We start from the raw sequence: 922,746 nt of genomic DNA, 5'->3' as shown, positions 1-922,746 counted from the left end.
GTGCATTTATTCCCTTCTTACCGATGCTAGCCATTCATTTGCTCGTTCAAAACTTACTGTATGATATTTCCCAGCTTGCATTACCCTGGGATAAAATGGATAAAGAGTTTTTAAAACGTCCTCGCAAGTGGGATGCGAAAAATATTGGCCGCTTTATGATTTGGATTGGACCAACCTCATCTATCTTTGATATCACAACTTTTGCGTTAATGTGGTATGTATTCCAAGCGAATAGTGTCGCCCATGAAGCGCTGTTCCAATCAGGTTGGTTTGTTGAAGGATTACTTTCACAGACGTTGGTTGTTCATATGTTAAGAACACAAAAAATACCGTTTATACAAAGCACTGCCGCATTACCTGTTATGTTAACAACAGGGTTAATTATGGCTCTTGGTTTATATATTCCATTTTCTTCATTTGGTGAAATGATAGGGTTACAACCGTTGCCAATAGAATATTTCCCATGGCTCGCTCTCACATTAGTCAGTTATTGTGTTGTAGCTCAACTAATGAAGCAATTTTATATTAAACGTTTTGCAACGTGGTTATAAAATAATGTTAAAAGGTGTGAGGCCAAGGGGGGCTTGCACCTTTGGGTAGCTATATCGTATGGGTTATTTGATATTTATTGTAACTCATTAATATTCATAAAATAAAAAGAGCCATAATAATAATGGCTCTTTTTGATTACAGAATAAAAAGAATAGGGCTTATTGCAGGCCTAAAGCAGTTTTCATCTGTTTCATTGCATCAATACCCTGTTGGCAAGCTTTATCTTGCTGGTCTTTAGGTAGTGCAGCAACCTGTTTTTTACCCTCTTCCAGTTGACCTTTCATTGCGTCTAACTGAGCTTTTGCTTGCGGGTTTTCTGAAGCTTTAGCAATTAAGCTATCAACTTCAGCGAAGTAAGCGTTACAAGTTTCAGTTGCGCCAGCAACTTCACCTTTTTTCTCTTCTTCTGAACAAGCAGTGATTGTCAGTGCCAATAAACCCATACCACAAGCTAAAATCAACTTTTTCATAATCAACCTTATTAAAATTATTTATATAGCGAATTGAGTATATAAGAGATGTTTTTAATATCAAACGTGACAAATCCTAAAATAATACATCGGTTAATTAATTAAATTTCAATTTAATTGGGCTATCGTATTTTGTTTTAGCTCATTTCCGTTACATAAATTCACGGGGACAAATAAGTTGTTTTTTATCATTATGTTATAGGTTGTCTTTAACTATTCTATGTTTGTCTAGAGTAATTGGTAAGTGGAAGAAAAATGGAAAGCAGATAAAAGAAGTATGAGGGCTATTAGGGTAAGGGGATAATGGTTAGTTAATTTAATAAATATATTTTTTGACGAAAATTATGTTTTAGCTACCAAGATAGAATAATACGTCATACGTGTATTTACCTATAAAAATGCCTATATAAGCCTTTTTAATATCGTTATAACGTTTTTTTATATGCGATTAAATATATTAAAAAATCGTTTATTTGTAACAAAATGTTTACGGTCGAATGATAAGTTTTCACTATGAAATATTTATAGAATTAATGGCTGTTCATTTAAGATGCAATTATAGATGTGAAAGGTGAGCTAGTTCACAAATTTAAGAATAAAACCTTTGTATAGGTACCAGTTTGATTTTTAAATTAAATTTTCTTTGTACGAAGATGAAATTATCAGGTAGAGTCTTTGTTTTTAAGCGAACTAATGAAGAAATATCGCTTAACTTATGGTTAATGATAAGTGTACAGGGTTAACGACAATTAAGTTAATTTTGTTGACGCTAACTCAAATTCATACCAAAATTGACTCACCGTAGAAATTCGCCAAAGAGCGAGAGACGGGTTAGAATGTTTTTAACAAAGGGCGATAACTTTTCTTACTGTACATTTTTAGAATGATGAGTTCTCTAAAGGTAAAGTAAGGATATATGATATGGGTTCACCATATCGCAATGCAACATAGCAGATATTATATTAATGCTATGGGCATACAATGTATGTAGCCTGACTTATCTGGTTACAATTTTATATTTAGACTTACACACAGGGCTTTACCATTATGTCTGCTTCTATTGTAAAGAAACGGCCTCTGAGTCGTTACATCAAAGATTTTAAACACAGCCAAACTCATTGTGCACACTGTCACAAAACCCTTGATCGCATCTCTTTAGTTTTCAACGATGACATCTTAAATAAAGAAGCTATCGCTGACATGACTGAATTGGTTGATGAAGGCACTTGGGGGGAGCTGCAAGATAAATTTACTGCACTTTGTCGTTTTTGTAGTGAAATTTATTGCAATAGTAATACTGATTATTTTGATATTATGTCATTTAAACAGTATTTATTCTTACAGACTGAGATGAGCCATAGTACGGTTCGTGAATATGTTGTTCGCTTACGCCGTTTAGATGAATTGTTATCTTCCTCTAATTTTTCTATGAAAGAATTTACTGCGAGTAAAGTTCAAGAAGAGTTGAGTGAAAAAATGACAGATTCTGCATTTAGTAATTACAATATTGCATTACGTAAATATGAACAATATTTATTCTGGGAATCAGAAAAGTGCAATAATTAGAATGACATATTGAAAATAAGCATTGCTATTTTCTTTGTTGTTTTTAAGTAATGGTGTCCTCGTGGACACCTTTTATGTTTTTAGCTGACAGCTCTTTGGGATAGCACTTATCTGATAGGAAGCACGACAGTTATTCTTATGAGATAAGTGTATTTTTAAATAAATATGTAATCATGTATGGCCTGGCCTTCGTAGATAACGAAGCCAGGCCTTTTACTTATTACCCAATCGTCATTAAGCTAGCATTACCACCTGCTGCAGCGGTATTGACACTCAATGAACGTTCATGAAGTAGGCGTTCAGTCATCAGGTTAGTTTCACCACGTTCAAAGCCTTGAACTGAAATAATTGGCCCTTTACGTTGTGCAACCACCGCGCAAACTTCTTTTAACTGATCGCTGTCACCATGATAAATAACCCCTTCGATTGGCTCTTTCGATTCTATCCAGTTTTTGGTTATCGATATGGTTTTTCTCACTTTTTCAGGTAGTGACTTAAACAGCTTCTGATGGAGCTCACTATCTGACCATAACACCTGACAACCCGCAGAAAGTACAGCTGTTAGCTGGGTTAAGCAATCTTGTTCATTATCGCTAAGGCATAAAATCAAACCACGCGGGCGCAAGGTATAGGTATTTCTTTCTCCTGTTGGGCCCGGTAATACACGGGTGGTTCCTGTTTGACTATGGCGTGTAAATAGCTCAATCACGGAAGGCGAAATAACCGAGTTTTGTTTTTCAGACCATTGTGTAAGTGCTTCAAATGGTTCAAGTAAAACAGTTTTAGCACTGGCATCCATGGGTAAATGGCTATCTTGTCGCTCTAAGGTATTTGAAACTGCGTTATCTGGACGTTCGCTTAATAAACGGTAAAGGTATAATGGCCCACCTGCTTTAGGCCCAGTTCCAGATAAACCTTCACCACCAAAAGGTTGCACCCCAACAACGGCGCCAACCATATTGCGGTTTACGTACAGATTGCCAACTTTAGCTTTTGAAACAACTTGGTTGATAGTTTCATCGATACGAGTGTGAACACCAAGTGTCAGTCCATAACCGGCTGCATTAATTTGTTCAACAAGTGCTTCTAACTCATCTCGTTTAAAACGTACAACGTGCAGAACAGGACCAAAGATCTCTTTTTTCAGCTCACTAACATCATCAAGTTCTATTAATGTTGGCTTAATATAGGTTCCTTCCTGTTGCTCTTGCTGATCATCATGGTTCTCAAATGCTGCTTGGAAGACCGATTTCCCTTTGCTGCGCATTTTTTGAATATGTTGATCGATATTCTCTTTTGCTTCATGGTCAATCACAGGGCCTATATCGGTTGATAAATGCTCAGGGTTCCCCATACGGCACTCTTCCATTGCGCCTTTTAACATACGAATCGTTCTATCTGCGACATCCTCTTGGATACATAAAATGCGCAGTGCCGAACAACGTTGGCCCGCGCTATCAAAAGCAGATGCGACGACATCAGTGACAACCTGTTCTGTGAGTGCAGAAGAATCAACTATCATTGCATTTAATCCGCCGGTTTCTGCAATCAGCGGGGTAGGCCGTCCTTGTGCATCTAAGCGCCCTGCAATATTACGTTGAAGTAACCCTGCGACTTCTGTTGACCCTGTAAACATGACCCCGCGAACACGAGTATCACCAACGAGTTGAGCGCCAATGGTTTCACCTTTACCCGGTAAAAATTGCAGTACATCGCGAGGAATGCCCGCTTGATGCAAAATAGATACCGCGATAGCGCCGATTAATGGTGTTTGTTCAGCTGGTTTCGCGAGTACGGTGTTACCTGCTGCGAGAGCCGCAGCAATTTGGCCTGAAAATATTGCTAACGGGAAGTTCCACGGACTAATACAGACCACAGGCCCTAAAGGACGGTGTGTGTTGTTATCAAAATCATTCTTGACTTGGGTTGCATAGTAATTAAGAAAATCTACCGCTTCCCTAACTTCCGCAATCGCATTGTTGTAGGTTTTACCGGCTTCACGTACTAAAATATCTAACAGCGGTTGTAACTGTTGCTCCATGAGGTCAGCGGCTCGTAATAAGATGGCCGCTCGTTCAGAAGGAGGCGTTGCGAACCAGATAGTACCTGCATTGTTAGCGGTATTTAATGCATGTTCAGCTTCTTGTTCTGTTGTTTCACGAACGTGGCCGACAATATCTTTGTGGCAGGCAGGGTTAATAATTGGTGTCGCATCGGGCAATGTTTGCGAAGCTTGGAAGTCGCCCCCTAACAGTGGTTCTGCCATTTTTTGCTGCATAGCCGCACTCAGTAGGGCACTTGATAGCGAAGCCAGTCGATGCTCGTTTGATAGGTCAAGCCCCATCGAATTCACACGCTCTTGCCCATATAAATCACGTGGTAACGGAATTTTTGGATGCGGTAAACCAATTTGTCCTTCAGTTTTAGACAGTTCTAAAACATCTTTAACTGGGTCGGCAACTAATTCATCTAGAGGAATAGTGGTATCAGCGATACGGTTTACAAATGAAGTATTTGCGCCATTTTCTAACAATCGACGCACCAAGTAGGCAAGTAGCGTCTCGTGAGTACCGACTGGTGCATAAATACGGCAAGGGCGGTTTAGTTTGCCATCAGCAACTTTACCAACCACTTGTTCATAAAGTGGCTCACCCATTCCATGTAGGCATTGGAATTCGTATTGACCAGGGTAGTAGTTTTTACCTGCAATTTGGTAGATAGCAGAGAGAGTATGTGCATTATGTGTTGCAAACTGCGGGTAAATTAAATTGGGAACCGACAACAGTTTTCGTGCACAGGCAATATAAGAAACGTCAGTATACACCTTACGCGTATAAACTGGATAACCTTCTAGCCCATCTATTTGTGCGCGCTTGATTTCACTGTCCCAATAAGCACCTTTTACTAGGCGGATCATTAAGCGACGTTGGCTGCGTTCAGCTAAATTTATGATTGAGTCAATCACAAATGGGCAGCGTTTTTGATAGGCCTGAATTACAAAGCCAATCCCATTCCAACCCGCGAGTTGTGGCTCAAAACAGAGTTTTTCTAGCAAATCTAAAGAGATTTCTAAGCGGTCGGCTTCTTCTGCGTCAATATTAATCCCTACATCGTATTGGTGCGCTTGTAATACGAGGGATAATAGGCGTGGATAAAGTTCTTCCATCACGCGAGAGTATTGTGCGCGATTATAACGTGGATGTAATGCAGATAGCTTAATTGAAATACCAGGGCCTTCATAAATGCCGCGGCCATTTGATGCTTTACCAATCGCGTGGATAGCTTGTTGGTAAGACACCATGTAATCTTGTGCATCTTTTTCCGTTAATGCGGCTTCACCCAACATGTCGTAGGAATAGCGGAAGCCTTTATCTTCGAGCTTTCGCGCGTTAGCGAGTGCTTGGGAGATAGTTTCGCCAGTAACAAATTGCTCTCCCATAAGGCGCATCGCCATATCAACACCTTTACGTACCAGTGGTTCACCACTTTTACTAATGATGCGATTAAGTGAGGTTGAGAGTTTAGCTTCATTATGCGTAGAAACTAATTTCCCCGTAAATAGCAGACCCCAAGTTGCAGCATTAACAAACATTGAGCTACTTTGGCCGAGGTGTGATTGCCAGTTTCCATTGCTGATTTTGTCACGGATAAGTGCATCACGAGTTGCTTTATCAGGAATACGTAATAAGGCCTCTGCGAGACACATTAATGCGACACCTTCCTGAGATGAAAGTGAAAACTCTTGAAGTAAGCCTTGAACCAAACCTGACCGGCCGATACCATTTTTTTGATTACGCAGTTTTTCAGCGATTGAATAAGCTAATTTATGAGCAGCTTCAGCTTGTTCTGTAGGGAGCTGTGCTTGTTGTAACAACATTGGTACGGCTTGTGTTTCAGGAATTCGGTAAGCAGAAGTAATTGCAGAGCGTTTTACAGATTGTGGTAAAATGTGCTCTGCGAAATCTAAGAATGGTTGATAGTTAGATTCAACGGTGGTGTCTTCATCAGAAGTTTGATTTTCTTTTACATCGATACCCGGTGCGAGCTCTGGAAAGGCTTGGCCATTATCGAGTTGTTCTAGGTAATTATAAATAGCTTGTTTGATAAGCCAGTGTGATGTGCGGTCAAGACGCTGAGCGGCATTTTTAATGCGTTCACGAGTTGCTTCATCAAGTCTCACACCCATAGTTGTTGTGCTACTCATCTTAATTCCTCTAGGTCACGAGTCATTTTAATCAAAAAGTTACACCACATTATCTTAATGTTGCAACTTTGTGCAACATTGTTAAGCGTGATTTCTGAAGAAAATGTGAAACATATCGGGTTTTTTAAGTTTTAATATTTTCAAGTAAATCATTTTTGATTTATTTATTATATTTTACATGTAGTTATGTTTATTTTGTTTTAGGTGGAATAGTTAAACATTCGATTGTGAATTTAAGTTTAAATTTTAACATTTGTGATATGGATTCTATTTATGCAATAAAAAATAGTTAATTTCTTGTTAATTTAATACGACTCTGTCTAGGATGGGGCAGCTAAGATATTAAGTTAGTGCAACACAAACAATCACAACCTATTTGGTGTTCGCACAGATAAATTAAATATGTGCAATAAAGTGCAACACTATGAAGTTACAAGTTATCAACGGAAACTTATAAAGATAACTAACAATTTTAAAGCTACTCAATGGAGAAAACAGGATGACTGTAAGCACTCCGATGATCATTATGTTCGTCGTATACATTACTGGCATGTTATTAATTGGCTATATGGCCTATCGCTCAACGAAAAACTTTGACGATTATATTCTGGGTGGAAGAAGTTTAGGCAGTGTTGTAACTGCATTGTCTGCTGGTGCTTCAGATATGAGCGGTTGGTTACTCATGGGGTTGCCAGGTGCGATTTTCTTGGCCGGGATTTCTGAAAGTTGGATTGCTATCGGTTTGAGTCTCGGTGCATATCTTAACTGGTTATTTGTTGCTGGGCGTTTACGTGTCCAAACAGAAAAAAATAATAATGCGTTAACATTGCCAGACTACTTTACTAGCCGTTTTGAAGATAACAGTAAGATTTTACGTATAATTTCTGCTGTTGTGATTTTAGTTTTCTTTACGATTTATTGTGCATCAGGTGTGGTCGCTGGTGGTTTGTTATTTGAAAGCACATTTAATATGAGTTATGAGAAAGCGATGTGGTTAGGGGCATTAGCGACAATTGCTTACACTTTTTTAGGTGGCTTTTTAGCCGTAAGTTGGACCGATACTGTTCAAGCTTCATTAATGATCTTCGCATTGATTCTTACACCTATTGTTGTAATCCTTTCTTTAGGGGGAATAGATACCTCTATTGAAGTGATCAAAGCTAAGAATCCTGAATATCTTGATATGTTTAAAGACATGAATATCATCGCAATTCTGTCATTATTAGGTTGGGGATTAGGCTATTTTGGTCAACCCCATATCTTAGCGCGTTTTATGGCGGCGGACTCTGCTCGTACTATTCGTTCTGCTCGACGTATTAGTATGACATGGATGGTGTTATGTTTAGGCGGAACGATTGCGGTCGGTTTCTTTGGTATCGCTTATTTTGAAAATAACCCGGCTTTAGCGGGTTCGGTTATGCAAAATAATGAGCGTATATTCATGGAACTAACGGGAATTTTGTTTAACCCATGGATCGCCGGTATTTTATTGTCAGCTATATTAGCAGCGGTAATGAGTACGCTAAGTTGCCAATTACTAGTTTGTGCGAGTGCGCTAACGGAAGATTTATATAAGCCTTTTATCCGTAAAAGTGCCAGCCAAAAAGAGTTAGTTTGGGTAGGGCGTTTTATGGTGTTATTAGTCGCTGCGATTGCCATTTACATTGCTCGTGACCCAAATAATAAAGTTTTGGCTTTAGTGAGTAATGCATGGGCGGGCTTTGGCGCTGCATTTGGCCCTGTTGTTTTAATTTCTGTAATGTGGAAACGAATGACGCGTACAGGTGCACTTGCAGGAATGATAGTCGGTGCTGTGACAGTATTAGTTTGGATAAAATACAAATGGTTTGATTTGTATGAAATCATCCCAGGTTTCTTATTAGCAACAATCGCTATTGTTGTTGTGAGTTTAATGACTAAAGCACCAAGTGCAGCAGCTCAAGCTCGTTTTGATGAGGCTGAGGCAGAATATAAAGCAAGCTAATCGAGCAAGTTTATAAACGAAAAAGGCCGAGTAACGATACTGTTATTCGGCCTTTTTGCTATTTATTATTCATCATTATTGGTTCTTTCTGCGCTTAGCGAACTGGTAACCAATGAATAGTAAAATAAACCAAACTGGTGTGGCAATTAAGGCTTGTCTTGTATCGTGCTGGAATGCCAATAGCACGACCATAAAAGCGAAAAAAGCGAGGCTTAGCCATGACATCACAATTCCAGCAGGCATTTTGTAATGAGATGCTTTGTGCATTTCAGGGCGTTTTTTACGGAAATTTAAATAGCTATATAAAATCATGCTCCAAATAAACATAAAGAGAATAGCAGACACGGTGGTGACTAGCGTGAATGCATGCATGATATCAGGAATAAAATAGATCAGAACAATACCAAAGCTGAGGCAGATACAAGTAAAAATTAGCCCAGTAGCCGGCACGGCTTTTTTTGATAATTGGCTGAACTGCTTTGGTGCATCCCCTTCTTTTGAAAGCCCAAAAAGCATTCGGCTGGTGGAAAATACACCACTATTTGCGGAAGAGGCTGCGGAAGTTAGCACCACAAAGTTAACAATGCTTGCCGCTGCGGGTAGGCTTATCAAGACAAACATCTCTACAAATGGGCTTTTATCGGCCAATATGGTTCGCCAAGGTGTAACAGCCATAATGACAATTAAAGATAAGACATAAAATGCAATAATCCGGATAGGGATCGCGTTGATAGCTTTTGGCAAAGATTTTTCTGGATCGCGTGTTTCTGCTGCTGCCGTACCCACCAATTCAATTCCCACAAACGCAAAAATAGCAATTTGAAAGCCAGCAAAGAAACCACTGATCCCCATAGGGAACATTCCGCCATCATTCCAAATGTTACTTAAAGATGCCGTGTGACCCGTAGGGGATTGGAAATTCATGGCAATTAATGTGCCACCTACTGCAATGAGAGCCACAATGGCAACAATTTTTATCATAGCGAACCAAAATTCGAGCTCACCGAAAAGCCTGACAGAAACTAGGTTAAGCGTTAATAAGGTGACCACGCAAATAAATGAGGTTACCCATTCAGGAAAATCAGGCACCCAAAAGCTCACATAGGATGTAATGGCAATGATATCGGCAATACCGGTGATAACCCAGCAGAACCAGTACGTCCAACCGACAAAAAAACCTGCCCATGGACCGATAAGGTCAGCAGAAAAATCACTGAATGATTTGTAGTTCAGATTAGAAAGTAGCAGTTCACCCATTGCGCGCATCACAAAAAATAGCACAAAACCAATTATCATATACACAAAGATAATCGATGGGCCTGCGAGTGAAATGGTTTTGCCAGACCCCATAAATAAGCCTGTTCCAATTGCTCCACCAATCGCAATAAGTTGTATATGGCGGTTACTAAGGCTGCGTTTTAGCTGATTACGATCAGCATTGGGTTGTGTTGATAGTGAATTCGCATTTTCTTCCATACTAAAGATGTCCGTAGTGGTTTGTGATAATTAGCCACAGTCTTTTTTTTAATTTTGTGGTTATGTTTGCGTGAAATATTGTGACACAAATCTCAATTAGAGTAAGGAAAAGTTATCTTGTTAGGAGCGAAGTGATGTTTATTCAAGCATTAGTTTTCTTAAATTTTACATTCGCAACTTAAAATTAACTTAGGTAATAAAAATAGCAGAATCATATTGACTGTAGCAATTGTTAGGCGTTAAATATTTTGTATCGGGTTGTTAGCTCAGTTGGCAGAGTAGGTGACTCTTAATCACTCGGTCGTGGGTTCGATCCCCACACAACCCACCAATATTTTCAATGAGTTATGAGCATGCTGCGGAACCTATACTGACTGTATGGGACGTATTTGGGACGCACCCATTGAAAACAGTATCAATTTGTTTGGCATGTTCGGTCATTAAATTTGATACTTTACATCCGTTCTCATTGTTTATATCAATAATATATTTGATATTTAGAGGCTATGCTATCATATCCTTCATAAAGCTATTCTTTCAATTTATTAAATCTCAATACTGGTTCAATAAACCAATGAATAATTGAGTTTGATGCTAGTAAAAGTGCAATTGTAATTGTAGATAGAGTAAATGCTATTATTAATAATAAATTTAGTTCTATATCTAAAAAACTTGATATTTGTAATATTACAAAACAAATAATTGGATGGATTAAATAAACACCTAAAGCATTATTTGATATTTTTGCATATTTTTGAGTTGATAAAGCAAAGTAAATAATAATCGAACCTAGTATTAGGCTTATTACAAAATCGAAAATATAGATAATGAATGAGTTGAGAATTAAATTAGTCTTGATTGCACCGAAAATTATCTCATAAAAATCGTTTCGATAATTAAGAAAGGTAATCGCTAAAAATGCTATACAAAAAATAGTGATAATAGGCTTTTTCCTTAACGAAAATATATTTTGATTATGAATAAAATAAGCAATAACAAAAAATGGGAAATATAAAATAATTGAAAAAAAGCTAGAAATCGGCATTAGATAAGTCTTTGTTATAAAGGATATTATTAGTGATGTAATTAAGGTTGCAGATAGGTTAAATTTGTTTGATTTAAAGCTCTCTGGTAATAATAAAAAAACAGCTTGCCATATAGGTGTTGCTAAAAAGAACCAAACCCCGTACTGAGGAGAAAACAAATATTTTTTTAAAGTTAACTCACCGGTGAAGTAAAGTGGAGCCATGTCGATTGTTTGAAACGTAAAATAAATTATAAGGGCAGGAAGAAGGTGAGATTTTAACTCTTTCCATGTTGTATTTTTTGTTATAAATGCGACTATAAATACAAACATAGGAATTAATGTTAAGTCAAAAACAGTAATAAGCAACGAATATTTGCTTTTATCAACTAAATTTAAATAAAAATTAAAAACAATTAATGAACTTAATATTAATTTTAGTGTTGGCCAATATGGTTGGCCAACGCTTTTTATATTCAAGATTAAGTGATTTTTTTTCATATATATGCCCTATATAAAAATTAATTTATTGTACCTCATTGGGGTTATAATTTAAAAGAAATTATTTTAGTAATTACGAAATGAGAGATAATAAGTCTAATATTGATTAGTCTTTTTCTGTTAATATTTTATTCTTATTGTAAGAGGGAACATGATTTAGGAATTGAATATAAGTTTATTGCACAATTTTGTATCACTTAATGGCTAGATAAAAATCACAAACTTTTAGGTCTAAGAACTAAAAAATGAGAGGTAACTGAAAGCAGAGTTATTTTTGATTGGGTAAAGTATGATTTGATTGAAATTTAACCAGTTAGGGGAGGGGTGTTTGAAATAGAACGCAGTTGTTTTTTAGCACGTGAAATGTACAGGGAAAACGATTGAATAGCAGAGGATGAGAATAGGGAGCTAAATTTAACTCAAGTCTCTGCTATTACATAAGCAGCTAATGATACTTTTTAGTATCAGTAAGAAGTAAATCAAGAATTTTAGGGCTATTTCAGTGATAACTTTATTATATAGTCCTTGGATGATGATTAGCTTATATTGTTATCAAATATTTTTTGAGTCACTGTAATTGAAGGCTCGACGCCCAATATGTATAAGGCTTGTTCTAAAAGGTCAATTTTAGATGTGTAATGAATATCCAGTAAGCGTTCTATCTGTTGTGCATTGATATTCAATCTGCGAGCGAGATCGACGCGTTGCATTGCAGAGTTGAGAATGGCGTTATGCAAGGCAATTTTTAAGCAACAGATTATGGGTAAATAAACCGTAAATGCTTCACCATTTTTTTGTTGTGTTGCTAATGGAATTGGTTTTCTGAGTTCGATATGTTCTGCAAAAGAGGCTAGCAAAATTTCTTGGGCTTCTAATTCAACATCTTCTCTACAATAGCTAACTCCTTGAAGGTCAGGAAAATCACTAAAATTGATTTCATATACGTTTTCTTCCTCAATAAATTCTATTGTTGCCTGATAATTGAACATATTTTTCCTTCAAATTATATTTCAGAGTGCTCAGTGTTGCACTGGAGCATGAGGAAAACAAGTTTATCAACTAACTTATGTGGTCATTTCTTTCTTCATTTTTGTATCTATTGCTCCTACATGTTGTTATGAGGGGGTTGTTAGTACAATTAATGTGATTTTCCTAACATAAATTCAGCAATGTGAGAATCGCTTTATTCGGAAATTATTGAGAAACAAAGAAAACAAGTGTGAAGTTTGTCTCAAATTGAGAAATATTTTTTTCCATAAAAATCCTAATAAATTAGCTTCTTTTATAAGCAAATGTCTCACTGAATTATTTTAACTAAAAGTTATTTATTTTTTAATCTTTCATTATCTGATTAAGCAATTCTACTTAAGATAACTTGATGGCTAGGGGGTTTTGTTAAAATAAAAGTATATAGTAATCATTTGTTATTATAACACTGAGTTATTAAAATTATTATGGTTACGTGAAAATGGCTAAAAATGATAAGTACGAAGACAATTAATAATACCTTTAGTGCTTTTTATTTTGAGCACTAACTGAATATTTTAAAAATGATATAAAAAATATTTGGAAAATAGAATGTTCTTAATTGAAACCTACATTTTTTGCTCTTAACACAAAAGTGATAGGTTAGCGTAGGTTGATCTTTTTATTAAAAAAAATGAATTTTTTGCCATTTTACATAAAAAATAAATATTAATTAACCCAAAAAAACTACTTTAATGAATTAATAACAAAATGATCACTTGAAATAATAAATATGCAAAAATATCTTACAAAAATATTTAAGCTGAATAAACTTTCATTATTGGTAATCGACGTAAATTTTATTAGTTTTATTAATATTATAGGGTGATGATACTTATTTTATAGTTTAATGATTCTAATGAAAGTGGAAGTGAATACTTAATATGTATGACAATATAATGGTTGTTTATATGATAACTGCGATTGAATAATTTTGAACGATGGCTGTAATATATATCAAACTTATTGAAAATTAATGATTAAATTTTATTCCAATAATGCCGATAACGCCTTAATACAGTAATGTATAACTCAGTTTCTTAATACTAAAAATTGATTTGGATCAATATGTTGTTTTTGATGTTATGCTTGGTTTATTAGGCTTAATAATCACATGTAAAGAGTGATTGGTTTGATTAAAATCCTGGCATTTTGCTTAGGTTGACTCAAAATGTTGCGGATATTTAGGATAAGGTAATAGAAGATAAAGAAATAATGAAGATTATTTAATGAATTAATGGGTAATCACCCTATTGATACAAAAAGAAACATAAGTACCTTGAATGGTTAATTTAGTGGTGCATAATAATTGGCGACTAATAATGACATCAGCAATTTCTGATTTTTATGGAAACCGCTAATTTTTTAGTCATTCTTTATTGTTGTAGGTATTCAGGAAATATATTTAATTTAAGTTTGGAAGCTTGTGTATTTGTACTCCAAATTGGGTATTTTTAATGGATAACATGGGGAAATTAATGGAATTACATTTACCCAATTTAATTAATTTTTTAATTTAATAATTTGAATACACAATACTTTTAAATTCATATTTGTTCTTTTTGCACACAGATCGCACAGATGTTGATAATATTCGGAAAGGAAAAAAAATGAGCTCGACGACAGATTTTCTGAAGCATATATACGATATTAACCTCTCATATTTGCTATTAGCCCAAAAACTCATCTCTCAAGAGAAAGCCTCTGCGATGTTTCGTCTAGGTATCTCTGATGCAATGGCAACTACTTTAGCAGACCTTACACTCCCTCAATTAGTCAAATTAGCAGAGACAAACCAGCTAATCTGCCAGTTTAGATTTGATAATAGTGAAACAATTGAAAAACTAACTCGTGATTCAAGAGTTGATGAATTACAACAAATTCATACAGGTATCTTACTTTCGACCCGATTATTGCAAACGCATAATGAGGGCGACACTGAAATAGCGAGAAAAAGATGAGTACCGCAGCTGAAAAAAGTATAGTCCAAGAAGCGAATGACATTCGACTAGCCATGGAATTGATCTCTTTGGGCGCTCGCCTTCAAATGTTAGAAAGTGAAACGCAAATCAGTCGCGGTCGTTTAGTTCGTTTATACAAAGAGCTAAGAGGTAGCCCTCCACCGAAAGGAATGTTACCTTTTTCTACAGATTGGTTTATGACATGGGAACAGAATATTCATTCATCCATGTTCTATAATGCTTATCAATTTTTACTGAAAAGCGGCCAATGTCGTGGTGTTGACGCTATATTAAAAGCCTATAGGTTATACCTTGAACAGTGTATTCCAGAACCCGGCGAAGAACCTTTGTTGGCTTTAACACGTGCTTGGACGCTAGTCCGTTTTGTGGAAAGTGGCATGTTACAAAGTTCACAATGTAGTTGTTGCCATGGCTCTTTTATTACTTACGCACATATTCCTGAAAATAGCTTCACTTGTAGTTTATGCCAACCGCCATCACGCGCAATAAAAAAACGTAAACTTTCCGAACATCTAGCCGATATTACGGTATATCGACAGGATGGCATTACTAAAGCGGTAATGTAATTGGATTGATTTGGTTAGCAGGCAAAATTTTTTGCCTGTCACTCCTAATATTCCCTTTGACTGCCATCTGTTAACCAACGGAGTGAAAGGGAATATTGTGTTAATACTCATCGGGTATATCATTGTTACAGTTGCGGTTATTGGCGGATATATAATGGTCGGCGGCCATTTAGGTGCGCTTTATCAACCCGCTGAATTTGTCATTATTTTAGGGGCAGGTTTAGGTGCTTTTGTTGTTGGTAACAGTGGCAAATCCATCGTCGCCTTGTGCAAAGTATTACCAAAACTCTTTCGTCGTTCCTCTTACAATAAAACAATGTCAATGGATTTAATGGCATTGTTATTTCAATTACTTAATAAATCGCGCCAACAAGGGTTACTTGCACTTGAGAAAGATATTGACAATCCAAGTGAAAGTGAAATTTTCTCCCAATATCCCCGTATTTTAAAAGATGAGTCCACCATGATGTTCATTGTGGACTATTTACGTCTGATGGTGAGTAGTAACTTACAAAGTCATGAAATTGAAGCATTAATGGATGAAGAATTAGAAACTTTTCGTCAAGAAAATGAAGTACCTGCTTCGGGGCTAAACATGGTCGGTGACTCTATGCCTGCATTTGGGATTGTTGCGGCCGTTTTGGGTGTCGTGAATGCCTTGGGCTCAGCAGACCGTCCCGCAGGTGAACTTGGTGCTTTAATTGCTCATGCAATGGTTGGTACATTTCTAGGTATTTTAGTGGCTTATGGCTTTATTTTGCCTTTAGCTGCTCTGATTAGGTTGCGCAGTAGTGAGCAATTGAAAATGATGGAGTGTATTAAAGTGACTTTCCTCTCTGCATTGCAAGGGTATGCTCCTCAAATTGCGGTTGAATTTGGCCGCAAGGTGTTATTCAGCGCAGATAGACCTTCATTTGTTGAACTTGAAGATAAAGTTCGAGAAGTGAAAGTAGGTGCTCGCTCACAAGAAACAACTGAGGAGTAACAAACGAATGGCAGCCAATACACCTCATGTTATTCGGGTTAAAAAGCGCAGTTCACATCATCAAAACGGACACGGCGGTTCATGGAAAATTGCTTATGCCGATTTTATGACGGCGATGATGGCGTTTTTTTTAGTGATGTGGCTGATCTCAATTTCAAGTCCTCAAGAATTAACACAAATTGCTGAGTATTTTCGTACTCCCTTGAGTACAGCTATCAACCCGGGAAGTAAAAGTGGTGATGCTACAAACCCTATTCCTGGTGGGGGTAAAGACCCGATTTTCCGTGATGGGGATGTGATGCCGGAACCCAATAATATTATTGATGGAAATGCAAACTATCGTTTTGAAAAATTAAAAGAGTCCCTTGAGCAGGCCATTTTAAAAGACCCCCGTTTGAATGAATTAAAGCCACATTTATTGATTGATATGATTAATGATGGGCTACGCATTCAAATTGTTGATAGTGAAAATCGCCCAATGTTTAAAGTCGGTTCGGCAACGGTTGAACCGTATATGCGCGATATTTTGCGTGCAATAGCACCACTTCTTAATGATGTTCCTAATCGAATTAGTATCTCCGGTCATACTGATGATCTCGCTTATGCCAACGGCGCCAATTACAGCAACTGGGAGCTTTCATCAGATCGTGCAAATGCTTCGCGCCGTGAATTGATTCGCGGTGGAATGGATGAAAATAAAGTATTACGCGTGGTTGGGATGGCTTCAGCCATTCATTTAGACAAAGAAGATGGTTTTGCCCCGATCAACCGCCGGATAAGTATCATTGTGTTAAATGATGAAGAAACCAAACAAATTCTCCGCGAATACGATGGCACCAAGCCGATCAATGATGTGCTGAATAAACCGCAAAAACCCATGCAAGAAACGGCTGTGGGTGTTGTCGCTGCGGTGAAAATACCGTGATGAATTGCTGTTATTTGAATTTATTACATAACTTGTTTAGTTGTCTGCCGGGGGTTCCGGCAGTCAGCGTTAAGTGAAACTTAAGCGAAATTGGATAAAAACCATGGATATTACCGAGTTTTATCAAACATTTTTCGATGAGGCTGATGAGTTGCTCAGGGATATGGAACAACATTTACTTGAGCTTGATCCTTTTGACCCGGATAGCGAGCAGCTAAATGCCATCTTCCGCAGTGCCCACTCAATCAAAGGAGGGGCTGCAACCTTTGGTTTCACTCAGTTGCAGAATACAACTCATACATTGGAAAACCTTTTAGATAAGGCGCGTCATGATGAGTTAACCCTCACGCCTGACATAATAGATGTTTTTCTTGATGCTAAGGATGTCATGGCATCACAGTTAGATGCCTATAAAAATGATTCTTTGCCGGATGAAGATACCTTTAAGCGTATTTGTGAGGTGCTTAGCCGGGTTGAAAATAGAGCGGAAGAGGTCGCTGAGACAGGTACTGCGATATCTGAAACTAAAGTTGAAGATGCGGTTGTTGAAGACACACCCGCGAAGCAAGGTGAATATTCACACTACTTTATGATCTCGTTAAATCAGCTCAAAGAAAATGAAGTTGATTTATTGGCGGATGAGCTCAGTTTATTTGGGCATTTATATCATACTGAAAAAACAGCAAATAGTTTACAAGCATGGGTAGGAACTAATACGGATATTGATGATATTAGTGGGGTGCTATGTTTTGTGGTGGATGAATCGCAAATTAGCCATGAAGTAATTTCATTTGCCGATTGCCTCGCTTTTTCAAAGGAAGAAACGTTATTAAATGATGATAAAGTTGCAGCGAATGAAGTCACAGAGCCTCAAGTAGATACTCCGCAAAGCTCGGCAAAACCTGCTGCACCCACCACGGCTAAAAAAACGGCAATCGCTAAACCGAAAGGGGATTCGAGCAGTATTCGTGTGGCTGTAGAGAAAGTTGACCAGCTGATTAACTTAGTGGGTGAACTGGTGATTATTCAATCAATGTTGACCCAACATAGTCAACATGTCGATCAGAACGAATACAGTGATTTGTTAAGCTCAATCGTACAGTTGGAGCGTAATTCCCGCGCTTTGCAAGAATCCGTTATGTCAATTCGCATGATGCCAATGGATTACGTATTTAGTCGTTTCCCACGCATGGTACGGGATATAGCATCGAAATTAGGTAAAAAAATCGAGCTGAAAGTGGAAGGAAGTTCAACTGAACTCGATAAAAGCTTGATTGAGCGCATCGTCGATCCCCTGAATCACCTTGTTCGTAATAGCCTCGACCATGGGATTGAAAAGCCAGAAGTTCGCGTGGCAAATGGTAAGCCAGAAGCTGGCACATTGACCTTAGCGGCAGCACATCAAAGTGGCAATATTTGCATTGAAGTTCGTGATGATGGCGCAGGGCTAAACCGTGAACGTATTTTGGCAAAAGCGAAGTCACAAGGCATGAACGTGCATGATGGTATGAGCAATGATGAAGTTGCGATGCTGATTATGGCTCCAGGATTTTCAACCGCAGAGGTAGTGACAGACGTTTCGGGACGCGGTGTTGGAATGGATGTGGTGAAAAGAAATATCCAAGACATGGGCGGTCGTATTCAAATCGGTTTTACCGAAGGTAAAGGTACCATTATCCGCATTTTATTACCGCTCACTTTAGCCATTTTGGATGGTATGTCTGTGAAAGTAGCGAAAGATGTTTTTATCGTTCCATTGAGTGCCATTATCAGTACCTTGCAGCCTCGGCAAGAGGATATTTATCGCTTAGCGGGAGAAGAAAAAATGCTGCTTGTGCGAGGGGAATATTTGCCACTTGTTGAATTACACCAAGTATTTTCCATCGAAGAAGCCGAGCGAAATTTAGATAACAGTATTGTGCTGATTATTCAAAATGCAGGCCACCGTTTTGCGTTGTTAGTTGACAAGCTCGTCGGGCAACAGCAAGTGGTGGTGAAAAACATTGAAAGTAATTATCGCAAAATCCCTGGTATTTCCGCAGCAACGATTATGGGCGATGGCTCTGTTGCATTGATTTTAGATGTGGCTGAGCTGCAAAAAATGAATAACAGCATTTTGATTAAAAAGAAACAGCAGGTTTCTCAACCTGTCGTGCACTAAATAGAGGCCATACACCATGTCTATGTTAGATGATGATTTAAATAAACACGAAGAAGAAAAAAACGGCGAAGGCTACCTCATTTTTACCTTGGGTGAAGAAGAGTATGGCATTGAAATCTTAAAAGTGCAGGAAATTCGTGGCTATGAACAAGTGACTCGTATCGCGAATACCCCTGATTTTATCAAAGGTGTGACTAATTTACGTGGAGTCATCATTCCAATTATTGATTTACGGGTGAAGTTTTCCCATGAAAACGTGGTGTATAACGATAACACGGTCGTTATTGTGGTGAATTTAAAAGATCGCGTTGTCGGTATTGTCGTCGATGGGGTTTCGGATGTGCTGGTCTTGAATGAAGAGCAAATTGCGCCACCACCTGATTTTGCGGTGACATTATCGACCCAATATCTGACAGGGCTCGGAACATTAAATGACCGTATGTTGATTTTAGTCGATATCGAAAAATTATTAACTAGCGATGAAATGGCGCTGATTGACAGCATGGCTGAGTAATTCTCAGCCCCAATAATTGTTCAAATAATAATAAGTCATTAACTAAAGTTTTTGGTTGGATGACCGATATCCAAAATACAACAAAATTATGTTAGTAAAACGTCATGTACAGTCGAATTAAAATCGTATCGGGACTTTTGTCCGTCATTTTTATCTTTATTTTGCTGCAACTGGTATCCAGTGGGTTGATGTTTACCAAACTGGGCGATAACAGCGACAGCATTAGTTATTTGAATTCCTTACAACGCCAAAGACAAGTATTAACAGAAAGTTGGGTTAATTTGTTACAAGCCCGGGCGAACTTAAACCGCTCTATCAATGCCTATTTGCTCGAAGGTCGTAAAATTCAAGACGATGCAACGACAGAAGACTTGATTAAAGCCGCTAAACGTAACTTTAAATCAGCGGATGACGCTTACGCACGTTATAACAAGCTGATGCAAAGTTCAGATTATGATAAAGCCAAATTTGAAAAGCTGTTTAGTACCTATGAAACCTATCGTGATGCGTTAATCAAGCTAAGTGAATTCGCTGAAAAAGGTGACCTTGAAGGTTTTTATGCACACAGAACCTCAGGGCACCAAGTGAAATTTGAAGAGCAATTTAACGCTTATTTTGCGGATATTTCAGCAGATTTCCAGGCCGAAGTTGTCAATGCAGATAATAACTATCGCCAATCATTATACATGTTGGTGACGCTATCTATCTTACTCGCTTTGATTGGTTTCTTCAGTTATCGCTATGTTCGTAAAGGTATTATCGAGCCACTCGGTATCTTAATTGAACGTATTAAAGTCTTTGCTTCAGGGAATTTAACACCGAATGTGACAACAATTGCCAAAAATGAAATTGGTGAATTGGCCAATGGTGTTCAACACATGCAACAAGAGCTGATTAATACGGTTCGTGGTGTGCTAGATGGTAGCGAAACTATTTACCAAGGTACAACCGAAATTGCAGCAGGTAACAATGACTTGTCAGCACGAACGGAGCAACAAGTCGCTTGCTTAGAAGAAACTTCAGCCAGTATGAGTGAACTGACTGCCACTGTTAAACAAAATACCGAATACGCCCACCAAGCGAGTGAATTTGCAAACCAAGCTTCAGTGATAGCAAAAGAAGGCGGCAAAGTGGTATCCAATGTCGTTAGCACCATGCTGAATATTGCGGATAGCTCACAGAAAATCTCTGATATTACTGCAGTTATCGATAGCATCGCTTTTCAAACTAACATCTTAGCGCTTAATGCGGCAGTTGAAGCGGCAAGGGCAGGTGAGCATGGTCGTGGTTTTGCCGTTGTTGCTGATGAAGTGCGTAATTTGGCACAACGCAGTGCAGATGCCGCTAAAGAGATTAAAACGTTAATTGAAGATTCGGTGTCAAGAACTGGGACAGGCGCTCGCCAAGCTGAGGATGCAGGCGAAACAATGACCAAGATTGTTGAATCTGTTACACGTGTTACTGACATTATGACGCATATTGCGACCGCATCAGACGAGCAAAGCAAAGGAATTGCACAAGTCAGTATTGCTGTCGCTGAAATGGACAAAGTTACGCAGCAAAATGCGTCGCTGGTTGAGCAATCCGCGGTTGCAGCCAATGTATTGGAAGAGCAAGTGGCAAAACTGTCGCAACTGATTTCTATCTTCCGTTTACCACCATTAAAACAAAGTGAAATACGCAATATTCAGCCGGCAGCAAGAACGGTTTCAAATATCGTTAAAACACCGGATCTGACAAAACTATCATCGAAAGAACATAAAGATGATGACAATTGGGAAACTTTCTAAGGGTTAAGCTCAGTTTCGCGCTGCAAAGCTACGGTTTTGCAGCGTTCCTGCGCATTAGAAAACAAGGCAATGTTTCAGAGGTTCAGTTCTCTTAGCTGGCACAAGTGGGGATTTCTATGTTTGGTAAAAATATCCGGATTTCGGTGAGTTTATATCTTCTTCTCATTTTATTTTGTGGGATGCAGATTGTGTCTAGCGGGGTTTCTGTTGGGATTGTTGTAAGCGAATTAAAATCCTTAGAGCGCATTGATTTGGGGTCTGATAAGCGTTCGATGCTTGAAGAAACCAATAAACACCTAATGCAAGCACGCAATAGCCTAACGCAAATTGCATTGCTGCATAAAGTCGGTGGTAATGAACCATTGATTGAAGAAACAAGAGTGACTTTTGACAAATTACTCGCAGAAGCTGAGAAAGACTACACTATGTTTAAAAACCAGCCTCTTTTAAGTGAGAAAGAAAATCTTGCGGCTTTAGAGGCTCGGTATCAAGCATTTGTCTTAACACTCAAAGCATTAAAAACACATTTAGATAATAACGATATTGCAGCTTATATTGAACTTCCTGCTCAAGAAAACCAGGATCAGTTGGAGCAAGTTGTTGAGGAATACCTTGAATTACTGAATGCTGAAAGCGACGAATCTCTTGCGGTAGCAAGAATGTATAACACCTTCGCTTGGAGTTCATTTTGCTCAGTGATCGTCATTATCATCGCGGTTATTGCATTTGCTCATTATTGGATGAAACGTAAAGTAATTAACCCACTGAAGAGTATGGGAGAGCACTTTGCATTAGTGGCTGATGGCAAACTCAATCAGAAAATTGAAGTGACGACCCGTGATGAAATCGGTGAGGTATTTGGCAAGCTAAAGGATATGCAGGAGTCTTTAGTGACTTCAGTGACCGCCTTGCGTTCAAATACTGACCAAATGTATACCGGTATTCGTGAAATTGCTTTAGGTAATAATAACTTATCTTCACGTACTGAGCAGCAAGCGGCATCACTCGAAGAAACTGCGGCTAGTATGGAAGAGTTGACAGCAACCGTTAAGCAAAATGCGGATAACGCACGTCAAGCCAGTGAACTTGCTGTTAGTGCATCGAAAACCGCAACGAAAGGTGGAGAGATCACCGAAGACGTGATTGACACCATGACTTCCATTTCTAATAGCTCACAAAAAATCAGTGCCATTATTAGTGTGATTGATGGGATTGCTTTCCAAACCAATATCTTAGCATTGAATGCTGCCGTTGAAGCCGCTCGAGCAGGTGAACAGGGGCGCGGATTTTCTGTGGTTGCTGGTGAAGTTAGAGCGCTAGCTCAGCGCAGTGCGGAAGCGGCAAAAGAAATTAAAACCTTGATTGATGAGTCTGTCGGTAGAGTGAGCCAAGGTTCTCAGCTTGTTAATGAAGCGGGAGAAACTATGAGTGAGTTAGTTGCAGCTGTTAACCAAGTTACTGAATTAATGGGCAACATTGCTTCTGCTTCCAATGAACAAAGCCGTGGTATTGAGCAAGTCGCCACAGCGGTAAGCCAAATGGATTTAGTGACACAACAAAATGCGGCATTAGTGGAACAATCGACCAGTGCGACGGCGGCGTTAGAAGACCAAGCAAACAACTTAGTTGATACGGTTGCATTCTTTGAATTACCCGAAAGTCATTTAAATCGTAATCGGCGTTAAGTGTTGTGAAAATTCGTTTCTGAATTTTCGGTGGATAACCGTAACAGGTTATTTTTCCTTAGGTTATCCATCCTAAAAGGCAGCCAAATAACTGGCTGCCTCTGGGTTTTTATTGAATAGGACGACAAGTACGATGCTTTTTGTACCACAGGTAGAACCACTGACTGATGATGAGTTTGGTCGGGTTTGTCGATTTATTCATAAAAAATCAGGCATTGTCCTCACCATGAATAAAAAAAATATGGTCTATAACCGGCTGTTAAAGCGGTTACGTGATTGTAATATCGACAATTTTTCCGATTATTTGCGGATGTTAGAGCGTGAGCCTCACCATGCAGAATGGCAAGCTTTCGTGAATGCTTTGACGACAAATTTAACTGCATTTTTTCGTGAACCACACCATTTTGTGACGTTAGCGGACTTTGTTCGTACGCGTAAAAATAGCGCCATTAATATTTGGTGTGCCGCATCTTCAACGGGAGAAGAGCCGTATTCGATAGCAATGACATTAAGTGATGTACTTGGGCCGAATGCCATCAATGCCAAAGTGATTGCCAGTGACATTGACACGGAAGTGCTAGAAAAAGCGAAACAAGGCGTGTATCGCGTAGAAGAGCTGAAATCATTGACGGCATTACAGCGACAACGTTATTTCATGAAAGGGGTTGGTGAATTTGACGGTTATGCACGAGTCAAACCTGCATTGCGCCAAATGATTGAATTTCGTTACTTAAACTTGAGTGACCATGACTGGCAGATGCAACATCGGTTTGATGCGATTTTTTGTCGTAATGTCATGATTTATTTCGATAAAGAGATGCAGATAAAAATGCTAGAGCGCTTTGTTCCATTGCTTAAGCCTGACGGATTACTGTTTATCGGGCATTCCGAAAATTTATCGCAGTTATCACAAAGTTTCGTTATTAAAGGGCAAACCGTCTACAGCTTGCAAGCGGCGAGGAGGGGGTAATGAAAAAGATTAAAGTGCTATGTGTGGATGACTCAGCACTGATGCGCCAATTAATGCGCGAAATTATTAATAGTCACGAAGACATGATTGTGGTTGATACTGCACCAGACCCTTATGTTGCACGTGACTTAATCAAACAACATGAACCGGACGTGATCACGTTAGACGTGGAAATGCCGCGAATGGATGGTATTGATTTCTTAGAAAAACTAATGCGCTTGCATCCAATGCCTGTGGTAATGGTTTCAACATTGACGTCGAAAGGTTCGGAAGTGACGTTAAAAGCGCTGGAATTAGGTGCTGTGGATTTTGTCACGAAACCACAAATTGGTATTCGTGAAACCATGATGAGTTATCGAGATATTATTGGTGAGAAAATTCGCGCAGCAGCCATGTCTAAAATTACTCAGCGCAGCCGCTTTGCCCGCCCTGACAAAAAGGTTAATGAGCCAGTTTCTCAAGCGAAATCACTCTCTCCCTATGTTTGCAATAGCCGTGTGATTGCGGTTGGCGCATCGACCGGAGGAACGGAGGCAATACGGCAATTTCTGGAAATGTTACCTCATGAATGCCCTCCGGTAGTGATCACTCAGCATATGCCAGCGGGTTTTACGCGTTCTTTTGCTGATCGCTTAAATAAGCTCTGTGTATTGACCGTAAAAGAAGCTGAACACAACGAACTATTACAAAAAGGCCATGCATATATTGCCCCAGGCGATTCGCACATGTTGATTGCGGATAAAGGCAAGGGATTTCAAGTTATTTTGCAGCAAAGCGAACCTGTTAACCGGCATCGTCCTTCTGTTGATGTGTTGTTTGATTCAGTCGCTCAATGTGTTGGGCGAAAATGTATTGGCATTTTATTGACAGGGATGGGGATGGATGGCGCGAAAGGGCTATTAAATTTACGTAAGCAAGGGGCTATCACTTACGCACAAAACGAAAGTAGTTGCGTGGTGTTTGGTATGCCTCGCGCGGCGATTGAATTGGGGGCTGCGGATGAGGTGCAAGATATTCTCAAGATTGCCCCAAGTGTTTTAGCAAGACTTTCTTCTGTCACGGTTTAAACCGTGACAGGAATTCACAATTGTATTTTGAAGGAGTGGTTATGGCCGCTAAAGATCTCAGTTTTTTGGTTGTCGATGATTTTTCTACAATGCGACGTATCGTCCGTAACTTATTAAAAGAGCTCGGATTTAACAAAATAGAAGAAGCAGAAGACGGTGTTGATGCATTAGAAAAAATCCGTACAGGTAGCATCGATTTTGTTGTTGCTGACTGGAATATGCCAAACATGGATGGCCTTGAGCTGCTTAAAACCATTCGTGGTGATGATGCTTTGAAGCATATCCCCGTATTAATGGTGACAGCAGAAGCGAAAAAAGAAAATATTATTGCCGCTGCACAAGCGGGGGCGAGTGGTTATGTCGTTAAGCCGTTCACTGCCGCTATCTTAGAAGAAAAACTGAATAAAGTATTTGAAAAAATGGGGCTGCAATAACAGTGCGTGCCAAAGGAGGTTTTCATGACTGAGCAAGTGGGTATGGAAGGTATTCGCAATGGTAATGATGATTTAAAACAAGTCATTACGCGCATTGGTACGCTAATGAGAACGCTGCGTGAAAGTATGCGCGAATTGGGGCTAGAAAAAAGCGTTCAACAGGCAGTGGCGAGTATTCCAGACGGAAAAGATAGGCTGCGTTATATCGCCCAAATGACGGCGCAAGCGGCAGAAAAAACCTTAAATGGTATTGATGTCATCAAACCACTGCAAGTGGAAATGAATAAAAATGCGCAGGTATTGCAACAGCAGTGGCAAGAAACCGCTGGAGATGGGGTTCCTGCACAATTGCGTGAGTCAACAGAAGCTTTTTTAGGGCAAGTGATCCAAGACAGCGAAACCACCAAAGCAGAGCTGTTAGAAATCATGATGGCGCAAGATTTCCAAGATTTAACAGGGCAAGTCATCAAAAAAATGATGGAAGTGGTTGAAGAAGCTGAAAAGCAACTGCTCGCACTGTTAATGGAAAATACACCACCTGAAATGCGTGCGAAAACGCAAAACGAAAGTTTGCTCAATGGCCCACAAATCAATAAAGAAGGCGTAAATGTGATGGCATCACAGTCTCAAGTTGATGATTTGCTTGATGAACTGGGCTTCTAATCGCCGACAAGTTTTTAATTCAACTACTCTAATTACATAGGGTTAGGGTAGTTTTATTGTATTTGCGTTACAAGGAGAGGATTGCAATGATAAATAACGATTTAATTTCTACTTTTGTGATTAAAGAAAAAAAAGAACCAAAAGAAATAGTTCAAGAAAATGATGGAGATATTAATGAGTGCTCTACTGAATTACAGATGAGACAGGCGTTAATTAATCAACTCAAAAAAGCACGTTTAGCCAATAATTTAACCCAAATTCAAATTGCGGAAAAAATGCAAACTCAGAAGCAGAACGTGTCCCGTTTGGAAAAAGCGCAGTTCGACCCAAAATTAGGTACATTATTAAAATATGCAGAAGCGGTGGGGATGCGGATTACCTTGGATTTTTCCTCTAAACCTTGAATTATATAGAGCCTATGAGTATTCAGCTGAACAATTTAATTGCTAATCATGTTGATAAACAGCAATGATTTTACTACCAAGTATTTGCTCAAATTCCTCGATAAAATTATCGCGTATATCCCAATTATGAAAACTAAAACCTAAATTGCCGAATGCCCATTGAGGGTCAAATTGCCATTTATTAAGTGAGCCATGAAAATCGCAATAAAAACAAGCGAGATTTTCTGGTTTTCCTTCATACCAGTCGGATACCGCATCACCCCATGCGTGACTCTGTTCGCTTTGTTCATTTGCACATTGTGGGCAGTAAATACCGAGACCATTTCCCCCTGCATGAAAAACTGTTCGTTCTGTCACGATAGACAGGTAGTTTTTTAGCGTATCTTCAGGAAGTTGAGTTGGGACGATTTCATCATTAATTACGTACAAAATGGGTTCTTTGTGAGTGGGGGTAGGACGATAAATCACTTCACCATACTCGATACTTTGAAAGTCAGGGTCGATAATACCTTGATGTTTTAGCCAATTAAGCATACGTAAGGCTTCTTTTGGGGCATCTTCTAAAGTGATATCAGGGGCAACAAGGTGACAAATATCCATAATAACCCTTCATTGTTAAAAGCCATCAATCAGTAAGTCAATTGCGTGTTTAATGGTGTCTCGTTGGCTACTTAAGTCAACGATTTCTTTCCCTAATAATGAATGAGGGACGCAAGCCATTTGGTGAGTCATTAAAATAAAAACCTGCCCGTTGATAACTAATTGGGGGTTTAAGCGAGCGGGTAATGGCTTTTTAACTAGCCTGCTATCGAATAACGGGATGACTAAGCGAGTATTCAATAAATCAATAATATTACTTTGAATATCCAGTAAATATGGGTATTTGATAGCATCATCTCGGTTTTGATAGAGGCGATATTGCATTAAAAATCCTTGTATTTATCTGAGAGTAATCCATATTCTTCATTTATCCTGTTTAACTCATTAAAGCCTTCGGCATTGTCATTTTTCCATTTTTGCGCTTCGAGGCGTTTTAATTCAGCTTGTAAGGCACAAGCCAGTATTGCTGATAAGTTAAGTTTAGCCCGCCTTGCTTGTTCGTAGAGTTCAGGCGCGACAGTGACACTGACGGTTTTTTTTGTTCTATTCATAGATGCCCCTTATACACGTGTTATGACACGTGTACTTTAGCACAGCTCATCGATCACGATAGGGATTTTATCAACAAATATTGCCATTATCAGAGTATCTTTAATTTATTGCGATTACTTGCGAAACCCTTCGCAAAGTTGCCGCCTTATTGTTCAATAGCCAAATAACCCCCTTGAACTGCGTCTATTTTCCACCATTGATTTTTTTACACTCTGTCATGCTATAGCGATAACTCGTATTTTCATTACATTTTGGAACCGCGGTGTCCGACGAGAGTGATGTAGAAAAAACCGAAGAGCCCACGCCCCATAAAAAGCAAAAAGCCAAAGATGATGGGCAAATCGTTCGTTCAAAAGAACTTAGCTCGCTAATGATGATGTTAGCAGGCGTGAGCTTGCTATGGCTAAGTGGTGGACACCTCGCGGCACAATTGCGGCAAATTACTCGTCAGGGTTTTATTTTTGATGGCCACTATTTACAAAATACAGGCTTGATGATCAGTTACTTAGGGCGTGTGGTCAGTGAGGCGTTATTTGCCTTATTACCAGTCATTGGCGGGTTAGCTTTGGTTGGCATTTCTGCATCATCATTAGTCGGTGGGCTCGTTTTTAATAGCAAGTTGATTAAATTTGATTTGAAAAAGTTAAATCCAATCAAAGGGCTAAAACGTATTTTTTCGATGAATGCCTTATCTGAGTTATTTAAAGCGATTTTGAAATCCTTATTTGTTGGTTTGGGCGCATTTATTTTTCTTTGGCAAAGTTGGCCATCGTTACTGCATTTAGTGATGGAATCACCCGTTACGGCGCTAAGTAATGCACTGCAAAAAGTGATTTTTGCTGGTTATTTGATTGTTTTCTTGCTGATCCCAATGGTGGCTTTTGATGTTTTCTATCAGTTTCGTTCTCATTTGAAAAAATTACGCATGAGCCGTCAGGAAATTAAAGATGAATTCAAGCAGCAAGAGGGTGACCCGCAGATTAAAGCCAAAATTCGCCAACAGCAGCGTGCGATTGCGCGTAACCGAATGATGGCAGATGTTCCGAATGCAGATGTTATCGTCACTAACCCAACACATTATGCGGTCGCCCTTAAATATGACGACAAAAAAATGGGGGCACCAAAAGTATTAGCGAAAGGAGCAGGTGTATTAGCTCAGCGCATCAAAGAAATTGGTGAAGAGCACCGAATATTACAGTTAGAAGCACCGCCTCTTGCTCGTGCGCTATACCGCCATGCGGAGATAGGACAAAGCATTCCTGTTGCATTATATGCCGCGGTTGCAGAAGTTTTAGCATGGGTTTACCAATTGCGCCGCTGGCGCCGAGAAGGTGGGCTCAGACCCAAAAAACCGAAAAATTTACCAGTGCCACCGACGCTGGACTTTGCTGGAGATAACAATCGAGATGGCTAATTTGGCTTCATTATTAAAATTGCCGAAAAATTTACAAGGAACGCAGTGGCAAATACTGGCCGGCCCGGTTCTGATATTAATGATCCTGTCGATGATGGTATTGCCATTACCGGCTTTTTTATTAGATTTACTGTTTACCTTTAATATTGCACTTTCCATTATGGTGTTATTAGTGGCGATGTTCACAAAACGCACATTAGATTTTGCGGCATTTCCTACCATTTTGCTATTTGCAACTTTATTGCGCCTCTCTTTGAATATTGCCTCGACGCGAATTATCCTGTTAGATGGCCATACAGGGCCAGATGCTGCTGGGCGAGTTGTCGAAGCCTTTGGTCACTTTTTGGTGGGCGGCAACTTCGCCATCGGTATTGTGGTATTCATTATTCTTGTGCTGATTAACTTTATGGTTATCACTAAGGGGGCAGGGCGTATCGCGGAAGTGGGCGCTCGCTTTGTGTTAGATGGCATGCCAGGTAAGCAAATGGCCATCGATGCCGACTTGAACGCGGGTATCATTAATGATGATGAAGCGAAAAAACGCCGCGCGGAGGTTACGCAAGAAGCGGATTTCTATGGTTCGATGGATGGTGCGAGTAAATTCGTGCGAGGAGATGCTATCGCGGGGATCATGATTATGGTGATCAACGTGGTTGGCGGGTTAATCGTTGGTGTAGGCCAGCACAATATGTCTTTGGGAGATGCCACCAGTGCCTATACCTTGCTGACTATTGGTGATGGGCTTGTCGCGCAAATTCCAGCTTTGATTATTTCCACCGCTGCTGGGGTTATTGTCACTCGTGTGGCAACAGATGAAGATGTGGGTGAACAAATGGTCACTCAATTATTCAATAACCCAAGAGTGATGTGGTTGAGCGCTGGGGTTCTAGGTTTAATCGGTTTAATACCGGGTATGCCTAACTTTGTATTTTTACTGTTTACCGCGGCACTGGCTGCCCTTGGTTGGTATTTAGTCCGCAAATCCCAACAACCCGAAAGTAGTGCGGGGGATAATAGCCAATCTCAGCATTTTCAAGAAGCCAATAAAGTGGTTGAAGCCACGTGGGATGACGTTCAATTAGAAGACTTGTTGGCGATGGAAGTGGGGTATCGGTTGATCCCATTAGTCGATAATGACCAGCAAGGTGAATTATTAGGGCGACTACGTGGTTTACGTAAGAAATTTGCTCAAGAAGTGGGGTATTTGCCACCCGTGGTGCATATCTGCGATAACTTAGCGCTTTCCCCTTGTGAATACCGAATTCTAATTAAAGGCGCGGAAGTTGGGCGGGGAGAAGCACAGCCAGGGCGTAGTCTGGCTATTGACCCAGGTAATGCGGCTGGGTCGTTACAAGGGGATGTCACTAAAGAGCCAGCATTTGGTTTACCCGCCATTTGGATTGATGATGATTTGCGTGAGCAAGCACAAATCCAAGGGTATACCGTGGTATCCGCGAGTACCGCGGTGGCAACTCACTTTAATCAAATTTTACTGCAAAACTCCAGTACCTTATTTGGCCGTCAAGAAGCCCAAATGTTGTATGACCGCGTGAAAAAAGAGATGCCAAAATTGGCAGATGACCTGATCCCAGATACGATTTCATTAACGATTTTGCACCGCGTTTTACAAAACTTATTAATGGAAGATGTGGTGATCCGCGATATGCGTACCATCATTGAAACCTTGGCTGAAATGGCAGGAGAAAATGGGGAAAACAAAGATACTGATTACTTAACATCCCAAGTGCGCATTGCATTAGGGCGAGCAATTACACAGCAGTGGTTTGGTAATGCAGAAGAAATTCAAGTGATTGGTTTAGAGGCTAGCCTTGAGCAGATTTTGCTGCAAGCCGCGAAGAACGGCGGTGGGTTAGAGCCGAACTTGGCGCAGTTTATTCAAACTCAAGCGGAGCAAGCTGTAGCTCACCAAGAAGCGATGGGCGCGCCTACAGTGCTGTTAGTTAACCATGGATTACGCTTGATTTTATCGCGTTTCTTGCGGCGCAGTCTGCCGCAGTTGGTGGTCATGTCGAATTTAGAAATGACGGACCACCGTAAGATAAGAATGACGTCGATGATTAGTGGTAGTTAATCATCTTGCTTTTAGTTATATGGTTGTGTAGGATAAATATGTAGTCGCTTTGAAGCTAAATTGTTCTTATACCTAAGGTGTGTATTTGAATGCTCGTCAAAGCGCAAAGAAAGTATGAAGAGGCCGCTCTTTTAAGAGCGGCCTCTTTGTATTTAACTGACTAAAAAACGCCCTACAATTCTGCCTTTATCCGTTAGTAAGACAGATTGCCCATCACGCAGGACTTTTTTCAAATTGTGCTTTCGTCCAATTTTACTCAAAGCTATCTTTTTTGTGCTTGATGCGAGTTTAAATGCGGTTAATCCATCTATGTGGATAAGCTGAACTAGATCTTTATGAGTAAAGCTATTTAGGTAATAGGATTGCATATCGCTAGATAGCCAGCCAAGTAAGTCAATTAAATGGCGATATTCTAACTTTAGTCGACTTAATGTTGAAGCTATATCATTAGGGGCACTCTTAATTATTGAACTATCAAATTCATTTAGATCTGTAGTTTTGAATATGGTTCGGTAGTTAAAAAAACGTTCAATGCTAATGTCCAAAATATGTGAGTTTATATTTATAGGTGGTGGCCTAAACATATCCTATCCCTTTGATAAATTTATTTTAGTTAAGGCGATGAAATTTACCTAATCTACCATCAAGAGGAATATGAAAAAAAGAGATTGCAGCAGCAACTTTGTCTGTATTTTAGTAATTCTATTGAGCGAGCTGCCTGACGAGCCTCAGTATGAAAGGAGAGGGTTGTGAACTAGACAAAACACACCTTAAATTGAAATTTTCTTACCTAATGCAGGGCGCTTTGACTCTAAACCATCAGCACCATAAGTGGATTGGTTATTATGTTTTTTCACAAAGTTTAGGCGCTGAGCATTCAGCTCAATGTGCAGTTGCAGCATTTGGTGATTACGATAATTCAACTCTTTTAGCTCAGTTGTTAAGCTTTTAATGGCTTCCCATACACCTGCTAGTGCATCATTGCCTTCATAAGGTGCACTGATCTCAGATTGTGCTTCTAACGCTAGGCGGTTTGTTTCACCATGGCCGATCGCAGCAACTAAAAACCGTTTTTGTTCAGTGGTTTCCTGAAAAGGCGAAGGCGGCACACGGTGATAACCTAGTAATAGCTCTTCATTTTTCATCACTATTTGTAATGATTGCAAATGAGCGAGTTGTTGCTCAAGTAATATCAGTAATTCGTCAGTCATAGTGGTTATTTATTTCATTGATAACATGCATTCATGAGCATCGCGCAAAATGCCATCAGCAATTTTTTCAGCATCCATTGTTAGGGTGCCATCTTTGATTGCTTGTTTAATTTGTTCAACTTTAGCACTATTAATATCACTTGCTTGAGGTTGCAATAATTTTTTTTGTAGCTCACTAGGAGCAAAAGAACTTTCTTTAACGACTTCATTAGTGGACACTTTTTTGTCCCGCATCGGGGCAGCCGCATCTTGTGGGTCGCGGTTTGTCACCTGAGCCAGTGCAGAAATTGCAGATGTTTGCTCAATAGCCATAATGTATTTTCCTATTTCCGATTTTTTTCATATGTCAGTTATCGGCTTATGTTTATGAATCTTTAGTGTATATAGTGTTACAAAATATTGCACTACTCGTCATACTTCAAGTTGCAGCGTTGTTAACTGCGCTCAAATAGCCGAATCACATACTTGTGTATGCTCATCGGTCTATCTTCACTTGTCGCCTAGCTGCCACTTGAATTATTTAGAGTAAATACTCGTCATACTTCAAGTTGCAGCGTTGTTGACTGCGCTTCGCTAGCCGAATCATAGATTATGTATGCTCATCGGCCTATCAATGGAGGGCGCTTTATTTTAATGCCACTTGAACGCTGCCATTTTCTAGCGCTTCCCCATTTACAATTTGCCCATTTAACAATCGTACGCGGGTATTTTGGCCGGCAGTAGCATTATTTATTGCTCTTCCTTCGTATTTCACTGAAAAATTATCACCACTAGCGAATACAAATACAGTTTGCCCTGCTTTTATTGCCCAAGGCTGCCTTATCATTGATTTTGTGAATGTTTGACCTGCTGGAATATTACGTAGAGCTATTGCTCCGCGAAGTGCAATTTTGTCTGTACTTGCGCCTGCGGGGAGTTTATGCAATAAGCCTTTTTTGGTTCCGATATCAACAAATTGTATGGGTTCCCCTCTATTTATATTGCGTGTTGCCACGTAATACTGGCCTGTCACATTCACTGTTAGCTGAATAAATTGCTTTTTTTTACCACATTGCACAGGAAGGGACACATTCCCCATATTACGCCCGCCAATAGGTGGGTTGATTTGTGGCTTCTCGCAAATAGGCCAACGTTCAATTGGTGTTTTGATTTCGATTGAAACTTGGGTTTTCTTGCCATGAATTTGGCGAAAATAATGGTTAATATCTTGGGGTAATGACGCTTGAGAAAGCGCTGGAGTAAGACCTAACAAACTGATTACCATATATAAAGGCAATTCCTTAGTGTAATACATCCCGTTTTATCCCCCCAGTAAGCAAACTTTTTCACAATTGCAGTTTACGCAGCTGCGTAATAATGAATGAGCCAAATAGGTCAATTATTTTGCCTTTATCCCGCCATTAGATTTTTTAGTAAGCCGCTAAGATATGCGGGTCGAATTTTAATTTTTACTCGCGAATGTTCAAATTCAGGGATCGCGTTATCTCCATTGAGGACCACTATGATTGATAAATTAAACGCCACGTTTGCTTTCCAGCAACAGGCTTTGTCAATACGCGAAGCAAGGCAGACTGTATTAGCTTCAAACATTGCTAATGCCGACACACCCGGCTACCAAGCACGTGATATTGACTTTAATCGTCAACTTCAACAAGCCATGGATAAAGGTGTGGTAGGGGGAAAAGGTGTGACTCTTGCTGTCACTTCGAAAGGGCATATTGAAGGCCGAGGGGGCAAAGCGCCAAATATTGACCTGAAATATCGTGTTCCTTACCAAACCTCAATGGATGGTAATACGGTAGATATGGACATTGAACGCAGCCAATTCGCAGATAACACCCTGAAATATCAGGCCGACCTTACATTCATCAATAGCCGCGTCAAAAGTATGTTGGCTGTCTTACAGCAAGGGTAATTGCCATGGCTTTACTAAGTATTTTTGATATCTCTGCATCGGCATTGACTGCGCAATCTCAACGTTTAAATGTCAGTGCGAGCAATATGGCCAACGCGGAAAGTATCGCGGGACCAGATGGCCAACCATATCGCGCAAAACAAGTTGTTTTTCAAATGGCACCGCAAGGGCGTCACGAAGTGGGAGGCGTGCGTGTGAGTGAGCTGATAGAAGACCCTACGCCACCCCGTATGGAATATAAGCCCGGTCACCCGTCAGCGAATGAAAAAGGCTATGTGCAAATGCCAAATGTCGACATGGTTGGTGAAATGATCAATACCATTTCAGCCTCTCGTAGCTATCAAGCTAACTTAGAAGTGATGAATACAGCAAAAACATTGCTGCAAAAGACACTGACTATAGGCCAGTAAGGGAGCATTTTCATGGGAGTTGCAGCCACAATGTACGACTCTTTGGATAATACGACAGCTGGCCCTCAGCCAGCTGCGAGTAATGTGCCAAAGAAAAGTCAAAGTGACGATATGCGTGACACTTTTTTAAAAATGATTGTCACGCAAATGCAAAACCAAGACCCAACAAAACCAATGGAAAATACGGATTTAACCAGCCAATTGGCGCAAATAGCGACACTTGAAAGTATGAATAAACTCAGCGACAGCGTGAGTGGTATTTCCCAACAAATTGGTTCAGGTCAGTCATTGCAAGCCACTCAGTTGGTAGGTAAAGGTGTGCTTATTCCGCGCAATGAAATCATCTTAGCGCCGCTCAAAAAAGCGAGCACAGGTGAAGACAGCAATGTGATTAAGCCATCAAACCCGCTTCCAGACGAAGGCATCAGCCCAAATAGCCCTTCAATGTTTGGATTAAGTAACAAAGATGCCATTGAAGGTGAAGAGGGCACTGAAGAGCCGCAATCTGAATATATTTCCTCGCCGTTTGGCTTCTTTTTGCCGAAATTGGCGGACAACGTTGAAATTACCATTCGCGATAAAAACCGAATGGTTGTGCGAACCATTACCTATGATACGGAAGTTAAACCCGATATCTATGATATGGCATGGGATGGCCGTGATAACAACGGGAACTTAGTCACCGATACAACAGGAAAATATTACTTTGATGTGAAAGCTGTTAGTTCAGGAGCTGAAATCGAAGTGACCAAACTGGGGTATACCCGTGTTAACGGTGTGACTCCTGGAGCTGACGCACCATTACTTGATGTTGGCATTGGGCAAAGCGTCCCGCTGAGCAGCATTTTCAAAGTTTATCCATCTTCTTAATTTACCCCCAATACTCATGGAGAAAATATGTCTTTTTCACAAGCAGTCAGTGGCTTAAATGCAGCCTCAGCGGGGCTTGATTCAATTGGTAATAATATTGCCAACTCCGCAACAAATGGTTTTAAAGGGGCGACGACCTCATTTGCAGATATGTTTGCAGGTTCAGGTGTTGGCCTAGGCGTTAATGTGGCCGCGGTGACACAAAATTTTAAAGATGGTCCAATCACGCGTACGGATAGAGCGACAGACGTTGCCATCTCCGGAAATGGCTTTTTCCGTGTACAAGACCAAAACGGTGATACTTACTACAGCCGTGATGGTCAATTCTTACGCGATAAAAGCGGTAATTTAGTCAATAACCAAGGGATGGTAGTCACAGGTTACCCTGCGAGTGTTGATGAAAAAGGCAATGTTACCATCCAAAGTGGTGGTGTACCTGAAGGCTTGAATATCCCAACGGATATGATGGATGCGAAAAAATCTGAGTTAGCGAAACTGACGATAAACCTTAATTCTGAAGATAAAGTTAAAGATAAGAAATTTGACATCACAAAGCCTGATGATTCAGCAACGTATAACTTTAGCACCACAATGACCGCTTTCGATAGTCAAGGTAATACCCATGAAATTTCAGTGTACTTTGTTAAAGAGTCAGATAACAAATGGACCGCTTATGCGAAAGACGCTAACGAAACTGAAGCTAAAAAACTGGGTGAACTAGAGTTTGATGGTAATGGTAAGTTAAAAGACGCAGATAAAGCCACATTTGCTTTCGCGTATAACGGGTTAAATGGCGCTGATAATGGAATATTAAACGTTGATTTAAGTAAGACTCGTCAACAAAAGGTCAGCGAGTCTTCTGTTAGTGCAATTGATGTTGACGGTTATCCAGCCGGTGAATACACCACCTTCAAAATTGAAGATAACGGCTTAATTACCGCTAACTATTCTAACCAACAAAAACGTGTGGTTGGTCAAGTGGCATTATCTGCTTTCGCAAATCCAAATGGTCTGGTATCCCAAGGTGGCAACGTTTGGGCCTCTTCTAATGCGTCAGGTAACCCGATGGACGGCGTTCCGGGTGTCGGTCAGTTCGGTAAATTAACCAGCGGTGCGTTGGAGTCTTCTAACGTGGATATGAGCCAAGAGTTAATTAGCATGATTGTGATGCAGCGTAATTACCAATCAAACGCGCAAACCATCAAGACACAAGATCAGATGTTACAGACGCTGGTTAACTTACGATAAAACAAGAGGGTGGCCATGGATCACGTCATTTATACCGCGATGGGAGGAGCGCGTCATGCGCTGGAAAACCAAGCGATTGTTTCAAATAACATTGCCAATGTGTCAACCGCAGGCTTTAAAGCGCAATTGTCCGCAATGCGTGCCGTGCCGATACATGGTGACAGCGAGCAAACCAGAACGCTGGTGGTGGCATCTACTCCCGGCGCTGATATGAGCCAAGGGCCACTCAATTATACGGGTAAGCAAACCGATGTTGCGTTAAATGATAAGCATTTTTTGGCTGTTGAATTAGCGGATGGCACAGAAGCTTATACCCGTAACGGTAACATTCAAGTGTCTAGTGAAGGTGAGCTTGTTATTGGTGAGCGCCGCTTACAAGGTGATGGCGGGCCGATTAACGTTCCGCCAAATGCGGAGTTAACTATTGGCGCTGACGGTACCGTTACTGCGCTTTTGGCGACTGACCCCCCGACTATGTTAGGGCAAATTGGGCGCTTGAAAGTGGTTGAAGCACAGCCGCAAGACTTGATCCGTGGCGAAGACGGTTTGTTTCATTTATCACCACAAGGGCAAGCGGCAAATGGCAATGCTTTGCCACAAAGCGAACGAGGCATTGTCACTGCTGGGGTGATTGAGGGCAGTAATGTCAATGCCGCAGAAGCCATGGTTTCGATGATTGCCAATGCAAGGCACTTTGAAATGCAAATGAAAGTTGTCCGCAGTGCTGATGAAAATGCACAACGCGCCAATCAACTGCTCGCGGTTAGTTAAATACAGTAAGGAATTATTATGATCCGCTCATTATGGATTGCTAAAACAGGGCTCGATGCTCAACAAACTAACCTTGATGTTATTTCTAATAACTTAGCCAACGTTAGTACCAATGGTTTCAAACGCCAACGCGCTGTTTTTGAAGATTTAATGTACCAAAATATTCGCCAGCCGGGCTCAATGAGTTCAGAACAAACTTCATTACCATCCGGCTTACAAATGGGAACGGGTTCGCGCCCTGTTGCCACCATGCGTATTCATGCGCAAGGCGCATTAAATAAAACAGGAAATACCAACGATATCGCTATCCGAGGCCAAGGTTTTTTACATGTGCAAATGCCTGATGGTACGGATGCTTACACCCGTGATGGCGCATTGCAGCCAAACCAAGATGGCCAGTTAGTGACCTCAAGTGGTTATCAAATCGTTCCTGCGATTATGATCCCCGATAACGCGAATAGCTTGTCGATTGCGCGCGATGGCACCGTGACGATTACCGTCTATGGCGATAACCAACCACAGCAAATTGGCCAAATTACATTAACCACCTTCATTAATGATGCTGGTTTGGAAAGTATGGGTGAAAACCTGTATATGGAAACCGCAAGTTCCGGCGCACCAAATGAGAGCGCACCGGGGACCAATGGCGCCGGTTTACTTTATCAAAACATGTTAGAAACCTCTAACGTCAATGTGGCAGAGGAGTTGGTCAACATGATCCAAACTCAGCGTGCTTATGAAATCAACAGTAAGGCGGTATCCGCTTCTGACCAAATGTTACAGCGCTTAACGCAATTGTAATTGGTAAAAAATACGTAAAAATAACTCATTGCGCTAGTGATGAGTTATCAATGAGAGGGACCTCTTCGTGATGATAAAACGTACACAGCAGCAAAAGAGTAACATGATGATTGAAAGTGGCACGATTTCTCAACAGCAAAAAGCAGCGTTACTAACGCGTTTCATAGCGCCTAAACAGGCAGGGTTACTTGCCATTTTGGTCTTAGTTACCAGCGGTTGTGCACAAATCAAATCGCGTCCATTAGTGGACACACAAACCACGGCAATCCCAACAGCGCCGACAGCACCAGCACCCAATGGCTCGATATTTCAAAGCGCTCAACCTGCTTATTATGGCTATCAGCCATTATTTGAAGACCGGCGCCCTCGTAATGTTGGTGATATTTTAACCATTAACTTGCAAGAAAACGTGAGTGCGAGCAAAAACTCCTCAGCGAATGCCAACCGTAGTGGGAAAACAGGTTTCTTAGCTGCGATATTACCGGGTTTCATGCAAGGGTGGATTGGCGGTAAAAACACAGAATTAGATATTAAAGGTAACAGTGACTTTAGCGGCAAAGGCGGTGCCAATGCCAACAACACCTTTAAAGGCACCATCACTGTCACAGTCGACCAATTATTGGCGAACGGTAATTTACATGTGGTTGGTGAGAAACGCATCGCGATAAACCAAGGTACTGAGTCGATTCGTTTCTCTGGGGTGGTTAACCCGCGCACTATCGGTTCAGACAATCATGTGAGTTCGACACAAGTCGCTGATGCACGCATTGAATATGTGGGTGACGGCTATATTAACGAATCGCAAAACATGGGATGGCTACAACGCTTTTTCTTAAATGTTTCGCCTTATTAATTAAACATTAGCGAGAAAACAGCCGAGATAATTCAATGAAAAACAAAGTATTAATTTTGCTATCACTATTTTTTTGCTTCACTTATTCAGCATACAGTGAGCGTATTAAAGATTTAACCACCGTTCAAGGTGTGCGAGATAACGCCTTGATTGGCTATGGTTTAGTTGTGGGCCTAGATGGGACAGGTGACCAAACCATGCAAACTCCATTTACCACTCAAAGTTTGAATAACATGCTGTCGCAAATGGGGATTACGGTGCCGCCGGGTACCAATATGCAATTAAAAAATGTGGCGGCGGTCATGGTCACCGCGAAATTGCCGCCTTTTGCGCGTACTGGGCAGTCCGTGGATATTGTGGTTTCCTCAATGGGTAACGCGAAAAGCTTACGTGGCGGTACGTTGTTGATGACTCCCTTAAAAGGGGTTGATGGACAAATCTATGCGATGGCTCAAGGTAACATCTTAGTGGGTGGTGCGGGTGCCAGTGGTGGCGGCAGTAGTATTAAGGTTAATCAACTCAATGGCGGCCGTATTACCGGTGGAGCAACTATTGAACGCGAATTACCGAGCAGTTTCGGGCAAAACGGGGCAATTAACCTGCAATTAAACGAAGATAGCTTCACATTGGCACAAGATATTGCGGATGCAATTAACCGTATGGGCGGTATGGGGACGGCGTCTGCGTTAGATTCTCGGACAGTGCAATTACTGGTTCCTGCCAATAATCGCGACCAAGTGCGCTTTTTAGCACGGGTACAGGAGCTTAATGTACGTGCGCCAGTGGCCGAAGCGAAAGTGATCCTCAATTCACGCACCGGTTCTGTGGTGATTAACCGCAGTGTAACACTAGACAGCTGTGCTGTTGCACATGGCAGTTTAGCGGTCACAGTCGAAAGACAAACTCAAGTGAGCCAACCGGACACCCCATTTGCAGGTGGGCAAACCGTAGTCACTCGTAATACGAATGTTGGGGTACGTGATCAGGGTGGGGCACTCCAAAAAGTCAACGCAAGTGTGCAATTAAACCAAGTTATTCAAGCCCTAAATACACTCGGTGCAACGCCAAACGACTTGATGTCGATACTGCAAGCGATGGAAAGTGCGGGTTGTTTACGTGCAAAACTGGAGATCATCTAATGAGTGACATGCAGCTATTGCAAGGTGCCGCATTTGATTTACAGTCACTGGGACAGTTAAAAGGTGAACTGAATAAGAATTCGGCGCAAGGGCTGCGCCATGTCACGCAGCAACTTGAGGCAACATTTGTTCAATTGATGTTAAAAAGTATGCGTGACGCACTCCCACAAGATGGCTTATTTTCCAGCGACCAAACACGCATGCTCACCAGTATGTATGACCAGCAAATCGCCCAAGATCTGTCGCAAAAAGGCTTAGGTTTTGGGGAAATGATGTACCAGCAGCTTACGCGAGACCAGCACACTTCAAGTGAGCCAATACCCAATAGTCTGCTACCGTTAGATGAAAAAACAGCGCAATCATTACCGCCATTTAATATGGAACAAATGATGCGGCACTTTGCCCCAATGGGCGATGCGCTATCGGCACCATTCCAAAAAATCAAAGCGTTATCGCTAAATAGCAGTAATTTTATTAGCCGATTAATTGAACCTGCAAAAGCGGCAAGCCAAAACAGTGGTATTTCACATTTTCTGGTATTGGCACAGGCGGCATTAGAAAGTGGATGGGGCCAGCGCGAAATTCTGAAGTCAGATGGAAAAACCAGTCATAACCTATTTGGTATCAAAGCGGGAAAAAACTGGCAAGGGCCTGTTACGAATATTATGACAACAGAAGTGATTAACGGCAAAACCATCAAAATACGTGATGATTTCCGCGTTTATGGCTCTTATGAAGAGGCGATTGCCGATTATATCAATTTATTGACGGAAAACCCGCGTTACAAAGACGTCAAAAAAGCGCCGACACCAGAGATTGCTGCGCGCCGTTTACATCAAGCCGGGTATGCCACAGACCCAGGTTATTCGGACAAACTGATCACCTTGATTAACCAGATACGGGGGCATCAACCCGCAGCGAATACCTCTGCATCAAGGGCGGTTCAGGCATATACCATAGACTTAAACGATATTTTCTAAAAATCCGGAATTATTGCGCGTTTGGACTAAATAATTACGCTGAATTTCCGATAACCAAATATGCACTAAATAATTTGCGTTGCTATCGCTCTCATTGTGTCAGCCAATGATGGCGATAAGCATCCAGAACAGGAAAAGCTTATGCTGAACAATGTAATGAATAATGCGCTCAGTGGTGTGAACGCTGCACAAGGCGGGTTAAGTGTTATTTCTAACAACTTAGCTAACGCAGGTGTGGGTTACTATCATCGCCAAAGTGCTGTTTTCGGGGAGAATCCCGGTACGATGACACCTAATGGCTATTTTGGTAACGGCACTTATTTCAGCCATGTTCGCCGTGAGTTTGATGAATTTATCAATGCGCAGTACAGCCAATCCCGCGCACGTAGCGGTGACTATGAGGCATACGTTAAGAACTGCAATAAAGTTGATGATTTGCTTACTAATGATATTGAAGATATTTCAAGTAATATCGGTAGCTTCTTCACCGCGTTAGACGCTGCCTCCAGCGATGCAAGTGACAAAACCTTGATTGACGTTTTCTTAGGAAACTCAAATGCATTATTAGGCCAGTTTAAAGAAGCGGATCGTCGTTTGCAGGAAATGGAACGGGATATTAATCACCAGATAGAAAATAAAGTGAAAGATATCAATATTTACGCTGAAAAAATTGCAGGTTTAAACCAACAAATTTCTCGGATCCGTTCTGTGAGTGGTTCTGAGCCTAACGACTTATTAGATGTGCGTGACCGTTTGGTCAATGAAGTTAACTCATTGGTTGGTGTGAAGGTTATTGAGCAAAACGGAAACTATAACGTGACGTTTGCCAATGGCTTACCGTTAGTCACGGGTGAAAAAGCGAATCGCTTAGAAGCCGTCCCTTCTTCTAAAGATGATAGCCGTTTTAGCATTGGCTTTGTGGGCGCGAATGGCCAAGCACGGGAAATTCCTGATGAGTCATTCCGTGGTGGGGAACTCAGCGGTATCTTGCGTTCTCGTCAAGAAGTTATGGACCCGGCTTATCAAAAACTCAATAAATTAGCATTGGTTTTTGCGACCAAATTCAATGAAGTGCACAGCAAGGGGTACGATGCCAACGGCAACACCGGTAAAGACTTCTTTGAAATTGGTAAAGGCTCTGTTGTTAGCAACACTCATAATAGTGGTAAAGCAGACTTTGATCTCAGTTATAGCGATGTGTCTAAAGTCACAGGTAATAACTACGAAATGCGCTTTGACGGCAATGAATGGAATGTCACACGTTTGCCAGAAGGTATTAATGTTCCTGTGGATTCAAATACGGCAGGTACACTGAAGTTTGATGGTTTAGAGATCAAAATCAGCAACAGTACTGGTATGTCAAAAGGTGACTCATTCTTGGTAAAACCAGTAAGTGGTGTAATCAACGGTATGCAGACCTTGGTCAGCAATGCATCCGATTTTGCGGCGGCTGGAAGTAAAGACAGTGGCCCAGGTGATAATGAAAACATTAAACAACTGGTTAAACTGCAAGACGAAAAACTGATTGATGGTAGTTCTACGTTCTCTGATTTCTATGCGACGTTAGTTAATGATGTGGGCAGTAAAACTAAACAAGCGCAAATTGATTCTGAAACACAGAACAAAATGACCGAGAGCTTCTATGAGCAAGAGCAAGCTATCTCGGGCGTGAATATGAATGAAGAAAGTATTCAGATGCAGAAAATCCAACAGTTTTTCAATGCCAATGCACAAGTATTAAAAACGGTGGACGATTTATTTAACGCATTAATGCGTGCATTCTAAATATTAGCGATAGGATAAGGATTTAGCGATGCGTTTAAGTACCAACATGATTTATCACCAACGCTTGCAAGACATGAATAGTGCGCAAGCGCGTTGGATGGATGCAGGGAGCCAATTAGCTTCTGGTAAGCGTGTAAGCAAGCCTTCTGATGACCCGCAAGCATCTTCGCAAGCGGTGCGGATTAATCAGTCAGAAAACCGTAACCAACAATATGTAGCAAGCCGTGGATTTGCGAAAACGGGAATGACATTGCAAATGAGTATTTTGACTCAGATGACGGATGTGACGACGCAAATCGATACCACGATTATTCAGGCATCAAACCAAGGTGCTTTAAGCGATAAAGACCGCAATACTTTGGCTGAACAGCTAACGGGTTTAAAAGAGCAATTAGTGGCGTTAGGTAACTCGACAGATGGAAATGGTCGGTATATTTTTGCGGGTTTTAAATCAGATAAACCGCCATTTGAAATTGATGCTAACGGCGAAGTGCTTTATCACGGTGGCGACAAAGCGATTATGCAGAATGTGGCGAGTGACCGTGAGATGACGACTTATTTCACCGGCGCGCAAGTGTTTGATACGGACAGTAAAGGTGTTGTGAATATTTTCAAATCACTGAATACGGGTATTGAGTCACTGAAAAAACCACTGCAAGGCGCACCACAAGCAGATTTAGACCAAGCGCAATCTGAGTTGGGTGAAGCGAACCGTGCCATTAAATCCGCATTAGATCAAATTTCCAATATTGAAGCTAAGCAAGGTTTACAATTACAAGAAATTGATAAATTGAATTTTTTAGCTGACACGCGCTCGATTCAAAACGCAGCCCGTAAAAGTGAGTTGTTAGAAACAAATTGGACTGGCACCACCACAGATTATTATAAAGAAAAAGCGATGTTTGAAGCTTCACAAAGTATTTTCAAAGACTTAAATAGCATGTCACTTTTCGGCAGCCGTTAATTATTTAATATTCTTTTTACTCACCGCGCTTTGGAGCCATTCAAGCGCGGTTTTTTGTTTGGGGGGTTTTTAGTCACCACAAAAAGGGGATTTGAGTTTATTATTGTGTCTTTTTTATATTGCATAAATTTGCTTTTGTTTTACCCTTATTTGACCTTTCATTTTTGCTCTTTAAAAATCCGCTGATTTAACAATTAGTTATAGGATTCACTAAAAACAAAGGTATTTTTTGTATTTTAAAGCTAGTCAGTTGTTTTTATTTGTTTTAATCTATTTTTGTTATAGTTCACTGCCGTATAGGCAGCTTAGAAATGAAACAGATTCGGTAAGAATTTATTTACAAGGTTCACTGCCGTATAGGCAGCTTAGAAAGTATTTTCCCACGTTACATTGTACTCCCCCGCGTTCACTGCCGTATAGGCAGCTTAGAAAGTCCTTGGGAGGGCGTCACGTTCCATGCCCAGGTTCACTGCCGTATAGGCAGCTTAGAAAGCATGGAAAGACCAGGAGGTTGAGGTGATAATGTTCACTGCCGTATAGGCAGCTTAGAAAGTTAAACCTAAACTCGCCAGTCCCCGTATTTTGTTCACTGCCGTATAGGCAGCTTAGAAAACCACCGTATTGGCTTGGGGCTCCTATTGAGCGTTCACTGCCGTATAGGCAGCTTAGAAAGTAAGGACAGGTAAGAGGGTACGTTCTGTCATGTTCACTGCCGTATAGGCAGCTTAGAAAAATCACAAAGCTCATCATGGTGGGCTTTTTAATGTTCACTGCCGTATAGGCAGCTTAGAAATACACCTCAATATCTATCTTTGACCGTATCTCGTTCACTGCCGTATAGGCAGCTTAGAAAATATGGGGAAGAAACTACCAAGGAGACGATTCGTTCACTGCCGTATAGGCAGCTTAGAAATTGTAGATATTCGGCATATATTCATTACTTAGGTTCACTGCCGTATAGGCAGCTTAGAAAACTGAAATTATCAACTGTAATGTTATATGGATGTTCACTGCCGTATAGGCAGCTTAGAAATGTAATTTTCGTTGCTGTTGAATAATACACGTGTTCACTGCCGTATAGGCAGCTTAGAAAGTTCCAATTATCAACAAAACCACCTGCTTGATGTTCACTGCCGTATAGGCAGCTTAGAAATAAACCAGAAAGAACTAAAGGCGGTACGTTTTGTTCACTGCCGTATAGGCAGCTTAGAAAGTGGGTGTGGGTTATTGAGTTTAAGCGAGTGTGTTCACTGCCGTATAGGCAGCTTAGAAAATATAGACATTACAGATTTCAAGACAGTTGTTGTTCACTGCCGTATAGGCAGCTTAGAAATAAACCAGAAAGAACTAAAGGCGGTACGTTTTGTTCACTGCCGTATAGGCAGCTTAGAAAGTGGGTGTGGGTTATTGAGTTTAAGCGAGTGTGTTCACTGCCGTATAGGCAGCTTAGAAAATATAGACATTACAGATTTCAAGACAGTTGTTGTTCACTGCCGTATAGGCAGCTTAGAAAAACTTCAAATCATGCCAGCCGTTTGTATTCCAGTTCACTGCCGTATAGGCAGCTTAGAAATCGAAAGGGTTTAGTATCACACTGGGCAAGCCGTTCACTGCCGTATAGGCAGCTTAGAAATAGTTCTGCACGAAGTTGTTCAGTACGTTCGGGTTCACTGCCGTATAGGCAGCTTAGAAAAACCTGAACTCTAATATATGCAGAATATTGCCGTTCACTGCCGTATAGGCAGCTTAGAAAGCGCTATCGATTTTATGTATAAAGATAATCAGGTTTATGGTCACAAGGATGGTATAAAAAGAGCATCAGTGAGTATTTTTTTACTGGTCATTCTGTGAAACCCTTCGCAAATTTGGCTTTGGTTGAAAACAAGGACTTGTTTCGTGGGATAAAGCTTATTCTAATAGATTGATTCAAAAATCTTATTATTTAAGGACAGAATCCAACTATTATGGACGATTTTTCACCAAGTGAATTAAAAACTATTTTACATTCGAAACGCGCCAATATGTATTACTTGGAACATTGCCGAGTTATGCAAAAAGACGGCCGTGTTCTTTATTTCACTGAAGCTAAAAACGAAAACCTCTATTTTAATATTCCAATCGCAAATACCACGGTCTTACTTCTGGGCACTGGAACCTCTATTACTCAAGCAGCAATGAGAATGTTATCTCAAGCAGGGGTATTAGTTGGCTTTTGTGGCGGCGGCGGTACACCGCTGTATATGTCTACCGAAGTAGAATGGTTAACGCCACAAGGGGAGTATCGACCAACGGAATACCTGCAAGGGTGGTTATCCTTTTGGTTTGATGATGAAAAACGTTTAGCGGCTGCTAAAGAATTACAACAGTCACGCATCAAATACTTACAACAAGTATGGCAAAGTTCTCGTGAGTTACAAAATGAAGGGTTTATTTATAACGACAGTACTATTCAATCGGCGTTAAACACTTTTCACCAGCGCACAGATGCTGCCAAAAACACGCAAGAGCTACTGCTTACGGAAGCTCAACTGACTAAAACCTTATATAAGTATGCTGCGAATAATACAGGGCAAAAAAATTTTACTCGTCAGCACCAATCGGCTGTCAAAGCGAATGACTTTTTAAATCATGGCAATTATTTGGCCTATGGATTAGCTGCAAGTTGCTTATGGGTATTAGGGATCCCCCATGGCTTTGCGGTAATGCACGGTAAAACACGGAGAGGCGCTTTAGTATTTGATATTGCTGACTTAATTAAAGATGCTATCGTTTTACCATGGGCATTTATTTGTGGTAAAGAAGGTGCCAGCGATCAAGAATTCCGCCAGCAAATATTACAGTCCTTTGTTGACCATCAGTCCCTTGATTTTATGTTCGATATCGTAAAATCATTGGCATTACCGCCAGTGGAAAACCCGTAACAGGTAACACCGCTATGATGGTTACTTTTGTTTCCCAATGTGAAAAGCACGCGTTAAAACGAACTCGACGAGTATTAGATGCTTTTGCTAACCGAATTGGTGATAACACATGGCAAACCTTGATCACCCAAGAAGGTTTGCAAATGGTTCAGAAGTTGTTGCGTCGTAGTGCCAGTCGTAATACTGCGGTAAGTTGCCACTGGATACGCTCTCGTTCGCGCAGCCAATTACTTTGGGTTGTTGGGAACAGAAATAAATTTAATTCAGAAGGGCACGTCCCGGTTAATCGCACAGAAAAATCGTTGTTGGGTAGTGAGCGTGAAAATAATTGGAAGTATCTGCCGTTAATCAATGCATTAACGCGTTTAGCTGCATTGCTCCATGACTGGGGAAAAGCCTCACAACTGTTTCAAGATAAATTAAACCCACATGTTAAAACCCCTTTTAAAGGGGATCCGCTGCGCCACGAATGGGTTTCATCATTATTATTTAGTGCGCTGGTAAAAAGCCAAGTAGAGCCGCAACGGGATGAAAGCTGGCTTGATGCGCTAGTCACACAGCAATGGGATGAAGTGCAGTTACAACAGTGGGCTAAACAAAATCAACAAGCGGCATTACCATTATCTGGGTTACCTGATGCGGCCTCGTTATTGGTTTGGTTGATTGTTTCTCATCATAGATTACCGTTTTTAGCGAATGATAAAGAACGTTTATTCTATGCAGATAAAGCCTGTGATTCGTTAGCAAAACTGTTAGAGACAGTGGATAAACAGTGGGGCTACCAAAATTACTATAATGAAGATGAATATTCACAACGCATTAATCAATGCTTTGAATTCCCATATGGCTTATTGAGTGAGTCAAAAGTATGGCGACAAACATTAAGTCAGGCGGCAGAGCACCTTAAACACCAGCTCCCTTTGTTAAATGAAGCGATAGAGAATGGCTGTTGGCGGTTAGTCGTGGAACAGGCACGCTTATGTTTGATGTTAGGGGATCACAATTATTCCTCAAAAGAAGCTGATTCAACATGGGAGTCAGGTATTCCATTATATGCCAATACGCAGCGTTTACATGGGCAAACCGAATACAAGCAACGGCTCGATGAACACTTGGTGAATGTGGCTAGTGTTGCGGCAAATGTCACAGAATATTTACCATTTTTCGCAACAGAACCGCCTGTGGCAAGTGATATTAACAAACTTAAGCACAATAAAAATGCTGCCGGTAAATTTAGCTGGCAGGAAGATACAGTTAGCACCATTTACCAATATCGAGAAGAACAGCAAGATAAAGTTCAAGGGTATTTTGTTGTTAATATGGCGAGTACTGGCTGTGGTAAAACAGTCGCCAATGCTAAAATTATGCAAGCGCTAGCGGAAGATAAACAAAGTTTGCGATTTATTCTAGCGTTAGGGTTTCGTACATTGACGTTACAAACAGGGGATGAATATCGTGACCGGTTAGGCGTCAAAGATGACAACCTTGCCGTATTGATTGGCTCCAAAGCGGTATTAGAGTTGCATCAAGAGCCTCTTGAAGAACAAAAATTAATCAAAGAAGAGCATCAATTAGCGGGATCGGGTTCTGAGTCCCAAGAGAGCCTTTTTGATGATGAAGGACTAGAATTAAACTGGCAAGGCAGTTTACCGGAGGAAGAACTTTCAACGGTATTGACGAGGCCAAAAGATAGAGCTTTGCTCTATGCTCCGATCTTAGCTTGCACTATTGACCACATGATGGGAGCGACAGAAACCATCCGTGGTGGACGCTATATCCTTCCCTATTTACGGTTAATGTCATCTGACTTAATCATTGATGAGATTGATGACTTCACGGGGGATGATCCCAAAGCGATTGGGCGTTTAGTCTATTTAGCGGGGGCTTTGGGTCGAAAGGTCATGATCTCTTCTGCAACTATCCCGCCAACGTTGGCACTTTTCTATTTCAAAGCTTACCAATTAGGTTGGCGAATTTATGCACTGAGTCAGCAAAAGTCACTGAAAGTGGGCTGCATTTGGGTGGATGAGGGGCGATATGACGAGAAAAAAGATAAATGTGTTCATTCGTGCCAAATTGCCACCATCACAGCGAGAGATGACGCTGCAACGCTTGAACATTACCGTCAATATCATCATGCATTTATTGAAAAACGTATTAAAGTTTTACAATCATTGGTCGCACGTCGAAAAGCATTTATTTTGCCGATGCAAAAAGGGCAGGGAGGTGACCGACAAACGCAATATTTTTCATCTATTCAGCAAGGAATTCTCGGGTTGCACCAAGCCCATTCTTGCACTGAGATGCAAACTCAATTGCAAGTCTCTTTTGGGGTAGTACGTGTTGCCAATATTTCAGTTTGTGTTGCACTAACCCATTATTTATTAGCTAATGAATGGCCTGAAGAAATAGAAATTCGTGCTATGGCTTACCATAGTCAGCAAGTATTGTTGTTACGTCATGAGCAAGAAAAACACCTTGATGCGGTATTGAAACGTAAAGAAAAAGCAGGGGAACAACCTGAAGCTTTCCAAAACTCCATAATTCGAAAGCATATCGATCAGGTTCACCTGCAAGATAAAGCTAAACACCTTATTTTTATTTTAGTGGCAACGCCTGTGGAGGAAGTGGGGCGAGACCACGATTTTGATTGGGCGGTGATCGAACCGTCATCCTATCGCTCTATAATTCAAATGGCAGGGCGAGTACGTCGGCACCGAGAGGGCGAAATTATCCATCCCAATATTGCGTTATTGCAATATAACTGGAAGGGCTTTATCGAAGAAAAACCTCAGGATGTTTTTTGTAAGCCTGGTTATGAAAATGGCAATTTAAACTTACGCCTATCTACTCATAATTTATGTGACTTGGTGGATGAAGAACAACTGCTGAAATCCGTTGATGCGATCCCTAGAATTCAACCTATTCCAGACTGGAAAAAGCAGCAAACCACCAATTTAGTTTGTCTAGAACATGCATCAATCGAACGATTGATGGGCGATACTACCGATCTTAAACCAAAAACGGCCACTCGTTCACGTCTGTTCTCTCAAACAGTAGAGACTCCGTTAAATAGGCCGACCACGCTTTGGGGATATACCTGCGGTGCTTGGGGATTAACTGCGCTTTCTCAGCAGTTTTTTTCATTTAGAAAAAGCGAGCCAACAATACGTTTGTCGCTGATTTTATCAGCAAAAAATGAATCTTATTTCTGTGAATATGATAATGACAATGGTTGGGTAAATAAAAATAATGAATATGGGATAGGTTTTCAGCCACTTGCAGAACAATTAAAAGAGAGGTTATGGCTAGTACGTGATTATCAGCAATCATTAGAAGGCCGTGAAAATGAATACCAGTCAGTTGAACAACTTTCTCGGCGTTATGGCGAAATTAGTTTTTCACCACATGAAAAAAGTGGGATTCATTTTTATTATAACGACCAAATGGGACTCAGCACATTTAATGTTTCCGAGTAAAAATTTCAGTCACAAGGACCATTTACTATGTTAGATCCAGCAATAGAGGCCTTTTTTGCTGAGCGCAAAGAGGGATGGCTTAAAAAAAATGCAAAGGCATCGATGGGTGACGATGAGATGCTGCAATTGCAACAGGAATGTGATGTCGTTTTTTCATTGTCACAGTGGTTGCCGAATGCGGCAAAACGGGCAGGGCAAATATCATTATCTACTCACCCTTGCACCTTTAGCCACCCAAGTTCCCGAAAGAACAAAAATGGTTATGTCACTGCGATACTTGCTAGTTGTGAACAAGAAAATGATGGTTTTTTACGAACCGGAAACGTTGTTGTGGAAACGGATGCATTAGGTAATGCGGCAGCCCTTGATGTATATAAATTCCTCACACTTGAATTACAAGATGGCCAAACATTATTGACTCATATTAAGGATGAAACTCCATTAGCAAAAGAGTTACTTAACCAAGGGGATGAAAGCTATCACGTTATGCGGGATGGTTTTCTCGCTATGGTTGTGACAGACAATACGGTAGTGACAAGTTCTAAAATCAAACAAGTTTATTTTCCTGTTTGGTTAGAGGATTGCGAATATCACTTATTATCCCCATTAACCCCCTCTGGTTTGGTTTTTGAACTACGCGAACGCATTGATGCGATTCGATTTTCTGAACAGACTAAAGCACTGCGAGATTTAAAACGTAAAGGGGAATTTAGCGACATTGGCTATCAAGAAATTTATGGTCTTACTACCATTGGTTACGGGGGGGCTAAGCCACAAAATATTTCCGTACTCAATAATCAAAATGCAGGTAAAGCCCATTTATTACCCTCACTTCCCCCCCAAATTACTCAACGAAAACTGCGTTTACCTACTCATGATTTCTTCTCAAATACGCTAAACCCTTGGCAGGTAAAAGATACGTTAGAGGCATTTCATAGCTTAATTTCATTACCGAAAGAACAGCGTGGTAGTCGTTTTATTGAATATCGTGACAGGCGCATTCAAGAGTATCTGGATTACATTATGTTAACCATGTGGGAGATCCGGCGTGAGTTTGAACGAAATGGCGCTCAATTACCGACCCAACTCGCCAAAGTGCAACAAGTTTGGTTATTTCCAGACCAACAGGGGCGTAATAACTCAGATGAATGGTTAGAGGGGGTGATCCTCCTTATTGCCCAGCAATTTATGCGGCATTATAAAAAAGTACTGGGGAAAAAAGCGATTAGTCTAGGTGATGATGAGTTGGCGGCTATTGCGGACGTTATTGCCATCAATAAGGAGCTATTACGATGAGTTCCACTTATATACTTAAATTGCCTCATTTAAACATTCATAATGCGAATGCACTCTCTAGTCCTTATACCATTGGTTTTCCAGCTATGACGGCCTGGTTAGGTTTTATGCATGCTCTAGAGCGGAAACTCCGAGTTGTGAGTGAACTAGATATTGTTCTCGACTCTATCGCAATGGTCAGTCATGACTGTGACTTACAAACCTATCGTGGAGCTAATGATTATGTTAGTTCCATTGTGGGAACAGGCAATCCATTAAATAGTGATGGCTCGCGCTCCGCATTTATCGAAGAGGCTCGTTGCCATTTAGACGTTTCTTTATTGATTAAATATGGCATTAAAAACAATGATGTGATTGAAGGGCTACCTGAACATTCCCCCTTACTAGATATTATCCATGATTTAGTAATGACAATGAAATTGGCTGGTGGCGATATTCTGTCATTAGGTAAACCCGCTGCATATATTCTGCCATCGGAAGATGCGGATGGGAAATATAGGCAAGGCTTATTGAATAGTGTGATGCCTGGCTACGTATTGATTGAGCGTCGTGACCTGATGATTGAAGCCATGGAAGAAGGACAAGATGCTATAGATGCCCTGCTGGGGTATCTGGTCGTAGAAAATAACTGCGTTGAAGTGGGAAAGGAAAATGGGAACAAGGCGTCATTTGAATGGCAAGCGCAACGTAAAACGGCAGGCTGGATTGTTCCAGTAGCAACTGGATATCAAGGTATTTCCCCGTTAGGGCAAGCAAAAAACCAGCGAGACTCAGAAGTGCCACATCGGTTTGCCGAAAGCGTGGTCACGTTAGGGGAGTTTGTATTAGTAAATCGCGTGAATAACATTCATGAAATTTTATGGGAATTTAATTTTGTTGAGTCCCAAAACCTGTATTTATGCCAACAAGTGGCAGCTAACTTTATTTCGAGTGGAGAGTAACTAATGGCGAAGAATAATGATGTTGCATCGGTTTTAGCATTTGAAAAAAAACTGGTTCCATCGGACGGTTATTTCTATGGCACTTGCTGGGATAATAAATCGCAATTTGCGCCATTATCGTTACAAGAAAAATCGGTAAGAGGCACTATCTCAAATCGCTTAAAAGGCGCTGTAAAAAATGACCCGTTAAAATTAAACTCCGAGGTGGAAAAAGCTAATTTACAAACAGTAGATGCTTGTGCGTTAGGGACTGAACAAGACACCTTAGTGCATCAATTTACCTTGAAAATTCTTGGCGGTGTGGAAACGCCATCGGCTTGTAATAATGCATTACTCAAGCAAAGTTATACCCAAGCGGCAAAAGAATATATCGAACAACAAGGTTTTCAGGAGTTAGCTCGCCGTTACGCCCAAAATATCGCGAATGGGCGTTTTTTATGGCGCAACCGTGTGGGGGCTGAACAAATCGAGGTAGTTGTCAAAGTACTCAACAAAGGGCAGCCACTGGAATGGGTGTTTGATGCCACACAATATAGCATTCATCAATTTGATGCTAAAGATGAAAAAATCAACCAATTGGCTGAAAAAATTGCGGCGGCTTTAGCGCAGCCTCAAGGCGCATTATTACTGGAAATCACTACATATTCACAACTAGGTAAAGCTCAAGAAGTGTATCCAAGTGAAGAACTGGTGATGGATAAAGGCAAAGGAGATAAAAGCAAAATTTTGTACCATGTGAATGGGCACGCCGCGATGCATTCGCAAAAAATTGGTAATGCTTTGCGTTCTATTGATACATGGTACCCTGCGTATGGTACTGAAGGCGGTGCAGGCGCTATCGCGATTGAGCCTTATGGTGCGGTCACTAACCTCGGAACAGCCTATCGTACACCAAAAGATAAACAAGATTTTTATACCCATTTTGATAAATGGGCGCGAGGTGAAAAGCTATCGCGTATTGAAGATGAACACTATGTGATGGCGGTTTTAGTTCGCGGCGGTGTATTTGGCGAAAGTGACAAATAAGGTGGGCTATGAATTATTATCAGGAGGTCACTTTATTGCCGGACTCAACCGTCCCATTGGATTTTCTTTGGCAAAAGGTTTACCAGCAAATTCATATAGCGCTGGCGGATAATAAAACGTCTCAGGGGCACAGTGCGATTGCGGTTGCCTTTCCTGAATACGGCAGCGTAGGCTTTCGCTTAGGTAGAAAAATTCGTTTGCATGCGACAACACAAAGTGAACTTGAGCAGTTAAATTTGCAAAAGTGGTTAGCACGGTTAATGGATTATGCTCATATTAAATCGATTCAGGCAATACCAGAGCAGCATGTTCAAGTCAGTTATATTCGAAAGCATGTAAAAGGGCTGAGCCGAATTGAAGCCGATATGCAGCAAAAAGCACGGTTATGGTCTGAAAAATCAGGGCAACCATTGGAACAGTGTTTGAAAACATTGTCTGAGAGTAAGCCAAAAGCGAACAATCGTTTGCCATTTATTTGGGTTGAAAGTTTACATGCCAGAGATAAGCAAGTCGAAAGCCGGCCTTTTCCTTTGTTTATAGAAAGGATAGAAGCTACACAAAAGCAAATTGGGGTGTTTAGTTGTTATGGTCTTAGTCAAGCAACTAGTGGCTCAGTTTGTTTAGCAACGGTTCCCCATTTTTGACCTTTGCTTTTTGCTCTTTTAAAATTAGTCAGTAAATCAGTAGGTTATAACTACCAGTAAATAAAAGGGTATTTTCCAATAAATACCCTTAATTGATTGTTATCACTTATTTTTATTTTAAAGTGCATCGTTCACCGCCACACAGGCGGCTTAGAAAAATTTTTATTGATAAATTGAAATCGGTATCAAGTTCACCGCCACACAGGCGGCTTAGAAATTCCGGTACTCAATCCAATTTCTCCAAGTCGTGTTCACCGCCACACAGGCGGCTTAGAAAGATAATTGTATTGACCTAATTGCAACTGACCCGTTCACCGCCACACAGGCGGCTTAGAAATTCCGGTACTCAATCCAATTTCTCCAAGTCGTGTTCACCGCCACACAGGCGGCTTAGAAATGTTAAACTGTTAGCCCCTAGCGCATCTGTTGGTTCACTGCCGTACAGGCAGTACAGAGAAACTGATCTATTTACTGCAGTCGGTATGTAGTACAGACGATACAATGGAATGTGATTTGCACTAAAAAGCAATTTGCATTACAGTGCAAATTATGATGAGGGTATATGTATACTGTAAAATATCATTCTGAGGCTGAAAAAGAAGCAAATGCACTGCCTTTAAAAATCAAGGTGAAATATGACCGCCTCATTAAAAAATTAGATTTATCAGCTAATTATTTAAGAGAACCAGATACTAAATCATTGGGCGATGGATTGTTTGAGATAAGAACTATGGGAAGTGAAATAGCTAGGGGGTTATGGGTTTACCACAAAGATAAAACAATTTTTATGCTCAGGATCTTTATCAAAAAGTCACAAAGAACCCCAAAGTCTGAGTTTTATTTAGCGAGAAAACGTTTATTGGAGCTATTAAACGATGAAAACACATAAAGAGCTACATGATGAATGGATGAAAGATCCAGAATACCAAGCTGCTTATGAAGAAGAAATAAGAACTGAAAAATTGCAGGCTATGCTTAAGGAGTGGAGAGAGTCTGCTGGGTTAACGAAAATTCAAATAGCTGAAATTATAGGAGTTAATCCATCAACTATCACAAGGTTGGAGAGTAATGTGAATAATGCGAGCATTAAAAGCATTGTAAAGTATGCTGCTGCATGTGGAATTAAAAACCCAATAATTGCCCTTTAAGATTATTTATTTTTGTCGTAATTACTGCACTGCCAGCTTAGAAATTTGGTTAAATAACATAAATAGCAGTGAAGGGGCTCTACTACACGGGGCGTTTTTACATGATTAAATTGAAAAAATATGACCTCAAGGTCGTTTTTACGTGATTTTACCATCTTTTACCTAAGTTAAATTTAGTGTTAGATGTATTCGTAACTATCACTTGTTTTGATAGCTTAGAAATGAAATAAATAATGGGTATCGTTACCGCCATATAGGCGGCTCTCTTTCTTTAATTTATCGCCTGAAAAAAATAATGGGTGTTAGTACTTAAAATTAGGAGTAAACAATGAATTTTGAATTAGAAATAAGCTTTTATAGATTTACCTTAATAATTAGAGTTACCAAATGGTTTTACTAACTAATTAATTGATTAAGTATCGATACTCAAACAAACAAATTAAACATCAACGATAACTGCTCGAAAGCTTGGTGGACCAAACGCTCGGTATAGCGCGGGAGGATAGAAATAATCAGCCCTAACATACTAATTCCAATGGTAAGCGTTAAAGGAAAACCGACCACAAACACCGATAGCTGCGGGGTCATGCGGTTTAGAATACCCAAAGCAAGGTTTAGAATTAAAAATAAGGTGATAAACGGTAAAGCCAACATTAACCCATTAATAAATATGGTGTTAGCAAATTGGACAAATACCCAAAAACCATCGCGATTTAATGGTGCGGTTTGAATTGGGAGCAGTTCAAATGAATTGACTACAATATAAATAAGCCACAAGTGCCCATCGAAAGCGAGAAACAATAAAATAGTAATTACGTTAAATATGCGACCTAAAATTGGCATATTGGGCCCGCCAGTTGGGTCAAAAAAGGTGGCGAAAGATAACCCCATTTGCAAACCAATCACTTCCCCCGCATGACGCACGGCAGCAAATGCCATTTGCATTGTGAGTCCCATCGCAATACCAATCACCATTTGCTGCACGATGACCCATAACCCCATAGCAGAAAATAGAGGAATATTCACGACAGGAAGTTGTGGGGAAACAATCAACACAACAAAAAAAGCCAATGCAACGCGAACTTTGGTAATCGCCTGTTTTTCATTAAAAAAGGGTGCTGTACCAAGCAGCGCCAAAAGGCGTATGAAAGGGTAGAAACCTTGGCTGAGCCACAGCGTGAGTGTTTCACTGGTAATGGTTAGCATTGTTAGCCAATAATAAACGGTAAGTTGCTAAGCAATGACCGCATATAGTCGGTAAGCAGATTCAGCATCCAAGGCCCTGCAATAATAATCACAGAAATAACCGACAAAATTTTAGGAATAAAAGACAGTGTCATTTCATTCACTTGCGTGGCGGCTTGCAGTAAGCTGATAATTAAACCCGCCGCCAAAGCGGCTAATAACAAAGGGGCAGCTAGCATCAGCGCAATTTTCATCGCTTCAGTTCCCATCGCCATTACTGATTCAGGTGTCATAACTACTCCGAGTAAAATAATCCTAATTAAAAAAGCTTTGCGATAATGAGCCAAGCAATAGTTGCCAACCATCAACTAATACAAACAACATTAATTTGAATGGCAAGGAAACTGTTGCGGGGGGAACCATCATCATCCCTAATGCCATTAAGACACTGGCAACGACTAAGTCGATGATTAAAAATGGAATAAAAATAGTAAAACCAATTTGGAATGCGGTTTTGAGTTCGCTGGTAATAAAAGCCGGCACTAAAATACGTAAAGGAACATCTTTCGCTTCTTGAATTTCACCTACCTTAGCTATTCTTGCGAATAGGGCTAAGTCGGATTCGCGTGTTTGCCCTAACATAAAGGTTCTTAAGGGTGCTGTCCCTTTCTCTAAAGCGGTTTCGAGGCTAATTTTGTCTTCGCTAAAAGGCTGGTAGGCTTCACGATACACTTGGTCGGCAACGGGTGACATCACAAAAAAGGTCAAAAACAGTGCTAAACCCAATAAGACTTGGTTCGGTGGAGCGGAGGGCGTTCCGAGTGCGTTACGCAATAAACCTAAAACAATAATGATGCGGGTAAAACTGGTCATCATTAATAATAAGGCGGGAATAAAGCCTAATAAGGTCAAAAATAAAAGCGTTTGAACAGGTAAAGACCAAGTTTGTCCGCCATCAGCCATTGAATGGCTAATAATGGCTGGTAGTGCCGCAGAAGCGGAGTTTGGCAATAAAAACAAGAGGGTAGTAATCGTGAGTAAAGATTTTAGAGGTAACATGAGCCCTTCCGATTACTTATGCATAAGTGTAACTGAAGCCGCACATTTTGCAGCCTCTTGTTTTTTCTTTAATAAAGACTGAAAGGTGAGCGGTTCAGTTGGCAATGTCTCAACGACTTCAGGTGCAGCCGGGTATTGGTGTAAGAGGCTGATATTTTGTGTGGTAACACCTAATACCAAACACTCATTATTCACCTCAACAACCACAACGCGTTCTTTATTACCTAATGAGCAACGGCTTTTGACTTTTACGATTTGCTCCTTGCCCATTTTTTGGGGAGCAAATCCTAATTTTTTCACCAACCAAGCACCTGCTAGTATCAATAAAATGATCCCCCCTAAAGCCCCTGATATCTGCGTTAAGCTATCATTGTGGTCAATAGCAGGAGTATTAGGTTCACCGGAGGAAACGGTTGTTGATAAAAAAGGCACAGATATCGGTGCCTGCTCAGTTTGATTGGGTATTGCCATTATCAGCGACTCACGTGGTTAATTAACGACTTAAACGGCGCATACGTTCGGAAGGCGTAATGATGTCAGTAATACGAATACCGTAATTATCTGAAACCACGACCACTTCTCCCTGCGCAATTAAATAGCCATTGATCAGAATATCCAGTGGCTCACCCGCTAAGCCATCCAGAGAAACTACAGAACCTTGGGATAAGCTCAGTAGTTTTTTAATGGTCATTTTAGTGCGACCCAATTCAACTGAAAGACGGACAGGAATGTCCATGATCATATCGATATCAGACAGTTGATTTAGCGGGTTTTGTCCATCAAAGTTGTCGAAAGCCTGTGCACCAGCTGAGGCGGATTCCGCTTTTTTTTGCTGTTCCAGCGCTTCAGCCCACAGGTCTTCACTGTCGTGATTGGTTGATGCATCAGGAGAGTTCTTCGCCTCACTCATTGGTACTTTCCTCATCTAGAGTGTTTAATACAGGGTTAATCAAATGTTCTACACGCAATGCATACTGACCATTTTGAGTACCGTATTGACTGGTTAATACGGGAACGCCATCAACATTAACGATGAGGCGGTCAGGTTTCTCAATTGGGATCACATCCCCTTTTTGCAGTTGCAGTAAGCGAGAAATTCGCATTGGAATGTCAACAAAGTTGGCAACCAATTCAAGTTCAGAACGTTTCACTTGGGTGACAAGGTTGGTGACCCAAGTTTCATTTTCTTGGTGGCCTTGTTCCATTGGTGGGTTTATTAAACGTTCACGTAATGGCTCAATCATGGCGATCGGAATACAAATACTGAATTCACCAACGGTATTGCCTATCTCCACTAAAAACGGTGTGGTAACGACAATGTCATTAGGGGAGGTGGTGATATTAGTGAATTTGACTTGGATTTCAGAACGTACATATTCCACTTCAATATCAGCGATTGGCTTCCAAGCATCGCGATAAGCCCCTAAAGCTAACTTGAGCATGCGATTGATAATGCGTTGTTCAGTATTGGTAAACTCTTTACCTTCTTGCCGTACAGGAAAGCGGCCGTCTCCACCAAATAGATTGTCGACAGCGATGTAAACTAATGCGGGCTCAAAGGTAAACAGTGCCGTGCCTCGTAAAGGCGGCATATGGATTAAGTTTAAGTTAGTCGGTACGGGTAAATTACGCGCAAACTCATGGTAAGGTTCAATTTTAATACCGCCCACCGTAATATCTGGGCTGCGACGTAACATATTGAACAAACCCATACGGAACTGGCGAGCAAAACGTTCATTAATGATTTCGAGAGACTGCATTCGCTCCCGAATAACTCGACGTTGAGTATTCGGGTCGTAAGGGCGAACATTATCTTTCCCTTGAGTCTCTGGCACAGGCGTACTGCTTGATGGTGCATCATCATTAAGCAGCGCATCAATTTCGGCCTGAGATAAAATATTATCGCTCATGAATATTACCGCAGAATAAAAGTAGTAAATAACACATCAGAAATATCCTGATCGGTATCACCTGGGATCAGGGTAGGGGTGAGTGTTTGCTTGATATCTTTCATTAACTGCAACTTACCTTCATGCGTCTCAATATTTTTTACTTTTTGCTCTGAAAGTAGCAGTAACAAACGGCTACGCACTTCAGGGAGGTATTCATGAAGTTGTTTGCGCGATTTTTCGTTCGCAAGTCGCAAAGTCACATGGATATAAAGCACACGATCAGGTGCATCGGCTGCACCTGCCAAATTGACGGTAAATGGCTCTAACTCCATAAAAATGGGTTGTGGCATGTTCGGGCGCTTTTCTTCCTCACTCGCCGTTTGCGTGCCTTGTTGTGTCGTCCACCAGGTATAACCCCCAAACCCTGCGCCAGCAAGGGCAAGAAGGGCAAATAGAATAAGCAACCCTTTGTTGGAACTTTTTGATTTTTTGCTCGACGACATTTAGCTGAATTCCTGTTTCTTGGATGCTAAACCCAAATGGGTTTTTACGTTATGATCTCTAGCATTATGGCTTGGTTGCCAAGAGTTAAAGGAGTGAAAAACGAAACAAAAAGGCGGTAACTCGGCGCTTTAGCTAGGAAATTACCGCGATTCGTTTGTTTTTTATGCAAAAGTGTTAATGCCACCCTGTCTTGATGCCACTGTTTTAGGTGAAACTGTCGAATTTGTTTCGCTGATACCAACAGCACCAACGGATGGATGTGTCGCTTGAATTTGGCCATCGTTTTGGTGCGCATTTTGCTGAGAGCTATCGGATTGCTGGTTCAAGTTATCTTGGCCAACAGAGCCTTGAGCAAGATGAATACCACTTTCTTGTAGCGCACTGCGTAGCACTGGCATCATGGATTCCATGGCTGCACGTACATGACTATGTGGAGAGACAAAATGCATTACTGCTTGGTTATCTTCGATACGTAAATGCACATTTAGTGAACCTAACTCTTCAGGATGCAAACGAATTTGCGCTTGAGAAACCCCTTGGCGAGAGAAAAACAGCATATGTTGGCTTAATTGCTGCTGCCATGCTTCGCTGCCTAATTGGCTGGCTAAATGCAGAGTTGGTGTAGAGGTTGGTGCATTCATCGTTGCCGCTTGGGCTGTTGATGTCGTTGGCATCATGCTAACTGGCGCGGTCGTTGTATGCTGTGAGGATGTGGTGGTAAAAGCACCAGTCTCAGTTTGTAGTGTAAATGCGCCTTTTGCGGTTTGGTTCAGGGCTTCACTTGAAACATTTTGTAGGTTTAATACTGGGTCTTTATCACTCACTTTTTTATTCAATGGCATGAAATCAGCAGTTAAATTTTTACTGCGTATATCTCGTGGGTTATCAAAGGGAAAAAGAGGCTGGTCACGACGTTCTTCTTTTTCATTCTTAATAAATACCCCAAGTTCTGGGCCATCTTCTTCGCCTGCGATTTGTTGCTGTGAACCTTCCAGATGTTTGCCATCATCTTCATTAATGATGCCATCTGCATTATCCGTTAGGTGCTGCATTTTTTGGGTAAATGCGCCTAAAACCGGGTGTGCTTCTGTTTTAATAGTTGTATTTGCCGTTGCTTGTACTTGGCCAGTTAATGACTGTTTTAGGCTATTTAACCACGCTTGCTCGTTGGCATCTTTGCCTGTTAGTAGCTCAGTGTTAAGTGCAGTTTGCACGCTATCAGCACGCAAGTTACGGCTAAAGTTCAGTTGCTCAATGGCATTTTCAGCCGTTTTTTGCCCAACCTTGGTTTGTTCAATCGTTTCTTTACTCGCTATTGCCAGTTTGTTATCAACAATGTCTTTGTTAAGCGCTTCTTCATTGATCGGTTGATTAGTGACATTTTGTTTTTCAATTGGTTGCTGGTTATCAAGCATGGCTTGAAAGGGGAGTGCAGGGGCTAGATTTTCATCAGCGCGCGATTCATTTTGTTGTATATTGCCATTTTTAGTCGATGATGCGGTTGGCACATTCAGGGCGTTGATGTCCATTTATTGAGGTCTCCGTAAAGTCGCTCGTTGAGCAAATTCATCCATTTGCTTTTGTTCTAAGCGGTTTTGACGTTGGTATTCAGTATGTTCAGCACGTTGAATTAACGTATCGAACGCATTGACACGCTGTTGTTTTTCTTGCCAATGGCGGTTAGCTTCGTTAACGCGTTGCTCCCATAAATTTAGCTGCTGTTGCTGTTGCTCAATGGTCAGTTCCAATGTGACCAAAAATTGCTGATAATTCTGCCACTTATCCGATTCCATCCCCGTATGCAAGGTTTGGTTGAGTTTTTGACGATATTCGGATTGGTAGTTTTCCAACATATTTAGTTGCTGCGCCATTTGGGTGTGGGTTTGGCGTACTTGAGCTAACACTTTCGCTGCTTCTTCCGAGGCTTCAACAGCTAAGGTGAGTAATGTTGTTAAGGCATTATTTTTGGCCATTTATCCCCTCGTTATTCGTTGGGAACCACTTGTGTCAACTGTTCGCATGCGGTTTGATAATCACATCGCTCATCAATATCTTGCTGCAAGAACTTCGACATCCGTGGGTAATATTGAATTGCTGTATCCAACATGGGGTCACTGCCCATGGCGTACGCACCGACGTTAATTAAATCTCGGTTGCGTTGATAACTAGACGTTAACTGCTTGAAACGTTGAATTTTTCGGTAATGCTCTTTAGGAATGAGCTCCGTCATTGCTCGGCTGATAGATGCCTCGATATCTATTGCAGGGTAGTGCCCTGACTCTGCCAGTGAACGTGAAAGTACAATATGGCCATCCAAAATGGCGCGAGCCGAGTCAGCAATTGGGTCTTGTTGGTCATCCCCTTCCGTTAAAACGGTATAGAAAGCGGTAATTGACCCACCATTTTTCCCATTCCCTGCACGCTCAACTAATGCTGGTAATTTGGCAAATACAGAAGGTGGATAGCCTTTCGTTGCTGGTGGTTCACCCACGGCTAACGCAATTTCCCGTTGTGCCATGCTGTAGCGAGTGAGTGAGTCCATAATCAACAGCACATTTAAACCTTTATCGCGAAAATACTCAGCGATACGAGTGGCATAAGAGGCGCCTTGCATGCGCAATAGAGGAGACACATCGGCTGGCGCTGCAACGACAACGGCACGTTTTAAGCCATCAGCCCCTAAGATATTTTCAATGAAATCTTTGACTTCACGACCACGTTCACCAATCAACCCGACTACGATAATATCGGCTTGTGTAAAGCGTGCCATCATGCCAAGTAATACGCTTTTACCCACACCAGAGCCAGCAAATAGCCCCATACGTTGGCCGCGACCGACGGTTAATAATGCATTGATTGCACGAACACCGACATCCAATACATTACTAATAGGCGTTCGTTCTAATGGGTTAATTGGTGGGGTAATTAATGGCGCGCGTGTTTTTACCTCTAAGGGGCCTTTTCCATCTAATGGATTACCTTGGGCATCAAGTACTCTGCCTAATAATTCATTACCAATAGGGAGTAAGCGGCTAGTTTGTCCGTCATCACCGGTTGATTGTGCATAAATACGGGCACCCGGGGCGATCCCCTCGAGGTCGGCCAATGGCATCAATAACATTCTTGGGCCGTTAAAACCGACGACTTCACACACCACTTCATCTGAGCCGCCATTAATTGAGCGTTCAATAAAGCAGGTTGCCCCCAAAGGCATTTTAATGCCTTCGGCTTCCATCACTAAGCCAGTGATTTTTGTGAGGCGGCCATAACGACGCACCATCGGGATCCCTTTCATCCGCGATTCTAAATCGTCCAACGAAGCAATCCAGCGTCCCAATCGTGCCGTCATGAAAAGCTCTCCGGTGCATATAAACGGCACAGTTCTTGCCAACGTGTTGCCACAGTCATATCGATTTCACCGTCTTCTGCGACGACTCGGCAACCACCGATATGCAGTTTAGGGTCAGCCACTAAGCGCCAGCCATTCAAGTTGAGTAGGGAACCGAGATGCTGCTCGATTAATTCAAAATGATTTGGGTTGACGTGTAGTTCAGGCCGCCCAGCAAAAATCGGTTTTTGTTGGAGTAACTGGCTGATTTCCTCCAACAATGCGGTGCCATCACAAACGGTGGATTGACCTAAAACTTGCTTAGCCGCAGTCAACGCTATCTGCAACAGTTTAGTGGTCACCACCGTATCAAAGGTATCGAGAGAATAATTGAATTCAGACAGCAGTTTTTGCCATGTTTCAATCACAGGTTGTTGCAAAGCAAGTGCCTGCTCACGCCCTTGTTCTTCTCCAGCTCGTAAGCCTTGCTCAAAACCAGCTTGGTAACCTTCTTGCTGGCCTTTTTCATGCCCTTGTTGGTAACCCGTCCGCTGTGCATCTTCCTTGATGTTATCGAGCAAATTAATTTGCTCTAACACTTCTTTTGGTTCAAGGCATGGGACTTTGGGGGCGTCAGGTTCAGGAACATCGCTTAATGCAGGAATGCCTGAGTTGAGATCCCATTGATTAAGCTCACGAAGCTGCCAAGGTTGCCATTGGTCATTTGGAATTGTTGACTTAGACATAGACGTCGTCTCCACCACCTATCGCGATTTCGCCTTTTTCGACTAAACGACGAACGATAAGCAAAATGGCTTTTTGTTCGTTTTCCACTTGAGACATACGCACAGGAGAACGTGATTCCAAATCGTCGCGCACGATTTCTGCAGCGCGAGCGGCCATATTGTTGAGGAAGTGGTCGCGTAGTGCTTGGTTGCTACCTTTGAGGGCAATAACCAGCGAGTCTGTCGAAACATCCTGCAAAATACGTTGAATGCTGCGGTTGTCCACCTCGATAAGGTTTTCGAATAGGAACATTTCGTCAATAATACGTTGAGCAAGCTCACCATCGTAATCACGCATTGCATCGATAACGCTTTCTTCTTGCTGGCTTTTCATCAGGTTGATGATTTCTGCCGCAGTTCTCACGCCACCCATTTTGCTGCGTTTGAGGTTTTGGCCATCCAGTAAGTTGTTCAATACTTCGGTCAATTCCGCCAATGCAGCAGGTTGGACACCACCAAAGGTGGCGATACGTAGCATAATATCGTTGCGTTGGCGCTCTTCGAATAATTCGAGGACATCCGCTGCAAGATTGCGTTTTAAGTGAACCAAAATAGTCGCGATAATTTGCGGATGTTCATCACGGATAATATCGGCAACGGTTTGGGGTTCCATATAGTTGAGGCTTTCGATCCCTGACGTGGTTTCTTGTTTTTCAAAGATGTCCTCAAGTAAGCTTGCGGCGCGTTCTTCGCCAAGTGCTTTCACCAATACAGAACGCAGATAGTCATTCGTGTTGATATTGAGAGCTGCGAATTGAATTGCGGACTCTTCAAATTCAGTTAATACTTCTGCCAATTCATTATTTGAGATTTGGCGCATGTTTGACACTGCCATACTCAATTGCTGAACTTCTTTAGGATTCAGGTGCTTAAATACTTCCGCAGCCTGGTCTTCACCGAGCGTCATTAACATCACGGCACTTTTTTCTGTTCCACTTAAACTCATTGGGATTTTCCTAACCACTGACGGATAACCATTGCCACGATTTGTGGGTCTTTTTCTGCCATTTCACGGATACGTTGGCTTTGGATCTCAGCACTAACACGTTGACGAGTCAGGCGACGGCGTGTTTGCTCATCCATTTCTTCATCAATCGCTTCATCAACCACGAGCGGTGTTTTCAGTTGTGTGGCAACAAAAACCTCGGCTTCAGCTTGGGCTTGTTGTGCTTTTCGGTATTTAACCCATTGAGGTTTGATACCGAAACGCCACATAAACCAAGCAATAATGGCAATAAGCAGTATTTTTCCGTAATCCAGTAACTGAGCAATAAATTGTGGGCTTTCAAGCAACGAAGGTGCTTCTTCAACCGGAGCCTCATTGGTAAACAATGAATTAGTAATGTTGAGAGAATCCCCACGTGCAGTGGAAAAGCCCATTGCTTCGCGTGTCAATGCTTCAATTTGTTGCAGCATCTCTGGTGGCAATGGCTTCATTTCTGGGCCATTTTCACCATCTTGTGAATGGTAATTGACAATAACTGCGACCGAGAGCCTATCGACGACACCAATTTGCCGTTGAGTGTGACTAATTTTGCGATCTACTTCGTAATTTGTGGTTTCATCGCTTTGCGAGTTCGAGACACTATTACGGTTATTCGCCGTTTGAGCGCCATCTTTATTGTCTTTATTGGTTTCAATAGGTGCACTTGGTGCACTAACGGGTTGATTTGAAAGCGCACCTGGCACTCCACCGGTTCCGACATTGTTATTTTGCATACTTTGGCTGTTTTGGCGGGAACGAATGGCCGCACTATCTGGCGTTTGGTTAGGCTTATATTCCTCTGAAGTTTGTTCGACTTTCGAGAAATCCATTTGTGCGGTGACTTGGGCATGAATATTGGCACGACCCACTAACGGTGACAGAATATCTTCAATGCGCTGTTTGAGATGGGATTCCATCTCTTTAGTCATTTTGATTTGTGCGCTGTTCGCCGATTGCTGGCTATTATCGTTATTGGTGAGTAAGCGACCCGCTTGGTCAACAATAATGACATTACTAGAGGTTAGGCCTGTTACGCTACTTGATACCATATGGACAATAGCGCTGATTTGCCCTTCATCAAGCATTCTTCCCGGTAGTAAACCGACCGTCACAGAGGCCGTTGGTAGCTTTTGCTCACGCACAAATAAGGTGGGTTTAGGAATTGCTAAATGCACCCGAGCACTTTGTACTGGGCTTAGGGATTCAATAGTACGAGAGAGTTCACCCTCTAATGCACGTTGGTAATTGATTTGCTCACTAAATTGGCTGATACCGAATTGTTCTTTATCTAATAATTCAAAACCAGTATTGCCACCTTTAGGTAAACCTGATTGAGCGAGTTTTAAACGTAATTCATGCACTTTATCTGCAGGAACTAAAATAGCGCTGCCATTATCAGCAATTTGATATGGCACATTCATCTGAGTTAGCTGGCCAACAATATCGCCACCATCTTTAGCACTTAAATTGCTAAGAAGTACACGGTAGTCAGGGCTGCGTAGCCAGAGGAGAAGGGCGACAATAATTGAAACAGCCGCAGCCGCCGCAATCATTAACGGTATTTTAGGATCAGCTTTAATCCTTTCAACTATAGAGGCAAAACCCTTTTTGGCCTCCCCTGTGTCTTTAGATGCGGCACTCATAAATATTCCCTGCTTGGCAGACTACTAGACGGATGAAAATACTTTTGGTGAAACAATGTTATTTCCCTCTTCGTAACGTCACTTTTTCACTTTGCTATTATTTCTTGTTTTAAGGGGTTCTAATGACGGAATCAGCCTATAAAATTGGTGTTATTTATCGGCTTCAAGTTAAAAAGGGTGTGGTAGGCTAAGCTAGCCAATATAGGTTATTGATAAATTCACATTAATTTAATAAGAAGAGAATCGAATGACAGTTCAAGCGATTGAAGGGGTTATTTCACAATTAAATGTCGTGGCAACCCAAGCCACTAACCCAATTAAACCCGTAATAGAGCCAGTTGGATTTGCTGATCACCTAGTTGCTTCCGTAAATCAAATTAATAAAACACGTAATGATTCAGCTAAGCAAGTTGAAAACTTTACGTTAGGAAAGCAAGATATTTCCTTAAATGACGTGATGGTTGATATGCAAAAAGCAAGTTTAAGTTTACAAATGGGAATTCAAGTACGTAATAAGCTCGTGGCGGCGTATCAAGAAATTATGTCTATGCCAGTATGATTTTACTATCTATTCGAATGTAATAAATTAATTGATTTTTCAGTACTCTGTTGGGAAAGTAATGGGGTAATTTTTTATTGCCAATAATAATCGGTTTGCATATTTTAATTCGATGATCAAGCATAGGAATAACAGTATGAAACGATTTATTGATAAGTGTTTTGTTATGGTTTCGTTCGTTATTGTTGGGTTATCATTTGTATTTGCTGGTGGGCTTCCGTTTGACCCAACTGAAAAAAGTAGTCAATCATAACTGTAATGGATTACAAGCTTTAAAAGCTGCGTGATGCGGCTTTTTTGTTATCTTAAATCCTACTTTATATATTGTTATTGTGAATTATCAATGGTCATTTTACCAATGTAGTATCCAAATAATGATTTAGATAAATGATAAACATCGGTATCATGATTAAGTGTTTTTACTTAATCACTGTATTGGAAAAATAAAAGCCATTATGAAAGTAATCTCTTCGCTATTTTGTCTATTTTTAATTACGGGTTGTACATTTACGCCTTCTTTCGAGCCTGATAAACCAACATGGCCAAAGCCGCATAAAGACGCCCGTTCATCCGAACAAAAAAGAGTCGATAGAGAAGCGGTACATGAGCAACAGCGAGCGGTGATGAGGGGAGAAAGACCTGATTATGGTGTTTTTGATAGGTACTAAACCTGAAGATGTGCTTTCTTTTAGGTTCGGATAAATAGCAAACTATTTGTTTCTTGAATTGATGTGAAAATAAAATTTGCCATTTGGTTATAAGTGTGGCTTAATATGCTCACTGGTTTGGAAGTACAGGCCTATTTATGTTAGTCAGTTTTAAGATGTTCACCATTAAGCGTTATCTCAGATACCACTTCATTGCGAATTCCTTCTAATTAATTCCCATAAGTACCACAAGAACAAACCGCAACATGCCTTATGGCAATTTTAAAAAATTAAAGGAAATTCTATGTCTAATACAATGACTGGTACAGTAAAATGGTTTAACGATGATAAAGGTTTTGGTTTTATCACTCCTGCAGACGGCAGCAAAGATGTATTTGTTCACTTTTCTGCAATTCAAAGTGATAACTTCAAATCATTAGCAGAAGGCCAACAAGTTTCATTCACCATTGAAAATGGTGCTAAAGGCCCTGCAGCAGCTAACGTTATCGCTAAATAACGATAAACGAATCGCTAAGCATTCAAAAACCTCGCTAAATGCGAGGTTTTTTCGTTTTATCGTCTGTTATCTTCAATAAATATAGAGTTAATATTGTAAAAGTTGTTTGATAAAATAATTCGCACCATCACGAATTGCTTCATCTGATATTGGCATCATGCGAGAGTAATGTAAGAAAGCATGCAAAGTTCCTGGGTACATTTTATATTCACAAGGTATATTGTTAGCGTCGAGTGTTCGGAATAAAGCCAAGTTATCATCTAATAGAGGGTCAAATTCTGCACTAGCAATAAAGCAAGGTGGAATATCATAGGTTAAGTCATTATTGAATAAGCAGTAATAAGGGGCTTCTCTATCACCATTTTCCCCGAGATAGGCATTATCATAATTTTCTAAGTCTTCTTTTTGTAACCCATCCCATTCCCCACCATATAGCCGCCGACTGATTGAATCCTGTAAGCCATAAAGCCCATACCACAATAAAACGGATTTAATATTGGCACTTTCTATAGTGTTATCACGCAACCAAAGTATAGAAGCAAGAGATAACATTGCGCCAGCTGAGTCACCTGCAAAGCCAGTTTGTTGCATATTGATATTATGCTCTGCGGCATTTTGTTGATAATACTGGTAAACGGTGGATATTTCTTCAATGGCTTGGGGGTAGCGAGCTTCAGGGGATAACGAATAATCTATTCCAATAACGGTACAGCCTGAATAACAGGCTAGTAATCGCATTATGCGGTCATGAGTTTGTAAATTACCTAAAATAAACCCGCCTCCGTGAATATAAAATAAAGTTGCTGGTGGTGACTTCAGGGGGTGAAATAGACGAGTCAAAATATTGCCATATTGAGTTGGTACTTGAATATCGTAAATATTGTGCATCATTGGCGCTTCTGCATTCCAATATTTTCTATCTTCAATATACGCTTGTCGCATTCCGTAATAGCTGGTGTCAATAGGGGAAGGGGATGGGTTTTCTGCATAAAATTGCATTACAGATTGCATTTCAGGTGAAATGTGGTCTAACACATTAATTTTATTTTTCGGGTTCATTATGCTCTCCTAGCTGGATGGCTTCCATTGTAAAAGAGAGGCATAATTAAATTGTGATCCTGTTAGCCAATATTAAAATGTTCTGTATTTCAATAGAGTAAGGTTTAGGAATTTATAGGCTCTTTAATTTATATACCAAACGGCGAAACTGTCACCGTTTGGTATATATGTCAGTTCTAGTCGAGGTAGCTAATATTTAAGGATGATGGTTGTTAGCCATCATTTAGCAGCTCTTTGTATGGCTTCGCCACCTGCTTCTATATCTTCACCAACACCTTTGGTGGTGTTGCATGCGCCTAAAGAGAATACGACAGCTAATGAACAGGCTAAAAAGCAAATTTTTTTAATCATATCTTCTTCCTTTCGTTACATTCAGTTATAGGTCTTAAGATATTCTTATTCAAGTATAGCAGAGGAATGAAAGTGCGTTTTTCAAATGATTCTGATTTTACGTTCTAGCCATATAAATTTAATTAGTTTATTACGCTTTTATTTCACTTTTTATTGGTGTAATATTCTAAGTTATAAATTAATAAAAGAAAAACATATTGGTGCTTAGAAAAGGTTTTACCTTTTTATTGATAATATAAGGATGCAGAAAAATCTGAATTTCACTATATGATTATATTAAAAAGAATTAATTCGACTGATGTTTGACCAGTTGTATAAGCTTTATTAATCTAAATTGGAATTTCAAGTCCAAATTTTATCATTTTATTAACAAACTTATCATTATTATATTTGTGGGTATAAGTAAGGGTACTTAGTTTAATGTTTGATTAATTACTAGTTAAATCAAAATGTTATATATTGCTGTTAGACAATTTTAATGTAATATCGAATCTGTTTGAAATTCCCTTGGTTTCATTGATTTATTTAAACCGCCATATTGGCGGTTTTTTTTAGTTTTTATCCGATAAGTACTTTTCAAATAACCAAAGTCCACTTTTTTTCATTGCAAAACCAAATAGCACACCGATGAGTAGTGATTGCATCGTTACCAACCAAGCACCTTCAGTCGCAAAAATAGTACAGGTGCCGACAAAAGTGCCCGGTATATAAGAAAGCCACTGCTTTTTGGCTTGCATACACATCAAAAAGGCAACAATACCCGTCAGGAAGTACCCAACAAAATGAGGTAAGTGTTGCAGGTAGTCACCGCTATGCAGGATCACCAACCCCCAAACCACGCCGCTACTGACGGTTAGTGCAGTAATACCTAGTCCTTTAAGCCCATCTTTGGGGTAAGCAAAATATGCGGTACAGCCTAAAAATCCGGCCCAACCGATTAACCCTAAGCTATCTGCAACCCAAGCCCATATACCAGAGAGAATGGCGGTTGTTAAAGAAAGAGAGAATAATAATTTCACAATTTGTACTTTACGTTATGGTTATTTGTTAACAATGAGATTGGTGAATGCCTGTTAGTCCACCAGTTAGTTACAAAATCCACTCGTTACAAAAGCAATTAATTATAAAGCTAAGTTGTAACGATTCAGCTATCTTGTTATTCAAGAACCATCTAGAGAGTTTCAAGTATTGCTAGAGGGGTAACTGACTAATAATATGATAGTTATCTGTATTGCAGTGGTACTGGGATCGTGTAAAGCAGAGCATTGTATAGACCCAAAGTAAATCTGGCAATCTGTATACGATGGTTTATCTGTATTAACTTTATCTTTTTGATAATAATTAATTGTATGTAAATTTAGTGTTAAATAAATAGCTTAAAATATAAATATTAATGTTGATTGAGTTAATAGCTGATGACTTTTTTACTTCAATTTAGCCTCCTCACCCTGTAGCATGAGATAAATTGATTAGTGAGGTGAGAGTATGAAATGGATGATAGCTGGGGTTGCTGCGTTGCTATTAGTAGGGTGTGATACCACATCGACCGCACCATTTGGCTTAAACTGGGGGCAAAGTATGGATAGCATCAGTTTTATTAAGGCGGGGAAATGCCAAGCAAATGGCAGTAAAACAGTTTGTACTTTTGGGCAGCAAAAACCTTTTAATGATTGGAGCTATGAAAATCAACTCACTTTTGATGATGGCGGACTCATTCAAGTTGCCACTACACTTGTTGGGGTTGAAGATTATACCTCGCCAAAACCAGATTTTACAGACTTCCAACAAAAGTTAGAAAATGAAATGGGTTATTTGACAAAGCAAGGGCTTAGTCCGCAAGTCGCCAGTGGGTTTCTCTCGAAATGCCAATCTGAAACCAGTTGTAATAAAGTAAGTGAGTCATCGCCAACTCATGTTGGTATGTCTAATCTTTGGGTTACCATTAACCCAACACCAATTGCGATTGTGACTTATCACCAAGATTAATTACAACTCAGAGCTAGTTAATTTAGATATTGGCCGATTAGGTCGATTAAAAATAGCACCAATGTATCATTGGTACTATTGGTTAATGCTTATAAATAATTTATAAAGGTTATATGAAAAATAGGAGTTAGAGAGTTACCAACCGAAGGCGACACCCGCTCCGATAACGGCAGCATCAGAATTGTTCCAAGAAACAGAACTGCGTAAGTTAATATTTTCTTTTAATTGATATTGAGCTCCAGCAGCGATCGCAGAACCATTTTTGTAATTACCTACGCCAACCCCGGCACTAAAGCGGGTATTTATTGCATAAGGGATATTGCTCATTGCGGCAACGGAGGCAATACCCGCATTGGCTTCTTGGGCACGTTTATCTATTTTGCTATCAAGCTGGCTGACCTCATGGTCAAATTTATTTTCTAACTTTGTGAATTTAACTTCGTTTCCTTTTTGCGTTTTGGCCGCGTCACTTTTTAGGGTTTTTATTGACGAGGTGTTTCCAATAACTTTTTTATCAAGATTCTGAATATTGGTATTTAATTGTTCGGTGACTTGATCCGCCGCATTTACACCAATTAACGCACCCTGTACATATAATTCGACTTCTTTTAATTTTGAGTCAAACGCATGGTGTTCTGTTTCATTATCTTTTTGTATTGATGTGATTTGGTCATTAATTAAATCAGTATTGTCTTGTATTTTTTCGGCGTTTATGTTGTAAGAAGTGAGTATAGAGCTGTCTACGGTGTTTTGTAACTCCACTAACTCATTTCGTATATCTCCCGTTTCTAATTTAAGATTAAGATGCCTTATATTTAATTTATCAATATCACTACTGAAATTTGAGTTCATCTGGTTAATTTCGCTATCTATCTCATCGATTTTTTCATTGATATGAATGATTCTTATAGTGTTATTATTAACACCTTTAGTATTATTATTAATCCTTTGTGCATTGATATCACTTAATATTGGTGCGGGATTTGAATGTGTAGTGTTGGCTACTGCAGTGAAAGACAAACCGCTGAGTAATATAACAGCTAAATAACGAGCTAATGTTTTCTTTTCCATGTGTTAATTTCCGTATTATTTAAAATATTATCTAAAGAAGAATGAAGAGGGGATTTGTTTTTCTCAACTTATTTATAATAGGGTCATTTTTCTGGCGGGTAAAATCGATTTTTTAAATTATAATTATTCGGGATATTCGTGTTTGATTGGAATAAAGACGGTGAAATTTTTATTATAAATATATCTGAATTTTTAAATTAATTAAATTATAAGATACTCTGCTTATTATTTGTTGTATATTAATTTGAAAATAATTTGAATGTGGCCCAACTGTATTTTTATGATGAAAAAACATAAAATTAAATATCCATAGGAAAATAACTGTGACTAGCCGATAAAACAGAAACAGTTGGAAACCTACAAAGGAGCACCATTTTTCTATTTTAGATGTTTTTTTTAAAATAACGTGTTATTTTTCTGTGAAATTTTATGTACCTTGTGTGGCATAAAGGTTTAAACTAAACAGCTTAGTGATAATTTATTGATGTTTAAAGTGAAATTTTCTTTCTGATTAACAATGCCATTTTTTGCATGTTGTTGATGAAATAGAAAGACGATAATATTTTGTCTGTTTGCCATACTTCACTGGCAGGGCAGTGACGGCAGTTAACGCCGTTAAAACCGTGGTTATTGCATGTCGTCACTGTAGTTTAAAGTATTTTGAATTATTGATATTTGAATAAAAGCAATCGAATTTATAGGGTTTAAATTATGGCAGTAAGAGAAATTATTGAAATTCCAGATGAACGACTGCGTATTAAATGCAGCCCAGTGACAGATTTCGCTGCAGTACAAACCTTAATCGACGATTTGTTAGATACCATGTACAGCACCGATAACGGCATTGGCCTCGCTGCTACGCAAATTGCTGAAACTAAATCCATTATGGTGATTGATATTTCAGAAAACCGTGATGAGCCGATGGTATTTGTTAACCCTGAGATTGTCGAAAGTGAAGGGGAAACCAGCTACCAAGAAGGGTGCTTGTCAGTACCGGAGATCTACGCGGATGTAGAGCGTTTCCTGCGCGTTAAAGTGAAAGCGTTCGATAGGCACGGTAAAGCGTTTGAAGTGGATAGCGACGAGTTCTTAGCGATTGTCATGCAACATGAAATTGACCACTTACACGGTAAAGTGTTTCTTGACCACTTGTCACCGTTAAAACGCAATATGCTGTTGAAAAAACTGAAAAAGCAGCAACGTCTAAAGCAGCAACAATAGGCTGTAATCCCGAAGGGAAGAGGGTGTCAGGCTTGTTGGCCTGACACTTAAATTCATTCCATGGGGCGAACGACTAACGGGGTGTCTGGCTCATCAAATTGGCCATAGCTATTATTGAGTACCCGTTTTTGGTCTAATTGCTTAATTTCTTTGCTTAAAAAGTTTAAATGCTGTTGTAAATATTCTTTAGTAACGCGTTCATTTTCAATAATTTTATGCAATAACTGAATAAACTCTTCAGTTATTGGCTGCTGTTTTTCGAACGCTTGCGTTAACTTGGTGAGGTTTTCCACCGCAAGGACATATTCTGTCTCTCGGGAGACTAACGTCTCCCATTCCCCGGATTGCGCTAAGGCAACTAAATTTTCACTTAATACTAAGACATTACGGTATATTTCTTGTAAATCGATAGGATTTTTATTGTCCACCTGATTATCTTTCATCCACATTTGCACCGATTTGTTGCCACGCAGAGGCGATATCGGAGAGTAATTGGTAAACTTCTTGGACATAAGCCACGTTGTTTTCGAGGTTGGCACGGAGTAGCTGCATAGTCATATACTCATACAAACTTGCTAAATTTTCTGCAAGTTCGCCGCCAGCTTCATAATTTAACGACTGCTTTAACCCAGTGTCAATGATGTCGATAGCTTTTGAGATTTCTTTACCTTTTTCAGCCACCTTACCCTGTTGCATAAAAATTTCCCCGCGTTTTAGGGCACTTAGCGCCCCTTTAAACAGGATTTGGATCAGTTGGTATGGGGTCGCGTTGGTGATTTCACTCTCCAAGTCGACCTGCTGATAGGCTTGCTGTGCGTGTCGTTGATACATGTTTTTAACCTAAAAGTATTAGCCTAATAATCGGCCTAATGAATTACTGGTGCTGTTCAGTGACGTCATCATTTTGTCCAAGTTTTGGAACTGACGGCGGTGTAAATCCATGGTGTTTTCGATCTGTTTATTGGTCTGCTCAATACGTTTGTCTAAGCTTTTCTTTTTCTTTTGGATACCATCGGTGGCGTTGTGCAGGGTGCCTTCTTTACTGTCTAAGGTGTCTTTTAAAAAGTTAAAATTTTGCGTACCAAAGCCTGTTTTTTCACCGTCACCCGCAAAAAATACTTTAACGCTGGTTGGATTTTCTTTTAGCGCTTTATCCAGCACTTTATTATCAATCTCTAAGGTACCGTCCAGTTTTTGCTTGATACCCATTTTATTGAGTAAATTCATCTCTCCGCTATCTTGTGCGGTACGCACTTGGGAGCGCAGCGTGCTTTGAATACCCCGTAAGGTTGAATCACCAATCAGTGGGCCATTGCTTTTATCTGGTGCAGTCCCTTTTTCTGTTGGGGTATATTTGGTGAGTTCACTAGCAAGAGTTTGAAATTCATTATAGGCATCCACCCACGCTTTAATTTTAACTTTAGCGGGCTCGATATCTTCAGAAACGATTAAATGGTCAGCTTTATTATTTTCGCTTTCTTTTTTCAGTGTGAGGGTTAAACCAGGGAAGAGATCTTTGGCTTCATTGGTTTGTGATTCCAACTCAAAACCGTCAATTTCCAGTAAAGCCGTTTGTGGGGCAACTTTTTGCACCATACCACTGTCTTTATCAGTATTTAAGGTAACGACACCTTTATCATCCATCACCGACTCAACATTGAGTATTTTAGCAAGTTCATCATCACCGTCGACTTTAATGCTAATACGGTTTTCTGTACCTTCTTTTTTGGACGTCACGACGAGGTGATATTCGTTATTTTTATCTTTAATGACGGAGGCAGTGACACCTTTATCAGTTTTATTAATTGCATCTGCAATCTCGATTAAAGAGGTACTCTCTTTATCAAGTTTGATAACGATTTTGTCTTTAGCTTCTTTTTGTGAAGGTTGAGTGATGGTAATGGTGCGTTCACTGGCATCACTGCCTAATAATTTTTTATTATCAGTTTGCCCTTGAGTGGCAATAGTTTGCGCTTTTGCCAACCGTGTAACTAACACATCATGTACACCTGCAACGGCTTTACCATCGGTTTTCACGTCAAAGGCTTTATATTCGCCATTCACTTTGGTGGTGCTGATATCGCCATATTTTTTTAAATCTTCAGCGGCTTTTTTCAGTTTTTCTAAGGACGACTGCATTTTACCAAAGGCGCTAATTTGGGCATCATAACTGGCTTTTTGGGTGGTTAATGGCTCTAAACGACGGCGCTCCATCGCTTCTAATTGATCCATTTGTACGTTTAAATCTAAGTTTGACCCGATACCGAGTGTGGATATTCCTGCCATGTTTTCTCCTACGCTATGTCAGCGACATAAATCTTGAATATAAAAACTATTTAGACTGATATCGGCCAAAGGGAGGAAAATTTTAGACTATTCTGAGAAACAACGATGGCGGGAAGTAACGGGGTAAACCTAGGTATTTATTCTTATTAGGGTTAAATAATCAGAAAATGGATAAAAATAAAATAGTTCCAAACAAAATAATAAAGTAAAAAGCGGCTTCCCGTGCAGGTTTTGCCGTTATTGATGAAATTTTTATGCAAAAAGCCTAAAGGGGTTTTGGTTACAGCCGATAAACATATTGCTGACGAAAATCACTCAGTTAAGCACATAGGCTTAACTTATTAATTTGAATAACAAGGACATTACCATGGCACAAGTTATTAACACTAACATTCTGTCTCTGACCACTCAGAACAATTTAAACCGTTCACAAGGCGTATTAGGTACGGCGATTGAGCGTTTATCTTCTGGTTCACGTATCAACAGCGCAAAAGACGATGCGGCAGGCCAAGCGATTGCTAACCGTTTCACTGCAAACGTGAAAGGTTTAACCCAAGCAGCACGTAACGCGAACGACGGTATCTCTATCGCACAAACTGCTGAAGGCGCAGTTAACGAAATCAACGATAACTTACAACGCGTTCGTGAACTGACTGTTCAAGCACAAAACGGTACTAACTCTAAGAGCGACATCGAGTCTATCAATAAAGAAGTTAAGGCTCGTATGGACGAGATCAACCGTATTTCTGAACAAACTCAGTTTAACGGCGTGAAAGTATTAAGCCAAGATACTTCAATGAAGATTCAGGTTGGTACTAACGATTCAGAAACTATCGCTATCAACTTGAAAAAAATTGATAGCAAAGAGTTAGGTTTGACTGGTTTTGATGCAAGCTCAAGCAAATTCGGTTCAGAAGTCACTGCTGATAGTTATGTTAAGAAGTTACAAGGTGACCTTGATGATAATGTATCTGCAACAGCAGCGGCTAAGAAAGGTTTTGATGATATTAAGGTTGACGGTGCTAAACTTACTGGTGCTAAAGTATATTATGCAACCAACGCCGATGGCACAGATAATACCGCACAAATGTTTATTGTTGGTAAAAATGCAGCAGGTGAAGAAGTCACAGCTAAAATGGCTGCACCTACAGTAACTGCTGGGAAGAAAGAAACTAGTGCTGGTGCTGGTGATGAAGTTGAACCAGAATTAACATTTGCCGCAGCTACCACTTTAACTGAAGCTGAGCAAGAAGCACTGGATGCTAAAGGCCCTCTGGGTACTTTAGACAAAGCATTAGCAACTGTTGATAGCTTACGTTCAGATTTAGGTGCTATCCAAAACCGTATGCAATCTACCATCAATAACCTGAACAACTCTGTTAACAACCTGAGTGCTGCACGTAGCCGTATTCAAGATGCTGACTTCGCGACAGAAGTTTCTAACATGAGCCGTGGTCAGATCCTGCAACAAGCAGGTACTGCTGTGTTAGCGCAAGCTAACCAAGTTCCACAAGGTGTTTTAAGTCTGTTACGTTAATTTAGACTTGTATTCCCGATTAAAGGCCAGCAAGCTGGCCTTTTCTTTGCCCGTCATACTTCGCGCTGCAGTGTTGTTGACTTTAGTCGCTCACCCGAATCACGTACCTATGTACGTTCATCGGGATAATCTCCTTTGTCGCCTAGCCGCACCACGAATTATTTAGGGCTCGCTTTAGCATTTTCAGACAAGTTCTGTATGGCTTTTAGCGCTGGTTTTGGCACAGCTGTAAATTAATATATTTGATAACAGAATAAATATAATAATAACCAAAGGGGTGTTAACCAGAAAACCAGACTCATAAACATAGGGTAGGGCAATTCCGCCAAAGATATCCCCTGTCAAAAACGCGGTTTGTATTAAACCAAAAATATGTTCGGCATTCCCTTTGCGTGCAATCTCCATCTCAACCAAATTGATCAGCAGTGAGCAAACGGTTCTAAACATATACATGGCAATAATCGAGATGGCGAAAACAATCGGGGAGCTAAATTTTATTGACCAAAACATACCATAGAGCATCAGCATGCATAAACCAGAAAAAACGAGTAATGAGATAGGTTTATCTTTGTCAGAAAAAATAAACATAAAAAGGTTTTTGAGTACTAGCCCAGAAATAATGCCTAATGACATCACAAGGCCAACATTCGCATCTGAAAAATGCATGTTTTTTAAATACACTGGGATAATGGGTAAGATCAACGCCCAACTGGTGCCACTGAGAATAAATGCAATAAATAAAACTAAATCTGCTTTATTGAGAAAATGAAAAAATGAAGTGCCTTTTTGGGAGCCTTTTTTTACTAATGGTTTCTCAGTTTTTGGTATTTTTAATGAAGGAATGGCTACAATGGCGATTAATACCATGACCCCGCTAATCAATAAGGCGGAACGATATGGAGTTTGATCGATAATTGATAAAATCGTCACTAGCCCTCCTGCAATAAAAGCCCCAAGGCTTTGTGCAATTGTGCTTAAATTATCAGTGTGCAACAGGACTTTATTTTGTTCCTGTTTATCAATATTAAAAATCAGTGATTTTAGCGCAATAGCGATAATACTTGCACCCATCCCTGCCATCAAACCTGAAGTCACGGCGATAGCCATCCCTGTGGGATAGGCTCTAAGAACAAGGCCGCCTCCATATAGAAAAAAGCCCACCATTAACCCATGCTTAGTGCCAATTTGGGACAGTCCTTTGGCATAAAGTAGTGAGCAGGCCCCCGCAATTGCCATCATTACGTACGAAATTGAAAATAACGTTAATTGCGCCTGCTGTTCCCAGTAGATAGGCTGCAATGTTTTGGATATCCACATTGGGAAAAGATAGAAAAAATAAAAGAAATATATTTTGTGTATCATTTTTCTTCTTAATTATTTAAGTTTAAATTAAAAGATAATAACCTCAAAATATCTATGTGTTATTTTACTTTTTAATTAAACTAATATGCTATTACATTAGTGAATGTAAAAATACATTATATAAGTTAAATCTGTCAAATAATAAGTTGTTTACCTTGTTAGTCCGAATTAACTTAATGTTTAATTAATATTAATTGTATTTAATAATGATATTATTTATATATAATCCATTAATCTGATTATTTTCTTTGTCATTATTTTCCATATCTAGTGCTATGTTTACTTTGGTTCTCATGCTTAGTGTTAAGCTTGCTTGCTGCTTACCGATAACTTTACTTGCTTTAAGAAGGCTAATTTAGTCAATAACAAAGTCTAAAGTCCAAATCTGCAATTTAATGACAAAATCACTTCTCAATAAAACAACCACTCCCTCTTGTATTACCAGTAAAATTCCCTAAAAATTGTGTTAAAACAATCGTTAACATTGCAATCATTCAAATTTTACCTATTTAGGATAAGGCAAATAAAGCCATATTTAGTGCCTTACTCTACGGATTGAATTCAAAACCAACACAGATAATGAATAACTTTTATAGAGCTTGAAGGGTGATTCAGGTTGTGAGTGATTTGTATACTGCCGAAGGTGTGATTAATAAAAATAGCCTATGGGAGCGTTATTACCCTCTAATACGCCATGAAGCCCTAAAACTGCAAGTTAGACTACCCGCTAGTGTTGACATTGACGACTTAATTCAAGCGGGGGGCATAGGCTTACTGCATGCATTGGAACGTTTCGATGTGACTCAAGGGGCATCGTTCGCTACCTATGCGGTGCAGCGTATTCGTGGCTCAATGCTAGATGAATTGCGCAGCCGTGACTGGGTGCCGCGTAGTGTACGCCGCCAAGCGCGTGAAATGACCAAAGCCATTGGTGCGCTGGAGCAATCATTAGGGCGCAGTGCCACCGAGCCGGAAATCGCCAAAGCGCTGGATATTGACCTTGCTGAGTATCGCCAAGCGCTGCTAGACACCAATAACAGCCAACTGTTTTCCTATGATGAATGGCATGAGGTTCATGGGGAAAGCTGTGAGCCGCAAATGGATGAAGATGACGGCGGTAACCCGTTGAGTCTGTTGCTAGATTCCAGCTTGCGTGACCAAATCGCGGCGGCGATTAATCAATTACCAGAACGCGAAAAAATGGTGCTGACACTGTATTACCAAGAAGAGCTGAATCTGAAGGAGATTGGCGCGGTGCTGGAGGTGGGGGAGTCAAGGGTGAGTCAGCTGCATAGTCAGGCTATTAAGCGTCTCCGCGGCCGCCTCAGATAGATGCTCGTCATACTTCGCATTGTGGGGGTGTCGACTGCGCTCGGCTACTCGGGTCACATACTTATGTATGCTCCCCGAGATATCCTCTCTGGTCTTCTACCCACAATACGAATTATTTAGAGCATCAGCATCGAGGGATTTTTAATAAAACCTAAATCGAAACTGTTTTTTAGATATTTCCAGTGTTTTTCATACTGATGTATGCTATTAGGGCTAAACTAGCTTGCCGCCTAGCTGTAGCACGAATTATTTAGAGCATACGCATAGGGGTATTTTAAATCTCATTTAAATTTGTTTTTTCTACTATATTTCTACGCTTTTAACGATGTTACTTTCTATTATTCATCCAGCTCTGCCGATCTAACCAAAAAATTCTCTGCCGTGGTGTGCCATGCTCTTGGGGATTGGGTGAACCCCAGTTTTAAGTATTCGGTGAGGTTGCTGTCGGTGGAGAAAAATAAAATCTGGCAGTCGGCGGGGAGTTCTTCAGCGACGAGGCGCATTAATTGGCGGTCGATACCGTGTTTTTGATAATGCATATCAACGGCCAGTTCGCAGATATAACAGCAAGAACTAAAATCCGTCACCGTGCGGACAAAACCGACCACCTGTTCGTCATCCCATGCACTAACCAATAAATCCGCGTTATTCAGCATTGCATCTAATTGAGTAAGATTATCGGTTGGCACCATTTCTTTAAATGGTGACTGGCGAATTAATCGAATAAAATCCTCAATAGAGATAGCAAAATTGACTTTATAGTTCAGGCGATTGGCAAGAGCATCCATAGAGTTCCCCTATTAATCAAACGGCACTCTTATAGGTTTAGCCTGAAATAGCGTAAATTTCCTGTTTTTTGTGGAATTTTATCATGGCCTAGCTATTCCAATTACTGCGTAAATGTCCTAAGTTAAATTCAAGGTCGTTGTGATGTTTAACCCAATTGGGTAAATACCATAAGAATTCTATTCAACAGATAAGTGAACGAGATATGACTATGGAACTAAAGGATTATTACAGCATCATGGGTGTTAAGCGCACCGATGATTTAAAAACCATTAAGACCGCGTATCGCCGTTTAGCGCGAAAATATCACCCCGATGTCACAGTAAAGAGCCAAATGCAGAAGCGCGATTTAAAGAAATTGCAGAGGCGTGGGCGGTACTCAGCGACAAAGAAAAACGCGCGGAATACGATGAAATGTGGGAGCACAGAAATGACCCCTATTTTAACCAAGCCAACCAAGGTCAACAAAGCCAGACATATTCTCAGCAAGGGTTTGATGCGGGTGGTTTTGATGACATTTTTTCATCGATGTTTTCCCAACGTACACGTGGTGGCACAAGGCAAACACGCAGTCACCGCGGGCAGGACTTAGAAGTTGAACTGGCTGTTTTCCTTGAAGAAACCCAAGAACCACATAAACGTACCATTAGCTATAACTTACCCGTCTATAACGCTTTTGGTTTTATCGAAAATGAAGTTCCCAAAACACTTAATGTGACTATCCCGGCAGGGGTGATTGATGGGCAACGTATTCGCTTAAAAGGGCAAGGCACAGCGGGGGAAAATGGCGGTGAAAATGGCGATCTATGGATAACCATCCGCATTGCACCACATCCATTATTTGATATCAAAGGCCATGATTTAGAAGTGGTCGTGCCGCTTGCGCCATGGGAAGCAGCCCTCGGAACTAAAGTCACCATTCCAACATTAAAAGACCCGATTGTGATCACCGTTCCTGCTAATAGCCAAGCTGGCCAAAAATTACGCCTTAAAGGTAAAGGGCTGAAACATAAAGGCACAGCTGGGGATCTGTATGCGATTATAAAAATCGTGATGCCGAATAGCAGTAATGCAGAGTCGGATGCGCTATGGCAGAAGTTGGCTGAGAGCCATACGCACTTTGACCCGCGTAAAAATTGGGGAGGAAAATAATGGAACAGTTAACCACATTAACCGTTATTGATTTTTGCATTCATACCGGTATTGCTGAAGATGAATTACAAGAAATTGTCGGCCTTGGGATAATTCAACCTATTGAAACTACCAATGAATGGTTGTTTGACGACCAAGCGGTAGTCATTGTGAGAAGAGCCGTGCGTCTTTACCATGAATTAGAAATTGACTGGCCGGGCATCGCAATGGCGATGAGCCTAATGGATCAAAATGAAATACTCCGACGCGAAAATGAGATGTTGCGTTTACAGTTAAAACGTTTTATTGGTTAGTTAGCCAATAATTTAATTATTCACCACCACAAGCCTTAATAAGTAAATTAGGTTTGTGGTGGTTATAGTTGCTATTTGTTTTTTAAACTAATCATGTTTTTAATTTTTATAAGACATATAATAAATTTGATGCTTGCTTGATATATTTATCATCGTTATTTTTTATGCTAGGTCATATAGGGACATATACATGAAAAATACTATTATCATTTTTATGAAAATAATAAGCTTGATATTCACTTTTAATAAATATGCTTATTCTTTTTTGACGTCACTATCAATTTTCAGGGATATCCATGCTCAAGATAAAAATCCAAGATTGATATCAGAATTAAATCAAAGAAAAGAATTATAAAACCAGCCGTTAAAAAAGAAGGAGGAAATGAAAATAGTATTAAAAAAATGGAATTAAACTCATCATATGTTTTAGTTAATGAAGTTAGAACACAAAGAATTCTAGCACTCCCTTGTATTATCCATCGAAATTAAAGGTAAATAATTGGTCATTACATTGGAATATTCAAGTTAACTCATAATCTATGTAGGAGAAGTTTATGGTTGAACATAAAATACCACGTTTGAAGCGTTTTATTATCTACTATCTGATGTGTTTATTTATATTATTTCCGATTAATCCATCTTGGGGTAGTAATGTTTTAATTTCAGGGAATGACTCTTCAGTTTATCAAAAAAACAGCACCACTATTGTTAATATAGCTACTCCAAATGAAAATGGTATTTCGCATAATAAATACCAACAATTTAATGTTCTTGAAAAAGGTATTATATTAAATAATTCAAAGAATACAGTAAAAACTCAACTCGCAGGGGACATAAATGGAAACAATAGGTTAAGAGAAATTAATGCAGAACTGATTATTAATGAAGTTGTAGGAAATAGTCAGTCCCAGTTACTTGGAAAATTGGAAGTGGCGGGAAAATCTGCGAATGTGATTATAGCAAACCCAAATGGAATAACGTGCAATGGATGTAGCTTTATCAATGTTCCCGCGCTCACCCTAACAACAGGAAAACCATTTCTTGGTAGCGACGGTCAATTATCTGCTATTGAAGTAAAAAAAGGGACGATCACCATTGGCAATAAAGGAATGAATGCCGAAACCCCAAATTATACGGATATTATTAGCCAAGCAATGGTTCTTAATGGACAAATTAAAGGGAAAAATGTCTCATTGATGCATGGGAATAATCGTATTGATTTCCAAAAAGGAACTGTAACATCAATTAATGGCGAAATACAAAGCCCTATTATTGCTATTGATACAAAAGCACTTGGAGGCATGTATGCTGGCCAAATAAAATTAACGAGTACAGCATCAGGTATAGGAGTCAATTTAAATAACATTTACACCACTCAAGGGAGCTTAATACTAACTGCTGATGGGAAAATTACAACAAATGGTAATATTCAATCAAAAAATGAAATTAATGTTAGTGGTAAAGAACTCTATATTAAGAAAAATGCAAAATTAAATGCGGAAAATGATATTACCCTTGCGACAAATTCTTTAATCAATAAAGGCGAGATTATAGCAGGTAAGGACATGCGTATTTTTTCTAATACAATTAAAAATACGGGTGAAAAAGCACTTGTTCAAGCGAAAGAAAATTTGTGGATACAGAAAAATGCAATTGGAGATTTAAGTCAATCTATCGTAAACAAGTCCGCAACGATTAAAACAGAAAAGGGAGACTTGGTTGTTAGAGCGAAAGAGGTTGCAAATAACCGAAGCTTAGAGGGACTATATTTTACCGCTCAAGGTAGTGATGATAAAAAATCTGTTTTTTCCAATGATGCAGTGGGTAAGGAATTTAAAAATCCCATTATTTTAAACCCGATAAAAGAAGGAATAACAGATGATGGAGTTCTTTATTTTCTGACACATAATTATGATGTGCCCGCCTATGATTTTAGAGACTGGCAAAATAGTTATTTTGTCAATTCTGGGATTAGTGACCCAAAAAGAAACTTGGAGTTTTTAAATAGATTGCTTGGTGGTACAGTTCCCATTTCTTCCCTACCTGTTATTAATCTAGGAAATTATAAATATGCCTATAAAACCATTGGTAAAACAGGTGATATCTTGGCTGGTAAGAACTTATATATATCCGCTAATGAATTATTAAACTATGGTAGTAATATAAAATCAAAAGAAAATATGATATTGACAGGGAGGAGCTTCATAAATAGTAGTTTATTAGTTCAAAACGAACATGAGCGTTATTATAGGTTTACACCAAATGCCATGCGGAATGAATTAACATTCACAGATAGCCCTGCCATTAGCAATCAATTTATAGATTATAGTATTACTGGGTATAGACTACCTGATGAGACTTTTGCATTACGCCAAATAGACTACCCTATTTATGCTCCTGCCAGTATTTTCGCAGGTAATAATTTTATGAGTGATTTCTTAGAGGATGTGGATTTTAGATATACATCCAATGATAGAATATCACTAGGTAATGGCTTTGTTAAAGGCATTATTAATAAACCTGATTATGGCAACTCAAAAGCAAGTAAGCTATATCCATCTAATCGCTATTCTCACCTTGATTATTATGATGATAAACCTTTCATCGTTCTACCAAAAGATAAAGAAATCATTCAGGATGTACCTAATATTGTTACTGCTAAAAATGTTTTTATCAAGGGGGGAAATGTTAAAATTAATCATGGGTTAAAATCCGAACAGGATGTATACATATTTTCTAATACAAATATTGATTTAGAAAATGCAGAAATAGATACAAAGCATGATTTTATTCTTTCAGCTGATAAAAATATAGAAGTAAGGAAAAATAGTCAAGTAAATGCAAATAATGCGTTTATAAAATCTTTACAAGGCAGTGTGTTGATTTCAAATGACTCGCCTGAAAGATATTACAATAAAAATGGGAAAGCATATGAAGGAAATATTTCAGTTAAAAATGATATCTTAGTGCAAGCAAAAGGAAATGTAATTTTCCTCGATTCAGTGATAAAACCTCTAAATAATTTCTCTGTAAATGCAGGTGAAAATATATTGTTTTTGGAAAACGATATAAATACCCCTAAGATACGAGTTAAAGAGTTATGGGATAGTGAAAAATATAAAACTAATTTTAATAACTTTCTTAACAATAGAGGGAAAATACAAACAAATAAAGACTTATTGCTTCAAGCGGGTGGTAATTTATTTTCATCAGGTTATGGTTTTTATTCTAATAATAACATTAATTTTATAAATGGCTCTGAGCTTTCAATTAGACCTCGATTCTCGTCTGGTGAATATGATGCTGTTCTTACGGACACACTAGATGCATATTTTTTACCAGAAAAAGCGAATGAATTAACGCGAGTATTATCTCATTCACAAATACAGAAACTAATTGCTCCCATTTCCGCTAAAAAAGATCTCACTATGATGAGTGGTGAAGATATGGGGATTATTTCAGCTAACCTTTCGAGTGGGGGAAACATCACACTATCAGCGGGCAAACAACTTACTCTTGATTCTACATCATATTCCTTGACTGACTTCCCAACTAGGAATTTTTATGAAAGGAAAAATTTAGTCACTTCAATAGAGAGTGTTAAAGATATTGTTTTAAGTTCTGCTGGAGATTTTGTTAGTCGAGGCGCTAAGTTAGAAGCAGGTAAAAATATCACAATTACAAGTGATAACAATATCAAGTTTGAAGCATTAACAGAGGAAAGTCGAAAAAATAATACAGATAAAAGGGAACAACGTAGATCAGAAATTCATAGCGGGAAAAATATCACTTTATTGTCAAATGGTAGTACATTATTTCAAGCAACAAAACTTGCAGCGAAAGGCTTTATTGATATTGCAGCTAAGGGGGGGATCCTTTACGCACAATCTATGATTGAAACGACTAAGTGGGAGGAAGAGCGCAAATATTGCAATCGTTTTTTAGGTATAAAATCATGCTTCTGGGGTTCGACCCATGAAATAAAAAACTTTCAATCTGCTACGAATAAAGTCTCTGAATTTGTCGCAAATAAAGATATCAACTTATTTGCCAAAGACGATATCACATTAGAAGCTACAAAACTCAACACCAGACATAATGCAAAGATAACTAGCCAGACTGGTAAGGTGAATTTTAAAGCAGTTAAAAATAGTAAGTTTGAGCAAGTCATTTCTAATTCAACTGGCTTTTATATTACTCACCGGGATAAGGGATATAAAGAGGACTCATGGGTATTACCCTCATTACATATTGGTGGTGCATTGACTGTTGGTGCCGCGAATGGTGTGAGTGCAGATGTTAAAGCTAAAAATGCTCAAAATTTAGAAAGTGTCCTTAATGAATTAGGGAAAAGGGATGAAACTAAATGGCTAGCCAGTTTAAAAGATCGTAAAGATATCCAATGGGATATTGTTAAAGATGCTTATGAGCAATGGGATTATGAAAGTCAGCATTTAAACCCTGTAGTGTCAGCATTGATTATGATTTCAATTGCAGCAATGACTCACGGAACGGCAACCGAGTTTGCAGCTTGGGCATCATCCGGATCTAGTGGTGTGACAGGAGGTGCAATATCCGGAGCGGCTTATAGTGGCGTGATGGCTTTATCAGCTCAAACAGCTAATGCATTGGTTGAAAATAAAGGAGATTTAACAAAAACATTTAATGCATTAGGCCGGAGCGAAACGGTTAAATCGATTATTACCCAGATGGCTGTTTCCGGCGCACTCAGTGGTTTAGATGTTCATATGGAGTGGGGAGCAGGAACTGGGGCTGAAGCGAAGCTACCTTTATTGAGTGATGGTGATTGGAGTAATGTGGCACAACGTGTTGCGGCACAATCTGTTGTTAGTTCAAGCATTAATACATCAATTCAAGGTGGCAGTTTTACTCAAAATTTAAAAAATGCATTTTTAGGTAATGTCGCTAATCAACTGAATGCAGAGGGTGCTAGGCTAATTGGCGATAATGGGCAAATTTTAGGTCAATCAGGGAAAATGCTCAGTCACGCTGCTGTGAGCGGGCTTGCTGCTGAGCTTTCAGGTAACAATACAAAAGGTGCTGTTGTTGGTGCTCTCGCTGCGGAATTTGCAGCGATTGCTCTAGATGATAATTTAATTCAGGCGCATGAATGGAAAAAGAAAGCAGAACAAAAAGCTCAAATGGCGAAAGCTTTTGGCGGATTTGCAGGTGCGATATTTACTGGCGAACCCGGAGGGGTTTATAGCGCAGCAAATAGTGCTGAGAATACTTTTCGTTATAACTATTTATCTCACAAGCAACGTGAGTTAATGGAAAAAGAGCTAGCTGCTGAGCCTAATCTTTTTAAGCGTGCTGGGATCCATATCAAATGGGGATTAGCCAGTAGTCATCAGGATGGTATTTTTGCTGCCGGTTTCGTTGCGGGAGTTCCTGCAGAGTTATGGGATACATTAAAAGATGTTGTAAATGGAACAATAAATTATGAAGAAACATGGGATGGGATACGTGCTTTATTAACAAGTGAAACAATGTTCAGTGATATAGCTGAGGGTGAAAAACAAGATATTCTAAATCGAATTAATAAAATTGAAATCGAATATCAGAAAGCTGGAGCTGATGGTGCGTTTAATGCGGGTTTAGAAACTGGTCAACTATTTACTAAGGTAGCAGGATATATTGTTACTGTTAAAAGTGCTGCTAGCATATCAGCGAATTCAGGCCGATATGTTGATGCGCTATTGAATGGTAAAAAATCTTGGCCTATTATAGATATCAAAGAAATATATAGAATTGAGCCGGACGGTAGAAAAACCTATATGGCTTTTGGAGAAGGCGTTTACAAGCAAGGCTATCCATTTGAAGATTATATTGGTAAATCTAGAAAACTAGCGGATAGTGAAAGGTTACCTGCGGGGACGGAAACATTTGACTATTTTACAAAAAATAAAGAAGCGATAAGTGTAAAAACATTAGATACGGGAGCTAAAACATATCAAAACCCAGTTAAGATCAGTTCAAAAATAAACGGATATATAAATGATGTGGTTAATTTCAAAGGAATAAACAGCATTAAATTTAAGCTTGAAAAGTCAAGTGTAAAAAATAAAACGATAGAGTTAGCTATACCGTGTAAAACTACTCCAGCACAATGGATTGAAATTAATAAATCAATAATTTACGCTAATGATAAAAACATAAAACTTAATATAACGGTTGTTAAGTAAGGAACAATATATGCTTGATTATGATTCTGGGGATAATGTATCAATCCGAGTTAACGAACGATTTTATTTTATATTTGTTCTTTCGGGATATCATTTTTTTGTTAGAGATAATGAGACGCCCGTTTATTGTTTGGAAAAAGATACTACTGAAGAAAAGTTAGGTGAAATGTTAAAGTTAGCATTAAGTCAGTGTCGAATTATAGATCCGTATGAAAATTCTGATTTTTTTGATAGAAAGAGGATTGATGAAGACTATAAAGAGTGGGTTGGTGATGTGTTAATTAAATGTAAGTTTAAAAGTATAAAATCACTTTTTTTAAATATGATGTCATGCAGTATTAAACGAATTAATGGTAACATTATATTGCAACCTAGTTTGCATAAAAAACTAAAAGATTGGACGAGAGATGGATATAGTGATGATGATGATATTATTTTACCGGATACAGTAACAAACGCAGAATTAGGTAAAGCCATAAAGGAAGTGCTTTCTCGTTGCCGAAGTGTGGTCAAGTAAAATGTCTAGGCTGTAGTGAAGGTGTTGGCAAGCAAGGCTATCCATTTGAAGATTATATTGGTAAATCTAGAAAACTAGCGGATAGTGAAAGGTTACCTGCGGGGACGGAAACATTTGACTATTTTACAAAAAATAAAGAAGCGATAAGTGTAAAAACATTAGATACGGGAGCTAAAATATATCAAAACCCAGTTAAGAACAGTTCAAAAATAAACGGATATATAAATGATGTGGTTAATTTTAAAGGGATAGACCAATCAAGGCTCACACTGTTAAATTCAGATATCAAACTAAGGACTATAGAAATAGCAATCCCAAGTAAAACAACTTCAGAACAATGGGTGGAAATTAATAAATCCATAGCTTATTCTATAGAGAATAATATTAATATGAAAATTACAATAGTAAAATAGGGGGGGAGATGGAAAACTATGACTCTGGAAATAATATATCCATTCGAGTAAATGATTTGTTTTATTTTATTATAGTTTTGTCAGGGTATCATTTATTTGTAGTAGATGATACGGTTCCTATAGTATCAGTTAATAAAAAAGTCACAAATAGTGAGCTAGGTAAATTATCTAAAGTTGCTCTAAAAAAATGTAGAGTTATAGATCCTCATGTAGATAACTTTTTTTTTAATAGAGATCGCCTTGCAGAGTGTGAAAAAAAATGGCTCAGTGAAAACTTACCTTCTCTTGGTTTCAAAAATAAAAAAATTTTTTATCAATCAATGATGTTATGCAATATTAGAGAGAAAAATGGTTTTTTAACATTAAGGCCAACACTCCATAAAAAACTAGAAGCATGGACGGGGGATGGATTTACTGAGGATGACTATATTGTTTTGCCGGATAGTGTTTCTGATGAAGAACTCGGTGAAGCCATAAAGGAAGCTATATCTCGTTGCCGAAGTGTTATTTGAAATTTATATTATTAGATAGTTAATAAGATTTTTAATGGGGGATATAAGTAGTATTAATAAAATAAACTTTATTGGTTTTCTTCTGCGAAAATAAAATGTATGCAGTTTCATTCAACTCTTATTTATTTGTAAATTATTTAAGTAAATCTATAATCTAAATTATTAGTAAATTGTATTATATTCTTTGACTAATTTGATAAAGCTAATAATTAAACAATATTTTAATGAACACGAACAACAAAAAAGCCCTTACCATCCAGTAAGGGCACAATAACAACAACGAGATTTTTATTGTTAATTAAATAGTTGCGGCTTCGGCAATGAGTTTGCCGAGCTCTTGCCAGTTTTCACTGTCAATTAATTCATTCGGTACCATCCATGAACCGCCGCACACTAATACAGACGGTAATGCGGTGTATTCTTTTATATTTTTCATACCAATACCGCCAGTTGGCATAAATTTAACCGGGTAAACGGCGCTGAGTGCTTTGAGCATGGCAACCCCGCCAGAGGCTTCGGCTGGGAAGAATTTCAACGTGGTGAGATTAAATTCAAGGGCTTGCTCCACTAAGCTTGGGTTATTCACCCCAGGAATAATAATCACGTTCTTTTGTTGGCAATAAGCCACAATTTTTGGGTTAAAACCCGGGCTGACGATAAAATCTACACCCGCTTCAATGGCTTGGTCAACTTGCTCTGTGGTTAATACCGTACCTGCAGCAATCAATAATTCAGGGTAGGCAGCACGCATATTTTTAATTGCTTGTACTGCGGCAGGGGTGCGGAAGGTGACCTCTGCACATGGCAGGCCATTTTCTACTAAAGCTTTTGCTAATGGCGCACCATGCTCTGCATTATTAATGGTGATAACAGGAACAACATTGAGTTTCTTAATTCTTTCAAGTAATTGATTCATGGTTAAAGCCTCTTAACATGTTTCTAAAGCAGTGGTTGGCATAGCTTCGGATGGAATAATCGCTCCCCGGTGTTGGATGACGGTTCCAGCCAGTAAATGACCTGTTTTTGCCGCTTCGCATGGGTTGCCACCTAAAATACGGCAAGCAAGGTAGCCGGCACTGAAAGAATCCCCTGCTGCAGTGGTATCAACCACGTGGTTGATTTTATTCGCAGGGACTTCAATACGTTCGTTATCGATAATCACAAAGCAGGCACCAGCACCGCGCTTGATCACTATTTCGTTCACATCATATTGTTGGGTACGTGTAATTGCATCAGTTTCATCAATATCACCATAGAGCAGTTGTTCGTCATCAAAGGTCAGAAAAGCGATATCGGTTAAGCTTAAAATTTGCTGATAAGCCTGTTGTGCCGCTTGTTTGGAAGACCAAAGTGCGGGGCGATAGTTATTATCAAACACAATTTGGGCACCATGCTGTTTAGCTTGCTGTAACATTTCAAATAACAACTGGCGTGAAGCGCTAGGTAAAATGGCTAGGCTGATGCCACTTAAATAGATAAATTGTTGCGAATTTAGGATTTGCTGTGTGTGGGCTTTGCTGTTGTGGTCAAGACAAACTGCATCAAGCCAAAATTTTGCCGCGGCATTATCTCGCCAATAGAAAAAGCGGCGTTCGCCATCAGCAGAAGTTTCGATTAAATACATCCCAGGCAAATGTTTGTCCGAAATAAAGACCTCTTCAGTATTGATGCCTTCTTGTTGCCAACTGCTTAGCATTTGCTGGCTGAATGGGTCCTGACCTAAACCGGTGATGTAACGGGTTGTCACACCGTGATCTTTAGTTAAACGAGACAGGTATAGCGCGGTATTGAGTGTATCCCCACCAAATGTTTGTCTATAAAGTTCACCCGATTTTTGCAACTCAACCATGCATTCGCCAATAACGGCAACTTGCGGATGTGTATTCATTTTCACCACCTGCGCGATTACGACTTAGTAAACTATTGCTACTTAATGATGCTATTAAAACCCATTTTAAATAGAACTTCAATAAAAATGAAACGCCGTTTTAAAAATATCGAATCGCCGTTCTTGTTTTTATCATGATAGCCACTTATGCTATTAGTTAGGATGTAATGTCGATATCAATTTATAGGATGATGGAAAAATAATGGATAAAACGACTCAAACGGATGCTGTTTCAGCAGTGGTTAAGGTATTTAGCATTCTTAGCGCCCTTGGTGAGCAAAAAGAGATTGGTGTGTCTGAGCTTTCACAGCGTTTATTGATGTCAAAAGCCACGACATTTCGTTTTCTGCAAACGATGAAACAGTTAGGATATGTGGATCAAGAAGGTGAAGCAGATAAGTATTCACTGACCTTAAAACTCTTCGAATTAGGGGCAAAATCCCTCGAGTATGTTGACCTGATAGAAATTGCAGATAAAGAAATGCGCCGTATTGGCCAATTAACCTATGAAGCGGTGCATTTGGGTGCATTAGATGAAGATGCCATTATTTATATCCATAAAATCGACTCGAGTTATAATTTACGCATGTATTCACGGGTTGGGCGTCGTAACCCATTGTATTGCACCGCAATCGGTAAGATTTTACTCGCTTGGCAAGATGAAGAATCCATTCGTTTGGCATTGAAAGATGAAACTTTTAGTCAAAAAACGGCAACAACAATTTTAACGATAGAAGACCTGCTGACGGAATTAGCTACAGTTCGTGAATGCCATTATGCACAAGACAGAGAAGAGCAAGAGTTAGGCCTGCGCTGTATTGCTGTGCCAGTGTATGACCGCTTAGGTCATGTGGTTGCAGGGCTATCGATTTCGTTCCCAACGATTCGTTTTGATGAGCAGCATATTGATGACTATGTCCAATTACTGAAAACGGCGGGGCGTAATATTTCAGAGAAAATGGGCTATCACCAATATCCATCATAGGGTTGATATAACAAGGCTAAGCTAATTTCAATGATGTATCAATCAATTGATTTAATAACTTATGTAAATTATTTATTTGAATATTAAGGATTTTATAAATTTCACTTATTATTATTCAACACCATGTGTTTCTGCTGACATATAATATTTACTTATGGATACAGCAGGAAATTGATATGTTTAAAAAGGTTATTATTGTTATTTTTCTTTGTTTTACTTCTTATGGCTTTGCCAGCGACTTTACATTTAAAGAAAAGTCACCCGCTGATCGCGAGTTTAATCAAGACTACCAAGGAATTAAAAAATTACAGACACAACAAAAGTTTGTCTTTGATCCCAAAAAGAAACTTCCACAAGAAGAACAAAGTTATCAAGCTTTGTTAGAGCAGCGAAATGCAGATGAAAATGCGTTTTCAAAACATTTTAATGTGTGTGATGTTAACCCGACGGGAGCGGGGTGCCCTCATTCAATGGCCTGGATGAATGACCGCCAGAAAATGAAGAAAATGCTAGAGCAAGCGGGCCGCCCTTATTGATAAGTTGTTCATTTGTTGACTCTAAGGGAGCATCGCTCCCTTAGAGTTCAAGCTAGACAGATTCAGGGAATGTTAAGGTTGCCCCGGGGGCTTCACGGCTTAAATGAATGAAATTCATATGTTTTTCATATTGGTCTAGAATATCGCTAATCACTTGTTCTTTGGTGTAATCCATTAAATCATTCCCTTGTGAGCCTTCCCATAAGAAGGTTTCTAAGCGGTAATAATGGGATTTCCCTGAACGTGCGCGATAGGTAAAACCGGGAACTGAATAGCGCTGTGGCCACACTTGGTAAATAAAGCTTTGTTCTTCGCCTAGGTCGACCGTTAATTCTAAATGGTCTAATCGCTCATCAGCAATGGGTGGCAAGGTGTTAAATTCCACTTTTGCTCCCCTTAAACTGAGCTCTTTTGCCACTTCTTGCATGGCAGGAATGCAGACCAAATCAAGCATCCGCTGGGTATAAGTCGTTCCCGGGAAATTCATCACTCGTCCCAAACGCTGTTTCCAATTGAGTGTTCCGTTGCCATATAGTGGTGCAGGGGCATTGGTATTTAGCGAACTAACGCGTCTAAAGTCCTCAACTTTTAATGACTTATATAGCCCAGCCATAATAAAGAAGATAACAAAACTAAAGGGCAAGCCCATGATCACCGTCGTATTTTGTAACGCAGCGACGCCATCCGTCATTAACATCCCTAAGGTAAGTAAGCCAATTGCGACAGACCAGAAAATTCGCAACCAATTAGGGGCGTCATTGTTAATATCACTGAGTTTTGAGGTGAAATTGCCTAATACTAATGAACCGGAGTCAGCAGAGGTGACATAGAACAACAGCCCAGTAATGGTTGCAACAGAAGCGGTTAGGCCAAAGCCGGGGTAAAGTTCAAGCAGTGAATAGAAGCCTTTTTCGGGGGCGTCGAGGACGGTTTTTGCAAGTTCACTATTGCCGTGAATGATTTCATATAATGCACTATTACCAAAAATAGATAGCCATAATAGTGTGAAAACAAATGGAATAATTAATGTGCCAATCACAAACTGTCGAATCGTTCGGCCGCGCGAAATACGAGCAAGGAATAACCCAACAAATGGTGACCATGCTACCCACCATGCCCAGAAAAACAGCGTCCAGCTATTCATCCAATCCGTTGGGCGGTCAAAGGCAAAGCTGTTGAGGGTCATACCCATAAAGCGGTTAATATAGTCCCCCACATTCAGCACTAAGGCATTGAGTAGGAACTCAGTATCGCCGACAAATAAGATAAATAAAATCAAACCAAATGCTAAAAGCACATTGAGCTCGGATAACACCCTAATACCTTTATTTACCCCAGATGTGGCGGAAATTACAGCCATAATCACCGATAGCAGGATCAACCCACTTTGCACGGGGAGCCCTTGAGGTAAGTCGAATAAGACTTTGAGACCATAATTCAGCTGAACAACCCCAATCCCCAATGTTGTTGCGATACCGAAAATCGTCCCTAATACCGCAGCAATATCCACAGTATGGCCAATTGGGCCGTCAATCCGCTTGCCAAATATTGGATAAAGTGCGGAGCGAATGGTCAGCGGCAAGTTATAACGATAACTGAAATAACCCAGTGCAATCCCCATTAAGGCATACATAGACCAGCCCGTTAGGCCATAGTGGAACAGTGTCCACACCATCGCCTGACGAGCTGCTTCTAAGGTTTCGCCTTCGCCCGTTGGCGGCAGCATATATTGGGTGACCGGCTCAGCGACAGAGAAAAACATTAAATCGATACCAATTCCTGCCGCGAATAGCATCGCAGACCAGCTGAGCACGCTAAATTCAGGTTTAGATTGTTCAGGGCCGAGTTTGATATTACCAAAGCGTGAGGTAGCAACGAAAATGACAAAAACAATATAAAGCGTTGCTGCTAGCAGGTAATACCAACCAAAGGTTTTAGATACCCACCCAAGCGCGGCAACGATCCACTGATTTGCTGTTTCAGTCATCAAGATGGTGAAAAAAGAAAACGCCAGAATAAGACCGGCGGAAGTAAAAAAAACCACAGAATTCAATTTATCCTTCTGCTTATTTTTTGGGCTATTTTGAGTTGTCATTGGACATTCCACATTTTTATTTATTTAACAGGTTAAAATTACTTTCTAAGCTAATCTATTGATTTATCAGCTAAGATTTGGTTTTTGTTATCTTCTCTCTTATGTTAATTGTGAATGAATTGTTGTAAACAATAGTTAATATTGATTGAACATTCAATCAAAAAAACGTTTAATAAAAGGGATCAATGTATTTTTTAGGTTCAAATACCATGCCGAAGATAGGAATGCAGTCGATACGTAAACAACAGTTAATTCAAGCCACATTGGCTGTGATTAATGAAGTTGGAATGCAGGAAGCCAGTTTTGTGTTAATTGCCCGTAAAGCCGGGGTTTCTACAGGGATCATCAGCCATTATTTTCGTGATAAAAATGGCTTGCTTGAAGCCACTATGCGCCATATTCAATACCAGTTGGGTTTTGCGGTGGCAATGCGTTTACGCATGTTAACCGGAGCGGAGCCAAAACGACGAATTCAGGCGATTGTTGAAGGCAACTTCGACCCAACGCAAACCAGTGAGGCCGCGATGAAAACGTGGCTAGCCTTTTGGGCTAGCAGTATGCATCAACCGAATTTAAACCGCTTACAACAGGTTAATGACCGGCGTTTGTATTCAAACTTAAGCTATGAGTTTGGGCGGGTATTAAACAAGGCAGATGCGCGGATGGCAGCGAAGGGGCTGGCTGCTTTAATTGATGGCCTATGGCTACGTAGTGCTTTGAGTAATGAACAATTTCCTGTTAAGGATGCACTCAAAATCACTAACGAATACATCGATATGCAACTACAACGTGCTGAGGTTTTAGGAACCTAATAACCAATTCAGAGGAGATAATATGCAACATCCACCGATACATAAGCTTTATATTCATGGTGGTTATGTCGACAGTTCACAACCTGAATGCGGGCGATTTCCTGCAATCAACCCTGCCAATGGGGAAACTATCGCGGATCTGCAATCTGCGACCCTTGAAGATATCCAATGGGCGGTAGAAAGCGCTAAACAAGGCCAGAAAGTCTGGGCGGCAATGACTGCGATGGAACGCTCACGTATTTTACGCCGTGCGGTGGATATTTTACGAGAACGTAACGACGAATTGGCTTACCTCGAAACCCTTGATACGGGCAAACCGCTTTCTGAAACTCGTTATGTGGATATCGTTACAGGGGCGGATGTTCTTGAATACTATGCAGGTTTAATTCCGATGCTGGAGGGGCAGCAAATCCCTTTGCGTGATAGCTCGTTTGCTTATACTCGTCGTGAACCTCTTGGGGTTGTGGCAGGTATTGGTGCATGGAATTATCCTATCCAAATTGCGTTATGGAAATCAGCTCCTGCACTAGCAGCAGGTAATGCTATGGTGTTCAAACCCAGTGAAGTTACTTCGTTAACAGCGTTAAAGTTGGCTGAAATATACACTGAAGCGGGCGTGCCAGCAGGGGTATTTAACGTAGTGACAGGCCAAGGCGGTGAAGTGGGGCAATGGTTAACAGAGCACCCTGATATTGCCAAAGTTTCATTCACAGGGGGGATCGCAACCGGTAAAAAAGTGATGGCGAATGCATCAGCTTCTTCTTTAAAAGAGGTGACGATGGAACTAGGCGGTAAATCGCCTCTAATTATTTTTGATGATGCAGACTTAGATAAAGCCGCGGATATTGCCATGATGGCGAATTTTTATAGTTCAGGCCAAGTGTGTACCAATGGAACACGGGTTTTTGTGCCTGAATCGCTTAAATCACAGTTTGAGGACAAGATCACTGAACGTGTGGCTCGCATTAAAATAGGTTCACCCGTTGACGAAAACACCAACTTTGGGCCATTAGTCAGTTTTGCTCATATGGAAAACGTGTTGCGTTATATTGCGTTAGGCAAACAACAAGGCGCGAGGTTATTGTGCGGTGGTGAACGCTTAATGGATGGCGATTTTGCACAGGGAGCTTATGTTGCACCAACCGTATTCACCGATTGCCACGATGAAATGCAAATCACACAGGAAGAAATTTTTGGCCCTGTTATGAGTATTTTGAGTTATCAATCGGAAGACGAAGTGATTGCTCGTGCGAACAATAGTGTGTACGGGTTAGCAGCAGGATTGGTGACACAAGATTTAACACGTGCACACCGTGTTATTCATCAATTAGAGGCTGGGATTTGTTGGATTAATACATGGGGTGAATCACCAGCACAAATGCCTGTGGGCGGATATAAGCATTCCGGCGTTGGCCGCGAAAATGGCGTTATGACACTGCAAAATTATACACAAGTGAAATCCATTCAAGTGGAACTGGGGGAATTTGCATCCGTTTTTTAATCACATCATTTTAATTTGACTGAAACAGAGGAGATAACAATGGTCTATGACTATATTATTATCGGTGCTGGTTCAGCCGGTAACGTTCTTGCTACCCGCCTGACAGAAGATCCTGATGTTACTGTGCTGCTCCTTGAAGCAGGAGGACCGGATTACCGGTTCGACTTTCGCACACAAATGCCAGCGGCATTAGCGTACCCATTACAAGGGCGACGTTATAATTGGGCTTATGAAACTGACCCTGAACCGCATATGAACCACCGCCGTATGGAGTGTGGTCGTGGAAAGGGGCTTGGTGGCTCATCATTAATTAATGGGATGTGTTACATCCGAGGGAATGCTCTAGACTTTGATGGTTGGGCGAAAACGCCTGGGTTAGAAGACTGGTGTTACCTTGATTGTTTACCTTATTTTAGAAAAGCGGAAACACGTGATATTGGCCCGAATGATTATCACGGCGGAGATGGCCCCGTTAGTGTGGCAACACCGAAAAATGGCAATAATGTGCTATTTCATGCGATGGTGGAAGCTGGCGTACAAGCAGGATACCCGCAAACAGATGATTTAAATGGGGTTCAACAAGAGGGTTTTGGCCCAATGGACCGTACAGTCACACCGCAAGGGCGACGAGCAAGTACAGCAAGAGGGTATTTGGACCAAGCGAAAAAGCGTAATAACCTGACTATTCTTACCCATGCCACGACAGATACCATTGAGTTTGAAGGGAAAAAAGCGGTTGGTGTTAAATATTATCAAGGTAATAGCACTACGCCTACGGTGGTGAAGGCGAGTAAAGAGGTTCTTTTATGTGCAGGTGCGATCGCCTCACCGCAAATTTTGCAGCGTTCTGGAGTTGGGCCTGAGGATGTTTTGGCTGAGTTCAATATTCCAGCTGTGCACGTTTTACCTGGTGTTGGGCAAAACTTGCAAGATCATCTTGAAATGTATTTGCAATATGAATGCAAACAACCAGTTTCATTATATCCAGCCTTAAAATGGATAAACCAACCTAAAATAGGCGCTGAATGGCTATTTAAAGGGACTGGAATTGGCGCAAGCAACCAATTTGAAGCAGGTGGGTTTATCCGCACTAGCGAAAAATTCGCATGGCCAAATATTCAATTCCACTTTTTGCCTGTGGCGATTAACTATAATGGTAGTAATGCAGTCAATCAGCATGGTTTTCAAGCCCATGTAGGCTCAATGCGATCGCCTAGTCGAGGGCGTGTTCGCTTGAAATCCCTAGACCCAAACCAGCATCCAAGTATTTTGTTTAATTACATGTCATCGGAGCAAGATTGGGAAGAGTTTCGTGCCGCTATTCGTATTACTCGTGAAATTATGGCTCAGCCAGCACTTGACCCATATCGTGGGGATGAAATAAGCCCTGGCAAACAGATTAGCACTGATGAAGAGCTAGATGCATTTGTGCGCGAGAGAGCAGAAACTGCTTTTCATCCGTGTGGAACCTGTAAAATGGGTTACGATGATATGGCTGTCGTGGATGGTGCAGGGCGAGTTCACGGTATTGAAAATCTACGGGTTATCGATGCATCGATTATGCCGTTGATCATTACAGGGAATTTAAATGCAACGACCATCATGATTGCAGAGAAAATTGCCGATAAAATTCGAAACCGTCCTCCGTTACCCACAAGCGATGCAGATTATTATGTAGCAGGTGATAGGCAAGTGAGAAACCCGCCATTACGAGATTAGCTTATTCAGGCTGTTTTTTATACACAAAGCGGTTGGTGTTAATATCAGTCGCTTTTTTCTTTAAGGAGAATACCGATAATAATAACAGCTGTCTAACCATGTAATGCCAAAGGGGCGAATAAATCGGACTTTTAGCAGGTTGAAGGAATATACGCTAGTCAATTTTAGACAAAAAAAACCTCCAAATATTAAGGAGGGAAAATAAATATAAAGCGAGCTTATTTATATAGCACTAATTTACGGTAAACCATAGCCGACCAGTTGAATTAATTTATACAAAAATGATATTAGCTCACAATTTATAACGCTATAGTTATTAAATTCAGATTAATACCTATTATTTGACAGAGTTAATCAGCCATTGCAGATAATTGTCTTCAACTTGGCTTGGGTCTAAGCGAATGAGTTCTGGAGTTTCATATGGGTGTATTTCTTTTATTGCATTAAATAGATTAAGTTGGTTTCCTTGGGTCGTTTTGATCAAGAGTAAAACATCCTTATCTTGCGTGATATTACCATGCCATAGATAAACAGATGTTATTTCAGGCAGTAGGGAAACACATGCTGCTAAGCGATTAGCGAGTAAGTGTTGGGTAATTTTAATTGCACTTTCATGGCTATTGGTTGTACATAATACAATACATGGTTGTTGAGAGTTTGTGATGTAAATGTTATCGGTGGGCATTTCGTTTCCTTATTAGTCGTATTTTGATAAGTTTGATTACTCACATTTAGATTAGAGATAAAAATGGTATTGAGAATAGAGCATAATCACTATAAGTGTTTTTTTAAATTATCAGATTAGATAATAACTAATGTTAATTAAGCAGAGGTATTAATTTAATAGTAATATGCGTGTTTTTTAATCAATGTTGTCATTGTTATAATTTTTTATATATTCAATATAATTTTGAATATTCCTTGGTTTTATTTTATTAATTCGATTCAGCAATCATAAATTGAGGATGAACTATAAAAAAAATTGAAATTTTAGTATATTACTAACCAAATTTGATCATGTGACAAATGTGATTGTGTGTTGTTAACCTAGTAACAGAGCAAATAATAATCCCAGTTTTATTCTTACTCTTATTAATGTAAGTGTAGGCTTATCTTTTTGTGCAAGAAATATGGAACGATTGATATCTGAAATAATATATTACACATCGTTACAAACTGGCTTAAAATTTATCATAAAAGAATTCACGTACTGATAAATATCAAGGTTTTTGAGCTATATATTGTTAATCTAAAGATAAAATTAGAATATATAACTGAAATTACTCTGTATTTCCATCTTTATACGTGTATGGATAACCTTATGAATAAACTAACACCTTTAAAACCTGTACCAACTCTAATCGCAGTTGCAATAACATTAATTATTTGGTTCTTAATTCCTGTTCCCGAAGGTGTTAATCCAAATGCGTGGCATCTTTTAGCATTATTTGTAGGTACTATCGCTGCTATTATTGGTAAAGCTTTACCAATAGGAGGTGTATCTATTGTCGCTATTTCATTAGTTGCAGTAACCGGGGTCACTAACCCTGAATCAACTAAAGGGGCAATTGCGGATGCTTTAAGTGGCTTTTCTAATGATCTAATTTGGCTAATTGGTATTTCTATCATGGTTTCCATGAGCTTGAATAAAACAGGCCTGGGGGCAAGGATAGGTTATTATGTCATTTCTTTATTCGGTAAAAAAACATTGGGTATTGCTTATTCATTGGCAATAGCAGAAACAATATTGGCGCCTGTGACACCAAGTAACACGGCTCGAGGTGGGGGAATTATTCACCCAATTATGCGTTCGATCTCGGATAGTTTTGGGTCAAAGGCTGAAGATGGAACCGCAGGTAAGATAGGGCGTTATTTATCGCTCGTTAACTACAATATTAACCCAATCACTTCTGCAATGTTTATTACGGCGACAGCGCCAAACCCATTAATTGTCAGTTTGATTATTAGTGAAACAAGCCAAGAAAATGAATTAACTTGGGGTATGTGGGCGATTGCGGCGTTTGTTCCTGCCATCGTGTCATTAATATTAATGCCTTTGGTGATCTATTTGATGTATAAGCCGGAAATTACTTCAACACCGGATGCGCCAAATTTTGCCAAAGAACGTTTACAACAATTAGGCCCAGTTTCATTACCTGAAAAAATAACTCTCGGTGTTTTTGGGTTGTTACTTTTGTTGTGGGCTGGTGTTCCTGCCATGATTTTTGGGCCTGCATATAGTGTTAATGCAACCACCGCGGCGTTTATTGGGTTGAGTGTTCTATTAGCGACAGGGGTTATTAATTGGGATGATGTTCTGAAAAACAAAGGGGCATGGGATACTGTCGTTTGGTTCTCTGCCTTAGTCATGATGGCGAGTTTTTTAGGTAAGCTCGGTCTCATAAAGTGGATGTCATTAACCGTCGGTGCAACTATTGATGGATTAGGCATTAGCTGGGTATGGGGAATGCTAATTCTTGTTTTAATTTATGTGTATTCTCACTATTTCTTTGCGAGTACAACCGCGCATATTACGGCGATGTATGCAGCATTTTTCTCGGCAGGTTTAGCTCTTGGCGCTCCACCAATGTTATTAGCTTTAACATTAGCATTCTCATCGTCACTAATGATGTCATTGACACACTATGGTACGGGTACTGCACCTATCATTTTTGGTTCGGGTTATGCAACCCTTGCGGAATGGTGGAAAACAGGTTTCGTGATGAGCGTAGTTAACTTAGCCATTTGGTTCTTTATTGGTAGCGTTTGGTGGAAATTCTTAGGTTACTGGTAATTAGTTGAATTAGCTATTTTAGCTATATCAAAGAAAGTTAATAGAAATCGGGCGATAGGCTCGATTTCTTCTTTTTAAAAGCTCATCCTACAAATAAGTGGTTATTGTGATAACAAGACCACTAATGATAGAAATTAGCATCACTTTTCCCCAACTGAAGACTGACGATGATTTTAAAGCGTGCTGCCATAACAAACTTATTTCATCGGCATGTGCATATTTTCTCTTATTGATCGCAGTCTTAATTTTTTTGATTTTATCATTATCTATCAGTAATGTTTTTTGAATAACCATGATATAACCTTTCATCAAGTTGTGCATTGTTTGTCTACCCTTGATTATCTCAGGCTATGTAAGAAGATAAATTGATGAGATTCTATGCAAACTTCCCCATTTATCGCGTTTAAAATCAGACTTAGTCTAGTTAATAAGAAAAAAGCAGCCTAGAAGTAAAATTATCTTTATTAAGAGGAAATGGCTCTTAATTTAAGGTCATATTTATCGTTCTTTGGCGAGATATTTTTTATTTAGGGGAGTCGGAGAGAAAGGCCATAAATGTGATTGGTTTACATACAAAAGCCAGTATGATGTATCTGCGAGTCAGTTAATTTATCCAGAGGAACACATGTATTCACAAAGAAAGGCAGAATTTTTCTTGGTGCTTACCACGATAATCGCGGCTTGGGGGTGGGTATTTTCCCGAGAATCAGTGCAGGGAATGCCTATTTTTGCCTTTCTTGGTAGCCGTTTTTTATTTGCAGCCATCATTTTAGCCCCTTTTTGTCGAGGGAAAAAAAATAGAATAACGGTGAAGCAATTACCAAAAATATTAATGACAGGCGGTTGGATGTCATTAAATATGGCGCTCTGGATCCACGCGGTGGCAATAACAGACTCAATTGGCGAAGGGGCTTTTATTATGAGCCTCGCTATGTTATTTGTTCCGTTAGTTGCATGGGTTATTTTAAAAAATAAACCTGTTCGTTATTTCTGGGAAGCACTCCCTGTTGCGGTATTAGGGCTGGCATGCTTAACCCTATTTAAGGCTCAACTTGAATTTAAAGCAAGTCAACTGTGGTTTCTTGGCGCGGCAATTGTCCAAGCTATCTATTTTTGTTATACCAGTTTATATACCCGAACAATTCCTCTTTTACCGTTAACGGCCATTCAACTTGCTTGTACAGGAATGACAGGGCTAGTCTTGTCATTCTTTTTAGAAGAATGGCCGAGCAGCATGACAACGCCTACCATGATGTGGTTTATTGCTAGTGTGGTGATAGCAACGAGTTTGCGCTTTGTGTTACAGCTTATTGGTCAAAAAAATACCACAGCAGGAAATGCGGCAATTATTATGATCCTTGAACCCGTGATGACCGTTTTTGTCGCGGCGATTTGGTACCATGAAAGAATGCCTTTTATCCAAATTGTGGGTTGTGTGCTAATTTTATCGTCATTATTCTACTATCGATGGCGCTGTTCTAATTCATTGCCAAGGTAGAATATACATAATAAAAAATGGGTTAATACAGCTTTTTTACCAGAAAACAGCTATGATTGTTATGAATAGTCAGTGATAGGGATATTAATCTTAATAAGAGCGTCTTATTTTGCGTATTAAGATTAATGGTATTGAAAATATAAACGATATATCCAAAATAGCGTGAACTAGGAATAATAGCGGTTTATTATTATCACCTTAGTTAAAGCTGAATAGGAAATGGGCATAAAATGAAAAAATTAGCATTAATATTAGGTATGGCGGGAGCGATGGTTGTGTTGTCTGCATGTTCTGATGAAAAATCAGAAATTGCGGAGTACAAAGAGAATTTTGTGAATACCTGTGTTGTTGCATCAGGAAACCCGCAAGGTGAAACGGCAAATGCGGTCAGTGCAATTTGTGGTTGTGCCTACGATAAAACAATTGAAAAATATGGTTTAGCTGAGTTTAAACGTATGGATGCGGAATTAGAAAAATCAGGTACTGCAGAACCTGAATTCCAAAAAACCATGATTGAATTTGTTCAACAGTGTTCGACTAACGCGCGTTAATTGTTTATTACTCGCAGCTATTTATTATCAATCAACAATAGCTGCGAGTTTATTATTTTTATTTAAATAAATGTTTAAATTGATGTGGAGCACTGCGCAAGTATTGTGGCGCAACATCTATCTGTTCATTCAATTCGCTCGCTGCTCGCCAAGGCCAGCGTGGTTCAAATAATATACCTCTACCGATTGCCACAAAATCTGCTTGGTGAGTTGCCACAATGGCTTCTGCTTGCAAAGGTTCAGTGATAAGACCGACAGCAATGACAGGCATCATAGTATTCTCATGAATAGCTTGTGCTAAAGGGACTTGGTAATTTGGGCTCAATGGTATCTGTTGTTCAGTTGATAACCCGCCAGATGAGACGTGGATATAGTCACAACCTAAATCTTCTAATAATTCTGTTAGCTCAATTGATTCAGGTACGCTCCAACCCGATTCAAGCCAATCTGTTGCGGAGATCCGTACACCAATTGCAACATTAGGGTTAATGGCTTCTCTCATCTCATGGAAAATATTAATCAGTAAGCGAGTACGATTCTTAAAGCATCCACCATATTCATCTTGTCGTGAGTTTGAAACTGGCGATAGGAATTCATGCAGTATATATCCATGAGCAGCATGGATCTCAATAACGTCAAAACCTGCTTTTTCTGCCCGAATTGCTGCCTCAATAAATTGCTGTTTGAGCTGAGAAATTTCTTCAATAGTTAATGCATGTGGAATTGCATTATTACCAAAAGCCAGTGCTGATGGTGCTACAGTCTGCCAGCCATTAGGTTGTGTGGACTGAATACTATTACCTCCTAACCAAGGTAAATCTGTTGATGCTTTCCTACCAGCGTGAGCGATTTGTACTCCTAAGCGTGCATCTGAATATTGCCGGATATCGCTGAGCATTTGTTGCATTGCTGTCATTTGCTCTTCATTCCATAAGCCTAGGTCTTTGTAGGTAATACGACCTTCAGGAACAACAGCACTGGCTTCTACAATAACTAAAGAGGCACCTGATAAAGCAAGGTTCATGTAGTGGGCTTTATGCCATGCTGTTGGCATACCATTTTCTGCAGAATATTGGCACATTGGGGGAACAATAATACGATTTTTCAGCGAAACTTGGCCTATTGATGCGGGTGAAAAAAGGTGGCTCATTGGAACTTTCCTTATTAGCAAACTTAAATTATTTTAATATTATACCCAGTTAGCCAAAATTTTTTTGTGAGATGGTGTGGTATTAAGGGGGAAAATTTGTTTTACAGCGAATTATTGAAGGAAAATCAAGTAAATTTTTGCAGATTTGATCAATACCATAAAAAGTATATTTCCCTAGCAATATGATGCAAAAAGAGGAAAAAAATATAAAAAAATGAGATAAAAAATAAAATATAATAATAACTATTATTTTTTGATTGTTATAATTCTGTAACTTATAAATAAAATAATAACTCCCACGCCAGAGTGGTGTTAATGTCTGCTTATGGTTTTAATGGTTCTAATAGAGAATAAAACTATTTTTTTATTTTAAATGATAATTTAAATAATGATTAATACGTTGTTTGTGAAGCAAAAATATAAAATATTCCTTGCGGTTATATTAAATGGTTTATATAAGAAATATGCTTATTAAGCTAATGCGAGCCAAGCTGAAATTTGTGTTCACCTGAAAAATATAATTCTAAGAAGGAAGTTGATGTGCTGACAATTATTGGTATTTTAATCATTATATCGATAGTAACATTATTGATGATGGGGAAAGTTAGCCCAATTATCGCAATGTCTTGTATTCCCTTTATTGGTGCTTTATTTGCTGGTTATTCGGTTGCTGAAATTTCAGTATTCTTTGAAAGTGGAATTAATAAAGTTTCAAAAGTCGCAGCGATGTTTTTATTTGCGATTTTATTTTTTAGCTTAATGAAAGACCTGCATATCTTTGATCCATTGATCCGTTTAATGGTTAAAATGACGCGTGGGAATATTATTGTTGTTTGTATTATGACAACGTTAATTGCAGGAGTTGTCCATTTAGATGGTTCAGGCGCTGCGACATTTTTAATTATCATTCCTGCATTATTACCTTTATACCGTCAGTTGGGGATGAGCCCATATCTCATGTTGCTGCTGATGTGTGCCAGCATGGGGGTCATGAATATGGTGCCTTGGGGCGGGCCGTTAGGCCGTGCTTCGGCTGTCACTGGCATTGATGCTTCGACCTTATGGCAACATTTGATCCCAGTACAACTCATTGGTATGGGGGGAGCAGTGGTATTTGCTACGTTAATGGGATTTCGTGAGAAAAGACGCATTGCCGCAGCGAGTTTGAAAGGAACAACACCATATGAAATGGATTCTTTGTTACCTGTTAGTGATGATACTGCCGATATAACCGAAACGGTACAAAAACCTAAGAAACCACTTATCAATGGTGGGTTAATTGTCGCCTCTGTTGTCTGTTTAGCATTTGGTTTATTATCTGCACCTTATGTTTTTATGATCGCACTTTCCATTGCCTTGATGGTTAACTTCCCTAACCCTAGGGACCAAATGAAAATTTTGGCAGCCCATGCGCCACAAGCATTGGGAATGGTTGCCATTATCTTAGCGGCAGGAGCATTTTTAGGTATTTTATCTGAAGGTGGCATGCTTGAGTCAATTGCAACAGACTTAACCGCTATTTTACCAACAGAATGGGTTTCTAAAGTCCATATTTTTGTCGGTATTTTAGGCGTGCCGATGGATATTTTTACCAGTACCGATGCTTACTATTTTGCCTTACTACCAATAATTCAACAAATTGCCGCCACAGTTGGTGTTGACCCATCTTCCGTTGTTTATGCGATGGCGATAGGTAACAACGCAGGGACTTTCGTGAGCCCATTTTCTCCAGCAGCATGGTTAGCAATGGGATTAGCTGGAATTGATATGGGGCGCCACTTACGTTATTCGTTTGGTTGGATTTGGTTGTTTAGTTTCTTTTTGTTAGCAGTTGGTTCAGTTATCGGTCTTTACTAGGTTTTTCTGTTTTTAAATACTTGAGAACATTGAAAGATGTTCTCAAGTATTATCCAAAGATGATTATTATTTTTTCATCTTTATAACTATTTATGATAGATTAATATCCAACCTTAACGAAAGGTGTTCCGTAGCTCCTATCTCTATTGATTACCTTTCCTACATAAAGTTTACGCACTGAGTCTTCAGCTTTACGTCCGATAAATTCCCACCTATCACTATCACGTTTAATATTGTCTCGAGTAAAATATTGCTGTGTACCTGCTTTTACCCATCCATGTACTTCATAAACTTCTTTAATGATATTGTTATAAGTTGCATAGGCGTATTTGATATTACTGTCATTTCTTGGGATATTAGCCCAAACCCCACGGGTTACTTCAAATAAAGAAAGTTCATCCATGCCTGATTTATAGAGTTTGTTCAAAAGAAAGGCTAAACCGGAATGTTCTTTTTTAATGTCAACTTGTTGTTCAGTATGTAGATCATGTATCTCGTTTAAACTCAATCGTCCTAGTTTAGTTGTTTTGCCTCTCACTTTATTTGTTAAGCTATCGACACCCAGTAGATCGATACAAGTAGCTTCCACAACAAATGCGGTATCTTCATCCATGCCATGTCGTAAAATATCAATGCCTAGTTTATTTTGCTTGTGTAATTTCTCTATTTTTTCTTTTTTCTCATTTAATTCTTCAACTAGGTATTTATCTATTTCTTTTGAGTTTATATCAATAGCTTGGTATATGTGTTGTAAGCAACGATCATTAACTCCTTTTCCTATATAAAAAGGGCGACGCTCTTCATCTGTTAGCTCGCATAATGCGTATACGTAGTATTTTAACTTTTTCAAGGTTGTTTTATATTTATCAAAATCAGTCATTAAGTTACTCCAATATTTTTGAAAACCACGTTATACAGGTTAACAAGTGGTTTCAATTCACTGATAAACTAAATAAATAGGCTTATTTGGGCTTCTAGATTAATAGGGAGTAGGTGATTTTTGTGTGTAGAGCTAAATTAGGAATAAATTGATAGTCTTCTTCTTGACAATTAGACTAAAATTCAACTGCTTTCCTTCAATTTCGCTAATTTTGACCCTTAGCTAAGTAAAAATGAGGCCGTTACTCGGAATAGATATGTAATACCTACACTTGATTTCTCAACAATTAAAGACGCAAATCTAGCAAAAAGATTTGTAGTTATTTCTATTTCTTTAGAGAAAGCATGATGAATATGCAATCAAGAAAGTATGGTAGAACGTATCACTATCCGTTCTCCCCAGGTACGACGAGTGATGATCGCATCAATAGCGATTGGTGGTCGCACATCCAAAATATAGACAAACTGGTTCATACAGAAAAACTGGATGGTGAAAATAATTGTTTAAACCGTCACGGGGTTTTTGCTCGCTCTCATGGAGCACCAACCCAATCAGCATGGAGCCAGCAAATTCGCCAACGTTGGCAGCTGATTAAAGATGATTTAGGGGATATTGAACTATTCGGTGAGAATCTTTACGCAATACATTCCATTGAATATCAACATATTGAAGATTACTTCTATGTATTTGCGGTGAGGCAGGGGGAGTATTGGCTCAGTTGGGAAGAGGTGCAATTTTATGCAGCTCTATTTGATTTTCCAACCGTCCCTCAATTAGATTTATCACTCAGTAAACACATAAACAAGCAAGAATATGCAAGTTCATTAATTACTGCTGCATCATTAGATAGCCAATTTATTGCGTGTGATACTCATACAGGGAAAGCCTGTAGCATGGAAGGTATTGTGAGCCGCGATAGCCAAGGTTTTCATGTGGATGATTTTATGGCGCATGTTTTCAAATATGTGCGTAAAAACCATGTTAAAACGGATATCCACTGGAAGCGGCATTGGCAGAGAGCTAAGCTGGCCTTTGAATTACAAGGAGAACAGCCATGAGTTGGCAATTAACCCAATGTCGTGATTGGGCGCAGCTTGAAAAACAGTTCGATTTTGTGCGTGATATGCAATATGTGCCGCAAGACCGTTTGCACCATGCGGAAGGTAATGTGGCCATTCACACTCAAATGGTATTAGCGGCTTTGGAAGGTTTGCCTGAATATCAACAGCTTCCAGCTCTTAAACAACAAATCGTTTGGGCGGCAGCGTTGCTGCATGATGTTGAAAAACGCAGTACGACAAAAGAAGATGAAGAGGGGCGGATTCATTCGCCTGGACATGCTAAAAAAGGTGAGTTATCTGTACGGAATATATTATTTGGACAAATAGAAACACCTTTTGCTATTCGTGAACAGATTGCGGCTTTAGTTCGATTTCATGGCCTACCGCTTTGGTTAATGGAAAAGCCAGATCCTGAACGTACCTTATTTGCGGCGTCATTGCGTGTTGAAATGCCTTTATTGTGCATGTTAGCGAAAGCCGATGCGATAGGGCGTACATGTGAAGATAAAGCGGAATTATTAGTTAGAATCGAGCTATTTGAATTATTTTGTCGTGAGCAGGGCTGTTGGGACAAACCTAAATCATTCGCTTCACCAGCTGGGCGCTTCCATTATTTTCATCATCAAAAGGGCACTACGGATTACCAACCTTTTGAAGAGATAGGGAGCGAAGTGATTATGCTATGTGGTTTGCCGGGGATGGGAAAAGACCATTTTATCAAACAGTTTTACCCACAAACGGCAGTCGTGTGTTTAGATGATATTCGCCGAGAACATAAAATCAACCCAGCAGATAAAAATGCACAAGGGTGGGTGGCTCAGCAAGCTAAAGAGCAAGCAAAACGATTGTTACGCACTAAAACGCATTTTATTTGGAATGCGACATCATTAAGTGCCTCTTTACGGGGAACCATGATCAGCTTATTTGAACGTTATCAAGCCAAAATCCATTTAGTTTACTTGGAAGTGCCATTTAAACAGTGGCGGCAACAAAATCAACAACGTAAGTATGCAGTGCCGGAGCAAGTTATGGAAAAAATGGCAGGGAAGTTGGAGTTGCCAACGCCAGATGAGGCACATCAAGTTTCCTATTATATTGATGGCAATTTTGAACCATTATTTGCAGAAAAATAAAATTAATCACCTGCCTCTAGATAAGAGGCAGGCCAAGATATTAGTTTTAAGGAACGTAGACATCGCCTTCAAACAGTTTTCTTGCAGTTCGAATAATTGAAGCTTGAAGCTCTTCCGGTGAGTTGCCTTGTTGGTTTAACGACACGTCAAATTTGCCACTTAAATGCTCAATAGCAATGTTTTTCATATCAACAGAGTGAACATATTGCTGGGTAATACTATTAGGAACAATAGTACTTGTGGCAATGGCAATAGCACCCGTCACGGCAAGAGCGCCATGGCATTTATGCGGCATAAAATAGCGGACATTAATGGTTCCACCGTGAATGGCGGGTGAAATCAATATGGGTTTAGGAATAACTTTTTTGCTCACATCACCAAGCCCCATCGCTGCCCCGGCTTTTATACGAATAGTTTCCAGCTTTTGCATAAATTCGGTATCGGATTCAAGTTGCTCCGCAGTTTCATAACCAGTTTTATTGAGCTGAGGAGCATCAATTAATACCACAGGCATTGCCATATCAATACAACTGACATCAATGCCTTCAATGGTATCAATAGCATGACCAGTAGGAAGCAATTTTCCTGTTTTTGTTCCACTCGCATTTAAAAATGTCAGGGCAACAGGCGCGGCATGGCCGGGTACATTAGCAATTTCGGTATCACCATCATAATCCACATGGCCATCAGGCGTTTGCACCGTAGAGTTGACGAAAGTGTTCGTATTGACATTACGGACCCTGACAGTGGTTGTTTTACCAGTAATAGGAACTAACCCCTTTTCAATCGCAAAGGAACCCACGGCACAAAGAATATTTCCGCAATTTGGTGCGGTATCAACAATACGTTCAGTAATAGAAACCTGAGCGAATAAATAATCAATATCAGCATCAGGATGAGTTGAAGAGCTAATAATAGCGACTTTGCTGGTTTGTGGGCTCCCCCCACCAATACCATCAATTTGCAAAGCATGACCAGAACCCATAATAGCAAGGATCAGTTCATCCCGTTGTTGAGTGTCTTTAGGGAGAGAGTCCGCTAAAAGGAATACGCCTTTCGAGGTGCCGCCACGCATTAGTGTACAAGGAATTTTTTTCATCTGTTTACCCGTCATATTTCACGCTGTAGCTGTGTTGGCTGCACTCAGCCCCCCAAGTCACATACTGATGTATGCTCCTTGGGATACCTTCGTTTTGCCGCCTTGCTACAACGCGAACTATTTAGGGTAAACCCGCTAGATATATCTAGGAATACCTGTTAAGTATTACGCTGTAGCTGTGTTGGCTGCACTCAGCCCCCCAAGTCACATACTGATGTATGCTCCTTGGGATACCTTCGTTTTGCCGCCTTGCTACAACGCGAACTATTTAGGGTAAACCCGCTAGATATATCTAGGAATACCTGTTAAGTATTACGCTGTAGCTGTGTTGGCTGCACTCAGCCCCCCAAGTCACATACTGATGTATGCTCCTTGGGATACCTTCGTTTTGCCGCCTTGCTACAACGCGAACTATTTAGGGTAAACCCGCTAGATATATCTAGGAATACCTGTTAAGTATTACGCTGTAGCTGTGTTGGCTGCACTCAGCCCCCCAAGTCACATACTGATGTATGCTCCTTGGGATACCTTCGTTTTGCCGCCTTGCTACAACGCGAACTATTTAGGATAAACTGGCTTAATATTATTAAGTAACCCTATGAATTCGATTAGGTTAAACCCGTCAAGTATTATTACGGTAAACCTAACTCATATTATTAGGGTAAACTTAAGTCTGAGTTAAGGTTGCTCCAATAAAGTTCACGTTATAGCGCCAAGACTGCAAATAACTCTGGAACAGCGAGAAATTAATAATTTTGTTGTTAAATAGGGCACAATCATGATTGTGCCCGTCGTGTCGGTTTATTGACGAAGAATTAAATTAATCCAGTACTAATTAAAATTTCCCACCAACCTAAACCGATAGTCATGTGAACGAATAAACTAATGAAGGCCACTAACCCGCCGATGATCCACCAAGAACGGATATCGTTATAACCTGCACCGAATACGATAGGTGCTGCTGCACCGCCATAGTGCGTTACGCTTCCGCCATAAGCATTCGAGAACAGTAAGCCCAGAGCGAGCAACATCGGAGGTGCCCCTGCAACCATACCTACAGTGGCAAATACCGGCACCATGGCTGCAACGTAGGCACCACCAGAGGCGAATAAGTAGCGAATGGCAACACTGATGAACATGATGACAAAGAACGCCAGCATCGCTTGGTCACCGAAAGAAAGGTATTGGCTCATGGTATCTGCGAGCCACTTGAAGAAGCCTGCTTTTGTGAGTACGCCTGACATACTGATAATACCACCGTACCAAATCAGGGTATTCCAGCCGCCTTTATTCTTCAGTACGTCATCCCAAGTTACAACACCGAGGATCAGGGTTAATGCCATGACCGCAATCGCGACGCTAGACGCGCTAACACCGATAAGGTCAGAGAAAATCCAGCCGCACAGCGCGATAACAAAGACAATCCCCAGCAATTTTTCACGCATAGTCATTGGGCCTAAATCTTCAAGACCTTTAGCTGCGATCTCTTTGTTATTCACCTTTTTCAACTCAGGCGGATACAGTTTGTAGATCATTAACGGCGTCAAAATCAGCATGATTAAACCCGGTACAGAGGCGGCAAGTGCCCATCCGCCCCAACTTAAATGGATGCCCATAATGTCACTCATCATGGCAAGGGCGAGTGCATTCGGCGCCATTGCAGTTAAGAACATATAGCTGGTGGTTTTGGTCACCATATAGACGTTGACGAGGAGGTAGTGGCCTGCTTTACGTGGGCTTTTTTCTGGATCAGATCCTAAAGCAACGGCCACACTATTGATGATTGGGAAAACAATTCCCCCAGCACGCGCGGTATTCGATGGGGTTGCAGGCGCGATAATTAAATCAAGGATTGCGGTCACATAACCGAGCCCTAATGTTGTACCGCCTAACTTGCCAATCAAAATATAAGAAAGACGTTTACCTAAACCAGTAATAACAAAGGCAGCACTCAGAGTAAATGCAGCAAATACAAGCCATGTCGTACCGGATGCATATCCGCTTAAAACTTCACTTGCTTTGACATCTTTAGTCCCTGTTACCCCAATAATTACCGCACTCGCAGCAATAGTGGCTAATAGAATAACAGGCTCTGAATAGGGTTTAAGTACCAATCCAACAATAGCGGCAAGGTAAAGACCAAATAGCAACCATGCAATATGTGGTAGCCCCGCAGGTGTTGGTATTAAAGCAATAATAATTGGAATGGCTATTAAAACTAATAGCTTCCATATTTTTTCTTTTTGCATAAGCCAATTTCCTTGATTAAATCAATATTAAATTTATTTAATATTAAATTGAATGAACTTTAATATTAGGAATTTGTTAAAGTGACAATGTTTTTAATATGGCTGTATCTTGAATGAATATAATGAATCTTATTTTCATTACTCATTCACTCTAAGGTATATAATTTATTTAAATAATTAATTGGTTTTTATTTGGTTAATTCGTTTTAATTTTTTAAATTATCCCTGTGTTAATTAATATTAAAATAGTTACTTTATGTTAATTAAAGACTGGTTGGGTAATCGGGCAAAAAACCAAGTCAAAATTAATAAATCCGCACTTCCTCCTGGACTCATGTTTAGTTGAATACATTCACTGTCGAATTGTTTAACCTTAACTAAATCATCATCGGTATTAATACCTGAGATTAATAGCTGTTTTGCGCGTTGCTTTACCCATGTTAATCCTTTGACGCCACCGCGATTGACAATGTTTGTATCGTCATTCAGGCTCATGAGGAGAATTAAAGTATCAAGTAGGGCGATATCCGCGAGTTTGCCCTTGGTGAGTTGCTGCAAATAATAGGGAAGTGAATGTTTGATTACTAACGAATAACCGCCTTCCGCTTCACCTCTTGCGCCTGTTAACCCATGTTCCTGATATAAGCGGCGGCCTGCGGTAGGGTTTTCGGTTTTTTGTTTAAGTTCATTGGTAATTCCCTTACACATACTGGCAACCAACAAGCTCACACTTTCAGGTGAAACAAATTGTTGCTGTGCAATCAAACGGCCTATTACGGTTAAAACTAAACCCAAGGAAAAGATACTGCCTTTATGGGTATTAACCCCTTTAGTCGCACGGAACATCGACTTTTCGCAATCTATGCCGATAGGGCGAATGAGGGGTAATAGTTGTTCGATAGGACAATCTTTATATTGAGCACCTGCCTGTAAAAACCGAGGAAAATGTATTGCGATGGCATTGGCACTTAAATGAAAGTCAGTAAGGGCCATATCTTTATGGGCACCAGTATTGTGTCTGTCGACTAACCCAGGCTTAGGAGTCAAATTCACTTCGGCTAACATCGCATGCCATGCTAATTGGCTGTAATAGCTAGCTAATTTCTCATTTATATGGCTGAGCTGTTTAGTAGGTTGCATTCGCTAGCGCCTCAATACGATTAAGTATCTCAACCAATGAATGTGTTCGCTGACGAGCACAAATTTTCGCTTCATTTTCACAAAGTAAGCACTGCCTTGGTGGTAAATTTAACTGGGAGCGCGAATATTGCTGCCCATTCGCATCAAATACATCAAAATCCCATAATCGACCAGCAGGAGACGACTCTTCTAGGTAAATTAACGCTTTTTTAATCTCGATAGCATCGCCATCAACAGCGACCAAACATTCTGGTCCAGTTTTTAACGCCCACGATTGTTGTGATAAAAACACCCACTGCCCGCATGAAGCAATTTGCTTAAGCGCATTTAGGCCCTGATTAAACACATGTCTAACAAGAGAGTTGTCTTTGACAGCTCCAGGAAAAACGACAGTAAATGAAATCAAGGTTACCTGATGGAGACCAATCCATGCTTGTTGACGAGCCAGACGGGCATCTCGGCTATCCAACAGTTCAGGTAAAGAAATTTCAAATTGCTCTTGAGTATCAGGCAGTGGGCAAAACATAGTTTACTCCTTCACTTGATGAACAACATCAATGACTGAGCCATCACGATAACGCACAACAGCAACGACTTTATCTGTAAATTCAATTGGGTTAGGCGTTCCAGTGAGTAATTGTGCTCGTTCTCTTAACCAGCTCATTGAAACGGTTTTGATACCTTGGTTTTCAAGTTGCTGTTTTAATTCAGGACGAGCAGGGTTAACGGTGATCCCATGGTCAGTGACCAAAATATCTACACTTGACCCCGGCGTTACACAAGTGATCACCTCGTCCACTAAAGTTGGAATGCGTCCACGCACCAGAGGAGCAACAATGATAGACAGTTTAGAGGCAACGGCAGTATCGCTATGGCCACCAGAAGCACCACGAATAACCCCATCAGAACCCGTTAACACATTGACATTAAAGCGTGTATCGATTTCTAGCGCACTCAGCACAACCACATCAAGCATATCAACAGAGGCACCTTTTGAGTCAAAGCACGCATATTGATTTGCACTGATTTCAATGTGATTTGGGTTGCGAGCGAGCGACTCAGCCGCTGCTTTATCGAAGCTTTGAACGTCTAATAATTTGCGAATTAAGCCTTTTTCATGCAAGTCGACAATGGTTGATGTAATGCCACCTAAAGCAAATCCCGCAGTAATATTATGGCGTCTCATTTTATCTTCAAGGAAACGAGTCACGGCAAGAGAAGCACCACCCGTGCCGGTTTGTAGTGAAAAACCCTCTTTGAAGTAGCCCGACTTTTCGATCACATCAGCGGCAGTACGTGCGATCAGAAGTTCACGAGGGTTTGATGTCATGCGAGTCGCATCTGCCCCGATTTTATCTGCATCACCCACGCGTTTAACTTTGACGATATAATCGACTTCATCTTGTTTAATACTGGAAGGGTTATGAGGGTAATCTAATACTTCTTCAGTAAGCATCACCACTTTTTTTGCGGTTTCAGCATCAATTTTGGCGTAACCTAACGAACCACAGCAGGCTGTTCCTGTATATCCATTTGCATTACCGTATTCATCACATGATGGGACGCCAATAAAGGCCACATCAATAACGAGTTCACCATTATGAATTAGATTGGCTCTTCCTCCATGTGAATGGATTTGTACAGGTTCTTCTAATTCACCCCGTGAAATAGCTTCAGCGAGTGGACCCCGGATACCTGAAGTATAAATTTTACGAATAACGCCATGACGAATATGATCAACAAGAGGTGAGTGGCAAGCACTTAATGAACTGGATGCAAGTGTTAAGTTGCGAAAGCCCATTTCTGCAATAACTTGCATCACCATGTTGACGGTAAGATCGCCGCCACGGAAGGCGTGATGGAAAGAAATTGTCATGCCGTCTTTAAGGCCAGAACGACGAATAGCGACTTGTAAATCATCACACAATTTGCGGTTTCTCGGTTTTTGCACTTGCTGCTGCACTTTACCGATATCTTTGAATTCACGTAGTACATCATCAGTACTTGGTTGTAAGTAGGCTGATACGCGAGCCTGGCGCTGAGTATTATTTGTCATTTTTATTGCCTCACTCTTCCCTAATTCCTGATAATGCTGCTCGTGATAACACGAGACGAGCTCTGTCAATAACTGGGCCATCGACCATTTTTCCGTTCAATGAAACTACGCCTTTACCTTCAAGGGCTGCGGCATCAGCGGCTTCTACAACACGCTGCGCATGGTCGACTTCTTTTTGAGTTGGTGCATATAAATTATGAAGTAACTCAATCTGTCTTGGGTTAATTAATGATTTGCCATCAAAGCCGAGTTGTTTAATGTGAGCGGCTTCGCGTAGGAAACCTTCTTCATTATTCGCATCAGAATAAACGGTATCAAATGCTTGAATACCGGCTGAACGAGCGGCTTGTAAAATGGCGCACCGAGCATAGAGGAGTTCTACGCCGTCTGGAGACCGCTCGGTGCGCAAATTGCGGACATAGTCCTCGGCACCTAATGCGATGCCTATAAGTCTTGGTGATGAATGAGCAATATTCACTGCTTGAGTGATGCCCATTGGTGATTCGATAGCCGCTAACAACCCTGTACTACCTTCTTCACGGCCACAACTTCTTTCTATACGTAAGATTTCACTTTCAATATCAATCACATCTTGCGCAGTATCTGTTTTAGGAAGACGGACGACTTTCGCACCACCACGAACAACGGCTTCAAGGTCAGCAACACCAAAGGCGGAATCTAATGCATTGACCCGTACAATGGTTTCAATATCTTGATAAAGTGGATGTTGCAATGCATGGTAAACCAAGCGACGAGCCGTGTCTTTTTCGCGTAAAGTGACCGAGTCCTCAAGGTCAAACATTAAAGCATCGGCTTTATAAATAAAGGAATTACTCAACATCGCTGCATTGGAACCGGGAACAAACAGCATACTTCTGCGTGTACGTGATTTTTGTTCTGGAGTCATTACTTATCCTCCCAAGGCAGATAGTCGATATCACAGGCGCGAGCCAATAAGGCTTCTAAACGCGCTTTAAGTACGCATTCCAGTGCACCTTTATCATCTACAATGATTTGTGCCCCTTGAATATCATGCAGCTGAATCATTTCTTGTACGATTTTTGCGATAGCATCTCCAAACTGTTTTTCAACGCTACTGGTAATTTGTATTGAGACCTCTTGAGTGTCTTCTAGTGGCTCTATGCGAACCATGACATCACTTGATTCAAGTGTGCCAGCTACTGCTGCGTGCTTTATCTTCATATTTCACCTATGGCTAATTCAGAACTTTCGGTGTGGCTTTGAGCAGATGCGACTTGATTGGCGACCATCTCTTGTAAATATTGATAGGTTGCCTCAGGCACAATCGGCTTAATCGCCGCAAGATCTTTTTTAGCGAGCAATCGTCTAACTTGTGAGGCAGAAACTGCCGTTCCATTGATGATTGTTCGCGGAAATTCAACGAGTTCTATAGGTGGAAAATTCATAGCATCGGTTTTTAACCAAAAGCGCATGTCTTGGTTATATTGGTTGGTGACTTGGCAAAAAGGTTCCGAGCCTACGAATCGATGGGTTATCCCCAGAGCAGGGGCGATATATTGGCGAAATATCTTAATGTCTATTTCGGTGTAACAGTTATTGGCAACCGTTTTGTCTTTAATAAAGTAGCAAGGAAACGTCGCTCGAGAAATAATGTATTCGGAGCCTTTATGAATAGTGAGGTTTTCTATTCCTTTTGTCCCTGCTTCGATTAAATTTAATCTCACTTTATAAGGAAAACGCGATGTATCTTCTTTGACAACAAATAGGTGTAGCCAGTCACAGGCCTTCGCGGCTTGCTCGATTAAATAGCGATGGCCAAGGGTGAAGGGATTGGCATTCATGACGATTGCACCAATCTTTTTGCCTTCTTTACGTTGTGCTTTTAAACTTTCGATATAACGCTTTAGATAACAACAACTGTTCTCCATCAACACCATAATATCAGGAACGGTGGCAATGGTATGAAAACCACATTGTTGAAATAAGCTTTCATTTTGGAATTTGGTATAAATAAATAAATGCGTTGTATTATTTTCGTAAGCAAGATTAACCAGTTCTGTTGCTAATTTTAATGCAAGCCCTTCACCTCGAGCATCATCACTGATAGCAACGCATTTAATAACGTTTTTTGCTAAACCACCACACGCAATTAATTTTTCATTGCGAGAAATCGTAATAAAAACGTCAATGCTTGAATCAAGCTCTAAGTCGTTTTCCTTTAAAAACTGAGTTATTTCAGCAAGTTTCCTGTTCTCATGACGTTTTACTTGGTTAAACGTTATGTTTTCGAACATAATAGTATCCTGCATCTCATTTAGAGATGTTTTTAAAATGTTGCTAATGTTAAAGTTAATTAAATAAATTCTCTTTCGTTATTCTTATAATGATAAATAGATTTTCTTATTTAATTACCCTCTTTGATATTTATATTAAAGGTACTGTATTTAATATATTTGACCTATTTCATGTTTCTCAAATGAGATTGTATTTGTTTAATGGTTTTAAAGTTTTTAATTATTTGATAAGTTTTTTATTGCTTGGTTTTAATGTGTTTAATTATTAATATGTGTATTATAACTTTGGCTTGAATCCGATTTATCGGTTATCCTACCATTTCTGAGTTAACAAAATTTTTACTTTTCAGCCAGTAACGAGATATAACATGAAAAAAGAATATACGTTCTCCTCATTGAAAAAAGTAAATTCAGTTTCATTTTCAGTACGAGTATTTTTTCTGTTATTAATAGTTTCTGTTTTTTTAACTCTCGGGTTGGGTAAATATTTTACGGACACAGCTGAAAATCGATTGATTGCGAACATTCAATCGTTAGCAATGAGCCAAGCAAAGCTGATTGCTTCTATTGATGGTGTTGTTCAATCCGTAAAGTATAGAGATATTCCTGGGTTGAAGGTTATCGCTGATAAACTAAACCAAGATTCTAACTACGATTATGTTGTTATTGGTGATGAAAATTCGATTCGTTTGTATCACCCAAATAGTCAAAAAATTGGTTTTCAAATGCAGTGGAACAAACCAGGAGCCTTAGAGAAAGGGGAAAGCTATTTTATCAATGGCGAAGGTTCAATGGGGAATGCTGTTAGAGCAAAAACCCCCATTTTTGATGAGCAAGGTAAAGTGATCGGTGTTGTTTCTATTGGCTATCTATCCAACAAAATAGAAACATCACTCAGTGAGTTATTTGTACAAACAGGAGCCACTTTTTTAGGGATACTGATTATATTGCTCTTCTTATCATGGGCATTTTCACGTTTAATTCAAAAACAAATGTTGGGTATGGAACCTGAGGAAATAACCCAATTAGTCTTAGTACAAAAAGGGATATTTGAAGCTGTTTTTGAAGGTGTTATCGCAGTGAATATACAAGGGCAGATTATTAATATTAACTCTAATGCCCGGAAAATGTTATCTCTAAGCAAGCCGCTAGGGCAGTTAACAGGGACTTTTGTGTCGGAGCATATCTCGCCAGCCGACTTTTTTATTACCGATATTGAAACGACTAAGCATGATGTGATTTGCGAATTTAATGGCCTAAACGTGATTGCAAACCGGGTGGCCATTCGTGATGGGGAACATCTTGTGGGGGCGGTTATTAGCTTTCGTAGCCAAAATGATATTGAATCGCTAAACTCTCAGTTGACTCAAGTTCGCCAATATATAGAAAGTTTACGTACGTTACGGCACGAGCACCTTAATTGGATGTCAACATTAAGCGGTTTATTGCAAATGAAAGAATATGACCAAGCGTTGGCGCTAATTAAAGGGGAGTCAGAATCTCAGCAACAATTAATTGATACACTCCGTGGGCAGTTTTTTGATAAGCAAGTTGCTGGTTTATTATTTGGTAAACACCACCGAGCCAAAGAATTAGGCTTACAATTAAAATTTACTGCGGGTAGTCAGTTACATGAATTACCTGATTCATTAAATAGTACTGAATTTTGTGCTATTTTGGGTAATCTACTCGATAATGCGTTTGAAGCAAGTTTGAAAAATAATCAGGGTAATAAGCAAGTTGAGTTATACCTTTCAGATGAAGGAAAGGAGATTGTCATTGAAGTCGCTGATCAGGGATGTGGTTTTCCGTCAGAAATTCAAGACAAATGGTTTGAGCGTGGTGTCACAACGAAAACAGATATAGCAGATAGCCATGGTATCGGGTTATATCTCGTTGCATCTTATGTTAAACGCTGTAATGGTGCAGTGATTATTGAAGAAAATCAACCGCATGGTACAGTATTTTCAATTTTTATTCCGAAAGTGAAGATATAAAATGATCAAGATAAAAATCCTCATAGTGGAAGATGAGTTGCTGCTTGCCGAAATGCACAGCGAATATATAAAAGCCTATCCTGCATGTGACAAAGTTTGGCTTGCAGGTAATCTTGCGGAAGCGAGAAAAATGATTGAATACATGAAGCCAGATCTTATCTTGTTAGACAACTATTTACCTGATGGAAAAGGCATTGACCTAGTTCATGAGTTAATACAAGAAAGAAATAATGCAGATATTGTATTTACGACGGCCGCAAGTGATATGGACACAGTCTCTGAAGCTATTCGTTTAGGCGTTTTTGACTATTTAGTGAAGCCAATTGCTTATGAACGTTTAGGCCAAACATTGGATAGGTATATTCAACGTAAATCTGTTGTACAAGAAAATAGCAAAACCAATCAAAGTAAAATTGACGATATGTTTAATACCTATGCGAGAGGGGAATCAAAGGAAGAACTTCCAACAGGTATTGATATCATTACACTTGAAAAAATACTTGCGTTATTTACTGAACCTGATGTGCAATATACGGCAGAAAGTATTGCTGAAACCATCAAACTTAGTCGTACTACAGCAAGACGTTATTTGGAGTATTGTTTAGCGAAAGATAAAATTGAAGCTGAAATTGAGTATGGCAAAGTTGGCCGACCGCAACGGATTTACCGTGCCAAGTTGTGAGTGTTTGAATTAATAGTATATATAGATAGAAGTTCTGCATTGGTTATAAACAATGCAGATTTTCTTTATCTTACTTATATCAGTGGCACAGCAGTAAGTTGAAAAAATAGAGTTTATTGTTGCTGGTTTTTTAAAATTAACACTTTCTTTTCAGCCCGCTCATGGCCTTTAGCGGCTGCGAGTTGATACCAGCGTAGGGCTTTTTTATCATCGGCTTCAACACCCATACCATATTGGTAGCAAGCTCCTGCTGCATATTGCGCATCGGCACTATTTTGCTGAGCGGCTTTGATAAACCAGTGACAGGCTTTTGCTTGATCAGCTTTGATACCATCACCGCGCGCATAGATAAGCGCAACATTAAATTGAGCTGAAGCTTCACCTTGTTCAGCTGCTAGGGTTAGCCACTTTATAGCTGATTGGATATCTTTTTTGGTACCTTGTCCAGTTAAGTACAACATACCTAAACTGTTTTGGGCGGGGGAAAAACCTAATTCTGCGGCACGGGTAAAGTATTGAAACGCGAGAGGGTAGTTTACCTTATCATACATACCTACTGCTGCTTGGTAGCCTAATAAATACAGCGCTTGTGGATGGTTTTCTTCAGCAAGAGCAAGATATATTTTTTGGGCTTTTTGCGGGTCTTTTGTGATAGCTTTTCCCTCTTCATACCAATAGGCGAGGGTGAGCATCGCAGGTTGAAAATGCTGTTCAGCCGCTTTTTTTAGCCACCGTTCAGCTTCTTCTGGGTTTTTCTCTAATAAATCATTGATGCCATACAAGGTATATTCGGCCATATTCATCTGGCCAATAGGGTCACCACTTTCGGCTGCTATTTTCATCCAATGCAGCATTTGTTTTTCATCTAGCTCTACCCCAGTTCCTTGCTGGTACATCAGGCCAAGGTTAATTTGTGCTTTTGTAAAGCCTTGATTGGCAGAAAGAAGGTACCAGTGTAAAGCTTGGTCAAACTGTTGATGAGACTGATAAAACATTCCTAAGTTAAATTGCGCTTCGGCTTGGCCTTGTTCCGCAAGTGCAATTAGCGTTTTTTCATTTATTAGTGGCGTTGTTTCTTCTGCAAAAGCAGGGAGGAAAAATACGTTAATAAAGACAAAACACAATAAAAATATTTTTTTCACATGACATCCTTTGGACTAAGCTCTTAATGGCTACGTTATCTTGTTAGATAAGTTCCTGCAATGATATGAAAGATATTTTATATTAATTCTAATAAATCAAATGGTTAATTATTGCTATTAGCACATTGGGCAAAGAACAGATAAAAATTTTAAAAAAAGATGAACTTTTTTCCTTCTTAGCCAGTCTTATTAGTATCTATATACTGTTTGCTTGCGTAAACATTCATATATTTACCCTCATCATTCATTTCTTTACACGAAGTAATGTAATAATGCACCTACGTAGTGATAGTTTGAATTTAGCAAAAGATCCTTGAGTAGAATGCATTATGCCCAGTTTGTTACTGGGCTTTTTTTTATCCAAAACTCCAGTTTGAATGCTTCTTCAGCGACATCTTCTAACGTCTTTCCTACCAATAAAAGTAAAAATAGAGTTACCTTGAAATGGATATTTTTAGCTTTCCATAACATATACAGCAATAAATCATAGTGTGATAAATAGCGGCATTATAGTTTCAATGCAGTACAATATTCTTAACATTTAACGAACAAATGATTAATTAGTAATCGATGATAATTTGGTGGTTTTGTAAAAAATTGAAGTAAATCACGATTAAATTTAATTGATGTAGTAATTAATACTAGCTAATTCTTTAATTTTGGTGCATAAATAACGTATATGGCTTAATTGATTATTGGGTTCTTGGCGGGTTATCTGCCAGTTAATGTTGAATAAATAATCAAATATGCTTTAACTCATTGAATTTATGTTTGAGATCCATAAACAAGTCTACACACAGTTTTGTTTGTTTTGAGGTCAGGGAATGATACTCCTCCTACCAAAAGTGAATCTTTTCAACTTTGAATTCTTGAGATCATAACAATGCGAGAGCGCATAGAGCGTTCCGTGGTTTTTTTGCATATGTACAGGTTGTACTAGAGGTAACTTGTGTCCACAACAAATAACAAAGAGGAAGTTAGTCTTAACGCGTTTAAGCAACCTCGCTCATTCTATCTTATTTTTTCTATCGAGCTCTGGGAACGTTTTGGTTACTACGGTCTTCAAGGGATCCTTCCAATATACCTAAGCCAAGTGCTGGGTATGTCAGAAACAGAATCAATTACACTTTTCTCAGCGTTTGCAGCATTAGTTTATGGCTTTGTTGCAGTTGGCGGTTGGTTAGGGGATAAAGTCCTTGGAACAAAACGTGTCATTGTCCTTGGAACAATCACTCTGATTGCAGGGTATGCATTTGTTGCTTTCTCAGGGCATGATGTATCGATGGTCTATGTTGGTTTAGCAACCATTGCAGTTGGTAATGGTTTATTTAAAGCGAATCCATCATCACTCTTATCGACCTGCTATGAAAAAGATGACCCACGGTTAGACGGCGCATTTACCATGTATTATATGTCCGTTAATATTGGTTCATTCTTCTCAATGATTGCAACACCATGGTTAGCAAAACATTATGGTTGGGATGTCGCGTTCTCTCTTAGTGTTGTGGGCCTGATTATCACATTGATTAACTTCTATATGTGTAAAAAATGGGTTTCTCAACATGGCTCAAAACCTGACTTTGCTCCTGTTGTTCTTTCAAGATTAGTTGCTACAGTAGCAGGGGTTATTGCATTAATCGCGATTTCTACATGGCTATTGCATAACCTCGGTATTGCTCGTACAGCATTAGCGATTATTTCTTTGGGTATTTTAGTTATCTTTATCAAAGAAACATTAGCACTGAAAGGTACGGCGCGTCGCCGCATGATTGTTGCATTGATTCTAATGCTTGAAGCGATTGTATTCTTTGTTCTTTATAGCCAAATGCCTACATCGCTAAACTTCTTTGCATTACATAACGTAGAGCATGAAGTTTTTGGTTTTTCTATTGAACCTGCACAATACCAAGCTCTGAACCCATTATGGATCATGATTGGAAGCCCAATTTTAGCTGCAATTTATAATAAAATGGGCGACAACTTACCGATGCCACATAAATTTGCTATTGGTATGTTGCTATGTTCCGCGGCATTCTTAGTTTTGCCATTAGGTGCGAAATTTGCAAATGAAGCTGGGATTGTTTCTGTTCAATGGCTAGTTATCTGCTATGGCTTCCAAAGTATTGGTGAGCTGATGATCTCAGGTCTTGGCCTTGCGATGGTAGCTCAGTTAGTTCCACAGCGTTTAATGGGCTTTATTATGGGCGCATGGTTCTTAACAAACTCAGCGGCCGCATTTATTGCAGGGTACGTTGCTTCAATGGCAGCAGCACCAGAAGGTGAACTTACCAGCAAAGTCGAATCTTTGGCTGTGTACAGTGACGTATTCTTGAAGATTGGTTTAGTGACTGGTGTGATTGCAATTTTGATGGTTTTAACCGCTCCGATGTTAAATCGTATGACTCTTGAGCGTTAATTTTCATCTTAAATCGCAGTAATCAAAAGGGCTAAAAAGCCCTTTTGATATATGTGACATACGGTAATAGACGTATTAATTAAAATAGCGATTATTAATCAGTTTTAGCGAGCGGTCACTACCATTAACCAAAATGGTATTTGAAATACGGCTGTACGCATCTATTGATACACCATCCATCAAGATGGTTGGTGTGATAGCTGTGGCGGCAAATATGACATCAGAAGTACTCACCATCTGGTCTAAAGATAGCACTTCACCAATTTCTAACCCCATTTGTTGACAGCGCAATATTTCTTGTGCCGCGAGTTGTTTGTTTTCTTCGCTATCACCTTTGGCTTTATCTCGAGAAATTAGCCTTGCTTGCATATCACCGCCTAAAGCGCGTGCGATGGCTGCACTGATAATGCCTTCAGGAGCACCACCAGTCCCATACATCATATCAATGGGATGCTCCGGAAGAATGGTAAGTAATGAGGCGAGTACATCACCATCAGGGATGGTAATCACATTCGCACCAAAATTACGGATAGTTTTAATAATATGTTGATGGCGAGGTTTATCAAGCACTGCGATTGAAAGATTTGAAATGGGTTTATTCAGTGCGGAGGAAAGAAATTCTAAATTTTTTTCTAGGGGATTTGCTAGGTGAACAGCTCCTTTCGCTGCGGCACCAACAACAAGTTTTTCCATATACATATCAGGTGCTTGAAGCAGTGTTCCCGTTGGCGCGGCAGCAAGTACGGCAATGGCATTTTTTTCATTACAAGCCACCATACGTGTTCCATCAATAGGATCTACTGCGATATCTAACCCAACAGACCCGGATTGTTTGCCAACTTGCTCGCCAATATATAGCATGGGAGCATCGTCGATTTCACCTTCACCAATGACAATTTTGCCATGAAAATCAATTTCATTTAGGCGATTTCTCATTGCTTCAACAGCGGCTTTATCTGCGGCATTTTTATCTTGTTTACCTACCCAATCGAAGGCAGCTACAGCAGCGACTTCGGTAACGGAAGCGATAGCGGAAGCTAACTCATCACTAATTTTCATTTTTTGTTCGTATCCTAGGTGTATAAAAGAAAAGTACTTATCTCTATGATACGTTTTTTGTGATCTGTCTGGCAAATTATAGGTGATAAAAGCAACAGAGAATTTAGTGCCGTAATGAAATGGCAGCCTATGTTTAGGCTACCATTAATTTGAAAGCTAAAGCATTTCGACGATAGTGATACCGCCAATAATCGAAATTAAGGCAGCAAGTGTACTTAATAACACGGTTCCAGCAGAGGTTTCCGTATAGGCCTGATTACTAATTGCTAATGCAGGAACAGCGGTCGCGGTGGGTAATACACCAATGATAAACGCGGCTTTAAGTAAATCATCTTGTAATCCTAAAGCGAGCCCAGTCCCTAAAATAAGAGCGGCTTGAACAAAGTTTTTGATAAAGACGTTAAATATAATTTCCTTACTTATTGTCAGTTTGATTCCTGAAAGGAGCAATCCAAGGAAGAATAAAGCGACTCCGCCTGCTGTTTTACCTAATTCATTAACTGAGTTTTGTAATATTTCAGGTAATTTAACACCAAAAATAGCCAATAATGCCCCTAGAATAGGAAGAAAAACTAAGGGCTGGGCAATGGCTTTTCCAACAGATTTAAAGACACTATGCCCTTGTTGTGAGCCACTGATCATTAAGAGAGTAAATGGGATAATAATGACAGTATAAATAAGGTTGCCTAATACCATAGCGATTAAGCCTGATGACCCGACAGTTGCGAGCAAGACAGGTGGCCCACAGTAGGCCATATCAGGAAAAGACACCGACAATGCTTGCATTGCAGCATCTTTCTTATTGTGACGAAAAATAAACTTACCAAAAATAAAACCAATCACGTATGTTGCAATTAGTCCTACGGCTAATGCTAATAAGTAGTCAATATTGAGCAATACCGAGGGTGGAGCCTGTGCAGCAGCTAGAAATAATGCAAATGGTAATGCTATTTTAACTACAAAGTCAGCAAAGGCTTGGGAATACTCTCTTTTGATAAACCCATATTTACCCGATAGCCAACCGACGGCTAATCCAAGAACAATGGGCCCTAAAGCAGCAAGTATAATGTGAGTTAACATTAAAAATTCTCCCGATATTATGCGATAGGCTTTGTCGAATAAAAAATCTGTGGAATGACAGTTAACATTTTCCCGTGTGTTAACTTTATTTAAATTAAAACATTTATGTTTTTATCAGTGCTTAATTAAGAAACTAATTAACATAATTATAAATGACTTTAGTCATTTAAGGATAATAAGTATTAGAGTAATGTTTGCAGATAAAGCTATTATATAGATAACATAATAAAAAAAATTGTACTAATAAAATTTTAATGACTAATTTTTTGAGCATCTAAAAAGGAACATTAAGAATAGATAGTTATATCAGTTACCTATTCTTTATGAATGAAATTATCATTAAATGATGATTAAGGGGTTTCTTAGTTACTAAAATAACTAATGGGAGTATTAATAAGTCATACATAAAAGAAGGGAAGTATCGCTTCTTTTTTGTCTAAGGTATACCTAAAAGCAGCATGTAATGAATTATTTTGTAACAGTTTATTACATTTGGTTGGCAAGGGGATCAATGCTATCTACACTAGCAGTAATCACAGCCTTTATTTTCCAGATTCTAAATTGTGAATTTTTTTATGAGGAAACCTATTTGTGGACACTTGGATACTAATAGGACTTGTATTCGTTTTCCTGCTAGTGCTAGCTCCGATACTTGCTATCATTGCCATCAATCGAACAGGTCGGATGCAGTACCAAATTTCGATGTTAAATCAGAAGGTTTCTTCATTAGAAGCCCAGCTTTTAAACGCTAAATACACGCCAAGTATATCTGTCGATAGTGTGACGTCTTCCCAATCAGGTTTAGATGAAATACAAAATACGCACATAGAGCAAGAGGGGAGCGAATCTCTTTCGGGTGTTGATGCTAAACAAGACAGACAGCAAGAAATTTCCTCAATGAGCCATGTGACTTATCTGCCAGTTGAAAAAGAGCATGATTTATCGGATACAGAAAACTCGCCTCTCATTAGGGAACAAACTACCCATGAAAATTCCCTTAATCATCCTTTAAGTAATGAAAGTATCAATCCGAATAGGTTTGATAACACGCAAGCACAGCGAGTAGACGCAAATCGGTTTAATCAAAATCAACCTGAGACAAAGCAAAATACTGCCAGTGATGATAAATCAATATTCAATCATTTCTTTAGTTGGTTAATGAAAGGAAACCCGGTTGCTAAAATTGGTATCCTACTGTTATTCCTAGGTGTCGCATATTTGCTGAATTACAGTGTGCAAAATGAAATTATTTCACCTCAAATGCGTTTAATCTTCAGCGCAGTAGGGTGCTTAGCTTTATTAGGTACTGGCTGGTGGCTACGGAATAAAAAGGCATTATTTGGGTTGATTTTACAAGGGGGGGCAATTGGTTGCTTGTATATCACTATTTTTGCTGCTTTTAAACTGTATACGATGATGCCTTATGGGATGGCATTTGCCTTTATGTTACTTATTTGCGCGGCAAGTATTGCTTTGGCATTATTGCAACGTACAATTAGTTTAGCTATTCTTGCATCGATAGGTGGGTATTTAGCACCTATATTGCTTTCGACTGGCGGTGGAAGCCATGTTATTTTATTTTCTTATTATTTGATGTTATCAATTGGTATCTTAGTTATTAGTGTGTGGCAAGCTTGGCGACCTTTAAATTTAGTTGGTATGGTGATGACTTATGGTGTTGCCATTTTATGGGGGCTAGATAATTACCAGTCAGACTATTATTTATCTTGCCAACTTTTTATTATCGCTAATTTAGTGGTATTTAATGCCTTAACACAGCTATTCTCACTACGCTTTGAACACAGTAAGCAATTGGTTGTTGATAATACACTTCTATTTGTCCCTCCTTTTATCAGTATTGCACTTCAATTCTTTATTTCAGAAGGGGAAGGTTTGCTGCCAGCCTTTATTTCACTGATAGTAGGTTTGTTATATCTGATTACTGGTTTACAAGTGCATAAACGCTATAAATCCGCAGGCAAGAATATGGCGCTAGCAAATATTATTATCGGTGCTGGGTTTATCACTTTAGCTATTCCATTAGCGCTAACATTTGAGTGGACCTCGATTATTTGGTCATTAGAAGGGTTGTTAATCCTCTGGTTCGGTTTACAGCAAAACCAGAAAAAAATGGCGGCTATCGGCTCGTTATTAATTGTTATTAGCGCAATCACTTTGTTAAGTGATTATCCTTATTTATATTGGAGCCGTAGTAGTACTTATATGGTTCCAGTGCTATTAATAGCCTGCTTTATGGCTGGTGGGCTTTTCCATATTCGTCGTAAAGAAGACAGTAACTTTACTTTATTTAGTTATGGTTTCTTAATTATTGGTTTGGTGACTTGGTTGTGCTGGTTACCGTTATTTACTGATATTTTATCATGGAGTCGTGAGTCTGAAGGCTTTATTATTCTAGTTTTGGTTGTTATTTCAGTTTGGTTCTGGCGTTTATATGCTATCTATATTAATTGGGTTCCTTTGCTACTTTGCCAGTCTATTTTATGGATTGCAGGTTATTATTATCTCGGTTTAGATTTCTTAAACGACCAAAACCCAATGGGGCGTGGTGAAGGTTCTCTCATATGGCCAGTTGTTTTAGGTAGTTCTATTTTATTTGTTATTCATGCATATAAGCTTCGTGATCGTTGGATGCAAAGAATACTCCATAGCGCCAATTTATGGCTAATTCTTGCGTTTATTGCCACTCAAGTGAATTGGTTCGTCTCCATTTTACCTTGGGGCATGCACGAAATGGGATATTTTATTTATGTCATGGCCATAACGCTAACTGTTATTGTTCTCTATTGGCTACAACAAAATAGAATGCCACCGATGAAACGTAATGGGCTGATTTATTGGTATTCGATGACTCCTGTTGCTATCGGGCTAATTATATTGTCTGGCTATGCTAATTTAGAAGATGGTAAATTGACATTTTGGAATTATATACCGCTAATCAATCCATTAGATGAAGCTGGGTTATTTAGTATCGCTACGTTAGTTTTAATACGTAAAGGGCTTTCTCAAAAAATACGTAAAGTAACAGCGGTTAACTTTTGGGTTTTACGTGGTTTGTTAGTAGTCACAATTGCACTTTCTGCTTATTGGTTTAACGGTATTTTAATTCGTGCAATAGCAGATTTTGCTGAGCTAAATTGGAACTATGACACACTTTATGATTCACGCTTAGTGCAAACTGTACTTTCTATCAGTTGGGCACTGGCTGCCTTAGTCTGTATTATTATTGCCTCTATTAAGAAAAATCGAATTTGGTGGTTTATGGGGGCTGGTATTTTTGCTTGTGTTATTGCCAAGTTATTCTTAATTGATATATACGGGCAAGGTGGTATTTCTCGTGCAATTTCTTTTATTGGTGTTGCATTATTAATTTTAATTGTTGGGTATTTTTCGCCATTACCACCAAAAGATACAAAAGGGAAAGTTGATAAGGAGATACAACCATGAGTTTAATTAAAAATACAGGACTAGTAAGGCTCATTGCAGCCTTCTCATTGTCATTATTGTTTTCAAGTCATTTGAATGCAGAGGCAGTAGAAGAGGTTACTCCTTATAGTTTTTATCAAGGCTCAGAAATAAATGTGCTTGATTCATCGGCTCCTTTTTACTGGTTAGAGCTTCCCGTAAATGCGTATATGAACTCAGCGTACCCCAAAACGTTGCAAGATGTTCGAGTCTTTAATGGTACTGGTAATGAAATACCTTCAGTATTATTTTCAGATACGGAAAAATCCGTTTCAAATGAAAAGATCATTTTTACACCACAGCGTTTGGTCACTCAGGTTGATAGCGTTAACTCCCATGATGATGTGCGTAGAGAAAAGCAACATCTATTAGTAGAATCTATCCCTGGCAAAGTGAATAGAATTGAGTTGCCTAGTATGCAAGTTAAAGACAACGTGGCTTATCAGGCTTATTTATTAACGAAAAATCAAAGTCAAACTAAAGATACGCCAATTAAAAACCTAGTATTAGACTGGGCTAAAAGCGAGAAAGAATGGCAGGCAAAGGTATTTGTTTTTGCCAGTGACGACAAAGAAAATTGGCTAAATATAGCAACAAATCAGCCGATTATGAATTTGAAGTTAAATTCAGAAACTATTGCAAGCAATAATATTGAGTTATTAAATGGCAACTCAAAGGCATTGAATGCACCTTATCTTATGGCTGTAATAGTAAGTGGTCCAGATATTGTTATACCTGACTTATTAAAGGTCAATGCGACCTCTAGCGTGCTTAATTCAACTTATCGTCAAGAACTATTTCATTTTGAGATGACGAATGATGGTGTTTCAAAAGATCATATAATCTATCAATTACCAAGAGCACAGCCACTGAGTGAATTACAAATACAATTGCAACAATCAAACCGCGTGATCCCACTAAAAATAGAGTATTCATCTGATAGAGGTGAAAGCTGGAAATTACTCACTAACATTGTTGCATATAATCAAACAATAGATGGTGATTTAATTAGCAATCCGAGCACAGCGCTCTATGGTGAAATGGTGGGGAAAGTAAGAATTTCAGCCCTCAAAGGGAGTTGGGAAGATCAGCCACCAAGGCTAACGGGAAAACGAGATGCTTATAACCTTATTTTTAATTTGCAAGGTCCCGCTCCGTATTTACTTGTTTGGGGGAATAAACAAGCTAGTTTTGATGAATTGACCACAAGCCAGCTTGTAGGGAAAACAGATAGCGTTGATGAGTTAATGACAAATTATCCTCAGCTATTTCTTGATAATACAATCATTGAGTTGGGTGGTGTAGATAGGCTAACTATAACGGAAGTGGTTGACGGTAGTTTTAACTGGTTGACGATTACCTTATGGGTATTGTTATTTGTTGGAATATTAGTATTAATATATTTCTGCTGGTATTTGTTAAGAGAAGTCAATTCTACAGATAAGGCGAATCATGAAGAATTATAACTAGATATTGGTATTAACCAAATAGGGAATAGTACCCTATTTGGTTTCGATTTACGTCATTGACAGTTCTGACGTCTCTTTACTTAATCATGAGAACACTTACTTATAGCCTGTTTTTTCTGACAGGGATTTGCGCTAAAACAGTCATAACGGAATAGGAGATAATGATGAAAAAAACATTACTAGCTCGTATATTTATTATGATCGTTATTTTGACTGGCTTTTCAATAGCGGCTCAAGCTGCGAATAATACAGTATTAACAGAAATTATAGCGCACAATAAAGTAGCGTATGAGTATGTGTTACAAAATACAGATCAAAATGAAGCAGATATAGAGTTTGAACGGGAAGCGAAAGAACTTGATAGTTCTCAGTTGCGTAATATTGTTAACGATAAACGTTTTACTGGCCGACAATTCAGAATACATGAAAAGTAAGTCATATCTGAATTTTTTGCTGTAAACATGCGTATATTGAGTAATAAATCTACGACCTACATAAAGGAAATTCTATGCATCAAGGCCAATGTTTGTGTGGTTCTGTAAAAATCACAACAGCAAAAGATATTAGTCATGTCAGTGTATGCCATTGTGGAATGTGTCAAAAATGGAATGGCGGCCCTGGCTTTAGTGTTGATTGTGGTAACGATTTAATGGTAGAGGGGCAAGAGTCTGTGTCAATTTTTGCATCATCTCAATGGGGAGAACGTGCATTTTGTAAGAATTGTGGTTCACACCTTTTTTATCATTTACTCACACCTTCAACATATTATGCATCAGCAGCTTTATTTAAAGAGAGTAAAGATGCGCAAATGAGTATGCAAATTTACATAGATAGTAAGCCCAAATATTATAACTTTGTTGAAAGAACACCCATGTTGACAGAGAAAGATATTATGGAAATGATGTCCCCATCATCGGATTAAACTCTGTGGCTATAGATTTAATAGTAAGTAATAAGGAATACAGTGGCAGTCGATCAGACTATATTTTTTGATTCTATTCGTTAAATTGACCTCTTATTTGTCATGCGGTCGACTTAAATTTGTTTTACAATTAAGGTAATGACTAGGTTTAGAAGTTGTTCAGAGGAATAACAAATGAATAGTATGAAAGGAATGCGTCATGCGAGTAATATCGCGTGGGTACTACAATGGATATTAAATATTGGCTTGATCTCACTCGCTGCCGTACTTGTATTCTTTTTAGCTAAAGAAACGGTGACAATGGCCTCATTAATGTTTGGTAGCTCAAAAGGGGCGACGGCCTATGAGTTGTTAGAAGGCATTGTCATTTATTTTTTATACTTTGAGTTTATTGCCTTGATAATAAAATATTTTATGTCGGGCTATCATTTCCCGTTAAGGTATTTTATCTATATTGGTATTACTGCGATTATTCGTTTAATTATCGTTGATCATAGTGACCCTATGACAACTTTGTTGCATGCAGGGGCGATTTTGGTACTAGTCGTTGCACTTTATATTGCAAATACTGAAAAATTAAAGCGTGAATAACATACATTAGTGTAATTTACTTGCATACAAAAAAAGTGTAATTATTATTCCTTTTTTTGTATGCGCAGACTCGAAGTCAAATACTTAAGTGATATACCCTACATTTAAATCTATAAGTTAATAAAATTTAAGATATGTAATTTTTGGTAATTAAAATTAATATAAATAATTCTAATATTTTATTTTGTAACTGGTTTATCCTGTAAAAACTAATCACAAAAATATTTTACTTTTATATATAGGTTATTTACTGTTATAAAGTTTCTATTCTAATAACATAAGTAGCTTGTAAATATGACAACAAAAACACTTCCCAAGAAAAAAGGGTTCTTAAACCGTGTCGAGCGCATCGGTAATGTTATGCCTGATGTGACTATGCTGTTTGTGTACGCCCTGATTATATGTTGGTTTTTATCTTATCTGCTTTCTTTCGTAGATTTTAGTTATTACCATCCTATTTCAAAAGAAAAAATTGCTATAGTTAATATGTTTCAGTATGAGGAAATCATATTATTTATCACTGCGGCAGTTAAAAACTTCATTAATTTCCCTCCTCTTGGTATCACGATAGTGGCAACATTAGGTATTGGTATTGCTGAAAGCAGTGGTTTCATTAATACCGCATTGAAAAAAATGTTGTCGTTTATTTCACCAAGAATGTTAACGCCTACAGTGGTGTTTGTGGGGATTGTTTCTCATATTGCTTCAGATTCTGCCTATGTCATTTTAATGCCAGTTGCAGCAATGATGTTTTATGCGAGTGGTCGTCATCCATTAGCTGGGATTGCTGCTGCATTTGCAGGCTTAGCGGGGGGATTTACTGCAAGCTATACGCCATCAATTATTGACCCAATAATGCAAAGTTTTACGCAAGATGCTGCACAAATGCTAGCGCCGGGTTATAGCGTAAATGTTTTATGTAACTATTTCTTTAGTTTGGGTGGTACATTCGGGGTTATTTTTACCTGTTGGTTTATCACTGAGAAGATTGTTGAACCATGGCTAAATAAAAACTGCCCAATCAGTTCAAACGAAGTTGATACTGATTCTGAAAAAAATTTAGGTAAAATTACTGCTGCTGAGAATCGTGCTTTTCGTATTTCTGGTTTAGTACTAATTGCTTTAGGTATCGGATTATTTGCACTATTATGGCCAGAGAACTCTCCATTACGTGGACCTGATGGTAGCTTAACTAGCCCTAAAGCACCTATCATGCAAATTGTTGTGCCTTTATTATTTATTTTCTTTGCTTTGCCAGGCATTGTTTATGGTTATATGACGAAATCTTTTACATCAACAAAAGATGTTGTCAAGGCAATGGAAAATATTACTAAGTCACTTATCCCATTTATTGTTTTTGCTTTTTTTGCTGCCCAATTTTTATATTCATTCCAACATTCTAATTTAGGCACATTATTAGCGCTTTCAGGGGCAGAGTTATTACGTACACTTGATATGCCATCTGGAATGACCGTTTTTGGCGTTATTCTATTAACGGCTATCTTAAATATTATGATTACTTCTGCGACATCAAAATGGGCAATTATGGCGCCAGTATTAGTGCCTATGCTAATGGCAGTCGGAATTTCACCTGAATTAACCCAAGCGGCATTTCGTGTCAGCGACTCTGCAATGAATGTGAGCACACCGATGTTTCCGTTTTATCCGTTAATCCTGATGTATTGCCAGAAATACTATAAAAATGCAGGAATAGGAACATTGTGCTCAATGATGATCCCATTCACCGTTGGGCTATTAATTATTTTAACTTCAACATTATATTTATTCTGGGCTTTTGATATCCCAATTGGTTTCGACAGTGGTTACACATGGCATCCTGCACCATAAGTAGGGCCAATACCCTACCTATTAAATAGGTAGGGTAAATATAGTTAATGCAAGGAATATAAAATGAACGAATTAGGTAAGCAATTAGAGCAGCGTTTTTATCGCTATCTCGCTATTGAAAGCCAAAGTGACGCAGCAAGCACGGTTGTTCCAAGCACAGAAGGGCAACGTGAGCTGGCAAAATTATTAGCGCAAGAGCTTGAAAGCTATGGTCTTAAGGATGTTTATATTGATGACCATGCCATCTTATATGCAATGCGACCAGGAAATAAACCTTCTGCACCCAAAATAGGTTTTGTCACTCATCTAGATACGGTCGATGTTGGTTTATCTCCCATCATTAAGCCTCAAACCTTGAAGTACGAAGGTAATGACTTATGTTTAAATGAAAAAGAAAATATTTGGTTTAAGGCAGCAGAGCATCCAGAAGCCGCACCTTATGTGGGTGACGATATTATTTTTAGTGATGGTACTAGCGTACTGGGCGCTGATAATAAAGCCGCTGTAACGGTTGTTATGGAATTAATGAATAAGCTGCAATATGCCGATTTTGATTGTGGCGATATCTACGTTGCGTTTGTACCGGATGAAGAAATTGGCCTGCGCGGCTCTAAAATTATGGATTTATCCCGCTTTAACGTTGATTTTGCTTATACGATTGATTGCTGTGCACTTGGTGAAGTTGTGTATGAAACGTTTAATGCTGCTTCTATTGAAGTTTCAATTAAAGGTATTACCGCACATCCTATGTCAGCTAAGAATGTATTGTTGAATCCTATTCGTGTAGCTCATGATTTTATTGGGTGCTTTGATCGTTTTGATACTCCAGAACATACAGAGCATCGCGAAGGCTACTTTTATGTGACAGATTTAATCGCAAACCCAGATAACGCTAAAATTAAAATGGCGATCCGTGATTTTGACCGTCATAGTTTTTCAGCTCGAAAACACTTTATAAAACAAGCGATTGAATTAATAAAAGCGCGTCATCCGCGTGCAAAAATTGAGTGCAACATTGTAGATGTGTATAGCAATATTAGCGACTCATTAGGAGATGACCGTACAGCGATTGATTTAATTTTTGATGCATTGAAAATTCAAGAGGTTGAACCTAAGGTGATCCCAATGCGCGGTGGTACGGATGGCTCTGCTTTATCAGCAAGAGGTATCTTAACCCCAAATTATTTTACTGGTGCACTTAATTTCCACTCATGTTTTGAGTTTTTACCAATCAGCTCTTTTGAGAAAAGCTACTTAGTATCAGAAACCATTTGTCGTTTAGTTGGAAAAAAATAACCTATCATTTTATTTTTAATATAAAGACCATCCAATAAGGTGGTCTTTAATTATTAATAACCATGAATCATTCTTTTAAATTATAATTCAATGTTATTTTTAATAAAACAAAGATAAATAAAAAAGTGTATATAAATTTTTTATTTATTCATTTATTATTTTTGCAATTAATTTTAAAGTCCAATAGGTGAATTAATTGATTAATATAATAATAATTGATGATAATAAAATTGCAATTCGTGGTTTTGAGGCATTTTTTTCACGTCACATACGCTATAAAGTTGTTGCTTCTTTTCCATCAGTAGAGCATGTGGTTACATGGAATCGATGCCAAAAAGCAAATATGATTTTAATCAGTAGTGATAGTTTTCGTTATGACTCACTAAAAACCATACAAACACTTCGCCGAACTCAGCCGGATGTCGGGATCATTATTTATAATGTCAGAAATAATCCTTCGTTTTTTTTAAAAGCGTTAGATATCGGTATTTTCGGTTTACTTAGCATCAATGTGACAGAAGAGGACATCATTGAAGCTATCCAAATAGTGAGTGCTAAGCGGCGGATAATATCTCCAGATATTGCCCAAGATCTTGCTCTTCAGCGGTTAACTTGTAGTAATCAACAAGATTTATATGATTTATTATCGGGACGTGAGTTAGAAATTATGTTGATGATCACTCAGGGAATGCCTATCAAACAGGTGGCAGAGTCACTTTCCTTAAGCCCTAAAACAGTCAATACCTATCGATATCGAATGTTTAGTAAACTTAATATCTGTAGTGATGTAGAATTAACTCATATAGCCATCAGTTATGGTTTAATTACAGCAAAACAGGGTTTATTCGCGTGTCAGAACAGTTCGAACCAAAAGCTTTCTTAAAAACAGTGACTAATCAACCTGGTGTATACCGCATGTATGACGCTGGGGAAACGGTTATTTATGTAGGAAAAGCAAAGGATCTCAAAAAGCGCTTATCAAGTTATTTTCGCGAAAATGTGGGGAGCCGCAAAACAGAGCAGTTGGTTAAGCAAATCGCCTCTATTGATGTGACGGTGACTCATACTGAAACAGAAGCGCTATTACTTGAACACAACTATATTAAGTTGTACCAACCACGTTATAACGTATTGTTACGCGACGATAAATCGTATCCTTATCTATTTTTAAGCAGTGAAGCACACCCTAGAATTTCGATGCATCGAGGGGCTAAACATGCGAAAGGTGAGTACTTTGGCCCCTTCCCAAGCTCTTATGCGGTGAGGGAAACATTAGCATTAATGCAGAAGTTATTTCCGATACGTCAATGTGAAGATAGCATGTATCGAAATCGCTCAAGGCCTTGTTTACAATATCAAATTGGCCGTTGCTTAGGCCCCTGTGTTAACGGTTTAGTTTCTGATGAAGACTATAATCAACAAGTTGAATATGTTCGTTTATTTTTAACTGGAAAAGACAAACAAGTTTTAGCTGGTTTAGTTGAACGTATGGAAAAGGCGAGTTTAGAGCTACGTTTTGAAGATGCAGCCCGCTTTAGAGATCAAATTCAAGCAGTCAGGGCAGTTACCGAGGAGCAATATGTATCGGGTGATAGCGATGATCTGGACGTTATTGGTGTTTCTTTTGAATCGGGCCTTGCTTGTGTGCATGTACTTTTCATTCGCCAAGGAAAAGTACTTGGAAGTCGCAGTTATTTCCCCAAAATTCCAACAGATACACAGCTTGAGGAAGTGGTTCAAACCTTTTTAGGTCAGTTTTATTTGCAAGGAAGTGAAAATAGGACGTTACCTGGCGAAATATTATTAGATTTTGCATTAACAGAAAAAGAATTATTAGCTGAGTCTCTTTCTGAGGTCGCTGGGCGTAAAATTAATATTCAAAGTCAGCCTCGTGGTGTGAGAGCTCGCTACTTAAAATTAGCGAGAACGAATGCATCAATTGCACTTTCAACTAAATTAGCACAACACTCGACAGTACAACAGCGCATGGAAGCACTTGCTAAAGTGGTTCATTTAGAAAATATCAACCGTATGGAGTGTTTTGATATTTCACATACGATGGGGGAGCAAACCGTCGCTTCTTGTGTTGTATTTGATAAATCGGGTCCAGTTAAATCTGAATATCGTCGTTATAACATTACTGGTATCACTCCTGGTGATGATTACGCGGCTATGCACCAAGTTTTAACGCGTCGATATGGTAAACATATTGATGAAAGCAAAGTTCCTGACATTATCTTTATCGATGGAGGAAAAGGCCAATTAGGGCAGGCAACGGATGTATTTAATTCACTTGACGTTGATTGGGATAAAAAACACCCATTGTTAATTGGTGTTGCTAAAGGTAGTGACCGGAAAGCGGGGCTTGAAACGTTATTTTTAAAGCCTGAAGGAGAAGGTTTTTCATTGCCACCTGATTCGCCAGCTTTGCATGTAATACAGCACATCCGAGATGAGTCGCATAATCATGCGATTACGGGACATCGACAACGACGAGCAAAAGTCAAAAGTACGAGTGCATTAGAGTCAATTGAGGGGGTTGGCCCGAAACGTCGGCAGATGTTGCTAAAATATATGGGCGGGTTACAACCTTTACGTAATGCAAGTATAGAAGAAATCGCAAAGGTGCCCTCGATCTCATACGCCCTTGCAGAAAAGATTTATAATGCATTGAAACAGTGAGTGTCTTAGGGCAACATATTCATAATATCCAACTTGGTCAAAAAGTTAGTGAGCGTGATGAAATTAAACATACCAACGTGGTTGACATTATTTCGCGTCATCCTAATACCGTTTTTTGTATTAGCCTTTTATCTCCCTACCGCTTGGGGGCCGTTTGCATGTGCGCTTATTTTTGTTATTGCAGCGGTAACTGATTGGTTTGATGGTTTTTTAGCAAGGTTGTGGAAGCAAACTACAAAGTTTGGTGCTTTTTTAGATCCTGTTGCTGATAAAGTTATGGTCGCAACAGCGCTAGTGTTAGTCACAGAAAGTTATGATGTTTGGTATGTAACGTTACCTGCAGCAACTATGATTGCACGTGAAATCATTATTTCGTCTTTACGTGAATGGATGGCAGAGATAGGTAAACGCAGCAGTGTGGCAGTTTCTTGGATTGGTAAATTTAAAACAACGGCTCAAATGATGTCATTAGTCGGTTTATTGTGGCGTCCAACACCATTAATTGAAAACCTTTCAATTGCACTAATGTATGTTGCGGCTATCTTAACATTTTGGTCAATGTTCCAATATTTAAAGGCAGCATGGGGCGATTTGAGCGAAGCGTGATCGAAATGATTGAAAAAACAGCGAACGATCCAATTATTTCAATATTTGTATTGACTCGATAGGTGAAATCAGTAGAATGCAACGCATCGAACGGCAACATGGTTTACAAAAATAAATAAGTAAATCAGCCAGTTTGAAAGCATAAGCTGAAAAGTGAAGCTTAATGCGGGAATAGCTCAGTTGGTAGAGCACGACCTTGCCAAGGTCGGGGTCGCGAGTTCGAGTCTCGTTTCCCGCTCCAAATTTCGAAAGAAATTCGGACAAGGCGCGTTAGCAAAGCGGTTATGCACCGGATTGCAAATCCGTGTAGCTCGGTTCGACTCCGGGACGCGCCTCCAAATTTAGCCCAGGTGGTGAAATCGGTAGACACAAGGGATTTAAAATCCCTCGGCCTTTAGGCTGTGCGGGTTCAAGTCCCGCCCTGGGCACCAATTTAAAGTAATTAAACGCTATTAAGTGTTTAAGTTTGCTAATCACAGTGTATTTTATAGAATGCATGGGTTAGTTGGGTAAGTTAATAATTGCCCAAATTTTAGAGAAAGACAATTTAGCCCAGGTGGTGAAATCGGTAGACACAAGGGATTTAAAATCCCTCGGCCTTTAGGCTGTGCGGGTTCAAGTCCCGCCCTGGGCACCATATAAATTTCCAATCAGCTATGATTTGAAATTAACAATTAACCACCTTTAGGTGGTTTTTTTGTATCTAATTTCCTTAAAGTGTTTTGTATCCGCTCAATTAATATCAATTCCTAGTAGTATTTCTTATTTTTATTCAATGGCTTATTAAAAAACAAAACGTTTTTTTATTGTGTCAATTAACGCGTAATTCGTGTAAAAAACCGTAAGTCAGACCGTTCCGTTAGTGTTTTATGTCACTATTCTGGTTCTTGAAGAGGAGCGGGCTATGTCTAACATGAAAACTGAAGTTGTAGTTGTACGATTAACTAAACATGAACGAGCATTATTAGATACAGTAAAAACAAAACCTTTATTGGCTGACTGGTTGAAGGAAATTGCTATGGCAGAGGTTAAGCAACAGGAAAATAAAAAGAGTAGTTAATTATGCAGAAATCAATCGAGTCATTTAATGTGATTATAGAAAAGTTAATTTTTTGATTAATTATTCGTTTTTGATAGTATCAAATTAGATGACTTAATTGGAATTTGAGAAGTGATGATAAAAGGACTTTTGTTTACGTTAATACTCGTACTTGTGTCTGGTTGTACAACGAAAAAACTGGATGCCCCTTATGGTTTTAGGTGGGGGCAAACCCCCGAACAGATACGTAAATTGCATTTAAAAGAATTACAATGTACTGAATTCCAAGAGGGAGGTGCATTATGCTCATCAACGGACTCCCCTCAAATAGCAAATAAGCTGTTTTTATTGATGTTTTCCCGGGAGAAAAATACGTTAATGCTAGTTTCTTCCCAAGGAAAAGTGAGTCGAGACCAATCAGTCATTTTGGCTGAGTATGATGCAATTAACCAGAAAATGTTTGAAGTTTATGGTTTACCAAAGCAAACAATCGAACGCTATAAACGGGATGTTTATTTCTTAGATAAGATATCGGATGACGAAACAACGCCATTTAAGCGAGTCTATGAAAAAGATGGCATGCAGATTATGGTCGGTATTGTTAGTAATGCCCATTTTCGCAAAATTCACGATAGAAAAGACATTGTTTACTCAGTGATGGTTATCCATAATTTAATACCAACTAAACCACAATAAGCAGCTATTAAGCTGCTTTACACTCGTTAATGCTATTTGTTCTTTCATTTGGCAATGCGTTTTCATCTATTGTTTTGTCTCTAGATGCGCTCTTGGCTTTGTTAGGCAATCAGCCCAGAGGAAAAATAATTAACTTGAATCGATAATTAGATTCATGACGACGTGTTATTGAAGCTATTAATGATTTTAAATGAGCAATTAATGGGAAAATCATCAATAAACTGGTCTGTTCTCCTTATTTATTGTCACTCTGTCTTAAGTAAATGGATAATATCAGGTATATTAGAGCCTGATTGTTAGCTACCAAGAAAAAAATACTATGATTATCAAACCTAAAATTCGTGGTTTTATCTGCACTACAGCTCACCCAGCAGGCTGTGAAGCCAATGTGCGTGAGCAAATTGCCTACGTGAAATCACGTGGCGAACTGAAAAATGGCCCTAAGAAAGTTTTAGTTATTGGTGCATCCACCGGTTACGGTCTTGCCTCTCGTATCAATGCTGCATTTGGCAGTGGTGCGGCTACCATCGGTGTATTTTTTGAAAAGCCAGGCAGTGAAGGTAAAACAGGCTCTGCGGGTTGGTACAATTCTGCAGGTTTTGACAAGGCAGCAAAAGAAGAAGGCCTGTATGCAAAAAGCATTAATGGTGATGCTTTTTCTGATGAATGTCGTCAAACCGTTATTGATTTAATTAAACAAGATTTAGGCCAAATTGATTTAGTTGTTTATTCACTGGCCTCTCCAGTGCGTAAAATGCCTGAAACGGGCGAAATTGTACGCTCGGCCTTGAAACCTATTGGCGAGCCGTATAAATCTGTTGCGTTGGATACCAACAAAGATGTGCTGATTGAAGCTGTTGTTGAACCCGCAAACGAACAAGAAATCGCAGATACAGTAAAAGTCATGGGTGGCCAAGACTGGGAACTGTGGATGAATGCGTTAGATGAAGCGGGTGTTTTAGCCGATAACGCACAATCTGTGGCTTATTCTTATATTGGTACGGATTTAACATGGCCAATTTATTGGCATGGTACATTAGGTAAAGCAAAAGAAGATTTGGACCGTGCGGCTCATGCAATCAATCAAAAATTGCAAGCCAAGGGTGGGGCAGCGTATGTTGCTGTATTAAAATCTGTTGTAACACAGGCCTCCTCTGCAATTCCTGTCATGCCGTTATATATCTCTATTGTCTTTAAGATTATGAAAGAAAAAGGGATCCATGAAGGCTGTATTGAACAAATTCAACGCTTATTTGCCACTAAGTTATTCAATGACGCAGTGCCAGAGACCGATGAAAAACATCGTCTACGTTTAGATGATTGGGAATTGCGTGATGACGTACAAAACACATGCCGTGAAATTTGGCAGCAGCTTAATGATAACAACATCAATGAATTAACGGATTACCAAGGCTATAAAGCTGAATTTCTCCGTCTGTTTGGCTTTGGCCTAAATGGTGTTGATTATGATGCTGATCTCAGCGGTGAAGTGAATTTTGAAGTGAAAGAGCTAATTTAGTTATATTCGTCTTCATTTTCAATTTATTAGAAACCCGCTACTTGCGGGTTTCTATTTTTAGCTATCTTTGTAAATCATACGCATCTGTTTTATCTTGTTAGTTGAATTATTGCAATACGGTAATTTCACCATCGCGGATAAGAGCTTTAGAAATAACCGTTCCATTTTCATCAAATTCGGTCACTATTCCAACGAGTTTTTCATTTTTAAATGTGCCCGTAATATTGGGTTTATTACTAGGTGTGTCGTGATAAATTATAAATGGCCCTGATAATTTACCTTGCAGTGTGTTGACTTCGATATCGTTACGGCCACTCTCATGGTAAGTGCGGACAGTTCCATGTACCTTGCAGTCTTTGAGTTCAATATGGGATTCAGGCTTGCCATTTTCATAGTAGGTTTTGATGTATTTATCAAAGCATCCTTTAGATACCCATGTTTTAAATTTTGGCTGACCATTATCGAACTCAGTCTCAAATGCTCCTTCAGAAAGGCCTTTTGGAGCCTCTATGGTCGGAAACTCTATCTTTTTTAATTCACTTAACTCCCCAAATTTCGAATCTGAGTTTGAATTAGAATTTGGAGATCCTCCAAGTTGGCACCCAGAAACTAATAAAACTAAAGAAAATAATGCAACAGATTTAATTGGTTTTAGTTTGAACATGTAGCCTCTATTATTGCTGTGAAAAAATAATGGATTCAATTGCATATAAAACTATAGCCTTTTTATGACCACATAGGGTGAGAATTATCCTAAACCATTTATTTTTAATGAGTTCTGGATATTTTAAAAGGGGAATTCAGGTGAATAAAAATTGATGTTAGTCATCTTGATAATAAGGTAGTTTAGTAAGTTAATACGATTTGTATATTCAGGGAGCCATGAATGTTAGTTATTGAAATGTTGAGTACTGGTGATGAAGTTTTGCACGGACAAATAGTTGATACAAATGCAGCTTGGTTAGCAGACTGTTTTTTTCAGCAAGGTCTCCCTTTGAGTAGCCGAACCACTGTTGGCGATAATTTAGAAAGTTTAGTAGCTACTTTTCTTGAACGTAGTTTATCTGCAGATGTTCTGATTGTGAATGGAGGGTTAGGGCCAACGAGTGATGATTTAAGTGCTTTGGCTGCGGCTAAGGCTGCGGGAGTTCCATTAGTTGAGCATTCGCAGTGGATTGAAGTTATGGAGCGTTATTTTATTGCCAGAGGGCGGGTTATGCCTGAAACAAATCGCAAACAAGCACTACTCCCTGAAAATGCTGAATTAATTGATAACCCTGTAGGAACGGCTTGTGGCTTTTCTTTAGTCTTGAATGATTGTCTGATTTTTTTTACTCCTGGTGTTCCTTCTGAATTTAAGGTTATGGTGAATGAGCAAATTTTGCCAAGGTTACGAGCACATTTTACATTGCCAGAGCCACCAGTTTGTTTACGCCTAACCAGTTTTGGCCGTAGTGAAAGTAGTCTTGCGAAGCAATTTGATAGCTTACCTTTACCTGAAAACTGTGTTTTAGGCTATCGTTCTTCAATGCCTATTATTGAATTAAAGCTAACGGGACCTGCGTCACAAAAAGAATTGATGGAAAGAGATTGGCAATTAGTGAAGCAAGGAGTAGGGGATAATTTGATATTTGAAGGTACTGAAGGTTTAGCTCAAAAAATTGGAAAATCCCTAAGAGAAAGGAAATTACAAATAATAGTCAGTGAACAATTTAGCGCAGGGCTGTTAAGTTGGACATTAGATTCAGCGGGGATCGCTATTTCTTCCAGTCAAATTTTGCCATCTGACGTGGAACAAACATTGAAAATTTTAGCGCAAAGAGCTCAAAATATAGCAATTAATCATCCTTTATCTATTGGTTTAGTGGTTGGCGAATATAATGAGCAATATTTAAACGTTGCTCTATCAACACCAGATATGTGTTATGCGCAGAGAATTCATTATTTACCAAATAATCATTCACAGAAAGAAAAACAAGAAGTCAGTGTAATGTTAATATTAGATATGTTGTCTCGTTGGTTAAATGGTCGCGAGGTTATTGGCTACTATGAATGGTTAGTACAAACAGAAACACTTATTTTTGAGAGTTAGGTGGTTATGAAGTTAAAAGATTATAAGTATATTCCTGTTCCTGAAGAGAGGCCGTTTCAACCAGAATTTCAGTCAATAATAACAGAATCTATTTATTGGCTGAGTTGCATATTAAAAGACAAGCTCCATAGCATGTATGTGTATGGTAGTGTTGCAAAAGGCTGTGCGAAGCCACAGCAATCGGATTTAGATCTATGCATTATATTATGTGGTGCCCTTACTCAATTAGAAACAACCAGATTGAATGAAATACAAGTTCAATTAACAGTTAATCATATTGAGGTCAGCAAAATTGATTTTGATATTGGTATTCTTACGGATGTGATGAGTGAGGCTAATCTATATAGTTGGGGATATTGGATTAAGCATCACTGCCGTTGCATTTATGGGGATGATTTAGCAACATGTTTTAACCAATTTACCCCTTCACGAGCAATAGCCGAAGCCGTTAATGGTGATTTTGTTGATGTGCTTAATGCTTATATCGACCAAATCAATAATTGTAATGATGATGCTGAGTTAACGTTATTATATCGGGCGGCATCGAGAAAGCTCATTCGTTCGACTGATATTTTACGTTGGAAAAATGATAATGACTGGCCAGAAACATTATCTGAATATGCACAAAAATTCGTTCAACGTTATCCAGAACGACAAAATGAAATAAATTATTTTTTATGTCAAAGTTTACAGCCTTTTGTTGATGAGCAATTCTTGGAACATTTAGTCCAGTTTATCTGCTGGTTGGATGTTGAACATTCTAATATTATTAATAAATGAGACAATTATGGCTCATCCGGTTGTAGTGCATTAATGATGTAATTAATACTTGAAACCCCTTTCTTGCAGGCTTTGTCTTTTAAAACAGTCGGCGTTTTATCAATGGCCATTTTTACTGAAGATAATTGTTCGGTGTAGGTTTGTGCTCCAATAATCTCTGGATTATTATGTAAGTATTCAATAACTACATCGACTTTTTGATAAAACTGGTCACACGAGTTGCCACCCGTTTCTAAGATTTTTAGTTCATTAAGAGAATTTGGAATAAGTTGTTTCGTATGCTGTTGTACTTGCTCGATATACTTTCCTGACTTTGCTTGCTCAATTATAGTCATCACCTGATTTTTCATATTTAAAAACGAGTAGATAACTGTAATTAAAGCGATAGCTAAAATTATATTGATACTAATACTGATCCAGAGTAAGTGTTTTTTCATTACATTCCTTGAGTGAAAAATAAATCTGCAATAGATAGATAGCTTAGTCGAGTGAATAATCCATGTATGTAAGATTAACACGAAAAAACAAGGTAACCCAATAATAGGCTACCTAGATTACTATAATTAATAGCGGCTATCGGACAGTCAAAACAGAAATTTTTGAATTTTGAATAACCATTGATGCTGTTGAACCTAAAAAGTATGTGGACATACCTGGGCGCCTTGACCCAATAACGATTAAATCAGCAGAAATTTCCTCTGCAACACGTAAGATTTCATCTCTTGGTGTTCCCATTAAAACTTGAGCACTGTATTTATCATTTGGAATATTAAATTCTTTAATTATTTCAGCGAGCTGCTTCGTGACGTTTTCTTGTTCACTATCCGCTTTTTCAGCAAAACCAAATCCCATTGTGGTATAGAAAGGAACAGTAGGAATAATTGCCAAAAAATGAATATGTGCTTTTTCATATTCAGCAAGGTATTGAATATGAGACATAACTAAATGTGCTAAGCTTTTTTCTGTTATATCAATAGGAACTAAAATTTTATTATACATGTTTTTCTCCAGCTTTTATTTATTGAGTTCATGTTGTAATCGGATCATTAGTTTATTAATAGTACGGAAGTTAAACCAGCACATGGCCGAGTTAATCAAAATAATGCTAATTTACGTATAATCATTACATTCTTCGGAATTTATGATAGCGGATCAACGATTCAAATACTTTGACGGCGGAATCAACTTAATCAACTTAAAGTAGTATTTATGGGCTGTTTTTCATGCGCTTTGTGCTATACAAAACGTGAATGCTTTGAATCATCATCTTCCTGTTATATGATCTATACATGATTTGTATACATATCATATTGTTGAGGTTGCTTTGGGTATCGTAAAAATTTCAGATGAATTGCATGATTATCTGCGCCATGCGAGCCAGGTTATGTCCCGTTCGATTAATTCACAGGCAGAGTTTTGGATTAAAATTGGTATGCAAGCTGAACTAAACCCGAATAAGACATTTACTATGTTAGTCAATGAAATGTTAGAAAAAGAGTCAATTGAATTAAAAGGAAAAGTTCATGAATAATATTACAATTAAAACAGCAGAAGAAATTGAACTGATGCGTGAGTCTGGACGACTTTTGGCTAGCGTTTTTAAGATGTTGGATTCATTTATTGTACCGGGTATTTCCACAATGGAGATTAATGATAAAGTTGAAAGCTATATCGTTAATGAATTACAAGCAAGGCCTGCTAGTAAAGGGCAATATGGCTACCAATATGTTTTGAATACATCGTTGAATGAAGTCGTTTGTCATGGTGTTCCAAAAACAGATGAAATTTTAAAAGCAAAAGACATCATTAACGTTGATATTACGCTAGAGAAAAATGGCTTTATCGCTGATTCAAGTAAAATGTATGTAATGCCAGAAGCTTCACCACTAGCACGTAAATTAGTTAAAGATACTTATGCTGCTATGTGGGAAGGAATAAAACAAGTTAAACCGGGTGCGACATTGGGTGATATTGGTTCCGCTATTCAACATTATGCGGAATCTAAAGGTTACAGTGTCGTACGCGAATATTGTGGGCATGGTATTGGCCGTGAAATGCATGAAGATCCGCAAGTTCTTCATTACGGCGTACGAGGGAAAGGGGTTGAATTAAAAGAAGGAATGACATTTACGATAGAGCCAATGATTAACCAGGGTGGGATGAAAATTAAAACAAAGAAAGATGGTTGGACGGTCGTAACAAGAGATAAAAAATTATCTGCTCAATCTGAACATACGGTATTAGTCACTAAAGATGGGTATGAAGTTTTAACATTACGTGATGAAGAAAAATAGTGTTAAAAGTAGAATTTACAAGCTTGCTGCCATAAAGGTAGCAAGCTTTTTTTATACAAATTTTTACTATTGTCTCAGTGCTATTGCTATACGGTTAAAGGCACTCATTAAACCAATAGCGATAGTTAAATCAGAAATTTGTTCATCAGAAAAATGGTGTTTTAATTCATTAAAGAGAGCATCTGATGTACCACTGGTAGCTATATTAACGACAGCTTCGGTCCAAGCTAATGCAGCGCGCTCTAATGAATTAAAATGATGACTAACCTGCCAGCCAGCGAGTGTGTCTATTTTTTTGTTACTGACACCATTTGAACGTAATGAGCTTGCATGCATATCTAGGCAAAATGCACAGCCATTGATTTGTGAAACTCTTAAATAAACAAGCTCTATTAGTTCTTTACCTAACCCGCTTTTATCCAATGCATTTTTGCATTCAATAAGCCCTTTATACGCTTCAGGTGATAAATTGTTATAAGCTAATCTCAGTTCGCTCATGGGGGTTCCTTACATATTTTGTTGTCAGATGAAATGTAATGTTTGGTGCGGTTTGGTTGGAAGGTTGAGCTACTTTATTTTATAAAGAAATCAAGTTCAATAGCATTAAGTGGCATTTGTGGAAACCAATATTAGATTAGTACGACAAGAATCTATAAATTTTTGCTGAATATCGAGTGGAAGTTGGTTATCTGTAATAATATCTGTCAATTCGTCTATTTGAGCGACACGAAATAATGACCATTTACCGTATTTACTACTATCAGCAAGCATAACAGAGCGTGTAGCATTTGTTATTAGGTCACGTTTTAGACCTGCCTTTTCTTCTGTTGGTGTTGTAATTCCTTTTTCTAAACTCCAAGAGTTACAACTAATGAATGCGATATCAGGATAAATGCTACGTAATAAAACACGCCCATGCTCACCAATACAAGATTGGCTACTATCGTCAATTCTTCCACCAACAATTGTGACTTCAATTTGTTTGAATTCAGAAAGAAAAAGGGCAATATGGAGGTCAGAGGTGATAACACGCAGGGGCATATGAGTGAGCTCTCGCGCTAGCTCAAGCATGGTTGTTCCTGCATCAAGTAGAACCGTGCTACCTGGTTCAATTAAACGGGCTGCCGCTTTCGCAATAGCCCGTTTCTCTCTTAGATTACGCTGGTTTTTTTCGGACGTAGTGGGCTGAACAGGAATGAAACGGTTTAGGGTTACACCGCCATGCGTGCGAGAGATAACCCCAGTTTCATCAAGTTTAATGAGATCACGCCGGATAGTGGCCGCTGACACGGATAATGCTTGTACTAGTTCTTCAACAGTGACGAGGTTATGCTGTTTAAGATACTCAAGTATTAAATCTAATCTATCCATTGTGCTCATTAGTTATACTACATTCATCGCAAGTTTAAGTGAGATGGCCATACTTTCAGGATTTGCTTTACCCGTCCAAGCAATATCAAATGCGGTTCCGTGATCGGCTGAAGTGCGCAAGAACGGGAGGCCCGCAGTGATATTAACACCATCATAAAAACCTAATAATTTCAAAGGAATATGACCCTGGTCGTGATACATGGCAACAACCATATCATATTGCCCTTGATAGGCTTGTAAAAATACAGTATCTGGAGGACAAGGGCCATAAATATTAATACCTTCAGACCTTACCTGTTCTATAGCTGGTTGTAAATATACGATTTCTTCATCACCAAATAAACCATTTTCCCCAGCATGAGGATTAACGCCAGCGATCGCAATACGTGGTTTTTCATAGCCAACGCGTTTTAAAAAGTCTGATGCGATACGAGACACGGTTATGATACGCTCGCTATTTAATGTATCTAAAAATTTACGCAATGCAATATGTGTTGTGACATGGATGACTTTTAATTTTTCGGTATAAAGCACCATGGCATAATCTTTGGTATTGGTTAGCTGGGCAAGTAGTTCAGTGTGACCTGGGTAGTTGTGCCCGGCAAGGTGCAATGCTTCTTTATTTAAAGGTGCAGTGGCAATCGCTTTCACTTCACCTGCGAGAGCTAGTTCAGTCGCACGTTTAATACAACGAAATGCTAAGTCACCAGCTTGAGCTTGGACCTTCCCCGCAATAAGTGCGCTAGGGTCGGCTAGGGGTTCATCAATAATATTGATGGTATCCGCTGAAAATTGAGCTTCTTTGATATTTTGTATCACATTGATTTTTATCTGAGGAACTACCCCTGATTTAATTAATCGCTGCATTGTTGATGCACAACCGATAACAACGGCAGAGGCTCCTGCCAGTTCACCTTCTGCAAGGGATTTGACGATAATTTCTGGGCCAATACCTGCAGGATCTCCCATGGTAATAGCAACAACATTATTTTTCACAATAAATTTCCTCAATATATTTGATGGCTTCGCATAAAGTGGTTATTTGACCAAACCCTCCCGCTTTGGTGATCACGGGTAAATCATCAATTTCACTGTCAATAAAAGTGCCGCAAGGTATACATGGCAGTACCTCAGATTGAATTCGATAACCTTTTGCTCCCAAAGTATTGGCAACCGCAATCGCAATATCTCCACCTGTTAAAAAAAGTCCCCCGATGCTGGCAACAGACAGCGTATTTAAGGTCAGCAAACTAATAAAGTCGCTGATATTTTTCCCCAATTCATTACGAGTCATATCGTAGGTATTGCATAGGTCATCAATATGATGCCTATCTTGCACATCTCGGCTGGTTCGTATGATGGTGTGTTTTTGTTGGTTTAATGTTTGACTAATTTCTTTGATGAGCGCAGCCATGTAGTTATCTTGTGTAGTGGCTGCAAGTACTTGTGTGACATCAACATCAATGACACTGGCATCACAATGTGTTTGTGCATAGTTTACCTGTTCAATTGTTGCGCTGCTCATTGAGCCAGCGACAATAAATAACGGTAGCCCTTGCTTTTTATTCATGAAAATATTCTCAGGCAATGCATTTGCAAAGCCCGCAGCTCCAACGAGTAGGCAAGGTTGAACTATTGAAAATACGGCTTCAGCAATTAGTGCTAAATCTTCATCATTTTCAGCGTCCGTGACGATGATACTGCCTTGCGTTGGCTCTTGTGCTTGTAACCATGTTGCGAATCGCCCTGAACGTATTTGGTCTAGATTCACTTCAATAACGGGCAGGGTAGTCTGCTGATGGAGAATAGTTTGGATACGTGATGAAACTATTGGTGTTTTAGGGTCAGAAGCAAATTCAGTTTCAATAAGTGCTTTTCCATGAACGAGACATTCACCATTTAACGTTACACGTCCTGCCGCAGGAATAGCTGCGGCAACAATAGCAAGTTTTAAGCCTGTTTCTGACATAATTGTCTCTATTTCTGCCCCAATATTACCGCGAAATGTTGAGTCAATTTTTTTATAAATGACAGGTTTATCCTTCTGAGATAAAAAAGGTTTCAGGCTATTTCGTAGGTTTTCTGAAGCAACCCGTGCATTTAATGCGCGACTTTCTGTATTAAGCACAACGACATCAGCAAACCAAGAATGTTTTTGTGTATTATCAAGAAGTATCTCTGTGCGCGCATGCTTTTTAGCAAATTGAACACCGGTATCATTTGCCCCTGTAAAGTCATCCGCAATAACTAAGAGTTTCATAAATAACTCCTTACTCTTCAGTTTGTTGGGGATGTCTTGCTTGTTGGCGTTTAGCAACCCAAGAGGTCAGGATAGGGGTTAGAATAGCGGTGGTGATCACGGATGCAGCAATCAAAGGAGCCGCAGAAAGCGCAATAGCCTCTAAGGATGGGTCGGCTTGTGCGATAGCGAGTGGTGTTGCCACTGCATTTCCTGCGGTACTTGAGGCTGCAGCGCCTGCGATACCTGAACCTCCTACTAGACGGTCTGCTCGAATATTAAACCAGCCGCCAACAAACGTAGTCAGCACACCGAGCAAGATACCTGCGAGTCCACCTTGTAATAGCATTTCTAAGTTGATCCCTGCGCCTAGTGCAAAAGCGAAGAAAGGAATTAATATTGGCCCACCTTTTGTTAGAAAATCGCGCATATGTGGGTCTAGATTTCCTAAGATCATGCCAACAATTAACGGAACAAGAACCGCAACTAATGCCATTAAAGGGATATTTGCCATACCAGCTGCGCCTAGCGCAATCATGGTAAAGAAAGGCCCATCATTAAGAGATAAAATTGAGATAGCACCAACGTCTCGTTTATTACCAAACTCCCCAACTAAAGCGGCATATAAGCCACCATTTGAATTGCTCATTGCTGCAATAATTGCAACACCAGTTAAACCAAAAATCCCTTCCATTCCAAAGAGATAATCGACACCTAGACCAAGAGCAATCGCAACGACTAGTTTTGTTAAGGTAATTGTACCTCCTTGTAATAAAGCTTGTGGCGCCGCTTTAAAACTAATTCCTGCACCCATACAAAGCAAGAATGCACCAATAAGAGCAGGGGCACCATTTTTAAACAGTGATGTTGTAAAGCCACCGATTTCGAGGGCTTGAGGAGCAAAGGTGTTGATTAGGGCACCGAGTACTAATGGCACAACCATCATGCCACCAGGTATACGTTCAATCGATTTTTTTATTTGCATGGTTTTCTCCGCCATGATTTATTTTAGTCATAATGATTATATTTAATCAATTAAAAACAACAGTGATCAAGATCGCAATAATTCCCTTTACCATCAATTGAAGCTATACTCTAATATTCACCATTAACTTGGCTTAAAATAATGATAATTTGGCTTTTAATGGAGTGAATGTCATTTAAACTGAGCGAGAGAGTGATTATAAATAATCACACATGTGTTTTGTGATTGAAATTAAGCATTAATAATTTAAACAGATAAAACTAGGTTTATAACAAAATTATCTGTAATGGCTCAGCGATTCATTTTTACCAAGATAGAAACAGCAGATTTAGTGCTTTTAAATTTAGGATTATTAGACTTGTAGTTAGAAAATAAGTGGTGACAATAAGGCGCTTTATTATAATTATTAATTTGATAGGGATTAACTCATGCAATTTAAATCAATGATTAAATTGGTTGTCGGTGCTGCATTACTTCTAGTTATTGGTCTCGTAGGGATCAATTCATATACTATTGTACAAGATGGCTCGGTTAAGGTGGGGACATTTTTAGGAAAAGTCGACCCAGTTGCTTATGATGCAGGTTTACATTTTCCAATTAATCCGTTTACAACATTTGATACGTACTCAACAAAAGATATTCGAGTATCACTAAAAGAGCTAAGAGTACCTTCGCAAGATAAATTAAAATCTATTGTTGATATTACGGTAATGCTTCAATTTGATGGTGCGAAAGCTCCTGTATTACGTATTAATGGTGGTACAGAAAGCGAAGCTTTAGATAAATATGTACGCCAAAAGCTGATTTCAACGATTTTAGAATTTGGTAAAGATGTTGCTAATGCACAAGATCTTTATACTGCAGATACACAAAGAAAATTACAAGAATCTATTCGTGATGCTATTCAAGGGTATGCTTCCCCTTATGGCTATACAATAAAAGAAATCATGATCCAAGATATTACTTTGCCTGAGGTTGTACAAGAGCAAGTGGTTAATACCAAAATGCGCCAAGAGCAAATCAACCAAGCAAAAGCAGAGGCAGAAAAAGAGCGTGAATTAGCTCAGAAAAAGGTTGTTATTGCTGAAGCGGAAAGAGAGTCTGCTGAACAACAAGCCATCGCCAGAGAACGTAACGCACAAGCAAGTTCATTTGCGATGCGCCAAGAAGCAGATGCAAAATTGTATGCTGCTCAGAAAGAAGCTGAAGCGAATGCGATATTACAACGTACTATTACCCGTGAAATGATCAATTGGAAACAGTTAGAGATTGAGCAGATTAAAGCTCATAAATATAAAGGTGAGGTACCTAATATTGTTGTTGGTGCAGATTACGATGGTAAAATGATTATGGATATGCGTAATAGCCAGTAATATTAATTAAAAGAATTACCGCAGTTAAAACCTATTCTATTAAGTTAGCATGGGTTTTTATTTTTATGTGCACCATATTGATATATTAGACAAAAACTCATCTGGTTTGGTCATAAAAATTAACCGTTACCTTGAAATATCGTGATGAAAATATACTGTGGTGGTCAATTTAAGGTAAATATAGTGAGTCAATTCTGTATTAGGGGGGTTGTGCTTTATTGTTAGCTAATTGGATGTCGTATTATGATACCTGATTGTTGTTATTATCTGAAATTTAGTAAAAAAATAGTACTGTCTAGGTAATTGTATTGCAGTTGTGTTATATCATCAGGAAATAAATTTCATGAGTTTATACGATGTTTAATATTTCTGAGTTGATCAATGATTCTCCAATCGATTCCATTCTTTTATTTGTTATCACATTTATCTTGTTAGTTATTTCTGCCTACGTTGGTAAATATATTTTTAAGCGTAAATCAGCCCACGAAGAAGCGACGGATGATGAAGCTAAAATTATTTTAGGGGCGATTTTATCTTTATTGGGTTTATTGATAGGGTTTGTTTTATCAATTTCGATTAATGGCTATAACAACCGTCAGCAAACAGAAGAAAATGAAGCTATTGCTATTGGTACGGCATATCAGAGAGCACAGTTATTGAGCACTGATGATAGAGGAAAAGCCTCTCAGCTTATTCAACAATACTTGGAAGCTCGGATTGAGTTTTTTAAGTCAGGTATCAGTGACGAAAATAACCAATGGCGGATGACTTCTTTGGAAAAGCAGAGTCAATTATGGGAAATCGCGGTAAAAGAAGCAAGTCAAACACCAAACCCTATTGTGGCTTCTGTACTCAGTGCATTTAGCGACCTTTATCTTTCTCAACAAAAAACGATGGCAAGTTGGCGACACCAAATTCCAAATGCAACTTGGTTTTTACTGATCTTTTTTGCTATCTGTTCAAATATTCTTATTGGTTACAATATACGCGGGACAAAAGGGAAAAATTGGTTGATACTCATATTGCCGTCATTAACCACGTTGGCTCTATTTATGATTGCAGAAATTGATGTTCCTGGTGAAGGTATGATCCACGTAACACCTGATGATTTAATTTTATTACAGGAATTCTTATTTAGGGATGGTGCTTGGTTGGGAAAGTAGGGGCGTTGTAAAAAAACTCCCCACTAGCAAATTTGCCATGGGGAGTTCTGTTTTAGCGGACGATAATGCCTAATAAAATTCCGATTGCGCCAAAGTCAGCGTCACTGAATGTAGTATTAGCAATACCAATATCCCCAAGAACAGGTAATAGGAATACTGGTAGGAAGGTAATAAGCAGCCCTTGAGCAAATGCACCCAAGATAGCTCCACGACGACCGCCTGTTGCATTACCAAAAACACCGGCAGCAGCACCTACGAAGAAATGCGGTACAACGCCTGGAATAATAACCGTCATATTTAATGCATACAGAACGAACATTCCCAAAACACCGGCAGCGAAACTACTTAAAAATCCGACTAATACGGCGTTTGGTGCATATGGGAATACCACTGGGCAGTCTAAAGCAGGCTTCGCATTAGGGACTAATTTGTCTGAGATACCTTTAAACGCAGGGACGATTTCTGCAATAACCATACGTACACCTTGCAGAATAATGTATACGCCTGCAGCAAATGTAATGGATTGCATTAATGAGAACATGAACCAATTCTTACCACCACTGACTTCGCGAACGAAATCACCGCCTGCGAATAAGCATGTAATGATAAAAATAATGAACATGGTGAAAGAGATAGCGACAGGTGTATCTCTTAAAAATAGTAAGCTTTTCGGGACATTCATGTCTTCTGTTGAATGTTCTTTATTACCGAATTTGCTTCCAATGAACCCAGCTAGGACATAAGAAATCGTTGAAAAATGCCCAATCGCAACATCATCTGAGCCTGTCACTTTTTTCATGTAAGGGTGGGCAATTGCTGGGAAAAATACCATACAAAAGCCAACAATCAGTGAGCCAACAGTGACTAATAGAGTTCCTTCCATTCCAGCGGTAGCTAAGATAACTGCTATCATCATGGACATGAATAACGTATGGTGCCCAGTGAGGAATATAAATTTCCATGGTGTTAAGCGAGCAATCAAGATATTGATTAGCATCGCAAAGAACATAATCATTGCCATTTCACGACCGAAGCTTTTTTGTGCAATAGAAACAATAGCTTCGTTATTTGGTACCACACCATTAATACCAAAAGCATGTTGGAAAATAGCGGAAAAATCACCTAAAGAGCTGACAACTAAGCCAGCACCAGCGCCTAAGATCACAAAACCCATTATGGTTTTAATGGTGCCTTTAATGCATTCAGTGACGGGTTTTTTCTGCGCGATCAAACCAATAAGTGCGATTAGACCAACAAGAATGGCTGGTTCAGATAAAACATCCTGCATCAGAAAACGAAAAAATGACATAGTGCCTCCGCTTACATCGCGCCGAGTTTTTGTAAAGCAATGGTGAGACGTTCTTTCATTGCAACTTTATCAATCATATTTTCGAGAGCAACGATTTCGCCACCAACTTGTTGAGCGACTAATTGTTCAGCAATATCGCTTGTACCAACAAAGATATCACTCACAGTGCCTTTTGCTGAGCCTAGATCAACATGGTCAACATCTGCATTAACTTGCAAATCTTTTAAGATATTTTTGATGCTCATTTCCATCATCAAACTAGTACCTAAACCATTTCCACAAACAACAGTAATTTTCATAATATTTACCTTAATATTTAGCTTATTCGTATTTAGCGATGATTTTTAGAATGTCATCTACGTTTTCTGATTGCATGATGTTATCTACATCGTCTTGATTATCAAATAGTTCTGCGAGTTTCGCGATAGCACCAATATGGCTATTGCTATCAGTGGCTGCTAGTACAATTAATAATTTGATTGGGTCATTGCCATCGGAGCCAAATTCAACACCTTGTTTGATAACGGTTAACCCAAGAGATAATTGGTTTACTCCGTCTTCTGGACGTGCATGTGGCATGGCAATACCTGGGCCTAATACATAGTAAGGGCCGATTTTTTCGTGTGATTGAATTATTGCATCAATATATCTTGGTTCGATGAACTTATTATTAATTAATGGATTACAGGCGATTTTTATCGCTTCTTGCCAATTATTGGCACTGTCGACGACTTGAATGACGTTAGGGGTCAGTAATGTCGTTAGCATCGGGTTGCTCCTGGTAGAGTGAAATTATTATCTTTGTAATGGTTGAATGAATAGTAGTGTTCTATGGTAGCGCTATCTAGTTGAATCTTTCATTTTCGTGATAGCGCTATCATTTTAAAAAAATATAGCGAGCAAATATGAAATGAACACACTTCTCTGCTGATTAACAAATTCAACCTGTGGTAAGTTAACTAGGACTGGTGATATTGACTGTTTCTTTAGATTTAATAGAACCATATTGGCTATTTTTAGCGCATTTAATCTAGAACATGAGAAAAAGCAAAAAACATGCTTGATTCGAATGAAAATTGACCATCAAAGATCAATAACCTTAGGGTTAATAATCAGTTTAGGCTAAGTAAAAGTATTACATGCAAAAAATACGAAAAAGAAAAAATACAGGGCGAGTCACGTTGCAGGACGTCGCAAAATTCGCAGGCGTTGGCTCCATGACGGTATCTAGGGCTTTGCGTACACCCGAATTAGTGTCTGATAAGTTACGTGAAAAAATTAATGCTGCTGTTGAAGAACTTGGTTATATACCTAATTCCGCAGCAGGTATTTTAGCGTCAGGCCAAAGCCGTACCGTTGCTGTTTTAATTCCGTCTTTGCGTGATAATGCCAGTTCAGTTTTTCTGCAATCTTTACAAGAAGCACTGAACAAAAATAGTTATCAAGTTGTTATTGGTAGCCATGATTACCAGCAAAAAAAAGAGTCTGAGGTTTTATCGACATTATTGCAGAGTAACCCCGCAGCTTTGATTGTTTTTGGGGCGATAAACTCAGAAAGCGTTTCGAATTATTTGAAGAATTTAGATATCCCTGTAGTCAGTGTTGCGGGGGAATCTAATCATCCAGTCACGTTGAACATAAAAAGTAACGTTGGAGATGCGGTTAATTTTTTAACCAACTATATGTTACAAAAAGGGTATAAGAAGATAGGTTATATTGGTGCTCAAATGGACAGTAAAATGCAAAGTCAGCAATTAAGTGGCTGGAACCGAGCGATGCTGGCGTATAACCAAAGTGCAGATCAAAGTATTACAACTCCGTATGTCGCAACGATGGATTTTGGTCGTCAGGCAATTAGTGAGATGTTGACCCGCCAACCTGAGCTTGAAGCTGTGATTTGCAGTCATGAAATGATTGCACTTGGTGTCATTTTTGAGTGCCAAAGACGTTTAATTCAGATACCAAAAATGTTAGCAATTGCTTGTGTTGAAGGTACTTCAAATTGTGATCATATCCATCCGTCACTGACATCTGTGCGAATTGATTACAGTAAAATGGCACGAGAAACAGCGAAAAGGCTACAAAAATGGCTTGCAGATGTCGATTGTGACTTTGTTGAACGTAAAGAAGGGGTTGTTTTCCCATATAAATTTGAAGCAAGACAAAGTGCGTGAAATATAATTTATCGTATGTTGATCACGTTTTCTTGAATTTCTTGCTTATCCTTAAGTGAATAGGAGTGCGATAGCTCTCTATTTTGACGGTCAAAAAGATGTTTTTTTTTCTCTCGAAATAAGATTGTAGACTGGGTCACTATATCTTTTTTATTCTCTGTTAATGTATGAAAACTGCAAGTTAACGGGGGTTAGCTCCGCGAGAATTTTATTAAATACTTGCACTATTCTGTTGTATTAGTCATTAACAGGGGAAAACAATGAAATTACTAAAAACAGTTATTTCCACCACAATTCTAGTTTCTTGTGGTGCGATGGCAACAATGTCGGGTTCCGAAATTCTGAAAGTACAGGATGGAGGAACTCCGAATAAAGTTTACACTTCGAACAAGCCGACCATTAAAGTCGCAACGTATAACATTGGTAAAAATGAGTTGTCACCAGATGTCAGTAATCTTGATGAGCTAAATAAGGCGATTGCGAAAATAGATGCTGATGTGATTGTTTTAACTGAAATTGATAATAAAACCGCTCGTAGTAAAAAAGTTCACCAGCTAGAAGAAATAGCTAAAGCCAATAAGATGGATTTTGCTTTTGGTAAGGCATTAGATTTTGATGGTGGAGAGTACGGTGTAGGAATTTTGTCAAAATATAAAATTGATAAATCTAAAGTAATTAATTTACCTTCTGGTGATGCAGAACAACGGGTTGTATTAATATCTCAAATATCAAAGCCAGGTTTTGATGCACCAATTATTGTGATGGGAACACATCTGGATTGGCAGAAAGATCCAACCATTCGCATTGGGCAAGTGCGCCATATTTTAGATGCGAGTATTGGGGATACAGATACGGGGTTTGATAATATTGCGGCCTCAATAAAAATATTAGCGGGAGATTTCAATTCAACAGCTAATGAACAGCCTATCCAAGAAATTCGTTATATGTGGAACCCAGTTGAGTTTAAAGGTGTTGATTATCGTAGTTGGCCAGCGGTAAACCCAGCCATAGACATCGACCATATTTTTACATTTAAAGGGCAAGTTTGGGATGTGAAAAAAATGGAAATTCCAACGGATAGTAAAGAGTTTCAATGGTCAAGTGTTAGCGACCACCTACCTATAATTGCTGAATTAGAGCTACAAGAGCAATAAACACTTACAGAGAAATTTTCGATAAAAGGCCTTATTTGGTTTGTAGGCCTTTCCAACTGTAATGCTAAGTTAATTGCCTAGTATTTTTTTCCTTTCAATATAGCGTTTTTCAGCTATTTCTAAATAATACTCAACTGTTGAGTATATCTGCTGCCGCTGTTCTGCTAATTGTTGTGATGCATCTAATATTGCGCTCGTCTGCTGTTTAAATACAGTAAGAAAATTTTGAATGCTGTCGAAGTGACCTACGACGTTAGCATAGTAAAACTGGTATACATAAGATTCCTGAGTGTGGCTTAGATCTACGTTATTTCTGATGTTATTAGTTGCAAGTAATAGTAATTGAGTATTTGTCATGGTTAACCCTTTTTCTTTGGAAAGCAATGCTACATGAGATAAAAAAAATATTTTGTCAAATTTAGTCGGATAATTTTATGTATTGGTTAAATGCATCAATTATCCTAGGAATATTCTGTAATTTTGATTGGTCAGATATATCAAAAATTGTGTAAAAGAAGAGATATAGAGGCATTCAATGGTAAATTACAATATGCATATAGTTAAATATTCTTATGTTTCTTAAGGTGGGTTGATGGTTTTAACTATTTTTTATCATATGGTTAACGTCGTTTTAATCAATTTATTTGTTATTTTTGTTTTATTAATCAATTGATTAGGTTGCGTTGCATTTTAACGGGTACTATAAAATTGCTAATTTAGCCTGAAATAAAGATACTCGTTAACGATATGCTAAAAATTAAGCTAAGAGATGATGCAAATTAATATGTTATTTCGTAGTGAATTGAATTTTAGGTATTTTTTGTTTTTATAATATCTAAATAAGCTAGATGAATTTTAATTGAAAATAACGGATTTATTATTAATTAATTCTATTTTACGCTTATATTGAGTGAAAATACTCATTAAGTGGGTTAATTAACATTTAGACATGACTATTATTGAATTGAATTGTTTTATTACATATTTTTGTTTATTTTTGTTAAGTTATGATAAACAGTTAAGGCTTATTATTGTTTCTGTTTTTGGGTAATTGAAACTATTTTAGTTAAAAAAATACAAATTGAAACAGTTAATGTTTCGAGTACTATTTATATTCTTAGTTTAATACTGGTATACTTACTCATTAGGTGTGTAAAATAAAGTATAAATACGAATAGCCCATATCAATCTAATTGTACTTATTCGCTTTGTTGGTAGCAGTTATCTGGGGTAATAATTAGAAAAACAAGTTATCTAATAAGGTATTCTTATATAGATAAGGTTGGTTGTTATTAAAATAATTATTATTTATTTACAATTGGCTGAAGATAACTGCTTAAGTATATTTTGGGGCGAAATTATTAGGTCATTTTGGTCAATTGGCTTGTTATTGAATAAATGAGAGCTTAGTAATATGAATATCATAAAGTTGCTCACAATTTTATTGTTAACTGGGGGCTCTTTTATCTTAGGTGTGACATTGAACTATACCCCTACACCTGATCTTGTGAAAATGGCTAAGAGTAGCGTTGAAGACTATTTATCTTATCCAGAATCTGCTTCATTTAAAAATGTGAAATATAATTTTATTCGCCAAACTGCGGATAAAGGGGATTTAGGTTATGTATGTGGCGAAGTGTTTCGAGTTAAGAATGCAAGGCTAGAAGGCTATAAAAAATTCATTGTGAAAGCTTACAGTGATAAACAAGGGAAGGTCTCCTTGTCTATTCCAATGGTCGAGGGAGATTACGATTTGGTACCAAAGGAAATGGTCGATTCGTTATGGACAAGATATTGCTTCTAAAAGTGAGCTATAGCGCAGGTTTTTCTATTAAATTAAGCTCGATAAGCAAAACGAATTCTATTAAAGAAAGCCGGTTTACGGCTTTCTTTAGCCCAAATATTACTTGAGTGTCATATCAACGTGATTAACCTTTTAATTCTCTAGCACATTGTTGCAAATGCAAGAAAGAGGCGAATCTTGTATCATGGCGGTTTTTATATGCTTCATTGGTTTGGTAGGTTAAGTCGATAGCACTAAATTGGTCCATAGCTTGCGAGACATCTTCACAGATTTTCCCTGCAACGGCACCAAGGATAGCAGAACCTAGCAATACTGGTTCACTGGCTTGTGTTGAAATCACAGGAACGCCACAAGCATCAGCAAGTAGCTGGCGGATCAACGGGTGCTGTCCTGCACCGCCACTAACAACAATATTTTCAATAGCAGCACCAGATTTTGCTTGTGCTTCAATGATTTGTCGTAATCCATAGCCAATTCCACACAGACCAGCAACATAGAAAGAAAGTAAATTTTCCATGCTGTTATCCATGGTTAATCCAGCAATGACAGCTCTGGCATGAGGGTCAGCAAAAGGTGCTCGATTCCCTAAAAATTCAGGAACCACATGTATTTTTTCAGCTAGCTCAACAGACTGTGATGGTGAAGATGATTTTTCTAATACTAAATCCGCTAACATCACAGGCAAGGGTTTACCTTGCTCTTTTGCCGTAAGTTTTGCTTGTACTGAAGCGGGATGTAAGGAAAGTAACTGGTCAATTGCAGCACCAGCCGCACTTTGGCCTCCTTCATTTAGCCACATGCCCGGAACCATTGCACTGAAATACGGACCCCATACACCCGGTATAAATACGGGTTCTTTAGTGGTTGTCATCGTGCATGAAGATGTGCCAAATACGTATGCCATATTAGCGGTTGCATCACCATTTACGCCAACGGTACCAATACCGCCTGCATGAGCATCTATCATGCCTGCAGCGACAGGTGTCCCTGCTAGTAATCCCATTTGTTGGGCTGCGGTTTCCGTTAAGCCTTCACCACAAGGCGTTCCTGGTTCTACAATAAGTTGACCAATACGTGCGAAGTTTTCATCGGCAAGTTCAGATAGACCAATCTGTTGAAAGTAGCCTGCATCCCAACGTTTTTCATGGGCAAGATATGTCCACTTACAGGTGACAGTACAGGTTGAGCGAGCTAAGGAGCTAGTTGATTTCCAAGTTAAAAAATCGGCTAAATCAAAAAATTGCCATGCGTTATCATAGGATTGACGTAAATTTTCTTTTAGCCATAAAATCTTAGGCGTTTCCATTTCGGGCGAAATCTTACCGCCAACATAGTTTAGAACAGGGTGCTTTAATTGATTAATGCGCTCAGCTTGTTCTGTTGCACGGTGATCCATCCAAACAATAATATTGCGCTCAGGGTCATTCGATGGGCTAACCGTAATAGGATGTTTATCTGAACCAATGACAACCAGTGAGCAGGTTGCATCAAAGCCAATACCTGCAACTTGTTGTGGTTTTACTGTTGATGATGCTATCGCTTGCTTGACACAATAACAAACCGCTTCCCAAATTTCGTTACTTGATTGCTCAGCGAAATTGGCGTTATCACGGAAGAGCGTAATATCGCGTTTGGCAGATGCTAACATATTGCCGGACATATCAAAGACCCCGGCGCGTGCACTGCCTGTGCCAACATCGATACCAATAACGACTTTATCGTTATCTTTTAATCGTGCATGTGAATTATTCATTTTCCCTCCAAGGTGCTAACTGCAATGAATTGCGAGGTGACAAGTTAGAGATCAACACTGTTTGGCACAATAACAAGGTCACGAATAGTGACATTGCGTGGGCGAGTTAGCATAAATAATACGGCTTCAGCGACTTCAATCGGTTGCATTAAGCTACCATTTGCCAGAGCTTCTTCCATTTTTTCTTTCGGCCAATCATCGAGTAAGGCTGTCACTACAGGGCCAGGTAATACCGCACCAACACGGACACCATGTTCAGAAACTTGGCGGCGAGTTGAATGGACGAAGGCTTGGACAGCAAATTTTGATGCAGTGTAAATCGGCTCCCAGATTACTGGAACCACACCTGCAATTGAGCTGGTGAATAATACATCACCTGATTTTTGGGCAATAAAATGAGGTAGCACTGCGCGAACACAACGGAAGGCCGCATTAATGTTTAAGTTTAAAACTTTATCCCATACATCTGGGTCACCCTCAGCAACAGGGCCGCCAATATAAGCACCAGCATTAGCATGGAAAATATCTAAGCCGCCTGCTTTTTGTAAGATGGCATCTAACATTCCATCAACTTGTTCTGGCTTCATTAAATCGACTACTAATGGAATCGCATTTTCACCTAGTTCCTCAACAAGTTGGTTTAATCGCTCTTCAGCACGGTCAATTAGAACGACTTTTGCCCCTGCTTTGATCAGTGTGCGAGCACATTCAAGCCCGATGCCTGAGGCAGCTCCGGTAATTGCTGCGACTTTGTTTTCAATAGAAATGGCCATAATTTACTCCAATCGGATATTTTAGCGAAATATAAGAATGAAAAGCGTCTGAAATTAATGAAACAGCAATGAGTCACAACAATGGATAGGTGGCTACATGTGATGGATTGATAGTATTTATTTTGCAGTTTATCAACTCATACATCATCAATTTCAATTTTGCTCAATCGATGTAGCAGTATTGCGACTTTTCGACTTTGGTGTCAAGCTAGTAAAAAATGGAGATAAGAATCTGTGACAAAGATCAGACAAAATAAGAAAACAACGATCTATGACCTTGCCGAATTAGCTGGGGTTTCAGCAAGTGCAGTGAGTGCAATACTCAACGGTAATTGGCAAAAAAGGCGAATTAGCGCACAACTTGCGGAAAAAGTGATCCGCATCGCCGAAGAACAAAATTATGCAGTTAACAAGCAAGCCAGCTTATTGCGCAGTAATAAATCCAAAATAATTGGTATGTTGGTTCCGAAGTATGACAACCGCTATTTTGGTTCGATTGTCGAGCATTTTGAAGAAATGGCGCGTGAAAGGGGGCTGTTTCCTATTATTACTTGTACGCGGCGTGACCCAAAGTTAGAAATAGAAGCTGCACGCGCAATGATTTCTTATCAGGTTGATTGGTTGATTTCAACAGGGGCAACGAACCCGGATAAAATTACTGAAATTTGCCAAGCTTCGGGGGTTTCGACCTTAAATTTAGACTTACCGGGCTCGTTGGCGCCTTCGGTTATTTCAAATAATTATCTTGGTGCAAAAAATTTAACCCAACGTATTTTAAGCAAAAATAAGTCTCAAACATCAATAAACGAAGCTTTAATTTTTATTGGTGGTCGTGAACATGACCACAATACACGTGAACGTATTCGTGGGTTTATTGATGCGCATAATGAAAAAGGTATCACGGTTCCACAAGAAAATATTTTGGCTTGTGGTTATGCCCCCGAAAAAGCTGAAAAATCACTCTCACAGTTTTTTGAACAGAATAATGATGATCCACAGAAAATAGTGAAATGTGGTTTGTTTATTAATTCAACTATTTCATTAGAAGGGGTTATTGAATGGTTAGGTAAAAAGGGCTATATCGGTTCACAGCAACCCCACTTAGGCTGTTTTGACTGGGATCCTTTTGTTGCTCTTTTAGGTAATGACATCGAAATGGTCAAACAGGATGTGCCAACGATGTTAAATCATATTTTTAAGTTGATAGATAATGAAAATAGCAAAGCACAATTAATTGAAGTGTTACCTGTGGGGGTGGTTAAAGAGTGATATTAAGAAAGTGCCGCTTATCGTTGGTGACCAATAAGCGGCGGAAGGTTATTATTTATTCAGAGTTGTAACCAATAATTGGTGGCGTTGGTTATAGAATTTTGTATAGGTCATATACCCAGCCAGTATGGTTGAAAGGCTTGCTGTACCTAACAACATAAAAGTCACCATAATCTGATACTTAACAGCTTGTAATGGGTCAACTCCAGCGAAAATCAACCCAGACATCATGCCCGGCAAGCTGACAATTCCCACTGTTTTGGCAGAATCTACCGTTGGGATCAATGATGCTCGGATACTGTCACGAATAATAGCAGCGGAAGCAACTTTGGGCGTTGCCCCTAAACTAAGCATTTCTTGAATTTGTTGTTGCTGGCTTGAAAACCGTTGACCAAGGTTATTAAAGCATAACCCTACCGCAATCATGGCGTTACCCGCAATCATTCCAGTAATAGGAATTACCTGCATAGGCGTAAATGCAATGGCATTGGTTAATATCAGAATTAACAATGTAAGAAATGTGCCAGAGGTAATGGCAATTAATGCAGTAACATAAATTTTATCAATATATTTGCTTCTTTTCTTAGCGTTCCACGCAGCATTGACACAAATAAACATCACCAATGCAATCGTGAGCAATTCGTGATCAACATTAAAAATATATTTTAGAATGTAGCCAGCGATCAATAGTTGAATAATCGCTCGGCAAGTACTCCAGATAATATCTTTTTCAAGGGATAGTTTTTCTTTATGGCTAATAAAAATAGCTACTAGGACTAACAGGATTGAAAAGGTTAAGGATTCATTGGAAATAGTTGGTTGATGCACAGTGATATCCTATGATTCGTTGTGATGAACAGGAAGGGTGATAACTTCATTGGTATGAGCGATTTCATCTTGGTCATGAGTTACCCATAGCACGCCTATTTTTTTGTCACTCGTTAAATGATGGATAAATTCATTCACTATAATTTTGTTTTCTTCATCAAGGGCACTGGTGATTTCATCTAATAGCAAGACTTGCGGAAGAAATTGTAAGTTTCTAATAAGAGAAATACGCTGTTTTTCTCCTCCAGAGAGTTCATTGATCCCTTTATCCAAAATAGATTCATGTAGAGAAAATTGGTGTAAATCACTGATGACTTTGTCTTTATTAAATGGCAACTTTCGAATTTGATAGGGAAAAACGAGGTTGTCATACACAGTTTGCCCAAATAAAGTGGGCGTTTGAGTACAGTAAGAAACCTGCTGACGATAAGTTTCTGGGAGGATGGTATTGATATCTTTCCCTTGAAACTTAATCGTTCCTTGAGTAGGTGAAATTAACGAGGCCACTATTTTTAATAAGGTACTTTTACCGCAGCCGGAAGGACCCGTAATCAGTTTAAAGTCGCCTGCCTGTAAGTTAATCTGCACATTATCAAGAATTGTTTTTTGCTCAATGCTATAGCCAATGTTATTAAGTTGTAATAGCAAGTTGCTTTGTTCCATATTATCAATGACCTATAAATTAAGTGCGCAGCATTTAGTGTAAATGATATTCATTCAATATCTTACTCAATAATACAGCGCTGATATTGTTCAATATCAATTTAGATATAACTAATATTATGCGCCAATTAATTGAAAAATTATAGGGGAAGAAAAAATACACTTCTAATGAAGTAGGACAACGTAGATGAGTTCTAGGAAAGATTTGTACAGTTGAAAATAAAGCACAAATAATCATTCAAATTATTATTTTGAACATATGTGCATTCAGAATTTAGGATGGTATTTAATTTGAGAGATATCTCTTTTTTTTACATAAATAATATAGAGTTTAACTAGTGATGATATTATATTAATAATACCAAGTAATCTAATCTGCACTTAATATTTTGTTGTCTCTCTAAGGCAACACTATATTTATTTCATCTATATATTAAATATCACATCATGACATTAAGGAATTAAAATGAAAAAATTTAGTGGCTATAACACCAACTTTTCACTTGATGGCAAGGTCGCTTTAATTACAGGGGGAGCTGCAGGCATTGGGTTGGCGATTGCTCAACTGTATGTTGAAAAAGGGGCTAAAGTTGCCCTAATCGATAAGTCAGATAACGTAATAACGACTGCAGAGAAATTAGGCAATTCAATTGGTATTCAATGTGATATCACAAATTCTACGGCGGTTTCTCAGATGGTAGAACATGTCATTGAGCATTATGGTCGGCTAGATATTGTCGTCAATAGTGCTGGAATTGTAGCACTGGCTCCCGCTGAAAATTTAAGTGAATCCGATTGGGACTTAACCATGAACGTGAACTTAAAAGGGACTTTTTTGGTTTGCCAAGCTGCGGGTAATGTTATGATTAATAATGAAAAAGGAAAAATTATTAATATGGCATCTCAAGCGGGGGTGATTGCCTTAGACCAGCATGCGGCCTATTGTGCGAGTAAAGCGGCAATTATTGGTTTAACCCAAGTATTAGCACTGGAGTGGAGCCCGAAAGGCATACAAACCAACGCTATTTCACCAACGATTGTTATGACTGAACTCGGTAAAAAAGCGTGGGAAGGTAAAAAAGGTGATGAAATGAAAGGAAAAATTCCTGCTAGGCGTTTTGCGGAACCATCTGAAATTGCCGCCTGTGCGTTATTTTTGGCCAGTGACGCATCTGACATGATCACAGGGCATAATTTAGTGATTGATGGTGGTTATAGTATTCAATAAGGATATTAAATTAATAATAAATAAAGCGAATATGAGAGGCTATTTGCTTTATTTTTATTTTAAATAAAAATAAGCCAAATAACATAGACACTATTTGGCTTGTAATAGAAAATTACAAAGTAGGATAACAGATATTAATTATTGCTAGGTCAATTAACCATTAGGTTTTAATAATGAATGTGACATAGTAATAAGCTTTTCTACGGTGAAACCAAAATGCTCAAATAATTCATTTGCAGGGGCTGACTCCCCAAAGCTATTCATTCCCATAACTAATCCATCAATTCCTACATATTTACGCCAGTAATCACTAATACTGGCTTCGATAGCAATACGATGGCGAATGTGATTTGGTAACACGCGCTGCTGGTACTCTAAAGGTTGTTGGTCAAAGGTATCTGTTGATGGCATCGAAATGATATTCACATGAAAACCTTGTTCAGTCAGTTGCTTCCATGCTTCAACCGCTAATGTGATTTCAGAGCCAGTGGCAATTAAGAGTAATTCAGGGGTTTCACTACTACTGCGCAAAATATATCCACCACGTGCGATATTGGCGAGCTGTTCCGGTGTTCGCGAATGCTGTACTAGGTTTTGACGGGATAACACAAGTGCTGTTGGGTTTTGTTGATGAATGATAGCCTGCTTCCAAGCCACGGCGGTTTCTACTTGGCAACAAGGGCGCCATACTGACAAATTAGGTGTTGCACGTAGTGACACAAGTTGCTCAACAGGTTGATGTGTTGGGCCATCTTCACCTAAGCCAATTGAATCATGGGTATAAATAAGCACTTGCGGTAATTTCATTAATGAGGCCATTCTCACGGCATTTTGTGCATATTCCGAGAACATCAAAAAGGTTGCCGTGTAAGGGCGGAAACCGCCGTGTAATGCAATCCCATTTGCGATGGCGGTCATACCGAATTCTCTGACACCATAATGAATATAGTTGCCAGCAGGTTGTTTATTAATCGGCAGTGAACCAGACCAATAGGTAAGGTTGCTTGGGGCTAAGTCTGCGGAACCCCCGATTAACTCAGGTAAAATAGGGCCAATAATATTTAAGGTATTTTGTGATGCTTTACGTGTAGCTATCGTTGCAGGGTTATCATTTAATTTTTGAATAAAATTATCAATGATATCTGTAAATTTTTCAGGGAGTTGATTAGATAATCGTTGAGTTAGCTGCTCAGCGAGTTCTGGGTATTGTTTTGTGTATTCTCGTAATGCTTGTTCCCAACGTAATTGTTGCTCAGCACCACGTTCTAGGGCATTCCAAGGTTCATATATGTCATCAGGGATCACAAAAGGAGGGTACTCCCAACCGAGTTGTTGGCGAGTCAGCGCTATTTCGTCTTGCCCTAATGGAGCACCATGAGAATCGGCTGTCCCGGCTTTATTGGGAGACCCATAACCAATAGTGGTTCTGCAAATAATGAGGGTTGGTTTCGAGGTTTGTTGGCGAGCTTGTTCAATGGCCGCTTTGATTGCAGGCCGAGAATGTCCATCGACTTGGCGAATAACATGCCAGCCATAGGCTTCAAAACGCTTTGCGGTATTATCGGTAAACCAGCCTTCCACATTTCCATCAATAGAAATGCGGTTGTCATCATAAAACGCAATGAGTTTATTGAGTTTTAATGTTCCTGCTAATGAACACACTTCATGGGAGATCCCTTCCATTAAACAGCCATCACCTAAAAATGTATAGGTATAGTGGTCAACAACGGGGAACCCCGAGCGATTAAACGTAGCCGCTAGGGTTTTTTCTGCGATTGCCATACCAACCGCATTGGCAATGCCTTGCCCCAGCGGGCCAGTCGTGGTTTCAACACCGGGTGTATAACCTAATTCGGGGTGACCCGGTGTTTTGGAATGGAGTTGTCGGAACTGTTTTAAATCATCAATGGATAACTCATAGCCTGTTAAATGAAGCAAACTATAGAGCAGCATTGAGGCATGTCCGTTTGACAATACAAAGCGGTCACGGTTGGGCCAATGCGGGTCCGCGGGGTTGTGCTGTAAATAATCTCGCCAAAGAACTTCAGCAATATCAGCCATTCCCATTGGGGCTCCGGGGTGGCCTGAATTAGCTTGTTGTACGGCATCTATTGAAAGAAATCGAATGGCATTGGCTAATTTATTTTGTGGTTGAGTGGACATTACAAAGCTCCCAAAGTAAAAGCGCCTAAAGTAAAACTAACGTTCCCCATTTTCATACTCACTGATTCGAGCCACTTTCGGCGCTGACCGTCCCCCTTCATAATGGGAAGCCAGCCATGTGTCGACAATGGTTTTAGCCAGTTCAGGGCCAATCACTCGTGCCCCAAAGGTAATAATTTGCGCGTCATTACTTTTCTGAGCTCGCTCAGCGGAGTATGTGTCATGGCACAGTGCTGCACGGATCCCTGTAACTTTATTGGCAACAATGGACATACCAATTCCGGTACCACAAATTAGAATACCGCGCTGGTGCTTACCTTGTACGATTGCAGTTGCAACCGCATGGGCAACATCAGGATACATTTCATCTGCAACCCCTGTATTTAAGCAGTAATCAGTCACTTCAATGTTTAATGCTGCTAAGTGAGCCTTAATCAAATCTTTCATTTCAAATGCAGCGTCATCTGCGCCAATAGCAATAGATAGCATGATAGAGATCCTTATCGTTGAACAAAAGTTCATTAGTCAATCAAATGTACTACTTAGAAAATAGGATCTTATGAACAAATAATCAATAGGCGAACATATGTTTTTATTTTTGTGATGATGAATTCTGTGATCTACAGCTTCAAATTTAATTTTTTTTGCCAAAAATGTAAAAAATAGGCGTTTCAAGACGATTTCATGAGAATTTTTGCACTGAATCACACTTTGACACTCTCACTATGGGCAAGGAGGAAGAAAAGAGGGTATGGTTAATTTGTATCTTCATTGAACTTATGTTCATTTTACAAACCGCCGAGGATAGAACTATGTGTGAACACTGTGATTCAAAAGCAACGATGATCGCAGGCATTCCAGAAAAAATGAAAGCCGTGGTTGCTTATGCACCAAAAGACTACCGTTTAGAAACTGTCGATGTCCCTAAAATTAGTGAAGAAGAAATTTTGGTTCGCGTAGAAGCTTGTGGTATCTGCGCGGGTGATGTGAAGGCTTTTGAAGGTGCCCCTAGTTTTTGGGGTGATGCAGAACAGCCCGCTTATATCAAAGCGCCAATGATCCCAGGGCATGAATTTATTGGCCATGTTGTAGGCTTTGGCTCAAAAGTTGAAGGTTTTGCATTAGGTGACCGTGTTATTTCTGAGCAAATCGTACCTTGTTGGGAATGCCGCTTTTGTAAACGCGGTGAATACTGGATGTGTGAAAAACATGACTTGTATGGCTTCCAAAACAATGTGAATGGCGGTATGGCGCAATATATGAAGTTCACCAAAGAAGCCATCAACTACCATGTGCCTGTTGAGATGCCAATTGAAGACGCTATTTTAATTGAACCTTACGCCTGTTCTTTACATGCGGTGCAGCGTGCCAATGTCAAATTGGGTGATGTCGTCGTGCTTTCGGGGGCGGGAACATTAGGCCTAGGCATGATTGGAGCAATTAAAAAATCCGGTGCAGGCAAGTTAGTCGTTCTGGATTTATTTGATAAACGTCTTGAATTAGCAAAAGAATTTGGTGCTGATATCGTATTAAACCCTAAACGTGATGATGTCGACAAAATTGTCAAAGAGATGACTGAAGGTTATGGCTGTGACATTTACATTGAAGCGACTGGGGCCCCTAAATCGGTAGAGCAAGGTCTTAAGATGATCCGTAAATTAGGTACTTTTGTTGAGTTTTCTGTATTTAAAGACCCTGTGACCGTGGATTGGAGCATTATCAGTGACCGCAAAGAACTGGATTTATTAGGTTCTCACCTTGGCCCATATTGCTACCCGTTAGTGATTGAAGGCATTGGTAATGGTGATTTCCCAACTAAAGGGGTGGTGACGGATATCTTACCTTTAGATAAATTTGCGGAAGGTTTTTCGATGATGGCGAAAGGTGACCCGCACATTAAAGTGGTTCTCGACCCAAACCTGTAGTGCTGTAGTGGGTTGAAAAAAATACGAAATTAAAAATATAACGATAAAAATTGGACCTGAATAAATGTCACCCTACCAAGGCTTGTTATTCAGGTCCTAACCCAGCGAACAAGCACTGAGGTCAACAATATGATAATCAATAAACTGTCTAAAGTAACGGGGTTTTCACCAAAGTTACTACTTGGCTATTTTGGCGTCCTGATCTTTATGATGGGGGAAGGGCTTGAACAAGGCTGGTTGTCGCCTTTTATTATTAGCCGTGGAATGAGTATTGAAGAGTCTTCATTACTGTTTAGTGTGTATGGTTTTTTTGCTGCTGTCGCCGCGTGGTTATCCGGTGTGTTGGCTGAAATTTATACTGCTCGTCGTGTGATGATTTTTGGTTTTGTGATGTTTGTGATTGGCTCGGTTATTTTCTTATCTGTTGGTTTACCGAGTAACAGCCTGTCTATCATGATCCCAACCTATGCGTTGCGTGGTTTTGGTTATCCAATGTTTGCCTACGGCTTCTTAGTTTGGGTGGCCTATGAGGCGCCAATTAAAAAATTGGGCTCTGCTGTCGGGATCTTCTGGTTTGTTTATAGTGGCGGACTCGGTGTTTTAGGGGTGATGTATTCGAGTTATGCGCTGCCAATTTTAGGTGAAATGGCAACGTTATGGAGTGGACTAATTTTTGTCACTATCGGGGCATTTATTGCTATCGCGCTTAACCGCAACAAAGCGGGAGATACACCGGACTCACCGAAAGAAAAAGTTTCACTTAGCTATGTGTTTAAAGGGATCACGATTGCGTTTGAAAACCCAAAAATTGGTTTAGGTGGCATTGTTCGTACTATTAATACCTCTGCAGCGTATGGTTTTGTGATCTTCATGCCAATGTTTCTTGCCGACTTTGGTTTTTCCCGCACAGAATGGTTACATATCTACGCAGCACTTTGGACAGTAAACATCGCTTTTAACCTGATCTTTGGTGTTGTCAGTGACCGTATCGGTTGGCGCAATATTGTGATTTGGTTTGGTTGTGTCGGCTGTATGGTTTGTACCTTAATGTTTTATTACGTGCCTTATTATTTTGGGCACAATTATACCCTGATGATGATAGCCGCTGGCTTATTTGGTGCATGCCTCGCTGGATACGTACCACTTTCAGCCATCATGCCGAGTTTAGCGCCTGAAAATAAAGGTGCAGCAATGTCAGTCCTTAATTTAGGGGCAGGGTTAAGTACTTTTGTCGGTCCTGCATTAGTTGGGCTCTTTATTAGTAGTGTAGGTGCTTTTGGCGTGATTTGGATTTTCTCGGGGCTCTATTTATTTAGTGCGATATTGATGAAATTTATTACTGTGCCGGCGGAATTACTTGAAAAGTCGGCAGAGATGCAGCTAACACCAGAAAATAAGTAAATGAGGGAATTATGAACAGAATCATTAATGAACCTGATCTTGTTGTTGAAGATGCCATTCAAGGCTATTTGAAAGCGCACCCTGAATATTTTGCGCAGACTGATAATGCACGCGTATTAAAATACCCAAAAGCACCAATACAAGGGAAAGTGGGCATTGTTACTGGTGGTGGCTCCGGCCATGAACCTGCATTTTTAGGCTATGTGGGCGAAAACATGTTAGATGCGGTGGCAATTGGTGAAATTTTCTCCTCGCCAACCGCTGGGGCATTTTTAGATGCGTTCAAAGCCGCAGACAGTGGGGCGGGCGTTGCTTGTTTATATGGTAATTATGCAGGCGATAACATGAACGTCAAAATGGCGATGAAAAAAGCTGAAAAAGCGGGTATGAAAGTTAAAACCGTGGTTGCTACCGATGACGTCGCTTCAGCCCCTGCGAGCGAGAAAGAAAAGCGCCGTGGTGTCGCGGGTGAAATACTCATGTGGAAAGTGGGTTCTGCCGCAGCAAGTAAAGGCTATGATTTAGACGGCGTGATTAATGCGGCACAAAAAGCGATTAATAACTGCCATTCTATTGGTGTTGGGCTAACGTCTTGTACCATCCCAGCGGTGGGTCATCCAAATTTTCATATTGAAGACGGGATGATGGAGCTCGGTATTGGCCACCATGGTGAGCCAGGCATTGAAATCATGCCAATCCAGTCTGCAGCGCAAATGGCACAAACTATGTTAACGCCAATCTTAGATGATATGCAGGCAAAACAAGGTGATGAAGTCGTCGTATTGGTTTCAGGATTAGGTGCCACACCCGTAATGGAATTGTATATCTATTATGCAGAGGTTGAAAAACAACTCAGCGAAAAAGGCGTGCGTATTGTTCGTAACTATGTTGGTAACTACTTTACCTCATTAGAAATGATGGGAGTAACACTGACATTAATGAAAGTGGATGATGAATTGAAAACATTGATGGATGTTCCTGCGTATTCATTGGGTTTAACACAGGTCAAATAAGGAGACAACTATGCAAGTTATTTCAACGGGCAACGGTAAGGAAATTACCCTTGATTTAGTGAACATTATTGTTTCTAACCGTGAATATCTAAGCGAAATTGATGGTGCAATAGGGGATGGAGACCATGGCATCAATATGGCGAAAGGCTTCAATTTATGTGCGAAAGCAATTGCAGACCGTGAATTATCACTCAGTGAAGGCTTTGAAGAGATTTCTGATGCCTTGATGGAAGGTATTGGCGGTTCAATGGGGCCACTTTATGGCAGTTTCTTTATGGGAATGTCAGACAGCATTTCAGGGAAAAATGAGTTATCGCAACAAGATTTTCTTGCTATGTTGAAAAATGGGCTATCCGAACTGCAAGACATCAGTAGTGCAACAGTGGGTGACAAGTGCCTAATGGATACATTGATCCCTGCGGTTAATGCCTTTGAAGAGGCAACAAAAGCAGGAAAAAACTTTAAACAAGCGCTTGATGTGATGCAGGCCGCTGCAGTTGCAGGTCGTGATTCCACGGTAGATTTAGTGGCTAAAATTGGCCGTGCAAGCCGCCTTGGTGAGCGTTCAAGAGGCGTATTAGATGCAGGCGCGACTTCTTGTTGCTTATTATTATGCCAATTAGCGCAAAGTGTTGAAAAACAGAGCGCATTAACCAATGCATAATTGTTTTATATAACTCTTTTCGTGGATATATAGTCAAAAACCATTGCTATATATCCATTCTCTTTTATAACTCACTTATTAATTGCCACTAGAAACGCTATACTAAAACCTTATCATCCTTGTTGCGATTAACACCAATAAAGAGGAAACCACTATCTTATGGATAGATCACAAACATCTTCCGAAATCGAGCTACTGACTGAAATTGCGATAGCTTATTATCGCGATGAAATTACTCAGGAAGAGATCGCCAATAAGTTTGGTATATCGCGAATTAAGGTGGGGCGCTTACTTAAGCGAGCAAAAGAAGAAGGTATTGTTGAGATCAATGTTCGCTATCATCCTATTTTTAGCACTCAGCTAGAGCAACAGCTACTTTCTCGTTTTCCGATTTCCCGTGCGTTGATTGCCCTCGACCATCCCGATGAAGAAGAACAACGCTATCAAGTTGGCACACTTGTCGCTAATTATTTATCGACAACATTACGTGACAATATGATAGTCACCGTCGGTCAGGGGCGAAATGTCGCGGTGGTAGCCGATAGCGGCGGGGCCGTTCCTGAAAAAGATTGCCGTTTTATTTGCGGAATCGGCGGAACACACCGGCCTGGCGACTCTATCAATGCGGACCATATCAGCCGTCGCTTAGCGAAGAAATTTGGCGGAACCAGTGAAACCCTATACGCCCCTGCTTATGTTGAAAATAACGAATTAAAGCAATCTTTTATGAAAAATGGGACCATTAAGGAAACCTTAGATCGCGCCCGTAAAGCGGATATTGCCTTAATTGGTATTGGCGATATGAATGAAGATAGCTATATGGTCAAACTAGGCTGGTTTACACCGCGTGAAATTGTTGATGCGAGTTTGAATCAAGGGGTAATTGGTGATATCGCAGGTTATGATTTTTTCAATGCGCAAGGGCAACATGTTGATACCGTGATGAATGATCGCGTGATAGGCCTAAGTATAGACGAACTCAAGAAAATTCCTTGCGTAATAGCGATTGCCTCAGAGTCATCAAAAGCGATGGCGATTATGGGGGCCTTGCGTACGGGGGCGATTGATATTATTGCAACGAGTGCGAGTAATGTGCGGACGATTTTAAAGATGTCCCAATAGCTCGTCATACTTCAAGCCGTCGCGTTGTTGACTACGTTCATTCGCATTAGTCACATACTTGTGTATGCTCCTAATGACTCATTTACTTGTCGCCTAGCGACAACTTGAATTATTTAGAGCTATTATTTGTCATACTTCAAGCTGTAGCGTTGTTGACGATACTCACTTATTCGTTTTCTGCTTAGTTATGACCCCTAACTATTTAGGGTATCTATTATAAAATAGGTTTGCATCACCTAATTAGTTGCCTTATTATTTTTATGTAAACCTTTGGGAGATGGCATTCCTCCTTATATAAAACCGCCCGTAGAGGGCTGATGATGCCTACGTTAACCTTTTCATTTGATGGGGTACGTAGGTATTATGTGCCCTAATTTAGGGCATAAATGATCTATACTCGTCATACTTCAAGTTACATGGGTGTTGACTGCATTGCGCTAGCCGAATTACATACTTGTGTATGCTCATCGGACTATCTTCGTTTGTCGCCTTCATGTAACTCGAATTATTTAGAGTATAACTGGGAGACTTTCCTTTCATTTATCCCGCCAGACATTAAAGGAAGTTTCTATGTATGCCTCATTATTTGCAATTGCGATTGGTTCAGTGCTTGGCGGATGGCTAAGATGGTTTGTTAGCCTAAGACTCAATCACCTTTACCCAAATATTCCTCTAGGTACCGTTGCGGTCAATTTGGTTGGCGGCTTTGTCATTGGTTTTGCCATTTCGTACTTTGCCAATGCAAATATTAGCCCTGCCTATAAATTATTCATTGTGACTGGCTTCTGCGGCGCATTTACCACCTTTTCGACCTTTTCACTAGAAGTGTTGGTGCTAATCCAAGAAGGTAAATTGGGTTTCGCTATTAGCACCATTGCTATCCACGTAATTGGTGCCTTAATATTTACCTTGCTTGGTATGTTATGCCATCATTGGCTGACACAGGGATAATTTATTTATTCGCTAATAAATGATGCGCAGTGGCTTCATCGGTCACTAAACCTGTTACCCAACCGCCATTCATAATGGCTTGAATGGCTTTTGTTTTGTGCACACCACCCGCAAATGCGATCACAGGTTTATTTGGGGAAGGGAACAGTGGGACACTGGTGTGTGTGTCATCCAAAGCCGTAGAAAGTCGTTCACCGTTAGCTTGAATAAAATGCCCCAATAGTTCTGCGGCGACACCTTTTTCTAACAACATTTCCAATTGTGCATCCGTGACGAAACCTTCAGAATTGAGTGGGCATCCTTTGCCGACTTCGCCAATACCAATAAAGGTAATATCTGCATTCAGGGCTTTTTCCGTGACTTCCTTATACACGCGATGTTGGCACCACATTGCTTTATCTTCTGGGCTATCAGCATAAAGTGGTGCAGGTAGAATATAGTGTCGGCATTGTAATTTTTCTGCAAAACGTAATGGAATATCATAGCGTGTTGCTGAGCTATCACGGGCAATAGCACCTATTAATGAAACACATTGGTGCTGGGAGGTTTCTAGGTAAGGAAGGGCATCAATAATACTGCGTAATGTTCTGCCTGAACCGATACCAATAACTTGAGGTTTATCGGGTTCGATTAATTGCTCCATGAGCTCAGCACCTGCCACTGAAATCATGTCGAGTGTCGCTTCTGTATCTAGTTGCCCTGACGGGACAACAAAGCAATGTGTTAGGTGATACTTTTGCTGGATTTCATTAGCGAGTTTTAAACACTCCGTAATAGGGTGCGTGATTTGCACCTGAACCATACCTTGTTCTTTTGCTAGAGAAATAAGGCGTTGGGCGACTTGTCTCGATAGCCCAAGTTCATGTGCAATTTCCTGTTGTGTTTTGCCTGCCACAAAATATAGCCATGCCGCACGTGCAGCTTGTTCCATTTTTTTTAATTCTTTCTGCATGGACATTCTCCTGCTGGTTTCGCTTATTGTAATTCTGGGCAATTGTTTATTAAAAGGGCAAAAGTCAATACTGTGAGCATTATCGCAGTAATTGTGATCAGATTGAAACTAAAATATAACAAACGGGCATATGCCCAAGAAAATAGCAATTATTTAATTTTAGGGTAAGGAGTCACAATGTTAAAGCAGAAATCAGTGTGGATGCACATCGGTGCTGGGTCATTTCATCGTGCTCACCAAGCGTGGTATTTGCACCGCTTGTGTCAACAAGGGGATGATAGTTGGTCAATTGCCTTAGGGAATATTCGCAATGATGCGAATGCATTGCTTGATAACTTAACCAAGCAAAATGGGGAATATACCCTTGAAACAGTTTCACCTGAAGGTGAGCGTCATTATGAAAAAATTACTTCAGTGCGCAAAGTATTGCATTGGGATGAGAATTTAAGCCAGTTAGTGGAACAAGGTTGTGATAAAGCAACACGTGTTATTGCTTTTACAGTCACAGAAGCGGGCTATTATTTAACCCCACAGCATGAGTTAGATGCAGAACAGCCAGACATTAAAGCAGATTTAACGGGCAAAATGAGCACCATATATGGTGCATTAACACAAATTTTACGTGCACGTTTAGCGGCTCATGGTGAACCTGTGACCTTGTTAAATTGTGATAATTTGCGCCACAATGGCGAACGGTTTAGACACGGCTTTTTATCGTTTTTGCAATTAAAAGGCGAAACCGAGCTGTACCAATGGGTGAAAGAAAATACGCGTTCGCCGAATACCATGGTTGATAGGATCACGCCTCGTCCAACCCCAGATGTGGCTGAACGTGTAAAACAGCATACTGGTTGGGATGATAAAGCACCTGTTATGGGAGAGGCATTCATTCAGTGGGTGATTGAAGATGACTTTATTAATGGACGTCCTGCATTAGAAAATGTCGATGTAGAAATGGTTGAGTCCGTTTTACCTTGGGAAGAAGCGAAGATTCGTATTCTGAATGCAAGCCACAGTTGCATTGCTTGGGCAGGCACCTTAATCGGTTTGAGCTTTATTGATGAAAGCACCCGCCAATCTGCTATCAAACAAATGGCATGGAATTATGTGACACAAGATGTGATCCCGTCATTATCGCCGAGTCCTCTCGATTTAGAACAATACCGTGATGTGGTACTCGCGCGCTTTAGTAACCCGTATATTCAGGATACTAATCAACGTGTTGCTGCCGATGGTTTATCAAAAATTCCGGGTTTTATCACGCCAACTTTACAAGAATGCTATCAGCGCCAGCAGACTCCGGCGGCGACGGCTGTACTACCCGCTTTATTTTTCGTGTTTTTACAGCGTTGGACTCGTGGTGAATTACCTTATGAGTATCAGGATGGTGTGCTGGATGTCGAGCTATATCAAAAAATGATGAATAGCAGTGACGCATTGTCGCAATTTGTCTCAAGTGAAATGTTGTTCGGCTCACTCGCTCATTCTACTGAATTCCACGAATTGATGAGCAACACGGTTGAAAAAGTTGAAAATTGGCTCAAGTCACCTCAACAACCTCTGTAAGGAGAAAGGCGATGTACCTCGGAATTGACCTAGGCACTTCAGAACTTAAGGCCGTATTAATTAATGCTCAGGGCGAAATTGTTGCCTCAAGTCACATGGCATTAACAGTACAAAGGCCACATTCTCAGTGGGCAGAACAATCACCAGATAGTTGGTGGGAAGCCACTAACGCGGTTGCGGCTACCTTGCGCCAAAAAGCCCCAGAAGCATGGGCAGCGGTGAAAGCGATTGGTTTATCGGGCCAAATGCACGGCGCAGTATTATTAAACAGCGAACACCAAGTACTTCGTGACTGTATCTTATGGAATGACACCCGCAGTGCGAAGGAATGTGAATGGCTCATGGAAAATCACCCTGAGTTTCTAACGATTGGCGCTAATTTAGTGATGCCAGGTTTCACGGCGCCCAAGTTATTGTGGGTCGCACGCCATGAACCAGAAATATTCAAACAAGTTGCTAAGGTATTGCTTCCTAAAGATTATTTACGTTGGAAAATGACTGGTCAATTTACCAGTGATATGTCTGATGCATCGGGCACATTATGGCTAGATGTGGCTAAGCGTGATTGGTCTGATGAACTATTGGCTGCAACTAATTTAACTCGTGAACAAATGCCTTCTTTAGTTGAAGGCGCTGAAAAAAGCGGTGTGTTACGGGCGGATTTAGCTTCCCAATGGGGGCTTAGCGCCGATGTAATTATCGCTGGTGGAGGCGGTGATAATGCGGCTTCTGCTGTTGGTGTTGGTGCGGTTAATGACGGTGATGCTCTAATTTCTTTGGGCACCTCTGGCGTCATTTTTGTGGTTAATAATCAGCTACAAGCAGCACCACACCAAGGCGTCCATGCATTTGCTCATGCATTGCCAAATCGTTGGCACCAAATGAGTGTGATGTTAAGTGCTGCCAACTGTTTGCGTTGGCTTTGCCAGCTTCTTTCCACAACGGAAAACCAGCTAATGGATGAAGTGGGGCAATTGACCGATGACGAGAAGAAGCAAGCGCCAGTATTTTTGCCTTACCTATCAGGGGAAAGAACACCCCATAATGATCCTTACGCAATGGGCTCATTCTTTGCGTTAAGAAATGAAACAACGCGTGCTCAGCTTGGTTATGCGGTGATTGAAGGAGTGACCTTCGCTCTGGCGGATGGCATGCAGGTTTTAACGCAAACGGGAACACAAATTAGCCGGTGTAGCTTAACGGGGGGAGGAGCACGTAGTCCTGTTTGGGCGCAGCTTATTGCTGATGTTATCGATATACCGATTGTGACTCACCCGGCGAGTTCGTCGGGGGCTTTAGGTGCGGCTCGTTTGGCATGGCTGGCGGACGGCGGTAATACAGAAACCGTGTGCCAAAAACCAGAAGTGCTGAGTACCTATTTACCACAAAAACAGTGCCAAACTTGGTTAAATCAACGGCTTGATGTTTTCCGTTTATTATACCAACAGCAAAAACAAGCAAGGGAATTATTGCCGCAGTAGGCGAGTGTGGCGGTGTTTCCCTACATATCACCGCCACGGTTATCTCTTCGCGATTGATTAAAATAACAAAATTACAATGAGGAAACTGCAATGGAACAGAAGCAGTATTGGCTTGGTCTACCTAAGCATTTGTTCTGGGGTTTTATTGCCATCGCTATCTTTATGAGTGGTGATGGCTTTGAAATGGCTTTTTTATCAAAACATATTACTGATTTAGGGTTTACACCGGCGCAATCCGCGATGGTATTTACTGTCTATGGTTTAATGGCAGCCGTTGCGGCGTGGGCATCTGGTGTTGTGGCTGAAATTATCACCCCCCTAAAAGCCATGATGATCGGGTTTATTCTCTGGATTGTCATGCATGCCTTATTTATGGCATTTGGTCTCGGTATGAAAAGCTATACCTTGATGCTGTTATTCTATGGTATTCGTGGACTGGCTTATCCATTGTTTATTTATTCATTTATGATGATGCTGGTGCAAGTCATCCCTCGAGCACATCTTGCTGCGGCTACGGGTTGGTTCTGGGCGATGTACTCGGTAGGCATTGGTGTTATCGGCAGTTATCTGCCTAGTTTTTCAATCCCAATGATGGGTGAAACAGGAACATTATGGATGGCCATCGGTTGGGTCGCTATTGGTGGCGCAATTGCTTATTTTAGCCTACGTAACATTCCAGTTGATCGCTCTAAAGTTAATTTACCCATGAAAGATAAAATGGCTGAATTATCGCGGGCTGCCACCATTTTATTTACCAACAAAGACATCTTTATGGCAAGTTTAATCCGCATTATCAACACTATTTCGTTGTTTGGTTTTGCAATCATCATGCCATTACTCTTTGTTGACCGCTTAGGATTCACCATCTCTGAATGGTTACAGATTTGGGCTGTTTTCTTCTTTGTCACTATTTTTACGAATATTTTTTGGGGAATTGTTGGTGAACACATTGGTTGGGTTCGCCAAGTTAGATGGTTTGGTTGCCTAGGTATGGCAGTATCTAGCCTGATGTTCTATTACTTACCGGTTTATTTTGGCCATAATTTTGCGATTGCGTTAATACCTGCGATTTTATTGGGGATCTTTGTGGCGGCTTTCGTGCCGATGACAGCCGTTTTCCCAAGTATTGAACCTCACCATAAAGGTGCTGCCGTCTCAATTTATAACCTTTCAGCGGGGCTGAGTAATTTTGCTGCACCGGCAATAGCTAGTTTAGTATTACCTTTCTTTGATATTGTGGGCGTTGTTTGGGCATATACAGGTTTGTATATCTTTGCAGGAATACTGACATTCTTTATTAAAGTGCCACAACCTGGGTTTGAAAATAATCGCAAAATGAAACCAGCCAAGGTAGCGACTGAACAACAAACGAGTCATTAAATTATTTTATCTATTACTCATTACGCCCCGTAGGTAGTTAATTATCTATGGGGTTTTTCTTTATTTAAATAAACTTTATTGCCAAAACAAACTAAATTGGAGAGGAAGGTGTATCATCCTTTTCAACGGCAATATAAAGAGAAACGGTTTAAAAATAAAATAAAGTAGAATATTTTCTATAAATAGAAATATTGGTCATCTTTATAAGGCGATTTTTCGTCATATTGCGATAATTATTGAAAATACAGCCATGGACAATAGAATATAATTTCATAGATTAAAAAAATCAACTACAGTTGATTTGTTTATAAAAAATAACTTAAATGACATAAAATATTAACTTCTAAACCTGCATTTAGAGAATATTAAGGGGCTTGGCCCCTTTCAATGTTATATCTGACTATTTAGTTCACTGCATAGCTTTATTCCAAGCTGTTTAAATCCGGTTTAACTCTCTATACATCTGAATTTTCGGTGTTATGATGAATTTTGTTGCAATTTTGTATGTTTGCAGCGAAATACTCTCTATATTGGTGTTTTGTTGTACCAATTAAAATTTATAATTCAATCTTAATTAAAATTAACAGTTTATAATATTAAAAAACAATCTAATAAAAAAAGATAAATGCGGGGAAAAAGTTATGTCACAGATGTTAGCTCTGTTTCTGATAGTTGGGATATTATATATAGGGGATGCGATAGCCGTTAGGACTAAGGCTTGGATCCCCTCTGTATTTGTATGCGCAGTGCTCTTTCTTTTAGGTTATTGGACTATTTTCCCGAAAGATATTGTGAGTATTGCCGGTATTCCTCAAGTAGTTGCGGTGACCTTGATGTATTTGTTAATTACAAATATGGGAACCTTATTATCGCTAAAAGAATTGTTGCGCCAATGGAAAACCATTCTTATCTCCTTAGCTGGGATTTTAGGTATCATTTTCTTAACCTTTATTATTGGGGTTGCCTTATTTGATTTAAACACGGTATTAGTTGCAGTTCCTCCGCTAGTTGGCGGTATTGTTTCTTCGTTAATTATGTCAAAAGGTGCAGCTGAGGCAGGTTTGGTTGACCTTTCGGTTTTCGCAATCTTAATTTACGTTATGCAGGGATTTGCGGGCTATCCATTAACAGCCATAATGTTAAAAAAAGAAGGACGCCGGGTTCTAGAGAAATATCGAAGTGGCCAATGGCAGGAAACTTTATCAGTTGAAGGCGCCAAAGAGGTTGAAGTGAAAACGGTGGTATCTGAAGATGAAATGCCACGTATGTTTAAAAAAATTCCTAATCACTATAACACCAGCTATTTTAAATTCTTGCGCTTAGCGGCGGTAGGGTATTTGGCTTATTTGGCGTCGTCCTTTGCTGCTCCTTATGTGAGTATTAGCCCATTTGTATTGTGTTTATTATTTGGTGTTATTGCCTCTTCATTAGGTTTCTTAGAAAGACAGCCGCTACAAAAAGCCAATGGCTTTGGGTTCGCAATTATGGCTTTAATGTTGTTTATCTTTGATACATTAAACCATGCGACCCCGGATATGTTATTACGCCTAGTTTATCCGATGGTGGTGTTAATTTGTGCTGCGGTTATTGGGATGTACCTTGCATCATGGGTCGTTGGTAAAATATTAGGTGTTACCAAAGAAATGGCGTTTGCCGTTGCGCTAACGGCATTATATGGTTTCCCTGCTGACTACATCATTACTAACGAAGCGATCAACGCATTAACGAAAGATGAAAAAGAACGCCAAGTATTAACTAGCCATATGTTAGGGCCGATGCTAGTTGGTGGCTTTATTTCTGTGACCATGGTTTCTGTTGTATTAGCAGGTATTATGGTGGCTTATATTGTTCCAATTGCAGGGTAAAAAATAATGGAAACAAGTACTTCAAGAATTCAGCGCCATTTAGAACAGTTGGCAGAATACACCGCGACTCCGGGTCAGGGTACTACGCGGATGAGCTACAGCGAACAAGATAAACAAGCTCGTGCTTATCTCAAACAAGAAATGGCTGCGCTAGGCTTGCAAGTCCGTGAAGATGCAATTGGCAATATCTATGGGCGTTTAGAAGGCCTGCAAGCTGATTTGCCTGTGGTGATTGTGGGTTCTCATTTTGACTCTGTTCCTCATGGCGGGGCATTTGATGGCCCGGCAGGGATTGTTACAGGTTTGGATGTCGTAGCGCGTATTAGTGAACAAAACTTAACTCCGAAATATCCCTTAGAAGTCATTGCCTTGGTTGAAGAGGAAGGGACCAGTTTTGGCCGGGGCTTGATGGCTTCAAGTGTGATAACGGGTTTGATTGGTACAAAAGAATTATACCAACTCAAAGATAGGCAGGGTGTAAGTGCGGCGCAGCGTATGGCAGAGGCAGGGTTTAATGCTGATCATGCATCACAAGCTGTGCTCGACCCTAAAAAGGTCAAAGCATTTTTAGAATTACACATCGAACAAGGTCCGGTGTTAGAACAGGCAAGTGAAGATGTAGGGATCGTAGAAACTATCGTAGGTATCAGTCAGTTAGAGATTAAACTGACAGGTAAAGCAGGCCATGCAGGTACTACGCCGATGAATATGCGAGCCGATGCATTAGTGTGTGCAAGCCAAATTATTAGTCATATTCCTGAACTAGCAAAGGCGGCAGGGGATAATACGGTTGCGACTGTAGGCCGGTTATCAGTATTACCTAATGGGGCGAATGTCATCCCAAGCGAAGTCACTTTTAGCGTCGATATTCGCTCTAAAAATGACGTTGCGTTACGTAAAGTGATTGAACAAATAATCGAATTAACAGAACAGGTTAGCAATTCGTTAGCGATTTCAAGCGATATTGTTCAGCCGTTATATGTTCAGCCAACGGAGCTCAATAGTGATATTCATCAACTAATGCAACAACATGCCAGCGACCAAAACTTACGTTTTCGTTCAATGGTCAGTGGCGCGGGGCATGACACTATGATTTTTGCAGGTATAACTCAAACGGGACTGATATTTGTGCCAAGTCGTAATGGGTTAAGCCATCACCCAGATGAATGGACGGATTATGCACAAATTGCACGCGGGGCAGATGTGATGTTTGCTACTGTTAAATCATTAATAGAATGTTAATAAATTAGCTAGATAAAGTATCTGGCTGTGTAATAGGGTAAAAGGTAGAAAAATGATCAACAAAACAATTGCAGCTGCAATCAAAAAACATACACCTGAAATGATTGCTTTTCGTCGTGATCTACACGCTCACCCTGAACTACCGTTTGAAGAAATACGCACGACAAAACGTATTGCTGAAGAATTAGACAAAATTGGAATAGAGTATCGATTAACTGAGCCTACAGGTGTCATTGCTGAAATTAAAGGCGGTAAGCCAGGTAAAACGGTTGCTCTACGTGCAGATATCGATGCTTTACCCGTTTTAGAGTTAAATGATTCATTAGAATATAAATCAACAATTGAAGGAAAAATGCATGCTTGTGGCCATGATGCTCACACCGCAATGCTATTAACCGCAGCCAAAGCGCTATATGAGGTGCGTGAAGAATTAGCGGGTAATGTACGTTTAATTTTCCAACCTGCTGAAGAGATTGCTCAAGGCGCATTAGCTATGATCAAGCAAGGTGCAATCGAAAATGTCGATAACGTTTTTGGCATGCATATTTGGACAACCACACCATCTGGAAAAGTGTCTTGCAATGTGGGCGGGTCTTTCGCATCTGCGGACTTACTGAAAGTCACTTTTAAAGGACGGGGTGGCCATGGTTCAATGCCAGAGGCCACCATTGACGCTGCGGTTGTTGCGTCTGCATTTGTTATGAATTTACAAGCGATAGTTTCCCGAGAAACGTCTTCTTTAGACTCAGCGGTGGTCACGATAGGTAAAATGGATGTCGGGACTCGCTTTAATGTCATCGCTGAAAATGCGGTGTTAGATGGCACGGTACGTTGTTTTGATATTGAAACTCGTAACCGCATCGAAGCGGCTATCCGTCGTTATGCGGACCATACGGCGGCTATTTATGGGGCGACGGCACACGTTGATTATATCTATGGGACATTACCAGTTATCAATGAAGAGCGGAGCGCGTTACTGGCTCAATCAGTCATTTCACAAGCTTTTGGTGAGCAAGCGCTGATTAATGAAAGACCGACACCGGGCGGTGAAGATTTCAGCTTCTACATTGAAAATATCCCAGGATGCTTTGCTTTACTAGGCACAGGAAATGCCGAAAAGGACACTCAATGGGCACATCATCATGGCTGCTTTAATATTGATGAAGACACGATGGCGACAGGTGCTGAGCTTCATGCTCAGTATGCATGGAGCTATTTACAGCAACAGGAGTTTTAATTGAGCCTGTTAATGCTATTAGGGTTAGTTGTTTTACCAATACCAGGATTACCACTAACCCTACTGCCGATTTATTTTGGTTATTAAGATAAGTTAAGAGCGCGAATAGCGGCGAGTTGTGTGGCCGCTATTAATTATGATGAATAAAAATAGCGTCTCTTAAACGTTGTTGTTGTTCAAATCGTTGTTCTTGGTTGATTTGCGGATCATGGGATAGCTGCATTAGCATTTCATTCATATTATGAACTGAGTTTTCATCAATCAATCGATTTACTTTTTCAACAATTTCATCATAGTAGGACATCACACAGGCTCTAATTAATATTCACTACAGCTATCATAACGCAAAATCTATTGGGGTAGATAGGTGGTTAATTCTGTTTATCGATCACCATAACCGCCATCGTATTCGGTTCTAAGGCTCGCATTATATGGGGCTCATCTCCGGGGTAGTGAATATAGTCACCGACTTGTAATTCAACAGGGTTATCCAATGGGCCGACTAACGCTCTGCCAGACATAATAATGATGTGCTCGCTAACGCCACGCATATGAGGCTCTGAAATACGGTCTCGCCCGGGCTGGGCCACCACAGTGTAAATATCGCGTCGCGAATCAGCAGGGGCAGACGAGAGCAAAAAGGCCAAATAATTTGCGTGCTCAGCACTAACAGGTATTGCCTCCCCATGGCGGATCACTGTGATAGTTTCTTGTTTATCTTCAATTAATCGTGCGAAAGGAATATCTAACGCCACACAAAGTGCCCATAAGGTTTCAATACTTGGATTACCACTACCCGATTCCAATTGAGAAAGTGTCGATTTAGCGATACCTGCTTTGCGAGATAGTTCTGATAGGGATAGCCCGCTTTTTTGTCTTTCACGAACAAGGGCTTTCGAAATCAACTCAATGGGAGGAGAAGGTAGATTCAATTTTCATTTCCTATTTAGATTGCACTGTACACTACATATCGACATAATGAACGAATGTATTATATATCGAACGGTCTAGGAATGCTAACGTCAATAAGCTCAACATTAAATCATAGCACAGTGAAAAACATAGCTCTTGTCTGTTTTGCTGACTTAATTGTCGGCATTTCTTATGGCGCATTGGCGCTTTCACAAGGATTTGACTGGTGGGTACCACTCACTTTATCTATTTTAGTGCTCGCAGGGGCGTCTGAGTTTTTGTTTATCGGTGTTATTTTTGCAGGAGGTAGCCCGCTTTCTGCTGCACTTGCAGGGTTATTAGTGAATTCACGACATATTCCTTTTAGCTTTGCGACCAGTGATTTAACGGGTAAGGGAGCAAAGTCATTACTGGGCTTTCACATCATGAATGATGAGAGCGTTGTATTTGGTTTAGCTCAAGAAACTGAATCAGAAAAACGTGCGGCTTTTTGGTTGTGTGGAATAGGTATTTTACTGTGTTGGCCAATAGGTGTCGTAATAGGTGAGGTATTGGGTAGCTTTATCAGTGATACACATATATATGGGATGGATGCGATGTTTCCTGCGATTATTTTAGCGCTTTCCTTGCCTGCACTCTCAGATAAACGCGTGCGGTTAACTGCAATAATTGGTGCGGTCATCGCGGTTGCAACTACACCGATATTGCCTGCAGGGATCCCTGTATTACTCGCACTATTGAGCTTGGTTATTTATATAAGGAAATAAATGATGACAAATAACCCATGGTTAATTATTAGCGGTATCTTACTGCTGGCGGTTGGTACTTATTTAATGCGAGCATCAGGGGCTTTGCTGCGCGGTCGAGTAGTCCTTTCGGAGAATAGCAAAGTATTATTTTCAGCAGCAGCTATTGTTATTTTATTCTCGGTTGCGGCCACATCTACGTTATTTTCCGGTGATGAAGTTTCTGATTGGCCTAAAATTGTAGGGGTGCTAGTGGCAGGGATACTGACGTGGTTTAAAAAGCCATTTATTATCATTGTCTTGTCAGCTGCGATTGTGACTGCGTTACTTAGGTTAATTTGAGACTAACTTGAGGTTAATCTGAGCTATTTAACCTGAAGAGAGGTTACTATGAACAATGGACTGAACCGCCGCTAATTTGAATCGTGCTGATTTATGTAAGCTTTATAACCAACAGATAAAATAGCCAACAGATAAAAAAAGTAGCCCCGACTTGAAAGGAGTGGGGCCACTGAAATTTACTCAGTTAGATCTTTTATTGTTTCAGAAGAGCCATTTTTTTGGACAGAGGCAATCCCTTTAAGCGCAGATTGCTTCGATGCATACATTTCACTTTTAGCAATCACTTCGTGATTTGCTGCTTTTAAAACGAAATAGTAAGGCTGAGCAACGTCTTTAGTGGATTTTTTTAATTCAAAATACCCCATGATAAGCTCCTGATTTTCTATTGAAAGGATGTCAAACAAAGTGTTAATAAGTCGCAGTTATTAACAATCTGCTTGAATTAAGATTAGTCGCTATTAGGTGTTATTACTAGGGGAAAGGGTTCAATTCAGATAAACTTTTTTCTAAAAAAAAGCCCCTGTGATACAGAGGCAATCGTAGGATATATAGAACTCTTTATTATTTAACTAAAATATCGGTTTTTACTCTCTACAGCTATCTGGTTGTACTTATCGATATAAAAGGTTTTGCCGATAACTTAATTAATATTCATTAATATTAACTATTGATTTGCTGCTGGCGCGCTAATTGGTTTCGGTGTTGGCATAGCATTCATTGGTTTATATTCAGGGACTTCCATCACTGTAACTTTGACAACATAGCGTTTGCCATCTTCAATTTTGGGCGCATTATTGGCCAGCTTTTTTGCAGTTTCATTTGGTGTCATCGTTTGTTCCGCAACGCTATATACCATATTGTGATGATTACCCATGTGCTGACGAGGCATTTTGTGGTTAACGCCATTTGCTGCTGCGGTAAAGCCGACGGTTAATAATGCTAAAGCTAATAAACCGGTATTTAATTTTTTCATTTCAGTATCCTCTGTATTGGTGATGGGCAAATCATTCACCAATTCATATTGTCTCGCAATCGCTTTTACCTCCCCTGACGGAAGCTCCATAATTACTGCACTTTTTATTCAAGTTTGTTCCATAGTTTTATAAAACAGTAGGTTAGTAGACGGTAGTTTACATTTTTAGACCGCTTGTGCTAATTCAAATTTCAGTTCTGGAGACATCAAGAAGGATCGTCTAGGATGATAAGTTAGGTTCCGTAAAACTCTTACAAAGTGAGTGTGTATGTCAGATAAAAAAATCCCCCTTTCTTTACTCGATCTTGCGCCAATCATTCAGGGTTCGACGGCGAAAGAGGCCTTTGCTCATTCCCTTGATATTGCTCAGTTAGCAGAAAAACTCGGTTACCACCGCTATTGGCTTGCGGAACACCATAATATGACTGGGATTGCCAGCGCGGCGACCTCGGTGTTAATAGGCTATCTTGCAGCAAATACTCACAATTTACGTTTAGGTTCTGGTGGCGTCATGTTGCCGAATCATTCCCCTTTGGTGATAGCAGAGCAATTTGGCACACTAAACACACTTTACCCTGAACGCATTGATTTAGGCATAGGGCGTGCTCCTGGAAGTGATCAGCGAACGATGCAAGCTTTACGCCGCCATATGAATACGGATATCGATAATTTCCCGCAAGATGTTGCGCAAATTATTAATTGGTTTGATGCTATAAACCCAGACCCAGCAGTGCGCCCAGTGCCAGGCTTTGGCGAAAAAATTCCGGTTTGGTTGTTAGGATCGAGTTTATACAGTGCAAGGTTAGCCGCGCAAATGGGGCTTCCTTTTGCTTTTGCTTCTCATTTTGCCCCTGATTTATTATTACAGGCATTGGAAGTTTATCGTGCTAATTTCCAGCCATCTCAGAGACTCTCTAAGCCGTATGCGATGGTTTGTATCAATATCATTGCCGCGGATACTCAAAGTGAAGCAGAGTTTTTATTTACGTCGATGCAGCAAGCCTTTGTTATGTTACGTCGTGGTCAACCTTCTCAATTGCCTGCACCTGTTGAGAGTATGGAAAATATTTGGTCACCCGCTGAAAAATTTGGTGTTCAACAAGCATTAGGCATGTCATTGGTAGGGGATAAAACCAAGGTACGTCATGGGTTGGATACGATATTACGGCAAACTCAAGCGGATGAAATTATGGTAAATGGCCAAATTTTTGATCATCAAGCTCGTTTATACTCTTTTGAGTTGGCGATGCAGGTAATGAACGAAATCATGTAATTTAAATAGCTGGATGATTGACACGTGTGCAAGGACGCATTTTTCAGATTTGGCTCAAAAAAGAGATAACCCAGAAAAATCTGGGTCATTGACGGCTAGCACGCTATTTGTGGTTGATGAGGCTCTAAAGGGGGTAAACCATGAGCAGCACGTGCTCTATCGCACGCCTCATTGTAAATACCATCTTGCCAAGATTGTTCAAACTCGCGGCAAGGTGTAGGCCTTTGTGTGTATATCGAACAAGACACGCATTCTCCAATGGTGCCCTCTAAAGCGCTACAACGCGTATTATGTTTTTGGTTTGTTCCCTGCATACAACTCATAAATGGGGTTATTTGCTCAGTTAAATGTTGTGGTACAACACCACCCCCACTTTCAGCCTCAGCCCAATAAAAAGAGACACGAAAATAGGCACAACATGCACCGCAGCTTACACAAGGGTTATCTGAAGGATCAGTTTTTAGGATATGGACATTATTAGTCATATTAAAAAACCATAAATGATGTTGATAAAATACCCATAGAAAATGGGTTGACGCAACACAAGCAGGAAGCTCAAGAAAACGTTGCTCAGGCTTTATTATCTTACGTTATTCCAGTTTATTGCAATATTATTCAGCACAAAAAACTGATTTTTTTGATATTCCCCAAGGTAAATAAATTTCACATACTTATCATAATCATAAAAAAACCTGCCAGAAGGCAGGTTTCGTTTGAATCATAATGATAAGTTAAACGTGTTTTAAATCTGCGTCATCATTTTGATTGAATATCGCTTTATCTGTTTCACCCATCAACTGGCTAGTCACTGTGCCTGCTGTCATTGAACCACTGACATTCAATGCAGTACGACCCATATCAATTAATGGCTCCACTGAAATTAACAGAGCAACTAATGTAACTGGTAAGCCCATCGCTGGTAGTACAATTAACGCGGCGAAAGTTGCACCGCCACCAACACCCGCGACACCTGCGGAACTAATTGTCACGATACCGACTAATGTCGCAATCCACAGCGGGTCGAATGGATTAATACCCATTGTCGGTGCGACCATCACGGCTAACATTGCAGGGTAAATACCCGCACAACCATTTTGCCCAATTGTTGCTCCGAACGATGCAGAGAAGCTAGCAATCGATTCAGGAATACCGAAACGACGTGTTTGTGTTTCAATATTTAGTGGAATACTTGCAGCACTTGAACGGCTAGTGAATGCAAAGGTTAAAACAGGGCCCGCTTTCTTAAAGAATTTAATGGGGTTTAAGCCAGTCGTCGCCACTAAAATACCATGTACAACAAACATAATGCCTAACGCAACATAGGACGCAATAACAAAAGTGCCTAGGTTGATGATGTCATGCAAGTTTGAACTTGCTACGACTTTAATCATCAGCGCCATCACACCATATGGCGTTAAACGCATGACCAAGCGAACTAATTTCATTGCCCAAGCTTGCATAACATCAATCGCTGCTAAGGCTTTTTCACCACGCTCTTTATCATCTTTAAACAGTTGCAGTGCGGCAACACCTAAGAAAGCAGCAAAAATAACGACACTAATAATTGACGTTGGGTTTGCACCAGTTAAATCTGCAAATGGATTTTTTGGAATAAACGATAAGATTAGCTGAGGCACGGTTAAGTCAGAAACTTTCCCAATATAGTTGCTTTCTATTGCTGATAAACGTGCTGTTTCGGATTGACCTTGCACTAAACCTTCGGCAGTCAGGCCGAATAAATTGGCAATTAAAATACCAACTAACGCCGCAATAGCTGTGGTAAATAACAAGGTGCCAATTGTTAAAAAGCTAATTTTACCTAGCGAAGAAGCTTTATGTAGCCTTGCCACTGCACTTAGTATTGAAGCAAATACCAATGGCATAATCACCATTTGTAATAGCTGCACATAACCATTTCCGACAATATTAAACCACAGAATGGAGTCTTTTACCGTTTGGTGGCCACTACCATACACGAGGTGCAGTACTACCCCGTAAGCAACACCGAAAACCAGACCGACTAACACTTTTTTAGATAGGCTCCAGCCTTTAGCCCCTAGTTTTGCCAACAGTATTAGTAGTGCTACAAAGCCGAGCACATTAATAATTAGAGGAATATTCATTCCGAACTCCAAATCATATTTTTATAAGGTATGTTACTTGCCCTTTAGTCCTTATTGGTTATAAGGATTTAGTTGCTTCAAACAACTGGTTATATGTTATCAGTTGATAAAATACATTTCTTATATCAAAAAGTAATAATATAGTATTATTCATACTTACATTATATTACAAAACTATAATTTATGTGGGAATGTGTGTATCTATTTGATTATGAATATATTTTATAATCATATCAATGTGGTTATAAAAATCGAATTGGTAACCGGCAGGTAAAAAACAGGCACAAACAGTCAAAATAATGGCAATAAAGCGTTCCCCTCGTTGGCTATTTTTACCGCGGATCATGGGAAAACAAAAGCGTTGAGGGAGTGGCCATAGGAATGGTACTCCTGAAGGGGTGAGCATGTCAGCGACTAGATGACTGATATAACCTAATAAAAAAGCTTGGATAATATCATTTGGAATTGCCCATTCGGTTGGTATCCATTGATAACAAGAAATCATCAAAAGTAACCATGCAACTAGGCTATGAGTAAACCCCCGGTGCCCACACAATTTGGAAATGGGTAATGAAAAAATCCGTAGTAGTCGACCAGGAATTGAAGATGGGTGGTCAATATCGGGCAATAATGCGCCTAACAAGACCCCTGGAACCATGTGCAACCAATCACCATGAGCAATCTCTGGGGTGATTTGAAGTTTATTAGCCATTATTAAAGAGGCGACGGAAAAAAGCAGATGCCCTTCAGCTGTCATGGTGGATAAAATACCATCTGTTTATCTATACAGTTGATTGGCAGTATAAAGTGTTTGAAAAGAATATGATAGTGGTAGAAAGATAAAAAAACTCTTATTTATTAGCAAATAAGGGAAGTATTTTATAATTTAACACAATACCCCTACCTAAATTAGATAGGGGAGAACACTTATTAGACACTCAAGGTATTCTTAACGTAAATGTTCAGCCTTTAAGTCATTCAGTGAGGCTAATTTGATATCCGCTAAACCAAAGCGCGGGTCATTAAAATGCTTGCTGTCAGGCACCACAATTGAACGCATTCTGGCGGCTTTTGCAGAAATCATACCGTTAAATGAATCTTCTAATGAAACGCAATTGACGGGTTTAGTCGATAACTCAGCTGCTGCTTTAAGATAAACTTCAGGATGAGGTTTACTCAAGGGTAAATCAGATGCGGAAATAACCGCGGAGAAATAATCACGAATATCCAGAAGGCTTAATACTTTTTCCAACATGTACAAAGGAGAAGCGGAAGCCAGCGCAATTTTTAAATCCATTGAACGGCAAAGTTCCATCGCATGTTGTACACCCGGTAGAATAGGACGAGTTTCTTCAACTAAGCCAACAACACGGTCAATAATGCGTTGTGTGGCTTCTTCTTGGCTGCATCCTTGCCAAGGGGAAGCGTGGTACCAAAGCTCCACCACATGGTCAATACGTAAACCCAAGGTATCAGGCAGGGTATCCGCAATTGAAACGTCAACACCCAATTGTGAAAAAATCTCAAGTTCAGCCTGTGCCCAAAAAGGTTCCGAGTCGATCAGTAAACCATCCATATCAAAAATGACCGATTGGATGGGAAGATTATGGTACATGTCAAAACTCCATTCATGTCGTATTTATTAACGAAGAAGTCATGATACCAGTAAACTGACTTTAAGCGTATTACTTGAAATCAGTATTAGTCTAATATTGAGGAATATTCGGACAGTATGAAGTAAAAGTATAATGGTAATGAATAGCCTCACTATTTTGATTAGTCTGAAAGTCTATATATTATTATTAATCGTGAATTGAGATTTGGAGGCAATGAATATTTTCAGCTATGATTAGCGTTGAATAATCATTGTAAAAATTTATCAAAAATCATAACGCTGAGGAAAAGCAGTAATGAATTACCATAATGCCAATTATGTCGCAATCGGCAAACGTATTCTGGGTTGGGTTGTTTTTCTGTTAGCATTAATTTCGACATTGGCGTCTTTAATTAAACTGGCAGGCATGAAGGGGCTCGCAGGAGAAGGGATTAATGCAGTCGCTAATGATTTTATTAAATTAATGGCGGAAATGACCCGTCAAAGTACACCATTCCTAAATTTCTTTTGGAATAACTCACCAGTACCTCAAGTCGCTAATGGGTTTTCCGGCAGTAATATCAGCTTTATCATCATCTTTATTTTTATTTTTGTTGGGCTCGCGTTAAGTGCATCAGGTTTGCGCATGTACCGGCAAATTAAGTTTATTCGTGAAAGCCTAGAAGATCACGTAATCATAGAAAAAGCAAAAGGGATAGACATCTCAAAAGAAGAGCTTGAAGCTAAGGTGACTATTCCTCGTCATACGATATTCACTCAATTTTTTCTTCTTTATTTTTGGCCAATTGTATTGGGGCTAGCGTTGTATTTTCTTCTGCGTTTCCTTAATTGGTAATTTTCGAATTTTCGTCATACTTCGAGCTGTAGCGGTGTTGGCTTCTTTCGGCTATTTGGGTCACATACTTGTGTATTCTCCCCAAACTATCCTCAATTGCCGCCTTGCTACAGCTCGAATTATTTAGAAAATTAATTATTCGTCGTACTCCATACTATGAGGGTGTTGGCTGCGTTTAGCTTCTCGGGTCACATACTTGTGTATGCTCCCCAAACTATCCTCAATCGCCGCCTTGCCACAGTTCGAATTATTTAGAAAATTAATTATTTGTCGTGCTAAATGCTAAAAAACAGGAGCTTATTTTTCGTTGAGTAGATTATCAATAATCGTGCGTGCTTGCTGGTAGCTTTGTTCGTTACCAAAGATATGGGCTTGGTTAAGTAAATAGTAAAGTTGGTATATTGGTTGTCTATCTAAAAAGCCATTGGGGAGCGGCCAAACACTTTGGTAGCCATCAATAATTTGGATCGGAAGATCTTGATATAATGGCAACATCGCAATATCACACTCCCTATCACCCCAATAACATGCGGGGTCATATAGCACACCTTCAAGATTTTGAGTGATAGCACAGTTAGCTGGCCATAAGTCACCATGTAATAAAGAGGGTTGTGGCTGATGCCCAGCAAGTTTCTCTTTAACAATATCGACAATTTGCTGAATATCAGCAAATACCATTCCTTTTTCGGAAGCGAGTTGTAATTGCAAGCCAATACGCTTTTCTGCAAAAAATGAATTCCAACGCTTTTCCCAGCCATTAGGTTGCACAATTGTGCTTAGCATAGTATCAAAATCAAACCCGTAGCTAGGCTGCTCTTCCCATTGATGTAAACGTGCTAATTGTTGGCCAAAATGCCATGCATTGGTGTTGTCGAAAGGCTTAAGAGGGAAGTATTCGAGCAGAAGGAAACTGTGGTGCTTATTACTACCAACACCGTAAACCTTAGGAACGGTTATCGTTTGGCTTTTAGCGAGCATTTCAAGTTGCTCAGCCTCTTGTTTAAATAAAGGCAAAAACTCACGCCGATTTTGTTTAATGAACACGGTGTGTTCGCCATAGTCAATTCTTAACGTATGGTGAATATCACCACCAGACAGAATGACTTTGTTACGTAGCTCCGCCTCACCTAAGTGTTCACTTAATAAACGACACATTGCTTGCCACATGACTCACCTCGCTCTGCTTTGGTCTTCATTAATACAATACTATAGCGACAGTTTAGGAATTAACAGTGATAATTGTTTAAAAAGAAGAAGCTATCACGAAATTATTGAACAATTATCAGACAATAAACACAAACCTGTTCTGCTTTAAATTTAGCCTATTTCTATCTAAATGAGAATGTTCAGATAATACGGTATGAGTTCAAGATCTTGACGCCATTTGCTAGTGATTTCAGGTAAACTGCAAAGAATGCTTTCATACTCAAGGGGTGCTATGAACATGGATTTTCAAAAACCGCGCTGGTTAAGAGACTTACTGCGATTTATTCCACTGAAAAGTCAGTTTGTTCTATTTGGCAATGTTCGAGACCTACAAGCCAGCGAAATTGCGCCTAGGGTAGTGACACCACTGCCGTTTAACCAAGCACTCTTTAATAACTTGTTTCAGGCAGGGTATGCCTATGTTATTACCTATACACCACTGATTGGTTTTCAATGCGTGGCGAGCCCCACAGAAAACTCGCAAGCGAGTGCTACATTGATGCAAAACTTAGGTTTGCATATGGCTGATGATAAAGCCGCTGGTGGTATTGATATGTTGAATCATTTGCTGGAAAAATTTATTAACTATAAGCAGCAGCCAATTGCATTATGTATTGATTTCGCCTCTTGCTTGATTTCCCATCGCGATAACCTGACTCCCGCTGAGCACAGCTTATTTACTCGGGCTCTGGTGGTTTCTCACCAAGCAAAAACGCGACCAGCAGGGGAAAATAACCAGCCGTTCTACAATTCTATTTTTTGGATTGTGGAGAAAGAAACCGATTTACCTGATTGGTTTTTAGTTAATAACCCACGAGTGAGAGCCATTCCTGTTGCGAAGCCTGACAGCCAAGTTCGTCGGGTTCTTACGCCAATGTTGTTAGCTTCATTATCTGATGTTAATAGCATAGAACAAGCGGATAAAGACAGCTTATTTAATGACTTTATTGATGAAACAGAAGGGCTCTTGTTACTGGACTTAACGGCGATAGTGCAGCTCGCACGGATTGAAAATGTCCCTGTGACACGTATTAGTGATGCGGTACGACGTTATAAAGTAGGCATAACGGAAGACCCTTGGAAAAAAATTGATAAGCAGAAAATACATAACGCACCAGAGATTATTTCTCGCCGAGTTAAAGGACAACAACATGCCGTCACTCATTTATTGGACATTATTAAACGTGCAATGACCGGAGTGGGGGGGCATAAAGGTGGGCGACCTCGAGGCGTTTTGTTTCTAGCGGGGCCAACGGGTGTCGGGAAAACGGAACTGGCGAAAACGGTCACTCAATTGCTATTTGGTGATGAAAGTGCGTATATTCGCTTTGATATGTCTGAATTTAGTGCAGAACATGCAGACCAACGTTTAATTGGCGCTCCTCCTGGCTATGTCGGTTATGATTCTGGTGGTGAATTGACGAATGCCATTCGTGAAAAGCCGTTTAGTGTGGTGTTGTTTGATGAGATAGAAAAAGCACACCCTCATTTAATGGATAAATTTCTACAAATTATTGATGATGGTGTATTGACCTCAGGACGTGGTGATCGCGTTTATTTTTCAGAATCGTTGATTATTTTTACGTCAAATCTTGGCATTTATCGTTTGGATGCAAATGGTGAGCGGGTAGCGAATGTCCAGCCGAGTGAGCCTTTCGAAACGGTGACGCGTAACGTGAAAAGTGAAATCGAACGTCACTTTAAATTAGTGTTAAATAGACCAGAGCTGCTCAACCGAATTGGGGAAAACATTATTGTTTTTGATTTTATTCGCCCCGATGTGGCACAACAAATATTCGAACAAATGGTGGGAAATATTCTTTCTGGTTTGGAAAAGCAATCACTGACTATTTCAATTTCACCACAAGCCAAAGAAACGTTAAAACAACATTGCTTAGCTGATTTATCTAATGGCGGTCGAGGTATACGTAACCAATTAGAAAGCTATTTAATTAACCCATTATCTCGCGCTGTTTTCGACCAAGATTTACAACCTAATTCGGCTTATCAAATTGTCGAAATTGCCACAGGTGAAACAACGCAAATCACGTTAGCAGCGATGAGTAATTGATGTGCTGAATGTTAATATTTCACGAATTCATTTTCCAATTACGGCTCTAGGCCCCGGAAAACGTATTGGTATCTGGTTTCAGGGATGCTCATTACGTTGTAAAGGCTGTCTTTCTCCTGATACATGGCAAGTGAAAGACAATAGCATCACGGTGAAACAATTACTGGACCAGATAACGGAGTGGTTACCATTCGCAGATGGCATCACGATTTCAGGGGGAGAACCGTTTGAACAGCCTGAAGCCTTATCCGCATTAGTGAAAGGGATTAAACAGCTAACAGATGCGGATATTTTAGTCTATAGCGGTTATCAATGGGAACACATTGAAGAGCGTGTTTTACAAATGGCTCCCAATATTGATGCCTTAATTAGTGAGCCATTTATTGTGGATCTTCCGCAAACCCAGATGCTCAAAGGCAGTGATAATCAGCAATTGCATATGTTAACGCTATTAGGAAAAGCGCGATTTATGGCATATCAGCGCTCGATAACACCAGAAGATAAAGTACTGGATTTAGCGTTTGATGAAACAGGGCGGCTATTTTTGGCGGGTGTTCCTGAACGTAACGATATGTTGCGTTTGCGGACCTTGATTGAACAGCAAGATCAATCCTTGCGACAACTAAAAAAATAATTAATTGGATGAATGGATGACCATGATACGTTTTTGCCCACATTGCCAAACAGAGCGACCGTTAACTGAAATTTTTTGTGCTGGGCAAATTAAAACACCACAAGGAGATAATCAGTTTTGTGGTTGGGATTTAACCCTTGAAGCTATTCATGAAACGGGTTGGCGCCCCATTGATGAGCACAATACCTCGATGGAGAGCCCAAAACTCAGTATTGATGAGAATAATCAAAATAACCAAATTATTGAGCAAAGAGTTTGTGTGAATGGGCATTCCATGGATGAGGGGGATTTTATCTGCCTTGAGTGTGGAGCGGATGCAGCTCTTGAACTAAGCAATATTGAGGAGCAATCTCAACGACTGATTGGTAATTGGCGGCTTGAACGACGTATTAACCAAAACGATAGCCCACGGGAACGTTATTTAGTCACACATATTGAAAATGACAAAAATGGTGTGCTTACCTTATATCAAAAAGGTGAAGAACCTGATCCTACGATTTATCAAGTACTTCAATTGATCCCAACAGACCATGTGCCTGAGTTTTATGAAACGGGACGCTGGGAAAACCGCGCTTGGCATGTGACTGAATTCTTGGAAGGTGGCTCATTGAGCCAATTTATTCAGCAAGGGGAATTTTGGCAGTTACATGAAATTCCCAAATTGGTTGAAGAAATGGGGCAAGCGATAGCGGCATTTACTGAGCATGGCTTACGTCATCGCAATCTATGTCCCGCTAATTTATTGATCCGCAGCCGTGAGCCTTTAGATATTGTGGTAATTGAATATGGCTCTGCGAGTTTGTCTGAATTTGACCTTGATATCGTAACACCCTTAGATATTTCCCGTTATAGCGCACCAGAAACCTTAGCAGGCGGTGTGAGCGCCGCATCAGACTGGTGGAGTCTTGGGGTTATTTTATTAGAACAACTGACCCAAGGGCAGTGTTTTGCTCAAGTTCATGATAATGCGTTCTTAATCCAAGTCATGACTAATGGCGTTGATTTTCCTGATGATTTAGACCCCAACTTACAACTATTATTGCGCGGGTTATTGTGCCGGGATCGTTTTTTACGTTGGCAATGGCCGCAGGTGTTAGCATGGCTAGAGGGGAAAGCGGTCCAAGCACCGCAAAGTGCGATAGCAGGCTCGCCAACTCAATACCATCAAGTCCAGTTTGCAGGTCAGCAATTTTCTCAGCCAGATACTTTTGCCATGGTTGCTGGTGAACAAGCTCATTGGGATGGTGCAGTCCAATTTTTGCTACGCGGGGAATTAACATCGTGGTTAGCAAAGTTTGATAATAGTCAGGAACAACTCAAACAACTTCAGGCTTTTTTAGATAGTCCAAAAACGCTAGGTGGAGCCTTGCAAAGTGAAATTAATCAAGATATTAAACTCACTTTAGCTTTAAAAATCCTAAACCCGAATATGCCATTTATTTACCGTGGTGAAATCATCACACCAGCTTGGTTATTAGAACAGCCTATTCTTGCTTACGCATTAATTAGTGAGCCATTAACTCAACATATTCAGAATATCGACCCACAACATTGGTTAGTGCAGCTCTACCACCGCCAATGTTTAGTACGTCAACGTGCTGAACAGTTGAATATATTACTCAATGAAGAAAGCTTGAAACTGTATTTGTTAATCACGTCAATAAGCCAGCTCGCTGCGCGTTGGGAATTACTGCATAGCCAATTTCCTGACTCACATAATGAAAGCCTACAAACCTTATTAGATAGACAAAATCTGCAAGAAATTGATTATCTTTTATTGCTAAGTGCCGATATTGGGCAATTTGTTTCACTGACTACATTAGTCGAGCAATCTTTTGAATTAGCAAAACACAATGATATCCACAATTTTGATAGCGAAATAGCCAAAAACCAACTTTTGTTACCAAGAGGGGAACTATACCAGCTCATTAGCCACCGAGTCAGTGATTTCAAACGTATAGGGATCCCTGAATTAGATGGTTGGGTTGATGACTTTTTATTAATGCGTCGCTTGCCGTTAGTCAAAATCCTCGTATTGCTGGCTATTCCATTCGAACACTGGCAAGTACCCGAATCACAAAAATATGTTCTTGAAGTTCTAAGGTTTTTTACACAAAAGCTCACGTCAGTGACACAACGTGGAAACCTGGTACGTATGCGTTTAACGCAAAATACTGGGCGAGTCGATTTAATGGAATGCGATAGCCCCGTTCGCCCTGCAAGTGCATTACTTGAACATTTATTGAACCGCAAAAAAAGCACGGTTACCATTGATAGTGATTTGCTATTACAGCATAAAGGCGTCAATGGCCGATTACGGATCCTACAATCAGATACGCAGTTATATCAACGGGATACAGGTATTGATGGCATGTACCTTGGTTTCCCATTCTTATTATTGCACACACAGCCGAATCAAATTAAACCACGAATTGCACCTTTATTTTTATGGCCCGTTTCATTACGGACTTCTTTAGCTCAAAACAGCCCTATACAGCTTAGTTTTGATCATGAGAGGGCGGCAATACGCTTAAATCCAGCACTGGCAAGCTTTGCGGGTATACCTCCGGTGAGTGAGTGGCAAACAATATTAGATAATTTATTATCTAAAGCAGGTTTAGCCATTGAAGATATGATGGAGACACTTACGTCTTTATTACCGATACAAGGTACAGAACTCGCGCCACTTCCGTCGATCACTACTCCAATTGCAGAGAATAGTGCACAAATCTGTTGTTCAGCGGTACTCTTCCATACCTCGTTTATTGGACAGGCGGTGAGTAGCGATTTACAGCAAATTGCTGGGCTACCTATTTCCCAAACAGCCTTAGCGACAATGCTAAAAGTCTCACCGCTCAATAGCACGAGTGAAACACAGCCAGATAATTTACTTAATCAGTATGCATTGTCATTGGCAGACCCATCACAAGAACAAGTTGTTCAAGCTGCACAAGCTAACACGGGGCTGCTGATTGAGGGGCCGCCAGGAACAGGGAAAAGCCAAACCATCGTGAGTTTGATTGCAGATGCGATAGGGCGTCAGCAAACCGTTTTAGTGGTGTGTCAAAAACCTGCTGCACTAGAAGTAGTCTATAAGCGTTTGATTGCTAATGGATTAGGGGATAGAGCACTATATATCAGCCAAAGCCAAAAAGGCCGTGAGATTATTTTGGCGGTGAGAGAACAAATTGAGCAACTTTGGGGACAAGAAAAAAGCCAGTTCGTTGAGCTTGATTGGCAGGGAGAGAGAATTCATCTTGTAAATCGCGTTCAGCTATTTGAACAAAAAATAGATAGGTATTTTCACTCGCTCAATAATATCGACGAAAAGTTTCAAGTTTCTTATAAACAAGTATTAAGCCAATTGATTGAACTTGAAAAGCTTCCTCATTTTGATATTGATGAACAGCACATTAAGCCTTTATTAGCACAATTTGATAGCCATACGATTGAGCAACTAACGGATGATTTGAAGTCACATGCGTATACTTGGTGGCAATTGGATTATGAAAATAATGCACTAAAAGCCTTATCGCAGTTTACGGTGAATGACCCTCAATACTTATTGTTTAATCAATCTATTATGGGATTGATCGATACTGAAAAGCTACGTGATGAAGCTTATAAAACGCCATATCAGCAAATTACGTTGACTCAATTATCGACTCATGAGCAATGGTTATCACAGCATGAAGCACAATTTAACCAATTAACGGCTGAACAATGGCAGGATTTCTCCCGTTGGTTAACGCTATTTAGCAGTGAAACGGGAAATTTAGTTATTAACCAACTTGAGCTGTTGTATCAGCGTTTATTATCGATTAATGAAGAAAATATCGACCCGTTATTATTCCCTGTGTTTAGGGGGATTGATAATGACCATCTTGCCCAATTATCGCGAGCATTGATGGAAACAATGCAAAGGTCATGGTTACGTTTCTTGAACCCGTATTACTACCGTCGGCAAAACCAATTGCAGTCATTTATGGCGGCTAGTGGCTTAGCGCCTAAGACTGAAAAACAGACGTCAGTGCTTAATACCATTGCCGTTGAACAACAATGGCGTTTACTTGAAAGGGAATTACAACCATTATATCAACAGCTTGGTCTTGAGCTTCAGCCAAACCACCAGTGGCGTAGCACATTGCAACCGTTGGTCATGCAATTAAAACGAGTGGCAGATATGGCTGAGCTTCTCACTCAGTACCCTGAACCTTTGCATTTTATAGACGCGATTACTCAGCAACAAAAAGCCGGGTTTATCCATCAATGTCATGAAGTCAGGGCGGCAATAGCTAAGTTACGTGCAAAAACGGAAAGCTTAAACCAATTAAGTCGGCTAGATAGCGTATTTTCATCAGAAACCGTTGAACGGTTTAAGATGGCCATCGTAAACGGTGAGTCATATACGACTGAACTGGTGCTGATAGCGCAACAGAAAGAAAATTTACAGCGTTACCAATCGTTTCGGGAAGAAACACAACATTTTACCGAGCAGCATTGGGGGATCTTAACGCTATTAAAACCGGCTATTGGACAACTTATCGCAACTGAAGGGGGCACAACACAATGGAGAGATCAATTAATTCAAACAATTAACTATTATTTCTGTCTGTTTACTAAAGCTCAATTGCTGGCAATATTGCCTGCATTAAGTACTAATCACGGCCAGCTGATGTCAGACCTAGCTGAATTAGAAAATGCTCAAAAACAATTACAACAATTCAATAAACTGGCATTGACGGCCAATATAGATATCAAAACGTTAGGGAACCGCCGAGAATGGGAAGAAATTACTCGTTTAGCAGGGCCAAGAGCGCGACGTTTAAGGGAATTTATACAAGAAGGTCGAGATATTGGGTTAATGCAACTACGGCCGGTTTGGTTGATGACACCCGATGTAGCGAGCCAGGTGCTCCCTCTTGAAGGTGCCATGTTTGACAGTGTGATTTATGATGAAGCTTCACAGATGCCGATTGAATTTGCCTTATCGACTTTATTTAGAGCCAAACAGGCCATTGTTAGTGGCGATGAAAAGCAAATGCCACCTTCAAAATTTTTCACAGGTAAGCAAATTGAAGACGATATTGATGAAGAAGACGATGACCAACAAGAATTGGCAGGAGAGCAATGGGATTACCGGCAAATTAGTGATTGCCCTGATTTATTACATTTAGCACGTACAGTATTGCCTATTCATACATTGGATATTCATTACCGTTCTGCTTATCGAGAGCTGATTAATTTCTCCAATTTTGCTTTCTATGAAAATAGGCTTAATATTCCAGCGCAGTTTTCTTCTAAAATGGTCAGTAAAATTAAGCCATTACAGCTTATTCAAGTCAATGGTACATATGTTAACCAAAGCAATGAAGCTGAAGCAGTCGCTATCGTGGATCATTTAGCTTCAATGTGGCAACGGCCTTTCGAACAACGACCCTCTGTGGGGGTAGTCACGTTTAACCAAAAGCAAGCAACATTAATTAATCAAATAATTCAATTACGTGCAGCACAGGATGAAGATTTTCTTCAGGCGTATACGCAGGAAAACCAACGCACTCACAATGACGAAGATATGTCATTTTTTGTGAAAAATGTGGAAAATGTGCAAGGCGATGAACGCGATGTGATTTTATTTTCTACCACATTTGGTCGCAATGCACAGGGGACATTCAGGCGTAACTTCGGGGTATTAGGGCAAACCGGTGGTGAACGGCGTTTAAATGTCGCCATCACTCGTGCTCGTCAGCAAGTCGTAATAATGTCATCAATGCCAATAGATGAAATTTCTGATTTATTAGCCACTTACCGCAAACCGGAAATTCCAAGAGATTATTTACAAGGTTATCTGGCTTATGCGCTAAATGCGTGTAATCCATTAATGCAAAAAGAAAATAAAAAATTACTTAGTCGCATGTGTCATACACAGTCAGCGGTTGATAACGAAACGCTCCCGCAAAATGCCTTTGTCGATTCGGTAATGAGTTTTATTCGACAAAGTGGCTGGCAGGTGACCACAGCAAGCCAAAATGGGGTATTCCATTTTGATGGCATTGTTGAGGACCGAACCAGTGGCCGTTTGCTCATCGGTATTGAATGCGACATACCATCACACCCACTATTGAAAACAGCTCGTTCTAGAGAGCTATGGCGCAGTGCTGTTCTGGCACGAGTGATACCAGCGCGTTACCGGGTTTCTATTATCGAATGGTATCAAAATCGCGATTTGGCACAGCAACAACTACACGATGCCATTTCTCAGGCTTTATTAACCTCATCCCTCTCTCAAATAGAGAGTCAAAATCCGCAAGAAGGTGCGTTATGAGTTCATCGGTTCATCGTATAACTGTTAGGGAAATGAATGAAATTCAGTGTCGGCGTCAGCTTGCGGTAGTTAAACGTCGATTTAAACAGTGGAATGCATTGGCAAACCGCAGCCAATATCATCAGCCGCGTATTGCACAAATCAAACAAGCATACCAGCAGTTAATGGAAAATGAGGCACAGGTTGCCACATTGTCAGCACACAATTTAAGTTTATTAAATAACCAATTGGTTGAGTTTACTGGGACACTGAATAACGAAGTACAGGAAGTTCGTGAGCAACAAATTGAAAAACAAGCGTTATTAGCCCGAACAAAAAAGTACAGAGAACATAATTTGGCTGAATTAATCGCACTGGTACATGAAAAACTGCCAAATGAGACCGAACTTCTTACGCAATTAATTTCGGCTAGTGAACTGGATGAAAACCAATCTAATAAATTAATTTTTAAAGTATTAGCTTTATTGAGTTCACAATCAACTTCACTAACACCATCGGCAGCGGCATTATTGAGCCAGCTAAAAGCACAATCTGAAGGCGTGAAGCAATTTTGGCAATCAGGCTTACCTCAAACGCCGTTTGCCAAGCAACGTGAACAGCTACTATTGATGATTGAAAAACTGAAATTAATCGCTTCTTCTAATGAAGCTCAGCGTGCGGAACAACAACTGGTTGAGCTTCAAGAATTTAAAGAAGGCACACAGCGCCATTTACGTGCCGATTCATTGATCATGACATTGGCAGAACAATTGAAGTTAAGTCAGCAACGAATTGAACTTATCGATAAAATTGAACAACTTTGTGATGAATTGGCTATTTTTGCGAGTAATGAAAATGAAGCCATGATTTCGAATGCGCTAGCGAGTATACAATCAAGCTCGATAGAAGTGTTAACTGCATGGATAGATAAGCTGAATAATGCCGTAAGTACTGCAGAACGACAGGTTGTTGCCACTGCACAAAGGAAAACGGTATTAGAAGGGTTAGGAAAACTCGGTTATCAAGTTCAAGATACTGATGTTAAAGCATGGCTGGATGATGGCAAAGTGGTCGTCACACACCCTGCAACGCCGGGGTATGGACTAGAATTAGGTGGAAAACAAGCGCGTTTTCAAGCGCGTACAGTGGCTTTTTCTGCAAGGCGGGATAATTCACGAGACCAGGATGTTGATGCAATTTGGTGTAATCAACATCAACAATTACAAGATATTATTGCTCAGACAGATGCGGAACTTGTTGTTGAGCAGGCGTTACCAGCGGGAAGAGGGGAAATGAAGGTGTATGAAACTCAATCTGAAGATCAACGTCATAATATTGCTGTAAACCACCTCAAAACACGCAGTAAATAGGTATCACTAAAGAAGATTTAGTCACATATTAGGGCATTATTTAAAATAAAAAAGCTGAATTCATTATGCGTGAATTCAGCTTTTTTGTTATATCTGCCATTTATTATGCGGTATGTATACTTTGTGGGTTAGTTTGACTTCTTTTGCGTGCTAGTACTAGCTTGCTATAGAGCAGGGCTATCACAAAATAAACTGCCTGCGTAACAACAATGGTTGGCCCAGTCGTCGCATTAATGTGAAAACTCAAGATGGTTCCAATAACACTTGATGTTACAGAAGCGATGATAGCGACGACGAGCATTTTGCCGAAGCTCCGGCATAGGACAAATGCAATAATTCCCGGGGAGATCAGCATGGCAATAACTAAAATGATCCCAACCGCTTGCAGTGAAGCGACAATGGTTAATGCAAGTAAAGACAGTAAACCATAATGTATCAGCTTGACGGGGAGGCCAATCACACGGGCTTGGTTTGGGTCAAAACAATAGAGCATAAAATCTTTACGTTTCAGTAAAATAATTGCGATAGTGATTCCAGCAAACAGTAAAATCTGTTTAAATTCGCTATCGGTTATCCCTAATATATCACCGAAAAGAATATGTGTTAGGTGTTGCTCTGTATCGATTTTAGCGAACATCACTAAACCGATAGCAAACATCCCAGAAAATACAATTCCCATGACGGTATCTTCTTTTATCCGACTATTTTCTTTTAAATACCCTGTTGCGACAGCGCAGAATAAGCCAGATGCGAAAGCCCCTATCGCTAATGGGATACCGAGTAAAGAAGCAATAATGATCCCCGGTAGAACGGCATGGGAGATTGCATCGCCCATCAATGACCAACCTTTCAATACTAAAAAGCAAGAAAGGATAGCGCATACCGTCCCACTGACAATTGCGGTAATCAATGCTTTTTGCATAAAAGGAAATGCAAACGGAGCCATCAATAAGTCAATGAAATCACTCATGAGATGCTCCTTGTCGGTGTGACTGATGCAGCCGAGCTACTTCCTTTTTTGCATTACGTTTTGAGGCCAAAATACCGTGCTTAGGTGCAAAGAAAAATGCCAACAGGAAAATAATAGTTTGTAGTGTAACAATTAACCCACCTGTAGCACCGTTGAGGAAATAACTGATATACGCACCAACAGCACTGGTTACGGTGCCAATTGTGACTGAAATAATGAGTAAACGCTTAAATTGGTCGGTCAATAAATAAGCGGTTGCCCCCGGAGTGACGACCATTGCGATAACAAGGATTGCGCCAACTGTTTGTAAGGCAGCAACAGTACAAGCACTTAATAATGTAAAGAAAATAATTTTTAGGCGTAATGGGTTCAAGCCAATTGAACGAGCGTGGCTTTCATCGAAAAAAACGGCTAATAAATCTTTCCATAAGCACAGCAGTACAATGAATGAAACGCCAATAATAATTTCTACTTGTAATACGTCAGAATCCGCAATACCTAAAATATTACCAAAAATAATACTTTGTACATTCACAGATGTTGGGTTCAATGAAACAATCAACAAACCAGCAGCAAAAAAAGTAGAGAAAATAAAGCCAATGACAGCATCTTCACGTAAACGAGTTAGATGCTTTATTAATGTCATGGCTAGTGCCGCGAGGATCCCAGTAAAAAAGGCGCCAGCCGCATAGGGTAAACCTAAAGCATAAGCACCAGCTACCCCAGGAACAACAGAGTGGGAGAGCGCATCTCCCATTAATGACCAGCCTTTCAACATCAAATACGCCGATAAAAACGCACAGACAGCACCAACAATGGCGCTGACCCAAATGGCTTTTATCATAAAATCATATTCAAAGGGCTGTAATAACATCTCAATCATTCGGAACCCTTAGCTTGGTTTTTTCGAACGGGGGCATCATGGTCATGACCATAGAATACAGCCGCTCTTTCATCATCGGTAATGACGGTGACAGAGCGAGGGTCATCATCGTCATGAAGCTCTTGACCTGACAGGTTAATATGACGCAATACGCCGCCGAAAGCTTGCTGCAGGTTTCGTTGCGTAAATGTTGTTTCTGTAGGTCCACTCGCTAAAACAGTGCGATTGATTAAGATAACGTGGTCGCAAAACTCAGGCACACTACCCAAGTTATGAGTTGAAACGAGGATTAGATGGCCTTCGTCACGCAAACTACGCAGTAAGTCAATAATGGCATTTTCAGTTTTAACATCAACCCCAGTAAAGGGTTCATCAAGGAGTAAAACTTTACCTTCTTGTGCGAGCGCTCGCGCTAAAAAAACCCGTTTTTTCTGACCACCTGAAAGCTCGCCTATTTGGCGATGTTCAAGCCCTGCAAGGTCAACCCGTTCTAATGCCATTTTGACAGCATCTTTATCGGCTTGTTTAGGGATGCGGAAAAACCCCATTTTGCCGTAACGGCCCATCATCACAACATCAGAAACGAGAACGGGGAAATTCCAGTCAACTTCTTCTGTTTGTGGGACGTATGCAATCACATTTTCTTTAAGCGCGGTTTTTATCGGCTGATCATTTAATGTCACACTGCCAGAAGATGGGGTGACAAGCCCCATAATGGTTTTAAATAACGTTGACTTGCCACTACCATTTACGCCAACTAAGGCACAAATAGAGCCACCTGAGATAGTAAAGCTTGCGTCATAGATAGCGGTGTGACCGTTATTATATGTCACAGTCGCATCATCGACGATAAGATTCGGGTGTTCGAATTGACTTGAGTGGTTCATATTACTGTGAAAATCCTTTCGCTATCGTGTCTACAGTCGTATTTAAAAGGTCTATATATGTTGGTACTGGGCCATCGGCAGTTGATAATGAGTCAACATATAACACGCCACCGTATTTTGCCCCGGTTTCTTTACTGACTTGGCGAGCAGGTTTATCAGAAATGGTACTTTCACTGAATACCACGGGGATGTTGTACTTACGGACAGTATCAATCACTTTTTTCACTTGTTGAGGAGAGCCTTGCTCTTCCGCATTGATTGGCCACAAATACACCTCTTTAAAGCCGTAATCTTTCGTTAAATAGCTAAATGCGCCTTCACTTGAGACTAACCAACGTTCATTTTCTGGAATGCGATTTAAACGTTCACGTAAAGGGGCATCAAGTTCAGCAATTTGCTGCGCATATTTTTTGGCATTGGCATTATATATTTCTGCATTTTCAGGATCATATTTGACCAGAGCTTGACGAATATTTTCAATATAAATTTTAGCATTGGCAGGAGACATCCATGCATGTGGATTTGGGTTATCTTTATATTCACCTTCACGGATTGGCATTGGCTCAATGCCCTCAGTGACTACGACAGCAGGAACATTTTTAAAATTTTCAAAGAAACGTTGGAACCAAACTTCCAAATTCATCCCATTCCATAAGATTAAATCTGCATCATAGGCTTTCATAATATCTTTAGGAGTTGGTTGATAACCGTGAATTTCCGCACCAGGCTTCGTTATAGACTCGACAATTGCTGCATCTCCAGCTACATTTTGAGCGATATCTTGAATAATGGTAAAAGTGGTTACGACTTTAAACTTTTTAGCAAAAGCAGGTTGGCTAAAAAAGATGACTGCTACCAAAGCAAACATACTGGTTAGTAAAGGTGCAGATAATCGAGATACGTTCTTCTTCATAAAAGTTGACCCTGACATTATTGGTTTAGCGTTTTTTAACATACAGTTGTTAAGGTTTATAACAATTATATTTTATATCCTAATTGATAATGATTATCAATATCAATTGTGAAAAATAAATACAAAAAGTGTGGAATAGCATTATTCGTCATTATAGGCTTCTAAGTCCCATGGCTATTTGTATGACTAAAACACGTCCTGAAGTAAAAGTTAAGTAAAAATTATTTTATTTTTCTTAGGATTAGTTATTCTGCCATCGGCTTCCATCGTAGAGGATTCGACAGTGAGAAAAATAATTGGCGGTACTTTTATGCTACTGCTACTAGCAGGTTGTTCAAGTGAGCCAGATAGGCCTGTAACAAAACAGCGAATGTTAGAGCCTACAGGGCCAATAGCCACACAAAATACGACATTTCCAAGAACGCCTTTTGATGAATTTATTCGTGACTCTGCGGTTCGTTATAGTGTTGATGAAGCTTTAATTAGGGCTATTATTGAGGTCGAATCCAATTTTAGGCCTGAAGTTGTCAGTAAATCCAACGCAATAGGTTTGATGCAGATTAAAGCTTCGACAGCGGGGCGTGACGCATACCGTTACCAAGGGAAGTCAGGGGAGCCGAGTACTCGTGACCTAAAAGATCCACAAAAAAATATTGATATTGGCACAGCCTATATTCGTATTTTAAGGGAACAGCACCTTGCTGGAATAAGCCACCCTCAGACGTTATATTATGCAACTGTTGTCGCTTATGTGAACGGGGCTGGAGCGTTATTAAGAACATTTGATAATGATAAGGGTAGGGCGATTGCAATGATTAACAGCTTATCGCCGGAAGAATTTTATCAACATGTACAAACAAAACATCCTGCACCGCAAGCCCCACGGTATTTGTGGAAAGTTAAAAATGCTTACAATGCATTAGCTATGTCTTATTGATATTCACGCATTAAGTGTGGGAGTTGCGCGACAATTTCAACAATTCCGTTGATTACAAATTGCACTCCCATACAGATTAATAAAAATCCCATCACCCGTGCGATTGCATCAATACCGCTATTTCCTAGCCACCTCATAATAGAAGTTGCGCCTCTTAAACCAATCCAAACGATGAGACTTGCAATAAAAAAGGTAATTACGGGGGCGACTTTTAAAACCCATGGGGCAAAACTAACATTACCTTGTAATGATGCAGTGGAGCTGATGATCATAGCAATAGTACCAGGGCCTGCGGTACTTGGCATAGCAAGAGGAACAAAGGCAATGCTAGGTGATTCTTGGCGTTTTTTAGGGACATTTGGATCATCAAGGGCATTGGCGGTTGGGTCTTCCCCAACATCACTGCTAGGAAACAGCATGCCAAATCCAATAAATGCCACAATTAGCCCGCCTGCAATTCGCAGTCCTGGTATTGATATTCCAAATGTGTTCATGACTAATTGGCCTGCATAAAAAGCGATTGTCATGATTGCGAATACATAAATAGAGGCCAATAACGATTGATGGTCACGCTGCTCTTTTGTCATATTAGCAGAGATGCTTAACATGACTGCAATTGCAGTTAAAGGGTTGGCGAGAGGAAGTAACAGTACTAGACCAATACCAACGGCTTGAAATAGCTCAAGAAAATTTGTCATGGAAGTTAGATTCAAGCTCCTGATTAATGTGAATAAAACACCTTATCTCAAATGATAGCAAAATTTCTTATAGATCTGTAGGTTAGCATTTATATCTAGTGAGATATTTTATGGTAGGAGGTGGTTAGCATACTGATGAGTAAGAGTTAATATTAACTATCATTTATTAGTTTGTAGATAATAAGAGTTGTTCACATTAATTGTGGATAACAATGGCTTTCATCTGTGAATAACTTATTTTATTTGTTAAATAACAGCAAGATGAGTGATTGTGGTAAAAGTATTCAATTTTTAAAGGCAAAAAAAAACCTTTTTATGGGGGATAAAAAGGTTAAGGGCATTTCGTAACAGGTTGTCTTTAAGTTGATATGGGATACAGTATATCTGCTGCAATGTTATTTACTGATAATTTATGTAAATTCATTAAAAGAATTCACTGTGACAGACAAGTAAAGGGTAAAAAAATATGTTAAACGGAATCAACCATTTAACTTTAGCTGTAACTGATTTAGAAAAAAGTATTGGTTTTTATCAATCACTACTTGGTATGAAGTTACATGCGAGTTGGAAAAAGGGCGCCTATATTTCCTGTGGCGATTTATGGTTATGTTTATCATTAGATATAACTCGCCAATTTTCGTCCCCAGAAAAAACGGATTACACACACTATGCCTTTAACGTTGATGCGAAAGACTTTCTTATCGTTGTTGATAGGCTAATGCAAGCAAATGTCATTGTCTGGAAAGAAAATAAAAGTGAAGGAGATTCTTTTTACTTTCTTGATCCAGATGGCCACAAATTAGAATTGCATGTAGGCGGCTTATTACAGCGCTTAAAGAGCTGCCAAGAAAAACCGTATGAAGAAATGAAATTTTATTAAAAAGAGTTATGGATTTCTTTACAAAGGATTTTTAGTTTTAAAAATAGCTTTACGCAGAGTTGGTTATCCTATTTTCAGTTAATTTTGAGTAATAGGAAAAAGAATGAAAAAACTTATAGCGACATTAGCCGGGGCGTCGATGCTATTAGTTTTGGCTGCCGCCATGTTACTAATCGTTTTTCCTCAGCAGTGGAGGCAAAGCATTTATCCGAATATATCCCAAGTCTTACCAACATCGCTCAGTGCTATTTTACCGCAGAGTTTAGCCAGTAATGATATTTGTAATAGTCTAGAGGATAACCTGCAAAGTTTTACTGATTATCTTAAAGTGAATCAGGACATTGTTGATGTAAAGGGAATGAATAGTTTAGATGAACAACTTGCCAATATTCAAACCAGAATTGATTCTATGCCCAGTGATGTACGAAATTTAGTTTGCCAGCAAGAATATAGTAAATTAGAAGGTTTAAAGAGTGTGTTTTCCTTAACTCCCAATAACTAATTATTTTTGTAGTTAATATCACTCCTCTATATGTTCCTCCACTCAAATTTATATATTCATTTATGGTATGCTAATAGCATCATTTTGGCTTACAGGTAACGCAATGAATATATTTAAATTGCCATTATTGAATTGGTTAGTCGCTAATGGGGTCGCTGTATATTTTCTTTCCAAGCAAGATCTTTTAGACTGGACGTTTTCTGGTTGGATGGGAATTTTAGGTATATTAATTGCACTGGAGAGTGTGAGTTGGGTCGCGACAAGCCTTTACTACTTTTATAAACATAAAACATCACCAAATCCTACGGTTAAGGCAACGCATTTAGTGACTAACGGGCCTTACCGATTTTCACGTAATCCAATGTATTTAGCTTTTACATCAATGAGCTTGGCTTTAGCTTTCTTTTCACATTCTCCTTATTTTTTGGTCGCAGGGTTAGTATTTTGGCTGATTACTGATTTATATACGATCCCACAGGAAGAACGTTTTTTATCTGCATCATTTAAGAATGAGTGGGAAAAATATAGCAAGCAAACGAGACGTTGGTTATAGATTTATGGAAATGAGACGCTTTATCATTTAATCTGTTTTGTACACTTCAAATTTAGAATTTACGCAAAACATATTAAGGATAATCATGAACTATCAGGTGGCGCCATTTTGGATATACTCCAGTAAACTCGCATGTTTTATAATGTTCAGTGTATTTTTTGCTTTTTTTTCAGTAAGTGGTTTTATACTTTATTTATTTACCATCGGGGTTGTTTGGGCTGTTGTTGTTTCATTTAAAATTCATGGAATGAAGGAAAAAGGAATAGTCTTAAAAAATAGCGATACTTCTGATTGGATAGTATATGTGAATGGTATTCCAGTCCAAGAAAGAAGACAAACTCTCTTCAATCCCTGTTTTGCAACGATACAGCATGCGAAGTCATTCTTTAGTATTGCCTTTATTATTCGGGCGTTAATTCAAATTATCTTTTGTATTTATTTATTTTGGCAAATAGAGAAATTAGATAATATTTATGTACTATTACTCTCGTTAATAGCTACTTTCTACATCATTTACTCTTTATGGAAATCAATTCAATCGGTTATTATTCTTCAACAAAATAAGATAATCAGTGAAGAGTTAATCGCACCTAGTGGATCCCGTTGGTATCGTGTATTTTTCAAGCAAAAAGAGAAACTATTTCCTGCATTGGATAACTTATTCACCATTTAATCGGGAAGGTATTGATTTTTCATATGAAGAAGAACAATTAGCGGCATTACGCTATCACCATAAAATAGGTCTGTGTTATCATTAGTAGTTGAGTTACTCACGATGTAACGAAATAGGGCACTTAAATTGCCCATATTTGTGTACATGTCTTGCATTGTGAAGTGAGAAATCGTTAGTAACGTATTGATTTATAACTTTGGAATAATCAAGCAAGTGATCTTTCGTGTGGGTCACCACTGCTGATAAGGATTTTTTAATGCCTGTTATTACTCTTCCTGATGGAAGTCAGCGTCAGTTTGACCACCCCGTTTCTGTGATGGATGTTGCTCGTGATATCGGCGCAGGTTTAGCTAAAGCCTGTATTGCGGGTCGAATTAATGGCGAACGTGTCGATGCATGTGAAATAATTGAACATGATGCAAACGTATCCATTATTACGAGTAAAGATGAAGACGGACTCGAAATTATTCGTCACTCTTGTGCTCACCTGTTAGGTCATGCAATTAAACAACTATGGCCAAACACGAAAATGGCGATTGGCCCTACTATCGATAATGGTTTTTACTATGATGTCGATTTAGACCATATGCTGACGCAGGAAGACTTGGAAAAGCTTGAAAAGCGTATGCTTGAGCTTGCCAAAACAGATTATGATGTGGTGAAAAAACGTGTTTCTTGGAGCGAAGCTCGTGAAACTTTCGTTACCCGTGGCGAAGACTATAAAGTTGAAATTTTAGATCAAAATATTAGCCAAGATGACCGCCCTGGTTTATATCATCATGAAGAATATGTTGATATGTGTCGTGGTCCACACGTACCGAATATGCGTTTTTGCCACCATTTTAAATTACAGAAAGTGGCTGGCGCATACTGGCGTGGTAACAGCGATAACAAAATGCTGCAACGTATTTACGGCACCGCATGGGCCGATAAAAAACAATTAGCGGCCTATTTATTACGTTTAGAAGAAGCAGCTAAGCGTGACCACCGTAAAATTGGTAAACAATTAGATTTATACCATATGCAAGAAGAAGCGCCGGGTATGGCATTCTGGCATAATGACGGTTGGACAATTTTCCGTGAGCTGGAAACCTTTGTACGCACTAAACTGAAAGCTTATAACTATCAAGAAGTTAAAGGCCCATTCATGATGGATCGTGTGCTGTGGGAAAAAACAGGTCACTGGGATAACTATAAAGACGCGATGTTTACGACTTCTTCTGAAAACCGTGAATATTGTGTGAAACCAATGAACTGCCCAGGTCACGTACAGATTTTCAACCAAGGTTTGAAATCATACCGTGACTTACCATTACGTATGGCAGAGTTTGGTAGCTGTCACCGTAATGAGCCATCAGGTGCACTGCACGGCTTAATGCGTGTGCGTGGCTTTACTCAAGATGATGCACATATCTTCTGTACTGAAGAGCAAATCTTAAGCGAAGTAACTAGCTGTATTGAAATGATTTATGATGTTTACGCAACTTTCGGTTTCGAAAAGATTGTCGTAAAACTATCAACCCGTCCTGAAAAACGTATCGGTACTGACGAGATGTGGGATCGGGCGGAAGAAGACTTAGCGAATGCACTGAAATCAAAAGGTATTGAGTTTGAATACCAACCAGGTGAAGGCGCATTTTATGGTCCGAAAATCGAGTTTACACTGTACGACTGCCTTGACCGTGCATGGCAATGTGGTACTGTCCAGTTAGACTTCTTCTTACCGGGCCGTTTAACAGCTTCCTATGTAGGTGAAAATAACGAACGTATCGTTCCTGTTATGATCCACCGTGCAGTGTTAGGTTCACTAGAACGCTTCATTGGTATCTTAACAGAAGAGTATGCAGGCTTTTTCCCAACATGGTTAGCACCACAGCAAGTGGTTGTAATGAACATTACTGATAGCCAAGCAGATTATGTTCAAGAATTAGTAAGCAAGCTGCAAAGTGTTGGCATTCGTGCGAAAGCGGACTTACGTAACGAGAAAATCGGCTTTAAGATCCGTGAACACACGCTGCGTCGCGTCCCTTACATGTTAGTATGTGGTGATAAAGAAGTTGAATCAGGTAAAGTTGCTGTACGTACCCGTCGTGGTAAAGACTTAGGCAGCCTTGATGTCAACGAATTCATGACAAAACTGCTTGAAGAGATCCGCAGTCGTCAACTCAATCAGATGGAGGAATAAGGTATTAAAGGCGGAAAAAAACTCCCAACGGCGCGCCCAAATCGTATTAACGATGAAATTCGCGCAACAGAAATCCGTGTCACTGGTTTAGACGGTGAGCAACTTGGTGTAATGAGTGTGCGTGAAGCCCTCTTTAAAGCAGAAGAAGCAGGTGTCGACTTAGTCGAAATCAGCCCAAATGCTGAGCCACCAGTTTGTCGTATCATGGACTACGGTAAATATCTTTATGAGAAAAGCAAATCTCAAAAAGAACAAAAGAAAAAACAAAAAGTTGTTCAAGTGAAGGAAATTAAATTCCGTCCGGGAACTGACGAAGGCGACTACCAAGTTAAACTACGTAGTTTAATTCGCTTTTTGGAAGATGGTGACAAAGCTAAGGTGACACTGCGTTTTCGTGGTCGCGAAATGGCTCACCAACAGATTGGCTTAGAAGTGCTTAACCGCATCAAAACCGATCTGGATGAACTGGCATCAGTAGAATCATTCCCATCAAGGATTGAAGGACGCCAGATGATCATGGTATTGGCACCAAAGAAAAAATAATTAAGCCAGTATGGTTATAGCGAAGTAATTGCTAGAGTCTAGCAGCGCTCATTTGGGCGCTGCTTCTCTATTTTGTTTGTCTTATCTAATGAGTAAAAATAATTGCTTCAATGCTACAAATTTCCCTCAAAATCCAAGTTTTCAAACAGTTCAGTGTGATTTATTGCAAGATTTACTTGAGTAATCCGGCAAGAAGCATTAAAATCCGCGGTCGAATCACTTTGTCGGCGCATAGCGCATAAAGACAAACAAAGAATATCGTACACGCGTCAAGTAGTAACTATTGAGTGACGAGTGTATTTGCTTGAGAGAAGCAAATCTCTTTATCCAATTGGAGGAATGAAGTATTAAAGGCGGAAAAAGAATCCCAACAACACGTCCAAATCGTATCAATGATGAAATTCGTGTTCCAGAGGTCCGTTTAACGGGTTTAGACGGTGAACAGTTAGGCATCATGAGCGCACGCGAAGCGCTTGAAAAAGCTGAAGAAGCAGGTGTAGACCTAGTGGAAATCAGCCCAAATGCTGAACCGCCAGTTTGTCGTATCATGGATTACGGCAAATTCCTTTATGAGAAGAGCAAATCTCAAAAAGAGCAAAAAAAGAAACAAAAAGTTGTTCAGGTGAAGGAAATTAAATTCCGCCCTGCTACAGATGAAGGTGATTATCAGGTCAAACTACGCAACCTGACTCGCTTTCTGGAAGATGGTGATAAAGCTAAAGTTACACTGCGCTTTCGCGGTCGTGAAATGGCTCACCAGCAGATCGGTCTGGAAATGCTTAACCGTATCAAAGCTGATCTGGAAGAACTAGCATCCGTGGAGTCTTTCCCTTCAAGAATTGAAGGGCGTCAGATGATCATGGTGCTGGCACCGAAGAAGAAATAATTAGGCCTGCAAGTAATACTCGTTTATAGCAATATAGATGTTATTCGCCTAATTAATTCGTAGTTAATCACAATGCGAAGTTGGAAATAAAAGAAATGCCAAAGATTAAAACTGTACGTGGCGCAGCAAAGCGCTTTAAAAAAACTGCAGGCGGTGGCTTTAAGCGTAAGCATGCAAACCTTCGTCACATCCTGACTAAAAAGTCAACTAAGCGTAAACGCCATTTACGTCCGAAAGGAATGGTATCTAAGGGCGATCTGGGTCTGGTAGTTGCTTGCCTGCCTTACGCATAAGTAAACAATTTAGTTAATATAAGATAAAGACGATAGGAGATAGCTTATGGCTCGCGCAAAACGTGGTGTAATCGCCCGTGCACGTCACAAAAAAATTCTGAAGCAAGCGAAAGGTTACTATGGTGCACGTTCACGTGTTTACCGCGTAGCATTTCAAGCGGTAATCAAAGCTGGTCAATATGCTTACCGTGACCGCCGTCAACGTAAACGTCAGTTCCGTCAACTGTGGATCGCACGTATCAACGCTGCGGCTCGTCAGAACGGTCTGTCTTACAGCCGCTTCATCAATGGCTTGAAAAAAGCTTCAATTGAAATCGACCGTAAGATCTTAGCAGACATCGCAGTTTTCGATAAAGCAGCATTCACTGCTTTAGTTGAAAAAGCGAAAGGCGCTTTAGCTTAATTGTTTGCTTGGAAAGAGGAAGGAAACTTCCTCTTTTCATTTATAGCTATTTGTGTTAATACTTTAGATACAGTTAGTTATTGAGAGTTTACTACATGCATTCTGTGATTTTTCGTTTCTTTTTTTACTTTAGCACCTGAATTCCGGGGGCTTTTTCGCGTAAATAGAAAAAAGAAATGAAAAGTTACGCTAAAGCCTCCTTAGGGAGGCTTTTTCATTTCTAGTTTTAGATTAAGTACAGTAAAATCAGTTAAGTATTCATTCATTACCAAATAGAATGTGAAGCTTAATATATATAGTGAATAACTAGCAAAAAGACCAAGTGGTCATAAAGGGGAAACAATGCCACATCTCGCTGAGTTGGTTGCACAGGCAAAAGCAGCCATTGAACAGGCCCAAGATGTTGCTACGTTGGAATCAGTGCGTGTTGAATATTTAGGCAAGAGCGGCCATTTCACACTACAGATGAAAACGTTGCGTGATCTGCCTGCTGAGGAACGTCCAGCAGCAGGGGCTGTGATAAATGAAGCTAAAGTACAGGTTCAAGATGCACTGAACGCCCGTAAGGACGCGATGCAAGCTGAAATTCTTAATGCACGTCTAGTATCAGAAAAAATTGATGTGTCATTACCTGGGCGTCGTATGGAAAATGGAGGGTTACACCCAGTGACCCGTACAATTCAGCGAATTGAAGAGTTTTTTGGCGAATTAGGTTTCTCTGTTGAAACTGGTCCAGAAATCGAAGATGACTATCATAACTTTGATGCGTTAAATATACCAGCTCACCATCCCGCGCGTGCTGACCATGATACTTTTTGGTTTGATGCAAAACGCTTACTGCGTACGCAAACATCGGGTGTACAAATCCGTACAATGAATGGCCAACAACCACCGATTCGTATCATTGCTCCTGGTCGTGTATATCGTAATGATTACGACCAAACGCATACACCAATGTTCCATCAAACAGAAGGCCTGATTGTTGATAAAGATATCAGTTTTACCAATCTAAAAGGCACATTGCATGATTTCTTGAATAACTTCTTTGAAGAGGAAGTTCAAGTACGTTTCAGACCATCATATTTCCCATTCACCGAACCTTCAGCGGAAGTTGATGTTATGGGTAAAAATGGTAAATGGTTAGAAGTATTAGGCTGCGGAATGGTGCATCCAAATGTATTGCGCAATGTAGGTATTGACCCTGAAGTCTACTCTGGATTTGCCTTTGGTATGGGGATGGAGCGCTTAACAATGCTACGCTACGGTGTTTCTGACCTACGTGCATTCTTCGAAAATGATCTTCGTTTCCTCAAACAGTTTAAATAAGGCGGGGTTATCTCATGAAATTCAGTGAACTATGGTTACGCGAATGGGTAAACCCGGCGATTAGTAGTGAAGCATTATCTGACCAAATCACGATGGCGGGTTTGGAAGTTGATGGTGTAGATGCAGTTGCTGGCCAATTTCACGGCGTTGTTGTTGGTGAAGTGGTTGAGTGTGGTCAACACCCAAATGCAGACAAACTGCGCGTTACAAAAGTTAACGTAGGCGGTGAGCGTTTATTAGATATCGTCTGTGGTGCACCAAACTGCCGTCAAGGCCTAAAAGTTGCTGTTGCAACGGTTGGTGCGGTATTACCGGGTGATTTTAAAATTAAAGCGGCAAAACTACGTGGCGAGCCTTCTGAAGGTATGCTGTGTTCTTATTCTGAACTGGGTATTTCTGATGACCACAGCGGAATTATTGAATTGCCGCAGGATGCCACTATCGGTACCGATATTCGTGAATATCTAAAACTTGATGATAATGCAATTGAAATCAGTATTACACCTAACCGTGCAGATTGCTTAAGTATTCTTGGGGTTGCACGTGATGTCGCTGTTATTAATAAATTAGCGCTAAATGAGCCTGCTATTAATACAGTATCTGTGACCATAAAAGATACTTTCCCAATTCGAGTAGAAGCACCTAATGCCTGCCCACGTTTCTTAGGTCGTGTGATCAAAAATATTGATGTGTCAGCGCCAACGCCAATGTGGATGAAAGAAAAGTTGCGTCGTGGTGGCGTCCGTTCTATTGACGCGGTTGTGGATATTACCAACTACGTCTTATTAGAATTGGGTCAGCCTCAACACGCTTATGATCTAGACCGTTTAGATGGTGCTATTGTTGCTCGCATGGCAAAAGAAGGGGAGAAACTAGTTCTCCTTGATGGCAGTGAAGCAACGTTAAAATCAGACACATTAGTGATTGCTGATGAATCAAAAGCACTGGGGATTGCAGGTATTTTTGGCGGTGAACACTCAGGTGTTAATACGGAAACCAAAAATATTTTATTAGAGTGTGCATTCTTCGACCCATTATCGATCACAGGTCGTGCACGTAATTACGGTTTGCACACTGATGCATCTCACCGTTTTGAGCGTGGTGTTGACCCTCAATTACAGTTTAAAGCGATTGAACGTGCTACTGCGCTAATTGTTGAGATTTGTGGTGGTGAAGTCGGTGAAATTATTGATGTAACCAGTGAGCAACATTTACCAAAAGCCGCAAATATTAAACTGACACGCAATAAATTAGACCGTTTGATTGGTCATTTTATTGAAGATGAGTTAGTTACGGATATTTTGACGCGTTTAGGATGCAAAGTCACGGCTTCTGCTAATACATGGGATGTTGTCGCTCCAAGTTGGCGCTTCGATATGCAAATCGAAGAAGACTTAGTGGAAGAAGTCGCTCGTGTTTATGGTTATAACAGCATCCCTGATGTGCCATTACGTGCTGATTTGACCATGACTAATCACAAAGAAGCTAACCTACCTTTAAAACGTATTAAAGCAATGTTAGTTGACCGTGGTTATCAAGAAGCAATCACTTATAGTTTTGTTGACCCTAAAGTTCAAGCTTTACTGCATCCACAACAAGATGCGTTGCTTTTACCTAACCCGATTTCTGTTGATATGTCAGCGATGCGTTTATCGTTACTGACTGGTTTATTAGGAACGGTTGTCTATAATCAAAATCGTCAACAAAATAGAATTCGTTTATTTGAGACAGGTCTGCGCTTTATTCCTGATAATCAAGCAGAATATGGAATTCGCCAAGAACCTATGTTGGCAGGGGTGATTACAGGTAACAGATTTGAAGAACATTGGTCATTAGATAAACAAGTTGTTGACTTCTTTGACTTAAAAGGTGATCTTGAAGCTGTTTTTGAATTGACTGGGAAACTAAATCAAATTACATTTAAATCTGAGGCACATCCTGCATTGCATCCAGGTCAAAGTGCTGGGATTTATCTGGAAAATGAACACATTGGCTTTATTGGTGTAGTTCACCCAGAATTAGAACGCAAACTCGATTTAAATGGTCGTACGGTGGTGTTTGAGGTTCGTAGTGATGCGATAGCACAACGTGTCATCCCTGAAGCTAAGGCGATTTCGCGCTATCCATCGAACCGCCGTGACATCGCTGTTGTCGTGCCAGAAGATGTGGCTGCTGCTGAAGTTTTAGCAGAGTGTAAAAAAGTTGGCATAAATCATATAGTTGGCATAAACTTATTTGATGTGTACTGTGGTGAAGGAATAGCGGATGGCTATAAGAGCCTTGCTATCAGTCTTGTCTTCCAAGATACCCAGCGTACTATGGAAGAAGAAGAGATCACTGCTACCGTTGATCTGTGTATTGCTGCGTTAAAACAGCGATTCCAAGCCTCCTTGAGGGACTAAACCTATGGCGCTTACTAAAGCTGAAATGTCAGAAAATTTGTTTGAAAAACTGGGTGTTAGCAAACGTGATGCTAAAGACCTTGTCGAAACTTTCTTTGAAGAGGTTCGCCTTTCCTTAGAAAATGGTGAGCAAGTAAAATTATCTGGATTCGGTAACTTTGATTTACGTGATAAAAATCAACGTCCCGGACGTAACCCAAAAACTGGGGAAGATATTCCAATTACTGCCCGCCGTGTTGTTACCTTCCGCCCAGGCCAAAAATTAAAAAGCCGTGTAGAAAAAGCAACGCCGAAAGAGTAATTATATCGTTTGATATGAAAAAAGACCGCCTAGGCGGTCTTTTGTTTTTGGAAACTGTGATAGTAGTTGAGAGTTGATTAGACATCATAGGATTGCAATTTTAAATCGTGATTAATTAGAGCTTCTATGTAAATTTGTGCGTCACTATTTAATTTAATCTGAGAAGCAAAAGGTAGGCCTGAGCTAGTGACTAAACTTGGTGCAAAGCAAGTTGCTAAGTTGTAAGCATCCATTTTATTTGTTTGCTGATTTTTTGTGATTTCAGCGAATAGAGGAATGACTAATTGTAGTGTTAACGGTGTTTTTTCAAGAGATAAAAATGCATGTTGAGCATTTTTATCTAGTTCTTTCAGTAGCTCTCTTTTGTCTTGATTGATTGAGTTTTGAGCGAAAATTTCCTTTAATAACGCAGATTTTTGTTGTACTACATCGGCTAATTTATGAATGGATTTTGGAGAGGTTTCTAATGAATGAATATTTTTTTCTATTAGATTAGCAGCAATCTTTTTGTAAGCTGAAGTAAGAATTTTAATATCAACAATATCTTTGTTTAAAAGATATTCTTTAAGTGGCTTGCCTGCGAGTAGGTGTGAGACTAATTTATCACGCTCAAGCGCATTTGCTGATGTGCGAAAAAGACCAATTGTTTCCCTGTAATTTGGGTGAGTTAAAATGGCGCTACCCAGTTTATTAAGCTGAAGATAATTCATTTTTTCATCGCCAGTGAGTTCTTTACAGTAATCGATAGCCTTTATGTTTTCTTGCTCTATCTTTTTCGCAGCTAATTTGTCTTTTTCACAAATTGGTGAGGTTGGGGGCATTTCAGTAGAGAAGGTGGGATAGTGTTTGACCGTATTTGATTGAAACTTGCGTAAGATATAGTTTTTTATACTAGACAGAACATTAATTTTTCTAATTGAATTTATAAATCCTTTCTTCTTCTCACTAGAGGGGCGCATATTTTCGTGAGGATTTGTTATCAGTGATGATTTGAGTGCATTGTTTCTAGCTTTCATAGGTTTCCATAGAGATTATGTTAAAATTAAAAATTAATTTAAATCTATGGTGATAATATATCTTGCATAAAAAACGGTAATTTTCTAACTCAATAATAAATAAGTAAATATATATATGACTTATTCTTTGCTTGGATTACAAAAACAACAAAATAAATCAGACATACGTTTAATCGTATTTTTGTTTTTCTCTCTTTTTATCATTGCAATATTGTCGCTCAGTGCTGGGGAGATTTGGTATTGGCCTAGCCAATGGATGGATGATCCCGCGCAGTTGTTTGTCTGGCAAATTCGCTTTCCCCGCACACTAGCGGTCATTGTCATTGGCGCAGCTCTTGCAGTCACAGGGGCTATAATGCAAGCTTTATTTGAAAACCCTTTAGCAGAACCAGGCTTATTAGGGGTTAGTAATGGTGCGGGTGTCGCGGTGGTGCTGACTGTATTATTATCATCAGGCGTGACGCACTATTGGCTATTAAGTATTAGCGCAATTATGGGAGCACTATTTTTTACCTCCATATTGCTCTATTTTGCTCGCCGTAAAAACTTGAATAATTCAAGTTTATTGCTTGTTGGTGTTGCTCTAGGCGTGATTAGTGGTGCCTGTATGACATGGATGGTGTACATGAGCAGCAACCTTGATTTGCGACAGTTACTCTATTGGATGATGGGGAGTTTTAGTGGGGTTGATTGGCGACAATTTGGTCTTGTTATTGGTTGCTTGCCATTTTTAATTTGGGTGCTTTTCCAAGGAAATATACTGAATTATCTTTCATTAGGAACGGTACAAGCCTATCAATTAGGTATCTCAATTTATAAATGGCGCGTTATATTGATTATTATTAGCGGTGTATTAATTGGCCTCAGCGTTGCTATTGCGGGGGCGATTAGCTTTATTGGCTTAGTTATTCCTCATATATTGAGATTAAGTGGTTTAACAGATAACCGCGTATTATTGGTTGGTTCTGCAGTGGCAGGGGCATTAGGGTTATTAACAGCAGATATTCTGTCTCGGTTATTAATCGCCAATGCGGAAGTTCCCATTGGTGTTATTACGGCAACCTTAGGGGCTCCGGTATTTATTTTCTTGTTAATTCGTCACCAACAATGGCGGTAAAAATGATGGAAAATAAATTAATTATTGATATTAAAAACATTACTATCGATACACGCTTGGTCAATGTTTCAGCTCAAGTGCTAGCTGGTGAACAAATTCATATATTGGGTGCCAATGGGGCCGGAAAAAGTACATTATTAGCTGCGATAAGCGGTTATTTGCCTGTAGGTGGCGATATTTTAATTGGTGGGCAAAGTATACGGCAATATCATATTGCTCAATTGAGCCAACAACGTGCTTATCTTTCACAATTAGTTAGTTACATTCCAATACTCAAAGTTTTTCAATATGTTGGCCTGTTTTCACCTAACATAGTGTTTTCTGCTGGTGTTTTTGAGCGTTTATGTAGCGATTTTCAACTAACATCATTATTAAGTAAACCTATTAACCAACTCTCGGGTGGTGAATGGCAAAGAGTCCGAATTGTAGCAGCATTTTTGCAGGTCTGGGATAAACAGCAATGCGAGGGGAAATTTATACTATTGGATGAGCCGACCAATAATTTAGATATTATTCAGCAAGCAATGCTTGATAAATGGATTAAATATTTTTGTGATTGCTTAGGAACCGTTATAATGAGTGGTCATGATCTTAGCCATTCGTATAAAAATGCATCTTGTATTTGGATGATAAAACAAGGACAGTTAGTCGCAGTAGGGAAACCAGAATGTATAATGACAGAAAAAAATTTATCTGACATATTTATGTCTGAAATTAAGTTAAGCCACAGTGCATCTCACCGGGTGTGGCAGGTTATAAATTTAACGGATAAGCAATAAGGTGTTTTTATCACTTATTTTTACATGATAATCCCGCAATGTTTGCAGGTGTTGAGGTTCGGTTAAAGTATAATTAACTAGAATATTCTATTCACAATGAAAACTAGGCTATAAACAATATGAGCAATTTCTTACCATTTTCAAAACCGGCAATCGGTGATGAAGAGGTCAAGGCAGTTGAAAAAGTTCTGCGTTCAGGCTGGATAACTACAGGCCCACAGAATCATCAATTAGAAGAAGATTTTTGTAAGCGTTATGGCTGTAAGCATGCGATTGCACTTTCTTCTGCAACAGCGGGGATGCATGTTGTTTTAATGGCATTAGGTATTGGCCCTGGTGATGAAATTATTACACCATCACAAACATGGGTTTCTACGATTAACATGATTGAATTGCTTGGTGCAACCCCTGTGATGATTGATGTTGATCGTGACACATTAATGATCCAACCCGATGCCGTAGAAAAAGCGTTAACAGAAAAAACAAAGGCCATTATCCCAGTTCATTATGCGGGGGCTCCTTGTGATCTTGACGCATTGCGTTTGATTGCTCAAAAAGCCGGTGTAGCTTTAATCGAAGATGCAGCACATGCAGTGGGTACTCGTTATAAAGATGAGTGGATTGGCGAAAAGGGAACGTCTATTTTTTCTTTTCATGCCATCAAAAATGTCACCTGTGCGGAAGGGGGATTAGTCGCAACAGATGACGATGAACTTGCTCAGCGTGTACGTACACTCAAGTTTCACGGTCTAGGGGTTGATGCGTTTGATAGACAAATGCAAGGCCGTAAGCCGCAAGCCGAGGTTGTTGAGCCCGGTTTTAAATATAATTTATCGGACATTCACGCCGCGATTGCAGTGGTGCAGTTATCACGAGTTGAGCAATTAAATCAGCGTCGTGCGGAACTTACAGCTCGTTATCGTGAGTTGCTGAAAAATTCTCCTTTACAAATGTTGAGTGTCCCTAGTTACTCACATTTACATGCAAATCATTTATTTATGGTACGTGTCGATAAAGCAGCATGCGGTATTGATCGCGATACATTCATGGAAAAATTGAAAGAGCATGATATTGGAACAGGGTTGCACTTTCGTGCCGCGCATACACAAAAATATTATCGCGAAAAATACCCTGAGTTAGTTTTACCTGAATCAACATGGAATAGCGCCACATTGTGTTCGTTACCTTTATTTCCCGATATGACTGATGCAGATGTTGAACGGGTCGTTAAAGCTGTAGAAGCAGTTCTTTTGGAGTCAAAATAGTGTCACACGCAGATGAATTTGATGAGATTAAAAAAGTCTCAGTGGTAATCCCTGTCTATAATGAAGAGCAGAGCTTACCGCAATTACTAGAACGTACTATCAAGTCATGTAAACAATTAACTCAATCCTATGAATTAATTCTAGTTGATGATGGTAGTAGCGATCGTTCAGCACAAATGCTTACAGAAGCAGCGGAAAATCCAGAAAACCACGTTATTGCAATTATTTTAAACCGTAATTATGGGCAGCATTCTGCTATTATGGCAGGTTTTAACCAAGCGGATGGCGATTTAGTAATTACCTTGGATGCGGATTTGCAAAATCCGCCAGAGGAAATCCCTCGTTTAGTGCAAACAGCGATGCAAGGTTATGATGTAGTTGGTACACGCCGTGCGAATCGCCAAGATTCTTGGTTTCGCAAAACAGCGTCTAAAATGATTAATGCGATGATCACCAAAGCAACAGGCCGCTCTATGGGTGACTATGGCTGTATGTTACGTGCGTATCGCCGTCATATTATTCAAGCTATGTTGCAATGTCATGAAAGAAGTACATTTATTCCTATTTTAGCAAATACATTTGCACGTAGAACCATTGAAATTGATGTAGCGCATGCAGAACGCGAGTTTGGTGATTCTAAATACAGCTTTATGAAGCTGATTAATTTAATGTATGACTTATTAACATGCCTGACTACGGCACCACTGCGTTTATTGAGTGTTGTCGGTAGTATTATCGCCGCTGGCGGTTTTTTATTAGCGGTATTGTTAATTGCATTGCGTTTAATTTTTGGCGCAGAGTGGGCCGCAGATGGCGTATTCACGCTGTTTGCAGTACTCTTTATGTTTATTGGTGCACAGTTTGTTGCCATGGGTTTATTGGGCGAATACATTGGTAGGATCTACAATGATGTACGCGCGAGACCTCGTTATTTTATTCAAAAAGTCGTTGGAGCAGATGCGAAATCCGACAAAAATCAGGAAGAAGACTAATGAAAGCTATTGTTTTTGCCTATCATGATATTGGCTGCGTAGGGCTAAAAGCGCTTGAAAAAGCAGGTTTTGATATCCAAGCAGTGTTTACCCACACTGATGACCCAAATGAAAACCACTTTTACTCCTCTGTTGCGCGTTTAAGTGCTGACATGGAGCTTCCTGTTTTTGCGCCTGAAAACGTTAATCACCCATTGTGGATTGAACGTATTCGCGAAATGAAACCTGATGTGATTTTCTCCTTCTACTATCGTGATATGTTGAGTGAAGAGCTGTTAGCTATCGCGCCTAAAGGTGCGTTTAATCTACATGGTTCATTACTCCCTAAATATCGCGGTCGTGCGCCTATTAATTGGGCATTATTAAAAGGCGAAAGCGAAACAGGTGTAACCTTACATAAAATGGTAGCTAAAGCCGACGCTGGCGATATCATTGCTCAAGAAAAAGTGGTTATTACCGATACAGACACTAGCCTAACTTTACATGCAAAAGTCCGTGAAGCGGCGGAAGTTTTGCTGGATAAAACACTGCCATTAATCGAAGCTGGTAGCTACAAAGCGGTTGCACAAGACGAAAGTCAAGCAACGTACTTTGGTCGTCGTACCGCTGAAGATGGTTTAATTAATTGGAACGACAGTGCAAAAGACGTTAATTGTTTGATTCGTGCAGTGACTGAACCTTACCCAGGTGCGTTTACCTATTTAGGTGCACGCAAAATGGTTATTTGGCGCGCACGCGTTTTAGATGATAACCAAGGTAAACCAGCAGGTACGGTACTTTCGAGTGACCCACTGCGTATCGCTTGTGGTCAAGGTGCTATCGAAGTGATTAGCGGCCAAAGTGAGACGGGTTTATATATGCAAGGTAGCCGCCTTGCTAACGAAATGGGTATCGTGACAGATGTTCGTGTTGGTGCAAAACCAACGGCACAAGTAAAACGTCGTACACGTGTTCTGATCCTTGGTGTTAACGGCTTTATCGGTAACCACTTGACTGAGCGCCTGTTAAAAGACGGTAATTACGATATCTATGGTATGGATATCGGTTCTTCCGCAATTGAACGTTTTATTGGTAACCCACGTTTCCACTTTATTGAAGGTGACGTTAGCATCCATACAGAATGGATTGAATATCACATCAAAAAATGTGACGTTATTTTGCCTTTGGTTGCGATCGCGACGCCAATCGAATATACCCGTAACCCACTGCGTGTTTTCGAGTTAGACTTCGAAGAAAACTTAAAAGTTGTACGTTACTGTGTGAAATACAACAAACGCATCATTTTCCCATCAACTTCTGAAGTTTATGGTATGTGTGATGATAAAGAGTTTGATGAAGATGAATCACGCCTGATCGTAGGTCCAATCAATAAACAACGTTGGATTTACTCAGTATCTAAACAATTACTTGACCGAGTGATTTGGGCATACGGTGCAAAAGAAGGTCTGAAGTTCACCTTATTCCGTCCATTTAACTGGATGGGACCACGTTTAGATAGCTTGAACTCTGCGCGTATTGGTAGTTCTCGTGCAATTACACAGTTGATCTTGAACTTGGTTGAAGGTTCTCCGATTAAACTGGTTGATGGTGGTGCACAAAAACGCTGTTTTACAGATATTAAAGACGGTATTGAAGCACTGTTCCGTATTATCGAAAATAAAGATGGCAAGTGTGACGGCCAAATCATCAATATCGGTAACCCAACGAATGAAGCCAGTATTCGTGAATTAGCGGAAATGTTGCTGGAAAGCTTCGAAAAACACCCACAACGTGGAAAATTCCCTCCATTTGCAGGTTTCCGTGAAATCGAAAGCAGCAGCTATTATGGCCAAGGGTATCAAGACGTTGAACACCGTAAACCAAGTGTTGAAAACGCACGTCGTTTACTGGACTGGGTTCCAACTATCGATATGAAAGATACCATTGAAGAAACATTAGATTTCTTCTTACAAGGTGCTGTTGAAGAGTTAGGTAATAAAGACTAATGAAAAAAGTTGGCTTGAGAATTGATGTGGATACTTACCAAGGTACATTAAAAGGGGTTCCACAGTTACTCAAAGTGCTCAAAGAGTATAATATTCAGGCCAGCTTTTTCTTCAGCGTAGGACCCGATAACATGGGGCGCCATTTATGGCGCCTTTTGCGTCCTAAATTTCTGTGGAAAATGCTTAGGTCTAATGCAGCATCCCTTTATGGGTTAGATATCTTATTAGCGGGCACAGCATGGCCGGGTAAAAAAATTGCTAAGGATTTAGGTTACTTGATGAAACAAACCTTGGATGCTGGCCATGAAGTTGGCTTACATGCATGGGATCATCAAGGCTGGCAGGCTAAGGTTGCGAAATGGAGCAAACCGCAACTGACAGAGCAGGTTAAGCTAGGTGTTGATGCATTGGAGCAAGCTATTGGGCATCGTGTGACTTGTTCAGCCGTCGCTGGTTGGCGAGGCGATGAGCGCGTATTGGAAGTTAAACAAACGTTTAACTTTGACTACAACAGTGATTGCCGTGGTAAATATCCATTTAGGCCAATTTTAGCGGATGGCTCATTAGGGACAGTTCAAATTCCTGTAACACTGCCGACTTACGATGAAGTTGTGGGAACAGTCGTGAGTGATGAGGCATTTAATGATTTTATTCTTCAAGCAATTAAAGAAGATCAAGGCGTTCCAGTTTATACTATTCACACTGAAGTGGAAGGGATGTCTAAATCGGAACAATTTTCACAATTATTGGAACGAATTACACAAGAAGATATCCAATTCTGTACATTGAGTGAATTACTGCCAGACGATTTGAATTCATTGCCAAAAGGGCGTGTGGTGAGGGCACCATTCCCTGGGCGTGAAGGCTGGCTAGGCTGCCAAGAAGAGGAATAAGCAACCTATGTTGAATAACCGAGCGAGCAAAGTAGGAGCCTCTCTGCTGGCTCTTTTTTTTATCTTAACCTATTTATTGCCGTTGGATAGCCGTTTACTTTGGCAACCAGATGAAACACGATATGCGGAAATTAGCCGTGAAATGTTACAGCGTGGGGATTGGATTGTTCCTTACATGCTGGATGTACGTTATTTCGAAAAACCAGTAGCAGGTTACTGGATAAACAATATTAGCCAGATGATTTTTGGTGAAACTAATTTTGCTGTTCGCTTTGGTTCGGTTTTTTGTATTTTCCTCAGTGCATTACTTGTCTACCGTATGGCAAAAATGATGTGGCGTAATAACCACGTTGCTTATGTTGCTAGCCTCATTTATATCTCAATGTTCTTGGTATTCTCCATCGGAACTTACAGTGTACTCGACCCAATGTTGTCTTTATGGATAGCGGCAAGCATGTTCTGTTGTTTGTGGGCAATGAAATCGAGAGAAGTAAAATCTAAACTAGCGGCATGGCTTTGTCTTGGGCTGGCTTGTGGCATGGCATTTATGACTAAAGGCTTTTTAGCCCTTGCGATCCCCGTGATAGTCATGCTTCCTGTCACAATCTATCAAAAGCGGTTCCTTGAGTTACTTAAGTACGGGCCGCTTGCAATAATTTCGGCGGTTATTATCAGTTTGCCATGGGCTTTGGCGGTTGCAAAACAAGAGCCTGATTATTGGCATTATTTCTTTTGGATTGAGCACATTAAGCGGTTCACGGCAGATGATGCTCAGCATATCGCACCGTTTTGGTATTATATTCCAATTATCATTCTTGGCGCTATTCCATGGGCAGGGCTGTTACCCGGTGCTATCATGAAAGGTTGGAAAGAACGTAAATCTAGCCCCGATATGTTTTTCTTACTGTGCTGGTTTGTTGTTCCCGTCATCTTTTTCAGTATTTCCCGCGGTAAGTTACCAACGTATATGTTGCCGTTTATGGCGCCATTGGCATTGCTTATGGCAAAGTATGGGGTTGACTGCGTCCGTAGTGGTAAAATGAAAGCATTGAAAGCCAATGGGATTATTAATGTTGTATTAGGGATCGCTGCGGTTATAGCGGTAATTGTCGTGAGCACGGTGATCAAAAAACCGTTATACGAACCTGATGAATGGTCAAAAATGGTGTTAGGTGTCGTTGCATTTTCTATTTGGGCGATTATCGGTTACCTATGTACGGTATTAAATGCTAAATATTGGTTATGGGCAGCCTCGTGCTCTTTGGCCGTGAGTTTGTGTATTGGTAGTGCTCTGCCGAACAACACCATCGATTCTAAATTACCTCAAAACTTTATTCATCAAAATCATGATTTACTGATGAATAGCAAATATTTGATGGCCAGTAATGTTGGGGTCGCAGCCGGTCTTGCTTGGGAAACTCAAAATTCCAATATCTATTTATACAATAGTAGTGGAGAGTTAAGTTATGGGTTGGAATATCCAGATAGCCAACATCGCTTAATAAAACCGGACCAGTTTGCACAATGGCTGACAAAAGCACGTAAAGAAGGGCAGGTAACTGTTGTCTTTTTATTAGGCCGTAAAGAAGGGTTACCGGATATTCCTAAGCCAGATGAAGTCATTAAAAATTCACGTATGGCGATTGTGGTTTACCATCAACAATGATTGCACAACTACTGCTGTTATTGCTGGTTAGCGTTTTGACCTGCGTTGGGCAAGTGGCTCAAAAGCAAGCCGTCGTCAATTGGCAGAGTAATAAAACCAATAAAACAGCATCAGCCTTTCGGTGGCTGGTGCTGGCGGTTTTTATGCTAGGCCTTGGCATGTTGTTTTGGTTGAAATTATTGGAAACCATGCCGCTGAGTATCGCTTATCCAATGTTAAGTATTAATTTTGTATTAATTACTTTAATTGGCCAGTTTGTTTATAAAGAGCAAACTGGGCTTAACCACTGGTTAGGGGTTGCTGCCATTATGTTTGGTATTTTGCTAATGAGTATCGGCGTATGAACAAGGGTTATTTGTGGGTGATTAGCAGTGCTTTATTAGTCACAGTCGCTCAACTGAGCTTAAAAGCCGGGGTAGTTGAACTACCCTCATTCACACTTGGCTGGCATTGGCTACAATTAGAGTGGTTACTCGCAAATATTACTAGCTTAGGAATTATTTTTTTAGGGTTAGTTTGTTATGCGTTATCGATGTTATGTTGGCTATTAGCTTTAAAACACATAGCATTGAATAAAGCTTATCCGCTTATTAGCTTAAGCTATGTTTTCGTTTATTTATTAGCAGTTTTCTTACCTTGGTTTAATGAACCTGCGACAGGACTAAAGGCCATTGGAATTGGCTTTATTTTATTAGGGGTATGGCTAATTAGCCGGCCCAATAAATCACCAAGTGATAGAACGGAATAATTTCTTAGTTGCTTATATTATAGTCTTCACGCACTATAATATAAGCAAGTTATCGCAATAAGATAGATAAATAAGGTGCTTTATGGTTATCAAAATACAACACCTACCACTATTATTGTGTTTAGTTTTAATTGGTTGTTCATCGACATCCGTTAAAAGAACGCCGCCGCCATTAAAAACACAATTATCAGACCCAATCATGACGATAGCGCAATTAAAAGACCAGCTAGAGCAGTGGTATGGTACGCCTTATCATTATGGTGGAATGAATCAAAATGGTGTGGATTGTTCCGGTTTTGTCTATCGCACATTTAACGACCGTTTTGCCATTCAGTTACCTCGAACAACAGTAGATCAAACTCAATTAGGCACACGGATTGATAAATCTGATTTGATGCCAGGGGATTTGGTGTTCTTTAAAACAGGTTCAGGAGAGAATGGATTGCATGTGGGGATTTACGATACCGATAATACATTCATTCACGCATCAACGAGTAAAGGGGTAATTCGTTCATCAATGGATAATGTTTATTGGCGAAAAGTGTTTTGGCAAGCAAGACGTATCTAAATTCACTATTTTATTCAGTGATTATGCTATCTTAAGGGCAAGTTTTGTTTTAAGGATAGCTCAATGTCAACAGTACGTTTACTCATCTCAGAATCCTACGACCCTTGGTTTAACCTTGCGGTTGAAGAAACTATTTTCCGACAAATGCCAACCGACCAACGTGTTATGTTTCTTTGGAGAAATGCGGATACCGTGGTTATAGGGCGTGCTCAAAATCCGTGGAAAGAATGTAATACACGGCGGATGGAAGAAGATAATGTTCGTTTAGCTCGGCGTAGTAGTGGCGGTGGTGCTGTCTTTCATGATCTAGGTAACACTTGTTTCACATTTATGGCGGGAAAGCCAGAATATGATAAAACAGTTTCTACACAAATCATTGTTGATGGATTAGCACAGGTCGGTATTAACGCACAAATTTCAGGTCGCAATGATTTGGTTTTAGATACAGAAAGTGGTCCGCGAAAAATATCCGGTTCTGCATACCGGGAAACGAAAGATAGAGGTTTTCACCATGGAACCTTGCTGATTAATGCAGATTTAAGTCGTTTAGCTAATTACCTGAATCCAGATCCTAAAAAATTACAGGCAAAAGGGATTACGTCAGTGCGTTCTCGTGTGGCTAACTTGTCTGAGCTTGTTCCTAATATTTCTCATGAAATTGTTTGTGAGGGAATAATTAAAAGTTTTTTTAATTACTTCGGTGAAACGGTCGAAGCGGAGTATATTTCCCCTGAAAAATTACCTGATTTGCCAAATTTTCCAGAAACTTTTGCTAAGCAAAGTAGTTGGGAATGGAATTTTGGGCAAGCACCAGCGTTTACTCACTATTCAGATACACGTTTTTCTTGGGGAGGAATTGAGTTTCATTTTGATATCGAAAAAGGCGTGATAAATCGCTGTCAGTTTTTTACAGATAGCTTAGACCCATCTCCTTTGGAGTGGTTAAGTGAGCAATTGACGGGTAAAACATATCAGACAGAAACAATACGTTCTTTAGGTAAACAAATGGCCGTAAAATGGCCTCAATTGCAGGAGCAGTTAGCTGATTTGGAAAACTGGCTAGTCCATGAATTAAGTTAAAAAAAGAGCCGACATAGTCGGCTCAGACATAGACTTCAAAATTGCAAATAACTAATAGGAAGGGATGTTCTAAAATAATCAGTTATGACAGTTACAAGTCATAAAGTTTTTGCATTCAGGTAATTCACCTGATTGGCGAAATTTTGCAGGCGTTGTATCAAAGTGCTTTTTAAAGATGCGGGTAAATGTCGCCTGTGAACTAAAGCCATATTGCAATGCGATATCAAGAATAGGTAAGTTGCCTTCACGTAATGATTTAGCTGCTTCTAATAAACGACGTTTACGGACGTATTCACCAAGCGTGCAGCCTTTCATTTCTTTGAAAACACGCTGTAAATGCCATTTTGAATAGCCGCTTTTATCGGCAATTGTGTCGATTTTGATGCCTTCATTGCGCTGCAACTGACTTTCAAGCCATTTAACAATATCGTTGACTACACTTTCTGACATATTTACCTCCTACTCAAGTAGGCTATTGTTCATTAATAACTAATAATAACTCACGAAATTAGGGTCTATTCTTCCTGTTTTTCCGATATATCGATAGGCTAAACGTGCGGTTTTTAATGATAATAACTATCAGTACAATAGATATTGAAAAAATTAACATTTTAAACATTCAATATTGTATGTTTAAAATTCTTTTAATTCAATCGCCTATGTTGTTACGTCATTTTTGTAGGTAAGAAAAAGAGAAAGTTTTCATTATATTCAAAAAAATTGTTCAAGCTATTCGAAATTATTAACCAAGTAAATAATTGAAATATTATTGCTTCATTTATAATCGTATTTCTATAACAATAAACAGGAAATTCCGAGGTAATTGTTATGATTGAAAGTGCTTATAACTACAGTTTTAGTAGTATGAATGACTAATATATGCGGTAAGTTAAATACTTTGTGCGAGAGATGGATGATTATTCTATTTCTATATCAAAAAGTGGCTTGTATCGTTGTTGTGAATTAATGAGGTAAAGGGTCTATGGCAATTTTCATGTCTAATTCAAACCACAATTTATGATTGAAAAGTATTTAGAAAATTACCATGACAGATTATCTACTTTCTTATTATTCTTTTATTATATGCGAGATATTGAAAGAATTTGCTTGCTCCATTCTATTTGTTCGGGAGTGCCTTCAATACGCTGGCCATACATTTGAATAATTTGGTTACCTTGGGTATCAAAGACCTCAAGACTTGTCACAAAGCCATCTTTAGTTGGCTTACGTGTGACCCAGCACTCAGAAATGCCATTTTCAATGATATGAAGTTTAAAGTTTGTACTTGAAACATTTAACCAATCAGTTTGAGAACTTTCAACAGAGAGTGATGATAGTTCATTTATTTTTCCTGTAAATATTTGCACACACCCACGGTTTCCTACAAAGAGCATAACTTCATTTTTTGCATGGTATGCAAGAGAGAGTAATTCAGATAAAGCCGTAGTAGGGACTTGCCATGCTAATTCTTGGCTAACGACACGAAAAACTTGCTGACGACTTAAATTGTGTTTCTTTAATATACCAAAAAACTGATGAACATTGGTCATCTCACGCCATTGTTGCTCTAATTGAGAGGCGAGTTCTTCGCTAATTTTTTGTTCTGAAAATGGCGAAATTGTTTTAGGTTCGATAGGCGGATTCTCTGATGTGCTGTAGCGCTCTATCATGGCTTGCCAAGCAGCTATATCAGAGTTGTCGGTGGAAAAGACCTTGTGTAACGAATCACCATATTTATCGAAAAATTGAATACTGTGGCGAGTTCCCTCTGGCATTTTTTCAGTGAGTGCAAAAACTGAGCTCCACTGCGCAAAGAACATGCGTAAGTCTAATGCTTTAGGGTTTAGAAATAGCCCACCGTGGTTACTAAATTTTGGGTTATTGTATGCACCCGTTTGAATACTAACAGCGTACTGATTACGAGTGATCCCTATAGCTTTGCCTATTGTGGTTAAATCTTGCAAGATATCAATAGGTTTACTGACCAATCGTTGAACATTATCTTTACCGACACGACAATGAATTAGTTGGGCCTCCGATACGCCAAGTAAGGCCGCTATTTCTTGGGAGTGCTTATCAGAGTGCGTTTTCTTAGCTTGCAGGTAATCATTATAGAGGTTTGAATTCACAAATTTTTCCTTAATAAAATTAAAAGACATAGTGAAAAGTTATCAACTGATTTATTTTTTATACTGCTGATAAATTTAATAAAATCAGTTGATAACATGGTTTTTTACTACTTAACTACCAGTTGTAATTCATGTTGAGATAAAAGTTCCGACCTTCTTGGGGTACACCAGTGGAAGATAGATATGGCTTATCAAATGCATTTTTCATTGTGAGAGTCGAACTTAACCCTTTTATGAATTGATCTGCTTGGTAATTCACATAGAAATCATGAATGCTATAGCCCGCATATTGAATGACTTCTTTATGATAGCGGTCTAAGCCTTTATCAGATCTGTGATGCCACTTTTTATATTTATCGTTACCTTGAAGTTGCGTTCTTGCAGAGAATTCCCCTATCCAACCTAGAGTAAAGCCAGTACTAGCAACCGGTACATTGAATCGAGCCGTTAGTGTTTCAGGGCGTATAGACGAAAGAGAATAATGTGAGCCGTCTTCTCTACCTGTGGTTTTATTGTGATTGATATTTAATTCAAACCACCGTGTTTTGTAGCTTATAAAGCTATCAATGCCATAAATGGATGCGCTGGGGATATTGATATAATAAAGCTCATCTGGGAACCATTGGCCATACCTTGGCGTATAAAGACCTTCAAGGGCAATATGGTTTTTAGCTTTGGTCTTAAAGTAGGTTGAACCGAATTGAAGGTCGCTATTATCAATAAATACTCCATCAAAACTGATTTTTATACCTGTTTCGAGGGTTCTATTCGTTTCTGGACGTAAATCAGGCGATGGACGAAAGTTCGAGGGAGTGCCAAAAAAGGGTATAATGAAATGGTTTGAATTGTTATAAAGCTCGGACATACGTGGAGTACGGTATGCTTCAGCGTATGATGAGTAAAGATTGAGCCAATGGGTTGGAGTAATACTAACAGCCATACGGGATGACAAGTTGATATGTTTATTTTCAGGGAAATTATTCCTCGATGCACGGTATTGTGTAAAGCGCGTTCCAATTGATAAAGTTAACGGTAATTGATGCAATGTCATGTCATTGACTAACCAGCCAGACAGGTTATCAAGTTCTGCTGGTGGATAACTTATTGCATACTGATTTGACGTTTGCTTTTGCTGATAATATTCGAAACCACTTTGAATATGATGATTTACCCAGTTATACATAGGTAAAGTGAAGCTATTAGTAAATTTAGTCCCATAGGTATATTGATTTCGCGTTTCAGAGCCATACTCTTTTGGTTTGCTCTTGACCTTAACTGTATCAGTTTGATCTAAATATAAATCTGTATAATAAATATCCCACTGGGCTTGCCAATTTACCTCATTTTTGGGTGTAAAAAATTGGCTAATGGCAACATCTCGCTGATGGCTTTGTCTTTCATGCGGTGTATTTGGATATCTATTTTTTTCTGAAGGTTTAGCGGGTTGTTTTACCCCTAAACTGTTGTTGCGGTATTCTTTTAATTGTAACGTCAAGTTATATGAAGGGTGGGCAAGCCAGCTGCTTTTGAGCATCCAGTTGCTTAGCTGTTCAGTATTATCAACCTCTTCAAACTCGGGTGAGCCGAGTAGGTGCTTTTTACGTTGACTATAGGTAAACAGAGTATCTGTTGATTCAGTTCTGCCTAATAGCGTTGCACCTGCATAGTAACCGTGATCATTACGGTTAATACCGCTAAAGACCTGACCACCGATTTTTTGCCCTGGTTTTAATATGTCAGCTGCATTTATTGTTTTGAATGATACGACTCCGGCTAACGCGCCGCCGCCATGATGTACAGATGATGCGCCTTTATGGACGTAGACTTTTTTTACTAAGGTGGGGTCAATAAATGTAGCTTCATATAAGCCGGAATAAAAGTCTTGGGTGATATTATCAACGGTGACTTTAACACCTCGTGAATCATAACCCCGCATTTGAATGCCCTGGCCATAAGTGCTATTAGAACCAGAAACAAATACTCCAGCTTGGCCTTTTAGTAAATCTAAGGCGGATGTCGCAGATTGATATTCAGGCGCTTTTGCATCAATTACATCGACTTGTTCTGCTACAGCGATATTTTCTAAACTAAGAGGTGAGGTCGAAACGTGAATAATGTCGCTGGTATTCGCTTTTGGAGTCGATAAGTTTTCACCTAAAGCGGTGTTGCTAAACCCGGTCATTACAACGGTGGCAGCAATAGCTGAGAGTGATATTTTATGATCTTGATGGATTGATGCAGGCATCGATTTAAACAGCATAGGAAATCCTTTCCTTTGGTTTCAGAATTTGCTGGCTGCCTGGATAAATAATCTGGGTGGCATGCAATAAATATTTATGTAACTCATTTATTTATTAGAACTATTTAGCCCTGTAATGTCGTAGCGAATAATGGGCTAGGCTACAGAAGTTCTAACGGATAAATTAGTTTGTAGTGAGAATTATTATCGTTGGCGCGAGGTGGGTCAAGGATTTCTTGGATTAAAATTCTGTATTTATTTTATTAATTAGATTATTATATTATTTAATTATGCATTAAATGATAATTATTTTTTTTGTAAATATAAAAGCCCTTTAGTTTCTATGTTCACTAAAGGGCTCATAATAAAAAAATTGGAATGATTTGGCTTATTTAAAGCGTGACTCAACAGCTTGAGCAAGAATTTCAATAAGTTGTTCGGTATCTTCCCAGCCAAGACATGGGTCGGTAATAGATTGGCCATAAACTAACGGTTGGTCAGAAACCACTTTTTGTGTGCCTTCAACTAAGAAGCTTTCTGCCATCACTCCACTGATAGCGGTCGAGCCATCTTTTATTTGCTCCGCAATATCTCGTGCAACTTCGAGTTGGCGACGATGAATTTTTTGGCAATTACCATGGCTGAAATCGACCACTAAATGCTCTGGTAATTCGAATTTACGCAGTTTGTCACAGGCTGCTGCTAAATCACCAGCCGTGTAATTAGGCTGTTTACCGCCACGCATAATGATATGGCCATGCGGGTTACCACTGGTTTGGTAAATGGTCATTTGGCCATTCTTATCCGGCGATAAAAACATATGCTGCGCCTTTGCAGCTCTTATCGCATCAATAGCAATATTAATATTGCCGTCGGTGCCATTTTTGAAACCTACAGGACAGGACAATGCGGATGCCATTTCACGGTGGATTTGGCTTTCTGTTGTGCGAGCGCCAATTGCTCCCCAACTAATGAGATCGGCAATATATTGGCCCGTGACCATATCAAGGAATTCGGTTGCCGTGGCTAACCCTAACTGGTTAACTTCAATCAATAATTTACGAGCTAACCGGATACCGGTGTTGACTTGGCAAGAATTATCGAGGTTAGGATCAGAAATTAACCCTTTCCAACCAACGACAGTTCGTGGTTTCTCAAAGTAAGTTCGCATGACAATTTCTAAACGGTCTTGATGACGCTCTCTTAACACATTTAATTTTTTAGCGTATTCAATAGCCGCATCGATGTCATGAATCGAACAAGGGCCAACAATAACCAGTAAACGTGGGTCTTGGCCGGATAATATCTGTTCTATGCGTTTTCGTGACGCTGTCACGTTTTCAGCGACTTTTTGGGAAATAGGAAACTCATCAGCAAGAGTTTGTGGGGTAATTAAGCTGTCCACTCTCGCAGTACGTAATTCATCAGTTTTGTGCATTTTCTTTCTCAAAGAACTTTAATAGGCATATGCCCTATAAGTGATTAAGATCACAATAAACGAATATGGCTTAATTTCAACCTCCAACTTAGCAGGAATGAATATTTTTTTTATTTGTATTCATTAAAAGATTCGTCTTTGTAAGCCCATGGTATCAATCACTTTTGCTGAAATTTCTTCAACAGAATAGTTAGTTGTATTTAAGTAGTTGATTTTATTTTGTCTAAATAAAGCTTCCACTTCAGCTATCTCAATACGACATTGCCTTATGGATGCATAACGGCTATTTTCACGGCGCTCTTCGCGGATAGCTGCTAGCCGTTCAGGGCTAATAGTTAAACCAAACAATTTATGTGTATATGGGCGTAATGCTGCAGGTAATTGTAAATTATCCATATCATCAGCCGTAAATGGGTAATTTGCCGCTTGGATACCAAATTGCATCGCTAAGTAGAGGCTTGTTGGCGTTTTGCCACAACGTGAAACACCAATTAGTATCACTTGAGCTTGGTCTAAATTTCGTAAAGAAATCCCATCGTCGTGAGCCAGTGTGTATTCAATAGCAGCTATACGTGCATCATATTGATTCATATTTTGCATAGATAGGCCATGGGTTCGGTTGAGTTTTGGCTCAGGTTCTAGGCCGACTTCCTTCTGAATTGGGGCGACTAGACTTTGGACGATATCTTGGCAAAAACCTGCACTCTGGGTAATGATTTGCTTAACTTCAGGGGAGATAATCGAATAGAACACTAAAGGACGCAACTGGGTTTCTTCGAAGATAATATCTATTTTTTGCTTAATTTCATGTGCACGAGCTTCGCTTGTTACAAACGGCAGAGTATAAGAAATAAATGACAGAGGAAATTGAGAAAGTACGGCATGTCCCAAAGTTTCAGCGGTTATCGCTGTTCCATCAGAAATAAAAAAAACAGTACGTTGAACTTGGCTTACCATATTATTCATTGCTCCTAATTCGCTCATCATTATTCGTCTCTATTGTATTTATCACTGGATATTGGGAAATATTATCTTTGTTTAAAGTTTAAAAATTAGTTTATAGGGGAAACTATAGCCATTTTTTGAACGATTTTTAGAACAAAAAAGTTTTCTTCAGTGATGGAACGATTCACCAGTCCATCTTCTCTTAGCGTCTGTGCTAGTCTATTTCACGAGGCGAAATTTCGCCAACGAGATTTTTTACGATTTGTACTCTGTCACTAAATTGCTATAAAAGGATCGCTTTCAATGTCCACAAATGGCCTCACTCCGTGTAATGTACTTTGGTATAACCAATTAGGGATGAATGATGTTGACCGTGTCGGGGGCAAAAATGCTTCTCTCGGTGAAATGATCACTAACTTATCTGATCTGGGAGTATCCGTACCTAACGGTTTCGCGACAACCGCACAGGCGTTTAATGATTTTCTGGAGCAGAGCGGTGTAAATCAACGCATTTATAACCTGCTAGATGAAACGGATATTGATGATGTGAACCAACTGGCTGTAGCAGGTGCTCAGATCCGTCAATGGGTGATTGATACACCATTGACGAAGGAGTTGGAACAAGATATTCGTGATGCTTTCGCACAACTGTCAGAAGGTGAAGCGGAAGCTTCATTTGCTGTCCGCTCATCGGCAACTGCTGAGGACATGCCTGACGCTTCGTTTGCAGGGCAACAGGAAACATTCCTTAACGTTCAAGGAATTGACGCTGTATTAGTTGCGATTAAACACGTTTTTGCTTCATTGTTTAATGACCGTGCGATTTCATATCGTGTTCACCAAGGTTATGATCACCGCGGTGTAGCACTGTCCGCGGGCGTTCAACGCATGGTACGTTCAGATTTAGCCTCATCGGGTGTTATGTTTACGATTGATACTGAATCGGGCTTCGACCAAGTCGTATTTATTACCTCTGCGTATGGTTTAGGTGAGATGGTGGTGCAAGGCGCCGTGAATCCAGACGAGTTTTATGTCCATAAACCAACGTTAGCCAATAACCGTCCTGCAATTGTGCGCCGTACCCTAGGCTCTAAAAAATTACAAATGGTGTATGCCAACAGTAAAGAGCACGGTAAACAAGTACAAATTGAAGATGTGCCAGAAGCACTACGCAATCGTTTCTCTTTAACTGATCTCGAAGTGGAAGAGCTTGCACGCCAAGCTATACAGATTGAAAAGCACTACGGTCGCCCAATGGATATTGAGTGGGCAAAAGATGGTCATAATGGGCGTTTGTATATTGTCCAAGCAAGGCCAGAAACCGTTCGCTCTAATCAACAAGTGATGGAGCGTTATCAATTAAAACAACAAGGACAAGTTTTAGTTGAAGGACGTGCAATCGGTCATCGTATTGGCTCTGGGGCTGTTAAAGTCATACATAACTTGAGTGAAATGGATAGAATTCAGGTGGGTGATGTACTTGTTACCGATATGACAGACCCTGATTGGGAGCCTATCATGAAAAAAGCCGCTGCGATTGTTACGAATCGTGGTGGACGTACATGCCATGCTGCGATTATCGCGCGTGAATTAGGCATTCCTGCGGTTGTGGGTTGTGGTGATGCGACTGACCGTTTGCAAGAAGGCCAAGAAGTGACAGTTTCTTGTTCAGAAGGTGATACGGGCTTTGTATACGAAGGTAAACTGGCGTTTGAAATTCACAGTTCTGAAGTGAGTGATATGCCAAATCTAGATGTCAAAATCATGATGAATGTCGGTAACCCTGACCGTGCATTTGATTTTGCTTGCTTACCTAATGAAGGCGTGGGTCTAGCTAGACTTGAGTTTATCATCAATCGTATGATTGGTGTTCACCCAAGGGCATTACTGGAATTTGATCAGCAATCTCCTGAGTTACAAGCAGAAATTCACCAAATGATGGCGGGCTATGATGACCCGATTGAATTTTATGTCGGTAAATTAACTGAAGGGATTTCTACTCTAGCCGCTGCTTTCTGGCCAAAACGCGTTATTGTCCGTTTATCTGACTTCAAGTCTAATGAATATGCCAACTTAGTCGGTGGGGATATTTATGAACCTGAAGAAGAAAATCCAATGTTAGGTTTCCGTGGTGCAGGGCGCTATGTATCTGACAGTTTCCGTGCCTGTTTTGCATTGGAATGCGAAGCGGTTAAACGTGTTCGCAACACTATGGGGTTAACGAATGTTGAAGTTATGATCCCATTTGTGCGGACAGTTGCACAAGCTGAGTCTGTAGTTGCTGAGCTGGCTAAACATGATTTGAAACGTGGTGAAAACGGTCTAAAAGTCATTATGATGTGCGAAATTCCATCAAATGCTTTACTGGCAGATCAATTCCTCGAACATTTCGACGGTTTCTCTATCGGTTCGAATGATATGACTCAGTTAACATTAGGTCTTGATAGGGATTCTGGTGTTGTTTCTGAGTTATTTGATGAACGAAACGATGCGGTAAAAGCCATGTTATCTATGGCTATACAGGCTGCAAAACGACAAAACAAATATGTAGGTATTTGTGGTCAAGGGCCATCCGACCATCAAGATTTTGCTCAATGGCTGGTAGATGAAGGTATTGATAGTTTATCTTTGAATCCAGATACCGTGGTACAAACATGGCTGACGATAGCTGAGAATCAATAGTTATCTCGTTTTTTAATCATCAAGGCTGAATGTGAATAACATTCAGCCTTCGCATTTATTTGATTAAAATTACCTATTACAGAAATTGATTAATACTATTATTAATAGGTTGATAGCAAACAGTTCTAAATAAATATTCATATAATACTTTTTAGGTATAAATAAAAAAAGAATATAATTACTCTTATTTTGTGTATTTAGTTTGGGCAGAAAATATACCTTAAATAGAAATAACGGAATTTATTTAATTATATAACGCTAAAGGAGTATGAAAACTGCTAGTTATGTCAAAAATTGATATTAATCAATAATTATAAAGTGATGTTCTGATTACGATATGAATAATATTCATATTAAATGAAGATAAAAAAAAAGCCTATCATGGGCTGACAGGCAAAGACTACACACAGCAATTCAGTTAAATAAAGCGACGCCTAAAAAGGGAGGGGCATAGCTTTTTATATCCATATGATTCAATAATAGAATGTTAAACTATTCATATTATACAATCATTAAGAACACTCTCAATATTAATATTACTCATTGTTACTTAAAGAGAATTAATTCAATAGATTTATGTTAACATAAATTAGACTAAATACTAACGTTAGAATGTTAAATATTGTTTCTAAATATTAATGGAGCAATACTTATTAAGTTAGCAGGCATGTCTTGCTTGAACATGCCTGCTACTAATCAACTACGTACTACTTTTTAATCGAAAACTCTTCTTCTAGAAATTTTTCAGTTTCTGTTAAGTCTTCACTTGGAACTGCAACCTCATTCATCCAAGCTTTTAATAAGCTATATGAAACGGCTAATACAACAGGGCCAATAAACAAACCAATCATGCCAAATGATAAAATTCCACCAATAACACCAACAAGGATCAGAACCATTGGTAAGTCAGCCCCCATTTTGATGAGCCATGGGCGAAGAACGCCATCCATAGTGGCAACAACGGCGGCCCATATAGCAAGAATAATTCCCCATGTCGTATCACCTGTCCAAAATAGCCAAATGACGGATGGCACCATAATGAGTAGAGGCCCCAATTGCGCCACACAGCATATAAACAACAAGACAGTTAAGATGGCCGCATAACCAATACCCGACAAGGCAAGTCCAATTCCTCCGACGATGGCTTGAATTAGCGCAGTGACGACGACACCAAGGGCAACAGCTCGAATAGATTGTGCCGCTAACACGACGGCAGCATCCCCACGGATCCCTGCGAGACGGACCGCAAAGTGACGGATGCTAACCATGACAGATTCGCCTTTAAGGTAGAGCAATCCACTAAATAGCAGCATTAGCATCAAGTGAAAAACAAATCTTCCTGCGCTAATGGCCTGTGTAGCAAACCAGCCAGCAGCTTGGCCAAAATAGGGTTGAATTTTAGCAAGTAAAGCATTCCCCCCACTGGCGACTAAGCTATGCCATGCATAGTAAATTTTCTCACCTACCATTGGAATGGTATTGAGCCATTCTAAATCAGGCAATGTTAAGCTTGACGGCGATTTCGCTAAATCAATAAGTGGTGTGCTATTTTCAATGATACTGCCAATTAGAATACCCAATGGAATAACGAACAGCAGTAATATAAGAAGAACCATCACCAATGTAGCTAACCAGCGCTTATGCCATAAGCGAGCTTCCAGTCTTAATAATAGTGGCCAAGTAGCAATTACCATCATTCCAGCCCATACAAAGCCAAGAATAAATGGATTAAGTACCCAAAAGCAGGCTGCTATCATTAAAACGATGGATAATAGGCCGAAAATAAGTTTGGGAAGATCCAAGCGTTTTTGCGATTTTTCCATTAATGACTGGTCCTTTACAAATGAAAATTCTGTGTCTGTGGCAAATTTTTAGGCGAAAATAACGTAATTTTTTTTCACGGTTAAAAAAAACAATATTGTGATATGGTTCATAATGACAATGTCATCAGCGGCTGTGCTGTCTTTACAGGCTGTGAAGGTAACCCATCATAGACCTAAGACACTATTGTGCAACTTAAAATAAAGATAGTACATAACGAGTAATGCGAACACTAAACAACAAGAGTCATCGTTAATAATGATCCCGCGTATATCAGAAGCTCCTCATCTTAGTCATCTAGTTATTGAGTTCTTGCATGAGCTACAAGAACAGGGTTTTACTGGGGATAACGGCACCAGCTATGCTGAGCGTTTATCCATGGCAACAGATAATAGTATTTACCAACTATTACCCCAAGCGGTTGTATTTCCGCGTTCGAGTGCAGATGTACAAATTATCACTCGGCTTGCGGGGCAAGCGAAATTTCGTGAGCTCAGCTTTACACCTCGGGGTGGTGGGACGGGAACTAATGGGCAATCCTTAACTGAAGGGATTGTTGTGGATATGTCCCGTTATATGAATAGGATTTTAGAAATAAACCCAGAGCAAGGTTGGGTTAAAGTTGAGGCTGGGGTCATCAAAGACCAATTAAATCAATACCTCAAACCTTACGGTTATTTCTTTTCGCCGGAGCTATCTACCAGCAACCGAGCAACATTAGGTGGAATGATCAACACTGACGCATCTGGTCAAGGCTCATTAGTATATGGTAAAACCTCTGATCACGTGTTAGGCGTTAAAGCCATGGTGTTAGGTGGAGAATGCCTAGATACACGTGCTATGCCTATCGAACTCGCCCAAACGATTGCGTCAGAAGATTCAACAGTGGGGCGTATATATAAAACAGTATTAGAACGCTGTTTAGAGCAACGTCCATTAATTGAAGAAAAATTTCCCAAGTTAAATCGTTTCCTGACAGGGTATGATTTACGTCATGTATTTAATGATGAACTAACAGAATTTGACCTTACCCGTATCTTGACTGGGTCTGAAGGGTCTTTAGCCTTTATTACCGAGGCGACGCTTGATATCACACCTTTGCCAAAAGTACGCCGCTTAGTAAACGTCAAATATGACTCTTTTGAGTCCGCATTGCGTAATGCACCTTTTATGGTTGATGCAAAAGCCTTGTCTGTTGAAACAGTTGACTCGAAAGTATTGAATTTAGCGCGTGAAGATATTGTTTGGCACTCAGTTAAAGCATTGATTACTGACATTCCAAATAAGGAAATGTTGGGGCTGAATATTGTTGAGTTTAGTGGTGATGATGAAGCGGAAATTAACCAATTAACTGAAAGCCTTTGTCAGCGGCTTGATGAGTTAATGGCGAATAACCAAGCCGGCGTGATTGGTTATCAAACCTGTCATGACCTTGAAGATATTACGCGCATTTATAACATGCGTAAAAAAGCAGTTGGGCTGTTAGGGAACAGCAAGGGGGCTGCAAAGCCAATTCCGTTTGTTGAGGATACTTGTGTTCCTCCTGAGCATCTTGCTGATTATATAGTGGAATTCCGTGCATTATTAGACAGCCACAACTTGAATTATGGCATGTTTGGCCACGTGGACGCAGGGGTATTACATGTCCGTCCTGCGCTTGATATGTGTGATCCGCAGCAAGAAGTATTGATGAAACAAATTTCTGATGAAATTGTGGCATTAACCGCTAAATATGGTGGGCTTTTGTGGGGGGAACATGGGAAAGGTTTCCGTGCGCAATATAGTCCTGAATTTTTTGGCGATGTATTATACGGTGAGCTTCGGAATATTAAAGCGGCATTTGACCCCGATAACCGTTTGAACCCAGGTAAAATTTGCCCACCTGCGGGGTTGGATGCACCGATGAAGCAGGTTGATGACATCAAGCGAGGAACGTATGACCGGCAAATTCCAGTCCAAATGCGCCAAGAGTTCCGTGGTGCTATGGAGTGTAATGGCAATGGGCTGTGTTTCAATTTTGATGTAAAGAGCCCAATGTGCCCATCGATGAAGGTGAGTGGTCAACGAGTCCATTCTCCGAAAGGCCGTGCAACACTTGTTCGTGAATGGTTAAGGTTGCTAGCGGAACAAGGCGTTACACCAGAACACCTTGAAAAAGGAATTACGCACAACCAGTCTTCATTAAGAGGCTTAATCGAGAAAACCCGTAATACTTGGCGTGCGAAGCAAGGGGATTATGATTTTTCTCATGAAGTGAAAGCTTCAATGGCTGGGTGCCTCGCCTGTAAAGCCTGCTCAACACAATGCCCGATTAAAATTGATGTGCCATCATTTAGAGCTAAATTTTTAGCATTGTATCATGGGCGTTATTTGCGACCTATTCGGGACCATATTGTTGCAAACGTCGAAGCGAGTGCACCAATACTTTCCAAGGTACCTAGCGTATTTAATTTCTTTTTACGTCAACCGGTGGTGCAAAAACTGAGCCAACACACCATTGGTATGGTGGATTTACCGTTATTTTCTCAACCCACATTAAAACAAGAACTTTCAGGCCATGCCGCGGTTTCTGTTACGCTTGAACAACTTGAAAGTATGGCGGATTCACAGCGTGAAAAATATGTGCTGGTGGTTCAAGACCCTTTCACTAGCTATTACGATGCCAAAGTGGTGGCAGATTTTGTCCGCTTAATTGAAAAGTTAGGTCTTAAACCTGTATTGTTACCGTTTTCACCGAATGGAAAAGCGCAACACATCAAAGGTTTTTTAGCGAAATTTGCTAAAACAGCTCGCAAGACAGCGGACTTTTTAAATCGAGTGGCAAAATTACAGTTACCAATGGTCGGTGTTGACCCTGCACTGGTACTTTGTTATCGCGATGAATACCATGAAATTTTAGGTAAAGAACAGTGCCAATTTACGGTGATGTTGGCGCATGAGTGGTTAATGACATTGCCTGAACCACACAATGTGCAAGTGGCTTCGACACAACCATGGTATTTTTTCGGTCATTGTACGGAATCAACGGCTTTACCTAATAGTGCGAATCAATGGACAGCGTTATTTGCTCGCTTTGGGCAAACATTAAATAATGTTAGTGTTGGCTGTTGTGGCATGGCAGGGACTTATGGGCACGAAGTGGCCAATCTTCAAAATTCAAAAGGAATTTATGATTTATCGTGGAAAGGCGCGATGTCTTCTTTGCCAAAAGATCGCTGTTTAAGTTCAGGTTATTCTTGCCGTAGCCAAGTTAAGCGAATGGAAAATGTATCGATAAAACATCCGATTCAAGCACTGTTGGAGATAGTTTAATGATTTGGAAACGTCAATTTAATTTGCAACAACTCGCTGAAATGTCAAAAACCTGCATGTTAGGGCATCTTGGCATTGAAATCACGGCAATTGGAGATGATTATTTAGAGGGAATAATGCCTGTCGATCATCGTACCAAACAGCCCTTTGGGTTATTGCATGGCGGTGCTTCTGTTGTGTTAGCCGAATCCTTGGGTTCAATTGCGGGTTATATGTGCTCGGAAGGGGAACAAAAGGTGGTCGGGTTGGAAATCAATGCAAATCATGTTCGTGCTGCTCGCTCAGGGGTTGTGAAAGGTATTTGTAAGCCTATTCATTTAGGACGTCGCCAGCAAGTGTGGAATATTGAAATTTTCAATGAACAAGGCAAATTGTGTTGTACTTCTCGCCTGACAACTGCGGTATTATTTGAATAATAACCATTCTATATATAGGGTTTTTTGGCTAATTAAATGCCAGAACACCCTATAAAACCCTTATTTTTGTATGGTTATATGGCCATTCTTTCTATAAATTCATTTTTTATCAAGTTAATTAAGTTGTATAATAAATGCATCTTTATTAATTTGTGTCATTTAAGTGTATTATTTAGTACAAATTTGAATAAAAAACACAACTCTATTTATTCATTATTTATCAATGGGTTAATCTTATTTTGCTAGGGGGTTGTTTGTTTTTTTACCTGATAGTGAGCAAGAAAAGAGCTAAAATAGCTATAACCTCTTAAAACAAATGGTTGAAGTCAATTAGCTAATCATTACCATAGGGTAGGCAGAGTTAATCTCCTGATAACAGGCTGAAAAGCCATAAGAAATGTGGGGTCAATATGACTGACGGTGTAGAGACATTTTCATTTGATGAAAACAATTGGCAGGGAGTTAGCCTGACACAAAGCGCTGCAAAACAAATCAAAAAATTGATGGTGCAAAACCCAAACACTAAAGGGCTTTCACTTGGCGTAAAACAGTCCGGCTGCGCGGGTTTTGGTTATGTATTTGAAATGATCGAAAACCCAACAGAGCAACACCTGTTATTTGAACTCGATGGCGCACATCTTTATGTGCCAAAAGAAGCAATGCCATTTATTGATGGCACAGTCGTTGATTTTGTCCAAGAAGGGCTGAATCAAATTTTCAAATTCAATAACCCGAAAGCCCAACATGCCTGTGGGTGTGGTGAAAGCTTCGGCGTTTAACATGTGAAGTCAGATTATGTCACAGAGCAATGTAGAAGTTGGCGATGATGTTCAAAGCTGGCTTGATGACCAGCGTTATAAAGAAGGCTTCTTTACCGAAGTCGCGACTGATGAAATGGCGAAAGGCATCAACGAAGATGTGATCCGCGCAATTTCAGCAAAACGTAATGAGCCTGAGTGGATGCTCCAATTCCGTCTTGAAGCCTTTAATCACTGGAAAGGCATGGAAGAGCCTCATTGGCTTAAAGCGAATTACCCAAATCTCGATTATCAAGACTATAGCTATTATTCTGCGCCATCTTGTGGCTCATGTGATGATACCTGTGGTTCGCAATCTGGTGCAACCCAAGGCACAGGTGTAGCGGAAACCAATAATTATTTAACGGCTGAAGTTGAAGAAGCTTTTAACCAATTGGGTGTTCCTGTACGTGAAGGGAAGGCTGTTGCGGTTGACGCCATTTTTGACTCGGTCTCGGTATCTACAACTTACCGTGATGACTTAGCCAAACATGGGGTTATTTTTTGTTCGTTCAGTGAAGCTATTCAAGAGTACCCTGAACTGGTACAGAAATATCTCGGCTCAGTTGTTTCGAGCCATGATAACTTTTTTGCGGCATTAAATGCGGCGGTAGCTTCAGATGGTACGTTTGTGTATGTACCAAAAGACGTACATTGCCCAATGGAGCTATCAACTTATTTTAGGATCAACGCAGCCAAAACAGGCCAGTTTGAGCGTACGATTTTAATTGCCGATGAAGGTAGCTATGTCAGTTATATCGAAGGGTGTTCTGCGCCTGTTCGTGATAGCTATCAGCTCCATGCGGCGGTTGTTGAAGTGATTATTCATAAAGATGCCGAAGTTAAATATTCGACTGTCCAAAACTGGTTCTCCGGTGGAGATAGCGAAGCCGGTGGGATCCTGAACTTTGTGACTAAGCGTGCATTGTGTGAAGGTGAAAATTCAAAAATGTCATGGACGCAGTCAGAAACTGGCTCTGCCATCACATGGAAATACCCAAGCGTTATCCTTAAAGGGGATAACTCTGTCGGTGAGTTTTTCTCTGTTGCATTAACAAATGGTAATCAGCAAGCAGATACCGGAACGAAAATGATCCATATCGGGAAAAACACCCGTTCAACGATTATTTCTAAAGGTATTTCAGCAGGTAAAAGCCAAAACAGTTATCGCGGTTTAGTGAAAATTTTACCAAGTGCACATAATGCTCGTAACTTTACCCAATGTGACTCTATGTTAATTGGTACACAGTGCGGTGCACATACTTTCCCGTATGTGGAAGTTAAAAATAATACGGCACAGCTCGAACATGAAGCGACAACCTCACGTATTGGAGAAGACCAGTTATTTTACTGTTTACAACGTGGTATCAGCGAAGACGATGCGATATCAATGATTGTAAATGGTTTCTGTAAAGATGTGTTCTCGGAGCTTCCATTAGAATTTGCCGTAGAAGCACAAAAATTACTGGCAATCAGCTTAGAGCACAGTGTTGGTTGATCCTAATCGAGTTTATTTGCGCTAAGGCGCTAAAGGCATGTAAATATGTTAAGTGTTAAAGATTTACACGTGAGTGTAGAAGGTAATGAGATTTTAAAAGGGTTATCTCTGGAAGTAAAACCAGGGGAAGTTCACGCCATCATGGGCCCAAATGGCTCTGGTAAAAGTACATTATCAGCCACACTTGCTGGCCGCGAAGAGTATGAAATTGATAGCGGTGAAGTGACGTTTAAAGGTAAAGACCTGTTTGAGTTAGATCCCGAAGAGCGTGCAGGGGAAGGCGTTTTCCTCGCATTCCAATACCCTGTTGAAATTCCAGGGGTCAGTAACCAATTTTTCTTACAAACCGCCGTTAATGCGGTCAGAGAATATCGCCAGCAAGAAGCATTAGATCGTTTTGATTTCCAAGATTTTATTGAAGATAAAATCAAATTATTAGAAATGCCAGAAGATTTACTTGCTCGTTCTGTTAACGTGGGTTTTTCCGGTGGTGAGAAAAAACGTAACGATATCCTGCAGATGGCAGCTCTAGAGCCTCAATTGTGTATTCTTGATGAAACTGACTCCGGTTTAGATATTGATGCGCTGAAAATTGTGGCTAACGGTGTGAATTCATTACGTTCGCCTGAACGTTCATTTATTATCGTAACCCACTATCAACGTATTTTGGATTATGTAAAGCCTGACTTTGTCCACGTGTTATATCAAGGGAAAATCATCAAATCAGGTGATTTCAGTTTAGCGAAAAAACTGGAGGAGCAGGGTTATGGCTGGCTTATTGACCAACAGTGAAAGAGCACAAAAACGTGCTGAAGTTGCAAAGCTCAATGAGCAAGCAATGTCACGTTTTTCTGAATTGTTTGAGCAACGACACGGTGTGAATTCTCAACATGCTAAAACCCATTGGGAAATGGCAAAACAAGTTGGCTTGCCTGCGTTTCGCCATGAAGATTGGCACTATACACCATTAAATATGGTACTTGAGGCTCAATATCGTTTTAGTGATAGCGATGTTGAAGCAAAAGACTGTGAAGCATTGGCTCTGCCGATTGACGCCTATCGCCTTGTTTTAATTGATGGGCGCTATAGTTCAGCACTAAGCTCCATTGATATGGGGCCATTCCAAGTGTCTTTGCTTGATAACCAAGACTTGCTTCCTTCGCCTGTAAATAGCGAGATTTTCTTGCATTTAACAGAAAGCTTGGCGGTACAACCGTTAGTTGTTCATCTTGCTGCAAATAAAATAGCAGAGAAACCATTGTATCTGCTGAATATTTCAACGGGTAGCAGCGATAAACAGGCTACGAATATTAGCCAGTATCGCTGCCATTTAACGTTAGATGCGAACAGCAAAGCTCAAGTGATTGAGCATTATGTCAGTTTGAATGACCAAATGCACATGACGGGCAGCCGTTTAACGGTTGAAGTCGGTGATAATGCAGATTTTAGTCACTTTAAGTTAAATATTGAAAATGGTCAGGCTCAGCATTTTGCTCACAATGATATTGTTATTGGGCGTGATAGTCGGGTGAAAAGTACGAGCTTTTTACTTGGCGCATTATTAACGCGAAACCATACCAGTGCTCGCCTTGATGGTGAAAATACAGAATTTGAACTTAACAGTTTATTGCTGCCTAAAGGCAATGAAATTGCAGATACTCGTACGTATTTGGAGCACAATAAGGGTTACTGTAATAGCCGCCAACTACATAAAGTCATTGCGATGGATAGCAGTAAAGCTGTCTTTAATGGCATGATTAAAGTAGCGCCGAATGCATTAAAAACAGATGGTCAGATGACTAACAATACGTTGTTGTTAGGTGAAAAAGCTGAAATTGATACTAAACCTCAGCTTGAGATTTATGCGGACGACGTAAAGTGTGGTCACGGTGCAACGGTCGGTCGTATTGATGACGAACAACTGTTTTATCTGCGTTCAAGAGGCATTGAGGGTAAAGCAGCAAAACATATGATTATCATCGCATTTGCTGCAGAACTTACAGAATCTATTGAATCGGAAGAGTTAAAACACGCTGTGATGGCAAACATCCGCCAGCGCTTAGCGGAGGTTTAATATCCATGCTATTCAATGTCGCTTCAGTCAGGCAGGATTTTCCTGCCTTATCACAGTCAGTCAATAATCATCCGCTGGTTTATTTAGATAGCGCCGCAAGTGCACAAAAGCCTTTGCAAGTTATTGAAAAAGAAAGTGAGTTTACGTTACATCAGTATGCCGCGGTTCACCGTGGTATACATACTCTCAGTGCAAATGCCACGACAATGATGGAGGAGGTTCGTCAAAAAGCCGCCGCTTTCATTCACGCAGCTTCAAATGAAGAAATCGTGTTTGTTAAAGGCACAACGGAAGGTATTAACCTTGTTGCAAATAGTTTTGGTCGAAAGTATTTCCATGAAGGGGACAATATTGTCATCACTGAAATGGAACATCATGCGAATATTGTACCTTGGTATATGTTAGCTGAAGAAATTGGTTTTGAAATCCGAGTTATCCCAATTTCTGATGATGGTAGGCTACAGTTAGAGGTATTAAATGATGTCATTGATTCACGTACGCGATTATTGAGCTTTACACATATCTCTAATGTATTGGGAACAGTTAATCCCGTACAGGAGATAATCAAGCAAGCACGAGCAATTGCTGCCTCAAAAGGCGGTGAAATCACGGTATTGGTTGATGGTGCGCAAGGTGCAATGCATCAGCAGGTTGATGTACAAGCCTTAGACTGTGATTTCTATGTGTTTTCAGGTCACAAGCTATATGGCCCGACGGGTATTGGTATCCTTTATGGTAAAAAAGCTATTTTGGATATGATGCCACCATGGGAAGGTGGTGGGGCGATGATCCGCCAAGTCAGCCTGACCAAAGGGATCACTTTTGCTGACGCACCTTGGCGCTTTGAAGCGGGAACACCGAATGTAAGCGCAATTATTGGTTTAGGGGCGGCATTTGATTATTTAAATGCACTAAATTTATCTGATGTATTTGCTCATGAAGCTGAAGTGATGGCTTATGCTTCTAAAAAATTGCAAGAAATACCTTCAGTTATATTATATGGCAATGACCAACGGGAAGGTGTTCTGGCTTTCAATTTAGGCAAGCACCATGCTTATGATGTTGGGTCTTTCCTTGACAGGTATGGCATTGCAATCCGTACTGGGCATCATTGTGCTTTACCATTAATGGAACATTATCACGTTCCTGCTATGTGCCGTGCTTCTGTGGGGATATACACCACGAAAGAAGAAATCGATTCTTTATACAATGCGTTACAGCGCATTAAAAAATTGTTAGGCTAAGCACATAAGAAATATATGGTAAAGGAACTGAGCATGCCCGCATTACCCGATGAAAATAAGTTATTACGTAATTTCTCCCGTTGTCAGGACTGGGAGGAACGCTATCTCTATATGATAGAGCTAGGGGGACGTTTACCTGGACTCTCAGAGGTACAAAGAAGCGATAATAATTTAATCGCAGGGTGCCAAAGCCAAGTGTGGATTGATATGCAAAAACAAGCAGACGGGACAATTACGTTTGCAGGTGATAGCGATGCTGCAATCGTTAAAGGGTTAGTTGCTATTGTGATTATCCTTTTTCAAGGCAAAACGGCGCAACAAATACTCGCACTCGATGTGAAGTCATTTTTTGAACAACTTGCATTGGAGCAACATTTAACACCTTCGCGAACTCAAGGTTTAAATGCGATGATCCGTACAATTTTATCGCGTGCGGCACAATTAGTATGATCCTACCGAGGGAGCGTTATGCTCCCTTACTTATATTTTACTTCTTGGTTATTATTTTTATTCGACCAGCCCATTAAAGTGATTGTATTTGGCTATCATAAAAAGACTACTACCTTATTAATACTTAATAAAAATATTTAATTAGTATTAAAGATATGAAGGATAGTTGCTATTATGAACAATAATCATTGAATTATTGTAAGAACACTATTTTCCTTGGAGTAGGTATGAAAAGAGTTTTGACGGTGGCAAGTTTATTTGTCATGAGCGCCTTATTGGCTCCAGCTCAAGCAAAAGAATATCCATTACCTGACAGTAACACTCGTCTTATCGGGGAAAATTACACGTATATCGTCCCCAATGATGGGCGACCATTGGAGGCCATTGCAAGTGAGCACCAAATCGGTCTACTCGGTATGCTTGAAGCAAACCCAGGAACAGACCCGTACCTTCCTGAAGCGGGTAAAGAACTCATCATTCCAGCACAAATGTTGTTACCATCAACACCAAGAACGGGAATTGTGATTAACCTGGCGGAGCTGCGTTTATATTATTACCCTGCGAACAGTGAGGAAGTGATTGTTTATCCTATCGGTATCGGCCAGTTAGGTCGCGACACACCTGAAATGGTGACTTCAGTAAGTCAGTCAATTAAAGATCCTACATGGACACCAACGGCGAATATCCGTAAAAATTACGCTAAAGAAGGTATAACTCTTCCAGCCGTCGTTCCAGCAGGGCCTGAAAATCCAATGGGCTTGTATGCATTACGCCTAGCGTATGGGCGTGGTGAATATCTGATACACGGCACTAATGCGGATTTTGGTATTGGTATGCGAGTGAGCTCCGGTTGTATTCGTTTACGTCCTGATGATATCGAAGCGTTATTCAAGACAGTACCAAAAGGAACTCGTGTCCAAGTTATTGATCAGCCTGTAAAATACTCCAAAGAAACTGATGGCAGTTATTACATTGAGGTGCATCAGCCATTATCTCGGACAAGTAATGATGACCCACAAACAATGCCAATCAAACTGACTGACGATTTCAAGCGTTTTCTGGAAAATGAAGGGGTTGATAAGGCTTTAGTAGAAAAAGAGCTAGCAAGGCGTTCTGGGATGCCTGTGCGTGTGAATAATGATCAGGGTAATAGTTCTTCAGACTCTGAAACGCAGCACGAAGGGTTAGTGCCTATTGAACCTTTTACTATTTCACAGCCACAGCCTATCTATGACCATAAAGTCAGCGCAGTGCTTCCTACTAAATATCGCTCTTCCTCTGTAGTTGAATAACTACTCCAAATAATAAGGGCCTATTTTCATAGGCCCTCATAAATACTATTAGCTTCAAAGAAGCGCCGTTTCAACTAGACAACGACCAAATCTAACTTATTTTTTGTAAGTACGAACTTGGTTGTCTAAACGTTGGTTAGCACGTGCTGCTTCTTCTTGAGCTGTCTGTACGTCAGAACGCAGAGACTGAACGTCGTTGCTCAGTTGATCAACTTTACCATTCAGAGTTTGTACGTCTGAAGAGAGTTTTTGCACTTCAGTGCTGTTAGAACAACCCGCTAGTAATGCTGAAGCTAATACGATAGAGCCCAGTACAATTTTAGTACGAATCATTATTTTACCCTCTAGATTGATTTATCTTGAAAATATAAAAAGCAAGTCACCAAACAATAGAGCTAAGACTGTTATTTACAGCTTGCTATATCCCTTTAAAACAACCTAATGAAAATTAGGGTATGGCACTTACTATGTCTTATGCTAGTACTAAATATAAAGTTTTGCTAGAAATACTTTATATTTAGTACTAGGAAAAAGAAGAAAAATTTAAATTAAGATCAATGAAGGTTGTTATTTGACCAATTTGAGTGCGTTTTATGATATTACGCTTAAATAGCAATAAGATATTTACTAGAGAAAATGAAATAAATGAATAGTTACATCAGGGCAGCACTATATGTTAAATTCAAATTAAAAGGCCTGACTCCGATTGAATATCGAAATCAGGCCTTACAAGCCGCTTAACTAAAAGTGTCCAACTTTATGGGTTCACTTCAAGTGATCTCTATCGGCCTTTTAAAAGACAAATAAAATTTAATTACAGCACGTGAACTGAAGAGGTATTGGTTGTACCGCTTTGTACTAACGCACCGGAAACCATCACAACAGCATCACCAGGAACCGCTAATCCACTTTCTAGAGCTGCGCGTTTACCTTCACGATAAAAGTCATCTGTAGATGTAAATCCACCAACTATCATTGGGATCACACCTTTTACTAACAATAACTGACGTGCAGTTTCTTCATTAGTCGTTAACGCGAGGATTGGTGCAGTAGGGAAATATTTACGAACAGACTTAGCAGACTTACCGCCGTAGGTTGCTACAACGATTAGTGGAACATCTAATTTTTCAGACATTTCCACTGCACCACGACATACAGCCTCAGTGACACGTAGGCGTTGGCTTGGTTTTTGATTATCGATACGAGTTTGCATGATGCGGTCAGTACGCTCACAGATAGTCGCCATAATAGTTACGGCTTCTACAGGGTATTTACCTTTCGCACTTTCACCTGAAAGCATAACTGCATCAGTACCATCCAAAATAGCATTGGCTACGTCACCCGCTTCTGCACGAGTAGGACGTGGGTTTTTGATCATTGAATCTAACATTTGTGTAGCAGTAATCACGACTTTACGCGCAGCAACACATTTTTCAATCATCATTTTTTGGGCGAAAATAACTTCTTCAACCGGGATTTCGACCCCTAAGTCACCGCGAGCAACCATGATGCCGTCAGAGGCTTCTAAAATCTCATCAAAATTATTCAAACCTTCTTGGTTTTCAATTTTAGAAATGATTTGGATGTTCTCACCACCATGTTTTTTCAGGTGAGCTCGAATTTCTTCGACATCTGAGCGTTTACGAATAAATGAAGCAGCAACAAAATCAACACCTTGTTGGCAACCAAAAACTAAATCTTCTTTATCTTTCTCTGCTAATGCAGGTAAGCCAATAGAAACGCCTGGCAGGTTAACCCCTTTTTTCTCTCCGAGGTCACCGTTATTTAAAACTTCACAAACGACTTCAGTTGCAGTGACATTAGTCACTTTCATGCCAATTAAGCCATCATCAACTAATACGGTATTGCCAACTTTTAAATCTGAAGTTAAGCCTGCATAGGTCACGGCAACTTTATCTTTATTGCCTACAACAGAGGTATCGGTAGTAAATGTAAAAGTTTGACCCGCAACGAGAGAAACATCGTTACCACCTTCCAATTTCATGGTGCGAATTTCAGGGCCTTTGGTATCTAGCAGAATAGCTGCTTGTTTGCCGGTTTTGGCACAAACAGAACGAAGGTTTTTGATTCGTTGACCATGTTCTTCATAGTCACCGTGAGAAAAGTTGAGGCGCATGACATTCATGCCAGCATCAATAAGTTGGGTCAGTTTTTCTTCTGATTCGGTTTTTGGACCGATAGTACAAACAATTTTGGTTTTTTTCATGGCAGTCTATCTAATGTTATAAAGGAAATCGGTATTGTCGCCGATGCTTAGTACATTTTATAAATCGTACGCATGGTAAATTTTGTTGCGCAACTCATTTATAAGAATAGGCGACAGTCTGGTGTTTAATGCATTTTTACACTTAAATTTGTCACATTTTGTTTCTTATTATAGTGTAGATGACAAATTCAATTAAAGCTAACGTATTGATTTACTACTGGTGAAACCTTTCAGCCAGTGTGAGTATTATAGACAACAAAAAACTGTGAGACAAATCAAATTTTACTAAATTGAAAGAAGAGACCATTCAGATCAAAAATTCATTTAAAATTAAGGAAGTTAATTTGTTGCGCAACAAATTAAGGGAATAATAATAGACAATCAAGAGAAATTTTAGGTAGCAGGGAGATAAATAAAATGGTGCGTCCGAGTAGACTCGAACTACCGACCCCCACCATGTCAAGGTGGTGCTCTAACCAACTGAGCTACGGACGCACTGGAAAATTTGATTGTGTTAATTTGAAATGGTGCGTCCGAGTAGACTCGAACTACCGACCCCCACCATGTCAAGGTGGTGCTCTAACCAACTGAGCTACGGACGCGCTGAAAATTAACATTGTGTTCACTAGAAATGGTGCGTCCGAGTAGACTCGAACTACCGACCCCCACCATGTCAAGGTGGTGCTCTAACCAACTGAGCTACGGACGCATCTAAAAGATATCTAGGTGACAACGGGGATGAATATTAACGTTATGAAGTTCATCTGGCAAGGGGAAAATGTATTTTCGCGATAGTTTGTTCGTATTTAAAACTATCTGGCGCGAAATACATCTTCTCCCATAATAAAAAGCTTAAAAAACCGTCAATTAGCGAGCTGAGCGAAGTAAAACAACATCTTCTGTCTGCTTATGGATCCATATAATTCGTGTAGCCATTCCTATTGCAGCAGCACTTAAACCAATAATGAAGCCAATCCAGAAGCCTTTAGGCCCCATAGCCGGTGCGATGAAATCAGTTAACGCTAAAATATAACCAGAAGGCAAGCCAAGTAACCAATATGCGGTGAAGGTAATAAAGAAAATGGAACGCGTATCTTTATAACCACGTAAAATTCCGGCACCTATAACTTGCACAGAATCTGACAGCTGATAAATAGCTGCGTATAACATTAAGCTGCTTGCTAAAACAACGACCTCTGGGTTTTTATTATACATCATTGCAATCGGCTCACGGAAAACGGCGGTGAGAACTGCAGTAAAACAAGCGACCATTAAGCCAACAGTAATACCAGTATAAGATGAAACTTTAGCAGCTTCAGTCGATTTCTGTCCTAAGTTATAACCTACGCGAATGGTTGCTGCTATTCCTAATGATAATGGGAACATAAACATCACAGAACTGAAATTCAACGCAACTTGGTGACCAGCTACTGCAACAACCCCTAATGGGGCGACTAGCAGTGCAACGACAGCAAATAAAGTGACTTCAAAGAAAAGTGCCAGACCAATAGGCGTACCTAACACGATAATTCGCTTTAAGATTAATGGATTTGGCGATGTGAAAGAGAGTGTAGGGCGAATATCACGCTGCGCAGTAGCACGTTTCACATACCATCTCATCATCAGACACATAGCCCAATACACTGATGCAGTGGCGACACCACAACCCACACCACCTAAAGCAGGTGCACCAAAGTGACCATAAATAAAGATATAGTTAATAGGAATATTAATCATTAGGCCAAGAAAACCAATCACCATCCCCGGCTTGGTTTTTGAAAGCCCTTCACATTGGCTACGATATACTTGGTAAAATAAGTAGCCTGGAGCTCCCCACATAATGGCATGTAAAAAACGGACAGATTTATCTGCCAATTCTTTATCAATATGGGGCATATTGCTAATAATAAGCTGACTGTTATAAAGAAGGCACATAATGCCTAAGGCTAAAAGTAGCGCTAACCATAGACCTTGTTGAATTTGGTCGCCTATTAGGTTGCGACGGCCTGACGATTGGGGTTAATGCCATCAAAATTCCTTGGCCAAAAAGAATAGCTGGCAGCCAGATGGAAAACCCAACTGCAACTGCGGACATCTCAATTTCACTAACACTTCCAGCCATAACCGTATCCACAAACCCCATTGCAGTTTGTGAAAATTGAGCTAAAACGATAGGAATACCAAGTGCCAACAAGCTACGCGCTTCTGTAAAATATTTCTGCACGCATACACCTTTGTAATAAAAGCAAGTAAGAGAAAAAACTAGAAAAATAAATGAGTTACTAAAAACACATCGATTGCTAAAAACCGCTTATTCTATCCCGTTTCTAAATGGATTCCAATAATGATATGGTAACAAACTATAAAAGAGCATTTTAGAACCTAATATATTGCTACATACTAGGTTTATTATCGTTTTGTTTATCACTCAAATAGGATAGATCTCTAACAATTCTGATGTAAACTGAGCCTATTAATCCACTACACTGAGAATCATTATGTTTACAGGCATTGTTCAAGCGACTGCTCCTATTGTTGAAATTACAGAAAAGGCCAACTTTCGAACTCATGTAATGAAATTTACCCCAGAATTACTTATAGGTTTAGAAACAGGGGCTTCCGTTGCACATAATGGTTGTTGTTTGACGGTAACAAAGATTGATGGTGAAAGAGTTAGTTTTGATCTAATTAAAGAAACCCTGAGATTAACTAACTTGGGGGAATTACAAGAAGGTGATGTTGTTAATATCGAACGGGCTGCAAAATATGGCGACGAAATCGGTGGCCATGTTGTTTCAGGTCATATTATGACAACAGCTGAAATTAGTAAGATCTTCACATCTGAAGATAACCACCAGATTTGGTTATCAATTCGTGATAAATCTTTGATGAAATATATTTTGCATAAAGGCTTTGTCGCGATTGACGGTATAAGTTTAACGGTCGGAGATGTAATCAACAATCGGTTCTGCGTACATCTCATCCCTGAAACATTAGAGAGAACAACATTAGGTAAAAAACGGTTGGGTGATAAAATAAATATTGAGATAGACCCTCAAACTCAGGCTATTGTTGATACCGTTGAGCGTGTTTTAAATCAAAAAGAACAAGAAAAATTACTACAGCAAGCAGAAGAGATGGCGGACATAGCGAAAACAGAGTAAACAGACGTAAAAGGTGATAACCGCGTTATTTACTTTAAAGAAAAATAGCAGAAGAAACAGCCAAGTAGGCTATAGCTATAATGATTTATGCTATAGCCTAAATAAAATATGGTTAGTCTTTGTTTATTGAATGTCTGTCATGAAGTTCTATTAAATAATGAAAATTAACATTATCAAAAAATATGACTAGTTCAAGTTTTCAATATTAATAGATCATTTTTCACTGAAGTTGACAGAGAAGCTGGCGTTATCACGTTCAATTGCTTCAACTAATCGCCTGAAATGCGGACTATTTTTATGCATCTCTAATGCTTGAGTGTCTTCCCATTCCTCAAAAACAATATAACCATTTTCTTTAGCCATAAGATCATATTGAATGCATCCTTTCTCTCGGCGGCTTAGTTTTGCTAAGTCGCGAACGATTTCTTTCGTTAAATACCCATCTGTCCTTTCTGTTGTAATTTGGGCATACACAACAATACTCATTCCGTTCTCCTTATGTATTAAGAACTATCTTAATGGGTACTTAGTTTTTGTATTGTAAAAAAGCGAATAACTCGATTTTAAAAATGCCGACGGCGTCATAGTAAAGTATCTTTTAAAATCACGGTAAAAGTGGGATTGATCATAATACCCTGTTTCAAACCAACGGTAGGTGTCTTGTTCTACTACCATACTTTTTAAAACATGTTCTAAGCGGCAATTGATCTGGTACCTTTTTGGTGTAATGCCGTATTCTTTCAAAAACTCTTTTTGAATGACTCGGACGTGTAATCCTGTCTCTCCAGCAATTTCTGTGATTTTTTTGGTTGGATTTCGATACAGTAATTCTAAAACTTCATCAATTAAGTGAGGCTTTTTCTTAGCTTTAGTCCTATTAAAGCAATCTAACAACTCTTTAAATGAAGAATTAGCTAAAGCTTCAAACCAGCGGTCTTTCCATATCTCATTTAGTGCGATTGGGGTGTCAGTATAGTTTAATGTTCTTTGAGGCAGTAGAAAACGTAAGGCATCATGACGAATACGTAATACCATGACTTTTGAATGATTAGGGCTAGCAGTAAATGTATTAACCCTAGGAATAATCAGCTGGTAAGGGTCTGTTATTGAATCGTTATCAGTTGTCATGCGAAATGCATCTGATGAAACCCAGATTTCAGCACCTGTTCCAGGGAAAATTTTAATTGCTTCTGTAAACTCTTTGATTATCAAAATAGAACTAACAAAGGATTTTAATTCATCTGGTGGATAGTACTGTTTTAACATCATTCTTGAGCACTCATTATTTAATGTCGCAATGATAACGTTTTTTAACAAGAAAATTAACCATGAAATATCTATATCTTAGTAGATGACAAAATTAAAACTTTAATTTTTAGTGAAATCCGCTTTGAATTAAGAAAATTGATGAGAAAGGTAAGGTTTTACCAGCCAAGAATAATCGGCTATTGGTTATATAGCAAAATACTGAACATATATTACCGTATGGTCACTAGTGCTATACACTGAAGGAAATTTTTATGAATTTGCTAAAATAAAAATCATGCCGATAAGATTCGGCATGATTGAGTCGGTAAGCTATACTTTATGAATTCGTTTGGCAATCAACCTGATTAATAGTTTGGTTATTTTTGCTTGCACAGCGTTGCATAAAATAGCCAATGGCCATTGGAATGATCGTTACTGCCATCACCCCAGTTGTTGCTAACAATGGGTCGAAAGTAAGAGCAGAAACAAGTAGGCTGGCTAAAAAACATAAACCTAGTTGTAAGGCATTTTGTAATGCGGCAGCTTTACCACTTGCGCTAGGAAATGCATTTAGTGCTTTGGATACTGCAATTGGGTAAGAGGCTCCGTTCATAGCTGCCATAAAGCAGAATGGGATCAAGATCATAGTTAATGATGGTGTGGTATAAATAGCCATGATGAATAAAATAGACATGCTTACCGCATAACCAACAAGTAACAATGGAAATATTGTTTCTGCTCGGACTTTTGCTAATAAAATACGGCAGCCATACCCACCAACAATAAAGGCTAAAGTTTGTGGAATATAACTCAAACCGATATCCGCAGGGTTGAAACCCATATTACGTAAGATAAAAGGCGAGCCGGTTAGCCAAGCGAAAAAACCCGCACTGCATGAAGCGTAAACGAGCACATTACCGCTGAAAACTGGCGAACTGAGTAAGTTTGAGAAAGAAATCTTAGCTTGTGGTTGGCTGTCGTCAATTATTGTTTTAACTGAAACATTTTTCAAAAAGAGTGTTGGCAATAAAAGTAATATACCCACAGCCATTAGGATCAGGAAAATTGCTTCCCATGTTTGGTGTTCTAGTACCCATGCTCCTAATAATGGTGCTAAAGCAGGGGATAGCGCAACTAACGGCATAATAGAAGCAAAAACTTTTTGGGTATTTGCTTCATCATAGCGGTCGATAACAAGAGCTTGCCATAAAACTGCAGCGGAGCAGACACCAACAGCCTGTAAAAATCGTAGTGTTAATAACTGTGTTGCGGTTTCCACCCAATAAATAGCTAAGCTACTGATAATGAAAATAGTTAAGCCCACAATGAGCACAGGCTTACGGCCAAGTTTGTCTGACAATGGCCCCCATAACAATTGAGCGAAGGCAAAACCGGCTAAAAATATACTGAGAGAAGCACTGATAGCGCCTTCTGATGTATGCAGGGTGTCTTGCATAGCACCGAATGCAGGTAAATACATATCAATAGCTAAAAACCCCAGCATGCTAAGTCCTGCAAGGTAAACCATAAATCCAGGGGAATTTTTTTTCACAGTATTCGACATAATTATTACTTATCTGATATTTAAAAAAATGTTAATGGTGATGCCATTGTATAGGCTATTTTTTTAGGTTGTGAAACGGTAATATTTGGATCTTGCTATCAAAATTTTTGAAAGGAGAGGTTATGTGGTCTGCGCATGCACTCGAAGTGATTGATGCTGTTGCCCGAACTGGGAGCTTTAGTGGTGCTGCTGAAGAGTTACACCGTGTACCTTCTGCAATCAGTTATACCGTCAAGCAAGTTGAAGAATGGCTTGCGGTTCCCCTATTTGCGCGTCGACATCGCGATGTTGTTCTTACAGAGGCTGGAACGATATTTATTAAGGAAAGTCGTTCTGTTATCAAAAAAATGACAGATACAAGGCATCAATGCCAGCAGGTTGCTAATGGTTGGCGGGGGCAATTTAGTATTGCTGTTGATTGCATTGTAAAACCACAGAGAGCAGAGCAATTGATACTGGATTTTTATCGTCACTTTCCAGATATTGAACTTTTCATTCATCCTGAGGTATTTAATGGTGTTTGGGATGCACTTGCTGATGGGCGTGTAGATGTTGCGATTGGTGCGACTCGAGCATCTCCAATTGGTGAAAGGTATAGTTTCCGTGATATGGGTTTTATGTCGTGGATGTGTGTTGCAAGCCCAGAGCACCCATTAGCCAGAATAGGTGAAAAACTGACCGATGATCAAATGAGAGAGTACCCTAGTTTGTGCCTTGAAGATACTTCACGTAACCTACCCAAACGTGATACTTGGGCTCTTGATAATCAACGTCGTCTTGTCGTACCTTCTTGGGAAAATGGTCTAGCTTGTTTGGTTAACGGGTTGTGTGTCGGAATGGTGCCAGAGCATCGTGCGGCTTCGTTTTGCGAAAAAGGCTTATTAGTTGAACTAGCATTAGCACAGCCATTTCCACCCAGTCCTTGTTGTCTAACTTGGGTGGAAAATAATACATCACCAGCGTTGAATTGGTTATTGGATTACCTTGGCGATAACGAAACGCTCAATGCCGAGTGGCTTTCAAACTAATTATGCGTATTATCGACGATAATCGATAAATGGGCCGTCAGCAACGGAACGGCGTTCTACAAGGCGAGGGTGGACTTCAATTGTTTGAGCATCTTCGCGCTTATTTACAATACGATCGAGCAGCATTGTGAAAGCCATTTGGCCTAAACGCTCTTTTGGTTGGTGAATTGTGGTCAATGCCGGGGTAAAATAGCGCGCATTTCGCACGTTATCATAGCCAATGATTGAAATGTCTTGTGGGACACGCAATCCCATCTCATCAGCGGCGCAAATTGCCCCCATTGCCATAATATCACCGCCACAGAAAACGGCAGTAGGGCGTTGCTTATGGCTTAAAATTTGCATCATTGCCTTATAGCCAGATTCTGGCTCGAAGTCCCCTTGAACAATCCATTCATCTTTTATGGTGATTTTGGCCTCTTCCATCGCCTTTTTAAAGCCAGTTAATCGACCAATACCCGTATTTCTTTCAAGAGAGCCAGGGATGGCTCCGATGTCACGATGCCCTCTATCAATCAAATAACGTCCTGCAAGATAGCCACCGTGGAATGAGTTATCAATAATACTATCGGTAAAATCGCCACGGGAAGTTCCCCAGTCCATCACTACCATTGGGATATTGCGGTAATCTTCCAGCATACTGATTAAGGGGGCAGGATATTCGGAGCACATTACAAGTAAACCATCAACACGCTTTTGTGCCAGCATCTGCAAATACGCTTTTTGTTTTCCCAAATTATTATGAGAATTACAAAGGATTAGCGTATAACCTTTTTCATAACAGCTATTTTCAACTGATTCAATTACCTCTGCGAAGTAAGGAGCTTCACATGAGGTTGCCAACAAACCAATCGACTTTGTGTTGTTAACTTTGAGACTACGGGCAACCGCACTTGGCGAATAATTGAGCTCTTTAATTGCAGCCCAAACCGCAGCTTTAGTGTCATCAGCTACAAAGCGCGTTTTATTAATAACATGGGATACGGTTGTGGTAGATACGCCAGCGCGTTTCGCCACATCTTTAATCGTTGCCATGGGGGAAAAAAACTCCTGACCAATAACCGGTCTCTATAAGAATTCTTGTTAAAAAATTACCTGCATATTGATGCATTGATCCTTTGCTGGCAATAATTTAGCGATTTGTTGTCGATTTTGTCTGATCTAGCGCAAAAACGAAAGAAATAATTGATGTTATAACATGTGATATAGACACTAGTTTTACTTTTTTAGATATGTATACTGAATAACATTGATTTTTGTACGGTTATTTGGTTGTTTAACTACGTTTGGATGAGAGGAACTCATGGATACAGATGTTAAATATGGTTTGCTTGCTGCGTTGGGCTCATTAGCATTGATTATATTTCTTGCTGCACATATTTTCTGATTTTATTTCAGCCTCGAATAGGGTGAATTTAATAAGGGCGAGAATATCTCGCCCTTATTGTATCTATACCTAGCAATAAGCAGAAATTGTTATGCTAAATTTTCTTCCACAAATTTCCAGTTAACTAGCGCCCAGAAATTTTCTAAATATTTAGGGCGAGCGTTACGGTAATCGATATAATAAGCATGTTCCCAAATATCGACAGTTAACACAGGCTTATCATCACCAGAAATAGGTGTTGCAGCATTGGATGTATTTACAATAGCAAGGTTACCATCTGCTTTTTTCACTAACCAAGTCCAGCCCGCACCGAAGTTTTTGGTTGCTGCATCAGTAAATTGAGCTTTAAATTCAGCAAAAGAACCGAATGCCTTATTGATAGCTTCAGCGACTTTACCTGTTGGCTCGCCACCAGCGTTTGGTGCTAAGCAATTCCAATAGAAAGTGTGATTCCAAACTTGTGCCGCGTTGTTAAAAACGCCTGCTTCAGAAGTTTTAATGATTTCTTCTAAAGATTTTCCTTCAAAGTTAGTGCCTTTGATGAGGTTGTTCAAGTTAACAACGTAAGTGTTGTGGTGCTTACCATAGTGATATTCTAAGGTTTCAGCAGAGATATAAGGTTCTAAAGCATCTTTTGCATACGGTAAAGCGGGTAGTTCAAATGACATTGCGTACTCCTTGATTGCTTTTATATCAATATACTTAGGGTGTTTGCTCTTAAAATGAGCGAAATAATATGTGACAGCTTATCATTACAGTTTCGCCTATTGGCGATATGATACTTAATACATTAATGATAACACGATAAACCATACAAAGATAAAGGTAATAGTGTTACTAAGATGTTAACAAATAAATAGAGATATTACACATAAAAATCATATAGATATTGTAATCGAAAAATCTAAAGATATTAAGTTTCGGTTTTTATCTAGAAATAGCTACTTGTTTGACTTAAGTAGAGAGAAGATAGAAAAGGTGCCTTTTTGTTTTTTGGAATGCTATAGTAATGCCCCTATAAAACTGGCATATTGTATGAAACAATTCAGTTTCCTATTATATCAGTCAATGTATTCTGTTAAGTTGCGGTAGACTCTCAGTTACCGGCTGACTGCAAAACCTGCATCTTTGTTTTAAGGAAGTTAAAAATGACAACTATTGAAAGAATTGAGCGCCAAATTAAAGAAAACCCAATTTTATTATATATGAAAGGCTCTCCTAAACTTCCGAGCTGTGGTTTTTCTGCTCAAGCAGTACAAGCTCTGTCTTCTTGTGGTGAGCGTTTTGCATATGTCGATATCTTACAAAACCCAGATATCCGTGCTGAATTGCCAAAATACGCAAATTGGCCAACGTTTCCTCAACTATGGGTTGACGGTGAGCTGGTCGGTGGCTGTGATATCATCATGGAAATGTTCCAGCGTGGTGAGCTCCAATCTCTAATTAAAGAAACTGCTGATAAGTATCGTCCAGCAGATGAAGCTAGCACAGACTAAATTAAGCCATAAATAAATAAAAACGTAAAAACCGTATTTGATGAAAGCACTTATTACTTTTTATCAAACACGGTTTTTTTATGTAATAGCGATTAATTAAAAAATTATTGGGGTTCTTCAATAATTGGCCAACCACCCAGCTTTTTCCATTTATTAACGATCTCACAAAATAGCAGAGCCGTTCGATTGGTGTCATACAGTGCGCCATGAGCTTGTTTACCATCAAATGGAATACCTGCGGAAACACAAGCTTTTGCTAGAATTGTTTGACCGAATACTAAGCCGCTCAGTGCCGCAGTATCGAAGGTTGCAAATGGATGGAAAGGATTACGTTTTAAACCTGCTCGTTCGGCTGCATTCATCACAAAACTGTGATCAAAATTTGCATTATGAGCGACAATAATTGCACGATTGCAATCTGTATTTTTCATTCCTTTGCGAATGACTTTGAATATCGCATGAAGAGCCTCATATTCACTAACAGCACCGCGTAGAGGGTTTGTTGGATCAATCCCTGTGAAGGCAAGAGCAGATGGCTCAAGATTAGCACCTTCAAAAGGTTCTACATGAAAATGTAATGTTTCATCCATGGAGAGCCAGCCGTCTTTATCCATTTTTAAGGTGATGGCAGCAATCTCTAACAGGCCGTCAGTTTTAGCATTGAACCCGCCTGTTTCAACATCAATAACGACAGGATAGTATCCCCTGAAACGGTTCACTAGGGCATTTGGATTGTTTTTTTCAGACATTAGGACTTTCAATTTTAGTTTTCTGGTTAGGTAACATTATGCCAAAACCAGTAAAAATTTGCAGGTAAACAGTGATAAAAGTTTAGGCGCTAGATTTGGCACCTAAACTTTAAACTATATAGTACTTTTAAATTATATAGTTAATTAATGGCCTAACCCTTTACTTGCGCTTTTGTTTTCGATCAACTCAATCTTATAGCCATCAGGGTCTTCAACAAAAGCAATCACTGTTGTTCCACCTTTAACAGGGCCGGCTTCACGTGTTACGTTACCTCCTGCACTACGTATATCATCGCATGTTTTTGCAACATCATCGACGCCCAAGGCGATATGACCATATGCGTTACCCATATCGTATTGGTCAACCCCCCAGTTATAGGTCAACTCGATTACAGCGCCTTCACTTTCATCGCTGTAGCCAACAAATGCGAGAGAATATTTATACTCTGTATTTTCACTAGTTCTTAATAAACGCATGCCTAACACTTTCGTGTAAAAATCAATAGAACGCTGCATATCAGTAACACGTAACATAGTATGGAGTAAGCGCATTTTTAAACCTCTTAGAATCAGCCTGAATCGATTTACTTATTAATATAACGTGCTTAAATTAATAAATACAATGATTACAGTTTGTTTTTTGAACAAATAATGGTAATACTCATTTTCAGGAGTATATCATACATTTATCAGTGATTTTTTCTTTTGAAGGGGAAACTTATGGCGGAACAACTTGAATTTTTTGAGATCCCCAGCCCTTGCCGTGGTATTTGCCAAAGTAATGAACAAGGCTATTGTCGAGGTTGCTATCGCACTCGTGATGAGCGTTTTAATTGGCTAAAATTCTCTGATACTGAAAAACGAAATGTACTTCGTTTATGTCGTCAACGTTATTTAAGAATATTAAATAAAAAAACAGAACAAGAAAAAATCATAGATACACAACAACAACTCTTTTAGTTCACAGTTTTAAATATAATCATAAAAATAAATCAAATGTTTTATTTCTAATGTAAACTAATTCAGGTTGAATTGTTAGCAAAATATTTATTTCTTGGTTTATATTTCAATAAAATTTTATTTATTCAAAATAGGTATAGGTTGAATCAAAATGACTGTAATTAACATGATTTTAAGATTAACTATATTTATTTGTTTTTTAAAGAGTTATTTGGCGTTACTTTTTTTATTGTTATTCATGGCTACTATAAGAGCTAAAATAGATAGATCAAAAAGGAGAGTGCGGCTATTCTTATTAATAAGATAATTGATAGGTTATCTGATTAATCCTAGATTGAGATAATGGATGAATCAGTGATGTATTAATTAGAGATATATCGCATAATAAAACAGCTACTATAACTAGGAATAGGTATTTAATAGCTAATGTATAAATAAAAAGCTGTAAATATAAAAGGAAATTAATATATAATTCAAAAAATAATATGAGGACGGTATATTTTTTAGACATTATAATTATATAAAGGAGGGTAAATTGGAATCACAAATTGGGACAGAGTTATCACGTGTTGTTCGCATGTGGAGAGCATTAATCGACTATCGTTTGAAGCCTCTTAAGCTTACACAGACACATTGGGTTACATTGCATAATATAAGTCAACTACCACCTGAGCAATCTCAAATACAGTTAGCGAAAGCGATTGGTATTGAACAGCCTTCATTAGTAAGGACTCTAGATCAATTAGAGGAAAAAAAATTGATTTCTAGACATACTTGTACAAATGATAGGAGAGCTAAAAGAATAAAATTAACGGAAGAGTCTGAACCCTTTATTAAAACGGTAGACCAAGTCATAAATAATACGCGTATAGAAATACTGAACAACATTAGTAAAGATGAGCTTTACCAACTATCACAGTTACTTATGAAACTTGAAAAAAATATCTTGAGGCTACAAAATGACTCTTGATGTAAAAAATATGCCTAGCTAATGAATGACATATTAATTATTAAATTTGTATTTAAAATAATTTAGTATATGATTTTTTAATGAAATAGTAATTACACGTGGTTATAATTTTCATTAAATCATTATTATTATGAAATATAGTTAAGACTATTAATTATTTTTTCGCTGTGATACCTTCATTTTTAATTGTTAGCTAGCTAATTTATCGGTAGATACTAATAAATACTTTATTAAAGGAGATAGGCTAAAATAAATTTATTGATTTGAATGCAAGGCATTTATATGTAAACAAGAAATTGTGTCATTCAAAAGCCATGCACAATAAATAAAAAACATGATTATCTACCATAAAGTAACGATATCATTCAGCAATACTATTTGTAAGTAATGCTCACCGGCCATGGCCGGTGAGCATGCCTAATTTAGTACTGTATGATTACCGAGGAGACACAGTAACAGTATTTCCGCTATTCGCAATCATAACACGTTGGCCATTACGGAAGGTGCTTGGGTCTTGTTTTTGAACAACAACAATGTTTTTACCGCTATCGAGGCGGATTTCTAATTGAACACCTTGGCTTCTATTTAATGCGCCTTGAGCTTCCTGACCAGCTAAACCACCTGCAATAGCACCTGCGGCAGTTGCTAATGTGTTACCTGTACCACCACCGATGGTGTTACCTAATAACCCACCAAGAACAGCACCACCAATTGCACCAATCACGTTACCGTCTTCACCAGCTTGAATAGTCACAGGGCGAGCATTCAGAACAGTACCATAAGTCACAGTCTGTACCTGTTTCGCATCCTTGGCTGAAATAGTATCACCAGAAAGCGTACTGGTATTGACACAGCCTGATAAAGCTGCAACTGCTACAACACCTACAAAAACTTTCTTAAGCATAAGAACTCCTATGAGATTTGCTGTCTGTGGCACTAACATAGCATCGTATATTTGTTTTCACCATAAACACAACAAGTATCAAAATAATGATATTAAAAAGCGATGGTTAGATTACCGATTTTGATTTAAATAGAGTGTAAACACTAGGTAAAATATCTCAAATTCGAGATGATTTCATTCAATAAGGCACTCTTTGTTAAATATTCATATAGGGTAGTCAGCTTATGAGCATCATTTCGCACCAGTTGCTAAAAGAATAGTCGTTAAAACTTTAGCTGAAATACTAAACAGTATTGCTAAGCTGATAAATGTATTATGTATCATTATATTGAAAATGAAAGTTTCAGATATTACAAAACGTCTTTTTAGTTGGGTTGTCTAGCAATTTTTAGTTTTAGAGCATTTATTTATTATTCCTGCGAAGCGCTCCGAGAAATCGCATCGAATTGTTGACAAAATTTGTCATCAAAGCACAATCTTTTGTAGCTGAGCGTTGTAAAGTTAATGTGCACTCTGAAGGAACAAGAATAATGATGAAATCAGGTCGTTACATAGGGGTTATGTCAGGAACTAGCCTAGATGGTGTTGATGTCGTTCTTGCCGCAATTAGTGACAAATTTGTCGCAGAGCAATCCAGTTTGAGTGTTGCATTTCCCATTGAATTAAAAAAAAGAATTTTAGATATATGCCAAGGGCAAACAACAACGCTATCAGAGGTTGGTAAAATTGATCGAGAGTTAGGCTCTTTATATGCAGATGCGGTAAACCAACTTCTTATTCAAACTGGTTTAACATCTGAAGATATCATTGCTATCGGTTGCCATGGGCAAACTGTTTGGCATGAGCCCGATGGCGAACAGCCTTTTACTATGCAGTTAGGTGACAACAACCGTATTGCCGCTTTAACAGGGATCGCGACGGTAGGTGATTTTCGCCGAAGAGATATGGCTTATGGGGGACAGGGAGCACCTTTAGTTCCTGCATTTCACTTAGCTGTTTTAGGTCACCCTACAGAAAAACGAATTGTACTAAATATTGGTGGAATAGCTAATGTCACAGCTTTATTACCTGGTGCCTATGTTAAGGGTTATGACACAGGGCCGGGAAATATGTTAATGGATACGTGGAGCTGGCGTATAAAGCAACAGGCATATGATAAAGACGGTGAATGGGCAAGTCGAGGTCAAGTTGATCATGCATTACTAAAAGCGATGCTAAGTGACCCATACTTTAGACGTTCATCACCGAAAAGTACGGGGCGTGAGTATTTCAACACACAATGGTTAGAGCAGCATTTAGTTCATTTTCCATCAATTTCAGCTGACGATGTTCAAGCCACTCTGTGCGAATTAACCGCAGCTTCTATCGCAGAACAAGTATTACTGTGTGGCGGTTGTGAGCGCTTAATAGTATGTGGTGGAGGGGCAAAGAATACTTTTCTAATGCAACGGATGGCAGCCTTGCTTCCGGGAATTGAAGTGGCACCAAGTGATAAATTTGGTTTAAGTGGTGATGACATGGAAGCCTTGGCTTTTGCATGGCTAGCTGCTAGAACGGTATCTGGTCTTCCTGGAAATTTAGCCTCTGTTACTGGGGCAAGTAAAGAGACTGTGCTTGGGGCAATATACCCTAAAAATACCGATAAAAAATAACTGTGGTAAAGGACATAAAAATGAACGAGCTAGGTGAAATAGATCTTGCATCGGTACGTCGTGAATACACAAAAGGTGGGTTAAGACGTAATGACTTAACGCCAAACCCACTGACGCTTTTCGAACTCTGGATGAAGCAGGCGTGTGAAGCTCGCTTGAGTGACCCAACAGCAATGTGTGTTGCTACTGTGGATGAAACCGGGCAACCCTACCAGCGTATTGTACTTTTAAAACATTTTGATGATAAAGGCCTTGTATTTTATACCAATTTAGGTAGCCGAAAAGCACAGCATTTAGAAAAAAATAATAAAATTAGCCTGCATTTCCCATGGTACCCATTAGAGCGCCAAGTCAATTTCACTGGGGTTGCTGAGCGTTTAAACCCTATTGAAGTTGTAAAATATTTTCATAGTAGGCCGAAAGATAGCCAAATTGCAGCATGGGCATCAGCACAGTCTTCTAAAATTTCAGCGCGTGGTATTTTAGAAGGGAAATTTTTAGAACTAAAACAAAAATTTAAGAACGGTGACGTCCCATTGCCTAGTTTTTGGGGGGGATATCGAGTGGTATTTAATAGTGTTGAATTTTGGCAAGGCGGTGCACACCGTTTGCACGACCGTTTTTTATACCAGCGAGAAGGTGATGGCTGGAAAATTGATAGATTAGCCCCTTAGGATCATGTTTTTTAGCTGGCGCTTAATTGATATGCGCTTTATGCTATAGCCTCATTTAAGTAAATTGACAAATTACACTGGTGAGTTTTTGATAAGCCTCTCAAACTTACTGGTCATTCAAACCAAAATAGATAGACAAAATACAACTGATGGAGTCATTGATGTCTAGCAATAACCTGATTAAACAATTGCAAGAGCGGGGCCTCGTTGCCCAGGTAACGGATGAGGATGCGTTAGCAGAGAGACTGGCGCAGGGCCCTATCTCTCTCTATTGTGGCTTCGATCCTACCGCTGATAGCTTGCATTTGGGACATCTGGTTCCTTTGCTGTGTTTAAAACGATTCCAACTAGCCGGGCACAAGCCTGTGGCGTTGGTCGGTGGTGCAACGGGCCTTATTGGCGACCCGAGCTTTAAAGCTACTGAGCGTAAATTAAACACCACAGAAACCGTTCAAGAGTGGGTAGAAAAAATCCGTAACCAAGTTTCACCGTTTTTAAGCTTTGATTGTGGTGATAACAGTGCACGCCTTGCTAATAATTATGATTGGTTTGGCAAAATGGATGTGCTGACTTTCTTGCGCGATATTGGTAAACATTTTTCGGTTAACCAAATGATTAACCGTGAGTCTGTTAAGCAACGTTTAAATCGTGATGACGTTGGTATCTCTTTTACTGAGTTTGCTTATAACCTTTTACAAGGTTATGACTTCGCAAATATGAACAAAGAGATGGGTGTAGAGCTGCAAATTGGTGGCTCTGACCAATGGGGTAACATTACTTCCGGTATCGATTTAACACGTCGCTTACACCAAAACCAAGTATTTGGTATGACGGTTCCTCTGATTACTAAAGCAGATGGCACTAAATTTGGTAAAACTGAAGGTGGTGCAGTTTGGTTAGACTCCAAGAAAACCAGCCAGTATAAATTCTATCAGTTCTGGATCAACACTGCAGATGCGGATGTTTATCGCTTCTTAAAATTCTTCACATTCATGGAACTAGATGAAATCAATGCGCTAGAAGAAGAAGATAAAAACAGTGGAAAGGCACCTCGAGCTCAATATGTATTAGCGGAGTTAGTCACTAAACTGGTACATGGCGAAGAAGGGTTAGCAGCAGCGAAACGTATTACAGAAAGCTTATTCTCTGGTGCAGTATCTGATTTAACTGAAGCTGATTTTGAGCAATTGGCTCAAGATGGCATGCCTTGTATCACTTTGGAAGCAGGTGCGGATTTACAGCAAGCTTTAGTTGATTCAGAGTTAGTGCCTTCTCGTGGGCAAGCAAGAACGGCAATTAGTTCTAACGCGGTATCAATTAATGGCCAAAAACAAACAGAGCCAATGTATGTGTTCTCTGACGCAGATCGCCTGTTTGGTCGTTATACCTTGATCCGTCGTGGTAAGAAAAACGACTGTTTAATTAATTGGAAATAGCTCTGACTAACCTTTGTAATATCAGCCCGGAATTTTCCGGGCTATACTCGTCATACTTCAAGTTGCATGAGTGTTAATTGTGTTATGCTCTTCGAATTATATATCGATGTATATAATTCGAGCTATTTTCTCAAGCCGCTTACATGTAATTAGAATTATTTGGAGTATATCCATATTAGCAACGGATAATCACTGATTTCTCTTCATTCGACATAACAATTCTTTGGGTTTTCAATGAAAAGCGTATTATCAATTCAATCCCATGTTGTTTTCGGCCATGCAGGAAACAGTGCTGCCGCATTTCCTATGTGCCGAATGGGCGTAGATGTGTGGCCACTCAATACCGTACAGTTTTCGAATCATACACAGTATTCACAATGGACCGGAAGTGTTTTTCCCGCACAACACTTAACCGACATCATTGATGGTTTAGCTAAAATCCATAAATTAGAAATTTGTGATGCTGTATTAAGCGGTTATATCGGTTCAGCTGAGCAAGGAAATGATATTCTTGATATCGTGGAAAGGGTCAAAGTAGCTAATCCGCAAGCCCTCTATTTTTGTGATCCAGTAATGGGGCATCCGGAGAAAGGCTGTATTGTTGCTCCGGGAGTTGCTGAATTCCTTTGTGAGCGTGCATTGGCCGCGAGTGATGTTATCGCACCAAATTTACTAGAATTAGAAACATTAACGGGTAGAACAATTAAAAATGTTGAAGAAGCTACCCAAGCTGCACGTGAATTGTGTCACAAAGGCCCTAAAATCGTTCTTGTTAAACATTTAAGCCGAGCAGGGTATCGCGCAGATCGTTTTGAAATGATCCTTGTAACAGCAGAACACAGTTGGCATGTTAGCCGTCCTCTTGTTGACTTTGGTGAAAAACAACCTGTAGGTGTTGGTGACTTGACCAGTGGTTTAATGTTGGTTAACTTATTGAAAGGTGAGCCTTTAGATAAGGGGTTAGAGCACGTTGCTGCTGCAGTATATGAAGTGATGATAAAAACCAAAGAGATGGGGGAGTACGAATTACAACTCGTCGCTACTCAAGACAAAATGGTTAACCCAGAACATAACTTCTGTGCAACACAATTAGATTAAGCTGCTTTTCAGCTGATAAAATTTTAGTTGATAACATAAAGCGGGAAAAACTATGTTTTTTCCCGCTTTATCAACAACCTTACAGCGCACTACTGAAAGCGTGCTATTTTACAGATTAGATTAGTCCTTCCGCTTTTAATGCATCTTGAACATTAGGGCGTTTAGCTATTTTAGCACTGTAATCTTGCAGGTGGGTCAGGCTAGTCAAATCGAGCCCAACGTGTTTTGCCCAATTACTCACAGTGAATAAATAGGCATCTGCGACACTAAAAGTATCTCCAGCAAAGAAAGCCTGTTTAGCGAGCACGTTATCAACATACGCAAACTTATTAAACAATACATTACGGACAGTATCTTTATACTCTTCTGGTGTTCCTGGAGTGAATAAAGGTGAGAAATTTTTATGTAGTTCTGTCGAAATAAAGTTTAAAGCTTCTAATTGGTGATAACGTTTCATAGAACCAGGAAGTGCGATTAGGTTACGATCCGGTTTTTGGTCCGCAATATATTGGGCAATTACAGCACCTTCTGTGAGTTGTTCGCCATTATCTAACACTAAAGTGGGTACTTGTCCTTTTGGGTTTATTGCTAAAAAGTCTTCACCTTTCTCGGTTTTTTTCTCTTTTATATTTACTCGTTCAATACTGAAATCTAAACCTGTTTCACGCAGAATGATGTGAGGAGAAAGTGAGCAAGCACCGGGAGCGTAATATAATTTCATCATAAAACTCCTAAATTGTTGAGTTGGCATTCATATAGCAAATAAACACATATTGCTTAAGTATATCATTACTTTCTATTAACGAATTGCCATCAGGTGCGAGTTAAACAATAAAACCCATAATTGGATGGAAAGTGTCGTCAATATTAATAGGTAGTGTAAATCTAGTGATTAAAGCTATAAATAATAAAAATGCATAAATTTAAGATAGTTACCTTATGTAGAGTAATTCGATTTTGCTAAACTCCTCGCCTAATCTTCGGAAAGAAAACAAACCGAATAATAAAAGAATAGGTGAGTGAATAGATGACCAGCTTGTGTCAGAAATTGAATTTTTTAGGAAAGTTAGACCAAATTTTAATGGCTCACCAGCCGAATAATAGCCATGGAATTAAACGCTTTCTATTAGAGTTTTGGTTTTTCGGTTTAATTAATGCTCGTTCTTGTTTATTCGCTGGTTTTTTCTTTTTGGCACTATTCTTAGTCCCAGCTAAAGGATTAATAGGTATTCCTCGCTATGACCTGTTACTAATTTTTGCCGTTGCTTTTCAAGCTTTGTTAGTGTGGTCAAAGTTAGAAACTTGGGATGAATTAAAGGCTATTTGTGTTTTCCATTTAGTCGGTTTTATGATGGAGCTATTTAAAACTTCAGCAACGATAGGTTCTTGGCAATATCCCGATGAGGCCTATACGAAGCTTTGGGGAGTTCCTCTATTTACTGGTTTTATGTATGCCGCCGTAGGGAGCTATATCATTCAATCTTGGCGATTTTTTAAAGTCAGAATTGAACACTATCCACCTTATTGGATGGCGACACTGGTCGCACTGGCTATTTATATTAATTTTTTTAGCCACCATTATATTGATGACTATCGTTGGTATTTAGCGACGTTTATTATGGGGTTGTATGCGCGCAGTATGGTTTTTTACACTCCGCTAGATAAAGAGCGAAAAATGCCATTATTACTTGCATTTATGCTAATTGGTTTTTTTATTTGGCTAGCTGAGAATTTTGGGACATTTTTTGGTGTTTGGCAGTATCCAAACCAAATTGGTGCTTGGTCAATGGTACATGCAGGTAAGTGGGGAGCATGGTCACTGTTGGTGATTGTCACATTTACGATAGTCGTTCACCTTAAACATATTAAAGCCAATGTGACGATAGCACGTTAATATTGGGGGCAGTTTTCGCGAATGTAAATATCAAAACGGGTAAAGCCATCGATAGGTATTTGTATTTTGTCGCGTTTAAAATGATCACTTAGGATATCCATTACGCGGCGAACTTCCAGTTGAGGGTTTTGATCTAAAATAGCATCGATGACGCCTTCACGTAACATTTGTATGCGTCTATCTGATAACTCATGAGTGATCAATGTCACTACATTATGTAATCCCATAATTTGTAATGCACTGGCAATTTGTGAATTTCCAGATGTGACATTATAAATCCCTCGAATAGAGGGTTCTTTTCGTAGCACATCGCGTACCATTTCACCCGCCTTAATACTGTTTTCTTCGCTTTCTAAGCAGCGAGTTACGGAGCATTGAGGGAAACGTTCACGTAATACGTTGCGAAAACCAATCTCTCGTTCGCCTTGGCCAATAAACTCATTTAGGCCTAACACAATCACAACGTCACCCCCTTGTGAACCCATGAAGCGCCCCATTAACTCCCCTGCGGTGCGTCCCATTTGGCGGTTATCAGGACCAATATAGGCTATTCGTCCACAATTTGGTATATCTGTTGCTAGCGTTAAAATAGGGATCAAATTGGCAATTTTACGTAAGACATGAACAAGCGCGTCATATTGTGGACTAATAACCACGAGCGCATCATAAGACTTGGGAATTTGCATCACCTGTTCAACGGTTTTAGCCGTATCGTTGACATCTAAATAATGCAAGAAAAAATGTATTCGCCTTTCAGGTAGCTGAGTGCTGGCATCGGTAAAAGCATCGCGTAAACCTTTATAAAAAGGGTTTTTAGGCGATTGCATTAGCACCGCAACACGTAAAATCGGCATGTAGCTACGAAACAACGTTCGGTCAATATTGAGTCGATGTGCCCATTCTAATACTTTTGCTTGTTTTTTGGGATTAACGCCACCGCGTTGGTTTAATACACGGTCAACAGTACTTAAACTTACACCAGCTGCCTCCGCGACCTGTTGTAAAGTTGTTTTCCTACTCATCTATCTCTCCTGTTGATGTGAAAGCTTCAAAATTTGAAGGAAAACCTTCAATTATCCATTCGATTAACAAAACACCATCAATTAACTTATTAAGCAATCATTGATGGGGAGGAATGGGTGATGAATCACAAACAATTTTACGCGACAGGTCAAGCTCAGCTACAGATAGGGGTAAGCCCATTATCGTGGGTTAATGAGGTTTTACCTGAGTTTGGCATGGGAGTATCTGCAGAACAATGTTTGTCACAAGCGAGGCAGGCAGGTTATCAGGGAGTTGAAATGAGCCGAATTTTTCCGCGTGGACCCGCTCAGTTAACGCAACTATTGCAGAGATATCAACTCAGTTTAATTTCTGGTTGGTTCGATGGCTTTTTGACTGAAAGGAGCGTTGAAGATGAATTGAATGCCGTGGAGGCACACGCAAAGCTGTTACAGGCGTGCGGTTGTCAGGTCATGGTTTATGGTGAGTGTGGCTGGATGGCAGATAATGCTCTCGATATTCCATTTTCTAATAGACGTCTGTTACCTGTTGAACAGCGTAAAAGCTATGCGCAGAAACTCACTTCATTTTCCCAGCAACTGTATCAACGCTATGGCTTATACCTTGCTTATCACCACCATTTAATGATGGTCGCCGAAAGTTTTGATGAGATCCACAGCATTATTAGCCAATGTGGCGAAGAGGTCGGCTTATTGTTAGATACGGGTCATGCTGCCGCTGCCGGTTTTAATTATCAATATCTTATCAATGAGTTTGCTTCTCGGATTTGCCATATCCACTTGAAAGATGTGCGTAAGGAAGTCTTACAGAAAGTACAAACTGACCAACAAGGTTTCAATGATGGTGTGCGTAGAGGCATGTTTACTATCCCGGGAGATGGTTGTATTGACTACCAGCCTTTAGCGACATTTTTACACGGATCCGGTTACCAAGGCTGGATTGTAGTTGAAGCAGAACAAAACCCACAAATGGCACCGCCTTATGAAACGGTAGCGCGTGCTTATCAATACGTGACTCAACACATTTTAACTCGAAATTAAGGAATGATTATGGCGACGAAAACACTCAATGTAGGGTTAATTGGTTCAGGGTTTATGGGGCAAGCACATGCAGATGCATGGCGCCGTGCAGGCTTGTTATATGCAGACTTACCCTTAAAACCTGTACTACATACTTTGGCTGACGCAACAGCATCGATAGCAGAACAAGCCGCAAAACGTTTTGGATTTGCTCATTGGACCGCAGATTGGCGTGAAATGGTGCACCATCCAGAGATTGATATTGTTGACATTACAACACCAAATAACATGCACTTTGATATGGCTCTAGCTGCTATTCATGCAGGTAAACATGTGTACTGTGAAAAACCACTCACTGTTAGCCTTGAAGAAGCACATATTTTAGTAGAAGAAGCACGTAAGGCAAATGTGAAGACGATCATGGCCTTCAACAATATCAAAACACCAGCCGCGCAATTAGCAAAACAAATGATTGAACGCGGTGAGATTGGTGAGCTGACCCGGTTTCGTGGTTGGTTTGACCAAGGTTTTTTCAATGATCCCAATTTGCCTTGGAGCTGGCGTTGTTCACGAGAGTTGGCAGGTTCTGGTTCATTAGGTGATTTAGGCTCTCACGTGGTAAGTGTTGCCCAATATTTGATGGGGCCTGTCGCGAGTGTAATAGGGCAGGAGCAAACATTTATTAGCGAGCGGCCAGAAGCCGGGCAAGGCTCAGGTTATGGTGCCACCGCTAGCAGTCAGTCAGTGAAAAAACGGGTTGAAAATGATGACCAGTTTCAAGCATTAGTCCGTTTTACGAATCAAGCGGCGGGAGTGATTGAATCATCTCGTATCTCTGCGGGTAAAGTATTTGGTATTGCTTGGGAGGTATCTGGAACTGAAGGCACCATTATTATGGATGGTGAACGATTTAATGAGCTAAAAATTGCCCGTTATAGTGACTCTAATCATGATCGTGGTTTCAAAACTATTTATGCAGGTTCACAGGTTGATTCGTTCGCTGGGTTCTTTGGTTTTGACTTTGCGGGGGGGGGATTAGGCTATTTTGACATTAAAGTTATTGAAATTTATGACTTAATTAAAGGATTGGTGAGTAATCAGCCTTGTTTCCCTGATTTTACCTTTGGCTATGAAAATCAAAAAATCATTGATGCGATGATCCACTCATCGAACCGTGGGGGTGTGGTTTCGATTAAATAATCATCATGTTGATAGGATAAGGAGAATGATATGTCTGTATTATCATATAGACATAATGAAAGCGTGGCGTTGATAACCGGTGGGGCATAAGGTGTAGGGTTTTCCATTGCTAAACAGTTAGTTCATGAGGGCTGTCGGCGTATCATTCTCGCTGGTCGCGACTCGCAAAAGGGTGAGAAGGCGGTGGAAGAGTTACATGCTTTGGACTGTGAAACTTTGTTTATCTCAATTGACTTACAGTGTGCTGATGAATGTCTGGCATTAGTCGATATATATGCTAAGTGATGACGCGGGTGTGATGACGGGGAGTTTAGTGGATTACGATCAAAATATAACAGGGGCTTATCCAGAATAAGTTGGTCGCTAGATAAAAAATAGAGAGGGCAGATTGATACGCTGCTCCTCTTTACGTTCTGGATGCTTTTAATTCTTGCTATGCATTACAAGTCTTGCCGCCAAGCATCAATCGACAAGGGTTCACCGAAGTGACTTTCAATTAACCGGCGGGTAACGTCGTGGAGAGGGGCGGCTAAAACTTCTGCGGTATTACCACGCTCAACAACTTCGCCTTTATCCATGACAAGCATTTTATCGCTGACGTGTTTCATCATCCCCAAGTGCTGGGTAACATAGATAAATGCAATATCTTGTTTTGCTTGTAAATCTAACATTAAGTTGATGATTTGCGAGCGCATGGACATGTCTAACGAAGCTAACGCTTCATCAGCAATAATAATTTCGGGTTGTAGAATAAGTGCTCTTGCCAATGCAATACGTTGTTTTTGCCCAGATGCTAACATGTGTGGATAATATTCAGCGTGGTCGGCGAGTAACCCGACTTGGCGAAGCGTTTGAATAATACGCCTTTCACGTTCTATGCCAGTTAAGTCAGTGTTTAATTTTAAAGGGAGCTCAAGGGTTTGACCAATACGCTGCCTTGGGTTTAGGGATGTACTTGGATCTTGGAAAATCATGCGAATACGCTGGCAACGGTAGCTATAATCGCCAAAATTCAGGCGTTGTCCACGAATGAAAATATCGCCGCTGGTGGGTTCTACAACGCCTGATAACATTCGCGCAAGGGTTGATTTTCCTGAGCCATTGGCGCCAATAATAGCTAATGTTTGGCCTGCCTGTAAGTTAAAGCTAACGGGTTTGACGGCTTGTAATTCGTGTCGATGAAATAACCCTTCACGAAAACGGAAAGTTTTTGTGAGATTACGGACTTCAAGTAAGGTTTCCATTTAGGGTTGTTCCTCGGTGTTTAGCGGGTAATGGCAAGCAACGAGATGGCCTTTAATATTGCGTAATTGTGGCGCGTTGATGCAAGTTCGTTGTGCATAGGGGCAACGAGGTCCAAGGCGACAACCAATGGGCAAATGTTCAAGTGAAGGAATTGCACCAGGTAGCGTATTTAACCGCCCTTTATGGGGAAGAGGGCTTTCAAAATCAGGGATTGAGCGGATTAGTGCTTGAGTATAGGGGTGGCGTGGCCGTTGTAGAATATCCTCAGGAGTTGCGCTTTCCACTGTTTGCCCGCAATAGAGTACATTGATGCGATCAACAAGTTTCGACATCATTTCCATATCATGGCTAATGAGTAAAATTCCCATATTATTGTTTTGGTTTAATTTATCCAATAACCGGAAAATTTGAGCCTGAGTAGTTGACTCCATAGCATTGGTAGGTTCATCAGCGATTAATAACCGGGGTTGGTTAGCGATGGCAATCGCTATCATGACTTTTTGACATTCACCATCGGTTAATTCATAAGGATAACTGCGCATGATATCTTTATGATCTTTTATCCCCACACGGTGCAATAGCTCTATCGCACGACGTTTACGCCAATTAAAACGTTGCCACCAGCGGCCTTTATAAGTCCACCCTGGGATAGCTTGGATAAGCTGTTTACCAATATCAGCAGCTGGGTCGAGACAAGATTGTGGCTCTTGAAATATCATCGAGATATTATGGCCAATTAGTTTGCGGCGTTTACGTGGGCTGAGTTTTAGTAAGTCAATGTCTTGAAAGCGAAAACGGTCAGCTTTTACTCGAATATTATCTTTAGTCACGCCACAGATAGCTTTTGCAATAAGGCTTTTTCCAGAACCTGACTCGCCAACTAAACCTCTTATTTCCCCCTCAGATAGCGTCATTGAAACGCGGTCAACCGCTTTGACGGGGCCATTTGCAGTCATAAATTCGATAGTTAAATTGCGGATGTCTAGAAGTGGCATTATTCAACCCCCGCGTTGATGGCACGATGTAACCCGTCACCTAAAAGGTTAACAAAAAGCACGCTTATCATGATGGCAGCACCTGGCAAGATAACCGTCCAAGGAGCCACATAGATAAGCTCTAAAGTATCACCTAGCATAGCACCCCATTCAGAAGAGGGAAGTTGTGCACCTAAATCAAGAAAACCTAAAGCAGCAATATCTAAAATAGCGATAGAAAGTGCTCGAGCCAGTTCAGTGACGAGAATAGGGGTAATGTTAGGAAGTACGGTATACCATAAAATAAAAATGTTTGAAGCGCCATCAAGGCGTGCGGCAACGATGTATTCTTTATCTAACTCATCATGTACAGCGACATAGATAGTTCTTACCATTCGTGGAATTAATGCAAGGCAAATAGCTAGCATTGCATTTTGTAGGCTAGCGCCCATAAAGGCGACAACAATAATTGCCAGTAATAAGGAAGGAATTGACAGTAACGTATCGAGTATATGGTTAAAAATTGCAGATTTTAACCCGCGAGTCATCCCAGCTAAGCAGCCGAGAACTAATCCAATAAGTGTCGCAATCAGTGTGACTAAAATAGCGGCACCAAATGTCGATTTAGTACCAATCAATAGCCGACTTAGAATATCACGGCCCAGATCGTCTGTACCAAAGAAGAATGCCACTTCGCCATAATGAGACCAAGACGGCGGCGTTAATTGGTAACCTAGAAACTGTTGATCTAGTGCATAAGGTGCCAGATAAGAGCCAACAAAACATAAAATTAATAAAACCAACACACCAACAAACCCCACCATAGAGGTTACATCTGATGAGAAGATATTCCATACCACTCGAGTTGGGGATGGCATTTTTTGTTCACGATAAAAATTATCTGAGGACATACCAATCCTTATGTTTTAATGGGTCCATCATGGCACCTAAAATATCAGACAGCACATTTACAGTAATCACGAGCGCACCAATTAGCATCACCCCAGCAGAAATCGCAGAGTAGTCTTCTTGGCGGATTGCTGTAACCAACCAACGACCAAGCCCCGGCCAGTTAAAAACGAGTTCAGTGACCATGGTCAGTGTTAACATCGTAGAAAACTGTAAGCCAAGCTTAGGAATAATCGGTGGAATAGCATTATGAAAAATATGGCGGCGAATGATTTTAATCCGTGAAAGCCCTCGAATAGCGGCTGCTTTGATATAATTTTCACTGGCGATTTCTTCGGTGCTATTACGTACTAACCGAATAACCTCGGTTGTTGGTGCGAGTGCTAAAGTGAGGACAGGTAACACCATGTGCTCAAGTACATTGATAATCATATCTTTACGATAGGGGGAGTCAGAAAGCCATGCATCAACCAAGGCAAAGCCAGTCACCGTTTTTAAATTATATAATAGGTCAATTCGGCCAGATACAGGAAGCCATCCTAGATGTAATGAGAAAAAGAGAGTTAAAACCAGTGCAAGTACAAATACAGGGACAGAAAATCCTAATAAAGCAAAGACACTGATAGCAATATCTGCAGGCTTGTTACGCCAAAATGCAGCAATGATGCCGAGTGGTATACCTGTCGTTAAAGCAAAAATAAACGCTAAAATGCATAACTCCATGGTTGCAGGGAATGTGTCCCTTAATTGTTCGGTTATGGGTTCCCCGTTGATACTTGAAACACCAAAATCAAAATGGAGTAAGCCTTCAAAATAAAAAATATAGGCATCGATAAGTGATGCGCCGCTCAGAGGTGCATTAGGCGTAAAATAGCTTAAACTAAAGCTGACTAGCGATAAGAAGAACACCGTGACTAATAAAAGTAAAAAACGACGCAGTGAATAAATAATCATGGTTTCTGCCTCTGTTTTTTCGGAGAAACTTTTTCAGGCTGCTCCATTTCACGATACACGCCAGCAAATGAGGTATTACCAAACGCACTGATCATTAGGCCTTTTATATCATAGCGGTAGGCCTGTAAACGTAAAGAATAGGCGAGGGGTAAGACGGGTAAATCTTCTCCTAAAATTTGCTGTGCTTGGTGGTAATAATCTATACGTGCGGCTAATTGCTGTGTCAATAGTGCCTTATGTAAGATTTCATCAAAGGCAGGGTTACACCAATGGCTTAAATTGGTTTGGGAACCAATTGCTGCACAACTCAGTAGCGGACGGAAAAAACTGTCTGGGTCATTACTGTCAGTTGTCCAACCCGCTAATGTCATATCATGGCTTCTATCCATTAATTGGTTTTCTTGGAAACGGCCTTCGACAGAACGGATATTCATCACAATACCGACCTGCGCTAAATCAGCTTGGATAAGCTCTGCCATCTTAAGTGGGCTTGGGTTATATGATTGGGAGGCGATTGGTACCCATAAATCTAGTTTTAGATTTTCTAATCCCATCTCTTTGAGCATTTGCTTAGAAAGTTCGGGATTATAATCGGTGATCTTTGCTTGATTGTCATAAGCCCATGATGCTCTTGGTAAAATAGATGCAGCTGTTTCTGCCGTGCCGTAATAAATTGATTGCATTAGACGTTCATTATTAATTGCATACGCAATTGCTTGGCGTACTTTTAGCTTATCTAATGGCGGCTTGCTGGTGTTAAATGCGAGGTAGGCAATATTCATCCCAGAACGCATAGAAATTCGTAAACGCGGGTCATCGCGTAATACCTTTAACTGGCTTGCGGCAGGGTAAGCTAAAACGTCACATTCCCCAGTGAGTAATTTTGAAATACGGCCAGTTCCACCTGCTCCCATGTCAACAACCACTTCTTCCATACGAGGCAAGCCCTTCCAATAATTGTCATTTCTAAGAAGTCTAACGAATTGCCCTGCTTGGTAGTCATCTAAATGAAATGGCCCCGTACCAATTGGTCGCCAATCGATCAGCTCTTGGCGATTTATGCTTGAAAGGAAATCGGCATATTCGGATGAAAGAATAGGAGCATAATGTGTCGCCAAATGCCATAAAAAAGACGCATCAGGAGAGTTCAAACGAAACTCCACTGTATGGTTATTAATTTTACGTATGCTTTGCACGCTGTTGGCGAACTGTAAGCTATCGAAATAAGGGTAATGCCCCCCATTGATGTAGTGATAAGGGTGATTCACCTCAAACATGCGGGAAAAGCTGAACACAACATCATCAGCATTCATATTGCGCGTAGGTGTAAACCAAGTTGTATTTTGGAATTTTACATCTTTGCGCAAGTATAAACGGTAAGTTGCACCGTTATCTAAAACTTCCCATCTAGCAGCCAGTTCAGGAACCAAGCGATAAGTGAACGGATCAACATCTAATAGCCGATCATAAATTTGAGCACCGAGAGGGTCGACAATTAGCCCACTACTAACTAATTGTGGGTTAAACGTGGTAACGACCCCATTTACACAGTAAATAAAGCCTTTTTGGCGTATATCTGCAGGGACCTCGTTAGCCACAATATCGGTAAAGCGCTCTTGGTTATTAAGCGCTTGTGCAGACACAGAAATGATAAATAAAAACCAAACAGTTAATAGGCGCATACCACTGACATCGTTAACGAGAATTGACCTATTGTAGCGTAAAAATGGGGATACAGGGTATAAGCAAAATTTAGCCTCATAACGTATGAAAATTAAGCTAAAAGGGATGATGTTAATATAATAATCAACTTAAATTATTATATTAATCATTGAAGTATGTCTTAATGAGAAAAAATCTCATTAAAAAGCTTTACAAATGACACTGATAACGATTATCATTCGTTTTGTCACTTAAGCCGAGTGCTTATGTAGACAAGGCATGACATTGCTCACATTGCTTCCAGTGTTTTACTTAATAGCCAGCTTGGGTGCTGGCTTTTTTTTCTACAAAATAAATGAGCTTGTTTAGCATAATTTCTAGCTATTATTTTAAACCCACATAATGTAGGTCTTCATCGGTTACGTTGCCTTGGAGGGTGCATAAGAAACGAACAACACCTCTTTGCTCGTCCTTTTCAATAATCAGCATTTTCTCAGCAGCATTTGGTTCCAAGTTGTAATCTTGCGTTGCGTGTTCGTTGAATACCCATTTACTTTGCAAATTATGGCGGATCATCGGTGAGTAGATATAAGTATTTCCCACCTTTATAATCGCAATCCTTGATGAAGTATAGCGGACAACCTCTTCAAGACTTTGTGTAGTTTCAAATCCCCAAAAATAGTATTGACCACGCAAACCTAAATAGGCGAAGCCATCATATTTATCAAAATTACTATGACTAACAAAAAAACGGTTAAAAGTCACAATACCGGTTGGTGAAAAATTGAGATCAACAGAAACTTGTTCATCGGTATCTAACTTATTATTTTTCAATACATTAGAAATATCGTTTAAAACAGGGTCATCTTTTATTTTCTTGAAGAAAGCGGCATCACAGTAAGAAAATGTTTTCATCAATGATTGCGCATTAACCGTCGGAGATAACCCTAGAAGAAAAAAGGTGATCGCTAGTACATTTATATTTTTCATAATAGGCTCCTCATATAATAAGAATTATATTAATAGAGATATCATATAAATATATTTCGCACAGTAGTTAAATATGACAAGGTGTAAATACAAATAATAAAACAGCATTAATCATATTAAAATAGAATTATCTATCTATATATAATTAACTAAACGTGCTAAAGAAAATTATATTTTTTATATAATAGCTAGTGGAAATTACTAATTATCACTTTTTTTGTGGGGGGTAAAATGGTTTTTAGTGTAATTTGGCTTAATTTTTTATGATGAAGTTATCTTTTAACTAATTGTTATTTATTGTTTTTATTTTATTTGGTTTTTTACTGATGCTGTTAGTAATTAAGTGATAAGTAATATTTAAAAGTGCAATGTGAAATTGAAAACATTTAGTAATAATAAAGCCCACGATTTTCAAATTTAAATTTTGTATCTCTAAGTATATTGTATTAGTTCAAACAATAAATTTGGATTGTTTGAACTAATAGGCTATTAAATTTCAATATTTATTTGATGTTTTTTAATTAAACCACGCAGTTGGTCATAACTTAGAGATAACCGTTGTGCTGCTTTACGCTGATTAAAATGACAATCTGCTAGCGCTTGTTCTAATAGCGCTTTTTCAGATTGTTGTTGCCACTGGCGTAAGTCACAAGGTAGTGAAGGTAAAATGGTATTTGATTGTTGGGAAGGCGGTATGGGTTGGGGGCTTGGTGATTCATGTAGCTCAGCAAGTTTTTCACCAAATGGATTGAAAATAATATTATCAACGGGTTCAGCACGGTTTCCATGGCGGTATATTGAACGTTCAATGACATTTTTTAATTCGCGTACATTACCTGGCCATGGGTAGTTTTGCAGGGCTTGCTGGGCATGTCGTGTAAAACCTGTAAAGTGCGAACGTTTTAATTCACCACACATTAAAATAGCAAAATGCTCTGCTAATAATAATATATCAGGTTGTCGTTCTCGTAATGGGGGAAGGCGAATAACATCAAAAGCCAGTCTATCTAAGAGGTCGGCTCGAAAACGACCTTGTTTGGCGAGTTCGGGTAAATTGGCATTTGTGGCACAGATTAAACGCACATCTACGTGTAAAGCTTGGCTTCCACCGACACGTTCAAGCTCGCCATATTCAATGACACGCAGGAGTTTCTCTTGAACTGACATAGGTGCAGTCGCGAGTTCGTCAAGAAAAAGAGAACCTTTGTCAGCTCGTTCAAAGCGCCCTTGATGGCGTTTTTGGGCTCCCGTAAAAGACCCCGCTTCATGTCCAAATAATTCAGAATCCAGCAAATTCTCATTGAGTCCGCTGCAATTGAGAGAGATAAAAGCTTCTTGCCAGCGAGGGGAAAGGTAATGGAGTCTATCTGCGATAAGCTCTTTCCCCGTACCGCGTTCACCGATAACTAGAACAGGTTTATTGAGCTGTGCGAGTTCAGAGGCTTGTTCGAGTACATCGAGAAAATTACTTGAAACGCCAAGAATAGGTTCATTGGTTTCTTTCATGGTTTTTTTCGCCAATAGTTGGTTTAAAATGCCTGTATTTGAACTATAGACTAAAATGATTTTCAGGGGAAGCTTATAATTATTCTCTTTAAAATCATATCAATATGAATTAATTTAAAAGTTGGCACGCCAATTGCTATTTAAAATATGTAACAGCAGTAGCTAAATACAGCAACATGCGAATTGTTGTTAGACTTACGGAGCGTCAGGTATGGGTTGGAAGCCAAATCAGGTCGAGGCGCTACAGAATGATTAAATCCATCAAGGGGATATAAACAATGGGTATTTTTTCACGTTTTGCCGATATCATTAATGCAAACATCGCTTCTTTGTTAGACAAAGCAGAAGATCCGCAAAAAATGATCCGTCTGATGATTCAAGAAATGGAAGATATGTTAGTTGAAATCCGGTCAACATCAGCACGTACTTTAGCAGAAAAGAAAGGTTTAGAACGCCGCATTGAGATGGGCGAAAAACAAGTTGCTGATTGGCAAGAAAAAGCAGAATTAGCGCTGGTGAAAGATAAAGAAGATTTAGCGCGTGCGGCACTGATTGAAAAGCAAAAAGTGAGTGCAATGGTCGATACCTTAAAACACGAGCTGATTATTGTTGATGAAACCTTGACTCGCTTGAAAGGTGAAATCACTGAATTAGAAAACAAATTGCAAGAAACTCGTGCGAAACAGCAATCAATGGTTGTTCGTATGGAAGCCGCACAATCTAGTCGTAATGTACGTCGCCAATTGGATAGTGGCAAACTGGATGAAGCAATGGCGCGTTTTGAACAGTTTGAACGTCGTATAGACCATATGGAAGGTGAAGCCCAAAGTTATGGTATTGGTAAACAAAAATCACTGGATCAGCAGTTTGCAGAGTTAAAAGCAGACGACGAAATAAGTGCGCAATTAGCGGCACTTAAAGCTAAAATTAATAAAGATCAGTAACAGTTATTTTGATGCACTGGTACGTTAGTAATATCGTATCAGTGCCATAGATAGGTTAACCATATGTATAAGGATATGTGATGGGCTACGTTTTTCTGTCTCTCGTATTAATCATTTTTCTCATTTTTATTCTGCCTATTTGGCTGTGGCTTCATTACAGCAAAAAAAATAGTGGGCAGGGGAGTCAGCTAACTGAAAATGAAGTACAACGTTTGATGCAATTAGCAGAACAAGCATCACAGATGCAGCAACGCATTAAAACGCTTGAAGATATTTTGGATGCAGAACACCCAAATTGGAGGCAAAAATAATGACTCAATTTCGCGACCGCAAACTTTACCGTTTAACGGATAGACGTGTGTTCGGTGGTGTGTGTTCGGGTATTGCTGAGTATTTAGAACTTCCAGTTGCTTTGGTTAGAGCATTAGCCGTATTGGCTCTATTTGTCAGTTTTGGTATTACTTTGATTTTGTATATCGTGATGTGCTTTGTCGTAGAAACGGCACCAAGTGGCTACCGTTCACAGCAAGATATTGGCCCAGAAGTCAGTAGTCTTATTAACCAAATCGATACACAATTAAAATCAGGTGAAATGAAGCTACGCCAGATTGAAAGATACGTTACATCAGATACTTATACAGTAAACAGTAAATTTCGAAATCTATAATAAATCGTATCGCCATCACATGACAAGGGATTAGGTTTCAAAACCAAATCCCTTTTGTTTTTGATAAAAAAGTGAGTGAAATATGGCAAACAACGTTCGTTATCGAATTAAAAAATTTGCAAAGAAACTTTTGCTACGAAAAGGTATTCGATTCGCCGCAGTGTTGCTTATGACGTATGGCCCAGCAGGGTTCATAGGTAAACTTATTAAGTTATTGACAAGTAAATGGTTGCTTAATGTACTAATTAAACGGTTAACCTAATACAATTTGTTTTATGCTAAATTATAGAACGCAATATGACGTAAAATGAGTTTAAATTGAAAGGATAAGTCTTGGGAGGAGCATGAAACGACTGCACAGTGAATTAACTGATTTGATGAATAGAAGTGTTGATCGTCATGTTAGGCTCGCAGTAACAGGGCTTAGCCGTAGTGGAAAAACCGCATTTATTACTTCACTGGTGAACCAATTATTGAATGTGAATGCGGGCGCACGGCTCCCTTTATTTTCTGCCGCGCGTGATAAGCGGTTGTTAGGGGTGAAACGGATACCTCACCGTGATTTGTCAGTACCACGCTTTGCGTATGATGAAGGTATTGCATCCCTTTATGGGGAACCACCGCAATGGCCAACACCAACACGGGGTGTCAGTGAAATACGCCTTAAATTGCATTACCGTTCAGAAGACTCTTTTTTGCGCCATTTTGTCGATAACTCATCATTATATTTAGAGATTGTGGATTATCCCGGCGAATGGTTGTTGGATTTACCCATGCTAGATTTAAATTATCTAGCATGGTCTGAACAAATGAACACCTTAATAAAGGGAGAGCGTGCACATTTAGCCCAACCATGGCTGACATTGTGTGAAAAATGTGACCCTTTAGCGCCTGTTGACGAAAATTTGCTGGCTGAAATTGCTGCTGCCTACACCCAGTATTTAGTGGAATGCAAGGCCCAAGGGCAACATTTTATTCAACCGGGTCGTTTCGTTTTACCGGCTGAATTAACAGGAGCACCCGCACTCCAATTTTTCCCATGGCCAAATGTAGCCAAATATGGTGATAAAAAGCTCGCACAGGCAGGAAAAAACACCAATATTGGCGCATTACAGCAACGCTATCAATATTATTGTGAGCATGTTGTTAAGGGTTTTTATCGTGATTATTTTCAACGTTTTGACCGACAAATTGTTTTAGTTGATTGTTTGCAACCGTTAAATAGCGGTGTTGATGCATTTAATGATATGAGAATGGCGTTAACCCAATTAATGCGTAGTTTTCATTATGGTAAACGCACATTATTGAGGCGTTTATTTTCACCTTGTATTGATAAATTACTCTTTGCGGCGAGCAAGTCAGACCATGTAACACCAGACCAGCATGCAAATTTAGTGGCTTTGTTGCAACAATTAGTGCAAGAGGCATGGCAGCATGCTGCATTTGAAGGGATCAGCATGGATTGTGTTGGTTTAGCATCAATACAAGCAACCGAAAGTGGCCTTGTGGATTATAAAGGTGAAAAATTACCTGCGTTAAAAGGGAATCGGTTAAGTGATGGACAACCGCTAATGTTTTATCCTGGTGAAGTCCCAAAACGGTTACCAAATGAGCAATTCTGGCAAACTCAAGGTTTTCAATTTGAAGATTTCAGACCAAGGCCAACGCCAATGGATCAACCATTGCCACATATTCGTATGGACAGTGCGCTTGAATTTTTGTTGGGAGATAAACTGAAATGAATGAACCTTTAAAACAGCGTTTAGATTTCGCTGAAAGTAGTGAAAATGATACGAAAGAATCGCTAAAAAAAGCCCAAGTTTTTGATGAACGAGAACTCGAAAAATTCACTCCAGTTTCTTTGGAAGCAGAACAAGATAGCCAAGAGGGTGAGGTTGAAAGCCTGATTAACGAAGCGTTAAAACCAAAACGGAGTTTTTGGAGAAAGTTAGTTGGCGCTGCAGCAGGAATTTTTGGGGTCAGTGTCGTTGCTCAACTGGGCGTTTGGATCCATCAATCATGGGTAACACAAGATTGGACTGCGTTAGGTGTTGCTGCTGCGGGTGGTTTAATCGTTGTGGCGGGTGTAGGGTCAGTCGTTGGTGAATGGCGGCGGTTGTATCGCTTAAGAGAACGAGCAGAGGAACGAGACTTTGCTCGCGAATTATTGCACAGTCATGGAATGGGACAAGGAAAGGTTTTTTGTGAAAAATTGGCAAAACAATCTGCGTTATCAATGCAACATCCTGCGATTGTTAATTGGCAAGCCACTCTCCATGATTCTCATAATGATAGAGAAGTTGTTGAATTATATAGTCGAATGGTTCAGCCTATTCTTGATGAACAAGCTCGTAAAGAAATTAGTCGTTGTTCCGCTGAATCGGCCATTATGATTGCGGTGAGCCCGTTAGCACTGGTGGATATGGCATTTATTGCCTGGCGAAATATCCGTCTAATTAATCGGATCGCGGCAATCTATGGTATTGAACTCGGTTATTACAGCCGAATTCGGCTATTTCGTATGGTGCTCATTAATATTGCCTTTGCAGGTGCATCTGAATTAATTCGTGAAGTGGGGATGGATTGGTTATCTCAAGACATTACCGCACGGTTATCAACACGTGCAGCACAAGGTATTGGTGCGGGTTTGTTAACTGCACGTTTAGGTATTAAGGCGATGGAATTATGCCGACCACTGCCTTGGATTGAAAACAAGCCTCGTTTAGCCGATTTTCGTCATCAGCTAATTGGCCAATTAAAGAATGTTATTCCCAGTAAAAAAGATAAAGCGTAAAGAAATATCGCTGGCAGAGTGAGTTGACAGTTTTCACTCACTCAGCAGCATCATTTGTTGATTAATATACTTATTGTTATTTCAAGCCTTAAAAAATTAAGGAAAGCAGTGATTTTATTTGTTAATACCTATGAAGCTTACAAGCTGTCAACAATTTGTGACACAAACACTGTATTCCCTTAATGTTTAAGGCTAAAATACCTTTATTCTCTCGGCTTTTTTGATGAAGGTTCCTATCCATGCGCCTCGAAGTGACCTGCCAAGACCGTATCGGTTTAACGCGTGAATTACTTGATCTTTTAGTCCTACAAAATATTGATTTAAAAGGTATTGAAATATCTCCTCAACGTAGGATTTACCTAAATTTTACACCTGTAGATTTTCAGGTATTCAGCACATTGATGGCAGAAATACGGCGTATCAATGGTGTTATTGATGTGCGCCGAATTTATTTTATGCCTTCAGAAAGAGAGCATAAAGCTGTTTGGGCGCTATTAAACTCATTTCCAGAACCTGTTTTGTCCATTGATAATAAGCTAAATATTGAGTTGGTTAACCCAATGACATTGCAATTATTTGGTTATGATGAGGCAAAAATTCGAGAAAAAACCTTTTCTCAGTTAGTCAGTAGCCAAGGGCTGGTGCGTTGGTTTGAACGAGAGTCACCAGAAGCTTATACAGAGAAAGTCGTCATTAAAGGCCAAGACTATTTGATGCAAGTGACTCCTATTATTTTGGCAGATGAACATGGTAAACTCCATTGTACAGGAGCTGTGTTGCTGTTGAAATCGGCTGAAATTTTAGATAAGCAACGTAAACAAGTTATTGAGGCAGATGGCAGTGGTTTTGAACAAATTATTGCTGTTAGCCCTGTCATGGCAAATGTAGTTGAACGGGCTAAACGTGTTGCGATGCTGGATGAGCCATTATTACTCGTTGGTGAAACAGGGACTGGGAAGGATATCTTAGCGAAAGCTTGTCATTTGCATAGTGCGCGAGGAAAAGAACCGTTTTTAGGTTTAAATTGTGCTTCGATGCCGGATGATGTCGTAGAAAGTGAATTATTTGGTTATGCAGCAGGGGCGTATCCAAATGCAGTTGAAGGTAAAAAAGGTTTTTTTGAACAAGCAAATGGCGGAACAGTATTGCTTGATGAAATTGCTGAAATGTCACCTCAAATGCAAATTAAGTTATTACGTTTTTTAAATGATGGAACATTTAGGCGTGTTGGCGAGGAACGAGAAGTTAAGGTTAATGTCCGTGTAATTTGTGCAACACAGAAAAATCTACCTGAATTGGTGGCAGAAAAAAAATTCAGAGAGGACCTTTATTATCGTTTAAATGTACTCACATTAACCATCCCTCCATTACGTGAACGTAAAGAAGATATTCTACCGCTAACCAAGACATTTGTAGCCAGTTTTTCCAAAGAGCTTCATATTGCAGAGCCTAAATTGGCGCCTTCGCTAATCGAATTTTTAAGCAGTTATTATTGGCCGGGTAATGTAAGGCAACTGAGAAATGCCCTTTATCAAGGGTTAACTCAACTTAATGGCAATATATTGGAAGTAGAGGATATCCAATTACCAGATGTAGTTAATTCCCCTGCATTGGCTTTAGATTCGCTCAATGGCTCACTAGATGAAATCACTAAACGCTATGAAGCGTCAGTATTAGCGCGCTTGTATCGTGATTACCCGAGCACCCGTAAATTAGCTAAACGCTTGGATATTTCTCATACGGCAATTGCCAATAAATTGAGAGAATATGGTCTCAATACGAAAAAAGAGCAAAACTAATTTAAATGAACAAAAGAATAACCTATGTGTTAACAGCAATAGGTTTGTTTTTTAGTGGTTCTGGCATTGCAACGGCAATACCGACCCACGGTTTGAATAAGTATTGCCGAGATGTTGTAGTACGAACAGTCGGTAAAATCTATGAGAATAGGGCACTAATTCAATGTTATTTTAAAGACGTACCTTTTTTAGCTCGTGTTTAGTATGGCAAAACCTTACTAATACTATTGCTAATTGGTGAATTTTCCTGCTATATAACAAAGACAGCTACTGTTTTAGGGTATCGTAATCTCATCTGATGGGTTTCAGCCTACAAGGAGTTGCCATGGACCAATTCACTATTAATTTCATTGTAAATCGTAAGCTACGCGAATACATGAGCCAGAGTCATTATAAAAATGATATGTTTGAGTCTGCTGCCTCAGCTGCCGAACTTTATCTGATGAATAAAGCTGCAGTAAAATATTTAACGAAGAAAAATCGTTTCACGTGGGAGGCATTGGTGAAAAATGGCCATAAGCCTCGAGACCTTATTATTGATATTTTGACATCTTGTTGCCCTGTCACTCAGGATCAAGCCTTAAAAGTATTGAGTACGCTTTCTCATACTTTGATCTCTATAATGAGTGACAATAAGTTATTTGCGAATGTTGTTAATGCGAAGAACCACCAGCCATTGTACTGGGCTCACGTAGATTAGTGTGGTTTTGATATTGAGTAATGAAGCGGGAAATTCCCGCTTCATTACTAATTACAGTGAGTTAAATGATATAAAAAGCTTATTTTAGGCTGTTTAATGCACTGTCGTAATCAGGTTCTTCAGTAGTTTCAGAAACTAATTGGCTATAAATAACGTTATTATTTTCATCTAAGACAACAACGGAACGTGCATTTAAGCCTTTTAATGGACCACTAGCGATAGCAACACCATAGTCATTAGCAAATGAATCACTACGGAAAGAAGATAGCATAACGACATTATCTAAACCTTCTGCACCACAAAAACGTGCTTGTGCGAAAGGCAGGTCAGCAGAAATGCATAACACAACCGTGTTGTCCAACTCGTTTGCGAGCTTATTAAATTTGCGAACTGATGCCGCGCATACGCCAGTGTCTACACTTGGAAAAATATTTAAAACTTTTCTTTTACCTTCATAAGTTTCCAGCGTTGCTTCGCTGAGATCTTTGGTGACAAGGGTAAGGGGCTTAGCTTTTGAACCCGCTTGTAAAAAAACACCATTAACTGTGATGTCATTACCTTTTAATTTAACTGTTTGCGACATGAATTTTTCTCCCGTTCATAAAGTGATTCACTGTTAACTTAATCTAACTTCTAATAAAAAATCTTTGCGATTAAAGGTTTTTTAATGAGTCGTTATACAGTGCTGAGTTTTACATTATACTAATGACCAAATTCTATACAGAGACCTTATCACTTACTTTGATTTTTACATGGGCAAAGTAAGGTAATATTACATACTTTTTATTAGGGTATGGTGCATTATCATTATATAACAACTAAGCTTTTTTAATGCTTGCGCTTTTTGTTATGCACCTTTTTAAGTTGTCTTATGAAGTGTAACAAAAGGAAATCTGTCTGTATTGATTTCTTTAGTCATTATTTACTGATCAGAAAAATGATAAGGATATGGACATAGCTATTATTGTATAATACGAGTATTAGTTTATATGTATTTAGATAGATAAATCAATTAATTACAAGAGAAATATGGATTTATGAAATATGAAAGCATAAGATAAACTACAGAAATCGCTGCTTGATATTATCTAAGCTGAGTGAGATTTCTCTCTATAATCTATTGTTTTTTATGGATATATTAGAATGTGTTTCAAAAATTAGTTTACCTAAATGAAACTTAACACGTAAATGCAGTCATGTTGCTAATAATAGCATCTTTACTTGAAATCATTTAACTAGGCTTTTAGTTAACTTTATTTATACTAACAAGATAGAAAATAAAATGCATAAACATTCATTCACATCTTTAGCTGTTTTGATTTCTTCAGTTTTGTTTACTACACAAGCTATTAGTGCGGTGATACCCACCGGCACTGTTTTAGCTGAAAACCAAGAAGTTACGCGTCATTTAAAAGACGAGCCAGCTTCTTTGGACCCGGTAAAATCAGTGGGGTTAACGGAAGCGCAAGTCATGCGTGACTTATTTGAAGGGCTTGTTAACCAAGATGACCATGGAAAGCCTATCCCAGGTGTAGCCCAAAATTGGAATACAACAGATAACCGGATTTGGACATTTACACTGAGGGCTGATGCTCGTTGGTCAAATGGTGACCCTGTCACGGCTCAAGATTTTGTTTATAGCTGGCAACGTCTCGTTTCACCGGTAACATCGTCACCATTTGCTTGGTTTGCAGCATTAGCAGGTATTAATAATGCGCAAGGTATTATTGATGGAAAGCAGCCTGTTGAACAGCTCGGTGTTGAAGCGGTTGATACGCATACATTAAAGATTACTTTAAATAAACCAGTACCTTATTTCCCTTCATTAACAGCTAATTTTAGTTTATTTCCTGTTCACCAAGGAACCGTTGAAAAGTTTGGTAATGACTGGATAAAAGTAGGTAATTTAGTCGGAAATGGCGCTTTTGTTTTATCTGACAGAGTGGTTAATGAAAAAATTGTTTTAGTTCCAAACAAAAATTATTGGGATCATCAAAATACGGTGATAACTAAAGTCACTTTTGTCCCAATTAACCAGGAGTCTCATGCAACTAATCGTTATTTAGCGGGAGACTTGGATATTACCGAATCATTTCCAAAACAACGCTATCAAAAATTATTGAAAGATATTCCTAATGAAGTCTTTACACCAGACCAATTAGGGACCTATTACTATGCATTTAATACCCAACGCGCACCGACGGATGACGTTCGTGTTAGAAAAGCCTTATCCATGGCGATTGACCGCCAATTAATTGCTAATAAAGTATTAGGTACAGGGGAAAAACCTGCAAATTATTTTACTCCCGATGTCACCGATGGCTTTAAACCTGAAAAAGGGCTTTACAATAGCTACTCACAAAAAGAATTAGACCAGCAAGCAAAAGTGTTATTACAGCAAGCAGGTTTTGGTCCAAATCACCCGTTAGAATTAACGTTGTTATACAACAGTTCAGAAAATCATCAGAAAATCGCGATTGCAATTGCATCTATGTGGAAGAAAAAATTAGGCGCTGAGGTCAAATTAGTTAATCAAGAATGGAAAACTTACATAGATAGCCGGAATACAGGAAATTTTGATGTTATACGTGCATCATGGATAGGTGATTTTAATGAGCCTTCAACATTCTTATCTCTGCTTACGTCTCAGCATACTGGTAATATACCAAAATTTAATAATCCTACATACGATAGCGTTATTGAGTCGGCGAGTATTGAAACAAATGCGCAATTACGTAATCGTTATTATAATAATGCGGAAGCAATCATTGCAAAAGAAGCTCCAATCGCGCCTATTTACCAATATACTAATGCACGCTTAATTAAGCCTTGGTTGAAGGGGTACCCAATAAACAACCCCGAAGATGTCGCTTATAGCCACAGTTTCTATATTATTAAACATTAAAATAGGATACAGCCTGTGCGAGGTACGGGCTACTTTTTCTGAAGGAAAGAAAAAAAGCTCCTTCCTCTGGAGAATGGGAAGGAGGACCAAAAAAGGAATAAACACTACCTTTTCATAATAAAAAAATCATCATGAACTTTATTGCTCGTTTGTGTCAATTATGTAGTGTTATTTAGCAAAAATGGCGATATTTTGTGATTTATGGGAAATTGTCTGTTTTTATGAGATATTAATCTCAATCTTTTTTTTGTTATTTTATGTATCGTGAGAACGATTCTTGAAATAATGACAAATATGTCACTATTCGACTAAAAATACCGTATTGATTATAAAAGGGAGATATTGCATGGGACTGATTTATGGTTCTTTATTCCAAAATTCAAATCCTGTACATGCATTTCAGTTAAATGGAGACGGTGGGTTACTTCCTATCGACGTGAATGCTAGCGCAAACCAGCAATCACCGTTTTGGCTTCATTATGATTATAAAGATCCGCAAAGTTTTAATTGGATTCAGCAATCAGATCTCTTTAATGACCAAGTTAAGTCCGCTTTATCTGGGCATTCAGGACGTTGGCGATTGATTCGTGTTGGCGATGGTATTTTATTAACATTGCAAACATTAAATACCAATGCTGGCCAGCGGCCTGAGCAATTAGTTGCGTTTAGGGTATTTATTAATAATCGGATAATTATTTCTAGTCGTCATCGAAAAGTAAATTCCTTAGATTCTATTATTGATGATTTAAAGCAGGGAGTCGGGGCCCAAAGTACAGGTGACTGGTTAGTTGAGGTTGCTGATTCTATTACAGATGAAATAAGTGATTTTACGGATTCTTTGCATGAGCGTTTAATTGATATGGAAGATTTCATATTAAATAGCCAAATTCCTGAGAGAGGGGAATTAGCATTACTTCGTAAACAAATTATTGTGATACGCCGTTATATGGCTCCACAACGAGATATGTTTTCCCGTTTAACAACAGAAAAATTGCTTTGGTTAGATGAAACCAATCGTCGTCGAATTCAAGAGATTTCTGACCGATTAGGACGTTGTATTGAAGATCTCGATGGTTTTATTGCACGTACAGCGATTATTTCTGACGAGATAACGAATATGATGACTGAAATGATGAATCGGCGCATTTATACAATGTCATTAATGGCCATGATATTCCTACCAACAACTTTTTTAACGGGGCTGTTTGGTGTGAATTTAGGCGGGATCCCTGGTAATGAGTTTCGTTTTGCCTTTAGTGTATTTTGTGTTTTATTAGCCGTTTTAATTGGAACCGTTTTGTGGTGGTTAAGAAAAAGCCGATGGCTCTAATATTGATGACTTATTTGCGATAACCGGACCTAGTTTGAGATAAATCAATAAAACTACTGAGGTTTTAGTGCAGTATTAGTCCTGCAGGTGAATGCAACGTTGAGCGATGAACGTTGTGCTCCATAATTGTAGTTTTTCTCATATTGAGTTCTTATACAGAATAATTGACCACTGTAATGCCGATGTATTTTACATCGGCTTTTTTTTGCATCTAATCCGAGCAAAAATAACCTCCATACGAGGAGGTTATTAATAAATGTTTATTTAACTTCAATAATATCAAGGCGTTCTACTGTAAAGTCGGGCTTATCATCTTCATCTATAAAAGGTTGAAGCGGTAGCTCCTCTTTGTCAAACGCAAGATCTCCGCCATTGATAACTTCATCTCCATGAGAAATATTTTTGAAGTCAAATAATTCGGTATCACATAAATGAGACGGTACAATATTTTGAGTAGCACGGAACATTGTTTCGATACGGCCGGGATAGCGCTTATCCCAATCACGTAGCATCTCTTTAATAACTTGACGTTGCAGGTTTGGCTGAGAACCACATAGGTTACATGGAATAATTGGAAACTCTTTAGCCTGCGCAAAGCGCTCTATATCTTTTTCTCGACAGTAAGCGAGCGGGCGAATGACAATGTGTTTTCCGTCATCACTCATCAATTTAGGAGGCATACCTTTTAACTTACCACCGTAAAACATATTCAAGAACATAGTCTGTAAAATATCATCACGGTGGTGACCAAGAGCAATTTTAGTTGCTCCTAATTCAGTAGCCGTACGATACAAAATTCCACGACGTAAACGCGAGCACAGTGAACAGGTTGTTTTCCCTTCAGGAATTTTTTCTTTTACGATCCCATAGGTATTTTCTTCAACAATTTTGTACTCTACACCAAGTTTATCAAGGTATGCAGGTAAGATATGCTCAGGGAAACCGGGTTGCTTTTGATCTAAATTAACCGCAATTAATGAGAACTGGATTGGGGCGCTTTTTTGCAAGCTTTGCAGGATGGAAAGTAGTGTGTAACTATCTTTACCTCCAGATAAGCAAACCATTATCCGGTCACCGTCTTCAATCATATTAAAGTCAGCGATTGCTTGGCCAACATCGCGGCGAATTCTTTTTTGCAACTTATTTAAGTTGTACTGTTCTTTATTGGTCGTCATTCTATACGTTCTGCTACTGGGGTTTATGTTGCTGATGGATAATTGTACATTTGGTTTTTAAATTATTATTGTTTTATGCTTAAAGCCTAATCAGCGAGAGTTATAAAAAGAGGCTCATGATAGCAGAACATGAGGGAAGAGTGATACCAGTTCGGTAAAATAGGTGAAAATTGGTGTCCACCCCACTTTAATAGAGATACACAAACATAGAGTTTTCTAACTGTTGACGATATGCCTCCGGTGGAAGCTGATTTAAACTTTCAAGTGCTCTGATGATATTTTAGCCTGCAATGATGTATCAACCAAAATCACTAAGCATTCGTGTGTTTCTTCATTAATAATATTGAGTGTTTTAACGTATTTACTGCAATATAAATTTTCGTGCATGAAACCCAATGTCCCTTGAGTATTTGAGCTTTTTCATCATGACATCTGCAAGTTTTAGGTCAGAAAATCTAATTATAGCTGCCTTATTCAGATGTGAGTTAACAATACTATTGTTTTTATGCCTAGATACAGAACCAATAAATTTTTCAATTATTACTTTCCATTTTTTAGGGGCTAAAGTATATATTTTTGAGCTAAAATAATACAGCTGTATTGAGTCTTTCTTATTCTTATTTAGTATAAGCAGGGTAAATAAGTAATAAATATCTATCCCACTGGCTATTTTATATTTTTAGTAGTCACTAGAAATTTTAGTAACTTAATAAATTGTTAATCACGGTAAGAATTATATGGGCATTATAAAACCTATGTTTATAATATTTAGATAGAACATATTCTTCTATTTAAACTTAGCAAGTTTTCCAGTGCAGTGGTAAAGAGAGAGAGATAGAGTGAATGTATAATTGCAGGACCATTAGAAATTAACGCTTAATAACAATAAGATATTGAAAAAATTATAAGGTAACTAATGCTCTAAGTTATTTGTGAAAAGAAAAAGCTTTATTTTAAGTATGGCTTACAAGTGCGACATGATTCACATTTTAAGAATTATATGTTTAAAAATACAAACTAATAGAGTTTATTTGAATTATTATGTCCCCGGGTGTTTGGCGCTTGAACTATAAATATAATTATAAATTGAATGTAAATGCTTAAAATCGTACCTTTTAAGCAAGGTCATATATATTGAAATTAAAAATTATTTTTTTTGCTTTTAATTAGTGGGTTAAGGAGACATTAAATCAACTAATCATAATTAAAATCTATTAACATGGTGATATTTATGAAATACCTTATATTCTTTTTTAGTCTAATTTTTGTTTTTCTTATAGCATATTTGCTTAGTTTTAGTAAAAAAAACATAAAACATAAACTTCCATCGATACTAACATTGTTAACATTGGAGATTATTGTCGCGTTTACCATGCTAAATACTACCATTGGGCTTACTACTCTTGACGGTATAGCATCAGGTATTCATTATATAATTAATTATGCTAATAAGGGGATTGATTTTGTTTTTGGAGATATAAGCAGTAAAACTTCTATGGTTTTTGTTGTTGTAGCTCTTTTACCTTTGATTTTTATTTGCTCTATAATTGGAATATTTAAATATATCGGTGCGCTAGATTTAATTATTAATACTATAGGCTTTCTAATTAACAAAATATCTAAAGTTGGAAAATTAGAGTCTTTTGCCGCTATTAGCGCTGTGATAGTCGGAATGATGCCTGCTTATGTATCAATTAAAGATTACATTCCAAGGCTATCTAAAGCACAGATGTATACTATTGCTGCATGTACTATCTCAACAGTAGATATTGCATTGCTAGGCGCATATACACAAATGGTTGAGCCACGCTATGTTTTTATTGGTGTTAGTCTCAATTTTTTTAGTACTTTTATTATTGTTTCTATGATTAATCCAAGTGAACCCACAAATATCACAACTTGTCCTTTGGGGGCAAATAAAGGTGAAAGGGGCTCATTTTTTGAGGTGTTGACAGATCACATGCAGGATGCCTTTAAGCTTATTCTTGCAATTGTTCCCATAATTATCGGTTTTGTCGCCTTAATTAGTATGCTGAATGATGTTTTTTTAAATATTTTAGGAATTAGTTTTCAAGGAATTCTTGGTTATATTTTTTCACCTTTAGCTTTCATTTTGGGTAGTTCATGGGATGAAAGTGTTACTTTTGGAACAATTATTGCGACTAAAATTTTATCGAATGAGTTTGTTGCTATGATTGACTATATGAAATTAACAAGCATTACACCACGAACGGATGCAATTATGTCCGTATTTTTAATATCATTTGCAAATTTTGGCTCTATCGGAATGATTATCGGTTGCGTTACAAGTATAAGCCGAGAACATGGAAAAATGATTGCATCAAATAGTTTTAGATTGATTGTTGGCTCAACTTTAGTCAGTTGTTTATCAGCGACTATTGTTGGTATTTTTGTATAACATATAAATCAAGGAGTAATAGAATGAACAAAATAATAATTGATTGTGACCCTGGTGTAGATGATGCTGTGGCTATTTTTTTAGCCTTAGCTTCTCCAGAAATAGAATTAATAGGCATAACCACAGTTGCAGGTAATGTAGAATTAGAAAAGGTTCACAATAATGCACGACAATTACTTGCGTTAGCAAATAGGCAGGATATTCCTCTAGCGAAAGGTTGTGAGCGTCCACTAATGTCCAAAAGTGGGAGTAAAACTCATGTTCATGGTACTGATGGTCTAGCTGGAGTATTGCTTCCCGCATCAGATTATCCAAATTATTCTGGTCACGCCGTAGATTTTATTATTGATACGGTAATGTCAAATCCAGGTGAAATAACATTATGCACAATAGCATCTCTTACTAATATCGCAGTCGCTATCATCAAAGAACCAAAATTAGTTGATAATGTAAAAGACATTGTAGTCATGGGCGGAGCTGCATTTACACAGGGGAATATAACGCCAGCTGCTGAGTTTAATTTTTATGTGGATCCTCATGCTGCTCATATCGTTTTTGATAGTGCACGCCATATTACTATGCTTGGTTTGGATGTAACAAGTAAGGCTGATATAAGGGCTGGTTTGTGTAGTCCTTTGGAAAAAGGTGGCCTTATCGCTCAGACTGTTGCAGAAATGTGTCGAAGATATGCAGAGTTTGACCCATTTCTCCATGATCCCTGCGTTATTGCATACCTCATTAAACCTGAAATTTTTTCAGGTATTGACGGTTCAATTACTATCGAATATGAGTCTAATAAATTATTCGGTCATAGTTTTGCTTACACATCTACCTCCATTAATCATGACCCAAAAGCTAAGTATAATGAAGCTAAATGCAAGATTATTACTGACGTTGATACATCGAAATTAATATCTTTAATTACAGAACGTATTATAAATCTTTGAGGTAAAGAGTACCAACTAGAGCCTCGGTTGATAATTACTTAATATAATGGAGCTTACCATAGGTAATGGCCCAGTTTTTTAAGTTATGATTATTCTATGCTTAAATTTTAATCAGTGAGATTTATCAAAAGATGAAAATCTGTTAGGGGATAGTGTCTTCGCTATAGCCTTTATCTTATTGTATAAGCGCCAATGAGAACTTAATGTATAGAAAAATATGGAGGAAACATGCCTGCAACTGATCCTATTGAATTGATTTTTTCTTTACTCGCCAACACCATTAAAATGGTGATTACTCCAACGGAATATCTTATTCAAAGTGACGCTATTGGGGATGCCATTTACATAAGCTTATTATTTTTGAATTAAAGATGATGAGAGTATTCATTTAACGAGGTTAATTTCCTATAAATGAAGGAAGGCTAGCTTCCTTCATGACTGAGAGTAATCTAGGCTAATGGGGTAATTCGTCACATAGCTTTTGTAAAGTAGTTAAAAACTGACCTACATGGAAGCCATCACAAACTGCATGATGCACTTGTACAGCTAGAGGAAGCCACATTTTATTATTCTCACTATAGTATTTTCCCAAAGTGAAAATCGGGGTAAAAACATTAGTAATATCTGCAATATTTAGATTAAAACTGTCGAATGAAACCCAAGGCAAAGATGACACATAGAAGACATTTTCAACTTGCTGTGGTTGAGGGTGCAAATCGAGATTATCTTTATGCAACGTTAATTGCTGGTGGTAGTTCTCCATAAATGTTGTTATTTCTGAAGAATACTTGCACCATAATGAAGAAAAAGTTTCGGTATCTTTGTGGAAGATAGTAAAACTAGGGTGCACTTCATCCCATAAAATTAGTTCATCATTTTTTTTTGCAAACCTAAATTCTTTATAGGTATTAACTACCCGTGATAATAAATAAATCACTGATGGATAAAATTCATAACCATTTGAATCTATATATCTTTTTAGGTTTGTGATATCTATCTTAGTTGTTAAACTAAACCCACAATTTATGGTTTTTTCGTAAATATTGTAATGTTCTCTACGTAACCATGTCTCTATATTAAATTTAGTATAATTCATAATTTTCCCTTCTAATAAGTTAATGTTACTGATATTAGAAGGGAGGTTTCTCCGCTTTTGATTGGCTCATAGTGATTTCTTATCTCGTGTTGAAGTTATGTTTGTATGTTATCTAGCTTATTTTTGCTTGTCGAGGCCTATACCTTACTCTTTCAATGTAAAGCACAATTTGCACGATAGTGAAATATACTTATGTACATGGTTGTGCGTTGACGTAGGTATCAAATAATGTTTTAACATCTACATTCAATGTGTTAGATATTACCATAAGATGTTCAATGAATATGGAAAGGCTCCCATCTTCATATTTTATGTATGACTTTTCAGTGATAGATATTAATTCTGCCATTTTTTTTGTCGTAATTTGATGCTCTATACGTTTTTGTTTAATAAATTTGCCCAACACGGCATTACCAACATTATTTTTATTCATAGTGATCCATTGTCAATTCGATAATAAATTTTTTTATTATCTTAGAAGAAAATTAATATTCAATGGGTAATAATCTGTAAATTTAAGATAGATGAACTAAGGTGAATAAGTATAAATGATATTTATAAGATTAGCTCAGGTATAATTAACAACAGAGAAAGATATTATTATACATTATGATCTAAAGATGAAGTTTAATGGGTGCAAAATTCTTTTTAATAGTATTAAATGAAATTTTGCACTAGATAATATGTTAATTTTGATACTATTCTTTAACAATGACTATATTTAACAATAGTTACTAAAGAAAGGATTTAATGTTGGTTAAACAGATAGTGCGACTTCTACTGTTTTTTGAGCATGAATGGCAGTAGTATCAAATATTCCTACGGTCGTATCATTCTGATTAACTAGTAATGTTATCTCGGTACAGCCTAAAATAATACCTTCAGCCCCGTTTTCTACAAGGGATGCCATTATACGCTGATATTCTTTTTTAGATTTGTCATTTATTATCCCTAAACATAGTTCATTATAGATAATATCATGAACTATTTTCCTATCTTGCTGGTTAGGTATTAGTACATCCACGTTAAATTTTTCAATTAATCTTTGCTTATAGAAGGGTTGTTCCATAGTAAAAGCGGTACCTAGGAGTCCAATTTTTTTTATACCTGATTGTATAATGCGTTCACCCGTCGCATCAGCAATATGTAATAAAGGAAGACCTGTTTGAGATTCAATTTGTGGTGCAACTTTATGCATGGTATTTGTGCAAAGAACAAGGAAATCAGCACCTGCAAGCTTTAAACTCTCTCCTGCATCAGCTAAACACTGGCCGGCTAAATCCCATCGCCCGCTAGATTGATATTGTTCTATTTCAGAAAAATCAACGCTATATAAAACAATTTTAGCCGAATGCAGGCCACCTAGTTGTTGTTTGATACCTTCGTTAAGCTGTTGATAGTAAAGTAACGTTGATTCCCAACTCATGCCGCCAATAAGGCCTATTGTTTTCATTTGTTAGTTCCTATTATTGTAATGTTTTCCTTACTATACTGATAGTTTCTAAAAGAACACAATAGTATGAGAAAAATTTTCTAGATGATTAAAAGTAAAAAACAGTTGTAATATTAAATACAACTTAACATTACTTTTTGAAGGGTTTTTATATTTAACATATTTTAAGTTAAAAAAGGATAAATATAAGAACATTTACGTTTTAAAGATGGATTTTAATTGATATCTGGTTATCATCGTAAAAAATATTATTTCTATAAAGTTGGTCATATATGGCGAGAATAAAAATGAATTTTTTCAAAGTAATCATTGCGATACTCATTTTTGGTGCTGCATTTTTGTTAGGAGCACTATATATGAAACCAACTCAATTAAGTTTAGTTGAGCAAGTGAAAAAGAATGTTTATGACGTTCTAGCGTACCCACAAGCAGCAAAGTTTAGAAATATTGAATATCATTTTTCTCGTTACACTGCGGATAAAGGTAAGGTAGGTTATGTTTGTGGAGAGGTTTATCGATATAAAAATGATAAGCCTGACGGATTTAAGCGTTTTATTGTTAAAGCTTATACTAATGATGAAGGTCGCATGGATATTTCAATTCCATTTATTGATGGAGGACATGAAATATTATTGCCTGAACAGGTTAACCAAATTTGGAAAGATAAATGCTCAAGTCCTGCCTCACCACTTGAGTAGGGAACGACGTATGCTAATATTTTTAACGCACTATAATTTGATTATTTTATGAAGAGCTGTAACCATCAAAATGATAACTGATAGAAATTAATAAATAAAACTGGATTATATATTGGTGATTTAGTGTTATACTAAAAGAGTTACATTTTGTTTTGTCATTTTATGAAACAAAAAGCCTTTGTGGTCAACGATGACTATATTTTTTGATGTTCATTTTTTAATGAATTTTAATTTAGTAGTTTAAGGAGTCGATAATGGTTAGTAATAATAATGCACGTCGTTTATTAGGTATGCCTTATAAATTAAGTCGCTCTAAAAAAAACATACGTGTTTCGCTTGGTTCTAAAGATAATACTACAGTTGCAGTACAAAAGAATAAAGCGACAGAAAAGAAGACATATCATTCAGTAACCGTTTTTTACCCAGAATATGTTATTAGTTAATTGAATGTATGTAACCCTCTAGTGTTTACTAGAGGGTTAAATTTAAGTTGTTAAAACTAATTTTTCATTAGATTACGTTTGCTCATTTCAATATGCACCACTCATATGAGTAATATTCTAACTCTTCTATTATAGAAATAAACAGTAGTCATAAAATAGATTAAGCGATATTATCTTCATTAATTAAAAACTAAAAAGAAAGATGACTATCGGGTGTTATTGAATGAAATTTTATTGTTTCCTGCTATTTTTATTTTGTTTTTCTCTTTCAGGGTGTTCAACTCAATTCAAATCAGATGAAGAAACTAATCGCTTAAATTTTAATATTCAACACGCAAACACGATTCCTATCAAGGATTCTGTTGAGCAGTTGGCGGTTTCTGACATGTTGCCAGGCGATATTATTTTATCTTCTGCTACAGGGTTAAATTCATGGGGAATTCGGTTATTTAGTATTAGTGGGGTAAGTCACGCATCTATTTACTTGGGGTTGGGGGAAGTAGCTGAGTCTGTTGGAAGTGGCGTTAGGATCATTACATTAGACCAAGCAGTGAGAGACTCTAACAACATGGTAGTGCTGAGGCAAACAGGCTTAACATCATTGCATGCAGAAAAATTACGCGAGTTTTCAGTTCAAAATAATGGAAATAAATATAATTATAAAGGTATTGTGATGATAGCGCCTTGGATGATCACAAAAAGGGTATGTGAGCTTCCATTAATTGGTGAAACGATACGTAATTTTTGCTTAAAAACTTTAGCTAAAGTTCAATTAGGCGATGATATAGACCAAGCTAATGGTTTCTTTTGTTCACAGTTTGTCCTTGATGCTTATAAATATGCAGGTATTCCCTTATTTGAAGGTAACTCATCGTGGATAACACCTGCGGATATATTACATATGCGTACAGGTGATGTACCAACTTTCATGCCAACCCAGCGTCTAGCGTATGTTGGGCATTTGAAATCATGGAGCTTTAGTAGTGCAATACGCAGAAAATAGTGTGTAATTTTAAACAAAAAAAAGGCCAACATATAAAGTTGGCCTGCTAAACTGGAAGCAATGTGAGCAATGTCGTTTGTGATAAACCTGAGTGATTTACTCAAGTATTCACGAGGTAAAAGATAACCATTCTCATTTAAGAAATCAACCCTTTTTTTTATGTAGTTACTCATTCTCATTCTTCACTTGATTTTGTTTTTTATTTATAAAAAACAAAATGTTGTATATTTATTTCTAATTAAAATTACGTTATTACCCCAAAAAAATTTTTTTAATTGATATTAATGAGATTATTCTTGCTCAGATTAATCATTAATAGGCGTGTTTACGATGCGAAAATTAAAGTTAGGTGTAGTTGGCTTAGGTTCTATTGCACAAAAAGCGTATTTACCGGTTTTAACGAAAGAAGAAAATTGGGAGTTAGTTGGCGCTTTTTCTCCTAATCAATCAAAGGCAAAATTAGTTTGTGATAGTTATCGAATCCCCCTGTTTAGCAATATTGACGCACTAGCACAGCAATGTGATGCTATTTTTGTTCATAGTGCGACGAAAAGCCATTTTGAAGTAATCAAGCGGCTATTAGAGGCAAACGTCCATATCTATGTTGATAAGCCATTGACTGAATTAATTGAACAATCTGAGCAATTAATTGAGTTTGCAGCGCGACGCCAGAAAATGTTAATGGTTGGGTTTAACCGCCGCTTCTCGCCATTTTATTTGGCAGTTAAACAGGATATTAAAAATATCACGTCTATTCGTATGGATAAGCACCGTATGAACAGCGTAGGGCCGAATGACGCTAGATTTACGTTATTAGATGATTATTTGCATGTTGTTGATACTGTAATGTGGATAGCGCAAAAAAATGTAGAATTAATCAGTGGTAGTATTCATAACACAAATGCTGGTGAGCTATTTTATGCAGAGCACCATATGCAAGCTGGCCAGAGTTGGCTAACAACATCGATGCATCGCAAAGCAGGAAGCCAACAAGAGCAACTTATTGTGGTGGCTGAAGACAGTATTCACCAAATAACCAATATGAACCATTGGTGGAACGAAAATGCCATTGGGATTAGCGAGAGAAAACCGGCTAATTGGGATTCGATTTTAGTTCAACGCGGCTTTGATGGTGCAATTCGCCATTTTATTGATTCTGTTTCAAATCAAACTCAACCGTTGGTCAGTGGCGAAGAGGGCTTGAAGGCTCAAAGAATGGTTGAAAAGATGATATCTACAGCGAATACAATCAGTGATTAATTATCTTCTATGTTAAAAGTCATTATCTATTTTATTAAGCAGTAAATTTTTAGTATCTCATTACTTTATAGGAACGCGAGATGATACATTTACAAGATAGCTCTGATGTATTGTTTGTTGCAGGATTTGGACCAATAGTTACAGATTATAAAAAAAGTCACTCTTTTTATCTTGAGTTGTTAAAGCTACCTTTAAAACCAATTGAAGAAGGGAGCCAATATTTAACTTGTGAGCAAGAAGGGCTAGAAGGTGTCAAACATTTTGCACTTTGGCCTATAGAGCAAGCCGCTCAATCGTGTTTTGGTCAAGGTGAATGGCCTAAAAACATACCTACCCCGCAAAGCTGGATGGAATTTGAGGTCTCAGACATTGAAAAAATTACAAAAATTTGCCTTAAAGAAGGTTATGTCTTATTAGTTAATAACCGAATGGAACCTTGGGGGCAAACAGTCACAAGGTTATTAAGTCCTGAAGGTATGTTAGTTGGTTTAACTGTAACGCCATGGCTAAGGGAATAGCTTGTTTTTATTTGTAGTTAGAGATCTCATTTATCTTTGTGGATAAGAGACATTTATTAGTAATTGTTTATAATTTTGTTGTAGAACTTCATTTTAACTATTTTAGGAGGGGTTATGTATAAAACGATTCTGGTCCCTATCGACTTAACAGAAGATGAATTAACCAGTAAAGCAGTCCGTCACGCGGTTAATCTTGCAAAGCAATCAGGTGCTAAAATTCATCTTATTCATGTTTTACCCATTTCTTCAGCAATTATTAATGCGTACGCCTTAGGTTACATGGAAATCAAAGACCGTGCGACGGTGAAAGCGGAAGAAGACATGAAAATGTTAATGGATTCAATTGATTTACCTCATGATGATGTTAGTTATACTATAACGTTTGGTTCCCCGCGAGATGAAGTGATTAATACAGCAAAAGACATTAATGCAGATATTATTGTTATTGGTTCTCGTCGCCCAAATATTACAACTCATCTTTTAGGGTCAACAGCCGCGGGAATAGTGCGCTACGCGGAAACATCAGTACTGGTTGTACGTTAATAATTAGAGAAGAACCTGCTCATCGGGTGGGTTCTTTGTTATTTGATTATTTATATTGCCAATTTAATTAATTTTAGTACTCAAGTTAATTGATCTTACTTATAACAAGGTGAGTTTGAGTCAATATGGAAAAGTTTTCGCAAGAATTACTGCGTGTTGAACACTTTGTTCTGAGAGTTTTGCGTTTTTATTTACTCGCACTTTTGATTTTTTTTCTTGGTTTATTACCCGGTATAGTTGGTTTTTATTTTATTGAAGGTCACTCAGTTGTTGAGTCAATGCTTAATGCGTTGTCTATGTTGAGTGGACAAGCTATTGAGCCGGCTCCTATTACACGAGGAGGTCGTTTCTTTATTGCTATTTATGGTCTATTTTTACAAAGCGTTTTTATTATCAGTATTGGATTAATCGTAACTCCTTTTATTCATCGCGTTTTGCATAAATGGCATTTAGAAGAATAATTTTTGTTGTAATAGTAAGGAGCTTCACAGCTTTTTTTAGTGTAGTAAGACTATACTTAGAAGAGTAAAAGGACAATATTCACCCGCTACGCCTAATAACCAAGTTGTAAAAATACACAATAATACAGCTTGAATAAAAATGTAAACATAACTAATAAGGGGCATCATATGTATAAAACAATTTTGGTTCCTGTGGATATATCTGAAGATGTACTAACAGATAATGCATTAAAACATGCTATTTATTTAGCAAAAATTTCAGATGCGAAAATTCACTTATTTCACTCAGTTCCGGATGTTTCAAGATTTTCAATGAGCTACAGTTATCATTATGATTTATTGTCCTCATTTGCTAAAAAAGCACTTGAACGTTCAGAAGAAAAGTTAAAAGAAATTATTGAAAAAATTGATTATCCGTCAGACAAAATCTCTTATAAGGTTGAGTTTGGTTCACCAAGAGATAAAGTTTTATCAGAAGCTGAGGCTATTGATGCTGACCTTATTGTTATCGGCTCACGCAATCCAAGTATTTCAACCCATTTATTAGGTTCAAATGCTTCTGGGATTGTTTCCTATGCGAAGATCTCGGTTCTTGTGGTTCGGTAAATAAAATAGCCTGCTCAGCAGGCTATTTTTTTGTCTATTAAAAGCGAACAATTCTAGGGTGTTTTTACCGCTTCTTTGGCTTGCTCAATTGCTTTAAGTGCTTGGCTGCAAGCTTGCTCTTGTGCATCATCTGGGTAGCTAGCAAGGGCTTTTTTCGCTTCCTCTAATTGTGACTTCATTAATGCAATTTGTTCACCTGCATTGGCTTCATCTTTATATTGTTCTTCAGCTTGCTTAACCAGGTCGTTCATTTCTTTGAAATAAGTATCACAGGTAGCACCTGCATTTGCATTAAATGCAGTGAAAGCCATTAAAAGGCTAAATGCAATTGGAAGAGTTTTTTTCATCATATTTTCGCTTTTAAAATTCATAATATCGTCAGAATAACATCCCATATTCAAAAACGCATCACTCGAACACGTGAATGTTTTTAATTGATAAATTTTTACTGCATATTGAGAGTATTCCTGTTAGTAACTCGCGGTAATAGCATAATTTGCAAAACACAAATGATAATCATTCTTGACTGAGTGTAATGTAAAATTGTACATTTGAGTACACTTTGAATAATGATGACAAAAGAGATGATTATGATGAACAAAAAGATGATAGAAACAGAAAGCTGGCCAATCTGTGAGATGAATGTGTTTCCTTCAACGATGGATGAAACCCGTTTATGGTTAGAGGAAATGGATATGCTATTGGCAAGAAGAAATGAGTTTGTATTGATATATCCTCCGGTGGTTAAAAAAGAAAAACCATCCTTAGAAGATATGGAAAGCATGAAATATATACGTCGTTGGTTGAAAGATGCAAAAGAAGCGATGGAGCAACATTGTCGTGCTCTGATTGTTACCCTACAACCTGACGGGCGAGATCAAGAAGAAATGGAACGAATGGCACCCATGCTGTCTGCGTTGTACGGCCCTCAAGTTTTAATCGCAAATAATTCCATGGCAGCCAAAGAACAAGCCCAATCAGTTCTAGCTTAGTCGGCTGTGGTTTTACTGATTTTACGGATATAACTGGCGATGATATCGACAGACATAGCAATTTGCTGTTGAATAAATTCATCGCTGGGCTTGAAATCAGCAATACAGAAAGTGGTGATAAACACATCCGCTTTTAGCATTTCTAGGTAGCGTGAAGAAATGCTTAACAATGTTTTTTCATCCACTTTAACGTCAGGAAGCAAAGCCAATTTTTGTGTCAACAGACGATAGCTTTTTACTGGACCTTGCTCAAAAAATGCGTGAGTTATTTCTGGGAAACGGTTGTATTCACCTAAAATTAACCGGTATAACCCAATGGATTCAGGCTTAAGCACATTCAATAAAAATCGAGAACCATAAAAAGAAAGTATCGACTCAATCGTATCCAGTGGTGGTGTTTTTTCGTCGGGCTCTTGAAAAATATCATCAATCATTGATGCAATAACCGCAGCAAATAACCCTCCTTTATCACCAAAATTTTTATATAAGGTTGAGCGAGAGCCCCCAGCACGTTCAATAATCATATCCAGAGTTGCGCCTTCAAACCCATATTGCAGAAAAATTTCAGTTGCTGCAGTGATCAACGCCTGATGCCGACGTTGGCCTTTTGGGGTTTTAGCTGTAAGCGTGCTACTCATGAATGGCTAATCCTACTCTTTGTCTTCAAATAAGAAAATAACATAACAAATTTTACCAAATAGTTTAAATCACGTTACCTCAATCACAGATTTACCTGAAAGAGATCATCATTTAAGCTGATATTTGTCTTTATGATATTTATAAAGATTAACATGTTTAGGTAGATATCTGAATGGTTGTCACAATGTTGGGGGCAAGATGATAGAGCATGTATTAAATGAGCAAAAAACAGACCAAGATGATCCTGTTAATCAGCAACGTGAGGTAACTCGGCTATGTATTGAGTGTGGTTTATTGTTATTGCAACATGGCGCTGAAAGTATGCTCGTTGAACAATTGACGACCCGTTTGGGTATTGCACTTGGAGCAAGCCAAGTCGATAGTGCTATTTCATCTAATTCATTAGTTTTAACCACTATAATTGATGGTCGCTGCTTAACGTCAACACGACGCATTATTGACCGCGGTATAAATATGCATGTTGTTACTGAAGTTCAGCATGCAGTCATCCTAGTCGAACATCATTTGTTAGACCGAAAACAATTAAAAAAGAAATTATTATCAATTAAACCGTTGCGTTATCCTCGATGGTTAATGGTGCTGATGGTGGCACTATCTTGTGCTTGTTTTAGTAGGTTGAATGGAGGTGGATGGGAGAGTGCGTTAATTACATTTTTAGCCAGCGGTTGTGCAATGTATGTGAGGCAAGTGTTAACTTCCCATCAAATGAACCCGTTAATTAATTTTTGTATTACTGCCTTTGTTGCTACAACGGTCTCAGGTTTATTATTGAAAATACCGTATTTGGCTGTGACTGAAACAATTTCGATGGCTGCCAGTGTATTGCTTTTAGTTCCCGGCTTTCCATTAATTAATGCAGTCGCTGATATGTTTAAAGGGCATGTTAATACAGGATTAGCGCGTTGGACAATGGCGAGCCTTCTCACTTTGGCTACCTGTATTGGGGTTGTGTTAGCAATGACAATCTGGGGTTTAAAAGAATGGGCATAGAATTTCTATTCTCTTTATGTGAGAAAATGCTATTAGCCGCTATACCGGCAGCAGGGTTTGCTATGGTATTTAATGTGCCTGTAAGGGCATTGAAATATTGTGCCTTATTGGGTGCTATTGGCTATGGCTTTAGAATGATACTGATGACATTAGGATTGCAAATTGAGTGGGCAAGTTTTCTTGCTGCAATTTTAATCGGTATTATCGGTATTCAGTGGTCGCGTTGGTGGTTAGCTCATCCTAAAGTGTTTACTGTTGCTGCCGTGATCCCGATGTTCCCAGGTATTAGTGCCTATATTGCAATGATTTCAGTCGTGAAAATATCGCAATTTGGCTATGACCCTGAATTAGTTGAGATTTTAGTGACTAATTTTTTAAAAGCCTCTTTCATTGTTGGAGCCTTGTCTATTGGTATTTCTTTACCTGGTTTATGGTTATATCGCAAAAGACCAAGCGTGTAATTTTTAATGGTGTGGCTTACTGGCATTCTCGTTATGTGAGTAAGTCATACTTTACTTTTTACTAATAAGACTTAGATATCCTATTAAAGCTGCATAAATTCCGATATGGATGGTGAGCCATAAAATTGGGTCATCGCTGATATCATTTATGCTACTATTTGATTAGAATATGTGATATTTCTTCTTATGCATTAATGTGTTAGAGGAAAAACTAATGCATTTATATTAATTCTTCGCATATATTCTTATTAGTGGTGTTATTTTGAAACAATTTAGCTTGTCCAAATATTATCAATTCATTTTTTCGATTCTATTATTTCTTTTCTCTGCATTTTCATTTTCCGCACCAAATTCGTTTACAGAAGCTAAAGTGCTAAGTAAAACGCAGGTTTATGCAGATCAAAATCATCAAGGAGAGGGAACAATATATTGTGGTTGCCAGTGGGAATGGGTAGGAAAAAGCGGGGGAAAGGTTGACTTAGCCTCTTGTGGCTACCAAGTGCGTAAACAACAGAACCGAGCTGAGCGTATTGAATGGGAGCATATTGTTCCAGCATGGGTGTTTGGTCATCAAAGGCAATGCTGGCAAAAAGGGGGGCGGAAAAACTGTGTGTCTAGTGACCCTATTTTTGGCCGAATGGAAGCAGATATGCATAATTTAGCGCCTTCTATTGGTGAAGTGAATGGTGATAGAAGCAATTTTAGTTTTGGGCAATTATCCACTAATACACCGTATCCATACGGAATGTGCCGTAGCCGAGTTGATTTTAAACAAAAAGTCTTTGAGCCAAGAGATGAAGCCAAAGGGCAGGTAGCCCGAGTATATTTTTATATGCATGGCCGCTATAACTTGTCTATGTCACGTCAACAACAACAGTTATTGATGGCTTGGGATAATAAATATCCTCCAACCTCTTGGGAAATCAAGCGAGATAATCGAATCGCTAAGGTAATGGGGCATCATAACCCATTTGTGACAGGGGAGAAAAAATGGAGTTTAAATCATAAAAATAGCGCAGAGGGTGTTAATATTTCACCAGTCTCACCTTTAAATCAGCATCAAGTAATAGAAAATAAATCTATTGTACCAAATACGGTTGAAATTAAAGGTAATCGTAATTCTAAAAAATATCATTTTTCACATTGCGCTAGCTTCAATACCATCGCTGATAAAAATGCCGTCATCTTCACTGACGAACAATCGGCTAAAGCCGCAGGTTTTGAGTTAGCGGGAAATTGTAAAATACGCTAATTATCCTTTCAAACCACAATAGTTAACTAACTGATTATTGTGGTTTTACTTTTTTTGTTTTTATGTGTGATAACGAAAAATTTTAATAAACGCCCAAAATTTTGTTAGAAAAATGTTGCTTTATCAAAAAAAATGACGCTATATTTAAAGCAGATGAAAACTGCAATAAAAACATGGACTCATTGAGGCACTAAAAATATTGCAGTTCGTCATATTACTGTCATATAGATTCATTAGTTTAAAAGTATCGCTGTTACAGGAGAAACTAATGGGAAATAAGTGTTTATACACGCGAGTACAAAACCGGTTACCACTCCATCATGAAATTTCCATGGTGAGATTGGTAACCGGTTTTTTTATTAGCCGAGTTATGGCATGGAGTTACAGCCACATAATAGATATTTGATATTAACTTTGAGCTTGAAGGGAGCTCGCCTCTGTTTTGAATAGTCCGTCATTTGAATTGACATCACTGATACCTGGAAGGGTTAATACTATGAGTAGACAGAAAGCTGCAACAAAGGCACGCCGTGAAATGAAACGTTCATCACGCAAAGATCGCTCAGGTCGTTTTGATATCAATAACGTCGCATCATTTGCTGAATTTACTGGCATTGAAGCTATCGGTATGGCAAAAGAACGGCGTGATGAATCCCCTATATTGCCCAGAAATGAAGCTCAAAAACTCTATATTAATTCCATTAAACATAAGCAATTAATTTTTGCGAATGGCGAAGCGGGATGTGGTAAAACTTACATCAGTACTGCACTTGCGGCTGATGCGTTAATTCATAAAGATATCAATAAGATTATTGTGACAAGGCCCGTTCTTCAAGCGGAGGAAGATCTCGGTTTTTTACCGGGTGATATGTCAGAAAAGTTTGCGCCTTACTTTCGCCCAGTCTATGACGTCTTGGTGAAAAGGCTCGGCGCATCTTTTTTGCAATATTGTTTGCGTCCCGAAATTGCTAAAGTGGAAATAGCCCCATTTGCTTATATGCGAGGCCGAACATTTGAAAATGCCGTCGTGATATTAGATGAGGCTCAGAATGTCACAGTCACTCAAATGAAAATGTTTTTAACTCGGCTTGGTGAAAATGTGACGGTGATAGTCAATGGTGATGTGACCCAGTGTGATTTACCAGAAGGTGTGTCCTCAGGGTTAGCTGATGCATTACAACGTTTTAGTAGTGATGAAATGGTTTCAATGGTGAATTTTACTATAGAGGATTGTGTGAGATCACAATTATGCCATAAGGCATTATTGGCTTATAACCACTAATTAGCATTGTTATTAACTATATGCCCCGCGATTTACCCACGGGGCATAGGTTAGACTCCTATATAGGAAGCCGATTAGTGATAGAGCATCTCATGTACGATTTGCTCATCTGTGAGGGTATATGGGTAATAAGTTGGCCAATTTTCTAGCTGACTTAATAATTTTTCCTGAGATTCATTTCCCATATATAGGTGGAAATGCCCCGAGGCTTGTGGTTCAATAATATGGTCACTAAACTGGATAAATTTAGGCGCTTTTGAGTTTGCATCTTTGCATTCAAATAAGTAACGAACGCCTTTTTTTCCTGAAGTATAATGAAGAATTTTGTAACCGGCGTAGTCATATTTACAGCTACTTACAGTACCATTTTGAGTAAACTCAATAACATCGTTTTCAATACCAATACTGTCAACATCAGTGGCATAACCTTTTTTATAATATTCACGATACTCTTCAACAGTTTTGTCTTTATTTTTCTTCGCTTTACTTTCTAGAACCTCATCAAGTTTTCCATTTAATAGTAATGGATTAACAGATTCCCAGATGCCTTGCCAGTCACTAAGAGATCTATCTTTGACGTCAGTATCTGCAAAAATCCCTTTTGAAGCTTGTAGCGCTTTCTCTGATTGTGGATGGGAGTGACTATGTGAGCCATGAGCAACAGCAGTATAGCTAGTGAGAGCTAATGCAATATAAAGACTAGTTTTTAAAATTGCCATTTTGTACACAGTGGTTTTCCTATTTTTGTAGTGAATATAACGACCATAAAAACAATTATGTTATAACATAACATTAATGGGTATGAAAAGTATTTTAGGGAGTTTATTGTTGAGGAATATAATGGCTAACAACTTGATGAAGACAGGCAAGATCAGGAAATGAGTTCGCTTATTAGAATTTATAAACCAATAAGCGAACTAAATATTTGAAGTGAAGTTAATCGTCAGGATTATCCATTACAGCATGGCGCTCATGATGGTAACCTTCCTCATCATAGCCATATCGCCAGTAAGGGATCGCATAGATATCATCACGACCAAAACCTTTTTCACGACGAATATAACGACGCAAATCACGAATAATTTGGTCTTCACCTGCAATCCAGAAAGCACAGTCGCTGCTTGGGATGTCCCAAGACTTAAACGTGTTAATTAATTCAGCTGTTTTGGTGATATCACCACAGATCCAAATTACGTCAACGTGTTCAGGTTTTTTCAGTTCTCGCACGTCTTTTGGGCTATCTAACCGTAGTACGACTTTACCTTGGGCATTTGCTGGCATTTTTTCCAATAATGCGGCGATAGCGGGTAGGGAACTTGAATCACCAGCCATGAAGTAATGTTGTCTGGCAGGTAATAATGGGTCTGGGCCACCTGGATTGGTAATTCCCATCCAATTTCCTGGTTTTGCATCCCGAGCAAATAGATATGCAGGGCCAGTTGCGCCATCATGCATAGCAAATTCAATATCTATCTCGCTAACTTCTGGACGGATGGCTCTGACGGTATAGGTACGAACAAATGGGCGAGGTTTGTCTTCTGGCCAGCTACGGCCTTCTTTACTTAGGATAGGGAGTGCGGGCTGGCTGATTAAATCAGGGGCTAAAAATATTTTCAGGTGCCCACCTTCACAATCTGTTGGGTATGTATTGAGTCTTTCACCTGTGAAAGTAATACTACGAATAGATGGGCTGATATCGGTAATGGATTTAACTTGAATAAGCTGTGGTGGAGCCGGGCGATAGATGTTTTTTTCAACAGGTTGTTCAGTGGCCACGGACGATCTCCTTTATTAATGATAATTTTATTATATGGTAATTATTATCATTATCATGAATAAATTTGTAAGTTGCAACCGCTAGTGAGTGATTGGGGGCGGATATTTATGAAGAGAGATTTTCAGCAGAAGATAGGGCAACTCATAGTGATGAGCCATTGATTTTAATAAAAATGCCGTATGACTTTTAGTCTACGGCATATAGAAAAGTTAATTACTTCACTTTCATTCCAGCGGCGGTCATCATCAATTTAAATACTGACGAAAATGCAAACAATGCGAGTACACTTCCGAACCAGATGATAGCCATCCAACCGAGTTTTTTCCACCAAGGAGAGGCACTCACGTTATCAGTGGTAGCCTTGTTCTGGGGTAATTTTTCCTCTGAAGACATAGTAACTCCAATAGGTATAAACCAAAATAACAGGAATGATGAATAACGCACCGACTAACATAAAGCCTAAACTTTCGGATGGGCCTGCGGCATCACGGAAACTGACTGCGGGTGGAATGAGTGTCGGCCAAATACTGATGCCTAAACCAGTAAACCCAAGGAAAATTAACATTAAAGCCGCTAAGAATGGCACGCTATCGAACCGTTGGCGCTTAGCACTTTTTAGGATCAACCAAGTACAGCCTAATACCAGTAATGGAACCGGTAAGAAGAAGAACAGATTTGGCAGGGTGAACCAACGCTCAAAGACTGCGTCATTTAACATTGGGGTCCAGAAGCTGATCACTGCTATGACCGCTAACATCAGTAATGTTAATGGCCGTAGGACACGATACATGGTGCTACGTAAGTTGCCCTCCGTTTTCATGATCAACCAACCACAAGCTAATAGCGCATAAGCAACGACGAGGCCAAATCCGCAAAACAGTGGGAAAGGTGAGAACCAATCGAAATAACCACCCATGTAAACACGGTTTTCCACATGGAAGCCTTGGATAAAGGCACCAACTACCACACCTTGAACAAAGGTGGCAAAAATTGAACCCCAAATAAAGGCGTGATCCCAATGGCGGCGGTGTGATTCATCCGCTCTAAAGCGAAACTCAAAGGCGACGCCACGGAAAATCAAGGCCAATAACATGAAAGTTAACGGAATTGACAGGGCATCAAGGACAATCGCATAAGCGAGAGGAAAGGCGCCAAATAAAGCGGCCCCACCTAAAACCAACCAAGTTTCATTGCCATCCCACACAGGGGCAACGCTATTCATCATCAGATCACGGTCTTGGCTATCTTTTAGGGCTGGATAGAGAATACCGATCCCCAAATCGAAACCATCCATAACAATATACATCAACATACTAAATACGATGATGACAAACCAAATGAGAGGTAAATCAATGCCCATGAGCTGCGTCCTCCGCGATACCTTTACGAATTAATTTCATCATGTACATATAGCCAATCCCGAAAACACCGCCATAAACGACAAAAAAGGCGATTAAACTGATGCTCATGTGCATTTCACCATGTGCACTGACCGCATCAGAGGTTCGTTGTAGCCCATAAACAACCCATGGCTGGCGGCCAATTTCTGTTGTAAACCAACCTGCAAGGATGGCTATCAGCCCAGAAGGTGCCATGACGAACATAAAGCGCAGGAAGGTTTTGGATTCATACAGATTTTTACGATAACGCAGCCATAAACCCCAGACTCCAGCCGCTATCATTAATAAGCCCAGCCCGACCATTACACGGAACGACCAGAACACCATAAACACGTTCGGCCTGTCTTCTGGCGCGTATTCTTTTAATGCAGGCACTTGTTTATCAATACTATGGGTTAATATCAGGCTCGCAAGATACGGAATTTCGATGGCATATTCGGTTTTTTCTTTCTCTTGGTTTGGAATACCAAACAAGATTAGCGGGGTGGCTTCTCCGGGTTTGTTTTCCCAGTGACCTTCCATTGCGGCAACTTTAACTGGTTGATGTTTAAGTGTATTTAGGCCATGAGCATCCCCAATTAAAGCTTGAACAGGGGCTAAGACCAAAATCAACCACAAGGACATGGAAAACATTTTTTTCATGGCACTGGATTTATTGCCTTTGAGTAAATGCCATGCCGCAGAAGCACCAATAAAGAATGCCGCAGCAAGGAAAGCAGCCGTGGTCATGTGCAATAAACGGTATGGAAACGATGGGTTGAAAATGACGGCCAACCAATCAACGGGGACGATACGACCATCGATGATTTCGAAACCTTGCGGTGTTTGCATAAAACTGTTAGATGCCAAAATCCAGAAAGTGGAAATGATGGTACCTAATGCAACCATGCAGGTGGCAAAAAAGTGCAGTTTTTCACCCACTCGGTTCATGCCAAACAGCATGACACCAAGGAAACCGGCTTCAAGAAAGAACGCGGTTAATACCTCATACGTGAGCAATGGGCCGGTAATTCCACCTGCAAAATCTGAAAAGAAACTCCAGTTGGTACCAAATTGGTATGCCATCACCAATCCAGAAACAACGCCCATTCCGAAATTAACCGCAAAAACTTTCGACCAAAAATGGAACAGTTTTATATAGTCCTCGTCACGAGTTTTAAGCCATAGACCTTGTAGCACCGCAAGGTAACTTGCTAGCCCAATAGTAATGGCTGGGAAAATGATATGAAACGAGACCGTAAAAGCAAATTGTATACGGGCAAGTTCCAGCGCAGTTAGTCCAAACATATTGACCCCTGAGTGGATATGTTAATGGCACGCAATATTTAACGTTTTGATGAGAGCAATTGAGGTGCTAATCCCTAGCAAAAGGAATTGCTCACACCTGCATGCAAAATAACCGCAATTCAACGAAAAATTTTTTGTGCTTATAGTTAAAAAAAAGTCAGGTGAATGTGTGGATAAGTAGAACATGAGACGATAAACTATAATAGTAACAATTATTGGGATATTAACTATAACAGTTGAGGCGGCTATGACGAGATACGAACAATTAGCAGCGCAAATTCGTCAGCAAATTGAAGACAATATCTGGCAAGTGGGCGACAGATTACCTTCATTGAGGGAAAGTGTTAAACAGTCTGGTTTAAGTTTAATGACTGTTGTGCAAGCATATCAGTTACTTGAAAGCCAAGGATGGGTCGTTGCTCGGCCGCAATCAGGGTATTACGTGGCAAACCGCAATAACGCATTTGCTGCCGCAAAAGGAGGAAAAGGGCTACATTTGAATGAAAATGTAGAGATTAATGCCTCTATTTTTGGTGTCCTACAAGCTTGTAAGGACCCGAATATTATCCCATTTGGCTCTGCATTTCCAGAACCCGCCTTATTGGATGATCCAAAACTCGCGAAGTCTCTTGCGTCTGTTGCTAGGCGCTTATCGAAATTTAATACCCCGGCTAATTTGCCTCCTGGTAATGAACAACTGCGTCGTAACATTGCTCAGCGTTATGCAACCCAAGGGATCCATGTCGCTCCGGATGAAATCGTGATTACAGCAGGGGCAATGGAATCTTTAGTTTTGAGTTTACAATCGGTGACTCAGCCCGGGGATTGGGTCGTTATCGAATCTCCTGCATTCTATGGTTCACTTCAGGCAATTGAGCGGTTAAAACTTAAGGCCATTGCCATTAAAACAGACCCGTTATTTGGTATTGATCTTGACGCATTAGAGGATATTGCGAGCAAATATCCAATTAAAGCCTGTTGGCTAATGACGCATTATCAAAATCCATTAGGCGGAACGATGCCGCAAACAAACAAAAGACGTCTGGTCGATATCCTTAATAAGCATCAAATTACTTTAATTGAGGACGATGTTTATGGGGAACTTTATTTTGGTAGCAAACAGCCAATACCCGCAAAGGCACTTGATACTAAAGGTAATTTCTTTCATTGCTCTTCATTTTCGAAATGTTTAGCGCCGGGGTACCGAGTTGGTTGGGTCGCAGCAGGCCAACATGCGACAAAAATTCAACATTTACAAATGATGAGTACCGTTTCTGCCAGCGTTCCCACGCAATTAGCTATTGCGGAGTACTTATCATTAGGGGGATATGACAGCCACCTTCGTAAACTGCGTTTAACGATGGAACAGCGTCAGCACCAAATGTTGAGTGCAATAGCAAAATACATGCCTCAGTCAGTAAAAGTTAATACACCAAAAGGTGGGTATTTTTTATGGCTAGAGTTTGAACCGCCGTTTAATGCAATTCGGTTGTATCAACTCGCACTAAAAGAAGGGATCAGTATCGCGCCGGGAAGCATGTTTTCCACAAGTGACCAGTTTAACCATGCATTTCGTCTTAATGCATCGTTTACATGGAATGAGAGGGTGGAGGAAGCAATGAAAACTTTAGGTCGTTTATGTCACTTTTTAATCAATGAGAGGCGTGATTAGTCACATTATCGTCGTTAATTCATTGCCCTGAAAGATTAACTTTGCCAATCTAGGTATAAATCTAAATGTGTTAGCAGCAACAGACGGGAGGTAATGTGAAAATAAAATGTTTTGACATAATGGAATTACCTATCCTTGATTGGAATGATGGTGCGGGGGCCAGCCAAGAAGTGTTTTGCTGGCCGGTTGCATCGGATTATTCATTACGCGCAAGCATTGCAACCATTAACCAAGATAGCTATTTAAAGCGCTATGCAGAAGGGGAAAGGCTGGTGGTATTGTTGAATGACCAGCCGCTTCTTTTAAGCGATACCAAAGCGTTTGAGCATCGCCTAGAGCGCGCAGGTGATCACGCCCAATTTTCAGCTCAGCAATTTTGCGCGGTAAAAGTCTCAGAGCCATCAGTTAAGTTAATGAATTTTATTTTTCGAGATGATAGGTGGGTGGCTATAAACTATTTCATCACTGAAGATTGTAGATTACCCGCCAACCAAGCGGGGTTAGTCTACGTGCTCAATGGCGAATGGGAAATTTCAGGGGCAAATTGCCATCATATGGCGCAAGGACAAGGAGCGTGGTGGTTACCTGATATCGGTGAAGGAGAGATTAAACCACTTAGCACCGATAGCAAGTTAATCTGGATTGAGTTATTACCCCGCTAACTGGTTGCTAAACCGATAGCGGCTAGCGTTAGCATTCCACCTGCAACACCTTCGGTTATACGACGTTTTTTATCATTATAAGCTTGTTTATTATGCATGGATGCAAATAATGCACCTATCACGCCGTAGATCACGACACACGAAAGTATAAAAGTGGCTGAAAGTATCAAGGATTGAACAGCGACACTTTCTGTCAGTTTAATGAAGTTTGGTAAAATAGCGAAATACACCAGTAACCCTTTAGGATTAAGGAAGCTAGTTAGAAAGGCTTTACCTATTACCGCTTTTGTTGACACAGCTTGGATTCTTAGCTCACCGGCTTTCATCGCAGATAACATCATACGAACAGCAAGGTAAGTGACATAAGCGACCCCAACCCATTTAATGGTGTGGAAAATCATGGGTGAAGCTGCAACAATCGCCGCTAAACCAAGTGCAGCCAGAATCGCATGTGCCACATAACCCAATATAATACCCAAATTCGCTTTCAAGGCCGCTGAGGTTCCTCCCGATAATCCTTGTGCGGAAATAAATAGAATGTCTGGGCCTGGTGTGCAGACTAAAGGGATCACGGTTGCGCTAAATAAGAGTAAGTTCTGTAACTCCATTTCAATTCCTCATTATTGTTCATTGTTATTTTCACGCAACTGGCCAGTAGCGATAAAATTATAGCGATAATCCAATGATATTGGGTTTTTTTATTGCTTTAAAATAAACAAAAATTGGTATTTAATATCATTAATTAATATAAAATTGAGGGGGAATGCCAATGAAGGAAAGTAGACTAAAACTGGATGCCATTGATAGGCATATCTTACAAGTATTACAAAGAGATGGAAAAATTCAGAATATTGAATTAGCTAAAGAAGTGGGGCTTTCCCCGTCACCTTGCCTACGTCGTGTGAAATTACTTGAAGAGGCTGGGGTTATCAAACGTTATGTAGCGGTGTTGGATGGCAGTAAAATTGGAGCTGGCCTTTCTTTATTTGCTCGTATTTGGTTTAAAACACAGGATGCTAAAACCATCAACCAATTCGTTGAAGACATTAAACTGATGCCTGAAGTCGTAGAATGCCATTTAATGGCAGGGGAATGTGATGCATTGATCCGTATTGTGACGGAAGACTTAGCTTCATATCGTCGTTTTCATGCAGACCATTTGACACAGATTAGTAGTATTCAGAGTATTAAGACGGAGGTGCCAATGGAAACGGTGAAGGTCACTTATGCTTTGCCGCTCTGATGAGAAGAGAGACTCCGTTTTATTTATTAGAAATAATTTTTTTATAAGAGAAAAATAATTAAATAATACAAAAATGAATAGATAATAAATTTTGAATTTTAATCTTACAAATTGAAATATTATTTCGTTATTTTTAATATTAATGGATTATTTTGACTCTCTTTTTTAGATTATCACCCAATTCTTTATTTTATTTTATTTTTATATAACGCTTTGTTTGTTTAATGAGATAATTCTCATCTGTTCACAGCACTGCAGTGTACCCGTTGGGGGGATGCTGGAAAGGTTAGCTAATTAGTTGATATGTAAATAATGAAAGGGAAGTTTTTTTGATCCTGCGCAACATCATTTCACGTTAATTACTTATACTGTTAATAATACAAAATTAAAATAAATAATGTGAATATTTCTTATTTAAAAAATATTTTCAATTTAATCAATAATAATGTACGCACTTATAAGCCTATTTCTAATTGTTATTGGTACTATCATACCCGTTTATTAGTTGATTATTTGCATCCTGAGCTTAATTGAAAATTCACCGAATAATAGGAACTATTTTCGTATAAATCGAAGGAAAATTTATGATTTATCCTATTACTGATAGAACAATATCTACAGTAAATAATCAAAAATTTAAGCGTTATGCTATCCGCTATTTAGATATTGAACAGCAAACACAGCAGGCAATTACAGAATATGGCCTCAATTTTGAAGCCCCTTTTGAACAGCAACGTGAGATTGACCAACTCAAACGAGATATAAAAAGCAAAGGCGCAATTTTTTCGAATAGTGGAAAGAGTATACATTGTAATTGGCTATCAAGTGCTTGTGTACAATGCCGTACAGGGGAAGGGAGCCACACCACATTTTTATCCTTGAAATGCCATCGTGATTGTTACTTTTGTTTTAACCCAAACCAAGAGAATTATCAGGAATTTCAACAGGAAATGCGTGATGCTGTTGGTGAAGTTGACGCAATCGCAGAGCAAGGTTACCCACTCACCCATATCGCACTAACCGGGGGAGAGCCTCTACTTTTTCGCCAAGAAAGTATCGCATTTTTCCAAGCAGTCCAACAAAAATTACCTCAGGCTCATAGCCGGTTATATACAGCCGGTGACCCATTAGACCGTAATACCGCATTAGCTTTAGCGAAAGCAGGTCTACAAGAAATCCGCTTTAGTATCAAAATTGATGATCCTACAGAACGGATCACCAAAGTTTTACACCGTATCGCATTAGCGCGTGAAATTTTTCCCTCAGTCATGGTGGAGATGCCTGTTATCCCAGGAACAGAGCAGCAAATGTATCAGTTGCTTACTCAGCTTGATGATATTGGAGTTGATGGTATCAATTTATTAGAGTTTTGTTTCCCGTTAACAAATAGTGAAGCCTATCAATCTCGAGGATTCAAACTTAAAAATCCACCTTATGAGGTGTATTACAACTATTGGTATGCAGGTGGATTAGCTGTTGCACAGAGTGAGTTAGCTTGCCTTCGAGTTCTCAAATTCGCACTAGAAAATCAATTGTCTCTCGGGGTGCATTACTGCTCTTTAGAAAATAAACATACTGGGCAGGTGTACCAAAGCAATGCTTTTTTTGAAAACAATGAACACATAATAGGAAAGCATTATTTTTTCTCTTCTCGGGATTATTTTTTTAAAAGTGCCAAAGTCTTTGGTGATGATTGTGAAAAGGTGGCAGTTTTACTGAAAAACGCTGGTGTTTCTTATCATCAAGAATTGCTGCATGGATTTTTGCAGTTTAATCCTGAGGCAATAGGCTTATTAACCCCGCTAGGCAAACTACTTATCGCAGTGACCTCCCACATTATTGAACCCGATGAACAGGGAAATCCTTTAATTAAAGAAATCCGAATTGAGCTTACAACACCCACTGAATTTTTACTGACAGACCTGCAGGGAAATATTTATGACGAATGATGACCAAATTGTAGATTTTCTGTATGCACGTCAATTTGCTTATGACGTACTACGACGTTTGTTTATGGAAGAACCAACGCCTGAGCTATTAAATTATTTGAGAGACTCGGGGTTACTGTTATTTCCCTGTGATGATGCATTACCCGCGATGAAAAACGCGATAAATGACATGCATAAAGACTTAAATACGAGGCAGTTACAAGCTAACAACGATGATTTCGAAAATTTGCATTGGGACTTTACTCGCTTGTTTATAGGCCCAGAAGCCCCGCCAGCATCGCCATGGGAATCGACTTATGTGTCTCGTGACAAACTACTATTTCAAGAAAGTACGTTAGCAGTAAAGTCTTTTTATGAACAGTATGACGTTTATTTGCCAGAAGGTGATATGGAAGCCGCTGACCATATTGGCTATGAGTTAGATTTTATGTGGCATTTAAGTCTGCGCATTACTGAGCTTATTGACAGCGAAACAGGCCCTGTTGATTGGCCCAAAGTGAACGCGTTATTACTCGGGTCTGCAACATTCTTGAATACCCATTTATTGGCTTTTATAACGCCATTTTGCCGTTCAATGCATAACCACGCAGAAACCGTATTTTATCGTCAATTAAGTTCATTACTTGAGCTTTTTTTACGTAATGATATTAAAAAAATCAATGAATTAGTCAATTTATAATAATAAAACAAAATGAAGAGGTAGAAGCAATGTCAGAAAGACAGAAAATAGCCTTAAGTCGCCGTTCATTTATAGCATGGACATCAGCGGCATCAGTGATGGCTACGTTACCGCTGAGTAAGCAATTATATGCGGCAACACCAGAGGAAGAAAAAGCGGTTGTGCAAGCCACTGACGCAGTCACTCAAGGAAAATGGAAGCCCGTGGCCTGTTGGCACAACTGTGGTGGTCGCTGTGTTAATAAAGCATTGGTGGTTGATGGCGTCGTTGTTAGGCAAAAAACCGATGATGTGGTTGCAGACTCCCCTGATTTCCCACAACAACGAGGTTGTTTGCGTGGACGTTCACAACGTAAACAAGTCTTTGGCGCGGATCGGTTGAAATATCCAATGAAGCGTAAAGGCTGGGCTCCCGGTGGTGGGGATAAAAGCTTACGAGGACGAGACCAATGGGTGCGCATCAGTTGGGATGAAGCATTAGATATTGTGGCATCAGAATCGAAACGTATTAAAGAAAAATATGGTCAAGAATCTATTTGGATCACCGGCGGTAACGGTGTTGAAATCCAAAGCGTTTATGCAAAAGCAGGGGGATTTGTTGGCGATTGGGGAACAACCTCATGGGGCGCATGGTTTGAAACACCAGCTCATTTAGGATTACTTGAAGGGTTTTATACCTTTGGTACCAATGACCGTTTTGATATGCGTAACTCCCAGTTAATTGTGATGTGGGGAGCAAACCCTGCATGGAGTAGCCCAGGCAGCCCAACCTATAATTACTATCAAGCGAAAAAAGCGGGGGCTCGCTTCATTAGCATTGACCCAAGTTATACGACGACGGCAGAGTTAATGGATGCAGATTGGTACCCCATCAATCCGGGTACTGACCATGCATTAGCACTGGGTATTATGTACGCACTATTAGAAATGGATAGCCCTGACAGTCCGTTGATTGACTGGGATTTTTTACGCCGTTGCACAGTTGGTTTTGATGAAAGTAATATGCCAGCAGGTGCAGATCTAAAAGGGAACTTCAAAGATTATTTGTTAGGTACTTATACGGGAGAGCCAAAAACGCCAGAGTGGGCCTCTAATATTTGCGGCTTGTCAGCTAGCGACATTCGCACATTAGCGCGTGAAATCGGTGGTACCAATCGAGTTGCATTGCTTACTGGTTGGGCGCCTGCTCGAATTCATAATGGCGAAGGGTGGGTGCAAGCATTCTCAACCTTAGGCTTTATGACTGGCCATATGGGAAGGCCTGGCCGGATGACAGGGGTTAGTTGCCATTTCGCTGCTGGAAATAATGGCACGCGGCTCGTTATGGCGGGAGCAAGTGGGCTACCTTCAGTACCAAACCCAGTCAGTTTAAAAATCAATCACAATGAGCTTAACCGTGCATTATTAGAGAAAAAATTCCGCCAACGTGGTGTGGGAGATGTCGATGCAAATATCCAAATGATCATTCATCCATTCAATGCCACGTTACAAACACGAGCCAATATTTCGCAAAGCGTTGAAGCTTATCGTAAAGATATAGAGTTGGTTGTGACTGCGGCCTATGTTCCACATACTTGTGCGAAATATTCGGATATCGTCTTACCCGTAACTACGGAGTGGGAACGTGAAGGAACCATATTAAATCCAAGTAACCGCGAAGTTATTATAGCTGCGGTGAATGTAACACCACCACTTTATGAAGCAAAAAGTGACCAGTGGATCGCCAAAGAAATAGGTAAGCGTCTTGGTATTAATGTCGATGAAGTTTTTCCTATTTCAGAAAAGCAACAATTCTTCAATAAACTTAATGGTGCAACAATTATTGGTGAAGATGGTAAGACAACTGAACCACTAATAACAATTACCCAAGCGGATATTGATGAATGGCAAGTAACAGGTAAGCCGCAGCAAGGCAGGATCACCCTCAATGAATTCCTTACTGTTGGGAAATACCAAGTAGAGCGCTCCTCTGATGATAACTATGGTTATATTGCCTATGAAGATTTTATTCGTGACCCTCAGGCCAATCCACGACCAACACCAAGTGGAAAATTTGAAATTTACTGCCAAACATTAGTCGAAAAAGCGGATGAATGTGGCTGGACGAAATTACCACCAATTCCTGAATATATTCCGTCTGCAAGCGGTTATGAGGCAAGTTTTAGTGATTTCTCGAAGAAGGAAAAAGGGGATTATCCATTCCAAATCTATAATCCACACTACTTACGCCGCTCTCACAGTACGCTTGATAATGTGCCTTGGCTACGTGAACAATGGCCAAGCCCAATTTATATCAATGCCTCCGATGCAAAACGTTTAGGTATTAAGCACGGTGAAACTGTTCTGATCACGAGCCCATAAGGGAAGATTGTACGTCCTGCGTTGGTGACACAGACGATGAAACCTGGTGTTGTGGCGTTACCACACGGTAGTTGGACAAATGTTGATGAAAAAACAGGGATAGATATGGCGGGAGCCGACAATACGCTAACCATTCAAGTCCCGACAGGGCTGGGTACATCAGGGTGGAATACGATGCTATGTAATATCGAAAAATGGCATGGTGACCAGTTAGTTCCAGATGCTGCAATTCCACAGCGTATTATATTTTAGGGGGCAATGAGAAATGGATAAACAAGTCGGATTTTATATTAATGTTGCCACTTGCATTGGTTGTAAAACCTGTGTTGTTGCATGTAAAGACAAAAATGACCTTGAGGTCGGACGCAACTTTCGTCGTGTGTATGATATTGAAGTGGGGGAGTATCCACGTCCTCGGACTTGGCACTTGTCTATTGCCTGTAACCATTGTGATGACCCGCAATGTGTCAGCCATTGTCCTACTACTGCAATGCACAAGCGAGAAGAAGATGGAGTTGTATTAGTCGACCATGATAAATGTGTTGGTTGTCGTTATTGCACATGGGCTTGTCCATACGAGGCGCCTCAGTTCGATGCCAGTATTGGTATGATGACCAAGTGTGACACTTGCATTGACCTACGTGAAAAAGGCGGAAATCCAATGTGTGTTGATTCTTGCCCTATGCGTGCGATTGAGTTCGGCCTTATTAGCGAATTACGTAAAAAATATGGCTCGAATGCAGATATTGCCGGGCTACCTAGCTCAAGTATTACCAAACCGAACCTAGTTGTCGGTACAAAAGGATAAGGAGAATTATCATGCATGAATTTCCATTGGTGATTTTCACCTTATTTATGCAAGCTTCTGTGGGGTGCTTGCTCGTCTCATTAGTCTGCTATTTTCGTGTGCTTGAAGGCGGAAATAACCAACAAAGCGTCCAGTTTATCAAACTGCCTATTTTAGCAAGTTTTGTGTTGGGTTGTGTTGGGTTGCTAGGTTCATTATTTCATATGGGTAACCCGTTACACATGTTTTATACCATGCTGCATGTGTCTACTTCATGGATGAGCCGTGAAGTGTGGGCAACGGCAATTTACATGGGGCTACTATTTTTCAGTGTTGCTCTGTTATTGCTTAAGCAAAAAGCGAATGCGCTGCTATTGTTGCTTAGTGCGTTAGCCGGTATCATCTATATGTATGCAATGTCAGCCTTATATGCTAATACCTTGTTTAACCTATGGAATGGTTTATTTACCTACGCCAGTTTCTTTGGTGCAGTATTATTACTGGGTGGTGTGGTAGCCGCATTATTACTTGTAGGTTCTTTGCGCCGCGATGGTAAAGAAGAGCAATTAAAACGAGTGGTTAAAATTGCATTAGGTATCGGCGTTATTGGGATCTTACTGATGCTATTGGGCGCGTTATCTCTTCTCGGAAACATAGGAGAGCCTGTTTATATGGGAATGACGCCGCGTGAACTCCCAGATGGTTTAGTGAACTTAAGTATTGTTAGGGTCATACTTGTTGCATTAGGTATCGTATTTGCGGGTCGTTTACTGTGCCAAAAAAAGGGACACACTGTAAATGCAACATTCGTCATGTCACTTGCAACGCTCTGTATTTTTGTGGGTGAAGGTGTTGGCCGAGTGGTATTTTTCTCTCTAGGCGGTTAATTCCTTTAGAGACAAAATGATATTTGCCTCTAATTATATAATGTTTACCAATAATGTGAACCGAGGGATCTCCCTCGGTTTTTTAGTTTTCTATACTCTCAATAAATCAATAACCCTTTATATGATAAGGGATTAAGCGAATGTAATTTCAAAATAAATAGTAAATTAAGTTGATTGCTTGTAATGATTATAATTATCATTATCCCTCTTAATCTCCTTTACTGTTTATTCTTATGAATTTAAAAACTAGCAAGCTACTCATTTCATTAGCAATTTCAGCGGCATTAGCGCCTTATCATGTATTTGCTGCTGATAATTCAAAAAATGATCAGATTACAGTTACAGGCAACTGGCTTGAAAATACGGAAGATAGTGAGGTGGTATTTAATCACCCAGGTGCTCGGACAGTAAGAAATCAACAGCAAATCAAAGAATCTGGCAGTGAAACTATTGCCGATGCATTGAAAGGAATACCGGGTGTGCAGGTGCGCGAAAGTAACGGGACAGGTGGGAGCGATGTTTCCTTGAATGTTGGGGTTCGTGGGTTAACCTCACGCCTTTCACCCCGCTCAACGATTTTACTCGATGGTATGCCACTAGCGGCCGCGCCTTATGGCCAACCTCAGCTGTCGATGTCGCCATTATCACTAGGGAGTATTGAATCTATTGATGTGATCCGCGGAGGAGCTTCCGTACGTTATGGGCCACAAAATGTGGGTGGCGTCATTAACTTTGTGACAAAACCTATCCCGAAAGACTTTTCTGGTGGTGTTTCGTTACAAACCCAAGGGGCTAAAACAGGAGGGCTCAAAACCCTAGTCGATGCGTCCGTGGGGGGCTCAAAAGCCGATGACTCTGCGGGAGCGCTATTGCTGTATTCAGGGTTACATGGGCAGGGCTACCGTAAAAGCAATGATAATACAGATATTGATGACCTGATTTTAAAAACACGTTATGCCATAACCGATAACGACGAGTTACTGGCTAATTTTCATTATTATCATGCAATGTCAGGTATGCCAGGTGGGCTAACTCAAGCGCAATATAACGCTGACCCATTCCAATCAACACGGCCTTATGACCGTTTTGAAGGAAATCGACAAGACATGTCATTGAAATATAAACATGAAGAAGATGATAAACAATTTGAGTTAATGACATGGTTTAGTAAAAGTTATCGGGGGAGTTATATAGAAAGTGACCATAAAGATAAAGCGAATGAAAGACGGTTAGTTTCTTACCCTCGTCACTATACCGCGTATGCAATTGAACCGAGTTATTCACAATTATTCCGTTTTAATGATATTTCACATGAAGTGACGGTGGGATACCGTTATTTAAATGAAACCGCAGACGAAAAAGCTTACCGTTCAAATTGGTACCAAGCCGGCACTCAACGTTCGCGGCCGAGTACTAATGATTATTACCAACACACATCAGGTGGAACAGAAGCCCATGCTATTTACCTTGATGACACCATTGATGTTGGTAATTGGACGGTGATCCCAGGGATCCGCTATGAGAACATTAATATTCATTTAAATGACAGTTTTAAAAACCAAAACAGAAGTAAGCGATATAGCGAACCGCTTCCTGCGCTGGCGGTGATCTATCACATTGATGATGAATGGAAACTATTTGCCAATGCGAGTACGTCATTTGGCAGTTTGCAGTATTTTCAGTTGAATACGAAAGGGGTAGGGAATTCACCCGCAAATGGGTTAAGTGCAGAAAAAGCACATAACTATGAAGTGGGGACTAAATACGATAATACTGCGCTATCTCTTGAAGCGACATTATTTTATATCGATTTCGATGACCAATTACTTTACGTTGAAAATACAACGGGTTGGACAAATTTGGGAGCCACAACTCATCAAGGTGTGGAATTGGCGGCAAGGTATAACCTGTCTGAGCTGAGCGATAAATTGGATGGTATAAGTATGTATAGTACTTATACCTACACTAAAGCGGTAAGTAAAAAAGGGGATTTCGCTCATAAGGATTTACCGTTTTATTCACGGCAAGTCTTTACCGCAGGTAGCCGTTATGAAACTGGTAATTGGGTATGGAATTTAAATACTTATGCACAATCTACCCAAGAATCGCCAGGAACATCAAGCCATTATGTAACAAAACCAAGTGCTGATGGCCGATACGGAACAATCCCCGGTTATATGGTGTGGGACGCACGAGGCGAGTACCATTTTGGAAAAAGTTTGTCTGATTTAACGCTATCTGCTGGTATTAAAAATCTTTTTGACCAAACTTATTTTACACGTTCTACGGATAACAATTATGGTATCTATGTGGGGCAGCCAAGAACTTACTATGTTCAAGCATCCGTAAAATTTTAATAAAAATAAGGCAGAACAATGATGATGAGAAAACTTATCAATGCATTCGTGCTGATTCTTAGTGCTGTTAGCCTACTATTTTCAACTAATAGTTTGGCGGCACCTATCACTGTGACGGATATTGCGGGTAGGGATGTGACGGTTAATGCCCCTGTATCTCGAGTGATGCTGGCGGACAGCCGTGTTTTAGTTGCGTTAAATATATTACATCCGCAAGACCCATTAAAAGGGATTATTGCTTGGGATGATGCGTTAATTAAAAAAGCGCTTGATTTGAGTGTTGCGTACAGCAAAAAATTTCCACAACTCAGTCAAATACCTGTTTTTCCCAACCCTTACACGACAGATTTTAGTGTTGAAAAGGCCTTAGTAGCTCAACCTGATTTGTTAATTTTTGATATTGGCTTAAAAAGTAAGCTTGCTGAAAGTGGCACCTTATCGTTATTGGAAAAAAGTGGTTTACCCGTTATTTTTATCGACTTTAGGCAATATCCATTAAAAAATACCATGCCGAGTATGGTATTACTTGGCCAAGTATTCGGTGAGGAACAACAAGCACAAGCATTTAATCAGTTTTATCAACAAAAGTTAGACTTAATCCGTTCAAGAGTGGCTAAACTTAGCAAAGAGCAGCGTCCAAGCGTATTCATTGAACGAGCTGCTGGTATCCAAGGGGAAGATTATTGCTGTAAAACGTTCGGTAATGGTAATTTTGGCGAATTTGTTGAAACGGCAGGCGGGAATAACCTTGGTTCACAATGGTTTAGTATTGGAATGGGTGGGGAAATCAGTGAAGAACAATTGATTCACAGCAACCCTGATTATTATTTAATGACCGCAGCTGATTGGGATAGTACCCGTAAAGGTAGTGCTTCTGTGCCGTTAGGTTATACGGGGGATAAACAAAAGTCTTTAGCTCGCTTGAGTAAGCTAATGGATCGCCCTAAGTTTCGTTCATTATCTGCTTACAAAAACAAGCAAGTATTAGCGTTATACCAGCAATACTACGATACGCCATTTAACATTATTGCGGTGGAAGCGATTGCAAAATTTATCCACCCAGAGTTGTTTGCAGACCTTGACCCACAGGCAGATAGCGATTATTTACACCAGACATTTACTGCCCTAGAGGGGGATGGTGTGTTTTGGGTTCAAGCGGAATAATTATCTTCTCATATAGCCCGCTTTAGTGGTGTTGGCAGTTAAAGCGGGCAAATTTATTGGTTAATTATATTATTTTTAAGTTTCGTTGAGCACGGGCAAAATGATTTTTGACGGGTATTCGCTAGAAATATGTAGGCTATTACAAGCTATTTTCCAGGTTCTATCACCCGCGATAGTTTTACCTGTATTTGTATTGAAGTCATATTTAGGGAAATTGCTACTAGAAATATCTAATCGGATACGATGTCCTTTTGCGAAACGGTTTGCACAGGCAAACGGCTTAATTTTTACTTCGACAATTTCATTTGGGGTTAATAATTCCTTCCGTTCATAACCATGCCGAAAACGACAACGGATGATGCCATCAGTAATATTCATGGCATAGCCTTGAGGGTAATCGGCACTGGGAGGGTAAACATCAATAAGTTTTGCAGTGAAATCTGTATCTAATGCATCACTGCTTATCCAAAGCGACACTTCAATTTCACCTGCTAAACAGACATCTGCTTGTAATTCTTCGGTTTCGAATACTAATACATCACAGCGGGCAGAAAGGGGTAAGTTATTTTGTTTACTACCAAAAAACTTTGGTAATTCACATTGATTGAAAGCCCCACCCCAAAATATAGGCTGACCTGAGGTTAAGGCACCGCCAATGGTAGGCACTGGGTGCTTAGGGTCATAACAATAGGATATTGTGGTTGTTTTAGTGTAGGGCTGATGATGTAATTTGTTATCTGGCCACAGATAATACGCAGTTTTCTCAGTATTTGGCAAAGGCCACTGATGGTGGCTAAGCCATTTTCCCCCATGCTCTATACGTCCTTGTTGGTTGCGTTTACCACTTCCACCACCCATCATGAATATTGTTACTTCGTCACGATGGTTTTTGGCGCTCTCATCCTTTAAGTGAGTTTCAAACCAGTTTAAACGGCAAGATAACCAACTTTCACTAACATTGTGGTCAAATGCTGCGATATCACCAAACTCTGCGTCGCCACTATGCGTGATATTACGGTCACCATGTAGCCAAGGCCCCATGATCAATTTTTGCGATGATTGTTTTTTGGTAACAAATGCATAGTAGTTATCTAATGTTGAACTGACATAGGCATCGTACCAACTAGACATAAATAACACTGGGATATCCGGTATTTGGTCATAATAGCCTTCGGCATAAATGCCTATTTTCTGCCAATAATCGGAAAAACACTCTTCTTCCCATTGCTCAAATAAATACGATTCATATTCAGGAACATGTTTAAGCAATGTTTGCCCTTGATGCCATGGCATTGTCGTAAACCATTCATGGATATTTTCTTGTTCGAGTGCGGCTAAAATTTCGGGAGATTGCTGGGCGAGTGGGCTTAGTTTAGCTTGCTTAAACGCCCAAGTGGCTTGTTTGAGTTCAAAAGCCCCCCCTTGACGGATCCCGCATTGGTAGGCGTTGGCAAAACCGCCAGAATCCAGCACCATCGTCTGTAAACCTGGTGGATTTAAACACGCCATTGCTAATTGTGTATGAGCGGCATAAGAGAGACCCATTGAGCCTATTTTGCCATTACACCAGGGTTGTTCCATAATCCATTGTAATGTATCAAAACCATCTTCAGCTTCATTAATATATTTTGTGAACTTTCCTTCGGACTCATAACGCCCGCGGCAATCCTGATACACGACAATAAAACCATGTTTATTGAAGTATTTCGCCATTTCTTGGCGTGTTATTTGCTGGCCTGATACCGTTTTTTCCGAACGAGAAGGTGCGGTTTTATCATAGGGGGTTCGCTCTATAATAACGGGAAAAGATGCAGTTGATTGAGTTTGTGGAAAGTAAATATCGGTTGATAGCATTATTCCATCACGCATTTTTATTCGGTAATTCTTCATATCCATCTTACTAATACCCTATGGTAACGGCGACGCTCAGTAAACCAATGCTGATTGCCATAAAAATGATCAAAAGCGGTAAAATGTATTTTGCCCAGGTGGTCCAACTGACACCGGCTGTAGCTAAAAAGATCAATAACCCACTAGATGTTGGTGTGATCATATTGGTTAGCCCATTACCCATTAAAAATGCAAAAACCGTTGTTTGAGGGGAAACACCAGAAATTTCACCAACGGGGCCTAAAATTGGCATTGTGACAGCTGCTTGCCCAGAAGTAGATGGAATAGCAATGTCTAATAATAGTTGGGAAATAAACATGCTATATGATGAAACATAAGGACCGTGATTACCGACAAGCCCAACTAATTGATGAATAATGGTATCAAGAATTTTACCTTGAGAAAGAATAATTTCGACAGCAGTCGCTAACCCAATTAATACCCCTGCGATGAGGACTTTTTTCATTCCACTGACAAATGCATTAGCGGCGGCACTTGCGGTCAAACCACTACAACAAGTTAAAATAACACTTAAGAATAAATAGTAAGCAGATAAATCATTATTTTTCCAATGCCAGCGATTAGAGGCATAGACTAAAAATGCAACACCGATAGCTAAGACAATTAACATAAGTTTATGGCGATGGGTTAATTGTGTGGTTTGATTATGTTCTTCAACCACATAGTTTGTGAGCGTCGTTTTACGAATGCTATAGAACACGAATAAAATACCGAGTGTAATAAAAATAAGGTACGCCGCAATTCGCATACTTAAACCACTAAACACGGGTAAACCAACAAGCGGTTGTGCGATAGAAAGTGCATATGGGTTGGTGATGGAGGCGAGGTATCCTACCTTAACCGCAATAGCTACAATGGCAAGCCCAATAAGTTCATTCAACCCAACGCGTTTCACTAAGGCTATAACCATGGGAATAACCAAAAGATACTCTTTGGCTAACCCCATAAAGGTACTTCCCATAGAAAATACAATCATTAAGAAAGGGATTAACAAGTAGATATTGCCTCGGGTAACATGGAGCAATCGCTCTAGCCCTGATTCTATAGCCCCTGTTTTATTGAGAATACCAAACATTCCTCCGATGAATAGCACCATATATATAAGTGGCGATTGCTTAACAATTCCTTCGGGGATCGCTTTAAATAGTTGAGGCAAACTGACTGGAGCGGCAGTACCTTCCTCCGATTTCTCAGTGCCTAATAATTGCTCTAACGTAATGTCTTTAGTGATAGTTTGGTAAGAATCAGGAATAACTTTCTTGCCATCACGCTCATATTGGCCTGAATTAACAAAATAAGTCATTAAAAAGGCAATGATAACTATAGTTAACATTACTAAAACCGGGTTCATTTGCCAGCCTGGTGGTGAAGATGGGCTTTGTATTGTGCTGTTTGTTGGTTGCATGATGTTGTCTCTTTTATTGTATTAATTATGAGTCGTAACCGAGCTGCCTCGATATACGTAAAGCAGACAGAAGCAGTTGTTCAGTCATATCTTGTTCTTTTTCATCAGAAAAACGGCTTAGAGGTAAGCTAATACTCAGTGAAGCAATGCATTCCCCATGTTGTGAAAAGATAGGTGCGGCGATCGCACCAATACCTGCGGTTAATTCACCTCGGGTAATTGCAAAACCTTGTGAGCGTATGGTTACAATAGATTTTTCAATAGAGGGGTTCTTTTCAATAAAATGTGCTTGAACATCTTTAGGTGAGTAAGCCAATAGCACTCTGCCTGAAGCCCCAGATCCTAACGGTCGGCGATTACCAGCTTCACTGCGCACTTGAAGTGATTGTCCTGATGGCTTATGAAGAACTTGTAAAATTTCATCGTTGTCACGTATACGCATTTGAATATTTTCATCAAAACGTTGACGTAGTTGCTCTGCTTCAACCTCTGCGACGTGGATATAGTTAATTTGTTGGCGAGCGCAATTCCCCAAGCTTAATAATTGATGGCCTAAATGATAGGTAACCGGATTTTCATTTTTTTGTACGAAATGGCGATTTTCCAATGTGCATAATAAGCGGTATACCTTGGATTTATTCATGCCAGATAAGCGTGCAAGTTCACTTAACCCAAGATTGTTTTTTTCACCTAATAGCATCAATAACAATAAAGCATCATCAACGGCAGTGACAATATTCTCTTTCATCTTAACCTCGACTGGTTTATACAGTAAACCATTGGTTTATTTAATAAAATTAGCATGGAGAATAATAAAAAATGATTCAAGAAAGTTGTTAATAAATTGTGATGTGAGTTAGGGTTTTAAAAAGGTTTATGTCAGTAAAAAAAAGAGTAATAAAATATTTATAAGATAAAACAATTGGCTATATAAAACGTAAAACGAGAAAGTTTTGATGGCAACGTGAATAGAAATGATTGTAAATGGGAAGCTAATCGTCATTTATGGCGGTTATTTGGTTCACCTAGTGAAATTGATTCGTACACCAGCAATAAATAAAAGAACCTACAGCGAAAAAAATCGTCGTTTTTATTGAATTTTTAAGGGGAAAATTCGGAAATGGCAGAGGTTATCAAAAAAGCATCGAAGGTATTTCTTAAATAATGAGCCTTATGGCAGAATGAAATTCACTTTCTTTAATGGATAACAGAGATGAAACTCGCGCTGGTCGGTTCTGGAAAAATAATCATGTCGGCTCTTGATGCCTTAATACAGGTGCAGGGGATAGAGCTAGTTGCACTGTGTGTTCGGGCGGAAAGTATTGAAAAGGGGCAGGTTATTTGCCAACAATTTGGTATAGCAAAGTTGTATACTGATTATCAAGAACTCCTGCAAGACCCTGATGTTGAGGTGATATACATAGGTTTGCCAAATCATTTGCACTTTCAGTATACCTTTGATGCATTGATGGCCGACAAACATGTGGTATGCGAAAAACCGTTTACACCAAATTGGCAACAATTGCAGGTGTTAATTTCCATTTCACAGACTAGAGGGCTTTTTTTGTTTGAAGCCATTACGTCTATTCATACTCCTGAATTTCATTTTATCAAACAACATATTGATAAAATTGGTGAAATCAAAGTGATTCACGGTAATTACTCCCAATATTCAAGTCGATACAATGATTATTTGCAAGGCCGTATTCATGCCGCTTTTGACCCTCAGCAAGCAGGCGGTGCGCTCTATGATATTAATCTATATAACATTTATTTGTTATCGGCTTTGATAGGAGCACCCGATAGTAGCCATTATATTTGTAATAAAGGGTTTAATGGAATTGATACATCAGGGATATTAACCGCCCATTTTGGGCGTTCAGTTGCATTGTGTGTGGGAGCGAAAGATTCGGCGAGCCCTGGTTACTTTATTATTCAAGGTACCAAAGGGTATATTTGTATCAAGGGGGCTCCAAGTCTTTGCCAGTCAGTCGAGGTTTGCATTGACGGGGAAATATCCAGCGTATCTCGGGATGCAACAATCAATCATATGGTCTATGAGTTTGCATTCTTTCGTGAGCAAATTGGCACTAAAAGCCATGCTAAATGTAATGAATTGCTTGAATTAGCATTAATTGTTTCAAAAATATTGCATCAATCACGGGACGATGTAGGGCTGGTATTTGAATCATAAATACATTGGCAGCGCTATGGCTGCCATAATTTGTCAATTTAAAATGAATATAAAGATGCTACTGATTTACCAAGCTTTTCAGCAAGCTCAGATGCCGCATATCTATCCATGATCACTTCGATATAGGCCGCATGGTTCGATAGCTCGGCTTGTTTAATCGCATTGTCTAATTCAATACAGTTGGTAACACGCTGACAATACCAATCTTTACAGCCTAATGCCGCGGGAAGCTGTGCATAATTCCACTGGGGTAAGTCGTTGTAATAGGCTTCAGGGTTTTTACACAAAAGCCGCTCAATTAAATAGCCGTCATTATTTAGGACAAAAATAATGGGTTTTAAGCCAAAACGGGCAAACTGGCTAATCTATTGGGCAGTGAGTTGGTGAGAACCTTCTCCTGTTACTAAAATCACCCGTTTGTGTGGCTCAGCTATTGCTGCACCAAATGCAGCAGGAGTGGCCCAACCGATAGAGCCCCACAAGGTTTGGTTATGAAACTGTGCATTTTCAGGTAATAAAGCAAAACCTAACCCCATGGATGCAGTTCCTGTTTCTGCAATAATAATATCGTCCTTACGGAACATTTTTTCTAGGCGAGGGTACAAATATGAGGCAGTAATTTGGCCATTTTCACCTTGTTGTGGAGATCCTAAATCTTGGGCTTTGATCCCAACATGGTTCAGTGAGGGCACAAGTTCTTTTAATTTATGTAACACATCTTTCATCAATACATTTGGATAGATAGCAGAGCCCACTTTCACGTGGTCAGAAAGAATGTTAATACAGCTTTCAGGGGCAATAGCTGCCGTGAAGCTGCCGGAGTTGAAGTCCGTTAATACTGCCCCGATCCCCATAACACAGTCACAACTCTCGACAAATTCTCTCACTTCAGGATTCATTTGTTTTCCGTTATAAATACCCATATATCGAGAGTTAGATTCGCTTAAGACCCCTTTATCCATAAACATAGTGGCATAGGGTAGGCCAGTTTTCTGAATAATAACCTCAACATCAGTCGTTAAGCCGAAACGTGCTGTTAAAATTCCAGGAATAATGCAGGCTTTTGTACTCGATGTGAGCTTTTCGACAATAGCTGTAACGGCAGCTGATAATGACTCGCTATGACTTTTATTTATAGTGATAGTTTCAGATGTTTTATCTGCTTTAATTGGCATAACAGCGTAGTCAGAAGGGAAACCTAAATAAACGGGTCTAGATTCTTGTAAAGCGGTTGTAATTAAACGTTCTGTTTCGGCAATACAGTTTTCAGGCGTTAAAATAGCGTGAGCACAGCTTAAGTGTTGGCTCATTTGATAAAACACATCGAAATCACCATTTCCAAGAGTGTGGTGAACTAAGCGGTGGTTTTTTTGTACCCCACTTGCTGGCATACCAACAAGGTGAAAAATGGGAAGATGTTCAGCATAAGCGCCTGCAATACCATTTAAAGCACTGAGTTCGCCGACACCAAACGTTGTCGATAATGCTGCTGCACCTTTCACGCGGGCGTAGCCATCCGCAGCATATGAGGCATTAAGTTCATTGCAGTTGCCAATCCAGCGCATATTTTCACTTTCACATATTGCATCTTCAATAGGGAATGCGTAGTCACCAGCAACACCCAAAATATCGTGAATACCGATTTGGTAAAGTCTGTCCAATACGTATTCGATAACCGTCTTATTCATCATGCTGATCTCCATTAATTGCTTAGCTAATAATTCTAAATTGAATTATTTTTATCGTTTATTGTGCTTTAAAGGAAATCACTTAAACTCATTCTATCTATAACTAAAAATCATAGGGGGGGGGATGGACATTCGTTCATTACGTTATTTTGTTGAAGTCGTACAGCTCAATGGTTTTAGTCGTGCGGCAGACAGTTTATTTGTAACGCAACCGGCGATTAGCCGCAGTATTAAAAAATTAGAAGATGAGCTTGGATATACATTGCTGATTAGGGAAGTCGATGGCGTTAAATTAACGGAGGAAGGGGACATTTTATTGGCTCATGCGAAGCAAATTCTTTCACAGTTTAGCTGTATGAAGAAAGCGTTACAGGAAAGGTCGGGTCCTATATCTGGTGTGCTACCTGTTGGGCTACCCCCCGTGATAGCATCGACCTATTTTGCTGACATTATTATGGCTTTTAGCCAACGTTACCCACAGGTGGAACTGAAAATTCTTGAGTTAGGTACCCGAAAAATGCGTGAGGCAATGTTAAATGGTGAAGTTGAAACTGCCGCTGTGATGTTACCTTTTGCTGATGACCGCTTTGAAGTACACCCCTTTTCAACGGACCGATTAATGCTATTAGTCAGCAAACAACATCCACTCGCGATCCGTGAATTTGTTAAATTTAGTGAAATAGTCGATGAGCCTTTTATTTTCTTTTCTGATGACTTTCTAATTAATGAACTGGTTGTCAGTGCTTGCGGTGTTTATGGCAAAAAGCCCACTGTTTCCGGACGCAGTAGCCATTTAGATTTGGTAACTGCCATGGTAAGAGCCGGGGTAGGGGTAACGCTACTACCAGATAGTATGTGGCAGAATACCAGTTCAGTGGGATTATCCGTTATTCCAGTTATTGAGCCAATATTGGCTTACGACATTGCTTTAGCGACAGTAAAAAACCACCACCAAAGCCGTCGTGCCAAAGCATGGCATGATTTGGCGTTAACTATATTAAAGGCCAATAGGGCAAGATGAGGCAGTTAGTCCTGTATTGCTAAGTCTTGCATTAAACAGCCCAAAAATATTCATTTATTAATGAATATTGCTAAGGTTTAAATATTTATCTTAATTAAAAATTTTCTTTAATAAACAGAATCTATTGAGATTATAAAATAATTACATAAGAAATTATTTTTGATTTAAATCACATATGCGGAATATTGTTCATACATTAATGAATTAAAGGCGCTATTGTTAAGCAAATGAAAATAAATTGTTTATTTTATTTGGCGGGGTGACAAATGAGCGCAGTAAAATATGATTATATTATTGTAGGTGCGGGTTCTGCCGGTTGTGTTCTTGCTGCTCGGTTGATCCAAGAAACGCAATCTAGAGTATTACTTATCGAAGCGGGCGATAGCGATAACCATTTGTTTATTCGTATGCCTGCGGGCGTTGCTAAAATTATCGCCCAAAAAAGCTGGCCTTATGAAACTGAGCCAGAGCCTCACGCTAATAACCGTAAAATGCAAATAGCCCAAGGGAAAGTGCTGGGGGGAAGCAGCTCTGTCAATGGAATGATCTATATCCGAGGCCAAAAACAAGATTATGATAATTGGGCTCTAAACTATGGTTGTGAAGGTTGGGGATATGCGGATGTATTGCCATGGTTTAAAAAAGCAGAGAACAATGAAAGCTTGACAGGGGAATATCATGGAACAGAAGGCCCACTTCCTGTCAGTGAAAATAGATATCGGCACCCATTATCAATGGCATTTATTCGTGCAGCACAAGAGCATGGTCTTCCTTATCTCAATGATCTTAATGGAGAAAGCCAGCAAGGAGCAAGCTTTTACCAGACGACAACGCATAATGGAGAAAGAGCCAGTACATCAAGAACCTATTTAAAATCAGTGGAAAAGAATGATAAGTTGACATTAAAGCTTGGCACTCAAGTGAACCGTATTATAATTCGCGATGGCCGCGCGATTGGTGTTGCTTATCAAGGGAAAAATGGCCATGAAGTTGAGGCATTCGCTAGTTGCGAAGTATTGGTTTGTTCTGGTGCGATGGGCTCTGCAAAATTATTGATGCTGTCAGGGATCGGGCCAGAGGAACACCTATCTTCGTTGGGGATTGATACTCATGTGAATCTGCCTGTTGGCAAAAATTTTCATGACCACCTACATATATCAATTAACGTCACGACTAAGCAACCAATTAGCTTATTCGGCGCAGACCAAGGTCTAAATGCGATTAAACACGGGGTAGAGTGGATAGCATTTCGCAGTGGACTGCTCACCTCTAACGTTTTAGAAGGCGCTGCATTTAAAGACAGTTGCAGCCAAGGTCGTCCTGATGTACAAATTCATTTTTTACCTATTTTAGATAGTTGGGATGATGTTCCTGGCGAACCTCTACCCGCTGCCCACGGCTTTTCTTTAAAGGTAGGGTACCTGCAACCTAAGTCCCGTGGTGAAGTTTTATTGCGCAGCGCAGACCCACAAGCACCACTAAAGATACATGCTAATTATCTTGCGTCACCTGAAGATATGGAAGGTTGCAAACGTGCAGTTAAATTTGGACTGGAAGTATTGGATTGCCCTTCATTACAAGTATTAAGCAAAGAAGTTCTAATGCCGCCAGCGTCGGTGCGCTATGATGAAGCTCAACTTGAAGAGTTTGTCCGAAATTTTTGTAAAACGGTTTACCATCCTGTGGGAACTTGCCGTATGGGAACGGATACCACAACATCAGTGACTGATTTGCGGTTACGTGTACATGGTATTGAAAACTTACGTGTCGTGGACTGTTCTGTGATGCCTGAAATTCCAAGTGGAAACACCAATGCGCCAACGATCATGATTGCAGAACGCGCAGCAGCGATGATTATAGAAGATAGAAACTGTAATGGGTCAACATAGGAAAAACAGCATAAAACCAAGACAAGCGCCTGAGTTTTATGCTGTTTCAATAATCTTACGGTACTTAGACCAAGCTAATGTTAAGTTGTGGTATGCACATTAAACCACTATTTTTATTTTATTGATTTATAATGTAGAATAGCCTTATTTTCACGATAAAAGTTCGATCGTACTAATTACTTGAAAATAAATAAAGCTACTGATATTCCACTTTCAATATTCCAGAAGCGGTAAATAAACCGAGTTCAATTTCTTTTCCTTCATGAAATACTGGGGTTGCAGTTAATACTGGTTGTGTTTGATAAGTGAAATTACGGTATTCATTAGGTAATAAAAGTGTATTATCTGCTTGAATTTTTAGACCTAAATTAGGGTTGGATGTTTCAACTAAATCAGTATTAAAGCCAGCACTAGAGCTTTCAAGCTTTAATTTAAGATTTGGATTACTGGATGATTTATTTCCGCAATCCAAATGATAGTCAATATTTTTTGTATAGCGTTCACTGGTAAACTTATTTAGATTTATTTCACCAAATGAGACCTCAATAGGTTGTCCAGGGCCATTTTCACCATATACATCACAAGTGCTTTCAATAACATCTACCTTAATTGTTAATGTATAGGTTTCTGCAATACAAAATCCACTAAAAAAAATAATTAGTGTGTTCGTGAGTATTGCAAATAGTAAAAGTAATCTTTCTTTTATTATTTGAATTAAGAATATCATAATTATTTATACTCCAATCAATAAATTAAATAATTTATTTTTATTAATTAATTACAACAGATAGAATAGCATTTCCAACCCTCGAACCTGGTTCAGGATTTCCCAATGCAGATAGAGTTGAGCTAATGGAGAATGGTAAGTTAGTATTTTTTTTAATCTCAGTTTGAACTAAATTATTTGACATACATTTTCCTGAGACACATACATCTAATTGGCTTTCTACACCATGTAATAAATCAATTTTATTTTCAGGTAAAAATTGGAATGTGGCGCTCATATCGCCAGTGCATGATATACTTCCGTCAATTTTTGCAATATTTCCATTTATATTATTTGAATTGACATTACCATGAGATATAGTTAATGGCATAGATACATTGCAAGAAGGCAATACAGGGATTTCAGGGACATTAACTGAACAGGTTGTTCCTACAGTTTTGTCATTCACAATTATTTGTAAACAGGTATCTGCATAACCTGTTGCAGATGCAGAATAATCGAAGAAATTGATATATCTAACATTAAACTGCCCAAATTTCACACCAAAATCAGGTAGCACCTCACTACAGTGCTTAGGTGTGTTTCGTGTGACTGAATAGTATTTAACTACACCTAGATTATATATACTACTAAACCCAGATAGTAGAGTAATATCTGGTGTTGCCATAGATTGTATAGAGCCTGTCGATGAGCGACCAGTTGCAATAACTGTAATATTACATTCAGTATTTGTGCTGTTTTTGATCTCATCTGGAATATACAAAAAATAAGGGCCTAACGTTTTTGGTATAACATTGTATGCATCACTAATTAGTGGATGCTTTATACTTGTTGTATATATACTGTTAGGATTTAATGGGCTTGCATTAGCTTTACTATTAATTATGAATAGTAAAGCTAGCATCAATATTTTTATAAGATAAATGTTTTTATTTTTTAGCATTACGCTATTACCTATCAATTTTTATAAATTATTATTGCGATGCTATGACGTTAATCATATAGCATTTCAAAAGCAATTAATGCAGAAAAAACACCAGGTATGAGTGGGCCGGACGTTCGGATAGCTGAGACATAATAAGTTAAGTTATTTTGGCCTGATGCAATTAACGTTGGGTTACTTTCTTTACCTATTGGTAATATTTTCCCTGCTGAATTTGCTACTTGCAACCCAAAGCCGTATGCCCCGTTGACTCGAATAATATTCGAATATTCAGGTTCACTTACTGCTAAAAATTTAACTTTGACCGCAGGCTGTGTGCTACTCCATACCGTTTTTCCAGTTTGGAAATTTTGAAGCTCACTTTGAACTTGCAGGCAATTTAACAACTCAATTTGGAATGGAATAGGCTGCATCACTTGCTCAGAAGAATTTAAATCACTGAATGATATATTTCCTAGTGAAATTGATTGGTTACTAGATTTCATGGCTAATTCGCATGGGTTTTCAGTTAAAGAACCTGAAACATGAATGACTCCATGCTGGCCATCAACCTCCCAACCATCTGTAGGCCTAAACAGATTATTATTGCCAGCAGTTGCCGGCAATACTGTGGCTAAGCAAAGTGAAATGACCACATGTTTTGAACGTAGCCAGTGGTATATTCTTAAGCTCATAAATATGTCCTCATTTAGCTTTATATTCCTTTGCTATTTATTTAATGATCTTTTTTAGTAACAGAGCAGATTGTATTTTTACAATCAAAGACTAATTTTGGACGACCACCATAGTCATTAATATAAGTAATTACGGGGGTGTTACCTAGTTGCTCATTTGTCATTCCAATATTGATTTCACTAAAGGGTGCAATCATAATTGGAGTAAATTCTTTTGCATCTGTATTTTCATGAGCACCTGCATTAATTATTGTGATATAATAAGGTGTTGGGTTTTTAATAAAAACTAGGTTCCCTTTTTTTTCAAGTAGCAATTTTTCTTGCCAAGGTGCACTATTTTGCTGAGGTGCAATTGCTTCAGGGCGATAAAATAACTTTATTTTTGTTTGTAATGCAATCTGTAAAGTGTTTGGTTTATCACTCTTAGGTGGGATCTCTCGCATATTAAAATAAAATAATGATTCTCTATCCTGAGGTAAATTTTTTATATCAGGTAGAGCTTCAATTTTCATTTGACTGGATTTTCCTGGTTCTAATCGCTGAACCGGTGGTAATACAATCAATGGTGATGTTATTTTTTTACTTTCTTCATTTTCAATCCAACCTTGAGCAAGATAAGGAAGTTGCTTATTATTATTGTTAATATTTAAAGAGATTGACTTGTTCTCTCCATCAAAGATAACTCTTGTTCTATCTAATGAAACTGCAGCCTCTGAAAAACCACTTAGGGCTAATGACCCTAAAAAAACATTTGTTAATATTTTTTTGATATTCACTTGGTTATTACCTTTATACATTAATTTCATCTATTTAAATTAAATAATTATTTGTTTTTTACTACCTAGTTACAAGGAAGTAATAAATTGTCTTGAACTTCTCGATTCATTAATTCAGAAGGAAAAGTTATTTCACATGACATATTTTTACCCCATGTTATATTCATTGTTTCTGAAGGATGAACACCACTAATATAAGTATTACCTAAATCGCCTACAATCCCGACATTTTGCTTTTTATGGTTTGTTACTTGGGCCCCTAATGGTGGATGAGAACCATCAGTAAGTACGATAACAGCCATAACTTTTTGACCTGAAATAACTGAAAATGAGCGATATCCAATGGCACCTTCAGTCAATGTTGCTTGAATAACGGATTGTTGGGCGTCAATGTCATCAGGCAGTTTATTTAAATCAATTTGTGCTTTATTTCGATAGTAACTACTGACATCTGAAATAACTGCTTTCCCAAATCGGTTTGATTCAACAGGAACGCCAATACCGCGAATTGTAATATTTGAAACATTATCAGTATCAACTAATATACGAGCTCCACCAAGATTATTTATTCTATGGGCAACAATACCTTTTCCTGTCAAAGTCAAACCACCAGAAGTGGAAAGACCAAAAGCACTATATTGGTTATTTATATGGTTTGCATTAACTGACCAGCGAGCGCTATCTCCTTGGTGCGAAATAAAAGCACTTGCAGTTCCACCTTTTCGATTTGCACCTGCACTGACCTGATAATTTGTTCTATCATCTAATCTGTCATAATAAGAAACACGATTAGTCGTATCATAGCGGCTTGTATTCATCGAATAACCCACATTCGCTCCGTTGCTTAGTGGGAAAGATAATGATACATAAGCGCTATCATCGGTTACACCATTATAAAAACTACGATTTGCAGATAAGCTAATACTCATATTTTTTATTGGGCCAATATCCATATATTTGGATAGCATTAAACTGTAATAATCATTATCTTTTTTATCCCAATACGTCTGATGGTTATAATTTAAATATAATGATAATCCTATATCCTGAAAATTTTTATTGACTGATATGGTGTATAGCTCTTTACTTCCATAATTACGTAGTCCTGTTTTTTGAGTATTTAAGAATTCACTCATACTCATATAACTTCGTTCTGAAAAGCGATAACCTGCGAATTGTATTTGGCTATCGAATTCTTCAAATCGTTTAGAATAGTTTATTCGGTATGAGCTGCCACTTAATGTTCCTTCACCGGGTAAACGGGCAATAGACTGAGTAACATCAAATGAAAGAGCACCGAGTGCGAGCAAATCTCGCCCAAATCCCATTGATAATGCATTATAATTTTGGCTATTTAAACTACCACCAATTAAAGACCAACCATTGCTTATGCCCCAAGAAAATTCACCTGTAATGAAATTTTCCCCTTCACTTTGGCGATCAATATTCGTTGGCTGGCCTAGTGCAAATTTATATTGAACTTGTCCAGGTCTTGTTAGATAAGGCAAATTTGCAGTATCAACTTGAAATTCTTGAATAGAACCATCTTGCTCTTTTATGGCAACATTGAGCGTTCCAGTTATGGCGTCACTTAAATTTTGGATACGAAAAGGACCCGGCGCAACTTGAGTTTCATACAATATCCGTCCTTGTTGCATAACAGTGACTGTAGCATTACTTTGTGCTATTCCTGTTATTTCTGGGGCATATCCACGTAAGTTCGGTGGTATCATGCTTAACTCAGATTGTAAGCTAGCGCCAATAAATCTAAAACCATCAAAAATATTTGAGGCCAAATAATCCTCACCCAGTACGAGTTTAGCCTTTAATTCAGATAGAGCTCGGTAGGCGTAAAAACGATTCCATGTGAAATCAGATTGGTGACGGCCTTGACTTCCTGTCGTATGGTTATATTGACTTTGCCAATCAGCTCTAAATCGCCAAGCACCTAAATTGATACCAGCTACACCATTACTATTTACTGAAGATGAATTCGGTCCCCCATTATAGGAATTTGTGGAATTTGCATTCAGATTATAATCAATAAGTAAAGCTGATATTCCATTGTCCCAGCGAGAAGGGGGATCCCAGTTTTCTGACGTGTATTCTAAGTAGGCTTGAGGAATACTGACATATAAAGATGACGTAGCTAAATCACCACGTAGTAGTAATCCCGGCAAACTATTCTCATTAAGGCATTGTCCTTCATGCCACCATGTTAATTTTTTCTGTGACTCTGAAGTAAGCGCGAGCAGTTTAACGTGTTCTGGGGATAAACAAGGCTGACTTTCATCAGGATCGTTCTCACCAGAATAATAGGGGATGTTAATATCAGATATTTGTTCATTATTAACTTTTAAAGTGAAATTATAAACCCCAGGCATAATATAACCGGCGCGTGAGAATTGGTTTAAATCAATGTTATTTTTGTCTTCTAAATCTAAAACATCAGTATTGAATTCAATATAATTATTCGCATTGCTCGTTAAAGTCACACAACTGACTGTTAACCCAATAAGAATACTTAACAATTTTAATTTTGGTGTGTAAATAGGTAACGAAGACATAAAAACATTCCTAAAATATAGCAATAATTTATTTATTATTAGTAATAATCCAGTTTGAAACGGATCGATGTCTGATACTGTCCAGCACGTAACGGTGTGTCATTTGAAACAACTTTTAACTGATAATTCAGAATATATTTCCCAGGTTTTATACTTTTCGGTAATGTTTTTTTTCCTGGATAAATATATTCTCCATTCGATTCAGTTAATAATAATGCTATCCCTTGTGCAGAACCCGATACCGAAAAATAATCCCCATTAACAGGCCCATCAAATGAAATTTCAAATGTTTTCCAAAGTTCGCCTGTATAAGATGTTAGTCTGCAACCAATTAATGTAATAAAAAAATCCTGTGCCTGTCCTTGTCCTTCTTGCTGTATTAATGACAGTGGTAATATACCCATATCAATGGATTGTTCATAAGAACCAGTATCAATACTACACGCTGTATCCATAATGCTACCTTGCATTATCAAATCCATTGAACTCTTTGCAAAAGCACATTTAAAAAAGGGTAATAGTAAGAAAAAACACAATGACAAAATAGTTTCTTTTTTCTTTGTTATCATATTGTAACCATATAAAATATACACCACGAGATTTATTAACCTCGTGGTGAGATAGCATTTTATAAAAAATTATTTAATTATATGCTAATGTAAAGTTAGTGACTGCTTGGAATTTTCCTGGTGTTACTGGAATAACTTTGCTTTGTGCATCAACTAACTTAAGCCCAATTAAGGATGCTTGGAATTTTAATGTATTATTTCCTTCAACATAATTTTGCTTTGCGCTAGAGTTAACTTTAATTTGAGCGCCTGATGAATTCATGATCTTCACTGCGGCACCTGTAGCATCACCTGTAATCTGTAAATAACCAGTATCTTTCCCTGCCTCAGTTCCCTTGAAAGTGACAGCAACTTGATTATCACCTTTCAGGTTACAACCTTCCAATTTAATCTGGAACGGTTGTGCAGAGGATTCACCACCATTATCTAAAGTTACATTAGATACTTGGCCTAATGGAACTTCTTGATTCTCTTCACCAGGAGCAATAGAGCATGGCGCTTCAATAATAGAACCAGAAAATGTTACCGTACCACTCCCTTGATCAACAGCTAAAGCAGATGTACTCATTAAACCAGAAATCATAGTTGCTAAAATAATTTTTTTCATTTTTTCCTCAAACGATAAGTATAGATATACATATAAATATTTATATGCATTTTTTAAATAAAAAATATTTAAATAAAATATATTTAAATGGACTAATAAAAATAAATTGTATCAGAGGCTGATATCTTATTTTTTAAAGAAGTTACATCATCCGAAGGGGATTTTTGAACTTCAGCAATAATAAGCTTAATGACTCTTTCAAATGGACAATCGAGTGCTACGCTTAAATTAAATAACATATCAATACTAATTTTATTTATTCCACGTTCATAACGTGACATTTGTTGCTGTGAAACATTTACTTGTTTTGCTAGTTCACAAGCAGAAATACCATTCTCTTTACGTATTTTTCTTATAACTAATCCACAGTAAATAGAAAATAGATTATCTTGTGTTTCATATTTGGATATGACTCTATTAACTTTACTCATAATTAATAACAAGGTCTCAGTTTAATAATTTATAATTTGTTGTGCTCTTATATATTCCCTTTAAGTTCTTACAATTATAATGAGTAGCATTTTTTAAATCAAACCACGAAAAAGAATAGAGTCTATTTAACTGGCTATATTTACACTTTTTACAATTCAGTTGTTTTTCTTATCTAACAATAAGTTATAAACATTTAAAGTTTTTAACAATTTTTTTAAAATCAAATTTAGAAGTTAGCTTGTTAGTTTATTAGGCTTGGTTTGACGTGAAAAAAAGTATTTTTATCTGAAATTAACAAATTTTAATAAATCCTCTTAAATTGTAACAAAATAACTCAATTTCAATCAAAAACACACACATAAGGAGTGATTGTGTAATTTGAAAAACGAAAGAATTTAGAAAAAAGGCAATAAAATCAATTGATTGATTAATACTCTTATTTGGAGTAAAAATCTACAAAAAAATACAATTAAATCATTATAGTAGCTAGCAGAGATGATGTGTGGCTTCTTATCATTACATCAATAGCCTTACTTATCTAAATATTTATACCTTCATAGCCGAGACACTATAGGGTTCTATCTGCTTAAATTTTTTGTTACGGGCTCTTCTAGCTTACTTTATATCTAGTAAGAGAGTTACTGCAGAGTAGTAAACAAGTACGGATATGTGTCGTTTTTACCATAATGTTTTATTTTAAGATATGACTTAGGGCGGTCATTAGTCTGATATTTTTTAACTTGGCTTTGTTAGCCTGTAAATTCAAATTGTTATGAAAGTAAGCTAGATTCTATTTATTTAGAAAGAGAAGGAGAACCAATAGTGAGTTTTTATGATATAACAGGAGGGAAAACAGCATAGTATTATATTTATAAATTAAATATTATGCTGTTTTTTGATTAATGATACTTTTTAGTTGGGTGCAAATCTAAAATATAGGCTTACACATTAAACAAAAAGTTGAGTACATCGCCGTCTTTCACGATGTAATCTTTTCCTTCTGCGCGCATTTTACCTGCTTCTTTAGCACCTTGCTCGCCACGGTATTGGATAAAGTCATCAAATGCGATAGTTTGCGCGCGAATAAAACCTTTTTCGAAGTCAGTATGGATTTTACCCGCAGCTTGTGGCGCAGTTGCACCAACAGGGATAGTCCACGCACGCACTTCTTTAACACCGGCAGTAAAATAGGTTTGCAGGTTTAATAACTGATATCCAGCACGAATAACACGGTTAAGACCCGGCTCTTCAATACCTAAATCCGCCATAAATTCATCGCGTTCTTCGTCTTCAAGTTCTGCGATATCAGACTCAATCGCTGCGCAGACAGGAACAACTACAGAGCCTTCGGCTTCTGCGATTTTATACACCACATCTAAGAACGGGTTATTTTCAAAACCATCTTCATTAACGTTAGCAATGTACATGGTTGGCTTTAATGTTAAAAAGCTCAAGTAGCGGATAGCCGCTTTATCTTCATTAGATAAATCTAATGTGCGTAACATGCCTGCTTGCTCTAAGTGCGGCAAACATTTCTCTAATGCTTCTAATTCCGCTTTTGCGTCTTTATCGCCGCCTTTTGCACGTTTTTGGACACGGTGAATAGCGCGCTCACAAGTATCAAGGTCAGCAAGTGCTAATTCAGTATTAATGACTTCAATATCTGCGGCAGGGTCAACTTGGCCTGCAACGTGAATGATATTGTCGTTTTCAAAACAACGAACAACATGGCCAATGGCTTCGGTTTCACGGATATTCGTTAAAAATTGGTTACCTAGGCCTTCACCTTTGGATGCACCTTTCACTAAGCCCGCGATATCAACGAATTCCATAGTCGTTGGTAATATACGCTGTGGCTTCACAATTTCAGCTAATTGATCAAGACGTGGGTCTGGCATTGGCACAACACCCGTGTTTGGTTCAATTGTACAGAAAGGGAAGTTGGCTGCTTCGATGCCGGCTTTGGTCAATGCATTAAATAGGGTGGATTTACCCACGTTAGGCAGACCAACGATACCGCATTTAAAACCCATATGTTTCTCACCTTAATAGCAAGGGGCAGCCTCACGCTGCACCCAATGTTTAGAAATTGGCGCTGATTATACACAAAAAGTTGATTCGGATGAAATGAACTCTTATGCGGTTGCTTTAAAACCATGTAAACGATTGATGGCTTTGTCCATCCCATCAGCCAGGAGAATATCTGTGCACCTAGCTGCTTCATCAATCGCATCATCAATGAGCTTTTGTTCAGATAAAGGCGGTTTGCCCAAAACAAAACCAACAACTTTATTTTTATCACCCGGATGACCAATACCAATGCGTAAACGATAAAAATTCGGGTTATTGGCGAATTTGCTTTGAATATCTTTCAACCCATTGTGCCCGCCATTACTGCCTCCTAACTTCATTTTAGCCACACCTGGTGGTAAATCGAGCTCATCATGGGCGACTAAGATCTCATCGAGATTGATGCGATAAAAATTAGCTATAGCGGCAACAGATTTACCACTTAGATTCATAAATGTGGTTGGAACCAGCAGACGGATATCGTTACCGTTCATATTAATGCGAGCGGTATAACCAAAAAATTTAGCTTCTTCTTTCAATGGCTGATTATGGCGCTCAGCCAGTAAATCAACATACCATGCACCTGCATTATGGCGCGTTTGTGCATATTCAGCACCTGGATTGGCAAGTCCAACAATTAACTTAATTTTGCTCACGGCGATGATTTCACTATCAGTTATGAAAATAATGCCTTAGTTTACCTTGTGAAATACAGGATGTACAAAATTGTGATAGATAAAAGTCACTATGATTATAATTGCCGAATAAACTATTCGGATTTTCTGGGTTTTTGATAAAAAGCACTTTTTGTACAGATATTCTTGCTAACTTCCTTCCTTGTGATGTCTATCGCAAAAAATTTTACTTAATGCACTATAATCATTACATAAATATAAAGTATGACCGAATTTATTTACACATGCTTGCTTATCAGTTTACTGGTACTGGAGGTATATATGAAACGGAAAAGCGCTCATCTTCTTGGTAATGTCTTCATGGGAATCGGAATGGTGTTGATGATCGGGAGTATTGGTGTCAACTTATTCTCTCATATTGTTAACTTAGGCCTTTCAGAACTTATTACCAATGGTTCCTTATTCGGCATTTTTATCGGTGCGATGGTATGGTTAGTCGGTGCAAGGATCGGCGGCCGTGAAAAAGTTGCAGACCGTTACTGGCAGTTAAAACAACAATATCATTCACGCAGAGATAATCACCGCTATCCATAAATAGCCTAGAGCAATTAATTGCTGATAATGGTGAATAAGTTTGATAATTAGGCATTAAGAAGAGTGAAATTCCAAAGAATTTTGCTCTTTTGTCGTGAAGATTGTGAGTTATTTTAGATGGCTATTTTTATCGTTTTATTACGTGAAATCACCACTATGATTGGCGATAGAATATAAACATAGGCATCGATGGTTTCTTTCCTGCAAAATCATAAAGCCCCTGCAAATTACATTGCAGGGGCTTATATTTTTTATTGTGACTTTTTCATTATGGTTGAACGCTAAAACCCAATATTGGAGAATTAGTGCTCAAACATTGCTGAAATTGACTCTTCGTTGCTGATACGACGGATAGCTTCAGCTAACATACCTGAAAGCGTTAAGGTGCGAACATTGCTCAGCGCCTTGATTTCAGGAGAAAGAGGTATAGTGTCACAAACAATGACTTCATCAATGACTGAATTTTTGATGTTGTCTACAGCATTACCTGAGAAAATCGGGTGTGTTGCGTATGCAAATACACGTTTAGCACCACGTTCTTTCAGTGCTTCAGCTGCTTTACACAGAGTACCACCGGTATCAATCATATCGTCCACTAAGATGCAATCACGACCTGAAACATCACCAATGATATGCATAACTTGAGAAACGTTCGCACGTGGGCGGCGTTTGTCAATAATGGCCATATCAGTGTCATTCAGGAGTTTTGCGATAGCTCTAGCACGTACCACGCCGCCGATGTCTGGAGATACAACGATTGGGTTTTCCAAATTCTTCTGTAACATATCTTCCAGAAGAATAGGGCTACCAAATACATTATCCACAGGAACATCAAAGAAGCCCTGGATCTGCTCTGCGTGTAAATCGACAGTGAGCACACGGTCTACACCTACACTTGACAGAAAATCGGCAACAACTTTAGCGGTGATTGGTACACGGGCAGAACGTACGCGACGATCCTGTCTTGCATAACCGAAGTAAGGGATAACAGCGGTAATACGACCAGCAGATGCACGGCGTAGCGCATCGACCATAACAACCAGTTCCATCAGGTTATCATTGGTTGGTGCACAAGTTGACTGGATGATAAAAATATCACCACCGCGAACATTTTCATTAATTTGAACACTGACTTCGCCGTCGCTAAAACGACCAACAGCCGCGTCTCCAAGATTAGTGTAAAGGCGGTTAGCAACACGTTGTGCTAGTTCCGGTGTAGCGTTACCAGCAAAAAGCTTCATATCGGGCACGAGAAAAACCTCAGGCTTGCGTCCAGAGAGATATTGTTGACCAATAGCGACAAGGCTTATTGGTGCAATACACGGGTTATCCCAGCGCGGAACTTGTGCAGTGGGGAAACGTTAACGCCTTGAGCGACGAACCCTTGCACCCACGATGGGGCTTTATTTAACACCTGCAGGGCATCCGCTTGTGTTTCAAATTCAGAAAAAACACATGCGCCTGTTCCTGTAAGGCGAGACGGAGCATATTCTAACAGCCAAGAAACAAGCTGTTCAACCTCACGAAAACGTTTTCTTGCGATTGGTTCACAGTCATTTGCGTACGGAGCCAGTAATAATGCGGCTAGGGAGCGTTTTGGAGAATTTCGATTTAATTGTGGATCTGTGAAGATCATCGGGGTTGATATTTCAATTCCAGGATGAGCGACGAGATACCATTTCTCTTCAGGGGAAGCTTTGGTTAAAATATCACCAATCCCTTCAGCGAAAGCGGCATGTCCACGAACAAACACTGGAACATCAGCACCTAATGATGCACCTAATTCTGCAAGGACTTCATCAGAAACCTGTGTTTTCCAATGTTCGTTAAGCGCAATTAAGGTTGTTGCTGCGTTTGATGAGCCCCCACCAATACCACCGCCCATGGGCAATACTTTATGAATACAAATATCAGCCCCTAATGGGCCATAGTGCTGTAAGGTATCGCGGCAATAGGATTGTAATAATTTAGCTGCCCGTAAAATTAGGTTTTTTTCGGGGGGAACCCCTTGCATGTCAGTCAATAAATTCAGTTGGTCGTCATCACGTGCTGTAATGGTGATTTCATCGCCATAATCAACAAATTGAAATAGAGTTTGTAATTCATGGTAGCCATCAGAGCGTTGGCCTGTGATGTACAAAAAAAGATTTAATTTTGCCGGAGATGGCCATGTTAACGTCATTTCTTCAGTGTCCAACTATCCATTTTTAATTTGATAAGCCTGTCCCCTTGGCGTAGCTCTAGGTAGTTTGGCAGCATAGGTACCGTTTTGCTGTCATACGAAATGTAGTTGAGCTGCCAAGTTTCACCATTGCTTTTAAACGTGACACTTTTCAGCAGGTGGTTTTCATCTAAGGTAAAGTCTGTTGCACGTCCCGGTGAGCCTGTTAACCATGCAGTTAGGTCATCAATTGGAATTTCCATACCAGTAAGTTGATAGATAAGCTCGCTTGGAACGTCACTCATATGGGTTTGGCCATCTTTAGTGGTTAACCGAGCTAAATCAGGTTCAACGGTAAGCTCAAGTTCGCGGCTACCTAATGGGTTGGTCAGCAACAAACGGTACTTTTCAGGTGTATATTGTTGCCAGAAAAACTTAGCATACGTTTTTGTTTCTCCGCCGTTATAGGCAAATGATCCACGGGTTTGGTAGTCACGTAACTGACTTAATTCCTGTTGATGTGCTTTCCATTTCGCATCGGATGCGGAGCTGGTTCCTTTTGTGGTCGTTTGTGACGTTGTCACGCATGCGGTTAGCAAGACGCATGAAAGTGGCAATAGGCGAAAAAAATGCTTATTTATGTGCATAAAGGGCAAAGTTTGAGTTAATTGCATATCAAATCTCAAAGTTGTATTGGGCGCTGATAGCAGTCTCTAATTGAGTTACTTGCATTTAAAAAAGTTCAGTTTAGCGCGTTAAGGCCATCAGAGTCATCTATTACACTAGATGATATACCTTGCGGATAAAAACCTGTAAGTGATTTACCGTTTGTATACAAATAACATAGTGTATTGACAGGGAAAATGGTTCCTTAAAAATGTTATTAGGCCAATCCAGTTTGGGTTCATGTGGCGTTAAGTTATCAGGATAGACCTCACCAGTCACCATTTGCTTTCTGTGCGAAATAATTGCATTCTCTATGCATCTTATTGTAGTTAATTTATCATTGTAAATAATGATATGGCTGATAATCAGTTTCATATAGCATAAATAAACGATAAAATTACGATCAGTTGTGATTGGTAAAATAACCATTACGTCTGTTTTTTCGGTTTATTTTTTGGCGTGGGTCATCTTTCTGAAGGATAGGCTTATGTAAACCGTAGAAAGAGAGACGCGGATCATCTACAATAGAACAATATAAATAACAGTATTGCTAAATTGGTGGGGAATACCCATCGAGCATTACTGAAAATAATTAGCACTGTAAGCAATGTGAGTAAGTCGTAAAGCACAATGACCTTATTAGCCTTAGGCATCAACCATAAAACAGCACCAGTAGCCCTGCGTGAGCGGGTGACATTTGGTCCTGAAAAAATTGACCATGCACTTGAGGAACTTCTCAAACAGCCTCAAGTGAATGGTGGCGTTGTGCTGTCTACCTGTAATAGAACTGAGCTTTACTTGAGCCTTGAATCACAAGAACGAGCTCAAGAACAGCTAGTAAAATGGTTGTGTGATTTTCATGGTATAACCCAAAAAGATTTACAGCCAAGTTTATATTGGCACCAAGACGACCGAGCGGTGAGCCACCTAATGCGTGTGGCGAGTGGCTTGGATTCATTAGTTTTGGGAGAGCCACAAATATTAGGGCAAGTAAAAAAGGCGTTTGCACTTTCGCAAGGTAACCATTCGTTATCAAGCGAACTTGAGCGTCTTTTCCAAAAATCATTTTCTGTTGCAAAACGTGTGCGTACAGAAACCGATATTGGAGCGAATGCAGTTTCTGTGGCATTTGCTGCTTGTACACTTGCTCGTCAAATATTTGAATCACTTAAGCATTTAAATATTTTGTTAGTTGGCGCAGGGGAAACTATTGAACTTGTGGCTCGTCATTTGCGCGAACACGGCGTACAAAAAATGATGATAGCTAACCGAACACGTGAACGTGCGGAGCTATTGGCCAATGAGGTGAATGCACAAGTTATTTCGTTATCGGATATTGATAACCGTTTAGCTGAAGCGGATATTGTCATTAGTTCAACGGCGAGTCCTTTACCCATTATAGGGAAAGGGATGGTCGAGCGTGCTATGAAAATACGTCGTAGTAAGCCGATGTTATTAATTGATATTGCCGTTCCTCGTGATATCGAACAAGATGTTGAAAAATTAAGAGATGTTTATCTCTATACTGTGGATGATTTGGAATCTATCATTGCACAGAACCTTGCTCAGCGAAAAGCCGCAGCCGTTGAAGCTGAATACATTGTTGAGCAAGAAAGTAGCCACTTTATGGATTGGTTGCGCTCACAAGCGGCAGTGTCTACAATTCGCGATTACAGAGAACAAGCTGAGGCCATTCGGGCAAATATGACTGAAAAAGCGTTGACGGCTATCCGTCAAGGTGCAGACCCTGAGCAAGTGATCATGCAATTATCGCAACAATTAACCAACCGCCTTATTCACGCTCCAACCAAATCTTTGCAGCAAGCTGCAGGAAATGGGGATGTAGAGCGTCTAAATCTACTTAGGGACAGCTTAGGGCTGGACCATCAATAACCACATTTTAATCATAGGTCTTATATAACGAATGAAGCCTTCTATTGTCGCAAAACTAGAAGCATTACAAGAACGCTACGAAGAAATTGAAGCGCACCTTGCTGATGCAGGTGTAATTGCCGATCAAGACCGTTTTCGTGCTTTATCAAAAGAATATGCTCAATTGTCTGATGTCGCTAAATGCTTTAGCGCATGGCGCACAGTACAGGATGACATCGAAACAGCTGAAATGTTGTTAGACGATCCTGAAATGAAAGAAATGGCTCAAGAAGAGCTTAAAGAAGCCAAAGCGCGCAATGAAGAGCTCGAACAGCAATTACAATTGTTATTGCTTCCGAAAGATCCTGATGATGAATATAACTGCTTCGTTGAAATCCGTGCGGGAGCAGGGGGAGACGAAGCGGCAATTTTTGCGGGTGATTTATTCCGTATGTATAGCCGCTATGCAGAAAACAACCGCTGGCGCGTTGAATTAATGAGCACGAGTGATGGTGAACATGGCGGTTTTAAAGAAGTTATCGCGAAAATTTCCGGTGATAGCGTTTATGGTCGCTTAAAGTTTGAGTCAGGCGGTCATCGTGTTCAACGTGTCCCTGAAACTGAATCTCAAGGCCGTATCCACACTTCTGCTTGTACTGTGGCTATTTTACCTGAACTGCCAGAAGCTGAGTTACCTGAAATCAGCCCTGCGGACTTACGTATTGATACCTTCCGTTCATCAGGAGCGGGTGGTCAGCACGTTAACACCACAGATTCTGCAATTCGTATTACCCATATTCCAACAGGTATCGTTGTTGAGTGCCAAGATGAACGTTCACAACATAAAAACAAAGCGAAAGCGATGTCTGTGTTAGGTGCACGTATTCGCCAAGCAGAAATGGATAAACGCCAAGCCGCGGAAGCCTCTGAACGTCGTAACCTGTTGGGTTCTGGTGACCGTTCTGACCGTATTCGTACCTATAATTTCCCTCAAGGCCGAGTGACTGACCACCGTATCAACTTAACGTTATACCGTTTGGATGAAGTGATGGAAGGAAAACTGGATTCACTTATCCAACCTATCATCAATGAATACCAGGCAGACCAACTTTCTGCGTTGTCTGAGCAGGAATAATGCAATATATCGAATGGGTCAAGCAGGCAGCGAATCGGCTGTCTGCAAGTGACAGTGCAAAGCGAGACGCTGAAATTTTACTGGAACATGTCACAGGCCGCAGTCGTACCTATCTTTTTGCTTTTGGTGAAACAGAACTCAAAGCCGAAGAATTCCAACAAGCTGAATTACTTTTACAACGCCGTGAGAAAGGTGAGCCTATCGCCTATATTATCGGTGAACGTGAGTTCTGGTCTCTTCCTCTTTATGTCTCTCCTGCAACACTAATACCTAGGCCAGATACTGAATGCATTATTGAACAAGCATTATCTAGGCTAACAGAGCAAAAAAATCAAATTTTAGATTTAGGCACTGGGACAGGGGCGATTGCATTGGCTTTGGCGTCAGAGATGCAACAAAGTCAGGTTATTGGTGTTGATTTTAACCCTGATGCAGTTGCTTTAGCACAACGAAATCAGCAGCGTTTGAATATTTCAAATGTCAAATTTATACAAAGTAATTGGTTTTCTTCACTATCAATTCAACAATTTGATATGATTATCAGTAATCCACCCTATATTGATGAAAATGATATGCACCTCAGTGAAGGTGATGTGCGATTTGAGCCGTTAACCGCTCTTGTGGCGAAGGATGAAGGCTTAGCTGATTTAATGCATATCATTAAAGAATCTAAAAAGTATCTTAAAAATCAAGGGTGGTTGCTTCTTGAGCATGGCTGGACACAAGGTCTTGCGGTGCGTGATTTATTTAAAGTACATGGGTACACCAAAATTGAGACTTGTCTTGATTATGGTGGAAGAGAGCGAATTTCACTCGGTCAATGGAATGGTTAAGTGGCGTAGCAGTGGGAATGTAATGAAAACCATAGCGAATATAGAGTTTAATCAACTCCCTTTAAGTGAAGGGATCATGACTGTGTCACAATGTATCCGTCATGATTTCCCGCTGATGAAAGTGCAAGCTCAGTTAGATAGCTTAGTATCATCAGCCAAGTCTTGTATCGATTTAACTGCTGATAATGAAACAAAAATTCAGCAATTGACTTCACTTTTCTACCAAGAATGGTCGTTTGGTCCAGCTGAAGGAATTTATTTGTTATCGGATATGCTGTGGTTAGATAAAGTATTGTCATCTAAGCAAGGTACGCCAGTGACACTCGGTGCTATCTTCTTGTATGTTGCCGAACGCCTTGGTATTGCGATTTATCCCGCTATTTTTCCTACGCAATTATTATTTATCAGTGAAAGAAATGATGGTAGCCAATGGGTAATTAACCCTGTTAATGGCGAATCTTTATCATTACACACATTAAATTTATGGCTCAAAGGAACAGTTGATCCTTTTTCTGAATTTTACCATGACCAACTGGATGTAGCAGAAAACAGCGTTGTCATTCGTAAAATTTTTGACACATTAAAAGCGTCATTAATGGAAGAGAAAAAGATGGAATTAGCGTTGCGGGTTTGTGAAACGCTTCTGACTCTTGACCCTGAAGACCCTTACGAAATTCGTGACCGAGGGTTAATTCTGGCACATTTAGACTGTAATCATGTGGCATTGAGCGATCTCAATTATTTTATTGAGCATTGCCCAGAAGACCCTGTTTCTGAAATGATTAAAATACAAATTTATTCGCTGGATAACCATCCGGTCGTATTACATTAATTAACATACAGGCCTATCCCCTGTTTTAATATTTAAGGTAAGAGTATGCAACAGAAAGTAGTCAATATTGGTGATATCAATGTCGCGAACGACTTGCCGTTTGTGTTATTTGGTGGAATGAATGTATTAGAATCCCGCGATATGGCGATGAAAGTGTGTGAGCATTATGTCACGGTGACACAAAAGCTGGGAATTCCTTATGTTTTTAAAGCGTCATTTGATAAAGCAAATCGCTCATCAATCCACTCTTATCGTGGCCCTGGTCTTGAAGAAGGAATGAAAATATTCCAAGAGTTGAAACAAACATTTGGCGTAAAAATCATTACTGATGTTCATGAGCCAGCACAGGCCGCCCCTGTTGCTGAAGTCGTTGATGTTATCCAATTACCTGCGTTCTTAGCACGCCAAACAGATTTAGTTGCGGCAATGGCTAAAACAGATGCAGTAATTAATATTAAAAAACCACAGTTTATCAGCCCAGGGCAAATGGGGAATATCGTCGAGAAATTTATCGAAGGCGGTAATGATAAAATTATTCTTTGCGACCGCGGTGCGAACTTTGGTTATGACAATCTAGTGGTTGATATGCTTGGCTTTAATGTCATGGTCCAAGCATCAAAAGGCTGTCCTGTCATTTTCGACGTAACCCATGCACTGCAATGCCGCGACCCGTTCGGTGCAGCATCTGGTGGCCGTCGTGGCCAAGTTGCTGAGTTGGCAAGAGCTGGAATGGCGGTTGGAATAGCAGGTTTATTCCTTGAAGCGCATCCAGACCCAGACAACGCACGTTGCGATGGCCCATCAGCACTGCCATTAGATAAGCTGGAGCCATTCCTGAAACAAATGAAAGCAATTGACGAAGTTGTAAAAAGCTTCCCAGAGTTAGATACAAGTCGCTAAGTTAGGCGGTTTATGCAACTCACTGAAGTCGTTTCTATGTTCGGCGCTGATTTACAGCGCCGATATGGTGAAAAAATCTATAAAATCACCTTACATGGTGGCTTTAATTGCCCGAACCGTGATGGCACCCTTGGGCGAGGAGGCTGCACTTTTTGTAATGTGGCCTCTTTTGCTGATGAAAGTCAGTCATCTCAAACTATTAGTGAACAAATTCACCAACAGATCACCCGAATTTCCCGCGCAAAACGTTATTTAGCTTATTTTCAAGCCTATACCAGCACTTATGCCGAAGTGAGCCTATTAAAACAACTTTATGAAGAAGCCTTACTGCAAGCCGATATTGTTGGTTTATGCGTAGGAACTCGCCCTGACTGTGCCCCTGAATCCGTTTTGTCTTTGTTAGGCCAGTATCAACAGAAAGGCTATGAAATATGGCTTGAGCTAGGTTTACAAAGTGCTCATGATAAAACGCTACATCGTATTAATCGTGGACATGGTTTTGATGCATACCGACAGACAACGCAAAAAGCCCGTAGCCTTGGATTAAAAGTGTGTACGCATTTGATTTGTGGATTACCCGGGGAAAATGGCCAAATGAACATGGAAACACTTGATAAAGTGCTTGAATGCGGAACGGATGGTATCAAATTACATCCGTTACATATTGTTGAAGGCAGTGTGATGGCCAAAAGTTGGCGAACAGGGCGCTTGGCAACGCTTTCTCTTGATGAATATACCCAAACTGCTGGTGAAATGGTACGCCATACTCCAACTGACATTGTCTACCACCGTATCAGTGCAAGTGCAAGAAAGCCAACTTTGCTCGCCCCGAACTGGTGTGAAAATCATTGGGTGGGAATGAATAATTTATATCAATATTTCTTAAAATGGGGAGGGCAAGGCTCCGCGCTTTGACTTCTTTAATGAGAACAACTATGAAATCAAATTTTTATAAAGCTATTATCGTTTCATCTTTAATTACGTTTTCTTTTCAAGCTGCCGCTCAACTTGATATTACTCCTGGAGATAAACAAAAATTTGTACAAACTCACCAAAAAGCAGTCAAGAAAGATGCCCTTGCTCAGTACCAACTTGCTCAAATGTATTTTTCCGGTTTAGGTGTCCTACAAAATTTTAATAGTGCGCGTTTATGGGCAAATGAAGCGGCAAAAAACGGTAATGCGGATGGTTATGCATTATTGGCGGATATCAATCTATTAAGTGATAGTTACTTTTCGCAGGAATTGGCTGATGCCCGTAAATACGCGACAAAAGCGGTTGAAATGGGCAGTACGCGAGGAAAAATCAGTTTGGCAGAGTCATTGATAAACCCAATTGCAGGCAAAACGGATTATCAACAATCTATAGAACTTCTTAATGAAGTTAATGCGTTAAATAACCCGGATTATTTTATTGCTCCAATTTTGCTTGGTGTTATTTATTTAGATGGCAAAGGCGTTGCAAAAGACGAAAAGCAAGCACAGCAATGGTTTGATAAAGCAAATGAGATGACTTATCCAGGCTATGCAGAGTGGATGGCTGCGTTTAGATTTTCTGAAGATAACACAGGAACGGTGACCATCGACCAAGTTAAAGCAAAAAAATTAAGGGAAATAGCCTGCGAAAAAGGAAAAAATACAGGGAATGAGATGTTTTGTTTTAGTGAGTGATAGCTAAACCGCCATGTGAAATAGCATGGCGGTTTGCTTTGATACCTAAGTTAAGGCGTTGTTGTTGGTTTTTCTGTGTCGATAGAACCTGCCTGTTCGATAGCTTTAACGGCTTCAAGTGCATGATCCATTGAATTATAAAAGCTCAATACGCCTTCAATAGGTGTCACTTTCGCTCTTGCCAAAGTTTTTAATGGCTGGAACGGAATGTCACAAACTAAGACATGGGTATCTTTGCGTACGGCATCTATGAATTTTTCGAAAGCTTCTAAACCACCTGCATCTAAAACCGGCACTGCGTCCCATTGCATAATAATGGTTTCATAACCTGCGCTTTTGACGCGCAATTCATCAAAAATACGTTCAGCAGCTGCGAAAAATAATGGGCCATTTATTCTTACGACTAAGCGGCTTCGCTCTTCGTCTGTTTCCGCGAGTTGTGTTGAACGGGTCATATTGGCAATACGCCGCATGAACAATAACGACGCGAGAACAATCCCGACAGTGATAGCAATAACCATATCAAATAGAACAGTTAGAGACATACATAGTACTAATACAATAATGTCATCTTTTGGCGCACGTTTAATCAGGTAAACGACTTTGCCCGCAGCACTCATGTTCCAAGCCACAATCAATAGTAATGCAGACATTGCGGCTAATGGCAGATAAGAGAGCATTGGTGCAAGAACTAATAATGTAAGTATCACCAGTATTGAGTGAATAATCGCAGAAATGGGGGATGTAGCACCTGCACGGACGTTAGCTGCAGAGCGTGCTATTGCAGCGGTTGCTGTGATCCCACCAAAAAAAGGCGCCGCAATGTTCCCCACACCTTGGCCAATAAGTTCACTATTGGAATGGTGCTTGGTTCCTGTCATGTTGTCCAATACTACAGCACATAACAGTGACTCAATTGCGCCAAGTACCGCCATAGAAAATGCTGCAGGCATTAATGCGGTGATCATCGCCCAGTTGATTGGCGCACTTCCGGGGAGTTCCCATGGCAAAATAAACTGCGGTAGGATAGGGGGAATACCATTACCTTCAGTACCATCAGGCAATAAATAGCTAAATTCAGAACCGATAGTCGCGACTTCCATACCAAATAATGAAAGTACCCACATGACGAAAGTCCCGACAATAAGGGCTGGCAAATGGCCGGGAAGTTTTAATTTTAGTTTAGGCCAGAAGATAAGCACTAAAAGGGTTGAAAGACCAATTAGTGTGTCACTGTACTGAAAAGTGGGGAAGGTATTGCCAATAGCAATGAGCTTATCAACATAGTTTTCTGGGACATGCGCCATTTGCAAGCCAAAGAAATCTTTAATTTGCATGGTAGCAATGGTGATAGCAATTCCCGAAGTAAAGCCTAAGGTGACAGAAACGGGTATGTATTCAATAAACTTACCAAAGCGAGCAAACCCCATCGCAAGAAGTATAACACCTGACATCAATGTGGCGACTAATAACCCACTTAACCCAAATTGTTGAGAGACAGGATAGAGGATCACCACAAAAGCCGCTGTGGGGCCTGAAACGCTATAGCGTGACCCACCAGTTACCGCGATGACGATCCCAGCAATCGCGGCAGTATAAAGCCCATATTGAGGCGGAACACCACTAGCGATAGCCAAAGCCATTGCGAGGGGGATAGCGATAATACCCACGGTAATACCCGCGATTAAATCCTTAATAAAGCGGGTAGCCGTATATTTTTCTTTCCAACAAGAATCTATTAGCGCACTAAAAGGGCGCAACCTATTAATTTTTTTTGTACTCATTATACCCTACCAAATAACAGGGTGAAAAATAAACGAAAGATGTACCTATAAGGATACGCTTAGCAATCTAAAAAAAATCTGTTATGTATCAATGAATCTGCAATTATCATAACGTTTTCAGTAACAAAAGTAAAAAACCGTTATATTATAAAGAAAAATAGTTAGAGTACATTTTATATGGCTATTTTTCTTTTTTAGACTATATATGTGAATGATGTAAGCGTAATTTTATTTTTTAAGTAGTAATTATAAATCATTATAATTAGTCAACACGTATAATGGCTAAATTGTTATGATTGCTACCAATAATCCTATCCATTGCAGTAGTACTAGCCCAAGAGCACGTATGAAAAGACGTTTAGTCCCAGACCACCTTTGCTGCATCGTATGATGTTTGATTTTGCTTGGAAATAAAAAATTTAAAGCGTTATCAAAATGTTCTGTTTCATTATGTGTGTAGATAATTTTAAAGAAATGGTTATCTAGCCATAGGCGATATATATAATATTGGCAAATTATATATATAATTACATTGACGAATAAAATATATTTAGGGTAATTAGAATCCAAAAATAAACTTAATTGGCAAAATAATGCTAATACAGACCCTACAGCGAAATAACGCCAACTATGAGTCAAAATAGTGATGACTTCACCTTGTTGTTTATTCATCAATGTATTCATTTTTTCACTCGGTTTAGGTGGTAATGGGTATACCAATAATTCAGCTGCTCTATCGTTGCTGTATTTAAAATCACTTGTGGGCGAGTTTGCTCAACTAATACTACGGCCCTTTCTATATTTTTAGCATCACCATGATGTACCAGCCATGCAACAGCCACAGTCGCACTTCGTGAGTAACCTAATTTGCAATGAATATATACCGCACCGTGTTTTACCAACTCATCCATAGTATGGACTGACTTTTCGATATCTTCCGCGCTTAGAGGTAACAAATCAATTTGCGGTTGGCTACAATATTTCAGCCCTTTACTGTAAGAATTGCGAGGCCATTCGCAAGTCATATCTAGAACAGCTTGAGTTTGCAAAGCGTAAAGCGGGCGCCCTCCCAAAACAATATGTTTACTGACAATACTGGGTTGTGCGCAGTGCTTAGCGAAGTAATGATAGGTTCCCCAAGCAATCAGCCGGTATGGCAGTAATAAAATAGCAGCTGAAGGGGAAATATTACCTTCCGGTGTTTTTTGGAAAACGCTGGCTCCGGCTCCTAAGTAGCCAAGGGTAATAAAAAAGAGGGCAATAGCAGGCCATAATAGTAACCAAGCGAACCCTTGGAAGGTAAAAGCAAGAATAAAACAAGCAAGAGAACTGGTTCCATAGTTTTTACTCATTTTAAAACTGCGAGGAGAACCTGTGTAATGCCATTGCCAATGGGTTTGTATAGGAAGTAAATAGCTAATTAATAGGCCAACGACAAAGCCAGTGATGACATCAATAAAGTGGTGTTGCCATGTGGTTAGAACTGAAATTAAAATTAAAACAGACCAACTATGAAGCAACCAGCGCCATTTTGTTGGTGTATGTGCTCGAAAACGTAACCATAGGATCCACAATAAAATAATATGTAATGAAGGGGCTTGGTTAAAGGGGAGATCAAATAGCTCTAGGTTGTTAAACATCCAGCCAAATAGGCCATCAGTGCTTGGTCGAGGGAAACTAAACTTTAGTGGAAATAGCAAAAAACCAATACAAGCAACAAGAGAAGCCGTGATCAGCCGTAAGCCGTGGATGGTTTGTTCTTTACGGGTCGTGCAAATAAATAATGATAACCCATAGAATAAGTCAATGCTCCAATAGGGAATGATAGTCCAAGGAAGAAATGGGATATGTGTTTCCCAAGAAAAAACGAGAGAGGGAACCTGGTCTAACGTTGCGGTATAGGTATTGACTTGGCCATAAGTTAAGAAGAAAAAAGGTGCTAGAAAAACTAACCATAGCAAACCAGAAAGTATTATTTTGCGTCGAGGTACAACCTGTTGAGGTTCGCTGGTTGCAGTTATCATCCTTTATCCTATTCCTTAAATGTCAACGAACTGGTGGTGATATTAGTAAATGATTGGGAAAACAAATAACGCTAAGCAGCATAGGTGCTTTGCTAACAATAAACAACGGCTATCATCTAAAGTTGAAGTAAGTGATTGATGGCAATAATGTGTCACCAATCACTCTGGAGGATAACTAGATTAACGCCGTCTAGCTATAGATACGCTGAATATGCCCCAGTTATCAATTGATTGGTTTAGTTTTTCAAAGCCCGCTTCTTCAACTAAAGCATCCATTTCGCCTTGGCTACGGCAACGCATAACCCATGCTTGCCCACCTTGGTGGCTTGGGAGTACCCGGGCAATCATTTCAACTTGAGGGTGCCATGGTTGACAGGTATAAATTAATAGCCCGCCAGATGGAATTGCCCGAGAAAGCCCATTTAATGAAGCCTTTATCATTTCATTATTGGGGAACAGCTCATACAAACCACTGACGATGCCAATTGTTGGTGATGGTGAAACCGCAGCTAGATCATCGGCATCAAAAGCATTACCTTCAGTAAATTGGATTTTGTCTTCAAGGTAACGTTCTTTTATATGTAATCGCCCTTGCTCAACATTGATAGGGCTATAGTCTCTTAGCAGGACGGACTCGACTTTTCCATAGTCATTAATCGCATCAAAAATATAACGACCTTGGCCTGCGGCAATATCCATAATTCGCACGGGCGTCCCTTTCTCTGTTAGGTCACGAATAGCCTGCCGAATAATATTTTCAATATTCACTTTGCGTTGGCGTATTCCTTGCCAGCCAATACTGTTGAGATATTGCCTATCAATCACACGGCCAAACAAGCCTTTCCCCTGCGCTTTATCGCGATATACGTAATCAAGGGTCGAACCTGAATCAAACCCTTTATCATAACCAATACGAATACCTTCAGAAGCTTTGCCAAGTGTGCTCATTGATTTGCTCATAATTTTATAAGCAAGATTTTTGGGACACCATTTAGGTAATGGTGTCATGAGTGAACGATATTTTTCAGCGCTGACACTCCACGTATCTTCATATTGATAATTATGTTGGTAGCACGGTAAGGCGAATAATTTGCCAATAAACTCACGGATTTTCTCAAGTGGGATATGGCGTTCTTTTTCACCTAAAGTGTCATGATAAAAACCGGGTAATATATGCTTTTCTTTTATTGGGGTGTTTAATTTTTCAAAAAACTGATGTTGAGGCTGGTGGTGAACAACGTGGTCGCTACCCGAAATAAATAGTTGAGTGGGCAAAGTAATTGCACCCGCATCAGCAACGATGCGATCAGCCGTTTTATACAGCTCAAGTAAAATATTGACGGCAATAGGGCGAGTGATCAATGGGTCGCGATTAAACGAATCAATTCGTTGTGCATCGTGAGTGAGAAATTTAGCTTTAACATACGAATTTACATAGAACAAGCCTCGAGCCTTTTGCATTAAAGCAAGCCCTGTTCGGGCAAATGGAACATACAATTTAACTTTAAATGCAGGGGAGGCGAGTACCATCCCTCGAATTTTGGGGGCGTAGTCATGAACCCAAGCGGAGACAAGAACGGCACCAACACTTTGCCCAATGACAATGATATTTTCTAACGGAATATTATATTCAGCGGAAATGTAACGCACAAACTCATCGACATCATTGATGGATGTGCTTAGTGAAGGGCTATAACCTCGAGGGCCATCATTTCTACCATGGCCACGGGCATCCCATGCAAACATAGCATAGTCAGGTAAATTGAGTTCATCGACTAAATGGGCGACTCGGCCGGAATGTTCATGGCCTCGATGAAATAAAATAATCGCTTTGTTGGTCGGCGTTTCTGTTGGCCAATGTCGATAAAAAAGAGAAGTATGGTCACTGGTGGTAAATTGGGACTCAATAACGGGACGTTGCGTCAGATAATCTGTCTGAACGTTCATAATTCTTCCTTAATTATTATTCGCCGATGTAGATAATTCACAAAGAGCACGGCGAATACGGTTATAGCAAGTATAAAACAGCAACAAAGTTAAAAGGATAAACAGATAATTTACCCAACTAGAAAAGATAATCTGTGGAAAAATGCTAACGAGCAGTCCTAGCGTACCAAAAATAAAGGCTCGATCACTTTTACCAATAGGGCCGTCATAGCGCCGAGATGCACCAATTGATTGAGCGATAACGCCAATAAACTCAGTGAGTAGCGCAAGAAATAGAATTAATAAAATAAGCCAAAATGCTTGAGGGAAAATAACGGCAAATGGTGAGTAGAGTGCGACATCTGAAATGACATCACCAAGCTCATTTAATATTGCACCCAGATGGCTTTTCTGGTTGTGTTCTCTTGCTAACATGCCATCAATCGCATTGAGTGCCATACGAATAAACAGAACGAAAGGTAATAAAATAAACAGGTGCGGATTTGGAATGAACAGTAATAGCATTCCGCTGATCACGGATAAAAGTAAAGCCGCCAAGGTGACTTGGTTGGCGGTAACTCCCACACTAAATAACTTATGAACAATTGGACGAAGCAGATCTTGAAATTTAGGTTTCAGATCGTAAATGGTCATTGAGTGTTCCTTTCTCGTCACTGCACAATGATGCAGCTTTGGGATATATCAATACCCGATTGATTGATGTCTGCAATAAGAGCTATCTTAAGTTAGAAAATAACCAAGGAATATAGCCGTGTTATTTTAGTAAAAAAATTATTCTAACAATTTGAATAATTAACTAAAAACATTTAATGAAATTAAATGGAATGGATTTATTCACGTTGAGGAAAACAGATTAGCAATATGATACCCGATCACGTCAATATCTTTTGTTTATCGATTCTTGAACGCATTCGTTTAAATTGGCTGGGTGTCATTGTGGTCATTTCTTTGAATTTACGGCAAAAAGCGCTGTGATCAGCGTAGGCACATTTACTGGAAATCTCAGTGATTGAAAAATCATCTTCGAGCAGTTCAATAGCATGTTCAAGCCGCATTTTTTGAATATATTGCTGAGGGGTTATCAAAAAAATAGCTTTAAACTGGCGGTTTAATTGGGAAAGGGAGAGGCCAGATATTTCAGCAAGAGTTGTCATTTTTATAGCGGTATCAAAATGTTCACTAATATGGCGTTCAACACGGCTAAGCTGGTTGTTCAGCTTAGGACTGACAGATTTTACATCTTGTAAATCCACTGAAATTCCTGCAACCCCAATAACCTGGTTACGTGTATTAAAAATAGGAACCTTAGTCGTTAAGCACCATCCCAACAAACCCGCTTTATACAGGTGAAGCTCTAGTTTATTAATGACGCTAATTTTCTTTTCCATCACTAAATAGTCCTGAGAACTATAAGTTTGGCCGAGTTCCGAATGAAAAATATCCTCAGCGCCTTTACCAACGAGATGATTAACACTGTCGATTTTACAACGAGTAGCTAGATTATCATTAGCCAATAAATACTTTGCATTATGGTCTTTTATAAAAAAAGTCACATTAGGCAAGGTATTAATTAGAGGCATAATTAAACCTAAATGATTTAATAAAACGTCAATATTATCAACGGGAAACAGCATATTTTCCTGACTAATCAATAGCAATTTATTTAGATTGATCATGCTGCGCTCCGAAATATTAAATTAATCTTACTAATTCTGTTAAATATTTTGAGATTGTGCAGAAAACCGCATAAGTTTGTTAGAAAGATATCAAGAGTTGTTAACAAAAATCAAGCATTCTATTAACAATGATAATAAATAGGATGCTAGCTGATGCAATCTCAATATACCAAAATTGAAGTTATCGATTCCCATACCGCAGGCGAGCCAACTCGGCTAGTCATTGATGGATTCCCTGATTTAGGGCAACAAAGCATGGCATCGAGATTGGAGCAATTACGCAAGCAACATGATGTATGGCGTAAAACCACCATTTTAGAGCCACGTGGCAATGACATTCTTGTTGGCGCATTACTCTGCAAACCACAAAACCCAGCGGCAACAGCAGGTGTGATTTTTTTTAACAATCAAGGTTATCTGGGAATGTGTGGCCACGGCACTATCGGTTTAGTGGCTTCGTTGCATTTTCTCGGTCATATCACTTATGGCAAACATCTTATTGAAACTCCGGTAGGAGATGTGACGGCGCAACTACACCAAGATGGTAGCGTGAGCATTCAGAATGTTTATTCATATCGTTATCGCAAAGCGGTACAAGTTAATGTTCCAGACCTCGGCCCCATTACTGGGGATATTGCTTGGGGCGGAAATTGGTTTTTTCTTGTTGAACAGTCACCAGTCGCCATTGATTACCAAAATATTAAATTACTGACAGAAGTCAGCTTAAAGATTAAACAAGCCTTAGCTGATCAAGGTATCTACGGTAAAGATGACCAAGAAATTGACCATATCGAATTATTCGGTTCACACCCCAATGCTAATAGCCAAAGTTTTGTTTTGTGCCCTGGTGGCGCTTATGACCGCTCGCCTTGTGGAACAGGGACTAGCGCCAAACTTGCCTGCTTAGCGGCAGATAAAAAGCTGGCAGCTGGTGAAATTTGGCATCAAGCCAGTGTTATTGGTAGCCAATTTCAAGCCAGTTTTCAGCAGGCAGATGAAAACGGCATTATTCCTACTATTCGCGGACATGCCTATATCAGTGGGAAAAATACCTTATTGATAGATGAACAAGACCCATTTCGGTTTGGAATTTCGGTGGCATAGGGGAATGAAATGGAACGCAAATATCCAGTGATTGTAGTGGGTGGCGGTATTATTGGCCTGAGTATTGCGCTGACAGTTCAAGCTAATGGGTCAAACGTATTGTTGCTTGATAAACATGAAATTGGCCAAGGCGCCTCATTTGGCAACGCAGGGCATATTGCGACAGAACAAGTTTTTCCGATTGCTGACCCGAGTGTCTTAAAATCACTTCCAAAAATGCTACTTGACCCATTAGGGCCTTTGCGCTTGGATTGGCGTTATCTATTACCCTTAACCCCTTGGTTAATAAAATTATTGGGTAATATGCGCCATAAGCCTTTTACCCATATTCATCACACTTTGACGACATTAAATAGTGCCGCTTTTGATTCATGGCAAGCATTTATTCAAAAATGGCAATTAAGTGACCTTGTCAAAATGAAGGGGTCACTGTTGGTGGCTGAGAAAAAAGAAACTCTCGATAAGTTAAGTCATCACAGTGAGTACCTACAAAGTATTGGTGTGACAAATCAATTGATTGGTCAAAATGCGCTACTTACACGCGAACCTGCTTTATCTGAAAGCCAAATCGGGGGCATTTTTTATCCAGATACAGGCCATGTTGTGGATTTATGTGCATTACACCAAAAGTTGACCGAGGCGTTTTTACAAGCGGGTGGGCAAGTATTAACCCACTGTGAAGTAACAGAAATTACATCAACATCGAATCAACAAGCCGTATTGACAACGACCCAAGGGCAGTTCACAGGACAAAAAATTGTTATTGCGGGTGGCGCATTCTCTAAATCGTTAGTCAAAATGGTCAGCCGCATCAAAGTGCCACTTGAAACAGAGCGTGGTTATCACTTGATGTTGCCGAATGAATTAGGCCGTTTATCAATACCAGTATCAAGTATGGATAGGCGTTTTATTATGACGCCAATGTCTCAAGGGTTACGCCTTGCAGGAACCGTGGAATACGCAGGGCTAAAGCGCCCCGCAAATATGCAGCGTGCTCAACATTTTCTTCCGTTAGCACAACCAATGCTCAAGGAAACATTAAACAGCCAACAATCGACATCATGGATGGGGTTTCGCCCATCCACATCAGACTCATTGCCAGTTTTAGACCACAAAGGTCCCTATATTTTTGCATTTGGTCACCAACACTTGGGGTTAACCCAAGCGGCGATCACCGCAGATATTGTGAATAGTTTTATTCATCAGCAGCCGACAAGCATCGACTGTACCCCTTTTTCCATTGAACGATTTCTTTAATTTTGAGGAGAATTCAAATGAATTTCCATGGCATTCTTGTTCCTTTAGTGACCCCGTTTCATGATGATTTAACACTAAATATCAGTGCACTTGCTGAATTAACTGAAAAACTTATTGAGCGAGGTGTTACCGGTTTAGTGGTTTGTGGGACAACAGGGGAATATTACGCATTAAATGAAGATGAACGTAAAACCGTGTTATCTACCGTTTGCAAGATTGCAAAAGGGCGAGTGACATTAATTGCGGGCATTAACGACTTATCAACCGAGGGGGCAATCGCACGCGCGAAACAAGCTCAAGAGCTCGGTTATGAAGGGTTAATGTTATCGCCTCCGCCGTATAGTCTGCCGGACCAGCAAGGGGTGTATGCCCACTATGAAAAAGTCGCAAAATCAACACCATTACCCATTATTATGTACAATTTTCCCGCTCGGATTGGTATTGAAATCGACATTGAAACGGTCATTAAGTTAGCTGAAATTGACAATATTGTCGCCATCAAAGAAAGCAGCGGTAGCTTTAGCCGAGCATTGCATCTATTACAAACACCATTCAAAAATTTCGAGGTTATTTGTGGCTGTGATGACCAACCTGTGGATTTCTTCTTTTGGGGTTCGAAAAGTTGGATAGCGGGTGCGGGGAACGTATTCCCCGCAGAGCAAGTTGCTATTTTTAATGCAGCGCAGGCGGGTGACTGGCAACAAGCGAAGCAAATTATGACTGAAATCTATCCTGCAATTTACTCAATGGAGTCAGGGAACTATAACCAAAAAGCCAAGGCGGGTTGCTTGAATGGAACGTTCAATGTTGGCCCGGTTCGTTTGCCTCTGTCAAATCTAGCGTCTCAAGAACGTGATGAATTTATTAAATTAATTAAACGCTAGGGGGAAATATGACGATGACCCAACAGCAGGTGTTTGAATGTGCAAAACAAGGGAAACTGTGGGCGGGCAATTTAATTGCAGGGCACCCAGAACAGCAAAATAAATTAGAAAACCGTACCCCAATCGATAATAGCGTTATTGGTTTTATTGCTGACGGTGATGCGAACGATATTAATGCCGCGGTACAGGTAGCGCGTAACACATTTAATCAAGGTGAATGGCGCGGATTATCGCCTCAAGAACGTAAAGTTATCATGCTTAAATGGGCTAATCTCATTGAAAAACACAGTGAAGAACTTGCAGCGCTAGATTGTATTGATGCAGGTAAGCCTATCACTGAATGCTTAAATACGGATTTACCCGCAACGATTGACACCTTTTATTGGTATGCCGAAGCGATTGACAAACTGTTTGGTAAAATTGCACCAACAAGCCATCAAGAATTGGGGTTGATAGTGCATGAGCCTATTGGCGTGGTTGGTGCAGTGTTGCCGTGGAATTTCCCTGCTCAGATGTTTGCATGGAAAGTGGCACCTGCTCTCGCGGTAGGCAACTCGGTGATTGTGAAACCTGCTGAATTAACCTCATTAAGTGCTTATCGTATGGTGGAACTGGCCTATGAGGCAGGGGTCCCTAAAGGCGCATTAAGTTTAGTTTGTGGGTTAGGTGAAAAAGTCGGGGAAGCTCTTGGCCGCCATCATGATGTGGATGTTGTGTCATTCACCGGTTCAACAGAGGTAGGGCGTTTATTCTTAAAATATTCAGCAGAAAGTAACTTAAAAGAAATTGTACTCGAATGTGGGGGAAAAAGCCCTCAAGTGGTGTTTGAAGATGCCAATATTGAGGCGGCAATTCCGCATATTATGGCGGCTGCCTTTTGGAATATGAGTGAAAACTGTAGCTGTGGTTCTCGCTTAATTGTGCACGAAAGCATCAAAAAAACACTATTAGAGAAGCTTGCCGCCGCCGTTAAAGAATGGCAAGTCGGCGACCCAAGGCATGCGGATATTTCAATTGGGCCAATGGTCGAACAGGCTCATTTTGAGAAAGTAAAATCCTTTTTAGATATCACGTTAAAAGAGGGAGGAAAATTAGTTGCGGGTGGAAAAATTCATCATGAATTGGGGGCGGGATGGTATATCGAACCGACAATTTTTGATGAAGTCACGCCTGAAATGTCGCTATTTAAGCATGAAGTTTTTGGCCCTATTTTAGCCGTCACATCGTTTAAAACTGATGATGAAGCTGTTGCTTTAGCTAATGACACTCAATATGGCTTAGCGGCTTCATTTTATAGCCAAAATATTCACCGAGCCATGCAAATTGCACAGCGTATTAATGCGGGTACTGTTTCAGTCAATGGCTTTAGTGAGGGCAATATTACAACGCCGTTTGGTGGTTTTCGTCAATCAGGTTTTGGCGGTAAAGACAACGGGTTAGAGGCATTTGAACAATATACTCAAACGAAGGTTATCTGGTTTATCCATCAGTAAAACGTTGGCCTGAGCCCCCTAGTGGACTCAGGTTTTTTTTTACCCTGCAAATACAAATAAACAATTACAATAACGAAGGAGTACAAAATGGAAGCCATCGTTAATACAATCGTTGGTTACATCTGGGGTAATGCATTAGTGGTGTTATCGCTAGGTGTTGGGCTCTATTTTACATTAGCGACTCGCGGTGTACAGTTTCGCTATCTCATTAAAATGGTATGTTTGTTAAAGGAAAATAAAGCGTCAAAAGAAGGAATTTCCTCCTTCCAAGCATTCTGTTTAGCATTGTCAGGGCGTGTCGGGGTAGGTAATATTGCGGGTGTGGCGACAGCCATTGCCGCAGGCGGCCCCGGTGCAATCTTCTGGATGGTTGTCATGGGGCTATTGGGGGGAGCTAGTGCATTTATCGAATCCACACTCGCGCAAATATACAAGCAACGCTCTGATGGCCAATATCGCGGTGGTTCCCCTTACTATATCGAGAAAGGGTTAAAACTGAAGCCATTTGCTATTATAGTGGCTGCGGTTATTTGCCTTTCTTATGGAGTACTGGTTCCGGGTATTCAAGCCAATACCATTGCTGATTCCTTTCAAACTGCATTTAACTTACCCCCAATTGCGACAGGCGGCATTGTGACAGTGCTGATGGCATGGTTAATCTTTGGTGGTGTAAAACGTATTGCGAGTGCAGCAGACAAGATCGTGCCAATTATGGCATTGGCATATATCGTCATGATGGTGATCATCTTGGGTAGCCATTACGAACAAGTGCCGGGTATGTTCAGTTTAATTTTCCGTAGTGCGATGGGAATGGACGCTGTATTCGGTGGTATTGTTGGTACGGCTGTCTCATGGGGTGTGCGCCGTGCCGTTTTTTCCAACGTGGCAGGTGCGGGTGAAGCCACATTTAGTTCTGCGGCGGCCGAGGTAAGCCACCCTGTAAAACAAGGGTTAATTCAAGCGTTTTCTATTTATATCGATACTGTCGTTGTGTGTACAGCATCAGGTTTGATGATCCTTGTCACCAATATGTATAACGTTTTTCCAGATGGTTCGGCGACTGCCTTAGTCGAATATGTTCCCGGGGTTGCCGCGGGGGCCGCATGGACACAAATGGCGGTATCAACAGTCTTTACTTCTGCAGGGTCGGGATTTGTCTCAATCGCCGTATTTTTATTCGCTTTCACAACCTTGATGGCCTATTACTATATTGCAGAAACCACGATTGTTTATCTCGATAGAAAATTGCGTTACCCCATTTTGAAATTGATACTTAAGTTTGTATTTCTGATTATTGTTTTTATGGGAAGCGTCCAGTCAGTTAGCTTAATGTGGAGCCTTGGCGATATTGGGTTCGGTAGTATGAGTTACCTTAATCTTATTGCCATCGTTTTCCTGTCAAAACCTGCATTACGAGCACTGCGTGACTTTGAGCGGCAGGAAAAACTAGGCGTTGATCCGGTGTTTGACCCGAAAGTCGCTGGGATAGAAAATGCAGAACTCTGGGAAGATATAAGCCGCGAATATCACGAACAAGGAATTGGTATAGAACCGAAAGAGAAAAAAAATCAAGGAATGGCATATCAAGAAGAAGAGAGGAAAAACTAGAAGAAAAATGGCGGTGAGGGAGGGATTCGAACCCTCGATACGTTGCCGTATACACACTTTCCAGGCGTGCTCCTTCAGCCTCTCGGACACCTCACCGTTTTTCTAAATCTGTTGTGGAGTAGGGAATAAAAACCTGCTCTGCAACGGGGCGCTACTATAGGGAAAATAGCGTCTAACGTCAACTCCCTATTTATCCTTTTTCCGACTTTTGTTGCTGTTTAGCTAAATAAAAAACAATTTGATTATTATCTAATCTTAAATGTTATCAGCTAAGGTAAATAATACGTTTAATGTTAATTTGAAACGGCAAGTCGTGAAGATAAAAAGCGTTAGCTAGTTAACAAAATTCTGATTGAATACAGTGTATCGGCTTGATTAACTTGAAAAGAAATGCCATTCGGCACACTCTGTTAGAAACTAAAGAGGAGTTGCCATGAATATTTTATTTTACCATCCATTTTTTGATTCAAAACAGTGGATTGAGGGCATGAAAGCGCGATTACCCCAAGTGAATATTCGCCAATGGGAAAAAGGGGATAACCAAAGTGCAGATTACGCTATGGTTTGGTTACCGCCTTATGAATGTCTCGCTGGTCGCAGTGATTTAAAAGGTATTTTCGCGTTAGGTGCGGGTGTGGATGCTATTTTAAAGCAAGAGCAAGACAAACCTGGGACCTTACCGGCAGGCGTTCCTGTAATGCGTTTGGAAGACACTGGAATGGCGATTCAAATGGAAGAATACGCTTGTGCAAAAGTGTTAAGCTACTTTCGTCGTATGGATGAGTACCGCCAATTACAATCACAGCGACAATGGAAGCAATTACCAGCCTACCAACACGAAGATTTTGTCATTGGTGTTATGGGAGCAGGGGCATTAGGGCAAGCGGTTGCAAAACGCTTAGTCAGCTTTGGTTTTCATGTAAGAACATGGAGTCGCTCTGAAAAACAACTTGATAACGTAAAAAGCTATTTTGGTAATGACCAATTAGCTAGCTTTCTTTCTGGAACCCGTGTGATTATTAATCTTCTGCCAAGCACGCCAGAAACGGTGGGAATTTTAAACCAGCAACTATTTAGCCAATTAGAGCAAGGGGCATATGTTATCAACCTTGCACGTGGTGCTCATCTGATTGAGCAAGATTTGCTTTTAGCGCTTGAATCAGGGCAAGTTGCAGGTGCTGCGCTTGATGTTTTTGCGAGTGAACCGTTATCGCAAATGCACCCGTTCTGGACGCATCCACGCATCGCTATCACGCCCCATGTTGCCGCCTTTACAAAACCGAAAGAAGCCATGGATATGATTGTCAGTAATATCCAGCGCATCGAAGCTGGCCAAGCTCCTATTGGTGTGGTTGATATGCAACGCGGTTATTAGTCACTTCTTTGTTGCGAGTGGTCTTTATGAACACTCGCAATCATCACCCCTAATATCTTTCCTATTTTTTCGATATACTGAAAGTAACTGCTTCGGTCACGAGGTGTGACTACTGAATCTGAAAAATAGGATAATATATGAACGAATTTTCAATCGTCTGCCGTATTTTGGGGACACTATTTCAACGTAGTCCCTCTGATAGCCTCGTAAAGCCGCTTATTGATATGATTGCTCAAGATAAATTAAAAGCATCATGGCCATTGGAGCAAGATGAATTATGGTTGCGCATGGCAAAAGATCTCGATATCAATGCGGTTAATGCGGATTACCAAGCCCTGTTTGTAGGTGAATCCCCAGCAGTTTCAATGCTAGCGAATGATTACGATTCTGAAATTACAGAAGCAGAAGTTCGCGAATTTTTAACTGTGAGAGGAATGTCCCTGACGAATGCACCTGCGGATGCTTTTGGTGCGTTACTACTCGCGGCTTCTTGGTTGGAAGACCAAGCGGCAGAAGATGAAACAGCCGCCCAAGAAGAATTATTTGATAGCTATATTCTTAGCTGGTATGGCAGCTTTTTAGGTAAAGTTGAAGCGCATGCTACAACCACGTTTTATCGTACTTTAGCCCAAATTACGCGTGATGCAGTTATTGCTCTGCGTGATGAGCTTGACTCAGAAACCGAATAGTTGTGACGCCGTCACTTTTTTATGATGATGTTACTTATGTTTTAGTCAGCGGTATTGATTAATAATTTTGTTTGAGGATTGAATAAGTCAGAAAGGCAACAGATTTTTTGTTGCCTTTCATGCTTTTATCAATCGAAATAATTTATGGTTAAAATTAATCAACTAATGGAATGACAAGTTTGCCCGGTTTGATTTCAAGCCCTTTAGCCAATTTCTTTGCGGTTGCTTCAGCAGCACCATTATCTGGATTTAACACATAAACAGGCTGAGTTTCAAAGAAAGTTTCAAGGGAACTATTTAAGTAAGGAATAACAGCTGACATAGCCGTATCCATATTTTCGGGTGTTACCTTGTAACTGCTAATATTTAACTCTTTTAAGTAAATTGAGCCGGTTTTGGCGTCAAAATAAGGACGAGCAGTGAGGGTCAGGTTAATTTGTGCTTCTGCTTTACCAATCAGCGAGTCTAATTTAACGCTTGCATCCCCTGTCAACGCGACTTTTCCAGGCTCACTGCGGCCGATTTCTGATTTTAAATTAGCGAGTTGAATATCCGCATCAGCAAAGCCAGTAATGCCGACCTTGTGGTCATATTTTACTTTATTAGCAAGATAATCATTAATTTGTGATTCACTAATACTAAACTCAGATAATTGACTACAACCCGATAAGAGAGTGAGAAAGCCCACCATAGCGGCGATTATAAACTTCTTCATAAAGACTCCTTTTACAGTAATACCGCTAGTTTAGCGCATTACTGCCCACTCAACATGACTGTTTCAATTTTTTTACGGTTAAATTGCTTATGCAGTGCCCATAAAGTGATAAAACCGATGATCCCTAATAAGAACCAAGGTAATTGTGGCATATTCCATTGGTGGCCAATATCGTACATCCAGCCGCCACCGGTGTAACCGACAGCTCCGCCTAAAGCAAGGCCTAAGCGGCTAAAGCCCATATAGCTCCCTCTGGCTCTTGGGTCAGCAAGTGATGCGCTTAGTGTTTCTCTAGCGGGGTCGGCAGTCACAGTACCTAAATAAAATAGACAAATAAGGGCAAATAGCGTGTTGAGTGAGGTTGTCATGCCAATTGGAAACATGCTGAGACTCATTAAAAATAGCCCGGCCATGAGCCGTTGCTCAAGGCGAAAATGTTTTTCGCTCCAACGAGCAATAGGGTAAAGCAATGTTAAGGATATCGCTGCTTCAATCGCATACATCCATTTGACGGCAGTTGGCGTCCCTGCTAACTCATTGACAACAATAGGAAACATAAGCATCACTTGTACTGACAACATAAAATAGCCTGCCAATGTGACCACATAAGTTACAAAGCGTTTATCTTTCAGTACGCGTCCCATGCCTTCTTTAATGGGGGTTCTGACAGTTGAGATTCGATAAGCAGGTAATAACCAAGCATTGCAGATAGCAGCAATAATAAACACAGCAGCGCCAACCCAGCAGACATAATGGAAGTCATACTGTAGTAGCCAACTACCAATCAAAGCACCGATAACTGCACCAGCACTGTCCTGCATTAACAGCAAAGAATAAAAACGGCCACGTTCATATGGGCGAGTTAATTTAATAACTAATGCGGTTCGTGGGGGATCAAACAAGGTTCCACCCAGAGCAGAAAGTACGCAAGATAGCCATAAAACCCAAGGGTCATGGGCCACCGCCATGACTGCAAAACCACTGGCACGTAATAGCATTCCAATGACAATCATGGGCTTCGCGCCAAACCGGTCAGCGATAGCACCGCCAAAGATACCTAAACCTTGTTGAACAAACTGACGAAGCCCTAAGGCAAAACCAACCACCACGGCGGCCCAGCCCAGTTGATCAACAAAACGAATAGAAATAAGCGGAAAAACGACAAAAAAGCCTAGGACAACCAACATGTTGTCAAGCAAAAGGAAATACTTGCCAAGGCTTCTTGCCCGTGACACTTGCGCCATGAGAGACACCATTAGAAAAATAGCAAAGGGGGAAAGTTTCTTAAAATCAGTTACCAATAATATCAGTATAATAGGGTTCAATAGATGATATTTTTTTATCGATAAATATTCGTCATACTTCACTCTGTGATGGTGTTGACTGCGTTCGGCTCCTTGGGTCACATACTAGTGTATGCTCCCCAAGCTATCCTCTCTGGTCGCCTAGTCACAGAGCGAATTATTTAGAATATTGATAGGGCCATACTTCACTCTGTGACGGTGTTGACTGCGTTCGGCTCCTTGGGTCACATACTAGTGTATGCTCCCCAAGCTATCCTCTCTGGTCGCCTAGTCACAGAGCGAATTATTTAGAATATTGATAGGGCCATACTTCACTCTGTGACGGTGTTGGCTGCGTTCGGCTCCTTGGGTCACATACTAGTGTATGCTCCCCAAGCTATCCTCTCTGGTCGCCTAGTCACAGAGCGAATTATTTAGAATATTGATAGGGCCATACTTCACTCGGTGACGGTGTTGACTGCGTTCGGCTCCTTGGGTCACATACTTGAGTATGCTTCACAATGAAGGCATCTAGTGATGTATTCATATTTTAATTTACGTAACATATTTTTCGTGAATGAATTGTAAGCTACACTTTAACGTTCTAAGTTATTGGCTTGGAACTAAAGAAAATATCTGGCTTTTTATTAATTAAGGGTTAACGATGTTTGGTTATCGTTCAAATGTACCGAAAGTGCGTCTTGTCACTGATAGAATGGTTATTCGTTTAACTTACGAACGTGATAATTATCGACTAGCTGATTATTACAGTCTGAACAAAGACTTTTTAATTCCGTGGGAACCCATCAGGGACAACTCTCATTACCAGCCCGCTGGCTGGCATAATCGGTTACAAGTCATGAATGAAATGCATCGAGAAGGAAGTGCTTTCCATTTCTTACTATTAGATAAAGAAGAAAACGAAGTTATGGGGGTAGCGAACTTTAGTAATGTATTGCGCGGCTCATTTTATGCCTGTTATTTAGGTTATTCACTAGGTGAAAAATGGCAAGGACAAGGTCTAATGTATGAAGCGCTAACCCAAGCGATTCGTTATATGCAACAACACCAAAAAATGCACCGAATTATGGCAAATTATATGCCTCATAATATGCGTAGTGGTCATTTATTGACTAAGCTTGGCTTTGAACGTGAAGGCTATGCAAAGCAATACTTACAAATTAATGGTGAGTGGCGTGACCATGTATTGACGGCATTGACAGATAACACTTGGGCGCTGAATAAAGCCTAAATTCCTAATTTACTTTTCAATCGTAGTCAGTTGCAGCGCTCGCTGTTAAACTGATGCGATTGTATTCTTTTAGTCTATCAATCATGAATTTATTAAAATCGTTGGCGGCAGTAAGCTCCATGACCATGATGTCTCGTGTGCTTGGGTTTATTCGCGACGCCATTATCGCTCGAGTTTTTGGTGCAGGAGCCGCGGCGGACGCCTTTTTTGTCGCATTTAAGCTACCGAATCTTTTACGTCGAATTTTTGCCGAAGGTGCATTTTCACAAGCTTTTGTCCCAATACTGGCGGAATACAAAAATCAGCAGGGAGAAGAGGCCACTCGTACATTCGTCGCTTATATTGCTGGGATGCTAACCCTCGCTTTAGCGATCGTAACTATCCTTGGTATGATTACCGCCCCTTGGATCATTTATGTTACTGCACCTGGATTTACTGACGATGCTGACAAATTTGCGCTGACGACAGATCTTTTACGAGTCACATTCCCTTATATTTTTCTGATCTCTCTGGCCTCTCTCGCTGGGGCTATCCTGAATACTTGGAACCGTTTCTCAGTCCCTGCATTCGCGCCAACATTGCTCAATGTCAGTATGATCATTTTTGCTGCTTTTGCAGCCCCATACTTTAACCCACCCATAATGTCATTAGCATGGGCAGTGCTGGTTGGCGGTGTTTTGCAACTGGTCTATCAGCTACCACACCTTAAAAAGGTGGGCATGTTAGTGCTACCGCGCTTATCATTTCGTGATAGTGGGGTTTGGCGTGTAATGAAAATGATGGGTCCCGCTATTATCGGGGTTTCTGTCGCGCAAATTTCTTTGATTATCAATACGATATTTGCCTCTTTTTTACAATCTGGTTCAGTATCATGGATGTACTACGCCGATAGGCTAATGGAGTTACCATCAGGGGTACTTGGAGTAGCTCTTGGAACGATTTTATTGCCATCACTTGCGAAAAGCTTTACGAGTGGCAACCAAAACGAATATCGTCACTTGATGGATTGGGGGTTACGCCTTTGTCTGCTACTGGCACTACCTTGTGCGTTAGGGTTGGCGATACTCTCTGAAGCATTAACCGTATCTTTATTCCAATACGGTAATTTTACGGCGCATGACTCACTTATGACACAATATGCCTTAATTGCCTATTGTGTCGGGTTAACTGGGATGATTTTGGTGAAAATTTTGGCACCAGGTTTTTATTCACGCCAAGATATTCGTACCCCAGTGAAAATTGCGATTGTCACGTTAATCTTAACGCAACTGATGAATTTAGCCTTTATTGGGCCATTACAACATGCAGGTTTAGCTTTATCCATTGGGTTAGCTGCCTGTTTTAATGCGGGAGTTCTCTATTGGCAATTGCGCAAGCAAGATATTTTTCAGCCTTTAGCGGGCTGGAAAGGGTTTATCGTTAAACTATTGATAGCGTTAATTGTAATGGGTGCCGTGCTATTTGGTGTCTTACATTTTATGCCGTCTTGGCAAGAAGGTAATATGCTGATGCGTATGCTACGTTTGATAGGCGTCGTGATTGTTGGTGCGGGAAGTTATTTTGTTGCTTTATACGTGCTCGGGTTCCGCCCTCGTGATTTTATGAAACGCAGTATTGCCTAATTAATAAGTATGTCAATGACCTTAAAAGCCCAATGTTAATGAGGAGAGCTCATAAAATTGGGCTTTTTTATCTATGTAATCTACGTAGTTAAGGTGCCAACAGGCATAAATTCTTTCCCTTCAATTTCTAATTATCTACTCAAATTTATTCTCTTTATAACTGAATTATTAATTTCAAAATTATTTCATGAAATTTCAATTAATTGTTTTCATTGATAAAAATAATATCCAGCTCTATTTCTGGGGTATATTTACTGGGTTGTTGTGACAGCAATTAATTTCAGGGGAGTATTCAATTTATTGAATATTATTTGTTGACCGATGTCAACGGAATGGCTATGTTATGTATCAAGGAGGTCGATGAAAAAACACCCAAATAAGCATGTTCAGGCAGCTATTGAATATGCGATAGAAAATGGCTGGGTCTGGGTTACAGCAGGAAACTCATCACATACTTTCTGCAAGTTACGCTGTGGTAACGCAGTGGGTGAACACAAAACACATATGATGAGAGTCTGGTCAACGCCAAAAGTTATGGAAGTGCATGCTAAACAGATAATACGTAAAGTGAATCACTGCATTGCTCTTTTAGGTTAATCCAAGCGGCTTAGGCCGCTTATTTATGTAAGATGGGGAAATTATGGCGCTATTTACTTTCACATTAACACTATCGGGTGTGACTGCTGATACGGAAGGCTTAGTTGATACCATATTTGCCGCAGGCTGTGGCGATGCATTGGTGTGCTTTTATGGTAAATCGGTTTATTTAGAATTTGATAGGGAAGCGGAATCTTTTGATCTTGCAATTGAAACTGCGATTACAGATGTTGAAAGTACATCGCTGAATATAAAAGTGGAATCTATTGATTCCGCTTTGGTTGGGTTAAGTGATATTGCAGAATTGACAGGGCTAACCCGTCAAGCAGTGGCTTTGCTGAAAGATGGGGCTCGAGGTAAAGGCCATTTCCCTACACCCGTACAACGTTTGAAAGGGACATCCCCGTTATGGGACTGGGCGAGTGTTGCTGATTGGCTACAACAGAATAACCGTTTGTCGAATAACCCTGAACTTTATGAACAAGCAAAAATACTTTGTAAATGGAACTTAGTACTCCGTAATTGCGCAAATGAATATATCGATGAATTACAAAAACGAACAACAAAGTTAGCGAAACAGCGCAAACAAAAACGGCTCACCAAAGTGAACCGTTAATAGACTATTTATTGATTTGAATTACATTCTTTCAACGGTTTCAATGCCCAGAGTATCTAAGCCCGTTTTTAACGTTCTTTGGGTTAATGCAGCCAATTTCAAGCGGCTTTGGCGCTGGGCTTCGTCATCGGCTGACAAGATAGGGCAGTGCTCATAAAAGCCTGAGAATAAACCAGCTAGTTCATATAAATAAGCACACATCACATGAGGTGTACCATCACGAGCGACAGTTAGAATGGTTTCTTCAAACTGTAACAAACGTGTCGCAAGCGCAATTTCACGTGGGTCTTGTAATGAAATAGGCAGAGTTAAGTCTGCATGGGTTAAATTGGCTTTCTTGAAAATAGAAGCCACTCGAGTATACGCATACTGCATATACGGAGCGGTATTTCCTTCGAAAGCTAACATGTTGTCCCAATCGAAAATATAATCTGTCGTTCTGTTTTTGGACAAGTCAGCGTATTTAACGGCGCCAATACCGACAACATTTGCGACATTGAGCAATTCATCTTCAGGCATATCTGGGTTTTTCTCACGGATCAGCGCTTGAGCACGTTCAACCGCTTCATCCAGTAAGTCTGATAAACGAACGGTACCACCTGTACGAGTCTTAAATGGTTTGCCATCTTTACCTAGCATCATACCGAACATGTGGTGCTCAAGTGCCATTGATTCAGGGATATAACCTGCTTTACGGACGATGGTCCATGCTTGCATTAAATGTTGATGTTGGCGAGAGTCAATATAGTAAAGTGAGCGGTCAGCATGAAGGGTTTCATAACGGTATTTCGCACAGGCAATATCAGTTGTTGTGTACAAGAAGCCACCATCTTTTTTCTGGACGATCACGCCCATTGGTTCGCCTTCTTTATTTTTAAATTCGTCGAGAAAAACAACCGTCGCGCCTTCACTCTCGACAGCTAAACCTTTGGCTTTTAAGTCTGCAACAATACCGGGTAGCATACTGTTATATAAGCTTTCGCCCATCACGTCATCTTCGGTTAAAGTGACATTTAAACGGCGATAGGTTTCTTGGTTTTGCTGCATAGTGATATCCACTAATTTGCGCCACATTTGACGACAATATTCATCACCGGATTGCAGTTTCACAACGTAGCCACGAGCGCGGACTGCGAATTCTTCATCTTCGTCGTAGTGTTTTTTGGCTTCGCGATAAAATTCTTCGAGGTCGGCAAGTGCCATATCGGTGGCATCTTCATTTTGAACTTTCTCAAGATAGGCAATTAACATACCAAATTGCGTACCCCAATCACCGACGTGGTTGGCACGGATGACTTTATGACCAATAAATTCTTGAGTGCGTGCCGCAGCATCACCAATAATGGTGGAGCGTAAGTGGCCTACGTGCATTTGTTTCGCGACATTAGGCGCAGAATAGTCAATGACAATCGTTTCAGGCTTGACGGGCGCGATGCCTAAGCGCTGGGAAGCCAATGCCTCTTCAACATGCTTTTCAACCCAAGCTGGCTCAAGGAAAATATTAATAAAGCCGGGGCCTGCAATTTCAACTTTGCTGGCAATCCCTTCCAAATCTAAGTGATTAACAAGCTGTTCAGCCAGTTGTCGCGGAGCTATCCCCATCTTTTTAGCAGCGCCCATCACTCCATTGGCTTGGTAATCACCAAACTGAGCTTTAGCGGATTGACGCACAAGTGCATCACTGTCTTCTGGAGCACCCGCTGCTAACATCGCAGCACTAATTTTATCTGAAAGAATCGCCTGAATATTCACCGAATTACCTTAAATTACGAACATAGTTACCGCATTGTGCCATCACATGCGCATAACTAAAAGGTGGAAGAGAAAAATCGGCAGGTTTTATACCACATTTTGGGGCTCTCATGCTACAGTCTGCGCCACTGTTTAGCAGATAAGTTTTTGTAAAGGGGGCGTTAAGTGCCACAGTTTAGCAAAATTTCGCAATTACAAGATTTATGGGATGACCTACCTATATTCATAGGTAAATTACAACAGATGGCGCAAGAGATAAACGTATTATTGTCATCCTTTCCGATTGACCATATTTCAGTGCGTTGTCATCATATTGCAACTGCAGAACGTTGGCACCAAGGGTTAATACAATGTGCCCAACTTTTATCTGATAATATAATTAATGGCCGACCGATTCGTTTATATGAGCTAAGTGAGCCATTAAATATCGCGGGTCAAGATGTATTTATCATTGAGTTGCCTTTTCCAAAGGACAAAATTTACTCGAAAGAAAGTTGGGAACACATCGAAATGGTAATAGATGTTGAGCCGAATCAGCTAGAAACCGCGGCATTGCAGTTATTACCTGAACCTTTACCACAAGGGTATAGCATTAAAATGAGCCAACCCAAAGGGCAGCAAGAAAGGTTGCCAAATCCAACATTAGCAGTGTCAAATGGTGAGATAACAGTTAAATACCATCCATTCCCGCTAAAAAAGATAATTGAAAGTGAAAAATAAGTGATGTAATTAACGTTATTGATCAATAGTACCTGTTAACTTTTGGCGGTGTGATATCTATCCGATAACATTTTTTGATAAATGGCATTATTAGGCGAATTGTTAACGTTTAACATTAAATCTTTCATTATTTTTTGGGCACATAAAGCCAGTGTTTTATTGCTCTATTTCGGAGGTTGTCATGGCAAAACTGGAAATCTGTTGTTTCGGAATTGAATGTGCCCAAGTGGCTCAAGAATATGGTGCAGATCGTATCGAACTGTGCTCTGGCGCCGCTGATGGTGGTCTGACACCCAGTTATGGTTACCTGAAATTAGCGAAAGAGAAACTACATATTCCAGTTCATCCTATTATTCGTCCTCGTGGTGGCGATTTTTGCTATAACATCAGTGAGTTTGATGTGATCCGTGAAGATTTAATCATGATTAAGGAAATGGGCTTTTCAGGCGCCGTTATCGGTATATTGGATAGCGAAGGGCGTATTGATATCAACAGGATGCAAACGTTGATGGAAATAGCTCAAGGGATGAATATTACTTTCCACCGCGCATTTGATATGTGTATTAACCCATCGTTAGCTTTAGAACAATTAAAGGAACTCGGCGTGGCTCGCATTTTAACTTCTGGGCAGCAACAAAGCGCGGAGTTGGGCTTACCTCTCTTGAAAGAGTTACATGAAAAAAGCCAGCAAATCAATGGCCCACAAATTATGGCGGGTGCGGGCGTACGTTTAGCTAACCTCAGTAAATTCATGGAAATCGGTTTATCTGAGGTACACAGTTCCGCAGGGAAAACGGTACCATCAACAATGAGTTACCGCAAAGTAGGCGTTACAATGGCTTCTAATAGCGAAACCGATGAATTTACTCACTATTGTGTGGACGGCCCTACAGTAGAAGCGATGAAGGACTTTATTTCTATTACAGAAAAAGTTTCCGTTTAATTGCCGCTAGCCATAATACGCAGCTTTACTATTTACCTGCACGGCTTTGATATGGAAATTTTAAATAGATTGTTATTCACTAAGGAAAATCAATTAGTTGGTTTTTCTTAGTGTTTATTAGCTACCATGCAGTTAATTATTGCTAAAATAGTCGATAGAAATACTAATAATATGATTTATTTATCATTAATAGCTTAATTATTGCTTGTGTTGATGCATGTCAATTAACCACTTTTTTTATAAGGCTACTATCTAATTACTATAAGAATACTAAGGTAATTCAATTTATAATAATTAATAAGGTAGCAATGTAATGATCAATAAAATCAGGGAAAAAGCGCTGAGTAGGCGACAGTTTATCCAAACTTCTGCCTCTATCGCTACAACAACGGCTATCGCCAGCTCCATCTCACTACCTTTTTCCGCTCTAGCAACACCAACCATCACAATTCAACCAGATGAAGTCAGTGAAAAAATCAAATACAGCGCATGCTTAGTTAATTGTGGCAGTCGTTGCCCACTTAAAGTACATGTGAAAGATGACGTCATTACTCGTATATCGAATGAAACCATGTATGACGACACTCAGTTTGGTTTACATCAAATACGTCCTTGTTTGAGAGGGCGCTCTGTTCGCTGGAAAACCTATAACCCAGACCGCTTGAAATACCCATTATTACGTACAGGTAAACGGGGAGAAGGCAAGTTTAAACGGATCAGTTGGGATGAAGCGACGACGATAGTGGCACAAAAATTGCGCTCAACTATTGATACATATGGCAATGAAGCGATTTACTATCAGTATGGTTCAGGATCTACCGGTGCTAATTTACAAGGACGTAATGCTTGCAAGCGGTTATTAAGCCAATTAGGTGGGTTTCTTGACCAACATGGAACCTACTCAACCGCACAAATAAACGGTGTTATTCCGTATGTTTATGGCAAGTTGGATGATTCGCTGTTATCTGAAATAGCCAATAGCGATTTAGTCGTCATGTTTGGCCATAATATCGCGGAAACACGGATGTCCGGTGGTGGGCAATTCTACGAAACCTTAAAAGCGTTGGAAAAAAGCCAAGCTAAAGTCATTATTATTGACCCACGTCGTACTGATAGCGTGACAACACTAGGTGCTGAATGGATCCCGATTTATCCGGGCACTGACGGTGCGCTTGTCGCTGCGATTATCCATACATTAATTAAAGAACAATTAACGGATGAAGCCTTTTTAGCTCAATACTGTGTGGGTTGGGATAGTCAGACACTCCCTGAGTCTGCACCAAAAAATGGTTCCTATAAGGATTATATTTTAGGGCTCAGTGATGATGGTATTGAAAAAACGCCGCAGTGGGCTAGCCAAATTACAGGCGTCTCACCAGCTCGTATTATTCAACTGGCTCGTGAGCTGGGTAATGCAAAAGCCGCGTGGATTTCTCAAGGTTGGGGGTTACAAAGAACGGCATCAGGTGAACAAGCTGCACGGGCTGTGATGATGTTACCCATTGTTACGGGGCATATTGGACGCCCAGGAACGAATGCGGGAGGATGGGGAGGAAACGTAGCGTATTCTGTGCCAGGTTTTGCTATTCCAAACCCAGTTAAAACCAAAATTCCGTGTTTTATGTGGACAGATGCGATAGCGCGCGGTACCGAAATGACCGCGACAAACTCGACACTGCTCGGTAAAGAACGACTTGAAACCAATGTGAAATTTTTATGGCACTATGCGAGTAATGTCACGGGTAACCAACATTCTGACTTAAATAAAACCCACAAAATTCTAACGGATGAGTCCCTATGTGAATTTATTTTGGTTTGGGATACGCATATGACGCCATCGACTAAATATGCGGATTTAATTTTACCTGATGTGACCAGTGTTGAATCGAATGATTTAATTAATAACTCGTATGCCAGTGGTGCTTACCATTATGCTATCCGCCTACAAAATGCGATTACGCCATTATGGGAATGTCGCCAATCTTATGATGTTTTAACTGATATCGCTGAAAAACTGGGTATTAAAGACCAATTTACCGAAGGCCGTACACATGAGCAGTGGATAGAACATTGCTATAACTTGATGCGAGAAAAAAATCCACATTTGCCAACGTTCGAAGAAACGAATGACATGGGAATTGTTGATAGAAAATTGGCGAATAGTGCAGATTATATTGCTTTAAAACCATTCAGAGATTCACCTGAAACCTCACCATTACCAACACCATCGGGTAAAATTGAAATTTATTCAGAAAGGCTCGCTAAGATAGCGAAAGAGTGGGATTACCCTGCTGACCAGCGAATACCTGCTGTGCCTGAATATTGTGTGAATACTGAAGGCGTTGAAAATAAGCAAGCTAAACAAAAATACCCGCTGCAAATGACTGGCTATCACGATAAAGGCCATGCGCATTCTTCATATTTTAATATTGCGATGCTACGCGAAGCCGTTCCGCACCAGTATTGGATTAACCCAATTGATGCGTCTGCTCGTGGTATTCAAGATGGTGATGTGACTGAAATTTTCAATGACCGTGGATGTATGCATATTAAAGCAAAAGTGACAGAACGCGTATTACCCGGTGTGATTGCAGTTCCGCAAGGTGCTTGGCGAGAAGTCAATGAAGAGGGGGTCGATATTGGTGGCTGTATTAATACACTCACCACACAGCAGCCTTCCGCTCTCGTTAAAGGAAATCCGCAACATACTAACTTAGTTGACGTGAAACGTGCATAAGGAGTGACGAATGAAACAGTATGGTTTTTATTTTGACTCAACAAAATGCACAGGTTGTAAAACGTGTCAGGTGAGTTGTAAGGATGAAAAGGACCTTGATTTAGGGCCTAAATTCCGTCGGGTATACGAGTTTGGTGGTGGAAGTTGGCAACAGCAAGAGGGGATATGGCAACAGAATGTTTATAGTTACTATCTATCAATTTCTTGTAATCATTGTTCTAACCCTACCTGTGTTGCAGGTTGCCCAACCGGTGCAATGCATAAACGTGAACAAGATGGGTTAGTAGTAGTAGACCAAACCATTTGTGTCGGGTGCCGTTACTGCGAACTACGTTGTCCATACGGCGCACCACAGTATGACGAAAAGAAAAAATTGATGAGTAAATGCGATGGGTGCTATGAGCGGGTCGAAAAAGGGATGAATCCTGTTTGTGTTGAATCTTGTCCACAACGCGCATTGGACTTTGACGATATCAACATTCTTCGCGAGCGCCATGGCAATATTAGTGGGATTGCCCCCATGCCAAACCCAGCTCTTACTAATCCTAATATTGTCATTAAGCCGCACAAGGATGCTAAACCTTGCGGTGACAAGAGCGGTAAATTACAAAACCCAGCAGAGGTATAACATGCACGAACTTCCACTCGTTTTTTTCACCGTATTGGGGCAGTCGGCAGCAGGTTTATATTTATTGGTATATGCGAGCCGAAAACTGGGCATGTTGGGCGAAACCCAATTGCGTCATGCCAATATAGCGGCATTTGTCATTATGATCATTGCGCTAGCCATCGGTGGGCTACACGTTGGGCAGCCTCTGCGCTTCTTTAATATGCTTTTAGGTGTAGGCCGTTCACCAATGAGTAATGAAGCTTTGCTTAGTGGTATTTTTGTTGCTTTTGGGGCTGCAACTTTATTATTCACCTTGTTTATTAAAAATAAAGCGCTAAGTGAACTGTGCAATGTTGCCACGGTTATTTTTGGTTTGGCATTCGTCTGGTCAATTCCTCAAGTGTATAATATTGCGACGGTAGCCAATTGGTTTACTGTTTTCACAACCGTACAAATGTGGATGACTCTGTTAGTTGCTGGTGGCGCATTGGCTATTCTATTCGGTGCTCAGCGGTTAGGGGCGATGGCATTTTTGATTGGTTCAATTATTATTTTTGCCACTCGTGCCGCTTATGTGTCATTTTTAGGCGAAACAGGACCAGAGATTAGCGCTGAACAAGCTGGTTTTTGGAGCTTCCAGTTAGTCGTATTAGCGGTGATGCTGTTCGTTTATCCGGCTCTATTATATCGCGGAAGAAACTCATCTGTAATATTAGGCTTATGTGCGCTAGCCGTTATTTTAGCGGAGTTAGTTGGCCGAATTGCCTTCTATAATTTATGGCAAATAACAATGTAACATCTTGATAAAAAAGAAATAAAATGCCTACGACGTAATTGCCATAGGCATTTTTTTATGGTTTACGAGCAACTAAAATAGCGCGTAATGGTGCAGGGTAGCCCTCGATAGTTTTGGTTTTATCATTAGGGTCTAAAAATTCAGCCAATGAATCTGTTTTCATCCATTGTGTGCGGCGTTGCTCTTCCAAAGAGGTCACTTCTTGGTCAACAATCCGGACATCAACAAAACCACATTTTTCTAACCAAACTTTGAGCATTTTAGCGGAGGGAATAAAATAGACATTACGCATTTGAGCATAACGGTCACCGGGGATCAAACACTGAAATTCATCCCCCTCAATAACTAGACTCTCTAAAACCAATTCACCTTCGCTCACTAATTGGTTCTTAAGTTGCCACAAATGGTCAAGAGGTGAACGGCGGTGATAAAGTACACCCATTGAAAACACAGTATCAAATGCCTTTAACTCTGGCAGTTGTTCGATACCTAAAGGCAATAAGTGCGCACGTTGGTCATCGCCCAATAATTTTCTCACCGCCTCAAATTGGCATAAAAATAATTCAGTTGGGTCGATACCGACAACAAATTTGGCATCTTGCCCTAACATACGCCACATGTGATAGCCACTGCCGCAACCGACATCTAAGACATAACGGTCCTTTAGTGATGAAATATGGGGTAATACGCGATCCCATTTCCAGTCAGAGCGCCATTCGGTATCAATATTCACACCATAGAGAGAAAAAGGGCCTTTACGCCATGGCATTAATTGTTCAAGAATATTATTCAGGCGCCGAGTTTCACCGGCTGTGAGCTCGGGTTCACGTGTAGCAGTCACGCTGTTGCGTAAATCCAAATCAGTAGGGACCATTACTGGCAGGTTATCTAGCATTTTTTCCCATGAAGAAAAACCACCGTGTAACCCTTGTTTTTTCCATGCTGAAAGTTGTGCCGGAAGCGTTTCAAGCCAATGACTTAGGGGGCCAACCGCAATTTGTTGGTAAAAACGACCAAAATCAATCATGCTTAGGCCTCTTTAACCGCTAACAGTGAACCAAAATTAAAACACTGGAACCAAACTTCACAGTGAGTAAAACCTGCATTTTTTAAACGCGCTTTATGTGCTTCAACAGAATCTGTGAGCATCACGTTTTCTAACATGCTACGTTTTTGGCTGATTTCTAATTCGCTATAGCCATTCGCCCGTTTGAAGTCGTGATGCATATTGAATAATAACTCACCGATTTCTTTATCTTCGAAGTTAAATTTCTCAGAAAGGACTAAAATACCGCCGGGTTGTAGCCCTTGATAAATTTTACTGAGTAATAATTGGCGATCTTCTGGGTTGAGAAACTGCAAAGTAAAATTGAGCACAACCATAGAGGCGTTTTCAATATTTACATCACGAATATCACCTTCTATAACTTCAACCGGTGTGTCAGCACGATAGGCATCAATATGGCGGCGGCAACGTTCAACCATTGCAGGGGAGTTATCAACAGCAATAATTTTGCTTTTTTCTACTGTAATATTACGCCTTATCGATAAGGTTGCTGCACCTAAAGAGCAGCCTAAATCGTAAACATGGCTGTTGGGTTTGACAAAGCGACCCGCTAGCATGCCAATCATCGTAATAATATTAGAGTACCCTGGCACGGAGCGTTGGATCATATCAGGGAATACTTCAGCCACTTTTTCATCGAATTGCCAGTCACCAAGGTTAGCGATAGGCGCAGAGAAAAGGCGGTCTTTTGAGGTTGGATCCGAGTTTGACATAAGTTCTGTATTAATCAAAAACAAAAGTAGGGAAGGATTGTATCAGAAAGGCAGTCTACTGAAAATCAATCCATAAGCAATGAAATAATGAGCGGCACATTAATAATTCGTGCCGTTACAGAGAATAAAAACTAAAGATTAAATGAAACGATTTGTAGCCAAGGTAGGTAATAAGTATTGGCGATAACCATCAGCGCCATAGCAAGGTAAGTTGCTGCCATGCCTGAACGGCGATATGAGTAATCGTGATTTTTTAAACCATAAGAGTGCAGTATTCGCCCTGCAATTAAGATCAAGCCACAAATATGAATCATCCACACTTGTGCGCCATTCATTTCCATTAAAAGCAATAAAATTAAAGAGATGGGAATGTATTCGATGGCATTACCATGAACGCGGATTGCGGTTTGCAACTCATAAAAACCGCCATCACCATAAGCTATACGGTATTGATTACGCAGCTTCACAACATTTAAGGATAATCTAAGAAGCAGTAAGGCACCCAGTACAGCGTACAAAGAGCTGACCATTTTTTACTCCACCATAAAACGAATCAAACTATGAAAACACCTAAAAATATAAGTTATAGTAATGGGTATTAACAATATTTGGTGAATTGTAAATCCTAAAAAGCCGTTCGACAAATGAAATCACAACTTTTTTAAGTAATCACATAGGCTTTATTGAATTAATCCGTCTTTTTTTAATTGTGACAGAATGGTCACCGCAGTACTTGAGCAGCGAGGTAAATCGTTAATGCTAAACCAATCCAATTCGGCAATCTCAGCAGCAGGATGGGGTTCGCCTCTATAGTCCGCAAAGTAGCAACGAATACGGACTTGCGTTCCATCTGATTTTCCATCAGCAGGGCCAATAAACTCGCCATAAAACCGGATAGAACTGATAACTAAGTCGAGTTTTAATTCTTCGGCAATCTCACGGCAGAGTGCTTGTACATCCGTCTCACCTTGTTCGCGTTTTCCACCGGGTATATAAAACAAACTTTTATTATGGGAACGCACCATCGCAATTTTGTGATCTGATAGGGTGATTAACCCAAGCTTATCGATGATTTTAACACTCATAATAGGGTCACTCTATTATTTACTGATGATAAAATAATTATGGTTATAAGTGAGTCATTAAGTAAACTGATAAAATTACTTAATGACTTAAATTAAATTTTTAAATGCTATTTCTTTTCAACGATTTTTATCAATTCATAACGAATACTTGGGGCATCAGCCGGTGGGTTAGGTACATCGAATTGCTTCACTTGTACAGTATAAGAGAAGCCTGGTTGATATTCGAAGCCTTGAATTGAGCTATAAAAAAGTTGCCAGTCATCACTAGGGTTTTCTTTCACTTTCATACACTTCATTGGGGCAACGCCCATACAATCAGCAAGTGAAGAATCAATATAAAAAGTTTTTGTATTATCAGTCTCTGCGGGTTTCATGTTTTGGCATCCAGCGAGTAGTACGAACATGGAAGTGGCAAGTAAAAATTTTTTCATGGGCAATCCTTAAACTGCAGATGATGATTAATTCAGCGTTATATCTATATATTTTGATTATAGCAAACTGAAAAAGGTAACGATTCTGAAATAGAAAGATTAATGATTAAAGAGGTATTTATTAATCAATAATTGAATTGGAATGCATTAAGTGATGATTTTTTACTCAAAAAGGCTTCGGGCTGATGAAATAAACCTTTGCTGCAATATGTACATGGTGCGGATAGTCCCTTAAAATCGATAGGATCATCGTGATAGACGTCTATCTCGCTATTCAATTTTATTATTGTTGATTAGTAAAACAATAATTGATGAAAATATGATTAAAAACAAAATGGTTTACGCGTTATGTAGAATACGTAACTATTTGTCTAACAGAATTTCCTGTATAATGTCTGCCTTTTTGACATTCTGAATTTTCAGCCCGTGTTTCGCAAATAAATAGGGTTCAGCAAAATGCCAAAATCCCGCAGCAAGCAAAAGCACAACAGCTGAGTAAAAGGATATTGTATGCGTACTAATTATTGTGGGCAGTTAAACATCGCTCACGAAGGCCAAAAGGTCACTCTTAGTGGATGGGTAAACCGCCGCCGCGATTTAGGTGGTTTGATTTTTATCGATATGCGTGACCGTGAAGGTATCGTGCAAGTTTTCTTCGATCCCGATCGTAAAGACATATTTGAAAAAGCGTCAGAGCTGCGTAATGAGTTCTGTATCCAAATCACAGGGACAGTACGCGCACGTCCAGATAGCCAAAAAAATAAAGACATGGCAACGGGCGAAATTGAAGTTTTTGCTGAAGAACTGAATGTTTTTAATAAGTCAGAGCCACTGCCGTTAGATAGCAACCAAACAAATACAGAAGAGCGTCGTTTAAAATATCGTTATTTAGATTTACGTCGCCCAGAGATGTCTGACCGTCTGCGTACGCGTGCTAAAATCACCAGCTTTGTTCGTAACTTTATGGATAAAGAAGGGTTCTTGGACGTTGAAACGCCAATGCTAACCAAAGCAACGCCAGAAGGTGCTCGTGACTATTTAGTACCAAGCCGTGTTCATAAAGGTAAATTTTACGCATTACCGCAATCACCACAATTATTTAAACAATTGCTGATGATGTCAGGTTTTGACCGTTATTATCAAATCGTAAAATGCTTCCGTGATGAAGACCTACGTGCGGACCGTCAACCTGAATTCACCCAAATCGATGTTGAAACCTCGTTCATGACCGCAGAGCAAGTGCGTGAAATTATGGAACGTATGATCCGTAATTTATGGTTAGAGGTAAAAGGGGTTGATTTAGGCAACTTCCCAATCATGACTTTTGCGGAAGCTATGCGTCGTTATGGTTCAGATAAACCAGACTTACGTAACCCAATGGAGCTGGTGGATGTTGCGGATATCGTAAAAGATGTTGAATTTGCGGTGTTCTCAGGCCCAGCAAACGATCCGAAAGGTCGTGTTGCGGCCCTGAAAGTCCCCGGTGGCGCAGCTATGACCCGTAAACAAATCGATGAATATGGTCAATTCGTTGGTATTTATGGTGCGAAAGGCTTGGCTTGGATGAAAGTCAACGAGCGAGCTAAAGGCCTTGACGGTATTCAAAGTCCAGTTGCAAAATTCTTGAGTGAAGACGTGATTAACCAGTTATTAGACCGTACTGGTGCCGTTGATGGCGATATCTTGTTATTCGGCGCGGGCGCGAAAAATGTGGTGACCGATTCAATGGGTGCGCTACGCTTGAAAGTCGGTCGTGACTTTGAATTAACCGATTTAAATAGCTGGCAGCCACTGTGGGTGATTGATTTCCCAATGTTTGAAGATAATGGTGAAGGCGGGTTAACTGCGATGCACCATCCATTTACGTCTCCTAAAGATTTCTCACCTGAAGAACTGGCGAGTAAACCTGAAGAAGCCGTTGCTAATGCGTATGATATGGTCATCAATGGTTACGAAGTTGGCGGTGGTTCAGTCCGTATTCACCGCAACGAAATGCAACAAACGGTATTTAGTATTTTAGGTATTAATGAAGAAGACCAACGCGAAAAATTCGGTTTCTTATTAGATGCATTGAAATATGGTACACCACCACATGCAGGCTTAGCATTTGGTCTTGACCGTTTAGTGATGCTGTTAACAGGAACGGATAATATTCGTGATGTTATTGCTTTCCCGAAAACAACAGCGGCCGCGTGTCTAATGACGAATGCACCGAGCCATGCTAACCCGGATGCATTAACGGAACTTGCTATCGCTGTGGTTGCGAAAGACGAAGAGTAAGTTCAATGAAAAAATATAAGCACCCAGAATCAGTATTAGTCATTATTGTGGCTCAAAATAGTGGACGGGTGCTTATGTTACGACGTAAAGACGACCCAGGCTTTTGGCAATCAGTGACCGGAAGTTTGGAGCCTGATGAAAAACCGTATGAAACGGCGTGTCGTGAAATTAAAGAAGAAACAGGTTTTGAGGTTGAACAAAACCAGCTGCAAGATTTGTCGCACAGTATCATCTTTGAAATTTTCCCACATTTCAGGCATCGTTATGCACCCGATGTTACGCATTGCAAAGAACATTGGTTTAAAATGGTGCAAAGTGAAGAAAAAATGCCATTACTGACGGAACACAGCGAATATCGTTGGCTAGCACCAGATGAAGCGGCGAGCTTAACGAAATCCTGGAGCAACAGTCAGGCTATTTTAGAATTTGCTGTTTAATTATTTATTGACGTTTTTTGGAGATATTTCATGGCAGGTCATAGTAAATGGGCCAACACCAAACACCGTAAAGCGGCACAAGATGCTAAGCGCGGTAAAATTTTCACTAAAATTATCCGTGAATTAGTGACTGCAGCGCGTTTAGGTGGTGGTGATCCCGCAACAAACCCACGTTTACGTGCAGCGGTAGATAAAGCATTATCTAACAACATGACTCGTGACACCTTAAACCGTGCTATCGCTCGTGGTGTTGGTAATGATGATAACGATAATATGGAAACTATCATTTATGAAGGTTATGGCCCAGGCGGAACGGCTGTTATGGTTGAATGTTTAAGTGATAACCGTAACCGTACTGTTTCTGAAGTGCGTCATGCATTTACTAAAACGGGTGGTAACTTGGGGACAGACGGCTCTGTTTCTTACTTATTTACTAAACGCGGCGTAATCACCTATGCGCCTGGTGTTGATGAAGATGCGATCATGGAAGCGGCATTAGAAGCGGGTGCTGATGATGTTGAAACTTATGATGATGGCGCAATCGATGTTTACACAACGCCAGAAACTTTTGGTGAAGTGAAAGATGCATTAGATGCTGCGGGTTTCACCAGTGAAGCTGCAGAAGTCTCAATGATCCCATCAACTAAAGCCGAGTTAGATGCAGAAACAGCGCCTAAATTGTTACGTCTTATCGATATGTTAGAAGATTCAGACGACGTTCAGGAAGTTTACCACAATGGTGATATTTCTGACGAAGTCGCTGCCACACTGTAAGTTGTGAGGCACTAAATGGCGGCCTAGTCATTTAGCATAATCCGCGTAGAGAAAGCGGGCTGATGCAGCCTGTTTTCTCTAACGCCTTCGATGCTTTCCTTCCTTTTATTCGCTATACTTGGCTAAGTATCAGTGCCATAACTCGCCTTTATTATCACTATTCTGAATGTTGGATTTGATATTCAAATAGCTATTTGATTGAAATTGATAGTATTATGAAGCTTATTAGAACAACATGATTAATATAAAGAGGCATAAGTAAATTTATATGGCGATTATTTTAGGTATTGATCCTGGCTCTCGTATTACGGGGTACGGTGTTATTCGCCAACAAGGCCGGCAACTACTGTATTTAGGTAGTGGGTGTATTCGTACACAAGTTGATGATTTACCAAGCCGTCTGCAACGAATTTACGCGGGCGTCTCGGAAATTATCACTCAATATCAACCGGATGTATTATCCATTGAACAAGTTTTTATGGCGAAGAATGCGGATTCAGCATTAAAACTTGGGCAAGCTCGGGGGGTTGCGATTGTCGCCGCTGCAAACATGAATATACCCGTATTTGAATATGCGGCTCGTCAGGTTAAACAAACAGTTGTAGGCACAGGAGCCGCAGAAAAAAGCCAAGTACAACATATGGTTAAATCGATTCTGAAGTTGTCAGCGAGTCCACAATCTGATGCGGCAGATGCTTTGGCAATTGCGATAACACATTGCCATTTCAATCAAAACCTTTTAAAAGTTGGCGACCCACGGTTAGTTTTAACTCGAGGTCGTTTAAGATAGCGAGTTTATCTTAAACAGAATTGCTTATTAATAAATAGCTCGTAGCTGGATATGCATCCAGCATTTTTTATGGTATAAACAACAGTATTAATGATAATAAATCAACCTGTTCAGGGTTTAGATAGTATGTTCAGGGTTTAGATAGCAATAGAGGGCTTCAATGTGATAGGTCGTTTACGTGGTATTGTTTTAGAAAAGCAACCTCCAATCGTATTATTAGAACTACAAGGTGTTGGTTATGAAGTCCATATGCCAATGACTTGTTTCTATGAGTTGCCCGAAATTGGTCAAGAAGCGATTGTGTTCACTCACTTTGTTGTTCGTGAAGATGCTCAATTACTATATGGGTTTAATGATAAGCAAGAAAGGGCATTATTTAAAGAGCTGATCAAAGTAAATGGTGTTGGCCCCAAATTAGCCCTCGCGATTTTATCCGGTATGTCTGCTCAACAATTTGTTTCCGCTATCGAACAAGAAGCTATAGCATCACTGGTTAAATTACCTGGAATTGGTAAGAAAACCGCAGAACGTTTAGTGGTCGAAATGAAAGACCGCTTCAAAGGCCTCAATGGGGATTTATTTAATCAAAATAGCGATATTAATCTGCCAAGTGTAAATAGCAAAGTACCAAATATGGCTGATATCGAAGCGGAAGCCGCAGCCGCACTGATTGCTTTAGGGTATAAACCACAAGAAGCAAGCCGTATGGTGAGTAAAGTCGCAAAACCGGATAGCGATTCTGAAACATTGATCCGTGATGCCCTTCGTGCCGCACTTTGATTGAGAGAATTTTAATATGATTGAAGCCGATCGCCTAATAACTGCTGAAGTATTACAGTCAGATGAAGAAGCTATTGACCGTGCGATCAGGCCAAAGCTATTGAATGAGTATATTGGTCAGCCTCAGGTTAAAGACCAAATGGAAATATTTATTCAAGCAGCGAAAATGCGAGGCGATGCGCTTGACCACCTGCTCATCTTTGGCCCTCCAGGGTTAGGAAAAACAACTCTAGCAGGGATTGTTGCAAATGAACTCGGTGTTAATCTGCGTACAACTTCAGGGCCCGTATTAGAAAAAGCAGGCGATTTAGCTGCCATGCTAACTAATTTAGAGCCCCATGATGTCCTATTTATTGATGAAATCCATCGATTATCCCCAGTTGTTGAGGAAATACTTTATCCCGCAATGGAAGATTACCAACTCGATATCATGATAGGTGAAGGGCCTGCAGCGCGCTCGATTAAAATTGATCTCCCGCCTTTCACATTAATTGGTGCAACGACTCGGGCAGGGTCGCTCACATCACCATTACGTGATCGCTTTGGTATTGTGCAACGGCTAGAATTTTATCAAGTTGATGATTTACAACATATTGTCAAACGTAGTGCCCAATATATGGGGTTAGATATCACCGAAGAAGGTGCGCTACAAGTTGCGATGCGTTCAAGGGGAACTCCACGTATCACTAACCGTTTGTTACGTCGTGTGCGGGATTTTGCTCAGGTGAAAGGTGATGGTTCGATTGATGGGCTAATTGCTAACCAAGCTTTGGACATGTTAAATGTCGATGCTGCAGGTTTTGATTATTTAGATAGAAAGCTTCTAGTTGCTATCATTGATAAATTTATGGGTGGTCCTGTTGGTGTTGATAACCTCGCAGCAGCGATTGGGGAGGAGCGTGAAACCATAGAGGATGTTTTAGAGCCTTATCTTATCCAGCAAGGTTTTATTCAGCGTACCCCTAGAGGTCGAATGGCGACGGTTCATGCGTATAACCACTTTGGCTTAACGCCTAAAGAAATTTAATTATATTAAATGAATAAATATGGCCCCAACATTGTTTTCAATGTTGGGGTCATTTACATTAAAAATAGTATGTAATGACTGAAATTATGTAGCTTAAAGCTTAAATTAATTTTTCGCTTTTATTACTAAGCTAAGTACAAATAGTATAGCCGACACCAACACAACTGACGGCCCAGCAGGAGTATCGTAGAAAGCAGAGAAAGTTAGCCCCCCGGTTACAGCAATCATACCAATTAAGACAGCGATGAAAGCCATTTGCTCAGGTGTTCGAGCAAAACGCCGAGCCGTTGCTGCAGGTATAATCAATAAAGACGTAATAATTAACGCCCCAACAAATTTCATAGCGATACCAATTGTTAGTGCGGTAACTAACATTAGTAATAAACGCAGTCTTTGAATATTAATCCCATCAACAAAAGCAAGTTCAGGGCTAACTGTTATCGACAAAAGTGCCCGCCAACGATAAAAAAGCAACCCGCAAACGACAATAACACCAATAAAAATCGTTATAATATCTTCATAGCTTACTGAGAGTAAGTCACCAAATAAGTAAGCCATTAGGTCAACACGGACATTAGCCATCAAGCTAACAACGACTAAACCTAAAGACAGTGAACTGTGCGCCATAATACCCAGTAGAGTATCAACAGCAAGTTGTGGCCGCTTTTCTAGCCAAACTAAAATTAAGGCCAATAACAAAGTGACAGCAATAACAGCATAGAATGGGTTGATATTTAATAGAAGCCCAAATGCGACGCCTAGCAATGAAGCATGAGCTAGTGTATCGCCAAAATAGGACATTCGGCGCCACACAACAAAAGAGCCTAAAGGACCTGCCGCAATGGCAAGTAGCATGCCTGCAACCCAGCCGGGTAATAGTAACTCAATCATGTTTGCAGTCCTTGCTGTGTTGGTGACCAACAATAATATTGCCTTCTAAATCATGTTGATGATTATGTTGATGACGGTATACACCGAGTTGTTGAGCACCCCGATAACCAAACATTGCCACAAACTCAGGGTGGTTTGAAACAACGTCTGGCGCGCCAGAACAGCAAATATGGCCGTTAATGCAAAGTACTTTATCTGTTTTTGCCATCACGAGATGTAAGTCATGGGAAACCATTAATACAGCACAATTAAGCTCAGTTCTTAATTGATTAATTAAATCATATAGTGCAACTTGGCCTGTAATATCAACACCTTGAGCGGGTTCGTCGAGCACTAACAGGTCAGGTTTATTGAGTAGGGCGCGAGCCAGTAAAACACGTTGAGTTTCACCGCCTGATAATTTTTGCATCGGTTGCTCGAGTAAATGCGTTGCTTTGACTCTTTCGAGTGCAGGTAACAAATGCTCTTTACGAGCACCGAGCTTTAATAACATAAAACGTTTAACAGTAAGAGGTAGCGTGGTATCCAGATGAAGTTTTTGTGGAACATAGCCAATAGCAAGAGAAGAGGGACGCGTAATGGTACCTGATGTAGGGGCAAGTAACCCGAGTACAACACGTACAATAGTTGATTTTCCAGCGCCATTTGGGCCTAAAAGGGTTACGATATCACCTTTATTCAGTTCAAAGGTAACATCGTTAAGGACCTGTTTTTCACCAAATGAAACAGAAATTTTATTTAAAGTCAGTAATGGTTGCATATGAAAAACATCTTGCAGAATTCATTTTGTGTTATATTATAACATTTCAAAATCAAAATCACGGAAAAAGACTGCTATGATACATAAATCGAAAAACATTGCCTGCAAATTTCTTTTCGGGGCGGTGGCGACCTCCATATTAAGTGCAACTATGGTATCAACTGCTAATGCTGATGTTGTAACGTCAATTCGCCCTCTGGCCTTTATTGCCGCAGGGATTGCAGACGGTGTCACTGAGACACAAGTTTTATTACCAGATGGTGCTTCACCTCATGATTATGCACTTAAACCCTCTGATTTGAAAAAAATTAAACAGGCTGATCTATTCGTATGGGTTGGACCTGATATGGAAATGTTTTTACAGAAGCCAATCAATACATTACCACAGAATAAACGCCTAGCATTGGCTGAGCAGAAAAACATTAAGCCACTACTTATGGCGGAGTCACATGAAGATGAACACGACCATGAACATGGAGATGAAGCTAACCATGACAGGGATCACGAACATCATCATCATGGTGAGTATAATATGCACGTTTGGTTATCACCAGAGATCGCAAATTTTGCTGCGCAAGACATTTATGGACGCTTAGTAGAGCTTTATCCTGACCAAAAAGATAAGCTAGACGTAAACCTTCGTAAATTCAAAGAAAATATGGCGCAAAATGATCAGAAAATTGCTAAGATTTTGCAGCCAGCTAGAAACAAGGGTTATTTCGTTTTTCACGATGCTTATGGCTACTTTGAAAAACACTATCAACTCGCTCCTTTAGGGCATTTTACGATAAACCCAGAAATACAGCCAGGCGCGCAAAAATTACATCAAATACGAACACAATTGGTTGAGCATAAAGCGCAATGTGTTTTTGCTGAGCCACAATTCAGGCCTGCTGTGATTGAAAGTGTAGCACGTAATACGGGGGTGAAAATGGGAACTCTCGACCCATTAGGGATTGGGCTGGCTATAGGGCCGGATAGCTACATGAAGTTTTTGACTCAATTATCAGAGCAATACGCCAGCTGCCTGGATTAAAAATAGAAGGAATTGTTTAAGTGCAGCAAATGGCCAAGAGTCTGGTTCAGGTATATGGTAGCCTGTCTAGAACACATAAGATTGTATTAAGTACGCTCACTGTAGCGACTATGGCCGTCGCAATTTGGCGGCCAGTTCATGTACCAACGACAACTGAAAATGATGGCACACCGGATACCATCATACCGCTCTCATTATTACCTGCAAGTGATGCTACCGACGATATAATTCAAGACAGTAGTGAACAGCTACCTGATGAAGGCCTTGCTGATACCGAAGCTGAAGCAATAGAGACAGGGGGAGAAGCTGCGCCTCTCCCCCATGAATATGTTGTTGCAAGTGGTGATAACTTAACGACTATTTTAACTCAATTCGGTATTGAAGCTGGGGATGTTGCAACGCTATCTAACCAACATAAGTCATTGAGAAACCTTAAAATAGGCCAATCCTTAAATTGGTCATTAACAGAACAGGGTGAGTTAGAATCATTGACTTGGGATGTTTCTCGCCGTGAGACCCGTATTTTTACCCGCGTAGGAACGACAAATAAATTTGAAGAAACTAAGCAAATTCGCGAAGGTGAATGGACTAACAGTGTTTTAAAAGGTACGGTTGACGGTTCGTTTGCACAAAGTACAAGCAAAGCGGGCTTAACACGTAATGAAGGCCGTGAGGTGATTAAAGCTTTACAATGGCAGGTTGATTTCAAAAAATTGAAAAAAGGCGATAAATTCAGTGTGTTAATGAGCAGAGAAATGCTTAACGGGCGCAGTGAGCAGAGCCAACTCATTGGTGTTCGTCTGCAAACTAATGGAAAAAGCTATTATGCTTTTCGTGCTGAAGATGGGCGCTATTATGATAGCGAAGGGAATGGCTTAGAACGCGGTTTCTTACGTTTTCCAACCGCTAAACAGTTTAGAGTGTCTTCACAATTCAATCCTCGGCGAGTTAACCCAGTTACTGGGCGTGTAGCACCGCATAAAGGTGTGGATTTCGCAATGCCTGTTGGCACGCCAGTACTTGCTGTTGGTGATGGTGAAGTGATTGTTTCAAAATACAGCGGCGCTGCAGGCAACTTTATTGCTATCCGTCATGGGCGTCAATACACCACTCGTTACATGCACTTACGCCAATTGTTAGTTAAGCCTGGGCAAAAAGTTAAGCGTGGTGATAGAATTGCGCTATCAGGTAATACTGGGCGTTCGACCGGGCCTCATCTACATTTTGAAATGTGGGTGAATCAACAAGCAGTAAATCCACTTACTGCGAAATTACCAAGTTCTGGTGGCTTAACAGGAAAAGAACGTAAAGAATATTTAGCGCTAGTAAAAGAAACGAAACCACAACTTAAACTACAGTAACGTAAGTTTCTATTTTATCGCTGGCAGGTACTTGTATCTGCCAGTTTTCTTTGTAATGCTCCCGCAAACTATTATTATAAGCTATAGAGAGATAGCTAATATTCACTTGAGTACAGCATGAATAGAGATCAAGACACTGATAGTAAAAAAGGCTATATGCCAACTTTTCACCGTTCTTATCTATTACCTAAATATTGGGGGGTATGGTTAGGAGCGGGTATTTTGGCAGGATTGGCTTTCATTCCGGTTAAAATCCGTGACCCTTTACTCGCTAAAATAGGAAAATGGGTTGGGCGATTGGCTAAAAGTGGCCGTCGTCGTGCCAAAATTAACTTACTTTATTGTTTTCCTAAATTGACAGAACAACAACGAGAAGAATTAGTTGATCGTATGTTTGAAACCGCACCACAGTCTTTTGTTATGTTGGCAGAGCTATGTCTTCGTGGTGCAAGTAAAACGCTAGCTAGAACGCATTGGCATAATCAAGAAATTATAGAGCGCTTAAAACAGCAGCAAAGCAATGTTATTTTTATGGTTCCTCATGGCTGGGCCGTTGATGCACCAGCGATGTTATTAGCAGCAAAAGGCCAGAAAATGGCTGCAATGTTTCATCACCAAAAGAACCCAGTTGCAGATTATTTATGGAATAAAGCGAGATACCATTTCGGGGGGCGCTTGCATTCAAGAGAAGCGGGTATTAAGCCTTTTATTGCTTCTGTTAGACAAGGATATTGGGGGTTTTATCTTCCAGACCAAGATCATGGTGAGGAGCATAGCGAATTTGTTGATTTTTTTGGTACATATAAGGCAACATTACCTGCAATCGGTAGGTTAATGAAAGTTTGTAAAGCGAAAGTTGTGCCACTATTTCCCGTTTATGACCATAAAACGCATCAATTGCATATTTTTATCCGTGAACCAATGGATGATATCGATGGTAAGGACGATAAGTATATTGCACGAAGAATGAATGAGGAGCTGGAATATCTGGTTTCCCCGAACTTAGAACAATACACATGGATACTAAAGCTATTAAAAACGCGAAAAGAGGGAGAAATAGAACCTTATCAGCGAAAAGATCTTTACCGTTAGTTTCTTCGTCAGCGTAATTATTGAAAGCCATTACTTTTTAGTAATGGCTTTTTTTATCTAAAAGTGTGCACATTATAGAAATATACACTTTATGGCCCATAATTTTGAAAAACTGGATACGATTATTAATAGTGTATAGCTATTTAATTTGTTTTTGTATTTATTGGGTTTATTATAAGTCTGTTTTTAATTATTTGTATTAATCTTTTAAAAAATATAAGAAAACTGATATCTCTACATCTAAAAACATTCCTATTAAAAATGATCACCGATATATCAAAATAAATAACTTAAAAATTTTTAAATATATGCATAAATAAGGAGTGGTATGTAAAATTGATAATAAAAATATCTCTCAGATTAATATTTGGAAACTCTATGGTTAAAACCCGAACTACGTTAGACCAATGGATAACCTTACAGGCGGTTGTGGATTATGGTGGATTTGCTCAAGCGGCAGAAATTCTGCATAGAACACAATCATCAATTAGTTATACCATCAGTAAATTAGAGCAAACATTAGAAATTGAAATATTTTCTTTAGAAAAACGTCGTGCAGTATTAACTAAACAAGGAGAACAGTTATTAGCGTTATCAAGAGAAGTAACAAATAAAGCGATTTCATTAGAAGAGGTTGCCAAGTCATTAAATTATGAGGGAAATAATAAAATTAATATAGTTATAGATTCGCTATATCAAAGTGATGAAATACTTAAAAAAATTGGAGAGCTAAGCTGCTCTAGAAAGGACTATGATATTGATCTTAAGAAGATTTCACTAAGAAAATCAGATGTTTTTACAATTAAAAATTATGATTTACTAATTACTCATCATTACATTGAGTCGTTAAATCCCATATTTCTTGAACAGGTTGAAGCGGTGCTTGTAACCAACCCAAATCATAAGCTGCAACATTGTTCAGTTGACAATATACTGAAAATAATGGAAAAAACAGCCTCAATTTCTTTGAAGCTTACAGGTATGAATGGGATCAAAAGCATCCAAACTATCCATATTTCTAATGTGGAATTAGCAATTAAATTAGCCGAAAATTCGGTTGGTTATTTATGGTTGCCGAAAAATTTAATCCAGAAAGAATTAAATAATAATTCATTAAAAGAGCTGAAAATAGTAAATAAAAAGTCGTTCTATAATTTTTATATGTATATAAATAAAAGCTCAATGGCAAATGAAATTTTAAAAAACTATCTAGCTGTTAATAAAAAATCTAAATAAAAGAGCTAGTTCATAAATGATAAAAACAAAACATTAATATTTTAGATGCAATTTTAAAAAATTCAATGTATCCATTGGTTAACTTAACTAAAGGTAGATGATATATTTCTTCTGCACTAAAAATATGAGTGATTTATTTGTTTATGTAGTAATTAATAATTAAAAATCTATATTATAGGAACTATTATGAGTATTCTAAAAAAATCCCTAACTGTAATAGGGGTTACTTTAGCTGTAACATCTACGCCAACTGTTTTTGCTTCAGGTACAATTAACTTTACTGGGGAAATAACTGATATAGCTTGTACAGTTGATAGCAACTCAAAAAATTTAAATGTTGACCTTGGAAAGGTATCAGCTAAAAGTTTAGCCGCACAAGGAGAAGTGGCGGGTTTAAAAGACTTCACTATTAAACTTGTTGATTGTCCAACAAACTCCAAAGTAACTGTGCGCTTCGGTGGCACACGTGATACCGCAGACAACGATATTCTTGCAATTAACCAAGCTGTAGGCGTTGCAAATAATGTCGGTGTTGCTTTATTTGAAAAAGATGCAATAACGCAAATTAAGTTGTTTGAAGATTCAAAACAAATTGAATTCGATGGTACAACAGTAGACTTAGACTATGTTGCTCGTTATAAAGCGACTGGTGTAGTAACTGCAGGGCCTGCTAATAGCAGTGCAGTATACAGTATTCAATATCATTAACTAATTGGAGAGTGACAATGGTTACTCTCCTTCTTATTTCAATATAATGGTTGTTTTATGAAAAAAATATTTTTTTCAATCTGTATATGTTTTTTTTCTATAACTAGCACCTCTCAAGCCTCAGGGATTAGTGTAGGTGGAACACGTTTTGTCTATGAAGAAAATAAACGTGAAATTGATATTCCTATTTTCAATAGTGATAAAGAAAAACCTTTTTTAATTCAAAGCTGGGTATCACCATTTGGCGGAGAGGGGAAAGCACCATTTATTGCCATACCACCATTATTTCGTATTGAGCCAGATACAAATGGTTCAGCTAGAATTTCTTATATAGGTGAGTCTATCGGTTCAAATACTGAACAAATTTATTTGCTTAATATCAAATCAATACCACCAAAAAATAATAGTATTGAGAATGAACTACAGATAATCATAAATTCACAGTTTAAATTATTTTTAAGGTCGAAAGATATAGAGCCATTCGACTTTAAAAAAATTTTTTTAGTTGAGAAACCAGATGGGATTATGATTGATAACCAAACTCCATATCACTTATCAATCAAAAATATCCTTGAAAATGGCAGGGTTATTGACGGTGCTAGTTTAATATATCCATTCAAAAATGACTATATCATTAAGAAAAAAATAAATAATGGTGACTCAATAGTTGTTCAATTTATCAATGACTATGGCGCTATTATAGAGAAAAAACCAAATAAGAGTCTCTAAGATGCCAGTTTTTTGTAAAAAAAATACGCTTATGTATTCTAATGTTTTTACTGCGATTAGCTTAATATTTTATATCAATAATACAATTGCTAAAGATATTTTTGATATTAATGCAATTAATTCCGGAATGGAAAACCAAGTCGCAGATATAAATAGTTTAGGCTACCTATCATCTGCGGGAGGGCAATTGCCAGGAGATTATTTTGTTGATATCTATATAAATGATAAATTGGTTGATAACAAGAATATAAGGTTTTTATTTGATGATAAAGCTAAAAAATTATCTCCTGAAATAACAAAAAAAATGCTGCTAAACTGGGGTGTGAAAAACTCAGCAAGTGAAAAGTTTTCAGCAAGTGGAGAGGACGAATATTTGAATGACATTAGTAAAATTATTCCTAGTGCTAATTATCAATACAGATTTGAAACCCAACAATTACAAATTAGTATCCCACAAATTGGATTAGAAAATACGAGTAGAGGCTATATTGAACCAAAGGAATGGGACGATGGAATCACCGCTACATTTGTTAACTACACAGTTCGGTTTAATAAACATTGGTACCAAAATAAGAATAATAGCGATAATTCGTTCTTAGGTTTAAGAAGTGGTATTAATATGGGCGCTTGGCGTTTCCGTAATCATAGTACCTACAGTAAAACGACATATGAAACGAATTGGAATAATCTACAAACTTATGTAGAACGTGATATTCGTAGCTTAAAAAGCCGCTTAACGATTGGTGAAATATCCTCTGATAATGGCGTAATAGAGAGCACCCCTTATCTTGGAGTGAAGCTAGTATCTGATGAAAGTATGTTACCTCAAAGTGAAAGGGGTTTTGCACCTACAGTGACTGGTCTTGTACAATCAAACGCGATTGTTACTATCAGCCAAAATGGCAACGTGATTTATCAAACCACCGTGCCGCCGGGTAGGTTTGCGATTAATGATTTGTATCCAACGTCATATAGTGGTGATCTTGAGGTCACAATTGAAGAAGCTAATGGCACGGTAAGGTCTTTTGTTCAGCCTTTCTCTGCAGTGCCAATGATGCAAAGAGCCGGCACATTAAAATATAGCGTAGATATTGGTAAATATAATGTTGATGGTGCACGACGTAAACCTAATTTTGCGCAAGCATCAGCAATTTACGGCTTGCCATATAACTTATCCGTTTATGGAGGTTTCTTAGTTTCTCAAGACTATCAAGCCTACACAATAGGTGCTGGAGTAAATTTAGGCAATATTGGCGCGATATCAACAGATATTACAGAAGCATCGGTACAATTGATTGATAAAAAGAGTGCGAAAGGGCAAGCGTATCGAATTCAATATTCGAAATACATTCCAAATACAGGCACTTCTTTTTCTTTGGCGTCATATCGTTACTCAACAAAAAACTATTATGATTTTTCTGATTTGAATAATTATCTTTATAATATGGGGCGAAAAAAACAACAGTTTCAAGCATCAGTCTCTCAGTCACTTGACGAAATCGGTTATTTATCGGTGAATGGTTACCAGCAATATTATTGGGACAAAAGTGGTTGTGATAAAAGTTTAACAATGAGTTTTAGCTCTAATTATAATTCATTGAATTACAGCGTTGCTTATTCTTATATTAAACAAGACTATTCAAAAACAAATGACCAAATGCTGTCATTCAATTTGAGTATTCCTTTTGATTTGGGTCGAAAAAATAATTGGGCTAACTATAGCTATAGTACCAGCAAAAATGGAGATTCGATTAGCTCATTAAGTTTTAATGGTATGCAATTAGTAGATAATAATTTGCAGTATAACCTTACGCAAAGACATAACCATAGCCGTAATGAATTTAGCAGTTCCGTTAGTGCAAACTATATAGTTTCATCAGGAGAATACAGTTTGGGTTATAACTATGACCCTAAATATCATGCTATCGATTTCAGTGCAACGGGAGCACTATTATTGCATTCTGGCGGGTTAACGACCTCTCGTACTATCTATGATTCTGCAGTGCTCGTTAAAGCAGAAGATATAGACAATTTAAAAGTAAATAACGCGCAATCACTTTACACTAATTCGTCAGGTTATGCAGTAATTCCCACAGTGACTCGTTATGAACGAAATAAAATTAGTGTCGATACTGCAACATTAAGTGGCAATAATGATGTTGCGATTAATACAACGACAGTCGTTCCTACTCAAGGTGCGATTGTATTAGCTAATTTCCAAGCAAAACGGGGTGCTAGAGTTTTATTAAAACTCAAGTATGCGGGAAAAGCAATTGCATTTGGTACTCAAGTTTCTGTTATGGAAAGTGAGGAACAAGTTACAGGCGGTATTGTTGCAAATGATGGGGAAGTTTATTTAAGTGGCGTTCCAGAGCAAAGCAAGATAATAGTGAAATGGGGCAACGGTAATAATCAACAATGTACAGTTCCACTTTTATTATCATTAGAGAATGAAAAAATTCAGTTTATAGAACGAGTTTGTGAATAGGAGTTATCATGAAAAATTTAGGTCTAAAAATAGGTATTTCGTTCCTTTTATATTCACAATTCGGGGCTGCTGAATTTAGGGCTGAATTTACCAGCCAATTAGTTAATCCGAATAAAACACTTTATGTATCACGAACTTTACCAGTAGGTACTTTTATTGGTTCTATTGATTTAGGAACCCACTCTCCATGGACGTGGTGGAATGTGACGGGTAATACAGAAGTTGGAATTTATATACCAATCGAACCAGGAAATTCAAGGTATATTCCGGGTATAGGTTATGTTAGAGAAATTAATAGTTCAGGCGTTGGTTATACTTTGCATGGTACAGTAATGAGCCCTTGCTCTGGTTTTGCATATGTTGATGGGGTAAATACGAAAGATGGAAATAATAATAATAGATTTATATGTGGCTCTAATGCATCTTCAGCAACGTATACTGTAAAATTAAGGGCAGATTTTTATAAAGTTGGTAATAATGTTAAAAGCCAAACTTTACCAATATCTAATGCTGCGATGTTGATTTTATTCCACAATGGTTTCATTACTACAGATTTATATGGGAGGTTCGAACCCAAAGTAAATATGGGGCCAATCAATGTTATTTCGAGTGGTTGTGAAGTCAAAAATAAGTCAATAGACGTACTATTCGGTAACGTTAGTAAATTGTCCTTTACAGGTGTTGGTTCAACGAGTTCTGAGAGCAAGCAAAATTTTCAAATTGAATTAGATTGTGACCCTATATCTCCGATAAAAATTACGTTTATTGGAACTCAAGATTCAAGTCAAACACCAGGGGCAATCGCACTTAATAATTTAGGCGATGAAAATACAGCGAAAGGTTATGCCATCCAAGTAAAGCACAACGGTATACCCATTAAGCTTAATCAATTAATACCGCTCACCAATAAAAATGACATAGGGCAATACAACATTCCGTTGGAAGCCGCGTATATCCAAACTCAATCTGCAACGACAGCTGGGAAAGCGAATGGTACGCTACAATTTAACCTACAATATCATTAAATGCTATTTTCTCTTTATTATTTTACGCAAGTGATGCAGAGCTATACTTTCTTGTGTTAATTCTTTTTTAAGTTAGATAGCGTTTCAATATAAAGGAAAGCCCCCACCCATAGGCGAGGGCTAAAAGATTATTCAACTTCTAGAATACGACAAGTATTCGTGCTACCTACAGTACCCATTAAGTCACCTTGGGTGACAAGAACCACGTCACCACTCATTAAATAGCCGTTATCACGTAAACGCGTGACAGCTTCATTGGCAGCCGCAATACCATCTGTATGGGTGCTACAGAAAACAGGTGTAACACCACGATAGAGAGAACATTGATTAAGGGTTTTTTCATGACGAGACATGGCAAAAATAGGTAAACCAGAGCTGATCCGAGACATCATACGAGCAGTACGGCCAGACTCAGTCATTGCTATGATAGCTTTAACCCCTTTAAGATGGTTAGCAGCATACATTGTTGACATTGCAATTGCTTCTTCAGGGCTATTAAACTCCGCATCTAAACGGTGTTTAGACACATTTAGGCCCGGCATTTTTTCTGCGCCAAAACAAACCTGCGCCATCGCGGCTACCGTTTCTGCTGGGTACTGGCCTGCAGCGGTTTCAGCAGAAAGCATAACGGCATCAGTACCATCCAACACCGCATTCGCAACGTCCATGACTTCGGCTCGCGTTGGCATTGGGTTAGTGATCATCGATTCCATCATTTGTGTTGCGGTTATAACAACACGGTTTAATTGGCGAGAGCGGCGGATCAATTTTTTCTGGACAGCGACTAATTCAGGGTCGCCAATTTCCACTCCGAGGTCACCACGAGCAACCATAACGACATCAGAAGCGAGAATAACTTCATCCATCACCTCATCATTGGCAACGGCTTCTGCACGTTCTACTTTAGCAACAATTTGGCATTCACAACCCGCATCACGAGCCAATCGGCGTGCATAATCTAAATCTTCACCTGAGCGAGGGAATGAAACAGCTAAATAATCAACATTAATTTTTGCAGCAGTTTTTATATCTTCTTTGTCTTTTTCTGTTAATGCTTCAGCTGAAAGACCGCCACCGAGTTTATTAATACCTTTATTGTTAGATAGTTGACCACCAACAGTAACTTCAGTAAATACCTGTAACCCTTTGACTTCAAGGACTTTCAATTGTACTCGACCATCATCAAGAAGCAAAATATCACCTGGAACGACATCGGCAGGTAAGCCTTTATAATCGATACCTACTTTCTCTTGGCAGCCTTCACCTTTACCTAAATTGGCATCAAGAATGAATTTATCACCAATATTTAGGAAAACTTTGCCATCTTTAAAAGTGGAAACACGAATTTTAGGACCTTGCAAATCACCGAGGATCGCAACGTGACGTCCTAAACGAGCGGCAATCTCACGTACTTTGTTCGCACGTAATAGATGGTCTTCTGGAGTTCCGTGGGAGAAGTTAAGGCGAACAACGTTGGCGCCAGCGTTGATAATTTTTTCAAGGTTATTATCGCGATCTGTAGCTGGACCAAGAGTTGTAACAATTTTAGTTCTTCTAAGCCGTCTAGACATGTATTACTCCGTTGACCTGTAATGGTGTTGATAAAAGAGTGAAACCATTTCACTCCATTTCGAAACCTGTTTACTGCAAATAGGGATGCTGACACGAGCACAGCTATTATATACAGCCAATTTCTTAATGCTATCAGGTCTGTAAAACTATTAAAGCCTGAAAAGCAAAGAAAAGCATTTATACAGCCAATTTATTGCCTTTAGATGCTATCAAACCGCGAATCACGTAATGCTTCTTTGACGCGCTTCAAGTTATCTCTAAATTTTTCACCTCTTCTTAACGTAAAACCCGTTGTTAATACGTCAATGACTGCGAGCTGAGCCATTCTTGATACCATCGGCATGTAGATATCTGTATCTTCAGGCACATCAATAATGATAGGTAGGGTAGCGGCTTGGGATAGCGGAGAGTTTTCTGAGGTAATTGCTATGACGGTGGCATCGTTTTCCCGTGCTAAACGTGCCATATCAACTAATGCTTTGGTTCTTCCTGTATGGGAAATGAGCACAATAACATCTCCTTCATTACTATTGATACAGCTCATACGTTGCATGACAATATCATCGAAGTATATGACAGGAATATTAAAGCGGAAAAACTTATTCATTGCGTCGTGCGCGACAGCTGCAGAGGCGCCAAAGCCAAAAAAACTGATTTTCCGAGCTTGAGTTAATAAATCAACAGCACGATTAATTGCACTGATATCTAATGTGTGTTTTACATTATCTAATCCAGCCATAGCAGATTCAAAAATCTTATGAGTATAGGTATTTACTGTATCGGTTTCTTCTATATGGCGGTTAATATAGGGGGTGCCGTTGGCTAAGTTTTGTGCTAATCGTAATTTAAAATCAGGGAATCCTTTCGTATCCATTTTTCGACAAAATCGGTTTACTGTTGGTTCGCTAACATCAGCTAATTGCGCGAGTGTGGCGATACTGAGATGAATGGCATTTTGTGGCATACCTAGAATAACCTCAGCCACCTTTTTTTCTGATTTACTTAAAAAATCGAGACTTGTCTTCATTTGTTCTAAAATATTCATATAGCAAAAGCGCCTATTTCATCGAAAGGAGAAATTTTTGAGTCATCACGTTATCCTATTATTGATTTTAAATTTCTTGCTGTGATGTCGTAATAGAAAGTGAAAATATACTATGTATGATATGTAAGCTATCTGAATACAGGTGATAAGTAGTAGCTTTTTATGAAACTTTGACCCGTATCTAATTTTCAGAATAGTAAACATCCTACCTATTTTGTTATTTTTTTACGGAAGCTGTCTCCATTCAGTTAAATCGCATCTTTTTAATACACTAAAAATTATTCAGTGTGTAACATAAGATCAAACAGACAATATGTTGTTTTTTTCATCATAAAAACTGTGGTCGGTATCATGAACATTTACTGGGCACTAGCAACAGGGTACATTAGCGGAATTAGGGCTAATTTTAACAAAATTACAATAAGGCCTATCCTAGTTAGGTCTTACATTCCGCAAATTGAGGAGAACCAATATGGCGGTACATAATGCTGCTCAAGCTTGTGACTTAATTATTTTTGGCACCAAGGGAGACCTCGCTCGTCGTAAGCTGCTGCCATCGCTTTATCAGTTAGAAAAAGCAGGTTACATTCATCCAGACACGCGCATTATTGGTGTTGGTCGTGCTGAATGGAGTCAAGATGATTATGTCCACTTTGTCAAAGAAGCGTTAGATAAGTTCTTAAAAGAAGATCTCGATTCAGCATTGTGGGAAAAACTAAGCGCTCGCTTGGATTTTTGTAACTTAGACGTTAACCAGACTGAAAGTTTTGTGCGTTTAGCTGAAATGTTAAAACAAGATGCACAACCCGCTATCCATTACTTTGCTATGCCACCGAGTACTTTTGGTGCTATGTGTCAAGGGTTGGGTCATGCTAAATTAAATAAAAAGCCAAATCGCGTTGTCATGGAAAAACCACTGGGAACGGATTTAGCGTCGTCACAAGAAATTAATAATGAAGTGGCTAAGTATTTTGATGAAAGCCAAGTCTATCGTATTGACCACTATCTTGGTAAAGAAACCGTTTTAAACTTACTCGCATTGCGTTTTGCAAACTCGTTATTTATCAATAACTGGGACAACCGCACTATTGATCATGTCCAAATCACGGTTGCAGAAGAAGTAGGAATCGAAGGTCGTTGGGGATATTTCGACCAAGCAGGCCAAATGCGTGATATGGTACAAAACCACTTATTGCAAATCTTAACGATGATTGCCATGTCACCACCGGCAGATTTAACCACTGACCGTATTCGCGATGAAAAAGTGAAAGTCTTACGTTCTTTACGTCGTATCGACCATACAAATGTGCGTGAAAAGGCTGTACGTGGGCAATATACCTCTGGTTTTGTTCAGGGCAAAAAAGTCCCTGGATATCTAGAGGAAGAGGGGGCGAATAAGCAAAGTATGACTGAGTCATTCGTTGCTTTGCGTGTTGATATTGATGACTGGCGTTGGGCGGGCGTGCCTTTCTATTTACGTACAGGGAAACGCCTACCGGCTAAATGTTCAGAAGTTGTGGTTTATTTTAAAAAGCCCGCGTTAAATATTTTCTCGGAAAGTTATCAAGATCTACCTCAGAATAAATTAACTATCCGTTTGCAGCCAGACGAAGGGATTGATATTGAAATTATGAATAAGGCACCAGGCCTTGATCATAAACACCGTTTACAAACCACTAAATTGGATTTAAGTTTCTCCGAAACTTTCAACCAAACTCACCTTGCTGACGCCTATGAACGTTTATTGCTTGAAGCAATGCGCGGCATTCAAGCACTGTTTGTTCGCCGTGATGAAGTAGAAGAAGCATGGAAATTTGTTGATTCTATTATAGATGCATGGGCAATGGACAATGAAGCGCCTAAGCCATATCAAGCAGGGACTTGGGGGCCGATTGCATCTGTTGCGATGATCGCACGCGATGGCCGTTCATGGAATGAGTTTGAATAATATTATCAATATTTGAAATATTAGGTGGTATATTGACTAAAATGGCGGGGTGATCCCGCCATTTATCTATGTTTATCATGTTGTTAGGTATGGCTACATAGGATATTAAAGGATTAATTCGCTACGTCCTGTCGCTGCCATATGAATAATCGCTTGCTCGATGCGTAAACATGCCATTTTAGCGGCATCAGGAACGGATAGTCCCGCTAATAACTGAGCGGTGAGTTCAGCGCCAAATAAATCCCCCGTTCCTTTTGGTGTGACAGGGTAACGTTTGTGGCGGATTACGGCCACGTTATCTTGGGTAACACAAACGACTTCAATGTTGTCGTCATCAGGCTGGAAAGCACTTGTGATGATTACCCACTGTGTATTTCCCTTTAATAAGCTACGGGCTGCAGCCGTAGCATCATCCAAGTTATGGACTTGTTTGCCACTTAACGTCATGAGCTCGAATTTGTTTGGAATAATACCTGTAGCTAAAGGAATGACTTTATTGCGGTATACCTCGGCAATTTCGGGTGGAATATAAAAACCGCTGTCTTCATCTCCCATGACTGGGTCAACAATAACCGGTAGTGCCGTTCTTTCTTTACGAACTAGAGTTAACCAGTTTGCTAAGTCTTGGGCTTTTTCTGGGGAACCTAGATAACCAGTCAAAATAGCTCTTACAGAATTTAAGCTACCCCGCTCAACAAAACCGTTTAAATAACCACGAAACCACTCACCAGGCAACTCACCACCATAGCAAGTTGTATAATGAGGCGTATTACTGAGTACTACAGTAGGTACTGCCGCAACACGTAAACCTTGTTTTGTCAGGGCTGGAACGGCAATACTATTTCCAACACTGCCATAAATAACTTGTGACTGAATTGAAACAACATCATAAGGTAATGGCGTTGCATCAGTGGAATTTTGGAAACTATTGGAGGTAAGGCTAAAGGCGTTCATGGCTCTCTCTTCGGCATATTACAATCATATAGCTACTATAAGAAGCTTGTTCAATCAGGTTGTCAATGTTAAAAATCGAATAGCTTAATTAAGGCGTGATGAGAGTATAAAAAGTGGAAAAAAGAGATTTTTTTATAAAATAATTCCAGTGAAAAATTTATCATCATCGCTTGTTTATTCGCGCAATAGTTGATAGCTAAAGGGTTGATTAGCATATTAATGAATAGTTATGCATATTTTTATTCAATGCAAAAAATGTTTATATTCATTGACTTAAAAAATTTGGCATGTTAAAAATAAACTGAAATTAACTATCAACATGAGGGTTCGGAGTAAATTGGGTAGATGTCTACCTGATGAAAAGAATAAGATATCATGCTTAGCTCAACTAGCGGCAAGATCAGCAAGTCCCAAAAAAGAACGACACACAGGCTTTTCCTTTCAGCTATCCTTTCCAGTGAACACTACTGGTGTGGTGCATTATAGCGTCTCTCTCGATTATTCATTTCGCTGAATAAACTCAGCAACACGTTGTTATTTATTTGAATTTTCAACAACTACGCAATAGTAATCTGTATTTTTTATCTGTACAAAAAATAGACTATTACGTGGCTGTATATAGAGAGATATTATAATGATTTACTGGATATTTTTAGTATTAGCTATCGTAACTGAAGTTATCGGTACACTATCAATGAAACATGCCAGCGTCAGTGGTGATTTTACTGGTATGGTCGTGATGTATGTGATGATAGCAACATCATACATTTTACTTGCTGTTGCAGTTAAAAAAGTGGCATTAGGTGTCGCCTATGCACTATGGGAAGGTATCGGTATCCTTTTTATCACAACATTTAGTGTCATGTGGTTTGGAGAAACGCTATCACCGATGAAAATTGGGGGGTTAGTATTACTTATCACCGGTATTGGACTGATTAAATCAGGCACCAAGAAAACCACCGTTCGTCAATCTGCACAAAAAGTAAAACAAGTTACACAAAACGCGGTCAATGCAGCCAAAACAAATGCTTTAGTTGGACGCGAAGCTAAGTCGGAGGCGTAATATGGCCAGTCATTTTGAATGGTGGCATGCTGCGTTTTTGATCCTAGCAGTCATATTAGAAATCGCAGCCAACATTTTGTTAAAAATGTCGAATGGGTTTAAACGATACTGGATAGGTATTCTTTCTCTAATTGCGGTACTCGGAGCTTTCAGTGCATTAGCGCAAGCAGTAAAAGGAATCGAACTTTCAATTGCCTATGCATTATGGGGAGCATTCGGGATTATCGCGACAGTAGCAGCAGGTTGGATACTTTTTAATCAACGGTTAAATTATAAAGGTTGGGGAGGAATTGTGTTATTGCTACTAGGCATGGTTCTCATCAAGATGTCGTAATGCTCGTCATATTTTGCACTGTCGCGTTGTTGGCTGCATTCGTTAACCCTAGTCACATACTAGTGTATGCTCCAAGGGATTAACTCACTTGCCGCCTAGCGACATTGCAAACTATTTAGAGCATGAATGGGAAACCTATTTTGCACTGTCGCGTTGTTGGCTGCATTCGTTAACCCTAGTCACATACTAGTGTATGCTCCAAGGGATTAACTCACTTGCCGCCTAGCGACATTGCAAACTATTTAGAGCATGAATGGGAAACCTATTTTGCACTGTCGCGTTGTTGGCTGCATTTGTTAACCCTAGTCACATATTTATGTAATTGGTTATATTCTCAAATTATAGCTATTCAAAATAAAATGGGCGCTAATAATTGGCGCCCATTTTTATGCAAAGCAAAACCTGTTTAATCAATCAATTGCTGCAACAATCTTAATTTCAACTTTATATTCTGGCTTCATCAACAATGCTTGGACAGTACAGCGGACAGGCGCACTTCCAGCAACAACCCAAGCATCCCATGCTTGGTTCATACCAGCAAAATCGGCTTTATCAGCAAGAAAAATGGTGGCATCAAGAATTTTACTTTTGTCTGAACCAACACGTTCAAGCATCACATCAATTGCCGCGAGCGTGTTTGCTGTTTGAGCAACAATATCAGCGTCAAGGTTTTCAGGCACACTGGTGTAGTAAATGACATTATTGTGAATAACAGCTTCAGACCAACGATTATCAGGGTCAATACGTTTGATAGTCATAATTATTCCTTATTATACATGTGGCTCAAGAATAACAGTTTGCAGGCTGGATGAAAATCAGTTGTTCAACGAAGTAATAATTACCTAAGCAGGGTTAAGAAACTCATGGTAAAGTGTGCCCTCATTATTCCTAATAAATAGGTCATGTAGTGCACGACGATTTTTCTGCGGATGGCTTTTTAGCCAGAACAATTCCTGGTTTTCAGCCTCGAGAAGCACAAGTTACGATGTCGAATGCAGTAACCGAGTCGATTGAGCAGCAGCATGTGCTGGTGGCGGAAGCGGGTACTGGAACAGGAAAAACATATGCTTATTTAGTTCCTGCATTGCGTAGTGGAAAAAAAGTCATTGTTTCAACGGGATCAAAAGCCTTACAAGATCAACTGTATCACCGAGACTTACCGACAATTATTGATGCGATGAATTACACTGGACGGACCGCGTTACTAAAAGGGCGTTCGAATTATTTATGTTTAGAGCGATTAGACCAACAATCCCTCGGTGGTGGTAGTCTTGAACCTGAGATATTGTCAGCGGTTGTGAGGCTACGCAGTTGGTCCATTGAATCTGAGCTAGGTGATACAAGTACTTGCCATGATATCGCTGAAGATAGCCCGGTTTGGCCGTTGGTAACTAGCACGAATGACAATTGTCTTGGCAGTGATTGCCCGCGTTATCAAGATTGTTTTGTTTTAAAAGCACGACGCAAAGCTTTAGAAGCGGATATTGTTGTTGTAAATCACCATTTATTTATGGCTGATAGAGTGGTGAAAGATACGGGTTTTGGTGAGCTAATCCCCCAAGCAGAAGTCATGATTTTTGATGAAGCGCACCAAATCCCGGATATAGCCAGCCAATATTTTGGCCAGCAACTGAGTAGTCGCCAATTGTTGGATCTAGCGCGCGATATGATTATGACCTATCGAACAGAGCTAAAAGACCAAGTTCAGCTGCAAAAAAGTGCTGATAGACTCACGCAAAGCACGTTAGACTTTCGGCTCAATTTGGGTGAAAACAGTTTTCGTGGCAATCTACGTGACTTACTGAAACGTCCTGAAGTACAAAGGGCGTTGACGCTCCTTGATGATTCTCTTGAACTTTGTTACGAAGTGATCAAAACCACGTTAGGTCGCTCACAGAGCTTAGACTCTATTTTTGAGCGCGTCACAATATACCGAAATCGTTTAAACCGTTTAAAAGATGTGACAATTGCGGGTTACAGCTATTGGTTTGAAAGTTATGGTCGCCATTTTTTATTGGCACTAACCCCCTTAACGGTTGCAGATAAATTCAGTGAAATGATTGCAAGTACGCCGGCCAGTTGGGTATTTACATCAGCGACGTTGTCAGTAAATGAGAAACTAAGCCATTTCACTGACCGTTTAGGTTTAGTTACTGCAAAAACGTTATTATTAGCCAGTCCATTTGATTATCAAAGCCAAACTTTATTATGCGTTCCCCGTTTTTTACCCGAACCCAATCAACGAGGTTTAGCACAAAAATTGGCAACAATGCTACGACCTATGATTGAAAAAAATCAGGGACGTTGCTTCTTTTTATGTACATCACACCTGATGATGCGTGAATTGGCCGAGGAATTTAAATCTTCATTGACATTACCAGTTCTAATGCAAGGGGAAAGCAGTAAAAACAAACTGTTATCTCAGTTTATTGCTGCGGGGAATGCTGTTTTAGTTGCCACTAGTAGCTTTTGGGAGGGGGTTGATGTGCGAGGTGATGAATTAACTTGTGTCATTATCGATAAACTCCCATTTACTGCCCCTGATGACCCGCTATTAAGAGCGCGCATCGAAGATTGTGAATTACGGGGTGGAGATCCATTCTCGGATGTCCAATTACCAGATGCAGTTATTACTTTAAAGCAAGGTGTAGGGCGGCTAATTCGAGACACTAGTGATTATGGTGTCATCGTTATTTGTGATAACCGTTTAGTAACTCGCCCTTATGGTGAGGTTTTTTTACGTAGCCTTCCGCCATCACCACGAACAAGAAGTATACAAAAAGCAATTGCATTTCTTGAAGAGAAAAGGCAAGAAGTTAATAGAGTGAGGTAAATCCCACCTTGTTTTTCTGCTATTCCTACGGCCGTTTATGTTAATATAATCGGCATCTTTTAATCAGAAACTATTAATTTGCCGGAGTTTAGGCATGTCGAGTCGTATTCTTGCTGTTGATACAGCAACAGAAGCCTGTTCAGTCGCACTTTGGTGTGAAGGTGACATTATTTCGCGTTTCGCGATTTCTCCTCGAGAGCACACACAAAAAATTTTACCGATGGTTGAGGAAGTTCTTGCAGAAGCTGGGATGGGGTTGAACCAGTTAGATGCATTGGCTTTCGGGCGTGGTCCTGGTAGTTTTACGGGGGTTCGTATTGGTGTTGGTATTGCACAAGGGTTAGCACTAGGGGCTAATTTGCCCATGATTGGCGTTTCCTCTTTAATGACACTTGCTGAAGGCGCCTTTCGGATAATGGGGCATCATCAGGTATTAGTGGCTATTGATGCACGGATGTCAGAAATCTATTGTGCCCAATATCAGCGAACATCCGCAGGCCAATGGTTAGGTGAAGAAACTGAAGCAGTTCTACTTCCCGACGATTTTAAGAGCGAAGTGACAGGGCTTTCAGGGCTGTGGGGTTATGCAGGTACTGGGTGGGAGGCATATCCCTCATTGTTGAATGCATCAATTACATTAGCTAACAGTCATATTACGCTGCCAGATGCACAAGATATGTTACCTATTGCTGCCCAATTGTGGAAGCTGGGAAAAGTGGTTACCGTTGAAAATGTCGAACCGACTTATTTACGTAATGAGGTGACATGGAAAAAATTGCCTGGCCGTGAATAAAACACAGAAAGTGAAGTTGAATTGGTTATATCATGTGATATAACCAATAATTCATATTAAACTCATCAAATGTTGATTAATAAAAATACAAATCGAATCATTTAATAATTTCAGGTATTATTAGGTAGTAATAGAACTATTATGGCGATTTTTAACATATCGTGTTTTTGTTTGCTAAATGTTATTTAAATCTGTATTACCTGAATTTATAATATAGCTAATCGGAGGTGGTCTATGAATATTGAATTAAACTGCCGTAATGCACTTAAAGGCCTTTTTGTTGCAAGCGTATTAGCACTAACAGGGTGTGTTTCTATACCAGCTTCAATTCAAGGTTCGGTTCCAAACCCAACAGACAACTTAGCATCTGTACAAAATGCACCTGAAATGTATATAGGTCAGGAAGCGCGTTTTGGTGGGAAAGTCCTTGCCGTTGAAAATGAAACTACAAGAACACGTTTAGAAATTGCGGTGATGGCATTGAATAAATATGATGCAGCACCAGAGCTTAATTCCCCTTCAATTGGCCGCATTTATGCGTACTTAAATGGTTTTCGTGAGCCAAGTGATTTTACTAACCGTTATATCACTGTGGTGGGGAAAATCACGGGGGAGCAGCAAGGGAAAGTAGGGCAAGTTCCTTATAAGTATGTCACGTTAGATGTAACAGGTTTCCAACGCTGGAATGTCGCACAAAGTGTTATGATCCCGCCGTCTGGCCCTTGGGGTTATGGTTATTATGGCGACCCGTATTTTTATAACCACCCATGGGGTTATGGTTATGGGTACGGTTATCCAGGAGGCCCAGTACCCGTACAAACTTATCTAACAGAATAACGATTATTTTTCTTTATTTAAAGGCCCCGATTATTGCGGGGCCTTTTTGTTTTCCATAAAAAGATTATCTAAATAAGAGTTAATAAATAAGAGCTAATAAATAAGAGTGTTTAATAAAAGTATTAGCTAAAATTTAATCCCAGCAAAAGTGACTTCGGTTAATGTAATAGATTAAATCCCTTCTTAAGTGCGAGATAACCTTTCCAAAAATAGCGTAAAATCATGTATAATCAGGCAATCTTGTACAGATTTACATCTGTTTAACGAATTTAAGACAAACTAGGCGGCTTAGTCCGCCTAGTTTTTTCTTGAAGGAACAAAATTTATTTAGTGATAGACCTCTCAACCTTGACATTGTCTGTTTTTCAAACTGGTACGCTGAGTTAATAATTTGTTAAAAGAGATGTTGAGTATAATAACTTCACTAAATTCAGGAGTAACATTTTGGAAAAAATCTGGCTAAAAAATTACCCTGCTGATGTGCCGGAAGAAATCAATCCTGATAGCTTCGCTTCTCTAGCAGAGTTACTTGAAGATGCGGTCTCTCAATTTGCCGACCAACCTGCATTCATTAATATGGGAGCAGTGATGACTTATCGGAAACTTGAAGAGAGAAGTCGCGCTTTTGCCGCCTACTTACAAAATGGACTTGGTCTTAAAAAAGGGGATCGTGTCGCATTAATGATGCCAAACCTATTACAGTATCCGATTGCCCTGTTTGGGATATTGCGAGCTGGTATGGTGGTAGTCAACGTCAACCCACTTTATACCCCGAGAGAACTAGAGCACCAATTGAATGATAGCGGTGCAACCGCAATTGTAATTGTGTCGAATTTTGCACATACACTGGAAAAAATTGTTTTCAATACCAAAGTGAAACACGTCATTTTAACTCGTATGGGTGACCAGCTTTCACGTCCTAAAGCCACGATTGTTGATTTTGTTGTCAAATATGTAAAACGTTTAGTCCCTAAATATAACTTACCAGACGCCATCTCCTTTCGCCGTGCCATGCATTATGGCTATCGTATGCAATATATTAAACCTAACATTGCTGGTGATGACTTGGCCTTTTTGCAATATACAGGTGGAACCACCGGTGTTGCTAAAGGGGCGATGTTAACTCATCGCAATATGTTAGCAAATATTGAGCAGGCAAGGGCAGCTTACGGGCCTGTACTGAAATTTGGTGCTGAATTTGTTGTCACCGCTTTACCGCTGTACCATGTTTTTGCATTGACAGTAAACTGCTTACTGTTTATCACTGTAGGGGGCGTTAACTTATTGATTACTAACCCTAGAGATGTACCGGACACCGTAAAACAACTAGGACGTTATCCCGTTACGTCAATTACCGGGGTTAATACCTTATTTAATGCATGGTTGCACAACGAAGAGTTTAAAAAACTGGATTTTTCGCGTTTACGTCTTTCGGTTGGTGGGGGGATGCCTGTTCAAAAAGCCGTTGCAGAAAAATGGCAAAAGCTCACTGGGAAACATTTACTTGAAGGATATGGTTTAACAGAATGTGCCCCACTAGTAACCGGTAATCCTTATAATTTAACCAGTTATAGTGGAAGTATTGGTTTACCTGTTCCATCAACAGATGTTAAATTTCTTGATGATAACGGCAACGAAGTCGCTATTGGTGAACCTGGTGAAATGTGGGTAAAAGGCCCGCAAGTCATGAAAGGGTATTGGAACCGCCCTGATTCCACTGCGGATACGATAGTGGATGGTTGGTTAGCGACAGGGGATATCGCTGAAATTGATAGCGAAGGGTATATTCGTATTGTTGATCGTAAAAAAGATATGATCATCGTTTCAGGTTTTAACGTCTATCCCAATGAAATCGAAGATGTCATTTCTGCACATCCGGACGTGATAGAATGCGCTGCAATTGGTGTACCTAGTGAAAGTACAGGCGAAGCGGTTAAAGTTTTCGTTGTAACGAAAAATGCGAATTTAACGGGTGATGAGCTAAAAACCTTTTGCCGCCGTTCATTAACCGCGTATAAAGTCCCTAAGATATTTGAATTTCGTGATGAATTACCAAAATCTAACGTGGGTAAAATTTTACGTAAAGACCTACGTGATGAAGAAAAATTGCAAAGAGAAAAATCACAAGTATGATTGTGGTTTAGTCGTAAATTATAAATAGATGACGCCGGTTTTAGCCGGCGTCATTGTGATGAAAATAACAAAGAGAAACTTGTTTTGAATTATCGTTTAGTAACTACAGATAGCGAATTAGCCCAAGTATGCCAAGAGGCGGGTAATGCACCATGGCTCGCTTTGGATACCGAGTTTGTTCGTACCCGAACATATTACCCACAACTAGGGTTGCTACAGCTATATGATGGAAAGCAAGTTTCGTTAATTGACCCATTATTAATGACGGATTTTAGCCCGTTCAAAGCACTTTTAACGAATCCTGAGCAACTTAAATTTTTACATGCAGGTAGTGAAGACTTAGAAGTGTTTATGCATGATTTTGATTGTGTCCCTGAGCCGATGATCGACACACAAGTTGTGGCGGCATTTTTAGGTTATCCAATTTCTTGTGGTTTTGCATCATTGGTTGCTGAACATTTAGGTATTGAGCTCGACAAAAGTGAATCACGGACAGACTGGCTTGCGCGTCCTCTGAGCGAAAAACAATGCGATTATGCAGCCGCAGATGTGCTGTATTTGCTGCCATTAGCTGAAATTCTAATGGAAAAAGTGACTGAAGCGGGCTACTTGGAAGATGCCAAAGATGAGTGTCAACGTGTTGTGGCTCGTCGGCAAAAAGCCTTAAAGCCAGAAAAAGCCTACATGAATATCCATAATGCATGGCAGCTACGTGATGAACAGCTCGCTTGTTTGCAATTATTAGCCGAATGGCGTTTAAACCAAGCTAAAGCCCGCGATATGGCAGTTAACTTTGTAGTAAAAGAAGAGCATCTATGGAAAGTGGCTCGTTATTTACCGAGCTCTCTGGGTGAACTTGATGCACTTGGCTTAACTGGGCAGGAAATTCGTTGCCATGGCAAGCGCTTGTTAGCCATTGTCGAGCAAGCAAAGCAACTTGAAGAAAGTGAATACCCAACACCTGTAGCGAATATTACGGAACAGAGCCAATACAAAAGCTTATTTAAAGAAATTAAAGCGGTGGTCAAAGATATTGCTGAAAATGAAAAATTTAATGCAGAACTATTGGCTTCTAGGCGGCAAATCAATCAGTTATTGTCTATTCATTGGGGGCTAAAATCGTCTACAACGCCACCTGAGCTATTGGCGGGCTGGAGAGGGCGGTTACTTGCAGAGCCCATCACAAAGTTATTAGCGAGCATATAATGTATTCAGGTACAAGAAGAGTGCTTCTTGTACCTAATTTAAATACCTGAGTCTATTTTATTTATCTTTATCTCCATTATTCATTCAATAAACTTATAAAAATATATATCTTATTTGTTTTTAAATATGTTTATTTGTTTTTAATTAAAAGCTGTAATTAGTCTTAAAAATTAAACTAATTCTTAATATAAAAAGTAATAAATAAAATCACTTATTACAGGGTTTTTAATTAACCAATTAAAAAATAAAAGGTTATTTTATTTTTATGGTCTAATAATAAAAAATTGAATTATATTTCTCTCATTTGTAAATAAAAATCATTTGCATATACTCAATATCGAACATTAAAGGAAAGAATAATCTTTTATTTAATGTGTTTCTTTAATAAACCAACCTAATTCAAACTTCTATTTAAGAGGATGAATAAATGAAAAAATTATCACTAATTACAGTCGCAGTATCTTTGTCTATATTTTCTGTTGGTGTTATGGCAGAAACGGAATCAGCGCAAAGCTTAAGTTACGTAGATAATGAAACAAATATTATTGTTGATAAAACCCAATCAACCATGGGGCCACACGGTGGTAGTATTGGCGCACCGGGTATCGGTTCTCGCTTTATGAGAAATGGAAAGACAATTTCGTTCTCTGGTTTAAAAAACTTAGTCACGCAAAAGCCTGACAACGTGTATGTTTTGGAAAGTGGCGGTAGCCCGCACGGCGGAATGGGTAAGTTCCAATTTAGTCAGGTTGCAGATGCCGAGGTATATTTCGGTGATTGGTCACAAACTGGGGAAGCCGATGACGCAATGCACACGGTTTATTTCTCCGGTGAGAATGCAACGACAGAAGTGCCAACCAGTGGCCAAGCGACTTATACTATAGCGGGTATTAACCAATTTGCAGGTGAAGCAAAACAGACGGGTTGGTTTAATGCTGATTTTACAGATAAATCATATACAGGTTCATTAGAAGGAACGAATAGCCACTCCATGGCAGGGGCTATTGAAGAAGACGGTAAATTTAGTGGTACTGCCATTGCCAATGGAATACACCAAGGTGATAGTATGGGGCAACTCTTTGGTGATAATGCAGAACAAGTGGCAGGTATTCTCTCTTATGAGAATAACCGTGAGTTAGACACGGCATTTGGTGGCCAGAAAGACGAATAATTACTGAACATATAATTAGCTAAAAAAAGTAGGCAAAAGTGATTTTGTCTACTTTTTTATTTTTGTCATTAAAATGGTAGCCTAATCATGTTATTTTTTAATAAAAAAACACATTTAATATATTTGAGTTTATTATTACTTTTTTCTCTCCCTTCGGTATTGTCAGCTCAAGAGCTAAAAGGAGGAGTTATCGGTAATTTAAAAGATTATAGTAACAAAAAACATCAATCAGAAATAAATAATGTTAAATATAGTGAAAAAAATATCGACGAACTTGGTTTTATTCTTTATGATCTCATTCAGAGACAAGATTTTGACAAAATAAATGAAATTATTGGTAATTACGTTGACCATAAAGACCACGATAAAGGATTGGTTAAATACATTCATTCTGAGAAGGCAATGTTAAATAAACAGTATGATTTAGCAATTAGCCTATATAATGAAATTTTGATTCACAAGCCTAATATGTTGTTGGTTGAGTTAAAACTTGCACAAGCACTGATTTATGTTAAGCATTATGAATCAGCATTGTCAATATATCAAAGTATAAAAACAAGATATAAAGGAAGAATATCAATTCGATTAACTGAATTTATTAAAAGTAAAATAATAGATTTAGAAAATAAAAATCATTGGCAAGGTACAATTAAGCTAGGTTCAAGTTATGATTTTAATTTAAATGAAGCATCAAATAACCGTGAGATGTACTGTTTTCGAAGTAAATGTATGAATAGTAGTAACCAGTCTATCGCTGGTGGAAAGTGGCATTATTATACTAGCTTATCAAAGCGTTTTCCTCTAGTAGGAAACCACTCAGCAGTACTGTCGTTAGGTATGGTTGGGGTGGAGCCAATGAAAACAGTCACGGTCAGAAAAACAAATATATATGTTACTGGGGGGTATCAATTCGATAATGCGAATACAACGTTCCATATACAGCCCACCCTTGAGGCTAAGTGGCACGATAACCTATACTATAATTTAAGCCTAGGAGGAAAAATAGCGACAGAATACACGTTAAATCATCGGGTAACCTTGTTAGGTAATATTGAATATAAAAATAAAACTTACCCTTATAAGTATAGTTTTAATAACGGCGATAAATGGGTTTATTCAGTTACTGGTACCTATTTAATAAACCCTCGATTAATGGTTTTTGGCAGTTTTTATGGAGCCAACAGGAAAAAACAATACGATAGTGATAGCTATGTACAGTATGGGGTTAGAGCTGGTTTTTTAAAAGTAACCGAACTGTGTGACCTACTTATTGCAATAGGTTATAAGCAAACAAACTTTAAACGGTTTGATGCATTTTTGAATGTAAAAAGAAAAGATCATAATGGGTATTTAAATAGCCAATTAACGTTTGATAAAAATAAAATATTAACTTTTACACCTTCTATTTATTTTAATAGCCAAGTGAATAAGAGTACGGCAGATATTATTTATTCTTTTAAGCAAAGTGAAGTCGGTGTCAATTTCACCAAGAAATTTTAATTTTCACCGGAACAGATAATGAAAATCAAAACAGTGATAGCCATTAATATCGCGACAGGGTTATCTATTGGTAGTATTGCAAATTTAGTCTATGGACAACAAAGTGCAAATATTGGCTCTATTGTAGTTAATGATAAAGCAACAACTATCAAAGAGCGTGATAAAAAAGGGGCGGATGACCAATATGATAAAGACGAATCAAATATTTATATTAGTAAAGAAGAAATTGATCGTTATAAAGGCACTAACCCCGCAGACACCATTAACCATGCAGTAGGGGTATATAGTGGTGACGCCCGTAATAGCGGGGCAATAGACCCCAATGTACGAGGGATTCAGGGGCAAGGGCGTGTCCCGGTGACTGTAGATGGTACAGAGCAAGCTATCACTGTTTGGCGTGGTTATAATGGCGCGAATAATCGTAACTATATCGACCCGAATATGATTAGTAGCATTAAGGTAATGAAAAGTGCAACACTAGACCGCAATGTGCGTACATCGACGGGGGGAGGAGTTGCTATAACAACGCTAGGCATTGATGACGTTGTGGATAAATATGAAAAATTTGGTTTTGATATTAAATTAGAAACATCGAGTAACTCGACAAAACCGAGGGTTAATCAATTAAGCCACGGTATAGATTACCGTGATGATAAGCGGCTATTGAATACGTTAGACATGCAGAAGTTTCGTGGGATTTATTTTAAAGATCACGAAATGCTTGTTGATCCTCGTAGTAAAGGTAATGCTAATTTTTTTAATCTGCAAGATAACGCAGCGCGTATTGCCGTTGGGACACGGCAAGAAAAGTTTGATTTGATGCTAGCATACAGCTATCGCAACCAAGGTAATTATTTTGCTGGGCGCCGAGGGGCGGGTAAATTTTATGACGACATCATTACTTATGACCCTAATAACCCAAATAAAGCGATAGACCCATATATGCCTTTCGTAGCTAGGATTTATGGGCCAAATAAAGAGGTGGCGAATACATCAAATGAAATGTCGACATGGTTAGCTAAATTAAATTTAATGCTACCTAATTCACAGGACTTATCCCTTGGTTATATGCATACATCAAGTCATTATGGCGAAATCATGCCATCGCAAATTCGTTATCATGATTTAGAGGGAAAAATTCCACAATGGCCTTTAGCTAACTTGGCGTTAAATACTTTTTACGCCAATTATTCGTTCAAACCTGAGTCCATTGGTTGGATTGACTTTCGATTAGGCTATTGGTTGACAAAAACTAATTTAAACTCAAATACCGCAGGTGGCCAACCTAGGGAACCAGTGGAAAGGGATTGGAATTATGAATTTGGTCGAGATAAAAATGTAGCTAAAAATCCTGCTATCAATGGCACCTTAGTTGATGGGATTAAATTAAACCAACTAAACGATCGCTATGGTGTTTCATTATCCAATAAATTTCAAATTACACCTGAATTTAAAGTGACTTTAATGGGAAGCTTAATTGATGAAACTATTGGTAGCCGTGAAGATATCTTTAATTCGGATTCTAGCCCAAAGGGTAACATGTTCCGAGCTATCCCAAGGGAAGGTAAGCGTCGAGAATATAATGGGACTATTCGCTTTGATTGGCAGCCTACTGATTGGTTAAGTCTGAATGCGGGGGCTCAATATATTAGCTACTGGTCAAGGGATTTATTAAAAGAGAGACGCATTGCGGCTAAAGATATAAATTATGCACCATATAGCCATATAATAGCTAAAAAATATAGCTTGTCTCGTATATTAACTTCAGAAGAGTATCAATTAGTACAAAAATATGTGGATGATAAAGGGCGAACGTTTAATGATTTAAAAAATAATTTATATGCTCGGACTCGGTTAGTTGAAAAAGCACTGTCAATGCCTTCTTCTACTATAAGAATGGGGAAAATAGTAACTCCAGGAGGAAAAAAACGAGAGTATAGAATTTTTGAGCAGAACCACACAGCAGAATGGAAAGTTGATGAAAATAATAGGTTTATACGTAAAAATAATCCATTCTATAATGGCGAAATTGACTTAAATGAAGAGGCTATAGACCCCGTAACAGGATTAATAGCAAAAAAAGTAAGGGTAACAAATAGCACAAATGATGAATTGATGTTCACAAACGACCAAAAATTTAAAGCGCCAAAAAGAAATGAAGAATCAGCTTGGGCTCCGGCATTAGGGGCAACAATTTATTTAACAGAGAACGATCGAATATTTGGGCGTTATTTAGAAACCGTTAGGATGCCAAGTATCTTTGAAGACACTATTGGTTTTTCGGGGGGAAGAGAGCCGAATTACACACCACCGGTTTATTTGCCAGAACGCAGCCACACGATAGAACTGGGATATGTGCGTAATTTCCAAGATCTCGTTGCGGCAGAAAATCATGCTGACTTACGCATAAATTACTACAACACAGTAGTCACAAATGCCTTTGATAGGAACGATAGGTTAGTCTTTACGCAGGTTGATAAACATAACACGGCCGGTTTGGAGCTATTGGCACGTTATGATAATGGCTGGGTATTTGGTGACTTAGGGGTAGATTACCGTTTAAAAAATGAAGTTTGTGATGAAGTGTCATTGATGGTAATGGATCCCTATAACAAATTTGGTGGCTCAGAGTGTACAACAGCAGGCTTCCCTGGCGGCTATTTGCGGACTCAATTGCAACCTAAGTACAGCATCCATGCCAACCTAGGTTTGCGCTTCTTAGATGAACGTTTAGAAGTGGGGAGTCGTTTGCGTTATCACAGCAAGGCAAAAAATGAAGATGAGGCGGAAATGATGGACAAATACCCGTACCAGTATGCGCCATTAAACAATGACCCGATGAGTTGGAATGCCGTGTTTACCGGTGATGCTTATGTTAATTATCAGTTTAATAAAGACCTATCATTTGAATTATTAGCCACCAATTTATTTGATGAATATTATATAGACCCATTAACCCGCAGTATGATGCCTGCACCGGGTAGGACTATACGTTTCAATGTAACAAGTCGCTTCTAAAAGGGATCCCCTTCGCTGATGCCGCTGTATTTCGGTATTGGCGAAGGGTTGTTAGGGATATTAAAATGATTACTCTACGTTTTAATCTTGCTGTGATGGTTTCTTTATTATTTCATTTCGGCATCGTTTTTTATTGTTTAAATATAGAGAAAACACGTTCTGCACAAATTTACACACCAATATATGCGGCTATCGTCTCTGTTGCATTGACACAAAATGTAATTGAAAAACAAACAAATGACGTCATATTAGATAATAAGCTAGCGGGAGGCTTACTTGCAGAGTCACAACAAAATGAAAATGCTGTAATTAAAGTTGCTAATAAAAAAAATACGCGTAGTGATGAAAATAAAGTGTCAGAAAAACAAAAAAAAATTATCGAGAAAAAAGAACAAAAACAACCAAATAAAAAAGTGATTAAGCAGAAAGAACAGGAACAAAAAAGTGATGATGTAAAACAAGAACAGCGTGTAGGTAAAAACGATAGCCAATCTTATGCAGCAGGCCAAGCGGGAGCACAAAGAACGGCCTCGGTAGGAAACGCAACAGATTCAAACTACCAAAGTTATATTGACAAATTACGTAGTGAAATTGAACGACATAAACGTTACCCAAGAAAAGCGAGAAATACCAATGTTCAAGGAACGGTTCTGGTGAATTTTACGCTTACGCCATTGGGGGAGATCACAAAGGTGAGTATTGCAAAGTCTTCTATGCATGTTCAACTGGACGAAGCCGCGTTAGCTGCAACACTAAAGAGCCGCTCTGTGGGAGTGCCACCGGAAGGTCTAAGAAAACAGCACACGTTGGAAATTAAATTTGAGCTATAAAGAGATTAAAAACATAACTCTGATTAATCAGGGTAAATTACGTAGTAAAAAGCAAGCCGCCATAATGTATAGCGGCTTCTTTGCGAATTATTTTTCTGCTGTCGTGGTTTTAATTTCATCACCTTCAGGAAGTGTGACATTTAATTCCAAAACAGAAATATCATCGTCTTTTTGTTCAAATTGCAATGACAACATTTCAGGGTCAATTTGTACATATTTACAGATAACTTGCAAAATATCGCGTTTCATATCAGCAAGATATGGGGGCTCACTATCACCACGGCGACGTTCTGCAACGATGATCTGTAATCGCTCTTTTGCGATATTCGCTGTCGTTTTTTTTCTCGACAGAAAGAAATCCAATAAAGCCATTATTTACCCCCCAAATAGGCGTTTTAAGAAACCTTTTTTCTCTTCTTCAATGAAACGGATAGGGCGATCTTCACCTAAAATACGTGCAACACAATCATCATAGGCTTGGCCTGCATCAGACTCTGTATCCAGAATAACGGGTTCGCCTTGGTTGGAAGAGCGCAGTACAGATTGGTCTTCAGGAATAACACCGATCAAAGGAATACGCAGAATTTCCAGAACATCTTCCATGCTTAGCATATCACCACGCGTTACACGGCCTGGGTTATAGCGTGTTAGCAATAGGTGTTCTTTAATTGGTGCTTCGCCTTTTTCTGCGCGGCGTGATTTTGACGCTAAAATACCCAAAATACGGTCTGAGTCGCGAACAGAAGAAACTTCTGGGTTGGTAGTAATAATAGCTTCGTCAGCAAAATATAGTGCCATTAAGGCGCCACTTTCAATACCTGCGGGGGAATCACAAACAATAAAATCAAAACCAAGATCGTCACTTAATTCGTCAAGAATTTTGCCAACGCCTTCACGAGTTAATGCGTCTTTATCGCGTGTTTGCGAAGCAGGTAAAATAAATAAATTCTCGGTGCGCTTATCTTTGATTAAAGCCTGATTAAGGGTTGCATCACCTTGGATAACGTTTACGAAGTCATAGACTACTCGACGTTCACACCCCATGATAAGGTCAAGGTTACGTAGGCCGATATCAAAATCGATCACTACAGTTTTGTTCCCTTTTTGTGCCAGGCCAGTAGCTATGGCCGCGCTTGAAGTGGTTTTACCAACGCCACCTTTACCTGAAGTCACTACAATTATGCGTGCCATGAATAATTCCTTGTAAATAAGGTCTAATTTAAATATTCGATGTTAAGTTTGTTATCAACTAAACAAAGTTTAGCTGCTTTGGCGAGAAATTCAGCAGGGATTTGATCGCTCAGCCAATATTCACCTGCAATTGAAACCAGCTCAGCTTGCAAATGAGTACAATAAATCTGACTTTCAATATCACCAGAGGCTCCAGCTAAAGCACGGCCTCGCATCACGCCATAAATATGGATATTACCATCTGCTAATAGTTCTGCACCTGCACTAACATTGCTTGTGACGATCAGATCACTATTTGGTGCATAAATACGTTGTCCAGAACGAACAGGGGCATTGATAATACGAGTTTTACGATATAAAGGTTCAGCTTGAACTACAGCAACCGGGGGGTCAGGCTGAATTTCAACAGGTTTTTGGCTTTTACCTTCGCTTAATATTGGTAAACCCGCATCGTTTGCTTTTTGTCGCATTTGTGGGTCAGTGCACCCACTGATACCAACAATACGTAATCCCGCAGAAATAACAGATTTATGAATACTCTGTAAATCTGCATTTGGGGATAATTCAGCGATGTTAATCACGACAGGAGCATTTTTAAAGAAATCAGGAGCCTGATTTACTTTATCTTGCAGCGATTTTTTGATGAGTTTAGGCTCTTCACTGTATAAGTGAATAACTGAAAGAGTAAAACTGCTGCCTTTAAGTTCTATTGGCGATTGTGGCATCTATCCAGACTCAGCAAATTAAAATTTCCGAAACAATCCTCGGGTGAAGATATTCTGTAAAACAATAGCATGTTATAGTTACTGCATACTTCAAGCAAGCTAATGAACTAAGAAAAAGAGTTAAATATAATGATTTGTGCAATTTATAGAAGCCCTAAGCGTGACCAAACTTATCTTTATATTGAGAAGAAAGATGATTTTTCACGTGTTCCTGAGGAATTATTAGTCCAATTTGGAACACCTCAATTTGCTATGCTCGTCTCATTAGATAAGCGTGAAAAGCTTGCCAATGCTGACTTGGCAAAGGTTAAATCTGATCTCATAGAGGTTGGTTATTACCTACAATTCCCACCTCCGGTGGAAAATTTGCTTTCAGAACACAAAGAACTGAATAACTAGAGCAAATTAAGAAAATCCTGAAAAGCAATAACACTCTGGAGGAGACGAATGAAACCAACGTTATTATATACATTAGTCGCTGGTTTGTTTTTAACAAGTTGTTCTGCAACGCAGAACGAATCAGTTGTTACTCAACCGATTACAGTAGAACAAAATGCGGCTATAGCCCAAGAAGTCGTTGCTTTAGACAAAGCATTCCCTATTGAACAACGTGAGCCGTCACAGTTTCCTGCTTATGTGGAATTACTGAAAGAACATGCTATTACTCAGGGGATTAAGCCAGACACCATTGAACGTGCTTTTGCTAATGTTCATTTTATTGAGCGTGTTGTGAAAGCAGATAAAGGCCAACCAGAGAAAAGGGCGACGGTTACATTAGCAAGCTATTTAAAAAATGTACTCCCACAATCACGTATCAATGCGGGCTATGACAAATATTTAGAAAACAAATCCATTCTAGATGCTATCAGTGATAAATATGGCGTTCCACCTCAGTTCATTGTTTCGTTATGGGGATTAGAAAGTGGTTTTGGACGTTCACAGGGTAAAGAGGATGTGGTTTCAGCACTTGCGACATTATCTTTTGAGGGGCGAAGAGAAGCGCTTTTTAGCAAACAACTTTTAGCTGCGCTTGAGATAATGGATAAAGGCTATATTCCAGAAGATCAACAACTTAAAGGTTCATGGGCTGGTGCTATGGGCCAAAGTCAATTTATGCCAACCTCCTATTTGTCCTACGCAGCGGACGGTGATGGTGATGGAAAAATGGACATCTGGAATAATAAATCTGATGTATTTGCATCCATCGCTAATTATTTGTCAACAGAAGGTTGGCAAGCACAATTGCCATGGGGTTACCAAGTTAATTTACCTGCAGATTTTAATAAAACGTTGGAAGGCGTAAAAGCGGAACAAGGGAAATCTGTCAGTGAATGGCAGGAACTAGGCGTGGCATTACCTGCATTTGCTCAGTTACCTTCGGACGTAAAAACGTGGGTGGTTATCCCTGATGACCCTGAAGGCAGGGCATTTTTAGTGACTGAAAATTTCCGTACCATTATGCATTGGAACCGCTCATATTATTTTGCATTGAGCGTATGCATGATGGCAGATGGTATCGCTAATAAAATAAAATAACGATAATAGGAGTACTATTATGTATCAACATCGTGACTGGCAAGGTGCGTTACTTGATTTTCCTGCAAATAAAGTTGTTTGTGTTGGTAGTAATTATGCAAAGCATATAAAAGAAATGGGGTCTGCTACACCGGAAGAGCCCGTTATTTTTATTAAACCAGAAACTGCTTTGTGTGACATTACTCAATCAATTGTTATTCCAAAAGACTTTGGTTCTGTTCATCATGAAATTGAGATGGCAATTTTAATTGGTATGCCATTAAAAAATGCGGATGAAGACCGTGTATCACGCTCTATCGCAGGTTATGCAGTTGCATTGGATTTAACCTTACGTGATTTGCAGGCTAAATTTAAAAAAGCAGGTCAGCCATGGGAAAAAAGCAAATCATTTGATGGTTCATGTCCAATTTCTGGCTTTATTCCTATTAGTAACCCAAATGACTTACAAAATGTTCAGCTTTCTCTGGAAATAAATGGTGAAGTTCGCCAAGAGGGCTCGACGCGTGATATGATCACGCCAATTTTACCTCTGATTAGCTATATGTCCCGCTTTTTCACATTACGTGCAGGGGATGTCATCTTAACGGGTACACCTGAAGGTGTTGGCCCATTAGCTTCTGGTGATATGCTAAAATTATCAATTAATGATCACTCGCTGACTACACGGGTTATTTAAGTATAGGATTAAAAAGTATTATGTCGCAGTTCTGGCAATTTAAAACTTTAGATGAAATGACGGATGAAGAGTGGGAATCTCTTTGTGATGGTTGCGGGCAATGCTGCTTACACAAATTAATGGATGAAGATACAGATGAAATCTATTTTACTAATGTCGCTTGCAATCAGCTAAATCTAAAAACTTGCCAGTGTAAGCATTATGAAGACCGCTTCAGTTATGAAACGGATTGTATAAAACTTAATCGCTATAACTTAGAAACATTTGGATGGCTGCCAAGCACTTGTGCTTACCGTTTGTTATTAGAAGGGAAGCCTCTCCCGGCCTGGCACCCATTAAAAACCGGCTCTAAAGCGGCAATGCATAATGAAGGCGTGTCTGTTCGCCATATCGCGGTCAGAGAAATTGATGTGGTGGACTGGGAAGAACACATAATGAATAGGCCTATGGGTAAGGGATAGTAATAAATCCTCAATATACAATAAATTATTATGGAAATTTCGTTACTAACAGTAGGCTTAGTTGCCATTCTAAATATTGCTATTTTGCCTGCGATGATTTCTTTTTTTGAAAAATTTAGCCAAGCTGCATTGATGATGTTTTATACGTTTTAATCAATGTATTATAGTGCTTTGAATAAAAGTAGACAGTAATAATCATCATGTTAAAACAGGGTGTGATTATTTATCCTATTAATAATAAGAATACTTATAATTAATACTTCATATTACATCTAATTACGAGTTTTTCTGACTTAAAACTTTAAGTGCATAAAAAATTATCTTTATAATTGATCATTAACCAGTATTTTCCCGCTATTGCTTAAATTACAATATTTTTTATTTAAGAAAATATTGTAATTTGTGACCTCTCATTTTGCCTTTCTCAAGATACTTCGCTAATCTATTTTTAGTAAATACAAATGTAGGGGGATGGAAATGAAAACATTCGGTGTGGTACTCACAATGATTGGCCTCGTTACTGCGATTATTTCTTACAATATGGATGTAAGCATTCCTATTGTTTATGGGGAAAGTGTGAAAGATATGGGCCTGGCATTTGATAGACAGAATTATATTATTGGTAGTTTGTTAGTCGCATTTTGTGGTGTTTTAATTGTCCTATTTGACAATAAAAGACGGAAGTAAAATAGGCTTTATGGCTTACAAATAGATATATAGTCATAAAATGTTAGCTAGTATTATTTGATATAATCCAGATATTGATAGATATAAGTAAGATGCCAATAATTACTCTTAGAGGTAAACATGGCAGGTTGACAGTTGAAATTTTAAGTAATAATGCTGATAGACTAAAGTAATTTATTGACTGCTGTTGATGAAGTTTTGAACATTAAATGCGATGTTGTTTTATTTATGAATAAAAAACAGTTTATATTAGTTTCATTCCGTTATAATAAACAAACATTCCAAACTGACCTAAAAAATATTTCTTATGAAGAAAGTACTTGTATTAGCTAGTTTAGTGCTCATTTCTGGATGTGTTTCCAATAAAACCGAAATAGAGCCTAAGGCTGTAGGCATGGCAAATCCAGCATCAGTATATTGCGAACAAATTGGAGGGACTCTGGAAATTGTAGATACAGCACAAGGGCAGGTAGGTTACTGTATTTTACCATCAGGTGAAAAAGTTGAAGAATGGGCTCTATACCGTCAGAAAAAACACTAATCAATCATTCACTTCTTGATTACCACAGCAAAAATCTTTTGCAAGATTTTTGCTGTGGCTCCAATCTAACAGTCCCAATCCAACAATTTTTCTATTTTAGCTTAATCATTTCTTGAAATTAGCCGATATTACTACCTGCAATATATGTGCTTTTATCAGCTGATCAACTAGATACCTATGTTTATGTACACGTGAAATTCTTCGTAGACACATTATGCGGGGGGGGCATATTTTGATGGCCTTATATGGATTTTGTAAGGGTGTCATCATATTTTTATGGCAAATTATTGATATAAAATATTTTTATCTATTAATGTCTCATAATCGATAATTTGTGGTACTAAAATAGAAACAGCTACCTTATGTTATGTAATTGCTAAATAAATTAGGCTTATTAGAGCGATTGATTTACTAAAACGGCGCTAAACTGTCCGTGAATAGAAAAATAATAGGCAGATAAAGCGTCTTTTATCGATGGCTTTTTGGTTTAGATCACACTTTAACACTCATAGTGAGTGATTTAGGAATATTCTTAATGTTAAAATTTGCCGTATAGATCACATTTTCATAGAGTGTTCGTTTTAAGAAAACACTCTTATTTTCATATGGTTAGAAAATGAGAAAATTGACATAACACAGGCTATAGTTTGTACAGTTAATCATGTTTTCTTATTCTATATCAAAAATAATGATAATTTTTTTTAACATAGGTTCGACTAAATGATTTGATATTTCAGTTTTCACTTCAATATCAAGTTGAATGAGTAAAGAATTATATTGCGATTTTATCACTATTTCTTCTATCAGATTTATTTCGTCCGTTTCATTTATTTTGAAATTTTCATTAAAATAGATATTTACCTCGTTAAAAAGCATATTTTAAAATTTTAATAACAACCAAAGCTGACTGTTAATACAAAAGAACATATATACACTCTTACTGTGTTATTTTGATATTCAAGCATAATAATTCGGAATTCAATATTTGTCATTTTTAGATATGTCATACTCTTATTAAGAATAAATCATTAATTTAATTAATGTTAGTCTCTTGAGTTGATGTTCAGTAATTGATGAATTTTATGGTCATTCTGCAACAAAAAGTATCAAAGTATGAATGAAATTATATATTCAATGTAAATATAATGATTTTTGTTATTTCTAATAATCTATAATTTTTATTTTGTTAGTTTTTAATGTTATGCAATAACCAATTTCAATGCATTAAAATCTAAATATTCATCTTAGTGCGAGTAAGTTAGTTAAATCTAAATATCAAACAACCCAATCAATAGATCTCTTTTGATAGTTTGTGTCTATCAAAAAATAAATAAGTGATGGAAAAAACGATTTGATAAAACTTAAGTTATTATGTATCCTCTCTTCGAAATCATATAGAGCATATGATTATAAATTCTAAATAGGACTAATTAAGAAAGACATTTACTTGCATTAAATAAATGGTTTAAAAATGAAACATAAATAACTAACTGTATTCAATATACGGTAGAACATCTATTTTCCTTATTTACCAAAATGAAAGCTTAATAAGTTCGTTTAAATGTAAGAATAAAAATCTCATATTAGGAAATGAAAATGAAGAAAGTACTACTGACTGCGGTTGCTACAACAATCATCGGCTTATCAACAGCTAACGCAGCAAATAAAGTTGGCGGTGGCCAAGTTAACTTTAACGGTAAAGTAACTGATGTTTCTTGTACTGTTTCTGTTGACGGTCAAGGTAGCGATGCAAGCGTATACTTAGCACCAATTTCATTAGAAGAAGTTCAAGCAGGTGGTAAAGGTACATTATTAAAACCAAAAACATTTGCAATTGATGTGACTAACTGTTCTGCAACTTCAGTTGGCAGCAACGCTAAAACGATTGGTGTGGTGTGGACTGGCGGTAATTTATTAAGTGGTAGTGAAAAATCAGGTTATTTAGCAAATACTGATATTAATGGTGCAAAAAACATTCAATTCGTTCTATCTGCTGATGATGCGAAAAAATTCATCGTTCCAGGTACTGCGGCCGGTGAGCAACAGCCATCCGAGCTTATTACTAAAATTGACCAAGGTTCGCGTTTCCAATATTACGTAGGTTACATCACTGACAAGCCAACAGAAGTTACTGCGGGTGAAGTAAAAAGCTACGCAACTTACGAAATCACTTACCAATAAGAATAAGTTGGTTGTTTTAAATTAGTGTTATTAACGTTGTAGTGAAACACTAATCGATATTATTGCAATAAGCGGTAGAACACTGCCGCTTTTATGTTTTGAGGTTTAAATGAAAGCTATCGTATTAGCATGTTGCTTTATCTTCAGTATTAATTCGTTTGCTAACAATATAATTGTTAATGGTACGAGGTTTATTTACCCTGGAGATGAGAAAGAGATCACAGTACAACTTTCAAATACGGCAGAACGTCCAGCGGTTGCTCAAGCTTGGCTTGATACAGGTAATGCATCAGAAACACCTGATACGATAAAAACCCCATTTCAAATTACCCCTCCTGTTTCTCGAGTAGAAGCAAAGGGCGGTCAAAATTTACGCATAAAGTTGATGGATAAAGGGCAAATTCCTCAAGATAGGGAAAGCTTATGGTGGCTTAATATTCTCGATATTCCGCCTACCGTAAAAGGCAAAGATGGAGAAATGCAGAATGTTTTACAACTAGCAATTCGCTCTCGTTTTAAGTTCTTTTACCGACCTGTTGGGCTAGGTAGCAGAGAATTAGCACCTGAACAGTTAGTTATCAAAACAAATGGTAAGAATATTGTTATTGAAAATCCAACACCTTTTTATATTACGGTTACAAAAATATCCACCGATGGGAAAGTAGGCCTCACAGATAAGACTGTTTTGATAGAACCCAAAAATCAGACATTAGTTGAATTAAAGCAGGCAATTAAGTCAGGTAGTAAGGTTGTTGTTAACAATATTAATGACTATGGTTCAGATGTTGCGGTGACTCTAACTGCAAAATAGCAATATATAATGAAACAGCGAGAGTTAAACAATAAATATAGCAATACACTCTCTGTAGTCTGCTTTATTACGTCATGGATTGTTCCCATATTCTATGCATCAGCGGAAGAGGAAACCTATGAATTCAACAGTGGCTTTATCATGGGAAGTAAAGACAATGTTGACTTAGATCGCTTTAATGCCACAGGGATTAGCCCAGGAAAGTATTCAGTTGATGTATACACGAATAATGATTGGAAAGGGCGTTACGAACTTAATTTTGAAGAACAAAAAAATAAACAATTAGGGGTTTGTTACACCCCAGAGTTACTTTCAAACTTAGGTATTGATACTGAAAAATTTAATTCATCAATTGATACAAATAGTGACACTTGCCTGCCATTGGATGAGTGGAACAGTGACAAAGAAGTTAAAGATATATTTCATACGTCGACACTTCGTTTAGATATTTCTGTACCGCAAATATATGAACAAAAAATTTCTCGTGGTTATGTCTCTCCCCAATTTTGGGAAACAGGAATTCCTGCGTTAAATATTGGTTATATGGCTAATTACTATGATAGCCATATCAGTGGAAACCAAGGCTCAGACAGCTCTAGCGCTTATTTAGGCGTTAATGCTGGCTTGAGCTATGATGGTTGGCTACTGAAACATATAGGAAATTTGAGTTGGCAGCGCTCTGCGGGGTCGGACTGGAACAGTAATCAAACCTATCTTCAGCGACCCATTGCTGCATTAAAATCAAAAGCGACGGTTGGGCAGTTTTATACGGATGGTAACCTATTTGATAGTTTTGGCTTGAGAGGTGTAAAGCTAACAACTGATGACAATATGTATCCAGATGGGATGACAACTTATGCGCCCGAAATTCGAGGGAGCGCTCAAAGTAATGCCTTGGTGACGATTCGGCAAAATGGCAATATTATTTATCAAACAACCGTGTCTCCTGGGCCATTTAGTTTGAATGATGTTTATCCATCCGGCTATGGTAATGATTTGAATGTTACAGTAAAAGAGGCTGATGGTAGTGAGACTAATTTTAGTGTGCCATATTCTTCGTTAGCACAATTATTACGTCCAGGGTTTACGCGTTACCAAATAGCGGGTGGTAAATCTGATTCTGAAAATTTAAGAAATCGTCCTTTTGTTATGCAAGCGACTCTTCAGCATGGGATTAATAATACATTTACTCTTTATGGTGGGGTCACTGCTTTTGATGATTACCAAGCTTATTTGTTAGGAAGCGGTATTAATACTGGGATTGGTGCGGTTGCAATTGATGTAACGCAATCTCGTATTGTATTTAATCATCGTACAGATTATGGGCAAAGTTATCGTTTTACATTTAATAAGTTATTCACTGAAACAGACACAAACCTTGTGTTAGCAGCATATCGATATTCTACGAAAGATTATTACAATATTAATAATGCACTTTATGCCATTGATAACGATAAACGTGGCGTTGTCGATACATTAGGGCGTGAAAAAAATGGTTTCAGTTACACTATTAACCAAAATTTACCTGAAGGTTATGGTGGAATTTATTTCATGGGGCGTATTTCAAGTTATTGGGATAAGTCAGGAACAGAAAAACAATATCAACTAAGTTACAACAATAGCATCAATCGCCTTTCATATGGTTTGTCATTTATGAGGGTGTATACACAAAATAGTCATGATAAAAAAGATGACAGGATCGGTGTGAACTTGAGTATTCCTCTTTATTGGGGAGAAAATCAGGTATCTACCTTAACGTCAAATACTACATTTAATAATGAAAAGTTCGGAAGTAGCCAAATAGGAACCAGTGGTACGTTTGACCGTGATAACAATTGGACATACGGTATCAATACCTCAGTTGCAAATGGTGGTGCGAAAAATATCGGTCTTAATACTAGTTACCGTACATCGTCAGCCAATACAAATGCGAATTACAGCCAAGGTGAAGGTTATCGCCAATATGGTGTAGGCGCAAATGGGTCATTAGTTTTGCACTCTGGTGGAATAACGCTAACGCCGAATAATGCAACCACAATTGCATTGATTGAGGCGAAAGGCGCAGAAGGTGCATCAGTGGTAGGGGCGATGGGGACGACAATTGATAGTCATGGTTACGCTATTGCACCTTATGTAAGGGCTTATCGCACTAATAAAATCGAAATTGACCCGAAAGGCAGTTCTGAAGATATTGTTTTTGAAAATATGTCATCACAAATAGTTCCTTATGAAGGGAGTGTTGTTAAGGTTAAATTTGGTACTAAGATTGAAAAAAATGTGGTTTATAACGTTAAAAGACCTAATAACAAACCCCTACCATTTGGCGCTAATGTGACAGACCAAAAAGGTGAGTCAATCGGTATTGTTGGGCAAGGTGGTATGGTGTTCATTAGCAGTGAAATTGCAACTAATGCCATTATTACGTGGGATAAAGGTCAATGTACATTCTCATTAGCTGCAGGAAATAGTAAGGAAGTTCTATGTCAATAAAAAATCAATGGTTTTGGTATATTGGGGTAGGGTTACTATTTACCGCAAATGGAGTATCTGCAAATAATTGGTGGACAGAACGTGTCAATAGGCATAGCTGCGAAAGAACGAACCAGCCTGCATATAGAGTAGATATGAGGCTAGGAAAAATAGTTGTTGATCCTAACCTCCCGGTTGGTAGTGTAATTAAAACGCAAGATTATACAATGAATACCAATCAAACTTACCTCTGGTGCCGTGGAAAGGTGAATATTGAGGCTGAAGTCGTGATGCCTGACCTACGTGATATTGGTGGAAAAGTGTATCAAACGAATGTTGAAGGTATTGGTTTAAAATTCCACCGCTCATCGGGTCGGCAGCATTCTATGACTTACCCAAGTACTTTTCCTATAGATGTGGGATATTATAGTACCCCAATGTTATTAAATGATTCTACTTTTACGTTAAGTATAATAAAAACGGCTAAATATACAGGAACCGGAACACTCGCAAGTGGTATCTATACTACTTATGGATATAAACCTAATAACAGTCCAATCTTAGTTAGTTATTTAGATGCAAATGCTATCACTATCGTTTCGCCATCCTGCCAAGTGACAAGTGGTGAAAATCAAAATGTAATGTTAGACCCTATAAAACGAGTTCAATTAACAGCGCGAGACCAACCTGCAGGTGAAAAAGATTTTACAATAAAATTGAAATGTAGTGGTGGTACTAGTTTTACAGGAAAAACTAATATTGATGTGACTTTTAGCGGAATTAAAGCAACGGGTACTCAAGTCAATGGTGTTTTAGCAAACCAAAGCACATATAGCCCAGCAAAAGGAATTGGTGTTCAAGTTATACAGCGAAAAGATAAAAGCCCAATCAATTTTGGCCGTCCATATCATGTAGCATCATTAAATAATAATGATACTAAAGATATCGATATAGAACTTACTGCTCGTTATTTTCAATATGAAGATAGAACTACACCGGGAGAGGTTTATGCTCAAATGCGCTTTGATATTACATATGATTAATTATTGAAAATATCTTATTCAATAATAAAGGTTGATTTCATATTTAGACTCAACCTTTATTCTGTCATTCAAAATGATAATACGTAATTATTATAGGAAAATCATTTTAAATCAACGATTATGCTTTCTGCAGTATACTGTCGCTCTTTATTTGATTGTTCAAATTCATCATTTTTTTCAATTTTTAGTCCGCTTGTATAACCTTGAAAAAACCATTCAATCGGGCAATTTAATGCTTCAGCGATATCAACTAAATGATTAATTGGAATTTTGTTAATACCATTTTCATAACGTGATATTTGTTGTTGGCTTAAATTTAATTTCTCAGCTAAATTAGCGCCTGATAGACCGAGTTCTTTTCTCCGGTTTTTTATTTTAATACCAATTATAGTATGAATTTCCATATGACATCCTCAATTTATAGGAAAGATTATTATTCAATGCACTTAATTTAAATTACGCTCGATAGTATATTAAAAAACAAATGAATTTAAAAGTTTTTATGAACATAATTATGATGAAAATCTCTATTTATAACTTGTTCATTTGCAGTATAATAACATCATTTATGATGTGGTTATTATAATTACATAAGTAAAAATATCTATATTTATTATTCCCCACGGTGAGGTCTTTAAATTTAATTTTTAATATCTTATTTCCGCCTCTCAATTTTGTTAAATTTTTGATTTAAAATCAGCTAGTTATAATTTCTATTATAACGCTGGTGTTATAGTGGTAAAGTTAATGAATCGTTTTAAAATGTTAATTTTTTGTTTTGGCTGATTTAATCTAAATAATCGTTTTTTAAAAATAAAGGTACAGATCAATAATATTAATCATATACCAATTTAATTGATATTAAATACAACCTTAAATCATCTTAAATGATTACTTAGAGAATGGATCATGTTTAGCATTTTGATTCCATATGTATTCCATTTTAAGTGCGATATTACTTGCAATACTTTGGTCATAAAAATCGCAAATAATCTGTAATGACATATCAATACCTGCACTAATGCCTGATGAAGTATAAAACTTATTATCATGAACCATCTAGCTTTCGGTTGCCATAACACTTGGTTATTAAGAGAAGTTACCCACTGATAAGATAGCTTATTTGTCGTAGCTTTAAAGCCATTTAAAAGAGACGTTTGAGCAAGAAGTGCGGAGCCAGTACAAACGGAAATGACAGTCTCTGCAAACTCGGCTTGTTTTTTTACCCACTGAATATACTGATCATTTTTCGATAATGAGCGAGTACCTTGCCCTCCAGGTATCAAAATACATTGATAGCAAGGGGTCTGAATAGGTAAGGTATTAAGTGTAACTCCCTGAGAACTGCGCATGGGCTCTCCTGAAGGTGAGATAAATACAATTTGGCAATCTTTTAAGCTACCAAATACTTCAACAGGCCCCATGACATCAAGGGTTTCAAAATTATCAAAAAGGATAATTGCGATAGAATTTAGCGACATATTTTTCTCAGATGTTGTCATTGTTGAGTATATTGTGCCACGTTATATATTTTATGATTGGGATTTTGTGCACTCTAATATACTTATATTACTTAGTGATAAACAAAATTTCATAAGCGTGATAAAGCATAAATATGGGCACTGAAGTATACTGTATAAAACCTATTGGCACTTTCATTACCAAATTAGTGAGGTCCACAATGAAATTGTATATTTATGACCACTGCCCATTTTGTGTTAGAGCTAGAATGATTTTTGGTTTAAAAAAGTTAGCAGTAGAGCAAATCGTTTTATTCGATGATGACATAGAAACGCCAAAAAAAATGATAGGTCGAAAAATGTTACCTATCTTACAAAAAGACGATGGAAGTTATTTACCTGAAAGCTTAGATATTGTTCATTATGTAGATAGCATTAATGAACCTAAATATGCAAGAGGAAACATAACCCCTGAAGTAGAGGCTTGGTCTAAAGCGGTTTCTGCTGTGGTATATAAGCTTGTGACACCACGTTTTACACAAACTGATTTCCCTGAAATTAGTACAGCAGAAGCGAGGGCGGCATATATCGCTAGAACATCAAAATCTTATGGTGACTTAAACGAGTTTAAAAAAGAAACTCATACGTTGCTAGTTGAATTAGAGCCCCAATTGTCTTTATTAGATGCGTGGTTAGAAACACGTGGTGAAGACATTGATATTAATGATTTTATTATTTTTCCAACCTTACGTAGTTTGAGCATAGTTGAGCACTTATCGTTTAGCACAAATATTCGGAATTATATGGAGCGAATTGCAAAAAACTCGAATATTAATTTGCTATTTGATCAGGCGAAATAGCCTATTTGGCTGCCAGTTCAGTGGGTTATGGCAAACGTATACCGCCTCTAAAAGAGGCGGTTGTACAGGATAATTCATTAATGGACGTAGTCACGTAGTGTATAAACTAATTTGTAATGACCTTGAATTAATACTAGCTGGTTGTTGTTTAATGAAATAACTGCGCCATCAGACAGTACTCGATTTATTATTGAATCCCATTTAGATAAATCTTCATCAACACATTCGAGTTCAGTTTTACTTAAGTTTTTTACGGTAATTTTTGCGTTTTTGATATTGCCAAATCCGTTAAAATCATTACACATTGATGCAGAAACAAACATTTTCTCGCCAAAAGCAAGGGAAGGTACAGTTTGCTTGCTACTAATCGTCTTACCATTCACTTCAGTTAAAATAAAACGATGATGCATCAACTTATTTTCAAGTGCTTGGTCATCATTACGCGCATTGACTTGATGAGTTTGGCATGCTGCTAGCAATAAACCCAAAATAGTAAGTGGAATTAGGCGTTTCATAGTTCCCGATCCAACTATGCGTTAACAATATTAGGGCAAATTTCCCCATGACTAATTTGACGGATATTATTAAGCGTAGTTTGACTGATACTTGTTAATGCTTCTTCCGTTAAAAACGCTTGATGCCCGGTAAATAACACATTGTGACAAGAAGAAAGACGACGAAAAACATCATCTTGAATTACATCATTAGATTTATCTTCGAAAAATAAATCACGTTCATTTTCATATACATCCATACCTAAAGCGCCAATTTTCTGTAATTTTAGTGCATTGATTGCTGCAACAGAATCGACTAACGCGCCTCGGCTTGTATTGATGATCATGACCCCATTTTTCATCTTTTTGAATGCATTTTCATCGAGTAGGTGATGATTCTCAGGTGTTAATGGGCAATGAAGGGAAATAATATCTGATTGTTCATATAAAGTATCCAAGTCAACGTATTCAGCGCCCATATCTAAAACAGCTTGGTTCGGGTATGGGTCGTGTGCGAGTAGGCGCATTCCAAATCCCTTTAAAATACGTAGCGTCGCTTGGCCAATTTTTCCGGTACCAATAATTCCAGCAGTGCGGTTATGCATATTAAAACCTGTTAACCCTTCGAGAGAAAAATTTGCATCTCGAGTACGTTGGTATGCTCGGTGGATCCTACGGTTAAGGCAGAGCATCATACCAACAGTATGTTCGGCAACGGCTTCAGGAGAATAAGCAGGAACACGGACAACTTGAATACCTAATTCTTTAGCAGCTTGTAAATCAACATTGTTAAAACCAGCGCAACGTAAAGCTAAAATTCGAATATTGAGTGCGGCAAGTTCTTCTAAAACAGCACGATTAGCTTCATCGTTAACAAAAATACAGATAGCATCTGCACCAACAGCATTTTTAGCTGTCTGAACGGTCAATGGAAAATCAAAATATTCAATACTAAAATTAAATCCAGAATTTTGATTAACTTGTTCCATGTGCTTGCGGTCATACTGTTTGGTACTATAAGAAACAATTTTCATCATGAAGACTCCAATTTTTAGGAACCAATTAGAAAAGAGTAGGTAAAAAGGGTACCTACAAAATATAAACTCAGAATAAGACAATTAAGTTTGTAAATCACCTATAAATTAAGAAAATAGGTATCTGTTTACGATTGAATGTGGTTTATCTTTGTTAGTATCGTGTTTAATGAGGAAATTTTGTTGAAATTTATCACTTGCGCTATAGAACAATTCAAACAAGGGATGTAGTAATGCAGTTAATGAAAAGAGCATTCAGAATATTACTCTGCTTTTTGGGTGGAAGCATTGCTCTCTTAATACTTTTATGGATAACGATATCCCATTGGGCTCCAGTTGTTGCATCACACTATCTTCCTAAGCCATTTAAACTGTCGTTTTCAGAACCAAGAATTAGTCATGGCCAGTTGGATATAGCAAATATCAGTATAACAGCAAATAATTGCACATTAGTTCAGTTGAATAGCACAAGACTTTCTATCTTTCCCTTACACGCTATTGTGGATGACCTTGATGTTAAAACTGAATGTTTGAGTGCTCTTGAGCCAACGAATGAAATGGATAATGAGCCGATTAATATTGCAGAACTTATCGATAATATTCCGGTTTTTTCATTAGTTATCAATAATACCAACATACAGCCATGGAGTGATTACCAAGGCAGTATTTGGTTGCGTAAAAATCAGGTTAACCCTCTAGAGTTTGATTTTAGGGGCGACAATTTAAGGTTGTCATCTTTAATTAATACGGAACACCAATTAGTCATTCAAAATTTTTTAGCATTTCTACCAGAACAAAAGCAAACAATAGAATTATTTGGTGATGTGCAGCTCCCCTTAATGGCAAATCAGCTTCCAGAAAAAGGGGAGTTGAATGCTTATTTTAAGTTAATCAACCCAGAAAAATTCTTACAAGCTAAATTCAGTTGGTTGAATGACCAAGGTGTCTTTAGCGTCATGGATACAGGCACAAAGGAAGAATTGCTTTATTTACCATGGTCACTATCGCCTTCTCGAATACAAATAGCGCAAGGTAAGTGGCAATGGAAAGAAGCAGATATCCCTTTACAAGGCGGTATCAGCTTTCAAGTTGATAACTGGGATAATACATTAAGTGAAATGGTATTTTCTGGGCGTATTAATATGCTCACACAAGCAAAGAAAGGGAAAGCCAATATTGTCTTAGCTGTGCCATCTACTCAGATAAATTTACTCAATGCTGATATTAATTTTAGGTTACATGGCCAAGTTAAATATGATGATATGGTGCTGGATATTAATTTGCCTGCAAAGGTTTCAGGCCAGTTAGCTGCCCCCAAAATTTCTTTTTTATCCAGTTCATTATTAAGAGCTTATGGCCGTCTTTCGGAAACACTGGTTCTTAATGAAGCTAGATTACCACTTGCAGGAACATCGTTAGGTGAAGAGGGTATTTCAGGACGTTTACAAGCTATTCTAAAAATTAAAGAGCAATATTGGGGGAGTTTTGATATTCATTTGGATGGCAAAGCTAATAAATTTACCTTAGATAAGGGAAAATGGTTTTGGAATTATTGGGGAAATGCCAATTTACCCTCATTATCAGCTAATTGGGATATTAAGGGAAATGGGAGTTGGCAGGACACTTTAATCACATTAAATAGCTTAAATACAGGGTTTGACCAAATACAATATGGGCTTTTATCGATGAGGGCTCCACGCTTACAGCTAAGTAAGTCATTGGTTTGGCAACGTGATCAGAATAAAGCCAATTTTAATGGAAAATTACAGCTTACCAGTGAACGGATGCAATTCGGTACTGAAAGTTATCTGCCAAGGATCACATTAAACGCAGATCTTAGTGGAAAATCTCCTGCTGAATTTCAACTTAAAGGCGATTTAAGTACTAAAGATGTGGGGCCAATAGTCATTTTTGGGCGCTGGGACGGTGAAAGATTAAGAGGGGAAGCTCGTTGGCCTGAACAGTCGGTCACGGCTTTTCAAACGTTAATTCCTGCTGACCTTGGTATTGAATTAAAACAAGGAAAATTATTTTCTCAAGCCGCTTTTTCAATAACGCCGGAAGATGGTTTTATTGCAGGAGGACACTGGCGCGTAGAGAATACTAGTCTTTGGTTAAAAGATGGCGAATTATCAGGATTAGATTTTGTTTTACCGTGGCGTTTAAAACAAAGTACTTGGACTTTGGGCGCTAAAGCACCTGTTGAGTTGCGTATTAAGCAGCTCAATAATTTATTCGAATTAACTGATATTAAAGCAGATCTCTCTGGTTCTTATCCGCCAACGGAAAATTCGCCATTAAAACTGACTAATGTAGGCTTTAAAACATTAGGGGGTGAAATATCGATGGATTTACTGCGTTGGCCACAAACTCAAGCCGCTACGATAAAATTAAAGCAGATTGAACTTAGCCAGTTATTTACCATACTAAGAGTGTCGCAATTTGCTGTTTCCGGTAAAGTTAATGGTGAATTACCTTTTTATTTAAATAACCCAGAATGGATAGTTAAAGATGGATGGTTAGAAAATAGTGGGCCATTAACATTACGATTAGATCCCCAATTTGTTGATTCTATCCGAGAAGATAATATATCTGCAGGTTCCGCAATGGGGTGGTTACAATATTTGGAAATAAAACGCAGCCGTACAGATGTTAATGTTACAAATTTAGGGATGTTAAAGATGACAACAATCCTTGAAGGGTATAACACGCAAGAAAAGAAAAAACGTGAAGTTCATTTGCATTATCAACATGAAGAAAATATCTTTCAATTATGGCGTAGTTTACGATTTGGTAGCTCTTTAGAAGAGTGGTTGGAAAAAAATTTATAATGAGCATAAGAATGAACGTGAAAATATTAAAATTTACTACAGCTATATCGATTGTGTTGTTGTTATCAGCTTGTTTGCGAGTTGAGGTCGCAACACCGGATAAACCCATCAATATTAATATGAACGTAAAAATTGAACATGAAATCCAAATAAAAGCGGATAGGCAAGTAGAAGAATTATTAAAAGAAAATAGTGATTTGTTCGGAGAGGTAAATCCCAAATGAGTCGAATTATCAAAGTACTAGCGCTATGTTCATTATTGACTACTTTTCAGGCTGTAGCAATTACAGTGGATGAAGCCAAAGAAACAGGCCTATTGGGGGAAACACTGTCGGGCTATTTAGCTCCGATTAATACGAGTAACCAGGAGGCAACTAAGCTAGCAGCACAAATTAACCAAGAACGAGAAAAAAGATACAGCGAAATTGCTGAAAAAAATAACCTAAAAACAAATGAGGTCGCTAGGATAGCAGGGCAAAAACTCGTAGAACGGGCTAATCCTGGGGAGTTTGTGCGTGGCATTAATGGCCAATGGTTACAAAAGAAATAAAAAGCGCACTCAGAAAGTGCGCAAAATATAACAATGGTAGCTTTGGGTTTTAATAATATATGACTTAAAAAGACTATATCTTAAGCGATAATAGTATTTATATGGCTCTGTGCTTGTTGATGTGCCCTTTCGACTGACTCTTGGCCTAACGACGTGCCTTCAGCAAAAACGAATTCAACGTCGGTAATACCAATGAAATTTAGAAATAGTGTTAAATAAGGCACCATGGTATCTGTTGGTGTGTCTTTATAAATACCGCCTCGGCTCGTTAATACATATGCGCGCTTGTCTTTTAATAAGCCAACAGAACCTTGTTCTGTATATTTAAACGTGTGCCCTGAGCGAGCGATAAAGTCGAAATAGTGTTTTAAATGAGAAGAAATCGTAAAGTTATACATCGGGGCTGCAATAACAATCACATCGTGAGCTTTAATTTCCTCAATCAATGCATTTGACAGGTCCAAATGTGCTTGTTGTTGTTCTGTTTTCGTGTCACTTGGACCAAAAGCTGCTAAAATTTCACCGTCAATCGCTGGAATTGGCTCTTTGACTAAATCTCGTACAGTTACTGTATCTGCTGAGTGTTTTTCCTGCCATTGTTGAATAAAGTAATCTGCCATTTTATTGCTTTGTGAATAGTCAGCCAGAATACTTGATTTCAATAGTAATACTTTACTCATGTGTTCCTCTATTTTTTAGGTAAAACTTTATTGGTAATAATACGTGATGTGTAACTGATTGATAGGAAAAACATTAGATAGCTTTCTTCAAAAAAATTGATGGTATTTTTATGTGATAACAACAATTAAAAATAAAAGCGAAATTTAGCCCTCACAAATTGCGAAGCTGATTGGCTATCGTGTATTGAAATTTATTAAAGATAAGGATTCAACAGGTGAAATCCATACTGACAGCATTAACCGCTGATATTGGACAAACTTCATTACGTGACCAATGGTTACTGAAAAAAAGAGTGCAAGGTATTGCAAAGATCCAGAACGAAAAATCGCGCTCTGCGGTACTTGATGCTATCAAAATAGATATTGAAAAGGCAAAGCAAGAGGTTGAAATTAAACGATTAAATGCGCCTAAAATTGTGTATCCGGATAATTTACCGGTCAGCCAGAAGAAAGATGTCATTTTAGATGCCATTAAAAAACATCAAGTTGTTATTATTGCTGGTGAAACTGGGTCAGGTAAAACAACGCAAATCCCCAAAATTTGTCTTGAACTTGGCAGAGGGGTTCTAGGGTTTATTGGTCACACTCAACCAAGACGTTTAGCCGCGCGCTCAGTTGCGTCACGCTTAGCTCAAGAACTTGAATGTGAATTAGGTACAAATGTTGGTTATAAAGTACGCTTTAGTGACCAAGTGAGTGAAACTACTCAAGTCAAATTGATGACTGATGGTATCTTGCTTGCAGAACTACAAAATGACAAATTGCTGCTACAATATGACACTATTATTATCGATGAGGCTCATGAAAGAAGCCTGAATATCGACTTTATTTTAGGTTATTTACGTCAATTATTACCAAAACGTCCTGATTTAAAAGTTATTATTACATCAGCAACCATTGACCCTGAGCGTTTTTCGAAGCACTTTAGTCATGCCCCAATTGTTGAAGTGTCTGGGCGTACCTATCCTGTTGAAGTTCGTTATCGTCCTATCATGGGAGACCAGAACGATAGTGACCGTGACCAAATTGATGGGATAATTGATGCGGTAAATGAACTATCGGTTGAAGGTAATGGCGATATATTGATTTTTATGAGTGGTGAGCGGGAAATTCGTGATACCGCCGATGCGTTATCAAAACTTTCTTTACGCCACACTGAAATCTTACCTCTTTTCGCAAGGCTCTCGAATAGTGAGCAAAATCGTATCTTCCATCCTCATGGGGGACGGCGGATCATTCTTGCAACAAACGTAGCAGAAACATCATTAACTGTACCGGGTATAAAATATGTCATTGATACCGGTTATGCACGAATCAGTCGTTATAGTTACCGTACCAAAGTACAACGTCTTCCTGTTGAAGCCATTTCTCAAGCTTCAGCTAACCAACGTAAGGGGCGCTGTGGCCGTGTTTCTGACGGGATTTGTATTCGTTTATACTCAGAAGATGACTTCTTATCACGCCCAGAGTTCACGGACCCTGAAATTTTACGGACGAATTTAGCGTCAGTTATATTACAAATGACTTCTATTGGTCTTGGTGATATTTCTGCATTTCCATTTGTGGAGGCTCCAGATAAACGTAATATCCAAGATGGTGTGAAATTACTGGAGGAACTAGGTGCCATTAAGTCCCATAAACAGGCGGATAAAGGGTATCAACTAACGGATATAGGCAGGCAGTTAGCCCAGCTTCCTGTTGACCCAAGACTTGCTCGTATGGTGATTGAAGCACGTAAACACGGGGCAGTACGTGAAACAATGGTGATTGTTTCTGCATTATCAATTCAAGACCCTAGGGAGAGACCGTTAGACAAACAGCAAGCTGCCGATGAAAAACATCGTCGTTTCCATGATAAGCAATCAGATTTCTTAGCTTTTTTAAATCTTTGGGATTACTTAAAAGAACAACAAACACAGCTTTCTAACGCTCAATTTAGAAAAATGTGTCGCCAAGATTTTCTTAATTATTTGCGTATTCGGGAATGGCAAGATTTGTATACCCAATTGAGGCAAGTGGTAAAAGAGCAAGGTTTTGCCATTAATAGTGCGGAGGCTGATTTTCGGAGCATTCACGTTTCGTTATTGGCTGGGCTGCTTTCACATATTGGACAAAAAGATGCAGATAAACACGAGTTTACTGGGGCTAGAAATGCACGTTTTACTATTTTTCCTGGGTCGGGTTTATTTAAAAAACCACCGAAATGGGCAATGGTTGCGGAACTTGTTGAAACGTCGAAATTATGGGGAAGAATTGCCGCATCAATCGATGTTGAGTGGGTTGAACCCTTAGCAGAACATTTAACTAAACATAGTTATAGTGAGCCTCATTGGTCTAAATCTGAAGGCGCGGTAATGGCGTCAGAAAAAGTGACTTTATATGGGCTACCCATTGTTGCATCAAGGCAGGTTAATTATGGGAATATTGACCCGTTATTATGCCGTGAATTATTTATTCGTCATGCATTGGTTGAAGGGGATTGGGTCACACGCCACGCATTCTTTAAAGAAAATCTGAAATTATTATCTGAAGTCGAAGATTTGGAGCATAAATCACGTCGGCGTGACATTTTAGTTGATGATGAAACGTTATTTGCATTTTATGACCAACGGATCCCGAATGATGTGATTTCCTCTCGTCATTTTGATAATTGGTGGAAAAAGGCATCTAAGCAACAATCTGACTTGTTAAGCTTTGAAAAAAGTATGCTGATCAAGGAGGATGCGAGTAATGTTTCGGCTCTTGATTACCCAAACTATTGGTATCAAGGGGATTTGAAATTTCGGTTGAGTTATCAATTTGAGCCAGGAACTGATGCAGATGGAGTGACTGTCCATGTACCACTTGCGATATTGAATCAGGTTCAGAATATTGGCTTTGATTGGCAAGTTCCGGGACTGCGTCATGAGTTAATCGTTGCTTTAATTAAATCATTACCTAAACCAATTAGGCGAAATTTTGTTCCTGCACCTAACTATGCTTCTGCATTTTTAGAACGAGTCCCTGAGCCTGAGGGGAGTGTATTGGATAAACTTGAACGTGAATTACGCCGTATGACAGGTGTCACTGTTGAACGTGAATCATGGCAATTAGAGCAACTTCCCGCTCATTTAAAAATGACATATCGTGTTGTAGGCGACAAAAATAAAACCGTTGCGGAAGGGCAAAATCTTGATGAGCTAAAAAATAGCCTAAAAGAAAAAGTGCAAGAAACGTTGTCTGAAGTTGTAGATGACGGTATTGAGCAACATGGGTTACATATTTGGAGTTTTGGTGAATTACCTCAACGCTATGAGCAAAAGAGAGGCGGATATTCCGTTAAAGCTTATCCTGCATTAGTCGATGAAAGAAATAGTGTTGGTATCAAGGTGTTTGAAACAGAATTAGAACAGCAGCAAGCAATGTGGGCTGGGGTGCGTCGATTATTACTGTTAAATATTCCATCGCCAATTAAGTATTTACATGAAAAACTACCCAATAAATCAAAATTGGGTTTGTACTTTAACCCCTATGGCAAGGTATTGGAGTTAATAGATGATTGTATTGCTTGTGGTGTCGACCAAATAATCTCTGATTTTGGTGGCGCGGTATGGAATGAAGAACAGTTTGAAAAACTGAAAGAGCTTGCACGGGCAGAATTAAATGATGTGGTTGTTAATATTGCTAAGCAAGTTGAACAAATATTAACGGCGGTGTTTGCAATCAATAAACGTCTAAAAGGGCGGGTTGATTTTTCGATGGCAATAGCGTTATCGGATATAAAAACACAAATGTCGAACTTAGTGTTTAAAGGTTTTGTGACTACTCATGGTTGGAAACGCTTACCTGATATTCTTCGTTATTTAAATGGAATAGAGCGGCGATTAGAAAAACTAGCTATTGATCCTAACCGAGATCGTGCACAACTGAGTAAAGTAGAGCATGTTCAGAATATGTGGCAGCAATGGTTAGTAAAATTATCTCCAGTTCAGAGAAATATGCCAGAAGTCCAAGAAATTCGCTGGATGATTGAAGAACTGAGAGTCAGTCTGTTTGCCCAGCAGCTTGGAACGCCATATCCAATTTCGGATAAGCGAATTATGCAGGCGATGGAACAGTTATCTCAACAACTGTAAGCCTTATTTTGACTAATTAGCGCTTCACGTATTCTGTATGTGAAGCGCTTTTCATTTTTAGTTGGCCTTAATCATTTAGTTACAACATACTAATGAATGATAAAAATATAAGCATCGAAGCTCATACAACAGAAATTTTAACCAGCAAAGGAGAGGGGAAATTGTAAAGGAGGGCGAAAATTGTGAAGGAAATTACGACTAGAAAATTATGGAGTGATTTAGTAATCAAAAAAACAGGATGTTGCAGTAGGTGAAGGCTTAAATTTATGGGTTAAAATTAAGCCCTCGTTTCTAAAACTAGGCAACCAAATAATAGAGCGCTGGGATAGCGCCGATAGCAATGGCATATGCCATGATTTTTTCAATCGCTTTTAATGGCATTTGGTTGGTTTGCTGCTGGCGAGCATAGAAAAATACCAAAATACCAGGGGCATATAAAACGACGGATAATAGTAAATTGATTAACCCTGATGCATAAAGCAACCATAGACCATAAAGACTGGCAATAGCTCCAACGGCAAGTAATGCCTTATTATGACGTTCAAAAGCTACTTTTACTAAAAATGCACCAACAAGGAAATAGGGGACTAAAATCATTTCAGAGGCAATGGTAAGCAATGTATTGTAATTACTCCCACTAAGCCAAATAAGAACCAAAGATAGCTGTACTGCACCATTAGTGAGCCATAAAGAAGATGATGGAGCATCATTCTTATTTAATTTATTAAATATTTTAGGAAATGATTGGTATTGGGCTGCAATATAAGGTACTTCAGCGGCCATAATCGTCCAACTTAGATATGCCCCACAAACAGAAATAATTAGGCCCGCTGCAATAATAATATCACCACTTGAACCAATTAAACTTATCATGAGTGGGGCCATGGATGGATTTTTTATTTCTGCAAGTTCAGCTCTAGGCATAATACCTAAAGAAAGTAAGGTTACTAGAATATAGATAATTAAAGCAGAACTCACAGCGAAAATAGTTGCTAAGCCAACATCGCGGCGGTTTTTCGCTCGTGCAGAGACGACAACGGCACCTTCGATACCAATAAATACCCATAGTGTAATCAGCATGGTATCTTTGACTTGTTCCCAAACTGGAACACCAAATTCGATACCACTAAAATCTGCATTGAAAATATCAAGTTTAAACGCAAAAAAAGCCAATACAATAAATAAGCCAAGAGGAACCAGTTTGGCCATTGTAGCAAGTTTATTAATTCCAGCGGCTGTTTGTACTCCACGAAGAACTAAATAGTGAACAAACCAAAGGAGTATTGATTCTCCGACTAGGGCTTGCCATGTATTTCCATCACCAAAAATAATGTTGTCAGGAGTATCAGTAAAAAAACTGATTGCTGCGAATACGATAACAAGATAAGACACATTGGCAACTACCGCACATAGCCAATAACCCCACGCCGAGCAAAAACCAATTAATTCCCCGAAGCCGACTTTTGCGTAAGTAAATATTCCACCGTCAAGGTCAGGACGTATGCGGGAAAGTAACAATAGGGCAAATGCTAAAAAGAGGATACCCACACCTGTAATTGACCAACCAATTATTAATGCGAGTGGGCTGGCAACTTCCGCCATATTTTGAGGGAGACTAAAAACACCGGCGCCAACCATTGAGCTAAGAACTAGCGCAGTTAGTGCGGTAAGACTCAAAGTATTTTTCAAAGTAAATCCTGAACGTTCAGAAATCAAAAGTTAAAATGACGTTAAAGTGCCATTACAATAATGAGTTTAACTAGTAGCCATTAAAAAAGCAGATAGAATGACTACATGTTTTCATAGGTGTGGATTCTACGAACGAAATGACAGATATGCAATGGCAATGTATGCATTTTTAAAGATGTTTTATGCACTTTTTTAAAAGAATGGAAGTGAATAGAGCCAAAGAAAATAAATAACGTAAAGAGAAAGTATAAAAACAAAAAAACCAGCCGAGTAGGCTGGTTTTAATATCACATAAATTAGGACTATTTAAACAAGTCTGCACTGATAGTGACACTGCCACCATTAGATTGCCATTCTCTTGTAATATGAAAATATTTAGCCCCTTTCGCTTCCGCACGTTTTGCTATTTGGTAACGTACTTCAGGCGTATTGGTGTAATATCCAGAGAATGTAATAGAGTCAAATGGAACCATTTGTGCAGCTGCTGTTTTGTTGACCTCTTCGATAACATAACCACTTGGCAGAGTCACACTAGTACGACCCGGTTGACTGCTAGAGGTTTCAAAGAAGCGTCCGACTGCGGTTGTTGGTTCTTCAGAAGATGCAACGCCAGGAATGCGAACTTTTTTAGCCGCTTCACCGCCTTCTGCTAACAGAGCACGACCAGCGTCAGAATCGGCAGGAACTACTGCCTCTTCATTAAGAACTTGTCGTTTCGGTGCATCTTTTTTATAGATATAAGCAGTTGCTAATGTATTTCCACCATCATTCATTGCGATATTACGAACCACATAGAACGAGGCAGCATTTTTCTCAAGTGCTTTTTTTGCAATAGCCTCATATAGGTCTGGTTGAGAAGGGTAAAAACCGCTTACAGTAACAGTATCAAAAGGCTCATATTCTGTTGCGTCAGTTTTTGACATTTCCTCAACACCACCGAATACACGACGTTTTGGTGTATCAACTTGTGGTGCATCTTTTGCGTAGACATCAGCAACAACACGCATGTTGCCGCTATCACCTACATCATCAAGGCTTTGAATGTAAAAGGCATATGCCCCCATTTTATCAGCCCTACGGGAGACTGCATCGGATGCTTCATAAATAGCATTAAAGCGCCCGGTGACTGTTATACGCTCATAAGGTTTTAATTCAGTAGCCTGTTTTGGCGTCAATTCAACAGCCGCCTGAGTAGCAGTTATACTAGTTAATGATAACACCGCGGCTGCGATGACCGTAGTTTTCAGCTTCATACAAAATCCTTCCGCCTTGCGCAATTTATTATAAACATGCTGAATCTTAGTTGTATCACATGTACGTGATTATTACACGTAACGGAACCTGTTGTCTCATGATTTTATTTTTATGAGAAATAAATAATTATTGACTAGTTAAATTTACCAGATTTTTTAAAGTATCCAGTATTTTATTGACCTAAAACTAAGATTTTCACTGCGAATTCCATTTACTGTCTAAGAATCGTGATCAATTATGGATCAAGAAGCTTATTTTCAGTAGGTTATTAGAACATTAAAAATCTGTTTAAGCACAAAATAAGACTTTTCTCTGTGATGACAGTCATTATTTTAGCAAACACTCTATTAACAACATTACGTTAGGCATTAAAAAGGGAACATTATGCGTATTGGTATACCAAGAGAACGACTTGCCAATGAAGCGCGTGTTGCGGCTACACCATCTACAGTAACTCAACTTCTTAAGTTAGGTTTTTCTGTCTGTGTAGAACAAAATGCGGGTCATTTAGCCAGTTTTGATGATGTAGCATACGAACAAGCGGGGGCAGAAATCGTTGATCGTGATACTGCATTTGCTGCGGATATCGTTTTTAAAGTCAACGCGCCACTGGATGATGAAATTCCTCTGTTAAAAGGAGGGGCAACACTGGTGAGTTTCATTTGGCCGGCACAAAATGCTGAGCTAATGGAAGCTTTAAAAGCTAGGAAAGTTAACGTGATGGCGATGGATGCGGTACCACGCATTTCACGTGCTCAATCACTTGATGCGCTTAGCTCAATGGCGAATATTGCTGGCTACCGTGCAATTGTTGAAGCTGCTCACGAATTTGGCCGTTTCTTTACGGGGCAAATTACGGCCGCAGGTAAAGTTCCTCCAGCGAAAGTCATGATCATCGGGGCAGGGGTTGCAGGCCTTGCTGCGATTGGCGCTGCTGGTAGTTTAGGTGCCATTGTGCGTGCCTTTGACACTCGTCCTGAGGTGAAAGAGCAAGTTCAGAGTATGGGTGCTGAATTCCTTGAATTAGATTTCAAAGAAGAGGCTGGTAGTGGCGATGGCTACGCCAAAGTAATGTCAGAAGCATTTATTAAAGCTGAGATGGAACTGTTCGCTGCACAAGCGAAAGAAGTCGATATCATTGTAACTACGGCACTGATTCCAGGTAAGCCTGCACCTAAATTGATTACCAAGGAAATGGTTGAATCAATGAAGCCGGGGAGTGTGATTGTAGACTTAGCGGCGCAAACCGGAGGGAACTGTGAGTTAACCCAAGCTGACAAGCTGGTTGTGACTGATAATGGTGTAAAAATCATTGGTTATACCGACTTACCAAGCCGTTTACCAACACAGTCATCACAGTTATATGGAACAAACCTCGTTAACTTGATGAAGTTATTGTGCAAAGAGAAAAATGGTGAAATAGACATTGATTTTGAAGATCTGGTAATTCGTGGGGTCACTGTGATTAAACAAGGTGAAATCACTTGGCCAGCGCCCCCAATTCAGGTATCTGCTCAGCCGCAGGCGAAACCAAAAGCGGTGGAAAAAGTTAAAGCGCCTGAGAAAAAGATGTCACCGACGGTAAAATATGGCTTGATGGCATTAGCTATCATCTTGTTTGGTTGGTTTGCTAATTCAGCACCAAAAGAGTTTTTATCGCACTTTACGGTATTTGCATTAGCTTGTGTGGTTGGTTATTACGTGGTGTGGAATGTGACTCATGCATTGCATACACCGTTAATGTCAGTCACTAACGCTATTTCAGGGATCATCGTCGTGGGCGCCTTGCTCCAGATTGGCAGCGGTGGCTGGGTAAGCTTCTTATCCTTTATCGCCATATTGATCGCGAGTATCAATATTTTCGGTGGGTTCACTGTAACTCAACGCATGTTAAAAATGTTTCGTAAAGGGTAAGGGGTAACTTATGTTGTCGAGTGGAATTGTGACAGCAGCTTACATAGTTGCTGCTATCCTATTTATTTTCAGCCTTGCGGGGCTATCCCGTCATGAAAGTTCCCAACGTGGGAATACTTATGGCATTATCGGGATGGCTATCGCCTTGATAGCCACTATTTTAGGTCCTCACAGTGCTAATGTGGGCTGGATGATCGTTGCGATGGTCATTGGTGCTGTCATTGGTATTCGCTTAGCGAAAAAAGTTGAAATGACAGAAATGCCTGAGCTGGTGGCTATTTTACATAGTTTCGTCGGTTTAGCTGCAGTGCTGGTTGGTTTTAACAGCTTTATCGCCAGTGAAGGGCATGCTGATGTTGTGATGGAAAACATTCACTTAACTGAAGTTTTCTTAGGGATCTTCATTGGTGCAGTTACCTTCACTGGTTCAGTAGTCGCTTATGGTAAATTATCAGGGAAAATGTCATCAAAACCGATGATGTTACCTAATCGCCATAAACTGAATTTAGCGGCGTTAGTGGTTTCATTTATTCTGTTAGTGATTTTTGTTAAAACAGAAAGTGTCGGCTTGCAAGTTTTCTTGATGCTAATTATGACCGCCATAGCTTTAGCTTTTGGCTGGCATTTAGTCGCTTCAATTGGTGGCGCGGACATGCCAGTGGTGGTTTCAATGCTGAATTCGTATTCAGGTTGGGCTGCAGCAGCGGCAGGTTTTATGTTAAGTAATGACTTGCTGATTGTCACAGGGGCATTGGTCGGTTCTTCAGGTGCGATTCTGTCCTATATTATGTGTAAGGCGATGAACCGTTCGTTTATCAGTGTTATTGCAGGAGGCTTCGGTACAGATGGCTCTTCAACAGGCACAGAAGAAGAAATGGGTGAGTATCGCGAAAGCACCGCAGAGGAAGTCGCTGAAATGTTGAAAAACTCAACATCAGTAATTATCACTCCGGGTTATGGTATGGCGGTAGCACAAGCACAATACCCTGTTGCGGATATCACCACTAAATTACGTGAACGTGGTATTAATGTGCGTTTTGGTATTCACCCTGTAGCTGGGCGTTTACCTGGCCATATGAACGTATTATTAGCCGAAGCTAAAGTACCTTATGATATCGTATTGGAAATGGATGAAATTAATGATGATTTCTCTGATACCGATACCGTTCTTGTTATTGGTGCTAACGATACGGTTAACCCAGCGGCTCAAGAAGATCCAAACAGCCCAATTGCAGGTATGCCAGTTCTTGAAGTTTGGAAAGCAAGCAATGTTATTGTATTTAAACGTTCGATGAATACTGGCTATGCTGGGGTACAAAACCCATTATTCTTCAAAGAAAATACACAGATGTTGTTTGGTGATGCGAAAGATAGCGTTGATGCAATCTTACGTGCATTGTAATTTAATGAGTCACTAATTCATTTCAAAATAATTAGTAAAGTAAATAAGAAGGGGTGATTGGTTAATTCCAGTCACCCCTTCTTGATATTTGAAAGCTAAATCAGTGTATGTGATGCAGTCTTATAAACGCATCATTTGAGGCAAAATCGAGCACAATTGGTTAACCCTCGAGCAAAAGTAAACACTAATAAAAACGCAAATGTAGATATAGTCAGCATGCTCATCATGAGAACTCCGCCATTGAAATGGTCCATGACGTATCCTCCTACTAGACTGCCAATAGTAATTAGAATTAAAAACATAAAGGTAATAAGGGCGGAACCTTTCTCGGTTAATTCCGGAACATGAACGTGCATCCACATATTGATTGTTGCAGGAACCATACCCGCAGCGATCCCCCATGAAAAAACAAATATGATACTGGTCGCCCAATTAAAATCTAAAACAGATAATGCGAGAAAAGCTAAGGCTAATAAAAGTGCACTAATCGCGAAATTATAACGAACATTATATTTTCCAACATAACCCGCCAGTATATTGCCAACTACGCTGGCCACTCCAAAAAAGAGCAATAATGCTGAAATTTGTCCTTCGATAAAACCTGCAGTTTGTTTAAAGAACACCGTAAAATAATTATACGCAGAGAAATGTGCTAAAAAAATCAGTGTGAATATAATTAACCCTTTACGCGCAATAGGGTGCGAAGGCATCAATAACAATTCCTTCCATTGCATAGACGAAGAAGGTTTTAATGATGGTAAAGAGAAATACTGCATTAAAAACGCGACAGCACCTGCAATAACCAGCGCAATATAAGGCATTCTCCAACCATAGTTATCGGATAACCAAGCGCCTAGAGGTACTCCGAGCACGGTGACTAATGTGACAGCTGAAAAGAATATTGTTACGGATGTGGTAATTGACATATTTTTAGGTGCTAGACGTATCACTAAGCCTGCTGCAACTCCCCAAAAACCCCCTAGTGCAATTCCTAATGCGAATCGACCTAATAAAACTAAGCTAAAATTAGACGCGAAAGCCGTAATTGCATTAGCTAATATCATGAGAGCAACTAAGAAAAGTAAGACTTGGCGTCTATCGATATTTTTGGCATAAATGGGGACGAATAGGGAGGATGCCATACCTGCGATAGATGTGACAGTGACTGTAAGCCCTGCGGTACCTGTTGATATTTGAAAATCATAAGCGATGTTATTTAGCACACTAATGGCTAAAAACTCACCAGTAACAATAATGAAGCAAGCAAAAGTTGCAGATAATAGTGAAAGCCAGTTACCATTGTGCGAAGAAATATGAGTTGTTGTCATGCGCTTTCCATGAAAATTAAGTAGTTTACAAAAAAGAATGATTTTATAGTGACCGCTATAAAATCATGGCGCTATTGTTTATGTGAATTTAGACGTTGTCAATTATTTTTATAATGATCACTATAAAATAGTTGTGGTATAGTGAATTGACTGCGAGTAAAGTGAGAATATGAATCAAATAAAACGCGGGCGGCCTAAAGGCTTTGACCAACAAGCTGCACTAGCTAAAGCCATGCTATTGTTTTGGCGAAATGGCTATGTTGCAACCTCAATTAGCGATTTAACTCAAGAGCTAGGTATCACAGCGCCTAGCCTTTACTGTGCTTTTGGTGATAAAGCATCGTTGTTTAATCAATGTATTGATTATTATTTGATGAATGAAGCTTGTCCTATTTTGTCTATTGTAAAGCAAGCTAAAACAGCGAAAATTGCAATTGAATTACTGATGTATGAAAGCGCTAAAAGGCTAATTCAGCCAAACAAGCCCGCGGGTTGTATGCTGATTACAGCGACAATGAATGGGTCAAAGCAAATCGAAGATGTGCAATTAAACGTCCAAGAAAAACGGAAAAGTTATCAGGAAATTCTACTGGCACGTATGCGTAAAGGCATTGATGATGGTGATGTTGCTCCAGATGCGCCGATTGAAGCTATCGTTGATTTTTATATAACGGTAATTGATGGTTTTACCATACAAGCTTGTGATGGAATTGATCTTGAAAGACTTAATCAAGTCATTTTTAATGCGATGCAAGCTTGGCCGATACTTAGTCAAAGTTCAGTTCAGCAATAACTTAGCCATGATTAAATTAATCCCCAATAACATAAATATTATTGGGGATTAATAAGTTTTAGATGATTAGTTAATCATCATCAGCAGGGTTGATAGGACAAACAAAACCGTCAGGTTTAATCGCTAATAAATCACATTTTAGCTTATCGATGACATGCTCCGCGGTATTCCCCAAAAAAGCCGCTGAAATGCCTGTACGGCCTAAAATACCCAGCACCACAACCCCCGCATGTAATTCTTCACACATGTCAGGAATAATTTTCTCAGGTAGACCTTCACGGACATGGGTGTACTTTTCATCAATCCCAAATTTTTGCCGTAGCTCTTTCATCGCAATTAAATGTTGGCCACGTAGTGCGTTGTTATATAAGCTCGGGTCGAAATCGGGCAACTCTATGGCAATATTCATTGGGGCAACAGGATATGCGCTTACTAAATGAATTTCCTGTTCTTTAATAATGCGTGTTGCTAAGTCTTTTGTTTTTTCGACCAATTTGATATTGAGGTCATCGTGATAAGATTCCTCATTTGATAAATTAACGGCAACAACCACTGAACCGTGGTCTGGCCATACTTTATCTTTCACCATCCAGACGGGAGCAGGACATTTTCGGAGTAAGTGCCAGTCTAACGGGGTAAAAATAATTGACTCGAAATTATCGGTTTGATGTGCCATTTTCAGTAATAAGTCATGTTCACCACTGATAACCTCCTGAATAATGGCCTCATATGGCTTGTTGTGCCAAATAACTTTAATTTCAATATCAATGCCTGCTTCAAGATAGAAATGAGCTTGTTGTTTGATCCACGCTGCTTTTTGGCTTATTACACCTTTACGCATGGCATTACGCTCTTCAGGGGACAGTAATGTTGTCATGTCATAGGAAAGGTCGTAGATAGGCAAAAACGCTTTTATCCGTCCACCATTACGCTGCACGATGTAGACAGCACGTCTTAATGCAGGTTGATCATCCTGATTTGGGTCAATTGCAACTAGCAGGTTTTTATAGTTTGCCATATTGAAATCCTCTCGATACACGGATATTTCCATATAGATAAACTATGATATTGAGATTAAATAGGCAAGAAATCTGGAGAAAAAAATGAAAACGGATCACTGATAACGTGATCCGTTTAGGGATATTAGCATGTAATTGCTGAAACTTTACCAGCGATATCAGTCAGTTTAGCCATATCCTCGATAGTGATGTACTTACCTTTAACACTTAGCATGCCACTTTTCTGGAAACGTCCTAAAAGGCGACTAATGGTTTCAACTGTTAAGCCAAGATAATTACCGATATCTCCACGAGTCATGGTTAATCTAAATTCTCTTGGTGAAAAACCACGTTCCGCAAAGCGGTGAGAGAGGTTAAGAATAAATGCAGCTAAACGCTCTTCCGCATTTTTCTTAGATAATAAAAGGATCATTTCTTGATCACCTTTAATTTCACCGCTCATTAAACGCATAATTTGCTGACGTAAATTAGGCATTTTGCCTGATAAGTCGTCTAAGGTTTCAAAAGGTATTTCACAAACCATTGAAGTTTCAAGTGCTTGTGCAAAACTTGGGTGCTGTGTATGAATGATAGCATCAAAGCCAACAAGGTCTCCTGCTAAGTGAAAACCAGTAATTTGCTCATCGCCTTCTTCGGTTATTGTATAGCTTTTTATTGTACCTGAGCGGATAGCATATAATGAACGCAATTCATCGCCTGCTTTAAATAAAGCTTGGCCTTTTTGAATTGGTTTCTTGCGTTCGATAATATTATCAAGTTGATCCAGTTCATGTTCATTCAGCGTAAAAGGAATGCAAAGTTGGCTAATACTGCAGTCCTGGCAATGAATAGCACAACCACCAGACTGGATGCGACGAACAACTCTTTTTTCTGGGATCATATTTAAGGCTCAATCAAGTTAAAATTATTGATATGAGTCAATTTTAACATAAGATAATGCAACTAGTAAGTAGTAATGTATGACAGAATCGACTTAATAAACAAAAAAGCCAATCAGAAGGCATGTGAGAAATTAGTGAATTTAGATATTCATGCTAAATTAAAGAAGATTACTAAGTATATAATTTGATATAGATTAAATTTTAGCCTCTAAACGATAAAAAGATGACTTACATCATCATAGTAGTTACTACTCTAAACTGTCGTAATTAAGCACGAAATATTAAACTAATTAGCATTAATTTAACACAAAAATAAATTTAGGAATATCAATTTTTCAAATTAACCTCAAAAAGGAGAATATAATGGCACTTATCCAACAGTCTTTACCCACCTCGATGACAGTTGTAGACATTATAGAACCTGGTGGACCAGAAAAGCTGCGATTAATTGATATACCGTTACCTAGAATTTCTGCAGGGTATTTGCTCGTTAAGGTGGAAGCTGCGGGGGTTAATCGCCCTGATATTTTTCAGCGTAAGGGGTCTTATCCTCCACCGGCAGATGCTTCTCCGATTATGGGGCTTGAAATTGCAGGAACTATAGTTGCCAAGGCGGATGATGTAGAGGAATGGCAGCTCGGAGACAAAGTTTGTGGACTGGTTGCCGGGGGAGGTTATGCAGAATATTGTTTAGTGCATAAAAACATAGCCTTACCGTTAGGGAATTTATCTTTTATCGAGGGTGCAGCGATACCTGAAAACTTTTTCACTGTTTGGGCAAATGTTTTTCAAATAGGCAAACTTAAAAAAGACGAAACGGTACTTATTCACGGTGGAACATCGGGAATTGGTAGCGTGGCGATTATGTTAGCAAAAGCCTTTGGCGCAACAGTGATTACTACTGTTGGTTCAGAAGACAAAGTTCAAGTTGCAAAATCGTTAGGCGCAAATTGTGTTATTAACTACAGAAACGATGATTTTGTTGAAGCAACACTCAATTATACCTCTTCTCGAGGTGTTGATATGGTCGTAGATATTATCGGTGGTGATTATGTTGCGAAAAATTATCAAGTTGCTGCTAAATTTGGACGAATAATTCAAATTGGTATGATGAAAGGTAACCCTAAAGAGTTAAATATGATGCCTTTAATGGTAAAAAGATTAACTCATACGGGATCAACAATGCGTTCTCGAACTATTGAAGAAAAAGTTTTGATCGCACAAGAGCTCAAAGAACAAGTTTGGGGAATGTTACAAAAAGGTGAAATTAAACCTATTGTTAACAAGATCTACCCTTTAGCCCAAGTAAAAGACGCTCATGAGTATATGGAATCAGGTGACCTTACTGGTAAAATTATCCTAATAAACAATTGACTATAATTTTTTAATCTGGTTTTTATTGTTGTATTACGATATATTTATAATAGTAAAAACCAGTCTATTTATAACAAATAATTCACATAATCAAGTCTTTTTAGCGTAAATATCTCTTTACAGTTAACTAAATTTTGATTTTTTGTGCTCGTCCACAAATTAGAATGAAATTCCAATTGGTTTGTTAATAATTTAATAAAAATAGATTATATCTATAAACAAGTTGGCCATTAACGGTTTGTTTATCAATAAGTAATCCTTAAATGATATTTTTAAATGTATATCATTAATATATTGATATTTTTAAATGTATATCATTAATATATTGATATTTTTTATATAAACACAGCCCGTTATGCACTTTCCAATGATATTAAGTTAAGTGACTTAAATGCAACTAGCGGCTGCTAATTGCAGTTTGAAGGTGTAGTAATGATGAATAATTTTAAAAATGCAAAGATGAATGTAGATGCATTGTTTTTAGGCCCTAAATCTGAAAATGCTGTCTTTTTTAAAGAAATGATGGAATATTCAGTGAGTGAACACATGCATTGGCGCTCTAGCTATCATCCAGAAGACCCTGATCTTATCTCTACCGTTGACCGCTATGCCCCTGAATACCGAGATACGTTATATCGTACAGAAGGTATTCTTAATCAACTCTCTTCAAAATTAAAAACAACATCAGTTCCATGGTTCTCTCCACGTTATATGGGCCATATGAATGCAGATACGCTGATGATTTCTAATTTAGCTTATGTTATGGCGATGATGTACAACCCTAATAATTGTGCACAAGAATCTTCTCCGACGACAACCGTTTTAGAAATAGAGGCCGGATTAGATTTATGTGCCATGTTTGGTTATGACGTACAACATGCTTGGGGGCATATTACATCAGGTGGGACAGTAGCTAACTATGAAGGATTATGGGTGGCTAGAAATATTAAAACACTACCGTTGGCGGTTATGCAGCACCCAAAATCCCAATACTTGCTAAAGGGGAAAACCGAAAAAGAGTTGCTCAATCTTTCAGTATCTACAGTTCTAGACTTAATTGACGAATTAAAGAAACAGCAAATTTTTGAGGAAATTCGTGATTTAACCTGCCGTGGAGTTGGAGTAGAGCAAGGAAAACTTGGTAAGTTATTGGTTCCCCAGTCTAAACATTATTCATGGATGAAAGCGATGGATATCCTTGGTTTAGGCCAACAGAATATTGTGCAACTACCCGTTGATGCAAGTTATCGAACGGATGTGTGTAAAATGCGTGAAACCGTATTTGCATTGATTGAGCAAGAAGAGCCTATTTTAGCAGTCGTTGCCGTTATGGGAACCACAGAAACTGGCGCAATTGACAATGTCAAAGAAGTCATTGAGCTACGACGTGAATGTGAGCAACGTTTTGGTGTTTCTTTTTATGTGCATATCGATGCTGCTTATGCGGGATACGCTTGTGCGATGTTTCGTGATGAAGAAAATCAATTTATGGAGTATGAGAATTTAATCCAACGGTATCATAGTGAAGGAATTTTCCCTGAAAATATGGTGTGGCCAAAACGCGATGTGTATGAAAGTTTTAAAGCATTAAGCCAAGCTGATTCTATTACCGTTGACCCTCATAAAGTGGGGTTTATTCCGTATGCGGCGGGGGCAATTTGTATGAAAGATAAGCGGATTGTAGATTTGGTTTCTTACCATGCCGCTTATGTATTTGAAGAAGTGCAAGAAAAACAGCGTAAAGCAGAAAAAACGCAAAATGTATTACTTGGCTCTTCCATCATGGAAGGGTCAAAAGCGGGCGCAACCGCCGCAGCGGTATGGGCTGCACACCGCTTAGTCCCATTAAATGTTTTAGGGTATGGAAAAGTGATTGCCGCAGGGATCATCACCGCTAATTGGATGATTGACAAAATTAATCAATGTGAGCCTTTCATTATTGATGAGCGTCAATTTTCAATTATAGCGATGCCTACGCCTGATTTTCACATGATTAACTTTATGTTTCGTGAAATCGGAAACACCTCTTTAGAAAAGCAAAATCAGCTCAATAAGCGGCTATATGAATTATGCTCTTATGCAGCTGGTCGGAGTTATTCTAATGATTTTCTCACCTCATCAACTTCGCTAACTTATGACGAATATGGTGATAATCCATTGAATTTATGTCGAGATGCACAGTTCTCTGATAACGAATGGCATAAAGTGCGGTCAATTTATGTACTACGGGCAGCGATCATGACGCATTGCTTGCGTGATAGGGCACATTTTGAAACCTATTGGGCGGAGTTAAAAAATATATTTGAAGATAAACTGCAACAACTCATTAATGAAGAAAATAAGTCAAATCATTCCAATTATAAAATTAATATTTAATTGATTGTTAGGATCTCAATATGAAAAATCGCACACTTGGTAGTGTATTTATTGTTGCAGGTACTACGATTGGCGCAGGTATGTTAGCTATGCCTATCGCGGCTGCGGGTAATGGGTTTTTAGTTAGCTTGGCTATGTTATTAGTGTTATGGGCATTGATGTGTTACACAGCATTGCTTTTGGTCGAGGTTTATCAACATGAATCCCACGAAACGGGGATTGGTAGTGTTGCGCAGCGGTATTTAGGGTCTAGTGGCAAATTTATTACGGGTTTCAGTATGATGTTCCTTATGTATGCACTGACAGCGGCTTATGTCAGTGGTGCAGGGGAAATCATTACTTCAAATTTAAAAAGTAGTTTTGCCATTGAAATGGCCGATTGGATGGGAATTGTTGTATTTACCGTCATTGGCGGTGGCGTTGTATGTTTCGGGACTTCATCCGTAGATTTTATCAACCGTATTTTATTTGCTGCAAAAATTGTTTTCCTAGTCATTATATTGGCATTAATGATACCGCATGTTGAGCAACAAAATTTATTGGCTGCGCCAACTGAAAAAATTCTCATTTTATCTGCGATACCGGTATTTTTTACCTCATTTGGTTTTCATGGTAGCGTCCCAAGTATCGTTAAATACATGGGAGGGGATGTCAAAAAATTGCGGGTTATTTTTATCATCGGAAGTGCTATCCCATTGATTGCTTATATTTTATGGCAAATCGCAACCTTAGGGAGTATTGGTACAACCACGTTCGTTGGTATTTTGGCTGAAAACGCAGGGCTTAATGGACTATTAGATGCAATTAAGGATGTGGCTCAATCAGGAAAAACAGAGTTAATTGCACAAATGTTCATGAGCTTGGCTCTAGCGACATCTTTCCTTGGGGTTGCTTTAGGGTTATTTGACTTTTTAGCAGACTTATTTAAACGTCAAGATAATGCTTCAGGGCGTCTACAAACAGGTTTGCTCACCTTTGGACCACCGCTAGTTTTTGCTTTATTTTATCCTAAAGGGTTTGTGATGGCGTTAGGGTATGCCGCAATCGCACTTTCAATACTGGCTTTATTATTACCTAGTGCTATGGCATTTAAATCAAGAACATTAAACCAACGGAAATATCAAGTGTTAGGCGGTGGATTAGGTCTTTCATTAGTATTTATTTGTGGAATTATAGTCATTGGTGTTCAGTTAGGGATTGTTTTCAACATATTACCTAATATTGGGTAATTGCACTTCGCTTCTATAGCCAGCCAACATACCGACGGCTGGCTTTATCACTTCAAAAATAGGTTAATTTCATATCTATTGCCAACTTTACTCAGTTAGACAATTTACCGCACATTTTTTACTGTTGTGTCGACATTTAGTCGGTATAATCCATATAAGAATGATTATCATTAGCACGTTATGCACAAAAATAGATATATCTAAAGCTGGCATTTTCTGTAAAAGTAACTATCATATTAGATATATCGGTTTTTATATAAATAACCACTGAGAATTTTAATGGCAAATGAACAACAACTCGAGCCGTGTTTGTGCAACGGTAAAAGTGTCAGTCGTATGTTTAACCCTAAACAGTTAAGGATTTATATCCTACATTTACTGACAGGGGGAATTAATTACGGTTATGAGTTAATAAAAAAAATTGCAGAAGAAACGGCAGGTTTTTATTGCCCAAGCCCAGGTGTGATATATCCAACTTTGACGTTATTAGAGGAGTTAGGGTTTATTTCGGCGGGTAAAGATAATGGAAAAGGGCGTAAGTGTTATGTCATAACGCCAGAAGGTCGCTGTTTTTTATTACTCAAAGCTGAAATATTGGCAGAAGTTCAACTAAAATTAAAATATGCTCAGGAATTAAAAGCAGGTAATCAATTCGCTAATGAAATTGAATGCGCTGTAGATAAATTTAAGTCATTGTTGAGACACCAAATCGTGATACAACAGTTGACGAAAGAAGAGACAACAAGAGTCGTTGAGATCATTAACCGAGCAGTGGAACGTATTGAGCAAGTCAATGCAGTGTTAGTGGCAGAGGGAAAATCAAATGGCTAAAACGAATGATATTATACAAGCAAAAGAGCGTTTATATATGAAAGAGACAAGCAAAATACCACAGAGCAACGCCCCGGTTTCATCTGAAAATGAACCGTCTGTGAAGACGAATAAAGACGTTAAATTTAAAGAGGTTGTATGCCCTAATGTGCCAACTTCATATTTTAAGCGAGCAAAGAAACAAAAAATAAAATAACCAATTAGATAGTTTACAAAATCTTTATTCACTTAAAAGACATAAAGAATAAACCTTATTTATTTTCTTATTGATGAACAACGCGACTCAGTCTTCTATTATTCCATCAATAAGGTAAATTTTAGGGTGCATATAATTATTTTGTAAACTTTAGCTATGATCCTATATCAATATATAACTTCATAAAAAATCCCCTGATCACTTAACGTAACCAGGGGTATCGGTTACAAGCCCAATTTAGCGTGTATTTGGGCTATTTCGTTGATCCACTGCTGCTGTAATTGCGGTTTTTGGTGGCTTAATTTGCGTTTTTGATCCGCAAGTAGCTTTTGCTCCAATATCAGCAATGTTTCTAACAACTCATCTTCATAAGTAGTTTCCTTACTGAGAATTTCAATCGTTGATTTAGAAGGGCCATTTTCCCCAAGCGTAGACGTTAACACTTGCTGGGATTGCTGCTCGATTTTATGATAAATATCATCAGCATTAAGGTATTCCTCTAGCCGATTATCATCGATAAACCAGAAGCGTTGGCAGCTATTTTCAATGAGCCATTTATCATGGCTTACAACCAATAATGCCCCAGAAAATAAGCTAATTTGCTCACAAAGCGCTTCCTTGCCTTCTAGATCAAGGTGATTGGTAGGTTCGTCCAATAAAATCAACTCATACTGAGCTAAACTTAAACCAATAAACAATAATCTAGCGCGTTCACCACCGCTCAGTGTTGCCACTTTCTGTTGGTGACGATTATAGGCAAACCCCGCTCCAATCAATGCCATTTTTCGTTGTTCATCGGTTAAAGGTGAAAAATGACGTAGTGCATCTAATAGGCTATCATTATCATTTAACTGCTCTAATTGTTGGTCATAATAACCAGCACGAATTGCTGGATGAAACTTCAATTGTGAGCTATAGCGTAAATTTTGTTGATAATGTTGCCAAAGTAGACGTAATAGTGTTGATTTACCACAGCCATTGGCTCCCATGATAGCGATACGATCACCACTTTTCACTTGATGAAATGTCGTTTTAAATAACTGATTTCCATTCGGTGTTGAAACAACGGTGTTTTCCAACTCTAAAACTCTATCTGCAGGAATAGCTTTGCCATTTAAAGCAAGCTTCCATTGATAGCCTTCAGTTAGCTCAGTTTGGGCATCTTTAAGACGGTCAATATGTTTTTCCATCTGTTTAGCTTTGCGTGATAAGGCTTCATTGTCATACACATGCCCCCAAATCGCTAAACGCTTGGCACTTGATGCAATACGGTCAATTTCTTTTTGCTCTGCTTGATTACGGCGTGCATCAGTGATGTCTTTTTCACTTAATGCTTGCCGTGCTGCACTGCAAGGTAACCGATAAAAATGTAATGATTTATCTCGTAAAATCCAAGTACAGTTACTGACTTTATCTAATAACGATTGGTCATGGGAAATTAGCACAAAACTCCCTTTCCATGACTGTAAGAAATTACCTAACCAAATAAGTGTGGGCAAATCTAAATGATTACTAGGTTCATCGAGTAACAGTAAATCGGGTTGTTCAATTAAAGCACGCCCCAGCAGCAAACGTGTATGTTGTCCTCCACTGATTGCATTCGCTTTTTGTTCCCATTGTTCAGGTGTAAAACCTAATTCTGATAATAAAACTTCAGCCCGCCAGCGCTCAGTGGCTTTATCTTGTTCAGGGAGTTTTTGAACAAGTGCATCAATCAGAGTCAAACAAGCGATTTTATCGGGTAAATGTTGTTCAATATAAGCAGTAACACAATGATTTGCATAGGTAATACTGCCACTATTAGGAAACAGTTGTTGGGTTATTAGCTTCAATAATGTACTTTTTCCACTCCCGTTATGGCCAATTAAACCAATGCGGTCACCTTGTTGAATGGTAAAAGAAATATCGCTTAATAAGGTAGAGGTTGAAGTATCGTAATTTAATGATTTTACAGTTAATAAAGTGCTCATAGCTTACTCAAATTTTAGGCATAAAAATGCCAGGGCATAGTCGTCACGACAACCCAGTAAGCTGAGGGAAGATTTTCTTTAGTGGCTTCGCTCAGGCAGGGTTATCGCAGTATAAAACTGTGAAAGCCTGAGCTCTGGCGATTACCAAAGAAGTGTGAATATTCAATAAGATCACACAACAACATAAATTAGCCTCCTTAATATTCATTTAGTTAATCGATGAGAGAATTATAGCTAATATGTTATTTAACCAACAAGGTCCGAAAATGCGCTCTCTGATTATTATGGGAAAAAGCATATACAGGTATAAATGTTACTTATATCATGCGCGAAGAAATGAATAATATTGCTGTGAATTGGGGTCTTGCTATGTAGCGTTTAAAATCATGATTCAAAAAACAAGAGAGCCCCAAATGAACGTAGAAATAAAACCCGCAACATGTGATGACGCTGCTTTGATATTAGATATGATCATTGAATTGGCAGATTATGAAAAAGCACGTCACGAAGTTAAAGCCACGGTAGCTGATATTGAAAATTCCTTATTTGGAGCGAATTCAAGCACAGAAGCCTTAATCTGTTATGTGGATGGTCAGCCAGCAGGGTATGCCGTATTTTTTACGAGTTATTCAACATGGTTAGGGAATAATGGTATTTATTTAGAAGATTTGTATGTCTCCCCAGATTTTCGTGGCGCGGGTGCAGGAAAGAAGTTACTCAAGCATATTGCAGTGTTAGCCGTAGAACGAAAGTGCCAACGGCTGGAATGGAGTGTTTTAGATTGGAACCAGCCAGCAATTGATTTTTATAAAAGTATTGGCGCAGAACCGCAAGATGAATGGGTTCGTTACCGAATGGATGAAAAAGTGATTGCTGCATTCGCAAGCTAATATTTATTCATATTCAAACATCGTTGAATAAAGCCAGTAAATTAAGTTACTGGCTTTATTTTTTTATTTTGAATTAAATATGTACAATTAATGCCTTATCCTGATTTTTGTGAGTTTATTCTGTTTTTTTGTGACATAAGGCAACTAAACTTAAACCAAATGTTGATAAAATGCCATTAAATTAAATAGATAGCCAATTTAATGGTAGTGCTAACACTTACTTGGCCAAGTTTTAAATAAAAATAATATTTTTAGTTTTAAGGGTATTTATTTCGTATAGAGACAGTTATGTCATTTTATTAATAATCACCAGGTTAATAATCAAAATAATTGTTGTTCCTTGTTTTCTCATTTAATGGAAAGGGATGGTATGAAAATAAATAAACAAAAAGTATCTTTTTACATCATTTTAATATTAATTATTGTTGCGGGTGGTTTCTATTACTGGAATGTTAATTCAGGTGGTCTACCCGCTGGATTCGCTCAAAGTAACGGCCGTATAGAAGCAACAGAAATTGATATTGCCACTAAGACGGCAGGACGTATTGAAACGATTAATGTAAAAGAAGGGGATTTTGTTAAAGAAGGGCAAGAACTTGCTCGCATGGATACGCGAGCACTCCAAGAGCAACTCCATGAAGTACAGGCACAATTACGCCAAGCCATCAGTGCAGTGACCACTGCCGAGTCTGCTTTAGCGCAACGTAAAAGCGAAAAAGTTGCAGCCCAGGCTGTTGTTCGTCAACGTGAAGCGGAGTTAGACGCAGCGCAAAAACGGTTAAATCGTTCTAGAGCTTTGGTGAGAACCAACGCCGTATCTCAGCAACAAGTCGATGATGATACAGCACAGATGCAAGGCTCTCGTGCAGCACTGGAAGCGTCAAAAGCTCAAGTTGCCGCCGCGACATCAGCCATTGATTCTGCAAGCGCTGGTATAGTCCAAGCGAAAAACCGTGTTGATGCAGCGACAGCAACGGAACGCCGTATTATTGCGGACTTAGATGACAGTATTCTAAAAGCGCCAAGAAACGGGCGTATTCAATATCGTGTTGCTGAGCCTGGAGAGGTACTTGGCGCTGGCGGACGAGTCTTGAACATGGTCGATTTAAGTGATGTGTATATGACATTTTTCTTACCGACTGAAGATGCAGGAAAAGTTGCCTTAGGCAGTGATGTTCACATTATACTTGACGCTGCACCAAATATCGTGATCCCAGCCAAAACCACTTTCGTGGCGAGTGTTGCTCAATTCACACCGAAAACCGTAGAAACACAAAATGAACGCCTAAAATTAATGTTCAGAGTGCGTGCACGAATTTCGCCTGAATTATTAGAGCAACATCTAGAATATGTGAAAACAGGGCTGCCCGGAAAAGCTTATGTGCGTTTAGACCCTAATGAATCTTGGCCTGCTGAATTAGAGGTGAGATTACCACAATGACCAATAAACTGATGGATGATGTGATTATCGATATACAACATGTCAGCCAACATTATGGTGACAATTGTGCGTTGGATGACATTGTACTTTCCATCCCAGCAAGAAAAATGGTTGGGTTGATTGGCCCTGATGGTGTAGGAAAATCAAGCCTGATCTCCCTGATTGCAGGGGCAAGAGTGATTCAACAAGGCCAAATAACGGTACTTGATGGTGATATGAGTGATATTGAGCATCGTAGAGCTGTTTGCCCTCGCATCGCCTACATGCCGCAAGGTTTAGGGAAGAACCTCTACCATACGTTATCTGTTTATGAAAACGTCGACTTTTTTGGCCGCTTATTTGGCCAATCAAAAGCTGAGCGTGAATATCGGATTCAGGATTTGCTTGAAAGTACAGGGCTTGCGCCATTTAAAGACCGTCCAGCAGGCAAGTTATCAGGAGGGATGAAACAAAAGCTTGGGTTATGCTGTGCGCTAATTCATGATCCCGATTTATTAATTTTGGATGAACCTACTACAGGGGTTGACCCGTTATCTCGTGCGCAATTTTGGGATTTAATTGACCGCATTCGTTTGCGACAAACCAATATGAGCGTTTTGGTCGCAACGGCTTATATGGAAGAGGCCGAACGCTTTGATTGGTTAGTGGCAATGGATGATGGCAAGGTGCTCGCTACAGGTCATGCATCTAAATTAAAAGCCCAAACTCAATGTGATGATCTTGAAGCTGCGTTTATTGAATTACTACCTGAAGAAAAACGCAGTGGCCACAAAAAAGTCGTGATCCCTCCACGTGATACTACAGAAGACAATATTATTGCTATTGAAGCCCAAGACCTAACTATGCGTTTTGGTAACTTCGTCGCTGTTGACCATGTGAATTTTAAGATCCCAAAAGGGGAGATTTTTGGTTTCTTAGGGTCTAATGGCTGTGGTAAATCAACCACTATGAAAATGTTGACGGGTTTATTACAAGCCAGTGAAGGGCAAGCATGGCTATTTGGTCAAGAAATAGATCCGAAAGATATCGAAACACGTAAGCGTGTCGGCTATATGTCACAAGCATTTTCACTATATAGTGAATTGAGTGTTGAGCAGAACCTTGTGCTTCATGCCAAGCTTTTTCATATATCTGAGGATAAAATCCCTCAGCGAGTTGACGAAATGTGCCAGCGTTTTGAACTTGATGATGTGCGAGACGTCATGCCAGACGACTTGCCTTTGGGGATCCGTCAAAGGCTATCTTTAGCTGTCGCGGTTATTCATGAACCTGAAATGTTAATCCTTGATGAACCCACTTCAGGTGTAGACCCCGTTGCCAGAGATATGTTTTGGAATTTAATGGTCGACTTATCAAGACGTGACGGTGTCACTATTTTTATTTCTACCCACTTTATGAATGAAGCAGAGCGCTGTGACCGCATTTCACTCATGCATGCAGGTAAAGTCTTAGATTGTGATACCCCTGTTAACTTGACCAAGAAAAGAGGGCTTGGCACGCTTGAAGAAACCTTTATCGCCTATTTACAGGATGCTGTGGGGGATGCAGGACAAGGACAAGAGACCGCGCCAGAGTTCCACGTTGACCCTGAACTAAAAGAACAAGCGACTGAAGCATTGAAAAAACGTTTTAGTTTGCGTCGGTTATTTAGCTATTCCATACGGGAAGGCATGGAGTTACGTCGTGACCCTGTACGTTCAACACTGGCATTATTAGGAACGGTAATTCTTATGTTTATCATGGGTTACGGTATTAGCATGGATGTCGAAAATTTACGTTTTTCCGTACTAGATCGCGACCAAACGGGGTTAAGTCAAGGATATACGCTGAACTTAGCAGGTTCACGTTACTTTATCGAACAGCCCCCAATCAAAGATTATGATGATTTAGAGGCTGGTATGCGTAGCGGTAAGATTACCGTTGCGATTGAGATCCCACCTAACTTTGCAAGGGATGTTGCTCGAGGGAGTAACGTTAAAATTGGCGTGTGGATTGATGGTGCGATGCCAAACCGCGCTGAAACTGTGCGTGGTTATGTGCAAGCGATGCACTTAGCATGGCTAAGTACGATGGCTGCTCGCCAACCCGTTGGCGTTGCTGGTATGCCAGCTATCGACATTGAGACTCGATATCGTTATAACCCAGATGTTCGTAGTTTACCGGCGATTGTTCCCGCAGTTATTCCATTATTATTAATGATGATCCCCGCAATGCTTAGCGCGTTGAGTGTTGTTCGGGAAAAAGAGCTTGGTTCGATTATCAATCTTTATGTCACTCCGATCACCAAATTAGAGTTTTTACTTGGAAAGCAGGTCCCTTATATTTTATTAGGCATGTTTAACTTTGTATTACTTTGCATACTGTCCGTCTATATATTTGGTGTTGAATTTAAAGGTAGTTTTCTGACGTTAACCTTGGCCGCATTTTTGTATATCAGTATTGCAACAGGAATGGGGTTATTAATTTCATGCTTTATGAAAAGCCAAATTGCAGCAATTTTTGGTACTTCTATCATCACTCTGATACCAGCAACACAATTTTCAGGAATGATTGACCCTGTTTCATCATTGGAAGGTATTGGCCGCTGGGTTGGGATGGTCTATCCAACATCACACTTTTTAACTATCACGCGAGGAACCTTCTCTAAGGGACTAAATTTATTCGATTTACAGTCATCGTTTATCCCATTACTGATCACTGTTCCATTGGTTATTGGGCTCAGTGTTTTATTCCTGAAAAAGCAGGAGGCATAGCGATGATCCGTAAAATTCAGAATATTTTTAACCTAGGAGTCAAAGAGTTACGCAGTTTAGGCCGCGATAAAGCAATGCTAGCGTTGATTGTCTTTGCTTTTACGGTATCGATCTATTCGTCCGCAACGGTAACTCCTGGCTCTTTACATAATGCGCCCATTGCGATTGCTGACCAAGATAAGTCACAGTTATCAAATCGGATAATCAATAGCTTTTATGCGCCTTATTTCTTACCACCCGCGGATATCACGCCAGATCAAATTGATGGTTTGTTAAATCGTGGTTCATATACTTTTGCGCTAGATATTCCGCCTAATTTTCAACGTGATGTGCTTGCAGGACGGCATCCTGAAATTCAGGTAAATATTGATGCAACAAGGATGAGCCAAGCCTTCTTAGGAAATAGTTATATTCAAAATATTACCTTAGGGGAAGTGAATGAATTTTTAGCAAAATACCGTAGTAATGCAAGTTTACCTGTTGATTTGGAAGTGAGGATGCGCTTTAACCCTAACTTGACACAGTCCTGGTTTGGTTCTGTTATGGCAATCATTAATAATATTACGATGTTATCGATTGTTTTAACGGGGGCTGCACTAATCCGCGAACGGGAACACGGTACAGTCGAACATTTGATGGTCATGCCACTAACGCCATTTGAAATTATGATGTCGAAAATATGGTCAATGGGGCTGGTAGTATTGATTGCGTCTGGTGTTTCCTTAATTTTGGTCGTAAAAACATTGCTACAAGTACCAATCGAAGGCTCTATCTTATTGTTTATGTGTGGGGTGGCTTTGAGTTTATTTGCGACAACGTCGATTGGTATTTTTATGGGGACGATTGCACGCTCCATGCCTCAGTTTGGTTTGTTGATGATCTTAGTGTTATTGCCATTAAATATGCTTTCTGGCGGAATGACAGCACGAGAAAGTATGCCTCAGCTTGTTCAAGACATTATGTTAACCATGCCGACAACGCACTTTGTTAGCCTTGCTCAAGCGATTTTATATCGCGGAGCTGGCTTCCAAATTGTTTGGCCTCAATTTGCGGTTCTTGTTGTTATTGGTGCTGTATTCTTTTCTCTCGCACTCATTCGTTTTCGCAAAACGATTGCCACCATGGCATAACCTACTGTACATAAAACATCCATTAATGCATAAAACGCTTGCTGAATTTTTCAGTAAGCGTTCCAATGCTTCACCTATTAATTATTGGCACATGATTAGGTTTCGCCTATCAAATCGATAGTGGGTAATGATTGGATAAAGCTGCTGTAAAACAGTAACTTAATAGGCAACCAAACAGGAGAACATCATATGTCATTAATTAATACTCAAATCAAACCATTTACTAACCAAGCATTTAAAGATGGCCAGTTCATCGAAGTTTCTGAAAAAGATGTTGCAGGTAAATGGAGCGTTTTCTTCTTCTATCCAGCTGACTTTACCTTTGTTTGCCCAACTGAACTGGGTGATATTGCTGACCATTATGAAGAATTCCAAAAATTAGGTGTTGAAATTTTCTCTGTTTCTACTGACACACATTTTACCCATAAAGCATGGCATGCAAGTTCAGAAACTATCGGTAAAATCAAATATGCCATGATCGGTGACCCAACTGGCGCATTAACACGTAACTTTGAAAATATGCGTGAAAACGAAGGCTTAGCAGACCGCGGCACTTTCGTTGTTGACCCACAAGGTATCATTCAGGCAATCGAAATTACTGCTGAAGGTATCGGTCGTGATGCAGCTGACCTGTTACGTAAAGTTAAAGCAGCACAATATGTTGCAAGCCACCCAGGTGAAGTTTGCCCAGCTAAATGGAAAGAAGGTGATGCAACACTGTCTCCATCTTTGGACTTAGTCGGCAAAATCTAATTAATCTAACTCAATTGATTAATACTGAATAATTCAGGTTGCAGGTGTTTAGGCCTGCAACTTGGATCACGACGGGTATATGTACCCGATTTTATGATAAAAATTAAAGGGGATTACATGCTCGACAATAATTTACAGGCACAGTTGAAAGCCTACTTAGAACGTTTAACTAAACCCGTTGAATTAGTTGCTAATATAGATGACAGCGAAAAATCAAATGAAATCAAGCAGCTGTTAGAACAAATTGCATCTCTGTCAGATAAAGTCACTGTACGTGAAGAGCGCAATAGCGCACTAAGAACACCGTCTTTTTTAATTACTAACCCAGGTACAGATAGTGGTTTGCGTTTTGCAGGCTCACCTTTGGGGCATGAATTTACCTCTCTTGTGCTGGCATTATTGCAAATCGGTGGTCATCCATCTCAAGAAGCGCAAGAGTTATTAGAGCAGGTTAAAGGCCTTGAAGGCGAATTCCACTTTGAGACTTATTACTCTTTATCTTGCCATAACTGCCCAGATGTTGTTCAGGCGTTGAACTTAATGGCAGTTTTAAATCCAAATATTAGCCATACGGCTATTGATGGTGCACTTTTCCAAAATGAGATTGATGAACGTAATGTGATGGGCGTTCCTGCGGTTTTCCTGAATGGAAACGAGTTTGGCCAAGGGCGTATGACGTTAAGTGAAATTGTTAGCAAAGTTGATACCAACGCAGATGCGCGTGCAGCGAAATCACTCACAGAGCGTGAGCCTTTTGAAGTCCTTGTTATTGGTAGTGGCCCAGCAGGGGCTTCAGCGGCAATCTATACCGCACGTAAAGGGATCCGTACTGGCGTAATTGGCGAGCGTTTTGGTGGCCAAGTTATGGATACGGTTGATATTGAAAACTATATTTCAGTTATCAAAACGGAAGGCGCTATTTTTGCAGGTGCATTGAAGAACCACGTGGACAGCTATGATGTTGATGTCATTGATGGCCAATCAGTTGCAAAACTGATCCCTGCGGCAGAAGAAGGTGGATTACACCAAATCGAAACTGCATCGGGTGGGATCTTAAAATCACGCAGTATTATTATTTCAACAGGTGCTCGCTGGAGAAATATGGGTGTTCCGGGGGAACAAGAATACCGTACTAAGGGTGTAACATTCTGCCCACACTGTGATGGTCCGTTATTTAAAGGTAAACGTGTTGCCGTTATTGGTGGCGGTAACTCAGGTATTGAAGCGGCTATTGACTTAGCCGGTGTCGTTGAGCATGTGACCGTACTGGAGTTTGCTCCGGAACTGAAAGCAGATTCTGTATTACAGCAAAAAGCACGTAGCCTGAAAAATGTCGATATTATCGTCAATGCACAAACCTTAGAAGTAAAAGGTGATGGCAGTAAAATGACGGGTCTCGAATATAAAGACCGTACTGATGATAGCGTACATTTATTAGAAGTGGCGGGAGCATTCGTGCAAATAGGTTTATTGCCTAATACTAATTGGCTAGGCGACACAGTTGCTAGAAACCGTATGGGCGAAATCGAGATCGATGCACGTAACGAAACCAGTATTAAAGGTATTTTTGCTGCCGGTGACTGTACTACAGTCCCTTATAAGCAAATTATTATTTCAGCTGGAGAAGGGGCAAAAGCCGCACTTAGCGCATTTGATTACCTAATCCGCACAAGTACCAGAACCGCTGAATAGGTGTAATTTACTTTATATTCAGTGAGTTGTAGTCAAAAGGCACTCGGGGGCGAGTGCCTTTTTTTTGTGCATAATACTGTGCCACCTTTTATTATTGTAGTTAATTTTAGTTAGTAACTTAGACTGTATGGCCTAAGTGTTTTCTATATGTACTAAATAAATTTATTTCACTGACCAATGTTTAAGTCTTCGTGTCGAATATTCATCCCCTCTAGGAAATTGTCCATATAATACACTTAACATTATGAATTATAATGAAAAACAATATTTCTTGGTTCTTTGTCACATAATTAAAATAAGTGAAATAGATGATCATGAAAATCGTTCATGTTCGAAATGAAATTAAGTCGCTTTCACTCAATCAACAGCTCTGGCATAAATTAAATAACGCAAACGAATTAACGTATTTACAACATAAAGATTGATGAATGGACAACTAAAACTTCTAAAAAAATCAAGAAGTCAATTGAGTTTCCATCTTGGAATTTAGGGTGTGACGAGACGATGAACAAAAATTTTACATTTACGATTAAAAGTAGTCTTTTTGATGAAAATTATAATCCTTCTGAAAATACACGTATTACAACTAACTTTGCTAATTTAGCCAGAGGGAAAAATCGCCAAGAAAATTTGCGTAACACGCTTGTCATGATGAACAACCGTTTCAATACATTAGCCTATTGGGATAACCCTAAAAGCGACCGTTATTCAATCGAGTTGGAAATTATTTCTGTCGAGATGAGTGTTGAGGAAAATAGTAATAGGTTCCCTGTGATTGAAATATTAAAAACCAATATTATTGATCATAAAACAGGTGAACGAACTGAGGGTATTGTCGGAAATAACTTTTCATCTTATGTGCGTGATTATGATTTTAGTGTTTTATTGTTAGACCACAATAAGGACCAAGTAAGCTTTAGTATTCCAGAAAACTTTGGTGACTTGCATGGGAATATCTTTAAATATTTTGTGAATTCTAGCGAATATAAAGCGCATTTTAGTAAGGCGCCAGTAATATGTTTAAGCGTCTCCAATAAAGACATTTATCACCGAACTGGGAATCAACATCCTATATTGGGTATTGAATATCAGCAAAATGAGGCTTCATTAACGGATCAATATTTTAAAAAGATGGGATTACAGGTTCGTTATTTCATGCCTCAAAATAGTGTTGCACCGCTGGCATTTTATTTTACGGGAGATCTGCTGAGCGATTACAGCAATATTGAATTAATTAGCACAATTAGCACGATGGAAACATTCCAGAAGATTTATCGGCCAGAGATTTACAATGCGAACTCCGTTGCGGGACCATGCTATCAACCGAGTTTGACGAACCAAGATTATTCATTAACAAAAATTGTTTATGACCGCGAAGAACGTAGCCGATTGGCTATTGAGCAAGGGAAATATACGGAAGAACACTTTATTGAACCCTATAAGCATATTCTAGAGCAATGGTCTGCTAACTACGCGCTTTGATTAATTATAAAAATTTAAGGTCAATTATTATGAAAATATTATTACCAACATCTACCGCGGGCAGCTTACCAAAACCTTCTTGGCTTGCTGAACCTGAGACGCTTTGGTCTCCTTGGAAGTTGCAAAATGAAGAACTCATCGAGGGAAAACAAGACGCATTGCGCTTATCCCTTGAAGATCAACTACGTGCTGGGATTGATATTGTTAGCGATGGCGAGCAAACACGCCAGCATTTTGTGACGACATTTATTGAACACCTCAGTGGTGTTGATTTTGCAAAGCGTGAAGTGGTTAAAATTCGTGATCGTTATGATGCGAGCGTGCCGACGGTAGTTGGAGCGGTTGAACGCCAAAAACCTGTTTTTGTGGAAGATGCTAAATTTTTACGTAAGCTAACAAAACAGCCGATTAAATGGGCGCTTCCTGGGCCGATGACGATGATTGATACACTGTATGATAACCATTATAAAAGTCGTGAAAAACTGGCATGGGAGTTCGCTAAAATATTGAATCAAGAAGCAAAAGAGCTTGAAGCCGCGGGCGTTGATATTATTCAGTTTGATGAGCCGGCTTTTAATGTGTTTTTTGATGAAGTAAACGATTGGGGGGTGGCTGCGTTAGAAAGAGCCATTGAAGGGCTGAAATGTGAGACAGCAGTTCACATCTGTTATGGATACGGCATCAAAGCTAATACTGACTGGAAAAAGACACTGGGTTCTGAGTGGCGGCAATATGAAGAGGCTTTCCCAAAACTGCAAACCTCAAATATTGATATTATCTCCTTAGAATGCCATAACTCCCATGTTCCTATGGATTTAATTGAGCTTATTCGCGGTAAAAAAGTGATGGTGGGGGCGATTGATGTGGCTAGCAATATCATCGAAACACCAGAAGAAGTCGCCAATACGTTACGTAAAGCGTTGCAATTTGTGGATGCTGATAAACTTTATCCATCAACAAACTGTGGTATGGCACCATTATCTCGACGGGTCGCAACGGGTAAACTTAATGCATTAAGTGCAGGGGCTGAGATTATCCGTACAGAATTGTTGAATAAGTAATCTAAGTAAAAACTAACTAATAAATTAGCCCGGAGTTGATGACATGCCCTATAAAGTTGGCGATGTCATCATATCTGGGTTTTTTGTTGTTTTGAGTTTCTTTTTTTGCTCTGAATTGAGGTATATTAGGCGTATTATCTCAAAATTACTATTTTTAATAGGAATATCGGCAATGGCTTTGATCCCTAAAAACTATGCGCGATTAGAAAGTGGCTATCGTGAAAAAGCACTTAAAATTTACCCATGGGTTTGTGGACGCTGTACTCGTGAGTTTGTGTATTCAAATTTACGTGAATTAACTGTGCATCATATCGACCATGATCATACCAATAACCCTGAAGATGGCAGCAATTGGGAACTATTGTGTTTATTTTGCCATGATCATGAGCATTCGAAGTACACAGAAGCTGAAATGTATGGCACTAATGTCGTGGCAGGGGAAGATGCACAAAATGATATTGAAGCAGCAACTTATAACCCGTTTGCTGACTTGAAATCGATGCTAAATAAGAAAAAATAATCGCGATAACCCACGCAATTCCAGTACAGGTAGGCAAAGTAAAGTCTCTAATAGAAGAGGCTTTACTATAATAACTGGCTATTACAGCAAATTTGTTTAATGGCGATGCAATGCTTATTGATTGATAAAGATTAAGGCATCATGTTAAGCCACTCTTATATACGTTGAGTGGCTTAGTCAAATATCAATATCGCTAATTAATGAATGTCATCATGGCTGCGATAAATTAATGATAATTTAGGGTGATGCCATAAACTTGCAGGAGTAACAGTTTTACGTTCCCATGGAATTTGCCCAATAAACCATAACTTCCAAAAATTTAATTTTGTATTCGGGTTTTTAGTTAATAATTCCTTGAAGGTTTCTAATTCCCCTATTTGAACTGATAACGCAGATTGATAAATATCGAAAACAAACTTTGAACAAAACTGCCTAGAAGACTCATAATTAAATCCCGTGTGATAAAACTTATTTAAACGAGCAGGAACTTCGGCGACTAATGCGGATTTTTGTTCACTTGTTAATGTATGGGAAAATCGGCGTACACTGTAACGATTGTCAGACGAACGGGCAATAAACCGCGATAAGGTCGTGGTTGTTGAAAGGGGAACGCGACTTTCTGCAATTAAATAATCTTCACCATTGTGACCTACAATCATGCCAACATGATTACTCCAACATAAAGATGCCGAGGCTATTTGGCGAAATAGCTCAGTCCCAATACTGGTAAAGACAACATCGCCAACTTCGTACTCATGGGGATAATTTATTTTTGTCATAAAAGTACCTCAATATAAACAATGCTATTAAGGTATAGTTATAAAGATTAGAAGAATTCGCGCTATCGGATAAACGCTGAAAATCATTTTTGTTTAACTAGGGTATATATTACTCAATTGTTCACTGAGTAATTTTATATTGTTAATTATCTCATTTTCACAATGAGCAGCATAGCCAAATAGAATTGCATTTTGGTGAGTACTTTGAATACAGTAGCGCGATAACGGTTGTGCGCCAAAGCCCAACAGACGGCATTGGTTAAGGATCACGTTAATATCATAACCGTCTTTCACCCAACAAACAGTATGAATGCCTGAATCTGTCATCTGTACATTAAATAGGTGAGGGAGATAGTGATTGATGGCATTGATAAAAGTATTTTGCCTCTCGTAACATATCTTCCGTATTTTTCTGACATGGCGTGCATAGTGGCCTTCTTGGATAAACTGAGCTAAAGCGGCCTGTTCTAAATAACCACAGTGGCTATCACTATAATATTTCATCATGGTGAATGCCTCACTCAGAATTTCTGGCACTATTAAAAAACCTAAACGAAAGCCGGGGTACATCATTTTAGAAAATGTCCCCGCATAAATAACACGTTGATGATTATCTAAGCCTTGCAATGCTTGAATTGGCTTTGATAAAAAGCGAAATTCACTATTGTAGTCATCCTCAAAAATCCATGCGTTGTTTTGTTGTGCCCAATCTAATAATGCTAAACGCCGTGGTAAGCTGAGGGTTGTGCCTAGAGGGAACTGGTGAGATGGCGTGGTATAAATTAATTTTGCTGTTTTATGGTGTTTAGCACCATATATAATATCCATTCCTTCTTTGTCGGATGGGATAGCGGCAATATCAGCGCCTGCAGCAGTTAAAATTGCTCTCGCACTGTCATAGCCAGGGTCATCTAACCATACATTATCCCCATGCTGTAATAAGACTTTTGCCGCTAAATTAATGGCTTGCTGTGTTCCATTAACAATAATAATTTGCTGCTGTTTACAATGAACTCCCCGAGTCGAACGGACGTAATCTACCAATAAGTCTTTTAGTGGTGTATATCCATCAGGGTGATTAAAATGAGTAATAATTTGTTTGGACTTACGCCAAACTCGACCTAATAATCTTCCCCATAATTCATGCGGGAATTGGTCCACACAACCAATACCGATATTAAACATTTGGTGTTTGTTGGTATTTGGATGCGATTTTTCCCATAAATTCGATAAAGTGGAAACTCTAGGATTCAGATTTAATGCAGGATATCCAGATTGGTCACCCTGTTTAGTGCTACTTATGGCACCAATTAATTCATCAGGAATATGGGGGGAAACATAAGTCCCTGAGCCTTTTTGGGAATAAAGGTATCCTTCATCAATTAGTCGTTCAAACCCAGCAATTACCGAATTTCGTGAGATCGCCATCATTTCTGCTAATGCTCTAGAGGAAGGAAGTTTAATTCCAGTAGCAATACGTCCATCTAAGATGGCATTACGTATTGTGTGATAAACATTTTCTTTAATGTAACCTTTTTCAAGTAATAGTAATGGGAACTGGGCATGCTGTTGGCGTCGCATAAAGTGGATCCTAAATAAATAACAAAAGTGTCTCTTATATAGAGCCAGATTGCTAGGTACTATAGCGCCATTATGTAATATGTCTACAAATGGAAGGGTTATTATGAGTAAAACAGCATTACCAGTTACAGTGGAATTTGTTGCGCAGGAACATTACCCAGAGTGGTTAGTGTATTGGTTAGAGTATCAGAAATTTTATCAGGTAGATTTAAGTGAAGAAATTACCTTAAAAGCATGGGAGCGCTTTTTTGATGAGAGTGAGCAGATGTACTGTGCTGTTGCGTTGGAAAATGGAAAAGTTGTTGGTTTTGTGAATTATTTATTTCACCGCTCAACATGGGCTGAAAATGATTTTTGTTACCTTGAAGATTTATATGTGACGCCAGAAATGAGAGGACGTCATGTAGGAAAACAATTAATTGAATTTGTACACGCACAAGCGCAAGAGAAACAATGTGGCCGTCTATATTGGCATACACAAGAAACCAATTTGCGAGGCCAAAAATTGTATAACTGGGTGGCAGAAAAGCCTGGGGTAATTGAATACAGAATGCCTTTATAATAAAGCTCAGTAGTATATTCTATATTTTGATAAAATAATGACGGGCCCGCTGTTTAATAACAACGGGTTTTTCATTTTATCAGAAAATAAGCAAAAATTAGAGAGTTAATTGGCTAGCTGACTTCTAACATCCATTAATGCGAAACCGAGAAGGTTTAACCCTTTCCATGTTAATGGGTTTTCAATATTTTCACTATCTTCGGCAAGGTCTATTCCCCAAATTTTATCGACGGGGCTAGCTTCAATTAGAACACGTTCGTTTGTGGAGAGTAAAAACTGTTTTAATTCTTCATGTTGAGAGAATTTTGCCATATTAGCGCTGACAACAATAGCAAAACGGTTTTCATCCCAAACATCTTGCTTAAACCCACGAACTTCACGACCAAATGCTTTAGCCGCTCCGGGATTTGGTGCATGAATGATTTTATCCAATGTTTCTAAATCACCAAATAAGCGTGCTTTTTCGGCCATCATGAAATGTTCTGCACTGGCAAAGCGGTGGTTATTAACAATAAATGGGGTAGGGTACCATTGGCTGAAGCAGCTTTTTGTAATTTGATTTTGTTTGGTTTGGTGGCCCCAGAAGAAAACATATTAAAATTTTTTCCCTGAGCGGTATTGTTTGCAGAGGCTTTTGATATCCATAAATTAATCTTTATTAAGAGCGAATATTCTTAGCGTATCGATAATAAAAAGACCTGGCTATCAGAAAAACCTGCTTAGCATACTAAGCAGGCTATAAAATTAAAGTACTTTACTTAGAAACTCCGCAGTCCGTGGGTTTTTAGGTGCAGTAAAGAGTTGTTCTGGCGTGCCTTCTTCTTGAATTATACCTTGGTCAATAAACAAGACTCGGTCGGCAACTTCACGTGCAAACCCCATTTCATGGGTGACGATAACCATTGTCATACCTTCATTTGCAAGGGTTTTCATCACTGAAAGAACCTCACCAACTAATTCGGGGTCAAGTGCAGAAGTCGGCTCATCAAATAACAAAATGGATGGTTGCATGGCTAACGCTCTAGCAATAGCGACTCGTTGTTGCTGCCCACCGGATAAACTGGCTGGCCATGCATCAATTTTATCTAACAGTCCTACCTTGATCAGAAGTTGTTCCGCTTGTTTAAGTGCCAATTCCTTTTTTATTCCTTTCACTAAGGTTGGCGCCATCATCAAGTTTTCTAACACGGTCATATGCGGGAATAGGTTAAAACGCTGAAACACCATTCCCACATTTTCTCTCATTTTATTTAAATCAGTTTTAGGGTCATGAACGTTAAAACCATTAACTTGAATTTCGCCCCCATCAGGGCGTTCTAGCGCATTCAAACAACGTAAAAAGGTACTTTTTCCTGAACCAGAAGGGCCAATGACACAAATCACTTCTTGAGGTTTAACTTCACAAGAAATGCCTCTAAGTACATGAGCATCACCAAATTTTTTCTGTAAATTATTAACGTAAATCACTTCTGCCCAACCTTCTTTCCATATATTGCACCAACTGAGCAAGTATAAATGTCAGCATCCAATAAATCACAGATATTGTTAAATAGGGTTCCCAGTAAGTTGCGTAAGCGCCGGAGACTGTTCTTGCAGCATAGGCGAGATCGGCCAAACCGATTGCGGAAGCGAGGGAGGAGTCCTTGACAATTGCGATGGCATTATTTCCCAATGGGGGAAGAATGCGCCGAAAAGCTTGCGGAAGAATCACCTTGCGCATTGTTTTTGCCCAACTCATACCAAGCGCACGAGAGGCTTCCATTTGCCCTTTATCAATGGATTGAATACCCGCACGGAATATTTCAGAGACATAAGCTCCTGAGTTTAAAGTAATTGCAATGACGCAAGATAGAAAAGCACCGTAATCGGAGCGGAGCATTTTAGCGGTATCAACAGACATTAACCCTGATGTAACAAATAAGCCATCACGAGGGTTAATAAACAGTGGCACTAAGGCAAAGTGAACAACCATTATTTGAACAAATAGTGGAGTACCACGAAAGGCACTGACATAGAAGCGAACCGGCCACTGTACAAAATAGTGTAAAATAGGTTTCCAAATCCCTTGTTCAGCTTTGGCCGTTCTGCCTAAACCGAGGGTTAATCCCCATAGTGAGCCTAAAATAACGCAAATGATGGTTGCTTTTATCGTCATCATTGCGCCTTCAGCAAATAATGGAGCATACTCTTCAATTATTTCCCAACGAAACGCAGACATCTTAATTTTCACCCTGATTTAAAACGTGAAAAAGCCATCCATAGATGGCTTTAAGTTAAATTTAACTATTGTTTTGGTAATTGAGGAACATTTTCATCAAACCATTTTTGGTAAATTTTATTGTATGTACCGTCTGCAATAATCTTATCTAAGCCATTATTTATTTTTTGCTGTAATTCACTATTCCCTTTAGCGACAGCAATACCAAAATATTGTTTTTCGAAATGGTTATCGTAAATCAGTTTAAATTTTTTCTCAGGGTGCGTTTTTATATAATATTTAATTACGCCGACATCACCAACTGCAGCGTCAATGCCATCTTCGAATAGTTCTTGTAATAAAAGAGGAGTATTGTCAAAACGTTTGATTGCTGTACTGTTTTTACCTATTACATCCGAAACAACAATATCACCAGTGCTGGAGTTCACAACACCTACATTCAGGTCTTTTAAGCTATTTAAGTCTTTAACATCAGATGTTTCACTGATGACGATCGCTTGCTCAGCCGGGAAATAGGGGTTAGAGAAATCAACCATATTTTTGCGTTTATCTGTAATTGTGATCCCCGAAATTAAAATATCTCTATCACCAGACGATAAGGTCGCAAAAATCCCTTCCCAAGGGGTATTGACAAGTTTAACGTCAAAACCTTCTGCTTCTGCAATTGCTTTAATGATGTCAATATCAAAGCCTTCGAGCTGTTTTTGGCTATTTTCATATTCAAACGGACGGTAAGTCCCACCAGCACCAACGGTATAGCTTTCTTTTGCGTAAACATTCCCCGCGAAGGCTGCCAATGACATACAGCCAGCAAAAACTAATTTTTTAAACATACCAACCTCTTTAATTATGCATTTATAATGAATAAAAATACATAATATTGAACTCCTAAGCAAATGATTTTTATATGTCGAAGTGAGATAAGTTTAGGAGCTTGTGTTTTAAGGGCAGAAAAATATATTATTTAAATATAAATAAGAGAAAGTCGATGTAATCTCGATTTAATCGAAAATAAGCTAAGAAAAGCAAAACATAGGAATAGCGCTTTTTTTACCTATCAGCTACAAAAATTTAACGATAGACTGATTAACAAACTCACTTAATGCTCAAATAAAAACAGATTACGTTCTCATGGATAAGATTCTATTAGTTTTGTGGCCATTATTTGCTCTGATTACAATGGGATTTGTATTGCGTCGCTCGACAATATTCACCGCTGACTTTTGGCCGAGTGCTGAAAAATTAAACTATTTTATTTTGTTTCCTGCATTATTAATTAACAGTCTCGCAACTGCACCTTTGGACAACCCTAAATTACCCTATTTAGCGAGCGCCATCCTTTGTGTTTTAGTAATTAGTTCTATGCTAGTTCTAGGTTGTAAATATTTATTCAAAATACCTATCCCGAGATTTGGCGCGCATATCCAAGGAATCACGCGTTTTAATACTTATTTAGGGTTGGCTATTGTTGCTGATTTATTTGGCAAAGAAGGGATCGCTATTGCTGCGGTAATTATGGCTGTTTTAGTACCAAGCTGTAATGTCATTGCTGTGCTTTCGTTATCTTCAGGACAAAAGGTTTCAGCTAAGCAAATTTTATTACCAATCATAAAAAATCCATTGATCATTTCCTGTGTCGTTGGCGTGTTATTGAATATATCCCCAGTGGGATTACCCTTTGGCTCGGACCAATTTTTAAAACTACTCGCAGCTGCCAGCTTACCATTAGGCTTAATCTGTATTGGAGCCGCATTACAAACCTCAACACTAAGAAATGAATTTAAGCCTATTATGGCGTCAACATTGTTACGTTTACTTCTTATGCCTATTTTAGCATTAACAGTGGCGGGCTTATTTTCTTTGCCAAACCTTGAAACAATTCTATTAGTACTATTTTTTGCTATTCCTACTGCGCCAACCGCTTATATTTTAACGCGTCAGTTAAATGGGGATAGCCAACTAATGGCAGGTATAATTACATTACAAACCGTGGCTGCGGTATTCACATTACCAATTGTTTTATCCTTTGTAGTACATTAACTGTGATATAAGTACGTTAATCGCGATATGTTTTGCAACTGTCACATTGATACTCTATGTTATCGGAGATGATTTTATCTGATGATAAGGAGTTGTGTGTGTCTTTGGAAAAATGCCAGAAATATGAAAACTTATCTATTGAAGATGTTTTAGATAAACTTTCGTTGTTATATAGCAATGCGATTGATTCATTAAGAGATGCTATCGCTATTTATGTAAAAGAAGACCGCATACCCGATATTACAGAAAGGGAAAATGGGTTATTTGCTTATCCCGAACTGTGTGTTACATGGGAAGGCAAAGTTGATCATTGTGAAAAAACCCGTGCTTATGCACGTTTTGTTAAACGAGGTGATTACACCATTACGGTGACTCAGCCAGAACTATTCCGTGCTTATTTAGTTGAGCAATTATCTATCCTACAACAGGATTATGATGTCACTTTTTCCGTTCGCCCTTCAAAAATTGAAATTCCTTATCCTTTTGTCATTGATGGTTCAGATTTAGCATTAGATAGGAGTATGAGCAGTAATTTAGCTGCACATTTTCCGATAACCGATTTATCTCATATCAGTGATGATATTACAGATGGTTTGAACACTGCTACGGATGAAATGCCGCTGTCTCATTTTGATGCATTACGTGTGGATTTTTCATTAGCGCGATTAAAGCATTATACAGGAACCCTACCTGAACACGTTCAACCGTATATTCTATTCACCAATTATAACCGTTATGTCGATGAGTTTGTGAATTGGGCATGTGAACAGGTACGTGACCCTGAAAGTCGTTATATTGCATTATCTTGTGTTGGGCATAATTATTTAACCGCTGAGAATGCAGATCCACAAATTGCGACTTCTGATTTAACATGGAAAAAATTTCAAATGCCTGCATATCATCTAATCGCTAGAGATGGAGCAGGAATTACTTTAGTGAATATCGGTGTTGGGCCTTCAAATGCAAAGAATATTTGCGATCATTTAGCCGTTTTACGACCACATGCTTGGTTGATGATTGGCCATTGTGGTGGGTTAAGAGAAAGCCAAAAAATTGGCGATTATGTTTTGGCCCATGCTTATTTGCGTGATGACCATATTCTTGATGATGTATTACCGCCAGATATTCCTATCCCAAGTATTGCGGAAGTCCAGCGTGCGCTATATGACGCTACAAAACAAGTTAGCAATATGCCTGGGGAATTGGTAAAACAACGTCTACGAACTGGAACCGTTGTTACAACAGATGACAGAAATTGGGAATTACGTTTTTTTGCAACAGCTCGCCGTTTCAGTTTAAGCCGTGCAGTTGCCGTGGATATGGAAAGTGCCACAATTGCAGCTCAGGGGTATCGCTTCAGGGTTCCTTATGGCACGCTGTTATGTGTTTCTGATAAGCCTCTGCATGGTGAAATTAAATTGCCCGGTCAAGCAAACAGTTTTTATGAAGGTGCAATCTCAGAACATTTGCAAATAGGTATTCGTGCTATTGATTTATTGAGGAAAGAAGGGGATAAATTGCATTCAAGGAAATTAAGAACGTTCGATGAACCCCCATTTAGATAGCAAGGAGAAGCAATCAATGGCTGTAATACCTGAACTTGAAACAGATAGACTGATATTAAATAAACACCAAGTAAGTGATTTCCCTGCACTTGCGAAGCTATGGGCGACTGAGTCGATGGTTCGTTACATTGGGGGGATTCCTTCTAGTGAGCGCGAATCATGGATGAGAATGTTAGCTTATGGTGGGTTATGGCCATTATTAGGCTTTGGCTATTGGGCTGTCCGTGAAAAAGCGAGTGGTCAATATATTGGTGATTTAGGGTTCGCAGATTTTCATCGTATGGTCGAACCCCATGTTAAAGGCATTCCAGAAGCGGGTTGGGTCATTGTACCTGAATATCAAGGAAAAGGCTATGCAACAGAGGCTATGCAGGCTGCATTGTCTTGGTTGACGAAAGAAAATAAGTATCGGCAATCTATTTGTTTTATTGAACCGAGGAACTTAGCTTCTTTACGTGTGGCTGAAAAGTTAGGTTACGTTGTTGACCGTGAAATTTTTATGAATGGCACGATTACGGTGTTACTGCGCCAACAATTAGCCTGATTAGCGAGTATTATAGCGGGTTAGTATTTCATGTCTGATGAGTTAGATATTTCTCAAGTTAGCCAATTATCAGGTTTAGCAGCATCAACCCTACGTTATTATGAAGAGAGAGGGCTGATTAAGCCGATAGGGCGTAAAGGGTTAAAACGGGTTTATCACGGGAAAGACGTAATAACCCGTTTGTCTTTAATTGCATTGGGGCAAGAAGCTAAATTTTCACTCGATGAAATTGCTAGCATGCTCAACCATAAGGATGGCCCTAATATTGAACGTGCGAGCCTACTTGAAAAAGCAGAAGAAATTGAGCAAACCATACAGGGGTTACTAGCCTTAAAAAAGGGTATTTTGCATATTGCGAATTGTCCTGAAGAAAATCACTTTTTATGCCCTAATTTTCAAAAGATTATGGAAAACAGCTTAAAATCAAATTCGCTAAAGAAAAGTCAGCGTTAAAACATTATCCCATTATTGATAGCAATCAATCCTATTTTTAAGCATAGAATGGGATTGATTCTCTGATTACACTCCTAAGATTGCTGTTACCATTTTAGGAACGTTATGACTAATCATTTTCTTGCATTTGAGAAACCTATCGTTGAACTCAATGACAAAATTGAAGCGCTTATTGCCTTCAAGCAAAAAGGACATCCATCAGAGATTAAATTAGAAGAAGAAATCCAGCTCTTGAGAAAAAAGAGTCATTCGCTTACGAAAACCATATTTGCATCGCTTGGGGCATGGGAGATTGTCCAATTAGCGAGACACCCATTAAGGCCTTATCCCCTTGATTATATTCCATTAATATTTACTGAGTTTCAGGAATTAGCGGGTGACAGAGCTTTTGCTGATGACAAAGCGCTGGTGGGAGGCCTTGCTCGTTTAGATGGTAGGCCGGTTATGGTGCTTGGGCAACAAAAAGGGCGGACAACAAAAGAGAAAGTTATGCGTAATTTTGGGATGCCATCGCCAGAAGGCTACCGTAAAGCACTTCGTTTAATGAAAATGGCGGAACGTTTCCACTTACCAGTGATGGTATTTATTGATTCTGCTGGGGCTTACCCCGGTGTTGGTGCTGAAGAGCGCGGGCAAGCAGAAGCTATTGCACGCAATATTATAGAAATGTCTCATTTAAAAGCCCCTATTATTTGTGTCATTACAGGTGAAGGTTGTTCTGGTGGTGCATTAGGGATTGGTGTGGGGGATCGTATTAATATGTTGGAATACAGTACTTATGCGGCGATATCTCCAGAAGGTTGCGCCTCTATTTTATGGAAAGATTCCCAGAAGGCACAAATTGCAGCGGAAGTAATGGGAATGACCGCTCCACGGTTAAAAGAGTTAGGTATTATCGATACCATTATTTCTGAGCCTTTGGGTGGGGCTCACTGCGACTATCAGTTAGCTGCACAACAATTAAAACAACAGTTACTCACTGATTTAAATGAGCTAACTCAATTAGACATAGACGTATTACTGGCACAGCGGTATCAAAAAATAATGGATTTTGGTTACTGCTAATGCTATTAGTGCAAGTTAATAGCGCGTGAACTATAGGAATTAGAAATGGCTGTTGACCTGAATTTATTGAAAGTGTTTATTGCCGTCGCGACACAAGGAAATTTTGTCAATGCGGCAAAGTTACTTTCAATGCCAACATCGAATGTGAGTCGTTATATTAAACAGTTGGAACAACAACTTAACAGCCAGTTAATTGAACGTACAACCCGGCAAATGCGGCTAACGGAAACAGGAAATATTTTATTTGAACAAAGCCAAAAACTAGTCAGTGAATTAGAGCAAGTTGTAGTGCAAATATGTCATCCACAACAAATTACAGGCACGTTAAGGCTAACTATTCCCAGTGAATCCGGTAGTTTATTATTAGCAGATTTATTAGCGAAGTTTGCATTATCTCACCCACAATTGAATATTCACTGTGATACACAATTAATACCTCAAGATGTTATTAGTGATGATATTGATTTGTTACTCACTTTTCATCGTGGTCATCTTGAAGACAGTAGCTATCACTCACGTCTGATCAAATCATGGCAAAGCGTTGTGGTTGCATCACCCCAATTAATTGAAAAAGTAGGAAAACCGTGTTCATACTCTGACTTAGCCAATATGCCGTGCATTTCGAGCTTGAGTGCATTACAGGGGCAACCGTGGATATTTATTGATTCATCTGGCTTACAGAAAAAAGTGATAATTGACAGCAGTTACCGAGTGAATAGTGGTATTTTGGCTCATGCTGCTGCAGTGAATGGGGTAGGTTATGCTATTTTGGCGTTAGATGCATGCGAAGAACAGATTAAACAGAAGAAATTAGTGCGGATAGCATTCGATGAAGTATCGCCAGCGCCTATAGAACTTCGCGCGGTTTATGCGAGCCGTAGTGCATTATCACCGAAAATAGATGCTTTTTTACAGTATTTATTAGCAAATATCTAATTATGCTAAGCGCGGGTCAACACTAAAATCTAGTGGTTTAACGGTATGTAAAACTTTTTGAAATTGCGGATGTAACGGGTTAATAATTGCGTTGTATTCATAGGGAACAATACAAGAGGGAATTAATAATGCTAGACTATCTTGGTTATTAAGCCATATAGTGCCAATATCCATGGTGGAGGTTGGTGCGGGGTCTTGTTGCCAATCTGTCGGAAGGTGATCTAACGACAATTTCATCACGTACTTATCATTGATATCTATGGATAGTAAGCTGAACTGGCTCAATAGTCTGTCTTGATTGATGTGAACGAGTATTTCAAGGGTCGCTAATGAAATACTCGTTGAAGTATAAACAGCAGGAGTCCCTTTATGATTCCAACGCCCGCCGTAGAGCATAGCTCCTTGGCCCGACCATGCATCATGCGCAAAATTGGATTTAACCAATCGATATAAAATCATGAGAATACGCCATGTTCAATACGGCCAATCAAATCAATCACTTCAATGGCTCCGCTTTCTGTCGCAATAAGCTCAATAGGGCGTAAATGTCCTAACCCTTTAACTGGGTGGTTAAGCCAATCACTTGCCGCGTGCTTATCTCCATTAAATAAACGCACCGCAGCATCGAATACCCGCACTAGACGAGCAATTCTCTCACTTTCATCAGCATTAAGGGGCTGGCCAGCATTTTTGCGTCGAGCAATATTGCGCTCATTAATGCCGGATATTCGCAATAATTCAGTTTTGCTCATTCCTGACCATTCTTGGATATTGTCTAAGACAGAGACAGATAGGCCTTGACGCAAGAAATGAGTTAACTCAATACCACGTTCTGCGGGTAACCCTACATGGCGCCACAGTGGTTTAAAGGATGAAGCAGTCGGTTGAAGTGGGGTTATGGGGATATAGTTTCTCATTTGAACCTCCTGACATTTGTCACTTCTATTATAGACAAATGTCAGGAGAATGCAAAATTAATGAATAAAAAACAAACAAAAATAACGGTTATTTATCACCACGTAGGCGAATTGTCAGGCCTTTTAGGAAGTAACGCAGTAATTGGTCTCCACATTCGCGATAGTTTTTATGCCCAGGTTTACGGAAAACTGCGTTAAGCTCAGGCTTGGATACACGAAAATCAACAAGCTGATAAATTTCAATCATATCCGTATCTTTTAATTCAAAAGCCACGCGTAATTTTTTGAGCATAATATTGTTATTAAGTCGGCTATCGACTTCGGGAGCGGGGTGGTTTTCATCTTTACCACGGCGGTGATAGATTAAGCCATTTAGAAAATGACCCATTACATTATCGTTACATTCAACATATTCAGGTTCATTATCTTTTTTTAACCAAGCCACCATTTCTTCTTTTGTGACAGCCAAATCTGCGAGTTTTACGATTTTAACCATTTGGGCGTCGCTTAAGTCCAACATATAGCGAACGCTGCGTAAAACATAATTATTAAGCATGGTATTGTATTATCCATTATCTATAAAGGTTAATTGGCTATTTATTGAGTAAGGCCAATAAAGTATTCACTATGACAATCAATGACAGGGTGAAATTGAAAAGGAATGTATTTTGAGAGGGATATATTATGAGGGATTAACCAAGATAAAGCAAAGCGCTGAACGATGCTTTATCTTAAATAATAAGTTAACCGATAAAATAAATAAGAGAATAGAAAAATACTAAGGTAAGGCCGACAGTTAGCAGCATGTTTTTTAATACAGAAGCCACGATGACACAGAATAGCGCCCCCCATAAATAAGGATTATCAGGGAAGGATCGCAATTCATGGTTTTCTAATAGGATAACAGGGGCACAAATTGCGGTTAATAAACAAGGTGCTGAATACCCTAGTGCTTGACGAACCACAAGAGGAAGGCGTATTGGCAACTGTGGTATTAGAAAAATATAACGTAGAGTAAAAACAACCGCTGTTAAGGTAATAATTAAAAGCCAAATCATTTTTCCTCCTTCAATAAACGTGAAACGGCTACCGAAACAAACATCCCACCCACACCTGCGATAACAATAGCACTACTGAAGGAGTACATTGAAAGTACGATAGCGACGACGAGTGAAAAGATCACGCCACACAACGTACTTATTTTTTTTGTTAATGGAACGACGATTGCAAGCAAAGTTGCCACGACAGAAAAGTCGAGATGTAAGCGGCTCAAATCGCCTACAATATTGGCCATTGCAATCCCACAAAGACTAGTAATTAACCAAACGAGATAAAAACTAAACCCCGCACCAAACAAATAAGGAAAGCTTAAACTCTGACGTTTAGCAGCGCTAATCGCAAATAATTCATCTGTTAATAAGAAACCGATACTAAGGCGCTGAGGAGTTGTAAAGTCTTTAACTTGGGGGCGTAATGTCAGTCCATAAAGTAAATGCTGGGAAGTGATAAAAAAAATAGAAATAACAATCGTGATATAGCCAGCACCCGAGTTAAGCAACCCAAGAGTGACTAATTGTGCCGCACCTGCAAATACCATCGCGGACATCGCTACGCTTTGCCAGAAATCGAGACCAGTTTCGACCGCCATTGAACCTGCTAAAACTCCCCAAGGAATAACAGCAAGATTAAGAGGAGCGGTATGAACAGCGCCTGCCATTATTGCTTTTTGCCATTGATTACTTTGTTGTGACACCATTTAAGCTAACCTTATTGTAATTTTGAACACTTATATAACTTGATTGATTTTAAAGAGATGAAATATTAGTAATGGGCTATTTTAGTTTTATACTGGCTTGATCCAATTTTACTTTTAAATAGCACGAACTTTTATGTTATAACGCGAAACCTTAATCAAATCACTACTACTACTTTTATTTATTCTGTAAAATTAAATGCTAATTTAATTATCTATTCTAGCATTTGCAACTACTTGATTGGCTGTTTATAGTTAGCTTCTAACTAAGGTTCTTGTTTTGGGTTGTTATTCTGTTTTTTGATCTTCATTCATTGTTGTTTGTCTAGTATTTCAATATTATTTGGATTTATATTTTATATTGACATTATTATGTGGTGATATCTTTCATAAGTAATGTAAAGCCTGTATCATATAGTCATAAATAAATGATGTGAATTTTTTGTTATAACTTTTATTGAGTTAGCGGGTTTCCTATGCTTGAAAATCTCGGTATTACAAACTTATGGACTTATCTTATCGGTGTTATTTTTATTACATTGGTACCAGGCCCTAATTCTTTATTTGTTTTAACTAGCAGTGCAAAATATGGTGTGAAAAATGGTTATAAAGCCGCATTAGGTGTCTTTACAGGAGATGCTGTGCTCATTTTTCTATCATTTTTAGGCGTTGCATCTTTAGTAAAAACATCACCTATTTTTTTTAGTGTTATAAAATACGCAGGGGCGGCTTATTTATTTTATTTAGGGATTAAAACCCTGTATAGCGTATTGCATAAGAAAGAAAATACAGGTGATGTTGATTCAATTATCTTAGAAACCAAGGGCACCTATAAAAAAGCCGTTTTTTTAAGTTTACTAAATCCTAAGATGATTATTTTCTATGTTTCATTTTTTATCCAATTTATTGACCCAGCTTACCCAAGTGCAGGTGTGCCATTTTTCATACTTGGCCTAATTTTAGAAACTTGTAGCATGATTTATTTATCACTGCTGATTTTTGGTGCTGTTGCCGTAACGAATATGGTTAAACATAATAAAAAGCTTTCGAAGTTCTCTAATAGCTGTATTGGTACTGTATTCTTGATGTTTGGAGCAAAACTGGCACTAACAGCTTAATGGTTTTATCAGAAATAGCCGGTCTATGTGCTGGCTATTCCTCTAATTTGTTCAATTTATTGCGCATCTTTATGATGAACAATAACAAATCTCATGGGTTTTTATTTTTTCCCATTCTAAAAGTTCATAGCTTGTTGCTTATAAAAATCAAATTCTTTTTTCAATTTAACCACCCCGAGTTAATAATCAATCGCCATCAGCTAAGCATATGATAATTTCTTTCCGCTGACTGCGCTTTGAATGCCTCATGTAAGTTGAAATGGTTACCGTGACTGGAAGGCAACAAGGTGTTAGGCTCACCACCAGAAACTCAATGTAAGAATAACAAAATAAAAAAAGGATGTGGTGAGATGAGAGAGGAAGTTAAACATTTTACGGCAACAGCAATGATCCGTAATGAGCATGGTGAGTTTTTATTACACGAACATCAAAAACTTGGTTTTTGGTTACCGCCAGGTGGCCATATTGAAGCAAACGAAGAACCACAACATGCTGTTTTCCGAGAGGTTCTTGAAGAAACTGGATTAGAGTGCCAAGTGGTCAGTTGCGGTTTCCCCTTTGTATCGCAAGTGCAGGATTCATCCCATACACAAGTATTACCGTTGCCCATCGCTATCTTGAAAGAATTTATTGCGGATAAAAAGAAAGGGAACCATTGGCATATTGATATGATTTACTTATGTGAGTTATTGCCCTCATCACAACCGCCTTTTGCCCCATTTGAATGGGTGCCATTTGACCAACTCGCCAAACTTAATATTCCAACCGATGTTGTTGAGTTGGCGAAAGTGGTCAATGAATATTATCGGTTGCAGGGTAAATAACTACCATGAATGTGAATGTGGGGTTAGTTTATATTAAAGAATAGTAGAGATAATCCCAATAAAATCAGTAGGATTCCAATCGTTCGGTCCATAATAAATTGGTAGTTAAGAATTTTGTTTCTGACTGCCGGCGTTGCAAAGAAAATAGCAATTAGACTAAACCAAAGCCAATGAGTGAAAGAAACAAATAGGCCATAACTCAAATTTAGCCAAATTGAGTTCTGTGTACTGATAACTTGGCTATACACAGAAACCACAAAAAACATGGTTTTTGGGTTTAATGCATTTGTCAGAAAACCATTTTTAAACGCGTTTAGGGCCGATAATGGCTTTGATACTGCTTTATCTGAGGATATTTTTACTTTATTGGTCAATGATTTAAATCCGATGTATACCAAGTAAAACACCCCAATAAGTTTAACGATTAAGAATAATGCGGGTGAACTCATAATGACCAAAGTGATGCCAAAAATGGTATAAAACACATGAACCTGCACACCAATAGCAATACCTAGCGCACACAGTAAGCCTGTTTTAATGCCATAGGTATAACTATTACGAGTTACCATAGCAAAGTCTGGCCCCGGACTAATGACGGCTAAAATGGTAATAGTTGCAACTGCAATAATTTCATTCATATTAATTTCCTAAAAGGTAATAAAAACAGACTAAAAACAGATTTATTCTGAAACTGTTTGTTCATTTATTGCTTTTATTATCAATAGATTGAATAAAACTAAAAAGCGATTTATCCTGACATAAATCTGTCAGTTTTTATTACCTATATATGAAACTACCACCGTTAACATCATTACGTTTTTTTGACACTGCTGCGAAAGCAGGTAGCTTTGTGCAAGCGGCTCAAGAGCTGAATGTGACTCATAGTGCGATTAGCCGACAAATTCGTTTATTAGAAGAATACCTTGGTGTTGAGCTATTCGAACGAAGGAACCGTGCTGTTTTTTTAACGGCTAATGGACGAATATTGTTACAAACAACTAGTGCAATATTTGAACAGCTTAAGGAGGGGGTTGAAAAGATAAAAAACAATACCTTTCCTGATGTTGTTAGTTTGTCTTGTGAACCTACAATCGCAATGAAGTGGTTAATTCCTCGGCTTACACATTTTTATCAACAATATCCCCATATTACAGTGCATTTAGTGGCGGCAGGTGGTGTTATCGATTTCACAAAAACGAATGTTGATTTAGCATTGAGGCGTAATGATTTCAAATGGAATGACAACCTTTGCGCGGTGAAAGTGTGCTCAGAATGTATGGGCGTCGTGGTTCGGCCTGAACTTGATTTTAAAGAAAACTTTAGTCATATAACGCTACTGTCAACTCTATCTAGGCCAACTGCATGGGAAACTTGGCAAAATATAAAAGAAATAGCGCTTCAAAATAATAAAACTATTACATATGAACACTTTTATTTGTGTATACAAGCGGCTTTGGCTGGGCAAGGGGCGGCGCTTGCGTCATTTTTGATGGTTGCAGATGAAGTAAAATCGAAACAATTAACCGCGCCATATGACTTTATTGAAGATAATTCAGCATATTATTTATTGTCATCTAAACCTGTAGAGCAAGGCAGTGCAGCGGCTATTTTTACGCAGTGGCTAATTGAACAGGTGAATATCAGTATTGAAACTCTGATAGATAAAAGATAATTAGCTATCAAAAAAAGAAGGTTTGGTCATAAAGCCAGCTAATCTTAATGAAAAATAAATAATTTATGCCATAACCTTTTCTTTGCGTGCTATATTTCTCGGCTAGGTTTGGTGTTTTATGTCGGAGCAAATAATGAGCAAAATACGAGTCGGTGTTATTTTTGGTGGCCGATCAACAGAACATGAAGTTTCACTACAGTCTGCTAAAAATATTATCAATGGGTTAGATCGCAATAAATTTGATGTATGCCTTTTAGGGATTAATAAAGAAGGGCAATGGCATGAATATAACGAATCTGATTTTTTATTGCATGGTGATGACCCCTCTCGTATTGCGTTGAATACGCCTAAGCGAGCTATCGCACTTGTTCCAGGTAAAACAAGCGAACAGTTTATTTCGTTAGAAGATGCTAAGCCATTGCCACAAATCGATGTTATTTTCCCTATTGTTCACGGTAACTTAGGTGAAGACGGCTCGTTACAAGGTTTATTGCGCATGGCGAATTTACCATTTGTCGGTCCGGGGGTTTTAGGTTCCTCTGCCTGTATGGATAAAGACGTTACCAAAAGATTACTTAGAGATGCAGGCTTAAATATTGCTCCGTTTATAACAGTGCTCAAAAATGAGCGCGCAACAACTGAATATGAAGCGACCGTGGCGCAATTAGGTTTACCACTTTTTATTAAACCAGCAAATCAAGGTTCATCTGTCGGGATCAGTAAAGTCAGCACTGAATCAGAATTTTACGCAGCACTGGACTTTGCTTTCTTATTTGATATGAAAGTCCTTATTGAAAGTGCAGTAAAAGGGCGTGAGATTGAATGCGCCGTACTGGGTAATGAAGAACCTCTTGCCAGCCCTTGTGGTGAAATCGTATTACACGATAGTTTCTATGCGTACCACACTAAGTATATTGATGAAAATGGCGCCTCTGTCGTGGCTCCTGCACAGTTAGATGCTGCGGTGAGTGATAAAATACGCGAGATTGCCTTATCCGCGTATCGCGCATTAAATTGCAGTGGAATGTCCCGTGTGGATGTTTTTTTAACGGAAAACAACGACGTGGTCATCAATGAAATCAACACATTGCCTGGCTTTACGAACATCAGTATGTACCCCAAATTGTGGCAACAAGCGGGTATGACATACCCGCAATTAATCAGCCGCTTGATTGAGTTAGGAATTGAAAAATTCCAACAAACTGCGATGTTGAAAACGGCATGTGATGAGCTTTAATTGCTGAAAAAATACTATCTCGGTAGTTTTTATGGCTACCGAGATGTTTATTTACCCTGAACTTGAGCTTTCATTTGTTGTAAAAATAAGTTTGTTTCTTTTGGTGAGGTGAGTCGAACAAACTGAATATGGCGTAAGTTGATATTTGCCATATGACTTAGATTTCTTTTCTTATTTGGATAGTAAGTCTTTAATAGCCACAGAATTATCGAATCACGGCTGAAAAAAGCATTTTTCCAACGTTCTTTATTACCTGTATTTGCCCACAACTCTTGTCCTGAACGAATGCGCGACAATGTGCGCGTAATCGACTGATAAAGCGTTCTTGGTAAGGAGTAATCCAGCCATACCACCATATCAACCTCTTTCCATTTAATGGGTTGGGTTCGCGTATAGTTTCCATCAAGAACCCATCCAGATACCGCTTTATCTAATGCAGCGGTGAGTTTCTGGTTAAGCGCATCATCCGAAGAACCTTGCCAATTCGCTAACCAATATAAGCTATCCAATTCGATAGAAGGGACGTTTAACAACAGCGAAAGTTGTTGGCAAAGGGTACTTTTACCGCTACCACTAGTGCCAATAATATTAATTTTCATATGTAAATATTAGATAATTTTGTCATTATGATTAATCTGGAATGACTGAGCTTGGAACCATCGTGTGAACAATGATCCCACTTCAGATAGTTCTACAAATAACATTATGGTTATAAATTATTTGCACCAAACATAATTGATATAGCGAAAGAGAGGTTCAAATCCAAATTTTTTATACAAATCAAATCCCGCTTCAGATGCATCTAGGAAACAGTGTTCTACACCTTGTTGGCGGCAAAATGCTAACGCATAATCAATAAGTTGTGAAGCATAACCATTACCTTGATGACTTGGCTCGGTACCAATATCATCAAAACGCGCTAACGTACCTTCGATCGTCACCGTCATGGAGGTCGCTGGTTCACCATTAACGAGTAACACAAGGTGAAACTGCGGGGCGCCTTGTTGTAATGCATCCTCATGATAACGCACATATTCCTGAATAACCTGATCGTGCTCTTCAGACAGGTAAAACGCAGAAACCAGTGGCTTTGCCCACAAAGACAAATCGTGATTGGCTAAGACGATATCGACTTGGTTATCAGGCAGTTCAACTTCATTTTGCTTTACTAAGGTCAGTGCCATTGCAGTCGTGACACTGTCACGTTTATACCCTAATGACTCAGCCTCAGTTACCACCTGCTGGAGCATCTCTTCGGGGATCACTAAGGTATGGTTTTTCTTCTGTGAAACAAACAGGTTGTGAGCCTGCATAAAGGCGTGACTGGTTGAGTCAGGCTGCAAATAAATGAAGTTAAACGCTGGCGAATTAAGGGGCGTTAAATAGCAAATTGTGTGTTGTGCAATCTGGATACTATGTTCACAAATAGATGTCCAAAATGTTTTTTCAATCGATTGATAATGTCTTAAATAGTACAACGGAATATTCATTTGTCAGTTACCTGATACAAAACGAGTTAATCGATATGGGCCTAATGCGGCTTGTTCTATCCCATGCAAGATTTCATCTTGAGCCAATTGGCATATCAAAGGCGCTAGCGTGATCGCAGCGTGCATACTGATAATATATAAACCTTCGAAATCAGCAACTTTTCCGACAATTGACATCTCATCTTTAGGCATAGGTCGCATTCCTGTGAAAGCGTTTTCAAGATTTAGCGTGTTACTACCTATAAATGAATTTTTAATTGTTGTAAGGGCGTTTTGTGCGATAGCTAACGCGTTGTGTTCAGGTTTATCATCAATATAATCTTCAGCGCAGAGTATTTTACCTGAACCTGCAAGGGCAGCCTTATGAGATTCAAAAAATCACACACGGATAAAACGAGTCACAAAAGCAATAATAACTAATAATGCAGAAATTAATAATAATGCAGTTGCCAGGGACAGTTGAAAAGCAACAAAACCAATAGCTGCAGGTCCTGCCAAAATACCTAAATAGCCTAAAGTTGAAATTGCAGGTACGGCAAGAGCCTCTGGCATCGTTTTTTGCTTCCCTACAGCAGAAAACATCACCGGTACTATATTAGATGAACCTGCACCGACTAATGCAAAACCCATGATGGCAAATATAAGATGAGGAGATAAAACAGCAATAACAAAACCGAGGCAAGCGAGTAAAGCACCTAAAAATACGACGCGAGAGGAACCGACTCGCATAACAATTTTGTCGCCCAGTAATCGGCCAATCGTCATAGTTGTGGCAAAAGCAGCAAACCCTAAGCCGCCTAAAGTTTCTTCTAATCCATGGTGTTCAATTAAAAATACAGCTCCCCAGTCAAGAACTGCACCTTCAGCAAGAAAAACGGCAAAACAAACAACCCCAATAACCAAAACAATGCCTTTCGGTATAGCGATAAGAGGGCCTGTTGGGGCGTTAGCGTAAGGGATTAAACCGTTATAGCAAATAGCTAATAAAACTACGGCAATAACTGAAACGATGATTGATGCCATTGTCGCGGAAACACCAAGTAACAAGATCAAACTCATGGTACCTGCACCAGCTATCCCCCCGACACTATAAAAACCATGAAAGCCGGACATAATTGGCTTATCAGATGATTTTTCAACAATCACCGCTTGAACATTCATCGCGCAATCTGTTAAGCCAATGAAAATTCCAAATAATAATAAGGCAATGATAATAAAGTTAATTTGCGATAAAGAGGATAAAATGGGGAATAACAAACTAAAGGCGATGGTAGAAAACACCATTAAACGGCGGCAACCAAATTTGGCAGCTAATGCACCAGTTACTGGCATAGCAATAAGTGCCCCTCCACCGAAACATAATAGTAGCATGCCAAGGGTGGCATCATTTGCCCCTGTGTTAAGTTTGACATAAGGAACAATGGCTGCCCAGGCCGCGGTAACAAAACCGGCAATAAAAAAATAATTCGAGTAGAAACTTGTTCCTTTTTCGCAGGCATAAAGGAAACATGACTATTAACTTGTTGAGTAGATTGCATTTATAATACTTCTTAAAAGATAAAATTAACTACCTGTATTAAGATAGCCAGAATTTGTTCATGAAGGTTTGGGTAGCCTGTTGCTACAACCGTACCACCAATTTCAGCTCAGCAACCATCTAATGTAGTCACTTTGCCAATAGCACGTTCTATAATAGGGATTAATGGAACAATATCATAAGGTTCCAGTGCGAATTCGACACAAATATCGATTTTACCCGCTGCTAACATTGCCATTGCATAGCATTCTCCCCCATAGCGAGTCATTAATACTTGTTTCTCAAGCGCCATAAAAAAATTGTACAGGTCTAAACCGTATATCTATATTTAATCTTGTTTTACGAGGGCATTTTAGGCGCTATTTGTTATAAAAAACTCAATATAATATCGTCGAAAGGTCCTTATAGAACATGATGAGTGTGCAATGAAACTAAAAATTACGCCTTTGTTGTTTTCAATTTATCCATTAAGTGTATTTGCACAGAATTTACCTGTGAGTATGCAAACTATGCACTTTACAGGCAAAGATATAAATTATTATTTAATCCAAAAACAAGCCAAAAAATCAAAGGATTTATTAGTTTTATTACAAGGCTCAGATTGTAAAAGCGTCATTAATAACCCCAATATGTTGAAAAATTTCGGGGCTGTATTTCCTCATAATGATATTTTATTAGTTGAAAAAACAGGATTAAACAGCCAAGTGGGGGTTAATGGCGAAGAAGCTTCAGAAGAAGAATGTCCTGTTGACTACATGTCGAAAGACTCGCCATTAGAACGCGCCAATAATTATGTAGCAGTATTAAAGCAATTAAAAAATGATTACCAACACATAGTGCTATTAGGCGGAAGTGAAGGTGCGCTGGTAACTAATTTAATTGTTGCACAAGAAAACTTTATTACCGCATCCGTTGCATTGAATGTTGGCGGCCAATACTTCATTAATGATGTTCTATATAGTATTGAAAATAATACACCTAAAGAAGAAATTGCTAACTCAAAGGAAGGTTTTAAACAATTTGCAGAAGCGCTAAAACAAAAGCAATTAAATAACGACCAATTTGTCAGCGGCCATGGCTCGAAATGGTGGTATGAGATGCTCACCATTGACAATTTAAAACTTATCCAGTCAGTTAAAACCCCACATTTGGTGATACAAACGATGGCGGATACCAACGTGGATGCTCATGGTACAGATAATATGATGAAACAAGTTCGTAATACCCATGTTAGTTACCGTTCTTATGAAGATTTAGACCATTATTTCAAAGATAAAGATGGGCAGTTGCACACTGAACAAATTGTGACAGATATTCAGCATTGGTACCAAACGGTGACAAAATAAATATACTGGGAGTTATCATTATATTAATCCCCATGATTGTGTCACTAGGTGTAGTTTTGCGATTAGTGATTACATTAAACCTTATTTTTTTAGGTAAAGTAAAATGCATCTTGATTATTAAGATGCATTCAATAAAATCACTCCGAAATATAGCTGTAGTAATTAAAAATAGGTTCAAAACCCAGTTTTTTGTAGATAGATAACCCTTCACTGGATGACTCCAATACACACTGTTTAATCCCTTGTTGATGGCAAAGGTATAGCGCATGTTTAATAAGTGAAGTCGCGAGCCCTTTACCTTGGTATTGAATATCAGTACCAATATCATCAAGTCGAGCTGTTTCATTATTAAATGTCATAGTTAAGGTTGAGACTGGTTGCTGATCAGCAAATAAGACTAAATGCACCATATTAGTTTGTTTATCAAGTGCTCTTTGGTGATAACGAATATACTCGTCAGTAACAGTTGAGTCACTTTCATCTGTATCAGAATCGACAGGGAATGCTGTAATTAACGGCTGAGCCCAATCTTCGAGTCGATCATTACTCTGTATTATCTGAAAATCAGTATTAAGCGGTGGTGGTGAATTGTATTGAGACAGAGCCCCTTGTGGCAAAATCATTGCGGTTGATTCACCATCAAAGACTAATCTCCGTGTTATTATTTCTGACTCAAATAGTGAAAGTATTTGGTCATGAACAACCAGTGCATAAGGCTTAGCTTGTTGTTTGAATAGCGCTTCGGCCTTCTCGTAATCTGAAATGAGTGCGCCTTGGTGGAGGTAAATATAATTAAATATAGGCAATGGTAGCTCAGAAAAATAAGCACTAGTTTGGTTGCTAATTTTCACCGTATTTGCACTTATTGCAGACCAAAAATAGTATTCTTGTTGATAGAACAAATTTTCATTGTTATCCATTATGTGTACTCAGTTTATAGACGTAGATAATCTTTTTATGGCCTGATTGTATATAAAACGGAATGATCGCTATAGTGTTCGTATAATTGAAAGCACAAAAAGAACCATTTTATTGCAATTTATTGGATTTATAAGAAAATAGGTCTTCCTAGAAAAGAGATTGTATAAAAATAAGAGAATTATTATGAATAACGCACCAGACACGATAACCTTTTTTGAGCGTTTACTTCCATTGGTGGTTTCCGGTAAAAAAATTATCACTATTCGTGATAAAAGCGAGAGCGATTATGTTCCTGGGAGTATTGTGAAGGTATATGCGTTAGAAACAGGGAAATATTATACTGATATTAAAATATTGTCGGTAGAGCCCATTTCTTATGATGACATTTCTGAATACCACGCTAAGCAAGAAGCCATGAGTCTAGAGACGTTGAAAGCACTTATCAAAGAGATTTACCCAAACGAGCAATATTTATACGTGATCACTTACCAATTGCTGAATAGCACTGACTGATCACGAATATAGTTTTTTGGTAATTTGTAAAAATGCCTTTGTTGCCGGTGATGCTTGGTTCTCGTTAATAACAGCAAAAGCAATACTACGCTTAACTGGTGGGCTAAGGGGGTTCACCATTAGTGGCTGCGGGTGCAGGGGTATTTATTGCACTAAATCCGCTGAGTGCGGTTATTGTGGGAACTTTATTTCTTAATGAGCAACTCAGTACAGTGACCTTTATTGGCGGAATATTAATTTTTTGGGAATACTTATTGCGAATAAAAAATAATATAAAAATAGGCCAAATTAGAGGCCTATTTTAAGTTTATTTGAATTTTTCTTGATGTTTTAAAATAAATTCTTTTAGTGATGTTGGCGCTTTACCCGTTATAGTTTGAAAATTATCAAAAATTATTCCTGAACGGTCTAATTCCCCATTGGTAAAAGCGACATAATGGTCATAGATACTTTTCATATAAGCGAGTTCTAAATTATTTTTAACGGCATGTTGCCAAAACTGATTGGGATTTTCTGCCTGATAGCTGAAAGGGATCCCCAATTGTTCTGTTAATAATTCAGCTATTTGTGTGTAGTTTTTGTTTTCATAACCAAGACGATAAATTTGGTCTGCATGTTGTTGCGGATTAAGTAAGCAATAAGCCGCTAGTTCAGCAACATCGGCACAGTCTACCCAACTGAGTACCGCATTGCCAAAATAAGAGCGCAAGACTCCTTTTTGTAAGTTTTCATCCCCTTGATAACCCAGTAAGTTTTGCATATAAGATTCGGGGCGAAGGTGAGTAAATTGTATTCCTGACCATTCAATATAGCGTTCAATAAGCTGGTGCCATGCCCAATGGGCCACTTGAGCGCTACCGTCCCCACAGGCACCTAAGTGCACGATATATTTCACGGCCGATTTTTTTGCAATATCAACGAAGATCTTACTTTGTACAAGCATATCAATGGTATAGCCCGTCATCATGAAAACGGAATCTATACCCTGTAAAGCGGTTTCAATAGTATCTGGCTTATCATAATCCATAACAACAGTTCGATAAGGTGTGTTTTTCAACTTAGCAGGATCTCTAACCGCTAAAACAATATCATGATAGCCTTTGTTCTATAATGATTGGATAAGGTAATGACCAACCTGGCCCGTCGCACCAGTAATAAGAATTGTATTTTTCATGAATATCCTATAGTGACAATATATTCAGTTAAAGTGTTTTGCTCATAATATATTCAAGAGATTGCTGAGTTTCGCTTGTAAATAACATTTCTTTTAGAATATGCATATCGTTTGACTGATAAAATGCCATTGCTCGAGTGTTACTTGCGAGAACATCTAGCCATAGCAAAGAGTCATCTTGTTGTTTTGCGAGCGCTTCAATAAATTTAAATACGGTTTTTCCATAACCTTTACCTGTAGCGCCAGGAGAAAAGTAAAGCTTATTTAACAAAGTACCAACTAAATTAGTTTCAGGTATACAGGAGTGATAGGTTAGTTTTACTAAACCGATTGGGCTCGTATTTTCAATAATATACCAATCAATATGCTGTTGATTAAGGTCCTCAGTGATTTTAGTTGTGCTGTATTCTTGATTTAAATATGTGTTAAGTTCATTTTGGCTATTTCATAATGTAGCAAAATGATGCAAATAACTTTCCGTACCTATTTCATGTAGCAATAACGCGTCGTGTTTCGTTGCTTTTCTTAGTATATGGGGAACTTGGTTCATAAATGTTTTCTCCTGTGCTTTATCAGTGTATAGCAATCAATTGATAAATGTCATAGAAGAGGAAAAGTAGAGCATTTTTGGTATTAGAGAGAAGATAAAAGGACTATTTAGCCCTTTTATCTGATGATGATTATTTAATTGTTTGGCTAATATCTGAGTAAGCAAATAATGCTTGGGCTCCACCCGTATGAATAAACAGAACGGGAGTTTTTTCTTCAGATCTTTCCAAGTAGTCAATTAACCCAGCCATGGCTTTACCGGTATAAACTGGGTCTAATAAAATACCTTCTTGCCGCGCTAATAAGTTGATTGCGGCGAGGCCTTTTTGGTTTGGCATTCCATACATGGGAGCAAAAAAGTTATCCCATAATTGTACTTCAGGTGTTTTAGCTAGACCCAACCATTGAGCCAGTTCGGATTGCAATTTTTCAACTTTAGGGGCTTGGTCTTGTTGCTTTCGTGACACTGTCACGCCAATTACTTGGCTCTGTGGTAGTAATTCCTGTAAACCAATAGCAAGCCCTGCATGGGTTCCAGCACTTCCTGAAGCAACAATAATTTTATCAAATTCAATATGTTCTGGCTTCTGTTGAGCTATCTCAATAGCGCATTGGACATAGCCTAAAGCACCTAATGTATTTGACCCACCCACAGGGACAATATAGGCATCTTTAAGAGAAAGTGTTTTAATTAGCGCTTCCATTTGGGATTGTGGGTCGGTTAATTCATCACACATCACACAACGGGTGGAAAATAAGTCAGTTAATAATTTATTACCATTATGCAGAAAGTTAGGGTTATCACTTTTAATTGGATTTTCTAATAACGCAACGCATTCAAGCCCATACATGGCAGCAACAGCTGCAGTTTGGCGGACATGGTTTGATTGAATTGCCCCCGCGGTAACAATAATTTTTGCTTTTTTGGCTAATGCATCAGCCATTAAAAATTCTAGTTTACGCAGTTTATTTCCCCCCATAGCAAGGGGAGTCATATCATCACGTTTTATATAAATCTCACGACCAAACTTATGCGATAAATTATTCAATCGATTAAGTGGAGTCGACGAGTTAAGTAAATCTATTTTTGCGTACTGTGTTAGTTGTTGTTGGATAGACATCTAAACTCCCAATAATTAATAAGAAAAACCAAGGTAAAGGTAAATAGCAAGAACAATACTGGCAGTTACTAACGCATAAGGCATTTGAGTACGAATATGCTCAATATGTTCGCAGTCTGTCGCCATTGAAGCAACAATAGCATCCGCAGAAATTGGGGAGGTCATATCGCCAAATATTGAGCCAGAAATTGCTGCACCAATCATATATTCCACAGGCATTCCTACAGATAAACCTAATTGAACTCCGATAGGGATCATTATTGCGAAAGTTCCCCAAGAGGTACCTGTTGCTAAAGACATAATGGCGCTAATTATAAAGATAAAACCAATAGAAAAACCTGGAGCCATAACGCCTTGAGTGACTTCAGCAATATAAGCGCCTGTGTTTAACTCAGCAGAAACATTACCCATTAAGAATGCTAAAATCATAATGGAGCTAATTTTTAGCATATTGGCGTAGCCGATAAATAACTCTTTAAAGAACGCATCAATATTTAGTAGCCGTCGACCGATAAACCAACAGAAAGATACCACGGTACCAAACATGACTCCCCAATATACGGAGGTCGAACCGCTTCCTTTGCTAAAGTCACCGTCACCTGTGATGTATAGTGCGATAGGGACCATTAATACCGTAGATAAAATAGGTATAAAGAAGTTTAATGAAGAATGAGCATTAGGGTGATCAATAATCTCGTCTTCGTTCTCTTGGCTTTGTAATTGAGAAATATTCCCAGCAATAAAATTTTGTCGGTATGTATCTTCTGCTTTTTTCATGGGACCCCATGAAATGTTAGTAAATACATAGAATAGGATAGTTATAATGGATAGCCATGCCATTAAATTGTAGCCAATCGACGTAATTAAAATATCAAAAGGCTCGCCTTGAATCAGTCCTTGGGATATTTGTACCCCAATTAACCCCATTATTACCGCTCCCCAACCATTGATGATGGCGGAGGAACAAACAGAAACACACGCTGTTTGGATAATATAGGACATTTTTTCAGGGGCAACACCATATTGCCGTGCTAGATTTTTAGTTGAGGCGCCGGCGACTAATTGGTTAATTGAGCTTTCAATAAAAATAAGAGAAGTAATGATAATAGCAAGCAACTGGGTAGATTTACGGTTTTTAATTAATTTTGTCTTATTGGTAAGTAACTGAACTAACGCACGAACACCACCGGTAACCACAACAAGCCTCATGATCCCACCGATCATAACCATAAAGACAATTGTTCGCGTATTTCCTGCAGATGAAAACGTATCAATAATACCATCAACGGTACCTTGAACACCTAATAATACGTTGTGGTCATGAATGACAGTAAAACCAACGAGTATTCCTAACATTAATGAAAGCATGACTTGGCGAGTTAATATCGCCAATATTATAGTCACAATGGGAGTGATAACGGTCCAAATACCATAGTCCTGCATGTGTTTACCTGTGATCTGAGAGAAAATATGAATTTTATAATTATTGAAAAATCATAGCATTAATAGGAACACGGTAGAATAATTTTATGTAGTTTGAAATGGGTTGTGACAATAAATTAATAAGAAAAAGGCCAAACAGATAAATGTTGGCCATATGTATAGATAGAATCAAATATTACTGTCGAGCTTGCCACTCTTTAGCCGTTATTTTACTAATATCTTCTGTCTTAGTTTCACCAATTAATTCAATAAATTGTGGTTCAAGAGTTGCATAGTATTTGAAGCCGCATTTTTCTTGGGCAATTTTAGATTGTTCGTTACCTTGAAAGTAACCACACCATAAATTATCTAATTTCAAATTAGTGAATGCATGGTGCATGATGGCGTCAATTGACTCTGGTATAAGGCCTTTTCCCCAGAACGGTACACCTATCCAATAGCTAACTTCTGCATCATTTTCACCAATAGAAAAATTACTTTCATGGCTGAATGATAAACCAATCAAGCCAATAGCTTGGTTCTCATTTTTTAACGTTACAGCGTAAATTTCATCACGCATAAAAATATTCTTGATGATAGAAAGACTCTCTTCTTCGCTTTTGTGTGCAGGCCAACCTGCGATTGGGCCAATTCTTTCATCTTTTGCATAGAAATATAAATCAGCGGCATCTGTTTCTTGCCAAGGACGCAATACTAACCTATTTGTTGTAAGTACCATTTTATCATCTCCTCATTATGGCATCTCCTAACTTGAAAGCTATTTTAGGTATTTATGGAAATAAAATAAGGGCATAACTTGTACATTATGGGTACTTATGACAACTTTTTTGTTATGATATGCGTTATATGAAGCAAATCAAAACACAACAATCATGCAGCATTTAAAAAATTATCAAATTGATTTACCTGAAGCCATACGGATTGGTGAAAGTAATATGGAAGAGATGCAATTTAAACCGATTAAAACATCTTATGTGGCGGTTTGTGTATGCAAGCAAGGATATGGAGTCTTCAATATTAATTTCAAACGGCATCTGATACGCAAAAACGATATTATCATTTTATACGATGATTCTTTTGCAATGCTGCAAGCCAAATCACGTAAATTTCGTTTGGAATATTGGTTGATTGATAAAAATCTAGCAACAGAAATTGCCTATGTATTACCAAATCAATTATTTGCTTTTTTTAATGATTTTCCTGTTATTTCAATTCCATTAGAAAAAGTTGCACTGTTTGAAAGCTGGAGCTACATTCTTTTAGCTATAGTGTCTAATTGGGGTAAATATGGGGTATTACAATTAAAAAACCATTTACAAAATTTATTTTTAGAAATCAGTAATCATGCACAACACATTTCTATAAAACCAGAAAATAAAAGCCGCCAAGAGCAGCTTTGTTGGCGTTTTTGGGACTTAATTACAACTCACTGTAAGCAGCATAAAGAAGTGAAATTTTATGCTGAACAATTGTCTATTACACCATTCTACTTGTCCAAAATTAGTCAAAATTTTTTTAATGACCCACCAAAAGTATTAATAGATAGGCAAGTTATTTTAGAAATAAAAGCATTATTAGAAATTGGTAATTTATCCATTAAGCAAATTGCTGATGAATTAAATTTTGAAGATACATCTTATTTATGCCGTTACTTTAAACGGCATACAGGAATGACGTTAACAGGATTTAAAAAATGCATTGCACAAAAAGAGCTGAAAAACAAATAATACTAATGCGGTTCAATTTTTGTTGAGTACTTTTTATAAACGCAATAACACATTGGAATTCATGTAATTATGGCATTGTGCTGGACGGATAAAGCTAGAATTAAAAAGCAATGTTCGGAGTTTTTTAGGACTGAAGTTTGTCATAATTAATGTAATTAACCAGCGAAGGGCGACATGATGATAACTAAAAATTTGTGGAAAACGCCAGAACAGAGGTGGCAAGCGGTGGTTGAAAGGAATAAATCCGCAGATGGTCATTTTGTTTACGGTGTAAGAACCTCTGCTATTTATTGCCATCCATCTGCGGCGGGGCGTTTACCAAATAGAGATAATGTTGAGTTTTTCGATAATGAACAGCAAGCTATTGGACAAGGCTACTGTGCTGGAAAACGCTTTCGGACAGAAACGTCACAATTAACCCAATTTTATCAAGAACAAATTGAAAAGGCTTGTCGTTATATTGAGCAGCAGGAACAAACGGTGAGCTTGGCAGAGTTAGCTGATTATATTGGTATGAGTCGCTATCATTTACATCGTTTATTTAAAGCACAGACAGGGTTAACACCAAAGGCATATGCGGATGCATTTCGCCATAAAACATTGCAGCAACAGCTTCAAGAAAAAAAACGAATTACGGATGCTATTTATGATGCAGGTTATCAATCAAATAGTCGCTTTTATGAAGCCTCATCTCAACGACTAGGCATGACGCCGAGTGAATGGAAATCAGGAGGAAGAGGCAGTAAAATTTATTTTGCTCTTGCGGTTTGCTCGTTGGGAACATTATTAGTTGCACAAAGTCCGATAGGGGTTTGCGCCATTTTGTTAGGGGATGACCCTGAGCAGTTATTGAATAATTTACAGGATAAATTCCCGAACGCAGAGCTCATTGGAGGAAATGACGACTTTGAACAACTAGTCGCTCAAGTGGTGGGTTTTATTGAGGCGCCTGAAATTGGTTTAAATTTACCATTAGACATTCAAGGTACTGCATTTCAACAACGCGTCTGGCAAGCTTTACGTAATATCCCAGTTGGGGAAACAAAGAGTTACAGTGATATTGCAGAAAAAATTGGCCAGCCTAGTGCAGTCAGAGCGGTAGCTAATGCCTGTGGTGCAAATATGTTAGCGGTAGCAATACCGTGCCACCGTGTTGTTAGGAGTAATGGTGATCTTTCTGGTTACCGTTGGGGTATTGACCGAAAACAAGCGTTATTGCTAAAAGAGGCGAAGTATAAGGCAGATAATAATTAAATTGCACTAAAAATGAAGAGTAACCCTAATATGACTATTTCAAAATCACACATTTGAAATAATATAACCCCCTTATTCTGTATATATGGCTCATGAATAAGGGGAATACGAGTCATTGAATGGCAGTTTTCGGTTGACTATTTTTAGGATAGAACAAGTAAATGACATAGAGAAGTGTAAAACTCGCAGTGTAGCCGGTAAATATCATCCAGAAAGTTTTCCAATCCACCACACCATTGACCGTATTAAGTTCGATAACCCATCCACATAATACAGCGCCTAAAAATGTGCCAAAACCGTTCACTAATGTGGTGAATACACCTTGTGCTGTTGAACGAAATTCGGGGGCAATTTCTTTTTCTAAGAATAGTGCTCCCGCGATATTAAAGAAATCAAATGCACAGCCGTATACAACCATGGATAAAAATAAAGCGATAGTACCAATCACAGTGAAATCACCGTAAGCAAATAAACCTAATCGTAAAATCCACGCGATCATACTCATAAATAGGATAGCTTCAATTTTGAATTTTTTGAGTAATAGCGGTAAAAGCAAAATAAATATAATTTCTGAAAATTGCGATATTGATAAAAAGATTGTGGGATATTCAGAAAAAACCGAGCCTCTAGCTTCAGGCATTAATGCCATATCTTGTAAAAAGGGAACACCAAAGGTATTGGTAATTTGTAAAACAGAGCCTAATAACATGGCAAAGAATAGAAATACTGCAACTCGTCCTTTTTTAAAGAGAAAAATAATATTTTGACAACTAAAACTGGGTTTTTCTTCTTTTCTCTCAATTTTACAGCTCTGTGTTGAAATAAAGAAAATAGAAAAAATACTGAGTACAATCGATGCAATAGCACCAATATATAATTGATAAAAACTCATTTCCAATTTTAATAAGCTAATTGTCCACATAGCGACAATAAAGCCTAAGGTACCGTAAACGCGTATTTTAGGAAAATAAACATCAGAATCGAGCTTTTCAGCGCTCAACATTTCAAAAACAATACTATTACAAACAGAAATAGTCGGCATATAAAACATTAGATGAACTAATGTCACAATAAATAGTAGGGTTATTGAATCACTATGAGCCATTACGATTAGAAATACAGCAGAAATGATATGTGATGTAGTGTATACAAGTTTTCTGTTATCAATTTTATCTGCAATAAATCCGATGATAATCGGTGAGCATAAGGCTGAGATACCTAATGTACTAAAAATTAAGCCGATTTCACCGCCTTTGAAATGTAATGTATTGAATAGGTAAGATGCAAAAGTAACTAGCCATGATCCCCAGATAAAAAATTGTAGAAATGAAACGAATTTAAGCCGAGTGATAATATTCATGTTTATATACCTTCCGTTAGCCTAAACATGCTTTAATGTGATTATTAAATAAACTATTCTATTGATTTAATAACCAAATATGGAAGCAACTATCATGTTATTGTTTGTACATTATAAAATAGATAATGAGAGTTTTTTTTGACATAGAAGTGGCTAATAGTCGATTAATCGCAGGAATTAGTGTATTTGAATGGGTAATATTACGTATTAAATGCATAGGAACAAGGAAATCAGATAGTAATTATTTTTGCTAAATTTAAGAAGATGGAATATTTGTTAATATATATTTAACTTTGCAGGAATCTCTTGAATTTAATTAAAGTTTAAGATTTAATAGACCTCTATTCGCTCTTATCTTTCAGTTTGTTACCTTAATTAATCATCTCAATACTTCCAGTATTTAAACGTTACTTACAACTAGCTACTCACTGCCAAAAAACTCCCCTAATTTTTTTTAAATAAAACCATATCGATACCAATCATAAGCACTGATTGGATAATGCAATATATATCAAAACGAGAAAACTATGACTTCTACTCATTACTTACTGCTTTTGTCGGCAGTAGCGGTATACCTTGTTGGTACCGCAGAATTTATGTTGTCGGCTATTTTATCGCCGTTAGCAACGGTATTTCATGTTCAAGCTGACCAAATTACGTGGTTGGTATCGGCTTATGCGTTGGCCTATACCTTGGCAGCTCCTATTATTGGTTTTTTATCAGATAGAATTGATAGACGAAAAATTGTGCTTATGGCTCTTTTGCTATTATCACTCGATAGTTTAGTCATTATTTTTTCACCTAATCTATTGACTGCACTTGTTTTAAGGGGCTTCGGAGGATTGGCTTCTGCTGCACTTGTTCCCGTTATCTTCGCACTTATTGCTGATGTAATTAGTGAAAGTAAACAAGCTACAGCAATGGGGAGTATTATGGTGGGAATGACTGTCGGTATTATTACGGGGCCAATCATTGCAGGGATATTAGTCCAGTATTTTGCTTGGTACGCCCCTTTTATTTATACCGCGATAGGGTGCTTAGTCGTATTCATTATAGGGCTATTTACACTGCCGCACTCTCAAAAAACTGTCGGAAAAAAATTATCTTTTAAAGTGATTAAACATGTAGGTATTACCAGACTCATATTAGCGAAAGGTTTATGGAATGGGGTATCAGTTTGTATATTCTTGCTTGCAGGTGAAATATTAAGGCAACGATCCCACTTAGAAAGTGCGGAGGTTGGTAGCTTAATGGGATTATTTGGGATGGGATTATTATTTGGTAATGGCTTAGTTGCAAAAATTGAAAAAATTAAAGTATCAAATAATACAAAACTCGTGGTCATTATTTTAATAATCATAGTAACGATTATCTTATTTCTTAGTGGATGGCTTTCGTTAATTGGTCATGGATTATGCTTAACTGCTATTGGTGGGATGTTAGGATTGGCCTCTCCGATAAGCACCGCAATGTTAGCAAGGCAAAGTGCAGAGAATAAAGGTTTTGTCTTGTCTATATCCGAGAGTGTTAACAACTTGATTTTATTATCTGCATTACCAATATTTTCTTTACTCATTTCGAAAAATTATCTTAAGGTTTCTATAATCATGACTATTGTATTATTGAGTTCAGCTATTTGTTTAGTTTTACCGATAAGACAGAGAATAAAAAGGCAGTAGATTGGTCATTTTTCTCCACCGAAAATGTTTTTCAGTGGAGAAAAAATGCTATTGGGTAACTAATAATTGTTTTTTTCTTAGACGCATTCCATTTAGCATTGATAGCCAGGCTAAAAATGTAATAAACATAAGAATAATGAAAATAAAATAGGGGGGAAGTTCAGTTAATACAACTCCTGTTAACATCGGATTAAATGCACCGCCAAGTAGCCCTAAAGATTGAGCCGAAAAATAACTGGCCTTCATTCCGTCTGGAGCAATACTATCAATTAACATGTATTCGCCAGGGGCGTAGATTAACTCACCTAAAGTAAAAATAAAGGCGCCAAGAGCCCATAGGTATAAGTTTTCATGGGCATACATAAAGGTTGCCAACCCTAAAATAAAAAATAGACTACCTAATGTCATCAATTTTCTTAAGTTATCTGGAGTGATACGTTTGCCGACTGTATATTGTAACGTCACTACGACAATAGCATTTACGGGCAAAATAACACCGATAACCACTTGGGCAAAATCACTGTTAGCAACGGTGATGGCATATTGGGATATCCAAGTGGTAAAAGTTCCAAAAACTAATGAACCTAAGAAAGTTGATAAAATAAACCATGCCAGCACTTGGTCTCGTAGCATAGAGACAGGGTTCCATTTGCGGGTCTGGCCTTCTTCTAATGGTATCGGTTTTATGCTCTGTACAAACCGTTGTATAAAAAAGATTGGAAAAGCGGCTGAAATTGCAGCTAAATAGAATGGTAAGCTAATACTATACATTAATAACCAGGTGCCAATGGGAGGACCAATAGTCCAGCCTATATTAATGAAGGTATAATTTAAGGAAAATATTTTTGCTTTTAATGCAACCGTAAGGGTATCTGCAAAATAGGCTTTTAGTACCGTTGAGAATACGGAATAAGAGCAATTTATTAACGAAAAGAAAATAATGACTAAAATAGCATTATTCACGATAGGTATCGCAATAAACCCACAAATAAAGGCGATAACTGCGAATAGCATACAGCGTTTTTTATCAACGCGGTCTGCTAACATACCAAAGCCCATACTAAATAAAACACCAACCACCATAGCCATTGACATTGCAACACCGACAATATCAATAGCCATTTCATATTCACGGGTTAGGTAAATAGCCATGAAGGGCAATGTTGCACCACGCCCAATCGTTAAGAGCAGAGACGATGCAAGTAATGCACTGTTTGATATATTAAATCTAGATAACATGGCTCACAACCTAACTTATTAATTGTTGTTATATATTTGTTTCGGACTATCTGTAAGCTATAAAATACCTAAATTTACAGTGGTGAGATATGGTGATTAATGCTCAAAATTGAAAACAATATTTTGCTGATGCTAATGTGCCATTCTCAATTAAAAATCTGGCAATATGAAATACAATCTAGCCAATTAAACGTTATATGCTGTTATAATAACCGATAAATTTAAATGAGTTATAAGGAAAAGGACTTTGGGTGATAAAAAAGAAAAAGGTGCATGTATGCACCTTTTCGAGAGAGGTGGAGATTATAAAGCGGCCGTATAAACTCGACGACTAATATCTAAGCTAATATCTTGGTGCTCACCTAATTTCACCATATTATGTGCAGCTAAACTATTAACTAATGGTTCAATAACCTCTTGGGTCAATTGGTAGTCACTAAAACGAGTGCCCACTTGCATTTTTTCAAAAAACTCTCGAGTTAACTCAATGGCTTTTAATGCTTTCTCTTGGTCAGGACCTGACGTAATTCCCCAAACTCGTTCTGCATATTGCACTAATTTGGCCTGTTTTTGGGCTAATTTTTCCGTCAGCATGGATGGTAGAACAATAGCGAGTGTTTGTGCATGATCCAAACCATACAGCACAGTGATTTCATGGCCTAACATGTGAGTAGACCAGTCTTGTGGTACCCCAACACCAATTAAACCATTTAAAGCCAAGGTGGCTGTCCACATTAAATTGGCTCTAATATCATAATCTTTTGGAGTCTCAAGCGCTTTAGGTCCAATCTCTATTAATGTTTTCAATAAGCCTTCTGCGAATGCATCTTGTACGTAAGCATTCACTGGGTAAGTCAAATATTGTTCAATAACATGAACGAAAGCGTCAACAACACCATTACTTATTTGGCGAGTCGGTAAAGTATAGGTTTTTACTGGGTCAAGAATAGAGAATTGAGGAAATACATGGTCGCTCATAAAAGCAAGTTTAGAATGCAGTTCTTCACGAGTAATTACAGAACCCTTGTTCATTTCGGAACCAGTAGCAGGTAATGTTAACACTGTACCGAAGGGCAGCGCAGTTTTTATAGTCGAGCCTCTATTTGTGACCACCTCCCATTTATCGCCTGGGTAATTTACCGCGGCTGCGATAAATTTAACACCATCAATGACGGAGCCACCACCCACCGCCAGCAAGAAATCGAAACCTTCTTTTTCAATTTTATCGACAGCTTTTATCAATGTTTCATAGCGAGGATTGGCCTCAATTCCACCAAAATGATCGAATGTTCGAGATCCTAAAGCTTGCTCAACTTCATTTAAGGTTCCTGTTTTTCTTGCACTTTCACCGCCAAATAAAATAAGAACCTTAGCATTTTTAGGGACAACTCGGTCAAGTTCACTGATTTTACCTTCACCAAACATGATACGAGTGGGGTTATAAAATTCGAAATTGTTCATATATGGCCTTCGTAGAAAGTAGAAATGAATCCAAATAATTACATGCATATAATATAATTACAAGTAAACATAATATAATCTTAAAATGATTGTGTATAATATCGATTTGATGGTTTATATTTTAATAGTGAAATTATCTTGAGCGTTGTTAATTGTAGTTAATCTTAATTGTTTTTTTATATATTTTACTGATATGGTAATCTTGTTAAGTTGAAGGTGGGCTTTAATTTGACATGGAAAGAAAACTCAGATGATAAATGTAAATGATAAGAAAACTAATGATAAAATAATTAATAAAGATGATGATTTGATATTTTTAACGGAACACATAGATGGCAGTCCATTAGTAGGGGAGCAGTCTTCCGAACTTAAAAATATATCTAACTGGTTTAATCCTATAGATGAATTCACAAGGCTTACAATTTTTCATCATTTAATGAGTCGGCCTACAAGTGACTCGACATATAATTATCATGTTTTAATCCAAATAGGAGGTGATGACACAGCAGCTAAATCAACGGGGAGATTATTAGCAAAATTTCCTAGTAATTCGCTTGTTATACAGTTTGATATTAAAAATGAACAGTGGAAAGTACTACATGGTGATTTACAAACTCAAGTTAACGGGAAAATACGTTGGGCGGTTATTGGTCATGGTCAATATACTGGACGTAACCAGCAAAGCCACCTTGAAGGGTACCAAGCTTACCAACTTATTACAGGGTTGAAGTATCTTAAAAATGATGTACTGAAGGTATATCCACCTAATAAGATTGTTTTGGCAGGCTGCCAATTAGGACGCGGGGGGGTAAATGAAAACTTTGTTTTTAGGGCAAGTGTCGAATTAGCTAAGCATGGAATATATCTTCCAGTAGTAGGTTATAATCGACCTATCGGTGTCACGAGTGACAGTAAAAAAATAACTTGGCCATATAATTTAGCAGGGGAAAAACAGTCTACTAAGAATTGGCGGTTGGAAATTAATGTTAACCAAACTAACCAACAGAGCTATATTAATGGAAAGCATGCCAGTTTATATTTTATCGATGAGCTAAGAAGTGGTGAGTTAGAAGTTTGGCAATTAATCAAAGATGACCATTCTACTACTATGGATATTTTTAGGGATCCAAATAATGAATATAAAATCGATATTGATTTGATTAAAAAAGCGGCTTTTAATCATGATGCATACGCTATTTTTAAACAGAAGTTAAATGCGAAAGATACTCAATTTAATAGTGATTTTAGAAGTGAACTAATTCGTGAATATGAAAATGTTGGAATATTAGAAACACCATTATGGTTAATGATTAATAAAAACGATGTCAATGCTAATCCACAGAAATTTAATGATACTGTCAAAATTATTATTCGTTCAGGGAGAGGCTCTATAGGCAAAAAATATGCAGAAGAACTAGTAAAATATTCCCCCGATAATACATTAGTGTTTCAGGTAAACCCGAATTCGATGGAATTTTTTTCAGAGTATGGAGATATAGAACATTTACTAAAAGCATCTAAACAACAGTGGATATTAATAGATAATCTTCATTCTGAACCTGGTTTTATTCAAAACTATGCTAACTCATTGAATGTATTAAAAACAAGATATGCTTTTAAAATGCCAGGAAATATTATTCTATATTTAACCGATAAAAAGGCACTTTTGACAAAAGAAGAAAAGGCGATTTTTGGCGAGGAGTTGACGAGTAAGCTAAAAATAAATGGGATATATACTAAAATTTTTTTAGAAAATAACTTTGAACCAAGACATAAAATAAAAGCATTACTTGAAGATATTAGTATAGGTAATTTACTAGCAGAGCATATTGATATTAATAAACACCTTTATTTAAAAGGGTATTTTACATTCCAAGATGGAAGTGTCGATAAGAACAAATTAAATATTGCAGCATATGACCCCATTATCAGTAAAAAAATTAATAAAATTTGTGACGCTGAGAATGAAAATGATTTCTCTCATATGTGGAATTCAATATTTATTGATGACGACACCACTAGGATTAAACAGCAAGCTATTGAAGTAAAAAATATTTTAGAGTTTTTGAGCCTCCAACCTGAAAAAATAAACTACTTAAGTAAGCAGTCTATAAACCGTTTGAGTGAGCTATTCCCTAGTGGGCAAGGCTTTAATCATGCAGAAGTTTTAAAACTAGTCCAAGATCCAATGAAATTAAGAGAATATAATCAATATATGGATGATTTTTTAATCCTCTATATAGATATTGAAACCCCATTTGGAAACGCAAAGTCATTAAAAAAAGAATTTAGATTAACTTTAGATTTACATGAGAAACGAAAATCTAATTATGCAGCATTATCTCAGTTATCATATAAAGTGGGGTTCAATGTTACAGTAAATAAATTGCCAGTTGAAATACATTCATTTGAGAATATCTGCTTTTTACGCCTTTTACAGCATAGCAATTTAACTGACGAACAAAGTTTGCAAATTAAGAGAAAATTTGAAGTTTTAACCAAGCTAACACGGAAAAAAGAATTAAGTAATATTACCAATAAAGAGCAGGAAGTGCTCAATAGATTTGATGAAATATATCAATCGAATTTTGATTTATTAGGAGCTGTTTCTAATGAAATAAATGAGCAATCTCATATATTATTATTTGATAATATGGAAAATAATCAGATTATCACTTTTCAAAGTGATAAGGAAATATATACAATTACAAGTTATTCACGTAATGATAAGTATTTTTTGACTTTATCTGATACGACAGGTGTCGAACTTGTTATTGGCCATTCAGAATTTAATCAGGCAAAGAAACACTTATCTAATGTTTTTAATGATTATATTAACCAAGAAATAACGCAAGAGGATGGCTCAGTATCAACCAGAGGAAATATTGCGGGATTTAAGCACAAAGTGGGTGAAGCCTTGTTTGGTGAAGTGCAAATCATAAATACAGAGAGTGAAGCATACCTCAGGATGCGGCAAAGCATAATGAGTGAGCTAGATATTTTTTTTAAGTCATCAGCAATATCAGTGATTGATGATACGGAAGTTACTTTTGGCGAGCAGGTAACATCATTAAATAAACTTAGATATATTGGGGCAACAATAAATGGTGAGCCACTAGATTTTAAACATATTCAGGTACCTAACTGGGAGGGGGATGTTAAATTTAACCCTGATAAATTAGCGTTCCAACTAACCTTTTTAACTGAGGATCTAAAAGATACTAATCTCATTAAAATGCTTAATAAGAGTTTGCAAAATGACCAAATAACACGACGCATTGATGTTAACTCAGAGATCCAACCACGGGCAGTACTACATGAACAATTGCAAATTATTCAGGGATCACAACTTGATAGTCAAGCTGGTGTAGATAAAACGGTGGGGGATTTACGGCGCATTGGTATTAAATTACCAGCCTATGCCAAAATAGCTAATTATTTTGGACAAGGAGTTGGTTCTACAGGGATATTTCTAACAATCAACTCTGTTTACCAGTTGATCGATGAATTAGATAATCCGAATCTATCAGAACAAGAAAGACGAGAAATACAGAAAAACCTTGATTTGGCCTGTGCAAATGCATTTTTTAATTATGGGGACATGGTCTTGCAGCCCATTTTACTTAAGCTGGCTTACAAACAAGCCGGGTCATTTAATGTATCATCAAAAATTACAGCTCGTATTACAATTATATTTAATTTAATTGGAATGGGATTAGATATTTATCAAGCTTGTGAAGCATTTGAACAACTAGACAGGGTTACAAATGATAAAGAGCGCCAAGACTTAATTGTGAATGGTTCTTTGTCAATTGCTAACATTATTGTGGGTGGTGTAACTATAATTGGTATAATCATTGGCTCATCGGTAATACCTGTCGTTGGTTTAATTGTTGCAGGTTCCTTATTAATTGGAGGGATGGTATATACAGGTATTCGCGCAGTAGAAAAAATTGAAGATGAGCTCGGTGAATCTCTAGACTGGGATGAAAAAGCCAGAGAAGGTATTCGTGCTGCACTTGGTTTTCCTCCATCAGACAATATATTAAATCGATTTAGTTATAAACAGCATTTAACACACTTCAAAAATATAAATTGGCAACAAGACTTAGATACGTTCAAGTCGTCATTCTTATATCAAGGTTTTGATGAACACTTACAATTGGTTGGTAAACCGATCCTTGTTGAACATATCAAACATTATATTTATTATAGAAATAACTCAAAAATAATTAGTAGTGCAGAGTTTTTTGGTGTGGATAACCGTGGACCCCTTAGTCATATTGATAGTGATGAAATAGGGCCTTACTATACCATCGAGCAAATTAATTTTATTCGGGAAAATTATCATTATGACTCTCAAGATAATCGTTGGGTAAAAAGCTTTCAAACACAAAGGGTCAATGAACTGAACTTTAATTATCGTTTTAGACTAGTGAATAAAACGGCTCCTATCGCTTATAAAAATATTGGCGAGGAGGTTGCCAATGACATTATTGTACTTAATCCTGAGTATGATAGCTTATTACTAAAACAATTTTTACATAAAAATGAACTAACTACTTTTTATAACATAAAGAAAAAACAGTCGGTTGCTACACAACTAAGTTCATTATCAGCATCAGAGTTACGGCTATTCCAGGCCAGAAATAATTATACCAATACGATTCACCCTGATATAAATAATGATATCAGAGTGAATAGACTAGGGAATGAATTTTTAAACCAGCCTATTGATATTGCAAGAGAATTATTAAGTGAGAAGCCTAGGGTTATTTATGAAGGCATGCAAAATATTGGTTACCGATATGAAAATGAAGCAAAGCAAAAAAACATTAGTTTTAACCCAGGGAATGGAATAGATATTATCGTTGGGAAAAAAAATTCAAAAAATTTATTTAACATCAATGCAGGGAGTAAGTTTCTCGTAGGCGGCGAAAAAGATGATATTACAAATTTATCATTATTATTTGATAATAACATTGAAGAAATTAACGAAATTTATTTTGATGGTAATGGAGGGAATAATAGTATAATCATTAAAGACATTCCATCCAACAGTAAAATAGATATCGATTTGAACAAGGGAAAGTCAGAGGTGGCCTTCATTAATCATAAAGTTAAGACGATTCATTTGCGCAATGTTAATGATGTGATGCTAATTGGAGATATCTCTACGACAGCAGAATTATTAGGTAATAAAGAATCCAACACATTAGATGCAGGGGCAATGACTGCATTTATTCAAGGTATGGAGGGGGATGACCATTTAATATTTGAATCAGGGATAGTCAATGGTGGAGAAGGCGATGATAACTATTTTCTACGTCGTGTTGATTGGCACAATAATCAAGATGAATTAAATGATAATTTATTAGAATTATCAGCTGTAATTATTGAAAATACACAAGGCCAAAGCCGAGTAAATTTAGGGTATATGTTAAGCGAAATAAAGGATGTCAGTATTTCTGGTAATGATCTTATATTAACTATTGAAATGAAATCGGATGAGCCAGAAACGAAAATTTTAACACTGAATATTACTTTAAAAAACACGTATAGAATCGATAGTAACGGTAGGGGAATATTTCACAGGTATCAATTATATACAAGGGACGGATTTGTATTAAATACTAAGCTAAATAATTTGGATTCAAGCGCTTCACACATTATAAGTGAAAATATTTTCAATATTACTTATCAGGGTAGCGCTAGCTCTACAATGAGTATTGATAAGAGTGAAAAAACAATTTCAGTTGATAATGAAATATATGATCAACCTTTATGGGGAGATTTTAAATTTCATGGGTTAGCGAGTAAGTTAGAATATAAAGGAGAGAGTAATGATGACCACCTTTTAATGGTCAGTAGAAACAGTCATATCATGGTTACTAAAGGAAGAGATGTTTATCAAGTTAACCCAGATCAGATTTTTCAAGGTAAAATAATTTTTGATTTTTCAAATATTAAACCAGAAATGGAAGATGAGTTTGATATGACCATTTTATTACCTTATGAGAATGGGTTTGATATCAAGACATTGGGAACATCAATGTTTTTATATGATAAATTCAGTAATAAAAAAATTGAAATTAGCTTCATTAATTTATCATATCCAATAAGTAAAGAAATTTATATTAAAGACGGCCATGCGAATTTGTTTAGGATAAAAATGGGACAGGATTCTCATAACATTGAACCAATTGAGTGTTTGGAATTACCAACAGTAAATGATGATTACATAAAAATTCCTAAGGGATATAATTTTCGTTATCCTATTCTAGATACAAACAATGGTGATGACCTAATTGAAGACAACAGCATGATAGGAAATATCATAAATTCAGGGGAAGGTAATGATATTATTATTTCAAATGGAGGAGTGAATGTTTTGTATGGAGGTAACGGTGATGATTATGTATATGGTGGTGAAAATAGTGATTTAATTCTATCTGACTTGGGTAATGACAAACTTGATGGACAAGGAGGGGATGACCACTATTTAATTGATGGAAGTAAAGGGGGCGGTAATACAGAAATATTAGATCAAGTTGGATTTAATAACATTCATTTATTTAATTTTAAAGCACAGTATGAGGTCATAGACGAACGGGGAGAGACTTATCATTTTTACACATCGCAATCTAATTTGCGCACAGTCAAAGTAAAAATGCCCCAAAATAATAAAAATAGCAATAATCAAGTTTATCATCATCAGCGGTTACCCTCCCATATGCCAGTCCATATTCATAATGATGGTATGGCACATTTAGTTCGCTACCTTGCTGAACAGCGCCAATATAAAAGAGAATTAGCGCCAGAACAGATTTGGCACCCTATGGATGAGTTTAAAAATTTTTCTAACGAGTTAAGCTTTTCATCAATTCTTGATACAAAGACAAAAAATATACATATTAGTGAAAATACACCATTTAGGCGCTTGTTTATTCGGACAAGGGGACCAGAACAAAAAGTTTGGGATAGAAGTGGGGTCGGGCGGGTATTTAAAGCGCAAGCGGTAACTGGAGCCATTTCAATTCCAGATGGTATTTACGGAAATAATGTTCTTTATGCATCAACAAGTGATACCAATTTATATGGTGGTGAAGGGAATGATGTCTTCATCTCTAATGGTTCAAATGGGTTGTTAACAGACGCTAGCGGAAAAAATAGTTTTATTATTAATGGCGAAATTGTAGGCTGGAATTCACTATATAGCCTTGGCGGTGAAAACACGATTTACCTCATTAATTTTAATAAGGACGTTATTCGAGAAGAGCCTGACCACCGAAGTAATGCAACTCGATATATTTATACTTCAGAGCAGGGACGTAGTGTGAAAATATTTCAGTATCCGAATACGATAGCTCCCACAGTAGTTCATGTGCGGTCTTTAGAGGGGCAAAATGAGCATTCTACCCAACAAAAATTGAATCATTTAGTGGAGACGTTAGCGACACTACGCCTACAAGACGAAGAAAACTGTATTGGTATTCAGGATATTGAATATTTACAGAAGAATTGGGAGCCCACCAACCTTGTTGATAATTATATGAAAAAAGCGAGTTAGAAAGGATGCGTAAACCACAAGGCTCCAAAATACAGAGAGTTTTGTGGTTTTTAAGTAATTATTTAGCCCAAATCATCTTTATCTACAGAGTGTTGTACTAAAATAGTGTAAAAATTAATGCTAGAATTTAACTATTAAATATAACAATTTTTAAATAAGTTATTTTTGTTGTAACGGGAGAGTGTAGAGCAATGAGACGTTTTATTAGTTTAGAGCTGCCTCCTGAACCCATAATTAACGGTCAGTGCGTAAGAAAACGCCTGAAAAATAGCATCTGTGATAATTGTGCCACCAGCTGTCCTGTGGGTGCGGTATCGTTTAGCCATATGGATGCAGAAATTAATAATGAATTATGTTTTCAATGTGGTAATTGTTTATTTGCTTGCCCTGTCGATGCCATCGAAAATATCAAACCCCATGAACGTAGTTATCAAGGGGAATTTTTGATAGTAAACCATGATGAGCCGATTGCTAATGCGGACGAACTGATTGTTTGGCACCGGCAATATGGCATTCGAGGTATGCAAATCGCTGAACCCTGGGTTGATAAATGGTTGCCAACGATTGCGGCATTAAATTTAAAACTCAAAACATTACAAGAACCTATTTGGCAATTACGTATTGTTCAGCCTGAACAAGTCGATAGCGGTCGTCGGATGATGCTATTTCGTCAAAAATTGGATTCAAAGCCATTAGATAAGGGGCAGGTGAAAACAGGATTAAATGCAAGAAAACAATTTTACCCTGAAGATAGCTGGTTTAAGGTCGAACTAGACACGGAAAAATGCATTCTTTGTGGCGCTTGTGCCAAGATGTGTGATGAGCATGCGATAGAAATTGAAAATAACCAATTTTTGATAGATGAAAAACGTTGTACTGGTTGTATGAGTTGCCAAGTCGTTTGTTTTCCTAAATCTATTCATGTACAAAGCTATACAGCTAAAAATAACGTGCCGAAAATCTTCCATTATTATGATGCGCAGTGTCATACCTGCCATTTACCTTTTTCTTCTTGGGAAGAAAATACCCATATTTGTCCAATTTGTGCACAGCATAAGAAACAAGGTTGGTTATAAGGATGACTAAGGCTCATTTTTAGAGCCTTAGTATGTTAATTTATTGATTTAAGTGATTAATTATCAATTTAGCGATTAGTGGATTAATCATTGGTGGCGTTTCATGGCCCATACCGTCAATAATCTCCAATTTTGCATTAGGAATATTGTCAGCAATGTCTTTTCCTGCAGCTAAAGGAAAGAGCGGATCAATTGAACCGTGAATAACCAATGCAGGGGCGTTGATTTGCTGAATATAAGGACGCAGATCTCCGGTGACGGCAACAGCAACAATTTGGCGTTTTGTTCCTTCCGGTGAATGATTGCGTGTGAGTGACTGCAGTATATATTCACGATAATAATTTTCATCAAATGGGCCAAACGTTGAGCTGATCCGGCGATAAAACGCAAGCTGTCCTGATAAATACCCTTCTAAATCTTCTTTTGGGTTAGCACTTGGGCTCATCAGCATTTGCATAACATCGGGAGCGCTTTGTGGCAGTGCTGGGTTCCCTGTTGATGACATGATCGCGCAAAGAGAGAGTGTACGCTCAGGAAACTTTGCAGCCACTATTTGTGCTATCATTCCGCCCATGGAACGGCCGATAACGTGGGCTTTATCAATAGATAATGTATCCAAGAGGTGGATAATATCCTCAGCCGTATCGAATAAAGTATAAGGAATAGGGAAAGGTTCACCTTTTTGCATTTTTTCAATCAATACCCCTAAATCAATAGGTGGGAACTCATTGATATGATGAGATAAACCCGCATCACGGTTATCTATACGTAAGAGATAAAAACCGGCATCTGCAATCTCCTGACAAAAGTCTGACGTCCAACTAATGTTATGGCCACCTAAGCCAGGGATCAGAACAATGGTGGGATTATCTGGTGTACCAAATGAATCGTAAAAAAGTGGAACTGAATTGGTTTCGGTCATTTTTCTTCCGGAATTGTTATTAATAAATAGAACTATTTATATGCCGTAGTTTCGTTGTAATTGCGAGCCATAAAAAATGGCAATGATTACCTATGATATAATTGAAATATACCATGGCAATGCAATATAAACCTGTTTTTCAGTCAATTCTGTAAAGCAATTAAAAATCATTGAGATATGATAGCTAGCAAGCAAATCGTTTGCTTGAGTAGAATAATTATTAATATATTTTTAGGTTTTATATGATTTACTTTATTTCAGATACCCATTTTTGCCATTCGAACATTATTAACCTATGTGATCGCCCGTTTAAAAGCACCAGTCACATGAATGATACATTAATTCATAACTGGAATGCGTATGTTACTGATCATGATGAGATTTACATACTAGGTGATTTTTTATACAAGGGTAGTGGTGCGGATGCCAATAAAATATTACGCCGTTTAGCGGGGAAAAAATATTTGATCCGCGGCAATCATGATAAATTTTTAGACGACCCTGAATTCGACCAATCGTTGTTTGAATGGGTTAAAAGCTATTATGAGTTGGAATATCAAAAACAGAAATTAGTGTTATTCCATTACCCAATATTAGAATGGCAAGGCTTCTTCCGTGATGCGATTCATTTATATGGACATGTTCATAATTCAGGTAAAGACCCTGAGCAGTTTAAGCGTTTAGCGGTATTAGGGCCTCGAGCCATTAATGTCGGCGTAGATGTGAATGATTTTTTCCCTATCAGTATTAAACAGATATTAAGAAAGGCAAATAGTTAACTTTCTTTTTTGGCATACAAATAAACTGAAGCCCTTGATATTCCTAAGTGCTGTGCCACCGTTTCCATGGATTTTTTCACATCTAACAGGCCTTCATTGCGTAGCACTTCAATTAAGTTTTTTCTTTCGTCCGCTTTCAATGTGCGTGGGGTTGCTGCTAAGGCTGCTGCATATTGGTCAATACGTATGCGAATCGCTTCGGTCCCATTAGGCTCAATATGCTCTTTTATTGGGCTATTTCCCACGTCAATAAATTGCGATAACATACTTTGCATACTTCTAAATAACGTCATATCCAGATTTAAGCATAATGCTGCGATATATTTCCCTGACTCATCTTTAATACCAATCGAAGTACTTTTTACTGGGCGCCCATCGGAAAATTGGTTGGTATAATTGGCTATGATGTTCGGAAAATCTTCAGATTCAATTCTTGCATGGCCGAGTTCGGTAGTTGGCTCACCAACTTGGCGACCAGATAAGTTATTATGAATCGACAGGATTGAGTGCTCTGGATTTTTAAGGTCGTGTACAACAACCTCACAAAAAGGGGCGAATGTTTCACTAAGACCTTTTGCAATAATTTCAACTTGAGCCAGTAATGAATTATTTTTTTGTTCTGACATGCAATTTCCCTTCATCTATCAAGCGTTAATCCCTAATTTTAACCTATTTTTCGTATTGCTAATAGATGAAGGGTGGTGATCATTATGAAACTAATTCTTTATAAAACTAGTTAGCTACTTATGAAACTAATTGTGCAAAGTGCTGAATATCAACATTGCCACCGCTGACAATGATCCCCACGCGCTTACCTTGGAACTGTTCTTTGTGGGCAAGGGCAGCAGCATAGGACAAGCAACCTGTCGGCTCAACGATAATTTTCATGCGCTCTGCATAAAATTTCATGCGGTCAATTAGCTGTTCATCGGTTACAGTGAAAATATCATCAACCTTATTTTTGATTACTGCAAAGGTGTAGTTACCTAGATGTTGGGTTTGGGCACCGTCTGCGATAGTTTTTGGCGTGTCTATATGTACAATTTCCCCTCGACGAAATGATTGTTGTGCATCATTGCCCGCTAAAGGTTCAACCCCATAAATTTGGCAATTAGGCGATAATTCTCTGGTTGCAATGGCACACCCTGAGAGTAAACCTCCTCCACCTAAGCAAACAAATAGGGCATCTAATTCACCCACTTCTTCAATCAGTTCTTTGGCTGCTGTGCCTTGGCCAGAGATGATATCAGGGTGATCATAAGGTGGAATAATGGTTAACCCCTGTTGGGCTGCGAGTTGCTGGCAAAGTATTTCTCTATCTTCTTTATAACGATCAAAGCGGATAACGGTGGCCCCGTAACCTTGCGTAGCTGCAACTTTAACGGCAGGTGCATCATTGGGCATCAGAATGGTGGCTGGAATGCGCAAAACCCGCAATGCGTCGTGCCGCTGCTTCCACATCTTGATAAGTCGGTAATATTAATTCTGACATATATAACCCCAATGAATAATAATTAATTAAGCAGACACTGCAACGGCTTCAATTTCTAAGGCTGCACCAAAATGCAGTTCAGCAACACCTGCGACAGCACGGGCTGGGCGATGGTCACCTATCCAATTAGCATAAACTTGGTTAAATAACGGCCAATTTTCCATATCTGCGATATAAACTCGGACTTGAACCAACTGTGCTTTACTACAGTTAACGGCATCTAAACATGCTTGTAAATTATCAAGTACAAGCAAGGCTTGCTCTTGGAATGACACGTCAATCACCGCATTGCCGAGCTTATCAACGGGTAATTGTCCTGAGATAAAAAACAAACCATTGGCAGTAACACAGTGTGAATAATGCCCTTTGGGGGCAATGAGTGTCGGTGCATTCACACACTCAATCCGTTGACTCATATTTACCTCATTATGCATAAAACACCTTGATTGGATTTTTAGTCTAATATTAGATTATGTGTTTAGTCAACGCTTTTCTTCGCGAAATAAATTTGATGTAAATAACAACAAACTGTTATCAAAATTGCCATCAACATAATAAAAAGAAAAATAGAGATATAAGACAGTTAATTAAATTATTTACTGGGCAAAAGTTAATTATCAAGAGTAAATCTACTGGGATATTCCTATAGGCAGAATTTAAATTGGCAGGGCAGATTGAGCGATATATCTTAATTAAAAATGATTAAGAATAATCAAATTGTGACGATATCATTAAAATGATAAGAAGTTGTTATATAAATACTTTTAGGGATATCACATGGCGAAGTTCACATTTAATCTTCTTTCAATTTTTGGGAAAAAAGAATCACCTGTTGCAGAACAATATTTACAAGAAGCGCTTTTGCCTTTGTCAGTATTAGATGAAGCATTGCCTAAAACTGTTTTAGAGTATGTGCTAGATGGAAAATCGCCAGAAGTATTGGTTCAACTAAGCCAATTAGATAACGAAAAAGCGGTTATTTTACTCGATAAACCTGGCACCGTAGATTGGTGGTGGGGGGGAAATAACTTTAACTCGAGCCAATATAATAAATTAATTCGCCAAGGGGCAAACGCAAGGCATAAATTATATTCAAAAGTGGGTGATGGCATTACTGCATCACAGATAGCCCGTTTTGCTAAAGTGTTAGCGGCGGCATGCCAAGATATCAATATCAAAGTATTAACACCTGAATTACCGTCATGGATGAGTTATTTAATGGGCGATGCTTTTGCAAAAACCTATGATAATTCGCGAGATACTAAGTTAGAACATCGAAAACATTGGCATTTTGACCTATTAACGGAAATCATCGCAAAAGAAACTGATAAACCGGCTAACACTATTTTATATATTATTTTCGACCGTCATCATTTATCCGATTATCATTATGATAACTTAAATCGGCTATTTTCCATTCCAGGTTTCAAAGCGTATTTAATCGCAGAGCAAGCATTTATTAAGCATACATTAGCCAATCATTTATCCGCTGCTGGGCAAATTCAATTAATCAACACTTTAAAGAAAGATGTTGAGCTTTATACGCTTTTCGCAGATATATTAGTTGCTTTTGCTACTAGTTCTTTAAAAACAGTACGTGCGGCTGCGGAACCGACAATGGCAATTTTACCTGCGCAATCGGTCACACAACATTTAACAAAAATTCTAACAGAGGGAACACCAAAACAGCGTACCCAAGCCGCGGATTTATTTGCCCGTATAGGGGAACATCGTGAGATATTAGAAGCTGCACTAACAACTGAAACCAATAAAACGGTACTTAAAAGTATTGAAAGTGCGATTTCGAGATTCTCAGTCATGGATACTGCCAGCCAAGTTGAAGAGACTGAGTTACCTGAACTCGTTGAATTAGAAGATACACCACTGCCTGAAAGTGCAAAAGAAATTTTAGTTAATAATTTCAATGAAATGCTGCAAAAAGCAAAAGAAAATGCAGAAAATGAAATTGAAGAAAATAAGAAACAGAAGCACAGCTACAATTGGGCGCAACGCCATTACAAAGAATTCCAAAAACTCAATGCGCAAGCTTGTTGCAAAGTGATTGATAAACTGAATTCAGGTAAAGAAATTATTACTGACCATGAATATAGCGTGGTGAAATTTAAAGAACGTATTACTAACTTGCCTGAGTTTACGTTATTCCATGCATTACGTCTGATTAGCCATAACCGAACAAATGAAGAACATTTATCCCATTATCATCTTACTCGGGAAGTTCCACCAAGAATTCTTGGGCAAATAGAATTGCGCCAATTAGAAAAAACGTTAACACAATGTCATTTTAAAAACGCAACACGGTTGATTGCAGACCTTTGCTTACGCTCATATGCCAATGGGTTAGCCATTTTTAACCAGCCAGCACAAGTTTGGCCGTTTTTCATTCAACATCCAGATTTTATTGCAGAAGCATTGGGTTTAATCCCTCAACAAGAAACTCAGCGCTATTACCAAGAATATGATGCGGCGAGTGGAATTGATGTGCTTGCAATGTTGCCGACCATTCCTGCGCGATTTATTCCACGTATTATGGAGTTGGCCCTAGGGGAAAATAAAACCCATCGTCTGAGTGCGCAGAAACTACTAGAGACATTACCGAATATTCATCTTAATGCAGCAGAAGGGTTAGAATCAGGCAAACAAGAAATTCGTGTCACTGCCATTGAATGGCTGGCACGTTTGAATAATCCAGATTCATTAAAACCACTCTACGCCTTATTAAAGAAAGAAAAACGGGAAGTTGTGCGGGCGGCCTTATTAACCGCTTTGGAACAATTTGGGGAAGATATTTCTGGTTACCTTGCACCTAAAGTGTTATTAGCTGAAGCGCAAAAAGGGCTAAAAGCGAAAGCACCTGCCAGTATGGCATGGTTTAACCTAGATTCTTTGCCGGTATTAACTTGGCAAAATAATAAACCCGTAGAAGCAGATATTATTCGCTGGTGGGTGATCCTAGCGGTTAAATTAAAAATGCCAGCAGGGAATGGGCTGCTACAACGTTATATTGGTTTGCTTTCGGTGGAGAGCCAAAAGAAACTAGGCAGTTTTATTTTAAATAGCTTTATCGGCCAAGATATTGCTGGGCCGTCATTAGAAATGGCAATGGCGGAAGCAGAACGTGATGCGCCAAAACGCTTAGCTAATTATCAAGATTGGGTGAAACGCTGGCCTGAATATTATAGTCAGTATGAAAACTATACTTTAGAACAGACATTTAATGAGATAAAAAATGAAGTTCTGCGCCGTTATTTAGGTTCCGCTATTAGTGATAAAGGAATGTTAGCCCTGATCTGTGGCATTGAAGGGCATCTTGCCGTGACCACATTGCGTAACTATATGCGTGATCACTACCAGCGCCGTGCACAAATTGAAGCCATGATTGATGCGGTTGCAACGAGTAATGACCCACTGATTATCCAACTATTATTGTCTCTTTCTCGTCGTTATCGTACCGCGTCAGTTCAGGAAAAAGCACGCGGGCTTGTTGCTCAAATTGCTGAACGTAATGGTTGGAGCGCAGATGAACTCGCAGATAGAACGATACCGACAGCCGGAATGGATGAAACAGGTATCTTGGCACTTGAATACGGTGACCGCACGTTTACCGCGAAACTGGACGCACAGCAAAAACTCGTTTTGTTTAATCCTGAAGGTAAAGAAATCAAAGCATTACCTGCTGCACGCAAAACAGACAATGAAGAATTAGCTAAAGAATCTAAAAAACTATTTACTGCGAGTAAAAAAGAGCTCAAGCAAGTGATTGAACTACAAACTGCACGTTTGTACGAAGCGATGTGTGCAGAGCGCCTTTGGACAACGGCAGACTGGCAGGAATATATTCAAGCACACCCAGTGATGCGTGGGCTTATCGAAAAATTAGTTTGGATAGAAACGAAAGACAACAACATTCTAAATGTATTTCGTCCATCAGACGATGGCAGTTTATTAAATTTAGATGACGATGAAATCACGTTATCCACTGATTCTTATATCAAATTAGCCCATGCTGCATTGGTCAGTGAAGATGAGCGAAAAGCGTGGATAACGCACTTTACAGATTACAAAGTGAAATTTTTATTTTCACAAATGGAACATAAAGTCCCTGATCTGGATCTGAAATTAACTGAAATTGAAGACCGTAAAGGGTGGTTAACCGACACCTATACCTTGCGTGGCGTCTTGACGAAAATGGGTTACCAACGTGGGCAAGCGGAAGATGGTGGAAGCTTTACCCATTATGCAAAACATTTCGCTAGTTTAGGTTTTTATGTCTATATCGAGTTTAGTGGTAGCTATGTGCCAGAGGAAAATATCCCAGCCGTCTTATTTTCACTAAGCTTTGAAAAATCACAACAAAGCTCATGGAACCGCAGCTATATCGAGTTAAAAGATATCCCGCCTATTTTATTAGCTGAAAGCTATGCGGATTATTTAAAAGTTGCGGATGCGTGTGCAGGTTTTGACCCTGAGTGGGAAAAGAAAACACCTTGGTAAGCGGATTTAACGTAGGATTTTGGAATGACTAAAAATAAAACAACACAAGGGAATGTTCTGCGTGAAAGCGCAGAAATTCGTTTTGCCGATGAATTGGCACGTTTAACCGAAGCGGATAAACAAAACCCGAAACCACAAGGGTGGCTGCGTTCACCTCGTGCCGTTAGGCAATTTATTTTAGGTGATGAATCACTCAATATTTCTGCAAAGTTTTTCGGTGATGATGCTTTGGTTGACCGTGCAATTGTGACGTTATTAGGTAAGCAAGGACTAATGCTAGTAGGGGAACCCGGGACGGCAAAATCCATGTTATCTGAATTATTAGCTGCTGCAATTAGTGGTGATTCAGGTTTAACCATTCAAGGAACCGCGGGCACAACAGAAGATCACATTAAGTACTCATGGAATTATGCATTGCTATTGGCGGAAGGCCCGACGGAGAAAGCACTGGTTAGTTCGCCGTTATACCAAGGTATGCAAGAAGGTAAAATTGTGCGTTTTGAAGAGATCACACGCTGCCCCCCTGAAATACAAGATGTGCTGGTGAGCTTGATGTCAGAAAAGCAAATGATGATCCCTGAAATGAAAGACAATGCACGGATCAGCGCGAAACAAGGCTTTAATTTAATTGGTACAGCAAACTTGCGTGATCGCGGTGTTCATGAGATGTCATCAGCACTAAAACGCCGATTTAATTTTGAAACCGTGCGGCCAATCCAAGACCCTGCATTTGAAATTGAACTGATTAATAAGCAATTAACCACAGAGTTAGCTGACCTGAACGGCCAAGTGACAATCCCAAGCAACGTGATTGAGCTGTTGGTTACGACATTTCAAGAATTGCGCTCAGGAAATACTAAAGATGGAGGCAATATTAAAACGCCAGACGCGGTTATGTCGACAGCCGAGGCCGTTAATATTGCTTATGCATGTGCGCTTGAAGCTCATTACTTAGGCGATGGTACGCTCAATGCAGGAGCAGTTGCACGGCAGCTCATCGGTGTGGTTTTAAAAGATAACCCTGATGATATTAAACGGATGCGTTATTACATTGATAATGTCGCGAGAGAAAGGGCAAAACATAGCCAAGACTGGAAAGTTTTTTTTGATGCATCGAGGGCATTTTGGCAATAAGTTTTCATAACAAGGGTAGAGCCGTTATGGTTCTACCCACTTATTGTCACGATGATTAAATCAGCAAAGGCCATTCAAGGCGAATAACCCTTAGGGAAATCAGCGGTGAGCTTGCTATCTATACCTTTACCAGAACGCATTGAAAATGCATTACACGACAGGCAACAACTTGAATCAGCCGGTATCTACTTTGCACCTATTCGGCATCATAGTCCCGCATGTGCATACAGCACGTTGTCTTTGATTGAACAAATCAAACCTGACTATGTTTTAATCGAGGGACCCGATAGTTTTAATGAGCTACTGACGAGCTTATTACATCATGATACCCAGCCACCCGTCGCCATTATGGCACAAACAGAATTAAAACCGACACAAACAGATGATAAAAGTGACGCTGTCACTCGCTCTGCCTATTTCCCATTCTGTGAGTATTCCCCTGAATGGCAGGCTTTACAAATAGGTCAGCAATACCAAGCCCAGCTACGTTTTATTGACTTACCATGGACAGCGCAAGTTAATGAAGACGAAGCTAATGATATGCAATCTCAAAGTTTGCAGAAAGAGCGTTACTTAGTGCATAGCTTATTTATTAGCCAGCTTGCGAAGAAAAGTGGTTGCCGTGACCATGATGAATTATGGGAACAAATTTTTGAATTAAGAACGATTGAACAACTGGCAGATTGGCCTGCATTTTTTATGGACAGCTTTATATGGTGTGCATTGGCACGACTTGATTATGAACCCCAAGTCCTTGAGTCAGAAGGTTCTATACAGCGTGAGCAATATATGCAAGCACATATCCAAACCATTAAAGCCCAACATCCACAGGCTAAAATTGTGGTGGTAACGGGGGGCTTCCATACCCTTGCTCTTCTTGAAGGGTTGGAAGTGGCTCACAAACAACAATTTAAGCTTTCTGCGGCACAACAAAAAACGTTTATCCAACAGCAAAAACTGGGTGAACAAGACAAGGCTTGGTTCATTCGCTATAGCTATGACAAACTCGATGCATTAAATGGCTATGCATCAGGAATGCCGTCCCCTGCATTTTACCAACAATCATGGTTGTCATTGTTACAACAACGCCAAGCGCAGATGGCGGGAGATAACCAGCCTACGCAAGCTTATCGAAATCGTCTAGGTGTTGCCTATCTTTCTAAAGTTGCGCATGTTTTACGTGAAAAGCAATTTGAAGCTGCTCCTGGTTTTTTATCGGTTAAACTGGCCGCAGAGCAAAGCATTCGTCTTGCTGCCTTTCGTGGGCATGCCGGACCTGGGCGATATGATCTGTTAGATGGGTTACAAAGTGTTTTTATCAAAGGTAGCTTAGATGAAAGCCAAATTGAGCTTTTGCAGGAAATAAAAACCTGTTTCTCAGGCTTTTTACTCGGGAAAATCCCCAAAGGGACAGCAACGCCTCCGTTGGTCACTGAAACTTATGAAATAGCAAAAAGTTTTCGTTTCAAGCTTGATGACACCTTAAGTAAGGTGAGTCGCTTAGATGTCTATCGTAATCAACAACATCGTGCGCGTAGCCGATTCCTACATTTATTAGCATTTCTTGATATCCATTTTGCTAAGCATCTGTCTGGGCCAAACTTTTTGTCTGGTAACCAAATGGATTTATTGTTTGAAGAGTGGCAATACGCGTGGACGCCCAATGTTGAAGGGGAATTGATTGCTTTATCGGAACAAGGAACACAATTAAAAGCTATCGCGCTAACCCGTTTGTTTGAAATGGAAAGAAACCTAGAACAGCAAGGCGTTAGTCGTTCAAGCCAAAGTGCGGTCGCACTACTTATGCAAGCTGCATTAATTGGGCTGCATCAACGAATGCCTGCATTGTTTTCTTTGTTGGATGGCTATATTCAACAGGATGCAAAGTTTGAATCCTTGATAGCTTGTGGTCATAAGCTTGTTCATCTGTGGCGAGGGCGCCAATTCTTTGATATTGAAGATGGTTTTGCTATCGAAGCACGTTTAGATGCCCTGTTGCAACAAGCGTTTTATTGTTTTGCACAAATTACACAAGGGGATGAACAGCAGCAGGAACACCATTTTTCAGCATTACTTGCTTGCCGAGAATTAATCACTTTTATGCCTGAAATTAATAAAAATCATGATTATAGCATCGATTTTTATCATGAATTAGACCGGTGTGAAGGGCTGTTAAACCATGCGCCTCTTTTAAAAGGTGCCGTTGATGCTTTGCGTTACCTTGGGGCGAAAATTGATGAAACCATCCTGATAGAGGAAATTAAGCGCGCGTTCAGCGCTGGTAGTGATCCCGAAATGGCAATTGGCTATTTTATTGGTGTGATGCGAACTGCACCCGAGTTAGTCTTACGCATGCCATTACTCATTGATATGTTAAATCAGTTACTTAGTGAATGGGATGAAGGGCGTTTTATTCAGGTTTTACCTGATTTACGGTTTGCGTTTAGTCAGTTAACTCCTAAACAAAATGCACAAATGGCACAATATGTGGCACAAGACTTAGCGATTGAGGCAAAAGAACTCACACTGCACCAAACAGAATTTAATGAACAACAAATGATGCAAGTGATTCAACTCGAACAACAGTTACAAGGCCAGCTGCTTGAACTGGGGTTGCAAAATTGGCTTATTAGCACTCAGGAAGGCAAATAATGAGTCAGAAAAATGTCATATTAACCCCTGAACAGCTTAAATTGGCTAAGCGCTGGCGTTTAATACTTGGGCAATATGCCGATAATGCACTTGGTCAGGCCGTCTTTAGTGCTGAAGAGTTAAAAATAGAATGCTCTTTGGACTTTTTATATCGTCGGGAATACCAACGCCGAGGTTTAAAGCAAGAAGCTGGGCGCCATGGTTCCTTAGACGCTTCTCAATTAACGGCGGTTAATTGGTTAAACCAAGCGCGTAAATTGTTCCCCAATAGTACCTTTGAGCGAATGCAATCCCAAGCATTAGAACGTTATGAGATCAGTAGCTTATTAAAGGACCCACAAGCGCTAAATGCCATGGAGCCAACAAAATCTCTCGCAAAAGCGTTGTTAAGCCTACGCGGGAAGATGAACGAAGAAACCCGTGATGCTGTCAAAAATATTATACGCAAAGTGGTGGATGATATTTTGAGTCAAATGCGTAACCAATTTCGTCATGCATTAACAGGGCGGCGTAATCGTTTTCGACGCTCACTGGTCCCAAACAGCCGTAATTTTGATTGGCGAGGAACTATTGCTGCCAACTTAAAGAATTATGATAAACAAAATCAACGGTTAGTGATAAAAACGCCTCATTTTAATTCTCGTCAACAACAACACTTACCGTGGGATGTGATCCTGTGTGTGGACCAGAGTGGCTCAATGGCGAGCTCTATTATGTATGCGGCCGTGTGCGCGAGTATCTTAGCGGCATTACCGACTGTACGCGTATCTTTGGTCGTTTTTGATACTCAAGTTGTTGATTTAAGCCACCTTGCACACGACCCTGTTGAAGTGTTAATGACTGTGCAATTGGGTGGAGGAACGGATATCGCTAAAGCGATGCAATATTGTGAAAGTTTGATACGTAACCCAAAGCGCACGGTGATTAGCTTAATCAGTGATTTTGAAGAGGGTGGCGCGCTGAATCATTTACTCAATTGCACACAACGTTTGCATAGCCAACAAGTGAAGTTATTGGGTCTAGCGGCGTTGGATGATGAAGCACTTCCCGTTTATGATCCTGAAATTGCCCAAAAACTCGCAGATAGAGGGATGCATGTTGCTGCATTAACCCCGGAACATTTTGCCCAATGGTTAGCAGAGGTCATGCAATGAGTTGGAAAAACAGTTATTTACAGTATGACGACGATGCTTTAACTGTATTTGCGAATGTGGGGTTACTTAGACGTGCCCGCAAAGATGTTGAAAACCAAAAGGTTATTCCAACAGACTTAGGAGCTGGCACATTCACGAGTGATGGGCAGAGCGTTTCTTTAGATGCGCAAGGGATCCAAAAGGCCACTTGTGATTGCCCTGCAATAGGGTGTTGTAAACACATTTTGGCAGCAGTTTTGTGGGTGCAGTCGAATACAATCGAAGAAAGTGATCTCGAAGAGTCGATTACCAGTGAAAGTGACACAGTACTAAGCGAATTATTGGCACTGCAACCAGAGAGCCTAATCACACAAGCCACTAAGCCTGAACTTCGTTTAGCGTTGAAATTTGTCGCACAGTGGCAAGACAACGAACTGGTTTATGACGCGCAATCCAACCAGTTAAAAATAAGTCTGCCAGAATATGATGAGCCCATTATTTATATGCGTAATAGTGGCTTGCAGGGCATGATTTCATCTCTACCCGAAAAACAAAAAAAGGCGATTCACCTCGCTATTATTGCAAAACTGAAGCTTCAGCATGGCCAAGATTGGCATTGGCCAGAAGAACTCACCGCAGGTCAAGTTCAGCAACAGGGACTTAGCCAAGACGATAAAGTGGTGATGGATTCAATCGAACAATTTATTCAGGATATGTTACGGCAAGGGCTGTCGCATATTAGCCAAAGTAGTGCTAGCCAGTTGCAATTACTGAATATGTCAGCGCGTGCTGAAGGATTGCCTCGCTTAGCCAATTATATGAGACGCCTTAGCCAGCAAGTCAGGCGGTTAGCTGATAAGCACTTTACAATGGATGAAGGGCAAGTTTTACGGTTGATAGCTGAAATATCAGCTTATTTGCATCAATTATCAGTAGCAAATGAACATCAGCTTATTGAGCTCAAAGGGTTGCAAAGACGGCAGTATAGCAATCACCCCATGGAATTTGATTTATTGCCTATCGATGCAAATTGGTGGAAAACCGAAAGTGGTGCGATTGGTGCTACATTGAGCTTTTGGGATCGACAAAATAAAAAAATCATTCAATGCACGCAAGGTCGTAGTAATAGCCTTGACCCAACGTTTAATCGACAAAATGTTTGGCAAACACTGGCGTTATGGAAACATACCGCCGAGAGTTTGATGAAAACTCCCTTTAAATTGCATTCACCACGGGTATCAGAGGAGGGGAAATTATCAGCCAGTGGCGAAAGCTATGCCGTTAGCAGTCAAGAAAATGGGATAACAACCAATGATTACCTTAACATTAAAGCTGAATTCGGTTATACCGATTGGCAGTTAGTGGCTAACGAGTTACCTACACTCACACAGGACAATCGGTTTTCTCCCGTTTTATTGCATATTACTAATTATGAGCCGCTCTATTGGGATGAAACAGAACAATGTGTCTTGTGGACGGTGACTGACGCACAACAAAATCGGGCATTCTTACGTCTAAATTGGCAAGGGAGTGATGACCATAAAATTGAAGAGTTGCGGTTTATGACGAAACAGAAATGGCCAATTTGTGCTGTGACGGTGCAGGTAAGCCATTCGCAAGAGGCGATCCAGTTGGTGCCCAAGACGCTATGGTTAAAAAATGAACAGGGCGTTGAGCTGTTCTACTTAGACTTTGAAAGTACACCACGTAAGAAACAACGTTCAGGCTTTTTTAATAAAATTATCGAATATATGGCAAAAAAACAGCAAAAAAGCCAAGTTTTTGTGCCTGAACTAACGTTGGCGAGCCAACTTGTTCGGCCAATACTTTCAGTATTAGAAACGCAAGCGTGTACAGGAAGAGAGTGCTTATCCCACAATCAACAAAATGAAATTGCGTATGTCATTAAAACACTTGAGGATTTGGGGGCTCTTTGGTTGGCTAATCAATTCAAACCATTGATTGCCTCCAGTGACTTACAGCCCCAAGTACTATTACAGTTAGTCTATTTATGTGACCGTTTTGAGAGGCTGCAAATGCCATTGCCTTTTCAATTTAATCAATAACATAAGAGGGAGTAAGATCACTCCCTCATTATGCATCAACAGCGTGTTATTTCTCATTAGACTCAAATGACGCTAAGAATGTCCGCAGTAACTGATCTAATTCTTGTTGCTCTTGTTGCGATAATTTAGCGACGAGACGGGCTTGGTTTTGTGTATGTACTTCAATAAGTTGGTTGATTAATGTTAACCCTTCGGTTGTTAACGAAACCAAAAAACCGCGACCATCATCAGGATTGGCATGGCGGATGACTAAGCCGGCTTTTTCCAATTGGTCTATTCGATTAGTCATGGTCCCCGATGTGACCATCAATGTCGATAGCATTTCCCCCGGGCTCAGCGTATAAGGGGACCCTGCTCGGCGCAATGTCGCAAGCACATCAAAGCTTGAGCGGTTAAGGCCAAATTGTGTGAAAACCTTTTCCATTTCACGAGTTAAGTGAAACGCGATGTTACCCAACCGACCAATTAACCCCATTGGGCTAATATCGAGGTCAGGGCGTTCTCTTTCCCACTGTTGAGTGATTTTATCTATTCTATCCATAGGCAAATAATGGCGCTTATTTATCTTGACGTCAAGGTAAAGTCCACATATCTTGATGTCAAGATAAATTAAGAGAGTAAAAATATGAATCGTATAACGGTTTTAGGGCTGACCGCATTAGCACCGATCGTGTGGGGGAGCACATACTTAGTGACAACAGAAATGTTACCCGCAGGGATACCATTAACATTGGCGGTGTTGCGCGCATTACCAGCAGGCTTGCTACTGATATTCATTTTACGAAAGCTTCCTGAAGGTATTTGGTGGTTACGTGTGATGATATTGGGAGTTTTAAATTTTTCGTTGTTTTGGTGGTTATTGTTTATTGCTGCATATCGCTTACCCGGTGGTGTGGCTGCAACGGTTGGTGCTGTACAGCCATTAATTGTTTTATTTTTAAGTCGTTGGTTGTTAAATAACCGTTTATCATCGGTATCCATTATGGCATCAATTGCAGGGGTCTTCGGGGTGGCGATATTACTCTTAACACCGAATGCCGCTTTAGATCCGCTAGGCATTATTGCGGGGTTAGCTGGTGCATTATCAATGGCTGCAGGAACCGTATTGAGTCGCCGGTGGCAGCCACCTGTCAGTGCATTAACCTTTACATCATGGCAATTAACCGCGGGTGGGCTAGTATTATTACCGTTTGCCATTATCTTTGAGCCAGCGTTACCAACATTGAGTTCATTGAATTTAATTGGGTTAGGGTATCTAACACTTATTGGTGGGGCATTAACTTATGCCTTATGGTTCCGTGGACTTGCCATATTAGGCCCAAGTTCCGTTGCTTCGCTTGGTTTTTTAAGCCCCGTCAGTGCGGTGGTTCTAGGGTGGCTTTATCTCAACCAACAACTGAGTATCTTGCAATTCGTTGGCATGGTCGTCATTTTGCTCAGTGTGTGGGCTAGTCAGCGAGCGGAAACACGAAAAGTGACTTTAGCTTATAAACGTTAAAGTCAACCCTATAGGCTGCTCATTACTGGTAAGTTGTTCATTGAATGTAATGAACAACTTTTTCCTGTGTTAATATCCATTAGAACATTCGCGCGGCCTATAAATGAGTGTCTAATATGTTATTTCCTGATGAAGATAATATCGTACAAATTGCACCAGAGGCTTTTTTACTCAAAGGTTTTTTACTGGGGCAAAGTGATGCATTATTGCAGCTATTAAGCAACGTTATTGCTGCTAACCCATTAAGGCATATGGCAACACCTAATGGTTATCAAATGTCGGCAGCAATGACTAACTGCGGTGAGTGGGGTTGGGTAAGCGATGAGAAGGGATATCGCTATAGTAAACGTGACCCTGTCACTAATGAACTATGGCAACCTATGCCTATTCCATTTGTTCAATTGGCTATTTCCGCAGCGAGCGCTGCTGGCTTTGACCATTTTATCCCAGATGCCTGTTTGATTAACCGCTATGCAGTTGGCGCTGCAATGTCATTGCACCAAGACAAAAACGAATCAGACTTCACTCAGCCAATTGCCTCTTTTTCTTTAGGATTATCAGCCATGTTTGATTTTGGTGGGGTAACGCGAGAAGCGCCAAAAATTGCAGTTTATTTAGAACATGGGGATGTCTTGGTATGGGGAGGTCAGTCGCGGTTAAATTATCATGGAGTACGTCGTGTTAAATCAGGTGTACACCCATTGTTAGGGCCTTACCGCTACAACTTGACGTTTAGGCGTTCTCAACCCTAAATTCGTCTTTTACAATATACCAACTTATCAATTAAATAGACCATGAATGACTTAATATTTCATCTCAGTAGATTAAAAAATATTAATCGTTAAATTTGGTATTTATATAGAAAAAATATCATTGAATAATAAATTGGATACACCTATAAATGATGATTATAAATTAATGTAACTAGGTATTGGTAGGTAAGTAAATGTATAGCTTTTTAAATGATTATAATGAGATAGCTCACCCTGCAGTTATGCAGACTTTAAATGATTTATCAGGGAAACGTTTTAAAGGTTATGGCACTGATGAGGTTTGTAGCAGGGTCGCGGCTCAAATTAGATTAAGAATTGGCCAACCTAGTGCGGATGTTCATTTCTTTAATGGCGGTACAATTACTAACCTGACAACGATTTCCCATGTATTGCGACCTCACCAAGCGGTGATCACCGTGGAGAGTGGCCATATCGCAGTCCACGAAACGGGGGCAATTGAAGCGACAGGCCATAAAGTCATTACCATTAATTCTCCATCAGGTAAATTAACCCCCGCACATATTACTAAAGTGTTATCTGAGCACGGTGATGAACATACTGTCCAGCCTAAGCTTGTTTATATCAGTAATTCAACCGAAATTGGCACTGTTTACCGTAAACAAGAGCTAGTTGCGCTACGCGAGATTTGTGATGCCCATAACTTGTTATTATTTATGGATGGTGCTCGCTTGTCTTCTGGTTTAATGTCGAAATATAGTGATTTAACCATTGAAGATGTTGCGCAGTTAACTGATATTTTTTATATCGGTGGAACGAAAATAGGCGCATTAACTGGGGAGATCTTAGTGATTGTAAACCCTGCATTGCAATCAGATTTCCGTTTTAGTATTAAGCAAAAAGGAGGGCTACAAGCAAAAGGTTGGCTACTCGCGGCCCAGTTTGAACCACTGTTTAATGATGATTTGTATTTTAAATTGGGAAGTCATCTTAATGAGATGGCATCACAATTAGCTTCATTTTTTGCCGAAAAGGGATTCCAGTTTCTTGCGCCCGTAGAATCAAACCAAGTTTTTGTTATTTTCCCCAATGCATTGGCGAATAAATTATTAACGCACTACCAGTTAAGCTTAATTTGTCAGCCGACACCGGAAACCACCTGCATTCGCTTTTGTACCTCATGGTCAACAACTCAGCAAGATGTAGACAAATTAAAGCAGACTTTCCAAGCTTTATTTTAGGTAATTATCATCCCAATAAATATTTCCGATATTTCGCCTATATTTATTGGGTTTTATTTATCATGATGGTGGCATATTGATGACATTAATGAGCAATTTGGCATGCCTTGGACTTTTTCCCATCCTGCAGTCGTTTTTCCGATAAAACAAAGTCGATTTGGGCATTTTTTAAGCTTACCTGCCTTAATTTTAGGTAGCCTAAGCCCAGATCTATTTTATTCAATGATGTGGTACTCGGCAGCCACTACGGCTCATGACTTGATAGGCTGGTTATATACTGGCTTACCATTATGTTTACTCATCACTATTTTTGTACAAAAAAGTGTTTTTTATCTCCACTATGCTGTGCCATTTCCCTTGAAAAACAGGAGCGTAGGTTCATTTCGACAATTTTGTATTGTCGTGCTTTCCTTTTATATCGGTGCGGCAAGCCATATTATCTGGGATGCTTTTACTCATCAGTCAGGGGCTTTTGTTCGGCACGCTGAGTTTTTGCAGCTTGTCGTATTTAACATGACGGATAGCCAAGAAATTGCTATTTATAAATTACTGCAACACCTTGGCTCTTTATTGGGAGCGTTGTACTTGTTGATAAAATACACGCAGTACTACCGTCGGCAATCTGCAATTCAGCAGCAAGAGTATGCGAAAAAGTTAATGGCATTACTCAAGATTGCCATTGTTTCAGGATGTATTTCCTTACCATTTGCCTATAAATTAGCCATGAAAGGGGATGTGCTTAGTTTCAATCGCTTTGTATATTTAGAGCTAACACTGCTAGTTCCTGTTTTTTTTACAGCAAGTATATTGTTTGCACTGATAAAATATCAGCGCCAGCGAAAGGCCACGCAAAGTTAGCCTTTTGTGAGTAATAACCCTGATAGCATAATATCGATGGCAGCGATACTTTTCTTTAATCGCTGTTGACTATCACCTTGTGAAATCCAATATGCGGCTTCTGCGAGACCGCCATTAATTAAAAAAGCCAATGCATGGGTATCAATATCTTTAATAATGCCTTTTTTGGCAAGATCATAAAGTAAGCGTTCAATCTGTTCGGTACACTGTAAGTTTGATTTAGCTAAAAAATCGCCTAATACAGCTTTCGCGTCACGCAAAATAATTTGTTGGTATTCGGGCTCTAATGCCATTTCTAAGTAAGCATGACAGCGTTGACAGAAACTGTTCCATAAGTCTTCAGTATGGCGAGTAATTCCTTGTAACCGTGCGTTCATTTGTGAGTCGATTTGCTCAACAACGGCAGTAAATAAGCCTTGTTTGTCGCCAAAGTGGTGGTAAAGGGCACCGCGTGTGAGATTAACGCTTGCTGCAATTTCATCCATTGAAGTTTCTGCATAGCCAAGTCGGCTAAAGTGCTCTCGTGCTGTAGTTAGCAAATTTGCACGTGTTTCCGCCATTTGCGTTTGTGTTCTTCTTGCCATTAAAAACCTCTTACATACATGGCGTATAATTATTTACATTCAATGTGTATGATTATATCATAATTATACATACGTATCGTATGTATAATTAAATTTCATTTTGGAGTTCATATGATAGGTCGCTATCAGCAGTTATTTCAGGCAAAAGAAAACCAGCACTTTGTGATAGCAGGGTTATTGGCACGTTTAGCGTTACCAATGATGGGGATCGGGATCATTACCCTGTTAGCACAATTGAAAGGAAGCTATACCTTGGCAGGGCTTGTTTCTGCCACCTTTGTATTAACTTATGCGTTGCTATCTCCGCAAGTCTCCCGCTTAGTGGATAAATTTGGTCAATTTCGCGTCTTGCCGGTGGTAACTGCTGTCAGTGTACTCGGTGTTTTTATTATCATCATCACTACGTGGTTATCATTACCCGATATCGGCTTATTTATCGGGGCACTGTTAACGGGAGCAATGCCAAGTATGTCTGCCATGGTAAGGGCAAGGTGGACAGCACAGTATAAAGATCAGCCCATATTACAAACGGCGTATTCATTAGAAACCGTATTTGATGATACCACTTTTATTGTTGGCCCGCCGTTATCTGTCGGGATCAGTGTTGCTTTATTTCCTCAAGCGGGTTTACTGGTTGCAGCGATTCTACTCGCTGTGGGGATGGCATTGTTTATTTCACAACGCAGCACTGAGCCTAAAGTAGTTGTATCTGATCATCTTGTAATGCCGAATAAATCAATTATTTCAATGGTTGGATTGCAGTTATTGATTGTGTTGATGATTGCTCTAGGTGTGATTGTCGGGAGTGTGGATATTTTGAGTGTTACTTTAGCTCAATTACAACAGCAACCCGCGATGGCCAGTTTAGTGCTGTCGGCCTACGCAGTCGGTTCATGTGCAATGGGGATCGTCTTTGGCGGGCTAACTTTTAACACACCATTATCACGCTTATTATTTCTTAGTGGCCTGATGACATTTCTTTCTATTGTGCCAATGTGGTGGGTCGTCGGGGTTTATTCTCTATCTGTGGTGGTGTTTATTTCCGGGTTGTTCTTTGCACCGACGATGATCATTGCTATGACATTAGTTGAGAAAATTGTTCCACAAAATAAATTGACAGAAGGAATGACCTGGTTACTCGCAGGGTTAAATATTGGTGTTGCTATTGGCGCGATGTTAACGGGTAAAATGGTGGATACTTATGGCCCTTATGCCGGTTATGCTGTTGCGATATCTGGTGGTATTTTCGTTTTAATTTCAACATGGTTGAGTTACTTACGCGATAAAACCCAACAAAAAGTAGCAGTTGAATGCGAAAATGGCCATTAAAAACAACGAAAAAATAAACCATGTAGTGATAAAATCATAAAAAATTATTTAATGAGGTAACCTAATGCACTCTCCAGTATTTCGAGCGGCCACACTCGGTGATGTTGACTCCTGTTATGCGATTGAAGTCGAATCCTATGAAGGGGATGAAGCGGCAACAAGAGAAAAAATAGCCACGCGTATCCAACAATATCCAGACGGTTTTTTATGTATGGAATTAGCTGGAGAAGTGGTTGGTTTTATTAATGCGGGTTGTGCATGGGAGGTTGTAATGTCTGATGAGGAATTTAAAGAACTCATTGGACATGACCCAAAAGCACCGAATGTCGTTATTATGTCAGTGGTCGTGCATCCCAAATATCAAGGTAAAGGTTATTCGTCCTTACTGATGAAAACATTTATTAATTCCATGAAGGAGAAGAATAAAGAAACAATTCATCTTATGTGCAAAGAACGCCATATTGACCTGTATAAGCACTTTGGCTACCAATATGTTAAACCGTCAGAATCCGATCATGGTGGAATGACGTGGCATGAAATGGTGATGAAATTGTAAAATGTATTTTCTTAAGCCTGTGATTTTGTTGTCTGGTATCATATCTCATTATATATAATCACTATTTGGGAAATCATAATGATAATTTGGGTAGATGCGGATGCATGTCCAAAAGTAATTAAAGAGGTTTTATACCGTGCAGCAGATAGAGAAAAAGTGCAAATAACATTTGTTGCAAACCAGCGTTTAACGGTACCTCCGTCACCTTTTTTAAAAACCTTACAGGTACCTGCAGGGTTTGATGTAGCTGATAATGAAATTGTGTTGCGAGCCCAAAAAGATGATTTAGTGATCACCGCAGATATCCCATTGGCCGCAGAGGTTATAGAAAAGGGCGCAAATGCATTAAACCCTCGAGGAGAACGCTATAGCGAAGCTACCATTCGTGAGCGTCTTAATATTCGTGACTTTATGGATACGATGAGAGCCAGTGGTATCCAAACGGGTGGGCCTGCAAGTTTAAACCAGAAAGACAGGCAGCAATTTGCTAATGAATTAGATAAATGGTTGTTGCAACGTAAAAAATCATTAGCGTCATAATAAGCCAGCACATTTTCTGATTTAAGCTCAGAAAATGTGCATAGTAAAACAGAATTACTCTCTATGCCGTGACTATAATGGTTAACCTTAAATTTTTGAAGAAAAATAATGGATCCATTACACAGCATTATCATCACGCTATTCTTATTTATACTGACCTTTTTTAATCCTGGGGCAAATTTGTTTATTGTGGTGCAAACCACATTAAGCTCAGGTAAAAAAGCGGGGTTAACCTGTGGCTATGGCGTGGTATTAGGCAATGCCATTTATTCAGGTCTCGGTTTATTTGGTTTGGTCACATTAATGGCGGAATTCGGCTCATTATTCTCACTCATTAAGATTCTGGGTGGTTTATATTTACTTTATTACGCAGTGAGTGTTTTCAATAACAAAACACAACTCAATCTGTCCACCGAAAATACCATGGAAAGTTTTCCATCAGGTGTCTACTTTAGGCGGGGTTTGATTTCTGATTTATCAAACCCACAAACCGTTTTATTTTTTATGAGTATTTTTTCAACGACTATTTCCCCATCAACACCATTATGGACTAAGTTAGTTATTTGGATGGGAATTGTTATTGCATCACTAATTTGGCGGATAATTTTATGCCAAACATTCTCTTTAACCTCTGTGCGTAGAACTTATTCACGCGTTCATAAAGTTGTCGGCAAAGGCGTCGGGCTAATTCTTGGAGGATTGGCTACAAGGTTGATTTACCAAGGGGTTAGCGAGCTGGTAGTAAAAAAATCACCATTCTAGGTTTTATGATCATGTTCAAGCCATTACGATATAAAATAGCCTCAGACTCCATACGATGAGGCTATTTGTGGTGAAAGAAAATGCATCATTGTTGATTAGTTAGCCAATGTTCAACTTCTTTATAATTACCACGGAAAATGATGCGATGCTGCTTTTTACTTAATTGATAGCAATACATTGGGTCATAGTATTCATTCAACAATGGAATTAACCACGAAAAATGTGTTTGGGTATCACCGGTTGTTTTTTGGTCTGCTAAAGCAAGATCAAGTAAATGGGTTAATTCGATTGTCCGCTGTGAGCCTAAACGTTTGCGAATGGCTAATAGGCCATGGTGCAGATAGTCACTATATTCCTGCCAGCCTCGCTCAAAACCAAAAGTTGCTAAAAAATCTTGCGTCATACGATCAAAATATTCATATTTTAAACGCTCAAGACGTAGCTCAAAGGGGTCTTCAATAATAGCGATTGGCGCTTTTTCCATTTGTGTGCGTAGTTCAAGAGGTAGGCTATTTGCACCAATGGCACGTCCCTCATCTTCCAGTACCCAATGTTGACAGTATTGGGCTTTCTTCAATAAAGCGACCGCTAAGTAATTTTCAAACGTGGCTTGGGAGTGTTGTTGTTGTAATGTACGGCCAAAAGAAGAACCTCGGTGATGTGCGAGACCTTCTAAATCAATTCCATTCGCGAGTTGATGGACTAAAGTGGTTTTACCATTACCGGTACAGCCGCCCACTAAAACGATAGACCGCTGAACCAGCTCATTGACGGCATCAATTGCAGTTTGTCGCAATGCTTTATAACCACCGTTAATAAGAGGGTATTCAATTCCCACCTCTTTTAGCCACGATTGCACGATATGGGAGCGCATTCCACCACGCGCACAGCAAATATAACCATGGGTATTTTGTTGGCAGGCTTCTTTCCACGCTGTGATCCGCGCAATTTTAATATCACCACTGACAAGTTGGTGGCCTAACTCAACGGCTTTAGTAGAACCTTGTTGTTTATAGCATGTACCAACGGCAGCACGTTCATCATCATTCATCAACGGAAGGTTAATTGCATTAGGCATCGACCCTTGTTGAAATTCGATAGGAGCTCTGACATCGATGAGTGGTGTGTCAGTAGTTAAGATTTGGCGAATATTTTGCGAAGACGAGGTTAATTCCATAATAACAGCGAGATTCTTTAAAGTTGCAATGAGGTTACTATACTCTTAATCCTATTGCTTGGCATTAATGTTAGGCTTAAAACAATGGTTAGTGTTTTATTGCCTAATAATGATATATTGTTGTTAGGTATTTTAATATGAGTAAGGGGTAATACAATGAAGATGTTAACGATTCAAGAAATGACCGAAACTCAAAAAATCCAAGTGCGTACAAGGCTTGCTCAAGAAAGGAAAAAACTTGGCCGTGAATTAACAAATTCCGAGCAGAGCAAAGTAAGAAAACAAATCATTACCGAAATATCTCAAGAAGTCGAAAAACAAGCGAAAAAATTACGCGCAGAAAAGAAAAAAGATAAGTTAGTTCCCAGCGATACAAGTTACAGTTGGTCTTCTCAAAATCATAAAAGAGGGTATCGCTAATTTTTAATCAGAGTGTTCCGCTAGTGATTTGCATTAAGTAATTGTAATTCTACGCTATTCAAATCATTAAAAGACCTCAAAAATGAAAAAGATTGCGTTATTATTGTTATTCAGTAGTTTTACTGTCGCAAAATCTAATTATCATGGGAAACCATCCCGTAATGATTCTGTTGTTGTACATGTTTGCGCTTTATCTCCTTTTTCTAACTTGATTAATGCATTCTGTTAATTCAGTAATACATTGCGTATCTAAATGTTTTTCCTGAGAAATAAATCGCCTGACGGCATGTAACTCTAATAGAACTCTTACCTCTATAAGCTCATCAAGACGTGCTTCAGAAACGGGTGCCATGCGAATGCCTTTAAAAGGCTCGTTGATAACAATACCTTGACTTTCGAGAACGCGGAGAGCTTCTCTAACTGGAACGCGGCTTACGTTCATTTTTTCAGCTATTTCTTTTTCAACAATAATAAAAATAAAGGTACAAAAGTCAGATTTTCGATAGCAATTTTAATGACACTCGCAATTGTTATTAATTATCTAGATAGAACGGTGATGTCAGCAGCAGCACCAACGATCTCAGCAGAGTTACAAATATCCCCAGAGATGATGGGGTGGATTATGTCTGCCTTTTTTCTTAGTTATGCTCTTTGCCAAATTCCTGCTGGCTTTATTGCAGACAAATATGGACAAAGGAGAACATTGGCAGGGTCTGTATTATGGTGGTCACTAGCTACCGCAGCAACAGCATTAGCTAAAACACCATTGAGTTTTATTTCAACGCGTATTTTAATGGGAATGGGAGAGGCTGGGGCTTATCCGTGTAATAGTGGTATTGCAGCAAAATGGTTCCCGGATAGAGAACGCGGTAGGATCACTGCATTATTTGATAGTGGCTCAAAATTTGGTACTGCTTTTGCTATGCCATTAGTGGTGTGGATTATTGCTAAATGGGGCTGGGAAGCGGCATTTATTATTTGTGGAGCCCTAGGCGTTATTTGGGTATTTGCTTGGCTTAAGGTTTATCACGATCCTGAACAACATCCTAAAATTAGTGCCGAAGAACTTGCTTATATTCGAGAAGGGCAAGTTAAAAAAGAAGACATCGATAATATCCAACCAATGAAATGGTACCAATTAATTCGCTATCGTAATGTTCAAGCAATGTGTATTGGTTTTTTCATGTTGGATTATGCTATTTATTTCTTTATTACTTGGTTTCCTGCTTATTTAATGATGGAGCGGGGGATGAGCCTTGAAGAAATGGGGGTTGCAGCAATGCTCCCTCCACTATGTGGTATTGCTGGGCAGTGGTTGGGCGGTTGGGTTACTGACTTATTCTATTTAACATAATATGCATTATGCGAACTTAGGTATGAAATGAAGAAATCCAGCGTTCTGGCTGGTTAATCGTGTTAATCAAATAAAGGATATTTTATGGACAACTCTCAAGCATCATCCACATATAAACATCTCTATCAACAGTATGAAAATTTTATGTCTGTTATTGATAAAAATGAGCATCTTAAAAATGAAGATATCGTGTCGTGGCTTAAAGAAATAAGAACTTATATCTTTGATCTTTATCCAGTTGAAAATGTCTTACATAGAGATATCGAAAATGACATTAAAAAAGGAGCCTGAAACCCAACCGTACGAAAACGTACGACAAGTACAAAAACATAATCTCTGACTATATTGCAGGTGGCTTTAGATGCATTCCAAACGAAATTAAGTTAGTGAAAAGAAGAAGACAATCAATTCAGGTATAGCAGACTTTGTTACAACGTCTAATAACGGTATCAATTTAAATTACCAAATCGCCCTACCTTACTCACTAAAAAGCACGAGTAAGTGAGGATAGCGATATAAAAGTGTCTGCAATAGAGGATAAAATGCGGTCACCAACAAAAGCACCGGTGAAATAACATGGGATATCACCTTAGAACCTAATGAAGAAAAGCAAATCTCATTCAGTTATACATTGAGCTACCCAAAAGACAAACAAATATTGGGGTTGTAACAATTTTTGTGGTTCCCAATAGATAGCGTTAAAATGAAATCACGCTAGCACGACAATAACAACTATGAGGTTTTCAATGATTATTTTAGTAACGGGTGCTTCTTCTGGTTTTGGTGAATCAATTGCCCGTCGATTTATCAAACATAATTACACTGTTATTGGTACAGGACGTAGAACAGAGCGTTTAGAAGCCCTCCATAAAGAGTTAGGTGATAAATTTTATCCGTTAACTTTAGATATCCAAGATAGAAAAGCCATCCATGATTCGATTGCAAATTTACCTGCACATCTCAAAAAAATCGATGTTTTAGTAAATAATGCAGGTTTAGCATTAGGTTTAGAACCTGCATTTGACGCCAATCCTGATGATTGGGACGTTATGATTAATACAAATACTAAAGGTTTAGTGAATATGACTTATGAAGTGCTGCAAAACATGGTAGCCGAAAATCATGGCCATATTATTAATATTGGCTCTACGGCGGCGAGCTGGCCTTACAAAGGTGGCAATGTTTACGGTGCAACCAAAGCCTTTGTTAAACAGTTTTCACTTGGTTTGCGTGCTGATTTACAGGGGAAAAAAATCCGAGTGACTGATATTGAACCAGGCCTAGTCGGTGGAACAGAATTCTCAAATATTCGCTTTAAAGGAGATGATGATAAAGCGGCTAGTACTTATCAAGGCGCTGACGCTCTAACCCCTGAAGATATCGCGGAAACGGTATACTGGGTTGCCACATTACCTGCACACATGAATGTAAATACATTAGAATTGATGCCTGTTTGCCAAACTTTTGCAGGTTTAACAGTACATAAACAGATTTAATTTTTAGTACTATTCTATACAGACGCACTGACACTTTTTTAGCTATACTCAGGTTATCGGTCCTGTTTAGTAAGGAATTTACATGAGTTCACACAAAATGTTGAAAACTGGCTTAACTGCGATTTGTTTATGTCTCCCTTTACTTTGGGCTACATCGTCTTCTGCGGCACAATCCACGACATCATGCACTGCAGGCAGTACTTGCGTTTCTGTGGGCAAAGGCGATGACTCTCTTAATAAAGAGCAAGCGCGTCAAGAAAAGGAACAATGGGATGATACCCGTATGTTGCGCAAAAAGGTTAATACTCGTACCGAAAAAGAGTTTGATAAAGTTGATCAGGCTTTTGATGCAAAAGATAAATGCGAAAAAAGCCTCAATCTAAATGCTTACTGGGAACCGAGCACTAAACGTTGCCTTGATGTAAGTAATGGCCGTCCAATTAATAATCCATAACCTTATAATAGGTTGTCTTATGGAGCTGTTGATCAAGGAGAGAAGATGAAAAAGAAATTGTTGTTACCCTTATTTGCATTGGTGCTAGTGCCAGTTTTTGCCCAAGCTTCATGTGAAAGTGTGATTGAGGAAATCAAACAAAAGATTATCAATAATGGCGTTCCTGCTGATAACTTTAGTTTGGTTGCAGTGCCTAATGATGAAGTTGACTCGTCTAAAGGCCAAGTTGTCGGGCACTGCCAAAATGATTCTTATAAAATCATTTATACTCGTCACTAGGTTACAATTTAGATAGAATCAAGGGCGCTATTTGATGATGGCGCCCTTTTTCTTTATTGCTTATTAAGCAATTAGTTAGGAATAGCGATAAGTTCTTGCAGTTTATCTGTATTGAGGTAATGCCCTAACTCTTTTTCTTCAGGGCGCAATAAATATGGAATTTCTCCAATTAATGGAGCCTTAATATGATGTTGCAACCGGTCAATTATTTGGGCGTAGTGTGCCAACCCTGGGTTGATGCGGTTTGCCATCCAACCTATTAATGGTAACCCATCGGCTCGAATTGCATCAGCGGTTAATAATGCATGATTAACACAGCCATGTTGAATACCGACGACTAAGATAACACCGACCGGCTGATCTTTTAACCAGTCTGCATAAAAAGTATTATCATCAAGTAGATAGCGCCATCCCCCATTACCTTCGATTACAACCATATCGCATTGATGATGTAAATGGTCTAACCCATGCTTTATTTTATTAAAATCAATGCTATTTTCATGACTGTAATTATCTGTGATACGCACAGGATTAACTTCATCATAGGAAACAAGGTCTTGAGAAACACTGTGGATTAGCAATGCATCTTTATTTCTGATTCCTTCAGGGGTATCAATGCATTGATCCGCAATAGGTTTATAGCCCACGGCTTTGATTCCTTGGCTATTTAGTGCTTGCAGGATGGCAAGCGTCGATACTGTCTTCCCGACATCTGTATCTGTCCCGGTAACAAATAGATTGATCATGGTCTTTTTCTATCCTGAAGTGACAGACTTATACAGCAATAAGCTGCAAAAATGATATGGATTCAGTTTATTGGAATGGGTAAGTGAGAAGTTTGCGTTAGCTCAATTTTGTGTACGATAGTATAAATATTATCGAATTGTTTTAGCCTTGTAATAGTTGTAGTAGTAGAGAACCATCATATAACGCTCTCTGTATTAATGACGTTTCACTATCCTTAACGGTAAATATGGATTTTTCTATTACTAAATTAGATGAATATAGAGGGATCGTATGTTTGTTTATATGATTATGTAAACATTCTAAAAATAACTTAGAATCTTGATTCAATGGGGAGTTTACCAAAATTAGCTCGCTCCCCAATAAATTCACCATCAATCCTAATGGTTTTGCCAACCGTTGAGCAACCTGATTAATAAGATAAACACAAAGGCTATCGTTTGATATTGCTCCAGAGCAAATGTTATCAATTGAGATATTTTTCTGATGTAAATGCGAATCAGGGTAGTTTATTAGCAAACTTTCAGCTTGGTGTAATATTGCAGGAATAGAAGTTTGGGTTTCTAAGCAACCATCGCTACCACAATAGCAAAAGTTATGGTTACAGGGTTCACATTGGGTATGGCCGAATAAAATAGGCCGATGGGTATTTGTATCTAATGTTGTTCCATGGCTTAGCACCATGACATTAACAACATCTTGTAGCTGTAAGTAAATAATATTTTTTTCTTTTCTTTTCTCTTGATGAGAGAAATGATCCATTAACGCTAAAGCATCCACAGGAGGGTGTAAATAAACAGGTAAACCGGTTTGCTTGGTAAGAGATTCCGCTATGGCCAGTTGGTGGATTTTAAAAGATGGATGCTGATAAATAACACCTGTATGAGGATCTAATATACCATCAATAAGAATGCTAATTGCAGTGACTCTTTCTAATATTTTTTGATGGCTAGCAAAAAATTGACTGATTAATTCAGTAAGCGAATCCATGAATTCACTATTGCCTAGCGGTGTGAATGGATATTCTGTTTGAGCCAAGGTAACTGCGTTAATTTCTTTCAAGGAAATAATCAGTTTCTGGCCTTCAATACGGATCGCTAGAAATTGCCACCCTTCACTTTCAATTACCAGCCCTACAGCTGGACGCCCACGTAAACCAAGCACTGGAAACTCTAACTCTTTGATTAAGTGAGCATCCATAAGTTCACGTGTAATTTTAGTGATACTGGCAGGCGCAAGCTGAGCCTGTTTTGACAAGGCAATACGCGAAATTGGACCATGTTGATCAATGATACGATATACAATACCCGTATTTAACTGTTTGATTTGGTCAATGTGACCAGTTTGATTCACCATGGTAATAATTCAATTCCTTTATAAAGCAATGAGTTATTATGCCTTAATCTGTGTATGAATGATTTCGTTTACATTGAAAATGTGAACTAGCTCACTCTTGGTTGCCAACAATGTTGGCCATCAAAAGATTTGTTAATTTTTTGGCTACGGCAGGTAACGTTCTACGAGTATTGTAGACTAACCAAACTTCAGATGAAGCATTAATATTAGTGAGTTTTAAGTATTTTACACCATCAATTTTCATTCGTGTGAATGATTCTGTAATCACAGAAATTCCCATTCCCGCGGAAACTAATCCTAAAATGGTCATGGCTTCCCCCGCTTCTTGAGAAATGGTGGGTACCACTCCCGCAGATGTTAACAATTGATTTATTTCATCATATAGTGCGGTACCAACATCACGTTCAAAGAAAATGAATGGATAATCAGCAAGTTGTTGAATATCAACACCAACATCAATAAATTCTAATAATGGATGGCCTTCATAGACGGCAACCATAAATGGCTCTTTAAATAATAGTTGGTAATCCAATTGTTCTGGTAACACCGTATTTCTCATAATACCAATATCAATTCGCCCCGTAATTAATGGCGCTATCTGTTGTTTGGTATTCATCTGATGCATATGAATAGAAACTTCAGGGTAAGCTTCCCGATACTGCCGTAAACTCATGGTAACTTTGTGCATAAATGGTGTAGTTGACGTAAATCCAATAGATAACTCCCCAAGTTCGCCTTTTTCCATGCGAGCTGCTTTTGTCGCAGCCGCATCGACTTGAGCTAAAATTTGATATGCCTCTTTTAAGAACATTGCCCCCGCGGGCGTTAACGCAACGTTTCGATTATTCCTTTCTAACAATTTTGCATTAACTTTCTCTTCAAGCATTTGTATTTGCTGGCTTAAAGGGGGCTGTGAAATATGCAGACGTTCAGCTGCCTTGCCAAAATGAAGCTCTTCAGCGACAGCAATAAAGTATCGAAGATGTCTAAGTTCTATACTCATCTTTTGGTTAATACCCATTAATATGTTTAAAGTATTATTATTAATAATTAATATATTAGACAAAAAACTAGAAAGTTTCTATTCTTTGATCGAAATCAAACGTGTTGGTATGACAAGGAATAAACATGGAACACTCACAAAATAGCCTCACATCTGAGCGGCCTAATGAAGGAATAAGAACACCCTTGCAGGGAAATACCACACCCAAAAAACATTATATACAAAGAGATGATGCGCTGTACTTACGTGTAACCTTATCTTTTTTTACGGTGGGCTTTGCCACATTCGCTTTGCTATATTTTGTTCAACCAATATTACCTATGCTGTCAGAGGATTTTAATATTTCCCCTGCAACTGCAAGCTTATCATTATCACTGAGTACTGGCTTGATGGCATTAGGTTTACTGATTACCGGGCCAATTTCAGATGCAATAGGTCGCAAAAATGTGATGGTTATTGCATTGGCTTGTGCTGCACTATTTACTCTGCTCAGTTCAGTCATGCAGAGTTGGCAAGGGATCTTAATTGCGAGGGCATTAGTCGGTTTATCGCTAAGTGGCGTTGCTGCTGTCGCTATGACTTATTTGAGTGAAGAGATCCATCCAAGTTATGTTGCGTTATCCATGGGGTTATATATTAGTGGTAATTCATTGGGTGGAATGAGCGGCCGTTTGGTGACGGGAGTGATTGCTGATTTTTATTCATGGCGTGTTGCCGTTGTGATTTTAGGTTCGTTAGCTTTGATCGCGGCTATTGGTTTTTGGCGCTTATTGCCCCCTTCTCAGCATTTTCGTGCGAGTTCTTTAAAACCTAAGAATCTATGGGTTAATTTGCATCTACACTTTAGAGACAAAGGCTTACCTTTTCTATTTATTGAAGGCTTTGTTTTGATGGGGGGTTTTGTCACAATGTACAACTACATTGGATATCGTTTACTTGAAGCGCCTTACTCTTTTTCTCAGTCTACTGTTGGCTTGTTATCCGTTATTTATTTAACAGGGACTTACAGTGCGACTAAAACGGGAAGTTTAATTCACAAGTATGGACTTGGACGAGTGCTCATAGCGTCTATTACTATGATGTTAGTTGGTATTTTAATCACACTATATTCAAATGTTTGGTTAGTGCTGCTAGGAATGACAATACTAACAACGGGCTTTTTTGCAGCGCACTCTGTAGCGAGTAGCTGGGTGGGACGCAGAGCTAAACGAGCACGTGGACAAGCGTCTTCTCTGTATTTATTTAGTTATTACGCTGGGTCAAGTATTGCAGGTACGGTTGGTGGCTTATTTTGGCAACACTTTGGCTGGAATGGCGTTGCGCTATTTATTGCTGGAATATTATTTATCGGCATAGTCATTGCTTACCGTTTGAAATCAATTTGTTCTAACCAGTAGATTAGGAACTAATAAAGGTTAAACTACCATACCTTCTCGTGATTAGTAGATGATAAAAAAGTCTATTAATTACGAGGAAACCCAATGAAACCATTCTCTATAAAACCATTTTTAATTGCCCCATTACTCCTATGCTGTAGTTCTTTTGTTTGGTCCCATGGCTATGTCGAATCCCCTGAAAGTCGTTCATATTACTGCAAGCAAGGGGTAAATACCCACTGCGGAGCTGTGCAATATGAACCGCAATCTATTGAAGGCCAAAAAGGTTTTCCTCAATATGGTCCAGTTGATGGAAAAATTGCTAGCGCCGGTATTGCTGCTTTTTCTCCCTTAGACATACAAACTGCGAATCGATGGCAACGGGTTATCTTAAATTCACCTGATGTTAGGTTTAAATGGCGCATCACGGCAAAACATAAAACGACAAAATGGGAATATTTCATAACTAAGCCAGACTGGCAGCCAAACGCCTTGCTATCTCGTAATCAATTTACACTAACGCCATTTTGTAAATTTGAAGGCGTAGAGTTTCCAGAAGAGACTGTTGAGCACAAGTGTGTATTGCCAAAAAATCAAAAAGGTTACCATGTCATTTTAGCCATTTGGACGATAGATGATACGCAAAATGCGTTTTATCAAGTTATTGATACAGAAATAAATTAACGTCAAAGGAAAGCTTATATAAGAAAGGGGCAAGTGTTAAAATACCCCCACTTGCCCTTTTTGACTCTGATTTTCTTATAGATAAACACGAGAGTTTATGTTATTTATTGTTTATCACCTATTTGAATGTTGTAACTAAACTATGAAAAAACAAGATTTAATTAATACGTTCAATGAATTGGAATCACAAATAAACCAATTTAGCCTGTTGTTATTGGAACAATCAAAACAAGTTCCATTTACAGCTCATGTATTCCAGTTACCTTCAGTAATTAAAGGTGAAGAGAATAATGAGATAGAACAAATCTCAGTACAAACATTAATTGGTCATGATGCGATACGTGAAACAGTAAAGTTAGTTAATTTATTGTTTTTACAAAACAAACCAGACGAGGTCAGCAACAAAGCAGCTATCCGTTTACCGGGGGTTATATGTGTACAAACTAATTTGCAAACTTATCGTAACTTTAATTCATTAATTTTAAAGATCAATGAGTTAAAAATGCATATAAAAGCCATTGTCACACAAGTTGACGAACCTCATCGATTCGAATTTATCCGTGATAGTTTACATGGCCTACTAACATTGAATACCTACCGAACCCTCTCTTCATTGATTGATGTCGATACGATTAATTTTGGCTGGGCGAATAAAAAAGTTATCAATAAAGTCACAAAAGAAGCAATGCTAGACCGCTTACAAGCAAGCTTAGAAAGTGGCCGCTGCCCTCTTCATTTACCAAAAGAGCACTGGCGCTTACAATTGGAAAATGAAATTCGCTTAATTGACGCCCTACCTTACAATGCGGTTTTAAAAACTCAACGGCCAGTCAAAGTTCAGCCAATCGCTCGTGTGTGGGATAAAGAACAACAGAAACAAACCCAGTTTGCTTGTGCAACGCCTTTATTTGTTTTTGCGCTTGAAAAAACGGTGGCAGAAATTAAAGTCGGTGAACTTCTCGATTACCATGCCAATAACATTGCAATCCGTAATCGGCCCAGAGCAAAAGCAGTTGAACTATTAATACCACGTTTAAATTTGTATATAGAACGCTAAAAAAACACCCATCTGTCAAACAGTATGGGTGTTGTTATATAAAGCCAGTTTAATAAGCTAGCTTAAGATTTCATGCTGCCAACCATATCTTCTGGACGAACCCAATCATTGAACTGTTCCTCTGTTAAATAGTTTAATTTCAATGCGGATTCTTTCAGCGTCAGTCCTTCTTTATGCGCTTTTTTAGCAATTTCTGCGGCTTTATCGTACCCAATGTGAGTATTTAAAGCTGTCACTAACATTAGCGATTCATGAAGTAATTTTTCAATACGCTCACGATTTGGTTCAATTCCAATCGCACAATGCTCATTAAAGCTACGCATACCATCAGCTAATAAGCGAACAGACTGTAAGAAATTATCAATTAGCATTGGGCGGAATACATTCAGCTCAAAATTACCAGATGCCCCACCAATGTTAACAGCAACATCATTCCCCATAACTTGAGCACATAACATAGTCAGTGCTTCACACTGTGTAGGGTTTACTTTACCTGGCATGATTGAACTGCCTGGCTCATTTTCTGGGATAGATATTTCACCAATACCGCAGCGAGGACCAGATGCTAACCACCTAACATCATTGGCAATTTTCATTAAAGAGGCAGCTAAGCCCTTTAAAGCACCATGTGCATGTACAAGGCTATCGCAAGTTGCTAATGCTTCAAATTTATTAGGTGCCGTAACAAATGGTTGGCCAGTTAATTCTGCGATTTTTTTCGCAACACGTACCGCATATTCAGGATGCGTATTTAAACCAGTCCCTACTGCTGTACCACCTAGCGCTAATTCACACACATGAGGAACAGAATTTTCAATGTGTTTTTCATTATGCGCTAACATTGCAGCCCAACCTGAAATTTCTTGGCCTAGCGTCAACGGGGTTGCATCTTGCAAGTGAGTACGACCGATTTTTACAATATCTTTAAATTCTTTCGCTTTTGCATCTAATGTTTGATGCAAAATTTTCAGTTCAGGGAGAAGATGTTCGCGAATTGCGACGACCGCAGCAACGTGCATTGCCGTTGGGAAAACATCATTTGAACTTTGACTTTTATTCACATCATCATTAGGGTGAATAAGACGATCATTACCACGTTGACCACCGAGAATTTCGCTACCACGGTTAGCTAAAACCTCGTTCATGTTCATGTTACTTTGCGTACCAGAACCGGTTTGCCAAATAGCTAGAGGAAATTCCGTTGGATGTTTACCAGCTAAAACTTCGTCAGCAGCAGCAATGATTGCATCGCCGCGCTCTTTAGCTAATAATCCAAGATCCATATTAACACTAGCAGCGGCTTTTTTAGTGATAGCGAGTGCGTGAATTAACGCAACAGGCATTTTTTCTACAGATATACGGAAATGTTCTAAAGAACGCTGCGTTTGCGCGCCCCACAATTGGTCAGCAGGTACTTCAATTGGTCCCATTGAGTCTTTTTCAATGCGAGTGGCTGCCATTACTATCTCCTTAGGTACATACACAGAATAATTGATTTTAGAATCATCTGCTTGCAGGTAAGCAAATAACCGAGCAGTATAATGCCACAAATTGAATTTCATTTATGAGACTTGGTCGAGCTTATTGTATTGTAGTGAAAAGGAAATCAGTTGATTTTTATGAAAAAGAGAATTTTGCTATGCTTAAAATGATAAACAAAGTCCAAAACTATGACTGGGGCAGTAAAACGGCCCTGACTAAGTTATATGGGATTTCAAACCCTGATAGCTTACCTATGGCTGAACTTTGGATGGGGGCTCATCCAAAAGCAAGCTCCGAAGTTCTCGATGCGGAAAAAAATCAAAGTATTCCACTTAACGCCTTAATTGAAAGTGATCCTGAAGCCTACTTAGGTCAGCATGTCGCACAAACTTATCATCGTTTACCTTATTTATTCAAAGTGCTATGTGCAGCTCAACCGTTGTCTGTTCAGGTGCATCCAAACAAAACTTATGCTGAAGTTGGTTTCGCCAAAGAAAATTCAGCAGGGATCCCCTTAGATTCCCCAATACGTAATTATAAGGATGATAACCACAAACCTGAATTGATCTTCGCATTAACACCTTTTAAAGCGATGAATGCCTTTCGCCCACTCAATGAAATCGCTCAGCTTCTGGATTTTGTTTCTGCTGCCCATCCTGATATTCAGTTATTTGTTCAGGACCCCACTGAAGAAAAATTATCACGTTTATTTGCACAAATTCTTAACCTAACGGGTGAACAAAAAGATTTAGCGCTTGGTGTATTGAAAGCTGCATTGAACAGCCGACAAGGTGAACCATGGAACTCAATAAAGCAAATGGTTAGCTTGTATCCTGAAGATAACGGGTTATTTACCCCTCTTCTTCTTAATATCGTTGAATTAGAACCTAGTGAAGCGATGTTTTTATATGCCAGAACGCCACATGCATATCTAGAAGGTGTTGGGTTAGAGGTGATGGCAAACTCAGATAATGTACTGCGTGCTGGGTTAACAAATAAGCACATAGATATCCCAGAGCTGATTGCTAACATTGACTTTAAGCCTACGTTTGCAAAGGATTTATTAAGTATTCCCGAAAAATCTGGAAATATCTGGAAATATAATATTCCAGTAGAAGATTTTGCATTTAATATATATTCTATAACCCACTCGGAAGTTGCGCTATCTAACAATAGTGCCTCAATTTTGTTCTGTATTGAAGGCCAGTTAGTTTTACATTCAAGAAATGATGAAATATGCATTAATTCAGGTGAATCTGTTTTCTTACCTGCTTATGAGAAAAGCATAACCATTAATGGCAGTGGCAAACTAGCCCGAGTGTTTAACAAATAGTGTCATATTCTGTATTTAACCGTTTTCATTGTATGAAGACGGTTATTTAAAACTTTTTTAAATTAATAAGTACGACAATAACGTACTGAAAGGATGGATGTTTATAATGAAAAAGTCATTAGTCGCGGTTGGTGTTATTGTTGCTCTGGGTGCAGTATGGACCGGAGCTTCATGGTATACAGGTTCTAAAGTAAAAGATGAACTTGATAAAGTAATTCTCAAAACCAACGATTTTTTTGCTGTAAATGTACCTGAGTCAGGTTTGAACTTTAAAGTAGAAAATTATGAAAAAGGTGTTTTTTCATCTACAGCGGATATCGTAATCACCTCTGCGGATTCAGTATCACCAGAAGACTCAATTGTATTCAAAACGAATATTGACCACGGTCCATTCCCATTATCACAAGTCGCTAAGTTTAATTTATTACCAAAATTAGCAGCGACGCAAATTGAGTTAGCTAACAACGCGACGACAAAAGAATTATTCGAAGCGACCCAAGGTAAACCATTTATTCATGGTTCTGCTGTCATTGGCTATAGCAAAAGTATTGATACCAATTTAGAGCTGATCCCTGTCGAGTATAAGAAAGATGACGTTTCATTATCTTTCAGTGGTTCTAAGTTTGATGTATCAACAACTTCTGATCTTGCTGCCGTTGATGCAACTTTAGTCACTGATAATTTAGTTATTGGTAAAAAAGATAACTCTGAATCTATGACATTAAAAGGCTTAAAATTAGTCTCTAATGTAACAAAATCACAATATGGCTTCTACACTGGAACCCAGTCATTTGTTATTGCTGATACAGATTTCAACATTCCTGAAACTAAATTTTCTTTTAAAGATTTCAAAATTTCAAGCGACACCTCTATTACTGGCGAAGATGTGAAAGGGAATATTTCTTATAGCATCTCTGACTTAAAGGCGTTAGAGCAAAACTTAGGTTCTGGCGAACTGACTGTTGCTATTGAAAAATTAGATGCTAAAGCATTAGGTAAATTCGTTGAACAATATAATGAAGCATTAGCTCAAGGCTTAGCTAATGGTGACCCAACTGAAGCAACAGAGCGTTTAGCGATGGAAATGATGTCTACAACATTGCCAGAGCTAATGAAAAGCAAGCCTGTATTCACTGTTAGCCCCTTCTACTGGAAAAATGAAGCTGGCCAAAGTTCAGTTGACCTAAACATCACATTTAATAAATGGAACCAAGATGAAATTACTGCGTTAGCAATGTCTAACAAAGTTGATGAAGCTATCAAGCAACTCATTACTTCTTTTGATTTCAATTTAAAACTGAACAAGCCAATGATGATCGAATCAATGACTCAAGCAATGATTTTAGATCAAGGTGTTCCAGTTAATGCTGAAACTAAGAAAGAAATGAAAGGTATGGTTACTTCTGAATTTGAAGGTGTTCAGCAAATGCTGACTTCAGATATGTTCTCTTCTCCATTTGAAGAAATGTTTATGACAGATGAAGAACGTGCTGAAAAAGCTAAACAGAAAAAATCACCTTGGATGATTGATAGCGAAAATGATTTAACTATGACTATCAAATTTGCAGGTAATGACCTGACATTCAATAATGACAAATATACCTTAGCTGAGTTCCTCACTAAGATGAAAGTGATGTCTAACCCAGAAGATGCATTAGAATATGAAGCTGTACCTGCTCCAGATGCAGAACCAGCACCAGAAATGGAAGTTGAGCCTGAATTAGCACCACAAGATGCAGCGCCAGCTAACTAATTAATCTAATCGATACAATTTAGTCACAAAAGCCAGTTAATATGAAGTGAACCCATATAGCTGGCTTTTTTATTTGACACCCACTCAGGTGTGATATGAATCACAATTAGAATGTAATCATCGATCACGTTTCACATTTTTCGTGATTTGTAATTGCATTTGGAAAAATAAAAGCCAAAATGAGGATAGAAAATAGATAAAGGATCATTCCGTGATTAAAACACATTTACCTTTAACCGATTTACACCGCCACCTTGATGGCAATATCCGCCCAGAAACGATTCTTTCCTTAGCAGAACAGCATCACATTCAATTACCAGCGACAGAACTTGAAGCTTTGCGCCCTCACGTCCAAATTATAGGACAAGAAGCTGATTTAGTCGGTTTCTTAGCAAAACTCGATTGGGGAGTCGCTGTTTTAGCAGATTTAGAAGCATGCCGCCGTGTGGCATTTGAAAATGTCGAAGATGCTTTTAATGCTGGTATCGATTACGCAGAGCTACGCTTCTCTCCATACTATATGGCCATGAAACACCAGCTACCTGTAGAAGGTGTCGTTGAAGCTATTATTGATGGCGTGCGTGCTGGGTGCCAACAATTCGACATTAAAATTAATTTAATTGGAATTTTGAGCCGTACTTTTGGCCAACAAGCCTGTACAACTGAATTACAAGGACTATTAGCTCATCGTCATCACTTATGTGCTTTAGATTTAGCTGGAGATGAACTAGGTTTCCCTGGAGAGTTATTTGAGTCACACTTTATCAAAGCTAGAGATACGGGGTTAAATATCACTGTTCATGCAGGTGAAGCGGCTGGAGCGAACAGTATTTGGCATGCTATCAATGTATTAGGTGCACAACGAATTGGCCATGGTGTAAAGGCAATAGAAGACCCTGCTTTAATTGAATATTTAGTAAAACATCAAATTGGTATGGAAAGCTGTTTAACATCAAATATTCAAACAAGCACTGTGCCATCCCTTGCTCAACACCCATTAAAAACCTTTTTGCAACAAGGTGTATTGGCTTCAATTAATACAGATGACCCAGCAGTTCAAGGTATTGAGTTACGCTATGAGTATGAAGTTGCAGCCCCGCAAGCAGGTTTAACTTCAGCAGAAATAGAACAAGTGCAACGTAATGGCCTAAGTATGGCATTTTTATCTGAAAGTGAGAAAAAAGCGCTCTTACATAAAGCCGCTACCCGTTAATTTAAATGTTATCAGGGTATTTATTATAACCCTGATAACTCTCTCAAACATTTCACATCTCTTTACACACCAATAGACCGTCATCATTAACCAATCACTTCCCCCTCTAGTTAGCTTTTTTATACTTAACGTATAAGGGGTTTGAGGGCCAATGGAACGAAAACGTACGTTAAGGAGATAATTCATTGTTTAAATTGAAATTTAATGTTCTCAGTTCCCCCTTCAAAATATCCTCCGGTAGCGTGAACGTATAATGCCCCAGCATATTGATATGCCCGTGCATCAGTGGGGATAACCGGGTGATATCTTCACCACCGGTTTCTTCTCCATTACTGCGCATCCAGCTCAGGGCTTCCTGCATATAAAGTGTATTCCACAGTACCACTGCGTTAGTGACCAGGCCCAGAGCACCAAGCTGATCTTCCTGACCTTCACGATAGCGCTTTCTGATCTCACCGCGCTGCCCGTAGCAGATCGCCCTCGCCACAGCATGGCGGCCTTCTCCCCGGTTGAGCTGCGTCAGGATCCGCCGACGATAATCTTCATCATCAATATAATTTAGAAGGTACAGCGTCTTGTTGACGCGCCCCACTTCCATGATCGCCTGTGCCAGCCCTGATGGGCGCGAGCTTTTCAGCAAAGAGCGAATGAGTTCTGAAGTATGAATGGTGCCCAGTTTCAGCGAACCGGCGGTTCGCATCATCTCATCCCACTGATCCTCGGCTTTCGACAGATCGGCACAACCACGTGCCAGTTCGTCCAGTGCACCGTAATTTGCCGATTTATCCACCCGCCAGAATACCGCTTCACCGGCATCGGTAAGCCGGGGGGAAAACTGGTATCCCAGCAGCCAGAAGAGGCCAAAAATAATGTCGCTGGTTCCGGCTGTGTCTGTCATGATCTCAACCGGATTCAGCCCTGTCTGCTGCTCCAGAAGGCCTTCCAGCACAAAAATGGAATCCCGCAATGTGCCGGGCACCACAATGCCGTGAAATCCAGAGTACTGATCTGAGACGAAGTTGTACCAGGTGATACCACGTCCGGAACCAAAATATTTTCTGTTAGGACCGGAGTTGATGGTTTTCACCGACGTGACAAAGCGCATGCCGTCAGCTGACGCCACTTCGCCACCGCCCCAGCGACCGGCAAGCTCCAGCGTGGACTGAAAATCTACCAGCCGGGCATTGGCGCTGACCAGCGTTTCTGCACGAAGGTAATTTTGTTTCACCCAACTGAGCCGGTGACGGGTCAGTGCCGGTATATTGTGCTTTATCAGCGGTTCAAGTCCGATATTGCAGGCTTCAGCCATCAGAACCGCACACAGGCTGACGTGCAGATCCTGCGCTCGTGCTCCGGACTCACTAACATGCATAAATTCCCGTGTGAATCCTGTTCTGGCGTCTATTTCAAGCAGTAATTCCGTCAAATCAACCGGAGGAAGCAACTGTCTGACCCGGCTGCTGAGGCGTAACAGCGATGGGGGCTCCTCCAGTTTCTCCAGACTACTGATGGTCAGGGAAGGATATTTACCGTCATTGCAGATATGGACTTCCGCATTCCCGTTAAACCGGGATGCCACTGCTTTCCAGGTCTCATCCAACTGAACGGCCAGTTGTTGCACGCCTTTATGCCCATCGGTGGGATGTCCCAGTGCACGACAGACGGGAATACGCTGAGCCTGCCACTCTTCACCCTGCAACAGCTTCTCGCGGGGATCCCCCCAGCGGTCGCTGTTTTCGATCCAGATATCCCGGCGACGCAGTGCATCCTGAAGGCGCTCCAGTAGACACAGTGAATAACCGGCGCGTTGTATGCGGCCATCCGCATCGTATACGAGCCGTTTCCAGGGGCCGGTGATGATATGTTCAGGTGCATCATCGAGAAGGCGTTTTTTTGAGCCGTTCAGTTCGGCCAGATAATGAATGGCGGCCAGTGTATGCTCTCCGGCTGGCACAGCGCGGAAATGAAGATCACGCAATATTGCCGGAAGGAAACGTTTAACCCGACCATACTGCTCCACCATTTCGTCATGGAAATTATTGTCCTGAGGGCGGGCAAGCTCATTAACCTTGTTGACGGATTCTGCCAGTCTGTTCTTCGGTATGCAGCTGAATATGGCCTGCCTCAGGTCTGGATCATCTGCATCATCATCCAGCAACAGCGAACATGCCCGCGCCAGTAACAGCGCTGCCCGATCAAGATCTTTCAGCGTCCTGAGCCGTTTTTTCTGTCCGGTCTTCTTCGCCTCACGGCTGATGTTCAGTATCAGCATATCGAGCACGTCAACAGCCTCATCCAGCGCGGCTATTTCCTGCGCTTTAACGAATGCGGTGAGTATGGCCAGTTTTCTTTTCTCTGGCATGCGTGCGATATATTTTACCGATGCCATGCCTGCGTAACGCGCCAGATTACGCAGCTGTATCGCGGGCAGGCCGGTAAAGTTCAGCCGGGAAAACTCAAGGTTTCGCAGCTGGATATACCGCTCAAGCGCTTCGATAAATGCCGGGCCACTGACGGTGACTGGTCCCTTTTTCAGTTGCTCCAGCGGTGAAATTCGCTGCCCCTCAGGAATGTCCAGCAGTTCCGTCACGCGGGCGGTCTGCCAACTGTCCGGCAACGCGGCTAGTTTTTTCCACAGCCGCTGATTTGCCCGTTCGCGTATTTCACTGACGAGACGTACAAGTGTGGTTGCGCCGGGCAGCAGAACCTTATTCTGAAGCAGCCACGCGGTGGCAAAATCGAACATCAGCCCGGGTCGCTCATTACTGAGCCATGCCCGGGTGTATAGCAGGCGCTTCAGGCGGAAAGACCATGGAAAATCGCCAAATTCATGGTAACCGTAATATTCCTTAATCAGCGCAGTATGTTCTCGCAGGGTGGTATCCCGCTCTGCGTAGCGGGAGAGAACTTCCGGACGGCGGATATTAAGCTGCACTGAGACGAATTGCTGAACACCCGGCAGAACCCGTGTTAAATCTGTCAGAAATGTGCCCAGAAAACGGACACTGGTAAGCTGAAGCGCTATTCCCAGCCGGTTATGCCTTCCCCGCCGCTGGTTAATGAAAGCAAGATCCCGTTCATCAAGATGAAAATAGCGCGCCAACTGCACGTCATTAGGTTCTGCAACATAGCGACCATAATTCAGCTCCTGCTCAGTGGTCAGAAAATCGACGGGCATATCGGCCTCCCTGCCTGACGGTCATTTATTAACAATCCCGCAACCGTCCGAAATATTATAAATTATCAGACAACATAAAACGGAAGGCATGGGCTGTCTATTAAATCGTATTTTTGACATAATAGACACAAGGTGTCTGATATTCGATTTAAGGTACATTTATATGCGACTTTTTGGTTATGCGCGGGTCTCTACCAGTCAGCAGTCTCTCGATATTCAGATCGGGGTGCTCAGAGACGCTGGGGTGAAAGCCAATCGTATATTTACAGATAAAGCATCAGGCATCTCTACCGACAGAGACGGTCTGGACATGCTGCGAATGAAGGTGGAGGAAGGCGACGTCATATTGGTGAAAAAACTCGACCGTCTTGGCCGCGACACTGCTGATATGATTCACCTGATAAAAGCATTCGATACTCAAGGCGTTGCAGTCCGGTTCATTGATGACGGGATTAGCACCGACGGACCAATGGGACAAATGGTGATCACTATTCTTTCAGCTGTAGCACAGGCCGAACGCCAAAGAATTCTTGAGCGCACTAATGAAGGCAGGCAGGAGGCGAAACTTAAAGGCATCAAATTCGGACGCAAGCGAAGTGTAGACAGGGATGCCGTTCTGGAACTCCATCAGAAAGGTATTGGTGCAACTAATATTTCTCATCAACTCAGCATTGCACGTTCCACTGTCTATAAAATTCTCGAAGAGCAGAATCGGGTTGTGACTTCAACTTACTGATAATGTTTTGTGTTCAGATAATGCCCAATGGCTTTGTCATGCAGTTCCACCGATTTTGAGAACGACACTGACCACAACAATTCCAGTATGGGTGATCAGTATTTGAAGGAAGTGTTTATATGAAATTTATGGAATGTGCTGTTCGGGATGTGATTTACGGAACCAATGTCCGTATTGTCAAACCGGCCAACATTTATGAATGTGAACTCCGGGATAACGTGTTTGTCGGCCCCTTCGTTGAGATACAGAAAGGCTGTCTCATTGGCAGTGGAAGCCGGATCCAGTCGCACACGTTTATCTGTGAAAACGTAACACTGGGTGAGAACTGTTTCATTGGCCATAACGTGACGTTCGCCAACGATCTTTTCAGGTCTGGAGCGCCGGACCCGTCACCGGATAACTGGATCACCATTTCCCTGGGGGATTCGGTTACTATAGGCAGCGGAGCCACCATTCTGTCACCATATATCTGCAGCGGGACCGTCATTGGCGCGGGTGCTGTTGTGGTTAAACCGATAGAAATCAAAGGTATTTATGCAGGAAACCCGGCGAGGCTGATTAGATCATTATGAAAAAGAAAAGGGCCGGTAAAGGCCCTTTTTATCAGAGGTAGGTCTGCGAATACGGCAGATGTACAGAAAGCGACTGCCGGGGATCGGTTTCCAGCGCCGCCTGGTATTCAGCGTCAGTGATATCACCTTTTTTCAGCAAATAACCGAGTGCATCGTTTCCCAGTCCTGACAGTATGCGTATTCTGGCGGCCCGGAAATCAAACAGGCTGTCCATCATACCCGGCTCCGGAGCTGCGGGAGGACTGGCCAGATAGGCAGGTTTGACCACACTGCTGATAATGTTCCAGTATCGGGAAAAGTCGCGGGCTGGATCCGGGAGAAGGCCCGCCAGCAGTCCAATCCGGATGGTTTCCAGCCAGCTGTCATAAAAGCGCTTAACATGAAGTGAAGCCATGTGCTCAGCGCACCATTTGCGCATGGCTTCTTTTTCCGGAAGAGGCGACTCTCCGGAGAATACGTTGATGACCCACTGGCTGATGATGTCAAAATAGGGGAACGCGGCCCCGAAACCGGCAGTATCTACCGGCGGATTTATGACGGCCAGCGAAGGATCTTCCGTCCAGAAAAAGTGTTCATACAGCTGTGCCCTGTCAAACCCCGGAATGAACGAATAATCAGGCATTTCATAGCCGGTGCAGGTAATGATGACATCATATTTTTCCTGCGTTGCGTCGACGAACTCAATCTCCCCTTCTCCGGTGAAACGCTCTGCCTGGGGTTTAACTTTTATCAGACCGGAGGCCACATTCGGTATGATTTTTTCGTTAACATGCACCGCGTTATTGTTCGCCATGTCGGGCAACAAACCGGATTCCCGGTAGGTCTGCATGTAGTCAGGCATCGTGGTATCGAGATAACTGACAAAATCTGCATAACTCAAGCGACTCAGCAGACACCGGCCCAGATAGGAATGCATCATGTCGTTCGGACCCGTCCGGAATTGTCTTGGCAGATACAGCCCCATCTTTTTAACGGACAGACTCACGCTTCTGGCAAAGGGAACAAGGTCTGAGGCAATATCCGCCCCGCTGACACCACCGCCTATGATGAGGATATTTTTCCCTTTAAATACCTCCGGCTCCTGATAATCCTTGGATGTGATCAGCGTGCCGGAGAAGTGTTCCGCACCCGGCAGGGTAGGCCGGCGAGGTTGCCAAAGTTCCCCTGTTGCAATGATGACCCGGTCAAAAATCTCTTCCCGATCATTTCCTGCAGAGGTGCTGCGAATAACCCAGTGCCTGGAGTCTTTTCTGAGTGCAACCACTTCAGTATTAAGCCGGGTAGACGCACGGAGGGCATCCTCTCCGGTCACCGCCGAAAGATATGCGAAGACCTGCGCCACACCCGGAAATTCATCAATATTGCCCGGTGGAAAGTCAGTATAATGGAATGCATAACGGGAGTTTTGCATACAGGCATTACGGTAAGCTCCACCACTCCAGGGGTTCCAGATCCCCCCAATATGGGCATTTTTCTCAAACAGAACCACGGAGTGCCCCGCCTTAATCGCATTACGGGCAGAAATGATGCCGGCAGGTCCTGCGCCGATGATCGCAATATTCATACGTGTTTTTTCCTGCGGTTGAGAAGTGTCATTACCAGCACCGGTGCAGCCAGAAACAGTGTGACAATATTTGCGGCCAGTACGGCAAAATCAGATCGCAGAATGCCATATGCTATCCATGCAATTACACCTGTCAGGAACATGATATACATAACAACGGAGATACCTTCGGTGTTGCGTGTCCGGAGAGTTTTGATGCTCTGGGGAGCGAACGCAAACGTCGTGAAAAATGCGGCAAACAGCCCAGTTAAAAGAATGGTGTCCATATCAGAATGCCTCAATTATTTCCTGTATATGAAGGCCGGATGACAGATCCGCCAGCTTCGGGGCTGCGTGGCCATATTTAATAAGGGCACACCAGTCGTCATGAAGGTGAATAAACGAATCAGACCAGAACGGAAGCTCCCGTGGTGGATCGGGTAAACGCTTTTGGCCGTCGAAGCCCACGGTTTCCGCGTCCGTCTCATTAAACAGGACCAGGAGCAGACTGTTTTCATGATGAGTTGAATATCTGATTTCACCCTTTTCAAACACGAGCTGCATATGCAGCCCCAGATCCTGCCCTGTTTCCGATTTACTGGCATGAATTCTGAAATAAGCCCCTTTCTCTGAGCTGCCCATCACATAGCCGTTATCATCCACTTCAACCCGGCCATCTGATTTTGCACCCACGCGCGTACCCTTCACCGTCCTGATCCCATCAACCACAACCGGGCTTTCCCCTATAAAACAAAATAAATCAAGCAGATGACAGGATAAGTCGCCCAGTGCTCCGCTGCTTTTGCTCTGCCGTGCAGAGTCACGCCAGGTCAGGTGATGGCGGGTCAGTGCAGAATTTTTATTAAACTCTGCTGAGAAGAAATGCAGTTCACCTAAATCCCTCTTATTTCTAAGACGCATCATCGTGTCGATAACACGGTTATACCGGTAGTTAAAAGACACGATACTGCCTTGTGGGGCAATTTCCTGAAGATACTGTGCTGAGTTCAGATCCGTTGAGAGGGGCTTTTCACACACAAAAGGGAGCTGTTTGTACCGAAGTACTTCCTCTGCCACGCTGACGTGGAGATGGTTTGGTGTGCAAATAACGAAACCCTCACTGACTCCGGCAAGCTGCTTCAGATCCTGGCAGCATATCACCGGCACGGTGCTGATTTCGCTGAGCAGCTGCACGTTATCTGCACTCACATCGTACAGGGCCAGTCCGGTGACCAGCGGATTCAGACAAAGTGCACTGACATGGGCGCGGGCAATCCCCCCACAGCCTACAATTCCGATGATCATCCCTGTAGCTCCTTAAGTACGTTAAGTATCCCGTGGCAGTAAGCAGCGTTCAGGCTGCTGCCATACTGTCTGATCGCGAACGGGTCCGCATTCCCCACCAGATAGCCTCTTCCGGCCTGTGCAAACATGGCAAAATCATTCGCACTGTCACCAAAGGCAATAATGGCTTCTTTCGGCAGCGCGGTTTCCTCCATCAGAAAAGACACTGCCTGATCCTTACCACAACAGAGGGGGATAAATTCAACGTCATAACAGTCAGGGGGATCTCCTGCCGCCGGGTTACAGCGGGTAAAAACGACACGAATTCCTCGTTCGTCAGCCAGAGCCTGGATGGTGGCAAAATCGACGGCCATCGAAGCTCCCTCAGGGTAGTAATAGCTCACTTTAAAGGGGCCCTGATAATCCTCCGGTTGTCTCTGCAGTGGCATCCCTTTTCCCATCAGGATCCTGACCAGGATGTTGACGTTCTGAAGGCTGTAGCCTGAACGGCGTATCCGCTCTGCCCAGGTTTCTGAGGGTTTAAGCCTGCCATTTTTGATCCAGTAAAATTCGGTGCCGAGACTGCAGCAGATAAAGTGAGGGCTTCGCGAAATATAGTCCCTGGATTTTCGCCAGGCCGAATCCAGATTTGTGCCTGTGATCCAGCCAGCGAGAATGCCCTTTTCTTCTGCATGGGATGTAATATAGGACTCCAGCAGTTCAACCCCTCCCAGTGCCTTTTTTTCGGTGTCCGAAGGAATATAAGTTTCATCAAGGTCACAGCACACTATCGTGCGAATTACTGTCGGGAGCGGAAATTCAACCGGCCAGTCTTTATTTAAAATAGTCATGCAATACCCCGGTAATAATGTTCTGCTCCTGGAACGACATATGGTTATGCAGTGGCAGATGGAATAATGCAGAATGTATTCTTTCAGAAGCACTGAACTGCTCCCGACGGGAATATCCGGTAGCCAGCGGATGTTCTCCGCGATGTGAAAGGACGGGATAATAAATATCTAACTCCACACCCCTTTCACGCGCAAAGGCGAAGAGAGAATCACGCTCGCCCTGGCAGAGCAGAACCGGGAAAAGATGCCATGTATTCTGAAGGATATCTGACGGAAGTGTCATTTTATGTGACAGGTCTGCCAGTAACAGATGGTAACGAGCTGCAAGCAGGCAGCGTTTTCTGGCATTATTCTCAAAGTGGCGAAGTTTGACACTAAGCGTGGCAGCCTGCAGGTTATCCATACGGCTGTTTAATCCCCAGTCCTGAGCTTTAATATTCTTTTTACCTTCAGCAAATCCGTGATAGGAATATTGCCTCGCCAGACGTGCCAGCTAAGGAGAGCGGGTCAGCACTGCACCGGACTTACCAAAAGAACCAATATTCTTGAACGGATTAAAACTCAACGTCAGCAGATCACAGTGACCGATGAGTGACCTGATACCAAAGCACTGGGCTGCATCCACGATAACAGGAATGTCGGCTTTGCGGGCAATTCGGTGAATGGCATCAATATACATGCATGAGCCATAAAGACAGACCGGTAACACAGCCTTAGTTCTTGTAGTTCTGAGGCGCTCCACTTCATCCGGAAGCATATTGAAAGAACTGTCGATATTAGCGAAGACCGGAACGGCCCCCACGGCCATCACTGCATTTTCCGTAGCAGCAAAGGAGTTCAGAGGAACAATGACCTCATCACCGGGTCCTACACCAACAGATTTAAGGGCTATTTTTAACGCATCGGTGCCGCTACTGGTGGCAATACAGGTATGAGCACCATAAAATATTCTTAATGTTTCTTCTACTTCTCCGATATAGGGGCCACTGGTAAAACATCCGCTTTCAATCACAACTGAAATGATGTCCTTTGCTTCTGCCCGTTCAGAACGGGAGTTCAGCCTTGAAAGTGGCAAAAATGAGACTGAACCTGAATCATCATATTCACTTTCATTATTAATACTTTGGTATATATCTTTAAATCGTTCCTGCAGTTCATTTTCCGTTGATACACTGAAAATCGTTTCATTCAAAACGCTGACATCTTCCATAAATACCTCCATTTAATGTCAGAGAAAATAAAACATAGAAAATCGATATTTTCACGCCGGAGTCACAAATAAGCGAAGATGATCACAATTATGTTACATAATTGATGGGGCTACTTACCGCCTTAGCAATATGCAGAAACTGTATCAGAGTGGGGAGATTAGAAAGCGCTATCGTGAAGGTCAGGAAGATCAGCTTGGTGCTCTGGGCCTGGTCACTAACGCAGTGGTACTGTGGAACACACTTTATATGCAGGAAGCCCTGAGCTGGATGCGCAGTAATGGAGAAGAAACCGGTGGTGAAGATATCACCCGGTTATCCCCACTGATGCACGGGCATATCAATATGCTGGGGCATTATACGTTCACGCTACCGGAGGATATTTTGAAGGGGGAACTGAGAACATTAAATTTCAATTTAAACAATGAATTATCTCCTTAACGTACGTTTTCGTTCCATTGGCCCTCAAACCCCTATAAACACTGTTGTTAATGTATCAATTATAAAGCTCTATTGTATGTTGTAACTAAATAAGTCCCCTTATAAATAAACAGCAAAAAACATGAGGGGTTGTTACTAATCCCCTCAATATTTGTGCTTATTTGGTCGATAATCGTTTAGCATAACGCTGTGCAAGTACAGCACTGACCATAAGTTGTATTTGATGGAAAATCATCAGTGGCAATAAGATGACCCCTACTGTCGCAGCAGGAAACAAGACGTTCGCCATTGGGACTCCGTTAGCTAGGCTCTTTTTCGAGCCACAAAACACGATAGTAATCTCATCTTCTTTGCTAAAACCTAGCAACCGTGCAGCCAATGTATTGAATACAATGATAATAAATAAAATAACGCAAGTGACAACCACAATCATAAAGAGTGATAATGCGTCTATTTTCTGCCAAATCCCCTCGACAACCGCTTCACTAAATGCCACATAAACAACCAATAATATCGAAGACCGGTCAGTCATATTAACTAATTTTCTATTCCGGTTTATCCAATTGGCAATCAATGGTCGAGACAAATGCCCCACAACAAATGGCAGCATCAATTGCATTAAAATAGACCCTATTGCATTGAGCGTATCCATGGCTTGGCTGCCATCAGCATCCATCAATAAACCAACTAAGATTGGTGAAAGAAAAACCCCAAGAATGCTTGACGCTGATGCACTACAAATAGCCGCGGCAATATTTCCCCCGGCCACCGAAGTGAAAGCAATTGCTGACTGTACGGTCGCAGGTAAAGCACACAGATATAAAAAGCCCATATATACGGTAGGTGACATCCATTTAGGTACAATCACCGCAAGCCCTAAGCCTACGATAGGAAATACAATAAATGTACTCGCAAAAACCAAGAGGTGGAGACGCCAATGCCCTATCCCTGCCATTATTGATTCACGAGATAACTTAGCCCCATGCATAAAGAACAATAATGCAATTGCAGCAGTAGTTAAATATTGAAACCCCGTTTTTATATCGCCTTCACAAGGAAAAAGGCTGGCTAGAATGACAACGCCAATCATGATAAGTAAAAATGGGTCGATTCTCAGTTTAGCTAGCAAATTCATTCGATTATCCATAATAAAAGCCAGTTATGTTAACTGGCCTTATAGTGTGCGTTAATGACGTTAAAATATTGCTTCGATTGTGCGTTTTTCTTTTGCCGAACGTATACCTGCTTCAATAAGCTTCATAATATCTATTGCTTCACTCGGTGTGACAGGGTTTGGTTTACCATGGCGAATCTCATCATATATCCCTTGATAATAACCACCATAATTACCGCGTTGGTTTGGCCACGATTGTGTTATAAGCTCATCACCTTGTGACAACGTCACGCTCCCCATATTGGTATCAACTCCCCAATCAGCCCCTTCTGGTCGTTGGCCAGCTTTTAAACAGTCTTCTTGGGGATCTAAACCATATTTAACATAACTACCATTCATTCCATGAATAACATATATCGGTGTTGGTGCAGCAGCTAATGTTGTTGCATGTAATACAACCTTCTTATCTGCATATTGCAAAACGGCATGAAAGTAATCCACTGCCTGTGCATTAGGGCGGATCATAGCAAGATCAACGCTGATCCCTAAAGGCCTACCAAAATACTGCAGGACTTGATCCAACAAGTGCGGCCCTAAGTCGTACCAAATACCTGCTCCAGGAATATCAGCTTCACGCCAACGTTGCCTAACTAGCGGACGATAACGGTCAAAATGTGATTCATAATATTTAATATCGCCTAGCTTACCTTCTTCTAATATTTTTTTAACTGTTAAAAAACCTGAATCCCATCGGCGGTTATGATAAACCGACAGTAATTTTCCTGCTTGCTCCGCTTGTTGTTTTAATTGTTCTGCTTGTGAGACATCTAATGTAAATGGTTTATCGACAACGACGTGCTTCCCTGCTGCTAATGCCGCTTGAGCAAGAGGAAAGTGAGTATCATTAGGCGTAGGAATAACGACTAGTTCGATATCTTTATCAGCAAAAACAGCTTCCGGAGAGGCGGCAACATGAATATTTGGCCAATCTGCCTTAACCTTACTCGGGTCACTGCTAGAAATCGTTGTTAAATCATACCCTTCTAAAATACCAAGGAAGGGAGCATGAAATGTTTTACTGGCATAGCCATATCCGATGATCGCGACTTTAATTGGTTTAGACATTTAGACCTCATACAACGATAAACTCAGGTAGAGATAAAAAGTACCATCAGAAGGAATGAAATGGCAAATAAATCTATGATAGGATTGTAGATTGTCCAGCGAATTTGCCAAAATGGGTTTGATTAATTATGACTTCAGTTTATGACGCTAACCGCATCACTGGCTGGCTATTAGTTCCAGCGATCTATTTGTTATTAACCTTTTTAGCTGTTTGCAGTATGACTGTTATGTATTGCATTAAACTTTATGAGATTGTCACGACTGTTGATCGTTGGACAAGTTTTATTCCTGCCGCTTGGTATCTGTCATTTGCCATCGCTGTTGGGATGACTATTTTCAGTATTCATGTACTGCAACTGATGTTTTCCCGCTCAAAGCATTTCCCCCGCCGTTTTATTATTTGGCTACTCATTTTGTTATTATTAGGTATAAAAACCTTCGCATTTTCACCTATTGACGATGAAACCGCTTTGCAGGTCTTAGCATGGCCTTTAATTGGCGCGGGTTTCTTTGTCCCTTATCTAAAACGCTCTCAACGTGTGAAAATGACTTTCACACAAGATCGATAAGCATCACATAAATTGCTTGATATCATAATGATAGTTTAACTGGCTTCAGCCAGTTTTTGTTCTTTTTTCATTTCAGGCAATAGCATGACTGATTATCTATTACTCTTTGTTGGAACAGTGCTGGTTAACAACTTCGTTCTCGTTAAATTCCTTGGCTTATGCCCTTTTATGGGCGTCTCAAAAAAACTCGAACCGGCCATTGGAATGGGCTTAGCAACGACGTTTGTTATGACATTAGCGTCAATCAGTTCTTGGTTGATTGACACACTTGTCCTTATTCCTCTCGACCTTGTCTATCTGCGGACGCTAAGCTTTATTTTAGCGATTGCTGTTGTTGTACAGTTTACTGAAATGGTGGTCAGGAAAACGAGCCCAACGCTTTACCGTTTACTCGGTATTTTTCTACCTTTAATTACCACCAACTGTGCGGTTCTTGGTGTTGCCTTATTAAATATTAATATGTCTCATACTTTTATGCAGTCTGCCGTGTACGGTTTTGGCGCTGCTGTGGGTTTCTCATTAGTAATGGTTTTATTTGCCGCTATTCGCGAACGTTTAGCTGTTGCCAATGTTCCTGCTCCATTTAAAGGATCATCAATTGGGTTAATTACAGCTGGCTTAATGTCTCTCGCGTTTATGGGCTTTAGTGGTTTGGTGAAATTCTAATGATGTCTGTATGGATTGCTATCGGTATATTAGCCGTTTTTGGCCTGATATTTGGGCTGATGTTAGGTTACGCCTCATTACGCTTTAAAGTTGAAGCAGACCCTATTGTCGAACAAGTTGAAGCAATATTGCCTCAAAGCCAGTGCGGTCAATGCAGTTATCCTGGCTGCCGCCCTTACGCCGAAGCGGTTGCAAATAATGGGGAAATGATCAACAAATGCGCCCCTGGTGGCGAGCAAGTCATGCTAAAAATCGCTGAGTTGCTTAATGTCGACCCTCAGCCGATTGATGGCGATGAAGCCGCGCAAAACCCCGCTCGTAAAGTGGCTATTATCGACGAAGAAAACTGCATTGGTTGTACTAAATGCATTCAAGCTTGCCCTGTTGATGCCATTGTTGGTGCAACCCGCGCCATGCATACTGTGATTGAAGACTTGTGCACAGGCTGCGACTTATGCGTCGCCCCTTGTCCTACAGATTGTATTGAGCTTGTTCCTGTGAAAACGACTACAGCCAATTGGAAATGGGATTTAAACACTATCCCAGTAAAAAATATTAGTGTTGAACCCAATGAACAGCTTGTCACTAAAGCAAGAGGTGAAACTCATGCTTAAGCTCTTTAATTGGTTGAAAAAAGATAATATTTGGGATTTTAAAGGTGGGATCCATCCGCCTGAAATGAAGCTACAATCTAGCCAAACACCGATGCGTATTGCATCAGTGCCCAATGAGCTGATTATCCCATTACAACAACATTTGGGCCCTGAGGGAGAGCTAATTGTTCAGGTTGGCGACTCCATATTAAAAGGCCAGCCATTGACTAAAGGGCTTGGGCGTACTGTACCTGTTCATGCATCAACTTCAGGGGTGATCACTGCAATTGAACCTATGGTAACGGCACACCCTTCAGGCTTAAAAGAATTGTGTGTGCGTATTGCAGCCGATGGCCATGATATATGGTGTACTTTGTCCCCAGAGCCTAATTACATTCAACTAACCCGTGCTGAATTACTGCAAAAAATTGAACAAGCTGGGATAGCCGGCCTCGGTGGTGCAGGTTTCCCAACCGCATCAAAATTGGCCGGTGGTCAAGATGCGATTAAAACATTAATCATTAATGCAGCTGAATGTGAGCCTTATATCACAGCTGATGATAGGTTAATGCAAGAACATGCACAGGAAGTTATTGAAGGCTGTCGTGTTTTACAGCATTTATTAACCCCAGACCAAGTATTAATTGGTATTGAAGACAATAAACCCGAGGCTATCCGTGCCCTAAAAGATGCTGTCACCTCGCAAGACAAACAAATATTCATCCGAGTTATACCAACAAAATACCCATCAGGTGGTGCCAAACAGCTGACAAAAATTTTGACGGGAAAAGAAGTGCCATCCGGTGCGCGTTCGTCACAAATTGGTGTGTTGATGCAAAACGTCGGTACTGTCGTCGCCATTAAACGCGCGGTTGTTGATGGCCAGCCATTGATTGAGCGTGTGGTAACCGTTACTGGTGAAGCCATCAGTAAACCGGGTAATTTTTGGGCGCGTTTAGGCACCCCCGTTAAACATCTATTACAGCAATCAGGTTTTAACCCTGGACCAGAACAAATGGTGATTATGGGGGGGCCTTTAATGGGCTTTACCCTACCCGACCTGAATGTCCCTGTCGTAAAAATTTGTAACTGTTTACTGGTTCCCACAATGGAAGAAATGGGACCTAAAGCACTAGAAGAAGCGTGTATTCGTTGTGGGTTGTGTGTCGATGCCTGCCCAGCCGGGTTACTTCCTCAGCAACTTTACTGGTTCAGTAAAGGGGATGAACACGAAAAAGCGCAAAAACATAATTTATTTGACTGCATAGAGTGTGGTGCATGTGCTTATGTGTGCCCAAGTAATATTCCGCTAGTGCAATATTATCGTCAAGAAAAAGCAGAAATTCGTGAAATAGCTCAAGAAGAGCGCCGTGCTGCTGAAGCAAAATTACGTTTTGAAGCAAAACAGTTGCGTATGGAACGTGATAAGCAAGCGAGGGAAGAACGTCATAAAAAAGCTGCTGTACAGGTAGATAGCGCTGATAAAGATGCCGTTAATGCAGCTTTAGCCCGGGTTAAAGCCAAACAAAGTGCGACAACCGAACCAATTAAGATTGTTTCCGGTGAATTACCAGACAATAGTGCTGTGATTGCTGCTCGCGAAGCCCGTAAAGCACAAGCACGTGCTAAACAGGCGGAAAAACTGGCCAATACACCAGTAGAACCTACTGATATAGAGGCCACGGATGATCCTCGCAAAACCGCTGTGGCAGCTGCCATTGCACGAGCGAAGGCCAAAAAAGCCGCACAAGAACAACCTGCAACTGAGCCAGTCGCTGACACCGTCACTGATGCTGAGGTTGACCCGCGCAAAGCGGCTGTCGCAGCTGCCATTGCACGAGCGAAGGCCAAAAAAGCCGCACAAGCGCAATCTGCAACTGAGCCAGTTGCTGAAACGGTCACTGACGCTGAGGTTGACCCACGCAAAGCAGCTGTCGCTGCCGCCATTGCACGAGCGAAGGCCAAAAAAGCGGCTCAAGAGCAACCTGCAACTGAGCCAGTCGCTGACACGGTCACTGATGCAGAGGTTGACCCACGCAAAGCAGCTGTCGCGGCCGCCATTGCACGAGCGAAGGCCAAAAAAGCCGCACAAGCGCAATCTGCAACTGAGCCAGTTGCTGAAACGGTCACTGACGCTGAGGTTGACCCACGTAAAGCGGCTGTCGCGGCCGCCATTGCACGAGCGAAGGCCAAAAAAGCGGCTCAAGAGCAACCTGCAACTGAGCCAGTCGCTGACACCGTCACTGATGCAGAGGTTGACCCACGCAAAGCAGCTGTCGCGGCCGCCATTGCACGAGCGAAGGCCAAAAAAGCCGCACAAGCGCAATCTGCAACTGAGCCAGTTGCTGAAACGGTCACTGACGCTGAGGTTGACCCACGCAAAGCAGCTGTCGCTGCCGCCATTGCACGAGCGAAGGCCAAAAAAGCGGCTCAAGAGCAACCTGCAACTGAGCCAGTCGCTGACACCGTCACTGATGCAGAGGTTGACCCACGCAAAGCGGCTGTCGCGGCCGCCATTGCACGAGCGAAAGCCAAAAAAGCAGCTCAAGCAGAACAACTCGCACAAGAAGAGCTTACACCCGCCGCTGAACAACCCATTGAAGAGGAAACCGACCCTCGAAAAGTTGCCGTTGCCGCTGCGATCGCGCGAGTAAAAGCAAAGCAAGCACAAAAACAACATGAACAAACGACTACAGAGTAAGTGATAACGAGATGAAATTTAGGCCAATTGATGCGAAAAATCGCCGTTTAAAAATTGCTAGCGCACCATTTACTCATAACAATCAAAGCACCAGTTTAGTGATGCTTTGGGTACTTTTAGCAGCAATACCGGGTATTGCTGCTCAAGTTTATTTCTTTGGCGTTGGCACCTTATACCAAATTATTTTAGCGGTGCTAACAGCGGTTATCACAGAAGCAGTTTCTATTCGTTTACGCCAACAACCTGTGGTTCCTGTACTAAAAGATAATTCCGCCATTGTGACCGCATTATTATTAGCTATCAGCCTACCTCCGCTCTCACCTTGGTGGATGATCGTATTAGGGACATTTTTTGCTATTACGATTGCTAAGCAATGTTATGGTGGATTGGGGCAAAACCCTTTTAACCCTGCGATGGTGGGTTATGTCGTTTTGCTAATATCATTCCCTGTTCACATGACAAACTGGCTACCTCCGCATGAATTACAAAATATGTCGATTTCTGCACTTGATAGCCTATCTATTATTCTCAATGGCCATACTCCAACAGGTATTACCCTCGAGCAATTACGTACAGGCATTGATGGCATGAGCCAAGCGACTCCGCTTGATAGCTTTAAAACGGGCCTACTGACTCATTCTATTTCTGAAGTATTACAGCAACCTATTTTACAAGGTTCCTTAGCGGGAATTGGTTGGCAATGGGTGAATATTGGCTATTTAGTGGGTGGTTTGTTCTTATTACAGCGCCGTATTATTAGCTGGCATATTCCGGTTTCGTTCTTAGGTACATTGGCAGTTTTATCTATTGTTAGTTATTTAATTGATGATAGCCAACATGCGTCGCCATGGGTTCATTTATTGTCTGGTGCCACTATGCTAGGGGCATTTTTTATTGCCACTGACCCTGTCACCGCATCGACAACGCCTAAGGGACGGATTATTTTTGGTGTGATTATCGGTTTTCTTGTTTGGGTGATCCGTGTATACGGTGGTTACCCTGACGCTGTTGCTTTTGCCGTGTTACTCGCCAATATTACTGTTCCATTAATTGATTACTATACGCAGCCTCGTGCGTACGGTCATGGACATAAGTAAGGATAACCGTATGTTGAACACGATGAGACGCCATGGGGTAACGTTAGCCATCTTTGCAGCAGGAACCACTGCGCTTAGTGCTGCTGTGTACACGTTAACGAAAGAGACTATTGCTGAGCAAGCTGCTATTGTTCAGAAAAAACTACTCGACCAAGTGATACCAAGTGATTTATACGATAACGACCTCGCAAAAGAGTGTTATTTAGTCACTAATGAGGCCATACTGGGTAATAAACAACCTAGGCGCTTGTATCTAGCCCGTAAAAATGGCGAACCTGTTGCTGCTGCCTTGGAAACAACAGCATTAGACGGCTACTCAGGCGCTATACATTTATTAGTCGGTACAGATTTTCACGGTACAGTACTGGGAACTCGTGTTACAGAACATCATGAAACACCTGGGCTTGGTGACAAAATTGAGACACGAATATCTGATTGGATTACTTATTTTAGTGGTAAAAAAATAGCCTCTGATAATGACCCTAAATGGGCAGTTAAAAAAGATGGAGGTGAATTTGATCAGTTTACTGGGGCAACAATTACACCCAGAGCAGTCGTCAATGCCACTAAACGTACTGCGGTATTTATGCAACAAATTCCACAACAATTATCGAATTATCCACGCTGTGGGGACGAATAATGAGCGATTCATCTAAAGACTTATTAATGCAAGGTTTGTGGAAAAACAACTCTGCATTAGTTCAATTATTAGGGCTTTGTCCGCTGCTCGCTGTGTCATCAACAGCAACCAATGCATTAGGACTAGGCTTAGCGACCACATTAGTCTTAGTTTGTACTAATGTTGCCGTTTCTGCTTTACGTCGTTGGGTGCCATCAGAAATTCGCATCCCTATTTATGTGATGATTATTGCTTCTGTTGTTAGCGCGGTACAAATGTTAATCAACGCATATGCTTTTGGTTTATATGAATCTCTCGGGATCTTTATTCCGTTAATCGTTACCAACTGCATTGTGATTGGACGCGCAGAAGCCTATGCATCTCGTAATCCTGTTGGGCTATCTGCCCTTGATGGGTTTGCTATGGGCTTAGGTGCAACCGCGACCTTGCTTGTTCTAGGAGCAATTCGTGAAGTTTTAGGGAATGGGACCTTATTTGATGGCGCTGACTTGTTACTCGGTTCTTGGGCTACCTCCCTTCGTATTGAAGTGTTACACCTTGATTCCCCATTTTTACTCGCTATGCTACCGCCTGGTGCCTTCATTGGCCTAGCACTACTATTAGCTGCGAAATACTTAATTGATGAAAAAATGAAAAAAAGAGCCGCACGACAATCTGGTATTCAACCAGAACGTGAATATGAAAAACAGCAAGGTTGCGGCAGCCATATTTCTTAACAACTATATTTTGTGAGCAATGAATAAATCAAAACGCATTGAAATTCTAACTCGTCTACGGGATAACAACCCACACCCTACAACGGAGTTAGAATTTAACTCCCCTTTTGAGCTATTAATCGCCGTTTTATTATCAGCTCAAGCTACTGACGTGAGTGTCAATAAAGCGACAGCAAAGCTATATCCTGTAGCTAATACGCCTGAAGCTATTATGGCACTCGGTGTGGATGGAATAAAAGAGTACATTAAAACCATTGGCTTATTTAATACCAAAGCTGAAAGCGTCTATAAAACCTGTCAAATTTTAATCGAAAAGCACAACAGCCAAGTCCCTGAAAACCGAGAGGCTTTAGAAGCTTTACCGGGTGTTGGCCGCAAAACGGCAAATGTGGTTCTTAATACCGCATTTGGCTGGCCGACTATCGCCGTTGACACGCATATTTTCCGTGTCTGCAATCGTACTAACTTTGCTCCTGGTAAGAATGTCGTTGAAGTTGAAGACAAACTCCTTAAAGTTGTACCTGCAGAGTTTAAAGTAGATTGTCACCATTGGTTTATTTTGCATGGACGTTATACTTGTATTGCCCGCAAACCCCGCTGTGGCTCTTGTATTATCGAAGATTTATGCGAATTTAAAGATAAAATATATCCAGAAGATTGACCAAGATACTATTTTGAATAGGTTATAGATAAACGATACTTTTAATCATGAATCTAGCCGGTAACGCATTTTTTCCTTGCTCTAAGACTTTGTCTTACGTAACAATAGAGCCAAACCCAATATTAATTAAACGGTAAGTATGTTCCAAGACAACCCACTGCTCGCACAGCTTAAACAAAAACTACATGCCCAAACCCCACGCGTCGAAGGGCTGGTAAAAAGTACAGAAAAAGGCTTTGGCTTCCTCGAAGTTGATGGCCAAAAAAGCTATTTCATTCCGCCTCCTCAAATGAAAAAGGTCATGCATGGTGATCGTGTTATTGCTGCGGTTCATACCGATAAAGACCGTGAATTTGCAGAACCAGAAGAACTGGTAGAACCTTTTTTAGATAGGTTTGTTGGGAAAATACAAAAGAAAGAAAATGATAACCGTTTATTTGTCATTCCCGATCACCCATTACTGAAGGATATGATTTCTTGCCGTCCTATCAATGGCATTACTCATGAGTTTAAGCAAGATGATTGGGTTGTTGCACAAATGCGACGCCATCCATTAAAAGGCGATAAAACCTTCTACGCTGAAATTACTGAGTTTATCACTGACGGAGATGATCATTTTGCACCATGGTGGGTAACGTTACGCCGTCACCAATTAGATCGTAATGAACCGCAAATGGTTGATAGCGAACGTGATGACCAAGGTATTGAACGAGTTGATTTAACTCACTTGCACTTTACGACCATAGACAATGCAAGTACTGAAGATATAGATGACGCACTCTATGTTGAAAAAACCGATAATGGTGACTTAAAACTGTATATCGCTATTGCTGACCCAACAAGCTATATACCAGAAGGTAGCGAACTCGATAAACTGGCTTTAGCCCGTGGCTACACCAACTATTTACCGGGTTTTAATATTCCAATGCTACCGCGCAAATTATCTGACGACCTGTGCTCTTTGCGCCCAAATGAACGTCGCCCTGCTTTAGTCTGCATTGCACTCATCAAAGAAGATGGTCGCATTGACGATAATATTGAGTTTTTCAGCGCTTGGGTCGAATCAAAATCTAAATTAGTTTATGACGAAGTCTCTGATTGGCTTGAAAATACAGGCAGTTGGCAGCCAGAAAATGACACTGACAAACAACAAATTTTGCTGCTTAAAGAAATGGCAGATAGGCGTTTACTATGGCGCGAAAACAATGCACTCGTGTTCAAAGATCGCCCTGATTACCGCTTTGTATTAGATGACAAAGGAATTGTGGTTGATATCGTGACTGAACGTCGCCGCAGCTCTAATCGCATTGTTGAAGAAGCCATGATCACCTCTAACCTCTGTGCTGCCGCAGTACTGAAAGAAAAATTAGGATTTGGCGTATTTAATGTGCATATGGGCTTTGAACCCCTACAAATTGACCAAGTCGTGCAAACGCTTAAAGATAATGGCATTGAAACAACGGCTGAATCATTATTATCACTAGAAGGCTTCCGCCAACTACGCCGTCAACTAGATGCACAGCCGACCCAATTCCTCGATAGCCGCATTCGCCGTTACCAAACTTTCACAGAAGTCAAAGCTGAGCCCGGCCCGCATTTTGGTTTAGGGTTTGAAGCTTATGCGACTTGGACTTCACCAATTCGTAAATATACCGATATCGTCAACCACCGTTTAATCAAATCTATTATTGCTGGTAAACCTTCAACGAATAAGCCATCCGAAGAATTATCAATCAAGTTAGCCGAACGTCGTCGTGCAAACCGCATGGCTGAACGTGATGTGGGTGATTGGCTCTATTCTCGTTACTTAAAACCTTTTGAAGGTACGGATACCAAATTCCCAGCTGAAATTATTGATATCACTCGCGGTGGCGTAAGAGTCCGTTTGGTAGATAATGGTGCTGTAGCTTTTGTTCCTGCGCCTTTTATTCATAGTGTTCGTGATGAGATCCAATGTAGCCAAGAAACAGGTAATGTACTTGTTAAAGGTGAAATAGCTTACCAACTTAACGATATTATCAATGTCACCATTAATGAAGTTCGTATGGAAACACGTAATATCGTCGCTAGACCAGCCGAATAACAGCTTTTCTGCTACTCTTTAAAGACCATAGTTTGAAACCTATGGTCTTTTATTTTTCTATCTACTTTTTTACAACCTAAAATTCGCATTAAACGTTAAACTGCAAACACTTTTCCATATTTTTTCCTGATTATTCTTATTCGTAAATTTACCTATCATGATATTTTGTTAACTGTTAAATCTGTATTAAGGGTCATTAAAATGAACACAGTAAGCAAACGTATTTTATCATTCATGGTGATAGCTACTGTCGCTATCAGCGTCAGTGCCTGTTCAAATATGTCTAAACGCGATAAAAACACAGCGATTGGTGCCGGTGTAGGAGCTGTTGGTGGCGCTGTATTGACAGGCGGAAGTTCCATAGGAACCGTAGGTGGTGCGGCTATTGGCGGAATTATTGGACACCAAGTAGGCAAATAAATCTCATAATATCCTTTAGTCGCTCTCCTTAATCTAAAATAGCGTTCAGTATGAACGCTATTTTATTTTTTATATCCGATAATCTATTAAACTATTGACGGCAAAAAGTGTACAAAGTACACTTGCAATTAATACAAAGGGAGGGAACCCTGTGAGTCACGCAATTGAATTTATTGAAACCAGCTTTTTTACCAAACAAATCCAATCTATCGCCACACAAGAAGAACTTAGGATATTACAAAATGAACTTATCGCATGGCCAGATAAAGGCGATATCATCCAAGGAACAGGTGGGCTTCGTAAAATTAGGATGGCAACTGGTAATAAAGGAAAAAGTGCAAGTGTACGAGTTATTTATTTCCTAGCTACAGCAGAAATTATTTATTTTATAATGGCTTATCCAAAAAATGTCAAAGATACGCTAAATGACTTAGAAAAAGCAGAATTAAAGAAACTAACGAAATTACTAAAAAATGAGGTATAAAATGAGTATATTCAACGAATTAAAAGCCTCTTTAGAAGAAGCTGTTGAAATAAAACAAGGCCATCAAAAAGCCGCTAATGTTACTCGTTACGAAATTACTGATGTCAAAGCTATTCGAGAGCAACTGAATGTTTCCCAAAGCGAATTAGCTCATGCACTAGGAACTAGCCTCGATACAATTAAAAGTTGGGAACTTAAACGACGAAACCCAACAGGGCTAGCAGCTAAAATACTCATCGCCATTAAACGTAACCCAGCTTTATTTGCTGAGTTAGCAGCAATTTAACCACTTCTTCGTTATAAAATGAGTGGCTTTCTAAGTAGCCACTCATGACAAACAGTAAAATTTTCGAACCTATCAGCCACCAGCTAACTTAACTTGAAAACCTTTCGCCTCAAGGTACTGTTTGATAACATCACGTTTATCGCCTTGAATTTCAACGTTACCGTCTTTGACAGCTCCGCCACAGCCACACTTCTTTTTAAGATCAGCCGCTAATTTAGCTAATTCGCTGTCTTCAAGGTCAAGACCAGTTACAACACAAACCCCTTTTCCTTTACGGCCTGATGTCTCACGGCGGATCCGCACAATACCATCACCTTTAGGCCTTTCAATTTTGGGTTTATCTTCAGCAATACGCCCTGTTTCTGTACTGTAAACAAGACGACTATTTGAATCATTCATAGCAAACCTTCAATAGACTGATTGATTTGTTGTAATGTGGCAGTTGGGTTTTCACTACGCGTAATCGGACGACCAATCACCATATAATCCACACCCGCCTTCACTGCATCTTGTGGTGTCATAATGCGGCGTTGGTCCCCAACATCACTTCCCGTTGGGCGAATACCTGGGGTAACTAATTTGAAATCGGCACCACAAATTTGTTTTAAACGTTGGGCTTCATGAGCAGAGCAAACAACACCATCTAGCCCGCATTGTTTGGTTAATAAGGCCAAACGCTCTGCATGAGCAGCTGGTGACAGGTTAATCCCAACACCAATGAGGTCAGATTCATCCATACTCGTTAATACGGTTACTGCTGTGAGTAATGGCGCCTCTTTACCATAAGGCTCAAGAGATTGGCGTGCCGCCTCCATCATACGAGCACCACCACTTGCATGAACATTAACCATCCATACCCCCATTTCAGCCGCAGCTGCAACCGCTCGAGCAACAGTATTTGGAATATCATGAAACTTCAAATCTAAGAAAACATCAAAACCACGATCATGGAGTGACTTAACAAATTGAGGACCATTAAAAGTAAACATTTCTTTGCCTACTTTTAAGCGACAATCACGTGGGTCAATGCGATCCACAAAAGCCAAAGCCTCATTAGCATTTTCATAGTCAAGTGCCACAATAATTGGTGAATGTGTGTGGTTCTCAGTTGAGGAAATCATTTCTTAGCCTTTAAAGAGTCGTTATTATTTAAAAAGTGACGCTGTCACTGCCCATCTAGCCCACGAATAGGTTTAATCGTGTCCCACGAGCGACAAGATGGGCAATGCCAATATAATGCACGTGATGTAAACCCACATTTATGGCAACGATAATCGGGTTTGGTACGAATTTGCTCCCCTACCATTTTTCGTAGCAAAATCAAACTTTCTTTTGCCCTTCCATCTTCAGCTTCTTCAAGATGGTAATCCATTAAACGATAAAATAAACGCATGGTAGGATGACGTTGAATTTGGTCATTAATATAATTTGCAGCGGCTTCGTGATTTTGCTTTTCAACAATAATATCCGCTAAATAAAGCTCTGCAATAGCCCCTGAGTTACCCGCAACACACTGACGTAGGTAATCTTCCCACTCATCGGCTTGGCCAGTATGTTGGTAGCAATCAAACAGCAAAGGTAGCGTTTCAGCGACGAGCTCTCTATCTTGCTCATAGACTTGTTTTAGGACATGAATTGCTTTGTCGTAATTACCTTGTTCGATGAACAAGCGCCCTTTCATAATTGAGACCCGAGCGCAGTGGTTGTCGGCTTGCTCTGCCTTATTTAAAAAGGTCAGTGCATCTTCGAGATCATCGCTAGCAAGTTGTTGAGTCGCTAATTCACAATAAAAGTGTGCAACTTGCTCACGTAGCTCTGTATGCCCTAATTTAACCAGTTTACCTGCCGTTTCAATAGCTTTTGTCCAATCACTGGTTAATTGATAAATATTTAACAGGGATTGTAAGGCACTTTGTTTGAAATCGACTTCATCCGTCAATTGTTGAAACATGTTTTCTGCTCGGTCATAAACCCCAGCAGCCATGTAATCTCGACCGAGTTGTTGAGTTGCTAATAAGCGTTGTTCAAATGATAAAGCGGCACTTTCCACCAGCGACTGGTGAATACGAATGGCGCGTTCAACTTCACCACGAGAACGGAATAAATTTCCCAACGTGAGGTGTGCTTCAAAAGCAGAGCTATCTTCATTTTTTAGCATATCGAGGAATAAATCGACAGCTTTATCTTGTTGATTAGACAATAGGAAGTTAACGCCTGTCACATAATCACGTGACAAGCGATTCGCATGTTGTTGCTTATCTTGTTGAGCACTTCTGCGCCCCATGTACCAACCGTAAGCAGCAGCAACTGGTAGCAGCAGAAACAGCAACTCGAACATACAGGATTATTCCTTGTTCTGAGTCGTCACTAATGAGGTTGAATCGGAAATATGACTTTCTCCAGCACCTAATTGTGATTCTAAACGTCTAATTTTACGACGTGCGTTTTTCAGGCTAACAATGACTCGTAAATAAAACACAGCACAAACTAGCCAACCTAGCACAAAACCGACACCAAAAAGTGATGCAAGAAGGGTCGATAATGAAAAATCCCCTTTTGCAATCAGGTAGTTAAATGTAATAACCTGATCATTGCTTGAACCTAGCGTAATCGAAATAATAAAAAAAGCGACCGCTAGTAATAAAATCAGAAAATATTTCACATTTATTCCCGTTATCAGTTCTATTCATCCAATAATATCTACCTGTTAAGGTAGCATTTCCAACGCATTCAGACAAAGCAATTTATTTTATACAATGAGAGATTTAAGTCAGTTCTCCCCTAATAATGGTTAACTTGATGAAAGATTAATCGGTTTTACTCAGTATTCCCCATGCTCGCAAAATATAATAACCAAATAAGGCAAAACACGCACTGATGATCACTGAAGTAATTATATCAATAGGCCAATGCATGCCCAACAACATACGACTAAATGCAATACCCTCAGCCCAAATAGCGAGCCCTATCGATAAAACGTATAAACGTTGTTGCCAAAAAAGCGCAATTAAAAACAATGCCCAGCCAGCCGCAAATAACATATGACCAGAAGGAAAAGAATATCCGGTTTCTGCTTGCCAGTGTTTACGCTGCCATTTCGCTATATATTCATCTTGTTTGACGGTGTCTTTAATTAATTTTGCTCGTTCACTACGTTTTAACGCATAAAAGTCTGATGAAGGAATTTGATATTCGGTTGCCAGCCATTCCACATAAGGGCGAGGCTCTTTAAACGTACTTTTTAATGCCGTCTTCAAACCTTGCTGCAGTAATACAATACCAACAAGAACAAGCAATATTTTCAGTCGCTGTTTTTTTTCTGAACGAAAAATAAATGCAACTGCGCCAAGAAATAACAGAGACGTTAAAATACTATAAGGTGCTCCCGCAGTGTCTGTCAGCCAGAGTATCCATTTCATTGAGTTAAACTGGGTTTCTGGTGACCAATGCCACCCTGTAACTATCATCACCATGGGAGGCATAATTAATAACAATGCAAAAGTACAAACGACCAAAACAGTTTTTTTCATTCAACGTGTTCCAAATAAAGTTCTATTAAATATACAAATATTCCATTCACCTATTATTAACTCTGTTATAGTAATACAGCGTTGGTCGTGTGCAAAGAATACCAACCTCTATATGCTAAACGTCATATAGCATCGATGTATTATAGTTAAGCTACTTTATATCGATAAACGTTATTAATTAAGCAAGAGTTACTTTAACTAATGAAAGAAAATATGCAGCTAAAACGCGTTGCCGAAGCTAAGCTCCCTACACCTTTTGGTGAATTTTTGATGGTGGGTTTTGAAGAAATCGCAACCGGTCGTGATCATGTAGCGTTAATTTTTGGCGATATCTCAGGAAGTGAACCGGTACTCAGCCGGATCCACTCCGAATGTTTAACAGGAGATGCGTTATTTAGTCTACGTTGCGATTGTGGTTTTCAATTAGAAGCCGCACTCTCTCAGATTAGTAAAGAAGGCCGAGGGGTATTACTTTACCATCGTCAAGAAGGCCGAAATATTGGCTTGCTGAATAAAATCCGAGCTTATGCATTGCAAGATCAAGGCTTAGATACGGTTGAAGCTAACATTAAGTTAGGCTTTAAAGCGGATGAGCGTGATTTTACCTTATGCTCTGATATGTATAAGTTATTGGGGATAAATGAAGTCCGCTTATTGACGAATAACCCGAAAAAAATCGATATCATGCGTGAAGCTGGAATTAACGTGGTAGAACGTGTTCCGTTGATCGTTGGCCGCAACCCAAGTAATGAACATTATCTTGACGTTAAAGCAGAAAAAATGGGCCATATGCTATTTAAGCACCAATGATCTCAGCAAAGGAAGAGTGTTCTGCTCTTCCCTTTATTTTTCCTATTTCATTATCACCATTCAAAGTGTGCCATTTATCCACGGCTATATTCACTTTCTTTCCATAAGGTTTATACTGTTAGCCATCTGATTACCCTGACGAATGAACTGAGTTTTTGAGGTTTATTCCGCATACTACCAGGAGATACTGTGAACAACCTGCATTCCATTCAACGCATGAGAAGATTGCGTAAAACTGAAAAACTCCGCACTTTATTCCAAGAAACTCACCTTTCTATTAATGACCTTTGCTTGCCAATTTTTGTTGAAGAAGAACTCGACGATTATATGCCAATCAACAGCATGCCGGGTGTTATGCGTATTCCTGAAAAACGCCTTGCTTATGAAATTGAGCGTATCGCAAATGCAGGAATAAAATCAGTGATGACCTTTGGGGTTTCCCATCATCTTGATGATAATGGTAGTGATGCATGGCAAGAAAATGGTTTAGTGGCACGTATGTCACGTATCTGTAAAGAAACCGTCCCTGAAATGATAGTGATGTCTGACACCTGTTTTTGTGAATACACTTCCCATGGTCACTGTGGTGTCATTCACGGCCATATCGTTGATAACGATGCAACCATCCATAACCTAGGTTTACAAGCGGTTGCCGCTGCACGTGCAGGTGCTGATTTTATTGCCCCTTCTGCGGCAATGGATGGCCAAGTTGCCGCAATTCGTCATGCACTTGATGAAGCTGGTTTTACAGACACCGCCATTATGTCTTACTCCACAAAATTTGCTTCAGCACTGTATGGCCCATTCCGAGATGCAGCGGGTTCATGCCTTAAAGGGGATAGAAAAACGTATCAGATGAACCCAATGAACCGCCGTGAAGCACTACATGAATCACTAATTGATGAACGTGAAGGTGCTGACGCGCTAATGATTAAACCTGCTGGGGCTTATTTGGATATTATTCGTGATTTACGTGAGCATACCCAATTACCTATCGGTGCTTATCAAGTCAGTGGCGAATATGCACAAATTAAATTTGCTGCTCAAGCGGGTGCAATTGATGAAACTCGTGTGGCTCTTGAAACACTGGGGTCAATCAAACGCGCAGGTGCTGATCTTATTTTCACTTATTTCGCTTTACAATTAGCCGAAGCCAACGCGTTATAATCTCATTCAGTTAAAGAAACCCGCACTACTGTATAAAATTACAGTATTGCGGGTTTTTGTCATTTTTGTTGAATAATAATACTTAAATCGACCAATTAACAACCAAATGGCTATTTTGCTCTTTGCAATTCAAGCTGTTGAGTTAGTGTTTGCGCATAATGCTGTGCTTGCTCTGCCGTTGCTAAACCAGCAATCAATAAATCTTGTTTACCCGCAGATGTCGTTGCAACCACTCCCCAGTAATCAACTTCAACCGTAATACTTTCAGGGTTTTGATCGGGCATCGGCAGAATATCAAAGTAGTCTTGTAATGGCGCAATGGTAATGGCGGTATAATCTGCATTTAAGCCGAGTGGAAATTCTTTGTCTGCATATAAACGCAAATCATGGACTTCCGTTTCAGGTGTTCTCATCACAATAGAATATAAGTTAGGTATGTGCTCCAAAATGTCACGAACCTCTTCGTTCGCACCATCAAAATGGGATGTGGTTAATAAGATATCTGCTGCCCACAATGCCCCTTTATAGAAATCGGTTTCATTGATATCTGCCATACTCATTTCCTTAATAGTGTTTTCGATAAGCTAGTCACATGGTGCCCCATGTTGAAGCTATTACATTCAATTATTTTGCACAAAGAAACTTATTTATGGCGAACTTCACCCTATTTTCATTTAGCCTAGTTGCGACTATTTTCTCCTTTAATTTACCGTCTATTTAACACCATAACGTAGATTGCCATCAAAAATATTGAGAAAAAACAAGATTGATAAATAAGATTAAATATTAAAAAATAAAAACGCCCGTAGGATACAATCTTACAGGCGTTGAAGTGTCATAATTTAATGATTAATGTAGCATCTGTCTTATTACATAATGCAAAATACCACCATGACGGTAATAATCCATCTCCGTTGCGGTATCAATACGACAACGAGTTATAACTTCTTTTATATCCCCATTACCATAAGTGATTTTCACTGTGATATCCTGCCCTGGGGTAATTGACTGAAGCCCTGTGACATCAATGCGTTCATCACCTTTTAACCTGAGAGTTTTACGAGATACCCCATCTTTAAATTCTAAAGGTATAACCCCCATGCCAATCAAATTAGAACGGTGGATACGCTCGTATGATTCAGTAATGACAACTCTCACACCTAATAAATTCGTGCCTTTAGCTGCCCAATCTCGGCTAGAACCTGAACCATATTCTTTACCCGCAATGATAGCCAATGGGCGATTTTCTTGTTGATACAGCATCGCTGCATCATAAATCGCCATTTGTTTGCCTGTCGGTATATGTAAGGTATATCCCCCCTCTACACCTGGCACCATTTCATTGCGAATACGAATATTTGCAAATGTTCCTCGCATCATCACTTCATGGTTACCACGACGCGAACCATAAGAGTTGAAATCTGCAACAGCAACGCCGTGTTCTTGCAGATAACGCCCCGCTGGACTCTCTTTTTTGATATTCCCTGCAGGAGAAATATGGTCAGTGGTGACCGAGTCACCGAGGATCGCTAAAATATTTGCGCCATGAATATCTTTAACAGGTACTGGCTGAGATTGCATTCCTTCAAAGAAAGGTGGATGGCGGATATAGGTCGAGTCTGCTTGCCAGTGATAAGTTGAAGAGCTTTCAACTTTTAATGCTCTCCAAGCGTCATCACCTTCAAAGACCGCGTTATATTCCTTACGGAACATATCTGTTTTAACTTGCTGTACAGCTTGCGCAATTTCAGCACTTGATGGCCAAATATCTTTCAAATAAACATCATTACCCGATTTATCAACCCCGATAGGGTCAGTTTTCAAGTTGATATTCATATTACCCGCCAGTGCATAGGCAACAACAAGCGGCGGAGAGGCTAACCAGTTAGTTTTCACCAGTGGGTGAATTCGCCCTTCAAAGTTACGGTTTCCTGACAGCACGGCACCAACAGTAAGATCCGTTTGTTTAATCGCTTCTTCTATTGGTTCTGGTAATGGCCCTGAGTTACCAATACAGGTTGTGCATCCATACCCGACAAGGTTAAACCCAAGCTTATCTAAATACGGTGTTAAACCTGCAACGGCAAGATAATCAGTAACCACTTTAGAACCCGGTGCTAATGATGATTTAACCCACGGTTGGCGAACTAACCCTTTTTCAACGGCTTTTTTCGCTAATAGCCCCGCCGCCATTAATACACTTGGGTTCGACGTGTTTGTACAAGAGGTAATTGCTGCAATAACGACCGCGCCATCGGTTAATTCAAAGGTTTTATTTTGATATTTAACCGAAGGATAGCTCGATTGGATTTTCTTATTGACTTCTAATTCGACTGCGCCACGAAATGCTTTTGGTACTTGGCTAAGTTCGACTCTGTCTTGTGGACGTTTAGGCCCGGCTAAACTGGATTCGACTGTCGACATGTCTAACTCAAGTGTACTGGTAAAAATCGGTTCATCGCCCGCATAACGCCATAAACCCTGCTCTTTACTATAAGCTTCCACCAGCGCAATTTCATCATCACTGCGCCCAGTTAAACGCATATAAGACAGTGTTACTTCATCAACCGGGAAAAAGCCACAAGTTGCACCATATTCAGGGGACATATTCGCAATTGTTGCGCGGTCTGCTAATGGTAAATAGGCCAAGCCGTCACCATAGAATTCAACAAACTTACCCACGACACCATGTTGACGTAGCATTTGTGTCACTGTCAACACAAGGTCAGTTGCTGTGATCCCTTCGGATAATTTACCCGTTAATTTAAAACCAACAACGTCAGGGATTAGCATTGAAACCGGTTGGCCTAACATCGCGGCTTCAGCTTCAATACCACCGACACCCCAACCTAACACACCTAACCCGTTGATCATCGTCGTATGAGAGTCCGTACCCACTAAAGTATCGGGATAGGCATATAATTTACCGTCAATTTCTTCATACCATACTGCCTTGCCAAGGTATTCTAAATTAACTTGGTGACAGATACCGGTACCCGGCGGCACTACTTGAAAACGATTAAATGCTTTTTGGCCCCAACGTAAAAATAAATAACGTTCATGGTTACGCGCCATTTCAATTTCAACGTTATCGCCAAATGCTGATTCGGTTGCAAACTCATCCACCATCACCGAGTGGTCAATCACTAAATCAACAGGTGACAACGGGTTTACTTGCTCAACATTGCCGCCAAGGGATTTAACTGCTTCACGCATAGCGGCAAGGTCAACAACAGCAGGAACACCCGTGAAGTCTTGCATGAGAACACGCGCTGGGCGATAAGCAATTTCTCTATCTGCATGCGCGTTTTTTTGCCAGTCAATTATTGCTTGTAAATCTTGTTCGACAACTGAGGTGCCATCAATATGACGTAATAGATTTTCGAGTAAAACTTTTAATGACTTAGGTAATTTAGTCCCCTCACCGAGCTTTTTTTCAGCAATCGCTAAACTGAAGTAATTATACTGCTTGTTTCCAACATTGAGTGTCGAAGCACTCGTTGTTTTTAGACTCAACGACATAACTCCTCCTTGGTTTTTATGGCTATGGCAATATTTGTATTTACCACCATTATTTTTTGTTAACCAATTGTAATCATAGTTGCTCTAGAAATTTGATTTATAGATTTTGTGCCAAATATTGAATTTTTCTCTATTAATAATAGGAAATTTAAGATAAGAAGGGAAATAAGTCAGGAAAAAACTAAGTACACCAACTCGGTAATAATAATAAAAACCCTAGAAATACGATCACTAGGGTTCCTACTTACAAATTATGACAAGGCAAAAATATAAAGAAATTAAATGATAGGCAGTTTCATATCTTTAAAAAACTCTTCAATTTCTTCATTGTTACGTATAGCAACCGCTTTATCGACCACATCACGGGTTAGATGCGGTGCGAAACGCCACATAAAATCATACATATAACTACGCAAGAAACTAGTACGTTTAAAACCAATCTTGGTTGTGCTATAGCTGAACTTATCACGCATATCAATCACAACTAAATCGCTATCACTAACAGGGTCAACGGCCATACTCGCGATAATACCGATCCCTAACCCTAATCTAACATAGGTTTTAATCACGTCAGCATCGGTTGCAGTAAAAATAATTTTGGGCTCAAGACCAATTTTCTGAAATGCCACATCTAATTCTGAACGGCCAGTAAACCCATGAGTATAGGTTACAATTTGATATTCAGAGATATCTTCAATAGTGACATTTTTTTTCGTTGCAAGTGGATGGTCTTTTTGCACGACCACACAGCGATTCCAATGGTAGCATGGCAACATAATCAAATCGTTATAAAGGTGCAATGCTTCGGTTGCTATCGCAAAATCACTGTTACCTTTGCACACTTCCTCAGCGATTTGCGTTGGTGATCCTTGCTGCATGTGCAATGAAACATGTGGATAACGCTCAATAAAACCTTTGATTGTCGGAGGCAAAGCATAACGAGCTTGTGTATGTGTCGTGGCAATACTCAAGCTACCTCTATCTGGATAAGTATGCTCCCCAGCAACCGAGCGGATCGCTTCTATTTTTGATAGCACTTCTCGGGAGATCCGTACCACTTCTTCCCCTGCGGGAGTAACATGCGTTAAGTGCTTACCACTACGCGCAAAAATTTGGATCCCAAGCTCATCTTCAAGCATCCGCACTTGTTTACTGATACCGGGCTGTGACGTAAAAAGCCCCTCAGCGGTTGAGGAGACATTCAAGTCATGGTTAACCACTTCAACAATATAACGTAATTGCTGCAATTTCATATTTCAGTCTACCTCATACAGGAATAATGTGCATTTGCTATCTATAGCTAAAGAATATTACATATAGCTAATAGTTATAATTGGTTTATTTGATATAACCAATATAACATCATTCTCTGAAGAATAAACAGTATGATGATAAAATTTCATCTAAATCCCCTCTACAATGAAGAAAAGCAGTAAGGTACTGCAAAGACGGATTAACTTTATTTCATTATGTGGTTCAATGAGTGAAATAAATTTTGCAGAACACTCGCTCCAAGGTTTAACGTATTAGAGTGGATATCGTAATTCTCAACGAAGAGAGGTGGTTACATGCGTTTAAATGTTTTGGCTTTAATTATTGGTATGTCGACTATTTCTTTTGCCCCGTCACTATTGGCAAAAGAAGTTAGTTATGGACAACAAAAAATTGTTTTGTCTGACACGATTGAACCCGGCAATGATTTTTACCGTTATGTGAATGAAGATTGGGTAAATAAAGCGCAAATCCCCACCGGTATGCCACGTATTAACTCTTTTGTGGAATTATACTTAAATACAGAAAAACAAATTCAATCGATAATTGACCAGCTACAGCAGATCCCCGAAAACAAACTTACGCATAATCAACGAAATATTCGAAATTTATATCTTAGTTACCTGAATGAAACGGCTATCGAACAGGCAGGAATTACCCCAATAAAATCCGATTTAGATGCCATTAAGAAAGCTAAAAGCCATAGTGATATTAGCCAGTTAATGACCCAACCCGACTACAAATCATTGATTTCTTATTGGGTAGACTTAGATGCTAAAGCACCGGATACCTATGTGCTTTATATCGGCCAAGGCGGCTTAGGGCTACCTAATCGGACTTATTACCTCGATAACACACCGCAAATGGAAGATATTCGAAAAAGTTATATCGCTTATATCGCTACCATGTTAGAGCTAGCCGGTGAAAAAGATGTCACACAAAAAGCACAGAAAATTTTTGATTTAGAAAAAGCGATTGCAACTGTACATTGGAGCCCTGAGGCCCGCCGTGACACTATCAAAAATTACCATGCAATGACCTTAGCTGAAATGAAAAACCATACCCAAGGTTTTGATTGGGATAGCTTTATTACTAGCCGCAACTTAACTGATAAGCAACTTGCGAAAGTGGTCGTTGAAACGGACAGCGCAGTTGAACAAACTGCAAAGATTTTTGCAGATACCCCAGTTTCGACATTAAAAGATTACTTAACCTTTCAGTATATTAGTGAGCACGCACGTTATTTAAACCAAACCATCGCAGATGCACAGTTTGATTTTTACTCGAAAAAACTCAATGGTATTGAGAAGCAACGCACCCGCCAAGAGCGCGCTTTGCAAACCGTTAACTCACTCCAAGGTGAGCCATTAGGGCAAATTTACGTCGAACAATATTTCGACCCTCAAGCTAAAGAAAAAATTAAAGATTTGGTTAGTTATGTGAGAGGAACATTTAATTCACGCTTAAAAGTCAATGACTGGATGGATGAGCCTACTCGCCAAGAAGCCCTTAAAAAATTGGAACAATTCACGGTTAAAGTGGGTTATCCAGACCAATGGAATGATTTCAGTGAGATTAACCTTAAGCCCGATTCATTATTAGATAATTATAAGCAAGTTTTAGCTTGGTCATATGATGATATGATTGGCAAAATTGGTCAGCCTGTTCGTCAATGGGAATGGGGAATGACGCCACAAACAGTCAATGCCTATTTCAACCCTGTTCAAAATGAAATTGTGTTCCCTGCTGCAATTTTACAAGCACCGTTCTTTGACCCTAATGTTGACCCAGCCTATAACTATGGCGCAATAGGTGCAGTCATCGGCCACGAAATGGGCCATGGTTTTGACGACCAAGGCAGTTTATATGACGGAACCGGGCAGTTACGTAATTGGTGGAGTGAGAGCGCTAAAACCCACTTCAAAGAGAAAACCGCTAAGCTTGTTGAACAATATAACGGCTTTACTGTTGATGGCTTAAAGGTGAACGGTGAGCTTACATTAGGGGAGAATATTGGTGACCTCGGTGGGTTAAATATCGCCTTAAGTGCTTATAAGCAATTTGCCAAAGAAAACTACCCAAATGGTGAGGCTCCAATTATTGACGGAACAACTGGGTTACAGCGTTTCTTCATTGCTTGGGCACGCACGTGGCAAGAGCTGTCAAATAAAGAATCTGAACGTAATAAGATTATGACAGACCCTCATAGCCCTAACCAATTTCGCGCAAATGGCGTAGTACGCAATATTGATGACTGGTACGAAACATTCGGTGTTGATAAAAATAACGCCCTGTATTTGCCACCAGAACAGCGTATTCGTATTTGGTAATTTATCAATGACAAAAGAAGGCTCGAAATTTAGCGTGAGCCTTCTTTTTATGACTAGGCATTAAGCGGCGCTGAGCCCTAGGAGCATACATCAGTATGTAATTAACATTAGTAAGTCCAGATAACAATTCTGCTGTTTAAATCATATTCTAATCAATGCAATACTGTCTTTTAAACTACTTTATAATCAATACAATACGCTAAATAGTTCAAGTTGTGGCTAGGCAGCAAGCGGCGCTAAGACCTAGGAGCATACATCAGTATGTGACTAGGGTTAGCAAGCGCAGCTAACAACGCCACAGCTTGAAATATGACGCGTATTATTTGATGACGCCGCAGGCCATCCTAGCCCCACCACCGCCTAACGCTTCTGGATTATCAGAATAGTTATCACCACCCACATGCACCATCAATGCGCGGTCTTGAACATCTTTGAGTGATTTTAAACGTGGCGCTAGTACCGCATAATTAGCATTACCTTGACTATCGGCAACTAAGCCGGGTAAATCGCCTAAATGCCCTGTGTTATCATAAGGGCCTTTATGAACGCCTGTTTTGGCTGGGTCTAAATGACCACCTGCTTTTAATGCAGGTACCGATTTACCGTCTTTTTCTGCAGGTTCGCAGCTTGGGTTCTCATGAATATGGAAACCATGAATACCTGCTTGTAGTCCTGTTAATTTAGGCGTGAACAGTAATCCATATTCCGTTTCTGAGATAACAACCTCACCTATTGCTTTACCATCACCTGTGGGTGTCGCTTCTTTTAATACAACAGTAGACTGAGCAGCGTACGCTGTCCCCGCTGTCAATAATGCAGCCAGTAAACACATTTTTAACTTCATTTTGCCTCCGGTGGATAACTTTTATCTATCATTCCATCGACTTACCTAAATATTTCAGCAAGGTAAGGATTATTACTGCCAATTGATAACTACAACGACTCTATCTTAAGTTAACACAAATTAGTTATCACTTTGGTGCTACATTTGAGTTTAGTTAAAAATTGGCGGCTGTATCACAGTGAGCGATAAGAAATAAAAATAGGCTGGATTTAAACTGGGAGGAATTGAGATTATTAAAATTGAGGACTTCTATAGGTTCATTAGGAGTTTGTAGTTCTATCAATACCCTATTAATATTTACCAAATCATCAACAAATAAATAATTAATACCTTCAACAAACACCCCTTGGACGTGTATCTCTCTCACTATACCTTAGCAAGTTTTTCCATTGCTTTTTCATAGCGAGCGAAACCAAAATCAAAAACATTTTTGACTTGGACTTCATGTGAACATTGCTCGCTAATTGCTGGTTTAGGTGCAGCAATTTTACTTTTGTCACGAGCAGGTATCAATAAACGATTAGGCTTTTGTAATGCGTGACCCATTTTTATAACCTCTACTAAATCAATTCACTATAAAAACAAAAAATAACACTACCTGAACATAATGTAAGTCAACTTATTTCATTACAGTTTATTTTACCGTTTAATAAAAAAGCCAATCTAATTAAATGATTGGCTTTTTTGTTTGGAAACAAAAGAGAGCTATTACTTCTCTTTTACTTCCCACTTACCATCAACGTAGAATGCACTCCAACCCGTTGCTTTACCGTTTTTCTCTGAAGAAACATATTGTTGTTTCGTTTTGCGGCTAAAACGGACGACTGTTGGGTTACCTTCACCGTCTTCAGCCGGTGCTTCAGCTAAATATGCGAGTTTTTCAGGTAAACGGTCTTTAAAACGCTGTAATTCTGCCACTAGTGGTGCACGTGTTTCTCGTGATTTAGGGAATGTATTCGCCGCAAGGAAAACGCCAGCAGCCCCATCACGTAACACAAAATACGCATCAGATTTTTCACATGGAAGTTCCGGCAATGGCACTGGATCTTCTTTCGGTGGTGCCACTTCACCACTTCGTAAGATTTTACGCGTATTTTTACACTCTTCGTTAGTGCAACCCATGTACTTACCAAAACGCCCCATTTTCAGGTGCATTTCTGAACCACACTTGTCACACTCAATGACCGGACCGTCATAACCCTTAATACGGAACTCGCCTTCTTCGATTTCATAACCTTCACACGCAGGGTTATTACCACAAACATGTAATTTACGGCCATTATCAATCAAATAGCTGTCCATCGCGGTGCCGCATTTTGGACAACGACGTTTGGCTCTTAACGCATTAGTTTCCGCATCATCCCCTTCAAGGACATTAAGGACTTCGTCTTCAGGGATAAGGTTAATCGTTTTTTTACAACGCTCTTTGGGTGGTAATGCGTAACCAGAGCAACCTAAAAATACCCCAGTTGATGCGGTACGAATACCCATATGGCGCTCACAATCAGGGCAAGTGATTGAGGTAATTACCATTGGGTTGGTGCGCATTCCCCCTTCCTCTGGTTCTTTTTCAGCAACATCGAGCTGCTTACTAAAATCAGAGAAGAATTCATCTAATACGGCTTTCCATTCGGCATCATGGTTTGCAACATGGTCCAGTTGGTCTTCCATACGTGCAGTAAAATCATAGTTCATCAGATCGTTAAAGTTTTCCTCTAAGCGGTCTGTGACGATTTCACCCATTTTTTCTGCATAGAAACGACGGTTTTCAACTTTAACATAACCTCTGTCTTGGATCGTCGAAATAATCGCTGCATACGTTGAAGGACGGCCAATACCACGCTTTTCTAACTCTTTAACTAAAGACGCTTCACTAAAACGTGCTGGCGGCTTGGTAAAGTGTTGGCTAGGCAATAGTTCAACCAAAGACAACTCCGCACCAACTTGCATTGGTGGCAGCGTTTTGTCTTCATCATTTTTACGCAGTGCAGGCATGACTTTCGTCCAACCATCGAAACGCAGAGTACGCCCTTTGGCTTTTAGTTCAAAATCCCCTGCTTTGACTGTTAAGGTTGTTGAATCATATTTCGCAGGTGTCATTTGACAAGCCACAAACTGATTCCAAATCAATTGATACAACCTTTTCGCGTCGTTCTCCATGTCTTTTAGTGACTCAGGTAAAACATCGACACTAGAAGGACGAATGGCTTCGTGTGCCTCTTGCGAATTGTCTTTGCTACTATACACATTGGCATCTTTTGGCAGGTATTTCGCGCCAAAATTATCATTAATATAGCCACGAACCATGTCGAGTGCATCTTGACTCAAGTTTGTTGAGTCAGTACGCATATAAGTGATGTAACCCGCCTCATAAAGACGCTGAGCCATCATCATGGTTTTTTTCACGCCGAAACCTAAACGGGTACTAGCAGCTTGTTGTAGCGTTGACGTGATATACGGTGCGCTCGGTTTACTGGATGTCGGCCTATCTTCACGGTCAGTAACCGCAAAACGGGCATTTTCCAGTAATTTAACCGCCGCCTCTGTTTGCGCTTTATTGACTGGCTTAAATGCCTTACCACCTTGTGAAGTGACTTCCATACGCAAATTAGCGATATCTTTATCGGCTAAGTCGGCATGCAGTTCCCAATATTCTTCAGGAACGAAGGCTTTAATTTCCCGTTCACGTTCAACTATCAGTTTCACTGCAACTGATTGAACACGACCAGCAGATAAGCCACGAGCCACTTTTTTCCACAACAGTGGAGAAACCATGTAACCCACAACTCGGTCCATAAAACGACGCGCTTGTTGTGCGTTAACTCTATCTATATTTAATTCCCCAGGGCTATCAAATGCCTGAGTGATCGCATTTTTGGTGATCTCATTAAATACAACACGACTAAAACGAGAATCGTCTCCACCAATCACTTCACGTAAATGCCACGCAATAGCTTCCCCTTCTCGGTCCAAGTCCGTTGCGAGGTAGATGTGATCGGCATCCTCCGCCAGTGATTTAAGTTCAGAGACCACTTTTTCTTTACCTGGTAGAATTTGATAATTCGCTTTCCAACCATGGTAAGGGTCAATCCCCATGCGCTTAACTAATGCGTCACGCGGATCTTTTTTCACTTTCTTTGTTTTGTCGGTAGATGAGCCTGTACTCTTTTGTGAGCCGGTTTGTGAACCAGAGCCGCTTTTCGGCAGATCACGAATGTGGCCAACGCTGCTTTTTACAACGTAGCCACTGCCAAGATACTTATTAATCGTTTTGGCCTTTGCCGGGGACTCCACTATAACAAGAGCTTTACCCATATTTACCTTTACCTAAATATCAACAATGGCGCATTTCTACATTAAAATGCGCAAAATGAGAATCTCTTTTTTATATTGCGACACAATCACAATATATCAATATATTTTTAAACAATTATTTGTGTTGAAACAAAACTTATAAACTCAATCACGTTATTCTAAAAGGCACAAAGTGTCTTCTAGTCGACTGATTTTAACCATATAAAGATGTTTAGTCACAATTGAAAACCACACACTCTACCTGATAAAATGCTAGAAGCAACCAATTATTTTTTCAAGGAAGCCAAGTTATGCAAGACAATTTACCGTTCATCACAAAAAAAGAGTTACTTGAAAAAGCTAATGATATCATAAAGAAACATGATGATTATATTCATGGTATGTTTGTTGATACTGTAGAGCAGCATCGAGGTACATTGGTATTTAAAGGGGAGTTCTTCTTAGATGAGAACAATATCCCTACCTTAAAGAGTACCGCTGCTTTTAATATGTACAAACACCTTGCTCATGTACTATCAGAACAATACCAATTGAGTGATAATAACTAATTAACACGTTTGCTCTTTGTATATAATTTACCGGCTAAAAAGCCGGTAAATTAATAGTAGATTTAAAAACGCTTATTCGCTAGGCAAAATTGGAAATTACAAGAGTGGTTTTTGCCCACGCTGCCACCAGCGCAATAATAAATTATCCACGCTCTTTGCCGCGCTTCCCATAAACTTATCCATCATTTTTTTACTTAATACATAACGGATACTAACTATTTCCTTAGTATCAATTGCATTAATAATAAAATCATCACTCACACCAATATTATCCACAAGCCCTTTATCAAGCGCCTGTGAACCATACCAATACTCCCCTGTTGCAACTGCAGAAATATCTAAAGATGGGCGATTTTGATGAACAAATTGTTTAAACAATTCATGTGTTGAATTTAAATCTTCAACAAATTTCTTACGACCTTGCTCCGTGTTCTCACCTAACATGGTCAATGTACGTTTATATTCGCCAGCGGTGTGAAGTTCAACATCAACATCATGCTTTTTTAATAACCGATGAATATTTGGAATTTGAGCGACAACACCAATCGAACCAATAATGGCAAATGGCGCTGCGATAATTTTATCTGCGATGCACGCCATCATATATCCACCACTCGCAGCGACTTTATCTACCGCAATAGTCAGTGGGATATTTTTTTCTTTGATTCTTAGTAATTGTGAAGCCGCTAAGCCATAACCATGAACCATCCCACCTGGGCTTTCAAGTCTTAACAAAACCTCATCCTGTTGGTCTGCAACAGCGAGAATTGCACTGATCTCTTCACGTAAAGAGGCAACTTCACGTGCATCCATACTACCTTTGAAGTCTAAGACATATAAGCAAGGCTTTTTAACCCCTGTTTGGCCTAATTTAGCCCCAGTTTTCTCACTTTTTGATTTTGCTTTTTGCTGTTTTTTAAATGCTTTTAGCCATGCCTTATGTTCTGATTCATTCATTTTTATCTGCTGCATTTGGCGCTGACGCTCACGATAGCTTTCACCTAAATCTGTGATTTTCAAAGCACCTTTTGCTCCTTGTCTGCGCATACCTACGCCAAACACAAAAACAGCCAGCAAAACCACCGCTACCAAAATCGTAACGACTTTTGCTAAAAATAGCCCATACAATGAGAAATACTCCACAATCTGATCCTTTTGATATTTATCTTCAATACAAAAATAATCTCACGATTACGCGCAAACAACCAGAAAAAAACAGAGTTGGCACGACAAACCTTGTTAATACTATGTTAGATTAGCCAATTATCACAATCAGTGCGATGATAACCATACATGCTAATCACAATAGTAGGAAAGAATATGCTCCAATATCAGCCTAGACAAGACCTATTGAAAGGTAAAACTATTCTCGTGACAGGTGCCGGTGATGGCATTGGCCGTGAAGCCGCTCTCACTTATGCGCGCTATGGTGCATCCCTTATTCTTGTTGGTAGAACACTGCATAAATTACAATCAGTTAGTGATGAAATAGCGGCTTTAGATGGAAAGAATCCACCTTGCTTTATATTAGACTTATTAACCGCAACAATTGATGACTGCCATACACTCGCTTCGCAAGTTGCGTCAATAACGCCTTATTTAGATGGCGTTTTACACAACGCGGGAATACTTGGTGTAGTAGCCCCTATCTCTGAGCAACCCAGTGACCTATGGCATGATGTGATGCAAATAAATGTTAATGCCACATTCATGCTAACTCAAGCTTTGCTCCCTCTATTACTTAAAGCGCCTAATGCCTCGTTAGTTTTTACCAGTTCAAGTGTAGGTAAACAAGGTCGAGCCGGTTGGGGTGCTTATTCTGTCTCTAAATTTGCGACAGAAGGTTTAATGCAAATTCTATCCGAAGAGTATAAGCACAGTAATCTTCGTGTAAATTGTATTAATCCAGGTGGAACTCGAACCTCTATGCGAGCAAGTGCGTTCCCTGACGAAGATCCACTTAAATTGAAAACTCCTGCTGATATCATGCCTATTTATATCTATTTGATGGGTGATGATAGCCTGCGTAAAACAGGAAGTAGCTATGATGCACAACCCGGACGCAAGCCCGGTGCTGCGGAGTAAAAATGATGTCTCAAAGCCGACACGAAGAACGTCAACAACGTTTAAAAGAAAAAGTGGATGCACGAATTGAAGCCGCTCAAATTGAACGGGGTATCGTTATTGTCTTTACTGGAAATGGAAAAGGCAAAACGACAGCGGCATTTGGTACTGTTTGCCGTGCAGTAGGCCATGGTAAAAAAGCCGCTGTTGTTCAATTTATTAAAGGTGGCTGGGATAATGGTGAACGTGAACTGTTAGAACCCCAAGGCGTTCCCTTCTATGTTATGTCCACAGGGTTCACTTGGGAAACTCAAAACAAAGAGACAGACACCCTCGCCTGTATAGAAACTTGGCAATACGCCAAACAATTATTAAGTGACCCACAGTACGATTTAGTCATTTTAGATGAACTCACCTACATGGTAAGTTACCATTATCTCGAATTAGCAGAAGTGATCCAAGCATTACAAAGCCGCCCTGCCAATCAATCTGTTGTGATCACTGGCAGAGGTTGCCACCGAGATTTAATCGAATTAGCTGATACAGTAACAGAAATGCGCCCAGTGAAACATGCATTTGATATTGGGATTAAAGCTCAAAAAGGGATTGATTGGTAATCATCCGATAACAAAGTGCAATAATAAGGCGTTATTTTTTATTATTGCACTTCTAATCTATTTCACTAGCTATTTTTCTAACTAAGCCATCAGTTAACCTATAAAAAAGTTATTTAATACTTTTCATTGGTAACACTAATTTAGTGTGAACTCCATATTGGAAAATATTTTTTGGTAGTATGAGTTTTTTGCTAACTTTTGTTCATCAAGTATCACAATTATTTTATAACGATAAAGAATAAATATAAAAATAATTAATGCTATTTGTTGAAAATCTCCTCTTTAATTAAAATGATTACGTATTGCTACGTGAGTAAAATCCTCCTAACAGGCTAAAAATGCGTAAACACAACCTATTGATAAAAACAAACTAATCTATAAAAATAGATATTACTCCGCTTTTATTCAGTTTTAGTTAGTTATCAATGAATAACGATATATTTACCCATGTTAACATTATTAATTTTATTTAGTTTTCTATTTAAGCATAATTAAACTGCAATAATGGATTGTTAGTTATCTTAGATTTTTCTATTTTATTTAAGGGATATATATGAAAAATGTTTCAAATTCTCATTTAAATTTCACAAAAATGAAATTAAATCCACTCTTTTTATGTGTTTCAATAATCGTTGGAACTACTACTGTTGCTCAAGCGGCAATTACACCAACTAATGGGGCTGGTATATTAAATCAAGGTAATGGGCCGACTGTCGTTTATATTAATAAACCAAGCCAGGCTGGTGTTTCCCATAATACCTATAGCCAATTCGATGTTGACCAAAAAGGCGTTATTTTAAATAACAGTGCAAAAAATTCTAATACGCTCATTGGCGGCAAAATTGGTGGCAATACCAATGTTGCTGGCGGGCGAGCTAAAGTTATCTTAAACGAAATAAATTCAAATGCGGCAACCACATTAAATGGCATGATTGAGGTTGCAGGTGGCAAAGCGCAAGTAATCGTTGCTAATGCGTCCGGAGTTACATGTAACAACTGTGGCTTTATCAACACCAATCGTACAACACTGACAACCGGTAAAGTAGAGCTAGCAAATGATGGCTCCATTGCTAACTATAATGTGCAGCAAGGTAAAATTGCCATCAATGGGAGATTAGATACCAATTCTCCGACAGATTTAATTGCACGTTCGGTGGCCATTAATGGCATTATTGATACACAGCGCATCAATGTGATAGCTGGAAGTAATCACGTCAATTCGGCTGGGGATGTGACGGGGACAGCCGCAGCAATTGGAACAAAACCCACTATTGGGATTGATGTTTCGTCGATTGGCGGTATGTATGCCAATAAAATCTCATTAATAGCCACTGAAACTGGCGTTGGTGTCAGTAATTTAGGGGATATTGGTACCTATAATGGCGCAATTTCTATTGATACCGCAGGAACGGTGAATAATACCAATGGTAATATGAACGCAGCGGGTGATATTGATATTAAAGCAGCAAGCCTTACCAATAACGGTCGCATTGCGGGTAATAAAAACGTCAATATTACCGTTGCAGGAACGGGTGTAATTAATAATGATAATGGTGATATCACATCCTATAACAATGATATTAATCTAAGTACATTAGGTACACTAAGCAACAATCGTGGTTCGATAATCGCTCTGCAGAATGTTAATACACTCTCTGATTCATTTGTAAATGATAATGGTATCGTTCAGTCTACTAAAGGTAATATCGACATTCATTCCATGAGTACAATTTACAACAGGGACAATCTCGCCAATCCAAATGATCCAGTAAAAGGATTCAATGCCGGGCGTGATATAACGATTAATGCCGTTCGTGTTGTGAATGAAAACTCCAATATTACTGCAGGGCGAGATAGCAAAATCAGCGCGCAATCCGCAATTGATAACACATCAAATAGCAAAATTACTGCACAACGCCATGCAGACATCAGTACGATGTACTTAACGCAAACTAATTCTGAAATAAATGCCATTGATGGCCAGATGAATTTAGATGCGTCGGTATCACTCACTAATGCGGGAACGTCAACCATTCATAGTGGTCGCTTGATGAATATCAATGCTAACCAGCTCAATAACACCGGAGCGATTGTTTCAAATAACGGCAAATCCGTTATTAATGCTAATTCAATGAACAACCGTTCTGGCTATATCAAAGGACAAAATCTTACGATTAAAGCCTATAGTATTGATAACCAAGCAGGGTTAATTAATGCTGAAAATAATCTGGATATTGAAACCAGTTATTTGAACAACAGTTACAGTAGTGACTTTAAACTCATTAATACTAAATTTGGACTAACAAACCAAAATGGTGGCCTACAAACCAATAATGGAACTATTAAAGTTAAAGGTGATACGTTACATAATACCTATGGTTCTATTGCTGCAAATGTAGAAAATAATACCGCTGCACGTAATGATATTGACGTTAAGCTCAAAGCAACACTCAATAATAATTATGGAGAAATCAAAAGCGCTAATAGCCAGAAACTGGATGTTGGCACATTAGAAAACTATTCAGGAACAGTGGCCGCAGGTAAAAATCTCACCATTGATTCAAAAAATCGTATTAACAACCAATATGGTGCTTTACGCTCTACTAACACAACTAAAGTCACCAGCCCCTATAATAAGTAATGGAACGACTGGAAGTATCACGGGTAACCGTGTGATTATTGATGCAGTTGTGACAAACTAATATATTACAACGATTAAAAAGGAGGTCATTAGACCTCCTGAGGTTGTTGACAAAGCAGGATAAAAGCGTGGTTTTTCCCGCTTTGTGTTATCAGCCGAAAATCAATAAATTGATTTTCCTAGTTTATTTTCAAAACCTATTAGACTTGCCGCCAAACATAATATGTTTGTCAGCAGTCTGAGGAGGTCATTAGACCTCCTTCTTTGCGTTGTATTTGTTAAATTAATATTCTGAATTAATCACAACCTCTTCCCCAAAGCGCCCTGCTTTTGGTAATGGTTGGTAAGATGAGTTTGCCGCACGTAAAACACGAACACCGCGAATGCCTAACTCATGTGCTGCTGCGATATCGGCATCAGCATCACCATAATATATGGTAAGTTTGTGATCACGCATCCAGCTCACTTTATTATTTTGCCCTGGTTCATCGCCCGCAAAAATAACAGGTTGCATTTTATCCGCAGGTATCGCTAAACCTTCTTGAACATATTTCGTCACTGTTTCCGTTTTTGTTTTCGTACGGCCAGTAATGAAATAAACAGTGTCACCGCGCTCTAAGTGCATTTTGACTAAATCAATACCCACTTGTTTTGGCATACTGAATTTGTCCCACTCATTATTCATTTTTTCCCAAAATTGTTGATTTTTGAGGTAGCTAAAATCGTTAGGTGAGAACTCTAATTTACCACGGTAAAAACCTGGACTTGAAAATAACACCGTATCATCGATATCAAACCCAACAGCCATAGGTGCTTTTCCTTCTAGGCTTTGTTTAATTTGTTCGATGGAAACCCAATGAATAGGCTGTTGTTGAGCAAGTTCAACAACGGTAACGCCGGGGCTTACGGTTTCTGGCATTGGAATTTTTGCTTGAGAGGTTGCCGTAAAACTCAATGCCAATGCAATCGCACTCAAAGTCAGTGTTATTTTTTTCATGTTTTGTCCTTATTCAGGTTTATCCACTTAAACCATTCTTTATTTATCTGGATAAACTGGGTAAGTAATAGGTTTATCTGTAAATTTGTCTTTATTATCAGTTAGCAACCCAACATTTTGTGAGTTACATCCCATAAGAAGGGGCATGCTAAGACTTTTTATTACATTAAAATGAGACAAACATCTCATAAACATTATCTATTATTGATAGGTTTCATAATAATGTGAACTAGACCATTAATTTTCTAATTATCTATGTTGCATATAACTATTACTGTTTATAAGATTGATGATTACTGGAGTGGATGATTATTGGCGTGATCACATAAAAAAACGCAGAGAAATTACGCTCTGCGTTTTTATACTGAATAAAGAATAGCAAATTTAGATGCGAGTACGACGTTTCGCCGTTGGTCTTGATGATTGACGTTTTGATGCCGGACGCGATGCAACTTGTGTATGGCGTTTTACTGCACGGCGAATTTGGTTTGCTTTAATGCGACGTTGATCGCGCTCAACCGCAACCTTACTTTCCGTTTCCACCGGCAGTTCCACCAGCTCACGGAGATAGTTGGTTTGCTCTAAACCAAGCTCCGTCCATCCTCCACGTGGTAAACCTTTAGGTAAGTCGATATCACCATAACGCACACGGATTAAACGGCTTACTTGTACACCAACAGACTCCCAAAGGCGACGAACTTCGCGGTTACGTCCTTCTGTTAAGGTGACATTAAACCATTGGTTCATCCCTTCTCCGCCACGGTAAGAAACCGTTTTAAAAGAGGCTGGGCCATCTTCCAACTGTACACCTTGTGTTAATTGACGAATTTTTGCATCGTTAATTTCACCAAACACACGCACTGCATATTCACGTTCAACTTCACGGCTAGGGTGCATTAAACGGTTAGCGAGCTCACCGTCTGTTGTGAATAACAATAAACCACTAGTGTTAACATCTAAACGGCCAACAGCAATCCACCGCGCCCCTGTTAACCGTGGTAAACGGTTAAAAACAGTTGGGCGCCCTTCAGGATCATGACGTGTGCATAACTCACCTTCTGGCTTGTAGTAAGCCATTACACGACAGATTTCCTTTTCAGGCTCTTTGATTGCTAATAAACGACCATCTAAACGAATTTTTGTTGCTGGTGTGACTTCAACACGGTCCCCTAGTGTCGCAATTTTGCCATCAACACTAATACGACCCGCTTGCAGGAATGTTTCGATTTCTCGACGAGAACCATGCCCTGAACGAGCAAGGATTTTCTGTAATTTTTCAGTTTTTTGCGGTTTTACGCTCATGTAACCCTCTGCTGTCGCCTTCACAGGCGTCAAATATCTTTTTGGCGCGCTATTTTTGCCGCGCCAAACAATAATGAATTTGAAAACCCGCGCATTATACACAGGTTTGTCCTGAACCCCTATTACTTATCTGTATATTGCACATTCAATACAATTTTAGTTAGTTCAGTACTGAATCTTAAGCTTCGATATATTTATACCTACTCAAAAGGCGTTGGATCCCCTGTTCCGACTCGCGCCACAACAGGCGTATCATCAGTAAAGTCAATCACAGTTGTTGGTTTTTGCCCAATATAACCACCATGTATCACCAAATCGACTTGTTTATCGAGTAAATCGCGGATTTCCTCAGGGTCTGATTGAGTGAAATCATCACCTGGCATAATCAAACTAGTTGACATCAACGGTTCACCAACAGCTTCGAGTAAATCTCGAGCAATCGGGTTCGACGGTACACGTAAACCAATAGTTTTACGTTTTTCATTCATTAAACGCCGTGGAACTTCTTTCGTTGCCCGCAAAATAAAGGTGTAATTACCTGGTGTATTATTTTTAATTAAACGGAAGACAGTGTTATCAACATGCGCATAATTCGATAGCTCAGAGAGATCTCTGCACATTAATGTGAAATTATGGTTAGCATCAAGCTGACGAATCCGACAGATACGTTGTAAAGCATCTTTTTCTTCTAAACGGCATCCAATGGCATATCCTGAATCTGTAGGATAAACAATCACTCCGCCTTTATTTAAAATTTCAACACTCTGGCTAATAAGTCTTGCCTGAGGATTGTCCGGATGGATATAAAAAAACTGGCTCATACATACCTCTAATTTTTGGGTATCGACAGCATCACCCGGCAAAAATACCTATAAATGCTACTATCTTTGAATTCCATAAGATGACTTACTCATTAATAAATCATCACTTATAATAATTATTTTACACTGCATTATTAATACATCAATTAATTAGCTGTTTTTACTGTATCCCAAAGTGTCCAAACAGCCTTGTCATCATCGGGCAACCATAAATTTCTGCCAAGCTCTATCCAAGAGCAAGGCCGATGAAAATCTGAACCAACGGATGTATACAAATTAGCATTATTGGCCAATTCTGCTAAATATTGCTTTTCATTTGGCGGTTGCTGGCAGTGAGAAACCTCCATAGCATCACCACCGCACTGTTTAAAATACGCAACCAACCGTTTTAACCATTTATTGGATAATTGATATTTAGACGGATGCGCTAATACCGCAACTCCCCCTGCGGCATGGATTGCATCAATTGAGTCTTGAATTGTGCACCACTTCGCAGGCACATACCCTGTTTTCCCTTTCGATAAAAAACGTTTAAATACATTATTAATCGTTTTTTCTTTACCTATTTTCACAATATATTGTGCAAAATGTGCCCGCGTTACCTGCCCACCACCAGAAATACGTTGTGCATTTTCCCATGCATCGTCAATGCCTGCTTTTTGTAACCGCCTGCCCATCTCAATACCACGCTCTAAACGATGCTCAGATTGTGTTTTTAACAATTGAACCATCGCGGGATGTGAAGGCGAAAAATTTAAGCCCACTATATGTATTTCAATATTCTCCCAAAGTGTCGAAATTTCAACGCCATTGACTAGCTCAATTGGCCACTCATGTTCAGCAAGATAGCGGCGAGCCTCTAATACACCTTCACAGGTATCGTGGTCGGTAATCGCTAAAATATTAACCCCTTTTTCCACTGCACGTTCGATTAACTCAGCAGGAGTGAGGTCACCATCCGAAGCATTCGTATGGCTATGTAAGTCATAGCGAGTCACTAATGGCGACGAGGCTGTCGGCATATTGATATCTTCTCCTATTTCCATGAAAAACTATTTTTCCTAATAAATTAATAAAGTCCTTGACATAAATAGCACGATCCAGTTAACTAGTACGCAAGACAGCTAAAGCTAAAAATAATCAGTTTATCCAGTGAGGCATACAATGACTTTATTAAACTTATCAAATCGTTGGTGGCGTGACTTCCCAAATTGGGCGGAAGCCGCACGCGCATAGTTATTGTATGTTTCAGTGCCAAACCCGCCCTTCCTAGGCGGGTTTTTTATGTCAAAAATTAGCGTAAGGCAACATAATGAACGAACAAAACACCACATTAGCACATTTTAAGTATCTGGATAGCCCAATTAATTATCAGCCTGACCCAACATTATTATTTAATCATTTGTGTCATCAAGTTCCATCAACAATGCTGTTGGAATCCGCTGAAATTAATAATAAAGCCAACTTACAAAGCTTGTTGATTGTCAACAGCGCGCTACGTATTCGTGCTTTTGGCCAGCAAGTTGAAATAGAAGCGTTGACGCCAAATGGCCAGGCCTTATTACCTAAACTGTTAACTCAATTAACAGATTTAATCATGCATCATAGCATGCAAGAAAATAGTTTGACGGTAACGTTCAGCCAGCCTGCACAAGATTTAGACGAAGATAGCCGCCTGAAGGCTGCATCTAGCTTAGACGTTTTACGTGCACTACCCGCTCTTGCACAAGCCTATTCCACAAAACCTGAAAATCTGTTTGTTGGTGGGTTGTTTGCTTATGATTTAGTCGCGAGCTTTGAAGATTTACCCAAGGTAAATACCGTTAATCACTGCCCTGATTACTGTTTTTTTGTTGCTGAGCATTATTTAGTGATCGACCATCAAAATCAGGCTGCACGCCTAAAAAGTTGCCTATTTACGCAAAATGAGCAAGATGTCGAAACAGTTACGCAGCGTCACGCACAAATTATCGCTTCGTGCCGTCCATTCTTGCCAGCACTTCCTTTAGCAACTGCGCCTGAATTTGCCGTCTCGGTAAACAAAAATGACCCAGAATATGGGGAAATTGTCACTTCACTAAAAGAAGCCATATACCGCGGGGATATTTTTCAGGTTGTGCCTTCTCGTAAATTTACGATGCCGTGCTCACATCCCTTAATTGCGTACCAAAAACTCAAAGTACAAAACCCAAGTCCTTACATGTTCTACATGCAAGATGACGCATTTACACTCTTTGGGGCTTCCCCCGAAAGCGCACTCAAATATGCGACAGCAAATCGCAAAGTGGAAATTTATCCAATCGCCGGGACTCGCCCTCGTGGACGAAATGCCCAAGGTGAATTAGACCTTGATTTAGATAGCCGAATTGAGCTTTCCATGCGTTCTGATGAGAAAGAGCTTGCTGAACACATCATGCTCGTTGACTTAGCACGTAACGATTTAGCGCGTATTTGTGAAGCGGGTAGCCGTTACGTTGCTAACCTAACTAAGGTTGACCGCTATTCTTTCGTGATGCATTTGGTTTCTCATGTCGTGGGAACATTACGCCAAGATTTAGATGTTTTTCATGCATATCAAGCCTGTATGAATATGGGAACGTTAACGGGTGCACCAAAAGTAAAAGCAATGCAGTTGATTGCGCAATATGAACAAGAGCGCCGAGGATCATACGGGGGGGCTGTAGGATATTTTCAAGGAAATGGTGATTTTGATACTTGCATCGTTATTCGCTCCGCCTACGTAGAAAATGGCATTGCCACTGTACAAGCGGGAGGTGGTGTCGTTCTAGATTCCGTACCTCAAGCTGAAGCCGATGAAACCCGTAATAAGGCACGTGCAGTGATCCGTGCAATTGCCCAAGCACATCAAGTTAAGGAGTTATTCTAATGGCGAACATTTTACTGCTCGATAACGTTGACTCCTTTACTTATAACCTAGTAGACCAACTGCGCGCAGGTGGCCATAACGTGGTTATTTATCGCAATACAGTCAATGTAGAACATATTTTATCTGTATTAAATCAAATGATTTCACCGGTACTAGTCTTATCACCCGGCCCTGGTAAACCGAGTGAAGCAGGTTCAATGCCAGAAGTATTAATGCGAGTAAAAGGCAAAATTCCTGTTATTGGTATTTGCTTAGGTCACCAAGCCATCGTTGAAGCTTATGGCGGAACGGTTTCAGCCGCAGGTGAAATTTTGCATGGTAAATCTTCGATTGCCACACATGATGGTTTAGCTATGTTTAATCATCTTGAAAACCCAATATCAGTGGCGCGTTACCACTCTCTTGTGGGTAGTCAAATTCCGGAAAGCTTAACCATTTGTGCCCATTCAAATGGCATGGTCATGGCTGTACGTAATGATAGCGATAGAGTTTGTGGATTCCAATTTCACCCAGAGTCCATTTTAACAACTCAAGGTAAACAGTTGTTAGAAAACACCGTGGCATGGGCTCTTTCTACTCCCAATGCAATCGAATCCACTCATTCGCACTAACGGAATACTAAAGAGCCAATTATGCAAAATATTTATGATAAATTATTTAAAGCGCAGCCGCTAACTCAACAAGAAAGCCAGTACTTGTTTAATGCCATTATTCAAGGTGAATTAACAGAACCTCAGTTAGCCGCTGTGTTAATCAGTATGAAAATGCGTGGCGAACAACCACAAGAAATTGCGGGTGCCGCTCTAGCTTGTTTAGAAAACGCACAACCCTTTCCCCGCCCTAACTACCTATTCAGTGATATTGTTGGTACAGGGGGAGATGGTGCAAATAGTATTAATATTTCAACAGCAAGTGCCTTTGTTGCTGCTGAATGTGGTATTAAAATAGCCAAGCATGGTAATCGTAGTGTTTCGAGCCGTTCAGGTTCTTCAGATTTACTGGCTGCCTTTGGTATCGCTCTTGATCTCAGTGCGCAAAGCGCTCGTGACGCATTAGATGAGCTTGGTGTTTGTTTTTTATTTGCACCGCAATACCATAGTGGGTTCCGCCATGCGGCCCCTGTACGCACTCAATTGAAAACCCGAACGTTATTTAATGTATTGGGGCCATTAATCAATCCGGCTCGTCCGCCAATTGCCCTTATCGGAGTTTACCAAGAATCATTAGTAAAACCGGTGTCTGAAACATTACAGATGCTTGGTTTCAACCGTGCAGCTGTGGTACACAGTGGAGGGATGGATGAGGTTTCATTACATGCAGTGACTCAAGTCGCTGAATTAAAAGATGGCAAAGTACAACATTACCAATTAACTGCAGATGATTTTGGGTTAGAACCGTATCAATTACGTGACTTAGAAGGCGGAACACCAGATGAAAACCGCGTGTTACTTAGTAACTTGCTTCAAGGCCATGGGCAAGCTGCTCACGAAGCTGCTGTAGCAGCCAATGTCGCCATGTTGATGCGTATTAATGGCCATGAAGACTTAAAACAAAACAGCGAACACGCACTCGCAATTATTCGTAGCGGTAAAGCATTTGACCGCGTCACAGCACTCGCGGCAAGGAACCAATAAGATGAAAGCGACAGTCTTACAAAAAATTGTTGATGATAAAGTTGATTATTTAATCGAACGTAAAGCCAAGCAGCCATTAGAAAGCTTTATTGCTGGTATTCAACCTAGCCAGCGTAGTTTCTATAACGCACTAAGCGCAAAACGCCCTGTATTTATTTTAGAGTGCAAAAAAGCATCGCCTTCAAAGGGGTTGATTCGTGCTGACTTCGACCCCGCTGTGATAGCTAAAACTTATGCGCCCTACGCATCCGCGATTTCCGTTCTTACTGATGAAAAATATTTTCAAGGGAATATGGATTACTTAACGATTGTCAGTAATACCGTAAAACAACCCGTGTTATGCAAAGATTTCATCATTGACCCATACCAAATCTACCTTGCACGTTACTACCAAGCGGATGCCATTTTACTCATGTTATCTGTCTTAAATGATGATGAATATAAAGCGTTAGCAGAGGTCGCTCATCAACTTAATATGGGAATATTAACGGAAGTCAGTAATGAAGAAGAATTAGAGAGAGCAATTCGGTTACAAGCCAAGGTTGTTGGTATCAATAACCGTGATTTACGTGACCTTTCTATTGATTTAAACCGAACTCGTGAACTCGCCCCTCAATTAACTGAAGGCACCATTGTGATCAGTGAGTCAGGTATTCACCAACACCAACATATTCAGTCGCTGAAACAATTTGCTAATGGTTTTTTAATCGGTAGCGCCTTAATGGAGCAAGCTGACCTAGATAAAGCCATTCGAAACTTGTTAGTAGGAGAACATAAAGTCTGTGGTTTAACCCGCGAGCAAGATGCAAAAGCCGCATTTGAAGCGGGAGCACACTATGGTGGATTAATTTTTGCTGATACCTCCCCTAGAAAAGTGACATTGTCACAAGCGCAGAATATCATCCATGCAGCGCCTTTAAAATATGTCGGTGTTTTCCGCAATCAGTCCGCGGATTTTGTTGCTCATATCGCCAAGCAACTTGCATTATCTGCGGTACAATTACATGGTGAAGAAGATACTTCTTATATCAATACGTTAAAAACATTTTTACCAAACTACTGTGAAGTTTGGAAGGCGCTTGATATGTCACGAACAACTCTAAATGACTACGATACACAAGGTATTGATGTGTTATTGCTGGATAATGGCTCTGGTGGTACTGGCAAAACCTTCGATTGGTCAGCAATCCCCTCATCCACAACACAGAAATTAATGATAGCGGGAGGGCTTACCCCTGATAACTGCCTAGACGCAGCTAAGTTATTGTGCAACGGATTAGACTTTAATTCAGGGGTTGAAATTGAACCTGGTATAAAAAGTCAACAAAAAATAAATTTGGTATTGTCAACGTTGTTAGCCAAATCAACGGCTCATCAATACACAACGAAATGAAAGACTCCAACACCAATTAATGTAACTGATAAAATGGACAATAAATAATGAGCAAATTAGATCCGTATTTTGGCGAGTTTGGTGGGCAATATGTCCCAGAAATTCTTATTCCTGCATTAAACCAATTAGAAGACGCGTTTATCGATGCACAGAATGATGATGAATTTATTCGTGAGTTTCACGACTTACTAAAAAACTATGCAGGTCGCCCTACTGCGCTAACGTTATGTAAAAATCTAACCGCAGGTACGAAAACAAAATTATATTTAAAGCGGGAAGATTTACTGCACGGCGGTGCCCATAAGACTAACCAAGTATTAGGCCAAGCACTACTTGCTAAGCGAATGGGGAAAACTGAAATAATTGCAGAAACAGGCGCTGGGCAGCACGGCGTTGCGACAGCACTGGCTTGTGCATTACTGAACATGAAATGCCGTATTTATATGGGTGCCAAAGATGTAGAACGCCAGTCTCCCAATGTATTTCGAATGAAATTAATGGGCGCTGAAGTTATTCCAGTTTACAGCGGTTCAGCCACATTGAAAGATGCCTGTAATGAAGCATTAAGGGACTGGTCTGGCAGCTATGATAAAGCTCATTATTTATTAGGAACCGCGGCGGGGCCACACCCTTACCCAACAATTGTACGTGAATTCCAACGTATGATTGGTGATGAAGCAAAACAACAAATTCTCGAAAAAGAAGGCCGTTTACCTGATGCTGTCGTTGCCTGTATTGGTGGTGGTTCAAATGCAATCGGCTTATTTGCCTCTTTTATTCCAGAAGAAGATGTGAAACTAATCGGTGTGGAACCTGCTGGATTAGGTATTGAATCCGGCCAACATGGTGCCCCGTTAAAACATGGCCGTGTCGGGATTTATTTCGGTATGAAATCGCCAATGATGCAAACCAATGAAGGTCAAATTGAAGAATCCTATTCTATCTCTGCAGGATTAGATTTCCCTTCTGTCGGCCCTCAGCATGCCCATTTAAACAGTATTGGTCGTGCTGAATATGTTTCCATTACCGATGATGAAGCTTTAAATGCTTTTAAATTATTATCACGTAAGGAAGGAATTATTCCTGCATTAGAATCATCTCATGCACTCGCTTATGCATTAAAAATGGCAGAGCAAGAACCTAATAAAGAACAGTTATTAATCGTCAATTTGTCTGGCCGTGGTGATAAAGATATTTTTACGGTACATGATATTTTAGCCAGCAAAGGAGAAATCTAATGGAACGCTACACCCAACTTTTTGAACATTTAGCTCAGAAGAATCAAGGCGCATTTGTTCCATTCGTCACTTTAGGTGACCCAGATGCTGAGTTATCATTAAAAATTGTCGATGCTTTGATTGCTGGTGGTGCTGATGCATTAGAGATTGGTATTCCATTTTCTGATCCACTGGCAGATGGCCCAACTATCCAAAATGCAAATTTGCGTGCATTTAAAAGTGAAATTACCCCAACAATTTGTTTCGAACTACTCCGTCGTATTCGAGAAAAACACCCTACTATTCCTATTGGCTTATTAGTCTATGCAAATTTAGTTTTTACGAATGGTATTGAAAATTTTTATATTCGCTGCGAAAAAGCAGGTGTTGATTCTGTATTAGTTGCAGATGTCCCTATGTCTGAATCAAAAACATTTCGCGAAGCGGCGCTAGCTCACAATATTGCACCCATTTTTATTTGCCCACCAAATGCTAATGATGAGCTACTGCAACAGATCGGGAAATATAGCCAAGGTTATACTTATTTATTATCTCGTGCAGGCGTGACAGGTACTGAAAAAAGAGCAGAAATGCCTTTGACTCATTTAATAAGTCAATTAAACCAATATAAAGCAGCTCCTGCCTTGCAAGGTTTTGGAATATCAGAACCGGAACAAGTCAGAGAAGCCATTAAAAATGGTGCTGCTGGTGCGATTTCAGGTTCCGCAGTAGTTAAAATTATCGAAAATAACCTCAATCGACCTGATGTTATGCTTAAATCATTAACGGAGTTTGTTGAAAATATGAAAGCCGCAACACAAAGGTAGATGGACGAATAAAGAGTAATCAAGTCATATTCATATTTAATGACTTGATTACTAAAATAAGATAATTAATTTTAAAATACTCTACTTTGACTATTTTAGTATTATTTTCATTTCGACAATAAAAATACGCCAAAATATACTCGACCTTATTCGAATAAAAAAATCTTACATCATAAAAAACCACCAATCATAATATTTATTAATACAATACGCTAATGTCAAAATCAATAGCTACGTGTTATTACACTGGTGTTTTTTCGTATTAAATCCGTAGCGGAGTAATCGCTACCAATTGATTTAAATGATTATTTTCAGGTTAAATATATAATACACCATTTATGTTATAATATAGATATTTTACTCTTCTTACATTCCCCAGTACCGACTTAAGTACAATTAAATTTTAATGAAAATTAATATCATGCATAATTCTTATGCTTTAATGGAATTTTTATTAGCTATTTTTAATTTTATCTATAGTCTATTTTAGGGATATTTATGAAACATTCTTCCAACCATTCAATTACTCATCCTATGATGAAAATTAAACCACTCTTTTTAAATGTATCTATTATTTTAGGTTCAATATCTATTGCTCACGGTGCGGTTATTAATACCAATGGTGCTGGTGTTATAAATCAAAGCAATGGCCCTACTATTGTGCAGATTAAAGGAGCTAGTGACAAAGGTGTCTCACATAACATTTATAGCCAATTTGATGTTGACCAAAAAGGGGTTATTTTAAATAATAGCGCAACAAATACGAATACCAGTTTGGGCGGACAAATCAATGGAAACCTAAATTTAAATAATGGTAATGGCCCCGCAAAAGTCATTTTGAATGAAGTTAATTCATATAAGGCAAGTACCCTAGGCGGAATGATTGAAGTTGCAGGTGATAAAGCACAAGTTATCGTGGCTAACGCATCTGGCATCACATGTAATAACTGTGGTTTTATCAATACCGATCGTGTGACACTCACAACGGGTAAACCAATTGTCGCTGGAGGTGAAGTTCTTGGATACAACGTTTCAAATGGTCAAATCACGATAAACAACCGTCTACAGTCAGACTCACCAACAGATATCATCGCTCGTTCGGCAGTTATTCGTGGAAATATTACAGCTAAAGAAATTAATGTTATTACTGGTAATAACTTTGTTGATGCAGATGCAACTAACATCACTAAACTACCAGGCTCAAATTCAACACCTCGTGTTGGTATTGATGTTGCCGCTATGGGTGGTATGTACGCAGATAAAATTACTTTAGTTTCTACTGAGAGTGGAACTGGTGTCTCTAACCTAGGTATGTTATCAGCAGGTTCAGGTGGTATTAAAATAGATTCGACGGGACTAGTTTATAACCAAAATGCACTAATGAATTCGAATGGAACCATCGATATTAAATCTAACGGTTTATATAACAACTCATCCATCGTTGCTCAAGGTGATATAAGTATCAACAATCACAATACAGTTATTAGCAACAATGCGGGATTAATTAAATCTAACGGTGGTAATATCAAAATCGCCGCTGGTACTATCAATAACAACCAGAGGGGGGTTATTCATGCACAGCAAGATATAGAAATTAATACAAATCATTTAACTAACAACAACGGCTCAATTAAAACTAAACAAGGCAATATTGATATTACTTCTACAAACTCTATAGATAATTCATATTCTATCTATCATGGCGCTATCAATGAGCCTGAGCGTGGTATCAGAGCCGGTGGGAAATTAACCATCGATACTACCAAACTCCATAACAATAATTCAGTTCTTTCAGGACAGGACGTTGCATTAACAGGGCGTTATATTATTACTAATGATAGTAATGGCCAAATTATCGCAAAAAGAAGAATCGATATTGATGCTGAAACACTACAAAACCAGAATGCTTTGATAAAATCAACTAACGGCCAAACTAATATTACGCTATCAAGTAATTTATTAAATAACCGTTATGGTGTTATTGATAGTGGTAAGGCATTAAATATTAATGCAAATATCCTTTACAATGACGGTTCACTCATTTCAAATGCAGGTAAATCTAAATACAATGTAACTACTTTAAATAATCAAAATGGGTATATCAAAGGGAACAACCTTAATATCAAAGCAACTTATGTTGGAAATGATAAAGGCTTAATTACTGCAGACTCTAATGTTGTCATAAATTCGAGTCAGATAGATAACACTAATTCCGCACAATTCAATAATAGCGGAAATATCTTCGGTGCTGCCGGCTATACTGGTGGTATCTATGCCAAAAATGGTTCTGTAACTATCAAAGGAACTAATTTAAATAATAAATATGGAATTATCTCAGCTAATACGTTCCAAAATGCAGGAACTGATGGCGATGTTAAAATTAACTTAAAAAACAACCTTGAAAATAGCTACGGAAAAATCCTAGCGTCTAAAACCATTAACTTGGATATGAATAGGTTAAATAATACCTATTCTGGCTTTATCCGTGCTGGTAAAGATCTCTCCATTAACGCATTTAGCCGCGTAGAAAACAACAATGGGGTATTAAGTTCATATGGAAAAACTGAGATTACAAGCCCTGTAATTTACAATGGTCCTTATGGCCGCATCTTAGGCTCTACTGTCGTTTTAAACACATCTAATTATTACTAATTAGATGATTCAGGAGGCCTTTGGTCTCCTGATTCATGATACCTACCTTATATTCACTTAGCTAAAAAACCCGATAGTTATTATTTCTTATTTAAATATTTAATGGTTAAAACATACTAATGTTTATCTTATTTCCCCTTTCATTTTCGTGTTTATACATCTAAGTATAAAACCCTATTCACCCTATAACGGAGTAAATATTACCTTTTGATTTCATTAAAAAAACAATCGCATCTAAAAATATAAAACCATAACTAAATCAATATTAGCATTAACCTCCCATTTTGTTTTTCATTAGTTAGTTAATATAATTAATTTTTAATAAATTTAAATTTAAAGCATAATCTTAGTAATTTCAAATCAGCTAAAAATAAATATTTTCATAACGACAATTTTATTATAAGGGGATATATGAAAACCGTCTTAAAATGCTAACAATGCTATACATAGATAAGATAATTCTCATATAAGATAGAAATTATTTTCTACAAGCCTCTTCTAATTATATTTTAATCATAAGAATATATGTGGTAACCATGAATTTTCGATTTATTTTTTTATCTGCAACTTTATTATCTTTTCCATTATACGTATCAGGTAATACTGCACAAATTATTGACCAACAAATCAATAACCAAACCAGCCAAGATCGCTCTCGCCAACAACAGACTCAACTAGAAACTAAAGATGTCTTAGGTAAAACAAGAGAGCGGTCAAATAATATTTTAGTTTTCGATGATGAAAAAGATTGCTTTCAAATGAAGCAAGTCATTTTGCTCTCTGAACCTAAACTCCCTTCTATGCGTCCTCTTGAAACATATGTAAACCAAGTTGTTGGTGTATGCATTGGTATTAATGGCGTTGAAACTTTAGCAAAGGGCTTACAAGATAAAATAATTAAATCAGGCTATGTCACAACACGAGTTAATATTCCAGAACAAAACATCAGTGAGGGTATTTTAACGCTCCAGATTATTCCAGGTAAAGTTGCGAATGTAAAACTTGCAGAAGGTAGCGACACTTATATTACGTTAGGTGCGATTATGCCTGCTAAAGAAGGGGATATTCTGAATATTCGTGACATCGAACAAGGCTTAGAGAACCTTGAGCGGATACCGGGTGCTAAAGTGAATATAGAGCTAGCACCGGGTAAAGAGTTTTCCACATCTGATATTTCCATACAAAGAGAAAAATCATCTCACTTTAACGTAGGTGGATATTACAATAACTCAGGAAGCCGCCAAACGGGTAAAGATCAAGTCGGAGTGACTTTGTATGCTAACAATTTAACGAGTTTAAATGACACAATATATGTTTCAGCAGGAAAAAATTTAAAAAACCAAGCCCGCTACAGCACCAGTAATACTGCAATTTATTATGCCGTACCTTACAACTACTGGCTTTTTTCATTGTATGCAAGCAAAAGCGACTATAAACAAACTATTAATGACTCCGTATTTAGCTATAAGTATTATGGTGATAGTAAATATTATAATGCTACGGCGAGTAATGTTTTCTTGCGTGGGCAAACGTTCAAAGACACTGCATCAATTCAACTAATTAAAAGAAAATCAAAATATAAATTAGAGGATGTCGCCCTACTTTCCCAACAACGTGACCTTACCAGCCTTAAGCTCGGTGTTAGCCACCGTCAAAACATCAATAATTCAACTATCGATGCTTCAATATATTATCAACGTAATGTACCTTGGTTTGGTGCCGAAGAAAGCTGGGATATGAAATATGGTGATGTCAGCAAAATGAGCCGTGTTTATACTGCCGATATTTCAGGAATGTTTCCCTTCGCCTTTGATAATTTTATTATGAGTTATAATCCACAACTGTTTATACAATACTCACGAGACCGCTTAACCATTCAAGATCAATTTTCGTTAGGTAACCGTTGGACGGTTCGTGGTTTTGACGAAGAATTTTCCCTAATAGGTGATAAGGGTTTTTACTTACGCAATGAGTTTAACTTTTATATTCCTAGCTTCTCCATCTATCCATACTATGCTCTTGACTATGGACGTGTATTCGGCGGTGTTTATCCGTTAGGTCTCTATTCTGATGACCAATTATTAGGAATGGCTATAGGCATGAGAGGTAATGTTAATATATTTAGTTATGACTTATTCTTAGGTGCCCCACTTTATAAGCCGGACGAATATGAAACCAGTAGCGTCAATGCTGGGTTAAATGTGCAATGGTTTTGGTAATTTAATATTGTAAATTTGAATAATATCTTAAAGCTGAATACGCCCCTGTATTCGGCTTTTTATTTCAAGGTAATTAGTCTCAATACTTTTATTAATTACCCTAAATAAAGATAATCAATAAGTACCTTTACTTTATTATCACTCTATAACACTAATTAATATATTATAAATATCATTATCATAATTTGTTTTTTATGATAATCATTTGTTAAATATATGTTCAAGCTTAATGGTAATTGAAAAATCCGAGAATACGAATATTCTCGGATTTCCTACTTCTCTCTAGTCCTTCAGAATTCAGGTATTACCTGTATTGCATCCTATCAAATTCTTAGAAACGGTAACCCGCACCGAACATAAATACAAATGGGTCTAAACGAGTATTAACTTTATACTGTTCACCACCCGCTTTAAATTTCACATCACTCTCAATATTCATCCACCAAAGAGAAGCGTTTAACATCCAGTTATCAGTCAGCATGTAATCCATACCTGCTTGTGCCGCGAAGCCCCACGAGCTTGATAGATCTAGATCAGATAAGCCTGCAGTTTTTCCGGTAGAGTTAAATTTCTCATCAAAGAAGAAAGTATAGTTAACACCGGCACCTAAATAAGGGCGTAATTTATCTTCTTTACTACCAAAATAATACTGCGCCATTAATGTTGGTGGTAAATGTTTTACCGTTGCAATATTACCTGTAGGGCCTGTACCAACTTTATGTTCAAACGGAGTTGCTGCTAATAATTCCACACCGATATTATCAGTGATCATATACCCAAACGTTAAACCTAATTGAGTATTATTATTTGCATCAAAGGTACCTAAATTACCTAATCCATTAATTTTAACATCATCTCCTCCGACATTAGGTCTGACTGTTGCAGTACCCGCGCGAAAAAGAAAATCGCCAGCTTCATGAGCAATAGAAACTGCTGGAGCTAAAGTTGCAGCAGCTAATACAAGCGCAGTGAGTTTTTTCATTATCAATCCCATTCCTGTGTTTTTATTTTAGGAAAATATACCTTATTATTTAAATTGATGTTCAAATCAAGATCACATCTTTTACTAATTTAGAGGTAAACCAATAAATATGGATTTATTATTTCATTTATTATTTTTTAAATTTTGATTTAAATCAATTTTTGGAAGATAACTAACAAAATAAAAATTTGATTTCGAAATATATATATTTATTTCGAAACTTAAACATATATTAAAAATACAACTTATATAGTTTCATTTCTTTGGCTAATTAAATTCAATCATTATGTCCATTATATTTGTCTTAACCTCCCGAATTTTATTATCTTTCTCTACCTCTAGGCGTGATACTCGGTTACAATTGGCATAAATTTTTGATCCCGTTTGTAGATAGGAGCAGTGTCATGTCCATTTCGGCCAACTCACTCATTAGTGATAGTATCAATTTCTTTAAAAATCAATTGAGTGGCCTCTTCACCATCGTGCTTTTAGCCACCGTAGTGAGCCTCGTTATCTATGCGGTGATGATCCCAAGTGAACAGATGATAGGTGTTCTTGCTCAAGCACAAAGTAAAATGATTGAATCTGGTAATTCGGGGTTACAAGACTGGATTCTAAATCTATCTGAAGAAGATAAAAGTAGTATTTTGCGTGTTTCTTTTGGATTGATTCTCTCCGTCACTCTTGGCAGTTTGTTCCTTATTTGTGGCACATTATCCTATATCTCAGGGATGTCTCGTGGCGAAGATATGACAGGACTTCAAGCGATAACATCATCACTGAACAAAGCGCCTTCTATGTTTCTTCTGTTGGTCGTTTGCTCGCTGCTTATCCAATTAGGCATCACAATTATGGTTCTACCTGGTATCGTGCTAGCCATTGGTTTTTCCTTAGCGCCAGCAATTTTAATGACAGAAAATACCAACCCATTTAGTGCGATGGGAAAAAGCTGGAAATTGGCTTATGCAAATTGGCGTGTCGCTTTACCGATGATTTTAATTTGGATGGCCGTTCAAATGCTTATCAGTGTTCTATTGGGTAACCTTAATATGAATCATATTGCGATTAATGGTATCTCCTTTTTACTCAATAATGTTGTAGCCGCATTTGCTTTAATTTACTTTTATCGTTTATATATGCTAATCACAAAAAATTGATCTCGCTGATAAAAAGGTATCATTTGATACCTTTTTATTTACGTTATTTTTAAACTTTATCTGAGTTAATATTCGTTGGTCTAATTCGATTTTCGCAATCATATTCTAATGAGCCTGGGTCCTTCCCGCTCTCTTGTGTCTTTCTTTCTTCCACACATTTCATTTGAATTTGCTGCTTACTTTGAATTAAACGGATCGCAAAATAAATATCCGGTACCACTAATAAATCATCATCTGAACGGTTGATTTTATTTTGTTCTAACCAACGATTAAGAGAAGTTCTACGCCCAGCTAATACCAAAGTCACCCCTTTCGCCTTCAAAGATGTCACAATATCATTCAATGTGGAAAATACGCTCACATCATTATGCGTAAAGCTGACAGCAGCATCAACAATCACCCAAGCGGGTCTTTTATGTTGATTATCTAAATGTTTATTTAGCCGCTCTTTAAAGTAATTCACATTAAAATAGGTAAGCGGAGAATTGAAACGATAAATTAGGACACCATCAACTTCTTGAATATCATTTTCTGATGTCATCGAGTGCAACATACCATGCTCATCAACGCCTAATAGTTGATCTGTTGGCCTAAATATAATTCGGATAAACTGTAATAAACCTAATAAAACGGCTAAGCCTACACCACTAATCAAACCAACTACCAACACTGCGCATAAAGTAAAAACACATAAGAAAAAAGCTTCTCTATTGCGTTTACGCATTGATAAAATACTGCGTAAACTGAGCAAGGAATAAGTTGAAATAATTAAAACCATCCCTAAAGCAGGCATAGGGATATATTCCAATAAATTCATAGAAAAAAGTAAAACAGCTAAGATGGTCACCGCGGCAACGAGGGAAACCAACTGTGTTTTCCCTCCCATCATATCATTAACTGCTGTACGGCTGCTCGCAGCACTCACTGCAAAACCTTGACCAAAAGCAGAAGCAATATTTGCCATTCCTAATGCTCTTAATTCTTGGTCTGCATCCACGGTATAGCCATTTTTGCTTGCAAAACTTCGCGCTGTCATCATAAAGCTTACAAAGCTAATCACTGCTAAGTTTAATGATGGAATGACAAGATCTCTGAGTAACCCTGGCGGAAAATCAGGCATAGGTATATAAGGAAGTCCTTCACCTAAATCCCCAACCGTGCTAATTCCATATTGCTCAAGATTAAATAGAATACTGGCTGCTGTAGCCAAAACCATTGCAATTAATAGGGACGGCCACTTACTCCTTACTCGCTTAATCACTAAGGTGATTACCAATGTTGCAATAGCCACTAATAATGTCGGAATATGTGTTTCCATTAGCGCTAATGGAAACGCTATTAAGCGTTCAATAAACCCTGAAGGTAAAGTCGTAATACCAAATATTTTACTGATTTGGCTGACTATAATCGTAAGAGCTACCCCATTTAGTAAACCTTGCAATATCGGCCTCGATAAAAAATCAGCAAAGGTACCTAAACGAAACCTTGCTGCAATCAAACACCAAACCCCAGTCATAAAACTCATGACAATAATCAATTGCCAACGAACGGTTTCATCCCCCATTGCGAGTGGTGCGACTGCGGCTGCAATTACAGCACATGTTGCGGCATCAGGCCCGATAATCAATTGTTTCGACGTACCAAATAACGCATAGAAAAACATCGGTAAAATACATGAGTATAATCCGACAATGGCATTCACCCCCATTAATTCGGCATAGGCAATAGCCACTGGCAAAGCAACTGCAGCGACAGACAAACCCGCTTTAACATCAGGGCCTAAGTCTGTACGTTGATAGTTAAATAGCGTTTTTAAACCTGGCATCCAGACAAATAGCTTTGCCTTTATCATGGGAGAAAAGTACCTATAAATTAGCAAGTTAAATTATTTTATGTATTACTTATATCCGAACTAATAAAGTTTATCTAGAAGTAAGTCAAATAATCGTAAAATAGTGCAAATATGATTGGTAACAAAACATGTTTATTGGTAAAAAGGTGCAAACTTTTAACAATTAAAGCCAAAATCGGTTAAACTACTCCATTATCTTTACGTTGAGGCGCTGTATTCACTGTTATGAAACAACTTATTGATTTTATTCCTTTGGTAATCTTTTTTATAGTCTATAAAAGATACGATATTTTCTATGCGAGTGGCGCACTAATGGTTACCACTCCTTTAGCGTTATTAGCTACCTACCTTATTTATAAAAAAGTTGAGAAAGTTGCAAAAATCACCTGTGCAATTGTGATGAGTTTTGCTGCGTTAACCCTTATTTTCCACAGTGATGCATTTATTAAATGGAAAGTCACTATCATCTATGCTGCGTTTGCTGGCGCATTACTCTTTAGCCAATGGTTTACTGAAAAGCCCCTAATTCAGCGCATGTTAGGCAGTAATCAAGAAATAAAATTAGCAGATAGTTATTGGAACAAACTCAATAGTGCATGGGCAATATTCTTTATTTTCTGCGCATTACTAAACATTTATGTTGCTTTCTGGATGGCGCAAGATATTTGGGTGAATTTCAAAGTCTTTGGTCTGACAGCGGGAACATTAATATTTACAGTACTGAGTGTGGTCTATATTTTTAAAAATATGGTTAAAGAGCCTGCAGAAAAACACGAAGAATAATTAAAAATTAGAGTTAAAAACCTGCTAATTGTCTATCGATTAGCAGGTTTTTTTTCTTATTAATAGCGCTTGTCACCAAATGCTTTTTCAATTTTTTTATCTGTATTGTACTGCGATAATGCGTATACCGACCATATGGCAGCGGGTAGCCAGCCAATTAACGTGATCTGTAGAATTAAGCAAATGACCCCAGCAAAGGGGCGCCCTATCGTAAAAAATTGCAACCAAGGTAATAATATTGCCAGTAACAATCTCATTTCATACCTCTAAATTAATCAATAAAATTTATATTATTGAGTATAGCCAATTCAATCAACTGACTAAATATAAAAAACACTTCTTGCTTTTTCTTTGCAAAAGTTGATCTTTTTACCAAGAATTAGACGCTGTTTATTAATAATGGGTACCATATTTGTCTTATTTTTGCAGCAATTCAATCAAATAGCTATTATCAATCAATAACTGTATGGTTCAGGTTTACTATTGCATATGTAATTTGTTATAAATGCAAAATCAAAAGTAATAACCCTTTTAATAAGAGTCAGATATGCAATTGCCGAACGGTGAGTTGGTTTTACGTACATTAGCCATGCCCGCAGATACTAATGCGAATGGTGATATTTTTGGTGGCTGGTTAATGTCACAAATGGACATTGGTGGGGCTATCTTAGCAAAAGAAATAGCGCTCGGACGAGTTGTTACTGTGGCAGTTAATGGCATTAAGTTTCAAAAGCCCGTTGCAGTTGGTGATGTTGTTTGCTGCTATGCACGTTGCTTAAAAACAGGAAAAAGCTCAATTACCATTAATATTGAAGTTTGGGTAAAAAAAGTCGCAACGGAGCCTGTTGGGCAACGTTACCGTGCTACTGATGCGGTATTTACTTATGTCGCAGTTAATGATGATAGTACCTCACGTTCATTACCCAAAGAAAAACAACATTTTCAGTTAGCGAGTTCAGATCAAAAAACTAACGAAGCATAAGTTTTTTGCTCCACTCATTATATAAAAACTAAAAAGCACCATCATTGCTGTGGTGCTTTTTTATACAACCTAATGTTAACCATTAGACTTGGCTAACAGTGCCATCTAATTTGAAATAAATTTCAGTCACGTAGCCTTTTGCAGGTTGCTTTTCAAAAGTCCAACGGTTCATTGCACGTTTAACATCCCGCTCGAATAAACCTTTAGGTGAGGCTTCGACAAATTCAATATTTGTCACTCGTCCACCATCATCAATATCATAACGAACTTTCACATATCCTTCTTTACCTAAGCGACGCGCGCGTTCAGGATAGGAAGGAGCTTGTTTATGCAGAGCCCTCGGGCCGCCTTTCTTAGTCGATTGACTATTACTTGCCCCTGTATTGTTTGCAGTTTTAATTGGACTGTTATTCGTTTTCGGCGCAGTAACGTCTGATTTAAGATTATTCATCGCCAATTGCTTTTCAACTGGCTTAACATCTTCTTTAATTTTTTTCTTTTCTTCCTGTTTTGGCTTAGGCTTTTTCTTTACCTCAGGTTTCTTCTTGGGTAATGCAATAACAGGTTCAACTACCGGTTCGGGTTCAGGTTCTATAATGGGCTCTGGTTCCGGCTCTACCGGTGTTTCAACCTGCTCAACGGGCTCAGAAGCAGGTTCAGGGGCGGCAAAAGCAATCATAGAAATCGTCAATGGTTCAGGGTCTCTGACCAAGTTAGGTTGATTAAAAATCCATGCCATTGCAAGACCCGCATGAATAGATAATGAAACGACGATAATTAAAGTCCAACGCATCCAACGCATATGCAATTTCTACCCTACACCTGTCTACCAAAAAAGAATATGACTGATAGTTTAAATGCAAATAGCAATCATATTCAATAAGGTTTGTCATACAAAGTGAAAAATGTGAGTGTACGCTGTAATAACCTTACTCAATCCATTGGGTAAAAAGCAGGGAATGCCGACGATGGTAAATGTCAATTTTACGCATTGCATAGATGCGCATGTTTCGCCTTGAATGCCCTTCTAGCCAGCGTCTACGGCGACGTAGGGATTGTCTTAACATACGCCAACGCCCTACTTCATGCCTACTACGTCTCATTTAATTGTGTCCTTTTATCGTCTAAAAGTTATTAGAAAAAAATATTATATTCCTTTGAAAAAAAGAACCAAGAGGAACTTTTTATGTCATTTCGGTGCACTGCTTTTAATTTCATGATGATAAAATCAATTAACGAAACTATTTTTCCTAACAAATTACTCTATTTCACGAAGCTTTTACTGCAGAATTTTGCTAAATTCTATTAAGTTGATATTTTACTAACAGTTTTTTTAGCTAATCTATCTTTTTTTGAACCTTTTTCTTATCAGTGAGGCATCTGACCCGTTATGGCAACCGTCTATACACTTATGAGTTGGCTTCTGTTCTTCCTATATTGGCTAATTATTGCAGCAATTACAGTCCGCATTTTAGTCAAAAGAAGGCCGGTCACCTCAGCCATGACATGGCTCCTGATCATTTATATTCTGCCATTAGTCGGGATTATTGCCTATGTCGCCTTCGGTGAACTTCACCTCGGTAAACGTCGAGTCGATAAAGCTCATGATATGTGGCCTTCCGTCGCGACATGGTTAGAAAACTTACGAACTTCAAAACATATCTTCGCCACTGATAATAGCCCCGTCGCTGAACCATTATTTCAGTTAGTTGAAAAGCGCCAAGGTATTGCTGGTGTTAAAGGCAATAGAATTCAACTTTTAACTACCTGTGAAGACTCATTAAAAGCGATTGTCAACGACATCAACAATGCCCAGCACTCGATTGAAATGGTCTTCTATATTTGGCAACCGGGTGGTTTAGTCGACGGTGTTACCGAAGCCTTACTTAATGCCGCTAAACGCGGTGTTAAGTGCCGGATTATGGTGGACTCCGCGGGAAGTTGGCATTTTTTCCGTAGCGATTACCCCGAAAAAATGCGTGCTGCAGGTATTGAGTTTGTAGAATCATTAAAAGTTAATTTGATGCGTTTCTTCTTGCGTCGAATGGATTTACGTCAACATCGTAAAATAGTGGTTATCGATAACTATATTTCATATACAGGCAGTATGAATATGGTTGACCCTCGTTATTTTAAACAAGATTCAGGGGTTGGTGAATGGGTTGACATTTTAGTACGTATGGAAGGCCCTGTGAGTACCACATTAGGTATCGTGTATGCTTTTGACTGGGAAATGGAAACCGGCCAACGCGTACTCCCACCACCGCCTGACAGTAATATTATGCCTTTTGAACAAGCGAATGGGCATACAACACAAATTATCGCCTCAGGACCGGGCTTCCCTGATGAGTTGATTCAACAGTCACTGATGACCGCGATGTTCTCTGCGCGCAAACAACTGATCATGACCACCCCTTATTTTGTGCCTAGTGATGACCTTTTGCATGCAATTTGTACAGCAGCAATGCGAGGTGTCGACGTCAGTATTATTATGCCAAGGCAGAATGACTCATTCCTTGTTCGCTGGGCAAGCCGCTCATTTTACAGTGAATTATTAGCTGCTGGTGTTAAGATTTATCAATTTGAAGATGGTTTATTACACACGAAGAGTGTTTTGGTTGATGGCGAGCTTAGCCTTGTTGGTTCAGTAAATCTTGATATGCGCAGTTTATGGCTCAATTTTGAAATAACAGTGGTCATTGATGATAAAAGTTTTGGTAGCGATCTCACGCTAGTTCAGTATGATTATATTGCGCGTTCAACTCGTTTAGAAATTGAAGAATGGGAACAACGTCCGTTCTGGAACCGTGTCGTTGAACGCATTTGCTACTTCTTTAGCCCATTGTTATAAATTAAGTTAATTAGGAAAGGTCATGACTGAAATACAAAATACACCTTTAATCGATGAAGATGACATCATTGAAATGGCTTATGACCTTTTTCTTGAAGGGGCAATGGATAATTTAGAGCCCGCTGACCAATTAATTTTTGCTTTGCAGTTTGAAGAGTTAGGTGCCGCAGAAATTGTTCCTGTTACCCTTAATTGGCAAGAGATGATTACTGAAGAGCTTAATTTAAACCAATTAAGTGAAGTGGTTATTGGATTAGCTCAAAGCCCTGACGCCGAATTAGACGATATTTTTGCTCGCGTATTAATTAGCCGCCACCCTTCTAAACCGTTTCACCATATTTTTTGGAAGAAATAGTTGATTAAAAGGGACATTTCGTCCCTTTTGGATTAATTAAAGTAGAAACCCCCTAAACGCCATTCCCTTTCGCCCATCACGAGAAAACAATCACAATGGGTCAATTTTCAAACAAGACACCGCATGTTTGAAACTCCCTTCTAATAATGGCCTTGTTTTTGCACACTCTTCATCCGCTAATGGGCAACGGGTTCTAAATACGCAACCTGAAGGTGGGTTAATGGGTGATGGCAATTCACCCTCTAAAAGTTCTATTACCTTATTTTTTTCTTTATCGGGATCAGGAACGGGCACTGCTGACATCAATGCGCGTGTATAAGGATGTAAGGGATTATTGTATACCTCATCATAGGTACCAAGCTCTACGGCATGCCCCAAGTACATCACTAAGACACGGTCAGAAATATGCTTAACAACCGCCAAATCGTGCGCGATAAAGATTAGCGATAATTTCATTTCACGTTGTAATTCTTGCAATAAATTAACAACTTGTGCTTGAATTGACACGTCTAATGCAGAAACTGGCTCATCGCAAATCACGAGTTTAGGTTCTAAAATCAATGCTCTTGCGATACCAATACGCTGGCATTGCCCTCCCGAAAACTCATGGGGGTAGCGGTTAATCAAATTTGGTAATAAGCCAACCCGCATCATCATTTTTTTCACTTTTTCTGTGATTTGTGATGGTGGCATTTTAGGATGATAAGTTTTTAATGGCTCAGCGATAATGTCACCGATGGTCATTCGCGGATTAAGCGAAGCCAGTGGATCTTGGAAAATCATTTGAATATCACTGCGAACACTGCGCCACTCTTTATCAGTTTTACCTAATAAATTCTGCCCCAACCAACTTACCGTACCATCCGTTGCTTTAACTAACCCAATAAGTGCTCGAGCAAAAGTGGATTTACCGCACCCTGATTCCCCGACTACACCTAATGTTTCACCTTCATATAAACGAAGTGTTACGCCATCTACCGCTTTAAGACTTTTGTTTGGTTGCCAAAACCACTGTTTTTTATCTCGAATCTCAAAATGGACTTTAAGGTCATTCACTTCGAGTAAAACTGGTCTATTTTCATGGGTACTCATACCAATTCCTCCAGTGGCTTAAAGCAGGCACGTAACCGCGTTTGACCAAATGTGGTTAATGCAGGTTCTTGGTCAACACATTGCTGAACTGCATATTGGCAACGAGGTGAAAATGGGCAGCCTTTGGGTAAACGTAATAAATTAGGCGGATTGCCGGGAATGGTAGCTAAACTTTCGTCATCACCATCGAGGCGCGGAACAGCAGCTAACAAGCCAAGTGAATATGGATGAGATGGATGATAAAAGATATCCTTCGCAGTACCGTACTCCATCGTGCGTCCTGCATACATCACTAGGACTTTATCACATACCCCTGCGACGACCCCAAGGTCGTGGGTGATCAAAATGATTGCAGTATCAAACTCTTGTTTTAACTCATTGAGCAACGTCATGATTTGCGCTTGTACAGTCACATCAAGTGCTGTCGTGGGTTCGTCAGCAATTAACAGCTTTGGTTGGCATAACAGGGCCATTGCAATCATGACGCGTTGTCTCATTCCTCCTGAAAACTCATGTGGATACATATTCATACGCTTACGTGCTTCAGGCATTTTAACGGCATCTAACATACGAACTGATTCTTCGAAAGCTTCTCTTTTACTCATGCCTTTATGTAACATGAGAACTTCCGACAGCTGTGTACCAATTTTCAAATAAGGATTCAATGATGTCATTGGGTCTTGGAAGATCATTGAAATCTCTTCCGCTCGCATCCGGTTTAATTCTTTTTCTCTTAAATTCAAGATCTCACGGCCGTTAAATATGGCAGAGCCATTAATCTTGCCATTTTTGGCAAGCAAGCCCATCAGAGCGAAAGCTGTTTGTGATTTTCCTGAACCGGATTCACCAACAATTCCTAGCGTTTCCCCCGCACTTAATTCAAAGTTCAATTTATTTACGGCGGTAACGTCACCATCTTGGGTCGCGAATGTCACACTGAGATCTTTCACGGATAACAGAGGGCTTTTCATTGAGTTATTTGACATATTGTTCCCTCTAGCGATCTTTCGGGTCGAGCGCGTCACGCAGCCCGTCACCGATGAAGTTAAAACAAAATAGCGTAATGACTAAGAAACCTGCTGGGATCAGTAATAACCACGGAGTGACTTCCATTGAGTTCGCCCCATCACTTAATAAAGCCCCCCAACTACTTAATGGCTCTTGTGTACCTAAACCTAAAAAGCTCAAAAATGACTCAAATAAAATCATACTTGGAACTAATAATGAGGCATACACCACGACGACACCTAAAACGTTAGGAACAATATGACGTAAAATAATCTGCCGTGTACTAACACCACAAACCAGCGCTGCCTCAATGAATTCTTTGCGCTTTAATCCAAGTGTTTGCCCGCGAACAATACGCGCCATATCCAACCACGATACCATCCCAATCGCCACAAAGATCAGTAAGATATTGGTACCAAACAATGTGACTAGGAGGATCACAAAAAACATAAATGGGAAGGAGTTTAAAATTTCTAATATACGCATCATGATGGAATCCACTTTTCCACCCACATAACCCGCTAATGAACCGTATAAAGTGCCTACCACGACTGCGACTAAAGCAGCAGCAACCCCCACCATTAAGGAAATTCGCCCACCTATCGCGACACGCACTAATAGGTCTCGGCCTGAAGCATCCGTACCAAAATAATGCCCGGTTGCCATATCCGGTGGCATTGACATCATTTCCCAATCGGTGTCGTCGTACAAAAAAGGCGACATCATAGGAGCAAAAATCACAAATAGAGTAATTAACAACAATACGCATAAGCTAAATATTGCCGCACGGTTGTGCATAAAACGGCGCCTTGCATCTTGCCATAAACTGCGCCCTTCAATATCTAGCTGCTCTGAAAAGTTTGCCAGAGCTTCACTATTTTTTTGGTTCGATAGCATCGTGTTTCTCCGACTTAATAACGAATTTTAGGGTCAATAACTGCGTACAAAACATCGACAATCGCATTAAACGTAATTGTCAGTACCCCAACTAAAATTGTTAAACTCAATACCAGTGAGTAATCACGATTAAGTGCGCCGTTAACAAAGAGCTGACCGATCCCCGGTAACCCAAAAATAGTTTCAATTACCATCGAGCCAGTAATAATCCCCACAAAAGCGGGACCCATATAGGAAAGCACAGGAAGCAACGCTGGTTTAAGCGCATGGCGTAAAATGATAGTTCTTAGTGGTAACCCTTTAGCACGTGCAGTACGAATAAAATTAGAATGCATAATTTCGATCATCGAACCGCGTGTAATACGGGAAATACTTGCAATATAAGCAAGTGAAAGTGCAACCATTGGTAGCACCATGTGTTTTAGGTTTCCACCATCCCACCCACCACCAGGGAACCATTTCAAATGAATGGCAAAAATCAGCACCAATAAAGGTGCCACAACAAAGCTTGGGATAACAACCCCCGTCATGGCAAACCCCATGACTGTAAAGTCCCATTTGGTATTTTGGTTGAGTGCGGCTATCACCCCAGCAGAGACCCCAAATAGAACAGCAACAATGAATGCCGTTGCCCCTAATTTTGCAGAAACAGGAAATGCTTTAGCCACTAAATCATTAACACTGTAGTCCTTGTATTTAAATGATGGGCCAAAGTCACCTTTGGAAAGCTGAATTAAATAATTAAAATACTGCTTATACATGGGATCATTTAAATGATATTTAGCTTCAATATTTGCCATCACTTCCGGTGGCAATTTCCGTTCACCCGTAAACGGGCTCCCTGGGGCTAATCGCATCATAAAAAATGAAATGGTAATCAGAACCAAAAGAGTCGGAATGGCTTCTAACAACCGACGAATAATAAATTTCAACATCGCTCTTTCCTACTTCTATTGCCTAAATAGGCGAACATCTGGCTCCAATAAATGGAGCCAGAACAACTATATTAGTGTTTAATAATGTACAGATCTTTAGTATGCAGGTTATCTAATGGATCTTTGCCACTATACCCCCCCACATAAGGTTTCACTAAACGCGTATTAACATAGTAGTAAAGAGGAACAATACCTGAGTCTTTATCGAGTAATTTTTCGGCTTGTTGATAGAGTTCAGCACGTTCATCATCCGTTTTGACTTGCAATGTTTTTTTCATCACTGCATCAAAATCTGTATTTTTATAATGAACAGTATTATTACTGCTGTAGGAAAGTAACATATTGAGGAAAGATGAAGGTTCGTTATAATCCGCACACCAGCCTGCGCGTGCCACATCATAGTTACCTTGATGTCGGCTATCTAAGAATGTTTTCCATTCCTGATTTTCTAGTTTCACTTCTGCGCCAATATTTTTCTTCCACATAGAAGAAGCGGCGATGGCAATACGCTTATGTAAGTCTGAAGTATTATACAATAAATTGAATTTTAGAGGGTTGGCTTTGTTATATCCCACCTCTTCTAGCAGCTGTTTCGCTTTTTCATTACGCTGCTCTTGGGTCATATTCGCATACCAATCCGGTTTTTCTGTTTTCATTCCACTGGTAAATGGTGGAGTGAACCCATACGCAGGAATATCCCCTTGGGCTTTGACTTTATACGTAATCGTATCTCTATCCATAGATAGTTTTAATGCTTCACGAACACGAGGGTCATTAAATGGCGGTTTTTCATTATTAATTTCATAATAATAAATACATAGATATGGGTTCACACGTAACTCATTCGGCATGTTTTGTTGTAAACTTTTGAACTGCTCAATAGGTAAGTTACTGTATGTCATATCAATTTCGCCACTGCGGTAGCGGTTTACATCAGTGACTTCTGAAGAAATCGGTAAAAAAGTCACTTGGTCAATAATGGTATTCGCATTATCCCAATAACTTGGGCTACGCTCTAATACAATACGTTCGTTTACCGTCCAATCCTTTAATTTATATGCTCCATTACCTACAAAGTTTTGTGGTTGCGTCCACTTAGCACCATGTTGCTCAATGACTTTTTTATTGACTGGCGACATGGATGAGTGAGCTAATAATTTAGGAATATAAGGAACGGCTTCACTCAGTGTAATAACTAAAGTTTTGTCATCAAGAGCTTTAATACCAAGTTCTTCAGGTTTTTTCTTCCCAGCGATAACATCGTCAATATTACTAATATGGGCATATTGTAAATAGCTTGCATAAGGCGATGCAGTATCAGGGTCAGCCAATCGTCGCCAACTATACACAAAATCTTCTGCCGTGACAGGGTCACCATTAGACCATTTCGCGCCATCGCGAATTTTAAATGTCCACTCTGTAAAATCTTTATTTTCCCAGCTTGTTGCCGAGCCAGGTAAAATTTCGCCATCAGGCCCCACTATTGTGATCCCTTCGAAAAGGTCTCTTGCTAAAGCAGATTCCGGCACCCCTTCTATTTTATGAGGGTCTAACGATTGCGGCTCAGAACCGTTGTTGCGAACCATCACTTGCTTTTCAGCCAGTTCAACGCCCGCAGGAACCGTTGCTGCAAAACTTGTTGCTATAGAGCCCATTGCCAGCCCAGCCGTTACGCTAAGCGCAATAATCGATTTATTGATTAACTTACTCATCTTATAGGTTACTCCCATACATAATTATTATGATTGTGTGTTGATACATGTTCACCCAGTAGATGAACACTTTTTATAATTATTTAGATATTATTAATTAGGTTCACTTATATATAACCGTTTAATATCCGTACAATCAAGAGGGTCATTACCTTTAAATCCACGAACACTCGGTTTTATCATTCGAGCACTGACGCGATAATAAACAGGAACAATAGCCGAATCATTGTCTAGCAAGGCTTCCGCTTGCTGGTAAATTGTATGGCGAGATGAAGAGTCCGGTGCTGTTAGCGCTTGCTCAAGCAAGGCATCAAACGCTGGATTATTATAAAAAGTGGTATTATTACTATTTTGAGACAGCATCATGTTCAAAAATGCGGTTGGCTCGTTGTAATCGGCACACCACGTTGCTCTGGCAACATCATAATTTCCTTCATGGCGGCTTTGTAATGATGTTTTCCATTCTTGGTTTTGCAGCGTCACTTGCGCACCAATATTTTTCTGCCACATGGACGCCGCAACAATAGCTTGCTGCTTATTTTGATCTGATGTGTTGTACAGTAAAGCAAATTTCAATGGGTTTTCTTTAGTATATCCGGCCTCAGCAAGCAAATCTTTAGCACGTTGATAACGTTGTTCTGCTGATAAATTTGCCCATTCCGGTAAGGTAAAATTACCATTATTAATAAAACTTGGCGTAAAGCCATAAGCGACTTTTTGCCCTTGAGCGATAATTTTATTGGTTATTGTTTCTCTATCTAATCCTAACTTTATTGCTTCACGCACTCTTGGGTCATTAAACGGGGCTTTTTGATTATTTATCTCATAATAGAACGTGCACAAATAAGGCCGAACATACAATTCATTCGGCCTCTCTTGCTGCATTTTTTTATATAAAACAGGTGGGATTGCAGAGTTAGAAATATCAATTTCACCGCTACGGTAACGGTTAATATCACTCACTTCGGAGCTAATCGCTAAAAAGGTCGCTTGCTCAATACGGCTATTTGGGTTATCCCAATAAAATGGATTTCGTTTGATAACAATACGTTCATTTACTACCCAGTTATCCAATACGTATGCCCCATTTCCAATAAAATTCTTGGGTTGGGTCCATTTATCACCATGTCGTTGAATTGCTGACTTATTCACGGGCTTCATAGACGTATGAGAAAGCATATCAACGAAATAAGGCACTGGGTGGCTCAACGTAACTTGTAAATGTTGCGGGTCAAGCGCTTTCACACCCAGCGCTGTTGCCGGCATTTTTCCCGCTAAAATCGCATCTGCATTTAAAATATACGCATTTTGTAAATAACTGGAGTATGGGGAGCCAGTATTTGGGTCAGATAAACGTTGCCAGCTATACACAAAATCTTCAGCGGTTACAGGTGTCCCATCACTCCACTTTGCATCTTCCCGCAAAGTAAAAGTCCACGTAGTGAAATTTTCATTACTCCAACTTTTAGCAACCCCAGGAACTGCTTTACCGTCTACATCGGTATACACTAAACCTTCTAATAAATTTAATATCACATTGCCTTCTGGAACCCCTTCCACTTTGTGGGGGTCTAGTGATGTCACTTCTGAGCCATTGTTAATTGTAATAACCTGTTTTACTTTTTCCGTGGCACTAGCCTGTAATGTAACAACTAATAAAGAAAGTACACCAAAACCAAGTGTTGATTTGAACATTCTATCCCTCATGATTCATCAATAGCGCTATAACCTCATTTGCAGCCATCTTTACGCTGATATTTAAGCCCTGGTACCGCTATTTCCTTATGGGCAATCCACTTCATGAACTCAAACAATTAAAACAATTAATTAACATTGATCAGTTAAAAATTTTAAGTAAATTTTAAAAAAATAGACGTGAAATTTTAATTTTCCTTATATTTCAATACACTAAAATCAATTTGGCTATCCACCATAAAATAACCCCCAAGCTCTTTTCCAAACATATCATTAACAAACACCAATTAGAATAGTGAATAAATTTACGTAGCTCACAATTCCTTACTTTTTATCCCTGTTTTAGCAAAAAATGCCACATATAATTACAGGTATCATTTTTTTTATGTGTGATTATTAATAGCTAAAGTTTTATTAAGCCATTTAAGAAAGAGAAATGTGCTATCTGTATAGCAAAATTGATGTGTGTAATATGAGGTAATTAGCGGCAGGTATGGCTGCAAATAGATATAGTTTGCAGCCATTAAAAGAAAAGAGATTAGATTACAATAAGCCCGGGAATATGGCCTTAACACCTGTCACAATAAACTCTATACCCAATGACATCAGTAATAGACCCATGATACGCGTTACTACGTTGATCCCTGTTTGACCTAAGTAACGAACCAATAAAGACGCTGAGCGGAATAATAACCAACAACAAAAGGCAAATGCGATACTCGTCAACGCTAAGCCTAAAAAGTTTTGCCACCCATGCCAGCGAGATGACCAAACAATACAAGAACTTATTGCACCAGGCCCTGCCATTAGGGGTAAAGCCAAAGGCACAACACCAATGCTATCTCTAACCGCAGTTTCTGTTTTTTCTTGTTTATTTTGTTTGTCTTCCCCAATTTTACCGCTGATCATTGACATCGCTATTGTGACGATCAAGATCCCACCAGCAATACGGAAAGAATCAATTGAGATACCAAACAATTGCAATATTGAGTCACCAATTAATAATGATGTACATAAAATGATAGCAACTGATGTATTTGCAATAGTATTGGTTTTATTTCTCCCCGCATTACTTTGATAGTTTGTCATACTAATAAACACAGGCAATATGCCAACTGGGTTTACGAGTGCAAACAAACCAATAAAAAATTTAATATATCCCGATAAATCAAGTAATGCGCTACTCACCCATTCATTTCCTTAAGCAGTTCTCTTTAGAGATTTATTGATATCTTTTATAATTTTACCACCGATGTCATTAATTTCCTTGAGCAAAACAATATTTTCTTTAACTTGCTAAATTTGCTTAGTATTTAGTTAGATATACATAAATTATCTGCACAAGTTGTTTTGATAATATTAAATTAAGTAATAGATGAACAACATTTATTCAACTTGTGCATAAATACACGTGCTGAAAGGAGTCAGCTTGACATTTTCATGACCTAGATCACTTTATTTAATTACCGTTTTGTTAATCTACTCTTAACTGATAGACAGAGCTAATTAGGATATTAACTCAGTACGGAATAAGGTTTTTAAGCCAATAGGCGATCATGAGCAGCGTTATTATAGATAACATCTATACTTTTATCTTTAAGCATTTCCTTGTTCTATCGATGCATTGCTCATTGGCTTAAAAAGTTTAACATTTATCAGGAGTAATCTATATGTCCGTAACTAACGTTACCGAACTCAATGAACTCGTTGCTCGTGTCAAAAAAGCTCAACGTGAATTCGCTACTTTTTCCCAAGAAAAAGTTGATGAAATCTTTAGAGCCGCGGCTCTCGCTGCTGCTGATGCACGTATCCCTCTAGCAAAACTTGCTGTCGAAGAATCTGGAATGGGTATTGTTGAAGATAAAGTGATTAAAAACCACTTCGCTTCAGAGTATATCTACAATGCTTATAAAGATGAAAAAACCTGCGGCACGCTATCTGAAGACCCAACATTTGGGACAATCACCATTGCTGAGCCGATTGGTATTATCTGTGGTATTGTGCCAACAACTAACCCAACTTCAACCGCGATTTTTAAATCACTTATTAGCTTAAAAACGCGCAATGCTATTATATTCTCCCCTCATCCTCGCGCTAAAATTGCTACCAACCGCGCGGCACAAATTGTGCTTGATGCTGCAATTGCAGCTGGTGCACCGAAAGATATTATTGGTTGGATTGATTCCCCTTCTGTTGAGCTATCCAACGCTTTAATGCACCACCCTGATATTAACCTGATTTTAGCGACCGGTGGACCAGGCATGGTCAAAGCTGCTTATAGTTCTGGAAAACCTGCAATTGGTGTTGGTGCTGGTAACACCCCTGTCGTTATTGATGAAACCGCAGATATTAAGCGTGCTGTCGCGTCTATCTTGATGTCAAAAACATTCGATAACGGAGTTATTTGTGCATCTGAACAATCCGTTGTAGTCGTTGATGAAATCTACAATCAAGTTCGCGAGCGTTTTTCAAGTCATGGTGGTTACCTGCTACAAGGAAAAGAGCTTAAAGCGGTTCAAGATATCATTTTAAAAAATGGTAACTTAAATGCCGCTATTGTTGGCCAACCTGCTTATAAAATTGCTGAAATGGCCGGTATTACCGTGCCAAAGACCACTAAAATATTAATTGGTGAAGTAAAAAGCATCGATGAGTCAGAACCGTTCGCACATGAAAAACTTTCACCATTATTAGCAATGTACCGTGGTAAAAACTTTGAAGACGCGGTTGCCAAAGCAGAACAACTTGTCGAAATGGGCGGGATCGGTCATACCTCTTGTTTATACACTGACCAAGATAACCAACACGAACGCGTTAACTATTTTGGCCAAAAAATGAAAACAGCGCGTATTTTAATCAATACGCCAGCATCTCAAGGTGGTATCGGAGACCTTTATAACTTTAAATTAGCCCCTTCTCTTACTCTAGGTTGTGGTTCTTGGGGTGGTAACTCCATCTCTGAAAACGTGGGTCCAAAACACCTAATCAATACCAAAACTGTGGCGAAGAGAGCTGAAAATATGTTGTGGCATAAACTTCCGAACTCAATCTACTTCCGCCGTGGTTGTCTACCTATCGCCCTTGAAGAGATTGCAACTGATGGTGCAAAACGCGCCTTTATCGTAACCGATGGCTATCTGTTCAATAATGGTTATGTTGATGAAGTGGTTAACGTTCTCAAAAAACATCACATTGAAACTGACGTTTTCTTTGAAGTTGAGGCAGACCCAACATTAACTGTTGTCCGTAAAGGTGCAGCACAAATGCAAGCATTCCAACCTGATGTGATCATTGCATTAGGTGGTGGTTCACCAATGGATGCGGCTAAAATCATGTGGGTCATGTATGAACACCCAGAGACTCATTTTGAGGAATTAGCATTACGTTTCATGGATATACGTAAACGTATCCACCGCTTTCCTAAAATGGGCGTTAAGGCTAAATTAGTTGCTATCACAACAACTTCAGGTACAGGTTCTGAGGTCACCCCATTTGCTGTAGTGACTGATGATAAAACGGGCCAAAAATATCCATTAGCAGATTATGCATTAACGCCAAATATGGCCATTGTTGATGCCAACTTAGTCATGAATATGCCTAAATCTTTAACTGCTTTCGGTGGTTTAGATGCTGTCACCCATGCGTTAGAAGCTTATGTTTCTGTTTTAGCTAACGAGTTTACTGATGGTCAAGCACTTAAAGCACTAAGCTTATTAAAAGATTATTTACCAGCAAGTTACCATGAAGGTGCTAAAAATCCTGTAGCCAGAGAACGCGTACACAACGGTGCGACACTTGCCGGTATTGCATTTGCAAACGCATTCCTAGGTGTATGTCATTCAATGGCACACAAACTTGGCTCAGAATTCCATATTCCTCATGGTCTCGCTAATGCTCTATTAATTTGTAACGTTATCCGTTTCAATGCTAATGATAACCCAACAAAACAAACTGCATTTAGCCAGTACGACCGCCCTCATGCGCGCCGCCAATATGCAGAAATTGCGGATCATTTGGGACTCACTAACGTCGGAGATCGTACTGCTGCGAAAATTGAAAAATTACTCACATGGTTGGAGGAAATGAAAGCCGATTTAGGTATTCCTAAATCTATTCGTGAGACTGGTGTTACTGAAGCTGACTTCTTAGCTCGCGTAGATAAACTTTCTGAAGATGCGTTTGATGACCAATGTACAGGAGCTAACCCTCGTTATCCTTTAATTTCTGAAATTAAACAGCTATTACTGGATTCTTATTATGGTCGAGAGTTTGTTGAGCACCAAGACGCACTTGTGATTGAAAAAGAGGAAAAAAAAGCCCCTCAGAAAAAATCAACCGTAAAAAAAGAAGCAGAAAAGAAAAGCACTAAGAAATAATGTTAAGCACATAATTTAAAAATAAAGGCACTGCAATAATTGCAGTGCCTTTTGTTTCGTTATTTAAAATCAATTGCTATAAAAATGTAGAAATCATTATCATATAAAATGATTTAACTCACTGAGTTATATCATTAATAGCCATAATATCCGATAACTGAATCCTGTTTTATTCTCTACACTAGATTATTTCTGTTTACCTAAAATGGAGTGGTTTCTTAGGTATAACGCCTTCATTCATCAACTGAGCCTGTTTTATTGCTTCTGAATAGTGTTTACGACAAACAGAGATATACTTTTCATTACCGCCTATATCGACTTGTAGGCCTTCATATACAGGCACCCCATCACTTCCTATACGCAATACCTTACTCGCCTTACGTCCGCAATAACAAACTGTTTTTAGCTCAACTAATTTATCAGCCCAAGCAAGCAAGTATTGACTGCCCTCAAATAATTGCCCTGCAAAATCGGTACGCAACCCATAGCATAAAACTGGAATATCCTCGTTATCAACTATGTCACATAATTCTTCAACTTGTTTTTTTGTTAGGAATTGGCATTCATCAATAAGAACACAATGGACTTTTTGTTCACTATTTTCTTTTTTTATCAGTTCAGCCATATTTGTTGTTGTTGAGTATAATAACGCTTCCGCTGATAAGCCTATGCGCGATGAGACTTTTCCTTGTTCAAAACGGTTATCTATCTCTGCTGTAAAAATAACCGTACGCATCCCTCTTTCATTATAGTTATACGATGATTGCAATAATGACGTTGATTTTCCCGCATTCATAGCTGAATAATAAAAGTAAAGCTGAGCCATTTGGCTGTTCCCTCAAAATTAATATACGTAATAATTTTACCATAAAACTAGCTTTAGGATTAACAATAATGGTGTAGATGCTGTTTACTTATTGAAAATTGAACTTTTCCCAGTTCAGTTTATACCTTATTGCTTATACCTTATTGCAAATATTGCTTAGCTTGCGGGCAAAAAAACCAATTTGATATTAACTATAAACAGTTTCAACTAAAGCACATTCCGCTAAAAAACATCATCAAAAAAAGAAAATTTAAGCGAGTCTATCCCTTCAATTCATTCCGAGTAAAAGTAAAATGAGACCCTCCTCTTCTTTTTTGAATTATTTAATCACTAAGATTTTAGCTTATTCCTATTTTTCGTTTAGTTCAGTTATTGATAATAGCTATATATATATCTACGAAAAGTTTATTTTTCTTTTGTAAAAAAATTGCATTCGTTAAAGATTACTTTTAAACTAAGGATGTAATTTAGCTATTGCAGAATTTAAAATAGCATTCTATTATTACTGTACACATGCCAACAAATAATTTGAGACCAGGAAAATGAGCGAATCATTAAAAGCGTTAAATAACATCCGTACTCTTCGTGCTCAAGCTCGCGAAGTAACTTTAGAATCTTTAGAAGAAATGCTGGAAAAATTAACCGTCGTTGTTGAAGAACGTCGTGATGAAGAAAGCCAAGCTCGCGCGGAATTAGAAGAACGTAACCGTAAATTGGAAAAAGTTCGTGAAATGATCCTTGAGCAAGGCGTAGATTTAAATGACCTTCTGCAAACAATGGATTCAGGTAAAAGCACTAGCACTCGTGCTAAACGCGCTGCACGTCCAGCTAAATATAAATATGTTGATGAAAATGGCGAAACCAAAACTTGGACAGGCCAAGGCCGTACTCCAGCAGTAATCAAGGTTGCCATTGAAGAACAAGGCAAATCTTTGGATGATTTCTTAATCTAATAGCCTCAACATGTATTTTAAACACCCTTTTATAAGGGTGTTTTTATTTAATCCTTTATATATTATTTATATTAACCTGCACTAAGAAAAAGCCCTTATCTATTATAGCTACAGTCTTTAGCACTAAAACCGCATAACTGCCGCTCCCTACTTCAATTAACTGTTCTGTTTTAAGCTGTTACGACGTATTACGCCATCTACCAAATAATCATGATAAATAAAAGCATAGCAGTAAAGATATGTAAGCTTAATTAGATAAACTTAAATATTTTTCAGTGATTCTATTTATGTAATGAAGTTGTATGCTAATTTTTGTACTCTCACCACTTATAACGTGTACAGACTGAACAGCTCAAGTCAGAGTGTTCCTCTTTATACTTGGTATTTTTGTTAATAATTTATTTATCTACGTATAAAAAAAGGCTAACAAATTAAGTTAGCCTTTAATAAAATTTATTGCGGAATTTTATTTTGCTGAATTCAATGATACTGATAATTTCTTCAGCCACTGGGTAAACTCATCTCCCAGTGCATCATGCTGCATTCCATATTCAACGAACGCTTTCATATAACCTAATTTATTTCCACAGTCATGACTTTTACCACATAAGTGGTAGGCCTCTACTGGCTCATTATTTTCCATCATTAATGCAATAGCATCGGTTAATTGTATTTCATCCCCAGCACCTGGCGCTGTTTTGGCTAATGCATCCCAAATCTTTTCAGATAAAACATAACGGCCAACAATAGATAAATTAGATGGAGCTTCTTCACGTTTTGGTTTTTCAACCATACGAATAATTCTTTTACTATCTCCAGGTTCTAACATTTCTCCATTACAATCCACAATACCATAGTTAGATACATCTTCTTCAGGGACTGGTTCAACTAAAATTTGACTTGCGCCTGTTGACTCATATTGTTCTAGCATTTCACGCAAGTTAAATTTGGTTAAATCTGTACTGTAACGGTCTAAAATGACATCGGGTAAAATAACCGCAAAAGGCTCTTCACCGACTAAAGGTTTAGCACACAAAATTGCATGACCTAATCCTTTTGCTATTCCTTGTCGTGTTTGCATAATCGTTACGTGGCTTGGGCAAATAGATTGAACCTCATCCAATAACTGGCGCTTAACACGCGCTTCCAAGATAGCCTCTAACTCAAAGCTTGTGTCAAAGTGGTTTTCAATGGAATTTTTTGATGAATGTGTCACTAAAACAATTTCATTGATCCCAGCAGCGATACACTCATTAACAACATATTGAATAAGTGGCTTATCAACTATTGGTAACATTTCTTTTGGGATTGCCTTTGTTGCAGGAAGCATACGAGTCCCTAAGCCCGCAACTGGGATTACCGCTTTACGCACCTTGCGCTGTGTCATTTTTATCACTCCAGATATCATCTTAGCCTCTCGAATTTTACTAAAGTAACAAGAGGCATTTTAAGTGCGCAGAAGTATATCAGGAAATGTTCATGAATAAATAGCGACGAGTCCGAATAGAGTTATTCAGATTAAAAGAGTATACATTTTAGGTGTTAACTATGTTTCGGGGTTAAACATTAGTTTTATTTTCTGGCTATTATTGCGAATTAAACACTGCCAAGCATTTCCTTTTACCTCTAAATGATTAGATTGGTAAAATTTCAACGCTCCTAAAGGAAGGCTTCTAGATAACTTAACATGCGTATTTTCTGTCGTTATATCCGCTTCTAAACCTGCACTCGCCATAATAATCGCTTTATTCCGTGTATTAAAATACCCCAATAATAGCGGAAACTGGCCACTAAACCCCGAATCTTCCAGTAAATAATTTATTTGGTTAATAATCCTATCAATATTGGGTAATTTTTTTTCTGGGTGGCTTACCGCACTTTTCAGGAGATCATTGAACACGACTCTAATCAAAAAAGCAGCCATAATGCCTTCTTGAGGAGAGCGCTCAGTATCAATACAGTAAAAACCTATTTGGCTGTCTGAAATGGGCGCTAGGTCTAATAATAATCCAAAACGGTTAGCCTCATTAAGTTGGCGATAGTTAATTCGGTAATTATTTATAATTTGATGTACTGGTGCTTGTAACTGTTTTAATACCGCTAACAGTTCTTGAGTATCGTTTTGCATTAGTGTCGAAATCTGAGGGATTTCCTCTCCTAGCAGCTCTGTTAGGCTATTTTGCTCAGGATACAACGCAGAAAGGATTGTCACTTTAACTTCATCTAAATTTTTTATTGGCTTTAACAAAGCATCCTTTGCACCTAAGCGAAACATTCTATCTAACTGAGTGAAATCTGTTGTTGCTGTAATCACAATGACAGGAATATCAATATTACGCGCAACTAACGCTTTCATAAACGCTTCACCATTCATGACAGGCATATTTAAGTCACATAGAATGATATCAGGTTTGATATGGTCTATTGTTAACATCTCTATTGCTAATTGACCATTATCTGCGGTATAGATCTCAATACCCAGCGTTTCTAGGTAGTTTTTTAAAATTGTACAGAAGGTGATTTCGTCTTCTATTATGAGTATTTTTCTATTTTTCATAAAATACCTACTGCAAAAGCCTGGTTTAATTAACAATACAATTATTCATACGATAAAATCATTTATTCGCCATCATTTAAGTATAGTGACTTTTCAATCTTATACTTATTTTTATAGAGAGTGTTATGAAATCACAAGTAGAAGATAGGTGTTGCTGTGGCAACGAAGCACAATTTGAGCAATGCTGCGCTCCTTTTTTACAAGGGAAAGCTATTCCACAGACACCAGAGCAACTTATGCGCTCAAGGTATAGTGCTTATGTACACCAAGACGTCGATTATCTTATTAAAACATGGCACCCAGATTGCCATGCTCAAGAATGGCATCAAGAAATAGTCAATAGTTTTCCGAAAACATACTGGTTTGGTCTTCGTGTTATTAGTTCTTCTTATGCTAAAAATCCCAATGAAGCTTATGTCGAATTTTCGGCTTGCTTTATTGATGAAAAAGATGATCATAAGCAGCTTATTCATGAACGTTCGCGTTTTATTAAGATGGATTCGTGTTGGTATTATATAGACGGCATTACCCCCAAAGTCGGTCGTAATGATTTATGCCCTTGTGGCTCTGGTCAAAAATATAAAAAGTGTGGTCATCCAGACTAATTACCCTTTATTTAATGCCTGTCTAATGAGACACATTTAATACTCAACCCGTCATTTTTTCATATCGCTTTGTTAGTTAAGGATTAGGCTGTTTCATGCAACACAAAATTGTACAGAAGAAAATTCTCAGGACAATTTGCCCTGACGCGAAAGGATTAATCGCGAAAATCACCAATATTTGCTATAAGCACCAACTCAACATTGTACAAAATAATGAGTTTGTTGATCACCACACTGGCCGTTTCTTTATGAGAACTGAGTTAGAAGGTATTTTCAACGATGAAACATTATTAGCTGACCTCGATGATGCATTACCAGTTGGGTCTCAACGTGAATTAAACACAGCGGGTCGTCGTCGTATTGTCGTTATGGTTACAAAAGAAGCACATTGTTTGGGCGACCTGCTCATGAAGAGTGCTTATGATGGCTTAGATGTTGAAATTGCAGCGGTTATTGGAAACCACGACACGCTAAAAAACTTAGTCGAACAATTTGGCATCCCATTCCACCATATTAGCCATGAAGGCCTAACACGCGAACAACATGACGAAAAAATGACAGCGCAGATTGACCAATATCAGCCTGATTATGTTGTCTTAGCTAAATATATGCGTGTATTAACGCCTGCATTTGTGCAGCATTATCCAAACCAAATTATCAATATTCACCACTCGTTTTTACCTGCATTTATTGGTGCCCGCCCTTATCACCAAGCTTATGAGCGTGGCGTAAAAATTATTGGGGCTACTGCGCACTTTGTTAATGATAACCTTGATGAAGGACCAATCATTACACAGAATGTGATTAATGTAGACCATACATTCACAGCCGATGATATGATGCGTGCAGGGCGTGATGTTGAAAAAAATGTACTAAGCCATGCTCTCTATTGGGTCTTAGCTCAACGTGTATTTGTATATGGTAATCGCACCATTATTTTATAAGCCAATAATATAGCGGCTTATTTAACAACACTTTGTTGATTTAACACGCATTAAGAATAAAAAAACAGCAAACAACCATTTTATTGAAAATTAATGCTTTACAGCGGCGCGTCATTTGATATGATGCCGCCCGCTGTCAATGATTACAGCAACTCAAAATCTGGTGGGATACCCAAGCGGCCAAAGGGAGCAGACTGTAAATCTGCCGTCACAGACTTCGAAGGTTCGAATCCTTCTCCCACCACCATTTAATTGATTTCACCTCCTAGTTTATCAACAACGCCCATAAAACGATTTAATACACTTGAGTGTGACTTTGATTTATAGATATAACACACACTTTTCCCCAAAATTTTATTCAATGGTATATAAATCAATGATTTATCAATCAATTCTTCTTCTGGATAATGGTCTATTATGCCTATAAAATCACCATCTTGAATGAAACTTTGGCAACAACCAATATTATCCATTTGTCTCACACTCGTTTTATTATCAACCGTTTCAATTTTTGCTAATAAATCACTCATTAATGAACTTTTATAAAATGCGGGATCACATAGCCATGTACTTTTTTGTAATAGTGTAACAAGGTCATAATGGAATTTTTCATAAAGTTCTTTCCTACAATAGATACCTAATGGTGAGTTTTCTATTATTTTTTGTAATGAAAATCGCTCACTGACAACTTGTTCAGAGCTAAGAATAAGTGTATTACCATCATAATCGACAATTTCATCTACTTCATCATAATTAAACCTTAATATATTTACTTGCACATTATTTTGATGTGCTGATTGATATAAATTAATTAAATGGCTTTCCTTACCCCAATCATAATAAATATTAGCCTCATTTATTATATAACCAGAAAAATGTTTTTTTGTTATTTCTTTCTCCTGTAAATAAAGATCTCTTAGATCGTTATAAAGTTCTTGGCCATCCTTAGTTAATGTCATTCCAAATTTTTCTCGTTTAAAAAGCCGTTTTCCTAGGCTTGTCTCAAAGTCTTTGATTGACTTCGCGATGGGAGGTGTCGTACGGTTCATCACTCTTGCAGCCTTGCTTAACGAGCCATTCTCAACAACCGCCATAAACGCCTCTAATTTTCTTGAAAAGAACATATCTATGACCCCATTCAGTTTATTAAAATATTAATCAACATACTTAACTTTCTCATTAATAATTATATTGATTAACCCAGAAATTAATTCACAAAATAAAAAATCAAACTTGATTTTTTATTGAATGATTAACAATATTTCATAAAAGTATTTTTATAATTTCCATCATTACAAAGCAATATATTATATTGTTTCGATTGATTATTTTTTATTCCCCCACTATTAAATCACATTAAAATATAAATAACCAATTGACTTTAAATGAAATTAAAACTAGTTAATAATGATATTATTAATTTAGCTTTAATAGAAAACTAAACTCTAGCACCCATAATAAATTTAATTGGCCATAATATTTTTTGATTAATTAAATTTATTATTATTTTTATATTAACCACTGAATTTTGATACTATACCAAGAATAAGTTAAGCCATGAGCATTTTTATCATAGTCATTATCGTCTTTAAAACAATCTAACCGTTGAAACATACTCCGCGGGGTTACAGTATTGCTACCATCTGGTAGAATAAGCATAATAATCATAAAACTAGGTGATAAAAAACCATGAAATTCATATCGTTCAATATTAATGGCCTTCGAGCTCGCCCTCACCAACTCGCTGCAATCATCGAAAAACATCAACCTGAGGTTATTGGCTTACAAGAAACCAAAGTCCATGATGATATGTTTCCTTATGAAGAAGTTAGTCAGCTCGGCTATCATGTTTTTTATCACGGTCAAAAAGCGCATTATGGCGTAGCTCTATTAACTAAAAATGAGCCACTTGCTGTCCGTAAAGGTTTTCCAACTGACGATGACGATGCACAGCGTCGCATTATCATGGCTGATATCCAAACAGATCGCGGCCCATTGACGGTTGTAAATGGTTATTTTCCTCAAGGAGAAAGCCGTGACCACCCAACAAAATTTCCGGCAAAAGAAAAATTTTATCAAGATTTACAAAATTACATCACATCAACACAAACGGCCGAGTCACAGTTGCTCATTATGGGTGACATGAATATCAGCCCAACCGATCTTGATATTGGTATCGGTGATGCAAACCGTAAACGTTGGCTAAAAACCGGAAAATGCTCTTTTTTACCCGAAGAGCGTGAGTGGTTAGCTAAATTATTAGGCTGGGGTTTAGTCGATACATATCGTGCAAAAAATCCTGATGTTTCTGATTGCTACTCATGGTTTGACTACCGTTCGAAAGGCTTTGACGATAACCGTGGCCTACGTATCGATTTATTACTGGCCTCCAATAAACTCGCTGAGCGTTGTATTGCAACGGGTATTGATTACGAAATCCGCGGGATGGAAAAGCCATCAGACCACGCACCTGTATGGTCTGAATTTGACCTCTCAAAGTAAACTTTCTTACTTGTCATAATGCAAAAAAGGCGCCTTAAGCGCCTTTTATTGGTTTACCAGACTCCACTAATCCTGTTTCTTTTTTGTTTTCTTCCCCGCTTTTACTGGTTTTTTTCCCGTTTTTACTGATGGAGCGGGTAGTTCTCGAAATGCCCTCAAATTTGTAAACTGACGTGCATGGTGAATTAATTGCATTAGCGTTTGGCTTAGTGGATGCATAAAATCATCATAACGTGATTGTTTTTCACTAATTTGGGTTAATACTGACTCCCAATGGGCTGTCATATCTGGTAATGTTGCCATATCGGGTAAAACATGAATTAGAGCCCTTCCCGCAGGCGAGGAATGAATATAACGCCCTTTTTTGTAGAGAAATTGGCGTTTGAATAGTAAGTCAATGATACCGGCTCTAGTCGCTTCTGTACCAAGCCCATCCGTTTCTCGCAATACTTTTTTTAATGCTTTATCTTGTACAAAACGAGCGATCCCAGTCATTGCTGATAATAACGTTGCATCCGTAAAAGGACGTGGAGGCTGCGTTTGCCGTTCAACCACTTCCCCTTTTTCACATAACAACTCATCATTCTTACTCACAACTGGCAGTGGCATACCATCGTTTTCAGCATCGCGCTCTTTATTACCCAATACGACTCGCCAACCTGCTTCAGCAAGAAATCGAGCTTTTGCGATAAATTTACCCTTTTCAATTTCTAGATCAATTGTACACTTGCGGTAAACCGCATCGGGCATAAACTGAATAATATATTGACGCGCAATCAATTGGTAAATTTTACTTTCATTTTCAGTTAACTTTACTGCTGCCGTTTTTGCTGTTGGGATAATGGCATGGTGAGCATCGACTTTTTTATCATCCCAGCACCGGTTCTTTTTATCCAGCTCAGGCAATTCAAATTCAGTGAGGTCTGGTTGATGCACCGCAATTGCATTCAAGACACTGTGTCTCCCTGCAAAATGTTCATCCGGTAAATAACGGCTATCTGAACGTGGATAAGTAATCAACTTATGTGTTTCATATAAACGTTGGCAAATGTCCAATACTTCTTGAGCGCTCAACGCATATTTTTTGGCAGCTTCAATCTGCAAAGAAGATAAAGAGAAAGGCAACGGTGCAATTTCTGATTCGCGCTTGTCCTGATATTGCGTCACTATGGCAGGTTTGCCCTCAATACGCGATACCACATGCTCTGCAAGCGGCCGATGGAATAAACGCCCTTCTTCATCCTGATAGTCAATACAGGAGTCGCTTGGCTGCCATATCGCTACAAAGCGCTCATCCTTTGGCGTAACAATATGAGCTTTAACCTCAAAATAGTCTTTAGGTACAAAGTTTTCTATTTCTTCGTCGCGCCTAACAACTAACCCCAATACCGGAGTTTGAACCCGCCCTACAGAAAGAACGCCTTGATAGCCTCCTCGTTGCCCTAATAACGTATAAGCACGGGTCATATTGATGCCATACAACCAATCTGCCCGTGCTCTTGCTAAAGCAGAGACACAAAGAGGAATAAACTCACGATTTTCTCTCAAACGCTCAATTGCCCGCTCAACGGCTTGTGGGTTAAGGTCATTGATTAAACAACGTTTTACTTCTTTGCGTTTTTCAGGGTCGAGCTTCAAAAAGTCAAGCACTTCGTCCACCAGCAATTGACCTTCTCTATCGGGGTCCCCTGCATGGACAACTATTGAGGCTTGTTTCAGCAATGTTTCAATAGTTTTTAATTGTTTAGTTACTGCGGGACGGGGCTTCAATTGCCACTTATCAGGGATAATTGGCAAATCCTGAAGATTCCATCGTGCATACCGAGGTTCATAAGCATCGGGTTCCGCCTGCTCTAAAAGATGGCCAATACACCATGTTACAGTTTGGCCATCACCACATTGAATAAAACCATCACCTCGTTTGTGGGGCTTTGGTAATACATCTGCAATGGCCCTTGCAAGGCTCGGTTTTTCCGCAATAAACAAACGCATAAATTAATCTATCACTTCAACTAAAGGAACATTATCCTGATGGGGTAATAATTTACCGATAGACTGTAACAAAACACCTTGCTGCTGTGCAATCTCTTTAATTTTAGAGACTTCGGAAGGTTTTACTGCAATAAGTAAGCCGCCAGAAGTTTGAGGATCACACAGTAGTTGACGCTGCATATCACTCATAGGGCCAATAAGGTGCCCATAACTGTCAAAGTTACGAGTGGTTCCCCCAGGAACACAACCTGCTTCAATATATTTTTCGACATTGGCTAATTTAGGAACTTTACTAAAGGAGATTTCAGCACGAACTTTAGACCCTTCGCAAATCTCACTTAAATGACCTAATAAACCGAAACCAGTCACGTCAGTCATTGCCGTCACACCATCTAAAGGCGCAACCACCGCACCTAGCTTATTCATTTGACACATGGTTTCTGCCGCTAAGTGTTGATGTTCCGGCGCAAGTACCCCTTTTTTCTCTGCTGTTGTCAAAACACCAATTCCAAGCGGTTTCGTCAAAAACAATTCGCACCCCGCTGTTGCGGCACTATTTTTCTTCACATACTCCGTATTCACAACACCCGTAACTGCCAAACCAAAAATAGGCTCAGGTGCATCAATAGAATGGCCACCAGCTAACGAGATACCCGCATCAGCACAAGCTGCACGTCCACCTTCAATCACCTCACGAGCCACTTCCGGTGGTAACTTCGCAATTGGCCAGCCTAAAATAGCAATGGCCATAATTGGCTTACCACCCATTGCAAAAATATCGCTAATCGCGTTGGTTGCTGCAATCCGACCAAATTCAAATGGGGAGTCAACGATCGGCATGAAAAAGTCTGTTGTGCTGATGATGCCTATTCCATTACCTAAATCATAAACGGCCGCATCATCTTTAGTTTCATTACCAACTAACAAATGTGGATCATGAAATTTTGCTTGCTCTGTGTGTAGAATTTGCTCTAATACTTTCGGTGCAATTTTACAACCGCAACCAGCACCATGACTATATTGAGTTAATCTAATTTTTTCAGTCATTATTATTCTCTTTAGAAGTGAGATACATAGCCTGTCATATCAGGAGCTTGTACTTTTACTGGCGCTTTAAGCTCTGGAGTTCCTAAATAAAGGAACCCAACAATGCGGTCGTTATCTCCACAACCTAATCCGGCACGAACCACAGCATCTTCTGTCCATGAACCTGAGCGCCATATACCGCCAAAACCTTGAGCTACTGCTGCCATCTGCATTGCTTGAACCGTACAGCTCGCAGCAACTAATTGTTCCCATTGTGGTATTTTCGGATGATCTTTTAATTTAGCGATCACAGTAATAATTAATGGGGCACGAAAAGGGGCATTACGAGCTTTTTCTTGTACCTCTGCGCCTAATTGCCCTTCAATTGCTGCTTTTTCCAATAGCTCACTGAAGCGTTTAATCCCCTCATTTTGCATAACAACAAAATGCCACGGCTTCAAAGCACCGTGATCAGGTGCTCTCATCCCCGCAGCAAGTATATTGTCGAGTTCTTCGCCTTGCGGTGCTGGTGTTGTAAGTCTTGAAGCTGAACGGCGGTTCAACAAAAGGGTCAAAGCATCCATATTTGTCTCCGTTTAAGAGTAAACTGATATGATAATCATTCAATTAGATAATTATACCCACGCTATCTATTGTTTAAGCTTAAAGGAAAATCGCTTACACTAATACAACAATAACAGTTATTCGTTAGGTAAAATTACGTTATAAATTCATTGAATTGTATCATTTGTCACATGTGAAAAATATCATTGAAGCATTGTACCTTGCGTATCATAATTTTGTTATGCATAAAAATAGCCCGCTATTGCAACTAATTGTATTGATACAACTAAGATATCAAGTGTTCGATGTGGTGATCGGGTAACAGATTTGCTTTTGAGTATATTGTTGTTAATTCGTGCTACAGGCAGAAGTAACCCAACTGTAGAAAGAACTATTTATGTAATATCCAAAAATAGTTTGTGCCATAAGTCAACGGCAAACAAATGAAGCCAACACCCTTGTGGTGCAGAATATGCAGGATAGGAGAAAACATGCGTCAACTATGGGACATCATCGCTACCATTTTTAGAATTAGCTGGCGAGCACTGAACTTTATTAGGGAATTCGTTTTCAACGCCATTTTCTTAGTATTATTTTTTGTTGTTATTGGGTCGATTGCTCTTTATCAGACAGAGACTCAACCCGAAAAAAATTATTTTGGTGCTTTGTATATGGATTTACAGGGGGTTATCGTAGACCAAGTCTCTACTCCAGACCCATTTGGTCGTATGAGCCGTGAATTACTTGGTACCTCAAACAGCCGAATGCAAGAAAATTCACTATTCGACATCGTTGATACCATTCGCACCGCTGCAAATGATGATCGCATTACAGGGATGGTATTACGCCTAGATGATTTAGCTGGAGCCGATCAGCCCTCTCTAGCTTATATCGGTAAAGCAATCAATGAATTTAAAAGTTCAGGGAAACAGGTTTACGCCATTGGTAACAGTTATAATCAGTCGCAATACTACCTCGCCAGTTACGCTGATGAAATTTACCTCACACCGCAAGGTGCGGTTGGGGTATATGGCTTTGCAACGAATGGACTCTACTACAAGTCACTGTTAGAAAAACTTAAAGTTAGTAGCCATATTTTCCGTGTTGGTACCTATAAATCAGCGGTTGAGCCATTAATGCGTGATGAGATGTCCCCTGAAGCACGTTTAGCCAATAAACAGTGGCTGGATGCCCTTTGGAACAATTACCTCACAGAAATCGCCAAAAACCGCAATACGACCAGCACACAAATTTTTCCTGGGGCTGATGCTATTTTAGAGAAATTACGCTCAGTCAAAGGCGATAGCGCACAATACGCGTTAAAACAAAAATTGGTTGATAAACTTTATACTAACGAACAAGTTGAAGATTTACTCAGTAAACACTTTGGCTGGAATAAAGAAGATAAACAATTCAATAATATTAGTATCTATGATTATTCCACTAAAATAGCAGATACCAATGCTAATCAAAGTGGCAATATCGCCGTGATTGTCGTTCAAGGTGCTATCATGGATGGCCCACAAACGGCTGGGATTGCAGGAGGCGATACCATCGCAGCACAAATTCGTGACGCTCGCCTTGATGATAATATTAAAGCGATAGTTTTGCGCGTTAACAGCCCAGGTGGTAGCGTAAGCGCTTCTGATTTGATCCGCAGTGAACTGGCTTCTGCTCATGCTGCAGGTAAACCTGTTGTTGTATCTATGGGGGGAATGGCTGCATCTGGGGGGTATTGGGTCTCAACTCCAGCGGACTATATCATTGCCAGTCCAAACACGCTGACTGGTTCGATTGGTATATTTGGCGTAATTAATACCTTTGAAAAATCTTTAGATTCTATAGGGGTATATACTGATGGCGTATCAACGTCGCCATTAGCCGATATTTCTTTGACTAAAGGGATCAGCCCACAATTTGCTGACATGATGCAAATTACCATTGAGAATGGCTATGAGACATTTATTGGCTTAGTGGCTAAATCTCGCCATAAAACACCGGCAGAGATAGACCAAATCGCTCAAGGCCGTGTATGGATTGGGCAAGACGCGCTTAAAAATGGTCTTGTAGACCAACTAGGTGATTTTGATAATGCCGTAGATAAAGCTGCTGAGCTCGCTAAACTCACTGACGTTAAGTTAGATTGGATGAAGCCTGAGTTGACCTTTATGGATCAATTGTTACTTGAATTAACGACAAACGTTCAAGCCGCCATGCCGGATGTGCTACACGTGTTTTTACCACCTGCAGTCGCGACGGATATCCGCCAACAAGCGCAATTTTTCTTAAAAATGAATGACCCACAAAACCGCTATGCTTTTTGTTTAAATTGCGCGGAAATTAACTAATCGCTAAATCCCCTTCAGATTCAATGAAGGGGATTTCTCTCACAAACCCATCAATAACCTCATATCAATCTAACTATTCGCAAGTTAACGATAGTAATACGCTAACAAATACGTCAAAATCCTGATAATCACTCTCCTTCGATAAGTTGGATAAATTAGGTAATAAGATGCAGAAGAAATCAATTTATGTTGTTTACACTGGTGGAACAATTGGCATGCGCCATTCACCACAGGGATATATTCCTGTTTCCGGTCATTTGCAAGCTCAGTTAGCTCAGATGCCCGAGTTTCACCGCCCTGAAATGCCTGAGTTTACGATCCGTGAACATCAGCCTTTAATTGATTCATCTGATATCACCCCTGAAGACTGGCAACTTATCGCTGATGATATACGTGAGAACTATCCACTTTATGATGGGTTTGTCATATTACATGGCACTGACACGATGGCTTTCACCGCCTCAGCGTTATCTTTCATGTTTGAAAACTTGAAAAAACCCGTAATAGTGACAGGGTCACAAATCCCTTTAGAAGCATTACGTTCTGATGGGCAAACTAATCTACTAAATGCATTATATTTAGCAGCAAACTACCCCATTAATGAAGTGGGATTATTTTTCAATAATAAATTATATCGCGGTAACCGCACTGTTAAGGCCCATGCAGATGGCTTTGATGCTTTCAGTTCACCTAACTGTTCTCCATTAATGGAAGCTGGCATTCATATTCGCTCATTTAATACGTGCCCTGCGCCTATTGGTATAGGTGAATTTAAAAGTCACCGAATTACACCTCAACCTATCGGCGTTGTGACTCTTTATCCAGGGCTATCAATTGAAATTGTACGCAACATTCTCCAACAACCCGTTAAAGCGCTGATATTGCGCTCTTACGGTGTCGGTAATGCCCCTCAGCAGCCTGAATTACTGCGCATACTCCGTGAAGCAACGAACCGAGGGATTATTGTGGTGAACCTGACACAATGTATTTCTGGCCGTGTTAATATGGAAGGCTACGCCACAGGACACGCACTTGCAGAAGCGGGTGTGATAAGTGGATATGACATGACTTTTGAAGCCGCCTTAAGTAAATTGCACTACTTACTGAGTCAAAATTATACCCCTGCGTTAATCCGTGAGTTAATGCAGAATAATTTACGCGGCGAGTTGAGCTATGCTGATGAATAACAGATAACATACTGAGGACATAATGAAAGCAGCATTACTGTTAGTCGATTTACAAAACGATTTCTGCACGGGTGGCACATTAGCAGTAAATGAAAGCGAACATGTTATTGATGTTGCTAATAAAGCGATGGATATTTGCCAACAAAAACAGATAGACATCATTGCAAGCCAAGATTGGCACCCTGCGACACACCTTAGTTTCGCGGCCAATTCAAATACTCAAATTGGAGAAGTCGGTGAGCTAAATGGTATTACACAAGTTTGGTGGCCTATTCATTGCGTACAAGGTGAACATGGCGCTGAATTACACAAAAATTTAAACCAATCGCTTATTAGTGCAATTTTTACCAAAGGGGAAAGCCCCCAGGTTGATAGCTATAGTGCCTTTTTTGATAATGATAAAATTAGTCAAACGCGCCTACATGCGTGGCTACAAGAACACCATATTTCGCATTTAATTATTATGGGAATTGCGACGGATTACTGTGTCAAATTTACCGTGTTAGATGCGTTAAAATTAGGTTATACCGTAGATGTTTTAGTCGATGGGTGTAGAGGCGTCAATCTCGGGGCCAATGACAGCCAAGAATCTTTAGTCGAAATGCAAAATCAAGGTGCAAGGTTAATTACATTAACCGACCTGCATTAGGACATGTTTTATGGACAAGTTTTCTCATGTAATAATTGAAAATCTAGTAATTGAGAAAACTTGTTTTAGTGACACTGTCACTATGCAGCATCATATTGAATCAACAAGCTATTCTCTAGAGCAACCGTTATTCATCATTATTTTGCGGTTTTAATGTTGCTAACATCTCACCTTGAAACAACGTTTTTAGCTCTTGCTTGCTCTTCATCGTAATTTCACCATTAGTCCCTACCGTCATATGCTCAGGGTCATGGTTATGCCGTGACTGCCACAATAATACCATTTGTAAGCTATGTTCTTTTTGTTCTGGCGTTAACATCACACCATCTGGCCATTTACCGAGCTCAACAGCGGTCACAAGGCGTTCATAAATTTCAGGGGTCATCACTGCTAATAATTGTTCAAGTTGCTCAGGACTGACTTCAACGCTCACGATAAGGCTCCTTCAAATACGCAATTCACTCATTATTTATTGTTCTTGATTTCAGCCAATAGCTGAATCGTTTTTGTCATTCTAAAAAAATGGCTTCAGCATACTTCAGCTCTTTATCCACGCGTCTTTTCACCGCTATCGTCATCAATAAAGCTTAATGATGCTGAATTAATGCAGTAACGTTGACCAGTAGGCTGAGGACCATCTGGAAACACATGCCCTAAATGCGCATTACAGTGTTGACAGCGAACTTCAATACGGTGCATCCCATGAGAGAAATCCTCAATGTATTTGATTGCCTCTTCATTGACGGGTTGGTAAAAACTTGGCCACCCACAACCTGCATCAAATTTGGTCTCAGACATAAATAAAGGTGAACCACAGCATAAGCACTCGTACACACCGTCTTTACGGTTATGCAATAATTGGCCACTAAATGGCGGCTCGGTACCTGCTTGCTGTGTAACGTAACGCTGCATCTCATTTAATTCTGAAATATCAATAGGTTGTTTATCTTTACTTGACATGTCATACCTAAATATTTAAATAACTAAAGTGGTTGATGGTTATCATACATCAATTTCAATCAACAAAAAATTAACAACATTTTCTGTAAAACTATTCTAAACTAAGAAGCGTCTTACTTTCCGTTTTGATTTGTGAACCGTATCACATATATCACTGATAGATGGTTTCATTATGCCGTACAATCCCGATAATACGTGCGGCTGTATTTGCCGCTGAAGTGGCTGACAAATAAGCAGTTGGTAGTATCAGAATTGATTTTTTTCAATAATTGACACGATTCCGCTTGACGGCTGGCAAGGTTTTGGTAACTTTAACTACAACTTAATTCACGAATAAATAGCTGGTGGAAATACTATGACTATCAAAGTAGGTATTAATGGTTTTGGTCGTATTGGCCGTATCGTTTTCCGTGCTGCACAAGAGCGTTCTGACATCGAAATCGTTGCTATCAACGACCTGCTCGATGCAGAATACATGGCATACATGCTGAAATACGACTCAACTCATGGTCGTTTCAACGGTACTGTTGAAGTTAAAGATGGTCACCTAGTTGTAAACGGCAAAAAAATCCGTGTAACAGCAGAAAAAGATCCTGCAAACCTGAAATGGAACGAAGTCGGTGTTGACGTCGTTGCTGAAGCAACAGGTATCTTCTTAACTGATGAAACTGCACGTAAACACATCCAAGCTGGCGCTAAGAAAGTTGTTCTGACTGGCCCTTCTAAAGATGATACTCCTATGTTCGTTATGGGCGTTAACCACAAAGCTTACGCAGGTCAAGAAATCGTTTCTAACGCATCTTGTACAACTAACTGCTTAGCTCCACTGGCTAAAGTTATCAATGACAAGTTCGGTATCGTTGAAGGTCTGATGACAACAGTTCACGCAACAACTGCAACACAAAAAACTGTTGATGGTCCTTCACACAAAGACTGGCGTGGTGGTCGTGGTGCTGCTCAAAACATCATCCCTTCATCAACCGGTGCTGCTAAAGCTGTAGGTAAAGTTATCCCTGAGCTGAACGGTAAACTGACTGGTATGTCTTTCCGTGTACCTACTCCTAACGTATCAGTTGTTGATTTAACTGTTCGTTTAGAAAAACCAGCAACTTATGCTCAAATCTGTGATGCTATCAAAGAAGCAGCTGCAGGCGAACTGAAAGGCGTTCTGGGTTACACTGAAGATGACGTTGTATCAACTGACTTCAACGGTGAAAAACTGACTTCAGTATTTGATGCTAAAGCAGGTATCGCACTGAACGACAACTTTGTTAAATTAGTTTCTTGGTATGACAACGAAACGGGTTACTCTAACAAAGTTTTAGACCTGATCGCTCACATCTCTAAATAAGAGCTGTAATGTAATCTGTCTAACTGAGCCGCCAATTTGGCGGCTCTTTTGTATCGTATCCAATAACAAATTAACACTTCATATTTTCTGCAATATCGCTTATGGTTGATCATCTATTGGATACGCTATAAACATGACTTATTTTAGAACGAATACGATTCACTGCGGCTTTAAGTATGCCACACAGGAACTTCTAAATAATTTAAGTGAATGAACACAGGCCTAATACCATGCACGACAAACTTTTTGCACTACCAGTCATTAAACAAGTCTCTGCTTACATTACTCAACGCCAACTCGATGAGCTCCCACTTATTGTTATTTCACATCCCAAAGTACGTGGTGCTGTCAGTTTACAAGGCGCTCAACTTATTGATTGGCAACCCGCGGGGCAAAAACCTTGCTTATGGCTAAGTTCAGAAAGTGCCTTTAAAGAAGGCGTTGCTATTCGCGGTGGTATTCCTATTTGTTGGCCTTGGTTCGGTCCTGTTGCCAGTCCTAGTCATGGTTTTGCACGAATTTTACCTTGGCAATTCACCGCACATAATGAACATGAAGATGGTGTTATTTTAACCTTCACGTTAACGGATACCGACTATACCCGTAAATTATGGCCCCATGAGTTCACCCTGATCTTACGTATGAAACTTGGGGAAACATGTGAACTTGAACTAGAAAGTTATGGGGATTTCGAAACTACTGCCGCGCTGCATAGTTATTTCAATATCAGTGATATTCAAAAAGCCACCGTCTATGGGTTAGGCGGCCACTACTTCGATAAAGTCGCAGATAAAGAAGCTTATGTGAATGAACCACTCAAATTTAATAAGCACACCGATCGTATTTATTCAGAACCGGAAGAATACAGCTTATTACGTGATGATGGCTGGGCACGTACAATAGAAATTCACCATTACCATAATAGTGATGTTGTCTGTTGGAACCCTTGGGCAGAATTATCATGTAGCATGGATGACATGCCAAATAATGGGTACAAACAAATGGTTTGTGTAGAAACTGCAAGGATCAACGTCCCGATGAAAAGTGAAGCACAACACCCTGCTCGTCTTTCTTTAGTGATGGTCAGTCGCGATAATAAGCCGCAAGATTAATTATTCATTCTAAGAATATAAATTTTCTAGGTAGATAACTAGATAGATAAAATTAGCCCCTGATAATTGTAAGAATATCAGGGGCTAATTAATTTAATTTTCTATCACAAACTTAGAATGTGTAAGTGACACCTGTCCACATAATGGCGGAAACATCTTTATTTACCATTGGGCTATCTTTCACTTCACTTGGTAGGCGGTCAACACGGCCCATTGCGAATACAGTCCAATTTTCATCAAAGCGGTAATTTCCTGTCACTTCAATGTATGGTGTCCAACTTGAACCTGGGTTATAACGTTTTAAACCGCTATTACGTGATTCTTTTGAAGACACGCCATATTCATAACGGTTTTGGTTCTTACTATCCCATTTAATACCAAGGCCTGGAGTGATTGACCATTTATCACCTTCAAAACCATACAGGTAGGCAAACTCACCACGAATACCATTACTGATACCTAAGATATCACCAGAAATATTCGTTCTTAGTGTACCCCAATCAGCTTTATGACGATAAGTCAGACCAGTCATCACCGTATCACGGCGACGGTCTAATTCACGCATTGCTTTATCATCATTGTCTTTAGGTTTAAAAAATTGTGGGTAATAATAAGCATCCAATGATAACTGGTCTTGTGTATCATTCCATAAATAATAACCAGCTGCTAATGTATGAAAATAGAAATTCTCACTATCATAATTAACAATAGGCACTGGCGTGACATAGTCACGGCTCTTAATCCCTTTATAAGGTGTTGACTGAGCTAATACTGAACCACCAACTGACCAAGTTCCTGCAAAGACGGCCCCAGATAACACACTCAAAGCCACCGCAAGTGTCGTTAATTTAATTGCTTTTGACATATATTCAACCTAAAAATAATGAGAAATAGATCACAGCTATATGTTATAACAATATAGCTATAATCCCAATATGCTTAATCGAAATCACATTTAAAGCTAAATTTTAACTGTTTTTAGCGTTATTGATTAATATTTATTCTACTTTATTTTCATAAGAAACAGGAACTCTTTTTGCTAGCGCACAAAGTAGCTCATAACCAATTGTCCCCGCAGCTTGTGCAACCTCATCAACCGGTAAGTTTTGCCCCCATAACTCCACTCGCTCACCAAGCTTAACATCGCCACAGTCACTGATATCAATTGTCAGCATATCCATTGAAACAGCCCCCAGTAGCGCACAACGCTTTTCTTTGCACCATACAGGCGTTCCATTGGCAGCATGTCTAGGGTAGCCATCTGCATAACCACACGCTACTGTCGCAATACGCATAGGTTTAGTCGATGTAAACCGGCTACCATAACCAATTGATTGACCTGCTGGAATTTCATGGATAGCGATCACTTCTGACTGTAAGGTCATCGCCGCCTTCAAGTTCAACCCAGATATATCAGTAGATTTTCCACTTGGAGAAGCGCCATACAACAAAATACCTGTACGAATCCAATCATATTGTGTGTGTTTATGCCACAGTGTTGCCCCTGAATTTGCGATACAGGTTTCTAAAGATAAGTGTTCAAATTGCTGGATCTGTTGAAAAGGTTCAGTAACGCCCGTTTTGGTATCTGAATTAGCAAAGTGACTCATTAACGTTAAACTGCGTACATTCGGCATTTTAGATAACCGTTGTACCACACTTTCGTATTCGCTCGGTGAAAAACCTAATCGATTCATGCCGCTATTTAGTTTTATATAGACTGAAATAGGTGATGATAATTGTGCATTTTCAATAGCAAACAATTGCCACTCACTATGAACGCTGGTTGTTAAATTATACTGGTCAATCAATTGTAAGTCTTGTGGCTGGAAGAAACCTTCTAACAATAGAATTGGCCCTTTCCACCCTTCTTTTCGCAATAAAATGGCTTCATCAAAATCCAATACCCCAAAACCATCCGTTTCTTTTAATGCCGGCCAAATCTGCTTGATACCGTGACCATAACCGTCTGCTTTCATGACTGACCAAATTTTCGATTTTCCAACATGTTGCCGTACAATAGCCAAATTATGTTGTAAATTTTGTAGATGAATAACAGCACTTATAGGGCGCGGCATTTTAATTCCTTAGTACATTTAATTAATTCTAAAATTACAATGATGCCAAAACATCAAACGCTTAACGTGCTGGAGTTAAATCACCATGAGTAACCAGTTTGGTATTAAAGCCATCAAGGTACCTAAATACCGATAAATCATCAGACGCTATCTCTGGTGTGTTCCCTGAGATTAAATCTGCTAGCAGTTTTCCTGCACCACAAGCCATTGTCCAGCCCAGCGTCCCATGCCCTGTATTTAAATATAAATTACCGTATGCTGTCGGCCCAACTATTGGGGTACCATCCGGTGTCATTGGACGCAGGCCCGTCCAAAATTGTGCTTGTGCAATATCACCACCGCCTTGATACAAATCTTGTACCACCATTTTCAATGTTTCGCAGCGTTTTTTCAGGATATTCAAATTAAAACCAACAACTTCAGCCATTCCACCAACTCGAATGCGCTGATCAAACCGCGTTACTGCAATTTTGTATGTTTCATCCAAGATAGTAGACATTGGGGCACGCTGTTCATCAATAATTGGCATCGTCAATGAATAGCCTTTGAGTGGGTAAACCGGAATTTGAACCAGACGTTGTAGCATTGAGGTGGAATAAGAGCCCATCGCTACTACATATCGGTCCGCTTGCAAAATTTCACCATCTATTTTAACGCCGCTAACTTTGTTACCTTCGGTTAAAATCCGTTCAATCCGGCTACCAAATTTGAATTGGACTCCCGCATTTTGCGCCATTTTAGCCAGCTTTTTGGTGAACTGCTGGCAATCCCCTGTTTCATCATTGGGTAATCGCAACCCCCCTGTAAGCTTGTGCTTGACAAACTCTAACGCAGGTTCCGCTTTAACTAATTCATTAGACGTCAATAATTCGTATGGAACACCTTCTTGCCGTAAGACCGCAATATCATTCGCTGCATTATCAAACTGCTCAGTAGTACGAAAAAGCTGTAAAGTACCACCTTGGCGAGCTTCATATTCGATACCTGTATCCGCTCTTAATTGGCGAATACAATCACGGCTGTATTCTGCAATGCGCACCATACGGCTTTTATTCATCGCATAATGTTGGATATCGCAGTTTTTTAGCATCTGCCACATCCAACGCAGTTGAAATAACGTACCATCTGGACGTATTGCCAAGGGCGCATGTTTTTCAAACATCCATTTCACGGCTTTAAGGGGGATACCAGGAGCCCCCCATGGGGTTGCATAGCCAGGGGATACTTGCCCTGCATTTGCTGCGCTTGTTTCCTCTGCTACATCATGTTGTCTATCCACCACCAGCACTTCGTGCCCTTCTTGTGCTAAATACCATGCTGTTGTTACACCGATCACTCCCGCACCTAACACTAGAATTTTCATAGCTTCCCCGCAAAATAAAAATATGCATCATTTATTTTAGGATAATATTCTAGAAATTATTTGCCAATGTGGTGGATTAACACTTTTAACAATAAAGTTAAAAAATTTAAATTTCATCACATTTACTTTACATGGCGATATTAAATACTAGACTAAAATTTCAGCATGAATTTAAATTATTATAATTCAATTGGATAAAATAATGGCAATTTATCTATTTTGTTAATTCAGAGTTTTCTATCGATTCAAGTGATGCGCCCAATAAAATATGTTTATTTTATTAAACCAATTCGAGGGGTTTTGTCAGTATTAAATTTCAAAAAACCAATAAAAATTGGTTTTTCCGCTTCATTTTCGTATTCGGTGGCTATGTGACTAAAAACTGTCAATCATTAACGATAAAAAACCAGCATACCGATACAATACAGCATGCTGGTCTTGAGTATTTAATTGTCTGTTAACTAGCGGCTTTGAGCTAAATCTGAAGGCATATTGCTTTGCATACTATGCCAGATTATCCCACTTTCTTTTCCGTAATTACGCACACAATCCATAATACGGTCATAGGCTTGCTCACGACAAAGATGGCTTAATTGCTGATAGAAGTTTAACGCTAAGCGTCTTGCTTCAGGGTTCGAAAAATAATAGCGGCCTACACGGGTATACAAACCTCTTAAACCGTTAATAATCAAGCCATAAATTGGGTTGCCGGATGCAAATGCAAGCCCACGGAAAATGTTATAATCCAAATCACTGAATGCATCTGAATTATCTTCCACTTTTTCCCGCCCAGCTAACACCTCTATTGATTTCTCAGGGTTATTTCGAAAGGCCGTACGGATAAAAATGGCAGCGATATTAGTACGTACTGCCAATAAATTATCAATTAACTGTGGCACTCTATCGTGATCTAACCTAGCCAATGTCTCCAATATATTTAGGCCAGACGTTTCCCAATAGTTATTCACTTTAGTTGGTTTACCATGCTGAATGGTTAGCCAGCCGTCACGAGCCAAACGTTGTAACACTTCACGTAAGGTTGTTCGTGTCACACCAATTAATTCCGAAAGCTCACGCTCTGCGGGTAAAATTGAACCTGGTGGAAAGCGGTTGTTCCATATGCTCTCAATAATATACTCTTCCGCGAAACCAGCCGGACTTTGAGCTTTAATAACCATATTTTTATTATTCCAAACATTTAGACGGATATTGGGCAAATCATACCAGATTGTCATCGTCTGATATAGTTAGACTAAAAATAAAGAGTGAGGCAAATCATAGAATTTCCATATAATTCATAAGCTCTCAATTAGCAAATAAGCTTAAAATCCGCAAAAGATAAGAGTAGTATGTATAGCACAATACACGACATCCGCATAAAAGAGGATAACGAATCATAATGGATTTTAGTTTAAAAACTGCTTTTTTGAAAAATTTCCTGGGAAATTCACCTGATTGGTACAAATTAGCAATTATTGTATTTTTAATAATTAACCCTATTATCTTTTACTTCATCAGCCCCTTCGTTGCAGGCTGGCTATTAGTTGTTGAATTCATATTCACATTAGCAATGGCCCTTAAATGTTACCCATTGCAGCCAGGTGGTCTTTTAGCCATAGAAGCCGTTATTATTGGTATGACCACCCCTGCCCAAATTTCACATGAAATTAGCAATAACCTTGAAGTCATCCTGTTACTGATTTTTATGGTAGCTGGTATCTACTTCATGAAGCAATTACTGTTATTTGTTTTCACCAAACTGTTGATAAACGTGCGCTCTAAACGCATTCTTTCCCTTGCTTTTTGTATGGCAAGTGCATTTTTATCCGCATTTTTAGACGCATTAACCGTTATTGCCGTCGTCATTAGCGTCTCAATTGGCTTTTATTCTATCTATCACCAATATGCCTCTAACCAGCCCAGCAACACTGACCTACAAAATGATGGTTTCATTAATAGTGCGGAACAAAAGCAAACCCTTGAGCAATTTAGGGCATTTTTACGTAGCTTAATGATGCATGCCGGTATTGGTACCGCGCTTGGTGGTGTCATGACCATGGTTGGTGAACCACAAAACCTTATCATTGCAAAGCATGTTAATTGGGACTTCATTACTTTTTATATTCGTATGGCTCCTGTGACCATACCTGTTTTTATTTGTGGCTTGGTTGTCTGTTTTGTTGTTGAAAAGTTCAAGCTATTTGGTTACGGTGCTGAGCTTCCTGACTCTGTACGTCAAATTTTGACTGAACACGATAAAAAACTGACGGCTAAACGTACCAAAAGAGATCTTGCACAGTTAGTCGTTCAGGGCTTAATTGGCGTGTGGCTAATCGTTGCTCTTGCTTTCCATTTAGCGGAAGTTGGCCTTATTGGTCTTTCTGTTATCGTGCTAACGACCGCATTTTGTGGTATCACAGAAGAACATGCGTTGGGGAAAGCCTTCGAGGAAGCGTTACCCTTTACCGCATTATTAACAGTCTTCTTTAGTATTGTAGCCGTAATCATTGACCAACAACTATTCACCCCATTTATTCAGTTTGTACTGCAATCCTCTGAGTCGTCACAATTATCATTATTCTATCTATTTAATGGCCTACTCTCTGCCGTATCAGATAACGTATTCGTAGGGACTGTTTACATTACTGAAGCCTTAAAAGCAGCGAATGAAGGTTTGGTATCAATGGAACAATACCAATTCTTAGCCGTAGCAATTAATGCAGGTACTAACCTGCCTTCTGTTGCAACACCTAATGGGCAAGCTGCTTTCTTATTCTTATTAACCTCAGCGTTATCTCCACTAATCCGTTTATCCTACGGTCGTATGGTTTGGATGGCTCTTCCATATACCATCGTAATGACTATTGTCGGGTTATTAGGGGTAGAGCTCTGGCTAGTACCAATCACTCATTGGATGGAAAGTATCGGTTTGATTACATTCGCCCAGTAACTATACTTTAAAACAATTAGCCATATACCAATATGGCTAATTGTAATGTTAGGTAAAGCCTTATCTGAAATTGCATCATTTCACTTTAATTGCTTTTTTTATCGAGCTGATAGAGGCAAAATGTGCGCATTACTCAATTAGGATACTAAGTATGTTCAGATTTTTTAACTACTGCTCGCAAGGGAGAGGCGCTTGGCTACTCATGGCCTTTATTGCCTTTATGCTCGAGTGTGCGGCCTTATATTTTCAACATGTGATGAAGCTACAACCCTGTGTTATGTGTGTCTATGAACGTGTTGCATTACTTGGCATTATGGTTGCTGGCTTAATTGGGGCAATAGCACCACGGAATATGGTAATACGCTGGGTAGCAATTCTTATTTGGGTTTACTCTGCTTGGCGTGGCTTAGACCTTGCATGGGAACATACCATGCTACAACTTTATCCTTCTCCATTTGCTTCTTGCGATTTTTTCGTTAATTTCCCTGATTGGTTACCATTACAAGAGTGGGTCCCTGCAGTGTTTGAAGCAACAGGTGACTGTGCCGTTAGGCAATGGGCATTCTTAGGCCTTGATATGCCACAATGGTTAATTGGTATCTTCGCGGCTTATCTCTTAGTTGCAATCATTGTTATCATCAGCCAATTCTTTCCAGCCAAAAAATAATCTTTAAAACCCCAAATGTTAAATTCAACATTTGGGGTTCCTAAACAATAACATCTATCTATTGAATGACTCTCTCTAATTTCACAGGGATATTTTTATACGCAGGAATACCACATTGCGGGTCGAAATTATCTAATGAAATTAAATTATTGGCTTCAGGGAAATAAGTGGCAACACTTCGGTCTGCCATATCATAGATCACCACAGTGAGGTTATCTAAACGGCGTTTTGTCGGTTTTTGTTCACGGTCTAATGCGATGAGATTCACTTTATCTCCCGCCTGTAACTTCTGTTTTTGGGCTTCTGCACCACTGATGAAAACAACATCTCGTTGCCCAAACACACCACGGTATCGGTCATTTAGCCCATAAATTGTAGTATTATACTGGTCATGGCTGCGTAATGTTGCCAAAATCAATTCACTGTTTACTGCTGAATTCGGGTCTTCAATAACGCCTTCTGTCGGTACAAAATTAGCTTTACCTGATTGAGTTAACCAACGACGCTCAGAAGCAGCGTTTGTCAGGTGAAATCCTCCCGGTATTTTAATACGTGCATTGTAATCATCAAAGCCAGGTAATACCGCCTCCATTGCGTCACGGATCAAGTCATAGTTACCGATAAAATCATCCCATTCGACTTTACTCTGAGGTATTGCCGCTTTAGCTATTCCTGCGATTATCGCACACTCAGATTTAAGGTAAGGGCTACATGGTTTAAGTAAACCTTTTGATGCGTGAACCATCGACATTGAGTCTTCTACAGTAACACATTGCACACCACTGCTTTGTCTGTCTATTTCACTGCGACCCAATACGGGTAATAAGAATGTTTGCTTAGCTGTTAATAAATGGGAGCGATTTAGTTTAGTCGCAGTATGAACCGCTAAATCAAGCTTTTTCATACCAGCAAAACAAGCGTCTTTATCAGGCATTGCAACCGCTAAATTTCCTCCCATGCAAATTAAAGCATTCGCTTTTCCTTCAGAAATGGCTTGCATGCTCGCGACTGCAGCATGACCGAATTCGCTTGGTGGTTTAAAACCAAATCGTTGTTCAATTTTGTCTAAAAAGCTTTTTGACGGTTTTTCTGTAATGCCAACGGTTCTATCACCTTGCACATTTGAGTGGCCACGCAATGGGCAGATACCCGCACCTTCCCGACCAATATTACCCTTAAGTAGCAGCAAATTGACTAATTGCTGAACATTCTGCGTACCATGTTCGTGCTGAGTGATCCCCATGCCATAACAAATAATGGTACTTTTTGCTTCAATATAAAGGTCTGCAATCTCTTCGATAGACTCGCGTGGCAAACCAGAAACCCTTAAAATATCCTTCCAGCTTGTTGTCAGTAAGTCGTTTTTTAAAGTTTCATAACCCTGTGTATGAGTTGATATGAATTCAGTATCGAGAATAGGCTCTTTTCCTGCATCTACTGCAGCTTGGTGCTTTTCAATCAATAACTTCATAACCCCTTTAAGTAACGCAGTGTCTCCACCAACACGAACTTTATAATAGTGCCCCGCTAAAGGTGTAGATTCTAGCGTCAGCATTTCTAACACGTCTTGCGGATAGGTAAAACGCTCAAGACCACGCTCTCTTAAAGGGTTTATTGCAATGATCTTTGCGCCGCGTTTAGAAACTTCACGCAATGAGCTCAACATCCTCGGGTGGTTAGTCCCCGGGTTATGACCTATACAAATAACTAAATCCGCTTTATCAAAATCGTCTAATAATACCGTCGCCTTACCGACACCAATAGAGTTAGCAAGACCAACACTCGTTGGCTCATGGCACATATTTGAACAGTCTGGAAAATTATTTGTTCCATATTCACGAGCCAGTAATTGATATAAGAATGCGGCTTCATTTGAAGTACGACCGGAGGTATAAAATTCAACGGTATTTGGGTCTGAATAACTTTGTAAACGCGTACCTATTTGCTGAAAGGCCTCTTCCCATTCGATAGGTTCATATTTGTCTGTTTGTGAATTATATTTCATGGGGTGAGTTAAACGCCCTTCATCTTCTAAATGAAAGTCATCCCATTCGAGTAATTCTGTTACAGTATATTTAGAAAAAAATTCTGGGGTTGTTTTTTTAGATGTTGCTTCCCAAGCAATTGCTTTTGCACCATTTTCACAAATATCAAATGATGCTGTATGTACAGGGTCAGGCCACGCACAGCCAGGGCAATCAAAGCCATCCACCTTATTCATTTCAAACATTGCAATGATATCGTGCCCTACTTTCATTTGGCCGCGTAAAGCTTCTGCAACTGCTTTTACAGCCCCCCAACCCGCAGCGGGGCCATCATACTCTTCAATTTTCTTTTTCATTAGGCATTACTCTTTAATAAATGGAAATATCTTTATATATGCTTTTATAATTATTTAAATTTTTCTTTATTATTTAATATTAGTAACTTCGCCGTTAAATATCAATAATTAAAATAAAAACTTAAATAGATGTTCATAATTAGATGATTTATAAATGAGTAATTAGAATATAATTAAAAAAAGAAATGATGAATATTAATTTAACATTCAGTTATAATAAATGCATGAAGTTAATTAACTTTCCATTAAAAGAAAATTAATTAACTTCATAAAAAGAAGAGTTATATACAAGAGCCAGATTGTATAATGTCAACAGCACAACGTTTACCATTCGCAAATTGGCATACTGCAGTTTGTGACCCATTTAATTCTAATGTGAGTGCGGGCAACCCACCCGCTGACATACAAGCTTCTTGTGCACCGGGGCCTAAATTGACCACTTGTTGAGCATACTGACTCGCAGAATGTTCCACAGATTTATCCACGTTTGAACTACCACACGCAGATAACATGACAGATATAACGCCAATAAGTGACATTGCTATTATTGGCTGAAAAAAATGATTAACCCTATGCCTCATTCCCTGCTTCTCCTATCATGCTACCTGAACATTTTGCACCAGCTGTTTAGTGCCCGCCGCTTTTTGAAAATAAATTGATGACTAAAACACCAATAATAATTAATAGCATACCAATAATTGCAGGTAAATCGAGTTTTTGGTTGTAAATATAAATTGCAGCGACGGAAACCAACACGATCCCTAAACCTGACCAAATTGCATAAGCAATACCCAATGGCATTGTTTTTACTACCTGCGAAAGCCCCCAAAAAGAGACAGCATAGCCAACAATAACAATCAAAGACGGCCAAAAACGACTAAAACCATCAGATGCTTTCAATGTTGTCGTCGCAATGACTTCTGCAATAATAGACATCAACAAAAAACCCAAACCCTTCATCGCCTTTCCTTATTATTAGAATTAGTAATAATGAAACTTATTATTTTCCTATATACAACAAAAAAGCTCTGTCTATCCTGAAAATGACACAGAGCTTTTATATCTACTTCATGGTGCTAAGACGAGTTAATGATTTGTAGCTATGTCTATTCTATCGGTAAGAGATTCACTATAGCGCTTGAATAGATAAACACATAAAGCAAAGGCTATCAGACCGATCGCACCACCAATATAACCAATTTGAGTCATCCCCAAATGAACAATAACTTGGTTACCTAACAGCGCACCAGCGCCAATACCAATATTAAAAATTCCAGAGAAAATTGACATTGCCAAGTCAGTAGCATCAGGAGATAAATCAATCACCTTAACTTGCATCCCTAAGCCAATGCACATCATCGCCATTCCCCAGAACACTGATAACATCACCAAAGACCAAACATCTCTACCTAATGGCATCAGCAATAATAAACAAATTGTCATAAATGCGATTGCTGCAGGTAAAAATGATAATGAAAACTTGCTGCTGTAACGACTAAATATTACGCTTCCGAAAATACCGGCACCACCAAAAATTAGTAGTAGTAAAGTAGCAAAATTTTGGCTTTGCAATGCAACCTCTCGGACAAAAGGTTCAATATAGCTATAAGCTGTAAAATGTGCGGTAACAGCTAAAACAGTTAATGCAAACATTCCTACAAGTGCAGGCCGTTGGAATAGCATAGGAACACTTTTTAACGAACCAGAATGTTCACTTGGTAAGCGAGGTAAAAAGCGGATCAACACAACCATAGTAAACAATGCAATGATACCAATACCTAAAAACGTCGCCCGCCAGCCTAAAAACTGCCCAACCACTCGACCAAGGGGAAGCCCTAATACTGTCGCTAAAGCGGTCCCCGTTGCTAATAATCCAAGAGCTTGGGCTTTTTTACCTGCAGGAGCAACCCGAATAGCTAAAGATGCAGTAATTGACCAAAATACCGCATGGGATAAAGCAACGCCAACACGCCCTACTATTAGAATATCAAAACTCCACGCAAACCCTGAAATAATGTGGCTAATAACAAAAATAACGAATAAAAAAGCTAATAATTTGCGACGCTCTATTTTACTGGTTAATAGCATTAAAGGTAACGACATCAAAGCCACAACCCACGCGTAGATTGTTATCATCAATCCAGTATGTGCGACCGTCATATCAAAGCTTTTTGCAATATCACTGAGTAATGCTACAGGCACAAACTCTGTTGTGTTAAAAACAAATGCAGCGACCGCTAATGCTATTACACGGATCCAAGCTGTTTTTCTAGAAACTTGCGTCATATTTCTCTTAGCCTTTACTTTCCCACAAATAACATACACAACGGTTTAATTGTGCGTAAAAATTGCTGCGAAAGGATATTGGTATTTCATACAGGATTGAGTTGTCACTAAGCAAGCTAGGTTGCTAATAACTCTTTTTATGTGAATTGTATCACATTTTTTCATTACTCATAAAGGCTCCTCTTTGCCTAATTGGCAAGAACAATATCATGTCTGCTTATTTTTATTCTCTCGACTATTCTGTTTCATTATTCGTTCAAATTTAAGTCATTTATCTGAATATTTATTACATTCAGTTATCTGAAAATACATCGCATTACTTTCTATGCTACAATCTCACTATTATTTTTTATGCTTAAAGGACCGCTTTAATGAAAAACCATTTTCCTACTGAACCTAACGTTAATACCTTAGCAGATGAAGTTACTTGCCTAAAAAACTTATTAACGCATATGCTAAAAGCTATCGGCCAAGCTGATGCAGGTAAGATTTTGGTCAAGATGCAACGTGAAGTTGCACAAATGGAAGACGAAAAACAGGCAGAAACCTATAAAAATACGTTAGAACAGATAAAAACAGCGTATCGCCAATAGATTATTTAGCGATAAATGCTATTTTAAGGATATACATGCTATAAAGTGGTTTAAACTGCACAAATAACTAAGTTTTAATCATGAAAATCATCTATCTTTGTTCATGAATTAAACCATTCTTTATTCATTTAGCTCCCCCTTCAGAACCCTATGAAGGGGGCTTTTTTTTCTACAACTTATGTATTATTCCGTTTATAAATATCTTGGCAATGCTGAATATATTCATCAACTGTTGTATCGTCAGTTTGCTTATCCCAACTTTTCTGTTCTTCAAAAGCCCACACTTCAAACGTTTGCCCAAAGTTAGCGCCAGACATACCAACTTGCTTATAAATCCGATGGTAAAAACCTTGCTCAGAACGGTAGATCTCAAATTTAAACGGAACTAACCTAGCGGGATTTGTCGTTGTCAAAAAATCATTACCAAACAATAACGTTTTCTCCAGAATATCCATTCTATCCCCTTGTTTAATTTATAAAATACGCATGGTATACAACTTCTCTTCTAAGCATAGCGCATTTAACGCCATACCGTAATTTTACCTATAAAAATAGATGATTTATATATTGCCCATCGATAAGCCTGATGAATGAGAGGAGAGATATTGATGAAATAATAAGCTTCACTATTAAAATGAAGCTTATTATCAATAGATTATGATTTATTGTCGTACAACTGTTTTGCCATATCAATGCTGTCTGCGTTCACATCTTTTATATGGTCACGTGTTAACCGATAAACAACAGGGCTTAAAAGTAACAAGGCAATCAAATTAGGGATCGCCATCATGGCATTTAGTGTATCTGCCAACAACCAAACAAAATCAAGTGATTGTGTTGCGCCGATAGGTAAAGCAATCAGCCATAAAACTCTGTACGGCTTTATTGCTCGCAACCCAAATAAATATTGCACACATTTTTCGCCATAAAAGCTCCAACCCAGAATAGTGGTAAATGCAAACACGGCTAATGCGATAGCAACAATATAATTTCCACCGGGAATTGCCGTTTGGAATGATGATGCGGTTAATGTTGCGCCTGTTTCACTGGTCAGCCAACCACCAGTAATAATGATAGTTAACCCTGTGACAGAGCACACAATGATAGTGTCAATAAATGTCCCTAACATCGCAATGAGTCCTTGGCGAATAGGGTTTTGTGTTTTTGCAGCGGCATGGGCGATAGGTGCACTCCCCAAACCTGCTTCATTGGAAAATACGCCTCGTGCAACCCCAAAGCGTATTGCAGCCCATACAGCAGCCCCCGCAAACCCACCTTGAGCAGCAACAGGGTTAAAAGCCGAGGTAACAACCAGAGAAAGTGCCGCAGGGATCTCAGTAAAATAAATACCAAGCACAATGACCCCCGCGCCAAAATAGGCAACAGTCATAAATGGGACAAGTTTTCCTGCAACATCAGAAATACGTCGCAGCCCACCAATCAATACCGCACCAACTAATAAAACTAAAGCCCCTGCGGTCAACCATTTATGCACACCAAAGTTACTTTCTAGCACATCTGCCACTGAGTTCGCTTGTACCGTATTGCCGATACCAAAACTGGCACATGCACCAAAGAAGGCAAACAGTGTTCCCAGCCAAATCCATTTAGGGCCTAATCCATTTTTAATGTAGTACATTGGGCCACCAATATATTGGCCATATTTATCGACTTCACGAAAACGGACAGCTAACACCGCCTCAGAGTATTTTGTTGCCATTCCTACCAATGCCGTCATCCACATCCAGAATAACGCTCCCGGCCCTCCCATGACCACTGCGGTTGCAACTCCAGCAATATTCCCTGTACCAATCGTTGCCGATAACGCTGTCATTAATGCATTAAAAGGTGATATTTGTCCCTCACCGCGTGATTCATTCTTTTGAAATAATAACTTAAAACCTGTCCCAATTTTTCTTATCGGTAAAAATGCAAGCCGGATTTGCATATAAATACCAACGCCTAAGATCCCAACCAGCATTGGTACTCCCCAAACCACTCCATTTAGTTCACTTAACCACGTAGTTATCAAATCCATCCTACCCCCAATTAATTCATATTAATTAACAAAACAATCGAATTCATAACAATTCCTTATCAATCTAATAAAGATTAAAAGTAAAATAAAAGCGAACAAATTTTCAGTAATTCTTCATTTAAAATAGAAGATTGTGAGTAAGCTCACTTGTGATTTATCGATTACAGTTATTAATACAATTAATTGAGAGTCAGAATTAGAATTGAGTTTGTTAGCTATGAATGGGTATTTTGAGGGAGCATATTTACCATATTGTATAGATAAAAATGCCCAGTAATTAAATTATTACTGGGCAGATACTAAAATCGTTGTCTATTTAAAGCTAACTTTAGACTATTATTTAGGCTATTTTAAATATTCACCTGAGCGCAATGCTTCAATACGTTTGTCTAATGGTGGGTGTGATAAAAATAATTCACTGAATGCTTTACCACGACCATTGATGCAAAACGCCATCAAACGGCCTTCTTCTTGTGGCTCATAGCTCGTTTTCAACCGTTGCAATGCAGCTATCATCTTTTCACGGCCGACTAATTTTGCAGAACCTGCGTCCGCATGGAACTCACGATAACGAGAGAACCACATAGTAATGATGCTTGCCAAAATACCGAAGACGATTTCAAGTACCATGGAAACCGCAAAATAGACCATTGGGTTACCATTACTACTTTCACTTTCGTTATCACTGTTGGACATAAAGCCTGCCGCAACCTGTGCGATAATACGTGAAATAAAGATGACGAACGTATTCACCACACCTTGTAATAAGGTCATCGTCACCATGTCACCATTCGCGATGTGGCTAATTTCATGAGCGATAACAGCTTCCGCCTCATCACGACTCATATTTTCTAATAGCCCAGTACTTACTGCAACAAGCGAAGCATCACGGCGAGCCCCTGTTGCAAACGCGTTAATATCTGGAGCATGATAAATAGCCACTTGTGGCATCTGAATTCCAACTTGTTTTGCTTGACGCTCAACAGTTGATACTAACCACTGTTCTGTTTGGTTACGTGGAGTTTCAATAACCTCACCACCCACTGATTTTAGAGCCATCCATTTGGACATCAGTAGTGATATGAAAGCACCACCAAAACCAAATAGGCCAGCCATGATCATGAGGCCTTGGACACTACTACCTCTGATCCCAGTTAAGCTTAGGATTATCCCAAACACAAACATAACCGCTAAGTTTGTGAGTAAGAATAAAGCAATTCTCATCATTTTTTATGTATTCCTTGGTAAAAACAAATATACGTAGAATTTACTTTATAAATAAGGTTTTTTCACACTTTTTCAAGTGTATTAACGCGAAAACCCTAAAAAATAACATAACTTTACATAGCTACGTTCAAAACTCATCATTATGCTCTAAATAAATGATAACTTCTTTAGTAAGAATTTAACCATTTGTTTTTAAAGGCTCATTTTGTAACCATTTAAATTCAAAGCTATTTGTAATTGAAACGATAAAGCTAGTTAGTCAATCACCAAAAACAATTTAGTGTATTTATCTATATTATCACTCACATTGTTTGCCAAATGAATGAATATTTACTTTTACTTCCACTCTATTAAAAAATAATGCCACATTAAGTGGCACTATTCTGTTCTATCGCTGTCTGTTGTTTTGTTCTCACGCTAATTAGTTTTCTCTTTAGTCGATTTTGTTGATTTCTCTTTTACTGTCTTAGCTGTTTCTTTATCTTTGGCTTTAGACGCTTTTTCTTTTACCGCTTTTGCTGATTCTTTGTCCGCCGCTTTGCTAGCTTTCTCTTTCACCGCTTTTGCTGGCTCTTTATCTGCCGCTTTGCTAGCTTTCTCTTTCACTGCTTTTGCTGGCTCTTTATCTGTCGCTTTGCTAGCTTTTTCTTTCACCGCTTTTGCTGATTCTTTATCTGTCGCTTTGCTAGCTTTTTCTTTTACTGTCTTAGCTGTATCTGATGCTTTATCACTGGCTTTGCTTGCTTTATCAGAGGCTGTTTTACTGGCTTTATCACTCGTGCTCTTTATTGAGTCAGAAACCGATGGTTTACTTGATTGCTTAGCAACACCTGCACCAATCGAAGCACCAGCCGCTTTCGCTTTGCTGTTAATATCATTTTTTAATTCTATGGTACACACTTGCTCTGAGCGACTTGTTGAACCATCATTACAAATAAATTTACCATCTTCACAGCGATCTATTCCCCCTTTACTTCCAGAACATGGATAATTTCTTGCATTCGCTGTATTTATAGATGCAATCATCATTACACTAACTGCCATTAATCCTACAAATAATTTACGCATGGTATTGTCTCGTTGTTAAGGAAAGCTATACCAAAAGTTTAGGATAAATTAAGTAAAGGTAAAGAAACCTATAATTAATCATAATTTCAGTCAGTCGTTTTGGAAAATAAAATAAATAAAGAATAAAACTGCACTAATTTAATAGCTACTGACTAAAAACACCAAAACTAACAATAAATTAACATTTGATTTTCTATTTTCTAAGCGGATTAAAATAGCGTTAAAGAAACTCAAAAAATTAAGCCAGCTTTCGCTGGCTTAATTCCGTTAAACACTAAGAGAATATTATTTATTATTTGATAATAGCTTAGTATGTTGATTAGCTAAGTCGATCGCCATTTTCACCGTTTCATCGAGGTATGGGTCAGGCCCTTCGTAATCTTTAGGCAAATCATCAATTGATTTCAATAGTGGTTTACCTTCCCGAGTATTACGTTCATTTATACGTTTCAATTTTGTCGCTTCAAGTTCTGAATCTTCTTTTTGGCGCTCTACATAGTTGAGCGAAATAAGATTCTTACTCTCTTTGTTTACTTTATAGCGAGCAATATCTTCATCAATATAGTTGAATTCAGGGTCTTTGCTAATACGTGCCAAATGCTGAGTTTTTATTGGTGATAAATCAGAAGACACATTACCAACAGGTGTATATTTTGCCGGTGGAATACTATCCCATGGTAATGCATTGTCCTCAAAGCTTTCTCCAGTTTCAGCTGGGTCTTGGCCTGTAGGCATTATCACATCAGGGGTTACACCTTCACGTTGTGTGCTACCACCATTAACTCGGTAAAACTTCTGAATGGTATATTGGACAGAACCTAATGAAGGCCATTCTGGTTTTAGCATTTGATCGTAAACACGGCTCAAACTACGGTGCTGCTGAACAGTTCCTTTACCAAAGGTCGGTTCCCCAACAATCATCGCTCTGCCATAATCTTGCATTGCTGCAGCAAAAATCTCAGATGCGGATGCACTAAAGCGGTCGACTAAAACAACAAGAGGCCCCTTATAATAAATAACATCGTCATCATCAATATCTTGGCGAACTTGACCGTTATTATCACGAACTTGAACAATTGGCCCTTTCGGAATAAACAAACCTGATAAAGAGACCGCTTCGGTTAATGCTCCACCACCATTACCGCGTAAATCAATAACCAATGCGGAAACATTATCTTTAGCCAAGTTTTGCAATTGAGTTTTAACATCATTGGTTAAACCAACATAAAAACCAGGAATATCTAAAACAGCAACTTTATCTTTACCTTGCTGTTTAATCGTCAGTTTGACCGCTCGGTCTTCCAGTCGGATCTGCTCCCGAACTATGGTGACAATATGCGGTTTCGCCCCTTTAGTATCAGAAACGACTTCTAACCGAACTTTACTTCCTTTCGGGCCTTTAATTAAAGCAACCACATCATCAAGGCGCCAGCCAACCACATCAACAATAGGTTTACCCGTTTGGCCAACACCGATAATTTTATCGCCGACTTTTAGCTCTTTACTTTTAGCAGCTGGCCCCCCAGCAACTAATGAGTTAATAACCGTATTTTCGTCATCTTGCTGTAATACCGCACCAATTCCTTCTAATGATAAGCTCATTTCTGAATTAAATTGTTCAGTATTACGAGGCGACAGATAACTTGTGTGTGGATCGATTTCACGAGCGAAAGAATTAACTATCAATTGAAAAACGTCTTCACTTTGCGCTTGCGTTAAACGCCGCAACGCAAAATTATAGCGTTTTGTCAGTTTCTCTTTGATTTCTTTATCATCTTTACCTGATAGTTTTAAATTCAACCAATCATAACGCACTTTTTGGTCCCATAGACGATCAAGCTCTTGCTTATCTTTAGGCCATGGTGATTTTGAACGGTCAACTTCAATAGAATCAGTCGCATTTAAATCGATGGGTTGCTCTAAACGAGCCAATGCATATTTAAAGCGCTCGAAACGTCTTTCCTGAGACAGGTTATACAGGTCATAGAACGTATCTAATTTGCCATCCTCAAGCCACTGACCCACTTTGCCTTTATCTTTGGCGTATTGGTCAATATCGGATTGAAGTAAAACATTATGACCGAAATCTAACATATTGAGATAACGATCAAATATCTTCCCAGAAAACGCATTGTCTAAATCGAATTGGCGATAATGTGAGCGAGTAAACCGAGAGGTGACCCTTTCACTCACAGTACCGTGCTGTGCACTCTGTTTTAAGACAGGTAACTGAGCCGCAGTGACCGGAGCCACTGCTTGAGTATTAGCTATTGCACTGCCAAAAGTCGCTAGACTTACCACCAATGCAATTTTAAGAAGTTTGTTCATGACCTGATTGACCTCCGTATCAGAACTTTAAATGTTGCGCGCGTACAATCATTGCCAGCCCTGTTGGCAATTGAACCCTAACACCATCTTTCGCAATTTCCAGCACAGAGGCGTCCATCACACTGGTACCGACTTTCACTTTCAAAGTTTGACCAATTTGAAGGGTATTGATATCAGTGACTGATTTCAGATTTTGCTCTGGCGCAGGTGTATTACGACGAGGGGCTTTAGCAGATGTATTTTGCGAGCGTTCTTTATTATCTGACGGACGGCGACGAGGCGTTTTTTCTTTAGCTGCATCTTGATTACGAGGGGTTTTCTCACTCGCTTTTTTCGCTGCTGGACGTTTTTGTGCTTTTTGTTCAGCACGTTGTGCTTGAACTCGAGCTTTAGCCTCGGCTAATTGTTGGCGCGCATGAGCAATATGTTCCGCATCTAATTCACCACAATCTTCACCATTTAAGTCAACGCGTTTAGCGCCCTCTTTAACACCGTAGAGATAACGCCAGCTAGAAGTATACATGCGTAACGCAGAACGCAATTGCGTTTTGCTAATACCATCTTCTTCTTTTAAGCATCCTACGATATCTTGAAAAATTCCGACTTTTAACGGACGTGCTTCGCCTTCAGCGATAAAACAGCGAGGAAAACGCTCTGCTAGAAATGCGATAACTTCTTTACTACTATTCAACTTAGGTTGATTTTCCATGAAATTTCCTGATAACAACGATTTTGCCAACCTCACGGGCATGAACAAGCCGACATTATAATCGTGTTGCTGACAATTGCCACGTTACTATTAATTTAACTGACCATTATTTAGTGATATTTAGGCATAGAACACATTGCCAGATGTTGGCACAACTGGTTTACAAGGTGTTGTAGCCCTTTTTCGTCTTCTTGGTCGAATTGGCTAATATTTGGGCTATCAATATCTAAAACCCCGATAATTTGCCCATTAACTACCAAAGGGAACACAATTTCAGCGTTACTTGCTGCATCACAGGCAATATGACCTGGGAAGGCATGAACATCTTCTATACGCTGAACTTGGTTATTACTAAAAGCTGTACCACAAACGCCTTTACCAAAAGGAATTCGAACACACGCAACTTTACCTTGGAAAGGACCCAGAACTAATTCTTGCCCATTACTGAGATAAAAACCAGCCCAGTTAACCCCTTCTAAATATTCATATAATAATGCACTGGTATTTGCTAAAGTTGCAATTAAATCATACTCACCTGCAAGTAATGCAGAGAGATTGTCCGAAAGTTCAAGATAATACTTCTTTTTATCCATAATTATTTCTTGTAATAATCAAGCAATTAATCGAATGTTTGTAAGCGTAGCCCTAAGGTTACCAATTTGTCACTTTGAGGTAAATTTTTTTACACTAGATTACATCTAGGTAACCACCTAAAATGAGTCAATATGAACTACATTAACCACACTGATTTGCTTTTTCAACGTTGTAATCATTGCAATCAGAAGCTACTAACCCCTCGAGCCAACGTACGACAAGTCGTTGTTTGCCCTCGCTGTTTTAGTCAACTTAATGATGGACGTTCTTGGTCACTCAACCGTTTATCAATACTGGCTATCACATTACTGATGCTTGCTCCCATTGCTTTTTGGCAACCCCTTATTTCTATTCATTTATTAGGAAGCCAAATTAATGCAAATGTCATCGAAGGTATACGCTTAATTAATCAACAAGGGGATCCATTTACTGCCAGTATAGTGGCTTTTTGTGCTATTGCAGCCCCCTTATTATTACCAATTTTAATTTTATTGTTATCTATTGGTCAGCATATCAATTTGAATCTCCGGCCTATTCTTTTAGTGTTAAGCCACATCAAAGAGTGGGTTATGTTAGATGTTTACCTAATAGCATTGGGTATTGCCGCCATTAAAATGCAAGATTACGCAAGTGTATTCATTGGGCATGGCTTAGTGGCTTTTATTACTATGTCTATTCTCAGTTTATTAATTCTCATCCACATAAACCTAGATGAGTTATGGCAAAAATTTTATCCCATCAATAATAAAAAAGTACAAGATAACTCGCTAACTTGCACGGCTTGCCATTACACTGGGCCCGCAAATTGGAATGGGAAATGCAAACGATGTCATCGCCCTCTTCATTATCGGGAACCTTATAGCTTACAAAAAACTTGGGCCGCACTAATTGCTGCCATGGTGTTATTGTTTCCTGCTAATTTAATGCCAATCTCTATTTTTTATCTCAATGGACAGCGCTTAGAAGACACCATTTATTCTGGGGTTGTCTCTTTAATTGATTCAGGTAACTGGCCAATCGCAGTTATTGTCTTCATCGCCAGTATACTGGTTCCATTTATTAAGATTATTATTATGATATTGCTACTGTTTTCTATCCATTTAAAAAGCAATACTGACCCTATTTTACGTATGAAATTACTTAGGTTTGTTTCGTGGATTGGTCGTTGGTCAATGCTAGATTTATTTGTCATCGCCTTGATGATGACACTCGTTAACCGTGATCAACTCATGTCTTTTACTATGGGGCCAGCCGCACTGTATTTTGGTTCAGCCGTTATTTTAACAATTTTGGCTGTTGAGTGGTTAGATAGCCGTTTAATTTGGGATTCTTATGGAAAATCAAAACCTACAAAATGAACCCTCTGAAGAAATATCAGAAGCCATACTACGCAAACGCAGGCAAATTTCGCCTTTCTGGCTATTGCCTCTAGTCGCTATTTTCATTGCAGGCTGGCTTTTGTTTCAACATTGGGCTGAACGAGGAACGGATATCACTATTGAGTTTACATCCGCACCTGGAGTCGTCGCCAATAGAACGCCTATCCGGTATCAAGGGGTTGAAGTAGGTTTAGTACAATCCGTTGCTATCAGCAAAAATATGAAAACCATCATTGTCACTGCTAGTGTGAATAAAGATATGCGGACAGCCTTAAATTCAGGGACTAAATTTTGGTTAGTGACCCCCAAAGCATCGTTAGCGGGTGTTTCTGGTCTTGATGCTTTAGTTGGTGGAAATTACATTGGTATGTTACCAAGCACAGGAACAGAACAGTTCTCTTTTGTTGCACAAGACACACCACCGCAACTAGACATCGATAAAGGTGAATTACTTATTCACCTGACTGCTCCAGATTTAGGCTCACTGAATGAAAACTCGCCTATTTATTACCGGAAAGTCCCTGTTGGTTATATTTCAGACTACACCATTTTGCCTGATAACCAAGGGGTTTCCATTTCTGCCGTTGTCAAAAAACCTTATGTTCACTTGGTCCGTAAAGAGAGCCAGTTTTGGAATGTATCTGGGTTACAAGGTAGCTTCGACCTTAAATCTGGAGCAAGTGTAAAAATGGAAAGCCTTTCTGCTGTGATAAATGGCGCCATTGCTTTTGACTCACCACAAAGCAGTCCTCAAGCAGAAGAAGGGCAAAAATTTGTCCTACAAGACAGTAAAAAAATAGCCCAAACCGCAGAACAAGATGGTAAAGAGCCCCTATTGCTAACACTTTGGGCACATGACACTTATGGCGTCGATAAAGGTCAACCTATTGTTTATAAGGGCATTCAAATTGGTGAGGTGTTACAGCGTCACTTAGCAACTGAGAAAGTAAATTTTAATATCCTGATATATGATGAGTTCCAACATCTTGTTCGAGAAGACAGCAAGTTTGTTGCTAATAGCCGAGTGGATATCCAATTAGGTCTTAATGGATTACAATTCCAAGGAGCTACTCCCCAAGAGTGGTTAGATGGTGGTATTCATCTGATAGCAGGACAAAGCCAAGAAAAACTCCCCGAAAATTTTCCTTTATATCGTAGTGATGATAATGCAAAAGCGGGTATTTTAGGGGCTTTACCACCCACAACTATCACCCTAAATACCACAACATTACCAGACATTCAGGCAGGCTCTGTTGTTCTTTATCGCCAATTTGCAGTCGGTAAAATAATTGCCATTAAACCGACCAAGGCTGGGTTTGCGATCAATGTAAATATCTCAAATGAATATCTTCATTTACTCACTGAAAACAGTGTGTTTTGGGCTGAAGGCGGTGCAAAAGTTCAACTTAATGGTAATGGTTTAACCGTTCAAGCGGCACCGCTGAGCCGAGCCATTAGCGGTGCTATTAGCTTTGATAACCTGGATGGAGGTGTTGCCAATACCGCTCGCCAACACACACTTTATCCAAATGAAACCTCAGCTAAAGCGATAGGAAGCATCATTACATTAACAACATTTGATGCATCAAAACTCTCAGAAGGCATGCCTATCCGTTATTTGGGCATCAATATTGGCCAAATTGAATCATTAAAATTGTCATCTGATAAACGTGAAGTACAAGCAAAAGCCATTCTATACCCTGAATATGTCAGTGCTTTTACCCGGTTAGGAAGCCGTTTCGCAGTTGTAACGCCTGAATTATCCCCTGCGGGTTTAAATAATTTAGATAGCATATTACAACCCTACATTAGTGCTGAGCCAGGACGTAATAATAAAAGCCGTTATCAATTTGAATTACAAGCTGCAAATATTACAGACTCGCGTTATCTAGACGGTTTAACTATTTACCTTGATGCGAGTGATGTCGGCTCCGTTCAAGTTGGCACGCCTATTTTATTCAGAGGCCTAGAAGTCGGTGTTGTTACAGGTCTATATTTGGGAGAGCTTTCCGATCGCGTATATGTTGCCACACGCATTGGCAAGGAATACCAATATCTCATTCGCAATAATACAGAATTTTGGCAATCTTCCGGTTTTAATTTCTCATTTGGTTTAACTGGTGGTGTCGCCAAGAGTGGGACTTTCAAACAATTTGTACGCGGTGGCATTTCCTTCGCAACCCCGCCATCAGTGCCTTTAGCCCCAAAAGCCAAGCCTGAACAGCATTTCATCCTGAAGTTGGAACCCCCTAAAGATTACATGGACTGGGGAACTTCTATTCCTAAAAAATAACCACTATTAGGGTGCATATTAACCACATATAGCACCCTCACCCCTCATACGTCATAAAAATTATTTTGGAAATTAATTCCATTTATACTATGCTTAATTTCATTGGGCTGTTTATACATAGTTAAAATCAATGAATGAGGTGCAGTTATGTGTATTGTAAAATTGAAAATATCTTCCTATGAAATTAATGATGCCGTTATGGCTTCCCATAAAAGCGACACAGTGAGTATTCCATGTGATTCTGATACCGATTTTTGCATGCAGCTTGATGGCTGGGACGAGCATACAAGTATCCCTGCAACTTTAGATGAAAAGCCAGTCCTGCTCTATCGTGATCGTTATGACAAAGAAAATCACCATTGGGTGATGAAACTGGCTTAATCGTTTTGTTACTATGCTTAGGTGAGTGACTAAGCATATAATGAGTAGGAACTAGTAAGCTGATATGAAATGAGAACGAACAAAATAATAGGCAAAAAAGAGGCCTGGTAGATTCCGATTACCGGGCCTTGGGAAATGGCTCTGGCAGAGCCGTGCGCTAAAATTGCCATTGAGACGTAACAAAGTACACTCTAATACTAGCTTTCAATGCACGTTCTTACCATGTTTATTATCAATATTTTTACATATTATTAACACAATTTATTTCTTGATTTTATAATATTGAACTATTTGTTTAATAGGTTAAACCTATTCACCTAATCATTCAAACCTTTCAATTAATCAACTAATTGAATAACAATGATAATTTATTAATTCACCACTTCCTTTATGCTCTAATGGTTTTACTTTGCTATCAGCTTAGTTGCTAACACACAACTTTTCAGCGGCTTCTTTTATAGGTAATATTCTTTCCACAACTGTCTTGGTGCTATCGATAGGCTTAAGCAGCACATCAATAGGCTGTGCTTTAATTTCTTTTTTATTCATCAATTCAGTTGCAATATCATTTAATGGATATTGCATTAATGTCGCAGGGTTAATAACGACCAAAGCCCCATTATGACGGCACTCTAACATGACCTCCTCACGAGTAAATGGCCAATCATCTCCAAATTGTTTCTTACTCACGGATGTTAACGGTGCAGAAAAAGCAGTACTTACGGTACCAGCCAATAACAGTGTGCAAATAATGAGTTTAAATTTCATGGTAGTGCCTTATCAAACATTAAAGATATCTTCGCGTTATTATCAATTAAATATAAAAGTTTAGCTAGATTGGCTGGTAGCTTGCAAAAATCGCCACCGAAAGGATAGCCATAGTCCCTAACAGTAACTCAACCCAACTGTTAATAATTAGGGTGTTGACCCGCCCTTTTTGTTTAATAATCGGTACGATGTAATAGCGATTGATAATAGCCAATAGAAGCATTCCCCCCACTAAAATGATCTTAAACCAAAGTAGTGATTGGTATTCTGACCCTGAATAGTTTAATGGCCAGCCAGGTAAGAGCGTTATTGCACTAATGACTCCAGTAATAATAACCAGTGCAACAGCGATGTGACCATAACGCGAAAAACGCATCATGGTATTCACAATGTGTTTATCCATCCCTTCGACCATTTCTTTTTTATTGCGTAAAAATTGAATGCAAATTAAAAATGGCCACAAACCGCCAAACCAATAGGCTGAACTAATAAGATGAATGAATTGATTGATGCGGTGGAGGGTTCCGAGTAAGCCATCATGCATAGCCGCGTGCCCAATAAAAGCATGCAAACCAAGTAGGATCACTGAAAAAACCAATATGAGTTTCAATCGCAATTGGATTGGTTTTACAAATAAAACCAATAACAATAATACAGATGACAAAAGTTCCCAACGCCATACTTGACCGAATGACGTCCCTAAAACCCCTTGCCATATATCCAAATCGATACTATCTTGCCAACCATCTCCCATCAGGCCTGCTTGTGCAAGCATCCAACCAAAAGTTGTTAACACGGTAACGATGGCACAGAAGAAAATACCTTTATTCAAATAGCGGCTGAGCAAATAATTAAATGGCTCACGACTAAGTACCACTGCAAATATTGACATTCCACACATCAATATTGCAGCGATAAAATGAATAAAGCGAATAAGGGTATAAAAAGCTTCTAGTGACATATTATTTCACTGTAAAGCTATACGTTCCTTTTGTTTTGTGTCCATCGACAGAAACGACGCTCCAATTAACGTCATATTTCCCAGCAGCGAGCTTGTCTTCCACAGGGACAATCACTTTTGTATCGTTACTTGGGTCTAACGTTGCTTTACCGGTTTTCACTATTTTATTTTCAGGACCGATAATACTGACCTTAGTGAAATTAACTTCAATGCCTTCAGAAAAGCTTAATGAGATAGACTCAGGGGCTTGTTCTACTGCCGTACCTTCAGCAGGAAGTTGGTCTTTTAAGTGCGCATGTGCAAATGCCTGTTGGAACGACATACCTAAAAAAAGAACTGCGACTGCGCTAAGTTTGCGCCATGAAGATTTAATAGGGTTAATTGGCATAGTAACCTCTTAATTTGCAGGTGAATTTAGAATAATTACCAATCATTATACGGAAAACAAACCATTTTACCGCTTAAAAATGGGTTTTATCGGCCTATCCTGTGAGTTTTCACACAAAATGAAAAGAAAAAGACTTATGAACATTGAATTGCAGGATTCATGCCCATAAGCCTAGAGAGGTCTTTATGTATTACATGGAGATAAAACGATATTTCTATTTACTTACTGGCGTGTAGATTAAACATGTGTTGCCGCTGACATGTTTTTCAAATCTTTATCTAACAAGAATAGTGCCTTACCAGACTCACCCACCATATCCAGTTTATCCAGTACTGATTTAAATAATTTCTCTTCTTCGTGTTGCTCTGCAACATACCATTGTAAGAAATTAAATGTAGAATAATCTTGTGTTGTCATTGCTAAATGAGCCAATTTATTAATTTCACGAGTAATTAATTGCTCATGTTCATAAGTTTGATGAAATACATCGCTAATTGATTTGAAATCAACTGGTGGCGCTGCAATTTGCCCTAACAGGGGTAATGCCCCTGTGTCACTAAGGTAATCAAATAAACGCTGCATATGTTCCATTTCTTCTTGTGAGTGTGCTTTTAAGAACGCTGCAGCACCTTCATAGCCTTTGTCACTACACCAAGCGCTCATTTGCAAATAAAGATTTGCAGAATAAAATTCAAGGTTTAATTGTTCGTTTAATTTTTTGACCATATCTGTAGTTAACATATTTATGCCTTATCGATTAATTATTCATGAGTATATTATGCACAGTATTAAAACAATTAAAACCCTAAAACAATCTTAAAACAAAAAAATCCAATTTACTGATAATTAATAACTTTTGTTAAAAACAATAATAATCAATCTCATTATCTTTCCCTGTTTTTTCCCTTAATTACTAATATATAAATAGAGAAATTTAACTATTGTTTTTCATTATTCCAATTAAGGTATTGAGATTTTTTCTCATTATCCAGTTACAATAATGGCGTATGAATTTAACAGTAGAGATCAAATATGAGCCATAATCTTGCTTTATTGCCTAAAGATGAAATGGATAAGGTCAATGTCGACCTTTTAGCTTCCGGTGTTGCATTTAAAGAACGCTATAACATTGCCATCATTGCTGAAGCTGTTGAGCGAGAACAACCCGAGCACTTAAGGGAGTATTTCAGGGAGCGATTAGTCTACTACCGACAACTGTCGCAAAACTTTGCACGTATGCCTTATGAACCACGAAATCGCTAGTCTCACGAAGACACAAAAGAAATGATACAAAAAAGGGATAACCTTAATGGTTACCCCTTGATTCTGAAGATTAAAAAATTTATTTCGCCGTATTATATGTCACTGTATTATTTTGGCAGTCTACCGCGACTGAATAATGTAAATCAGATTTTGCACCACGAACAACTAACGGTACCCTGTAGCCTGTTTCGGTTTTAGTGACTTCACTATCATTGACCCATGCAACCGCTTTCTTGCCTAAAGCCGCTTTTTCATCTGTCCAGCGAGGTAAACGATTATTCATAAAATCGCTTTTCACTTGTGCTGCAATTTGTGGCTCAGTTAACGTGCCACAACTGACGAAAGGTGCAGCTTTACCTTCTTCACTATTTGCGCTTAACGCAAAAGAGCTAAAAACCAGCGCACAAGCACCTAAAACCACAGCAATTTTTTGATTCGCTTCCATACCATCCTCCGATACCTATTAATAGGTAAAGACTTTTGATTAGTTTAGCGGCTTATTTCAGCCTATCAGATACCCGTTATCTTCTGGTTATTATCTAGTCTTCATTGATAAATAGAATGACTTAACTAATATTAATCTATCAGATTTATGTATGGATGTTAATAGTATGTTTACAAATTATTAATTTTCATCATCAAAACAAACATGGATCTGCTCTTTACCTTGGTGCTTTTCTCTAATTTCTTGAGCGACTAATGCAATAGCCTCACCACTACTCATCCCTTCCGCCATCAATTGATGAATTTTTTCAACTGCTTCTTGCTGTTCTTGGTGATTAAGTGCTGGCATACCAGAAAACATGGTTTAAACCTCATGTATAAAAGACTAAAATCAATGATTAAGATTTTAACATCTCTTCGTCTATTAAGATAAGAATATATGTTAATCTGTATTGATTCACTTGCGGAAATTTAGACTCATCATTATGGTTATCAAAAAAAATGGTTATCAAAAAAATCCAATTACCTTATAGCCCAAACACAGCCATTAATTATTTTACTCCACTGGCACACCAGCCATGGGCGATGTTACTGCATTCAGGTAATGCAAAACACTCACATAATCGCTTTGATATTATCGTTGCTGACCCTATTGCTACACTAACGACTTATCAGCTTGAAACAACCATCTCAGAGCAAAATCAGGCCCCTATCGTTTCTGAATCAGATCCTTTTGAACTTCTTCAAGGGTTGCTTGATAAATACCAACCGAAATACCAGGAAGAGACCGAATGTCCCTTCAACGGCGGTGCCCTTGGCCTTTGGAGCTATGATTTAGGCCGGCGCATTGAAAAATTACCTGAAATTGCAACTACAGAACTCCAATTTCCAGACATGGCGGTTGGCATCTACTTGTGGGCACTTATCGTTGATCACCATAATAAAACAACTACATTAATTAGTTATGATGATGTTGATGCTCGGTTAGCTTGGCTACATAGTCAAAAAAAGGGCCGTAAAAACAAATTCCAATTAACCTCGGCATGGCAATCTAATATGTCTGAAGAGACATATCATCATAATATTGCGCGCATCCATGAATATTTACGTAATGGTGATTGTTATCAAATTAATTTAGCACAAAGATTTAAAGCTAGGTATAAAGGAGATGAATGGAATGCGTTTTTAGCGCTACTTGAGCGCAATGGAGCTCCCTTCTCTTCTTTTATACGTCTTCCCGAAAATGCGGTTATCAGTATTTCACCGGAACGTTTTATCTTTCTGCAAGATGGGGATATTCAAACCCGCCCAATAAAAGGAACTCTTCCGCGCTTAGACAATGAACAAGATGACCTTGCACAAGCTGAAAAACTGGCTAATTCAGTCAAAGACCGCGCAGAAAACTTGATGATTGTTGACTTGCTACGCAATGATATTGGTCGTGTTGCCAAACCGGGCACGGTCAGTGTTCCTGAATTATTTGCTGTTGAAGCTTTCCCGGCAGTACATCATCTGGTTAGTACCGTCACGGCAAAGTTAGATAGCCAATACCGTGCAACTGATTTATTACGAGCGTGTTTTCCTGGGGGTTCAATAACCGGCGCACCTAAAGTCCGTGCAATGGAGATTATTGAAGAATTAGAGCCCCATCGCCGTCATGGCTATTGTGGAGCAATCGGCTATATTAGTTTCAATGGTAATATGGACAGCAATATTACTATTCGTACTTTACTGACATATAAAAAGCAGGTTTATTGTTGGGCTGGCGGTGGTATCGTTGCAGATAGCCAAGCAGACAAAGAGTACCAAGAAACCTTTGATAAATTAAGCCTGATTTTACCTTTATTAGGAGCGCTCAATAACGATGACTGAACTGAATAACTTTATCAATCGTTTTCAGTTTACTTTGCCGGCTACCCGCCAGTCTGGACCTAAGGCGGGTAAATCGGCAGCCGTTCTTTTGCCCATTATCAATAAACCCAATCCGACATTACTTCTCACACAACGCTCTCCTTTTTTACGCTCCCATGCAGGTCAGGTCGCATTTCCAGGAGGGGCAAGTGACCCGGAGGATGGTACGCTTGTGAATACCGCACTGCGTGAAGCTTATGAAGAAGTGGCCATCCCCCCGGAAAAAGTCACGGTATTGGGCCAATTAAGCCCCTTACAAAGTTACGGTGGCTATGAAGTTACGCCAATCGTTGGCTTGGTGCCAAATAACATTCAATACCAAGCCAACCCGAGTGAAGTCGCTGCTATCTTTGAAGTTCCCTTATTTGATGCGCTTTCATTACAGCGTCATAAGTATGTCGATATTAAGCGTTCAGGGCGACATAATCGCATCTTTTTTTATTGGTATAATGGCCATTTAGTGTGGGGACTAACCGCCTCTATTATTCACCAACTTGCTTTGCAATTGGATTAACGCTTAACACAACTTTTCACCATACGATGCCAGTATCGCAGTAAAATCTATTTAAGATAACAAGATATGACGTCATATATGACAAAATATACCTCTACTGCCTGTTGCTTTTTTAGCCATATCACAGACATTTTGTGCTATTTACAATCAATTACCCTTCAGCAACTACCTTATTTCAAAAAATACTTTAAACTTACTGGTTAACACTACTAAATAACAGTAAAGTAGCGCCTTTTAAAATAATGCACTACATTTTCATATTTTTTTTAAGGAGTCCTGCGTGATAAGCGTTTTCGACATGTTTAAAGTGGGCATAGGCCCTTCAAGCTCTCATACCGTTGGTCCAATGAAAGCTGGGAAAGAATTTGTCGATGATTTAGTAAGCAAAAATTTATTACCTAACGTCACTCGTATTTCTGTGGATGTTTATGGGTCATTATCGCTTACTGGAAAAGGGCACCATACTGATATCGCCATTATTATGGGGCTAGCAGGTAATTTACCTGCCACTGTCGACATTGAATCCATCCCAACTTTTATCAAAAATGTAGAAGAAACAGAAAAGTTATCATTAGCGAATGGTCTTCAGGTCGTTGACTTCCCTAATGAAGGTGGCATGAATTTTCGTCAAGACAACCTGCCATTGCATGAAAATGGCATGACAATTCATGCTTTTGCAGATAATGAAGAAATTTACACCAAAACTTATTATTCCATTGGTGGTGGTTTCATTGTCGATGCAGAGCATTTTGGCGAATCTACTCTTGATAGCAAACCAGTTTCTTATCCGTTTAATTCCGCGGAAGAGCTATTACTCAATTGTAAAAAATCAGGCCTCTCTATTTCTAGCTTAATGATGAAAAATGAGTTAGATCTTCACACTAAAGAAGAGATTGAAGCCTATTTCGCTGATGTATGGCAGACGATGCAGGCCTGTATTGAACGTGGTTTAAACACCGAAGGTGTTTTACCAGGCCCATTGCGTGTTCCCCGTCGTGCGCCGGCACTTAATCGAATGGTCACTTCATCAAGCAAGTTATCTAATGACCCGATGAATGTGGTTGATCTGATCAATATGTATGCCTTAGCCGTGAATGAGGAAAATGCAGCTGGCGGCCGTGTCGTAACTGCCCCAACTAATGGTGCCTGCGGCATCGTACCTGCGGTATTAGCTTATTATAATCATTGCATTGAACCTGTAACGCCAGAGCTATATATGCGTTATTTCTTAGCTTCAGGCGCTATTGGTATATTATACAAAATGAATGCGTCCATTTCAGGTGCTGAAGTAGGCTGTCAAGGTGAAGTCGGTGTGGCATGTTCTATGGCCGCAGCGGGTCTGGCAGAATTATTTGGTGGCAGCCCTGAGCAAGTGTGTATTGCTGCAGAAATCGGTATGGAACACAATTTAGGTTTAACTTGTGATCCTGTCGCAGGCCAAGTTCAAGTTCCGTGTATTGAGCGTAATGCCATCGCATCCGTTAAAGCGGTTAATGCCACACGTATGGCACTGCGCAGAACAAGCGAACCTCGTGTTTCTCTCGATAAAGTCATTGAAACTATGTATGAAACTGGGAAAGACATGAATGCGAAATATCGTGAGACATCCCGAGGCGGGCTAGCCATTAAAGTACAATGTGATTAATTTTATTCTCAATTAATTTAAGCCTTAAGCACCCTTTCCTATACTGTTATGTCTTTGAACAGTATTTTGAGGGTGCTTTTTTAATCTGCATTAAAAAGTTTTCTTTATTTTTTAGTCACCTTTCTCTTCCTAAACGCTCCAATTCACCTAATCAATTACCCATAATTTTTTCATTGAATTAACTCAGTTTTCTTATACTCAACACATCACATCAAAACGAAATTCATACTATTTTGTGCTAAAGATTGTTTTGTGCTGAACAAGAGATAACTAATTTCCACTAAAAATTGATTACTTTTCACTCTAAAAATCAATATGGCACTATTTTATTTACTTTTTTTGTTACCGATAACACAAAAAGGAACCAGCAAAAACAAAATAATCAGATTATTAATTTTATTTAATTAAAACAAATAGCAGAAAAATGCAATTAGATATCAATTTTTAGGTGTATTCTTATTTTTCTGACGCGAAACAAGTTTTTAGGATAATGCAAGATGATATGCTAATAATGTAATTGATACTAACAGTGCCATAAATGAGTTTATGGCTATTATAAGACGTTTGTAATTATTCAGCTAAAATTATCATACAGGGGAAACTGATAAAAAGGAGTCTAACTTAAGTGTCCATTTTATCGACAGATAATGTTTTGTTTTATCTATCTATGAGGGAAAAATAGTGAGTATAGCTATTATGATTGGTACACACGGAGTCGCTGCAGAGCAGCTTCTTCGAACAACCGAAATGTTAATAGGCGAACAAGATAATGTGTCGTTTATTGATTTTATCCCTGGGGAAAACGCAGATACCCTATTTGATAAGTACACCCAAAAGCTAACTGATTTAGATACATCAAAGGGTGTCTTATTCCTTGTTGATACATGGGGAGGCAGTCCATTTAACGCAGCTAGTCGCATTGTTAATGAACATGATAATTATGACATTATCACGGGTGTAAATGTTCCAATGTTAGTTGAAACATTCATGTGCCGTGACGATAACCCATCAATGAATGAACTTATCACTGTCGCCCTAGAAACGGGTCGTGGTGGTGTTCGTTCATTTAAATTCAAAGAAGTTGAAGCTGAAGCTGAACCTGCTCCTGTAGTCTCGAGTACTCCTGCCCCTGCACTAGTGAAAGCCGGCCCCGGTGAACATATGGTGATCGCACTTGCTCGTATTGATGACAGATTAATTCACGGGCAAGTCGCAACACGCTGGACGAAAGAAACCCAAGTTAAGCGCATTATTGTGGTCAGTGATGACGTAGCAAAAGACCAAGTTCGCTCTACATTGTTAAAACAAGTCGCACCACCAGGTGTCACTGCACATGTTGTCGATGTTGCTAAATGTATTCGCGTTTACAATAACCCGAAATACGCTGGTGAGCGCGTTATGTTGCTTTTCACTAATCCAACTGATGTTAAACGTATCGTCGAAGAAGGTGTTGACGTCAAGTCCGTTAATATTGGTGGAATGGCATACCATGATGGCAAAACAATGGTCACAAATGCCGTTTCTATCAACCAAGAAGACATTGATGCATTTAATTATTTGAACGACAAAAAGATTGAACTTGAAGTTAGGAAAGTCTCATCAGATAGCAAAGTTTATATGATGGACTTGATTAATAAGCTCAAAAAATAATTTTTATAGCCATTTTTTATATTAATTTTAATCCATTACTCAAAACAGATTTTAAAACTTTTGGTTACAGGAGATTAAACAATGGAACTTACCGTTGTTCAAATAGTAATGGTCTTCATCGTCGCGTGTATCGCGGGGATGGGATCAATCCTTGATGAATTCCAATTTCACCGTCCTCTCATTGCCTGTACGCTTATAGGTATTGTTTTGGGAGATATGAAAACGGGTATCATCATCGGCGGTACATTAGAAATGATCGCACTTGGGTGGATGAATATCGGTGCTGCCGTTGCACCTGATGCCGCTTTAGCTTCTATCATTTCAACGATTCTCGTTATTGCTGGTGGTCAAAGCATTGGTGCAGGTATTGCCATCGCCATCCCACTCGCAGCAGCGGGACAAGTATTAACCATTATTGTTCGTACTGTAACGGTTGCATTCCAACATGCTGCTGATAAAGCCGCCCTCAATGGTAATCTAACTGCAATTGGCTTTATCCATATCTCAGCTTTATTACTGCAAGCCATGCGTATCGCAATACCTGCGTTAATTGTCGCCATTTCTGTTGGTACATCAGAAGTACAACAAATGTTGGATTCTATCCCGCAAGTTGTTACTGACGGCCTGAATATTGCTGGTGGTATGATTGTTGTTGTCGGTTATGCGATGGTTATCAATATGATGCGTGCAGGCTACTTAATGCCGTTCTTCTACTTAGGCTTTGTTACCGCGGCATTTACTGACTTCAACCTGGTTGCTCTTGGGGTTATCGGTACTGTTATGGCTATTTTATATATCCAACTCAGTCCAAAATACAATAAATCGCAAACTGTTGTTACCCAAGGAAATAGTAGCAATAACAACCTTGATAATGAGCTAGACTAGGAGGAACGTATAATGGTAGATATCACTAAGCCAACGGCTAAAAAGCTTACACAAAGCGATATTCGCGGCGTATTCTTACGGTCTAACCTATTGCAAGGTTCTTGGAACTTTGAACGTATGCAAGCCCTAGGCTTCTGCTATTCAATGGTTCCCGTTATTCGTCGTCTTTATCCTGAAAATAATGATGATAGAAAACAAGCCATTAAGCGCCATCTTGAATTCTTTAATACACATCCGTATGTTGCAGCGCCTGTTCTGGGTGTCACAATGGCAATGGAAGAGCAACGTGCCAATGGTGCAGACATTGATGACGGTGCAATAAATGGTATCAAAGTCGGTCTAATGGGGCCATTAGCCGGTGTTGGTGACCCAATTTTCTGGGGAACTGTTCGCCCAGTATTTGCGGCTCTCGGTGCAGGTATCGCAATGACGGGTAGCTTACTTGGCCCTCTTCTGTTTTTTGTTTTGTTTAATCTTGTCCGTTTGTTAACCCTTTATTATGGTGTTTCATATGGCTACAAAAAAGGAATTGATATTGTTCAAGACATTGGTGGCGGTTTCCTACAAAAACTAACTGAAGGAGCATCAATTCTCGGTTTATTTGTTATGGGGGCCTTGGTCAATAAATGGACACATGTCAATATTCCACTTGAAGTGTCGCGGATCAAAAACCCAACAACAGGTGCTGAAGATATTACCACCGTCCAAATGATCCTTGATCAACTCATGCCAGGTTTAGTACCACTATTGCTAACCTTCGCCTGTATGTGGCTGTTACGTCGTAAAGTTAACGCATTGTGGATTATTATCGGCTTCTTTGGTTTGGGTATCCTTGGTGCTTGGTTAAACTTCTTAGCACCATAATTTTCCACCATTATTTGAATTGGGAGGTTGCAGCCTCCCTTTTTTAATTTTAAGCTCTGCATTATGTTCACTTATCCAAGGGTTCACAAATGACCTTCAATGATGCCATTCTTGCTATAATCATTTTGATCATGCTTGTTTATGCGATTTATGATGAATTCATTCAGCATTTACTAAAGGGTAAAACATTATTAAAAATTAATCTAAAACGAAAACATCGGGCCGATGCTATTATTTTTATTGTTCTAATTTGTATCGTTATTTATACAAATATTGTACGCCATGGTAATTTATTAACCACTTACTTATTATTGATTACTATTTTTATGTCAATCTATTTGGCGTTTATAAGAACACCTAAGCTATTCTTTAAACAGAATGGTTTTTATTTTGCCAATGCATTTATATTATATGACAGAATAAAAACAATGAACTTATCCGAAGACGGTGTGTTAATAATAGGTTTGGAAAAAAAGAAAATTAACATCCAAGTTTCACACCTTGATGATTTACAAAGAATTTATGAATTCCTTATTAATCATAAGTAAATAAGTTTTATATTATCACTAAAAACAAGGTTAATTATAAATTTAATTAACCTTGTTTTTGTTAATATCCTTATTGATAATAATTCTCAATAACATTTAATATCCACAATTAATTAAGTGTTGCCTTTAATATAAAATATGGTATCTTTCTTTCCACGTCATTGGGGAGTAGCCTGTTCTGGTTTCATATATAAGACCAGAAAGTCCGTATCAACATACTCGTTTGGTTTCAAACGTGGTGCGGACACCAAAATTCGGTTGGCAAGACCATAGACACATAAATAAGCCTTTTGGTTGGGGGTAATTTATGTGTATATGGAATCACCCAACCGAGGTTCTATTATGAGTTTCTATGCTACCCTTATCTTAGCCCTTGCCCTATCAATGGACGCCTTCGCTGTTGCTATTTGTAAAGGCGCCGTACTTCATAAACCCCGCTTTAGAGAAATTCTCCGTACTGGTTTTATTTTTGGTTTTATTGAAGCCATTACACCGATTATTGGTTGGGGTATCGGGATCCTAGCTAGCCAATATGTTATCCGTTGGGATCATTGGATTGCATTTGGTTTATTGTTTGTTTTAGGTGCTAGAATGATCTGGCAGAGTATTAAAACAAAAGATGAAGAATGCTGTTCTAAACCTTCTAGTCATAGCTCAACAAGCCTTATCTTTTCTGCGATAGCCACCAGCCTTGATGCAATGGCTATCGGTCTAGGTTTAGCTTTCTTGCAAGTGGATATCGTTCATACTGCAATGACTATCGGCTTAATGACAATGATTATGGCAACTATTGGTATGATGATTGGCCGCTATGTTGGCCCATTACTCGGAAAAAAAGCAGAAATTATCGGTGGGTTGGTTCTAATAGGTATTGGTTTTAATATTTTATTTGAGCACCTCGAATTATTTATGTATGCCCATTAGTTTTTGTGCCCCCTTATATGGGGGCAATAACCTTACTCTGCATCAGATTGATAAACGCGAATTAAAAAATCAGCCGTATATTCTTTCACTTCAGTTTGTTGCAGATTCTCTTTGACCTGTTCTGATGCACGCCAAGCAAATGGGGTCATCATCAACAATTCATAAGCTTCTTGCCCTGTCAGTGCCATTTTATAATTTAATTGGCAACTATCTATTAGCGAAAAATTTGGTAAATCTTCATCTTTAGTTGGATGTAACTTAACCTCATCGTAAATTAACGCTTTTAATTCTTGCAGATGCTCTGCCGCAGGCGTAACAGTAATTAACATACCTTTAGAAACTAATACACGGCTTAATTCTTGTGCTTTGCAGGGTGCGTAAATTCGGACAACTCCACCTAAGCTGTTATTTGAGAATGGCAAGCGATGGCTTGTACCGACGCAAAAACAAACGGATTTATACCGTTTCGCCGCATAGCGAACCGCCACTTTAGAAACATCTAAGCCCAGAACCGTATATTTTTCAAAATGTTTTACAAGTTCCCGAGAGAAATAGTCTGTGTAATACCCTTCCCCACAACCAATGTCTAACAAACTAGTATTAGATGATGGAATAAACTGAATAATTTTTTCTGCCACCTTTTCACGCATCGGGTGGTAATGTCCTGCATCAAGAAATTGTCTACGTGCTTGCATCATTTCAGCATTATCACCGGGGTCTTTAGACCGTTTATGTTGTACGGGCAACAAATTAACGTAACCCTCTTTCGCACAATCGAACTGGTGATTTTCTGCGCAGCGATAGCTGTTATGCATAAAGTTAAGTGGTGTAAAGCAGAGGGGGCATTGATAATTCATAAAAGTCACTGATTTAAAAATAAGAGTGAGTATACCATATTCAAATTAGTTTTCTTTCTGTTATATATATTGCTTTTTAACTGTACTTTTTGTTCTATGAAAGAAATAAAAAAACATTAGCAGGTGTATCATGATGAAAATTAGGTTAGCAACTCCCGATGAAGCTGAATATCTTTGGTTTATACGCAACCAAGCCATTCGCCATGGTTGTACAACGAGTTTTGATGCAAAAACGATCAGTGCCTGGACACCTGATGAAATGCCAGTAAGTTATATACGTATTGTGAGGAATAACCCATTCTTTGTCGCGGTAAATAAAAATGATGAACCCGTTGCAACTGGCTATCTTAATCTAGAGGCTAACAGTGTTGATGCCATATTTACTTTACCACAGTACACTGGCTGCGGAGCTGCGGGCTTAATATTAGATGCTATTAAAGCTGAAGCCAAAAAGCGAAATATTAAAAAATTGGTATTAGATTCATCACCGAATGCGGAACGCTTTTATCAGAAACATGGATTTACTTCGATTAAGCATGCTAGCTACTACTCTTCTCTTGCTCAAGTTGAGTTAAATTGTGTTCAAATGGAAATTGAATTATAACTTTCAATATAACTTGAATTAAAAGCCACTAACCTTTTGTGGCTTTATTATACCTAATATTGACTGTCTTTAAGAACGCAATGTTAAATAACTGAATAACTATTAAAAATCAGCAAATTCAGGGATAGGCTTACGCCCATGGGACTCTAAAAAATCCAATACACGGCGTGGAGTAACATTTAAAATTTGTGATTGCGGAAAATCAATTGATTCCAACATTTCAACTACGCGGTCAAAACGGCCGAGATACCCAGCAAAATGCGAGTCCGAACCTAATGCTACCCACCCGCCAGTTTCTTTAACGGCCTTTGCTATTTCTAAACAATTCTTTTGACTACCCGCTCTTGAATGCAAGAATGAGGAGTTATTCATTTCCAAAGCCACATTACAATCTTTCGCAGCTTGTGCTACCGCTTTAATATCAATGGGATATTTGGGATTTCCCGGATGGGTAATTATTTGCACTTTACCGCTACGGATCGTGGCAATCATAGCTTCTGTATTATCAGCTAAACTTTGGGGTTCAAGAACCGGTTCATGGAAACCAGCTAAAATAATATCCAAATGACGAGCAATCTTTTCATTGCAGTCTGTCTCACCCAACTTGTTTTTTATATTCGCTTCAATACCGTACAATAAACCAACGCCATCAACAATTCTCGGTAAGATAGGCATATTACCAAAGTGCCATTCATGTGGAGCATCTTGCATTTCAGGGCCGTGGTCGGTAATCGCAAAGAGTTTCACACCTCGACTTGCGGCTTCAGCAAAATATTCATTAACAGTGCTATATGCATGGGTGCTGGCAATGGTATGCGCATGTAAATCAACTTGATACATAAATGATATCCTTCTAATTCTTTTATTTTCCTTCTGAGTCAATCCGCTCAAAAAAGACTCTACCAACCTAACATATCAGCTTATAAGTTTCGATAGTCATTCCCCTAAACCGCATTTTATCGACATATTGGATAAAATCCGAAGAGACATTTAGGATAAAAAAACCCGCGATTATTGCGGGTTAAAATATACGGAATTAAAAATTAACCTAATCAACTAAGATACGTTTATTGGTTGCACCCCACAAAATTGACATTTCGGTAAATAATGCACCGCTGATGTCTTCAACCTCTTCGGCCGTAATTTCAGCATGACCTTGTTTGCCAAAAAATACAACTTCATCTCCCGGGCTAACGTATTTTAAATCAGTAACATCAACCATGACCGTATTCATTGATGTTTTTCCTAAAACAGGAACTGTCTGGCCATTAATTAATGCATGTCCCGCATTGCTAAATACACGGCGATAGCCATCTGCATAACCTACAGGGATATTGGCTAATACAGAATCACGCTTCAAGGTATAGGTTCTATCATAACCCACTGTATTACCTTTCGGATAATGATTGACAGAGGCAATGTTCGATTTCAGCGTCATCACGCGTTTATAGTCATTTGTCGCAATGGTATCACCGTAGAAAATACCACCTACACGTACCATATCCAACCATGATTCTGGTACGGTAATGGTTGCATAAGTATTCGCGACATGTAATGTAATGTCTTCACGTTTTAACCCTGTCACATTCAAGACTTGTTGAGACTCTTTCTTGAATTTCGCAAGGTCTTTACGGATCTGAGCTTCATCCTCTTCTGGATAATGAGACATAATGCCCACGATTTTTAATTGCGATAACTCCGCGATCTGTTTTGCTTCATCTAAGCCAGATGCACTACTGACGTCTAGCCCATTACGGGACATCCCTGCCGAGTTTAGCGCAAGATGGATAGGGATCACTTTATTTTGTTTTTTCACAATCGCATTCAAGCGCTGCGCCATTGCTAAATTACCAATTAACTCTTCTGTCTCATATTGTGTAGCCTGAGCCATTTCTTGTTCTGTCGCACTTCTCACTCGCATTAAGCGGCCTTTAAAACCTAAGTCTCTCACGGTTTTAAGCTCTTGGTTATTTGTTACCCCAATACATTGCACATTATTTTCAATCATTATTGGCGTAACTAAAGAAAGGTCATGTCCATAGGCATCCCCTTTCAAAACAGCGCACAGAGAAGACTTATCCCCCAGCAAGTTTTGTACTTTTTTGATATTAAAATCTAATGCACCACGTGATATTTCAATCCATGCGTTATTAACCATCGCAGGTTGGTTTTGTGTCGCATAAGTTTCTACTGGTGTTTTGATATTATTTGGTTGCTGACAAGCTGTCGCAGCAACTAATAAAGGGAGTAATGCCAGATATTTCAAACGTAAAGCCACTTATTATTCCTTATATCTAGTGATTTCTACCAAGATATTATTTTTAGGGTTCTGGGTTGATATAGACAAAATTTGTATAGGTTTTAAATAATACCAACCTTAGCATTTCAAACAAGTAATAATTCACGATTTATGCATAAAAAATCACTTATACATAAACATAACTCTTTCATCACATTGATTTTGATTTTCTAAAAATAAAACATTTGGTTGAAATCACCATAAATTAAATTATTTTTATTATTTAATAAGTTAGCTGTATTGTTTCACTAATATTTAATTTTGTTACATTTTTTATTTGGCGAATTAAAATGCCTAAATGATAATAACTATCAATTAGGAACTATTGCTAAATATCACTTAATCCATAAGGCTATGTTATGAAGTACAAATTACTCGCACTCATTATTCCAACACTACTTACTGCTAATGTTGCTAACTCCGCTGAAATGTACAATAAAGATGGTAATAAGCTTGATGTGTATGGGCAAATCGATGTTCGCCATCATATTGCCAAAAGCCGTAGTGGCGAAGATGGTGATGACTCACGTGTCAGACTGGGGCTAAAAGGTGACACACAAATCACCGACCAACTCATTGGTTTTGGACGTTTTGAATGGGAAACTAAAACTAACCAATCAGAATCAACTGAAGAAAATAGTAATCGTTTAGCTTATGCAGGCTTAAAATTTGCAGATTACGGCTCCCTTGATTATGGCCGCAATTATGGTGTTATTTATGATACCAATGCTTGGACAGACGTATTACCTCTCTGGGGAGCGGATACGATGGATCAAGAAGATAACTACATGCTAAGCCGTAACCGTAATTTACTCACTTATCGCAATAATAATGCCTTTGGTTACATTGATGGTTTAAGCTTTGCATTACAATATCAGGGGAAAAATGGCGAACAAAACCTGTCATCCGGTGATGAATTAACCGATAACGGCGATGGTTTTGGTTTATCTACAGCTTATGAATTAGGTTATGGTATTTCCCTCGGTGGTGGTTACTCCTCATCTTCCCGTACACCAAAGCAAAAAGATGCCACAACTAGCAGTGCGACTGGTAAACGCGCTGAAGCTTGGAACGTAGGGGGAAAATTTGAATACGAAGATCTCTATTTCGCAGTCATGTATGGCCAAACGCTTAATATGAGCCGTTTTGGTAATGATAATATGGAGTCAGTAGCAAATAAAACTCAGAACTTGGAAGTGGTTGCCCTATATTCTTTTGACTTCGGTTTAACCCCATCAATTGGCTATAACTATTCCAAAGGTAAAAACTTAGGCAGCTTTGGAGATAAAGAATTAGTAAATTATATCGCCATCGGCTCAGCTTATGACTTTAATAAAAACCTAAGTGCTGTCATCGACTATAAAATCAACTTGTTAAACGATAATGATTTTACTGACCACTACAAAGTGAATACCGATAACGTACTTGGTTTAGGGTTAGTGTATCAGTTCTAATTTTAGAATTGAGTGAAAAGCAAAAGCGTCTGTAAATTACAGGCGCTTTTTTACGGGTAAGCTTTGACAATAAAAATATCTCTCATCATCTTCATGACCTATTCCCTAGGAACGGGAAGCTCTGTTGCTTTACCCTCGATAAAGCAGTTGTAAGATACAAAAGTATCTAACCCCATACATAGAGGCCCCTTTTCCTAAATAAATTCCTATAATGGTATACCTATTTTTTCTAACGTATTTGGTACTAATAAAAAAAGGCACCAGTAAAAAACTGAAGGGCTTGCAGGCTCACTACTAGTACGATGTCAGCACAATTTAGCGCGATCCAAGCGGGTATTAGCATGGCTGTTTTGCCGCATTTCACTGCCCAAAAGATGGGACTGAGTTGGTTGCAAAGGAACATGAGAGGCTGTTGATGCCATAAGCTCCCTCCACTTTGACACGGGCTGGTATCATTATTTAGCCAGCGAATGTTTATAGCGGGATTAAAGCAAAGGGCTAATATCTAATATTTCAATCAATGGGAGAACAGCCAGTATGTTGTTTTTACCTTTAAAATTTGCCAAGATAGCCAGGTAAAAGACTTCAGACCTACCACACAATCAGCGGCTATATTGGCTTATGTCGATTAGCTCTATTCTAAGGATCCTACTATGGCCCCCTTTCATCAATTAGCAGCGACAAGTCTCGGCGGGCAACTTATCTCTATGAAAGACTACGCTGATAAGGTGGTTCTCGTCGTTAATACCGCCAGTCATTGTGGTTTTACACCACAATACAACGGCTTAGAATCACTCTACAAGAAATATGCTCCTCAGGGCTTTGTGGTGCTTGGTTTCCCCTGTAATCAGTTTGGCAGACAAGAACCCGGTAGCGCTGAGGAAATCGCGCAGACCTGCTTTATTAACTACGAAGTGAGCTTTCCAATATTCGAAAAAGTCGACGTTAATGGGAGCTCTGCTCACCCGATATTCCGTTACCTGAAAAACGAGCTACCAGGTCTAATGGGTGGGCGGATCAAGTGGAACTTTACTAAATTCTTGGTCGGGCGTGACGGTAAACCGCTCAAACGCTTCGCACCATTCACTACCCCTGAAAAAATGGAAGCAATAATCCTTTCGGCACTTCAAATTTAAGTGTTCACTAATTTGCTCAATTAAATCGAATGCTATTAAAGACTAAAAAACAAAAAAGCCCATTTTTACATGGGCTTAAGTCATTATTTTACTAGTCAGTGCCAGCGAGTTCTTATTGCGGGATTATTCCCACTCAATAGTCGCAGGTGGTTTGCCGCTGATATCATAAACGACGCGGGAAATACCATCGACTTCATTAATGATGCGGTTTGAAACGCGGCCTAAGAAGTCATAAGGTAAATGTGCCCAATGAGCGGTCATAAAGTCGATGGTTTCAACTGCACGCAGTGAAACAACCCAGTCATATTTACGGCCATCACCCATGACGCCAACAGAGCGGACAGGTAAGAATACGGTAAATGCTTGGCTAACTTTATGATATAAATCTGCTTTGTGCAGTTCTTCAATAAAGATAGCATCTGCACGACGTAATAAGTCACAGTACTCTTTCTTCACTTCACCTAACACGCGAACCCCTAAACCTGGGCCTGGGAATGGGTGGCGATACAGCATATCGTACGGGAGGCCTAATTCGAGACCAATTTTACGGACTTCATCTTTAAACAATTCTTTTAATGGCTCAACTAAACCAAGTTTCATGTCATCCGGCAGACCACCTACGTTATGGTGAGACTTGATAACGTGCGCTTTGCCCGTTGCTGATGCTGCTGATTCGATGACGTCTGGGTAAATCGTCCCTTGAGCCAACCATTTAATATTAGGCAGCTTAGATGACTCTTCATCAAATACTTCGATAAATACGTGGCCAATTTTCTTACGTTTAGCTTCTGGATCGCTGATCCCAGCTAATGCATTTAAGAAGCGATCTTCAGCTTTTGCATGGATGATGTTCAGGTCAAATTTACCTGCGAACATTTCCATTACTTGGTCTGCTTCGTTTAAACGCAATAAACCGTTATCAACGAACACACAGGTTAAACGTTTACCAATTGCACGGTTTAATAGCAATGCCGTAACCGATGAATCAACACCACCCGATAATGCGAGCAGTACATGGTCATCACCAATTTGCTCTTTTAAACGCGCTACTGTGTCTTCGATAATTGCCGCTGGTGTCCACAGGGCTTCACATTGGCAAATATCTTTCACAAAACGCGTTAAAATATTTAGGCCTTGGTGAGTGTGAGTCACTTCTGGGTGGAATTGAACACCGTAGAATTTCTTTTCTTCATTTGCCATGATGGCATATGGGCAGCTTGGCGTGCTGGCGATAGTTTTAAAATCAGCAGGGATAGCTGTAACTTTATCACCATGGCTCATCCAGACATCAAGTACTGGTTTGCCAGCTTCGTTCAGAGAGTCATGAATATCACGGAATAATTCACATTGCTCAGTGATTTCGACATTGGCATAACCGAACTCACGTTCACCAGAGACTTCAACTGCACCACCCAACTGCATTGACATGGTTTGCATGCCATAACAAATACCTAATACAGGAACACCTGCATTAAATACGTAATCAGGAGCTCGTGGGCTATCTGACTCAGTCGTACTTTCTGGCCCGCCAGAAAGAATAATACCGTTTGGATTAAATCCTCGAATTTGTTCTTCTGTAACGTCCCACGCCCAGAGTTCACAGTAAACGCCAATTTCACGAATACGACGGGCGATCAGCTGTGTATATTGCGAGCCGAAATCAAGAATAAGAATGCGATGTTTATGGATATTTGTTGTCATTTGAGGAGAATTCCAAAAATTCAAGTCAAAAATAAGAATCGGTGACGCAATCAAATGAATGCGCCACCCTGAGAAACTTTATCAATTATTGCCCCAAACGGTAGTTTGGAGATTCTTTCGTGATAGTAACATCATGAACGTGGCTTTCTTGGATACCGGCTCCACTGATGCGAACAAATTCTGCTTTTGTTCTTAATGCATCAATAGTACCACAGCCCGTCAGGCCCATACAGGAGCGTAAGCCACCCATTTGTTGATGAATGATTTCTTTTAGGTGACCTTTGTATGCTACGCGGCCTTCAATGCCTTCTGGCACTAATTTGTCTGCTGCATTATCAGATTGGAAGTAACGATCTGACGAACCTTTAGACATCGCACCCAGTGAACCCATACCACGGTATGCTTTGTAAGTACGGCCTTGGAATAAAATAGTTTCTCCCGGAGACTCTTCAGTTCCTGCGAACATTGAGCCGACCATCACACAGGCTGCGCCTGCCGCGATAGCTTTAGAGATATCACCTGAGAAGCGAATACCCCCATCCGCGATAACAGGAATACCCGTACCTTCAAGGGCTTCTGCCGCTTCTGCAATAGCTGTAATTTGTGGTACACCCACACCAGTTACGATACGAGTTGTACAAATTGAACCAGGGCCAATACCGACTTTAACGGCGCTAACACCTGCATCAGCCAGCGCTTTCGCCCCTTCCGCGGTTGCTACGTTACCGCCAATGATTTGTAAGTCAGGGTATTTTTGGCGGGTTTCACGAATACGTTGTAATACACCTTCTGAATGACCATGTGATGAGTCAATTAATAAAACGTCAACGCCAGCAGCCACCAGCGCGTCAACACGCTCTTCATTTCCTGCACCAGCACCAACAGCAGCACCAACACGCAAACGGCCTTGCTCGTCTTTACACGCGTTTGGCTTACGTTCTGCTTTTTGGAAGTCTTTAACGGTGATCATCCCTAACAAATGAAAGTTATCATCGATCACTAAGGCTTTTTCTACACGTTTTTCATGCATTTTTTGTAAAACAATTTCACGTGCTTCGCCTTCTTTCACGGTGACTAAACGTTCTTTTGGCGTCATCACAGCAGTAACAGGCTGGTCCAAATCCGTCACGAAACGAACATCGCGGCCCGTAATAATACCAACTAATGAGTTGTCGTTTGCAACTACTGGGTAACCTGCAAAACCATTGCGCTCAGCCATTTCTTGCACTTCACGAATGGTAGTATCAGGCGTTACTGTCACAGGGTCAGTGACGACACCACTTTCATGCTTTTTCACGCGGCGAACTTCTTCCGCTTGGCGCTCAATAGTCATGTTTTTATGGATGAAACCAATGCCACCTTCTTGTGCTAATGCAATAGCAAGATCAGATTCAGTGACAGTATCCATGGCTGCAGAAAGCATAGGAATGTTCAGGCGGATGTTTGCAGTCAGTTGAGTTGATAAATCTGCGGTATTCGGTAATACGGTTGAGTGTGCAGGAACGAGTAAAACGTCGTCGAAAGTAAGTGCTTCTTTTTTAATGCGTAACATAGGCAATATCCCACCAGGCAGCGTTATGGAAAGGTATAAAATATTGCCGCGGCATTATACACACCGAAAACGGTTGCTTCCAGCACTTTTTTGAAAAAAAACTTGATAACTCCTATAGCTGCGTTAGTATCTATCGATTAAGTCATTGTTTTAAAATTTGATCTGGCTCACATGTCGACTTCACAAAATAGCGCAATTTACTCTGTTAGTAAGCTTAACCAATCGGTTCGGGAACTTCTCGATAGCCAAATGGGGCGTATTTGGTTAACAGCTGAAATTTCCAATTTTTCACAACCAAGTTCAGGTCATTGGTACTTAACCTTAAAAGATGACCGGGCTCAAGTGCGTGCGGCAATGTTCCGTGGGCAAAATGCACGAGTCACTTTCCGCCCACAAAATGGCCAGCAAGTTTTAGTTCGAGCGACAGTGACCTTATATGAGCCTCGAGGTGACTACCAATTAATTCTTGAAAGTATGCAGCCAGCCGGTGAAGGCTTACTGCAACAACGTTTTGAGCTATTAAAACAAACACTAAGTGCCCAAGGTTTGTTTGATATTATTCATAAAAAACCACTACCTAGCCCAGCTAAATCCGTCGGTATCATTACCTCGGCAACAGGTGCAGCCCTACATGATATTTTAAATATTTTACGTCGTCGCGACCCTTCCCTGCCTATCACTATCTACCCAACGGCCGTTCAAGGTGAGATGGCACCAGCACAAATTGCTCGGATGATTGAGCTAGCAAATTTGCGTCAAGAATGTGATGTGTTGATCGTCGGTCGCGGGGGCGGTTCACTTGAAGATTTATGGGCATTTAATGAAGAAATCGTTGCTAGAGCCATTTTTGCTAGTCAACTGCCTATAATTAGCGCTGTTGGTCATGAGACCGATGTGACGATTGCCGACTATGTGGCGGACGTAAGAGCACCCACCCCATCTGCAGCGGCCGAGCTTGTTAGCCGTAACCAGTTAGAAATGCTCCGTCAGCTAAAATCTGCGCAGCAACACCTTGAAATGGCAATGGATTATTACGTAGCAGGTCAACAACAAAGGTTTGCTCGTTTGCATCACCGTTTACAGCAACAACACCCACAATTACGTTTGGCACGGCAACATAATCAACTTAATTTATTGCAACAAAAATTGGCGCAGTCGATGACTCGACAACTACAAAATTCGACGGTTAAATTCGAAAAAGTTAATCGCCGTTTACTGCAAAATGATTTGCGCCCTCAGCTGCAAAAACAGCAGCGACAGTTGCAGCAGACACAGTATCATTTGCAGAATATGGTCACGAGTTTGGTTAATAGTTACCGCCAACGTTTCGCAGTAGCTTGTTCAAAAATGGAAGCGGTTAGCCCATTAGCTACCTTAGCTCGCGGGTTTAGTATTAGTGAAACCGCTAAAGGTACAGTGTTGAAAAAAACCAGCCAAGTGAAAGTCGGCCAACCACTAAAAACTCGCCTTAATGATGGCTGGGTTGAAAGCCAAGTCACCCATATTGAGAAGGTTAAAGCCAAAAGAGTATTGAAATAATTATTTTATCCACTTATCTCGATAAAAATAACGAGATAAGTGGTATTAAACTGATACGTTGATTAGAAACGCACCTGTCCGCCAATCATATAAGTGCGCCCTCTAGCTGTTGCATTATTTTTACCGCGTTCTTCCATAATAGCGGTAGAATTTGCACGATTTAGTGCATCCGAATAATTTTTATTCGTGATATTATTGACCGTCATCATCAATTTAAAGTTTTTATTAACTTCATAGTCTGTATATAAATCAATGATTGTAGGTTGTTTTTCATACTTATCTTTTAGTGCATTTCCATCGTTATCAACGATAGACTCTACACCAATTCGTTTTGAAGGGCCGGTCCATGTAATAGTTGTACCTACGGTTAATTTTTCATCCAATAAACGCACACCTGAATCCAAGGTCACATAATAATCAGGAAGCTCAGTGAAATCTCCCGCACTAAAATCAGCAACCTTAGCTATGGAGTTAGGTTGATCCCCAGTTTCTTTGGTATAGGATAATGTTGAATAAACTATACCTGCATCATAATTAGCCTGTAATTCATAGCCACGAAGATTAACATCATGAGGCTCATTGACATACATATAGCTTTTACGCATAAATTCTGGGAATTCTTTGTCCCATACATCATCATTCATTAAACACCAAGCCAGTTCAGCATTTGATCTTGGGCGACAAAGTAAATAAGGCTTACTCGTAATATAGTCTTTAATTTTTGTATGGAACCATAATGCCTTCATATTAAATTGGTCACCTTCAAAAATTAAATCCGGTTTAAAGCTATTAAAACCAACTTGCCATGTCTGTGATTTCTCTTCTTTTAAGAATGGGTTCATTGAATTACCACCTTCTTGAGAATAAAAAACTTCTTGCGTATTCGGCGCTCTCATTGAATGCGCATAACTGACAAATGGCTGGAATTCAGGAATAATTTCTGCTGATAATAAAACTCCGGGGTTAAAACCATTACCCCGTAAATTTAAAGTTGCAGCTTCCTGTGGAAAACAAAAATCTTGATCACCACATGCAGGTTTAAAACCTTTTAAGTGATAATTCATATAATTCAAATCAAAAATTGCTGTATAGATCCCATACTTGGCTTCCAATTGTGTATATACGCTCGCAAGATCTAACGACCCACTTGGCGAGAATGGATTATAGTTCAACGTATCTTGGTCAATAACAGAACTAACCTCTCGCTCATACTTCGTTTTAGATAACTTAGAACCTATTTTCCATTCAAAATCAATATCACCATAGGAAAACCGGCTTGTATTAGAAAGATTAAGACCATCGCCAATATTTTTGGATTTACCTTGCCTTAATGCCCAACCTAATGAGTCACCTTCAAATTGTTGGTCATTTTTTCCATGACTCGCTAAAACCTCAACATCAATTAATTCATTTAGCGGCGTATATTTATATTTAATATAATAATCTTCACTATTAATCTTTCTTCGTGTGAGCTTATTTTGTAAGAAACGACCACTGAATTCTAATTCATGGCTGTCATTAGGTTTATATTTCAATTTAGCTAATTGCGATTGTGGCTTTTGTTTGAAAGTGGAGTCGGTGGCAAATTCATCACTATCAAACCCATCACCATTTTTATAACTGCCAGGAATATTATGGCCGCTAACCGCAATTAAACCGCCAAAATAGCCATCATCTTGCAATAATGTCTTTCCTGCGACCGCTACCATGCCATTATAACCGAGACCATTATCTCCCCAGCTAGCTTTACTACGCAGCCCATATACATTATCTTTAAAAATCACATCATCAATACCGATAGTACGAAAATTTGCACTCCCTGCTAAAGCGTTAACACTATTGCCTCCATTTAATTGCCCTTTCTCTACTTCAACTTCAACAATAAAATTTGGGTCAATTAAAGCGCCAAAATCATTATTTGGCTGTTGTCCATGTGTATATTGACTTGGGGAAATTCCATAATAACTTTGCGTGACACCATCCACCATCATATTCACGCGACCAAAACCACTCAACCCGCGAATATTGACATTAACGGTACCTTGGCTGGCATCCATTTGAGTATAGGTTCCGGGCATGGTACGAATAATTTTATCCATCGACTGCAATTTATTTTCCGTACCCACCGCGCTATAAGCACCCGGTTTTTCCAATGCCTTGACTAATGGTGTCTGTTTTTGTGCACCTGAAACTTTTAATTGGCTAAAATTAACCACACCCTCTTTCTGCTTATTTTGCTGTTGCTTATTTTCAGCCAAAGCAATCCCTTGGTAGCTAATCGTAATAATACCAGCAACCATAATTATTGTTTTATTATTCATTAAACCATTCCTGTAAACGTACTGTGTGTCATACGCTCACACTGCTAACACAGAGCAAATAAAGCCTGTGAAAAGGCTCAACAACAATGTCATTAATATTGTTGTTGGCCTGAAATAACCTAGTTTTTATAGGTTAATTATTATTTTAAATAAGGGAAATATTTATCTTTATTTTCAAGCATAAGAATAAAGCTATATTCTTGGGCAATATCATCTAATGCATTAAAGCGGCCCGATTTACCACCATGCCCTGCATTCATATTCGTTTCTAATAATAATAATGAGTTGCCTTGCTTAATATCTCGCAATTTAGCCACCCATTTTGCAGGTTCCCAATATTGAACTTGTGAGTCATGTAGCCCTGTCGTCACTAATATGTGTGGATAATGCTGTGCTTTGATATTGTCATAAGGGCTATACGCTTTAATTCGCCAGTAATCTTCTTCATTTTCAGGGTTACCCCACTCATCGTATTCCCCAGTGGTCAGAGGGATTGATGGGTCTAACATTGTGGTTACCACATCTACAAATGGAACAGCGGAAACAACACCCTCGTATAAGTCAGGCGCCATATTCACCACCGCTCCCATTAATAAGCCACCCGCACTGCCCCCCATGGCATACACATGCCCTGCTTTACCATAACCTTCTGATAATAACCCTTTGGTTGCATCAATAAAGTCAGTAAATGTATTCATTTTGTGGATTGTTTTGCCTTGTATGTACCAATTTTTACCTAAGTCACCACCACCACGAATATGTGCAATCGCGTAAACAAAACCGCGATCCAATAAAGACAAACGAGATGAACTAAAAGAAGGGTCTATGCCATATCCATAAGCGCCATAACCATAGACTAACAATGGATTTTGACCATGTTTGAAAAGATCTTTACGGTAAACTAAGGAAACAGGGACTTTTACCCCATCTTGTGCTGTGACCCAAATACGCTCACTTTGGTAATTTTGCTTATTAAAATCTTTAACTTCTTCTTGTTTTAAAAGCTGTTTTTCTTGAGTCAGCATATTAATTTCATATACTGAAGACGGTGTGGTCATTGATGAGTAGCCGTAGCGTAATGTGTCCGTATCAGGCTCAGGGTTATTCCCAATCCACGCCATGTAAGTTGGGTCATCAAAGCTCACTTGGTTTTCTTTATGCGTTAACCAACTGATTTGGCGAATATTTACTAAGCCGTTTTGGCGCTCTTCTACCACTAACCAGTTATTAAATAACGCAAAACCTTCAAGATCAACCCCATCACGTGGTGCAATAAAGCTTACCCACGGCGCTGAAATATTGTCTGCAATATATAAACCAAACAATGGGTGCTGGTGATTAGAACGAATATAGAATTTACCATTGAAATGATCAGGATAGTACTCAACCCCAACTTGACGTGGTTTTAAGATTTTAGCATCATTTTGTGGCTGATTTGCATCAATTAACCGATATTCAGAAGTTTCAGTACTCGTGACACCTATTAAAATAAAATCTTTTGACGTCGATTTCGCTAAACTAACGTAAAAAGTATCATCCTTTTCTTCATACACCAGTTTGTCTTGAGTTTGCTGTGTACCGTATTGGTGCCTAACCACTTGATAAGGAAGCAATGTTTGCTTGTCCTTATTCACATAGAATAGCGTTTGGTTATCATTAGCCCAAACAATATTCCCTGATGTATTGGTTAATACATTCTCTTGCCACTCGCTCTCATCAATTTTTCGAAATGACACTGCAAATTCATTACGCCCTTGGCGATCTTCGGCAATGGCAAGCGTGGTATTATCTGGCGAAATAGCTAACGCGCCCATACGATAATATTCAGTGCCTTCGGCACGTTCATTACCGTCAACTAATACAACCCATTCACCCTGACTATTCACCGGACGTCTTTCATAGATAGAATAATTTTTTCCCGCAACCACTCGTGAGCGGTAAGTATAACCATTATAATTATAGGGAACTGACTCATCGTCCTGCTTCATACGCGAAAATAGTTCATCGTAAATCTCTTTTTTTAACGACTCACCTTTCTCTAATTGTTGCTTTGTATAGTCATTTTCTTGCGTTAGATATTCGATAATTTCTGGAGACTCACGTTGGTCATCTCTTAACCAATAATAGTTATCAACACGGACATCTCCGTGAGTAGTCATTGTATGTGGTTGTTTTTTGGCTATTGGTGCTGACATTCTATCCTCCGCAGCACTGGTTGCTGCATATAAACCAAGTAATGTAATAAGACAAAACTCAGTAAGTTTATTACGCATAATTCATCCAATCTATTTTTCATTAAGAGTAAAATCAATAGGGATCCTGACTGTCACCTGCCCATTGATTAAAATCTCGGTAGGTGGTTCAGGTAAAGGTGCCGCTCTTGATAAAACCTGCAAGGCTTCTCTATCCAACGATCGCGTTCCAGATGAACTCACCAGCTCGCTATCAAGTAAAAAACCTTGTGAGTCAACCGTAAATGTTACTGCTGATTGACCAACTCGCCCTCGCCTTACGGCATCTTCAGGGAAACGCTTGTATTTATTTAATTTCCCCAATACTTGTGCTTCCCACAGCCTTTTCGCGTTCTCTATCGATTGTGATTGGCTATTAAATTCTGCGGCAATTTTCTGAGTCTGTAATGGCGCTGCTGCATCACTGGTGACAGGGGCATCATTGGCTTTTGAATCAGTCGCTTGTTTTTGTTCAACCACCTGCTTTTCATGTTTTTGTTTTTTTACTTCAACATTTCGCTTTGTACTCGCCGTATTAGCCACTTGCACTTCTGCCTGCTCATTGATGGCTAATGGTGGGATAATTTTCTCTTCTGATGGAGCCTCATGTGCCTGACTTGCCACCGCTAACTCTTGTAATTGACCAATGTTAACTTCTGTCAATTGTTCGGCTTGCGACTCTATCGAAATTTCCATCACCACTGATGGTGGAGGCAATAGCTCTTCCCATTGTTGATTATAAGTTACCCATATATAGCCCCCAACCACAGCGACATGAAGAGCAATTGCCAATGCGAACCACCCACTCATCTTCGTCGTTCGCTTTAAATACTCATTTTCAAATGTTGTTATACTCATTTTTATCTTATGTACTTATGTATCTTCACACAAACGCAAATGATAATTAATAACAAACGAAAATGGAAATCATTTCCTAATGAAAATAAAGAATACTTCACAAAATTAACTTTTTTGAAATCATTAGGTTGCTATTATTTAGTCATCATTTAGGTGTATACCAAACAAAATCAGCATGTAAATGGTCTATTTCATCCCCTCTCTCTGAAATAATTAACACTTTGACTGATTCGTCAGGTGCGAGGTCTTGTACATGTAAAGGTACCCCAATAGCTCTTGTTGCATGATAGCCACCTGCGAATAGAAGCGCGGGTGTAGGTGCATTTAATAACGACTCTGCCATACGGCGGTCACGCAACTGCTGTATAAAGGTCATTTTAGCCACTTGTTCCGCTGTCAGTTCCCCACCATGAGAACTTTCAATCGTTTTACTGATAAGTTCTTGAACAATGGGTTGAGCTGAATATTGCCCCGTTACTGATGACGGGTTAGCGTAGGCGGCAAGTACCTCTTTTTTATCTAGGTTTGCCGACAGTAGCGGATAAGGCGAGCTCAGCAAATGGCGGATTAAAGCCCCATATTGCTCCCAAGGCCAACCACTATTCCAATTTAAGGCGGACTGTAGCTTTTCGTCACGAATATAAGGGTTATTTTGCATCTGCGCCTGTACACGGTTCACACTATTTTGCTGCGACGGTGTCAACATTTCGAGTAAAACCGCACCTTGAGGCCGTATTTTTGGCATTTCCTGTACAAGCCATTGCTCAATTTGGTGGTGATAGTGGTTATCATGCTTTTCTCCAACAATCACACGTGGAGATTGAGCAAGCTGCTCAACTAATTGCTGAGGTGTTAAAGACTTACCTGTTGCTAAGTCAATAATTTGGTTGCTTACTGTTAGTTGGCTATCTAATTGTACGATTGTCGGTTCAATTTTTTGTGTACAACCGATAAGGAAAAATAACCCAACCATTAAAGTGGCTATTTGAGAGGTCAATCTTATTGAAATCATTATGCTTTCCATCTTATGTTGTCAAGCTAATAAGATACAGATAATGATAATCATTTTCAATAAAAAGGCTCCTATAAAATCATAGAAGCCTTTAACACAAATTAATTAATATTAACCCTTAGAGTGGATTTGTTTGTGCTTCAACCACTGCCAATGCCACCATATTCACGATACGACGTACCGAAGCAATTGGTGTTAATATATGCACAGGTTTCGCAACCCCCATTAACACTGGCCCGACAGTCACACCATCAGAGCTTGTGACACGCAGTAAATTATAACTAATACGTGCTGCTTCCATATTTGGCATAATTAATAAATTTGCTGAACCTTTTAATGGACTATCAGGCATCACATCTTTACGGATAGATTCAATTAATGCGGCATCCGCATGCATTTCACCATCAATTTCCAAATGTGGGTCACGTGCTTTGATCATCGTTAGCGTATCACGCATTTTTTGTGCAGATGCGCAATCTGAAGAACCAAAGCTAGAACGCGATAACAGAGCCACTTTTGGCTCAATACCAAAGCGTCTTACTGTATCCGCTGCCATTAACGTGATTTCAGTTAGCTCTTCCGGTGAAGGGTCTTCATTGACATAAGTGTCTGCGATAAACGTATTACCCGTTGGTAATAACAATGCATTCATTGCACCTGCTGCATGAACACCCTCGCGGAAACCAAATAAATCTTTAACAACTTCATAGTGTTCGCCATAACTGCCCACCGTACCACAAATCATCCCGTCGGCTTCGCCACGCAACACCATGATCCCACCAATTAAGGTTGGGTTATTAATCACCGCACGGCGCGCCATTTCTTGGGAAATACCACGACGTTTCATGATTTGGTAGTATTCTTGCCAATATTCTTTATAACGCGGGTCGTTTTCGTTATTAACTACTTCAAAATCTTTACCTAACTCAATATGTAGGCCGAGTTTTTGAATACGCATTTCAATCACACTTGGGCGCCCAACTAAAATTGGGAAAGCTAAACCTAAAGACACTAGTTCTTGAGTCGCATGCAATACACGCTCTTCTTCCCCTTCAGCTAATACAATGCGTTTTTTCGCCGTCTTAGCTTGAGAGAAAATAGGTTTCATGAATAAATTTGTTTTATAAACAAATTGATTTAATTTTTCGATATAGGCATCAAAGTCTTCAATTGGACGCGTTGCTACCCCTGAATCCATAGCTGCTTTTGCCACTGCTGGCGCAATTTTCACAATCAAACGCGGGTCAAATGGTTTCGGAATAATATATTCAGGGCCAAAGAATAAATCTTGGTTGCCATACGCAGAAGCCACTTCTTCGCTTTGCTCAGCCAATGCAAGGTCTGCAATGGCATATACACAAGCCAGTTTCATTTCTTCATTAATCGTTGTTGCGCCAACATCTAGCGCACCACGGAAAATGAATGGGAAACATAATACGTTATTAACCTGATTTGGGTAATCAGAACGACCAGTACAGATGATGGCATCAGGGCGAACTTCTTTTGCCAAAGGTGGTAAAATTTCGGGTTCAGGATTAGCCAATGCTAAGATTAGAGGATCTTTTGCCATGGTTTTCACCATTTCTGGCGTTAAAAGACGTGGACCTGAACAGCCTAAGAAAATATCTGCATTAGGAATCGCATCAGCCAAAGTACGTTGGCCGTTATCTTCAATTGCATACGCGGCTTTGGTGACATCCATGCGTTCGTCACGGCCTTTGTAAATCACCCCTTTTGAATCACAAACGGTGATATGTTCGCGTTTCAACCCCAACGCGACTAATAAATTCATACAAGCGATTGATGCCGCCCCGGCGCCAGAAACCACCAGACGCACATCACCAATATCTTTTTTAACAATACGTAAGCCATTGATAACAGCGGCAGTACAGATGATTGCGGTACCGTGTTGGTCATCATGGAATACAGGGATTTTCATCCGCTCACGAAGTTTTTGTTCAATATAAAAGCATTCTGGTGCTTTGATATCTTCTAAATTAATACCGCCAAAAGTCGGCTCAAGAGACGCAATGATATCAACTAACTTGTCTGGGTCTGTTTCATCAACTTCAATATCAAAGACATCAACGCCAGAAAACTTTTTAAATAGTACACCTTTTCCTTCCATGACAGGTTTACCAGCTAAAGCACCGATATTACCTAACCCAAGGACAGCCGTACCATTAGACACGACCCCGACAAGGTTACCTTTAGCGGTGTAACGATAAGCTTTAAGTGGGTCATCTGCAATTTCAAGACATGGCACTGCAACACCTGGTGAGTATGCTAATGCGAGATCTCTCTGGGTTGTTAGTGGTTTAGTTGGGGTAACCGTAATTTTCCCAGGATGTGGAAACTCATGAAAATCAAGAGCACTTTGTTTTAATTTGTCATCCATCGTCAAGTCCTTTCAAAATAAGTAAGGTAAGAGCGATAACAGTATAAACACATCTCACTAGCAAATCATGATCATACCGGCAATTTCCAGAAAAATCTTTCAATTACAATAGAGTTAGGTCACCGCTAGAGTAAAACGTAATCACATTGATTATATTTTACTATATCGAAACACCTCTCTAATTTTTAAGATATTAACTAAAAATAATTTATTATTAGTTCTATGAGGTTAATATATATAAAAAATTAATTACATTATGAACCCTATCTTAAATACCTTCTCCGTTTAATATTGATTTAAATATTAGATATGAATTTTCTAATTTTAATGTATTATCAACAAGTATCTTATTGTTATTAGCGAGGGATATAATATATTAAGCAAAGAAGTAACATTAAGAATTCCCATACTGATTTTACAATTATTAATACTCCAATTAAATATAATAAATATATCAAAATTAAACTGTCTATTTTATGGAAAGTATCAAACTAGACCTTGAATTTTAAGACATGAAAAAGGAACCCTCTATGTCTAAATATACCGTAATGATTGTTGATGAGCACCCTCTTATACGCTTGGGATTGCGCCAGCTCATAAATACCGATACGCACTTTATTGTCACAGCAGAGTCCTCTTGTTGTTACGAGGCCTTAAGCATTGCAAGGCAGCTACAGCCTAATCTAATTATTATAGATACCAATATTCAAGGTATTAAAACATTTGAAACGATACGATTACTTCGTAAGCACTGCAATAATAGCTACTTATTAGTGTTATCTGCTTCAACAATTAAAACAGATATATATGGCGCTATTGATGCAGGAGCTCAAGGGTATTTATTAAAAAGCAGTGAGCTTGACATGTTATTTTATAGTATGAAGAAAGCCTCTAGAGGGCAATTAGTTTTCAGTGAAAAAATATATCAGCATCTTATTTCTCGTCATAATTATAATGACCCACTCTCATCACTGACACGGCGAGAATCTGAAATTTTACATGAAATAGCTGTGGGTTTAAAAAACCGTGAAATATCTAATTTACTTTTTATTTCTGAAGAAACGGTTAAAGTTCACATTAGAAATATTCTTAAAAAATTACGTGTTCGCTCTCGTCTTGAAGCTAGCTTAATTTACATGCGTTCAAGATAATTTTTTCTAATTATATTAATTAACAAAGCTAAATTACGAATAATTTAATTATAAGTTTATTATATATTTCTCACATTTGGGCTAGATCCTAAGCGATTTTTGCCTCATTATGTATGGATTATCGCTAGTTTTTTGAGGAAAATCATATGCCCAATACATCTAACTCTCCTTATATCATGTACGGAATTAAAAACTGTGACACCATTAAAAAAGCACGCCGTTACTTAGAAGACAATGGAGTTAACTATCAGTTTCATGATTATCGTGTTGATGGTATTAGCGATAAATTACTTTCTACCTTTATGGAACATATTGATTGGGAAGTGTTAGTAAATAAACGAGGAACAACTTGGCGTAAACTGACTGATGATGAAAAAAATGCAGTGGTTGACTCAAATAGCGCGAAAAAAGTGCTAATTGCAGAGCCCGCCATGGTCAAAAGACCCGTACTTGTTTCTCCAGACAACCGTTACTTAGTTGGGTTTAGCGCAAATGACTACCAAAACTTCATTCGATAATCAGGCGGTTATGATGGATTGCCCAGTTATTCAACTTGCCAAAGAACTGATCTCACGCCCTTCTATCAGCCCTGATGACCAAGGTTGCCAAGCGATACTGACTGAGCGTTTAAACCAACTCGGTTTTACCGTTGAACCCATGCATTTTGGTAACACATTAAATTTTTGGGCACATCGAGGTACTCAAGGTCCAACCCTCGCATTTGCAGGCCATACCGATGTCGTACCAGCAGGCAATAGTGAAAATTGGCAAACACCCCCTTTTAGCCCGACAATTATCAATCAACATTTGTATGGTCGCGGTGCTGCTGATATGAAAGGCTCAGTCGCAGCAATGGTTGTCGCCGCAGAGCGCTTTGTCAAAAAGCACCCTCAACATCAAGGGCGTTTGGCCTTTTTAATCACATCAGATGAAGAAGCCGATGCGCTAGATGGCACGGTCAAAGTGGTCGAAACATTGATGGCACGTAATGAACGCGTTGATTACTGTTTAGTCGGTGAGCCGTCAAGCCAATCACAATTAGGCGACATCATAAAGAATGGTCGAAGAGGCTCTATTACAGCGAATTTAACTATTTTGGGTACACAAGGACACGTTGCTTATCCCCATTTAGCGGACAACCCGGTTCACCGCTCAACCGCTTTTTTACAAGAGCTCACCTCAACTATCTGGGATAACGGCAATGAGTTCTTCCCTGCCACCACCATGCAAATTGCCAATATCCATGCAGGTACTGGGGCAAGTAATGTGATCCCTGGTGAGTTATTTATTCAATTTAATTTTCGTTTTAGCACAGAATTGACCGACACACAAATACGTGACAGGGTCACTAGCATGCTAGAACGCCATGGCTTAACATATAAAATAGAGTGGTCATTATCTGGGCAACCATTTTTAACTGAAAAACAAGAACTTGTCACTGCAACTTTGCAAGCAATTCATGAATTAACTGGTCTTAATGCAGAGTTATCCACAAGCGGTGGAACCTCCGATGGCCGTTTTATCGCCCAAATGGGGACTCAAGTTATTGAGCTCGGCCCACTGAATGCCACCATACATAAAGTTGACGAATGCGTTAACGTCAAAGACTTGCAACAGCTGGCCTTAATTTATGAACGGGTCATGGAGTTATTGTTATTATGATCACTATTGCCATGTTAACAGGCCGCTCAACTGACCATTTAGTGACACTTGGCGGTTCTCATCGCCTACAGTTCAATGCCACCAAAGCATTTTTAGCCATGCAACAAGCGGCTGTAAAGTCAGGGTTCAAGTTACAATCGGCAAGTGCATTTCGTGATTTTTCACGTCAACAGTTAATTTGGAATGAAAAATTTACCGGTCTCCGCCCTGTTCTTGATGCACAAAGCCAACCTTTAGATATTACAACGCTTTCTGAAGGCGAGCTTTGTGAAGCTATTTTACATTGGTCTGCATTACCCGGTGCAAGCCGCCACCATTGGGGAACCGAAATAGATGTTTATGATCCATTACGTATTCCTTCAGGGCAAACGTTACAGTTAGAGCCTTGGGAATATGAAACTGGTGGCTATTTTGCTGAACTGAACCACTGGCTGACGGATAACATGGCGACATTTGATTTTTATCGCCCTTTCACTGCAAAAAATTCAGGGGTTGCCTATGAACCTTGGCATATTAGCTACTGGCCTTTATCCCATGAAGCTGAACAGCTTTTAACGCTAGAAGTCATTAAACAAGTTCTCCTACAAGAGGATATTTGCGGAAAAAACTGGCTAAACAGTAACTTAGATTATGTATTCGAACGCTATATTAAAGCTCCTGAATAATTTCTAAGCTAACAGAGCAACTTCTATCACGCCTCATAGATTACGCTACATAATTTATGGGGCTTTTTTCTTTTTCGTGGCAATTTTTTCATCAACAACTGGAAGCCGATACATAAAAATAAGCAGCCAACACAACAGTGCCAATAAACCAATTTTTAACCATAAATAGCTAACAACCCAGATTGATAGTGAAAAAGTGAGTATTATCAATACAATTGCTTTTGGTTTTGCCCCTTTCGGTAGCCCTTTATGCTTTTGCCAGTGACGGATATATCCCCCAAACCAAGAGCGATATAATAACCAATGGTGAAAGCGTGGAGATGAACGAGAAAAACACCATGCCGCTAATAACAAGAAAGGCGTAGTCGGCAAAACAGGAAGAATAACGCCAGCAAAAGCCAGCGCAACAGCTAACCATCCAATAACAATGAGGAACAATTTTTTCAAAATTACCCCTCCTCCCGAATAAATAAATCAAATGGTAAAAGCCGCATAAAATCTGTGGTAACTCATAATAATATCAATGGTATACTCTAATGGTAAACACGCTTAATGAAAAGTCGCTTTTGCCGATTGGAATGATTATTGTTCCCATAGCTTTCTTTCTCAGGAATCTTTGAGGTTTCAATGATAGATATTTATTTTTCTTTATATCATTTAGTTTCGATGAAAAGATGCAAAAAAACACAATAGAGGCATACACTAGTATGTACTAGGGTAACTGAGCGATATCAACGCACAGACAGCTCAAAGAATGACTCACTCGGTTCCATTCTAAATTATTTGAGTTGTATGAAGGCGATGAGAGAAGGCATCCCTAGGAGCATACAAAAGTATGTGACTAGGGTAACTGAGCGATATCAACGCACAGACAGCTCAAAAGAATGGCTCTCTCGGTTCCATTCTAAATTATTTGAGTTGTATGAAGGCGATGAGAGAAGGCATCCCTAGGAGCATACAAAAGTATGTGACTAGGGTAACTGAGCGATATCAACGCACAGACAGCTCAAAAGAATGGCTCTCTCGGTTCCATTCTAAATTATTTGAGTTGTATGAAGGCGATGAGAGAAGGCATCCCTAGGAGCATACAAAAGTATGTGACTAGGGTAACTGAGCGATATCAACGCACAGACAGCTCAAAGAATGACGAATGGAAGGTGAATATGCAATGGTTGACAGACTACTGGTGGATAATCTTGCTCCTATTGGTTGGGCTTATCTGGAACTCAGTCAAAGAAATGATGAAATTGGACCCCAAAAAATTTTTAGATAACAAGCCTGAAATCCCTCCGCATCAGGATAATAACCATCTTTGGGATGATGAAGACGATTGGCCTAAAGACAAGAAGAAGTAATTTTCTGCTTTATTTCAGCTAAAAGTGCTAGTTGGTATTGTTTTACCTGTATACCAACCTCTTCTCTTACTCGTTTTAACCATTGCTTTTGCCCTGTAATACCGACATCCGCGCAAATCTTGGAGATAGGTTCACATAATACAAAATGCCGTCTGAGGAGAGGAAGCCCGTTTGTTTCTTCCCTCAATAAACGCATAATTGCACTTGTACTCGCCGAAATTGGGCGCTTAAACTCACTAAAACCGATCAGTTCTATCCAATCATCTGTCACTAGTTGCTGCTGTGGATCCGTTTCGAACGCAAACTCTTGTAAATCACTGCGCCAATATAGGTCACGTTTTAATCGGGATTCGCCTTGTTCACAAAGTTGGTATGCACGGTTTGAAATAGGTAAAATAGCCATCGCGGTAAAACAGCCACTACTGGCTTCTTTATGCGAACCTATTCGTATTAACCGAAAGCCCGCTTTTTGCCAAAATGCGACTAAGTCTGGTGTTAATCCAAAACTAACAGATAAAAAATCTAACCCTTGCTCTGTAGCAATTGCTTTCTGTTTTTCTAAAAGCGTTAAACCAATTTGGCGCCTACGGTGGTTCGCATCAACGGCAATACGCATCACTCGGCGAGATAGCCATTGTGCCGCAATGGGGAAATAACTATGAGCTGCTAAAGATTGGACAACTAAATTTCCTCTTGGTCGACGAAGCCCAGCCCATATTTGCCAGCTCAATGATTCGGTTAACTGTCCTTCATCTACCATCCATAATGCACCTAAATAGGTACAATCATCAGACTCGGCTTTTGCCACCATAAAATGTTGTTGCTGGGCATCCAATAGTCGTCGTAAATCTAATGGTGACGTTCGATAATGTGCACTCATCAATAAGCCATAAAACGCTTTTAATTGCTCATTATTTTCCGCTAATGATGCCTGAGTTAACGCTTTATATTCAGTATTTCCAGCAAGAACCGTTTGAGTGGTGGGTTCTTGCAGCAATAAAGCCTCATTGACCCACAATTCTAAGGGATCATTAGCCGCGTAGCGCATTGGGTTATCAAGTTGCAGTAAAGTGAAATGAGCTAAACTTGCACAAAATTTTAACGTAAAACCGCGCCCAGTTCCTTCATAACCATCGACTGTCGTAGTTAATAGAACTCGAGGAAAATACCCCACCAGCTCACGTAAGATATAATTAGGAATAGCAGAAGCTTCATCGATGACTAGCCAATCTGCTGTTATTTTTTCATTGCTGCGGCAGTACGCTAATAGGCTATCAGGGGACCAAAAATTAATCTTTTGTCCTGCATGCCGACTTAAAACTTCCGTTGCCACTTTGGCGGGAGCACAACACCAACACTCTCCCATAAATTGTTTTATTAACATCCCAGCTATTGCAGATTTTCCGCGCCCTCTCGGGGCTATCAAGCCCCAAATGCCATGTTTTGCTTTTAATAATTGGCTAATTATTTGTTGCTGCTGTTCTGTTGGCAGGCCTGTCGGTGCTTGCCATAATGGTTTGTTATTTAGTAATGAAAAATCAGGCTCATCTCCTTGTTTATAAAATAAAATATCGGAAGATGTTTGGAAAGTCCGTTGCAGATGGTGAACAAAATTCGGTGTTGGAATGAGCCCCAATTGTTCATTCCAACGTAGGCTGTCTAGATCAGCATTTGTCGCCCACTCAGTTTGAGGTGCAGTACATAAAACTAACAAGCTCCCTGCTTTTAACGTGCCAGCAAGCATGGCTAGGGCTTCACTATGAAAACCTTTACGTGCATCAAAGATGCCATGTAAAAATTCACGGCCCAATAATAGATGTGCATTCTCTGGGGAAACCCCTTGTGGCAAATTCGCTGAAATGGTTAACCAGTCGCCATCAATGGCTGTCTGAAGTTCGTTGAGTTGCTGTTCCACCCACGCACTGTCACCAGAAAGAACCATAAGACGACGCATGCCAACCATATGTAGCTGTTCGATAATAACAGGAAGCAATTTCACCATCGTAATACTATGATTTACCAATTAATAATGACAAGATCCCGGCAGCAATTAAAGGCCCTACAGGAACACCACGGAATAAAGCAACACCAATAACAGTTCCAACAAGTAAGCCTGCAACAGTAGAAGGTTGATGGGACATTAATGTGACACCTCGGCTACCTAACCAAGAAACGGCGATCCCGATGACAATTGCAAGAATCGATTTCCAATTCAAAAATGAGCTCAATACTTCATTTGCCGTTATTTTACCGCTCGCAATTGGCGCCATAACACCGATAGTTAAGATAAGTATCCCAATGGTTAAGCCATATTTTTCAACCCATGGAAAATAATTATTCAATGGTGTTATTCTGACCACCAATAAAAATAACATCGCAAGAGTGACTGTCATATTATGACTAATGATACCTAACCCGGCTAATACCAGTAGAATGATTAATGTTGGGTCAACATGACTCATAGATTTATCCCTGTAAAACGCATAATTATAATTTATTAGCAGCAAATAGACTGATTTAAAAACATGTTATTGGCTCATCAGCAAAGAAGCAAATATTAACGCCAACTCTTTTTATTTTTACGGTGACGATACTTTTATTAATAAAAAACCTTACTATTTCCGCACAATGTATTAACTCAAGTGTGACATTTTAGTTGTTCTTTATTATCTATTTAGTACTTTTTAAAAAATGCCTTCTTAGCATATTTCACGGTGACAAGCCGAATTGTACATAAAATTAGCATGGCAATACAGATAACTCCCATCGCCACCAAAACTTAAGCTAAATATTCGGAATATTCATCACTGTTTATTTTTTTATTTCTGCATTTTTTTTATATTTATCATCATAAAAACCAACTTGTGGTGCCTTTTGCTGAAGATAGTCCTAAATACCTTTACAACCAGACAATCCATCTCAATTACGTATAATAATCACCAATAATTAATACAGAAAAATCATAACTTAGCATTATTTATAATTTTAATGATTTACATGGTTGTGCGACGCTCTGCGCAAGCACAATGATTAGGATTAACAATATGAACCAATCTTTATCCCCCTTTTCAAACGCTCGTTTTATTGCTATCCGCTTAGTGCCTGGAGAAGATGCGCTTTTAGCATTAAAACGAAAAATTGAGCAACACAGCCTACAAGCTGCATTTATTGCCAGTAGCGTCGGCAGCTTAACTCATGTCGCACTGCGTTTTGCAGGACAAGAGAACACGTTTCACACAACAGGCAAATTCGAAATTGTTTCATTAATTGGCACGTTAGATGCTAACGGCGAACACCTGCATTTGTCTGTCTCTGATGAAGAAGGGAAAGTTCTCGGTGGCCATATGATGCCGGGTTGTACTGTTAGAACAACATTAGAGCTGATTATTGGGGAACTTGAAAAAGTTAATTTCACTCGTGAACCTTGCCTTTTGTCTGGTTATGAAGAGCTTATCATCACTTCTCGCTAATTTTATTATTCCATTACTGTAAGGAATGACTTTGTCATGAGTAAATCGTCGATTATTTCTAGTCGTACACTGACTTTAATTGTTTTTTCTATTGCTATTAATATGGTTATTGGCCAATTAAGCTCAATGTTAAAACTGCCGATATTCCTAGATTCTATAGGAACATTAATTTGTGCATTATTAGCAGGCCCTTGGGTTGCGCTATTGAGTGGATTATTAACAAATCTATTATGGGGTTTACTCAGCGGCCCAATTGCAGCGGCTTTCGCCCCTGTCGCGATGATGATTGGCCTGAGTGCTGGGTTATTAGCTCGCGCAGGTGGTTTTCGCACCTTACCAAGAGTGATTTTATCCGGTGTTGTCATTACTTTTGCGTTGATGATCGTTGCTGTTCCCATTCGCACTTACTTGTTTGCAGGAACAACCGGTAGCGGCGCTGACTTTTTTGTCGCGTATTTTCATGCTGTTGGCGATAACTTATTAGAATCGGTGGCAATTACAGTATTAGGCGCCAATATTGCAGATAAAGTCGCATCAGCCATTATTGCTTGGTTATTGGTTCGACAATTACCAGAACGTGTCCAACGTAATTATCCAAATATGGCTAAGGTCCGTTAAATGCATCCATTTACCTCGCTGACAATTTGGTTTTGGCTCAGTGTAAGCTCGCTTTTCTTACCATTGAGCTGGCCATTAATTCTGCTAGGTTGCAGCACATTTGGTGTTTTATTATTTTGGCGGCCCGCACGCCACCGATGGAAAATAGTTGCGTGGATTATGCTTCCCATGGCGGCAGGGCTTTGGTTAATTCATGGTGGCTGGCTAGCTCAGCTATTAACCGGAGCCACATTAAAAAATAGCCGCCCTGAATTTGCACTAGCATTGTGGTTTAAGTTATTAACGATTATTAGCGCTTCTCAGCTTTGGTTGCAATATGTACCGACTGAACGCTTTATTCGTGCGTTATTTGCTAGCCGTTTACCTGCTAGTTTTGCATACCTACTCGCAGGCCCGTTATTACTTGCAGAACAATTTCGTCAGCAATTAAACACCATCCGTGAGGCACAATTGGCAAGAGGCGTCCCTCTTGACGGGCGCTTTTGGCAACGTGTTATATCGTTACCTGCCCTATTATTTCCACTTGCCAGTAATACCTTAAGTGAACTAAGTATTCGTGGAGCCGCATTAGATATGCGTGGTTTTCGTTATTGTGCCAAACGCACCACATTAAACCCGCCTAGAGATAGCTCTCTCCAAGCAGTACTTAGATATGGGTTAGTTCTGTTAATTTTCATTGAAGGTGGTCTATCTCTGTGGTGGTAAATCTACAACAAATGCGCTTCATTCCACAAGGTGCGGAGCAGTCCCTATTAGGGCCGATTGATCTTCAGCTAAACGCAGGCCAATGGCTATGCATATTTGGCGGTAACGGCAGCGGAAAAAGCACATTAGCGCAAATACTCGCCGGTTGGCACAATAACCTCATTCAGGGGAAAATCGAAGGAACCGCAGAGATATTACGAGCGCCCTTAGCTGACAACTCCGTGGTTCAGGTGTCTATATCACGCCAACTAGTTCAGCAATCCCCCCAATTACAACTTTCAGGCTGCGCGTTTACCGTTGAACAGGAAATTGCGTTCGGGCCTGAGAACCTCGGTTTAACACCCGACGAAATTAGTGAGCGAGTTGAGCTTGCCATTGAACTGACGTTTTGTAGGGCACTGCGAACGCACCATCCTGCAACCTTATCAGGCGGTGAAGCGCAACGAGTGGTGTTAGCAAGCGCATTAGCGATGCAACCCAAACTCCTGTTACTTGATGAAGCCTTTAGTCGGCTCACACCGAGTGCAACACAACGCATCTTAACGCAATTACAACGCTATACAGAACAAACAAGCTGTAGCATTATTTTTTTTGAGCGCAACTTATTACCAGCCATCAGTTTCTGTGACTCATTCCTTTTGCTGAATACGGGTAAAACCTTTTTAGAGGCTGGGAAAATGGTCGCAACAGGCGGTTTAAATGATGTTTTTCTTGATGCCATTGAAACAATCAATATGCCAGATGCTTGGCGCGCGGTAGGTGAACTGCTCAAATTAGGGTATTGGCAAGGAAATATTCCCCACGATGAAGCACAATTGCTACAGATGTTTAAGGAGCGATATGTTACAGCTTGAAAACCTGAGTTATCGTTGGCCAAGTTCAACTATTGATAACATACAATCTTTATCTCTATCTATTCACTCTGGTGAATGGGTCGCTGTAGTTGGGGATAATGGTGCAGGTAAATCAACGCTATTGCGCCTTTTAGCGGGGTTATTGCGCCCAACACAAGGTGATATTCGGCTTGATAGCCTGCCGCTTAATCTTCTTTCCTCCCCACAAAGAGCTAACCATATTGGGATCTTATTCCAAGAAGCTGAGAAACAAATTTTTCATAGTTGTGTACGTGATGAAATTGCTTTTGGTTTAAAACGCCAAAAACATCATAAACGTGATATTCAAGCGCGAGTACAGCAAGCACTTGAAATTTGTCACTTATCCGATGTGGCGGATAAACACCCTTTAGATTTACATGCAGGCCAACGCAGGATGGTTGCTGTTGCCTGCTTAGAGGCTGTTTCACCTAAACTATTGCTACTTGATGAACCAAGCCGTGACTTTGATGCCTTTTGGATGCGAAAATTCGAAGACTGGCTGACACTACAACGCGAAAAAGGGGTAACTGTCGTTTCGATTAGCCACGATCTTGATTTTGTCGCCCGCCATTTTCAACGTATAATACATCTATCAAATGGTAATCTAATCGCTGATGGTCAACCACTGGAAGTATTAGGTCATCCAGAGTTACAAGTTGAAAGCCCACTTCCCGCACCGACATTGATATCACTTAGTCAGCAACTACAAATAAATACTACTGATACCACTCTTTCATCATGGATCACACATTTTATTAACCAACAGTCGCGCCCGATTAATAACTAAAAAATAAAAAAATAGCCTGCAATGCAGGCTAAAATCTCATTCAAATTATAGGAAATTAATTAATCTAACTGCACGCCAATACGGCGGGCGACCTCTTCGTAAGCTTCAATTAGACCACCAAGGCTCTGACGAAAACGGTCTTTATCCATTTTATTCAGTGTTTCTTTGTCCCATAAACGGCTACCGTCTGGGGAAAACTCATCACCTAAGACAACCTGGCCTTTATACAAGCCGAACTCCAGTTTAAAATCGACTAAAATTAACCCTGCATCTGCAAAAATTTTACTGAGCACTTCATTGGCTTTGTAGCTTAGCTCACGCATTTTAGCCAAATTTTCTTTACTCACCCAACCAAAAGTCTCACAGTACGATTCATTCACCATCGGGTCGTGCTTGGCATCGTCCTTTAAGAATAAGTCAAATAAAGGCGGGTTTAACACCATGCCTTCTTCAACACCTAAGCGTTTTACCAGTGAACCCGCTGCACGGTTGCGGATCACACACTCAACCGGCACCATATCTAACTTTTTCACTAGAGCTTCTGTGTCAGACAATAATGCTTCCATTTGCGTTGGAATACCGGCTGCTTCTAATTTGCTCATAATGAAATGGTTAAACTTGTTATTTACCATACCTTTACGGTCAAACTGCTCGATACGCTCACCATCGAGTGCTGATGTATCATTACGGAACTCCAGAACCAGTAGATCAGGATCCTCTGTGGTATAGACTGTTTTTGCCTTACCACGATACAACTCAGCTTTCTTTTGCATCTTACACACTCCAGGGATGTGATTAAACTAAACAAAAATCAACCTGCACAGCAGATTCAGATAAGTAACAGAAGAACAAAAACCATTCAAATGGCCTATTCATTGTTAATTTTCTGCTCTGTTTCAGTCAGTTACTGAAATTCACTATGTAAAACGCTAACTAGCTGATATTCAATATTTTATAATTGACTGCTAATCATGATAATAAAATTCCGGAGCGGACGCAAACGATTACTTAACCATAAATACTGATTTTTTGTCCATTTGTTTTAAGTGAAAACATGAAAGATAAAATTAGCCTTCCAGAGAAGGAAAATTGAAACTGATGGAATGCTAATTAATAATTAACTAAGCATATAGGTTACGATAAGCATTAAATAAACAAAATACAGAGCTGATAACCACCAGCCTATGCGTATGAAGCTTAATATCTTTACCCCAATACAAACCCATCCAATTTAAATAAAAAAACCGCAGCTTGTATTTAAGCTACGGTTTAATTAGTCATCTAAAAATGTTGAATTATTGCTTTTTAGCTGGTGCTTTACTAAACGCCGCTTTCAGTGCAGCAACCATTTCATCATTTTGTTTTTGTGTTAAAGGAACACCTTTGGTGGTGATAAATTGCAGTGTACTACGGTTATTTAAATCACCGACCTGCACTTTATAATCCGCTTCTGGCACAGTTGGGTCATCAATGCCCAACGCCTGCCATTCTGAACTGCTTAAACCTTTATAAGTCACCAGCACAGAACCACTTGAACGTGTACGGTCACCCACTTTCATGCCAACACTTTCTAAGGTGTGTGGTAAGCGTTCCCATACTGCATCAAATGGCGCACGAACAACAACTAAAGGTAAGCCAGTATCATCACTACCTGTTTGAACATCAATGATACCATAAGCATTTTGGATGCTATTTTTGTTTGAAGTATCACGCAACGTATATAAGTTATCGGTTAATTCATTCAATAACAGTTTGTTATAACGTTGAGTTTCGACAACATCGGTAATGGTCTCACCACCTTGACGTAAGCCTAAGCTGGTTACCGTTAACGCCATCATACCATTTTCTGGTTGCACTGTTACTTTATGGCGACTCTCAATCGGTACGTTTTCATCTGCACGATCCCATTTGACCCAATCGGTTTCAATTGAGCGAGAACCATCATCTTTAGATGAAACTGGAATACCTCTTTGCTCTAAGATCATCGTAACTTGTGACCAAAGTGCACTATTTTCAGGTGTATTTTCTAGCAACAAACGACTTGCTTGAGCGCTATCCTCTGTACGAGAACCCGCTAATTGCGAAATTGTCAGTACTGGCGGACGAATGTCTAACGCTTTCCCTATTGCCCCTGTTGATGTGGCTTTAGGGATATCATACTCACCATTTTGTTCTGGTAATGTCAGCCCTTGTGGCACATTCAACACTTTCAATGGCGCAGCATTGAGATATTCCTCATCACCACTGACCTGACGTTTATAGCGCTGATCGCTGGAGCAGGCTGCCAGTAACACGACAAGTGACAGGCCAGCAACCTTCATAACCTTCGATTTTTGCAATAATGTTGCCATTAAAATTCCCTAAATTTTACAGTAACCCAGCGAGCTTCAAGGCTTCCTCAACTTTTTGCTGGCCCGAGGTGGTTAACGGTGTCATTGGCAACCGTAATGTACCATCTGCAATCAGGCCTAAGCGATGACAGCCCCATTTCGCTGGAATTGGATTTGGTTCAACAAATAACTGAAGATGAAGCCCCATCAGTTTTTTATTTAATTCACGCGCCTCAGTATATTTGCCTGCAAGCGCTAAGTCACACATTTTTACCATCTGTGGTGCCGCAACGTTGGATGTGACTGAAATAACGCCTTGACCACCCAGTTGCATGAAATCAAGTGCTGTTGCGTCATCACCTGTTAACAGTACAAAATTATCATCAACCAGTTCTTTGATTTGATGAACCCTAGCTAAGTTCCCTGTTGCTTCTTTAATTGCAACAATATTCGCCAGTTTTGCTAAACGCCCAACGGTTTCAGGCAACATATCACAGCCAGTGCGTGATGGTACATTATAAAGAATCTGTGGCAAGCTCGTGTTTTCTGAAATTGCTTTAAAGTGTTGATATAACCCTTCCTGAGAAGGTCTATTATAATAAGGTGTTACCGTCAGGCAAGCAACTACACCACTGTTTTCAAACTCATTTGTCAGCGAAATAGCTTCAGCTGTCGCATTTGCGCCTGCTCCTGCAATAATAGGAATACGGCCATCCGCTAATTCAAGTGTCGCTTTCACGACATCCACATGTTCTTTGTGCGTTAAGGTTGCTGATTCGCCAGTTGTACCAACAGAAACAATCGCAGTTGTTCCGCTTTCAACATGATAATCCACCAATTTTTTTAAGCTGGCTTTATCTAAACGCCCCGCCGAATCCATTGGTGTGATAACTGCAACAATGCTTCCCGTTAAAAAATCTTTATAGTTTGCGTTTCCATTAGCCATAGCGATACCCCCTCAATAATTGAACTACCATGTTACTTTTTCATTTCAAAGAAGAAAACCACCCAACAGCAAGAATTTAATGAATTTTGTTAATGCCGAGCACATTAACTTAAATAGAAGTAATAATTCACTGATATTTCTCGCAAGAGTCTATTTCCCCTCTTGGCAGATTGTCTTTTTTATGGTTTCCTTACCTTCATAGTCAGTCAGTTTTTAGTGCTAGAATTTTACTGCTATATTCTAATCAAATGTTTAACTGACATAATTAAAATACTAAGGAATAGACTTTGCCTAAGACTGAACAGCAATTTCTTGTCATTACTGCGCTGGGAACAGATCGTCCGGGCATTGTGAATACTATTACACGGCTAGTCAGCGAGTGTGATTGTAATATTGAAGATAGTCGCTTAGCGATGTTTGGCAAGGAATTTACCTTCATTATGATGCTTTCAGGCAGTTGGAATGCTATCACCCTTTTAGAGGCGACATTGCCACCTAAGGGTGCCGAGCTTGATTTGCTCATCGTAATGAAAAGAACCCAGAGTGTTCAAACAACCTATTACCCATCGACAGTAACAGTGAATGTTGTTGTTGACGATGCACCCCGTATTGTCGAGCAATTCACAAATTTATTCACAACCTCGCAGTGTAATATCGCAGAGCTTGTTTCTAAAACACAACCAGCCAATAATGATATGCCCGCTCAACTGGAGATTCAGATTACTGCACACGACCCGTTGGACGATAATGGCATAATCATAAAAAATAAATTTCAACAACTGTGTACAATGCTAAATGCTAAAGGCAACATAAGTATTGTTAACAACCCCAACATGCAAAGTTAACGGAGATATATGTAATGAACCCATTGAAAGCCGGTGATAAGGCGCCTCAATTTAGCCTTCCTGACCAAGATGGTGAGCTCATCAATCTTTCTGATTATCAGGGTCAGCGCGTATTAGTTTACTTTTATCCTAAAGCGATGACCCCTGGTTGTACTGTTCAAGCGTGTGGTCTACGTGATGAAATGGATACACTTAAAGCGAAAGGTGTCGAAGTATTAGGTATTAGCACAGACAAACCAGAGAAACTGTCTCGTTTCGCTGAAAAAGAGATGTTGAACTTCACTTTATTATCAGATGAAGACCACCAAGTATGTGAGCAATTTGGGGTTTGGGGTGAAAAACAATTCATGGGGAAAACCTATGATGGGATTCATCGTATTAGCTTCCTCGTTGACCCTACTGGGAAAATAGAACACGTCTTTGACAATTTTAAAACCAGTAACCACCACGAAATCGTGCTTGATTACATTAATACACACGCTTAATCGCCACATCTTAGTGCTGTATGCCCCCATACAGCACTATTCCTAACCTAGTTTTGTGATTCCGTTGGCTCTTCCGGCCATACGTGAATGACCGCTTTAATCAGTGTTGCTAATGGGATTGCAAAAAATACGCCCCAAAAGCCCCATAACCCACCAAATATCACAACAGATAAAATAATCACTAGTGGATGCAAATTTACCGCTTCAGAAAACAATAAAGGCACAACAACGTTGCTATCCAAACCTTGGATCACTAAGTAAACTAACATTAGGTACCAAAATTCACTGCCGATACCGAACTGAAAGAGCGCAACAATAACCACTGGGATCGTGGCCGCTACCGCACCAATATAAGGGATTAATACCGCTACTCCGACAAGAACCGATAACAATACGGAATAGCGCAAGTCAAAATAAGCAAAACATAAATAGGTCGCCACCCCAACAATTACCATTTCTGTTACTTTCCCTCGTAAGTAGTTGGTGATTTGTTCATTCATTTCGACCCAAACTTTGCCCACTAACAAACGATTTTTGGGTAATAACTTAAGAAAGCTTTTGCTGATACGTTCTTTATCTTTTAAAAGAAAAAATGTCATCAAAGGCACTAGAACTAAGTAAACCGCCAAAGTAAAAATACCAATTAATGATGCAACTGACGCTTTAACCACTGAGTCCGCAATACCCGACATGCGGCTACGAAGGTTATCTGCCATCATATCAATAATGCCAACATCCACTAATGCGGGGTATTGCTCTGGTAATTTCTGTGCGAATTCATTGAAACGGTTAACCATATTTGGTAGATCGGCCATCAAATTAATCCCTTGCTGCCATGCCGTCGGCGCAATAATTAAAATAACCATGGCACTTATTCCAGCGAATAAGGTCAAAATAATACCGACAGCAACTGAACGAGATAACCCTATACGCTGTAATAAATTGGTTGGCCATTCAAGTAAATAAGCTAAAGCAATTGCCGCCAGCAATGGAGCCAGTATACTGCTGAAAAAGAAGATGATCACAAACCCCGATACGAGTAATGTAAAGAGGGCTATGGCTTGTGGATCAGCAAAACGCCGACGATACCACTGTAAAAACAATTCCAGCATTTATTGCTCCTGGGGGAATTAGTGCAAAGGACAGTTCCTAAAGTAACGAAAATTATACCGAAGAACAGATTTTACGATAGCTTTTGCTATCATGTGTTTTAAACTTTTCGCGTTTTTAGGTGCCTTACTTAAACATACCCGAAATAAAGTCGGTACTTACCCTAAATTTAAATGTTGTATGGGATACTCACGTTTCATGAAGAAAACTTTAAAATATCCATTATTGGCTTTCATGATCGCTGCGCTAATGAACGGTGCAGTTTTACCTGCTTATAGCGCAATTGAAGATACCTTACCCGATATAGGAACGACGGCGGGAGGCACTCTTAGCATCAACCAAGAAATTATTATGGGAGACGCAATCACACGCCAAATACGAGCCAGTACCCCTCTTATTTATGACCCACTGTTAACTCAGTATGTTAACAAACTTGGCATGCGCTTAGTAAAAAATGCCGACTCAGTTAAAACACCGTTTAAGTTCTATTTAGTCAATAACCCCAATATTAACGCATATGCCTATTTTGGGGGGAATGTCGTGCTGCATTCCGCATTATTTCGGTACAGCCAAAATGAAAGCCAGCTCGCATCAGTCATGGCTCACGAAATATCTCACGTCACGCAAAGACACCTTGCGCGAATGATGGAAGACCAGAAAAGCACCACTCCTCTCGCGATTGCAGGGACCATTGGTTCTTTACTGTTAGTGATGGCGAATCCTCAAGCCGGTTTTGCCGCTTTAACAGGAACAATGGCTGGGGTTCAACAAGGTATGATCAGCTTTACCCAAGCCAATGAACAAGAAGCTGACCGTATTGGCTTGCAGACATTAAGGCGCTCTGGCTTTGACCCACACGCCATGGCTGATTTTATGCAAACGATGTCAGACCAAACTCGTTATATGTCGAAGCCCCCTGAAATCCTATTAACGCACCCCTTACCGGATAGCCGTTTAGCGGATGCAAGAAACCGCTCTAATCAATATCCTAAAGTGAGTGTGCCATCATCACTGGATTTTATGTTAGCTCGCGTTCGTATTTTGGCCATGTATAGCACCGAGCAAAAACATGCCTTAGACCAAATTATTGAAAATTACGGGAAAGGTTCTGCACAAGAGCAAATTGCGGCACAATATGGTAAAGCGTTACTTCTTTCTCAGGACAAAAAATATGCAGAAGCAGGTAAAATCCTGACAGAGCTATTAGCGAAACAACCTGATAACCCTTGGTTTATTGATAGTATGACGGATGTCGATATCGAACAAAATCAAGTTGCTAGAGCAGTTTCGCGTTTACAAAACGCATTGAAAAAAACACCGAAAAATACTGTTTTCATTGTTAACCTTGCCAACGCATTAATTAATAATCATCAATATAAAGAAGCTACAACCTTGTTGAATAAATATACGTTTGATTACCCTGATGACCCGATTGGCTGGGATTTACTGGCCGAAGCGTCTGCAAAGCAAGGTAAACGTACAGAAGAACTCGCCGCTTACGCAGAAGGAATGGCATTACGGGGTAATTATGACACTGCGATTAATTATCTCAGCGATGCTAGCCGTCAAAGCCGTTTAGGCAGCTATGAACAACAGCGTTATGACGCTCGCATTGATGCGCTTAGAAAACTACAATTACGTGACAAAAATGCAAAACCGTAAGGAGTTAAAATAATGACGGATTCGATTAAGATTTACCACAACCCACGTTGTTCTAAAAGTCGTGAAACCCTAGCCCTTTTAACTGATAAGGGTATCACTCCCACGGTGGTCGAATATTTAAAAACACCCCCAACGGTAGCTGAGATCAAAAAACTCCTTAAAATGTTAGGCTTTAAAGATGCTCGTCAATTAATGCGCACCAAAGAAGAGCTGTATAAGGAATTGAATTTAAACGATGACAGCTTAACTCAGGACCAACTCATTAAAGCGATGCATGAGAACCCTAAGTTGATTGAACGCCCTATCGTTGTTAATGGTGATAAAGCACGCTTAGGCCGTCCGCCTGAGCAAGTCTGTGAAATCTTATAGTCACTATTTTGGCAGCTATGCGGCTGCCAACTCGTTTAGTCTACTAAAGTTTTAGAATATCTTTTACGAAAGGGATCGTTAATTTGCGCTGAGCAACGATGGATGCGTGGTCAAGTTTGTTTAAGATATCAAACAAGGTTCCCATTTTTCTATCTAAACGTTTTAATACGAAACGGCACACATCTTCCGGTAATTCGAAACCACGAATACGAGCACGTAATTGCAGTGCCCAAATTTTATCTTCGTCACTCAGTGGATGCAGTTTATAAATTTGTCCCCAATCAAGGCGAGACGCTAAATCAGGTAATTTCAGTTCGATTTGCCGAGGTGGCCTATCCCCAGTGATTAATAAACAAGTTCGGCCAATTTCCAAAATACGGTTATATAAATTGAAAATCGCCATTTCCCACTCTTCATCACCCGCGATGCACTGAATATTATCAATACAAACGAGTGATAAATGTTCCATACCGTCTAGTACTTCAGGGACAAAATATGCACGTTTATCTAAAGGGACATAGCCTACTGCAATGCCTTGTTCAGACAGTTCAGCACAAGCCGCATGTAATAAATGGCTTTTTCCACCACCTTCTCGCGACCAATAATAGATATAACTACCGTGTGGTTGATTAATAGCAGACTGAATAGCAGACAGCAACGCCCCATTTTCCCCTGCATAAAAGCTTGCAAAGGTTTCATCATCTGGCAGATATAGTGGTAATGAAAGCTGTGATGGTGTGTTCAGAAGCGCCTCTGGCTGTACAAATCAATTTTCATCTAGCAGTTTACCATAAAAAACACGGATAGATGAATAAGAACGGTGAGCAAATGCCGCTCGATCAACCGAACGGCAATAGGGAAAATCACATGGCTTATTTTTTATTGCTATCAAGCTCTTGCACTTCAGATGTTACAAATTGCTTTTCAGGCCTAACAAACGTTATAAAACGGAACAATAATGCCATAAATATCCCGACAATCGTCGCCAGTGCCATACCTTTAAGTTCCGCTTGACCGATATGGATAACCGCACCACTAACACCAATAATTAAAATCACTGAGGTTAAAATCAAATTTTGTGGCTTGTTATAATCAACTTTTGAATCAATCAACACACGAATACCTGATGCACCAATTACCCCGTATAATAAGAGTGAAACCCCGCCCATGACAGGAACCGGCACTAATTGGATAGCAGCAGCTAATTTACCAACACAAGATAATAAAATAGCAATAATTGCAGCTCCGCCAATCACCCATGTGCTGTATACCTTGGTAATTGCCATTACCCCAATATTTTCACCATAAGTCGTATTCGGTGTCGAGCCAAAGAAACCTGAAATCACTGTCGAGAACCCATTCGCAAACATTGAGCGATGCAAACCTGGCGATTTCATTAAGTCACGCTCAACAATATTCGCCGTGACCACTAAGTGCCCTACGTGCTCAGCGATAACGACTAAGGCCGCAGGTAAAATGGTTAAAATAGCAAACCATTCGAAGCGTGGTGTATAAAATGTTGGGATAGCAAACCATGGCGCTTCAATAACCGGGGTAAAGTCCACAATTCCCATAAAATAGGACAATGCATAACCCGCTAAAAAGCCAATCAAAATTGGAATTATAGATAAAAACCCACGGAAAACGACCGCGCAGAGAATAGTGACTGATAATGTGGTCAGGGAAATAATTAACGTGTTCGAATCAACCACTGCGCCATCTTTAGGTAATAGCCCTGCCATACCTGCAGCGGTTTGAGCAAGCTCTAAACCAATTACAGCTACGATTGCCCCCATTGCCGCTGGGGGGAACATGACGTTGATCCACCCTCTTCCTGCAACTTTAACAATCAGCGCAACTATACAGAACAACACGCCACAAATGATAAAGCCGCCAAGTGCCAATTCATAACCTAATGGTAATAAAATCAACACAGGGGAAATGAATGCAAAACTTGAACCTAAATAAGCTGGAATTTGCCCTTTACAAATAAATAAGTACAGCAGCGTTCCTATTCCATTAAACAGCAAAATTGTTGCGGGGTTTACACCAAACAGAATCGGTACGATAACGGTTGCGCCAAACATAGCAAACAGGTGTTGAAGGCTCAGTGGGATAGTTTGTAATAATGGTGGTCTTTCTTCAACACTGATGGTGCGACGAGTCATGTGACTTTATCCTCTTTTAGCGAAATGGCTAATCACTGAATAAGCAGTGAGTCTCTACAATTAATCAAAAAAAAGCCGACTTCTCAGTCGGCTTATCATTATTTAGTACCAAATATCTTGTCGCCCGCGTCACCGAGACCCGGAACGATATACCCCTCTTCATTTAAATACTCATCAATTGAAGCGGTATATAATTCAACATCTGGATGCGCAGCTTCTAACGCTTTTAAGCCTTCTGGCGCTGCAACAAGGACTAAGATTTTAATCGAGGTACAACCCGCATTTTTTAATAAATCAATGGTAGCAATCATTGAGCCACCCGTCGCTAACATTGGGTCAACCACTAATGCCATACGTTCTTCAATGTTAGATGCGAGTTTTTGGAAATAAGGGACAGGCTGCAGTGTTTCTTCATCACGATAAACACCCACCACACTGATACGTGCACTTGGAATACTATCTAATACACCATTCATCATACCAATACCAGCACGGAGAATTGGTACTACAGTGATTTTCTTACCTTTAATTTGTTCTATTTCTACAGGACCACACCAACCATCGATAGTCACTTTTTCAGTTTCAAGGTCAGCAGTTGCTTCATAAGTCAGTAGGCTACCAACCTCTGAGGCCAGTTCACGAAAGCGTTTTGTGCTTATATCATGATCTCGCATCAGGCCGAGTTTATGTTTAACGAGAGGGTGTTTTACCTCAACGATCTTCATGGGTTTCTCCTACTATTTAAGACGGCGGCGGACAAAAAAATCGCCGGATTATACCTCTTTTAGCTTTGGTTGCCACTAGATAACGCTTGATTTTGGTCAAAACAACAACGATTAACACAATTTTTTTTAGAATTATACCTTATCTCAGTTAAGTTGAAATTGGCTAAACCGCAAATTTGATTTAAATAAAATCATTTATTATTTTGCTGTACGGCTTCTATAACGTTCTCCTATTCTTTGATTGTGGTACCCAAAAATTTCCAACACAAAGCTATCGCAAACGTTTGCCTAGCCTGTTAGAATAATGTCAATGATGTTATTTTTCTCAAAAATGTAATTGCCTTGGGGGCCGTAGTGACTGATAAAACCTCTCTCAGCTATAAAGATGCCGGTGTTGATATTGATGCGGGTAACGCCTTGGTTGAACGTATTAAAGGTGTCGTAAAAGAAACCCGCCGCCCAGAAGTTATGGGGGGGCTTGGGGGATTCGGTGCATTATGTTCCCTACCGCAAAAATACCGTGAACCTGTTTTAGTTTCAGGCACTGACGGTGTCGGTACCAAATTACGCTTAGCAATGGATTTAAAACGTCATGACTCCATTGGGATTGACCTCGTCGCTATGTGTGTCAATGACCTGATTGTTCAAGGCGCAGAGCCTCTATTCTTCCTTGATTATTATGCAACAGGTAAACTGGATGTCGATACTGCTGCTAGCGTGATTACAGGTATCGCAGAAGGCTGTAAACAATCTGGTTGCGCATTAGTTGGCGGTGAAACTGCTGAAATGCCTGGCATGTACCATGGTGAAGACTACGATGTGGCGGGTTTCTGTGTGGGTGTTGTTGAGCGCTCAGAAATCATCGATGGCAGCAAAGTGAGTGCTGGGGATGCCTTAATTGCTTTAGCTTCTAGCGGCCCTCATTCAAATGGCTATTCGCTGGTTCGCAAAATCCTTGAAGTCAGTCAAACCAACCCAGAAGAAACGCAATTAGATGGGAAACCTTTAGCTGACCATTTATTAGAGCCAACACGCATTTACGTTAAAAATGTATTAGAGCTGATCGCAAATAGCGATATCCACGCCATTGCACACATAACCGGTGGGGGTTTCTGGGAAAATATTCCTCGCGTACTACCTGACAACACACAAGCGATTATTGACGGCAGCAGTTGGCAATGGCCCGCAGTCTTTAATTGGCTACAGCAAGCTGGTGATGTTAGTACCCATGAAATGTACCGTACCTTCAATTGTGGTGTGGGGATTATTATTGCTCTGCCACAGCAAGAAGTCGAAAATGCACTTGCTCTGCTGAACAAGCTTGGTGAAAACGCATGGCAAATCGGTACAATTGGTGCATTACCTGCGGGTGAAGAGCAGGTTGTGATCCGCTAATGAAAAAAATAGTTGTCCTCATTTCTGGCAGTGGCAGTAATTTGCAATCATTAATTGATAGCTGTCGCTCTGGGGCAATTGGCGCTCAAATTGTTGCTGTTATCAGCAACCAAGCCAATGCTTATGGGCTTGTTCGAGCACAACAGGCTGGGATCCCAGCCTGTTATTTAGATGCGAAACAATATACTGACCGCCAAGCATATGATGCTGCACTACTCGCGCAGGTTGACCAATTCCAGCCTGATTTAGTCGTATTAGCGGGTTTTATGCGTATCTTATCAGCCCAATTCGTCAACCACTTTGCTGGAAAATTACTCAATATCCACCCTTCTTTGCTACCTAAATACCCCGGTTTACATACACACCGTAAGGCGCTGGAAAATGGGGATAAAGAACATGGCACATCGGTGCATTTCGTTACAGAAGAGCTGGATGGCGGGCCGGTTATTTTACAAGCCAAAGTGCCTATCTTTGAACAAGATAGCGAAGAAGATATTATCGATCGGGTTAAAGCTCAAGAACATGCGATTTACCCATTAGTTGTTGAATGGTTCATCAGTGGCCGATTAACAATGCAAAAAGGTAACGCTGTGTTAGATAACCAAATTTTACCGCAACAAGGTTATGCTAACGAGTAACCTTCGTGACAGCGAAAAATATAAACTTAAGGGTGGATATCCACCCTTTTTTCGTCGTATTTCGCATGGAAATAACATAGAACGGTATTGAGTTAAACAGCGTCCTCCTAAGTAAAATGAATTATTTTTCAACAAGGTGATCATCTCTCTGTGCTGTGTCATTATTTTATCGTAAATAAATGTTATCCTTGTAATCGAAGAACAACACATTTTTCCTAACTAAATAGAGGTATTTTTATGACAACCGGGCAAGTTCATCCGTTTAGGTTGCGCCCACTTGAACGTGAAGATTTAGCATTCATTCACCAGCTTGATAATAATGCCAGTGTTATGCGTTATTGGTTTGAAGAACCTTACGAAGCTTTTGTTGAATTAAGCGATCTTTACGATAAACATATTCATGACCAGTCTGAACGCCGCTTTATCGTTGAAAATGACAGTGAGAAAGTTGGCTTAGTCGAATTGGTAGAAATTGATTATGTTCACCGACGCTCTGAGTTTCAAATTATCATTGCACCGAGCCATCAAGGCCATGGCTATGCGAGTCGCGCTGCGAAATTAGCAATGGACTACGCGTTTTCCGTACTAAACTTATATAAACTTTATCTTATTGTTGATAAAGAAAATGTTAAAGCTATCCATATTTATAATAAACTAGGCTTCCATACTGAAGGCGAACTGATCGACGAATTCTTTGTCAATGGTCGCTATCACACCGCTATCCGTATGTGTATTTTTCAGCAACAATATTTTACGATGAAGCAACAATCTGCTAATCCAGAAAGTGTTATTACCCAAGATAAAGCAATTAAACAACACATTTAGCTAACTGACTGGTATCATAGCCATAAAGTAACAAGAGTCTAATACGGAGTTAGAATGTCCCAAGAACGTCTCTATCATGAAAAAGAGTTAAGCTGGCTGTCTTTTAACGAGCGTGTTTTACAAGAAGCAGCCGACAAGCGTAACCCTCTTATTGAGCGAATGCGTTTTTTGGGTATTTATTCCAATAATTTAGACGAGTTTTATAAAGTCCGCTTCGCCGACGTTAAACGCCGTATTTTAATTAATGAAGAACGGGGTTCGGCAAGCGGTGCTCGCCACTTGTTAAAGAGAATTCAGTCAAGAGTTGCCAAACAAGAACAAGAGTTCGACATTCTCTATAATGACTTATTATTGGAAATGGCGCGCAATCAAATATTCTTGATTAACGAACGTCAAATTTCGCCTCGCCAACAGATTTGGTTACGTCAATATTTCCGGCAGAACCTGCGCCAGCATATTACGCCAATATTAATTAATCCTGACACCAATCTGGTTGAGTTTCTAAAAGATGACTACACGTACCTTGCCGTTGAAATCATCAATGGCAATCACATTCAGTATGCGCTATTGGAAATTCCCTCTGATAAAGTACCTCGGTTTGTTAACTTACCGCCGGAAATGCCAAAGCGTCGCAAGTCAATGATCCTAATTGATAATATCCTTCGCTATACGCTCGATGAAATTTTCAAAGGTTTTTTTGATTACGATAAGCTCAATGCCTATTCGATGAAAATGACGCGTGATGCAGAGTACGACATCGCAACAGAGATGGAATCGAGCTTGCTCGAAATAATGTCATCTACATTAAAACAACGTTTAACCGCAGAACCCGTCCGTTTTGTCTATCAGCGTGATATGCCTGACGAAATGGTTGCTCTTTTACGTGAAAAACTGGGGCTATCCAGCGATGACTCCGTGATTGCCGGTGGCCGCTACCACAATTTTAAAGACTTTATTAATTTCCCTAATGAAGGAAATAAAAACCTATTAAACAAGCCATTACCAAGGCTGCGTCACCGCTGGTTTGATAATTTCCGTAACGGTTTCGATGCCATTCGCGAACGCGATGTGCTGTTATATTATCCCTACTATACCTTTGAACATACTTTAGAATTATTGCGCCAAGCGTCTTTTGACCCGAATGTATTGTCGATAAAAATTAATATTTACCGTGTTGCGAAAGACTCACGCATTATCGATTCCGTCATTCATGCTGCCCATAATGGAAAAAAAGTCACAGTGGTCGTTGAGTTACAAGCTCGATTCGATGAAGCCGCCAATATTCATTGGGCAAAACGGTTAACCGAAGCTGGCGTGCATGTTATTTTCTCCGCGCCAGGGCTTAAAATCCATGCGAAATTGTTTATTATCTCGCGTATGGAAGAAGGCCAAATCGTTCGCTACGCTCATATTGGTACGGGTAATTTTAATGAAAAAACCGCTCGGCTTTATACCGATTACTCGCTACTCACAGCAAATGAGCTGATCACCAACGAAGTTCGTCGGGTATTTAGTTTTATAGAAAACCCCTATCGCCCAGTGACTTTCGATAATTTAATGGTGTCCCCACAAAATACACGGATTCGTTTAATGGCCTTAATTGACCAAGAAATCGAAAATGCACTCGCTGAACGCCCCAGTGGCATCACATTAAAAATTAATAATCTAGTCGACAAAGAATTGACCGACAAACTGTATGATGCCTCCAATGCAGGTGTCAAAATTCGTTTATTAGTCAGAGGAATGTGCTCTTTAGTGGCGGGTCAAGTCGGCTATAGTGAAAATATTCAAGTAACCAGCATTGTTGACCGTTTTCTTGAGCATGACCGTGTCTATGTTTTCACCAATGCGGGTGACGAAAAAGTCTTTATTTCCTCCGCTGACTGGATGACGCGCAATATTGACTACCGCATTGAAGTTGCCGTTAGTTTAGTCGACCCGCATTTAAAACAACGGGTATTGGATATTTTAGAGCTGCAATTTAGCGATACCGTAAAAGCACGTTATGTTGACAAAGATTTAAGTAATCATTATGTTCCCCGCGGAAATAAACGAAAAATCCAAGCCCAGCTTGCTGTGTATGATTATTTAAAATCAATCGAAACACCTGATACAAGAGCTTAAAAATATGCCAATAACCAACGCCTCAACACCGAGACCACAAGAAATTGCGGCTATAGATTTAGGCTCCAATAGTTTTCATATGGTCATTGCTCGTATTGTTAACGGTGCATTGCAAGTTCTCACTCGTTTGAAAAAACGTGTTCACCTTGCTGATGGCCTAAGTGATACCAATGAATTAAGTGATGAAGCCATGGAGCGTGGCCTTGCCTGCCTCGCGTTGTTTGCCGAACGGTTACAAGGATTTTCCCCTGAGAACGTGTGTATTGTTGGTACACACTCATTACGTGTCGCAACGAATGTGAAACTATTTTTGCAACGCGCTAAAGAAATCATGCCCTATCCTATTGAAATCATTTCAGGCCAAGAAGAGGCTCGATTGATTTTTATGGGCGTTGAACACACCCAACCCGAAAAAGGCCGCAAATTAGTACTTGATATCGGTGGCGGTTCAACTGAGTTAGTCATTGGTGAAAAGTTTGAACCGCTTTTGATTGAAAGCCGCCGAATGGGGTGTGTGAGCTTTGCTCGCACTTACTTCCCAAATGAAGAAATCAATCCTGAATTTTTCAATCGCGCCTACCTAGGGGCTTGCTTAAAGCTAGAAAGCACTGCGATTTTATTTAAAAAACAAACTTGGGACGTCGCGATGGGTGCCTCGGGCACCATCAAAGCTGCCCATAGTGTAATACAAGAATTAGGCTATAAAGACGGTATTATCACCCGTGAACGCCTTATCGAAATCAAGCAAATGGCGTTGAAATATAAGTCATTTAGCGCACTAAATATACTCGGCCTCTCTAATGAACGTAAACACGTATTTGTCCCAGGTTTAGCCATTTTACTTGCCGTCTTTGATTCATTAGAAATTAAAGAGTTACGTTTATCTGACGGTGCATTACGTGAAGGTGTTTTATATGAAATGGAAGGCCGCTTCCGTCACCAAGATATCCGTCAACGTACTGCATTAAGCCTTGCTGAGCATTATAATATTGATAGAGAGCAAGCTAAACGTGTATTAAAAACGATGGAAGAGCTCTATTTCCAATGGGGGCAGCAAAACCCTAAACAACTCAATCCACAGTTAGAATCCATTTTAATATGGGCGGTTATGCTCCATGAAGTTGGCTTAAGTATTAATCATAGTGGTATGCACCGCCATTCTGCTTATATTTTGCAAAATACTAACTTACCGGGTTTCAACCAAGAACAGCAACTATTACTGGCAACATTAGTACGTAACCATCGTAGGGCTATTAAGTATGACGATATCCCTAAATTTAATTTATTTAAAAGAAAACAATTTATGCCGCTTATCCAAATTTTGCGGCTAGCCATTTTGTTAAATAATCAACGCCAATCTACAACAATCCCTTCTTCGTTACGGATAGAAACGGATGATGGGCACTGGACTATCTATTTACCATCTGAATATCTCGTGCAAAATGCATTGATGTTATTAGATTTAGAAAAGGAAAGTGGCTATTGGGAAGATGTTCCCGGTTGGTCGTTAACTATTTGCGCAGAAAATGAGTAATTTGCGGCCATTATTGTAGTGATTTGTTCTTATTATTCATCATTGATGACTTGAAAATCACCGCTTATTTGACTCAACTATTTGATATATTATTTAAATAGGCGACAATAATGATAATAAATTTCGTCCGCTCGCAGACGAATTCATAAAAAGCGCTTTTGCGCTGCTATTGCTTTAAGGATTAAAATGTCACAATCTGCTTTCTCAACCGATGCGGCGCCAACAGTCAACCCGCACTCTCAAAAACTGGCACATATTCGCCAGCAAATCCTGACGCTATTTTTAGATGACGAAGAGTTCGTCCATGCGCTTGTTGAAAATGATCAACACGTCAGTATTGATGACAAAGCAATTAGTGAAAAAATTAGTCTTGTAAAAGAATTGCTACTTGATTTACACACTGCGGATATCGCCGATATCTTAGAAATGCTCCCTTATGATGAGCGTCTCGCGTTATGGCGTCTTGTTGATAATAACGAACGTGGTGAAGTGTTAGTTGAGGCCTCGGTTTCTGTTTGGGATAGCCTAATTAAGGATATGTCTGACAGAGAACTACTGCGCGCCGTTGCCAACTTGCATGTTGACGAACAAGCCTATATTGCTGAGCATTTACCTCGTGACACCATGCGTCGGCTCCTCACCTATTTAGAACCTAGTCTGCGTAGCCGTATTCGCGAAGTTTTACAATATGCGAAAGATAGCGTCGGTCAAATGATGGATTTTGAATTCGTCACCGTACGCCCAAATGTGACGCTAAAAACGGTTCAACGTTATTTACGCCAACGGGGCAAGATCCCAGAAGCGACCGACAAAATTTTCGTTGTCGATAACAGTAATTATTTACAAGGTGAATTACCTCTAACCACTATTTTAACGCAATCCCCTGAAAAAATAGTGGCCGATGTCATGAAGACTGACACAGTGACCTTCTTGCCTGATGAAAAAGGCGAAGACGCAGCGAGTGCGTTCGAACGTTATGACTTAATTTCTGCAGCTGTTGTTGATAACAACGGCCTACTAATGGGCCGCCTGACGGTTGAAGATATCGTTGATAACATTAGTGAAGAAAACGATAACAGTATTCGTCGTATGGGGGGGTTAAGCCCTGAAGAAGACGTTTTCGCCCCTGTCGGCCAAGCCGTTAAAACCCGTTGGACATGGCTAGCCATTAACCTATGTACCGCTTTTGTGGCTTCTCGTGTTATTGGGGTTTTTGAAGATACGATTTCCCAATTAGTCGCCCTTGCCACATTAATGCCTATTGTGGCAGGAATTGGCGGTAATACGGGAAACCAAACCATTACCATGATTGTTCGTGCCATTGCCCTGCACCAGATACAAAACAATAGTTTCTCTTTCTTAATGTTAAGGGAGCTTGGTGTCGCCTTTATTAATGGGGTTGTATGGGGAGGAATTATGGGTGTCGTCACCTACTTCCTTTATGGCGATATCGCTATGGGTGCAGTTATGACATTAGCAATGATCTTGAACCTACTGATGGCGGCTATTATGGGCGTGCTTATTCCACTCATTATGCTGAAAATGGGCAAGGACCCTGCTATCGGTTCTAGCGTGATGATCACCGCCATCACAGATACAGGCGGTTTCTTTATTTTCCTTGGCTTAGCCACACTGTTCCTCGTTTAAATTCGCTCTGCACGCGTCCTACTCTTAGATTAGGCGCGTGCAATCTGTAGCTCCAATTTAGTAATGTCACTTTTTACAGCATAAAGGAATAAACCTTTTGTCGCGATAAGGACATTCAAAATGTTGGTGACTATGTCGGATAAAGAATCAATTAGGATCAATGTTATTCAGGCTGTTACTGAAAAACGATTACGGAGGCGTGACGCTGCCGCTCAACTCGATTTCTTTTAGATTTAATGCAGGGATCCAGCCTTGCTCTCCTGTATCTAATTTTTCGCACCAAATCCAACCATTGGTTTTTTTATATCCAATGACATGTTCCTGTGTTTCCACGTTCAGTTCCAAGGCACTATAGCTTTCTTTGGCCACTCCTGTAGTTTCGCTAGTTAATTCAATTAGCTGCTTCGGAACCCAACCACTCAAACCGTTAAACGAACAAAGATACCAATCATCCCAGCCCTCATCTCCTACGTATTTTTCGCCTACAGTCAACAGATTACCGGCCGAGAAATGAATAGGATTAGGGTATTCAGAAATATGTCTCTTAATCACAATCAGCTGTTTTTTCATTAAGTTACCAATAATAGTTTTTAATTTTTACTATCATACTAGAAAATTAGAGCAAATTCCGTAAAAAAGAAAGAGACGTTTCTATTTTGGAGAACAAGGTGACATTTTAAATCTGAAGTGACATCATTTTACAAAACACTTCCTCGGAAAGCAAATCCCAGCTAAAAAACCAAAACCCCGCAAACAACCCTTTTATTTATCTATTAATTAAATGATTTTATAGTTATTTAGTTTATCTAGATTAATAAAGTTAATTATAACGAATAATATCTAGGTAATATTTACTTACCATAATTCAGTAAGAATTTATTAAATTAAATATAATTAACGCTATAACTCACTAATTTAAATATACGATATTCTGCAAAATTCATATTATTAACATCATATAAGGTTATTTATCATCACACCAAATCAATACGCTAACAAATCAAAACTAATTGGAATGTCATTCTTGTTTTTAGGGTTGAGGTTTACAGAATATAGAATTTCCTGCTATAAATATACTCATGCAAGAAAGATACTGTGTATTAAACTAAGTTATACCCATCCAACGTTTTATACCTCTTATCTGCACCAATAAAAATGATTAGCTCATTATTATGAGTCAATGCTTATTATTTTGAATTTATGCAATTTAGTATTACAGGTAGTTAGAAGGAAACTATAATGACACCGCAAACCGCCAGCCAGCCCTCTGCGAGACCTTTGGGCAAAGAAGACTATAAAACATTAGGCTTATCCTCTTTAGGGGGAACTCTTGAGTTTTATGACTTCGTTATCTTTGTTTTTTACGCAAAAATTATTTCCCAACTATTTTTCCCAGGGGATAACGAATTTCTCGCGCTAATGGCAACACTGGGTCTATTTGCAGCAGGTTACCTTGCTCGCCCTCTTGGTGGCATTATCATGGCTCACTTCGGGGATAAAATTGGCCGCAAGAAAATGTTTACCCTCAGTATTTTCTTAATGGCATTCCCAACATTTGTTATTGGTTTCTTACCTACTTTTGAAACTATTGGTGCTGCTGCTCCATTATTACTGCTGTTAATGCGTATTATGCAAGGTGCCGCGATTGGTGGTGAAATGCCAGGTGCATGGGTATTTATTGCAGAGCATACACCAAAGCAACGCTATGGCTTAGGTGTCGGTACACTGACTTCTGGGATCACTGGCGGTATTTTATTAGGCTCTATCGTCGCTATTATTATTGAACGCTCTTATACCACAACTGAAATTCATGATTTCGCATGGCGTATTCCATTTATTCTTGGTGGTGTTTTTGGGTTTATCTCTGTGTATTTACGTCGTTTTTTACAAGAAACCCCGATATTTAAAGAACTGGCAGCCAAAAAGGCCTTGTCACAAGAATTACCCGTCAAAACCGTCATTAAGTCTCATAAACAAGCTTGTATGATCACTGCGGCACTGACGTGGTCATTATCAACCGCTATCGTTGTCACCATTTTGATGACACCAGATGTGGTGTTAAAAGGGATCTATAACATTGATAGGAATGTGGCATTGCAAGCTAACTGCGCGGCGACATTGACCTTAACATTAGGCTGTATCTTCTGGGGCTGGTTAGGCGATAAAACCGGAACACGTACCTCAATGACTTTATCATGGGGTGGATTAGCCGTAACGGCAATTTACTTCTATTCGTCATTATCCAGTGATATTGCGGCGAGTACGTTAATTTTTAACTATGGCTTGATGGGCTTCTTTGTTGGTGCGATTGCAACCACTCCTATTATCAGTACACGCGCATTTCCACCTGAAATTCGCTATTCTGGCCTGTCATTCGCTTACAATGTGGCTTATGCAATTTTTGGTGGTTTAACACCAATATTAACTGGTGCTTGGTTGCAGCAATCTCACATGGCACCTGCCTATTATGTCGCTGGCGTCTCATTATTAGCGGTTGCTGTAGCCTTCATTCCTCTATCTTGGAAAGGTTGGACTGTCAATTCAGAGTCTTCAAACGAAAAATCTGCGGTCTTAAAAGCTTCTAGTTTATAAAATCGATTGCCCCCTATTTACTCGGGGGGCAATCTTAATTGATACAAAATTATTCCCCCGCTCTCCCCCTTTACAAGCACTGAAGTATACAAGTACAGAAATTGACACTTATTCATATTTCCTCCATTTTTCTTTGTACCTATCACGTTAAACTACTAATATGTCTAACTGACTCTTTTTTGTTAGTTTTTTAGTATACAGCCTGACGGATCTCATCCACTTTTTTTGAGTTAAGCGAATTACCCAAAATGAATAAACAAAAACAACGTAAACCTTTTATTCGCTCTGCCATTTTTATTGCCATTATTGCGGTAGCTGGCGTTTCTTGGTACTTTTATCATCAAGAAAAACAATTAGATACACAATCTACTGGCACAGTAGCAAAACCAAACTCACAGCGAAGCGCGATGGACCGCCCACCACGTGTGTTAGCCCCTGTGCAGTTTGCAGTTGCTGAACAAAAAGTCGTTCCGCGATTTTTATCAGGCCTAGGCACGGTGCAAGCGGCAAATGTTGTCACTGTAACCAGCCGTGTTGAAGGCCAGTTGATGCAGTTGTATTTTACCGAAGGGCAATATGTCAATAAGGGAGATTTATTGGCACAGATTGACCCTCGCCCATTTGAAGTTCAGCTATCACAAGCTGAGGGGCAATTAGCTAAAGACAAAGCAACGTTAGCTAATGCGCAATTAGATTTAGCTCGTTATCAAAAGCTTGCTGGCACTAAAGTGATTTCGCAACAAGAGCTAGATAACCAAAAAGCGGCGGTATTACAGGCACAAGGCAGTATTAAAGTCGACCAAGCGGCCGTTGATAATGCCAAACTGCAATTAACCTACAGTAAAATTACTGCCCCCATCTCAGGGCGGGTTGGTTTAAAACAAGTTGATGTCGGAAACTTTATCTCTTCAGGAACCTCAACCCCTCTTGTTGTTATCACACAAACTCAACCCGCAGATGTCTTGTTTGCTTTACCTGAAGGTGATATTCCCGCGATCCAGCAAGCGCAATCTTCCGGTGAAAAAGTATTGATTGAAGCTTGGGACAGAAACAATATCGCGCTAATCGCAAGCGGTGAGCTACTCAGTACTGATAACCAAATTGATGCTGCGACCGGCACTCTTAAAATAAAAGCGCGCTTTACCAATGAAGAAGAAAAACTTTTCCCTAATCAATTTGTTAACGTAAAAATGCAAGTTGAAACGCTGCAAAATGCCGTGGTGATCCCAACCGCTGCACTGCAAATGGGCAATGAAGGTCATTATGTTTGGGTATTGAGTGATGATAATAAAGTCAGCAAACACAATGTGACCGTGGGGATGCAAGATAGCCAACAAGTCGTTATTGAAAGTGGGCTCGCAGCAAATACCAAAGTCATCACCGATGGTGTTGATAAACTCACCGATGGCACAACTGTCGAAGTCGTTACCGCTGAAAGCATCGCCAAAAAAGAGCCCCGCAAAGGTAAAGCCAATAGCGCGGAGAAAGCGTAATGCAGCCTGAAATGTTAAAAGGCGGTGGGCCTTCTCGTTTATTTATTTTGCGCCCTGTAGCTACCACATTATTCATGGTGGCTATATTACTTGCAGGGATCATCGGCTATCGCTTCTTACCTGTTTCAGCCCTGCCCGAAGTCGATTATCCGACGATTCAAGTTGTTACCCTTTACCCGGGAGCCAGCCCCGATGTGATGACCTCTGCAGTGACTGCGCCTTTGGAAACCCAGTTTGGGCAAATGTCGGGTCTTAAACAGATGTCATCGCAAAGTTCAGGAGGAGCATCAGTTATAACACTGATGTTCCAATTAACGTTGCCTCTAGAGGTTGCCGAACAAGAAGTCCAAGCAGCGATTAATTCCGCCAGTAGTTTACTGCCTTCGGATTTACCCTATCCTCCGATTTATAATAAGGTAAACCCTGCTGACCCGCCTGTACTCACCTTAGCGGTCACCTCTGATGCGATGCAGTTAACGCAAGTACAGGATATTATTGAAACGCGAATTGCCCAGAAAATATCCCAAGTTAATGGCGTGGGTTTAGTCACCTTAGCCGGTGGTCAACGCCCTGCTGTTCGCGTGAATTTAAACCCACAAGCCATGGCAGCCAAAGGGCTGGATAGCGAAACCATCCGCCTAGCCATCAACAATGCTAACGTCAACTCCGCAAAAGGGAGTTTCGATGGGCCAACGCGAGCAGTGACGCTTTCTGCTAACGACCAAATGAAGTCACTTGACGACTATCGTCAGCTTATTGTGGCCTTCCAAAATGGTGCGCCTGTACGTTTAGGCGACATTGCAACGATTGCACAAGGTGCCGAAAATGCCTATTTAGGGGCATGGGCAAATAATGAACAGGCGATTGTGATCAATGTGCAGCGGCAGCCCGGTGCTAACGTCATTGAAACCACAGATACCATTCGTACGCTGTTACCCGAATTAATTGAAAGCTTACCTAAATCGGTTAATGTCGATATTTTAACCGATAGAACCAGTACTATTCGAGCGTCCGTTAATGATGTACAGTTTGAGTTAATGTTAGCCATCGCCCTCGTGGTGATGGTGATTTATTTGTTTTTACGCAATGGAATTGCCACCTTAATACCGGGCATTGCGGTACCGCTGTCCCTCGTTGGTACCTTTGCAGTCATGTATTTTTGTGGTTTTTCTGTCAATAACCTCACCCTAATGGCATTAACCATCGCCACAGGTTTTGTGGTCGATGATGCGATAGTGGTGATTGAAAATATTTCCCGCTACTTAGAAAAAGGCGATAAGCCTCTGGTCGCTGCACTCAAAGGGGCGGGTGAAATCGGGTTTACCATTATCTCCCTCACCTTTTCTTTAGTTGCAGTATTAATCCCGCTGTTATTTATGGGGGATATTGTCGGCCGGTTATTCCGCGAATTTGCCATTACCCTAGCTGTGGCTATTTTGATCTCCGCTGTCGTCTCTTTAACGTTAACGCCAATGATGTGTGCACGTTTATTAAAACCAGAGTCGCAACATAAACATAACCGTTTTGAACTAGCGTGTGAGCGTTTCTTTGACCGTATGGTTGCTGGATACGCAATTTGGTTAAAACGTATTCTTAATCACCAATGGTTAACGCTTTCTGTGGCGCTAGGCACCATGGTGCTGACTGTTTTGCTGTATATGTGGATCCCAAAAGGTTTTTTCCCTTTGCAAGACAGTGGAATTATTCAAGGGTCAATTGAAAGCCGTCAATCTATTTCTTTTGCGGCCATGGCGCAAAAGCAACAGGAAGTTGCGTCAAAATTATTGGCAGACCCTGCGGTTGATAATGTCACCACTTATGTGGGGGTTGATGGTAGCAACCCAACATTAAACAACGCGCGTCTCCAAATTACCTTAAAGCCCCTTGATGAGCGTGAAGATAGAGTGGTGGCGATTATTGATCGTCTACAACAATCCGTGGATAACATTGCCGGGGTGAATTTATATTTGCAGCCTATGCAAGATCTCACCATCGATACGCAAGTTGCACGCACACAGTATCAATTTACGTTACAGGCAGGTTCACTAGAGGGATTAACCACTTGGGTTCCACGCTTGTTAGAAGCCCTAGAACAACAACCTGAACTCACGGATGTCAGTAGTGATTGGCAAAATAAAGGGCTAGTTGCCTATGTGAATGTTAACCGTGATACCGCAAGCCGTTTTGGTATCACAATGTCAGCCATTGATAACGCTTTATATAATGCATTTGGGCAGCGAATGGTTTCAACCATATACACACAGTCAAATCAATATCGTGTGATATTAGAACATGACACACAAACCCGTGATGGTATGGATGCGCTGAATGATATTCGTCTAAAAGGCACTGATGGAGCCATTGTGCCACTAAGCACCTTGGTAAATATTCAAGAAGGTAATGGGCCATTAGCCATTAATCACCTCGACCAATTTCCCGCGGTGACATTCTCGTTTAATGTGGCGAATGGCGCTTCGCTTGAGTCTGCCGTCAATGCCGTGAAATTGGCCGAATCACAAATTGCTATGCCAAAATCCATTACCACTCAATTCCAAGGGGCGACTTTAGCCTTTGAAGCTGCACTAAGCAGCACTATCTGGTTAATTGCAGCCGCAATTGTGGCGATGTATATCGTATTAGGCATTTTATATGAGAGCTTTATCCACCCGATTACGATTTTATCTACCTTACCGACTGCGGGGGTTGGCGCATTACTTGCTTTAATGATGGCAGGAAAAGACCTTGATGTTATTGCAGTCATCGGCATCATCTTATTAATTGGTATCGTGAAAAAGAACGCCATTATGATGATTGACTTTGCCCTTGCTGCAGAGCGTGAACAGGGAATGTCCCCTTATGATGCCATCTACCAAGCTTGCCTACTGCGTTTTCGCCCAATTTTAATGACCACCATGGCGGCATTACTAGGAGCCTTGCCATTAATGCTAAGTACAGGTGTCGGTGCAGAATTACGCCAACCATTAGGAATTTGTATGGTTGGTGGCTTAATTATGAGCCAAATCCTTACCTTATTTACCACACCGGTTATTTACTTATTGTTCGACCGTCTTTCTCATTATTTTAAAGACCGTCGCCAAGCGAAGAAGGCACAGGTGTCATAATGAAGCGCTTCTTTGCTCTATTTATTAGCCGCCCGGTAGCAACGACGCTGATTAGCGTTGCGATTACTTTGTGTGGTGCCCTGAGTTTTCTATTTTTACCGGTTTCTCCGTTGCCTCAAGTAGATTACCCTGTGATTAACGTGACAGCGTCACTTCCTGGGGCGTCACCCGAAACCATGGCGTCCTCCGTTGCGACACCTCTTGAACGCTCTTTAGGCAGTATTGCTGGGATCAGCGAAATGACCTCAAGCAGTGCGCTTGGGCGAACCACTATTACCCTTGAGTTTAATCTCGACAAAGACATTAATAACGCGGCTCGGGAAGTGCAAGCTGCGATTAATGCCGCGCAAAACCTGCTGCCCAGCGGTATGCCAAGCCGTCCACGTTATTACAAGTCTAATCCGTCTGATGCGCCAATTATGATTTTAACCATGACCTCAGAGACCATGGGCACTGGCGAAATTTATGATATTGCATCTACCCGTTTAGCCCAGCGAATTGCGCAAATTGAAGGGGTTAGTGAAGTTTCAGTTGGTGGCGGCTCGCTCCCTGCCGTACGGGTTGAACTCAACCCAACCGCCCTATTTAACCAAGGGGTTTCCCTTGATGCCGTGCGCTCAGCCATTAGTAGTGCTAACGTTCGCCAACCGCAAGGCTATATCAATGATGACGAAAAACGTTATCAAGTACAGACTAATGATGAGTTAAAAAAAGCAGCCGATTATCGACCAATTATTGTTCATTACAGCCAAGGCAATGCTGTAAAGCTCAGCGATGTCGCCAATGTTAAAGATTCCATTGAAAACGTACGCGCTGCCGGTATGGCAGACGGTAAACCGGCTATTTTGATTGTCATTCGTCGTGAAGCTGGTGCCAATATTATTGAAACAGTGAACCGTATTCGTGCTGAATTGCCTGAATTCAATGACATGATCCCTGCCGCTATTGATTTAAAAGTGGCACAAGACAGAACACCGACCATCCGCGCGTCTCTAGCCGAAGTGGAACGTGCTCTACTGATTGCCGTTGCCTTGGTGATCCTCGTGGTGCTGCTGTTCTTACGCTCAGGTCGCGCTACTTTGATCCCTGCCGTTGCTGTCCCTGTCTCATTGATTGGGACTTTTACGGCCATGTATTTATGTGGCTTTAGTTTAAATAACTTGTCATTGATGGCATTAACGGTTGCGACGGGCTTTGTGGTTGATGATGCCATTGTCGTATTAGAAAATATCTCACGTCATATCGAAAATGGTAAAAAACCGTTTATTGCGGCGGTTAAAGGCGTGCATGAAGTCGGCTTTACCGTCGTTTCCATGAGTATTTCCTTAGTGGCTGTTTTTATTCCGCTACTGCTTATGGATGGACTGGTCGGCCGTTTATTCCGCGAATTTGCCATTACCCTTGCAACCGCTATCGGTATTTCTTTGGTGATCTCATTAACGCTCACCCCTATGATGTGTGCTTACTTACTGAAGAAACGCCCTCGCAACGTCAAAGCCAAACATCGCGGGTTTGGACGTGTGTTGCTGCGCTTGCAAGAAAGTTATGGCATCGCTTTAAAATGGGTACTCGAACATCGCCGTAGTGTTCTCGCAGTGCTATTTGCCACAATCGGCTTAAACGTTTATCTGTATATTACCGTTCCGAAAACTTTCTTTCCTGAACAAGATACCGGCCGTGTGCTGGGCTTTGTTCGCGCAGACCAAAGTATTTCATTCCAGTCAATGAAAGAAAAAATGACCCGTTTTATGCAGCAAGTTAAAGCCGACCCAGCGACGGATAATGTCACCGGTTTTACTGGCGGTAGCCGGGTAAACAGCGGTTTTATGTATATCTCATTAAAACCACTGGGTGAACGTACTGAAAGTTCAGCTGATGTCATTAATCGGTTACGCATGAAATTAGCCAATGAGCCAGGGGCTAACCTGTTTATGATGCCAGTACAAGATATTCGTGTGGGAGGTCGACAAGCCAATGCCAGCTATCAGTTTACGCTGCTTGCGGATGAGCTTTCTGCATTGCGTGACTGGGAACCCGCCATTCGTAAAGCACTCGGTGAATTGCCACAGCTGACAGATGTGAACTCAGATAAGGAAGACAAAGGCGCAGAAATGGCGATCACCTACGATAGGGACTTAATGGCCCAGCTAGGTATCGATGTCCGTGAAGCTAACAGTTTGCTTAACAACGCATTTGGCCAACGCCAAGTTTCCACTATTTATGAAGCAATGAACCAATATAAAGTGGTGATGGAAGTTGCCCCTGAATATACGCAAGATGTCAGTTCCCTCGACAAAATGTTTGTTATCAATAAAGATGGTGACGCTATCCCGCTGTCTTATTTTGCTCGTTGGCAGCCGGCGAATGCGCCATTAAGCGTGAACCACCAGGGGCTATCAGCTTCATCCACTATCGCATTTAATGTCGCTGACGGTTATACCTTAAATGATGCCATCGTCGAAATAGAAAAAACCATGACTGCGCTTGGCGTGCCATCTACAGTGCGAGGGTCTTTTGCAGGAACGGCACAAATATTCCAAGAAACTTTGCAATCACAATTATTTTTGATTTTAGCCGCTATTGTGACTGTCTATTTAGTTCTTGGGATTCTATATGAAAGTTATATTCACCCACTGACAATTTTATCAACTTTGCCTTCTGCTGGTGTCGGTGCATTATTAGCCCTTGAGTTATTTGATACACCATTTAGTTTAATCGCTTTAATCGGCATCATGCTATTAATTGGGATCGTCAAGAAGAACGCCATTATTATGGTGGATTTTGCTATTCAAGCACAAAGAACAGCGGGTTTAACCGCTCAAGAAGCCATTTTCCGTGCCAGTTTATTACGTTTTCGCCCTATTTTAATGACGACACTCGCCGCCATTTTTGGTGCGTTACCGTTAATGTTAGGTAGTGGTGATGGAGCAGAACTACGTCAACCTCTCGGGATCACCATTGTCGGTGGCTTAATAATGAGCCAATTGCTGACTTTATTTACCACTCCTGTTGTGTATTTAAGTTTTGATAGCTTAAGGCAACGTTGGCAGCGCAAAAAGTCATTAACGCATAAGATTGTGGAGAATAACCATGAAGCTTAGGTTAAATAGCGTTAGTACTCGGCTTTTTTTAGCTATTTTTGCGACATGCTTATTGCTAGTGCTAATTATGCACCAAGGCGTGCGCATGAGTTTTCAACATGGCTTTATTGACTATATTAAAGAAAATGACCAACAACGCGTTGAGCAGGTTTCTTCCGCCCTTGCGGAACAATATGAAGAAATGGGCAATTGGCGGTTTTTGATTGGTAATGATCGCATTTTCTTTCGCATTCTGCGCTCTGTAGAACATCAACAGCATCGTGGCCCGATGCGACAGCGCTGGCGAACCATTTTTTGGGTTTATGATACACAAGACCGGCTAATTTTCGGGCAAGACACGCCCCTACCGAGCAAAGTTCTCCGTGAGCCTATTGTTACTAGCAATGGTGAAACCGTCGGTTGGCTCGTTGCCAGCTATGAAACGGGAATCAGCAGCGCCCTTGACCGCCGTTTTGATACCAAACAAATGTATACCAGTTGGATCATCGCTGGGCTGTCTTTATTTGTGGCTCTGATTGCCACATTGTTCCTTGCCCGTAGTTTTTTGAAACCCATCAAGCGGTTACTCGAAGGCACTAACCGGCTCGCCAATGGTGATTTTGCCACGCGGGTTCCTGAGTCTGGCCGCGATGAACTTGGGCAACTGGCTAAAGATTTTAACCATCTGGCCTCTACCCTTGAAAAAAACGAACAAATGCGGCGTGATTATATGGCGGATATTTCCCATGAGCTCCGCATGCCGTTGTCAGTTCTGCGAGGCGAATTAGAAGCGGTGCAAGATGGCGTCCGGCAAGCCACTCCCGAAACAATCAATTCCCTACTGAATGAAACCCAAACTTTAATTAAGCTGGTTAATGACCTCCACCAGCTCTCGTTATCGGATAGAGGCTCATTGGTCTATCGTATGCTACCGATATCATTCCTTTAATTGAAATGGCGATAGGCCAAGCTCGCTGGCGGTTAGAAGACCAACAACTTTCAGTTGAACGGCAATTTATTGCACAAGGCAACGTGTTTGCAGACCCTGACCGCATCACTCAGTTATTCTATAACTTAATGGAAAACAGCTTACGCTATACGGACCCACAAGGTAAAATTGCCATTCAAGTCACACAAGACCACAACCAGCTCAGTATAATTTGGCAAGATAGCGCCCCGGGGCTGACTACTGAGCAATGCCAACATTTATTTGAACGTTTTTACCGTGCTGAAGGTTCTCGTAATCGCGCCAGTGGCGGTTCAGGTTTAGGGTTGGCCATTTGCTATAATATTGTTGAGGCTCACCATGGGACAATTTCCGCAGCACCGTCACCATTAGGTGGTGTCAAAATTACCATTAATTTACCGATTCAATTAAAAGACAAAGGTTTATGATCATGACTGAACAGAGCAATACCCCTATTTTGGTTGTGGAAGATGAACCCAAGCTAGGCCAACTGCTGTTCGATTACTTACAAGCTGCAAATTATCAACCCGCATTAATTGCACGGGGTGACCAAGTAATCGACTATGTTAAACAACATCAACCTGCACTCATTTTATTAGATTTAATGTTACCTGGTATGGACGGCATTTCAGTATGTCGTGAACTACGAAAATTCAGTGATGTTCCCATTATTATGGTGACAGCAAAAACCGAAGAAATTGACCGTTTATTAGGGTTAGAAATTGGGGCTGACGACTATATTTGTAAGCCTTTTAGCCCGCGAGAAGTCGTGGCTCGAGTCAAAACGATTTTACGCCGTTGCCAGCCAAATATGACAACTAGCAATAGCCAAACTAATAGCAATAATCAAACCAAGCTTATTATTGATGAAAATGCATTTCAAGTACGCTATGGCTCACAGTTACTTGAACTCACACCCGCTGAATTTCGGCTACTCAAGTTTATGTCTGATAATGCAGGTATGGTGTTTTCTCGCGACCAGTTACTGGATATCTTATATGACGACCACCGCGTAGTAACGGACCGTACAATTGATAGTCACGTCAAAAATTTACGCCGTAAATTAGAGTCCCTTGATAACGAAAAAACCTTTATTCGTTCAATATATGGCCTCGGCTACCGTTGGGATGAATATTAAGCAATCAATAGACATACTATTCTTGTGGGATATTTGGTTTTTTTATCAAATAGGAGTAAAATCCTCATCCCTTAAAAACACTCTCTCGTATGAGTGAGTGCTGACTTGACATCAGATAGAGAATAACCATGTTTACACCAGAGCTTTTGTCCCCTGCCGGTTCATTAAAAAATATGCGCTACGCCTTCGCGTACGGCGCAGACGCCGTTTATGCAGGACAGCCTCGTTACAGCTTACGCGTACGAAATAACGAATTTAATCACGAAAACTTAGCTAAAGGCATTCAGGAAGCCCATGAGTTGGGTAAAAAGTTTTATGTGGTGGTGAATATTGCCCCTCATAATGCGAAATTAAAAACCTTTATTCGTGATTTAACCCCCGTCATTGAAATGGGCCCAGATGCTCTGATCATGTCTGACCCTGGCCTTATTATGATGGTTCGTGAAGCGTTTCCTGAGATGGATATTCATTTATCAGTGCAGGCCAATGCAGTTAACTGGGCATCGGTGAAGTTTTGGAAACAAATGGGCTTAACACGTGTGATCTTATCTCGCGAATTATCCCTCGAAGAAATTGCTGAAATTCGTCAACAAGTACCGGAAATCGAACTTGAAGTCTTTGTCCATGGTGCCCTTTGTATGGCCTATTCCGGCCGTTGTCTACTTTCGGGTTATATTAATAAACGCGACCCAAATCAAGGGACTTGCACCAATGCTTGCCGCTGGGAATATAACGTACAAGAAGGTAAAGAAGATGATGTGGGTAATATTGTCCATGTGCATGAACCTATCCCTGTACAAAATGTGGCACCAACCCTAGGTGCGGGCGCGCCAACAGATAAAGTTTTTATGATAGAAGAAGCTAAACGTCCAGGCGAATATATGACGGCCTTTGAAGACGAACATGGCACTTATATCATGAACTCTAAAGATTTACGTGCAATCGAACACGTTGAAAACCTAACAAAAATGGGTGTTCACTCATTAAAAATTGAAGGCCGCACAAAATCGTTTTATTACTGTGCTCGTACTGCACAAGTCTATAGACGTGCGATTGACGATGCTGTCGCAGGAAAACCCTTTGACCCAACGTTGTTATCTACTTTAGAAGGGTTAGCACACCGTGGTTACACTGAAGGTTTCTTGCGTCGCCACACTCACGATGCCTACCAAACCTATGAATATGGCTATTCTGTTTCTGAAACTCAGCAATTTGTGGGTGAATTCACAGGTAAACGTGTCAATGGTATGGCTGAGGTTGATGTAAAAAATAAATTTAGTGTTGGGGATAGCTTAGAGATGATGACCCCGGCGGGTAATATTGTCTTTACTTTGGACTCATTAGCAAACCGCAAAGGTGAAGCGATTGATGTTGCACCCGGTAACGGCCATGTGGTTTACCTGCCAATCCCTGAGGATGTCGATGTTAATTTTGGTTTGTTGATCCGTAACTTAGCAGGAACAACGACCCGCGCACCTCACCAAACTCAGGCAGAAAAGCAAATTGCAGGCTAACCGCCACTCCGTGTTTTTTAAATAGTTTGTTCGCTAAAAGCCAAAATCTCATCGTTTAACGTTTTGATATTTTGGCTTTTTTTTATCTATTATATGATATTATTTCACTTTATATGCTTTTTCTTATATGAGAATCATTCGCGTTATTGACATTTACATTGAAAAGTGCACTGAATATCCAATTTTATGCAACAGATCACATCAATTGGCTATTCAATATCGTATAGTCACTCTTGAAAACGAAGAACTAGAAAGTCATAAAATAAGACTAGGAACCACCTCCTTGGCTGGCTCAATCTCCCTTGAGCTAGCCATTTCTTTTATCTGCAATTTCTATTTCATTTCTCTTGTTAACGCTATTACTGTAAAAAATCTAAAATAAGCTCATCAATATCTTATAAATCCATTTATACTCATTTTAACGAATATTTGCCATATGTTAAGCCGAATGGATGGGTATATATGAATCAATATCAGTCAGCCATGATTATCCTTAATGGTAAACAAGCCAATCACGCTGAGCTGCGAAAGGCCATTACTCACTTACGTAATGAAGGCCATCAAATTCAAGTCCGTATTCCGTGGGAATTGGATGATACTTATTATTTTATTTCTCAGGCAATAAAACATGGCGTTGATACCATCATTGCCGCAGGAGGTGACGGCACAGTAAATGCGGTTGCCAGTACCTTGATGAAGTTCCCGAGTGACTCTCGCCCTACTTTAGGAATTCTCCCGATGGGAACGGCAAATGATTTTACCACCAGCGCGAATATTCCACTGGATATTGAAGCCGCCCTTGCTCTCTCATTAAAAGGTAAAGCTGTTCCCATTGATATTGCGCAAGTCAATAAGCAATATTATTTTCTCAATATGGCAACTGGCGGCTTTGGGACGCGTATTACCACCGAAACGCCTGAAGCACTGAAATCAGCATTGGGCGGTGCCGCTTACGTGATAAATGGCTTATTGCGCCCTGATACGCTGAAAACGGATATTTGCCGCATTGAGGGCGAAAACTTTAGTTGGGAAGGTGAAACGTTGGTCATCGCTGTCGGAAACGGCCGCCAAGCGGGCGGAGGACAACAACTGACACCGCAAGCACTGATTAATGATGGTGCATTAAATTTACTGATTATTCCTGCAAGGGATGTCATACCCGCATTTTTAGCAAACCTATTTTCAGACGATAAAAACGAGCACTTGGTCGAAAGGCAATTATCATGGGTAAAAATTTCATCTCCTCACGATATGATCTTAAACCTTGATGGTGAGCCATTATCGGGAGATACCTTTACGTTCGCAGTGCAGCCGAATGCTATTCAGTGCCGGTTGCCGCCTCAATGTAACTTATTAGCTTAAAATATAACGAGAAAGCCCAAGTTTTCGGGCTTTCAATCATTACAGACTACCACCATGCATGGAAGTGGTGTACTGGGCCAATCCCCTTGCCAACTTCTAAACTGTCCGCTTGCTCTAACGCAGCTTGTAAATAGGCTTTAGCCTGCGTAACCGCTTCTTGCCAATCAGAGCAACGAGGGCGCAGAGCAGCCAGAGCCGCTGACAAAGTACACCCAGTACCATGAGTATTTTTAGTATTTACACGAATAGAGGTAAAGCGCCATTCACCTTCAGGTGTGATTAACCAATCAGGGCTTTCAGCATCACTTAGGTGCCCGCCTTTCATCAACACCGCTTGGCAACCTTTTTCAAGTAATTTATACCCCTGAGTCAACATTTGGCTTTCTGTTTGTGCAACTTTCTCGTCTAGTAATACCGCAGCTTCAGGGAGATTCGGTGTAATTATAGAAGCGAGGGGTAATAATTGTTGGCGCAATGCCTCAACCGCATCGGGCAATAGTAACGGGTCGCCACTTTTAGCCACCATGACAGTATCCAATACCACATACGGGATTGGATATTGCTTCAGCGCATTCGCCACCACTACGATATTACTTTGATTAAACAACATGCCGATTTTTGCACTATCAATTCGTACATCACTGAGAACAGAATCTAATTGTGCCGCCACAAACTCAGGGGGTAAGTCTTGGACGGATTGCACGCCTCGGGTATTTTGAGCCACCAATGCCGTCATCACACTCGTACCATAAGCCTCTAATGCAGAGAACGTTTTTAAATCCGCCTGAATACCCGCCCCACCCGATGGGTCTGTTCCGGCTATGGTTAACGCATTGATCCTCATGAGTGATTCCCCTTTTAGGCTAAAGCATTTGAATAGATTGATAAGTGAGGTTTACTGAAATCATTTTAAATCAAACAATAAAACTGCCTAGATTGTCTCACATCATTTAACAAATATCAGCGGTTAGTGAATGAATTTTAATGACTTAAATAAAAAGGAGAAATATATTACACAAGAAAAGTTAGCGTGACTTATAAGTACACATTAGGCAAATGAAGATTACCGACACCCCGCTGTTTTAATAGCAGGGCAAATGCCTCTACTTCCGTTTGGGTTGCCGCAGGCCAGTTAGCCGCTTCGTTTTTTACGCCATGTTGCTGAAAGGCATTAACTTTTATTCGTGTGTTTGCAGGAAGTTGATTTAAGAAATCGGCCAGTTTATCAATATGTTCTAGATAATCTGTTTGCTGAGGAATATATAATAAACGCAACTCATACAATTTCCCCGCTTGTGCAAGGAATTGAATTGATTGAAATACACGCTGGTTATCTTTCCCAGTTAATCTTAAGGCACACTCATCGCTCCATGATTTTAAATCAATCATTACGCCATCAGTATACTCAATTACCTTACTCCACCCGGCAGAAGCAAGATGGCCATTACTATCAATAAAGCAGGTTAAATGTTTCAGTTCCGGTGTGTCTTTAATCGCTTTAAATAATTCAATAATAAAGGGTAACTGTGTTGTTGCTTCCCCACCACTAATGGTTATACCATTCAGAAAGACAACATTTTTTTTTAAGTCATTGATAGCATCATTAACACTTAACGATACTGTCATTGGGCTTGAATTCTTAGTGCACGTTTGTAAACAAGTGTCACAGAGCTGGCAGGCATCGCTATCCCATATAACCTTACCATCAACAAATGATAACCCATTATGAGGACAGGTTAAAACGCAGTCCCCACAATGGTCACAGAGCGCCATGGTATATGGATTATGACAATTCAAACAACGTAAATTGCAACCTTGCAAAAAGATAACATGTCGATTGCCCGGCCCATCTACGCAGGAAAAAGGAATAACCTTATTCAGCGTAGCGCATCGATTGCTCATTGCTGATGACTCGCTGCTGACGGGCTGTAATTTTACAGTTCTTAGTCGCTTCTTCACCTAACCAGGTAGTATTGCTTCTAGAACCTTGTTCTTTGTATTTTTCGATATCTGACAAACGCACCATATAGCCAGTGACACGGACTAAATCATTACTTGCTACGTTTGCGGTAAATTCCCGCATCCCACAACTAAACGCCCCTTTGCACAATTGCATTAACGCTTGCGGATTTTGTTTAATCGTTTCATCGATGGTTAAAATGTCACTGATCCCAGATAAATAGTGTTTGTGATGAGGTGCAACGGCTTGAATATGCGACACAGGATCGGGTTCTTCACCATATGGAATACGAGCCCCCGGCGTCGTTCCTATGTCTGAGCTAATCCCAGATTGCGCATGAAGCATAGCTCGGTTTTTATAGCCATATTTAACCGGTATTGTTTCAACAAAGTCTGCCAATTGTTCACTAATTTGATAAGACAATGGTAAAGCTGGTGAATTCGCTTGGTACTGGCCTTTCACGCCATCTTTTTCCATCAAGATATTCACGGCCTCTGCTAAACCATAAATACCAAACATCGGTGCAAAGCGTTCTGGCTCAATTAACCCCTCTTGAACAAGAAAACTGGTTTGGAAGAAATTAGATTCCTCATATAAAAATGCGCTACGTGTTTCAATGAGTTCCATTTGTAACTCACAATACTTTTTCAATTGCACATTTAAAAAATCAGCTGAATTTTGACTGCGTAACGCAACTTCGCGCAAATTAATACGAACTAAAGTGCTTCCGCCACCCGCAACAGGTAATGCATTATAACAACTGACAATACCGTAACCTTGTTCATCAAATGCCGCACTATGAATAATATCATTTGCAATATGTGGCTTACTACATTCACAAATATTCTCAATCGCTTGTAAGAAAAGTGACTCTGGTGTGCGTTGTGGGTGATAGACAAATGTCAGGTTAGGTGCGACTTGTTTCAGTTCTGCATCAATCCGTAAAATCAAACGGCAAATAACGTTGTCATCTGGCCCAATATTGGCATGCATAAAAGCATCAGGTAGAGTTCGGTCTAACTGCACCCAGAATCTTTTTAGTTTTGGATACAGTTGTTCTTCTGTCAACTCACCCACGTATGGCATGAGGACTTTATCTAAATACCCTAAAAACACAGGGAAATTGGTTACCGAAGGGACGTGGTGGTATAAAATCATCAGATGATTAAGGGCGTCATCAAAGTCCTCAGCAGGGGCTAACTCTAAGTATTTTGAACCTTGCTTGAGGTATTTTACATAATCGGGCAATACATAACGTGGCTTATACGGTGCATTTCCTTCATACATATCACAAATAATACGTTCATTTAACGCATCCGTTAGGGGTTGGCTCATCGCAAGGTAAGGAATATTGCTATCGGCCTCTATCGCTAAAAAATTGGCTTTTTGTTTTGGTGATAATATTTTGTCTGTAGCGATAGCCAAGCATTTTGCTTGATATTCTGTTAGTGGTTCTTGGCGTTGCATCATGGTGATGTTCCTTTGTTAGTTAGAAGCCAAGGTTACGCACAGCAATGTATATGCTATAAACCTTTAAGTACTCGCTCCTACCCGTGTTGACATGCAGCAGCTTATACCTGCCGCCTATAACACTCATTTCATCCCATTGAGACAAGTCATTATTTGACGTGCATCATACTTTTTAGATTTGTTTGCACGCTATTTTTCATAAATGTCTGCTCTATCAACATTACTAGTCGTAATCACCTAAATTGTTAAAAATATCTTTTATTACAAAAAGTTAAATACAACAATAATGAGTGACACAATGTTTTCTCTTATTCTTGATTAAAAAATTCTCTTTCATTTTTTCTTATCAAATAACGGCCTTATTAATAAGAAAATGAAATACCTTATTTATTATTATTGGTTATTTTTAGGAGGATTAGCCTATTCAATAACCAATCTGATAAGTTAACATCCAATTTATCTATCGGTTATCCTACTTAAAAACAGGAAAAATTAAACGGTTCTATCATGACCAGCCAATTATTATCCTTAACTATGTAATAAATACTGTTATATTCTGTACATCTTAATTAAAATAATTTCACTCAAAATTATAATAATAATGCTAATCTGATAATCATTAGAGAGCTAATCATCATTTTTATATCTGCGATACAGAACTGGATTTACAATGAGAGTTTATAAAAACATACAGTTGGCCGTAGGTGCATCGCTACTCATGAGCACCTCAATCTGCATATCATCGCCTGCCGTTGCACAAGAGCAATCGGCAAATTTATGGGATACATTTAAAAGTAATGTCAGTACCACATGGGACTCAGACAAATATGAGCTATACGTTCCCGCTGTGACTTGGCATAACCGTGCAATGTACGACAAGAAAAAAACAGATGAATATAACGAGCGCCCTTGGGGTCTGGGCTTTGGTAAATATCGTTATGATGAAGACAATGACTGGCATGCTATCTATGCAATGGCATTTAAAGATTCACATAATGATTGGGAGCCAATTGGTGGTTATGCATTCCAGAAAATGTGGATCCCCGGGGACATTGATGGTTTTCGCATGGGAGCTGGCTTCACTCTAAGTGTTACTGCCCGCAAGGATATGTACTATATTCCGATCCCAGCACCGCTTCCTCTGGTATCAGTGGAATATGACAAACTTTCGCTACAAGCCACTTATATTCCGGGAACTTATAATAACGGTAACGTATTATTCGCTTGGTTACGTTGGCAATGGTAATTTAAGTACTTCATTACTGTATAAAAAGGCCGGTGGGATATTCCCACCGACCTTTTTATTATCAGAAAATCAAATTTAGCTCAGCTGTTGGCTTTTGGTTAAATCTTGCTTTTTAGCCCCTGAGAACTGGTACCCAACCCATAGAACCGCTATCCATAATGGCATAATTAATACCGAGATACGTAAGCCGTCCATTGTCAGGATAATCCCTAAAATTAACAGCAAAAATGCTAAGCATAGATAGTTCCCAAATGGATACCAAATGCTTTTAAATTTCGTTTCAACACCTTGTTTGTTCATTGCCGCTCTGAACTTCAAATTTGAAACACAAATCATAATCCAGTTCAGAACTAACGTCGTCACAACCAATGACATTAATAATTCGAAAGCTTTACCTTCCATCACAAAGTTAATTAAAATCCCGCCAGAAGTCGCAATACCTGAAACTAATAATGCCATGACTGGAACGCCACCTTTATTCACTTTTGCAAGAAATTTAGGTGCATTACTTTGTTGTGCCAAACCATACAACATACGGCTTGTCGCATAAGCCCCGCTGTTATAAACAGACAACGCAGCGATCAAAATGACAACGTTCAACGAATTAGCAACCAGTAAATCCCCTAATTCGTGGAAAATTAATACAAATGGGCTTGTTTTGCCATCAAGGTCAACCCAAGGGTACAACGCTAACAATACGGCTAACGAGCCAATATAAAAAATCAAGATACGGTACACAACTTGGTTTATCGCTTTTGGAATGCTTTTATCTGGGTCTTCTGCCTCTGCGGCCGTAATACCGACTAGCTCTAAGCCCCCAAATGAAAACATAATAATAGCCAAAGCCATTATTAGCCCATTAAAACCATTAGCAAAGAAACCGCCATACTCCCATAAGTTACTCACTTTCGCTTGTGAGCCACCATGACCGCTAAGTAGTAAGTAGCAACCAAAAATAATCATAGCTACGACAGCAATAACTTTAATCAATGCAAACCAGAATTCAGTTTCCCCATAAGAGCGAACATTAACCAAGTTAACGGCATTTACCGCAATAAAAAACACCGCGGCAGAAACCCATATCGGGAGCTCAGGCCACCAGTGTTGCATATATTTACCTGCGGCCGTCAGTTCTGTCATCCCAACAAGGATAAACATAACCCAGTAATTCCACCCTGAGAGGAAGCCCGCAAAACCACCCCAATACTTAAATGCAAAATGGCTAAATGAACCCGCGACCGGTTCCTGAACAATCATTTCTCCCAACTGGCGCATGATAAGAAAAGCAATAAACCCACACAATGCATAGCCAAGTAAAACTGATGGCCCTGCCATTTGTATGGTTGTTGCTATTCCGAGGAATAACCCTGTACCAACAGCGCCTCCCAAAGCAATCAATTGGATATGCCTATTTTTTAATCCCCGCTTTAGCGTCTGTTGCTGTTGCGCCATAACTTTACCCTTTCGTCCTCTTACTTGCTTTTTATCGCCCAAACTAATGATAATGACACAAGTTTATTTGAATTTTCTTATTAACACTACATTCTTCTGGCGCTGTTTTTACCCTATTCTACGAACCAGAAGCTGGTGCTATTAGTTATTTTTTTTCATCACATAACAAAATGATACCGCAGGATAGTTACCCCAACTCAATATCATGGATTGTGCATTAAAAAGCAAATTCAAAATGGTAACAAGTCAGTTACACGACAAATACCAAAAATAAAGTCCTCTCCACCTTGGTCGCACAGGCTATCCATCGCTAAAAGATAGAGAAAAATACAGGCCAAGATTGCACTTATAACAATAATTAATTTACGACCAAACACCGATGATTCCTTCATATTTCTATGATGATTTTATTTTTCAAATGATTACAATACTAAGGTACTGCTATTTTATGATTGATTTCACTTATGGCATTGCACGTAATGCGTTTATAAAATAAATGGTACTCTAATTTCGAGCCTTAAATTTGAGGAAAATATGCAATTGACCTCTTTTTACAAAAATTTCGCTCATTTTAGGTGCTATTGGCCATTAACTTATTCTGATTGTGCTTTTTTTATCCTAAAAATAGGAAATACCGCACAAGCAGCCTTTGTCATGATGAAATGAAGTTGTGTATACTTCTGCTACCGTAAAACTAGAAAACATTTGAGATGCCACAAGATAACCACTTAGCACTTGTTTATGCTTTGAGTAAATGGATAGAAGAACACTTAGGGCGCGTGATCCACTTAGAAGAGCTCGCGGCTTATTCAGGCTATTCACTTTGGCATATGCAAAAAATCTTTAAAGAAGTCACAGGGATTTCACTGGGTAAATACATCCGCCAACGCCGTCTTGCTGGTGCGGTTAACTTACTGCGCAACAGCAACCAGTCTATTTTCGATATCGCACTGGATTTTGGTTTTGGGTCACAGTCCCACTTTACCTATATGTTTCGTAAGGAATATGGCATTACGCCATTTGATTTTAGACAGAATGACCAAATCCAATTAGATGTTAAGCAACCGCTTCATTTGATTCATAATTATGAGTGAGAATATTTTAGCCGCATTAATCTATTGATTCACATACTAATGCTATAAAACATTGTCATTTCAACCTTTGACTATTGAACAGAGTTCCTGCGTTATATTCTGTTCAATTTCACATCAAATACCCATTATTCTAGTACGCGTAAAAATTATAACTATTTGTATAATTTACATTCCGAATAATTGGAGTAAGGTATTGGCAGAAAGCATGAATTTTAGGAGGCATTGGATGTCAATCAAACTGGTCGCCATTGATTTAGATGGCACATTACTTAACTCCCAACACCGAATATCTCCCGTAGTAAAAGAGGCCATCACACAAGCTAAGCAAAAAGGTGTCCATATTATTTTAGCCTCCGGTAGGCCATTTTCGGGTATATCCCCCTACCTGCGGGAATTAGATTTAAATACAGCGGATAACTACTGTATTAGTAATAATGGTAGTGTCATTCACCAAGCCAATGATGGCAGTCATCTGGCAGAAAATTTGTTAGATTTCGCTGACTTCCAATATTTTGAGGAACTGGCTAGAAATGTCGGGGTCCACATGCATGCTCTTGCGGATAACAGCATGTTCACGGCAAACCGCCATATTAGCCACTATACGGTGGCAGATGCTTATCTAACCCACACTCCGCTTATCTATTGCCCCGTTAATGAAATGGACTCTTCTCTGGAATTTACTAAGTTTATGATAATTGACCATCCAGAAAAATTAGATATGGGTATCAGCTATATTCCAGAGAATGTCTTTGATAATTACTCTTTAACTCGAACAAGCCCATATTTCCTTGAGGTATCAAATAAAACCTCAAGTAAAGGCGCAGCGTTAGAATGTATCTGTGAAAAACTAGGCATTACACCGGACAAAGTCATGAGTATTGGAGACCAAAACAATGATATTCAAATGCTGCAATACGCCAGTGTTTCTGTCGCAATGGGCAATGCTTTAGAGCCAATTCGCCAAATGGTTAAATTTGTCACCACAACCAATGATGAAGATGGTGTTGCTGTCGCCATTAATAAGTTTATTAATGTATAAGCCCGCAAAAAATTTCACTTCAGTATATTTTCCGTTGCAGCGCTTACACCAGTATGCGCTGCCATTTTTAACCGTGTATTGGTTTTTGCCTAGTCGCTAAAAAGCAAATCACCGACCCCATTGTCACCATTAACACACCCTGCCAAAAACTTAACGTTAATGCGGTACTTAACAACATAGACGCGAATGCTGTCGATATAACTGGAGTGAAATAAGAAAGCGTCCCTAGAAAAGCCACATTGCCCTTGATAACCGCAAATGTCCATAATGCATTCGCCCCACCAGTCGCAATAGAGGCAACGAGTAATAACAACAGGCTTTCACTATTGATAATAAACGCTGTTGGCGTACTAAAAAAATACAAAATCCATAACCCAATAGAAGTCATGATGAAAAATAATACCATGCCATTGTGACCACCAGAAATACGCTTGGTAACATTACTATAAAATGACCAAACAATGGCTCCAATAAAAGCTAAAAAATAACAAAGTGGGTTACTTTGTATATTTGCCAAAATAGTTTGCACCGACAATGGCTGATTGCCTGAAATTACCCAGATCAACCCCATAAAAGCTAAAACCAATCCTAATCCTAATAATAAAGTGAAACGCTGGCGGTTAAAAAACACAGCAAGTGCGATAGTAAAACTTGGCCACAAATAATTCACCATACCAAGTTCAATAGCTTGTTGCCGGTTATTAGCTAATCCTAACGCCAAAACAAAACAGATTTCATAGCTAACAAATAACACCGTTCCCCAAAGCAAATAGCGTTTAGGATATTTCGTTATTTTTGGTATCCCCATAACGAGTACCAATACAAGCGAACCGACTGTATACACTAATGCAGCACCACCCACAGGCCCAAAGTTTTCACTTACACTACGGATCAGCCCTACCATTGTGCTCCACAACAAGATTGATATAACCCCATACAGCGTTGCGGCATACTGATTCAATTTCATAATTTTCTCAGCTATTTAGTTTCGAAATTGGTATTTATTGTAATAATACATTTATTTTATCACCTTAAAAAACCTTATAGCTCAAATAATTATAATGCAAGCGCTTATTCTTATTACGCATTGATAATATTTCATAAAAAAAATTCTCAGGCTATCACCTAAGAATTTTATGCTTAAAATGTTTTGTATTAGCGAGATGTTTCTTTCTCAACCCACTTATCAACTTCTTCTTTTTCCCATATCCCTTCCTCAAACTGTTTCTTTAATTCAGGGTGTTGATTGATATCAAAAGTCGGTATTTTGCCTGCAACTAACTGCTGGTTATAATCTTTAGCAAGTTTGAAAGCAATACCCGATAATAAAAGGATCGCAATTAGATTAGTTATCGCCATTAAGCCCATCGATAAGTCTGCGAGTTTCCAAATAAATGGCATTTCAGCGAGCGCACCAAACATCACCATACCCAACGCAGCTAAACGGAAAATAAATAACCCAGCTGTATGATTATTCTCGAGAAAAATCATATTACTTTCGGCATAAGCATAATTAGCAATAATTGATGTAAATGCAAAAAAGAAGATAGCAATTGCAATGAACGTACTTCCCCAGCTACCGACAGCAGAAGAAAGAGCAAGCTGTGTCAATTCAATCCCATTAATGTTATCCATTCCACTTTCTAGAACGCCAGATGATAAAATAATAATGGCGGTCGCACTGCAAATAACGATGGTGTCCATAAATACACCAAGCATCTGTACATACCCTTGTGACGCAGGATGTGGTGGATAAGGTGCCGCAGATGCCGCTGCATTTGGTGCAGACCCCATCCCGGCTTCGTTAGAGAATAACCCCCGTTGAATTCCTTGTGTCATTGCCTGGGCAACACCATAACCGACAGCCCCACCCGCAGCCTCTTGCAGACCAAATGCATTTCGAATTATCAGCATAAAAACTTCAGGTAATCGTTCAATATGGTGCCCAACAACCCAAAAAGCTAATAGCAAATAAGCTAACGCCATAACTGGAACAACTAATTCAGCAACTTTCGCAATGGATTTCAATCCACCAAAAATAATAACTCCGCTTAATAAAACTAAGCCAATGCCAACATAAATTGGATTGAAATCAAAGGCGACTGCGGTTGCTTGAGCAATAGAATTAGCTTGTACTGCATTAAATACTAAACCAAAGGCAATAATCAGGAAAATGGAAAATAATACACCCATCCAGCGTTGGTTTAAGCCTTTCTGCATATAATATGAAGGCCCACCTCGATAGTTTCCTTTATCATCTTTGGTTTTGTATAACTGTGCGAGAGTACACTCAATAAAAGACGTAGCCATTCCGAGTACAGCGACGACCCACATCCAAAAAATAGCGCCTGGCCCACCTGCTGTTAGCGCAATTGCAACTCCGGTTAAATTTCCTGTGCCGACCCTAGCGGCTAAACTTGTACATAATGCCTGAAAAGATGAGATACCCGCACTATCGGACTGTTTACTATTTTTTAAGACACTAAACATATGACCAAAATGCCTAATTTGAATAAACCCTGATCGAAGAGTAAAATACAGGCCGGCACCCAGTAATAAATAAATAAGTAAAGAACCCCAAATAAAATTAGTTAATGAGTTTATAAATTCTATCAAATTACACTCCTTTTTTATTAGAACGATTAATAAATAGTTAATCGAAAATCAAAACCTCACATTTAAAATATAACTCCAGAAAAAGGAGTTCAGCTTACAAAAGCCAAATCATCTTAATATGATTATCAGAAATTATATTTTTTTATCTTTAATGTAAATTGATTTTCGCTTGAACAATCATTAACTACATTACGTTTTAATAAAAACAAGTTAGACATTTACAAAAAAAGACATGTAACATATTGAAAAATCTAAGCATGATAAAATTATTTATTATTTAACAAAAAACCAATCAAATGATTGAATCATAGTATTTATTTTAATCAAATAGTCACTTAAACAAATAAAAGCCTATTATTTATTTCACATCATCAGTTTTAATTAGCTTATCCTCTAACTAAAACATTTATCATATTAACTTTATTTAACTCATTTGCTATTTGGAATATTGATTCAATGAATAACGTTAATTCACAACGCCGAAATCAATCAAATTGCAATCATCATAATTAGATTATTGCTTATGCTTTCACTTAACAATAAACTGAGCTTAATTAAATTTATAAACAAGAGGTTAACGCATGGAAATTAATATTAAGTTATCTGATGACCCACTTTCTCAGCTCCCTGAAAAATCATATGAATCCTTCATTGCAGAACTGAAAGCTCGCGTTTTAGAAGTCTACCCTGGTAGTTATCTATTGATTACTCATGATAATGGCCCAACAACCTTTCAAACTAAAGGCTTTCATGATGATAACGAAGCACATATTGTTTTACATGAACTTGTCGAAGATGTATTAAAACATGGTCATTGGTTAAAACAATAAGCTCTCTGTGAGGTTATGAATAGAACCAGCAGTGGTCTGCATGATCGCTAGCTGGTTGTTTTAACTCTCCTATATTTCAATAACGCTCTTCCAATATTTATCCAAACTCTGATCAAGATCATACTTAATCTTAACTTTCACCAAAATAAGTGGAAATCGCTTTACCCCACACCGCTATATGGTAATGTATATAACGTAATTTTCATTTACATTGCTTTTGCTAATTATAGCGGCCAGTATTTATACTGGCTCTTTTTTATGAAATCATGCTAAAACCCATTCGACATCCCCCGTTTTAGGTCTAATCTGCTATAGTATTTCTCTAATACCAGATAGAGTTATTATTCATTGTGTGCAAAATAGAGGTATGACTATGAAGCGTTTATTACTGGCTTTTTGCCTGGCCCCAGCCCTTGTTATGGCTGATAATGCCCCATTAAATATTAGTGAGATAGCCAACGATTATTGTGAAATCACAGGTCAAGCACTAAGTGAAGCATACAGCACTGACAAAACTAGCAGTGAATTAACCCAAGAAACCATTGCTAAACTGAAAAGTGAAAATGTCGATCTCAAGCAATTAGCCACTGTTGAGTCAGACCTCCGCAAAAATCTAACTTCAGCGATTGATACCGTACGTAGCAATAAATCTAAATTTGCTAATGAAGCTGACTTCAATAAATCATTAAATGATTCTGTTTCAGCTTGTAAAATTCAAACTGAACTTCTTTTGAATAAATCTTAATCATTTAATTTTTCTAGGAAACAAAAAAGCGCTCAACTTTTACTTTGAGCGCTTTTTTATCAATTAGCTTGTTTTTTAACACACAACTGTTCAATAGAAAATTGTAACTCCGGTGTTTCACTAATAATCAGCTGCCCATGTTCAGAAAAACTCCCTTCCTTAACAATCACATTCGCAACAAATGGCAGAGCGTCGTCTTGGGAAGATAAATGGTATAAGCCACAAACTCGATAACTCTCCCCTTCCTTAAACTCATTTTTTTGTACTATTTCAACATCACTAAACTCAACTGCTGATGAGTTGCCGAATTTCTTTTCCACCAAGCTTTGTGCTTCATTTTTAACATCTGAATCACCAATACTCGTATAAGAATGGTATGCAAATACTCCTAAAGCCAATAGCAGTACAATCAGTAATTTTGTTTTTATACGCTTCAACGCATCACCCTTTCTACTTTATGATAAATCGAACTAGTATAAATGGATTATATCAGTTTGAATAAACAATTTGAGCTTTTGGCTCTACTATTTGATATTCCCTCTAACCAATTGCTATTTTCTCATAAAAATCGAACTTTAATATTGAAAATTTTTCAAAAACATTCCTATCACTATTGATTCAATTTATATCTATTAACTTAACATTAATAAAAAAAACATTTTTTATTTTGTTAGCTAGTTTTATACTAACCTCTATACTGTTAGACTAATTTAATCTATTTTTATGAAAGAAAAGATCGTTAAAAATCTCGTTAACTTAACTCATGGCAATAACAATGATGTTAAAATAGCTGCAATAAATGCATTAGGTGATTATATTTGTTCAATTGAACAAGAAGCCGCCATCGATAGACTGTTAGTATTATGTGATGATTATAATAAAGATATTGCCGTTGCATCAATTATATCAATCAGTAAACTCGCTAAGTTTTTCAATGAAAAACAATAAAACAAAACCAACAGAGAATTATAATTTAACCTCACTCTAATTTCATTAACAAACTATTTTCATTGTGAAGAAATAATGAATATAAAGTGACTGAATTATGGTTTATTCATTTAGATAAGTAAATGTAATTGAATTACATAATTAGAATGGCAGAATGATAATTAATAAATATTCTAAAGGAGATATCACATGAATATATTAAAGCCATTAATTCTTAGTGCAAGTTTAATCGCTATCAGTTTTTCAACATTTGCTTACCCAGGGGATGGGAATGGTTCATGGCACCGTGGTGGGTACCAAAATCAACACCAATATAATGATAGACCTTGTGATAATTATCGTCACTCTAATTATGCAAATCGTCACCGTGGTATGATGCAGTATTCAACATCAATTCAAACAGCTCAGCCAGATGAAACACTGAAAAAAATTGCTGCAGATGCTCCTAAAGGAGAAAATGGTAAACAATATATGGTTAAAGTTGCAGTTGTAGAAATTACGCCTAATACCCCTGTACAAGGTCAGTAATTTTTACCAAGGGTAGAATAACACTACCCTTGGTATTATTTTATATTCCGATTGGCTGGTAACCTTGCCACTGAGGAATAAAGTGATTTCCATTTTTATTTTCAGTTAGATGTATATAAAAATCACCAACTTGTTGTAGTAATAAGCAATCATCCACATCTTTCAAATTATCTTTATGTTGTTGCTGACTATTTGTTAATAGCGCCTGAAGTGCTTTTTGTTTAGCCTCATGTGCAGTTTTAGCAACGAATAAATCAAACTCATGTAATTCCGCAAGGTTGCTTGGAATATATCCACCTACATTAACAAAATAAAGGCGATATTCACTTGTTGAGGGTTCTTTTCGTAATTCTATTTCAAACCCATCTGCCCAATTAATCACTGCATAGCCATCAATATGGATCTTGTCTTTATCACCAAACCAATTTTCTCTTAATGTCGGCCAAGCATCTGTAGGTTGCTCTGCTGCCACAAACTGAACATCATGCACTTCAATATTAGATTTACCTGCGTTACCACCCACATAAAACATGTATAGCTTCATTATTGTTCCTATTATATAGCCAAATAATCATCATATAAATTATTATATAACGAATTTAATTCATAGCACAATTACTTATTATTTCTAGTCACTCCCGATTTAAAAAACTTTATCTTTTAATATCAATTAAATAGATAAGGTTGAATTTCCTATGCAATGATTTGAAATAGTTAACCCAAACAATAAAGTGAATAAAAAGTCATTTTATCCATATAATTATTTACTTTGAGATAATTATGAGTAATCTAATACATTCAAAAATAATAATTTCAGGGAATAACTATGGATCGTCGTTCATTTCTTAAATCCAGCTCATTAGTGGCTGGTGGGCTTGCGCTTAATTCATTGTTCAATCATGCGGTTGCACAAAATAGTAACATTGTCTTACCGAGTGAAAAACACCCATTACTATTGAATTTCAATGAAAACTCATTAGGGATGTCCGAAAAGGCTAAAGAAGCTATCATTAAGGCATTACCTAATGCATTCCGCTACCCTGATGATGCTCGTGCTGAATTACAGAAGAATATTGGTGAGCTCTACAGTTTATCCGATGAGAACATTAGTATAGGCAATGGTTCATCTGAAACCATTCAAGCCACTGTCGCGATGTTGGCAAATAAAGCGAAGAAACTGGGTATCAATATTCAGCTCGTCACACCTGACCCAACATTCAATTATGCAGAGCTATACTCCCTACCATTAGGGGTGACGATAACGAAAATTCCTTTAAAAACCGATTTATCATTTGACTTAGCAAAAATGGAACAAGCCGCTAATGACTTTGATGGTTTATCAATGGTCTATATTTGTAACCCAAATAATCCGACGGCAATGATCACGCCTTATAGCCAGCTTGATAAGTGGCTGAGTAAAGACTCTGACAACACATTTTTTATCGTTGATGAAGCTTACGCTGAGTTTGTTGAAGACCCGAACTTTACAAGTGCTATTAAATTAGTCAAAAAAGGTCAAAACAACCTGATTGTCACACGCACCTTCTCTAAAATTTTTGCCTTAGCAGGCTTAAGAGTCGGCTATGGGGTCGCAACTCCCGAAATTATTGCTGCTGTAGATACGTTTTTATCTATTGATAATACTAATACAGCAGGTGCGGTTGCTGCGATTGCATCACTAAAGGATAAATCATTTATTCAATACAGCCTAAAATCCAACGATATATCGAGAAAAATCGTAGAAAAAGCATTAAACGAAATCGGGCTGGAATATGCTCCATCACAGGCTAATTTTATTTTCCATAAAGTTAAAGGGGACGTAAAAACCTATCAACAACGTATGGCTGATGCTCATGTCATGGTAGGTCGTGAATTTCCACCAGCGGTTGGCTGGAATAGATTAACGCTAGGAACCCCCGAGGAAATGCAGCAATTTGTTGTAATACTGAAACAATTCCATGAAAAAGGATGGGTATAAACTAAGTCAAATCCAAAAAGAGCAGCTCAAACTGCTCTTTTTGTTAAAATGGCCCCTTAAATATAAAAAAGGCCCCCGCAAAAATGAGAATAAAACCTATTAAATGATTAATGGTAAAACTTTCACCTAAATACAACACCGAAAAAAGAACAAAAACACAGAGTGTTATCACCTCTTGCATTGTTTTTAATTCAGCTGCACTGTAGTACTGATGCCCTAACCGATTAGCTGGCACCGCAAAACAGTATTCAACCAATGCAATTAACCAGCTAAAGAAAATAACAACATACAGTGGCTTTGTTGTAAATTTTAAATGTCCATACCAAGCAAACACCATAAATACATTTGAAATAACAAGTAAAAATACTGGATAAAATTTAGTTAACATACTGATTCAATAGACAAAGAATAAATAACCGATATTATGGGGTTAGAAGTAACACATTACAATGTGCTCCCACAAATCCCGCTACTCTTCATATCATAAATTTAAACGTATTTAGCAATCATTACGAGGGAATAATGAATATTAAATATGAATTAATGACACAATCAGATTGTCCTGCTGTGGCTCAATTATTGCAATCTAATTCTGAATCCCAACAAGGTGGGTTACTCGGTGAATATCCTCAAGCTAAAGTCAACGCTATGTTTTCAGGGAGTCTAACTACTGTTATAGCCAGAGATGGAAATAAAATTATCGCAGTCGTATTTAGCTTTGATCCTCATTCTTCATCCCTACCCGCTATAGCACATTTGATCATTAAACAGCATACGGAAATTATACAGAATAATTGGTTCTATGGCCCTGTTTGTATTGATAGAAATTATAGAGGAAAAAATATTCTAAAGTGCCTTTTTGATAGCGTTTGTTCGTATAACCAAGGAAAGCCTATTGCATTTATCAATGCAGATAATCTTAGGTCCCTTTTTGCACATAAGAAGATAGGAATGAGTAATGTCACTAATTTTGAATTTAATGGCACCTCATATCATTTAATGGTAGGAAATTAATTATGTACTAACTGGTACATTTTTATTTCAATTTGCTCATTTTTTGCTACACTGTGACAAATTATTGTATGCAGAGGGTCTTTTTATGACAGATTTCATGAGTGCCAACCAAAAAGCATGGGATAAACAAGCAGAATCGCAACTTGCTTGGTCAACCCCCGTTGATTCCAAAACTATCAATGAAGCTAAAAAAGGAAAGTGGCAGGTTCATCTAACTCCAACTCCTGTTGATGACGCTTGGTTAGGTGATGTAAAAGATAAAAAAATTCTCTGTTTAGCCTCTGGTGGAGGACAACAAGCTCCAGTACTCGCTGCCGCAGGGGCGAGTGTGACTGTTTTTGACTTTTCTAAAAAACAGCTTGAGCAAGACAAAATGGTGGCAGAAAGGGATAATTTAACATTAGAGATTGTTCAAGGTGATATGCGCTCATTACACATGTTTGCGAATGAATCATTTGATATTATATTTCACCCTATTTCTAACCTGTATATTCCAGATGTTAACCCGGTCTGGCAAGAATGCTACCGTGTTTTAAAACCAAATGGACGACTGTTATCCAGTTTTTTTAATCCTGTTGTTTTCATTGGAGAACGTGATAAGCGATATGATGAGCAAGGCATAATAAAACCAAGTCATACTATGCCGTACTCCGAGCTATCTACCCTATCAATAGAGCAAATAGCGCAAAAGCAAGCAAGGCGAGAAGCTTTTGTGTTCGGTCACTCATTAACAGATCTTATTGGGGGGCAAATAAAGGTAGGCTTTTATATCACTGGCTTTAAAGAAGACTGGCAACCTAATCCACGATTTGTCGTTGATAATTATCTGCCCACATTTCTAGCAACGATGGCAGTTAAAACAAATTAATATTATTGGTGCTCGTTTTGTTTGTCACTCAACGAGCTATATTAAATTAGCTTCTTTTACAATACCTGTCCCACACAGATTCAAATTGCTCTGCGGGAATAATATCATCTGTTTTTTCTACAAAAGGAATGGATATCATTACCTTGCCAGCTCTATTTTTATGGAGTCTAACGATAAACCTTTTATAGCCATGGGGTAATTCATTTTCAAAACCAAAGACTTCGCCACAATAATAGCCAGTTTCATCCCCCTCTTCACTTTTGGTCAATACATAGTATTGAACATTTTTATAATTTGCAGCTGAGGGGTAAGCAAGAAAATCTTCGACAGAACTTTTCACTCGACCTTCAGTATCTAACTCAGGATCAAGTTTAATTTCAGTCATAATTCCTGCAATATACGCGCAACCAGCAACTAATAATAATACCAAGGTTCTTAATAACATTTTAACTGTAAAACTCAATGGAAAACACTGCTTATCATTATAGTTAATACTTAGATTTTTGCGACTATAACCCATAAGGCTTAATCTATCAGCTTATCGTGATAGTTTATTTTTATCATTATTTACAGTTAATTATTTCTCCCTATGTTATTTATTGAGTGAGTTGCCATATATAAACCAATATTGCTGCTGTTATTATCCAAATAACAGTTGCAATACTTAAACTTCCCCAAGCCGTCATTTTCGTTGCTAGCAAATATACCGTTAATAAATACATTGCATAAGGGATGAGTGACCACAGCCCAAACAATGCCGTTTTTCTTAGTGCTTCTGTGCCTTGTTCTTGTACAACGATAACATGTGCAATTAATGCAAATGTAGGAAATAATGGAACTAAACCTGCAATATAGTAAATTTTACTACGCGAAAATAGTGCAATAATCAATACAGCTAAAGCGCCTAAAAGGCATTTAAAGGATAAAGAAAGCATACCGCACTCAAAGCCAAAGTTTTAAAGGTTGACTATTATTATCACAAATAATTCGTAAATTAACTGTATTCTAGGTAGCAATGTACAACAATTATTTCCTCCCATTCTCTCTCGATCAGTAAAACCCCTTAATTACTTTCAATTTTATGAGCTAAGTCAAATTGTTGGATATAAAGTATCCAGAGTTAGTGCCGATACATTCATTTAGTCCCTACGCCTGATGCTTCCGCGTGACTACATATAACTTTTTAGCTATCGGACAGCTTCGATTTGCTCATGGTTAATCACGTTATGTTTAGAAGTCGTACTTAGTATGCGTTCAAACATACTACTCGATGGTATGAAAGGAAATAATCAATGATGTCTGGTAATTTAAAAAAAATTAATTTTAGCTCAGCTAAATTCTCTTTTTCTGGTTTTAAAACGACAACTCTAGTCTGGTTTATTTCAGGCCTGCTTATCGTCCTTCTTCTTTCAACCTGTTGGTTTTTCTTTAGTTCTTTAAAGCAATATCAAGAGACATTATTCAAACTCGACACTATTTATAATGAACAAACACAACTGAATAATACGTGGCAATCTTTATTACAAGCACGAAACACATTGAATCGCGCTAGCTCTCGTCATTTATTGGTTATCAATAAGATGAAAACATCAAACACTGACATAGATAGCCTCATCGAGTTTTATCATAAAAAAATAACAGAAGCAGGAAACTATTGGGATGCATTCACATCCACCTCAATCTATAAAAACGGTGATGAATTTGCTGAACTAGAAAAATCATATAGAGCGTTATATGCTGCATTGAATGAACTTTCTGTATTTTTAGTTCAAGGAAAAACATATGACTTTTTAAACCAACCTACTCAAGGATTTCAAGATACATTTGAGAAAAACTACATTAATTATCATCAACAGTTAAATAATAATTATCATGATATTGCTCTTGCAAGTGAGCAATTGTATAAGCAAAGTTTGATTGGCTTAATCGTTACTATCACAATCGTTATCCTCGTGACTCTATTTATTCGATTTATCCTACAGCTTTTCTTTATTCGTCCACTAAACCAAGTTATTGATGGTATTGAGAAAGTTAGCCATGGCGTTCTATATCATACCTTTGATAACAAAGGTTTATATGAAATTAAATTACTTAAACAGCATGTATCTAATATGCAAAGTAAGCTGATTGATATCGTTAAAAATATCTATGACAACACTCATCATATAAAAGTTGAGCTTGGAGATATCACCCAGATGAATCACGACCTTTCTATTCGAGCAGATCAACAAGCCGCGGCAATTGTCGAAACTGCAGCCAGTGTCGAAGAACTCGATTCATCTTTTAAATTAAATACAGCTCACACCAACCAATCGTGCCAATTGATGTCAGAGACAAGTGTAACCATTGAAAAAAGCAATGAACTTATTTCTGATGTTGTAGAAAACATGGATGATATCGTCGATTTTTCAAAAGAAATCAGTAAAATCACTTCAACCATTGATAATATTGCTTTTCAAACTAATTTATTAGCATTGAATGCCGCAGTAGAAGCTGCCAGAGTGGGTGAACATGGCAAAGGGTTTGCGGTCGTCGCAAATGAAGTGCGCGAATTATCAATTAGTTGTACTCAAGCATCCAAAGAAATCAAGCTATTGATTAATAATTCAAATGATAAGATTAACCACTGTTTCCAATTAGCAGCGGATGCAAATGACAATATCGTTTCAATTGCACAAGACACATCTAATATCAATGAAATGATCCAAAGTGTTGCGCTTGCCTCAAATGAACAAACCCATGGGGTGAGTCAAATACATCTAGCAATCAATGAATTAGATAACACCACTCAAGCGAATGCAGCTATGACTCGTGAGTTGCAATCATCCTTAAAAGCTTTAGAAGCTCAATCAGATCTATTAGAAGATATTATGTCTATTTTTCATACAGAGCCAACCAATCCCCATGAAACAGGTGATGAAATTCAACAAGAAGTAAAGAAGTAAAAAAATTTGCCTAGCAATGTATAAGCTTATATCGCAATTTATTTAGGAGGTTGACTCTCGATAGTCTCCTCCGACCTTTTTTATAATTTTCTCGTATTCCTCTAATTTCCTCATTTTTTATAATTATATTTTATCGCCATTTAGTAATTTGTTACTGTTTATCTGATACAACAGATTACGATTACTTCTATTAAACATGAGCTCATGATGACAATAAAAATTACTGTTCTTGTAGATAATAATACCCTGATTGATAGTTATTTTTGTGGTGAACCCGGTGTTTGCTACTATATCGAAGCTGATGATAAAAAAATATTATTCGATACAGGTTATTCAGATATATTTATTGATAATGCGAATATTTTACATATTGATCTTGCCGATATTACTGACCTGGTGCTTTCTCACGGCCACAATGATCATACATGGGGCTTAGGTCACCTAATTCAACACTTTGACCGCCGTAACATTGAAGCACCTGAAACTAAACACCTGATATACCATCCGGATGCGCTAATTCCCAAAAAATTTCAATCTAAAGTCATCGGGACAAATACATCTAAAGACATTTTAGCTTCTTATTTTCATTGTATAGAAGCGACAAAACCATACTATCTTTCTGAAAAGATAATTTTTTTAGGCCAAATTCCTAGACTCAATAGTTTTGAGGGAAAAGAGCCAATTGGTACTACACTCGACTTCAATCATAATATCATTGATGACTATGTGTTTGATGACTCAGCACTTGCAATTAAAACGTCTGAAGGCCTAATTGTAATAACGGGTTGCTCTCATTCTGGAATTTGTAATATTACTGAATATGCAAAGCATGTAACTGGCATAAATAATATTGTCACTGTCATAGGTGGATTTCATTTACAGCAAGCATCAAAAGAAATTTTGGAAAAAACAGGTAATTACTTTGACCAGCAGGATATAAAATTTATACACCCATGCCACTGTACAGATCTCAACGCAAAAATACATTTGGCAAAATATGCACCAGTACAAGAAGTTGGTACTGGATTACAGTTAATTTACCCAAGTTAATATAAGATAGAATAGAAGTAAGGTAAAACCTTGTTTTAATATAGGTTTTACCTACAATAGTAGTATTCAGTATTGTACAAGCAATAAAGATTTAGGTTCTTGAGCCTAAATCTTCATCAGTATTATTACCTTTAACCATTCTTGTTAATTCTTCGCAACGGGTAATTTTTCCATCTTCTATTTGAAAACAAGCAAATACCTCAAATTCACTTACTGAACCATCTTTTTTAGTGGCTTTTGCCAGATGTTGAGTATGAACACATCCATCCCCCTCTGCGATAGATTTAATAGTAATAACAATCGACTCAGTGGCTTCTTTCAATACCTGCAAATGTGTAATAAATTCATTAAAATCAATTTGTTTTCCATCAACAATTTGAATATATTTATCCGAAAAATACTGTTTAGCCACAGGCAATGAACCAATATTCTCACCCAATACCGCATTTAATGCTTGTATTACCCACTGTGCATTAGTCATCTTTTATCCCTTACATTAAAAAGATTATTTATAACCGTTATGGGAGTAATATTTTATATTTCAAGTCAAAACCGATTTAATTATCTTTTTAATTATATTCCTTTACTATACTTCAATAATTTCCCATTTGTCCGTGAGATAATCTATAAAATAATACTCGTTTTTACTCTTATTATGTTTTTGATTCAGTCAAAACCTTACATTCATCTCGCCAACTTTAGTTTGATTTATGTATTATTCTCAATAAGTTAATCATAAGCATTAGATATCATGTAGTTACACTCACTTGGAATTAGGTTCTAAAAAAAGAAATTAATATTAAAAAACAATTAGTTGCTTAGTAATTTCAAACGCAAGCCCCCCTGTAAAACATTTATTTTAATTTTATGCTTACTCTGATTTGGATTAATCCTTAATCACTGGTATTATCTGATAGCCTATCTAAACAACAGGCACCTTATAACAATAACTATAAATATACATTTCCATTAGATACCCCTGCTTGCAGGGGCTTTTTTTGCTAAATGATGGCATACCTTAGAAACAACGCCCTTCAATAACCTGTGATATTTTCCTCATTTTGCTACCCACTAGATCTTATTGAATAAATCGGACGATTATTCAACGGAATAGGTATCTATCATGGATACTATAGGTGATGACGTCTCCATAACTTAAACTTAAGTAATAAATCGTGAGAAATTTATATATTTATTATGATAATTTTAAGAACAATGACAGTTACAATTTTTAACTATTTGTAAAGGAAATAAACACGCAATTAGAGTAAATTAATTAATAATTATAATTTACATAAAAGGTACTTTTATGCGATTTAATCTAACTCAAGTAAATATATTAGAAGAAAATACAAAAGTTACAGGCTTGCATGTAACTTTGATCGGTGACGACAACTCCACTCATACACTTAAAATGGATATCAAAGGGTTGGATACCATGAATATGAGTTTAAGAGACATAGAAAAATATGCTATTAAACAACTTAAACATAGCTTTGAACATTGCTCTAATGGTTGAGACTTATTACCTAGCTTAGGTAATAATAAGTTTTATTGCCATATAAATAAAATTTTTTACTATTCATCTGGGTATTGAAGGGTTTTGTATATTTCTTCTGCATAATTTTATGCAGCATATATTTCAATTATTTTCACCTGCATCAAAATAAATCACCAACTTATATCAAATATTCAATCAACTTCAACTTAACTCTTTATAATATTGAGTTCTGCATCGCTATCATGTTATCTCAATAGATTTTTTATATTTATTCTATTATACAATGAGTTAATGCTAATATATTGTCTATACTTCTTGTTAAATTTTAACCAATCAATAAGATCCCCATGCAAAATAAAAATACCGATTCAGTTGAGCAAGCTATCCTAGTATACCTTGTCAATTCTTTCACACAAAATAATTCTGGTGGTAACCCAGCAGGTGTTGTCCTCAACCCGCCAAAACTCAGCACTTCACAAAAAATTGCTATTGCGCGGCAGGTCGGTTTTTCAGAAACTGCATTTGTCTATAACGGCGAAGAAACTGATTTTATAGTAGATTTCTATACTGCTGAAGGTGAAGTTGATTTTTGTGGTCATGCCACATTAGCTGTGTTTTCTACTTTAGCTTCACTTAAGCAACTTACTGATGGGCTTTACACTCAAAAAACCAAAGCTGGTATTCTGAGCGTGTCTGTTAGCCCAAATAACATCGTTATGGAGCAAACACTACCAACCTTACGCAATGGGCCCAGTATCAATGAAGTAGCAACAGCCCTTGGCATAACTAACGAAGTTATTGCTGAAACAGGCTTACCTATCATGATAGTTTCAACAGGGTTACCCGACATTATTATTCCAGTTAAAACTGGTCATTTAGATTTGCTACAGCCTAATTATGAGGCAATAGCAAGGCTAAGTCGTGAATTCAAAGCTATCGGTTTTCATGTATTTGAGCTAAACCATAACTCTTCGACCACAGCACATTGTCGAAATTTCGCACCGCTCTACGGAATAAATGAAGAATCAGCAACAGGCAGTGCTAGCGGAGCCCTTGGCTGCTATTTGGTCAATTATGTTTTACCAAATGAAACTCATTTTCTGTTTGAACAAGGTCGAGCAATGGGATGCCCGTCATTAATTCAAGTAACAATTAACTCGCAAACAAAAAATATTATTCAGGTAGAAGTTGGTGGTCAAGCTGTTCTGATGGGTACGCAAATAATTCATATTTAGCCAGAAATGCAATATGCTCAGCCATAGGTTATGATTTAATTATCTAATAATACAATGAGGCTCACACATGCAAGATTGGAACCCAGACTTGTACCTACAATTTAAGCGGGAAAGAACTCGTCCATCATACGACTTACTCAGTCATATTCATGTCTCTAACGCATGTAATTTAACTGATTTAGGTTGTGGGCCCGGTAATTCAACTCAGATACTTCGTGAAATGTATCCATTAGCAAGAATAATGGGAGTTGATAATTCTCCCGCTATGTTAGTTGAAGCGAGAAAGAATCTTCCTGATTGCCAGTTTACAGAAGCGAACATCGCAACCTGGGTTCCTGAAACCAAGCAGGACCTTATATTTGCCAATGCATCCTTACAATGGTTACCTGATCACAAGGTATTATTTCCCCACCTAGTTAACCAACTACAAAGTGGCGGTATTTTAGCCATTCAGATGCCAAATAATTGGAATGAACCCACGCATGCTTTAATGCGCAAAGTAGCCAATGAGCGATCCATTTCTGCGGTATATAGAACAGCACTTTTATCAATAACTGAATATTATGATTTGCTTTCAGCTACTACCTGCTCTGTTGATATATGGCAAACAACTTATTACCATGTCATGCCATCTATTGGTTCAATCATTGATTGGTTAAGAGCAACAGGGTTAAGGCCTTACCTTGAAAACTTAAATGAAAAGCAAAAAGAGCAATTTCTCGCACGTTATCATGAATTATTAACAAAAACTTACCCAAAACAAGATAATGGCTATGTTTTAATGCCATTTCCTCGATTATTTATCATTGCTAAAAAGCTTAACTAGCTAGTATAGAAACTTTTCCTAAGGATGGGGTAATCTAGCAAGATAATAAACTGTTATGCTGTTAACTTATAACTATCTTCGATTAACTCTTTGAGTTCACTATCGGTAAGGCTCCCTGGTAGCTTTATCGTAATCCAATGCTCTTTATTCATATGATATGCCGGATAAATATCGTCTTTTAACCGCAATGAGCCAATGAGTTCAGGGGGAGCTTTAAGATTGACGATATTAACCATCTCTTCATTTTTATTTGTATCTAATTTATTTGATGAAATGCGCATAATAACTGCAAACCATTTTGCGTTATTTCTTCTCCTAAAAACAATATACTCAGGGAACTTCCCCCAAGGGGTCTCAGGATCCACGCCATAATTATGCTGAATATAATCAACCAATTCACTTCGGTTCATGTTATCACTCCAGTTCATTAATGAGCTTCACCCATATCAGCCATATCAGCCATATCAGCCATATCAGCCATCCTCACTATTGCATTTCTTCTAGTTCACTACCTTTTTTTTCAAAAAGCGTAACTTCGGGTTACACAGTATCTGCATATAGTTATACGTTATATATCACTAAAAAGCAGTATAGCTGTATGAATTCCACCATTGTATCCCTCAAAAAATAGTTTCATACTGAAACATAAAGTGAAAATTTAACCTCCATAATTAATCTCCTCAAGTATATAAAATCACTGCCGATACTCTAAATAATTGCGGCTAGATTTAATATAAGCACATTATTATTTACGATAAAATCAGCACATAAGAAAATTTTCTAGATTGTTTTATCACTATTAAACCAGTTATATTGTAACAAAATATTTCAATTGATAATATTTTATTTCAAAAATGATACAACGTTGTAAATAATAATATTATTATATGTATAAATTAAATAAGAAAAATCGAATGTAAATACAAAATAAATAAAATACTAAACAATAAGCATAATTTAATCATTGAAGTTAATATTCAAGATACCATAAAAAATGAAACCGAAAATACTCTTATTGCGTGTATTCGCAATTGCCACTTCATTTGTCTTGTAATATTTTAAAAACAAGAAATATCAAATTAATTGTTATTTATCATGAGATTAAGCCTAAACAAAAATAAAATCAAACGATTGATTTTTTCGTATCAATCGTTTATACCGATGAAAAATATTCCATCAAGCGTTATAAACGATTGTACTTAATATTATTATTTGACTAATTTTTATCTCAGAAAATTCTTACTCACTATAGAGGTTAATATGGATCGTGCTATTTTAAATAGCAAAGTAAACATCTTAATTGGAAATTATTTACGACGAAAACGCATTGAAAATGACCTGACAGGAGAAGACATAAGCAAATTACTTCATGTCAGCCAACAGCAGGTTTCGCGCTACGAAAATGGTATTAATACTATATCATTCAGTCTAATTTTACTATTTTTAATAAAATTAAATATTAGTGTCGAATCCTTCTTTGTTTCTTTATTAAAAGAATTAGAGAGTGATGGCGAAATTATTAATTTAGGATTGCGTTTATATTCAAATTCATTGCCACGTAGAAATCAATACCTTTATCTGTAAATAAATTTAAATAAAATACTGCGCTAACACCAATATAATAGATAGAAAGATAATAATGCAAAAAACCACACAAAGAAATAAGAACCTTGGTGAATATATAAGAAACATTAGAGTAAATAAAAAAATATCAACTCATAAAATGGCAGATAGTCTAAATATTACAGACAGCCATTATAACGAATATGAAAGTGGAAATACTTCAATTTATGCAGATCATCTAATAATCATATCTAAAATATTTAATATACATATAAACGTATTTTTAAATGTTTATCTGAGAAATTAAACAATATCTCCCGCGTTAGAAGGCTTGCTCCTGCTAGCCTTTTAACCTTCTTCCCATAATTTTCTCTATTCTTAGACTTGAAACTAAGCCATTAAGTTGAGTAAAACTTAGGATTCATCTTCTGGCACTAAACTAACCATAAACAGAACTCATGGTGCTGCTCTGTTCGAGGAACAGACATTGCTAACAGCATTCTATGTGAATGAACGGGGGAGCATGCCAAAGTTAAAAAAGGAATTTGATGAAGTAAATCACACTTTATTGTACTGTACATATGTTGCGGCCAAGCACCTAAAGAATTCACCTGAAGCTCGTAACAAGCAAGCAAGTCATCAGGTAGTGGATTCATTTATTAGTGCATGGCCATGCCCGAAGAAATAAGGTCTGTGGGTGAGGCCCCTCTACTTAGGCAATAAAAAACCCACCGAAGTGGGTTTAGCTGTTAATACATTAGTCAATATTGTAAATTCTATCTTTGCTGATAATGTTTACTATATGGTGACATGAGTCCATTGATAACTTCCTAGGCTCCCATTTAGCGATATCCGCTTGAGATAAGCCTTCTGCACTCCACGGGATTATACCAGTGTACCCACAGCCAGCCTTTGATAGCACATCAATGAATTTTTTTTGGATGGTATCATAGATCCTTACTTCACCAATACTGGTCATGCCAGACACCCACAACGAACCACCACCTATAGTTTGTAAGTTATCACATACTATATATTCATGCTTCAGTAACAAGCACTTATAAACATTACGAGCTACGCCACCAGCCTGATAATCATCAAGAATAGCCACGCCCCTAATTTGCTTGCCTGTCTTTATCGCTGAACCATCAAAAAAAGTGAAGTCATTATAAGCAACACGCCCAATTAAAGTATCATCTTCTTCCGCGTGCATTCCTAACTCAAGCAGCTCACCAATGATATGTTCATCAGAAAATCGGTGACTTCTCAAAAACTCAGCATGGTCTGCATAAAAACCTTCAGTAGTACAACCTAATGCGACAATTTTAGAGTAATAATGAAACTCGCTGCCAGTAAGAGCGTATTCCGTGATTTTTAGTAAATCGCCCTCAACAGTAAGATAATGGAAAGACTCTATCTCATCTTCTCTTTCACATTCTGGCTTTCTATTCAGATCCTTTGAGTAACTACTGGTAAAGTTTGGAGCCATTCCATTCTCACTATCTTATTAATGGACAGACAACTTCTGATAATTTGACATGTAACCAAGAATTGAAGATTTAATTTTTTCAATCACATCAGTTATGCTTTGATTTAGTTCTGGATATTGCGTGCTAGGGTCAACGACTATATTAATCTTTTTTTGGCGATATGATAACTCAGCAAAAGGAACAATTTCATATTCATCGCTTTTGTTATCATTTTCGATAGTAACAATAAACAACTGTCTATTCGGATCCTTTCTCATACTAAGGCGACGAACAGAGAAAAACTTTTCAGTATTATCATCAAAAAATGTATTAACAAGTTCTGTTGCATGGCTAATTGTTTGTACAGATCTGGTATGTTCAGTTCTCATATAGCCCCCTTGTTAGTTTAGATTAATGACATTTTGACGGGTAATTAAGCAATATGCTTAAGATAGCTGCGATCATATTAAAGTGTTTAAGCTAACTTAACAAGCCCAGTTGTATGTCATATAGACATTTATAAGCGTTTATAAGAGTCTATAAGCGTCTTGAACATGGTGGTTCAGCTTTCGCTCTATTTTTATGGATCAATTCTAAAGTTTTTGACTCCATCAGTTGGATGTCATTAAACACGGCCGCTTTATCTTTAATGTTGAGTAAATTCATCACCTGAAATGATTGGCGGATAAGCATCAATGATTCATCCTTAAATCATTGATGCTTTATGTTCAGCTATTCCATTAGCAGTAGTTCTTAGCCTTTTTTGAAACTAGGCTTGCCATTTTTAGCCCGCCATTCTTTGACTGTTTTTAAAATTCCGACTGGAGAATCATCGGCTCCATCCTCTGGGTAGTAAATAAGATCACTTCCGCTTGGATGCTCTGTTACTTTTTCAAAGTGAGTCACAAACTTAATTTGTTCTTCCTCACTTGCTGTATCTGCATTACAAATAATTGTTAATAACTTTAAAAATTCAGATTCTGTATAATCAGTAATATTATTTTTTAGTTCCATTCTTATTTACCTCTATGGATATCAATATGTCTTTTCGGGGTCGTAACTCTTAAATTGTCCATGTTATAGACTTCTCCCCCTTCACTAATTGGGTTGTCATGGTGCAACTCATGTACCTTTCTACCACCAACTTGATCTTTTTTCCTAGCAAAAGGCGAGTATCCTTTAGAAACAAGAGTTTTATTATTCTTACTAAGGTTTTTAATCAATTCTGGAAATTTTGATATCTCATCCCAGATGGCCTTCCTGAACTCATCAAAACTGTTGAATTTATTACCTCGTAATTTATTAGCTACTTGCTCAGGAATAGGAGCACCATTTTCTTTACTAGCATCATTAAGCCATTTATCGCTAACTTTTTTGCCTTTTCTTGTAGCAGTGCCAGGCTTTTTACGCTTCTCTTCTTTTTCTTTTTTATCCTTCGCTTTCTTTTCTTTAGCTTCGGCTTTTTTCTTTTTCTCTAAAGCTATGCCCAGCTTTCTCACTGCTTCTTTAATTGCTTTTTCAGCGTCTAAAAGTCGCTCTTTTGCTAATGTGAAACGCTCTACAATAGACTCATAAATTTCCGGATCATCAATTAGAACTTCAGGTTCGCTACCATCATCAGTCTCATATCCATATACGCTAGCAATACTCAAAATGTTAATAACATAATCTTCAGGATTACGATTGAGTAAATATGACAATGCTTTTTGATTATCAATTTTTTCAATATATTCAATACCAAATACGCTAGAAATTACCTGACTTGACTGTTTAATTTGTAAAGGATTTTTACTCACATCAGTTAAAGCACCGCCTTCCGGAGAGCTTTTAGTTTTATCGAGTTCTCTTTTTGCTGTCTGAGTGTCTGAGCATCTACATCTGCTTGTGATAACTCGCTACTTGCTTGCTTCCAATCTAATTCTGCAGCTTCAGCTGGATATAAAGCACGCCAATCTCGGTTAGCTTCTCAATCAGTTGTTTTTCTTGTGCAGTCGTTGGATTCTTCGATATTGAAATATAAATTGGCGCATGGTCGCCACCAAAATCAACAATCCCCTGATATGTCTCAGACGTTACACTCGGAATAACCGATTCTGGCTTAACATTGTCATAAGACGGTGTTTTAAACGATGCACTCGGCTTTTTATCCGTCATTTCAATCTGTAATGCCGGTTTACCTGGTGCAATTTCAACAGAATAAATGCGGGTTAACATGGCCAGAAAGATCAGCACCTTCATTTCATGAACAACGTTCTTTATCGGAAAGACTCTATCGAGAACAAGGTATCAATATCCAGAAACTTCTTGGCCATAAGAGCCAAGCGATGGCTGATAAATATAATGATGACTGAGGGAAAAATTGGCAGGTTTTAGCTTTAAAATAACGATTATTTTGTAGCCTGTTTTGCAGTGGTTTTGCAGTGGTTTTGCAGAAGAATTTTTTTAGACAAAATAAAACGGGAACTATTAAGCTCCCGTTATTAATCACACTACGTAATAAATTACATGTGTTTAATGATTGCGTCACCGAATTCGCTACATTTCAGTAATTTAGCGCCTTCTAATTGACGTTCGAAGTCATAGGTTACAGTCTTAGCTTCGATTGCGCCTTCCATACCTTTAACGATTAGGTCAGCCGCTTCAGTCCAACCCATATGGCGCAGCATCATCTCAGCAGAAAGGATGATAGAGCCTGGGTTAACTTTATCTTGGCCTGCATATTTAGGTGCAGTACCGTGCGTTGCTTCAAATAATGCGCATTCAGAACCAATATTCGCACCTGGTGCAATACCGATACCACCGACTTGTGCTGCTAATGCATCAGAAATGTAGTCACCATTTAGGTTCATACACGCGATAACATCATATTCAGCTGGGCGCAGCAGGATTTGTTGTAAGAAAGCATCTGCAATAACATCTTTAACAATGATATCTTTGCCTGTTTTAGGGTTTTTAATTTTAACCCATGGGCCGCCATCTAATAATTCACCGCCGAATTCCTCTTGTGCTAATTGGTATCCCCAATCTTTAAATGCACCTTCAGTGAATTTCATAATGTTACCTTTATGAACTAAAGTCACTGAATCACGGCCGTTATCAATAGCATATTCAATTGCTGCACGAACTAAACGCTTTGTGCCTTCTTCTGAACAAGGTTTAATACCAATACCACAGTCTTGTGGGAAACGGATTTTAGTCACACCCATTTCATCTTTCAGGAATTTAATAACTTTGTCTGCTTCTGCACTACCCGCTTTCCACTCAATACCCGCATAGATATCTTCAGAGTTTTCACGGAAAATAACCATATCCGTCAATTCAGGTTGTTTAACTGGGCTTGGCGTGCCTTTGTAGTAGCGAACAGGACGTAAACAGATATACAGGTCAAGTTGTTGACGTAGTGCAACGTTCAAGGAACGAATACCACCACCAACAGGAGTTGTTAAAGGACCTTTAATTGAAACACGGTAATCACGGATTAAATCGAGGGTTTCTTCTGGTAACCAAACATCTTTACCATAAATTTGTGTAGATTTTTCACCGGTGTAAACTTCCATCCAAGAAATTTTGCGCTCACCGTTGTAGGCTTTTTTAACTGCCGCATCAACCACTTTTAACATTGCTGGTGTAACATCGATACCAATGCCGTCACCTTCGATATAAGGGATAATTGGGTTGTTCGGAACGTTTAGTTTGCCTTTTGCATCAATGGTAATTTTAGCGCCTTCTGCCGGAACTACTACTTTGCTTTCCATTAACCTCTCCTTTCACTTGCGTATTTTGCTTGTTAATTTTTTGTAAGAGACGTGTCAATACTACTTCAATCTGCGTCGAACGCCAATGATTACTCATCTAAGCTTCAATGCCGATCGCATTTAACGTACTGTTTTATCTTGTAAGTTAATCGAATAACTATTTATAAATACTGTTAAATCAATAAATTAATTTAAGCATTCCATTATTAGAAATAAATCAAACCACGATGAAAAGTTGTCAACGACGCATTTGAGCGAATGACTTAACTTTTGTTAAAATATTTTCCTAACAACAAATAATACTAGCAAGTTAACTCAAATTAAAAATACGTTCCGCTCACACTATCGTCATCCAAATAAACTCATATGTACTTATTTTTAAATGAAAAATTGTTTTTATTGATTTAAATGTTTTTAAAGTTGTTAATTAAATATTACATCGCCATGAAAAATACGTTCTAGGATCAAACCGCTAAATCTCCTACACTAGATAGGATAAACCGCCATAAATTAAAACCAATAAATTCTCATTGAATGACCATGAACAGACCGAACAAAAAATCAGTTCCGAAAAAAAATCGTTACTCACCAACCTCTACTGCGTTAAAGCATAGAACTAAGCGGATTTCAGTTAGTTCGCAAACATCAACTAAAATCATTTTATTTAACAAACCCTTTGATGTTTTACCTCAATTTACTGATGAACAAGGCCGCGATACATTAAAAAAATATATTCCAATCACCGATGTATACGCAGCAGGACGCCTTGATAGGGACAGTGAAGGCTTATTAATTTTAACTAATGATGGAAAACTACAGGCCCGTTTAACGCAACCACAGAAAAAAACAGGGAAAATATACTATGCTCAAGTAGAGGGTATTCCCAGCGAAGATGCATTGCTAAAATTTCGGCGAGGATTAACATTAAATGATGGTCCAACGCTCCCCGCAGGGATCGAACTAGTTGATGAACCAAAATGGCTATGGCAAAGAAACCCGCCTATACGGGAACGTAAAAATATCCCGACCAGTTGGTTAAAAATCACCTTATATGAAGGACGTAATCGGCAAGTCCGTCGTATGACGGCAAATATAGGTTTTCCAACACTTAGGCTAATTCGCTATCAGATTGGTGAATTTAATTTGGGAAATCTTTCAGTTGGCGAATGGAAGGAGATAACTGTTGTTTAAACCTAATGTGACTGTAGCAACTGTTGTGCATGCTCAAGGCAAATTTTTAGTCGTGGAAGAGTGGATAAACGACAAACCCACTTGGAATCAACCCGCTGGGCACTTAGAAGCTGGTGAGACGATTTTGCAAGCCGCCGAACGTGAATTACTAGAAGAAACTGGAATCAAAGCCACACCAACACAATTAATTAAAATTCACCAATGGATTGCCCCAGATAAAACCCAGTTTATCCGCTTTTTGTTCGCCGTAGAACTTGAATCCATTTGTGAAACACAGCCACAAGACAGTGATATTAGCGAATGCCACTGGCTGACCGCCCAAGAAATTATAGATAGCAACTGCCTGCGTTCACCATTAGTGGCTGAAAGTTTACGCTGTTTTCTCACAGGAAAACATTATCCTCTCGATATCTTAACAGCTTACGGCGATCATTATCGTTAAGCACTAAACTTCTGCTTGGTGAAGATTTCACCAAGCAATAATATTCCCCTCTAACTCTGGTGTAATGCGGGAACAACATGCTAAAGTATGGGGCTTGATTTTTCCGCAGTGAGATATTTCCATGTCAAATAATAGTACCATGTCAGATAACAGCCAAAAAAAAGTCATCGTCGGTATGTCCGGTGGTGTTGACTCCTCTGTATCCGCTTACTTGCTACAGCAACAAGGGTATCAGGTTGCTGGTCTGTTTATGAAGAATTGGGAAGAAGATGACGACACAGAATATTGCTCAGCTGCGGCTGACCTTGCCGATGCGCAAGCCGTGTGTGACAAACTGGGTATTGAACTTCATACCATTAATTTCGCTGCTGAATATTGGGACAATGTCTTCGAACATTTTTTAACTGAATATAAAGCTGGTCGCACACCAAACCCAGATATTCTCTGCAACAAAGAAATCAAATTTAAAGCTTTCTTAGAATTTGCTGCTGAAGATTTAGGCGCAGATTACATTGCCACTGGTCATTATGTGCGTCGCCGTGATATCGATGGTAAAAGCCAATTATTACGTGGCTTAGATGGCAACAAAGACCAAAGTTATTTTTTATATACCCTGAGTCACGAGCAAGTCGCTAAAAGCCTTTTTCCAGTTGGTGAGCTCGAAAAACCTGAAGTACGCCGTATTGCCGAAGAAATTGGCTTAGTTACTGCGAAAAAAAAGGACTCTACAGGGATTTGTTTCATTGGTGAGCGTAAGTTTCGCGACTTTTTAGGCCGCTACTTACCTGCTCAACCCGGCCCTATCGTCACTGTCGATGGCGAAACAATTGGTCAACATGAAGGTTTGATGTACCACACCTTAGGTCAGCGTAAAGGTTTAGGTATCGGTGGTACAAAAGAGGGCTCTGAAGAACCTTGGTATGTTGTCGATAAAGACGTTGAAAATAATATTCTTATCGTTGCTCAAGGCCATGAACACCCTAGGTTAATGTCTGTTGGGTTAATTGCTCAGCAATTACATTGGGTTGACCGTAAAACAATGACTGAACCACTACGTTGTGTAGTAAAAACACGTTATCGTCAAGCGGATATCCCTTGTACGATAACCCCATTAAGTGATGATCGCATTGAAGTTGCATTTGACTACCCAGTCGCGGCTGTCACTCCAGGTCAATCCGCCGTATTTTATATCGATGAAGTCTGTCTCGGTGGCGGTATTATTGAAGCCCGTATTCAGGAGTAAATGTGGCAAAAAACTATTACGACATTACGCTTGCTTTAGCGGGTATCTGCCAAGCAAGCGCGATGGTTCAAAAACTCGCACATGAAGGTGTTTGTCTCGAGAAAGACACTGAAACCATGGTCAATTGCCTCACCAATATGAATCCAAAATCGACTTTGGATGTATTTGGTAATGATGCCGAAAATTTAAAGACCGGTCTCAATGCCATGTTAGGCATGTTAACAGGCGGCAACAGTGGTTTATCCGCTGAAATGACACGTTATATGTTAAGTATTATGGTACTTGAGCGCCGTCTTAATAAAAATCAAGAAGCGATGAACCAACTTGGCCAACGTATTGAGCAATTTGAGCGCCAAGCTGACTATTTTGAACCGCTCTCTGAAGGTGTGTTTAACGCACTTGCGGGTATTTACGTCGACGTAGTCAGCCCTGCAGGGCCTCGAATTCAAGTCACTGGTTCCCCAGACATTCTCAAAAATACACTCGTTCAAGCAAAAGTTAGAGCCACTTTACTCGCAGGTATTCGCTGCGCAGTGCTTTGGCAACAAGTTGGTGGAAGTCGTATCCAACTCATGTTCTCTCGCAATCGTCTGGCTAATCAGGCGAAAGATATTTTGTCTCACCTTTAAATCTGGAGTTGCTACCAATGGAATTATCCTCACTGACCGCTGTATCCCCGATTGACGGCCGTTACGGTGATAAAGTCAGCGCTTTACGCACTATTTTTAGTGAGTTTGGTTTACTGAAATTTCGCGTACAAGTTGAAGTTCGCTGGCTACAAAAACTGGCTGCAACCGCTCAAATCAAAGAAGTTCCTTCATTTGACGCTGACGCAATCGCTTACTTAGATGAAATTGTCGCGAACTTCTGTGAAAAAGACGCAATGCGTATCAAAGAAATTGAACGCACAACCAACCATGATGTGAAAGCTGTAGAATATTTCCTAAAAGAAAAAGTAGCCAACATCCCTGCTCTTCATGCAGTTTCTGAATTTATCCACTTCGCTTGTACTTCAGAAGATATTAATAACCTTTCGCACGCATTAATGCTGAAAACTGCTCGCGAAGAAGTATTACTGCCACAATGGCGTCAAATTATTGATAAAATCAAAACAATGGCTCATGAGTACCGCAATTTGCCGTTGCTATCGCGTACTCACGGCCAACCTGCAACGCCTTCCACCATTGGTAAAGAGTTTGCCAACGTTGCTTATCGTTTGGAACGCCAATTCCATCAGCTGCAACAAGTTGAAATTTTAGGTAAAATCAATGGCGCAGTTGGTAACTATAATGCCCACATGGTCGCTTACCCTGAAGTTAACTGGCACGAATTTAGCGAAACCTTCGTTACGTCTTTAGGCATCCAATGGAACCCATTCACCACGCAAATTGAACCTCATGATTATATTGCTGAGTTATTTGATTGTGTCGCTCGTTTTAACACTATCGTGTTAGATTTCGACCGTGATATTTGGGGCTACATCGCATTAAATCACTTCAAACAAAAAACAATCGCTGGTGAAATTGGCTCTTCCACTATGCCACACAAAGTGAACCCGATTGATTTTGAAAACTCTGAAGGTAACTTAGGGTTAGCAAATGCCGTCTTAGGCCATTTAGCGAGCAAGCTCCCTGTTTCTCGCTGGCAGCGTGACTTAACAGACTCGACAGTATTACGTAATCTCGGTGTCGGCTTAGGTTATGCATTGATTGCTTATCAATCAACCATGAAAGGCTTAAACAAACTAGAAGTTAATGAACAGCATTTACTGGATGAATTAGACCAAAACTGGGAAGTATTAGCTGAGCCTATCCAAACGGTAATGCGCCGCTATGGTATTGAAAAGCCATATGAAAAACTCAAAGAATTGACCCGTGGCAAACGCGTTACCGCTGAAGGGATGAAACAATTTATTGATGGTTTAGATTTGCCAGAACACGAAAAATCGCGTTTAAAAGAAATGACGCCGGCTAACTACATCGGTTACGCTGTCACTTTTATTGATGAGCTAAAATAACCTCAAGCTTTTAACTTAATACATTCAAAGTGGGCGGGCTCTATGTCCCCCACTTTTTATTTACCCTATAGCCTCTGCTTGTTCCCCCCTAAACTGCCCGAAGATAAACAAAGATAAATTATATTTCCGCTTTGTTTGATTTATATTTACTTAATCCCTTGTCGTTATTCAGAACTCTTTTTACCATAGCGTATCTAGTGCTACTATTTGCAATAAGTGTAGCTATCTTTTTTCAATATGAGGGTTTCCGATGCGTATTCTTATTGTCGAAGACAATGCGTTACTTCGTCACCATTTAACCGTACAGCTTAAAGAGCTTGGTCATCAGGTTGACTCCGCTGAAGATGCAAAAGAAGCTGACTACTTTTTACACGAAAGTTGCCCAGATATCGCGGTAGTTGATTTGGGCTTACCTGATGAAGACGGGCTTTCCATGATAAAACGCTGGCGTGGCGAGCACGTCAATATTCCACTTTTAGTATTGACGGCTCGGGAGAGTTGGCAAGAAAAAGTACAAGCGCTAAACAGTGGTGCAGATGACTACGTGACGAAACCTTTCCAGCTAGAAGAGCTTGTCGCCCGTATGCAAGCTTTAATGCGCAGAAATAGCGGTCTTGCTTCACAAGTTCTCGAATTAGGTAATTTCGTTATTGACCTCTCACGTAAAGAATTTACAGTTAATGGTGAAACCGTCAAATTAACGGCTTTTGAATACACCATTATTGAAACACTGCTCCGCAATAATGGAAAAGTGGTTAGCAAAGACTCGTTAATGCGCCAGCTTTATCCAGATGCCGAACTTAGAGAAAGTCATACTATCGATGTTTTAATGGGCCGATTACGCAAAAAAATTCAACAATTCCATAGTGATGATGTAATTGTTACTGTACGCGGTCAAGGCTATCGTTTTGATGTGAATGGCTAATATGTGGCTAAGTAAATTTAAGTTCAAACCCCTTTCGCTACGAGCACGTTTTCTTTGTGCAACATCAGCGGTAATCTTAGCGCTCACTTTATCCTATGGTATTGTTGCTATTTTGGGGTATTTAATTAGTTTTGATAAAACGACTTACACCTTATTACGTAGCCAAAGTAACTTAATTTATAGCCTAGCCCAATGGCAAAATAATAAAATTGACATCCGAGTCCCACCAAATTTTACTTTGAATAACCCAACTTTGGTTATTATTTATGATGAACAAGGGCTTGTGCTATGGCGCCAACGTGATGTGCCTAGCGTTGAACGGCTGATCCGTAATGATTGGCTAAAAAAAGAGGGCTTATATGAAATTGATACGGATATTCGTGAAACCCGCCAACTCCTAGACGATACCCCCGAATTCAATACAAAGTTAGATGACATGGATAACGATGACGAACCGCTGACTCATTCCGTGTCCGTCAACCAATATGCAGCAAGTGAAAACCTGCCCCCACTCACCATAGTCGTTGTAGATACTCTACCACAAGACTTACAAAATACCGGGTTAGTTTGGGAGTGGTTTGGTTATGTTTTGCTGGCTAATTTAATCTTAGTCATCCCGTTATTATGGCTAGCTGCTTATTGGAGTCTACGGCCAATTAAATCATTAGTATCACAACTCAGTAGCCTAGAAAAAGGTGAACGGGATACTCTGGATGAGAACCCACCGTATGAGCTTCGCGGCCTAGTACGCAACCTTAATATTTTGTTAACGAATGAACGAAAACGCTACAGTAAATATCGCACCACACTTTCTGATTTAACACACAGTTTAAAGACACCTTTAGCTGTTTTACAGTCGACATTGCGGCTACTTCGTTCAGGCAAACAAATGAACATTGAACAAGCAGAGCCTATCATGCTTGAACAAATTGGCCGTATTTCTCAACAGGTGGGTTATTATTTACACCGCGCATCAACGCAAGGTGATGAAAACATGATGCTACGTGAAATTTCATCTGTCCCATCAATACTAGATAGCCTTGCAAGTGCCCTACATAAAGTTTATCAGCACAAAGGGGTTTCTATAACGGTTAATGTTTCTCCTGAAACAACATGGCTGGGTCAACCCAATGATTTTATGGAAGTGATGGGTAATATCATGGAAAATGCGTGTAAGTATTGCCTTGAATTTGTTGAAGTTAGTGCTGTTGTAGGTGCTGATAGCTTAACATTAGTTGTCGATGATGACGGCCCAGGGGTGCCTGAAAGCAAACGTAGTTTGATCTTCGTTCGAGGGCAACGCGCAGACACCCTTCGCCCAGGTCAAGGTTTAGGCTTATCTATTGCAGTGGATATTATCGACCAATATGACGGGGAAATCATAATTAGTGACAGCCCTCTTGGCGGAGCGCGTTTATCCGTCACATTTAGGCAGCAATCTATGATTGAAGATAGTTAATCTGTGATATGTGTCCGTTTACCCCCTATTTTACAAACCATTTCCGGTATACTATTTGTGAAGTGTTTTATGAAAAGTAATTTAGGGTAACTGATTGGTTTACTCTCAAGATAAACCTTTACTATATGTTTTTCATAAAGTTTATTTAACATCATACCATTACACATATAGGTCATTTTGTAGTATTGAGACCGGGTATATTGCAATAAACTGATTAGCTATATTTAGCAGCTCCAAGGGACAATAAGATGGATTACAAACTAAATCTCGACTGGCAAAGTTTCCTCGACAGTCACTGGCAGAAGCGCCCACTGCTTATCAAAAAAGGGTTTGCAAATTTTATTGACCCTATCTCGCCTGACGAACTTGCAGGTTTGGCGATGGAAGATGAGGTTGATAGCCGTTTAGTTAGCCATAAAGAAGGGATTTGGCAAGTTGGCCATGGCCCATTTGAAAACTATGACCATCTCGGTGAAGAAAATTGGTCTATTTTAGTTCAGGCTGTTGACCATTGGCATCACCCAAGCTCTGCGTTGATGAAACCATTCCGTGTACTTTCAGACTGGCGAATGGACGATTTAATGATCTCCTACTCGGTCCCCGGCGGTGGTGTAGGTCCTCACCTCGACCAATACGATGTATTTATTATTCAAGGTGAAGGCCGCCGTCGTTGGCGCGTGGGCGAAAAAATCCCCATGAAACAACATTGCCCGCACCCTGACTTACTGCAAGTACAACCTTTCGATGCCATCATCGACGAAGAAATGGAACCCGGCGATATTTTGTACATTCCACCTGGGTTCCCACATGAAGGCTACGCCATTGAACCTTCATTAAATTACTCGGTTGGCTTTCGTGCACCAAATACTCGTGAATTAATCAGTAGCTTTGCCGATCACTTAATTTCTAACGATTTAGGCAGCTACCGCTATAGTGACCCAGATTTATCATTCCGCGATAACCCTGCGGAGATCTTGCAAGGTGAACAAATTAAGCTGCGTGAGATGATGGAATCACTCATTAATGACCCTGAGCTCTTTCGCAAATGGTTAGGTGAGTTTATCTCCCAATCACGCCACGAGTTAGACATTGCGCCACCTGAACCGCCTTATGAGCAAGAAGAAATCTATGATTTGCTAAAAACTCAGCAAGAAACCTTATACAAATTAAATGGTCTCAGAGCATTACGCGTTGGAGACCAATTTTTTGTTAATGGTGAATGCTTGGAAACTGAGTGTTATGAGGCCGCTGATAGTTTATGCCGCTATGACGCCGTTAATAGCCAAAATTTAGCTGATGCCATTGATGATGTTAATTTCATCGCACTGCTTACTGCGCTCGTTAATAATGGTTATTGGTATTTTGATGATTAATCGGTACTGATAATATTAAATTTATATTTGTGAAAAAGGCCCATTCATTATGGGTCTTTTATTAAAAATAATATTATTAGTATGATATGGCAACACTCTCCTGACCATCAATTGAAAACCGCTGACTACAATTAACACATCATTATTAATAACTAAATTATTTATTTTAATATATATTATATCCCGCTAGCACCTACTCGCAATATATCCCCTTCTTGCCCGTAAGCACGCAAAGATAAAGCACATTATTTGATTCAATTTTAAACTGTTTTGACTTCACCGTCGCCAGTCACGCACAGCGTTAATTGTCCCTTTTAAAGATGATAACAACATGAACATAGAAACTCTTTTGGCTTTATCATTGTTTTCCTTTGTGACATCCATAACTCCAGGCCCAAATAATATTATGTTACTTGCTTCAGGTATTAATTTTGGATTTAGAAAAACATTACCTCATTCATTTGGAGTATCAATTGGTTTTCTTATTATGTTAGTGGCAGTAGGGCTAGGGGTGGGCGCATTGATTCAATCATCCCCTATGATTTATTCGATATTAAAATATTTTGGAATTATTTATTTGTTCTGGCTTGCATGGAAAACCACTATTAGCCATTCAATTGCACAGACAAATAACCAAGAAATTAAACCACTAACTTTCTTAGAAGCAGCATTATTTCAATGGATAAATCCTAAAGCCTGGATGATGGCAGTCTCTGGAATGGCGATGTATACCAATACAATTTCACCTTATTTATCAATGTTGCAAGTCGCTGTCATATTTGCAGCCATCAATTGGCCATGTGTTGCTATCTGGGCTATGTTTGGTAGTAAATTAAGAGAAAGGCTAAAACAACCTAAGACATTAAAGCGGTTTAATTTAGTCATGGGAGTTTTACTGGCACTTAGTGGTATTTCTGTATTATTTCAATAACAACAGTAAGAGTGCTGACAAACATATTATGTTTGGCGACAAGTCGAATAGGTTTTGAAAATAAATTAGGAAAATCAATTTATTGATTTTCGGCTGATAACACAAAGTGGGAAAAACCACGCTTTTATCCCACTTTGTCAACAACCTCTCTTACTCCTCATAAAATATCACGATTGCCGTGCGTGAATGGCCGTTAGCTCCGCAATACGCATAATCACACTAACAGCCTGCTCCATACCTTCTTGTGTTATAAACTCATGTTTACTATGGAAATTATAACCACCTGTGAAAATATTTGGACATGGTAAACCGCGATGTGAAAGCTGTGCACCGTCGGTACCACCACGGACAGGTTGAATAACTGGTTCAATGCCACAATCAAGCATTGCTTGTTTCGCTAATTCAATAACATGTGGGTACTTCATGACCTCTTTATGCATGTTATAATAGGTATCATCAAGTGTCAGTTCGATATAACAGCTTGGGTGCAGCCCTTCGCCAACTTTTTCAGCAATTCGAATTATATTTTTCTTCCTAGCTTCAAAGCCTGCTAAGTCAAAATCACGAATAATATAATTCAACTCGGCCTTTTCTACTGTACCTTTTAACGATGTTAAATGATAAAACCCTTCATACCCTTCTGTATTTTCAGGTGTTTCATCAGGTGGTAACATCGAATGAATACGGTTCGCTAGCCCTAATGCATTCACCATTACGCCTTTAGCTGTACCGGGATGAGTGTTATTGCCAACAATTTTAATGGAAACATTAGCCGCATTAAAATTTTCATACTCTAATTCACCAACTCCACCACCATCGACGGTATAGGCCCACAATGCATCAAATTGTTTAAAATCGATATGGCGAGCCCCGCGTCCTATCTCTTCATCAGGGGTAAATGCAAGACAGATTTTACCATGAGGAATATTTTTTTCCTTTAAACGTACGAGGGCTGTGATTATTTCTGCAATACCCGCTTTATCATCGGCACCCAGTAAAGTTTTACCATCTGTCATGATCAGCGTTTTACCAATCATTTCATGGAGTACCGGAAACATCACAGGGGATAGCACTTCATCACCAATACCTAACGCAATATCCCCTCCTCGATAATTTTCGAGGACTTGTGGACTCACATTCTTACCTGAAAAATCAGGCGCTGTGTCTAAATGTGAAATAAAACCAATAGTGGGAACATCCCAATCAACGTTTGACGGCAAATAGGCCATCACACAACCTTGATCGCTTAGTGTTATTTTTTCAAAACCTAATTCGTTCAGTTCATTAACTAATGCGCGAGCAAACTTTAACTGCCCCGCACAGCTCGGTACAGTTTTTGCGTTTAGTTTTGACTGTGTATCGAAAGCGGTATATTCAAAAAACCGCTCTAAGAGTTTGTCCATACCCTTCCCCCTAAAATATCAATGTTTATATTATGGGAAAGATCACAGATTCAATTATTGTCTCAAATCAGCTTTCCTGTTAATGCGCACTATTTTTATAGTAAATCTTTAATAAAATTTATTTTTTAGCGTATTTTTTGGGTGATTAACTGTCATAGTCACAATCAGCACCTATAATTAATAGGGGTAATAATTAAATTACATTAATTAGTAAATTATTAGTTACCTAAAAACACGCCTCTTGGTTAACTTTCACTCCCCCACTACACAGATCATCAATTATTAAATTGAAATAGTATGTTATATATGACCTATTATTTTTTATTTATTAGCTAATTAATAAACAAAACGAAGTTTAACTCGTTAATAGGAATATCTATGTCAAAAACATGTTTAATTTATGGTGTCAGCAAAGGCTTAGGCAAGGCATTAGTCGAAGGATTCCCTGAAAAAGTAGACCATATTTATGGTGTTTCTCGCTCAAAACCTCCTTTTGAACAAACTAATTTTACGTGGATCCCTGCTGATTTAAGTGACATTAATAGTGCAAATACCATTAAGCATGTTATTCAAAATCAACCTATTCATACTTTAATTTATAACGTTGGCATATGGGAGAAATTGGCATTTAATGAAGAGTACCAATTTGAATCGACTGATGACATAGAGTTACTCAATATGGTTCAAACCAATATAAGTGCCTGTTTATTAAATCTAAAAGCGCTCTTACCTAATTTGCGCCTAGCAAAAAACAGTAAGATTATATTGATTGGCTCCACATGGGGTTTAGATAATCATAATGGCAAGGAAGTCACCTTTTCTGCCACCAAATATGCCCTCAGAGGAATAGCTCAGTCATTAAGAGAAACTCTACGGGAAGATAAAATAGCAATATCAGTCATAAACTTAGGTTATCTAGCAACTGAGTTCCCATTAACTGTTTCTGTCGATGAGGTCATTGAAAAAAGTGATGGGCAATTAATCCCATTACAAGATGTTGTCAACGCCGTGCGTTTTATCGCCAATACCAGCAATGCAACCTGTGTCAAAGAGATTACGATGCCAGCCATGATGGATACAAACGTCTAACCTATAAGAGGAAACAATACGCTTCCCCTGATAATGTTATGTATTCAAAGCTTATTGCGCGGTATTTTTAACCTGTAACTCAGTAATAAGCTTATTAATATATTCAACAACGACTTTGCTGGCTAAACCATAGTGTTTTTCATCGAACTCACTTTCCACTTGGCTAGGCTCTAAATTAAGTTCTACCGTATGAGCACCGTGTAATTTCGCCTCATGCACAAAACCTGCCGCAGGATACACATGGCCAGACGTTCCAATAGAAATAAAAATAGTCGCCGATTCAATGGATTGATAAATATAATCCATTCCAATTGGCATTTCACCAAACCAAACAATATGGGGCCTCAGCGGTTGAGGAAATTGGCAACAATGACAGCGGTCATCGACCGATAAATCCCCTTTCCACTCCAATACTTGATTTGACCAATTACAGCGAACTTTTAATAGCTCTCCATGCATATGGATAACCCGCTGACTCCCCGCTCTTTCATGCAAATTATCTATATTTTGCGTAATTAACAAAAAGCGGTCACCAAAAAGTTCTTCAAGCTGTGCAAGTGCATAGTGAGCAGCATTAGGCTTAATATTTTCTTGCTGTAACTGCCGACGCCGCTCATTATAAAAACGTTGTACTAATTCAGGATCACGCTCGAAACCTTCAGGAGTAGCGACATCTTCAACGCGATGCTCCTCCCATAATCCATCCGCAGAACGGAATGTTTGGATCCCAGATTCAGCTGAAATTCCAGCCCCCGTCAAAACGACGATATTGACATTTTTCATGTTATCCAATCTATTATCTATATAAAAAGACCGGTTACGAAGTCGCTGGCGGCGTATACATTTATTCTTACGAGCTTTTTTCAACCTATAACGAAATCGCAACATCAAAACTTCCTTTCATCCATATCACCAATAAAATTTATACCATATTAAATATTAATTGTTTTCTATCATGTCATTACGACATGAATTTATAAACCTTGATTGTTTGAAATTATTTAAAACAATCAAGCTCAAGTGTGTATTTTATTGGCATATTAACCATTTCCTTACCACAACTGATGACATTATCTAAATGTTAACATACTAAAACGCATCATCTCGCTGAATGCAAATAAAAATATCGAAGGTATCGATTTTGTCACTTATTATTCATAAAAATGACACTAATATTTCATAAATTCGCCATAAAACGTTCGTAACTGTAAAACAATAAAAAAACCTTTCTTCTTCACTCGCGCTACCGCTAAAATATGCCTCGCAGATTTTACTGTGTTATTAACTCACCACTACAAGGGATTTCATGGAAAAGTTTTTTGAAAGAGCAATGTATGCTTCACGTTGGATTTTAGCGCCTATCTATTTTGGGCTTTCACTGACACTATTGGCTTTAACCATTAAGTTCTTTCAAGAGCTATACCATATTTTGCCAAATATCCTTTCAATTCCTGAAGCAGACTTAATTTTGACGCTATTATCATTGATTGATATGGCATTAGTCGGTGGGTTATTGGTGATGGTGATGTTTTCTGGTTATGAGAACTTTGTCTCCCAAATGGATATCCCTGACAGCAGTGAAAAACTAGGCTGGCTAGGTAAAATGGATGCTTCATCATTAAAAAATAAAGTCGCGGCTTCAATTGTTGCTATTTCCTCCATTCACCTATTAAAAATCTTCATGGACTTGAAAAGTGTCTCAAATGACAAGTTGATGTGGTACGTCGTTATCCATTTAACCTTTGTATTATCTGCATTCGTAATGGGCTATCTAGATAAAATGACAAAAAAATAACCAGTAGAATGTATTATAAAAGTGCCTAATTTAAACACCTAGGCACTTACTTATTCGCTAACCTCATCTTTATCTCCCTCGTCGATTTTCGCTTTGTGTTACCATCATTATCCTGAAGGTTAGTACCAAGGAACTTTACATGAGCCAACACTTTGTCGGGAAATATGAAGCTGAAATTAAATTTCATTTACCAGACCCTGATACTTTTCTGCATAAAATAAAAGCCGACTTGGCTGAACCCTTTACCGAAAATAATACAGAAACAGATTGTTTCTATGAAAACCCGCATCTACCACTAGCTGACAATGGCGTCAGTATGTGTGTACGTGAAATGGTGCCATCAGGCATAAAATTATGGATAGTTAAAGGGCCTGGAGCTTCTGAATGCAAAGCCATTAATATTGATGACTGCCGCCATGTACAAAACATGTTAACGACACTGGGATATCATTGCTACTTAACCACAACTAAAATAAGAAGCATTTATTTCTTGAATGACATCCACATTACAATTGACCACCTTAGTGGGATCGGCTGGTTTGCTGAATTTGCCATTATGACAGATGAGCAGGATTTACTTGAAGCTCTATATCAAGAATTGATGGCGACCGCTAAGCAATATGGGTTTACAGAAGAAATGGTGGAAACTCGTAGTTATAAGCAGATGTTTTTAGCTGCGCAGTAATCATAGGAAGAGCCAATAAGTTTTTAGTATCGTCTCCTAAAAACCATTGGCTCTCTAACCCTATAACCCTACTAATAGCTACTGCCCGCTAAGAATACGTGCAGGGTCTAATTTGCTTGCCCTACGAGCAGGATACCAACTAGCTAGTAAGCTCAATACAATGGTTGTAATTAAAACATAAACCACATCCATGACATGCAATTCAGAAGGTAAAAAGTCAATAAAATAAACATCACCCGATAAAATTGGATGGCCAACAATAGCCTCTACTACCTTAATCATGGGTGTTAGATTTAATGATATGACGACCCCAAGCACAACGCCAATCAATGAACCAACAAGGCCGCCCAACAAACCATACCATAAGAAAATAGCACGAATTTGCCTATCTTTTGCCCCTAAGGTACGCAATACAGCAATATCACTACTTTTATCTTTAACCGCCATAACAAGAGTAGAAACAATATTAAAACACGCAACGCCAATAACCAATATCATAGCTAAGTACATGATACTTCTAACCATTTGAATATCATTATACATATAGCCATAATCGCCTATCCAACTTTTTACGGCGACATGATGCATTGTTTTCAAGCCTGCATCATAAACGACTTGATCGGCAATAAATGGGTCTGTTGCTTTGATTTCAAACCCTGTCACACCATCCCCATAGTCGAGATATTCCTGTGCATCTGCGAGAGGAACGAGTGCTAACTGGTGATCGAGCAAACCACTAAGTTTAAAAATACCCGTCACCTGTACACGAATACGCTTAGGCTGCTGAATTTTCAAGCTAGCATCGGTATTTGGGATCATGATTGTTACCCAGTCCCCAACCTTCACATTCAATGCATCCGCCACACCTTGGCCTAAAATAATTGATTGTTTGCCTGCATCAAAATGTTGCCAAGCATCATTGAGAATGAACTGAGGTAACGCACTGACTTGTGGCTGAGTTTCTCGTGAAACTCCCATGACTTGAATTGCTTTTAAATTTGCACCACGTTCAAGTAACCCCGTAAAATTGATGTAAGGGCTAACACCTTCTACACCGGGCGTTTTACGGATAACTTGCTCAGCAAACTCCAAATCTTTATACGGTGGCTTAACAGCAAAAATTTGCCCATGGGGAACAACAGATAACACACGGTTATTTAATTCGCGTTCAAAGCCATTCATTGCGCTTAAACCGATAATTAGCACCGCGACCCCAAGAACAATCCCCAACGTTGAAACTATCGAGACTAACGAAACCATCCCTGTTCGGCGTCGACCACGGCTGAAACGCAGCGCCGTGACTAGTGAAAGAGGCAATTTAGACATTACCGAGCCCCCAAGGTAATTTCCTGTTGCAAATGCCCATCTCGCATTTCCAATTGGCGGGATAACCGCCGAGCCAGAGTCATATCATGGGTGACGACTAAAAATGCGGTTCGCTGTGTTCGGTTTAATTCACCCAACAACTCAAAAATGGCATCTGCATTACGTAAATCAAGGTTACCTGTAGGCTCATCCGCTAAAACCAGTGCAGGCTCATTCACTAACGCCCTTGCAATAGCAACACGCTGGCGCTCCCCTCCTGATAATTCAGAAGGACGATGCCCCGCCCGATGCGCTAGTCCAACTGCTTCTAGCATTTCAGTGGCTTTCGAAAATGCAGTTTCTTTCGCAATCCCCCCAATTAATAAAGGCATTGCCACATTTTCAAGGGCAGTAAAATCCGGTAAAAGATGATGGAATTGATAAATAAAACCGAGATCTTTATTACGAATAGCAGCACGCTCATCTGAGGTTAATTGATTTATATGCTGTCCACGAAAGATAACATTCCCTTCTGAAGGGGTATCTAGGCCACCCAATAAATGCAATAAGGTACTTTTACCTGAACCAGAACTTCCCACGATGGCCATCATTTCCCCACGCCCCATGGAAAAACTGACATTTTTCAACACTTGCGTCGACAATGTCCCTTCTTGATATGTTTTGCTTAATTTTTCACAGACCAGAAGTGGTTGTTTATTCATAACGTAACGCCTCAGCAGGTTGAACCGCTGCTGCACGCCAAGAAGGATAAAGCGTTGCCAGCAGAGAAATCAGCATTGCACTAAGTGCAATAATTAAAATACCAGAGTAATCAAGCACAATCGGTAAAGAGACGCCTTTGGGTAATAAACCGATCAGCGGCATAATGACATTCAGTTGACTAGAAAGTATCGTGCCTAATATCGTGCCAATGAGTGAGCCAATCACCCCCGCTCCAGCGCCTTGGATCATAAATATCATTAAAATACGCCAACGTTTGAGACCTAGGGTTTTTAAAATAGCCACTTCGCCTTGCTTTTCCATCACTAACAGTGATAGCGAGGTAATAATATTAAATGCCGCCACTGCGATAATTAAGCTAAGCAATAAGCCCATCATATTTTTTTCCATGCGAACGGCTTGGAAAAACTCCCCTTTACGCTCCCGCCAGTCTTTCCATACTAAGCCATCTGGTAACGCTTGCTGACTTAGAACGTCAACTTGTAAAGGCTCATCTAAATATAAGCGCCACCCAGTAATGTGGCCTGCGGGATAACGTAGCATACGTGCGGCATCTTGTTGTGCCACGACCAGTTCACTCGTATCCGCTTCCCCATTTGTTTGGAAAATACCAGCCACAGTAAATAGGCGCTGACTTGGAATGCGCCCCATCGGTGTTAACTGACTCACGCCTGGAATAATTAAGCGAACCTCATCACCACGTTTTACCCCGAGTGTTTCTGCAAGTTTATTCCCGAGAAAAACATTATAACTGCCTTCTTTGAGGTCATTGCGTTGCCCGACAACCAGTTTATCCAATAACAGCGAAGATTCTTCGGGGTCGATTCCCCCCATAACGCCCACGCCAACATTGGTTCGGCTTTGTAATACCACATCAGATTGCACAATAGGTGCGATCTGGCTGACACCCTTTAAATGTTGTAGATCGGATATTGGATATTTTGCTGGGTCTATACTTCCAGAGGCAGAGGTTAAAATTGCCTGCGGCATATAAGCAAGTATGCTATCTTGTAAAGATCGCTCGAACCCATTCATCACTGAAGTGACGGTTATCAATGCCGCAACCCCCAGTGTGATACCAATGGCAGATAAACTGGAAACGAAACGCCCAAATTTATCCGCAGCACGCCCACGTAAATAACGTAGGCCTATAAATAATGAGACAGATTGGTGCATGAAATCTATGATGCCCCTGTTGCCAAAGCGAAGTGTTCAGCGATAATAAAGGGTACGATTGATGAATGGAACCACTCGATGGTTTTTTTTCTGTTTTGAATGCCTTTTTGTCTGACTTTCAGACGAATTACGAGTTAAAACTGATTGTTTTGTTACGAATTTTGTAGTTTAACTATCCATTAATTAACTTAACTATTTTTCGTACAAAAATTGGCTATGTTTGGGCTAACTCTTGTTTAACTGCTTACTAATCGCTGTGAGATACCGAAGATTTCTATGTTGTCAAAATTTCGTTATGAACTCCCTAGTCGTAGTGGCGATGTTCGCCATTTAGGTTGCCTTATCGGGGCGGCTGGTGCACTTGAATGTGGAGAAATAATACAACGTCACCAAGGGCCTGTGATCATCGTGACACGTGATATGCAAAATGCATTACGTTTAAGAGATGAAATTCAACAGTTTACACAACACCCTATAGAGACTCTTTCTGACTGGGAAACATTGCCATATGACAATTTCTCCCCCCATCAGGAAATTATTTCTCATCGTTTATCGACACTGTACCGTTTGCCCGGTTTGCAAAAAGGCGCATTAATTCTTCCCGTCAATACATTGATGCAAAAAGTCTGTCCTGCTGACTTTTTAACCAGTCATGCCTTAGTGATGGCAAAAGGTGACAAACTTTCCCGTGATAACTTACGTAATGAGCTCGATAACGCTGGCTACCGCCATGTAGAGCAAGTCTTAGAGCATGGTGAATATGCCACACGGGGCGCTTTACTCGATTTATTTCCCATGGGTAGCTCGTTGCCGTTTCGTATTGATTTCTTCGATGATGAAATTGATAGCTTGCGAACGTTTGACGTTGACTCACAAAGAACACTCGAAGAAGTAGAGCAAATCAATTTACTCCCAGCTCATGAATTCCCGACCGATAAAGACGCTATTGAACGTTTCCGCAGCCAATGGCGCGAGCGCTTTGAAGTTCGCCGTGATCCAGAGCATATTTACCAGCAAGTCAGTAAAAATACCTTACCGACGGGTATCGAGTATTGGCAGCCTTTATTCTTTGCTCAGCCACTGCCATCTTTATTTGAATATTTACCGCCATCAAGTTTAATTGTTTCTCAGAGCTTACAAGAAGCGGCTGAACGCTTTCAGGTTGATACTCAGCAGCGGTATGAAAGCCGTGGTGTTGACCCAATGCGTCCATTACTCCCACCTTCTGAGCTATGGTTAACTGTTGAACAACTTAATCAATCGTTAAAAAAATGGCCGCGTATTCAGTTATCCCTCGAATCTTTACCCAAAAAAGCGGCAAATACTAATTTAGATTACCTGCCATTACCGGATATCAGCACACAAGGGCAAAGCAAAACGCCGCTTGAAAAATTGCGTCAGTTTACTGAACAATTTGATGGAACCATCGTCTTTTCTGTGGAAAGTGAAGGCCGACGTGAAACCGTTACCGAGCTATTAGCCCGTTTAAAAATTCGCCCTGAAATTATTCAAAGCTATACTAGCCCTACTGACAGCAGATTTGCCATCACCATTGGTGCCGCTGAACACGGCTTTATTCAATCCGATATCCATAGGGCATTAATTTGCGAAAGTGACCTGCTTGGGGAGCGTGTTGTTCGTCGCCGGGCAGATAACCGCCGCACCATTAATACTGACACCCTCATTCGCAACTTAGCTGAATTACACCCTGGGCAACCTGTGGTACATATTGAGCATGGTGTAGGCCGTTACCAAGGTTTAATTACCTTAGAAGCGGGCGGTATTAAAGCGGAATATTTAATTTTAACCTATGCCGGTGATGATAAACTGTATGTTCCTGTTTCTTCACTCCATTTAATTAGCCGTTATGCAGGTGGCGCTGATGAAAACGCCCCATTGCATAAATTAGGTAGTGATAGCTGGGGTCGTGCACGCCAGAAAGCCGCAGAAAAAGTACGCGATGTTGCTGCTGAACTTCTTGATATTTATGCACAACGAGCCGCTAAGGCTGGCTTTGCATTCAAGCATGATAAACAACAATACCAAGAATTTTGTCAAGGCTTTCCATTCGAAACGACGCCTGACCAAGAAGTCGCCATCAATGCTGTTCTCAGTGATATGTGCCAACCATTAGCAATGGACCGACTCGTGTGTGGTGATGTGGGCTTTGGTAAAACCGAAGTGGCAATGCGAGCCGCATTCCTTGCGATTAATAATAACAAACAAGTTGCCGTTTTAGTCCCCACGACACTACTTGCACAACAACACTATGATAATTTTAAAGATAGGTTTGCTAACTGGCCTGTCCGCATAGAAATGTTATCACGCTTTAAAACAGCGAAAGAGCAACAACAAATTATTACCCAGACCGCGGAAGGCAAAGTTGATATTCTAATTGGTACCCATAAGTTGCTACAAAGTGACTTAGTATGGAAAGATTTAGGTTTGCTCGTCGTCGATGAAGAGCACCGCTTTGGTGTCCGCCATAAAGAACGAATAAAGGCTATGCGTGCAGACGTTGATATCTTAACGCTGACCGCCACACCTATTCCTCGTACTCTTAACATGGCCATGAGTGGTATGCGTGACTTATCTATTATCGCCACACCACCAGCACGCCGTTTGGCTGTAAAAACCTTTGTGCGCCAATATGATGACTTAGTTGTCCGTGAGGCAATTTTGCGGGAAACCTTACGTGGCGGCCAAGTTTATTACCTTTACAATGATGTTGAAAATATTGAAAAGGCAAAGACCCGCCTTGAAGAGTTAGTCCCTGAAGCACGTTTTGTTGTTGGGCATGGCCAAATGCGCGAGCGCGAGTTAGAACGCGTAATGACAGATTTCCATCATCAACGTTTTAATGTATTGATATGCACCACAATTATTGAAACTGGTATTGATATACCAACAGCGAATACCATTATCATTGAACGCGCGGATCATTTCGGATTAGCTCAACTCCATCAACTACGTGGACGAGTTGGTCGCTCTCACCATCAAGCATACGCTTACTTACTCACCCCGCATCCCAAAGCTATGACCACCGATGCACATAAACGCCTTGAAGCCATTTCATCATTGGAAGACTTAGGAGCTGGTTTTGCTTTAGCAACTCACGATTTAGAAATTCGTGGTGCGGGTGAATTACTTGGTGAAGACCAAAGTGGGCAAATGACCACGATTGGTTTTACCCTGTACATGGAGCTATTAGAAAGTGCTGTTGATGCGCTTAAAGAGGGGCGTGAGCCTTCATTAGAAGATTTGACTAGCCAACAAACAGAAGTTGAGTTGCGTATGCCTGTTCTGTTGCCAGACGACTATATTCACGACGTGAATATTCGCTTGTCTTTCTATAAACGAATAGCCAGTGCAAAAAACAGTCAGGAGCTCGACGAATTGCGTACAGAACTGATCGACCGCTTTGGTAGTTTACCTGACGCAGGTAAATTCCTATTAGCGAACGCAGCTATTCGATTACAAGCTCAAGCTCTTGGTATTAAACGTATTGAAGCTCATGAAAAAGGTGGCTTTATTGAGTTTGGTGATAAAAATAAAGTCGACCCAAGTTTCTTAATAAGCTTATTACAAAACCAGCCACAAACTTATCGGTTAGATGGCCCTGTTAGACTAAAATTTTTCCATGATTTAACAGAAAGAGTTTCTCGACTAGAGTTTATTAAACAATTACTCATTGGGTTTGAAGAGCATCAAATTAGCTAAGTTTGATGCTCTAAAATGATAAAAGGCTACTCTTGTAGCCTTTTATCTCTATAATATTTATAGAAAAAATTATTCCATAAAGCCAAATGTATTTTTATTCGGTTGCAGTTCTAAGACTGCTGATGAGTTTTTTGTGATTGGTAATTCATTTTGTTGTAAACAATAAAAGGGTAATAATTCTTTTATATCACTGCGCATGGTTTCACATACTGAATTGGATGAAGTGAGCACCAAACGCCCTTTATCATCTAAAGGAATAAACATTGATGGTTCATAGGATGTTCTGACTTTTCCAACTGTTTTACCAATTTGGTACACAACGTCATATCCAACAATCACTAATTCCATTTTTTGTGTGTTAACACAGGTTTGATTTTGCATATCAAATAGAGATGGAAAGCTTTTCCCTTGTAATGCTTCAATCATAAAAATCATTTTGCATTCGCTTTGCGCAGGGTGAAAACGAGAAAGGGATTGCTGATTAAAGGTGCCTAAAACCCCTGTTACTGTACAATTTTCGTACTCAACAAGGCGATTCGCTTTGATCGGCTCAACCGATAATACCGTAGCCAATTTAGTTTCCGGCTCTTGGCTGAATGAATTCACGAGCAATACAATAAGGAGCATCACTACAGTTGCTAATAACAACTTAAATTTTAGCTTCATCGTGTTAACCCTTATTAAAATATGCCGTGCCTATTGTAACCACTACTCAAAATAATTCGATAATTACCTACTAATAGTGTTGTTTTTTAGAATTATCTTAAATTATCATGAAAAAATATGTTTATTATAACTGTTTTAGAAAAATAAAATTTACCATTAGTGCAACTTCACCTATTGATTACAATCAAAAATATTACTGTTTTAAATCAATAGGATAATAGAAGAGCCTGTTATGGTTGGCTGTTATCGTTATATAAATGGATTTACATCTTAATTATTTAAAACTTAAGATAAGTTAATATTCGGATCATTTATTTTATATTAATTTCTAGGTTTAAGTTTCATTAAAATATATATTTATATAAGTAATAGTGACAATATAATCGATAATTAACCTATTAAATTTGATCTAAATAGTTTTTCTACGCAATATTTAACATAGATAAGCCTTGACAGATTTAGTTAATATATTTATTAACATTATTATTTATAATGATAAATAATAAAAAATAATGCACCTGTTATACGAATATACAGGTGCATAGTGCTAATAAAACCAAATTAAACAAGTAGCTAGTCGTTGACTAGTGCAATTTTAACTTTGGACGAATAATTCTGTTAATACTGCCAACAAGCATCATTAGCCCCGTTTTAATGTAACCGTGTAATGCGATTTGGTGCATACGGTATAAAGAAATATACACAAAACGAGCGATACGCCCTTCTACCATCATATCCCCACGCATTAAATTCCCCATCAAGCTGCCAACTGTACTAAAGCGAGACAGTGAAACTAATGAGCCATGGTCTTTATAAACATATTCTTTTAAAGGTTTATCTTTCATTAAAGCGACAATATTGTCATAACAAAGGCTGGCCATTTGGTGAGCTGATTGAGCCCTTGGTGGCACAAATCCCCCTTCTGGCTTAGCGCAAGAAGCGCAATCGCCAATGGCAAAAATCATATCGTCACGAGACGTTTGTAACGTCGGTTTTACCACCAATTGGTTGATACGATTTGTTTCTAACCCAGCGATATCTTTCATGAAATCAGGTGCTTTAATCCCTGCAGCCCAAACCATGAGATCCGCATGAATTTTACCATCGTCTTTCGTATTCAAACCATCTGCATCAGCACTGGTTACCATAGTTTTCGTCAATACATTCACGCCGAGTTTATTAAGTTCTTGATGTGCGGCACTTGAAATTCTCGGCGGTAAAGCCGGCAGGATACGTTCACCCGCTTCAACTAGTGTGACATTCAATGCATCTGTGTCTAGCCCTTTAAAACCATAACTGGTCAGTTGCTCTACTGCATTATAGAGCTCCGCTGATAACTCAACGCCCGTTGCACCGCCACCAACAATGGCAATATTAACGCTCTCTTCTGCGTTATCACGAACTGAGTAACGTAAAAACAGATTTAGCATTTCGTCGTGAAAACGGTGCGCTTGGTGTGGGTTATCTAAGAAAATGCAGTGTTTTTTAACACCTGGTGTACCAAAATCATTCGACGTACTGCCTAATGCCATCACTAAAATATCGTATTCTAGTTCACGCAAAGGGACCAATAATTCACCATGTTTGTCATAAAGTTCACCGAGAACCACTTTTTTATTTTCACGGTCAATATTCGTGAGCGAACCTAATTGGAAATTAAATGCATTATGGCGAGCATGGGCCAAATAGCTTATCGCATCGACCCCATCATCTAACGAACCTGTCGCCACTTCATGTAATAGTGGTTTCCATAAATGGCTTGGGTTACGGTCAACCAAGGTAATTTGTGCGCGTTTTTTACGGCCTAGCTTACGGCCTAAACGTGTTGCCAGTTCTAATCCACCAGCCCCACCGCCGACAACGATGATTTTGGGTTGAGATAAGGTCATAAATCCCTCGAAACAAAATATATTAATGTTATTTAAGGTTTCTCATAAAAAAACCTTATATAACAATAATTAGCCACAACTCACACTAACCCTATTAGAATATCATGACTGGTCTATTGGTAATACCAAATATTGATTCACATCAATTTAGTTGATTATTATGACTACGATCACATTCGTCAAATCATTTTTTTCCTCAAACGAATCGAGTCAGCTTTTTAGCCGTTATATCAATCAATTGTTTAAATTCACAAAATGATAATGGTAATGATAATTATCATTTTTTATTTAGTAAACACAATCAATTCCCCCTTCTCATCGTTACCCCATGCCGGAAATTAAGCACAAAAAAACTCTGAGGATGATAAACACCCTCAGAGTTTTTAATGGAATATTAAATTTTATTATTTAATTTTCTTGATACGCACATCCGTTGGAACGGAAACTGGTGAGTTATCTTTAAAGTACTGCATTAACGCTTCGTTATCTGGCAGGCTATAAACACGGTCTTTACCTTGGTTGAAGGCAGAGAAACGGCTACCACCCGTTGCTAAGAATTCATTCGCAGCAACACGATAGCTTTTATTCATGTCTAACGGCTTACCGTTTAATTTCATTGATTTTTGAATAACTTTATCACCCACTGGGCGGCTGTCATCCCACTCGTAGTAAAAACCTTTAGAAACTGGCATAACTTGCGGACGAGCACGATCCCACTGCTGCTCAAGCGCTTGTTTAATTTGTGCACCTGTTAGCGATTGCGTAACAACCACGTTAGAGAATGGCTGGACAGTGAAAATATCACCGTAAGTTAATTCCCCTGCTTTCATATCAGCACGAATACCGCCACTGTTCATAAACGCAATTTGCGCACCACCCGCTTCTTTGCTGGAAGCTGCATATAATTGCCCATCAGCAATAATCTTACCTAGAGTTGAATCTCCTGCAGGCAATAATTTTTTATCCACATTTGCTGTTAAAGAGCCCATCACTTGTTGCGAAATAGGCAAGGCGATTTTTTCGTATTTTTGTACGAACGTGGTTAACTCAGGGTTTTTCTCATAACGGCTCGTTTCAACAGGGATATTCTTTGCATTGATACTAACAATATCTTTCGTATTTCTATCAATCTCAATATTCAATTGAGATAATAAAGTCCCGTTAGACTGGGCTGAAATTACTGTCATCCCATTGATTTCACAATTGTAAGCTTGGTGTGTATGACCGCTGACAACAAAGTCTACATTCGCATCTAATTGTTTAACGATATCAACGATTGGGCCTTTGATATTATCACAACGGTTAATATCTTTAACTTTGGTATCAACTTGTTGTGTTGCGCCTTCATGGATCAGAACACCGATACTGTTAATACCTTGTGCTTTTAATAATTTCACTTGGTTATTAATAGTTTCGACTTCATTTTTGAATTCTAACCCTGCGGTTCCACTTGGTGTCACGATAGCTGGCGTACCTTCTAACGTTAAACCAATAAATGCCATTGGAATGCCATCAAACTCTTTAATAAAGTAAGATGGGAACAGAGTTTCTCCTGTTTCTTTCACAATAACGTTGGCCGCTAAGTAGTTAAAATTAGCACCATCAAAGGAATCTTTACCCACACAACCTGCTGTTGGGTGACAGCCGCCGTTTTGTTTTCTCAGCAGCTCTTCTTTACCTTTATCAAACTCATGGTTACCAACTGCACTGGTTTCCATACCAATCGCACTTAAGGCTTCAATGGTAGGTTCATCATAAAACATCGATGACAGTAATGGGCTTGCCCCGACTAAATCACCCGCGCCAACAACGATAGTTTTATCATTTTGCGCTCTTAATTGATTAACCAGCGTGGCAATTGACTCAATACCACCTAATTTACCATCACCTGGGGCTTGTAAAGCCCCATGGAAATCATTAATACCAATGACTTGTACTTTTACGGTATCTGTATTTTTGGGAGCACAACCCGCTAAAAGTGCACCAGAAATGAGCAGTGTGAGTAATCCAATTTTATGTTTCATTTATTTTACCTTTTTTAATCCTTTTCAACTATCGACTACATTTTGAAACGATAAGTCGTTGTCATTGATCCAGATAACGAGTGTGCACGACGTGAGTGGCCATCATATAATTTTGGCGTCGTGTAGTCGTTCTCCTGACGGTGGTGCCAACCCAGACCGCCACTTAACGAAACAGAAAGGTTTTCAGTTGGTTTCCAATAGCTGAATAGACCGAATTGACCTTGTTTTAATCTTTCACCTTCATATTTAAATTCTGAATAGTTAGTACGCGCACCAACAGAGAGTTCTTTATTAATACGATACTCTGCCGCCATTGCAACCATGGTTTCACCATCGCGTACGTAGTCGATATCTGCATAGGCTGGTGAGTTAAAACGGCCACGAGTGTTACCAATTGGGTTACGCGCAAACTGGCCTACGCCATTCGCTTTTTTCGCTTGGGTATGAGTTAAACCTGTGCTTAACGTCCAAGGTGACTCAGGAATACGCCATTCTGCCGTTCCTGCGTAGTGCCATGCACGTTTGTCAAAATTACGCTTCCCTTTTTGTTTATCGGTTTCAGTACGTTTACCATCACTACCGTATTCATGGTTATAGATTTGTGTACCTAGTGTCACATCTGAAGTCAGTTTATATTTTGCTTCTAAACCTTGCTGACGGAATAAATCATCTGCTTGACCATAGAAATAGTATACTTTCAATGGTTTAGTATTGTAGTTAATACCACCTGTAATGACATGATTAACATTGTGTCGAACACCATTAGCATCAGTGAAATACATGGCATCAATATTTGGGCTATCGCGACGCATGACTTTCTTATCGAGATATAATAAATCCAAACTCCAATCACTGATCGCAGTATTAGTGTAGTAACCGCTATAACTGTTCAATGATAAACGCTGTGAATTCGTGAAAATACCCGTATTTTTCAGCGTAAACCAACCTGCTTTCGCATTAAATTTTACTGGCTCAAGGTCCAGTTTTACTTTTGCATAACGTTGACCAATTTTGTTGTACCCTTTCGCATGGCCATCATCATTATATAAAATTGCACGGGAGGCGAAGTCTTTACTTGCCCCCAGTTTGATACCGCCGTAATAAGAGGCATCAAAGCCAATTACATCAGCAAAATAACCTGATTTGAAATCTGCTTGAAAGTTTTGTCCCCAAGCATTCGCAACTTGTTTTCGATAACGGTTTTCGTTTTTATCAAAACGGTTTTCTGTTTTTAAGTATTTCCACATGTTACGGGTTGACAGTTCTAGCTCCGAATCCGCAATGAATGAGTTTTCCTTGATAGAATCTTCCCAGTTGCTGGCATTTGCCATTGCTACCGCTAAATAGCAAGGAGAAAGCATTAATAACGCAATATTTTTAACTTTCATTGGAATTAACCTAGTTAATGATTATTTGAATTAATTTTATGCTGTACCATGTTTCCATGAACAACAAAACACCATTTTTATTTTTAGCTTAATAAAACAATTTAACTTAAAGACAAACAGATACATCCATTTCAAACACATAAGTCATTTTAAATATAAAATTCAATACAGTATTTTCCTGTATTTATGTTTACTTATTACTATGAATAGAAATATTCCTTATAGGAATTCAAAAATACATTATTGATTCGATAGCGCCACTTACTCATATTTGGTGTTTATCTAGCTTAAACCTCACACTTCGGCACTGTATTTATCGACACTGTATTATTTATTAAGAAAAAATTGCACTTTATTTCCTATATAATTTTTTAGAGCAAAAAATATCCCTGAGAAATAATCATCTCAAATAAATTTGAATATTTAACTTAAAATGCAACTATTAAATTGCTATTTTTTTAATTGATTACTTATCACTCTAAATTGTCATAAATCTTTCATAATACGAATGCTATCGTAATTTTATGTCAATTAAAACGATCACTGTCACAACACGCCACATCAGTTGCAATAAGCTACTTTTTAATAGTGATGTATGTCACGTTTTATTTTAAGGTAAATTTAATATGTAACTCATTATTTTGAATAGAATTTTATCAGCAATTCATTTATTTGTTAACTCATCCACTTAAATAGGTATTTGTAATAGCTTTATACATATTGGCTATATGTATAAAATTTCACCCAATAGAAACTTTCATATGAATGCGTAGTATTTGTTGATGTATATTTACTCATGATCGTTCTATAGCCCCCTCATAAGAGAAAGTATTATTCTCTGTAGGCAAATTTAAATTAAGTAACACTTGAGCAAATGATAGGCACCAATAGTTATTAAGCACTGATTGAATCATTCTATTTTTCATTTATTTAAAATCATCTTAACTTTTTAAGATGATTGCTTTCATTATTAAAATTAACATAGCTATACCCAGCACTCTAACCATATAAAAAACCAGACATAATGCAAATATATGGTTATTTATTTCAATTAAACTCAAAATGTAATTACCAACAAATAAAACAATCAAAATTTCTATTTTATTTTTTCAAAAATGAAACATAACACTAATGAGATTAATAAAAACCTTCTAATTATTTTTAATAGTGAAATAAGTATTAGTTCATTTTTATCAAATATAGTCGAAAAGAACATTGAGATTAACTCTAAAAAACAAGAACGTTACGGGTAACTTTTACCACAAGTCATAATTTTATTATTTTATTCATGCAAAGCAATTTGTCTTTTTTGCGTACTTATGCAAAAAGGCCAGTAATAAATTACTGGCCTTTCAGATGTACTAGAAATTATTAGCGATGTTCTTGCCAGCGCTCATGCAAATCAACGAGTTGACGATGGCTATTTTTCCAACGCTCAACTGCTTGCAACTCTGTTAAACTATATTGTCGGCCGCTATGATATAGCTTAGAAGCTTGGCTATCATATTGTTTCGGTAAGTTATCTAAGACGCTGACTGCACCTTCACGATTATTACAGACTAAAATCATGTCGCATCCCGCATTCAACGATGCTTGGGCTCTTTCAGGATAACTTCCCATCACCGCAGCGCCTTCCATCGATAAATCATCAGAGAAAATGACACCATGAAAACCAAGTTGCTCTCGCAATACTGATTTTAACCAAAATGGTGAACCGCTCGCAGGGCGATCATCAGCTTGGGTATAAATAACATGAGCAGGCATCACTGCATCGAGTAGTTCTCGCTGAATAAAGTCTTTAAAGATCAACATATCTTTACCACGAATTTTCTCCAAGGAGCGGTCATCCCGTGGTGTTTCTTTATGTGAATCAGCTTTCACTGCACCGTGACCAGGAAAGTGTTTCCCTGTCGTTTTCATACCCGCACTGCGCATACCTTTAATAAAACGTTCTGCCATGATCATCGCAATTTCAGGGTCTTCGTGGAATGAGCGTTCGCCTATCGCAATACTTTGATGGCCAAGATCCAAAACAGGTGCAAAACTAATATCAATATCCATGGCTATCATCTCTGATGCCATTAACCAACCCGCCTCTTCAGCGAGTTTAGCACCATCGATTTCACTATTGAGTGCTGCAAATGCCTGAGCAGAAGGCAATGCGGTGAAACCATCACGGAAACGTTGTACTCGACCACCTTCTTGGTCAACAGCTATCAACAACCGGTGTCTTGATGCATCACGAATTTGGCGGACAAGCTCTCGTAATTGGGCTGCGTCATGAAAGTTACGGGTAAACAGTATTAACCCCCCCACGGATGGGTGAGCTAATATTTCGCGCTCTTCGTTGTCCAATTCATAACCCTGAACATCTAGCATTATAGGGCCCATAACATGCCTCACTTATTAAACTAATTGTCTTAATCCGATACTGTTTTCTGATAGCCTTTGGCTATCAACCTATTAAACCAAAATATTGCCGTAATAATTGTGAGTGTACCAAAAAGTCAGTTGACTGGCTTTCATTCCACTGCACTTCATACCACATTAATGTCATATATTTTACCCAAGGTGCCCATGATTGACAGCTTTTCGCCAATTGCTGTTTGTCTCGATAAGCACCGTGAACATCACAATATTGCCTCAAGAAAAAATCTCGCTGAATGTCTGTCAGACCATTAAATTGGAAATAGGTTTCTAAAGAGAATGCGATATCTGTATTTGCCGCATACTCCCAATCCAATAGCATTAGCTGCCCTGTTGATGTGCATATAATATTCTTTGCATGAATATCCATATGGGCAGGCGCGAGTTTCAGCATTTTTGGGAAAGAGGCAGAGGTAAAATGGCGATGGAGTTTTTTCCAGCGAGGTGATAACCGTTTTTTATCAATTAAATAGCCGTAATGAGATATTTCATTGCGGAGTTGTAAATGATACCCCAGCAGTGGAGCACAATGTAATTGTGTGACTATATTTACAAGCTCGCACTGAAAACTAGGTAACAAAAAAGTATTGTTATCAGGGTGTTGCCCTTCACACCACCCTAATAATAACCATTGTGAATTCCGACCAATCACTTGAGGTGTAAATGAATAAGCGCGTAATTGCTGCAATATCCGCGCTTCTTTCTTTCGGTCAACATACAAAGCAGTTTGTGCATTTCCATCTGCACGCGCTATCAGCTTCACTTCGCGAGCAGATAGAAAACATTCCAGTAAATAACTTCCACCTGACAACCCTGTTAGTGAGGATATTTTCCAATCACGTACAGAGATTGTAGGAAAATGTGTCACTAACAGTCGAAAAAGTGACTGCTGGTTACTCAATATTGTGCTTTCCAGTCCAAACAATTTCACCTGTTTGCACATCCATCAATTGCATTTCAAGGCTTCTTTCTTTATTTGAACCTGACATCACGCTGTAAATCACATACTCCGCTTGGACATAGCGGCCTAACCCTATCGCTTTGCTACGGGTGACTAAGCTGTCTTCTTGTGATAAACCGAGTGTTTTACGTGCGGAACTCACCACACTGGCGGGAACCACTTTAAAACGATTGGTGTTCTCAACCGCGGTTGTCATAACTGATGTTACAGTTTGCACCGGTATTGAACCATTCGTGTTATTTTTCACTGAATCAACTAACAGTACTTTGCCGTTTTCGACCCCATCCGCACTGGCCATTTGATTAACTAAAGGTGTAATGGAAGCGGACCAATCTGTTGTTTGTTGCTTTGGTGGAGTTGGAACAACATCAACGGGTGGCGGAGTCACTTCTGGTTGTTTTTCCGGCTCTACTGGCACAATTGGGGGTTGTGTACCTGGTTGTTGAGGTGGATATGAAGGGCACCCAGCCAAAATTAATGTCGCGGCAGCAACCATTAAGATGCGTTTCATTATTATTCTCCGGCCTTTGACGATAAAAATACATGAACACGTACATTTGTTGCACGTGGAGAAGAAGTCACAGCACGAACTTTCACATCAGAATTTGCTGCGATTTGCTGATACAAGGTATTCGATGTTTCTACGTTTAATCCTTGCTTATCATACCAGTATAAACGATAAGCAATATTCACCACTTTAGGCTGTGAATTACTCATGTTAATAGTAGCGATAGTTTGATGATTTTCACTACCTATCACTGGGTTTTCGACAATGACCCCTTGTGCAAGTACTGCGGGCTCCATAATGATGCGCTGTTGCTCATTAAAAACCAGCCCTTGTGTTTTCTTAAATATACAACCACTTAGCAACACAGTTACCAAAGCAAGTAATGCAATACGGTTCATTGCTGATCCCTTATTATTTCGCCAATAGCGGCCCTAATGGGCGACCACCCACTAGATGCATGTGGATATGAAACACTTCTTGCCCTGAATGTTCATTGCAGTTCATGATTAAACGGTAGCCATTTTCTGCAATACCTTCTTCTTTGGCTATTTTCGCTGCAACAGTAAACAAACGGCCTAATGCAAGTTCGTCATCCACAGTAACATCATTAACAGTTGGAATTAATTTATTAGGAATAATAAGAATATGAGAAGGTGCTTGTGGCGAAATGTCACGAAATGCGGTGACAAGTTCATCTTGGTAAACCACGTCTGCTGGGATCTCGCGACGGATAATTTTACTGAAAATCGTTTCTTCTGCCATTTCAATTTCCTTAGTCATTTAATCGTTCTAGTGAACTAATTTATACGTTATTTGTGCCAACATTTAAATGAAACAAACGATTGAAGTTTTGTGTCGTGATTTCAGCGAGTTGCTCAACACTAACCCCCTTTAGCACCGCCATATACTCAATAACATCCCGGACGAACGCGGGTTGGTTTTCCCTGCCACGATGAGGAACAGGAGCCAAATATGGCGAGTCAGTTTCGACTAAAATTCGGTCTAAAGGAACAACACGGGCGGCTTCTCTAATTTGCTCTGCGTTACGAAATGTGACGATCCCTGAAAATGAGATATACATACCTAAATCGAGTAGTTCAACAGCCGTATCTTTATCTTCAGTAAAGCAGTGTAATACTCCGCCACAGTCCATCACGTTTTCTTCGCGTAGAATAGATAAAGTGTCTTCTCGTGCCGCACGAGTATGCACAATGACGGGTTTATTGACTTCACGACCTATGCGAATGTGCTGACGAAAAGACTCTTGCTGCAACGCGGCATTCTCTTGCTGATAATAGTAATCCAGCCCAGTTTCTCCTAGCGCAACAACCTCATTTCCTGCGGCTAATTGTGCTAGTCGTGCGAAATCATATCCTTCGTCTAAATTGAGAGGATGAATACCACATGAAAAAGCAATATTGTCACGCATGCCAATCATTTTTTTCATGCTTTCAAAACCGTGCAACGTTGTTGCAACAGCTAACATGAAACGGACATCACGGGCCGAAGCCTTTGCGATAACATCGTCGACATTCGTATGTAATTTTTCATAATCTAAACAGTCGAGATGACAGTGTGAATCAACAACAAACATATTTAACTCTTTTTAAAATGTAGGGAGAGACAACGAAGCTTCCCATTGTAATAATTGATTTGTCAGAATCAGTTCCTGATTCAGTGCAGGAACTGTCAGTAATTGATGGCGGCAATATAACCACTTATCATACATATTTATTAACTGTGTTCGATTCATAGCACCAGCTAATTGCAGAACTTGAGATTGCTGATCTTGGTTGATGCAAAAAGCCCCAGCCCCTTGTTGAATTTTAATAGCATCCGCCAATAAGCTAAGTAGCCAATTTAAGGCATCAGGCGCTTCATCAATATTCAAACTAGGCAGCAAACTCAACATATCCCCCGTTTGCAATGCATGACCTAAACTATGGCATAGTGCATTACGTTTTTGCCAGCGTTGTTCATCCAATAAGGCTAGCGCAGAAAGTGGCGCACCTTGGCATATTTTTAATGCCGTTATCGCATTTTCAACAGCAATACCCGGCTTTTGCTTTTGCAACCAGTAGAGTGCTATTTGTGGATCGGGAGCAGGTAAGAAATGACTTAGGCAACGGCTGCGAATGGTCGCAAGCAAATTCTCTTGTTTATCACTTCCAAGTAAAAAGTAAGTATCCTTTGCTGGCTCTTCCAATGTTTTCAATAACGCATTAGCTGCTGCATCTGTCAATGCTTCAACCTGTGGAATATACACCACTTTGTTGCCGCCTTGTTGAGCATGGCGACTCAAGGTTTCAATCAATTTTCTAACCGCATCAACACTAACAGTAGACTTCCCTTTTTCTACTTCAATAATATGATAGTCAGGATGATTACCAGCGAGCATCAAACGACAGCTGTGGCATTGCCCACAGCTTTTTAGCCCGTCTCTTTCTTGGCAAATAAGCCAACGACTAATTCCATAGCATAGTGCTTGTGCCCCATTTCCCGGTATTGAGTGAAGCAGTAACGCATGGTGGCCTCTACCGTTTTGGTACGCAGTAATAATTTGTCGGTAAGGTTCATTTAACCAAGGATACCAATTCATGGGATTAATACCTTATGTGGTTTATCAAGCACGCGCTAACCATTGTGTCAACGTTTGGCGAATATCTTGCTGTACTTGCTCAATGTTTTGGCTGGCATCAATAGTGAGTATCGTTTCATCACCCGCAGCCAGCTCAAGATAACGGCTGCGTGTTCTTTCGAAAAAGGCTAACGATTCTTTTTCAATTCTATCTAATTCACCCCGTGACCTTGCACGTTGTAAACCTAATTCAGGAGGTAAATCAAGGTATAAGGTTAATGAAGGTTTGAAATCGCCCAACACTAAGTCACGTAATGATTGCATCAAATGACGATCAATTTCACGTCCACCCCCCTGATACGCTTGGGAAGATAAATCATGACGGTCACCGACCACCCATTTGCCAGCCGCTAATGCAGGTTGGATCACTGTATCAACCAGTTGTACACGGGCTGCATATAACATCAGCAATTCAGCCTTATCCGTGACTTTATCACCTGCAATACCTTGCTTTATCAGCTCACGGAGTTTCTCTGCCAATGGCGTTCCACCAGGCTCGCGAGTAAAGACAATATCTGTGATCCCTGCTTGGTTCAACGTTTCCACAACCGTATTGATTGCAGTTGTTTTACCAGCTCCTTCGAGTCCTTCAATAACAATAAATTGGTTTTTCATTTTTATCAGTTTTGCTGTTCAAATTGGCGGTAAACTTTAACGGCACGATTGTGGTCGTTTAAATTACGACTAAAAGTATGCCCACCTTTACCATCTGCGACAAAGAATATGTAATCCGTTTTAGCCGGATGTGCGGCAGCCTTTAACGATGCAAGGCTCGGCATTGCAATCGGTGTTGGTGGCAAACCATCAATCTTATAAGTATTGTATGGTGTGTAATTATCTAAATCACTACGATAAATTTTACCACGATACTTTTCACCTAACCCATAGATGACGGTTGGGTCGGTTTGTAGACGCATATTTTTCTTTAAGCGGTTAACAAATACGGATGCAACCTGTGCTCTTTCACTATCAATACCGGTTTCTTTTTCAATAATCGAAGCCATAATAAGCATTTCATAGGCATTCTTATAGGGTAAATCCCTATCACGCCCTTTCCACTCTTCATCAAGGCTGTTTTGCATACGTTTATAAGCACGTTTTAAAATTTCAGCGTCTGTTGTCCCCGCTGTATATAAATAGGTATCAGGATATAACCACCCTTCTAAAGTCCCTTCTCCGTTAAACCCAATCAGGGCATGCAGTTCTGTCGGGGTTAAGTTGGTGGTTTTATGCTCTAAGTAAGGAGCATCACGTAAAATATTCCCCCAATCACTTAAACGGTTACCTTCAATAAAACGGATCGAAAATTGTGCTTCTTTACCACTTACAATTAATTGTAGTAGTTGTTCCACATTCATACCCGGTTGCAGGCGGTAAGTTCCTGCTTTTAGCTGAGCCAGTTCAGGGCGTAGTTTGAGTAACCATTGAAATTCATTTCCTTTTTCAAGAATTTTATCTTCTATAAGTAACCCTTCAAATGCGACACGTCCAGTTCCCGCAGGTACCGTAAAAATTTTTTCTTGTGTGATATTGATAGGCGTTTTGGCATAGTCCAGTACTTGACGATATTGCCAATAGACCGCGGCTGCGACAATAGCAGCCAAGGTAACGGCGATTAGAATGATTTTTTTGGCTAATTTCATTTATTGACCATTTCAATGCGTGTGTTGGTAACAATTAATTCATTTATAAAAACTAAATTTTGCAACGCAAAAATAGATACTCAAACAGCTCACGAGACGCAAATTGTAATGGTGGAAGTTGTTTATCCATTTGAATATTTTGTACCGGTAAAACTGGCATCAGCGCATTACAAATAACCACTTCATCACAATGAGTTAAGACGTTAGCAAAGCGTTCCACCTGTTGAAGATGGTACTGGCTATCTTGTAACAGTGATATTATCTTTTGTCTCATTAATCCATTCACACCACTATGAGATAAAACTGGGGTATACACTGTTTGACCAATTCGCCAGAAAACATTAGCACTACAGCATTCAACAATAATACCGTCGGTGTCTAGCACAATAGCTTCATCTGCATTAAGTTCATCAACCTCTTGCTTAATAAGGACTTGTTCTAAGCGGTTGAGGTGTTTCATCCCTGCTAGCAATGGGTTACGAGCCAATGGAATTTGGCTGAGAACGAGGTTAGCCCCTTTGCACTGTAATTGGGCATAATTATTCGGGAAGGGAGAAACGCTGACTATCACCGTCGGCGAGGTAAAACCTTTAGAGCTATATCCTCTACCACCAGCACCGCGACTAATAATCACTTTGACCACAAATTCGTCTTGAGTCTGTTCTGCACAAACCTGCTTTAGATGCTCTGCCAACCTTTCCCAATCTGGCTGAACAATTTTCAATCTTTGGCTATCGTGCTTTAACCGAACAATATGCTCATTTAACATTTTAGCTTGCTGATTAACGCCATGTATGGTCGTAAAGCAGCCATCCCCAAAAGAGACTGCGCGATCAGTAACACTTATTTGCTGGCAAAGCTGCCCATTAACCCAATATGACATTGATAATACTTATAATAAAAGCTGATAAATCAGACAGTAATCAAGTGGGATTATCATAAACTAAAGCGAAGAACTGTGCAAAGAACTGGGCAAAATAAAGCCCCAGCCACAATACGTGACTAGGGCTAATAACTAACGGTAATAGATTAATTATTCGCCGTGATAACGACGGAAAATTAATGAACCGTTGGTGCCACCAAAACCAAACGAGTTACACAGAGCATACTCCATGTTATCCACTTTACGTGCTTCACCTGGAACAAAATCCAGTTTGCACGCTTCATCTGGGTTATCCAAATTAATGGTAGGTGGAACAATTTGATCGCACAATGCCAAAATAGTGAAGATTGACTCAATAGCACCTGCAGCACCAAGTAAGTGCCCAGTCATTGATTTAGTTGAGCTGACTAATACATCTGTGCCCTCACCAAATACATTAACGACTGCTTGCGCTTCTGCTAAATCGCCTGCAGGAGTTGAAGTACCGTGAGCATTGATATACCCCACGTCACTCGCTTTGATTCCTGCGTCATTTAGTGCATTTTCCATTGCAAGTGCTGCACCCGCACCATTTTCAGGTGGTGATGTCATATGGTAAGCATCACTGCTCATCCCAAAACCTGCAATTTCAGCATAAATTTTTGCACCGCGTGCTTTCGCATGTTCATATTCTTCAAGAATAATGATACCTGCGCCATCTCCCAGAACAAAACCATCACGGTCTTTATCCCATGGGCGACTTGCCGCTTGCGGGTCATCGTTGCGAGTCGATAATGCACGCGCTGCACCGAAACCAGCCACACCAAGTGGTGTAGTCGCTTTTTCAGCGCCGCCTGCAACCATTACATCGGCGTCACCGTAAGCAATCATACGAGCTGCATGACCAATATTATGCACACCTGATGTACAGGCAGTTGCAATTGAAATACTTGGACCACGGAAACCGTACATAATGCTTAAATGACCAGCCACCATATTAATGATGGTCGATGGTACGAAGAATGGACTTACCTTACGAGGCCCACCGTGCAGTAATGACTCACAGTTGTCCTGAATTAAGCCTAACCCACCAATACCAGAACCAATCGCTGCACCAATTCGAGTAGCATTGGCTTCTGTTACTTCCAATCCAGCATCTTTAAAGGCTTGAAAGCCCGCGGCGATACCATATTGGATAAATGGGTCCATTTTCTTAGCATCTTTACGGGAGATGCCAAATTCTTCGTAATTGAAATCTTTTACTAAGCCAGCAAATTTAGTTGCGTGGTTAGTAGTATCAAAATGATCGATTAGGCTGATACCACTCTGTCCGTCACAAACAGCTTTCCATGATGACTCAACTGTGTTGCCGACAGGAGATAACATGCCCAGTCCGGTTACGACTACACGACGCTTAGACACGTATTTCCTCCAAGGAGGGAAAAGTTACAAAAGGAACATAGGCGATCGAGTGATCGCCTAGATAAGTTTTTCGTACAATTATTTAGATGCGTTCTCGACGTAGTCAATCGCAGCCTGTACTGTTGTGATCTTTTCAGCTTCTTCGTCAGGGATTTCGCAATCGAACTCTTCTTCCAGAGCCATAACCAGCTCAACTGTGTCAAGAGAATCAGCGCCCAAGTCATCAACAAATGAAGCTGTATTTACAACTTCTTCCTCTTTAACACCCAGTTGTTCAACGATGATTTTCTTAACGCGTTCTTCGATAGTGCTCATACTATTAAAATTCCTATCAAAACTCGCTTTCGCGATGGTTTTCGTAGTTTATGAAATACAGGAAAAGATACAACCCAATCCCGGCTGTTGGAACTATTATTTTGCATTATTTAGCGTTAGATAACACTAATAATGCAAATAGTTCCATCATTTCTTTAGATCATGTACATGCCACCATTGACATGCAATGTTTCACCTGTGATGTAAGCAGCTTCATCAGAAGCTAAAAACGCTACAGCACTGGCAATTTCTTGTGCATCACCCAGTCTATCCGCAGGAACCTGAGATAAAATGCCTGCACGCTGTTCATCTGTCAATGCTTTAGTCATATCAGTTTCGATAAAACCAGGTGCAACGACGTTGACAGTGATACCACGAGAAGCGACTTCACGAGCCAATGATTTACTAAAACCAATTAACCCTGCTTTCGCTGCTGCATAGTTAGTTTGCCCCGCATTTCCCATCACACCGACAACGGATGCAATTGAAATAATACGTCCACAACGTTTTTTCATCATGGCACGCAAAACGGATTTAGACAAACGGTAAACGGATGAAAGATTGGTGTCAATAATATCTTGCCATTCATCTTCTTTCATACGCATCAATAGGTTATCACGAGTGATACCTGCATTATTAATCAAAATATCAATTTCACCAAATTCTTCACGGATTTTGGTCAAAGTTTCTTCGATTGATGCTGCATCAGTCACGTTTAACGCTAAACCTTTACCTTTACCATCAAGATAAGCGGTAATGGCTTCTGCGCCTTTTTCGCTGGTTGCTGTTCCGATAACGGTAGCACCACGAGCAATTAATGTTAAAGCAATAGCTTTACCAATTCCACGACTCGCGCCTGTTACCAGTGCAATTTTTCCTTCAAAGCTCATGTCGTCCTCAGCTATTTTCTAAAGCAGTGCTTAATGATACAGGATCATTGACTGCGACGGCAGTTAAATTAGAGACAATTCGCTTGGTAAGACCAGTCAATACTTTTCCTGGGCCTACTTCAATAAGATGTTCAACACCTTGATCTGCCATTAATTCTACTGTTTCCGTCCAGCGTACTGGATTATACAGTTGACGGACTAAAGCATCACGAATATTTTGTGCCGATTTCTCAATTTTAACATCAACATTATTAATAACTGGATAGTCTGGCTCACAAAAATCAATTTTTTCTAACGCTTCGGCTAATTTATCAGCAGCTGGCTTCATTAATGCACAATGAGACGGAACGCTAACAGATAATGGCAACGCACGTTTAGCCCCCGCTTCTTTACATGCGATACCCGCACGTTCAACTGCGGCTTTTTCACCCGCAATCACGACTTGGCCCGGTGAATTAAAATTAACCGGTGAAACAACTTGGCCTTGAGAAGCTTCTTGGCAAGCTTTTTCAATTGATTCGTTATCTAAACCAATAATGGCATACATCGCACCAGTGCCTTCAGGAACGGCTTCTTGCATGAGTTTTCCGCGCAATTCAACCAGTTTAATCGCTTGTTTAAAGTCGATAACACCCGCGCAAACTAAAGCAGAATACTCACCAAGGCTGTGACCCGCCATCATCGTTGGCATTGCGCCATTTTTGTCTTTCCAAACACGGAAAATAGCCACAGAAGCTGCCAATAACGCAGGCTGTGTTTGCCATGTTTTGTTTAATTCTTCTTCTGGCCCATTTTGTACTAACGCCCAGAGATCGTAACCCAATGCTTCCGATGCTTCAGCGAATGTTTGCTCAACCAGCTGATTTTCTTCAGCCAATGCTGCTAACATCCCTAAAGACTGAGAACCCTGTCCGGGAAATACCATAGCAAATTGTGTCATGTCTATTTTCTCAGTTAATTAAAAACGAACCAATGCAGAGCCCCAAGTGAAACCGCCACCGAAGGCTTCTAAAAGCACAAGTTGACCACGCTGAATACGCCCATCACGCACCGCTTCATCCAACGCTGTAGGAACTGATGCAGCAGAAGTATTACCGTGACGGTCTAATGTGACAACGACTTTATCCATCGTCATATCTAATTTTTTCGCCGTCGCAGAAATAATTCTTAAATTTGCTTGATGTGGAACTAGCCAATCAAGTTCTTCTTTGGCAATACCGCTCTGTGCTAATGTTTCATCAACAATATGCGCTAATTCACGCACTGCAACTTTAAAGACTTCATTACCTGTCATGGTCAAATAGGCAGGGTCTTCAGAGCAACGGCTACGATTAGGTAATGTGAGTAAATCACCATAACGGCCATCTGCATGTAAATGCGTCGAAATGATACCCGGCTCTTCAGATTCGCCAATAACCACAGCCCCTGCCGCATCGCCAAATAAAATAATTGTGCCACGGTCTTCGGGATCTAATGTTTTAGATAATGCATCTGCACCAATAACTAATGCTTTTTTAGTCATGCCCGTTTTAACGAATTGATCAGCAATACTAATCGCATAAGTAAAACCTGCACATGCAGCTGCGACATCAAATGCCGCACAATCTTGAATACCAAGCATTTGTTGGATTTGGCAAGCTGCACTAGGGAAAGCGTGAGTTGCTGATGTGGTTGCGACGATAATTAAACCAATGTCTGTTGCATCGACTTGTGCCATGTCCAGCGCATTTTTGGCCGCATGAAAACCCATCACTGAAACACTTTCTTCTTCGTTAGCAATTCTTCTTTCATGTATGCCAGTGCGTGTCACAATCCACTCATCAGAAGTATCAACCATTTTTTCCAGATCAGCATTGGTACGTACTTGTGCTGGTAAGTAGCTGCCTGTTCCTAAGATTTTACTGTACATAGCCATAGGTTATTGATCACTCCTGGGTAAAACAATATTTAGTCGCGCTGTTATTCTTTCTGGGACTTGTTTTTCAACAGCTTGTACTGCGCGGTCAATAGCCGCTTGAAAAGCGCCTTCATTCGCTGCACCGTGACTCTTGATGACAATACCTTTTAATCCTAACAGAGTCGCACCGTTATACTGGTCGGGGTTCATGTCCCCAAAACGTTTCATTAAACGTTTTTTTAACCATTTTTTCGCCAGTTGCATAAACCAACTGCTTTTTTTATGTTGATCGCCGGTCGATTTTATCAATGAAAGGATGACGCGTATTACACCTTCCATCGTCTTCAATGAGACATTACCTGCGAAGCCGTCACACACTAACACATCGGTTTTACCTGTCAGTAACTCGTTACCTTCTACATAACCAATGTAGTTAATTGATGTCGTTTCTTTTAATATTGAGGCGGCTTCGCGGATATTATCCAACCCTTTACTCTCTTCTTCGCCAATATTCAGTAACGCAACTCTCGGTTTAGAAATGTTAACCACTTCTTCAGCCATCACGGAACCCATTACGGCAAATTGGACTAGCATATCACTACTACAATTAACATTAGCGCCTAAATCTAGCACTACTGTTTGACTTTTTTGCTGATTAGGTAGGATTGTCATTAGCGCTGGGCGCTCAATCCCCTCTATAGACTTTAGCATTAATTTCGCTAAGCCCATCAGCGCACCCGTATTCCCCGCACTCACGCACGCTTGTGCCCGCCCTGTCTTCACTAACTCTAAGGCCACTCGCATCGATGTTCCTTTGCTTTGCCTTATCGCGTTTGATGGTTTTGCATCGTTTGCGATAATGCCGTCAGCAGGAATAATTTCGACGCGCGAAATTAGCTCAGCACTTTGTTGTGCAAGCAAAGGTTGAATGGCTTCGGGTTGACCGACAAGCAGTAATTTGAGTGCTGGATTAGATGCCAGTGCCTGCAATGCAGCAGGCACCGTGACGCGGGGACCAACATCCCCGCCCATAGCATCTAACGCGATGGTTAGATTAGCCAAGGTAACAACAAATTACTTGTTGATAACCTTACGGCCACGGTAGTAACCATCTGCAGTCACATGGTGACGCAGGTGAGTTTCACCGGAAGTTTTATCTACAGAAACTAGGGTAGCAGTCAGTGCATCATGTGAACGACGCATACCGCGTTTTGAACGAGTTGGTTTATTCTGTTGTACGGCCATTGACCTTACTCCTTAAGTACTTTTCTTTAAACTGGCTAATACGGCAAATGGGTTTGGTTTTTCTGCCTCAGGAGGCAGTTCACCATACACCATGTCCGCTTCGGACACTTCACAGTGTTCAGAATCATGAACCGGAACCACTGGTAAGGATAGAATTATTTCATCTTCTATCATTCCCAGCAAATCTATTTCACCAAATTCATCAATTTGAATCGGTTCATAGAGCTCCGGTAATGCTTCGGCCTTTTCGTCATTGACGACAGGACTAAAACAATACGATACGTAGACATGATGTTTGAAATCAGTTCTGCAACGTTGGCATTGTAAGGTGACATCCACTTGGGATTTCCCCTCGATGACAGTCAAACGCTGATTATCAATTTTAAATGATAATTCGGTTTCTACATCACTATCTACACTGACTACTGATTCGGCAATTCGTGTAACTTGCTCAGATGTATAACTCCCAACATAGTCGAGGTTTTTCTGAGCTGCACGCTGCGCATCGATAGTCAGGGGTAATTTTACCTTTTGCATAAGGCGCGCATATTAACTTTGTAATGAGCTATAGTCAAAGAAAAAGGCGGGGTAAACTCGCCTTTTCACCAAAAAACCGTAGGTTTTACGTTTTATAGTTTAAAATGAGTTAACCCTTTTGGCTACGAGTTTCGAGAAAAATCATGAAATCGATTATTTTGGCATCAACTTCAACATACCGACAAGCCCTACTAAAAAAACTGGGATTGCCTTTTTTAGCAGTGGCTCCCAATATTGATGAATCGCCCATATTGAATGAGTCCGCTCAGGCTTTAGTCATGCGTTTATCTCATGAAAAGGCCAACGCACTCTCTGCTCAATACCCTCAGCACCTAGTTATCGGTTCTGATCAAGTCTGTGTAATTGGAAATAAAATTATGGGCAAACCGCATAATTTTGATAATGCCTTTCAGCAGCTTAAATCTGCGTCAGGCAATAAGGTCACTTTTTATACTGGCCTATGTTTACTCGATACTGAAACAGGTAAGTTTAATGTCGAGTGTGAATTGTTTCACGTTCATTTTAGATCACTATCTGACGCCGAAATAACTAATTACTTACTTAAAGATGAGCCTTATCAATGTGCTGGAAGTTTTAAATCAGAGGGATTAGGGATTAGCTTATTTGAACGTTTGGAAGGGCGTGACCCCAATACGTTAGTGGGGCTTCCACTTATTCTATTACTTGAAATGTTACGCCAACACCAAGTTAGTCCATTATTTGATAATTAATCATTTAACTGGCAGGAAATACCTGCCAGTTAATTAAATGACCTACTTTTCTGCTTTACGACTACGTAGTATTTTCAGGCAGTGATTCAATTGGTTATCTAATGGAGCTTGCAAACGCATCTCATCTCCCGTTTTAGGGTGTGTAAATTTCAGTGCGCTCGCATGCAAAAATAAGCGGTTTAAACCTGTTCCGGCCAATTGGCTATCAAATTGCTTGTCACCATAACGGTCATCAAATGCAATAGGATGCCCCGCATAGAGAGTATGCACACGAATCTGATGCGTACGCCCTGTGACAGGGCTCGCTTTTATTAAAGTTGCATTATCAAAACGCTCTTCCACTTTAAAGCGTGTCTCTGATGGCTTCCCTTCGCTGTTAACTTTAACAACACGTTCACCACTTTGTAGAATATTTTTCAGTAAAGGAGCTTGAACAACTTTCATGTGGGACTGCCAATTACCTCTTACGAGTGCTAAATAATCTTTTTGCATTTGTTTTAAACGCAATTGTTCATGTAGTGCGCGAAGTGCAGAGCGTTTTTTCGCCACTAACAAAATCCCAGAAGTGTCTCTATCCAAGCGATGGACTAATTCAAGGAAACGCGCTTCGGGTCGCAAAGCCCTCAAGCCTTCGATAACGCCAAAGCTTAAACCACTTCCACCATGAACAGCAGTACCAGATGGTTTATTCAGCACTAAGAGAACGTCATCTTCAAATAAAATGCAATTCGCTAATGCAGCGACCTTATCCAGTTTAGCCGAAACCGGTGCAGTTTCACGCTCAGCAACCCTAACGGGAGGAACGCGGACTTGGTCCCCTTCGACTAATTTATACTCAGGCTTTATCCGCCCCTTGTTAACACGCACTTCCCCTTTGCGGATAATGCGATAAATCATACTCTTTGGTACACCTTTAAGTTTAGTGAGCAAAAAGTTATCGATACGTTGCCCAGCTTCGTCATCGCTGATGTCAATAAATTGAACTTGATTTTGTGTATTCATTCGGGAATGCGTTAACTCTAATTGATTAAAATATGCTCTTATTCGCTTTCCCTATCATACCGACTCCACAAAATTTTTTATCTTTTTTTTTAATTTGGTTATTTTCTGCATGATTTATCCTATTTCTAAATAAAATTTCCATATAACTTCCGTATCGACTTGCTATAATGCCTATGGCAATGGAATAATATGAAGTTGCTAAGATGTTTAAAAAACGAAAGTTAACGTTTTATAGGATTTCTTATTTGATGGCGTAACAGTGCAGCAATGGCGTAAGACATTTAGCAACATCAAATAAATTAGCGAGCAACGAATTTTGGCTTATTGGGTTAGGAACTTCCGTTTTCTTTAATAACTTACGGCATCCTGATTAAGAACGCTGAATTTTTAATCTAAAAATCAGGTTCACCGAATACTGCGCGTCTCTATACGAACGACTGCCGCGAGGCAGACGGTTTTGTAAAAATCACGAGGCCATCGGTTTACAGTAGCTCTTTCTTTCGCTGCTCTTTATTTAAAAGAAAATAATGAGTAAGTAATAACATGAAAAGAATGCTAATAAACGCAACTCAACAGGAAGAGTTGCGTGTTGCCCTTGTTGACGGGCAACGCCTCTATGATTTGGATATTGAAAGTCCCGGTCATGAGCAAAAAAAGGCCAATATTTACAAAGGTAAAATCACTCGTATCGAACCTAGTCTTGAAGCTGCTTTTGTTGACTATGGCGCTGAAAGACACGGTTTCCTTCCTATCAAAGAAATCGCTCGTGAATACTTCCCAAGCAACTATCACTCCCAAGGCCGTCCTAACATTAAAGATGTGTTAAAAGAAGGCCAAGAAGTTATCGTTCAAGTGGATAAAGAAGAGCGTGGAAATAAAGGTGCCGCATTAACCACCTTCATTAGCTTGGCAGGAAGTTACCTCGTTTTAATGCCAAATAACCCACGTGCAGGAGGCATTTCACGTCGTATCGAAGGCGAAGACCGCACTGAGCTAAAAGAAGCGCTGTCTTCTTTACAAATTCCAGATGGCATGGGCTTAATCGTTCGCACCGCGGGTGTGGGTAAATCTGCAGAATCACTGCAACAAGATTTGCTTTACCGTTTACGTCACTGGGAAGCGATTCAAAAAGCCGCTGAAAACCGCCCTGCACCTTTCTTGATCCACCAAGAAAGTAACGTTATTGTTCGTGCATTCCGCGATTATCTACGCCCAGATATCGGTGAGATCCTAATAGATAACCCGAAAGTTGTCGAAATGGCACGCAACCATATCGAAGCTATCGGTCGTGGTGATTTTGCAAGCAAAATCAAACACTACAGTGGCGATGTTCCACTTTTTAGCCACTACCAAATTGAATCGCAAATCGAATCTGCGTTCCAACGCGAAGTTCGTTTGCCATCAGGTGGTGCATTAGTTATTGATACCACTGAAGCTCTGACCGCTATCGATATCAACTCCTCACGTTCAACACGTGGTGGCGATATCGAAGAAACTGCGTTCAATACTAACTTAGAAGCGGCTGATGAAATTGCACGTCAATTACGTCTACGTGACCTAGGTGGTTTGATTGTTATCGATTTTATCGATATGACGCCAGTTAGGCATCAACGTGAAGTAGAAAACCGCTTACGTGAAGCTGTACGCCAAGACCGTGCTCGCATTCAAATTGCACGCATCTCTCGTTTTGGTTTATTAGAAATGTCACGTCAGCGCTTGAGCCCATCGTTAGGTGAATCCAGCCATCACGTGTGCCCTCGCTGTTCAGGAACAGGAACCATTCGTGATAACGAATCACTTTCCCTGTCTGTTCTTCGCCTTATCGAAGAAGAGGCACTGAAAGAAAATACTCACGAAGTGCATGCCATTGTTCCTGTACAAATTGCATCTTACCTATTGAATGAAAAGCGTAAAGCCGTTAGTGATATCGAACAACGCCAAAGCCATGTTCGCGTTGTGATTGTCCCTAATGACCAAATGCAAACACCTCACTTCCATGTGATCCGCATTCGTAAAGGTGAAGAGGTAAATACTTTAAGCTATAACTTAGCTCAATATCACGAAACCGTCACTTTGACACAAAGTGACGAGACTACCGCTGAGCGCAAAATCCCTGAGCAACCTGCAATTTCAGCTTTTGCACTGCAAGAGCCTGTAGACATGTCTACAGTGAAACCAAAAGAAACTGTAACAAAAGCACCTGTTAAATCAGCGGCGGCTGAACCTGCATCCCCTAGTTTGTTCAGCAAAATTGCGGCATTCTTTAAAGGCCTGTTTGGCGAAGAAGAAAAAGTGGTTGAGAAACCAGCACCGAAAAACCGCAATAATAATGATCGCCGCCGGAATAATGATCGTCGCAACAATAACCGTCGTAATAATAATCGTCGTGACCGCGATGATACTGACAATCGTGATAACCGTGATAATCGCGACAACCGTAATGATCGCAATAATCGTAATGCATCAGCGGATGAAACGAATAATCGCAATAAAGGTCGCAACAATAAGAATACGAACACGCAAGACGAGCAAACAACTGACAATGCGAATCGTGATAATCAGCAACAACGTCGTGAACAACGCGCTGAACGTCGCCGTCGTCAAGATGAAAAACGTCAACAGCAAGTTGCTAAATCACAACAAGATGTTCAGCAAGACAATGTAGAGAATGCGGCTGAAAAGGAAGAAGTACAACGTCCTGTTACGCCACGTCGCCAACGTCGTCAATTGACACAAAAAATCCGTGTTACTGATAGCGAGCAAATCATTACTCCTGTTGAAACGGCACCTGAAGTAACCACTGAGCCAGTTGCAGCATTACCTGCACCAACGGTATCTGTGAACCAAACTGAAGGTGAAGTACAAACTGAAGAGCGTCAAGAAGCCGTGGCTCAAGTTGATGGTGAAGAAAAACAAGACACCATCATTCCACGCCGTTCTCGTCGTTCACCTCGTCACTTGCGTGTCAGTGGTCAACGTCGTCGTCGCTACCGTGATGAGCGCCATTTAACTAAATCACCAATGCCATTAATCGCTGCCGTTGCCTCACCTGAGCTTGCGTCTGGCAAAGTATTTATTCATTACCCAATTGCCCAGCCTCAACAAGAAAGCATGGCAATCATCACTAATGAAGAAATGCTTGAACAACAAAGTATTAATGATGCTCCTGTAGCAGAAACGACAAATGTTACCCCGTCACAAAGTAGCGTGGCCGTCACTCCTGTCGTGGCTGAGGAAGTTAAACTCGAGTCTCAGGACACGACTGTAGACACTTCTTTAGTTAACGAACCAACCGCTGTCGAGCACATTGTTGAACCAGCCCCAGTTATTGTCGAAGAGAAAACTGGTGTTTCGCAAGAAGTTGAAACCGTCGAAGCTGTAAAAGAGACTGTAGCAATAGTGGCTGACGTTATTGAGCCACAGGCTGAAATAGCTCAAACAGAAGTGGTTGAAAGCGTTACTATCGCAGACGAACAAACGGCACCTGTTATTGTCAATAAAGAGATTAATGACGTGGTTGAAGAAGCACAGCATGCTGAAGTTGCTGTCACTGCATCAGTTGAGGTTGCCCGTATTGAGGAAGTTATCGAACCTATTACAGCGGTTGAGCCTGCTGTGGTAGCAAGTAGCCCTGCGGTCAGCTTACATAAACGCCATGCTTATTCTCCAATGACAAAAGCGCCAGCACCTACAACTGCCGCTGCACCATTTGAGATAACAGAATATCAGCGTGAAGCCTCTACCTTTGAAGGTAAAGGCGGCGCAGGTGGCCATGTTGCTTCAAACGTAGCAACCTCTGCAATGGCAAAACCATCTAGTCACTAAAACTTAATAGTTTTAAAACACCGAAGCCTTGATAGGAAACTATCAAGGTTTTTTTTATGGCTATAAAAACGTTTAACTCATTGTAATTCATTAAATACTAATAAAATTTACCCTCCTAAAGCCTTTGACAGGTAGTCATTAATAAATGCATCGTATATCTGTACAAAGTACATACGTTTAATGATTCCGCACACTAACTGAGGAAATTTTATGGATTATGACTATAAGCAAATAGACCGTTGGGAAAATGGCCATGCATATACAAGCGATGGTGTATTACTACTCCCGACTCTTCACGTAACCCCTGACAGAATTTTACCAGACCATATTCTGAATGCGATGGCAAAAGGAATATGTGGAGTTTGTGGGGCTAGTGACTGCCGTTTTGAAAAAACATCTCCTTATAAAAAGATGTTAAGTGCCTACCAAAGTGGAAAGCTCGAGCTAATGTACACTATTTATTGGCGCTCTTTTGGTGGATTATACAGAATGATGAAGCCCAAAATAGAGCAGGATTTAAGTAAAATAAAGAAACAAGAAGCAGAGGAAATTAAAGGTTCAGTTAAATTTACAACTGATTTTTATAAAGAAGTTTTTAATACTTACGGTGAAAAAGCAGAGAAATTGGCTAAAGCTATGGCAGAACAAGCTAAAGGAAAAAAAATCCGTAATGTTGAGGATGCATTAAAAGCTTATAATAAGTATAGCAATAATATTAGTAGGAAAATTGATGCAAAAGATCGCAAAGCCATTACAGCAGCATTAGAATCAGTTAAAGCTGAAGATATTGCAAAAAATTTCAAGAAATTTAGTAAGGGTATGTTATACACAAGCCGAGTAATTGACTTTATTGATTGGTCAAATGAATTAATAAAAGCAATCGACACTAATAATTGGAGACCTTTTTTTGTTAAAACAGAAACAATAGCGGCTGGAATGGCAGCTACAGCTCTTGCTGGATTCGCTTTTAGTACATTGCTTGGCGGGCCTATTGGTGTACTAGGATACGGCTTAATTATTGCAGGGATAGGCGCATTGATTAATGATAGTTTAGTCGAAGAAGCAAATAATTTGATTGGTTTTTAATCATAAAATAGATGCTATTTACTTCGCTGACAATCTTCTTATAAATAGAGTTATAATAAAAACCAACGTAATTGGAATAGATAATAAAAACACAACACCACCATATATGGCTAATCCTCCAGCCTTACCCGCTGTGTCCATAAATATGCCTCTATTCCAAAATTCTCTAGTGGTAAACATGAGAAAGAAGCTTTCAACTGCCCATTTCGCAAATGGGAAAATAATAATACCAACAACACTAATAAATAACATCAGTGACTTATATTTGAGTTCACTCCCCAAATAAGAATATAAAAACAGGGCTCCCATAAACCAACCCCAACACATATTTTGAATATAATATTTTTTATTCATTAACTATTTCCTTATTCTTCTATGAAATATGATAGCAAACTCTATATGAGAATGAGAACTCATATTAACTCTAGTTATTAGTATGCATTGATATCTTAAAGTTGCTGATTAATTAGTACTTAATAATTACTTTATGTTAATGTGTGATTATCTATTATTCATTACAAAGGATGGTATTATGTTAAAAGTCATTGCGGAAGATTTTATTAAAACTGAGGCGATTGAAATAGTTATGCCTCTATATCGTGAATTAGTCGCTGCAACCAAACAAGAACCATTGTGTATCAGTTATGACCTTTACGTTGGCCAAAAAGATCCTGGGCACTTTATTTTTATCGAGGAGTGGCCGAATCAAGAAGCGCTCGATATTCACTGTGCCAGCGAACATTTCAAACGCCTAGTTCCTCTAATCAGCAGCTATAAGCGTTCGGACCCTATTATCAAACTGATGAATGGTGCTTTTGAATAAGCACATTAGCTAAACGTACCCCCAAGCATATAACTAGAACCCATACACAACACTACAGGCCGAATTCTGATATCGACAAAAAAACCTACATAATCCTCTAAATAGTTCGGTCTGTCGCTAGGCGGCAAGCTAAACGAGGCCCTAGGAGCATACATAAGTATGTGACTAGAGCGAGTGTGTGAAGCCAACAACGCGACAGGCAAAAATAGGATGAGGACGTTTGTGCGATGCCGACAACACTTATAACCCTAAATAAATACAATAATATTAATCCCCTAATAATTCTAAATAAAATACAATTATATCAATCCTCTAAATAGTTCGGTCTGTCGCTAGGCGGCAAGCTAAACGAGGCCCTAGGAGCATATATAAGTATGTGACTAGGGCGAGTGTGTGAAGCCAACAACGCGACAGGCCGAAATATGACGAGGATTTTTAGAACCAAGGAGCTTGGATCATAACCGCCCCATAAAACAATGCACGACCGGCCAACTCTCCGCTAAACATCGCCAACATTATCAATACAAGTAAGACGGCGGATGGTCGTTCCTTGTATACTTTTACCGCCATAATGCAAGGCAATATCATACTCATCACTACTTGCCACCATAGCAAGTAGCTCCCGCCTTGGCTTGCAGGTAATTGTAAGCGAATAATCTGTGCAATTAATACCAATGCAACGCCTATCAGCACGCCAACTTTAATGGTCGAGGGTAATAACTTGCCTTGCCCAATAACAAATAAGGCTACTAGACTAAAACCAAGGACAATTGCACTGCCTATAAACGCGATTTGGGTTGCCGGTGTATGCCATAATGGGTGAGCAACCATTTGATAATAGACTTGTGCTGTGACAAGTATAGCGGCTAATCCACCAATCCCACTGATCCAGCCTAATATCGTATTGCGCGTGTTTACTGTGGGTTGCAACCAGCAAGATAGAGCCCACAAAGTGATAACACCATTTAATAATACAAATGCCACAGCCTCGCGACTTAGCCATGAATGACTTAGCCCCAGAACGGAACGGTATGCTTCGAGAGGCACACCTAAATGCCCCATTGACATCGATGAACCAATAACTTCAATCAGCCATATCAATAGCACTGCGCGACGTAATACAGAGCCTGATAATAAGGAGCCCTGACAGGCTTTCATTTGGTAAATGGTTAATGCGAGAACAGCACCAATCCCCCATTGGCTCATCACTGTAAAAAATACTAGTGGGAGTTCCATATGTTTAATATCCATAATTAATCCTCCATCCCAATGATCACAATATTTGGATGACTGATTGTGTGATCGGGCATGTTGTAACGCTGTTCTAGTACCGCCCAGTTCGTCGTGTGCTTTTTACGTAGTTCAGTGATATCACCAAACTCAATGGCACCCGTAGGGCAAGACTCCACACACCTTGGCAGTAGGCCTTCATCTAACCGTTCCGCACACATATTACACTTGCTGGTTTTCCCTTCTGCTGGGTCAAAGACAGGAGCATGATATGGACAAGCCATAATACACATCTGGCAACCAATACATTTCTCATGATCTTGAACGACAATACCGTCCGCCCGTTTGGTATAGGTGTCTGCTGGGCAAACTTTTAAACACTGTGGGTCATCACAATGGTTACAAGACATCGTAATAAATGCTTGAGTATTCGGTGAATCATCATTGAATTCACGAACTCGACGCCACAAGACGCCCGGCGGGGTCACATTCTCAGATTTACAAGCCATTGAACAAGTGCGACAACCATAGCAATCTTTTGTATTTATTAAGAAACCATATTGCTTGACCATGATTAAGCCTCCCTTCTTACATCAACTAACGTACTATTACAGCAGTGTCCCGTTCCCAAATGTTCAACTTGGTCATTCGTGACATGACTGCTGCTCCCCCCCTGTTGTTCCCACCAGCCGTTATCCAGTGAAATTACGCCTTTTTTAATATGCGTTGTCACGACAGCAATGGCTCGGTGTTCTCCTCGGTCATTAAAGGTGATTGCCCATTCCCCATTCTTAATACCTCTGGATTTAGCATCTTCAGGGTGAATCAAGACATTCGGCTGGTTTCGTTGTACTTCAAGGATCCATTCATTCATTCCATGACTTGAATGCACACTACGCGCTAACTTGCGCTGAACCGCCATCAAAGGATACTTTTTGGCTAATTCAGGTGAACCTTTAACAGACTCGGTCACTTGGTAGTAAGCGACGACAGGTGAAAAATTTTTCTTTTGCCAATCTTCAACAAATAAGTGTGCTTTTTTGGTTGATGTCCTAAACACACCATCTTTGAACGGTATCCAATCCCCTTCGACTGGGCGTACTGGCCCTTTTTCTAACATTTGGCGAGTGATACCAGAGCCGACTAAACAGGCATCAATATAGTGCTCTATTGGCTTATTAAATACGTCACCAAACCCGAAACGTTCTGCTAATCGGGCGAAAATCCAATAGTCGGGTTTTGCTTCACCTGCTGGCTCAACCGCCTTTTCCATTAATTGGACATATTGGCTACGAACGCCCGCCATCAAACTGGTATCTTCAAAAATAGTGGTCACCGGTAAAACTAAATCAGCATATAAGGCTGTTGAGCTCATGAGGTTATCGGCTACCACAACAAATGGAACTTTCTTTAGTGCTTCGCGAACCTTGTTGGTATTCGGCAATTGGGTCATAACCCCCATCGTCATAATCCACCAGAAATTAATCGGATGTGGCTTTTCATTGACGATAAAATCGCCAACTTTCGCTACAGGAATGGGAGGAATGTTTTTCACATTCGGCGCCGGTGGCACTATTGGGCTAAAATTAGCCATTTGCCGAGCTCCGCCAGCATCACAAACACCCGCCCCTCGTTTACCTATATTTCCAGTCAATAAGGCGAGATAGAACTGGCTTCCTGCGACATAAGCGCCATGTTCGGTTCGTTGTGCTCCTGACATGTTTTGCACAATCATTGAAGGAGTTATTGATGAGTAATCCCGAGCAAGACGTACAATAGTTTCCGTTGGAACATCCGTTTCTTCACTGACCCGGGCAATATCCCAACCTTTTGCTTGCTGGTAAATTTGTTCAAAAACAGTGGTGTAATTCAAATCCTCTGGAAGTTCATGTTGAAAAAGTGCTGGTTTAATGCCCGATGAATCATGACGAACTAATTGTCTGCTTAATGTGTCGAAAACTAAATAGCTGTCCTCATCATCTTTGTTTTGCCTGACTTGTTTTTGATTCGCATCGACCAAATAAACCGCGCCAGTATGAGCCCTCAAGAAATTTTCATCTATCCGGTTTTCTTCAATAATAATTTTAATCATACCTAAAGCAAGCGCGGTATCTGTCCCTGGAATAATAGGTATCCACTCGTCCGCTTTTGCAGCTGTTTCACTAAAACGCGGATCAATCACCACTAATCGAGCGCCATTTCTTCTCGCTTGGTTATAATTTTTAAAATAGGCTTGCATCGTAACAGCTGGGTTATTGCCCCAACACAGGATATAACGGCTATCCGCTATCGTATCGCGGGTATCTGCATACCTCAGGCCGAGCATCGGGATCATCGCAGCTGTTACAGCAGAGCAACAAAGTGAACCCGCTTGTTTCGTTGACCCGCCTAAATAATCAAAGAAAGCCTTCCCCATATCATTTTTAATCGAGTCCATATTTCCGGCATGAGTGGAAATAAACAACCCTTCATTACCATATTTATCAATGGTCTCTCTAATATTTTTTTCAATAAGATCCAGCGCCTCATCCCAACTTATCGGTTTGAATTCAGCTTTACCTTTTTCGCCTACTCGTAGTAACGGTGTTTTGATGCGTTGATCATGATAGACCCATTTAGTTCGGCTCATACCTCGCAAGCAACATTTGACATTAAACCCTTCCGTCGCCTGAATTTTCATCAGCTTACCTTGGTAGGTATATGCGGTTAGGTTGCAATGCAAACACTCCATTGCACAAGTTGACCGAAATGTTTTGTAGTCCGACAGTTTGAGTCGCACCTTCGGTAAGGGTTGATTGCTGTTTCCTTGTGCATAAGAACAGGGGGCGATACTCGCCAACCCTACAACGCCAAGCCCTTTGAGTAGAGTTCGGCGTTTCAAACGTAGTGAATTTATCGTTTTCATTATAGTAAACCTCGACATTGCCTTTATAAGTACACTATATATATACGCCATTCACCAAAGGTGAACTTGAGTAGCATCAATAATTCTATCTATTTATAGGTAATAAGGTGCTACCGCTTTCGGATTATTCTTCCGCGTTATTGGTTCGTTAGCAGCGCAAGGCAACTCATGGTAAAATTTCAGGACTTGTTAAACTGAGGTTTATGTATGTCTACTCTGCAAGGTGTTAATTCTGTTGATATAGCCGTAAGCATTTTAAATTATATTGCTCAAAATGGGGGCATTGCTCGTGCAGCGGATATTTCAAAAGGTTGTGAGATATCAAAAAGCCGTCTACATAAATATTTGGTTTCACTGTGCCGTACACAAATGCTGTACCAAGATACTCAAACTAGCCGTTATGGTTTAGGCCGCAATTTAACCTTCTTAGCTAATTTTGTTAAACCTGAAGACTCATACATCGACGCCATTAACAATAATTTGATTCAATTTCGCGATGAACAAAACGTTTCAACAGGCATAGCCACGCGTCTAGGAAAGGCACTGTCTTTAGTGAAATATAATCGTAGCTTCAAAAATATTGAAATTGACTTTTTACCTAACACGCCATTGCCTGTCGTAAAAAGTGCAGCTGGGCTGATTTATTCTGCATTTGATAACCAATTTGGCTCCAATTCCTATTCACAAGACGAAATTAATAAAGTTATCCAACAAGGCTATGCCATCCGTTACCAACCAACTGAAGGAATTCCCGGAGCGCAATCTATTGCTTGTCCTGTATTTAATGGCGAAGGCCAGCTTGTCGCAGCAGCAGTGACGATGGGATTTATTGCAGAAAATGAAATGGAAAGGTTAGCAACCGCATTAATCAAACAAGTTAATAGATTAAATTTATAATCACTACGTGCGGTCAATGCTATCTATCAACTCAAGTCAAAAACAATAAAGCCGAGATGACCTCGGCTTTACGTGGTAATTATTTCACATCAATACGCGGTAATTCACCCATCTCTTTGAGCTTTTTCGATATTTCACGACGTTCTTTGGAGAGTTCAGCGTTCTTGATAATATAATCATCAACACGATCATCATAATCACTACGCATATTCGCAATAATTGCCTGAATATCTTCAATCGACATACCTGGTTTTATATATTCACTCAAGTTATCCAGCAGCAAAACACGCTTCTGGTTATCACGAATTTTTTTCTCATTGTCGGTGATTTCACGACGAATTTTATTTTTGCGACGAAACATACGCACAAATTCCAGAACATTTTGGAAAGACGGCTTGTTAGCGTTGTCCATGTTTAAAACCCTCTAGTCAATATTCAAAACGCATTATCTATTAACACAATACAATCTAATCCTATTGAGTTACAAGCCCGTTTCGCATATTTATCAAATTATTCCGCTGAAAATTGATTTCACTTTATACTTTAACGACCAAATTTTCGGAGTGATCTTGATTACATTTATTTGTTTGATCTTTTTCTCTGATTTCTTGATGACCTGCCCCATCACCTCTGAGACAAAATGCAGATAATATCGTCGTAATAATAACAAATATCCCCATGACCAGATAGGTATCAGCAAAACCAATTTTATCATACCCCCAACCCGCTAATGGCGATAAAATACTTGCAACGACAGAGCTCATGCAACTAAAGCCAACCAAATAAAGTGTCGATGACAAACGTTTATCGAAATGAAGGCTGTTATATTTAAAAATCGCGACTAACAGAATCGGGAGCTCAACGGCATGCAGTAATTTCATTATCGATATCATAATCGCGCCATCAACTAACCCTGAACCAATAATGCGTAGCGCCATGACAGAACTCGCAAACAACAACCCATTTTTAGCACCAATTCGGTTGACGATAAATGGTGCTAAAAACATGCCTCCTGCCTCCAAGAAAACCTGCAATGAATTTAGATAACCGTACATCTCATTACCTAATTGCTCACTTTGAAACTGATGGGCAAAATACACCATAAATTGCTGGTCATACACACTGTATATACAGGTACCTAATACAAACAATATCAAAGCCCAAAAATGGGGCTGTACAAACAATTGCAAAGCATCTTTCACAGTGATGGCTGAAGGTTTACCATGTTCAAGGCTATTATAGGCATCTGCGTTTGCCGTTTTTAAATTCAATAAAATAACTAAAAATAATAAGCCTGAAACGGTTGCCATAATAAAATTGTAATCAGGGTTCAGGTTAATATTACGCCCAGCAAAAAACGTTGCAGTCGCCCAACCCAATGAGCCCCACATCCTCGCTTTTCCATATTCAAAATTACGTAATCGGCTAACTCGCTCTGTATAAGATTCAAGTACACCAATGCCCGCATGAAAAGTCATGCCAATAAACAAACCACCAATAACACTACCCAAAAACACATTCCATCTTAGCAACGTACCGAAAACCATAAAAAATGGCCCAGATGAAATCAGTAGAACTGCAATAAATAACAGTAAATTTTTTCGTAATCCTAATTTATCTTGCATAAACCCATAGAGTGGCTGTGCGCAAAGTGCCACAATCGAAATACAAGAGAAAATAAATCCTGTATCCGCACCATCCAAGCCAACATATTTACGCAGCCAGATTGCGACGACAGAAAACGTTGATGACCACGTGAAAAAGAAAAAAAACAATAATGCACTCAAAGAGGCATAATACTTTCTTGAGCCACGATTCATATTTCATCACCTATCAAAAATTATCTTGATGAAATGTTAAGGTTAACATTAATTTCAAACCACAAAATAGCCTGTTAATTGTGATGTTAATCACTAATGTTAACGTTAACAATTGATATATGTGATATCAATCACGATATACTCTCGCAAATTAATGACGAATGACTTCTGGGTAAAAGATTTCATCAAATCATCCAAGTTATGCGGCTCTCAATCTCACCCACTCAATATCAGATAGCCTTAGTTTAGCTTTTACGGTAGATAAGGTATCATTAATCAACAAGGTATAGTGAATAGCAATAAATTAACCACTATCAATCTACTATATAATCATCAAAATGGTGAAAACGTTGCAAGATAATAAAAAACAACCGACCTTTTTTATTCATGACTATGAAACCTTTGGTAAGCGCCCTGCTCTCGATAGGCCTGCACAGTTTGCAGGCGTTCGCACTGACCTTGATTTTAATATCATTGAAGAACCCGAAGTTTTTTATTGTGCTCCGGCTGATGACTATTTACCGCAACCTGAAGCCGTCATGATCACTGGGATCACCCCGCAAGTCGCATTATCTCAAGGCATAAATGAAGCCGAGTTTGCTAAACGAATTCATGCGGCTTTTAGTGTCCCTAATACCTGTATTATGGGCTACAACAATATTCGTTTCGATGATGAAGTTACGCGTAATATTTTTTACCGAAATTTTTACGACCCATATGCATATAGTTGGCAACAAGGAAATTCGCGTTGGGATTTACTCGACACTTTGCGTGCCTGTTTTGCGCTTCGCCCTGAAGGTATTCAATGGCCAGAAAATGAAGATGGTTTACCGAGTATGCGTTTAGAACATTTGACCAAAGCAAATGGGGTTGCTCATGAAAATGCACATGATGCAATGTCTGACGTTTTAGCGACTATAAATATGGCAAAACTGTTGAAAGCCGCTCAACCGCGAATGTTCGATTACTTTTATCAGTTAAGAAATAAAAATAAAATAAGTCAACTTATTGATATTGTAGAAATAACACCATTAGTTCATGTCTCTGGTATGTTTGGCGCATTGCGCTCTTATGTCAGTTTAGTCGCTCCACTTGCTTGGCATCCCGATAACAAAAATGCCGTTATTATGTGCGATTTATCTGCCGATATCTCACCATTAATTGAGTTAGACGTTCAACAATTACGTACCCGATTATATACGCCTAAAGCTGAATTGGCGGGCGCTTCTCCCGTTCCTGTAAAATTAGTTCATATTAATAAATGCCCAATTCTAGCGCCAGAAAAAACACTGCGGCCAGAAGATGCACAGCGAACAGGTGTTGACCGTGACTTGTGTATGCGTAATCTGGAAACCTTACGCAAGCACCCTGAAATTCGTAATAAACTAATTGAGTTATTTAGCGAGCCTCAAATATTTGCAGAGTCAGATGATGTCGATACACAAATTTATAATGGTTTTTTCAGTCCTTCTGACCGCTCAACGATGGATATTATTCGTGAAACTTCCCCACAGAACTTACCTGCATTAGATTTAAGTTTTGAAGATAAGCGCATGAAAGAACTTTTCTTTCGCTATAAAGCACGTAATTACCCTGCAACCTTATCTTATGATGAGCAGCAGCGCTGGTTACAGCACCGTAGAGACTACTTTAATGAAGAGCGTTTAACAGAATATATGCAACAAATACAGCTATTACTTGTAGAGCATCAACATGATGAAAAGCGTTGCCAGCAATTAAAAGCATTGATTAGCTATGCGAGAGATCTCGCTAGTTAATTTAGTAATAAAAAAGGCAGATATTGAAACGTTTCCCAATACCTGCCTTTTGTTATTTATATGACGCGTTCATTAATGATCATGAGTATGAGCGCAGCCACAATCCCCTTCCCAATTTTTGCGTTTAGTTGTTTTACCTAAACCGGGGTTCATTGTATTTGTAGGGTCAGATTGCTTATAGAACGATTTCAACTGTTCAGGGGCTTTATATAAATGCCCTACGTTATGTTCCGCAGGATATTGAGCCCCTCGTTCATCTAATAAAGCTAACATTTTTTCTTTTAGTTCTTTCGGGTCAACGCCTTTTTTCAAGACATAGTCTTGGTGCATAACATGGCACATAAAATGACCGCAGTATAATTTATGAACTAATAGCTTTTCAATTTCTGGTGGTAACGTTTCAAACCAATTTCTATCATTGCGGCGTAAAGCAATGTCGAGAGGTAATACATCTTCCACATCTTTATTATGAACAGCGTGATAACGAACCGCAGAACCCGCAGCAGCAAAACGATGTAAAAATGCTTTTGCTCCCTCTTCTGGTGTACATTTAAAATAGCCGCCATCGGCGCTTGCAAAATAAGATTTTAGCCAAACTTTAGCCTCATCAATGCCATCTCCGGCCATTTTTAACATTAAATGGTGTTCATAACGATCACGAAACTCTTTCATACGTGGTGGTAAATGGGAAGGCCATAATTTACTGAGAACCTGCATAGTACGGTCGATCAGATTTGATGGCAGGAATGGGACTTTATTTAATACTGCATCAATACGCCCTTTAATAGTGAAAAACATTGGCATTTTGTCAGTACCAAATTTATCAATCATTAAAAAGGTATCTTTACCATAAACTTCTGCTATATCGAAGCAACCACGGTGCATATATTCACCTGCAACTGGCAGGTTTTTAAATTCACTTAAAATATAACGGCGTATATCTTCCAAAACGTCAGGGTTATTTGAACCGATATAAAATACCTGTGTTTTTTTATCGGCTGGGAAGGTATCTAAACGAACCGCAAACACGGCTAATTTTCCTGCGCACCCTGATGCTTCAAATAGACGACGTTCATCTGCGTTAAAGCGTGATGGTGTATCGGCATCGACATCACGAACGCGCTCTGCATACTCATGGTCAGAAGCGAGTTTATCGCTAACTTGTACGTCTTCACTACTATAGCCACGATTTTGTAAATTCGTCAGGATTTCTTCTGGTGTGTTACCTAAATCAATACCTAGGTGATTGACAAGCTCCACTTTTCCATCGTCACTGACTCGGCCATAAAGAGCAAGCTCAGTATAGGCGGGGCCTCTACGCACTAATGAACCGCCAGAACTATTACAAATACCACCCACAACTGAAGCTCCAATACAAGAAGAGCCAATCAAAGAGTGCGGTTCACGCCCTAATGGTTTTAAGATTTTCTCCAAGTCGTACAAAGTACTCCCCGGCATCGCAACGACTTGGTTAAATTCCGGTAAAACTTGAATTTGGTTTAATTTCAACGTACTAATAATGACGATATCGCGGTCATAGTCATAACCGCTCGGTGTTGACCCTTCGGTTAACCCGGTATTCGCCGCTTGCATTAGGACAATTTTGTCCGCTTCAACACACGCCTTGAAAACATACCACTGTTCGAGCAATGTTGTTGGAAATACAACCGCGATTGCATCCCCCATACCAGAGCGGAAGCCTTTACGATAACGTTCTGTTTTATGTGGCTCTGTTAAAATATTTTTTTTGCCAACAATATTCCTAAGCGTCAGTAATAACCGTTGATTCTCAGGTTTCTTTGCATCATTCATTTGTGTGCCTTATTAATCGAATTCGTGATTATCATAGTTCTGCATTATGTGTTGTAACAACAATATCACATAATATTATGATGTTAATAGGCTACACGCTTTATCTTAAATAATTCTTAACGGGTAAAAAAATAGCGCCTCAAGGCGCTATTTTTGAATCTAATTCTGGACATATTCAAAATAGTTCGTGTTGTAGCAAGGCGCCGAGCAAAACGAGCATGGGGAGTATACATAAGTATGTGACCCATGATCGTTTTGAGAACGCAACGCAGCTACGGCGCGAAATATGAAGAATAACGCAGCTATAGCGCAAAATTATGAAGAATATAGCTAGACGTCGCTCATTTGCGGCATAGGCCGCTTAAACATACGTGTCAGTACAGCCATATAGACCAAGCCAACTGCCGTCCAAACCAACCCGTAAACCATTGAGTCTTCTTCGATATTCAGCCATAACACACACACTGTCAGTGTACCAATAACAGGCAAAATCAAGTAATTCAGGATATTTTTGAACCCTGTCATACGGCGTTCACGAATAAAGAATTGGCTGATAACCGAAATATTAACAAAGGTAAACGCGATTAACGCACCAAAGTTAATTAACGCGGTTGCAAAATCCATTTCAAACCAGATAGCGCCTAATGCCAAGAGACCAACCATTAATACGTTGTATGCCGGAGTACGCCATGTTGGGCTTACATAACCAAATACTTTTTCTGGGAATACCCCATCACGCCCCATAACGTACATTAAACGTGCGCTACCTGCGTGAGCCGCCATACCTGACGCTAATACCGTAACACATGAGAAAACCAGAATGATTGACTGGAAGAATGCGCCAGCAACAAAACGCATAATATCTGGCTGTGTTTCATTAATATTCTTAAAACGTGAGACATCAGGGAAGTATTGCTGTAAGAAGAAAGACACAGTAATAAAAATAATTCCACCGATTAACGCGGTTAAGAAAATAGCACGTGGGATCACTTTACCTGCATTGGGTGTTTCTTCTGACAGTGAGCTTAATCCGTCAAAACCTAAGAATGAGAAACAAAGGATTGTTGCCCCAGCAATAAGCGGGATCACTTCGGTTTTTTCATTAGCAAATGGGTTAAATGTCCAAATTTCTCCCGTTCCTTCACCGTTAGAAACACCGTGGATCACAAGCCCCGTAAACACCACCATGACACCCACTTGAATGATGGCAATGACGGTACTTAAGTTTGCAATCACGTTAATCCCACGTAAGTTGGCTGCAGTCATTAAAATAACCAGCCCAACAACGAAGATTGCAGGTTCTACATTAGGGAAAATATCTTGTAAATAAATTTTAGCCAATAAGATGTTGATCATTGGCATAAAAATATAGGACAGCAAGGATGTCCAACCCACCAAGAAGCCAATATGTGGGCTCATTGATTTTTGGGCGTAAGTGTACGCTGAACCGGCTGATGGGAAACGTTTCACCAATTTACCGTAGCTCAGTGCAGTAAACAGTATCGCAGCAAGTGCAATAATGTATGAAGTTGGAACATGTCCACCGGTTTTATCTGATACCATTCCGAAGGTATCAAATATCGTCATTGGCTGGATATATGCAATACCAATCATTACCACTTGCACCAATGTTAAGGTTTTTGCAAGTTGTACGCGGTTATTCGCACCCGTTTGATTGTGACCGATGTCTAATGGAATTGGCGTATTATTTTGCACGTCTAAGCCCTCCCATAACTTTCGATTGCATACTACTTCGGCTTAATCGACAGTTACTGGGAAGACTTTGCATCTGCCTATAGGCAGAGAAAAACGAAGAAAGGGAGAAAGGCGTGTGAGCGAAGCCACCGAGAGCTCCGTAGTCATCGATACGGCAGCCGCCAGCGCCTGGCCCTGCTGCGAATGCGAAAAAGTAAGCCATAAAAGCATTCCTCAAATCGGTAGCGAAAAATGTTTGCTACACGTAAATATTAAAATTATCTCTCCGGCTCTATGTCCGGCCCCGCTAGAATGAACGTTCCTAAAAACAAAAAAACCGATGCTTCATTTGATTAAGCATCAGTTATTTTTTAGTTCGCGCATTTTGCACGCCATAACTCGAAATAGCAAGTTAAATTGTTAACAAATCACCCTATTTTCCATGAGAAATTTTGATTATTTCTGACTTTTTGCCATATCTGCTTATAACTTTTTTTTCTTATGGTTTTAATCAGCAAAAAACCCTTTGGTAGAAGCCAAAGGGTTTGGATTAATCGAGATTAATTATACGATTAGAAGTTGTAGTTGATACCAAAGTTGTAACGACGACCATCAAGAACTTTATCATTTGATTCAACAGTCAAGCGCTTATCAAAGATATTGTACATACCCGCCACTAAATTAATATTTTTATCGATATTATAGCTAGCGCCTATGTCAACAAACGTATAAGAAGGTCTTTCTTCACTCATACTTGTTCTAGAAAGATAAGAGCTACTTTTTCCGTTAAAGTTGACACGGTTCCACAATTGAAGGTCTTCAGTTGCTTGCCAAGTTAACGAACCATTCGCCATATGTTTTGGTGTCCGACTCAGTGGCTTTCCTTTAAATGTTCCGCTTTTTTGCTCAGAATCAGAATAGGTATAGTTAGCGGCAAAAATGAGGTCACTGGTAATATCCCAATTAAAAGTCAGTTCTGCCCCTCTTAGATTAGCTTTATCGACGTTTTCACGGCTGCTAATAAATTTATAAGCTTCACCATCATACATACATTCGCCACTTGCAACTGTCCCTGGTTTATCCCCCGTAGAATCAGTACACTTGCGAATTTCCATTATTTTATCTTTAAATTCTGTATTAAAGAATGTCACACCAACATTTAAATTATCTTGGTTATTCCAGATAAAACCAATTTCTTCAGTAACACTTTTCTCTGGTTTTAAGGCTGGATTACCGATGATAACAGCGGGGTCACCGCCACCACCTGTACCTTGTCCCCAATTAGGAGCAACTTGCCTTAATTCTGGAGAGCGATAGCCCGTAGAAACCCCTCCTTTTATAATCCACTCATCAGTAGCATGCCAGACTCCATATAATCTAGGAGTCCAATGTGACCCAAAGTTTTCATCCTTATCCATACGGATGCCGCCTGTTAACGCTAAATCATTGGTCATCATCCACTCATCTTCAGCAAATAATGCCCAGCTATAACGAGTTAACGAATCAATTCCCCCTGCCGAAGCTAATTTGTTACCTTTATCACGCAAATCTTCATAACGATATTGGCCACCAATACTTAAGGTGTGGTCACCAAGATTAAAGACTGTCTGGTTTTTAACCAATGTATCGTTATATTCCATTTTACGGCTTGGGTTTTTGGTTTCGTCACGTTGAACAAATGTTTCCATTGCCCCCCAATCATAAATACCATTATGTGTTAATGCGTAATTATTTTTACGATATGTTACATTTGAATCTTCACAACGGTACTTTGTTGGAATTTCATTTACTTTTTTAGTACAAATTAAATTGCCTGACTTTCCAGCTGTTGTATTTCTTTCTTGTTCATCATGTTTGAAATCAAAATCAAAGGTGTTAAATTCATCCGGCGTTAATGTCAGAGTTGTTCCAATAGCTCCTATCTTTTGCTCATTATATCCACCAACAAATTTATCTTCCCAACGTTTTGAATAAATTCCATTCACTTTCATTCCCAACAAACCATCAACTAATGGACCTGATGCATAAAAACTGCCTTGTCCTTCATTCCCTGAGTCTCGATGAGAGTTAATTGTCGTATCTGCACGCAAGCTACCGTTCCATTTTTTTCCTACTTTACGTGTAATAATATTAATGACACCGCCCATCGCATCAGAGCCATATAGTGAAGACATTGGTCCGCGCACCACTTCAATGCGTTCTATAGCTGGTAATGGCGGTAACCAGCCTTGTTCAATACCTGAACCGTCACTATTTGGGCGGGTACTACGTGAGTCAATTCGTTTTCCATCAACCATAATCATGGTGTATTTAGCATCCATACCACGAATACTAATATCAGCTTTACTTCCTCCTCCTGTGACTTGTACCCCAGGAAGATCTTTTAATGCGTCAGTCACATCACGGTAAGCTTTAGTTTCGAGTTGTTCGCGCGTCACAACAGAAATAGACGCAGGTGCATCTTCAATTTTCTGTTGGTAGCCTGATGCTGTTGTTACATAGATTTTATCATTACTATCATCAGCAAATGCAGGCGCCGCAGCAATAGCCGCAATAATGCTAATTGCCACTTTTCTTTTATTAAAAACAACCATTCCCAACTCTCCAAGAGATATTTTGTTTTATATATGAATTGATTTGCTCACATTGATTTCATTGAATCAAAAAATATTTTTTATTATTGGGGTATTTAAATACCCATAGGAAATTCATGGTAAAAACCATTATATAATTCAATTAAATTTCCTGTGGGTAATTACTATTAATTAAGATTTGCTTTTTTAATATTGCGCCCTCTATATTTTATTTAATGTGCTTGCCAAGTGCTGCAAGCACACTATTCTATTACTATATTAACTTGCTAATTTATCAACCAGCCCATCTATTAGTACTTGTGGCACACCTTGCGAACAACGTTCAATACGACCCCGCACGCCATAAACCTCTGCAAGGCTTTCAGGCGTGATAACCTCAGCAGGCTCTCCCTGTGCGATGAGTTTCCCTTGCTTAAGCATTAATACATGTTCCGCATGCCTTAACGCAATATTAATATCATGAACAACCACAACGGTAATTATATTTCGACGTTTAGTTTCCTTTGCCACTAAATCCATCACATGATATTGATAATTTAAATCTAAAGCGCTTAAAGGTTCGTCCAATAATAATAAATTTGGTTGACGAATTAATGATTGTGCCAAACCGACTAATTGTTTTTGGCCACCTGAAAGTTGATCTAAATAACTTAATGCCAAATGTTCAATACCAAGTTGGCGTAATAAATGCATGACTTCGTCTTTATTATTTTGATTACTCAAACCACCCGAGGCACGCTGAGCAACAATCACAGACTCTAAAACATATAAGTGAACCCCCGCAGGTAATGTTTGCGGTAAATACACCACATTTTGCGCACGTTGAGCAAAATTCTGCTGCGTGAGATCCAAGCCGTCCAATAATAACTGCCCCGTTGCCTTATTTAAGCCAGCTAAAGAGCGTAATAATGTTGATTTACCACTCCCATTTGGCCCAAGTAATACCGTGATCTTTCCTCGGGGTAAAATATCGGTCGATAAGTTTTCAATCACTGCACGTTTTGGGTAGCCTGCATTAAATTGGTTAATAATCAAACCACTCATGATACATTACCCCGATGACGTAAAATAATACTTAAGAAGAACGGAACACCCACTAACGATGTCACAATACCCACAGGAATAATCACACCCGGAATAATATTCTTCGACGCTATTGAGGCCATGGATAAAATTAACGCCCCAATTAATGCACTTGCAGGCAGATAAAAACGGTGATCTTCACCAAAAATCAACCTTGCTATATGTGGCGCAACTAAACCAATAAAGGCAATAGGACCGACAAATGCCACTGCTAGCGCCGATAAAATACTAATGCGTAATAACGTTGTTAACCTTAAACGGCGCACATCAATACCGAAACTGATCGCCCTATCCTCACCCAACCTTAAAGCCGTTAGCTTCCATGAACTCATCATGGCAATTGGGAAAATAAGTGCGAAAACTAATGCCATCACCCCAAGTTTTACCCAAGTCGCTTTTGATAAACTGCCCATCGTCCAAAAGACTAAACCCTGCAAGGTATCTTCTGTTGCGATGAATTGCATCATGGAAACCAATGCATTAAAGGTGAACACAAGCGCAATACCAAACAGTACGACACCTGAAGTTGCTACACGCGTCCAACGAGTGACTGCGTCTAACATCAGTGCGGCTAACAGGGCAAAAATAAAGGCATTGGCTGATATCACCCATTGGTCAGGCACGCCTGGAATTGCAATCCCTGAAACAATCGCCAATGCGGCACCAAAAGCCGCCGCATTAGATACCCCTAGTGTAAATGGGCTCGCTAACGGGTTGTTGAGGATAGTCTGCATCTCAGCACCAGCAAGTCCTAATGACATACCAATCACCACGGCCATCAATGCATATGGCAGACGGATATCCCAAACAATGACTCGAGTTCCTGCATCAACTGCTTCTGGGGTCATTAAGGTTTGCCATAAGCGTTCAAGGGATAACCCTGAAGGACCTAAGGTGAAATCAATAACCAGTGATAATAAAATCGCAGCGACGATAACAGCTATCCATGTCAATCGACGGCGTAACATATTTTGATAATGTTGTTTTACATTGTTGTCAGCCTGAATCGCTGCTTTTTCAGCCGCAACTATTGGCTCGCTCGTAATACTCATCAATTCTTACCCATTTTCATTACTTTTCGCTGACCCAATATACACCTGTTGGTTCGATAGCGAGAAACTCTCTATGTAATTCATCCAGTGTTTTTTGCGGTTCAAGATCGGTAAATTGTTCTGGGTAAAACCATTTGGCGAAAACTTGCGTCGCAATCACATTGTATGGAGAGTTATAGTAATTGTGCCAGATAGCATAATCTTGCTTATCTTTTATGGCTGATAACGAGCTAATCCCTTTACGTTCAGTAATTTTTTTCAGGCTTTCTTGTGCATCAGCTAATGTGCTTTGTGCGCCTAATTGAACGCCTGCATCTTTACTACCCGGCGCTTTTGCACCAGATGCAATGTAAATATTTGGGTCCGCAGCAATGATTTTCTCTAAGTTCATCGTACCAAGCGCGCCCGGCAAAACGCCTTTAGCAATATTTTTACCACCAGCTAAATCAATAAAGTTCCCCATATTTCCATCGCCCGCGGTACCACAGCAATCTTCAAATGCTCCTGCACGTAATTCAATAAAAACACTTGGTTTTTTATCTTCTGGTATTTTAGAAGTAATATCAGTGACTAATTTTTGGTTTCTTTCATAAAAATCGACATACTTATTTGCTGCCTGTTCACGATTTAATGCTTTGCCAAGTAAACGCATACTAGGCAAGGTGTTTTCCAGTGGTTTATCACGGAAATCCACAAATACAACAGGTACGCCGGCTTTCTCAAGCTGGTTAACTAATTCACTATTTTTTCCCGGCCCATGGCCTGACAAACCAAAAATCGCAATATCAGGGTTTAGGGTTAATACTTTTTCTGAACTGACGCTATCTGCGCTGGTATTACCTATCAATGGGATATTGTCAATCGCAGGGAACTTGGCTTTATAAGCCGCATAAGTTTGTGGGTCTAATTTACGCAAATCCCCTTGCCACCCTACGATACGTTCAATCGGCTTGTCGCCTTCAAGTAGAGCAACCGCACTAAATAGGCGGCCTTCACCAAGTAAAATACGGTTAACATTATCGGGTACTTCAACGGTTCTTCCCGCCATGTCAGTCACTGTTGCTGACCACGCGCTCAAACTGGCACTTGCTAATAACGCTAAACTTATTCCTTTTACTACCGACCTAGCTACAGACTTCTTGGCTACCGACGACATAGTATTAAGCTCCACTCTTAACCTCATTGACTTACTTTTTTTTATGCGGTAACAATAAAGCAAATAAGAATACTTATCAATACGATTATTAGTTTAATCATGGCTTTCATCAATAGAATTATGTGACCATCATCGTAAACCTAAACATTCAGCCTATTTTACCGCCAAAATGCAGGTTTATTGCGCTATATATAAAAAAACAGCACCCTATTAAGAGTGCTGTTATTGATGATAGATATTTAAAAAAACTATTTATCTAAATTTTCGCGGTAACTTGGAAAGCTCATGTCTTTATAACGGATAAACGTCGTTTTCTTCGCTATCTTATAACCAAACCAAATTGCTAAAAATAACGGAATTCCAATATAAGTTGCGGTAACCCCTACCCAATCAATTTTATCTTCTAAAAAGGCTTGGTAGTTTTGGCCTAATGTAATTGTTAAACACAAAATAAAGGCAAAAATAGGACCAATTGGGAAAAAACCTGAACGATAAGGTAAGTCATTAAGATCTCTCCCTTGTGCAATATAGCCTCTACGGAAACGATAATGGCTAATTGCAATACCTAACCAAGCAATAAACCCTGTCATTCCCGATGTATTTAATAGCCACAAGTACACCGTCTGGTTTCCAAACATGGAACTCAAGAAACATAAGCCCGCAATAACCGTCGTTGCTAACAAAGCATAACGAGGTACGCCACCTTTAGATAAACGGGCGAAAATACGCGGCGCTTTGCCTTCTCGGGCTAAGGTATACAACATACGCGTTGATGCGTACATACCGGAGTTACCTGCCGATAATACCGCTGTTAAAATAACCGCATTCATGACTGCTGCCGCAGATAATAAGCCTGCATTTTCAAATACTAAAGTGAATGGGCTTACACTAATATCTTTGACATCATTACGCAGTAAGTTTGGATCAGTGTAAGGAATGATCAAACTAATAATTAAGATTGCAAAGATATAGAATAACAAGATACGCCAAAATACTTTGCGCACGGCTTTTGGAATATTTTTAGCGGGGTCTTTCGATTCACCCGCAGCAATACCGATTAATTCAGTTCCTTGGAATGAGAACCCAACTATCATTGCCACGCCAATCATTGCTGAAAAACCACCAGCAAAAGGTGCATCACCAATTTCCCAATTATGCCACCCGGCATTTTCCGCACCGCTCATGATGCCAAAAATCATTAATACGCCGACAACAATAAAAATGACGACCGTGGTGACTTTTATTAATGAGAACCAGTATTCAGCCTCACCAAACCCTTTAACCGAGATGAAATTCAGTAAGAAAATAATGGCGAGGAAGATTGCGCTCCAAATCCAACCGGGCGTATCTGGGAACCAGTAGGTCATCACCAATTGAGCGGCAACTAAGTCAACCGCAATGGTCACGGCCCAGTTGTACCAGTAGTTCCACCCAAGTGCGAAACCAAAGCCTTCATCGACATATTTTGCACCATAAGTTGCAAATGAGCCCGAAACAGGCATATAAGCAGCTAACTCGCCCAAACTGGTCATCAAAAAATAGACCATTAAGCCAATGATAGCATAAGAAAGGAGTGCTCCACCGGGACCTGCTTGTGCAACCGTTGCACCCGATGCAACGAATAAACCGGTACCGATAGATCCACCGATAGCAATCATCGCAAGATGGCGCGCCTTTAACTCACGGCGTAGTCTTTGTGGGCCGCCCTGCGAGATAGTATTGGTATGTTGTTCTGACATTTGTTCCCTGCAATTTATTATTCAGCTAATATCGCATGGATTCTAGCAAAATAGGCTGTGAGAACTAAGCAACTCTTCACTGTTATAAGATACCTTCATAATTCACACAAAATTATAAGTAAAACGCGTTATTGCCAAATACCCCCCATTTCTATTGAAAGAATATCAAAAATAGAATGAGGTATTTAACTAAGACGAAAAAGCGCAGCCAACAAGGCTGCGGCTCGATATATGGCGAGTATTACTAGTTGCAATAAGACAACAGGTTAGTAATCGCGTTCGAAAGATGCTTTTGACGGTGATAAATCAAGTATAGCGTTCTTTCTAAATGAAGTTCGTCTATTTTTAATTCGACTAGAGAGCCATTTTCTAATTGCTCTTCGATCACTCGGCGTGATAAACAGCTTATGCCTATTCCGTAACGCACTGCATGTTTAATCGCTTCTGAATTACCTAGCTCCATTAAAATATGAAAGCCGGGAAGATGTGCAAATAATAGTTGGTCAAGGACATCTCGCGTACCTGACCCCCTTTCACGCAAAATCCAAGGCGCATCACGCAAATCTTTTAAAGAGATATTTTTATTCGCTAATGGGTTTTGAGGTGAAACAAAAATAACGAGTTCATCTTTTAACCATGCTTTAGAAATTAACTCAGGGCTATGGCAAACACCTTCAATTAACCCAACGTCCGCTCGAAACTCCATAACGGATTTAATGATTTCTTCTGTGTTACTGATAAAAAGCTCTAAAGGTATATCCGGGTGATCATGACGATAACCCGCTAAGACTTCTGGCAAAATATAATTACCAATCGTCGTACTGGCAGCAAGACGCACAGCCCCCATCTCTTTTTTAAATAATTGCTCGACCTCTAACCCTTGCTCTAATAATGCTAACGCTTTGGGATAAAGCAGCCTTCCGTGCTCATTTGTAACAAGTCGTTTACCCACACGGTCAAATAATTGAACGCCTAATTGGCCTTCTAAATCCGTTAGGGATGCGCTGACAGCTGATTGTGAAAGCGCTAATAACTGAGATGCCTGCGTCGTGGAGCCACTTTTTAATACTTCCGTAAAAACCTCAAGTTGCCTAAGTGTAATTCGCATAAAGGTAAGCCCCAACGTGATTTTTAGTATTTGTAATAATAATGTTAATATTAACGATTTATTCGCAATATTCCAGAAGAAACTTATAATCTATTTTGGTGGTAGATTATATAAAGATAATCAATTTAAATTATTATTACTTTTGTTATATCCTTATTACTAAATCTTATAAGCGGTAATAAAGAGCATCATCATGAATAAAAGTGACACCAACACCCTTGAGCAGAACAGTCAGAACCCTATATTAAAACTCATACCAGGTATTATTTTAGCTGGGCTCCTAACTGCTATTGCAATTTACCTCGGTGACCAACCCTGGTTTATGGATATCGGTTTAGGTGCATTAACCCTCGCAATATTATTAGGAATTATTGTAGGGAATACTTTTTATCCCGTAGCCAGTCAATCTTGTGATGCAGGCATTAAATTTGCCAAACACTATTTCCTACGCGCTGGTATTATCTTGTATGGTTTTCGCCTTACTTTCCAGCAAATCACAGACGTCGGAGCCACTGGTGTCATTATCGATGCTTTAACATTAACATCAACATTCTTACTAGCGTATTGGCTAGGTAAAAAAGTGTTCGGTCTTGATGAAGAAACAACACTATTAATTGGTGCTGGCAGTAGTATCTGTGGCGCAGCCGCGGTCATGGCAACTGAGCCTGTCGTTAAAGCATCCGCAAGTAAAGTCGCGGTTGCCGTTTCAACCGTTGTTATCTTTGGTACGATTTGTATCTTTGTTTACCCTTGGATTTACCAATTAAACGCACACTTTGGTTGGTTTCCGGCAACAGAAGAAACCTTTGGAATTTACATTGGTTCAACAGTACATGAAGTTGCACAGGTTGTTGCAGCAGGCCATACAATTGGTACAGATGCAGAAAATGCCTCTGTTATTGCCAAAATGATCCGTGTCATGATGCTTGCGCCTTTTCTCATTATCTTATCGGCTTTCTTAAGCCGTAAAACAGCGGCTAACCAAACAACCAATAGCCCAAAAAGCAAAATTACTATTCCTTGGTTCGCTGTATTCTTTATTGTTGTTGCAGGTTTTAACTCACTCAACCTACTGCCTCAAGTATTAGTGCAACAAATCATTGCGTTAGATACAATTTTACTCGCAATGGCAATGGTGGCTTTAGGGCTAACGACCCATGTGAGTGCTATTCGCCAAGCGGGTATTAAACCCTTGTTAATGGCGCTGATACTGTTTGTTTGGTTGATAGTTGGCGGGCTATTAATTAACCTACTGATTCAAAACATTTTTTAATCTACATTTTCCTCGTTTTTAGCCACCTTAACTGGTGGCTTTTTTGTTGATTTCATTTATTCACTTATTAATGGCATACTCCAATAAAAAGGAGTCAAAAATGAAATATATTGGAGCACATGTCAGCGCCTCAGGTGGCGTTGACCAAGCCGTTATTCGCGCACATGAAATCAATGCAACCGCTTTTGCATTATTCACAAAAAATCAGCGCCAATGGAAAGCCGCACCGTTAAGCGAAGACGTTATTAAAAAATTTAAAGATAACTGCAAGAAATATGGGTACGGCAAGCATCAAATCCTTCCTCATGACAGCTATTTGATCAATCTAGGTCACCCCGAATTTGAAGCTTTAGAGAAATCTCGTGTCGCTTTTATCGATGAGATGCAACGCTGCGAACAATTAGGTATTGATTTACTTAACTTTCACCCAGGTAGTCATTTAAAGAAAATTGAAATTGACGATTGTTTAGCTCGAATTGCTGAATCTATTAATATTGCCCTTGCTGAGACCGAAGGCGTGACCGCTGTAATTGAAAACACGGCGGGACAAGGCACTAACTTAGGCTTTGACTTTACGCATCTTGCAAAAATTATTGAACGGGTGAAAGATAAAAGCCGTGTAGGCGTTTGTATTGATACTTGCCACGCATTTGCCGCAGGTTATGACCTACGCACGGCCGAAGATTGTGACAAAACATTCGGCCAATTTGCAGAGATTGTCGGGTTTGAATTTCTAAAAGGAATGCACCTAAATGATGCTAAAAGTGAATTTGCCAGCCGCGTTGACCGCCACCATAGTTTAGGTGAAGGAAACATAGGCTTTGCGCCATTTACTTACATTATGCAAGATAACCGCTTTGATGGTATCCCATTGATTTTAGAAACCGTTAACCCCGATATTTGGCCGCAAGAAATTGCATGGCTCAAAGCACAACAAAATAGCTAATTATTTGCTTTCTAATAACCAAAAACCCCTGCATTTATCATGTAGGGGTTTTGGTTGAAACTAACGCACTATAACGATTTCATTTCAATTTTAGCCATCATATCCGCTAATTTGTTTCTATTTTTTAAACCGACATCTGGCTGAGAAACGGATAGTGCAGAAATTGCGGTCGCCATACGTAACGTATGCTCGCTGGACTCTCCATTGAGTAACCCATAAGCTAGCCCTGCTACCATCGAGTCACCAGCCCCAACCGTGCTTATCACTTCACAATGTGGCGGTTTCGCCAGCCAAGAACCCGAAGCATTAACCCACAAAGCCCCTTCTTCCCCTAATGAAATAACAACATGAGAAATTCCTTTGTCTCTTAACTCATGCGCTGCGGCTACAACATCTTGTAAATCTGGCAGTTTTCGGCCAACCCAACTTTCTAATTCATGACGATTAGGTTTTACTAGCCATGGTGACGCTTTCAAACCTGCCTTTAAGGCTTCTCGGCTACTATCGAAAATAATACATGGGCATAATTGGCGAAGGCGAGTCATCCAGCGAGTAAATTCTTCTGGGTCAATACCACTCGGTAAACTTCCGCTCACCACAACCATATCGAAATGGCCTAACCAGTTGAGCGACTCTGTCGAGAAACGGTTCCAATCTTCTTTACTAACTTCAAAACCTGAAAAATTGAAATCAGTCGATTCCCCGTTATTTTCAGTGAGTTTCACGTTAATTCGTGTACGCCCTGGCACCATACTAAAGCGATTAGCCATACCATTTTCACTGAAAAAATGTTGGAATTCTTCTTGGTTATCCTTTCCCATAAAACCACTAACGGTGATATCAATACCTAAGTCGCGGAGCACTTTTGCGACATTGACACCTTTACCACCCGCATTGAGGCTAGCGGTTTTGACTAAATTGACTTCACCAACTTCGATAGTAGAGCATAAGCCCACAAGGTCGTAAGCAGGATTTAATGTAATTGTAGCAACCCGGCGAGTCATAACCACTAATCTCCCTTATCATGATTATCGTGTCTTTAAATTTAATTATAGTTATAACATTAAAGCATATTGTTTTCAGTGATATTTGTACTTTTTCCTGCTTGTTTTTCTACACGATTATGTCAGGATCAGCGCGCTAAAAAAGAAAACAATAAGGAGAAGATATGTCTGAGCCTACCAACGTCGTCGTGGGTGTCGGTGTTCTAATCACGAACAAACATGGGCAAATTTTAATGGGTAAACGCAGCAGTAAACATGCGCCCTATTGGTCTATTTTCGGAGGTCACGTTGACCCAGGTGAGTCTTTTGAAAATTGTGCCATTCGCGAAATAAAAGAAGAAATTGGTATTGATATCCAAGCCCCCACCGTTTTTGGCATCAGCAATAATTTACAAACTTATCAACAAGAAGGTAAACATACGGTTTCTATTTGTATGCATGTTGAATATAGCGGTGATGTTGAGCCTCGAATTATGGAAGCAGATAAATGTGAAAACTTAATGTGGGTTTCACCTGATAAGCTCCCAGAGCCTCATTTTGAAGCTAGCCGCAATGCTGTTGACCTCTGGCTTACACAACGTTTCTATCACCACAAAGCCTAATCAAGTGTAAACGTACAACATCCTCTTTTTGTACGTTTATCATCCATCCCTTTCTAATTACTCATTTTTCCCTATTTTATTCCATTTACTATATTTACAATACTGCACTCTTGCCGTATCATTTAGCTAGTACAGTGAAACGATATATTTAGGAGCCACCATGGCTATTGATGGAACAACACAACAAAAAAATCCTTCTATATTAGGAGGTGCGATGATCATTGCCGGTACTGCGGTGGGTGCGGGTATGTTTTCAATTCCTATGGTGACTTCCGGCGTATGGTTCACAGGCTCTGTCATACTGTTAATTTATACCTTTATTTGCATGTTACTTTCTGGGTTAATGATTTTAGAAGCTAATATGAATTACCCTGCGGGTGCTAGTTTCCATACAATGGTAAAGGATTTATTAGGTTCAACTTGGAATTCAATTAACGGCTTATCCGTTACTTTTGTGCTTTATATACTCACTTATGCCTATATTTCTGCGGGCAGCTCTATCATCGCAGCAAACCTGTCAGAAAAAATACAGATACCACAAGCGGGTGCAGGCTTTGTTTTTGCTTTCATTGTTGCTTTTTTTGTATGGCTTTCTACACGTGCTGTCGACAGGTTAAGCACCATTTTAATTGGCGGGATGGTAATCACCTTTATCATGTCAATCGGTGGGATGGTTTCCACTGCATCGCCCGCGATTTTATTTAACCAAACTGAGCAAAGCGAAAGCCAATACCTCCCCTATGCCTTAGCCGCATTACCTTATTTATTAACCTCTTTTGGTTATCATGGTAATGTCCCTGGATTAGTAAAATATTATAATAAAGATAGCCGTAGTGTTGTTAAGAGCCTCGTCTATGGTGCCACAATCACTGTTGTTATCTATATTTTATGGCAGTACGCTATTCAAGGAAATATTCCAAGAACGTCATTTATTGAGATCAGAGAAAACGGCAATAATATTGATGCATTACTGGCTCAAATGAATATTTCCACCCAAAGTAGTTTTATCTCTCAATTTTTGAACCTGTTTTCGTACATGGCTCTAGCTAGCTCTTTCTTAGGCGTGTCTTTAGGGTTATTTGATTTTATTGCTGACTTTTTCAAATTTGAAGATAATAAGTTTGGCCGTCTTAAATCTGTCGCAGTCACATTTTTACCACCAACAATTCTCGCTTTAATTTTCCCTAATGGGTTTATTTATGCGATTGGTTTTGCCGGGTTGGCTGCCACTATTTGGGCTGTTATTGTCCCTGCCTTGATGGCAAGAGCCAGTCGTAAACGTTATCCAAATAACAGCTATAGAGCACCAGGAGGAAGCTTTATCATTGGCTTCGTGATCCTTTTTGGTTTAGTTAATGCGGTGGCTCATTTATTGTCATTGTCTGGCTTACTTCCTATCTACTAATCATTTCAGTATGAATATAGCCCACGGGTTATATTCATACTTATTGCCTTATCCAAGAACTGTATTATCTAAAATTGTATTTTCCAAAAATTTTTCACCGAAAATTGACTTTAGCATCTTGCCTAATTCCTTATCTGCGAGTAATTTTGTCGCACTCTTTTTGACAACCCCAAAGAAGGTTATTTATGGCCAAGGCCAATGAAATCAAACGTGGTTTTGCAATAAACTACAATGGCAAATTATTACTTGTAAAAGACATTGATATTCAAGCACCTAGTGCTCGTGGAGCGAGTACATTATATAAAATGCGCTTTACTGATATCAAAACGGGCCAGAAAGTTGAAGAGCGTTTCAAAGGCGATGATATTTTAGAAACAATTTCCCTAACCCGTCGTGGAGTGAGCTTTTCTTATATTGATGGTGATGAATATGTCTTTATGGACAATGAAGACTATACTCCCTACCTTTTCAAAAAAGCCGATATTGAAGAAGAATTACTTTTCATTCCTGAAGAAGGGTTACCAGGAATGCAAGTGTTAACAATGGATGGGCAAGTTCTTGCTTTAGAGTTACCACAAACGGTTGATATGGTCATTATTGAGACAACCCCAGCAATTAAAGGGGCTTCGGCTAGCGCACGAACTAAGCCTGCAACGATGGCTACAGGGTTAACAGTTCAAGTTCCTGAATATTTAACAACCGGTGAAAAAATTCGTATTCATATCGCTGAGCGTCGTTATATGGGCCGTTGTGATTAATTTCTGCTTTTGATTTGAAAGAAATAAGCCTTTATATGCCTATGAATTTATTGTTCATAGGCATATGTCATTAAAATTAAACATTGCATACCTTCTCATCTTAGTTTGCTATATTCAATTTGTGTTCGTCTCAAAATTAATCGTATTTTATTGTGTAAATACCTAGGGTTTTATCTTTATTAATCCAGTTGAATTGTTGAGTACCTTTTTGATTCGGAAGCAACATTTCTTGATTCTTTAGTTTACGAATATCTGCAGATGCGGTTTCCAATTTACCACTATCATTCCAGCATTTGGTTTCTACTTTATTCGCATTGGCTTCGACAATACAAGGCGCTGCTACAATAGCTCCAGTAAATCGAATAACGCCTGTATTGCTGCGTTTTACCTCACTGTTTTCAGATGCAAATACTGAAAAGCTTGAGTTCAATGCTGTTACTGCTAAAAAAGCCATTACCATTTTTTTTACTGAGCTATTCATAACGAAATTCCCGTTTAAAATTATGTTATCGTCACTTCCTGTAATTTATTTACAGTTAAAGTATTTATTTGGCTGAATTGCCTGAGGACGACATACTAATTCCAAAGGGATATTAATAATTTCATTTATAGCCGTAGTTTTTTATTTTTTGTTTTATTATTTATCAAAACAAAATATATGACTTGCCTCACACTTAATTAACCACACAAAATGCAACACTTTATAAATATAATCTATTAGCATTGGTCAATTAATTTATAAAAATCGTCGCTATGCCATTTTAGGTATATCTATATATCAAACACCTTAAACTTGTTAAAAAAAGTGTTTATTATCATGAATATGAACTTAGATAAAAAAATTTTATTACCTTCTGAAAACTTGATCGCATCAGGCAGGCAACGTGCTTGTTATCAGCATCCTGAGTATAATCATCTATGTGTAAAAGTTCATTTAAGTGGGCGAGATGATAAAGAAACATTAAGAAAGGTTCGCTATTATAAACGCTTGTATAAAAGGAATCTTACCGTAAAAACGATTTCTCATTACTATGGCACCCAGCAAACTGATCGGGGGCTAGGGTACGTATTCCAATTAATCAAAGATAAGACAGAAAATGTTTCAAATACTTTAGATTATTATCTAAAAAATAAACAAGTTTTTTTGAAACATAAAAGAAACATGAAAATTGCTTATGAGCAATTTAAAAAGAACATATACAAAGAGGCTATTACCACGATGGCGCTCAAAACTTATAACATCGTTTATCAACTAGGCTATAAACCTTATGGTCAATTTATTATTATAGATAACCTTGGCTCATCTAACCTAATCCCCATTGATTATTTCTCAACTAGAATTGCTCGTTCCACCCTAAATCGCCGGTTTGCTGATTTCGAACAACGACTTTATCGTGACTATAATCTTAAGATATAGACACATTCCTCGCCCCCTATTTTGCTGTCACCATTAAATATCTAGTTATATTGACGTATTATTAGAGTTGCTCTAACAATACATTGGTTATGAATGGTTATGGTAGAATGCTACTCACTAGTCGATATTAATATTGTGGAGAATTGCTAATAAATACAACCAAAAAATACTGATGTACATACAGTACTTTTATTTTTTAAATTATTTTCTGAGCGTTTTTTATTCTAATGGACTTTCTTAACAAAAATTAAGCTGTTTATTTGAGTACAAACACACTCCCTCTAAATAAAAACTTAAACTTCTTTACACTTCTAGTTTGAAAGCTCCTTAATTATGCAAATTCACTGAAATAACACATAGAAAAGTGTGATTTAGTTCATATTTTACTAGTTAAAAATACCATCTTTATAAGTAATATCCTTCATTGTAGACAATTGTCACATAAACCAATGGCAAATAGGCACTTTTATCTAATGTTTTGTAAATTTCACCCCTATTAACTCGCCATTTTGCTTTTGTTTATGTATGCTCTTAAAGGTTTGATTTGGTACTACTACGATGCTGAATCTTCTAAACAAAAAAATGTAAAGAATGTCTTAGTAAATTTAGTAAATATTGATATATCTCCTATACTCAATAAGTCACTAAATATGACTAGTACACTCGAAGTTTAGTGGTACTACGATAAACACTTTCTGCGAAAAACACAGTTTTGCCATCTATAATGCGTTTTTCACAGGGATAAGTTTAGTTTTTTTGTGTCTTTTTACACAATAAAGTACTAAAAAGAAAAATGGTAAGGGATATATATAAGAATGCTAACCTCTGAAAAACTTAAGCGCTATGCTTGGCGCATTGTTCCGGCAATTGCAATCGCCGTAACGCTCACAGCATGTACCAACCCAAAGTCAGCTAAAAACACACAATATACTGCTAAATCAGATACTCGTATGCTAAATGGTTCTGCGGGTGACTCATTGACGATGGCATCTCAAGATGAATTCGAAGAGTTAGTACAAAGTGTTGACACTAAATCTAAAATAATGGATCAATACGCAAGCTGGAAAGGCGTAGCTTATCGTCTTGGCGGCACAACAAAGAAAGGTGTTGATTGCTCAAGTTTCGTACAGAGAACATTTCTTGAACAATTTGGTGTTGAACTCCCTCGTACGACCTCTGAACAAGAATCCTCCGGCAAAAGCGTAAAACGTAATAATCTAAAAGTCGGTGATATTGTTTTATTTAAAACAGGCCGTACTATGAAGCATGTTGGCATTTATATTGGTGACCAAAAATTTGTCCATGCATCAACCAGTAGTGGTGTTATCGTTTCTGAAATGACTAACTCTTACTGGAGCAAAAGATATTACGCAAGTAGACGCATTATCAACGGTTCATAAATTTTTGTAGTACCCTATATCCCCTTTCCAATAAAAAAGCTTCCATTTGATGGAAGCTTTTTTATTGGAAATCTTTACTGACTAAATTTAGTGGTAGTCATCCGATTTTAAATCAAAAATAACTCAGTCACCAAATTCCACCTCATGATGATACTCATCCAAAAAAACAGTTTTAAATATAGAGCCAAATAAAATCAGTAAGCAAAAACAGTAATAAACAGTCGAGCCATCATTACTAAACAAAGATTAAAACATACTCAAAGCTAAGCACTATAAAAACCAGAAGAAAGTTCTGCTATAGCAACACCTGAAGCTTTTAAACGGCACATAGCGGCTAACTCATCATTAGCATGAATAAATAGGCAAATTTCTTTCTGCCACTCTAAGATCGCATTAGCAATCTGCATGTCTGATAATGATTCAGACAATTGCTGCATTGCAATACAGTCTGTCGCACAGTCATGGCTAAGCAGTTTCAGCCCCACAAGCTTATCGCTATCGACATCATTCATAGGCACAACTTCAACATCGGTACCTTTTTTGCCTGATAACCAGCGGTAGCTTTGCGGTAGCCTGTGCACCACCGAAAGACCTAATTTTTCCACAAACATATCCTATTGAAACATTTTAGTATTTTGCCAAGTATTGATATTTACTTTCTTACTTGACCTAACACGGGCTTAAGCCAATCATTCATCGTTCAAACCGAACTTTTAGTTATCTAAAAAGTGACATTAATGTTAAATAACGAATCATAAATATAACATTAAAAAAACAAAATGTCGTTAAATTTTTGTGACATAAATCATTGCATATTCATTTTAATAGCAAATATCTTAAAATATAAACTAATTTTGATCGCTACATCCTAACATCTTGCATAAAACACTTAACTTTTTTTTACATTTGTGAAAAGAAAATAGTAAAAAACAGTTTATTTTTGAAGTAAATCCAAATTTTTATTAATGAATAATGTTGCAATGCATATCAAATCACAAAACATAAATTTAACAAATTCAGCTGTAATGATAATTGATTTAGATCATTTTTCACTAAAGATTATTAATACCACTGCGTTATCACTCGATTTTATCGAGTAATCACTTTTATCTCTAATAGATAAATGAATTATATGGGAAAGTAACTAGAACAAACTTTGATTAGTCCGTTATAAATAATGAAGAAGAGAATTGAGTGTTCTCAGTTTCATCCATGAAACTTAAAAACATATGATTTATTTTGTTTTTTTGGCTAGTAAAACAAATAACATCGAGAGCGCCACGCAAGCAACCATTGAGCCGACCATTGGCCATGCGCTCTGAGCAGGTATTAGTGATAACAAAGTTCCAACGAGTGCGCCAATTGAAAACCTTATTGTTCCTGCCAATGAAGAAACGGTTCCTGCAATATGTGGATAATTATCCAAGATCACTGCCATTGCATTCGACGTGATCATCGCTATACCACTAACATAAATGGCAACGCCGATTACCAGTGTCCAAAAATCTAGCGCAAAGGCTGTTGTCGCTAGCAACCACACCCCCATTACAAATTGAATAATAATACCAAAATAAAGCATTTTTTCGGCACCAAAATGCCTAACATAGCGGCTATTTATTGTCGTCATAATAAATAGGAAGATGATATTGATACCAAAATAGTAGCCGAAATTCTGTGGAGATACCCCATTTAAATCGATATACACAAAAGCGCCTGCATTTAAGAACGAAAACATCCCTGCAAAGGAAAATGAACTCGCTAATATGTAGAACAGTACCTGTCTTGCCCTAAATAAAGTAGCAAACTGCCTTAATGTTGTACCAATATGAAACTTCTGCCTTTTAGCTACGGGTAATGTTTCTCGCACAAAACAGCTCACTAAAACGACAGCGATAACCGCGGCAATGGCGATGCTCCAAAAAATTGCATGCCATGAGAACCAGCGCATTAGCTCCCCCCCTAAAATAGGGGCTAACAACGGTGCGATTGTCATCACTAAGACAACAAAAGACATACTTCTTGAAAATTCATCACGAGTAAACATATCCCGCATAAGTGCGTTAATCACAACACTTGCAGCGGCAGCAGCAAAACCATGTAAGAAACGTAACCAAATCAGTGAATCAATCGATTCCGTAATAGCACAGGCTGCTGATGCGATGGCAAAAACGACGACCCCACCTAAAATAACAGGTTTACGCCCAATGCTATCTGCCATCGGACCATAGAATAATTGCCCTATAGCAAAACCAAAAATGTAGCTATTGAGCGTCATCTGAATGCGCCCTTCATCTACATTAAAATAATGCATCATCGTCGGAAAGCTTGGTAGGTACATATCGATAGCCAATGGCATTAACATCGATAATAAACCTAGAATTAATATCAGCCCCAAATAGGATGAACGCTGCTGTTGCACTCTTTAAACTCCTGCTGTTTTTTTACGTGGTACATTAATACTATTGATCTCTTCTTCCGTCAGTGGGCGGTATTCTCCTGGTTCAAGTGTCTCATCTAGCCAAATTTCGCCAACGCGTTCACGATGCAGCCCACAAACATGGTTCCCTACCGCAGCAAACATGCGTTTTACTTGATGATAGCGCCCTTCACTAATCGTCAATCGGACATCTCTAGGGCTAATAATTTCCAGTTTCGCCGGTTTAGTTGGGTGTTTTTCGCCGTTAAGCATGACCCCCTGAGCAAACTGTTCGGCAACATCATTGGCGATATCGTCACTCAATTGAACTCGGTATGTTTTTTCACAATGATGCTTCGGTGAAGTGATGCGATGTGACCACTGACCATCATCAGTTAATAAGACAAGACCCGTTGTGTCGATATCTAAACGTCCTGCTGAATGCAGTTTTTGTGCGAGAGGCTCATCAATAAAAAAAAGAATTGTTGGATGTGTTGGGTCATCTGTTGAGCAAATATAGCCTTGTGGCTTATGTAACATAAAATAACGCGGCCCAGTAACTTGCACGAGGACATTACCATCATAAGCGACTTCATGATCAATCGTAACTTGAAAGGCCCCTGACTTAACGATTTCATCATCAACCGTTACAAGCCCTGCGCGCAATTCTCGCGCTACCAAACTTCGGCTTATCCCTAATTGCTGGGACAAAAATTTATCCAGTCGCATAGATTCTCTTAACTTGATGGAATGCCAGCGAAGCGTACAATAACGCTCAACTGTCAGAATATAGAGTGAAAGGGTGTTGTGATTGTTATCACATTATTCATTATAACAATAACCCCTGTGAAGTGATAGCTTCACCTAAGCAGCTGACATCTTTAGACAGACTCATCGTTTTAAATTAAATTTAACGTCATTCACCTGATTTAATTACATAATACTGAATAATATGCCTTTTATTTTACGCCCTTATCAACAAGAAGCTGTCGATGCGACAGTGAGTTATTTCCGTAAGCAGACTCACCCGGCTGTGATTGTCTTGCCTACTGGCGCAGGTAAAAGCTTAGTGATTGCCGAATTGGCTCGGCTCGCTCGAGGACGAGTGCTGGTATTAGCTCATGTGAAAGAGTTAGTTGAACAGAACCATGCTAAGTACCTCGCATATGGCCTGCAAGCTGATATTTTTGCCGCGGGACTGAATCGCAAAGAGTCTCAAAGCAAAGTCGTTTTCGGCAGTGTGCAATCCGTTGCTCGCAATCTAAAAGCATTTGATGCACATTTTTCCCTAGTGATTATTGATGAGTGCCATCGCATAAGTTTGAATGATAAAAGCCAATATCAACAAATTATTCAAGTTTTACAAGCTAATAACCCTTCATTACGTATTTTAGGATTAACAGCCACCCCTTACCGCCTCAACAGTGGCTGGATTTACCAATACCATTACCATGGCATGGTACGTGGTGATGAAAATTGTTTTTTCCGAGAGTGTATTTATGAACTCCCCCTACACTATATGATTAAAAACAAATTCTTAGTTCCACCTGAACGCTTAGACATGCCTGTTTTACAATATGATTTTAGCCAAGTTTCACTAACATCATCGGGTATTTTTAACGAACAAGAACTTAATTTGTCATTAAAAAAACAACAACGCATTACGCCTAAAATTATTGAGCAAGTTATTGAATATGCAACACCGTTACAAGGCTGCATGATCTTTGCTGCGACGGTCGAGCATGCCAAAGAAATTCTGAGTTATCTACCGAAGAATAGTGCGGCATTAGTGACGGCTGAAACCCCAGCAATTGATAGGCAAGCAATTATTAAGCAATTTAAAAATAAAGAATTACATTATCTCGTTAACGTTTCAGTATTAACAACAGGGTTTGATGCGCCTCATGTCGATGTGATTGCTATTTTGCGGCCAACAGAGTCAGTCAGCTTATACCAACAAATTGTTGGCCGAGGATTACGCCTTTATGAGGGAAAAACACGCTGTTTAATCTTAGATTACGCAGGTAATCCACACGATTTATTTCGGCCTGAAGTGGGGTCAAGTCAACCAAATTCAACCAGTGTGCCTGTGCAAGTTTTTTGCCCATTATGCCAATTTGCGAATATTTTTTGGGGAAAATGTACCTCTGATGGGCAAATTATTGAACATTACGGCCGGCGCTGCCAAGGCTGGGAAGAAGATGAAAATAAGCAGAAAAAACAATGTGAATTTCGTTTTCGGTTTAAACAATGTCCACACTGTGGTGCAGAAAATGATATAGCGGCTCGTCGCTGTCAAAAATGCCAAGAAGTGCTTACCGACCCTGACGATATGCTAAAAGCCGCCTTAAAACTCAAAGATGCGTTAATTATTCGTTGTGGTGGTATGCAATTCATTACAGGGAGTGATAACAAAGGTGAATGGATTAAAATCAATTATTATGATGAAGATGGAACCTGTGTTTCAGAACGTTTTCGCCTAGCCACACCCGCACAAAAACGCGTGTTCGAATATCGTTTTTTACGTGAGCATCAGCGTGCCCCAGGTGTTCCGTTTAAGTGGAATAATGCAAATGATATATTAGTGCAACAATCTTTATTACGATATCCCCAATTTATTGTCGCGCGCAAAAAAGAACGCTTTTGGGAAATTCGAGAGAAAATCTTCGATTATCAAGGGCGTTTTCGCGTTGCTGCTCCCCTGTCATAACGTGAAAATGATCATAATGATTGCTGGATGGCCGATTTTTCGTTAAAATGCCGCCCGCCTTCCGATATCTTGTTCTATGAATAGATTATCCTAGGCCAAATCTCGAACCTGCTGCTGGGTCGCCTGTAGCAGGAATTTATATTTTCTTTTTATAGAGAAATAGTAATGTTAACTATCAATGCAATTGAACGTAAAGAGCAGGGTAAGGGTGCGAGCCGCCGCCTGCGCAGAGATAACCAGCTTCCAGCTATCGTTTACGGTGGCAACCAAGAAGCTATCTCTGTAACTCTTAACCACGATGAAATCATCAACCAAGAAAGCAAAGCAGAATTTTACGAAGTTCTGAATCTGGTTATCGATGGTAAAGAAACAAAAGTAAAAGTTCAGGCTGTTCAACGTCACCCATTTAAGCCAAAAGTGACGCACATTGACTTCCTGCGCGCTTAATTAAAGCCCACAGCCGAGCTTTAGAAATTTTCGGGACGCCGAGTAAATAACGCCGCAATTGCGGCGTTATTTATTTCTACCTCTTCAACACCACAACCTATTTAGTACCACGGCGTTGTAATTGATCACGCAAATTAGGTGGTGTGCCACGAATGGTTAACGTATCAGTGACAGGGTCCCAAAAGATACGCTCCCCCATGAGCATCGCATCAAAGCTAATCGTGATCCCGCCACCACTCCCCGAAAACTTCGTTAATTGCTTTAACGTTCCTCTATCGGCAGGGAAACTTTCTTCGAGTTGATAATCATTTTGGCGAGCGAAATCGTCAAAGCTTTGTTCTTCAACCATTGGCAGCTCTTTTGCCAACGCCTGTAGCTCTATTTCCTCTCCAGACTGTAATTGTTCTGTGCAATAACTATGTACTTGCTGGCGATAAGCTTGGCGCGTATTTTTGTCCATTTGTGCATTGTCACAAAAATCATCAAGTGCCTGAACCAAGCCTTTATTCTGAACTTTTGCGTTTAACCCTTCAGATGCAGCCAGAAAATCCATAAAGAAATCAGAAACTTTCCGCCCTACTCTACCTTTTAAGAAAGTTAAATAGCGTTTTGACTCAGGATTGGTTTCCCATTCGGTTAAATCAATACGTGCGACAATATCTGCATGAGGAATATCTAAATAATGTGTCGTGCCTAAATCCAATGATTCTGTGACAAACATGCTGTCACAACTATTGAGCACCGCAATTAATAAGTATTCGACCGCGAGGTAACGGTATTGACAAAAGAGAACCACGCCCCCTTCCGCAAAAGGATATTTGGCTAATTCATCTTTCAAGCGAACCGTCATCGCACGGCTGAAACCTAAAAATTCTTCTTCGCCCTTACGCAATAACTTTAACGCATCAGCAAGTTCACTTTCTTCGTTAAATTCACCAAATGCTTTACTTTTAGCACTATAGACGCGGTGTAATTCTGCCATCATGTCTTGTACGACACCATCTGCTGTCAATAAAGAATCCCGCAACATCACCTCTAGGGTCTGCTCATCTCTTTTAATTAGCTGGTGTAAAGCTATCTGGTTAATTTCCAGACTCATTGTTGGCTCCTTCGTTATAGCGAAAATAATGTTGCGCGTATTCAAACATTGATATTATTCATCTGCAACAGAAACCATCATTTGTTCTATTTTTAGCCTGATTACGCTGAACTAATACGCACTTTACGAATCTGAATTAACATTATTCCCATTTAAACAAAAATTTGTTGCGAAGAAAGAAGAAAAACCAACTGTGATACGCTATGATATGTAGCTTTCATTAATTTAGGATGTCTCAATTTATGCCACAATCATCTCGCTATAGTGATGAAAAAGTTGAAGGTTTACTTTCTGACCTCGTGAGTGTGTTAGAAAAAAATCACACCCCTGTTGACCTTTCCCTCATGGTGTTAGGTAATATGGTAACGAATCTGCTGAATACGTCGGTTGCGCCTGCGCAACGTAAAATGATTGCAGAATCATTCGCAAATGCATTACTTTCTTCTGTTAAAGAAGATCAATCACACTAATTGATTAATGAAATAAACAGTATGGTCACCCACCTGCGCTACCGTGACAAAGTCTCTAACATGATTGGTTGGGGGCACTGGTTTGCACTATTCAATATACTGCTTAGCCTCGTGTTAAGTAGCAGCTATCTGTTTATTTTTGATTGGCCAGATACCTTAACTGGCCGAATTTATGCTTTCGTCAGTTGGTTAGGTCACTTTAGTTTTGTGGTCTTTGCGACTTACTTGCTAATTATTTTTCCACTGACCTTTATTGTTATGTCTCAGCGGTTGCTGAGGCTACTTTGTGTTGCCCTTGCAACGGCAGGAATAACACTATTAATCTTTGATATCCGTGTTTTTAGTCAATTCGGTTTGCATTTAACACCGCAAGTTTGGGACTTGGTCATCAACCCAACTAAGGGGGAAATGGCTCGTGAGTGGCAACTGATGTTTATCAGTATTCCCATTATCTTTCTTGTTGAAATGTTATTTGCGACTTGGAGTTGGCAAAAACTACGTAGTTTAAACCGCCAAACATTCGGCAAACCTCTGGCGGCTATTTTTATTGTGACTTTTATTATGTCACATCTGATGTATGCATGGGCCGACGCTAATTTTTATCGCCCTATCACCATGCAACGCTACAATTATCCATTGTCGCAACCCATGACAGCTCGCAAGCTACTTGATAGGTATGGTCTATTAGACTTAACCGAACATCAAAATCGTGTATTCCAACAAGGTAGCCCAACGGCACTTAAATTAAACTACCCATTGAAACCTTTAAGTTATTATGACCAAGGCGCTGATTACAACTTATTATTGTTGGTCATTGATGATCTAGGGGATAAATCTCAACAAGATTCTATGGGGGCGTTAAACGAATTTAAAGAAATCAGTACGCAGTTTACGAATCACTACACGACTGGGCTACGTAACGATACTGCGCTATTTGGCCTATTCTATGGTATTTCATCGACTTATTTCGATAATATTCTCAATGGCCGCCACCCATCAGCGCTAATTGAAGCCTTACAACATCAAGGGTATCAGTTTGGTTTATTCTCAACAGATGGCTTTAATTCTCCATTATTCAGACAAGCTATTTTAGCTGATTACTCATTACCTGCAAAAACTGCAGATAATGACAACTTAACCGTTACACAGTGGAATAACTGGCTAGATAACCTTAAGAACGGCTCGCCTTGGTTCTCTTTCCTGAATATTAAAGGAACACCTGGAAGTGCAAAAACGAATGAACAAATCAATCGCGTAATGGCCGCATTACAACGTGATAATCGCTTGCAAAATACCATTGTTATTGTGACGGCAAATTACAATAACCAAGGAAAAGCAGAAAACGAATGGTTAGATGGTAAACGCTTCAACCGTGATAATATGCAGGTACCACTGTTTATTTATTGGCCAAACACACCTGCACAGCAGATAGATAAGCTAACAAGCCATCAAGATGTGATGACAACACTGATGCAGCGTTTATTACATGTCAGTAATCCACCTGATGATTACAGCCAAGGTGAAGATTTATTTAGTGTTAAACGTACTTACCCATGGGTAATCACGGGTGACAACGACGATGTTGTCATTACCACAGATAATGCCACCCTCTACATGGATCAAAATGGCCAGTTTAATATCTACGATAAACAAGGTGCCATAGAACGAAATGAAAAACCTGATTTGGCTGAGTTGTTGAAAATCTTTACTGAATTAAAGCGTTTTAATGAAAATTAGTGCTTAAATATCAACCAGTCGTATCATAAGTCTATTGCTTTTAGAAGCAAATTGAGTAGTATTAATCAAAGTTCGGCATGTAGCGCAGCTTGGTAGCGCACCGTCATGGGGTGTCGGGGGTCGTAGGTTCAAATCCTATCATGCCGACCAACTTTTTATAGAGAAACCAACCTGTTACGGTTGGTTTTTTTGTATCTAAATTTTAGGTGGGTAAAATGGGGTCCCCCAAAAACTTTCACTTCTACAAATCAGTCGAATACAGCCACTCAACACTTCTTAATTAAAGCTGGCTTTATTCCTAGTGGCTACATTGAAAATTTAGATGATAATGACCCGGTACTTATCTATTGCTATAAACTTGATTAAAACCATCTACATAAGGAACTATAATAGCGCTTTATTCATCACAAGCGTTTGTAAGGCGTGATTAAATTGCTGATAGACTTCTTCTGCTATCGCTTCTGGATAACTTAATACCCTAAGCTTATGTGGCTTATTTCCAGGGTAATAACTTGGATGTGCGTGTGCGTATTCGTTTTGCTGAAAACCGCAATGTCGATAAAAAGACCAACGCTTTTGGCTCACATCATCAATAATAGGGTCAATTTCTAGGATCACTTTACCTACATCATGACAAAACTGTTTTAATACCTTTTGCCCATAACCTTGCCCTCTTAATACAGGAGAAATAGCAAGATGTTCGATGTAATAATAATCTTCGATTTTCCAACACCCAATAAAACCAATAAAAATGTCATTTCCTTTGAAGCTGAACAAATAATAATCACTATGATTTAATATTGCTTCTCTTCCTTGGTAGCTTCTTTGTTCATATAATGGAAAAGCTGTGTCATACAACTGGTTAATCATTGCTACCGTTTGGCGATCTTCACTTGAAACTCTTAAACCATATAACATTTAATCGTTACTCACTTTCATAAAATATATTTTTTAGAATAGCTATTTTAAACTTTCTGACAATTACTTATCGAGCACTAATAATATTAACCTACTGTTTTGTCTAAATATTAGTTTTCCACTTAATTCACTGATAAAAATATTTTTGCCTCTATATTGACTTTTTTACCTAATAGTTCTAAAAATACTGTATATAAACACAGCTCTTATTAGAGGCTATCATGTTACGTATCGAAGTTTTATTTGATAAGAATGCTCCACAAAAACCGAGCTCAGTTGTTTTGCAAGCACTTGAAACTGAGATTTTACGCAAACTTCAAAACCAATACCCGGACATGGTAACGCGGGTTGGGTTTAGTTCACAACAACGCGTGAATATCTCAGGTACAAAAATAGCGGAGGATAAAACGCGTATTGAAGAAATACTGGAAGAGATCTGGATGGATGATGGTTGGGTCCCAGAAGAAGAACAAGTAGAATAATACGTTTCTAGAAAGGAATAAACTTATGAGCCTGTAATTTAAATTGTATATTTGTCTACTTTTGATATGTTAAATCTAACAACAAAGTAGACAATATTATAGATGAGAAAAAACTAAAAGCCTTTTGCAAAAGGGATTAAAACTGAAGCCAACCTAAATCAATTCACTCGAATGTTAATCAAGTTAACCGTTGAAACGACATTAAATACTAAATTAAATGAACATTTGGGATATGAGAAAAATAGCGCTAAAACAGGCTCTAATACACGCAACGGTTATTCATCTAAAATATTACTCACCGATAGTGAGTTTGAAGGCAGTTTTGAACCTCAGCAGATCAGAAAAAATCAAACTCACATCACTCAAATTGGCAGCCAAATTTACCCTTCTATGCAAAAGGGATGACCATTCGTGAAATCGTTGCTACGTTCAAGAAAAGTTGATACGCGCATTGGGAGAATTTAAATACGTTTTTTGCTTCCCCTGATGAAATCCGCAAAATCATTTATACAACCAATATTATTGAGTCGCTCAATAACGTTATCCGTCATGCCATTAATAAACGTAAGGTCTTCCCCAACGATGGTTCTGTACGAAAAGCGATTTATTTAGCGATTGAATCAGCCTCTAAAAAATGGAGTATGCCAATTCAAAACTGGAAACAGGCAATGAGTCGTCTTATTATTGAGTTCGGTGACCGCCTAGACGGCCACATTTAATGAAAGGCAAATACACAGAATTATTTACAGAGTTAAATTATCGAATATGGCTAGTAATTTTTTGCTTAAAAAGTATAACTAACTCCTGTCATTCCAGTAAACCCTGTTTGGCGTTCAGTTAACGTACTATTACCAGCATCACCTACTAAATGATAGACTCCTACACCTGTATATAATGTCATATTTTCATAAACCTTATAATTCAGTATGAGTGAGCTATTCACATCTTTAAAACCTGCACCTGCATCATATTCTTCAAATTTGGATTTTTTAGCTTGTTGTTTAGTAACCCCAAAATAAATTTGGTTATATGACTCATTTGCCCAAACAGTCGCTATATTATAATCAATATACCAATTTTCATTAATTTCATACATTGCATTGGCGCCTAATATTACAGAAACAGCCCTACCAACTTTACGCCCTCCATATTCCCTTTCTGCTGTTGCAATATCTGTTGAAACATAGAATTCATAATTATCAAGATTATAAGATAAAGCAAAACCAACCAATGGAGAACCATCTAAATCCCCCATTCCTTTCAAATCTTTATTTTTGTTACCTAATAATCCAATTTCTTCATCTCGACCAAAATCATATCCAAACGAACTAAAAAATGTTAAATTTTCCGTTAAGCTAACCCCCCATGCTAACCCTTCTAAACCAACACTAAACATACCATAATCATCACTAATATACGCATATGTTGCTTCAACACTAGGTCCAATTTGATATTTTTTAGAACCTTCATATACCGGAGCTACTGATGCTCCTACACCAAGATTAACTATACTCTCATTCGCAGAAGCATAGCTGTATGGTAAAGCTATTGTAGCCAGTATAAATGTTTTTATCTTTTTATTCATATTAGTTATTACGCTCTTTTATTTAATAATTTTTTTTCGAAGAAATTCTTTAATATTTTTCATTAGATCAAACTTGTTATTTTTTTCCTTTGACACTTCATTATCTAAAATACATCTTCTCGCCTCCTGACATCTCACTATTTCAGTATACTTAAAGTTAACAAGCGTTTTATCTTGTGTTCTTGTGAAATTATCCCCAATAAACATGAATGCAATTAAAATAATTAAAATAAATCCGAGTGAGTCTATATAGGATAGCTTCATATTCTGTATTCTTTATTCAGTTATAAATAAGTACGACAATAATAAAGAGTTAGATGTTTTGTACCTTAAAAATCAGTTAAATCAAGCTTAAGAAATAATTAATTTTTTTTATATCGTGTATTAATTTATTGTCTGTACTAAATTGACTGCTTATACTTGTTAGCAGAGGTGATAATATGAATATCTTATTAGTCGAAGATGATCTTCAATTGGGAAAAGCGCTATGTCGTGGGCTGGAACTTGCAGGTTTTAATCCTTGTTGGGTAAGGCTACTTGCTGATGCAAAATTACAACTCGCATCTCGCAATTTTGACCTAATGCTCTTAGATTTGGGCTTACCTGATGGCGATGGTCATGACGAGCTCATAGCTTGGCGTAATATGGGAGAAACGATCCCAATCATCATTCTTACAGCAAGAAATCAAATGGATAACTTAGTTTCTAGTTTAGATTCAGGCGCTGATGACTTTTTAACAAAACCATTTGCTATGCCTGAGCTTATTTCTCGAGTAAAAGCGGTTAGTCGCCGTATGGCTGGTTTTTCATCTGAAATATGGCAATTGGGTAACCTGCAATTAAATCCACTTAATCATCAAGTAACCCTTAATGAGCAATTGCTACTGCTATCCGGGAAAGAATACCTATTACTCTATGAATTAATAAAAAATGCAGATAATGTTGTCAGAAAAACGGATTTAGAGCAGCGTCTATTTGGATTGGATGATGTAGAAAGTAACTCTTTAGAGGTTCATATTCATAATTTACGCCGAAAGATAGGTAAAGACCGTATAATTACTATCCGTGGCATTGGTTATTTATTAAAAAAAGAAGTGCCACTAAGTGAAAGTTAAATCATTTTTTATTTATACATTCGGGCTACAAATCAGTTCCGTTATTTTTCTTTGGTTATTATTAGTTGGCTGGCTCCAGTTTTTTTATTGGCCATCAATTCATGATGAGTTAAATGCACAACAGAATATCGTCACTCAAGGGTTTGCTAAAACACTTGATGTGGTTGCTGATAAACCTGAATATTTCAATAAAATAGCCGATAACCTACAAGAACTTTATTCTAGCGCAATGGAAAGTGGCGATAATATTAGTTATCTGCCTTTTATGGTTGTCAGAGATAAACAAGGGAATGTCTATTACCGGAACAGTGACAAATTACATGTTCCTTCGCTTAAATCCGTTTCTGAGCTCGCTGCATTACATAAAGACTGGCACTTTACTTCTGCATGGAATGATCAAAAAACCTTTGAGGTTGTCATTGCTGAATCTTATAGTGATCGTAAATCCTTATTAGGTAATCCAGCCGAAGGCACAGCCATCCCCCTCGCTTTCATTTTAGGTATTATGTTGCTAGCAATTTTAATTACCGCTTATTTTAGTTTGCGGCCTTTAAGACAATCAGCAAAACTCATTTCCAGCCGTCAGCCGGGTAATTTAACTCCTATAGAAACAAAAGAGCAATATAAAGAAATTCGGCCTATTATTGCAGCAATAAATAACCTTATGTCTCGTGTTGATGCTGCGAATCAACGTGAAAAGCGCTTCATGGCAGACGCCGCACATGAATTACGGACGCCGATTGCGGCTGTTATTGCTCAATTGCATTTGTTAATGCAAATTGATAATCCAAAAGAAAAAGGCGAAATTATTAATGATATGCAAGAAACTTTAAATCGTGCGGCCTCTCTATCACATCAATTAATTGACCTAGCTCGTTTAGAAACTGAAGATTTCTTGTTAAATAAAGAACAAATTGACCTGCCTGCATTAATCAGCCATTTAATATCTTCACACATACCTTACGCCATTAACAAAGATATTGATGTCGAACTCCAAAGCCCAAAATCTTTTTATATCCTCACAGATAAACTCGCATTAAGTAATATTTTTACTAATCTGCTTGAAAATGCGATTAAATATTGCCCTGAAAAAGGGAAAATCAAGGTCATTTTAAAAGACCTTACCCCATTTGGTGGGACTATTTCTGTTCAAGATAACGGCCGAGGAATTCCAGAAGACAATCGCCAGCTTATATTTTCTCGCTTTTATCGAGTACCTGGAACAATGGAAACCGGAAGCGGTTTAGGTTTATCAATCGCCCAGAATTTAGCCCATAAAATCGGTGCTGTAATTAGAGTTACTGATGGATTAGACAATCAAGGTATTGGTTTTATTATTGACTTACCCTAAATCGAATAATGTTATTGAGTTAACAGCATTCACGCTTTTTTCCAGATAGTATACGCTGTTATACGTTAATATACTTACACCTAAAAGAGGCAATAATGTCCAAGGCATTAGTAATTATTGATCTCATTGAAGAGATAATTGGTAAAAATGGCTTATCTAATTCAAGTTACCAGCAAACTTGCTCACGAAAAATTGTTGAAAAAGCTAATCAAGCGGCACAATATGCAAGAAACCATCATATTCCAGTGATTTGGGTTAAGGTTGGGTTTTCAGACAATTATCACGATGTTCCTGCTGGCTCCCCTATGTTTCAGCAAGCTAAAAAACTTGGAGCCTTAAAATTAAGTGGCACTGGGTGTCATTGGGCTCATGACCTTGAAGTGGCATTTCGTGACCCAGTAATGATTAAAAAAGGGGTTTCTGCATTTGCAGGAAATCATTTCCATAAATGGCTTACCGATAATGATATTACCGAGTTGTTTATTGGCGGAGTTAGTACCGTGAAGGCCATTCAAAGCACTGCTAGACAGGCTCATGATTTAGGGTATTTTGTTACAGTACTTGAGGATTTATGTGCCGCTCCAACGCCAGAACTCCACCAGCAAAGTATTCAGGCATTGGATGGCATGGTAACCATTTCTTCAGTTAAAGAATTTATGCAATTAAAATAACATTTAGATATCTCATGTGATTATTTTAATTTTTGCAAGTATATCTCTCGTAGCCGGATAGCTAGTTTCCCCGGCTTACCTTCCCCAATGAATTGGTTATTCGCCATAATAACTGGCCAAACTAATGTTGTCGCCGAGGTAATAAAGACTTCCTTGGCTTCTAACATTTCATCAACACTAAATGGCTTTTCAACAATGTCTATTTGTTGTTCTCTAGCAAGTTGTAATATCGCTTGGCGAGTAATACCTGACAATATTTCATTATTTAACCCCCGTGTTTGTATTTGGTTTTGTTGGTTAATAATAAAACAATTACTGGAACTTCCTTCAGTAATATAGCCGTTTTTAACAAATATAGCGTCGTCTGCACCTTGCTGTTTAGCGTATTCTTTTGCCATCGAAGCTGCTAATAAAGCAACTGTTTTAATATCACAACGCTGCCAACGAATATCATCTACAGTGACGACTTTTATTCCATATTTTGATTTTTCATTTTCAACAATCTGTGTCTTTTGTGCAAATAAGACTAATGTTGGCTTCGTCTGTTTATCCGGATATAAAAAACTGCGTTGGTGTGCATTACCACGAGTCAACTGAAGATATACAAGCCCTTCTTCGATATTATTTTTCTGAACTAATTGAAGATGAATTTGTTTTAATTCTGCTAAATCATAAGGTAGTGATAACTGTAATTCAGCACAAGAACGCTGTAAACGAGCCATATGACGATCAAAGTCAACGAGCTTACCGTTAATTATTGCTGTCACTTCATATACTGCATCCGCAAATAGAAACCCACGGTCAAAAACAGATACTGATGCGTCTTCTTCAGGTAAAAACTGGCCGTTCACATAAGCAATCATGAGTTATATTCCTTTATCAATCAAATCATTACCTAACCTCTGATTAACCATACACCATATTATAAAAATTACCTTTCAATTCTTCACACTTTTTGTGCCCATTTATGGATTTTTGCATGTCTTGTGGTAACAACTTGCAGTCAAAAACAAGTGCCAGACATTCTTTTAAAAAATAATTTAATATTTAAAATTATTTTTAATATTAACTTGACATTAACATGTTAATAGCTAAAATGCTCTCACGTGATCTGGATCACATTTTAATTTGGAGTTATCGATGAACAGCATCAAAAAATTTATCAGCAGTGTGCAAGAAGTTGTTGAATTACTGTCTAAACGTTTTATGTAAGCGAGTTAATCATTTTTTAGTCAATCAAACCTTTTAGTTACCTAATCATTAGCGTTAATTGCATTTATTTTGCACAACGACCTTGAAATCAAGGTCGTTTTTTTATTCGAAAACATTTTCAATAATTTCTGCGACTATCGCTGTTCCTATCGCAACCAAGACAAGATCTTGGCCACTGATTTTCCATTCATACCCGACATAAACGGGTAATTGAGCTAAAAAAGCTGAAGGTAACGCTTTTTTGGCAATACCTGGAGGAAGCGGTTTACCCCGACCAACTTGCTTTGCAATGCCTGGCGGCAACCCTTGATAGCCCGTCAAACCATATTCAATGGCCAAAGGCCTTACATTACCAAAACTCACATTAAAACTAACATTAGAACCTCGTTTCTTATCGTAATATTCACTTGCTTTGGCATATTTTAGCTGTTGATTGCCATTCCCTTTATTCGATTTATCTTTATTCTGATTTCCTTTGTTTCCATGAATTTGTTGATTTCCTTTACCATTCCCTTGGCCTTGATTGCCATTAGGAGATGAATTAGCGAGAAATGGAGTGCAGGCAATAACGGGTAATAAGATATACTGCAAAAGAACAGAATAAGTCGGCTTTTTAAATACGCTCATAATAAATTCCTGCAAAGTTAATATAACATTAGGAAGTTTGTAGAACATTATGCTTAGTTATGAAGACTCACAATCAGAAAATCCTTATCACATGTAATGTTATGTAAATGTTACATAACTAGTCAAATTAACGAACCCGCTCCTTTATAATGACCTTTATTGTCATTAATATTGCATTCATATACTGCACAATACTTAGAACTAACAATAAGAATTAAGACAGAGTTTAATATTGTTCGCCATGAATTTTCATTGTGAATATGATAAGGTCTTTAAACTATCGAATATTTTTATAAACCATTGTTCCTAACACCCTCAAGAAGGAGAAACCATGCAGCAGCAACTGCTAGACTGGGTACGTCAGTTCAACCAAGATTACGCTAACCTCGCCTCTTTACTTATGGTGCTCGGTTTAATCCTAATCGTCGCCTGCGTATTACACTTAATTCTGCATAAAATATTACTTCCTCAACTCGAAAAAAGCGGGCAAAAAAGTGCAGGAACTTGGATTCATTTAATAACTCAACATAATCTTTTTAATCGCTTTGCATTTGTTATACAAGGTGTTGTTGTCAATATCCAAGCTACGCTATGGTTACATTCAGGCTCGACTACACAAGCCGTTCTAAAGGTCGGCTCACAGGCTTGGTGCCTATTATTTGGCTTACTTACCCTTTACTCCGTTCTTGATATTATACTTGGTGTACTCCAACGTGCAGCCAAAACCGCGCATTTACCTCTTAGAGGAATATTTCAAAGTCTTAAACTGATTGCCACAATTCTAATTGGCATCATGATTATTGCGCTATTAATAGGCAAATCGCCTCTGATTATTCTCAGCGGTCTTGGTGCAATGACCGCTGTCATGATGCTAGTGTTCAAAGACCCTATTATGGGGTTAGTTGCTGGAATACAACTTTCAGCCAACAATATGGTTAACATTGGCGATTGGTTAGAAATGCCTAAATACGGTGCTGATGGCGCTGTGGTTGATATTGGTTTAACTACGGTAAAAGTCCGTAATTGGGATAACACAGTAACCACTATTCCTACCTATGCACTTATTTCTGATTCCTTCAAAAACTGGAAAGGAATGACAGAATCTGGTGGACGCCGAATTAAGCGTAGTGTCCGCTTAGATGCTAGCAGTGTGCATTTTTTAACATCTGAAGAAATAGCGTACTGCATTAAAGCAAATTTACTTGAGCCCTATATAGAGCAAAAAATATCTGAGATTCAAGTCTTTAATTCTAGCCTACCTGATGATAAAGCAATCCCTTTAAATCAACGTCGTCTGACAAATATAGGGACTTTCCGCGCTTACATTGAAGCTTATTTAAAATCACACCCTAATATTCACAAAAATATGACGATTATGGTCAGACAGCTAGAATCTGACTCAAATGGTATCCCAATCGAAATATATGCATTTACGAATACAACCGTATGGGTGGAGTATGAAAGAATACAGTCAGACATTTTTGACCATATCTTTTCCATCCTTCCGCAATTTAATCTGATGGTACATCAATCACCTACCGGAAATGATGTTAGGATGATAGGCTATTCCCCAGAAAAATAATTAATACTAAGTGATTAGTTAAATTTTCTTATCCATCTACACCTAAAGTAGTATTTCAAAGAGGGAGATATCCCTCTTTTTCCTTACTTTTGACTCAATCGTTATATAATAATTAATACTTCGATAGTTAATAGAAATAGAACTAATCTATGTTATAGCGAACAAAAAATCCTTATAAATTAAATAAATACATTTATCTTATTAGGGATAACATTGATGTAAGTCATGTAACTCAACAGAAACTTTTTTTAACATATAAAACAAGAAAGTAATGTTGTTATTTACATATAGGCAATGTCAATGCATAAAAATAAAATAAATACTCAATTTGGAGAACTGAGCAGGAGGGAGTTTATACAAACCTCTGCAACCGTTGCGGGTGTCGCTGCTGTTGCTGGCTCAATCACTCTTCCTTTTGCTGCTCAAGCAAAAACACCAGCGATCATGCCTGACGAAGTCAGCGAAAAAATCAGCTATAGCGCATGCTTAGTAAACTGTGGTAGCCGCTGTCCATTAAAAGTTCATGTGAAAGATGGTGTTATCAGCCGCATTTCCAATGAAACAATGTATGACGACTCAACGTTAGGTGAACACCAAATACGCCCATGTTTGCGTGGCCGTTCAGTGCGCTGGAAAACCTATAACCCAGACCGTTTAAAATACCCAATGGTACGAGTTGGTAAACGCGGTGAAGGTAAATTTAAAAAGATCTCATGGGATGAGGCAACAACCATTATCGCCGAAAAACTGCAGTATACTATTGATAAATATGGAAGTGATGCCATTTACTATCAATATGGCTCGGGCTCAACAGGCGCAAACTTACACGGTCGTGCTGCTTGTAAACGTTTATTAAGCTTAACCGGTGGTTTCTTGGGTGATTATGGCACATATTCATATGCGCAATTAATGGAAATCACGCCTTACGTATATGGCAGTATTGAAGAATCCTATTTATCTGAAATCCAAAACTCAGATTTAGTCGTCATGTTTGGTCACAACCTTGCTGAAACGCGTATGTCTGGGGGCGGTCAATTTTACGAAACCCTCAATGCGTTAGATAAAAGCAAAGCAAAAGTTATTATCATTGACCCGCGTCGCACTGATAGCGTCACAACGCTTGGCGCAGAATGGATACCTATTTACCCAGGTACTGACGCTGCATTAGTTGCTGCTCTCGGTTATGTCATGATTGAAGAAGGCCTGACTGACGAAGAATTCCTAAACAACTATTGTGTTGGTTGGGATGAGTCTACCTTACCTGCTTCTGCACCACGCAATGCATCATATAAAGATTATATTTTAGGTAATGGCCCTGATGGCATCGCAAAAACCCCTGAGTGGGCGAGCAAATTAACGGGTATCTCAGTCGCACGTATTAAACAACTTGCACGTGAAATCGGTAATGCAAATAGAGCATGGATCTCACAAGGCTGGGGCTTACAGCGCACAGAGAATGGCGAGCAAGCTTGTCGTTCTATTATGATGTTACCGTTGATGTCTGGGAACATTGGTCGTGCAGGAACTAACACTGGGCTGTGGGGTAACAGCTACGCTTATCCTGTTGCAGGTTTTGCTTTACCTAACCCAGTCAAAGCCTTGATCCCAACTTATATGTGGTCAGAAGCTATTGTTCGTGGGAAAGAATTAACCGCAGAGAACGGTGGTATTAAAGGTGTCGATAAACTCAATAACGACATCAAGTTTATGTGGTGTTACTCCAGTAATGTCATTGGTAACCAACATGGCGACTTAAACAAAACCCATGAAATACTGGCTGATGAGTCAAAATGTGAATTCATTTTAGTGTGGGATAACCATGATACGCCATCCGCAAAATATGCAGACTTATTGTTACCGGATGTCACAACTGTAGAAACCAACGATTTAATCAATAACTCCTATGCAAGTGGTGCGTATCATTATTTAGTTCGCCTACAAAATGCCATTGAGCCACTGTGGGAAAATCGCCCTAATTACGATGTGTTAGCAGAAATTGCTGAAAAAATGGGTGTAAAAGAACAATTCACCGAAGGCCGTACCTACGCCGAATGGATTGAGTTCTGTTATAACAAAACACGTGAAAAAATGCCTCATTTACCTGAATTCAGCGAAACCGACGGTGCGGGTATTATCGACCGTAAGTTCCTGAACAGTTCAGAAAATATTGCATTGAAGAAATTCCGTGATGACCCAATCAATAACCCATTGAAAACGCCGTCAGGTAAAGTGGAAATCTATTCAGAACAACTAGCTGAGCGTGTTAAAAATTGGGAGTTACCAGAAGGTCAACGTATTCCTGCCATTCCCGAATATTGCGTCAATAAAGAAGGTGTTGAAGCTCAAGCAAGCCAACAAAAGCATCCGCTATTAATGACGGGCTTTCATGATAAAGGCCATGTGCATTCATCATATTATAATGTTGCGATGCTCCGTGAAGCCATTCCACATCAGTTTTGGCTCAACCCAATCGATGCTCAGCAACGCGGCTTGAACAATGGTGATATGGCAGAAATATTTAATGACCGTGGGCGTATTCAAATTAAAGTGAAAGTGACAGAGCGTGTATTACCCGGTGTTATCGCCGTTCCACAAGGTGCATGGCGTACTCTTAATAATGATGGGCTAGATGTCGGTGGTTGTATCAATACACTAACTTCGCATGTTCCTTCGCCATTGGCTAAAGGTACCCCACAACATACTAACCTTGTTGAAGTTAAACGCGCTTAAGGAGTTGAATGATGAAACAATATGGCTTTTACTTTGACTCCACAAAATGCACTGGCTGTAAAACATGCCAAGTCAGTTGTAAGGATGAAAAAGATTTAGATTTAGGCCCAAAATTCCGTCGTGTCTACGAGTTCGGTGGCGGTAGTTGGCAAAAACAAGATGGTATTTGGCAGCAAAATGTCTTTAGTTACTATCTTTCTATTTCATGTAACCATTGTTCAAACCCG

General features: G+C 39.4%; 834 protein-coding genes, 11 tRNA genes, 13 pseudogenes, 2 CRISPR repeat arrays, 2 riboswitches and 2 other annotated features (2 of these 864 cut by a window edge). Of the genes and pseudogenes, 479 read left to right on the top strand and 379 right to left on the bottom strand.

Going from position 1 to position 922,746, the window contains the following annotated elements; translation table 11 throughout:
- A protein-coding gene (gene mgtA, locus M1F26_RS12240; RefSeq protein WP_140170729.1) for a magnesium-translocating P-type ATPase crosses the window boundary here: on the top strand, positions 1-551 show its end. The gene continues 2,152 nt to the left of window position 1, outside the view; 551 of the gene's 2,703 nt are visible here — the last part of the coding sequence; its start codon lies beyond the left edge, outside the window; its stop codon occupies positions 549-551.
- A 159-nt stretch (positions 552-710) separates the two neighbouring features.
- Here mgtA and M1F26_RS12235 read toward each other — a convergent pair whose 3' ends face one another.
- Positions 711-1,022, bottom strand: a complete 312-nt coding sequence (locus M1F26_RS12235) for a DUF5339 domain-containing protein (protein ID WP_004255760.1) — start codon at positions 1,020-1,022, stop codon at positions 711-713.
- Between the two features lie 1,047 nt (positions 1,023-2,069).
- On the opposite strand from M1F26_RS12235, the gene fliZ reads away from it, so the two are divergent.
- Positions 2,070-2,588: a flagella biosynthesis regulatory protein FliZ gene (gene fliZ, locus M1F26_RS12230; RefSeq protein ID WP_004255757.1), complete on the top strand. Its 519-nt coding sequence runs from the start codon at positions 2,070-2,072 to the stop codon at positions 2,586-2,588.
- A gap of 220 nt (positions 2,589-2,808) precedes the next feature.
- Here fliZ and putA read toward each other — a convergent pair whose 3' ends face one another.
- Entirely contained in the window at positions 2,809-6,792 is a 3,984-nt protein-coding gene (gene putA, locus M1F26_RS12225; protein ID WP_318837576.1) for a trifunctional transcriptional regulator/proline dehydrogenase/L-glutamate gamma-semialdehyde dehydrogenase, read from the bottom strand.
- A 499-nt stretch (positions 6,793-7,291) separates the two neighbouring features.
- Here putA and putP point away from each other — a divergent pair, with 499 nt between their 5' ends.
- Entirely contained in the window at positions 7,292-8,776 is a 1,485-nt protein-coding gene (gene putP / locus M1F26_RS12220; protein WP_004255751.1) for a sodium/proline symporter PutP, read from the top strand.
- Positions 8,777-8,851: 75 nt separating this feature from the next.
- Here putP and cycA read toward each other — a convergent pair whose 3' ends face one another.
- Positions 8,852-10,252, bottom strand: a complete 1,401-nt coding sequence (gene cycA / locus M1F26_RS12215; protein ID WP_096864671.1) for a D-serine/D-alanine/glycine transporter — start codon at positions 10,250-10,252, stop codon at positions 8,852-8,854.
- A 255-nt stretch (positions 10,253-10,507) separates the two neighbouring features.
- On the opposite strand from cycA, the gene M1F26_RS12210 reads away from it, so the two are divergent.
- Positions 10,508-10,583, top strand: a tRNA-Lys gene (locus M1F26_RS12210).
- Between the two features lie 198 nt (positions 10,584-10,781).
- Here M1F26_RS12210 and M1F26_RS12205 read toward each other — a convergent pair.
- The gene (locus M1F26_RS12205) at positions 10,782-11,777 is read right to left on the bottom strand and encodes an acetyltransferase (RefSeq protein ID WP_227528815.1); all 996 of its coding nucleotides are present in this window, start codon (positions 11,775-11,777) and stop codon (positions 10,782-10,784) included.
- 536 nt (positions 11,778-12,313) lie between these two features.
- The gene (locus M1F26_RS12200; RefSeq protein ID WP_094961159.1) at positions 12,314-12,766 is read right to left on the bottom strand and encodes a hypothetical protein; all 453 of its coding nucleotides are present in this window, start codon (positions 12,764-12,766) and stop codon (positions 12,314-12,316) included.
- Between the two features lie 1,647 nt (positions 12,767-14,413).
- Between M1F26_RS12200 and flhD the strand changes: the two genes are divergently transcribed.
- The 13 genes from flhD to M1F26_RS12135 all read left to right on the top strand — a co-directional run bounded on the left by flhD (position 14,414) and on the right by M1F26_RS12135 (position 26,949).
- Positions 14,414-14,764 carry a flagellar transcriptional regulator FlhD gene (gene flhD / locus M1F26_RS12195; protein WP_036957860.1) on the top strand — a complete coding sequence of 117 codons (351 nt, stop codon included), beginning with the start codon at positions 14,414-14,416 and terminating at the stop codon, positions 14,762-14,764.
- Positions 14,761-15,351 (top strand): flagellar transcriptional regulator FlhC, encoded by a 591-nt coding sequence (gene flhC, locus M1F26_RS12190; RefSeq protein ID WP_004255732.1) that lies wholly within the window; start codon positions 14,761-14,763, stop codon positions 15,349-15,351. Before flhD ends, flhC begins: the two co-directional genes overlap by 4 nt.
- A 97-nt stretch (positions 15,352-15,448) precedes the next feature.
- Positions 15,449-16,336: a flagellar motor stator protein MotA gene (gene motA, locus M1F26_RS12185; RefSeq protein WP_036957858.1), complete on the top strand. Its 888-nt coding sequence runs from the start codon at positions 15,449-15,451 to the stop codon at positions 16,334-16,336.
- A gap of 7 nt (positions 16,337-16,343) precedes the next feature.
- Complete coding sequence (motB, locus tag M1F26_RS12180; protein WP_136135231.1) at positions 16,344-17,261, top strand: flagellar motor protein MotB; 918 nt, start codon at positions 16,344-16,346, stop codon at positions 17,259-17,261.
- A 103-nt stretch (positions 17,262-17,364) separates the two neighbouring features.
- Complete coding sequence (gene cheA / locus M1F26_RS12175; RefSeq protein ID WP_140170727.1) at positions 17,365-19,422, top strand: chemotaxis protein CheA; 2,058 nt, start codon at positions 17,365-17,367, stop codon at positions 19,420-19,422.
- 16 nt (positions 19,423-19,438) lie between these two features.
- On the top strand, positions 19,439-19,936 hold the full coding sequence (gene cheW / locus M1F26_RS12170) for a chemotaxis protein CheW (protein ID WP_004909833.1): 498 nt from the start codon (positions 19,439-19,441) through the stop codon (positions 19,934-19,936).
- 104 nt (positions 19,937-20,040) lie between these two features.
- Positions 20,041-21,726 carry a methyl-accepting chemotaxis protein gene (locus tag M1F26_RS12165; RefSeq protein ID WP_140170726.1) on the top strand — a complete coding sequence of 562 codons (1,686 nt, stop codon included), beginning with the start codon at positions 20,041-20,043 and terminating at the stop codon, positions 21,724-21,726.
- Positions 21,727-21,842: 116 nt separating this feature from the next.
- Positions 21,843-23,411, top strand: a complete 1,569-nt coding sequence (locus M1F26_RS12160) for a methyl-accepting chemotaxis protein (RefSeq protein WP_094961162.1) — start codon at positions 21,843-21,845, stop codon at positions 23,409-23,411.
- A 133-nt stretch (positions 23,412-23,544) separates the two neighbouring features.
- Entirely contained in the window at positions 23,545-24,381 is an 837-nt protein-coding gene (locus M1F26_RS12155; protein WP_004255713.1) for a chemotaxis protein-glutamate O-methyltransferase, read from the top strand.
- Positions 24,381-25,448 (top strand): protein-glutamate methylesterase/protein-glutamine glutaminase, encoded by a 1,068-nt coding sequence (locus tag M1F26_RS12150; protein ID WP_140170725.1) that lies wholly within the window; start codon positions 24,381-24,383, stop codon positions 25,446-25,448. The genes M1F26_RS12155 and M1F26_RS12150 overlap by 1 nt, the downstream gene beginning before the upstream one ends.
- A gap of 41 nt (positions 25,449-25,489) precedes the next feature.
- Positions 25,490-25,882: a chemotaxis response regulator CheY gene (gene cheY / locus M1F26_RS12145; RefSeq protein ID WP_004255705.1), complete on the top strand. Its 393-nt coding sequence runs from the start codon at positions 25,490-25,492 to the stop codon at positions 25,880-25,882.
- Positions 25,883-25,906: 24 nt separating this feature from the next.
- Positions 25,907-26,545 carry a protein phosphatase CheZ gene (locus M1F26_RS12140; protein WP_094961165.1) on the top strand — a complete coding sequence of 213 codons (639 nt, stop codon included), beginning with the start codon at positions 25,907-25,909 and terminating at the stop codon, positions 26,543-26,545.
- Positions 26,546-26,631: 86 nt separating this feature from the next.
- Positions 26,632-26,949, top strand: coding sequence for a helix-turn-helix transcriptional regulator (locus M1F26_RS12135; protein ID WP_004255698.1), 318 nt, complete (start codon positions 26,632-26,634; stop codon positions 26,947-26,949).
- A gap of 42 nt (positions 26,950-26,991) precedes the next feature.
- Here the strand turns inward: M1F26_RS12135 and M1F26_RS12130 are convergent, their stop codons facing one another.
- Genes M1F26_RS12130 through M1F26_RS12120 form a run of 3 tightly spaced genes read right to left on the bottom strand, consistent with a single transcriptional unit; the run spans position 26,992 to position 28,100 of the window.
- Positions 26,992-27,549 (bottom strand): hypothetical protein, encoded by a 558-nt coding sequence (locus M1F26_RS12130; protein ID WP_140170724.1) that lies wholly within the window; start codon positions 27,547-27,549, stop codon positions 26,992-26,994.
- 15 nt (positions 27,550-27,564) lie between these two features.
- On the bottom strand, positions 27,565-27,873 hold the full coding sequence (locus M1F26_RS12125) for a CcdB family protein (protein WP_140170723.1): 309 nt from the start codon (positions 27,871-27,873) through the stop codon (positions 27,565-27,567).
- Positions 27,873-28,100, bottom strand: a complete 228-nt coding sequence (locus tag M1F26_RS12120) for a type II toxin-antitoxin system CcdA family antitoxin (protein ID WP_140170722.1) — start codon at positions 28,098-28,100, stop codon at positions 27,873-27,875. The genes M1F26_RS12125 and M1F26_RS12120 overlap by 1 nt, the downstream gene beginning before the upstream one ends.
- Before the next feature lie 263 nt (positions 28,101-28,363).
- Between M1F26_RS12120 and flhB the strand changes: the two genes are divergently transcribed.
- Both flhB and flhA read left to right on the top strand, forming a co-directional pair.
- Positions 28,364-29,515 carry a flagellar biosynthesis protein FlhB gene (gene flhB / locus M1F26_RS12115; protein WP_140170721.1) on the top strand — a complete coding sequence of 384 codons (1,152 nt, stop codon included), beginning with the start codon at positions 28,364-28,366 and terminating at the stop codon, positions 29,513-29,515.
- Positions 29,508-31,607: a flagellar biosynthesis protein FlhA gene (gene flhA / locus M1F26_RS12110; protein ID WP_004255687.1), complete on the top strand. Its 2,100-nt coding sequence runs from the start codon at positions 29,508-29,510 to the stop codon at positions 31,605-31,607. The genes flhB and flhA overlap by 8 nt, the downstream gene beginning before the upstream one ends.
- Before the next feature lie 152 nt (positions 31,608-31,759).
- Here flhA and M1F26_RS12105 read toward each other — a convergent pair whose 3' ends face one another.
- From M1F26_RS12105 to flgA, 4 genes are all read right to left on the bottom strand, one after another.
- Positions 31,760-32,191: a hypothetical protein gene (locus tag M1F26_RS12105; RefSeq protein WP_140170720.1), complete on the bottom strand. Its 432-nt coding sequence runs from the start codon at positions 32,189-32,191 to the stop codon at positions 31,760-31,762.
- Between the two features lie 186 nt (positions 32,192-32,377).
- Complete coding sequence (locus M1F26_RS12100) at positions 32,378-32,818, bottom strand: flagella synthesis protein FlgN (protein WP_110591516.1); 441 nt, start codon at positions 32,816-32,818, stop codon at positions 32,378-32,380.
- A 9-nt stretch (positions 32,819-32,827) separates the two neighbouring features.
- Positions 32,828-33,130 carry a flagellar biosynthesis anti-sigma factor FlgM gene (flgM, locus tag M1F26_RS12095; protein ID WP_110591517.1) on the bottom strand — a complete coding sequence of 101 codons (303 nt, stop codon included), beginning with the start codon at positions 33,128-33,130 and terminating at the stop codon, positions 32,828-32,830.
- 313 nt (positions 33,131-33,443) lie between these two features.
- Positions 33,444-34,082: a flagellar basal body P-ring formation chaperone FlgA gene (gene flgA / locus M1F26_RS12090; protein WP_140170906.1), complete on the bottom strand. Its 639-nt coding sequence runs from the start codon at positions 34,080-34,082 to the stop codon at positions 33,444-33,446.
- A gap of 237 nt (positions 34,083-34,319) precedes the next feature.
- Here flgA and flgB point away from each other — a divergent pair, with 237 nt between their 5' ends.
- From flgB to M1F26_RS11995, 19 genes are all read left to right on the top strand, one after another.
- Positions 34,320-34,733: a flagellar basal body rod protein FlgB gene (gene flgB, locus M1F26_RS12085; protein WP_004255669.1), complete on the top strand. Its 414-nt coding sequence runs from the start codon at positions 34,320-34,322 to the stop codon at positions 34,731-34,733.
- A 5-nt stretch (positions 34,734-34,738) separates the two neighbouring features.
- A complete protein-coding gene (gene flgC / locus M1F26_RS12080; protein WP_004909868.1) occupies positions 34,739-35,143 on the top strand; it encodes a flagellar basal body rod protein FlgC in 405 nt (134 codons plus the stop codon).
- 12 nt (positions 35,144-35,155) lie between these two features.
- The gene (locus tag M1F26_RS12075; RefSeq protein WP_094961172.1) at positions 35,156-36,013 is read left to right on the top strand and encodes a flagellar hook assembly protein FlgD; all 858 of its coding nucleotides are present in this window, start codon (positions 35,156-35,158) and stop codon (positions 36,011-36,013) included.
- Positions 36,014-36,040: 27 nt separating this feature from the next.
- Entirely contained in the window at positions 36,041-37,261 is a 1,221-nt protein-coding gene (gene flgE / locus M1F26_RS12070; RefSeq protein ID WP_094961173.1) for a flagellar hook protein FlgE, read from the top strand.
- A gap of 15 nt (positions 37,262-37,276) precedes the next feature.
- A complete protein-coding gene (locus M1F26_RS12065; RefSeq protein ID WP_004255659.1) occupies positions 37,277-38,032 on the top strand; it encodes a flagellar basal body rod protein FlgF in 756 nt (251 codons plus the stop codon).
- Between the two features lie 18 nt (positions 38,033-38,050).
- Positions 38,051-38,833: a flagellar basal-body rod protein FlgG gene (gene flgG / locus M1F26_RS12060; protein WP_140170719.1), complete on the top strand. Its 783-nt coding sequence runs from the start codon at positions 38,051-38,053 to the stop codon at positions 38,831-38,833.
- Between the two features lie 70 nt (positions 38,834-38,903).
- Complete coding sequence (locus M1F26_RS12055) at positions 38,904-39,686, top strand: flagellar basal body L-ring protein FlgH (RefSeq protein WP_004255652.1); 783 nt, start codon at positions 38,904-38,906, stop codon at positions 39,684-39,686.
- A 35-nt stretch (positions 39,687-39,721) separates the two neighbouring features.
- On the top strand, positions 39,722-40,825 hold the full coding sequence (locus M1F26_RS12050) for a flagellar basal body P-ring protein FlgI (protein WP_004255651.1): 1,104 nt from the start codon (positions 39,722-39,724) through the stop codon (positions 40,823-40,825).
- Positions 40,825-41,805, top strand: a complete 981-nt coding sequence (gene flgJ, locus M1F26_RS12045; RefSeq protein ID WP_140170718.1) for a flagellar assembly peptidoglycan hydrolase FlgJ — start codon at positions 40,825-40,827, stop codon at positions 41,803-41,805. Before M1F26_RS12050 ends, flgJ begins: the two co-directional genes overlap by 1 nt.
- Before the next feature lie 141 nt (positions 41,806-41,946).
- On the top strand, positions 41,947-43,590 hold the full coding sequence (gene flgK, locus M1F26_RS12040) for a flagellar hook-associated protein FlgK (RefSeq protein ID WP_094961176.1): 1,644 nt from the start codon (positions 41,947-41,949) through the stop codon (positions 43,588-43,590).
- 28 nt (positions 43,591-43,618) lie between these two features.
- Complete coding sequence (flgL, locus tag M1F26_RS12035) at positions 43,619-44,554, top strand: flagellar hook-associated protein FlgL (protein ID WP_140170717.1); 936 nt, start codon at positions 43,619-43,621, stop codon at positions 44,552-44,554.
- 284 nt (positions 44,555-44,838) lie between these two features.
- Positions 44,839-46,307: a CRISPR direct-repeat array (repeat unit 28 nt; unit sequence GTTCACTGCCGTATAGGCAGCTTAGAAA).
- A 211-nt stretch (positions 46,308-46,518) separates the two neighbouring features.
- The gene (cas1f, locus tag M1F26_RS12030; RefSeq protein WP_140170716.1) at positions 46,519-47,475 is read left to right on the top strand and encodes a type I-F CRISPR-associated endonuclease Cas1f; all 957 of its coding nucleotides are present in this window, start codon (positions 46,519-46,521) and stop codon (positions 47,473-47,475) included.
- A 14-nt stretch (positions 47,476-47,489) separates the two neighbouring features.
- Positions 47,490-50,954, top strand: a complete 3,465-nt coding sequence (gene cas3f / locus M1F26_RS12025) for a type I-F CRISPR-associated helicase Cas3f (RefSeq protein ID WP_140170715.1) — start codon at positions 47,490-47,492, stop codon at positions 50,952-50,954.
- A gap of 27 nt (positions 50,955-50,981) precedes the next feature.
- Positions 50,982-52,250, top strand: coding sequence for a type I-F CRISPR-associated protein Csy1 (gene csy1 / locus M1F26_RS12020; RefSeq protein ID WP_140170714.1), 1,269 nt, complete (start codon positions 50,982-50,984; stop codon positions 52,248-52,250).
- On the top strand, positions 52,247-53,191 hold the full coding sequence (csy2, locus tag M1F26_RS12015; protein WP_140170713.1) for a type I-F CRISPR-associated protein Csy2: 945 nt from the start codon (positions 52,247-52,249) through the stop codon (positions 53,189-53,191). The genes csy1 and csy2 overlap by 4 nt, the downstream gene beginning before the upstream one ends.
- Positions 53,192-53,194: 3 nt before the next feature.
- Positions 53,195-54,217 (top strand): type I-F CRISPR-associated protein Csy3, encoded by a 1,023-nt coding sequence (gene csy3 / locus M1F26_RS12010; protein ID WP_140170712.1) that lies wholly within the window; start codon positions 53,195-53,197, stop codon positions 54,215-54,217.
- A gap of 8 nt (positions 54,218-54,225) precedes the next feature.
- Complete coding sequence (gene cas6f / locus M1F26_RS12005; protein ID WP_140170711.1) at positions 54,226-54,861, top strand: type I-F CRISPR-associated endoribonuclease Cas6/Csy4; 636 nt, start codon at positions 54,226-54,228, stop codon at positions 54,859-54,861.
- A gap of 129 nt (positions 54,862-54,990) precedes the next feature.
- Positions 54,991-55,258: direct repeats of the CRISPR family, unit length 28 nt; unit sequence GTTCACCGCCACACAGGCGGCTTAGAAA.
- Positions 55,259-55,423: 165 nt separating this feature from the next.
- Positions 55,424-55,750 carry a type II toxin-antitoxin system RelE/ParE family toxin gene (locus tag M1F26_RS12000; RefSeq protein WP_140170710.1) on the top strand — a complete coding sequence of 109 codons (327 nt, stop codon included), beginning with the start codon at positions 55,424-55,426 and terminating at the stop codon, positions 55,748-55,750.
- On the top strand, positions 55,737-56,009 hold the full coding sequence (locus M1F26_RS11995) for a helix-turn-helix domain-containing protein (RefSeq protein WP_140170709.1): 273 nt from the start codon (positions 55,737-55,739) through the stop codon (positions 56,007-56,009). The genes M1F26_RS12000 and M1F26_RS11995 overlap by 14 nt, the downstream gene beginning before the upstream one ends.
- 426 nt (positions 56,010-56,435) lie before the next feature.
- On the opposite strand, the gene fliR is transcribed toward M1F26_RS11995, so the two are convergent.
- The 13 genes from fliR to fliF all read right to left on the bottom strand — a co-directional run bounded on the left by fliR (position 56,436) and on the right by fliF (position 67,390).
- The gene (fliR, locus tag M1F26_RS11990; protein WP_140170708.1) at positions 56,436-57,215 is read right to left on the bottom strand and encodes a flagellar biosynthetic protein FliR; all 780 of its coding nucleotides are present in this window, start codon (positions 57,213-57,215) and stop codon (positions 56,436-56,438) included.
- A 2-nt stretch (positions 57,216-57,217) separates the two neighbouring features.
- Complete coding sequence (fliQ, locus tag M1F26_RS11985) at positions 57,218-57,487, bottom strand: flagellar biosynthesis protein FliQ (protein ID WP_004255630.1); 270 nt, start codon at positions 57,485-57,487, stop codon at positions 57,218-57,220.
- Positions 57,488-57,509: 22 nt separating this feature from the next.
- Complete coding sequence (gene fliP, locus M1F26_RS11980; protein WP_094961178.1) at positions 57,510-58,253, bottom strand: flagellar type III secretion system pore protein FliP; 744 nt, start codon at positions 58,251-58,253, stop codon at positions 57,510-57,512.
- 12 nt (positions 58,254-58,265) lie between these two features.
- Positions 58,266-58,724: a flagellar biosynthetic protein FliO gene (fliO, locus tag M1F26_RS11975; RefSeq protein WP_180359461.1), complete on the bottom strand. Its 459-nt coding sequence runs from the start codon at positions 58,722-58,724 to the stop codon at positions 58,266-58,268.
- A gap of 22 nt (positions 58,725-58,746) precedes the next feature.
- Positions 58,747-59,163: a flagellar motor switch protein FliN gene (gene fliN / locus M1F26_RS11970; protein ID WP_004255621.1), complete on the bottom strand. Its 417-nt coding sequence runs from the start codon at positions 59,161-59,163 to the stop codon at positions 58,747-58,749.
- Positions 59,156-60,163: a flagellar motor switch protein FliM gene (gene fliM / locus M1F26_RS11965; RefSeq protein WP_094961179.1), complete on the bottom strand. Its 1,008-nt coding sequence runs from the start codon at positions 60,161-60,163 to the stop codon at positions 59,156-59,158. The genes fliN and fliM overlap by 8 nt, the downstream gene beginning before the upstream one ends.
- Positions 60,164-60,168: 5 nt before the next feature.
- Positions 60,169-60,648 carry a flagellar basal body-associated protein FliL gene (fliL, locus tag M1F26_RS11960; RefSeq protein ID WP_140170707.1) on the bottom strand — a complete coding sequence of 160 codons (480 nt, stop codon included), beginning with the start codon at positions 60,646-60,648 and terminating at the stop codon, positions 60,169-60,171.
- A gap of 162 nt (positions 60,649-60,810) precedes the next feature.
- Positions 60,811-62,178, bottom strand: a complete 1,368-nt coding sequence (locus M1F26_RS11955; RefSeq protein ID WP_140170706.1) for a flagellar hook-length control protein FliK — start codon at positions 62,176-62,178, stop codon at positions 60,811-60,813.
- Positions 62,179-62,622, bottom strand: coding sequence for a flagellar export protein FliJ (gene fliJ, locus M1F26_RS11950; RefSeq protein WP_094961182.1), 444 nt, complete (start codon positions 62,620-62,622; stop codon positions 62,179-62,181).
- A gap of 11 nt (positions 62,623-62,633) precedes the next feature.
- On the bottom strand, positions 62,634-63,998 hold the full coding sequence (gene fliI, locus M1F26_RS11945) for a flagellar protein export ATPase FliI (protein ID WP_140170705.1): 1,365 nt from the start codon (positions 63,996-63,998) through the stop codon (positions 62,634-62,636).
- Positions 63,995-64,723, bottom strand: coding sequence for a flagellar assembly protein FliH (gene fliH / locus M1F26_RS11940; protein WP_136135208.1), 729 nt, complete (start codon positions 64,721-64,723; stop codon positions 63,995-63,997). Before fliH ends, fliI begins: the two co-directional genes overlap by 4 nt.
- A complete protein-coding gene (gene fliG / locus M1F26_RS11935; RefSeq protein ID WP_004255600.1) occupies positions 64,716-65,708 on the bottom strand; it encodes a flagellar motor switch protein FliG in 993 nt (330 codons plus the stop codon). Before fliG ends, fliH begins: the two co-directional genes overlap by 8 nt.
- Entirely contained in the window at positions 65,705-67,390 is a 1,686-nt protein-coding gene (fliF, locus tag M1F26_RS11930) for a flagellar basal-body MS-ring/collar protein FliF (protein ID WP_140170704.1), read from the bottom strand. The genes fliG and fliF overlap by 4 nt, the downstream gene beginning before the upstream one ends.
- A 247-nt stretch (positions 67,391-67,637) precedes the next feature.
- Between fliF and fliE the strand changes: the two genes are divergently transcribed.
- From fliE to cspA, 3 genes are all read left to right on the top strand, one after another.
- The gene (fliE, locus tag M1F26_RS11925) at positions 67,638-67,949 is read left to right on the top strand and encodes a flagellar hook-basal body complex protein FliE (protein ID WP_004255594.1); all 312 of its coding nucleotides are present in this window, start codon (positions 67,638-67,640) and stop codon (positions 67,947-67,949) included.
- A gap of 455 nt (positions 67,950-68,404) precedes the next feature.
- Positions 68,405-68,617, top strand: a complete 213-nt coding sequence (locus M1F26_RS11920) for an AAA family ATPase (RefSeq protein ID WP_180359460.1) — start codon at positions 68,405-68,407, stop codon at positions 68,615-68,617.
- A 283-nt stretch (positions 68,618-68,900) separates the two neighbouring features.
- Positions 68,901-69,113, top strand: a complete 213-nt coding sequence (gene cspA, locus M1F26_RS11915) for an RNA chaperone/antiterminator CspA (RefSeq protein ID WP_036957846.1) — start codon at positions 68,901-68,903, stop codon at positions 69,111-69,113.
- Positions 69,114-69,200: 87 nt separating this feature from the next.
- On the opposite strand, the gene aes is transcribed toward cspA, so the two are convergent.
- From aes to M1F26_RS11900, 3 genes are all read right to left on the bottom strand, one after another.
- Entirely contained in the window at positions 69,201-70,172 is a 972-nt protein-coding gene (aes, locus tag M1F26_RS11910) for an acetyl esterase (RefSeq protein ID WP_140170702.1), read from the bottom strand.
- 219 nt (positions 70,173-70,391) lie between these two features.
- Entirely contained in the window at positions 70,392-70,523 is a 132-nt protein-coding gene (locus tag M1F26_RS11905) for an entericidin A/B family lipoprotein (protein ID WP_140170701.1), read from the bottom strand.
- Positions 70,524-71,074: 551 nt separating this feature from the next.
- Positions 71,075-71,542: a DUF1097 domain-containing protein gene (locus tag M1F26_RS11900; protein ID WP_140170700.1), complete on the bottom strand. Its 468-nt coding sequence runs from the start codon at positions 71,540-71,542 to the stop codon at positions 71,075-71,077.
- A gap of 466 nt (positions 71,543-72,008) precedes the next feature.
- Here M1F26_RS11900 and M1F26_RS11895 point away from each other — a divergent pair, with 466 nt between their 5' ends.
- Positions 72,009-72,509: a hypothetical protein gene (locus M1F26_RS11895; protein WP_136135513.1), complete on the top strand. Its 501-nt coding sequence runs from the start codon at positions 72,009-72,011 to the stop codon at positions 72,507-72,509.
- 135 nt (positions 72,510-72,644) lie between these two features.
- On the opposite strand, the gene M1F26_RS11890 is transcribed toward M1F26_RS11895, so the two are convergent.
- The gene (locus M1F26_RS11890) at positions 72,645-73,580 is read right to left on the bottom strand and encodes a YadA C-terminal domain-containing protein (RefSeq protein ID WP_227528811.1); all 936 of its coding nucleotides are present in this window, start codon (positions 73,578-73,580) and stop codon (positions 72,645-72,647) included.
- Positions 73,581-74,291: 711 nt separating this feature from the next.
- On the opposite strand from M1F26_RS11890, the gene def reads away from it, so the two are divergent.
- Positions 74,292-74,801: a peptide deformylase gene (def, locus tag M1F26_RS11885; protein ID WP_102139319.1), complete on the top strand. Its 510-nt coding sequence runs from the start codon at positions 74,292-74,294 to the stop codon at positions 74,799-74,801.
- Positions 74,802-74,854: 53 nt separating this feature from the next.
- Here the strand turns inward: def and fliT are convergent, their stop codons facing one another.
- From fliT to fliD, 3 genes are read right to left on the bottom strand one after another with little or no spacing between them, the layout of a single operon-like run.
- Positions 74,855-75,244, bottom strand: a complete 390-nt coding sequence (fliT, locus tag M1F26_RS11880; protein WP_094961189.1) for a flagellar protein FliT — start codon at positions 75,242-75,244, stop codon at positions 74,855-74,857.
- Positions 75,234-75,632, bottom strand: coding sequence for a flagellar export chaperone FliS (fliS, locus tag M1F26_RS11875; protein WP_004909969.1), 399 nt, complete (start codon positions 75,630-75,632; stop codon positions 75,234-75,236). Before fliS ends, fliT begins: the two co-directional genes overlap by 11 nt.
- Positions 75,633-75,650: 18 nt before the next feature.
- Entirely contained in the window at positions 75,651-77,087 is a 1,437-nt protein-coding gene (fliD, locus tag M1F26_RS11870) for a flagellar filament capping protein FliD (RefSeq protein WP_140170699.1), read from the bottom strand.
- A gap of 367 nt (positions 77,088-77,454) precedes the next feature.
- Here fliD and M1F26_RS11865 point away from each other — a divergent pair, with 367 nt between their 5' ends.
- Positions 77,455-78,624: a FliC/FljB family flagellin gene (locus M1F26_RS11865; RefSeq protein ID WP_140170698.1), complete on the top strand. Its 1,170-nt coding sequence runs from the start codon at positions 77,455-77,457 to the stop codon at positions 78,622-78,624.
- A 183-nt stretch (positions 78,625-78,807) separates the two neighbouring features.
- Here M1F26_RS11865 and M1F26_RS11860 read toward each other — a convergent pair whose 3' ends face one another.
- Positions 78,808-79,986 carry an MFS transporter gene (locus M1F26_RS11860; RefSeq protein WP_140170697.1) on the bottom strand — a complete coding sequence of 393 codons (1,179 nt, stop codon included), beginning with the start codon at positions 79,984-79,986 and terminating at the stop codon, positions 78,808-78,810.
- Between the two features lie 618 nt (positions 79,987-80,604).
- On the opposite strand from M1F26_RS11860, the gene M1F26_RS11855 reads away from it, so the two are divergent.
- Complete coding sequence (locus tag M1F26_RS11855) at positions 80,605-81,318, top strand: RNA polymerase sigma factor FliA (RefSeq protein WP_140170696.1); 714 nt, start codon at positions 80,605-80,607, stop codon at positions 81,316-81,318.
- Positions 81,319-81,656: 338 nt separating this feature from the next.
- On the opposite strand, the gene M1F26_RS11850 is transcribed toward M1F26_RS11855, so the two are convergent.
- Entirely contained in the window at positions 81,657-82,106 is a 450-nt protein-coding gene (locus tag M1F26_RS11850; RefSeq protein WP_140170695.1) for a GNAT family N-acetyltransferase, read from the bottom strand.
- A gap of 203 nt (positions 82,107-82,309) precedes the next feature.
- Here M1F26_RS11850 and M1F26_RS20010 point away from each other — a divergent pair.
- The 7 genes and pseudogenes from M1F26_RS20010 to M1F26_RS11820 form a co-directional block, all read left to right on the top strand.
- Positions 82,310-82,455: pseudogene (locus tag M1F26_RS20010) on the top strand (DnaJ domain-containing protein); the annotation flags it as partial.
- Positions 82,408-83,256 carry a curved DNA-binding protein gene (cbpA, locus tag M1F26_RS11845; RefSeq protein ID WP_413242946.1) on the top strand — a complete coding sequence of 283 codons (849 nt, stop codon included), beginning with the start codon at positions 82,408-82,410 and terminating at the stop codon, positions 83,254-83,256. The pseudogene M1F26_RS20010 and the gene cbpA, both read left to right, overlap by 48 nt.
- Entirely contained in the window at positions 83,256-83,549 is a 294-nt protein-coding gene (locus M1F26_RS11840) for a chaperone modulator CbpM (protein WP_140170694.1), read from the top strand. The genes cbpA and M1F26_RS11840 overlap by 1 nt, the downstream gene beginning before the upstream one ends.
- A gap of 554 nt (positions 83,550-84,103) precedes the next feature.
- Positions 84,104-89,755, top strand: a complete 5,652-nt coding sequence (locus M1F26_RS11835; RefSeq protein WP_140170693.1) for a DUF637 domain-containing protein — start codon at positions 84,104-84,106, stop codon at positions 89,753-89,755.
- Positions 89,756-89,765: 10 nt separating this feature from the next.
- Positions 89,766-90,272 (top strand): contact-dependent growth inhibition system immunity protein, encoded by a 507-nt coding sequence (locus M1F26_RS11830; protein WP_140170692.1) that lies wholly within the window; start codon positions 89,766-89,768, stop codon positions 90,270-90,272.
- Complete coding sequence (locus tag M1F26_RS11825; RefSeq protein WP_140170691.1) at positions 90,251-90,685, top strand: hypothetical protein; 435 nt, start codon at positions 90,251-90,253, stop codon at positions 90,683-90,685. Before M1F26_RS11830 ends, M1F26_RS11825 begins: the two co-directional genes overlap by 22 nt.
- An 8-nt stretch (positions 90,686-90,693) precedes the next feature.
- Positions 90,694-91,197: a contact-dependent growth inhibition system immunity protein gene (locus tag M1F26_RS11820; RefSeq protein WP_140170690.1), complete on the top strand. Its 504-nt coding sequence runs from the start codon at positions 90,694-90,696 to the stop codon at positions 91,195-91,197.
- A gap of 298 nt (positions 91,198-91,495) precedes the next feature.
- Here M1F26_RS11820 and M1F26_RS11815 read toward each other — a convergent pair whose 3' ends face one another.
- Entirely contained in the window at positions 91,496-92,113 is a 618-nt protein-coding gene (locus M1F26_RS11815; protein ID WP_094961198.1) for a bifunctional 4-hydroxy-2-oxoglutarate aldolase/2-dehydro-3-deoxy-phosphogluconate aldolase, read from the bottom strand.
- A 12-nt stretch (positions 92,114-92,125) separates the two neighbouring features.
- Positions 92,126-93,085 carry a sugar kinase gene (locus M1F26_RS11810; RefSeq protein ID WP_140170689.1) on the bottom strand — a complete coding sequence of 320 codons (960 nt, stop codon included), beginning with the start codon at positions 93,083-93,085 and terminating at the stop codon, positions 92,126-92,128.
- A 202-nt stretch (positions 93,086-93,287) separates the two neighbouring features.
- Between M1F26_RS11810 and kdgR the strand changes: the two genes are divergently transcribed.
- Together kdgR and M1F26_RS11800 are read left to right on the top strand one after the other, a co-directional pair.
- Entirely contained in the window at positions 93,288-94,070 is a 783-nt protein-coding gene (gene kdgR / locus M1F26_RS11805) for a DNA-binding transcriptional regulator KdgR (RefSeq protein WP_180359459.1), read from the top strand.
- Positions 94,071-94,246: 176 nt separating this feature from the next.
- On the top strand, positions 94,247-94,606 hold the full coding sequence (locus tag M1F26_RS11800; RefSeq protein ID WP_227528808.1) for a hypothetical protein: 360 nt from the start codon (positions 94,247-94,249) through the stop codon (positions 94,604-94,606).
- Positions 94,607-94,658: 52 nt separating this feature from the next.
- Here M1F26_RS11800 and M1F26_RS11795 read toward each other — a convergent pair whose 3' ends face one another.
- Complete coding sequence (locus M1F26_RS11795) at positions 94,659-96,701, bottom strand: choline transporter (protein WP_004255510.1); 2,043 nt, start codon at positions 96,699-96,701, stop codon at positions 94,659-94,661.
- A 209-nt stretch (positions 96,702-96,910) separates the two neighbouring features.
- Here M1F26_RS11795 and betI point away from each other — a divergent pair, with 209 nt between their 5' ends.
- From betI to betA, 3 genes are read left to right on the top strand one after another with little or no spacing between them, the layout of a single operon-like run.
- Positions 96,911-97,513: a transcriptional regulator BetI gene (betI, locus tag M1F26_RS11790; RefSeq protein ID WP_140170686.1), complete on the top strand. Its 603-nt coding sequence runs from the start codon at positions 96,911-96,913 to the stop codon at positions 97,511-97,513.
- A 22-nt stretch (positions 97,514-97,535) separates the two neighbouring features.
- Positions 97,536-99,014: a betaine-aldehyde dehydrogenase gene (betB, locus tag M1F26_RS11785; protein WP_096865098.1), complete on the top strand. Its 1,479-nt coding sequence runs from the start codon at positions 97,536-97,538 to the stop codon at positions 99,012-99,014.
- Positions 99,015-99,053: 39 nt separating this feature from the next.
- The gene (gene betA / locus M1F26_RS11780) at positions 99,054-100,733 is read left to right on the top strand and encodes a choline dehydrogenase (RefSeq protein WP_140170685.1); all 1,680 of its coding nucleotides are present in this window, start codon (positions 99,054-99,056) and stop codon (positions 100,731-100,733) included.
- A gap of 337 nt (positions 100,734-101,070) precedes the next feature.
- On the opposite strand, the gene cutA is transcribed toward betA, so the two are convergent.
- Positions 101,071-101,418, bottom strand: coding sequence for a divalent-cation tolerance protein CutA (cutA, locus tag M1F26_RS11775; RefSeq protein ID WP_140170684.1), 348 nt, complete (start codon positions 101,416-101,418; stop codon positions 101,071-101,073).
- A gap of 636 nt (positions 101,419-102,054) precedes the next feature.
- Between cutA and M1F26_RS11770 the strand changes: the two genes are divergently transcribed.
- The 3 genes from M1F26_RS11770 to M1F26_RS11760 all read left to right on the top strand — a co-directional run bounded on the left by M1F26_RS11770 (position 102,055) and on the right by M1F26_RS11760 (position 105,576).
- Complete coding sequence (locus tag M1F26_RS11770; protein ID WP_036957836.1) at positions 102,055-103,527, top strand: anion permease; 1,473 nt, start codon at positions 102,055-102,057, stop codon at positions 103,525-103,527.
- 625 nt (positions 103,528-104,152) lie between these two features.
- Positions 104,153-105,025, top strand: coding sequence for a DMT family transporter (locus M1F26_RS11765; protein WP_140170683.1), 873 nt, complete (start codon positions 104,153-104,155; stop codon positions 105,023-105,025).
- A 230-nt stretch (positions 105,026-105,255) separates the two neighbouring features.
- Positions 105,256-105,576, top strand: a complete 321-nt coding sequence (locus tag M1F26_RS11760) for a hypothetical protein (protein WP_004910043.1) — start codon at positions 105,256-105,258, stop codon at positions 105,574-105,576.
- 58 nt (positions 105,577-105,634) lie between these two features.
- Here M1F26_RS11760 and M1F26_RS11755 read toward each other — a convergent pair whose 3' ends face one another.
- Positions 105,635-106,726, bottom strand: a complete 1,092-nt coding sequence (locus M1F26_RS11755; protein WP_140170682.1) for an NADH:flavin oxidoreductase/NADH oxidase — start codon at positions 106,724-106,726, stop codon at positions 105,635-105,637.
- A gap of 540 nt (positions 106,727-107,266) precedes the next feature.
- Between M1F26_RS11755 and M1F26_RS11750 the strand changes: the two genes are divergently transcribed.
- Positions 107,267-108,583: a CitMHS family transporter gene (locus tag M1F26_RS11750; protein ID WP_125890860.1), complete on the top strand. Its 1,317-nt coding sequence runs from the start codon at positions 107,267-107,269 to the stop codon at positions 108,581-108,583.
- 100 nt (positions 108,584-108,683) lie between these two features.
- Here M1F26_RS11750 and M1F26_RS11745 read toward each other — a convergent pair whose 3' ends face one another.
- Positions 108,684-109,463: an LEM-3-like GIY-YIG domain-containing protein gene (locus tag M1F26_RS11745; protein ID WP_140170681.1), complete on the bottom strand. Its 780-nt coding sequence runs from the start codon at positions 109,461-109,463 to the stop codon at positions 108,684-108,686.
- A 347-nt stretch (positions 109,464-109,810) separates the two neighbouring features.
- Here M1F26_RS11745 and M1F26_RS11740 point away from each other — a divergent pair, with 347 nt between their 5' ends.
- Both M1F26_RS11740 and M1F26_RS11735 read left to right on the top strand, forming a co-directional pair.
- Positions 109,811-110,521: an RNA ligase family protein gene (locus tag M1F26_RS11740; RefSeq protein WP_140170902.1), complete on the top strand. Its 711-nt coding sequence runs from the start codon at positions 109,811-109,813 to the stop codon at positions 110,519-110,521.
- On the top strand, positions 110,518-111,657 hold the full coding sequence (locus M1F26_RS11735) for an AAA family ATPase (RefSeq protein WP_140170680.1): 1,140 nt from the start codon (positions 110,518-110,520) through the stop codon (positions 111,655-111,657). The genes M1F26_RS11740 and M1F26_RS11735 overlap by 4 nt, the downstream gene beginning before the upstream one ends.
- Positions 111,658-111,703: 46 nt before the next feature.
- On the opposite strand, the gene M1F26_RS11730 is transcribed toward M1F26_RS11735, so the two are convergent.
- From M1F26_RS11730 to citC, 8 genes are all read right to left on the bottom strand, one after another.
- Complete coding sequence (locus M1F26_RS11730; protein ID WP_140170679.1) at positions 111,704-112,756, bottom strand: 4-oxalomesaconate tautomerase; 1,053 nt, start codon at positions 112,754-112,756, stop codon at positions 111,704-111,706.
- An 815-nt stretch (positions 112,757-113,571) separates the two neighbouring features.
- The gene (locus M1F26_RS11725) at positions 113,572-115,005 is read right to left on the bottom strand and encodes an anion permease (protein WP_125890862.1); all 1,434 of its coding nucleotides are present in this window, start codon (positions 115,003-115,005) and stop codon (positions 113,572-113,574) included.
- A 249-nt stretch (positions 115,006-115,254) separates the two neighbouring features.
- Complete coding sequence (citG, locus tag M1F26_RS11720) at positions 115,255-116,145, bottom strand: triphosphoribosyl-dephospho-CoA synthase CitG (protein ID WP_140170678.1); 891 nt, start codon at positions 116,143-116,145, stop codon at positions 115,255-115,257.
- Positions 116,132-116,671 (bottom strand): citrate lyase holo-[acyl-carrier protein] synthase, encoded by a 540-nt coding sequence (gene citX / locus M1F26_RS11715; RefSeq protein ID WP_140170677.1) that lies wholly within the window; start codon positions 116,669-116,671, stop codon positions 116,132-116,134. The genes citG and citX overlap by 14 nt, the downstream gene beginning before the upstream one ends.
- A gap of 3 nt (positions 116,672-116,674) precedes the next feature.
- A complete protein-coding gene (gene citF, locus M1F26_RS11710) occupies positions 116,675-118,201 on the bottom strand; it encodes a citrate lyase subunit alpha (protein ID WP_140170676.1) in 1,527 nt (508 codons plus the stop codon).
- 10 nt (positions 118,202-118,211) lie between these two features.
- Positions 118,212-119,108 carry a citrate (pro-3S)-lyase subunit beta gene (gene citE, locus M1F26_RS11705; protein ID WP_140170675.1) on the bottom strand — a complete coding sequence of 299 codons (897 nt, stop codon included), beginning with the start codon at positions 119,106-119,108 and terminating at the stop codon, positions 118,212-118,214.
- On the bottom strand, positions 119,108-119,404 hold the full coding sequence (citD, locus tag M1F26_RS11700; RefSeq protein ID WP_125890867.1) for a citrate lyase acyl carrier protein: 297 nt from the start codon (positions 119,402-119,404) through the stop codon (positions 119,108-119,110). Before citD ends, citE begins: the two co-directional genes overlap by 1 nt.
- Positions 119,401-120,477 (bottom strand): [citrate (pro-3S)-lyase] ligase, encoded by a 1,077-nt coding sequence (gene citC, locus M1F26_RS11695; protein WP_180359458.1) that lies wholly within the window; start codon positions 120,475-120,477, stop codon positions 119,401-119,403. Before citC ends, citD begins: the two co-directional genes overlap by 4 nt.
- A 368-nt stretch (positions 120,478-120,845) precedes the next feature.
- Between citC and dpiB the strand changes: the two genes are divergently transcribed.
- Positions 120,846-122,474: a sensor histidine kinase DpiB gene (gene dpiB, locus M1F26_RS11690; protein ID WP_094961213.1), complete on the top strand. Its 1,629-nt coding sequence runs from the start codon at positions 120,846-120,848 to the stop codon at positions 122,472-122,474.
- 1 nt (position 122,475) lies between these two features.
- Positions 122,476-123,156 carry a two-component response regulator DpiA gene (gene dpiA, locus M1F26_RS11685; RefSeq protein WP_004263346.1) on the top strand — a complete coding sequence of 227 codons (681 nt, stop codon included), beginning with the start codon at positions 122,476-122,478 and terminating at the stop codon, positions 123,154-123,156.
- Between the two features lie 113 nt (positions 123,157-123,269).
- Here the strand turns inward: dpiA and M1F26_RS11680 are convergent, their stop codons facing one another.
- Positions 123,270-124,298 (bottom strand): tetratricopeptide repeat protein, encoded by a 1,029-nt coding sequence (locus M1F26_RS11680; protein ID WP_110591573.1) that lies wholly within the window; start codon positions 124,296-124,298, stop codon positions 123,270-123,272.
- Positions 124,299-125,247: 949 nt separating this feature from the next.
- Here M1F26_RS11680 and dtpA point away from each other — a divergent pair.
- Complete coding sequence (gene dtpA, locus M1F26_RS11675) at positions 125,248-126,714, top strand: dipeptide/tripeptide permease DtpA (RefSeq protein WP_200129145.1); 1,467 nt, start codon at positions 125,248-125,250, stop codon at positions 126,712-126,714.
- Between the two features lie 75 nt (positions 126,715-126,789).
- Here dtpA and glpX read toward each other — a convergent pair whose 3' ends face one another.
- Together glpX and M1F26_RS11665 are read right to left on the bottom strand one after the other, a co-directional pair.
- Complete coding sequence (gene glpX, locus M1F26_RS11670) at positions 126,790-127,767, bottom strand: class II fructose-bisphosphatase (protein WP_410482056.1); 978 nt, start codon at positions 127,765-127,767, stop codon at positions 126,790-126,792.
- Positions 127,768-127,929: 162 nt separating this feature from the next.
- Positions 127,930-128,853, bottom strand: a complete 924-nt coding sequence (locus M1F26_RS11665; RefSeq protein WP_004910140.1) for an AEC family transporter — start codon at positions 128,851-128,853, stop codon at positions 127,930-127,932.
- A 591-nt stretch (positions 128,854-129,444) separates the two neighbouring features.
- On the opposite strand from M1F26_RS11665, the gene M1F26_RS11660 reads away from it, so the two are divergent.
- The 17 genes from M1F26_RS11660 (at position 129,445) to fabV (ending at position 145,004) form a co-directional block, all read left to right on the top strand.
- A complete protein-coding gene (locus tag M1F26_RS11660; protein ID WP_140170671.1) occupies positions 129,445-132,318 on the top strand; it encodes a DUF2339 domain-containing protein in 2,874 nt (957 codons plus the stop codon).
- Positions 132,315-133,802 (top strand): DUF3999 family protein, encoded by a 1,488-nt coding sequence (locus M1F26_RS11655; protein WP_140170670.1) that lies wholly within the window; start codon positions 132,315-132,317, stop codon positions 133,800-133,802. Before M1F26_RS11660 ends, M1F26_RS11655 begins: the two co-directional genes overlap by 4 nt.
- Positions 133,803-133,966: 164 nt before the next feature.
- Positions 133,967-134,239 carry a hypothetical protein gene (locus M1F26_RS11650; RefSeq protein ID WP_148699127.1) on the top strand — a complete coding sequence of 91 codons (273 nt, stop codon included), beginning with the start codon at positions 133,967-133,969 and terminating at the stop codon, positions 134,237-134,239.
- Between the two features lie 74 nt (positions 134,240-134,313).
- Positions 134,314-134,727, top strand: coding sequence for a GFA family protein (locus M1F26_RS11645; protein ID WP_094961219.1), 414 nt, complete (start codon positions 134,314-134,316; stop codon positions 134,725-134,727).
- 183 nt (positions 134,728-134,910) lie between these two features.
- Positions 134,911-135,318 (top strand): phosphate-starvation-inducible protein PsiE, encoded by a 408-nt coding sequence (gene psiE, locus M1F26_RS11640; protein WP_172412229.1) that lies wholly within the window; start codon positions 134,911-134,913, stop codon positions 135,316-135,318.
- Between the two features lie 294 nt (positions 135,319-135,612).
- A complete protein-coding gene (locus M1F26_RS11635; protein ID WP_004263378.1) occupies positions 135,613-137,166 on the top strand; it encodes an AbgT family transporter in 1,554 nt (517 codons plus the stop codon).
- Positions 137,167-137,229: 63 nt separating this feature from the next.
- The gene (gene pepT, locus M1F26_RS11630; RefSeq protein WP_140170669.1) at positions 137,230-138,462 is read left to right on the top strand and encodes a peptidase T; all 1,233 of its coding nucleotides are present in this window, start codon (positions 137,230-137,232) and stop codon (positions 138,460-138,462) included.
- A 196-nt stretch (positions 138,463-138,658) separates the two neighbouring features.
- The gene (locus tag M1F26_RS11625; RefSeq protein WP_140170668.1) at positions 138,659-139,345 is read left to right on the top strand and encodes a LuxR C-terminal-related transcriptional regulator; all 687 of its coding nucleotides are present in this window, start codon (positions 138,659-138,661) and stop codon (positions 139,343-139,345) included.
- Complete coding sequence (gene uvrC / locus M1F26_RS11620; RefSeq protein WP_140170667.1) at positions 139,312-141,144, top strand: excinuclease ABC subunit UvrC; 1,833 nt, start codon at positions 139,312-139,314, stop codon at positions 141,142-141,144. The genes M1F26_RS11625 and uvrC overlap by 34 nt, the downstream gene beginning before the upstream one ends.
- Before the next feature lie 57 nt (positions 141,145-141,201).
- Complete coding sequence (gene pgsA, locus M1F26_RS11615; protein ID WP_125890883.1) at positions 141,202-141,750, top strand: CDP-diacylglycerol--glycerol-3-phosphate 3-phosphatidyltransferase; 549 nt, start codon at positions 141,202-141,204, stop codon at positions 141,748-141,750.
- 165 nt (positions 141,751-141,915) lie between these two features.
- A tRNA-Gly gene (locus M1F26_RS11610) sits at positions 141,916-141,991 on the top strand.
- A gap of 23 nt (positions 141,992-142,014) precedes the next feature.
- Positions 142,015-142,088 (top strand) — tRNA-Cys (locus M1F26_RS11605).
- 6 nt (positions 142,089-142,094) lie between these two features.
- A tRNA-Leu gene (locus M1F26_RS11600) sits at positions 142,095-142,181 on the top strand.
- A gap of 119 nt (positions 142,182-142,300) precedes the next feature.
- Positions 142,301-142,387: transfer RNA gene (locus tag M1F26_RS11595), tRNA-Leu, on the top strand.
- Positions 142,388-142,654: 267 nt separating this feature from the next.
- On the top strand, positions 142,655-142,810 hold the full coding sequence (locus M1F26_RS11590) for an MbeCy (protein ID WP_125890884.1): 156 nt from the start codon (positions 142,655-142,657) through the stop codon (positions 142,808-142,810).
- Positions 142,811-142,924: 114 nt separating this feature from the next.
- Positions 142,925-143,485 (top strand): hypothetical protein, encoded by a 561-nt coding sequence (locus M1F26_RS11585; protein ID WP_140170666.1) that lies wholly within the window; start codon positions 142,925-142,927, stop codon positions 143,483-143,485.
- Between the two features lie 319 nt (positions 143,486-143,804).
- Entirely contained in the window at positions 143,805-145,004 is a 1,200-nt protein-coding gene (gene fabV, locus M1F26_RS11580) for an enoyl-ACP reductase FabV (RefSeq protein WP_140170665.1), read from the top strand.
- A gap of 106 nt (positions 145,005-145,110) precedes the next feature.
- Here the strand turns inward: fabV and M1F26_RS11575 are convergent, their stop codons facing one another.
- The gene (locus M1F26_RS11575) at positions 145,111-145,713 is read right to left on the bottom strand and encodes a toxin-antitoxin system YwqK family antitoxin (protein WP_227528806.1); all 603 of its coding nucleotides are present in this window, start codon (positions 145,711-145,713) and stop codon (positions 145,111-145,113) included.
- 177 nt (positions 145,714-145,890) lie between these two features.
- On the opposite strand from M1F26_RS11575, the gene M1F26_RS11570 reads away from it, so the two are divergent.
- Together M1F26_RS11570 and M1F26_RS11565 are read left to right on the top strand one after the other, a co-directional pair.
- Positions 145,891-147,096, top strand: coding sequence for a nicotinamide mononucleotide deamidase-related protein YfaY (locus M1F26_RS11570; RefSeq protein ID WP_140170664.1), 1,206 nt, complete (start codon positions 145,891-145,893; stop codon positions 147,094-147,096).
- Between the two features lie 6 nt (positions 147,097-147,102).
- On the top strand, positions 147,103-147,876 hold the full coding sequence (locus tag M1F26_RS11565; RefSeq protein WP_200129144.1) for a nucleotidyltransferase domain-containing protein: 774 nt from the start codon (positions 147,103-147,105) through the stop codon (positions 147,874-147,876).
- A gap of 5 nt (positions 147,877-147,881) precedes the next feature.
- Here M1F26_RS11565 and M1F26_RS11560 read toward each other — a convergent pair whose 3' ends face one another.
- Complete coding sequence (locus M1F26_RS11560; protein WP_140170662.1) at positions 147,882-148,313, bottom strand: hypothetical protein; 432 nt, start codon at positions 148,311-148,313, stop codon at positions 147,882-147,884.
- Positions 148,314-148,449: 136 nt separating this feature from the next.
- The gene (locus tag M1F26_RS11555; RefSeq protein WP_096863927.1) at positions 148,450-148,875 is read right to left on the bottom strand and encodes a universal stress protein; all 426 of its coding nucleotides are present in this window, start codon (positions 148,873-148,875) and stop codon (positions 148,450-148,452) included.
- A gap of 325 nt (positions 148,876-149,200) precedes the next feature.
- Here M1F26_RS11555 and M1F26_RS11550 point away from each other — a divergent pair, with 325 nt between their 5' ends.
- The gene (locus M1F26_RS11550) at positions 149,201-149,407 is read left to right on the top strand and encodes a ParD-like family protein (RefSeq protein WP_036958645.1); all 207 of its coding nucleotides are present in this window, start codon (positions 149,201-149,203) and stop codon (positions 149,405-149,407) included.
- A complete protein-coding gene (gene map / locus M1F26_RS11545) occupies positions 149,400-150,170 on the top strand; it encodes a type I methionyl aminopeptidase (RefSeq protein ID WP_004263445.1) in 771 nt (256 codons plus the stop codon). The genes M1F26_RS11550 and map overlap by 8 nt, the downstream gene beginning before the upstream one ends.
- Positions 150,171-150,236: 66 nt before the next feature.
- Here map and M1F26_RS11540 read toward each other — a convergent pair whose 3' ends face one another.
- From M1F26_RS11540 to M1F26_RS11520, 5 genes are all read right to left on the bottom strand, one after another.
- On the bottom strand, positions 150,237-150,668 hold the full coding sequence (locus M1F26_RS11540; protein ID WP_004263450.1) for a carboxymuconolactone decarboxylase family protein: 432 nt from the start codon (positions 150,666-150,668) through the stop codon (positions 150,237-150,239).
- A 105-nt stretch (positions 150,669-150,773) separates the two neighbouring features.
- A complete protein-coding gene (locus M1F26_RS11535) occupies positions 150,774-151,550 on the bottom strand; it encodes a DeoR/GlpR family DNA-binding transcription regulator (RefSeq protein ID WP_036958646.1) in 777 nt (258 codons plus the stop codon).
- 3 nt (positions 151,551-151,553) lie between these two features.
- Positions 151,554-152,510 (bottom strand): D-threonate 4-phosphate dehydrogenase, encoded by a 957-nt coding sequence (locus tag M1F26_RS11530; RefSeq protein WP_231135960.1) that lies wholly within the window; start codon positions 152,508-152,510, stop codon positions 151,554-151,556.
- 16 nt (positions 152,511-152,526) lie between these two features.
- Entirely contained in the window at positions 152,527-153,801 is a 1,275-nt protein-coding gene (gene dtnK, locus M1F26_RS11525) for a D-threonate kinase (RefSeq protein WP_140170659.1), read from the bottom strand.
- 10 nt (positions 153,802-153,811) lie between these two features.
- Complete coding sequence (locus M1F26_RS11520; RefSeq protein WP_096863928.1) at positions 153,812-154,765, bottom strand: 2-keto-3-deoxygluconate permease 1; 954 nt, start codon at positions 154,763-154,765, stop codon at positions 153,812-153,814.
- Positions 154,766-155,193: 428 nt separating this feature from the next.
- On the opposite strand from M1F26_RS11520, the gene M1F26_RS11515 reads away from it, so the two are divergent.
- Together M1F26_RS11515 and M1F26_RS11510 are read left to right on the top strand one after the other, a co-directional pair.
- Positions 155,194-156,138, top strand: a complete 945-nt coding sequence (locus M1F26_RS11515; protein WP_004263460.1) for an SPFH domain-containing protein — start codon at positions 155,194-155,196, stop codon at positions 156,136-156,138.
- Between the two features lie 356 nt (positions 156,139-156,494).
- Entirely contained in the window at positions 156,495-157,301 is an 807-nt protein-coding gene (locus M1F26_RS11510; protein ID WP_004263474.1) for a DUF4239 domain-containing protein, read from the top strand.
- A gap of 52 nt (positions 157,302-157,353) precedes the next feature.
- Here the strand turns inward: M1F26_RS11510 and M1F26_RS11505 are convergent, their stop codons facing one another.
- From M1F26_RS11505 to M1F26_RS11495, 3 genes are read right to left on the bottom strand one after another with little or no spacing between them, the layout of a single operon-like run.
- Positions 157,354-158,610: a PTS ascorbate transporter subunit IIC gene (locus tag M1F26_RS11505; protein ID WP_036958647.1), complete on the bottom strand. Its 1,257-nt coding sequence runs from the start codon at positions 158,608-158,610 to the stop codon at positions 157,354-157,356.
- 11 nt (positions 158,611-158,621) lie between these two features.
- Complete coding sequence (locus M1F26_RS11500) at positions 158,622-158,909, bottom strand: PTS sugar transporter subunit IIB (protein WP_004263481.1); 288 nt, start codon at positions 158,907-158,909, stop codon at positions 158,622-158,624.
- Positions 158,910-158,931: 22 nt separating this feature from the next.
- The gene (locus M1F26_RS11495; RefSeq protein WP_004263485.1) at positions 158,932-159,378 is read right to left on the bottom strand and encodes a PTS sugar transporter subunit IIA; all 447 of its coding nucleotides are present in this window, start codon (positions 159,376-159,378) and stop codon (positions 158,932-158,934) included.
- 371 nt (positions 159,379-159,749) lie between these two features.
- Here M1F26_RS11495 and M1F26_RS11490 point away from each other — a divergent pair, with 371 nt between their 5' ends.
- Together M1F26_RS11490 and M1F26_RS11485 are read left to right on the top strand one after the other, a co-directional pair.
- Positions 159,750-160,784: a LacI family DNA-binding transcriptional regulator gene (locus M1F26_RS11490; RefSeq protein ID WP_004263493.1), complete on the top strand. Its 1,035-nt coding sequence runs from the start codon at positions 159,750-159,752 to the stop codon at positions 160,782-160,784.
- Between the two features lie 260 nt (positions 160,785-161,044).
- Positions 161,045-161,938 carry an endonuclease/exonuclease/phosphatase family protein gene (locus M1F26_RS11485; protein WP_094961234.1) on the top strand — a complete coding sequence of 298 codons (894 nt, stop codon included), beginning with the start codon at positions 161,045-161,047 and terminating at the stop codon, positions 161,936-161,938.
- Between the two features lie 69 nt (positions 161,939-162,007).
- On the opposite strand, the gene M1F26_RS11480 is transcribed toward M1F26_RS11485, so the two are convergent.
- Complete coding sequence (locus M1F26_RS11480; RefSeq protein ID WP_140170657.1) at positions 162,008-162,295, bottom strand: hypothetical protein; 288 nt, start codon at positions 162,293-162,295, stop codon at positions 162,008-162,010.
- Positions 162,296-163,352: 1,057 nt separating this feature from the next.
- Between M1F26_RS11480 and M1F26_RS11475 the strand changes: the two genes are divergently transcribed.
- On the top strand, positions 163,353-163,742 hold the full coding sequence (locus M1F26_RS11475) for a hypothetical protein (RefSeq protein ID WP_004263505.1): 390 nt from the start codon (positions 163,353-163,355) through the stop codon (positions 163,740-163,742).
- A gap of 124 nt (positions 163,743-163,866) precedes the next feature.
- Here M1F26_RS11475 and M1F26_RS11470 read toward each other — a convergent pair whose 3' ends face one another.
- The gene (locus M1F26_RS11470) at positions 163,867-165,495 is read right to left on the bottom strand and encodes an FGGY-family carbohydrate kinase (protein ID WP_140170656.1); all 1,629 of its coding nucleotides are present in this window, start codon (positions 165,493-165,495) and stop codon (positions 163,867-163,869) included.
- A gap of 44 nt (positions 165,496-165,539) precedes the next feature.
- Positions 165,540-166,268, bottom strand: coding sequence for an SDR family oxidoreductase (locus M1F26_RS11465; RefSeq protein WP_014657463.1), 729 nt, complete (start codon positions 166,266-166,268; stop codon positions 165,540-165,542).
- Between the two features lie 234 nt (positions 166,269-166,502).
- Between M1F26_RS11465 and M1F26_RS11460 the strand changes: the two genes are divergently transcribed.
- Positions 166,503-167,537: a substrate-binding domain-containing protein gene (locus tag M1F26_RS11460; RefSeq protein WP_140170655.1), complete on the top strand. Its 1,035-nt coding sequence runs from the start codon at positions 166,503-166,505 to the stop codon at positions 167,535-167,537.
- Positions 167,538-167,588: 51 nt separating this feature from the next.
- On the opposite strand, the gene fetB is transcribed toward M1F26_RS11460, so the two are convergent.
- Positions 167,589-168,365 carry an iron efflux ABC transporter permease subunit FetB gene (gene fetB, locus M1F26_RS11455; protein WP_036958648.1) on the bottom strand — a complete coding sequence of 259 codons (777 nt, stop codon included), beginning with the start codon at positions 168,363-168,365 and terminating at the stop codon, positions 167,589-167,591.
- Between the two features lie 9 nt (positions 168,366-168,374).
- Complete coding sequence (fetA, locus tag M1F26_RS11450) at positions 168,375-169,028, bottom strand: iron efflux ABC transporter ATP-binding subunit FetA (protein WP_140170654.1); 654 nt, start codon at positions 169,026-169,028, stop codon at positions 168,375-168,377.
- Positions 169,029-169,494: 466 nt separating this feature from the next.
- On the opposite strand from fetA, the gene M1F26_RS11445 reads away from it, so the two are divergent.
- Complete coding sequence (locus tag M1F26_RS11445; protein ID WP_140170653.1) at positions 169,495-170,256, top strand: SDR family oxidoreductase; 762 nt, start codon at positions 169,495-169,497, stop codon at positions 170,254-170,256.
- A 153-nt stretch (positions 170,257-170,409) separates the two neighbouring features.
- Here the strand turns inward: M1F26_RS11445 and tkt are convergent, their stop codons facing one another.
- Together tkt and rpiB are read right to left on the bottom strand one after the other, a co-directional pair.
- Positions 170,410-172,419 carry a transketolase gene (tkt, locus tag M1F26_RS11440; RefSeq protein ID WP_140170652.1) on the bottom strand — a complete coding sequence of 670 codons (2,010 nt, stop codon included), beginning with the start codon at positions 172,417-172,419 and terminating at the stop codon, positions 170,410-170,412.
- A 36-nt stretch (positions 172,420-172,455) separates the two neighbouring features.
- A complete protein-coding gene (rpiB, locus tag M1F26_RS11435) occupies positions 172,456-172,908 on the bottom strand; it encodes a ribose 5-phosphate isomerase B (RefSeq protein ID WP_102139242.1) in 453 nt (150 codons plus the stop codon).
- Positions 172,909-173,231: 323 nt separating this feature from the next.
- Between rpiB and M1F26_RS11430 the strand changes: the two genes are divergently transcribed.
- From M1F26_RS11430 to crcB, 6 genes are all read left to right on the top strand, one after another.
- Positions 173,232-174,344 (top strand): MDR/zinc-dependent alcohol dehydrogenase-like family protein, encoded by a 1,113-nt coding sequence (locus M1F26_RS11430; RefSeq protein ID WP_318837575.1) that lies wholly within the window; start codon positions 173,232-173,234, stop codon positions 174,342-174,344.
- A gap of 129 nt (positions 174,345-174,473) precedes the next feature.
- Entirely contained in the window at positions 174,474-175,745 is a 1,272-nt protein-coding gene (locus M1F26_RS11425) for an MFS transporter (RefSeq protein ID WP_004263544.1), read from the top strand.
- 11 nt (positions 175,746-175,756) lie between these two features.
- Positions 175,757-176,758, top strand: a complete 1,002-nt coding sequence (locus tag M1F26_RS11420; RefSeq protein WP_140170651.1) for a dihydroxyacetone kinase subunit DhaK — start codon at positions 175,757-175,759, stop codon at positions 176,756-176,758.
- Between the two features lie 10 nt (positions 176,759-176,768).
- Positions 176,769-177,422 (top strand): dihydroxyacetone kinase subunit DhaL, encoded by a 654-nt coding sequence (gene dhaL, locus M1F26_RS11415; protein WP_110591588.1) that lies wholly within the window; start codon positions 176,769-176,771, stop codon positions 177,420-177,422.
- 159 nt (positions 177,423-177,581) lie between these two features.
- A complete protein-coding gene (locus M1F26_RS11410; RefSeq protein ID WP_004910275.1) occupies positions 177,582-178,544 on the top strand; it encodes a sugar-binding transcriptional regulator in 963 nt (320 codons plus the stop codon).
- Positions 178,545-178,808: 264 nt separating this feature from the next.
- Positions 178,809-178,878, top strand: a riboswitch (Fluoride riboswitch).
- Positions 178,879-179,114: 236 nt separating this feature from the next.
- Positions 179,115-179,495 carry a fluoride efflux transporter CrcB gene (crcB, locus tag M1F26_RS11405; protein WP_004263566.1) on the top strand — a complete coding sequence of 127 codons (381 nt, stop codon included), beginning with the start codon at positions 179,115-179,117 and terminating at the stop codon, positions 179,493-179,495.
- A 1-nt stretch (position 179,496) separates the two neighbouring features.
- On the opposite strand, the gene M1F26_RS11400 is transcribed toward crcB, so the two are convergent.
- Positions 179,497-180,447, bottom strand: coding sequence for a sugar-binding transcriptional regulator (locus M1F26_RS11400; RefSeq protein ID WP_140170650.1), 951 nt, complete (start codon positions 180,445-180,447; stop codon positions 179,497-179,499).
- A 177-nt stretch (positions 180,448-180,624) separates the two neighbouring features.
- Here M1F26_RS11400 and dalD point away from each other — a divergent pair, with 177 nt between their 5' ends.
- The 6 genes from dalD to M1F26_RS11370 all read left to right on the top strand — a co-directional run bounded on the left by dalD (position 180,625) and on the right by M1F26_RS11370 (position 189,218).
- The gene (gene dalD, locus M1F26_RS11395) at positions 180,625-182,013 is read left to right on the top strand and encodes a D-arabinitol 4-dehydrogenase (RefSeq protein ID WP_140170649.1); all 1,389 of its coding nucleotides are present in this window, start codon (positions 180,625-180,627) and stop codon (positions 182,011-182,013) included.
- An 11-nt stretch (positions 182,014-182,024) separates the two neighbouring features.
- Positions 182,025-183,494 (top strand): xylulokinase, encoded by a 1,470-nt coding sequence (gene xylB, locus M1F26_RS11390; protein WP_140170648.1) that lies wholly within the window; start codon positions 182,025-182,027, stop codon positions 183,492-183,494.
- Between the two features lie 90 nt (positions 183,495-183,584).
- Positions 183,585-184,874, top strand: a complete 1,290-nt coding sequence (locus M1F26_RS11385) for an MFS transporter (RefSeq protein WP_140170647.1) — start codon at positions 183,585-183,587, stop codon at positions 184,872-184,874.
- Positions 184,875-185,515: 641 nt separating this feature from the next.
- The gene (locus M1F26_RS11380; RefSeq protein WP_140170646.1) at positions 185,516-186,739 is read left to right on the top strand and encodes a hypothetical protein; all 1,224 of its coding nucleotides are present in this window, start codon (positions 185,516-185,518) and stop codon (positions 186,737-186,739) included.
- Positions 186,740-186,745: 6 nt separating this feature from the next.
- Positions 186,746-187,981 (top strand): Zn-dependent hydrolase, encoded by a 1,236-nt coding sequence (locus M1F26_RS11375; RefSeq protein ID WP_140170645.1) that lies wholly within the window; start codon positions 186,746-186,748, stop codon positions 187,979-187,981.
- A gap of 52 nt (positions 187,982-188,033) precedes the next feature.
- A complete protein-coding gene (locus tag M1F26_RS11370; protein ID WP_140170644.1) occupies positions 188,034-189,218 on the top strand; it encodes an amidohydrolase in 1,185 nt (394 codons plus the stop codon).
- A gap of 130 nt (positions 189,219-189,348) precedes the next feature.
- Here the strand turns inward: M1F26_RS11370 and M1F26_RS11365 are convergent, their stop codons facing one another.
- Together M1F26_RS11365 and M1F26_RS11360 are read right to left on the bottom strand one after the other, a co-directional pair.
- On the bottom strand, positions 189,349-189,522 hold the full coding sequence (locus M1F26_RS11365) for a DUF2526 family protein (RefSeq protein ID WP_125890922.1): 174 nt from the start codon (positions 189,520-189,522) through the stop codon (positions 189,349-189,351).
- Positions 189,523-189,589: 67 nt separating this feature from the next.
- On the bottom strand, positions 189,590-190,150 hold the full coding sequence (locus M1F26_RS11360; protein WP_140170643.1) for a helix-turn-helix domain-containing protein: 561 nt from the start codon (positions 190,148-190,150) through the stop codon (positions 189,590-189,592).
- Between the two features lie 81 nt (positions 190,151-190,231).
- On the opposite strand from M1F26_RS11360, the gene M1F26_RS11355 reads away from it, so the two are divergent.
- Both M1F26_RS11355 and M1F26_RS11350 read left to right on the top strand, forming a co-directional pair.
- Entirely contained in the window at positions 190,232-190,897 is a 666-nt protein-coding gene (locus M1F26_RS11355) for an AzlC family ABC transporter permease (protein ID WP_140170642.1), read from the top strand.
- 3 nt (positions 190,898-190,900) lie between these two features.
- Entirely contained in the window at positions 190,901-191,218 is a 318-nt protein-coding gene (locus tag M1F26_RS11350) for an AzlD domain-containing protein (RefSeq protein ID WP_410480058.1), read from the top strand.
- 176 nt (positions 191,219-191,394) lie between these two features.
- Here the strand turns inward: M1F26_RS11350 and M1F26_RS11345 are convergent, their stop codons facing one another.
- On the bottom strand, positions 191,395-191,583 hold the full coding sequence (locus M1F26_RS11345) for a YegP family protein (RefSeq protein WP_004263611.1): 189 nt from the start codon (positions 191,581-191,583) through the stop codon (positions 191,395-191,397).
- 299 nt (positions 191,584-191,882) lie between these two features.
- The gene (locus tag M1F26_RS11340) at positions 191,883-192,281 is read right to left on the bottom strand and encodes a hypothetical protein (RefSeq protein ID WP_140170597.1); all 399 of its coding nucleotides are present in this window, start codon (positions 192,279-192,281) and stop codon (positions 191,883-191,885) included.
- Between the two features lie 178 nt (positions 192,282-192,459).
- On the opposite strand from M1F26_RS11340, the gene M1F26_RS11335 reads away from it, so the two are divergent.
- A complete protein-coding gene (locus M1F26_RS11335) occupies positions 192,460-193,464 on the top strand; it encodes a luciferase-like monooxygenase (RefSeq protein ID WP_140170596.1) in 1,005 nt (334 codons plus the stop codon).
- Between the two features lie 95 nt (positions 193,465-193,559).
- On the opposite strand, the gene M1F26_RS11330 is transcribed toward M1F26_RS11335, so the two are convergent.
- From M1F26_RS11330 to hxpB, 4 genes are all read right to left on the bottom strand, one after another.
- Positions 193,560-193,949 (bottom strand): YkgJ family cysteine cluster protein, encoded by a 390-nt coding sequence (locus M1F26_RS11330; RefSeq protein WP_094961737.1) that lies wholly within the window; start codon positions 193,947-193,949, stop codon positions 193,560-193,562.
- A gap of 246 nt (positions 193,950-194,195) precedes the next feature.
- Positions 194,196-195,587, bottom strand: coding sequence for an L-cystine transporter (locus tag M1F26_RS11325; RefSeq protein ID WP_004263624.1), 1,392 nt, complete (start codon positions 195,585-195,587; stop codon positions 194,196-194,198).
- A 181-nt stretch (positions 195,588-195,768) separates the two neighbouring features.
- Positions 195,769-196,344 carry a metal-dependent hydrolase gene (locus M1F26_RS11320; protein WP_140170595.1) on the bottom strand — a complete coding sequence of 192 codons (576 nt, stop codon included), beginning with the start codon at positions 196,342-196,344 and terminating at the stop codon, positions 195,769-195,771.
- A 192-nt stretch (positions 196,345-196,536) separates the two neighbouring features.
- Positions 196,537-197,202 carry a hexitol phosphatase HxpB gene (hxpB, locus tag M1F26_RS11315; RefSeq protein WP_140170594.1) on the bottom strand — a complete coding sequence of 222 codons (666 nt, stop codon included), beginning with the start codon at positions 197,200-197,202 and terminating at the stop codon, positions 196,537-196,539.
- 295 nt (positions 197,203-197,497) lie between these two features.
- Between hxpB and M1F26_RS11310 the strand changes: the two genes are divergently transcribed.
- A complete protein-coding gene (locus tag M1F26_RS11310) occupies positions 197,498-198,037 on the top strand; it encodes a YniB family protein (protein ID WP_004263634.1) in 540 nt (179 codons plus the stop codon).
- A gap of 297 nt (positions 198,038-198,334) precedes the next feature.
- Here the strand turns inward: M1F26_RS11310 and M1F26_RS11305 are convergent, their stop codons facing one another.
- Entirely contained in the window at positions 198,335-199,204 is an 870-nt protein-coding gene (locus M1F26_RS11305; RefSeq protein ID WP_004263637.1) for a fructosamine kinase family protein, read from the bottom strand.
- A 277-nt stretch (positions 199,205-199,481) separates the two neighbouring features.
- On the opposite strand from M1F26_RS11305, the gene M1F26_RS11300 reads away from it, so the two are divergent.
- Genes M1F26_RS11300 through M1F26_RS11285 form a run of 4 tightly spaced genes read left to right on the top strand, consistent with a single transcriptional unit; the run spans position 199,482 to position 209,622 of the window.
- The gene (locus M1F26_RS11300) at positions 199,482-201,314 is read left to right on the top strand and encodes an AAA family ATPase (RefSeq protein WP_036958655.1); all 1,833 of its coding nucleotides are present in this window, start codon (positions 199,482-199,484) and stop codon (positions 201,312-201,314) included.
- Position 201,315: 1 nt separating this feature from the next.
- Positions 201,316-201,948, top strand: coding sequence for a 4Fe-4S single cluster domain-containing protein (locus tag M1F26_RS11295; protein ID WP_140170593.1), 633 nt, complete (start codon positions 201,316-201,318; stop codon positions 201,946-201,948).
- Between the two features lie 16 nt (positions 201,949-201,964).
- Positions 201,965-208,273 (top strand): protein kinase domain-containing protein, encoded by a 6,309-nt coding sequence (locus M1F26_RS11290; RefSeq protein WP_140170592.1) that lies wholly within the window; start codon positions 201,965-201,967, stop codon positions 208,271-208,273.
- Entirely contained in the window at positions 208,270-209,622 is a 1,353-nt protein-coding gene (locus M1F26_RS11285; RefSeq protein WP_140170591.1) for a hypothetical protein, read from the top strand. The genes M1F26_RS11290 and M1F26_RS11285 overlap by 4 nt, the downstream gene beginning before the upstream one ends.
- A 103-nt stretch (positions 209,623-209,725) precedes the next feature.
- Here M1F26_RS11285 and M1F26_RS11280 read toward each other — a convergent pair whose 3' ends face one another.
- From M1F26_RS11280 to M1F26_RS11265, 4 genes are read right to left on the bottom strand one after another with little or no spacing between them, the layout of a single operon-like run.
- Positions 209,726-210,592, bottom strand: a complete 867-nt coding sequence (locus tag M1F26_RS11280; RefSeq protein WP_140170590.1) for a metal ABC transporter permease — start codon at positions 210,590-210,592, stop codon at positions 209,726-209,728.
- Complete coding sequence (locus M1F26_RS11275) at positions 210,585-211,475, bottom strand: metal ABC transporter permease (RefSeq protein ID WP_140170589.1); 891 nt, start codon at positions 211,473-211,475, stop codon at positions 210,585-210,587. The genes M1F26_RS11280 and M1F26_RS11275 overlap by 8 nt, the downstream gene beginning before the upstream one ends.
- Positions 211,472-212,362, bottom strand: a complete 891-nt coding sequence (locus M1F26_RS11270; protein ID WP_109911242.1) for a manganese/iron ABC transporter ATP-binding protein — start codon at positions 212,360-212,362, stop codon at positions 211,472-211,474. The genes M1F26_RS11275 and M1F26_RS11270 overlap by 4 nt, the downstream gene beginning before the upstream one ends.
- Position 212,363: 1 nt before the next feature.
- A complete protein-coding gene (locus tag M1F26_RS11265) occupies positions 212,364-213,275 on the bottom strand; it encodes a metal ABC transporter substrate-binding protein (protein ID WP_140170588.1) in 912 nt (303 codons plus the stop codon).
- 310 nt (positions 213,276-213,585) lie between these two features.
- Between M1F26_RS11265 and M1F26_RS11260 the strand changes: the two genes are divergently transcribed.
- On the top strand, positions 213,586-214,212 hold the full coding sequence (locus M1F26_RS11260; RefSeq protein WP_233618327.1) for a transglycosylase SLT domain-containing protein: 627 nt from the start codon (positions 213,586-213,588) through the stop codon (positions 214,210-214,212).
- Here the strand turns inward: M1F26_RS11260 and M1F26_RS11255 are convergent.
- Positions 214,206-214,910 carry a MarC family NAAT transporter gene (locus M1F26_RS11255; protein WP_004263665.1) on the bottom strand — a complete coding sequence of 235 codons (705 nt, stop codon included), beginning with the start codon at positions 214,908-214,910 and terminating at the stop codon, positions 214,206-214,208. The genes M1F26_RS11260 and M1F26_RS11255 overlap by 7 nt on opposite strands.
- A gap of 466 nt (positions 214,911-215,376) precedes the next feature.
- On the opposite strand from M1F26_RS11255, the gene fos reads away from it, so the two are divergent.
- From fos to ihfA, 13 genes are all read left to right on the top strand, one after another.
- Positions 215,377-215,790 (top strand): fosfomycin resistance glutathione transferase, encoded by a 414-nt coding sequence (gene fos, locus M1F26_RS11250; RefSeq protein ID WP_004263671.1) that lies wholly within the window; start codon positions 215,377-215,379, stop codon positions 215,788-215,790.
- A gap of 103 nt (positions 215,791-215,893) precedes the next feature.
- On the top strand, positions 215,894-216,292 hold the full coding sequence (locus M1F26_RS11245) for a hypothetical protein (protein ID WP_140170586.1): 399 nt from the start codon (positions 215,894-215,896) through the stop codon (positions 216,290-216,292).
- A gap of 103 nt (positions 216,293-216,395) precedes the next feature.
- On the top strand, positions 216,396-216,845 hold the full coding sequence (locus M1F26_RS11240; RefSeq protein WP_140170585.1) for a methyltransferase family protein: 450 nt from the start codon (positions 216,396-216,398) through the stop codon (positions 216,843-216,845).
- A gap of 85 nt (positions 216,846-216,930) precedes the next feature.
- Positions 216,931-217,518 carry a hypothetical protein gene (locus M1F26_RS11235; protein WP_140170584.1) on the top strand — a complete coding sequence of 196 codons (588 nt, stop codon included), beginning with the start codon at positions 216,931-216,933 and terminating at the stop codon, positions 217,516-217,518.
- Between the two features lie 256 nt (positions 217,519-217,774).
- Entirely contained in the window at positions 217,775-219,703 is a 1,929-nt protein-coding gene (gene thrS, locus M1F26_RS11230; protein ID WP_140170583.1) for a threonine--tRNA ligase, read from the top strand.
- 3 nt (positions 219,704-219,706) lie between these two features.
- Positions 219,707-220,246 carry a translation initiation factor IF-3 gene (gene infC, locus M1F26_RS11225; protein WP_071524538.1) on the top strand — a complete coding sequence of 180 codons (540 nt, stop codon included), beginning with the start codon at positions 219,707-219,709 and terminating at the stop codon, positions 220,244-220,246.
- A gap of 346 nt (positions 220,247-220,592) precedes the next feature.
- Positions 220,593-221,132 (top strand): translation initiation factor IF-3, encoded by a 540-nt coding sequence (gene infC / locus M1F26_RS11220; RefSeq protein WP_140170582.1) that lies wholly within the window; start codon positions 220,593-220,595, stop codon positions 221,130-221,132.
- Positions 221,133-221,227: 95 nt separating this feature from the next.
- A complete protein-coding gene (gene rpmI, locus M1F26_RS11215) occupies positions 221,228-221,425 on the top strand; it encodes a 50S ribosomal protein L35 (RefSeq protein WP_004263702.1) in 198 nt (65 codons plus the stop codon).
- Between the two features lie 46 nt (positions 221,426-221,471).
- Positions 221,472-221,828 (top strand): 50S ribosomal protein L20, encoded by a 357-nt coding sequence (gene rplT, locus M1F26_RS11210; RefSeq protein WP_004263714.1) that lies wholly within the window; start codon positions 221,472-221,474, stop codon positions 221,826-221,828.
- An 89-nt stretch (positions 221,829-221,917) separates the two neighbouring features.
- Positions 221,918-222,047: a sequence feature (Phe leader region), on the top strand.
- Positions 221,924-221,968, top strand: a complete 45-nt coding sequence (gene pheM, locus M1F26_RS20005; protein ID WP_136134757.1) for a pheST operon leader peptide PheM — start codon at positions 221,924-221,926, stop codon at positions 221,966-221,968. It overlaps the preceding feature by 45 nt.
- Before the next feature lie 123 nt (positions 222,048-222,170).
- Positions 222,171-223,154 (top strand): phenylalanine--tRNA ligase subunit alpha, encoded by a 984-nt coding sequence (pheS, locus tag M1F26_RS11205; RefSeq protein ID WP_004263717.1) that lies wholly within the window; start codon positions 222,171-222,173, stop codon positions 223,152-223,154.
- Between the two features lie 14 nt (positions 223,155-223,168).
- On the top strand, positions 223,169-225,556 hold the full coding sequence (gene pheT / locus M1F26_RS11200; protein ID WP_140170581.1) for a phenylalanine--tRNA ligase subunit beta: 2,388 nt from the start codon (positions 223,169-223,171) through the stop codon (positions 225,554-225,556).
- A gap of 4 nt (positions 225,557-225,560) precedes the next feature.
- Positions 225,561-225,857 carry an integration host factor subunit alpha gene (gene ihfA / locus M1F26_RS11195; protein ID WP_004263721.1) on the top strand — a complete coding sequence of 99 codons (297 nt, stop codon included), beginning with the start codon at positions 225,561-225,563 and terminating at the stop codon, positions 225,855-225,857.
- Between the two features lie 77 nt (positions 225,858-225,934).
- On the opposite strand, the gene M1F26_RS11190 is transcribed toward ihfA, so the two are convergent.
- On the bottom strand, positions 225,935-226,873 hold the full coding sequence (locus M1F26_RS11190; RefSeq protein WP_140170580.1) for a RhoGAP domain-containing protein: 939 nt from the start codon (positions 226,871-226,873) through the stop codon (positions 225,935-225,937).
- Positions 226,874-226,988: 115 nt separating this feature from the next.
- On the opposite strand from M1F26_RS11190, the gene btuC reads away from it, so the two are divergent.
- The 11 genes from btuC to M1F26_RS11135 all read left to right on the top strand — a co-directional run bounded on the left by btuC (position 226,989) and on the right by M1F26_RS11135 (position 237,966).
- Positions 226,989-227,990, top strand: a complete 1,002-nt coding sequence (gene btuC / locus M1F26_RS11185; RefSeq protein ID WP_140170579.1) for a vitamin B12 ABC transporter permease BtuC — start codon at positions 226,989-226,991, stop codon at positions 227,988-227,990.
- 2 nt (positions 227,991-227,992) lie between these two features.
- Entirely contained in the window at positions 227,993-228,769 is a 777-nt protein-coding gene (locus M1F26_RS11180; RefSeq protein ID WP_140170578.1) for an ATP-binding cassette domain-containing protein, read from the top strand.
- Positions 228,770-228,888: 119 nt separating this feature from the next.
- Positions 228,889-230,034 (top strand): UDP-4-amino-4-deoxy-L-arabinose aminotransferase, encoded by a 1,146-nt coding sequence (gene arnB, locus M1F26_RS11175; protein WP_140170577.1) that lies wholly within the window; start codon positions 228,889-228,891, stop codon positions 230,032-230,034.
- Complete coding sequence (gene arnC / locus M1F26_RS11170) at positions 230,034-231,026, top strand: undecaprenyl-phosphate 4-deoxy-4-formamido-L-arabinose transferase (protein ID WP_004263733.1); 993 nt, start codon at positions 230,034-230,036, stop codon at positions 231,024-231,026. Before arnB ends, arnC begins: the two co-directional genes overlap by 1 nt.
- Positions 231,026-233,011, top strand: a complete 1,986-nt coding sequence (gene arnA / locus M1F26_RS11165; protein WP_140170576.1) for a bifunctional UDP-4-amino-4-deoxy-L-arabinose formyltransferase/UDP-glucuronic acid oxidase ArnA — start codon at positions 231,026-231,028, stop codon at positions 233,009-233,011. Before arnC ends, arnA begins: the two co-directional genes overlap by 1 nt.
- Positions 233,011-233,904 carry a 4-deoxy-4-formamido-L-arabinose-phosphoundecaprenol deformylase gene (arnD, locus tag M1F26_RS11160; RefSeq protein WP_140170575.1) on the top strand — a complete coding sequence of 298 codons (894 nt, stop codon included), beginning with the start codon at positions 233,011-233,013 and terminating at the stop codon, positions 233,902-233,904. The genes arnA and arnD overlap by 1 nt, the downstream gene beginning before the upstream one ends.
- A gap of 7 nt (positions 233,905-233,911) precedes the next feature.
- Complete coding sequence (gene arnT, locus M1F26_RS11155) at positions 233,912-235,570, top strand: lipid IV(A) 4-amino-4-deoxy-L-arabinosyltransferase (RefSeq protein WP_140170574.1); 1,659 nt, start codon at positions 233,912-233,914, stop codon at positions 235,568-235,570.
- Positions 235,567-235,914, top strand: a complete 348-nt coding sequence (gene arnE / locus M1F26_RS11150) for a 4-amino-4-deoxy-L-arabinose-phosphoundecaprenol flippase subunit ArnE (RefSeq protein WP_004263742.1) — start codon at positions 235,567-235,569, stop codon at positions 235,912-235,914. Before arnT ends, arnE begins: the two co-directional genes overlap by 4 nt.
- Entirely contained in the window at positions 235,911-236,318 is a 408-nt protein-coding gene (arnF, locus tag M1F26_RS11145) for a 4-amino-4-deoxy-L-arabinose-phosphoundecaprenol flippase subunit ArnF (protein ID WP_004263744.1), read from the top strand. The genes arnE and arnF overlap by 4 nt, the downstream gene beginning before the upstream one ends.
- 82 nt (positions 236,319-236,400) lie before the next feature.
- Positions 236,401-236,886, top strand: coding sequence for a C40 family peptidase (locus M1F26_RS11140; RefSeq protein ID WP_036958662.1), 486 nt, complete (start codon positions 236,401-236,403; stop codon positions 236,884-236,886).
- Between the two features lie 63 nt (positions 236,887-236,949).
- Positions 236,950-237,966: a lipoate--protein ligase A gene (locus M1F26_RS11135; protein ID WP_004263748.1), complete on the top strand. Its 1,017-nt coding sequence runs from the start codon at positions 236,950-236,952 to the stop codon at positions 237,964-237,966.
- Positions 237,967-238,044: 78 nt separating this feature from the next.
- Here M1F26_RS11135 and M1F26_RS11130 read toward each other — a convergent pair whose 3' ends face one another.
- The 5 genes from M1F26_RS11130 to M1F26_RS11110 form a co-directional block, all read right to left on the bottom strand.
- A complete protein-coding gene (locus M1F26_RS11130; RefSeq protein WP_140170573.1) occupies positions 238,045-238,416 on the bottom strand; it encodes a helix-turn-helix domain-containing protein in 372 nt (123 codons plus the stop codon).
- A gap of 629 nt (positions 238,417-239,045) precedes the next feature.
- Positions 239,046-240,095 carry a hemin-degrading factor gene (locus M1F26_RS11125; RefSeq protein ID WP_096863962.1) on the bottom strand — a complete coding sequence of 350 codons (1,050 nt, stop codon included), beginning with the start codon at positions 240,093-240,095 and terminating at the stop codon, positions 239,046-239,048.
- Between the two features lie 115 nt (positions 240,096-240,210).
- The gene (locus M1F26_RS11120) at positions 240,211-242,355 is read right to left on the bottom strand and encodes a TonB-dependent receptor domain-containing protein (protein WP_140170572.1); all 2,145 of its coding nucleotides are present in this window, start codon (positions 242,353-242,355) and stop codon (positions 240,211-240,213) included.
- 367 nt (positions 242,356-242,722) lie between these two features.
- Complete coding sequence (locus tag M1F26_RS11115; RefSeq protein WP_004263759.1) at positions 242,723-243,772, bottom strand: 3-deoxy-7-phosphoheptulonate synthase; 1,050 nt, start codon at positions 243,770-243,772, stop codon at positions 242,723-242,725.
- Positions 243,773-243,895: 123 nt separating this feature from the next.
- Positions 243,896-244,759, bottom strand: coding sequence for a pyruvate, water dikinase regulatory protein (locus M1F26_RS11110; RefSeq protein WP_004263762.1), 864 nt, complete (start codon positions 244,757-244,759; stop codon positions 243,896-243,898).
- Between the two features lie 261 nt (positions 244,760-245,020).
- Here M1F26_RS11110 and ppsA point away from each other — a divergent pair, with 261 nt between their 5' ends.
- The gene (ppsA, locus tag M1F26_RS11105) at positions 245,021-247,399 is read left to right on the top strand and encodes a phosphoenolpyruvate synthase (RefSeq protein ID WP_140170571.1); all 2,379 of its coding nucleotides are present in this window, start codon (positions 245,021-245,023) and stop codon (positions 247,397-247,399) included.
- A gap of 707 nt (positions 247,400-248,106) precedes the next feature.
- Here the strand turns inward: ppsA and ydiK are convergent.
- Positions 248,107-249,222 (bottom strand): AI-2E family transporter YdiK, encoded by a 1,116-nt coding sequence (gene ydiK, locus M1F26_RS11100; protein ID WP_004263767.1) that lies wholly within the window; start codon positions 249,220-249,222, stop codon positions 248,107-248,109.
- Positions 249,223-249,478: 256 nt separating this feature from the next.
- Between ydiK and M1F26_RS11095 the strand changes: the two genes are divergently transcribed.
- From M1F26_RS11095 to M1F26_RS11055, 9 genes are all read left to right on the top strand, one after another.
- A complete protein-coding gene (locus M1F26_RS11095) occupies positions 249,479-252,532 on the top strand; it encodes an FAD-binding and (Fe-S)-binding domain-containing protein (protein ID WP_140170570.1) in 3,054 nt (1,017 codons plus the stop codon).
- On the top strand, positions 252,532-252,948 hold the full coding sequence (menI, locus tag M1F26_RS11090; RefSeq protein WP_094961759.1) for a 1,4-dihydroxy-2-naphthoyl-CoA hydrolase: 417 nt from the start codon (positions 252,532-252,534) through the stop codon (positions 252,946-252,948). The genes M1F26_RS11095 and menI overlap by 1 nt, the downstream gene beginning before the upstream one ends.
- A gap of 410 nt (positions 252,949-253,358) precedes the next feature.
- Positions 253,359-253,727, top strand: a complete 369-nt coding sequence (gene sufA, locus M1F26_RS11085; protein WP_004263773.1) for a Fe-S cluster assembly scaffold SufA — start codon at positions 253,359-253,361, stop codon at positions 253,725-253,727.
- Positions 253,728-253,743: 16 nt separating this feature from the next.
- A complete protein-coding gene (sufB, locus tag M1F26_RS11080) occupies positions 253,744-255,243 on the top strand; it encodes a Fe-S cluster assembly protein SufB (RefSeq protein WP_140170569.1) in 1,500 nt (499 codons plus the stop codon).
- Between the two features lie 45 nt (positions 255,244-255,288).
- Positions 255,289-256,035 (top strand): Fe-S cluster assembly ATPase SufC, encoded by a 747-nt coding sequence (gene sufC, locus M1F26_RS11075; protein ID WP_004263776.1) that lies wholly within the window; start codon positions 255,289-255,291, stop codon positions 256,033-256,035.
- Positions 256,010-257,317 (top strand): Fe-S cluster assembly protein SufD, encoded by a 1,308-nt coding sequence (gene sufD / locus M1F26_RS11070; RefSeq protein ID WP_140170568.1) that lies wholly within the window; start codon positions 256,010-256,012, stop codon positions 257,315-257,317. Before sufC ends, sufD begins: the two co-directional genes overlap by 26 nt.
- A gap of 5 nt (positions 257,318-257,322) precedes the next feature.
- Positions 257,323-258,561, top strand: a complete 1,239-nt coding sequence (gene sufS / locus M1F26_RS11065) for a cysteine desulfurase SufS (protein WP_140170567.1) — start codon at positions 257,323-257,325, stop codon at positions 258,559-258,561.
- Positions 258,562-258,594: 33 nt separating this feature from the next.
- On the top strand, positions 258,595-259,011 hold the full coding sequence (sufE, locus tag M1F26_RS11060) for a cysteine desulfuration protein SufE (protein WP_140170566.1): 417 nt from the start codon (positions 258,595-258,597) through the stop codon (positions 259,009-259,011).
- A gap of 227 nt (positions 259,012-259,238) precedes the next feature.
- On the top strand, positions 259,239-260,303 hold the full coding sequence (locus M1F26_RS11055) for a L,D-transpeptidase family protein (RefSeq protein WP_004263785.1): 1,065 nt from the start codon (positions 259,239-259,241) through the stop codon (positions 260,301-260,303).
- A 96-nt stretch (positions 260,304-260,399) separates the two neighbouring features.
- On the opposite strand, the gene M1F26_RS11050 is transcribed toward M1F26_RS11055, so the two are convergent.
- The 6 genes and pseudogenes from M1F26_RS11050 to M1F26_RS11025 form a co-directional block, all read right to left on the bottom strand.
- Entirely contained in the window at positions 260,400-260,636 is a 237-nt protein-coding gene (locus M1F26_RS11050) for a major outer membrane lipoprotein (protein ID WP_004263789.1), read from the bottom strand.
- Positions 260,637-261,117: 481 nt separating this feature from the next.
- On the bottom strand, positions 261,118-262,530 hold the full coding sequence (gene pykF, locus M1F26_RS11045) for a pyruvate kinase PykF (protein ID WP_140170565.1): 1,413 nt from the start codon (positions 262,528-262,530) through the stop codon (positions 261,118-261,120).
- Positions 262,531-262,948: 418 nt separating this feature from the next.
- Positions 262,949-263,025 (bottom strand) — tRNA-Val (locus M1F26_RS11040).
- Between the two features lie 30 nt (positions 263,026-263,055).
- A tRNA-Val gene (locus M1F26_RS11035) sits at positions 263,056-263,132 on the bottom strand.
- Between the two features lie 30 nt (positions 263,133-263,162).
- A tRNA-Val gene (locus M1F26_RS11030) sits at positions 263,163-263,239 on the bottom strand.
- 158 nt (positions 263,240-263,397) lie between these two features.
- Positions 263,398-264,754 (bottom strand): annotated as a pseudogene (locus tag M1F26_RS11025) (MATE family efflux transporter).
- A gap of 274 nt (positions 264,755-265,028) precedes the next feature.
- On the opposite strand from M1F26_RS11025, the gene M1F26_RS11020 reads away from it, so the two are divergent.
- Positions 265,029-265,694 (top strand): riboflavin synthase subunit alpha, encoded by a 666-nt coding sequence (locus M1F26_RS11020; protein ID WP_140170564.1) that lies wholly within the window; start codon positions 265,029-265,031, stop codon positions 265,692-265,694.
- A gap of 213 nt (positions 265,695-265,907) precedes the next feature.
- Here the strand turns inward: M1F26_RS11020 and M1F26_RS11015 are convergent, their stop codons facing one another.
- The 3 genes from M1F26_RS11015 to punC all read right to left on the bottom strand — a co-directional run bounded on the left by M1F26_RS11015 (position 265,908) and on the right by punC (position 268,506).
- On the bottom strand, positions 265,908-266,180 hold the full coding sequence (locus M1F26_RS11015; RefSeq protein WP_004263806.1) for a putative quinol monooxygenase: 273 nt from the start codon (positions 266,178-266,180) through the stop codon (positions 265,908-265,910).
- Between the two features lie 24 nt (positions 266,181-266,204).
- Positions 266,205-266,963: a helix-turn-helix transcriptional regulator gene (locus tag M1F26_RS11010; protein ID WP_227528775.1), complete on the bottom strand. Its 759-nt coding sequence runs from the start codon at positions 266,961-266,963 to the stop codon at positions 266,205-266,207.
- Between the two features lie 316 nt (positions 266,964-267,279).
- The gene (gene punC, locus M1F26_RS11005) at positions 267,280-268,506 is read right to left on the bottom strand and encodes a purine nucleoside transporter PunC (RefSeq protein WP_140170563.1); all 1,227 of its coding nucleotides are present in this window, start codon (positions 268,504-268,506) and stop codon (positions 267,280-267,282) included.
- Positions 268,507-268,628: 122 nt separating this feature from the next.
- On the opposite strand from punC, the gene punR reads away from it, so the two are divergent.
- Positions 268,629-269,534, top strand: coding sequence for a DNA-binding transcriptional activator PunR (punR, locus tag M1F26_RS11000; RefSeq protein WP_140170562.1), 906 nt, complete (start codon positions 268,629-268,631; stop codon positions 269,532-269,534).
- A 9-nt stretch (positions 269,535-269,543) separates the two neighbouring features.
- Here the strand turns inward: punR and purR are convergent, their stop codons facing one another.
- Both purR and sodB read right to left on the bottom strand, forming a co-directional pair.
- Positions 269,544-270,569, bottom strand: coding sequence for an HTH-type transcriptional repressor PurR (gene purR, locus M1F26_RS10995; RefSeq protein WP_110591620.1), 1,026 nt, complete (start codon positions 270,567-270,569; stop codon positions 269,544-269,546).
- A 441-nt stretch (positions 270,570-271,010) separates the two neighbouring features.
- On the bottom strand, positions 271,011-271,589 hold the full coding sequence (gene sodB / locus M1F26_RS10990) for a superoxide dismutase [Fe] (protein ID WP_004263823.1): 579 nt from the start codon (positions 271,587-271,589) through the stop codon (positions 271,011-271,013).
- Between the two features lie 480 nt (positions 271,590-272,069).
- On the opposite strand from sodB, the gene M1F26_RS10985 reads away from it, so the two are divergent.
- Entirely contained in the window at positions 272,070-272,417 is a 348-nt protein-coding gene (locus tag M1F26_RS10985; RefSeq protein WP_004263827.1) for a Grx4 family monothiol glutaredoxin, read from the top strand.
- A gap of 104 nt (positions 272,418-272,521) precedes the next feature.
- Here M1F26_RS10985 and rnt read toward each other — a convergent pair whose 3' ends face one another.
- Together rnt and gloA are read right to left on the bottom strand one after the other, a co-directional pair.
- The gene (gene rnt / locus M1F26_RS10980) at positions 272,522-273,166 is read right to left on the bottom strand and encodes a ribonuclease T (RefSeq protein WP_096863975.1); all 645 of its coding nucleotides are present in this window, start codon (positions 273,164-273,166) and stop codon (positions 272,522-272,524) included.
- Between the two features lie 144 nt (positions 273,167-273,310).
- Positions 273,311-273,718 (bottom strand): lactoylglutathione lyase, encoded by a 408-nt coding sequence (gene gloA, locus M1F26_RS10975; RefSeq protein ID WP_036958666.1) that lies wholly within the window; start codon positions 273,716-273,718, stop codon positions 273,311-273,313.
- Between the two features lie 168 nt (positions 273,719-273,886).
- Between gloA and M1F26_RS10970 the strand changes: the two genes are divergently transcribed.
- Complete coding sequence (locus tag M1F26_RS10970; RefSeq protein ID WP_004263835.1) at positions 273,887-274,126, top strand: DUF1289 domain-containing protein; 240 nt, start codon at positions 273,887-273,889, stop codon at positions 274,124-274,126.
- Between the two features lie 535 nt (positions 274,127-274,661).
- Entirely contained in the window at positions 274,662-275,096 is a 435-nt protein-coding gene (gene slyA / locus M1F26_RS10965) for a transcriptional regulator SlyA (RefSeq protein WP_094961765.1), read from the top strand.
- A gap of 436 nt (positions 275,097-275,532) precedes the next feature.
- Here the strand turns inward: slyA and M1F26_RS10960 are convergent, their stop codons facing one another.
- On the bottom strand, positions 275,533-276,000 hold the full coding sequence (locus tag M1F26_RS10960; protein WP_036958672.1) for a glycine zipper 2TM domain-containing protein: 468 nt from the start codon (positions 275,998-276,000) through the stop codon (positions 275,533-275,535).
- A 530-nt stretch (positions 276,001-276,530) separates the two neighbouring features.
- On the opposite strand from M1F26_RS10960, the gene anmK reads away from it, so the two are divergent.
- From anmK to pdxY, 4 genes are all read left to right on the top strand, one after another.
- On the top strand, positions 276,531-277,652 hold the full coding sequence (anmK, locus tag M1F26_RS10955) for an anhydro-N-acetylmuramic acid kinase (protein WP_172412250.1): 1,122 nt from the start codon (positions 276,531-276,533) through the stop codon (positions 277,650-277,652).
- A 20-nt stretch (positions 277,653-277,672) separates the two neighbouring features.
- Positions 277,673-278,326, top strand: coding sequence for a pyridoxamine 5'-phosphate oxidase (gene pdxH, locus M1F26_RS10950; RefSeq protein ID WP_036958675.1), 654 nt, complete (start codon positions 277,673-277,675; stop codon positions 278,324-278,326).
- 161 nt (positions 278,327-278,487) lie between these two features.
- The gene (gene tyrS, locus M1F26_RS10945; RefSeq protein WP_094961766.1) at positions 278,488-279,762 is read left to right on the top strand and encodes a tyrosine--tRNA ligase; all 1,275 of its coding nucleotides are present in this window, start codon (positions 278,488-278,490) and stop codon (positions 279,760-279,762) included.
- Between the two features lie 234 nt (positions 279,763-279,996).
- On the top strand, positions 279,997-280,860 hold the full coding sequence (gene pdxY, locus M1F26_RS10940) for a pyridoxal kinase PdxY (RefSeq protein ID WP_140170560.1): 864 nt from the start codon (positions 279,997-279,999) through the stop codon (positions 280,858-280,860).
- A gap of 115 nt (positions 280,861-280,975) precedes the next feature.
- Here pdxY and gstA read toward each other — a convergent pair whose 3' ends face one another.
- Positions 280,976-281,581, bottom strand: coding sequence for a glutathione transferase GstA (gene gstA, locus M1F26_RS10935; RefSeq protein WP_140170896.1), 606 nt, complete (start codon positions 281,579-281,581; stop codon positions 280,976-280,978).
- A gap of 306 nt (positions 281,582-281,887) precedes the next feature.
- Here gstA and M1F26_RS10930 point away from each other — a divergent pair, with 306 nt between their 5' ends.
- Entirely contained in the window at positions 281,888-282,754 is an 867-nt protein-coding gene (locus M1F26_RS10930; protein ID WP_094961768.1) for a DUF817 domain-containing protein, read from the top strand.
- On the opposite strand, the gene M1F26_RS10925 is transcribed toward M1F26_RS10930, so the two are convergent.
- On the bottom strand, positions 282,751-283,776 hold the full coding sequence (locus M1F26_RS10925; protein WP_140170559.1) for a LacI family DNA-binding transcriptional regulator: 1,026 nt from the start codon (positions 283,774-283,776) through the stop codon (positions 282,751-282,753). The genes M1F26_RS10930 and M1F26_RS10925 overlap by 4 nt on opposite strands.
- A gap of 120 nt (positions 283,777-283,896) precedes the next feature.
- On the opposite strand from M1F26_RS10925, the gene iolE reads away from it, so the two are divergent.
- The 3 genes from iolE to M1F26_RS20000 all read left to right on the top strand — a co-directional run bounded on the left by iolE (position 283,897) and on the right by M1F26_RS20000 (position 286,281).
- Positions 283,897-284,817, top strand: a complete 921-nt coding sequence (iolE, locus tag M1F26_RS10920; RefSeq protein ID WP_125890985.1) for a myo-inosose-2 dehydratase — start codon at positions 283,897-283,899, stop codon at positions 284,815-284,817.
- 9 nt (positions 284,818-284,826) lie between these two features.
- On the top strand, positions 284,827-285,996 hold the full coding sequence (locus M1F26_RS10915; protein ID WP_125890986.1) for a Gfo/Idh/MocA family protein: 1,170 nt from the start codon (positions 284,827-284,829) through the stop codon (positions 285,994-285,996).
- 105 nt (positions 285,997-286,101) lie between these two features.
- A complete protein-coding gene (locus M1F26_RS20000; RefSeq protein WP_140170895.1) occupies positions 286,102-286,281 on the top strand; it encodes a KR domain-containing protein in 180 nt (59 codons plus the stop codon).
- 155 nt (positions 286,282-286,436) lie between these two features.
- On the opposite strand, the gene sapF is transcribed toward M1F26_RS20000, so the two are convergent.
- From sapF to pspF, 7 genes are all read right to left on the bottom strand, one after another.
- Positions 286,437-287,240 carry a putrescine export ABC transporter ATP-binding protein SapF gene (sapF, locus tag M1F26_RS10910; protein ID WP_004263864.1) on the bottom strand — a complete coding sequence of 268 codons (804 nt, stop codon included), beginning with the start codon at positions 287,238-287,240 and terminating at the stop codon, positions 286,437-286,439.
- Complete coding sequence (sapD, locus tag M1F26_RS10905; RefSeq protein WP_094961769.1) at positions 287,241-288,236, bottom strand: putrescine export ABC transporter ATP-binding protein SapD; 996 nt, start codon at positions 288,234-288,236, stop codon at positions 287,241-287,243.
- On the bottom strand, positions 288,236-289,126 hold the full coding sequence (gene sapC / locus M1F26_RS10900; RefSeq protein ID WP_140170558.1) for a putrescine export ABC transporter permease SapC: 891 nt from the start codon (positions 289,124-289,126) through the stop codon (positions 288,236-288,238). Before sapC ends, sapD begins: the two co-directional genes overlap by 1 nt.
- Positions 289,113-290,078, bottom strand: coding sequence for a putrescine export ABC transporter permease SapB (gene sapB, locus M1F26_RS10895; protein WP_094961771.1), 966 nt, complete (start codon positions 290,076-290,078; stop codon positions 289,113-289,115). Before sapB ends, sapC begins: the two co-directional genes overlap by 14 nt.
- Positions 290,075-291,760, bottom strand: coding sequence for an ABC transporter substrate-binding protein SapA (gene sapA, locus M1F26_RS10890; protein WP_094961772.1), 1,686 nt, complete (start codon positions 291,758-291,760; stop codon positions 290,075-290,077). The genes sapB and sapA overlap by 4 nt, the downstream gene beginning before the upstream one ends.
- A 364-nt stretch (positions 291,761-292,124) precedes the next feature.
- Positions 292,125-292,730 carry a hypothetical protein gene (locus tag M1F26_RS10885; RefSeq protein ID WP_140170557.1) on the bottom strand — a complete coding sequence of 202 codons (606 nt, stop codon included), beginning with the start codon at positions 292,728-292,730 and terminating at the stop codon, positions 292,125-292,127.
- 489 nt (positions 292,731-293,219) lie between these two features.
- Entirely contained in the window at positions 293,220-294,236 is a 1,017-nt protein-coding gene (gene pspF, locus M1F26_RS10880; RefSeq protein WP_140170556.1) for a phage shock protein operon transcriptional activator, read from the bottom strand.
- Positions 294,237-294,514: 278 nt separating this feature from the next.
- Between pspF and pspA the strand changes: the two genes are divergently transcribed.
- The 7 genes from pspA to M1F26_RS10845 all read left to right on the top strand — a co-directional run bounded on the left by pspA (position 294,515) and on the right by M1F26_RS10845 (position 301,140).
- Positions 294,515-295,180, top strand: a complete 666-nt coding sequence (gene pspA, locus M1F26_RS10875) for a phage shock protein PspA (protein WP_004263893.1) — start codon at positions 294,515-294,517, stop codon at positions 295,178-295,180.
- 80 nt (positions 295,181-295,260) lie between these two features.
- The gene (gene pspB, locus M1F26_RS10870) at positions 295,261-295,491 is read left to right on the top strand and encodes an envelope stress response membrane protein PspB (RefSeq protein ID WP_004263897.1); all 231 of its coding nucleotides are present in this window, start codon (positions 295,261-295,263) and stop codon (positions 295,489-295,491) included.
- A complete protein-coding gene (pspC, locus tag M1F26_RS10865; RefSeq protein WP_140170555.1) occupies positions 295,491-295,847 on the top strand; it encodes an envelope stress response membrane protein PspC in 357 nt (118 codons plus the stop codon). Before pspB ends, pspC begins: the two co-directional genes overlap by 1 nt.
- A gap of 344 nt (positions 295,848-296,191) precedes the next feature.
- A complete protein-coding gene (locus tag M1F26_RS10860) occupies positions 296,192-297,589 on the top strand; it encodes a YcjX family protein (RefSeq protein ID WP_140170554.1) in 1,398 nt (465 codons plus the stop codon).
- Positions 297,586-298,641 (top strand): YcjF family protein, encoded by a 1,056-nt coding sequence (locus tag M1F26_RS10855; protein WP_094961775.1) that lies wholly within the window; start codon positions 297,586-297,588, stop codon positions 298,639-298,641. Before M1F26_RS10860 ends, M1F26_RS10855 begins: the two co-directional genes overlap by 4 nt.
- 239 nt (positions 298,642-298,880) lie before the next feature.
- Complete coding sequence (gene tyrR / locus M1F26_RS10850) at positions 298,881-300,440, top strand: transcriptional regulator TyrR (RefSeq protein WP_140170553.1); 1,560 nt, start codon at positions 298,881-298,883, stop codon at positions 300,438-300,440.
- 325 nt (positions 300,441-300,765) lie between these two features.
- Positions 300,766-301,140, top strand: coding sequence for an ATP-binding protein (locus M1F26_RS10845; RefSeq protein ID WP_094961776.1), 375 nt, complete (start codon positions 300,766-300,768; stop codon positions 301,138-301,140).
- 79 nt (positions 301,141-301,219) lie between these two features.
- On the opposite strand, the gene tpx is transcribed toward M1F26_RS10845, so the two are convergent.
- On the bottom strand, positions 301,220-301,723 hold the full coding sequence (gene tpx, locus M1F26_RS10840) for a thiol peroxidase (RefSeq protein WP_004263934.1): 504 nt from the start codon (positions 301,721-301,723) through the stop codon (positions 301,220-301,222).
- Positions 301,724-302,422: 699 nt separating this feature from the next.
- Between tpx and M1F26_RS10835 the strand changes: the two genes are divergently transcribed.
- Together M1F26_RS10835 and zntB are read left to right on the top strand one after the other, a co-directional pair.
- Complete coding sequence (locus tag M1F26_RS10835; RefSeq protein ID WP_140170552.1) at positions 302,423-304,045, top strand: peptide ABC transporter substrate-binding protein; 1,623 nt, start codon at positions 302,423-302,425, stop codon at positions 304,043-304,045.
- A 346-nt stretch (positions 304,046-304,391) separates the two neighbouring features.
- Positions 304,392-305,375: a zinc transporter ZntB gene (gene zntB / locus M1F26_RS10830; protein ID WP_004263941.1), complete on the top strand. Its 984-nt coding sequence runs from the start codon at positions 304,392-304,394 to the stop codon at positions 305,373-305,375.
- Positions 305,376-305,635: 260 nt separating this feature from the next.
- Here the strand turns inward: zntB and ttcA are convergent, their stop codons facing one another.
- Positions 305,636-306,550 carry a tRNA 2-thiocytidine(32) synthetase TtcA gene (gene ttcA, locus M1F26_RS10825; protein ID WP_140170551.1) on the bottom strand — a complete coding sequence of 305 codons (915 nt, stop codon included), beginning with the start codon at positions 306,548-306,550 and terminating at the stop codon, positions 305,636-305,638.
- Between the two features lie 252 nt (positions 306,551-306,802).
- Positions 306,803-306,937 (bottom strand): hypothetical protein, encoded by a 135-nt coding sequence (locus tag M1F26_RS10820; protein ID WP_265104088.1) that lies wholly within the window; start codon positions 306,935-306,937, stop codon positions 306,803-306,805.
- An 844-nt stretch (positions 306,938-307,781) separates the two neighbouring features.
- Between M1F26_RS10820 and M1F26_RS10815 the strand changes: the two genes are divergently transcribed.
- The 3 genes from M1F26_RS10815 (at position 307,782) to M1F26_RS10805 (ending at position 310,285) form a co-directional block, all read left to right on the top strand.
- Positions 307,782-308,969, top strand: a complete 1,188-nt coding sequence (locus M1F26_RS10815) for a NupC/NupG family nucleoside CNT transporter (protein ID WP_233618319.1) — start codon at positions 307,782-307,784, stop codon at positions 308,967-308,969.
- A gap of 23 nt (positions 308,970-308,992) precedes the next feature.
- The gene (locus tag M1F26_RS10810) at positions 308,993-309,916 is read left to right on the top strand and encodes a nucleoside hydrolase (RefSeq protein ID WP_004263951.1); all 924 of its coding nucleotides are present in this window, start codon (positions 308,993-308,995) and stop codon (positions 309,914-309,916) included.
- Positions 309,917-310,144: 228 nt separating this feature from the next.
- Positions 310,145-310,285, top strand: a complete 141-nt coding sequence (locus M1F26_RS10805; protein ID WP_004263953.1) for a hypothetical protein — start codon at positions 310,145-310,147, stop codon at positions 310,283-310,285.
- 85 nt (positions 310,286-310,370) lie between these two features.
- On the opposite strand, the gene catA is transcribed toward M1F26_RS10805, so the two are convergent.
- From catA to M1F26_RS10790, 3 genes are all read right to left on the bottom strand, one after another.
- Positions 310,371-311,012 carry a type A chloramphenicol O-acetyltransferase gene (gene catA / locus M1F26_RS10800; RefSeq protein WP_140170549.1) on the bottom strand — a complete coding sequence of 214 codons (642 nt, stop codon included), beginning with the start codon at positions 311,010-311,012 and terminating at the stop codon, positions 310,371-310,373.
- 190 nt (positions 311,013-311,202) lie between these two features.
- On the bottom strand, positions 311,203-311,445 hold the full coding sequence (locus M1F26_RS10795; protein WP_140170548.1) for a helix-turn-helix domain-containing protein: 243 nt from the start codon (positions 311,443-311,445) through the stop codon (positions 311,203-311,205).
- A gap of 324 nt (positions 311,446-311,769) precedes the next feature.
- The gene (locus tag M1F26_RS10790) at positions 311,770-312,465 is read right to left on the bottom strand and encodes an aspartate/glutamate racemase family protein (protein ID WP_140170547.1); all 696 of its coding nucleotides are present in this window, start codon (positions 312,463-312,465) and stop codon (positions 311,770-311,772) included.
- A 356-nt stretch (positions 312,466-312,821) separates the two neighbouring features.
- On the opposite strand from M1F26_RS10790, the gene M1F26_RS10785 reads away from it, so the two are divergent.
- From M1F26_RS10785 to M1F26_RS10750, 8 genes are all read left to right on the top strand, one after another.
- Positions 312,822-313,163 carry a hypothetical protein gene (locus M1F26_RS10785; protein ID WP_180359456.1) on the top strand — a complete coding sequence of 114 codons (342 nt, stop codon included), beginning with the start codon at positions 312,822-312,824 and terminating at the stop codon, positions 313,161-313,163.
- 254 nt (positions 313,164-313,417) lie between these two features.
- Positions 313,418-313,606: a stationary-phase-induced ribosome-associated protein gene (sra, locus tag M1F26_RS10780; protein ID WP_004263968.1), complete on the top strand. Its 189-nt coding sequence runs from the start codon at positions 313,418-313,420 to the stop codon at positions 313,604-313,606.
- Positions 313,607-313,829: 223 nt separating this feature from the next.
- Positions 313,830-314,609, top strand: a complete 780-nt coding sequence (locus M1F26_RS10775) for a YaeF family permuted papain-like enzyme (protein WP_140170546.1) — start codon at positions 313,830-313,832, stop codon at positions 314,607-314,609.
- Positions 314,610-314,939: 330 nt separating this feature from the next.
- Positions 314,940-315,869: a Gfo/Idh/MocA family protein gene (locus M1F26_RS10770; protein WP_140170545.1), complete on the top strand. Its 930-nt coding sequence runs from the start codon at positions 314,940-314,942 to the stop codon at positions 315,867-315,869.
- Positions 315,870-315,949: 80 nt separating this feature from the next.
- A complete protein-coding gene (locus tag M1F26_RS10765; RefSeq protein ID WP_004263976.1) occupies positions 315,950-316,387 on the top strand; it encodes a hypothetical protein in 438 nt (145 codons plus the stop codon).
- A gap of 114 nt (positions 316,388-316,501) precedes the next feature.
- Positions 316,502-316,930, top strand: coding sequence for a universal stress protein (locus tag M1F26_RS10760; protein ID WP_004263978.1), 429 nt, complete (start codon positions 316,502-316,504; stop codon positions 316,928-316,930).
- Between the two features lie 125 nt (positions 316,931-317,055).
- Positions 317,056-317,391, top strand: coding sequence for a hypothetical protein (locus M1F26_RS10755; protein ID WP_004263981.1), 336 nt, complete (start codon positions 317,056-317,058; stop codon positions 317,389-317,391).
- 168 nt (positions 317,392-317,559) lie between these two features.
- Positions 317,560-317,997: a universal stress protein gene (locus tag M1F26_RS10750; RefSeq protein ID WP_140170544.1), complete on the top strand. Its 438-nt coding sequence runs from the start codon at positions 317,560-317,562 to the stop codon at positions 317,995-317,997.
- A gap of 53 nt (positions 317,998-318,050) precedes the next feature.
- Here M1F26_RS10750 and M1F26_RS10745 read toward each other — a convergent pair whose 3' ends face one another.
- A complete protein-coding gene (locus M1F26_RS10745; RefSeq protein WP_036958707.1) occupies positions 318,051-318,344 on the bottom strand; it encodes a DUF5339 family protein in 294 nt (97 codons plus the stop codon).
- A 243-nt stretch (positions 318,345-318,587) separates the two neighbouring features.
- On the opposite strand from M1F26_RS10745, the gene M1F26_RS10740 reads away from it, so the two are divergent.
- Complete coding sequence (locus M1F26_RS10740) at positions 318,588-318,989, top strand: hypothetical protein (protein ID WP_227528772.1); 402 nt, start codon at positions 318,588-318,590, stop codon at positions 318,987-318,989.
- On the opposite strand, the gene M1F26_RS10735 is transcribed toward M1F26_RS10740, so the two are convergent.
- Positions 318,986-319,627, bottom strand: coding sequence for a TetR/AcrR family transcriptional regulator (locus M1F26_RS10735; RefSeq protein ID WP_140170543.1), 642 nt, complete (start codon positions 319,625-319,627; stop codon positions 318,986-318,988). The two genes, M1F26_RS10740 and M1F26_RS10735, sit on opposite strands and share 4 nt — an antisense overlap.
- Positions 319,628-319,826: 199 nt before the next feature.
- Here M1F26_RS10735 and M1F26_RS10730 point away from each other — a divergent pair, with 199 nt between their 5' ends.
- From M1F26_RS10730 to phoH, 4 genes are all read left to right on the top strand, one after another.
- Positions 319,827-320,639 (top strand): threonine/serine ThrE exporter family protein, encoded by an 813-nt coding sequence (locus M1F26_RS10730; protein WP_140170542.1) that lies wholly within the window; start codon positions 319,827-319,829, stop codon positions 320,637-320,639.
- Positions 320,630-321,100, top strand: coding sequence for a threonine/serine exporter (locus M1F26_RS10725; RefSeq protein WP_140170541.1), 471 nt, complete (start codon positions 320,630-320,632; stop codon positions 321,098-321,100). Before M1F26_RS10730 ends, M1F26_RS10725 begins: the two co-directional genes overlap by 10 nt.
- A 298-nt stretch (positions 321,101-321,398) precedes the next feature.
- Positions 321,399-322,352, top strand: a complete 954-nt coding sequence (locus tag M1F26_RS10720; protein ID WP_227528984.1) for an endonuclease — start codon at positions 321,399-321,401, stop codon at positions 322,350-322,352.
- A gap of 496 nt (positions 322,353-322,848) precedes the next feature.
- On the top strand, positions 322,849-323,634 hold the full coding sequence (phoH, locus tag M1F26_RS10715; RefSeq protein ID WP_094962486.1) for a phosphate starvation-inducible protein PhoH: 786 nt from the start codon (positions 322,849-322,851) through the stop codon (positions 323,632-323,634).
- A gap of 74 nt (positions 323,635-323,708) precedes the next feature.
- On the opposite strand, the gene zinT is transcribed toward phoH, so the two are convergent.
- From zinT to M1F26_RS10690, 5 genes are all read right to left on the bottom strand, one after another.
- A complete protein-coding gene (gene zinT, locus M1F26_RS10710; RefSeq protein ID WP_140170894.1) occupies positions 323,709-324,353 on the bottom strand; it encodes a metal-binding protein ZinT in 645 nt (214 codons plus the stop codon).
- 217 nt (positions 324,354-324,570) lie between these two features.
- Complete coding sequence (locus M1F26_RS10705) at positions 324,571-325,410, bottom strand: siderophore-interacting protein (protein ID WP_140170539.1); 840 nt, start codon at positions 325,408-325,410, stop codon at positions 324,571-324,573.
- A gap of 214 nt (positions 325,411-325,624) precedes the next feature.
- On the bottom strand, positions 325,625-325,756 hold the full coding sequence (locus M1F26_RS10700) for a DUF2474 domain-containing protein (protein WP_306821397.1): 132 nt from the start codon (positions 325,754-325,756) through the stop codon (positions 325,625-325,627).
- A gap of 4 nt (positions 325,757-325,760) precedes the next feature.
- On the bottom strand, positions 325,761-326,771 hold the full coding sequence (cydB, locus tag M1F26_RS10695) for a cytochrome d ubiquinol oxidase subunit II (protein WP_318837568.1): 1,011 nt from the start codon (positions 326,769-326,771) through the stop codon (positions 325,761-325,763).
- A complete protein-coding gene (locus tag M1F26_RS10690; protein ID WP_140170537.1) occupies positions 326,761-328,098 on the bottom strand; it encodes a cytochrome ubiquinol oxidase subunit I in 1,338 nt (445 codons plus the stop codon). Before M1F26_RS10690 ends, cydB begins: the two co-directional genes overlap by 11 nt.
- A 247-nt stretch (positions 328,099-328,345) precedes the next feature.
- Between M1F26_RS10690 and M1F26_RS10685 the strand changes: the two genes are divergently transcribed.
- Both M1F26_RS10685 and M1F26_RS10680 read left to right on the top strand, forming a co-directional pair.
- On the top strand, positions 328,346-329,770 hold the full coding sequence (locus tag M1F26_RS10685) for a PLP-dependent aminotransferase family protein (RefSeq protein WP_004264022.1): 1,425 nt from the start codon (positions 328,346-328,348) through the stop codon (positions 329,768-329,770).
- 95 nt (positions 329,771-329,865) lie between these two features.
- A complete protein-coding gene (locus M1F26_RS10680) occupies positions 329,866-330,432 on the top strand; it encodes a HutD family protein (protein WP_227528771.1) in 567 nt (188 codons plus the stop codon).
- On the opposite strand, the gene M1F26_RS10675 is transcribed toward M1F26_RS10680, so the two are convergent.
- Complete coding sequence (locus M1F26_RS10675) at positions 330,429-331,040, bottom strand: LysE family translocator (protein WP_140170536.1); 612 nt, start codon at positions 331,038-331,040, stop codon at positions 330,429-330,431. The two genes, M1F26_RS10680 and M1F26_RS10675, sit on opposite strands and share 4 nt — an antisense overlap.
- Positions 331,041-331,195: 155 nt before the next feature.
- Between M1F26_RS10675 and M1F26_RS10670 the strand changes: the two genes are divergently transcribed.
- From M1F26_RS10670 to M1F26_RS10630, 9 genes are all read left to right on the top strand, one after another.
- Positions 331,196-331,675, top strand: a complete 480-nt coding sequence (locus M1F26_RS10670) for an Lrp/AsnC family transcriptional regulator (protein ID WP_140170535.1) — start codon at positions 331,196-331,198, stop codon at positions 331,673-331,675.
- A 584-nt stretch (positions 331,676-332,259) separates the two neighbouring features.
- On the top strand, positions 332,260-333,624 hold the full coding sequence (locus M1F26_RS10665) for a radical SAM protein (protein ID WP_140170534.1): 1,365 nt from the start codon (positions 332,260-332,262) through the stop codon (positions 333,622-333,624).
- A complete protein-coding gene (locus M1F26_RS10660; RefSeq protein ID WP_125891025.1) occupies positions 333,614-334,303 on the top strand; it encodes a molecular chaperone in 690 nt (229 codons plus the stop codon). Before M1F26_RS10665 ends, M1F26_RS10660 begins: the two co-directional genes overlap by 11 nt.
- 29 nt (positions 334,304-334,332) lie before the next feature.
- A complete protein-coding gene (locus tag M1F26_RS10655) occupies positions 334,333-336,663 on the top strand; it encodes a molybdopterin-dependent oxidoreductase (protein WP_318837567.1) in 2,331 nt (776 codons plus the stop codon).
- Between the two features lie 36 nt (positions 336,664-336,699).
- A complete protein-coding gene (locus M1F26_RS10650; RefSeq protein ID WP_318837566.1) occupies positions 336,700-336,915 on the top strand; it encodes a hypothetical protein in 216 nt (71 codons plus the stop codon).
- Between the two features lie 13 nt (positions 336,916-336,928).
- Positions 336,929-337,471 (top strand): DMSO/selenate family reductase complex B subunit, encoded by a 543-nt coding sequence (locus M1F26_RS10645; protein ID WP_140170532.1) that lies wholly within the window; start codon positions 336,929-336,931, stop codon positions 337,469-337,471.
- A gap of 11 nt (positions 337,472-337,482) precedes the next feature.
- On the top strand, positions 337,483-338,337 hold the full coding sequence (locus M1F26_RS10640) for a dimethyl sulfoxide reductase anchor subunit family protein (protein WP_140170531.1): 855 nt from the start codon (positions 337,483-337,485) through the stop codon (positions 338,335-338,337).
- A 233-nt stretch (positions 338,338-338,570) separates the two neighbouring features.
- Entirely contained in the window at positions 338,571-340,694 is a 2,124-nt protein-coding gene (locus M1F26_RS10635; protein WP_140170530.1) for a TonB-dependent receptor family protein, read from the top strand.
- Between the two features lie 21 nt (positions 340,695-340,715).
- Complete coding sequence (locus M1F26_RS10630) at positions 340,716-341,858, top strand: ABC transporter substrate-binding protein (RefSeq protein WP_180359467.1); 1,143 nt, start codon at positions 340,716-340,718, stop codon at positions 341,856-341,858.
- 75 nt (positions 341,859-341,933) lie between these two features.
- On the opposite strand, the gene M1F26_RS10625 is transcribed toward M1F26_RS10630, so the two are convergent.
- The 3 genes from M1F26_RS10625 to M1F26_RS10615 are packed head-to-tail and all read right to left on the bottom strand — an operon-like array spanning position 341,934 to position 345,922.
- A complete protein-coding gene (locus M1F26_RS10625; protein ID WP_180359454.1) occupies positions 341,934-343,754 on the bottom strand; it encodes a CocE/NonD family hydrolase in 1,821 nt (606 codons plus the stop codon).
- Positions 343,755-343,758: 4 nt separating this feature from the next.
- A complete protein-coding gene (locus M1F26_RS10620) occupies positions 343,759-345,174 on the bottom strand; it encodes a YfcC family protein (RefSeq protein ID WP_180359453.1) in 1,416 nt (471 codons plus the stop codon).
- A 25-nt stretch (positions 345,175-345,199) separates the two neighbouring features.
- Positions 345,200-345,922 (bottom strand): IclR family transcriptional regulator, encoded by a 723-nt coding sequence (locus tag M1F26_RS10615; RefSeq protein ID WP_140170528.1) that lies wholly within the window; start codon positions 345,920-345,922, stop codon positions 345,200-345,202.
- A 465-nt stretch (positions 345,923-346,387) separates the two neighbouring features.
- Between M1F26_RS10615 and M1F26_RS10610 the strand changes: the two genes are divergently transcribed.
- A complete protein-coding gene (locus M1F26_RS10610; protein ID WP_140170527.1) occupies positions 346,388-347,368 on the top strand; it encodes a Gfo/Idh/MocA family protein in 981 nt (326 codons plus the stop codon).
- Positions 347,369-347,406: 38 nt separating this feature from the next.
- Here the strand turns inward: M1F26_RS10610 and M1F26_RS10605 are convergent.
- Positions 347,407-349,056: pseudogene (locus M1F26_RS10605) on the bottom strand (alpha-keto acid decarboxylase family protein).
- Positions 349,057-349,180: 124 nt separating this feature from the next.
- On the opposite strand from M1F26_RS10605, the gene M1F26_RS10600 reads away from it, so the two are divergent.
- Both M1F26_RS10600 and M1F26_RS10595 read left to right on the top strand, forming a co-directional pair.
- Entirely contained in the window at positions 349,181-350,077 is an 897-nt protein-coding gene (locus M1F26_RS10600; RefSeq protein WP_140170526.1) for a LysR family transcriptional regulator, read from the top strand.
- Between the two features lie 266 nt (positions 350,078-350,343).
- Positions 350,344-351,966 carry a GMC family oxidoreductase gene (locus M1F26_RS10595; protein WP_318837565.1) on the top strand — a complete coding sequence of 541 codons (1,623 nt, stop codon included), beginning with the start codon at positions 350,344-350,346 and terminating at the stop codon, positions 351,964-351,966.
- A 196-nt stretch (positions 351,967-352,162) separates the two neighbouring features.
- Here the strand turns inward: M1F26_RS10595 and M1F26_RS10590 are convergent, their stop codons facing one another.
- From M1F26_RS10590 to pth, 10 genes are all read right to left on the bottom strand, one after another.
- Positions 352,163-352,693 carry a fimbrial protein gene (locus tag M1F26_RS10590; RefSeq protein ID WP_140170524.1) on the bottom strand — a complete coding sequence of 177 codons (531 nt, stop codon included), beginning with the start codon at positions 352,691-352,693 and terminating at the stop codon, positions 352,163-352,165.
- Positions 352,694-352,736: 43 nt separating this feature from the next.
- Complete coding sequence (locus M1F26_RS10585; protein ID WP_200129136.1) at positions 352,737-353,636, bottom strand: hypothetical protein; 900 nt, start codon at positions 353,634-353,636, stop codon at positions 352,737-352,739.
- Positions 353,637-353,686: 50 nt separating this feature from the next.
- A complete protein-coding gene (locus M1F26_RS10580) occupies positions 353,687-354,310 on the bottom strand; it encodes a fimbrial protein (RefSeq protein WP_140172369.1) in 624 nt (207 codons plus the stop codon).
- Positions 354,311-354,351: 41 nt separating this feature from the next.
- Positions 354,352-355,107: a fimbria/pilus periplasmic chaperone gene (locus tag M1F26_RS10575; protein WP_227528769.1), complete on the bottom strand. Its 756-nt coding sequence runs from the start codon at positions 355,105-355,107 to the stop codon at positions 354,352-354,354.
- Between the two features lie 44 nt (positions 355,108-355,151).
- Positions 355,152-357,653: an outer membrane usher protein gene (locus M1F26_RS10570; RefSeq protein WP_140172370.1), complete on the bottom strand. Its 2,502-nt coding sequence runs from the start codon at positions 357,651-357,653 to the stop codon at positions 355,152-355,154.
- Positions 357,654-357,691: 38 nt separating this feature from the next.
- Positions 357,692-358,108 (bottom strand): fimbrial protein, encoded by a 417-nt coding sequence (locus M1F26_RS10565; RefSeq protein WP_227528768.1) that lies wholly within the window; start codon positions 358,106-358,108, stop codon positions 357,692-357,694.
- Positions 358,109-358,295: 187 nt separating this feature from the next.
- Positions 358,296-358,829, bottom strand: a complete 534-nt coding sequence (locus M1F26_RS10560; RefSeq protein WP_140172372.1) for a fimbrial protein — start codon at positions 358,827-358,829, stop codon at positions 358,296-358,298.
- A gap of 92 nt (positions 358,830-358,921) precedes the next feature.
- The gene (locus M1F26_RS10555; RefSeq protein WP_094962510.1) at positions 358,922-359,260 is read right to left on the bottom strand and encodes a helix-turn-helix domain-containing protein; all 339 of its coding nucleotides are present in this window, start codon (positions 359,258-359,260) and stop codon (positions 358,922-358,924) included.
- Positions 359,261-360,202: 942 nt separating this feature from the next.
- Positions 360,203-361,294 carry a redox-regulated ATPase YchF gene (gene ychF, locus M1F26_RS10550; RefSeq protein ID WP_094962511.1) on the bottom strand — a complete coding sequence of 364 codons (1,092 nt, stop codon included), beginning with the start codon at positions 361,292-361,294 and terminating at the stop codon, positions 360,203-360,205.
- 102 nt (positions 361,295-361,396) lie between these two features.
- A complete protein-coding gene (gene pth / locus M1F26_RS10545) occupies positions 361,397-361,987 on the bottom strand; it encodes an aminoacyl-tRNA hydrolase (protein WP_110591647.1) in 591 nt (196 codons plus the stop codon).
- Between the two features lie 300 nt (positions 361,988-362,287).
- Here pth and ychH point away from each other — a divergent pair, with 300 nt between their 5' ends.
- The gene (ychH, locus tag M1F26_RS10540) at positions 362,288-362,560 is read left to right on the top strand and encodes a stress-induced protein YchH (RefSeq protein WP_004910602.1); all 273 of its coding nucleotides are present in this window, start codon (positions 362,288-362,290) and stop codon (positions 362,558-362,560) included.
- A gap of 302 nt (positions 362,561-362,862) precedes the next feature.
- On the opposite strand, the gene prs is transcribed toward ychH, so the two are convergent.
- Genes prs through lolB form a run of 3 tightly spaced genes read right to left on the bottom strand, consistent with a single transcriptional unit; the run spans position 362,863 to position 365,395 of the window.
- Positions 362,863-363,810 (bottom strand): ribose-phosphate diphosphokinase, encoded by a 948-nt coding sequence (prs, locus tag M1F26_RS10535; protein ID WP_004910604.1) that lies wholly within the window; start codon positions 363,808-363,810, stop codon positions 362,863-362,865.
- 56 nt (positions 363,811-363,866) lie between these two features.
- On the bottom strand, positions 363,867-364,742 hold the full coding sequence (gene ispE, locus M1F26_RS10530) for a 4-(cytidine 5'-diphospho)-2-C-methyl-D-erythritol kinase (RefSeq protein WP_140172373.1): 876 nt from the start codon (positions 364,740-364,742) through the stop codon (positions 363,867-363,869).
- On the bottom strand, positions 364,739-365,395 hold the full coding sequence (lolB, locus tag M1F26_RS10525) for a lipoprotein insertase outer membrane protein LolB (RefSeq protein ID WP_004264131.1): 657 nt from the start codon (positions 365,393-365,395) through the stop codon (positions 364,739-364,741). Before lolB ends, ispE begins: the two co-directional genes overlap by 4 nt.
- Before the next feature lie 622 nt (positions 365,396-366,017).
- On the opposite strand from lolB, the gene hemA reads away from it, so the two are divergent.
- From hemA to M1F26_RS10490, 7 genes are read left to right on the top strand one after another with little or no spacing between them, the layout of a single operon-like run.
- Positions 366,018-367,280 carry a glutamyl-tRNA reductase gene (gene hemA, locus M1F26_RS10520; RefSeq protein ID WP_004264133.1) on the top strand — a complete coding sequence of 421 codons (1,263 nt, stop codon included), beginning with the start codon at positions 366,018-366,020 and terminating at the stop codon, positions 367,278-367,280.
- 31 nt (positions 367,281-367,311) lie between these two features.
- Complete coding sequence (gene prfA, locus M1F26_RS10515) at positions 367,312-368,394, top strand: peptide chain release factor 1 (RefSeq protein WP_004264135.1); 1,083 nt, start codon at positions 367,312-367,314, stop codon at positions 368,392-368,394.
- Complete coding sequence (gene prmC / locus M1F26_RS10510) at positions 368,394-369,227, top strand: peptide chain release factor N(5)-glutamine methyltransferase (protein ID WP_094962514.1); 834 nt, start codon at positions 368,394-368,396, stop codon at positions 369,225-369,227. Before prfA ends, prmC begins: the two co-directional genes overlap by 1 nt.
- Before the next feature lie 22 nt (positions 369,228-369,249).
- Positions 369,250-370,059 carry an invasion regulator SirB1 gene (gene sirB1, locus M1F26_RS10505; protein WP_036958727.1) on the top strand — a complete coding sequence of 270 codons (810 nt, stop codon included), beginning with the start codon at positions 369,250-369,252 and terminating at the stop codon, positions 370,057-370,059.
- Between the two features lie 45 nt (positions 370,060-370,104).
- Positions 370,105-370,959, top strand: a complete 855-nt coding sequence (kdsA, locus tag M1F26_RS10500; RefSeq protein WP_004255137.1) for a 3-deoxy-8-phosphooctulonate synthase — start codon at positions 370,105-370,107, stop codon at positions 370,957-370,959.
- A gap of 12 nt (positions 370,960-370,971) precedes the next feature.
- Entirely contained in the window at positions 370,972-371,874 is a 903-nt protein-coding gene (locus M1F26_RS10495; RefSeq protein ID WP_140172395.1) for a TIGR01212 family radical SAM protein, read from the top strand.
- 20 nt (positions 371,875-371,894) lie between these two features.
- On the top strand, positions 371,895-372,629 hold the full coding sequence (locus M1F26_RS10490; protein WP_140172396.1) for a tetratricopeptide repeat protein: 735 nt from the start codon (positions 371,895-371,897) through the stop codon (positions 372,627-372,629).
- 50 nt (positions 372,630-372,679) lie between these two features.
- Here the strand turns inward: M1F26_RS10490 and dauA are convergent, their stop codons facing one another.
- The 6 genes from dauA to M1F26_RS10460 all read right to left on the bottom strand — a co-directional run bounded on the left by dauA (position 372,680) and on the right by M1F26_RS10460 (position 380,060).
- Entirely contained in the window at positions 372,680-374,413 is a 1,734-nt protein-coding gene (gene dauA, locus M1F26_RS10485; RefSeq protein WP_004255130.1) for a C4-dicarboxylic acid transporter DauA, read from the bottom strand.
- 282 nt (positions 374,414-374,695) lie between these two features.
- The gene (locus tag M1F26_RS10480) at positions 374,696-375,085 is read right to left on the bottom strand and encodes a hypothetical protein (protein WP_227528767.1); all 390 of its coding nucleotides are present in this window, start codon (positions 375,083-375,085) and stop codon (positions 374,696-374,698) included.
- 8 nt (positions 375,086-375,093) lie between these two features.
- Positions 375,094-376,437 carry a phosphatase PAP2/dual specificity phosphatase family protein gene (locus tag M1F26_RS10475; protein ID WP_140172398.1) on the bottom strand — a complete coding sequence of 448 codons (1,344 nt, stop codon included), beginning with the start codon at positions 376,435-376,437 and terminating at the stop codon, positions 375,094-375,096.
- 180 nt (positions 376,438-376,617) lie between these two features.
- Positions 376,618-378,384: a bifunctional alpha/beta hydrolase/class I SAM-dependent methyltransferase gene (locus tag M1F26_RS10470; protein ID WP_140172399.1), complete on the bottom strand. Its 1,767-nt coding sequence runs from the start codon at positions 378,382-378,384 to the stop codon at positions 376,618-376,620.
- Between the two features lie 9 nt (positions 378,385-378,393).
- Positions 378,394-379,017 carry a CDP-alcohol phosphatidyltransferase family protein gene (locus M1F26_RS10465; protein WP_140172400.1) on the bottom strand — a complete coding sequence of 208 codons (624 nt, stop codon included), beginning with the start codon at positions 379,015-379,017 and terminating at the stop codon, positions 378,394-378,396.
- Positions 379,018-379,256: 239 nt separating this feature from the next.
- Positions 379,257-380,060, bottom strand: a complete 804-nt coding sequence (locus M1F26_RS10460) for a helix-turn-helix domain-containing protein (RefSeq protein WP_140172401.1) — start codon at positions 380,058-380,060, stop codon at positions 379,257-379,259.
- A gap of 153 nt (positions 380,061-380,213) precedes the next feature.
- On the opposite strand from M1F26_RS10460, the gene M1F26_RS10455 reads away from it, so the two are divergent.
- The 5 genes from M1F26_RS10455 (at position 380,214) to M1F26_RS10435 (ending at position 386,406) form a co-directional block, all read left to right on the top strand.
- Positions 380,214-381,164, top strand: coding sequence for a 4-hydroxyproline epimerase (locus M1F26_RS10455; protein WP_094962523.1), 951 nt, complete (start codon positions 380,214-380,216; stop codon positions 381,162-381,164).
- Between the two features lie 9 nt (positions 381,165-381,173).
- The gene (locus M1F26_RS10450) at positions 381,174-382,421 is read left to right on the top strand and encodes an NAD(P)/FAD-dependent oxidoreductase (RefSeq protein WP_140172402.1); all 1,248 of its coding nucleotides are present in this window, start codon (positions 381,174-381,176) and stop codon (positions 382,419-382,421) included.
- A 17-nt stretch (positions 382,422-382,438) separates the two neighbouring features.
- Positions 382,439-383,305, top strand: coding sequence for a 4-hydroxy-tetrahydrodipicolinate synthase (gene dapA, locus M1F26_RS10445; RefSeq protein WP_140172403.1), 867 nt, complete (start codon positions 382,439-382,441; stop codon positions 383,303-383,305).
- A gap of 8 nt (positions 383,306-383,313) precedes the next feature.
- Complete coding sequence (locus tag M1F26_RS10440) at positions 383,314-384,798, top strand: aldehyde dehydrogenase (protein WP_140172404.1); 1,485 nt, start codon at positions 383,314-383,316, stop codon at positions 384,796-384,798.
- 87 nt (positions 384,799-384,885) lie between these two features.
- On the top strand, positions 384,886-386,406 hold the full coding sequence (locus M1F26_RS10435; RefSeq protein ID WP_140172405.1) for an alanine/glycine:cation symporter family protein: 1,521 nt from the start codon (positions 384,886-384,888) through the stop codon (positions 386,404-386,406).
- Positions 386,407-386,414: 8 nt separating this feature from the next.
- Here M1F26_RS10435 and M1F26_RS10430 read toward each other — a convergent pair.
- Positions 386,415-386,502 (bottom strand) — tRNA-Ser (locus M1F26_RS10430).
- Between the two features lie 337 nt (positions 386,503-386,839).
- Between M1F26_RS10430 and ghrA the strand changes: the two genes are divergently transcribed.
- Positions 386,840-387,781, top strand: coding sequence for a glyoxylate/hydroxypyruvate reductase GhrA (gene ghrA / locus M1F26_RS10425; RefSeq protein WP_004255104.1), 942 nt, complete (start codon positions 386,840-386,842; stop codon positions 387,779-387,781).
- 137 nt (positions 387,782-387,918) lie between these two features.
- Positions 387,919-388,470 carry a molecular chaperone gene (locus M1F26_RS10420; RefSeq protein ID WP_140172406.1) on the top strand — a complete coding sequence of 184 codons (552 nt, stop codon included), beginning with the start codon at positions 387,919-387,921 and terminating at the stop codon, positions 388,468-388,470.
- A 154-nt stretch (positions 388,471-388,624) separates the two neighbouring features.
- Here M1F26_RS10420 and M1F26_RS10415 read toward each other — a convergent pair whose 3' ends face one another.
- Together M1F26_RS10415 and mdtH are read right to left on the bottom strand one after the other, a co-directional pair.
- A complete protein-coding gene (locus M1F26_RS10415; protein WP_094962528.1) occupies positions 388,625-389,185 on the bottom strand; it encodes a lipoprotein in 561 nt (186 codons plus the stop codon).
- A 38-nt stretch (positions 389,186-389,223) separates the two neighbouring features.
- On the bottom strand, positions 389,224-390,429 hold the full coding sequence (gene mdtH, locus M1F26_RS10410; protein ID WP_140172407.1) for a multidrug efflux MFS transporter MdtH: 1,206 nt from the start codon (positions 390,427-390,429) through the stop codon (positions 389,224-389,226).
- A 703-nt stretch (positions 390,430-391,132) separates the two neighbouring features.
- Here mdtH and rimJ point away from each other — a divergent pair.
- The 4 genes from rimJ (at position 391,133) to M1F26_RS10390 (ending at position 394,555) form a co-directional block, all read left to right on the top strand.
- Positions 391,133-391,720, top strand: coding sequence for a ribosomal protein S5-alanine N-acetyltransferase (gene rimJ / locus M1F26_RS10405; protein ID WP_094962953.1), 588 nt, complete (start codon positions 391,133-391,135; stop codon positions 391,718-391,720).
- 83 nt (positions 391,721-391,803) lie between these two features.
- On the top strand, positions 391,804-393,342 hold the full coding sequence (gene murJ, locus M1F26_RS10400) for a murein biosynthesis integral membrane protein MurJ (RefSeq protein ID WP_140172408.1): 1,539 nt from the start codon (positions 391,804-391,806) through the stop codon (positions 393,340-393,342).
- A gap of 360 nt (positions 393,343-393,702) precedes the next feature.
- Positions 393,703-393,939 (top strand): hypothetical protein, encoded by a 237-nt coding sequence (locus tag M1F26_RS10395; protein ID WP_140172409.1) that lies wholly within the window; start codon positions 393,703-393,705, stop codon positions 393,937-393,939.
- A gap of 43 nt (positions 393,940-393,982) precedes the next feature.
- Positions 393,983-394,555 carry a helix-turn-helix transcriptional regulator gene (locus M1F26_RS10390; protein ID WP_140172410.1) on the top strand — a complete coding sequence of 191 codons (573 nt, stop codon included), beginning with the start codon at positions 393,983-393,985 and terminating at the stop codon, positions 394,553-394,555.
- 21 nt (positions 394,556-394,576) lie between these two features.
- Here the strand turns inward: M1F26_RS10390 and argS are convergent, their stop codons facing one another.
- Positions 394,577-396,307, bottom strand: a complete 1,731-nt coding sequence (gene argS / locus M1F26_RS10385) for an arginine--tRNA ligase (RefSeq protein ID WP_140172411.1) — start codon at positions 396,305-396,307, stop codon at positions 394,577-394,579.
- A 165-nt stretch (positions 396,308-396,472) separates the two neighbouring features.
- Between argS and M1F26_RS10380 the strand changes: the two genes are divergently transcribed.
- The 5 genes from M1F26_RS10380 (at position 396,473) to M1F26_RS10360 (ending at position 402,113) form a co-directional block, all read left to right on the top strand.
- Complete coding sequence (locus tag M1F26_RS10380; protein WP_140172412.1) at positions 396,473-397,027, top strand: VOC family protein; 555 nt, start codon at positions 396,473-396,475, stop codon at positions 397,025-397,027.
- Between the two features lie 181 nt (positions 397,028-397,208).
- A complete protein-coding gene (cutC, locus tag M1F26_RS10375) occupies positions 397,209-397,970 on the top strand; it encodes a copper homeostasis protein CutC (RefSeq protein WP_004255070.1) in 762 nt (253 codons plus the stop codon).
- A 313-nt stretch (positions 397,971-398,283) separates the two neighbouring features.
- Complete coding sequence (locus tag M1F26_RS10370) at positions 398,284-400,707, top strand: DMSO/selenate family reductase complex A subunit (protein WP_140172413.1); 2,424 nt, start codon at positions 398,284-398,286, stop codon at positions 400,705-400,707.
- 10 nt (positions 400,708-400,717) lie between these two features.
- Positions 400,718-401,335: a DMSO/selenate family reductase complex B subunit gene (locus M1F26_RS10365; protein ID WP_140172414.1), complete on the top strand. Its 618-nt coding sequence runs from the start codon at positions 400,718-400,720 to the stop codon at positions 401,333-401,335.
- A gap of 1 nt (position 401,336) precedes the next feature.
- Positions 401,337-402,113: a dimethyl sulfoxide reductase anchor subunit family protein gene (locus M1F26_RS10360; protein ID WP_140172415.1), complete on the top strand. Its 777-nt coding sequence runs from the start codon at positions 401,337-401,339 to the stop codon at positions 402,111-402,113.
- 55 nt (positions 402,114-402,168) lie between these two features.
- Here M1F26_RS10360 and cmoB read toward each other — a convergent pair whose 3' ends face one another.
- From cmoB to M1F26_RS10335, 5 genes are all read right to left on the bottom strand, one after another.
- Positions 402,169-403,140, bottom strand: a complete 972-nt coding sequence (cmoB, locus tag M1F26_RS10355; RefSeq protein WP_096864852.1) for a tRNA 5-methoxyuridine(34)/uridine 5-oxyacetic acid(34) synthase CmoB — start codon at positions 403,138-403,140, stop codon at positions 402,169-402,171.
- Positions 403,141-403,142: 2 nt separating this feature from the next.
- On the bottom strand, positions 403,143-403,892 hold the full coding sequence (gene cmoA, locus M1F26_RS10350; protein WP_004255051.1) for a carboxy-S-adenosyl-L-methionine synthase CmoA: 750 nt from the start codon (positions 403,890-403,892) through the stop codon (positions 403,143-403,145).
- Between the two features lie 131 nt (positions 403,893-404,023).
- Entirely contained in the window at positions 404,024-404,422 is a 399-nt protein-coding gene (locus M1F26_RS10345) for an MAPEG family protein (RefSeq protein ID WP_140172416.1), read from the bottom strand.
- A 150-nt stretch (positions 404,423-404,572) separates the two neighbouring features.
- The gene (locus tag M1F26_RS10340; protein WP_004255045.1) at positions 404,573-404,977 is read right to left on the bottom strand and encodes an NUDIX hydrolase; all 405 of its coding nucleotides are present in this window, start codon (positions 404,975-404,977) and stop codon (positions 404,573-404,575) included.
- Positions 404,978-405,084: 107 nt separating this feature from the next.
- Positions 405,085-405,408 (bottom strand): DUF4377 domain-containing protein, encoded by a 324-nt coding sequence (locus M1F26_RS10335; protein WP_004255044.1) that lies wholly within the window; start codon positions 405,406-405,408, stop codon positions 405,085-405,087.
- 510 nt (positions 405,409-405,918) lie between these two features.
- On the opposite strand from M1F26_RS10335, the gene aspS reads away from it, so the two are divergent.
- The 6 genes from aspS to ruvB all read left to right on the top strand — a co-directional run bounded on the left by aspS (position 405,919) and on the right by ruvB (position 411,496).
- Positions 405,919-407,688, top strand: a complete 1,770-nt coding sequence (gene aspS / locus M1F26_RS10330) for an aspartate--tRNA ligase (protein WP_004255040.1) — start codon at positions 405,919-405,921, stop codon at positions 407,686-407,688.
- A gap of 5 nt (positions 407,689-407,693) precedes the next feature.
- Positions 407,694-408,125: a dihydroneopterin triphosphate diphosphatase gene (gene nudB / locus M1F26_RS10325; RefSeq protein ID WP_140172417.1), complete on the top strand. Its 432-nt coding sequence runs from the start codon at positions 407,694-407,696 to the stop codon at positions 408,123-408,125.
- Between the two features lie 30 nt (positions 408,126-408,155).
- Positions 408,156-408,899, top strand: a complete 744-nt coding sequence (locus tag M1F26_RS10320; RefSeq protein WP_004255032.1) for a YebC/PmpR family DNA-binding transcriptional regulator — start codon at positions 408,156-408,158, stop codon at positions 408,897-408,899.
- 268 nt (positions 408,900-409,167) lie between these two features.
- Positions 409,168-409,689, top strand: coding sequence for a crossover junction endodeoxyribonuclease RuvC (ruvC, locus tag M1F26_RS10315; RefSeq protein WP_140172418.1), 522 nt, complete (start codon positions 409,168-409,170; stop codon positions 409,687-409,689).
- A gap of 162 nt (positions 409,690-409,851) precedes the next feature.
- Complete coding sequence (ruvA, locus tag M1F26_RS10310; RefSeq protein WP_004255023.1) at positions 409,852-410,469, top strand: Holliday junction branch migration protein RuvA; 618 nt, start codon at positions 409,852-409,854, stop codon at positions 410,467-410,469.
- 16 nt (positions 410,470-410,485) lie between these two features.
- On the top strand, positions 410,486-411,496 hold the full coding sequence (gene ruvB / locus M1F26_RS10305; protein WP_004255021.1) for a Holliday junction branch migration DNA helicase RuvB: 1,011 nt from the start codon (positions 410,486-410,488) through the stop codon (positions 411,494-411,496).
- Between the two features lie 105 nt (positions 411,497-411,601).
- Here ruvB and znuB read toward each other — a convergent pair whose 3' ends face one another.
- Positions 411,602-412,387 (bottom strand): zinc ABC transporter permease subunit ZnuB, encoded by a 786-nt coding sequence (gene znuB, locus M1F26_RS10300; RefSeq protein ID WP_140172420.1) that lies wholly within the window; start codon positions 412,385-412,387, stop codon positions 411,602-411,604.
- The gene (gene znuC, locus M1F26_RS10295; RefSeq protein WP_004255015.1) at positions 412,380-413,147 is read right to left on the bottom strand and encodes a zinc ABC transporter ATP-binding protein ZnuC; all 768 of its coding nucleotides are present in this window, start codon (positions 413,145-413,147) and stop codon (positions 412,380-412,382) included. The genes znuB and znuC overlap by 8 nt, the downstream gene beginning before the upstream one ends.
- A 76-nt stretch (positions 413,148-413,223) precedes the next feature.
- Here znuC and znuA point away from each other — a divergent pair, with 76 nt between their 5' ends.
- The 8 genes from znuA (at position 413,224) to M1F26_RS10255 (ending at position 422,822) form a co-directional block, all read left to right on the top strand.
- Entirely contained in the window at positions 413,224-414,183 is a 960-nt protein-coding gene (gene znuA, locus M1F26_RS10290) for a zinc ABC transporter substrate-binding protein ZnuA (protein ID WP_140172421.1), read from the top strand.
- Between the two features lie 20 nt (positions 414,184-414,203).
- Complete coding sequence (gene mepM, locus M1F26_RS10285) at positions 414,204-415,544, top strand: murein DD-endopeptidase MepM (RefSeq protein WP_140172422.1); 1,341 nt, start codon at positions 414,204-414,206, stop codon at positions 415,542-415,544.
- A gap of 117 nt (positions 415,545-415,661) precedes the next feature.
- Positions 415,662-416,636 carry a lauroyl-Kdo(2)-lipid IV(A) myristoyltransferase gene (lpxM, locus tag M1F26_RS10280; protein WP_140172423.1) on the top strand — a complete coding sequence of 325 codons (975 nt, stop codon included), beginning with the start codon at positions 415,662-415,664 and terminating at the stop codon, positions 416,634-416,636.
- A 378-nt stretch (positions 416,637-417,014) separates the two neighbouring features.
- The gene (locus tag M1F26_RS10275; protein ID WP_140172424.1) at positions 417,015-417,872 is read left to right on the top strand and encodes a LysR family transcriptional regulator; all 858 of its coding nucleotides are present in this window, start codon (positions 417,015-417,017) and stop codon (positions 417,870-417,872) included.
- Positions 417,873-418,058: 186 nt separating this feature from the next.
- Positions 418,059-418,580 carry a fimbrial protein gene (locus tag M1F26_RS10270; RefSeq protein ID WP_094962970.1) on the top strand — a complete coding sequence of 174 codons (522 nt, stop codon included), beginning with the start codon at positions 418,059-418,061 and terminating at the stop codon, positions 418,578-418,580.
- Between the two features lie 57 nt (positions 418,581-418,637).
- Positions 418,638-419,309: a molecular chaperone gene (locus tag M1F26_RS10265; RefSeq protein WP_200129131.1), complete on the top strand. Its 672-nt coding sequence runs from the start codon at positions 418,638-418,640 to the stop codon at positions 419,307-419,309.
- 1 nt (position 419,310) lies between these two features.
- Positions 419,311-421,797, top strand: coding sequence for a fimbria/pilus outer membrane usher protein (locus M1F26_RS10260; RefSeq protein WP_200129130.1), 2,487 nt, complete (start codon positions 419,311-419,313; stop codon positions 421,795-421,797).
- Positions 421,798-421,805: 8 nt separating this feature from the next.
- Positions 421,806-422,822 (top strand): fimbrial protein, encoded by a 1,017-nt coding sequence (locus M1F26_RS10255; protein ID WP_318837564.1) that lies wholly within the window; start codon positions 421,806-421,808, stop codon positions 422,820-422,822.
- 128 nt (positions 422,823-422,950) lie between these two features.
- Here the strand turns inward: M1F26_RS10255 and pyk are convergent, their stop codons facing one another.
- Together pyk and M1F26_RS10245 are read right to left on the bottom strand one after the other, a co-directional pair.
- Entirely contained in the window at positions 422,951-424,393 is a 1,443-nt protein-coding gene (gene pyk / locus M1F26_RS10250; RefSeq protein ID WP_094962974.1) for a pyruvate kinase, read from the bottom strand.
- 200 nt (positions 424,394-424,593) lie between these two features.
- Positions 424,594-425,439, bottom strand: coding sequence for a MurR/RpiR family transcriptional regulator (locus M1F26_RS10245; protein WP_140172428.1), 846 nt, complete (start codon positions 425,437-425,439; stop codon positions 424,594-424,596).
- Positions 425,440-425,911: 472 nt separating this feature from the next.
- On the opposite strand from M1F26_RS10245, the gene zwf reads away from it, so the two are divergent.
- Positions 425,912-427,387: a glucose-6-phosphate dehydrogenase gene (gene zwf, locus M1F26_RS10240; RefSeq protein ID WP_004254987.1), complete on the top strand. Its 1,476-nt coding sequence runs from the start codon at positions 425,912-425,914 to the stop codon at positions 427,385-427,387.
- A gap of 105 nt (positions 427,388-427,492) precedes the next feature.
- On the opposite strand, the gene pdxK is transcribed toward zwf, so the two are convergent.
- Entirely contained in the window at positions 427,493-428,341 is an 849-nt protein-coding gene (pdxK, locus tag M1F26_RS10235) for a pyridoxine/pyridoxal/pyridoxamine kinase (protein WP_140172429.1), read from the bottom strand.
- Between the two features lie 634 nt (positions 428,342-428,975).
- Here pdxK and mdtJ point away from each other — a divergent pair.
- Both mdtJ and mdtI read left to right on the top strand, forming a co-directional pair.
- A complete protein-coding gene (gene mdtJ / locus M1F26_RS10230; protein ID WP_004254982.1) occupies positions 428,976-429,404 on the top strand; it encodes a multidrug/spermidine efflux SMR transporter subunit MdtJ in 429 nt (142 codons plus the stop codon).
- A 1-nt stretch (position 429,405) separates the two neighbouring features.
- The gene (mdtI, locus tag M1F26_RS10225) at positions 429,406-429,738 is read left to right on the top strand and encodes a multidrug/spermidine efflux SMR transporter subunit MdtI (protein ID WP_004254980.1); all 333 of its coding nucleotides are present in this window, start codon (positions 429,406-429,408) and stop codon (positions 429,736-429,738) included.
- Positions 429,739-430,148: 410 nt separating this feature from the next.
- Here mdtI and M1F26_RS10220 read toward each other — a convergent pair whose 3' ends face one another.
- Positions 430,149-430,496 carry a RidA family protein gene (locus tag M1F26_RS10220; RefSeq protein WP_004254978.1) on the bottom strand — a complete coding sequence of 116 codons (348 nt, stop codon included), beginning with the start codon at positions 430,494-430,496 and terminating at the stop codon, positions 430,149-430,151.
- A 149-nt stretch (positions 430,497-430,645) separates the two neighbouring features.
- Between M1F26_RS10220 and M1F26_RS10215 the strand changes: the two genes are divergently transcribed.
- From M1F26_RS10215 to M1F26_RS10175, 9 genes are all read left to right on the top strand, one after another.
- The gene (locus M1F26_RS10215; protein WP_140172430.1) at positions 430,646-432,571 is read left to right on the top strand and encodes an ATP-dependent DNA helicase; all 1,926 of its coding nucleotides are present in this window, start codon (positions 430,646-430,648) and stop codon (positions 432,569-432,571) included.
- Between the two features lie 94 nt (positions 432,572-432,665).
- Positions 432,666-433,364, top strand: a complete 699-nt coding sequence (tsaB, locus tag M1F26_RS10210) for a tRNA (adenosine(37)-N6)-threonylcarbamoyltransferase complex dimerization subunit type 1 TsaB (RefSeq protein WP_140172431.1) — start codon at positions 432,666-432,668, stop codon at positions 433,362-433,364.
- Between the two features lie 234 nt (positions 433,365-433,598).
- Positions 433,599-434,201: a Slp family lipoprotein gene (locus M1F26_RS10205; RefSeq protein WP_140172432.1), complete on the top strand. Its 603-nt coding sequence runs from the start codon at positions 433,599-433,601 to the stop codon at positions 434,199-434,201.
- 444 nt (positions 434,202-434,645) lie between these two features.
- The gene (gene fadD / locus M1F26_RS10200; RefSeq protein ID WP_096863690.1) at positions 434,646-436,334 is read left to right on the top strand and encodes a long-chain-fatty-acid--CoA ligase FadD; all 1,689 of its coding nucleotides are present in this window, start codon (positions 434,646-434,648) and stop codon (positions 436,332-436,334) included.
- A gap of 84 nt (positions 436,335-436,418) precedes the next feature.
- On the top strand, positions 436,419-437,540 hold the full coding sequence (gene rnd / locus M1F26_RS10195) for a ribonuclease D (RefSeq protein ID WP_140172433.1): 1,122 nt from the start codon (positions 436,419-436,421) through the stop codon (positions 437,538-437,540).
- A 427-nt stretch (positions 437,541-437,967) separates the two neighbouring features.
- On the top strand, positions 437,968-438,711 hold the full coding sequence (locus M1F26_RS10190) for a Slam-dependent surface lipoprotein (protein WP_140172434.1): 744 nt from the start codon (positions 437,968-437,970) through the stop codon (positions 438,709-438,711).
- Between the two features lie 87 nt (positions 438,712-438,798).
- Positions 438,799-440,211: a surface lipoprotein assembly modifier gene (locus tag M1F26_RS10185; RefSeq protein WP_140172435.1), complete on the top strand. Its 1,413-nt coding sequence runs from the start codon at positions 438,799-438,801 to the stop codon at positions 440,209-440,211.
- 18 nt (positions 440,212-440,229) lie between these two features.
- Positions 440,230-443,229, top strand: coding sequence for a TonB-dependent receptor domain-containing protein (locus tag M1F26_RS10180; protein WP_140172436.1), 3,000 nt, complete (start codon positions 440,230-440,232; stop codon positions 443,227-443,229).
- Between the two features lie 65 nt (positions 443,230-443,294).
- Complete coding sequence (locus M1F26_RS10175; protein WP_140172437.1) at positions 443,295-444,059, top strand: TonB family protein; 765 nt, start codon at positions 443,295-443,297, stop codon at positions 444,057-444,059.
- An 87-nt stretch (positions 444,060-444,146) separates the two neighbouring features.
- On the opposite strand, the gene minE is transcribed toward M1F26_RS10175, so the two are convergent.
- From minE to minC, 3 genes are read right to left on the bottom strand one after another with little or no spacing between them, the layout of a single operon-like run.
- Positions 444,147-444,431: a cell division topological specificity factor MinE gene (gene minE / locus M1F26_RS10170; protein ID WP_125894820.1), complete on the bottom strand. Its 285-nt coding sequence runs from the start codon at positions 444,429-444,431 to the stop codon at positions 444,147-444,149.
- 3 nt (positions 444,432-444,434) lie between these two features.
- A complete protein-coding gene (gene minD, locus M1F26_RS10165) occupies positions 444,435-445,250 on the bottom strand; it encodes a septum site-determining protein MinD (RefSeq protein WP_004254944.1) in 816 nt (271 codons plus the stop codon).
- Positions 445,251-445,273: 23 nt separating this feature from the next.
- Positions 445,274-445,975 (bottom strand): septum site-determining protein MinC, encoded by a 702-nt coding sequence (minC, locus tag M1F26_RS10160; protein WP_140172438.1) that lies wholly within the window; start codon positions 445,973-445,975, stop codon positions 445,274-445,276.
- A 129-nt stretch (positions 445,976-446,104) separates the two neighbouring features.
- Between minC and M1F26_RS10155 the strand changes: the two genes are divergently transcribed.
- The 11 genes from M1F26_RS10155 to M1F26_RS10105 all read left to right on the top strand — a co-directional run bounded on the left by M1F26_RS10155 (position 446,105) and on the right by M1F26_RS10105 (position 456,380).
- The gene (locus M1F26_RS10155) at positions 446,105-446,374 is read left to right on the top strand and encodes a YcgL domain-containing protein (protein WP_140172439.1); all 270 of its coding nucleotides are present in this window, start codon (positions 446,105-446,107) and stop codon (positions 446,372-446,374) included.
- 48 nt (positions 446,375-446,422) lie between these two features.
- Positions 446,423-447,511: a lytic transglycosylase domain-containing protein gene (locus tag M1F26_RS10150; RefSeq protein WP_094963082.1), complete on the top strand. Its 1,089-nt coding sequence runs from the start codon at positions 446,423-446,425 to the stop codon at positions 447,509-447,511.
- Between the two features lie 19 nt (positions 447,512-447,530).
- Complete coding sequence (locus M1F26_RS10145) at positions 447,531-448,187, top strand: fumarylacetoacetate hydrolase family protein (protein WP_140172440.1); 657 nt, start codon at positions 447,531-447,533, stop codon at positions 448,185-448,187.
- 20 nt (positions 448,188-448,207) lie between these two features.
- Positions 448,208-448,648 (top strand): YcgN family cysteine cluster protein, encoded by a 441-nt coding sequence (locus tag M1F26_RS10140; protein ID WP_140172441.1) that lies wholly within the window; start codon positions 448,208-448,210, stop codon positions 448,646-448,648.
- A 30-nt stretch (positions 448,649-448,678) separates the two neighbouring features.
- Entirely contained in the window at positions 448,679-448,801 is a 123-nt protein-coding gene (locus M1F26_RS10135) for a hypothetical protein (protein WP_256372542.1), read from the top strand.
- 324 nt (positions 448,802-449,125) lie between these two features.
- Positions 449,126-449,335 (top strand): hypothetical protein, encoded by a 210-nt coding sequence (locus M1F26_RS10130; protein ID WP_036957787.1) that lies wholly within the window; start codon positions 449,126-449,128, stop codon positions 449,333-449,335.
- Positions 449,336-449,642: 307 nt separating this feature from the next.
- Positions 449,643-449,876: a DUF333 domain-containing protein gene (locus M1F26_RS10125; RefSeq protein WP_094963079.1), complete on the top strand. Its 234-nt coding sequence runs from the start codon at positions 449,643-449,645 to the stop codon at positions 449,874-449,876.
- A 1,596-nt stretch (positions 449,877-451,472) separates the two neighbouring features.
- Positions 451,473-452,057: a fimbrial protein gene (locus M1F26_RS10120; protein WP_125894808.1), complete on the top strand. Its 585-nt coding sequence runs from the start codon at positions 451,473-451,475 to the stop codon at positions 452,055-452,057.
- A gap of 109 nt (positions 452,058-452,166) precedes the next feature.
- Complete coding sequence (locus M1F26_RS10115; protein ID WP_102140365.1) at positions 452,167-452,868, top strand: molecular chaperone; 702 nt, start codon at positions 452,167-452,169, stop codon at positions 452,866-452,868.
- 9 nt (positions 452,869-452,877) lie between these two features.
- Positions 452,878-455,358 (top strand): fimbria/pilus outer membrane usher protein, encoded by a 2,481-nt coding sequence (locus M1F26_RS10110; protein WP_140172442.1) that lies wholly within the window; start codon positions 452,878-452,880, stop codon positions 455,356-455,358.
- A complete protein-coding gene (locus M1F26_RS10105) occupies positions 455,349-456,380 on the top strand; it encodes a fimbrial protein (protein ID WP_140172443.1) in 1,032 nt (343 codons plus the stop codon). Before M1F26_RS10110 ends, M1F26_RS10105 begins: the two co-directional genes overlap by 10 nt.
- A 101-nt stretch (positions 456,381-456,481) precedes the next feature.
- Here M1F26_RS10105 and M1F26_RS10100 read toward each other — a convergent pair whose 3' ends face one another.
- Together M1F26_RS10100 and M1F26_RS10095 are read right to left on the bottom strand one after the other, a co-directional pair.
- Positions 456,482-456,784, bottom strand: coding sequence for a helix-turn-helix domain-containing protein (locus tag M1F26_RS10100; RefSeq protein ID WP_227528762.1), 303 nt, complete (start codon positions 456,782-456,784; stop codon positions 456,482-456,484).
- A 474-nt stretch (positions 456,785-457,258) separates the two neighbouring features.
- Positions 457,259-457,882 carry a DJ-1/PfpI family protein gene (locus M1F26_RS10095; RefSeq protein ID WP_200129128.1) on the bottom strand — a complete coding sequence of 208 codons (624 nt, stop codon included), beginning with the start codon at positions 457,880-457,882 and terminating at the stop codon, positions 457,259-457,261.
- A gap of 179 nt (positions 457,883-458,061) precedes the next feature.
- Here M1F26_RS10095 and grxB point away from each other — a divergent pair, with 179 nt between their 5' ends.
- The gene (gene grxB / locus M1F26_RS10090; protein WP_140172445.1) at positions 458,062-458,700 is read left to right on the top strand and encodes a glutaredoxin 2; all 639 of its coding nucleotides are present in this window, start codon (positions 458,062-458,064) and stop codon (positions 458,698-458,700) included.
- Between the two features lie 77 nt (positions 458,701-458,777).
- On the opposite strand, the gene M1F26_RS10085 is transcribed toward grxB, so the two are convergent.
- Positions 458,778-459,215, bottom strand: coding sequence for an META domain-containing protein (locus M1F26_RS10085; RefSeq protein ID WP_140172446.1), 438 nt, complete (start codon positions 459,213-459,215; stop codon positions 458,778-458,780).
- Positions 459,216-459,229: 14 nt separating this feature from the next.
- On the bottom strand, positions 459,230-460,228 hold the full coding sequence (locus M1F26_RS10080; RefSeq protein ID WP_140172492.1) for a 2-hydroxyacid dehydrogenase: 999 nt from the start codon (positions 460,226-460,228) through the stop codon (positions 459,230-459,232).
- Positions 460,229-460,461: 233 nt separating this feature from the next.
- On the opposite strand from M1F26_RS10080, the gene M1F26_RS10075 reads away from it, so the two are divergent.
- From M1F26_RS10075 to M1F26_RS10065, 3 genes are read left to right on the top strand one after another with little or no spacing between them, the layout of a single operon-like run.
- Positions 460,462-463,059, top strand: a complete 2,598-nt coding sequence (locus M1F26_RS10075; RefSeq protein WP_227528760.1) for a YdbH family protein — start codon at positions 460,462-460,464, stop codon at positions 463,057-463,059.
- Between the two features lie 11 nt (positions 463,060-463,070).
- Positions 463,071-463,283 (top strand): YnbE family lipoprotein, encoded by a 213-nt coding sequence (locus M1F26_RS10070; RefSeq protein WP_050763751.1) that lies wholly within the window; start codon positions 463,071-463,073, stop codon positions 463,281-463,283.
- Positions 463,280-463,609, top strand: a complete 330-nt coding sequence (locus tag M1F26_RS10065; protein WP_140172447.1) for a YdbL family protein — start codon at positions 463,280-463,282, stop codon at positions 463,607-463,609. Before M1F26_RS10070 ends, M1F26_RS10065 begins: the two co-directional genes overlap by 4 nt.
- 80 nt (positions 463,610-463,689) lie before the next feature.
- Here M1F26_RS10065 and M1F26_RS10060 read toward each other — a convergent pair whose 3' ends face one another.
- Complete coding sequence (locus M1F26_RS10060; RefSeq protein ID WP_140172448.1) at positions 463,690-464,289, bottom strand: FMN-dependent NADH-azoreductase; 600 nt, start codon at positions 464,287-464,289, stop codon at positions 463,690-463,692.
- Between the two features lie 215 nt (positions 464,290-464,504).
- Between M1F26_RS10060 and hrpA the strand changes: the two genes are divergently transcribed.
- Complete coding sequence (hrpA, locus tag M1F26_RS10055) at positions 464,505-468,404, top strand: ATP-dependent RNA helicase HrpA (protein ID WP_140172449.1); 3,900 nt, start codon at positions 464,505-464,507, stop codon at positions 468,402-468,404.
- A 297-nt stretch (positions 468,405-468,701) separates the two neighbouring features.
- On the opposite strand, the gene M1F26_RS10050 is transcribed toward hrpA, so the two are convergent.
- Entirely contained in the window at positions 468,702-470,042 is a 1,341-nt protein-coding gene (locus M1F26_RS10050; RefSeq protein ID WP_004254844.1) for a basic amino acid/polyamine antiporter, read from the bottom strand.
- Between the two features lie 353 nt (positions 470,043-470,395).
- Positions 470,396-471,346, bottom strand: coding sequence for a DUF1471 family protein YdgH (ydgH, locus tag M1F26_RS10045; RefSeq protein ID WP_140172450.1), 951 nt, complete (start codon positions 471,344-471,346; stop codon positions 470,396-470,398).
- A gap of 385 nt (positions 471,347-471,731) precedes the next feature.
- Between ydgH and pntA the strand changes: the two genes are divergently transcribed.
- Both pntA and pntB read left to right on the top strand, forming a co-directional pair.
- Positions 471,732-473,261, top strand: coding sequence for a Re/Si-specific NAD(P)(+) transhydrogenase subunit alpha (pntA, locus tag M1F26_RS10040; RefSeq protein WP_200129127.1), 1,530 nt, complete (start codon positions 471,732-471,734; stop codon positions 473,259-473,261).
- Positions 473,262-473,274: 13 nt separating this feature from the next.
- The gene (pntB, locus tag M1F26_RS10035) at positions 473,275-474,663 is read left to right on the top strand and encodes a Re/Si-specific NAD(P)(+) transhydrogenase subunit beta (protein WP_094960629.1); all 1,389 of its coding nucleotides are present in this window, start codon (positions 473,275-473,277) and stop codon (positions 474,661-474,663) included.
- A gap of 131 nt (positions 474,664-474,794) precedes the next feature.
- On the opposite strand, the gene M1F26_RS10030 is transcribed toward pntB, so the two are convergent.
- Positions 474,795-475,991 (bottom strand): MFS transporter, encoded by a 1,197-nt coding sequence (locus tag M1F26_RS10030; protein WP_140172452.1) that lies wholly within the window; start codon positions 475,989-475,991, stop codon positions 474,795-474,797.
- A 169-nt stretch (positions 475,992-476,160) separates the two neighbouring features.
- Between M1F26_RS10030 and M1F26_RS10025 the strand changes: the two genes are divergently transcribed.
- The gene (locus tag M1F26_RS10025) at positions 476,161-476,784 is read left to right on the top strand and encodes a TetR/AcrR family transcriptional regulator (protein ID WP_140172453.1); all 624 of its coding nucleotides are present in this window, start codon (positions 476,161-476,163) and stop codon (positions 476,782-476,784) included.
- A 70-nt stretch (positions 476,785-476,854) separates the two neighbouring features.
- Here the strand turns inward: M1F26_RS10025 and uspE are convergent, their stop codons facing one another.
- Positions 476,855-477,802, bottom strand: a complete 948-nt coding sequence (gene uspE / locus M1F26_RS10020; protein WP_140172454.1) for a universal stress protein UspE — start codon at positions 477,800-477,802, stop codon at positions 476,855-476,857.
- Between the two features lie 125 nt (positions 477,803-477,927).
- Entirely contained in the window at positions 477,928-478,683 is a 756-nt protein-coding gene (locus tag M1F26_RS10015; protein ID WP_004254821.1) for an FNR family transcription factor, read from the bottom strand.
- Positions 478,684-479,047: 364 nt separating this feature from the next.
- On the opposite strand from M1F26_RS10015, the gene M1F26_RS10010 reads away from it, so the two are divergent.
- The 5 genes from M1F26_RS10010 to M1F26_RS09990 all read left to right on the top strand — a co-directional run bounded on the left by M1F26_RS10010 (position 479,048) and on the right by M1F26_RS09990 (position 484,690).
- The gene (locus tag M1F26_RS10010) at positions 479,048-480,058 is read left to right on the top strand and encodes an NAD(P)H-quinone oxidoreductase (protein WP_140172455.1); all 1,011 of its coding nucleotides are present in this window, start codon (positions 479,048-479,050) and stop codon (positions 480,056-480,058) included.
- A 435-nt stretch (positions 480,059-480,493) separates the two neighbouring features.
- Positions 480,494-482,434: a pyridoxal phosphate-dependent decarboxylase family protein gene (locus M1F26_RS10005; protein WP_140172494.1), complete on the top strand. Its 1,941-nt coding sequence runs from the start codon at positions 480,494-480,496 to the stop codon at positions 482,432-482,434.
- Between the two features lie 20 nt (positions 482,435-482,454).
- Positions 482,455-483,663: a tyrosine transporter TyrP gene (gene tyrP / locus M1F26_RS10000; RefSeq protein WP_140172456.1), complete on the top strand. Its 1,209-nt coding sequence runs from the start codon at positions 482,455-482,457 to the stop codon at positions 483,661-483,663.
- Positions 483,664-483,942: 279 nt separating this feature from the next.
- The gene (locus tag M1F26_RS09995) at positions 483,943-484,494 is read left to right on the top strand and encodes a PadR family transcriptional regulator (protein ID WP_004254808.1); all 552 of its coding nucleotides are present in this window, start codon (positions 483,943-483,945) and stop codon (positions 484,492-484,494) included.
- Positions 484,487-484,690 carry a hypothetical protein gene (locus M1F26_RS09990; protein ID WP_004254804.1) on the top strand — a complete coding sequence of 68 codons (204 nt, stop codon included), beginning with the start codon at positions 484,487-484,489 and terminating at the stop codon, positions 484,688-484,690. Before M1F26_RS09995 ends, M1F26_RS09990 begins: the two co-directional genes overlap by 8 nt.
- Before the next feature lie 224 nt (positions 484,691-484,914).
- On the opposite strand, the gene M1F26_RS09985 is transcribed toward M1F26_RS09990, so the two are convergent.
- Complete coding sequence (locus tag M1F26_RS09985) at positions 484,915-486,660, bottom strand: ABC-F family ATP-binding cassette domain-containing protein (RefSeq protein ID WP_140172457.1); 1,746 nt, start codon at positions 486,658-486,660, stop codon at positions 484,915-484,917.
- A gap of 413 nt (positions 486,661-487,073) precedes the next feature.
- On the opposite strand from M1F26_RS09985, the gene M1F26_RS09980 reads away from it, so the two are divergent.
- The 9 genes from M1F26_RS09980 (at position 487,074) to yajD (ending at position 498,382) form a co-directional block, all read left to right on the top strand.
- On the top strand, positions 487,074-487,550 hold the full coding sequence (locus M1F26_RS09980) for a GNAT family N-acetyltransferase (protein WP_036957770.1): 477 nt from the start codon (positions 487,074-487,076) through the stop codon (positions 487,548-487,550).
- A gap of 370 nt (positions 487,551-487,920) precedes the next feature.
- Positions 487,921-488,991 carry an HlyD family secretion protein gene (locus M1F26_RS09975; protein WP_036957769.1) on the top strand — a complete coding sequence of 357 codons (1,071 nt, stop codon included), beginning with the start codon at positions 487,921-487,923 and terminating at the stop codon, positions 488,989-488,991.
- Positions 488,988-491,744 (top strand): ribosome-associated ATPase/putative transporter RbbA, encoded by a 2,757-nt coding sequence (rbbA, locus tag M1F26_RS09970; RefSeq protein ID WP_140172458.1) that lies wholly within the window; start codon positions 488,988-488,990, stop codon positions 491,742-491,744. The genes M1F26_RS09975 and rbbA overlap by 4 nt, the downstream gene beginning before the upstream one ends.
- Positions 491,745-491,749: 5 nt before the next feature.
- A complete protein-coding gene (locus tag M1F26_RS09965; protein ID WP_164456325.1) occupies positions 491,750-492,874 on the top strand; it encodes an ABC transporter permease in 1,125 nt (374 codons plus the stop codon).
- A 189-nt stretch (positions 492,875-493,063) separates the two neighbouring features.
- On the top strand, positions 493,064-493,627 hold the full coding sequence (ahpC, locus tag M1F26_RS09960; protein ID WP_004254784.1) for an alkyl hydroperoxide reductase subunit C: 564 nt from the start codon (positions 493,064-493,066) through the stop codon (positions 493,625-493,627).
- A gap of 117 nt (positions 493,628-493,744) precedes the next feature.
- Positions 493,745-495,319 carry an alkyl hydroperoxide reductase subunit F gene (gene ahpF / locus M1F26_RS09955; RefSeq protein WP_140172459.1) on the top strand — a complete coding sequence of 525 codons (1,575 nt, stop codon included), beginning with the start codon at positions 493,745-493,747 and terminating at the stop codon, positions 495,317-495,319.
- Between the two features lie 504 nt (positions 495,320-495,823).
- Positions 495,824-496,801, top strand: coding sequence for a DUF1852 domain-containing protein (locus M1F26_RS09950; protein ID WP_140172460.1), 978 nt, complete (start codon positions 495,824-495,826; stop codon positions 496,799-496,801).
- 29 nt (positions 496,802-496,830) lie between these two features.
- A complete protein-coding gene (locus M1F26_RS09945) occupies positions 496,831-497,862 on the top strand; it encodes a methionine synthase (protein WP_140172461.1) in 1,032 nt (343 codons plus the stop codon).
- Between the two features lie 172 nt (positions 497,863-498,034).
- The gene (yajD, locus tag M1F26_RS09940) at positions 498,035-498,382 is read left to right on the top strand and encodes an HNH nuclease YajD (protein ID WP_004254555.1); all 348 of its coding nucleotides are present in this window, start codon (positions 498,035-498,037) and stop codon (positions 498,380-498,382) included.
- Between the two features lie 197 nt (positions 498,383-498,579).
- On the opposite strand, the gene M1F26_RS09935 is transcribed toward yajD, so the two are convergent.
- Positions 498,580-499,161, bottom strand: coding sequence for a YebB family permuted papain-like enzyme (locus M1F26_RS09935; RefSeq protein WP_140172462.1), 582 nt, complete (start codon positions 499,159-499,161; stop codon positions 498,580-498,582).
- A 93-nt stretch (positions 499,162-499,254) separates the two neighbouring features.
- Entirely contained in the window at positions 499,255-500,742 is a 1,488-nt protein-coding gene (locus M1F26_RS09930; protein ID WP_140172463.1) for a PLP-dependent aminotransferase family protein, read from the bottom strand.
- A gap of 103 nt (positions 500,743-500,845) precedes the next feature.
- Here M1F26_RS09930 and M1F26_RS09925 point away from each other — a divergent pair, with 103 nt between their 5' ends.
- Positions 500,846-501,304, top strand: coding sequence for a GNAT family N-acetyltransferase (locus tag M1F26_RS09925; RefSeq protein WP_140172464.1), 459 nt, complete (start codon positions 500,846-500,848; stop codon positions 501,302-501,304).
- Between the two features lie 105 nt (positions 501,305-501,409).
- Here M1F26_RS09925 and M1F26_RS09920 read toward each other — a convergent pair whose 3' ends face one another.
- The 4 genes from M1F26_RS09920 to M1F26_RS09905 all read right to left on the bottom strand — a co-directional run bounded on the left by M1F26_RS09920 (position 501,410) and on the right by M1F26_RS09905 (position 504,355).
- A complete protein-coding gene (locus M1F26_RS09920) occupies positions 501,410-501,859 on the bottom strand; it encodes an NADAR family protein (protein WP_227528983.1) in 450 nt (149 codons plus the stop codon).
- Between the two features lie 189 nt (positions 501,860-502,048).
- Positions 502,049-502,771, bottom strand: a complete 723-nt coding sequence (locus tag M1F26_RS09915; RefSeq protein WP_004254533.1) for an amino acid ABC transporter ATP-binding protein — start codon at positions 502,769-502,771, stop codon at positions 502,049-502,051.
- Positions 502,758-503,522: an amino acid ABC transporter permease gene (locus M1F26_RS09910; RefSeq protein ID WP_004254530.1), complete on the bottom strand. Its 765-nt coding sequence runs from the start codon at positions 503,520-503,522 to the stop codon at positions 502,758-502,760. Before M1F26_RS09910 ends, M1F26_RS09915 begins: the two co-directional genes overlap by 14 nt.
- A 65-nt stretch (positions 503,523-503,587) precedes the next feature.
- Positions 503,588-504,355 carry a basic amino acid ABC transporter substrate-binding protein gene (locus tag M1F26_RS09905; RefSeq protein WP_004254527.1) on the bottom strand — a complete coding sequence of 256 codons (768 nt, stop codon included), beginning with the start codon at positions 504,353-504,355 and terminating at the stop codon, positions 503,588-503,590.
- 298 nt (positions 504,356-504,653) lie between these two features.
- Between M1F26_RS09905 and M1F26_RS09900 the strand changes: the two genes are divergently transcribed.
- The 6 genes from M1F26_RS09900 to M1F26_RS09875 all read left to right on the top strand — a co-directional run bounded on the left by M1F26_RS09900 (position 504,654) and on the right by M1F26_RS09875 (position 510,125).
- Positions 504,654-505,562: an AEC family transporter gene (locus M1F26_RS09900; RefSeq protein ID WP_140172466.1), complete on the top strand. Its 909-nt coding sequence runs from the start codon at positions 504,654-504,656 to the stop codon at positions 505,560-505,562.
- Positions 505,563-505,666: 104 nt separating this feature from the next.
- Positions 505,667-507,127, top strand: a complete 1,461-nt coding sequence (locus M1F26_RS09895) for an AMP nucleosidase (RefSeq protein WP_410482053.1) — start codon at positions 505,667-505,669, stop codon at positions 507,125-507,127.
- Positions 507,108-507,671, top strand: coding sequence for a GNAT family N-acetyltransferase (locus M1F26_RS09890; RefSeq protein ID WP_140172468.1), 564 nt, complete (start codon positions 507,108-507,110; stop codon positions 507,669-507,671). The genes M1F26_RS09895 and M1F26_RS09890 overlap by 20 nt, the downstream gene beginning before the upstream one ends.
- Before the next feature lie 30 nt (positions 507,672-507,701).
- Positions 507,702-508,124: a helix-turn-helix domain-containing protein gene (locus M1F26_RS09885; protein WP_094960600.1), complete on the top strand. Its 423-nt coding sequence runs from the start codon at positions 507,702-507,704 to the stop codon at positions 508,122-508,124.
- A gap of 105 nt (positions 508,125-508,229) precedes the next feature.
- Entirely contained in the window at positions 508,230-509,189 is a 960-nt protein-coding gene (accA, locus tag M1F26_RS09880; protein ID WP_140172469.1) for an acetyl-CoA carboxylase carboxyl transferase subunit alpha, read from the top strand.
- Positions 509,190-509,234: 45 nt separating this feature from the next.
- Complete coding sequence (locus M1F26_RS09875) at positions 509,235-510,125, top strand: LysR family transcriptional regulator (protein WP_094960598.1); 891 nt, start codon at positions 509,235-509,237, stop codon at positions 510,123-510,125.
- Here the strand turns inward: M1F26_RS09875 and M1F26_RS09870 are convergent, their stop codons facing one another.
- From M1F26_RS09870 to M1F26_RS09850, 5 genes are all read right to left on the bottom strand, one after another.
- Positions 510,126-510,584, bottom strand: coding sequence for an RES family NAD+ phosphorylase (locus M1F26_RS09870; RefSeq protein ID WP_140172470.1), 459 nt, complete (start codon positions 510,582-510,584; stop codon positions 510,126-510,128).
- Positions 510,581-511,042, bottom strand: coding sequence for an antitoxin Xre-like helix-turn-helix domain-containing protein (locus M1F26_RS09865; protein ID WP_140172471.1), 462 nt, complete (start codon positions 511,040-511,042; stop codon positions 510,581-510,583). The genes M1F26_RS09870 and M1F26_RS09865 overlap by 4 nt, the downstream gene beginning before the upstream one ends.
- Positions 511,043-511,130: 88 nt before the next feature.
- Positions 511,131-511,598, bottom strand: coding sequence for a DUF1456 family protein (locus M1F26_RS09860; protein ID WP_036957750.1), 468 nt, complete (start codon positions 511,596-511,598; stop codon positions 511,131-511,133).
- Positions 511,599-511,785: 187 nt separating this feature from the next.
- Complete coding sequence (locus tag M1F26_RS09855) at positions 511,786-512,100, bottom strand: AzlD domain-containing protein (RefSeq protein WP_004254498.1); 315 nt, start codon at positions 512,098-512,100, stop codon at positions 511,786-511,788.
- A complete protein-coding gene (locus tag M1F26_RS09850; protein ID WP_140172472.1) occupies positions 512,097-512,798 on the bottom strand; it encodes an AzlC family ABC transporter permease in 702 nt (233 codons plus the stop codon). Before M1F26_RS09850 ends, M1F26_RS09855 begins: the two co-directional genes overlap by 4 nt.
- Positions 512,799-513,271: 473 nt before the next feature.
- Between M1F26_RS09850 and leuE the strand changes: the two genes are divergently transcribed.
- Both leuE and M1F26_RS09840 read left to right on the top strand, forming a co-directional pair.
- Positions 513,272-513,913, top strand: a complete 642-nt coding sequence (leuE, locus tag M1F26_RS09845; RefSeq protein ID WP_140172473.1) for a leucine efflux protein LeuE — start codon at positions 513,272-513,274, stop codon at positions 513,911-513,913.
- 350 nt (positions 513,914-514,263) lie between these two features.
- The gene (locus tag M1F26_RS09840; protein ID WP_096863737.1) at positions 514,264-514,737 is read left to right on the top strand and encodes an NUDIX hydrolase; all 474 of its coding nucleotides are present in this window, start codon (positions 514,264-514,266) and stop codon (positions 514,735-514,737) included.
- Positions 514,738-514,760: 23 nt separating this feature from the next.
- Here M1F26_RS09840 and M1F26_RS09835 read toward each other — a convergent pair whose 3' ends face one another.
- Complete coding sequence (locus tag M1F26_RS09835) at positions 514,761-515,375, bottom strand: LysE family translocator (RefSeq protein WP_140172475.1); 615 nt, start codon at positions 515,373-515,375, stop codon at positions 514,761-514,763.
- A 149-nt stretch (positions 515,376-515,524) separates the two neighbouring features.
- Between M1F26_RS09835 and M1F26_RS09830 the strand changes: the two genes are divergently transcribed.
- Positions 515,525-516,409 carry a LysR substrate-binding domain-containing protein gene (locus tag M1F26_RS09830; protein ID WP_140172476.1) on the top strand — a complete coding sequence of 295 codons (885 nt, stop codon included), beginning with the start codon at positions 515,525-515,527 and terminating at the stop codon, positions 516,407-516,409.
- Between the two features lie 133 nt (positions 516,410-516,542).
- Positions 516,543-517,646: a D-alanine--D-alanine ligase gene (ddlA, locus tag M1F26_RS09825; RefSeq protein ID WP_036957745.1), complete on the top strand. Its 1,104-nt coding sequence runs from the start codon at positions 516,543-516,545 to the stop codon at positions 517,644-517,646.
- A gap of 47 nt (positions 517,647-517,693) precedes the next feature.
- On the opposite strand, the gene M1F26_RS09820 is transcribed toward ddlA, so the two are convergent.
- The 5 genes and pseudogenes from M1F26_RS09820 to M1F26_RS09800 all read right to left on the bottom strand — a co-directional run.
- Positions 517,694-518,245, bottom strand: coding sequence for a hypothetical protein (locus M1F26_RS09820; protein ID WP_004254476.1), 552 nt, complete (start codon positions 518,243-518,245; stop codon positions 517,694-517,696).
- A 117-nt stretch (positions 518,246-518,362) separates the two neighbouring features.
- On the bottom strand, positions 518,363-519,136 hold the full coding sequence (locus M1F26_RS09815) for a GNAT family N-acetyltransferase (RefSeq protein WP_112307091.1): 774 nt from the start codon (positions 519,134-519,136) through the stop codon (positions 518,363-518,365).
- A gap of 3 nt (positions 519,137-519,139) precedes the next feature.
- Positions 519,140-519,328, bottom strand: coding sequence for an FAD-binding oxidoreductase (locus tag M1F26_RS09810; RefSeq protein ID WP_227528759.1), 189 nt, complete (start codon positions 519,326-519,328; stop codon positions 519,140-519,142).
- Positions 519,329-519,514: 186 nt separating this feature from the next.
- Positions 519,515-520,674 (bottom strand): annotated as a pseudogene (locus tag M1F26_RS09805) (MFS transporter).
- 12 nt (positions 520,675-520,686) lie between these two features.
- Positions 520,687-520,953: pseudogene (locus M1F26_RS09800) on the bottom strand (inositol monophosphatase family protein); the annotation flags it as partial.
- A 145-nt stretch (positions 520,954-521,098) separates the two neighbouring features.
- Here M1F26_RS09800 and M1F26_RS09795 point away from each other — a divergent pair.
- Positions 521,099-522,019, top strand: a complete 921-nt coding sequence (locus M1F26_RS09795) for an alpha/beta hydrolase family protein (protein WP_140172478.1) — start codon at positions 521,099-521,101, stop codon at positions 522,017-522,019.
- Positions 522,020-522,156: 137 nt separating this feature from the next.
- Here M1F26_RS09795 and M1F26_RS09790 read toward each other — a convergent pair whose 3' ends face one another.
- Positions 522,157-522,939, bottom strand: coding sequence for a GNAT family N-acetyltransferase (locus M1F26_RS09790; RefSeq protein WP_140172479.1), 783 nt, complete (start codon positions 522,937-522,939; stop codon positions 522,157-522,159).
- A 184-nt stretch (positions 522,940-523,123) separates the two neighbouring features.
- Here M1F26_RS09790 and yqfB point away from each other — a divergent pair, with 184 nt between their 5' ends.
- Positions 523,124-523,453 (top strand): N(4)-acetylcytidine aminohydrolase, encoded by a 330-nt coding sequence (gene yqfB / locus M1F26_RS09785; protein WP_140172480.1) that lies wholly within the window; start codon positions 523,124-523,126, stop codon positions 523,451-523,453.
- A 122-nt stretch (positions 523,454-523,575) separates the two neighbouring features.
- Positions 523,576-523,758, top strand: a complete 183-nt coding sequence (locus M1F26_RS09780; RefSeq protein ID WP_094960585.1) for a hypothetical protein — start codon at positions 523,576-523,578, stop codon at positions 523,756-523,758.
- A gap of 2 nt (positions 523,759-523,760) precedes the next feature.
- Here the strand turns inward: M1F26_RS09780 and M1F26_RS09775 are convergent, their stop codons facing one another.
- The 5 genes from M1F26_RS09775 to M1F26_RS09755 form a co-directional block, all read right to left on the bottom strand.
- A complete protein-coding gene (locus M1F26_RS09775; protein ID WP_200129124.1) occupies positions 523,761-524,510 on the bottom strand; it encodes an NmrA family NAD(P)-binding protein in 750 nt (249 codons plus the stop codon).
- A gap of 145 nt (positions 524,511-524,655) precedes the next feature.
- Positions 524,656-524,958 carry a GNAT family N-acetyltransferase gene (locus M1F26_RS09770; protein WP_336431782.1) on the bottom strand — a complete coding sequence of 101 codons (303 nt, stop codon included), beginning with the start codon at positions 524,956-524,958 and terminating at the stop codon, positions 524,656-524,658.
- 349 nt (positions 524,959-525,307) lie between these two features.
- On the bottom strand, positions 525,308-526,297 hold the full coding sequence (locus M1F26_RS09765; RefSeq protein WP_140172481.1) for a D-cysteine desulfhydrase: 990 nt from the start codon (positions 526,295-526,297) through the stop codon (positions 525,308-525,310).
- 15 nt (positions 526,298-526,312) lie between these two features.
- The gene (locus M1F26_RS09760) at positions 526,313-527,740 is read right to left on the bottom strand and encodes a Na+/H+ antiporter NhaC family protein (RefSeq protein WP_140172482.1); all 1,428 of its coding nucleotides are present in this window, start codon (positions 527,738-527,740) and stop codon (positions 526,313-526,315) included.
- A 175-nt stretch (positions 527,741-527,915) separates the two neighbouring features.
- Positions 527,916-528,458: a GNAT family N-acetyltransferase gene (locus tag M1F26_RS09755; RefSeq protein WP_140172483.1), complete on the bottom strand. Its 543-nt coding sequence runs from the start codon at positions 528,456-528,458 to the stop codon at positions 527,916-527,918.
- Between the two features lie 154 nt (positions 528,459-528,612).
- Between M1F26_RS09755 and M1F26_RS09750 the strand changes: the two genes are divergently transcribed.
- Together M1F26_RS09750 and ada are read left to right on the top strand one after the other, a co-directional pair.
- A complete protein-coding gene (locus M1F26_RS09750) occupies positions 528,613-529,467 on the top strand; it encodes a helix-turn-helix domain-containing protein (RefSeq protein WP_140172484.1) in 855 nt (284 codons plus the stop codon).
- 177 nt (positions 529,468-529,644) lie between these two features.
- A complete protein-coding gene (gene ada, locus M1F26_RS09745; RefSeq protein WP_200129123.1) occupies positions 529,645-530,721 on the top strand; it encodes a bifunctional DNA-binding transcriptional regulator/O6-methylguanine-DNA methyltransferase Ada in 1,077 nt (358 codons plus the stop codon).
- Positions 530,722-530,833: 112 nt separating this feature from the next.
- On the opposite strand, the gene M1F26_RS09740 is transcribed toward ada, so the two are convergent.
- Positions 530,834-532,081: an MFS transporter gene (locus tag M1F26_RS09740; protein ID WP_140172485.1), complete on the bottom strand. Its 1,248-nt coding sequence runs from the start codon at positions 532,079-532,081 to the stop codon at positions 530,834-530,836.
- A gap of 527 nt (positions 532,082-532,608) precedes the next feature.
- Here M1F26_RS09740 and M1F26_RS09735 point away from each other — a divergent pair.
- Complete coding sequence (locus M1F26_RS09735; RefSeq protein WP_140172486.1) at positions 532,609-533,760, top strand: MFS transporter; 1,152 nt, start codon at positions 532,609-532,611, stop codon at positions 533,758-533,760.
- A 48-nt stretch (positions 533,761-533,808) separates the two neighbouring features.
- On the opposite strand, the gene ydeE is transcribed toward M1F26_RS09735, so the two are convergent.
- Positions 533,809-534,999, bottom strand: a complete 1,191-nt coding sequence (gene ydeE, locus M1F26_RS09730; protein WP_140172487.1) for an efflux MFS transporter YdeE — start codon at positions 534,997-534,999, stop codon at positions 533,809-533,811.
- 303 nt (positions 535,000-535,302) lie between these two features.
- The gene (locus M1F26_RS09725) at positions 535,303-536,460 is read right to left on the bottom strand and encodes an iron-containing alcohol dehydrogenase (protein ID WP_140172488.1); all 1,158 of its coding nucleotides are present in this window, start codon (positions 536,458-536,460) and stop codon (positions 535,303-535,305) included.
- Positions 536,461-536,710: 250 nt separating this feature from the next.
- On the opposite strand from M1F26_RS09725, the gene M1F26_RS09720 reads away from it, so the two are divergent.
- Together M1F26_RS09720 and M1F26_RS09715 are read left to right on the top strand one after the other, a co-directional pair.
- Positions 536,711-544,030 (top strand): C80 family cysteine peptidase, encoded by a 7,320-nt coding sequence (locus M1F26_RS09720; RefSeq protein WP_200129122.1) that lies wholly within the window; start codon positions 536,711-536,713, stop codon positions 544,028-544,030.
- A gap of 191 nt (positions 544,031-544,221) precedes the next feature.
- Positions 544,222-545,106 (top strand): DUF362 domain-containing protein, encoded by an 885-nt coding sequence (locus M1F26_RS09715; RefSeq protein WP_140172155.1) that lies wholly within the window; start codon positions 544,222-544,224, stop codon positions 545,104-545,106.
- A gap of 40 nt (positions 545,107-545,146) precedes the next feature.
- Here M1F26_RS09715 and M1F26_RS09710 read toward each other — a convergent pair whose 3' ends face one another.
- Positions 545,147-546,028 (bottom strand): alpha/beta fold hydrolase, encoded by an 882-nt coding sequence (locus M1F26_RS09710; protein WP_140172156.1) that lies wholly within the window; start codon positions 546,026-546,028, stop codon positions 545,147-545,149.
- 242 nt (positions 546,029-546,270) lie between these two features.
- On the opposite strand from M1F26_RS09710, the gene M1F26_RS09705 reads away from it, so the two are divergent.
- The gene (locus M1F26_RS09705; protein WP_140172157.1) at positions 546,271-546,807 is read left to right on the top strand and encodes a metallophosphoesterase; all 537 of its coding nucleotides are present in this window, start codon (positions 546,271-546,273) and stop codon (positions 546,805-546,807) included.
- On the opposite strand, the gene M1F26_RS09700 is transcribed toward M1F26_RS09705, so the two are convergent.
- The 3 genes and pseudogenes from M1F26_RS09700 to M1F26_RS09690 form a co-directional block, all read right to left on the bottom strand.
- Positions 546,804-547,433: a transcriptional regulator gene (locus M1F26_RS09700; protein ID WP_140172158.1), complete on the bottom strand. Its 630-nt coding sequence runs from the start codon at positions 547,431-547,433 to the stop codon at positions 546,804-546,806. The two genes, M1F26_RS09705 and M1F26_RS09700, sit on opposite strands and share 4 nt — an antisense overlap.
- Before the next feature lie 118 nt (positions 547,434-547,551).
- Positions 547,552-548,241 (bottom strand): annotated as a pseudogene (locus tag M1F26_RS09695) (pyridoxal-phosphate dependent enzyme); the annotation flags it as partial.
- An 84-nt stretch (positions 548,242-548,325) separates the two neighbouring features.
- Positions 548,326-548,715, bottom strand: coding sequence for a RidA family protein (locus M1F26_RS09690; RefSeq protein WP_180359529.1), 390 nt, complete (start codon positions 548,713-548,715; stop codon positions 548,326-548,328).
- A 361-nt stretch (positions 548,716-549,076) separates the two neighbouring features.
- On the opposite strand from M1F26_RS09690, the gene M1F26_RS09685 reads away from it, so the two are divergent.
- The 5 genes from M1F26_RS09685 to M1F26_RS09665 all read left to right on the top strand — a co-directional run bounded on the left by M1F26_RS09685 (position 549,077) and on the right by M1F26_RS09665 (position 559,796).
- The gene (locus tag M1F26_RS09685; RefSeq protein ID WP_140172161.1) at positions 549,077-552,811 is read left to right on the top strand and encodes a DUF4132 domain-containing protein; all 3,735 of its coding nucleotides are present in this window, start codon (positions 549,077-549,079) and stop codon (positions 552,809-552,811) included.
- Positions 552,812-552,835: 24 nt separating this feature from the next.
- Positions 552,836-553,945: an ATP-binding protein gene (locus M1F26_RS09680; RefSeq protein ID WP_140172162.1), complete on the top strand. Its 1,110-nt coding sequence runs from the start codon at positions 552,836-552,838 to the stop codon at positions 553,943-553,945.
- Between the two features lie 105 nt (positions 553,946-554,050).
- Positions 554,051-556,597 (top strand): DUF5682 family protein, encoded by a 2,547-nt coding sequence (locus M1F26_RS09675; RefSeq protein WP_140172163.1) that lies wholly within the window; start codon positions 554,051-554,053, stop codon positions 556,595-556,597.
- Complete coding sequence (locus tag M1F26_RS09670; RefSeq protein ID WP_140172164.1) at positions 556,597-557,751, top strand: VWA domain-containing protein; 1,155 nt, start codon at positions 556,597-556,599, stop codon at positions 557,749-557,751. The genes M1F26_RS09675 and M1F26_RS09670 overlap by 1 nt, the downstream gene beginning before the upstream one ends.
- Positions 557,748-559,796: an SWIM zinc finger family protein gene (locus tag M1F26_RS09665; protein WP_140172165.1), complete on the top strand. Its 2,049-nt coding sequence runs from the start codon at positions 557,748-557,750 to the stop codon at positions 559,794-559,796. The genes M1F26_RS09670 and M1F26_RS09665 overlap by 4 nt, the downstream gene beginning before the upstream one ends.
- A gap of 46 nt (positions 559,797-559,842) precedes the next feature.
- Here the strand turns inward: M1F26_RS09665 and M1F26_RS09660 are convergent, their stop codons facing one another.
- A complete protein-coding gene (locus M1F26_RS09660; RefSeq protein WP_140172166.1) occupies positions 559,843-560,337 on the bottom strand; it encodes a MarR family winged helix-turn-helix transcriptional regulator in 495 nt (164 codons plus the stop codon).
- An 84-nt stretch (positions 560,338-560,421) separates the two neighbouring features.
- On the opposite strand from M1F26_RS09660, the gene M1F26_RS09655 reads away from it, so the two are divergent.
- From M1F26_RS09655 to M1F26_RS09640, 4 genes are all read left to right on the top strand, one after another.
- On the top strand, positions 560,422-561,294 hold the full coding sequence (locus M1F26_RS09655) for an EamA family transporter (protein ID WP_140172167.1): 873 nt from the start codon (positions 560,422-560,424) through the stop codon (positions 561,292-561,294).
- A gap of 116 nt (positions 561,295-561,410) precedes the next feature.
- On the top strand, positions 561,411-562,046 hold the full coding sequence (gene alkB, locus M1F26_RS09650) for a DNA oxidative demethylase AlkB (RefSeq protein WP_140172168.1): 636 nt from the start codon (positions 561,411-561,413) through the stop codon (positions 562,044-562,046).
- Between the two features lie 194 nt (positions 562,047-562,240).
- Positions 562,241-563,266, top strand: coding sequence for a threonine aldolase family protein (locus M1F26_RS09645; RefSeq protein ID WP_140172169.1), 1,026 nt, complete (start codon positions 562,241-562,243; stop codon positions 563,264-563,266).
- A 102-nt stretch (positions 563,267-563,368) separates the two neighbouring features.
- Complete coding sequence (locus tag M1F26_RS09640) at positions 563,369-564,124, top strand: DUF4184 family protein (protein ID WP_140172170.1); 756 nt, start codon at positions 563,369-563,371, stop codon at positions 564,122-564,124.
- On the opposite strand, the gene M1F26_RS09635 is transcribed toward M1F26_RS09640, so the two are convergent.
- Positions 564,121-564,708: a TetR/AcrR family transcriptional regulator gene (locus M1F26_RS09635; protein ID WP_140172171.1), complete on the bottom strand. Its 588-nt coding sequence runs from the start codon at positions 564,706-564,708 to the stop codon at positions 564,121-564,123. The two genes, M1F26_RS09640 and M1F26_RS09635, sit on opposite strands and share 4 nt — an antisense overlap.
- Positions 564,709-564,819: 111 nt before the next feature.
- Between M1F26_RS09635 and M1F26_RS09630 the strand changes: the two genes are divergently transcribed.
- The 4 genes from M1F26_RS09630 (at position 564,820) to M1F26_RS09615 (ending at position 567,895) form a co-directional block, all read left to right on the top strand.
- Positions 564,820-566,037 (top strand): MFS transporter, encoded by a 1,218-nt coding sequence (locus M1F26_RS09630; RefSeq protein WP_140172172.1) that lies wholly within the window; start codon positions 564,820-564,822, stop codon positions 566,035-566,037.
- 64 nt (positions 566,038-566,101) lie between these two features.
- Positions 566,102-566,593 carry a GNAT family N-acetyltransferase gene (locus tag M1F26_RS09625; RefSeq protein WP_110591730.1) on the top strand — a complete coding sequence of 164 codons (492 nt, stop codon included), beginning with the start codon at positions 566,102-566,104 and terminating at the stop codon, positions 566,591-566,593.
- A 78-nt stretch (positions 566,594-566,671) separates the two neighbouring features.
- The gene (locus tag M1F26_RS09620; RefSeq protein WP_140172173.1) at positions 566,672-567,133 is read left to right on the top strand and encodes a YaiI/YqxD family protein; all 462 of its coding nucleotides are present in this window, start codon (positions 566,672-566,674) and stop codon (positions 567,131-567,133) included.
- Between the two features lie 108 nt (positions 567,134-567,241).
- Positions 567,242-567,895, top strand: a complete 654-nt coding sequence (locus M1F26_RS09615; protein WP_004254329.1) for a LysE family transporter — start codon at positions 567,242-567,244, stop codon at positions 567,893-567,895.
- Between the two features lie 85 nt (positions 567,896-567,980).
- Here the strand turns inward: M1F26_RS09615 and mnmH are convergent, their stop codons facing one another.
- A complete protein-coding gene (gene mnmH, locus M1F26_RS09610) occupies positions 567,981-569,072 on the bottom strand; it encodes a tRNA 2-selenouridine(34) synthase MnmH (protein ID WP_200129119.1) in 1,092 nt (363 codons plus the stop codon).
- A 156-nt stretch (positions 569,073-569,228) separates the two neighbouring features.
- Between mnmH and M1F26_RS09605 the strand changes: the two genes are divergently transcribed.
- Positions 569,229-569,492, top strand: a complete 264-nt coding sequence (locus M1F26_RS09605) for a DUF3811 domain-containing protein (protein WP_094960556.1) — start codon at positions 569,229-569,231, stop codon at positions 569,490-569,492.
- 190 nt (positions 569,493-569,682) lie between these two features.
- On the opposite strand, the gene M1F26_RS09600 is transcribed toward M1F26_RS09605, so the two are convergent.
- Positions 569,683-569,934 carry a GntR family transcriptional regulator gene (locus tag M1F26_RS09600; RefSeq protein ID WP_233618318.1) on the bottom strand — a complete coding sequence of 84 codons (252 nt, stop codon included), beginning with the start codon at positions 569,932-569,934 and terminating at the stop codon, positions 569,683-569,685.
- Between the two features lie 72 nt (positions 569,935-570,006).
- On the opposite strand from M1F26_RS09600, the gene M1F26_RS09595 reads away from it, so the two are divergent.
- The 5 genes from M1F26_RS09595 to M1F26_RS09575 all read left to right on the top strand — a co-directional run bounded on the left by M1F26_RS09595 (position 570,007) and on the right by M1F26_RS09575 (position 573,075).
- Positions 570,007-570,846 carry an MFS transporter gene (locus M1F26_RS09595; protein ID WP_233618317.1) on the top strand — a complete coding sequence of 280 codons (840 nt, stop codon included), beginning with the start codon at positions 570,007-570,009 and terminating at the stop codon, positions 570,844-570,846.
- An 84-nt stretch (positions 570,847-570,930) separates the two neighbouring features.
- Positions 570,931-571,137: a hypothetical protein gene (locus M1F26_RS09590; RefSeq protein WP_140172175.1), complete on the top strand. Its 207-nt coding sequence runs from the start codon at positions 570,931-570,933 to the stop codon at positions 571,135-571,137.
- Positions 571,138-571,592: 455 nt separating this feature from the next.
- The gene (gene ydfG, locus M1F26_RS09585) at positions 571,593-572,342 is read left to right on the top strand and encodes a bifunctional NADP-dependent 3-hydroxy acid dehydrogenase/3-hydroxypropionate dehydrogenase YdfG (RefSeq protein WP_140172176.1); all 750 of its coding nucleotides are present in this window, start codon (positions 571,593-571,595) and stop codon (positions 572,340-572,342) included.
- 82 nt (positions 572,343-572,424) lie between these two features.
- Positions 572,425-572,796 (top strand): DUF1283 family protein, encoded by a 372-nt coding sequence (locus tag M1F26_RS09580; protein WP_036957730.1) that lies wholly within the window; start codon positions 572,425-572,427, stop codon positions 572,794-572,796.
- Positions 572,797-572,841: 45 nt separating this feature from the next.
- On the top strand, positions 572,842-573,075 hold the full coding sequence (locus tag M1F26_RS09575) for a DUF1161 domain-containing protein (protein ID WP_036957728.1): 234 nt from the start codon (positions 572,842-572,844) through the stop codon (positions 573,073-573,075).
- A gap of 71 nt (positions 573,076-573,146) precedes the next feature.
- Here M1F26_RS09575 and bioD read toward each other — a convergent pair whose 3' ends face one another.
- The 3 genes from bioD to M1F26_RS09560 all read right to left on the bottom strand — a co-directional run bounded on the left by bioD (position 573,147) and on the right by M1F26_RS09560 (position 576,178).
- A complete protein-coding gene (gene bioD / locus M1F26_RS09570; RefSeq protein WP_004254308.1) occupies positions 573,147-573,821 on the bottom strand; it encodes a dethiobiotin synthase in 675 nt (224 codons plus the stop codon).
- A gap of 142 nt (positions 573,822-573,963) precedes the next feature.
- Positions 573,964-575,175, bottom strand: coding sequence for an ROK family protein (locus M1F26_RS09565; protein ID WP_110591740.1), 1,212 nt, complete (start codon positions 575,173-575,175; stop codon positions 573,964-573,966).
- A 91-nt stretch (positions 575,176-575,266) separates the two neighbouring features.
- Positions 575,267-576,178: a LysR family transcriptional regulator gene (locus tag M1F26_RS09560; RefSeq protein ID WP_036957727.1), complete on the bottom strand. Its 912-nt coding sequence runs from the start codon at positions 576,176-576,178 to the stop codon at positions 575,267-575,269.
- 125 nt (positions 576,179-576,303) lie between these two features.
- Between M1F26_RS09560 and M1F26_RS09555 the strand changes: the two genes are divergently transcribed.
- The 3 genes from M1F26_RS09555 to tus all read left to right on the top strand — a co-directional run bounded on the left by M1F26_RS09555 (position 576,304) and on the right by tus (position 579,295).
- Positions 576,304-577,575: an MFS transporter gene (locus tag M1F26_RS09555; protein ID WP_140172177.1), complete on the top strand. Its 1,272-nt coding sequence runs from the start codon at positions 576,304-576,306 to the stop codon at positions 577,573-577,575.
- 84 nt (positions 577,576-577,659) lie between these two features.
- Complete coding sequence (locus tag M1F26_RS09550; protein WP_227528755.1) at positions 577,660-578,238, top strand: lytic polysaccharide monooxygenase; 579 nt, start codon at positions 577,660-577,662, stop codon at positions 578,236-578,238.
- A gap of 142 nt (positions 578,239-578,380) precedes the next feature.
- Positions 578,381-579,295, top strand: a complete 915-nt coding sequence (tus, locus tag M1F26_RS09545) for a DNA replication terminus site-binding protein (protein ID WP_140172178.1) — start codon at positions 578,381-578,383, stop codon at positions 579,293-579,295.
- 62 nt (positions 579,296-579,357) lie between these two features.
- Here the strand turns inward: tus and fumC are convergent, their stop codons facing one another.
- A complete protein-coding gene (fumC, locus tag M1F26_RS09540; protein ID WP_036957725.1) occupies positions 579,358-580,755 on the bottom strand; it encodes a class II fumarate hydratase in 1,398 nt (465 codons plus the stop codon).
- Between the two features lie 179 nt (positions 580,756-580,934).
- On the opposite strand from fumC, the gene manA reads away from it, so the two are divergent.
- The 3 genes from manA (at position 580,935) to add (ending at position 585,076) form a co-directional block, all read left to right on the top strand.
- Positions 580,935-582,110 (top strand): mannose-6-phosphate isomerase, encoded by a 1,176-nt coding sequence (gene manA / locus M1F26_RS09535; RefSeq protein ID WP_140172179.1) that lies wholly within the window; start codon positions 580,935-580,937, stop codon positions 582,108-582,110.
- 106 nt (positions 582,111-582,216) lie between these two features.
- Positions 582,217-583,863 carry a YdgA family protein gene (locus tag M1F26_RS09530; protein WP_227528754.1) on the top strand — a complete coding sequence of 549 codons (1,647 nt, stop codon included), beginning with the start codon at positions 582,217-582,219 and terminating at the stop codon, positions 583,861-583,863.
- A 211-nt stretch (positions 583,864-584,074) separates the two neighbouring features.
- Complete coding sequence (gene add, locus M1F26_RS09525; RefSeq protein WP_140172181.1) at positions 584,075-585,076, top strand: adenosine deaminase; 1,002 nt, start codon at positions 584,075-584,077, stop codon at positions 585,074-585,076.
- Between the two features lie 169 nt (positions 585,077-585,245).
- On the opposite strand, the gene M1F26_RS09520 is transcribed toward add, so the two are convergent.
- Positions 585,246-588,254 (bottom strand): Tn3 family transposase, encoded by a 3,009-nt coding sequence (locus M1F26_RS09520; protein WP_140172182.1) that lies wholly within the window; start codon positions 588,252-588,254, stop codon positions 585,246-585,248.
- 163 nt (positions 588,255-588,417) lie between these two features.
- Between M1F26_RS09520 and M1F26_RS09515 the strand changes: the two genes are divergently transcribed.
- Positions 588,418-588,990, top strand: coding sequence for a recombinase family protein (locus M1F26_RS09515; RefSeq protein WP_057393714.1), 573 nt, complete (start codon positions 588,418-588,420; stop codon positions 588,988-588,990).
- Here the strand turns inward: M1F26_RS09515 and M1F26_RS09510 are convergent.
- Positions 588,984-589,061 (bottom strand): annotated as a pseudogene (locus M1F26_RS09510) (IS1 family transposase); the annotation flags it as partial. The gene M1F26_RS09515 and the pseudogene M1F26_RS09510 sit on opposite strands and share 7 nt — an antisense overlap.
- 48 nt (positions 589,062-589,109) lie before the next feature.
- On the opposite strand from M1F26_RS09510, the gene M1F26_RS09505 reads away from it, so the two are divergent.
- Positions 589,110-589,562, top strand: a complete 453-nt coding sequence (locus tag M1F26_RS09505; RefSeq protein WP_057393711.1) for an acyltransferase — start codon at positions 589,110-589,112, stop codon at positions 589,560-589,562.
- Positions 589,563-589,593: 31 nt separating this feature from the next.
- Here M1F26_RS09505 and M1F26_RS09500 read toward each other — a convergent pair whose 3' ends face one another.
- The 5 genes and pseudogenes from M1F26_RS09500 to M1F26_RS09480 form a co-directional block, all read right to left on the bottom strand.
- Complete coding sequence (locus M1F26_RS09500) at positions 589,594-591,126, bottom strand: flavin-containing monooxygenase (protein WP_140172183.1); 1,533 nt, start codon at positions 591,124-591,126, stop codon at positions 589,594-589,596.
- On the bottom strand, positions 591,123-591,392 hold the full coding sequence (locus M1F26_RS09495) for a SemiSWEET transporter (RefSeq protein WP_080078632.1): 270 nt from the start codon (positions 591,390-591,392) through the stop codon (positions 591,123-591,125). Before M1F26_RS09495 ends, M1F26_RS09500 begins: the two co-directional genes overlap by 4 nt.
- A 1-nt stretch (position 591,393) precedes the next feature.
- Positions 591,394-592,410: a Gfo/Idh/MocA family protein gene (locus M1F26_RS09490; protein WP_140172184.1), complete on the bottom strand. Its 1,017-nt coding sequence runs from the start codon at positions 592,408-592,410 to the stop codon at positions 591,394-591,396.
- The gene (locus tag M1F26_RS09485) at positions 592,407-593,240 is read right to left on the bottom strand and encodes an HAD-IIB family hydrolase (RefSeq protein ID WP_140172185.1); all 834 of its coding nucleotides are present in this window, start codon (positions 593,238-593,240) and stop codon (positions 592,407-592,409) included. Before M1F26_RS09485 ends, M1F26_RS09490 begins: the two co-directional genes overlap by 4 nt.
- Positions 593,224-594,450, bottom strand: a pseudogene (locus M1F26_RS09480) (DegT/DnrJ/EryC1/StrS family aminotransferase). Before M1F26_RS09480 ends, M1F26_RS09485 begins: the two are co-directional and overlap by 17 nt.
- Before the next feature lie 145 nt (positions 594,451-594,595).
- Here M1F26_RS09480 and M1F26_RS09475 point away from each other — a divergent pair.
- Positions 594,596-594,889: pseudogene (locus M1F26_RS09475) on the top strand (Tn3 family transposase); the annotation flags it as partial.
- 157 nt (positions 594,890-595,046) lie between these two features.
- Here M1F26_RS09475 and M1F26_RS09470 read toward each other — a convergent pair.
- The gene (locus tag M1F26_RS09470; RefSeq protein ID WP_112307120.1) at positions 595,047-596,024 is read right to left on the bottom strand and encodes a bile acid:sodium symporter family protein; all 978 of its coding nucleotides are present in this window, start codon (positions 596,022-596,024) and stop codon (positions 595,047-595,049) included.
- 60 nt (positions 596,025-596,084) lie between these two features.
- Positions 596,085-597,128 carry an oxidoreductase gene (locus tag M1F26_RS09465; protein WP_140172186.1) on the bottom strand — a complete coding sequence of 348 codons (1,044 nt, stop codon included), beginning with the start codon at positions 597,126-597,128 and terminating at the stop codon, positions 596,085-596,087.
- 128 nt (positions 597,129-597,256) lie between these two features.
- Between M1F26_RS09465 and M1F26_RS09460 the strand changes: the two genes are divergently transcribed.
- From M1F26_RS09460 to nadS, 12 genes are all read left to right on the top strand, one after another.
- On the top strand, positions 597,257-597,697 hold the full coding sequence (locus M1F26_RS09460) for a DUF2569 domain-containing protein (RefSeq protein ID WP_140172187.1): 441 nt from the start codon (positions 597,257-597,259) through the stop codon (positions 597,695-597,697).
- An 84-nt stretch (positions 597,698-597,781) separates the two neighbouring features.
- The gene (gene rsxA / locus M1F26_RS09455; protein WP_004254254.1) at positions 597,782-598,363 is read left to right on the top strand and encodes an electron transport complex subunit RsxA; all 582 of its coding nucleotides are present in this window, start codon (positions 597,782-597,784) and stop codon (positions 598,361-598,363) included.
- Positions 598,363-598,977, top strand: a complete 615-nt coding sequence (rsxB, locus tag M1F26_RS09450; protein ID WP_140172188.1) for an electron transport complex subunit RsxB — start codon at positions 598,363-598,365, stop codon at positions 598,975-598,977. Before rsxA ends, rsxB begins: the two co-directional genes overlap by 1 nt.
- Positions 598,970-601,657, top strand: a complete 2,688-nt coding sequence (rsxC, locus tag M1F26_RS09445; protein ID WP_140172189.1) for an electron transport complex subunit RsxC — start codon at positions 598,970-598,972, stop codon at positions 601,655-601,657. The genes rsxB and rsxC overlap by 8 nt, the downstream gene beginning before the upstream one ends.
- An 11-nt stretch (positions 601,658-601,668) precedes the next feature.
- Positions 601,669-602,754, top strand: coding sequence for an electron transport complex subunit RsxD (gene rsxD, locus M1F26_RS09440; RefSeq protein WP_140172190.1), 1,086 nt, complete (start codon positions 601,669-601,671; stop codon positions 602,752-602,754).
- Between the two features lie 10 nt (positions 602,755-602,764).
- Positions 602,765-603,394, top strand: a complete 630-nt coding sequence (gene rsxG, locus M1F26_RS09435) for an electron transport complex subunit RsxG (RefSeq protein WP_140172191.1) — start codon at positions 602,765-602,767, stop codon at positions 603,392-603,394.
- On the top strand, positions 603,394-604,110 hold the full coding sequence (locus M1F26_RS09430) for an electron transport complex subunit E (protein WP_140172192.1): 717 nt from the start codon (positions 603,394-603,396) through the stop codon (positions 604,108-604,110). The genes rsxG and M1F26_RS09430 overlap by 1 nt, the downstream gene beginning before the upstream one ends.
- 19 nt (positions 604,111-604,129) lie before the next feature.
- Positions 604,130-604,771 (top strand): endonuclease III, encoded by a 642-nt coding sequence (nth, locus tag M1F26_RS09425; RefSeq protein ID WP_004254236.1) that lies wholly within the window; start codon positions 604,130-604,132, stop codon positions 604,769-604,771.
- Between the two features lie 139 nt (positions 604,772-604,910).
- Complete coding sequence (locus tag M1F26_RS09420) at positions 604,911-606,854, top strand: exoribonuclease II (RefSeq protein ID WP_140172193.1); 1,944 nt, start codon at positions 604,911-604,913, stop codon at positions 606,852-606,854.
- 201 nt (positions 606,855-607,055) lie between these two features.
- Positions 607,056-607,274 (top strand): osmotically-inducible lipoprotein OsmB, encoded by a 219-nt coding sequence (gene osmB, locus M1F26_RS09415; protein ID WP_036957717.1) that lies wholly within the window; start codon positions 607,056-607,058, stop codon positions 607,272-607,274.
- Positions 607,275-607,425: 151 nt separating this feature from the next.
- Complete coding sequence (locus M1F26_RS09410) at positions 607,426-607,758, top strand: type II toxin-antitoxin system RelE/ParE family toxin (protein ID WP_036957715.1); 333 nt, start codon at positions 607,426-607,428, stop codon at positions 607,756-607,758.
- 1 nt (position 607,759) lies between these two features.
- On the top strand, positions 607,760-608,044 hold the full coding sequence (gene nadS / locus M1F26_RS09405; protein ID WP_096863771.1) for a NadS family protein: 285 nt from the start codon (positions 607,760-607,762) through the stop codon (positions 608,042-608,044).
- A gap of 72 nt (positions 608,045-608,116) precedes the next feature.
- Here nadS and yciH read toward each other — a convergent pair whose 3' ends face one another.
- From yciH to M1F26_RS09380, 5 genes are all read right to left on the bottom strand, one after another.
- A complete protein-coding gene (gene yciH / locus M1F26_RS09400) occupies positions 608,117-608,443 on the bottom strand; it encodes a stress response translation initiation inhibitor YciH (RefSeq protein ID WP_110591748.1) in 327 nt (108 codons plus the stop codon).
- Positions 608,440-609,165, bottom strand: coding sequence for an orotidine-5'-phosphate decarboxylase (pyrF, locus tag M1F26_RS09395; protein ID WP_112307124.1), 726 nt, complete (start codon positions 609,163-609,165; stop codon positions 608,440-608,442). The genes yciH and pyrF overlap by 4 nt, the downstream gene beginning before the upstream one ends.
- 44 nt (positions 609,166-609,209) lie before the next feature.
- The gene (gene lapB / locus M1F26_RS09390) at positions 609,210-610,382 is read right to left on the bottom strand and encodes a lipopolysaccharide assembly protein LapB (RefSeq protein WP_140172194.1); all 1,173 of its coding nucleotides are present in this window, start codon (positions 610,380-610,382) and stop codon (positions 609,210-609,212) included.
- A 6-nt stretch (positions 610,383-610,388) separates the two neighbouring features.
- Positions 610,389-610,706, bottom strand: a complete 318-nt coding sequence (locus tag M1F26_RS09385; protein ID WP_004254219.1) for a LapA family protein — start codon at positions 610,704-610,706, stop codon at positions 610,389-610,391.
- 145 nt (positions 610,707-610,851) lie between these two features.
- Entirely contained in the window at positions 610,852-611,574 is a 723-nt protein-coding gene (locus M1F26_RS09380) for a phosphatase PAP2 family protein (protein WP_136135096.1), read from the bottom strand.
- 213 nt (positions 611,575-611,787) lie between these two features.
- Here M1F26_RS09380 and ribA point away from each other — a divergent pair, with 213 nt between their 5' ends.
- Together ribA and hemB are read left to right on the top strand one after the other, a co-directional pair.
- Complete coding sequence (gene ribA, locus M1F26_RS09375; RefSeq protein WP_094960627.1) at positions 611,788-612,384, top strand: GTP cyclohydrolase II; 597 nt, start codon at positions 611,788-611,790, stop codon at positions 612,382-612,384.
- 189 nt (positions 612,385-612,573) lie between these two features.
- Positions 612,574-613,551: a porphobilinogen synthase gene (gene hemB / locus M1F26_RS09370; protein WP_140172195.1), complete on the top strand. Its 978-nt coding sequence runs from the start codon at positions 612,574-612,576 to the stop codon at positions 613,549-613,551.
- A 110-nt stretch (positions 613,552-613,661) separates the two neighbouring features.
- Here hemB and M1F26_RS09365 read toward each other — a convergent pair whose 3' ends face one another.
- The 3 genes from M1F26_RS09365 to cysB all read right to left on the bottom strand — a co-directional run bounded on the left by M1F26_RS09365 (position 613,662) and on the right by cysB (position 618,326).
- The gene (locus M1F26_RS09365; RefSeq protein WP_036957705.1) at positions 613,662-614,105 is read right to left on the bottom strand and encodes a hypothetical protein; all 444 of its coding nucleotides are present in this window, start codon (positions 614,103-614,105) and stop codon (positions 613,662-613,664) included.
- A gap of 295 nt (positions 614,106-614,400) precedes the next feature.
- Positions 614,401-617,073, bottom strand: coding sequence for an aconitate hydratase AcnA (gene acnA, locus M1F26_RS09360; protein WP_140172196.1), 2,673 nt, complete (start codon positions 617,071-617,073; stop codon positions 614,401-614,403).
- A gap of 278 nt (positions 617,074-617,351) precedes the next feature.
- A complete protein-coding gene (cysB, locus tag M1F26_RS09355; RefSeq protein WP_004254202.1) occupies positions 617,352-618,326 on the bottom strand; it encodes an HTH-type transcriptional regulator CysB in 975 nt (324 codons plus the stop codon).
- Between the two features lie 315 nt (positions 618,327-618,641).
- Here cysB and M1F26_RS09350 point away from each other — a divergent pair, with 315 nt between their 5' ends.
- On the top strand, positions 618,642-620,675 hold the full coding sequence (locus M1F26_RS09350) for a M13 family metallopeptidase (protein WP_140172197.1): 2,034 nt from the start codon (positions 618,642-618,644) through the stop codon (positions 620,673-620,675).
- A gap of 319 nt (positions 620,676-620,994) precedes the next feature.
- On the opposite strand, the gene sodC is transcribed toward M1F26_RS09350, so the two are convergent.
- From sodC to topA, 3 genes are all read right to left on the bottom strand, one after another.
- Positions 620,995-621,519, bottom strand: coding sequence for a superoxide dismutase family protein (gene sodC, locus M1F26_RS09345; RefSeq protein ID WP_004254197.1), 525 nt, complete (start codon positions 621,517-621,519; stop codon positions 620,995-620,997).
- A gap of 366 nt (positions 621,520-621,885) precedes the next feature.
- Positions 621,886-622,065 (bottom strand): hypothetical protein, encoded by a 180-nt coding sequence (locus tag M1F26_RS09335; protein WP_140172198.1) that lies wholly within the window; start codon positions 622,063-622,065, stop codon positions 621,886-621,888.
- Between the two features lie 162 nt (positions 622,066-622,227).
- Positions 622,228-624,834: a type I DNA topoisomerase gene (gene topA, locus M1F26_RS09330; RefSeq protein WP_140172199.1), complete on the bottom strand. Its 2,607-nt coding sequence runs from the start codon at positions 624,832-624,834 to the stop codon at positions 622,228-622,230.
- A 290-nt stretch (positions 624,835-625,124) separates the two neighbouring features.
- Here topA and M1F26_RS09325 point away from each other — a divergent pair, with 290 nt between their 5' ends.
- Positions 625,125-625,382 (top strand): DUF2498 family protein, encoded by a 258-nt coding sequence (locus M1F26_RS09325; RefSeq protein WP_094960535.1) that lies wholly within the window; start codon positions 625,125-625,127, stop codon positions 625,380-625,382.
- Positions 625,383-625,478: 96 nt separating this feature from the next.
- Here M1F26_RS09325 and sohB read toward each other — a convergent pair whose 3' ends face one another.
- The gene (sohB, locus tag M1F26_RS09320; protein ID WP_004254182.1) at positions 625,479-626,525 is read right to left on the bottom strand and encodes a protease SohB; all 1,047 of its coding nucleotides are present in this window, start codon (positions 626,523-626,525) and stop codon (positions 625,479-625,481) included.
- 177 nt (positions 626,526-626,702) lie between these two features.
- Between sohB and M1F26_RS09315 the strand changes: the two genes are divergently transcribed.
- From M1F26_RS09315 to M1F26_RS09305, 3 genes are all read left to right on the top strand, one after another.
- A complete protein-coding gene (locus M1F26_RS09315) occupies positions 626,703-627,467 on the top strand; it encodes a YciK family oxidoreductase (RefSeq protein ID WP_036957702.1) in 765 nt (254 codons plus the stop codon).
- A gap of 5 nt (positions 627,468-627,472) precedes the next feature.
- On the top strand, positions 627,473-628,063 hold the full coding sequence (gene cobO / locus M1F26_RS09310) for a cob(I)yrinic acid a,c-diamide adenosyltransferase (protein WP_112307152.1): 591 nt from the start codon (positions 627,473-627,475) through the stop codon (positions 628,061-628,063).
- A 553-nt stretch (positions 628,064-628,616) separates the two neighbouring features.
- Positions 628,617-630,704 carry a filamentous hemagglutinin N-terminal domain-containing protein gene (locus M1F26_RS09305; protein ID WP_140172200.1) on the top strand — a complete coding sequence of 696 codons (2,088 nt, stop codon included), beginning with the start codon at positions 628,617-628,619 and terminating at the stop codon, positions 630,702-630,704.
- A 283-nt stretch (positions 630,705-630,987) separates the two neighbouring features.
- Here the strand turns inward: M1F26_RS09305 and aphA are convergent, their stop codons facing one another.
- The 4 genes from aphA to rnm form a co-directional block, all read right to left on the bottom strand.
- Positions 630,988-631,701, bottom strand: a complete 714-nt coding sequence (aphA, locus tag M1F26_RS09300; protein ID WP_140172201.1) for an acid phosphatase AphA — start codon at positions 631,699-631,701, stop codon at positions 630,988-630,990.
- 384 nt (positions 631,702-632,085) lie between these two features.
- On the bottom strand, positions 632,086-633,003 hold the full coding sequence (rluB, locus tag M1F26_RS09295) for a 23S rRNA pseudouridine(2605) synthase RluB (protein ID WP_036958116.1): 918 nt from the start codon (positions 633,001-633,003) through the stop codon (positions 632,086-632,088).
- A 200-nt stretch (positions 633,004-633,203) separates the two neighbouring features.
- Entirely contained in the window at positions 633,204-633,824 is a 621-nt protein-coding gene (locus tag M1F26_RS09290; RefSeq protein WP_036957701.1) for an L-threonylcarbamoyladenylate synthase, read from the bottom strand.
- A gap of 146 nt (positions 633,825-633,970) precedes the next feature.
- The gene (rnm, locus tag M1F26_RS09285; protein ID WP_410480050.1) at positions 633,971-634,870 is read right to left on the bottom strand and encodes an RNase RNM; all 900 of its coding nucleotides are present in this window, start codon (positions 634,868-634,870) and stop codon (positions 633,971-633,973) included.
- 139 nt (positions 634,871-635,009) lie between these two features.
- Positions 635,010-635,111, top strand: a sequence feature (Trp leader region).
- A gap of 25 nt (positions 635,112-635,136) precedes the next feature.
- On the opposite strand from rnm, the gene M1F26_RS09280 reads away from it, so the two are divergent.
- The 8 genes from M1F26_RS09280 to M1F26_RS09245 all read left to right on the top strand — a co-directional run bounded on the left by M1F26_RS09280 (position 635,137) and on the right by M1F26_RS09245 (position 646,653).
- A complete protein-coding gene (locus M1F26_RS09280) occupies positions 635,137-636,711 on the top strand; it encodes an anthranilate synthase component 1 (RefSeq protein ID WP_140172202.1) in 1,575 nt (524 codons plus the stop codon).
- Positions 636,711-637,322 (top strand): glutamine amidotransferase-related protein, encoded by a 612-nt coding sequence (locus tag M1F26_RS09275; protein WP_140172203.1) that lies wholly within the window; start codon positions 636,711-636,713, stop codon positions 637,320-637,322. Before M1F26_RS09280 ends, M1F26_RS09275 begins: the two co-directional genes overlap by 1 nt.
- A 21-nt stretch (positions 637,323-637,343) precedes the next feature.
- Complete coding sequence (gene trpD, locus M1F26_RS09270) at positions 637,344-638,345, top strand: anthranilate phosphoribosyltransferase (RefSeq protein ID WP_318837672.1); 1,002 nt, start codon at positions 637,344-637,346, stop codon at positions 638,343-638,345.
- Position 638,346: 1 nt separating this feature from the next.
- The gene (gene trpCF, locus M1F26_RS09265) at positions 638,347-639,738 is read left to right on the top strand and encodes a bifunctional indole-3-glycerol-phosphate synthase TrpC/phosphoribosylanthranilate isomerase TrpF (protein ID WP_140172205.1); all 1,392 of its coding nucleotides are present in this window, start codon (positions 638,347-638,349) and stop codon (positions 639,736-639,738) included.
- A 47-nt stretch (positions 639,739-639,785) separates the two neighbouring features.
- Positions 639,786-640,976, top strand: a complete 1,191-nt coding sequence (trpB, locus tag M1F26_RS09260) for a tryptophan synthase subunit beta (RefSeq protein ID WP_094960531.1) — start codon at positions 639,786-639,788, stop codon at positions 640,974-640,976.
- Positions 640,976-641,782 (top strand): tryptophan synthase subunit alpha, encoded by an 807-nt coding sequence (trpA, locus tag M1F26_RS09255; protein ID WP_140172206.1) that lies wholly within the window; start codon positions 640,976-640,978, stop codon positions 641,780-641,782. The genes trpB and trpA overlap by 1 nt, the downstream gene beginning before the upstream one ends.
- A 498-nt stretch (positions 641,783-642,280) precedes the next feature.
- Positions 642,281-644,434, top strand: coding sequence for a filamentous hemagglutinin N-terminal domain-containing protein (locus M1F26_RS09250; RefSeq protein WP_140172207.1), 2,154 nt, complete (start codon positions 642,281-642,283; stop codon positions 644,432-644,434).
- A 536-nt stretch (positions 644,435-644,970) separates the two neighbouring features.
- A complete protein-coding gene (locus M1F26_RS09245; RefSeq protein ID WP_140172208.1) occupies positions 644,971-646,653 on the top strand; it encodes a ShlB/FhaC/HecB family hemolysin secretion/activation protein in 1,683 nt (560 codons plus the stop codon).
- A gap of 331 nt (positions 646,654-646,984) precedes the next feature.
- On the opposite strand, the gene ompW is transcribed toward M1F26_RS09245, so the two are convergent.
- Complete coding sequence (ompW, locus tag M1F26_RS09240) at positions 646,985-647,635, bottom strand: outer membrane protein OmpW (protein ID WP_094960528.1); 651 nt, start codon at positions 647,633-647,635, stop codon at positions 646,985-646,987.
- A gap of 404 nt (positions 647,636-648,039) precedes the next feature.
- Between ompW and M1F26_RS09235 the strand changes: the two genes are divergently transcribed.
- Positions 648,040-648,792, top strand: coding sequence for a YciC family protein (locus M1F26_RS09235; protein ID WP_140172209.1), 753 nt, complete (start codon positions 648,040-648,042; stop codon positions 648,790-648,792).
- 49 nt (positions 648,793-648,841) lie between these two features.
- On the opposite strand, the gene M1F26_RS09230 is transcribed toward M1F26_RS09235, so the two are convergent.
- Positions 648,842-650,644 (bottom strand): SulP family inorganic anion transporter, encoded by a 1,803-nt coding sequence (locus M1F26_RS09230; protein ID WP_140172210.1) that lies wholly within the window; start codon positions 650,642-650,644, stop codon positions 648,842-648,844.
- Positions 650,645-650,869: 225 nt separating this feature from the next.
- Here M1F26_RS09230 and M1F26_RS09225 point away from each other — a divergent pair, with 225 nt between their 5' ends.
- Positions 650,870-651,427 (top strand): septation protein A, encoded by a 558-nt coding sequence (locus tag M1F26_RS09225; protein WP_004254142.1) that lies wholly within the window; start codon positions 650,870-650,872, stop codon positions 651,425-651,427.
- Between the two features lie 59 nt (positions 651,428-651,486).
- Here the strand turns inward: M1F26_RS09225 and M1F26_RS09220 are convergent, their stop codons facing one another.
- Positions 651,487-651,684, bottom strand: coding sequence for a YqaE/Pmp3 family membrane protein (locus M1F26_RS09220; protein WP_004254139.1), 198 nt, complete (start codon positions 651,682-651,684; stop codon positions 651,487-651,489).
- A 290-nt stretch (positions 651,685-651,974) separates the two neighbouring features.
- Here M1F26_RS09220 and yciA point away from each other — a divergent pair, with 290 nt between their 5' ends.
- The gene (gene yciA / locus M1F26_RS09215; RefSeq protein WP_004254136.1) at positions 651,975-652,409 is read left to right on the top strand and encodes an acyl-CoA thioester hydrolase YciA; all 435 of its coding nucleotides are present in this window, start codon (positions 651,975-651,977) and stop codon (positions 652,407-652,409) included.
- Positions 652,410-652,491: 82 nt separating this feature from the next.
- Here yciA and M1F26_RS09210 read toward each other — a convergent pair whose 3' ends face one another.
- Together M1F26_RS09210 and M1F26_RS09205 are read right to left on the bottom strand one after the other, a co-directional pair.
- Positions 652,492-653,211: a TonB family protein gene (locus tag M1F26_RS09210; RefSeq protein ID WP_140172211.1), complete on the bottom strand. Its 720-nt coding sequence runs from the start codon at positions 653,209-653,211 to the stop codon at positions 652,492-652,494.
- Between the two features lie 127 nt (positions 653,212-653,338).
- The gene (locus tag M1F26_RS09205) at positions 653,339-653,512 is read right to left on the bottom strand and encodes a YciY family protein (RefSeq protein WP_004254127.1); all 174 of its coding nucleotides are present in this window, start codon (positions 653,510-653,512) and stop codon (positions 653,339-653,341) included.
- A 287-nt stretch (positions 653,513-653,799) separates the two neighbouring features.
- Between M1F26_RS09205 and cls the strand changes: the two genes are divergently transcribed.
- Together cls and M1F26_RS09195 are read left to right on the top strand one after the other, a co-directional pair.
- Positions 653,800-655,260 carry a cardiolipin synthase gene (gene cls, locus M1F26_RS09200; RefSeq protein WP_094960524.1) on the top strand — a complete coding sequence of 487 codons (1,461 nt, stop codon included), beginning with the start codon at positions 653,800-653,802 and terminating at the stop codon, positions 655,258-655,260.
- A gap of 22 nt (positions 655,261-655,282) precedes the next feature.
- Complete coding sequence (locus M1F26_RS09195) at positions 655,283-655,615, top strand: HI1450 family dsDNA-mimic protein (protein WP_004254123.1); 333 nt, start codon at positions 655,283-655,285, stop codon at positions 655,613-655,615.
- A gap of 90 nt (positions 655,616-655,705) precedes the next feature.
- Here the strand turns inward: M1F26_RS09195 and oppF are convergent, their stop codons facing one another.
- The 7 genes from oppF to M1F26_RS09160 form a co-directional block, all read right to left on the bottom strand.
- Entirely contained in the window at positions 655,706-656,707 is a 1,002-nt protein-coding gene (gene oppF, locus M1F26_RS09190; RefSeq protein ID WP_004254119.1) for a murein tripeptide/oligopeptide ABC transporter ATP binding protein OppF, read from the bottom strand.
- Positions 656,704-657,693, bottom strand: a complete 990-nt coding sequence (locus tag M1F26_RS09185) for an ABC transporter ATP-binding protein (protein WP_140172212.1) — start codon at positions 657,691-657,693, stop codon at positions 656,704-656,706. Before M1F26_RS09185 ends, oppF begins: the two co-directional genes overlap by 4 nt.
- A 10-nt stretch (positions 657,694-657,703) precedes the next feature.
- Positions 657,704-658,612 carry an oligopeptide ABC transporter permease OppC gene (gene oppC / locus M1F26_RS09180; protein ID WP_004254117.1) on the bottom strand — a complete coding sequence of 303 codons (909 nt, stop codon included), beginning with the start codon at positions 658,610-658,612 and terminating at the stop codon, positions 657,704-657,706.
- A 14-nt stretch (positions 658,613-658,626) separates the two neighbouring features.
- Positions 658,627-659,547 (bottom strand): oligopeptide ABC transporter permease OppB, encoded by a 921-nt coding sequence (gene oppB, locus M1F26_RS09175; protein ID WP_094960523.1) that lies wholly within the window; start codon positions 659,545-659,547, stop codon positions 658,627-658,629.
- A 71-nt stretch (positions 659,548-659,618) separates the two neighbouring features.
- A complete protein-coding gene (gene oppA / locus M1F26_RS09170; RefSeq protein ID WP_140172213.1) occupies positions 659,619-661,259 on the bottom strand; it encodes an oligopeptide ABC transporter substrate-binding protein OppA in 1,641 nt (546 codons plus the stop codon).
- Positions 661,260-661,352: 93 nt separating this feature from the next.
- Positions 661,353-662,966, bottom strand: a complete 1,614-nt coding sequence (locus M1F26_RS09165; protein ID WP_140172214.1) for an ABC transporter substrate-binding protein — start codon at positions 662,964-662,966, stop codon at positions 661,353-661,355.
- 531 nt (positions 662,967-663,497) lie between these two features.
- On the bottom strand, positions 663,498-664,142 hold the full coding sequence (locus M1F26_RS09160; RefSeq protein ID WP_004254112.1) for a YchE family NAAT transporter: 645 nt from the start codon (positions 664,140-664,142) through the stop codon (positions 663,498-663,500).
- Between the two features lie 482 nt (positions 664,143-664,624).
- On the opposite strand from M1F26_RS09160, the gene adhE reads away from it, so the two are divergent.
- A complete protein-coding gene (gene adhE / locus M1F26_RS09155) occupies positions 664,625-667,330 on the top strand; it encodes a bifunctional acetaldehyde-CoA/alcohol dehydrogenase (RefSeq protein WP_094960521.1) in 2,706 nt (901 codons plus the stop codon).
- 196 nt (positions 667,331-667,526) lie between these two features.
- Here the strand turns inward: adhE and M1F26_RS09150 are convergent, their stop codons facing one another.
- Positions 667,527-668,156, bottom strand: coding sequence for a thymidine kinase (locus M1F26_RS09150; protein ID WP_004254108.1), 630 nt, complete (start codon positions 668,154-668,156; stop codon positions 667,527-667,529).
- Between the two features lie 542 nt (positions 668,157-668,698).
- Here M1F26_RS09150 and hns point away from each other — a divergent pair.
- On the top strand, positions 668,699-669,109 hold the full coding sequence (hns, locus tag M1F26_RS09145) for a histone-like nucleoid-structuring protein H-NS (protein ID WP_004254106.1): 411 nt from the start codon (positions 668,699-668,701) through the stop codon (positions 669,107-669,109).
- 466 nt (positions 669,110-669,575) lie between these two features.
- Here the strand turns inward: hns and galU are convergent, their stop codons facing one another.
- Together galU and rssB are read right to left on the bottom strand one after the other, a co-directional pair.
- Complete coding sequence (gene galU, locus M1F26_RS09140) at positions 669,576-670,496, bottom strand: UTP--glucose-1-phosphate uridylyltransferase GalU (protein ID WP_036957689.1); 921 nt, start codon at positions 670,494-670,496, stop codon at positions 669,576-669,578.
- Between the two features lie 159 nt (positions 670,497-670,655).
- Positions 670,656-671,666, bottom strand: coding sequence for a two-component system response regulator RssB (gene rssB, locus M1F26_RS09135; RefSeq protein ID WP_140172215.1), 1,011 nt, complete (start codon positions 671,664-671,666; stop codon positions 670,656-670,658).
- 125 nt (positions 671,667-671,791) lie between these two features.
- Between rssB and M1F26_RS09130 the strand changes: the two genes are divergently transcribed.
- The 3 genes from M1F26_RS09130 to M1F26_RS09120 all read left to right on the top strand — a co-directional run bounded on the left by M1F26_RS09130 (position 671,792) and on the right by M1F26_RS09120 (position 673,462).
- Complete coding sequence (locus tag M1F26_RS09130; protein ID WP_140172216.1) at positions 671,792-672,271, top strand: YchJ family protein; 480 nt, start codon at positions 671,792-671,794, stop codon at positions 672,269-672,271.
- 95 nt (positions 672,272-672,366) lie between these two features.
- Entirely contained in the window at positions 672,367-673,215 is an 849-nt protein-coding gene (purU, locus tag M1F26_RS09125) for a formyltetrahydrofolate deformylase (RefSeq protein ID WP_004254090.1), read from the top strand.
- Positions 673,216-673,377: 162 nt separating this feature from the next.
- Positions 673,378-673,462, top strand: a tRNA-Tyr gene (locus M1F26_RS09120).
- A gap of 1 nt (position 673,463) precedes the next feature.
- Here M1F26_RS09120 and M1F26_RS09115 read toward each other — a convergent pair.
- A complete protein-coding gene (locus M1F26_RS09115) occupies positions 673,464-674,339 on the bottom strand; it encodes a LysR family transcriptional regulator (RefSeq protein ID WP_094960519.1) in 876 nt (291 codons plus the stop codon).
- A gap of 565 nt (positions 674,340-674,904) precedes the next feature.
- On the opposite strand from M1F26_RS09115, the gene xthA reads away from it, so the two are divergent.
- Positions 674,905-675,717 (top strand): exodeoxyribonuclease III, encoded by an 813-nt coding sequence (xthA, locus tag M1F26_RS09110; protein ID WP_094960518.1) that lies wholly within the window; start codon positions 674,905-674,907, stop codon positions 675,715-675,717.
- Between the two features lie 66 nt (positions 675,718-675,783).
- On the opposite strand, the gene M1F26_RS09105 is transcribed toward xthA, so the two are convergent.
- The 3 genes from M1F26_RS09105 to M1F26_RS09095 are packed head-to-tail and all read right to left on the bottom strand — an operon-like array spanning position 675,784 to position 679,319.
- Positions 675,784-677,709, bottom strand: a complete 1,926-nt coding sequence (locus tag M1F26_RS09105) for a DNA topoisomerase III (protein ID WP_110591770.1) — start codon at positions 677,707-677,709, stop codon at positions 675,784-675,786.
- Positions 677,710-677,712: 3 nt separating this feature from the next.
- Entirely contained in the window at positions 677,713-678,756 is a 1,044-nt protein-coding gene (selD, locus tag M1F26_RS09100) for a selenide, water dikinase SelD (RefSeq protein WP_004254077.1), read from the bottom strand.
- An 11-nt stretch (positions 678,757-678,767) separates the two neighbouring features.
- Complete coding sequence (locus M1F26_RS09095; protein ID WP_004254072.1) at positions 678,768-679,319, bottom strand: NAD(P)H nitroreductase; 552 nt, start codon at positions 679,317-679,319, stop codon at positions 678,768-678,770.
- 471 nt (positions 679,320-679,790) lie between these two features.
- Between M1F26_RS09095 and sppA the strand changes: the two genes are divergently transcribed.
- The 3 genes from sppA to pncA all read left to right on the top strand — a co-directional run bounded on the left by sppA (position 679,791) and on the right by pncA (position 683,483).
- Complete coding sequence (gene sppA / locus M1F26_RS09090) at positions 679,791-681,647, top strand: signal peptide peptidase SppA (protein WP_140172217.1); 1,857 nt, start codon at positions 679,791-679,793, stop codon at positions 681,645-681,647.
- A 167-nt stretch (positions 681,648-681,814) separates the two neighbouring features.
- Entirely contained in the window at positions 681,815-682,834 is a 1,020-nt protein-coding gene (ansA, locus tag M1F26_RS09085; protein WP_004254063.1) for an asparaginase, read from the top strand.
- Positions 682,835-682,856: 22 nt separating this feature from the next.
- Positions 682,857-683,483: a bifunctional nicotinamidase/pyrazinamidase gene (gene pncA, locus M1F26_RS09080; protein ID WP_140172218.1), complete on the top strand. Its 627-nt coding sequence runs from the start codon at positions 682,857-682,859 to the stop codon at positions 683,481-683,483.
- Positions 683,484-683,610: 127 nt separating this feature from the next.
- On the opposite strand, the gene M1F26_RS09075 is transcribed toward pncA, so the two are convergent.
- The gene (locus M1F26_RS09075) at positions 683,611-683,916 is read right to left on the bottom strand and encodes a YeaC family protein (protein WP_004254056.1); all 306 of its coding nucleotides are present in this window, start codon (positions 683,914-683,916) and stop codon (positions 683,611-683,613) included.
- A 113-nt stretch (positions 683,917-684,029) separates the two neighbouring features.
- Positions 684,030-684,443, bottom strand: coding sequence for a peptide-methionine (R)-S-oxide reductase MsrB (gene msrB, locus M1F26_RS09070; protein WP_140172219.1), 414 nt, complete (start codon positions 684,441-684,443; stop codon positions 684,030-684,032).
- Positions 684,444-684,798: 355 nt separating this feature from the next.
- Between msrB and gapA the strand changes: the two genes are divergently transcribed.
- Both gapA and M1F26_RS09060 read left to right on the top strand, forming a co-directional pair.
- Positions 684,799-685,794, top strand: a complete 996-nt coding sequence (gene gapA / locus M1F26_RS09065) for a glyceraldehyde-3-phosphate dehydrogenase (RefSeq protein ID WP_004254049.1) — start codon at positions 684,799-684,801, stop codon at positions 685,792-685,794.
- A 230-nt stretch (positions 685,795-686,024) separates the two neighbouring features.
- On the top strand, positions 686,025-686,906 hold the full coding sequence (locus M1F26_RS09060; protein WP_004254046.1) for a D-hexose-6-phosphate mutarotase: 882 nt from the start codon (positions 686,025-686,027) through the stop codon (positions 686,904-686,906).
- A 112-nt stretch (positions 686,907-687,018) separates the two neighbouring features.
- Here M1F26_RS09060 and M1F26_RS09055 read toward each other — a convergent pair whose 3' ends face one another.
- From M1F26_RS09055 to fadR, 4 genes are all read right to left on the bottom strand, one after another.
- The gene (locus tag M1F26_RS09055) at positions 687,019-687,771 is read right to left on the bottom strand and encodes a MipA/OmpV family protein (protein WP_140172220.1); all 753 of its coding nucleotides are present in this window, start codon (positions 687,769-687,771) and stop codon (positions 687,019-687,021) included.
- A gap of 133 nt (positions 687,772-687,904) precedes the next feature.
- On the bottom strand, positions 687,905-688,984 hold the full coding sequence (alr, locus tag M1F26_RS09050; RefSeq protein ID WP_110591773.1) for an alanine racemase: 1,080 nt from the start codon (positions 688,982-688,984) through the stop codon (positions 687,905-687,907).
- Positions 688,985-689,045: 61 nt separating this feature from the next.
- On the bottom strand, positions 689,046-690,347 hold the full coding sequence (locus tag M1F26_RS09045; RefSeq protein WP_140172221.1) for a D-amino acid dehydrogenase: 1,302 nt from the start codon (positions 690,345-690,347) through the stop codon (positions 689,046-689,048).
- A 461-nt stretch (positions 690,348-690,808) separates the two neighbouring features.
- Positions 690,809-691,525, bottom strand: a complete 717-nt coding sequence (gene fadR / locus M1F26_RS09040; RefSeq protein WP_125893216.1) for a fatty acid metabolism transcriptional regulator FadR — start codon at positions 691,523-691,525, stop codon at positions 690,809-690,811.
- Between the two features lie 221 nt (positions 691,526-691,746).
- Here fadR and nhaB point away from each other — a divergent pair, with 221 nt between their 5' ends.
- Together nhaB and dsbB are read left to right on the top strand one after the other, a co-directional pair.
- A complete protein-coding gene (gene nhaB, locus M1F26_RS09035; protein WP_140172222.1) occupies positions 691,747-693,297 on the top strand; it encodes a sodium/proton antiporter NhaB in 1,551 nt (516 codons plus the stop codon).
- A 151-nt stretch (positions 693,298-693,448) separates the two neighbouring features.
- Entirely contained in the window at positions 693,449-693,964 is a 516-nt protein-coding gene (gene dsbB / locus M1F26_RS09030) for a disulfide bond formation protein DsbB (protein ID WP_004254030.1), read from the top strand.
- Between the two features lie 58 nt (positions 693,965-694,022).
- On the opposite strand, the gene M1F26_RS09025 is transcribed toward dsbB, so the two are convergent.
- The 4 genes from M1F26_RS09025 to M1F26_RS09010 all read right to left on the bottom strand — a co-directional run bounded on the left by M1F26_RS09025 (position 694,023) and on the right by M1F26_RS09010 (position 698,591).
- Positions 694,023-696,305 (bottom strand): FdhF/YdeP family oxidoreductase, encoded by a 2,283-nt coding sequence (locus M1F26_RS09025; RefSeq protein ID WP_140172223.1) that lies wholly within the window; start codon positions 696,303-696,305, stop codon positions 694,023-694,025.
- A gap of 281 nt (positions 696,306-696,586) precedes the next feature.
- Complete coding sequence (locus M1F26_RS09020) at positions 696,587-696,886, bottom strand: DUF333 domain-containing protein (protein ID WP_004254028.1); 300 nt, start codon at positions 696,884-696,886, stop codon at positions 696,587-696,589.
- 46 nt (positions 696,887-696,932) lie between these two features.
- Positions 696,933-697,265, bottom strand: a complete 333-nt coding sequence (locus M1F26_RS09015; RefSeq protein WP_004254027.1) for a DMT family transporter — start codon at positions 697,263-697,265, stop codon at positions 696,933-696,935.
- A gap of 126 nt (positions 697,266-697,391) precedes the next feature.
- Complete coding sequence (locus tag M1F26_RS09010; RefSeq protein WP_140172224.1) at positions 697,392-698,591, bottom strand: sugar transporter; 1,200 nt, start codon at positions 698,589-698,591, stop codon at positions 697,392-697,394.
- A 371-nt stretch (positions 698,592-698,962) separates the two neighbouring features.
- Here M1F26_RS09010 and M1F26_RS09005 point away from each other — a divergent pair, with 371 nt between their 5' ends.
- A complete protein-coding gene (locus M1F26_RS09005) occupies positions 698,963-699,184 on the top strand; it encodes a DUF2594 family protein (RefSeq protein ID WP_004253922.1) in 222 nt (73 codons plus the stop codon).
- 176 nt (positions 699,185-699,360) lie between these two features.
- On the opposite strand, the gene M1F26_RS09000 is transcribed toward M1F26_RS09005, so the two are convergent.
- From M1F26_RS09000 to M1F26_RS08970, 7 genes are all read right to left on the bottom strand, one after another.
- Positions 699,361-699,639, bottom strand: coding sequence for a hypothetical protein (locus tag M1F26_RS09000; protein WP_004253921.1), 279 nt, complete (start codon positions 699,637-699,639; stop codon positions 699,361-699,363).
- Positions 699,640-699,839: 200 nt separating this feature from the next.
- Entirely contained in the window at positions 699,840-701,222 is a 1,383-nt protein-coding gene (locus M1F26_RS08995) for an alanine/glycine:cation symporter family protein (protein WP_094960510.1), read from the bottom strand.
- 345 nt (positions 701,223-701,567) lie between these two features.
- Positions 701,568-702,449: a protease HtpX gene (htpX, locus tag M1F26_RS08990; protein ID WP_004253918.1), complete on the bottom strand. Its 882-nt coding sequence runs from the start codon at positions 702,447-702,449 to the stop codon at positions 701,568-701,570.
- 417 nt (positions 702,450-702,866) lie between these two features.
- The gene (locus tag M1F26_RS08985) at positions 702,867-703,517 is read right to left on the bottom strand and encodes a cell envelope biogenesis protein TolA (RefSeq protein ID WP_140172225.1); all 651 of its coding nucleotides are present in this window, start codon (positions 703,515-703,517) and stop codon (positions 702,867-702,869) included.
- A gap of 285 nt (positions 703,518-703,802) precedes the next feature.
- The gene (gene prc / locus M1F26_RS08980; RefSeq protein ID WP_140172226.1) at positions 703,803-705,845 is read right to left on the bottom strand and encodes a carboxy terminal-processing peptidase; all 2,043 of its coding nucleotides are present in this window, start codon (positions 705,843-705,845) and stop codon (positions 703,803-703,805) included.
- Positions 705,846-705,864: 19 nt separating this feature from the next.
- Positions 705,865-706,554, bottom strand: a complete 690-nt coding sequence (proQ, locus tag M1F26_RS08975; RefSeq protein ID WP_318837671.1) for an RNA chaperone ProQ — start codon at positions 706,552-706,554, stop codon at positions 705,865-705,867.
- A gap of 110 nt (positions 706,555-706,664) precedes the next feature.
- Positions 706,665-707,147 carry a GAF domain-containing protein gene (locus tag M1F26_RS08970; protein WP_140172227.1) on the bottom strand — a complete coding sequence of 161 codons (483 nt, stop codon included), beginning with the start codon at positions 707,145-707,147 and terminating at the stop codon, positions 706,665-706,667.
- Between the two features lie 132 nt (positions 707,148-707,279).
- Here M1F26_RS08970 and yebS point away from each other — a divergent pair, with 132 nt between their 5' ends.
- The 3 genes from yebS to M1F26_RS08955 all read left to right on the top strand — a co-directional run bounded on the left by yebS (position 707,280) and on the right by M1F26_RS08955 (position 711,201).
- Positions 707,280-708,506, top strand: coding sequence for a membrane integrity lipid transport subunit YebS (gene yebS, locus M1F26_RS08965; RefSeq protein ID WP_096863802.1), 1,227 nt, complete (start codon positions 707,280-707,282; stop codon positions 708,504-708,506).
- Complete coding sequence (locus M1F26_RS08960) at positions 708,481-710,820, top strand: PqiB family protein (protein ID WP_140172228.1); 2,340 nt, start codon at positions 708,481-708,483, stop codon at positions 710,818-710,820. The genes yebS and M1F26_RS08960 overlap by 26 nt, the downstream gene beginning before the upstream one ends.
- 147 nt (positions 710,821-710,967) lie before the next feature.
- Positions 710,968-711,201 (top strand): DUF1480 family protein, encoded by a 234-nt coding sequence (locus M1F26_RS08955; RefSeq protein ID WP_004253902.1) that lies wholly within the window; start codon positions 710,968-710,970, stop codon positions 711,199-711,201.
- A 420-nt stretch (positions 711,202-711,621) separates the two neighbouring features.
- Here M1F26_RS08955 and M1F26_RS08950 read toward each other — a convergent pair whose 3' ends face one another.
- The 4 genes from M1F26_RS08950 to ftnA all read right to left on the bottom strand — a co-directional run bounded on the left by M1F26_RS08950 (position 711,622) and on the right by ftnA (position 714,059).
- Positions 711,622-711,969: a YebY family protein gene (locus M1F26_RS08950; protein WP_004253900.1), complete on the bottom strand. Its 348-nt coding sequence runs from the start codon at positions 711,967-711,969 to the stop codon at positions 711,622-711,624.
- A 64-nt stretch (positions 711,970-712,033) separates the two neighbouring features.
- Complete coding sequence (copD, locus tag M1F26_RS08945; RefSeq protein WP_094960505.1) at positions 712,034-712,930, bottom strand: copper homeostasis membrane protein CopD; 897 nt, start codon at positions 712,928-712,930, stop codon at positions 712,034-712,036.
- Between the two features lies 1 nt (position 712,931).
- Positions 712,932-713,318 (bottom strand): copper homeostasis periplasmic binding protein CopC, encoded by a 387-nt coding sequence (gene copC, locus M1F26_RS08940; RefSeq protein WP_004253895.1) that lies wholly within the window; start codon positions 713,316-713,318, stop codon positions 712,932-712,934.
- 237 nt (positions 713,319-713,555) lie between these two features.
- Positions 713,556-714,059: a non-heme ferritin gene (gene ftnA / locus M1F26_RS08935; protein WP_004253892.1), complete on the bottom strand. Its 504-nt coding sequence runs from the start codon at positions 714,057-714,059 to the stop codon at positions 713,556-713,558.
- Between the two features lie 291 nt (positions 714,060-714,350).
- On the opposite strand from ftnA, the gene M1F26_RS08930 reads away from it, so the two are divergent.
- Complete coding sequence (locus M1F26_RS08930) at positions 714,351-714,581, top strand: DNA polymerase III subunit theta (RefSeq protein WP_004253885.1); 231 nt, start codon at positions 714,351-714,353, stop codon at positions 714,579-714,581.
- 79 nt (positions 714,582-714,660) lie between these two features.
- Here the strand turns inward: M1F26_RS08930 and yebF are convergent, their stop codons facing one another.
- Positions 714,661-715,026, bottom strand: coding sequence for a protein YebF (gene yebF / locus M1F26_RS08925; RefSeq protein ID WP_140172229.1), 366 nt, complete (start codon positions 715,024-715,026; stop codon positions 714,661-714,663).
- Between the two features lie 180 nt (positions 715,027-715,206).
- Positions 715,207-715,386, bottom strand: a complete 180-nt coding sequence (locus M1F26_RS08920) for a YoaH family protein (protein WP_140172230.1) — start codon at positions 715,384-715,386, stop codon at positions 715,207-715,209.
- Positions 715,387-715,526: 140 nt separating this feature from the next.
- Here M1F26_RS08920 and pabB point away from each other — a divergent pair, with 140 nt between their 5' ends.
- The 8 genes from pabB (at position 715,527) to mntP (ending at position 723,966) form a co-directional block, all read left to right on the top strand.
- On the top strand, positions 715,527-716,897 hold the full coding sequence (gene pabB, locus M1F26_RS08915) for an aminodeoxychorismate synthase component 1 (RefSeq protein WP_200129211.1): 1,371 nt from the start codon (positions 715,527-715,529) through the stop codon (positions 716,895-716,897).
- Positions 716,890-717,450, top strand: coding sequence for a CoA pyrophosphatase (locus M1F26_RS08910; RefSeq protein WP_140172232.1), 561 nt, complete (start codon positions 716,890-716,892; stop codon positions 717,448-717,450). Before pabB ends, M1F26_RS08910 begins: the two co-directional genes overlap by 8 nt.
- Before the next feature lie 280 nt (positions 717,451-717,730).
- Positions 717,731-719,095, top strand: a complete 1,365-nt coding sequence (locus M1F26_RS08905; protein WP_140172233.1) for an L-serine ammonia-lyase — start codon at positions 717,731-717,733, stop codon at positions 719,093-719,095.
- Positions 719,096-719,776: 681 nt separating this feature from the next.
- Positions 719,777-720,745, top strand: a complete 969-nt coding sequence (gene manX / locus M1F26_RS08900; RefSeq protein ID WP_206077558.1) for a PTS mannose transporter subunit IIAB — start codon at positions 719,777-719,779, stop codon at positions 720,743-720,745.
- A gap of 81 nt (positions 720,746-720,826) precedes the next feature.
- Entirely contained in the window at positions 720,827-721,630 is an 804-nt protein-coding gene (locus M1F26_RS08895) for a PTS mannose/fructose/sorbose transporter subunit IIC (protein ID WP_004253851.1), read from the top strand.
- 12 nt (positions 721,631-721,642) lie between these two features.
- Positions 721,643-722,494: a PTS mannose transporter subunit IID gene (locus M1F26_RS08890; protein WP_004253848.1), complete on the top strand. Its 852-nt coding sequence runs from the start codon at positions 721,643-721,645 to the stop codon at positions 722,492-722,494.
- 89 nt (positions 722,495-722,583) lie between these two features.
- Complete coding sequence (locus M1F26_RS08885) at positions 722,584-723,042, top strand: DUF986 family protein (protein ID WP_004253844.1); 459 nt, start codon at positions 722,584-722,586, stop codon at positions 723,040-723,042.
- 151 nt (positions 723,043-723,193) lie between these two features.
- Positions 723,194-723,337, top strand: a riboswitch (yybP-ykoY riboswitch).
- Between the two features lie 47 nt (positions 723,338-723,384).
- Positions 723,385-723,966 carry a manganese efflux pump MntP gene (gene mntP / locus M1F26_RS08880; protein WP_004911288.1) on the top strand — a complete coding sequence of 194 codons (582 nt, stop codon included), beginning with the start codon at positions 723,385-723,387 and terminating at the stop codon, positions 723,964-723,966.
- 32 nt (positions 723,967-723,998) lie between these two features.
- Here the strand turns inward: mntP and rlmA are convergent, their stop codons facing one another.
- Positions 723,999-724,823, bottom strand: coding sequence for a 23S rRNA (guanine(745)-N(1))-methyltransferase (rlmA, locus tag M1F26_RS08875; RefSeq protein WP_140172234.1), 825 nt, complete (start codon positions 724,821-724,823; stop codon positions 723,999-724,001).
- 133 nt (positions 724,824-724,956) lie between these two features.
- Here rlmA and M1F26_RS08870 point away from each other — a divergent pair, with 133 nt between their 5' ends.
- The gene (locus M1F26_RS08870) at positions 724,957-725,427 is read left to right on the top strand and encodes a GNAT family N-acetyltransferase (RefSeq protein WP_167732496.1); all 471 of its coding nucleotides are present in this window, start codon (positions 724,957-724,959) and stop codon (positions 725,425-725,427) included.
- Positions 725,428-725,529: 102 nt separating this feature from the next.
- On the opposite strand, the gene M1F26_RS08865 is transcribed toward M1F26_RS08870, so the two are convergent.
- Both M1F26_RS08865 and alr (M1F26_RS08860) read right to left on the bottom strand, forming a co-directional pair.
- Positions 725,530-726,267, bottom strand: coding sequence for a phosphatase (locus M1F26_RS08865; RefSeq protein WP_004253839.1), 738 nt, complete (start codon positions 726,265-726,267; stop codon positions 725,530-725,532).
- Between the two features lie 208 nt (positions 726,268-726,475).
- A complete protein-coding gene (alr, locus tag M1F26_RS08860) occupies positions 726,476-727,705 on the bottom strand; it encodes an alanine racemase (protein WP_140172235.1) in 1,230 nt (409 codons plus the stop codon).
- Between the two features lie 380 nt (positions 727,706-728,085).
- Between alr (M1F26_RS08860) and M1F26_RS08855 the strand changes: the two genes are divergently transcribed.
- Both M1F26_RS08855 and M1F26_RS08850 read left to right on the top strand, forming a co-directional pair.
- Positions 728,086-729,180, top strand: coding sequence for a porin (locus M1F26_RS08855; protein WP_004253827.1), 1,095 nt, complete (start codon positions 728,086-728,088; stop codon positions 729,178-729,180).
- A 653-nt stretch (positions 729,181-729,833) separates the two neighbouring features.
- Positions 729,834-730,316, top strand: coding sequence for a glutathione peroxidase (locus M1F26_RS08850; protein ID WP_140172236.1), 483 nt, complete (start codon positions 729,834-729,836; stop codon positions 730,314-730,316).
- A 123-nt stretch (positions 730,317-730,439) separates the two neighbouring features.
- On the opposite strand, the gene guaA is transcribed toward M1F26_RS08850, so the two are convergent.
- A complete protein-coding gene (gene guaA / locus M1F26_RS08845) occupies positions 730,440-732,017 on the bottom strand; it encodes a glutamine-hydrolyzing GMP synthase (protein ID WP_136135441.1) in 1,578 nt (525 codons plus the stop codon).
- Positions 732,018-732,102: 85 nt separating this feature from the next.
- Positions 732,103-733,569 (bottom strand): IMP dehydrogenase, encoded by a 1,467-nt coding sequence (gene guaB, locus M1F26_RS08840; protein ID WP_140172237.1) that lies wholly within the window; start codon positions 733,567-733,569, stop codon positions 732,103-732,105.
- Between the two features lie 171 nt (positions 733,570-733,740).
- Between guaB and xseA the strand changes: the two genes are divergently transcribed.
- Positions 733,741-735,108: an exodeoxyribonuclease VII large subunit gene (gene xseA, locus M1F26_RS08835; protein ID WP_140172238.1), complete on the top strand. Its 1,368-nt coding sequence runs from the start codon at positions 733,741-733,743 to the stop codon at positions 735,106-735,108.
- Positions 735,109-735,170: 62 nt separating this feature from the next.
- On the opposite strand, the gene M1F26_RS08830 is transcribed toward xseA, so the two are convergent.
- From M1F26_RS08830 to maeB, 5 genes are all read right to left on the bottom strand, one after another.
- Complete coding sequence (locus M1F26_RS08830) at positions 735,171-737,429, bottom strand: TonB-dependent receptor domain-containing protein (RefSeq protein ID WP_140172239.1); 2,259 nt, start codon at positions 737,427-737,429, stop codon at positions 735,171-735,173.
- A 140-nt stretch (positions 737,430-737,569) separates the two neighbouring features.
- Positions 737,570-739,702, bottom strand: a complete 2,133-nt coding sequence (locus M1F26_RS08825) for a S9 family peptidase (RefSeq protein WP_140172240.1) — start codon at positions 739,700-739,702, stop codon at positions 737,570-737,572.
- Positions 739,703-739,714: 12 nt separating this feature from the next.
- Positions 739,715-740,518, bottom strand: a complete 804-nt coding sequence (locus tag M1F26_RS08820) for an energy transducer TonB (protein WP_140172241.1) — start codon at positions 740,516-740,518, stop codon at positions 739,715-739,717.
- A 145-nt stretch (positions 740,519-740,663) separates the two neighbouring features.
- Complete coding sequence (locus tag M1F26_RS08815; protein WP_227528969.1) at positions 740,664-741,530, bottom strand: ChaN family lipoprotein; 867 nt, start codon at positions 741,528-741,530, stop codon at positions 740,664-740,666.
- A 118-nt stretch (positions 741,531-741,648) separates the two neighbouring features.
- Positions 741,649-743,928 (bottom strand): NADP-dependent oxaloacetate-decarboxylating malate dehydrogenase, encoded by a 2,280-nt coding sequence (maeB, locus tag M1F26_RS08810; protein ID WP_004253593.1) that lies wholly within the window; start codon positions 743,926-743,928, stop codon positions 741,649-741,651.
- A 530-nt stretch (positions 743,929-744,458) separates the two neighbouring features.
- On the opposite strand from maeB, the gene M1F26_RS08805 reads away from it, so the two are divergent.
- From M1F26_RS08805 to M1F26_RS08790, 4 genes are all read left to right on the top strand, one after another.
- The gene (locus tag M1F26_RS08805) at positions 744,459-745,079 is read left to right on the top strand and encodes a LuxR C-terminal-related transcriptional regulator (protein ID WP_140172242.1); all 621 of its coding nucleotides are present in this window, start codon (positions 744,459-744,461) and stop codon (positions 745,077-745,079) included.
- A gap of 146 nt (positions 745,080-745,225) precedes the next feature.
- Positions 745,226-745,597 (top strand): ArsC family reductase, encoded by a 372-nt coding sequence (locus M1F26_RS08800; protein ID WP_227528968.1) that lies wholly within the window; start codon positions 745,226-745,228, stop codon positions 745,595-745,597.
- Positions 745,598-745,610: 13 nt separating this feature from the next.
- The gene (dapE, locus tag M1F26_RS08795) at positions 745,611-746,741 is read left to right on the top strand and encodes a succinyl-diaminopimelate desuccinylase (RefSeq protein ID WP_140172267.1); all 1,131 of its coding nucleotides are present in this window, start codon (positions 745,611-745,613) and stop codon (positions 746,739-746,741) included.
- Entirely contained in the window at positions 746,738-747,406 is a 669-nt protein-coding gene (locus tag M1F26_RS08790) for a M15 family metallopeptidase (RefSeq protein WP_140172243.1), read from the top strand. The genes dapE and M1F26_RS08790 overlap by 4 nt, the downstream gene beginning before the upstream one ends.
- 54 nt (positions 747,407-747,460) lie before the next feature.
- Here M1F26_RS08790 and M1F26_RS08785 read toward each other — a convergent pair whose 3' ends face one another.
- A complete protein-coding gene (locus M1F26_RS08785) occupies positions 747,461-747,853 on the bottom strand; it encodes a DUF454 family protein (protein WP_140172244.1) in 393 nt (130 codons plus the stop codon).
- Between the two features lie 716 nt (positions 747,854-748,569).
- Here M1F26_RS08785 and M1F26_RS08780 point away from each other — a divergent pair.
- The gene (locus tag M1F26_RS08780) at positions 748,570-748,761 is read left to right on the top strand and encodes a YpfN family protein (protein ID WP_112307944.1); all 192 of its coding nucleotides are present in this window, start codon (positions 748,570-748,572) and stop codon (positions 748,759-748,761) included.
- Here M1F26_RS08780 and M1F26_RS08775 read toward each other — a convergent pair.
- Both M1F26_RS08775 and M1F26_RS08770 read right to left on the bottom strand, forming a co-directional pair.
- On the bottom strand, positions 748,742-750,763 hold the full coding sequence (locus M1F26_RS08775) for a tRNA(Met) cytidine acetyltransferase TmcA (RefSeq protein ID WP_140172245.1): 2,022 nt from the start codon (positions 750,761-750,763) through the stop codon (positions 748,742-748,744). The two genes, M1F26_RS08780 and M1F26_RS08775, sit on opposite strands and share 20 nt — an antisense overlap.
- A gap of 7 nt (positions 750,764-750,770) precedes the next feature.
- The gene (locus tag M1F26_RS08770; RefSeq protein ID WP_004253572.1) at positions 750,771-751,223 is read right to left on the bottom strand and encodes a DUF441 domain-containing protein; all 453 of its coding nucleotides are present in this window, start codon (positions 751,221-751,223) and stop codon (positions 750,771-750,773) included.
- Positions 751,224-751,805: 582 nt separating this feature from the next.
- Between M1F26_RS08770 and M1F26_RS08765 the strand changes: the two genes are divergently transcribed.
- Genes M1F26_RS08765 through M1F26_RS08745 form a run of 5 tightly spaced genes read left to right on the top strand, consistent with a single transcriptional unit; the run spans position 751,806 to position 755,216 of the window.
- On the top strand, positions 751,806-752,231 hold the full coding sequence (locus M1F26_RS08765; RefSeq protein ID WP_112307956.1) for a PPC domain-containing DNA-binding protein: 426 nt from the start codon (positions 751,806-751,808) through the stop codon (positions 752,229-752,231).
- 36 nt (positions 752,232-752,267) lie between these two features.
- Positions 752,268-752,849: an ECF transporter S component gene (locus M1F26_RS08760; protein WP_140172246.1), complete on the top strand. Its 582-nt coding sequence runs from the start codon at positions 752,268-752,270 to the stop codon at positions 752,847-752,849.
- A complete protein-coding gene (locus M1F26_RS08755; RefSeq protein WP_094960489.1) occupies positions 752,850-753,554 on the top strand; it encodes an energy-coupling factor transporter transmembrane component T in 705 nt (234 codons plus the stop codon).
- A complete protein-coding gene (locus M1F26_RS08750) occupies positions 753,545-754,408 on the top strand; it encodes an ABC transporter ATP-binding protein (protein ID WP_140172247.1) in 864 nt (287 codons plus the stop codon). The genes M1F26_RS08755 and M1F26_RS08750 overlap by 10 nt, the downstream gene beginning before the upstream one ends.
- Positions 754,395-755,216 carry an energy-coupling factor ABC transporter ATP-binding protein gene (locus tag M1F26_RS08745; protein ID WP_200129207.1) on the top strand — a complete coding sequence of 274 codons (822 nt, stop codon included), beginning with the start codon at positions 754,395-754,397 and terminating at the stop codon, positions 755,214-755,216. Before M1F26_RS08750 ends, M1F26_RS08745 begins: the two co-directional genes overlap by 14 nt.
- Positions 755,217-755,275: 59 nt before the next feature.
- Here the strand turns inward: M1F26_RS08745 and purC are convergent, their stop codons facing one another.
- The 3 genes from purC to dapA (M1F26_RS08730) all read right to left on the bottom strand — a co-directional run bounded on the left by purC (position 755,276) and on the right by dapA (M1F26_RS08730) (position 758,492).
- On the bottom strand, positions 755,276-755,989 hold the full coding sequence (gene purC / locus M1F26_RS08740) for a phosphoribosylaminoimidazolesuccinocarboxamide synthase (protein WP_004911363.1): 714 nt from the start codon (positions 755,987-755,989) through the stop codon (positions 755,276-755,278).
- Between the two features lie 522 nt (positions 755,990-756,511).
- A complete protein-coding gene (gene bamC, locus M1F26_RS08735) occupies positions 756,512-757,567 on the bottom strand; it encodes an outer membrane protein assembly factor BamC (protein WP_140172249.1) in 1,056 nt (351 codons plus the stop codon).
- 16 nt (positions 757,568-757,583) lie between these two features.
- Positions 757,584-758,492, bottom strand: a complete 909-nt coding sequence (gene dapA / locus M1F26_RS08730) for a 4-hydroxy-tetrahydrodipicolinate synthase (RefSeq protein WP_004253550.1) — start codon at positions 758,490-758,492, stop codon at positions 757,584-757,586.
- A 287-nt stretch (positions 758,493-758,779) separates the two neighbouring features.
- Between dapA (M1F26_RS08730) and M1F26_RS08725 the strand changes: the two genes are divergently transcribed.
- Both M1F26_RS08725 and bcp read left to right on the top strand, forming a co-directional pair.
- The gene (locus M1F26_RS08725) at positions 758,780-759,337 is read left to right on the top strand and encodes a glycine cleavage system transcriptional repressor (protein WP_004253549.1); all 558 of its coding nucleotides are present in this window, start codon (positions 758,780-758,782) and stop codon (positions 759,335-759,337) included.
- 14 nt (positions 759,338-759,351) lie between these two features.
- Positions 759,352-759,822: a thioredoxin-dependent thiol peroxidase gene (gene bcp, locus M1F26_RS08720; protein ID WP_004253548.1), complete on the top strand. Its 471-nt coding sequence runs from the start codon at positions 759,352-759,354 to the stop codon at positions 759,820-759,822.
- A 47-nt stretch (positions 759,823-759,869) separates the two neighbouring features.
- Here the strand turns inward: bcp and M1F26_RS08715 are convergent, their stop codons facing one another.
- Entirely contained in the window at positions 759,870-760,934 is a 1,065-nt protein-coding gene (locus M1F26_RS08715; RefSeq protein ID WP_004253547.1) for an AI-2E family transporter, read from the bottom strand.
- Between the two features lie 196 nt (positions 760,935-761,130).
- On the opposite strand from M1F26_RS08715, the gene M1F26_RS08710 reads away from it, so the two are divergent.
- Together M1F26_RS08710 and arsC are read left to right on the top strand one after the other, a co-directional pair.
- A complete protein-coding gene (locus tag M1F26_RS08710; RefSeq protein WP_036958108.1) occupies positions 761,131-762,594 on the top strand; it encodes a tetratricopeptide repeat protein in 1,464 nt (487 codons plus the stop codon).
- 12 nt (positions 762,595-762,606) lie between these two features.
- Positions 762,607-762,963: an arsenate reductase (glutaredoxin) gene (arsC, locus tag M1F26_RS08705; protein ID WP_094960485.1), complete on the top strand. Its 357-nt coding sequence runs from the start codon at positions 762,607-762,609 to the stop codon at positions 762,961-762,963.
- A 43-nt stretch (positions 762,964-763,006) separates the two neighbouring features.
- Here the strand turns inward: arsC and hda are convergent, their stop codons facing one another.
- The 3 genes from hda to upp form a co-directional block, all read right to left on the bottom strand.
- Positions 763,007-763,708, bottom strand: a complete 702-nt coding sequence (gene hda / locus M1F26_RS08700; protein WP_036957653.1) for a DnaA inactivator Hda — start codon at positions 763,706-763,708, stop codon at positions 763,007-763,009.
- Positions 763,709-763,835: 127 nt separating this feature from the next.
- Positions 763,836-765,131, bottom strand: coding sequence for a uracil permease (uraA, locus tag M1F26_RS08695; protein WP_004253542.1), 1,296 nt, complete (start codon positions 765,129-765,131; stop codon positions 763,836-763,838).
- Positions 765,132-765,229: 98 nt separating this feature from the next.
- Positions 765,230-765,856, bottom strand: coding sequence for a uracil phosphoribosyltransferase (upp, locus tag M1F26_RS08690; RefSeq protein ID WP_004253541.1), 627 nt, complete (start codon positions 765,854-765,856; stop codon positions 765,230-765,232).
- A gap of 354 nt (positions 765,857-766,210) precedes the next feature.
- Between upp and purM the strand changes: the two genes are divergently transcribed.
- The 6 genes and pseudogenes from purM to mgtE form a co-directional block, all read left to right on the top strand.
- Positions 766,211-767,251, top strand: coding sequence for a phosphoribosylformylglycinamidine cyclo-ligase (purM, locus tag M1F26_RS08685; protein ID WP_004911381.1), 1,041 nt, complete (start codon positions 766,211-766,213; stop codon positions 767,249-767,251).
- Positions 767,251-767,889, top strand: a complete 639-nt coding sequence (purN, locus tag M1F26_RS08680) for a phosphoribosylglycinamide formyltransferase (protein ID WP_004253539.1) — start codon at positions 767,251-767,253, stop codon at positions 767,887-767,889. Before purM ends, purN begins: the two co-directional genes overlap by 1 nt.
- Before the next feature lie 237 nt (positions 767,890-768,126).
- Positions 768,127-768,714 carry a spermidine N1-acetyltransferase gene (gene speG / locus M1F26_RS08675; protein ID WP_004911388.1) on the top strand — a complete coding sequence of 196 codons (588 nt, stop codon included), beginning with the start codon at positions 768,127-768,129 and terminating at the stop codon, positions 768,712-768,714.
- A 54-nt stretch (positions 768,715-768,768) separates the two neighbouring features.
- Positions 768,769-770,838 (top strand): polyphosphate kinase 1, encoded by a 2,070-nt coding sequence (gene ppk1 / locus M1F26_RS08670; RefSeq protein WP_004253537.1) that lies wholly within the window; start codon positions 768,769-768,771, stop codon positions 770,836-770,838.
- 4 nt (positions 770,839-770,842) lie between these two features.
- Entirely contained in the window at positions 770,843-772,372 is a 1,530-nt protein-coding gene (locus M1F26_RS08665; protein ID WP_140172250.1) for an exopolyphosphatase, read from the top strand.
- A 375-nt stretch (positions 772,373-772,747) separates the two neighbouring features.
- A pseudogene (gene mgtE / locus M1F26_RS08660) lies at positions 772,748-774,019 on the top strand (magnesium transporter); the annotation flags it as partial.
- 189 nt (positions 774,020-774,208) lie between these two features.
- Here the strand turns inward: mgtE and M1F26_RS08655 are convergent.
- Positions 774,209-774,589: an SH3 domain-containing protein gene (locus M1F26_RS08655; protein ID WP_140172252.1), complete on the bottom strand. Its 381-nt coding sequence runs from the start codon at positions 774,587-774,589 to the stop codon at positions 774,209-774,211.
- Positions 774,590-775,258: 669 nt separating this feature from the next.
- On the opposite strand from M1F26_RS08655, the gene M1F26_RS08650 reads away from it, so the two are divergent.
- The 8 genes and pseudogenes from M1F26_RS08650 to yegS all read left to right on the top strand — a co-directional run bounded on the left by M1F26_RS08650 (position 775,259) and on the right by yegS (position 789,287).
- The gene (locus M1F26_RS08650) at positions 775,259-776,611 is read left to right on the top strand and encodes an MFS transporter (RefSeq protein ID WP_004253528.1); all 1,353 of its coding nucleotides are present in this window, start codon (positions 775,259-775,261) and stop codon (positions 776,609-776,611) included.
- Between the two features lie 248 nt (positions 776,612-776,859).
- Positions 776,860-778,104 (top strand): MdtA/MuxA family multidrug efflux RND transporter periplasmic adaptor subunit, encoded by a 1,245-nt coding sequence (locus tag M1F26_RS08645; RefSeq protein ID WP_140172253.1) that lies wholly within the window; start codon positions 776,860-776,862, stop codon positions 778,102-778,104.
- Positions 778,104-781,226 carry an MdtB/MuxB family multidrug efflux RND transporter permease subunit gene (locus M1F26_RS08640; protein ID WP_140172254.1) on the top strand — a complete coding sequence of 1,041 codons (3,123 nt, stop codon included), beginning with the start codon at positions 778,104-778,106 and terminating at the stop codon, positions 781,224-781,226. The genes M1F26_RS08645 and M1F26_RS08640 overlap by 1 nt, the downstream gene beginning before the upstream one ends.
- Entirely contained in the window at positions 781,226-784,327 is a 3,102-nt protein-coding gene (gene mdtC / locus M1F26_RS08635; RefSeq protein ID WP_140172255.1) for a multidrug efflux RND transporter permease subunit MdtC, read from the top strand. Before M1F26_RS08640 ends, mdtC begins: the two co-directional genes overlap by 1 nt.
- A pseudogene (baeS, locus tag M1F26_RS08630) lies at positions 784,317-785,701 on the top strand (two-component system sensor histidine kinase BaeS). Before mdtC ends, baeS begins: the two are co-directional and overlap by 11 nt.
- 2 nt (positions 785,702-785,703) lie before the next feature.
- Complete coding sequence (gene baeR, locus M1F26_RS08625) at positions 785,704-786,411, top strand: two-component system response regulator BaeR (protein ID WP_172767103.1); 708 nt, start codon at positions 785,704-785,706, stop codon at positions 786,409-786,411.
- 128 nt (positions 786,412-786,539) lie between these two features.
- Positions 786,540-787,925: a tRNA 5-hydroxyuridine modification protein YegQ gene (yegQ, locus tag M1F26_RS08620; RefSeq protein WP_004253511.1), complete on the top strand. Its 1,386-nt coding sequence runs from the start codon at positions 786,540-786,542 to the stop codon at positions 787,923-787,925.
- A 462-nt stretch (positions 787,926-788,387) separates the two neighbouring features.
- Positions 788,388-789,287, top strand: coding sequence for a lipid kinase YegS (gene yegS / locus M1F26_RS08615; RefSeq protein ID WP_140172257.1), 900 nt, complete (start codon positions 788,388-788,390; stop codon positions 789,285-789,287).
- 46 nt (positions 789,288-789,333) lie between these two features.
- On the opposite strand, the gene thiD is transcribed toward yegS, so the two are convergent.
- The 3 genes from thiD to M1F26_RS08600 all read right to left on the bottom strand — a co-directional run bounded on the left by thiD (position 789,334) and on the right by M1F26_RS08600 (position 792,717).
- On the bottom strand, positions 789,334-790,131 hold the full coding sequence (thiD, locus tag M1F26_RS08610) for a bifunctional hydroxymethylpyrimidine kinase/phosphomethylpyrimidine kinase (protein ID WP_140172258.1): 798 nt from the start codon (positions 790,129-790,131) through the stop codon (positions 789,334-789,336).
- A gap of 191 nt (positions 790,132-790,322) precedes the next feature.
- Positions 790,323-791,189, bottom strand: coding sequence for a YjjW family glycine radical enzyme activase (locus M1F26_RS08605; RefSeq protein ID WP_140172259.1), 867 nt, complete (start codon positions 791,187-791,189; stop codon positions 790,323-790,325).
- Positions 791,161-792,717 carry a YjjI family glycine radical enzyme gene (locus M1F26_RS08600; protein ID WP_140172260.1) on the bottom strand — a complete coding sequence of 519 codons (1,557 nt, stop codon included), beginning with the start codon at positions 792,715-792,717 and terminating at the stop codon, positions 791,161-791,163. The genes M1F26_RS08605 and M1F26_RS08600 overlap by 29 nt, the downstream gene beginning before the upstream one ends.
- Before the next feature lie 718 nt (positions 792,718-793,435).
- Here M1F26_RS08600 and pagP point away from each other — a divergent pair.
- Positions 793,436-793,963: a lipid IV(A) palmitoyltransferase PagP gene (gene pagP, locus M1F26_RS08595; protein ID WP_410480049.1), complete on the top strand. Its 528-nt coding sequence runs from the start codon at positions 793,436-793,438 to the stop codon at positions 793,961-793,963.
- 75 nt (positions 793,964-794,038) lie between these two features.
- Here the strand turns inward: pagP and M1F26_RS08590 are convergent, their stop codons facing one another.
- The gene (locus tag M1F26_RS08590) at positions 794,039-795,415 is read right to left on the bottom strand and encodes an amino acid permease (protein WP_136135141.1); all 1,377 of its coding nucleotides are present in this window, start codon (positions 795,413-795,415) and stop codon (positions 794,039-794,041) included.
- A 230-nt stretch (positions 795,416-795,645) separates the two neighbouring features.
- Entirely contained in the window at positions 795,646-795,792 is a 147-nt protein-coding gene (gene mgrB, locus M1F26_RS08585; protein WP_004253482.1) for a PhoP/PhoQ regulator MgrB, read from the bottom strand.
- A 333-nt stretch (positions 795,793-796,125) separates the two neighbouring features.
- On the opposite strand from mgrB, the gene M1F26_RS08580 reads away from it, so the two are divergent.
- Both M1F26_RS08580 and yidA read left to right on the top strand, forming a co-directional pair.
- Positions 796,126-796,509 carry a helix-turn-helix domain-containing protein gene (locus M1F26_RS08580; protein ID WP_004253477.1) on the top strand — a complete coding sequence of 128 codons (384 nt, stop codon included), beginning with the start codon at positions 796,126-796,128 and terminating at the stop codon, positions 796,507-796,509.
- Between the two features lie 226 nt (positions 796,510-796,735).
- Positions 796,736-797,548, top strand: a complete 813-nt coding sequence (yidA, locus tag M1F26_RS08575) for a sugar-phosphatase (protein ID WP_140172262.1) — start codon at positions 796,736-796,738, stop codon at positions 797,546-797,548.
- Positions 797,549-797,615: 67 nt separating this feature from the next.
- Here yidA and yddG read toward each other — a convergent pair whose 3' ends face one another.
- Together yddG and M1F26_RS08565 are read right to left on the bottom strand one after the other, a co-directional pair.
- Positions 797,616-798,515: an aromatic amino acid DMT transporter YddG gene (gene yddG / locus M1F26_RS08570; RefSeq protein ID WP_094960471.1), complete on the bottom strand. Its 900-nt coding sequence runs from the start codon at positions 798,513-798,515 to the stop codon at positions 797,616-797,618.
- A 188-nt stretch (positions 798,516-798,703) separates the two neighbouring features.
- Positions 798,704-800,164 carry an alanine/glycine:cation symporter family protein gene (locus M1F26_RS08565; protein ID WP_094960470.1) on the bottom strand — a complete coding sequence of 487 codons (1,461 nt, stop codon included), beginning with the start codon at positions 800,162-800,164 and terminating at the stop codon, positions 798,704-798,706.
- A 581-nt stretch (positions 800,165-800,745) separates the two neighbouring features.
- Here M1F26_RS08565 and M1F26_RS08560 point away from each other — a divergent pair.
- On the top strand, positions 800,746-800,994 hold the full coding sequence (locus tag M1F26_RS08560) for a DinI-like family protein (RefSeq protein WP_004253462.1): 249 nt from the start codon (positions 800,746-800,748) through the stop codon (positions 800,992-800,994).
- Positions 800,995-801,367: 373 nt separating this feature from the next.
- Entirely contained in the window at positions 801,368-801,739 is a 372-nt protein-coding gene (locus tag M1F26_RS08555; RefSeq protein ID WP_036957640.1) for a hypothetical protein, read from the top strand.
- Positions 801,740-801,798: 59 nt separating this feature from the next.
- Here the strand turns inward: M1F26_RS08555 and M1F26_RS08550 are convergent, their stop codons facing one another.
- Complete coding sequence (locus M1F26_RS08550; RefSeq protein ID WP_094960469.1) at positions 801,799-802,176, bottom strand: hypothetical protein; 378 nt, start codon at positions 802,174-802,176, stop codon at positions 801,799-801,801.
- 286 nt (positions 802,177-802,462) lie between these two features.
- Here M1F26_RS08550 and M1F26_RS08545 point away from each other — a divergent pair, with 286 nt between their 5' ends.
- Entirely contained in the window at positions 802,463-802,687 is a 225-nt protein-coding gene (locus M1F26_RS08545) for a hypothetical protein (RefSeq protein WP_094960468.1), read from the top strand.
- A 189-nt stretch (positions 802,688-802,876) separates the two neighbouring features.
- Positions 802,877-803,215, top strand: a complete 339-nt coding sequence (locus tag M1F26_RS08540; RefSeq protein ID WP_004253447.1) for a hypothetical protein — start codon at positions 802,877-802,879, stop codon at positions 803,213-803,215.
- 40 nt (positions 803,216-803,255) lie between these two features.
- Here the strand turns inward: M1F26_RS08540 and M1F26_RS08535 are convergent, their stop codons facing one another.
- Positions 803,256-803,759, bottom strand: a complete 504-nt coding sequence (locus M1F26_RS08535; RefSeq protein WP_004253444.1) for a DUF1543 domain-containing protein — start codon at positions 803,757-803,759, stop codon at positions 803,256-803,258.
- 282 nt (positions 803,760-804,041) lie between these two features.
- On the opposite strand from M1F26_RS08535, the gene M1F26_RS08530 reads away from it, so the two are divergent.
- Complete coding sequence (locus tag M1F26_RS08530; protein ID WP_140172496.1) at positions 804,042-805,193, top strand: pyridoxal phosphate-dependent aminotransferase; 1,152 nt, start codon at positions 804,042-804,044, stop codon at positions 805,191-805,193.
- A gap of 43 nt (positions 805,194-805,236) precedes the next feature.
- Here the strand turns inward: M1F26_RS08530 and M1F26_RS08525 are convergent, their stop codons facing one another.
- Positions 805,237-805,581, bottom strand: coding sequence for a DMT family protein (locus tag M1F26_RS08525; RefSeq protein ID WP_140172497.1), 345 nt, complete (start codon positions 805,579-805,581; stop codon positions 805,237-805,239).
- Positions 805,582-805,715: 134 nt separating this feature from the next.
- Between M1F26_RS08525 and M1F26_RS08520 the strand changes: the two genes are divergently transcribed.
- Together M1F26_RS08520 and M1F26_RS08515 are read left to right on the top strand one after the other, a co-directional pair.
- Positions 805,716-806,207: a GNAT family N-acetyltransferase gene (locus M1F26_RS08520; protein WP_140172498.1), complete on the top strand. Its 492-nt coding sequence runs from the start codon at positions 805,716-805,718 to the stop codon at positions 806,205-806,207.
- Positions 806,208-806,292: 85 nt separating this feature from the next.
- Positions 806,293-807,075: a class I SAM-dependent methyltransferase gene (locus M1F26_RS08515; RefSeq protein WP_140172499.1), complete on the top strand. Its 783-nt coding sequence runs from the start codon at positions 806,293-806,295 to the stop codon at positions 807,073-807,075.
- Positions 807,076-807,121: 46 nt separating this feature from the next.
- On the opposite strand, the gene M1F26_RS08510 is transcribed toward M1F26_RS08515, so the two are convergent.
- Both M1F26_RS08510 and M1F26_RS08505 read right to left on the bottom strand, forming a co-directional pair.
- Positions 807,122-807,595: a hypothetical protein gene (locus tag M1F26_RS08510; protein ID WP_227528966.1), complete on the bottom strand. Its 474-nt coding sequence runs from the start codon at positions 807,593-807,595 to the stop codon at positions 807,122-807,124.
- Positions 807,596-807,671: 76 nt separating this feature from the next.
- Positions 807,672-808,010, bottom strand: a complete 339-nt coding sequence (locus M1F26_RS08505; protein WP_140172500.1) for a GlpM family protein — start codon at positions 808,008-808,010, stop codon at positions 807,672-807,674.
- A gap of 357 nt (positions 808,011-808,367) precedes the next feature.
- Here M1F26_RS08505 and M1F26_RS08500 point away from each other — a divergent pair, with 357 nt between their 5' ends.
- Both M1F26_RS08500 and M1F26_RS08495 read left to right on the top strand, forming a co-directional pair.
- Positions 808,368-810,020 carry a methyl-accepting chemotaxis protein gene (locus M1F26_RS08500; RefSeq protein ID WP_140172501.1) on the top strand — a complete coding sequence of 551 codons (1,653 nt, stop codon included), beginning with the start codon at positions 808,368-808,370 and terminating at the stop codon, positions 810,018-810,020.
- A gap of 207 nt (positions 810,021-810,227) precedes the next feature.
- The gene (locus M1F26_RS08495) at positions 810,228-811,070 is read left to right on the top strand and encodes an MBL fold metallo-hydrolase (protein WP_140172583.1); all 843 of its coding nucleotides are present in this window, start codon (positions 810,228-810,230) and stop codon (positions 811,068-811,070) included.
- Positions 811,071-811,161: 91 nt separating this feature from the next.
- Here the strand turns inward: M1F26_RS08495 and M1F26_RS08490 are convergent, their stop codons facing one another.
- Entirely contained in the window at positions 811,162-811,551 is a 390-nt protein-coding gene (locus tag M1F26_RS08490; RefSeq protein WP_140172502.1) for a nuclear transport factor 2 family protein, read from the bottom strand.
- Between the two features lie 828 nt (positions 811,552-812,379).
- Here M1F26_RS08490 and M1F26_RS08485 point away from each other — a divergent pair.
- From M1F26_RS08485 to tam, 3 genes are all read left to right on the top strand, one after another.
- Positions 812,380-812,589, top strand: coding sequence for a hypothetical protein (locus M1F26_RS08485; RefSeq protein WP_140172503.1), 210 nt, complete (start codon positions 812,380-812,382; stop codon positions 812,587-812,589).
- 329 nt (positions 812,590-812,918) lie between these two features.
- Positions 812,919-813,806 carry a PhzF family phenazine biosynthesis protein gene (locus tag M1F26_RS08480; protein ID WP_004253418.1) on the top strand — a complete coding sequence of 296 codons (888 nt, stop codon included), beginning with the start codon at positions 812,919-812,921 and terminating at the stop codon, positions 813,804-813,806.
- A 67-nt stretch (positions 813,807-813,873) separates the two neighbouring features.
- On the top strand, positions 813,874-814,632 hold the full coding sequence (gene tam / locus M1F26_RS08475; RefSeq protein WP_140172504.1) for a trans-aconitate 2-methyltransferase: 759 nt from the start codon (positions 813,874-813,876) through the stop codon (positions 814,630-814,632).
- A 53-nt stretch (positions 814,633-814,685) separates the two neighbouring features.
- On the opposite strand, the gene M1F26_RS08470 is transcribed toward tam, so the two are convergent.
- The gene (locus tag M1F26_RS08470; RefSeq protein WP_165119709.1) at positions 814,686-815,042 is read right to left on the bottom strand and encodes an MmcQ/YjbR family DNA-binding protein; all 357 of its coding nucleotides are present in this window, start codon (positions 815,040-815,042) and stop codon (positions 814,686-814,688) included.
- A gap of 850 nt (positions 815,043-815,892) precedes the next feature.
- Here M1F26_RS08470 and M1F26_RS08465 point away from each other — a divergent pair.
- Together M1F26_RS08465 and M1F26_RS08460 are read left to right on the top strand one after the other, a co-directional pair.
- Positions 815,893-816,216 carry a helix-turn-helix domain-containing protein gene (locus M1F26_RS08465; RefSeq protein ID WP_140172505.1) on the top strand — a complete coding sequence of 108 codons (324 nt, stop codon included), beginning with the start codon at positions 815,893-815,895 and terminating at the stop codon, positions 816,214-816,216.
- 55 nt (positions 816,217-816,271) lie between these two features.
- Positions 816,272-816,502: a helix-turn-helix domain-containing protein gene (locus M1F26_RS08460; RefSeq protein WP_140172506.1), complete on the top strand. Its 231-nt coding sequence runs from the start codon at positions 816,272-816,274 to the stop codon at positions 816,500-816,502.
- Positions 816,503-816,952: 450 nt separating this feature from the next.
- On the opposite strand, the gene M1F26_RS08455 is transcribed toward M1F26_RS08460, so the two are convergent.
- The 5 genes from M1F26_RS08455 to M1F26_RS08435 all read right to left on the bottom strand — a co-directional run bounded on the left by M1F26_RS08455 (position 816,953) and on the right by M1F26_RS08435 (position 819,818).
- Positions 816,953-817,684 (bottom strand): hypothetical protein, encoded by a 732-nt coding sequence (locus tag M1F26_RS08455; RefSeq protein WP_140172507.1) that lies wholly within the window; start codon positions 817,682-817,684, stop codon positions 816,953-816,955.
- Between the two features lie 18 nt (positions 817,685-817,702).
- Positions 817,703-818,053 carry a hypothetical protein gene (locus M1F26_RS08450; protein WP_004253374.1) on the bottom strand — a complete coding sequence of 117 codons (351 nt, stop codon included), beginning with the start codon at positions 818,051-818,053 and terminating at the stop codon, positions 817,703-817,705.
- A gap of 364 nt (positions 818,054-818,417) precedes the next feature.
- A complete protein-coding gene (locus M1F26_RS08445) occupies positions 818,418-818,678 on the bottom strand; it encodes a bacteriocin immunity protein (RefSeq protein ID WP_094960452.1) in 261 nt (86 codons plus the stop codon).
- Between the two features lie 2 nt (positions 818,679-818,680).
- Positions 818,681-819,460 carry an HNH endonuclease gene (locus M1F26_RS08440; RefSeq protein WP_140172508.1) on the bottom strand — a complete coding sequence of 260 codons (780 nt, stop codon included), beginning with the start codon at positions 819,458-819,460 and terminating at the stop codon, positions 818,681-818,683.
- Positions 819,461-819,578: 118 nt separating this feature from the next.
- The gene (locus M1F26_RS08435) at positions 819,579-819,818 is read right to left on the bottom strand and encodes a hypothetical protein (RefSeq protein ID WP_233618364.1); all 240 of its coding nucleotides are present in this window, start codon (positions 819,816-819,818) and stop codon (positions 819,579-819,581) included.
- 38 nt (positions 819,819-819,856) lie between these two features.
- Here M1F26_RS08435 and M1F26_RS08430 point away from each other — a divergent pair.
- Positions 819,857-820,015 (top strand): annotated as a pseudogene (locus M1F26_RS08430) (integrase); the annotation flags it as partial.
- Positions 820,016-820,165: 150 nt separating this feature from the next.
- On the opposite strand, the gene icd reads toward M1F26_RS08430, so the two are convergent.
- Positions 820,166-821,419 (bottom strand): NADP-dependent isocitrate dehydrogenase, encoded by a 1,254-nt coding sequence (gene icd, locus M1F26_RS08425; protein WP_004253371.1) that lies wholly within the window; start codon positions 821,417-821,419, stop codon positions 820,166-820,168.
- A gap of 540 nt (positions 821,420-821,959) precedes the next feature.
- On the opposite strand from icd, the gene rluE reads away from it, so the two are divergent.
- The 9 genes from rluE to M1F26_RS08380 all read left to right on the top strand — a co-directional run bounded on the left by rluE (position 821,960) and on the right by M1F26_RS08380 (position 831,000).
- Entirely contained in the window at positions 821,960-822,610 is a 651-nt protein-coding gene (rluE, locus tag M1F26_RS08420) for a 23S rRNA pseudouridine(2457) synthase RluE (protein ID WP_140172510.1), read from the top strand.
- Positions 822,603-823,052, top strand: coding sequence for an NUDIX hydrolase (locus M1F26_RS08415; protein WP_140172511.1), 450 nt, complete (start codon positions 822,603-822,605; stop codon positions 823,050-823,052). The genes rluE and M1F26_RS08415 overlap by 8 nt, the downstream gene beginning before the upstream one ends.
- Before the next feature lie 139 nt (positions 823,053-823,191).
- Positions 823,192-824,295 (top strand): tRNA 2-thiouridine(34) synthase MnmA, encoded by a 1,104-nt coding sequence (gene mnmA / locus M1F26_RS08410; RefSeq protein WP_140172584.1) that lies wholly within the window; start codon positions 823,192-823,194, stop codon positions 824,293-824,295.
- A gap of 2 nt (positions 824,296-824,297) precedes the next feature.
- Positions 824,298-824,924 carry a high frequency lysogenization protein HflD gene (hflD, locus tag M1F26_RS08405; protein WP_004253359.1) on the top strand — a complete coding sequence of 209 codons (627 nt, stop codon included), beginning with the start codon at positions 824,298-824,300 and terminating at the stop codon, positions 824,922-824,924.
- A gap of 17 nt (positions 824,925-824,941) precedes the next feature.
- The gene (gene purB / locus M1F26_RS08400) at positions 824,942-826,312 is read left to right on the top strand and encodes an adenylosuccinate lyase (RefSeq protein ID WP_140172512.1); all 1,371 of its coding nucleotides are present in this window, start codon (positions 824,942-824,944) and stop codon (positions 826,310-826,312) included.
- A gap of 250 nt (positions 826,313-826,562) precedes the next feature.
- A complete protein-coding gene (phoP, locus tag M1F26_RS08395; protein ID WP_125891179.1) occupies positions 826,563-827,237 on the top strand; it encodes a two-component system response regulator PhoP in 675 nt (224 codons plus the stop codon).
- A gap of 1 nt (position 827,238) precedes the next feature.
- Positions 827,239-828,696, top strand: coding sequence for a two-component system sensor histidine kinase PhoQ (gene phoQ / locus M1F26_RS08390; protein ID WP_180359536.1), 1,458 nt, complete (start codon positions 827,239-827,241; stop codon positions 828,694-828,696).
- 248 nt (positions 828,697-828,944) lie between these two features.
- Complete coding sequence (locus tag M1F26_RS08385) at positions 828,945-830,069, top strand: cupin domain-containing protein (protein WP_140172514.1); 1,125 nt, start codon at positions 828,945-828,947, stop codon at positions 830,067-830,069.
- A gap of 331 nt (positions 830,070-830,400) precedes the next feature.
- On the top strand, positions 830,401-831,000 hold the full coding sequence (locus M1F26_RS08380) for a LysE family translocator (protein ID WP_140172515.1): 600 nt from the start codon (positions 830,401-830,403) through the stop codon (positions 830,998-831,000).
- Positions 831,001-831,167: 167 nt separating this feature from the next.
- Here M1F26_RS08380 and pepT (M1F26_RS08375) read toward each other — a convergent pair whose 3' ends face one another.
- Positions 831,168-832,403 (bottom strand): peptidase T, encoded by a 1,236-nt coding sequence (gene pepT, locus M1F26_RS08375; RefSeq protein ID WP_140172516.1) that lies wholly within the window; start codon positions 832,401-832,403, stop codon positions 831,168-831,170.
- 378 nt (positions 832,404-832,781) lie between these two features.
- Here pepT (M1F26_RS08375) and M1F26_RS08370 point away from each other — a divergent pair, with 378 nt between their 5' ends.
- Positions 832,782-833,492, top strand: coding sequence for an SDR family oxidoreductase (locus M1F26_RS08370; RefSeq protein ID WP_140172517.1), 711 nt, complete (start codon positions 832,782-832,784; stop codon positions 833,490-833,492).
- 51 nt (positions 833,493-833,543) lie between these two features.
- Here M1F26_RS08370 and cobB read toward each other — a convergent pair whose 3' ends face one another.
- On the bottom strand, positions 833,544-834,377 hold the full coding sequence (gene cobB / locus M1F26_RS08365; RefSeq protein WP_125891391.1) for a Sir2 family NAD+-dependent deacetylase: 834 nt from the start codon (positions 834,375-834,377) through the stop codon (positions 833,544-833,546).
- Between the two features lie 421 nt (positions 834,378-834,798).
- Between cobB and M1F26_RS08360 the strand changes: the two genes are divergently transcribed.
- Positions 834,799-835,287, top strand: a complete 489-nt coding sequence (locus M1F26_RS08360; protein ID WP_094960443.1) for a TIGR00645 family protein — start codon at positions 834,799-834,801, stop codon at positions 835,285-835,287.
- 139 nt (positions 835,288-835,426) lie between these two features.
- Positions 835,427-835,972: a class IV adenylate cyclase gene (locus M1F26_RS08355; RefSeq protein ID WP_140172518.1), complete on the top strand. Its 546-nt coding sequence runs from the start codon at positions 835,427-835,429 to the stop codon at positions 835,970-835,972.
- A 78-nt stretch (positions 835,973-836,050) separates the two neighbouring features.
- Here the strand turns inward: M1F26_RS08355 and lolE are convergent, their stop codons facing one another.
- From lolE to lolC, 3 genes are read right to left on the bottom strand one after another with little or no spacing between them, the layout of a single operon-like run.
- Positions 836,051-837,298 carry a lipoprotein-releasing ABC transporter permease subunit LolE gene (lolE, locus tag M1F26_RS08350; protein ID WP_140172519.1) on the bottom strand — a complete coding sequence of 416 codons (1,248 nt, stop codon included), beginning with the start codon at positions 837,296-837,298 and terminating at the stop codon, positions 836,051-836,053.
- Positions 837,298-837,999: a lipoprotein-releasing ABC transporter ATP-binding protein LolD gene (gene lolD, locus M1F26_RS08345; RefSeq protein ID WP_096863868.1), complete on the bottom strand. Its 702-nt coding sequence runs from the start codon at positions 837,997-837,999 to the stop codon at positions 837,298-837,300. Before lolD ends, lolE begins: the two co-directional genes overlap by 1 nt.
- Positions 837,992-839,194, bottom strand: a complete 1,203-nt coding sequence (gene lolC / locus M1F26_RS08340) for a lipoprotein-releasing ABC transporter permease subunit LolC (RefSeq protein ID WP_140172520.1) — start codon at positions 839,192-839,194, stop codon at positions 837,992-837,994. The genes lolD and lolC overlap by 8 nt, the downstream gene beginning before the upstream one ends.
- Positions 839,195-839,470: 276 nt before the next feature.
- Between lolC and mfd the strand changes: the two genes are divergently transcribed.
- Positions 839,471-842,914: a transcription-repair coupling factor gene (mfd, locus tag M1F26_RS08335; protein ID WP_140172521.1), complete on the top strand. Its 3,444-nt coding sequence runs from the start codon at positions 839,471-839,473 to the stop codon at positions 842,912-842,914.
- Between the two features lie 69 nt (positions 842,915-842,983).
- Here mfd and umoD read toward each other — a convergent pair whose 3' ends face one another.
- The 22 genes from umoD to yceD form a co-directional block, all read right to left on the bottom strand.
- Complete coding sequence (umoD, locus tag M1F26_RS08330; protein WP_004253302.1) at positions 842,984-843,580, bottom strand: UmoD family flagellar biogenesis regulator; 597 nt, start codon at positions 843,578-843,580, stop codon at positions 842,984-842,986.
- A 584-nt stretch (positions 843,581-844,164) separates the two neighbouring features.
- Complete coding sequence (locus M1F26_RS08325) at positions 844,165-845,469, bottom strand: NAD(P)/FAD-dependent oxidoreductase (protein WP_140172522.1); 1,305 nt, start codon at positions 845,467-845,469, stop codon at positions 844,165-844,167.
- 404 nt (positions 845,470-845,873) lie between these two features.
- Positions 845,874-847,493: a bifunctional metallophosphatase/5'-nucleotidase gene (locus tag M1F26_RS08320; protein ID WP_094960435.1), complete on the bottom strand. Its 1,620-nt coding sequence runs from the start codon at positions 847,491-847,493 to the stop codon at positions 845,874-845,876.
- Positions 847,494-847,528: 35 nt separating this feature from the next.
- Entirely contained in the window at positions 847,529-848,881 is a 1,353-nt protein-coding gene (locus tag M1F26_RS08315; RefSeq protein WP_140172523.1) for an OprD family outer membrane porin, read from the bottom strand.
- 1,371 nt (positions 848,882-850,252) lie between these two features.
- On the bottom strand, positions 850,253-851,272 hold the full coding sequence (gene nagZ / locus M1F26_RS08310; protein WP_140172524.1) for a beta-N-acetylhexosaminidase: 1,020 nt from the start codon (positions 851,270-851,272) through the stop codon (positions 850,253-850,255).
- Between the two features lie 64 nt (positions 851,273-851,336).
- On the bottom strand, positions 851,337-852,239 hold the full coding sequence (locus tag M1F26_RS08305; protein WP_227528965.1) for a phosphotransferase: 903 nt from the start codon (positions 852,237-852,239) through the stop codon (positions 851,337-851,339).
- Positions 852,202-852,780: a penicillin-binding protein activator LpoB gene (gene lpoB, locus M1F26_RS08300; RefSeq protein ID WP_004253278.1), complete on the bottom strand. Its 579-nt coding sequence runs from the start codon at positions 852,778-852,780 to the stop codon at positions 852,202-852,204. Before lpoB ends, M1F26_RS08305 begins: the two co-directional genes overlap by 38 nt.
- A gap of 2 nt (positions 852,781-852,782) precedes the next feature.
- A complete protein-coding gene (locus tag M1F26_RS08295) occupies positions 852,783-853,175 on the bottom strand; it encodes a YcfL family protein (protein ID WP_004253275.1) in 393 nt (130 codons plus the stop codon).
- A gap of 13 nt (positions 853,176-853,188) precedes the next feature.
- Positions 853,189-853,539 (bottom strand): purine nucleoside phosphoramidase, encoded by a 351-nt coding sequence (hinT, locus tag M1F26_RS08290; RefSeq protein ID WP_036957623.1) that lies wholly within the window; start codon positions 853,537-853,539, stop codon positions 853,189-853,191.
- A gap of 40 nt (positions 853,540-853,579) precedes the next feature.
- Positions 853,580-854,371, bottom strand: coding sequence for a metal-dependent hydrolase (locus tag M1F26_RS08285; RefSeq protein WP_140172526.1), 792 nt, complete (start codon positions 854,369-854,371; stop codon positions 853,580-853,582).
- A gap of 12 nt (positions 854,372-854,383) precedes the next feature.
- A complete protein-coding gene (holB, locus tag M1F26_RS08280) occupies positions 854,384-855,376 on the bottom strand; it encodes a DNA polymerase III subunit delta' (RefSeq protein ID WP_110591836.1) in 993 nt (330 codons plus the stop codon).
- Positions 855,377-855,400: 24 nt separating this feature from the next.
- Positions 855,401-856,030, bottom strand: a complete 630-nt coding sequence (gene tmk, locus M1F26_RS08275) for a dTMP kinase (RefSeq protein WP_004253248.1) — start codon at positions 856,028-856,030, stop codon at positions 855,401-855,403.
- Between the two features lie 5 nt (positions 856,031-856,035).
- Positions 856,036-857,058: an endolytic transglycosylase MltG gene (gene mltG, locus M1F26_RS08270; RefSeq protein ID WP_140172527.1), complete on the bottom strand. Its 1,023-nt coding sequence runs from the start codon at positions 857,056-857,058 to the stop codon at positions 856,036-856,038.
- A gap of 52 nt (positions 857,059-857,110) precedes the next feature.
- Positions 857,111-857,941: an aminodeoxychorismate lyase gene (pabC, locus tag M1F26_RS08265; RefSeq protein WP_140172528.1), complete on the bottom strand. Its 831-nt coding sequence runs from the start codon at positions 857,939-857,941 to the stop codon at positions 857,111-857,113.
- 150 nt (positions 857,942-858,091) lie between these two features.
- Positions 858,092-859,342, bottom strand: coding sequence for a beta-ketoacyl-ACP synthase II (fabF, locus tag M1F26_RS08260; RefSeq protein ID WP_071585850.1), 1,251 nt, complete (start codon positions 859,340-859,342; stop codon positions 858,092-858,094).
- Between the two features lie 78 nt (positions 859,343-859,420).
- Positions 859,421-859,657 carry an acyl carrier protein gene (gene acpP / locus M1F26_RS08255; RefSeq protein WP_004253236.1) on the bottom strand — a complete coding sequence of 79 codons (237 nt, stop codon included), beginning with the start codon at positions 859,655-859,657 and terminating at the stop codon, positions 859,421-859,423.
- A gap of 155 nt (positions 859,658-859,812) precedes the next feature.
- Positions 859,813-860,547 (bottom strand): 3-oxoacyl-ACP reductase FabG, encoded by a 735-nt coding sequence (gene fabG, locus M1F26_RS08250; RefSeq protein ID WP_004253233.1) that lies wholly within the window; start codon positions 860,545-860,547, stop codon positions 859,813-859,815.
- Between the two features lie 7 nt (positions 860,548-860,554).
- The gene (fabD, locus tag M1F26_RS08245; protein WP_140172529.1) at positions 860,555-861,487 is read right to left on the bottom strand and encodes an ACP S-malonyltransferase; all 933 of its coding nucleotides are present in this window, start codon (positions 861,485-861,487) and stop codon (positions 860,555-860,557) included.
- Between the two features lie 18 nt (positions 861,488-861,505).
- Positions 861,506-862,456, bottom strand: a complete 951-nt coding sequence (locus M1F26_RS08240; protein WP_094960620.1) for a beta-ketoacyl-ACP synthase III — start codon at positions 862,454-862,456, stop codon at positions 861,506-861,508.
- 9 nt (positions 862,457-862,465) lie between these two features.
- Positions 862,466-863,506: a phosphate acyltransferase PlsX gene (gene plsX / locus M1F26_RS08235; RefSeq protein WP_140172530.1), complete on the bottom strand. Its 1,041-nt coding sequence runs from the start codon at positions 863,504-863,506 to the stop codon at positions 862,466-862,468.
- 12 nt (positions 863,507-863,518) lie between these two features.
- Entirely contained in the window at positions 863,519-863,689 is a 171-nt protein-coding gene (gene rpmF / locus M1F26_RS08230) for a 50S ribosomal protein L32 (RefSeq protein WP_004253223.1), read from the bottom strand.
- Between the two features lie 12 nt (positions 863,690-863,701).
- A complete protein-coding gene (gene yceD / locus M1F26_RS08225; RefSeq protein ID WP_004253206.1) occupies positions 863,702-864,226 on the bottom strand; it encodes a 23S rRNA accumulation protein YceD in 525 nt (174 codons plus the stop codon).
- A 143-nt stretch (positions 864,227-864,369) separates the two neighbouring features.
- Between yceD and M1F26_RS08220 the strand changes: the two genes are divergently transcribed.
- Positions 864,370-864,957, top strand: a complete 588-nt coding sequence (locus M1F26_RS08220; RefSeq protein ID WP_110591839.1) for a Maf family protein — start codon at positions 864,370-864,372, stop codon at positions 864,955-864,957.
- 42 nt (positions 864,958-864,999) lie between these two features.
- Here the strand turns inward: M1F26_RS08220 and rluC are convergent, their stop codons facing one another.
- The gene (rluC, locus tag M1F26_RS08215; RefSeq protein WP_140172531.1) at positions 865,000-865,959 is read right to left on the bottom strand and encodes a 23S rRNA pseudouridine(955/2504/2580) synthase RluC; all 960 of its coding nucleotides are present in this window, start codon (positions 865,957-865,959) and stop codon (positions 865,000-865,002) included.
- Positions 865,960-866,502: 543 nt separating this feature from the next.
- Between rluC and rne the strand changes: the two genes are divergently transcribed.
- Both rne and M1F26_RS08205 read left to right on the top strand, forming a co-directional pair.
- On the top strand, positions 866,503-869,784 hold the full coding sequence (rne, locus tag M1F26_RS08210; protein WP_140172532.1) for a ribonuclease E: 3,282 nt from the start codon (positions 866,503-866,505) through the stop codon (positions 869,782-869,784).
- Positions 869,785-869,994: 210 nt separating this feature from the next.
- Positions 869,995-870,870, top strand: coding sequence for a colicin-like pore-forming protein (locus tag M1F26_RS08205; protein ID WP_140172533.1), 876 nt, complete (start codon positions 869,995-869,997; stop codon positions 870,868-870,870).
- Positions 870,871-870,888: 18 nt separating this feature from the next.
- Here the strand turns inward: M1F26_RS08205 and M1F26_RS08200 are convergent, their stop codons facing one another.
- Entirely contained in the window at positions 870,889-871,224 is a 336-nt protein-coding gene (locus tag M1F26_RS08200) for a colicin E1 family microcin immunity protein (protein WP_140172534.1), read from the bottom strand.
- Between the two features lie 178 nt (positions 871,225-871,402).
- Here M1F26_RS08200 and M1F26_RS08195 point away from each other — a divergent pair, with 178 nt between their 5' ends.
- Positions 871,403-871,693, top strand: coding sequence for a putative quinol monooxygenase (locus M1F26_RS08195; protein WP_140172535.1), 291 nt, complete (start codon positions 871,403-871,405; stop codon positions 871,691-871,693).
- A 435-nt stretch (positions 871,694-872,128) separates the two neighbouring features.
- Here the strand turns inward: M1F26_RS08195 and M1F26_RS08190 are convergent, their stop codons facing one another.
- Genes M1F26_RS08190 through M1F26_RS08180 form a run of 3 tightly spaced genes read right to left on the bottom strand, consistent with a single transcriptional unit; the run spans position 872,129 to position 875,828 of the window.
- Complete coding sequence (locus M1F26_RS08190; RefSeq protein WP_140172536.1) at positions 872,129-872,944, bottom strand: dimethyl sulfoxide reductase anchor subunit family protein; 816 nt, start codon at positions 872,942-872,944, stop codon at positions 872,129-872,131.
- 2 nt (positions 872,945-872,946) lie between these two features.
- Positions 872,947-873,495 carry a 4Fe-4S dicluster domain-containing protein gene (locus M1F26_RS08185; RefSeq protein ID WP_004911860.1) on the bottom strand — a complete coding sequence of 183 codons (549 nt, stop codon included), beginning with the start codon at positions 873,493-873,495 and terminating at the stop codon, positions 872,947-872,949.
- A gap of 2 nt (positions 873,496-873,497) precedes the next feature.
- Positions 873,498-875,828: a molybdopterin-dependent oxidoreductase gene (locus M1F26_RS08180; RefSeq protein WP_140172537.1), complete on the bottom strand. Its 2,331-nt coding sequence runs from the start codon at positions 875,826-875,828 to the stop codon at positions 873,498-873,500.
- 207 nt (positions 875,829-876,035) lie between these two features.
- Here M1F26_RS08180 and M1F26_RS08175 point away from each other — a divergent pair, with 207 nt between their 5' ends.
- Entirely contained in the window at positions 876,036-876,725 is a 690-nt protein-coding gene (locus M1F26_RS08175; protein ID WP_004911864.1) for a helix-turn-helix domain-containing protein, read from the top strand.
- Positions 876,726-876,804: 79 nt separating this feature from the next.
- On the opposite strand, the gene tmaR is transcribed toward M1F26_RS08175, so the two are convergent.
- Complete coding sequence (gene tmaR, locus M1F26_RS08170; protein WP_004253179.1) at positions 876,805-877,137, bottom strand: PTS system regulator TmaR; 333 nt, start codon at positions 877,135-877,137, stop codon at positions 876,805-876,807.
- A gap of 124 nt (positions 877,138-877,261) precedes the next feature.
- Positions 877,262-878,545, bottom strand: coding sequence for an MFS transporter (locus M1F26_RS08165; RefSeq protein ID WP_004911868.1), 1,284 nt, complete (start codon positions 878,543-878,545; stop codon positions 877,262-877,264).
- A gap of 350 nt (positions 878,546-878,895) precedes the next feature.
- Here M1F26_RS08165 and sbcB point away from each other — a divergent pair, with 350 nt between their 5' ends.
- Positions 878,896-880,323 carry an exodeoxyribonuclease I gene (gene sbcB, locus M1F26_RS08160; protein ID WP_140172538.1) on the top strand — a complete coding sequence of 476 codons (1,428 nt, stop codon included), beginning with the start codon at positions 878,896-878,898 and terminating at the stop codon, positions 880,321-880,323.
- 72 nt (positions 880,324-880,395) lie between these two features.
- Here sbcB and dld read toward each other — a convergent pair whose 3' ends face one another.
- From dld to yieE, 9 genes are all read right to left on the bottom strand, one after another.
- Positions 880,396-882,135: a D-lactate dehydrogenase gene (gene dld / locus M1F26_RS08155; RefSeq protein ID WP_140172539.1), complete on the bottom strand. Its 1,740-nt coding sequence runs from the start codon at positions 882,133-882,135 to the stop codon at positions 880,396-880,398.
- Positions 882,136-882,465: 330 nt separating this feature from the next.
- Positions 882,466-883,851 carry an APC family permease gene (locus M1F26_RS08150; protein ID WP_140172540.1) on the bottom strand — a complete coding sequence of 462 codons (1,386 nt, stop codon included), beginning with the start codon at positions 883,849-883,851 and terminating at the stop codon, positions 882,466-882,468.
- Entirely contained in the window at positions 883,841-884,053 is a 213-nt protein-coding gene (locus M1F26_RS08145; protein ID WP_004253162.1) for a hypothetical protein, read from the bottom strand. Before M1F26_RS08145 ends, M1F26_RS08150 begins: the two co-directional genes overlap by 11 nt.
- 349 nt (positions 884,054-884,402) lie before the next feature.
- Positions 884,403-886,424, bottom strand: a complete 2,022-nt coding sequence (locus tag M1F26_RS08140) for a ligand-gated channel protein (protein WP_140172541.1) — start codon at positions 886,422-886,424, stop codon at positions 884,403-884,405.
- Positions 886,425-886,682: 258 nt separating this feature from the next.
- Entirely contained in the window at positions 886,683-887,471 is a 789-nt protein-coding gene (locus tag M1F26_RS08135) for an ABC transporter ATP-binding protein (protein ID WP_094301210.1), read from the bottom strand.
- Positions 887,465-888,559 carry a FecCD family ABC transporter permease gene (locus M1F26_RS08130; RefSeq protein ID WP_094960414.1) on the bottom strand — a complete coding sequence of 365 codons (1,095 nt, stop codon included), beginning with the start codon at positions 888,557-888,559 and terminating at the stop codon, positions 887,465-887,467. Before M1F26_RS08130 ends, M1F26_RS08135 begins: the two co-directional genes overlap by 7 nt.
- Positions 888,560-888,578: 19 nt before the next feature.
- Positions 888,579-889,742 (bottom strand): ABC transporter substrate-binding protein, encoded by a 1,164-nt coding sequence (locus M1F26_RS08125; protein WP_140172542.1) that lies wholly within the window; start codon positions 889,740-889,742, stop codon positions 888,579-888,581.
- A 221-nt stretch (positions 889,743-889,963) separates the two neighbouring features.
- The gene (locus M1F26_RS08120; RefSeq protein WP_140172543.1) at positions 889,964-891,454 is read right to left on the bottom strand and encodes an amino acid permease; all 1,491 of its coding nucleotides are present in this window, start codon (positions 891,452-891,454) and stop codon (positions 889,964-889,966) included.
- A gap of 244 nt (positions 891,455-891,698) precedes the next feature.
- Positions 891,699-892,562 (bottom strand): DNA-binding transcriptional regulator YeiE, encoded by an 864-nt coding sequence (gene yieE, locus M1F26_RS08115; protein WP_125891229.1) that lies wholly within the window; start codon positions 892,560-892,562, stop codon positions 891,699-891,701.
- Between the two features lie 193 nt (positions 892,563-892,755).
- Between yieE and M1F26_RS08110 the strand changes: the two genes are divergently transcribed.
- Positions 892,756-893,835 (top strand): YeiH family protein, encoded by a 1,080-nt coding sequence (locus M1F26_RS08110; protein WP_140172544.1) that lies wholly within the window; start codon positions 892,756-892,758, stop codon positions 893,833-893,835.
- Positions 893,836-893,935: 100 nt separating this feature from the next.
- A complete protein-coding gene (nfo, locus tag M1F26_RS08105) occupies positions 893,936-894,781 on the top strand; it encodes a deoxyribonuclease IV (RefSeq protein ID WP_140172545.1) in 846 nt (281 codons plus the stop codon).
- 68 nt (positions 894,782-894,849) lie between these two features.
- Here the strand turns inward: nfo and fruK are convergent, their stop codons facing one another.
- The gene (gene fruK / locus M1F26_RS08100; protein ID WP_004253135.1) at positions 894,850-895,785 is read right to left on the bottom strand and encodes a 1-phosphofructokinase; all 936 of its coding nucleotides are present in this window, start codon (positions 895,783-895,785) and stop codon (positions 894,850-894,852) included.
- Positions 895,786-895,949: 164 nt separating this feature from the next.
- Here fruK and M1F26_RS08095 point away from each other — a divergent pair, with 164 nt between their 5' ends.
- The 3 genes from M1F26_RS08095 (at position 895,950) to yeiP (ending at position 898,550) form a co-directional block, all read left to right on the top strand.
- Complete coding sequence (locus M1F26_RS08095) at positions 895,950-896,387, top strand: nucleotide triphosphate diphosphatase NUDT15 (protein ID WP_140172546.1); 438 nt, start codon at positions 895,950-895,952, stop codon at positions 896,385-896,387.
- A gap of 160 nt (positions 896,388-896,547) precedes the next feature.
- Positions 896,548-897,792 (top strand): tryptophan permease, encoded by a 1,245-nt coding sequence (gene mtr / locus M1F26_RS08090; RefSeq protein WP_140172547.1) that lies wholly within the window; start codon positions 896,548-896,550, stop codon positions 897,790-897,792.
- Positions 897,793-897,977: 185 nt separating this feature from the next.
- The gene (gene yeiP, locus M1F26_RS08085) at positions 897,978-898,550 is read left to right on the top strand and encodes an elongation factor P-like protein YeiP (protein ID WP_140172548.1); all 573 of its coding nucleotides are present in this window, start codon (positions 897,978-897,980) and stop codon (positions 898,548-898,550) included.
- A 136-nt stretch (positions 898,551-898,686) separates the two neighbouring features.
- Here the strand turns inward: yeiP and M1F26_RS08080 are convergent, their stop codons facing one another.
- A complete protein-coding gene (locus M1F26_RS08080) occupies positions 898,687-899,031 on the bottom strand; it encodes a hypothetical protein (RefSeq protein ID WP_004253122.1) in 345 nt (114 codons plus the stop codon).
- 336 nt (positions 899,032-899,367) lie between these two features.
- On the opposite strand from M1F26_RS08080, the gene M1F26_RS08075 reads away from it, so the two are divergent.
- Positions 899,368-899,967 carry a YrbL family protein gene (locus tag M1F26_RS08075; protein ID WP_140172549.1) on the top strand — a complete coding sequence of 200 codons (600 nt, stop codon included), beginning with the start codon at positions 899,368-899,370 and terminating at the stop codon, positions 899,965-899,967.
- A gap of 815 nt (positions 899,968-900,782) precedes the next feature.
- Positions 900,783-901,367, top strand: coding sequence for a bifunctional murein DD-endopeptidase/murein LD-carboxypeptidase (mepS, locus tag M1F26_RS08070; RefSeq protein ID WP_004253117.1), 585 nt, complete (start codon positions 900,783-900,785; stop codon positions 901,365-901,367).
- A 263-nt stretch (positions 901,368-901,630) separates the two neighbouring features.
- On the opposite strand, the gene M1F26_RS08065 is transcribed toward mepS, so the two are convergent.
- From M1F26_RS08065 to rsuA, 3 genes are all read right to left on the bottom strand, one after another.
- On the bottom strand, positions 901,631-901,972 hold the full coding sequence (locus M1F26_RS08065; protein WP_102137693.1) for a hypothetical protein: 342 nt from the start codon (positions 901,970-901,972) through the stop codon (positions 901,631-901,633).
- 629 nt (positions 901,973-902,601) lie between these two features.
- Positions 902,602-903,729 (bottom strand): Bcr/CflA family multidrug efflux MFS transporter, encoded by a 1,128-nt coding sequence (locus M1F26_RS08060; RefSeq protein ID WP_233618366.1) that lies wholly within the window; start codon positions 903,727-903,729, stop codon positions 902,602-902,604.
- Positions 903,730-903,789: 60 nt separating this feature from the next.
- Positions 903,790-904,512 (bottom strand): 16S rRNA pseudouridine(516) synthase RsuA, encoded by a 723-nt coding sequence (gene rsuA, locus M1F26_RS08055; RefSeq protein WP_140172551.1) that lies wholly within the window; start codon positions 904,510-904,512, stop codon positions 903,790-903,792.
- A gap of 223 nt (positions 904,513-904,735) precedes the next feature.
- On the opposite strand from rsuA, the gene M1F26_RS08050 reads away from it, so the two are divergent.
- Both M1F26_RS08050 and rplY read left to right on the top strand, forming a co-directional pair.
- Entirely contained in the window at positions 904,736-906,493 is a 1,758-nt protein-coding gene (locus M1F26_RS08050) for a DEAD/DEAH box helicase (protein ID WP_140172552.1), read from the top strand.
- A gap of 165 nt (positions 906,494-906,658) precedes the next feature.
- Positions 906,659-906,940 (top strand): 50S ribosomal protein L25, encoded by a 282-nt coding sequence (gene rplY / locus M1F26_RS08045; RefSeq protein WP_004260060.1) that lies wholly within the window; start codon positions 906,659-906,661, stop codon positions 906,938-906,940.
- Positions 906,941-907,037: 97 nt separating this feature from the next.
- Here rplY and yejK read toward each other — a convergent pair whose 3' ends face one another.
- Positions 907,038-908,039: a nucleoid-associated protein YejK gene (gene yejK / locus M1F26_RS08040; protein WP_004260056.1), complete on the bottom strand. Its 1,002-nt coding sequence runs from the start codon at positions 908,037-908,039 to the stop codon at positions 907,038-907,040.
- A 242-nt stretch (positions 908,040-908,281) separates the two neighbouring features.
- On the opposite strand from yejK, the gene M1F26_RS08035 reads away from it, so the two are divergent.
- The 3 genes from M1F26_RS08035 (at position 908,282) to M1F26_RS08025 (ending at position 910,396) form a co-directional block, all read left to right on the top strand.
- Positions 908,282-908,509, top strand: a complete 228-nt coding sequence (locus M1F26_RS08035) for a YejL family protein (RefSeq protein ID WP_004911940.1) — start codon at positions 908,282-908,284, stop codon at positions 908,507-908,509.
- Between the two features lie 21 nt (positions 908,510-908,530).
- Entirely contained in the window at positions 908,531-910,246 is a 1,716-nt protein-coding gene (gene yejM / locus M1F26_RS08030) for an LPS biosynthesis-modulating metalloenzyme YejM (protein WP_140172553.1), read from the top strand.
- A 73-nt stretch (positions 910,247-910,319) separates the two neighbouring features.
- Positions 910,320-910,396 (top strand) — tRNA-Pro (locus M1F26_RS08025).
- 234 nt (positions 910,397-910,630) lie between these two features.
- Here M1F26_RS08025 and M1F26_RS08020 read toward each other — a convergent pair.
- A complete protein-coding gene (locus M1F26_RS08020; RefSeq protein WP_140172554.1) occupies positions 910,631-911,164 on the bottom strand; it encodes a GNAT family N-acetyltransferase in 534 nt (177 codons plus the stop codon).
- A 221-nt stretch (positions 911,165-911,385) separates the two neighbouring features.
- Here M1F26_RS08020 and M1F26_RS08015 point away from each other — a divergent pair, with 221 nt between their 5' ends.
- Both M1F26_RS08015 and M1F26_RS08010 read left to right on the top strand, forming a co-directional pair.
- Entirely contained in the window at positions 911,386-911,646 is a 261-nt protein-coding gene (locus tag M1F26_RS08015; protein ID WP_140172555.1) for a DinI-like family protein, read from the top strand.
- Positions 911,647-911,744: 98 nt separating this feature from the next.
- Positions 911,745-912,365: pseudogene (locus M1F26_RS08010) on the top strand (transposase).
- A 65-nt stretch (positions 912,366-912,430) separates the two neighbouring features.
- Here the strand turns inward: M1F26_RS08010 and M1F26_RS08005 are convergent.
- Entirely contained in the window at positions 912,431-913,231 is an 801-nt protein-coding gene (locus tag M1F26_RS08005; protein WP_140172556.1) for a MipA/OmpV family protein, read from the bottom strand.
- A 440-nt stretch (positions 913,232-913,671) separates the two neighbouring features.
- Between M1F26_RS08005 and M1F26_RS08000 the strand changes: the two genes are divergently transcribed.
- The 3 genes from M1F26_RS08000 (at position 913,672) to M1F26_RS07990 (ending at position 916,368) form a co-directional block, all read left to right on the top strand.
- On the top strand, positions 913,672-914,346 hold the full coding sequence (locus M1F26_RS08000; RefSeq protein ID WP_004260024.1) for a response regulator: 675 nt from the start codon (positions 913,672-913,674) through the stop codon (positions 914,344-914,346).
- On the top strand, positions 914,336-915,697 hold the full coding sequence (locus M1F26_RS07995) for a sensor histidine kinase (RefSeq protein WP_140172557.1): 1,362 nt from the start codon (positions 914,336-914,338) through the stop codon (positions 915,695-915,697). The genes M1F26_RS08000 and M1F26_RS07995 overlap by 11 nt, the downstream gene beginning before the upstream one ends.
- A gap of 95 nt (positions 915,698-915,792) precedes the next feature.
- Positions 915,793-916,368 carry a cysteine hydrolase family protein gene (locus M1F26_RS07990; RefSeq protein ID WP_004260017.1) on the top strand — a complete coding sequence of 192 codons (576 nt, stop codon included), beginning with the start codon at positions 915,793-915,795 and terminating at the stop codon, positions 916,366-916,368.
- Between the two features lie 20 nt (positions 916,369-916,388).
- Here the strand turns inward: M1F26_RS07990 and M1F26_RS07985 are convergent, their stop codons facing one another.
- Together M1F26_RS07985 and M1F26_RS07980 are read right to left on the bottom strand one after the other, a co-directional pair.
- The gene (locus M1F26_RS07985; protein WP_140172558.1) at positions 916,389-917,231 is read right to left on the bottom strand and encodes a D-amino-acid transaminase; all 843 of its coding nucleotides are present in this window, start codon (positions 917,229-917,231) and stop codon (positions 916,389-916,391) included.
- Between the two features lie 451 nt (positions 917,232-917,682).
- Positions 917,683-918,207 carry an anti-virulence regulator CigR family protein gene (locus tag M1F26_RS07980; RefSeq protein ID WP_227528930.1) on the bottom strand — a complete coding sequence of 175 codons (525 nt, stop codon included), beginning with the start codon at positions 918,205-918,207 and terminating at the stop codon, positions 917,683-917,685.
- A 331-nt stretch (positions 918,208-918,538) separates the two neighbouring features.
- On the opposite strand from M1F26_RS07980, the gene M1F26_RS07975 reads away from it, so the two are divergent.
- The 3 genes from M1F26_RS07975 to M1F26_RS07965 all read left to right on the top strand — a co-directional run.
- The gene (locus M1F26_RS07975) at positions 918,539-919,789 is read left to right on the top strand and encodes a mechanosensitive ion channel family protein (protein WP_140172560.1); all 1,251 of its coding nucleotides are present in this window, start codon (positions 918,539-918,541) and stop codon (positions 919,787-919,789) included.
- Positions 919,790-920,089: 300 nt separating this feature from the next.
- Positions 920,090-922,519: a DMSO/selenate family reductase complex A subunit gene (locus tag M1F26_RS07970; protein WP_140172561.1), complete on the top strand. Its 2,430-nt coding sequence runs from the start codon at positions 920,090-920,092 to the stop codon at positions 922,517-922,519.
- Between the two features lie 11 nt (positions 922,520-922,530).
- Positions 922,531-922,746, top strand: the beginning of a protein-coding gene (locus tag M1F26_RS07965) for a DMSO/selenate family reductase complex B subunit (protein WP_036958092.1). Its footprint extends 402 nt past the window's final position; 216 of the gene's 618 nt are visible here — the first part of the coding sequence; the start codon lies at positions 922,531-922,533; its stop codon lies beyond the right edge, outside the window.

The sequence above is a fragment of the Providencia sp. PROV048 genome (assembly GCF_033688165.1).
Classification (GTDB): Bacteria; Pseudomonadota; Gammaproteobacteria; order Enterobacterales; family Enterobacteriaceae; genus Providencia; species Providencia hangzhouensis.
Note: the sequence above shows the minus strand (reverse complement) of the source record. Positions and strands in the feature narration are given on the sequence as shown.

Bases quoted from the DNA above. Each gene is read 5' to 3' on its own strand.
- sra (WP_004263968.1), top strand. From the start codon at position 313,418: ATGGTTAGTAATAATAATGCACGTCGTTTATTAGGTATGCCTTATAAA.
- M1F26_RS10065 (WP_140172447.1), top strand. From the start codon at position 463,280: ATGAGTCGAATTATCAAAGTACTAGCGCTATGTTCATTATTGACTACT.
- M1F26_RS12165 (WP_140170726.1), top strand. From the start codon at position 20,041: ATGTACAGTCGAATTAAAATCGTATCGGGACTTTTGTCCGTCATTTTT.
- M1F26_RS10015 (WP_004254821.1), bottom strand. From the start codon at position 478,683: ATGATCCCAGAAAAAAGAGTTGTTCGTCGCATCCAGTCTGGTGGTTGT.
- M1F26_RS11290 (WP_140170592.1), top strand. From the start codon at position 201,965: ATGACCATGATACGTTTTTGCCCACATTGCCAAACAGAGCGACCGTTA.
- dauA (WP_004255130.1), bottom strand. From the start codon at position 374,413: ATGAGTACAAAAAAAATTAATAGGTTGCGCCCTTTTAGTGCGCTAATA.
- hxpB (WP_140170594.1), bottom strand. From the start codon at position 197,202: ATGTACCATAATCTTCCCATCCAATCGGTCATTTTTGATATGGATGGT.
- M1F26_RS11275 (WP_140170589.1), bottom strand. From the start codon at position 211,475: ATGATTGAGATGTTATTACAGCCCTTTGAATATGATTTTATGATAAAA.
- M1F26_RS09225 (WP_004254142.1), top strand. From the start codon at position 650,870: ATGAAACAACTTATTGATTTTATTCCTTTGGTAATCTTTTTTATAGTC.
- M1F26_RS10650 (WP_318837566.1), top strand. From the start codon at position 336,700: ATGAAACCTGGTGTTGTGGCGTTACCACACGGTAGTTGGACAAATGTT.
- cheY (WP_004255705.1), top strand. From the start codon at position 25,490: ATGGCCGCTAAAGATCTCAGTTTTTTGGTTGTCGATGATTTTTCTACA.
- M1F26_RS09115 (WP_094960519.1), bottom strand. From the start codon at position 674,339: ATGTTCTTTTCAAGAAAATTAGAGGCGTTTATGGCGGTTGTTGAGAAT.
- gapA (WP_004254049.1), top strand. From the start codon at position 684,799: ATGACTATCAAAGTAGGTATTAATGGTTTTGGTCGTATTGGCCGTATC.
- M1F26_RS11890 (WP_227528811.1), bottom strand. From the start codon at position 73,580: ATGGAAAAGAAAACATTAGCTCGTTATTTAGCTGTTATATTACTCAGC.
- M1F26_RS11920 (WP_180359460.1), top strand. From the start codon at position 68,405: ATGAAAGTAATCTCTTCGCTATTTTGTCTATTTTTAATTACGGGTTGT.
- M1F26_RS10340 (WP_004255045.1), bottom strand. From the start codon at position 404,977: ATGAGTGTTAAAATCATCGATAAGCTTGGGTTAATCACCCTATCAGAT.
- M1F26_RS09795 (WP_140172478.1), top strand. From the start codon at position 521,099: ATGAAACTAAAAATTACGCCTTTGTTGTTTTCAATTTATCCATTAAGT.
- ansA (WP_004254063.1), top strand. From the start codon at position 681,815: ATGCAGAAGAAATCAATTTATGTTGTTTACACTGGTGGAACAATTGGC.
- M1F26_RS09230 (WP_140172210.1), bottom strand. From the start codon at position 650,644: ATGATAAAGGCAAAGCTATTTGTCTGGATGCCAGGTTTAAAAACGCTA.
- topA (WP_140172199.1), bottom strand. From the start codon at position 624,834: ATGGGTAAAGCTCTTGTTATAGTGGAGTCCCCGGCAAAGGCCAAAACG.
- flgA (WP_140170906.1), bottom strand. From the start codon at position 34,082: ATGGTAATCAGTTTGTTAGGTCTTACTCCAGCGCTTTCTCAAGCGTCA.
- M1F26_RS08015 (WP_140172555.1), top strand. From the start codon at position 911,386: ATGTTACGTATCGAAGTTTTATTTGATAAGAATGCTCCACAAAAACCG.
- yciA (WP_004254136.1), top strand. From the start codon at position 651,975: ATGCAATTGCCGAACGGTGAGTTGGTTTTACGTACATTAGCCATGCCC.
- M1F26_RS10760 (WP_004263978.1), top strand. From the start codon at position 316,502: ATGTATAAAACGATTCTGGTCCCTATCGACTTAACAGAAGATGAATTA.
- M1F26_RS10655 (WP_318837567.1), top strand. From the start codon at position 334,333: ATGTCAGAAAGACAGAAAATAGCCTTAAGTCGCCGTTCATTTATAGCA.
- rpmF (WP_004253223.1), bottom strand. From the start codon at position 863,689: ATGGCCGTACAACAGAATAAACCAACTCGTTCAAAACGCGGTATGCGT.
- yqfB (WP_140172480.1), top strand. From the start codon at position 523,124: ATGAATAACGCACCAGACACGATAACCTTTTTTGAGCGTTTACTTCCA.
- M1F26_RS08800 (WP_227528968.1), top strand. From the start codon at position 745,226: ATGCCCAATACATCTAACTCTCCTTATATCATGTACGGAATTAAAAAC.
- M1F26_RS09010 (WP_140172224.1), bottom strand. From the start codon at position 698,591: ATGACGCAAGTTTCTAGAAAAACAGCTTGGATCCGTGTAATAGCATTA.
- bcp (WP_004253548.1), top strand. From the start codon at position 759,352: ATGAACCCATTGAAAGCCGGTGATAAGGCGCCTCAATTTAGCCTTCCT.
- M1F26_RS10460 (WP_140172401.1), bottom strand. From the start codon at position 380,060: ATGATCAATCTAAATAAATTGCTATTGATTAGTCAGGAAAATATGCTG.
- M1F26_RS11015 (WP_004263806.1), bottom strand. From the start codon at position 266,180: ATGAGTATTGTTGTGTATGCCCAAATTACAACAGAAAGGACAGATGGG.
- M1F26_RS11180 (WP_140170578.1), top strand. From the start codon at position 227,993: ATGATGGAAAATAAATTAATTATTGATATTAAAAACATTACTATCGAT.
- M1F26_RS12050 (WP_004255651.1), top strand. From the start codon at position 39,722: ATGAAAAACAAAGTATTAATTTTGCTATCACTATTTTTTTGCTTCACT.
- M1F26_RS09020 (WP_004254028.1), bottom strand. From the start codon at position 696,886: ATGAGGCATAGGGTTAATCATTTTTTTCAGCCAATAATAGCAATGTCA.
- punR (WP_140170562.1), top strand. From the start codon at position 268,629: ATGTGGTCTGCGCATGCACTCGAAGTGATTGATGCTGTTGCCCGAACT.
- ttcA (WP_140170551.1), bottom strand. From the start codon at position 306,550: ATGACGACCAATAAAGAACAGTACAACTTAAATAAGTTGCAAAAAAGA.
- nadS (WP_096863771.1), top strand. From the start codon at position 607,760: ATGAGTATATTCAACGAATTAAAAGCCTCTTTAGAAGAAGCTGTTGAA.
- rsxG (WP_140172191.1), top strand. From the start codon at position 602,765: ATGTTGAACACGATGAGACGCCATGGGGTAACGTTAGCCATCTTTGCA.
- M1F26_RS10130 (WP_036957787.1), top strand. From the start codon at position 449,126: ATGAAAACATTCGGTGTGGTACTCACAATGATTGGCCTCGTTACTGCG.
- M1F26_RS10790 (WP_140170547.1), bottom strand. From the start codon at position 312,465: ATGAAAACAATAGGCCTTATTGGCGGCATGAGTTGGGAATCAACGTTA.
- M1F26_RS09515 (WP_057393714.1), top strand. From the start codon at position 588,418: ATGCGACTTTTTGGTTATGCGCGGGTCTCTACCAGTCAGCAGTCTCTC.
- sufS (WP_140170567.1), top strand. From the start codon at position 257,323: ATGCTATTCAATGTCGCTTCAGTCAGGCAGGATTTTCCTGCCTTATCA.
- M1F26_RS10810 (WP_004263951.1), top strand. From the start codon at position 308,993: ATGAACAAAATAATAATTGATTGTGACCCTGGTGTAGATGATGCTGTG.
- M1F26_RS10615 (WP_140170528.1), bottom strand. From the start codon at position 345,922: ATGAAAGAGAATATTGTCACTGCCGTTGATGATGCTTTATTGTTATTG.
- M1F26_RS11835 (WP_140170693.1), top strand. From the start codon at position 84,104: ATGGTTGAACATAAAATACCACGTTTGAAGCGTTTTATTATCTACTAT.
- tmaR (WP_004253179.1), bottom strand. From the start codon at position 877,137: ATGGACAACGCTAACAAGCCGTCTTTCCAAAATGTTCTGGAATTTGTG.
- umoD (WP_004253302.1), bottom strand. From the start codon at position 843,580: ATGAAGCTAAAATTTAAGTTGTTATTAGCAACTGTAGTGATGCTCCTT.
- M1F26_RS10420 (WP_140172406.1), top strand. From the start codon at position 387,919: ATGAACGAATTTTCAATCGTCTGCCGTATTTTGGGGACACTATTTCAA.
- sufE (WP_140170566.1), top strand. From the start codon at position 258,595: ATGCCCGCATTACCCGATGAAAATAAGTTATTACGTAATTTCTCCCGT.
- M1F26_RS09815 (WP_112307091.1), bottom strand. From the start codon at position 519,136: ATGAATATTCCGTTGTACTATTTAAGACATTATCAATCGATTGAAAAA.
- M1F26_RS11400 (WP_140170650.1), bottom strand. From the start codon at position 180,447: ATGCAGAAAGAATTAAAAAAAATGGAACAAGCTGCACGTGCGGCATGG.
- M1F26_RS08295 (WP_004253275.1), bottom strand. From the start codon at position 853,175: ATGAACCGTATTGCATTACTTGCTTTGGTAACTGTGTTGCTAAGTGGT.
- M1F26_RS12155 (WP_004255713.1), top strand. From the start codon at position 23,545: ATGCTTTTTGTACCACAGGTAGAACCACTGACTGATGATGAGTTTGGT.
- M1F26_RS09835 (WP_140172475.1), bottom strand. From the start codon at position 515,375: ATGAATGAAATTATTGCAGTTGCAACTATTACCATTTTAGCCGTCATT.
- M1F26_RS10275 (WP_140172424.1), top strand. From the start codon at position 417,015: ATGGTTAAAACCCGAACTACGTTAGACCAATGGATAACCTTACAGGCG.
- M1F26_RS11800 (WP_227528808.1), top strand. From the start codon at position 94,247: ATGTTTAAAAAGGTTATTATTGTTATTTTTCTTTGTTTTACTTCTTAT.
- map (WP_004263445.1), top strand. From the start codon at position 149,400: ATGAATAATATTACAATTAAAACAGCAGAAGAAATTGAACTGATGCGT.
- yejM (WP_140172553.1), top strand. From the start codon at position 908,531: ATGGTCACCCACCTGCGCTACCGTGACAAAGTCTCTAACATGATTGGT.
- M1F26_RS10395 (WP_140172409.1), top strand. From the start codon at position 393,703: ATGAAAAAACACCCAAATAAGCATGTTCAGGCAGCTATTGAATATGCG.
- bioD (WP_004254308.1), bottom strand. From the start codon at position 573,821: ATGATCAATCTATTTGTTACCGGGACAGATACAGATGTCGGGAAGACA.
- M1F26_RS11190 (WP_140170580.1), bottom strand. From the start codon at position 226,873: ATGAAAGCTAGAAACAATGCACTCAAATCATCACTGATAACAAATCCT.
- pagP (WP_410480049.1), top strand. From the start codon at position 793,436: ATGAGCACCTCAATCTGCATATCATCGCCTGCCGTTGCACAAGAGCAA.
- M1F26_RS10805 (WP_004263953.1), top strand. From the start codon at position 310,145: ATGCCTGCAACTGATCCTATTGAATTGATTTTTTCTTTACTCGCCAAC.
- M1F26_RS11365 (WP_125890922.1), bottom strand. From the start codon at position 189,522: ATGTCCTACTATGATGAAATTGTTGAAAAAGTAAATCGATTGATTGAT.
- M1F26_RS10245 (WP_140172428.1), bottom strand. From the start codon at position 425,439: ATGAATATTTTAGAACAAATGAAGACAAGTCTCGATTTTTTAAGTAAA.
- flgK (WP_094961176.1), top strand. From the start codon at position 41,947: ATGCTGAACAATGTAATGAATAATGCGCTCAGTGGTGTGAACGCTGCA.
- ppsA (WP_140170571.1), top strand. From the start codon at position 245,021: ATGTCCACAAATGGCCTCACTCCGTGTAATGTACTTTGGTATAACCAA.
- oppA (WP_140172213.1), bottom strand. From the start codon at position 661,259: ATGAGTAAGTTAATCAATAAATCGATTATTGCGCTTAGCGTAACGGCT.
- M1F26_RS10575 (WP_227528769.1), bottom strand. From the start codon at position 355,107: ATGTATAAAGGTAATAACCAAGTGAATATCAAAAAAATATTAACAAAT.
- M1F26_RS10635 (WP_140170530.1), top strand. From the start codon at position 338,571: ATGAATTTAAAAACTAGCAAGCTACTCATTTCATTAGCAATTTCAGCG.
- fliR (WP_140170708.1), bottom strand. From the start codon at position 57,215: ATGCTAACCATTACCAGTGAAACACTCACGCTGTGGCTCAGCCAAGGT.
- fliL (WP_140170707.1), bottom strand. From the start codon at position 60,648: ATGTCGTCGAGCAAAAAATCAAAAAGTTCCAACAAAGGGTTGCTTATT.
- M1F26_RS11905 (WP_140170701.1), bottom strand. From the start codon at position 70,523: ATGATTAAAAAAATTTGCTTTTTAGCCTGTTCATTAGCTGTCGTATTC.
- ribA (WP_094960627.1), top strand. From the start codon at position 611,788: ATGCAGCTAAAACGCGTTGCCGAAGCTAAGCTCCCTACACCTTTTGGT.
- M1F26_RS09500 (WP_140172183.1), bottom strand. From the start codon at position 591,126: ATGAATATTGCGATCATCGGCGCAGGACCTGCCGGCATCATTTCTGCC.
- ispE (WP_140172373.1), bottom strand. From the start codon at position 364,742: ATGACGTTAACATGGCCATCTCCGGCAAAATTAAATCTTTTTTTGTAC.
- yieE (WP_125891229.1), bottom strand. From the start codon at position 892,562: ATGCGAATTACACTTAGGCAACTTGAGGTTTTTACGGAAGTATTAAAA.
- M1F26_RS11140 (WP_036958662.1), top strand. From the start codon at position 236,401: ATGGTTATCAAAATACAACACCTACCACTATTATTGTGTTTAGTTTTA.
- M1F26_RS09930 (WP_140172463.1), bottom strand. From the start codon at position 500,742: ATGCGACGCCAACAGCATGCCCAGTTCCCATTACTATTACTTGAAAAA.
- M1F26_RS11340 (WP_140170597.1), bottom strand. From the start codon at position 192,281: ATGGAGCTTCCGTCAGGGGAGGTAAAAGCGATTGCGAGACAATATGAA.
- M1F26_RS10490 (WP_140172396.1), top strand. From the start codon at position 371,895: ATGAAATCAAATTTTTATAAAGCTATTATCGTTTCATCTTTAATTACG.
- M1F26_RS09790 (WP_140172479.1), bottom strand. From the start codon at position 522,939: ATGGATAACAATGAAAATTTGTTCTATCAACAAGAATACTATTTTTGG.
- M1F26_RS08005 (WP_140172556.1), bottom strand. From the start codon at position 913,231: ATGAATAAAAAGATAAAAACATTTATACTGGCTACAATAGCTTTACCA.
- M1F26_RS08955 (WP_004253902.1), top strand. From the start codon at position 710,968: ATGTGTATTGTAAAATTGAAAATATCTTCCTATGAAATTAATGATGCC.
- M1F26_RS08650 (WP_004253528.1), top strand. From the start codon at position 775,259: ATGACACCGCAAACCGCCAGCCAGCCCTCTGCGAGACCTTTGGGCAAA.
- M1F26_RS11475 (WP_004263505.1), top strand. From the start codon at position 163,353: ATGAATATCATAAAGTTGCTCACAATTTTATTGTTAACTGGGGGCTCT.
- pheS (WP_004263717.1), top strand. From the start codon at position 222,171: ATGCCACATCTCGCTGAGTTGGTTGCACAGGCAAAAGCAGCCATTGAA.
- rluE (WP_140172510.1), top strand. From the start codon at position 821,960: ATGAACAGACCGAACAAAAAATCAGTTCCGAAAAAAAATCGTTACTCA.
- znuB (WP_140172420.1), bottom strand. From the start codon at position 412,387: ATGATTGAGTTACTATTACCCGGCTGGGTTGCAGGCATGCTACTTGCC.
- M1F26_RS11590 (WP_125890884.1), top strand. From the start codon at position 142,655: ATGTCTAACATGAAAACTGAAGTTGTAGTTGTACGATTAACTAAACAT.
- rsxA (WP_004254254.1), top strand. From the start codon at position 597,782: ATGACTGATTATCTATTACTCTTTGTTGGAACAGTGCTGGTTAACAAC.
- purN (WP_004253539.1), top strand. From the start codon at position 767,251: ATGAAAAAAATAGTTGTCCTCATTTCTGGCAGTGGCAGTAATTTGCAA.
- M1F26_RS11235 (WP_140170584.1), top strand. From the start codon at position 216,931: ATGAACTATCAGGTGGCGCCATTTTGGATATACTCCAGTAAACTCGCA.
- holB (WP_110591836.1), bottom strand. From the start codon at position 855,376: ATGAATTGGTATCCTTGGTTAAATGAACCTTACCGACAAATTATTACT.
- M1F26_RS11490 (WP_004263493.1), top strand. From the start codon at position 159,750: ATGCAAAAAATACGAAAAAGAAAAAATACAGGGCGAGTCACGTTGCAG.
- M1F26_RS10665 (WP_140170534.1), top strand. From the start codon at position 332,260: ATGATTTATCCTATTACTGATAGAACAATATCTACAGTAAATAATCAA.
- M1F26_RS10475 (WP_140172398.1), bottom strand. From the start codon at position 376,437: ATGATAACTGCAACCAGCGAACCTCAACAGGTTGTACCTCGACGCAAA.
- M1F26_RS09635 (WP_140172171.1), bottom strand. From the start codon at position 564,708: ATGGCAAGAAGAACACAAACGCAAATGGCGGAAACACGTGCAAATTTG.
- M1F26_RS10465 (WP_140172400.1), bottom strand. From the start codon at position 379,017: ATGACCATTTACGATCTGAAACCTAAATTTCAAGATCTGCTTCGTCCA.
- M1F26_RS10155 (WP_140172439.1), top strand. From the start codon at position 446,105: ATGATTTGTGCAATTTATAGAAGCCCTAAGCGTGACCAAACTTATCTT.
- M1F26_RS08080 (WP_004253122.1), bottom strand. From the start codon at position 899,031: ATGAATAGCTCAGTAAAAAAAATGGTAATGGCTTTTTTAGCAGTAACA.
- M1F26_RS09055 (WP_140172220.1), bottom strand. From the start codon at position 687,771: ATGTCAAAAGCAATTAAATTAACGACACTTGCGGTGGCTTTGAGTGTG.
- M1F26_RS08050 (WP_140172552.1), top strand. From the start codon at position 904,736: ATGCCTTTTATTTTACGCCCTTATCAACAAGAAGCTGTCGATGCGACA.
- fliG (WP_004255600.1), bottom strand. From the start codon at position 65,708: ATGAGTTTAAGTGGAACAGAAAAAAGTGCCGTGATGTTAATGACGCTC.
- M1F26_RS11760 (WP_004910043.1), top strand. From the start codon at position 105,256: ATGAAAAAATTAGCATTAATATTAGGTATGGCGGGAGCGATGGTTGTG.
- M1F26_RS11325 (WP_004263624.1), bottom strand. From the start codon at position 195,587: ATGAATATTCCTCTAATTATTAATGTGCTCGGCTTTGTAGCACTACTA.
- osmB (WP_036957717.1), top strand. From the start codon at position 607,056: ATGAACACAGTAAGCAAACGTATTTTATCATTCATGGTGATAGCTACT.
- zinT (WP_140170894.1), bottom strand. From the start codon at position 324,353: ATGGCAATTTTAAAAACTAGTCTTTATATTGCATTAGCTCTCACTAGC.
- iolE (WP_125890985.1), top strand. From the start codon at position 283,897: ATGAATCACAAACAATTTTACGCGACAGGTCAAGCTCAGCTACAGATA.
- M1F26_RS10675 (WP_140170536.1), bottom strand. From the start codon at position 331,040: ATGGAGTTACAGAACTTACTCTTATTTAGCGCAACCGTGATCCCTTTA.
- M1F26_RS10470 (WP_140172399.1), bottom strand. From the start codon at position 378,384: ATGAACGTTCAGACAGATTATCTGACGCAACGTCCCGTTATTGAGTCC.
- M1F26_RS08240 (WP_094960620.1), bottom strand. From the start codon at position 862,456: ATGTACAGTAAAATCTTAGGAACAGGCAGCTACTTACCAGCACAAGTA.
- M1F26_RS09910 (WP_004254530.1), bottom strand. From the start codon at position 503,522: ATGTCTGCGTTTCGTTGGGAAATAATTGAAGAGTATGCTCCATTATTT.
- cheW (WP_004909833.1), top strand. From the start codon at position 19,439: ATGTCTATGTTAGATGATGATTTAAATAAACACGAAGAAGAAAAAAAC.
- fliM (WP_094961179.1), bottom strand. From the start codon at position 60,163: ATGAGCGATAATATTTTATCTCAGGCCGAAATTGATGCGCTGCTTAAT.
- M1F26_RS08960 (WP_140172228.1), top strand. From the start codon at position 708,481: ATGGAAAATCAAAACCTACAAAATGAACCCTCTGAAGAAATATCAGAA.
- uraA (WP_004253542.1), bottom strand. From the start codon at position 765,131: ATGACTCGTCGCACCATCAGTGTTGAAGAAAGACCACCATTATTACAA.
- M1F26_RS11280 (WP_140170590.1), bottom strand. From the start codon at position 210,592: ATGAGTGATTTCATTGACTTATTGATGGCTCCGTTTGCATTTCCTTTT.
- ompW (WP_094960528.1), bottom strand. From the start codon at position 647,635: ATGAAAAAACTCACTGCGCTTGTATTAGCTGCTGCAACTTTAGCTCCA.
- M1F26_RS08745 (WP_200129207.1), top strand. From the start codon at position 754,395: ATGTTACAGCTTGAAAACCTGAGTTATCGTTGGCCAAGTTCAACTATT.
- M1F26_RS10560 (WP_140172372.1), bottom strand. From the start codon at position 358,829: ATGAAAAAAATTATTTTAGCAACTATGATTTCTGGTTTAATGAGTACA.
- maeB (WP_004253593.1), bottom strand. From the start codon at position 743,928: ATGGATGACAAATTAAAACAAAGTGCTCTTGATTTTCATGAGTTTCCA.
- ydgH (WP_140172450.1), bottom strand. From the start codon at position 471,346: ATGAAGCTGAAAACTACGGTCATCGCAGCCGCGGTGTTATCATTAACT.
- tsaB (WP_140172431.1), top strand. From the start codon at position 432,666: ATGTCGAGTCGTATTCTTGCTGTTGATACAGCAACAGAAGCCTGTTCA.
- M1F26_RS09280 (WP_140172202.1), top strand. From the start codon at position 635,137: ATGAACGAACAAAACACCACATTAGCACATTTTAAGTATCTGGATAGC.
- M1F26_RS10855 (WP_094961775.1), top strand. From the start codon at position 297,586: ATGAATGAACCTTTAAAACAGCGTTTAGATTTCGCTGAAAGTAGTGAA.
- cmoA (WP_004255051.1), bottom strand. From the start codon at position 403,892: ATGTCAAACTCGGATCCAACCTCAAAAGACCGCCTTTTCTCTGCGCCT.
- M1F26_RS08495 (WP_140172583.1), top strand. From the start codon at position 810,228: ATGACAATAAAAATTACTGTTCTTGTAGATAATAATACCCTGATTGAT.
- M1F26_RS10370 (WP_140172413.1), top strand. From the start codon at position 398,284: ATGATCAATAAAATCAGGGAAAAAGCGCTGAGTAGGCGACAGTTTATC.
- M1F26_RS10725 (WP_140170541.1), top strand. From the start codon at position 320,630: ATGGGCATAGAATTTCTATTCTCTTTATGTGAGAAAATGCTATTAGCC.
- M1F26_RS09765 (WP_140172481.1), bottom strand. From the start codon at position 526,297: ATGTCTATCCAACAACAACTAACACAGTACGCAAAAATAGATTTACTT.
- csy3 (WP_140170712.1), top strand. From the start codon at position 53,195: ATGGCGAAGAATAATGATGTTGCATCGGTTTTAGCATTTGAAAAAAAA.
- M1F26_RS09025 (WP_140172223.1), bottom strand. From the start codon at position 696,305: ATGAAAAAGAAAATTGAAGAGTATGATGGCCCCGCTGCGGGTTGGGGG.
- M1F26_RS11665 (WP_004910140.1), bottom strand. From the start codon at position 128,853: ATGTTAACTCACATTATACTTGCTGCTTTAGGGCCCATTGTTCTTGGA.
- M1F26_RS10255 (WP_318837564.1), top strand. From the start codon at position 421,806: ATGAAAAATTTAGGTCTAAAAATAGGTATTTCGTTCCTTTTATATTCA.
- M1F26_RS08790 (WP_140172243.1), top strand. From the start codon at position 746,738: ATGATCACTATTGCCATGTTAACAGGCCGCTCAACTGACCATTTAGTG.
- M1F26_RS10435 (WP_140172405.1), top strand. From the start codon at position 384,886: ATGGAAGCCATCGTTAATACAATCGTTGGTTACATCTGGGGTAATGCA.
- M1F26_RS09600 (WP_233618318.1), bottom strand. From the start codon at position 569,934: ATGAACGTAAGCCGCGTTCCAGTTAGAGAAGCTCTCCGCGTTCTCGAA.
- M1F26_RS10095 (WP_200129128.1), bottom strand. From the start codon at position 457,882: ATGACAACATCTGAGAAAAATATGTCGCTAAATTCTATCGCAATTATC.
- mntP (WP_004911288.1), top strand. From the start codon at position 723,385: ATGAGTTTCTATGCTACCCTTATCTTAGCCCTTGCCCTATCAATGGAC.
- M1F26_RS10265 (WP_200129131.1), top strand. From the start codon at position 418,638: ATGAAAAAAATATTTTTTTCAATCTGTATATGTTTTTTTTCTATAACT.
- M1F26_RS08815 (WP_227528969.1), bottom strand. From the start codon at position 741,530: ATGATTTCAATAAGATTGACCTCTCAAATAGCCACTTTAATGGTTGGG.
- M1F26_RS07980 (WP_227528930.1), bottom strand. From the start codon at position 918,207: ATGAGCGTATTTAAAAAGCCGACTTATTCTGTTCTTTTGCAGTATATC.
- M1F26_RS08600 (WP_140172260.1), bottom strand. From the start codon at position 792,717: ATGATGCAACGCCAAGAACCACTAACAGAATATCAAGCAAAATGCTTG.
- M1F26_RS11795 (WP_004255510.1), bottom strand. From the start codon at position 96,701: ATGACAACTCAAAATAGCCCAAAAAATAAGCAGAAGGATAAATTGAAT.
- dtnK (WP_140170659.1), bottom strand. From the start codon at position 153,801: ATGAAACTCTTAGTTATTGCGGATGACTTTACAGGGGCAAATGATACC.
- M1F26_RS08325 (WP_140172522.1), bottom strand. From the start codon at position 845,469: ATGACCTTATCTCAACCCAAAATCATCGTTGTCGGCGGTGGGGCTGGT.
- M1F26_RS11115 (WP_004263759.1), bottom strand. From the start codon at position 243,772: ATGCACAAAACTGATGAATTACGTACTGCGAGAGTGGACAGCTTAATT.
- pspB (WP_004263897.1), top strand. From the start codon at position 295,261: ATGGGCTACGTTTTTCTGTCTCTCGTATTAATCATTTTTCTCATTTTT.
- rssB (WP_140172215.1), bottom strand. From the start codon at position 671,666: ATGAAAAATAGAAAAATACTCATAATAGAAGACGAAATCACCTTCTGT.
- thiD (WP_140172258.1), bottom strand. From the start codon at position 790,131: ATGAGGATCAATGCGTTAACCATAGCCGGAACAGACCCATCGGGTGGG.
- M1F26_RS08655 (WP_140172252.1), bottom strand. From the start codon at position 774,589: ATGAAAAAACAGCTGATTGTGATTAAGAGACATATTTCTGAATACCCT.
- M1F26_RS10415 (WP_094962528.1), bottom strand. From the start codon at position 389,185: ATGAAGAAGTTTATAATCGCCGCTATGGTGGGCTTTCTCACTCTCTTA.
- rplT (WP_004263714.1), top strand. From the start codon at position 221,472: ATGGCTCGCGCAAAACGTGGTGTAATCGCCCGTGCACGTCACAAAAAA.
- rsuA (WP_140172551.1), bottom strand. From the start codon at position 904,512: ATGCGACTGGATAAATTTTTGTCCCAGCAATTAGGGATAAGCCGAAGT.
- M1F26_RS09685 (WP_140172161.1), top strand. From the start codon at position 549,077: ATGGCGAAGTTCACATTTAATCTTCTTTCAATTTTTGGGAAAAAAGAA.
- mltG (WP_140172527.1), bottom strand. From the start codon at position 857,058: ATGAAATTAGCCAAAAAAATCATTCTAATCGCCGTTACCTTGGCTGCT.
- M1F26_RS09735 (WP_140172486.1), top strand. From the start codon at position 532,609: ATGACTTCTACTCATTACTTACTGCTTTTGTCGGCAGTAGCGGTATAC.
- rluC (WP_140172531.1), bottom strand. From the start codon at position 865,959: ATGAATACACAAAATCAAGTTCAATTTATTGACATCAGCGATGACGAA.
- zwf (WP_004254987.1), top strand. From the start codon at position 425,912: ATGGCGGTACATAATGCTGCTCAAGCTTGTGACTTAATTATTTTTGGC.
- M1F26_RS10750 (WP_140170544.1), top strand. From the start codon at position 317,560: ATGTATAAAACAATTTTGGTTCCTGTGGATATATCTGAAGATGTACTA.
- M1F26_RS08530 (WP_140172496.1), top strand. From the start codon at position 804,042: ATGGATCGTCGTTCATTTCTTAAATCCAGCTCATTAGTGGCTGGTGGG.
- M1F26_RS10060 (WP_140172448.1), bottom strand. From the start codon at position 464,289: ATGAGTAAAGTATTACTATTGAAATCAAGTATTCTGGCTGACTATTCA.
- fliH (WP_136135208.1), bottom strand. From the start codon at position 64,723: ATGTCTAAGTCAACAATTCCAAATGACCAATGGCAACCTTGGCAGCTT.
- M1F26_RS09350 (WP_140172197.1), top strand. From the start codon at position 618,642: ATGCGTTTAAATGTTTTGGCTTTAATTATTGGTATGTCGACTATTTCT.
- M1F26_RS09290 (WP_036957701.1), bottom strand. From the start codon at position 633,824: ATGAGCCAGTTTTTTTATATCCATCCGGACAATCCTCAGGCAAGACTT.
- ruvB (WP_004255021.1), top strand. From the start codon at position 410,486: ATGATTGAAGCCGATCGCCTAATAACTGCTGAAGTATTACAGTCAGAT.
- M1F26_RS09810 (WP_227528759.1), bottom strand. From the start codon at position 519,328: ATGCCTAAAGATGAGATGTCAATTGTCGGAAAAGTTGCTGATTTCGAA.
- cls (WP_094960524.1), top strand. From the start codon at position 653,800: ATGGCAACCGTCTATACACTTATGAGTTGGCTTCTGTTCTTCCTATAT.
- M1F26_RS10600 (WP_140170526.1), top strand. From the start codon at position 349,181: ATGGACATTCGTTCATTACGTTATTTTGTTGAAGTCGTACAGCTCAAT.
- fliN (WP_004255621.1), bottom strand. From the start codon at position 59,163: ATGAGTGAGGCGAAGAACTCTCCTGATGCATCAACCAATCACGACAGT.
- M1F26_RS11740 (WP_140170902.1), top strand. From the start codon at position 109,811: ATGAATATGCAATCAAGAAAGTATGGTAGAACGTATCACTATCCGTTC.
- acnA (WP_140172196.1), bottom strand. From the start codon at position 617,073: ATGTCGTTGAGTCTAAAAACAACGAGTGCTTCGACACTCAATGTTGGA.
- purB (WP_140172512.1), top strand. From the start codon at position 824,942: ATGGAATTATCCTCACTGACCGCTGTATCCCCGATTGACGGCCGTTAC.
- M1F26_RS11010 (WP_227528775.1), bottom strand. From the start codon at position 266,963: ATGATGTTAAAACAGTACTATCCACCAGATGAATTAAAATCCTTTGTT.
- pncA (WP_140172218.1), top strand. From the start codon at position 682,857: ATGAAAGCAGCATTACTGTTAGTCGATTTACAAAACGATTTCTGCACG.
- M1F26_RS08580 (WP_004253477.1), top strand. From the start codon at position 796,126: ATGCCACAAGATAACCACTTAGCACTTGTTTATGCTTTGAGTAAATGG.
- M1F26_RS09530 (WP_227528754.1), top strand. From the start codon at position 582,217: ATGAAAAAGTCATTAGTCGCGGTTGGTGTTATTGTTGCTCTGGGTGCA.
- M1F26_RS11725 (WP_125890862.1), bottom strand. From the start codon at position 115,005: ATGCAAAAAGAAAAAATATGGAAGCTATTAGTTTTAATAGCCATTCCA.
- pspA (WP_004263893.1), top strand. From the start codon at position 294,515: ATGGGTATTTTTTCACGTTTTGCCGATATCATTAATGCAAACATCGCT.
- pyk (WP_094962974.1), bottom strand. From the start codon at position 424,393: ATGTCTAGACGGCTTAGAAGAACTAAAATTGTTACAACTCTTGGTCCA.
- M1F26_RS11430 (WP_318837575.1), top strand. From the start codon at position 173,232: ATGTGTGAACACTGTGATTCAAAAGCAACGATGATCGCAGGCATTCCA.
- pabC (WP_140172528.1), bottom strand. From the start codon at position 857,941: ATGTCATATTGGGTTAATGGGCAGCTTTGCCAGCAAATAAGTGTTACT.
- yebS (WP_096863802.1), top strand. From the start codon at position 707,280: ATGAACTACATTAACCACACTGATTTGCTTTTTCAACGTTGTAATCAT.
- M1F26_RS11330 (WP_094961737.1), bottom strand. From the start codon at position 193,949: ATGACTAATAATGTCCATATCCTAAAAACTGATCCTTCAGATAACCCT.
- aspS (WP_004255040.1), top strand. From the start codon at position 405,919: ATGCGTACTAATTATTGTGGGCAGTTAAACATCGCTCACGAAGGCCAA.
- M1F26_RS11735 (WP_140170680.1), top strand. From the start codon at position 110,518: ATGAGTTGGCAATTAACCCAATGTCGTGATTGGGCGCAGCTTGAAAAA.
- cas3f (WP_140170715.1), top strand. From the start codon at position 47,490: ATGATGGTTACTTTTGTTTCCCAATGTGAAAAGCACGCGTTAAAACGA.
- M1F26_RS08315 (WP_140172523.1), bottom strand. From the start codon at position 848,881: ATGAAAGTTAAAAATATTGCGTTATTAATGCTTTCTCCTTGCTATTTA.
- M1F26_RS11820 (WP_140170690.1), top strand. From the start codon at position 90,694: ATGGAAAACTATGACTCTGGAAATAATATATCCATTCGAGTAAATGAT.
- M1F26_RS09470 (WP_112307120.1), bottom strand. From the start codon at position 596,024: ATGAATTTGCTAGCTAAACTGAGAATCGACCCATTTTTACTTATCATG.
- M1F26_RS10365 (WP_140172414.1), top strand. From the start codon at position 400,718: ATGAAACAGTATGGTTTTTATTTTGACTCAACAAAATGCACAGGTTGT.
- M1F26_RS08220 (WP_110591839.1), top strand. From the start codon at position 864,370: ATGAAATCGATTATTTTGGCATCAACTTCAACATACCGACAAGCCCTA.
- dalD (WP_140170649.1), top strand. From the start codon at position 180,625: ATGTTAAAGCAGAAATCAGTGTGGATGCACATCGGTGCTGGGTCATTT.
- M1F26_RS08095 (WP_140172546.1), top strand. From the start codon at position 895,950: ATGTCTGAGCCTACCAACGTCGTCGTGGGTGTCGGTGTTCTAATCACG.
- mdtJ (WP_004254982.1), top strand. From the start codon at position 428,976: ATGATTTACTGGATATTTTTAGTATTAGCTATCGTAACTGAAGTTATC.
- sapD (WP_094961769.1), bottom strand. From the start codon at position 288,236: ATGCCACTTCTAGACATCCGCAATTTAACTATCGAATTTATGACTGCA.
- M1F26_RS09195 (WP_004254123.1), top strand. From the start codon at position 655,283: ATGACTGAAATACAAAATACACCTTTAATCGATGAAGATGACATCATT.
- M1F26_RS08855 (WP_004253827.1), top strand. From the start codon at position 728,086: ATGAAGTACAAATTACTCGCACTCATTATTCCAACACTACTTACTGCT.
- znuA (WP_140172421.1), top strand. From the start codon at position 413,224: ATGATACATAAATCGAAAAACATTGCCTGCAAATTTCTTTTCGGGGCG.
- M1F26_RS10335 (WP_004255044.1), bottom strand. From the start codon at position 405,408: ATGAAAAAATTTTTACTTGCCACTTCCATGTTCGTACTACTCGCTGGA.
- M1F26_RS10220 (WP_004254978.1), bottom strand. From the start codon at position 430,496: ATGACTATCAAACGTATTGACCCTGATAATCGTTGGTCTGAAGCTGTT.
- M1F26_RS11255 (WP_004263665.1), bottom strand. From the start codon at position 214,910: ATGACAAATTTTCTTGAGCTATTTCAAGCCGTTGGTATTGGTCTAGTA.
- M1F26_RS08110 (WP_140172544.1), top strand. From the start codon at position 892,756: ATGAATAAAAGTGACACCAACACCCTTGAGCAGAACAGTCAGAACCCT.
- sodC (WP_004254197.1), bottom strand. From the start codon at position 621,519: ATGAAGTTAAAAATGTGTTTACTGGCTGCATTATTGACAGCGGGGACA.
- M1F26_RS10930 (WP_094961768.1), top strand. From the start codon at position 281,888: ATGACCAGCTTGTGTCAGAAATTGAATTTTTTAGGAAAGTTAGACCAA.
- M1F26_RS11245 (WP_140170586.1), top strand. From the start codon at position 215,894: ATGAAAAAACTTATAGCGACATTAGCCGGGGCGTCGATGCTATTAGTT.
- phoQ (WP_180359536.1), top strand. From the start codon at position 827,239: ATGTGGCTAAGTAAATTTAAGTTCAAACCCCTTTCGCTACGAGCACGT.
- M1F26_RS09985 (WP_140172457.1), bottom strand. From the start codon at position 486,660: ATGAGCACTTTATTAACTGTAAAATCATTAAATTACGATACTTCAACC.
- M1F26_RS10670 (WP_140170535.1), top strand. From the start codon at position 331,196: ATGCCAATGAAGGAAAGTAGACTAAAACTGGATGCCATTGATAGGCAT.
- M1F26_RS08885 (WP_004253844.1), top strand. From the start codon at position 722,584: ATGACCTTCAATGATGCCATTCTTGCTATAATCATTTTGATCATGCTT.
- flhC (WP_004255732.1), top strand. From the start codon at position 14,761: ATGAGTACCGCAGCTGAAAAAAGTATAGTCCAAGAAGCGAATGACATT.
- M1F26_RS11515 (WP_004263460.1), top strand. From the start codon at position 155,194: ATGCAATTTAAATCAATGATTAAATTGGTTGTCGGTGCTGCATTACTT.
- M1F26_RS12205 (WP_227528815.1), bottom strand. From the start codon at position 11,777: ATGAAAAAAAATCACTTAATCTTGAATATAAAAAGCGTTGGCCAACCA.
- M1F26_RS10845 (WP_094961776.1), top strand. From the start codon at position 300,766: ATGGACCAATTCACTATTAATTTCATTGTAAATCGTAAGCTACGCGAA.
- rne (WP_140172532.1), top strand. From the start codon at position 866,503: ATGAAAAGAATGCTAATAAACGCAACTCAACAGGAAGAGTTGCGTGTT.
- M1F26_RS09950 (WP_140172460.1), top strand. From the start codon at position 495,824: ATGAACAAAAATTTTACATTTACGATTAAAAGTAGTCTTTTTGATGAA.
- M1F26_RS10025 (WP_140172453.1), top strand. From the start codon at position 476,161: ATGAATCAAATAAAACGCGGGCGGCCTAAAGGCTTTGACCAACAAGCT.
- galU (WP_036957689.1), bottom strand. From the start codon at position 670,496: ATGACACAGCGCAAGGTGCGTAAAGCGGTAATCCCAGTTGCGGGCTTA.
- M1F26_RS08665 (WP_140172250.1), top strand. From the start codon at position 770,843: ATGCCAATAACCAACGCCTCAACACCGAGACCACAAGAAATTGCGGCT.
- M1F26_RS09855 (WP_004254498.1), bottom strand. From the start codon at position 512,100: ATGATTTGGCTTTTAATTATTACCTTAACAGCGGTTGTTTTTACTCTA.
- M1F26_RS11645 (WP_094961219.1), top strand. From the start codon at position 134,314: ATGCATCAAGGCCAATGTTTGTGTGGTTCTGTAAAAATCACAACAGCA.
- M1F26_RS09945 (WP_140172461.1), top strand. From the start codon at position 496,831: ATGAAAATATTATTACCAACATCTACCGCGGGCAGCTTACCAAAACCT.
- flgL (WP_140170717.1), top strand. From the start codon at position 43,619: ATGCGTTTAAGTACCAACATGATTTATCACCAACGCTTGCAAGACATG.
- yddG (WP_094960471.1), bottom strand. From the start codon at position 798,515: ATGAAATTGAATCAGTATGCCGCAACGCTGTATGGGGTTATATCAATC.
- pyrF (WP_112307124.1), bottom strand. From the start codon at position 609,165: ATGATTTCCTCAACTGAGAACCACACACATTCACCAATTATTGTGGCA.
- citD (WP_125890867.1), bottom strand. From the start codon at position 119,404: ATGAAGATAAAGCACGCAGCAGTAGCTGGCACACTTGAATCAAGTGAT.
- dld (WP_140172539.1), bottom strand. From the start codon at position 882,135: ATGAATGATGCAAAGAAACCTGAGAATCAACGGTTATTACTGACGCTT.
- M1F26_RS11425 (WP_004263544.1), top strand. From the start codon at position 174,474: ATGATAATCAATAAACTGTCTAAAGTAACGGGGTTTTCACCAAAGTTA.
- M1F26_RS08450 (WP_004253374.1), bottom strand. From the start codon at position 818,053: ATGAGAACTGAACATACCAGATCTGTACAAACAATTAGCCATGCAACA.
- M1F26_RS09755 (WP_140172483.1), bottom strand. From the start codon at position 528,458: ATGGTACTTACAACAAATAGGTTAGTATTGCGTCCTTGGCAAGAAACA.
- M1F26_RS11335 (WP_140170596.1), top strand. From the start codon at position 192,460: ATGTCAGATAAAAAAATCCCCCTTTCTTTACTCGATCTTGCGCCAATC.
- putA (WP_318837576.1), bottom strand. From the start codon at position 6,792: ATGAGTAGCACAACAACTATGGGTGTGAGACTTGATGAAGCAACTCGT.
- M1F26_RS11260 (WP_233618327.1), top strand. From the start codon at position 213,586: ATGCTACTGCTACTAGCAGGTTGTTCAAGTGAGCCAGATAGGCCTGTA.
- M1F26_RS10685 (WP_004264022.1), top strand. From the start codon at position 328,346: ATGACGAGATACGAACAATTAGCAGCGCAAATTCGTCAGCAAATTGAA.
- M1F26_RS09865 (WP_140172471.1), bottom strand. From the start codon at position 511,042: ATGAGAAACTATATCCCCATAACCCCACTTCAACCGACTGCTTCATCC.
- cysB (WP_004254202.1), bottom strand. From the start codon at position 618,326: ATGAAATTGCAGCAATTACGTTATATTGTTGAAGTGGTTAACCATGAC.
- kdgR (WP_180359459.1), top strand. From the start codon at position 93,288: ATGGATAAAACGACTCAAACGGATGCTGTTTCAGCAGTGGTTAAGGTA.
- M1F26_RS07985 (WP_140172558.1), bottom strand. From the start codon at position 917,231: ATGATTGCTTATGTGAACGGCCAGTTTTTACCTGAAGAAGACGCATCA.
- fliZ (WP_004255757.1), top strand. From the start codon at position 2,070: ATGTCTGCTTCTATTGTAAAGAAACGGCCTCTGAGTCGTTACATCAAA.
- pspF (WP_140170556.1), bottom strand. From the start codon at position 294,236: ATGAAAGAAACCAATGAACCTATTCTTGGCGTTTCAAGTAATTTTCTC.
- M1F26_RS12125 (WP_140170723.1), bottom strand. From the start codon at position 27,873: ATGCAATATCGCCTCTATCAAAACCGAGATGATGCTATCAAATACCCA.
- minE (WP_125894820.1), bottom strand. From the start codon at position 444,431: ATGGCTTTATTGGATTTCTTTCTGTCGAGAAAAAAAACGACAGCGAAT.
- zntB (WP_004263941.1), top strand. From the start codon at position 304,392: ATGGGACTGATTTATGGTTCTTTATTCCAAAATTCAAATCCTGTACAT.
- ydfG (WP_140172176.1), top strand. From the start codon at position 571,593: ATGATTATTTTAGTAACGGGTGCTTCTTCTGGTTTTGGTGAATCAATT.
- tyrP (WP_140172456.1), top strand. From the start codon at position 482,455: ATGAAAAATCGCACACTTGGTAGTGTATTTATTGTTGCAGGTACTACG.
- M1F26_RS10150 (WP_094963082.1), top strand. From the start codon at position 446,423: ATGAAACCAACGTTATTATATACATTAGTCGCTGGTTTGTTTTTAACA.
- M1F26_RS10660 (WP_125891025.1), top strand. From the start codon at position 333,614: ATGACGAATGATGACCAAATTGTAGATTTTCTGTATGCACGTCAATTT.
- proQ (WP_318837671.1), bottom strand. From the start codon at position 706,554: ATGGAAAATCAACCTAAGTTGAATAGTAGTAAAGAAGTTATCGCATTT.
- M1F26_RS11345 (WP_004263611.1), bottom strand. From the start codon at position 191,583: ATGGGGTATTTTGAATTAAAAAAATCCACTAAAGACGTTGCTCAGCCT.
- M1F26_RS09595 (WP_233618317.1), top strand. From the start codon at position 570,007: ATGACACTCGCAATTGTTATTAATTATCTAGATAGAACGGTGATGTCA.
- M1F26_RS10765 (WP_004263976.1), top strand. From the start codon at position 315,950: ATGATACATTTACAAGATAGCTCTGATGTATTGTTTGTTGCAGGATTT.
- M1F26_RS11495 (WP_004263485.1), bottom strand. From the start codon at position 159,378: ATGCTAACGACATTACTGACCCCTAACGTCATTCAAGTCGTCGACAGT.
- yidA (WP_140172262.1), top strand. From the start codon at position 796,736: ATGTCAATCAAACTGGTCGCCATTGATTTAGATGGCACATTACTTAAC.
- M1F26_RS09605 (WP_094960556.1), top strand. From the start codon at position 569,229: ATGAAGATGTTAACGATTCAAGAAATGACCGAAACTCAAAAAATCCAA.
- phoH (WP_094962486.1), top strand. From the start codon at position 322,849: ATGAGTAGACAGAAAGCTGCAACAAAGGCACGCCGTGAAATGAAACGT.
- M1F26_RS08525 (WP_140172497.1), bottom strand. From the start codon at position 805,581: ATGTTAACTAAATTTTATCCAGTATTTTTACTTGTTATTTCAAATGTA.
- ahpF (WP_140172459.1), top strand. From the start codon at position 493,745: ATGCTCGACAATAATTTACAGGCACAGTTGAAAGCCTACTTAGAACGT.
- M1F26_RS08755 (WP_094960489.1), top strand. From the start codon at position 752,850: ATGCATCCATTTACCTCGCTGACAATTTGGTTTTGGCTCAGTGTAAGC.
- M1F26_RS10480 (WP_227528767.1), bottom strand. From the start codon at position 375,085: ATGAATAAACAACAAGGTGAAGTCATCACTATTTTGACTCATAGTTGG.
- anmK (WP_172412250.1), top strand. From the start codon at position 276,531: ATGATGAAATCAGGTCGTTACATAGGGGTTATGTCAGGAACTAGCCTA.
- sirB1 (WP_036958727.1), top strand. From the start codon at position 369,250: ATGAAAACCATAGCGAATATAGAGTTTAATCAACTCCCTTTAAGTGAA.
- citF (WP_140170676.1), bottom strand. From the start codon at position 118,201: ATGACAAATAATACTCAGCGCCAGGCTCGCGTATCAGCCTACTTACAA.
- M1F26_RS08190 (WP_140172536.1), bottom strand. From the start codon at position 872,944: ATGGATATTAAACATATGGAACTCCCACTAGTATTTTTTACAGTGATG.
- prmC (WP_094962514.1), top strand. From the start codon at position 368,394: ATGCAATATATCGAATGGGTCAAGCAGGCAGCGAATCGGCTGTCTGCA.
- yeiP (WP_140172548.1), top strand. From the start codon at position 897,978: ATGGCCAAGGCCAATGAAATCAAACGTGGTTTTGCAATAAACTACAAT.
- M1F26_RS09715 (WP_140172155.1), top strand. From the start codon at position 544,222: ATGAGACGTTTTATTAGTTTAGAGCTGCCTCCTGAACCCATAATTAAC.
- M1F26_RS11385 (WP_140170647.1), top strand. From the start codon at position 183,585: ATGGAACAGAAGCAGTATTGGCTTGGTCTACCTAAGCATTTGTTCTGG.
- M1F26_RS08825 (WP_140172240.1), bottom strand. From the start codon at position 739,702: ATGCGTAATAAACTTACTGAGTTTTGTCTTATTACATTACTTGGTTTA.
- yegS (WP_140172257.1), top strand. From the start codon at position 788,388: ATGAATCAATATCAGTCAGCCATGATTATCCTTAATGGTAAACAAGCC.
- M1F26_RS09615 (WP_004254329.1), top strand. From the start codon at position 567,242: ATGGATCCATTACACAGCATTATCATCACGCTATTCTTATTTATACTG.
- M1F26_RS09665 (WP_140172165.1), top strand. From the start codon at position 557,748: ATGAGTTGGAAAAACAGTTATTTACAGTATGACGACGATGCTTTAACT.
- M1F26_RS08950 (WP_004253900.1), bottom strand. From the start codon at position 711,969: ATGAAATTTAAACTCATTATTTGCACACTGTTATTGGCTGGTACCGTA.
- M1F26_RS10555 (WP_094962510.1), bottom strand. From the start codon at position 359,260: ATGAGTAAAGTTAATAGAGTCATATCCAAATATGAAACACAAGATAAT.
- M1F26_RS11380 (WP_140170646.1), top strand. From the start codon at position 185,516: ATGTCACAGATGTTAGCTCTGTTTCTGATAGTTGGGATATTATATATA.
- tmk (WP_004253248.1), bottom strand. From the start codon at position 856,030: ATGAAAAACCAATTTATTGTTATTGAAGGACTCGAAGGAGCTGGTAAA.
- M1F26_RS09710 (WP_140172156.1), bottom strand. From the start codon at position 546,028: ATGACCGAAACCAATTCAGTTCCACTTTTTTACGATTCATTTGGTACA.
- M1F26_RS09220 (WP_004254139.1), bottom strand. From the start codon at position 651,684: ATGAGATTGTTACTGGCAATATTATTACCTTGGTTGCAATTTTTTACG.
- M1F26_RS08460 (WP_140172506.1), top strand. From the start codon at position 816,272: ATGCAAAAAACCACACAAAGAAATAAGAACCTTGGTGAATATATAAGA.
- M1F26_RS11650 (WP_148699127.1), top strand. From the start codon at position 133,967: ATGATGAAAAAAACATTACTAGCTCGTATATTTATTATGATCGTTATT.
- M1F26_RS09870 (WP_140172470.1), bottom strand. From the start codon at position 510,584: ATGATTTTATATCGATTGGTTAAATCCAATTTTGCGCATGATGCATGG.
- M1F26_RS11500 (WP_004263481.1), bottom strand. From the start codon at position 158,909: ATGAAAATTACTGTTGTTTGTGGAAATGGTTTAGGTACTAGTTTGATG.
- M1F26_RS09565 (WP_110591740.1), bottom strand. From the start codon at position 575,175: ATGGTGAATCAAACTGGTCACATTGACCAAATCAAACAGTTAAATACG.
- M1F26_RS11815 (WP_094961198.1), bottom strand. From the start codon at position 92,113: ATGAATCAATTACTTGAAAGAATTAAGAAACTCAATGTTGTTCCTGTT.
- trpD (WP_318837672.1), top strand. From the start codon at position 637,344: ATGCAAAATATTTATGATAAATTATTTAAAGCGCAGCCGCTAACTCAA.
- mnmA (WP_140172584.1), top strand. From the start codon at position 823,192: ATGTCAGATAACAGCCAAAAAAAAGTCATCGTCGGTATGTCCGGTGGT.
- M1F26_RS08175 (WP_004911864.1), top strand. From the start codon at position 876,036: ATGTCTACTCTGCAAGGTGTTAATTCTGTTGATATAGCCGTAAGCATT.
- M1F26_RS10625 (WP_180359454.1), bottom strand. From the start codon at position 343,754: ATGGATATGAAGAATTACCGAATAAAAATGCGTGATGGAATAATGCTA.
- M1F26_RS10180 (WP_140172436.1), top strand. From the start codon at position 440,230: ATGAAAATCAAAACAGTGATAGCCATTAATATCGCGACAGGGTTATCT.
- M1F26_RS09875 (WP_094960598.1), top strand. From the start codon at position 509,235: ATGGCTGTTGACCTGAATTTATTGAAAGTGTTTATTGCCGTCGCGACA.
- M1F26_RS11955 (WP_140170706.1), bottom strand. From the start codon at position 62,178: ATGGACATCAACGCCCTGAATGTGCCAACCGCATCATCGACTAAAAAT.
- pdxK (WP_140172429.1), bottom strand. From the start codon at position 428,341: ATGAACGCCTTTAGCCTTACCTCCAATAGTTTCCAAAATTCCACTGAT.
- M1F26_RS10100 (WP_227528762.1), bottom strand. From the start codon at position 456,784: ATGGAAATTCATACTATAATTGGTATTAAAATAAAAAACCGGAGAAAA.
- M1F26_RS11520 (WP_096863928.1), bottom strand. From the start codon at position 154,765: ATGCAAATAAAAAAATCGATTGAACGTATACCTGGTGGCATGATGGTT.
- yebF (WP_140172229.1), bottom strand. From the start codon at position 715,026: ATGGAAGCGAATCAAAAAATTGCTGTGGTTTTAGGTGCTTGTGCGCTG.
- fliJ (WP_094961182.1), bottom strand. From the start codon at position 62,622: ATGGCCAAAAATAATGCCTTAACAACATTACTCACCTTAGCTGTTGAA.
- speG (WP_004911388.1), top strand. From the start codon at position 768,127: ATGACAACCGGGCAAGTTCATCCGTTTAGGTTGCGCCCACTTGAACGT.
- M1F26_RS09890 (WP_140172468.1), top strand. From the start codon at position 507,108: ATGAACCCCCATTTAGATAGCAAGGAGAAGCAATCAATGGCTGTAATA.
- M1F26_RS08515 (WP_140172499.1), top strand. From the start codon at position 806,293: ATGACAGATTTCATGAGTGCCAACCAAAAAGCATGGGATAAACAAGCA.
- yegQ (WP_004253511.1), top strand. From the start codon at position 786,540: ATGTTTACACCAGAGCTTTTGTCCCCTGCCGGTTCATTAAAAAATATG.
- cydB (WP_318837568.1), bottom strand. From the start codon at position 326,771: ATGGGCATTGATTTACCTCTCATTTGGTTTGTCATCATCGTATTTAGT.
- ftnA (WP_004253892.1), bottom strand. From the start codon at position 714,059: ATGTTAACTACAGATATGGTCAAAAAATTAAACGAACAATTAAACCTT.
- M1F26_RS08020 (WP_140172554.1), bottom strand. From the start codon at position 911,164: ATGTTATATGGTTTAAGAGTTTCAAGTGAAGATCGCCAAACGGTAGCA.
- M1F26_RS10010 (WP_140172455.1), top strand. From the start codon at position 479,048: ATGGCACTTATCCAACAGTCTTTACCCACCTCGATGACAGTTGTAGAC.
- M1F26_RS09000 (WP_004253921.1), bottom strand. From the start codon at position 699,639: ATGGATATTCTGGAGAAAACGTTATTGTTTGGTAATGATTTTTTGACA.
- pspC (WP_140170555.1), top strand. From the start codon at position 295,491: ATGACTCAATTTCGCGACCGCAAACTTTACCGTTTAACGGATAGACGT.
- lolE (WP_140172519.1), bottom strand. From the start codon at position 837,298: ATGTCTAAATTGCCTCTTTCACTAGTCACGGCGCTGCGTTTCAGCCGT.
- M1F26_RS12075 (WP_094961172.1), top strand. From the start codon at position 35,156: ATGGGAGTTGCAGCCACAATGTACGACTCTTTGGATAATACGACAGCT.
- pepT (WP_140170669.1), top strand. From the start codon at position 137,230: ATGAACGAATTAGGTAAGCAATTAGAGCAGCGTTTTTATCGCTATCTC.
- M1F26_RS11135 (WP_004263748.1), top strand. From the start codon at position 236,950: ATGTCAACAGTACGTTTACTCATCTCAGAATCCTACGACCCTTGGTTT.
- M1F26_RS11485 (WP_094961234.1), top strand. From the start codon at position 161,045: ATGAAATTACTAAAAACAGTTATTTCCACCACAATTCTAGTTTCTTGT.
- flhD (WP_036957860.1), top strand. From the start codon at position 14,414: ATGAGCTCGACGACAGATTTTCTGAAGCATATATACGATATTAACCTC.
- M1F26_RS08490 (WP_140172502.1), bottom strand. From the start codon at position 811,551: ATGACTAATGCACAGTGGGTAATACAAGCATTAAATGCGGTATTGGGT.
- thrS (WP_140170583.1), top strand. From the start codon at position 217,775: ATGCCTGTTATTACTCTTCCTGATGGAAGTCAGCGTCAGTTTGACCAC.
- mfd (WP_140172521.1), top strand. From the start codon at position 839,471: ATGTTGTCAAAATTTCGTTATGAACTCCCTAGTCGTAGTGGCGATGTT.
- M1F26_RS09645 (WP_140172169.1), top strand. From the start codon at position 562,241: ATGTATAGCTTTTTAAATGATTATAATGAGATAGCTCACCCTGCAGTT.
- M1F26_RS08165 (WP_004911868.1), bottom strand. From the start codon at position 878,545: ATGAATCGTGGCTCAAGAAAGTATTATGCCTCTTTGAGTGCATTATTG.
- M1F26_RS10110 (WP_140172442.1), top strand. From the start codon at position 452,878: ATGAAACAGCGAGAGTTAAACAATAAATATAGCAATACACTCTCTGTA.
- M1F26_RS09625 (WP_110591730.1), top strand. From the start codon at position 566,102: ATGCACTCTCCAGTATTTCGAGCGGCCACACTCGGTGATGTTGACTCC.
- arnB (WP_140170577.1), top strand. From the start codon at position 228,889: ATGAGCAATTTCTTACCATTTTCAAAACCGGCAATCGGTGATGAAGAG.
- M1F26_RS11865 (WP_140170698.1), top strand. From the start codon at position 77,455: ATGGCACAAGTTATTAACACTAACATTCTGTCTCTGACCACTCAGAAC.
- msrB (WP_140172219.1), bottom strand. From the start codon at position 684,443: ATGTCAAGTAAAGATAAACAACCTATTGATATTTCAGAATTAAATGAG.
- selD (WP_004254077.1), bottom strand. From the start codon at position 678,756: ATGACTGAAAAAATTAGATTAACTCAATATAGTCATGGTGCTGGTTGC.
- M1F26_RS09740 (WP_140172485.1), bottom strand. From the start codon at position 532,081: ATGAATATTATCACTCGGCTTAAATTCGTTTCATTTCTACAATTTTTT.
- lapB (WP_140172194.1), bottom strand. From the start codon at position 610,382: ATGTTCGAGTTGCTGTTTCTGCTGCTACCAGTTGCTGCTGCTTACGGT.
- M1F26_RS09590 (WP_140172175.1), top strand. From the start codon at position 570,931: ATGGACAACTCTCAAGCATCATCCACATATAAACATCTCTATCAACAG.
- M1F26_RS08590 (WP_136135141.1), bottom strand. From the start codon at position 795,415: ATGGCGCAACAGCAACAGACGCTAAAGCGGGGATTAAAAAATAGGCAT.
- flhA (WP_004255687.1), top strand. From the start codon at position 29,508: ATGGCTAATTTGGCTTCATTATTAAAATTGCCGAAAAATTTACAAGGA.
- M1F26_RS09490 (WP_140172184.1), bottom strand. From the start codon at position 592,410: ATGATCATCGGAATTGTAGGCTGTGGGGGGATTGCCCGCGCCCATGTC.
- M1F26_RS10860 (WP_140170554.1), top strand. From the start codon at position 296,192: ATGAAACGACTGCACAGTGAATTAACTGATTTGATGAATAGAAGTGTT.
- tpx (WP_004263934.1), bottom strand. From the start codon at position 301,723: ATGTCGCAAACAGTTAAATTAAAAGGTAATGACATCACAGTTAATGGT.
- xthA (WP_094960518.1), top strand. From the start codon at position 674,905: ATGAAATTCATATCGTTCAATATTAATGGCCTTCGAGCTCGCCCTCAC.
- M1F26_RS10630 (WP_180359467.1), top strand. From the start codon at position 340,716: ATGATGAGAAAACTTATCAATGCATTCGTGCTGATTCTTAGTGCTGTT.
- rplY (WP_004260060.1), top strand. From the start codon at position 906,659: ATGTTAACTATCAATGCAATTGAACGTAAAGAGCAGGGTAAGGGTGCG.
- menI (WP_094961759.1), top strand. From the start codon at position 252,532: ATGATTTGGAAACGTCAATTTAATTTGCAACAACTCGCTGAAATGTCA.
- fliD (WP_140170699.1), bottom strand. From the start codon at position 77,087: ATGGCAGGAATATCCACACTCGGTATCGGGTCAAACTTAGATTTAAAC.
- nfo (WP_140172545.1), top strand. From the start codon at position 893,936: ATGAAATATATTGGAGCACATGTCAGCGCCTCAGGTGGCGTTGACCAA.
- citE (WP_140170675.1), bottom strand. From the start codon at position 119,108: ATGACTCCAGAACAAAAATCACGTACACGCAGAAGTATGCTGTTTGTT.
- M1F26_RS08500 (WP_140172501.1), top strand. From the start codon at position 808,368: ATGATGTCTGGTAATTTAAAAAAAATTAATTTTAGCTCAGCTAAATTC.
- rnt (WP_096863975.1), bottom strand. From the start codon at position 273,166: ATGTCTGAAAAAAACAATCCAAATGCCCTAGTGAACCGTTTCAGGGGA.
- M1F26_RS11555 (WP_096863927.1), bottom strand. From the start codon at position 148,875: ATGTATAATAAAATTTTAGTTCCTATTGATATAACAGAAAAAAGCTTA.
- M1F26_RS08560 (WP_004253462.1), top strand. From the start codon at position 800,746: ATGGAAATTAATATTAAGTTATCTGATGACCCACTTTCTCAGCTCCCT.
- dsbB (WP_004254030.1), top strand. From the start codon at position 693,449: ATGTTCAGATTTTTTAACTACTGCTCGCAAGGGAGAGGCGCTTGGCTA.
- M1F26_RS08715 (WP_004253547.1), bottom strand. From the start codon at position 760,934: ATGCTGGAATTGTTTTTACAGTGGTATCGTCGGCGTTTTGCTGATCCA.
- crcB (WP_004263566.1), top strand. From the start codon at position 179,115: ATGTATGCCTCATTATTTGCAATTGCGATTGGTTCAGTGCTTGGCGGA.
- M1F26_RS08970 (WP_140172227.1), bottom strand. From the start codon at position 707,147: ATGGATAAAAAGAAGTATTATCTTGAACTTTCGGACAATCTCTCTGCA.
- M1F26_RS08985 (WP_140172225.1), bottom strand. From the start codon at position 703,517: ATGCGTAAATTATTTGTAGGATTAATGGCAGTTAGTGTAATGATGATT.
- M1F26_RS10915 (WP_125890986.1), top strand. From the start codon at position 284,827: ATGGCGACGAAAACACTCAATGTAGGGTTAATTGGTTCAGGGTTTATG.
- purU (WP_004254090.1), top strand. From the start codon at position 672,367: ATGCAACACAAAATTGTACAGAAGAAAATTCTCAGGACAATTTGCCCT.
- M1F26_RS09505 (WP_057393711.1), top strand. From the start codon at position 589,110: ATGAAATTTATGGAATGTGCTGTTCGGGATGTGATTTACGGAACCAAT.
- M1F26_RS08285 (WP_140172526.1), bottom strand. From the start codon at position 854,371: ATGTTTGTTGTTGATTCACACTGTCATCTCGACTGTTTAGATTATGAA.
- M1F26_RS10785 (WP_180359456.1), top strand. From the start codon at position 312,822: ATGAAACCAACTCAATTAAGTTTAGTTGAGCAAGTGAAAAAGAATGTT.
- xseA (WP_140172238.1), top strand. From the start codon at position 733,741: ATGTCGACTTCACAAAATAGCGCAATTTACTCTGTTAGTAAGCTTAAC.
- fumC (WP_036957725.1), bottom strand. From the start codon at position 580,755: ATGGCAGCCACTCGCATTGAAAAAGACTCAATGGGACCAATTGAAGTA.
- tkt (WP_140170652.1), bottom strand. From the start codon at position 172,419: ATGTCCACTCAACCACAAAATAAATTAGCCAATGCCATTCGATTTCTT.
- M1F26_RS08850 (WP_140172236.1), top strand. From the start codon at position 729,834: ATGGCCCCCTTTCATCAATTAGCAGCGACAAGTCTCGGCGGGCAACTT.
- M1F26_RS10495 (WP_140172395.1), top strand. From the start codon at position 370,972: ATGCAACTCACTGAAGTCGTTTCTATGTTCGGCGCTGATTTACAGCGC.
- M1F26_RS10925 (WP_140170559.1), bottom strand. From the start codon at position 283,776: ATGAGTAGGAAAACAACTTTACAACAGGTCGCGGAGGCAGCTGGTGTA.
- fabV (WP_140170665.1), top strand. From the start codon at position 143,805: ATGATTATCAAACCTAAAATTCGTGGTTTTATCTGCACTACAGCTCAC.
- M1F26_RS11575 (WP_227528806.1), bottom strand. From the start codon at position 145,713: ATGCAATTGAATCCATTATTTTTTCACAGCAATAATAGAGGCTACATG.
- M1F26_RS11840 (WP_140170694.1), top strand. From the start codon at position 83,256: ATGGAACAGTTAACCACATTAACCGTTATTGATTTTTGCATTCATACC.
- M1F26_RS10620 (WP_180359453.1), bottom strand. From the start codon at position 345,174: ATGCAACCAACAAACAGCACAATACAAAGCCCATCTTCACCACCAGGC.
- M1F26_RS09925 (WP_140172464.1), top strand. From the start codon at position 500,846: ATGAGTAAAACAGCATTACCAGTTACAGTGGAATTTGTTGCGCAGGAA.
- M1F26_RS12000 (WP_140170710.1), top strand. From the start codon at position 55,424: ATGTATACTGTAAAATATCATTCTGAGGCTGAAAAAGAAGCAAATGCA.
- M1F26_RS08130 (WP_094960414.1), bottom strand. From the start codon at position 888,559: ATGAGTATTACGAGCGAGCCAATAGTTGCGGCTGAAAAAGCAGCGATT.
- rluB (WP_036958116.1), bottom strand. From the start codon at position 633,003: ATGAGCGTAAAACCGCAAAAAACTGAAAAATTACAGAAAATCCTTGCT.
- dapA (WP_140172403.1), top strand. From the start codon at position 382,439: ATGAATTTCCATGGCATTCTTGTTCCTTTAGTGACCCCGTTTCATGAT.
- M1F26_RS11745 (WP_140170681.1), bottom strand. From the start codon at position 109,463: ATGACTGATTTTGATAAATATAAAACAACCTTGAAAAAGTTAAAATAC.
- M1F26_RS11860 (WP_140170697.1), bottom strand. From the start codon at position 79,986: ATGATACACAAAATATATTTCTTTTATTTTTTCTATCTTTTCCCAATG.
- M1F26_RS09060 (WP_004254046.1), top strand. From the start codon at position 686,025: ATGCACGACAAACTTTTTGCACTACCAGTCATTAAACAAGTCTCTGCT.
- tyrR (WP_140170553.1), top strand. From the start codon at position 298,881: ATGCGCCTCGAAGTGACCTGCCAAGACCGTATCGGTTTAACGCGTGAA.
- cobO (WP_112307152.1), top strand. From the start codon at position 627,473: ATGTCTCAAAGCCGACACGAAGAACGTCAACAACGTTTAAAAGAAAAA.
- M1F26_RS10145 (WP_140172440.1), top strand. From the start codon at position 447,531: ATGTATCAACATCGTGACTGGCAAGGTGCGTTACTTGATTTTCCTGCA.
- M1F26_RS09210 (WP_140172211.1), bottom strand. From the start codon at position 653,211: ATGCGTTGGATGCGTTGGACTTTAATTATCGTCGTTTCATTATCTATT.
- prfA (WP_004264135.1), top strand. From the start codon at position 367,312: ATGAAGCCTTCTATTGTCGCAAAACTAGAAGCATTACAAGAACGCTAC.
- fetA (WP_140170654.1), bottom strand. From the start codon at position 169,028: ATGGAACAAAGCAACTTGCTATTACAACTTAATAACATTGGCTATAGC.
- pykF (WP_140170565.1), bottom strand. From the start codon at position 262,530: ATGAAAAAAACCAAAATTGTTTGTACTATCGGTCCAAAAACCGAATCA.
- M1F26_RS09670 (WP_140172164.1), top strand. From the start codon at position 556,597: ATGAGTCAGAAAAATGTCATATTAACCCCTGAACAGCTTAAATTGGCT.
- flgB (WP_004255669.1), top strand. From the start codon at position 34,320: ATGATTGATAAATTAAACGCCACGTTTGCTTTCCAGCAACAGGCTTTG.
- dpiA (WP_004263346.1), top strand. From the start codon at position 122,476: ATGATCAAGATAAAAATCCTCATAGTGGAAGATGAGTTGCTGCTTGCC.
- M1F26_RS09850 (WP_140172472.1), bottom strand. From the start codon at position 512,798: ATGGTGTCACAACAAAGTAATCAATGGCAAAAAGCAATAATGGCAGGC.
- M1F26_RS10565 (WP_227528768.1), bottom strand. From the start codon at position 358,108: ATGGATACAGCGTGTAGTATTGATACTGGTTCTTATGAACAATCCATT.
- M1F26_RS08125 (WP_140172542.1), bottom strand. From the start codon at position 889,742: ATGAGGTTAAGAGTGGAGCTTAATACTATGTCGTCGGTAGCCAAGAAG.
- sapF (WP_004263864.1), bottom strand. From the start codon at position 287,240: ATGGAAACCTTACTTGAAGTCCGTAATCTCACAAAAACTTTCCGTTTT.
- M1F26_RS10730 (WP_140170542.1), top strand. From the start codon at position 319,827: ATGATAGAGCATGTATTAAATGAGCAAAAAACAGACCAAGATGATCCT.
- dapA (WP_004253550.1), bottom strand. From the start codon at position 758,492: ATGGCTAATGGAAACGCAAACTATAAAGATTTTTTAACGGGAAGCATT.
- M1F26_RS09550 (WP_227528755.1), top strand. From the start codon at position 577,660: ATGAAACCATTCTCTATAAAACCATTTTTAATTGCCCCATTACTCCTA.
- nth (WP_004254236.1), top strand. From the start codon at position 604,130: ATGAATAAATCAAAACGCATTGAAATTCTAACTCGTCTACGGGATAAC.
- M1F26_RS08510 (WP_227528966.1), bottom strand. From the start codon at position 807,595: ATGGGTTATAGTCGCAAAAATCTAAGTATTAACTATAATGATAAGCAG.
- M1F26_RS10390 (WP_140172410.1), top strand. From the start codon at position 393,983: ATGGCGCTATTTACTTTCACATTAACACTATCGGGTGTGACTGCTGAT.
- M1F26_RS12200 (WP_094961159.1), bottom strand. From the start codon at position 12,766: ATGTTCAATTATCAGGCAACAATAGAATTTATTGAGGAAGAAAACGTA.
- M1F26_RS09275 (WP_140172203.1), top strand. From the start codon at position 636,711: ATGGCGAACATTTTACTGCTCGATAACGTTGACTCCTTTACTTATAAC.
- M1F26_RS09095 (WP_004254072.1), bottom strand. From the start codon at position 679,319: ATGGATGCTTTGACCCTTTTGTTGAACCGCCGTTCAGCTTCAAGACTT.
- M1F26_RS08380 (WP_140172515.1), top strand. From the start codon at position 830,401: ATGAACATAGAAACTCTTTTGGCTTTATCATTGTTTTCCTTTGTGACA.
- sapB (WP_094961771.1), bottom strand. From the start codon at position 290,078: ATGATTATTTATTCACTGCGTCGTTTTTTACTTTTATTAGTCACGGTG.
- M1F26_RS09660 (WP_140172166.1), bottom strand. From the start codon at position 560,337: ATGGATAGAATAGATAAAATCACTCAACAGTGGGAAAGAGAACGCCCT.
- fabG (WP_004253233.1), bottom strand. From the start codon at position 860,547: ATGAGCTTTGAAGGAAAAATTGCACTGGTAACAGGCGCGAGTCGTGGA.
- dhaL (WP_110591588.1), top strand. From the start codon at position 176,769: ATGCAAGTTATTTCAACGGGCAACGGTAAGGAAATTACCCTTGATTTA.
- M1F26_RS09485 (WP_140172185.1), bottom strand. From the start codon at position 593,240: ATGACTATTTTAAATAAAGACTGGCCGGTTGAATTTCCGCTCCCGACA.
- M1F26_RS12140 (WP_094961165.1), top strand. From the start codon at position 25,907: ATGACTGAGCAAGTGGGTATGGAAGGTATTCGCAATGGTAATGATGAT.
- M1F26_RS09430 (WP_140172192.1), top strand. From the start codon at position 603,394: ATGAGCGATTCATCTAAAGACTTATTAATGCAAGGTTTGTGGAAAAAC.
- M1F26_RS11895 (WP_136135513.1), top strand. From the start codon at position 72,009: ATGAAATGGATGATAGCTGGGGTTGCTGCGTTGCTATTAGTAGGGTGT.
- pntA (WP_200129127.1), top strand. From the start codon at position 471,732: ATGCGTATTGGTATACCAAGAGAACGACTTGCCAATGAAGCGCGTGTT.
- M1F26_RS08370 (WP_140172517.1), top strand. From the start codon at position 832,782: ATGTCAAAAACATGTTTAATTTATGGTGTCAGCAAAGGCTTAGGCAAG.
- M1F26_RS11830 (WP_140170692.1), top strand. From the start codon at position 89,766: ATGCTTGATTATGATTCTGGGGATAATGTATCAATCCGAGTTAACGAA.
- M1F26_RS09205 (WP_004254127.1), bottom strand. From the start codon at position 653,512: ATGAGACGTAGTAGGCATGAAGTAGGGCGTTGGCGTATGTTAAGACAA.
- rimJ (WP_094962953.1), top strand. From the start codon at position 391,133: ATGTTTGGTTATCGTTCAAATGTACCGAAAGTGCGTCTTGTCACTGAT.
- leuE (WP_140172473.1), top strand. From the start codon at position 513,272: ATGCTTGAAAATCTCGGTATTACAAACTTATGGACTTATCTTATCGGT.
- M1F26_RS09185 (WP_140172212.1), bottom strand. From the start codon at position 657,693: ATGTCAAATAACTCAATGAAAAGCCCTCTGTTATCCGTGAAAGATCTC.
- rnm (WP_410480050.1), bottom strand. From the start codon at position 634,870: ATGGAAATAGGAGAAGATATCAATATGCCGACAGCCTCGTCGCCATTA.
- M1F26_RS09830 (WP_140172476.1), top strand. From the start codon at position 515,525: ATGAAACTACCACCGTTAACATCATTACGTTTTTTTGACACTGCTGCG.
- rpmI (WP_004263702.1), top strand. From the start codon at position 221,228: ATGCCAAAGATTAAAACTGTACGTGGCGCAGCAAAGCGCTTTAAAAAA.
- alkB (WP_140172168.1), top strand. From the start codon at position 561,411: ATGTTATTTCCTGATGAAGATAATATCGTACAAATTGCACCAGAGGCT.
- M1F26_RS11995 (WP_140170709.1), top strand. From the start codon at position 55,737: ATGAAAACACATAAAGAGCTACATGATGAATGGATGAAAGATCCAGAA.
- M1F26_RS11465 (WP_014657463.1), bottom strand. From the start codon at position 166,268: ATGGCCATTTCTATTGAAAACAAAGTCGCAGCAATTACCGGAGCTGCC.
- M1F26_RS10775 (WP_140170546.1), top strand. From the start codon at position 313,830: ATGAAATTTTATTGTTTCCTGCTATTTTTATTTTGTTTTTCTCTTTCA.
- pdxH (WP_036958675.1), top strand. From the start codon at position 277,673: ATGAACGAGCTAGGTGAAATAGATCTTGCATCGGTACGTCGTGAATAC.
- M1F26_RS09580 (WP_036957730.1), top strand. From the start codon at position 572,425: ATGAGTTCACACAAAATGTTGAAAACTGGCTTAACTGCGATTTGTTTA.
- M1F26_RS10580 (WP_140172369.1), bottom strand. From the start codon at position 354,310: ATGAGCTTAAGAATATACCACTGGCTACGTTCAAAACATGTGGTCATT.
- M1F26_RS08770 (WP_004253572.1), bottom strand. From the start codon at position 751,223: ATGAGTCATGTTGACCCAACATTAATCATTCTACTGGTATTAGCCGGG.
- M1F26_RS09150 (WP_004254108.1), bottom strand. From the start codon at position 668,156: ATGGCTCAGCTTTACTTTTATTATTCAGCTATGAATGCGGGAAAATCA.
- aes (WP_140170702.1), bottom strand. From the start codon at position 70,172: ATGAACCCGAAAAATAAAATTAATGTGTTAGACCACATTTCACCTGAA.
- M1F26_RS11420 (WP_140170651.1), top strand. From the start codon at position 175,757: ATGAACAGAATCATTAATGAACCTGATCTTGTTGTTGAAGATGCCATT.
- M1F26_RS11810 (WP_140170689.1), bottom strand. From the start codon at position 93,085: ATGAATACACATCCGCAAGTTGCCGTTATTGGCGAATGCATGGTTGAG.
- citG (WP_140170678.1), bottom strand. From the start codon at position 116,145: ATGCAACCTACTAAACAGCTCAGCCATATAAATGAGAAATTAGCTAGC.
- M1F26_RS08455 (WP_140172507.1), bottom strand. From the start codon at position 817,684: ATGGCTCCAAACTTTACCAGTAGTTACTCAAAGGATCTGAATAGAAAG.
- xylB (WP_140170648.1), top strand. From the start codon at position 182,025: ATGTACCTCGGAATTGACCTAGGCACTTCAGAACTTAAGGCCGTATTA.
- M1F26_RS09630 (WP_140172172.1), top strand. From the start codon at position 564,820: ATGATAGGTCGCTATCAGCAGTTATTTCAGGCAAAAGAAAACCAGCAC.
- hinT (WP_036957623.1), bottom strand. From the start codon at position 853,539: ATGGCAGAAGAAACGATTTTCAGTAAAATTATCCGTCGCGAGATCCCA.
- ghrA (WP_004255104.1), top strand. From the start codon at position 386,840: ATGAATATTTTATTTTACCATCCATTTTTTGATTCAAAACAGTGGATT.
- M1F26_RS08320 (WP_094960435.1), bottom strand. From the start codon at position 847,493: ATGAAACATAAAATTGGATTACTCACACTGCTCATTTCTGGTGCACTT.
- M1F26_RS08540 (WP_004253447.1), top strand. From the start codon at position 802,877: ATGAATATATTAAAGCCATTAATTCTTAGTGCAAGTTTAATCGCTATC.
- yciH (WP_110591748.1), bottom strand. From the start codon at position 608,443: ATGAATGATTCAAATAGTCGTCTTGTTTACAGTACAGAAACAGGGCGT.
- M1F26_RS10795 (WP_140170548.1), bottom strand. From the start codon at position 311,445: ATGAATAAAAATAATGTTGGTAATGCCGTGTTGGGCAAATTTATTAAA.
- M1F26_RS09900 (WP_140172466.1), top strand. From the start codon at position 504,654: ATGGATAAGATTCTATTAGTTTTGTGGCCATTATTTGCTCTGATTACA.
- M1F26_RS10595 (WP_318837565.1), top strand. From the start codon at position 350,344: ATGAGCGCAGTAAAATATGATTATATTATTGTAGGTGCGGGTTCTGCC.
- M1F26_RS10690 (WP_140170537.1), bottom strand. From the start codon at position 328,098: ATGTTTGGACTAACTGCGCTGGAACTTGCCCGTATACAATTTGCTTTT.
- M1F26_RS11350 (WP_410480058.1), top strand. From the start codon at position 190,901: ATGACAAATAACCCATGGTTAATTATTAGCGGTATCTTACTGCTGGCG.
- M1F26_RS11410 (WP_004910275.1), top strand. From the start codon at position 177,582: ATGGATAGATCACAAACATCTTCCGAAATCGAGCTACTGACTGAAATT.
- fabD (WP_140172529.1), bottom strand. From the start codon at position 861,487: ATGACACAATTTGCTATGGTATTTCCCGGACAGGGTTCTCAGTCTTTA.
- M1F26_RS10190 (WP_140172434.1), top strand. From the start codon at position 437,968: ATGAAAAAATTATCACTAATTACAGTCGCAGTATCTTTGTCTATATTT.
- M1F26_RS08435 (WP_233618364.1), bottom strand. From the start codon at position 819,818: ATGACGGATAAAAAGCCGAGTGCATCGTTTAAAACACCGTCTTATGAC.
- M1F26_RS11355 (WP_140170642.1), top strand. From the start codon at position 190,232: ATGCTAACGTCAATAAGCTCAACATTAAATCATAGCACAGTGAAAAAC.
- M1F26_RS08910 (WP_140172232.1), top strand. From the start codon at position 716,890: ATGACTGAACTGAATAACTTTATCAATCGTTTTCAGTTTACTTTGCCG.
- trpA (WP_140172206.1), top strand. From the start codon at position 640,976: ATGGAACGCTACACCCAACTTTTTGAACATTTAGCTCAGAAGAATCAA.
- M1F26_RS10885 (WP_140170557.1), bottom strand. From the start codon at position 292,730: ATGAAAAATATAAATGTACTAGCGATCACCTTTTTTCTTCTAGGGTTA.
- M1F26_RS11020 (WP_140170564.1), top strand. From the start codon at position 265,029: ATGTTTACAGGCATTGTTCAAGCGACTGCTCCTATTGTTGAAATTACA.
- M1F26_RS10455 (WP_094962523.1), top strand. From the start codon at position 380,214: ATGCAATCTCAATATACCAAAATTGAAGTTATCGATTCCCATACCGCA.
- M1F26_RS09885 (WP_094960600.1), top strand. From the start codon at position 507,702: ATGTCTGATGAGTTAGATATTTCTCAAGTTAGCCAATTATCAGGTTTA.
- M1F26_RS10820 (WP_265104088.1), bottom strand. From the start codon at position 306,937: ATGCACGAAAATTTATATTGCAGTAAATACGTTAAAACACTCAATATT.
- sapC (WP_140170558.1), bottom strand. From the start codon at position 289,126: ATGTCCTCAGATAATTTTTATCGTGAACAAAAAATGCCATCCCCAACT.
- flgG (WP_140170719.1), top strand. From the start codon at position 38,051: ATGATCCGCTCATTATGGATTGCTAAAACAGGGCTCGATGCTCAACAA.
- mdtI (WP_004254980.1), top strand. From the start codon at position 429,406: ATGGCCAGTCATTTTGAATGGTGGCATGCTGCGTTTTTGATCCTAGCA.
- M1F26_RS11480 (WP_140170657.1), bottom strand. From the start codon at position 162,295: ATGACAAATACTCAATTACTATTACTTGCAACTAATAACATCAGAAAT.
- fliI (WP_140170705.1), bottom strand. From the start codon at position 63,998: ATGACGGCACGATTGGGACGCTGGATTGCTTCGTTGGACGATTTAGAA.
- M1F26_RS10030 (WP_140172452.1), bottom strand. From the start codon at position 475,991: ATGACAACAACTCATATTTCTTCGCACAATGGTAACTGGCTTTCACTA.
- M1F26_RS08205 (WP_140172533.1), top strand. From the start codon at position 869,995: ATGGATTATGACTATAAGCAAATAGACCGTTGGGAAAATGGCCATGCA.
- M1F26_RS09720 (WP_200129122.1), top strand. From the start codon at position 536,711: ATGATAAATGTAAATGATAAGAAAACTAATGATAAAATAATTAATAAA.
- sodB (WP_004263823.1), bottom strand. From the start codon at position 271,589: ATGTCATTTGAACTACCCGCTTTACCGTATGCAAAAGATGCTTTAGAA.
- M1F26_RS08185 (WP_004911860.1), bottom strand. From the start codon at position 873,495: ATGGTCAAGCAATATGGTTTCTTAATAAATACAAAAGATTGCTATGGT.
- cheA (WP_140170727.1), top strand. From the start codon at position 17,365: ATGGATATTACCGAGTTTTATCAAACATTTTTCGATGAGGCTGATGAG.
- M1F26_RS10815 (WP_233618319.1), top strand. From the start codon at position 307,782: ATGAAATACCTTATATTCTTTTTTAGTCTAATTTTTGTTTTTCTTATA.
- pepT (WP_140172516.1), bottom strand. From the start codon at position 832,403: ATGGACAAACTCTTAGAGCGGTTTTTTGAATATACCGCTTTCGATACA.
- fruK (WP_004253135.1), bottom strand. From the start codon at position 895,785: ATGACTCGCCGGGTTGCTACAATTACATTAAATCCTGCTTACGACCTT.
- citC (WP_180359458.1), bottom strand. From the start codon at position 120,477: ATGTTCGAAAACATAACGTTTAACCAAGTAAAACGTCATGAGAACAGG.
- motB (WP_136135231.1), top strand. From the start codon at position 16,344: ATGGCAGCCAATACACCTCATGTTATTCGGGTTAAAAAGCGCAGTTCA.
- betA (WP_140170685.1), top strand. From the start codon at position 99,054: ATGGTCTATGACTATATTATTATCGGTGCTGGTTCAGCCGGTAACGTT.
- M1F26_RS10645 (WP_140170532.1), top strand. From the start codon at position 336,929: ATGGATAAACAAGTCGGATTTTATATTAATGTTGCCACTTGCATTGGT.
- M1F26_RS08890 (WP_004253848.1), top strand. From the start codon at position 721,643: ATGGTAGATATCACTAAGCCAACGGCTAAAAAGCTTACACAAAGCGAT.
- M1F26_RS10735 (WP_140170543.1), bottom strand. From the start codon at position 319,627: ATGAGTAGCACGCTTACAGCTAAAACCCCAAAAGGCCAACGTCGGCAT.
- M1F26_RS11305 (WP_004263637.1), bottom strand. From the start codon at position 199,204: ATGTGGCAAGCAATGTGTCGTTTATTAAGTGAACACTTAGGTGAGGCG.
- M1F26_RS08555 (WP_036957640.1), top strand. From the start codon at position 801,368: ATGAAGCGTTTATTACTGGCTTTTTGCCTGGCCCCAGCCCTTGTTATG.
- fliP (WP_094961178.1), bottom strand. From the start codon at position 58,253: ATGTTACCTCTAAAATCTTTACTCACGATTACTACCCTCTTGTTTTTA.
- M1F26_RS11850 (WP_140170695.1), bottom strand. From the start codon at position 82,106: ATGGATGCTCTTGCCAATCGCCTGAACTATAAAGTCAATTTTGCTATC.
- M1F26_RS09905 (WP_004254527.1), bottom strand. From the start codon at position 504,355: ATGTTTAAAAAATTAGTTTTTGCTGGCTGTATGTCATTGGCAGCCTTC.
- M1F26_RS08360 (WP_094960443.1), top strand. From the start codon at position 834,799: ATGGAAAAGTTTTTTGAAAGAGCAATGTATGCTTCACGTTGGATTTTA.
- M1F26_RS10345 (WP_140172416.1), bottom strand. From the start codon at position 404,422: ATGGTCAGCTCTTTGTACGCTGTACTGGGTGCCTTACTGCTTCTTAGA.
- dapE (WP_140172267.1), top strand. From the start codon at position 745,611: ATGGATTGCCCAGTTATTCAACTTGCCAAAGAACTGATCTCACGCCCT.
- putP (WP_004255751.1), top strand. From the start codon at position 7,292: ATGACTGTAAGCACTCCGATGATCATTATGTTCGTCGTATACATTACT.
- M1F26_RS10590 (WP_140170524.1), bottom strand. From the start codon at position 352,693: ATGATATTCTTAATTCAAATAATAAAAGAAAGATTACTTTTACTATTT.
- icd (WP_004253371.1), bottom strand. From the start codon at position 821,419: ATGGAAAGCAAAGTAGTAGTTCCGGCAGAAGGCGCTAAAATTACCATT.
- M1F26_RS11370 (WP_140170644.1), top strand. From the start codon at position 188,034: ATGATCAACAAAACAATTGCAGCTGCAATCAAAAAACATACACCTGAA.
- M1F26_RS12135 (WP_004255698.1), top strand. From the start codon at position 26,632: ATGATAAATAACGATTTAATTTCTACTTTTGTGATTAAAGAAAAAAAA.
- baeR (WP_172767103.1), top strand. From the start codon at position 785,704: ATGACTGAACAGAGCAATACCCCTATTTTGGTTGTGGAAGATGAACCC.
- rsxD (WP_140172190.1), top strand. From the start codon at position 601,669: ATGAAATTTAGGCCAATTGATGCGAAAAATCGCCGTTTAAAAATTGCT.
- arsC (WP_094960485.1), top strand. From the start codon at position 762,607: ATGACGGATTCGATTAAGATTTACCACAACCCACGTTGTTCTAAAAGT.
- M1F26_RS10140 (WP_140172441.1), top strand. From the start codon at position 448,208: ATGTCGCAGTTCTGGCAATTTAAAACTTTAGATGAAATGACGGATGAA.
- sapA (WP_094961772.1), bottom strand. From the start codon at position 291,760: ATGCGCCTATTAACTGTTTGGTTTTTATTTATCATTTCTGTGTCTGCA.
- M1F26_RS12130 (WP_140170724.1), bottom strand. From the start codon at position 27,549: ATGGATATTTGTCACCTTGTTGCCCCTGATATCACTTTAGAAGATGCC.
- M1F26_RS09245 (WP_140172208.1), top strand. From the start codon at position 644,971: ATGAATTTTCGATTTATTTTTTTATCTGCAACTTTATTATCTTTTCCA.
- M1F26_RS11270 (WP_109911242.1), bottom strand. From the start codon at position 212,362: ATGAACCACTCAAGTCAATTCGAACACCCGAATCTTATCGTCGATGAT.
- M1F26_RS11240 (WP_140170585.1), top strand. From the start codon at position 216,396: ATGAATATATTTAAATTGCCATTATTGAATTGGTTAGTCGCTAATGGG.
- oppC (WP_004254117.1), bottom strand. From the start codon at position 658,612: ATGCTATCGAACCAAAAAAATAGTGAAGCTCTGGCAAACTTTTCAGAG.
- M1F26_RS07990 (WP_004260017.1), top strand. From the start codon at position 915,793: ATGTCCAAGGCATTAGTAATTATTGATCTCATTGAAGAGATAATTGGT.
- M1F26_RS10960 (WP_036958672.1), bottom strand. From the start codon at position 276,000: ATGCTTAAGAAAGTTTTTGTAGGTGTTGTAGCAGTTGCAGCTTTATCA.
- M1F26_RS10205 (WP_140172432.1), top strand. From the start codon at position 433,599: ATGAATATTGAATTAAACTGCCGTAATGCACTTAAAGGCCTTTTTGTT.
- M1F26_RS08145 (WP_004253162.1), bottom strand. From the start codon at position 884,053: ATGGCTTACTTTTTCGCATTCGCAGCAGGGCCAGGCGCTGGCGGCTGC.
- M1F26_RS08520 (WP_140172498.1), top strand. From the start codon at position 805,716: ATGAATATTAAATATGAATTAATGACACAATCAGATTGTCCTGCTGTG.
- M1F26_RS12150 (WP_140170725.1), top strand. From the start codon at position 24,381: ATGAAAAAGATTAAAGTGCTATGTGTGGATGACTCAGCACTGATGCGC.
- M1F26_RS10770 (WP_140170545.1), top strand. From the start codon at position 314,940: ATGCGAAAATTAAAGTTAGGTGTAGTTGGCTTAGGTTCTATTGCACAA.
- M1F26_RS09575 (WP_036957728.1), top strand. From the start codon at position 572,842: ATGAAAAAGAAATTGTTGTTACCCTTATTTGCATTGGTGCTAGTGCCA.
- punC (WP_140170563.1), bottom strand. From the start codon at position 268,506: ATGTCGAATACTGTGAAAAAAAATTCCCCTGGATTTATGGTTTACCTT.
- bamC (WP_140172249.1), bottom strand. From the start codon at position 757,567: ATGGCAACATTATTGCAAAAATCGAAGGTTATGAAGGTTGCTGGCCTG.
- M1F26_RS11530 (WP_231135960.1), bottom strand. From the start codon at position 152,510: ATGGGAGATCCTGCAGGTATTGGCCCAGAAATTATCGTCAAATCCCTT.
- M1F26_RS09165 (WP_140172214.1), bottom strand. From the start codon at position 662,966: ATGAGGGATAGAATGTTCAAATCAACACTTGGTTTTGGTGTACTTTCT.
- M1F26_RS08075 (WP_140172549.1), top strand. From the start codon at position 899,368: ATGAATATGAACTTAGATAAAAAAATTTTATTACCTTCTGAAAACTTG.
- mdtH (WP_140172407.1), bottom strand. From the start codon at position 390,429: ATGGCGCAAGTGTCACGGGCAAGAAGCCTTGGCAAGTATTTCCTTTTG.
- M1F26_RS11110 (WP_004263762.1), bottom strand. From the start codon at position 244,759: ATGATGAGCGAATTAGGAGCAATGAATAATATGGTAAGCCAAGTTCAA.
- betI (WP_140170686.1), top strand. From the start codon at position 96,911: ATGCCGAAGATAGGAATGCAGTCGATACGTAAACAACAGTTAATTCAA.
- M1F26_RS10450 (WP_140172402.1), top strand. From the start codon at position 381,174: ATGGAACGCAAATATCCAGTGATTGTAGTGGGTGGCGGTATTATTGGC.
- M1F26_RS11540 (WP_004263450.1), bottom strand. From the start codon at position 150,668: ATGAGCGAACTGAGATTAGCTTATAACAATTTATCACCTGAAGCGTAT.
- M1F26_RS09935 (WP_140172462.1), bottom strand. From the start codon at position 499,161: ATGACAAAAATAAATTATCCCCATGAGTACGAAGTTGGCGATGTTGTC.
- M1F26_RS12160 (WP_094961162.1), top strand. From the start codon at position 21,843: ATGTTTGGTAAAAATATCCGGATTTCGGTGAGTTTATATCTTCTTCTC.
- cmoB (WP_096864852.1), bottom strand. From the start codon at position 403,140: ATGATTGATTTTGGTCGTTTTTACCAACAAATTGCGGTTGGCCCCCTA.
- M1F26_RS09620 (WP_140172173.1), top strand. From the start codon at position 566,672: ATGATAATTTGGGTAGATGCGGATGCATGTCCAAAAGTAATTAAAGAG.
- arnA (WP_140170576.1), top strand. From the start codon at position 231,026: ATGAAAGCTATTGTTTTTGCCTATCATGATATTGGCTGCGTAGGGCTA.
- M1F26_RS11570 (WP_140170664.1), top strand. From the start codon at position 145,891: ATGTTAGTTATTGAAATGTTGAGTACTGGTGATGAAGTTTTGCACGGA.
- M1F26_RS09655 (WP_140172167.1), top strand. From the start codon at position 560,422: ATGAATCGTATAACGGTTTTAGGGCTGACCGCATTAGCACCGATCGTG.
- mnmH (WP_200129119.1), bottom strand. From the start codon at position 569,072: ATGGAATTAACCTCGTCTTCGCAAAATATTCGCCAAATCTTAACTACT.
- csy2 (WP_140170713.1), top strand. From the start codon at position 52,247: ATGAGTTCCACTTATATACTTAAATTGCCTCATTTAAACATTCATAAT.
- M1F26_RS08780 (WP_112307944.1), top strand. From the start codon at position 748,570: ATGCAATGGTTGACAGACTACTGGTGGATAATCTTGCTCCTATTGGTT.
- M1F26_RS11055 (WP_004263785.1), top strand. From the start codon at position 259,239: ATGAAAAGAGTTTTGACGGTGGCAAGTTTATTTGTCATGAGCGCCTTA.
- M1F26_RS10135 (WP_256372542.1), top strand. From the start codon at position 448,679: ATGGAAATTTCGTTACTAACAGTAGGCTTAGTTGCCATTCTAAATATT.
- M1F26_RS08930 (WP_004253885.1), top strand. From the start codon at position 714,351: ATGAGCCATAATCTTGCTTTATTGCCTAAAGATGAAATGGATAAGGTC.
- M1F26_RS09995 (WP_004254808.1), top strand. From the start codon at position 483,943: ATGGCAAATGAACAACAACTCGAGCCGTGTTTGTGCAACGGTAAAAGT.
- M1F26_RS08760 (WP_140172246.1), top strand. From the start codon at position 752,268: ATGAGTAAATCGTCGATTATTTCTAGTCGTACACTGACTTTAATTGTT.
- M1F26_RS12235 (WP_004255760.1), bottom strand. From the start codon at position 1,022: ATGAAAAAGTTGATTTTAGCTTGTGGTATGGGTTTATTGGCACTGACA.
- nagZ (WP_140172524.1), bottom strand. From the start codon at position 851,272: ATGGGCCCTATAATGCTAGATGTTCAGGGTTATGAATTGGACAACGAA.
- M1F26_RS09760 (WP_140172482.1), bottom strand. From the start codon at position 527,740: ATGCAGGACTATGGTATTTGGACCGTTATCACTCCCATTGTGACTATA.
- M1F26_RS10985 (WP_004263827.1), top strand. From the start codon at position 272,070: ATGACAACTATTGAAAGAATTGAGCGCCAAATTAAAGAAAACCCAATT.
- M1F26_RS09520 (WP_140172182.1), bottom strand. From the start codon at position 588,254: ATGCCCGTCGATTTTCTGACCACTGAGCAGGAGCTGAATTATGGTCGC.
- fliQ (WP_004255630.1), bottom strand. From the start codon at position 57,487: ATGACACCTGAATCAGTAATGGCGATGGGAACTGAAGCGATGAAAATT.
- lpxM (WP_140172423.1), top strand. From the start codon at position 415,662: ATGAATAGAGATCAAGACACTGATAGTAAAAAAGGCTATATGCCAACT.
- fadR (WP_125893216.1), bottom strand. From the start codon at position 691,525: ATGGTTATTAAAGCTCAAAGTCCGGCTGGTTTCGCGGAAGAGTATATT.
- M1F26_RS09705 (WP_140172157.1), top strand. From the start codon at position 546,271: ATGATTTACTTTATTTCAGATACCCATTTTTGCCATTCGAACATTATT.
- manA (WP_140172179.1), top strand. From the start codon at position 580,935: ATGCTTAAAATGATAAACAAAGTCCAAAACTATGACTGGGGCAGTAAA.
- M1F26_RS08870 (WP_167732496.1), top strand. From the start codon at position 724,957: ATGAAAATTAGGTTAGCAACTCCCGATGAAGCTGAATATCTTTGGTTT.
- M1F26_RS10570 (WP_140172370.1), bottom strand. From the start codon at position 357,653: ATGTCTTCGTTACCTATTTACACACCAAAATTAAAATTGTTAAGTATT.
- pabB (WP_200129211.1), top strand. From the start codon at position 715,527: ATGGTTATCAAAAAAATCCAATTACCTTATAGCCCAAACACAGCCATT.
- M1F26_RS08120 (WP_140172543.1), bottom strand. From the start codon at position 891,454: ATGTCAGAACAACATACCAATACTATCTCGCAGGGCGGCCCACAAAGA.
- ihfA (WP_004263721.1), top strand. From the start codon at position 225,561: ATGGCGCTTACTAAAGCTGAAATGTCAGAAAATTTGTTTGAAAAACTG.
- M1F26_RS08605 (WP_140172259.1), bottom strand. From the start codon at position 791,189: ATGAGCAATCGATGCGCTACGCTGAATAAGGTTATTCCTTTTTCCTGC.
- M1F26_RS08920 (WP_140172230.1), bottom strand. From the start codon at position 715,386: ATGTTTTCTGGTATGCCAGCACTTAATCACCAAGAACAGCAAGAAGCA.
- grxB (WP_140172445.1), top strand. From the start codon at position 458,062: ATGAAATTGTATATTTATGACCACTGCCCATTTTGTGTTAGAGCTAGA.
- znuC (WP_004255015.1), bottom strand. From the start codon at position 413,147: ATGCAACCATTACTGACTTTAAATAAAATTTCTGTTTCATTTGGTGAA.
- M1F26_RS11755 (WP_140170682.1), bottom strand. From the start codon at position 106,726: ATGAGCCACCTTTTTTCACCCGCATCAATAGGCCAAGTTTCGCTGAAA.
- M1F26_RS11470 (WP_140170656.1), bottom strand. From the start codon at position 165,495: ATGAATAATTCACATGCACGATTAAAAGATAACGATAAAGTCGTTATT.
- ada (WP_200129123.1), top strand. From the start codon at position 529,645: ATGATAACTAAAAATTTGTGGAAAACGCCAGAACAGAGGTGGCAAGCG.
- M1F26_RS11585 (WP_140170666.1), top strand. From the start codon at position 142,925: ATGATAAAAGGACTTTTGTTTACGTTAATACTCGTACTTGTGTCTGGT.
- M1F26_RS08645 (WP_140172253.1), top strand. From the start codon at position 776,860: ATGAATAAACAAAAACAACGTAAACCTTTTATTCGCTCTGCCATTTTT.
- M1F26_RS09015 (WP_004254027.1), bottom strand. From the start codon at position 697,265: ATGAAGGGTTTGGGTTTTTTGTTGATGTCTATTATTGCAGAAGTCATT.
- rpiB (WP_102139242.1), bottom strand. From the start codon at position 172,908: ATGCTATCTATTGCTATTGGCGCAGATGACGCTGCATTTGAAATGAAA.
- M1F26_RS09860 (WP_036957750.1), bottom strand. From the start codon at position 511,598: ATGCTTAATAATTATGTTTTACGCAGCGTTCGCTATATGTTGGACTTA.
- arnD (WP_140170575.1), top strand. From the start codon at position 233,011: ATGAAAAAAGTTGGCTTGAGAATTGATGTGGATACTTACCAAGGTACA.
- gloA (WP_036958666.1), bottom strand. From the start codon at position 273,718: ATGCGCTTACTCCATACTATGTTACGTGTTACTGATATGCAGCGTTCT.
- ddlA (WP_036957745.1), top strand. From the start codon at position 516,543: ATGAGCAAAATACGAGTCGGTGTTATTTTTGGTGGCCGATCAACAGAA.
- M1F26_RS08480 (WP_004253418.1), top strand. From the start codon at position 812,919: ATGCAAAATAAAAATACCGATTCAGTTGAGCAAGCTATCCTAGTATAC.
- M1F26_RS11130 (WP_140170573.1), bottom strand. From the start codon at position 238,416: ATGTCAGAAAGTGTAGTCAACGATATTGTTAAATGGCTTGAAAGTCAG.
- M1F26_RS11505 (WP_036958647.1), bottom strand. From the start codon at position 158,610: ATGTCATTTTTTCGTTTTCTGATGCAGGATGTTTTATCTGAACCAGCC.
- M1F26_RS12120 (WP_140170722.1), bottom strand. From the start codon at position 28,100: ATGAATAGAACAAAAAAAACCGTCAGTGTCACTGTCGCGCCTGAACTC.
- M1F26_RS08805 (WP_140172242.1), top strand. From the start codon at position 744,459: ATGTCTAAATATACCGTAATGATTGTTGATGAGCACCCTCTTATACGC.
- M1F26_RS09305 (WP_140172200.1), top strand. From the start codon at position 628,617: ATGAAAAATGTTTCAAATTCTCATTTAAATTTCACAAAAATGAAATTA.
- ydeE (WP_140172487.1), bottom strand. From the start codon at position 534,999: ATGTTATCTAGATTTAATATATCAAACAGTGCATTACTTGCATCGTCT.
- M1F26_RS11510 (WP_004263474.1), top strand. From the start codon at position 156,495: ATGTTTAATATTTCTGAGTTGATCAATGATTCTCCAATCGATTCCATT.
- M1F26_RS09105 (WP_110591770.1), bottom strand. From the start codon at position 677,709: ATGCGTTTGTTTATTGCGGAAAAACCGAGCCTTGCAAGGGCCATTGCA.
- catA (WP_140170549.1), bottom strand. From the start codon at position 311,012: ATGAATTATACTAAATTTAATATAGAGACATGGTTACGTAGAGAACAT.
- tam (WP_140172504.1), top strand. From the start codon at position 813,874: ATGCAAGATTGGAACCCAGACTTGTACCTACAATTTAAGCGGGAAAGA.
- M1F26_RS08830 (WP_140172239.1), bottom strand. From the start codon at position 737,429: ATGAATAATAAAACAATAATTATGGTTGCTGGTATTATTACGATTAGC.
- M1F26_RS08640 (WP_140172254.1), top strand. From the start codon at position 778,104: ATGCAGCCTGAAATGTTAAAAGGCGGTGGGCCTTCTCGTTTATTTATT.
- csy1 (WP_140170714.1), top strand. From the start codon at position 50,982: ATGTTAGATCCAGCAATAGAGGCCTTTTTTGCTGAGCGCAAAGAGGGA.
- M1F26_RS10745 (WP_036958707.1), bottom strand. From the start codon at position 318,344: ATGAAAAAAACTCTTCCAATTGCATTTAGCCTTTTAATGGCTTTCACT.
- cycA (WP_096864671.1), bottom strand. From the start codon at position 10,252: ATGGAAGAAAATGCGAATTCACTATCAACACAACCCAATGCTGATCGT.
- acpP (WP_004253236.1), bottom strand. From the start codon at position 859,657: ATGAGCACTATCGAAGAACGCGTTAAGAAAATCATCGTTGAACAACTG.
- M1F26_RS09325 (WP_094960535.1), top strand. From the start codon at position 625,125: ATGCAAGACAATTTACCGTTCATCACAAAAAAAGAGTTACTTGAAAAA.
- minD (WP_004254944.1), bottom strand. From the start codon at position 445,250: ATGGCACGCATAATTGTAGTGACTTCAGGTAAAGGTGGCGTTGGTAAA.
- M1F26_RS08775 (WP_140172245.1), bottom strand. From the start codon at position 750,763: ATGGTGAAATTGCTTCCTGTTATTATCGAACAGCTACATATGGTTGGC.
- pgsA (WP_125890883.1), top strand. From the start codon at position 141,202: ATGAAATTAAACATACCAACGTGGTTGACATTATTTCGCGTCATCCTA.
- M1F26_RS09130 (WP_140172216.1), top strand. From the start codon at position 671,792: ATGAAATCACAAGTAGAAGATAGGTGTTGCTGTGGCAACGAAGCACAA.
- M1F26_RS09975 (WP_036957769.1), top strand. From the start codon at position 487,921: ATGAAAATAAATAAACAAAAAGTATCTTTTTACATCATTTTAATATTA.
- M1F26_RS10175 (WP_140172437.1), top strand. From the start codon at position 443,295: ATGATTACTCTACGTTTTAATCTTGCTGTGATGGTTTCTTTATTATTT.
- M1F26_RS09460 (WP_140172187.1), top strand. From the start codon at position 597,257: ATGACTTCAGTTTATGACGCTAACCGCATCACTGGCTGGCTATTAGTT.
- M1F26_RS11770 (WP_036957836.1), top strand. From the start codon at position 102,055: ATGAATAAACTAACACCTTTAAAACCTGTACCAACTCTAATCGCAGTT.
- M1F26_RS08470 (WP_165119709.1), bottom strand. From the start codon at position 815,042: ATGAACCGAAGTGAATTGGTTGATTATATTCAGCATAATTATGGCGTG.
- yceD (WP_004253206.1), bottom strand. From the start codon at position 864,226: ATGCAAAAGGTAAAATTACCCCTGACTATCGATGCGCAGCGTGCAGCT.
- M1F26_RS10970 (WP_004263835.1), top strand. From the start codon at position 273,887: ATGGCGGAACAACTTGAATTTTTTGAGATCCCCAGCCCTTGCCGTGGT.
- M1F26_RS07975 (WP_140172560.1), top strand. From the start codon at position 918,539: ATGCAGCAGCAACTGCTAGACTGGGTACGTCAGTTCAACCAAGATTAC.
- M1F26_RS09560 (WP_036957727.1), bottom strand. From the start codon at position 576,178: ATGAGTATAGAACTTAGACATCTTCGATACTTTATTGCTGTCGCTGAA.
- arnF (WP_004263744.1), top strand. From the start codon at position 235,911: ATGAACAAGGGTTATTTGTGGGTGATTAGCAGTGCTTTATTAGTCACA.
- M1F26_RS09750 (WP_140172484.1), top strand. From the start codon at position 528,613: ATGCAGCATTTAAAAAATTATCAAATTGATTTACCTGAAGCCATACGG.
- M1F26_RS09840 (WP_096863737.1), top strand. From the start codon at position 514,264: ATGAGAGAGGAAGTTAAACATTTTACGGCAACAGCAATGATCCGTAAT.
- aphA (WP_140172201.1), bottom strand. From the start codon at position 631,701: ATGAAAAAAATAACACTGACTTTGAGTGCGATTGCATTGGCATTGAGT.
- minC (WP_140172438.1), bottom strand. From the start codon at position 445,975: ATGCCACAATCGCCAATAGAACTTAAAGGCAGCAGTTTTACTCTTTCA.
- oppB (WP_094960523.1), bottom strand. From the start codon at position 659,547: ATGTTGAAATTTATTATTCGTCGGTTGTTAGAAGCCATTCCGACTCTT.
- M1F26_RS11560 (WP_140170662.1), bottom strand. From the start codon at position 148,313: ATGAAAAAACACTTACTCTGGATCAGTATTAGTATCAATATAATTTTA.
- rsxB (WP_140172188.1), top strand. From the start codon at position 598,363: ATGATGTCTGTATGGATTGCTATCGGTATATTAGCCGTTTTTGGCCTG.
- upp (WP_004253541.1), bottom strand. From the start codon at position 765,856: ATGAAGATCGTTGAGGTAAAACACCCTCTCGTTAAACATAAACTCGGC.
- M1F26_RS08195 (WP_140172535.1), top strand. From the start codon at position 871,403: ATGTTAAAAGTCATTGCGGAAGATTTTATTAAAACTGAGGCGATTGAA.
- sufA (WP_004263773.1), top strand. From the start codon at position 253,359: ATGACTGACGGTGTAGAGACATTTTCATTTGATGAAAACAATTGGCAG.
- flgC (WP_004909868.1), top strand. From the start codon at position 34,739: ATGGCTTTACTAAGTATTTTTGATATCTCTGCATCGGCATTGACTGCG.
- M1F26_RS09680 (WP_140172162.1), top strand. From the start codon at position 552,836: ATGACTAAAAATAAAACAACACAAGGGAATGTTCTGCGTGAAAGCGCA.
- copD (WP_094960505.1), bottom strand. From the start codon at position 712,930: ATGTCACTAGAAGCTTTTTATACCCTTATTCGCTTTATTCATTTTATC.
- M1F26_RS10085 (WP_140172446.1), bottom strand. From the start codon at position 459,215: ATGAAACGCCTAATTCCACTTACTATTTTGGGTTTATTGCTAGCAGCA.
- arnE (WP_004263742.1), top strand. From the start codon at position 235,567: ATGATTGCACAACTACTGCTGTTATTGCTGGTTAGCGTTTTGACCTGC.
- M1F26_RS08535 (WP_004253444.1), bottom strand. From the start codon at position 803,759: ATGAAGCTATACATGTTTTATGTGGGTGGTAACGCAGGTAAATCTAAT.
- M1F26_RS09465 (WP_140172186.1), bottom strand. From the start codon at position 597,128: ATGTCTAAACCAATTAAAGTCGCGATCATCGGATATGGCTATGCCAGT.
- M1F26_RS11300 (WP_036958655.1), top strand. From the start codon at position 199,482: ATGGATTTTCAAAAACCGCGCTGGTTAAGAGACTTACTGCGATTTATT.
- M1F26_RS12055 (WP_004255652.1), top strand. From the start codon at position 38,904: ATGATAAAACGTACACAGCAGCAAAAGAGTAACATGATGATTGAAAGT.
- M1F26_RS09380 (WP_136135096.1), bottom strand. From the start codon at position 611,574: ATGAAAAAAACTGTTTTGGTCGTTTGTACTTTTGCATTGTTATTAATT.
- cas1f (WP_140170716.1), top strand. From the start codon at position 46,519: ATGGACGATTTTTCACCAAGTGAATTAAAAACTATTTTACATTCGAAA.
- mepS (WP_004253117.1), top strand. From the start codon at position 900,783: ATGCTAACCTCTGAAAAACTTAAGCGCTATGCTTGGCGCATTGTTCCG.
- M1F26_RS11285 (WP_140170591.1), top strand. From the start codon at position 208,270: ATGAGTTCATCGGTTCATCGTATAACTGTTAGGGAAATGAATGAAATT.
- flgE (WP_094961173.1), top strand. From the start codon at position 36,041: ATGTCTTTTTCACAAGCAGTCAGTGGCTTAAATGCAGCCTCAGCGGGG.
- M1F26_RS12100 (WP_110591516.1), bottom strand. From the start codon at position 32,818: ATGACTGACGAATTACTGATATTACTTGAGCAACAACTCGCTCATTTG.
- flgM (WP_110591517.1), bottom strand. From the start codon at position 33,130: ATGGCTATTGAGCAAACATCTGCAATTTCTGCACTGGCTCAGGTGACA.
- sufC (WP_004263776.1), top strand. From the start codon at position 255,289: ATGTTAAGTGTTAAAGATTTACACGTGAGTGTAGAAGGTAATGAGATT.
- M1F26_RS09235 (WP_140172209.1), top strand. From the start codon at position 648,040: ATGTCCATTTCGGCCAACTCACTCATTAGTGATAGTATCAATTTCTTT.
- M1F26_RS09315 (WP_036957702.1), top strand. From the start codon at position 626,703: ATGCTCCAATATCAGCCTAGACAAGACCTATTGAAAGGTAAAACTATT.
- M1F26_RS10360 (WP_140172415.1), top strand. From the start codon at position 401,337: ATGCACGAACTTCCACTCGTTTTTTTCACCGTATTGGGGCAGTCGGCA.
- flgJ (WP_140170718.1), top strand. From the start codon at position 40,825: ATGAGTGACATGCAGCTATTGCAAGGTGCCGCATTTGATTTACAGTCA.
- M1F26_RS09495 (WP_080078632.1), bottom strand. From the start codon at position 591,392: ATGGACACCATTCTTTTAACTGGGCTGTTTGCCGCATTTTTCACGACG.
- murJ (WP_140172408.1), top strand. From the start codon at position 391,804: ATGAATTTATTAAAATCGTTGGCGGCAGTAAGCTCCATGACCATGATG.
- ychF (WP_094962511.1), bottom strand. From the start codon at position 361,294: ATGGGTTTTAAATGCGGTATCGTTGGTCTGCCTAACGTGGGTAAATCC.
- M1F26_RS10115 (WP_102140365.1), top strand. From the start codon at position 452,167: ATGAAAGCTATCGTATTAGCATGTTGCTTTATCTTCAGTATTAATTCG.
- ppk1 (WP_004253537.1), top strand. From the start codon at position 768,769: ATGTCCCAAGAACGTCTCTATCATGAAAAAGAGTTAAGCTGGCTGTCT.
- nudB (WP_140172417.1), top strand. From the start codon at position 407,694: ATGAAAAAATATAAGCACCCAGAATCAGTATTAGTCATTATTGTGGCT.
- M1F26_RS08995 (WP_094960510.1), bottom strand. From the start codon at position 701,222: ATGGATTTGATAACTACGTGGTTAAGTGAACTAAATGGAGTGGTTTGG.
- M1F26_RS11445 (WP_140170653.1), top strand. From the start codon at position 169,495: ATGAAAAAATTTAGTGGCTATAACACCAACTTTTCACTTGATGGCAAG.
- M1F26_RS08895 (WP_004253851.1), top strand. From the start codon at position 720,827: ATGGAACTTACCGTTGTTCAAATAGTAATGGTCTTCATCGTCGCGTGT.
- M1F26_RS12065 (WP_004255659.1), top strand. From the start codon at position 37,277: ATGGATCACGTCATTTATACCGCGATGGGAGGAGCGCGTCATGCGCTG.
- M1F26_RS08060 (WP_233618366.1), bottom strand. From the start codon at position 903,729: ATGTTAATGCCATTGGCTATCGATATGTACCTACCAAGCTTTCCGACG.
- M1F26_RS10005 (WP_140172494.1), top strand. From the start codon at position 480,494: ATGAATAATTTTAAAAATGCAAAGATGAATGTAGATGCATTGTTTTTA.
- M1F26_RS09420 (WP_140172193.1), top strand. From the start codon at position 604,911: ATGTTCCAAGACAACCCACTGCTCGCACAGCTTAAACAAAAACTACAT.
- M1F26_RS08200 (WP_140172534.1), bottom strand. From the start codon at position 871,224: ATGAATAAAAAATATTATATTCAAAATATGTGTTGGGGTTGGTTTATG.
- M1F26_RS07970 (WP_140172561.1), top strand. From the start codon at position 920,090: ATGCATAAAAATAAAATAAATACTCAATTTGGAGAACTGAGCAGGAGG.
- M1F26_RS08465 (WP_140172505.1), top strand. From the start codon at position 815,893: ATGGATCGTGCTATTTTAAATAGCAAAGTAAACATCTTAATTGGAAAT.
- alr (WP_110591773.1), bottom strand. From the start codon at position 688,984: ATGCCGCGCCCTATAAGTGCTGTTATTCATCTACAAAATTTACAACAT.
- M1F26_RS09725 (WP_140172488.1), bottom strand. From the start codon at position 536,460: ATGAACAATTTCGAATTTTATAACCCCACTCGTATCATGTTTGGTGAA.
- M1F26_RS08445 (WP_094960452.1), bottom strand. From the start codon at position 818,678: ATGGAACTAAAAAATAATATTACTGATTATACAGAATCTGAATTTTTA.
- rbbA (WP_140172458.1), top strand. From the start codon at position 488,988: ATGACCAATAAACTGATGGATGATGTGATTATCGATATACAACATGTC.
- M1F26_RS10075 (WP_227528760.1), top strand. From the start codon at position 460,462: ATGCAGTTAATGAAAAGAGCATTCAGAATATTACTCTGCTTTTTGGGT.
- pheT (WP_140170581.1), top strand. From the start codon at position 223,169: ATGAAATTCAGTGAACTATGGTTACGCGAATGGGTAAACCCGGCGATT.
- yajD (WP_004254555.1), top strand. From the start codon at position 498,035: ATGGCTTTGATCCCTAAAAACTATGCGCGATTAGAAAGTGGCTATCGT.
- M1F26_RS09820 (WP_004254476.1), bottom strand. From the start codon at position 518,245: ATGAAAATTAATATTATTGGCACTAGTGGTAGCGGTAAAAGTACCCTT.
- M1F26_RS11765 (WP_140170683.1), top strand. From the start codon at position 104,153: ATGTATTCACAAAGAAAGGCAGAATTTTTCTTGGTGCTTACCACGATA.
- M1F26_RS11565 (WP_200129144.1), top strand. From the start codon at position 147,103: ATGAAGTTAAAAGATTATAAGTATATTCCTGTTCCTGAAGAGAGGCCG.
- citX (WP_140170677.1), bottom strand. From the start codon at position 116,671: ATGTTTTGCCCACTGCCTGATACTCAAGAGCAATTTGAAATTTCTTTA.
- M1F26_RS08485 (WP_140172503.1), top strand. From the start codon at position 812,380: ATGCGATTTAATCTAACTCAAGTAAATATATTAGAAGAAAATACAAAA.
- kdsA (WP_004255137.1), top strand. From the start codon at position 370,105: ATGCAACAGAAAGTAGTCAATATTGGTGATATCAATGTCGCGAACGAC.
- uspE (WP_140172454.1), bottom strand. From the start codon at position 477,802: ATGGCAAACTATAAAAACCTGCTAGTTGCAATTGACCCAAATCAGGAT.
- M1F26_RS10105 (WP_140172443.1), top strand. From the start codon at position 455,349: ATGTCAATAAAAAATCAATGGTTTTGGTATATTGGGGTAGGGTTACTA.
- M1F26_RS10185 (WP_140172435.1), top strand. From the start codon at position 438,799: ATGTTATTTTTTAATAAAAAAACACATTTAATATATTTGAGTTTATTA.
- rlmA (WP_140172234.1), bottom strand. From the start codon at position 724,823: ATGAATTATCAATGCCCCCTCTGCTTTACACCACTTAACTTTATGCAT.
- tyrS (WP_094961766.1), top strand. From the start codon at position 278,488: ATGTCTAGCAATAACCTGATTAAACAATTGCAAGAGCGGGGCCTCGTT.
- dpiB (WP_094961213.1), top strand. From the start codon at position 120,846: ATGAAAAAAGAATATACGTTCTCCTCATTGAAAAAAGTAAATTCAGTT.
- lolD (WP_096863868.1), bottom strand. From the start codon at position 837,999: ATGAATAAACAACCACTTCTGGTCTGTGAAAAATTAAGCAAAACATAT.
- M1F26_RS10320 (WP_004255032.1), top strand. From the start codon at position 408,156: ATGGCAGGTCATAGTAAATGGGCCAACACCAAACACCGTAAAGCGGCA.
- cutC (WP_004255070.1), top strand. From the start codon at position 397,209: ATGGCAAAACTGGAAATCTGTTGTTTCGGAATTGAATGTGCCCAAGTG.
- fliS (WP_004909969.1), bottom strand. From the start codon at position 75,632: ATGTATCAACGACACGCACAGCAAGCCTATCAGCAGGTCGACTTGGAG.
- guaB (WP_140172237.1), bottom strand. From the start codon at position 733,569: ATGTTACGCATTAAAAAAGAAGCACTTACTTTCGACGACGTTTTACTC.
- M1F26_RS09365 (WP_036957705.1), bottom strand. From the start codon at position 614,105: ATGGCAGATATCAATGAAACCGATTTCTATAAAGGGGCATTGTGGGCA.
- fliO (WP_180359461.1), bottom strand. From the start codon at position 58,724: ATGGCAATACCCAATCAAACTGAGCAGGCACCGATATCTGTGCCTTTT.
- M1F26_RS09005 (WP_004253922.1), top strand. From the start codon at position 698,963: ATGAAAAACCATTTTCCTACTGAACCTAACGTTAATACCTTAGCAGAT.
- accA (WP_140172469.1), top strand. From the start codon at position 508,230: ATGACTAATCATTTTCTTGCATTTGAGAAACCTATCGTTGAACTCAAT.
- phoP (WP_125891179.1), top strand. From the start codon at position 826,563: ATGCGTATTCTTATTGTCGAAGACAATGCGTTACTTCGTCACCATTTA.
- M1F26_RS08820 (WP_140172241.1), bottom strand. From the start codon at position 740,518: ATGAGTATAACAACATTTGAAAATGAGTATTTAAAGCGAACGACGAAG.
- M1F26_RS09335 (WP_140172198.1), bottom strand. From the start codon at position 622,065: ATGGGTCACGCATTACAAAAGCCTAATCGTTTATTGATACCTGCTCGT.
- M1F26_RS08180 (WP_140172537.1), bottom strand. From the start codon at position 875,828: ATGAAAACGATAAATTCACTACGTTTGAAACGCCGAACTCTACTCAAA.
- M1F26_RS10740 (WP_227528772.1), top strand. From the start codon at position 318,588: ATGATGAACAAAAAGATGATAGAAACAGAAAGCTGGCCAATCTGTGAG.
- M1F26_RS11730 (WP_140170679.1), bottom strand. From the start codon at position 112,756: ATGAAAAAAATTCCTTGTACACTAATGCGTGGCGGCACCTCGAAAGGC.
- cspA (WP_036957846.1), top strand. From the start codon at position 68,901: ATGTCTAATACAATGACTGGTACAGTAAAATGGTTTAACGATGATAAA.
- M1F26_RS09690 (WP_180359529.1), bottom strand. From the start codon at position 548,715: ATGAGTCAACGGATTGAGTGTGTGAATGCACCGACACTCATTGCCCCC.
- nhaB (WP_140172222.1), top strand. From the start codon at position 691,747: ATGGATTTTAGTTTAAAAACTGCTTTTTTGAAAAATTTCCTGGGAAAT.
- rsxC (WP_140172189.1), top strand. From the start codon at position 598,970: ATGCTTAAGCTCTTTAATTGGTTGAAAAAAGATAATATTTGGGATTTT.
- M1F26_RS11120 (WP_140170572.1), bottom strand. From the start codon at position 242,355: ATGCTGTTTAAATCGATGCCTGCATCAATCCATCAAGATCATAAAATA.
- M1F26_RS10080 (WP_140172492.1), bottom strand. From the start codon at position 460,228: ATGAAAATTGTTTCTTATAGTACCAAACAGTATGACCGCAAGCACATG.
- hemA (WP_004264133.1), top strand. From the start codon at position 366,018: ATGACCTTATTAGCCTTAGGCATCAACCATAAAACAGCACCAGTAGCC.
- lolB (WP_004264131.1), bottom strand. From the start codon at position 365,395: ATGCAATTAACTCAAACTTTGCCCTTTATGCACATAAATAAGCATTTT.
- M1F26_RS10440 (WP_140172404.1), top strand. From the start codon at position 383,314: ATGACGATGACCCAACAGCAGGTGTTTGAATGTGCAAAACAAGGGAAA.
- ychH (WP_004910602.1), top strand. From the start codon at position 362,288: ATGAAACGGAAAAGCGCTCATCTTCTTGGTAATGTCTTCATGGGAATC.
- M1F26_RS10120 (WP_125894808.1), top strand. From the start codon at position 451,473: ATGAAGAAAGTACTACTGACTGCGGTTGCTACAACAATCATCGGCTTA.
- M1F26_RS09990 (WP_004254804.1), top strand. From the start codon at position 484,487: ATGGCTAAAACGAATGATATTATACAAGCAAAAGAGCGTTTATATATG.
- M1F26_RS08505 (WP_140172500.1), bottom strand. From the start codon at position 808,010: ATGCTTTCTTTATCCTTTAAATGCCTTTTAGGCGCTTTAGCTGTATTG.
- M1F26_RS10640 (WP_140170531.1), top strand. From the start codon at position 337,483: ATGCATGAATTTCCATTGGTGATTTTCACCTTATTTATGCAAGCTTCT.
- btuC (WP_140170579.1), top strand. From the start codon at position 226,989: ATGACTTATTCTTTGCTTGGATTACAAAAACAACAAAATAAATCAGAC.
- fliE (WP_004255594.1), top strand. From the start codon at position 67,638: ATGACAGTTCAAGCGATTGAAGGGGTTATTTCACAATTAAATGTCGTG.
- M1F26_RS08355 (WP_140172518.1), top strand. From the start codon at position 835,427: ATGAGCCAACACTTTGTCGGGAAATATGAAGCTGAAATTAAATTTCAT.
- lpoB (WP_004253278.1), bottom strand. From the start codon at position 852,780: ATGAAACGCATCTTAATGGTTGCTGCCGCGACATTAATTTTGGCTGGG.
- M1F26_RS08765 (WP_112307956.1), top strand. From the start codon at position 751,806: ATGAACCAATCTTTATCCCCCTTTTCAAACGCTCGTTTTATTGCTATC.
- mdtC (WP_140172255.1), top strand. From the start codon at position 781,226: ATGAAGCGCTTCTTTGCTCTATTTATTAGCCGCCCGGTAGCAACGACG.
- ahpC (WP_004254784.1), top strand. From the start codon at position 493,064: ATGTCATTAATTAATACTCAAATCAAACCATTTACTAACCAAGCATTT.
- M1F26_RS11535 (WP_036958646.1), bottom strand. From the start codon at position 151,550: ATGAGCACAATGGATAGATTAGATTTAATACTTGAGTATCTTAAACAG.
- mtr (WP_140172547.1), top strand. From the start codon at position 896,548: ATGGCTATTGATGGAACAACACAACAAAAAAATCCTTCTATATTAGGA.
- M1F26_RS08545 (WP_094960468.1), top strand. From the start codon at position 802,463: ATGAAAGAAAAGATCGTTAAAAATCTCGTTAACTTAACTCATGGCAAT.
- M1F26_RS12105 (WP_140170720.1), bottom strand. From the start codon at position 32,191: ATGTTTAGGCCACCACCTATAAATATAAACTCACATATTTTGGACATT.
- sppA (WP_140172217.1), top strand. From the start codon at position 679,791: ATGCGTCAACTATGGGACATCATCGCTACCATTTTTAGAATTAGCTGG.
- M1F26_RS08035 (WP_004911940.1), top strand. From the start codon at position 908,282: ATGCCACAATCATCTCGCTATAGTGATGAAAAAGTTGAAGGTTTACTT.
- oppF (WP_004254119.1), bottom strand. From the start codon at position 656,707: ATGAGTACCCATGAAAATAGACCAGTTTTACTCGAAGTGAATGACCTT.
- M1F26_RS11655 (WP_140170670.1), top strand. From the start codon at position 132,315: ATGAGTTTAATTAAAAATACAGGACTAGTAAGGCTCATTGCAGCCTTC.
- M1F26_RS10260 (WP_200129130.1), top strand. From the start codon at position 419,311: ATGCCAGTTTTTTGTAAAAAAAATACGCTTATGTATTCTAATGTTTTT.
- M1F26_RS11310 (WP_004263634.1), top strand. From the start codon at position 197,498: ATGAATTACCATAATGCCAATTATGTCGCAATCGGCAAACGTATTCTG.
- ydiK (WP_004263767.1), bottom strand. From the start codon at position 249,222: ATGGAAAAATCGCAAAAACGCTTGGATCTTCCCAAACTTATTTTCGGC.
- M1F26_RS08710 (WP_036958108.1), top strand. From the start codon at position 761,131: ATGAAGAAAACTTTAAAATATCCATTATTGGCTTTCATGATCGCTGCG.
- fliF (WP_140170704.1), bottom strand. From the start codon at position 67,390: ATGAGTGCCGCATCTAAAGACACAGGGGAGGCCAAAAAGGGTTTTGCC.
- fos (WP_004263671.1), top strand. From the start codon at position 215,377: ATGTTAAACGGAATCAACCATTTAACTTTAGCTGTAACTGATTTAGAA.
- M1F26_RS09555 (WP_140172177.1), top strand. From the start codon at position 576,304: ATGGAACACTCACAAAATAGCCTCACATCTGAGCGGCCTAATGAAGGA.
- M1F26_RS09980 (WP_036957770.1), top strand. From the start codon at position 487,074: ATGAACGTAGAAATAAAACCCGCAACATGTGATGACGCTGCTTTGATA.
- cutA (WP_140170684.1), bottom strand. From the start codon at position 101,418: ATGCCCACCGATAACATTTACATCACAAACTCTCAACAACCATGTATT.
- M1F26_RS11265 (WP_140170588.1), bottom strand. From the start codon at position 213,275: ATGAAGAAGAACGTATCTCGATTATCTGCACCTTTACTAACCAGTATG.
- psiE (WP_172412229.1), top strand. From the start codon at position 134,911: ATGAAAGGAATGCGTCATGCGAGTAATATCGCGTGGGTACTACAATGG.
- prc (WP_140172226.1), bottom strand. From the start codon at position 705,845: ATGAACAAACTTCTTAAAATTGCATTGGTGGTAAGTCTAGCGACTTTT.
- M1F26_RS10125 (WP_094963079.1), top strand. From the start codon at position 449,643: ATGAAGAAAGTACTTGTATTAGCTAGTTTAGTGCTCATTTCTGGATGT.
- htpX (WP_004253918.1), bottom strand. From the start codon at position 702,449: ATGATGAGAATTGCTTTATTCTTACTCACAAACTTAGCGGTTATGTTT.
- pdxY (WP_140170560.1), top strand. From the start codon at position 279,997: ATGAAAAGCGTATTATCAATTCAATCCCATGTTGTTTTCGGCCATGCA.
- trpB (WP_094960531.1), top strand. From the start codon at position 639,786: ATGAGCAAATTAGATCCGTATTTTGGCGAGTTTGGTGGGCAATATGTC.
- def (WP_102139319.1), top strand. From the start codon at position 74,292: ATGGCAGTAAGAGAAATTATTGAAATTCCAGATGAACGACTGCGTATT.
- lolC (WP_140172520.1), bottom strand. From the start codon at position 839,194: ATGCACCAATCTGTCTCATTATTTATAGGCCTACGTTATTTACGTGGG.
- M1F26_RS11050 (WP_004263789.1), bottom strand. From the start codon at position 260,636: ATGATTCGTACTAAAATTGTACTGGGCTCTATCGTATTAGCTTCAGCA.
- M1F26_RS09250 (WP_140172207.1), top strand. From the start codon at position 642,281: ATGAAACATTCTTCCAACCATTCAATTACTCATCCTATGATGAAAATT.
- adhE (WP_094960521.1), top strand. From the start codon at position 664,625: ATGTCCGTAACTAACGTTACCGAACTCAATGAACTCGTTGCTCGTGTC.
- purR (WP_110591620.1), bottom strand. From the start codon at position 270,569: ATGGCAACGATTAAAGATGTGGCGAAACGCGCTGGCGTATCTACCACA.
- yejK (WP_004260056.1), bottom strand. From the start codon at position 908,039: ATGAGTCTGGAAATTAACCAGATAGCTTTACACCAGCTAATTAAAAGA.
- hns (WP_004254106.1), top strand. From the start codon at position 668,699: ATGAGCGAATCATTAAAAGCGTTAAATAACATCCGTACTCTTCGTGCT.
- sufD (WP_140170568.1), top strand. From the start codon at position 256,010: ATGGCTGGCTTATTGACCAACAGTGAAAGAGCACAAAAACGTGCTGAA.
- M1F26_RS09640 (WP_140172170.1), top strand. From the start codon at position 563,369: ATGCCTTGGACTTTTTCCCATCCTGCAGTCGTTTTTCCGATAAAACAA.
- cas6f (WP_140170711.1), top strand. From the start codon at position 54,226: ATGAATTATTATCAGGAGGTCACTTTATTGCCGGACTCAACCGTCCCA.
- M1F26_RS09700 (WP_140172158.1), bottom strand. From the start codon at position 547,433: ATGTCAGAACAAAAAAATAATTCATTACTGGCTCAAGTTGAAATTATT.
- M1F26_RS08140 (WP_140172541.1), bottom strand. From the start codon at position 886,424: ATGGTTGTTTTTAATAAAAGAAAAGTGGCAATTAGCATTATTGCGGCT.
- sufB (WP_140170569.1), top strand. From the start codon at position 253,744: ATGTCACAGAGCAATGTAGAAGTTGGCGATGATGTTCAAAGCTGGCTT.
- purC (WP_004911363.1), bottom strand. From the start codon at position 755,989: ATGCAAAAGAAAGCTGAGTTGTATCGTGGTAAGGCAAAAACAGTCTAT.
- M1F26_RS10610 (WP_140170527.1), top strand. From the start codon at position 346,388: ATGAAACTCGCGCTGGTCGGTTCTGGAAAAATAATCATGTCGGCTCTT.
- betB (WP_096865098.1), top strand. From the start codon at position 97,536: ATGCAACATCCACCGATACATAAGCTTTATATTCATGGTGGTTATGTC.
- M1F26_RS11320 (WP_140170595.1), bottom strand. From the start codon at position 196,344: ATGACAGCTGAAGGGCATCTGCTTTTTTCCGTCGCCTCTTTAATAATG.
- M1F26_RS10050 (WP_004254844.1), bottom strand. From the start codon at position 470,042: ATGGTTGGCGCCGGTGTTTTTAGTCTCCCTCAAAATATGGCGGAAGTT.
- M1F26_RS08865 (WP_004253839.1), bottom strand. From the start codon at position 726,267: ATGTATCAAGTTGATTTACATGCGCATACCATTGCCAGCACCCATGCA.
- M1F26_RS10070 (WP_050763751.1), top strand. From the start codon at position 463,071: ATGAACGTGAAAATATTAAAATTTACTACAGCTATATCGATTGTGTTG.
- copC (WP_004253895.1), bottom strand. From the start codon at position 713,318: ATGCCAATTAACCCTATTAAATCTTCATGGCGCAAACTTAGCGCAGTC.
- fliT (WP_094961189.1), bottom strand. From the start codon at position 75,244: ATGAAAGATAATCAGGTGGACAATAAAAATCCTATCGATTTACAAGAA.
- arnT (WP_140170574.1), top strand. From the start codon at position 233,912: ATGTTGAATAACCGAGCGAGCAAAGTAGGAGCCTCTCTGCTGGCTCTT.
- M1F26_RS10835 (WP_140170552.1), top strand. From the start codon at position 302,423: ATGCATAAACATTCATTCACATCTTTAGCTGTTTTGATTTCTTCAGTT.
- ruvC (WP_140172418.1), top strand. From the start codon at position 409,168: ATGGCGATTATTTTAGGTATTGATCCTGGCTCTCGTATTACGGGGTAC.
- M1F26_RS11375 (WP_140170645.1), top strand. From the start codon at position 186,746: ATGGAAACAAGTACTTCAAGAATTCAGCGCCATTTAGAACAGTTGGCA.
- M1F26_RS10755 (WP_004263981.1), top strand. From the start codon at position 317,056: ATGGAAAAGTTTTCGCAAGAATTACTGCGTGTTGAACACTTTGTTCTG.
- guaA (WP_136135441.1), bottom strand. From the start codon at position 732,017: ATGACAACAAATATCCATAAACATCGCATTCTTATTCTTGATTTCGGC.
- M1F26_RS09045 (WP_140172221.1), bottom strand. From the start codon at position 690,347: ATGAAAATTCTAGTGTTAGGTGCGGGAGTGATCGGTGTAACAACAGCA.
- trpCF (WP_140172205.1), top strand. From the start codon at position 638,347: ATGAAAGCGACAGTCTTACAAAAAATTGTTGATGATAAAGTTGATTAT.
- M1F26_RS10270 (WP_094962970.1), top strand. From the start codon at position 418,059: ATGAGTATTCTAAAAAAATCCCTAACTGTAATAGGGGTTACTTTAGCT.
- M1F26_RS08385 (WP_140172514.1), top strand. From the start codon at position 828,945: ATGGATTACAAACTAAATCTCGACTGGCAAAGTTTCCTCGACAGTCAC.
- tus (WP_140172178.1), top strand. From the start codon at position 578,381: ATGAAAAAACAAGATTTAATTAATACGTTCAATGAATTGGAATCACAA.
- M1F26_RS10585 (WP_200129136.1), bottom strand. From the start codon at position 353,636: ATGCTAAAAAATAAAAACATTTATCTTATAAAAATATTGATGCTAGCT.
- M1F26_RS08000 (WP_004260024.1), top strand. From the start codon at position 913,672: ATGAATATCTTATTAGTCGAAGATGATCTTCAATTGGGAAAAGCGCTA.
- gstA (WP_140170896.1), bottom strand. From the start codon at position 281,581: ATGAAATTATATTACGCTCCCGGTGCTTGCTCACTTTCTCCTCACATC.
- M1F26_RS11095 (WP_140170570.1), top strand. From the start codon at position 249,479: ATGATCCCGCGTATATCAGAAGCTCCTCATCTTAGTCATCTAGTTATT.
- M1F26_RS11635 (WP_004263378.1), top strand. From the start codon at position 135,613: ATGACAACAAAAACACTTCCCAAGAAAAAAGGGTTCTTAAACCGTGTC.